The 922,746-nt window shown below is 60.1% G+C and carries 795 protein-coding genes, 15 tRNA genes, 1 other RNA gene, 10 pseudogenes and 1 riboswitch (2 of these 822 cut by a window edge); of the genes and pseudogenes, 457 read left to right on the forward strand and 364 right to left on the reverse strand.

Going from position 1 to position 922,746, the window contains the following annotated elements; genetic code table 11:
* The 3 genes in view from FEE99_RS12025 to speB are tightly spaced (at most 51 nt apart) and all read right to left on the reverse strand, a layout consistent with a single transcriptional unit that may run on beyond the window.
* Positions 1–620 carry the 5' end (the start) of a purine-cytosine permease family protein gene (locus FEE99_RS12025; protein WP_041478966.1) on the reverse strand. Its footprint begins 883 nt before the window's first position, so 620 of the gene's 1,503 nt are visible here — the first part of the coding sequence; it begins with the start codon at positions 618–620; the stop codon falls past the left edge of the window.
* 51 nt (positions 621–671) lie between these two features.
* A complete protein-coding gene (locus FEE99_RS12030; protein WP_041478967.1) occupies positions 672–1,094 on the reverse strand; it encodes a YybH family protein in 423 nt (140 codons plus the stop codon).
* Positions 1,095–1,104: 10 nt separating this feature from the next.
* On the reverse strand, positions 1,105–2,055 hold the full coding sequence (speB, locus tag FEE99_RS12035) for an agmatinase (RefSeq protein WP_041478968.1): 951 nt from the start codon (positions 2,053–2,055) through the stop codon (positions 1,105–1,107).
* A gap of 342 nt (positions 2,056–2,397) precedes the next feature.
* Here speB and FEE99_RS12040 point away from each other — a divergent pair, with 342 nt between their 5' ends.
* Together FEE99_RS12040 and FEE99_RS12045 are read left to right on the forward strand one after the other, a co-directional pair.
* Positions 2,398–3,291, forward strand: coding sequence for a LysR family transcriptional regulator (locus FEE99_RS12040; protein ID WP_007956593.1), 894 nt, complete (start codon positions 2,398–2,400; stop codon positions 3,289–3,291).
* Between the two features lie 7 nt (positions 3,292–3,298).
* Positions 3,299–3,895 carry a tRNA-uridine aminocarboxypropyltransferase gene (locus FEE99_RS12045; RefSeq protein WP_041478969.1) on the forward strand — a complete coding sequence of 199 codons (597 nt, stop codon included), beginning with the start codon at positions 3,299–3,301 and terminating at the stop codon, positions 3,893–3,895.
* A gap of 118 nt (positions 3,896–4,013) precedes the next feature.
* On the opposite strand, the gene FEE99_RS12050 is transcribed toward FEE99_RS12045, so the two are convergent.
* The 3 genes from FEE99_RS12050 to FEE99_RS12060 all read right to left on the reverse strand — a co-directional run bounded on the left by FEE99_RS12050 (position 4,014) and on the right by FEE99_RS12060 (position 9,065).
* Positions 4,014–5,375: an HlyD family type I secretion periplasmic adaptor subunit gene (locus FEE99_RS12050; RefSeq protein WP_041478970.1), complete on the reverse strand. Its 1,362-nt coding sequence runs from the start codon at positions 5,373–5,375 to the stop codon at positions 4,014–4,016.
* 10 nt (positions 5,376–5,385) lie between these two features.
* Entirely contained in the window at positions 5,386–7,545 is a 2,160-nt protein-coding gene (locus FEE99_RS12055) for a type I secretion system permease/ATPase (protein ID WP_041478971.1), read from the reverse strand.
* Positions 7,546–7,706: 161 nt separating this feature from the next.
* Positions 7,707–9,065, reverse strand: a complete 1,359-nt coding sequence (locus FEE99_RS12060; protein ID WP_016771146.1) for a TolC family outer membrane protein — start codon at positions 9,063–9,065, stop codon at positions 7,707–7,709.
* Between the two features lie 532 nt (positions 9,066–9,597).
* On the opposite strand from FEE99_RS12060, the gene FEE99_RS12065 reads away from it, so the two are divergent.
* A complete protein-coding gene (locus tag FEE99_RS12065; protein WP_041478972.1) occupies positions 9,598–16,710 on the forward strand; it encodes a retention module-containing protein in 7,113 nt (2,370 codons plus the stop codon).
* A gap of 138 nt (positions 16,711–16,848) precedes the next feature.
* Here FEE99_RS12065 and FEE99_RS12070 read toward each other — a convergent pair whose 3' ends face one another.
* The 3 genes from FEE99_RS12070 to FEE99_RS12080 form a co-directional block, all read right to left on the reverse strand.
* Positions 16,849–19,803, reverse strand: a complete 2,955-nt coding sequence (locus tag FEE99_RS12070) for an Ig-like domain-containing protein (protein WP_052392182.1) — start codon at positions 19,801–19,803, stop codon at positions 16,849–16,851.
* A 203-nt stretch (positions 19,804–20,006) separates the two neighbouring features.
* Entirely contained in the window at positions 20,007–20,402 is a 396-nt protein-coding gene (locus tag FEE99_RS12075) for a YbaN family protein (RefSeq protein ID WP_041478973.1), read from the reverse strand.
* Between the two features lie 10 nt (positions 20,403–20,412).
* Positions 20,413–21,000 (reverse strand): UPF0149 family protein, encoded by a 588-nt coding sequence (locus FEE99_RS12080; protein WP_041478974.1) that lies wholly within the window; start codon positions 20,998–21,000, stop codon positions 20,413–20,415.
* Positions 21,001–21,406: 406 nt separating this feature from the next.
* Here FEE99_RS12080 and recQ point away from each other — a divergent pair, with 406 nt between their 5' ends.
* The 3 genes from recQ to FEE99_RS12095 all read left to right on the forward strand — a co-directional run bounded on the left by recQ (position 21,407) and on the right by FEE99_RS12095 (position 26,033).
* Positions 21,407–23,536 carry a DNA helicase RecQ gene (gene recQ / locus FEE99_RS12085; protein WP_041478975.1) on the forward strand — a complete coding sequence of 710 codons (2,130 nt, stop codon included), beginning with the start codon at positions 21,407–21,409 and terminating at the stop codon, positions 23,534–23,536.
* 132 nt (positions 23,537–23,668) lie between these two features.
* On the forward strand, positions 23,669–24,103 hold the full coding sequence (locus FEE99_RS12090) for a MarR family transcriptional regulator (protein ID WP_016771142.1): 435 nt from the start codon (positions 23,669–23,671) through the stop codon (positions 24,101–24,103).
* A 127-nt stretch (positions 24,104–24,230) separates the two neighbouring features.
* Positions 24,231–26,033, forward strand: coding sequence for a FimV/HubP family polar landmark protein (locus FEE99_RS12095; protein WP_064361258.1), 1,803 nt, complete (start codon positions 24,231–24,233; stop codon positions 26,031–26,033).
* A 105-nt stretch (positions 26,034–26,138) separates the two neighbouring features.
* Here the strand turns inward: FEE99_RS12095 and FEE99_RS12100 are convergent, their stop codons facing one another.
* The gene (locus FEE99_RS12100) at positions 26,139–28,328 is read right to left on the reverse strand and encodes a patatin-like phospholipase family protein (protein ID WP_041478976.1); all 2,190 of its coding nucleotides are present in this window, start codon (positions 28,326–28,328) and stop codon (positions 26,139–26,141) included.
* 71 nt (positions 28,329–28,399) lie between these two features.
* Between FEE99_RS12100 and FEE99_RS12105 the strand changes: the two genes are divergently transcribed.
* Positions 28,400–28,687, forward strand: coding sequence for a SelT/SelW/SelH family protein (locus FEE99_RS12105; RefSeq protein WP_016771139.1), 288 nt, complete (start codon positions 28,400–28,402; stop codon positions 28,685–28,687).
* On the opposite strand, the gene FEE99_RS12110 is transcribed toward FEE99_RS12105, so the two are convergent.
* A complete protein-coding gene (locus FEE99_RS12110) occupies positions 28,681–29,574 on the reverse strand; it encodes a DMT family transporter (protein WP_041478977.1) in 894 nt (297 codons plus the stop codon). The genes FEE99_RS12105 and FEE99_RS12110 overlap by 7 nt on opposite strands.
* 72 nt (positions 29,575–29,646) lie before the next feature.
* A complete protein-coding gene (locus tag FEE99_RS12115; protein WP_024012062.1) occupies positions 29,647–30,411 on the reverse strand; it encodes an AraC family transcriptional regulator in 765 nt (254 codons plus the stop codon).
* Between the two features lie 135 nt (positions 30,412–30,546).
* Here FEE99_RS12115 and FEE99_RS12120 point away from each other — a divergent pair, with 135 nt between their 5' ends.
* On the forward strand, positions 30,547–31,362 hold the full coding sequence (locus tag FEE99_RS12120) for a UDP-2,3-diacylglucosamine diphosphatase (RefSeq protein WP_016771137.1): 816 nt from the start codon (positions 30,547–30,549) through the stop codon (positions 31,360–31,362).
* Positions 31,363–31,472: 110 nt separating this feature from the next.
* Here the strand turns inward: FEE99_RS12120 and FEE99_RS12125 are convergent, their stop codons facing one another.
* Both FEE99_RS12125 and FEE99_RS12130 read right to left on the reverse strand, forming a co-directional pair.
* Positions 31,473–32,063, reverse strand: coding sequence for an HD domain-containing protein (locus tag FEE99_RS12125; protein WP_041478978.1), 591 nt, complete (start codon positions 32,061–32,063; stop codon positions 31,473–31,475).
* A gap of 14 nt (positions 32,064–32,077) precedes the next feature.
* A complete protein-coding gene (locus FEE99_RS12130) occupies positions 32,078–32,389 on the reverse strand; it encodes a DUF962 domain-containing protein (protein ID WP_041478979.1) in 312 nt (103 codons plus the stop codon).
* Between the two features lie 165 nt (positions 32,390–32,554).
* Between FEE99_RS12130 and FEE99_RS12135 the strand changes: the two genes are divergently transcribed.
* On the forward strand, positions 32,555–33,616 hold the full coding sequence (locus tag FEE99_RS12135) for an AraC family transcriptional regulator (RefSeq protein ID WP_208601940.1): 1,062 nt from the start codon (positions 32,555–32,557) through the stop codon (positions 33,614–33,616).
* Here the strand turns inward: FEE99_RS12135 and FEE99_RS12140 are convergent.
* Complete coding sequence (locus FEE99_RS12140) at positions 33,573–35,027, reverse strand: TrkH family potassium uptake protein (RefSeq protein ID WP_024012066.1); 1,455 nt, start codon at positions 35,025–35,027, stop codon at positions 33,573–33,575. The two genes, FEE99_RS12135 and FEE99_RS12140, sit on opposite strands and share 44 nt — an antisense overlap.
* A 121-nt stretch (positions 35,028–35,148) precedes the next feature.
* On the opposite strand from FEE99_RS12140, the gene FEE99_RS12145 reads away from it, so the two are divergent.
* Positions 35,149–35,715, forward strand: a complete 567-nt coding sequence (locus FEE99_RS12145; RefSeq protein WP_041478981.1) for a nitroreductase family protein — start codon at positions 35,149–35,151, stop codon at positions 35,713–35,715.
* Between the two features lie 112 nt (positions 35,716–35,827).
* Here the strand turns inward: FEE99_RS12145 and FEE99_RS12150 are convergent, their stop codons facing one another.
* The 6 genes from FEE99_RS12150 to FEE99_RS12175 all read right to left on the reverse strand — a co-directional run bounded on the left by FEE99_RS12150 (position 35,828) and on the right by FEE99_RS12175 (position 40,156).
* Positions 35,828–37,168: a sensor histidine kinase gene (locus FEE99_RS12150; RefSeq protein WP_041478982.1), complete on the reverse strand. Its 1,341-nt coding sequence runs from the start codon at positions 37,166–37,168 to the stop codon at positions 35,828–35,830.
* 174 nt (positions 37,169–37,342) lie between these two features.
* Entirely contained in the window at positions 37,343–37,795 is a 453-nt protein-coding gene (locus FEE99_RS12155; RefSeq protein ID WP_041478983.1) for a Spy/CpxP family protein refolding chaperone, read from the reverse strand.
* A 259-nt stretch (positions 37,796–38,054) separates the two neighbouring features.
* Entirely contained in the window at positions 38,055–38,732 is a 678-nt protein-coding gene (locus FEE99_RS12160) for a response regulator transcription factor (RefSeq protein ID WP_016771129.1), read from the reverse strand.
* A 7-nt stretch (positions 38,733–38,739) separates the two neighbouring features.
* Entirely contained in the window at positions 38,740–39,150 is a 411-nt protein-coding gene (locus FEE99_RS12165; protein ID WP_016771128.1) for a translation initiation factor 2, read from the reverse strand.
* Positions 39,151–39,258: 108 nt separating this feature from the next.
* Positions 39,259–39,558, reverse strand: a complete 300-nt coding sequence (locus tag FEE99_RS12170) for a YciI family protein (RefSeq protein WP_041478984.1) — start codon at positions 39,556–39,558, stop codon at positions 39,259–39,261.
* Between the two features lies 1 nt (position 39,559).
* Positions 39,560–40,156 carry a septation protein A gene (locus FEE99_RS12175; RefSeq protein ID WP_024012071.1) on the reverse strand — a complete coding sequence of 199 codons (597 nt, stop codon included), beginning with the start codon at positions 40,154–40,156 and terminating at the stop codon, positions 39,560–39,562.
* Between the two features lie 87 nt (positions 40,157–40,243).
* Here FEE99_RS12175 and FEE99_RS12180 point away from each other — a divergent pair, with 87 nt between their 5' ends.
* The 6 genes from FEE99_RS12180 (at position 40,244) to rluB (ending at position 45,247) form a co-directional block, all read left to right on the forward strand.
* Entirely contained in the window at positions 40,244–41,107 is an 864-nt protein-coding gene (locus FEE99_RS12180; RefSeq protein WP_016771125.1) for a PHP domain-containing protein, read from the forward strand.
* 13 nt (positions 41,108–41,120) lie between these two features.
* Positions 41,121–41,750, forward strand: a complete 630-nt coding sequence (locus FEE99_RS12185) for an L-threonylcarbamoyladenylate synthase (protein ID WP_041478985.1) — start codon at positions 41,121–41,123, stop codon at positions 41,748–41,750.
* A gap of 123 nt (positions 41,751–41,873) precedes the next feature.
* Positions 41,874–42,572, forward strand: coding sequence for a segregation and condensation protein A (locus FEE99_RS12190; RefSeq protein ID WP_172828192.1), 699 nt, complete (start codon positions 41,874–41,876; stop codon positions 42,570–42,572).
* An 11-nt stretch (positions 42,573–42,583) separates the two neighbouring features.
* Positions 42,584–43,549 carry an SMC-Scp complex subunit ScpB gene (gene scpB / locus FEE99_RS12195; protein WP_041478986.1) on the forward strand — a complete coding sequence of 322 codons (966 nt, stop codon included), beginning with the start codon at positions 42,584–42,586 and terminating at the stop codon, positions 43,547–43,549.
* A 143-nt stretch (positions 43,550–43,692) separates the two neighbouring features.
* Positions 43,693–43,884 (forward strand): DUF1289 domain-containing protein, encoded by a 192-nt coding sequence (locus FEE99_RS12200; RefSeq protein WP_016771121.1) that lies wholly within the window; start codon positions 43,693–43,695, stop codon positions 43,882–43,884.
* A gap of 142 nt (positions 43,885–44,026) precedes the next feature.
* The gene (gene rluB / locus FEE99_RS12205; RefSeq protein ID WP_041478987.1) at positions 44,027–45,247 is read left to right on the forward strand and encodes a 23S rRNA pseudouridine(2605) synthase RluB; all 1,221 of its coding nucleotides are present in this window, start codon (positions 44,027–44,029) and stop codon (positions 45,245–45,247) included.
* A gap of 269 nt (positions 45,248–45,516) precedes the next feature.
* On the opposite strand, the gene FEE99_RS12210 is transcribed toward rluB, so the two are convergent.
* Entirely contained in the window at positions 45,517–46,482 is a 966-nt protein-coding gene (locus FEE99_RS12210) for a hypothetical protein (protein WP_024012077.1), read from the reverse strand.
* A gap of 71 nt (positions 46,483–46,553) precedes the next feature.
* Positions 46,554–46,691, reverse strand: coding sequence for a hypothetical protein (locus FEE99_RS12215; RefSeq protein WP_003222780.1), 138 nt, complete (start codon positions 46,689–46,691; stop codon positions 46,554–46,556).
* Positions 46,692–47,583: 892 nt separating this feature from the next.
* Between FEE99_RS12215 and FEE99_RS12220 the strand changes: the two genes are divergently transcribed.
* Together FEE99_RS12220 and arfB are read left to right on the forward strand one after the other, a co-directional pair.
* On the forward strand, positions 47,584–48,996 hold the full coding sequence (locus FEE99_RS12220; protein ID WP_041478988.1) for an amino acid permease: 1,413 nt from the start codon (positions 47,584–47,586) through the stop codon (positions 48,994–48,996).
* A 224-nt stretch (positions 48,997–49,220) separates the two neighbouring features.
* On the forward strand, positions 49,221–49,634 hold the full coding sequence (gene arfB, locus FEE99_RS12225) for an alternative ribosome rescue aminoacyl-tRNA hydrolase ArfB (RefSeq protein ID WP_016771119.1): 414 nt from the start codon (positions 49,221–49,223) through the stop codon (positions 49,632–49,634).
* Here the strand turns inward: arfB and FEE99_RS12230 are convergent.
* The 6 genes from FEE99_RS12230 to phhA all read right to left on the reverse strand — a co-directional run bounded on the left by FEE99_RS12230 (position 49,631) and on the right by phhA (position 54,088).
* Positions 49,631–50,818 (reverse strand): MFS transporter, encoded by a 1,188-nt coding sequence (locus tag FEE99_RS12230; RefSeq protein ID WP_041479047.1) that lies wholly within the window; start codon positions 50,816–50,818, stop codon positions 49,631–49,633. The genes arfB and FEE99_RS12230 overlap by 4 nt on opposite strands.
* A gap of 112 nt (positions 50,819–50,930) precedes the next feature.
* Positions 50,931–51,113, reverse strand: coding sequence for a hypothetical protein (locus tag FEE99_RS12235; protein ID WP_039761215.1), 183 nt, complete (start codon positions 51,111–51,113; stop codon positions 50,931–50,933).
* 70 nt (positions 51,114–51,183) lie between these two features.
* Complete coding sequence (locus FEE99_RS12240) at positions 51,184–51,315, reverse strand: hypothetical protein (RefSeq protein WP_256675357.1); 132 nt, start codon at positions 51,313–51,315, stop codon at positions 51,184–51,186.
* A gap of 316 nt (positions 51,316–51,631) precedes the next feature.
* Entirely contained in the window at positions 51,632–52,825 is a 1,194-nt protein-coding gene (locus FEE99_RS12245; protein WP_041478989.1) for an amino acid aminotransferase, read from the reverse strand.
* Positions 52,825–53,181, reverse strand: a complete 357-nt coding sequence (locus FEE99_RS12250) for a 4a-hydroxytetrahydrobiopterin dehydratase (protein WP_016771115.1) — start codon at positions 53,179–53,181, stop codon at positions 52,825–52,827. The genes FEE99_RS12245 and FEE99_RS12250 overlap by 1 nt, the downstream gene beginning before the upstream one ends.
* 115 nt (positions 53,182–53,296) lie before the next feature.
* Complete coding sequence (gene phhA / locus FEE99_RS12255; protein ID WP_041478990.1) at positions 53,297–54,088, reverse strand: phenylalanine 4-monooxygenase; 792 nt, start codon at positions 54,086–54,088, stop codon at positions 53,297–53,299.
* A gap of 393 nt (positions 54,089–54,481) precedes the next feature.
* On the opposite strand from phhA, the gene FEE99_RS12260 reads away from it, so the two are divergent.
* The 51 genes and pseudogenes from FEE99_RS12260 to flhB all read left to right on the forward strand — a co-directional run bounded on the left by FEE99_RS12260 (position 54,482) and on the right by flhB (position 110,709).
* Entirely contained in the window at positions 54,482–56,044 is a 1,563-nt protein-coding gene (locus FEE99_RS12260; protein WP_041478991.1) for a sigma-54-dependent phenylalanine hydroxylase transcriptional regulator PhhR, read from the forward strand.
* 272 nt (positions 56,045–56,316) lie between these two features.
* On the forward strand, positions 56,317–57,057 hold the full coding sequence (locus FEE99_RS12265; protein WP_016771112.1) for a flagellar basal body rod protein FlgF: 741 nt from the start codon (positions 56,317–56,319) through the stop codon (positions 57,055–57,057).
* Between the two features lie 45 nt (positions 57,058–57,102).
* Positions 57,103–57,888, forward strand: coding sequence for a flagellar basal-body rod protein FlgG (flgG, locus tag FEE99_RS12270; protein WP_016771111.1), 786 nt, complete (start codon positions 57,103–57,105; stop codon positions 57,886–57,888).
* A 51-nt stretch (positions 57,889–57,939) separates the two neighbouring features.
* Entirely contained in the window at positions 57,940–58,635 is a 696-nt protein-coding gene (gene flgH / locus FEE99_RS12275; RefSeq protein WP_016771110.1) for a flagellar basal body L-ring protein FlgH, read from the forward strand.
* A 27-nt stretch (positions 58,636–58,662) separates the two neighbouring features.
* Positions 58,663–59,751, forward strand: coding sequence for a flagellar basal body P-ring protein FlgI (locus tag FEE99_RS12280; protein ID WP_024012083.1), 1,089 nt, complete (start codon positions 58,663–58,665; stop codon positions 59,749–59,751).
* An 11-nt stretch (positions 59,752–59,762) separates the two neighbouring features.
* Positions 59,763–61,079, forward strand: coding sequence for a flagellar assembly peptidoglycan hydrolase FlgJ (gene flgJ, locus FEE99_RS12285; RefSeq protein WP_041478992.1), 1,317 nt, complete (start codon positions 59,763–59,765; stop codon positions 61,077–61,079).
* A gap of 25 nt (positions 61,080–61,104) precedes the next feature.
* On the forward strand, positions 61,105–63,150 hold the full coding sequence (gene flgK / locus FEE99_RS12290) for a flagellar hook-associated protein FlgK (RefSeq protein ID WP_041478993.1): 2,046 nt from the start codon (positions 61,105–61,107) through the stop codon (positions 63,148–63,150).
* Between the two features lie 13 nt (positions 63,151–63,163).
* Positions 63,164–64,732: a flagellar hook-associated protein 3 gene (locus tag FEE99_RS12295; protein ID WP_041478994.1), complete on the forward strand. Its 1,569-nt coding sequence runs from the start codon at positions 63,164–63,166 to the stop codon at positions 64,730–64,732.
* A 109-nt stretch (positions 64,733–64,841) separates the two neighbouring features.
* Positions 64,842–68,435: a glycosyltransferase gene (locus FEE99_RS12300; protein WP_041478995.1), complete on the forward strand. Its 3,594-nt coding sequence runs from the start codon at positions 64,842–64,844 to the stop codon at positions 68,433–68,435.
* Positions 68,436–69,436: 1,001 nt separating this feature from the next.
* On the forward strand, positions 69,437–70,210 hold the full coding sequence (gene rfbF / locus FEE99_RS12305; protein WP_041478997.1) for a glucose-1-phosphate cytidylyltransferase: 774 nt from the start codon (positions 69,437–69,439) through the stop codon (positions 70,208–70,210).
* A pseudogene (rfbG, locus tag FEE99_RS12310) lies at positions 70,192–71,273 on the forward strand (CDP-glucose 4,6-dehydratase). The gene rfbF and the pseudogene rfbG overlap by 19 nt, the downstream one beginning before the upstream one ends.
* Positions 71,270–71,830: a dTDP-4-dehydrorhamnose 3,5-epimerase family protein gene (locus tag FEE99_RS12315; protein WP_041478999.1), complete on the forward strand. Its 561-nt coding sequence runs from the start codon at positions 71,270–71,272 to the stop codon at positions 71,828–71,830. Before rfbG ends, FEE99_RS12315 begins: the two are co-directional and overlap by 4 nt.
* The gene (locus FEE99_RS12320; protein WP_041479000.1) at positions 71,827–73,053 is read left to right on the forward strand and encodes a class I SAM-dependent methyltransferase; all 1,227 of its coding nucleotides are present in this window, start codon (positions 71,827–71,829) and stop codon (positions 73,051–73,053) included. Before FEE99_RS12315 ends, FEE99_RS12320 begins: the two co-directional genes overlap by 4 nt.
* Positions 73,050–73,901, forward strand: coding sequence for an NAD-dependent epimerase/dehydratase family protein (locus FEE99_RS12325; protein WP_041479001.1), 852 nt, complete (start codon positions 73,050–73,052; stop codon positions 73,899–73,901). The genes FEE99_RS12320 and FEE99_RS12325 overlap by 4 nt, the downstream gene beginning before the upstream one ends.
* Complete coding sequence (locus tag FEE99_RS12330) at positions 73,898–74,968, forward strand: class I SAM-dependent methyltransferase (RefSeq protein ID WP_041479002.1); 1,071 nt, start codon at positions 73,898–73,900, stop codon at positions 74,966–74,968. Before FEE99_RS12325 ends, FEE99_RS12330 begins: the two co-directional genes overlap by 4 nt.
* 17 nt (positions 74,969–74,985) lie before the next feature.
* Entirely contained in the window at positions 74,986–75,723 is a 738-nt protein-coding gene (locus FEE99_RS12335) for a cephalosporin hydroxylase family protein (protein ID WP_041479049.1), read from the forward strand.
* Positions 75,724–75,778: 55 nt separating this feature from the next.
* Positions 75,779–78,691 carry a glycosyltransferase family 2 protein gene (locus FEE99_RS12340; RefSeq protein WP_041479003.1) on the forward strand — a complete coding sequence of 971 codons (2,913 nt, stop codon included), beginning with the start codon at positions 75,779–75,781 and terminating at the stop codon, positions 78,689–78,691.
* Between the two features lie 28 nt (positions 78,692–78,719).
* Positions 78,720–79,721 carry a UDP-N-acetylglucosamine 4,6-dehydratase (inverting) gene (gene pseB / locus FEE99_RS12345; RefSeq protein ID WP_041479004.1) on the forward strand — a complete coding sequence of 334 codons (1,002 nt, stop codon included), beginning with the start codon at positions 78,720–78,722 and terminating at the stop codon, positions 79,719–79,721.
* Positions 79,718–80,881, forward strand: coding sequence for a UDP-4-amino-4,6-dideoxy-N-acetyl-beta-L-altrosamine transaminase (gene pseC / locus FEE99_RS12350; RefSeq protein WP_041479005.1), 1,164 nt, complete (start codon positions 79,718–79,720; stop codon positions 80,879–80,881). Before pseB ends, pseC begins: the two co-directional genes overlap by 4 nt.
* Before the next feature lie 6 nt (positions 80,882–80,887).
* Positions 80,888–81,583 (forward strand): pseudaminic acid cytidylyltransferase, encoded by a 696-nt coding sequence (gene pseF / locus FEE99_RS12355; RefSeq protein ID WP_041479006.1) that lies wholly within the window; start codon positions 80,888–80,890, stop codon positions 81,581–81,583.
* Complete coding sequence (pseG, locus tag FEE99_RS12360; protein WP_041479007.1) at positions 81,580–83,085, forward strand: UDP-2,4-diacetamido-2,4,6-trideoxy-beta-L-altropyranose hydrolase; 1,506 nt, start codon at positions 81,580–81,582, stop codon at positions 83,083–83,085. The genes pseF and pseG overlap by 4 nt, the downstream gene beginning before the upstream one ends.
* A complete protein-coding gene (pseI, locus tag FEE99_RS12365) occupies positions 83,078–84,130 on the forward strand; it encodes a pseudaminic acid synthase (protein ID WP_064361077.1) in 1,053 nt (350 codons plus the stop codon). Before pseG ends, pseI begins: the two co-directional genes overlap by 8 nt.
* A gap of 227 nt (positions 84,131–84,357) precedes the next feature.
* On the forward strand, positions 84,358–85,284 hold the full coding sequence (locus FEE99_RS12370) for a ketoacyl-ACP synthase III (RefSeq protein ID WP_016771093.1): 927 nt from the start codon (positions 84,358–84,360) through the stop codon (positions 85,282–85,284).
* Between the two features lie 87 nt (positions 85,285–85,371).
* On the forward strand, positions 85,372–86,661 hold the full coding sequence (locus FEE99_RS12375; protein WP_041479009.1) for a motility associated factor glycosyltransferase family protein: 1,290 nt from the start codon (positions 85,372–85,374) through the stop codon (positions 86,659–86,661).
* Positions 86,658–86,924: a hypothetical protein gene (locus tag FEE99_RS12380; protein WP_041479010.1), complete on the forward strand. Its 267-nt coding sequence runs from the start codon at positions 86,658–86,660 to the stop codon at positions 86,922–86,924. The genes FEE99_RS12375 and FEE99_RS12380 overlap by 4 nt, the downstream gene beginning before the upstream one ends.
* Before the next feature lie 242 nt (positions 86,925–87,166).
* Positions 87,167–88,027 (forward strand): flagellin domain-containing protein, encoded by an 861-nt coding sequence (locus FEE99_RS12385; RefSeq protein ID WP_016771090.1) that lies wholly within the window; start codon positions 87,167–87,169, stop codon positions 88,025–88,027.
* Positions 88,028–88,099: 72 nt separating this feature from the next.
* Positions 88,100–88,456, forward strand: coding sequence for a flagellar protein FlaG (locus tag FEE99_RS12390; RefSeq protein WP_041479011.1), 357 nt, complete (start codon positions 88,100–88,102; stop codon positions 88,454–88,456).
* An 82-nt stretch (positions 88,457–88,538) separates the two neighbouring features.
* Positions 88,539–89,987, forward strand: a complete 1,449-nt coding sequence (fliD, locus tag FEE99_RS12395) for a flagellar filament capping protein FliD (RefSeq protein WP_041479012.1) — start codon at positions 88,539–88,541, stop codon at positions 89,985–89,987.
* Between the two features lie 129 nt (positions 89,988–90,116).
* A complete protein-coding gene (fliS, locus tag FEE99_RS12400) occupies positions 90,117–90,515 on the forward strand; it encodes a flagellar export chaperone FliS (RefSeq protein ID WP_041479013.1) in 399 nt (132 codons plus the stop codon).
* Between the two features lie 11 nt (positions 90,516–90,526).
* Positions 90,527–90,823: a hypothetical protein gene (locus FEE99_RS12405; protein WP_016771085.1), complete on the forward strand. Its 297-nt coding sequence runs from the start codon at positions 90,527–90,529 to the stop codon at positions 90,821–90,823.
* Between the two features lie 172 nt (positions 90,824–90,995).
* Positions 90,996–92,471, forward strand: coding sequence for a sigma-54 dependent transcriptional regulator (locus tag FEE99_RS12410; protein ID WP_041479014.1), 1,476 nt, complete (start codon positions 90,996–90,998; stop codon positions 92,469–92,471).
* A 110-nt stretch (positions 92,472–92,581) separates the two neighbouring features.
* Positions 92,582–93,793: a sensor histidine kinase gene (locus tag FEE99_RS12415; protein WP_041479015.1), complete on the forward strand. Its 1,212-nt coding sequence runs from the start codon at positions 92,582–92,584 to the stop codon at positions 93,791–93,793.
* 5 nt (positions 93,794–93,798) lie between these two features.
* On the forward strand, positions 93,799–95,181 hold the full coding sequence (locus tag FEE99_RS12420) for a sigma-54-dependent transcriptional regulator (protein ID WP_041479016.1): 1,383 nt from the start codon (positions 93,799–93,801) through the stop codon (positions 95,179–95,181).
* Between the two features lie 128 nt (positions 95,182–95,309).
* Complete coding sequence (fliE, locus tag FEE99_RS12425; RefSeq protein WP_016771081.1) at positions 95,310–95,639, forward strand: flagellar hook-basal body complex protein FliE; 330 nt, start codon at positions 95,310–95,312, stop codon at positions 95,637–95,639.
* 14 nt (positions 95,640–95,653) lie between these two features.
* Positions 95,654–97,441 (forward strand): flagellar basal-body MS-ring/collar protein FliF, encoded by a 1,788-nt coding sequence (fliF, locus tag FEE99_RS12430; protein WP_041479017.1) that lies wholly within the window; start codon positions 95,654–95,656, stop codon positions 97,439–97,441.
* Entirely contained in the window at positions 97,434–98,453 is a 1,020-nt protein-coding gene (gene fliG / locus FEE99_RS12435; RefSeq protein WP_016771079.1) for a flagellar motor switch protein FliG, read from the forward strand. Before fliF ends, fliG begins: the two co-directional genes overlap by 8 nt.
* 4 nt (positions 98,454–98,457) lie before the next feature.
* Positions 98,458–99,264, forward strand: a complete 807-nt coding sequence (fliH, locus tag FEE99_RS12440; protein ID WP_041479018.1) for a flagellar assembly protein FliH — start codon at positions 98,458–98,460, stop codon at positions 99,262–99,264.
* Positions 99,254–100,612 (forward strand): flagellar protein export ATPase FliI, encoded by a 1,359-nt coding sequence (fliI, locus tag FEE99_RS12445; RefSeq protein ID WP_016771077.1) that lies wholly within the window; start codon positions 99,254–99,256, stop codon positions 100,610–100,612. Before fliH ends, fliI begins: the two co-directional genes overlap by 11 nt.
* 6 nt (positions 100,613–100,618) lie before the next feature.
* Positions 100,619–101,068: a flagellar export protein FliJ gene (gene fliJ, locus FEE99_RS12450; protein ID WP_016771076.1), complete on the forward strand. Its 450-nt coding sequence runs from the start codon at positions 100,619–100,621 to the stop codon at positions 101,066–101,068.
* A 163-nt stretch (positions 101,069–101,231) separates the two neighbouring features.
* A complete protein-coding gene (locus tag FEE99_RS12455; protein ID WP_016771075.1) occupies positions 101,232–101,537 on the forward strand; it encodes an STAS domain-containing protein in 306 nt (101 codons plus the stop codon).
* Between the two features lie 5 nt (positions 101,538–101,542).
* Positions 101,543–103,246, forward strand: a complete 1,704-nt coding sequence (locus FEE99_RS12460) for an ATP-binding SpoIIE family protein phosphatase (protein WP_041479019.1) — start codon at positions 101,543–101,545, stop codon at positions 103,244–103,246.
* A gap of 30 nt (positions 103,247–103,276) precedes the next feature.
* Positions 103,277–103,624 carry an Hpt domain-containing protein gene (locus FEE99_RS12465; RefSeq protein WP_041479021.1) on the forward strand — a complete coding sequence of 116 codons (348 nt, stop codon included), beginning with the start codon at positions 103,277–103,279 and terminating at the stop codon, positions 103,622–103,624.
* A gap of 105 nt (positions 103,625–103,729) precedes the next feature.
* Positions 103,730–105,097, forward strand: a complete 1,368-nt coding sequence (locus FEE99_RS12470; protein ID WP_041479023.1) for a flagellar hook-length control protein FliK — start codon at positions 103,730–103,732, stop codon at positions 105,095–105,097.
* A gap of 207 nt (positions 105,098–105,304) precedes the next feature.
* The gene (gene fliL / locus FEE99_RS12475) at positions 105,305–105,808 is read left to right on the forward strand and encodes a flagellar basal body-associated protein FliL (protein WP_016771071.1); all 504 of its coding nucleotides are present in this window, start codon (positions 105,305–105,307) and stop codon (positions 105,806–105,808) included.
* A gap of 9 nt (positions 105,809–105,817) precedes the next feature.
* On the forward strand, positions 105,818–106,786 hold the full coding sequence (gene fliM / locus FEE99_RS12480; RefSeq protein WP_003222890.1) for a flagellar motor switch protein FliM: 969 nt from the start codon (positions 105,818–105,820) through the stop codon (positions 106,784–106,786).
* 55 nt (positions 106,787–106,841) lie between these two features.
* Positions 106,842–107,300, forward strand: coding sequence for a flagellar motor switch protein FliN (gene fliN, locus FEE99_RS12485; RefSeq protein WP_143979048.1), 459 nt, complete (start codon positions 106,842–106,844; stop codon positions 107,298–107,300).
* Positions 107,301–107,753 (forward strand): flagellar biosynthetic protein FliO, encoded by a 453-nt coding sequence (gene fliO, locus FEE99_RS12490; protein WP_041479025.1) that lies wholly within the window; start codon positions 107,301–107,303, stop codon positions 107,751–107,753.
* Positions 107,753–108,511, forward strand: coding sequence for a flagellar type III secretion system pore protein FliP (gene fliP, locus FEE99_RS12495; RefSeq protein ID WP_016771068.1), 759 nt, complete (start codon positions 107,753–107,755; stop codon positions 108,509–108,511). Before fliO ends, fliP begins: the two co-directional genes overlap by 1 nt.
* A complete protein-coding gene (gene fliQ, locus FEE99_RS12500) occupies positions 108,508–108,777 on the forward strand; it encodes a flagellar biosynthesis protein FliQ (RefSeq protein ID WP_016771067.1) in 270 nt (89 codons plus the stop codon). Before fliP ends, fliQ begins: the two co-directional genes overlap by 4 nt.
* Before the next feature lie 3 nt (positions 108,778–108,780).
* Positions 108,781–109,566: a flagellar biosynthetic protein FliR gene (gene fliR / locus FEE99_RS12505; protein WP_016771066.1), complete on the forward strand. Its 786-nt coding sequence runs from the start codon at positions 108,781–108,783 to the stop codon at positions 109,564–109,566.
* Between the two features lie 3 nt (positions 109,567–109,569).
* Complete coding sequence (gene flhB / locus FEE99_RS12510) at positions 109,570–110,709, forward strand: flagellar biosynthesis protein FlhB (RefSeq protein ID WP_016771065.1); 1,140 nt, start codon at positions 109,570–109,572, stop codon at positions 110,707–110,709.
* 80 nt (positions 110,710–110,789) lie between these two features.
* On the opposite strand, the gene FEE99_RS12515 is transcribed toward flhB, so the two are convergent.
* On the reverse strand, positions 110,790–112,583 hold the full coding sequence (locus tag FEE99_RS12515) for a hypothetical protein (RefSeq protein ID WP_052392183.1): 1,794 nt from the start codon (positions 112,581–112,583) through the stop codon (positions 110,790–110,792).
* Between the two features lie 401 nt (positions 112,584–112,984).
* On the opposite strand from FEE99_RS12515, the gene FEE99_RS12520 reads away from it, so the two are divergent.
* On the forward strand, positions 112,985–113,221 hold the full coding sequence (locus FEE99_RS12520; protein ID WP_041479029.1) for a hypothetical protein: 237 nt from the start codon (positions 112,985–112,987) through the stop codon (positions 113,219–113,221).
* A gap of 294 nt (positions 113,222–113,515) precedes the next feature.
* On the opposite strand, the gene FEE99_RS12525 is transcribed toward FEE99_RS12520, so the two are convergent.
* The 3 genes and pseudogenes from FEE99_RS12525 to FEE99_RS12535 all read right to left on the reverse strand — a co-directional run.
* Positions 113,516–115,330 carry a hypothetical protein gene (locus tag FEE99_RS12525; protein ID WP_064361078.1) on the reverse strand — a complete coding sequence of 605 codons (1,815 nt, stop codon included), beginning with the start codon at positions 115,328–115,330 and terminating at the stop codon, positions 113,516–113,518.
* Positions 115,331–115,897: 567 nt separating this feature from the next.
* Positions 115,898–118,099, reverse strand: a complete 2,202-nt coding sequence (locus tag FEE99_RS12530) for a hypothetical protein (RefSeq protein WP_156497533.1) — start codon at positions 118,097–118,099, stop codon at positions 115,898–115,900.
* A gap of 275 nt (positions 118,100–118,374) precedes the next feature.
* Positions 118,375–118,605 (reverse strand): annotated as a pseudogene (locus tag FEE99_RS12535) (DUF6124 family protein); the annotation flags it as partial.
* 470 nt (positions 118,606–119,075) lie between these two features.
* Between FEE99_RS12535 and flhA the strand changes: the two are divergent.
* From flhA to FEE99_RS12605, 14 genes are all read left to right on the forward strand, one after another.
* Positions 119,076–121,205 (forward strand): flagellar biosynthesis protein FlhA, encoded by a 2,130-nt coding sequence (flhA, locus tag FEE99_RS12540; RefSeq protein ID WP_016771062.1) that lies wholly within the window; start codon positions 119,076–119,078, stop codon positions 121,203–121,205.
* A gap of 11 nt (positions 121,206–121,216) precedes the next feature.
* Entirely contained in the window at positions 121,217–122,557 is a 1,341-nt protein-coding gene (gene flhF / locus FEE99_RS12545) for a flagellar biosynthesis protein FlhF (protein ID WP_041479630.1), read from the forward strand.
* Between the two features lie 116 nt (positions 122,558–122,673).
* A complete protein-coding gene (fleN, locus tag FEE99_RS12550; protein WP_016771060.1) occupies positions 122,674–123,504 on the forward strand; it encodes a flagellar synthesis regulator FleN in 831 nt (276 codons plus the stop codon).
* Positions 123,501–124,241 carry an RNA polymerase sigma factor FliA gene (gene fliA, locus FEE99_RS12555; protein ID WP_016771059.1) on the forward strand — a complete coding sequence of 247 codons (741 nt, stop codon included), beginning with the start codon at positions 123,501–123,503 and terminating at the stop codon, positions 124,239–124,241. The genes fleN and fliA overlap by 4 nt, the downstream gene beginning before the upstream one ends.
* A 167-nt stretch (positions 124,242–124,408) precedes the next feature.
* On the forward strand, positions 124,409–124,780 hold the full coding sequence (locus tag FEE99_RS12560; RefSeq protein WP_024012118.1) for a chemotaxis response regulator CheY: 372 nt from the start codon (positions 124,409–124,411) through the stop codon (positions 124,778–124,780).
* A gap of 18 nt (positions 124,781–124,798) precedes the next feature.
* Positions 124,799–125,587 (forward strand): protein phosphatase CheZ, encoded by a 789-nt coding sequence (locus FEE99_RS12565; RefSeq protein ID WP_016771058.1) that lies wholly within the window; start codon positions 124,799–124,801, stop codon positions 125,585–125,587.
* Positions 125,588–125,640: 53 nt separating this feature from the next.
* Positions 125,641–127,926, forward strand: a complete 2,286-nt coding sequence (locus FEE99_RS12570) for a chemotaxis protein CheA (RefSeq protein ID WP_041479629.1) — start codon at positions 125,641–125,643, stop codon at positions 127,924–127,926.
* A 49-nt stretch (positions 127,927–127,975) separates the two neighbouring features.
* Positions 127,976–129,115 carry a protein-glutamate methylesterase/protein-glutamine glutaminase gene (locus tag FEE99_RS12575; protein ID WP_041479628.1) on the forward strand — a complete coding sequence of 380 codons (1,140 nt, stop codon included), beginning with the start codon at positions 127,976–127,978 and terminating at the stop codon, positions 129,113–129,115.
* A complete protein-coding gene (locus FEE99_RS12580; RefSeq protein ID WP_016771055.1) occupies positions 129,115–129,855 on the forward strand; it encodes a flagellar motor protein in 741 nt (246 codons plus the stop codon). Before FEE99_RS12575 ends, FEE99_RS12580 begins: the two co-directional genes overlap by 1 nt.
* A 12-nt stretch (positions 129,856–129,867) precedes the next feature.
* Complete coding sequence (motD, locus tag FEE99_RS12585) at positions 129,868–130,758, forward strand: flagellar motor protein MotD (protein WP_041479627.1); 891 nt, start codon at positions 129,868–129,870, stop codon at positions 130,756–130,758.
* A 43-nt stretch (positions 130,759–130,801) separates the two neighbouring features.
* Positions 130,802–131,590 (forward strand): ParA family protein, encoded by a 789-nt coding sequence (locus tag FEE99_RS12590; RefSeq protein ID WP_024012121.1) that lies wholly within the window; start codon positions 130,802–130,804, stop codon positions 131,588–131,590.
* Positions 131,591–131,708: 118 nt separating this feature from the next.
* Positions 131,709–132,662, forward strand: coding sequence for a CheW domain-containing protein (locus FEE99_RS12595; RefSeq protein ID WP_041479626.1), 954 nt, complete (start codon positions 131,709–131,711; stop codon positions 132,660–132,662).
* A gap of 90 nt (positions 132,663–132,752) precedes the next feature.
* Positions 132,753–133,238: a chemotaxis protein CheW gene (locus tag FEE99_RS12600; RefSeq protein WP_016771050.1), complete on the forward strand. Its 486-nt coding sequence runs from the start codon at positions 132,753–132,755 to the stop codon at positions 133,236–133,238.
* A 1-nt stretch (position 133,239) separates the two neighbouring features.
* Complete coding sequence (locus FEE99_RS12605; RefSeq protein WP_016771049.1) at positions 133,240–133,635, forward strand: DUF2802 domain-containing protein; 396 nt, start codon at positions 133,240–133,242, stop codon at positions 133,633–133,635.
* 142 nt (positions 133,636–133,777) lie between these two features.
* On the opposite strand, the gene FEE99_RS12610 is transcribed toward FEE99_RS12605, so the two are convergent.
* The 3 genes from FEE99_RS12610 to fliK form a co-directional block, all read right to left on the reverse strand.
* On the reverse strand, positions 133,778–135,172 hold the full coding sequence (locus FEE99_RS12610) for an RCC1 domain-containing protein (protein WP_052392193.1): 1,395 nt from the start codon (positions 135,170–135,172) through the stop codon (positions 133,778–133,780).
* A gap of 152 nt (positions 135,173–135,324) precedes the next feature.
* Positions 135,325–135,654 (reverse strand): EscU/YscU/HrcU family type III secretion system export apparatus switch protein, encoded by a 330-nt coding sequence (locus FEE99_RS12615; protein WP_041479625.1) that lies wholly within the window; start codon positions 135,652–135,654, stop codon positions 135,325–135,327.
* On the reverse strand, positions 135,651–137,225 hold the full coding sequence (gene fliK, locus FEE99_RS12620) for a flagellar hook-length control protein FliK (protein WP_041479624.1): 1,575 nt from the start codon (positions 137,223–137,225) through the stop codon (positions 135,651–135,653). The genes FEE99_RS12615 and fliK overlap by 4 nt, the downstream gene beginning before the upstream one ends.
* A gap of 197 nt (positions 137,226–137,422) precedes the next feature.
* Here fliK and ccmA point away from each other — a divergent pair, with 197 nt between their 5' ends.
* The 10 genes from ccmA (at position 137,423) to FEE99_RS12670 (ending at position 144,819) form a co-directional block, all read left to right on the forward strand.
* Positions 137,423–138,058, forward strand: coding sequence for a cytochrome c biogenesis heme-transporting ATPase CcmA (gene ccmA, locus FEE99_RS12625; RefSeq protein ID WP_041479623.1), 636 nt, complete (start codon positions 137,423–137,425; stop codon positions 138,056–138,058).
* Positions 138,055–138,723 carry a heme exporter protein CcmB gene (gene ccmB, locus FEE99_RS12630; protein WP_039763615.1) on the forward strand — a complete coding sequence of 223 codons (669 nt, stop codon included), beginning with the start codon at positions 138,055–138,057 and terminating at the stop codon, positions 138,721–138,723. Before ccmA ends, ccmB begins: the two co-directional genes overlap by 4 nt.
* Before the next feature lie 97 nt (positions 138,724–138,820).
* Positions 138,821–139,576: a heme ABC transporter permease gene (ccmC, locus tag FEE99_RS12635; protein ID WP_041479632.1), complete on the forward strand. Its 756-nt coding sequence runs from the start codon at positions 138,821–138,823 to the stop codon at positions 139,574–139,576.
* Positions 139,573–139,749 (forward strand): heme exporter protein CcmD, encoded by a 177-nt coding sequence (ccmD, locus tag FEE99_RS12640; protein ID WP_016771045.1) that lies wholly within the window; start codon positions 139,573–139,575, stop codon positions 139,747–139,749. The genes ccmC and ccmD overlap by 4 nt, the downstream gene beginning before the upstream one ends.
* Positions 139,746–140,201: a cytochrome c maturation protein CcmE gene (gene ccmE / locus FEE99_RS12645; protein WP_016771044.1), complete on the forward strand. Its 456-nt coding sequence runs from the start codon at positions 139,746–139,748 to the stop codon at positions 140,199–140,201. Before ccmD ends, ccmE begins: the two co-directional genes overlap by 4 nt.
* A 3-nt stretch (positions 140,202–140,204) precedes the next feature.
* A complete protein-coding gene (locus tag FEE99_RS12650; RefSeq protein WP_041479622.1) occupies positions 140,205–142,193 on the forward strand; it encodes a heme lyase CcmF/NrfE family subunit in 1,989 nt (662 codons plus the stop codon).
* Positions 142,190–142,726, forward strand: coding sequence for a DsbE family thiol:disulfide interchange protein (locus FEE99_RS12655; protein WP_016771042.1), 537 nt, complete (start codon positions 142,190–142,192; stop codon positions 142,724–142,726). Before FEE99_RS12650 ends, FEE99_RS12655 begins: the two co-directional genes overlap by 4 nt.
* Positions 142,723–143,193, forward strand: coding sequence for a cytochrome c-type biogenesis protein (locus FEE99_RS12660; RefSeq protein ID WP_041479621.1), 471 nt, complete (start codon positions 142,723–142,725; stop codon positions 143,191–143,193). The genes FEE99_RS12655 and FEE99_RS12660 overlap by 4 nt, the downstream gene beginning before the upstream one ends.
* Positions 143,190–144,389 carry a c-type cytochrome biogenesis protein CcmI gene (gene ccmI, locus FEE99_RS12665; protein WP_041479620.1) on the forward strand — a complete coding sequence of 400 codons (1,200 nt, stop codon included), beginning with the start codon at positions 143,190–143,192 and terminating at the stop codon, positions 144,387–144,389. The genes FEE99_RS12660 and ccmI overlap by 4 nt, the downstream gene beginning before the upstream one ends.
* A 25-nt stretch (positions 144,390–144,414) precedes the next feature.
* Positions 144,415–144,819 carry a hypothetical protein gene (locus FEE99_RS12670; RefSeq protein WP_041479619.1) on the forward strand — a complete coding sequence of 135 codons (405 nt, stop codon included), beginning with the start codon at positions 144,415–144,417 and terminating at the stop codon, positions 144,817–144,819.
* Between the two features lie 44 nt (positions 144,820–144,863).
* Here FEE99_RS12670 and FEE99_RS12675 read toward each other — a convergent pair whose 3' ends face one another.
* Both FEE99_RS12675 and FEE99_RS12680 read right to left on the reverse strand, forming a co-directional pair.
* Entirely contained in the window at positions 144,864–145,439 is a 576-nt protein-coding gene (locus tag FEE99_RS12675) for a PIN domain-containing protein (RefSeq protein WP_041479618.1), read from the reverse strand.
* Positions 145,436–145,903: a helix-turn-helix domain-containing protein gene (locus tag FEE99_RS12680; protein ID WP_041479617.1), complete on the reverse strand. Its 468-nt coding sequence runs from the start codon at positions 145,901–145,903 to the stop codon at positions 145,436–145,438. The genes FEE99_RS12675 and FEE99_RS12680 overlap by 4 nt, the downstream gene beginning before the upstream one ends.
* Positions 145,904–146,087: 184 nt before the next feature.
* On the opposite strand from FEE99_RS12680, the gene FEE99_RS12685 reads away from it, so the two are divergent.
* A complete protein-coding gene (locus FEE99_RS12685) occupies positions 146,088–146,300 on the forward strand; it encodes a type II toxin-antitoxin system HicA family toxin (RefSeq protein ID WP_041479616.1) in 213 nt (70 codons plus the stop codon).
* Positions 146,300–146,704 (forward strand): type II toxin-antitoxin system HicB family antitoxin, encoded by a 405-nt coding sequence (locus FEE99_RS12690; protein WP_016771035.1) that lies wholly within the window; start codon positions 146,300–146,302, stop codon positions 146,702–146,704. The genes FEE99_RS12685 and FEE99_RS12690 overlap by 1 nt, the downstream gene beginning before the upstream one ends.
* A 113-nt stretch (positions 146,705–146,817) precedes the next feature.
* On the opposite strand, the gene FEE99_RS12695 is transcribed toward FEE99_RS12690, so the two are convergent.
* From FEE99_RS12695 to gcl, 9 genes are all read right to left on the reverse strand, one after another.
* Positions 146,818–148,017 carry an MFS transporter gene (locus FEE99_RS12695; protein ID WP_041479615.1) on the reverse strand — a complete coding sequence of 400 codons (1,200 nt, stop codon included), beginning with the start codon at positions 148,015–148,017 and terminating at the stop codon, positions 146,818–146,820.
* A 166-nt stretch (positions 148,018–148,183) separates the two neighbouring features.
* Positions 148,184–149,182: a sulfate ABC transporter substrate-binding protein gene (locus FEE99_RS12700; protein ID WP_041479614.1), complete on the reverse strand. Its 999-nt coding sequence runs from the start codon at positions 149,180–149,182 to the stop codon at positions 148,184–148,186.
* A 190-nt stretch (positions 149,183–149,372) separates the two neighbouring features.
* On the reverse strand, positions 149,373–150,197 hold the full coding sequence (locus FEE99_RS12705) for an ion transporter (RefSeq protein WP_041479613.1): 825 nt from the start codon (positions 150,195–150,197) through the stop codon (positions 149,373–149,375).
* Between the two features lie 21 nt (positions 150,198–150,218).
* Positions 150,219–151,133 carry an urea transporter gene (locus FEE99_RS12710; RefSeq protein ID WP_041479612.1) on the reverse strand — a complete coding sequence of 305 codons (915 nt, stop codon included), beginning with the start codon at positions 151,131–151,133 and terminating at the stop codon, positions 150,219–150,221.
* A 226-nt stretch (positions 151,134–151,359) separates the two neighbouring features.
* Positions 151,360–152,775: a pyruvate kinase gene (gene pyk / locus FEE99_RS12715; protein WP_041479611.1), complete on the reverse strand. Its 1,416-nt coding sequence runs from the start codon at positions 152,773–152,775 to the stop codon at positions 151,360–151,362.
* Positions 152,772–154,046, reverse strand: a complete 1,275-nt coding sequence (locus tag FEE99_RS12720) for a glycerate kinase type-2 family protein (protein WP_041479610.1) — start codon at positions 154,044–154,046, stop codon at positions 152,772–152,774. The genes pyk and FEE99_RS12720 overlap by 4 nt, the downstream gene beginning before the upstream one ends.
* Before the next feature lie 154 nt (positions 154,047–154,200).
* Positions 154,201–155,094 carry a 2-hydroxy-3-oxopropionate reductase gene (locus tag FEE99_RS12725; protein ID WP_041479609.1) on the reverse strand — a complete coding sequence of 298 codons (894 nt, stop codon included), beginning with the start codon at positions 155,092–155,094 and terminating at the stop codon, positions 154,201–154,203.
* Between the two features lie 128 nt (positions 155,095–155,222).
* Positions 155,223–156,005 (reverse strand): hydroxypyruvate isomerase, encoded by a 783-nt coding sequence (gene hyi / locus FEE99_RS12730; protein WP_041479608.1) that lies wholly within the window; start codon positions 156,003–156,005, stop codon positions 155,223–155,225.
* 210 nt (positions 156,006–156,215) lie between these two features.
* A complete protein-coding gene (gene gcl / locus FEE99_RS12735) occupies positions 156,216–157,991 on the reverse strand; it encodes a glyoxylate carboligase (protein ID WP_041479607.1) in 1,776 nt (591 codons plus the stop codon).
* Positions 157,992–158,259: 268 nt separating this feature from the next.
* On the opposite strand from gcl, the gene FEE99_RS12740 reads away from it, so the two are divergent.
* Both FEE99_RS12740 and FEE99_RS12745 read left to right on the forward strand, forming a co-directional pair.
* The gene (locus FEE99_RS12740; RefSeq protein ID WP_041479606.1) at positions 158,260–158,700 is read left to right on the forward strand and encodes a GlcG/HbpS family heme-binding protein; all 441 of its coding nucleotides are present in this window, start codon (positions 158,260–158,262) and stop codon (positions 158,698–158,700) included.
* 212 nt (positions 158,701–158,912) lie between these two features.
* Positions 158,913–159,371, forward strand: a complete 459-nt coding sequence (locus tag FEE99_RS12745; protein ID WP_041479605.1) for an REP-associated tyrosine transposase — start codon at positions 158,913–158,915, stop codon at positions 159,369–159,371.
* A 128-nt stretch (positions 159,372–159,499) separates the two neighbouring features.
* On the opposite strand, the gene FEE99_RS12750 is transcribed toward FEE99_RS12745, so the two are convergent.
* Complete coding sequence (locus FEE99_RS12750) at positions 159,500–160,108, reverse strand: TetR/AcrR family transcriptional regulator (RefSeq protein ID WP_041479604.1); 609 nt, start codon at positions 160,106–160,108, stop codon at positions 159,500–159,502.
* 135 nt (positions 160,109–160,243) lie between these two features.
* On the opposite strand from FEE99_RS12750, the gene FEE99_RS12755 reads away from it, so the two are divergent.
* Positions 160,244–161,158: a DUF808 domain-containing protein gene (locus FEE99_RS12755; RefSeq protein WP_041479603.1), complete on the forward strand. Its 915-nt coding sequence runs from the start codon at positions 160,244–160,246 to the stop codon at positions 161,156–161,158.
* Between the two features lie 127 nt (positions 161,159–161,285).
* On the opposite strand, the gene FEE99_RS12760 is transcribed toward FEE99_RS12755, so the two are convergent.
* Positions 161,286–162,074 carry an MlaA family lipoprotein gene (locus FEE99_RS12760; RefSeq protein ID WP_041479602.1) on the reverse strand — a complete coding sequence of 263 codons (789 nt, stop codon included), beginning with the start codon at positions 162,072–162,074 and terminating at the stop codon, positions 161,286–161,288.
* On the reverse strand, positions 162,067–163,365 hold the full coding sequence (locus FEE99_RS12765) for a serine protein kinase PrkA (RefSeq protein WP_024012145.1): 1,299 nt from the start codon (positions 163,363–163,365) through the stop codon (positions 162,067–162,069). The genes FEE99_RS12760 and FEE99_RS12765 overlap by 8 nt, the downstream gene beginning before the upstream one ends.
* Before the next feature lie 224 nt (positions 163,366–163,589).
* On the opposite strand from FEE99_RS12765, the gene FEE99_RS12770 reads away from it, so the two are divergent.
* Positions 163,590–163,958, forward strand: coding sequence for a hypothetical protein (locus tag FEE99_RS12770; RefSeq protein WP_041479601.1), 369 nt, complete (start codon positions 163,590–163,592; stop codon positions 163,956–163,958).
* Between the two features lie 94 nt (positions 163,959–164,052).
* On the opposite strand, the gene FEE99_RS12775 is transcribed toward FEE99_RS12770, so the two are convergent.
* On the reverse strand, positions 164,053–165,648 hold the full coding sequence (locus FEE99_RS12775) for a glycoside hydrolase family 17 protein (RefSeq protein WP_041479600.1): 1,596 nt from the start codon (positions 165,646–165,648) through the stop codon (positions 164,053–164,055).
* Positions 165,649–165,945: 297 nt separating this feature from the next.
* On the opposite strand from FEE99_RS12775, the gene FEE99_RS12780 reads away from it, so the two are divergent.
* The 3 genes from FEE99_RS12780 (at position 165,946) to FEE99_RS12790 (ending at position 169,004) form a co-directional block, all read left to right on the forward strand.
* A complete protein-coding gene (locus FEE99_RS12780; protein ID WP_041479599.1) occupies positions 165,946–166,797 on the forward strand; it encodes a glycine betaine ABC transporter substrate-binding protein in 852 nt (283 codons plus the stop codon).
* A gap of 240 nt (positions 166,798–167,037) precedes the next feature.
* Positions 167,038–167,349 carry a DUF485 domain-containing protein gene (locus FEE99_RS12785; protein ID WP_016771016.1) on the forward strand — a complete coding sequence of 104 codons (312 nt, stop codon included), beginning with the start codon at positions 167,038–167,040 and terminating at the stop codon, positions 167,347–167,349.
* Positions 167,346–169,004: a cation acetate symporter gene (locus FEE99_RS12790; RefSeq protein ID WP_016771015.1), complete on the forward strand. Its 1,659-nt coding sequence runs from the start codon at positions 167,346–167,348 to the stop codon at positions 169,002–169,004. Before FEE99_RS12785 ends, FEE99_RS12790 begins: the two co-directional genes overlap by 4 nt.
* 1,005 nt (positions 169,005–170,009) lie before the next feature.
* On the opposite strand, the gene gltA is transcribed toward FEE99_RS12790, so the two are convergent.
* A complete protein-coding gene (gltA, locus tag FEE99_RS12795; protein WP_003222994.1) occupies positions 170,010–171,299 on the reverse strand; it encodes a citrate synthase in 1,290 nt (429 codons plus the stop codon).
* Between the two features lie 363 nt (positions 171,300–171,662).
* Between gltA and sdhC the strand changes: the two genes are divergently transcribed.
* The 12 genes from sdhC (at position 171,663) to FEE99_RS12855 (ending at position 186,103) form a co-directional block, all read left to right on the forward strand.
* Positions 171,663–172,037 carry a succinate dehydrogenase, cytochrome b556 subunit gene (sdhC, locus tag FEE99_RS12800; protein WP_016773673.1) on the forward strand — a complete coding sequence of 125 codons (375 nt, stop codon included), beginning with the start codon at positions 171,663–171,665 and terminating at the stop codon, positions 172,035–172,037.
* The gene (gene sdhD / locus FEE99_RS12805) at positions 172,031–172,399 is read left to right on the forward strand and encodes a succinate dehydrogenase, hydrophobic membrane anchor protein (protein ID WP_008049683.1); all 369 of its coding nucleotides are present in this window, start codon (positions 172,031–172,033) and stop codon (positions 172,397–172,399) included. The genes sdhC and sdhD overlap by 7 nt, the downstream gene beginning before the upstream one ends.
* Positions 172,400–172,402: 3 nt before the next feature.
* Entirely contained in the window at positions 172,403–174,175 is a 1,773-nt protein-coding gene (gene sdhA, locus FEE99_RS12810; protein WP_024012149.1) for a succinate dehydrogenase flavoprotein subunit, read from the forward strand.
* An 11-nt stretch (positions 174,176–174,186) separates the two neighbouring features.
* The gene (locus tag FEE99_RS12815; protein ID WP_016773675.1) at positions 174,187–174,891 is read left to right on the forward strand and encodes a succinate dehydrogenase iron-sulfur subunit; all 705 of its coding nucleotides are present in this window, start codon (positions 174,187–174,189) and stop codon (positions 174,889–174,891) included.
* 251 nt (positions 174,892–175,142) lie between these two features.
* Complete coding sequence (locus tag FEE99_RS12820) at positions 175,143–177,974, forward strand: 2-oxoglutarate dehydrogenase E1 component (protein WP_041479560.1); 2,832 nt, start codon at positions 175,143–175,145, stop codon at positions 177,972–177,974.
* Between the two features lie 44 nt (positions 177,975–178,018).
* Positions 178,019–179,245 carry a 2-oxoglutarate dehydrogenase complex dihydrolipoyllysine-residue succinyltransferase gene (odhB, locus tag FEE99_RS12825; RefSeq protein WP_041479559.1) on the forward strand — a complete coding sequence of 409 codons (1,227 nt, stop codon included), beginning with the start codon at positions 178,019–178,021 and terminating at the stop codon, positions 179,243–179,245.
* Between the two features lie 108 nt (positions 179,246–179,353).
* On the forward strand, positions 179,354–180,790 hold the full coding sequence (lpdA, locus tag FEE99_RS12830) for a dihydrolipoyl dehydrogenase (protein ID WP_016773678.1): 1,437 nt from the start codon (positions 179,354–179,356) through the stop codon (positions 180,788–180,790).
* Positions 180,791–180,972: 182 nt separating this feature from the next.
* Positions 180,973–182,139 (forward strand): ADP-forming succinate--CoA ligase subunit beta, encoded by a 1,167-nt coding sequence (gene sucC / locus FEE99_RS12835; protein ID WP_016773679.1) that lies wholly within the window; start codon positions 180,973–180,975, stop codon positions 182,137–182,139.
* Complete coding sequence (gene sucD, locus FEE99_RS12840; RefSeq protein WP_016773680.1) at positions 182,139–183,023, forward strand: succinate--CoA ligase subunit alpha; 885 nt, start codon at positions 182,139–182,141, stop codon at positions 183,021–183,023. The genes sucC and sucD overlap by 1 nt, the downstream gene beginning before the upstream one ends.
* 361 nt (positions 183,024–183,384) lie before the next feature.
* Complete coding sequence (brnQ, locus tag FEE99_RS12845; protein ID WP_041479558.1) at positions 183,385–184,698, forward strand: branched-chain amino acid transport system II carrier protein; 1,314 nt, start codon at positions 183,385–183,387, stop codon at positions 184,696–184,698.
* A 266-nt stretch (positions 184,699–184,964) separates the two neighbouring features.
* Entirely contained in the window at positions 184,965–185,702 is a 738-nt protein-coding gene (locus FEE99_RS12850; RefSeq protein ID WP_016773682.1) for a DUF599 domain-containing protein, read from the forward strand.
* Positions 185,702–186,103, forward strand: a complete 402-nt coding sequence (locus tag FEE99_RS12855) for an MAPEG family protein (RefSeq protein ID WP_041479557.1) — start codon at positions 185,702–185,704, stop codon at positions 186,101–186,103. Before FEE99_RS12850 ends, FEE99_RS12855 begins: the two co-directional genes overlap by 1 nt.
* A gap of 62 nt (positions 186,104–186,165) precedes the next feature.
* On the opposite strand, the gene FEE99_RS12860 is transcribed toward FEE99_RS12855, so the two are convergent.
* Positions 186,166–186,402 carry a hypothetical protein gene (locus FEE99_RS12860; protein WP_007959016.1) on the reverse strand — a complete coding sequence of 79 codons (237 nt, stop codon included), beginning with the start codon at positions 186,400–186,402 and terminating at the stop codon, positions 186,166–186,168.
* A 158-nt stretch (positions 186,403–186,560) separates the two neighbouring features.
* On the opposite strand from FEE99_RS12860, the gene FEE99_RS12865 reads away from it, so the two are divergent.
* The 4 genes from FEE99_RS12865 (at position 186,561) to FEE99_RS12880 (ending at position 190,270) form a co-directional block, all read left to right on the forward strand.
* Positions 186,561–187,037, forward strand: a complete 477-nt coding sequence (locus tag FEE99_RS12865; RefSeq protein ID WP_024012154.1) for a PaaI family thioesterase — start codon at positions 186,561–186,563, stop codon at positions 187,035–187,037.
* On the forward strand, positions 187,034–187,486 hold the full coding sequence (locus FEE99_RS12870) for a PaaI family thioesterase (RefSeq protein WP_041479556.1): 453 nt from the start codon (positions 187,034–187,036) through the stop codon (positions 187,484–187,486). The genes FEE99_RS12865 and FEE99_RS12870 overlap by 4 nt, the downstream gene beginning before the upstream one ends.
* Before the next feature lie 81 nt (positions 187,487–187,567).
* Positions 187,568–189,472 (forward strand): molecular chaperone HtpG, encoded by a 1,905-nt coding sequence (htpG, locus tag FEE99_RS12875; protein ID WP_041479561.1) that lies wholly within the window; start codon positions 187,568–187,570, stop codon positions 189,470–189,472.
* Between the two features lie 69 nt (positions 189,473–189,541).
* Positions 189,542–190,270, forward strand: a complete 729-nt coding sequence (locus tag FEE99_RS12880) for a dienelactone hydrolase family protein (protein ID WP_041479555.1) — start codon at positions 189,542–189,544, stop codon at positions 190,268–190,270.
* An 86-nt stretch (positions 190,271–190,356) separates the two neighbouring features.
* On the opposite strand, the gene FEE99_RS12885 is transcribed toward FEE99_RS12880, so the two are convergent.
* Together FEE99_RS12885 and FEE99_RS12890 are read right to left on the reverse strand one after the other, a co-directional pair.
* Positions 190,357–191,229 (reverse strand): pirin family protein, encoded by an 873-nt coding sequence (locus tag FEE99_RS12885; protein WP_041479554.1) that lies wholly within the window; start codon positions 191,227–191,229, stop codon positions 190,357–190,359.
* Between the two features lie 61 nt (positions 191,230–191,290).
* On the reverse strand, positions 191,291–191,707 hold the full coding sequence (locus FEE99_RS12890) for an OsmC family protein (protein ID WP_039763671.1): 417 nt from the start codon (positions 191,705–191,707) through the stop codon (positions 191,291–191,293).
* Between the two features lie 129 nt (positions 191,708–191,836).
* Between FEE99_RS12890 and FEE99_RS12895 the strand changes: the two genes are divergently transcribed.
* Together FEE99_RS12895 and FEE99_RS12900 are read left to right on the forward strand one after the other, a co-directional pair.
* Positions 191,837–192,883 (forward strand): amidohydrolase family protein, encoded by a 1,047-nt coding sequence (locus FEE99_RS12895; protein ID WP_041479553.1) that lies wholly within the window; start codon positions 191,837–191,839, stop codon positions 192,881–192,883.
* Between the two features lie 138 nt (positions 192,884–193,021).
* Positions 193,022–194,647: a methyl-accepting chemotaxis protein gene (locus FEE99_RS12900; protein ID WP_041479552.1), complete on the forward strand. Its 1,626-nt coding sequence runs from the start codon at positions 193,022–193,024 to the stop codon at positions 194,645–194,647.
* Between the two features lie 187 nt (positions 194,648–194,834).
* Here FEE99_RS12900 and FEE99_RS12905 read toward each other — a convergent pair whose 3' ends face one another.
* From FEE99_RS12905 to purM, 3 genes are read right to left on the reverse strand one after another with little or no spacing between them, the layout of a single operon-like run.
* Positions 194,835–195,548 (reverse strand): DUF3108 domain-containing protein, encoded by a 714-nt coding sequence (locus FEE99_RS12905; RefSeq protein WP_041479551.1) that lies wholly within the window; start codon positions 195,546–195,548, stop codon positions 194,835–194,837.
* A gap of 8 nt (positions 195,549–195,556) precedes the next feature.
* A complete protein-coding gene (gene purN, locus FEE99_RS12910) occupies positions 195,557–196,207 on the reverse strand; it encodes a phosphoribosylglycinamide formyltransferase (RefSeq protein ID WP_041479550.1) in 651 nt (216 codons plus the stop codon).
* Positions 196,207–197,265 carry a phosphoribosylformylglycinamidine cyclo-ligase gene (gene purM / locus FEE99_RS12915; RefSeq protein ID WP_016773695.1) on the reverse strand — a complete coding sequence of 353 codons (1,059 nt, stop codon included), beginning with the start codon at positions 197,263–197,265 and terminating at the stop codon, positions 196,207–196,209. Before purM ends, purN begins: the two co-directional genes overlap by 1 nt.
* 373 nt (positions 197,266–197,638) lie before the next feature.
* Here purM and FEE99_RS12920 point away from each other — a divergent pair, with 373 nt between their 5' ends.
* From FEE99_RS12920 to FEE99_RS12940, 5 genes are all read left to right on the forward strand, one after another.
* A complete protein-coding gene (locus FEE99_RS12920; RefSeq protein WP_041479549.1) occupies positions 197,639–198,697 on the forward strand; it encodes a DUF2066 domain-containing protein in 1,059 nt (352 codons plus the stop codon).
* Between the two features lie 34 nt (positions 198,698–198,731).
* A complete protein-coding gene (locus tag FEE99_RS12925) occupies positions 198,732–199,805 on the forward strand; it encodes an AI-2E family transporter (RefSeq protein WP_041479548.1) in 1,074 nt (357 codons plus the stop codon).
* Positions 199,806–200,011: 206 nt separating this feature from the next.
* Entirely contained in the window at positions 200,012–200,716 is a 705-nt protein-coding gene (hda, locus tag FEE99_RS12930; RefSeq protein ID WP_007919828.1) for a DnaA regulatory inactivator Hda, read from the forward strand.
* A gap of 191 nt (positions 200,717–200,907) precedes the next feature.
* Entirely contained in the window at positions 200,908–201,525 is a 618-nt protein-coding gene (locus FEE99_RS12935) for a C40 family peptidase (protein ID WP_016773699.1), read from the forward strand.
* 215 nt (positions 201,526–201,740) lie between these two features.
* Positions 201,741–202,277: a C40 family peptidase gene (locus tag FEE99_RS12940; protein ID WP_041479547.1), complete on the forward strand. Its 537-nt coding sequence runs from the start codon at positions 201,741–201,743 to the stop codon at positions 202,275–202,277.
* A gap of 134 nt (positions 202,278–202,411) precedes the next feature.
* Here FEE99_RS12940 and FEE99_RS12945 read toward each other — a convergent pair whose 3' ends face one another.
* The gene (locus tag FEE99_RS12945) at positions 202,412–203,725 is read right to left on the reverse strand and encodes a PQQ-dependent sugar dehydrogenase (RefSeq protein WP_041479546.1); all 1,314 of its coding nucleotides are present in this window, start codon (positions 203,723–203,725) and stop codon (positions 202,412–202,414) included.
* Between the two features lie 66 nt (positions 203,726–203,791).
* Complete coding sequence (locus tag FEE99_RS12950) at positions 203,792–204,376, reverse strand: hypothetical protein (protein WP_041479545.1); 585 nt, start codon at positions 204,374–204,376, stop codon at positions 203,792–203,794.
* Positions 204,377–204,538: 162 nt separating this feature from the next.
* A riboswitch (cobalamin riboswitch) is annotated at positions 204,539–204,768 on the forward strand.
* Between the two features lie 83 nt (positions 204,769–204,851).
* On the opposite strand from FEE99_RS12950, the gene cobO reads away from it, so the two are divergent.
* The 14 genes from cobO to FEE99_RS13020 all read left to right on the forward strand — a co-directional run bounded on the left by cobO (position 204,852) and on the right by FEE99_RS13020 (position 216,392).
* Positions 204,852–205,463, forward strand: a complete 612-nt coding sequence (gene cobO, locus FEE99_RS12955; RefSeq protein WP_016773703.1) for a cob(I)yrinic acid a,c-diamide adenosyltransferase — start codon at positions 204,852–204,854, stop codon at positions 205,461–205,463.
* Positions 205,460–206,842 (forward strand): cobyrinate a,c-diamide synthase, encoded by a 1,383-nt coding sequence (locus FEE99_RS12960; RefSeq protein WP_041479544.1) that lies wholly within the window; start codon positions 205,460–205,462, stop codon positions 206,840–206,842. Before cobO ends, FEE99_RS12960 begins: the two co-directional genes overlap by 4 nt.
* Positions 206,839–207,489 (forward strand): 5,6-dimethylbenzimidazole synthase, encoded by a 651-nt coding sequence (gene bluB / locus FEE99_RS12965; protein ID WP_024012169.1) that lies wholly within the window; start codon positions 206,839–206,841, stop codon positions 207,487–207,489. Before FEE99_RS12960 ends, bluB begins: the two co-directional genes overlap by 4 nt.
* Positions 207,486–208,394 (forward strand): adenosylcobinamide-phosphate synthase CbiB, encoded by a 909-nt coding sequence (cbiB, locus tag FEE99_RS12970; RefSeq protein WP_041479543.1) that lies wholly within the window; start codon positions 207,486–207,488, stop codon positions 208,392–208,394. Before bluB ends, cbiB begins: the two co-directional genes overlap by 4 nt.
* Positions 208,387–209,379: a threonine-phosphate decarboxylase CobD gene (gene cobD / locus FEE99_RS12975; RefSeq protein ID WP_041479542.1), complete on the forward strand. Its 993-nt coding sequence runs from the start codon at positions 208,387–208,389 to the stop codon at positions 209,377–209,379. The genes cbiB and cobD overlap by 8 nt, the downstream gene beginning before the upstream one ends.
* The gene (locus FEE99_RS12980) at positions 209,376–210,827 is read left to right on the forward strand and encodes a cobyric acid synthase (RefSeq protein ID WP_041479541.1); all 1,452 of its coding nucleotides are present in this window, start codon (positions 209,376–209,378) and stop codon (positions 210,825–210,827) included. The genes cobD and FEE99_RS12980 overlap by 4 nt, the downstream gene beginning before the upstream one ends.
* A 120-nt stretch (positions 210,828–210,947) precedes the next feature.
* Positions 210,948–211,469, forward strand: coding sequence for a bifunctional adenosylcobinamide kinase/adenosylcobinamide-phosphate guanylyltransferase (gene cobU / locus FEE99_RS12985; RefSeq protein WP_041479540.1), 522 nt, complete (start codon positions 210,948–210,950; stop codon positions 211,467–211,469).
* Positions 211,466–212,521 carry a nicotinate-nucleotide--dimethylbenzimidazole phosphoribosyltransferase gene (gene cobT / locus FEE99_RS12990; RefSeq protein ID WP_041479539.1) on the forward strand — a complete coding sequence of 352 codons (1,056 nt, stop codon included), beginning with the start codon at positions 211,466–211,468 and terminating at the stop codon, positions 212,519–212,521. The genes cobU and cobT overlap by 4 nt, the downstream gene beginning before the upstream one ends.
* Positions 212,518–213,093, forward strand: coding sequence for an alpha-ribazole phosphatase family protein (gene cobC, locus FEE99_RS12995; RefSeq protein ID WP_041479538.1), 576 nt, complete (start codon positions 212,518–212,520; stop codon positions 213,091–213,093). The genes cobT and cobC overlap by 4 nt, the downstream gene beginning before the upstream one ends.
* A 1-nt stretch (position 213,094) precedes the next feature.
* Positions 213,095–213,817, forward strand: a complete 723-nt coding sequence (locus FEE99_RS13000) for an adenosylcobinamide-GDP ribazoletransferase (RefSeq protein WP_041479537.1) — start codon at positions 213,095–213,097, stop codon at positions 213,815–213,817.
* A gap of 175 nt (positions 213,818–213,992) precedes the next feature.
* Entirely contained in the window at positions 213,993–214,397 is a 405-nt protein-coding gene (locus FEE99_RS13005; RefSeq protein WP_016773714.1) for a MarR family winged helix-turn-helix transcriptional regulator, read from the forward strand.
* Between the two features lie 52 nt (positions 214,398–214,449).
* Entirely contained in the window at positions 214,450–215,658 is a 1,209-nt protein-coding gene (locus tag FEE99_RS13010) for an MFS transporter (RefSeq protein WP_041479536.1), read from the forward strand.
* A complete protein-coding gene (locus FEE99_RS13015; RefSeq protein WP_256584315.1) occupies positions 215,655–215,777 on the forward strand; it encodes a hypothetical protein in 123 nt (40 codons plus the stop codon). The genes FEE99_RS13010 and FEE99_RS13015 overlap by 4 nt, the downstream gene beginning before the upstream one ends.
* Before the next feature lie 54 nt (positions 215,778–215,831).
* Positions 215,832–216,392: a glutathione peroxidase gene (locus tag FEE99_RS13020; protein WP_041479535.1), complete on the forward strand. Its 561-nt coding sequence runs from the start codon at positions 215,832–215,834 to the stop codon at positions 216,390–216,392.
* A 204-nt stretch (positions 216,393–216,596) separates the two neighbouring features.
* Here the strand turns inward: FEE99_RS13020 and FEE99_RS13025 are convergent, their stop codons facing one another.
* The 3 genes from FEE99_RS13025 to FEE99_RS13035 form a co-directional block, all read right to left on the reverse strand.
* The gene (locus FEE99_RS13025; protein ID WP_041479534.1) at positions 216,597–217,868 is read right to left on the reverse strand and encodes an OmpP1/FadL family transporter; all 1,272 of its coding nucleotides are present in this window, start codon (positions 217,866–217,868) and stop codon (positions 216,597–216,599) included.
* 146 nt (positions 217,869–218,014) lie between these two features.
* Positions 218,015–218,497, reverse strand: coding sequence for a hypothetical protein (locus FEE99_RS13030; RefSeq protein ID WP_041479533.1), 483 nt, complete (start codon positions 218,495–218,497; stop codon positions 218,015–218,017).
* A 271-nt stretch (positions 218,498–218,768) separates the two neighbouring features.
* Entirely contained in the window at positions 218,769–218,993 is a 225-nt protein-coding gene (locus tag FEE99_RS13035) for a hypothetical protein (protein ID WP_016773719.1), read from the reverse strand.
* A gap of 909 nt (positions 218,994–219,902) precedes the next feature.
* On the opposite strand from FEE99_RS13035, the gene FEE99_RS13040 reads away from it, so the two are divergent.
* Positions 219,903–220,226, forward strand: coding sequence for a hypothetical protein (locus tag FEE99_RS13040; protein ID WP_024012181.1), 324 nt, complete (start codon positions 219,903–219,905; stop codon positions 220,224–220,226).
* A 175-nt stretch (positions 220,227–220,401) separates the two neighbouring features.
* Positions 220,402–221,766, forward strand: a complete 1,365-nt coding sequence (gene rmuC / locus FEE99_RS13045) for a DNA recombination protein RmuC (protein WP_163012219.1) — start codon at positions 220,402–220,404, stop codon at positions 221,764–221,766.
* A 570-nt stretch (positions 221,767–222,336) separates the two neighbouring features.
* On the opposite strand, the gene FEE99_RS13050 is transcribed toward rmuC, so the two are convergent.
* Both FEE99_RS13050 and FEE99_RS13055 read right to left on the reverse strand, forming a co-directional pair.
* Positions 222,337–225,807 carry a hybrid sensor histidine kinase/response regulator gene (locus tag FEE99_RS13050; RefSeq protein WP_041479531.1) on the reverse strand — a complete coding sequence of 1,157 codons (3,471 nt, stop codon included), beginning with the start codon at positions 225,805–225,807 and terminating at the stop codon, positions 222,337–222,339.
* Between the two features lie 257 nt (positions 225,808–226,064).
* Complete coding sequence (locus tag FEE99_RS13055; protein WP_041479530.1) at positions 226,065–226,607, reverse strand: TetR/AcrR family transcriptional regulator; 543 nt, start codon at positions 226,605–226,607, stop codon at positions 226,065–226,067.
* 103 nt (positions 226,608–226,710) lie between these two features.
* On the opposite strand from FEE99_RS13055, the gene FEE99_RS13060 reads away from it, so the two are divergent.
* The 3 genes from FEE99_RS13060 (at position 226,711) to FEE99_RS13070 (ending at position 231,133) form a co-directional block, all read left to right on the forward strand.
* The gene (locus tag FEE99_RS13060) at positions 226,711–227,898 is read left to right on the forward strand and encodes an MFS transporter (RefSeq protein WP_371924053.1); all 1,188 of its coding nucleotides are present in this window, start codon (positions 226,711–226,713) and stop codon (positions 227,896–227,898) included.
* A gap of 115 nt (positions 227,899–228,013) precedes the next feature.
* A complete protein-coding gene (locus FEE99_RS13065; protein WP_041479528.1) occupies positions 228,014–229,165 on the forward strand; it encodes a TDT family transporter in 1,152 nt (383 codons plus the stop codon).
* 96 nt (positions 229,166–229,261) lie between these two features.
* Positions 229,262–231,133 (forward strand): MFS transporter, encoded by a 1,872-nt coding sequence (locus tag FEE99_RS13070; RefSeq protein ID WP_041479527.1) that lies wholly within the window; start codon positions 229,262–229,264, stop codon positions 231,131–231,133.
* Positions 231,134–231,247: 114 nt separating this feature from the next.
* On the opposite strand, the gene sugE is transcribed toward FEE99_RS13070, so the two are convergent.
* The 3 genes from sugE to rdgC form a co-directional block, all read right to left on the reverse strand.
* On the reverse strand, positions 231,248–231,562 hold the full coding sequence (gene sugE, locus FEE99_RS13075) for a quaternary ammonium compound efflux SMR transporter SugE (protein ID WP_041479526.1): 315 nt from the start codon (positions 231,560–231,562) through the stop codon (positions 231,248–231,250).
* Between the two features lie 119 nt (positions 231,563–231,681).
* Positions 231,682–232,647 (reverse strand): bile acid:sodium symporter family protein, encoded by a 966-nt coding sequence (locus tag FEE99_RS13080; protein WP_041479525.1) that lies wholly within the window; start codon positions 232,645–232,647, stop codon positions 231,682–231,684.
* Positions 232,648–232,798: 151 nt separating this feature from the next.
* On the reverse strand, positions 232,799–233,719 hold the full coding sequence (rdgC, locus tag FEE99_RS13085) for a recombination-associated protein RdgC (protein WP_024012190.1): 921 nt from the start codon (positions 233,717–233,719) through the stop codon (positions 232,799–232,801).
* Positions 233,720–233,878: 159 nt separating this feature from the next.
* Here rdgC and FEE99_RS13090 point away from each other — a divergent pair.
* From FEE99_RS13090 to FEE99_RS13105, 4 genes are all read left to right on the forward strand, one after another.
* A tRNA-Val gene (locus FEE99_RS13090) sits at positions 233,879–233,954 on the forward strand.
* 19 nt (positions 233,955–233,973) lie between these two features.
* Positions 233,974–234,050, forward strand: a tRNA-Asp gene (locus tag FEE99_RS13095).
* A 190-nt stretch (positions 234,051–234,240) separates the two neighbouring features.
* Positions 234,241–234,316, forward strand: a tRNA-Val gene (locus FEE99_RS13100).
* A 19-nt stretch (positions 234,317–234,335) separates the two neighbouring features.
* A tRNA-Asp gene (locus tag FEE99_RS13105) sits at positions 234,336–234,412 on the forward strand.
* Between the two features lie 89 nt (positions 234,413–234,501).
* Here FEE99_RS13105 and FEE99_RS13110 read toward each other — a convergent pair.
* Both FEE99_RS13110 and FEE99_RS13115 read right to left on the reverse strand, forming a co-directional pair.
* Positions 234,502–235,671: a catalase family protein gene (locus FEE99_RS13110; protein ID WP_041479524.1), complete on the reverse strand. Its 1,170-nt coding sequence runs from the start codon at positions 235,669–235,671 to the stop codon at positions 234,502–234,504.
* The gene (locus FEE99_RS13115) at positions 235,668–237,479 is read right to left on the reverse strand and encodes a di-heme-cytochrome C peroxidase (protein WP_041479523.1); all 1,812 of its coding nucleotides are present in this window, start codon (positions 237,477–237,479) and stop codon (positions 235,668–235,670) included. The genes FEE99_RS13110 and FEE99_RS13115 overlap by 4 nt, the downstream gene beginning before the upstream one ends.
* 269 nt (positions 237,480–237,748) lie before the next feature.
* Here FEE99_RS13115 and FEE99_RS13120 point away from each other — a divergent pair, with 269 nt between their 5' ends.
* The 7 genes from FEE99_RS13120 (at position 237,749) to FEE99_RS13150 (ending at position 245,884) form a co-directional block, all read left to right on the forward strand.
* A complete protein-coding gene (locus FEE99_RS13120; protein ID WP_016773732.1) occupies positions 237,749–238,465 on the forward strand; it encodes an FKBP-type peptidyl-prolyl cis-trans isomerase in 717 nt (238 codons plus the stop codon).
* 293 nt (positions 238,466–238,758) lie between these two features.
* On the forward strand, positions 238,759–239,214 hold the full coding sequence (locus FEE99_RS13125) for a YkvA family protein (RefSeq protein WP_016773733.1): 456 nt from the start codon (positions 238,759–238,761) through the stop codon (positions 239,212–239,214).
* A gap of 112 nt (positions 239,215–239,326) precedes the next feature.
* The gene (locus FEE99_RS13130; RefSeq protein WP_016773735.1) at positions 239,327–239,668 is read left to right on the forward strand and encodes a helix-turn-helix domain-containing protein; all 342 of its coding nucleotides are present in this window, start codon (positions 239,327–239,329) and stop codon (positions 239,666–239,668) included.
* Positions 239,665–240,036, forward strand: coding sequence for a hypothetical protein (locus FEE99_RS13135; RefSeq protein WP_003223109.1), 372 nt, complete (start codon positions 239,665–239,667; stop codon positions 240,034–240,036). The genes FEE99_RS13130 and FEE99_RS13135 overlap by 4 nt, the downstream gene beginning before the upstream one ends.
* Positions 240,037–240,444 carry a sel1 repeat family protein gene (locus FEE99_RS13140; protein ID WP_041479522.1) on the forward strand — a complete coding sequence of 136 codons (408 nt, stop codon included), beginning with the start codon at positions 240,037–240,039 and terminating at the stop codon, positions 240,442–240,444.
* A gap of 239 nt (positions 240,445–240,683) precedes the next feature.
* Entirely contained in the window at positions 240,684–245,468 is a 4,785-nt protein-coding gene (locus FEE99_RS13145; RefSeq protein WP_064361080.1) for an RHS repeat-associated core domain-containing protein, read from the forward strand.
* Positions 245,465–245,884 (forward strand): hypothetical protein, encoded by a 420-nt coding sequence (locus FEE99_RS13150; RefSeq protein WP_052392188.1) that lies wholly within the window; start codon positions 245,465–245,467, stop codon positions 245,882–245,884. The genes FEE99_RS13145 and FEE99_RS13150 overlap by 4 nt, the downstream gene beginning before the upstream one ends.
* Before the next feature lie 31 nt (positions 245,885–245,915).
* Here FEE99_RS13150 and FEE99_RS13155 read toward each other — a convergent pair whose 3' ends face one another.
* Positions 245,916–247,688: a bifunctional diguanylate cyclase/phosphodiesterase gene (locus FEE99_RS13155; RefSeq protein ID WP_041479293.1), complete on the reverse strand. Its 1,773-nt coding sequence runs from the start codon at positions 247,686–247,688 to the stop codon at positions 245,916–245,918.
* Between the two features lie 117 nt (positions 247,689–247,805).
* A complete protein-coding gene (locus tag FEE99_RS13160) occupies positions 247,806–249,890 on the reverse strand; it encodes a carboxy terminal-processing peptidase (RefSeq protein WP_162245411.1) in 2,085 nt (694 codons plus the stop codon).
* A gap of 138 nt (positions 249,891–250,028) precedes the next feature.
* Between FEE99_RS13160 and FEE99_RS13165 the strand changes: the two genes are divergently transcribed.
* Positions 250,029–250,991: a zinc-binding dehydrogenase gene (locus FEE99_RS13165; RefSeq protein ID WP_041479296.1), complete on the forward strand. Its 963-nt coding sequence runs from the start codon at positions 250,029–250,031 to the stop codon at positions 250,989–250,991.
* Positions 250,992–251,087: 96 nt separating this feature from the next.
* Here the strand turns inward: FEE99_RS13165 and FEE99_RS13170 are convergent, their stop codons facing one another.
* The 6 genes from FEE99_RS13170 to FEE99_RS13195 all read right to left on the reverse strand — a co-directional run bounded on the left by FEE99_RS13170 (position 251,088) and on the right by FEE99_RS13195 (position 256,475).
* Positions 251,088–251,741, reverse strand: coding sequence for an HAD family hydrolase (locus FEE99_RS13170; protein WP_041479298.1), 654 nt, complete (start codon positions 251,739–251,741; stop codon positions 251,088–251,090).
* A 111-nt stretch (positions 251,742–251,852) separates the two neighbouring features.
* Complete coding sequence (locus FEE99_RS13175; RefSeq protein ID WP_016773741.1) at positions 251,853–252,842, reverse strand: ABC transporter ATP-binding protein; 990 nt, start codon at positions 252,840–252,842, stop codon at positions 251,853–251,855.
* Positions 252,839–253,639, reverse strand: a complete 801-nt coding sequence (locus FEE99_RS13180) for an ABC transporter permease (RefSeq protein ID WP_064361081.1) — start codon at positions 253,637–253,639, stop codon at positions 252,839–252,841. The genes FEE99_RS13175 and FEE99_RS13180 overlap by 4 nt, the downstream gene beginning before the upstream one ends.
* Positions 253,626–254,462 carry an ABC transporter permease gene (locus FEE99_RS13185; protein WP_162245414.1) on the reverse strand — a complete coding sequence of 279 codons (837 nt, stop codon included), beginning with the start codon at positions 254,460–254,462 and terminating at the stop codon, positions 253,626–253,628. The genes FEE99_RS13180 and FEE99_RS13185 overlap by 14 nt, the downstream gene beginning before the upstream one ends.
* Before the next feature lie 5 nt (positions 254,463–254,467).
* On the reverse strand, positions 254,468–255,274 hold the full coding sequence (locus tag FEE99_RS13190; RefSeq protein ID WP_041479302.1) for an alkaline phosphatase family protein: 807 nt from the start codon (positions 255,272–255,274) through the stop codon (positions 254,468–254,470).
* Between the two features lie 133 nt (positions 255,275–255,407).
* The gene (locus FEE99_RS13195; RefSeq protein WP_041479304.1) at positions 255,408–256,475 is read right to left on the reverse strand and encodes an ABC transporter substrate-binding protein; all 1,068 of its coding nucleotides are present in this window, start codon (positions 256,473–256,475) and stop codon (positions 255,408–255,410) included.
* A 349-nt stretch (positions 256,476–256,824) separates the two neighbouring features.
* On the opposite strand from FEE99_RS13195, the gene phnR reads away from it, so the two are divergent.
* A complete protein-coding gene (gene phnR, locus FEE99_RS13200) occupies positions 256,825–257,538 on the forward strand; it encodes a phosphonate utilization transcriptional regulator PhnR (protein WP_016773745.1) in 714 nt (237 codons plus the stop codon).
* A gap of 529 nt (positions 257,539–258,067) precedes the next feature.
* Here phnR and FEE99_RS13205 read toward each other — a convergent pair.
* Positions 258,068–259,402: an amidohydrolase gene (locus FEE99_RS13205; protein WP_041479306.1), complete on the reverse strand. Its 1,335-nt coding sequence runs from the start codon at positions 259,400–259,402 to the stop codon at positions 258,068–258,070.
* 304 nt (positions 259,403–259,706) lie between these two features.
* Here FEE99_RS13205 and FEE99_RS13210 point away from each other — a divergent pair, with 304 nt between their 5' ends.
* On the forward strand, positions 259,707–261,614 hold the full coding sequence (locus tag FEE99_RS13210; RefSeq protein ID WP_052392189.1) for an S-type pyocin domain-containing protein: 1,908 nt from the start codon (positions 259,707–259,709) through the stop codon (positions 261,612–261,614).
* Positions 261,589–261,864: a bacteriocin immunity protein gene (locus FEE99_RS13215; RefSeq protein WP_290127533.1), complete on the forward strand. Its 276-nt coding sequence runs from the start codon at positions 261,589–261,591 to the stop codon at positions 261,862–261,864. Before FEE99_RS13210 ends, FEE99_RS13215 begins: the two co-directional genes overlap by 26 nt.
* Before the next feature lie 47 nt (positions 261,865–261,911).
* On the opposite strand, the gene FEE99_RS13220 is transcribed toward FEE99_RS13215, so the two are convergent.
* The 9 genes from FEE99_RS13220 to minC form a co-directional block, all read right to left on the reverse strand.
* Positions 261,912–264,068, reverse strand: a complete 2,157-nt coding sequence (locus FEE99_RS13220) for a mechanosensitive ion channel family protein (protein WP_041479310.1) — start codon at positions 264,066–264,068, stop codon at positions 261,912–261,914.
* A 74-nt stretch (positions 264,069–264,142) separates the two neighbouring features.
* A complete protein-coding gene (locus FEE99_RS13225; protein WP_016773747.1) occupies positions 264,143–264,319 on the reverse strand; it encodes a hypothetical protein in 177 nt (58 codons plus the stop codon).
* A 192-nt stretch (positions 264,320–264,511) separates the two neighbouring features.
* A complete protein-coding gene (locus FEE99_RS13230) occupies positions 264,512–265,801 on the reverse strand; it encodes a M18 family aminopeptidase (RefSeq protein ID WP_041479312.1) in 1,290 nt (429 codons plus the stop codon).
* Between the two features lie 78 nt (positions 265,802–265,879).
* A complete protein-coding gene (locus tag FEE99_RS13235) occupies positions 265,880–266,953 on the reverse strand; it encodes a hypothetical protein (protein ID WP_447121768.1) in 1,074 nt (357 codons plus the stop codon).
* 113 nt (positions 266,954–267,066) lie between these two features.
* Positions 267,067–267,909 (reverse strand): hypothetical protein, encoded by an 843-nt coding sequence (locus FEE99_RS13240; protein ID WP_041479315.1) that lies wholly within the window; start codon positions 267,907–267,909, stop codon positions 267,067–267,069.
* A gap of 152 nt (positions 267,910–268,061) precedes the next feature.
* Positions 268,062–268,697, reverse strand: coding sequence for an RluA family pseudouridine synthase (locus FEE99_RS13245; protein WP_143979098.1), 636 nt, complete (start codon positions 268,695–268,697; stop codon positions 268,062–268,064).
* Between the two features lie 169 nt (positions 268,698–268,866).
* Positions 268,867–269,121: a cell division topological specificity factor MinE gene (gene minE / locus FEE99_RS13250; protein WP_003223146.1), complete on the reverse strand. Its 255-nt coding sequence runs from the start codon at positions 269,119–269,121 to the stop codon at positions 268,867–268,869.
* Complete coding sequence (minD, locus tag FEE99_RS13255; protein ID WP_007913953.1) at positions 269,121–269,933, reverse strand: septum site-determining protein MinD; 813 nt, start codon at positions 269,931–269,933, stop codon at positions 269,121–269,123. The genes minE and minD overlap by 1 nt, the downstream gene beginning before the upstream one ends.
* Positions 269,934–270,102: 169 nt before the next feature.
* Entirely contained in the window at positions 270,103–270,840 is a 738-nt protein-coding gene (gene minC / locus FEE99_RS13260) for a septum site-determining protein MinC (protein WP_041479318.1), read from the reverse strand.
* A 117-nt stretch (positions 270,841–270,957) separates the two neighbouring features.
* On the opposite strand from minC, the gene FEE99_RS13265 reads away from it, so the two are divergent.
* Both FEE99_RS13265 and FEE99_RS13270 read left to right on the forward strand, forming a co-directional pair.
* The gene (locus tag FEE99_RS13265) at positions 270,958–271,890 is read left to right on the forward strand and encodes a lipid A biosynthesis lauroyl acyltransferase (RefSeq protein WP_041479319.1); all 933 of its coding nucleotides are present in this window, start codon (positions 270,958–270,960) and stop codon (positions 271,888–271,890) included.
* 35 nt (positions 271,891–271,925) lie between these two features.
* Positions 271,926–273,098 (forward strand): patatin-like phospholipase family protein, encoded by a 1,173-nt coding sequence (locus tag FEE99_RS13270; RefSeq protein WP_041479321.1) that lies wholly within the window; start codon positions 271,926–271,928, stop codon positions 273,096–273,098.
* 91 nt (positions 273,099–273,189) lie between these two features.
* On the opposite strand, the gene FEE99_RS13275 is transcribed toward FEE99_RS13270, so the two are convergent.
* From FEE99_RS13275 to puuE, 8 genes are all read right to left on the reverse strand, one after another.
* Positions 273,190–273,975: an outer membrane protein OmpK gene (locus FEE99_RS13275; protein WP_041479323.1), complete on the reverse strand. Its 786-nt coding sequence runs from the start codon at positions 273,973–273,975 to the stop codon at positions 273,190–273,192.
* 371 nt (positions 273,976–274,346) lie between these two features.
* A complete protein-coding gene (locus FEE99_RS13280) occupies positions 274,347–275,132 on the reverse strand; it encodes an outer membrane protein OmpK (RefSeq protein ID WP_041479324.1) in 786 nt (261 codons plus the stop codon).
* Positions 275,133–275,294: 162 nt separating this feature from the next.
* The gene (locus FEE99_RS13285) at positions 275,295–276,647 is read right to left on the reverse strand and encodes a nucleobase:cation symporter-2 family protein (RefSeq protein WP_041479326.1); all 1,353 of its coding nucleotides are present in this window, start codon (positions 276,645–276,647) and stop codon (positions 275,295–275,297) included.
* Between the two features lie 161 nt (positions 276,648–276,808).
* The gene (locus FEE99_RS13290) at positions 276,809–278,122 is read right to left on the reverse strand and encodes a urate hydroxylase PuuD (RefSeq protein WP_016773757.1); all 1,314 of its coding nucleotides are present in this window, start codon (positions 278,120–278,122) and stop codon (positions 276,809–276,811) included.
* Positions 278,123–278,173: 51 nt separating this feature from the next.
* Complete coding sequence (locus tag FEE99_RS13295; protein ID WP_016773758.1) at positions 278,174–278,677, reverse strand: ureidoglycolate lyase; 504 nt, start codon at positions 278,675–278,677, stop codon at positions 278,174–278,176.
* Between the two features lie 141 nt (positions 278,678–278,818).
* The gene (gene alc, locus FEE99_RS13300; protein WP_016773759.1) at positions 278,819–279,814 is read right to left on the reverse strand and encodes an allantoicase; all 996 of its coding nucleotides are present in this window, start codon (positions 279,812–279,814) and stop codon (positions 278,819–278,821) included.
* An 87-nt stretch (positions 279,815–279,901) separates the two neighbouring features.
* Entirely contained in the window at positions 279,902–280,417 is a 516-nt protein-coding gene (uraD, locus tag FEE99_RS13305; protein ID WP_016773760.1) for a 2-oxo-4-hydroxy-4-carboxy-5-ureidoimidazoline decarboxylase, read from the reverse strand.
* Positions 280,414–281,340, reverse strand: a complete 927-nt coding sequence (gene puuE / locus FEE99_RS13310) for an allantoinase PuuE (RefSeq protein WP_041479328.1) — start codon at positions 281,338–281,340, stop codon at positions 280,414–280,416. The genes uraD and puuE overlap by 4 nt, the downstream gene beginning before the upstream one ends.
* Before the next feature lie 419 nt (positions 281,341–281,759).
* On the opposite strand from puuE, the gene uraH reads away from it, so the two are divergent.
* Positions 281,760–282,113, forward strand: a complete 354-nt coding sequence (gene uraH, locus FEE99_RS13315) for a hydroxyisourate hydrolase (protein ID WP_041479332.1) — start codon at positions 281,760–281,762, stop codon at positions 282,111–282,113.
* A gap of 127 nt (positions 282,114–282,240) precedes the next feature.
* Here the strand turns inward: uraH and FEE99_RS13320 are convergent, their stop codons facing one another.
* The 5 genes from FEE99_RS13320 to FEE99_RS13340 form a co-directional block, all read right to left on the reverse strand.
* Positions 282,241–284,079 (reverse strand): hypothetical protein, encoded by a 1,839-nt coding sequence (locus FEE99_RS13320; protein ID WP_143979096.1) that lies wholly within the window; start codon positions 284,077–284,079, stop codon positions 282,241–282,243.
* A 96-nt stretch (positions 284,080–284,175) separates the two neighbouring features.
* Entirely contained in the window at positions 284,176–287,697 is a 3,522-nt protein-coding gene (locus tag FEE99_RS13325) for a calcium-binding protein (RefSeq protein WP_143979095.1), read from the reverse strand.
* Between the two features lie 193 nt (positions 287,698–287,890).
* Positions 287,891–288,520: a LysE family translocator gene (locus FEE99_RS13330; protein WP_041479336.1), complete on the reverse strand. Its 630-nt coding sequence runs from the start codon at positions 288,518–288,520 to the stop codon at positions 287,891–287,893.
* A gap of 85 nt (positions 288,521–288,605) precedes the next feature.
* On the reverse strand, positions 288,606–289,955 hold the full coding sequence (locus FEE99_RS13335) for an NCS2 family permease (RefSeq protein WP_024012217.1): 1,350 nt from the start codon (positions 289,953–289,955) through the stop codon (positions 288,606–288,608).
* Between the two features lie 289 nt (positions 289,956–290,244).
* Positions 290,245–290,691 (reverse strand): MarR family winged helix-turn-helix transcriptional regulator, encoded by a 447-nt coding sequence (locus tag FEE99_RS13340; RefSeq protein WP_041479388.1) that lies wholly within the window; start codon positions 290,689–290,691, stop codon positions 290,245–290,247.
* A gap of 81 nt (positions 290,692–290,772) precedes the next feature.
* Here FEE99_RS13340 and FEE99_RS13345 point away from each other — a divergent pair, with 81 nt between their 5' ends.
* Positions 290,773–291,939 carry an aminotransferase-like domain-containing protein gene (locus FEE99_RS13345; RefSeq protein WP_041479338.1) on the forward strand — a complete coding sequence of 389 codons (1,167 nt, stop codon included), beginning with the start codon at positions 290,773–290,775 and terminating at the stop codon, positions 291,937–291,939.
* A 167-nt stretch (positions 291,940–292,106) separates the two neighbouring features.
* Here FEE99_RS13345 and FEE99_RS13350 read toward each other — a convergent pair whose 3' ends face one another.
* The 5 genes from FEE99_RS13350 to FEE99_RS13370 all read right to left on the reverse strand — a co-directional run bounded on the left by FEE99_RS13350 (position 292,107) and on the right by FEE99_RS13370 (position 294,879).
* On the reverse strand, positions 292,107–292,478 hold the full coding sequence (locus FEE99_RS13350; RefSeq protein WP_041479340.1) for a glutathione S-transferase N-terminal domain-containing protein: 372 nt from the start codon (positions 292,476–292,478) through the stop codon (positions 292,107–292,109).
* A gap of 103 nt (positions 292,479–292,581) precedes the next feature.
* Positions 292,582–293,127, reverse strand: a complete 546-nt coding sequence (folE, locus tag FEE99_RS13355; protein WP_011062625.1) for a GTP cyclohydrolase I FolE — start codon at positions 293,125–293,127, stop codon at positions 292,582–292,584.
* Positions 293,128–293,204: 77 nt separating this feature from the next.
* Positions 293,205–293,762, reverse strand: coding sequence for a Smr/MutS family protein (locus tag FEE99_RS13360; protein WP_041479342.1), 558 nt, complete (start codon positions 293,760–293,762; stop codon positions 293,205–293,207).
* A 74-nt stretch (positions 293,763–293,836) separates the two neighbouring features.
* Positions 293,837–294,157: a hypothetical protein gene (locus tag FEE99_RS13365; protein ID WP_041479344.1), complete on the reverse strand. Its 321-nt coding sequence runs from the start codon at positions 294,155–294,157 to the stop codon at positions 293,837–293,839.
* Between the two features lie 131 nt (positions 294,158–294,288).
* Positions 294,289–294,879: a cysteine hydrolase family protein gene (locus FEE99_RS13370; protein WP_016773772.1), complete on the reverse strand. Its 591-nt coding sequence runs from the start codon at positions 294,877–294,879 to the stop codon at positions 294,289–294,291.
* Positions 294,880–295,118: 239 nt separating this feature from the next.
* Between FEE99_RS13370 and prmB the strand changes: the two genes are divergently transcribed.
* Positions 295,119–296,027 (forward strand): 50S ribosomal protein L3 N(5)-glutamine methyltransferase, encoded by a 909-nt coding sequence (gene prmB / locus FEE99_RS13375; protein WP_016773773.1) that lies wholly within the window; start codon positions 295,119–295,121, stop codon positions 296,025–296,027.
* Positions 296,028–296,085: 58 nt separating this feature from the next.
* Here the strand turns inward: prmB and FEE99_RS13380 are convergent, their stop codons facing one another.
* A complete protein-coding gene (locus tag FEE99_RS13380) occupies positions 296,086–296,877 on the reverse strand; it encodes a hypothetical protein (RefSeq protein WP_041479346.1) in 792 nt (263 codons plus the stop codon).
* A 99-nt stretch (positions 296,878–296,976) separates the two neighbouring features.
* Positions 296,977–297,930, reverse strand: coding sequence for an alpha/beta hydrolase (locus FEE99_RS13385; RefSeq protein WP_041479390.1), 954 nt, complete (start codon positions 297,928–297,930; stop codon positions 296,977–296,979).
* Positions 297,931–298,060: 130 nt separating this feature from the next.
* Here FEE99_RS13385 and aroC point away from each other — a divergent pair, with 130 nt between their 5' ends.
* The 5 genes from aroC (at position 298,061) to mtnC (ending at position 302,281) form a co-directional block, all read left to right on the forward strand.
* Positions 298,061–299,152, forward strand: coding sequence for a chorismate synthase (gene aroC / locus FEE99_RS13390; RefSeq protein ID WP_024012223.1), 1,092 nt, complete (start codon positions 298,061–298,063; stop codon positions 299,150–299,152).
* A 34-nt stretch (positions 299,153–299,186) separates the two neighbouring features.
* The gene (locus FEE99_RS13395; protein ID WP_024012224.1) at positions 299,187–300,332 is read left to right on the forward strand and encodes an MFS transporter; all 1,146 of its coding nucleotides are present in this window, start codon (positions 299,187–299,189) and stop codon (positions 300,330–300,332) included.
* On the forward strand, positions 300,329–300,955 hold the full coding sequence (locus FEE99_RS13400; protein WP_041479349.1) for a methylthioribulose 1-phosphate dehydratase: 627 nt from the start codon (positions 300,329–300,331) through the stop codon (positions 300,953–300,955). Before FEE99_RS13395 ends, FEE99_RS13400 begins: the two co-directional genes overlap by 4 nt.
* Before the next feature lie 92 nt (positions 300,956–301,047).
* Entirely contained in the window at positions 301,048–301,593 is a 546-nt protein-coding gene (locus tag FEE99_RS13405; protein ID WP_038861971.1) for a 1,2-dihydroxy-3-keto-5-methylthiopentene dioxygenase, read from the forward strand.
* A 4-nt stretch (positions 301,594–301,597) separates the two neighbouring features.
* Positions 301,598–302,281: an acireductone synthase gene (mtnC, locus tag FEE99_RS13410; protein ID WP_041479351.1), complete on the forward strand. Its 684-nt coding sequence runs from the start codon at positions 301,598–301,600 to the stop codon at positions 302,279–302,281.
* Positions 302,282–302,455: 174 nt separating this feature from the next.
* On the opposite strand, the gene FEE99_RS13415 is transcribed toward mtnC, so the two are convergent.
* Entirely contained in the window at positions 302,456–302,734 is a 279-nt protein-coding gene (locus tag FEE99_RS13415) for a DUF3509 domain-containing protein (RefSeq protein ID WP_041479353.1), read from the reverse strand.
* Between the two features lie 385 nt (positions 302,735–303,119).
* Between FEE99_RS13415 and FEE99_RS13420 the strand changes: the two genes are divergently transcribed.
* From FEE99_RS13420 to FEE99_RS13465, 10 genes are all read left to right on the forward strand, one after another.
* Positions 303,120–304,958: a long-chain-acyl-CoA synthetase gene (locus tag FEE99_RS13420; RefSeq protein ID WP_041479354.1), complete on the forward strand. Its 1,839-nt coding sequence runs from the start codon at positions 303,120–303,122 to the stop codon at positions 304,956–304,958.
* Positions 304,959–305,053: 95 nt separating this feature from the next.
* Positions 305,054–305,572 (forward strand): ankyrin repeat domain-containing protein, encoded by a 519-nt coding sequence (locus FEE99_RS13425; RefSeq protein ID WP_039763836.1) that lies wholly within the window; start codon positions 305,054–305,056, stop codon positions 305,570–305,572.
* Positions 305,573–305,730: 158 nt separating this feature from the next.
* Entirely contained in the window at positions 305,731–306,261 is a 531-nt protein-coding gene (locus FEE99_RS13430; RefSeq protein ID WP_041479356.1) for a hypothetical protein, read from the forward strand.
* A 77-nt stretch (positions 306,262–306,338) separates the two neighbouring features.
* The gene (locus FEE99_RS13435) at positions 306,339–306,530 is read left to right on the forward strand and encodes a PLDc N-terminal domain-containing protein (protein ID WP_016773784.1); all 192 of its coding nucleotides are present in this window, start codon (positions 306,339–306,341) and stop codon (positions 306,528–306,530) included.
* A gap of 224 nt (positions 306,531–306,754) precedes the next feature.
* Positions 306,755–307,630 carry a polyamine aminopropyltransferase gene (speE, locus tag FEE99_RS13440; RefSeq protein WP_016773785.1) on the forward strand — a complete coding sequence of 292 codons (876 nt, stop codon included), beginning with the start codon at positions 306,755–306,757 and terminating at the stop codon, positions 307,628–307,630.
* Positions 307,631–307,918: 288 nt separating this feature from the next.
* Positions 307,919–308,152 (forward strand): hypothetical protein, encoded by a 234-nt coding sequence (locus FEE99_RS13445; RefSeq protein WP_041479357.1) that lies wholly within the window; start codon positions 307,919–307,921, stop codon positions 308,150–308,152.
* A gap of 209 nt (positions 308,153–308,361) precedes the next feature.
* Positions 308,362–308,709, forward strand: coding sequence for a ribonuclease E inhibitor RraB (locus tag FEE99_RS13450; protein WP_003223226.1), 348 nt, complete (start codon positions 308,362–308,364; stop codon positions 308,707–308,709).
* A gap of 477 nt (positions 308,710–309,186) precedes the next feature.
* Positions 309,187–310,596, forward strand: coding sequence for a circularly permuted type 2 ATP-grasp protein (locus FEE99_RS13455; RefSeq protein WP_041479359.1), 1,410 nt, complete (start codon positions 309,187–309,189; stop codon positions 310,594–310,596).
* A 12-nt stretch (positions 310,597–310,608) separates the two neighbouring features.
* Complete coding sequence (locus tag FEE99_RS13460; protein WP_016773788.1) at positions 310,609–311,559, forward strand: alpha-E domain-containing protein; 951 nt, start codon at positions 310,609–310,611, stop codon at positions 311,557–311,559.
* On the forward strand, positions 311,556–312,359 hold the full coding sequence (locus FEE99_RS13465) for a transglutaminase family protein (RefSeq protein ID WP_041479362.1): 804 nt from the start codon (positions 311,556–311,558) through the stop codon (positions 312,357–312,359). Before FEE99_RS13460 ends, FEE99_RS13465 begins: the two co-directional genes overlap by 4 nt.
* A 60-nt stretch (positions 312,360–312,419) precedes the next feature.
* Here the strand turns inward: FEE99_RS13465 and FEE99_RS13470 are convergent, their stop codons facing one another.
* Positions 312,420–313,241 carry a c-type cytochrome gene (locus FEE99_RS13470; protein ID WP_041479363.1) on the reverse strand — a complete coding sequence of 274 codons (822 nt, stop codon included), beginning with the start codon at positions 313,239–313,241 and terminating at the stop codon, positions 312,420–312,422.
* A gap of 577 nt (positions 313,242–313,818) precedes the next feature.
* Here FEE99_RS13470 and FEE99_RS13475 point away from each other — a divergent pair.
* The 3 genes from FEE99_RS13475 (at position 313,819) to FEE99_RS13485 (ending at position 318,014) form a co-directional block, all read left to right on the forward strand.
* Entirely contained in the window at positions 313,819–315,024 is a 1,206-nt protein-coding gene (locus tag FEE99_RS13475; RefSeq protein WP_041479365.1) for an acetyl-CoA C-acetyltransferase, read from the forward strand.
* 24 nt (positions 315,025–315,048) lie between these two features.
* Complete coding sequence (locus FEE99_RS13480) at positions 315,049–317,193, forward strand: 3-hydroxyacyl-CoA dehydrogenase NAD-binding domain-containing protein (RefSeq protein WP_041479366.1); 2,145 nt, start codon at positions 315,049–315,051, stop codon at positions 317,191–317,193.
* Between the two features lie 92 nt (positions 317,194–317,285).
* Positions 317,286–318,014, forward strand: a complete 729-nt coding sequence (locus FEE99_RS13485; protein ID WP_041479368.1) for an amidotransferase — start codon at positions 317,286–317,288, stop codon at positions 318,012–318,014.
* A 69-nt stretch (positions 318,015–318,083) separates the two neighbouring features.
* Here FEE99_RS13485 and FEE99_RS13490 read toward each other — a convergent pair whose 3' ends face one another.
* The 3 genes from FEE99_RS13490 to FEE99_RS13500 form a co-directional block, all read right to left on the reverse strand.
* Complete coding sequence (locus FEE99_RS13490) at positions 318,084–319,055, reverse strand: magnesium and cobalt transport protein CorA (RefSeq protein ID WP_041479369.1); 972 nt, start codon at positions 319,053–319,055, stop codon at positions 318,084–318,086.
* 132 nt (positions 319,056–319,187) lie between these two features.
* Entirely contained in the window at positions 319,188–319,910 is a 723-nt protein-coding gene (locus tag FEE99_RS13495; protein ID WP_024012238.1) for a 1-acylglycerol-3-phosphate O-acyltransferase, read from the reverse strand.
* Between the two features lie 219 nt (positions 319,911–320,129).
* The gene (locus FEE99_RS13500; RefSeq protein WP_041479370.1) at positions 320,130–320,819 is read right to left on the reverse strand and encodes a crotonase/enoyl-CoA hydratase family protein; all 690 of its coding nucleotides are present in this window, start codon (positions 320,817–320,819) and stop codon (positions 320,130–320,132) included.
* Between the two features lie 296 nt (positions 320,820–321,115).
* Between FEE99_RS13500 and FEE99_RS13505 the strand changes: the two genes are divergently transcribed.
* The 6 genes and pseudogenes from FEE99_RS13505 to FEE99_RS13530 all read left to right on the forward strand — a co-directional run bounded on the left by FEE99_RS13505 (position 321,116) and on the right by FEE99_RS13530 (position 324,886).
* Positions 321,116–321,205, forward strand: a tRNA-Ser gene (locus tag FEE99_RS13505).
* Positions 321,206–321,312: 107 nt separating this feature from the next.
* On the forward strand, positions 321,313–322,398 hold the full coding sequence (locus tag FEE99_RS13510) for a hypothetical protein (RefSeq protein WP_143979094.1): 1,086 nt from the start codon (positions 321,313–321,315) through the stop codon (positions 322,396–322,398).
* A 146-nt stretch (positions 322,399–322,544) separates the two neighbouring features.
* A pseudogene (locus FEE99_RS13515) lies at positions 322,545–322,661 on the forward strand (toxin-antitoxin system HicB family antitoxin); the annotation flags it as partial.
* 137 nt (positions 322,662–322,798) lie between these two features.
* Entirely contained in the window at positions 322,799–323,230 is a 432-nt protein-coding gene (locus tag FEE99_RS13520; RefSeq protein ID WP_041479371.1) for a LexA family protein, read from the forward strand.
* On the forward strand, positions 323,217–324,497 hold the full coding sequence (locus tag FEE99_RS13525; protein WP_041479373.1) for a Y-family DNA polymerase: 1,281 nt from the start codon (positions 323,217–323,219) through the stop codon (positions 324,495–324,497). Before FEE99_RS13520 ends, FEE99_RS13525 begins: the two co-directional genes overlap by 14 nt.
* 68 nt (positions 324,498–324,565) lie before the next feature.
* On the forward strand, positions 324,566–324,886 hold the full coding sequence (locus FEE99_RS13530; protein ID WP_016773801.1) for a YbjQ family protein: 321 nt from the start codon (positions 324,566–324,568) through the stop codon (positions 324,884–324,886).
* A gap of 55 nt (positions 324,887–324,941) precedes the next feature.
* On the opposite strand, the gene FEE99_RS13535 is transcribed toward FEE99_RS13530, so the two are convergent.
* A complete protein-coding gene (locus tag FEE99_RS13535; RefSeq protein WP_041479374.1) occupies positions 324,942–325,220 on the reverse strand; it encodes a hypothetical protein in 279 nt (92 codons plus the stop codon).
* A gap of 221 nt (positions 325,221–325,441) precedes the next feature.
* Here FEE99_RS13535 and FEE99_RS13540 point away from each other — a divergent pair, with 221 nt between their 5' ends.
* From FEE99_RS13540 to FEE99_RS13555, 4 genes are all read left to right on the forward strand, one after another.
* Positions 325,442–325,630 (forward strand): hypothetical protein, encoded by a 189-nt coding sequence (locus FEE99_RS13540; protein ID WP_024012286.1) that lies wholly within the window; start codon positions 325,442–325,444, stop codon positions 325,628–325,630.
* 312 nt (positions 325,631–325,942) lie between these two features.
* Positions 325,943–326,314: a hypothetical protein gene (locus tag FEE99_RS13545; protein ID WP_016773803.1), complete on the forward strand. Its 372-nt coding sequence runs from the start codon at positions 325,943–325,945 to the stop codon at positions 326,312–326,314.
* A 135-nt stretch (positions 326,315–326,449) separates the two neighbouring features.
* The gene (locus tag FEE99_RS13550) at positions 326,450–326,869 is read left to right on the forward strand and encodes a YMGG-like glycine zipper-containing protein (protein ID WP_064361082.1); all 420 of its coding nucleotides are present in this window, start codon (positions 326,450–326,452) and stop codon (positions 326,867–326,869) included.
* A gap of 118 nt (positions 326,870–326,987) precedes the next feature.
* A complete protein-coding gene (locus tag FEE99_RS13555; RefSeq protein WP_016773805.1) occupies positions 326,988–327,155 on the forward strand; it encodes a hypothetical protein in 168 nt (55 codons plus the stop codon).
* 68 nt (positions 327,156–327,223) lie between these two features.
* Here FEE99_RS13555 and FEE99_RS13560 read toward each other — a convergent pair whose 3' ends face one another.
* The 6 genes from FEE99_RS13560 to FEE99_RS13585 form a co-directional block, all read right to left on the reverse strand.
* Entirely contained in the window at positions 327,224–327,598 is a 375-nt protein-coding gene (locus tag FEE99_RS13560) for a hypothetical protein (protein ID WP_041479377.1), read from the reverse strand.
* A 266-nt stretch (positions 327,599–327,864) separates the two neighbouring features.
* The gene (locus tag FEE99_RS13565; protein WP_371924066.1) at positions 327,865–328,023 is read right to left on the reverse strand and encodes a DUF6896 domain-containing protein; all 159 of its coding nucleotides are present in this window, start codon (positions 328,021–328,023) and stop codon (positions 327,865–327,867) included.
* A gap of 299 nt (positions 328,024–328,322) precedes the next feature.
* Complete coding sequence (locus FEE99_RS13570; RefSeq protein ID WP_041479379.1) at positions 328,323–328,736, reverse strand: DUF6896 domain-containing protein; 414 nt, start codon at positions 328,734–328,736, stop codon at positions 328,323–328,325.
* 269 nt (positions 328,737–329,005) lie between these two features.
* Positions 329,006–329,284 (reverse strand): Imm50 family immunity protein, encoded by a 279-nt coding sequence (locus tag FEE99_RS13575; protein ID WP_081932526.1) that lies wholly within the window; start codon positions 329,282–329,284, stop codon positions 329,006–329,008.
* A 138-nt stretch (positions 329,285–329,422) separates the two neighbouring features.
* Complete coding sequence (locus tag FEE99_RS13580; protein WP_081932527.1) at positions 329,423–329,809, reverse strand: hypothetical protein; 387 nt, start codon at positions 329,807–329,809, stop codon at positions 329,423–329,425.
* Positions 329,806–334,662: an RHS repeat-associated core domain-containing protein gene (locus tag FEE99_RS13585; protein ID WP_064361083.1), complete on the reverse strand. Its 4,857-nt coding sequence runs from the start codon at positions 334,660–334,662 to the stop codon at positions 329,806–329,808. Before FEE99_RS13585 ends, FEE99_RS13580 begins: the two co-directional genes overlap by 4 nt.
* 239 nt (positions 334,663–334,901) lie before the next feature.
* Between FEE99_RS13585 and FEE99_RS13590 the strand changes: the two genes are divergently transcribed.
* A complete protein-coding gene (locus FEE99_RS13590) occupies positions 334,902–335,597 on the forward strand; it encodes an HAD-IA family hydrolase (RefSeq protein WP_041479161.1) in 696 nt (231 codons plus the stop codon).
* Between the two features lie 62 nt (positions 335,598–335,659).
* On the opposite strand, the gene FEE99_RS13595 is transcribed toward FEE99_RS13590, so the two are convergent.
* Positions 335,660–336,406 carry a 3-oxoacyl-ACP reductase family protein gene (locus FEE99_RS13595; RefSeq protein ID WP_041479159.1) on the reverse strand — a complete coding sequence of 249 codons (747 nt, stop codon included), beginning with the start codon at positions 336,404–336,406 and terminating at the stop codon, positions 335,660–335,662.
* A 125-nt stretch (positions 336,407–336,531) separates the two neighbouring features.
* Here FEE99_RS13595 and FEE99_RS13600 point away from each other — a divergent pair, with 125 nt between their 5' ends.
* The gene (locus FEE99_RS13600) at positions 336,532–337,455 is read left to right on the forward strand and encodes a LysR family transcriptional regulator (protein ID WP_041479168.1); all 924 of its coding nucleotides are present in this window, start codon (positions 336,532–336,534) and stop codon (positions 337,453–337,455) included.
* A gap of 120 nt (positions 337,456–337,575) precedes the next feature.
* On the opposite strand, the gene FEE99_RS13605 is transcribed toward FEE99_RS13600, so the two are convergent.
* The 3 genes from FEE99_RS13605 to FEE99_RS13615 form a co-directional block, all read right to left on the reverse strand.
* A complete protein-coding gene (locus FEE99_RS13605) occupies positions 337,576–338,304 on the reverse strand; it encodes an aspartate/glutamate racemase family protein (protein ID WP_041479158.1) in 729 nt (242 codons plus the stop codon).
* A 53-nt stretch (positions 338,305–338,357) separates the two neighbouring features.
* Positions 338,358–339,896, reverse strand: coding sequence for an NCS1 family nucleobase:cation symporter-1 (locus FEE99_RS13610; protein ID WP_041479157.1), 1,539 nt, complete (start codon positions 339,894–339,896; stop codon positions 338,358–338,360).
* A gap of 574 nt (positions 339,897–340,470) precedes the next feature.
* Positions 340,471–341,211 carry a phosphoadenylyl-sulfate reductase gene (locus FEE99_RS13615; protein WP_041479156.1) on the reverse strand — a complete coding sequence of 247 codons (741 nt, stop codon included), beginning with the start codon at positions 341,209–341,211 and terminating at the stop codon, positions 340,471–340,473.
* Between the two features lie 165 nt (positions 341,212–341,376).
* On the opposite strand from FEE99_RS13615, the gene thrH reads away from it, so the two are divergent.
* Entirely contained in the window at positions 341,377–341,994 is a 618-nt protein-coding gene (thrH, locus tag FEE99_RS13620) for a bifunctional phosphoserine phosphatase/homoserine phosphotransferase ThrH (protein WP_041479155.1), read from the forward strand.
* 172 nt (positions 341,995–342,166) lie between these two features.
* Here the strand turns inward: thrH and pabB are convergent, their stop codons facing one another.
* From pabB to rloA, 4 genes are all read right to left on the reverse strand, one after another.
* Positions 342,167–343,510, reverse strand: coding sequence for an aminodeoxychorismate synthase component I (gene pabB, locus FEE99_RS13625; protein ID WP_041479154.1), 1,344 nt, complete (start codon positions 343,508–343,510; stop codon positions 342,167–342,169).
* A 233-nt stretch (positions 343,511–343,743) separates the two neighbouring features.
* Complete coding sequence (locus tag FEE99_RS13630) at positions 343,744–344,730, reverse strand: alpha-L-glutamate ligase-like protein (RefSeq protein ID WP_041479152.1); 987 nt, start codon at positions 344,728–344,730, stop codon at positions 343,744–343,746.
* Positions 344,730–346,265 carry an osmotic stress tolerance membrane protein RloB gene (gene rloB / locus FEE99_RS13635; RefSeq protein WP_024012295.1) on the reverse strand — a complete coding sequence of 512 codons (1,536 nt, stop codon included), beginning with the start codon at positions 346,263–346,265 and terminating at the stop codon, positions 344,730–344,732. Before rloB ends, FEE99_RS13630 begins: the two co-directional genes overlap by 1 nt.
* A gap of 5 nt (positions 346,266–346,270) precedes the next feature.
* Complete coding sequence (gene rloA, locus FEE99_RS13640; RefSeq protein WP_041479149.1) at positions 346,271–346,807, reverse strand: retropepsin-like aspartic peptidase RloA; 537 nt, start codon at positions 346,805–346,807, stop codon at positions 346,271–346,273.
* A 403-nt stretch (positions 346,808–347,210) separates the two neighbouring features.
* Between rloA and FEE99_RS13645 the strand changes: the two genes are divergently transcribed.
* The 6 genes from FEE99_RS13645 to prpD all read left to right on the forward strand — a co-directional run bounded on the left by FEE99_RS13645 (position 347,211) and on the right by prpD (position 355,795).
* Positions 347,211–347,933 (forward strand): GntR family transcriptional regulator, encoded by a 723-nt coding sequence (locus tag FEE99_RS13645; RefSeq protein WP_177180867.1) that lies wholly within the window; start codon positions 347,211–347,213, stop codon positions 347,931–347,933.
* Complete coding sequence (prpB, locus tag FEE99_RS13650; RefSeq protein ID WP_041479146.1) at positions 347,930–348,820, forward strand: methylisocitrate lyase; 891 nt, start codon at positions 347,930–347,932, stop codon at positions 348,818–348,820. The genes FEE99_RS13645 and prpB overlap by 4 nt, the downstream gene beginning before the upstream one ends.
* Before the next feature lie 146 nt (positions 348,821–348,966).
* A complete protein-coding gene (gene prpC / locus FEE99_RS13655) occupies positions 348,967–350,094 on the forward strand; it encodes a bifunctional 2-methylcitrate synthase/citrate synthase (protein ID WP_041479144.1) in 1,128 nt (375 codons plus the stop codon).
* 191 nt (positions 350,095–350,285) lie between these two features.
* Entirely contained in the window at positions 350,286–352,880 is a 2,595-nt protein-coding gene (acnD, locus tag FEE99_RS13660; RefSeq protein ID WP_016773823.1) for a Fe/S-dependent 2-methylisocitrate dehydratase AcnD, read from the forward strand.
* 53 nt (positions 352,881–352,933) lie between these two features.
* Positions 352,934–354,124 (forward strand): 2-methylaconitate cis-trans isomerase PrpF, encoded by a 1,191-nt coding sequence (prpF, locus tag FEE99_RS13665; RefSeq protein ID WP_041479143.1) that lies wholly within the window; start codon positions 352,934–352,936, stop codon positions 354,122–354,124.
* Between the two features lie 186 nt (positions 354,125–354,310).
* Entirely contained in the window at positions 354,311–355,795 is a 1,485-nt protein-coding gene (gene prpD, locus FEE99_RS13670) for a 2-methylcitrate dehydratase (RefSeq protein WP_064361084.1), read from the forward strand.
* Between the two features lie 133 nt (positions 355,796–355,928).
* Here prpD and ppsR read toward each other — a convergent pair whose 3' ends face one another.
* On the reverse strand, positions 355,929–356,747 hold the full coding sequence (ppsR, locus tag FEE99_RS13675; RefSeq protein WP_016773826.1) for a posphoenolpyruvate synthetase regulatory kinase/phosphorylase PpsR: 819 nt from the start codon (positions 356,745–356,747) through the stop codon (positions 355,929–355,931).
* A gap of 174 nt (positions 356,748–356,921) precedes the next feature.
* On the opposite strand from ppsR, the gene ppsA reads away from it, so the two are divergent.
* From ppsA to FEE99_RS13715, 8 genes are all read left to right on the forward strand, one after another.
* The gene (gene ppsA / locus FEE99_RS13680) at positions 356,922–359,297 is read left to right on the forward strand and encodes a phosphoenolpyruvate synthase (RefSeq protein WP_041479139.1); all 2,376 of its coding nucleotides are present in this window, start codon (positions 356,922–356,924) and stop codon (positions 359,295–359,297) included.
* A 185-nt stretch (positions 359,298–359,482) separates the two neighbouring features.
* Positions 359,483–360,472 (forward strand): alpha/beta fold hydrolase, encoded by a 990-nt coding sequence (locus tag FEE99_RS13685; protein WP_041479138.1) that lies wholly within the window; start codon positions 359,483–359,485, stop codon positions 360,470–360,472.
* A 210-nt stretch (positions 360,473–360,682) separates the two neighbouring features.
* Positions 360,683–361,174, forward strand: a complete 492-nt coding sequence (gene rraA / locus FEE99_RS13690; protein ID WP_041479137.1) for a ribonuclease E activity regulator RraA — start codon at positions 360,683–360,685, stop codon at positions 361,172–361,174.
* A gap of 21 nt (positions 361,175–361,195) precedes the next feature.
* A complete protein-coding gene (locus FEE99_RS13695; RefSeq protein ID WP_041479135.1) occupies positions 361,196–362,191 on the forward strand; it encodes a zinc transporter ZntB in 996 nt (331 codons plus the stop codon).
* 63 nt (positions 362,192–362,254) lie between these two features.
* Positions 362,255–362,503: a hypothetical protein gene (locus FEE99_RS13700; RefSeq protein WP_003223293.1), complete on the forward strand. Its 249-nt coding sequence runs from the start codon at positions 362,255–362,257 to the stop codon at positions 362,501–362,503.
* Between the two features lie 2 nt (positions 362,504–362,505).
* On the forward strand, positions 362,506–363,330 hold the full coding sequence (locus tag FEE99_RS13705; protein ID WP_016773831.1) for a mechanosensitive ion channel family protein: 825 nt from the start codon (positions 362,506–362,508) through the stop codon (positions 363,328–363,330).
* Positions 363,331–363,420: 90 nt separating this feature from the next.
* Positions 363,421–364,011, forward strand: a complete 591-nt coding sequence (sigX, locus tag FEE99_RS13710) for an RNA polymerase sigma factor SigX (protein ID WP_016773832.1) — start codon at positions 363,421–363,423, stop codon at positions 364,009–364,011.
* A 107-nt stretch (positions 364,012–364,118) separates the two neighbouring features.
* On the forward strand, positions 364,119–365,153 hold the full coding sequence (locus tag FEE99_RS13715) for an OmpA family protein (RefSeq protein ID WP_039762998.1): 1,035 nt from the start codon (positions 364,119–364,121) through the stop codon (positions 365,151–365,153).
* A gap of 88 nt (positions 365,154–365,241) precedes the next feature.
* On the opposite strand, the gene cobA is transcribed toward FEE99_RS13715, so the two are convergent.
* The 8 genes from cobA to FEE99_RS13755 form a co-directional block, all read right to left on the reverse strand.
* Positions 365,242–365,994, reverse strand: a complete 753-nt coding sequence (cobA, locus tag FEE99_RS13720; protein WP_041479133.1) for a uroporphyrinogen-III C-methyltransferase — start codon at positions 365,992–365,994, stop codon at positions 365,242–365,244.
* Positions 365,995–366,007: 13 nt separating this feature from the next.
* Positions 366,008–368,719 (reverse strand): nitrate reductase, encoded by a 2,712-nt coding sequence (locus FEE99_RS13725; protein WP_041479132.1) that lies wholly within the window; start codon positions 368,717–368,719, stop codon positions 366,008–366,010.
* The gene (gene nirD / locus FEE99_RS13730) at positions 368,719–369,036 is read right to left on the reverse strand and encodes a nitrite reductase small subunit NirD (RefSeq protein WP_041479130.1); all 318 of its coding nucleotides are present in this window, start codon (positions 369,034–369,036) and stop codon (positions 368,719–368,721) included. The genes FEE99_RS13725 and nirD overlap by 1 nt, the downstream gene beginning before the upstream one ends.
* Positions 369,033–371,486 carry a nitrite reductase large subunit NirB gene (gene nirB / locus FEE99_RS13735; protein WP_041479128.1) on the reverse strand — a complete coding sequence of 818 codons (2,454 nt, stop codon included), beginning with the start codon at positions 371,484–371,486 and terminating at the stop codon, positions 369,033–369,035. The genes nirD and nirB overlap by 4 nt, the downstream gene beginning before the upstream one ends.
* Positions 371,487–371,861: 375 nt before the next feature.
* Positions 371,862–373,535 carry a bifunctional protein-serine/threonine kinase/phosphatase gene (locus tag FEE99_RS13740; RefSeq protein WP_041479127.1) on the reverse strand — a complete coding sequence of 558 codons (1,674 nt, stop codon included), beginning with the start codon at positions 373,533–373,535 and terminating at the stop codon, positions 371,862–371,864.
* A gap of 7 nt (positions 373,536–373,542) precedes the next feature.
* Positions 373,543–374,754, reverse strand: a complete 1,212-nt coding sequence (locus FEE99_RS13745) for a nitrate/nitrite transporter (protein WP_041479125.1) — start codon at positions 374,752–374,754, stop codon at positions 373,543–373,545.
* Between the two features lie 329 nt (positions 374,755–375,083).
* Entirely contained in the window at positions 375,084–375,659 is a 576-nt protein-coding gene (locus FEE99_RS13750) for an ANTAR domain-containing response regulator (RefSeq protein ID WP_007916390.1), read from the reverse strand.
* Positions 375,660–375,674: 15 nt separating this feature from the next.
* Positions 375,675–376,886, reverse strand: a complete 1,212-nt coding sequence (locus tag FEE99_RS13755; RefSeq protein ID WP_041479124.1) for a CmpA/NrtA family ABC transporter substrate-binding protein — start codon at positions 376,884–376,886, stop codon at positions 375,675–375,677.
* Between the two features lie 218 nt (positions 376,887–377,104).
* Between FEE99_RS13755 and FEE99_RS13760 the strand changes: the two genes are divergently transcribed.
* Positions 377,105–378,127 (forward strand): quinone-dependent dihydroorotate dehydrogenase, encoded by a 1,023-nt coding sequence (locus FEE99_RS13760; protein WP_041479121.1) that lies wholly within the window; start codon positions 377,105–377,107, stop codon positions 378,125–378,127.
* 149 nt (positions 378,128–378,276) lie between these two features.
* Here FEE99_RS13760 and rmf read toward each other — a convergent pair whose 3' ends face one another.
* Complete coding sequence (gene rmf, locus FEE99_RS13765; RefSeq protein ID WP_003223300.1) at positions 378,277–378,492, reverse strand: ribosome modulation factor; 216 nt, start codon at positions 378,490–378,492, stop codon at positions 378,277–378,279.
* Between the two features lie 530 nt (positions 378,493–379,022).
* Between rmf and rlmKL the strand changes: the two genes are divergently transcribed.
* Together rlmKL and FEE99_RS13775 are read left to right on the forward strand one after the other, a co-directional pair.
* Positions 379,023–381,293, forward strand: a complete 2,271-nt coding sequence (gene rlmKL, locus FEE99_RS13770) for a bifunctional 23S rRNA (guanine(2069)-N(7))-methyltransferase RlmK/23S rRNA (guanine(2445)-N(2))-methyltransferase RlmL (protein ID WP_024012311.1) — start codon at positions 379,023–379,025, stop codon at positions 381,291–381,293.
* Between the two features lie 144 nt (positions 381,294–381,437).
* A complete protein-coding gene (locus FEE99_RS13775; protein ID WP_041479119.1) occupies positions 381,438–383,822 on the forward strand; it encodes a sensor domain-containing diguanylate cyclase in 2,385 nt (794 codons plus the stop codon).
* Between the two features lie 159 nt (positions 383,823–383,981).
* On the opposite strand, the gene dacB is transcribed toward FEE99_RS13775, so the two are convergent.
* A complete protein-coding gene (gene dacB, locus FEE99_RS13780; protein ID WP_041479117.1) occupies positions 383,982–385,442 on the reverse strand; it encodes a D-alanyl-D-alanine carboxypeptidase/D-alanyl-D-alanine endopeptidase in 1,461 nt (486 codons plus the stop codon).
* Positions 385,443–385,676: 234 nt separating this feature from the next.
* Here dacB and FEE99_RS13785 point away from each other — a divergent pair, with 234 nt between their 5' ends.
* On the forward strand, positions 385,677–386,021 hold the full coding sequence (locus tag FEE99_RS13785; protein WP_016773843.1) for a YggL family protein: 345 nt from the start codon (positions 385,677–385,679) through the stop codon (positions 386,019–386,021).
* 143 nt (positions 386,022–386,164) lie between these two features.
* Here the strand turns inward: FEE99_RS13785 and FEE99_RS13790 are convergent, their stop codons facing one another.
* Positions 386,165–387,355: a benzoate/H(+) symporter BenE family transporter gene (locus FEE99_RS13790; protein ID WP_041479116.1), complete on the reverse strand. Its 1,191-nt coding sequence runs from the start codon at positions 387,353–387,355 to the stop codon at positions 386,165–386,167.
* A gap of 354 nt (positions 387,356–387,709) precedes the next feature.
* On the opposite strand from FEE99_RS13790, the gene FEE99_RS13795 reads away from it, so the two are divergent.
* Entirely contained in the window at positions 387,710–388,474 is a 765-nt protein-coding gene (locus FEE99_RS13795; protein ID WP_007918375.1) for a GntR family transcriptional regulator, read from the forward strand.
* Positions 388,475–388,677: 203 nt separating this feature from the next.
* Here the strand turns inward: FEE99_RS13795 and guaD are convergent, their stop codons facing one another.
* The 4 genes from guaD to xdhA form a co-directional block, all read right to left on the reverse strand.
* The gene (gene guaD / locus FEE99_RS13800; RefSeq protein WP_041479114.1) at positions 388,678–389,982 is read right to left on the reverse strand and encodes a guanine deaminase; all 1,305 of its coding nucleotides are present in this window, start codon (positions 389,980–389,982) and stop codon (positions 388,678–388,680) included.
* Between the two features lie 13 nt (positions 389,983–389,995).
* Positions 389,996–390,853: a xanthine dehydrogenase accessory protein XdhC gene (xdhC, locus tag FEE99_RS13805; protein ID WP_041479112.1), complete on the reverse strand. Its 858-nt coding sequence runs from the start codon at positions 390,851–390,853 to the stop codon at positions 389,996–389,998.
* Between the two features lie 118 nt (positions 390,854–390,971).
* A complete protein-coding gene (gene xdhB, locus FEE99_RS13810; protein WP_041479111.1) occupies positions 390,972–393,371 on the reverse strand; it encodes a xanthine dehydrogenase molybdopterin binding subunit in 2,400 nt (799 codons plus the stop codon).
* Complete coding sequence (xdhA, locus tag FEE99_RS13815; protein WP_041479109.1) at positions 393,364–394,818, reverse strand: xanthine dehydrogenase small subunit; 1,455 nt, start codon at positions 394,816–394,818, stop codon at positions 393,364–393,366. The genes xdhB and xdhA overlap by 8 nt, the downstream gene beginning before the upstream one ends.
* 268 nt (positions 394,819–395,086) lie before the next feature.
* On the opposite strand from xdhA, the gene FEE99_RS13820 reads away from it, so the two are divergent.
* The 8 genes from FEE99_RS13820 (at position 395,087) to FEE99_RS13855 (ending at position 407,236) form a co-directional block, all read left to right on the forward strand.
* Positions 395,087–395,746, forward strand: coding sequence for a GntR family transcriptional regulator (locus FEE99_RS13820; protein ID WP_039763015.1), 660 nt, complete (start codon positions 395,087–395,089; stop codon positions 395,744–395,746).
* 2 nt (positions 395,747–395,748) lie between these two features.
* Positions 395,749–399,237 (forward strand): chromosome segregation protein SMC, encoded by a 3,489-nt coding sequence (gene smc / locus FEE99_RS13825; protein WP_041479108.1) that lies wholly within the window; start codon positions 395,749–395,751, stop codon positions 399,235–399,237.
* A 225-nt stretch (positions 399,238–399,462) separates the two neighbouring features.
* Positions 399,463–400,326 (forward strand): cell division protein ZipA, encoded by an 864-nt coding sequence (gene zipA / locus FEE99_RS13830; RefSeq protein ID WP_041479106.1) that lies wholly within the window; start codon positions 399,463–399,465, stop codon positions 400,324–400,326.
* Between the two features lie 162 nt (positions 400,327–400,488).
* Entirely contained in the window at positions 400,489–402,846 is a 2,358-nt protein-coding gene (gene ligA, locus FEE99_RS13835; RefSeq protein WP_064361085.1) for an NAD-dependent DNA ligase LigA, read from the forward strand.
* Between the two features lie 274 nt (positions 402,847–403,120).
* The gene (locus tag FEE99_RS13840; RefSeq protein ID WP_041479103.1) at positions 403,121–404,284 is read left to right on the forward strand and encodes a zinc-binding metallopeptidase family protein; all 1,164 of its coding nucleotides are present in this window, start codon (positions 403,121–403,123) and stop codon (positions 404,282–404,284) included.
* A 146-nt stretch (positions 404,285–404,430) separates the two neighbouring features.
* Positions 404,431–404,527: signal recognition particle sRNA small type (gene ffs / locus FEE99_RS13845), an RNA gene on the forward strand.
* A 205-nt stretch (positions 404,528–404,732) separates the two neighbouring features.
* Positions 404,733–405,233 (forward strand): hypothetical protein, encoded by a 501-nt coding sequence (locus tag FEE99_RS13850; protein WP_052392186.1) that lies wholly within the window; start codon positions 404,733–404,735, stop codon positions 405,231–405,233.
* 35 nt (positions 405,234–405,268) lie between these two features.
* The gene (locus tag FEE99_RS13855) at positions 405,269–407,236 is read left to right on the forward strand and encodes a hypothetical protein (protein ID WP_041479101.1); all 1,968 of its coding nucleotides are present in this window, start codon (positions 405,269–405,271) and stop codon (positions 407,234–407,236) included.
* A 20-nt stretch (positions 407,237–407,256) separates the two neighbouring features.
* Here FEE99_RS13855 and FEE99_RS13860 read toward each other — a convergent pair whose 3' ends face one another.
* Positions 407,257–408,006: a substrate-binding periplasmic protein gene (locus tag FEE99_RS13860; protein WP_041479100.1), complete on the reverse strand. Its 750-nt coding sequence runs from the start codon at positions 408,004–408,006 to the stop codon at positions 407,257–407,259.
* 145 nt (positions 408,007–408,151) lie between these two features.
* Here FEE99_RS13860 and dnaX point away from each other — a divergent pair, with 145 nt between their 5' ends.
* The 5 genes from dnaX (at position 408,152) to FEE99_RS13885 (ending at position 413,915) form a co-directional block, all read left to right on the forward strand.
* Positions 408,152–410,248: a DNA polymerase III subunit gamma/tau gene (gene dnaX, locus FEE99_RS13865; RefSeq protein WP_041479098.1), complete on the forward strand. Its 2,097-nt coding sequence runs from the start codon at positions 408,152–408,154 to the stop codon at positions 410,246–410,248.
* A gap of 66 nt (positions 410,249–410,314) precedes the next feature.
* Positions 410,315–410,653, forward strand: coding sequence for a YbaB/EbfC family nucleoid-associated protein (locus FEE99_RS13870; protein WP_003223337.1), 339 nt, complete (start codon positions 410,315–410,317; stop codon positions 410,651–410,653).
* 259 nt (positions 410,654–410,912) lie between these two features.
* The gene (locus tag FEE99_RS13875; protein ID WP_041479097.1) at positions 410,913–411,947 is read left to right on the forward strand and encodes an NADP-dependent oxidoreductase; all 1,035 of its coding nucleotides are present in this window, start codon (positions 410,913–410,915) and stop codon (positions 411,945–411,947) included.
* Positions 411,948–412,013: 66 nt separating this feature from the next.
* Positions 412,014–412,616 (forward strand): recombination mediator RecR, encoded by a 603-nt coding sequence (gene recR, locus FEE99_RS13880; protein ID WP_016773861.1) that lies wholly within the window; start codon positions 412,014–412,016, stop codon positions 412,614–412,616.
* Between the two features lie 150 nt (positions 412,617–412,766).
* Complete coding sequence (locus tag FEE99_RS13885) at positions 412,767–413,915, forward strand: acyl-CoA dehydrogenase family protein (RefSeq protein WP_041479096.1); 1,149 nt, start codon at positions 412,767–412,769, stop codon at positions 413,913–413,915.
* A gap of 110 nt (positions 413,916–414,025) precedes the next feature.
* Here FEE99_RS13885 and FEE99_RS13890 read toward each other — a convergent pair whose 3' ends face one another.
* Positions 414,026–414,574, reverse strand: coding sequence for an adenine phosphoribosyltransferase (locus tag FEE99_RS13890; RefSeq protein ID WP_024012326.1), 549 nt, complete (start codon positions 414,572–414,574; stop codon positions 414,026–414,028).
* A 75-nt stretch (positions 414,575–414,649) separates the two neighbouring features.
* On the reverse strand, positions 414,650–415,384 hold the full coding sequence (fnr, locus tag FEE99_RS13895) for a fumarate/nitrate reduction transcriptional regulator Fnr (RefSeq protein WP_016773865.1): 735 nt from the start codon (positions 415,382–415,384) through the stop codon (positions 414,650–414,652).
* 154 nt (positions 415,385–415,538) lie between these two features.
* On the opposite strand from fnr, the gene FEE99_RS13900 reads away from it, so the two are divergent.
* Positions 415,539–416,021 (forward strand): hypothetical protein, encoded by a 483-nt coding sequence (locus tag FEE99_RS13900; protein WP_041479094.1) that lies wholly within the window; start codon positions 415,539–415,541, stop codon positions 416,019–416,021.
* Here FEE99_RS13900 and hemN read toward each other — a convergent pair.
* From hemN to ccoG, 6 genes are all read right to left on the reverse strand, one after another.
* Positions 416,018–417,400 carry an oxygen-independent coproporphyrinogen III oxidase gene (hemN, locus tag FEE99_RS13905; protein ID WP_041479093.1) on the reverse strand — a complete coding sequence of 461 codons (1,383 nt, stop codon included), beginning with the start codon at positions 417,398–417,400 and terminating at the stop codon, positions 416,018–416,020. The two genes, FEE99_RS13900 and hemN, sit on opposite strands and share 4 nt — an antisense overlap.
* Positions 417,401–417,569: 169 nt before the next feature.
* Positions 417,570–418,253: a sulfite exporter TauE/SafE family protein gene (locus FEE99_RS13910; protein ID WP_041479091.1), complete on the reverse strand. Its 684-nt coding sequence runs from the start codon at positions 418,251–418,253 to the stop codon at positions 417,570–417,572.
* Complete coding sequence (ccoS, locus tag FEE99_RS13915) at positions 418,246–418,458, reverse strand: cbb3-type cytochrome oxidase assembly protein CcoS (protein WP_041479090.1); 213 nt, start codon at positions 418,456–418,458, stop codon at positions 418,246–418,248. The genes FEE99_RS13910 and ccoS overlap by 8 nt, the downstream gene beginning before the upstream one ends.
* A gap of 23 nt (positions 418,459–418,481) precedes the next feature.
* Positions 418,482–420,932: a heavy metal translocating P-type ATPase gene (locus FEE99_RS13920; RefSeq protein ID WP_041479089.1), complete on the reverse strand. Its 2,451-nt coding sequence runs from the start codon at positions 420,930–420,932 to the stop codon at positions 418,482–418,484.
* A 135-nt stretch (positions 420,933–421,067) separates the two neighbouring features.
* A complete protein-coding gene (locus FEE99_RS13925; protein WP_041479088.1) occupies positions 421,068–421,607 on the reverse strand; it encodes a FixH family protein in 540 nt (179 codons plus the stop codon).
* 13 nt (positions 421,608–421,620) lie between these two features.
* Positions 421,621–423,036, reverse strand: a complete 1,416-nt coding sequence (gene ccoG, locus FEE99_RS13930; RefSeq protein WP_041479087.1) for a cytochrome c oxidase accessory protein CcoG — start codon at positions 423,034–423,036, stop codon at positions 421,621–421,623.
* Between the two features lie 482 nt (positions 423,037–423,518).
* Between ccoG and FEE99_RS13935 the strand changes: the two genes are divergently transcribed.
* Positions 423,519–424,523 carry a metallophosphoesterase family protein gene (locus FEE99_RS13935; protein WP_041479086.1) on the forward strand — a complete coding sequence of 335 codons (1,005 nt, stop codon included), beginning with the start codon at positions 423,519–423,521 and terminating at the stop codon, positions 424,521–424,523.
* 38 nt (positions 424,524–424,561) lie between these two features.
* On the opposite strand, the gene FEE99_RS13940 is transcribed toward FEE99_RS13935, so the two are convergent.
* From FEE99_RS13940 to ccoN (FEE99_RS13985), 10 genes are all read right to left on the reverse strand, one after another.
* Positions 424,562–424,981, reverse strand: a complete 420-nt coding sequence (locus FEE99_RS13940) for a type II toxin-antitoxin system VapC family toxin (protein ID WP_041479085.1) — start codon at positions 424,979–424,981, stop codon at positions 424,562–424,564.
* A complete protein-coding gene (locus FEE99_RS13945) occupies positions 424,981–425,235 on the reverse strand; it encodes a type II toxin-antitoxin system Phd/YefM family antitoxin (RefSeq protein WP_041479165.1) in 255 nt (84 codons plus the stop codon). The genes FEE99_RS13940 and FEE99_RS13945 overlap by 1 nt, the downstream gene beginning before the upstream one ends.
* 524 nt (positions 425,236–425,759) lie before the next feature.
* Positions 425,760–426,743, reverse strand: a complete 984-nt coding sequence (gene ccoP / locus FEE99_RS13950; protein ID WP_041479083.1) for a cytochrome-c oxidase, cbb3-type subunit III — start codon at positions 426,741–426,743, stop codon at positions 425,760–425,762.
* Positions 426,740–426,925 (reverse strand): CcoQ/FixQ family Cbb3-type cytochrome c oxidase assembly chaperone, encoded by a 186-nt coding sequence (locus FEE99_RS13955; RefSeq protein WP_016775513.1) that lies wholly within the window; start codon positions 426,923–426,925, stop codon positions 426,740–426,742. The genes ccoP (FEE99_RS13950) and FEE99_RS13955 overlap by 4 nt, the downstream gene beginning before the upstream one ends.
* Before the next feature lie 5 nt (positions 426,926–426,930).
* Positions 426,931–427,539 carry a cytochrome-c oxidase, cbb3-type subunit II gene (gene ccoO / locus FEE99_RS13960; protein ID WP_007917161.1) on the reverse strand — a complete coding sequence of 203 codons (609 nt, stop codon included), beginning with the start codon at positions 427,537–427,539 and terminating at the stop codon, positions 426,931–426,933.
* Entirely contained in the window at positions 427,539–428,981 is a 1,443-nt protein-coding gene (ccoN, locus tag FEE99_RS13965; protein ID WP_024012334.1) for a cytochrome-c oxidase, cbb3-type subunit I, read from the reverse strand. Before ccoN (FEE99_RS13965) ends, ccoO (FEE99_RS13960) begins: the two co-directional genes overlap by 1 nt.
* Positions 428,982–429,480: 499 nt before the next feature.
* Positions 429,481–430,437 carry a cytochrome-c oxidase, cbb3-type subunit III gene (ccoP, locus tag FEE99_RS13970; RefSeq protein ID WP_041479082.1) on the reverse strand — a complete coding sequence of 319 codons (957 nt, stop codon included), beginning with the start codon at positions 430,435–430,437 and terminating at the stop codon, positions 429,481–429,483.
* Positions 430,434–430,631: a cbb3-type cytochrome oxidase subunit 3 gene (locus FEE99_RS13975; protein WP_041479081.1), complete on the reverse strand. Its 198-nt coding sequence runs from the start codon at positions 430,629–430,631 to the stop codon at positions 430,434–430,436. The genes ccoP (FEE99_RS13970) and FEE99_RS13975 overlap by 4 nt, the downstream gene beginning before the upstream one ends.
* A 3-nt stretch (positions 430,632–430,634) precedes the next feature.
* Positions 430,635–431,243, reverse strand: coding sequence for a cytochrome-c oxidase, cbb3-type subunit II (ccoO, locus tag FEE99_RS13980; RefSeq protein WP_003223389.1), 609 nt, complete (start codon positions 431,241–431,243; stop codon positions 430,635–430,637).
* Between the two features lie 10 nt (positions 431,244–431,253).
* Positions 431,254–432,678: a cytochrome-c oxidase, cbb3-type subunit I gene (gene ccoN, locus FEE99_RS13985; RefSeq protein ID WP_024012337.1), complete on the reverse strand. Its 1,425-nt coding sequence runs from the start codon at positions 432,676–432,678 to the stop codon at positions 431,254–431,256.
* 90 nt (positions 432,679–432,768) lie between these two features.
* On the opposite strand from ccoN (FEE99_RS13985), the gene FEE99_RS13990 reads away from it, so the two are divergent.
* Both FEE99_RS13990 and FEE99_RS13995 read left to right on the forward strand, forming a co-directional pair.
* Positions 432,769–433,449, forward strand: a complete 681-nt coding sequence (locus tag FEE99_RS13990) for an alpha/beta family hydrolase (RefSeq protein ID WP_041479079.1) — start codon at positions 432,769–432,771, stop codon at positions 433,447–433,449.
* Positions 433,450–434,613: 1,164 nt separating this feature from the next.
* Complete coding sequence (locus FEE99_RS13995) at positions 434,614–434,967, forward strand: DUF6124 family protein (protein WP_041479078.1); 354 nt, start codon at positions 434,614–434,616, stop codon at positions 434,965–434,967.
* 172 nt (positions 434,968–435,139) lie between these two features.
* Here the strand turns inward: FEE99_RS13995 and FEE99_RS14000 are convergent, their stop codons facing one another.
* The 4 genes from FEE99_RS14000 to inhA all read right to left on the reverse strand — a co-directional run bounded on the left by FEE99_RS14000 (position 435,140) and on the right by inhA (position 439,296).
* A complete protein-coding gene (locus tag FEE99_RS14000) occupies positions 435,140–435,610 on the reverse strand; it encodes a hypothetical protein (protein ID WP_052392185.1) in 471 nt (156 codons plus the stop codon).
* Positions 435,611–435,940: 330 nt separating this feature from the next.
* Positions 435,941–437,506 carry a methyl-accepting chemotaxis protein gene (locus FEE99_RS14005; protein ID WP_041479077.1) on the reverse strand — a complete coding sequence of 522 codons (1,566 nt, stop codon included), beginning with the start codon at positions 437,504–437,506 and terminating at the stop codon, positions 435,941–435,943.
* 102 nt (positions 437,507–437,608) lie between these two features.
* Positions 437,609–438,400 (reverse strand): CPBP family intramembrane glutamic endopeptidase, encoded by a 792-nt coding sequence (locus FEE99_RS14010; protein ID WP_041479076.1) that lies wholly within the window; start codon positions 438,398–438,400, stop codon positions 437,609–437,611.
* A 209-nt stretch (positions 438,401–438,609) separates the two neighbouring features.
* Positions 438,610–439,296 carry an isonitrile hydratase gene (gene inhA, locus FEE99_RS14015; RefSeq protein WP_041479074.1) on the reverse strand — a complete coding sequence of 229 codons (687 nt, stop codon included), beginning with the start codon at positions 439,294–439,296 and terminating at the stop codon, positions 438,610–438,612.
* Between the two features lie 89 nt (positions 439,297–439,385).
* Here inhA and FEE99_RS14020 point away from each other — a divergent pair, with 89 nt between their 5' ends.
* Positions 439,386–440,408 (forward strand): GlxA family transcriptional regulator, encoded by a 1,023-nt coding sequence (locus tag FEE99_RS14020; protein WP_052392184.1) that lies wholly within the window; start codon positions 439,386–439,388, stop codon positions 440,406–440,408.
* Positions 440,409–440,410: 2 nt separating this feature from the next.
* Here FEE99_RS14020 and FEE99_RS14025 read toward each other — a convergent pair whose 3' ends face one another.
* The 4 genes from FEE99_RS14025 to FEE99_RS14040 form a co-directional block, all read right to left on the reverse strand.
* Positions 440,411–441,043: a BRCT domain-containing protein gene (locus FEE99_RS14025; RefSeq protein WP_041479073.1), complete on the reverse strand. Its 633-nt coding sequence runs from the start codon at positions 441,041–441,043 to the stop codon at positions 440,411–440,413.
* Between the two features lie 12 nt (positions 441,044–441,055).
* Positions 441,056–441,445, reverse strand: a complete 390-nt coding sequence (locus tag FEE99_RS14030) for a hypothetical protein (RefSeq protein ID WP_041479072.1) — start codon at positions 441,443–441,445, stop codon at positions 441,056–441,058.
* A 389-nt stretch (positions 441,446–441,834) separates the two neighbouring features.
* A complete protein-coding gene (locus tag FEE99_RS14035) occupies positions 441,835–443,661 on the reverse strand; it encodes a glycoside hydrolase family 15 protein (protein ID WP_041479071.1) in 1,827 nt (608 codons plus the stop codon).
* Positions 443,654–444,454, reverse strand: a complete 801-nt coding sequence (locus FEE99_RS14040; protein WP_041479069.1) for a glucose 1-dehydrogenase — start codon at positions 444,452–444,454, stop codon at positions 443,654–443,656. Before FEE99_RS14040 ends, FEE99_RS14035 begins: the two co-directional genes overlap by 8 nt.
* 234 nt (positions 444,455–444,688) lie before the next feature.
* Here FEE99_RS14040 and FEE99_RS14045 point away from each other — a divergent pair, with 234 nt between their 5' ends.
* Complete coding sequence (locus FEE99_RS14045; protein ID WP_039763051.1) at positions 444,689–445,861, forward strand: MFS transporter; 1,173 nt, start codon at positions 444,689–444,691, stop codon at positions 445,859–445,861.
* A gap of 171 nt (positions 445,862–446,032) precedes the next feature.
* Here the strand turns inward: FEE99_RS14045 and FEE99_RS14050 are convergent, their stop codons facing one another.
* A complete protein-coding gene (locus FEE99_RS14050) occupies positions 446,033–447,166 on the reverse strand; it encodes a cupin-like domain-containing protein (RefSeq protein WP_041479067.1) in 1,134 nt (377 codons plus the stop codon).
* Positions 447,167–447,302: 136 nt separating this feature from the next.
* Here FEE99_RS14050 and FEE99_RS14055 point away from each other — a divergent pair, with 136 nt between their 5' ends.
* The 6 genes from FEE99_RS14055 (at position 447,303) to FEE99_RS14080 (ending at position 473,831) form a co-directional block, all read left to right on the forward strand.
* Positions 447,303–448,043, forward strand: coding sequence for a thioesterase II family protein (locus FEE99_RS14055; protein WP_041479065.1), 741 nt, complete (start codon positions 447,303–447,305; stop codon positions 448,041–448,043).
* Positions 448,044–448,078: 35 nt separating this feature from the next.
* On the forward strand, positions 448,079–449,062 hold the full coding sequence (locus FEE99_RS14060; protein ID WP_041479063.1) for a TauD/TfdA family dioxygenase: 984 nt from the start codon (positions 448,079–448,081) through the stop codon (positions 449,060–449,062).
* A 187-nt stretch (positions 449,063–449,249) separates the two neighbouring features.
* Positions 449,250–452,651, forward strand: coding sequence for a non-ribosomal peptide synthetase (locus tag FEE99_RS14065; protein WP_041479062.1), 3,402 nt, complete (start codon positions 449,250–449,252; stop codon positions 452,649–452,651).
* On the forward strand, positions 452,648–460,471 hold the full coding sequence (locus tag FEE99_RS14070) for a non-ribosomal peptide synthetase (RefSeq protein WP_041479060.1): 7,824 nt from the start codon (positions 452,648–452,650) through the stop codon (positions 460,469–460,471). Before FEE99_RS14065 ends, FEE99_RS14070 begins: the two co-directional genes overlap by 4 nt.
* A 13-nt stretch (positions 460,472–460,484) precedes the next feature.
* The gene (locus FEE99_RS14075) at positions 460,485–472,799 is read left to right on the forward strand and encodes a non-ribosomal peptide synthase/polyketide synthase (RefSeq protein WP_041479058.1); all 12,315 of its coding nucleotides are present in this window, start codon (positions 460,485–460,487) and stop codon (positions 472,797–472,799) included.
* Between the two features lie 69 nt (positions 472,800–472,868).
* Positions 472,869–473,831 carry an alpha/beta hydrolase gene (locus tag FEE99_RS14080; protein ID WP_041479057.1) on the forward strand — a complete coding sequence of 321 codons (963 nt, stop codon included), beginning with the start codon at positions 472,869–472,871 and terminating at the stop codon, positions 473,829–473,831.
* 889 nt (positions 473,832–474,720) lie between these two features.
* On the opposite strand, the gene FEE99_RS14085 is transcribed toward FEE99_RS14080, so the two are convergent.
* The 5 genes from FEE99_RS14085 to pvdM all read right to left on the reverse strand — a co-directional run bounded on the left by FEE99_RS14085 (position 474,721) and on the right by pvdM (position 482,650).
* Complete coding sequence (locus tag FEE99_RS14085) at positions 474,721–477,204, reverse strand: TonB-dependent siderophore receptor (RefSeq protein WP_177327015.1); 2,484 nt, start codon at positions 477,202–477,204, stop codon at positions 474,721–474,723.
* Positions 477,205–477,319: 115 nt separating this feature from the next.
* Positions 477,320–478,969 carry a cyclic peptide export ABC transporter gene (locus FEE99_RS14090; protein WP_041478503.1) on the reverse strand — a complete coding sequence of 550 codons (1,650 nt, stop codon included), beginning with the start codon at positions 478,967–478,969 and terminating at the stop codon, positions 477,320–477,322.
* 109 nt (positions 478,970–479,078) lie between these two features.
* Complete coding sequence (gene pvdO / locus FEE99_RS14095) at positions 479,079–479,966, reverse strand: dihydropyoverdine dehydrogenase (protein ID WP_041478504.1); 888 nt, start codon at positions 479,964–479,966, stop codon at positions 479,079–479,081.
* Positions 479,967–480,002: 36 nt separating this feature from the next.
* Positions 480,003–481,289, reverse strand: a complete 1,287-nt coding sequence (gene pvdN, locus FEE99_RS14100; protein ID WP_041478505.1) for a pyoverdine-tailoring periplasmic protein PvdN — start codon at positions 481,287–481,289, stop codon at positions 480,003–480,005.
* On the reverse strand, positions 481,286–482,650 hold the full coding sequence (gene pvdM, locus FEE99_RS14105) for a pyoverdine-tailoring dipeptidase-like protein PvdM (protein WP_041478506.1): 1,365 nt from the start codon (positions 482,648–482,650) through the stop codon (positions 481,286–481,288). Before pvdM ends, pvdN begins: the two co-directional genes overlap by 4 nt.
* Before the next feature lie 207 nt (positions 482,651–482,857).
* Between pvdM and pvdP the strand changes: the two genes are divergently transcribed.
* Positions 482,858–484,483: a pyoverdine maturation tyrosinase PvdP gene (gene pvdP, locus FEE99_RS14110; RefSeq protein ID WP_041478507.1), complete on the forward strand. Its 1,626-nt coding sequence runs from the start codon at positions 482,858–482,860 to the stop codon at positions 484,481–484,483.
* Between the two features lie 708 nt (positions 484,484–485,191).
* Here the strand turns inward: pvdP and FEE99_RS14115 are convergent.
* From FEE99_RS14115 to FEE99_RS14125, 3 genes are read right to left on the reverse strand one after another with little or no spacing between them, the layout of a single operon-like run.
* On the reverse strand, positions 485,192–486,586 hold the full coding sequence (locus tag FEE99_RS14115) for an efflux transporter outer membrane subunit (protein ID WP_041478508.1): 1,395 nt from the start codon (positions 486,584–486,586) through the stop codon (positions 485,192–485,194).
* A 7-nt stretch (positions 486,587–486,593) separates the two neighbouring features.
* Positions 486,594–488,564 (reverse strand): MacB family efflux pump subunit, encoded by a 1,971-nt coding sequence (locus FEE99_RS14120; protein ID WP_041478509.1) that lies wholly within the window; start codon positions 488,562–488,564, stop codon positions 486,594–486,596.
* Entirely contained in the window at positions 488,565–489,728 is a 1,164-nt protein-coding gene (locus FEE99_RS14125; protein ID WP_041478510.1) for an efflux RND transporter periplasmic adaptor subunit, read from the reverse strand. It abuts the gene before it with no gap.
* A 279-nt stretch (positions 489,729–490,007) separates the two neighbouring features.
* Here FEE99_RS14125 and FEE99_RS14130 point away from each other — a divergent pair, with 279 nt between their 5' ends.
* From FEE99_RS14130 to FEE99_RS14175, 10 genes and pseudogenes are all read left to right on the forward strand, one after another.
* Positions 490,008–490,490, forward strand: coding sequence for a sigma-70 family RNA polymerase sigma factor (locus FEE99_RS14130; protein ID WP_041478511.1), 483 nt, complete (start codon positions 490,008–490,010; stop codon positions 490,488–490,490).
* A 133-nt stretch (positions 490,491–490,623) separates the two neighbouring features.
* A complete protein-coding gene (locus tag FEE99_RS14135; protein WP_041478512.1) occupies positions 490,624–491,961 on the forward strand; it encodes a lysine N(6)-hydroxylase/L-ornithine N(5)-oxygenase family protein in 1,338 nt (445 codons plus the stop codon).
* A gap of 675 nt (positions 491,962–492,636) precedes the next feature.
* A complete protein-coding gene (mgtA, locus tag FEE99_RS14140) occupies positions 492,637–495,336 on the forward strand; it encodes a magnesium-translocating P-type ATPase (RefSeq protein ID WP_041478513.1) in 2,700 nt (899 codons plus the stop codon).
* Between the two features lie 230 nt (positions 495,337–495,566).
* The gene (locus FEE99_RS14145) at positions 495,567–496,001 is read left to right on the forward strand and encodes a hypothetical protein (protein WP_041478514.1); all 435 of its coding nucleotides are present in this window, start codon (positions 495,567–495,569) and stop codon (positions 495,999–496,001) included.
* Positions 496,002–496,126: 125 nt separating this feature from the next.
* A complete protein-coding gene (locus FEE99_RS14150) occupies positions 496,127–496,759 on the forward strand; it encodes a response regulator transcription factor (RefSeq protein WP_041478515.1) in 633 nt (210 codons plus the stop codon).
* A 10-nt stretch (positions 496,760–496,769) separates the two neighbouring features.
* On the forward strand, positions 496,770–499,976 hold the full coding sequence (locus FEE99_RS14155; protein ID WP_064361087.1) for a transporter substrate-binding domain-containing protein: 3,207 nt from the start codon (positions 496,770–496,772) through the stop codon (positions 499,974–499,976).
* A gap of 158 nt (positions 499,977–500,134) precedes the next feature.
* Positions 500,135–501,001 (forward strand): pirin family protein, encoded by an 867-nt coding sequence (locus FEE99_RS14160; protein WP_041478517.1) that lies wholly within the window; start codon positions 500,135–500,137, stop codon positions 500,999–501,001.
* Between the two features lie 329 nt (positions 501,002–501,330).
* Complete coding sequence (locus FEE99_RS14165; RefSeq protein ID WP_041478518.1) at positions 501,331–502,773, forward strand: mechanosensitive ion channel family protein; 1,443 nt, start codon at positions 501,331–501,333, stop codon at positions 502,771–502,773.
* An 83-nt stretch (positions 502,774–502,856) separates the two neighbouring features.
* Entirely contained in the window at positions 502,857–503,651 is a 795-nt protein-coding gene (gene xth / locus FEE99_RS14170; RefSeq protein WP_041478519.1) for an exodeoxyribonuclease III, read from the forward strand.
* A gap of 101 nt (positions 503,652–503,752) precedes the next feature.
* Positions 503,753–504,585: pseudogene (locus FEE99_RS14175) on the forward strand (arylamine N-acetyltransferase family protein).
* Here FEE99_RS14175 and FEE99_RS14180 read toward each other — a convergent pair.
* Positions 504,582–504,917 carry a BrnA antitoxin family protein gene (locus FEE99_RS14180; RefSeq protein WP_041478521.1) on the reverse strand — a complete coding sequence of 112 codons (336 nt, stop codon included), beginning with the start codon at positions 504,915–504,917 and terminating at the stop codon, positions 504,582–504,584. The pseudogene FEE99_RS14175 and the gene FEE99_RS14180 overlap by 4 nt on opposite strands.
* Before the next feature lie 3 nt (positions 504,918–504,920).
* Positions 504,921–505,205, reverse strand: a complete 285-nt coding sequence (locus tag FEE99_RS14185) for a BrnT family toxin (protein WP_041478522.1) — start codon at positions 505,203–505,205, stop codon at positions 504,921–504,923.
* 252 nt (positions 505,206–505,457) lie between these two features.
* On the opposite strand from FEE99_RS14185, the gene FEE99_RS14190 reads away from it, so the two are divergent.
* Entirely contained in the window at positions 505,458–506,981 is a 1,524-nt protein-coding gene (locus FEE99_RS14190; protein ID WP_024012376.1) for a nucleobase:cation symporter-2 family protein, read from the forward strand.
* Positions 506,982–507,093: 112 nt separating this feature from the next.
* Here the strand turns inward: FEE99_RS14190 and FEE99_RS14195 are convergent.
* Positions 507,094–507,169, reverse strand: a tRNA-Asn gene (locus tag FEE99_RS14195).
* A gap of 219 nt (positions 507,170–507,388) precedes the next feature.
* Between FEE99_RS14195 and FEE99_RS14200 the strand changes: the two genes are divergently transcribed.
* A complete protein-coding gene (locus tag FEE99_RS14200; RefSeq protein ID WP_024012377.1) occupies positions 507,389–507,619 on the forward strand; it encodes a hypothetical protein in 231 nt (76 codons plus the stop codon).
* Here the strand turns inward: FEE99_RS14200 and FEE99_RS14205 are convergent.
* The gene (locus FEE99_RS14205) at positions 507,616–507,816 is read right to left on the reverse strand and encodes a hypothetical protein (RefSeq protein WP_041478524.1); all 201 of its coding nucleotides are present in this window, start codon (positions 507,814–507,816) and stop codon (positions 507,616–507,618) included. The genes FEE99_RS14200 and FEE99_RS14205 overlap by 4 nt on opposite strands.
* 230 nt (positions 507,817–508,046) lie before the next feature.
* Complete coding sequence (locus FEE99_RS14210; RefSeq protein ID WP_016773918.1) at positions 508,047–509,243, reverse strand: amino acid aminotransferase; 1,197 nt, start codon at positions 509,241–509,243, stop codon at positions 508,047–508,049.
* 337 nt (positions 509,244–509,580) lie between these two features.
* On the opposite strand from FEE99_RS14210, the gene uvrB reads away from it, so the two are divergent.
* From uvrB to FEE99_RS14275, 13 genes are all read left to right on the forward strand, one after another.
* Positions 509,581–511,596 (forward strand): excinuclease ABC subunit UvrB, encoded by a 2,016-nt coding sequence (gene uvrB / locus FEE99_RS14215; protein ID WP_016773919.1) that lies wholly within the window; start codon positions 509,581–509,583, stop codon positions 511,594–511,596.
* 277 nt (positions 511,597–511,873) lie between these two features.
* A complete protein-coding gene (gene gltX, locus FEE99_RS14220; RefSeq protein ID WP_016773920.1) occupies positions 511,874–513,355 on the forward strand; it encodes a glutamate--tRNA ligase in 1,482 nt (493 codons plus the stop codon).
* Between the two features lie 188 nt (positions 513,356–513,543).
* Positions 513,544–513,619 (forward strand) — tRNA-Ala (locus FEE99_RS14225).
* 79 nt (positions 513,620–513,698) lie between these two features.
* A tRNA-Glu gene (locus tag FEE99_RS14230) sits at positions 513,699–513,774 on the forward strand.
* Positions 513,775–513,827: 53 nt separating this feature from the next.
* Positions 513,828–513,903 (forward strand) — tRNA-Ala (locus tag FEE99_RS14235).
* A gap of 80 nt (positions 513,904–513,983) precedes the next feature.
* A tRNA-Glu gene (locus FEE99_RS14240) sits at positions 513,984–514,059 on the forward strand.
* 181 nt (positions 514,060–514,240) lie between these two features.
* Positions 514,241–514,780 (forward strand): TetR/AcrR family transcriptional regulator, encoded by a 540-nt coding sequence (locus tag FEE99_RS14245; RefSeq protein WP_041478525.1) that lies wholly within the window; start codon positions 514,241–514,243, stop codon positions 514,778–514,780.
* A gap of 30 nt (positions 514,781–514,810) precedes the next feature.
* Complete coding sequence (locus FEE99_RS14250; protein ID WP_041478526.1) at positions 514,811–515,644, forward strand: alpha/beta fold hydrolase; 834 nt, start codon at positions 514,811–514,813, stop codon at positions 515,642–515,644.
* A gap of 46 nt (positions 515,645–515,690) precedes the next feature.
* Complete coding sequence (locus tag FEE99_RS14255; protein ID WP_016773923.1) at positions 515,691–516,134, forward strand: acyl-CoA thioesterase; 444 nt, start codon at positions 515,691–515,693, stop codon at positions 516,132–516,134.
* Between the two features lie 175 nt (positions 516,135–516,309).
* Positions 516,310–517,269 (forward strand): tRNA dihydrouridine synthase, encoded by a 960-nt coding sequence (locus tag FEE99_RS14260; RefSeq protein WP_016773924.1) that lies wholly within the window; start codon positions 516,310–516,312, stop codon positions 517,267–517,269.
* A gap of 119 nt (positions 517,270–517,388) precedes the next feature.
* Positions 517,389–517,835: an Hsp20 family protein gene (locus FEE99_RS14265; RefSeq protein ID WP_016773925.1), complete on the forward strand. Its 447-nt coding sequence runs from the start codon at positions 517,389–517,391 to the stop codon at positions 517,833–517,835.
* Positions 517,836–518,027: 192 nt separating this feature from the next.
* Entirely contained in the window at positions 518,028–518,723 is a 696-nt protein-coding gene (locus tag FEE99_RS14270) for a DUF1266 domain-containing protein (RefSeq protein WP_041478527.1), read from the forward strand.
* A complete protein-coding gene (locus FEE99_RS14275) occupies positions 518,720–521,392 on the forward strand; it encodes a DUF805 domain-containing protein (RefSeq protein ID WP_041478528.1) in 2,673 nt (890 codons plus the stop codon). The genes FEE99_RS14270 and FEE99_RS14275 overlap by 4 nt, the downstream gene beginning before the upstream one ends.
* Here the strand turns inward: FEE99_RS14275 and FEE99_RS14280 are convergent.
* From FEE99_RS14280 to FEE99_RS14290, 3 genes and pseudogenes are all read right to left on the reverse strand, one after another.
* Complete coding sequence (locus FEE99_RS14280; protein WP_041478529.1) at positions 521,389–523,080, reverse strand: molecular chaperone HscC; 1,692 nt, start codon at positions 523,078–523,080, stop codon at positions 521,389–521,391. The genes FEE99_RS14275 and FEE99_RS14280 overlap by 4 nt on opposite strands.
* Positions 523,081–523,174: 94 nt before the next feature.
* Positions 523,175–526,453 carry a PAS domain S-box protein gene (locus tag FEE99_RS14285; protein ID WP_143978938.1) on the reverse strand — a complete coding sequence of 1,093 codons (3,279 nt, stop codon included), beginning with the start codon at positions 526,451–526,453 and terminating at the stop codon, positions 523,175–523,177.
* Between the two features lie 63 nt (positions 526,454–526,516).
* A pseudogene (locus FEE99_RS14290) lies at positions 526,517–527,406 on the reverse strand (LysR family transcriptional regulator).
* Between the two features lie 139 nt (positions 527,407–527,545).
* Between FEE99_RS14290 and leuC the strand changes: the two are divergent.
* The 23 genes from leuC (at position 527,546) to FEE99_RS14405 (ending at position 552,644) form a co-directional block, all read left to right on the forward strand.
* A complete protein-coding gene (gene leuC, locus FEE99_RS14295) occupies positions 527,546–528,976 on the forward strand; it encodes a 3-isopropylmalate dehydratase large subunit (protein ID WP_041478531.1) in 1,431 nt (476 codons plus the stop codon).
* A gap of 2 nt (positions 528,977–528,978) precedes the next feature.
* Positions 528,979–529,623 carry a 3-isopropylmalate dehydratase small subunit gene (gene leuD, locus FEE99_RS14300; RefSeq protein ID WP_024012386.1) on the forward strand — a complete coding sequence of 215 codons (645 nt, stop codon included), beginning with the start codon at positions 528,979–528,981 and terminating at the stop codon, positions 529,621–529,623.
* Between the two features lie 94 nt (positions 529,624–529,717).
* The gene (locus FEE99_RS14305) at positions 529,718–530,485 is read left to right on the forward strand and encodes a class I SAM-dependent methyltransferase (RefSeq protein ID WP_041478532.1); all 768 of its coding nucleotides are present in this window, start codon (positions 529,718–529,720) and stop codon (positions 530,483–530,485) included.
* A 55-nt stretch (positions 530,486–530,540) separates the two neighbouring features.
* On the forward strand, positions 530,541–531,623 hold the full coding sequence (leuB, locus tag FEE99_RS14310; RefSeq protein ID WP_016773933.1) for a 3-isopropylmalate dehydrogenase: 1,083 nt from the start codon (positions 530,541–530,543) through the stop codon (positions 531,621–531,623).
* Between the two features lie 66 nt (positions 531,624–531,689).
* Entirely contained in the window at positions 531,690–532,802 is a 1,113-nt protein-coding gene (gene asd, locus FEE99_RS14315; RefSeq protein ID WP_016773934.1) for an aspartate-semialdehyde dehydrogenase, read from the forward strand.
* Between the two features lie 245 nt (positions 532,803–533,047).
* Positions 533,048–534,058, forward strand: coding sequence for an aspartate-semialdehyde dehydrogenase (locus tag FEE99_RS14320; RefSeq protein ID WP_041478533.1), 1,011 nt, complete (start codon positions 533,048–533,050; stop codon positions 534,056–534,058).
* Positions 534,059–534,267: 209 nt separating this feature from the next.
* Positions 534,268–536,925, forward strand: a complete 2,658-nt coding sequence (locus FEE99_RS14325; RefSeq protein ID WP_041478534.1) for a FimV/HubP family polar landmark protein — start codon at positions 534,268–534,270, stop codon at positions 536,923–536,925.
* A 266-nt stretch (positions 536,926–537,191) separates the two neighbouring features.
* Positions 537,192–538,016, forward strand: coding sequence for a tRNA pseudouridine(38-40) synthase TruA (gene truA, locus FEE99_RS14330; RefSeq protein ID WP_016773937.1), 825 nt, complete (start codon positions 537,192–537,194; stop codon positions 538,014–538,016).
* Between the two features lie 64 nt (positions 538,017–538,080).
* Positions 538,081–538,713, forward strand: coding sequence for a phosphoribosylanthranilate isomerase (locus FEE99_RS14335; RefSeq protein WP_041478535.1), 633 nt, complete (start codon positions 538,081–538,083; stop codon positions 538,711–538,713).
* Positions 538,714–538,911: 198 nt separating this feature from the next.
* Entirely contained in the window at positions 538,912–539,832 is a 921-nt protein-coding gene (accD, locus tag FEE99_RS14340) for an acetyl-CoA carboxylase, carboxyltransferase subunit beta (protein WP_041478536.1), read from the forward strand.
* Complete coding sequence (gene folC / locus FEE99_RS14345) at positions 539,829–541,136, forward strand: bifunctional tetrahydrofolate synthase/dihydrofolate synthase (protein ID WP_041478537.1); 1,308 nt, start codon at positions 539,829–539,831, stop codon at positions 541,134–541,136. The genes accD and folC overlap by 4 nt, the downstream gene beginning before the upstream one ends.
* Positions 541,120–541,779 (forward strand): SPOR domain-containing protein, encoded by a 660-nt coding sequence (locus FEE99_RS14350; RefSeq protein WP_041478538.1) that lies wholly within the window; start codon positions 541,120–541,122, stop codon positions 541,777–541,779. The genes folC and FEE99_RS14350 overlap by 17 nt, the downstream gene beginning before the upstream one ends.
* Positions 541,780–541,877: 98 nt before the next feature.
* A complete protein-coding gene (locus FEE99_RS14355) occupies positions 541,878–542,438 on the forward strand; it encodes a CvpA family protein (RefSeq protein ID WP_016773942.1) in 561 nt (186 codons plus the stop codon).
* A 41-nt stretch (positions 542,439–542,479) separates the two neighbouring features.
* Positions 542,480–543,985 carry an amidophosphoribosyltransferase gene (purF, locus tag FEE99_RS14360; RefSeq protein WP_016773943.1) on the forward strand — a complete coding sequence of 502 codons (1,506 nt, stop codon included), beginning with the start codon at positions 542,480–542,482 and terminating at the stop codon, positions 543,983–543,985.
* 71 nt (positions 543,986–544,056) lie between these two features.
* A complete protein-coding gene (locus FEE99_RS14365; protein ID WP_064361090.1) occupies positions 544,057–545,268 on the forward strand; it encodes an O-succinylhomoserine sulfhydrylase in 1,212 nt (403 codons plus the stop codon).
* A complete protein-coding gene (locus FEE99_RS14370; protein ID WP_041478540.1) occupies positions 545,265–546,041 on the forward strand; it encodes an SDR family oxidoreductase in 777 nt (258 codons plus the stop codon). The genes FEE99_RS14365 and FEE99_RS14370 overlap by 4 nt, the downstream gene beginning before the upstream one ends.
* Positions 546,042–546,217: 176 nt before the next feature.
* Positions 546,218–546,293 (forward strand) — tRNA-Val (locus tag FEE99_RS14375).
* Positions 546,294–546,348: 55 nt separating this feature from the next.
* Positions 546,349–546,425: transfer RNA gene (locus FEE99_RS14380), tRNA-Asp, on the forward strand.
* A gap of 92 nt (positions 546,426–546,517) precedes the next feature.
* Positions 546,518–546,594: transfer RNA gene (locus FEE99_RS14385), tRNA-Asp, on the forward strand.
* 475 nt (positions 546,595–547,069) lie between these two features.
* Entirely contained in the window at positions 547,070–549,901 is a 2,832-nt protein-coding gene (locus FEE99_RS14390; protein ID WP_041478541.1) for a xanthine dehydrogenase family protein molybdopterin-binding subunit, read from the forward strand.
* Positions 549,894–550,433 carry a (2Fe-2S)-binding protein gene (locus tag FEE99_RS14395; protein WP_016773947.1) on the forward strand — a complete coding sequence of 180 codons (540 nt, stop codon included), beginning with the start codon at positions 549,894–549,896 and terminating at the stop codon, positions 550,431–550,433. The genes FEE99_RS14390 and FEE99_RS14395 overlap by 8 nt, the downstream gene beginning before the upstream one ends.
* A 2-nt stretch (positions 550,434–550,435) precedes the next feature.
* The gene (locus FEE99_RS14400) at positions 550,436–551,671 is read left to right on the forward strand and encodes a c-type cytochrome (protein ID WP_041478542.1); all 1,236 of its coding nucleotides are present in this window, start codon (positions 550,436–550,438) and stop codon (positions 551,669–551,671) included.
* Position 551,672: 1 nt separating this feature from the next.
* Positions 551,673–552,644 (forward strand): XdhC family protein, encoded by a 972-nt coding sequence (locus FEE99_RS14405; protein ID WP_041478543.1) that lies wholly within the window; start codon positions 551,673–551,675, stop codon positions 552,642–552,644.
* A gap of 129 nt (positions 552,645–552,773) precedes the next feature.
* On the opposite strand, the gene FEE99_RS14410 is transcribed toward FEE99_RS14405, so the two are convergent.
* On the reverse strand, positions 552,774–554,057 hold the full coding sequence (locus FEE99_RS14410; protein WP_041478544.1) for an NAD(P)/FAD-dependent oxidoreductase: 1,284 nt from the start codon (positions 554,055–554,057) through the stop codon (positions 552,774–552,776).
* Positions 554,058–554,240: 183 nt separating this feature from the next.
* On the opposite strand from FEE99_RS14410, the gene FEE99_RS14415 reads away from it, so the two are divergent.
* Both FEE99_RS14415 and FEE99_RS14420 read left to right on the forward strand, forming a co-directional pair.
* A tRNA-Val gene (locus FEE99_RS14415) sits at positions 554,241–554,317 on the forward strand.
* A 463-nt stretch (positions 554,318–554,780) separates the two neighbouring features.
* Positions 554,781–555,236 (forward strand): DUF2214 family protein, encoded by a 456-nt coding sequence (locus FEE99_RS14420; protein ID WP_041478545.1) that lies wholly within the window; start codon positions 554,781–554,783, stop codon positions 555,234–555,236.
* A gap of 219 nt (positions 555,237–555,455) precedes the next feature.
* On the opposite strand, the gene csrA is transcribed toward FEE99_RS14420, so the two are convergent.
* Positions 555,456–555,650, reverse strand: coding sequence for a carbon storage regulator CsrA (csrA, locus tag FEE99_RS14425; RefSeq protein ID WP_003179932.1), 195 nt, complete (start codon positions 555,648–555,650; stop codon positions 555,456–555,458).
* Positions 555,651–555,900: 250 nt separating this feature from the next.
* Between csrA and FEE99_RS14430 the strand changes: the two genes are divergently transcribed.
* The gene (locus FEE99_RS14430) at positions 555,901–556,266 is read left to right on the forward strand and encodes an SPOR domain-containing protein (protein ID WP_041478546.1); all 366 of its coding nucleotides are present in this window, start codon (positions 555,901–555,903) and stop codon (positions 556,264–556,266) included.
* Between the two features lie 84 nt (positions 556,267–556,350).
* Here FEE99_RS14430 and FEE99_RS14435 read toward each other — a convergent pair whose 3' ends face one another.
* The 3 genes from FEE99_RS14435 to FEE99_RS14445 form a co-directional block, all read right to left on the reverse strand.
* Complete coding sequence (locus FEE99_RS14435) at positions 556,351–557,040, reverse strand: endonuclease (RefSeq protein WP_041478547.1); 690 nt, start codon at positions 557,038–557,040, stop codon at positions 556,351–556,353.
* A 4-nt stretch (positions 557,041–557,044) separates the two neighbouring features.
* Positions 557,045–557,314, reverse strand: a complete 270-nt coding sequence (locus FEE99_RS14440; RefSeq protein ID WP_016774035.1) for a DUF1654 domain-containing protein — start codon at positions 557,312–557,314, stop codon at positions 557,045–557,047.
* Between the two features lie 197 nt (positions 557,315–557,511).
* The gene (locus FEE99_RS14445) at positions 557,512–558,600 is read right to left on the reverse strand and encodes an asparaginase (RefSeq protein WP_041478548.1); all 1,089 of its coding nucleotides are present in this window, start codon (positions 558,598–558,600) and stop codon (positions 557,512–557,514) included.
* A gap of 336 nt (positions 558,601–558,936) precedes the next feature.
* Between FEE99_RS14445 and FEE99_RS14450 the strand changes: the two genes are divergently transcribed.
* The 8 genes from FEE99_RS14450 (at position 558,937) to FEE99_RS14485 (ending at position 566,550) form a co-directional block, all read left to right on the forward strand.
* A complete protein-coding gene (locus tag FEE99_RS14450) occupies positions 558,937–559,386 on the forward strand; it encodes a hypothetical protein (RefSeq protein ID WP_041478549.1) in 450 nt (149 codons plus the stop codon).
* Between the two features lie 198 nt (positions 559,387–559,584).
* Positions 559,585–560,541: a sugar ABC transporter substrate-binding protein gene (locus FEE99_RS14455; protein WP_024012403.1), complete on the forward strand. Its 957-nt coding sequence runs from the start codon at positions 559,585–559,587 to the stop codon at positions 560,539–560,541.
* Positions 560,542–560,596: 55 nt separating this feature from the next.
* Positions 560,597–562,150, forward strand: coding sequence for a sugar ABC transporter ATP-binding protein (locus FEE99_RS14460; protein ID WP_041478550.1), 1,554 nt, complete (start codon positions 560,597–560,599; stop codon positions 562,148–562,150).
* A complete protein-coding gene (locus FEE99_RS14465; RefSeq protein WP_016774040.1) occupies positions 562,147–563,124 on the forward strand; it encodes an ABC transporter permease in 978 nt (325 codons plus the stop codon). Before FEE99_RS14460 ends, FEE99_RS14465 begins: the two co-directional genes overlap by 4 nt.
* Before the next feature lie 3 nt (positions 563,125–563,127).
* Positions 563,128–564,147 (forward strand): LacI family DNA-binding transcriptional regulator, encoded by a 1,020-nt coding sequence (locus tag FEE99_RS14470; protein ID WP_041478551.1) that lies wholly within the window; start codon positions 563,128–563,130, stop codon positions 564,145–564,147.
* Positions 564,148–564,171: 24 nt separating this feature from the next.
* Positions 564,172–565,089 carry a ribokinase gene (rbsK, locus tag FEE99_RS14475; RefSeq protein ID WP_041478552.1) on the forward strand — a complete coding sequence of 306 codons (918 nt, stop codon included), beginning with the start codon at positions 564,172–564,174 and terminating at the stop codon, positions 565,087–565,089.
* A complete protein-coding gene (rbsD, locus tag FEE99_RS14480) occupies positions 565,086–565,490 on the forward strand; it encodes a D-ribose pyranase (RefSeq protein ID WP_041478553.1) in 405 nt (134 codons plus the stop codon). The genes rbsK and rbsD overlap by 4 nt, the downstream gene beginning before the upstream one ends.
* 31 nt (positions 565,491–565,521) lie before the next feature.
* Positions 565,522–566,550, forward strand: coding sequence for a nucleoside hydrolase (locus FEE99_RS14485; RefSeq protein ID WP_041478554.1), 1,029 nt, complete (start codon positions 565,522–565,524; stop codon positions 566,548–566,550).
* 33 nt (positions 566,551–566,583) lie between these two features.
* Here the strand turns inward: FEE99_RS14485 and FEE99_RS14490 are convergent, their stop codons facing one another.
* On the reverse strand, positions 566,584–566,784 hold the full coding sequence (locus FEE99_RS14490) for a hypothetical protein (protein WP_016774045.1): 201 nt from the start codon (positions 566,782–566,784) through the stop codon (positions 566,584–566,586).
* Between the two features lie 129 nt (positions 566,785–566,913).
* Here FEE99_RS14490 and FEE99_RS14495 point away from each other — a divergent pair, with 129 nt between their 5' ends.
* Positions 566,914–567,216: a hypothetical protein gene (locus tag FEE99_RS14495; protein ID WP_041478555.1), complete on the forward strand. Its 303-nt coding sequence runs from the start codon at positions 566,914–566,916 to the stop codon at positions 567,214–567,216.
* Between the two features lie 166 nt (positions 567,217–567,382).
* Entirely contained in the window at positions 567,383–567,700 is a 318-nt protein-coding gene (locus FEE99_RS14500) for an I78 family peptidase inhibitor (RefSeq protein ID WP_016774047.1), read from the forward strand.
* 64 nt (positions 567,701–567,764) lie between these two features.
* Here FEE99_RS14500 and FEE99_RS14505 read toward each other — a convergent pair whose 3' ends face one another.
* Positions 567,765–567,977, reverse strand: coding sequence for a cold-shock protein (locus tag FEE99_RS14505; RefSeq protein ID WP_003179963.1), 213 nt, complete (start codon positions 567,975–567,977; stop codon positions 567,765–567,767).
* Positions 567,978–568,267: 290 nt separating this feature from the next.
* Positions 568,268–568,570 (reverse strand): hypothetical protein, encoded by a 303-nt coding sequence (locus FEE99_RS14510; RefSeq protein ID WP_041478556.1) that lies wholly within the window; start codon positions 568,568–568,570, stop codon positions 568,268–568,270.
* A gap of 370 nt (positions 568,571–568,940) precedes the next feature.
* Here FEE99_RS14510 and thrS point away from each other — a divergent pair, with 370 nt between their 5' ends.
* The 14 genes from thrS to FEE99_RS14580 all read left to right on the forward strand — a co-directional run bounded on the left by thrS (position 568,941) and on the right by FEE99_RS14580 (position 588,053).
* A complete protein-coding gene (thrS, locus tag FEE99_RS14515; protein ID WP_024012407.1) occupies positions 568,941–570,863 on the forward strand; it encodes a threonine--tRNA ligase in 1,923 nt (640 codons plus the stop codon).
* Positions 570,863–571,414, forward strand: a complete 552-nt coding sequence (gene infC, locus FEE99_RS14520) for a translation initiation factor IF-3 (protein WP_169432615.1) — start codon at positions 570,863–570,865, stop codon at positions 571,412–571,414. The genes thrS and infC overlap by 1 nt, the downstream gene beginning before the upstream one ends.
* Positions 571,415–571,474: 60 nt before the next feature.
* Positions 571,475–571,669 carry a 50S ribosomal protein L35 gene (gene rpmI / locus FEE99_RS14525; protein ID WP_002553160.1) on the forward strand — a complete coding sequence of 65 codons (195 nt, stop codon included), beginning with the start codon at positions 571,475–571,477 and terminating at the stop codon, positions 571,667–571,669.
* A gap of 27 nt (positions 571,670–571,696) precedes the next feature.
* On the forward strand, positions 571,697–572,053 hold the full coding sequence (gene rplT, locus FEE99_RS14530; protein ID WP_002553161.1) for a 50S ribosomal protein L20: 357 nt from the start codon (positions 571,697–571,699) through the stop codon (positions 572,051–572,053).
* 109 nt (positions 572,054–572,162) lie between these two features.
* Positions 572,163–573,179, forward strand: coding sequence for a phenylalanine--tRNA ligase subunit alpha (pheS, locus tag FEE99_RS14535; RefSeq protein WP_003226365.1), 1,017 nt, complete (start codon positions 572,163–572,165; stop codon positions 573,177–573,179).
* A gap of 26 nt (positions 573,180–573,205) precedes the next feature.
* Positions 573,206–575,584 carry a phenylalanine--tRNA ligase subunit beta gene (pheT, locus tag FEE99_RS14540; RefSeq protein WP_041478557.1) on the forward strand — a complete coding sequence of 793 codons (2,379 nt, stop codon included), beginning with the start codon at positions 573,206–573,208 and terminating at the stop codon, positions 575,582–575,584.
* 3 nt (positions 575,585–575,587) lie between these two features.
* Positions 575,588–575,890, forward strand: coding sequence for an integration host factor subunit alpha (gene ihfA / locus FEE99_RS14545; RefSeq protein ID WP_002553164.1), 303 nt, complete (start codon positions 575,588–575,590; stop codon positions 575,888–575,890).
* Positions 575,871–576,227: a MerR family transcriptional regulator gene (locus FEE99_RS14550; protein ID WP_003179985.1), complete on the forward strand. Its 357-nt coding sequence runs from the start codon at positions 575,871–575,873 to the stop codon at positions 576,225–576,227. Before ihfA ends, FEE99_RS14550 begins: the two co-directional genes overlap by 20 nt.
* An 89-nt stretch (positions 576,228–576,316) precedes the next feature.
* Positions 576,317–576,393 (forward strand) — tRNA-Pro (locus tag FEE99_RS14555).
* 319 nt (positions 576,394–576,712) lie between these two features.
* Positions 576,713–583,342 carry a DUF3320 domain-containing protein gene (locus tag FEE99_RS14560; protein WP_041478558.1) on the forward strand — a complete coding sequence of 2,210 codons (6,630 nt, stop codon included), beginning with the start codon at positions 576,713–576,715 and terminating at the stop codon, positions 583,340–583,342.
* Between the two features lie 163 nt (positions 583,343–583,505).
* Entirely contained in the window at positions 583,506–584,510 is a 1,005-nt protein-coding gene (locus tag FEE99_RS14565) for a hypothetical protein (RefSeq protein ID WP_041478559.1), read from the forward strand.
* A gap of 29 nt (positions 584,511–584,539) precedes the next feature.
* Positions 584,540–584,929 carry a hypothetical protein gene (locus tag FEE99_RS14570; protein ID WP_041478560.1) on the forward strand — a complete coding sequence of 130 codons (390 nt, stop codon included), beginning with the start codon at positions 584,540–584,542 and terminating at the stop codon, positions 584,927–584,929.
* Positions 584,930–585,195: 266 nt separating this feature from the next.
* Positions 585,196–586,392 (forward strand): hypothetical protein, encoded by a 1,197-nt coding sequence (locus FEE99_RS14575; protein WP_237143818.1) that lies wholly within the window; start codon positions 585,196–585,198, stop codon positions 586,390–586,392.
* 221 nt (positions 586,393–586,613) lie between these two features.
* Entirely contained in the window at positions 586,614–588,053 is a 1,440-nt protein-coding gene (locus tag FEE99_RS14580) for an HNH endonuclease (RefSeq protein ID WP_041478561.1), read from the forward strand.
* A gap of 185 nt (positions 588,054–588,238) precedes the next feature.
* On the opposite strand, the pseudogene FEE99_RS14585 reads toward FEE99_RS14580, so the two are convergent.
* A pseudogene (locus FEE99_RS14585) lies at positions 588,239–589,562 on the reverse strand (tyrosine-type recombinase/integrase); the annotation flags it as partial.
* A gap of 410 nt (positions 589,563–589,972) precedes the next feature.
* Between FEE99_RS14585 and FEE99_RS14590 the strand changes: the two are divergent.
* Positions 589,973–590,188, forward strand: a complete 216-nt coding sequence (locus FEE99_RS14590) for a hypothetical protein (protein ID WP_081932478.1) — start codon at positions 589,973–589,975, stop codon at positions 590,186–590,188.
* A 425-nt stretch (positions 590,189–590,613) separates the two neighbouring features.
* On the opposite strand, the gene rtcR is transcribed toward FEE99_RS14590, so the two are convergent.
* Positions 590,614–592,218, reverse strand: a complete 1,605-nt coding sequence (gene rtcR / locus FEE99_RS14595; protein WP_041478562.1) for an RNA repair transcriptional activator RtcR — start codon at positions 592,216–592,218, stop codon at positions 590,614–590,616.
* Positions 592,219–592,413: 195 nt separating this feature from the next.
* Here rtcR and FEE99_RS14600 point away from each other — a divergent pair, with 195 nt between their 5' ends.
* From FEE99_RS14600 to FEE99_RS14610, 3 genes are all read left to right on the forward strand, one after another.
* Complete coding sequence (locus FEE99_RS14600; protein ID WP_041478563.1) at positions 592,414–593,640, forward strand: RtcB family protein; 1,227 nt, start codon at positions 592,414–592,416, stop codon at positions 593,638–593,640.
* A 161-nt stretch (positions 593,641–593,801) separates the two neighbouring features.
* Positions 593,802–594,827, forward strand: coding sequence for an RNA 3'-terminal phosphate cyclase (rtcA, locus tag FEE99_RS14605; protein WP_041478564.1), 1,026 nt, complete (start codon positions 593,802–593,804; stop codon positions 594,825–594,827).
* Positions 594,828–595,000: 173 nt separating this feature from the next.
* Positions 595,001–595,288, forward strand: coding sequence for a hypothetical protein (locus FEE99_RS14610; protein WP_041478565.1), 288 nt, complete (start codon positions 595,001–595,003; stop codon positions 595,286–595,288).
* 82 nt (positions 595,289–595,370) lie between these two features.
* Here FEE99_RS14610 and FEE99_RS14615 read toward each other — a convergent pair whose 3' ends face one another.
* Positions 595,371–595,586 (reverse strand): hypothetical protein, encoded by a 216-nt coding sequence (locus FEE99_RS14615; protein ID WP_041478566.1) that lies wholly within the window; start codon positions 595,584–595,586, stop codon positions 595,371–595,373.
* Positions 595,587–595,713: 127 nt separating this feature from the next.
* The gene (locus FEE99_RS14620; protein WP_041478567.1) at positions 595,714–595,989 is read right to left on the reverse strand and encodes a hypothetical protein; all 276 of its coding nucleotides are present in this window, start codon (positions 595,987–595,989) and stop codon (positions 595,714–595,716) included.
* Between the two features lie 196 nt (positions 595,990–596,185).
* Between FEE99_RS14620 and FEE99_RS14625 the strand changes: the two genes are divergently transcribed.
* Positions 596,186–596,515, forward strand: a complete 330-nt coding sequence (locus FEE99_RS14625; protein WP_041478568.1) for a hypothetical protein — start codon at positions 596,186–596,188, stop codon at positions 596,513–596,515.
* A gap of 30 nt (positions 596,516–596,545) precedes the next feature.
* On the opposite strand, the gene FEE99_RS14630 is transcribed toward FEE99_RS14625, so the two are convergent.
* From FEE99_RS14630 to FEE99_RS14640, 3 genes are all read right to left on the reverse strand, one after another.
* Positions 596,546–597,490 (reverse strand): alpha/beta hydrolase, encoded by a 945-nt coding sequence (locus FEE99_RS14630; protein WP_041478569.1) that lies wholly within the window; start codon positions 597,488–597,490, stop codon positions 596,546–596,548.
* 114 nt (positions 597,491–597,604) lie between these two features.
* Positions 597,605–598,603 carry an NAD(P)H-quinone oxidoreductase gene (locus FEE99_RS14635; RefSeq protein ID WP_041478570.1) on the reverse strand — a complete coding sequence of 333 codons (999 nt, stop codon included), beginning with the start codon at positions 598,601–598,603 and terminating at the stop codon, positions 597,605–597,607.
* 61 nt (positions 598,604–598,664) lie between these two features.
* Entirely contained in the window at positions 598,665–599,864 is a 1,200-nt protein-coding gene (locus FEE99_RS14640) for a YbfB/YjiJ family MFS transporter (protein WP_041478571.1), read from the reverse strand.
* Positions 599,865–599,975: 111 nt separating this feature from the next.
* Between FEE99_RS14640 and FEE99_RS14645 the strand changes: the two genes are divergently transcribed.
* Positions 599,976–600,851, forward strand: a complete 876-nt coding sequence (locus FEE99_RS14645; RefSeq protein ID WP_041478572.1) for a LysR family transcriptional regulator — start codon at positions 599,976–599,978, stop codon at positions 600,849–600,851.
* A 180-nt stretch (positions 600,852–601,031) separates the two neighbouring features.
* Positions 601,032–601,517 (forward strand): hypothetical protein, encoded by a 486-nt coding sequence (locus tag FEE99_RS14650; protein WP_237143819.1) that lies wholly within the window; start codon positions 601,032–601,034, stop codon positions 601,515–601,517.
* A 41-nt stretch (positions 601,518–601,558) separates the two neighbouring features.
* On the opposite strand, the gene FEE99_RS14655 is transcribed toward FEE99_RS14650, so the two are convergent.
* Entirely contained in the window at positions 601,559–602,281 is a 723-nt protein-coding gene (locus FEE99_RS14655; protein WP_041478573.1) for a pirin family protein, read from the reverse strand.
* A 220-nt stretch (positions 602,282–602,501) separates the two neighbouring features.
* Between FEE99_RS14655 and FEE99_RS14660 the strand changes: the two genes are divergently transcribed.
* Both FEE99_RS14660 and FEE99_RS14665 read left to right on the forward strand, forming a co-directional pair.
* Positions 602,502–603,452: a GlxA family transcriptional regulator gene (locus FEE99_RS14660; RefSeq protein WP_041478574.1), complete on the forward strand. Its 951-nt coding sequence runs from the start codon at positions 602,502–602,504 to the stop codon at positions 603,450–603,452.
* 90 nt (positions 603,453–603,542) lie between these two features.
* Positions 603,543–605,015 (forward strand): ATP-binding protein, encoded by a 1,473-nt coding sequence (locus tag FEE99_RS14665; protein ID WP_041478575.1) that lies wholly within the window; start codon positions 603,543–603,545, stop codon positions 605,013–605,015.
* On the opposite strand, the gene FEE99_RS14670 is transcribed toward FEE99_RS14665, so the two are convergent.
* Both FEE99_RS14670 and FEE99_RS14675 read right to left on the reverse strand, forming a co-directional pair.
* Positions 604,980–607,829, reverse strand: a complete 2,850-nt coding sequence (locus FEE99_RS14670; RefSeq protein ID WP_143978936.1) for an ATP-binding protein — start codon at positions 607,827–607,829, stop codon at positions 604,980–604,982. The genes FEE99_RS14665 and FEE99_RS14670 overlap by 36 nt on opposite strands.
* Positions 607,830–607,963: 134 nt before the next feature.
* A complete protein-coding gene (locus FEE99_RS14675; RefSeq protein ID WP_041478577.1) occupies positions 607,964–608,395 on the reverse strand; it encodes a helix-turn-helix domain-containing protein in 432 nt (143 codons plus the stop codon).
* 236 nt (positions 608,396–608,631) lie between these two features.
* On the opposite strand from FEE99_RS14675, the gene FEE99_RS14680 reads away from it, so the two are divergent.
* From FEE99_RS14680 to ycaC (FEE99_RS14705), 6 genes are all read left to right on the forward strand, one after another.
* Positions 608,632–609,615: an MBL fold metallo-hydrolase gene (locus tag FEE99_RS14680; RefSeq protein WP_041478578.1), complete on the forward strand. Its 984-nt coding sequence runs from the start codon at positions 608,632–608,634 to the stop codon at positions 609,613–609,615.
* Positions 609,616–609,669: 54 nt separating this feature from the next.
* Positions 609,670–610,593, forward strand: coding sequence for a LysR family transcriptional regulator (locus tag FEE99_RS14685; protein ID WP_039762138.1), 924 nt, complete (start codon positions 609,670–609,672; stop codon positions 610,591–610,593).
* 638 nt (positions 610,594–611,231) lie between these two features.
* A complete protein-coding gene (locus FEE99_RS14690; RefSeq protein WP_024012430.1) occupies positions 611,232–611,645 on the forward strand; it encodes a DoxX family protein in 414 nt (137 codons plus the stop codon).
* Complete coding sequence (locus FEE99_RS14695) at positions 611,638–612,264, forward strand: antibiotic biosynthesis monooxygenase (protein WP_041478579.1); 627 nt, start codon at positions 611,638–611,640, stop codon at positions 612,262–612,264. The genes FEE99_RS14690 and FEE99_RS14695 overlap by 8 nt, the downstream gene beginning before the upstream one ends.
* A gap of 40 nt (positions 612,265–612,304) precedes the next feature.
* Positions 612,305–614,143: an amidohydrolase gene (locus FEE99_RS14700; protein ID WP_041478580.1), complete on the forward strand. Its 1,839-nt coding sequence runs from the start codon at positions 612,305–612,307 to the stop codon at positions 614,141–614,143.
* 68 nt (positions 614,144–614,211) lie between these two features.
* Positions 614,212–614,835: an isochorismate family cysteine hydrolase YcaC gene (ycaC, locus tag FEE99_RS14705; RefSeq protein WP_016774080.1), complete on the forward strand. Its 624-nt coding sequence runs from the start codon at positions 614,212–614,214 to the stop codon at positions 614,833–614,835.
* An 87-nt stretch (positions 614,836–614,922) separates the two neighbouring features.
* Here ycaC (FEE99_RS14705) and FEE99_RS14710 read toward each other — a convergent pair whose 3' ends face one another.
* A complete protein-coding gene (locus FEE99_RS14710) occupies positions 614,923–616,350 on the reverse strand; it encodes a mechanosensitive ion channel family protein (RefSeq protein WP_041478581.1) in 1,428 nt (475 codons plus the stop codon).
* A gap of 108 nt (positions 616,351–616,458) precedes the next feature.
* On the reverse strand, positions 616,459–617,478 hold the full coding sequence (locus FEE99_RS14715; RefSeq protein ID WP_041478582.1) for an alpha/beta hydrolase: 1,020 nt from the start codon (positions 617,476–617,478) through the stop codon (positions 616,459–616,461).
* Positions 617,479–617,713: 235 nt separating this feature from the next.
* On the opposite strand from FEE99_RS14715, the gene FEE99_RS14720 reads away from it, so the two are divergent.
* The 4 genes from FEE99_RS14720 (at position 617,714) to FEE99_RS14735 (ending at position 620,229) form a co-directional block, all read left to right on the forward strand.
* The gene (locus tag FEE99_RS14720) at positions 617,714–618,613 is read left to right on the forward strand and encodes a LysR family transcriptional regulator (RefSeq protein ID WP_041478583.1); all 900 of its coding nucleotides are present in this window, start codon (positions 617,714–617,716) and stop codon (positions 618,611–618,613) included.
* A gap of 168 nt (positions 618,614–618,781) precedes the next feature.
* On the forward strand, positions 618,782–619,054 hold the full coding sequence (locus FEE99_RS14725) for a CopG family ribbon-helix-helix protein (protein ID WP_041478584.1): 273 nt from the start codon (positions 618,782–618,784) through the stop codon (positions 619,052–619,054).
* 1 nt (position 619,055) lies between these two features.
* Positions 619,056–619,331, forward strand: coding sequence for a type II toxin-antitoxin system RelE/ParE family toxin (locus FEE99_RS14730; RefSeq protein ID WP_041478585.1), 276 nt, complete (start codon positions 619,056–619,058; stop codon positions 619,329–619,331).
* A 100-nt stretch (positions 619,332–619,431) separates the two neighbouring features.
* Positions 619,432–620,229, forward strand: coding sequence for a class I SAM-dependent methyltransferase (locus tag FEE99_RS14735; RefSeq protein ID WP_041478586.1), 798 nt, complete (start codon positions 619,432–619,434; stop codon positions 620,227–620,229).
* Positions 620,230–620,355: 126 nt separating this feature from the next.
* On the opposite strand, the gene FEE99_RS14740 is transcribed toward FEE99_RS14735, so the two are convergent.
* From FEE99_RS14740 to FEE99_RS14820, 17 genes are all read right to left on the reverse strand, one after another.
* A complete protein-coding gene (locus FEE99_RS14740; protein ID WP_041478587.1) occupies positions 620,356–621,048 on the reverse strand; it encodes a GNAT family N-acetyltransferase in 693 nt (230 codons plus the stop codon).
* Positions 621,049–621,105: 57 nt separating this feature from the next.
* Complete coding sequence (locus FEE99_RS14745) at positions 621,106–621,897, reverse strand: carbohydrate deacetylase (RefSeq protein WP_041478588.1); 792 nt, start codon at positions 621,895–621,897, stop codon at positions 621,106–621,108.
* Positions 621,869–623,056 (reverse strand): GNAT family N-acetyltransferase, encoded by a 1,188-nt coding sequence (locus FEE99_RS14750; protein ID WP_041478589.1) that lies wholly within the window; start codon positions 623,054–623,056, stop codon positions 621,869–621,871. The genes FEE99_RS14745 and FEE99_RS14750 overlap by 29 nt, the downstream gene beginning before the upstream one ends.
* Before the next feature lie 4 nt (positions 623,057–623,060).
* Positions 623,061–623,750, reverse strand: coding sequence for a hypothetical protein (locus FEE99_RS14755; protein ID WP_041478590.1), 690 nt, complete (start codon positions 623,748–623,750; stop codon positions 623,061–623,063).
* Positions 623,751–623,818: 68 nt separating this feature from the next.
* Positions 623,819–625,738 (reverse strand): hypothetical protein, encoded by a 1,920-nt coding sequence (locus FEE99_RS14760; protein WP_041478591.1) that lies wholly within the window; start codon positions 625,736–625,738, stop codon positions 623,819–623,821.
* Entirely contained in the window at positions 625,735–627,039 is a 1,305-nt protein-coding gene (locus FEE99_RS14765) for an oligosaccharide flippase family protein (protein ID WP_041478592.1), read from the reverse strand. The genes FEE99_RS14760 and FEE99_RS14765 overlap by 4 nt, the downstream gene beginning before the upstream one ends.
* Positions 627,036–628,037, reverse strand: coding sequence for a polysaccharide deacetylase family protein (locus FEE99_RS14770; RefSeq protein ID WP_041478593.1), 1,002 nt, complete (start codon positions 628,035–628,037; stop codon positions 627,036–627,038). The genes FEE99_RS14765 and FEE99_RS14770 overlap by 4 nt, the downstream gene beginning before the upstream one ends.
* Positions 628,038–628,050: 13 nt before the next feature.
* On the reverse strand, positions 628,051–629,187 hold the full coding sequence (locus FEE99_RS14775; RefSeq protein WP_041478594.1) for a glycosyltransferase family 2 protein: 1,137 nt from the start codon (positions 629,185–629,187) through the stop codon (positions 628,051–628,053).
* Positions 629,180–630,148, reverse strand: coding sequence for a glycosyltransferase (locus FEE99_RS14780; protein ID WP_041478595.1), 969 nt, complete (start codon positions 630,146–630,148; stop codon positions 629,180–629,182). The genes FEE99_RS14775 and FEE99_RS14780 overlap by 8 nt, the downstream gene beginning before the upstream one ends.
* The gene (locus tag FEE99_RS14785; protein ID WP_041478596.1) at positions 630,145–631,515 is read right to left on the reverse strand and encodes an O-antigen ligase family protein; all 1,371 of its coding nucleotides are present in this window, start codon (positions 631,513–631,515) and stop codon (positions 630,145–630,147) included. The genes FEE99_RS14780 and FEE99_RS14785 overlap by 4 nt, the downstream gene beginning before the upstream one ends.
* Positions 631,512–632,603: a glycosyltransferase family 4 protein gene (locus tag FEE99_RS14790; protein ID WP_041478597.1), complete on the reverse strand. Its 1,092-nt coding sequence runs from the start codon at positions 632,601–632,603 to the stop codon at positions 631,512–631,514. The genes FEE99_RS14785 and FEE99_RS14790 overlap by 4 nt, the downstream gene beginning before the upstream one ends.
* Positions 632,600–634,192 carry a GumC family protein gene (locus tag FEE99_RS14795; protein ID WP_041478598.1) on the reverse strand — a complete coding sequence of 531 codons (1,593 nt, stop codon included), beginning with the start codon at positions 634,190–634,192 and terminating at the stop codon, positions 632,600–632,602. The genes FEE99_RS14790 and FEE99_RS14795 overlap by 4 nt, the downstream gene beginning before the upstream one ends.
* Before the next feature lie 16 nt (positions 634,193–634,208).
* Entirely contained in the window at positions 634,209–635,231 is a 1,023-nt protein-coding gene (locus FEE99_RS14800; RefSeq protein ID WP_041478599.1) for a polysaccharide biosynthesis/export family protein, read from the reverse strand.
* A 21-nt stretch (positions 635,232–635,252) separates the two neighbouring features.
* Positions 635,253–635,900 carry a CpsD/CapB family tyrosine-protein kinase gene (locus FEE99_RS14805; RefSeq protein ID WP_024012451.1) on the reverse strand — a complete coding sequence of 216 codons (648 nt, stop codon included), beginning with the start codon at positions 635,898–635,900 and terminating at the stop codon, positions 635,253–635,255.
* Positions 635,900–636,646 (reverse strand): sugar transferase, encoded by a 747-nt coding sequence (locus tag FEE99_RS14810; RefSeq protein WP_041478600.1) that lies wholly within the window; start codon positions 636,644–636,646, stop codon positions 635,900–635,902. Before FEE99_RS14810 ends, FEE99_RS14805 begins: the two co-directional genes overlap by 1 nt.
* 14 nt (positions 636,647–636,660) lie before the next feature.
* A complete protein-coding gene (locus FEE99_RS14815; protein WP_041478601.1) occupies positions 636,661–637,695 on the reverse strand; it encodes an NAD-dependent epimerase in 1,035 nt (344 codons plus the stop codon).
* Entirely contained in the window at positions 637,692–639,044 is a 1,353-nt protein-coding gene (locus FEE99_RS14820; RefSeq protein WP_041478602.1) for a UDP-glucose dehydrogenase family protein, read from the reverse strand. Before FEE99_RS14820 ends, FEE99_RS14815 begins: the two co-directional genes overlap by 4 nt.
* A 388-nt stretch (positions 639,045–639,432) precedes the next feature.
* On the opposite strand from FEE99_RS14820, the gene FEE99_RS14825 reads away from it, so the two are divergent.
* Positions 639,433–641,130 carry a sulfatase-like hydrolase/transferase gene (locus tag FEE99_RS14825; protein WP_041478603.1) on the forward strand — a complete coding sequence of 566 codons (1,698 nt, stop codon included), beginning with the start codon at positions 639,433–639,435 and terminating at the stop codon, positions 641,128–641,130.
* Between the two features lie 140 nt (positions 641,131–641,270).
* Here FEE99_RS14825 and FEE99_RS14830 read toward each other — a convergent pair whose 3' ends face one another.
* Both FEE99_RS14830 and FEE99_RS14835 read right to left on the reverse strand, forming a co-directional pair.
* On the reverse strand, positions 641,271–642,290 hold the full coding sequence (locus tag FEE99_RS14830) for an AraC family transcriptional regulator (protein WP_041478604.1): 1,020 nt from the start codon (positions 642,288–642,290) through the stop codon (positions 641,271–641,273).
* On the reverse strand, positions 642,287–643,231 hold the full coding sequence (locus FEE99_RS14835; RefSeq protein WP_041478605.1) for a LysR family transcriptional regulator: 945 nt from the start codon (positions 643,229–643,231) through the stop codon (positions 642,287–642,289). Before FEE99_RS14835 ends, FEE99_RS14830 begins: the two co-directional genes overlap by 4 nt.
* Before the next feature lie 96 nt (positions 643,232–643,327).
* Between FEE99_RS14835 and FEE99_RS14840 the strand changes: the two genes are divergently transcribed.
* Positions 643,328–644,176: a helix-turn-helix domain-containing protein gene (locus tag FEE99_RS14840; protein ID WP_041478653.1), complete on the forward strand. Its 849-nt coding sequence runs from the start codon at positions 643,328–643,330 to the stop codon at positions 644,174–644,176.
* Positions 644,177–644,188: 12 nt separating this feature from the next.
* Here FEE99_RS14840 and FEE99_RS14845 read toward each other — a convergent pair whose 3' ends face one another.
* Positions 644,189–646,162 (reverse strand): alkyl/aryl-sulfatase, encoded by a 1,974-nt coding sequence (locus tag FEE99_RS14845; protein WP_041478606.1) that lies wholly within the window; start codon positions 646,160–646,162, stop codon positions 644,189–644,191.
* Between the two features lie 139 nt (positions 646,163–646,301).
* On the opposite strand from FEE99_RS14845, the gene FEE99_RS14850 reads away from it, so the two are divergent.
* The 6 genes from FEE99_RS14850 (at position 646,302) to FEE99_RS14875 (ending at position 651,811) form a co-directional block, all read left to right on the forward strand.
* Complete coding sequence (locus FEE99_RS14850) at positions 646,302–646,955, forward strand: ABC transporter ATP-binding protein (protein WP_016774109.1); 654 nt, start codon at positions 646,302–646,304, stop codon at positions 646,953–646,955.
* Positions 646,955–649,423: an ABC transporter permease gene (locus FEE99_RS14855; protein ID WP_371924017.1), complete on the forward strand. Its 2,469-nt coding sequence runs from the start codon at positions 646,955–646,957 to the stop codon at positions 649,421–649,423. The genes FEE99_RS14850 and FEE99_RS14855 overlap by 1 nt, the downstream gene beginning before the upstream one ends.
* Positions 649,413–650,480: a lipocalin-like domain-containing protein gene (locus FEE99_RS14860; protein WP_041478608.1), complete on the forward strand. Its 1,068-nt coding sequence runs from the start codon at positions 649,413–649,415 to the stop codon at positions 650,478–650,480. The genes FEE99_RS14855 and FEE99_RS14860 overlap by 11 nt, the downstream gene beginning before the upstream one ends.
* Positions 650,481–650,685: 205 nt before the next feature.
* On the forward strand, positions 650,686–650,928 hold the full coding sequence (locus FEE99_RS14865) for a hypothetical protein (RefSeq protein ID WP_041478609.1): 243 nt from the start codon (positions 650,686–650,688) through the stop codon (positions 650,926–650,928).
* Between the two features lie 11 nt (positions 650,929–650,939).
* Positions 650,940–651,140 carry a hypothetical protein gene (locus FEE99_RS14870; protein ID WP_041478610.1) on the forward strand — a complete coding sequence of 67 codons (201 nt, stop codon included), beginning with the start codon at positions 650,940–650,942 and terminating at the stop codon, positions 651,138–651,140.
* 86 nt (positions 651,141–651,226) lie between these two features.
* Positions 651,227–651,811 carry a hypothetical protein gene (locus FEE99_RS14875; protein WP_041478611.1) on the forward strand — a complete coding sequence of 195 codons (585 nt, stop codon included), beginning with the start codon at positions 651,227–651,229 and terminating at the stop codon, positions 651,809–651,811.
* 323 nt (positions 651,812–652,134) lie between these two features.
* Here FEE99_RS14875 and FEE99_RS14880 read toward each other — a convergent pair whose 3' ends face one another.
* The 7 genes from FEE99_RS14880 to FEE99_RS14910 form a co-directional block, all read right to left on the reverse strand.
* Positions 652,135–652,962 (reverse strand): glycosyltransferase family 2 protein, encoded by an 828-nt coding sequence (locus FEE99_RS14880; RefSeq protein ID WP_041478612.1) that lies wholly within the window; start codon positions 652,960–652,962, stop codon positions 652,135–652,137.
* Positions 652,963–653,269: 307 nt separating this feature from the next.
* Positions 653,270–654,658 carry a 2-oxoadipate dioxygenase/decarboxylase HglS gene (gene hglS / locus FEE99_RS14885; RefSeq protein ID WP_041478613.1) on the reverse strand — a complete coding sequence of 463 codons (1,389 nt, stop codon included), beginning with the start codon at positions 654,656–654,658 and terminating at the stop codon, positions 653,270–653,272.
* An 88-nt stretch (positions 654,659–654,746) separates the two neighbouring features.
* A complete protein-coding gene (glcF, locus tag FEE99_RS14890) occupies positions 654,747–655,967 on the reverse strand; it encodes a glycolate oxidase subunit GlcF (protein WP_041478614.1) in 1,221 nt (406 codons plus the stop codon).
* A 2-nt stretch (positions 655,968–655,969) separates the two neighbouring features.
* The gene (glcE, locus tag FEE99_RS14895) at positions 655,970–657,019 is read right to left on the reverse strand and encodes a glycolate oxidase subunit GlcE (protein WP_041478615.1); all 1,050 of its coding nucleotides are present in this window, start codon (positions 657,017–657,019) and stop codon (positions 655,970–655,972) included.
* A complete protein-coding gene (gene glcD / locus FEE99_RS14900) occupies positions 657,019–658,518 on the reverse strand; it encodes a glycolate oxidase subunit GlcD (RefSeq protein WP_041478616.1) in 1,500 nt (499 codons plus the stop codon). Before glcD ends, glcE begins: the two co-directional genes overlap by 1 nt.
* 163 nt (positions 658,519–658,681) lie before the next feature.
* Positions 658,682–659,608: an alpha/beta fold hydrolase gene (locus tag FEE99_RS14905; protein WP_041478617.1), complete on the reverse strand. Its 927-nt coding sequence runs from the start codon at positions 659,606–659,608 to the stop codon at positions 658,682–658,684.
* Between the two features lie 21 nt (positions 659,609–659,629).
* A complete protein-coding gene (locus tag FEE99_RS14910; RefSeq protein WP_041478618.1) occupies positions 659,630–661,084 on the reverse strand; it encodes a flavin-containing monooxygenase in 1,455 nt (484 codons plus the stop codon).
* Positions 661,085–661,272: 188 nt separating this feature from the next.
* On the opposite strand from FEE99_RS14910, the gene FEE99_RS14915 reads away from it, so the two are divergent.
* Both FEE99_RS14915 and FEE99_RS14920 read left to right on the forward strand, forming a co-directional pair.
* Positions 661,273–662,346: a diguanylate cyclase gene (locus FEE99_RS14915; protein WP_041478654.1), complete on the forward strand. Its 1,074-nt coding sequence runs from the start codon at positions 661,273–661,275 to the stop codon at positions 662,344–662,346.
* Positions 662,347–662,583: 237 nt separating this feature from the next.
* A complete protein-coding gene (locus tag FEE99_RS14920) occupies positions 662,584–663,819 on the forward strand; it encodes a M20/M25/M40 family metallo-hydrolase (RefSeq protein WP_041478619.1) in 1,236 nt (411 codons plus the stop codon).
* A gap of 128 nt (positions 663,820–663,947) precedes the next feature.
* On the opposite strand, the gene FEE99_RS14925 is transcribed toward FEE99_RS14920, so the two are convergent.
* The 8 genes from FEE99_RS14925 to FEE99_RS14960 form a co-directional block, all read right to left on the reverse strand.
* Positions 663,948–664,817: an isocitrate lyase/PEP mutase family protein gene (locus FEE99_RS14925; RefSeq protein WP_041478620.1), complete on the reverse strand. Its 870-nt coding sequence runs from the start codon at positions 664,815–664,817 to the stop codon at positions 663,948–663,950.
* Between the two features lie 154 nt (positions 664,818–664,971).
* The gene (astA, locus tag FEE99_RS14930; protein WP_041478621.1) at positions 664,972–666,006 is read right to left on the reverse strand and encodes an arginine N-succinyltransferase; all 1,035 of its coding nucleotides are present in this window, start codon (positions 666,004–666,006) and stop codon (positions 664,972–664,974) included.
* Positions 666,007–666,055: 49 nt separating this feature from the next.
* The gene (locus FEE99_RS14935) at positions 666,056–667,072 is read right to left on the reverse strand and encodes an arginine N-succinyltransferase (protein ID WP_041478622.1); all 1,017 of its coding nucleotides are present in this window, start codon (positions 667,070–667,072) and stop codon (positions 666,056–666,058) included.
* A 118-nt stretch (positions 667,073–667,190) separates the two neighbouring features.
* Complete coding sequence (locus FEE99_RS14940) at positions 667,191–668,540, reverse strand: APC family permease (RefSeq protein ID WP_041478623.1); 1,350 nt, start codon at positions 668,538–668,540, stop codon at positions 667,191–667,193.
* 54 nt (positions 668,541–668,594) lie between these two features.
* Complete coding sequence (locus FEE99_RS14945; RefSeq protein WP_041478624.1) at positions 668,595–669,347, reverse strand: N-formylglutamate amidohydrolase; 753 nt, start codon at positions 669,345–669,347, stop codon at positions 668,595–668,597.
* Positions 669,331–670,662 (reverse strand): glutamine synthetase, encoded by a 1,332-nt coding sequence (locus tag FEE99_RS14950; protein ID WP_041478625.1) that lies wholly within the window; start codon positions 670,660–670,662, stop codon positions 669,331–669,333. Before FEE99_RS14950 ends, FEE99_RS14945 begins: the two co-directional genes overlap by 17 nt.
* Positions 670,659–671,303, reverse strand: a complete 645-nt coding sequence (locus FEE99_RS14955) for an isochorismatase family cysteine hydrolase (RefSeq protein ID WP_041478626.1) — start codon at positions 671,301–671,303, stop codon at positions 670,659–670,661. The genes FEE99_RS14950 and FEE99_RS14955 overlap by 4 nt, the downstream gene beginning before the upstream one ends.
* A 2-nt stretch (positions 671,304–671,305) precedes the next feature.
* A complete protein-coding gene (locus FEE99_RS14960) occupies positions 671,306–672,160 on the reverse strand; it encodes a MurR/RpiR family transcriptional regulator (protein WP_041478627.1) in 855 nt (284 codons plus the stop codon).
* A gap of 258 nt (positions 672,161–672,418) precedes the next feature.
* On the opposite strand from FEE99_RS14960, the gene FEE99_RS14965 reads away from it, so the two are divergent.
* Together FEE99_RS14965 and cobF are read left to right on the forward strand one after the other, a co-directional pair.
* The gene (locus tag FEE99_RS14965) at positions 672,419–673,048 is read left to right on the forward strand and encodes a histidine phosphatase family protein (protein WP_221264914.1); all 630 of its coding nucleotides are present in this window, start codon (positions 672,419–672,421) and stop codon (positions 673,046–673,048) included.
* A complete protein-coding gene (gene cobF / locus FEE99_RS14970) occupies positions 673,048–673,803 on the forward strand; it encodes a precorrin-6A synthase (deacetylating) (protein ID WP_041478628.1) in 756 nt (251 codons plus the stop codon). Before FEE99_RS14965 ends, cobF begins: the two co-directional genes overlap by 1 nt.
* A 219-nt stretch (positions 673,804–674,022) precedes the next feature.
* Here the strand turns inward: cobF and FEE99_RS14975 are convergent, their stop codons facing one another.
* The 3 genes from FEE99_RS14975 to FEE99_RS14985 are packed head-to-tail and all read right to left on the reverse strand — an operon-like array spanning position 674,023 to position 676,604.
* Entirely contained in the window at positions 674,023–675,204 is a 1,182-nt protein-coding gene (locus FEE99_RS14975; protein ID WP_041478629.1) for an acetyl-CoA C-acetyltransferase, read from the reverse strand.
* A gap of 11 nt (positions 675,205–675,215) precedes the next feature.
* Positions 675,216–675,881 (reverse strand): CoA transferase subunit B, encoded by a 666-nt coding sequence (locus FEE99_RS14980; RefSeq protein WP_041478630.1) that lies wholly within the window; start codon positions 675,879–675,881, stop codon positions 675,216–675,218.
* A 24-nt stretch (positions 675,882–675,905) separates the two neighbouring features.
* Positions 675,906–676,604, reverse strand: coding sequence for a CoA transferase subunit A (locus tag FEE99_RS14985; protein ID WP_016774135.1), 699 nt, complete (start codon positions 676,602–676,604; stop codon positions 675,906–675,908).
* Positions 676,605–676,900: 296 nt separating this feature from the next.
* Between FEE99_RS14985 and FEE99_RS14990 the strand changes: the two genes are divergently transcribed.
* On the forward strand, positions 676,901–677,836 hold the full coding sequence (locus tag FEE99_RS14990) for a LysR family transcriptional regulator (RefSeq protein WP_041478631.1): 936 nt from the start codon (positions 676,901–676,903) through the stop codon (positions 677,834–677,836).
* 44 nt (positions 677,837–677,880) lie between these two features.
* On the opposite strand, the gene FEE99_RS14995 is transcribed toward FEE99_RS14990, so the two are convergent.
* Both FEE99_RS14995 and FEE99_RS15000 read right to left on the reverse strand, forming a co-directional pair.
* A complete protein-coding gene (locus tag FEE99_RS14995; protein WP_041478632.1) occupies positions 677,881–678,498 on the reverse strand; it encodes a DNA-3-methyladenine glycosylase family protein in 618 nt (205 codons plus the stop codon).
* Positions 678,499–678,556: 58 nt separating this feature from the next.
* On the reverse strand, positions 678,557–679,639 hold the full coding sequence (locus FEE99_RS15000; protein ID WP_041478633.1) for a bifunctional transcriptional activator/DNA repair enzyme AdaA: 1,083 nt from the start codon (positions 679,637–679,639) through the stop codon (positions 678,557–678,559).
* A gap of 109 nt (positions 679,640–679,748) precedes the next feature.
* Between FEE99_RS15000 and FEE99_RS15005 the strand changes: the two genes are divergently transcribed.
* Positions 679,749–680,180, forward strand: a complete 432-nt coding sequence (locus tag FEE99_RS15005; protein WP_041478634.1) for a VOC family protein — start codon at positions 679,749–679,751, stop codon at positions 680,178–680,180.
* Here FEE99_RS15005 and FEE99_RS15010 read toward each other — a convergent pair.
* Entirely contained in the window at positions 680,162–681,280 is a 1,119-nt protein-coding gene (locus FEE99_RS15010; RefSeq protein ID WP_041478635.1) for a carboxylate-amine ligase, read from the reverse strand. The two genes, FEE99_RS15005 and FEE99_RS15010, sit on opposite strands and share 19 nt — an antisense overlap.
* 161 nt (positions 681,281–681,441) lie before the next feature.
* On the opposite strand from FEE99_RS15010, the gene FEE99_RS15015 reads away from it, so the two are divergent.
* From FEE99_RS15015 to FEE99_RS15030, 4 genes are all read left to right on the forward strand, one after another.
* Positions 681,442–681,717, forward strand: coding sequence for a hypothetical protein (locus FEE99_RS15015; RefSeq protein WP_041478636.1), 276 nt, complete (start codon positions 681,442–681,444; stop codon positions 681,715–681,717).
* Positions 681,718–681,911: 194 nt separating this feature from the next.
* On the forward strand, positions 681,912–682,517 hold the full coding sequence (locus FEE99_RS15020) for a biliverdin-producing heme oxygenase (protein ID WP_041478637.1): 606 nt from the start codon (positions 681,912–681,914) through the stop codon (positions 682,515–682,517).
* The gene (locus tag FEE99_RS15025; RefSeq protein WP_041478638.1) at positions 682,514–684,751 is read left to right on the forward strand and encodes an ATP-binding protein; all 2,238 of its coding nucleotides are present in this window, start codon (positions 682,514–682,516) and stop codon (positions 684,749–684,751) included. The genes FEE99_RS15020 and FEE99_RS15025 overlap by 4 nt, the downstream gene beginning before the upstream one ends.
* Before the next feature lie 302 nt (positions 684,752–685,053).
* Entirely contained in the window at positions 685,054–685,641 is a 588-nt protein-coding gene (locus FEE99_RS15030; RefSeq protein WP_041478639.1) for a LysE family translocator, read from the forward strand.
* Positions 685,642–685,784: 143 nt separating this feature from the next.
* Here the strand turns inward: FEE99_RS15030 and FEE99_RS15035 are convergent, their stop codons facing one another.
* Entirely contained in the window at positions 685,785–686,618 is an 834-nt protein-coding gene (locus FEE99_RS15035) for an AraC family transcriptional regulator (RefSeq protein ID WP_041478640.1), read from the reverse strand.
* 163 nt (positions 686,619–686,781) lie between these two features.
* On the opposite strand from FEE99_RS15035, the pseudogene FEE99_RS15040 reads away from it, so the two are divergent.
* Positions 686,782–686,982 (forward strand): annotated as a pseudogene (locus FEE99_RS15040) (GFA family protein); the annotation flags it as partial.
* A gap of 810 nt (positions 686,983–687,792) precedes the next feature.
* On the opposite strand, the gene FEE99_RS15045 reads toward FEE99_RS15040, so the two are convergent.
* Positions 687,793–688,623 (reverse strand): alpha/beta fold hydrolase, encoded by an 831-nt coding sequence (locus tag FEE99_RS15045; RefSeq protein WP_041478641.1) that lies wholly within the window; start codon positions 688,621–688,623, stop codon positions 687,793–687,795.
* Positions 688,624–688,871: 248 nt separating this feature from the next.
* Here FEE99_RS15045 and FEE99_RS15050 point away from each other — a divergent pair, with 248 nt between their 5' ends.
* Genes FEE99_RS15050 through FEE99_RS15065 form a run of 4 tightly spaced genes read left to right on the forward strand, consistent with a single transcriptional unit; the run spans position 688,872 to position 693,109 of the window.
* The gene (locus FEE99_RS15050) at positions 688,872–689,327 is read left to right on the forward strand and encodes a (2Fe-2S)-binding protein (RefSeq protein WP_041478642.1); all 456 of its coding nucleotides are present in this window, start codon (positions 688,872–688,874) and stop codon (positions 689,325–689,327) included.
* A gap of 22 nt (positions 689,328–689,349) precedes the next feature.
* Positions 689,350–691,512 carry a xanthine dehydrogenase family protein molybdopterin-binding subunit gene (locus FEE99_RS15055; RefSeq protein ID WP_041478643.1) on the forward strand — a complete coding sequence of 721 codons (2,163 nt, stop codon included), beginning with the start codon at positions 689,350–689,352 and terminating at the stop codon, positions 691,510–691,512.
* A 1-nt stretch (position 691,513) separates the two neighbouring features.
* A complete protein-coding gene (locus tag FEE99_RS15060) occupies positions 691,514–692,092 on the forward strand; it encodes a hypothetical protein (protein WP_041478644.1) in 579 nt (192 codons plus the stop codon).
* Positions 692,093–692,146: 54 nt separating this feature from the next.
* Positions 692,147–693,109: a sensor domain-containing diguanylate cyclase gene (locus tag FEE99_RS15065; protein ID WP_041478645.1), complete on the forward strand. Its 963-nt coding sequence runs from the start codon at positions 692,147–692,149 to the stop codon at positions 693,107–693,109.
* A 239-nt stretch (positions 693,110–693,348) separates the two neighbouring features.
* On the opposite strand, the gene FEE99_RS15070 is transcribed toward FEE99_RS15065, so the two are convergent.
* The 7 genes from FEE99_RS15070 to FEE99_RS15100 form a co-directional block, all read right to left on the reverse strand.
* Positions 693,349–696,471 carry a hypothetical protein gene (locus FEE99_RS15070; RefSeq protein WP_041478646.1) on the reverse strand — a complete coding sequence of 1,041 codons (3,123 nt, stop codon included), beginning with the start codon at positions 696,469–696,471 and terminating at the stop codon, positions 693,349–693,351.
* Positions 696,472–696,621: 150 nt separating this feature from the next.
* On the reverse strand, positions 696,622–697,416 hold the full coding sequence (gene fabI, locus FEE99_RS15075) for an enoyl-ACP reductase FabI (RefSeq protein WP_003202751.1): 795 nt from the start codon (positions 697,414–697,416) through the stop codon (positions 696,622–696,624).
* A 19-nt stretch (positions 697,417–697,435) separates the two neighbouring features.
* Positions 697,436–699,046: an ABC transporter ATP-binding protein gene (locus FEE99_RS15080; RefSeq protein WP_041478647.1), complete on the reverse strand. Its 1,611-nt coding sequence runs from the start codon at positions 699,044–699,046 to the stop codon at positions 697,436–697,438.
* Between the two features lies 1 nt (position 699,047).
* Complete coding sequence (locus FEE99_RS15085; protein WP_041478648.1) at positions 699,048–700,067, reverse strand: ABC transporter permease; 1,020 nt, start codon at positions 700,065–700,067, stop codon at positions 699,048–699,050.
* 1 nt (position 700,068) lies between these two features.
* Positions 700,069–701,142, reverse strand: a complete 1,074-nt coding sequence (locus FEE99_RS15090) for a microcin C ABC transporter permease YejB (protein WP_016774154.1) — start codon at positions 701,140–701,142, stop codon at positions 700,069–700,071.
* Positions 701,143–701,146: 4 nt separating this feature from the next.
* Positions 701,147–702,988 (reverse strand): extracellular solute-binding protein, encoded by a 1,842-nt coding sequence (locus FEE99_RS15095; protein ID WP_041478649.1) that lies wholly within the window; start codon positions 702,986–702,988, stop codon positions 701,147–701,149.
* On the reverse strand, positions 702,985–704,817 hold the full coding sequence (locus FEE99_RS15100) for an extracellular solute-binding protein (protein WP_041478650.1): 1,833 nt from the start codon (positions 704,815–704,817) through the stop codon (positions 702,985–702,987). Before FEE99_RS15100 ends, FEE99_RS15095 begins: the two co-directional genes overlap by 4 nt.
* A 341-nt stretch (positions 704,818–705,158) precedes the next feature.
* On the opposite strand from FEE99_RS15100, the pseudogene FEE99_RS15105 reads away from it, so the two are divergent.
* Positions 705,159–706,305 (forward strand): annotated as a pseudogene (locus FEE99_RS15105) (IS481 family transposase).
* A gap of 129 nt (positions 706,306–706,434) precedes the next feature.
* Here FEE99_RS15105 and FEE99_RS15110 read toward each other — a convergent pair.
* On the reverse strand, positions 706,435–707,898 hold the full coding sequence (locus FEE99_RS15110; protein WP_041480626.1) for a transglycosylase SLT domain-containing protein: 1,464 nt from the start codon (positions 707,896–707,898) through the stop codon (positions 706,435–706,437).
* A gap of 99 nt (positions 707,899–707,997) precedes the next feature.
* A complete protein-coding gene (gene gloB / locus FEE99_RS15115) occupies positions 707,998–708,765 on the reverse strand; it encodes a hydroxyacylglutathione hydrolase (protein ID WP_041480643.1) in 768 nt (255 codons plus the stop codon).
* Between the two features lie 66 nt (positions 708,766–708,831).
* Here gloB and FEE99_RS15120 point away from each other — a divergent pair, with 66 nt between their 5' ends.
* From FEE99_RS15120 to FEE99_RS15135, 4 genes are all read left to right on the forward strand, one after another.
* The gene (locus FEE99_RS15120; RefSeq protein WP_041480625.1) at positions 708,832–709,590 is read left to right on the forward strand and encodes a class I SAM-dependent methyltransferase; all 759 of its coding nucleotides are present in this window, start codon (positions 708,832–708,834) and stop codon (positions 709,588–709,590) included.
* 90 nt (positions 709,591–709,680) lie between these two features.
* Positions 709,681–710,151, forward strand: coding sequence for a ribonuclease HI (gene rnhA, locus FEE99_RS15125; RefSeq protein WP_007910572.1), 471 nt, complete (start codon positions 709,681–709,683; stop codon positions 710,149–710,151).
* 213 nt (positions 710,152–710,364) lie between these two features.
* The gene (gene dnaQ, locus FEE99_RS15130; RefSeq protein ID WP_041480624.1) at positions 710,365–711,123 is read left to right on the forward strand and encodes a DNA polymerase III subunit epsilon; all 759 of its coding nucleotides are present in this window, start codon (positions 710,365–710,367) and stop codon (positions 711,121–711,123) included.
* A 332-nt stretch (positions 711,124–711,455) separates the two neighbouring features.
* Positions 711,456–712,070, forward strand: a complete 615-nt coding sequence (locus FEE99_RS15135; protein ID WP_016774208.1) for a GNAT family N-acetyltransferase — start codon at positions 711,456–711,458, stop codon at positions 712,068–712,070.
* Here FEE99_RS15135 and FEE99_RS15140 read toward each other — a convergent pair.
* Entirely contained in the window at positions 712,036–712,929 is an 894-nt protein-coding gene (locus tag FEE99_RS15140; RefSeq protein WP_041480623.1) for a LysR substrate-binding domain-containing protein, read from the reverse strand. The two genes, FEE99_RS15135 and FEE99_RS15140, sit on opposite strands and share 35 nt — an antisense overlap.
* An 85-nt stretch (positions 712,930–713,014) precedes the next feature.
* Positions 713,015–713,245 carry a hypothetical protein gene (locus FEE99_RS15145; protein WP_041480622.1) on the reverse strand — a complete coding sequence of 77 codons (231 nt, stop codon included), beginning with the start codon at positions 713,243–713,245 and terminating at the stop codon, positions 713,015–713,017.
* Positions 713,246–713,428: 183 nt separating this feature from the next.
* Here FEE99_RS15145 and FEE99_RS15150 point away from each other — a divergent pair, with 183 nt between their 5' ends.
* Entirely contained in the window at positions 713,429–713,986 is a 558-nt protein-coding gene (locus tag FEE99_RS15150; RefSeq protein ID WP_024012496.1) for an NADPH-dependent FMN reductase, read from the forward strand.
* Positions 713,987–714,135: 149 nt separating this feature from the next.
* Positions 714,136–715,419, forward strand: coding sequence for an arsenic transporter (locus FEE99_RS15155; RefSeq protein ID WP_041480621.1), 1,284 nt, complete (start codon positions 714,136–714,138; stop codon positions 715,417–715,419).
* A 111-nt stretch (positions 715,420–715,530) separates the two neighbouring features.
* Here the strand turns inward: FEE99_RS15155 and FEE99_RS15160 are convergent, their stop codons facing one another.
* A complete protein-coding gene (locus FEE99_RS15160; RefSeq protein ID WP_041480620.1) occupies positions 715,531–716,481 on the reverse strand; it encodes a DUF1853 family protein in 951 nt (316 codons plus the stop codon).
* A gap of 114 nt (positions 716,482–716,595) precedes the next feature.
* On the opposite strand from FEE99_RS15160, the gene FEE99_RS15165 reads away from it, so the two are divergent.
* The 6 genes from FEE99_RS15165 to pepN are packed head-to-tail and all read left to right on the forward strand — an operon-like array spanning position 716,596 to position 723,113.
* A complete protein-coding gene (locus FEE99_RS15165) occupies positions 716,596–717,486 on the forward strand; it encodes an NAD(+) kinase (RefSeq protein ID WP_041480619.1) in 891 nt (296 codons plus the stop codon).
* Positions 717,486–718,457, forward strand: a complete 972-nt coding sequence (locus FEE99_RS15170) for a metallophosphoesterase (protein WP_041480618.1) — start codon at positions 717,486–717,488, stop codon at positions 718,455–718,457. Before FEE99_RS15165 ends, FEE99_RS15170 begins: the two co-directional genes overlap by 1 nt.
* The gene (locus FEE99_RS15175) at positions 718,454–719,323 is read left to right on the forward strand and encodes a rhomboid family intramembrane serine protease (protein WP_041480617.1); all 870 of its coding nucleotides are present in this window, start codon (positions 718,454–718,456) and stop codon (positions 719,321–719,323) included. The genes FEE99_RS15170 and FEE99_RS15175 overlap by 4 nt, the downstream gene beginning before the upstream one ends.
* Positions 719,324–719,357: 34 nt before the next feature.
* Positions 719,358–719,618 (forward strand): YeaC family protein, encoded by a 261-nt coding sequence (locus FEE99_RS15180; RefSeq protein WP_016774215.1) that lies wholly within the window; start codon positions 719,358–719,360, stop codon positions 719,616–719,618.
* Entirely contained in the window at positions 719,615–720,445 is an 831-nt protein-coding gene (locus FEE99_RS15185) for a DUF2797 domain-containing protein (RefSeq protein WP_041480616.1), read from the forward strand. Before FEE99_RS15180 ends, FEE99_RS15185 begins: the two co-directional genes overlap by 4 nt.
* A gap of 10 nt (positions 720,446–720,455) precedes the next feature.
* A complete protein-coding gene (gene pepN / locus FEE99_RS15190) occupies positions 720,456–723,113 on the forward strand; it encodes an aminopeptidase N (protein ID WP_041480615.1) in 2,658 nt (885 codons plus the stop codon).
* Positions 723,114–723,299: 186 nt separating this feature from the next.
* Here the strand turns inward: pepN and katG are convergent, their stop codons facing one another.
* On the reverse strand, positions 723,300–725,576 hold the full coding sequence (gene katG / locus FEE99_RS15195) for a catalase/peroxidase HPI (protein WP_041480614.1): 2,277 nt from the start codon (positions 725,574–725,576) through the stop codon (positions 723,300–723,302).
* 260 nt (positions 725,577–725,836) lie between these two features.
* Between katG and FEE99_RS15200 the strand changes: the two genes are divergently transcribed.
* Positions 725,837–726,265: a hypothetical protein gene (locus FEE99_RS15200; protein ID WP_041480613.1), complete on the forward strand. Its 429-nt coding sequence runs from the start codon at positions 725,837–725,839 to the stop codon at positions 726,263–726,265.
* A 9-nt stretch (positions 726,266–726,274) separates the two neighbouring features.
* On the opposite strand, the gene FEE99_RS15205 is transcribed toward FEE99_RS15200, so the two are convergent.
* Positions 726,275–728,485, reverse strand: a complete 2,211-nt coding sequence (locus FEE99_RS15205) for an LTA synthase family protein (RefSeq protein ID WP_041480642.1) — start codon at positions 728,483–728,485, stop codon at positions 726,275–726,277.
* A gap of 328 nt (positions 728,486–728,813) precedes the next feature.
* Here FEE99_RS15205 and FEE99_RS15210 point away from each other — a divergent pair, with 328 nt between their 5' ends.
* On the forward strand, positions 728,814–729,830 hold the full coding sequence (locus FEE99_RS15210; RefSeq protein ID WP_041480612.1) for an ABC transporter substrate-binding protein: 1,017 nt from the start codon (positions 728,814–728,816) through the stop codon (positions 729,828–729,830).
* 218 nt (positions 729,831–730,048) lie between these two features.
* Here the strand turns inward: FEE99_RS15210 and FEE99_RS15215 are convergent, their stop codons facing one another.
* Positions 730,049–730,528 carry a copper chaperone PCu(A)C gene (locus tag FEE99_RS15215; protein WP_041480611.1) on the reverse strand — a complete coding sequence of 160 codons (480 nt, stop codon included), beginning with the start codon at positions 730,526–730,528 and terminating at the stop codon, positions 730,049–730,051.
* Positions 730,528–731,133 carry an SCO family protein gene (locus tag FEE99_RS15220; RefSeq protein ID WP_016774221.1) on the reverse strand — a complete coding sequence of 202 codons (606 nt, stop codon included), beginning with the start codon at positions 731,131–731,133 and terminating at the stop codon, positions 730,528–730,530. The genes FEE99_RS15215 and FEE99_RS15220 overlap by 1 nt, the downstream gene beginning before the upstream one ends.
* Before the next feature lie 273 nt (positions 731,134–731,406).
* On the opposite strand from FEE99_RS15220, the gene FEE99_RS15225 reads away from it, so the two are divergent.
* The 3 genes from FEE99_RS15225 (at position 731,407) to FEE99_RS15235 (ending at position 733,447) form a co-directional block, all read left to right on the forward strand.
* The gene (locus tag FEE99_RS15225; protein ID WP_041480610.1) at positions 731,407–732,333 is read left to right on the forward strand and encodes a Gfo/Idh/MocA family protein; all 927 of its coding nucleotides are present in this window, start codon (positions 731,407–731,409) and stop codon (positions 732,331–732,333) included.
* 129 nt (positions 732,334–732,462) lie between these two features.
* Positions 732,463–733,092 (forward strand): isochorismate family cysteine hydrolase YcaC, encoded by a 630-nt coding sequence (gene ycaC, locus FEE99_RS15230; protein WP_016774235.1) that lies wholly within the window; start codon positions 732,463–732,465, stop codon positions 733,090–733,092.
* A gap of 154 nt (positions 733,093–733,246) precedes the next feature.
* On the forward strand, positions 733,247–733,447 hold the full coding sequence (locus tag FEE99_RS15235) for a hypothetical protein (protein WP_041480609.1): 201 nt from the start codon (positions 733,247–733,249) through the stop codon (positions 733,445–733,447).
* Between the two features lie 507 nt (positions 733,448–733,954).
* Here the strand turns inward: FEE99_RS15235 and FEE99_RS15240 are convergent.
* Positions 733,955–734,692 carry an SDR family oxidoreductase gene (locus FEE99_RS15240; protein ID WP_041480608.1) on the reverse strand — a complete coding sequence of 246 codons (738 nt, stop codon included), beginning with the start codon at positions 734,690–734,692 and terminating at the stop codon, positions 733,955–733,957.
* A gap of 127 nt (positions 734,693–734,819) precedes the next feature.
* The gene (locus FEE99_RS15245) at positions 734,820–735,701 is read right to left on the reverse strand and encodes a helix-turn-helix domain-containing protein (protein WP_081932641.1); all 882 of its coding nucleotides are present in this window, start codon (positions 735,699–735,701) and stop codon (positions 734,820–734,822) included.
* A gap of 258 nt (positions 735,702–735,959) precedes the next feature.
* Here FEE99_RS15245 and FEE99_RS15250 point away from each other — a divergent pair, with 258 nt between their 5' ends.
* Both FEE99_RS15250 and FEE99_RS15255 read left to right on the forward strand, forming a co-directional pair.
* Positions 735,960–736,724, forward strand: coding sequence for an SDR family NAD(P)-dependent oxidoreductase (locus FEE99_RS15250; protein WP_041480606.1), 765 nt, complete (start codon positions 735,960–735,962; stop codon positions 736,722–736,724).
* Between the two features lie 173 nt (positions 736,725–736,897).
* The gene (locus tag FEE99_RS15255) at positions 736,898–737,815 is read left to right on the forward strand and encodes an AraC family transcriptional regulator (RefSeq protein ID WP_016774232.1); all 918 of its coding nucleotides are present in this window, start codon (positions 736,898–736,900) and stop codon (positions 737,813–737,815) included.
* Here the strand turns inward: FEE99_RS15255 and FEE99_RS15260 are convergent, their stop codons facing one another.
* Positions 737,816–738,745, reverse strand: a complete 930-nt coding sequence (locus tag FEE99_RS15260) for a LysR family transcriptional regulator (RefSeq protein WP_041480605.1) — start codon at positions 738,743–738,745, stop codon at positions 737,816–737,818.
* A 94-nt stretch (positions 738,746–738,839) separates the two neighbouring features.
* Complete coding sequence (locus tag FEE99_RS15265; RefSeq protein WP_041480604.1) at positions 738,840–739,550, reverse strand: SDR family NAD(P)-dependent oxidoreductase; 711 nt, start codon at positions 739,548–739,550, stop codon at positions 738,840–738,842.
* A 265-nt stretch (positions 739,551–739,815) separates the two neighbouring features.
* Here FEE99_RS15265 and ycaC (FEE99_RS15270) point away from each other — a divergent pair, with 265 nt between their 5' ends.
* Positions 739,816–740,445 carry an isochorismate family cysteine hydrolase YcaC gene (gene ycaC, locus FEE99_RS15270; protein ID WP_016774235.1) on the forward strand — a complete coding sequence of 210 codons (630 nt, stop codon included), beginning with the start codon at positions 739,816–739,818 and terminating at the stop codon, positions 740,443–740,445.
* A 193-nt stretch (positions 740,446–740,638) separates the two neighbouring features.
* Here ycaC (FEE99_RS15270) and FEE99_RS15275 read toward each other — a convergent pair whose 3' ends face one another.
* The 3 genes from FEE99_RS15275 to FEE99_RS15285 form a co-directional block, all read right to left on the reverse strand.
* Positions 740,639–741,337, reverse strand: a complete 699-nt coding sequence (locus FEE99_RS15275; protein WP_041480603.1) for a tRNA (adenine(22)-N(1))-methyltransferase — start codon at positions 741,335–741,337, stop codon at positions 740,639–740,641.
* A gap of 129 nt (positions 741,338–741,466) precedes the next feature.
* Positions 741,467–742,516 carry an NAD(P)-dependent alcohol dehydrogenase gene (locus FEE99_RS15280; RefSeq protein ID WP_041480602.1) on the reverse strand — a complete coding sequence of 350 codons (1,050 nt, stop codon included), beginning with the start codon at positions 742,514–742,516 and terminating at the stop codon, positions 741,467–741,469.
* Between the two features lie 142 nt (positions 742,517–742,658).
* On the reverse strand, positions 742,659–742,886 hold the full coding sequence (locus FEE99_RS15285) for a hypothetical protein (RefSeq protein ID WP_041480601.1): 228 nt from the start codon (positions 742,884–742,886) through the stop codon (positions 742,659–742,661).
* Positions 742,887–743,050: 164 nt separating this feature from the next.
* Between FEE99_RS15285 and FEE99_RS15290 the strand changes: the two genes are divergently transcribed.
* A complete protein-coding gene (locus tag FEE99_RS15290) occupies positions 743,051–743,260 on the forward strand; it encodes a hypervirulence associated TUDOR domain-containing protein (RefSeq protein ID WP_041480600.1) in 210 nt (69 codons plus the stop codon).
* Here the strand turns inward: FEE99_RS15290 and FEE99_RS15295 are convergent.
* From FEE99_RS15295 to FEE99_RS15315, 5 genes are all read right to left on the reverse strand, one after another.
* The gene (locus FEE99_RS15295; protein WP_041480599.1) at positions 743,257–744,510 is read right to left on the reverse strand and encodes an NAD(P)/FAD-dependent oxidoreductase; all 1,254 of its coding nucleotides are present in this window, start codon (positions 744,508–744,510) and stop codon (positions 743,257–743,259) included. The genes FEE99_RS15290 and FEE99_RS15295 overlap by 4 nt on opposite strands.
* Positions 744,500–746,092 carry an aldehyde dehydrogenase (NADP(+)) gene (locus FEE99_RS15300; protein ID WP_041480598.1) on the reverse strand — a complete coding sequence of 531 codons (1,593 nt, stop codon included), beginning with the start codon at positions 746,090–746,092 and terminating at the stop codon, positions 744,500–744,502. The genes FEE99_RS15295 and FEE99_RS15300 overlap by 11 nt, the downstream gene beginning before the upstream one ends.
* Positions 746,093–746,155: 63 nt before the next feature.
* Positions 746,156–747,103: a dihydrodipicolinate synthase family protein gene (locus FEE99_RS15305; protein ID WP_041480597.1), complete on the reverse strand. Its 948-nt coding sequence runs from the start codon at positions 747,101–747,103 to the stop codon at positions 746,156–746,158.
* A gap of 54 nt (positions 747,104–747,157) precedes the next feature.
* Entirely contained in the window at positions 747,158–748,084 is a 927-nt protein-coding gene (locus FEE99_RS15310) for a 4-hydroxyproline epimerase (RefSeq protein ID WP_041480596.1), read from the reverse strand.
* Positions 748,085–748,106: 22 nt separating this feature from the next.
* On the reverse strand, positions 748,107–749,732 hold the full coding sequence (locus FEE99_RS15315; protein WP_041480595.1) for an APC family permease: 1,626 nt from the start codon (positions 749,730–749,732) through the stop codon (positions 748,107–748,109).
* A 220-nt stretch (positions 749,733–749,952) separates the two neighbouring features.
* Between FEE99_RS15315 and FEE99_RS15320 the strand changes: the two genes are divergently transcribed.
* Entirely contained in the window at positions 749,953–750,723 is a 771-nt protein-coding gene (locus tag FEE99_RS15320; RefSeq protein WP_041480594.1) for an AraC family transcriptional regulator, read from the forward strand.
* Here the strand turns inward: FEE99_RS15320 and FEE99_RS15325 are convergent.
* Positions 750,720–751,313, reverse strand: a complete 594-nt coding sequence (locus tag FEE99_RS15325) for a LysE family translocator (protein WP_041480593.1) — start codon at positions 751,311–751,313, stop codon at positions 750,720–750,722. The genes FEE99_RS15320 and FEE99_RS15325 overlap by 4 nt on opposite strands.
* Before the next feature lie 54 nt (positions 751,314–751,367).
* Complete coding sequence (locus FEE99_RS15330; RefSeq protein ID WP_041480592.1) at positions 751,368–752,204, reverse strand: AraC family transcriptional regulator; 837 nt, start codon at positions 752,202–752,204, stop codon at positions 751,368–751,370.
* Between the two features lie 1,032 nt (positions 752,205–753,236).
* Here FEE99_RS15330 and FEE99_RS15335 point away from each other — a divergent pair.
* Positions 753,237–753,533, forward strand: a complete 297-nt coding sequence (locus FEE99_RS15335) for a hypothetical protein (protein WP_041480591.1) — start codon at positions 753,237–753,239, stop codon at positions 753,531–753,533.
* Between the two features lie 79 nt (positions 753,534–753,612).
* Here the strand turns inward: FEE99_RS15335 and FEE99_RS15340 are convergent, their stop codons facing one another.
* From FEE99_RS15340 to FEE99_RS15350, 3 genes are read right to left on the reverse strand one after another with little or no spacing between them, the layout of a single operon-like run.
* A complete protein-coding gene (locus FEE99_RS15340) occupies positions 753,613–754,851 on the reverse strand; it encodes a nucleoside permease (RefSeq protein ID WP_041480590.1) in 1,239 nt (412 codons plus the stop codon).
* A 42-nt stretch (positions 754,852–754,893) separates the two neighbouring features.
* On the reverse strand, positions 754,894–755,976 hold the full coding sequence (locus tag FEE99_RS15345; protein WP_041480589.1) for a sugar phosphate isomerase/epimerase family protein: 1,083 nt from the start codon (positions 755,974–755,976) through the stop codon (positions 754,894–754,896).
* Positions 755,966–757,129 carry a Gfo/Idh/MocA family protein gene (locus tag FEE99_RS15350; RefSeq protein WP_371924019.1) on the reverse strand — a complete coding sequence of 388 codons (1,164 nt, stop codon included), beginning with the start codon at positions 757,127–757,129 and terminating at the stop codon, positions 755,966–755,968. Before FEE99_RS15350 ends, FEE99_RS15345 begins: the two co-directional genes overlap by 11 nt.
* Positions 757,130–757,335: 206 nt before the next feature.
* On the opposite strand from FEE99_RS15350, the gene FEE99_RS15355 reads away from it, so the two are divergent.
* A complete protein-coding gene (locus FEE99_RS15355) occupies positions 757,336–758,349 on the forward strand; it encodes a LacI family DNA-binding transcriptional regulator (protein ID WP_041480641.1) in 1,014 nt (337 codons plus the stop codon).
* 5 nt (positions 758,350–758,354) lie between these two features.
* On the opposite strand, the gene FEE99_RS15360 is transcribed toward FEE99_RS15355, so the two are convergent.
* Positions 758,355–760,736 (reverse strand): DUF3772 domain-containing protein, encoded by a 2,382-nt coding sequence (locus tag FEE99_RS15360; RefSeq protein ID WP_041480587.1) that lies wholly within the window; start codon positions 760,734–760,736, stop codon positions 758,355–758,357.
* A 166-nt stretch (positions 760,737–760,902) separates the two neighbouring features.
* Between FEE99_RS15360 and FEE99_RS15365 the strand changes: the two genes are divergently transcribed.
* The 5 genes from FEE99_RS15365 (at position 760,903) to FEE99_RS15385 (ending at position 762,961) form a co-directional block, all read left to right on the forward strand.
* Complete coding sequence (locus tag FEE99_RS15365) at positions 760,903–761,412, forward strand: CinA family protein (RefSeq protein WP_041480586.1); 510 nt, start codon at positions 760,903–760,905, stop codon at positions 761,410–761,412.
* Positions 761,409–761,927, forward strand: coding sequence for a hypothetical protein (locus FEE99_RS15370; RefSeq protein ID WP_041480585.1), 519 nt, complete (start codon positions 761,409–761,411; stop codon positions 761,925–761,927). The genes FEE99_RS15365 and FEE99_RS15370 overlap by 4 nt, the downstream gene beginning before the upstream one ends.
* Positions 761,928–761,934: 7 nt before the next feature.
* Positions 761,935–762,390: a DUF421 domain-containing protein gene (locus FEE99_RS15375; RefSeq protein ID WP_016774256.1), complete on the forward strand. Its 456-nt coding sequence runs from the start codon at positions 761,935–761,937 to the stop codon at positions 762,388–762,390.
* 86 nt (positions 762,391–762,476) lie between these two features.
* A complete protein-coding gene (locus FEE99_RS15380; protein WP_024012535.1) occupies positions 762,477–762,704 on the forward strand; it encodes a PLD nuclease N-terminal domain-containing protein in 228 nt (75 codons plus the stop codon).
* A gap of 110 nt (positions 762,705–762,814) precedes the next feature.
* Positions 762,815–762,961 carry a hypothetical protein gene (locus tag FEE99_RS15385; RefSeq protein ID WP_016774259.1) on the forward strand — a complete coding sequence of 49 codons (147 nt, stop codon included), beginning with the start codon at positions 762,815–762,817 and terminating at the stop codon, positions 762,959–762,961.
* Between the two features lie 112 nt (positions 762,962–763,073).
* Here the strand turns inward: FEE99_RS15385 and FEE99_RS15390 are convergent, their stop codons facing one another.
* A complete protein-coding gene (locus FEE99_RS15390) occupies positions 763,074–764,246 on the reverse strand; it encodes an MFS transporter (protein WP_237143820.1) in 1,173 nt (390 codons plus the stop codon).
* Positions 764,247–764,407: 161 nt separating this feature from the next.
* Here FEE99_RS15390 and FEE99_RS15395 point away from each other — a divergent pair, with 161 nt between their 5' ends.
* Together FEE99_RS15395 and FEE99_RS15400 are read left to right on the forward strand one after the other, a co-directional pair.
* Positions 764,408–764,860 carry a winged helix-turn-helix transcriptional regulator gene (locus tag FEE99_RS15395; protein ID WP_041480584.1) on the forward strand — a complete coding sequence of 151 codons (453 nt, stop codon included), beginning with the start codon at positions 764,408–764,410 and terminating at the stop codon, positions 764,858–764,860.
* Positions 764,861–765,031: 171 nt separating this feature from the next.
* A complete protein-coding gene (locus tag FEE99_RS15400) occupies positions 765,032–765,457 on the forward strand; it encodes a VOC family protein (RefSeq protein WP_041480583.1) in 426 nt (141 codons plus the stop codon).
* On the opposite strand, the gene FEE99_RS15405 is transcribed toward FEE99_RS15400, so the two are convergent.
* Positions 765,458–766,372, reverse strand: a complete 915-nt coding sequence (locus FEE99_RS15405) for a LysR family transcriptional regulator (protein ID WP_041480639.1) — start codon at positions 766,370–766,372, stop codon at positions 765,458–765,460.
* Between the two features lie 202 nt (positions 766,373–766,574).
* Between FEE99_RS15405 and FEE99_RS15410 the strand changes: the two genes are divergently transcribed.
* Together FEE99_RS15410 and FEE99_RS15415 are read left to right on the forward strand one after the other, a co-directional pair.
* Positions 766,575–767,915 (forward strand): nucleobase:cation symporter-2 family protein, encoded by a 1,341-nt coding sequence (locus FEE99_RS15410; RefSeq protein ID WP_041480582.1) that lies wholly within the window; start codon positions 766,575–766,577, stop codon positions 767,913–767,915.
* Between the two features lie 33 nt (positions 767,916–767,948).
* Positions 767,949–768,458, forward strand: a complete 510-nt coding sequence (locus tag FEE99_RS15415) for a nucleoside deaminase (RefSeq protein ID WP_041480581.1) — start codon at positions 767,949–767,951, stop codon at positions 768,456–768,458.
* Between the two features lie 169 nt (positions 768,459–768,627).
* Here the strand turns inward: FEE99_RS15415 and FEE99_RS15420 are convergent, their stop codons facing one another.
* From FEE99_RS15420 to FEE99_RS15430, 3 genes are all read right to left on the reverse strand, one after another.
* Complete coding sequence (locus FEE99_RS15420) at positions 768,628–768,876, reverse strand: DUF6555 family protein (RefSeq protein ID WP_041480580.1); 249 nt, start codon at positions 768,874–768,876, stop codon at positions 768,628–768,630.
* A gap of 84 nt (positions 768,877–768,960) precedes the next feature.
* Positions 768,961–769,167 carry a hypothetical protein gene (locus tag FEE99_RS15425; RefSeq protein WP_371924020.1) on the reverse strand — a complete coding sequence of 69 codons (207 nt, stop codon included), beginning with the start codon at positions 769,165–769,167 and terminating at the stop codon, positions 768,961–768,963.
* A 176-nt stretch (positions 769,168–769,343) separates the two neighbouring features.
* The gene (locus tag FEE99_RS15430) at positions 769,344–770,108 is read right to left on the reverse strand and encodes an SDR family oxidoreductase (protein WP_041480578.1); all 765 of its coding nucleotides are present in this window, start codon (positions 770,106–770,108) and stop codon (positions 769,344–769,346) included.
* Positions 770,109–770,224: 116 nt separating this feature from the next.
* Here FEE99_RS15430 and FEE99_RS15435 point away from each other — a divergent pair, with 116 nt between their 5' ends.
* From FEE99_RS15435 to FEE99_RS15460, 6 genes are all read left to right on the forward strand, one after another.
* Complete coding sequence (locus FEE99_RS15435; RefSeq protein ID WP_041480577.1) at positions 770,225–771,169, forward strand: GlxA family transcriptional regulator; 945 nt, start codon at positions 770,225–770,227, stop codon at positions 771,167–771,169.
* 96 nt (positions 771,170–771,265) lie between these two features.
* Positions 771,266–771,826 (forward strand): nucleotidyltransferase family protein, encoded by a 561-nt coding sequence (locus FEE99_RS15440; RefSeq protein ID WP_041480576.1) that lies wholly within the window; start codon positions 771,266–771,268, stop codon positions 771,824–771,826.
* A gap of 41 nt (positions 771,827–771,867) precedes the next feature.
* Positions 771,868–772,347 carry an NUDIX hydrolase gene (locus FEE99_RS15445; RefSeq protein ID WP_081932635.1) on the forward strand — a complete coding sequence of 160 codons (480 nt, stop codon included), beginning with the start codon at positions 771,868–771,870 and terminating at the stop codon, positions 772,345–772,347.
* Between the two features lie 452 nt (positions 772,348–772,799).
* Positions 772,800–773,159: a DUF6124 family protein gene (locus tag FEE99_RS15450; RefSeq protein WP_041480573.1), complete on the forward strand. Its 360-nt coding sequence runs from the start codon at positions 772,800–772,802 to the stop codon at positions 773,157–773,159.
* Between the two features lie 138 nt (positions 773,160–773,297).
* Positions 773,298–774,839: a T6SS phospholipase effector Tle1-like catalytic domain-containing protein gene (locus FEE99_RS15455; RefSeq protein ID WP_041480572.1), complete on the forward strand. Its 1,542-nt coding sequence runs from the start codon at positions 773,298–773,300 to the stop codon at positions 774,837–774,839.
* A complete protein-coding gene (locus FEE99_RS15460; protein WP_041480571.1) occupies positions 774,839–775,495 on the forward strand; it encodes a DUF2931 family protein in 657 nt (218 codons plus the stop codon). The genes FEE99_RS15455 and FEE99_RS15460 overlap by 1 nt, the downstream gene beginning before the upstream one ends.
* A gap of 433 nt (positions 775,496–775,928) precedes the next feature.
* Here FEE99_RS15460 and FEE99_RS15465 read toward each other — a convergent pair whose 3' ends face one another.
* Together FEE99_RS15465 and FEE99_RS15470 are read right to left on the reverse strand one after the other, a co-directional pair.
* A complete protein-coding gene (locus FEE99_RS15465; protein ID WP_041480569.1) occupies positions 775,929–776,888 on the reverse strand; it encodes an EamA family transporter in 960 nt (319 codons plus the stop codon).
* Between the two features lie 168 nt (positions 776,889–777,056).
* On the reverse strand, positions 777,057–777,983 hold the full coding sequence (locus FEE99_RS15470) for a LysR family transcriptional regulator (protein WP_041480568.1): 927 nt from the start codon (positions 777,981–777,983) through the stop codon (positions 777,057–777,059).
* Positions 777,984–778,095: 112 nt separating this feature from the next.
* Here FEE99_RS15470 and FEE99_RS15475 point away from each other — a divergent pair, with 112 nt between their 5' ends.
* The 9 genes from FEE99_RS15475 (at position 778,096) to FEE99_RS15515 (ending at position 784,376) form a co-directional block, all read left to right on the forward strand.
* Complete coding sequence (locus FEE99_RS15475) at positions 778,096–778,848, forward strand: 3-oxoacyl-ACP reductase family protein (RefSeq protein WP_041480567.1); 753 nt, start codon at positions 778,096–778,098, stop codon at positions 778,846–778,848.
* 7 nt (positions 778,849–778,855) lie between these two features.
* Positions 778,856–779,452, forward strand: coding sequence for an NADPH-dependent F420 reductase (locus FEE99_RS15480; protein ID WP_208601942.1), 597 nt, complete (start codon positions 778,856–778,858; stop codon positions 779,450–779,452).
* 49 nt (positions 779,453–779,501) lie between these two features.
* A complete protein-coding gene (locus FEE99_RS15485; protein WP_052392219.1) occupies positions 779,502–779,900 on the forward strand; it encodes a nuclear transport factor 2 family protein in 399 nt (132 codons plus the stop codon).
* Between the two features lie 107 nt (positions 779,901–780,007).
* A complete protein-coding gene (locus FEE99_RS15490; RefSeq protein WP_024012559.1) occupies positions 780,008–780,310 on the forward strand; it encodes an ArsR/SmtB family transcription factor in 303 nt (100 codons plus the stop codon).
* A 63-nt stretch (positions 780,311–780,373) separates the two neighbouring features.
* Complete coding sequence (locus tag FEE99_RS15495; protein WP_041480565.1) at positions 780,374–781,348, forward strand: zinc-dependent alcohol dehydrogenase family protein; 975 nt, start codon at positions 780,374–780,376, stop codon at positions 781,346–781,348.
* A 28-nt stretch (positions 781,349–781,376) separates the two neighbouring features.
* Positions 781,377–781,718 carry an antibiotic biosynthesis monooxygenase family protein gene (locus tag FEE99_RS15500; RefSeq protein ID WP_041480564.1) on the forward strand — a complete coding sequence of 114 codons (342 nt, stop codon included), beginning with the start codon at positions 781,377–781,379 and terminating at the stop codon, positions 781,716–781,718.
* Between the two features lie 164 nt (positions 781,719–781,882).
* Positions 781,883–782,584, forward strand: a complete 702-nt coding sequence (locus FEE99_RS15505) for a DUF695 domain-containing protein (RefSeq protein WP_064361153.1) — start codon at positions 781,883–781,885, stop codon at positions 782,582–782,584.
* Positions 782,585–782,626: 42 nt separating this feature from the next.
* A complete protein-coding gene (locus FEE99_RS15510; protein WP_041480563.1) occupies positions 782,627–783,061 on the forward strand; it encodes a bleomycin resistance protein in 435 nt (144 codons plus the stop codon).
* 169 nt (positions 783,062–783,230) lie between these two features.
* Entirely contained in the window at positions 783,231–784,376 is a 1,146-nt protein-coding gene (locus tag FEE99_RS15515; protein ID WP_041480562.1) for a sensor histidine kinase, read from the forward strand.
* A 39-nt stretch (positions 784,377–784,415) separates the two neighbouring features.
* On the opposite strand, the gene FEE99_RS15520 is transcribed toward FEE99_RS15515, so the two are convergent.
* Positions 784,416–786,272 (reverse strand): ABC transporter ATP-binding protein, encoded by a 1,857-nt coding sequence (locus FEE99_RS15520; RefSeq protein ID WP_041480561.1) that lies wholly within the window; start codon positions 786,270–786,272, stop codon positions 784,416–784,418.
* A gap of 305 nt (positions 786,273–786,577) precedes the next feature.
* Between FEE99_RS15520 and FEE99_RS15525 the strand changes: the two genes are divergently transcribed.
* From FEE99_RS15525 to FEE99_RS15545, 5 genes are all read left to right on the forward strand, one after another.
* Positions 786,578–787,228, forward strand: a complete 651-nt coding sequence (locus tag FEE99_RS15525) for a hypothetical protein (RefSeq protein WP_041480560.1) — start codon at positions 786,578–786,580, stop codon at positions 787,226–787,228.
* Positions 787,228–787,656: a phage holin family protein gene (locus tag FEE99_RS15530; RefSeq protein WP_052392217.1), complete on the forward strand. Its 429-nt coding sequence runs from the start codon at positions 787,228–787,230 to the stop codon at positions 787,654–787,656. The genes FEE99_RS15525 and FEE99_RS15530 overlap by 1 nt, the downstream gene beginning before the upstream one ends.
* Entirely contained in the window at positions 787,653–788,465 is an 813-nt protein-coding gene (locus FEE99_RS15535) for a DUF3618 domain-containing protein (RefSeq protein WP_041480559.1), read from the forward strand. Before FEE99_RS15530 ends, FEE99_RS15535 begins: the two co-directional genes overlap by 4 nt.
* Before the next feature lie 243 nt (positions 788,466–788,708).
* Positions 788,709–788,966 (forward strand): transposase, encoded by a 258-nt coding sequence (locus FEE99_RS15540; protein ID WP_052392216.1) that lies wholly within the window; start codon positions 788,709–788,711, stop codon positions 788,964–788,966.
* Entirely contained in the window at positions 788,963–789,799 is an 837-nt protein-coding gene (locus FEE99_RS15545; protein WP_041475818.1) for an IS3 family transposase, read from the forward strand. Before FEE99_RS15540 ends, FEE99_RS15545 begins: the two co-directional genes overlap by 4 nt.
* Before the next feature lie 812 nt (positions 789,800–790,611).
* Here FEE99_RS15545 and FEE99_RS15550 read toward each other — a convergent pair.
* A complete protein-coding gene (locus FEE99_RS15550) occupies positions 790,612–791,505 on the reverse strand; it encodes a LysR family transcriptional regulator (RefSeq protein ID WP_041480558.1) in 894 nt (297 codons plus the stop codon).
* Between the two features lie 131 nt (positions 791,506–791,636).
* Between FEE99_RS15550 and FEE99_RS15555 the strand changes: the two genes are divergently transcribed.
* Positions 791,637–792,848, forward strand: a complete 1,212-nt coding sequence (locus tag FEE99_RS15555; RefSeq protein ID WP_052392215.1) for an MFS transporter — start codon at positions 791,637–791,639, stop codon at positions 792,846–792,848.
* A 1-nt stretch (position 792,849) separates the two neighbouring features.
* Here the strand turns inward: FEE99_RS15555 and FEE99_RS15560 are convergent, their stop codons facing one another.
* A complete protein-coding gene (locus FEE99_RS15560; protein ID WP_081932631.1) occupies positions 792,850–793,008 on the reverse strand; it encodes a DUF2986 domain-containing protein in 159 nt (52 codons plus the stop codon).
* Between the two features lie 127 nt (positions 793,009–793,135).
* Here FEE99_RS15560 and FEE99_RS15565 point away from each other — a divergent pair, with 127 nt between their 5' ends.
* From FEE99_RS15565 to FEE99_RS15575, 3 genes are all read left to right on the forward strand, one after another.
* On the forward strand, positions 793,136–793,627 hold the full coding sequence (locus tag FEE99_RS15565) for an anti-virulence regulator CigR family protein (protein WP_041480556.1): 492 nt from the start codon (positions 793,136–793,138) through the stop codon (positions 793,625–793,627).
* A gap of 153 nt (positions 793,628–793,780) precedes the next feature.
* The gene (locus FEE99_RS15570; protein ID WP_041480555.1) at positions 793,781–794,755 is read left to right on the forward strand and encodes a quinone oxidoreductase family protein; all 975 of its coding nucleotides are present in this window, start codon (positions 793,781–793,783) and stop codon (positions 794,753–794,755) included.
* On the forward strand, positions 794,752–795,678 hold the full coding sequence (locus tag FEE99_RS15575) for a LysR family transcriptional regulator (protein ID WP_041480554.1): 927 nt from the start codon (positions 794,752–794,754) through the stop codon (positions 795,676–795,678). Before FEE99_RS15570 ends, FEE99_RS15575 begins: the two co-directional genes overlap by 4 nt.
* A 239-nt stretch (positions 795,679–795,917) precedes the next feature.
* Here FEE99_RS15575 and FEE99_RS15580 read toward each other — a convergent pair whose 3' ends face one another.
* Together FEE99_RS15580 and FEE99_RS15585 are read right to left on the reverse strand one after the other, a co-directional pair.
* Positions 795,918–796,394 (reverse strand): hemerythrin domain-containing protein, encoded by a 477-nt coding sequence (locus FEE99_RS15580; RefSeq protein WP_016774305.1) that lies wholly within the window; start codon positions 796,392–796,394, stop codon positions 795,918–795,920.
* 254 nt (positions 796,395–796,648) lie between these two features.
* On the reverse strand, positions 796,649–796,864 hold the full coding sequence (locus tag FEE99_RS15585; RefSeq protein WP_041480553.1) for a PLD nuclease N-terminal domain-containing protein: 216 nt from the start codon (positions 796,862–796,864) through the stop codon (positions 796,649–796,651).
* A gap of 171 nt (positions 796,865–797,035) precedes the next feature.
* Here FEE99_RS15585 and FEE99_RS15590 point away from each other — a divergent pair, with 171 nt between their 5' ends.
* Complete coding sequence (locus tag FEE99_RS15590) at positions 797,036–798,163, forward strand: saccharopine dehydrogenase family protein (RefSeq protein ID WP_041480552.1); 1,128 nt, start codon at positions 797,036–797,038, stop codon at positions 798,161–798,163.
* Position 798,164: 1 nt separating this feature from the next.
* The gene (locus FEE99_RS15595) at positions 798,165–798,662 is read left to right on the forward strand and encodes a DUF2269 family protein (protein WP_041480551.1); all 498 of its coding nucleotides are present in this window, start codon (positions 798,165–798,167) and stop codon (positions 798,660–798,662) included.
* Here the strand turns inward: FEE99_RS15595 and FEE99_RS15600 are convergent.
* Complete coding sequence (locus FEE99_RS15600; RefSeq protein ID WP_041480550.1) at positions 798,645–799,097, reverse strand: thiol-disulfide oxidoreductase DCC family protein; 453 nt, start codon at positions 799,095–799,097, stop codon at positions 798,645–798,647. The two genes, FEE99_RS15595 and FEE99_RS15600, sit on opposite strands and share 18 nt — an antisense overlap.
* Before the next feature lie 51 nt (positions 799,098–799,148).
* Positions 799,149–800,069: an AraC family transcriptional regulator gene (locus tag FEE99_RS15605; protein WP_237143821.1), complete on the reverse strand. Its 921-nt coding sequence runs from the start codon at positions 800,067–800,069 to the stop codon at positions 799,149–799,151.
* 88 nt (positions 800,070–800,157) lie between these two features.
* Between FEE99_RS15605 and FEE99_RS15610 the strand changes: the two genes are divergently transcribed.
* Complete coding sequence (locus tag FEE99_RS15610; RefSeq protein WP_041480548.1) at positions 800,158–801,126, forward strand: oxidoreductase; 969 nt, start codon at positions 800,158–800,160, stop codon at positions 801,124–801,126.
* Positions 801,127–801,180: 54 nt separating this feature from the next.
* Here FEE99_RS15610 and FEE99_RS15615 read toward each other — a convergent pair whose 3' ends face one another.
* On the reverse strand, positions 801,181–802,056 hold the full coding sequence (locus tag FEE99_RS15615) for a LysR family transcriptional regulator (protein WP_041480547.1): 876 nt from the start codon (positions 802,054–802,056) through the stop codon (positions 801,181–801,183).
* A gap of 98 nt (positions 802,057–802,154) precedes the next feature.
* On the opposite strand from FEE99_RS15615, the gene FEE99_RS15620 reads away from it, so the two are divergent.
* Both FEE99_RS15620 and dctA read left to right on the forward strand, forming a co-directional pair.
* Complete coding sequence (locus tag FEE99_RS15620; RefSeq protein WP_041480546.1) at positions 802,155–803,324, forward strand: mandelate racemase/muconate lactonizing enzyme family protein; 1,170 nt, start codon at positions 802,155–802,157, stop codon at positions 803,322–803,324.
* Between the two features lie 102 nt (positions 803,325–803,426).
* On the forward strand, positions 803,427–804,734 hold the full coding sequence (dctA, locus tag FEE99_RS15625; protein WP_041480545.1) for a C4-dicarboxylate transporter DctA: 1,308 nt from the start codon (positions 803,427–803,429) through the stop codon (positions 804,732–804,734).
* A gap of 47 nt (positions 804,735–804,781) precedes the next feature.
* Here dctA and FEE99_RS15630 read toward each other — a convergent pair whose 3' ends face one another.
* The 11 genes and pseudogenes from FEE99_RS15630 to xylA form a co-directional block, all read right to left on the reverse strand.
* Positions 804,782–805,192, reverse strand: a complete 411-nt coding sequence (locus tag FEE99_RS15630) for a DUF1850 domain-containing protein (RefSeq protein ID WP_041480544.1) — start codon at positions 805,190–805,192, stop codon at positions 804,782–804,784.
* Positions 805,189–807,215, reverse strand: a pseudogene (locus FEE99_RS15635) (TRAP transporter permease). Before FEE99_RS15635 ends, FEE99_RS15630 begins: the two are co-directional and overlap by 4 nt.
* Positions 807,216–807,286: 71 nt before the next feature.
* Complete coding sequence (locus FEE99_RS15640; RefSeq protein WP_041480542.1) at positions 807,287–808,237, reverse strand: TAXI family TRAP transporter solute-binding subunit; 951 nt, start codon at positions 808,235–808,237, stop codon at positions 807,287–807,289.
* 83 nt (positions 808,238–808,320) lie between these two features.
* On the reverse strand, positions 808,321–809,604 hold the full coding sequence (gene dctM / locus FEE99_RS15645; protein WP_041480541.1) for a C4-dicarboxylate TRAP transporter large permease protein DctM: 1,284 nt from the start codon (positions 809,602–809,604) through the stop codon (positions 808,321–808,323).
* Positions 809,601–810,233: a TRAP transporter small permease gene (locus FEE99_RS15650; RefSeq protein WP_024012587.1), complete on the reverse strand. Its 633-nt coding sequence runs from the start codon at positions 810,231–810,233 to the stop codon at positions 809,601–809,603. The genes dctM and FEE99_RS15650 overlap by 4 nt, the downstream gene beginning before the upstream one ends.
* 62 nt (positions 810,234–810,295) lie before the next feature.
* Positions 810,296–811,291 (reverse strand): C4-dicarboxylate TRAP substrate-binding protein DctP, encoded by a 996-nt coding sequence (gene dctP / locus FEE99_RS15655; protein WP_041480540.1) that lies wholly within the window; start codon positions 811,289–811,291, stop codon positions 810,296–810,298.
* A 167-nt stretch (positions 811,292–811,458) separates the two neighbouring features.
* Positions 811,459–812,385, reverse strand: coding sequence for a DMT family transporter (locus FEE99_RS15660; RefSeq protein WP_041480539.1), 927 nt, complete (start codon positions 812,383–812,385; stop codon positions 811,459–811,461).
* Positions 812,386–812,592: 207 nt separating this feature from the next.
* Complete coding sequence (locus FEE99_RS15665) at positions 812,593–813,729, reverse strand: sugar ABC transporter permease (RefSeq protein ID WP_016774325.1); 1,137 nt, start codon at positions 813,727–813,729, stop codon at positions 812,593–812,595.
* Positions 813,730–815,286, reverse strand: coding sequence for a D-xylose ABC transporter ATP-binding protein (gene xylG, locus FEE99_RS15670; protein ID WP_039758957.1), 1,557 nt, complete (start codon positions 815,284–815,286; stop codon positions 813,730–813,732). It lies immediately after the preceding gene.
* Positions 815,287–815,443: 157 nt separating this feature from the next.
* Entirely contained in the window at positions 815,444–816,445 is a 1,002-nt protein-coding gene (gene xylF / locus FEE99_RS15675; RefSeq protein ID WP_016774327.1) for a D-xylose ABC transporter substrate-binding protein, read from the reverse strand.
* Between the two features lie 148 nt (positions 816,446–816,593).
* Positions 816,594–817,910, reverse strand: a complete 1,317-nt coding sequence (gene xylA, locus FEE99_RS15680) for a xylose isomerase (RefSeq protein ID WP_041480538.1) — start codon at positions 817,908–817,910, stop codon at positions 816,594–816,596.
* Positions 817,911–818,199: 289 nt separating this feature from the next.
* On the opposite strand from xylA, the gene FEE99_RS15685 reads away from it, so the two are divergent.
* Positions 818,200–819,375 (forward strand): XylR family transcriptional regulator, encoded by a 1,176-nt coding sequence (locus FEE99_RS15685; protein ID WP_016774329.1) that lies wholly within the window; start codon positions 818,200–818,202, stop codon positions 819,373–819,375.
* Positions 819,376–819,387: 12 nt separating this feature from the next.
* On the opposite strand, the gene FEE99_RS15690 is transcribed toward FEE99_RS15685, so the two are convergent.
* Positions 819,388–820,554 (reverse strand): MFS transporter, encoded by a 1,167-nt coding sequence (locus tag FEE99_RS15690; protein ID WP_041480537.1) that lies wholly within the window; start codon positions 820,552–820,554, stop codon positions 819,388–819,390.
* A 95-nt stretch (positions 820,555–820,649) separates the two neighbouring features.
* Here FEE99_RS15690 and FEE99_RS15695 point away from each other — a divergent pair, with 95 nt between their 5' ends.
* Positions 820,650–821,543 carry a LysR family transcriptional regulator gene (locus FEE99_RS15695; protein WP_041480536.1) on the forward strand — a complete coding sequence of 298 codons (894 nt, stop codon included), beginning with the start codon at positions 820,650–820,652 and terminating at the stop codon, positions 821,541–821,543.
* Positions 821,544–821,591: 48 nt separating this feature from the next.
* On the opposite strand, the gene FEE99_RS15700 is transcribed toward FEE99_RS15695, so the two are convergent.
* Positions 821,592–822,368, reverse strand: a complete 777-nt coding sequence (locus tag FEE99_RS15700) for an SDR family oxidoreductase (RefSeq protein ID WP_041480535.1) — start codon at positions 822,366–822,368, stop codon at positions 821,592–821,594.
* Between the two features lie 208 nt (positions 822,369–822,576).
* Here FEE99_RS15700 and FEE99_RS15705 point away from each other — a divergent pair, with 208 nt between their 5' ends.
* Positions 822,577–823,485, forward strand: coding sequence for a LysR family transcriptional regulator (locus FEE99_RS15705; RefSeq protein ID WP_041480534.1), 909 nt, complete (start codon positions 822,577–822,579; stop codon positions 823,483–823,485).
* 13 nt (positions 823,486–823,498) lie between these two features.
* Here FEE99_RS15705 and FEE99_RS15710 read toward each other — a convergent pair whose 3' ends face one another.
* Positions 823,499–824,938, reverse strand: coding sequence for an HD domain-containing phosphohydrolase (locus FEE99_RS15710; RefSeq protein WP_041480635.1), 1,440 nt, complete (start codon positions 824,936–824,938; stop codon positions 823,499–823,501).
* 88 nt (positions 824,939–825,026) lie between these two features.
* Here FEE99_RS15710 and FEE99_RS15715 point away from each other — a divergent pair, with 88 nt between their 5' ends.
* Positions 825,027–825,800: an alpha/beta fold hydrolase gene (locus tag FEE99_RS15715; RefSeq protein ID WP_041480533.1), complete on the forward strand. Its 774-nt coding sequence runs from the start codon at positions 825,027–825,029 to the stop codon at positions 825,798–825,800.
* Between the two features lie 26 nt (positions 825,801–825,826).
* Positions 825,827–827,398, forward strand: coding sequence for a GMC family oxidoreductase (locus FEE99_RS15720; protein WP_041480532.1), 1,572 nt, complete (start codon positions 825,827–825,829; stop codon positions 827,396–827,398).
* A 75-nt stretch (positions 827,399–827,473) separates the two neighbouring features.
* Here the strand turns inward: FEE99_RS15720 and FEE99_RS15725 are convergent, their stop codons facing one another.
* From FEE99_RS15725 to FEE99_RS15760, 8 genes are all read right to left on the reverse strand, one after another.
* On the reverse strand, positions 827,474–827,887 hold the full coding sequence (locus FEE99_RS15725) for a PaaI family thioesterase (RefSeq protein WP_041480531.1): 414 nt from the start codon (positions 827,885–827,887) through the stop codon (positions 827,474–827,476).
* Positions 827,888–828,006: 119 nt separating this feature from the next.
* Positions 828,007–828,948 (reverse strand): AraC family transcriptional regulator, encoded by a 942-nt coding sequence (locus tag FEE99_RS15730; protein ID WP_041480530.1) that lies wholly within the window; start codon positions 828,946–828,948, stop codon positions 828,007–828,009.
* Between the two features lie 18 nt (positions 828,949–828,966).
* Positions 828,967–829,791, reverse strand: coding sequence for an oxidoreductase (locus FEE99_RS15735; RefSeq protein ID WP_041480529.1), 825 nt, complete (start codon positions 829,789–829,791; stop codon positions 828,967–828,969).
* Positions 829,792–829,980: 189 nt separating this feature from the next.
* Positions 829,981–830,232: a hypothetical protein gene (locus FEE99_RS15740; RefSeq protein ID WP_041480528.1), complete on the reverse strand. Its 252-nt coding sequence runs from the start codon at positions 830,230–830,232 to the stop codon at positions 829,981–829,983.
* Positions 830,233–830,443: 211 nt separating this feature from the next.
* Positions 830,444–831,517, reverse strand: a complete 1,074-nt coding sequence (locus tag FEE99_RS15745; RefSeq protein WP_041480527.1) for an ArsO family NAD(P)H-dependent flavin-containing monooxygenase — start codon at positions 831,515–831,517, stop codon at positions 830,444–830,446.
* A 68-nt stretch (positions 831,518–831,585) separates the two neighbouring features.
* Positions 831,586–832,299, reverse strand: coding sequence for an arsenical resistance protein ArsH (gene arsH / locus FEE99_RS15750; RefSeq protein WP_041480526.1), 714 nt, complete (start codon positions 832,297–832,299; stop codon positions 831,586–831,588).
* 47 nt (positions 832,300–832,346) lie between these two features.
* Positions 832,347–832,817 (reverse strand): arsenate reductase ArsC, encoded by a 471-nt coding sequence (locus FEE99_RS15755; protein ID WP_041480525.1) that lies wholly within the window; start codon positions 832,815–832,817, stop codon positions 832,347–832,349.
* Positions 832,818–832,881: 64 nt separating this feature from the next.
* Positions 832,882–833,238 (reverse strand): metalloregulator ArsR/SmtB family transcription factor, encoded by a 357-nt coding sequence (locus tag FEE99_RS15760; RefSeq protein ID WP_041480524.1) that lies wholly within the window; start codon positions 833,236–833,238, stop codon positions 832,882–832,884.
* A 262-nt stretch (positions 833,239–833,500) separates the two neighbouring features.
* On the opposite strand from FEE99_RS15760, the gene FEE99_RS15765 reads away from it, so the two are divergent.
* Together FEE99_RS15765 and FEE99_RS15770 are read left to right on the forward strand one after the other, a co-directional pair.
* A complete protein-coding gene (locus FEE99_RS15765) occupies positions 833,501–833,887 on the forward strand; it encodes a MerR family transcriptional regulator (protein WP_016774345.1) in 387 nt (128 codons plus the stop codon).
* A gap of 70 nt (positions 833,888–833,957) precedes the next feature.
* Positions 833,958–834,350: a carboxymuconolactone decarboxylase family protein gene (locus tag FEE99_RS15770; protein WP_371857522.1), complete on the forward strand. Its 393-nt coding sequence runs from the start codon at positions 833,958–833,960 to the stop codon at positions 834,348–834,350.
* Positions 834,351–834,387: 37 nt separating this feature from the next.
* Here the strand turns inward: FEE99_RS15770 and FEE99_RS15775 are convergent, their stop codons facing one another.
* Complete coding sequence (locus FEE99_RS15775; protein WP_041480523.1) at positions 834,388–835,302, reverse strand: LysR family transcriptional regulator; 915 nt, start codon at positions 835,300–835,302, stop codon at positions 834,388–834,390.
* A 157-nt stretch (positions 835,303–835,459) separates the two neighbouring features.
* Between FEE99_RS15775 and FEE99_RS15780 the strand changes: the two genes are divergently transcribed.
* Positions 835,460–836,470, forward strand: a complete 1,011-nt coding sequence (locus FEE99_RS15780) for a zinc-dependent alcohol dehydrogenase family protein (protein ID WP_041480522.1) — start codon at positions 835,460–835,462, stop codon at positions 836,468–836,470.
* A 66-nt stretch (positions 836,471–836,536) separates the two neighbouring features.
* Here the strand turns inward: FEE99_RS15780 and FEE99_RS15785 are convergent, their stop codons facing one another.
* From FEE99_RS15785 to FEE99_RS15795, 3 genes are read right to left on the reverse strand one after another with little or no spacing between them, the layout of a single operon-like run.
* The gene (locus FEE99_RS15785; RefSeq protein WP_041480521.1) at positions 836,537–837,538 is read right to left on the reverse strand and encodes an NAD(P)H-quinone oxidoreductase; all 1,002 of its coding nucleotides are present in this window, start codon (positions 837,536–837,538) and stop codon (positions 836,537–836,539) included.
* Position 837,539: 1 nt separating this feature from the next.
* Positions 837,540–837,872 carry a carboxymuconolactone decarboxylase family protein gene (locus FEE99_RS15790; protein WP_041480517.1) on the reverse strand — a complete coding sequence of 111 codons (333 nt, stop codon included), beginning with the start codon at positions 837,870–837,872 and terminating at the stop codon, positions 837,540–837,542.
* A 10-nt stretch (positions 837,873–837,882) separates the two neighbouring features.
* Positions 837,883–839,319, reverse strand: coding sequence for an NAD-dependent succinate-semialdehyde dehydrogenase (locus FEE99_RS15795; RefSeq protein WP_041480515.1), 1,437 nt, complete (start codon positions 839,317–839,319; stop codon positions 837,883–837,885).
* A gap of 211 nt (positions 839,320–839,530) precedes the next feature.
* Here FEE99_RS15795 and FEE99_RS15800 point away from each other — a divergent pair, with 211 nt between their 5' ends.
* Complete coding sequence (locus FEE99_RS15800; RefSeq protein ID WP_041480513.1) at positions 839,531–840,457, forward strand: LysR family transcriptional regulator; 927 nt, start codon at positions 839,531–839,533, stop codon at positions 840,455–840,457.
* Between the two features lie 70 nt (positions 840,458–840,527).
* Here the strand turns inward: FEE99_RS15800 and FEE99_RS15805 are convergent, their stop codons facing one another.
* The 3 genes from FEE99_RS15805 to tspO all read right to left on the reverse strand — a co-directional run bounded on the left by FEE99_RS15805 (position 840,528) and on the right by tspO (position 842,425).
* Entirely contained in the window at positions 840,528–840,779 is a 252-nt protein-coding gene (locus FEE99_RS15805; protein ID WP_016774351.1) for a DUF2790 domain-containing protein, read from the reverse strand.
* Positions 840,780–841,001: 222 nt separating this feature from the next.
* On the reverse strand, positions 841,002–841,985 hold the full coding sequence (locus FEE99_RS15810) for an alpha/beta hydrolase (RefSeq protein ID WP_041480511.1): 984 nt from the start codon (positions 841,983–841,985) through the stop codon (positions 841,002–841,004).
* Positions 841,982–842,425 carry a tryptophan-rich sensory protein TspO gene (gene tspO, locus FEE99_RS15815; RefSeq protein WP_041480509.1) on the reverse strand — a complete coding sequence of 148 codons (444 nt, stop codon included), beginning with the start codon at positions 842,423–842,425 and terminating at the stop codon, positions 841,982–841,984. Before tspO ends, FEE99_RS15810 begins: the two co-directional genes overlap by 4 nt.
* 163 nt (positions 842,426–842,588) lie before the next feature.
* On the opposite strand from tspO, the gene FEE99_RS15820 reads away from it, so the two are divergent.
* Positions 842,589–842,825 carry a hypothetical protein gene (locus tag FEE99_RS15820; protein ID WP_016774354.1) on the forward strand — a complete coding sequence of 79 codons (237 nt, stop codon included), beginning with the start codon at positions 842,589–842,591 and terminating at the stop codon, positions 842,823–842,825.
* A 42-nt stretch (positions 842,826–842,867) separates the two neighbouring features.
* Here the strand turns inward: FEE99_RS15820 and FEE99_RS15825 are convergent, their stop codons facing one another.
* Complete coding sequence (locus FEE99_RS15825) at positions 842,868–843,779, reverse strand: magnesium transporter CorA family protein (RefSeq protein ID WP_041480505.1); 912 nt, start codon at positions 843,777–843,779, stop codon at positions 842,868–842,870.
* A gap of 3 nt (positions 843,780–843,782) precedes the next feature.
* On the reverse strand, positions 843,783–845,363 hold the full coding sequence (locus FEE99_RS15830) for a RimK family protein (protein ID WP_041480503.1): 1,581 nt from the start codon (positions 845,361–845,363) through the stop codon (positions 843,783–843,785).
* A gap of 94 nt (positions 845,364–845,457) precedes the next feature.
* Between FEE99_RS15830 and FEE99_RS15835 the strand changes: the two genes are divergently transcribed.
* Positions 845,458–846,552, forward strand: coding sequence for a GNAT family N-acetyltransferase/peptidase C39 family protein (locus FEE99_RS15835; protein WP_041480501.1), 1,095 nt, complete (start codon positions 845,458–845,460; stop codon positions 846,550–846,552).
* 10 nt (positions 846,553–846,562) lie between these two features.
* Here the strand turns inward: FEE99_RS15835 and FEE99_RS15840 are convergent, their stop codons facing one another.
* Positions 846,563–848,134, reverse strand: a complete 1,572-nt coding sequence (locus FEE99_RS15840) for a sensor domain-containing diguanylate cyclase (protein ID WP_041480499.1) — start codon at positions 848,132–848,134, stop codon at positions 846,563–846,565.
* A 160-nt stretch (positions 848,135–848,294) separates the two neighbouring features.
* Between FEE99_RS15840 and FEE99_RS15845 the strand changes: the two genes are divergently transcribed.
* The gene (locus FEE99_RS15845; RefSeq protein WP_041480498.1) at positions 848,295–848,726 is read left to right on the forward strand and encodes a DNA methylase; all 432 of its coding nucleotides are present in this window, start codon (positions 848,295–848,297) and stop codon (positions 848,724–848,726) included.
* A gap of 73 nt (positions 848,727–848,799) precedes the next feature.
* Here FEE99_RS15845 and FEE99_RS15850 read toward each other — a convergent pair whose 3' ends face one another.
* The 3 genes from FEE99_RS15850 to FEE99_RS15860 all read right to left on the reverse strand — a co-directional run bounded on the left by FEE99_RS15850 (position 848,800) and on the right by FEE99_RS15860 (position 851,764).
* The gene (locus FEE99_RS15850) at positions 848,800–849,012 is read right to left on the reverse strand and encodes a hypothetical protein (protein WP_041480496.1); all 213 of its coding nucleotides are present in this window, start codon (positions 849,010–849,012) and stop codon (positions 848,800–848,802) included.
* A gap of 51 nt (positions 849,013–849,063) precedes the next feature.
* Positions 849,064–849,945, reverse strand: a complete 882-nt coding sequence (locus tag FEE99_RS15855; protein ID WP_041480494.1) for a manganese catalase family protein — start codon at positions 849,943–849,945, stop codon at positions 849,064–849,066.
* Positions 849,946–850,225: 280 nt separating this feature from the next.
* Positions 850,226–851,764, reverse strand: coding sequence for a class I SAM-dependent methyltransferase (locus FEE99_RS15860; RefSeq protein WP_041480492.1), 1,539 nt, complete (start codon positions 851,762–851,764; stop codon positions 850,226–850,228).
* A gap of 338 nt (positions 851,765–852,102) precedes the next feature.
* Between FEE99_RS15860 and FEE99_RS15865 the strand changes: the two genes are divergently transcribed.
* Positions 852,103–854,022, forward strand: a complete 1,920-nt coding sequence (locus FEE99_RS15865; RefSeq protein ID WP_041480490.1) for a tyrosine-protein phosphatase — start codon at positions 852,103–852,105, stop codon at positions 854,020–854,022.
* A 36-nt stretch (positions 854,023–854,058) separates the two neighbouring features.
* Here the strand turns inward: FEE99_RS15865 and FEE99_RS15870 are convergent, their stop codons facing one another.
* Entirely contained in the window at positions 854,059–855,186 is a 1,128-nt protein-coding gene (locus tag FEE99_RS15870) for a mechanosensitive ion channel family protein (RefSeq protein WP_041480489.1), read from the reverse strand.
* Between the two features lie 168 nt (positions 855,187–855,354).
* On the reverse strand, positions 855,355–856,338 hold the full coding sequence (locus tag FEE99_RS15875) for a helix-turn-helix transcriptional regulator (RefSeq protein ID WP_041480488.1): 984 nt from the start codon (positions 856,336–856,338) through the stop codon (positions 855,355–855,357).
* Positions 856,339–856,695: 357 nt separating this feature from the next.
* Here FEE99_RS15875 and FEE99_RS15880 point away from each other — a divergent pair, with 357 nt between their 5' ends.
* Positions 856,696–857,094, forward strand: a complete 399-nt coding sequence (locus tag FEE99_RS15880; RefSeq protein WP_041480487.1) for a hypothetical protein — start codon at positions 856,696–856,698, stop codon at positions 857,092–857,094.
* 108 nt (positions 857,095–857,202) lie between these two features.
* Here the strand turns inward: FEE99_RS15880 and FEE99_RS15885 are convergent, their stop codons facing one another.
* The gene (locus tag FEE99_RS15885; protein WP_041480486.1) at positions 857,203–857,817 is read right to left on the reverse strand and encodes a transferase; all 615 of its coding nucleotides are present in this window, start codon (positions 857,815–857,817) and stop codon (positions 857,203–857,205) included.
* 104 nt (positions 857,818–857,921) lie between these two features.
* Here FEE99_RS15885 and FEE99_RS15890 point away from each other — a divergent pair, with 104 nt between their 5' ends.
* The gene (locus FEE99_RS15890) at positions 857,922–858,221 is read left to right on the forward strand and encodes a hypothetical protein (protein WP_041480484.1); all 300 of its coding nucleotides are present in this window, start codon (positions 857,922–857,924) and stop codon (positions 858,219–858,221) included.
* Positions 858,222–858,264: 43 nt separating this feature from the next.
* On the opposite strand, the gene FEE99_RS15895 is transcribed toward FEE99_RS15890, so the two are convergent.
* The 3 genes from FEE99_RS15895 to FEE99_RS15905 form a co-directional block, all read right to left on the reverse strand.
* Positions 858,265–859,167 (reverse strand): bestrophin family protein, encoded by a 903-nt coding sequence (locus tag FEE99_RS15895; RefSeq protein ID WP_041480483.1) that lies wholly within the window; start codon positions 859,165–859,167, stop codon positions 858,265–858,267.
* Between the two features lie 165 nt (positions 859,168–859,332).
* Positions 859,333–860,643 carry an NTP/NDP exchange transporter gene (locus FEE99_RS15900; protein WP_041480482.1) on the reverse strand — a complete coding sequence of 437 codons (1,311 nt, stop codon included), beginning with the start codon at positions 860,641–860,643 and terminating at the stop codon, positions 859,333–859,335.
* Between the two features lie 58 nt (positions 860,644–860,701).
* A complete protein-coding gene (locus FEE99_RS15905; protein WP_041480481.1) occupies positions 860,702–861,748 on the reverse strand; it encodes an SDR family oxidoreductase in 1,047 nt (348 codons plus the stop codon).
* Positions 861,749–861,893: 145 nt separating this feature from the next.
* Here FEE99_RS15905 and FEE99_RS15910 point away from each other — a divergent pair, with 145 nt between their 5' ends.
* The 3 genes from FEE99_RS15910 (at position 861,894) to FEE99_RS15920 (ending at position 867,877) form a co-directional block, all read left to right on the forward strand.
* Positions 861,894–862,826, forward strand: a complete 933-nt coding sequence (locus FEE99_RS15910) for a LysR family transcriptional regulator (protein WP_041480633.1) — start codon at positions 861,894–861,896, stop codon at positions 862,824–862,826.
* 273 nt (positions 862,827–863,099) lie between these two features.
* On the forward strand, positions 863,100–865,349 hold the full coding sequence (locus tag FEE99_RS15915) for a DEAD/DEAH box helicase family protein (protein ID WP_041480479.1): 2,250 nt from the start codon (positions 863,100–863,102) through the stop codon (positions 865,347–865,349).
* A gap of 5 nt (positions 865,350–865,354) precedes the next feature.
* Positions 865,355–867,877, forward strand: a complete 2,523-nt coding sequence (locus tag FEE99_RS15920) for a sigma factor-like helix-turn-helix DNA-binding protein (RefSeq protein ID WP_041480477.1) — start codon at positions 865,355–865,357, stop codon at positions 867,875–867,877.
* Positions 867,878–868,127: 250 nt separating this feature from the next.
* On the opposite strand, the gene FEE99_RS15925 is transcribed toward FEE99_RS15920, so the two are convergent.
* Together FEE99_RS15925 and FEE99_RS15930 are read right to left on the reverse strand one after the other, a co-directional pair.
* Complete coding sequence (locus FEE99_RS15925) at positions 868,128–869,195, reverse strand: hypothetical protein (protein WP_143978996.1); 1,068 nt, start codon at positions 869,193–869,195, stop codon at positions 868,128–868,130.
* A gap of 924 nt (positions 869,196–870,119) precedes the next feature.
* Positions 870,120–870,632 carry a nuclear transport factor 2 family protein gene (locus tag FEE99_RS15930; RefSeq protein ID WP_041480473.1) on the reverse strand — a complete coding sequence of 171 codons (513 nt, stop codon included), beginning with the start codon at positions 870,630–870,632 and terminating at the stop codon, positions 870,120–870,122.
* Positions 870,633–870,824: 192 nt separating this feature from the next.
* On the opposite strand from FEE99_RS15930, the gene FEE99_RS15935 reads away from it, so the two are divergent.
* On the forward strand, positions 870,825–871,805 hold the full coding sequence (locus tag FEE99_RS15935; RefSeq protein WP_305965248.1) for an AraC family transcriptional regulator: 981 nt from the start codon (positions 870,825–870,827) through the stop codon (positions 871,803–871,805).
* A gap of 82 nt (positions 871,806–871,887) precedes the next feature.
* Here FEE99_RS15935 and FEE99_RS15940 read toward each other — a convergent pair whose 3' ends face one another.
* Positions 871,888–872,574 carry a hypothetical protein gene (locus tag FEE99_RS15940; protein WP_041480470.1) on the reverse strand — a complete coding sequence of 229 codons (687 nt, stop codon included), beginning with the start codon at positions 872,572–872,574 and terminating at the stop codon, positions 871,888–871,890.
* Between the two features lie 70 nt (positions 872,575–872,644).
* The gene (locus FEE99_RS15945; protein ID WP_041480468.1) at positions 872,645–873,007 is read right to left on the reverse strand and encodes a DUF6124 family protein; all 363 of its coding nucleotides are present in this window, start codon (positions 873,005–873,007) and stop codon (positions 872,645–872,647) included.
* Positions 873,008–873,553: 546 nt separating this feature from the next.
* On the opposite strand from FEE99_RS15945, the gene FEE99_RS15950 reads away from it, so the two are divergent.
* The 3 genes and pseudogenes from FEE99_RS15950 (at position 873,554) to FEE99_RS15960 (ending at position 875,749) form a co-directional block, all read left to right on the forward strand.
* Entirely contained in the window at positions 873,554–874,876 is a 1,323-nt protein-coding gene (locus FEE99_RS15950; RefSeq protein ID WP_041480467.1) for an APC family permease, read from the forward strand.
* A pseudogene (locus tag FEE99_RS15955) lies at positions 874,863–875,074 on the forward strand (hypothetical protein); the annotation flags it as partial. The gene FEE99_RS15950 and the pseudogene FEE99_RS15955, both read left to right, overlap by 14 nt.
* A 102-nt stretch (positions 875,075–875,176) precedes the next feature.
* Positions 875,177–875,749, forward strand: coding sequence for a hypothetical protein (locus FEE99_RS15960; protein ID WP_041480462.1), 573 nt, complete (start codon positions 875,177–875,179; stop codon positions 875,747–875,749).
* A 39-nt stretch (positions 875,750–875,788) separates the two neighbouring features.
* Here the strand turns inward: FEE99_RS15960 and FEE99_RS15965 are convergent, their stop codons facing one another.
* The 3 genes from FEE99_RS15965 to FEE99_RS15975 all read right to left on the reverse strand — a co-directional run bounded on the left by FEE99_RS15965 (position 875,789) and on the right by FEE99_RS15975 (position 878,481).
* Positions 875,789–876,346, reverse strand: coding sequence for a GNAT family N-acetyltransferase (locus FEE99_RS15965; RefSeq protein ID WP_041480460.1), 558 nt, complete (start codon positions 876,344–876,346; stop codon positions 875,789–875,791).
* Positions 876,347–876,432: 86 nt separating this feature from the next.
* Positions 876,433–877,437 (reverse strand): saccharopine dehydrogenase, encoded by a 1,005-nt coding sequence (locus tag FEE99_RS15970; RefSeq protein ID WP_041480459.1) that lies wholly within the window; start codon positions 877,435–877,437, stop codon positions 876,433–876,435.
* A gap of 102 nt (positions 877,438–877,539) precedes the next feature.
* A complete protein-coding gene (locus tag FEE99_RS15975; protein ID WP_041480458.1) occupies positions 877,540–878,481 on the reverse strand; it encodes a LysR family transcriptional regulator in 942 nt (313 codons plus the stop codon).
* A gap of 120 nt (positions 878,482–878,601) precedes the next feature.
* Here FEE99_RS15975 and FEE99_RS15980 point away from each other — a divergent pair, with 120 nt between their 5' ends.
* Together FEE99_RS15980 and FEE99_RS15985 are read left to right on the forward strand one after the other, a co-directional pair.
* A complete protein-coding gene (locus FEE99_RS15980) occupies positions 878,602–879,354 on the forward strand; it encodes an SDR family NAD(P)-dependent oxidoreductase (RefSeq protein WP_041480457.1) in 753 nt (250 codons plus the stop codon).
* A gap of 220 nt (positions 879,355–879,574) precedes the next feature.
* Positions 879,575–880,171 carry a trypsin-like peptidase domain-containing protein gene (locus FEE99_RS15985; RefSeq protein WP_052392214.1) on the forward strand — a complete coding sequence of 199 codons (597 nt, stop codon included), beginning with the start codon at positions 879,575–879,577 and terminating at the stop codon, positions 880,169–880,171.
* Here the strand turns inward: FEE99_RS15985 and FEE99_RS15990 are convergent, their stop codons facing one another.
* From FEE99_RS15990 to FEE99_RS16030, 9 genes are all read right to left on the reverse strand, one after another.
* Complete coding sequence (locus FEE99_RS15990; protein WP_371924021.1) at positions 880,172–881,359, reverse strand: HlyD family type I secretion periplasmic adaptor subunit; 1,188 nt, start codon at positions 881,357–881,359, stop codon at positions 880,172–880,174. It abuts the gene before it with no gap.
* A 5-nt stretch (positions 881,360–881,364) separates the two neighbouring features.
* Positions 881,365–883,527 (reverse strand): type I secretion system permease/ATPase, encoded by a 2,163-nt coding sequence (locus tag FEE99_RS15995; RefSeq protein WP_041480456.1) that lies wholly within the window; start codon positions 883,525–883,527, stop codon positions 881,365–881,367.
* Positions 883,524–884,960, reverse strand: a complete 1,437-nt coding sequence (locus tag FEE99_RS16000) for a TolC family outer membrane protein (protein ID WP_143978997.1) — start codon at positions 884,958–884,960, stop codon at positions 883,524–883,526. The genes FEE99_RS15995 and FEE99_RS16000 overlap by 4 nt, the downstream gene beginning before the upstream one ends.
* Before the next feature lie 43 nt (positions 884,961–885,003).
* Entirely contained in the window at positions 885,004–896,724 is an 11,721-nt protein-coding gene (locus FEE99_RS16005) for a BapA/Bap/LapF family large adhesin (protein WP_041480455.1), read from the reverse strand.
* Positions 896,725–897,130: 406 nt separating this feature from the next.
* Positions 897,131–898,090: an alpha/beta hydrolase gene (locus tag FEE99_RS16010; RefSeq protein WP_041480454.1), complete on the reverse strand. Its 960-nt coding sequence runs from the start codon at positions 898,088–898,090 to the stop codon at positions 897,131–897,133.
* Between the two features lie 65 nt (positions 898,091–898,155).
* Positions 898,156–899,184: a transketolase family protein gene (locus FEE99_RS16015; protein WP_041480453.1), complete on the reverse strand. Its 1,029-nt coding sequence runs from the start codon at positions 899,182–899,184 to the stop codon at positions 898,156–898,158.
* Positions 899,181–900,029 (reverse strand): transketolase, encoded by an 849-nt coding sequence (locus FEE99_RS16020; RefSeq protein ID WP_041480452.1) that lies wholly within the window; start codon positions 900,027–900,029, stop codon positions 899,181–899,183. Before FEE99_RS16020 ends, FEE99_RS16015 begins: the two co-directional genes overlap by 4 nt.
* 17 nt (positions 900,030–900,046) lie before the next feature.
* Positions 900,047–901,345, reverse strand: coding sequence for an MFS transporter (locus FEE99_RS16025; RefSeq protein ID WP_041480451.1), 1,299 nt, complete (start codon positions 901,343–901,345; stop codon positions 900,047–900,049).
* A gap of 100 nt (positions 901,346–901,445) precedes the next feature.
* Positions 901,446–902,195, reverse strand: coding sequence for an SDR family NAD(P)-dependent oxidoreductase (locus FEE99_RS16030; RefSeq protein WP_041480450.1), 750 nt, complete (start codon positions 902,193–902,195; stop codon positions 901,446–901,448).
* Positions 902,196–902,389: 194 nt separating this feature from the next.
* Here FEE99_RS16030 and FEE99_RS16035 point away from each other — a divergent pair, with 194 nt between their 5' ends.
* Together FEE99_RS16035 and FEE99_RS16040 are read left to right on the forward strand one after the other, a co-directional pair.
* Entirely contained in the window at positions 902,390–903,307 is a 918-nt protein-coding gene (locus tag FEE99_RS16035; protein WP_024012668.1) for a LysR substrate-binding domain-containing protein, read from the forward strand.
* Positions 903,308–903,530: 223 nt separating this feature from the next.
* Positions 903,531–903,773 (forward strand): hypothetical protein, encoded by a 243-nt coding sequence (locus tag FEE99_RS16040; RefSeq protein WP_041480449.1) that lies wholly within the window; start codon positions 903,531–903,533, stop codon positions 903,771–903,773.
* A gap of 201 nt (positions 903,774–903,974) precedes the next feature.
* On the opposite strand, the gene FEE99_RS16045 is transcribed toward FEE99_RS16040, so the two are convergent.
* Complete coding sequence (locus FEE99_RS16045) at positions 903,975–904,883, reverse strand: LysR family transcriptional regulator (protein WP_041480448.1); 909 nt, start codon at positions 904,881–904,883, stop codon at positions 903,975–903,977.
* 135 nt (positions 904,884–905,018) lie between these two features.
* Here FEE99_RS16045 and FEE99_RS16050 point away from each other — a divergent pair, with 135 nt between their 5' ends.
* From FEE99_RS16050 to FEE99_RS16060, 3 genes are read left to right on the forward strand one after another with little or no spacing between them, the layout of a single operon-like run.
* Positions 905,019–906,047, forward strand: coding sequence for an alpha/beta hydrolase (locus FEE99_RS16050; protein ID WP_041480447.1), 1,029 nt, complete (start codon positions 905,019–905,021; stop codon positions 906,045–906,047).
* 24 nt (positions 906,048–906,071) lie between these two features.
* Positions 906,072–906,506, forward strand: a complete 435-nt coding sequence (locus FEE99_RS16055) for a cyclophilin-like fold protein (RefSeq protein ID WP_041480446.1) — start codon at positions 906,072–906,074, stop codon at positions 906,504–906,506.
* 12 nt (positions 906,507–906,518) lie between these two features.
* Positions 906,519–907,280, forward strand: coding sequence for a carboxymuconolactone decarboxylase family protein (locus FEE99_RS16060; RefSeq protein ID WP_081932627.1), 762 nt, complete (start codon positions 906,519–906,521; stop codon positions 907,278–907,280).
* A gap of 23 nt (positions 907,281–907,303) precedes the next feature.
* Here FEE99_RS16060 and FEE99_RS16065 read toward each other — a convergent pair whose 3' ends face one another.
* Positions 907,304–907,798, reverse strand: a complete 495-nt coding sequence (locus tag FEE99_RS16065) for an NYN domain-containing protein (protein WP_237143769.1) — start codon at positions 907,796–907,798, stop codon at positions 907,304–907,306.
* Between the two features lie 624 nt (positions 907,799–908,422).
* Entirely contained in the window at positions 908,423–909,415 is a 993-nt protein-coding gene (locus FEE99_RS16070) for an AraC family transcriptional regulator (RefSeq protein WP_052392222.1), read from the reverse strand.
* A gap of 62 nt (positions 909,416–909,477) precedes the next feature.
* On the opposite strand from FEE99_RS16070, the gene FEE99_RS16075 reads away from it, so the two are divergent.
* Positions 909,478–910,701 (forward strand): MFS transporter, encoded by a 1,224-nt coding sequence (locus tag FEE99_RS16075; protein ID WP_041480444.1) that lies wholly within the window; start codon positions 909,478–909,480, stop codon positions 910,699–910,701.
* Positions 910,702–910,754: 53 nt separating this feature from the next.
* Here FEE99_RS16075 and msrA read toward each other — a convergent pair whose 3' ends face one another.
* The 3 genes from msrA to FEE99_RS16090 all read right to left on the reverse strand — a co-directional run bounded on the left by msrA (position 910,755) and on the right by FEE99_RS16090 (position 914,557).
* A complete protein-coding gene (gene msrA / locus FEE99_RS16080) occupies positions 910,755–911,261 on the reverse strand; it encodes a peptide-methionine (S)-S-oxide reductase MsrA (RefSeq protein ID WP_016774420.1) in 507 nt (168 codons plus the stop codon).
* Positions 911,262–911,406: 145 nt separating this feature from the next.
* On the reverse strand, positions 911,407–912,192 hold the full coding sequence (sseB, locus tag FEE99_RS16085; protein ID WP_041480443.1) for an enhanced serine sensitivity protein SseB: 786 nt from the start codon (positions 912,190–912,192) through the stop codon (positions 911,407–911,409).
* A 238-nt stretch (positions 912,193–912,430) separates the two neighbouring features.
* The gene (locus tag FEE99_RS16090) at positions 912,431–914,557 is read right to left on the reverse strand and encodes a TonB-dependent receptor family protein (RefSeq protein ID WP_041480442.1); all 2,127 of its coding nucleotides are present in this window, start codon (positions 914,555–914,557) and stop codon (positions 912,431–912,433) included.
* A gap of 190 nt (positions 914,558–914,747) precedes the next feature.
* Here FEE99_RS16090 and ppk2 point away from each other — a divergent pair, with 190 nt between their 5' ends.
* The 5 genes from ppk2 to cydB all read left to right on the forward strand — a co-directional run bounded on the left by ppk2 (position 914,748) and on the right by cydB (position 919,290).
* Positions 914,748–915,563: a polyphosphate kinase 2 gene (gene ppk2 / locus FEE99_RS16095; protein ID WP_041480441.1), complete on the forward strand. Its 816-nt coding sequence runs from the start codon at positions 914,748–914,750 to the stop codon at positions 915,561–915,563.
* Positions 915,564–916,270: 707 nt separating this feature from the next.
* On the forward strand, positions 916,271–916,486 hold the full coding sequence (locus FEE99_RS16100) for a hypothetical protein (RefSeq protein ID WP_041480440.1): 216 nt from the start codon (positions 916,271–916,273) through the stop codon (positions 916,484–916,486).
* A gap of 23 nt (positions 916,487–916,509) precedes the next feature.
* Entirely contained in the window at positions 916,510–916,899 is a 390-nt protein-coding gene (locus tag FEE99_RS16105; protein ID WP_041480439.1) for a VOC family protein, read from the forward strand.
* A 3-nt stretch (positions 916,900–916,902) separates the two neighbouring features.
* The gene (locus FEE99_RS16110) at positions 916,903–918,276 is read left to right on the forward strand and encodes a cytochrome ubiquinol oxidase subunit I (protein WP_041480438.1); all 1,374 of its coding nucleotides are present in this window, start codon (positions 916,903–916,905) and stop codon (positions 918,274–918,276) included.
* Positions 918,277–918,288: 12 nt separating this feature from the next.
* A complete protein-coding gene (gene cydB / locus FEE99_RS16115; protein WP_041480437.1) occupies positions 918,289–919,290 on the forward strand; it encodes a cytochrome d ubiquinol oxidase subunit II in 1,002 nt (333 codons plus the stop codon).
* Positions 919,291–919,293: 3 nt separating this feature from the next.
* Here cydB and FEE99_RS16120 read toward each other — a convergent pair whose 3' ends face one another.
* On the reverse strand, positions 919,294–921,903 hold the full coding sequence (locus tag FEE99_RS16120) for a bifunctional diguanylate cyclase/phosphodiesterase (protein ID WP_041480436.1): 2,610 nt from the start codon (positions 921,901–921,903) through the stop codon (positions 919,294–919,296).
* 220 nt (positions 921,904–922,123) lie between these two features.
* Here FEE99_RS16120 and FEE99_RS16125 point away from each other — a divergent pair, with 220 nt between their 5' ends.
* Positions 922,124–922,746 carry the 5' portion of an OsmC domain/YcaO domain-containing protein gene (locus tag FEE99_RS16125; RefSeq protein ID WP_041480435.1) on the forward strand. The gene runs 1,582 nt beyond the window's last position, so only the first 623 of its 2,205 coding nucleotides appear in the window; the start codon lies at positions 922,124–922,126; its stop codon lies beyond the right edge, outside the window.

Genomic DNA, 922,746 nt, shown 5'->3' on the forward strand with positions numbered 1-922,746 from the left:
CCCAGTGCCACGCTGCCGGCGTACTGGCTGTCGAAAGCAGGGGCGAAGGCGAAGATGCCGAGCAGGAACAACAGGCTCGCGGCCCACACGGCGATGCGGTTGACCCACAGCATGATGCGGAAACCGTAGATGCACACGGTCAGCACCAGCAGCGCGAACAGACCGTAGGCCAGGCCCAGGGTCAGGTCGGTTTCCGGCAAATCGACGAGGCGTTTGGCGCCGCCGACCAGCGCATCACCCGAGCTCCACACTGACAGCGAGAAGAACGCGATCGCCGTCAGCAACGACAGGAACGACCCGACAATCCGCCCGTGCACGCCGAAGTGCGCACCGGAAGACACGGCGTTGTTGGTACCGTTGAGCGGGCCGAACAGGCCCATCGGCGCGAGGATCAGCGCACCGACCACCACACCCAGGACAATCGCCCAGACACCGGCCTGAAACGACAGGCCGAAGAGCACCGGGAAGCTGCCGAGCACAGCGGTGGCAAACGTATTGGCGCCGCCGAAGATCAACCGAAACAGGTCGCTGGGTCGGGCGTCGCGCTCATGATCCGGGATCTGTTCGACCCCGTTTGTTTCGATGCTGCTAAGGCTTTTTTCGTTGTTGTTGTTATTCATGATCTGCTCCGATCATCAGGCGCGCTCATCGTGCGTGAGCGTCACCATTGGCTAAGGGGGTGGCAGCCCTTCCGGCATTGCGGACAAATGTTCGTGACAGGCCAGCCATAGGCCTTGTTGTTCTAGGCTCGACGCTTGTTTTCTGAAAACAATCGTCTCGCGCTCCTGGCTGAAATGTTGCTCCCCTTGCATGCGCAGCTCGGTGGCCACGTCATGGATGAAAACCGCCACGTCACCCTGCAGGCTGACAAAGGCGTTGCTCGAGGTGCACGACAGCACCTCGAAACCCTCCTCGGCACGCCAGCGGTCCCACAACGCCTGATAGGCATCGCGCGACAGCAATGGCTGGTCGAGGGTGTAGAAGACGAAGCAGGCATCGGTGCTGAATGCGCCGAAGTAAGCTTCGCGATCGTTACGCGCAAACGCGGCGACCAACTCGGCGGCCGCGTGCAAAACCTGATCACGTGCGTGCATGACCCGACCCTCAGCGATGAACCACGCCAGGCAGTACGCAGAGCATTTCGTACAGCAGGTTGGCGGCCAGCAGCGAGGTGTTGCCGGTGGTGTCGTAAGCGGGCGAGACTTCTACCAGATCGCAGCCGATCAGGTCGAGGCCCTGACAGCCACGGACGATTTCAATCGCTTGAATGGTGGTCAGGCCGCCGATTTCCGGGGTGCCGGTGCCGGGCGCCCAGGCCGGGTCGATGCCGTCGATGTCGAAGCTCAGATACACCGGACCGCCACCGACTTTCTCGCGCACTTCCGCCATCAGCGGCGCCAGCGACTTGTGCCAGCACTCTTCGGCTTGAACGACGCGGAAGCCCTGATCGCGGCTCCAGTTGAAGTCGTCGGCGGTGTAACCCTGGGCACGCAAACCGATCTGCACCACGCGATCGCAATCGAGCAGACCTTCTTCGACGGCACGACGGAACGTGGTGCCATGGGCGATCTTCTCGCCGAACATGTGATCGTTGACGTCAGCGTGGGCATCGATGTGCACCAGGCCAACCTTGCCGTGCTTCTTATGAATCGCACGCAGGATCGGCAGGGTGATGGTGTGGTCGCCACCCAGGGTCATCGGGATGACGTTGTGCTCGAGGATGTTGTCGTAGGCTTCTTCGATGATGCGCACGGCGTCGAGCAGGTTGAAGGTGTTGATCGCCACGTCACCGATGTCGGCCACCGACAGCGAGTCGAACGGCGCGGCGCCGGTGGCCATGTTGTACGGGCGGATCATCACCGATTCGGTGCGGATATCGCGCGGCCCGAAGCGGGTGCCGGGGCGCAGCGAAGTGCCGATGTCCAGCGGCACGCCAACGAAGGCAGCGTCAAGGCCGGCAGCGGTCGTTAGATGGGGAAGTCGGAGCATGGTGGCGATGCCGCCGAAGCGCGGCATTTCGTTGCCGCCCAGTGGTTGGTGAAGAATCTTGTCCACGGGTAGGGCCTCATCGTCTTTGTTTTATTTATGCCGGCGCGCCGTTGAGCACAGGTTCGGACGCCGCTGTGGGGCCGATCATGCGAAATGTAGTGACGGGGAAGAATCGCTACGGGCAAAAACTTAGTTCAGATTTTTCTAAACTAATGCCAGCCAGCGACTTAGACTTCGCACCACTGGAATCTCTGAAGATCTCACTCTGTGGGAGCGAGCCTGCTCGCGAAGAGGGCATGACAGTCAACTTCGATGGCGACTGACCCGACGCCTTCGCGAGCAGGCTCGCTCCCACAATGATCTCCATCGAACTGTGTATTCGCGCGTTACCTCGTGACCGGAGCAGAAATGGCCAACGCCTTACCCGACCTGAAACTCCTGCGCATCTTCGTCAGCGTCGTGCGTCATCAGGGTTTTGCCAATGCGCAGCAGGAACTCAACCTGTCGACCTCGGCGATCAGCACCTACATGAGCCAGCTCGAAGCCGCGCTTGGTCTGGTGCTGTGCCATCGCGGGCGCGGTGGCTTCAGCCTGACCAGCAAGGGCGAGCTGTTCCATCAGGAAACCCTGCGCCTGCTCGCCGAGCTTGAAGGCTTCGAGCAATACGCCGCCGCGCTGAAGGGCGAACTGCGCGGCACTCTCAACCTTGGCGTGATCGATTCCACCGTCAGCGACAAGGCCCTGCCGTTTGCCGAAGCCATTGGTGCCTACAGTCAGGAACACCCGGCGGTGCATCTGCACCTGTCGGTGATGAGCCCTTACGAATTGCAGCTCGGCGTGCAGGACAATCGCCTCGATCTGGCCATCGGTGCGTTTTCCACGCGCATGAGCGGTCTGGTCTACATGCCGCTGTACCGCGAGCAGCACTGGCTGTATTGCAGCAGTCGTCACCCGTTGTTCAACGAGCGGCGCATCCCCGAGCAGGTCATCACTCAGCAACGAATGGTCGGGCGCGGTTACTGGAGTCAGGCGGAACTGGCCCGGCACGGTTTCAAACACAGCGCCGCGACCGTGGAAAGTATGGAAGCGCAGCTGATTCTAGTGCTCTCCGGCGCCTACATCGGTTATCTGCCGGAGCACTACGCGCAGGCCTGGGCCGACAAGGGCGATCTGCGTGTATTACTGCCGGCGACCTTCGGTTATCAGGCGCCGTTTTCGATGATCATGCGCAGGGGCCGCAGCCGCGAGCCGCTGATCCAGACCTTCCGCGATTTGCTCAAAGCGCAGCTCAATCAGGCTTGAGAAAAAAATGTCCCGACCACAATGCCCGCGCTGCCTGCGCCCCCAGACCCATTGCCTGTGCCCATTGATTCCGCACCTCGATAGCCGCACCCGAGTATTGCTGCTGCAGCATCCGAGCGAGGTCAGTCACGCCCTGAATACCGCGCGGCTGGCGGCGCTGGGACTGAGCAATGCCGAGCTGATTGTCGGCGAGGTATTCGAAGATTTGCCGAAACTGTTGAACCAGCCGGGTTATCAGGCGCGCTTGCTGTTCCCGGCTGACGATGCGCAGTCGTTGCAGGTTTACGCGCCAAATGATCAGCCAATGTTGCTGGTCGTCCCGGACGGCACCTGGCGCAAAGCGCGCAAGATGCTGCACCTCAACCCGCTGCTGGCAGCACTGCCACGGGTGACCCTGACCGAGGGCGGCGTGTCGCGCTATCGCTTGCGCAAGGCACCGGGGCCGGGGGCGTTATCGACTATCGAGGCGATCGTCCAGGCGCTGGAAACCCTCGAAGCACCGACGACGTTTGCGCCGTTACTGAAACCGTTTGAAGCGCTGATCGAAGGGCAGATTGCGGCGATGGGGGAGGAGGTTTTTCAGCGTAACCATGGCGACAGATGATCATTGTCTGTGCGGGCCTCTTCGCGAGCAGGCTCGCTCCCACAGGGGAACGCATTCCAATTGTGGGAGCGAGCCTGCTCGCGAAAGCGCCAGATCAATCACCGCAATTCAAAGATCACTAGCGCTCGCGCATCGCCTCGGTCCGCGCTTTCAGCACCGGTTTGAGCAAGTAATCCAAGACGCTTTTCTCGCCGGTAATGATGTCCACCGTCGCCACCATCCCCGGGATGATCAGCAGCGGTTTGACATCGCCGCCCAGGTGATTCCTGTCGGTGCGCACCTGAATCAGATAGAAGCTGTTGCCCTTGTCATCGGTGATCGTATCGGCGCCGATCAGCTCGAGTTTGGCGCTCAGCCCGCCGTAAATCGTGTAGTCGTAGGCGCTGAACTTGACCATGGCTTTCTGGCCCGGATGCAGGAACGCGACGTCTTGCGGGCGGACCTTGGCTTCGATCAGCAGGTTGTCTTCCAGCGGCACGATTTCGACCATGTCGCTGCCCGGCTGGACCACGCCGCCGATGGTGTTGACCTTCATCTGCTTGATCACCCCGCGTACCGGTGATGTCACCGTGGTACGGCTGACGCGATCGTCGATGGCGATGCTCGAGGCGGTGATTTTCGACAGGTCGGTGCGTTTCTCATTCAGCTCTTTGGCAGCCTCGGAACGGAAGGTCTGCTCGGATTCGTCGATCTTGCTGCGGATCTCGGCGATGGCCGATTCGGCCCGGGGAATCGCCAGCGTGGTGGCGTTCAGCGAACCACGGATCTCCACAGCGCTGCGCCTGAGCCGGAGGATTTCCACTGGTGACACGGCGCCGGTTTTCACCAGCGGTTCGGACATGTTCATCTCTTGTTGCAGCAGCGCCAGGCTCGAGCTGAACTGGCCTTGCTTGGAACGAAACTCGGCCAGTTCCTGGGTTTTCTGCCGCAATTGTTCACTGAGGGTGCGCTGTTCGCTGGCCAAGCGGCGTTGGCGTTGCTCGTACAGTGAGCGTTCATCCTCGGCAACTTGCGGCGCTTTGGCGATGACTTCAGCGGAGAGTTTGAAGGGGCGTCCCTCGGCCTCGGCTGACAGCCGTTCAACCTGCGCGGTCAGCGCGTAACGGTCGGCCTCGCTCTCGCCCTTGTTCGAGCGAAAGCGCGTGTCATCCAGACGCAGCAGGGTGTCGCCCTTGCTGACGATTTGACCTTCGCGAACGAATATCTCGGTGACAATGCCGCCCTCCAGATTCTGGATCACCTGGACCTTGCTCGACGGGATCGCCTTGCCTTCGCCCATGGTCACTTCTTCGAGCACGGCGAATTTGGCCCAGACCAGGGCGGCGATCAGCAGCGCTGCCGCCAGCCACACGGTGATCCGCGATTTGCGCGGCGAATCCTGCAACGCCGCGCCGGCGGTTTCCGGCATGAACTCGGCTTCGGCGCTTTTGCCGAAGCTGTCGAAGTAGCCGCGCTTGTTGCTATCGGAAGAAGCAGGCATGGCGTAACTCCTAGACCGCCGCCGAGCCGACACGGCCCTTGCGCAGCGCTTCGATGACTGCTTCTTTCGGACCGTCAGCGACGACCCGGCCGTTGTCCAGCACCAGCAACCGGTCCACCAGGCTCAGCATTGAGGTGCGGTGGGTGACCAGCAGCAGGGTTTTGCCTTGCACCCAGCCATGCAGTTTCTGCCGCAGCGCATCTTCGCTGCTGTTGTCCATGGCGCTGGTGGGTTCGTCGAGCAGCATGATCGGTGGATCGAGCAGTAACGCGCGCGCCAGCAACACCGCCTGGCGTTGGCCGCCGGATAACAGTTGCCCGCGTTCGCCCACCGGTCGGTCGAAGCCTTGCGGGTGTTGCCGGGCCAGTTCGGTGACGCCAGTCAGTTCGGCGACTTCGAGCATGCGTGAATCGCTGATGTAGCGCGCGCCCAGGGTCAGGTTGTCGCGCAGGCTGCCAGCCAGCAGCGGCAGGTCGTGGGCGACATAACCTATCTGCTGGCGCAGGTCAGCCACGTCCAGTTGGCGCAGGTCGAGGCCGTCGAGCAGCAGTTGGCCTTGCTCCGCTTCATAAAAGCCCATGACCAGCCGCGCCAACGTGCTTTTGCCCGAACCGCTGCGGCCGATGATGCCGACCCGCTCACCGGCTTTCAGGCTGAAGCTGACCTCGCTCAGCGCCGGCGCATTCTGGCCGTTGTAGTGAAACGTCACGCCGCTGACGTCGAGGGCGCCTTGCAGCTGCGTGCGTTCCAGTGGCCGTTGTTTGCCGTCGCGCTCTTGCGGCAGGGCCATCAGCGCATCGGTGCTTTTCATCGTCAGTTGCGCTTGCTGGTAACGGGTGATCAGCCCGGCGATCTGGCCGAGCGGAGCAAGCACGCGGCTGCCGAGCATATAGGTGGCGACCAGCGCGCCGACACTGAGGTTGCCGGCAATGATGCTGTAGACCCCGGCAACAATCGTCGCCATCCCGGAAAACTGCTGGATGAACAGCGTGCCGTTAGTGGCCAGCGCCGACAGGTTGCGCGCATGGCTGTCGAGGCGGGTGAGGGCGCCGTGGGTGCTTTCCCATTTGTGCTGACGCTCGCTTTCGGCGCCGCAGGCCTTGAGGGTTTCCAGGCCGCCGAGGGTTTCGATCAGCACCGCCTGACGCTCGGCGCCGAGGCTCAGGCTTTTCTGCACGGTGTCACGCAGGCGCACCTGAATCACCATGGCGAAAATGATCGTGATCGGAAACGCCAACAGTGGAATCACCACCAGCCAGCCGCCGAGCAGGCCGATCACCACCAGCATCAACACCACAAAGGGCAAGTCGATCAGGCTGGTCAGGGTCACGGCAGTGAGAAATTCACGCAGGCCCTGGAAGTCGTGAATGCTCTGGGCAAAGCCGCCAATGGTCGCCGGCCGCGCCTTCATCGACATGCCGGTGATGCGCTCGAACAACGTTGCCGAGAGGATCACATCGGTTTTCTTCCCGGCGGTGTCGAGCAGATGCGCACGGACCACGCGCAGCACCAGTTCAAAACCGGTGCCGATCAACAGGCCGATCGACAGCACCCACAGCGTCGAGGTCGCCTGATTGGGCACCACGCGATCGTAGGTCTGCATGACGAACAGCGGCACCATCAGGCCCAGCAGGTTGATCAGGAAACTGGCGAGAATCGCATCGCTGTACAGCCATTTCGACAGTTTGAGAGTGTCGCGAAACCACGCATTTACCCGTGGCACCAGCGGCGCGCGCAGGTCTTCGAGTTCGTGGCGCGGACGGGCGAACAAGGCCTGGCCGCTGTAGTGTTCGCCAAGCTCTTCGCGGCTCACCCATTGCTCGCCGCCGTCGGCTTCGCTGGGCAGCAGCAGGGCTTTGCCATCCTCGCCAAACCGCCGCAGCACAGCGGTGCGGCCGTCGTTGAGCAGCAGCAGAATCGGCAGGTTCAGCGGTGAAATGTCTTTCAGGTCACGGCGCAACAAGCGCGCCTGCAATCCGGCCCGTGCTGCTGCACGGGGCAGCAGATCGAGGCTCAGGCGTTGTTTGTTCAGGGGCAGCCCGGCACTCAGGCTGGCACGACTGACCGTGGCGCCATGCAGTTTGCAGAGGATCAGCAGACCGTCGAGTAACGGATCGTCGAAGCTCAGGCGCGGATCGACCCCGGTGGCGCCGGGTTCCATGCTGGTCATAGTGATTGCCTCTGTTGAACGGGCTCGGTTATCGGATCGTTCCCACGCTCTGCGTGGGAATGCAGCCCGTGACGCTCCGCGTCACTGGACGCGGAGCGTCCCTTGAGGCATTCCCACGCAGAGCGTGGGAACGATCAGGGCAAAGTCAGTTCCTGCACCGTTTATTTCAGTTCGGGCAGGCGCGCCTGGTTTTTTACTTCGGTCGTGGCAATCGCATCAGCCGGCAGCACCACGCGTTGCTTGCTCAGCAACTGGCCCATGTTCGCCAGCACGCGATACATCGAGTATTCCTCGGTGTAGCGGATTTCGGTGTAGCGACGGTTGGCGTTGTACAGCTCGTTTTCGCTGTCGAGCAGGTCGAGCAGGGTGCGTTGGCCGAGCCCGAACTGGTCCTGATAAGCGGCGCGCACGCGTTTGGTGGTTTCGGCGTATTCGCGGGCGGTCGGCGTCTGCTTCTTGGCGTTCTCCATGGCGTTCCAGGCCAGGCGAATGTTCTCGTTGAGCTGACGCAGGGCGTTGTTGCGGATGTCCATCGCCTGGTTGATGTCGTGGGCATTCGCGGCCAGACGTGCCTTGTCGCTGCCGCCACGGAACAGGTTGTAGTTCATCACCACACCGACACGCCATTCGTTGTCGTGGCCTTCGTCGCCCTGCACGTTGTTGTTCGCGCCCACTGCCGCTTCCGCGTCGAAGCGCGGGTAGAACGGCGACTTGGCCACTTCGTACTGGCTCTCGGCGGACTGCACGTCAGCCTGGGCCGATTTCAGGTACGGGTTGTTGTCGACCATGCTTTGCTGCGCTTCACGCAGGTCCGGTGGCATCTCACCGCGAGTCGAGGCCGGGGTTTCCAGTTCATCGGGCATGCGTCCGACCACGCTGTAGAAATTCGATTCGGCGTCGGCCAGATCGACTTCGGCGGTGTCGAGGTTGTTCTGCGCCAGTGCACGACGGGCAACCGATTGATCCGAGTCTGCAGTGCTGCCGATGCCGCGCTCGGTGCGCAGGCCGATCTGATCGTTGACGCGCAAGTGCGCCTGCAAATTGTTCTTGGCCAGCGTCACCAGTTCCCGACGCTTGAGCACTTCGAGGTAGACCTCGATGGTGCGCAGGGCCAGATCCTGCGCGGTGCCTTGCGCGTAGTAGGCGCGCGAGTTGGACACGCCCTTGGTGCGCTCGACCTCGTTGGCGGTGTTGAAACCGTCAAAAATCATCTGCCGCAAGCGCAGCTCCGACTGGGTGTAATTGAGGATTTCGGTGTTGTGGTTACCGAAAGCGCGGGTATTGGTGTTGTCGCTGTAACCGCGACCGTAGGCAGCGTTCAGATCGACCGACGGATAAAACCCGCCCTTGGCCACTTTCACCTGTTCATCCGCTGACAGGCGGGCGTCCACGCGCGAAGCCAGTTCCGGGTGAGTGGCGATGGTGCTTTGAATCGCCTCGGTGAGGTTCATCGCCTGGGCTTGGGAAGTGCAAGCCATGGCCAGCAAAACCGCGCTGCAGAGGGGGGTTAAAACGCGCATGGGTGCATCTCCCTGGATCTCAATGTTGTGTTACCGTCGCCAAATATTTGACGTAAATTTTGGGTATAAGCGTTTCACTCTTGTAACAACAGAGCTAAGAACATCCTAGAGCGTAGCTAAGAAAAAATTTTCATAAGGTTTATTCCAAAAAAAACTTATGCGGTTTTTCAAAAGCAGCACATTGTTCAGCTCGAAAGCCTTTGTTTTATGCGCTTTAGGGAGCTCGAAAAGGCTTGAGGAAAGTTCCATTCACTTTGCGAGACACTGCGAAGTACTGCTGAAGGGGAGGGACGCGTAACGGCGAATGAGCGACAGATTTTTGTCACTCGGGTGATTCACCACCGTTACGTAGCGCTAGTGGGTCGGCGGATTGAACAGGGTTGGCAAGTGCTTGATAGCGCTGACAATTCACCTCAAACCGGGCCTGCGAAACGAACTGTCGAGGGTGCGAGCGTCGCCCCCGGCAACCCGATTGAGCCATGGGCTGCTTCGCGAACCTGTGCCGACGGTGGTCGGCAGCGGAGGATTTCACATGGCAACGCTCATCGGTACGGTCACAAAAGTCATTGGTCAGGTGTTCGCTCAAGCGAGCGACGGCATCAAGCGTCCGTTGTTCGAAGGCGATCGTTTGTACGCTGGCGATCAACTGATCACCGGCGCGGAAGGCGCGGTGGCAGTGAAACTGCAAAACGGCGAGGAATTGACCCTCGGTCGGGGCAGCAGCATCACCATGACCGGGCAATTGCTGGCCGACCAGGCTGTGCCGGTGAACGTCGACGAAGCGCAGACCCCGAGCCAGGCGCAACTGACCGATGTCGAGCAGATCCAGAAAGCCATTGCCGCCGGTGAAGACCCAAGCAAAACTGCCGAAGCCACTGCGGCCGGCCCCAACGCACCCACCGGCAATACCGGTGAACTGGGCGGCGGGCACAGCTTCGTTCTGCTGACCGAAGTCGGTGGCCGGGTCGATCCGATCATCGGTTTCCCCACCGCCGGCTTCAACGGCATTCCCGAATTTCCCGAGTATCGTCGCGACGCGGACATCGACAATGGCGACGACACGCCAGCGCCGGTCGTGGTGCCATCGCCTCCGGTGAACAATCCGGTCATCCTCAACGGCCTCAATGGGGCGGATGGTGAACTCAACCTCAATGAAGCCAATCTGCCTGACGGTACAGCGGCCAATCCAGGCGCGCTGACGCAAAGTGGCAGCTTCACGGTCTCGGCAGCGGATGGTTTGAACAGCCTGAGCATCGGCGGCATCAACTTGATTGTTGGCGGCGTGCCGATCGGCTTTCCCCAGTCGATCACCACGCAACTGGGCAACACCCTGACCATCACCGGTTACAACGCGGCCACTGGCACGGTCAGCTACAGCTACACCCTCAACGGCAACGAAACCCACGCGGCCGGCGATGGCGTGAACAATCTCAGCGAACAGTTCACCGTAATCGCCACCGACAGCAATGGCGACAGCGCCACTGGCACGCTGGACGTGAATATCACCGACGACGTGCCCAAAGCGTTTGACGACGCCAACGGTATTGCCTCGGAAACCTTGCTGACCCTGACCGGCAACGTCCTGACCAACGACGTGCAAGGTGCCGACCGCGTACCCACCGGTCCAGTCACGCCCGGTATATTCACCGGTACCTACGGCACCTTGGTTCTGAACGCCGACGGCACTTACACCTACACCCTGAACACCAGCGATGCCGATTTCAAAGCCTTGACCGGCGGCGGTAACGGCACAGAGACCTTCGCATACACCATCACTGACGCCGACGGCGATAACAGCACTGCCAACCTCGTTCTGCAGATTCACAACAACGACGACCCAGTCACCATCGATGGCCTGAACGTCGCCGGCGGCGAGCTGACGGTTTACGAGAAGAACCTTGGCGACGGCAGCGCCCCGGATGCTGGTGCGCTGACGCAAAACGGCACGTTCACCATCACTGCACTGGACGGCGTCACCACGCTGACCGTCGGCGGCATCGCCGTGGTGACCAACGGCGTCGCCGCAGGCTTCCCGCAATCGATCACCACGCCATTGGGCAGCACGCTGACCATCACCGGTTTCAACGCTGCAACCGGCGTGGTCAGTTACAGCTATTCCCTGGCCGACAATGAAGCGCATCCGAACGCCAACGGCGCGAATAATTTGCCTGAGCAGTTCGCGGTTACGGTAGTCGATGACAACGGCACGACAGCCAACGGCACGCTGGATGTGAACATCGTCGACGACCTGCCGAAAGCCAACGATGACAGCAATGGTACCGCCTCGGAAAGCCAACTGACCCTGACCGGCAACGTCCTGACCAACGACGTGCAAGGTGCCGACCGCGTACCCACCGGTCCAGTCACGCCCGGTATATTCACCGGTACCTACGGCACCTTGGTTCTGAACGCCGACGGCACTTACACCTACACCCTGAACACCAGCGATGCCGATTTCAAAGCCTTGACCGGCGGCGGTAACGGCACAGAGACCTTCGCATACACCATCACTGACGCCGACGGCGATAGCAGCAGCGCCAATCTGGTTCTGCAGATCCACAACAACGACGACCCGGTGCTGCTCAACGGCCTCGACGTCAACGGTGGCGAACTCACCGTCTACGAAAAAAACCTCAGCGACGGCACCAGCCCCAACACCCCAGCGCTGACCCAGAACGGCACTTTCACCGTCAGTGCTCTCGATGGTCTGCAGACCCTCACGGTTGGCGGCATCGCGGTGATCACCAACGGCGTGGCCGCAGGTTTCCCGCAATCGGTGATCACACCCTTGGGCAGCACCTTGACCATCACCGGTTATGACCCGGCGACCGGCGTAGTCAGTTACAGCTACAGCCTGGCCGACAACGAAGCGCATCCAACCGCCAACGGCGCCAATAGCCTCACCGAGAACTTCGACGTGGTGGCGACTGACACCGATGGCAGCACCGCCAGCGGCCAGATCAACGTCAATATCGTCGATGATTTGCCGACCGCGCATGCGGACGCGGCTTCGGTGGCGGAGGGCGGCACCGTCAGCGGCAATGTGCTGGATAACGATGTCGGCGGCGCGGATGGCCCGGCGATTACCGGCGCAGTCGTCGGCGTGCGCGCCGGTGCCGACACCTCGACTTCGGCCATCGGCGGACTCAATTCGCAGATCAACGGCACCTACGGCTACCTCACGCTTGATGCCAACGGTAACGCCGTTTATCACAGCAATCCCAACGCGGTGAACGGTCCGGGTGCGGTGGATGTGTTCACTTACACCGTGCGCGATTCCGATGGTGATGAAAGCACCACGACGATCACCATCGACGTCTATAACAGCTGCCTGAAAGCGGTCAGCGACACTGACGTCACCGTCTACGAAAAAGCCCTCGACCTGAACAAGGATGGCCAGGATCTGGCGGCGGGCAGTGTGGTCGGCAGCGATCCGAACAGCACTGGCGAAACCGCTTCCGGCACCCTGGTCGGCTCGGTCACCGGTGCGGTCGGCGCGATCAGCTATGCACTGGTCGGCAGCGCCACCGGTAATTACGGGCAGATCGTCCTCAATGCCAATGGCACTTACACCTACACCCTGACTTCGCCAGCGACCACCACGCCGCACGCCGACGATGGCGCCAACAGCCTGAGCGAAACATTCACCTATCAGGCCACCGATTCGCTGGGCAATGTCGTCACCAGCACGATCGTTGTGAGCATCGTCGATGACGTGCCGAAGGCGCTGAATGACAGCAATGCCGACAACGCGACCGAAGCCCAGTTGACCCTGACCGGCAACGTCCTCGACAACGACGTGCAGGGCGCCGACCGCGTCGCCAGCGGCCCGGTGACCGCCGGTACTTTCACCGGCACTTACGGCACCCTAGTGCTCAACGCCAATGGCACTTACACCTACACGCTGGACGCCAACGACGCCGACTTCAAAAACCTCCAGGGCGGCGGCAACGGCACGGAAACCTTCGCCTACACCATCACCGATGCCGACGGCGACACCAGCACCGCCAACCTGGTGCTGAACATCCACAACAATGACGATCCGGTGTGCCTCGACGGCCTCAACGTGAAGGGCGGCGAAATCACTGTTTACGAGAAAAACCTCAGCGACGGCAGCAACCCCGACACCTCGGCGCTGACCCAGAGCGGCAGCTTCACCGTGACCGCCCTCGATGGCCTGCAAACCCTCACGGTCGGCGGCATTGCGGTGATCAGCAATGGCGTCGCCGCCGGTTTGCCGCAATCGGTGGTCTCGCCACTGGGCAGCACCTTCACCATCACCGGTTACGATCCGGCCACCGGCGTGGTCAGTTACAGCTACACCCTGGTCGACAACGAAGCTCATCCGAACGCCAACGGCGCCAACAGCCTCAGCGAGAGCTTCGATGTGGTCGCCACTGATACCGATGGCAGTTCGGCTAGCGGTCAGATCAACGTCAATATCGTCGACGATTTGCCGACTGCCAACGCCGATACCGGCTCGGTGGCGGAGGGCGGCACGGTCAATGTCAGTGTGCTCGGCAATGACAGCAGCGGCGCCGATGGTGCCGCCACGGTGGTCGGCGTGCGCGCCGGCAGCAACACCGCGACATCAGCCAGCGGCGGGCTCAACAGCAACATCAACGGTAACTACGGCTACCTGACCCTCGACGCGGCGGGCAATGCGGTTTACCACAGCAACCCGAACTCGGTGAGCCCGCCGGGCGCGACCGACACGTTCACCTACACCATCCGTGACAGCGATGGCGATGAAAGCACCACGACGCTGAGCATCAACGTCGCCGACAGCAAACTGGTCGCCTCGGTGGATCAGGATGTCACGGTCTATGAAAAAGCCCTCGACCTGAACAAGGATGGCCAGGATCTCGCCCCCGGCACAGTCACCGGCAGCGAACCGGGCAATACCGGTGAAACCGCCAGCGGCACGCTGGTCGGTTCGGTCAGTGGCGGCAGCGGCGCGATCACGTACACCTTGGTCGGCAACGCCACCGGTAGCTACGGGCAACTGCTGCTCAACGCTGACGGCACCTACACCTACACGCTGACCTCGGCGCCGAAAACCGCGCCGAACGCCAACGACGGGCCGAACACCCTCAGCGAAACGTTCACCTACAAAGCCACCGATGCACTGGGCAACAGCACCACCAGCACCCTCGTGGTCAACATCGTCGACGACATACCGAAAGCCGTTGCCTCGGATCGCTCGGTAACCGCAGTGGAGATTGATTCCAACATCCTCATCGTCCTCGACATCTCCGGCAGCATGGCTGATGCCTCTGGCGTGCCGGGCCTGTCGCGGCTGGCACTGGCCAAGCAGGCCATTGGTGCCTTGCTCGACAAGTACGATGATCTGGGCGATGTGAAAGTGCAGTTGGTGACGTTCAGCAGCAATGCCGCCGACCGCACCACCGTGTGGGTGGATGTCGCCACCGCCAAGACACTCCTCGCCGGTCTCAACGCTGGCGGCGGCACCAACTACGATGCTGCCGTAGCAGTGATGCAGACCGCGTTCAACACCTCGGGCAAACTCACCGGGGCGCAGAACGTGGGCTACTTCTTCTCTGACGGCAAGCCCAACGAGGGCGACATCGGCACGGCCGACGAAGCCGCGCTGAAAAACTTCCTCGACGCCAACAACATCAAGAACTATGCAATCGGTCTGGGCAGTGGCGTGAGCAACGCCAACCTCGATCCGCTGGCCTACGACGGCATCAACCACACCAATACCAATGCGGTGGTGGTCACCGATCTCAATCAGCTCAACTCGGTATTGTCCGGCACTGTGCAGGGCGCGCCGGTCACCGGTTCGCTGCTGGGCGAGGGCGGTTCGTTCGGCGCCGATGGCGGTTTCATCAAGTCGATCGTGGTCGACGGCACCACCTACACCTACGATCCGAAAGCCCTCAGTGGCCAGGGTTCGTTGACCGCGAGCGGCGGCGCCAATCACGGCACCTTCAATACCGCCAACAACACCGTCAGCATTGCCACCAACAACAGCGGCACGCTGGTGGTCAATCTTGATACCGGCGAATACAGCTACACCTCGCAGAAAACCACCGCCGTGGTGATCACCGAAAACATCGGTTTCACCGTCAGCGACAACGACGGCGATCTGGCCAGCTCCACCCTGACGGTAAAAGTGATTCCCAACGCGCCACCGGTAGCGATGGACGACCACGTCATCACCAACGTGCTGTCAGGCAACATCGTGGTGCCGGGCGAGCTGTTGCTGGCCAATGACACCGATCCGAACGGCGACACCCTCAACGCCACACCCACCAGTTTCAATACCGGTTGGGTGTCGAAAGCGGCGGACTTCACCGGTACCGGCCTGATCGGTTTCACTGGGCAGACCAATAACGCAGCCAACCAGAACCTGGCCAATGTGCGCAGCGCCTTCAGCGCCAATGCCGCGACCATGACCGCCGTGCTGGTAGTCAGCGGTTATCTGGGCATGGTGAGCAACAGCAATGCCAATGACGAAGATCGCATCACCGTCCACCTGCGCCAGGGCGAAACCCTCAATCTGGATCACAATCTGGGGGCCGGTAAGATCAGCATGGAGTATTCGCTCAATGGCGGTGCCTGGATGGCGCTGGCGGACGGCCAGACCCTCAGCGCCTCGGCGGACGGCGTCTACCAGATCCACATCACCAACATTGGTAATGGTGGCGGCAACCCGAATGCGGCGGAGAACTACCAACTGACCATGACCCTCAACTACGCCGCGGCCCATGACATCACGCCGGACTACCACGGCACCTACACCGCCAACGACAACCACGGCGGCAGCGACACGGCCAACGTCAGCATCAGCTATCAGGACGGCCACACCCTGACCGGCACTGCTGGCGACGATGTGTTGGTGGCGGGCAGCGGCAACAACGTGATCAATGCCGGCGACGGCAACGACGTACTCACGGCAGGCTCCGGCAATAACGAAATGCACGGCGACGCTGGCAACGACTTGCTCTACAGCGGCGCGGGCAACGATCTGCTCGACGGCGGCACTGGCAGCGACACCGCCAGCTACGCCCACGCCACAGCCGCCGTCACCGTCAATCTCGGCCTGCTCGGTGCGCAGAACACCCTCGGCGCCGGTACCGATACGCTGACCGGCATCGAAAACCTGCTCGGCTCGAACTTCAACGACAGCCTCACCGGCGACGGCAACAACAACGTGATCAACGGTGGCCTCGGCAACGACTTCCTCAATGGCGGCGCTGGCGATGACCTGCTGATCGGTGGCATGGGCAACAATACGCTGACGGGCGGGGCAGGGGCCGACACCTTCCAGTGGCTCAAGGGCAACAGCGGCCATGACCTGATTACCGATTTCACCCCCGGTACCGACAGGCTCGATCTGTCGCAACTGCTGCAAGGCGAAAACGCCAGTACCGCGTCGCTGGACGACTATCTGCACTTCACCGTCAGCGGCAGCGGCGCCTCGGTGATGACCAGCATCGACGTCAGCGCCATGGCCGGCGCCGCGCCGAGCCAGACCATCGACCTGGCCGGCGTCAACCTCGCCAGCCACTACGGCGTGACCCCGGGCGCGGGCGGCATGATTGCCAGCGGTCACGACACGGCGACGATCATCAGCGGCATGCTCAATGATCATTCGTTGAAGGTGGATACGGTTTGAGCTGAGGTCTGAAATGACAAAACCCGCCGCCCCGGTTGATTCGGGACGGCGGGTTTTGTCTTTCTGCAGAGATACCTCTGTAGGAGTTGCTGACGGCTGCGATCTTTTGACTTGGATCGTCCCAGGCTGCATTCCCCCTCAATTCACCGGTCTGAGGCACCATGCCCAATATCCGGCGTTGAAGTCGTTACGGCAGAGATGCCCGCCAGCCCTCCAGACGTAATATCCTGCTTGTCCCCGACATGCCGAGGTGTCGCACATCCAGGTTATCCAGCCAGAAGATAGCGGCCAGTAATAGTCATTGTTATATACCGCTTGCATGGCACCGAAGAAATTATTCAAAGGGACCGAACCATAAATACTGTTCATCCAGTTTACTGCCTGGTAATGCGTCATCGGATATCCAGACACATTCAGCTGATACAAATTCCGAACGTCAACATTGTATGAAAATGAGCTGAATCGGTCCTGTACGGTAATGTACGTATTGCCGTTACGTGTGCCCGTGACTTTTCCGTTGCCGTCAACACTGGCCACGTTCGGATTACTGCTTCTATAGCTGATTGGGGGCACTCCTGTGGACGGGGTGGCGGCGCGGATTTGAGTATTGCCGGGAAAGTCCCCGCTGTGAGTCCATGCATAGACTCTCGCTCCATGCAGGGCCATAGCGCTGTTGTTGACTTGCAGCGCTCGGCGCAGCGTGAACGAGCGTAAAGGAGAAAGGAGGCGATCGCCGTATAGCGCTCGAACTTGCACGACTGTCAGTACATCGACAACGAGCCCCTTCAATAGCGTTGAAAATTTCCCGTCCTTGTCTGTGGTCAATGTCTCTATCGACTTGCCATTCACCAGAACTTCAACCTGCTGTTCTACGCTCGCAGTTCCCTCGACCGTGACATTCGGATCAACCGTCAGGTCGCTATGCGGAATCTCCCTGTTCTGCGAGTCCTTAATCAGTGTGATGACCGGCTGCAGCTCAACCAGAGATTCGATCTGATAGGTCTGGTGGGGAAATTCCACTGGATTGCCGCGCAACCCCAGGCGCACGGAAAATATCAATGTCGCCGTACTGCCGCTTTTGAGATTTCTCAACACTTCCAGCGTCGGCGTTGACAGTTCCCGTATCAGCCCGGCGCTGGTGACGCTCGCCTCCGCGTTCATGATGACGTGGCGAACAGGGTTGTCTTTGCTGTCGATGCCGATCAGCACCAGCGTCATGCTCTGGCCCGGCCGTTGTCCGTGCCAGAGGTTGACCGCCAATTTGTCTGCGCTGGTCAGTTTTTTTACGTCCAGTATTGCGTTATCAATGCCAATGATTCGCGGTCTCGGAAACCTGGGATCCTGATCAGCGATCAGTTTGAAAGAAACCTCAGTTTCCGGAGAAGATCCGATTTTCTTGCCGTCTTGATTCAGGTTGAATTTGAATCGCACGGTTTCACCGTGAAGCGCCACAATGAGGCGCCTGTCGAACGGAAAGCGGGCTTGTTTGGCCGAATCCAGATCTACCAGCGGGAAGCGATCAAATCCCAAGGGCAGTGGTGTGCACACCAGGCGAACCTTCTCGGTCTTGGCATCGAGATATTCCACCAGCATGCTCGGCAGCGCTGCCAAGGGATCAAGCGGATTAGTGAAAGGCGATACCAGTGAGGGCGGCGTGAGGACAAGCTCCTTGGGATCGCCGATCTTCAACTGCGCGATATCGGAAAAGACTTCACTTTCGCCGGGATTGGTGATGGTGGCCTGCACGGCCAGTCTCGCGCTGGCGTAGGGCTTGATGTACTCGTTCTCGGCCTCGAAAACAATGGGCTTCGAAGGATCGGTTACAAGCTGTCCCCAAGTAAACCGCACCAACTTGCCGTTGATGTCTGTGGTCTGCCAATGCAGCTTGACCTCTGCCCCTTGTTTCAAGGGCCAGAAACTGGCGACATTTATAAAGGCTTTGGCAGTGTCGACCGCCAGCTCACCTTCCACCAGTGGGGTGACCTCCGGTGCTCCCAGTGGCAAGGATTTACCCGCAACGGTGACGTCAGCAGGCTTGGAGAGTTTGGGCTGACCTGCTCTGGTCTGGATATAAGTTGCCCGTAAACTTCCACCTATCACATTTTGAATGCGGAAATTTTCCACGGGAAAGTTCAGTGTCTTGCTGTCTACGGTCACCGTTAAAGAATAGGTATGAGTGACTGGCACGTTGTTTCGGGTGAATCCTTCCAGTGTCAGGGCGATCACATCGTTGGTCGCAAAACTGCCCGTCAGGAGAATGTTCGTCGGGCCGCCTGCAAGCCAGTCATGGTGTATTACGTCGTCGCCATCGGACTGCTCGAAAATCGGCGCGGTCAGCAGAGTTATTCCGGGCTTGAACGGCAGAATGAGCGGTTCCGAAAAACCGCTGGAGTTCTCGACAACGTCATAAACGCTCCAGCGCACCACCAGATTGCTGGTTTGTTGCAATTTGTCGAGCAGGTCAGGCGTCAGATTGAAAACGATGTCGGCCGAGTCGTCGGTCACGACGAAGTCCAGCCGCAGCGAACCAAATGTCAGCACGACCGTATCGCCGATCTGCTGATTGAAGTAATGCTTGACCGTGACTTCCATGCCCTCTTTGATGACGTTCTGATCGACGATACTTTCCGATGCGATCGGCAGCTTGAGGCCCTGATTGGAAGGCTTGCCGCCGTCAATGTCCGCTTCGCCCGGAGCGGGATGTTTGAACCTGAGTTGTGAGTGTGGCGATTCCCCCGGGTTGCCGCTCAGTCTCGTGACTTTCATCCAGCAATCCAGCCTGACGTCGGTAAACGGCAGGAATTTCTCCTCGAGGGTTTCGGCTGTAATGTAAAAAAGTACGGTTTTAGGGGTCTTTCCATCGGCCTCAAAATCGTCCTCTGTAAGGGCGAAATCAATCACGGACGAAGGGTTGGTGACATCGGGTCTATCGAGGAAGACTTCGATACGGTCACCGAGGGCTTGAGACAGATACTCCGGGAGACTAAAGCCCAATCCGTTAATGTTCTGAGCAATCATGGCGATGTTGATACCGTAGCTCTTGTCAGTTTGCAGCTTGTGCAGGAGTGGTTGCGGCGGATAGAGGGCCAGCACACCGATACCGGAACGCGGCGCAGGAGGGAATATCAGGTATTGTGAGCTGGTCGTGAATTTTCGCCTTCCACACGGGGCGCTTACCTGGGCTGTCAGCGCCGATACGGAAGAATTAAGCATGCGACGTTAAAGCGCGCACCTGTCAACTCTGACAGGTGCGGACGGATATCGGATGAACGGTTGTGCCGCCGACGGTGGGGCAATCAGCTTTTTTTCAAGGTCTTCTGCCGCACAATATAAACCGTCACCAACACCGCACTGGTCAGCATGAACCCACGCGCCCAAACCAACGGCACCAGATAACACGAGAACAGAATGCTTACCCACATCAGGCCGATCGCGTAGACCTTGCCTTTTAGCGGGATGCCGTTGCCTTCGAGGTAGCCGCGAATCCATGGCCCCAGCCGTGGGTGTTCGACCAGCCAGCGATAGAAGCGCGGAGAGCTGCGCGCGAAGCAGGCCGCGGCGAGCAGGAGGAAGGGGGTGGTGGGCAGGACCGGCAGGAAGATACCGATCACCCCCAATGCGACGCTGAGCCAGCCGATGGCCAGCAGGACGTAGCGCAACATCAGGGGGCGGTTGCCTATGGGGTTGTCCATAGGCCGGGTCTTAGTGATGACGAGGCTTGAGGATCGCCGGTTTTTCGTCGGGGGCCTGGCACAGCAGATACAGCGCGGTCAGGGCTTCCGGGATCTGAACGATCATGTCGTCCATCAGGTTGGCGTCCTTGGCGATGTCTTCGAACTCAGGCTGCTCGTCGAACAGGCCGGAACCGACCATGATCGGCAGGAGCATTTCGCTGACTTCTTCTTCGGCGGTTTCGAACCAGGCCGCTTCGCGCAGGAACACGCCTTCCATGAAACCGATGCACCAGCCGCGCAGTTCGGAATCGTCCGGCTCTTCGCCCAGATCCAGTTCGCACGGCAATTCGAATTCTTCATCCGAGGCCAGTTGGCGAGCGATGTGCGCTTTGAGGCCGATCAGTGTGGCTTCGATTTCGGCACGCTGGGCTTCGTTGGCGTAATGCGGCTCTTCGGCGAACAGCGCGTCGATCCACTCGCGCTCCGGAACGTCTTCGGAGCAGATAGACAGCGCGGTCAGGTAACCGTGGGCGGCGACGTAATCCAGCGCCTCGTCGTGCAGCTCGTCGGCATCGAGGAAGACTTGCAGGCGGGTCAGTTGCTCAGCGAAGGACATTACGGGGCTACCTTGGGGAATAAACAATGCGGGAATTCTAGGCTTTCTTGCGCGCTCTAGCCAGCCGCTTGGCAGATTTGCCCGAATTACCGGCCTCACTGGAAAGATGAATAACCCTGTGGGAGCGAGCCTGCTCGCGAAGGCGGTGTATCAGGCACTTTTGCATCGACTGACAGGTCGCTTTCGCGAGCAGGCTCGCTCCCACAGGGTTTTGTGTGTGGCAGGTTTATCAGGTGTCTTCTCAGCGGCACCCTGTGCGGCGAAGGCCTCGGGTATACTGCCGCGTTTTGCGATCCCTGCTGGCGCTGCGCTGGTCATGCAATGTGTTCTTACGTTTTGTTTAAGCAGCCGAAGCTGCTCTGAACCAGCCTGAGCAGGGATGTATCGGTAGATTTTTGGAGTTTTTATGCTCGAACAGGCTCAACGCGTCCTCAAGGACATCTTCGGCTACGACAGTTTCCGTGGCCGTCAGGGTGCGATCATTGAGCGCGTGGCCAGCGGCGGTGATGCGCTGGTGCTGATGCCTACCGGTGGCGGCAAGTCGTTGTGCTTCCAGGTGCCGGCACTGTTGCGCGAGGGCCTGGCGGTGGTCGTTTCGCCGTTGATCGCGCTGATGGACGATCAGGTCGCCACCCTTGAAGAACTGGGCGTCGCCGCCGCTGCGCTGAACTCCACGCTGAGTGCCGAGCAGCAGCGTGATCTCGCCCTGCGGATCAAGCGCGGCGAAGTGAAAATGCTCTATCTCGCGCCCGAGCGTCTGGTGCAGCCTCGCATGCTGGCGTTCCTGCAAAGCCTGGAAATCGCCCTGTTCGCCATCGACGAAGCGCATTGCGTTTCGCAATGGGGCCACGACTTCCGCCGCGAATACCTGCAACTGGGCCAGTTGGCAGAACTGTTCCCCCACGTTCCGCGCATTGCCCTCACCGCGACCGCCGACAAGCGCACCCGCGAAGAAATTGTCGATCGCCTGCACCTGCAGAACGCCGAGCGCTTTCTGTCGAGTTTCGACCGCCCGAACATCTTCTATCGCATCGTGCCCAAGGAGCAGCCGCGCAAACAGTTGCTGGCGTTCCTCGCCGAACGGCGCAGCGATGCCGGCATCGTTTACTGCCTGTCGCGCAAGAAGGTCGAAGAAGTTGCGGCGTTCCTCAGCGAGCAGGGCTTCCCGGCGCTCCCGTATCACGCCGGTCTGCCCAACGATCTGCGCGCTTATCACCAGAAGCGCTTCCTCAACGAGGAAGGCCTGATCATGGTCGCGACCGTGGCGTTCGGCATGGGCATCGACAAGCCCAACGTACGCTTTGTCGCGCACCTCGATCTGCCGAAATCCCTTGAGGCGTATTACCAGGAAACCGGACGCGGCGGCCGTGACGGGCTGCCAGCGGATGCGTGGATGGCCTACGGTCTGCAAGACGTGGTGATGCTCAAGCAGATGCTGCAGAACTCCGAAGGCGACGAGCGGCACAAGCGTCTGGAGCAGCACAAGCTCGACGTCATGCTGTCGCTGTGCGAAGAAACCCGCTGCCGCCGGCAGGCGTTGCTGGCCTATTTCGATGAAGACATGCCAGAACCGTGCGGGCACTGCGACAACTGTGTCGACGGCGTGCAGACCTGGGACGCCACCGAACCTGCTCGTCAGGCCTTGTCGGCGATTTTCCGCACCGGCCAGCGCTATGGCGTCGGTCATCTGGTCGACGTGTTGCTGGGCAAGGACAACGAAAAGGTGCGCAGCTTCGGCCATCAGCATTTGTCGGTGTTCGGTGTTGGCAAGGCATTAAGCGAGAGCGAGTGGCGCTCGCTGTTCCGCCAGTTGGTGGCGCGTGGGTTGGCCGATGTCGATCACGAGGGCTATGGCGGTCTGCGTCTTAATGACAGTTGCCGGCCGCTGCTCAAAGGCGAAGTGAAGCTGGAACTGCGCCGCGACCTGAAACCGCAAGTCACCGCGAAAGCGGGCAGCAAGAGCCAGGCCAGCCAACTGGTGCGCGGCGAGGAACGCGAACAGTGGGAAGCCTTGCGCGCACTGCGGCGCAAATTGGCCGAAGAACACGGCGTGCCGCCGTACGTCATCTTCCCCGACTCGACGTTGTTGGAAATGCTCCGCAGCCAGCCGACCTCGCTGGCGGAAATGGCCCGGGTCAGCGGCGTCGGCGCACGCAAGCTGGAGCGCTATGGCGAAGCCTTCCTCGAAGTGCTCGGCGGCGAGGCGGAGGCGCCGAAGGTGGTCGCCGATGTCCGTCACGAGCTGATCACCCTGGCCCGCGCCGGCATGACCCCGCTGCAGATCGCCGGGCAGTTGCAGTGCTCGGAGAAGAACGTCTACGCCATGCTCGCCGAAGCCATCGGCAAGCAGCAGTTGTCGCTGGAGCAGGCGCTGGATTTGCCAGAAGAGCTGATGGGTGAAGTGCAGGACGCGTTTCTCGATGGCGAGGGCGAGTTGCCGTCCGTCGCCGAAGTCGCCGAGTTGTTCGCCGGACGTGTTCCTGAGGGCGTGCTTTATTGTGTGCGGGCGGCGTTGCAGTCTGAATTCGAGATGTGAAACGACGTATGCGCCAAGCCCTGTGCAGTTGTAACGATTCAGTACAGAGCCACTCTTGCCTATAACTGCCGCCCATGCTTAGCTGACTAATAATTAGATTTTCCGTATTTTCAGTCTAACCGTGAGTGTTTTATGCCGTTAACCGATCAACATCGCTTTGGTATGCAACTGGCCCAGATGTCCCGTGGCTGGCGTGCCGAACTGGATCGTCGCCTCGCCGGGCTGGGCCTGTCGCAGGCGCGCTGGCTGGTGCTGCTGCATCTGGCGCGTTTTGAAGAGGCACCGACCCAACGCGAACTGGCGCAGAGTGTCGGCGTCGAAGGCCCGACCCTGGCGCGCTTGCTCGACAGTCTGGAGAACCAGGGACTGGTGCAACGCCAGTCCGTGATGGAAGACCGCCGGGCGAAAAAAATCGTGCTCTGCGCACCTGCCTTGCCCCTGATCGAACAAATCGAAACCATTGCCACGCAACTGCGCCACGAACTGTTTGAAGGTGTCGACGAGGCAGATCTGAAGGTGTGCATGCGCGTGCACGGGCACATTCTGGCCAACCTGGAAAAATCTTGAGGCACATCCCGGCAGTGATTTTTTGAGAGATCGCGCTGAGCGGACTATAAGAACTACTGGGCAATATCGTGTTCGTACCGGATGTGCGAACGCATAGAAACCGGTTTTGCTTATTTAAGGGATGCTCATGCTCGCAAGTCGGCACGTGCTGCGCGGGGGCGCCAAATGGCTGCTGCTCGCTGGCGTTTTCAGCTATTCGACCTGGTCGATGGCGTTGGGGTTGGGCGAAATCACTGTTCACTCAGCCCTCAATCAGCCGTTCAAGGCCGACATCGCGCTGGTTGATGTCGGTACGTTGACGCAAAACGATCTCTCGGCCAGCCTGGCTTCGGCGGATGAATTCGGCCGGGCCGGCGTCGAGCGGGTGTTCTTTCTCAACGATCTCAAGTTCACTCCGATCCTGCGCGGCAGCCGCCAGATGATCCGGGTGACGTCCGGCAAACCGGTCAACGAACCTTTCCTGAATTTCCTCGTGCAGCTGGATCAACCCAACGGCCGTCTGCTGCGCGAGTACACGGTGTTGATCGACCCACCGGGTTCGCCGGGCATCGTGCCCGCTACTGACGAGCCGGATCCGCGCCCGCAATCCTCCGAATTTCCAGCTGTCGAACCGGCTACCGCGCCGCCCCAGGCGGCCCAAGGCAAGCGCCCTGCGGCGCCTGTGCCGCCAACGCCGGCGCAGCCTGCCAACGATGCGCAGGCCGAGCAACTGGCCGCCAGCGTGCTGCTCACCCAGCAACTGCAAAAGACTCTCGACGAACAGAACCTGAGGCTGCAAGAGCAGCAAGTGCAGATAGCCGACGGCAGGAAGCAGATCGAAGAGTTGCAAACCCGTCTGGCCGAAGTGCAGAAAGCACCGCCACCGCCCGTGGTCGCTCCGGTTCCGGCCGCTGTTTCAGCCCCGGTCGAGGCGGCAGACGATGGCGTGAACTGGCCGCTGCTCGGCGGACTTCTATTGCTGCTGGGCGTGCTGGCTGCGTTGCTCATACGTCGCCGTCAGCAACGTTCGACAGCAGACGGCACGCCGCTGCCGCTATTGCCCGTGAGCGCCGAAGAAGAAGTCGACGAGCCCGAGCTTCAACAATCTGTCGGTGCGCACGCGGCCACCGATCATCGCGACGAACCCGGTGCTGGCGACGTGCTGGAGGCTGTGGGCATCTATCTGGCCTACGGCCGACTCAGCGAAGCGGCCGGGCTGCTGCGCGATGCCTTGCACAAGGAACCTGAACGCACCGATCTCGGTTTGCAGTTGCTGGAGGTTCTTGGGCGCCAGGGTGACAGCGCCGCTTACGAACAGCAGGAAAACCGCCTGCGTGCGCTTGGCGTCGATGAGCGCGAACTGATTGAAACCCGCGCTCGCCATCCCAAACTGGCAGGCGCCGCACCGGCGGCATTTGCAGCAACGCCAATCGCGCCTGAGCTGCCCGTGGCCACGGCAGCGACCGCAGCTGCGCCGCTCGCATCGACGCTCAGCCCTGCGGAGGATGATTTCGAATTGAATCTGGGCGAACTGTCGATGGATTCAAATTGGGATTTGAACGACAGCCGCACCGATGCCGCCGCACCGCCGATCGATGATCCGGAGCTGGGCACCAGCCTGTCGGTGTTACCTGTCGATTTCGAACTGCCACAGGCTGCATCTGCCGAAGAAGCCGAACTCGAATGGATCCCCGAACCCGACGCCCAACCCCTCGACGATGACTTTCTCAATGAGTTCGGCGATCCCGAGCCGTCGCTGGTGCTGGAACCTTTGGATCTGCAACCACCCGAGTCCACCGACATCGAGTCCGCCGGCAAGCTCGAACAGGCACAAACCTGCATCGACGATGGCGACATCGACAGCGCGATCGCGCTGCTCAATGAATTGCTCAGGGAAGGGGATGAGCCGTTGAAGCAAACCGCAAGGACGTTGTTGGCGGGGATTCGCTGAGCGCCAACGGATTTTTGGGTTCACCCGAGACCGCCTTCGCGAGCAGGCTCGCTCCCACAGGATAGAGCGCATTCCATTGTGGGAGCGAGCCTGCTCGCGAAGGCGTCAGAACGTCTGCCCCAGATTCAGATAAACCGCCTGCTCATCCGCATCATTCAACCCATACGTGAAGTTCAACGGCCCCAGCGGCGTGTCGAAGCCGATAAACACACTCGCGGCATTGATGTAGCCGCTGTCGAATTCATTGTCGTTGTTCCACGCCCGACCGCGTTCCAGCGAGGCGCCGGCGTACAGCGGGAAGTCCAGCGGCAGATAAGAGCGCGGCGTCAGGCGGCGGTAGTACACGGCGCGCATCAGGCTGACGTTCTGCCCGGACAGCGCGTCCTCACGGAACCCCGATAACTGCCGCGCGCCGCCGAGCAGGAAGCTTGAGGTGACCACATTGGCATCGTCCAGCGTCCGGCCGTACCGTCCGCCGAGAATCAGCGTATCCGGCCCGTGGCTCATGGCCTTGTCGAAATTCAATTCCCACTGGCGATAGCGATTGTCTGAACCCAGGCCCGGTTCGAACTGGGCAAACGTCAGGCTGACGTCCTTGCCCTCGTGCGGAAAGTAGACGTTGTCCAGCGAGTCGTAGGAATACTTCACGGTATAGAAGCCTTCGTTGAAGCTTTCACTCGGCAGATCCTGATCGCCGATGCGTACGTCAGCCTTGCCCCAGGCCTGGCCGACGCCGAGTCGCACTTCACCGTTGTTGCCGATCTGCCGGCCGAGGTTGAGGCCGAAGCCGTAACGCTCGACCCGATACTGCGCGATCGGATCGTTATCCAGCACCGAGTCAACGTTCTGTGCCTCGAACGACCCGTAGGGCGCGACGAAGTAGCGAGAGCCGACGTCCAGCGGCTGATAGAACTCGCTGTACAGCTCCTGTTTGTCGCCGATCTGCGCCCGGGTCAGCCATTCCGCACCGAGGCGGTTGATGCCGTTTACGCGGTAACTGGCGCCGAGGTTGAAAGCACTGTCGCCGCGCATGTCGTCCGACAGATTCAGGCCGACCCGCAAGTAATCGGTGCCGCTGCGCTTGCCGCTGGCACTGATGACCAAGGTGTGATCCTGGCCTTTGTGCACCACGCGGTAACGCACTTGATCGAAGTAATCGAGGCCGTACAGCGTGCCCATGTCCGAATGCAGGCGGCCCAGGTCCAGCGGCGCGCCGATCGGTTGGCGGATGTAATAGCGAATCACGTCATCGTCGACCTTCGAGTCATTTTCGACGCGGATCGCGGTGATGATCGGCGTGCGCTGGCCCGGCTGACGGGCGGCGTTCAATTCCGCGTCCTGGGTTTCAGTCGGCTTCAGCTGCGCCAGCCGCGCATCGAGGATCCGCGTGGCGCGGTAACCAGCATCGATCATCTCCTGAGCCTTGCCGAAATCGGTCACGCCGAATGCGGCCAGCGCAGGCTGGATCAACACGTCATTGGCATGCAGAGTCGCCAGTTGTTCTTCGGAGTTGCGCCGGGTCATCAAGGTGATCGACTGATTGAGCACATCGACCACCGTGGTCAGTTGCTTGCGATTGCGCAGCGGCGTGCCGATGTCGACGACGATGGCGATGTCGACGCCCATTTCCCGCGCGACATCCAGCGGGATGTTGTCGGTCATGCCACCGTCCACCAGCAGGCGCCCATCGAGCTCAACCGGGGCGAACACCGCCGGGATCGACATGCTCGCGCGGATCACTTGCGGCAGGTGGCCTTTGCGAAACACCACTTTTTCGCCATTGGCGATGTCGGTGGTTACGGCGCGAAACGGGATCGGCAGTTTGTCGAAGTCGCGGGTGTCGCTGGTGTGCGCCAACAGGCTTTCCAGCAGCAGCGCGAGGTTCTGGCCCTGAATCACCCCCAATGGCAGGCCGAGACTGCCGTCGTCGCGGAAGCTGAGTTTCTGCTTCACCAGAAAATCGCGGTCGTCCTGCTTGCGTCGAAATGGCACGTCCTCACGCGGCGGCGCGTCGGACAGCGCCGCTTGCCAGTCGATGCTCAGGGCGAGTTTTTCCAGTTCGTCGATCTTGTAGCCCGAGGCGTACAGGCCGCCGACTACCGCGCCCATGCTGGTGCCAGCAATGGCGTCGATCCTGATGCCTTGTTCTTCCAGCGCCTTGAGCACGCCGATGTGCGCCAGCCCGCGCGCAGCACCGCCGGACAGCACCAGGCCGACTTTCGGTCGTGGCGCTTCACTGGCGTGAACCAGCAGGGGAAGGAAACCAAGCAGCAGGCAAAACAGCAAACGGCGCATTGTGAGTCTCGGGGCAAGCGGTAAAGCCGGCTATTATAGCGGCGCCCTCTGTCTCAGGAGTTTCAGCGATCATGACCGTCGCCAAAGCCGAAGTTGTCATCACTTATTGCACCCAATGCCAGTGGCTGCTGCGCGCGGCGTGGCTGGCTCAGGAACTGCTCAGCACCTTCGCTGACGACCTGGGCAAAGTGTCGTTGGTGCCGGGCACCGGTGGGGTGTTTCACATCACTTGTGCGGGTGTGCAGATCTGGGAGCGTAAGGCCGACGGTGGTTTTCCCGAGGCCAAGGTATTGAAGCAGCGAGTGCGCGATCAGATCGATCCTGACCGCGACCTCGGCCACAACGACCGCACTCAGTGAGAGGCGGCCTCGGCGGCGACGGTTGTCTTGTCGCTGCCGCCTGACATCCGCGCCGACACCACAATCGCGACGATGATCAACGCGCCACCGATGAGCATCCGCAGGGTCGGGGTTTCACTGAACAGCAGCCAGGCGAGGGTGATGCCGTAGACCGGCTCCATGGCGAACACCACTGCCGCCGTGCGTGCCTTGATCACCGCCAGACTGGCGACGAACAGGCTGTGCGCCACGCCCGTGCAGAACACTCCGAGCAGCGCGATCCACAACCAGTCCAGCGCTCGGACCTGACTCAACTGCGGCGCCGCGACCGGCAACAGACACAACGCCACGACGACGTTCTGGCACAACGCTGCCTGCACCGCCGGGATGCGCCCGGAACTGGCGCGGTTGGTCAGCGACAGCAGGGAAAACAGCAGGCCGGACAACACTGCCCATAGCAAGCCGACGGTCGCGCCACTGCCCAGATCGAATGCGGGCGTCACCAGCACCAGACCGATGCTGACCAATACCACCAGGACGATTTCATTGGCACGGATGCGTTCGCGGAAGATCAGTCCTTCGAGAATCACCGTGAACGCCGGGAAACTGGCAAAACCCAACGTGGCGATGGCTACCCCTGCGATCTTCACCGATACGAAAAAACTCACCCAGTGCCCGGCCAGCAACACGCCGCTGAGGGCGAGGCGCCGCCAGTCCACGGCCTGAAGTTTCTGCCAACCATGCTGGCTGAAGAAACGGGCGAAAAATGCCAGGGCGAGCACGGCGAAAGCCGCACGTCCAAATACGATCACAGCAGGGGATGCGGCAGCGAGTTTGCCGAACACACCAGTCAGGCCAAACATCAAAGCGCCGATATGCAGGGCGCCGAGGGCGGTACGCGGAGTCATTGCATTCCTTTTTTCAGGTTCAACTTCATGGGGCCATTGAACCGCGTCTCGGCCTGCAAGTCTGTCGGCAGGCTATCGTCTTTTGTCGCAGGAATCGCGCCGAAGATGTCCGGGCGAGGAGCCGAACTCTCGCAGGACTGCGGCCGAGAACGCACTCTGCGAGCTGTAACCGACGCGACTGGCTACTTCACCAATCGGCAATGCAGTGTCGCGCAGCAGTTGCACCGCGAGATGCAGGCGTCGACTGCGGATGTAATCCATCGGCGTCTGTCCGCATTCGGCCATGAACCGAGCGTGCAGGCGCGCACTGGACAACCCGGCCACGCGCGCCAGGTCGGCCACTTGCAGCGGATAGCCGGCGTATTGCTCGATGTGCGCATCCAGCGCGGCGTAGGGCAAGCGACGCGCGCGGAGTTCGGCAGGTTGCGCGTGATTGAGACTGGCCAGCAGCAACACTGCGCCTTGCTGCGCGATCAACGGATCGCTGACCGGACTGTTCGCCAGCCAGCTGACCAATTGACTCTGCCCCGAGTCCAGCGACAGCCGCCCCGGATGATCGAGCAAGCGCCGACTGGCCTCGGCATGCGCGCCCAGCGAGTCCTGCACCCATTGCCCTTCAGGGATGTCGAGCACCAGGCAGCTGCTGCCTTGGGGACTGTCGCAGGCATGATGAGCGCCGGACGGAACCACCACAACACTCTGCTGACGCACTTGGCTGCCACAGCCCTCGACCTCGAAATCCAGCGCACCGGACAGCCCGAACACCAATTGCGCGTGCTCGTGGCTATGCACAATCAAATCGTGGGTGTACTGACGCAGGGTGAGGATCGGTCGCATGGCAGGTTGTCTCCGAAGTGGCCGTCAGTCTACACCGCCGTACGCCGGATGCGCTGTCACACGACTGACTCACGCCTGTCACGGTCGATTAACCCGGCGCGCGCAAGCTGGCGAAAACATCGCAGAGGGTTGCCCATGACCAGCGCCGAGCTCGCCCGACCCAGTCGCAAACAACGGGTGCGAACCCTGTGGATCTCCGATGTGCACCTGGGCACCCGGGATTGCCAGGCTGAGCACTTGTCGCAATTTCTCAAGGGCTACCACGCCGACAAGGTCTATCTGGTCGGCGACATCATCGATGGCTGGAAACTGCGCAGCGGCATGTACTGGCCGCAAGCGCACACCAACGTCATCCGCCGCCTGCTGACCATGAGCAAGCGCGGCACTGAGGTGATTTACGTCACCGGCAACCACGACGAATTCCTGCGGCGCTATTCGAAACTGATTCTGGGCAATATCCAGTTGGTCGACGAAGCGGTGCACGTTACGGCGGACGGTCGGCATTTGCTGGTGATTCACGGCGATCAGTTTGATGTGATCACCCGCTATCACCGCTGGCTGGCGTTTCTCGGCGACTCGGCCTACGAATTCACCCTGACCCTCAACCGCTGGCTCAATCACTGGCGTGCCCGTTATGGCTACGGTTACTGGTCGCTGTCGGCGTATCTGAAACACAAGGTCAAGACCGCCGTCAGTTTCATCAGCGACTTTGAAGAAGCCATCGCCCACGAATGTGTGAAGCGCGAACTGCATGGCGTGGTTTGCGGGCATATCCACCATGCCGAGATTCGCAAGGTCGGCGGGGTGGACTATCTCAACTGCGGCGATTGGGTCGAGTCGTGCACGGCGCTGATCGAGCATTGGGACGGCACGATCGAGTTGTATCGGCTGGCGGATGCGCAGGCGCGGGAGGCGGAGTTGAAAGCTGCCAAAGTTGCCGAGATCGCCTGAACGAAAGATCACCCTGTGGGAGCGAGCCTGCTCGCGAAGGCGTAGTGTCAGACAAAGCTTATGTGCCTGATACAGCGCTTTCGCGAGCAGGCTCGCTCCCACATGTGGTCTCAGGCCGGGCTGTGTTCTTGCATCGCGGCTTTGTAGATCGAGTTCTTCGGCTGCGCAAACAGCCGTTCCATCATCGGCTCGAAGAAACTCAGCGGCAGCGTGTCATACGCCGGGTCAAACGCCGCCGCGTCGTATTTGGCGCAGAATTCGGCCGTGGCGTGGAACTGCGGATGGTCCTTGAACTGCTCGCGCAAGTGCCGATCCATGCCCAGGTGATGAAAGAAGTAATAGCCCTGAAAGATGCCATGCTTCTCCACCATCCACAGGTTCTCCGCACTCACGAACGGCTTGAGAATCGCTGCGGCGATGTCCGGATGGTTGTAGGAACCGAGGGTGTCGCCAATATCGTGCAACAGTGCGCAGACCACGTATTCCTCGTCACGCCCGTCGCGAAAGGCGCGGGTCGCGGTTTGCAACGAGTGGGTCAGGCGATCCACCGGGAAACCACCGAAGTCGCCCTCAAGCAGCTTCAAATGCGCGAGAATCCGCGATGGCAGCTGTCTGGCATAGGCACTGAAATCAGCGGCGATAATCGCCCAGTCTTCCTCGGTGCCGTCCTTCATATGGGTGAAGCGAGCATGGGCACTCATCGGCAGACCCTCATTCAGAACGCCACGCGACCGAGAATCATGTCGCGGTACATGACGAAATCGCCGAGCAGGCTGTACAGCGGATGCTGGAACGTCGCCGGGCGGTTTTTCTCGAAAAAGAAATGGCCGATCCAGGCAAAGCTGTAACCGGCCACAGGCAATGCCAGCAACAACAACCAGGCGCTCTTGGCGATGCTCAGGGCGAGAATGAAGATGACCAGAGAAGTGCCGATGAAATGCAGACGACGGCAGGTGCTGTTGCTGTGTTCGGCGAGGTAATACGGGTAGAACTCGGCGAAGCTGTTGAACTGCTTGATGTTTTCCACGACCGCGCTCTCTGTGGTGATTGTTCTGGTGACAAGTTGTTCGGCGGGGAGCTTATTTGAGTCTAGAGTGATCATTGGCGTGGGCCAGTGACAATCGGCGCCACTTTAGTATCCTTCGCAAATAGGGCGGTTATCTGCAGCCCGTCATGTAAAAGAATAACAACCATGAGCGAACGAACGACTTCTGCAAGCTGGGCGATGGGGATTGTCAAAGCACTGGAGATGGACGGCCTGGATTGCCGGGTACTGTTCAGGCAGCTGGGGCTGGATTTCAGCGCCCTTGAAGATCCGGATGCACGCTTCCCGCAAGACTCCATGACCCGGCTCTGGCAGCGCGCGGTCGAGGTTTCCGGCAACCCGGCGATCGGCCTGAACATGGGCAAAGTGGTGCGCCCGGCCTCGTTTCATGTCGCCGGCTATGCGCTGATGTCGAGCAATACCCTGGCTGAAGGCTTCCAGCGTCTGGTGCGCTATCAACGCATCATTGCCGAAAGCGCTGACCTGAGCTTTCGCCTGCTCGACGAAGGTTACGCGCTGATTCTCACCGTGCACGGCGATCATCTGCCGCCGACCCGGCAGAGTGCCGAAGCGTCACTGGCCTGCGCGTTGGCGCTGTGCGGCTGGCTGACGGGGCGTCCGCTGCACCCGGTCAAAGTGTTGGTCCAGGGCGATCAGCCGACAAATCTGCAACCTTATAAAGAAGCCTTTCACGCACCGCTGGTGTTCAACGCGCCATACGACGCGTTGATCTTCGAACGGGCCGATATGGAGGCGCCGCTGCCGACCGCCAATGAAGCCATGGCGCTGTTGCATGATCGCTTTGCCGGGGAATATCTGGCGCGGTTCTCCGAGAGCCGCGTGACGCACCGGGCACGCCAGGTGCTGTGCCGTTTGTTGCCCCAGGGCGAACCCAAGCGCGACACCGTGGCGCAGACGCTGCACCTGTCGCAACGCACCTTGCAGCGGCGCTTGCAGGAGGAGGGCACCAGTTTCCAGCAATTGCTCGACGACACCCGCCGTGAACTGGCCGAACAATATCTGGCGCAACCGAGCATGACCTTGCTGGAAATCGCCTACCTGCTGGGCTTTGCCGACCCGAGCAACTTCTTCCGCGCGTTTCGCCGCTGGTTCGACACCACACCCGGCGAATACCGCTTGCGCCTGACGCAGGTGCCGGACGCAGTCAGTGACGCCAGAACGCCGGAATACACAGCACAAACACCGTAATGATCTCCAGTCGGCCGAGCAGCATGCCGAACGACAGAATCCACTTCGCCGCATCCGGCAGCGTCGCGAAGTTGCCGGCCGGGCCGATGGTTTCGCCCAAGCCCGGGCCGACGCCGGACACGGTGCTGGCGGCGCCGGTCAGCGCGGTCATCCAGTCGACCCCGAGCAGCGACAGCAGCAGCGCGATCACGCAGATGGTGATGGCGAAGAAGAACGAGAAAGTCAGGATCGAACGGACGATCTCTTCGTCGAGGCGGTGACCGTTGTACTTCTGCTTGATCACCGCGCGCGGGTGGATCAGCTGATTGAGGTTGGCCTTGAGCAGGATGTAGGCGACCTGAAAACGGAAAATCTTGATCCCGCCCGCCGTCGAACCTGAGCAGCCGCCGACAAAGCCCAGATAGAAAAACAGCATCAGCGAGAAGTTGCCCCACAGGCTGTAATCACCGAGGGCAAAACCGGTGGTGGTGACTACCGAGGTCACGTTCAGCGCCACATGCCGCAGCGCTTCCAGCCAATGCAGCTTGGTGGTCCACCAATACCAGGTGCCGAGCACCAGCCAGGTCACCAGCAACATCGCCAGCAAACCCTGCACCTGTTGATCGCGGATCAACGCCCGGCGGTTGCCGCGTAGCGTCGCCACGTACAGGGTGAACGGCAGGCTGCCGAGGATCATGATGACAATCGCCACCCAATGAACTGCCGGTTGCGTCCACTTCGCCAGCGACTGGTCGGAAGTCGAGAAACCACCGGTGGAAATCGCCGACATCGCGTGGTTGATCGCATCGAACGGGCTCATCCCGGCCCACCAGAACGCCAGACTGCCGAGAATGGTGATGCCGACGTAGGCCGCAACGATCAGCCGCGCCACCATGTGCGAGCGCGGCATGACCTTTTCCGAGCGGTCCGAGGATTCGGTCTGGAACAGGCGCATGCCACCGATGCGCAGCAGCGGCAGAATCGCCACCGCCATGCCGATAAAGCCGATGCCGCCGATCCAGTGCAGCAGCGACCGCCACATCAGAATCCCCGGTGACATGTTGTCCAGGCCGTTGAGCACGGTGGAACCGGTGGCGGTGATGCCGGACATGCTTTCGAAAAACGAGTCGGTGTAACTGATGTGCTGGGTCAGTAGAAACGGCAGCGCAGCGAAAATGCACACCACCAGCCAGCTGCTGACCGTCAGCAGATACATGTCGCGCGGGCGCAGGTGAATGTGTTCGGGTCTGCCGGGTATCACCAGGGCGAGGCCGGCGACAAAGGTGATCATGCTCGCCCAGAGGAACGACGGCAGATCGCTGGTGCGCTCGAAAATCACCAGCGTGGCCATCGGCACGACCATGGCCACAGCCAGCGTGATCAGGAAGATGCCGATGATAAAACCAATGATCCGTAAGGTCGGCAACGCCATGAAATCCGCTCGGGCTGATTGAACAAGGGCGCCATTCTACCTGCGGGGCAAGGCATGTAAACCGGCAGGCGCTGCGCAGTTGCAGCTAGAATAGCTGCACATTTTTCAAAGGAGGTGGCCGATGCAGGCTCTCGACGCGTTGCTCAACCGTGTTTCCGTTCCCCGCCTGGTCGAACCGGCCCCTACTGCCGAGCAGCGCGAAGCCCTGTTCGGCGCGGCCTTGCGTGCCCCGGATCACGGGCACTTGCAGCCGTACCGCTTTTTGACCGTCGAAGGCGCAGCGCGTGAGCAAATGGGCGAGTTGCTGGCCGAGGCGGCCCGCCAGCAGGGCGGTGAAGTCACCGACGCGATGATCGACAAGGCGCGCAACGGCCCACTGCGCGCGCCGCTGGTGGTTGTGGTGATCGCGAAGCTGCAGGAACACGTGAAATACCCGAAGGCCGAGCAACTGCTCACGGCCGGCTGTGCGGCCCACGGGATTTTGCTCGCGGCGTATGCGCAGGGGATTGGCGCGGTGTGGCGCACCGGGGATCTGGCGTACTCGAAGCATGTGGCCGAAGGTTTGGGACTGGCGGAAGGCGAGGAAGTGATCGCGTTTCTCTATCTCGGCACGCCGCAGAAAGAGCCGCGGGTGGCGGAGAAGGTTGATCTGGCTGAGTTCGTCAGCGCCTGGCCCGGTAAAGCCTGACCCGATTTCAAACTGTGGGAGCGAGCCTGCTCGCGAAGACGGAGTGTCAGTGGTCATATTGGTTGACTGACACACCGCTTTCGCGAGCAGGCTCGCTCCCACATTTTTTGCTTCAGGGCTGGACCACGACTCCCGGCACCAACGGCAATTCCAGACTCGCCACAAAGCCGCCCTGCGGATGATTGGCCAGCGTCAGCGTGCCGCCATGCCGTTCCGCCGCGCGCTTGGCAATCGCCAGTCCCAGGCCATGCCCGGCAGCGGTCTGCCCCGGTGCCCGGTAGAACGGCTCGCCCAACTGATTCAGATGTTCGGTCTGCACCCCCGGCCCGTGGTCGCGCACGCTGATGACAATCCGCTCTCCCTGCCGCGCAGCCTGCAATTCGATCGGCTGATCGCTCGGGTTGAAGCGCTGGGCGTTGCGCAGCAGATTATCCACGGCGCGCTCGATCATCGTCGGCCAGCCTTTGAGATTCAGTTGTGGCTCAGCTTGCAGGCGCACGGTCTGCTCGGGGGAGCTGAGCTGCGCATCCTTTTGCAGCGTGGCGAGCAACGCATTCAGGTCCACTTCTTCAGCGCTGGCGTTGTCGGCATCGACTCGCGCCAGCACCAGAATTTCACTGATCAAGGCCTCCAGCCGGTCGCATTCGCGGGTCAGGCGTGGCCACAGTTTCTCGCGCTCTTGCGGGTTGGCACGCTCGGCCAAAGCCAACGCGATGCGCAGGCGCGCCAGTGGTGAGCGCAGTTCGTGGGAGACATCGCGCAGCAACTGGCGCTGACTGCCGATGAGGCTTTGCAGGCGCGCGCCCATCCGGTTGAAATCGGTGGCCAGCACGCCGAATTCGTCACGGCGGTTGGCCAGCTTCGCCAAGCTGTTCTGCTGATATGTGGTCTGCCCCAGATCATGCACCGCGCCGCGCAAGCGACTGAGCGGGCGGGTGATGGAGAAAGTCACGAGCAAACTGAACAGGGTCAGCACCACCAGCGCAATACCCAGCGCACTCAGCGGCCAGAGCAGGCTTTCGCGGTGCCAGGCGTCGAGTTCCGGGTGCGGGATGCGGTAGATGAACAGGTAGGTGTCACCGGTTTTTTCGCTGGTGATTTCGTCGGTCAGGCGCCGCCACGGCAGACGGCGATCGTCGTTGTTCTGCCGCGCTTCGAACGCGGCGGCGCGACGCGGGAAGGTGCCACGCACCACCGGATCGCCGGTTTCGTTGAGCACTTGAACGTCGATGTGATACTGGCGTTTGCGTTGTTCGAGGATATCCTGCGCGGCTTCTTCGCCTTGGGTTTCGTAAGTCTGCGTCCATTCCGCCGCCAGCGTGTTGAGGCCGGGATGGCGGCTGAGAATCCATGCGTCCTGATTGAGCATGTGCCCGAGCAGGATCGACAGCCCGGCTACCAGAGCGATGGCCAGCCAGAAGCTCGCAAGAATCCGCCAGAACAGTGAACGCACAGAAACTCCTCGAAAATTACAACGTTCAAATGTGGGAGCGAGCCTGCTCGCGAAGGCAGTGTCAGTCAATCCATCGCTGGCTGATACACCGCCTTCGCGAGCAGGCTCGCTCCCACATTCGATTTGAATGGAACAGGCCCGACGAGGTAAGTCGTCGGGCCCGGGGTCAAGCCATTATTGCGCCTTTTGTGCCTGCTGCGCTTTCCAGGCCTTGAACTCGGCCCACTCGGCGCGGCGTTCGGCGCGTTTCTTCTGGATTTCGTCGAACTGCTTCTGTTGCTCGGGTTTGAGCAGTGCGCGGACATCGGACTCGGCTTTCTTGTGGTTGGCCGCGATCTCGTCCTTCATGGCTTTCTGGTCGGCCGGCGAGAGTTTTTCCAGGTACTTGTCGACCACCTGCTTACGCTCGTGCATCTGCTCGCCCATGATCTTGCGAATCTGCTCGCGCTGTTCGCCGGTCAGGTCGAGCTGGCTGTACGGACCTTTGCCGTGCATGCCGCCGTGCATCTGACCGCCGTGGCGCGGGCCATCCAGCGGACCACCCAGCGGACCGCCATCCTGCGGCATGGCCATGGCCACGGTTGGCAGAGCGGCAGCGAACATCAGAGCGATAAGAGTCTTGCGCATGGTGTATCTCCTTGTCTCGTTCCCGGTACGTTCCGGATGAGTGCAGATTACGCAGATCAAGGTCAGCGGCGGTCAGCGCAGCGTAAAGCTTCGGTAAAGACGTTTCGTGCCCGGCCTTACACATATCCAGTGCAGGAGGTGCTGAAGGCTGCGATCTGATCGTTCCCACGCTCTGCGTGGGAATGCAGCCGAGGACGCTCTGCGTCCTGCAGCCTGAAGATCGCCGCCTTGGGCAGCTCGTACACGGAACAAGATGGTTTTATAGGCTGTAGTAGTAACCACGGCTACGCAGCGCGACGATGCGCGGGCGGCCGTCGGGGTGGGGGCCGATTTTTTTGCGCAGGTTGCTGACGTGCATGTCGAGGCTGCGGTCGTACAGGGTCAGCTTGCGGCCGAGGGCCAGTTGCGCCAGTTCCTGTTTGTCCAGCGGCTCGCCCGGCTGTTTGAGCAGGGCTTCGAGCAGGCGGCTTTCGGAGACGGTCAGGGTCAGTTCTTTTTCGTCGATGCTGACCACGCCGCGCACCGGGCTGAAACTCAGGTCGCCCAGCTCAAGTTGCGTCGATACGGCGGCCGGATGACTGCGCCGCAACACGGCACGCAGGCGCGCGGTCAGTTCGCGGGGGTCGCAGGGTTTGGCCAGATAATCGTCGGCGCCCAGTTCGAGGCCGAGGATGCGGTCCAGCGGTTCGCCCCGCGCTGACAGCATCAGCACCGGCAAGTCCGCGTGGTCGTTGCGCAGTTGTTTGAGCAGTTCCAGACCGCTGCCGTCGGGCAGCATCACGTCCAGCACCACCGCCGCCGGGGCGGTTTCGGCCAACGCCTTGCGGGCGCTCTGGCCGTCGTGGCAGGCGCGCACCTGGAAGCCTTCCTGGCTCAACCAGCTACTCAGGAGTTCGCACAACTCCTGGTCATCATCAATCAATAACAGCTCGCTCATGACTCACTCAATTTAGCCATTGCCGACGTTTTCGGCTTGCACCGCTGGCAAAGATACCGCAGAGCAGCGCCAATAGCGCTACTCCGGCGCCAGTGACGAACCACTGCTGTTGATCGGTCAGCAAACGCGGCAGCGGGCTGGCCTGGGCTTCCTTGAGTTGCAGCTTCAGACGCTGGTTCTCCTGGCGCAGCCGGGCGAGCTGGGCGCTTTCGCGGGTGTTGTCGGCATTTTGCAGTTGTTTGTTCAGTTCTTCGCGCTGCTGCTCACTGGCCTTGAGCCGCTGTTGCAGCTCGGTGATCTGGCTGCCGGCGCTCAATGACAATGGCGTGGAGCTGCCGCTTTCGGTGGTTTCCTCACCATGGGCGGGGGCCATGATCGACAACGTGAGCAACATCAGACACAACGGACCCTTGCGCATCGCGACACCTGTTTCCAAATGGATATTGGGCAGGTTGTCGGCAGGCAAACGAGAATAATGAGCGATTGAGAGCGCGATGAACCGAGAAGGTTCATCGCGTGGCAGGACTTAAGGCAGGACTTGCTTGAACGGTTTGACGATTACATTGGCGTAGACGCCGGCGGCAATGTACGGATCGGCATCGGCCCAGGCCTGTGCGGCGCTGAGGGACTCGAACTCGGCGACGATCAGGCTGCCGGTGAAACCCGCTGCGCCCGGATCATTGCTGTCGACCGCCGGGTGCGGGCCCGCCAGCACGATGCGGCCTTCGCCCTTGAGCGCTTGCAGGCGTTCCAGATGCGCCGGGCGCGCGGACAGGCGAGCTTCGAGCGAGTTGGCAACGTCGGTGGCAATGATGGCGTAGAGCATGTCAGTCCTCGGTTTTTGGCGTTGTGGTATCGGTGTCATGCAGATGGCGCGACAGGTAAACGCCCTGTGCGACCAGGAACAGCACGGTCATGCCCAGGCTGCCGAACACCTTGAAGTCGACCCAGATGCTCTGGAACGTGAAAGCAACGAACAGGTTGGCGGCGCCGCAGAACAGGAAGAACGCGATCCAGGCGATGTTCAGGCGGGTCCAGACCGGGTCCGGCAGGGTCAGCGCGTGACCCATGATGCGTTTGATCAGCAAGCGATCGCCGATGAAGTGGCTACCGATGAACGCCGCAGCGAACAGCCAGTTGACCACCGGCGCTTTCCATTTCAGGAAGGTTTCGCTGTGGAAGGCCAGCGTCAGGCTGCCGAATACCAGACAGGCGATCAGCGTCAGCCACTGGCTCTTTTCCAGCTTGCGCTGCTTGATGAACAGCGCGCCGTACACCACCAGGGAACTGATGATCAGCATCGCCGTGGCGCTGTAGATACCGCCTACGGTCACTTGCTGGCCGGCAATGTCGACGACCCGTGGATCAAGTTTGTAAACGATGAAGAACAGCAGAAGCGGGATGAAATCGATGAATTGTTTCACAGTGAGAGCCAGAAGCTGGATGTGGCGGCATAATAACAAACATATGGGCGCGCGATAGCGCCAGCTGATTTGAGGTTACAACTCCCCGTGAATGTTGATTTGCACTGCCACAGCACGGCCTCCGATGGCGCCCTGGCGCCTGCGGTTCTGGTTGCGCGAGCGTTCGAAAACGGCGTGCGAGTCCTGGCGTTGACCGACCACGACACCCTCGAAGGCCTTGCCGAAGCGCGTACGGCGGCGACCGAGTTGGGCATGCAACTGGTCAACGGCGTCGAATTGTCCTGCACTTGGGGCGGGGCGACCATTCATGTGCTGGGCTACGGTTTCGACGTCAACGCTGCGCCGTTGGTTGAAGCAATCGCGAAATTGCACGATGGCCGCTGGCTGCGGTCGGAAGAAATAAGCCGCAAGCTCGCTCTGAAGGGCATGCCCGGTGCCCTCGACGGCGCCCGGCAGATCCAGCAGGAGCTGGGCGACAGCGGCAACGCGCCGGCCCGGCCGCATTTCGCCGACTGGATGGTGCGTGAAGGTTATGTAAAGGATCGCGCCGAGGCGTTTCGCAAATGGCTCGGCGCCGGCAAGCTCGGCGACGTCAAGCTGCACTGGCCGACCCTGGAAGACACCGTCGCCACCCTGCGCGCCGCCGGTGCCTGGGTCAGCCTGGCGCATCCCTGGCACTACGATTTCACCCGTAGCAAGCGCCGAAAGCTGATTGCCGACTATATTCAAGCAGGCGGGCATGCTATCGAGGTGGTCAATGGCCATCAGCCCGCAGAACAGGTGGGCAGCCTGGCGATCCTTGCCCGTGAGTTCGGTCTGCTGGTCAGCGCCGGCAGTGACTTCCATGGCCCTGGCGGCTGGTCCGAGATCGGCCAGTACCGGCCGGTTCCCGAGGACCTTCCACCCCTGTGGTGTCGGTTCAAACATGACACAGATATTGCCGCCGTCTGAACAGGTAGAGAATGTGAGTCAATTTTTCCAGATACATCCGGAAAACCCGCAAGCGCGCCTGATCAAACAGGCGGTCGAGATCATCCGCAAGGGCGGGGTGGTGATTTATCCCACGGACTCGTCCTACGCCATCGGTTGCCAGATCGGCGACAAGACCGCCATCGAGCGTGTGCGACGTCTGCGTCAGCTCGATGAAAAGCACAACTTCGCGCTGATCTGCAGCGACCTGTCGCAACTGGGCAATTACGCCAAGATCGACACCGGCACCTTCCGCATTCTCAAGGCGCACCTGCCGGGGCCTTACACCTTTATTCTCAACGCCACCCGCGAAGTGCCGCGCCTGTTGCTGCATCCGAAAAAACGCACCATCGGCCTGCGCGTGCCAAGCCATCCGATCGCGCTGGCGCTGCTGGCCGAACTCGGCGAGCCGCTGATGAGCGTGACGCTGATCATGCCCGGCGATGAAGACCCACTTACCGATCCCTACGAAATGCGCCAGTTGCTCGAGCACCAGGTCGATCTGATCATCGACGGCGGCTTTGGCGGCATCAAGGCCTCGACGGTGATTGACCTGACCGGCGACGACCCGGAAGTGGTCCGCGTCGGTTGCGGCGATCCGACGCCGTTCATGGTCGAGGCCTGAATGTCCGCAGTGGAAACCGTGGTCGATCCTCAGGCCGGCGCCCAGCAGGAACTGCCGTTCGCGATGGTCTATGGTCAGGCGGTCATGGAAATGCCGCTGGACCTGTACATCCCGCCGGATGCGCTGGAAGTCTTTCTTGAAGCCTTCGAAGGCCCGCTCGACCTGCTGCTGTATCTGATCCGCAAACAGAACATCAACATCCTCGACATCCCGGTGGCGGAAATCACCCGCCAGTACATGGGCTACGTCGAGTTGATGCAATCGGTGCGTCTGGAGCTGGCCGCCGAATACCTGGTGATGGCGGCGATGCTCGCCGAGATCAAATCGCGCATGCTTCTGCCGCGCGCCGAAACCGTCGAAGATGAAGAAGACGACCCGCGCGCTGAACTGATCCGCCGCTTGCAGGAATACGAGCGCTTCAAGGCCGCTGCCGAAGGTATCGATGGGTTGAGCCGGGTCGGCCGCGATGTGATCGTGCCCAAGCTCGACGCCCCGGAAGCGCGGGCGCGCAAGCTGTTGCCCGACGTCGCGCTGGAAGAGATTCTGATGTGCATGGCCGAAGTGCTGCGCCGTGGCGACATGTTCGAAAGCCACCAGGTCAGCCGTGAAGCGCTGTCCACCCGCGAACGCATGAGCGATGTGCTGGAACGGCTCAAGGGCGGCGGCTTCGTGCCGTTTGTCGAGCTGTTCACCGCCGAAGAAGGCCGCCTGGGTGTGGTGGTGACCTTCATGGCGATCCTTGAACTGGTCAAGGAATCCTTGGTCGAGCTGGTGCAGAATGAGCCGTTCGCCGCGATCCACGTGCGAGCCCGAGCCGAATAACGAGTCCCTGTATGAACCTGACTGAACCCCGCGAGCTGGCGTCCCTGCTTGAAGCCTTTCTGTTGGCCTCGGGAAAGCCGCAATCCCTCGAGCGCCTGTATGAACTGTTTGAAGAAGGCGAGCGGCCGGAGCCGGCGGTCTTCAAGAAAGCCCTGACCCTGCTCGGCAAGTCCTGCGAGGGTCGCGCCTTTGAGCTCAAGGAAGTCTCGTCGGGCTATCGCTTGCAGATCCGCGAGAAGTTTTCACCGTGGGTCGGCCGTCTCTGGGAAGAGCGCCCGCAGCGCTATTCCCGTGCGTTGCTGGAGACCATCGCGCTGATCGCCTATCGCCAGCCGATCACCCGTGGCGAAATCGAAGACGTGCGTGGCGTGGCGGTCAACAGCAACATCGTCAAAACCTTGCTTGAGCGTGAGTGGATTCGCGTCGTCGGCTATCGCGACGTGCCGGGCAAACCGGCGATGTTCGCCACGACCAAAGCGTTTCTCGACCACTTCAACCTGAAAAACCTTGAAGACCTGCCGCCGCTGGCTGAACTGCGCGAGATGGAAGCCGAACCGGTGCTCGACTTCGACGACGCGCCGGTGCCGCAGAGCCTGCAGGAACTGGCCGACGCCAGCGCCGAACCGGAGGAGGAGAAGGAAGAAACCAGTTTCCATTCCCTGCTGCTGGAGCTGGACAGCATGGAAGAGGGCATCAAAACCGATTTCGACGATTTGCTGCGCGATGCGGTGGATGGCGAAGCGCCGGTGGCTGAGCCTGAGATCATCGAGCCGGTTGTTGAAGCTGAAGTTGAACTTGAAGCGGCGCCTGACGCCGAACCGGAAGAAGACATTCTCGGTGTCGCCGAGGCCCGCGAGAAACTCCTGGCCGCCGTTGCCGCCCTCGAACAGCCGGAGCCGGAACTCAGCGAAGAAGAAGCCGAAGCCCGCGCACTGGCCGAGGCGATCGAAGCCGAACGGCGCGAGTTCGAAGACTGACGCCTATCGAGAAACCAGTGAAGACGCTGTGGGAGCGAGCCTGCTCGCGAAGGCGGTGTGTCAGATACATTAATGCTGAATGACAACGGGCCTTCGCGAGCAGGCTCGCTCCCACAGGGTGAAATGTCGTTCTGGAGATTGCGATGAGCTCAACCAAAGACCCCTGTATCAGCCTCTGCAAATTTTCCGACGACATCTGCCTGGGCTGTGGCCGCAGCAAGCGCGAGATCAAGGCCTGGAAGAAGCTCGACAAGGACGACAAGCGCACCGTGCTGGCCGAAGCCGCGCTGCGCCTGATCAAACTGGGTGGTGCCGGTCGGCGGAAAAAGAAATAACCGGCAATCGATCAGCTAGTCTCTGATGCGCGACGACGCACATCCGCGTATGATTCGCGACCCTTCGCCGATCCCTTCGGCCTGGACCCAGTTTTCAATACTTCAGGCGCCGCCTGAACAGACCACACCGGGAGGTGCCCAGATGAGTGACATCAATCAGAAAGACGACCAGGAAATCGGCCCAGCAGGCGAAAAGCTGCAGAAAGTCCTCGCCCGTATCGGCGTCGGCTCGCGCCGTGACGTGGAATCCTGGATCAGCCAGGGCCGGATCAAGGTCAATGGCAAAGACGCCACCCTCGGCCTGCGCGTCGACATGCACGACGCCATTACCATCGATGGCAAGGTGATCAAACGCGAAGAGGCCGCCGAATCGGTGCGCCGCGTGATCATGTACAACAAGCCTGACGGCGAGATCTGCACCCGTGACGACCCGGAAGGCCGTCCGACCGTGTTCGACAAGCTGCCGCGTCCGAAAGAAGGCCGCTGGATCAACATCGGCCGTCTCGACATCAACACCACCGGTCTGCTGATGTTCACCACTGACGGTGAGCTGGCCAACCGTCTGATGCACCCGTCCTACGAGATGGACCGCGAGTACGCCGTGCGTGTACGCGGTGAAGTCGACGACGAGATGATCGAACGCCTGAAGGCCGGCGTGGTGCTGGAAGACGGTCCGGCGCGTTTCACCGACATTCAACAGGCGCCGGGCGGTGAGGGTTTCAACCACTGGTACCACTGCGTGGTCATGGAAGGGCGCAACCGTGAAGTGCGTCGTCTGTGGGAATCCCAAGGTCTGGTGGTCAGCCGTCTGAAGCGCGTGCGTTTCGGTCCGGTGTTCCTCAACTCCGACCTGCCGATGGGTCGCTGGCGCGAAATGAGCCAGTACGAAGTCGACGTGCTCAGCGCCGAAGTCGGCCTGACGCCGGTGGCAATGCCGCAGCTGAACGCCAAGAGCAAGGACAAACTCGAACGCATGCAGCGCAAATCGTCGCGGCCGATGGCCAAGACCGAGCGTGTACGCACCCTGCGTCCAGCCGCCGGCGCACCGACCGCGCCGCGCCCGAGCCGTGAGCCGCAGATCGAAGGCGAGCGTCCAGGTCGCAAGCCGGTTGCCCGTGACGGCGAGCGCGCACCGCGTCCGGCCAATGGCCGTACTGAGCGTGGCGAACGCGGCGCTCCTGCCGGTCGCGGTACGCCGGTAGCGGATCGTCCAGCCGACACCACCAACAAGCGCCCGGCCAAACCGGCGCCGAAGCGTCCGGGGATCAAACTGGTCGACGGCGACAAGCCCTCGGGCAAGCGTCGCGGCGCACCGGCTGGTTCCGGTCAGCGCCCGGGTTTTGGACGCAAGAAGCCTGAGTGAGGCAGCTGTGAGTTTCTAGCTGCAAGCTGCAAGTTGAAGCAAAAACGCCAACCTCAGGGTTGGCGTTTTTTTTGTCTGGACGAAAGTCTGTGCTGACACCGATCGTTCCCACGCTCTGCGTTGGGATGCCTCAACGGACGCTCCGCGTTCGGCTTTGGAAGGGACGCGGAGCGTCCGGGCTGCATTCCCACGCGGAGCGTGGGAACGATCATCTGCGGCTTACATAAATCCCCTGTGGGAGCGAGCCTGCTCGCGAAGGCGTCAGTCGCCTAAAACACAAAGCGCCCGTCAAACACCGGCTTGTCATCCAGCGCCAATACCCCGCCAGAAAAGATCAGATCCAGGTGATGGCTGCCCTTGGCACCACCGCCCAATCCGAGATGCAGCCCACAATGCCGCTCCTCAAACCCGGCATTGCGCGCATACAGATCCTTCACGCCTTCGTTTGTGCCAATCCCCAACTCCTCAATCCGCCGGTTCGACGGGTTGGCATCCAGGTACTTGTTGAAATCATGTTCCAGCCCCGGCACGTCGGTGGCGATGCGGCTGATGGTCGAGTTCTCGATCCACAGCTCCAGCGGTGATTCCAGCACGCCGTACTTGCGCGCGAAGGGGATGGTGCTGAGGAAGGTGCCCTTGAACTTCACATGGCCATTGATGGCTTCGCTATGGGTGGCGATTTCGCCGGGGGCGAGGTCGAAGTTGCCGACGCCGTTGATGTCGGTCCACTTCTTGATGCTGCTCATCGGCGTTTCGAACCATGAGCCGTGGTCATCCTTGAAACTCAGCGTGGTCGCTTGGGACATGCGCTGGATCAGGTGACTGTTGAGCCCGGCGATACGTTGCGGGGTGATGCTGAAGGTGTCGTAGAAATAGTCGCCGTAATCCTTGAACAGCAGCGACTTCTTCCAGTTTTCCGCCATCACCGCTTGCAGTGCGCGGACGAACTCCGGGCCGTCTGGGCGCGGGTTGGGCAGGGTGGAAGAGTCGTAGAAGAAAATGTACAGATCGCTGTCGGCAATTGCCTCGGACAGCGCTGCGGTACTTTCCAGGTCCAGACGCCGGGCGCTGAACTGAAAGCGCGGATGTTCGCCGGCCTGTTCGGCAATGGCGCCGGTCAGGGCTTCGTAATCTGCGGTGTGGCCAAGCATGACCTTCGCCGAGTCGAGGCCGGCGAGGGCAGGGTGATGTTCGAGGTAGTAAAGGAAATGCGAGATGGCGCGGGGCTTGTCCATGAATCCTCCCTGACTGACCGGGGAATGAAGCGGCAGGCACGACCGGCCGGACCGTGCCTGCCCGGGATGTCTTACAGAGGCCACATCGCCGTGCCGAACGGAACCACCGCATCGGCTTGCATCATTTCCACAGCGGCCTCATGGGTTGGCGCTTCAAACCATTCGTCCAGTTGCAGTTCGGTATCCAAGTCTTTTTCCAGTGCTTGCATGGTCGATCTCCTAGAGAATTTCACGGTTTATGACTGACCGGTCGAGGTGGCCGGTGAGACGTGAAAAACCTAGTTGAGGCTTTTTCGTAATGCAAAATTTTATCCATTTAATTTTTAAATAGACTTTTTGTTCTGTTTTTCAGGATCGATTTTCTTATTTGAAAACAAAAAACTAGGCAGGCGAAATTGATAGCAAGCTAGCTACCGTCAATATGCAGACATCCTTCGGAAAATTCTGATTCGGAAAATATTCGTTACGCGCTGTAAACAAAACGTGACGAATAGACCCCGCCGGAGCGGTGATTTCCCGCCTCCGCATCGGTTGTAAGGAAAAGCTTCCGTAAGCCGGGGGAACAGCTGCCGCGCAAGGCTCTGGCGCGCTTGTTTCCAGTGTTCAGGCAGGGTGTGATGCGCCCCATGCCTGTCGTGCAGGCGAATAACAAGAAGGAGGCGCAATGAACGCCGCGACTGATTTCCACTTCTCCCCGTGGGACGGTTTTTTCCTCGTCCCCGTCGATGGCCTGCAAAGGCCTGACTCATATTTTGCAGCCGCTCGGCACTGTCGAGGCGGACACGCGCAATCCCGGCAACCGACACGCTGATCAGGCGGGTCTGGCAGCAGGGGGTTAGCGGTGTACAATGCGCCGCGTTTTAACTGTGACCCTCTGCGTAATCGCAAAAATCTCGAGGCTATCCGCCTTGTTCACTCCGCCGCGCCACAAGCGTGCCGGGTTCGATTTCGTCACAGATAAAAACAAACAGGTGACGCATGACCGTTGTAAATGAGCTGAACTCCTGGTGCCTGCGCTGGGGTTTGATCGGGGCTGCCTGAAATCGCAACCTTGCAGCAACGTCTACTGAACATCATCAAACCTTGCGTGAGACCTTTTTCATGAGTGGACAACCCTCGCAAACAGGCGAGCTTAAACGCGGCCTGAAAAATCGCCATATTCAACTGATCGCCCTCGGTGGCGCGATCGGTACCGGATTGTTCCTCGGTTCTGCCGGGGTGCTGAAATCCGCCGGCCCGTCGATGATCCTCGGCTACGCCATCTGCGGCTTCATCGCCTTCATGATCATGCGCCAGCTCGGCGAAATGATCGTCGAAGAGCCGGTGGCCGGTTCCTTCAGCCACTTCGCGCACAAATACTGGGGCGGTTTCGCCGGTTTCCTCTCGGGCTGGAACTGCTGGATTCTTTATATTCTGGTGGGCATGTCCGAGCTGACAGCGGTCGGCAAGTACATCCATTACTGGGCGCCGGACATCCCGACCTGGGTCTCCGCGGCAGCATTCTTCGTGCTGATCAACGCGATCAACCTGGCCAACGTCAAAGTCTTCGGTGAAGCCGAATTCTGGTTTGCGATCATCAAGGTTGTGGCGATTGTCGGCATGATCGCGCTGGGCAGCTACCTGTTGGTCAGCGGCCATGGCGGCCCGCAAGCCTCGGTGAGCAACCTGTGGTCCCACGGCGGTTTCTTCCCCAATGGGGTGAGCGGTCTGGTGATGGCCATGGCGATCATCATGTTCTCCTTCGGCGGTCTGGAAATGCTCGGTTTCACCGCCGCTGAAGCCGACAAGCCAAAAACCGTGATCCCGAAAGCGATCAACCAGGTGATCTACCGCATCCTGATTTTCTACATTGGCGCGCTGGTGATCCTGCTGTCGCTGACCCCGTGGGATAGCCTGCTGGAAACCCTCAATGCGTCGGGCGATTCCTACAGCGGCAGCCCGTTCGTACAAGTGTTCTCGATGCTCGGCAGCAACACCGCCGCGCACATCCTCAACTTCGTTGTGCTGACCGCCGCACTGTCGGTGTACAACAGCGGCACCTACTGCAACAGCCGTATGCTGCTGGGCATGGCCGAGCAGGGTGATGCGCCGAAAGGTCTGGCGAAGATCGATAAACGCGGCGTGCCGGTGCGTTCGATTCTGGCTTCGGCGGCAGTGACGCTGGTTGCCGTGTTGCTCAACTACCTGATCCCGCAGCATGCGCTGGAACTGCTGATGTCGCTGGTGGTTGCGACGCTGGTGATCAACTGGGCGATGATCAGCTACTCGCACTTCAAATTCCGCCAGCACATGAACCAGACCAGACAGACGCCACTGTTCAAGGCGCTGTGGTACCCGTACGGCAACTTCGTCTGCCTGGCGTTCGTGGTGTTCATCCTCGGCGTGATGCTGCTGATCCCGGGGATTCAGATATCGGTATACGCGATTCCGGTGTGGGTGGTGTTCATGTGGGTCTGCTACCTGATCAAGAACAAGCGCAGTGTGCAGCCGGTGGTGGCTGCGACCGCGAAATAACCTCGCAGGCAGAAACGACAAACCCGGCCAGAGTGCCGGGTTTGTTGTTTTGCAATGGAAAAATCTGGCATCACACCGAACCCTGTGGGAGCGAGCCTGCTCGCGAAAGCGGTCCATCAGAAACATCTGCATCGACTGACACACCGCCTTCGCGAGCAGGCTCGCTCCCACAGAGGTTGAGTGAATCGGGTTATCCTGCACGCTCTGATTACGGACGCTTTTCCATGCTGGTGATTTCCAACAACGTGCATCTGCCGGATGCCGAGATCGAATTGACCGCCATCCGCGCGCAAGGCGCCGGTGGGCAGAATGTCAACAAGGTCTCCAGCGCCATGCACTTGCGCTTCGACATTCCCAACTCGTCATTGCCGGAGTTCTACAAGGAACGCCTGCTGGCGCTGCGTGACAGCCGCATCACCAGCGACGGCGTGCTGATCATCAAGGCGCAGCAATACCGCACCCAGGAAGCCAACCGCGCCGATGCGCTGGAGCGGCTGGTCGAGCTGATTCTCAGCGCCACCAAAGTGGAAAAGAAACGCCGCCCGACCAAGCCGACCCTCGGCTCGAAGAAGCGTCGGCTGGAGTCGAAAACCAAGCGCGGCAGTATCAAGGCCGGGCGCGGCAAGGTGGACTTCTAAACCTCGCGATACTTCGCCGTGTGCTTGTACAGATAGACACTCAAGCCAAGGCCGCTCAACGCTGCAAATGCGGCGAACAGGAAGATCGAAGCAAAACCGAATCCTGCTGCGATCGCCCCGGCCAGCGGCCCGGTGATCCCCAGCGACAAATCAATGAACAGTGAATAGGCACCGACCGCCGCGCCACGGCTCGAGGCCGGCACCAGATTCACCGCCTCCACGCCCAGCGCCGGGAACACCAGCGAGAAGCCGAAACCGCTCAGCGCCGCGCCCGCCAGTGCCCAATGCGCATCCGGCGCGATCCACAGCAACAACAAACCCAACGTTTCCACCGACAGGCAGGCAATCGCCACGCGGAATCCGCCGAGGCGGTTGATCAGGTTGCCGAACAGCAGCCGCGCGCCGATGAAGCTGGCGCCGAACAGGCTCAGGCACAGCACCGCGTTGTCCCAGTGCTGGGTCGCGTAGTACAGGGTGATGAAAGTGGCGATGGTGCCGAAGCCGATCGAACCCAGCGCGAGCCCGCAGCCGTGGGGGAAGACTTTGCCCAGCACATGCATGAACGGCAGGCGTTCACCGGCGACGATCGGCGCGGCGGTCTTCGGCCATGCCAGCGCCAGACCGAGCAGGGCGAGGAGGATGATGCTCACGCCCATGCTCCACAGCCCCAACCTGCTTACCAGCCACACACCGAACGGCGCGCCGATCGCCAGGGCGCCGTAACTGGCGATGCCGTTCCAGGAAATCACTTTCGCCGTATTCGCCGCGCCGACCCGGCCGATGCCCCAGCCAATCGAACCGGAACCGACCAGGCTTTCCGCGCTGCCCAGCACCAGACGGCCAATTAAGAGGCTGATCAGACTGAGCAGCGGCAGGTTCGGCGTCCACGCGGAAATCAGCATGAACACACCGCTCAAGCCGCAACCAGCGAGGCCAATCATCACTGCGCGTTTACTGCCCTGGTTGTCGATGATCTTGCCGGCATATGGACGGCTGAGCAGGGTGGCGAGGTATTGCACGCTGATCACCAGCCCGGCGATCACGGCGCCGAAACCAAGGTCACTGTGGACATAGCCCGGCAACACGGCGAGCGGGATGCCGATGTTCAGGTAACCGATAAAGGTGAAGAGGACGATGGAGACTACTTGCAGCGTAACCGCCAGCGGACGCTGGGGCTCGGATATAGACGACATGGGTAACGATCCACGGGAGCAGCAGATTAGATAGGCTGCTCATGATACCGGCGTGAACCGTTCAGGGGCGGGGAAAAGTGAAACTATTTGCCGGGCGGCGCTTTCAGGATTTCGCCGGGGCGACCAGTTGCGTGGTGACGAGGGCGGCGAGGGCGTTTTCTTCGCTGCCGAAACGTTCGAGCAGGGCAGCTTGCTTCTCGGGCGAGAGGCGATTCCAGATCTCGATCATTTTCTCGGTGGCGCCGATCAGCACGGCAGCTTGGCTTTCGGAGAATTCGTCGGTCATGGCGGGCTCGGGTTTCAGGCAGTGTGGAAAGCGCATGTTAGCGCTTTCCACACGGTCTGTACGGAGGGTCTTACTCTTCGCTGTCGGCTTTGCGGCTGTCAGCGGCTTCTTGCGGCTCGGGCTTTTCAGCGCCGGTGTGTTGCGGGGTCGTCTGCTCAGGTACGTGCAGGCTTGGGAAGGGGAGATTGGGAATCTCGTGCATGGGTGCGCTCCTCGCTAAGTCTGTTGATAGATCAGGTGCTCCGCGCTTTACAAAGCCTGCGCAGGATACAGCAGGAAAAATGACAATCAGACTTTTAATTCAAATTAATGCGACAGATGGCCGCAGGAAGGAAGCCAGAAGGTCACCGCAGATACAAATGTAGGAGCTGCCGAAGGCTGCGATCTTTTGATCTTCGATCGTTCCCACGCTCCGCGTGGGAATGCAGCCGGGGACGCTCTGCGTCCCAAAGCGGACGCAGAGCGTCCAAAGAGGCATTCCCACGCAGAGCGTGGGAACGATCAGTCGGGCGGGGGGATTATTTGCAGGCGTCGGCGATGGCGTCGGCGAGCGATGCGAGGCGGGTGGCGTCGATGCCGGCGACGTTCGCGCGGCCGGAGCTGACCATGTACACGCTGTGCCGCTCGCGCAGGGTTTTCACCTGTTCCGGCGACAGGCCGGTGTAGGAGAACATCCCGCGTTGCACACCGATGTGCGCGAAGCGCTCGCGCAAACCGTGGGGTTCCAGCGCTTCGACCAGACCGCTGCGCAGCTGGGCGATCCGCAGACGCATCGCTTCCACTTCATCGGCCCAGCGCGCTTTCAGCTCTGGATCGGCGAGGATGGTCGCGACCACCGCCGCGCCGTGATCCGGCGGCGTCGACCACAGGTTGCGGGCGATATTGGCCAGTTGGCTGCGGATGTCGATGAGCTTGTCGGCGCTGGTCGCGCAGACGATCAGCGCACCGGTACGGTCGCGATACAGGCCGAAGTTCTTCGAGCAGGAACTGGTGATCAGCAGCTCCGGCACTTGCGCCGCGAACAATCGGGTCGACCAGGCGTCCTGCTCCAGGCCATCGCCAAAACCCTGATAAGCGAAGTCGATCAGCGGCAGCAGATCGCGGCTGCGCACCACTTCAAGCACGCGCTGCCAGTCGTCATGGCTCAGGTCGAAACCGGTCGGGTTGTGGCAGCACGCATGCAGCAGCACCACGTCGCCCTTCGGCACTTCCTTGAGCACGGCGAGCATCGCTTCGACGTCGAGGCGATTGTCACTGCCCACATAGGGGTAGTGGCTGACCTTGACCTTGGCGGCGGCGAAAATGGTTTCGTGGATCGGCCAGGTCGGGTTGCTCAACCACACGCCTTTGCCCGGCAGGCATTGGGCGATGAAGTCGGCAGCCAGACGCAGGGCGCCGGTGCCGCCCGGGGTCTGGGTGGCGCCGGCGCGTTGTTCGGTGATCAGTTGTGAGTCGGCACCAAGCACCAGCTCATTGATGCCCTTGCCGAACAACGGGTTGCCGTGGCCACCGATGTAGGTTTTGGTGCCCTGGCTTTCGACCAGTCGCGCTTCGGCGATTTTCACCGCTTCGGGAATCGGCGTCAGGCCCTGGGCATCCTTGTAGACGCCAACGCCAAGGTCGAACTTGCGCGGATTGGCATCCTGCGCATAGGCCTCCATCAAACCGAGAATCGGGTCGCCGGGGACCCGGCCGATGGCGTCGAAGTGCATTACTTGCGTCCTTCTGCGGTCTTGGCCACTTCGTCAGTGCGCGCAGCCATGATGAAGTCGTTGCGGTGCAGGCCTTTGATCGAATGGCTCCACCAGGTCACGGTGACTTTGCCCCACTCGGTCAGCAGGCCCGGGTGGTGACCTTCGGCCTCGGAGATCTCGCCGACGGCGTTGGTGAACGCCAGCGCGTGTTTGAAGTTCTTGAACAGGAAAACTTTTTCCAGCTGCATGATGCCGTCGCGTACTTCGATGTTCCAGTCAGGGATCTGCTTGATCAGGATCGGCAGTTCCTCGTCGCTGACTTGTGGCGCATCGGCGCGGCAGGCTTCGCAGTGGGCTTGGTTCAAAGTCGACATGGTGTATTCCTGAAAACGAGTGTGTTTTTTATTAAAGCGCGTGTGCCGCCAATGCCGTCACGCTAAAGCAAAGTGGCGGCGACGGACAGACGCAATTGTCAGCAAAAGTCGCGGTTCAGGCGGCTTTGGGTTTCGGCGGAAATTTCGGCGCGTGCAAGCCCAGCTGCATGCCCTGACGGACCATGGCCATGATGTCTTCATGGGCCACATCGAACAGGCGCTTGAGATTGGGCAGGACGAAGTACAGCGGTTGCAGGATGTCGATGCGATACGGCGTGCGCATGGCTTCCAGCGGATCGAAGAGCTGATGCTCGGGCTCGTCCGACAGGCAGTAAACGGTTTCTTTCGGCGAAGACAGAATCCCGCCGCCGTAGATGCGCTTGCCGTGCGGGGTGTCGACCAGGCCGAATTCGATGGTCATCCAGTACAACCGGGCCAGATACACGCGCTCTTCCTTGGTCGCCTGCAGGCCGAGCTTGCCGTAGGTGTGGGTGAATTCAGCGAAGTAGGGGTTGGTCAGTAGCGGGCAGTGGCCGAAGATCTCGTGAAAGATGTCGGGCTCTTGCAGATAGTCGAGTTCTTCGCGGGTACGTATGAAGGTGGCGACGGGGAATTGCTTGCTGGCAAGCAACTCGAAAAACGTCTGGAAGGGAATCAGCGCCGGCACCCGGGCAACCTGCCAGCCGGTGGTCTCGCCGAGGACTTTGTTGATCTCGGCCAGTTGCGGGATGCGGTCGTGGGGCAGACCGAGTTTTTCGATACCGTCCAGATATTCCTGGCACGCGCGACCTTCAATCACCTTCAACTGGCGAGTGATCAGCGTGTTCCACACCGCATGTTCTTCGGCGGGGTAGTCGATAAAACCTTGCGCATCGGGCTCGCGAGCCACGTATTGCGTCTGCTTCATGCTGCTCTCCTGCTAGGAAATTCGTTTTTGTTATGTCCAGCGATGGCTAAAGGAATACCCGAGAGTGACAGGGCGTGCAGCATGTTGACCGGTGTGTGCGTAGGAAAATTCTGCGTATTTCGTAAAGTTATCGTTACGCTTTGTCGGGTAATGCGCATTTACGGTGATTGGCGGGTTTGAAAAGGGTCGGGGCTGTCACATAATCTTGACAACTATCTGCGTGCCTCGACAGAAACATCTGCCCCGGGCGCGCCACAGAACCCTGTGGGGGCGAGCCTGCTCGCGAAAGCGGTCTGTCTGACACATCGATACTGGATGTGCTGGCGCCTTCGCGAGCAGGCTCGCTCCCACAAGGACATGTGTTTATCTTTCAAACCTGTCGGGCCTTTTTCTATGCGCATCAAAGTCCACTGCCAGAATCGCATCGGCATCCTGCGTGACATCCTCAATCTGCTGGTGGCGTACGGGATCAACGTCGCTCGCGGCGAGGTGGGTGGTGAGCATGGCAATGCGATCTACCTGCACTGCCCGAACCTGATCAACATCCAGTTCCAGGCGTTGCGCCCCAAGTTCGAGGCAATCGGCGGGGTGTTCGGGGTCAAGCGCGTCGGGCTGATGCCCAGCGAGCGCCGGCACATGGAACTGAATGCGTTGCTCGGCGCGCTGGAATTTCCGGTGCTGTCGATCGACATGGGCGGTTCGATCGTTGCGGCCAACCGCGCGGCGGCGCAGTTGCTCGGGGTGCGCGTCGATGAGGTGCCGGGGATTCCGCTGTCGCGCTACGCCGAGGATTTCGATTTGCCGGAATTGGTGCGCGCCAACAAATCGCGGATCAACGGCATGCGGGTCAAGGTCAAGGGCGACATCTTTCTCGCCGACATCGCGCCGCTGCAATCGGAACACGACGACAGCGAGGCCATGGCCGGCGCCGTACTGACCCTGCACCGCGCCGATCGGGTCGGCGAGCGAATCTACAATGTGCGCAAGCAGGAACTGCGCGGGTTCGACAGCATCTTTCAAAGCTCGAAAGTCATGGCGGCGGTGGTCCGCGAAGCGCGGCGCATGGCGCCGCTGGATGCGCCGCTATTAATAGAAGGCGAAACCGGCACTGGCAAGGAATTGCTGGCGCGCGCCTGCCACCTCGCCAGCCCGCGCGGACAGTCACCGTTGATGGCGCTCAACTGCGCCGGACTGCCGGAGTCGATGGCCGAGACCGAGTTGTTCGGCTACGGCCCCGGCGCCTTCGAAGGTGCGCGGGCCGAAGGCAAGCTTGGCCTGCTCGAATTGACCGCTGGCGGCACGCTGTTTCTCGATGGCGTCGGCGAGATGAGCCCGCGTTTGCAGGTCAAATTGCTGCGCTTTCTTCAGGACGGTTGCTTCCGTCGCGTCGGCAGTGATGAAGAGGTGTATCTGGACGTGCGGGTGATCTGCGCGACGCAGGTGGACTTGTCCGAATTGTGCGCGCGCGGCGAGTTTCGCCAGGATCTCTATCACCGCTTGAACGTGCTGTCGCTGCACATCCCGCCGCTGCGCGAGTGCCTCGACGGTCTGACGCCGCTGGTTGAACACTTTCTCGACCAGGCCAGTCGGCAGATCGGTTGTCCGCTGCCGAAACTGGCCCCGGCGGCGATGGATCGCCTCAGCCATTACCACTGGCCGGGCAATGTGCGGCAGCTGGAGAACGTGCTGTTCCAGGCGGTTTCCCTGTGCGACGGCGGCACGGTCAAGGCCGAACATATTCGCCTGCCGGATTACGGCGTGCGTCAGCCGCTTGGCGATTTTTCCCTCGGCGGCAGTCTGGACGAGATCGTCGGGCGTTTCGAAAAAGCGGTGCTGGAACGGCTTTATTCCGAGCATCCAAGCAGTCGGCAGTTGGGCAAGCGACTCGGTGTTTCGCACACCACCATTGCCAACAAGCTGCGTGAGTATGAGGTGGGTAAAGACAGCGGAGCTTAAGATCAAAGGATCGCAGCCTTCGGCAGCTCCTACATTTGGAACGCGATTTCCTGTAGGAGCTGCGGAACGCTGCGATCTTTTGATCTCTTGCCGCGAAGCGGCATGACACCGCCGGTTTTTCGTCTTCGACCCATTTCCGATTCCCCCTCTGATCCCCTCAAGTCCCCTGTTTACCGGGCCTTCGCCCGCCAATAAAAAGTTGGTCTGCAAATTGCTTATGGCTGAGCAGTACAGCGGTGGGCGGCAAACGTCCGGCATGCAGAGGAAACACTGTGGACAAGTACCTTTATGTGGCAATGACCGGCGCCAGCCAGAACGCACTGGCGCAACGGGCGCATGCCAACAACCTGGCGAACATTTCCACCAACGGCTTTCAGCGCGACCTTGAGCAGGCGCGTTCGATGCCGGTATTCGGTGACAGCTTTCCGGCGCGCGCGTTTGCCATGAGCGAACGTCCTGCCACCGACTTCACGCCGGGCTCGCTGGTGCAGACCGGTCGTGAACTCGACGTCGCGGTATCCGGCAACGGTTTCATCGCCGTGCAAAACCCCAGCGGTGGTGAAAGCTACGTGCGTACCGGCAGCCTCAACATCGACGCCCTCGGCGTACTGCGCGCCGGCAACGGCATGCCGGTGATCGGTAACGGCGGCCCGATCGCCGTGCCGCCCGAGCAGCAGGTGGAAGTCGGCGAAGACGGCACTATCAGTATTCGCGCAATGGGCGAAGGTCCGCGCGTCATGGCCGAAGTCGACCGGATCAAGCTGGTCAACCCGGACATCAAGAACATGAACAAAGGCCTCGACGGTTCGATTTACACCAAGGACGGCCAGCCGGCGCAAGCCGACGCCAACGTCAAACTGGTCTCGGGTTTCCTTGAGTCGAGCAACGTCAATGCCGTGGAAGAAATGACTTCGGTGCTGGCCCTGGCCAAGCAGTTCGAGTTGCACGTCAAGATGATGAACACCGCCAAAGACGACGACCAGGCCATGGCTCGGGTCTTGCAGATCAGCTAATTATCAGAACGTCGCGCCGTAAAACAGGCGCACGAGGAGAATCGAATGCTTCCGGCTCTATGGGTTGCCAAAACCGGTCTGTCCGCCCAGGACACCAACCTGACCACCATTTCCAACAACCTGGCGAACGTTTCGACCACGGGTTTCAAACGTGACCGTGCCGAGTTCCAGGACTTGCTCTATCAGATCAAGCGTCAGCCAGGCGCCCAGTCGACCCAGGACAGCGAACTGCCGTCGGGTCTGCAAGTGGGTACCGGTGTGCGCATTGTCGGCACCCAGAAAAACTTCACCGCCGGCAGCCTGCAAACCACCGAGCAGCCGCTGGACATGGCCATCGACGGTCGCGGTTTCTTCCAGATCCTGCAGCCGGACGGCACCACGTCCTACACCCGTGACGGTACTTTCCACCTCGACTCCAATGGCCAGATCGTCAACGCCAGCGGTTTCGCCCTGGAACCGGCGATCATCATTCCGAACGATGCGCAGACCTTCACTGTCGGCCGTGACGGCACCGTGTCGATCACCATCGCCGGCAACCCGGCCTCGCAAGTGATCGGCAACCTGCAGACCGCCGACTTCATCAACCCGGCCGGTCTGCAAGCCGTGGGCAACAACCTGTTCCTGGAAACCGCTGCTTCCGGCGCGCCGCAGATCGGCACCCCGGGCCTGAACGGTTTCGGTACCACGCTGCAGAACACCCTGGAAACCTCGAACGTCAGCACCGTTGAAGAGATGGTCAACATGATCACCACTCAACGCGCCTACGAGATGAACTCCAAGGTGATCTCCACCGCCGACCAGATGCTCTCGTTCGTAACGCAGAATCTGTAATCCAGTCTTTGGGGCGGCCTGAGGTCGCCAGCAACACCGTGAGGTAGGGTCATGAAGCGCTTTGTATCTGTTCTGGCATTGAGTGGGGTCGTCTCGCTCGCGGGCTGCGTCGCCCCGACGCCCAAGCCCAATGACCCTTACTACGCCCCGGTGTTGCCGCGCACACCGTTGCCGGCGGCTGCCAATAACGGCTCGATCTATCAGGCCGGCTTCGAGCAGAACCTGTACAGCGACCGCAAGGCGTTCCGGGTTGGTGACATCATCACCATCACCCTGAACGAGCGCACCCAGGCGAGCAAGAACGCCAACTCGCAGATGGACAAGAACAGCGATAACTCGATCGGTCTGACCTCGTTGTTCGGCTCCAGCCTGACCACCAACAACCCGATTGGTGGCGGTGACCTGAGCCTGAACGCTGGCTACAGCGCCGACCGTTCGACCAAGGGCGACGCCAAGTCCGGGCAGAGCAACAGCCTGACCGGTTCGATCACCGTGACCGTGGCCGACGTGCTGCCCAACGGCATCATCGCCGTGCGTGGCGAGAAGTGGCTGACGCTCAACACTGGTGACGAACTGGTGCGCATCGCCGGTATGGTCCGCGCCGATGACATCGCGACCGACAACACCGTGTCGTCGACCCGTGTCGCCGATGCGCGCATCACCTACTCGGGTACCGGCGCGTTTGCCGATACGAGTCAGCCAGGCTGGTTCGACCGTTTCTTCCTCAGCCCGCTGTTCCCTTTCTAGGTGGCTACGTTGAATCTGAAAAGCCTTATGGTGGCCGCATTGTTGATGTCTGCGGCGTTCACCGCACACGCCGAGCGGCTGAAAGACATCGCCAGCATTTCCGGCGTGCGCTCCAACCAGTTGATCGGTTACGGCCTGGTGGTCGGGCTTAACGGCACCGGTGACCAGACGACGCAGACCCCGTTCACCCTGCAGACCTTCAACAACATGCTCTCGCAGTTCGGCATCAAGGTGCCGCCGGGATCGGGCAACGTGCAGTTGAAGAACGTCGCGGCGGTATCGGTGAGCGCCGATCTGCCAGCGTTTGCCAAGCCAGGTCAGCAGGTCGACATCACCGTGTCCTCGATCGGTAACTCCAAGAGCCTGCGCGGCGGCACCTTGCTGTTGACGCCGCTCAAGGGTATCGACGGCAACGTCTATGCGATCGCTCAGGGCAATCTCGTGGTCGGCGGTTTCGACGCTGAAGGTCGCGATGGTTCGAAGATTACCGTCAACGTTCCGTCGGCCGGTCGCATCCCTGGCGGTGCCTCGGTGGAGCGTGCGGTGCCGAGCGGTTTCAACCAGGGCAACAGCCTGACGCTGAACCTCAACCGCTCCGACTTCACCACCGCCAAGCGCATCGTCGACAAGGTCAACGACATGCTCGGCCCTGGCGTCGCCCAAGCCATCGACGGCGGATCGGTGCGGGTCACTGCGCCACTGGATCCGAGCCAGCGCGTCGACTACCTGTCGATCCTCGAAAACCTTGAAATCGATCCGGGTCAGGCGGTGGCAAAAGTCATCATCAACTCGCGCACCGGCACTATCGTCATCGGCCAGAACGTGAAAGTGTCGCCAGCCGCCGTGACCCACGGCAGCCTGACCGTGACCATCACCGAAGACCCGATCGTCAGCCAGCCTGGCCCGCTGTCCAACGGCCAGACCGCCGTCGTGCCGCGCTCGCGAGTAAATGCCGAACAGGAAGCCAAACCGATGTTCAAGTTCGGCCCGGGCACCACCCTCGACGAGATCGTCCGTGCGGTAAACCAGGTCGGCGCAGCACCGGGTGACCTGATGGCAATTCTCGAAGCTCTGAAGCAGGCTGGCGCATTGCAAGCCGACCTGATCGTGATCTGAGGCCGGCCACCATGGATATGCGCAAAAGCGGTCTGGTCAGCAGCAGCGATTCGGGTTCCTACTCCGACCTCAATCGTCTGAACCAGCTCAAGGTCGGCGACAAGAACAGCGACGAAAACATGCGCAAGGTTGCGCAGGAATTCGAGTCGCTGTTCCTCGGCGAAATGCTCAAGTCGATGCGCTCGGCCACCGAAGCGCTTGGTCAGGACAACCCGCTGAACACGCCGGCGGCCAAGCAGTATCAGGAAATGTACGACCAGCAACTGGCGGTTTCCATGTCCCGCGAGGGCGGGGGTATCGGCCTGGCCGACGTGCTGATCCGCCAGATGTCGAAGAACAAACCGATGGCGCCGGGCGAGGCTGCCGCCGCGTCCGCCGCCAAGCAGCAGGAAGCGCTGGCCAAGGCCGCCGCCGTACCGACGCCGATTGCCGCCGGCACCGTCGCCACCGGTCCGCTGTCCCGCGTCAACGGCGAGCGTCCGTTGTGGGCATCGCGCTCGGTGCATGCTCCGAACAACACCGATATTTCCCATCGCAACGACATGGCGCTGATCAACCAGCGGCGTCTGGCGCTGCCGCCGAAACTGGCCGACCGGTTGCTCGCCGGTCTGGTGCCGTCGGCGCCGAGCGTGGCCACTGCCAGCACTGCGGCGGCAGCGACCAACGCCTTGCCGCAACGGGCTGCGACCACCGCCGTCACAGGCTCCGGCGCGTTGTACAACGGTGACTGGCTGGCCCGTGCCGAAGAGCAGAAAGCTGCCGGCGGGCAGATGCAGGTTTACGGCCGCGCCATGGCGCAGATTCCGCTGGCACCGGCGAAGAAGGCCTTCACTTCCGCCGACGAATTCGTCAATACCATGCTGCCGATGGCCAAGGAAGCCGCCGATCGCATTGGCGTCGATCCGCGTTATCTGGTGGCGCAAGCGGCACTGGAAACCGGTTGGGGCAAATCGGTCATGCGCGCCCAGGATGGCAGCAGCAGCCACAACCTGTTCGGCATCAAGGCGAGCAGCAACTGGAAGGGCGATTCGGCCCGCGCGATCACCAGCGAGTTCCGCAATGGCGCGATGGTCAAGGAGACGGCCGAGTTCCGTTCCTATGCCTCGTACAAGGACAGCTTCCACGATCTGGTGACGTTGCTGCAGAGCAACAATCGCTATCAAGAAGTGCTGAAGTCGGCCGATAACCCAGAACAGTTTGTACGCGAGTTGCAGAAGGCCGGTTACGCCACCGACCCGAACTACGCGACGAAGATTTCGCAAATTGCCAAGCAGATGAACAGTTTTGAAAACTACGCTGCGGCGGGTGTCTCCACCACGCCTTTATAAGGCACCAGGTAATAAGGTCTGAACCATGAGTTTGCTCAATATCGGGATGTCGGGACTGTCGGCCAGCCAGTCCTCTCTGGCTACGACAGGCAACAACATTGCCAACGTCGACACCGCCGGTTATTCACGTCAGCAAACCGTGCAGGGCACCAAGTCCTCGCAGCAGTACGGCAGCGTTTTCATCGGCACGGGCACGACCCTGGCCGACGTGCGCCGGGTGTACAACTCGTACCTGGAATCGCAGCTGCACACCGCGACGTCGCTGGACAGCGAATCGGCCGCGTTTCTCAAGCAGGCGACGCCGCTGGACGCGATGCTGTCGGACACCAACACTGGCCTGACCGGTGTACTGCAGAAATTCTTCACCTCGATGCAGGGCGTATCGACGTCGGCCACCGATGACACTTCGCGTCAGTCGGTGCTGACCGGTGCACAGGCGCTGACCAGCCGTTTCAATACCCTGGCCAAGCAGCTCAACGATCAGAACACCACGATCAACGGCAGCCTCGGCGACATGACTGCCCAAGTGAACAAGCTCGCCACGGCGATCGCCAATCTCAATCAGAAGATCGGCGAAATCTCCACCAGCGGCGGGGCGCCGAACGACCTGCTCGACAGCCGTAACGAAGCCGTGCGTCAACTCTCCGAGCTGACCGGTGCGCAAGTCGTCGAGCGCGGCACCAGCTTCGACATTTATGTCGGCAGCGGCCAGCCGCTGGTCATCGGCAACACCACCAACAGCCTGAGCATGGTCGCGAGCAAGACCGACCCGTCGCGTATGTCGATCCAGATGGATCGCGGTTCGAGCACCATCGACATCACTTCGGTGATCAGCGGCGGCGAAATCGGCGGTCTGCTGACCTATCGCAAGGAAGTCCTCGACCCGTCGCTCAACGAGCTCGGTCGCGTGGCCCTGGTGATTGCCGATCAGATCAACAGCCAGCAAGCCCAGGGCATCGACAAGAACGGTGACTTCGGCGCGGCGATTTTCAACAACATCAACAGTGCCGCCCTGATCAGTCAGCGCAGCATTGCGAAGGATGGCAACAGCGCCGGTTCGGGCAACCTCGATGTGACCATCAAGGACACCGGCAAGCTGACCACCAGCGATTATCAGGTGACCTTCACCAGCGCTACCGATTACACCGTCAAACGTTCCGACGGCACCGATCTGGGCGCATTCAGCACAACGACCAATCCGCCGCCAGTGATCGACGGTTTCACCCTGGCCTTGAATGGCGGCGCGCTGAGCGCGGGTGACTCGTTCAAAATCACGCCGACCCGCAACGCGGCGGCGAGCATTCAGACCGTGCTCAGTGATCCGAAGAAAATCGCTGCGGCAGGTCCGCTGACCGGCGTCGCCAGCGCCAACGGTCTGGGCACGTACACCCAGCCGACGCTCAGCAATAAGATCGACATCTACAACCCGACCGCCCAGGCTGACATGCAGGCGGCGCTGAAGAATTCGACACCGGTCAAACTGGTATTCGGTGCAGCCAGCGGTGGCAGCCAGTCGTACAACCTGGTCGACGCCAAGGGCGCGACCATCGGCACCGGCACCATCGTGCCCGGCCAGTCGAACACGCTGAACTTGAAGGTCGGCATCGTCGATGCCAGCGGCAACCCGGTGATGGACACTACCGTCACGCCGAACGTGCAGAAGACTTTCACCGTGCAGACCACCGTGGGCGGCACGCCGAAAACCGGCGAGACCTTCACCATGAACCTGACCGGTGCGGCGTCTTCGGACAACCGCAACGCCCAGGCACTGGTCGCGTTGCAAACCAAACAGACCGTGGACACCGGTTCGGCGAGCAAGGGCATCAGCCTGACCGACGCCTACAACACCCTGGTGACCAACGTCGGTACCAAGACCGCCCAAGGCAAGTCCGACAGCGCCGCAACCACGGCGATTCTGGAGAACGCCAAGGGTGCCCGCGATTCGTTGTCCGGGGTCAACCTGGACGAAGAAACCGGCAACCTGGTCAAGTACCAGCAGTACTACACAGCGTCTTCGCAGATCATCAAAGCTGCGCAGGAAACTTTCGCCACGCTGATCAACAGCCTTTAAGGAGTCGTAATTCATGCGCATTTCCACCGCCCAGTATTACGGAACGCAAGCTTCGGATTATCAGCGTAACTTCAACAAGGCTGTCGCTACCGCGAGCGAGGCGAGCAGCCTGCAGCGCATCAACACCGCCGCCGATGATCCGATCGGTGCCGGGCGCTTGCTGCAGCTGGGTCAGCAGGCGGCGATGCTCGATCAGTACAAGACCAACGTCAACACCACCAAAAGTGCCTTGACCGTGCAGGAGTCCACTCTGGATTCGATCACCACGGCGTTGGCGCGAGCCAAAGAGCTGGCCTTGGCCGCGAACAACGGCACCATCACCGACAAGGATCGCCAGGCGTACGCCTCGGAACTGGGTGAGATCCAGCAGCAAGTGCTGGGCCTGATGAACGCCAAGGATGCCAACGGCAACTACCTGTTCTCCGGTTCGAAAACCGATACCGCGCCGTATTCGAAGAATTCTGACGGCACATTCAGCTACAACGGCGACCAGACCACCATCGATCTGGGCATCGGCGACGGCATGACCGTGGGTACCAACACCACCGGTTGGGACGCGTTCCAGCAGACCATCAACACCGGCCGCACCAACACCAAAATGACTGCGCCAGCCGTCGATGACGGCCGTGTCGTGCTGTCCAACGGCACCGTCGGCACCGCCGCCACTTACGACGCCAAGTTCACCGCCGGGCAGCCGTATACCATCGATTTCGTCAGCAGCACCCAGCTGAAAATCACCGATGCCTTGGGTAACGATGTGACTGCCGAGGCCAGCCAGAATGGCCTGATCAGCAACAGCACCGGCGCCAACCAGACTGTCAGCTTCCGTGGTGTCGACCTCAAGCTGAACGTCAACCTGAAGGCTGGCGATACCAATCCGGACGCCGTTATCGCAGGGCACAGTTTTCAGCTGTCGGCCTCGCCGGACTCGTTCACCACCACGCGTAATCCGGGTAACCCGTCGACCAGCGTGATCACCGGTTCGACCATCACCGATCAGACAGCCTACACCGCAGCGTTCCCGCAGGGCGGCGCGGTGCTCAAGTTCACCAGCGCCACCGATTTCGATCTGTATGCCGCGCCGGTGACGGCCGACAGCAAGCCGGTTTCCTCGGGCACGGTTGCCGGCGGTAACGCCACCGCTGCCGGTGTGACTTTCGCCCTGGGCAGCGCGCCGGCCGCTGGTGATCAGTTCTCGATCCAGCCGAACAATCATCAGACCCAGAACGTGCTCGACACTCTGGGCCAGATGATCACCGCGCTGAATACGCCAGTCGACGGTGACCCGGTTGCCAAGCAGAAATTGCAGGGCGCGATGGAGGCAGGCCTCGGCAACATCGATGCCGCTTCCAACCAGATCGGCACGGCGGTGACCACCATTGGTGCGCGCGGCCAGGCGCTGGACATGCAGACCATCACCAACGACAGCCTGACCACGGCGAACAGCACGACCCAGGGTTCGATTCGTGATTCCGATCCGGCTGAAGTCATGACCCGTCTGACCCTGCAACAGACCATGCTGCAAGCCGCGCAACTGGCGTTCAGCAAGATCAGTCAGTTGGGTCTGTTCAACAAGATCTGATGGTTGGCGGGCGCGTGCGCGCCCGCCAACGTTGTCCCTCTGTTAATGATTTTTTGCGGTATCAAGGGCTCGTTTTTGCGAGCGGGCTCGTACCGCCTGTGAGCCCGCCGTGAATTCACTTCCTCTCGTCAGCATTGCCATCCCTGCGTTCAATCCGCGCTTTTTCGAGCGGGCATTGAACAGCGCCGTCAGCCAGACATACGCGCCTCTTGAGATCATTGTCTGCGACGACAGTCGTGGTCATGAGATCGAAGGGATTGTCAGTGCTGTGGCCGAGCGCTCGGGTGTTGCCGTGCGCTATGTGCGCAACCCGCGCACATTGGGCATGGTCGGCAATCTCAAGGCGTGCCTTGATCAGGCGCAGGGTGAATTCGTCAAGTTCATGTGTGACGACGACCATCTCTATGCCGCCTGCATCGAGCAGCAGGCGCACGAGATGTTGCGTGAGGAAGTCAGCCTGGTGCTGGCTCAGCGGCTGTTCTGGGACGCCGACGACATCATTCTGCCGGCGCGCCTTGAAAACACTTCGTTGTCACCGGCCAGCGGTCTGTTCAAGGGTGACGACCTGCTGGGCATCTTCGAAAAATTTCCGGTCAATGTGCTGGGCGGTTTCTCCAGCGCCTTGTTTCGTCGTTCGGACCTCGTCGACTTGTTGCCGGCGCTGACTCAGGACGGCCACTGCTTTGTCGCCACCCTGGATTTCGCCTTGTACGTATGCTTGCTGCGGCGCGGCAATCTGGCGATGTCGAACACCGTGCTCAGTGCCGAGCGGCTGTATCCGGAGCGCTTGAGTGCTCAGCAGCCGATGAAAGACGCGGTCGAGGTTGAGCGCGAGTGGATTCTGCAAATGCTCAAGGCGCGCAGCGGCGAGTCGGCGCCAGCGCCGGGTTGGGTGCGCTATGTCCCGCTGACCAAGGCTGACGTAATGCCGCGCGTCTGGGAAGAGCTGCCCCTGAGCCGTACGCTGGGTACCAAGCAGAGTCGCCAGGAGTGGTGCGTCGGCATCGATAGCTGGAGCTTCGCCGAACTCTACGCGCACTGGCTGCAGTGCCGCAGTCTCACTGAAGGGCAGCGCAAGTTACTGCCGGAAACTCTGGCCGCCTGGCCACAACAGCCGCGAATAGTGCCGATCGTCATTGATGCCCAGGGCAGTCGCGATGGAGTCGAGCGCACGCTTGAGGCGCTTGCTCGGCAGGACTATGCCCCTGAACTGATTCTGGTGCTGTCCGCTTCCTGTAACGAGGCGACGCTGGATGGCCGCGTGTTCCACATGCCACTGGAAGGTGACGGGCTGGGTCAGATCAACGCGTTGTTGCCCCAACTGGAGGGCGCCGACTGGTTTTACCTGTTGCAGGCCGGTGACCGGTTGATGGTGCCGGCCTTGCTGGTCATGGCTGACCGGATTGCGCACTCGCCGTCGCTCGGTTGCGTGTACAGCGATGAAGGCGGTCTGCGCGATGGTGAGTCCGTGGAACCCGCCTTCAAACCCGATTTCAACCTTGATCTGATGCGCAGCTACCCGTATGTCGGGCGCGCCTTGGCGTTCAAGCGCGAACGCTTTCTGGCGCTGGGTGGTTTTGACACGACGTTCACCGAACTGGCTCCTCACGACATGCTGTGGCGCATGGTCGAAAGCGACGGCACCCAGGTGATCGGGCATGTCGCCGAAGTTCTGCTGGAGTCGCCATTCGATCTGTCGCGGTGGTTGGCCGAGCCAGGCGTCATCGAACAGAATCCTCGTGTGCTCGAAGCGCATCTGCAACGCATTGGCGTTGCCCATGAAATCCGCCGTGGCAGTTGCCACTTGCTCAATCGTGTCGACTATCGGCACGCGCGCCGTCCGCTTGTGTCGATCATCATCGTGACCCGGGATCAGACCGCTGCCTTGCAGCGGTGTGTCGAGACCGTGCTGGAAAAAACCGCCTACGCCGAATACGAACTGCTGCTGGTCGACAACGGCAGCGAAACCGCTGAGGCCAGAGCATGGCTGGACGGCATCGCGCAATTGGGTGGTGACCGAATCCGCGTGCTGACGTACCCGCAGCCGGACAACATGGCTGCCCTGCACAATTTTGCCGTGACCAAGGCTCGTGGCGAATATGTGCTGCTGCTCAATACCTTTGCGGTGATTACCCACGCCGACTGGCTGGACGAGCTGCTCAATCATGCGCAGCGCCCGGAAGTCGGCGTGGTCGGCGCCAAGTTGTTCAACCCGGATGGTTATGTGCTGCATGCCGGCATGATTCTGGGGATGCAGGGCGCGGTCGGGTTGCCATTTTATGGACAGTCGCTGCAGTCGGACGGTTATATGTTCCGGCTGCAGGCCGCCCACGATCTGAGTGCAGTCGGCGGTGATTGCCTGATGGTGCGCAAGGCGGTTTTCGAGGCGGTGGCAGGGCTTGATGAAGAGGATTTGAAGCAGGCGCTGAACGTGGTGGATCTGTGCCTGCGCATCGGCCAGGAAGGCTACCTGGTAGTGTGGACGCCTTATGCCTTGCTGGCTCAGGGCGTGCGCCCGACTGTCGAGTCGACAGCTGAGCAAGGCGAGCAACATTTGCACGAGCAGGAGATCTTCTACAAGCGCTGGCTGCCGCGCATTGCCCGCGATCCGGCCTTCAATGTCAACCTGTCCTTGCAGGGCGTCGGCGCGACGAGTTTCAGCCTTGAGCCGGGCCTGCGTACGGGGTGGACTGCTTTTTCCAGGCCGCAATTGCCCAACGTACTCGCTGTGCCGATCAATGCCTCAGCCATTGGCCATTACCGCATGAGTCAGCCGCTGATAGAGCTGGAAGCGGCGAACCGGGCCGAAGGGTGTATTCGTTACGGCTTGCCGTCGATCATTGAAATCGAGCGTCAGTCGCCGGATGTCATCGTCCTGCAAGGGCGCTATTCCCAGGGCGCGATCGATGAAATCCCGCCGCTGAAAAAATTCTGCCATGCCCGGCGCATCTTCGAGCTGGATGACTATGTGATTGATGTTCCGCATCGCAATGCGCATATCCGCAACATGCCCAGCAAGCAGGAAATGGAGCGGATGGTGCGCCAGGCGATCAGCCTGTGCGACCGCGTGGTGGTGTCGACTCAACCACTGGCCAATGCGCTGTCGGACATGCACCACGACATTCGCGTAGTCCCCAACATGCTCGCGCAAAACCTCTGGACCGGTTTGCGGGGTCAGCGCCGCACCTCGAAAAAACCTCGCGTGGGTTGGGGCGGAGGCACCAGCCACCATGGCGATCTGGCGGTGATTGCTGATGTCGTGCGTGAGCTGGCCAACGAAGTCGACTGGGTATTCTTTGGCATGTGCCCGGATGACCTGCGTCCGTACATGCACGAGTTCCACGGTGTGATTCCTCTGGACGTCTATCCGGCCAAGCTGGCCAGTCTGAACCTCGACCTGGCTCTGGCACCGCTGGAGTTTCACATTTTCAATGACTGCAAGAGCAATCTGCGTTTGCTGGAATACGGCGCCTGCGGTTACCCGGTCATCTGCACTGACACCGAAGCCTATCAGGGCTATCTGCCGTGCACGCGGGTGAAGACCAACAGCACTGATGAGTGGCTGCAGGCGATTCGCATGCATCTGGCCGACCCTGACGCCAGTTATCGCATGGGTGACGAGCTGCACGAGGTGGTCATGCGCGATTATGTGTTGCGTGGTGACAATCTGCGGTATTGGGAGAATGGCTGGCTGGCGGATTGATCGTTTATATAGGCGGCTTTTTGGGGTTGCCTTTTCTTTGGGGCCTTGGCGGCCTTTGGGCCGACCAGGCTGTTGGGGGTTTTGGGTGTAGATCCGTTTCTGCGGGTGTTGCTGATTACGGTTCCGCCCTTACGGCGGGTCACCTTTTTCAAACGCCAAAAAGGTAACCCAAAAGGCTTGCTCCTGCGTTCGGCCCTCGCAGGCTCGGGTTCCTTCGCTGCGGGACTGATCCGGGCGCAGCGGCTCCGGTTTGCTTCGCTGCACCTCCTTCCGCTGTGTTCGACTTCGTCGAACGGTCGCTGCGCTCCCACGCCCGGATCAATCCCTCCGCTCAGCCTTCCGACGTCGCCGGTGGATCAAGATCAAGAGCACTCGAGCTTGCGCTCATTGTTGAGTGGGGCGGCTTTGCCGCGGGCAGCTGCGCTGCTTTGCTTTGCTTTGCTTTGCTTTGCTTTGCTTTGCTTTGCTTTACTTTTGCTCTTGCTTTTGTGGGAGCGAGCCTGCTCGCGAAGGCGGCCTGCCGAGCAACCCATTTCTCCCAAATGCCCACGATCCAACTGTAGGAGCTGCCGAAGGCTGCGATCTTTTGCTCTTGCTCTTGCTCTTGCTCTTGCTCTTGCTGTTCTGTGGGAGCGAGCCTGCTCGCGAAGGCGGCCTGACCGCCGACCCATTTCTTGCTGGACGCACGCGATCCAACTGTTGGAATTGGCGAAGGCTCGGGCCGCGATAGGAAGATCTTTTGCTTTGGCTTTTGATCTCTTGCCCCTCTACGCACTCAGCCCGTCCGTCATTCTGTTGCCACTTCCACCGAAGCCTCTATCAGCTATCTCCCAAAACCCGGCTACGAGCTGGCGCGTTTCCTGCAAGTGCCCCGCAAATCGCCATAAAACGAGCGCTCGCGGTCTTTCCTCCTGCGCCCGTAGCGGCAGAAGGTTTGGCCAGAAGGCCTGCGACGCTCAAAAAAGCAGTGCGCAGCCCGGTGACGTACGAGAGGGGAGACGATGAAGGCAGTAATTTTGGCGGGTGGCCTCGGCACGCGCATCAGTGAAGAGTCGCACCTCAAGCCCAAGCCGATGATCGAGATTGGCGGCAAGCCAATTCTCTGGCACATCATGAAGCAGTATTCCGCCCACGGGATCCACGACTTCGTCATTTGCCTGGGCTACAAGGGCTACGCGATCAAGGACTTCTTCGCCAACTACTTCCTGCATACATCCGACGTCACTTTCGACATGCGCAACAACCGCATGGACGTCCATCAGAACTACAGCGAGCCGTGGAGTGTGACCCTCATCGACACCGGCGAGGAAACCATGACCGGTGGCCGCCTGTTGCGTGCCGCGCGTTATCTCAAGGATGAAGAGGCGTTCTGCTTCACCTATGGCGATGGCGTTTCCGACATCAATATTGCTGAGCTGGTCGACTATCACAAGGCTCACGGCCGCTTGGCGACCGTCACTGCGGTGCAGCCGCCAGGTCGTTACGGCGCGCTTGAACGCCAAGGTGACCAGGTGCTGGGTTTCACTGAAAAACCCCGTGGTGACGGTGGCTGGATCAATGGCGGTTTCTTCGTGCTTTCGCCAAAAGTGCTGCCCTACATCAGCGATGACAGCACCACCTGGGAAGCCGAGCCGTTGGCCCGTCTGGCTCAGGACGAACAACTGAAAGCCTTCGAGCACGAAGGTTTCTGGCATCCGATGGACACCCTGCGCGACAAGAATCATCTCGAAGCGCTGTGGCAGAGCGGGGAGGCCCCATGGAAGCAATGGGCCTGAGTGCGGAGTTCTGGCGTGGCAAACGCGTCCTGGTCACCGGACACACTGGATTCAAAGGCAGTTGGCTGACCCTTTGGCTGCAAAGCCTCGGCGCGCAGGTCAGCGGTTTTTCGCTGGATCCGTCGACTGAGCCAAGCCTGTTCGAACTGGCGCGCGTACACGAAGGCATCAACGACCAGCGCGGCGATTTGCGTGACCTCGGCGCCTTACTGGAAATCATCGCCGAGACCGAACCTGAAATCGTCCTGCATCTGGCGGCGCAGCCCTGGTGCGCGAGGGCTATCGCGATCCGCTCGGCACCTATTCAAGCAATGTCATGGGTACGCTGAACCTGCTCGAAGCGATTCGTCAGATCGGCGGCGTGCGGGCCTGCGTGCTGGTCACTACCGACAAGGTCTACGCCAACAAGGAATGGCTGTGGCCGTACCGCGAAGACGAAGCCCTTGGTGGACACGATCCTTACAGCAGCAGCAAGGCCTGCTGCGAGTTGCTCGCGCAGTCGTATGCCGCGTCGTTCTTCCCGGCGGACAAACATGCCGAACATGGTTTGGCCCTGGCGACCGCACGCGCCGGCAATGTGCTGGGCGGTGGTGACTTTGCCCCGGAGCGACTGATTCCCGACGTGCTCAAAGCCTGGAGTGCCGACGAGCCGGTGACCCTGCGTTACCCGCAAGCCGTGCGCCCGTGGCAGCACGCGCTGGAGCCGCTGGCCGGTTATCTGCAATTGGCTGCTGCGCTCTACGAATACGGCCCGGAATATGCTGGCGCGTGGAACTTCGGCCCGGGTGAGGTAGACATGTGCAGCGTCGGCGAAGTCGTCGAATTGCTCGCCAGCCGCTGGCCGCAGGCACCTGGTTTGCGTATCGAAAAAAGCGAACTGCATGAAGCCGGCCTGCTGCGCCTGGACAGCAGCCGTGCGCGGCAATTGCTGGGTTGGCAAGCGCGCTGGACCTTGCAGCAATGCCTGGCCCAGACCCTCGACTGGCATCTGGCGTGGCAGAACGGCGATGACATGCGCGCTGTAACTCTGGGCCAATTGAATCTGTACCGAGGCGCGCTGTGAGCGAGTTTTCCCTGCAAGCGTTGCCATTGGCCGGTCTGTTCAGCGTTCAGCACAAACGTTTCGAAGATCAGCGCGGGCACTTCGCCCGGTTGTTCTGCGAGGGCAGCCTGATTGCGTTCGGCAATGAATTTCATATCCGCCAGATCAACCACTCCTGCACTCGCGAGAAGGGCAGTGTGCGTGGCCTGCATTATCAGAATGCCAACGCCCCGGAAGCCAAACTGATCACGTGCCTGCGCGGTGAGGTCTGGGATGTGGCGGTGGATCTGCGCCCGAACTCGGAGACGTTTTTGCACTGGCACGCCGAGCACTTGAAGGCGGGCGATGGCCGCAGCCTGTTGATTCCGGCCGGTTTCGCTCATGGCTTTCAGACGCTTACCGCAGACGCCGAATTGCTCTATCTGCACAGCGCCGATTACGCGCCGGAGCACGAGGGCGGCTTGTCGGTGAACGATCCTCGGCTGGCGATTGCCTGGCCGTTGCCTGTCAATAATTTGTCAGCGCGCGATTCCAGCCATCCTGCGCTCGATCAACACTTTGCTGGAGTGCGTCTATGAATTGCCGTGGGTGCGCCGCACCGCTGAATCTGCCGCTGATCGACCTCGGCACTTCGCCGCCGTCCAACGCCTACGTGCACGCCGATCGCCTGGAACAGGCCGAGCAATGGGTCCCGCTCAAAGTCGCGGTGTGCCAGCAATGCTGGCTGGTGCAGACTGAGGACTACACCAGTGCCGACAGCCTGTTCGATGCCGAGTACGCCTACTTCAGTTCGTTCTCCAGCACTTGGCTCAATCACGCCGAGCGCTATGTCGCCGAGATGAGTGAGCGCTTCGGGCTAAACGCCGACAGTCGTGTGGTCGAAGTCGCCGCCAACGATGGTTACCTGCTGCAATACGTCGCCGCGCGCGGGATCCCGTGCCTGGGCGTCGAGCCGACTCGCAGCACCGCACAGGCTGCACGGGACAAAGGCCTGGAAATTCGCGAGCTGTTCTTCGGCTGCGACACCGCCACGCAATTGCGCAACGAAGGCTGGAGCGCCGACCTGATGGCGGCCAACAACGTGCTCGCCCATGTGCCGGACATCAACGATTTCCTCGCCGGCTTCGCGACGTTGCTCAAGCCGACCGGCGTCGCCACTTTCGAGTTTCCGCAACTGCTGACGCTGATGGCTGGCGCGCAGTTCGACACGCTGTACCACGAACATTATTCCTACCTGTCGCTGACCTCCGTGCAGACTCTGTGCGAGCGCAATGGCCTGGAAGTGTTCGACGTCAGCCAGTTGAGCACTCACGGCGGCTCGCTGCGCGTATTCGTGCAGCGCAAGGACGGCCAGCGCCGCGCTGTTCTCCCGGCAGTTCAGCAACAATTGCAGGCCGAACTCGCTGCCGGGGTAAAAACCCCTGAGTACTACGCGACCCTCGCGCCTGCTGCCGAACGCATCAAACATGACCTGCTGCGCTTCCTGTTGCAGGCCAAAGCCGACGGCAAACGTGTGGTCGGTTACGGCGCGGCGGCCAAGGGCAATACCTTGCTCAACTACGCCGGAGTCAAAGCGGATCTGCTGTCCTGGGTGGCCGATGCCAACCCGCACAAACAGGGCAAGTTCTTGCCGGGCAGTCGCATCCCGATTGTTGCGCCAGCGCAGATCGACATTGAGCAACCGGACTACGTGCTGGTGCTGCCCTGGAACCTGCTGCACGAAGTCAGTCAGCAACTGGCGCAGGTGCGTCAGTGGGACGGGCGCTTCGTCATTGCCGTGCCTGAGTTGAAAGTGCTGTGAAAGTTCTGGTCACTGGCGCCACGGGCTTTGTCGGTCGGCATCTGATTGCTGCATTGCTTGAGCGCGGCTGCGAAGTCCGCGCGGTGGCGCGCAACGCAGAAAAGGCGCATGGCATGCCATGGATCAACCACGTCGAATTCGTCGCGGCAGACATTCACGCTGCCGACCTGAATGTCGTCGCGCTGACCGAAGGCATCGACGCGCTGGCGCATCTGGCCTGGCCGGGGTTGCCGAACTATCGGGCGCTGTTTCATTTCGAGCACAACCTGATGGCCGATTACCGCTTTATCAAAAGCGCGATAGAGGCGGGCGTGTCGCAGGTGCTGGTGACCGGCACCTGCTTCGAATACGGCATGCAGAGCGGTCCGCTCAGCGAGTCGACCGAGCCACGGCCGAGCAATCCCTACGGTCTGGCCAAACATACGCTGCACCTGTTTCTGCAGAATTTGCAGCAGGAGCGGCCGTTCACTTTGCAGTGGGCGCGGTTGTTCTATCTGCATGGTCAAGGGCAGAACCCCAACAGCCTGTTGGCCGCGCTGGACCGGGCAATCGATAGCGGCGAGGCGTCGTTCAACATGTCGGCCGGTGAGCAGTTGCGCGATTTCCTCGCGATTGAAACCGCCGCGAGTCATCTCGCCGCGATCCTCCATCAGCGCGAGTTCGACGGCGTGATCAACTGCGCCAGCGGCCATCCGGTGTCGGTGCGTGCGCTGGTCGAACAGCGCTTGCGTGAGGGTGGCGCAACCCTGGCTTTGAACCTCGGCCATTACCCGTATCCGACCCACGAACCGCTGGCGTTCTGGGCCGTCACCGAGCGCTTGCAACAGTTATTGGGAGAGTCGCCATGAGGCACGAGTTGTACCGGGCCACCGGGCTGCCGGTATTGCAGAACCGCACTTTCGCCGATGCCGAATCGGCGCGTGCCTCGGCCAGCGCCGACATGCTGCTGGTTCAGGACGAGCGCAGCGGTCTGGTCTTCAACGCCGCGTTCGATGCCGACAAGCTCAGTTATGACGCCGACTATCAGAACGAGCAGGCGCACTCCGGTCAGTTCCAGAAGCATTTAAGTGACGTCGAAGGCATCATCGGCAAGCACTTCAAGGGCCAGGAGCTGATCGAGGTCGGCTGCGGCAAGGGCTACTTTCTCGAGCTGCTCAAAAGCCTTGGCTATTCGATTACCGGCATCGACCCGGCTTATGAAGGCGAAAACCCCGAGGTGATCAAGGCGCCGTTTACGCGCGGCCTCGGCCTGGCGGCAGATGCCATCGTGTTGCGACATGTGCTGGAGCACATCGAAGACCCGGTGAGCTTTCTGGCCGTGATCGCCGAGGCCAATCAGGGCGGGCAGATCTATATCGAAGTGCCGTGCCTGGACTGGATCCTCGAGCACAAGGCCTGGTTCGACCTGTTCTACGAACACGTCAATTATTTCCGCCTCGATGACCTGCGCCGGATGTTCGGCACGGTGCACGAGGCCGGGCATCTGTTCGGCGGTCAATATCTGTACATCGTCGCTGATCTGTCGACGTTGCGCCTGATACCCGAACAACCGGTGCCGCGCCTGACTCTGCCGGAAGATTTCAGCGCCAGTCTCGACCGTGCCGTGCAGATCATCCGCTCGGCGCCTGCGCAGGGTTCAGCGATCTGGGGCGCTTCGTCCAAAGGCGTGATCTATTCGCTGTACCTGCAACGCGCCGGCGTTGCGGTCGATCGCGTAGTCGATATCAACCCGGCCAAGCAGGGGCGTTATCTGCCGCTGAGCGGCGCGCGCGTGTCCTCGCCGCAAGAGGCCATGGATGCGCTGCCGGAAGGCGCGCACCTGTTTGTGATGAATTCCAATTACCTCGAAGAGATCAAGCGGATGACCGGTGGACGCTACGTCTATCACGCCGTCGACAGCGCTTCGTTTCAGTGACCCTTGAGATGACCAACATGACTGACAACAGCATCAACCAAGCCTTCGAAGCCGAGTGCCGCGAGCAGATCGCCCAGCAAGGTGACGACCCCAAACTGACCGGCCTGGCCCGGGATTTCTTCAACGAATCGGCCAAGCACAAATACAGCTACCACTTCTCGTGGATGGGCCGCCCGATCATCCAGCTGCCGCAAGACATGATGGCCATGCAGGAGATCATCTGGCAGGTCAAGCCGGACCTGGTTATCGAGTGCGGCATTGCCCACGGCGGTTCGATCATCTACTACGCCTCGCTGCTCGAGCTGCAAGGCCACGGCGAAGTGCTCGGCATCGACCTCGACATTCGTCCGCACAACCGTGAAGCCATCGAAAGCCATTCGATGGCCAAGCGCATCAAGATGATCGAAGGTTCGAGCATCGACCCGGCCATTGCCGCTCAGGTGCAGGCCGCCGCCAAAGGCAAGAAAGTCATTCTGGTCCTCGACTCCAATCACACTCACGATCACGTGCTCGAAGAACTGCGCCTCTACGCGCCGCTGGTATCGGTCGACAGCTATTGCGTGGTCATGGACACCGTGGTTGAAGACATGCCGGCCGATTTCTTCCCGGATCGTCCATGGGGCCCGGGCGACAACCCGAAAACCGCCGTGTGGAAGTACCTGGAAGAGAACCAGGACTTCGAAATCGACCAGCAATTGCAGAACAAACTGCTGATCACCGTGGCGCCGGACGGCTACCTGCGTCGCGTTCGTTAATTCGCAACATTTACCCAGAGTTGTTTCGGCGAGTCGCCGGTTGTGGAGAGAAGTTATGCAAGGCAAGTACCGTTCTGAACTGACGCTACCGCTTGATGAGCTGTTGACGGTGGTGCTGATTACCCACAACCGACCGGCGTTCCTGCGTCGGGCTGTGAAGTATTACAGCGACTTGCCCTGCAAGATCATGGTGCTTGACTCCTCGCCGGAACGTCCGGAAGGCGATTTTTCCGCCGTTGATTACCATCATGTGCCGCAATTCGCGTACTGGGGGATGCAGGCCAAACTGGCCTATGGTGTCGAGCAACTGACCACGCCGTACATGGTGCTGGCGGCCGATGACGACTTCATCCTGCATGATTCATTGGCCGAATCCGTGGGTTTCCTGCAGGCCAATCCGGATTACGGCATGTGCCACGGCTACTGCCTGATGTACCTGACGCTGGCCGGTGGCGTCAGCTACTACCGCCGCGACAAAAAGGTCCAGGAAGACTACTGCTCCGAACAGGCTCAGGAGCGGGTCATCGATTACATGAGCCAGTACATCCCGCCGTTCTATGCGGTGACCCGTACTGATCTGATGAAGACCTGGCACTCGGCATTGCCACCCGGCACCAGCTTCCAGTGGCAGGAAATCGGCCATGTCTATTTCCTGCTGGCCAGTGCCAAAGCACGGATTCTGCCGATCCCTTATGTGGTTCGGGAAATCAACTACGGTGCCTCCGAGCACAGCACCGAGGTGTATCACTCGCTGACCTACGTCGATGCCAAATCGGTCGCCGAGCGTGAAGCCTTTGCCGAGTTCCTTGCCGCGCTGCCAACCCAGATCAAAGGGCTGAACGCCGAGCAGGGCAAAGCGCTTGCCCTGCAAAGCTTCGAGGCAATGGTCGACAGCCTGCAATCGAATCGAGCGCTGACCGCGGAACTGATCATCCAGTCCACCTGGAATCAGGAGCTCAAGTACCCGGATCGTCGTTTCGGGCCTTTGCAGTACGTGGAAATGCCGTTCTACAACGAGGCATTTTTCGACCGCCTGGCGCAGTTCGAATTCATGCTGCACGCCATGCCGGCGGGGCGCATCCAACTTGAAGGCCTGGAGGGCGTCTGGACCCGTCAGGCGCACTTGCTGCAAGCACGCAACAACGACACGCCGGAAAGCGTTCTCGACCGTTTGTGGCAGGCTCACGATCTCAATGCGTTCAATCGCACCGTGGTCAAGCGGCTGGCGGCTCAACTGACTTCGATGGGCCAAGCCGAAGAGGCGCAAGCGATGCAGGCCTGGATCGAGCGTCTCGAAGCGTTGACCGTCGATGACCATCATGCGGTCATGGACAAGATGCAGTCCGGCCGCCTGCTCAACTGGCTGGCCGCACGTGCGCCCGGCGCTCACCTTGAGGCAATCGGCCAACAGCTGGCGGTGAATGGCGGCGGGCCGCAGTTCGGCATTTTTCTGCTGGATCTGGACGACGACATCGACAAGCTTCAGGTGTCTCTCGACAGCTTGCTGGAAGGGCAGTGCAAGGCCTTCCGCATTGTCGTGTTCACCACCGGCGAAGCGCCCGCCGCGACCACGGCACAGAACACCCTGCATTTTGTCCGAGTGACCGCGGGCAATCTGATCGACAAGCTCAATCAAAGCGCTCGTCAATCGCCGTGTGACTGGCTGCTGTTGGCTGAAGCCGGTGATGAGTTCACTGCCAGCGGATTGTTGCGCGCCAGCCTGGAGTTGATGAACGCCGGCGATTGCCGCGCGGTATCCACCGACGAAATCCAGCGCCAGGAAAACGGTGCACTGACCGACGTGTTCCGGCCGGGCTTCAACCTTGATCTGCTGCTGAGCCTGCCAACGCTGATGGCGCGGCACTGGCTGGTACGGCGCGATGCGCTGGTCGAAATCGGCGGCTATCGCGCTGATTTCAGTCAGGCACTGGAGCTCGATGTGCTGCTGCGTCTTATCGAAGAACACGGCCTCAACAGTCTGGCTCACCTCGACGAGCCGCTATTGATCAGCCAGGCACCAGAGCTGGTCGAGAATGCTGACGAGCGCCTGGCGCTGCTGCGCCATTTGGGCAATCGCGGTTACAAGGGCAAAGTGACGTCAGCGGTCCCGGGGGTTTACCAGATCGACTACCACCACAGTGATCGTCCGCTGGTGTCGATCATTATTCCGGCGGGCAGCGATCTGGCGGTGCTGCAACGTTGCCTTGAAGGTGTGTTGCTGCGTACCCGTTACCATCACTATGAAGTGCTGATCGCCGCCACTGCGGATCAGACGGCTGAGATCAATGACTGGCTCGGGACTTACAAGCACTCCAGAGTGCAGGTGCTGCGTACTGATCGGACGTTGAGCGCAGCAGGATTATTCAACGCGGGCAGTCGTCAGGCGCGTGGCGAGTACCTGGTGCTGCTCGCCGCCGATGCGGAAGTGGTCAATCCGAACTGGCTCGACTCTTTGCTCAACCATGCTCTGCGTCCAGAGGTCGGCGTGGTCGGGCCAAAACTGATCGACCGTGATCGCAAGATCAGTCAGGCGGGATTGATCCTGGGCATGAATGGCGGGGTCGATTCGCCCTTCGTCGGTGAAGATCACGATGCCGACGGTTACCTGCACCGCTTGGCGGTGGAACAGAACTACTCGGCGGTATCGAGCGTGTGCCTGATGGTCCGCAAAGAGCTGTACGAGGCGCTCGGCGGTCTGGACGAAAGCACATTTGCCGAAGGCTTCAGCGATGTCGATCTGTGCCTGAGCGCCGGGCAGGCCGGTTATCTGACGGTATGGACTCCGGCGGTGCAAGTCATCCATCAGGGCGGTATGCCTGACGCCCCGCAAGCGCTGCTGGCCCTGCGCGAAAAATGGCCGGCGGCATTCGTTCAGGATCAGGCCTACAACGCGAACCTGAGCCTGAAGGGCAAAGGCTTCGTGCTCGATGACAATGCTTCACTGGACTGGGCACAGTTGCTCGCTTAAGCCTGGCGACAGGGACGGAATTGAAAAAATGTTCAACGGTAAATCGATCTTCATCTCCGGCGGCACCGGCTCGTTCGGGCGCAACTTCATCCGTCGCCTGCTCGAGCAGTACCAGCCCAAGCGCGTGGTGGTGTTCTCCCGCGACGAGTTGAAGCAGTACGAAATGCAGCAGACCTTCAATGCGCCGTGCATGCGTTATTTCATCGGTGACGTGCGTGACGCCGACCGCTTGCGTCAGGCGATGCGCGGCATCGATTATGTGGTGCATGCCGCCGCGCTAAAGCAGGTGCCGGCGGCGGAATACAATCCGACCGAATGCATCCGTACCAACGTCAACGGCGCGGAAAACATCATCGCTGCGGCGATCGATAACGGCGTAAAGAAAGTCGTCGCGCTGTCCACCGACAAGGCGGCCAGCCCGATCAATCTGTACGGCGCGACCAAGTTGCTTTCGGACAAATTGTTCGTCGCCGCCAACAACATTGCCGGCGAGCAGCAGACCCGATTCGCCGTAGTGCGCTACGGCAATGTCGCCGGTTCGCGCGGCTCGGTAGTGCCGTTCTTCAGCAAGCTGATCGCTGACGGCGCGCAAGAATTGCCGATCACCGACGAGCGCATGACGCGGTTCTGGATCACCCTCGACCACGGCGTGCAGTTCGTGCTCGACAGCTTTGCGCGGATGCACGGCGGCGAAGTGTTCGTGCCGAAGATTCCGTCGATCCGCATCGTCGATCTGGCGCGCGGCATGGCTGAACATCTGCCGCACAAGAACGTCGGCATCCGTCCCGGCGAAAAGCTGCATGAACTGATGGTGCCGCTGGACGATGCGCGCATGACCCTTGAGTTTGAAGACCATTACACGATTCAGCCGTCGATTCGTTTTACCAGCGTCGACGTCGATTTCGCCGTCGATAAACTCGGTGAACGTGGCCGTGCGGTGGGCGAGGATTTCGAGTATCGCTCGGACACCAACCCGCATTTCCTTTCAGTGGGGCAGATCGCCGATCTGCACGCGAAGCTGTCGGTATGATTCCTTACGGTCGGCAGAGCCTTGATCAGGCGGACATCGATGCGGTGGTCGAGGTGCTGCAATCGGACTGGCTGACCCAGGGGCCGACCATCGAGCGCTTCGAGCAGGCCATGGCCGCGCGCTGTCAGGCGGATTTCGCCGTGGCGGTGTGCAATGCCACGGCGGCGCTGCACATTGCTTGTCTGGCCGCTGACCTGGGGCCGGGCGATCGCTTGTGGACTTCGCCAAACACCTTTCTTGCCTCGGCCAATTGCGGGCGTTATTGCGGTGCTGACGTTGATTTCGTCGACATCGATCCGCTGACCTGGAACCTCGATGCCTTCGCCCTTGAAGCGAAGCTGGAACAGGCCGAACGCGACGGCACGCTGCCGAAAGTCCTGGTCGCCGTCGCGTTCTCCGGGCAGAGCTGCGATATGCGCAAGATTGCCGACCTGGCGGTGCGCTACAACTTCACCGTGATCGAAGACGCCTCGCACGCCGTGGGCGCCAGCTACGCCGGGCGTCCAGTCGGTTGTGGCGACTTCGCGGCGATGACGGTGTTCAGTTTTCATCCGGTGAAGATCATCACCAGCGCCGAGGGCGGCATGGTCCTGACCAATCGCCCGGCGCTGGCCGAACGTCTGCGACGCCTGCGCAGCCACGGCATGACCCGCGATCCCGAGCACATGACCGAGCCGAGCCACGGGGCGTGGTATTACCAGCAAGTCGAGCTGGGCTTCAATTACCGGATCACCGATCTGCAAGCGGCGCTGGGACTCTCGCAACTACGCAAACTTGATGAGTTTGTCGCACGTCGCCGGGAACTGGCCGCGCGTTACGATCAGTTGCTCGCTTACCTGCCGCTAACCTTGCCGAGCGCGCAGCCGGAAGCCGATTCGGCGTGGCACCTGTATGTGGTGCGCGTGCAGACCGAGCGCTGCAACCTCAGTCATCGCCAAGTGTTCGAAGGTTTGCGCAACGCTGGCATCGGCGTCAATCTGCACTACATTCCCGTGCACTTGCAGCCTTACTATCGCGAGCTGGGCTTTGCCGAGGGCGATTTCCCCGAGGCCGAGCGCTATTACGCCGAAGCGATCAGTTTGCCGCTGTTCCCTTTGCTCAGTGAGGCACAACAAGATCAGGTGGTCGAGCAACTGCGTCGGCTGCTGCTTGAGGAGTAAGGCACCGTGAGCTGCGTCGCGATCATCCCCGCCCGTGGTGGCAGCAAGCGCATTCCGCGCAAGAATCTCAAACCGTTCGACGGCGTACCGATGATCGTCCGCTCGATTCGCACGGCGCTGGAGTCAGTGCTGTTCGAGAGCGTTGTGGTCAGCACCGACGATGACGAAATCGCCGACGTCGCACGAGCACATGGCGCTGAAGTGCCGTTCATGCGACCGGCCGATCTGGCCGATGATTTCACCGGTACCGCTGCGGTGATCCTGCATGCCTTGCAGCAATTGCCGACGTTCGATTACGCCTGCTGCGTGTACGCGACCGCGCCGTTGTTGCAGGCGCGTTATCTGCGTCAGGGTCTGGATTTGCTCAAGCAGCATCCGCACAAGTCGTTTGCCTTTTCGGTGTGCGGTTTCGGTTTCCCGGTGCAGCGCGCACTGACCCTCGACGAGGAGGGCGCTTTGATGTCCATGTACCCCGAATTTCGTACCACCCGTTCGCAGGATCTGCCCGAAGCGTTTCAGGATGCCGGGCAATTTTACTGGGGGCGCAGCGAAGCGTGGTTGCGTGGCGAGACGCTGTTCTCGCCAGCGAGCCTGCCGGTGATCCTGCCGCGTCATTTGGTCCAGGACATCGACACGCCCGAAGACTGGCAACGCGCCGAATATCTGTACGCCGCACTCAGAGCCGGCGGAGAACTGCAATGAGAGTGCTGATCCGCGCCGACGCTTCGCCGACCATTGGCAGCGGCCACATTGCCCGCTGCCTGACCCTGGCGCGGGTGCTGCGCGGGCAGGGCAGTCATGTCGCATTCGCCTGTCGGCGTTTGCCGGGGCATCGACTGGATGCCCTGAATGCCGAGGGCTTCGAGACCTTTGCACTGCCCGAGCGCTATCGTGATGAAGACCCGCTGCAGGCCATCGAATCGATGTTGCCGTGGCAGTTCGATATTGATGCACTGGGCCAGCTGCTGGACGCACAGGCGCCGTTCGACTGGATCATCGTCGACCATTACGGCCTCGATCATCACTGGCAAACCGCTGCCCGGCGCTGGGCGCATCGAATCGCCGCCGTGGATGATCTGGCCACGCGGCGTTACAGCGTCGATCTGCTGCTCAATCAGAACCTCTCGGGCTTGAGTGAAAACTACGCGGCGCTGCTGCCGCCAGGCTGTCGCACCTTGCTCGGCCCGCGCTACGCCATGCTGCGCGAAGAATTCAACTGCGATGCCATCGAGATCAAACCGAAGGCCCGGCGCGTGCTGGTGAATTTCGGCGGTTTCGACGCGGCGAGGCAGACTCATCATGCGATGCTGGCGCTGGCTGATTTCACTCAGTTGCAGGTGGACTTCGTCGCTGGCGCCGACAACCCGGCGTGGACGCAGATGCAAGCGTTGGCCGAGACGCGGCCGAACTGGCGCCTGCACAGTTTCGTCAGCGATTTCCATCAGCGCATGACTGAAGCGGATCTGTTTATCGGCGCTGGCGGTGGCACCAGTTGGGAGCGCGCGGCGCTGGGTTTGCCGACCATCTGCATCGCCGTGGCGAACAATCAGCAGGCCAACGGCGAAGTCATGGCCGCTGCCGGTGCGCATGTGTTCATGGGCGCCCGCGAGCAGGTCAGCGTCGAGCAGTTGCGTGATGCGGTCGGCTTCGTCGTGAACAATCATTTTCTACGCCGCAGCCTCGCCGAGCGCTCGCGGCAACTGGTCGACGGGCGCGGTGCCGAGCGTGTGGCGGCGGCGCTGGCCGGTGCGGTGCTGAAACTGCGCCCGGCGACCCAGGACGATGCGCAGTTGCTGTTCGATGGACGCAATGCCGAAGCAGTGCGGCGCTGGTCGCTGGAAACCGGCGTTATCGATTGGGTGCAGCATCTGCACTGGCTGACGGCGAGTCTGCGCAATCCGCAGCGACTGCTGCTGATTGCCGAGGCGGACGACGGCCCGGTCGGGGTGCTGCGTTACGACTTGCGCGGGTTTGAAGCCGAAGTCTCGATTTATCTGCTGGAGGGGCGCTTCGGCCTCGGTTGGGGCAGGGCAGTGCTCAGCCGTGGCGAAGCGTTTGTCGCTGCGCACTGGCCGCAATTGACGCGCATTACTGCGCGAGTCATGCCCGCCAATCAGTCCTCATTGAAAGTCTTCCGCGACGCCGGGTTCATCCAGGAAACCTGTGCGTTCAGCCGTGTTTTGAAGGATCACCCGCATGTCTAGTTTCAAGATTGGCCACCACACCATCGGTGCCGATGCGCCGCCGTTCATCATTGCCGAGATGAGTGGCAACCATAACCAGTCTCTCGACGTCGCTTTGCAAATCGTCGAGGCGGCAGCCAAGGCCGGGGCGCATGCCTTGAAGCTGCAAACCTACACCGCCGAAACCATGACCCTGGATTTGGCTGAAGGCGAATTCTTCATCAAGGATCCGGGCAGTCTGTGGGCCGGCACGTCGCTCTACGATCTCTACGAAAAAGCCCATACACCGTGGGAGTGGCACGCGCCGATTTTTGCTCGGGCCAAGGAGTTGGGGATGCTCGCGTTCTCGACACCGTTCGATGACAGCGCGGTGGATTTTCTCGAAGGCCTTGAAGTGCCTGCGTACAAGATTGCCAGTTTTGAAAACACCGATCTGCCGTTGATCCGTCGAGTGGCAGCGACCGGCAAACCGCTGATCATCTCCACCGGCATGGCCAGCATCGCCGAACTGGATGAAACCGTGCGTGCCGCGCGCGAGGCCGGCTGCAAGGATCTGGTGTTGCTCAAGTGCACCAGCACCTATCCGGCCACGCCACTCAACAGCAATGTGCGCACGATCCCGCATCTGCGTGAGTTGTTTGGATGCGAGGTCGGACTGTCGGACCACTCGATGGGCGTTGGCGTGTCGGTGGCGGCGGTGGCGCTGGGAGCGACGGTGGTGGAGAAACACTTCACCCTGGATCGTTCGGCCGGTGGTGTCGACGCAAGTTTTTCCCTTGAGCCTGCGGAGCTGGCCAGTCTGGTCGTTGAAACAGAGCGCGCCTGGCAAGCCATGGGCCAGGTGCATTACGGCGTGACCGAGGCCGAGCGCAAGTCGCTGGTCTATCGCCGCTCGCTGTATGTCACCGCTGACATGGCCGCCGGTGAAGCCTTTTCCGGCGACAATCTGCGTGCCATTCGTCCCGGCCTCGGCCTGCCGCCCAAGCACACCGATGCCGTCCTCGGACGCCGCGCGCGCACCGCGATCAAGCGCGGTACGCCGCTGGACTGGTCGCTGGTCGAATAGGCCAATCTGCCATCGATTCGGCAAAATAGCGTGACCTGCGAGTCATAACGCGCATCTTCACTGTATTGTATTGACCGGGGAGATGGCGCCTGGCCCGTTTTGCGGTTCCAGTGATAGCCCTTTGCGCTTCCCGTGGCTGCCCATTGTGGCGGCCGTTTTCTGTTTGTCGGCGCCCCTCGAATGCTTGCGAGCGGTGGTTTTGGGCTGTTTTTTATTGGGAAGCCGTAATGATTGGCATAAAAAGCATTGCGAGCTACGTTCCTGTAGCCGGCGTGGACAATTACGCACAAGGTGCAAAATTCGAGAAGGATGAAGAATTCATCCTGGGCAAGATCGGTTCGGCGTTCCTGCCGCGCAAAGACGCTGAGCAGGAAACTTCTGACCTGTGCGTGGAAGCGGCCAATGCGCTGTTTGCCAGCAATCCTGAACTGAAGCGTGAATCGATCGACGCGTTGATTGTCGTCACCCAGAACGGTGATGAAGAAGGCCTGCCGCACACAGCAGCAATCGTCCAGGACAAGCTCGGCCTGCCGACCAATGTCGCAGCGTTCGATATCTCGTTGGGCTGCTCCGGTTATGTATACGGCATCTACGCGATCAAGGGCTTCATGGAAGCCGCCGGCCTGAAGAATGGCCTGCTGATCACCGCTGACCCGTACTCGAAAATCGTTGACCCGGAAGACCGCAACACCACCATGCTGTTTGGCGATGCCGCCACCGCCACCTGGATGGGCGAAAACCCGACCTGGGCGCTGGGCAAGGCCAAGTTCGGCACCGACGGTTCCGGCGCACCGCATTTGAAAGTCAGCAACGGCGTGTTCTTCATGAATGGTCGTCAGGTGTTCAACTTCGCTCTGCTGAAAGTCCCGGCGCACCTGCACGAGTTGCTCGACGATTCCAATCTCAAGGCCGATGACATCGACGCATTCTGCATTCACCAGGGCAGCGCGGCGATTGTCGACGCCGTGGCGCGACGCTTCGAAGGCGAACCGGAGAAGTTCATCAAGGACATGGTCGAGACCGGCAACACCGTGTCGTCGAGCATTCCGCTGCTGCTGGAAAAACATGTGCTCGATTCCGACTGGCAGCGTGTCGCGCTAAGCGGCTTTGGCGTCGGCCTGTCGTGGGGCTCGGCGATCATCTATCGTCCGTAAGCTGCAGCAAAAACCACTGATACAAAAATAGCGTTCAAGGTTAACCTTGAACGCTATTTTTTTGCCCGAGAAGGAGCGCGAGGCGCCATGAGCGAGTTTTTCCAAGCCAATGCCGAGGTGTTGCAACGGCGCTGGCCGGCGCTGTTCGAGCGATTGATGGCTGAAGACAGCGCGTCCGTGCAGGCCGAACTCGTGCAAGGACTGGGCTCGACGCTGAGCGTCGATGGCATTCAGCTCACCAGTCGCCATGATCGTCTGCATGAGGCGCAAATCCAGGCGGCGAGCCTGCCGGAAAAACCGCATCTTCACGTTTATGGCACTGGCCTGGGCGACTTGCCCGGCGTGCTGCTCGAGCGCGCAGGCCTGGAAAAACTGTACTTACACATCCTCAACGGCGCACTGTTCGCGCTGGTACTGCAACTGCTCGATCAGCGCCAGTGGCTGGAGGATCCTCGGGTCGAACTGTTTTACGCCGGTGATCACCCTGACTTCTTCACGCCATTCTTTGCCTTGCCCGCCGAGATGCTGCTGGCCGATGACTTCAATGCAAAGGTCCGCGATCGTCTGATCAATGAAGTGCACCTGACGTTCAACAATCGCGATTTCGATCCGCAGTCACCGGAAATCCAGCAGCGCTTGCAGGAATGTCTGCCGGTGTTGCTTGGCGATGACGATGTCGCGCAGCTGTTCGGCAGTTGCGCTGGACGTGAAATCTACGTAATCGCCACCGGACCGACGCTGGAGCAGCATTTCGATCGTCTGGCGGCGATTCGTCAGCTTGCTGAGCGGCCGTTGTTCATCTGTGTTGATACGGCCTATCGACCGTTGCGCGAACATGGCATCGTGCCTGATCTGGTGGTGAGCATCGATCAGCGCATCGGCTTTCGGCATCTGCCCTTTGAGACGTCTGACGGCATTACGCTGGTGTACCTGCCGATGAGCGACCCGCAGGTATTGAAGGCATGGAAGGGCAAGCGCTATGGCGGCTATTCGGCCAGCCCGATCTATGCCGAGCTGAAAGAACAGTATCCACGCGGTGAGCTGCACGTCGGCGGTAGCGTGATTCATCCGGCGGTGGATCTCGCGGTAAAAATGGGCGCGAGTCGAATCACTCTGTTTGGCGCCGACTTCGCCTTCCCGATGAACAAGACCCACGCCGGTTGGGACGACGGCGATTTAGGCCCGCCGCTGGCCCAGGCACGGCACTGGGTGCGCGATGGTCATGGTCAGCGCGTCAGCACTCAGCTGAATTTTCGCGGCTATCTATGTGTGCTTGAGCGTTATATCGCCGCGCATCCGCAGGTCGAGTTTCTCAACAGCAGCCGCGCCGGTGCATCGATTGCCGGGACCGCTTTCAATCCGGAGTTCGTGCAATGAGTGCGCTGAGTCAGTGTCAGGATCAGTGCCGCCAGTGTGCCACTTTGTTTCGCCTTGGGCGCGATGTTGAAGCGGCGCTGACGATGGTCGATGTGTTCGAACAGGCCCAGCAATCTCTCTCGTCTGCCTCAGTGGATATCCAGCAAGCGTGGGCACAGGTGCTCACGCAAATGCTCGACTGTCAGGAGCGCCAGGACTGGTTGGGCCTGGCTGACTATATGGAATACGAACTGGTCGAATTGCTGGAAAGTGCCAGGCGCTGAACCGCTGCGCCGCGCTGGCCCGCGGCTTTGCGTTACAGGCGGTTTTATGACGTCATTTTTTCGCGCTGGATGTGCTGCTAAGTCTTTGTTTTCTCGGGGGTGGCGTGGTGATGGCAAAATTTTTTCAAAAAGCCCTCAAGCAACCTGCAAACCCGACGATAACTATTACGAAGGTTCTCTAGGCCATACCCGGCGGTTGCCAGGGCCGGAAGCCGCAGTACCCAACCAACGAGGAATTCGTCATGGCTTTAACAGTAAACACCAACACCACATCGTTGAACGTTCAGAAAAACCTGAACCGCGCTTCCGACGCTCTGTCCACCTCGATGCAGCGCCTGTCTTCCGGCCTGAAAATCAACAGCGCCAAAGACGACGCCGCTGGCCTGCAGATCTCCAACCGTATGTCCTCGCAGATCCGCGGTAACACCCAGGCCATCCAGAACGCCAACGACGGTATCTCCGTTGCCCAGACCGCTGAAGGCGCTCTGCAAGCTTCGACCGATATCCTGCAGCGTATGCGTGAACTGGCTGTTAAAGCTCGTAACGGTACCAACGGCACCGCTGACCAGACCGCTACCAACGCTGAATTCGCTCAGATGTCTGACGAAATCACCCGTATCTCGGCTGCTACCAACCTGAACGGCAAAAACCTGCTGGACGGTTCGGCTGGTACTGTGACCCTGCAAGTTGGCGCAAACACCGGTTCGGCTAACCACATCGACCTGGTACTGAGCTCCAAGTTCGACGCCGTCAGCCTGTCGGTAGGTAGCGGTACTGTAGTTCTGACCGGTACTTCGGGTACTGGTGCTGGTTCTGCTTCGCAGAACATCGACAACGCGATCACTGCAATCGACGCCGCTATCGCTGCAATCGGTGCAACCCGTGCCAGCCTGGGTGCTTCGCAAAACCGTCTGACCAGCACCATCTCCAACCTGCAGAACATCACTGAAAACACCACCGCTGCTCAGGGTCGTGTACAGGACACCGACTTCGCCGCAGAAACTGCTAACCTGACCAAGCAGCAGACTCTGCAGCAAGCTTCGACCTCCGTACTGGCTCAAGCCAACCAACTGCCTTCCGCTGTACTGAAGCTGCTTCAGTAATCCGGAACAAGTTTAAGCGGGGGAGTGCGCTTGTCGTGCTCTCTCGCTTTTTTACGTTAAGAGGTGATGGGCATGGACATGAGCGTAAAGCTTAACGTGTCTTATCCGGCTCCCAAGCCAGTGACACCGGTTGCTGACAAACCGTCAGAGCTGCCTAAAGTCCAAAAGACTGAAGCACCGGTCGCTGCCAAGGATCAGGATTCGGACGGCGCCAAGTTGAAGCTGGCGGTGCAAGAGATCGAAAAGTTCGTCCAGTCGATCAAGCGTAATCTGGAGTTCTCGATTGACGAGCATTCCGGCAAGGTCATCGTCAAGGTGATCGCGAGCGAGACGGGTGAAGTCGTTCGACAGATTCCTTCCGCCGAAGCCCTCAAACTGGCCGACAGCCTCGCCAATGCAAGTCATGTATTGTTCGACGCCAAGGTCTGATAAATGGCATGAATAGTGTTTGTTCGTTCTCAGGACGCGTGTAACGGTCAAAAGAATGGCAGCAATCTGAAGGGAGATGCACATGGCAAGTCCAATTTTACCGGGTTCCGGACTGGGTTCCGGCCTGGACATCGGCGCGATCGTGACCGCGCTGGTCAACGCCGACAAGTCTGCCAAGCAGACGCAGATCGATACCGCGACCAAAAGCAACAGCCTGAAGATTTCCGGCGTTGGTTCGCTGAAAAGTGCATTGGCGGCCTATCAGAAAGCGATGGGTGATCTGAACAAGGCAACAAGCCCGGCGTTTGCCGGTTTTACTGCAACCTCGGATGCGCCAACTGTCGTCGGTGCCACTTCGGATAAAACCGCCGTGCCGGGTACTTACAGCGTAGTCGTGAAAAACCTGGCCACCGGCTCGAAAGTTGCCAGTGCCGCCTTTGCCGGCGGGGCCGCCAGTGCCATTCCGAGTGGTACTCTGAAAATCAGTCAGAATGGCATTGATTACAATGTCGCGATTCCGGCCAATGCCACCTTGCAGTCCACGCGCGATGCGATCAACACCGCGCAGTCCAGCAATGGCATTTCCGCGAACATCGTGACTGACAGTACCGGCGCCTCGCGTCTGGTACTGAGCTCCAACAAGACGGGCGCCGGCATGGACCTGCAGGTCAGCGGTATCGCCGGTCTCGAGATCGATGGCACCCAGAAGATGGGTGACAGTCCTGCGGCAGGGGCATCCGGTGCGGTCGGTGATGTGGCCAAGGACGCTAGCCTGACCATCGACGGACTGGCCGTTACCAGCAAGACCAACACCGTTACCGGTGCGATCAGCGGCATGACGCTGAATCTGGTCACTGCGAGTCCCGTCGTGGGCGGCGTGCCAACGCCGGCTACTGTATCGGTTGCGACCAATACCGCCGGCATCCAGACATCGCTGCAATCGTTCATCGATTCCTATAACACCCTGAAGAAAACCATCGACACCTTGTCCAAGGCAACGCCGGATGCCGATGGCAATCTGACCGTTTCGGCGGCGTTCACTGGTGACGCTCTGCCGCGTTCGTTGATGGCGGACGTGCGCGCTCAGTTGACAGATCCAGGGGCGGGCGGAGCAGGCCAATTGTCCGTGCTTTCACAGATGGGTGTGTTGACTGACAGTAAAACCGGTTTGCTGACGCTCGATACTGCAGTGTTCAACAAGCGTATGGAAATCCCGGGCATGGCTGGCCAGGTTCAGCAGCTCTTCAGCGGCACCGATGCCAAGAATGGTCTGTTGGCGCGTATGACTGCGGCGGTTGATCCGTACGTCAAGACCGGTGGGCTGCTGGATCAGCGCAGCTCCAACCTGGCGAGTCTGACGAGCGGCTTGCAGAAGCAGCAGGCGGCGCTGGATCTGCGGGTTGCCAACCTGACGTCGACATTGACCGCCAAGTACAACGCCATGGACTTGCTGGTAGGGCAGATGAAGGCAACGGCGAGCAACATCACGTCGTTCTTCAGCTCGCTGAACGCTCAGCAGTCAGCGAAGTAACAGTCAGTAACGACAAAAACCCGGCTACGCTTTATCGGCGTGCGCCGGGTTTTTGTCTTTTGATCTAAAGTTTTCGGGCCGGTTGGCGATACACTGGTTATACGAGTCAACGTGGCAATGAGGTAGAACATGAACCCGATGTTAGCCCTTCGGCAGTACCAGAAAGTCGGCGCCCATGCGCAGACGTCCGAAGCGAGCCCGCACCGCCTGGTGCAAATGTTGATGGAAGGTGGCCTGGCCCGGATTGCGCAGGCCAAGGGCGCCATTGAGCGCAAGGATATTCCCGGCAAGTGCACGGCGATCAGCAAGGCCATCGGCATTGTCAGTGGCCTGCGTGAAGGTCTCGACCTTGAAAACAATGCAGAGGCACTGGCCGATCTGGATGGCCTGTACATCTACATGATGAAGCGCCTCGCCGAGGCGAACATCAGCAGCGATCCCCGTGTACTCGACGAAGTCGCCGGCCTGCTGACCACGGTCAAAGAAGGTTGGGACGCCATCGCGCCCGTGCCGGCTCCGCAGTTCTGAAGGAGATCACCATGAGTCTTGTATTGCAGCGAATTGCCGATACCCGTGAAGCGTTGGTCGGAGCATTGGCCGAACGAAACTGGGAAGCCATCGGCGAGCTGGATCTGGCTTGCCGTTCCTGCATGGAAGACGTCATGGCGGAAGCTTCGCTGGATGAAGTTGCGTTACGCGATAACCTTGAAGAGCTGCTATTCGTCTACAAAGAGCTTCTCGAGGTGGCAATGGGCGAGCGGCAGGCGATAGCCAACGAGATGTCGCAGATCACCCAAGCGCAAAAGGCTGCAAAGGTTTACCATCTGTTTGGTTGATTAACCGTCAGTTGAACCAGAGATGTGCGCCATAAATTTGACTGTGCACGGTTTTTTGACTTAACTAGTGGCTATTATCAGGTTTAGGGCGTCTACAGGCACAAGGTGTCCTGCAAGCGTCTCGCTTGCCCCATTTTTCGGGCATTGAGTTGACTAGGGAAGTTGCTATTGCATGTGGCGTGAAACCAAAATTCTGCTGATCGATGACGATAGCGTCCGCCGCCGCGACCTGGCGGTGATTCTAAATTTTCTTGGCGAAGAAAATTTACCCTGCGGCAGCCATGACTGGCAGCAGGCAGTCGGCTCTTTGTCGTCTAGTCGTGAAGTCATTTGCGTACTGATCGGGACCGTTAATGCTCCTGGCGCGCTTTTGGGCTTGCTAAAGACACTCGCAACCTGGGATGAGTTCCTTCCGGTTTTGTTAATGGGCGATAATTCTTCCGTTGACCTGCCTGAAGACCAGCGTCGCCGCGTGCTGTCGACCCTGGAAATGCCGCCCAGCTACAGCAAATTGCTCGATTCGCTGCATCGCGCCCAGGTCTATCGCGAAATGTACGACCAAGCCCGCGAGCGCGGCCGTCATCGCGAACCCAATCTTTTCCGCAGTCTTGTCGGCACCAGCCGTGCGATTCAGCACGTCCGGCAGATGATGCAGCAAGTGGCCGACACCGACGCCAGCGTGCTGATCCTCGGCGAGTCCGGCACCGGCAAGGAAGTGGTCGCGCGCAACCTGCACTACCACTCCAAACGCCGCGACGCGCCGTTCGTTCCGGTCAATTGCGGGGCGATCCCTGCAGAGCTGCTCGAAAGCGAACTGTTCGGCCACGAGAAGGGCGCTTTCACTGGCGCGATCACCAGCCGTGCCGGGCGCTTTGAGCTGGCCAACGGCGGCACGCTGTTCCTCGACGAAATCGGCGACATGCCGCTGCCGATGCAGGTCAAGCTGCTGCGCGTATTGCAAGAGCGCACCTTCGAACGCGTGGGCAGCAACAAGACCCAGAGCGTCGACGTGCGCATCATTGCCGCAACGCACAAGAATCTCGAAAGCATGATCGAGATCGGCTCGTTCCGCGAAGATCTCTACTATCGCCTGAACGTGTTCCCGATCGAGATGGCGCCGCTGCGTGAGCGCGTCGAAGACATCCCGCTGCTGATGAACGAACTGATCTCGCGCATGGAGCACGAGAAGCGCGGTTCGATCCGTTTCAACTCGGCGGCGATCATGTCGCTGTGCCGTCACGGCTGGCCGGGCAACGTCCGCGAACTCGCCAACCTGGTCGAGCGCATGGCGATCATGCACCCGTACGGGGTGATTGGCGTGGTCGAGTTGCCGAAGAAATTCCGCTACGTCGACGACGAAGACGAGCAGATGGTCGACAGCCTGCGCAGCGATCTGGAAGAACGCGTGGCCATCAACGGCCATACGCCGGACTTCAGCGCCAATGCACTGCTGCCGCCGGAAGGTCTCGACCTCAAAGACTACCTCGGGGGCCTGGAGCAGGGCCTGATTCAGCAAGCGCTGGACGACGCCAATGGCATTGTTGCCCGCGCCGCTGAGCGGCTGCGCATCCGTCGCACCACCCTGGTCGAGAAGATGCGCAAGTACGGCATGAGCCGTGCTGGAGGAGATGAACAGGCGGATGATTGACGCCTGTTTTTCAAGCGCTTCAATTATAAGCGGTTTTTTTTAGGCACGGGTATTGCTATAGCCCTCGCAACGTTCCGTTTCACTGACGGTCAGCCAAGCGAGAGAGCCCAATGCCCCAAGCCGCCCAGATCTCTTCTGCCTCCAATATCGTGGGGCAACCCTCGTCCGTAGAGCAGGCAAGTCGTCAGGGACTTGAGCAGGCCTTCCAGCTGTTCAACCAGATGTCGAGCCAGCTGACCGACTCCTACAGCCTGCTCGAAGCGCGGGTCACCGAGCTCAAGGGTGAGCTGGCCGTGGTCAGCGCCCAGCGCATGCAGGAACTGGCGGAAAAAGAACGCTTGGCCAATCGCCTGCAAAACCTCCTCGACCTGTTGCCCGGCGGTGTGATCGTCATTGACGGCCACGGTCTTGTGCGCGAAGCCAACCCGGCCGCCATCGATCTGCTCGGCTCGCCACTCGAAGGCGAACTCTGGCGCCATGTGATTGCACGCTGCTTCGCCCCGCGTGAAGACGACGGTCATGAAATCTCCTTGAAAAACGGTCGACGCCTGTCGATTTCCACCCGCTCGCTGGATGCCGAGCCGGGGCAGTTGGTGCTGCTCAACGACTTGACAGAAACCCGGCGCTTGCAGGATCAACTGGCACGGCACGAGCGTTTGTCCTCGCTGGGTCGGATGGTCGCGTCCTTGGCTCATCAGATTCGCACGCCGCTGTCCGCCGCTTTGCTCTACGCCAGTCATTTGACTGAACAGCAACTGCCAGTGGAAACCCAGCAACGCTTTGCCGGCCGCCTGAAAGAGCGTCTGCACGAACTCGAACATCAAGTGCGCGACATGCTGGTGTTCGCTCGCGGTGAATTGCCGCTGACCGACCGCATTACGCCCAATGCCTTGATGCAATCGCTGCAGGCAGCGGCGTTGACCCATGTGCAGGATCTGCCGATCCGCTGGCAGTGCGACAGCCATGCCGGTGAGCTGCTGTGCAACCGCGACACGCTGGTCGGCGCGCTGCTGAATCTGATTGAAAACGCCATTCAGGCCAGCGCTGGCGAAGCGCGCCTGAAAGTGCATTGCTACACCAGAGGCAACACCCTGCGTCTGTGTGTCAGCGACAGCGGCAGCGGCATTGAGCCGACAGTTTTGGCGCGCCTCGGCGAGCCTTTTTTTACTACCAAAGCCACCGGCACCGGCCTCGGCCTGACCGTGGTCAAAGCGGTGGCCCGTGCGCATCAGGGAGAATTGACCCTGCGTTCGCGAGCCGGGCGCGGCACTTGCGCGCAGGTCAGTCTGCCGCTGTTTTCCGCTGCACAAGGAGTTGAATAAACGTCATGGGCATCAAGGTGTTGCTGGTCGAGGATGACCGTTCGTTGCGCGAGGCGCTGGCCGATACGCTGCTGCTCGCCGGCCACGACTATCAAGCCGTCGGTAGCGCCGAAGAAGCGCTGACGGCCGTCGCGCAGCAAGCTTTCAGCCTGGTGGTCAGCGACGTCAACATGCCGGGCATGGACGGCCACCAATTGCTCGCGTTGCTGCGCGCACGCCAGCCGCAATTGCCGGTGCTATTGATGACCGCCCACGGCGCCGTCGAGCGTGCGGTCGATGCGATGCGCCAAGGCGCGGCGGATTATCTGGTCAAGCCGTTTGAGCCCAAGGCATTGCTCGATCTGGTGGCGCGGCATGCGCTGGGCTGCATTGATGCTGGCGAAGCGGAAGGCCCCGTCGCCGTTGAACCGGCCAGTGCGCAGTTGCTTGAGTTGGCCGCACGGGTTGCGCGCAGTGATTCGACTGTCCTCATCTCCGGCGAGTCCGGCACCGGTAAAGAAGTGCTGGCGCGCTACATTCACCAGCAATCGCGGCGGGCGAGCCAGCCATTTATCGCAATCAACTGCGCGGCGATTCCCGACAACATGCTCGAAGCAACACTGTTCGGCCATGAGAAGGGCTCGTTCACCGGCGCTATAGCCTCGCAGGCCGGCAAGTTCGAGCAGGCGGACGGCGGCACCATTCTGCTCGATGAAATTTCCGAAATGCCCCTGGGCCTGCAAGCCAAGTTGCTGCGCGTCCTGCAAGAGCGGGAAGTGGAGCGAGTGGGCGCGCGCAAGCCAATCAGTCTGGACATTCGCGTGGTCGCCACGACCAACCGTGATCTGGCCGGCGAAGTGGCGGCGGGGCGTTTTCGCGAAGACCTTTTTTACCGCTTGTCGGTTTTTCCCCTGGCCTGGCGTCCACTTCGCGAGCGCACTGCCGATATCCTGCCGCTGGCGGAAAAATTGTTGGCCAAACACGTCAATAAAATGAAGCACGCAGCAGCCAAGCTGTCCCCCGAAGCTCAAGCTTGCCTGACCGCGTACCCGTGGCCGGGCAACGTGCGGGAGCTGGACAACGCCATTCAGCGCGCGTTGATTCTGCAGCAGGGCGGTTTGATTCAGCCGCAGGATTTCTGCCTGAACGGTGCGGTGACATTTGCGCCATTGCCGGTCGCGGCATCGGTAAACCGCGAGGTGGAAATCGAGGCGGATTCCTCCGGCGCCCTGGGCGATGACCTGCGCCGCCGGGAGTTTCAAATGATCATCGATACCCTGCGCGCCGAGCGTGGCCGCCGCAAGGAAGCCGCCGAAAAACTCGGCATCAGCCCGCGCACCTTGCGCTACAAGCTGGCGCAAATGCGCGATGCCGGGATGGACGTCGAAGGTTATCTGTTCGCCACCTGACGAATGCGGCAAAACATTCCAGATGCATTTCTCGCGAGGGTGCCCATGAGCTGGCACCCTTGTTGCTAATACCTGTGTACCCGCCGAGTGAGTGTCAAAAAATTGCGGGCCGCCCAAGAGAGTAGACCATGAGCCAAGGTATTGAATTTAATCGGTTGATGATGGACATGCAGGCCATGAAAGTGGATGCCATGTCTGCGCGTAAATCGACTGCCGCTGTCCCTGAAATCGCGGGCAGCAGCTTTTCCGACATGCTCGGTCAGGCGATCAATAAAGTCAGCGATACCCAGCAGGCGTCGACTCAACTGGCCAATGCTTTCGAGATCGGCAAGAGCGGTGTCGACCTGACCGACGTGATGATCGCGTCGCAGAAAGCCAGCGTGTCGTTCCAGGCTCTGACCCAGGTGCGCAACAAGCTGGTCCAGGCTTACCAAGACATCATGCAGATGCCGGTTTAAGGGCGAAATAAGTCATGGCAGAAGCAGTCGCTGATAACGTTCCGGCCAAGGCCACCCCGATCGACGGCAAACCGCCGCTGTTCGGCCTGTCCTTTCTGGAAAACCTTTCCCAGATGACCGTGCTGCGTCAGGTCGGCCTGTTGGTCGGTCTGGCGGCGAGCGTGGCGATTGGCTTTGCCGTGGTGCTGTGGTCGCAGCAGCCGGATTACCGTCCACTGTACGGCAGCCTTGCCGGCATGGACGCCAAGCAGGTCATGGAAACCCTGGCCGCCGCTGACATTCCCTACAACGTAGAACCCAATTCCGGCGCCTTGCTGGTCAAGGCCGACGACCTGTCCCGTGCGCGGATGAAACTCGCTGCCGCTGGTGTCACTCCCAGCGACGGCAACATCGGTTTCGAAATCCTCGACAAGGAACAGGGTCTGGGCACCAGCCAGTTCATGGAAGCGACCCGTTATCGTCGCGGCCTCGAAGGCGAACTGGCGCGGACCATCTCCAGTTTGAACAACGTAAAGGGTGCTCGCGTGCACCTGGCCATTCCGAAGAGCTCGGTGTTCGTCCGTGACGAGCGCAAGCCGAGCGCTTCGGTACTGGTCGAGCTGTACAGCGGGCGTTCGCTGGAGCCGGGTCAGGTGGTGGCGATCATCAACCTGGTGGCGACTTCCGTGCCCGAGTTGAGCAAATCGCAGATCACCGTCGTCGATCAGAAGGGCAACCTGCTCTCCGATCAGGCGGAGAACTCGGAAATGACCATGGCCGGCAAGCAGTTCGATTACAGCCGCCGCATGGAAAGCATGCTCACCCAGCGCGTGCACAACATTCTGCAACCGGTACTGGGCAACGATCGCTACAAGGCTGAAGTCTCCGCCGACGTCGATTTCAGTGCCGTCGAATCGACCGCCGAGCAGTTCAACCCGGACCAACCGGCGTTGCGCAGCGAGCAGTCGGTCAATGAACAACGCACCGCCAGCAATGGTCCGCAAGGTGTGCCGGGTGCCCTGAGCAACCAGCCGCCGTCGCCTGCCTCGGCGCCGCAGACCACCGGTGGCACCGCCGCACCGGCCGGAATGATTCAGCCAGGTCAGCCACTGGTTGATGCCAACGGCCAGCAGATCATGGACCCGGCCACCGGCCAGCCGATGCTCGCGCCGTACCCGGCCGACAAGCGTCAACAATCGACCAAGAACTTCGAACTCGACCGTTCGATCAGCCACACCAAGCAGCAGCAGGGCCGTCTCAATCGCCTGTCGGTGTCGGTGGTGGTCGACGATCAGGTCAAGATCAACCCGGCCAACGGCGAAACCAGCCGTGCGCCGTGGAGCGCCGACGAATTGGCGCGCTTCACCCGTCTGGTGCAGGACGCGGTCGGTTTCGACGCCAGCCGTGGCGACAGCGTCAGCGTGATCAACATGCCGTTCTCCGCCGAGCGCGGCGAAGTGATTGCCGATATTCCGTTCTACTCCCAGCCATGGTTCTGGGACATCGTCAAACAAGTGCTGGGTGTGCTGTTCATCCTCGTACTGGTGTTTGGTGTGCTGCGTCCGGTGCTCAACAACATCACCGGCGGTGGCAAAGGCAAGGAGCTGGCCGGTCTGGGCAGCGACGTGGAACTCGGTGGCATGGGCGGCCTGGACGGCGAACTGGCCAACGACCGCGTGAGCCTCGGTGGTCCGCAGAGCATTCTGTTGCCGAGCCCGAGCGAGGGTTATGACGCACAACTGAATGCAATCAAGAGTCTGGTAGCTGAAGACCCGGGTCGCGTGGCTCAGGTCGTGAAAGAGTGGATTAACGCAGATGAGTGATAACCGAGCCGCCACCGTCAAACTGACCAAGGTCGACAAAGCCGCGATTCTGCTGCTGTCCCTGGGTTCGACCGATGCTGCGCAAGTGTTGCGCCATATGGGACCCAAAGAGGTTCAGCGCGTCGGCGTGGCCATGGCGCAGATGGGCAACGTCCATCGCGAACAGGTCGAGCAGGTGATGAGCGAGTTCGTCGACATCGTCGGCGATCAGACCAGCCTCGGCGTCGGTTCCGACGACTACGTACGCAAGATGCTCACCCAGGCCCTGGGCGAAGACAAGGCCAACGGCCTGATCGACCGCATCCTGCTCGGTGGCAACACCAGTGGCCTCGACAGCCTGAAATGGATGGAGCCGCGCGCAGTCGCTGACGTCATCCGTTACGAACACCCGCAGATTCAGGCGATCGTGGTCGCGTACCTCGACCCGGATCAGGCCGGTGAAGTGCTCGGCAACTTCGACCACAAAGTGCGTCTGGACATCATCCTGCGCGTCTCGTCGTTGAACACCGTGCAACCGGCCGCCTTGAAAGAACTCAACCAGATTCTCGAGAAACAGTTCTCCGGCAACTCGAACGCCTCGCGCACCACCCTGGGTGGCATCAAGCGTGCGGCCGACATCATGAACTTCCTCGACAGCTCGATCGAAGGCCAGCTCATGGACTCGATCCGCGAAGTCGACGAAGACCTGTCTGGTCAGATCGAAGACCTCATGTTCGTGTTCAACAACCTTGCCGACGTCGACGACCGTGGCATTCAGGCGCTGTTGCGCGAAGTCTCTTCCGATGTGCTGGTGCTGGCCCTCAAAGGCTCGGACGAGGGCGTCAAGGAAAAGATCTTCAAGAACATGTCCAAGCGTGCCGCCGAACTGTTGCGCGACGACCTCGAGGCGAAAGGCCCGGTGCGCGTCAGCGATGTCGAAACCGCGCAGAAGGAAATCCTCACCATTGCCCGTCGCATGGCCGAAGCCGGCGAGATCGTGCTGGGTGGCAAGGGCGGCGAGGAAATGATCTAAGCCCATGGATAAGCCTGACGAGTCTGTGACAGATCTGATCCGCGCCCGCGATGTTCGTGGTTTCGAATCCTGGGCGCTGCCCAGCTTCGACCCGCCGAAACCGGAACCCGAGCCGGAGCCGGAGCCCGAACCGCCCGAAATGGAAGAAGTGCCGCTGGAAGAAGTCCAGCCACTGACCCTGGAAGAACTCGAAAGCATCCGTCAGGAGGCTTACAACGAGGGCTTCGCCATTGGTGAAAAGGAAGGTTTTCACAGCACCACGCTGAAGGTGCGTCAGGAGGCTGAAACAGCGCTGGCGGCGAAAATCGCCAGCCTTGAGCTGCTGATGGCCAACCTGTTCGAACCGATCGCCGAGCAAGACACCCAGATTGAAAAGTCGCTGGTCGACCTCGTGCAGCACATCACCAAACAAGTGATCAAGCGCGAACTGGCCATCGACTCGACACAGATCGAACACGTCATGCGCGATGCCCTCAAGCTGTTGCCGCTGGGCGTGGAAAACGTGCGCCTGTACGTTAATCCGCAGGATTTCGCCCAGGTCAAAGCCCTGCGCGAACGCCACGAAGAAACCTGGCGCATCGTTGAAGACGAGTCGCTGTTGCCGGGCGGCTGCCGGGTTGAAACCGAGCACAGCCGCATCGACGCCAGCGTCGAATCGCGGGTGACCCAGGTCATGGCCAAACTGTTCGACCAATTGCATGAGCAGGCTCTGCATCCGGCAGCGCCTGACTTGAGTCTGGACATTCCCGAAGACACCCCAGCGGCTGTCGACTCTGACGAGCCGCGCGCGGACGCCAGCGATGCGCCTTGAACGCACCAGCTTCGCCAAGCGCCTGAGCACCTACGCCGAGGCCACCGAGATTGCCGGCGCGCCGATCCTTGAAGGTCGGCTGCTGCGCATGGTTGGCCTGACCCTCGAAGCCGAAGGCCTGCGCGCCGCCATGGGCACCCGCTGCATGGTGATCAATGACGACAGCTACCATCCGTCTCAGGTGGAAGCGGAAGTCATGGGTTTTTCCGGCAGCAAAGTCTTTCTGATGCCGGTCGGCAGCGTCGCCGGCATTGCCCCGGGCGCGCGCGTGGTGCCGCTGGCCGATACCGGCCGTTTGCCGATGGGCATGAGCATGCTCGGCCGTGTCCTCGACGGCGCCGGTCGCGCGCTGGACGGCAAGGGTGGGATGAAGGCCGAAGACTGGGTGCCGATGGACGGCCCGACCATCAACCCGCTCAACCGTGATCCGATCAGCGTACCGCTGGATGTCGGCATCCGTTGCATCAACGGTTTGCTGACGGTCGGCCGTGGCCAGCGTCTGGGTCTGTTCGCCGGTACCGGGGTCGGTAAATCGGTGCTGTTGGGCATGATGACCCGCTTCACCGAGGCCGACATCATCGTCGTCGGCCTGATCGGTGAGCGTGGCCGCGAAGTTAAGGAATTCATCGAGCACATCCTCGGTGAAGAGGGCCTCAAACGCTCGGTAGTGGTTGCCTCGCCAGCGGACGATGCACCGCTGATGCGTATGCGTGCCGCGATGTATTGCACGCGCATCGCCGAGTATTTCCGCGACAAGGGCAAGAACGTTCTGCTGCTGATGGACTCGCTGACCCGTTTCGCCCAGGCCCAGCGCGAAATCGCGCTGGCCATCGGCGAACCGCCAGCAACCAAGGGCTATCCGCCCTCGGTGTTCGCCAAACTGCCGAAACTGGTGGAGCGCGCCGGTAACGCGGAGAAGGGCGGCGGTTCGATCACGGCGTTCTACACCGTACTGTCCGAAGGCGATGACCAGCAGGACCCGATTGCCGACTCGGCGCGTGGCGTGCTCGACGGCCACATCGTCCTGTCGCGGCGCCTGGCCGAGGAAGGCCACTATCCGGCGATCGACATCGAAGCCTCGATCAGCCGGGTAATGCCAGCAGTGGTTTCGCCGGATCACATGCAGCGCGCGCAGTATTTCAAGCAGCTTTGGTCGCGCTATCAGCAGAGCCGTGATCTGATCAGCGTCGGTGCCTATGTGGCCGGTGGCGATCGCGAGACCGATCTGGCGATTTCCCTGCAACCGCAGTTGGTCAGGTATCAGCGCCAGGGCCTCAACGACAAAATCAATCTGGGTGAAAGCCAGGCCTATCTGGAAACCCTGTTCGCCCCTGCGGCGGGCGGGTAACCGGCCATGGCCGTCAGTCGCGCCGCGCGCCTGGCACCGGTGGTGGACATGGCCGAGAAGGCCGAGAAAGCCGCCGTGCAGCGCCTCGCCTACTTTCAGGGCCAGGTCAAAGTTGCCGAAAGCAAACTGGCCGACCTCAATGCCTTTCGTCTGGATTACTCGCAGCAGTGGATCGTGCGCGGCAGCACCGGCGTGACCGGGCAATGGCTGCTGGGTTTTCAGGGGTTTCTGGCGCAACTCGACACCGCCGTCGACCAGCAGCGGCAGAGCCTGGTCTGGCACCAGAACAAGCTCGACAAGGCGCGGGAGGAATGGCAACAGGCATTCGCCCGCGTCGAGGGCCTGCGCAAACTGGTGCAGCGCTATCGTGATGAAGCGCAACGCCTGGAAGACAAACGCGAGCAGAAGCTGCTCGATGAACTGTCGCAGCGTCTGCCACGGCGTGATGCCTTTTAAAGATCAAAAGATCGCAGCCTTCGGCAGCTCCTACAGGGGAATGCGTTTCAAATGTAGGCGCTGCCGAAGGCTGGGATCTTTTGATCTGCTTTTCCAGCCTTGCCCCAACCCTATCCAGGTGCTAAACCTTGTACAGGTTCGTCAATGACAAGGAAGCCAGTCAATGTCAGTCGTTACAGAAGTCTCTCCAGACCAGAAAAAGCTCACGATCGCCGTCAAAGGCCGGTTCGATTTCGGTCGCCATCAGGAGTTTCGCGAGTCGTATGAGCGGCTCCCACACAAACCCGAATCCATCGTGGTCGATCTCAAAGAGGCTACTTACCTCGACAGCTCCGCGCTGGGCATGCTGCTTCTGCTGCGTGATCACGCCGGTGGCGACGAGTCGGATATCCGCGTCGTCAACAGCAGCTCCGATGTGAAGAAAATCCTCGCGATTTCCAACTTCGACAAACTCTTCGACATCAGTTGACGCCCATGCAGGCGCAAGAGCCGCTGACTATTCTTATCGCCGAAGACAGTGCCGCCGACCGGCTGCTGCTGTCGACCATTGTCCGCCGTCAAGGTCATCAGGTGCTGACGGCGGCCAATGGTGCCGAGGCGGTCGAAACGTTCAAAGAACAGCAGCCTGATCTGGTATTGATGGACGCGCTGATGCCGGTGATGGACGGCTTCGAAGCGGCGCGGCAGATCAAGGCGCTGGCGGGTGAAGCGTTGGTGCCGATCATCTTCCTCACCTCGCTGACCGAGAGTGAAGCGCTGGCCCGTTGTCTGGAGGCTGGCGGTGACGATTTTCTGGCGAAGCCGTACAACCAGGTGATCCTTGCCGCCAAAATCAAGGCGATGGATCGCTTGCGTCGCCTTCAGGCCACGGTCCTGCAGCAGCGCGATCTGATCGCGAAACATCATGACTATCTACTGAACGAACAACGCGTGGCCAAAGCGGTGTTCGACAAGGTCGCGCATTCCGGGTGCCTGAGTGCGCCGAACATCCGTTACCTGCAATCGCCGTATGCGCTGTTCAACGGTGACTTGTTGCTGGCGGCGTACACGCCGGCTGGTGACATGCACGTCATGCTCGGCGATTTCACCGGGCATGGCTTGCCGGCAGCGGTGGGGGCGATGCCGCTGGCCGAAGTGTTTTATGGGATGACCGCCAAGGGCTATGGCCTGGCCGAAACCCTGCGCGAGATGAACGCCAAGCTCAAGCGCATCCTGCCGGTGGACATGTTCTGCTGCGCTACCTTGCTCAGTCTGAGTTTCCAGAGCCGTTCGGTGGAGGTGTGGAACGGCGGCATGCCCGACGGTTACTTGCATCGCATGGCCAGTGGCGAGCGCGTGCCCTTGCCGGCGCGGCATTTGCCCCTGGGGATTCTCAGCGCGCAAGCCTTCGATGACCGTACGGATGTGTATCCGATGGCCGTCGATGATCGAGTGTTTCTGTTATCGGACGGGGTTATCGATACCTGCGATGCCAATGACCAGTTGTTCGGCGTCGAACGCTTGCAGCAGGTGTTTGCGGCGAACCGTGAGCCGGATCGGTTATTCGAGGATATCGAGCAAGCGTTGCGCGATTTTCGTGGGCAGGCCCGTGATGATGTGAGCATGGTCGAAGTCAGTCTGCTCGAGTCGGCGCAGGCCCACGGCGCAGCGCCGGTGTATTCCGACAGCGGCCAGTCGTGCCCGCTGGACTGGTCGGCCAGTTTCGAGTTTCGCGGCGCCACGCTCAGGCGCTTCAATCCATTGCCGTTCCTCTTGCAGTTGCTGCTTGAGGTGCACGGCCTGCGCGCGCAAAGCGGGGCGCTGTACAGCGTGCTCGCCGAGTTGTATTCCAATGGGCTGGAGCATGGTGTGCTCGGGCTGGACTCGAGCCTCAAACGCGATGCGGCAGGTTTCGCCCGCTACTATGAAATGCGCGCGGCGCGGCTGGAGGCGCTGCAAGACGGTTTCGTGCGAGTGCATTTGCAGGTCCAGCCGCAAGGCGAGGGTGGGCGGCTGGTCATCCGCGTCGAGGATAGCGGCAAGGGGTTTGATGTGGCGCGGGTCATGGAAAGGCCCGTGGATAACGTCCGCTTGTCGGGACGCGGCATCGGTCTGGTCCGGCAACTGGGGCGCAACGCCAGTTGGTCGGACCAAGGTCGTAGTGCCAGCGTGGAGTTTTTCTGGGAGATTGAGGCATAATCCGCCCATTCTTGATCAAGGAGTGAGCAAGTGACAGACCCACATGTAAATCGCGAAGTCCTCGATACTTTGCGCGAGGTGATGGAGGACGGCTATACGGAATTGCTGGAGACTTTTCTGGCAGATTCGCAAAGCCGCCTGCACGAGTTGCAGGACAGCACCAGCGCCAAAGCGCTTTCCGATGTAGCGCATAGCTTCAAGGGCAGCGCCAGCAACATGGGCGCGGTTCGACTGGCCGAGTTGTGCCAGGACCTGGAGTCGAACGCGAAGGACAAAAGCCCGGAAGCGCTCGCTCAGCTAGTCGCCGATATCCATTCTGAATTCGCCGAAGTACGTCCGGTGTACGAAAGCGAAAAGCACCACGCCCACATCCACTGAAGCTGCCGTCCGGCGCTTTTCGCAAGTGTCTGGCCAAACTGGCCCGGCACTTGCAGTCAACTTGCTCAACTGTACCTACGATCCCAGTGCAGCGGAGACCGTGTCATGCCTGCGACCCCCAACATTCTTCTTCAGACCGCCGCTCAGGCCAAGGCGCAAGCCGCCGCTGCCAAATCGTCGGCAATGGCCGCAGACGCCGGGGACAAGGCCTCCAGCTTCGCCAAAGTGTTCGCCGATCAGGCGCCGGTCAAGCCCGCCGTGAGCGCTGACAATGCAGTCAAACCGGCACGCGACAAGGTCGCTGACAGCAGCGGCAAAAAGGATATCGGCAAAGATCAATCTGCCGCGCCCCAGCCAGCAGTTGCCGATAGCGGCAAAGCGTTGCCTGCCGACAAAGCGGCGGCGAGCGACGACCCGACTGCCACTGACGACGCCAGCAAAGAAACTGTAAATCCCCCTGTGGCCGATGCCGCGCCAGTAGACCCGGCCCTTGATCCGGCCTTGGCGCAAGTCGTTCAGCCGTTGGTGGCAGCGCCTGTGGTGCAAGCACCAACAGTCACCACGCCAGCCCAGCCGGAAACCGAAACGCCTGCACTGGCGGTCGTGTCGGGCATGGTCAAAGATCCGGCGGCCACCGACAGCGATTTCGATCCATCGGCCGACCCGCTCGACTCGATGCCGGCCGTGCGCATGGCGATGGAGCAGGGCGGGCATATTTCCGCCGCCAGCCAGGCGCAACCGAAAGCCACGCCTGCTCAAGCTCAGGCTGACGGTGAATTGACCGCCGCGCAGAACTTTGCCGCCGGCATGGCCAGCATGCTCGACGTGCAGGCCGACAAGGACAGCACCAGTCAGGGCGGCGAACAAGCTTTCAGCGGGCTGATCGACGATGGTCTGAAGGATCTGAAATCGGCTACCAGCGACACCCGCGTCGATGACTTCGCCAACCGTCTGGCGGCACTGACCCAGGCCGCTACGCCGAAAACCGCCAATGCGCTGCCGGTGAATCAGCCGATCGCCATGCACCAGAGCGGCTGGACCGAAGAAGTGGTCAACCGCGTCATGTACCTGTCCAGCGTCAACCTCAAAGCTGCCGACATTCAGTTGCAGCCGGCGGAGCTTGGGCGTCTGGATATCCGCGTGAACATGGTTCCCGATCAGCAGACCCAGGTCACCTTCATGAGCGCGCACCCGAGCGTGCGTGAAGCGCTCGACAGCCAGATGCACCGCCTGCGCGACATGTTCAACCAGCAGGGCATGGGCCAGGTGGATGTCAATGTCGCCGACCAGAACCGTGGCTGGCAGGGTCAGCAAGGTCAGGAACAGGCGCAGCAGGGCCAGAGTGGCCGGACCAGCGCTGCGGGTGGCCGCTTGGATTCGGCGGATGAGGAATTGGCACCAGCTACTGTCGCTGAAGTGGCGGCGCAGACTACCAGCGTGATTGGCACCAGCGCGGTCGACTACTACGCCTGACGGTTGCGGTGACCCAAAAAGATCGCAGCCTTCGGCAACTCCTACAGGGTGTACACCGGCCACTGTAGGAGCTGCCGAAGGCTGCGATCTTTTGCTTTTGTGTTTGTGGCAATTTCCTCAATCAGGTACTCCGACACTTCTGGCATAACACTTGCTCTTGCCTTGCCGTGCGACTGTGAAACCCCCGATTAGTGACGGATTATTGGCATGGCGAAGAGCGAAGCTGCAGCAGTAAAAGACCCCGCAACCAAAGGCAAACTCAAGCTGATCATCGTGATCGTGCTGGCGTTGCTGGTGGCCATTGGTGCATCCGTCGGGGCGACCTGGTTCTTCATGCACGGCGCGCAAAGCAAGCCTGCCGAGGCCGCTGAAGCAGCGCCGGTCGGCAAGCAGGCGGCGATTTTCGAGCCGATGGCGCCGGCCTTCGTTGCCAATTACAACCAGAACGGCCGTCAGCGCTACATGCAGGTGAGCATCACCATGCTGGCGCGTAATCAGGCCGATCTGGACGCGCTCAAAGTGCACATGCCGGTTATCCGCAACAACCTGGTAATGCTCTTCTCCGGTCAGGATTTCGCCACACTGGCGACCCCGGTCGGCCAGGAGATGTTGCGCCAGAAGGCCACCGCCAGCGTTCAGGAAGTGGCGCAGAAAGAACTGGGCAAAGTGGTCATCGAACAGTTGCTTTTCACTAATTTCGTACTGCAGTAGGAACACGACATGGCCGTGCAGGATCTGCTGTCCCAGGATGAAATCGATGCGCTGCTGCATGGCGTCGATGATGGTCTGGTACAGACCGATAATGCTGCCGAACCCGGCAGTGTCAAAAGCTACGACCTGACCAGTCAGGATCGCATCGTCCGTGGACGCATGCCGACGCTGGAAATGATCAACGAGCGCTTTGCCCGCTACACCCGCATCAGCATGTTCAACATGCTGCGCCGCTCGGCGGACGTGGCTGTCGGTGGCGTGCAGGTGATGAAGTTCGGCGAATACGTGCACTCGCTGTACGTGCCGACCAGCCTCAACCTGGTCAAGATCAAACCGCTGCGCGGCACCGCGCTGTTCATCCTCGACGCCAAACTGGTGTTCAAGCTGGTGGACAACTTCTTCGGTGGTGACGGCCGTCACGCCAAGATCGAAGGGCGTGAGTTCACCCCGACCGAGTTGCGCGTAGTGCGCATGGTGCTCGAGCAGGCTTTCGTCGATCTGAAAGAAGCCTGGCAGGCGATCATGGAAGTCAATTTCGAGTACATCAACTCGGAAGTAAACCCGGCCATGGCCAACATCGTCGGCCCGAGCGAAGCGATTGTAGTCTCCACCTTCCACATTGAACTCGATGGCGGTGGCGGCGATCTGCACGTGACCATGCCGTACTCGATGATCGAGCCAGTGCGCGAGATGCTCGACGCCGGTTTCCAGTCCGACCTCGACGATCAGGACGAGCGCTGGGTCAACGCGCTGCGCCAGGACGTACTCGATGTCGACGTGCCGATCGGCGCCACCGTGGCCCGCCGCCAGTTGAAGCTGCGCGACATCCTGCACATGCAACCGGGGGATGTGATCCCGGTCGAGATGCCGGAAGACATGATCATGCGCGCCAACGGCGTGCCGGCCTTCAAGGTCAAGATGGGCTCGCACAAAGGCAACCTCGCGTTGCAGGTGATCGAGCCGATCGAGCGTCGCTGAGGCGGCGCTTTTCACCCCCGTATTTAACCGAATTGTTGCCCGCCGAGGACACATGATGAACGACGATATGAACGCGCAGGACGACCAGGCACTGGCCGATGAATGGGCTGCGGCCCTGGAAGAAACCGGTGACGCCGGCCAGGCTGACATCGATGCACTGCTGGCCGCCGACGCCGGCACTTCCAGCTCCAACCGTCTGCCGATGGAAGAGTTCGGCAGCGTGCCGAAGAACAATGATCCGGTGACCCTCAACGGTCCGAACCTGGACGTGATCCTCGACATCCCGGTGTCGATCTCGATGGAAGTCGGCAGTACCGACATCAACATCCGCAACCTGCTGCAACTCAACCAGGGTTCGGTGATCGAGCTTGATCGTCTGGCCGGTGAGCCGCTCGACGTGCTGGTCAACGGCACCTTGATCGCCCACGGCGAAGTAGTGGTGGTCAACGAGAAATTCGGCATCCGCCTGACTGACGTGATCAGCCCAAGCGAACGCATCAAGAAGCTGCGCTGAGTGAAAAGGTTTCTCTGGGTGCTGCTGGCATGGCCGTTGAGCGTGCTGGCTGCCGAGCCGAGCGCAACCAATGCCGCGCCTGCCGCCACTGCGCCAATGGTCAACAGCGGCGTGGCCGGTCAGTTGACGCAACTGGTGTTCGGTTTGCTGCTGGTGCTGGGTTTGATCTTCTTCCTCGCCTGGCTGTTGCGCCGCGTGCAGCAGGCGGGGCCAGCGGGCAAGGGCCAGGTAATCGAGCTGATCGGCTCACGCGCGCTTGGTCCGCGTGACCGCTTGATGCTGGTGCAGGTCGGCAACGAGCAGATTCTGCTCGGCCTCAGCCCCGGCACCATCACCGCGCTGCACGTGCTCAAAGAGCCGGTCGAAGTCCCCACCGCCAGTGAAAAAGCGACGCCGGAATTTGCTCAGCATCTGCTGAAGATTCTTGGCAAGGACCAAAAGGATACGAAGTAATGGGTGCGCTCCGCATCGTCTTGACGCTGGTCCTGTTGCTGGCCGCGCCGCTGGCGTTCGCCGCCGATCCGTTGTCTATCCCGGCGATCACGCTGGGCACCAATGCCGACGGCGCGCAGGAATATTCGGTCAGTCTGCAGATCCTGCTGATCATGACCGCGCTGAGCTTTATTCCAGCGGCGGTCATCCTGATGACCAGCTTCACGCGGATCATCATCGTCTTCTCGATCCTGCGTCAGGCCCTCGGCCTGCAACAGACGCCGTCGAACCAGATCCTCACCGGCATGGCGCTGTTCCTGACGCTGTTCATCATGGCGCCGGTGTTCGACCGGGTGAACAACGACGCGCTGCAACCGTATCTGGCTGAAACCCTCACCGCCCAGCAAGCGGTGGAAAAGGCCCAGGTGCCGATCAAGGACTTCATGCTCGCGCAGACTCGCACCAGCGATCTGGAGCTGTTCATGCGCTTGTCCAAGCGCACCGACATTGCCAGCCCGGATCAGGCGCCGCTGACCATTCTGGTGCCGGCGTTCGTGACTTCCGAGCTTAAAACCGCCTTCCAGATCGGCTTCATGATCTTCATTCCGTTCCTGATCATCGACCTCGTCGTGGCGAGCGTGCTGATGGCCATGGGTATGATGATGCTCTCGCCGCTGATCATCTCGCTGCCGTTCAAGATCATGCTGTTCGTGCTGGTCGATGGCTGGGCGCTGATCATCGGTACTCTGGCCAGCAGTTTTGGAGGTGTTTCGCCATGACGCCGGAAGTCGCGGTCGATATCTTTCGTGAAGCCCTGTGGCTGACCACCATGATGGTTGCCATCCTGGTGGTGCCGAGCCTTCTGGTCGGCCTGCTGGTGTCGATGTTCCAGGCTGCCACGCAGATCAACGAACAGACCCTGAGCTTCCTGCCGCGTCTTCTGGTGATGCTGGTGACCCTGATCATCGGCGGTCCGTGGATCGTGCAGACGTTCATGGAATACATCATCCAGCTGTACAAAAACATTCCGATGGTCATCGGCTAAGCCATGCAATCGTTGCTTCAGCTGACCGACACCCAGATCAGCACCTGGGTGGCGTCGTTCATGTTGCCGCTGTTTCGCGTGGCGTCGATGCTGATGGTCATGCCGGTGTTCGGCACCACCCTGATTCCGCGTCGCGTGCGCCTGTATTTCGCCGTGGCGATCACCGTGGTCATCACCCCGGCGCTGCCGCCGATGCCCGCCGTCAGCCCGCTGGATCTCAGCGGCCTGTTGCTGATCGGCGAGCAGATTCTGGTTGGCGCCGTGCTCGGCTTTTCCCTGCAACTGTTCTTTCAGGCGTTTGCCGTGGCTGGACAGATCGTCGCGATCCAGATGGGTATGGGCTTCGCCTCGATGATCGACCCTACCAACGGCGTTTCGGTGGCGGTGATCGGGCAGTTCTTCACCATGCTGGTGACGTTGCTGTTCCTGTCGATGAACGGCCATCTGGTGGTGTTCGAAGTCCTCACTGAAAGTTTCACCACGCTGCCGGTCGGCGGCGGTTTGATGGTTGCGCATTACTGGGAACTGGCCGGCAAACTCGGCTGGGTCCTCGGCGCCGCATTGCTGCTGGTGTTGCCGGCCGTCACCGCACTGTTGGTGGTCAACATCGCCTTCGGCGTGATGACCCGCGCCGCGCCGCAACTGAACATCTTCTCGATCGGTTTTCCGCTGACCCTGGTGCTCGGCCTGTTCATCGTCTGGGTCGGTCTTGCGGACATTCTCAACCAGTATCAACCGCTGGCCAGCGAGGCCTTGCAGTTGCTACGCGAACTGGCACGGGCGCGCTGAGTCATGGCAGAGAGCGAAAGCGGTCAGGACAAAACGGAAGACCCCACGGAGAAACGCAAAAAGGACTCCCGTGAGAAGGGTGAAATCGCCCGTTCCAAAGAGCTCAACACCCTGGCCGTGATGATGGCCGGCGCCTCTGCGCTGCTGATTTTCGGCGGCATGCTTGCGCAAGAAATGATGGACGTGATGCGCCTGAACTTCACCCTGTCCCGCGAAGTGGTCATGGATCAGGGCGCCATGGGCCGTTTTCTGTTGGAGTCAGGGTTGATCGCCTTGCTGGCGATTCAGCCGGTGATGATAACCCTGTTGCTCGCCGCCATCATCGGGCCAATCTCCCTTGGTGGCTGGCTGTTCGCGGCAAGTTCGCTGGCACCCAAATTCAGCCGGATGAACCCGGCCGCCGGCCTCAAACGGATGTTCTCGTTCAAGGCTGTGGTTGAACTGCTCAAGGCATTGGCGAAGTTTCTGATCACCTTGGGCGTGGCGCTGTTGGTGTTGTCCGCCGACGTCGACGACTTGCTGCGCATCGCCCACGAACCACTGGATATGGCGATCATTCACAGCGTCTTGCTGGTGGGCTGGAGCACGCTGTGGCTGGCCTGCGGTCTGATCATCATCGCCGCCGTCGACGTGCCGGTGCAGATCTGGGAGAGCATGAAGAAGCTCAAGATGACCAAGCAGGAAGTGCGCGACGAACACAAGGACCAGGAAGGCCGCCCCGAGGTCAAGCAACGCATTCGCCAGACCCAGCGCGAAATGTCCCAGCGACGGATGATGGCGGCGATTCCCGAAGCCGACGTGGTCATCACCAACCCGACCCACTACGCGGTCGCGCTCAAGTACGACTCGGAGAAGGGCGGCGCACCGGTGCTGCTGGCCAAGGGCAGCGACTTCATCGCCCTGAAAATCCGCGAAATCGCAGTGGCCAACAACGTCATGCTGCTCGAGTCGCCTGCGCTGGCGCGCTCGATCTATTACTCAACTGAGCTTGAGCAGGAAATTCCTGGGGGACTGTATCTGGCGGTGGCGCAGGTATTAGCCTACGTCTACCAGATCCGCCAACACCAGGCAGGCAAGGGCAAGCGGCCGGACCCGCTCAAGGATGATCTGCCGATTCCACCGGACTTGCGTCGGGATTCCTGACCGAACTGTACGAAACAAAAAAAAGCCGTCCCGATTGTATGGGGCGGCGGATTTTTTGCCTGAAGATGCATTGTCTCTGTTTATATCCGCCGTACATGGATGTAGTCGATGTGGAAGTCATTTCCACCGTTTGCTCCGCCGTATCCTCCACGATCTTCATGATTGGATATATAAATCGTGTATGGCCCGCTTACCGGTACTCTGAAAGAAGCGGTTTGCTCGTAATAGGCGCCATTGCGGGGAACAACAAACAGTCCCAAAATCGCCAGGCCGCTGGAGGTACTGACGCTGATCCTCGGTGGTTGGTTATCGGGCTGCGGGCTGACATTGGCTATTCGATAGCTAAAGCTGTAGGTTCTTGCTGCATCGAATTGAAACGTCTGGCTCAGTAAAATCCCTGAGTTGCCCGCGACGTCATAAGTGTAGTTTTCATAATAACCGTTGAGAATTCTGGCTGTTCTTGAGGCTGATCCAAGCGCCCAGTTTCCGGCATTGCCATTGAAATCGGTAATCGAATCTCTCCAGGTATCAACAGCTACAGTCACAGTCCATGTGGCTGATTCAGCTTCCTGCCCATATAAAGCCTTGGCTTTGAAGACATGTGGACCCTGGCCCAGCCCGGATAAAAGCCCCTGCCAGACGCCGGTCGTCTCATCGGCGGTGGGTTGGCCTTTGGGCGTAATACCATCCAGTATTTCAACTTTTTGGCCAGCTGCTGCTGTACCGCTCAACGTTACGGAAGTCTCGAAAGTAGACCCATTGTTGGCAATTGCAGTCCCGCTTGGGAAGCCTCTAGCGGAGGTCAGTGTGGGCGCAGGGGCTGTTACCGCTGTCAGATTGCGGACGTTTGAATAAACCGGGGTAGGGTGGTAAAGCGATTTAGCATACAAGCGGTGACCGCCGACTGTGATGGTGATGGTGTGCTGCCAAACTCCATCGATTGAACTAGCGGTTACTTTGCCTTTCGACACTGCGCTCGGACCGCTACCATCGAAAATCTCGACTTCCCTGCCTTTGCTGGCGGTGCCCTTGAGGATTAACTTGGTGCTGATAGTGCTGGCACCTTCAGGCACTTCGTTATTGTTCGAATCCAATACGTTGGTGAGGGTAGGGGGCGGCAGATTTTCCTCCTTAAGACGAATGTTCAGCGTCTCATTCGGCGATTCGCCAAAGTTCCCCAATTGGTCCGTCACCTCGAAATTGGCATTGATCTCGCCGTCAATAAAATTTTCAAAGTCATCGGTATATAGCGTTACGCTCACTGGTGCCGAGGGATCTGTGACCTCCATCATGAATGTTGCATTGCCTAGCTGTAATTGCACTTGATCGAAGGGTTCTTTAGTGGTGTAGCTCATTTCGAACGTTACGCCCCTCTTGGCCAGCTCAGCGGTAACACCATAAGCGATTACCTCCGATGGAATAATCAGCTTGAAGTTGGCGTGGGGGTGCAGATGGTAGAGCACGTGCAAGATATCCGATGACTCCTCATTGCCGCTTAACCGTTTAACTACGTAATGCAGTTTGTTAATGCCGTTTATGAACTTGGCTTTCGGAGCGTACAGCGCGACTCGCTTATTTTCCTCGCCGGGCTCGATAACGGCGCTGCATACGGGGGTTTTCCCAGCATTAATAAATAATTCGACTGATTCATATTCAGCTAGCGTCGCCACGCCTCGGTTTAGCAATAAAGTCCACGGATCGACCACGCACCGCACATTTTCCGGTGTCCCGGAGAATAGACGTCTCGGAATGCCGCCATGAGCAAGGCCTGAGGGTTTCACCGGGGTCACCCAGCCAGGTATGAATACCGGGACCAGTTTTAAAACTTCAATCAACTCGTCGGATTGGATGTCGATAGTTGATTCATTGTCCATGACGCGCTCCTGGCCCTTGAGAGGCAGGCAAATGGGTGAAGCGCTATCACATACTCGTCTGTGAATTTTGGCCACTGTCATATCTGACAGGTAAATGCATGTTTCAGACAAACGGTTGGAGCTTCGTCGCCGGATGAGACACGAAGCGTCTCGGACTGCTGGCGCAAGGGCAGCGAATTCATCGCCTTGAAAGTCCGCGAAATCGCTTTGGCCAAGCATGTCATGCTGCTTGAGATGCCGGATTTGCGTCGGGATTCTTGATGCTGCTGGGCAGCCATTGGTCTGAGACCTCCCTTTACTGTCAACTCTGACAGGTGCGCTCCTCGTGATTTTGCAGTTTGATGCAAGGTGCAGCCGCGTACCGGGCGCTGGCGTGTGTGCGAGTGCAAGGGAGCAAGTCAATGAAAGGTATTTTCAGCAGCTACGATGAAAAAACCGGAAGGGGCACCATTAAACCAAAGCAATCGGGACGATCCCTTTCCTTTGCCGAAGCCACGGGTTTTTTTCTGACTGCCAAAGAGTACCGATTCAGCGTTCCATTGGCTGAGGCCTTGCAGGCGAAGATCAAAGTGGGCGGCGAAGTCGAGTTCGAATTGCCCAGAACCAAAAATGGGAAAGTGAAAATCCTTCGGTATTGACCGGCAGTTTGCCCTCATCGCCAAACACCTGAAAAGAAAACCGCCGTCCCGATTGATGCGCAGCGGCGGTTTTTTTTGGCGATTATTGCCTGTCAGTCAGCCTTCGCGAGCAAACTTGATTCCACTTGTAATGCGATCAACCGTCGAAAGTGAGCCTGCTTGCTAAGGGGGCATCCCGGTCAGGAAAACAACCAAGTTCAAGCCCCGCTGTTCTAGATCACTGGTTAAATAAATCCGTTCCCTTTACTCCTGTCCCCTTTTCTCTCAATTCTGATTAGGCGAAGCGTCGACTCACTACCGCAAACACAAGACAGTGTGTCCAGGGCTAGATTGATAAGAATGCTCCCTCCACCCTTGCCCTTCGTTGTACAACCCCCAATACCAACTAACGTCTGAGCGAATTCCATAGGCAGCGGGCTGAGTCACAAAAAATTTAGTCCGGAACAAAACCAGGTCTGACGTTTTTACAGCACGGCCATTCGCATTGACCCACTGATCAATCTTTGAATCAGCTATAAGTGATGGTGAGACAATGCATTGTTCGACGTTGCTTACAGAAACAGAAATTGAGGCATGTTGTCCTGAGCTATCTCTTACATTGATGGTGGTGCTGCCATTACCTTCACTCCAGATTAACCCGACGTCATTGACGTTTGCGATTTTTGGATTATCCGATTGATAAGTAATTTGACCCACTCCTCCTGACGCTTGACGATTTGCTGAGGCTCCAGACGGATGAACACCCGTAAGGCGCCATCTATCGATGTACTGACCACTGGTATTCACGATTGACACTGTCCTGCCTGACAACTCTAAAGGTGAATCATCTATGATGAGTTTTGCACGTACCTTGAGGCCTACATTTAGACTAGGGAACAGAGTAGCGTCGTTTCTGTCCCCGTTGGTGCTGAATCCAACACTAATGTCCACGCGAAGAGATCCATCAACAAGGCGGTCTAGTTCCGAACGCAAAAGCGTTCTGCTCAATTTACCTGGCATTTCAATTTCAATTCCATTAGCCAACGAAATTTCGTAGTCCGATCCATCATCTTTTTTTCCTACGCAAAGCAGCCAGAACTTTTGTCCCTTTGCCATGGCTGTCCAGGTATCGACTGTCACAGTCGCATCGCCATCAAAAGTCGATAAATCAAGTACTTTTCCTCCGTCCGGCCCAATTGCTTGGAGAATTACGGGTGTCGGCAAACGCGGGTCTCCATCAGCAATTGTCATGACATCAAACCTGACTGTTGGTGATTCTCCAGCTGGAACTCCGGTACGAATCAAATCCCACCGCAACTCAATCGCCTTGCCATGCCAAGCCGCCAGAAACGCAGCGCTCAATGAAATCTCTGCAATCCCACCAACAAAATCCACCACCGGAAACGGCGGCGCACCTGCCGGCGCGTTCACCTGGACGAATTGAGCCTTATCGTCTTTCTCTGCTGCGAAACCTGTTATCTGAAGCTTCACTCCATCCGGATTAGCCAAAACGTCAATCGGCACTGTGGGCGGGTTCAAGGTCGGGGGTGGCAGGTCAAGTTGCAGGCCAATGACGGTATACACCTGATCCGGAAACCGCGTGGCGCTGGCGAAGTCATTGCTCTTGTCCTCCGATACCCAGAATTCCAGTTTCAACAGCGATCCTTCTTTCAATTCTTTCAGAAAAGCTATGAGCAGCGGTTTATCCCAGAACCCCTGACTGACCCAGGTCGCATTCACCTTGTGGGTGTCACCATTCCAGAATTGCAGGACGTGCGCCGAGCCGTCGGGTTTCTGGCCAGTGACCTTCAGCCACACCTGCTGACCGACCTGGATTCCCGTCCAGTTGCGTGCTCGTAGCGTAGCGTCCTGGCCCCTCAGTGCGGCCACGTCGAGCATGCCGTCCACGGCCTCAGCGATTATCGGCGAGTTGTACACCTTCTGATTGGCGGTGATAGTGATCGGGGTCGTCGCCGACTCATTGTTGTTGGTCAATTGATCGCGCACCCTGGCGAAGACCGAATGGGTGCCGTCGCCTATCAACTGCAATTCTGCAGCCGTCAGGGTGTGGTTGATCGGGCTTGTGGGGTTGGCAAATGTGATGCTCCAAGTGCCTATGGTGAGCGTCACCGTGTCGTGAGGCCGTGGGTAACCGACGGTGATCGTGATGACCGCCGTCTGCCCCGGTACGACGCTGGGTGGATGGCTGACGGTGACGGTAGGCGCCGGGTTGTTGTAGAGCAGCCGGGATAGATGGTTTTGCTGATGCCGGTGTTGACTCCGTTGACAAAAATAGTCACGACGTCATAAGCCGCCATGACCCAATTCCGCAAGCCGGTTAAGGGGTCGATGACAAGTTCTACCCCAGATGGAGTGAATGCCGAGAGAGGAAGGCCACCATCAGCAGTACCTGGAGGCAGCACCGGTGTTATCCATTGCGGGGGGTACACGGGATACAAGGCCAGGGCTGCGTTGGCTTCGGTTGAATAGACTTGAACGCTCATTCTGTTCTCCTCGAACACTGGTGATGAACGATGGCAGGCAAGGTTCATCACAACGCAGAACGAGGCGTCCGTCACCTGTCAGATCTGACAGGTGGGGACGGTTTTCCGACCAATGGTATCGCTTTGTGTGTGTTTTTTTTGCGAACTCCGGAGCTTGGATTAACCTTTTTTATTGATTCAGGTGCGGGGCGGTTTATCGTACACATCTAAAATTGTCGATGGCGATCGCGTCATTATTTGTGATTATTTCCACTCGAGCAACATCAGTGCCTCTGAATTCGATAAGTTGCGCGGGACCTTTTACTGTGGGGCTCAGAAGTTGATATCCTAGGAAAGATCCTTTTGAATCATAATAATTTGCCCTGTTTGTTACGTTTCCCCAGGCTTGATAAAAGCTGATGTATGTGAATGCATGTTTAAAGTTAAAGTGTATTTGGCAGGTTCCCAATGATGTAAAAACTACTTGCCTCTCAATGTTTTGTAATGGGGGGTCACCGCTGCCACTTGCCGGCGATATTGATATGGGGTGCGACGAAGATATATTGGTTATAGTGACATACTGCGTTTCGAGTGACTCCCCGGTGTACAGTGCTCGAGACGGCTCATTATCAAAGTTTATGATTATCTCGTTTGGAATTATAATGAGAGTGAGGATTAACGTCGGAAGTATTATGGTCGGAGCGCCGTTGCTTGAGGCAAATTCTACCCATGCTTTAATTTGAATCTCTTCGTTGTCCTTAAGTTTATTGAGCTCGCTTCTTGATAGGCTCTCTATAAAACCGTGTTCGATATTTTCCGCAGTGATTTGATGGTTGGTCAGAAGCTCGATTGTATGGGGGGTGCCTGAGTTGTCGATTCCAATGCACTGTAGATTAATAATCTGATCCGTCGAAATGCCAGTCCAGTGATCTAATGTCACTTCCGCATCGCCCGTGAAGCTGTTTAAGTTTAACGTTTTATTATCCTGTGCCTGGGTCACGTTCGGCGTTGGCAAGCGGGGATCTGCATCAGCGATAATCCTGACATCAAAGCCGGCTATTGCTGATGCTCCGGCCGGCTGTCCAGCGCGAATCAAATCCCACCGAAACTCAATCGCCTTGCCATGCCAAGCCGCCAGAAGCGCAGCGCTCAATAAAATCTCTGCAATTCCACCAACAAAATCCACCACCGGAAACGGCGGCGCACCTGCCGGCGCGTTCACCTGGACGAATTGAGCCTTATCGTCTTTCTCTGCTGCGAAACCTGTTATCTGAAGCTTCACTCCATCCGGATTAGCCAAAACGTCAATCGGCACTGTGGGCGGGTTCAAGGTCGGGGGTGGCAGGTCAAGTTGCAGGCCAATGACGGTATACACCTGATAAGGAAACTGCGTGGCGCTGGCGAAGTCATTGCTCTTGTCCTCCGATACCCAGAATTCCAGTTTCAACAGCGATCCTTCTTTCAATTCTTTCAGAAAAGCTATGAGCAGCGGTTTATCCCAGAACCCCTGACTGACCCAGGTCGCATTCACCTTGTGGGTGTCACCATTCCAGAATTGCAGGACGTGCGCCGAGCCGTCGGGTTTCTGGCCAGTGACCTTCAGCCACACCTGCTGACCGACCTGGATTCCCGTCCAGTTGCGTGCTCGTAGCGTGGCGTCCTGGCCCCTCAGTGCGGCCACGTCGAGCATGCCGTCCACGGCCTCAGCGATTATCGGCGAGTTGTACACCTTCTGATTGGCGGTGATAGTGATCGGGGTCGTCGCCGACTCATTGTTGTTGGTCAATTGATCGCGCACCCTGGCGAAGACCGAATGGGTGCCGTCGCCTATCAACTGCAATTCTGCAGCCGTCAGGGTGTGGTTGATCGGGCTTGTGGGGTTGGCAAATGTGATGCTCCAGGTGCCTATGGTGAGCGTCACCGTGTCGTGAGGCCGTGGGTAACCGACGGTGATCGTGATGACCGCCGTCTGCCCCGGTACGACGCTGGGTGGATGGCTGACGGTGACGGTAGGCGCCGGGTTGTTGTAGAGCAGCTTGAGTGTGGGTGAGTCAGCGTCATTACCGCTGGCTCGGGTCACTCTGTAGCGGACATCGTTGACACCGTTTGTGAACCAACTCGCCGGCACGCGCAAAAGAATGCGTTCCTGCTCCTCACCGGGATAGATGGTTTTGCTGATGCCGGTGTTGACTCCGTTGACAAAAATAGTCACGACGTCATAAGCCGCCATGACCCAATTCCGTAAGCCGGTTATGGGGTCGATGACAAGTTCTACCCCAGATGGAGTGAATGCCGAGAGAGGAAGGCCGCCATCAGCAGTACCTGGAGGCAGCACCGGTGTTATCCATTGCGGGGGGTACACGGGATACAAGGCCAGGGCTGCGTTGGCTTCGGTTGAATGGACTTGAACGCTCATTCTGTTCTCCAGGAACAATGGCAGGCAAGGTTCATCACAACGCAGAAAGAGGCGTCCGTCACCTGTCAGATCTGACAGGTGGGGACGGTTTTCCGACTAATGGTATCGCTGAAGGGGTGGGCGCTCCTGCGCCGCCGAGAGGCCTAGCTCGCGCAAGCTGCACTCGACAGGATCTTCAGCCGCTGCAAGATTTGCATCCAAGAAGATCAAAATGTGGGAGCGAGCTTGCTCGCGAAAGGCCGGCACTCTCACCCGAATCACTCAGCCGAACCGCATCATCCTGGCAACTCCAGATTATCCAGCACCCGATTCACTGCCAATTCCCCGAGCATGATCAGCTGCGCAATCCCCATCAGCGTCCGGCGTTGCGATGGCTTGACCAGCCCGGCGAATTCCTGGGCGATGGTTTTGGCCGAGGCGAGGGTTTCGCAGGCGTTGGCCAGCAGGTCTTCGTTTTTTGTGTCGGCGGTGACGGCGTACATGGCGCGGGGGGTGAAGGGTGGCGGCTGTACGCGGGTTAGCGAACCGGTCAAAGGCACCCGGCAGACCCGAAGGTCTCCCGCATACAGCCACCATGACGAAATCGCGAAAATACAGATTCGCAACGAAGCCTGGAACGCTGATGCACCTTTGACTTGAGTTCGAGTCGCTAAACCCGATCGCTGATTCGTCAGCGACCGGACCACGATAGAACTCGACCCCAAGGCGCACAAGCCGGCGGATTCTGGCTTGGCTGTAGGCAATGGCGCAAGGATTTGTAGCCTTGAGACCGTGTCGGCAGGTGTCTTTTAAACTCGTCGTTTAAAAACAAAGATCGCAGCCTTCGGCAGCTCCTACAGGAGACGTAAATCCATGTAGGAGCTGCCGAAGGCTGCGATCTTTTTTGCTTGGGCAAAAGTTGGAAAGCTTCTTGCAGTAGCCGCCCTGCGCCCGTTCGGGGCGTCAAAAGTTTGCTTTAAAGGAACGGGGAAAACCGGTGGATCGCACTCAGTTATTCAATACAGCACGCACCAACGTTGCCGACCTCAGTCGAGGCAATCTGGGCGTGCCGTTGTTGCTGCTGGTCATGCTGGCGATGATGATGTTGCCGGTGCCGCCGTTCCTGCTCGACGTCTTCTTTACCTTCAACATTGCCCTGTCCATCGTCGTCCTGCTGGTCTGCGTGTATGCGCTGCGGCCGCTGGATTTCGCCGTGTTCCCGACGATTCTGCTGGTGGCGACGCTGCTGCGACTGGCCTTGAACGTGGCCTCGACGCGGGTGGTGATGCTCCACGGTCAGGACGGCCACGCCGCTGCCGGTAAGGTGATTCAGGCCTTCGGTGAGGTGGTGATCGGCGGTAACTACGTGGTCGGTATCGTGGTCTTCGCTATCCTCATGATCATCAACTTCGTCGTGGTGACCAAGGGTGCCGGGCGGATTTCCGAGGTGAGCGCGCGTTTCACCCTCGATGCGATGCCCGGCAAACAAATGGCGATCGACGCCGACCTCAACGCCGGTTTGATTGACCAGAACCAAGCCAAATCGCGCCGTCAGGAAGTCGCCCAGGAGGCGGAGTTCTACGGTTCGATGGACGGTGCCAGCAAGTTCGTCCGTGGTGACGCCATCGCCGGCCTGCTGATTCTGTTCATCAACCTCATTGGCGGCATGGCCGTGGGTATCTTCCAGCACGGCATGAGCTTCGGCGATGCGGGCAAGGTTTACGCCTTGCTGACCATCGGTGACGGTTTAGTGGCGCAATTGCCATCACTGTTGTTATCTACAGCGGCGGCGATCATGGTGACCCGCGCTTCCGGCTCGGAAGACATGGGCAAGCAGATCAACCGCCAGATGTTCGCCTCGCCGAAAGCACTGGCGGTGGCCGCTGGTTTGATGGCGGTGATGGGGCTGGTGCCGGGCATGCCGCACTTCTCCTTCCTGAGCATGGCCGCGCTGGCCGCAGGCGGCGCTTACCTGTTCTGGAAGAAGCAGAACGTCGCCAAGGTCGTGGCGCTGGAAGAGGTCAAGCGTCAGCAGGAACTGCTGCCGTCGCCGGCCCGCGCCATGGAAACCAAAGAACTGGGCTGGGACGACGTGACGCCGATCGACATGATCGGCCTGGAAGTCGGCTATCGCCTGATTCCGCTGGTAGACCGCAATCAGGGTGGGCAATTGCTCGCGCGGATCAAGGGTGTGCGCAAGAAGCTCTCGCAGGATCTGGGCTTCCTTATGCCGACCGTGCACATCCGCGACAACCTGGATCTGGCGCCGAGCGCGTATCGCCTGACCCTGATGGGGGTGATTCTGGCCGAGGCCGAGATCTACCCGGACCGCGAACTGGCGATCAACCCCGGCCAGGTGTATGGCTCGCTCAACGGTATCAACGCCAAAGATCCGGCTTTCGGCCTGGAGGCGGTGTGGATCGAAATCAGCCAGCGCGCCCAGGCGCAATCGCTCGGCTACACCGTGGTCGACGCCAGCACCGTGGTCGCCACCCACTTGAACCAGATTCTGTACAAGCACTCCAGTGAGCTGATCGGCCACGAGGAAGTGCAGCAACTCATGCAATTGCTGGCCAAGAGCTCACCGAAACTGGCGGAAGAGCTGGTGCCGGGCGTGGTTTCGCTGTCGCAGTTGCTCAAGGTTCTGCAAGCGCTGCTCGCCGAGCACGTGCCGGTGCGCGACATCCGCAGCATCGCCGAGGCGATCGCGAACAACGCTGCGAAGAGTCAAGATACCGCCGCGCTGGTCGCCGCTGTGCGGGTCGGCGTATCCCGTGCAATCGTCCAAAGCATTGTAGGCACTGAGTCCGAGCTGCCTGTAATCACATTGGAACCAAGGTTGGAACAGATATTGCTCAATAGTCTGCAGAAGGCAGGACAAGGCTCGGAAGAGGGCGTTCTGCTGGAGCCGAGCATGGCCGAGAAGCTGCAGCGTTCGTTGATCGAAGCGGCCCAGCGTCAGGAAATGCAAGGCCAACCGGTGATCCTGCTGGTAGCAGGCCCGATTCGCGCGATGCTCTCGCGTTTCGGCCGCCTCGCAGTGCCAGGGCTGCATGTACTGGCCTACCAGGAAGTACCGGACAACAAGCAAGTGACCATCGTTGCGACAGTAGGGCCCAACGGCTGAGGTAGTGGTTTATGCAAGTTAAGCGTTTTTTCGCCGCCGATATGCGTCAGGCCATGAAGCTGGTTCGCGATGAGCTGGGCGCTGATGCCGCCATCATCGGCAACCGCCGCATTGCCGGCGGCGTCGAGTTGACGGCGGCTCTGGATTACAAGTTGTCGGCGCTGGCGCCACGGGTTCCGAACATGGAGCTCGAAGACGAGCTGCGCAAGACCCAGTCGCGCATCGTCACCGCCCAGGCCGAGCTGAGCCTGCGTGGCGAAGCCGACGGCAACACCAATCAGCAGTTGTTCGCCGGGCTGCCGTTGACCGCAGGCCTGCCGCTGACTGCTGCCGAGCCGCTGAGCGAGCCGACCTACGCTGCCCCGGCGCGTCCGGCCGCAGCGCCTGCGCAGGCCTCGGCGGGTGTCGATCCGCGTGCACTGGATTCGATGCGTTTTGAATTGAACAGCCTGCGCGAGCTGATGGAAGTGCAGCTCGGCACCCTGGCCTGGAATCAGCTGCAAGGCAGCCGTCCGGCCCAGGCCAATCTGTATCGCCGTCTGCAGCGCATCGGCCTGTCCGGCCCGCTGTCGCGCGATCTGTTGGCGATGATCACCGATATCGAAGAGCCGCGTCAGGCCTGGCGCATGCTGCTCGCGCACCTGGCGCGGATGATTGCCGTACCGGAAGTCGAGCCGCTGGAAGAGGGCGGTGTGATTGCCATGGTCGGCCCCGCCGGCATGGGCAAGACCACCACGCTGGCCAAGCTCGCCGCGCGTTACGTGCTCAAGTACGGCGCGCAGAACGTTGCACTGGTAAGCATGGACAGCTTCCGCATCGGCGCGCAGGAACAATTGAAAACCCTCGGGCGCATCCTCAACGTGCCGGTAACGCACGTCGATCCGGGTCAGTCGCTGGTGCAGGCATTGGATCCACTGCTACGCAAACGCGTGGTTTTGATCGATACTGCCGGCCTGCAAGCCAGTGATCCGGCGTTGCGCATGCAGCTTGAGAGCCTGGCCGGGCGTGGCATTCGCTCAAAAAATTATCTGGTCCTGGCAACCACCAGCCAGAAACAGGTTCTAACCGCCGCTTATCACAGTTACAAGCGTTGCGGGCTGGCCGGCTGCATCCTGACTAAACTGGATGAAACGGCCAGTCTCGGCGAAGTGTTGAGCCTGGCGATCAGTCATGAATTGCCGGTCGCGTACCTGACCGATGGCCCACGGATTCCGGATGATCTGCATCTGCCGCGTCGTCATCAATTGGTCAGCCGCGCCGTCAGCGTGCAAATGCAGGAAGAACCCAGCGAAGAAGCCATGGCTGACATGTTCGCTGATATCTATCACAGCCCGACCAAGCAGGTTGGCTGAGGTAATCATGAACAGTTTTTGTACCTACATCGATGGTCTGCCACGCATTGTTCCGATCAGGAACGCGCAGCCAGTAATGTGGCCTCCGTCTATGCAAGACAAGGTAAAGAAATAACATGGGCAGCATGCATCCCGTACAGGTGATCGCGGTGACCGGCGGCAAAGGTGGCGTCGGCAAGACTAACGTGTCAGTGAACTTGTCGCTGGCGCTGGCAGAGCTTGGCCGTCGGGTCATGCTGCTGGACGCCGACCTGGGCCTGGCGAACGTCGACGTTCTGCTGGGGCTGACACCCAAGCGCACACTGGCCGACGTTATCGAAGGCCGTTGCGAACTGCGCGACGTGCTGTTGCAAGGCCCGGGCGGGATTCGCATCGTGCCGGCGGCCTCCGGCACGCAGAGCATGGTGCACTTGAGCCCGGCGCAACACGCCGGCCTGATCCAGGCGTTCAGCGACATCGGCGACAATCTCGACGTGCTGGTGATCGACACCGCTGCGGGTATTGGTGACTCGGTAGTCAGTTTCGTACGCGCCGCCCAGGAAGTGTTGCTGGTGGTCTGCGACGAGCCGACTTCGATCACCGATGCTTACGCGCTGATCAAGTTGCTCAACCGCGATTACGGCATGAACCGCTTCCGCGTGCTGGCCAATATGGCGCAGAGCCCGCAGGAAGGGCGCAACCTGTTCGCCAAGTTGACCAAGGTCACGGATCGCTTCCTCGACGTCGCCCTACAATACGTCGGCGCCGTGCCATACGACGAAAGCGTGCGCAAGGCAGTGCAGAAGCAGCGCGCCGTCTACGAAGCCTTTCCCCGTTCCAAGTGCGCACTGGCCTTCAAGGCCATCGCCCAGAAGGTCGATACCTGGCCGCTGCCCGCCAACCCGCGCGGGCATCTGGAATTTTTCGTCGAGCGTCTCGTGCAGCAAACCGCAGGGCCTGTGATATGACCGCCAGTGGCATGAATCTTTACAAAAAGTCGGCGCGTGACGCGCAATACGAATTGATCGAGCGCTACGCGCCACTGGTCAAGCGCATTGCCTATCACTTGCTGGCGCGCCTGCCGGCCAGTGTGCAGGTCGAAGACCTGATCCAGGCCGGGATGATCGGTTTGCTGGAAGTCTCGACCAAATACGACGCCAGCAAAGGCGCCAGTTTCGAAACGTACGCGGGCATTCGAATCCGCGGCGCGATGCTCGATGAAGTGCGCAAAGGGGACTGGGCGCCACGCTCGGTTCACCGTAATACCAGGATGGTCAGCGACGCGATTCGCTCGATTGAAGCTAAAACCGGCCGTGACGCTAAAGATCACGAGGTTGCGGCCGAACTCCAATTGAGTCTCGACGATTACTACGGGATTCTGAATGACACCTTGGGCAGTCGCCTGTTCAGTTTCGACGACCTCTTGCAGGACGGCGAACACGAAGGGCTGCACGAGGATGGCGCCAGTGCTCATATGGAGCCGTCACGCGATCTGGAAGATGAACGCTTCCAGGCGGCGCTGGCGGACGCGATTGCCAATTTGCCGGAGCGTGAGCGACTGGTGTTGGCGCTGTACTACGACGAAGAGCTGAACCTCAAGGAAATCGGTGAAGTCCTTGGCGTCAGTGAATCGCGGGTCAGCCAGTTACACAGCCAGTGCGCGGCCCGTCTGCGGGGGCGTTTGGGGGAGTGGCGAGCGCGCTGAAGGCAGTGTGGGGACACTGCGAAACGAGGCTGGTGCGGTGATGAACGGCGCCGGTCTCGATCCGTTGTGCTCCAGACAAACTTTAAGTGCTGCGCCGATTGATTGAAGTGGCGCGTCCAGGTGCTGGGCGCGTTTAAGACTGCTTGGAGGTCGAATTGAACAAAGACATGAAAATCCTCATCGTTGATGACTTCTCAACGATGCGGCGGATCATCAAGAACCTGCTGCGCGATCTTGGGTTCACCAACACCGTCGAGGCCGACGATGGCACCACTGCCATTCCGGTGCTCAACAGCGGCAGCATCGACTTTCTGGTAACGGACTGGAACATGCCGGGCATGACCGGTATCGACCTGCTGCGTCACGTGCGCGCCGATGAAAAACTCAAGCACCTCCCGGTGTTGATGGTGACTGCTGAAGCCAAGCGCGAGCAGATCATCGAGGCCGCTCAGGCCGGTGTGAACGGTTACGTAGTCAAACCTTTCACGGCTCAAGCGTTGAAAGACAAAATCGAGAAGATTTTCGAACGCATCGGCTGATGAATGCGCGGGGGAGCTATGGAGCATAACGAATCATCACAGGGCGATTTCGAATCGACCCTGAAAAAACACGCGGTCGAACTGGTCGAGAGCCTTGAAAAAGGCAAGTTCGGCGACGCGGTGCAACTGATCCATGAGCTCAATCAGACCCGTGACCGCGGCCTGTATCAGGAAGTGGGCAAGCTCACACGTGAACTGCACAGTGCGATCGTCAATTTCCAGATCGATCCGCACATGCCGCAGGCCGAGGAAGTGTCGCAAATCACCGACGCCACCGAACGCCTGGGCTATGTGGTCAAGCTGACGGAAGCCGCGGCCAACCGCACCATGGATCTGGTGGAAAGCGCCACCCCGGTGGTCAATAGTCTGGCTGATGAAGCGCAGACGTTGAGCGCCGATTGGGGCCGCTTCATGCGTCGCGAGGTCGGGGCTGAAGAGTTCCGTGAACTGGCGCGCCGGGTCGACGGTTTTCTGTCACGCAGCAGCACGGACAACCGTGCGGTGTCGAGCAACCTCAACGACATCCTGCTGGCTCAGGATTACCAGGACCTCACAGGTCAAGTGATCAAGCGTGTGACCCAACTGGTCACCGAAGTCGAAAGCAATCTGCTCAAACTCGTGCTCATGGCCAGTCAGGTCGACCGCTTTGCGGGCATCGAACATGACCGCGCCGCAATGCTTGCTGAAAAAGATCCACAAAAACATCTCTCGCAGGGTGAAGGTCCGCAGATTCATGCCGATAAACGAGAAGACGTTGTGTCCGGTCAGGACGATGTGGACGATTTGTTATCCAGCCTTGGATTCTAGAGTTTCGGAATTCGGGTTTTTTGGGTTTTTAGACCTGTAGGAGCACCCCATTAATGAGCTTCGGCGCCGATGAAGAGATCCTTCAGGATTTCCTGGTTGAGGCCGGCGAGATTCTTGAGCAACTGTCCGAACAACTGGTCGAGCTGGAAAGCCGTCCGGATGATGCAGATCTGCTCAATGCAATTTTTCGCGGTTTCCACACTGTAAAAGGGGGCGCCGGCTTCCTTCAGCTCAATGAGCTGGTGGAGTGCTGTCACATCGCCGAAAACGTGTTCGACATCCTGCGCAAGGGTGAGCGTCGCGTTGATGCAGAACTGATGGACGTTGTGCTCGAAGCACTGGACGCGGTGAACAGCATGTTCAGCGAAGTCCGTGAGCGTGCACCGATCACCGCTGCCACGCCGGAACTGTTGGCCGCGCTGGCGCGTCTGGCCGAACCGCAATCGGCGGATGAAGCCCCGGCTTCGCCGGTTGCCGAGATGATCGAAGAACTGGTCGTTGAAAGCGACTCCTCGGACGACATCACCGATAACGAATTCGAACAACTGCTGGACTCGCTGAACGCCGTCAAGGCCCAGGCCGAGGCTCCGGCCGCTGCTGTGGCGCCCGCGCCGGTTGCCGACACGGCGGCCAGCGATGAAATCACCGACGCCGAGTTTGAATCGCTGCTTGATCAACTGCACGGCAAAGGCCAGTTTGCTGTCGATGCGGTCGCTCTGGCGGCACCAGCAGCGCCGGCTGCTCCGGCCGCGCCTGCTGCGGGTGACAGCTCGGACATTACCGACGACGAATTCGAAGCCTTGCTCGATCAGTTGCACGGCAAGGGCAACTTCGCCGTTGACGCGCTGGAATCGGCCATCGCTTCGGCCCCGTCAGCACCTGCTGCACCGGCAGCCGCTGCGGCCGGCAGTGACCTGATCAGCGATCACGAATTCGAATCGCTGCTCGACGAATTGCACGGCAAAGGCAAGTTTGACGCCAGCGCTGCGACTGCCGGCTCTGCGTCGAGCGTCGCCACGCCAACGGCGAAAGCTCCGGCTGCCGCTGCTGCGCCGAAGCCTGCCGCCAAGCCTGAACCGAAAGCCGAGGCGCCGAAACCGGCCGCCGCTGCTGCACCGGCTCCGGCCCGTGCGCCAGCCGCTGCACCGGCAGAAAAACCGGCCAGCGAAGCGGAAACCACCGTGCGCGTCGACACCGCGCGGCTCGACGAGATCATGAACATGGTCGGTGAGCTGGTGCTGGTGCGTAACCGTCTGGTGCGTCTGGGCCTAAACAGCGGCGACGAAGCCATGTCCAAGGCTGTGTCGAACCTCGACGTGGTCACCGCTGACCTGCAGACCGCCGTGATGAAAACGCGGATGCAGCCGATCAAGAAGGTCTTCGGGCGCTTCCCGCGTCTGGTTCGCGACCTCGCACGTCAGCTCAAGAAAGAAATCAACCTGGAACTGGTGGGTGAAGAAACCGACCTCGACAAAAACCTTGTCGAGGCTCTGGCCGACCCGCTGGTCCACTTGGTGCGCAACGCTGTCGACCACGGCATCGAGTCGCCGGAAGAACGCGAAGCATCGGGCAAGGCCCGTGGCGGTCGCGTGGTGCTGGCGGCCGAGCAGGAAGGCGACCATATCCTGCTGTCGATCTCCGACGACGGCAAAGGCATGGACCCGAACGTCCTGCGTTCGATCGCGGTAAAACGCGGTGTGATGGACAAGGACGCCGCCGATCGCCTGAGCGATACCGAGTGCTACAACCTGATTTTCGCCCCGGGTTTCTCGACCAAGACCGAGATCTCCGACGTGTCCGGCCGTGGTGTCGGCATGGACGTGGTGAAGACCAAGATTTCCCAGCTCAACGGTTCGATCAACATCTACTCGACCAAGGGCCAGGGTTCGAAGATCGTCATCAAGGTGCCGCTGACCCTGGCGATCATGCCGACGCTGATGGTCATGCTGGGCAATCAGGCGTTTGCGTTCCCGCTGGTCAACGTCAACGAAATCTTCCACCTCGACCTGTCGACCACCAACGTCGTCGACGGTCAGGAAGTGGTGATCGTGCGCGACAAGGCGCTGCCATTGTTCTACCTCAAGCGCTGGCTGGTCAGCTCCGCCGCTCACGAAGAGCAGCGCGAAGGCCATGTGGTGATTCTTTCGGTGGGCACTCAGCGCATCGGCTTCGTCGTCGATCAACTGGTCGGCCAGGAAGAAGTGGTCATCAAGCCATTGGGCAAAATGCTCCAGGGAACTCCGGGCATGTCCGGCGCCACCATCACCGGTGACGGCCGCATTGCGCTGATTCTCGATGTTCCAAGCATGCTCAAGCGTTACGCCACAAAGCGTATTTGAATCCGGGGTGGCGGCGCGATGACGCGCCGCTGCACCTAATGGAGTGTTTATGGCAGTCAAAGTCCTGGTGGTGGACGATTCGGGTTTTTTCCGCCGCCGCGTCTCGGAAATTCTTTCGGCGGATCCGAGCATCCAGGTGGTCGGTACGGCCACCAACGGTAAAGAGGCGATCGATCAGGCCATGGCCCTCAAGCCTGACGTGATCACCATGGACTACGAGATGCCGATGATGGACGGCATCACGGCAGTGCGGCACATCATGCAGCGCTGCCCGACCCCGGTGTTGATGTTCTCCTCTCTGACGCATGAAGGCGCGCGGGTAACCCTCGATGCGCTGGACGCCGGCGCGGTGGATTTCCTGCCGAAGAATTTCGAAGACATCTCGCGCAACCCCGAGAAGGTCAAGCAACTGCTTTGCGAGAAAGTCCACAGCATCTCGCGCAGCAATCGTCGTTTCAGTGCCTACAGCGCGCCGGCTCCCGCCGCTGCGCCAGCGCCGACGCCTGCTCCGGCAGCGTCGAGCTACGGCAGCCACACGAGCCACAGCAGCCCTGTCCCGGCACGTCCTGCACCTGCGCCTGCCCGTGCATCCGCTGCAAGTGCTTCGTCGCCGGCACCGAAACGCAAAGCCTACAAACTGGTTGCCATCGGCACCTCGACGGGTGGCCCGGTCGCGCTGCAACGCGTACTGACGCAGTTGCCGGCGAACTTCCCGGCGCCGATCGTGCTGATCCAGCACATGCCGGCGGCGTTCACCAAGGCGTTTGCCGAGCGTCTCGACAAGCTCTGCCGCATCAGCGTCAAGGAAGCCGAGGATGGCGACATCCTGCGTCCGGGCCTGGCGCTGCTGGCACCGGGTGGCAAGCAGATGATGATCGACGGCCGTGGCGCGGTGAAGATTTTGCCGGGTGACGAACGTCTGAATTACAAGCCGTGCGTGGACATTACCTTCGGTTCTGCAGCCAAGTCTTACGGCGACAAAGTTCTGGCAGTGGTGCTGACCGGCATGGGCGCCGACGGCCGCGAAGGCGCGCGTCTGCTCAAGCAGGGCGGCAGTTCGGTGTGGGCGCAGGACGAAGCTAGCTGCGTGATCTACGGCATGCCGATGGCCATCGTCAAAGCCGATCTGGCTGATGCCGTGTATGGTCTGGACGACATCGGCAAGCACATCGTCGAGGCGTGTATCTGATGGATGTTCTCAGCCTAATCGGCCTCATCATGGCGTTCGTCGCCATCATCGGCGGCAACTACCTTGAAGGCGGTCACCTCGGCGCGCTGGCCAACGGCCCGGCAGCGCTGATCGTGCTGGGCGGCACGGTCGGTGCTGCGCTGCTGCAATCGCCGATGAGTGCGTTCAAGCGCGCCATGCAGATTCTCGGCTGGATCTTCTTTCCGCCGCGTGTCGACCTGGCCGGCGGCATCGACCGCGTGGTCAATTGGAGCCTGACGGCGCGCAAGGAAGGCTTGCTCGGCCTCGAAGGCGTGGCCGACGCCGAGCCTGACAGCTATTCGCGCAAGGGCCTGCAATTGCTGGTCGACGGCGCCGAGCCGGAAGCCATTCGCAGCATTCTCGAAGTGGATTTCTACACCCAGGAATCCCGCGACATCGAAGCGGCCAAGGTCTTTGAGAGCATGGGTGGCTACGCGCCGACCATCGGCATCATCGGTGCGGTGATGGGCCTGATTCACGTGATGGGCAACCTCGCTGATCCGTCGCAACTGGGTAACGGCATTGCCGTGGCGTTCGTCGCGACCATCTATGGCGTGGCCAGTGCCAACCTGATCCTCTTGCCGGTCGCGGCCAAGCTCAAGTCCATCGCGTTGCGGCAGTCGCGTTATCGCGAAATGTTGCTGGAAGGAATTCTGTCGATCGCCGAAGGTGAAAACCCTCGTTCCATTGAGTTGAAGCTGCAAGGCTTCATGGACTAAGGGAATAACCTCATGGCTCGTCGTCGCCACCAGGAAGAACACGTCAATCACGAGCGCTGGCTCGTGTCCTACGCGGATTTCATCACTTTGCTGTTCGCGTTTTTCGTGGTGATGTACTCGATCTCGTCGATCAACGAAGGCAAATACAAAGTCATTTCCGAAGCGCTGATCGGCGTGTTTACCGATTCCGACCGCTCGCTCAAACCGATCCCGATCGGCGACGAACGACCGAAAACCGTGACCCCGGCCAAGCCGCTGGTCAAGGATGCCGAACAGGTCGACGCCGGTATTTCCGGGTCCAGCGATCCACTGAAAAGCATTGCCGATGACATCAGCGCCGCCTTCGGTGACTTGATCAGCTCCAACCAGATGACCGTGCGCGGCAACGAGTTGTGGGTCGAGATCGAGCTCAATTCCAGCCTGTTGTTTGGCAGCGGCGATGCCATGCCGAGCGACATCGCGTTCAACATCATCGACAAGGTCGCGGCGATCCTCAAACCGTTCGATAACCCGATCCACGTCGAAGGCTTCACCGACGATCAACCGATCCGCACCGCGCAGTACCCGACCAACTGGGAACTGTCCTCGGCGCGCTCGGCGAGCATCGTGCGGATGCTCGCCATGCAGGGCGTAAACCCTGGGCGACTGGCGTCGGTGGGCTACGGCGAATTCCAGCCGGTGGCCAACAACGCCACGGTCGAAGGCCGGGCGAAGAACCGTCGCGTGGTGCTGGTGGTGTCGCGCAATCTTGATGTGCGCCGCAGCCTGACGGGCACCGGAACCGCCAATGCGCAACCGGACGCGGCGTTGAAGCGCGCTGGCACACAAACTGCACCGACCCCGGTCAAGACGCCGGGACGCGAGAGTGCCGTCAATTCTCCGTCGCCCGCATTAACACGCTGAAGCATGTCTCGGCCAGCCGATCTGGCCGGGAGGAACGAACTGAATGAGAGTCTGGGCAGTCGCCAATCAAAAGGGTGGTGTCGGTAAAACCACATCCTCCATCGCTTTAGCCGGATTGCTGGCCGAGGCGGGCAAGCGCGTGGTTGTGGTCGATCTCGACCCGCACGGCTCGATGACCAGCTATTTCGGCTACGACCCCGACAGCCTGGAGCACAGTAACTACGACCTGTTTCTGCACAAGGGCAGCGTGCCGCAAGGCCTGCCGGGGCAGTTGCTGTTGTCGACCAGCGACGAACGCATTTCCCTGCTGCCATCGAGCACCGCACTGGCCACCCTTGAGCGACAGTCGCCGGGGCAGAGTGGCTTGGGCCTGGTGATCGCCAAGAGTCTGGCGCAATTGTGGCAGGACTTCGATTACGCGATCATCGACAGCCCGCCGTTGCTCGGTGTGCTGATGGTCAACGCCCTCGCGGCGAGCCAGCAACTGGTGATCCCGGTACAGACCGAGCACCTGGCCGTGAAAGGTCTGGAGCGCATGGTCAACACCCTGGCGATGATCAATCGTTCGCGCAAACAGCCGTTGCCGTTCAGCATCGTGCCGACCCTGTTCGACCGCCGCACGCAGGCGTCGATGGGCACCTTGCGCGTGCTGCGTGACAAATTTCCCGACGACATCTGGCACGGCTACATCCCGGTCGATACTCGTCTGCGCGACGCCAGCCGGGCGGGCGTCACGCCTTCGCAATTCGACGGCAAGAGCCGTGGCGTGCTGGCCTACCGCGCGCTGCTCAAGCACCTGCTCGCGCAGCAACTTGTTCCGCAGGTGGCCTGAGCATGATCTTTATTCGTCTAGGAGCTGCCGCAGGCTGCGATCTTTTGATCTTGCCTGTGAGTGTTCCTGAAAAGATCAAAAGATCGCAGCCTGCGGCAGCTCCTACCGGGAGTCGCGCATGAACCGGCCGGTGAAGCTGACTTCTCGTCCGCAACAGGCCTTGCAGTCCTATCTGGAAGACCTGTTGCTCGACCTGCCCGAGGACTTGCCTGCGCCGGTCGAAGCGCCGCCGCCAGTCGTCGAACAGGCGCAGCCTGAAGTGGTGGAAAGCACCGAGGCCATGGACGAGTTCCAGGCCGCGGTGCTGGAAGAACAGGCCCGCGACGCGCAGAAATCCGTCGCTCCAATTGCCGCGCCCGCTGCTGCCCCCGTGGCCAAAGCGCCAGTCGCGCTGATCGACGAACCGCGCGCGCCGCTGTCGACCTTGGCGCCGCTGCTGCAAACGCAATTATTGACCGTGCCGGAACCCGAGCCGGAGCCAGAACCCGCGCCGCAGATTGCGGAGCCGAAGGTGCTGGTCCCGCCGCTGGTCGAAGTGCACCTGCCACCGAACAACCCGCCGCCACCGGTCGAACCCGATGGCCGTCCGGCCTGGGCTGCCGAAGCCTTCGAATGCTTGCTGTTCGATGTTGCCGGGCTGACCCTGGCGGTGCCACTGGTGTGCCTCGGTTCGATCTACTCGCTGGCCGGTCACGAGCTGACGCCGCTGTTCGGTCAGCCGGAATGGTTCCTCGGGATTCTGCCGAGCCAGGCTGGCAACCTGAAAGTTCTGGACACCGCGCGCTGGGTCATGCCGGATCGTTACCGCGATGACTTCCGGCAGGGCCTGCAATACGTGATTTCGGTACAAGGTTACGAGTGGGGGCTGGCAGTGCATCAGGTCAGCCGCTCGTTGCGCCTGGACCCGAATGAAATCAAATGGAGAAGTCACCGGGGTCAGCGGCCATGGCTCGCCGGCACCGTGATCGAGCACATGTGTGCATTGCTTGACGTATCCGCGCTGGCCGAGTTGATCGCCAGCGGCGGGGCAAAGCACTTGAGTGGCAACAAGCCGCTACATAAACCGACATAGCAGCCGACATAACAATCAGGCGATGGCATTTTCCAATGCCACCACACAGAACACACACCGCCCGGGGCGGTTTTTTCGAGGGGTCAGGGTATGAGTAGTCAGGCGTCGAATGCAAAAGGTTCTGAAGATCCGATCCTGCAATGGGTGACCTTCAAACTGGATAACGAAACCTACGGCATCAACGTGATGCGCGTGCAGGAAGTGCTGCGCTACACCGAGATCGCGCCGGTGCCGGGTGCACCGAGCTACGTGCTGGGCATCATCAACCTGCGCGGTAACGTGGTCACCGTGATCGACACCCGTCAGCGCTTCGGCCTGCACAGCGGCGAGATCAGCGACAACACCCGTATCGTCATCATCGAAGCCGACAAGCAAGTCGTTGGCATCATGGTCGACAGCGTCGCCGAAGTGGTTTACCTGCGTCAGTCGGAAATCGAAACCGCGCCGAATGTCGGTAACGAAGAATCGGCCAAGTTCATTCAGGGCGTGTGCAACAAGAACAATGAGCTGCTGATTCTGGTCGAGCTGGACAAGATGATGAGCGAAGAAGAATGGTCGGAACTGGAGAGCATCTGATTTGATTCTCGAGGTTGCGGTAATTGTTCTGTTCCTGTTCTGGGCCGGCACGCTGGCGATGTTCGTCTCGTACATCAAGGCGCAGCGAGTGATCGCTGCACAGCAGGCCCAGGGTGATGCGCTGCGTGATCAGCGCATCAAGGAACTGGCCAAACGCGTCGACGATTACCAGAACGGCAACGTGCGCATGGGCGAGGCCCTGCACGAGTTGCGCGCGGTGGTAAGCCCGTTGCCGGACAAGATCGTTGCACTGGAACAACGCGACCCGTCGAGCCTGTCATTCGCCCAAGCGGCGAAACTGGTGGGCATGGGCGCCAGCGTCGATGAACTGACTCAGTCGTGCGGCTTGACCCAGGCTGAGGCGGAGTTGATGCGCAAGTTGCACAAGGGCAGCTAGGGGCTTCAAGCTTCAAGCGGCAAGCAAGATCAAAAGATCGCATCGGAGGCAGCGCCTGCATAAATCTCGTGTAAGCGCTGTCGAAGGCTGCGATCTTTTTTCTCGATTGCATCTCAGGCATAGCGATTCGCAGTTGTCCGGATCAGCTCGCCGGAGTTTTTGTGTAACTGATCAGTTGATACAGGGCTTTCTGCTCACCGTTACCGCCGAAGTCGGCGTTGCCCCAAGCCACTACCCGACGATCTGCCCTGAGTGCCACGAAGGTATCGCCTCCTCCGTACACAGCACGAACGTCAGTGAGCAAATGGGCAACTGCGCTGGTATCGCCGCCGCCGTTCTCTCTTCCCCACGCAACTGCCACGCCGTTGCTGCGCAATGCTACGACCGCGTCTTGGTTGGCATTAATGGCGACAATGTCTCTCAACTGGCGAATGTCTGGCGGAATGTTAACGATATCGCTGGGGAGGGTAGCCCAAGCGTGCACTGAGCCATCCCCGCACAGCACGACAAATCCGGATCCGGAGCCTATGACGTGGACGATGTCGTTGCGACTGGCAATCTCTTCTGGCATGGGCGGCATATGTCCCCATACGACCAGTGCGCCATTGCTTCTGCGTGCTGCAAAGGCTGAGCTGTTACTGGCCAGGTCGACGATATCTCTCAGCGCTGCGATGTCCGACGGCACTTGGCCTCCAAGCGATTCATGCCCCCATGCGCGCACTTGGCCATTGTCGCTCAGTACTGCGAAAGCATGAGTCGAGCAAGCCAGTCTGGTTATGTCGGTGAGCAACGCGATATCGTCCGGCAACTGCGCTGAATGGTCATGATAGCCCCAACAGACGACGTTGCCAGTGCTGCGCAGCGCGGCGAAACCATACTGGCCACCCGACGCTTGCATGATATCGGTCAAATCGGCGATTTCGGGCGGAAGTGCGCCTCCCATCTCGGGCATGCCCCATGCGACAAGCTTGCGCGATTCAAGAAGGGCTACGAAAACATAAGTGCTTCCCGACACCGCGACAACCGTATTCAGCTGTGCGATATCTTCGGGGACGGTCCCGCTGGGCTGAAGTCCCCAAGCGAGGACATTGCCTTGCGCGCGCCGAATCGCAAAGGCTCTCATCCCCGCCGACAACTCTACGACGTCGTGCGCTTCTCTTACCGGTTCCGGCAAAGTGCCGCCGCCATCGACGTGACCCCATGCATGGACTGCCCGGCTGTCCAAAACAGCGCACAGGGCGAATGATGTACCGATAATGTTTGACGGGTTCAGGGTTATCCGTTTCTTGCCCGACCAGACGATCAGTTCCTCATAAGGCCGGACATCGAAAAATTCGCTAGCAGTGGCGGACTGCTTGTCTCCAACATACTGCCACGTGACGTTCAACGGTTTGAGCGTTGAGGCGTCCAGCGCTACAAGTCGCCAGCTGCGCGTGTAGAAGTTGCCAAGACCACCCCGATTGCCGCGTGCGCCCATGACCAGCAGTCCGCCTTCAGCGTTTATGTTCAGGGGCAATTCATCTTTCTCGTTTGGCATGGAATCAATCCCTCGAGATTGTGGACCTGCGGGCAACCTGGTCAGGTCTGGTCCGTAATCAAGCGCTGCGGGATCGGGCATGCGCTACTGTCAGACCTGACAGTAGCGACAAACGGTATATGGCAGGGCGCACAAGAGACTGCGACTGCGGCTCAGTAGTCATCCCCGCGTGCGGTGATGTCCTTCTCGACCATCGGCGCGTTCGGGTCTTGTCCTTCGGGGAATTTGCCCTTCAGGTTCCAGGCAAACGCGATGATCTCGGCGATGGTGCGATAGAGCTCTTCGGGAATGCTGTCGCCCAGTTCCATCCGCGCCAGCAGGCGCACCAGTTCGGCGTTCTCGTAGATCGGCACTTCGTAATCGCGAGCGATACGCAGGATTTCTTCGGCCAGTTCTTCGTCGCCCTTGGCGGTGAGGGTCGGGGCGTGGTTGCCGTCATATTTGAGGGCGATGGCCTGGCGTGGGGCGGTGGAATCGTTCATGCGGTTTCGTCGACCCAGCGGTGTTCGAGGCGGGTTTGGTTGCCTTGCGGCGGGGTGCCATGGTGGCAGTCGAGGTCGCCGACGTTGAGCCCGGAATCGAGCAAGCGCTGGCGCAGGGCGAACAGGTTGTTCTCGATCAGGTCCGCGGTGTACGGCCGCTCGGCCCACAGCTGACTGGACAGGCTGCCAGCGATCAATTGCGCCTGAATCTGCATTGGCCCGAGCGGTTCCAGATCGAAGGCCAGATCGACGCGCCACAATTGCTGTTTGGCTTCGCGTTCATCGCGGCGTTCATGCGGCTGCGGTTCGCGCTCCGGCGCTTCTTCACGCTGGAATTTGACCTGCAACGGCACGATGTCTTGCAAATTGCGCATGGGGATTTCCAGTTGCCAGGTGCTGAGCAGGCGGCCATCGTCGGTGACGCCGGTCTGTTCCAGGCTCGACAACTGATGGCTTTGCAGACGCGACACCGCTGCGGCGGCGAGGCGCAGCAGTTGTTCGAGATCACCTTCGCCTTCCAGTTTCGCCAGCAGTCGTTCGGGCAACGGGAAGCTGCTCGGCACCGGTTTGGCGCTGACCTGGCCGAGGGTGCCGAGGGCGTTCCGGACGAAACTCGGCAGCGCCTGCGCCAGGGTATTGGCGGCGATGATCGCATTGAAATTGGTGTTGCTCGGCAGGCCCGGGGTCAGTTGCGCGATCAGCTTGAGCAGGTCGGCTTTCATGTCCGGGGCGAGAGTCGGGTTTTGTCCGCTGAGCAATTTCGCTTCGAGGAACGCGCCGCTGTTGGCCAATGCCAGCGCCACGCCTTTGGCGGTGCTCATTTGCGGCAGGTCCGGCAGGCTGGCAAGCAGCTTGTCGACCACCGCGCGCAGATCGGCCGAAGTCTGATCGCTGGATGGCGGCAGGTTCTGCAACATCTTCAGCAAGCCATCGAGCGAGCCCTGACGACTTTGCTGACCGAGCAATTGCTGACTCACCGCCAGTTGTTCCTGGCGGCTGCTCAGCGGCACGAATTTGAGGGTTTGCGCATCCTGCACCTGCGCCGACAACAAGGTGCCGATGCGCAGCGGTTGCGGGCTGTCGACGGTCAAGGTGCTGCCGCTCAATGCGGTGTTGAGCAGGGTGACCATCGAGCGAAATACCGCCGCTTGCCCCGGCGTCTGCGGCAGGGCCTGCGAGGTCACGACTTTGCCTTGCAGCAAGGTGCCGGCGGGCAATTGCGCGGTATCGATGCGGGTCAGGGTGGCGACGCTGCTGGCGATCGCTTGTTGTACGGTGATTGCCAGATTACCGGCCGATGGCTGAGTGATCGCCAGGTTGGTGCCCTGTGGCAACGGCAGGTTGCTGCTGGCCTGCACGGTGGTCTGACGGCCGCTGTCGAGGGTCACTTTCAAGAGCAATTCAAAGGTCTGATCGGCCTGCTTGAGCGACAACACCTCAGCCTTGGCGCTTTGTCCCGCGCCGATCAAGCCTTCGACCGGTGTCAGCAGTTTGAGCAGTTCACCCATCTGCGGGCGAGCGCTCGCCGGCACGGTGGGCGGCAGCGGGAGGATGTTCATTTCGCCTGTCATACGCGGACACAACCTGAGGAAATTGCGCTCTTGAGAGTAAGGCACGGCATGTATAATGCCGCGCGTCGTGCGCTTCGTTCAAAAAACCTGGCAATTGTTTGATCCAGCTCGCCAGATCGAGCGATCAAAGCATCTATGCTGCATCTCTTTAACGGCCGCTCCAGAGCCGACTTGAACCGTATAAGGCCCGTGATCCCTTGACCAGTCCTGTCCTGCAAACCGTTGCCCTGGCGTGTGAACGCGACCTCAGGCTGCTTTTCGAAAACCTCGAATTGCGCCTGGCCAGTGGTGACATGGTGCAGATCAGCGGCCCCAACGGCAGCGGCAAGACCAGTCTTTTACGTCTGCTCGCCGGTTTGATGCAACCCACCGACGGCCAGGTGCTGCTCAACGGTCAGCCGCTGGCCGAGCAACGCAGCGAACTGGCGCGAAACCTGTTGTGGATCGGCCACGCTGCCGGGATCAAGGATCTGCTCACTCCCGAAGAAAACCTGTCGTGGCTGTGCGCCCTGCATCATCCCGCCGAACGCGAGGCGATCTGGCAGGCGCTGGCAGCAGTAGGATTGCGCGGTTTCGAAGACGTTCCCTGCCACAGTCTTTCCGCCGGCCAACAGCGCCGTGTGGCGCTGGCGCGGTTGTATCTGGACAGCCCGCCGTTGTGGATTCTCGACGAACCGTTCACCGCGCTGGACAAGCAGGGCGTTGCGCAACTGGAAGAGCATCTGGCCGGCCACTGCGAACGCGGCGGCCTGGTGGTGCTGACCACCCACCACACCCTGAGCCGCATGCCGGCCGGTTATCGCGACATCGATCTGGGGAAATGGGCGGTATGAGTGTCTTCGGCCTGCTGCTTGCCCGCGAATCGCGACTGCTGTTCCGCCGCCCGGCGGAGCTGGCCAATCCGCTGATTTTCTTTGCCATCGTCATTGCCCTTTTCCCGCTGGCCGTCGGCCCGGAAACTCAAGTCTTGCAAAACCTGTCCCCGGGGTTAGTCTGGGTGGCGGCGTTGTTGTCGGTCCTGCTGTCGCTGGACGGATTGTTCCGCAGTGATTTCGAAGACGGCTCGCTCGAACAGTGGGTCCTTTCGTCGCACCCGCTGCCGCTTCTGGTCCTGGCCAAGGTGCTGGCACACTGGCTGTTTTCCGGTCTGGCACTGGTGCTGCTGTCGCCGTTGCTGGCGCTGATGCTCGGTTTGCCGGCTGCGTGCCTGCCGGTGCTGCTGCTGTCGTTGCTGTTGGGCACGCCGGTGTTGAGCCTGCTCGGTGCAGTCGGCGCGGCGCTGACGGTCGGCCTGAAGCGCGGCGGGCTGTTGCTGGCGCTGCTGATTCTGCCGTTGTACATCCCGGTGTTGATCCTTGGCAGTGGCGCGTTGCAAGCGGCGTTGCAGGGCATGCCGGCGACCGGATACCTGTTGTGGATGGCCAGCCTCACAGCGCTGGCGATCACCCTGACACCCTTTGCAATAGCCGCTGGCCTGAAGATCAGCGTCGGCGAATAATAATGAGGCCTGGTCAAAAATTGACCACTTCTTCCAGAAGAAAGGCATGACCCTCTGCCAGCTCGCGATGATGAGCGGCAACCGTGATGGAAACAGTATGAACTGGACCTGGTTTCACAAGCTCGGCTCGCCCAAGTGGTTCTACGGCATCAGCGGCAAGTTCCTGCCGTGGTTGAGCATTGCAGCGTTGCTGCTGATCGGCGTTGGCGTGATCTGGGGCCTGGCGTTCGCGCCGCCGGATTACCAGCAAGGCAACAGCTTTCGCATCATCTATATTCACGTGCCAGCGGCGATGCTCGCCCAGTCGATCTACGTGATGCTCGCTGTCTGCGGCGTGGTCGGGCTGGTGTGGAAGATGAAACTGGCCGACGTCGCCCTGCAATGCGCCGCACCAATCGGTGCGTGGATGACCGCCGTGGCGCTGGTCACCGGGGCCATCTGGGGCAAGCCGACCTGGGGCTCGTGGTGGGTGTGGGATGCGCGCCTGACCTCGATGCTGATTCTGCTGTTTCTGTATTTCGGTGTGATCGCGCTGGGCAATGCCATCAGCAACCGCGACAGCGCCGCCAAGGCCTGCGCGGTGCTGGCAATTGTTGGTGTGATCAACATTCCGATCATCAAATACTCGGTGGAGTGGTGGAACACCCTGCACCAGGGCGCGACGTTCACCCTCACGGAAAAACCGGCGATGCCCGCGGAAATGTGGCTGCCGCTGCTGCTGACAGTGCTGGGTTTCTACTGCTTCTTCGGCGCTGTGCTGTTGCTGCGCATGCGGCTGGAAGTGCTCAAGCGCGAGGCCCGCGCCAGTTGGGTGAAGGCCGAAGTGCAGCAGAGTCTGGAGGCAGTGCGATGAGTTTTGCTTCATTCGGCGATTTTCTCGCCATGGGCCATCACGGCCTGTATGTCTGGTCGGCCTACGGCATCTGCCTGGCGGTGCTGGCCCTCAACGTAGTGGCGCCGATTGCGGCGCGCAAGCGTTATCTGCAACAAGAGGCGCGTCGTCTGCGCCGGGAGAACGGCAAGTGAATGCGCTGCGCAAAAAACGTCTGATCATCATTCTGGCGATTCTGGTCGGAGTGGGCGCTGCTGTCGGCCTGGCCCTGAGCGCGTTGCAGGAAAACATCAATCTGTTTTACACACCGACGCAGATCGCCAACGGCGAAGCGCCGCAGGACACGCGCATCCGCGCCGGCGGCATGGTCGAGGCCGGTTCGCTGCAACGCTCCAAGGATTCGCTGGACGTCAAATTCGTCGTCACCGATTTCAACAAATCCGTGACCATCGCCTATCGCGGCATCCTCCCGGATCTGTTCCGCGAAGGGCAGGGCATCGTCGCTCTCGGCAAGCTCAACGCCGATGGCGTGGTGGTCGCCGATGAAGTGCTGGCCAAGCACGACGAGAAGTACATGCCGCCGGAAGTGACCAAAGCGCTGAAGGACAGCGGTCAATCCGCACCGACGCCTGTGAAGGAGGGTTGATCGATGGCTGCTGCACTGTTTATTCCCGAGCTGGGCCATTTGGCGATGATCCTCGCGCTGTGTTTTGCACTGGTCCAAGCGCTGGTGCCGATGCTCGGTGCGTGGCGCGGCGACCGCTTGTGGATGAGCCTGGCGCAACCGGCTGCGTGGGGCCAGTTTGCCTTTCTGCTGTTTGCCTTTGGCTGCCTGACCTATGCGTTCATGACCGACGATTTCTCGGTCGGCTACGTGGCGATGAACTCCAACAGCGCGCTGCCGTGGTACTACAAATTCAGCGCGGTGTGGGGCGCCCACGAAGGTTCGCTGCTGCTGTGGGCGTTGATCCTCGGCGGCTGGACCTTCGCCGTGTCGGTGTTCTCCCGGCAGTTGCCGCAAGTCATGCTCGCCCGCGTCCTGGCGGTGATGGGCATGATCAGCACCGGTTTCCTGCTGTTCCTGATTCTTACCTCGAACCCGTTTTCGCGGATCCTGCCGCAGATTCCCGCCGACGGTCGCGACCTCAACCCGTTGCTGCAGGACATCGGCCTGATTGTGCATCCGCCGATGCTGTACATGGGTTACGTCGGTTTCTCTGTGGCGTTCGCATTTGCCATCGCCGCGCTGCTCGGCGGGCGTCTCGATGCGGCATGGGCGCGCTGGTCGCGGCCATGGACCATCGTCGCCTGGGCCTTCCTCGGCATCGGCATCACCCTCGGTTCGTGGTGGGCGTATTACGAACTCGGCTGGGGCGGCTGGTGGTTCTGGGACCCGGTGGAAAACGCCTCGTTCATGCCGTGGCTGGTCGGCACCGCGTTGATTCACTCGCTGGCGGTCACCGAGAAACGCGGCGTGTTCAAGAGCTGGACGGTATTGCTGGCGATTGCCGCTTTTTCGTTGAGCCTGCTCGGCACCTTCCTCGTCCGCTCGGGCGTGCTGACCTCAGTGCACGCGTTTGCCTCGGACCCCGAGCGCGGTGTGTTCATCCTGATTTTCCTGCTGTTCGTGGTGGGCGGTTCGCTGACGCTGTTTGCGCTGCGTGCGCCGGTGGTGAAAAGTCAGGTCGGGTTCAATCTGTGGTCACGCGAGACTTTGCTATTGGGCAACAACCTGGTGTTGGTAGTCGCTGCATCGATGATCCTGCTTGGCACGTTGTATCCGCTGATTCTTGATGCCATCAGCGGCGCCAAACTGTCGGTCGGCCCGCCATACTTCAATGCGTTGTTCATTCCGTTGATGGCGTTGCTGATGCTGGTCATGGCGATCGGCGTGATCGTGCGCTGGAAGGACACGCCAGTGAAATGGCTGGCGAGCATGCTCACTCCGGTGCTGCTCGGCAGCGTCGCATTGGCCGTGGTGGCCGGCGTGGCTTATGGCGATTTCAACTGGGCAGTGATCGCGACGTTCCTGCTGGCGGCGTGGGTGTTGCTTGCCGGTGTGCGCGATTTGTTCGACAAGACGCGGCACAAAGGTCTGATCAAAGGTTTGCCGACGCTGACCCGCAGTTATTGGGGCATGCAGATCGCCCACCTCGGCATCGCCGTGTGCGCGCTGGGCGTGGTGTTGTCGAGCCAGAACAGTGCCGAGCGCGACCTGCGTCTGGCGCCGGGCGAGTCGATGGACCTGGCGGGCTATCAGTTCGTCTTCGAAGGCGCGAAGCATTTCGAAGGGCCGAATTTCACCTCGGACAAAGGCACCATCCGCGTCATTCGCGATGGCAAGGAAATCAGCGTGCTGCACCCGGAAAAACGTCTGTACACCGTGCAGAACTCGGTGATGACCGAAGCCGGGATCGATGCCGGTTTCACTCGCGATCTCTACGTCGCCCTCGGCGAGCCGCTGGATAACGGCGCCTGGGCCGTGCGCGTACACGTCAAACCGTTCGTGCGCTGGATCTGGTTCGGCGGCTTGCTCACCGGATTGGGTGGTTTGCTGGCGGCGCTGGATCGGCGTTATCGGGTCAAGGTGAAAAGCAAAGTGCGCGAAGCGCTGGGCATGACGGGAGCGGCGGCATGAGGCGTTGGTTGATGTTGTTGCCGTTGGCGATTTTTCTGCTGGTGGCGGTGTTTCTCTATCGCGGCTTGTACCTGGATCCGGCGGAGCTGCCGTCGGCGATGATCAACAAGCCATTCCCGGAGTTTTCCCTGCCGAGTGTGCAGGGTGACAAGACGCTGACCAAGGCCGACATCCTCGGCAAACCGGCGCTGGTCAATGTCTGGGGCACCTGGTGCATCTCCTGCCGCGTCGAACACCCGGTGCTGAACAAACTCGCCGAGCGCGGCGTGGTGATCTACGGCATCAACTACAAGGACACCAACGCTGATGCCTTGAAGTGGCTGGCCGAGTTCCACAATCCGTATGCGCTGGATATCCGTGATGACGAAGGCTCGCTGGGCCTCAACCTCGGTGTCTACGGCGCGCCGGAAACCTTCTTCATCGACGCCAAAGGCATCATCCGCGACAAGTTCGTCGGGGTGATCGACGAGCAGGTCTGGCGCGAAAAACTCGCGGCCAAGTATCAGGCGCTGGTCGATGAGGCCAAGCCATGAAACGTTTTCTCGCAGCAGTGGTGTTGGGCTTGAGCCTGGCCGGTGTCGCCCACGCGGCCATCGACACCTACGAATTTGCCAAAGAGGGCGACCGCGAGCGTTTCCGCGAACTGACCAAGGAACTGCGCTGCCCCAAATGCCAGAACCAGGACATTGCCGACTCCAACGCGCCGATCGCCGCCGACCTGCGCAAAGAGATTTTCCGCATGCTCGGCGAGGGCAAGGACAATCAGCAGATCATCGACTTCATGGTCGATCGCTACGGTGATTTCGTCCGCTACAAACCGGCGCTCAATGCCAAGACCGCGCTGTTATGGTTCGGCCCGGCCGCTCTGCTGCTCGGCGGTTTTGTGGTGATCGTGCTGATCGTGCGCAGGCGTCGCGGGCAACGCGCCGAAACGCCGTCATCGCTGTCTGCCGAAGAACGTCAGCGCCTCGACCAACTGTTGGATAAAAACCAAGAATGATTGATTTCTGGCTTGCCGCAGGGCTGTTGCTTCTGGTCGCCCTGAGTTTTTTGCTGATCCCGGTACTGCGCGAACGCCGCGCTCAGCGGGAAGAAGATCGCACCGCGTTGAACGTCGCGCTGTACCAGGAACGGGTTGCCGAGCTGCAAGCGCAGCAGGCCGAAGGCGTGCTCGACGCCGCGCAACTGGACAGCGGCCGCGCAGAAGCCGCGCGTGAATTGCTCGCTGACACCGAAGGCGTCACCGCACCGCGTGTCTCGCGCCTGGGCAAGCCGTTGCCGCTGCTGGCCGCCGTGTTGGTACCGGTGCTGGGTCTCGGTCTGTACCTGCATTTCGGCGCCGCCGACAAGGTCGAACTGACCCGCGAATTCGCTCAGGCACCGCAGTCGATGGAAGAGATGACCCAGCGTCTGGAACGTGCGGTCGCCGCACAACCGGATTCCGCCGAAGGTCTGTATTTCCTCGGCCGTACCTACATGGCTCAAGACCGTCCGGCAGACGCGGCGAAGATGTTCGAACGCGCCGCCAACCTCGCCGGTCGCCAGCCGGAACTGCTCGGCCAGTGGGCGCAGGCGCAGTATTTTGCTGACGGTAAAAAGTGGTCGGAGCAGATTCAGAAATTGACCGACGAAGCGCTGAAGGCCGATCCGAAGGAAGTTACCAGCCTCGGCCTGCTCGGCATCGCCGCGTTCGAAGGCGAGCGTTATCAGGAGGCCATCGACTACTGGAATCGCCTGCTCGCGCAACTGCCGCCGGATGACAACTCTCGCGTTGCGCTGCAAGGCGGCATCGAGCGTGCCGCCGAACGCCTGAAAGCCAGCGGTGGCAAGGTTGCCGAGGCACCGGCGCCGAAAGCGGCATTGCTGACAGTCAGCGTTGATCTGGCCAGCGAACTCAAAGGCAAGGTGCAACCGGGCGACAGCGTGTTCATCTTTGCCCGCGCCACTTCTGGCCCACCGGCGCCGCTGGCGGCCAAACGCCTGACCGTCGCCGACCTGCCGGTAACCGTCGAACTGGGCGATGCCGATGCAATGATGCCGCAGTTGAAACTGTCCAACTTCCCTGAAGTCCAACTGGTTGCGCGCATCTCACGAGCCGGTCAACCGACTGCCGGTGAGTGGATCGGTCGCAGCGGCCCAGTGGCCAGCAGCACCACCGCGCCACAAAAACTGACTATCGACAGCCCGGACAAGTAACCGGACCCAACAGGAAAGCACCGCCATGCACACCATCGCCCGCATCACAGTCCTCACACTGGCCCTGGGCTTGAGTGCATGTGCGGTACAACGCCCGGAACCGACCACCAGCCTGCCGCCAATCTCGCCCTCGCAACCGAGCCCGACCCCGTCGACCTCGCCGAGCCCCGGCAAGAGCATCCCGGCCAAACCCGCCAAGCCCGTGCCCCGCACCTCGGCCAGCTTCGCCCCGCCACCGGGCGGCAACAGCCACTGGGACCAGAAGCTCGGCGTCTACGTGCTCGACGACCAGACCAACACCTTCTACCGCCAGCGCACCTACTACCGCTGGAACAACGGCTGGAGCCGCTCGGTCAGCCCCAACGGCCCGTGGGAAGACACCAACATCCACGGCGTCCCGCCGGGGTTGGGCAAGAAATTCGGGCAGTAAGAGAAACGGCGATCCTGGGATCGCCGTTTTTTTGCGTCTGATTCTCAGAGAATCGCACGATAGTGACCTAACGCCTTGACCGATTCGACCAAGCCTTGCCGCTGGAGAAAGCCGAGATATTTGTCCACCTCCACAGTGGGCGTTTTCAATTGCCGTCGCTGGCTTTGAGCCGCAGCGACGACGGCAGCCGAATCAAGATGAAAAAGGTTTTCCACAAACTCATCCGGGTGCTGAGCTTCGATGCCATATGGCGCGAGGTGGCAGGAGGGGAAATCTTTCAGGTTGAACGTCACTATTACATCGGCACCGCATCGGATAGCGGCCGCCAGAACATGGCGGTCGTTCTCATCAGGCAGCGTCAGGCCTGACACCAAGTCTTCATAGCCATCAATACACGCGTCTGGAATGGCCAGGTCCATCAATTGCGATGTGCGATCGAGTTGTTCGAGGGTCAGGTCGGACCTGTTCTTCAATAAGTTACGCTTCCATTCGTGGTGTACTTCCTGAGTCCAGCGAGCCCGATACAGCCCTGACAACGCGAGCCACATCAGGAAATCTCTTAAAGGGGCCGGATATAAAACGCATGCATCGTATACAGCAGTGAAAGAGGAATGCCTCACTCGTATCCTGTCCTTAGCGCCTGTGCCTGCTCCGCGAGAAGCGTCATTGCCTGCTCGCTGGCGGTGTCTCGCCGGGTTTTATATTCCATCAGATCAGCAAAACGCACACGTCGGTGCTTGCCTGTTTTGTGGTAGGAAACCTCACCGCTCTCCAGCAGTTTGATCATGTGCGGACGTGAGACGTTGAGCAGATCGGCAGCTTCCTGCGTGGTCAGCTCCGCGTGGATCGGTACCACCTTCACAGCGTTGCCCTGCGCCAGCGCCGCGAGGATATCGCTCAGCAAGCGCAACGCCGATGTTGGCAGCTCGACGCTGTGGGCTTCGTTCTGTTCATCAAAAATCTGGATTCGCTGAGTTTCAAAAGCGGTTGTGAGGAAGGCGCTCAGGGCGCGCTGGCCTGCAATCGCGGCTTTGACCTCTCGTTCGACAGGCAGATTGATGGCAGATGGAGTAGCGGTGGTCATAAGACTGTTCCAGCATTCTATGGAAGGATGTGTCGACGTTATTCGAATTAAACGAAATTCGCAATAAACGAAACTGGTGCAGGAATACTTTGTAAAACTACCAACCATCACCCCGTCCCATTCTGTGCTTGAGTAAAGATAACTCTAGAGTTACTTTTAATGGGCCAGGCCAAGGAGGCGGTTGGTGCAGAGCAGGCTATTGATGAAGGAGCTGGAGGAGGCGGGCTGGACGCTGGATCGGGTTGCGGGCAGTCATTACATCTTCACTCATCGTTACAACCCGAACACGATTGCCGTCCCGCATCCGAAAAAGGATTTACCGCTGGGGACAGTCAAAAGCATTCGGCGGCGCGCGGGGTTATTCAGCCCGCCAACCCGTCATGAAGGAGATCCGTAATGCAATATCCCATCTGCATCGAGTGGGGTGACGAGAACACTGCCATCGGTATTCAGATCCCCGATATTCCCGGCGCAGTCACGGCCGGTGACAGCTTTGAGGAGGCCTACAACGCGGCCGTGGAAGTGGCTCACCTCATGCTGCAGGAGATCGCGGCGGCCGGTCAGGCGATTCCGATGCCGACCTCGGCAGCGGCGCATCGCAATCATCCGGATTTTGCCGAGATGGGCTGGGGCATGCTGGAGCTGGATATCTCGCCGTACCTTGGCAAGACCGAAAAGGTCAACGTTACGCTGCCCGGCTATGTGATTCAGCGTATTGATCGCTATGTACGCGAGCACAACGTCAAAAGCCGCTCCTCGTTTCTGGCGGATGCGGCGATGGAGAAACTGGTTCGGTATTGAGGGTCTGCGCAATTGTGGGAGCGAGCCTGCTCGCGAAGGCGTCAGGTCAGGCACTGATCTATGGCTGACACACCGGCCTTCGCGAGCAGGCTCGCTCCCACTATGACATCGCGTCAGGACGCGACTTTTCGCTGCGCCAGCGCATCGTTTTGCGATGCACTCAAAAACCGCACCAACGCCAACAACGGAAACACGCTGCCGACAATCACGATCCACAACCAGCCGCCATGCTCGTACACCGCGCTGGCCACCGACGAGCCGAACGCGCCGCCGATGAAGATGCTGGTCATGTACAGCGCGTTCAAACGGCCACGACTTTTCGCGTCCAGCGAGTACACCGCGCGTTGGCCGAGGACCATGTTCATCTGCACGCAGAAGTCCAGCACCACGCCGGTCACGGCCAGGCCGATGACGCTGTAGGCCGGGTGAATGAAGGCGGGCAGGAAGCTCAGGCTGGCGAAGAGCATGGCCAGCAGCGAGGCGATGCGTGTGTGACCGGCATCAGCGAGGCGGCCGCTGATTGGCGCGGCGATGGCACCGATCGCGCCCACCAGAGCGAAGATCGCGATTTCGCTTTGCGACAGGCCATGGTTGCGTGCCAGCTCCAGCGGCACGGCGGTCCAGAACAGGCTGAACGTGGCAAACATGCAGCCCTGGTAAAACGCCCGCTGACGCAGCACCGGTTGCTGGCGCAGCAGTGTCCATAGCGAACCGATCAACTGGCCATAAGTAGCGCTGTGATCCGGCTGGCGCTTGGGCACGGTCAGCGCCAGCACCACGCTGATTGCCGCCATCAACGCTGCGGCGATCATGAACATGGCGCGCCAGCCGAGGTGATCGGCGACCACACTCGATACCGGTCGCGCCAACAGAATACCCAGCAGCAAACCGCCCATGATCCCGCCCACCACGCGACCACGGGACTCTTCCGGCGCCAGATGCGCGGCCAGCGGAATCAGGATCTGCACCGACACCGAGCTGAACCCGACCAGCAGTGAGATCAGCAGAAATACGTTCGGCTGTTCAGTGAACGCGGCGCCAAGCAGACTGGCGATCGCCACGACCGTGGTGATGATCATCAGCCGACGGTTCTCCAGCAGATCCCCCAGCGGCACCAGAAAGAACAGGCCCAACGCGTAACCGATCTGCGTCAGCGAGACGATGAAACTGGCCATGGTGTCGGAGAGGCCGATGTCCGGCGCGATCAGGCCGATGATCGGCTGTGCGTAGTAGATGTTGGCAACGATGGCGCCGCAGCAGAACGCGAACAGCAGGACCATGCCTCGGGTCATTGCGTGAGGAGTGGTGGTCATAGGGGATCTCGGGTCAGGCACAGGAAAGGGCTGAGGCTAATGGACAACGTGGACTGGCAGAAGACGTTTTCGGATGATAACTGTTATTACGCAGTGTAATGAGCGGTATTGCCGCGCAACAAAAAGGCGACCCGGTGGGTCGCCTTTTGATTTTTCAGACCAAGCCTTACTGCCCGCTGTAAATCTGATCGAACACGCCACCATCATTGAAGTGGGTTTTCTGCACCGTGCGCCAGTCACCAAAGGTCTTCTCCACCGAAAGGAAGTCGACTTTCGGGAAACGGTCGGTGTACTTCGCCAGCACCGCCGGGTCACGCGGACGCAGATAGTTGGCCGCCGCAATTTCCTGACCTTCCGGCGACCACAGGTACTTCAGATACTCATCAGCCGCAGCGCGCGAGCCTTTCTTGTCGACCACTTTATCGACCACCGAAACCGGTGGCTCGGCTTCTGCGGAGACGCTTGGGTAGATCACTTCGAACTGATCGCGACCGAACTCGCGAGCGATCATTTCCGCTTCGTTTTCGAAGGTCACCAGCACGTCGCCGATCTGGTTGGTCATGAACGTGGTGGTGGCGGCGCGGCCACCGGTATCGAGCACCGGCGCCTGCTTGAACAGCTTGCCGACGAAATCCTTGGCCTTGTTCTCGTCGCCACCGTTTTTCAGCACATAGCCCCAGGCCGACAGGTAGGTGTAGCGGCCGTTACCGGAAGTTTTCGGGTTCGGCACGATGACCTGAACGCCGTCCTTGAGCAGGTCCGGCCAGTCTTTCAAGGCTTTCGGGTTGCCCTTGCGGACGATGAACACCGTGGCCGAGGTAAACGGTGCGCTGTTGTTCGGCAGGCGCGTGACCCAATTGTCCGGGACCAGTTTGCCGTTGTCGGCGAGGGCATTGATGTCGGTGGCCATGTTCATGGTGATGACGTCAGCCGGCAGGCCGTCGATCACCGAACGCGCCTGCTTGCTCGAGCCGCCGAAGGACATCTGCACGGTGATGTTCTCCTTGTGCTCGGCTTGCCAGTGCTTCTGGAACGCAGTGTTGTAGTCCTTGTAGAAATCGCGCATCACGTCGTAGGAAACGTTAAGCAGCGTCGGTGCTGCCTCGGCGATGTTGGCCAAGGCCAGGCCGGCGGCGAGAAGTGAGGCGCCAAAGAGTTTTTTCACTGCGCATTCCTTATTGATTGCGTATGTGTAGGAGCTGCCGAAGGCTCGGGCCGCGTTCGGACGATCATTTGATCTTAAAAACAAAGTCAAAAGATCGCAGCCTTCGGCAGCTCCTACAGGGGGTGATGTTTAATTGCCACTGACTATAACGGCGCAGACATAGTCGCTTAAAGATTAAAAAGCTCTGTGCTTATTCCACTTTCTTGAACAGCTGACTGCCGCAGCGCGAACAGAACGCTGCGCTCTGTTCATGGCTCTTTTTCTGACAGCCCGGGCAGTCATGTTGCAGCTGTTCGCCGCGCATGGCATTGGCCAGTTCTGCGGTAAAAATCCCCGTGGGCACAGCGATGATCGAATAACCGGTGATCATCACCAGCGAGGAGATCACCTGACCCAGCGGCGTCTTCGGCACGATGTCGCCGAAGCCCACAGTGGTCAACGTCACGATGGCCCAATAGATGCCCTTGGGAATGCTGGTGAAGCCATGTTCCGGGCCTTCGATCACGTACATCAGCGTGCCGAACACCGTCACCAGCGTGCACACGCTGACCAGAAACACGACGATTTTCTGCTTGCTGCCACGCAGTGCCGACATCAGATAGTTGGCTTGCTTGAGATACGGGCTGAGCTTGAGCACGCGGAAAATCCGCAGCATCCGAATGATGCGGATGATCAGCAGATACTGCGCATCGCTGTAGTACAGCGCGAGGATGCCCGGCACGATCGCCAGCAGATCCACCAGGCCATAAAAGCTGAAGGCATAGCGCAGCGGCTTGGGCGAGCAGTACAGACGCAGGATGTATTCGCCGAGGAAGATCGCCGTGAAGCCCCACTCGATATAGGCCAGAACGTCGGCGTAATTACGGTGAATGCTGTCGATACTGTCGAGCATCACGATCACCAGACTGGCGAGGATGATCAACAGCAGAATGCCGTCGAAGCGACGCCCGGCCGGGGTGTCGCTCTGGAAAATCATGACGTAAAGCCGTTCGCGCCAATTGTTGCTGCTGTCCATGGATAACGCCTGAATCGAAGATCAGCGCAGCCTAGGGTGATTCTCCTCGTGAGCGCAAGACTCATGCGCGAGCGACGCTTTGCCAAGCATTTGAATGCCGGCACGAATCAACCAGCAGGCGAGGATGAACGGCGCGGTCAGCGTGGCCAGCCCGAGGGCGGCAAACAGCGGCGTCACCAGCAAGGCCAGGACAATGGCGAGCAGCGGCAGCCACGGATTTTGTCGCTGAGCGCTGAAGGCAAGGGCGGCGAGTACGGCGTTGTAGCCACCGAGGCCGAGCAGTGCGGCGGACGTTTCGTGGTGCAGCAGACTCGAGCCGAGGCCGATCGCCGACGCCAGCAGCGCCCAGCAGAAAGCGCGGCGATCGGCGAGCAGCAAACCGCTGGCGATCAACGCCCCGGCCAATGGATGGTCGAGAAACATCACCTGGCCGAATCCGCGCAGTTCAGCGGCCAGCAGATTTGTCGTGCTCAGGTCGACCGATGCCGCTGGCGCGGACGGCTCGGCGAACATCAGCAGCACCCAGCTGAGTGCCACGAACGGCGAGGTATACGCCGGTATGGCGCGACTGCGGTACACGTGTTTGAGCCATTGCTGAGTGAGCATCGCGCTCAAGCCGCCCGCTGCAAGAATCAACGGCGGCAGCAGTGGCGACCAAGGGAAATACAAGCTCAGCAGCAGGCCAAGCAGCACGCCGTTGTAGCTGAACAGTCCGGCCTGGCGATCGGCCTTGGCGTAGTTGCGCCGCTGCGCGGTGAGCAGACCGGCAACGCCACCGAGCAGCGCCCCGGCGAACAGCACCGGCGCCGTCAGCAGAATCGCCAACAGACACAGCAGCCCGCACAGCGGATGGCGCTGGAAGAAAATCTGACTGAAACCGTTGAGCAAAGCCTCGGCCCAGTCGGGGCAGTGGGTGTTGAAGTGATTGGCAGGCATGTTGAGAAAATCTGGGCAGTTGGAACATCAAAAGGTCTTGCAAGTCACTGTGGCGAGGGGATTTAGCGAAACGTCGCACCGCCCCGTTCGGCTGCGCAGCAGTCGTCGCTTTTAAGGGTGTGACGGTTTCCACAGAGAAACCGCATTCTCCGATGGGGGGCCGCTTCGCAGCCCAACGGGGATAAATCCCCTCGCCACAAGTTTATGCACCCACTTTTATGGGGGGTTAAATCAACGTCTCGATGCGCAGCGAATTGGTCGATCCCGGCTGCCCGAACGGCACGCCGGCGGTGATCAGCAGCGTGTCGCCACGCTCGGCCATGCCTTGCGCCTGAGCAATCTCCAGTGCGGTCGAGCAGACTTCGTCGACCTGACGCAGGCGATCGTTGACTACCGAATGAATGCCCCACGCCACGCTCAAGCGCCGCGCCGTTTGCAGGTTCGGCGTCAGATTGAGGATCGGCGCTTTCGGCCGTTCCCGGGATGCGCGCAACGTCGAGGCGCCGGACTCGCTGTAATTGACCAGCACCGCCACCGGCAGCACGTTGCTGATCCGGCGGATCGCGCAACTGATTGCATCGGAAACCGTCGCCTCGGCTTTCGGTCGACTGACGTCGAGCTGGGTCTGATAATCCGGGCCGTTCTCCACCTGACGGATGATCTTGCTCATCATCTGCACGGCTTCCAGCGGGTATTCGCCGGACGCGGTTTCCGCCGAGAGCATCACCGCATCGGCGCCTTCGGCGACGGCGTTGGCGACGTCGGTGACTTCGGCGCGGGTCGGGGCAGGGGAGAAGCGCATCGACTCGAGCATCTGTGTCGCCACCACCACCGGTTTGCCCAGCGCGCGGCAGGTGGTGATGATGTTTTTCTGAATCTGCGGCACGCTTTCCGCCGGCACTTCCACACCAAGATCGCCGCGCGCGACCATGATCGCGTCGCTCAACTCAGCAATCTCACGTAGTTGCTCGACCGCCGAAGGCTTCTCGATTTTCGCCATCAGAAACGCCTTGTCGCCGATCAATGCGCGGGCTTCGATGATGTCCTGCGGACGCTGTACGAACGACAGCGCGACCCAGTCCACACCCAATTCCAGGCCGAAGCTCAGATCGCGGCGATCCTTGGCGGTCAGCGGGCTCAGGTCCAGCACCGCTTGCGGCACGTTCACACCTTTGCGATCAGACAGTTCGCCGCCGTTGAGCACGCTGGTGTCGATTGCATCGTTGTACTTGGTGACCACGCGCAGACGCAGCTTGCCGTCGTCGAGCAGCAGATCCATGCCCGCTTCCAGCGCGGCAATGATTTCCGGATGCGGCAGGTTGACCCGGCGCTCATCGCCCGGTGTCGCATCGAGATCCAAGCGGAACGCCTGACCGCGATGCAACTGCACCTTGCCGTCAGCGAACTTGCCCACACGCAGTTTCGGCCCTTGCAGGTCCATCAGAATGCCCAGCGGATAGTTGAGCTGGCGCTCGACTTCGCGGATCCATTGATAGCGCTTGGCGTGGTCGGCGTGATCGCCATGGCTGAAATTCAGGCGGAAGATGTTGACCCCGGCCTCGACCAGCTCGCGGATGTCGTCGATGCCGTCGACGGCAGGGCCGAGGGTGGCGAGGATTTTGACCTTTTTATCAGGCGTCATGATTTGCAGTTCTCAAGGATCAGAATGGCGCGGAAGTCGTTGACATTGGTGCGGGTCGGCTCGGTGACGATCAGCGCATCGAGCGCCTGGAAGTAGCCGTAGCCGTTGTTGTTATCCAGCTCGTCGCTGGCGCTCAGACCGAGGGCGGCTGCGCGGGCGTAGCTGTCCGGGGTCATGATCGCGCCGGCATTGTCTTCCGAACCGTCGATGCCATCGGTGTCGCCGGCCAGCGCGTAGACGCCGGGCTGGCCCTTGAGGCTGTCGGTCAGGCTGAGGAGGAATTCGGCATTGCGTCCGCCACGGCCATTGCCGCGCACGGTCACCGTGGTTTCACCGCCGGAGAGAATCACGCAGGGCGCCGCCAGTGGCTGGCCGTGGTGGATGATCTGTCGGGCGATGCCGGCGTGAACTTTCGCCACTTCACGGGATTCGCCTTCGAGGTCGCCGAGAATCAAGGTGCTGAAACCGGCCTGACGGCATTTCACCGCCGCCGCGTCCAGCGACTGCTGCGGGCGGGCGATCAACTGGAAATGACTGCGCGCCAGACTCGGATCGCCGGGTTTGACGGTTTCCGATTCCGGACTTTGCAGCCAGGTACGCACGGAGGCGGGAATGTCGATGCCGTAGCGTTTGATGATCGCCAGCGCCTCGGCCGAAGTGCTCGGGTCGGCCACGGTCGGGCCGGAGGCAATGACGGTGGCGAGGTCGCCCGGCACATCGGAAATCGCGTAGGTGTAAACCGTCGCCGGCCAGCAGGCCTTGCCGAGGCGGCCGCCCTTGATCGCCGAGAGGTGCTTGCGCACGCAGTTCATCTCGCCGATGGTCGCGCCGGATTTGAGCAGGGCTTTGTTGATCGACTGCTTGTCAGCGAGGGTGATGCCTTCGGCCGGCAGGGCGAGCAGGGCAGAGCCGCCGCCGGAGAGCAGGAAGATCACGCGGTCGTCTTCAGTCAGGTTGCTGACCAGCTCCAGCACGCGTTTGGCCACGACCAGCCCGGCCGCATCCGGCACCGGGTGCGCGGCTTCGACCACTTCGATTTTTTCGCATGGAGCGCCGTGGCCGTAGCGGGTCACCACCAGGCCGGTGACTTCACCCTCCCAGCAGCGCTCGACCACTTGCGCCATGGCGGCAGCGGCTTTGCCGGCACCGATGACAATAACCCGACCCGTGCGATCGGCAGGCAAATGGGCTTCGAGGACTTGGTTCGGATGGGCCGCGTCGATGGCTGTGGCAAACAGCTCGCGCAGCAGTTGTTGCGGATCGACCGACATGGCGGGCTCCCGGAATTCTTGTTATTCGAAAGGGCGACTCAGGTCCCTTGTGGGAGCGAGCCTGCTCGCGAACGCGGTATGTCAGCCAACATGGATGTTGAATGTGAAGCCGCTTTCGCGAGCAGGCTCGCTCCCACAGGGTTTTGTGCAGGCTTTATTTATTGTCGCGAATCGAGAAATTGGCCATGTGCTCCAGGCCCTTGATCAGCGCCGAGTGGTCCCAGTTGCTGCCGCCGATGGCCGCGCAGGTGCTGAATACCTGCTGGGCATTGGCGGTGTTCGGCAGGTTGATGTTCAGCTCCTTGGCGCCTTGCAGGGCCAGGTTCAGGTCCTTCTGGTGCAGGCTGATGCGGAAGCCCGGGTCGAAGGTGCCTTTGATCATGCGCTCGCCGTGCACTTCGAGAATCTTCGAAGAAGCGAAACCGCCCATCAGCGCTTCACGCACCTTGGCTGGATCGGCACCGTTTTTCGAGGCGAACAGCAGGGCTTCGGCAACGGCCTGGATGTTCAGCGCAACGATGATCTGGTTCGCCACTTTGGCGGTCTGGCCGTCGCCATTGCCGCCGACCAGGGTGATGTTCTTGCCCATGGCCTGGAACAGCGGCAGGGCGCGTTCGAAGGCATCGGCGTCGCCACCGACCATGATGCTCAGGGTTGCGGCCTTGGCGCCGACTTCACCGCCGGAAACCGGAGCGTCTAGGTACTGCGCGCCTTTCTCGTTGATTTTGGCGGCGAAGGCTTTGGTCGCGGTCGGCGAAATCGAGCTCATGTCGATGACCACTTTGCCTTTGCCGATACCGGCGGCAACACCGTCGGCGCGGAACAGCACGTCGTCGACTTGCGGGGTGTCCGGAACCATGACGATGATGAATTCGGCTTCCTGCGCCACTTCGCGCGGGTTGGCCAGGGCGACAGCGCCAGCGGCGAGCAGATCGGCCGGGGCCGCGTCGTGGTGTTGCGACAGGAACAGGCTGTGACCGGCTTTCTGCAGGTTCGCCGCCATTGGGTGGCCCATGATGCCGGTGCCGATGAATCCGATTTTAGCCATGAGAAAATCCTCTTGTTTTTATAAACAGCCGTAGGAGCTGCCGCAGGCTGCGATCTTTTGACTTTGCTTTTGAAGGCCAAGATCAAAAGATCGCAGCCTTCGGCAGCTCCTACAGGGTCATGTGTTCGTCAGATTGCGTTGTGTGATTTCAACCAACCCAGGCCCGCTTCGGTGGTGGTCAGCGGTTTGTACTCGCAACCCACCCAACCCTGATAACCGATGCGATCAAGGTGTTCGAACAGGAAGCGGTAGTTGATCTCACCGGTGCCCGGCTCGTTGCGCCCCGGGTTGTCCGCGAGCTGCACATGGTTGATCTCGCCCAGATGCGATTGCAGGGTGCGGGCCAGATCGCCTTCCATGATTTGCATGTGATAGATGTCGTATTGCAGGAACAGATTGGCGCTGCCGACCTGCTCGCGAATCGACAGGGCCTGCGCCGTGTTGTTCAGGTAGAAACCGGGAATGTCGCGGGTGTTGATCGCTTCCATCACCAGTTTGATGCCCACCGCTTGCAGCTTGTCGGCGGCGTATTTGAGGTTGGCGACAAAGGTCTTTTCCACCGTGGCATCGTCAACGCCTTGCGGGCGGATACCGGCCAGGCAGTTGATCTGGGTGTTGCCCAGCACTTGTGCGTAGGCGATCGCCAGATCGACCCCGGCGCGGAACTCTTCGACCCGATCCGGCAGGCAGGCGATGCCACGCTCGCCCTTGGCCCAGTCACCGGCCGGCAGGTTGAACAGCACTTGGGTCAGCCCGTTGGCCTCGAGTTTTGCCTTGATTTCAGCCGAGCTGAAGTCGTACGGGAACAGGTATTCCACGCCACTGAAACCGGCCTTGGCGGCGGCGTCGAAACGGGCAAGGAAATCCTGTTCGGTGAACAGCATGGACAGGTTGGCTGCGAAACGCGGCATGGTGGTCTCCCGTAAATCTTGTGAGGATCCCCTGGGGGAGCGAGCTGTGGCGAGGGGATTTATCCCCGTTCGGCTGCGAAGCAGTCGTAAACCATTGTATGCGGTGTACCTGATACGCCGCGGTTTCAGGTTTTGAGGCCGCTTCGCGCCCTAACGGGGATAAATCCCCTCACCACACAGGCTCGCTCCCGCAGGGAGAGCGGTCAGCAGTTAGTCAAGCAACGAAATCGCCGTTGGCGCATCGTTGCCGACCAGTGCCAGGTCTTCGAACTCGTTGACCGCGTTGATCTCGGTACCCATGGAGATGTTGGTCACACGCTCCAGAATGATCTCGACGATCACCGGCACCTTGAACTCTTCGATCATCTGTTCGGCCTTGCGCAGGGCAGGGGCGATTTCCGACGGTTCGAACACACGCAGTGCCTTGCAGCCGAGGCCTTCGGCGACTGCGATGTGGTCAACCCCGTAACCGTTGAGTTCCGGCGCATTCAGGTTATCGAAGGACAGCTGCACGCAGTAGTCCATTTCGAACCCGCGCTGGGCCTGACGGATCAGGCCCAGGTACGAGTTGTTCACCACGACGTGGATGTACGGCAGTTTGAACTGAGCGCCGACCGCCAGTTCTTCGATCATGAACTGGAAATCATAGTCCCCCGACAGGGCCACGACTTTCCGGCTCGGATCGGCCTTCACCACGCCCAGCGCCGCCGGAATGGTCCAGCCCAACGGGCCGGCCTGACCACAGTTGATCCAGTGACGCGGTTTGTAGACGTGCAGGAACTGCGCGCCGGCAATCTGCGACAGACCAATGGTGCTGACGTAGCAGGTGTCCTTGCCGAACACCTGGTTCATTTCTTCATAAACGCGCTGCGGCTTGACCGGCACGTTGTCGAAGTGGGTCTTGCGATGCAGGCTGGCCTTGCGCTGCTGGCAATCCTGCAGCCAGGCGCTGCGGTTCTTCAGCTTGCCGGCGGCTTGCCATTCACGGGCGACTTCGATGAACACGGTCAGCGCGGCAGCGGCGTCGGAAACGATGCCCAGATCCGGGGTGAACACGCGTCCGATCTGCGTGCCCTCGATGTCGACGTGAATGAACTTGCGGCCTTCGGTGTACACGTCAACCGAACCGGTGTGACGGTTGGCCCAACGGTTACCAATGCCCAGCACCACGTCGGATTTGAGCATGGTGGCGTTGCCGTAACGGTGCGACGTCTGCAGACCGACCATGCCGACCATCAGCGGGTGATCGTCAGGGATGGTGCCCCAGCCCATCAGGGTTGGAATAACCGGGATGCCGGTCAGCTCGGCGAACTCGACCAGCAGATCGCTGGCGTCGGCATTGATGATGCCACCACCGGCGACCAGCAATGGACGCTCAGCCTGATCCAGCAAAGCCAAAGCTTTTTCAACCTGAACGCGGGTTGCGGTCGGTTTGGCCAATGGCAGCGGTTGGTAAGCGTCGATGTCGAATTCGATTTCGGCCATCTGCACGTCGAACGGCAGGTCGATCAGTACAGGGCCTGGACGGCCGGAGCGCATTTCATAGAAAGCTTTCTGGAACGCGTAAGGCACCTGGCCCGGTTCGAGAACGGTGGTTGCCCACTTGGTGACTGGCTTGACGATGCTGGTGATGTCGACAGCCTGGAAATCTTCCTTGTGCATACGGGCGCGGGGTGCCTGACCGGTAATGCAGAGGATTGGAATCGAGTCAGCCGAGGCGCTGTAGAGCCCGGTGACCATATCGGTGCCGGCCGGGCCGGACGTGCCGATGCACACGCCGATATTGCCGGCCTTGGTGCGGGTGTAGCCCTCGGCCATGTGCGAGGCGCCTTCAACGTGGCGAGCAAGGACGTGATCGATGCCACCGACTTTCTGCAAGGCGGAGTACAGCGGGTTGATGGCAGCGCCCGGGATGCCAAAAGCGGTATCAACCCCTTCACGGCGCATCACCAGAACGGCGGCTTCGATTGCTCTCATTTTGCTCATGGTTTTGTGCCTCTTTACGTTTTGTAATTGTATACAAGTGGCTTTGCGCAGAGTGTATTCACGGCGGACGGCGCAGGTCAATCCATTTTCTCAAGCGCCTGTTTCATTCGTCGGAAGCCCGCTGTGCTGTGGCTTTTCGTCGCATGTGGCGCTTTTCGAGAATTATTGTATACAAAAAAATAACTCATTGTGTTCTATTTGTGGCATCGGACTGCGGCACAAACGCGCAGTCCCACGACTTTCCCTATAACAAAATGAGGACGGCACCATGAGCGCTTTAACCTTGAAAGTCGCAGTCAACCTGGTCAGCGAAGCCATCAACGCAGGACGCGGCATCAACGCCGCACCGCTGACCATTGCGGTACTCGATAACGGCGGCCACCTGATCGCCCTGCAACGCGAAGACGGCGCCAGCCTGCTGCGCCCCGACATCGCCATCGGCAAAGCCTGGGGCGCCATCGCCCTGGGTAAAGGCTCCCGCCTGCTCGCCCAGGACGCCCAACAGCGCCCGGCGTTTTTTTCTTCGTTGAACAGCATGGGGCAGGGCAGCGTAGTGCCGGCACCGGGTGGGGTGTTGATTCGAAATCAGGCGGGTGAAGTGCTGGGCGCGATCGGGATCAGTGGGGATTTGTCGGATGTGGATGAGCAGGTGGCGATCAGAGCGGTGGAAGCGCTGGATTTGAGGGCGGATGGCGGGGTGGTTGGTTGAATGTCAGTGTCTGAATAACCGCTTTCGCCAGCAGGCTCGCTCCCCCATTGGATCAGGGTTGGACACAAAATGTCTGAACACCTGAAGCCCACTGTGGGAGCGAGCCTGCTCGCGAATACGATCTGCGCTACACATCTTGCTAAAAGTCTGACGCTCTCTTCGCCATCTCCACGGCTAGCCTTCTCATGATCAACATATGAGAAGGCAACGGAATGCCGGGTTTATCTGCTTCACATCGCTTGCGCATCGGACGCTATTCAGAACACAACCGCATTTACCTTCTGACCGCCAATACCGCCGGGAGAGAACCTGTATTCAGCGATTTCTTCCTCGGCAGATTGCTTGTAAACCAATTTCGGGCAGCTGAGGAAACGGGATTGGCCAATTCTCTGGCTTGGGTCGTAATGCCAGATCATTTTCACTGGCTGATTGAATTGAAGAGTGGCTCGCTCGGCGAATTGATGCAGCGAACTAAATCCCTCAGCACCAAAGCGGTAAAGCTTTCGACCGGTAGAAAGTCCAGCCTTTGGCAACCTGGCTTCCATGACCGGGCACTGCGTAAAGAGGAGAATCTGGTGAAGATGGCTCGGTATGTCATTGCCAACCCATTGCGGGCAGGGCTGGTCAAAAGCCTTGGCGACTATCCGTTGTGGGATTCGATCTGGTTATGAGTTGAGATCTGCGGTGCGGCCATTCGCGAGCAGGCTCGCTCCCACAGTGGATTTGGATTGGACACAAAATGTCTGGACACCACAACCCCTGTGGGAGCGAGCCTGCTCGCGAAGCGGTTCCCCCGATCTCACCGATCCGGCTCACACCCCTTCAACACCAACCGGATAATCGTCTGCGCCGCCGCTTCATAATCGGCTTCATCAAGCTTGTCTTTCCCGGTCACCGCGGAAATCTGCCAGTCGAAGTCGGCGTAGGTCTGGGTCGCGGCCCAGATGCTGAACATCAGGTGGTTGGGGTCGATCGGGGCGATCTGGCCGCGGTCGATCCAGCTCTGGATGCAGGCGATGTTGTGTTTGGCCTGGGCGTTGAGCTGCTCGACCAGGTCGGCGCTCAGGTGTGGGGCGCCGTGCATGATTTCGCTGGCGAACACCTTGGAGGCGTAGGGCAGGTCGCGGGAGATGCGGATCTTCGAACGGATGTAGCCGCTCAGCACCTCGCTCGGCACGCCGTCCGGGTTGAACGGGGTCGAGGCCTGCAGAATCGGCTCGATGATGCTTTCCAGCACCTCGCGATAGAGGTTTTCCTTGGATTTGAAGTAGTAATAGACGTTGGGCTTGGGCAATCCCGCCTTGGCGGCGATGTCGCTGGTTTTGGTCGCCGCGAAGCCCTTGTCGGCAAACTCTTCGCTGGCGGCGCGCAGGATCAGTTCTTTGTTACGCTCGCGGATTGTGCTCATAAACCCGGTGGTTCCTTGCCTGTTCTGGCGGTGGCGCATGGTAGCACCGGCCTTGAGCGGCGCTCAACAATGCAGCCTGTGGCCGGCGGTCGCGTTATGCTTGGCAACATTCATACACAGAAGGAAACAGGATTCATGGCAGGAAGCAGTTTGCTGGTGCTGATCGATGACATCGCCACCGTTCTGGATGACGTTGCGTTGATGACCAAGATGGCCGCGAAGAAGACCGCCGGGGTGCTCGGTGATGATCTGGCGCTCAATGCCCAGCAGGTTTCGGGCGTGCGCGCCGAGCGGGAAATTCCCGTGGTCTGGGCGGTGGCCAAGGGCTCGTTCGTCAACAAACTGATCCTCGTGCCGTCGGCGCTGGCAATCAGCGCCTTTGTGCCTTGGCTGGTGACGCCGCTGTTGATGGTCGGCGGCGCGTACCTGTGTTTCGAGGGTTTTGAAAAACTCGCGCACAAGTTTCTGCACAGCAAAGAGGAAGACGAGGCAGAACACGCACAGTTGACCGAAGCAGTGGCCGATCCGGCGACCGATCTGGTGGCGTTCGAGAAGGACAAGATCAAAGGCGCGATCCGCACTGACTTCATTCTCTCGGCAGAAATCATTGCGATCACCCTCGGCACCGTGGCAGATGCCTCGCTGACGCAGCAAGTGGTGGTCATGTCCGGCATCGCCATTGTCATGACCGTGGGCGTTTACGGTTTGGTGGCGGGCATCGTCAAGCTCGACGATCTGGGGCTGTGGCTGACACAGAAGCCCGGGCAGATGGCGAAAAAGATCGGCGGCGGCATTCTCAGCGCCGCGCCGTACATGATGAAAACCCTGTCGGTGGTCGGCACGGCGGCGATGTTCCTGGTCGGCGGCGGCATCCTCACCCATGGCGTGCCGGTGCTGCATCACTGGATTGAAGGCGTCGGCGCAGCGGCAGGGAGCGCCGGGTTCGCCGTGCCGATGCTGCTTAATGGTGTTGCGGGGATTATTGCTGGCGCAGCGGTGTTGGCGGTGGTTTCGGTCGTAGGCAAGCTCTGGAAAGCGCTGAAGGGTTAATCAGCAACACATAACAAATGTGGGAGCGAGCCTGCTCGCGAATGCGGTAGTCCAGTCAATATTGATAAAGACTGATACTCCGCGTTCGCGAGCAGGCTCGCTCCCACAGTGTTTTGCGGCAGCCGATTTACTCGGCGATCTGCAACTTGCGCGCTTCGGTGTACACGTACCGCACTTTCTCGTACTCGAACGGCGAGTTCATCTGGCCGTAGCGGAAGCTGGTCTGGTAGCGCTTGTCGATCGCACGCAAAGCCCAGACTTCCGGATGATTCGAGCTGACTTCCGCGACATTGAGGAAGTTGATCGCAGTGTCGGCGGTGTAATCCACGGCCAGACCTGCGGTGTCGCGGATGTTCGACGGACCGAAGATCGGCAGTACGAAGTAGGCGCCGCCCGGTACGCCGTAGAAGCCCAGAGTCTGCCCGAAGTCCTCGTTCTGGCGCGGCAGGCCCATGGCGGTCGCCGGGTCCCACAGGCCGGCGATGCCGATCGTGGTGTTGAGCAGCAGGCGCGCAGTGGTTTCCATCGAGCGCTGGCCCTTGAACTGCAGCAGGCTGTTGACCAGGTTCGGCACGTCGCCAATGTTGTTGAAGAAGTTGCTCACCCCGGTACGCACGAAGCTTGGGGTGATGTAGCGATAGCCATCGACCACTGGCAAGAACACCCACTGGTCGAAGCGGTAGTTGAAGTGATAGACCCGGCGGTTCCACGATTCCAGCGGGTCATAGACGTTCAGCGCATTGAGCGTGGAGCGTTCGAATTCGCGCTGATCCAGGCCCGGGTTGAACTTGAGTTTGGTCAGCGGCTGCTTGAAGCCGTCGCTGTCGACCACCACCGGTGCATCGGCTTTACTGTTGTCGGCCTGGGCCACGCCTGCACAGAGGAACGCTGCAATCAGCAGGAGATATTTAGCCACGGAAGAACTCCAGCATGGCGTCGCTGTTGACGCGATAGTTAAGGTTGCCGCAGTGGCCGCCCAGTGGATAAACGGTCAGGCGATCACCGAAGGTTTTCCGCAGGAAGCCCAGGTCGCCAGGGCCGAGGATGACGTCGTCGGCGTTGTGCATGACGGCGATTTTCGGGCTGTCGTGCAGGTAATCCTTGAGCGCATACAGGCTGACCTGGTCGATCAGTTGCAGCAGGCTGCCGCCGTCGGTGCGCGCGCGCCACATCGGAATGACCTGTTCGGTGATGTAGCAGTCGAAATCGCATTGCAGCGCACGCTTGAGGAACGGCGTGAGGCTGGTGCCTTCGGTGATCGGGAATTTCGGCGGGGTAATCAGACCGCGACGGTTGACCAGGTCCGAGGTGTAGGCAATGTCGGCTGCCGAAAAGCGGAAAGACGTGCCGATGAGCATGGCCATCTGTTCGTTGGTCAAATGTTGCTTGGATTGTTGAAAGTCATACAGCAGCGCATCGTTGAGATCGATGTAGCCTTTCTGCTGGAAGTAGCGGGTCAGCTTGGTCAGTACCAGTTCGTAGAACGTGGTGCTGTTGTTGATGCCCTTGACCTCGGTTTGTACCAGCTTGTCGAGGTTGGTCACCGAGGTGTATAGGTTGACCGGCGGGTTCAGCAGCAGGACTTTCTTGAAGTTGAAGCTACGGCGCGTTTCGTCCAGATGTGCGACGAACGCGGCATCGAGGGCGCCGAGGCTGTAGCCGGTCAGGTAGTACTCGGTGACCGGCAGTTTCGGGTTCTGCGCCCGCACGGCCTGCATCACCCGGTACATGTCTTCGGCATCTTCCTTGGTCACGCCCGGCGTGGCGAAACGCGAGGCGGCGCTGATGAAGTCGAAGCTGGTCGGCGACGACAGTTGCACGACGTGGTAACCGGCCTTGTAGTAAAGCTTTTTCAGGTATTCGTTGAGCGTGCTGTCAAAGCGCGCGCCGGTGCCGGCAATCAGGAAGATAAGCGGCGCCGGTTTGTCTTGCGTGGCGATGCGGTAAGTGAGTTTCTTCACTGCCCAGAAATTGTCCGGCAGTTGGAATTCACGCTCCGGGCGCAGGGTGAGGCTGCGGTCCGTTTGATTGATGTCGTCGTCCAGCGGCAACTCCGGACGCAGATCCGGCGGTGTCGTGGCGATCGTCGCCTCGAACGGGTTGGTCAGCGGGTAGCCATAGCTGGCGGCGTCGATATCCACCGCCAGCGCGGACGCACTCAAGATAAGGCCGCTGAACAGCGCGGCGAAGCGCAAGGAACGGAGCATGACTAGATCCCTTAGAGGAAGGTGCCGATTGAAGTTCGCAGGCTATGACCACCGGCCGTGCGCCAAAGTGCCATGCTGCGGCACCAAACAGGCGGAATTCGGGGTAATAGTAGCTGGACGATACACGTTGCAAGGGCTCGCTGAACAGTTAACAGTTGTTAGTGCTTGCGAATGCCGGTCGGCAGATTAAGCTGGCCGCCGATTTCCGCAGATTGGAGTGCTCCATGTCCCGCCGCTTGCCCGTTATTGTGCTGCTCGTTTTGTTGCCGCTGTGGCTGGCCGGCAGTTATGCCGCGCGCTATGGCTTCATGGAAGACGGGCAGTGGGTTGGCATCTGTGTCGACGAGGCCGGCCGTTGGGAATGCGTGGTGCGGTCGAACCTGGGGCTGATGATTCATTTCAAGGTGCTGGGCTGGGCGGCGGTGGGCGCGGCGGTATTGGCGTTTGTATTGCCGGGACGGACAGGGTGGTGGCTGGCGGTGCTGGCGCTGGTGTTCGGCCTGCCTGCGCTGGCGTTGTACAACACCACATTAGCGGTATTTGCGGTGGTGATTGCCGGGTTGCGCCTGGTCAGATCCTCACGCAGCGCGTGACAGAAGAGATCGCAGCCTTCGGCAGCTCCTACAGTTGCATGCCGTACACCTGTAGGAGCTGCCGAAGGCTGCGATCTTTTGATCTTGCTCTTGCTCAGCCTCTGCGAACCCGCAGACAGCGCCACAACGCCACCACCATCAATCCACTGACCAGCGCCCAGCCCCACGCCTGCTGATTCAGCATCCCTTCCTGATACAACTGCGGTGCAATCCCCGCGCCGACGATAAAGGTCAGCAGAGCAACCTCCCGACGCGGCACGCTTACCGGGCGGCACAGGTAGACCAGCGCCGGGAGGACGAACGCCATGCTGGCGAAACTGCGATAGCGCGGGTCGAAGACCATTTCCAGCATCATCACCGCCGCGGCAAAACCGGCCACCGCGACCAGCCAGCCGGCGCGACGCTCGAGCAAATCGAATGCTCGCGCGCGCCAACCGCTGCGTGCGCTCAACGTCAGCGCGGCATGCGCGAGCACCAACAGATTCAACCCGGTCAGCAAGCCGACCCACAGCCATTCACCGGCAAACCGTGTGGTCAATCGAGCCAGATCGCCCCAAGCGCCAATCGAGCAAGCAGCGACAGCGCCCAGCAGCGGTAGCAGCAACGCCGAACGAGTGGTGCGCACGCGTCCACCAAGGATCAGCGTGCCGAGGAAAATCAAAGCACCGACTGCCAGCCATTCTTTCCAGTACGGCACGTTGCTCACCGGTCCGGCGAGCACGCCTTTGTCCTGCCGATCCGCATCGAACAGCCCCCAGTAGCCGCCGACCGCGCCTTCACTGCCGCGCTTCCACGGTTGATCAAAGGCTTCGATCAGGTTGTAACGCCAGCCTTCCTGCTCGGCCATCGCCACGAATCCACGAATGAATTTCGCCTCGTTGACCCGGCTCGGCACGGCGGTTTCGCGCTGGCGGCCTTCGCTGGGCCAACCGGTTTCGCCGATCATCACGTCCTTGGGCGCGAACTTGTTGCCGAACACCTGACGCACATCCGCCACATGCCGCAGCGCCACGTCGATATTCGACGGATCGTCTTCCCAGTACGGCAGCAAGTGGATGGTCAGAAAATCCACAGCCGGGGCGACTTCCGGGTGCTTGAGCCAGAATTCCCAAACATCGGCGTAAGTCACCGGTTGCTTGACCTGGCTTTTTACCTTGTTGATCAGCCGGGCCAGTTGCGCGCCAGTGACCTCTTTGCGCAGCAGCGCTTCGTTGCCGACGATTACGGCGGTGACCACGTCGGGGTTTGCATTGGCCGATTTGATCAGCAGGTCGACTTCCTGCTCGGTATCGACGGGGTTGCTATTGACCCAGGCGCCGATCATCAACTTCAGACCGTGCTTGCGCGCCAGATCGGGCAGGGCGTCGAGGCCGGTCATGGAGTAGGTGCGGATGCATTCAAAGCGCGTCGCCAGCAGCGCGAGGTCGGCGTCCATGCGCTCGGGACGCAATTTGAACGGTATGTCGAACGGCGATTGGTCTTTGTCGAACGGTGTGTAGGAGGCGCATTGTAACTTGTGCGTCGGCGTCGCGGCGTCCGGCAGGATCACCGGTTGGCCGAGGCCATACCAGAAACCGCCAAGGGCCAGGAGCCCGAGCAGGCAGGTGAACAGATAAGGCAGAAAAGGAAATCGGTACGTTGCGGACATGGTCAGGCCGAGTGGCTGCAAAGCGACGCATGTTACCTGCATTTATAGAAGGGCTGGTGGCTTGCTGGCGTTGTACATGCAAAGTTCGGGCGGATTGTCTGGCGTCAATTAATCTCGCTTGATTAATGGCTTTCTGATGTCGTTTCTCGCTGCCTTGAGGTCGCTGACAGAGCAGGTCGCCGGCCGCTTGAGGTTGATGATCAAACCATCAGTACCCTTTTTGAAAAATCGGCTGATGTTCGGTGTGTGAGGTCCGGCGTGATGGGGGCGCTGTGCACCATAACAATACGTTGACGATGCCCGGCATCCGTCGGGCGCAGCATTTCGGGGAAGTAAACGATGAAGATGCGACGACTTTTAGGCGCAGGTGCCGCTTTGGCGCTTGCGATGAGTTCCACTTTCGCCAACGCTGAAAAACAGACCCTGAACATCGGTTACGTTGACGGCTGGTCCGACAGCGTCGCGACCACCCACGTGGCGGCCGAAGTGATCAAACAGAAGCTCGGTTATGACGTGAAGCTGCAAGCCGTCGCCACCGGGATCATGTGGCAGGGCGTGGCCACCGGCAAACTCGATGCGATGCTCTCGGCCTGGCTACCCGTGACCCACGGTGACTATTGGACGAAAAACAAGGATCAGGTCGTCGATTACGGCCCGAACTTCAAGGACGCGAAGATCGGCCTGATCGTGCCGGAGTACGTCAAAGCCAAATCGATCGAAGACCTGAAAACCGACGATACCTTCAAAAACCGCATTGTCGGCATCGACGCCGGTTCAGGCGTAATGCTCAAGACCGATCAGGCGATCAAGGATTACGGCCTGGACAAATACAGCCTCAAGGCCAGTTCCGGCGCCGGCATGATTGCCGAGCTGACCCGCGCCGAGAAGAAGAACGAATCCATCGCCGTCACCGGTTGGGTGCCGCACTGGATGTTCGCCAAGTGGAAACTGCGCTTCCTCGACGACCCGAAAGGCGTGTATGGCCAGGCTGAAACCGTGAACAGCATCGGCAGCAAAGGCCTGGACGCCAAGGCGCCGGAAGTGGCCAAATTCCTGAAAAACTTCCAGTGGGCGTCGAAAGACGAAATCGGCGAGGTCATGCTGGCGATTCAGGACGGTGCCAAGCCTGATGCAGCGGCCAAGGACTGGGTGGCCAAACACCCGGATCGTGTAGCTGACTGGACCAAATGATTTAAATCCCGCCACACCCCTGTGGGAGCGAGCCTGCTCGCGAATGCAATCTGTCAGTTGATGCAATATCGACTGATACGACGCCTTCGCGAGCAGGCTCGCTCCCACAGTTTTTTTCTGTGTACCGGAAAATGGCAAAAACATCATGGCCATCTACTACTAAGGTCGTCTGGAACCTCTCCCGCAGCCGCATACATTAGCTACGTTCCAACAATAATTTGTGCTGCGAGGATAAAAACAATGAACGACAGCATTTACCTCTCGATTCAGAACAGTCCCCGATTCAAGGAGCTGGTTCAGAAACGGGAACGATTCGCCTGGATTCTCTCGGCAATCATGCTTGGGCTCTACTCCGCATTCATCCTGCTGATCGCATACGGGCCGCACGTGCTCGGGGCGAAACTCAGTCCTGAATCCTCGATCACCTGGGGCATCCCGATCGGTGTCGGCCTGATCATTTCAGCCTTCGTCCTGACCGGCATCTACGTGCGCCGCGCCAATGGCGAGTTCGACGACCTGAACAATGCGATTCTCAAGGAGGCTCAGCAATGATCCGGCGTCTACTGGCTTTATTGAGTGTTGCGGCTTTCGCGCCGAGTGTCTGGGCGGCTGACGCATTGACGGGGGAGGTGGCCAAACAGCCGCTGAACATCCCGGCGATCCTGATGTTCGTGGCCTTCGTCGGCGCGACTTTATACATCACCTACTGGGCTTCAAAGAAAAACAACTCGGCCGCCGACTACTATGCGGCGGGCGGCAAGATCACCGGTTTCCAGAACGGCCTGGCGATTGCCGGCGACTACATGTCGGCGGCGTCTTTCCTGGGGATTTCCGCGCTGGTGTTCACCTCCGGTTATGACGGCCTGATCTACTCGATCGGCTTCCTGGTGGGCTGGCCGATCATCCTGTTCCTGATCGCCGAACGCCTGCGCAACCTGGGTAAATACACCTTTGCCGACGTGGCGTCGTACCGCCTCGGGCAAACCCAGATCCGCACCCTGTCCGCCTGCGGCTCGCTGGTGGTGGTGGCGTTCTACCTGATCGCGCAAATGGTCGGTGCCGGCAAGCTGATCCAGCTGCTGTTCGGCCTCGATTACCACGTAGCGGTGATTCTGGTCGGCGTGCTGATGTGCATGTACGTGCTGTTCGGCGGCATGCTTGCGACCACTTGGGTGCAGATCATCAAGGCAGTGTTGCTGCTGTCCGGTGCCTCGTTCATGGCGCTGATGGTGATGAAGCATGTGGGCTTCGACTTCAACACACTGTTCTCCGAAGCGATCAAGGTTCACGCCAAGGGCGAAGCGATCATGAGCCCCGGCGGTCTGGTGAAGGATCCGATCTCGGCATTCTCGCTGGGTCTGGCGCTGATGTTCGGCACCGCTGGCCTGCCGCATATTCTGATGCGCTTCTTCACCGTGAGTGACGCAAAAGAAGCGCGCAAGAGCGTGCTGTACGCTACCGGTTTCATTGGCTACTTCTACATCCTGACCTTCATCATCGGCTTCGGCGCGATCCTGCTGGTCAGCACCAACCCGGCCTTCAAAGATGCAGCGGGCGCATTGCTCGGCGGCAACAACATGGCGGCGGTGCACCTGGCCAACGCGGTGGGCGGCAGTATCTTCCTTGGTTTCATCTCGGCAGTGGCGTTCGCAACCATTCTGGCTGTGGTAGCCGGTCTGACGCTGGCGGGTGCTTCGGCGGTTTCTCACGACCTGTACGCCAGTGTGATCAAGAAGGGCAAGGCCAACGAGAAAGATGAGATTCGCGTGTCGAAGATCACCACCATCGCCCTGGCGGTGCTGGCGATTGGTCTGGGCATTCTGTTCGAGAGCCAGAACATTGCGTTCATGGTCGGCCTGGCGTTCTCCATCGCGGCGAGCTGCAACTTCCCTGTGCTGCTGCTTTCGATGTACTGGAAGAAGCTGACCACTCGTGGCGCGATGATTGGTGGCTGGCTGGGTCTGGTCAGTGCTGTTGGTCTGATGATCCTCGGCCCGACCATCTGGGTGCAGATTCTGCATCACGAGAAGGCGATCTTCCCTTACGAATATCCGGCGCTGTTCTCGATGATGATTGCGTTCATCGGGATCTGGTTCTTCTCGATTACCGACAAGTCGGCGGCTGCGGATAACGAGCGGGCGCTGTTCTTCCCGCAGTTTGTGCGTTCGCAGACCGGGTTGGGGGCGAGTGGGGCGGTTTCGCACTAAGAGATCAGCTGCAAGCTGCAAGCTGCAAGCTTCAAGAAAACGCCCTGATTGAGAGATTGGGGCGTTTTTTTTTGTGGGCGGTTATCGGTTGGTTTTGGGTGTATATCCGTTTTTTGCAGTGCTGCGGCTGGCGGTTTCGCCCTTACGGCGACTTACTTTTTTACAAGCGCCAAAAAAAGTAAGCAAAAAACGCTAGCTCCTGCGTTCGGCCCTCGCAGGCTCGGGTTCCTTCGCTGCGGGATCGATCCGGGCGCAGCGGCTCCGGTTTGCTTCGCTGCACCTACACTCGCTGTGTTCGACTTCGTCGAACGGTCGCTGCGCTCCCACCCCCGGATCAATCCCTCCACTCAGCCTTCCGACGTCGCCGGTGGATCAAAAGCAAGATCAAAAGCACTCGAGCTAACGCTCATTGTTGAGTGGGGCGGCTTCGCCGCGGGCAGCTGCGCTGCTTTGCCTTTTTGTGGGAGCGAGCCTGCTCGCGAAGGCGGCCTGACAGCCGACCTGTTCTTGAGTGGTACGCGACCCAACTGTAGGAGCTGCCGAAGGCTGCGATCTTTTGATCTGGCTTTTGCTCTTGCTTCGGCTCTGGCTCTTGATCTGGCTTTTGCTTTTGCTGTGGCTTTTGATCCGGCTTTTGATCTTTTGCCCCTTCGGCAGGCTTCGTTACGGGATCGATCCGGGTGTGGGAGCGCAGCGACCGTACGACGCAGTCGTACACAGCGAGTGTAGGTGCAGCGAAGCCAACCGGAGCCGCTGCGCCCGGATCGGTCCCGTAACGAAGGAACCCCGAGCTTTAGCGAGCGGGCCGTACGCCGGGGCAAAGCCTTTTGGGTTACCTTTTCGGCGTTTGGAAAAGGTGACTCGCTGTAAGAGCGAAACCATAAGAAGCCGTTACCGCAGCAACGGATATGCTCAGAATTCTGGAGGGCAAACCAAACAAAAACGGCCTCTATATAAGAGGCCGTTCCTGACACACCACTAAACCATCACAAAAAAGAAAAACCCTTATTTGCGATCTTCCAGCTTGGTAATGTCACGCGACTCGTAACCGGTGTACAGCTGGCGCGGACGGCCAATCTTGTACGGGCTCGAAAGCATTTCTTTCCAGTGCGAAATCCAGCCCACAGTACGCGCCAGGGCGAAAATCACCGTGAACATGCTGGTCGGAATGCCGATCGCCTTGAGGATGATCCCCGAGTAGAAGTCGACGTTCGGGTACAGCGAGCGCTCGATGAAGTACGGGTCGGTCAACGCGATCTCTTCCAGGCGCATGGCCAGTTCGAGTTGCGGATCGTTGTTGATGCCCAGTTCCTTCAGCACTTCGTCGCAGGTCTGCTTCATGACAGTCGCGCGAGGGTCGCGGTTCTTGTAGACGCGGTGACCGAAGCCCATCAACTTGAACGGATCGTTCTTGTCCTTGGCCTTGGCGATGAACTTGTCGATGTTCGACACATCGCCAATCTCGTCGAGCATGGTCAGCACGGCTTCGTTCGCACCGCCGTGGGCAGGACCCCACAGTGCGGCGATACCGGCGGCGATGCAGGCGAACGGGTTGGCACCCGAAGAGCCGGCCAGACGCACGGTGGAGGTCGAAGCGTTCTGCTCGTGGTCGGCGTGGAGGATGAAGATCCGGTCCATGGCCTTGGCGAGTACCGGGCTGATCGGTTTGATCTCGCACGGGGTGTTGAACATCATGTGCAGGAAGTTTTCCGCGTAAGTCAGATCGTTGCGCGGGTACATCATGGGTTGGCCCATGGAGTACTTGTAAACCATCGCTGCCAGGGTCGGCATCTTCGCAACCAGACGGATCGCGGAAATTTCGCGATGCTGCGGGTTATTGATGTCCAGGGAGTCGTGGTAGAAGGCCGAGAGGGCGCCGACTACACCGCACATGACGGCCATCGGGTGGGCGTCGCGACGGAAACCGTTGAAGAAGGTTTTCAGCTGCTCGTGAACCATGGTGTGGTTCTTCACGGTGCTGACGAACTGGGCCTTCTGTTCTGCGGTCGGCAATTCGCCGTTGAGCAGCAGGTAGCAGGTTTCCAGGTAGTCCGACTTTTCAGCCAGCTGTTCGATCGGGTAGCCGCGGTGCAACAAAATGCCGTTGTCGCCGTCGATATAGGTAATTTTCGATTCGCACGAAGCGGTCGACATGAAACCCGGGTCGAAAGTGAAGCGGCCCGTGGCCGTCAGGCCCCGAACATCGATTACATCGGGACCAACGGTGCCGGTTAAAATGGGCAGCTCGACGGGGGCTGCGCCCTCGATGATCAACTGCGCTTTTTTGTCAGCCATGTGGCCTCCTATTTATGCTTGAACCATCAGACAGACCCCCCACGCAGGGCCCGCACCACTATAGTGAGATAAATTCGAATGTCAATTTGCCTAAAGTCTTGCTCCAGAAGGCTTTAAGCCGACTTTTTCCTCGAAATTGCCTGCCATTTACGCCTTTTATGCAACTTGTGCAATCCGCTATTGGGGGTAGGTGAACGCGTTGTCATTAGTAGCCTAACTGTCTATACTCGGCCACCGACCGCCAAGGGCTTTTGGGCTTGCTTTCATTGGGGGTCGCATCCCTGGGTGGTGGTTACCTGACCAGTGCACTCCCCAACAACTTTGCCCTGATTGTTAGGGGCTCTTCAGTGTGAAAAAAAAGCCGTGAAAAGCCAACGACCTGTAAACCTAGACCTAAGGACCATCAAACTCCCAGTCACTGCTTACACGTCCATTCTTCACCGTATCTCCGGTGTCATCCTCTTCGTGTGCCTTGCCATCATGCTTTACGCATTGGACAAGTCGCTGAGCTCCGAGGAAGGCTTCGGTCAGGTGAAAGCGTGTCTGACCAGTCCGCTAGCCAAGCTAGTGATTTGGGGCATCCTGTCCGCTCTGCTGTATCACCTGGTAGCCGGTGTGCGCCACTTGATCATGGACATGGGCATCGGTGAGACGCTGGAAGGCGGCAAACTGGGCTCGAAAATCGTTATCGCCGTTTCCGTGGTGGTAATCGTTCTGGCAGGAGTCTGGATATGGTAACTAACGTCACTAACCTGTCGCGTTCGGGCCTCTATGACTGGATGGCACAGCGTGTGTCTGCGGTCGTTCTCGCGGCTTACTTCATCTTTCTGATCGGATACATCGTCGCCAACCCTGGCCTCGAGTATGCCCAGTGGCATGAACTGTTCGCTCACAACGGAATGCGTATTTTCAGCCTGCTGGCCCTTGTTGCTCTGGGCGCTCACGCCTGGGTCGGCATGTGGACCATCGCGACTGACTACCTGACGCCAATGGCGTTCGGCAAGTCCGCAACGGCGATACGTTTCCTTTTCCAGGCAGTATGCGGCGTTGCGATGTTCGCTTACTTCGTCTGGGGTGTGCAGATTCTCTGGGGTATCTGATTCATGGCTAACATTCCAACGATTTCTTTCGACGCCATCATTATTGGTGGTGGCGGTGCCGGCATGCGCGCTGCGCTGCAGCTGGCACAGGGCGGCCACAAGACTGCGGTGATCACCAAGGTTTTCCCGACCCGTTCGCACACTGTGTCCGCACAGGGCGGCATCACGTGCGCCATCGCTTCCGCCGACCCGAACGATGACTGGCGCTGGCACATGTACGATACCGTCAAGGGTTCCGACTACATCGGTGACCAGGACGCTATCGAATACATGTGTCAGGAAGGCCCGGCCGCTGTTTTCGAGCTGGACCACATGGGTCTGCCGTTCTCGCGTACCGAGCAAGGCCGCATCTACCAGCGTCCATTCGGTGGCCAGTCCAAGGATTACGGCAAGGGCGGTCAGGCTGCACGTACCTGCGCTGCATCCGACCGTACCGGTCACGCGCTGCTGCACACCCTTTATCAGGGCAACCTGAAAGCCGGCACTACGTTCCTCAACGAGTACTACGCTGTTGATCTGGTGAAAAACCAGGAAGGCGAATTCGTTGGTGTGATCGCGATCTGCATCGAAACCGGCGAAACCTCCTACATTCGTGCCAAGGCCACGGTTCTGGCCACTGGCGGTGCAGGCCGTATCTACGCGTCCACCACCAACGCCCTGATCAACACCGGTGACGGCGTCGGCATGGCTCTGCGTGCTGGCGTGCCGGTACAGGACATCGAAATGTGGCAGTTCCACCCGACCGGCATCGCCGGCGCCGGTGTACTGGTTACCGAAGGTTGCCGTGGTGAAGGTGGTTACCTGATCAACAAGCACGGCGAGCGTTTCATGGAGCGTTATGCTCCGAACGCGAAAGACCTTGCAGGTCGTGACGTGGTTGCCCGTTCGATGGTTAAGGAAATCATCGCCGGCAACGGTTGCGGTCCGAATGGCGACCACGTAATGCTCAAGCTCGACCACCTGGGCGAGGAAGTGCTGCACAGCCGTCTGCCAGGCATCTGCGAACTGTCGAAGACTTTCGCCCACGTTGACCCGGTAGTGGCTCCGGTTCCGGTTGTGCCGACCTGCCACTACATGATGGGCGGCGTTGCCACCAACATTCATGGCCAGGCGATCACCCAGAACGCCGAAGGTCAGGACCAGATCATTCCTGGCCTGTTTGCGGTAGGCGAAGTGGCTTGCGTATCGGTACACGGTGCGAACCGTCTGGGCGGCAACTCGCTGCTCGACCTGGTGGTCTTCGGTCGCGCTGCCGGCCTGCACCTGGAAAAGGCGTTGACCGATGGCATCGAATACGACGACGCTACCGAGTCCGACATCGAAGCTGCACTGTCGCGTCTGAACGCGCTGAACAACCGTACCGACGGTGAAGACGTTGCCACCCTGCGTCGCGAGCTGCAAAGCTGCATGCAGAACTACTTCGGTGTATTCCGTACCGGCGAATACATGCAGAAGGGCATCGCTCAGCTGGCCGATCTGCGCAAGCGTATCGCCAACGTGAAGATCAACGACAAGTCGCAAGCGTTCAACACTGCACGTATCGAAGCGCTGGAACTGCAGAACCTGCTGGAAGTGGCTGAAGCTACCGCCATCGCGGCCGAAGTACGTAAAGAGTCCCGCGGCGCTCACGCCCGTGAAGACTTCGAAGACCGTGATGACGAAAACTGGCTGTGCCACACCCTGTACTTCCCGGGTGACAAGCGCGTCACCAAGCGTGCCGTGAACTTCTCGCCGAAGACTGTTCCGACTTTCGAACCTAAAGTCCGGACTTATTAAGGGTGACCGCCATGTTGCAAGTCAGTGTTTATCGCTACAACCCTGATCAGGACGCCGCGCCGTTCATGCAGGATTTCCAGGTCGATACCGGTGGTAAAGACCTGATGGTGCTGGACGTGCTGGCCCTGATCAAAGAGCAGGACGAAGGTTTCTCCTATCGTCGCTCCTGCCGTGAAGGCGTCTGCGGCTCCGACGGCATGAACATCAACGGCAAGAACGGTCTGGCCTGCATCACGCCGCTGTCTGCCGTTGTAAAAGGCAACAAGCTGATCGTTCGTCCGCTGCCAGGTTTGCCGGTTATCCGTGACCTGGTCGTCGATATGAGCATCTTCTACAAGCAATACGAGAAGGTGAAGCCTTACCTGCAGAACGACACGCCGGCTCCGGCCATCGAGCGTCTGCAGTCGCCAGAAGAGCGCGAAAAGCTCGACGGTCTGTACGAGTGCATCCTGTGCGCCTGCTGCTCGACCTCTTGCCCGTCCTTCTGGTGGAACCCGGACAAGTTCCTGGGTCCTGCTGCGCTGCTGCAAGCCTACCGCTTCCTGGCAGACAGCCGAGACACCAAGACCAGCGAGCGTCTGGCTTCACTTGACGACCCGTTCAGCGTTTTCCGCTGCCGGGGCATCATGAACTGCGTCAACGTATGTCCGAAAGGCCTGAACCCGACTAAGGCCATCGGTCACATCCGTAACATGCTGCTTTCGAGCGGCGTGTGATTCAGCTGCTGTAACCGTTGCACCGTAGAGGCTGTGGCGCGGGCTTCAACCCGCGTCATGGCTATAACCAGAGCAGTAGCCATAAGCTGCAGCTCTTCTTTTGAAGAAATGAGACAAGCAGGGGCATCCGGGCTGGTACCCGGACTATCAGTGTGATCCTAGGTGGCTTGTTTTAGTCGCTGCATTCGGACTTCTGCAAGTTTGCTCGGTGTCGACACCGATGGTGTTCCCCTAACCGAGGGTGACCAAGCATGCAAGAAAGCGTGATGCAGCGCATGTGGAACAGCGCCTACCTTTCAGGTGGAAACGCTGCCTATGTGGAAGAGCTTTATGAGCTCTACCTGCACGACCCTAACGCTGTGCCAGAAGAGTGGCGCACCTACTTTCAGAAGTTGCCAGCCGACGGCAACTCTGCCACTGATGTTTCGCACTCGACGATTCGCGATCATTTCGTGCTGCTGGCAAAGAACCAGCGCCGCGCCCAACCGGTTTCCGCCGGCAGCGTGAGCAGTGAGCACGAGAAGAAGCAAGTTGAAGTGCTGCGATTGATCCAGGCCTACCGTATGCGTGGCCACCAGGCAGCCCAGCTTGACCCGCTGGGGCTGTGGCAGCGTCCTGCACCTGCAGACCTGTCGATCAATCATTACGGCTTGACCAATGCCGATCTTGATACGACCTTCCGTGCCGGCGACCTGTTCATCGGCAAAGAGGAAGCGAGCCTACGCGAAATTCACGAAGCGTTGCAGCAGACATATTGCCGCACCATCGGCGCTGAATTCACGCACATCACCGATTCCGAGCAGCGCCAGTGGTTCCAGCAGCGTCTGGAAAGCGTGCGTGGTCGTCCGACGTACTCCGCCGACATCAAGAGCCACCTGCTTGAGCGCGTGACTGCCGGTGAAGGCCTGGAAAAATACCTCGGCACCAAATACCCGGGCACCAAGCGTTTCGGTCTGGAAGGCGGCGAAAGCCTGATTCCGATGCTCGACGAACTGATCCAGCGTTCCGGCTCGTACGGCACCAAGGAAGTCGTCATCGGCATGGCCCACCGTGGCCGTCTGAACGTTCTGGTCAATACCTTCGGCAAGAACCCGCGCGAGCTGTTCGACGAGTTCGAAGGCAAGAAGAAGGTCGAGCTCGGTTCCGGTGACGTGAAATACCACCAGGGCTTCTCGTCCAACGTGATGACAACCGGCGGTGAAGTTCACCTGGCCATGGCGTTCAACCCGTCCCACCTGGAAATCGTTTCCCCGGTGGTCGAAGGTTCGGTGCGCGCCCGTCAGGACCGTCGCAACGACCTGACCGGTGAGAAAGTTCTGCCGATCTCCATCCACGGTGACGCGGCATTCGCCGGTCAGGGCGTGGTCATGGAAACCTTCCAGATGTCGCAGACCCGCGGTTTCAAGACCGGCGGTACCGTGCACATCGTGATCAACAACCAGGTCGGTTTCACCATCAGCAACCCGCTGGACTCGCGCTCCACCGAGTACGCCACCGACGTTGCCAAGATGATCCAGGCGCCGATCCTCCATGTGAATGGCGATGATCCGGAAGCCGTGCTGTTCGTGACCCAGCTGGCCATCGACTACCGCATGCAGTTCAAGCGTGACGTGGTGATCGATCTGGTCTGCTACCGTCGTCGCGGCCACAACGAGGCCGACGAACCAAGCGGCACCCAGCCACTGATGTATCAGCAGATCACCAAGCAGCGCACCACCCGTGAGCTGTACGCTGATCGCCTGACTCAGGCCGGTGTGCTTGACGCTGAACGCGTTCAGGCCAAGGTCGACGAATACCGCAACGCGCTGGACAACGGTCTGCACGTAGTGAAATCGCTGGTCAAAGAGCCGAACAAAGAGCTGTTCGTCGACTGGCGTCCGTACCTGGGCCACGCCTGGACTGCGCGTCACGACACGCGTTTCGATCTCAAGACCCTGCAAGAGCTGTCCGCCAAGCTGCTGGAAATTCCGGAAGGCTTCGTCGTTCAGCGCCAGGTCGCGAAGATCTACGAAGACCGTCAGAAGATGCAAGCCGGCGGCCTGCCGATCAACTGGGGTTACGCCGAAACCATGGCGTACGCGACCCTGGCGTTCGAAGGTCACCCGATTCGCATGACTGGTCAGGACATCGGCCGCGGTACGTTCTCGCACCGTCACGCTGTGTTGCACAACCAGAAAGACGCGGGTACCTACATTCCGCTGCAGAACCTGTACGACGGTCAGCCACGTTTCGACCTGTACGACTCGTTCCTCTCGGAAGAAGCGGTATTGGCATTCGAATACGGTTACTCGACCACCACGCCAAACGCGCTGGTGATCTGGGAAGCCCAGTTCGGCGACTTCGCCAACGGTGCTCAGGTCGTGATCGACCAGTTCATCACCAGCGGCGAGCACAAGTGGGGCCGTCTCTGCGGTCTGACCATGCTGCTGCCACACGGTTACGAAGGCCAAGGCCCTGAGCACAGCTCGGCTCGTCTTGAGCGTTACCTGCAGCTGTGCGCCGAGCACAACATTCAGGTGTGCATGCCGACCACGCCAGCGCAGATCTACCACTTGCTGCGTCGTCAGGTGATTCGTCCGCTGCGCAAGCCGCTGGTCGTGCTGACGCCGAAGTCGCTGCTGCGCCACAAGCTGGCCATCTCGACGCTGGAAGATCTGGCCGAAGGTTCGTTCCAGACCGTGATCCCGGAAATCGATGCACTGGACCCGAAAAAGGTCGAGCGCGTGGTTCTGTGCAGCGGCAAGGTCTACTACGACCTGCTGGAAAAACGCCGTGCCGAAGGCCGCGAAGATATCGCCATCGTGCGTATCGAGCAGCTGTATCCGTTCCCTGAGGACGACTTGAAAGAAGTCCTGGCTCCATACACCAACGTCAAACACGCCGTTTGGTGTCAGGAAGAGCCGATGAACCAGGGTGCCTGGTACTGCAGCCAGCATCACTTGCGTCGCAGCATCGCCAACCTCGACAAGACTCTCGTACTTGAGTACGCGGGCCGTGAGGCTTCGGCTGCGCCAGCTTGTGGTTACGCATCGATGCACGCCGAGCAGCAGGAAAAACTGCTGCAAGATGCTTTCACTGTTTAACGCCTTCGCGCTGACTGAAACCGAATTTTAAGGACCCACAGATAATGGCTATCGAAATCAAAGCCCCGTCATTCCCGGAATCGGTTGCCGATGGCACCGTTGCCACCTGGCACAAGAAACCAGGTGAGGCCGTCAAGCGTGACGACCTGATCGTCGACATCGAAACCGACAAAGTCGTGCTCGAAGTGTTGGCTGAAGCAGACGGCGTGCTGGGCGCAATCGTTGCCGAAGAGGGCGCTACCGTTCTGTCGAACCAGGTCCTGGGCTCGATCGAAGAGGGCGGCGCTGCTGCTGCCGCTCCTGCCGCCGCTGCTGCTCCGGCCGCTACTGCCGCTGCCGCACCAGCTGCTGCCGATGGCGAAGATGACCCGATCGCAGCTCCTGCCGCGCGCAAGCTGGCTGAAGAAAACGGCATCAACATCGCTTCCGTTGCCGGCACCGGCAAGGGCGGTCGTGTGACCAAGGAAGACGTGGTAGCAGCAGTTGCTGCCAAGAAAGCCGCACCGGCTGCCGCACCTGTCAAGGCTGCTGCTCCTTCGGCTGCTGCGCCTGTGTTCGCTGCCGGCGACCGCATCGAGAAGCGCGTACCGATGACTCGCGTTCGTGCCACCGTGGCCAAGCGTCTGGTTGAAGCCCAGTCGAACATGGCGATGCTGACCACGTTCAACGAAGTCGACATGACCGAAGTCATGGCGCTGCGTTCGAAGTACAAGGACCTGTTCGAGAAGTCCCACAACGGCGTACGCCTGGGCTTCATGTCGTTCTTCGTGAAAGCGGCCACCGAAGCGCTGAAACGCTTCCCGGCTGTCAACGCGTCGATCGACGGCGGCGACATCGTTTATCACGGCTACGCAGACATCGGCGTTGCCGTTTCCAGCGACCGTGGCCTGGTGGTACCGGTTCTGCGTAACGCCGAGCTGATGAGCCTGGCTGAAATCGAAGGCGGCATCGCAACATTTGGCAAGAAAGCCCGTGACGGCAAACTGTCGATGGACGAGATGACCGGTGGTACCTTCACCATCACCAACGGTGGTACCTTCGGTTCGATGATGTCGACGCCGATCGTCAACCCGCCGCAGGCAGCGATTCTGGGCATGCACAACATCATCCAGCGTCCGATGGCCATCAACGGTCAGGTCGTGATCCGTCCGATGATGTACCTGGCTCTGTCCTACGATCACCGCCTGATCGATGGCAAAGAAGCTGTGACCTTCCTGGTGACCATCAAGAACCTGCTGGAAGATCCGGCTCGTCTGTTGCTGGATATCTAAAAAGCAGCTGCAAGCTTTCAGCTACAAGCCTCAAGCTCAAGGCGAGCGGGTGGGCTTGCAGCTTGAAGCTTGCGGCTTGTAGCTTTATTGCTAAAGAGGATTTTTTGAATGTCGCAGAAATTTGACGTAGTAGTGATCGGTGCCGGCCCTGGTGGCTATGTAGCGGCCATCAAGGCTGCTCAGTTGGGCCTGACCACTGCCTGCATCGAGAAGTACACCGACGCAGAGGGCAAGCAAGCCCTGGGCGGTACCTGCCTGAACGTGGGTTGCATTCCTTCCAAGGCGCTGCTCGACAGCTCGTGGAAATACAAGGAAGCCAAAGAGAGCTTCAACGTTCACGGTATCTCGACCGGCGAAGTCAAAATGGACGTCGCTGCGATGGTTGGCCGCAAGGCTGGCATCGTCAAGAACCTGACCGGCGGCGTTGCCACCCTGTTCAAGGCCAACGGCGTTACTTCGATCCAGGGCCACGGCAAGCTGCTGGCCGGCAAGAAAGTCGAAGTCACCAAGCCGGATGGTTCGGTTGAAGTCATCGAAGCGGAAAACGTCATTCTCGCGCCAGGTTCGCGTCCGATCGACATTCCACCGGCTCCGGTTGACCAGAAAGTCATCGTCGATTCGACTGGCGCTCTGGAGTTCCAGTCCGTACCTAAACGTCTGGGCGTGATCGGCGCTGGCGTGATCGGTCTGGAACTGGGTTCGGTATGGTCGCGTCTGGGGGCAGAAGTGACTGTTCTCGAAGCACTGGACACTTTCCTGATGGCAGCGGACACCGCTGTTTCCAAGGAAGCGCTGAAAACCCTGACCAAACAGGGTCTGGACATCAAGCTGGGCGCTCGCGTTACCGGTTCGAAAGTCAACGGCGAAGAAGTCGTCGTCAACTACACCGATGCCAACGGCGAGCAGACCATCACTTTCGACAAGCTGATCGTAGCCGTTGGTCGCCGTCCGGTGACCACTGATCTGCTGTCTGCCGACTGCGGCGTGGAAATCGACGAGCGCGGTTTCATCGCGGTCGATGACCATTGCGTCACAGCTGTACCGGGCGTCTTCGCCATCGGTGACGTGGTTCGCGGCATGATGCTGGCCCACAAGGCTTCGGAAGAAGGCATCATGGTTGTCGAGCGCATCAAGGGCCACAAGGCTCAGATGAACTATGATTTGATCCCTTCGGTTATTTATACTCACCCGGAAATCGCGTGGGTTGGCAAAACCGAGCAGGCGCTGAAGGCCGAAGGCGTTGAAGTCAACGTCGGCACCTTCCCGTTCGCCGCTTCCGGCCGTGCCATGGCTGCCAACGATACCGGTGGTTTCGTCAAGGTCATCGCCGATGCCAAGACCGACCGCGTATTGGGCGTGCACGTGATTGGCCCGAGCGCTGCAGAACTGGTTCAGCAGGGCGCGATCGGTATGGAATTCGGCACCAGCGCTGAAGACCTGGGCATGATGGTTTTCTCCCATCCGACCCTGTCCGAAGCCTTGCACGAAGCTGCTCTGGCAGTGAATGGCGGCGCCATTCACATTGCCAACCGCAAGAAGCGTTAAGACATAATAAGAAACCACGGCGGCAACGGCCCGTCGTGAGCCTTGCGAGCAAGACTCACCGCGGAATGTCCGCCGGACGCAGTCTTGCGTAGCCCAGCTACGCAAGCAGCAGTCACAGGTGGCGCGGCACTCAAACGAGCGCAGCGCCGAATGCGCAGTACCTAACGAAGACGGTAAAAAGCATGAATCTTCACGAGTATCAGGGTAAGCAGCTGTTCGCTGAATACGGCCTGCCAGTTTCCACTGGTTACGCAGTAGACACCCCGGAAGCAGCAGCAGAAGCTTGCGACAAAATCGGCGGCAACGAGTGGGTCGTCAAAGCCCAGGTTCACGCCGGTGGTCGCGGTAAAGCGGGCGGCGTAAAGCTGGTTCGCAGCAAAGAAGACGCCAAAGCCTTCGCACAGCAGTGGCTGGGCAAGCGTCTGGTGACTTACCAGACTGACGCCAATGGCCAGCCAGTCACCAAGATCCTGGTTGAATCGTGCACTGATATCGCTAAAGAGCTGTACCTGGGCGCTGTCGTTGACCGTTCGAGCCGTCGCATCGTGTTCATGGCTTCCACCGAAGGTGGCGTGGACATCGAGAAAATCGCTCACGACACTCCAGAAAAAATTCTCAAGGCCACTATCGATCCACTGGTTGGCGCTCAGCCATCCCAGGGTCGCGAGCTGGCATTCCAGCTGGGTCTGGAAGGCAAGCAGGTCACTCAGTTCGCCAAGATCTTCGTAGGTCTGGCCAAGCTGTTCAAAGATCACGACCTGGCTCTGCTGGAAGTAAACCCGCTGGTGATCAAGGCCGACGGCGATCTGCACTGCCTCGACGCGAAGATCAACATCGACGCCAACGCCATGTACCGTCAGCCTAAGCTGAAGGCTTTCCACGATCCGTCGCAGGACGATCCGCGCGAAGCGCACGCTGCCAAGTTCGAACTGAACTACGTAGCGCTGGAAGGCAACATCGGCTGCATGGTCAACGGTGCCGGTCTGGCCATGGGCACCATGGACATCGTCAACCTGCATGGCGGCAAGCCAGCCAACTTCCTCGACGTAGGTGGTGGCGCTACCAAGGAACGCGTTACTGAAGCGTTCAAGATCATCCTGTCCGACCAGAACGTCGCGGCAGTACTGGTCAACATCTTCGGCGGCATCGTTCGCTGCGACATGATTGCCGAAGGCATCATCGGCGCCGTGAAAGAAGTCGGCGTGAAAATCCCGGTTGTTGTTCGCCTTGAAGGCAACAACGCTGAGCTGGGCGCTAAAGTACTGGCAGAAAGCGGTTTGAACATCATCGCTGCTACCAGCCTGACCGACGCTGCTCAACAAGTTGTCAAAGCTGCGGAGGGCAAATAATGAGCGTCCTGATCAATAAAGACACCAAAGTTATCTGCCAGGGTATTACCGGTTCGCAAGGTAGTTTCCACACCCAGCAAGCCATCGAATACGGCACCAAGATGGTTGGCGGCGTAACTCCGGGCAAAGGCGGCACCGAGCACCTGGGTCTGCCAGTGTTCAACACCGTCAAAGATGCAGTAGCAGCCACTGGCGCTACCGCCAGCGTGATCTACGTTCCGGCTCCGTTCTGCAAGGACTCGATCCTGGAAGCGGCATTCGGCGGCATCAAGCTGATCGTCTGCATCACCGAAGGCATTCCTACCCTGGACATGCTGGACGCCAAAGTTAAGTGCGACGAGCTGGGCGTAGTCCTGATCGGCCCTAACTGCCCAGGCGTGATCACCCCAGGCGAATGCAAGATCGGCATCATGCCAGGTCACATTCACTTGCCAGGCAAGGTCGGTATCGTTTCGCGTTCCGGCACCCTGACCTACGAAGCTGTGAAGCAGACCACTGACGCCGGTTTCGGTCAGTCGACTTGCGTCGGCATCGGTGGTGACCCGATCCCGGGTTCGAACTTCATCGACATCCTGAAGCTGTTCCAGGAAGACCCGAAGACCGAGGCGATCGTGATGATCGGCGAGATCGGCGGTTCGGCTGAAGAAGAAGCGGCTGCCTACATCAAGGCTAACGTGACCAAGCCGGTTGTTTCCTACATCGCTGGTGTGACTGCTCCTCCGGGCAAGCGCATGGGCCATGCTGGCGCAATCATCTCTGGCGGCAAAGGCACTGCAGACGAGAAATTCGCTGCGCTGCAAGACGCAGGCGTTAAAACCGTGCGTTCGCTGGCAGACATCGGCAAGGCCCTGGCCGAGCTGACTGGCTGGGAAGTGAAGAAGTAAGCTTCGGCTGACTTTTTAGCTCCAGCAACAAAGGCCACCTTCGGGTGGCCTTTGTCGTTTAAGGGCAGCTTCAAGCTTCAAGCGGCTAGCTGCAAGATAAAAGCTTGCAGCTTGAAACTTGTAGCTTGCAGCTACTTTTCATACATAAACGCGACACTGAAACGTCGCGTATCGGATAGTTCGCCCTCTAACAGTGCGTTTGTCAGCCAAATTCGTTAGGCTGGCCGCCATTTTTGCGTCCGCCGCCCACAAGGCAGCTACGCGCTTTAAGGGTCAGTCCCATACGGATCGACAGCATTTCCCTAATCCAACAGGGCAATCCCCCTCTAAATTCCGATTTCAGTAGTGTGGTATTACCTTAATGAAAGTTTTGAAAGGTCAGGACATCCTGGCACTTGGTTTTATGACGTTTGCCCTGTTTGTCGGGGCCGGTAACATCATTTTCCCGCCGATCGTCGGCTTGCAGGCCGGGCCTCATGTCTGGATGGCTGCGCTGGGCTTCCTGATTACCGCCGTTGGTTTACCGGTGGTCACCGTAGTGGCGCTGGCCAAGGTCGGCGGTGCGATGGATGCGTTGAGCAGCCCTATCGGCAAGATCGCTGGCGGTATCCTCGCGGCGGCATGCTACCTGGCCGTGGGTCCGCTGTTCGCCACCCCGCGTACCGCGACCGTATCCTTCGAGGTAGGTCTGGCGCCATTGACCGGCGAAAGCCCGCTGGCGTTGTTCCTCTACAGCTCGGTGTACTTCCTGCTGGTGTTCTTCATTTCGCTCTATCCTGGGCGGTTGCTGGATACCGTTGGCCGCTTCCTCGCACCGCTGAAAATCATTGCGCTGGCAGTACTGGGCATCGCCGCGTTCGCCTTGCCGGCGGGTGACATCGGTCACGGCACACCGGAATACGTCGCCGCGCCATTTTCGCAAGGGTTCATCAATGGTTATCTGACCATGGATACCCTTGGGGCACTGGTGTTCGGCATCGTTATCGTCAACGCGATCCGCTCGCGTGGCGTCGAGTCGCCGGCGCTCATCACCCGTTATGCGATCATCGCCGGGCTGATTGCCGGCGTGGGGCTGGCACTGGTCTACGTCAGCCTGTTCCGCCTTGGTTCCGGCAGCCATGAAGTCGCTGTCGGCGCCACCAACGGCGCGGCGGTGTTGCATGCCTACGTGCAACATACCTTCGGTTCGCTGGGCAGCGGTTTCCTTGCGGTACTGATCTCGCTGGCGTGTCTGGTCACGGCGGTTGGTCTGACCTGTGCCTGTGCTGAATACTTCAGCCGTGTGCTGCCACTGTCCTACAAGACTCTGGTGATTATCCTCGCAGCGTTTTCCCTGCTGGTCTCCAACCTTGGTCTGACCAAGCTCATTGCTTTCTCGATTCCGGTACTCACTGCGATCTACCCGCCGTGCATCGTTCTGGTCGCGCTGAGCTTCTGTAAGGATTTCTGGCATGAGCACGGGCGCATTCTTGGCCCGGTGATGCTGGTGTCGTTCCTGTTCGGCACCATCGACGCCTTGAAAGGCGCTGGTCTGGCCGACTGGATGCCAACTCAGCTGACCCATCTGCCACTGAGCGAGCAAGGGCTGGCATGGCTGGTGCCATGCGTGATGACCCTGGTGGTCGCCGTGGTCTGCGATCGCCTGCTGGGCAAGCGCAGCGAAGTCACTGCCTGACGTGATGTGACCCGCCACAAGCGGGTCAGGCACGGTTAAACAGAAATGCCCCGTATCAATCGATACGGGGCATTTTTTATGCGCGTGAGGCAGTGTCTTTTTCCCTGAACTAACGTCGAAGGGTTGCCGAAATCGTTACGTGGGAGCGAGCCTGCTCGCGAATGCGTTGTGTCAGCCGCCATGAATATTGCGTGGTACGCCGCTTTCGCGAGCAGGCTCGCTCCCACAGGTCATTCATACCGTGATCACATTTCACAAGGAATTGCATGTCGTTCATCCAAGCCAATCTGATCCACTTGCTCGCCGCCGTCTGGTTTGTCGTCTGCTGGGGCGGTTACACCCGTTATGCCACCTGGAAGGCCCGTGATACGGCGTGTCTGGCCAGTGTGTTGCACCTTTACCGCGAAGACTGGATGCGCCGCATGCTGCTGCGTGACAACCGCATCGCCGATGCCAGCGTGATCGGCAATCTGGAGCGCAACGCCTCGTTCTTCGCGTCCAGCACGCTGATCATCCTCGCCGGTATCCTCACCGTGCTCGGTGCGTCCGACCGAGCCGTATCGTTGTTGGCGGATATTCCGATGGTGCAGCAGGCGTCGCAGGGCATGTCGGAGATCAAGTTGCTGTGTCTGGCACTGGTGTTCGTCTATGCGTTCTTTACTTTCAGCTGGTGCATGCGGCAGTACAATTTCGCGGCGATTCTGGTCGGGTCGGCGCCGATGATCGGTGAGCGCCAAGTGACCGAGCAGGAACGCAAGGCCTTCGCTTCACGGGCGGCGCGGGTGATTTCGATGGCGGCCAACCAGTTCAACTTCGGCCTGCGTTCTTATTACTTCGGCATGAGCATGCTGGCGTGGTTCGTCAGCCCGTGGCTGTTCATGATCATGAGCGCGGGAGTCGTGGTGGTTTTGTATCGCCGCGAGTTTCATTCCGACGTTCTCGATGTCATGGTCTATACCCCTACAGAGGCGCCCGTCCCTGAGGCGAACAAAGAGGCTGTTTGATGAGTATTCCGTTCTGGTGTGTGTTTATCAGTGCTTTATTGATCTATGTGGCGCGTATGCCGGTGGCCAAGGCCATGAAAGAGCAGGGCGGGTATGACAATCACTTGCCGCGGCAGCAGCAGGCGCAGTTGACCGGCTTCGGTGCGAGGGCGCTGGCGGCCCATCAGAACAGCATCGAAGCCTTCATCCTCTTCGCCGTCGGCGTGCTGATGGCGCATACCACGCAAACCGCGGGTTGGCTGATCGATGCGCTGGCGATCATCTTCGTGATCTCGCGGATTTTCTATCTGTGGTTCTATATGGCCGATCTGGCGAAGTTGCGCAGCCTGATGTGGCTAGTTGGCTTCATCTGTTCGTTGTTGCTGATGATTAGTCCGACTTTTAGAACAATGTTGCTCTAACCGGTAAATCGCAGGCAAAAGAAAACCCGCACTTGGCGGGTTTTCCTTTCACACCACAAAGCTTATTGCTTTTTGGCGGCTTCTTCTTGAGCAGCGGCGTTCGATTCAGCCTGAGCTTTGGCAGCTTCGGCGTTTTCTTTTGCTGCGTCGTTCACTTTATCCTGAGCTTTGTTCATGTCTTGCTGAGCTTGCTCAGCATGTTGGTTTGCATCTTGAGCTTTGTCCTCGGATTTTTTATCGCAGGCAGCGAGACCGAGGGAAGCGGTCAACATCAAGGCAATAGCTAAAGTCTTACGCATGGGGTGTATCTCCTTATGGAAAATAACTACTGGCCTTAAGAACTCGGCGCTGCGGGTTAAGTTCCTCAATTGTTTCAGATATATAAGTTTGTTTTATCACGGAACTTTTGCCGCTTTTCTCACTACTGGCACAAGGCCCAAACGCGAGTAATTATCACATGGCCGAAAACCCCGTTTTTGAGCGCGCGACGCGCTTTTTATCGGCATTGCGCCACTGTCAGGTCTTGGGTCTGCAAGTGCACAGTGCTTCCAGCGAAGGGCTGACGGTGATCCTGCCGTACAGCGAAAAAATCGTCGGCAATCCCGAAACCGGAGTCATCCACGGCGGTGCGATCACTTCATTGATGGACACTGCATGCGGCATGTCGACCCTGTGCGTGCTGCCAGAGTTCGAAGTCTGTCCGACCCTCGATCTGCGCATCGACTACATGCACGCCGCTGAACCGAACAAAGCGGTGTACGGCTTTGCCCAGTGCTATCGCGTCACCACCGACGTGATCTTTGCCCGTGGTTTTGCTTACCAGGACGATCCCGAGCAACCGATTGCCCACGTCGTCGGCACATTCATGCGCATGGGCATCGGCCTGAAGGGCAGCAAGGGTTTCGCGGGCGCGATCAAGGGAGCGAGCCAATGAGCAACGATCTCAGGGAGCAGCTGCAACAGGCCCACGCGCAGGGCGATTACACGCCGCTGCTGGCATTGATTCCCTATGCCGGGCTGATTGGTATCGAGTGCTCGCGAGTCGGCGATGAGTTGCTGTTCAAGCTGCCGGCGAACAAGGACAACATTGGTAACCCTTTATTGCCGGCGATCCATGGCGGGGTGATTGCCGGCTTCATGGAGCTGGCCGCGGCCCTGCATCTGCTGATTTTTACCGGCACGCCGGGCGTGCCGAAGATCATCGATTTTTCCCTCGATTACCTGCGCGCCGGGCAGTTTCGCGACACTTGGGCCAGGTGTCAGGTCTGTCGCCAGGGCCGTCGCGTGGCCAACGTTGCGGTCACTGCGTGGCAGAGTACCGAGGGCGAACCGATCGCCACCGCCCGCGCGCACTTCAAAATTGATGAGCCCTTGAAATCCTGAGCAGCGCCCCCAACTCAGATGACAACCCGCCGCAGACCATTCGGGTCGCGGCCAATGCCATCTGATTGGAGTTTGATGACCATGAGTGTGGAAACTCAAAAGGAAACCCTGGGCTTCCAGACCGAGGTAAAGCAGCTGCTGCACCTCATGATCCATTCGCTGTATTCGAATAAGGAAATTTTCCTTCGCGAATTGATCTCGAACGCCTCTGACGCTGTCGACAAGCTGCGCTTCGAAGCCCTGGCCAAGCCTGAGTTGCTCGAAGGTGGCGCTGACCTGAAAATCCGTGTGAGCTTCGACAAGGACGCCAAGACCGTCACTCTCGAAGACAACGGTATCGGCATGAACCGTGACGATGTGATCACCCACCTGGGTACCATCGCCAAATCCGGCACCGCCGATTTCATGAAAAACCTGTCCGGCGATCAGAAGAAAGATTCGCACCTCATCGGCCAGTTCGGTGTCGGCTTCTATTCGGCCTTCATCGTCGCCGACAAGGTTGATGTATACAGCCGTCGCGCCGGCACTGCCGTCAGCGAAGGCGTGCACTGGTCGTCGAAAGGCGAGGGCGAGTTCGAAGTCGCCACGATCGACAAGCCAGAGCGCGGCACCCGCATCGTCCTGCACCTGAAATCCGGCGAAGACGAATTCGCGGATGGCTGGCGTCTGCGCAACATCATCAAGAAGTACTCCGACCACATCGCTTTGCCGATCGAACTGCCGAAGGAAGTCACTCCGGCCGAAGGCGAAGAGGCTCCGGCCGTTGAATGGGAAACCGTCAACCGCGCCAGCGCCCTGTGGACCCGTCCGCGCACTGAAGTCAAAGACGAGGAATACCAGGAGTTCTACAAACACATCGCTCACGACTTCGAGAATCCGCTGTCGTGGAGCCACAACAAGGTTGAAGGCAAGCTCGAATACAGCTCGCTGCTGTACGTGCCGGCCCGCGCGCCGTTCGACCTGTACCAGCGTGAAGCGCCGAAGGGCCTGAAGCTGTACGTGCAGCGTGTGTTTGTAATGGATCAGGCCGAGTCGTTCCTGCCGCTGTACCTGCGCTTCATCAAAGGCGTGGTCGATTCCAACGACCTGTCGCTGAACGTGTCGCGTGAAATCCTGCAGAAAGACCCGATCATCGATTCGATGAAAACCGCGCTGACCAAGCGTGTGCTCGACATGCTGGAAAAACTGGCGAAGAACGAACCTGAGCAATACAAGGGCTTTTGGAAAAACTTCGGTCAGGTCATGAAAGAAGGCCCGGCAGAAGATTTTGCCAACAAAGAGAAAATTGCCGGTCTGCTGCGTTTTGCATCGACCCAGGGCGACGACGGCGAGCAGGTTGTCGGTCTGGCCGACTACCTGGCCCGCGCCAAGGAAGGTCAGGACAAGATCTACTACCTCACCGGCGAAACCTACGCGCAGGTCAAGAACAGCCCGCACCTGGAAGTCTTCCGCAAGAAAGGCATCGAAGTGCTGCTGCTGACCGATCGCATCGACGAGTGGCTGATGAGCTACCTCAGCGAATTCGACGGCAAGACTTTTGTCGACGTGGCGCGCGGTGACCTCGATCTGGGCAACCTGGACTCGGAAGAGGACAAGAAAGCCGCAGAAGAAGTCGCCAAGTCCAAAGAAGGCCTGGTCGAGCGTCTGAAAACTGCGCTGGGTGATTCCGTGGCTGAAGTCCGCGTATCCCACCGTCTGACCGATTCGCCGGCCATTCTGGCCATCGGCGAACAGGACCTGGGTCTGCAAATGCGCCAGATCCTCGAGGCCAGCGGGCAGAAAGTCCCGGATTCGAAGCCGATCTTCGAGTTCAACCCGAGCCACCCGCTGATCGAGAAACTCGATGGCGAGCAGAGCGAAGAGCGTTTTGGCGATCTGTCGCACATCCTCTTCGATCAGGCCGCCCTGGCGGCGGGCGACAGCTTGAAGGATCCGGCCGCTTATGTGCGCCGTCTGAACAAGCTGCTGGTTGAACTGTCGGTTTGATCACGTTGTAGGAAAAACCCGCTTCGGCGGGTTTTTTCGTTCTGGTGTTTACTCAATCAGGAGTCAGAAATGAGCCAAGTCACTGTACGTTCCGTGATCTATCAGATTGACGGCCAGGCCTATGAAGGTCGCCTGGCGTTCGACGCCGAGCACAAGGCTGCGCGCCCGGGTTTGCTGATGGCGCCTAACTGGATGGGCGTCAGCGCCGGTGCTGAAGACATCGCCAAAGCGGTGGCGGCCAAGGGCTACGTGGTGTTGATTGCGGATGTCTATGGCCAGAGCGTACGTCCGCAGAACGCTGATGAGGCGCTGGCAGCGATGATGCCGCTCAAGGACGACCGCGCGCTGTTGCGCAAACGTCTGCAAGTGGCCTTTGAACAATTGCAAAGCCAGGGCGAAGCCGCTGTGGATACGTCAAAACTGGCGGTGTTCGGTTTCTGCTTCGGTGGTTGCTGTGCGCTGGACCTGGCCCGCACCGGCGCGCCGGTAAAAGCGGCGGTGTCGTTCCACGGCACGCTGGATTCGCCGAACCCGGCGGATGCGCAGAACATCAAGGGCTCGGTGCTGGTGCTGCACGGCGCGTCCGATCCATTGGTGCCGAAAGAGCAACTGCCGGCATTCGAAGATGAGATGAACGCGGCGAAAGTCGACTGGCAACTGCTCAGCTACGGCGGTGCGGTGCACTCGTTTACCGATCCGCACGCCAATGTGCCGGGCAAGATGATGTACGACGAAAAGACCGCCAAGCGCGCGTTCAAGTCGATGCATGATCTGCTGGATGAAGTGTTCAAGGGCTGATTGCCCTCAGATCAAAAGATCGCAGCCTTCGGCAGCTCCTGCATGAATCCGGTGTAGGAGCTGCCGAAGGCTGCGATCTTTTGCTTTTAACGGCTTGCCGGTAGTTCGATCCGCTCGACTTCCCCCGGCACCGTCGGCCAATCCTTGGCTGCCCACTTGCGCCGTGCCTCATCAATCGCCGCCGGATCACTGGCAACAAAATTCCAGTTGATCCGTCTCGGCCCGTCCAGCGCCGCGCCGCCGAACACCACGGCGTGTACATCGGTTTCGGCAAACAGGCTCATCTCTTCGCCAACCGGCAACACCACCAGCGCATGCGGCTCGATCGCCTCGCCATTCAACTGCGCATCCCCGCTCAACACATACACCGCGCGTTCTTCATGCTCGGCCGGAATCAGCAATGTGGTCGCGGTCTGCATCTTCACTTCGGCATACAGCGTAGGAGAAAGCACCGGGACCGGCGATTCCAGGCAAAAGCCTGACCCGGCAATCATGCGAATCTGCACGCCGAGGTTATCGCTGACCGGCAACGTCGCTGCCGGATGATGACTGTAATGCCCCGGGCCTTCTTCGTGTGCCTTGGGCGAGGCCAGCCAGACTTGCAGGCCGTGCAGGGTGAAGGTCTCGGCAAGCAGTGGCGCAGGCGTACGCTCGACGTGGGCGATGGCGCTGCCAGCGGTCATCCAGCTGACATCGCCGGCGCCGACCACTTGATCGGAGCCCAGACTGTCCTTGTGCTGCAATTGCCCTTCGAACAAGTAGGTAAGCGTCGACAGACCGATATGCGGATGCTGTCGGATATCCATGCCTTTACCCGTCGGATAAATCGTCTCGAGCATGTGGTCGAAAAACACGAAAGGTCCGACATTGCGGCATTTGGCTGACGGCAGCGGGCGCAGAATCGGCTGGCCTTCGACGTCTTCGGCGCGCGGGCGGATGATCAGGAGTGGCGTGTCCATGGTGCATTCCAGGCTGAGCGGGTGATGCCAGAAGCATAACCCGCCGCTGGCATTGAGAGGATTATTGGCTGTCAAAGCCTTGTGGTGCGTGGGTTTCGATACTGACTTCGCTGGTGGTCATCAATTTGTGAATCGGGCAGCGATCGGCCACACGCAGCAGTTCCTCGCGCTGAGCGTCGGTCAGTACACCTTTGAGGGTGAGGGTGACATGCAGGGCGTATTTGCCTTTCTGCTCTTGGCTGTTGTCGCGCTTCACTTCGACTCCCACGCCGGTCAGCGGGATGTCTTTTTTCTTCGCGTACATCTTCAGGGTCAGCGCTTTACAGGCGCCAAGGGCTGCGTCGAAGTAGTCGTGTGGCTCTGGCGCGGTGCCTTCACCCCCAGCGGTTTTCGGTACATCGGCAAACAATTCGTGGTCGTCGATCTGGACGGTGTGACGAAAACCTTCGGCAGAGACGGTATTGACGGTAACAGTCATGGAAACCTCACAGGCGGCAGGAAAAATCGTTCGATCAAAACAGACCTTGCAGTTATAGAGCATTCGCGGCAGTGGGCGTTCCGCTTTTCGGCAGGGATGAACCCTTGTCGTTCGGGCGCGGTCTAGGCTATGCCCATCTGCCGGAGATTACTTGTGTCCTTGTCTCGTCTGAGTCTTGCCTGTCTGCTGCTGTTCGCTGGCAGCGCCAGTGCCCGCGAATACACCTACAGCGATGCGCACCTGCATTACGTGGATTTTTTCCAGGAAAGCGCCGGCATGCAGAAATTGCTCACGGCCATGAAGGACAATTCCATCGAGCACGTGATGATTTCCGGCATTCCCGTGGCGAAGAAATGGCACGAAGACGAACCCAAGCGCCCGCGTTATTACGCCGGTGATGACGCCGATGCCTATTGGTACAGCGCCACCGATGTGATCATTGCCGACGCGGTGGAAAAACTTGCGCCGGAGCAGCGCCAGTACTTTCATCCGTTCCTGTCCGGCTTCAATCCCAATGACAAGAATTCCGCCGCGCACATTCAGCGCATGCTCGACCTGTATCCGGGACTTTGGCAGGGCATTGGCGAGGTGTTCACCCGGCACGATGATCTGACGGCGCTGACCTCCGGCGACACGCCTCGAGCGAACAACGAGGCAATGACCAAGATCTATCACCTCGCTGCGGAAAACGATCTGCCGGTGATGCTGCATTCCAACATCACTTCCAAGCGTGAGAAAAATCCGCTGTACCTGAAGGAAGTCGAAGAGCCGCTGCGCAATCATCCGCACACGCGATTCATCTGGGCGCATGCCGGCACCAGCGCCGAGATCCATCGGCATCAGACCCAGTTGCCGTTTCTCCTGCCAACCCTGACGCGCATGCTTGAGGCGTATCCGAATCTGTTTATCGACCTGTCGTGGAGCATGCTCACGCCGTACTTGCTGGACGATCAGGGCAAGCCGCGCGCCGAATGGTTGGCGCTGGTGGAGAAGTATCCCGAGCGCTTCATGCTCGGCTCCGACGTAGTAGGACGGTTCAACAAGCTCGGTAAGGAAATGCACAGCTACAAGCCGTTTCTCGATGCGCTGCCGGAAGGGGTAGCGCGCAAAGTCGCGCGGGATAACTTCCTGGCGATATTGCCGCGCAACACTGGTAAACCCGCCGGTCCGCGCTGAAACGGCAAAGCCATGAGTTCGGACTAGCCGCTCGTCTGCCTATCGCTTTTTCGTCTTACGCAATTTCACAGCAATGCCGATACCTTCTAAAGCAACCCGCTGCAGGCTGATGCAGCGCTTTTGGAAGGAGCCAGAGTGATGAATATCCGTAGTCTCAATATTGCCCCGCGCGCCGGTCTCGGTTTTGGCCTGCTGGCCCTGATGGTGTTTGCCCTCGGGGCGTTCGCCTTGCTGCAAATGTCGAACATGCGTGCGCAGTCCGATGAAGTCGACAACAACTGGCTGCCAAGCGTGATGGCGGTCGGTGAAATGAGTCAGGACATGCTGCGCCTGCGTGCCTTGACCATGCGCCTGTTGCTCAACCGTGACCCCAAGGCACTGGAGCAGAATGTCGCCAAGCTCGACGAGCTGCGCAGTGGCTTGAGCGAAGCGCAGCAGCGTTATGACGGTCTGATCGTGCTGCCTGAAGAGCGCGTATTGTTCGAGCGCTTCAAGGGCACCGAGCACAAATACCTTGAGCTTCAGGCACAAGTCCTACAGCTGTCGGCGCAGAATCGGGTCGCTGAGGCTTCGACGATTCTCAATGATCAGATGAGCCCGCTGGCCGATGAAATCGCCGCTACTCTGCGTGAGCTGGTCGAGTTGAATAAACAGAATGCCGGTCTGGCCACTGAGGCCGCGCGGCTGGTGTTCAAGCAATCGCGGCTATGGGTCGCAGTAATGATCGCCATGGCTGCGCTGATTACTGTCGGCCTGGCGTTGCTGCTGACGCGCAGCATTGTCGTGCCATTGTCGCAATCACTCAGCGTGGCTGAAGTGGTGGCCGGTGGGGATTTGACCGGTGACATTCACATCACTGGCAAAGACGAGCCGGCGCGTCTGCTGCAAGCGTTGAAAAGCATGCAGCACAATCTGCGCGACACGATCCGGCGCATCTCCGAGTCGTCAACGCAGTTGGCCTCGGCAGCCGAAGAACTCAGCAGTGTCACCGAAGACGCCACTCGCGGCCTGCATCAGCAGAGCCAGGAAATCGAACAGGCCGCCACTGCGGTCAACCAGATGACAGCAGCGGTGGAAGAGGTGGCGAACAACGCCGTGGCCACGTCCGAAGCTTCCCGCGAGTCCGACCGCATCGCCCGGCAAGGGCGCGAGCAAGTGCAGCAGACGGTGACGTCGATCGAGTTTCTCGCTGGCGACGTCACCAATAATGCGGCGCAGGTCGAGGCGCTGGCGCAAAAGGTACATGGCATCAGCAAAGTGCTGGATGTGATTCGCTCCATCGCCGAACAGACCAATCTGCTCGCCCTCAACGCCGCGATCGAAGCGGCGCGCGCCGGCGATGCCGGGCGTGGCTTTGCAGTAGTGGCAGATGAAGTGCGGGCGCTGGCTCATCGCACCCAGCAGTCGACCCAGGAAATCGAGCAGATGATCGGCGGGATCCAGCAGGGCACCGATTCGGCGGTCAGTTCGATGCAGCAAAGCAATTCTCGGGCGCGCTCGACTCTGGAATTGGCCAAGAGCGCAGGCTCGGCCCTGGAGGAAATCGCCTCGGCGTTTACCTTGATCAACGAGCGCAATCTGGTCATCGCCAGCGCCTCGGAACAGCAGGCGGCGGTGGCGCGCGAAGTGGATCGCAATCTGATGAATATTCGTGATCTGGCGATGCAGACATCGGCGGGGGCCAATCAGACCAGTGCGGCGAGTCAGGAGTTGTCGAAGTTGGCGGTGGATCTGAACGGGATGGTGGCGCGGTTTTCTGTCTGAATCAGCAGGCGACGAAATCCCCGTAGGAGCTGCGGCACGCTGCGATCTTTTGATGTTGACTCAAGATCAAGGTCAAAAGATCGCAGCCTCGTTTCACTCGTCAGCTCCTACAGGAAATGATGTGTTTGCGAAAACTCTGGACATTAAAAAGCCCCGCATTCGCGGGGCTCTCTGTTCTTGCGACGGATCAGCTGCCTTTGACAGTCTTACCGTTGACCGTACCGTCCTGGAGCATGATGTTGTACTCCTTGCCGTCAGTCTCGACCTGTTGCAGGCGCACCAGCAGGTAATCCCAATCCTTGGCGAACCACAGCACGGTGATGCGTTTGCTTTGCGTCGGGTCGCGCACGCGCTCGACCTTGATCGCGTCGATCTGGCCGGCCTTGGTGTCGACCTTTTCCGAACCCAGCACGCGGAAGTCGTAGGTATCGACTTCGCCATCATCAACCACCTGATAGCTCATGCTTTTCTTGCCGGCGGCAACGTCGTGCTGCAGCGCCAGTTGATAGGTCGACTTGTCGACCATGCCGCGGTTCAGCGGGATCTTCACCGCGTCGCCACGGTCGGTGCCGGTCACCAGTTTATTGGTCCAGTCGAAGTCCAGATCAGCTTTTTTCGCTTTGCCCAGACCACCACGTTCAAAGTGGTAGGACTGCGGCAGCAAGGTGTCCTTGTCCAGCTTCAGGGTGCTTTCTTCAGTCAGGCTGGCGATCATCATCGAGGCCTTGAAGCTGAGCTTCCAGACGCCGTCGGCTTCCTTGGTCAGGCTGCGTTCGGCGGTGCCGCTCATGGGCAGCTGCTTCCAGTCGGCGGTGTAGCTGGCGGAGAACGGTTGAAGGTCCGCTGCCTGCGCGAAGGGCAGGGCGAGCAGAGCGCAAGCGAAGAGCAGGGCGCGACGCATAATATCTCCTAGTGTCGAATCAAGTGGCCGCTGGCGGCGAGTGGCTGACCGTCGAGTAAAGCACCCTGGTCACCGAGTGTCAGCCTGCCTTCGGCAAACCAGCGTACTGCCATCGGATAGATCAGGTGTTCCTGGGCGTGGACTCGTTGCGCCAGACTTTGCGGCGTGTCGTGCAACTCTACCGGTAATACTGCTTGTACGACCAGTGGTCCGCCATCGAGTTCCTCGGTGACGAAGTGCACGGAGCAGCCATGTTCCGTATCGCCGGCCTCCAGCGCGCGCTGATGAGTGTGTAACCCTTTGTATTTGGGCAGCAGCGACGGGTGGATGTTGAGCAGGCGACCCTGGTAGTGACGCACGAAATCAGCGCTGAGAATGCGCATGAAGCCGGCCAGCACCACGAGTTCGGGGTTGAATTGGTCGATCAGTTCGATCAGCGCGGCATCGAAGGCCTCGCGGCCCTCGAATGCCTTGTGATCCAGCGAGCGTGTGGCGATACCCGCGTCGCGGGCGCGTTGCAGGCCGTAGGCGTCGGCGCGGTTGGAAATCACCGCAGCGATGCGGACCGGGCTGTCGCCGGTCCGCGTGCTGTCGATCAGAGCCTGCAAGTTACTGCCGGTGCCGGACAACAGCACCACGACATCACAGGACTTTGGCATCAGTGAGCCTTGAGGTTCTTCAGCTCGACCTGCGCAGCGCCTTCGGCGGCCACGGCGATCTGACCGATGACCCAAGGCTGCTCGCCGGCGTCACGCAGGGTGTTCAGGGCCACTTCGACGTGCTCCTGAGCCACGCAGATGACCATGCCGACGCCGCAGTTGAGCACGCGGTGCATCTCGGTTTCATCAACGTTGCCTTTCTCCTGCAGCCAGTCGAATACGGCCGGGCGAGTCCAGCTGGCCACGTCAACCACTGCTTGCGCGCCTTTTGGCAGTACGCGCGGAATGTTGTCGAGCAGGCCGCCACCGGTGATGTGGGCCATGGCCTTGACCGCGCCAGTGTCCTTGATCAGCTTGAGCAGTGGCTTGACGTAGATGCGGGTCGGGGCCATCAGCAGGTCGGTCAGCGGTTTGCCGTCGAGCTGGGTGTTTTCGATGTCGGCGCCGGAGACTTCGATGATCTTGCGGATCAGCGAGTAGCCGTTGGAGTGCGGGCCGGACGATGGCAGGGCGATCAGGGCGTCACCGGTGGCGACTTTCGAGCCGTCGATGATTTCCGCTTTTTCCACGACGCCGACGCAGAAGCCGGCCAGGTCGTAGTCTTCGCCTTCGTACATGCCTGGCATTTCAGCGGTTTCGCCGCCAACCAGCGAGCAACCCGACAGTTCGCAGCCAGCGCCGATGCCGGTGACAACCTGGGCAGCGGTGTCGACATTCAGTTTGCCGGTGGCGTAGTAGTCGAGGAAGAACAGCGGCTCGGCGCCGCACACCACCAGATCGTTGACGCACATGGCGACCAGGTCGATGCCGATGCTGTCGTGCTTGTTCAGGTTCAGCGCCAGACGCAGCTTGGTGCCGACGCCGTCGGTGCCGGAGACCAGCACCGGCTGCTTGTAGCCGGCCGGGATTTCGCAGAGGGCGCCGAAACCGCCCAGGCCGCCCATGACTTCCGGGCGCGCAGTGCGCTTGGCGACGCTCTTGATGCGTTCGACCAATGCTTCACCGGCGTCGATGTCTACACCGGCGTCCTTGTAGCTCAGGGAGGGTTGCTTGCTCATGATCCAGGCCTTTAGGGGAGGGGATTCAGGGGGTAACGACCGAGTTCAGCGGGAACATCGAACTCGATGGGCGATCGCCTCACGCGAGTTTCGAGGGGCCCGGCTGTTGCCGGTCTGCGAAGGCGCGCGATTTTATCAGGCTTGAGGGGCAGCGGCCATCCTCGCACCGACGGGCAGGGCCATATCGGCGGAAATTTTTTGCAATCGCAGGGTATGACTGCCTGTATAAGGTGTGGCGATTAACCGTCTATCGTTAGGACTGTGCAAAAACTTACCGCCACCGTGTGAATGTTTTGCAAGAGGTGGGGGTCACAGCCTTGCTCAACCGGTTCACGCGGCGTGTTCCAGCCGCTCCTGTCGACGGGAATTTTCCATGCGTTTTTGTAAATTGTTATTTGTAGGCTGCCTGACGCTGGTCAGCCTGGCGAGCCATGCCGAAAACCTCAAAGGTCTGTATCAGGTGCGTCAGCCGGTCAACGGCCAGGCGCCGGAAGAGCGCGATCGCGCCACGCAGGCGGCGCTCGATACCTTGGTGCTGCGCCTGACCGGCGACCCGAAAGCCGCGCAGAGCCCGGGGCTGGCGCCGATCCGCAAGGATCCGCAGCAGATCATCAGCCAGTTCGGTTTCGATGCCGGGCCACCGGAAGTGCTGAAAGTCGATTTCGATCCGGCAACCACCGAGCAGGCCTTGCGCCGGGCCGGGTTGCCGGTGTGGGGCGCCAGTCGACCGTCGATCCTCGGCTGGTGGCTGAACGATTCAACTGAAGGTGCGAGCCTGGTCGGTGACGGTCAGGCCGCAGCCTCAGCGTTGCGCACGGCCGCACAACATCGCGGTTTGCCACTGCGCTTGCCGCTGGCTGATCTCAGCGAGCAATTGGTTGCCACCGCACCCGCGCTGGAAAGCGCTGATCCGGCGCCCCTGCGCAGTGCTTCGGAACGCTACAGCGCCGACGCCTTGCTGACGGTGCACGCGCGCGAAGAGGGCGGGCAGTGGCAGGCGAAGTGGCGTTTGTGGCTCGGTGACCAGAAAGAGGCCGGCAGTGTGCAGGGCGCTGATCAGGCAGCTGTTGCCGATGCGGTGATGCTGGCGGTGGCCGAGCGTCTGGCGCCGCGATTTGTCGCCAAGCCCGGCGCATCGGGTCAGCAGACGCTGGAAGTGCAGGGCATGAATCTGGAGCATTATGCGGCGCTGCTGCGGTTACTCGAACCGTTCGGCGTGCGTCTGCAAAGCGTGCAGGGCGATCGGATCGTCTATCGGGTCAATGGCAGCACCGATCAGTTACGCGCGCAACTGTCGCTGGCGAAGTTGCAGGAGCTGCCGGCCGAAGCGCCGGCCCCGGTGGCGCCTGCCCAGCCAGCGGCGGATGGTACGCCTGCGGTTGCAGCGCCAGCCCCGGCAGCGGCGGCACCGTCGTTGCGGTTTCGCTGGTAAGTCTTTCCTTATATAGAAGCATCAGGAGTGGTAAATGGCCGATACGCGGCGTTGGTTCTGGCTCGGTGGGGTAGTCCTGCTTTGCGCGTTTGTATGGTTGCTGCATCCGATCCTCACGCCGTTTCTGGTCGCGTTGTTGCTGGCTTATCTGTTCGATCCGCTGGTGGATCGTCTGGAACGGCTCGGGCTGTCGCGAACTTGGGGCGTGATTGCCGTGTTTGCCTTGTTCACCTTGATCGTCACGGCGTTGATGCTGGTGCTGGTACCGATGCTCGCCAAGCAGTTGCTGCGTCTGTACGAGCTGGCGCCGCAGATGCTCGACTGGTTGCAGCACACCGCTGTGCCGTGGGCGCAAGCGAAACTGGGGCTGTCGGACGGCTTCTGGAAGTTCGATAAAGTCAAAGCCGCGATCAGCGAGCACATGGGCCAGACCACCGACATCGTCGGCGTGGTGCTGAGTCAGGCGACGGCGTCGAGCCTGGCGCTGATCGGCTGGTTGGCGAATCTGGTGCTGATTCCGGTGGTGAGCTTCTATCTGTTGCGCGACTGGGACGTGATGATGGGCAAGATCCGCAGCCTGTTGCCCCGTGATCGCGAAGAGCGCGTGGTTTCGCTGGCGGGTGAGTGCCACGAAGTGCTCGGCGCGTTTGTGCGCGGGCAGTTGCTGGTGATGGTTGCGTTGGGGGTGATTTACGCGGCTGGCCTGATGATCGTCGGTCTGGAGCTGGGGCTGTTGATCGGCTTGATTGCCGGGCTCGCGGCGATTGTGCCGTACATGGGTTTTGTCATCGGCATCGGCGCGGCATTGATCGCCGGGTTGTTCCAGTTCGGTGGCGATCTGTACCCGATGGTCGGGATCGTCGCAGTGTTCATGGTCGGTCAGGCGCTGGAAGGCATGGTGCTGACGCCGCTGCTGGTCGGGGATCGGATCGGCCTGCACCCGGTGGCGGTGATCTTCGCGATTCTCGCGGGTGGCGAGCTGTTCGGTTTTACCGGCGTGCTGCTGGCGTTGCCAGTGGCGGCGGTGATCATGGTGCTGGTGCGTCATGTCCACGACTTGTATAAGGATTCCGGGATCTACAGCGGCGTTGACGAACCTGAGCTGTGATGGCGCGGGCCGCCCGGCGCTTGGCCGGGCTGGCCGGTTTCGTGCGAGCGAGGGCGCCAGAGAATCTGTCATCAAACCGCTGCGTCAACGCAAACCTTTGATTTTGCTTGGGGTCTGTCGCATTGTGCGCTCAGCCTCACGGGTATAAACTTCGCCAACTTTACACAGAGGCCACTAACGGTTCCTTTGAGAACTGTTCAGTCAGCATGAAACCGATTCAGCTGCCCCTAGGTGTGCGTCTGCGTGACGACGCCACCTTCATCAACTACTACCCAGGCGCCAATGCCGCTGCACTCGGCTATGTCGAGCGTCTCTGCGAAGCCGACGCCGGGTGGACGGAGAGCCTGATCTACCTGTGGGGCAAACACGGCGTCGGGCGCACGCATCTGTTGCAGGCCGCGTGCCTGCGCTTCGAGCAGATGGGCGAACCGGCGGTATATCTGCCGCTGGCCGAGTTGATGGATCGCGGCGTGGAAATCCTCGACAACCTTGAGCAGTACGAACTGGTCTGCCTGGATGACTTGCAGGTGATTGCCGGCAAGGCCGACTGGGAAGAGGCGATGTTTCATCTGTTCAATCGTCTGCGTGACAGCGGCCGGCGCCTGCTGATCGCCGCGTCCACTTCGCCGCGCGAATTGCCAGTGAAGCTGGCCGACCTGAAATCGCGCCTGACCCTGGCGCTGATCTTCCAGATGCGCCCACTCTCCGATGAAGACAAATTGCGTGCGCTGCAATTGCGCGCATCCCGTCGCGGTCTGCACCTGACCGATGAAGTCGGGCACTTCATTCTCACTCGCGGCACGCGCAGCATGAGCGCGCTGTTCGATCTCCTCGAGCAGCTTGATCAGGCGTCCCTGCAAGCGCAACGCAAGCTGACCATTCCCTTCCTCAAGGAAACTCTGGGCTGGTAGTAGTGGGCTTTTGCCAGCTTTCAGGCGCCAGAAAACCCGCGCCCCTGCGCCGACTCACCGGCCAGACGAGTTACGCGCTTAGATGTAAACGCGAAACCGGGAAGTCACATAAAGTTCGATTGAATTTGCAAATGAGGACGATAGCGGGCATAGTCTCGGCTTCTTTACAACTACCAGCCACGGTCGTGCCCATGCTAAAGCGCTTCGCACCCCTCGTGCCTCTCGCACTCGTTACCCTGTTATTCGGTTGTGCTGCTCATTCTCCGGTTCAAGAGCCGCCGCAACAGGTCAAGAATTCTGCTACCGCCCAGTCTTCCGTTATTTACCAGGAAGAGCTGGACACCGAAAAAGAACTCAACCAGTTCAACGGCAGCAAGCCTTATCAGCTTCCTGTACTGGCTGACAGCATCCTCGAACGCGGCATGTCCCTGATCGGTACCCGTTACCGTTTCGGCGGTACTTCTGAAGCCGGTTTCGATTGCAGCGGTTTCATCGGTTACCTGTTCCGCGAAGAGGCGGGCATGAACCTGCCGCGCTCCACTCGCGAAATGATCAACGTTGATGCGCCACTGGTTTCGCGCAGCAACCTTGAGCCGGGTGATCTGCTGTTCTTCGCCACCAATGGTCGTCGCGGTCGTGTCAGTCACGCCGGGATCTACCTGGGTGACAACCAGTTCATTCACTCCAGCAGTCGTCGCAGCGGCGGTGTTCGCATCGACAGCCTGGGTGACAGCTACTGGAGCAAGACTTTCATCGAAGCCAAGCGTGCACTCGCCATGGCGCCGACCGTTGTCACCGCTCGCAAGTAACCTGCATGTCGCTGCGTTCGCGGCGACAAAACGGCACGGCAATGGAGTAGACGTAAACTTTACAAGGTGAAGTTAAAGTCTTACTTGAAGTTTGCCGCGTAGCCGCTAGAATCCTGAATCTATATTGATGGCAAACCGCCTGCGTGATGACGCAGGCGGTTTTGTTTCTGTCCATTCGGCAGAGAAAGCCGCAGCCAGATCAGGATGTTCTGCTTATGACGATGTCGGCCCGCCTCACCTTGATTCTTTGCGCCGCGCTGCTCAGCGCCTGCGCCAGCCGCACACCGCCGCCAGCCCCCGTGGTTCGCGCGCCGATCGTGTTCGCTCCCTCCCAGGCTTTTTCCCCCGTTGCTGAAGACGTACTGTTCCGTGCCCTCGGCCTGGTCGGTACGCCGTATCGCTGGGGCGGCAACACGCCAGATTCCGGTTTCGATTGCAGTGGTCTGATCGGTTTCGTCTACCGCGACGCGGCGGGAATTTCGCTGCCACGCTCGACCCGCGAGATGATCGTCATGCAGGCGCCGAATGTCGGCAAGGAAGGCTTGCAGACCGGCGACCTGATTTTCTTCGCCACCAATGGCGGCTCGCAGGTCAGTCACGCGGGGATTTACGTCGGTGAGGGGCGCTTCGTGCACGCACCGGCCACGGGTGGCACGGTCAAGCTCGATAGCCTGTCGAAGGCCTATTGGCAGAAGGCGTATCTGAGCGCCAAGCGGGTGTTGCAGCCGGGGCAGCTGGCGCATAACCCCTAGTAAAAAATCGCAGACATTCTAATGTGGGAGCGAGCCTGCTCGCGAAAGCGGTGTATCAGCCAATTCAATGGAGGCTGACACTACGCATTCGCGAGCAGGCTCGCTCCCACAGTTGTTTCAGGTCACATTCAACATCACTTCGTGGCCGAAACGCGCCAAATTTTGTTCCCGACATCATCCGCCACCAGCAAGCCACCTTGCTGATCGATCACCACGCCCACCGGGCGGCCCAGCGCGTTCTCGTCCTTGTCGAGGAAGCCGGTCAGCACATCCACCGGCTGCCCGGTCGGTTTGCCACCACTGAACGGCACGAAAATCACCTTGTAGCCACTGTGCGGTTTGCGGTTCCACGAGCCGTGTTGGCCAATGAATGCGCCTTCCTTGAATTGCGCCGGCAACCGGTTGCCCTCGGCGAAGGTCAGGCCCAGCGAAGCGGTGTGCGGACCGACCGCGTAATCCGGAGCGATGGCCTTGGCCACCAGATCAGGATTCTGCGGTTTGACCCGCACATCGACGTGTTGCCCGTAGTAGCTGAACGGCCAGCCATAGAAGCCGCCGTCCTTGACCGAGGTGATGTAGTCCGGCACCAGATCGCTGCCGATTTCGTCACGCTCGTTGACCGCTGTCCACAAGGCGCCGCTGGTGGGTTCCCAGGCAAGGCCGTTAGGGTTGCGGATGCCCGAGGCGAAGATCCGGTGATTGCCGGTCGCACGATCCACTTCCCAGATCGCCGCGCGGCCTTCTTCCTGATCCAGACCGTTTTCGCCGACGTTACTGTTCGAGCCGACGGTGACGTAGAGCTTGTTGCCGTCCTTGCTGGCGATGACGTTTTTGGTCCAGTGGTGATTCAGCGTGCCGCCGGGCAAGTCGACGACTTTGATCGGTTGGGTCTTGATCTCGGTGGCGCCCGGCTCGTAGTTGAAGCGCAGCAGGCGGTCGGTGTCGGCTACGTACAAATCGTTGCCAACCAGCGTCATGCCAAATGGCGAGTTGAGGTTCTGCAGGAACACCGTGCGGGTTTCCGCGACGCCATCGTGGTCGGCGTCACGCAGCAGGGTGATGCGGTTCGGGCTGGGCACGCCGGCGCCGGCCTTGCCCATGACTTTCTTCATCACCCAGCCACGAATGCCTTTGCTGTCATCGGGCTTGGGCGGCGCATTGGTCTCCGCCACCAGCACATCGCCGTTGGGCAGCACGTAGAGCCAGCGCGGGTGATCGAGGCCTTCGGCAAACGCGGCGACCTGGGTGCCGGCCGCTGCGGTGGGTTTAGCGCCGTCCGGCCAGCCCACCGCCGGGGCGATGTTGACTGTCGGGATCAGCGTCTTGTTCGGTTCGGGCAGTTTCGGCGACGGGCCGGTGCCGTCGGAGACTTGCAGGCTGGAGGTTTCACCGCAGGCGGCGAGCCCGCCAGCGACGGCGATGATAAGAGCGAGTTGGGCCTTGCGCATTGCTGATCTTCCCTATGAATGCATTCCTAAACATAGAGGAGGGCGCAGGCCCGATGGTTCAACTGCTCAACCGCGGGCTTCCTTGAACAGCACGGCGATGCCCGGATGATAGTTGCCCGCGTCGCTGTGCAATTTGCGATAGGCGTAGGGGAAATACCAGGCCACGGCGCAGGTGTGTTCCTTTTGCAGGTCGTCGACCATGTCCTGCAGTTCTTCAGGGCTGGCGCTGTGCTGGGCTTTTTGCGGAGCAACAAAGAGGCAGCCGAGCTTGAGATCGCTGGCGTAACTGATGCGCTTGGCATCAGCGGTGACGTCGAGCAGTGCCTGGGTCAGGTTGAGGTTGTTGACTCGTGGCCAGCGTTGCGTGGCCTGAATGAACGCGCGGTCTTCGGCGCCGGCAATCAGCAGATCTGCGCGAGCATTGCGTTCGCCTTCTTCGTTCTGTTTGCGCGTGGCCGTGTCGTTCAGCGTGACCATTTCAGCCATCCACGCCGCTGCCGCGAGCAGGCCGAGATTGGCTTTCTCGTCGTGCCAATATGGCGTGTCGTTGTCGCCGCGTACGGTGTTGTAGCGATCGATACAGTCAAACCAGCGTTCCAGCACCGGGCGCAGAAATTCCAGGCGCGGGTTGCTGATGATCATGCCTTGCATCGTCGTCATCCTTATTGTTGTAGTGGGCTTTTCGGGAAAAGCATGGCTCTTTGATATCACTTGTCGCAGTCTGGCACAAGATTGCCGCTGCACAATGGATCAACGGCAGTTATTCGCGCGCAAAGCGCCTCTTCAATTGACGCTCCACCCCCAACCCTCTAACCTTCGCCGCTTGTTTCAGGTGCTCTGTGGCCCCGCGTCGACAGAGTGAAACAGGGAAGCCGGTGAGGGTGGTCTTCGAGCGAAGCCACGACGATCCCGGCGCTGCCCCCGCAACGGTAAATGAGTGAAAACTGCGCCTTGAGCCACTGCCTCGAAAGAAGCGGGAAGGCGCGCAGTCAGGCGAAACGCCGCTCATGAGCCCGGAGACCGGCCTGATCCATCTCAGCGGCATCACGGTGGGCGATGCCAGGCTTTTTGCCGTCTATTCTTGTGCCTGCCCGCCGTTATCCAGCCTCAACGGAGAGCTCCCCCCATGACTGATTCCCCCGAGCGTGACGAACGCCATCTGGCGCGCATGCAGCGCAAGAAAGCCGTGATCGACGAACGCATTGCCAACTCGCCCGACGAATGTGGCCTGGTGCTGGTGCTGACCGGCAACGGCAAAGGCAAGAGCAGCTCGGCGTTCGGCATGCTCGCCCGCGCGATGGGCCACGGCATGCAGTGCGGCGTGGTGCAGTTCATCAAGGGCCGCAACAGCACTGGCGAGGAATTGTTTTTCCGCCGCTTCCCCGAGCAAGTGCGTTTCCACGTCATGGGCGAAGGCTTCACCTGGGAAACCCAGGATCGCCAGCGTGACATCGCCGCTGCGACCGCCGCTTGGGAAGTCTCGCGTGAATTGTTGCGCGACCCTTCGATCGGTCTGGTGGTGCTCGATGAATTGAACATCGCCCTCAAGCACGGCTACCTCGATCTCGATCAGGTGCTCAGCGATTTGCAAGCGCGCCCGCCGATGCAGCACGTGGTGGTCACCGGTCGCGGCGCCAAGCCGGAAATGATCGAGATGGGCGACACGGTTACCGAGATGGGCATGCTCAAGCACGCCTTCCAGGCCGGGATCAAAGCGCAGAAAGGCGTCGAACTTTGAAGCCACCACGTCACTGCCCCGCGGTGTTGATCGCCGCGCCGGCCTCCGGTCAGGGCAAGACCACCGTCACCGCCGCACTCGCCCGTTTGCATCGCAATCAGGGGCGCAAGGTGCGCGTGTTCAAATGCGGCCCGGACTTTCTCGACCCGATGATCCTCGAGCGCGCCAGCGGTGCGCCGGTGTATCAACTGGACATGTGGATGGTCGGCGAGCAGGAAAGTCGCCGGCTGTTGTGGGAAGCCGCCGCCGAGGCTGACCTGATTCTGATCGAGGGCGTGATGGGCCTTTTCGACGGCACGCCATCCAGCGCTGATCTGGCGCGCCACTTCGGTGTGCCGGTGCTCGGCGTGATCGACGGCACCGCCATGGCGCAGACCTTTGGCGCCTTGGCGCTGGGCCTGGCGAAGTATCAGCCGGACTTGCCGTTCGCTGGCGTGCTGGCCAACCGCGTCGGCACCTTGCGCCATGCGCAATTACTCGAAGGCAGCCTCACCGAAGGTCTGCGCTGGTACGGTGCGCTGTCCCGCGAAACCGGTATCGAATTGCCGAGCCGCCACCTCGGCCTGGTTCAGGCCAGCGAATTGAATGATCTGGATCTGCGCCTCGACGCGGCCGCCGATGCGCTGGCCAGCAGTTGCGAGGTCGCGCTGCCACCGGCCGTAGAATTCGCCGCGCCTGACCTCATCGCCGCAGAGCCTCTATTAAAAGGTGTGCGCATCGCCGTTGCCCGCGATGAAGCCTTTGCCTTCACCTATGGCGCCAGTCTCGATCTGCTGCGGGCGATGGGCGCTGAATTGCGCTTCTTCTCGCCGATCCGCGACACGCAATTGCCCGAGGCGGACAGCCTGTATCTGCCGGGCGGCTATCCAGAGTTGCATCACGTCGCGCTGGCGCAAAACGCTTCAATGCTGGCGGCGATCCGCGCGCACCATGCGGCGGGCAAGCCGTTGCTCGCTGAATGTGGCGGCATGCTTTATCTGCTTGATTCTCTGACTGACGTGGAAGGCACCCGTGCTGAGCTGGTCGGTTTGCTCAAGGGCGATGCGGTGATGCAGAAGCGTCTCGCGGCGCTGGCGTTGCAGGCGGTTGAATTGCCGGAAGGGGAGTTGCGTGGGCATACCTATCATCATTCGCTGACCACCACCGAGCTGACGCCGATTGCCCGGGGGGTGAGTCCTAATGGCGGGCGTGGGGCCGAGGCGGTTTATCGCGAGGGGCGGATGACGGCTTCTTATGTGCATTTTTATTTCCCGTCGAATCCGACTGCGATTGCGGCATTGTTTGCGCCAGATAGTGAGGCCGCCTTCGCGAGCAGGCTCGCTCCCACAATGGATGACCTGAACCCTGTGGGAGCGAGCCTGCTCGCGAAAGGGCCATGACCGACAACACATTCTCCGAAGCCGAACGCGCGGCGGTCTACAAGGCCATCGCCGAACGCCGCGACATGCGCCACTTCACCGGCGGCAGCGTCGAGCCGCAACTGCTGCGTCGTCTGCTCGAAGCCGCTCATCAAGCGCCGAGCGTCGGTCTGATGCAGCCCTGGCGCTTCATTCGTATCAGCGATCGTGCTCTGCGCGGGCAGATCCGCGATCTGGTGGAAGAAGAGCGCATCCGCACCGCCGAAGCCCTTGGCGAGCGCAGCGATGAGTTCATGCAACTCAAGGTCGAAGGCATCAACGACTGCGCCGAAGTGCTGGTCGCAGCGCTGATGGACGATCGCGAAAAACACATCTTCGGTCGGCGCACGTTGCCGGAAATGGACATGGCCTCGTTGTCCTGCGCGATCCAGAATCTGTGGCTGGCCTCCCGCGCTGAAGGCCTGGGCATGGGCTGGGTCTCGCTGTTCGAACCGCAGGCACTGGCGGATTTGCTCAAGTTGCCGGCCGGTGCCAAGCCGCTGGCGGTGTTGTGTCTCGGCCCGGTCAAGGAATTCTATCCGGCGCCGATGCTGGTACTTGAAGGCTGGGCGCAGGCGCGGCCGCTCAACGAGTTGCTGTACGAAAATTATTGGGGAGTGAGTCAATGAGTGTGGCGTTGCTGAGTGTCGCCGCAGTAGCGCTGGATGCGCTGCTTGGTGAACCGAAACGCTGGCATCCGCTGGTGGCGTTCGGCAATTTTGCCGGGCGCATCGAGCAACGCTTCAACGCCGGCGGCCGTGGCTGGCGCAGCCATGGTGTGACCGCGTGGGTGCTCGCGGTGCTGCCGCTGACTCTGCTCGCCACCGCATTTTCCTGGGCGCCCTATGTGGGCTGGATTGTCGAGATTCTCGCGCTGTATTGCGCCCTCGGCATGCGCAGCCTCGGCGAACATGTCGCGCCGGTCGCGGCTGCGTTGCGCGCCGATGATCTGGACGAGGCGCGCAAGCGTGTCGGTTATCTGGTCAGCCGCCAGACCGATGAACTCGACAGCACTGCCGTGGCCCGTGCCGCCACTGAATCGGTGCTGGAGAACGGCAGCGATGCGGTGTTCGCTGCGCTGTTCTGGTTTGTCGTCGCCGGCGCCCCGGGCGTGGTTCTGTATCGCTTGAGCAATACCCTCGATGCGATGTGGGGTTATCGCAACGAACGCTTCGAACGTTTCGGCTGGGCGGCGGCGAAAATCGACGACGTGTTGAACTACATTCCTGCGCGTCTGGTGGCGTTGACCTACGCGCTACTGGGCAAGACCCGCCTCGCGCTGAAGTGCTGGCGCACCCAAGCGCCGCAGTGGGACAGCCCTAACGCCGGCCCGGTGATGGCGGCCGGTGCCGGTGCGCTCGGCGTCGAGTTGGGTGGACCGGCGATCTATCACGGCGAACTGCATGAGCGCCCACAACTGGGCGAAGGTGCGCCGGCGGATGCCGATTCCATTGACCGTGGCTGGCAATTGGTCCAGCGCGGCGTATGGTTATGGCTGCTGATGCTTTGCCTGGGGGCGGAATTTTATGCTTGAGCACGGTGGCCGGTTGCGCAAGGCTGCACTCGATTACGGGATTGCCGAAGCCGACTGGCTCGACCTGTCCAGCGGCCTCGCGCCGTGGCCGTTCCCGATCCCGGAGATCCCGCTGCGCGCCTGGGCGCGCTTGCCGGAAACCGACGACGGTCTGGAACAGGCCGCCTGCGATTACTACGGCGCCGCGCAGGTGCTGCCGGTGGCCGGCTCGCAAATGGCTATCCAGTTGCTGCCGCGTCTGCGCCGGGCCGGCAAGGTCGGCGTGTTGTCGCCGTGCTATGCCGAGCATGCCGAAGCCTGGCGGCGCAGCGGTTACATCGTCCGTGAAGTGCTCGAGCAGGAAGTCGAGTTCTTTCTCGACAGTCTCGATGTGCTGGTGGTGGTCAATCCGAACAATCCGACCGGCCTCAGCCTGACCCCGGCACGCCTGCTCGACTGGCATGCGCGGCTGGCGCAACGCGGCGGCTGGCTGGTGGTCGACGAAGCGTTCATGGACAACACGCCGCAGCTGAGCCTGGCGCCCTATGCGCATCAGGTCGGGCTGGTGGTGTTGCGTTCGTTCGGCAAGTTTTTCGGTCTGGCCGGGGTGCGCCTCGGTTTCGTTCTGGCCGAGCGCAAGTTGCTCAAACTGCTCGCCGAACAGGTCGGGCCGTGGGCGGTGAGCGGGCCGACGCGGGTACTCGGTACGGCGTGCCTGCAAGACACCGAGGGTCACACCCGTCAGCGGATTCGTAGCGATGAAGCGAGCGAACGGCTGGTGGCCCTGCTGACCCGTTGCGGTTTTGCACCGCAGGGTGGCTGCGCGCTGTTTCAGTGGCTGATCACCGAGCACGCCGAAGCGCTGCACGAATTCCTCGCCCGGCGCGGCATCCTCCTGCGCCTGTTCAGCCACAACAGCAGTGTGCGTTTCGGCCTGCCAGCGGATGCCGCGCAAGCGCTGCGTCTCGAACAGGCTTTGCAAGCATTCGCCAAGGACCACCCATGACCACTCTGATGGTGCAAGGCACCACGTCTGATGCCGGCAAAAGCACTTTGGTGACGGCGTTGTGCCGCTGGGCCACCCGCCAGGGCGTGGCGGTGGTGCCGTTCAAGCCGCAGAACATGGCGCTCAACAGCGCAGTCACCGCTGACGGCGGCGAGATCGGCCGCGCGCAGGCAGTGCAGGCGCAAGCGGCCGGTCTTGAACCGCATACCGATATGAATCCGGTATTGCTCAAGCCCAACAGCGACACCGGCGCGCAAGTGATCATTCACGGCCGTGCGGTGACGACGATGAACGCCGTTGCCTATCACGATTACAAGGCCATCGCGATGCAAGCGGTGCTCGCTTCCCATGCGCGGCTCAGCGCGGCGTATCCGTTGGTGATGGTCGAAGGCGCCGGTTCGCCGGCGGAGATCAATCTGCGCGCTGGCGATATTGCCAACATGGGCTTTGCCGAGGCGGTGGATTGCCCGGTTTTGCTGATCGCCGACATCAATCGCGGCGGCGTGTTTGCGCATTTGGTCGGCACGCTGGAATTGCTCTCGCCGAGCGAACAGGCGAGGGTCAAAGGCTTCATCATCAACCGCTTTCGCGGCGATATCGCCTTGTTGCAACCGGGTCTCGACTGGCTGGAGCAGCGCACCGGCAAACCGGTGGTCGGCGTGTTGCCCTACGTGATGGACCTGCACCTTGAAGCCGAGGACGGCATCGACCAACGCCAGACCGACAAGGCCGAACAGGTCTTGAAAGTAGTGGTGCCGGTGCTGCCGCGCATCAGCAATCACACCGATTTCGACCCGCTGCGTCTGCATCCGCAGGTGGATCTGCAATTTGTCGGCCCGGGGCAGGCGATTCCCGCCGCCGACCTGATCATCCTGCCGGGCTCGAAAAGCGTGCGCAGTGATTTGACTTATCTACGCGCCAACGGCTGGGACGCTGCGATCAATCGGCATCTGCGCTACGGCGGCAAGGTGCTGGGGATTTGCGGCGGTCTGCAGATGCTCGGTGAGCAAGTACACGATCCGCTTGGGCTGGAAGGCGCTGCCGGCTCCAGCGCCGGTCTGGGGCTGCTGGCGTTCGAAACGCAACTCGAAGCCGAGAAGCAATTGCGCAACGTGCGCGGGCGGCTGGCGTTGGAAAGCGCCGCAGTCAGCGGTTACGAAATTCATGCTGGCGTAACCAGCGGACCGGCACTGGAAAACCCGGCGGTACATTTGGACGACGGTCGTTGCGATGGTGCGCAAAGTGCCGATGGTCAGGTGTTCGGCACCTATCTGCATGGCTTGTTCGAATCCCCCGAGGCGAGCGCGGCGTTGCTGCGCTGGGCCGGGTTGAGTGATGTGCAGGAAGTCGATTACCACGGCTTGCGCGAACGCGACATCGAGCGGCTGGCGGATCTGGTGGAGAAGCATCTGGATACCGGGCTGTTGCGGCAGCTCTGCGGGATTTGAGTTGTCTGGACTGGCCTCTTCGCGAGCAGGCTCGCTCCCACAGGGAACTGCGATCAACGGTGGGAGCGAGCCTGCTCGCGAAGGGGCCGGCTGCCTTACCACACTTTTTTGGATGAACCCATGCTCCAACTGATCCTCGGCGGCGCCCGCTCCGGCAAGAGTCGTCTGGCGGAAAAACTCGCCAGCGACAGCCATCTGGCGGTCACCTACATCGCCACCAGCCAACCGCTCGACGGCGAAATGAACCAGCGCGTCGCCCATCACCGCGCGCGCCGCCCGGTCGAATGGGCGTTGATCGAAGAGCCACTGGAACTGGCCCGCGTGCTGCGCGAATCCGCCGGCGCCGAGCGCTGCCTGCTGGTCGATTGCCTGACCCTGTGGCTGACCAATCTGCTCATGCTCGACGACGCCGAACGTCTCGCCGCCGAGCGTGAAGCCTTGCTCGACTGCCTGGCGTCGTTGCCGGGTGAAATCATCTTTGTCAGCAACGAGACCGGAATGGGTGTCGTGCCGCTGGGCGAATTGACTCGCCGCTATGTCGATGAAGCCGGTTGGCTGCATCAAGCTCTGGCCGAGCGTTGTCAGCGAGTTGTCCTGACCGTCGCCGGCCTGCCCCTGACTTTGAAAGGACCTGCGTTATGAGCCCGACCTGGTGGCTGAACCCGTGCAAAACCGTGAACTCGGACATCATCGCGCAAGCGACCGAGCGCCAGCAGCAACTGACCAAACCGGCCGGTTCGTTGGGGCGCCTTGAATCGGTGGCCGTGCAACTGGCCGGTCTGCAAGGTCAGCTCAAGCCAACGCTGGATCAAGTCTGGATCGCGATTTTCGCTGGCGACCATGGCGTGGTAGCCGAAGGCGTATCGGCTTATCCGCAGGAAGTCACCGGGCAGATGCTGCTCAACTTTGTCAGCGGCGGCGCGGCGATCAGCGTGCTGGCACGTCAGCTCGGCGCGCAACTGGAAGTGGTCGATCTGGGCACGGTGAATCCGACGCTGAATTTGCCCGGCGTGCGCCATCTGAACATCGGCGCGGGAACGGCGAATTTCGTCCAGGGCGCAGCGATGACTCAGGCGCAGGGCGAATTGGCTTTGCAGGCCGGTCGCGACAGCGTCTTGCGCGCGAAAGCCGCCGGCACGCAGTTGTTCATCGGCGGCGAGATGGGCATCGGCAATACCACGGCGGCCAGTGCGCTGGCCTGTGCCTTGCTCGATTGCCCGGTGGCGCACCTGACCGGCCCCGGTACCGGGCTGAATGCCGCTGGCGTCAGCCACAAGGCGCACGTCATCGAACGCGCGCTGGCGCTGCATGCCGCACAGCGTGGCGATGCCTTGCATACGTTGTTCAATCTCGGCGGGTTCGAGGTTGCCGCGTTGGTCGGCGCTTTTCTGGCCTGCGCGCAGGAAGGCATTGCGGTGCTGGTCGACGGCTTTATCTGCACGGTCGCCGCGCTGGTCGCGGTGCGCTTGAATCCGGCCTGTCGCCAGTGGCTGTTGTTCGGCCATCGCGGTGCCGAGCCGGGCCATCGTCATGTGCTGGAAACCTTGAGCGCCGAGCCGCTGCTCGAGCTCGGCCTGCGTCTGGGCGAGGGCAGTGGCGCAGCGTTGGCGGTGCCGTTGTTGCGTCTGGCCTGTGACCTGCACGGGCAAATGGCGACGTTCGCCGAAGCGGCCGTGGCGGATCGCCCGGCATGAGCCTGCGCCTGGATCTGCTGCGTCACGGCGAAACGGAACTCGGCGGCGGCTTGCGCGGCAGTCTCGACGATGCGCTGACCGCAAACGGCTGGACGCAGATGCGTGCAGCGGTGGTCGACGGCGGGCCGTGGGATCGAATTGTCAGTTCGCCATTGCAGCGTTGCGCGCGCTTCGCCGCCGAACTCGGTGAGCAATTGAACCTGTCCGTGCATCTGGACAAGGATCTGCAAGAGCTGCATTTCGGCGCGTGGGAAGGGCAGAGCGCGGCGGCGTTGATGGAAACGGACGCCGAAGCGCTGGGGCTGTTCTGGGCTGATCCCTATGGCTTCACGCCACCGCAGGGGGAGCCGGTCAGCGCGTTTTCCGCGCGGGTGTTGGCGGCGGTCGCGCGGTTGCAGGCGGCTTACGCCGGCGAACGGATTCTGCTGGTCAGCCACGGCGGCGTGATGCGCTTGTTGCTCGCGCAGGCACGTGGTCTGCCGCGCGAACAGTTGCTCAATGTCGAAGTCGGCCACGGCGCGCTGTTTGCGCTGACTATCGAGGCTGACGGCGCGCTCAAGGAAGGTCACTGAGATGTTACCGCTGTGGATCGCCTTGCAGTTTCTCAGCAGCCTGCCGATTCGCCTGCCGGGCATGCCTGAGCCGCAACAGCTTGGCCGTTCGCTGCTGTTTTATCCGCTGGTGGGATTGCTGTTCGGGTTGATCCTCTATGCGTTGAATCTGTTGTTGGCCAGCGCGCCGATGTTGCTCCATGCGGCGCTGTTGCTGACCGTGTGGGTATTGCTCAGCGGCGCGCTGCATCTCGATGGCCTGGCCGACAGTGCTGATGCCTGGCTCGGCGGTTTTGGTGATCGTGAACGTACGCTGACGATCATGAAAGATCCGCGCAGCGGGCCGATCGCGGTGGTCACGCTGGTGCTGGTGTTGTTGCTGAAATTCGCCGCGCTGCTGGCGCTGATCGAGCAAGGGCATACCCTGACGCTGATCATCGTCCCGGTGCTCGGGCGAGCGGCGCTGTTGGGGTTGTTTCTGACTACGCCGTATGTGCGTGCGGGTGGCTTGGGTCAGGCGCTGGCCGATCATCTGCCGCGTAAAGCGGGGTGGTGGGTGCTGGGGTTGAGTGCGCTGGGCTGCGTGTTGATCGCGGGTATCGGCGCGGTGCTGATTTCGCTGGTTGGGTTTGTCTGGCTGCGGCGATTGATGATGCGGCGGTTGGGCGGGGCTACCGGGGATACGGCAGGGGCGTTGCTGGAATTGCTGGAGATGGGGGTGTTGGTGGGGCTCGCTTTGGTCTGAAGGATTTGCGTAGATGATGCCGGCTCCTTCGCGAGCAGGCTCGCTCCCACCTTCGAAATGCAATCCCCTGTGGGAGCGAGCCTGCTCGCGAAGACGGCCTCTCCGGCAAAAATGATGTTCAGAGTAAACTCATCTGTAACTTGATTTAACACACTCGCGGGTATATACACGCATCATGCTTCCTTCTCAGTGTTTATGCACCAACCTGCGTCGCGCCGCGCGTGGCGTCAGCAGGCATTACGACGGCGCTCTCGATGGCTTCGGGATCAACGTTGCCCAGTATTCTCTGCTGTGCAATCTGCAGCGGCTGGAGCAACCGAGCATTTCCGAACTGGCTGAGGCCATGGGCCTGGATCGCAGCACCCTCGGGCGCAATTTGCGTGTGCTGGAGGGCGAAGGTCTGGTGGCGCTGGCCGAAGGCGAGGACATGCGCAACCGCATCGTGCGCCTCACTGAAACCGGCGTGCAGCGGCTGGCAGCGGCACTGCCGGCGTGGGAAGCGGCGCAACAGCGACTGATCGACCGTCTCGGTGCCGAGAAGCGCGAAACCTTGCTCAAACTGCTCGACGAACTGGCCTGACGCCGGTTTTTTCGCGCTCAAGCGGGTATATACCCGTGACTGGAGAATAACAATGACATCGATGTGGCGTACGTGCGGTTGGGTGTTGCTGGGGAGTGCGCTGATCCTGGCGTTGTCATTGGGCGTGCGCCACGGGTTCGGTCTGTTCCTGTCGCCTATGAGCGCGCAGTTCGGCTGGGGTCGCGAAGTGTTTGCCTTCGCCATCGCCCTGCAAAACCTGATCTGGGGCCTGGCGCAGCCGTTCACCGGCGCGCTGGCTGACCGCTTCGGCGCGGCGAAAGTGGTGCTGGTCGGTGGGATCCTCTACGCGGCGGGCCTGGTGTGCATGGGCCTGTCTGATTCGGCAGTGACTCTGTCACTCAGTGCCGGTCTGCTGATCGGTATCGGTCTTTCGGGCACTTCGTTTTCGGTCATTCTTGGTGTTGTGGGTCGTGCTGTGCCGCCAGAGAAACGCAGCATGGGCATGGGTATTGCCAGTGCTGCCGGTTCGTTCGGCCAGTTCGCCATGTTGCCGGGCACCCTCGGCTTGATCGGCTGGCTCGGCTGGTCGGCCGCGCTGTTGGTGCTGGGCCTGCTGGTGGCGATGATTGTGCCGCTGGTGAGCATGCTCAAGGATAAACCCCTGCCGGTGCTTGGCCATGAACAGACTCTTTCCGAAGCGCTGCGTGAGGCCTGTTCGCACTCCGGTTTCTGGCTGCTGGCGTTCGGCTTTTTTGTCTGCGGTTTTCAGGTGGTGTTCATTGGCGTGCACTTGCCAGCGTATCTGGTGGATCAGCATCTGCCCGCCAGTGTCGGCACCACGGTGCTGGCATTGATTGGGCTGTTCAACATTTTCGGCACTTACACCGCTGGTTGGCTCGGTGGCCGCATGTCCAAACCGCGACTGTTGACGGCGTTGTATCTACTGCGCGCAGTGGTGATCGTGCTGTTCCTGTGGTTGCCGGCGACCACCACCACAGCGTATCTGTTCGGCATGGCCATGGGCTTCCTGTGGCTGTCGACGGTGCCGTTGACCAACGGTACGGTGGCGACCTTGTTCGGCGTGCGCAATTTGTCCATGCTCGGTGGCATTGTCTTTCTGTTCCATCAGCTCGGTTCGTTCCTTGGTGGCTGGCTGGGCGGGGTGGTGTACGACCGAACCGGGAGTTATGACTTGATCTGGCAAGTGGCGGTTCTCTTGAGCCTGCTCGCGGCGGCGCTGAACTGGCCGGTGCGCGAGCGTCCGGTGGCGCGCCTGCAAGCTGCGGCGAGCGCAGCATGAGCCGGATCTGCGCGCGATTCGCGCTGACCGCACTGGCTGCAGCGCTGTTGGCGCTGGTGTGGTGGGGCTGGCAACGCGGCGGTCTGGCGCTGATGCAGTTGGGCATGAGCATTTGCTAGATGGCAGCGTGGCGAGTAACGTCGAAGCCTGATGACTGCCCAAGGAAATTCGACATGTTGATGCGCTGGTGTGCTGTTCCCGCGTTGCTGATGGCGTTGACTGGCCTGGCCCAGGCCGCCGACTGTCCTGAGCTGCTGCAAGGCTCGTTGCCAAAGCTGCGCGCCAAGGAATCCATCGATCTGTGCAAGCAGTACGCCGACAAGCCGCTGGTGGTGGTCAATACCGCCAGCTTCTGCGGTTTCGCCCCGCAGTTCGAAGGCCTCGAGGCGCTGAACAAGCGCTATAAGGATCAGGGGCTGGAAATGCTCGGCGTGCCGTCGAATGACTTCAAGCAGGAGTCCAAGGACAGCGCGGAAACTGCCAAGGTCTGCTACGCCAATTATGGCGTGACCTTCAACATGACCGAGCCGCAGAAGGTTCGCGGCGATGACGCCACGCATCTGTTCCAGGTGCTGGCCGCGCAGAGCAATGCGCCGAAGTGGAATTTCTACAAGTACGTGGTCGACCGGCAGGGCAAGGTCGTGGCGAGTTTTTCCAGTTTGACCAAACCGGATGACCCCGAGTTTATTGCCGCGATCGAAAAGGCCATTGCCTCCAAACCGCTGAAGCCCTGAAGCCTTTTGATGGTCCTGTAGGAGCTGACGAGTGCAACGAGGCTGCGATCTTTTGATCCTGGAATTTCAAGAACAAAAGATCGCAGCCTCGTTGCACTCGTCAGCTCCTACCGGTTTGTTCGATGCCCAGGCATGAAAAAGCCCCGCCTCTGTAAAGAGAGCGGGGCTTTTTCGTGGGCGAGGGTTTAGCCTCGCCACAGTGCATCAGAAGCGGTATGTCGCGCCGACACCGAAGCCGTTTGCCGAGTTTTCATACTTGGCATCGTAAGTCTGGCCACGCGCGTTTTCGTTGCGGATGTTGACCGACTCTTCTTTCAGGTACGAGTACGCGACGTCGATGGTCAGGTCGTCGGTCGGGCTCCAGCCGGCACCGATACTGAAGATGGTGCGGTCGCCAGTCGGGATACGCGGCGAGCGGTCTTCGTTATTGGTTGGCGACTGGTCGAAGGTCAGACCGGTACGCAGGACCCATTCCTTGTTCAACTGGTACGAGGTACCCACGGCATAGGCCCAGGAGTCATGCCAGTTCTGGTCTTCGTTGATCGAACCGAACTGACCGGCCAGCAGAGGCTGCACGCCGGAGTTCTTTACGGTGATCTTTTCCAGTTGGCTCCAGCGGGTCCAGGTGGTGCCGGCGTAGACGTTCCAGCGATCGTTGATCGCCTGGGTGACCGACAGGTCCACGGATTCCGGCGTGGTGATCTTCAGCGAAGCGTCGTATTTCTGATTGGCGCCCAGACCCGTCAGGCCCAGCACGTTGTAGTTGACCTTGGTGTTGCCTTCGAGCTTGTAATCGACCTTGGAGTGATAGGTCAGGCCCACACGGGTAGTGTCGGTGGCCTGGACCAGCAAGCCGACGTTGTAACCCAGCGCGGTGTCGTCACCCTTGATCTTGACCTTGCCATCCGGGAAAGCCTGAGAGATCGATAGGTTGGATTCCAGCGAGCCATCGATGCGGTTGATGGTCGGGCCGAAACCGATCGACACCTTGTCGTTGAAGGCGTAGCTGACGGTTGGCTGGAAGGTGATGACTTGTACTTCCGACTTGCTGCCGAAATAACGACCGGCGAAGCCGCTTTCATAATCCGTGATCAGGCCGAACGGCACGTACACACCGAGGCCGAATGCCCAGTGATCATCGATCGGTTTTACATAGAAGCCCATCGGTACGGCAGTGAGGGGCACCATGTCGCCTTTGTTGCTGCCGCCGTTCGGGCTGGAGCTGGTATCGCTGATATCGGTATGCGCGTCGACCAGGGCGACGCCGCCGGTGACTTGTTCGCGCTTGATGCGCGCCATGCCGGCCGGGTTGCCATAAACAGTGCTTGCGTCGTCGGCAGAAGAAGATCGCCCGGCAAAACCAGTCCCCATCCCACTGATGCTTTGTTCGTTGAGGGCAAAACCTGCCGCGAAGATTTGTGTGGAGGCAAGGGTAACGGCGAGGCTAAGGGTGGTTTTGAGCATGACTTTTTTCATTATTAGAACTCCTGATGATCACCGGGGCGAAAATTACCAACATTTTCGTCCCAGCGCTATAGCCTGTATGCCTTGAGTTAGAGCGGTTTTGTAGGACAATCCGACCAAAATGGCGACTTGTTGCGAGAACTTGTGAAACCGCCCGGTCAGCAAGCGACCTGATTCAGCGGTGAAACACAGGTTTGCCAAGCGCAGGTGAAGTCGCGCAAACGGCCTTGCGGTTGAAAGGTCTGGCGCCAGATACGTGCCATGCCGAGCAGGTCGGTCGGAGCGGGGAGGGTGGGGTTTTGTTCTTCTACCAGCAGCCAGGCGATGGCCGTGGCGTAACGCAGGTTGACGGTCAGTTCCAGATGCGGACCGCTGAGGAATGCATGCTGACTGGCGAGGCCGCGCACCAGGCTGGCGCGCTCCGGATCGAGCGCCAGATAATCGTCCCAGAGCGCCTGATGGCGATGCTCGGCAATCCGGTAGAGGCCGTGGCCACGGCGGTCGTGCAGGGCAGAGCCGAGGGCGGATTGGCTGGCAGCGATACCCAGCAGCAGGGATTCGGCGGTTGCGCAGTGGCGTCCCAGATAGATTAACGTGGGACGAATCACATAGCGGCACAGTTCGCTGGCAGCGATACCCATAACACCCTCGGTTCTTGTTGTTGAGGGCGAGTCCTGAAGAGGCCTTGGCAGCAGTGGATCGACTCAGGCTCGCCGCAAGCGGGTCAAGCCGCTTGAGTTGAAGTGTAGTGTCATATTCAGCGTGTAAAGGCCTGTTTTTAAAATATTTCCGCCATCGCATCCCGGGCGTTAGATCGGAACATGCTTAGAAGCGTTGCGCTAAAAGTGAAATATCAGGCAATAAAAAGCCCCGCTTTTCAGCAGGGCTTTGCTTTTGCAGCCTGTCCGGCTTTCAGGCAACCAGTGCCTGACGGGTACGCTCGATCACGGCCTGCAGCGGTTCGGCGCTGGAGTATTGATCGGGGTACAGACGCTCGCTGTGACGAGCGATACCGTGTTCATTGACCACGGTGAAGCTGAAGCAGCCTTTGCGAGCGGCCATGATCAGGCAGTTCATTGGAGCAAAAGCGTTGGTTAGGGTGCGAATGGCATCCTGAGTCTGGATTTGAGTAGACATAGTTATTAGGTGTTCCTACAAATGACACGGATAAGAACCGTGCAACGTTAAAACGTTCCAGTAACGTTGATCACCATTGATCGAACGAAGAACCCGACTGGAACAAAGCAGCCAGTTTGAAGCGCTGATAAGTGAGCGCGCTTGGGCTGGCAGGTAGGTACTTAGGAGGACAGGCATCACAGCGAGGGCAAAGGTTCTGGGCCCGGGGTGAAGATCCTGATCAATTTGCAGGTTGGTTCGGTCAGAGTAAGTGTTCTTCGCAACGCCCTTTGCTTTCGTTCAAAGGCAGCGTCGTCGCAAGAGTTACCTGGAAACCATCGAGGGGTCGTTCCCGCTTTTTTCGGCAGTGTCTTCCTGTTGGAAGTTGACCGTGGGAGATGTTCGACCGGAATTGACTTTCAGCTTGGTACTAACGCCGCGGATAGTAACGGATTCGTTCGGGCGAAGCAAACCACATGACGAAAAAAGCTTCGCACGGAAGGTTCGTGTCACACCGCCCGTCGGCGTGCATGCTTTTCGCAGAGCCTTTCGGGCGTTCGCAGCTGCGCAAAATGACCCGAAAAAGCGCACGTATATAACCGGCGCACAGGTACTTGTGCACATTAGTTGCGCAGAGCGTAACGCGACTGTCACATCGATCCTGACTCCAGTCGCTGCCTGTATCAAAAGTTTAAGTCAATGAAAAATATCGTCTTTTTTTGTTGGTGAAAAAATCGTCAGTTTGACTGCGAGCCCCATTCTATAAGGCTTTGCGAGGATCACAGAGCGGTTGTCCACTGACTTATCCACAGCTTCTGTGGATTGTCCCTAGCGCTTGCTCTAGCACGGGCGTGCCGGGTTTTTTTCGACTTTACCTGTAAGAAAAAGAGAGTAAAGTGGCGCGCCTTCCGATCTGTCCCGCAGTGCTTTATGAAGTTTCGCTCAGTATCAGACTCTGTTACCTCCAATCCGACCTCTGTTACCGCTCCCAAGCGTTTTTCCGTGCGTGTGGCTGAATGGCTGCTCGATGCGCCGCGCCTGAGCGACAGCCCCAGCGCCAAACACCTCGCGGGCCGCCTGCTCAAGCAACCGGCCCGCGAAGGCGTGGTCGCCGCACAAAGCCGTCTCGGCCAATTGATCTGCCGTGAGTGCGGCAATGCCCGTGACCGGCGTATCGGCCAGGAGCTGCTGCGTCAGGCCGCCCGCGCCGGTGACCGTCGCGCGCAACAGGAACTCGGTCTGATCGAAGACTGAGCTGTCCAAGCCCAGACACCTTGGTTAACCTTCAGGCTTTATCCGATTGGCAGGAGTCGCTATGGCTATGGACTTGACCAGCATATTGCTTGGTCTTGCGGCAGCAGGGGTGCCGCTGCTGGCGCTGGCCTGGCAACTGCAACGCCGGGCCAGCAATGCCCAGGCCGATCTGGCCTTGCTCGAGGAGCGCCTGGCCATGGCGCAACTGGCCCAGGACGGCCTCACCGCGCAGCTTGAAGCGAGCCGCGATGAAATCGCCGATCTCGGCCAGGCCAATGCCGCCAAACAGGCAGACCTCGCCGCCCTGCGCCGTGAAGTCGAATTGCTGCAGATCGAGCGCGATGACGCCCGCGACGCCTCCCACGCCTGGAACCTCGAACGCGCCAACAAGGACGCTGAGTTGCGCCGCCTCGACGCCCACGCTGCCTCGCTGAGTGCCGAACTGCGAGAGCAACAGGAAAGCCATCAACAACGTCTCAACGACCTGCAAGGCTCACGCGATGAACTGCGCGCGCAATTCGCCGAGCTGGCCGGCAAGATCTTCGATGAGCGTGAGCAGCGCTTTGCCGAAACCAGCCAGCAGCGGCTCGGGCAGTTGCTTGATCCGTTGAAAGAGCGCATTCAGTCCTTTGAAAAACGCGTGGAAGAAAGCTATCAGGCCGAAGCCCGCGAGCGCTTCTCGCTGGCCAAGGAGCTGGAGCGTTTGCAGGCGTTGAACCTGCGCCTGAGCGACGAAGCGACCAATCTGACCCGCGCGCTCAAGGGCCAGAAAACCCAAGGCAATTGGGGCGAACTGATCCTCGAGCGCGTTCTTGAGCATGCAGGTCTGGAGAAGGGCCGCGAGTACCAGACCCAGGTCAATCTCAAAGGCCCGGACGGGGAACGCTTCCAGCCCGATGTGATCATTTATCTGCCCGGCGACAAGCAAGTCGTGGTCGACTCGAAAGTCAGCCTCACGGCCTATCAACAATATGTTGCGGCCGATGACGACACCCTCGGACAGATCGCGATCAAGCAGCATGTATTGTCGCTGCGCAATCATGTCAAAGGTTTGGCCGGCAAGGATTACAAGCGTCTGGAAGGCCTGCACAGCCTCGATTTCGTTTTGTTGTTCGTACCGATCGAAGCGGCATTTTCCGCTGCGTTGCAGGCTGAGCCTTCGCTGTTTCAGGACGCTTTCGACCGCAATATCGTGATCGTCAGCCCGACTACGCTGTTGGCCACGCTGCGGGTGATCGACAGTCTGTGGAAGCAGGAACGGCAGAGCCAGAACGCCCGGGAAATCGCCGAGCGCGCGGGTTGGCTGTACGACAAGTTCGTGTTGTTTATTCAGGATCTGGACGAAGTGGGCAATCGTCTGCAGCAACTGGACAAGGCTTACAGCTCAGCGCGTAACAAGCTGACAGAGGGGCGCGGTAATCTGGTCAGCCGCAGTGAGCAGTTGAAGTTGCTCGGTGCGCGGGCGAGCAAGAGCTTGCCGGCGGATTTGCTGGAGCGGGCGATGACGGATGTTGATGGGTTGGTTGAGTTGCCTGAGTAAGAGGTCTTTTTTTGGGGCTGATTTTGGGGGCATATCCGTTGCTGCGGTGATGGCGGCTGGCGGTTTCGCCCTTACGGCGAGTCACCTTTTTCAAACGCCAAAAAGGTAACCCAAAAGGCTTGCTCCTGCGTTCGGCCCTCGCAGGCTCGGGTTCCTTCGCTCCGGGATCGATCCGGGCGCAGCGGCTCCGGTTTGCTTCGCTGCACCTCCTTCCGCTGTGTCTGGCTGCGCCAGACGGTCGCTGCGCTCCCACGCCCGGATCAATCCCTCCACTCAGCCTTCCGACGTCGCCGGTGGATCAAGATCAAAAGCACTCGAGCTTGCGCTCATTGTTGAGTGGGGCGGCTGCGCCGCGGGCAGCTGCGCTGCCTTGCTTTTGCTTTTGTGGGAGCGAGCCTGCTCGCGAAGGCAATCTGCCGACCAACCATTTCACTCAGATATCGACGGTCCAACTGTAGGAGCTGCCGAAGGCTGCGATCTTTTGCTCTTGCTCTTGCTCTTGCTCTTGCTCTTGCTCTTGCTTTTCTGTGGGAGCGAGCCTGCTCGCGAAGGCGTCTGCAAGGTCACCTTCTACAACGGCAAATACCGACTCAACAGTGCCCGCAACGCTGCCGGCTTCACCGGTTTGGCCAGGTAATCCAGGCCCGCAGCATGCACTTGCGCTACGGTCTCCGGGCGTCCATCCGCGCTGATTACCACGCCGGGTACCGGCTCGCCCAGGCGCGTGCGCAACCACGCCATCAGCTCTGTGCCGGTATCGCCGTGGTCGAGGTGATAGTCGACCAGCGCCAGTTGCGGCCGCACACCTTCATTCAATATCGCTGCGCATTCTTCGCGATTGCGCGCCGTCCATACCTGGCAGCCCCAGCGGCTCAACAGGCTGTTCATGCCGATCAGGATGCTGTCTTCGTTATCGATGCACAGCACCTGCGCGCCGCTGAGCATTTTGCTGTTCGGTTCGACCGAGGCGCTCGCCGCAGGCGTTTGCGTGCGCGCCAGCGGTACCGTGACGCTGAACACACTGCCGCGCCCCGACCAGGAGCGAACGCGCAAGGTATGCCCGAGCACGCGGCACAAGCCGTCGGCGATCGCCAGACCCAGGCCCAGACCTTTTTCGGCGCGGGTCTGGTGGCTGTCGAGGCGTTTGAATTCTTCGAAAATCACTTGTTGTTTGTCTTCCGGAATCCCCGGGCCGCGATCCCAGACTTCCAAACATAACTCACCACCGCGCCGACGCACGCCCAGCAGCACCGGGCCTTTGGCGTAGCGGAACGCGTTGGTGAGGAAGTTCTGCAGAATCCGCCGCAGCAGTTTGATGTCGCTGTCGATGCGCAATTGACTGCCACGCACCCGGAACGTGAGTTTTTGCTCTTGGGCCAGTGCCTTGAATTCCGCGCCGAGGGTGTCGAACAGTTCGTTGACGGCGAAGGCTTTGCGATCCGGGTTGATCTTGCCGTTTTCCAGGCGGGAGATGTCCAGTAGATCGCTGATCAGGTCTTCCGCCGAACGCAACGAGCTGTCGAGGTGTTGCACCAACTGCTGCGCCTCTGCGCTCAAGCCTTCGTTCTGGTGAGAGAGGGCGGCGGAGAACAGCCGTGCGGCGTTCAGCGGTTGCATCAAGTCGTGGCTGACGGCGGCGAGGAAACGGGTTTTCGACTGGTTGGCCGCCTCGGCATTGCCCTTGGCTTCAGTGAGCGCGACGTTGAGTTGCGACAGTTCCTGGGTGCGCTCGCTGACCCGTTGTTCCAGCCCTTCGTTCGCCTCGGTCAGCGCCTGTTCGGCTTCGCGGAACGCGGTAATGTCGGTGAAGCTCATGACAAATCCGCCGCCGGGCATCGGGTTGCCGATCAGCTCGATCACCCGGCCATTGGGGAACAGCCGTTCGGAAGTGTGCGCGCGGCCTTGACGCATCCAGTGCAAGCGTCGCGCGACGTGCACTTCCGCTTCGCCGGGGCCGCACAAACCGCGTTCGGCGTTGTAGCGAATGATGTCGGCAATCGGCCGGCCGACGCTGATCAGGCCGTCGGGGTAGTTGAACAGCTCCAGATAACGGCGGTTCCACGCCACCAGTTTCAGCGACTGGTCGACCACGCTGATGCCCTGGGTGATGTTCTCGATCGCGCCTTGCAGCAGGGCGCGGTTGAACTGCAGCACCTCCGAGGCTTCGTCAGCGATTCGGACTACGTCCTCCAGCTGCATTTCCCGACCTTCGATGGCGGCTTTTACTACAGCGCGCGTCGAAGAAGCGCCGAGGACACCGGCGAGCAAGCGTTCGGTGTGGGCAATCCATTCGCTGTCGGCGTTCTGGTTGGGGTTGAAACCCTTGCCCTGACGGTAGGCGAAGCGAATGAAGCTCTGCCGCGCGCGTTCTTCGCCGACGAAACGCGCCGCCAGTTGCAGCAGATCGTCGATCTGCACCGCCAGCATTGAACGAGCATTAGGCCGCGCGCTGATTTCCTGACCGATGAAACGCCCGGCCTGCCAGTGCTCGGAAACCCGCGTGCGCGACAGCACCGAGACCCAGGCGAACAGGGTGAAGTTACCCGCCAGCGACAGCACCACGCCTTGAGTCAGCGGCGTAATCGGCAGGTTCAGCGGATTGCTGTGCAGCCACGCCAAGCCGGGGAAACTCGCCAGCGACCAGCCGAGACTGTGCGCGGCAATCGGCAGCACCAGCGTGTAAAACCACAGAAACGTGCCGGTGGCGAGGCCGGCGAACACGCCCCGGCGGTTGGCCTGTTTCCAGTACAGCGCGCCGAGCATGGCCGGCGCCAGTTGCGTCACCGCGGCGAAGGCGATCTGGCCGATGGTCGCCAGGCTCGCGGTCGAGCCGAGCAAGCGATAACTGACGTAGGCCAGCAGGAGAATCACCACGATGCTCACGCGGCGCACCGAGAGCATCCACTGGCGGAACACTTCGAACGGGCGCTCGGCGTTGTTGCGGCGCAACAGCCACGGCAACAGCATGTCGTTGGAGACCATGGTCGACAGTGCGACGCTGGCGACAATCACCATGCCGGTCGCTGCCGATGCACCACCGATAAACGCCAGCATCGCCAGCGCCGGATGGGCCTGGGCCAGCGGCAGGCTGATCACGAACGAGTCGGGCAGCACATCGCTGGGCAGCATCATCTGACCGGCAAGGGCGATCGGGACTACAAACAATGCGGCCAAAGCCAGATAAGCCGGGAACACCCATTTCGCCAGGCGCAGATCCTGCGGGTCGATGTTCTCCACCACGGTGACGTGAAATTGCCGGGGCAGGCAGATGATCGCCATCATCGCCACGCCGGTCTGCACCACCATCGACGGCCAATTAATCGTTTCCTTCCAGTACGCCTCAAGGCGCGGGGCGAGCATCGCCTGATTGAACAGGTCGTCGAAACCGTCATACAGCCCGTACGTGACGAAGGCGCCGACGGCGAGAAAGGCGAACAGCTTGACCAGCGACTCGAACGCGATCGCCAGCACCATGCCACGGTGGTGTTCGGTGGCGTCGAGGTTGCGCGTACCGAAAACGATGGTGAACAACGCCAGCACCAGCGACACGATCAGCGCCGTGTCCTGGGCGCGGGTGCCCATGGCATCGGCGCCGGCGCCGATCAACAGGTTCACGCCGAGGACAATGCCTTTGAGTTGCAGGGCAATATAGGGCAACACGCCGACCAGACAGATCAGCGCCACCACCACCGCCAGCGATTGCGACTTACCGTAGCGCGCGGCGATGAAGTCGGCGATGGAGGTGATGTTCTCCTGTTTGCTGATCATCACCATTTTCTGCAGGACCCACGGCGCGCCGACCAGCAGCAGGATCGGCCCGAGGTAAATCGGCAGGAATGACCACAGTTGTTCCGCCGCCTGACCGACCGCGCCGAAAAACGTCCAGCTGGTGCAGTAGACCGCCAGCGACAGGCTGTACACCCAGGCGCGCACCCGCGGCGGCAACGGCGTGCTGCGACGGTCGCCGTAGAAGGCGATGGCGAACATGATGGCCATGTAGGCCAGGGCAACGACGGCAATCAGCCCGGTGGACAACGACATGCAGCACTCCCGACAAAAGACTCCCCGGCACTCCTGCCCGGGCGGACAGTCTCGCACGCGCGCGACGGTTAGTCAGTGTCGACCAAGGTCGTGGCGTGGCGGGGTGTCGCAGGCATGGATCGTTGCGTTTGTGCGTTGATCCTGCCCGACGCGCAATCCTGTAGGAGCTGCGGCACGCGGCGATCTTTTGATCTTGATGTGAAGATCAAAGGATCGCAGCCTCGTTGCACTCGTCAGCTCCTACATCAAAGCTTGCGTCAGTCCAGATGCAGCGCAATATCGATCAACCGATGCAACTCATCCACCTCCAGCGCCGTGGCCGAAAACAGAATCCGGAACACCACCGGCGCCACCACCAGATTGATCAAGCGGTCGACACTCGGTGTGTTTTCATCCGGATAGCGATCGACAATGGTCTGCAACTGCGCACCGATGATCGCCACGCAATAGCCGGGCGTAGCGCTGGCCTGCACGTCGCGCATCATGTTGCGCCCGACCTCCGAGCTCATCTCGTCGAGATATTGCTCGGCCCAGGCGCGGATATCGCCGCGCAGGCTGCCAGTGTTCGCCGGCTCGCTGTCCGGGCGCATGCGGGCGAGGGCGACGTCCGCCAGCAACGCCGCCAGATCACCCCAGCGGCGGTAGATCGTCGACGGCGTAACCCCCGCGCGGGCGGCAATCTGCGGGACGGTCACGGTGGAACGTTCCTGCTCTTGCAGCAGCGCATTGACCGCCGAATGAATCGACTCCTGCACCCGGGCACTGCGGCCACCGGGGCGTAAACCTTCTTTAATAGCCATGCGGCAGACCTTAACACAAAGAATTTGCTTTAAGCGCTGGGCGGTAGCACACTGCGCAAAAGCAAAAAATTAGCTTTTGTGGAGTGTGCCCATGACCAGCCTCTTGAATAATTTCGCTTCCCACCGGTCCAGCTTGTGGTTTCTGGCGATTACCTTACTCAGTTTTCTCGCCGCTTCCACCGCGCCGACGCCGTTGTATCACTTGTATCAGGATCAGCTGCATTTCTCGGCAGCGATGTTGACGCTGATCTTCGCCGTTTACGCTTTCAGTCTGTTGGCGGCGTTGCTGACGGTTGGTTCGCTTTCCGACCATCTCGGACGCAAACCGGTGATCTTCAGTGCCGTGCTGCTCAATGCGCTGGCGATGCTGCTGTTCATTTATGCCGACAGCGTGTCGTGGTTGATCAGCGCACGGGTGCTGCAAGGTTTCGCCACCGGCATGGCCACTGCCGTATTGAGTGCAACGCTGCTCGACACCGACCGTCAGCAGGGGCCGCTGATCAACAGTGTCGCGCCGTTACTCGGGATGGCTTTGGGCGGTTTGGGCTGTGGCTTGCTGGCAGAATTCGCACCGGCGCCGTTGCAGCTGACCTATTGGTTGCTGTTGGCGTTGTTCGTGTTGCAGGGCGTTTATGTCTGGCGCCTGCCGGAGAGTGTCTCGCGGCAAGGTGGGGCGCTGGCATCGTTGCGACCGACCCTGCACGTGCCGGTGCAAGCGCGTTCAACGTTATGGCGAGTGCTGCCACTGAACACCGCAACCTGGGCGCTCGGAGGTTTTTATGCCTCGCTGGCACCGTCGTTGGTGCGCACGGCCACTGGCTCTACCTCCAATCTGATCGGCGGCGCTACGGTCGCGGCGCTCACCGTGACCGGTGCGTTGATGATTTTCCTGATGCGCAATCGTCCAGCCGCTCAGGCGCTGCGGCTGGGCGCGAGCTTGCTGCCGATCGGGCTAGTGCTGATTCTGCTCGGTGTGCATGGCGCCAGTCTGTCGCTGTTTTTCTTTGGCACCCTGGTCGCCGGTTGCGGCTTCGGTTCGGGTTTCCTCGGTGCGGTACGCAGTCTGGTGTCGCTGGCCTCGCCACACGAGCGAGCCGGGTTGATGTCGGCGTATTACGTGCTCAGTTATCTGGCGTTCTGTCTGCCGGCGCTGCTGGCCGGGCATCTCGCTCGCAGTTTCGGGTTGCTGGCGACCACTGATGGTTACGGCGTTGTATTGATCGTGCTGGCCGTGGCTGCGCTGCTGCTCAGTCTGCGTCCACAGACAGGCAGAGTTTGCAGCGCTCCTTAAGCGCGTGTAGATACTTATCTGCAAAACAGATAACAGTTAGAGATATTACCCGTTATATCGATATTCGATTCGGATCTACCATGAACTCAACCTCACCAGAGGACAGGAGTTCATGATGATTTGCCCTAACAGTGTCACCCCCGGCTACAAACCTTTCAGCCAGCTTCAGCATCCGCGCGAAGTGATCCGCCAGTTCACGCCGAACTGGTTCGCCGCGACCATGGGCACCGGTGTGTTGGCATTAGCGCTGGCCCAGTTGCCGCTGGCCATTCCCGGATTGCGCGCTGTGGCCGAAGGGCTGTGGTTGTTCAACATTCTGTTATTTACGCTGTTTACCGTTGCCTACGCCGCGCGCTGGATTTTGTTCTTTGACGAGGCGCAGCGGATTTTCGGTCATTCGACTGTATCGATGTTCTTCGGCACCATTCCCATGGGCCTGGCGACGATCATCAACGGCTTTCTGTTGTTCGGGCTGCCGCGCTGGGGCGACGGTGTCATTCAGCTCGTTGAAGTGTTGTGGTGGATCGATGTAGCGATGTCGCTGGGCTGCGGTGTGTTGATTCCGTACATGATGTTTACCCGTCAGGAACACAGCATCGATCAGATGACTGCGGTCTGGTTGCTGCCGGTGGTGGCGGCGGAAGTAGCCGCGGCCAGCGGCGGCTTGCTCGCCCCGCATCTGACCGACGCCCATGGGCAACTCTTCGTACTGACCACCAGCTATGTGCTCTGGGCTTTCTCCCTGCCGGTGGCGTTCAGCATTCTGACCATCCTGTTGTTGCGCATGGCCTTGCACAAACTGCCCCACGAAAACATGGCCGCGTCGAGCTGGCTCGCCCTCGGTCCGATCGGCACCGGTGCCCTGGGCATGTTGCTGTTGGGCGGTGAGGCGCCAGCGATTTTTGCCGCGAATGGTCTGCCCGGCGTTGGTGAAATCGCCTCAGGATTAGGGCTGGTGGCAGGGATCACCCTGTGGGGTTTTGGTCTGTGGTGGATGTTGATGGCGCTGCTGATCACCGTGCGTTATCTGCGTGACGGCATTCCGTTCAACCTCGGCTGGTGGGGCTTCACCTTCCCATTGGGCGTGTATTCGCTGGCGACGCTGAAACTGGCAAGTATCCTCAACCTGACATTTTTCAGTGTGTTCGGTACGGCGCTGGTGATTTTGTTGGCGGCAATGTGGCTGATCGTCGGCAAGCGCACCGTGCAGGGCGCGTGGCGTGGCGAGCTGTTTGTCTCGCCGTGTATCGCAGGTTTGAAGAAATAATCCGAAAAGTTTAGGTAAGGTGTGGCCTGGATCGTGGTGCGGGATTCCAATAACAAGCACCCAGGCCTCACTACCTAACATCAGGAAACACGGAAGATGAGTCACCCCTCACAGTTCAACCTGTTGCGCACCCGACGCTTTTTGCCCTTCTTTATTACCCAGTCGCTCGGCGCGTTTAACGACAACGTGTTCAAGCAGTCGTTGATCCTCGCCATCCTCTATCGGTTGACCATCGAGGGCGATCGCTCGATCTGGGTCAACCTCTGCGCGCTGCTGTTTATCCTGCCGTTTTTCCTGTTCTCGGCGCTGGCCGGGCAGTTCGGGGAAAAATTCGCCAAGGACGCGTTGATCCGTCTGATCAAACTCGCGGAAATAGCCATCATGGCCGTAGGATCGATCGGTTTTCTCTTCGATCATCTGTCGCTGATGCTGGTGGCGCTGTTCGCCATGGGCACGCACTCGGCGCTGTTCGGCCCGGTGAAGTATTCGATCCTGCCGCAGGCCTTGCGCGATGACGAACTGGTCGGCGGCAACGGTCTGGTGGAAATGGGCACGTTTCTGGCGATTCTCGCCGGGACCATCGGCGCCGGGATCATGATGTCGACCGAGCACTACGCGCCGGTAGTCTCCGCAGCGATCGTCGGCATTGCCGTGCTGGGTTACCTGGCCAGCCGCAGCATTCCGCGTGCGGCGGCATCGTCGCCGGAAATGCGCCTGAACTGGAACATCTTCAGCCAGTCCTGGGCGACGCTGAAACTCGGCTTGGGCCAGACGCCAGCGGTGTCACGCTCGATTGTCGGCAACTCGTGGTTCTGGTTCGTCGGGGCGATCTACCTGACGCAGATCCCGGCCTACGCCAAGGAATGGATGCACGGTGACGAAACCGTGGTCACGCTGATCCTGACCGTGTTCTCGGTGGGCATCGCGCTGGGTTCGATGCTCTGCGAAAAGCTCTCCGGGCGCAAAGTCGAGATCGGTCTGGTGCCGTTTGGCTCGTTTGGCCTGACCGTATTCGGCCTGTTGCTGTGGTGGCATTCCGGTGGGATCCCGGACAGCGTCAGCGGCCATAGCTGGATTGCGGTGCTGGGCTTCGTGCACACCTGGGCGGTGTTGATCGACATCCTTGGCCTCGGCATTTTCGGTGGCTTCTATATTGTCCCGCTGTACGCGCTGATCCAGTCGCGCACGGCTGAAAACGAACGCGCGCGGGTGATTGCCGCCAACAATATTCTCAACGCGTTGTTTATGGTGGTGTCGGCGATTGTTTCGATCGTCTTGTTGAGCGTCGCCAAGCTGTCGATCCCGCAACTGTTCCTGGTGGTGTCGCTGCTGAACATCGGCGTCAACGCCTACATCTTCAAGATCGTTCCGGAATTCAGCATGCGCTTCATGATCTGGCTGCTCAGCCATTCCATGTACCGCGTCGAGCACCGCAACCTTGAAGCGATCCCGGACGAGGGCGCGGCGCTGTTGGTGTGCAACCACGTGTCGTTCGTCGACGCCTTGCTGATCGGCGGCGCCGTGCGTAGGCCGATTCGCTTTGTCATGTACTACAAGATCTACAACTTGCCGGTGCTGAACTTTATTTTCCGCACGGCGGGCGCGATTCCTATCGCCGGACGCCAGGAAGATATCCAGATCTACGAAAAAGCCTTCACACGCATCGCTCAGTATCTGAAGGACGGTGAGCTGGTGTGCATTTTCCCGGAAGGCAAATTGACCGCCGATGGCGAGATCAACGAGTTTCGCGGCGGCGTGACGCGCATTCTGGAGGAGACGCCGGTGCCGGTGATTCCGCTGGCGTTGCAAGGATTGTGGGGGAGTTTCTTCAGTCGCGATCCGAACAAGGGCTTGTTCCATCGCTTGTGGTCGCGGGTGACGCTGGTGGCGGGGCCGGCGATTACCGAAGGGACCGAGCCGGCGAAGTTGCAGGTGTTGGTGGGGGAATTGCGCGGATCTGTCAGATAGTCGGTGTATCAAAAGGCCCCTTCGCGAGCAGGCTCGCTCCCACAGTGGACCCTGTTCCAATGACGGAGCGCGGTTGAATGTGGGAGCGAGCCTGCTCGCGAAGACGGTAGTTGCTTAAGCGCTGACTTTAAGGCCTATCAAACCGGTGACGATCAACGCCACACTGGCCAGCCGAATCAATGCCATCGACTCGCCGAACAAAATGATCCCGGCGATCACCGTGCCCACCGCACCTACGCCGGTCCAGATCGCATACGCCGTACCCAATGGCAATTCCTTCATCGCCAAGCCCAATAGACCCAGACTGATGGCCATGGCGGCAACGGTCAGGGCGGTGGGAAGCGGGCGGGTGAAGCCGTCGGTGTATTTCAGCCCGACGGCCCAGCCGACTTCGAACAGGCCGGCGCAAAACAGAATGATCCAGGACATGCAGGACCTCCATCGATTGACGGGGTCGTCCCCAGATGAATGACTCGAGCGAGCCGCAGGGTCGTCCCCGCGTTGCGCAATATACTGACGAGCATTAACCCGGGGATCAAGTTTTCAGCTCAGTCGGCAGCCCGTTGCGCGAGGTTGTCGCGGTCTTCCTTCTCGCTCATGCGCCGGAAGTACGTCGACAGCAGCGCCCCGGAAATATTGTGCCAGACGCTGAACAGCGCGCTCGGCACCGCCGCCAGTGGCGAGAAGTGCGCACTGGCCAATGCCGCGCCCAGTCCCGAATTCTGCATGCCGACCTCCAGTGCCAGCGACTTGCGCTGAGCCAGCGGCAAGCCGAACAGGCGCCCGGTGAAGTAGCCGAGCAGATAGCCGAAGCTGTTGTGCAGCATCACCACCGCCATGATCAACAGGCCGGACTCGGCGATTTTCGCCTGACTCGCCGCGACCACGGCGGTGACGATAATCACGATGCTGACCACCGACACCAGCGGCAACACATCCACCGCATGCCGCACCTTGTCGCCGAGCAGCCGCTGCGCGACCACGCCGAGAACGATCGGCAACAGCACCACTTGCAGGATCGACCAGAACAGCTCCATGAACGATACCGGCAACCACGCCGAGGCCAGCAGCCAGATCAGCGCCGGGGTCAACAGTGGGGCGAGGAGGGTAGTGACCGCGGCAATCGCCACTGAAAGCGCCAGATCACCGCGTGCCAGCCAGGTCATCACGTTCGAAGAGGTGCCGCTCGGGCAGCAGCCGACCAGAATCACCCCGACGGCGATTTCCGGAGGCAGGTGAAACACCTGGCAGAGCAACCACGCCACACCGGGCATGATCACGAAATGCGCAACCACGCCCAGCGCCACCCGCCACGGATGGCGAGCGACGGCAGCGAAGTCGTCGAGTTTGAGGGTCAGGCCCATGCCGAACATCACCAGACCCAGCAGCGGTACGATCGCGCTTTTCAGGCCGATGAACCACGCCGGTTGCAGAAAGGCCACGACGGCAAAAATCAGAACCCAGTAAGCGAAGGTATTGCCGACAAAGCGGCTGAGTGCAGCCAGTGCGCGCATGGCTTGATCCTTGTTATGTGAAAGCGTTAGGAAGCTAAGCATACGTCGCCAACAAAAAGATCGCAGCCTTCGGCAGCTCCTACAGGAAAACCCGTCTCATGTAGGAGCTGCCGAAGGCTGCAATCTTTTAATCTTTCACACGAATGACGGGTCAGATCCCCTGCGGCATCTCTTCCCCACCCAACGCTTCAACCAGTGCCGGCAGGAAGTCGCCGAAGGTCAGCATCATCAGGGTGAAGCTGGCATCCAGTTGGCCCAAGGCTTCGTCGCCACCGTCCTGTTCCGCCTGATCCTGCAACAGATCCTCGAATTTCAGGCGTTTGACGGTCATCTTGTCGTCGAGCATGAACGACAGTTTGTCCTGCCAGGCCAGCGACAGCTGAGTGACGACTTTGCCGGTGCTCAGGTGCAGCTGGATTTCTTCGCTGGTCAGGTCCTGACGCTTGCAACGGACGATGCCGCCGTCTTCGTGGGTGTCGCGCAGTTCGCACTCGTCCAGCACATAGAAATCGTCGGCGGCTTTCTGCGTGGTGACCCACTCGGTCATCACCGCAGTCGGTGCCATTTTCACGGTCAGCGGACGCACGGGCAGGGTGCCGATCACTTCGCGCAGGGTCGACAGCAGGTCTTCGGCGCGTTTCGGGCTGGCCGAGTTGACCAGGATCAGGCCCTGTTTCGGCGCGATCGCGGCGAAGGTCGACGAACGACGGATGAACGCGCGCGGCAGAAACGCCTGGATAATTTCATCCTTGATCTGGTCGCGTTCCTTCTTATAGACCTTGCGCATCTGCTCGGCTTCGATCTCTTCGACCTTTTCCTTGACCGCGTCACGCACGACGCTGCCCGGCAGAATACGTTCTTCCTTGCGCGCAGAGATCAGCAGGAAATCGCCGCTGACGTGTACCAGCGGCGCATCTTCGCCCTTGCCGAATGGTGCGACGAAACCGTAAGTGGTCAGCTCCTGGCTTGCACACGGCCGCGCCAGTTTGGTCGCCAGTGCAGTTTCCAGCGCCTCGGCGTCGACAGGCAGGTCTTGGGTCAGGCGATAGATCAGCAGGTTCTTGAACCACATGGGGCGAGTCACTCCTTTATACAAAGGGGGGCATTATTGTCTTCGCCGGGGCATAGGCCAACCCTTCTCTAAGCCTTTGGAAGGCCTCGGAAAATTATTTAAAAAAGTGCTTGCCAGAGGTTGGGGTGCTCCGTAGAATGCGCGCCACACCGAAGCGAAGGGTGATTAGCTCAGCTGGGAGAGCGTCTGCCTTACAAGCAGAATGTCGGCGGTTCGATCCCGTCATCACCCACCATTCGTTTCAAGTGTTTAGCGCAGCGGTAGTTCAGTCGGTTAGAATACCGGCCTGTCACGCCGGGGGTCGCGGGTTCGAGTCCCGTCCGCTGCGCCATATTCGGTAACCTGGACCACTGAACGCCAGGTCACCACGGAAAAACCCGCTGATGCGGGTTTTTTTCTGTCTCAAGGTTGTACCCGCGGGATGTATCGTTTCACCGGTTTTCAGATTTTTTTGAAAAATATTCAATTAAATCAACACTTTACGAAAACTTGTGGCATAATGCGCCCCGTAACGAAGCGAAGGGTGATTAGCTCAGCTGGGAGAGCGTCTGCCTTACAAGCAGAATGTCGGCGGTTCGATCCCGTCATCACCCACCATTCGTTTCAAGCGTTTCGCGCAGCGGTAGTTCAGTCGGTTAGAATACCGGCCTGTCACGCCGGGGGTCGCGGGTTCGAGTCCCGTCCGCTGCGCCATATTCGGTATCTGGAACTGAACGCCAGACACCACAAAAAGCCCGCCTTGTGCGGGCTTTTTGCTGTCTGCGATTTATGAAATCGCCGCGCTACTGCGCCGCATTGCGGGCATGCCGATAATCGCTCACCGCCTCGTACACTGCCTTGCGCAAGCGATTGATCCCGCCAATCGGCCGATGCGCCTCGATGCCGAACCACGGGTTGAACGACAGATTGTCGCATTGCAGATTCAGCGCCGGCGTATCGAAGTCCTGCGCAGGCAGAGTGATCCGCGCCACGGTTTCAAACGGTGCATCTTGCTCACGCCACTCAATGCTGGTGTCCTCGATCGGCATGTACTTGTTCGCGTCCTGGCGCTGGATCTGCAGGGCAAAACACGCCGGTACCCGATCCGTGGATAACTGTTGATTCAGTGCACTGCGCAGAAAATTCGGCAAGTCGTGATTCTGTTTGGGCAAGGTATACGCCGGGCAACTGTCCGGATCCGGCACGACGCGGAATTTCGCATTGGCCTCACCGAACTTGTAGGGCGATACCGAGAAATATGTAGTCTCGGTCGGACTGTCCGGCGGCGCTGACAGCGTGGCCAAGGCGATAAACAGATGGCGGACCTGCCAGGTGCGCGGATCCCACGTCGGAAAAAACGCCATTACCTTCTTGCCGTCAGCCTGCGCCGCCACATTCTGACGATACTCGGCGACATCGCTGACAAAGAAATTCGGATGGCTGAACATCACGAAATCCTGTTCATGCTGGTCCTGGCGGTTGCCGAGCAGTTGCGTGCCAGGAACCTCAAGCAACTTGATCGCCATTCCGCGCGCGTCGCGAATGCTGTCGAATTGCGGATAGGCATTGCCGTTGGACAACCGGATCAGCGCCTGCCAGGTCTTGCCCGGCTCGCTGAACACACCCCGTCGCAGCGATTGCGCCAGTTCCGGTAACACCTGCACTTGCGCCTTCACGCAGCCATGCGCCTTGGCGTGGGCATCGCGCAGATAACGTGTGGGTTCGCGGTGCTGGTCGACGATGCGCACTGCGGTTTGAATGATGTCCTGGGTCATCGCCGCTTCGCCCGCTGGAATCTGTTCCTGCGCCGACACCGGCCCACGATGCTGCCAAGCGAACCACGCGGCGGCGATGGCCCAGCCGAGCAGGGCGATGACCAGCAGGATCAGCAGCGTCTTGCCAAGCAAACGCCCCAACCAGAGCCAGAAGCGAGCCAGTGGCGGCAGTTCTTTTTTGAATGTCGGCATGATCATGGCAACTGCGCCTCCAGTGGTCCGCCCAGTACTTTCAGATATTCGAGCAGCGCCCAGCGCTCCTCGGGTTGCAGGAGGCGGCCGATCACCCCGTTGCCGCGAGCGCCGGCGCGGAATTCGTGGCCGCTGTTATGGTTGCCGCTGATGCGCGTGTCGAACAGAAAACCGTTGGTGAAAGGTTCGGTGCGATAGCCGAGGTGGCGCGGGTCGTATTCGAGCGTGCCTTTATAGAAGGTGGTGGCGCGCTCATCCTGCGGTGACAGCAACTGATAAAGGCTCGGCACCGAGCCGTTGTGCAGAAACGGCGCAGTCGCCCACACGCCAGCCAGCGGCCGGGCCTTGTAAGCGACTTTCTCGCGCACGCCGATCGGCAGGCCGAAACCATCCATGCGCGGTTTTTCTCCCGGCGTGATCTGCGCGTCGCGATAGGCACGGTTTTCCACGAATGCGGTGACGTAAGCCAAGCCCTTGGCCACCGACAATTGGCTCAGATCAAGCGGCTCCTTGGGTTCGGGGTGCAGTTTGACGTCCATCTTTTTCAGCTCATTGACATCCCATTGCAGTGCGCTCAAGTCGAAACGGTGACTGGCAACGTTGTTGGCCGCATTCGGATCGGTACCGATCACGTCTACCGGCAGCATGTGCAAGTGCTGCACCCAGCGTTCGCCTTCCTGCGATTGGCGCGGGACATGGCAGCCGGCGCAGTTTTCCGCGAACAGCGCGCGGCCTCTGGCGGCCAGCGGCTTGTCGATCGCTCCGAACAGATCTTCCGGCCAGGTCGGCGGCTTCAACTGCTGCAAGGTTTCTTCGATAGCGTGCAGATCGCGCACGCGCACGCTGGAGGGATAGCGCTCAGCGCCTTGCAGCGGCTGACCGTTGGCGTCGAAGAAATTCAGCGTGGCACCGACGCCGAGCGCCTCGCCGATATTGCGCGCCATTGGCTGTTGAGCCGAGCCGTTCCACTGCACCCAGTCGAACGTCCACATGTCCCACAGCTGCGGGTAATCCACCGGGGCATCGGCCACACGGTAGTTGGCAGGGGAAATCGCATCGCCAAACGTCGCGTTGGCAATCCGGCCGAACGCATCGGTGCGCCCCGGGCCTTCCTCGGTGGGGTACAGGCCGCGATGGGTGTCGTTCCAGGCCACTTTGACGAAGGTGTTCAGCGAGGTCTTGAACTCGCTGCGCAATTGTTCGCGGCGCGCTTCGTAATCATCTCCGAGCACCTGGCGGGCGAAGCGCTCGAACTTCCACGGGTTGTAGTAAGTCGAGGCGAGACTGGCGACCAGGGCCTGTCCGAAACTGCCACCGCGCAACGTAGGAACGCTGGAAGACAGCACGTGCTGTGCGCTGCCGCCATCGATACGTACGGCCTGGCCTTTGACGCGCAACTCGCCGGTGTGGCAAGCGGCGCAGGTGATGTCCAGATAATGCTCCGAGGCGTTGCCGGGATTCTGGTGCCGGGCAAAACCGACGGGAAGGTTGCCGGGGTTGTTCGCGCTCGCTTTCTGCTGCGGGTCGACCAGGAAGCCGAAACGGGCGAGATATTCAGGGGAGGCGAAGCGCTGCTCGGAGAAGGGCAATTCGAGTGCCTGGAACCACTCGTAACGCAGGCCTTTGACTTGCGTACCTTGGGGCGTGAAGTAGTAGGTCTGCCGTTGCTCTTCGCTCCATTGATCCAGGTAACGTACCTGTTGCGGCGGGGTGTAGAAGGGCAATTTCGGGTTGGCGACGTAATAGACAATCACCGCAACGGCGATTATCGCCAGCACGATCACCAGAGTGAGAACGCGGAATAGAAGGCGCAAGTTAAACATCCTTGTCGAATTGTTGCGCTGTTATGCCTGAGCCATGACTGCTGGGCAAGTGGCCATCACGCCAGACGCTGAGGCAAGCTCCGATGACGCTTGTCGTCCGTGGATGACAGAAGCTTCATCCAGCCGTTGCCCAAATGCGTTTTAATCCCTGAACTTATCGGAAGATTCCTGCTCTCATGCCGGTAGCCATTGGTCGTGGCGGCCTGATAAGCTCGCGGCTTTACTCGATTGCCCATTCGGCGCATGAACAAGGAAATAGCATGAAACAGCATCGGTTGGCGGCGGCGGTAGCCCTGGTTAGCCTGGTACTTGCGGGTTGTGACTCGCAGACCAGCGTAGAGCTGAAAACCCCGGCGCAAAAAGCTTCCTACGGCATCGGCCTGAACATGGGCAAAAGCCTTGCCCAGGAAGGCATGGATGATCTGGACTCCAAAGCGGTAGCCCAGGGCATCGAAGATGCCGTTGGCAAGAAAGAACAGAAGCTGAAAGATGAAGAACTGGTCGAAGCCTTCGCCTCGCTGCAAAAGCGTGCTGAAGAGCGTATGGCCAAGATGAGTGAAGAGTCGGCAGCCGCCGGCAAGAAATTCCTCGAAGAAAACGGCAAGAAAGCCGGTGTGACCACCACCGCTTCCGGCCTGCAGTACGAAGTAGTGAAGAAAGCCGATGGCCCACAGCCTAAGCCGACCGACGTCGTCACTGTTCACTACACCGGCAAGCTGACCAACGGCACCGTGTTCGACAGCTCCGTAGAGCGCGGTAGCCCGATCGATCTGCCAGTCAGTGGCGTGATCCCGGGTTGGGTTGAAGGTCTGCAACTGATGCACGTTGGCGAGAAGTACAAACTGTACATCCCTAGCGATCTGGCTTACGGCGCTCAGTCGCCAAGCCCGGCAATCCCGGCCAACTCGGTTCTGGTTTTCGACCTGGAACTGCTGGCCATCAAGGATCCAGCCAAAGAAGACGCCGCTGCCAAGTAACACGCAACGGCATCGCCAACAACGCCTCGCTTATGCGGGGCGTTGTTGCATCTGCAGGTCAGGAAAGTTAAACAGAGCGAACTGACGCCGTTCAACACAGTCATAGCTTTGAGGCTGCCCGCGCTAGACGCCCTGAGCTGCCAAGTCAATGAAATATTGGGCTTTTTTATGTGAGTAAAAAACGCCCGATCTGAGCGCAGCCCTTATGAAACGGGGCTCTCAGCGCTGAAATGCAGCTCTGTTCACAAGGTTATCCACAATTTGTGTGGATAACATTTCAACGGGAAGAATAGATGAAAGCTCCGTGGAATTTCGCTCGATTCCTGCCGTTAGCCGGTCGCCTGCTGGCCCGTGGACGCCTGCCGACCCTATTGTTTGCCGTGGCCAGCAAAGGCGCCGCGCAAGGCAATCGCTTGGGCAAACTCAAGGATGATCTGCGCTTGCTGCAGTCGTTATGCCTGGCCTACTGGCGTGGCGAGTATCGCGCGATCAGTGCCAAGTCGCTGATTTCGGTGGTGGCGGGCCTGATGTATTTCCTCAGCCCGGTCGATGCCATTCCGGATTTCATTCCCATGTTCGGCATGCTCGATGACATCGCTGTCCTCGCCTGGCTGATGAAAACCCTCGATGACGAGCTCAACGCCTTCCGCCTGTGGCGCAAGCGCCAGCAACCCGAGAAGCTGGCGGTGGTTGAGCGCCTTCCTGATACCCCTGAACAATTGCAGCTGCAAGGCCCGAAAAAGCCCTGACTGACGAAGACTGCCTACAGATAGATACCACTCGCGACCTTGGCCGCTGTTAGGATTACACTTCTAGGGAAAAGTGCCGACTCGCTAAGTGGTGTTGTCCTACGGGGTAGTCATGGATATTCAGATAATTGCACGCGATGGCGAACCCGAATACGCGGTTCTGCCGTGGGCTCAATATCAGGCTTTACTGAAAGCAGCAGGGATCAACGCAACGCCGGCGCCGCAGCCAGCAGCGCCGCTCGCCACCTCGCCGGAGCCGATTCTTCCGGGTCTGGATCAATTACGCAGTTTGCGCGAAGGGAAGGGCATCGCCATCGAGGCGCTGGCCCGCACGGTAGGCATCAGCCCGTCTTACTTGGCCATGATCGAAAGTGGTGAGCGTCAGCCCGACGCCGCGATTCGCCGCAGCCTGGCCTGGGAACTGACGGTGCCAGGTTGGAGGGATGAATCGTGAGCGTACGCATCAGCCGTCAACATTGGGACGGATTGCTGGGGGAGCTGGACCAGGCGCGTCGTCAGCGCCATCTTCTGACTTATCGAGCCTTGCTTGAGCGTTTGCAGCTACCGACTCCGGCGATGCAGACGTTGACGGCTGCACTGGAGCATCTGGCGGCACTGGATGCGAAAGCCGAGCAGCCGTTGCGCAGTTCGCTGGTCATCAGTCAGGGCGCCAGTCGTTTGCCGCGTACCGGTTTTTTTGAATGTGTCGAGCGTCTGGGGCGCTTTTCCGGGCCTTCGGATGGCGTTGCAGCGGCGTCCTGGCATGCGTCGGAAGTGGTGCGGGTCTTCGAATACGAATACCCGGAATCGGCGGAGGCCTGAGTGTTTCTGCGGCTCAAGGCGCGGGCCGGTTACTGGCTGGCCCGCCGGCTGTTTCATTGGTCGTGGTTCGTTCGCCAGCCTCGTGGCTGGCGCTGGCTTGAAGGCCAGTTCGCGCGCATGGCCAACCTCGGCGATGTCGGTGCGCAGAGCTTTTATGGGCACATTCTGACTTTTCGCGGCGTCGGGTTGGGCGCGCGTGAAGAAGGCGTGCGTTTACTGCGTCTGGCGGCGTTGGCTGGTGATGGTAAAGCGGCGTATCAAGTCGGCGTGATCAGCCTCGCCGGTACCCCGAGCAAAGCACCGGATCCCGCTGAAGCCGCTCGTTGGTGGAGCATGGCTGCCAAAGCCGGCCACCCGTTGGCCGAGCTTAAGCTGCAACAGCTGATGGCTGGTGATTCAACGCAGTAATTCCATGTATGTCTTCTAAGTAAACGCGGCGTGAGGTTTTCCTCACGCCGCGTTTACGTTTTTGCCTGCACGTTTTTCGCTGGATGTTGGATTGCAGATTAGTCCTACATCCTTTGCCTACTCGCCTGACTTCTTTCCTTTCTGATCCCACGCACAGTTCCCGCGACTAATTTCTTGCGCGAGGGACCGCTCATGCTTCAGCCCGTTTTTCAGCCCACCTTGTCTGCCTGCGTGTGTTGATGGAAGCCATCGCGCGCATCGAGCAGGAACTCGACAGCTTTCCGCAAACGCTCAGCCTCTACCGCAAACAGCTTGATCACTGGCTCAGTCGCAGGGCGGACCAGATCAGCGAGGCAGCAGACTTGCCATCGCTGGTGGGTATGGAGCGGATCATCCGCTTCGGCGATAGCAGTACGGCGGTCAGCAGCAGCGACGACGAATTTTCCTCCAGCGTTGTCCAGTGCCCGCAGGGCGGGCTCATGCAGATCGAGAGCAAGTTCGAATCGGTCTACGACATCCCGCTGGGCAATATTTCCGTCGATGTGGTCGACGTGGATAGCGGCAAGACCGCGCCGGTCGCCCTTGATCAGCAGGGCAAGGGCGAATTCAGAGGTGAAGAGGGCAAGTTCTACCGCGTTCTTGTGCACAGCGCTGTCACCTCCAATCAAGTCGCGAAGCTGTTCGAATCCTATGACGGCTTGACCGGCGAACTGGAACGCTGGCTGCGTAGCGAGTGGCAAGGTTTCAAGCCGCAGTGGTCACACTCGGTGGCGACCGCAGCCAGCAACGGCATGCTCGCCGGCAGTTGGGCGGCCATCGAGGGGGTATGGGACAGCCTCGGCCTGTTGTCGGAAATTCTCCAGGACCCCGGCAAGTTTGCCGAGCGTTTGGGCAGTGGCGCGGCTGAGCTGATCGAGCTGGCACAGACCGCGCCAAATCTCATGGAAGAGCTGCAGTTGCTGGTCAGTGACGAAGCGGCGATGTGCTTGCTGCTGCGGTCGGCAAGCCTGTGGCTGGACATGCTGCCGCCCAGCGAGATTGCCGGCAAATCTGCTGAAGTGGCGTCGATGATGATCGTGCAACTGATCATCGATGTGCTGATCAGCGTGGTGCTGACGTTTGTCGGAGCGGGGGCGGGGATCGCTTATCTGACGCTGCGTCTGGCTGACCGCGCAACGCAGCTGTTCAACGTCGCCAAGCGTCTGGTCAAGGCGCTGTTCAGCATCGTCAGCGCCTTCATTGAATACGTCGACCGCTACAAAGCCGTTGCCGCGCGCGGTATCGCCGCCGGGGTGAAAAAGGGCCGGATGCAATTGCGCTGGGATGCCAAGCGCAACGCCATGTTGAAGAAAGACGAACAGCACGACGACGTCCCCGATCAAGCGAAAAACCCCAACGGCGACGCCGCCGACTGCGTGCCCAAAACCTGTACCAATGGCTGCCCGGTGTCGATGGTCACCGGCGAAGAACTGCTGACCCTGACCGATGCGGTGCTCGATGGCGTGCTGCCCTTCGAGTTCACCCGTTTGTACCGCAGCAGCGCGGTCGAGATCGACATCGGCCTGGGTTTCGGCTGGAGCCACACGCTGGCCCATCGCCTGGCCTTCGACGGCGATGGCGTGATCTGGATCGACCACGAAAACCGCCGCACCCGTTTTCCCTTGCCCAACGTCGCGCGCCGGGCGATTCACAACAGCCTGTCGCGGGCGGCGATCTTTCTCGGCGATGAGCCGGAAGAACTGATTCTGGCGTTGGCCGGCGACAGTGCGCGCTTCTACCACTTTCGCGCCGGCCGGCTGACGGCAATCAGCGATGTCTACGGCAATCGTCTGACCCTGCAACGCGATCGCTCCGACCGCATTCAGCGTCTGGACAACGGCGCCGGCCGCTCATTGCTGTTGCGTTATGACCGCGCGCAACTGGTGGCGATCGATTATCAGGTGTTCGTCCAGGGCGAGTGGACCACCGAGCAAAACCTCGCCACCTACAGCTTCGATGCCCGGCAACGCCTGCTGACCGCGACCAACGCGGTCGGCGACAGCGAACGCTACGACTACGACGACCATCACGTCATCCTCCAGCGCCAGCTGACCGGCGGCGCGAGCTTCTTCTGGGAGTGGCAGCGCGAGGGCAAAGCGGCGCGCTGCGTGAGGCACTGGGCGTCGTTCTCGCAGATGAACACCCGTTACGTCTGGAACGATGACGACGCCAGCGTGACCGTGCATTACGTCGACGGCACCGAAGAAGTCTACGTCCACGACGAGCGCGCACGGCTGGTGCGCCAGGTCGCGGCCGATGGCGGCGAGCAGCTCAAGGCTTATGACCAGCAGGGCCGCTTGATCGCCGAGCAGGATGCATTGGGCGCGGTTACCGAATACCGCTACGACGAGGTCGGACGGCTGATCGCGCTGATTCCGCCGGACGATGCACCAACGTCCTACGGGTATCGCAACGGTTTTCTCTACAAGCGTTGCCGTGGTGATGCGGTGTGGATCTACCGGCGCAACGCTGAAGGCGCCGTTACCGAAGCGGTCGATCCCGACGGCCAGGTCACCCATTACTACTACAACCTGCGCGGGCAATTGCTGTCGCTGCGTTATCCGGACAGCAGCCGCCACCGCTGGGTGTGGAACGAGCTCGGCCAGCTCATCGAAGAAACCCTGCCCGATGGCGGCGTGCGGCGCTTTTCCTACGATGCGCTGGGACGGCGGATTACCACCCAGGACGAATTTGGTGTTGTCAGTCGTCAGCAGTGGGACGCGGCCGGCCGACTGATCCTGACGACTTCTCCTACGGGCAGCACGCGCGCCTACAGCTACGGCGCCTACGGCCAGATCACCGCTGAGCGCGATGAACTCGGGCGCATCACCCGCTACGAATATGACGACGACCTGCACCTGGTCTCGCGGCGGATCAATCCTGACGGCACCCGCGTGCAGTATCGCTATGACCATGCGCGGCTGTTGCTGACCGAGATCGAAAACGAGTCAGGGGAAAAATATTGCCTGGATTACACGCCGACCGGATTGATCCGACAGGAAACCGGGTTTGATGGGCGGCGCACAGCTTATGCCTACGACCTCAACGGGCACCTGCTGGAGAAGACCGAGTTTGGTGATTTCGGCCCCAGTCTGGTCACCCACTATGAGCGCGACAAGGCCGGGCGTTTGCTGGTCAAAACCCTGCCCGATGGCGCCAAGATCCGCTACGACTACGACCGCCTCGGCCGATTAATCGGCGTCGATGACGGGCAAAACCATCCGCTGGCCTTCGAGTACGACCGTCAGGATCGGCTGATCACCGAGCATCAGGGCTGGGGCACCTTGCGCTACGCCTATGACGCCTGCGGCCAGCTCAAACGCCTGCGCCTGCCGGACAACAGCAAGCTCGATTATCACTACGCTAAGGGCGGTGCGCTGAGCGCCATCGACCTTAACGGCACGCCGCTCACGCGCCACGTCTACCAGTCCGGTCGCGAACAGCAACGCCAGCAAGGTTTGCTGTTCAGCGAATACTCCTACGACGATCAGGGCCGCTTGCTCGCCCATGCTGTAGGCCATCGCCACGCCTCGCTGTACCGCCGCGATTATGCCTACAGCGCCAATGGCAATCTTGAGCACATTGCTGACAGCCGCCACGGCCAGCGCACCTACGGCTACGACGCCCTCGACCGGTTGATCCGCGTACGTCACTCGCGCGACGAACTGCCCGAATCCTTCGCCCACGACCCGGCGGGCAACCTGCTGATGCAGGACCGCCCCGGTCCCGCGCAGATCAAAGGCAATCGTCTGCTGATGCAGGGCGACCGTCATTACGACTACGACGCCTTCGGCAACCTGATCCGCGAACGCCGAGGCCACGGCCAGACCCTGGTCACTGAATACCGCTACGACTGCCAGCACCGCCTGATCGGCCTGACCCGCCCCGACGGCCAGACCGCCACGTATCACTACGACGCCTTCGGCCGCCGTATCCGCAAAACCGTCGATGGCGCCGTCACTGAATTCTTCTGGCAAGGCGAACACCTCGTCGCCGAAAGCAGCGCCACGCAATACCGCAGCTTCCTCTACGAACCCGGCACCTTCCGCCCGTTGGCGATGCTCGATGGCAAAGGCCCGAAAAAAGCCTGCCCGTTCTACTACCAACTCGACCACCTCGGCACCCCGCAGGAACTCACCGACTACAGCGGCGAAATCGTCTGGTCCGCGCAATACGACGCCTACGGCAAAGTCGCCGCCGTCACCCTCGCTGGCGAAGACTACCTCGACCAACCGCTGCGCTTTCAGGGGCAGTATTTCGATGCGGAGAGCGGGCTGCATTACAACCGGCATCGGTATTACGACCCTAGGTTAGGGCGGTATCTGACACCGGATCCGGTGAAGCTCGCGGGTGGGTTGAATCAGTACCAGTACGTGCCGAATCCGACGGGGTGGGTGGATCCGTTGGGGTTGAGTTGCATTTGTCCACCGTCAGCGCCACGACGTCCGATGCGATACGAGGCTGGTCGCGTGGTCGTCGAAGAGGGCGCGCCCCCGCTGCCAAAGATGACGGCGCAGGAGCGACGGGCGAGGATTGATGAAGTGGCTGAGGAGAATGCAAAGCGGCGTGTGAGTGAGTATGAAGAACTTTATGACATGCACACCGTGAAAAAACATAGTTCGGAAATTACTGGCCCGGCTCTCAAGCAGCGAGCGATAAATGGCGCGGATCCTCATACTGGCGAGGTTCCTAAAAATGCCAAAGGTAATCCAAGCTCTCAGTTTCATAGTTGGCGTATGCATCTGGGGGCCTTGAATAAAGCGATGACGAAGGATGAAAACGGATTGATTAAGCATACAGGGAAGGATCAAAAGAAAAATCCTATAGTTCGATTGGAACTGCCTGGAGCTGGGCGCGGCTACAGGCCTAATAAAAAAGATGCACAAAATCCTCGGCTGAATGAGGATATGAATTGGTTTGAGGTTAAGTTCGACAAAGACAATACACAGAAGCCTTTTACGGGCTTCCCGTCGGAGGGCAAATGATGCTTAAAGACCCATTTTTAAATGAGCCTTTTGAACCTGATTTGATGTGGTTCGTTGGTGTATTTGATGTTTATGATAGAGAGGAAACCAAGGGTGTGGAGCTCGAGATATATGATCCGAATGATCGAGCTGATAGAAGCGTGCTAATAACGAAATATTGCTTAAATCAGCCCTATCTCTCCTTTAGGCATAAACTGGTTCTCATTGAAAATCTGGAAGCAGTGCTTAAGGATTCAAGCTTCGATTTTCAAGCTGTATTCGAAATTGATGAATGCGAGGCAAACAGTTGGCCGCGTGAGGAATGGTACTCATTAGAAAATCCCCGTTGCTTTTTTCAAGATGTCTTTCGACTGGCGCAGGAAATTTGGAAAGAGGATCTATTGATGGCAACTAATGAGGATAGATCAACTTGGTAAACTAAAAGCCAAGTTGACGTTGGTCCGTAAGCTATGACGGAAGTAGCTCGGCAGCGACGAAACTATCAATCACGTACACACTAAACCCCACAACCCCCTTCGCATGATGCTTAGCCTGCGAAGCCATCTCCGCAAGCTGGCTGGCATCAAGCGCTGCACAAGCCTCAGGCCGCAGATGCACCACCCCGATCGATAACGACAACAACGCAAACTCCTGCCGCACACCCTGGCGATTCGGCGCAATAAAACATCCCGCCTCAAGGTGTTCAGGCCGATAGAAGCGGCGGCATTGGCTTTGGAAATCGTCGAGCAGTTGGTTGAGGCGTTTGCGCCAGTCTTCGGGGCCGAGGACGAGGAGGAAGTCGTCGCCGCCGATGTGACCGACAAAGTCGCGGGTGGGGTCGATGCGTTCGTTGAGGCATTGGGCGAGGCAGAGCAGGACTTCGTCGCCGCGACCGTAGCCGTAGATGTCGTTGAAGGGTTTGAAGCTGTCAATGTCGACGTAGCAGATGATCGATTCGCGGGCCTGTTGCAGCAGGCGGGTGAGGCATTGCTGGATCGGTACGTTGCCCGGCAGCAGGGTGAGGGGATTGGCGTAGCGTGCTTGCTGGATTTTCAGTTCGGTGATCAGTTTCAGCACGTCGATCACCCGGCCGAGGCCGAGGTAACTGCCGTTGAGGGTGATGATGAAGTCTTCTTCGATGCGCTGGCGGGCGCGGCTGGTGATCAGGCGGCTGACTTGCTGCAGCGACTGGCTGATTTCCACGGCAAGAAAATCATCGTTCATCAGGCGGCTGATCGGTTTGCGCGCGAACAGATCGGTGGCAAACGGTTTGAGCAGTGCGTCCGACAGCGAGTGGCGATGGACGATGCCGCAGGGCTGGCCTTGTTCGTCGAGCACCGCGAGCGAATTGAGGTTGGCCTGGCGGCGGAAGGCTTCCAGTACCGTCGCGGTGGGCGTATCGCGTTGCACGGCGGGCTGGTCGTTGAGCAGGGCGCTGAGGTCGCTGCCTTCGTCATTCAGCGCGACGGCGCTGCTATCGTGTTTGGGCATCATCGCGCGAGCGTCGCGGGATGGATGTTCCTGAGGGCGGCCGAGCAGGTAGCCCTGCACCAGGTCGACGCCCATTTCAGTCAGCACCGCGAGTTCTTCCGGTAGCTCGATGCCTTCAGCAATGACCTGCGCGCGGGACGCTTTGGCGATTTGCAGAATCGAACCGACAAACTCTCTTTTCAAGGCGTCCTGATGAATGCCATCAATGAAGTGTCGGTCGATCTTCACGTAGTCCGGACGCAATTCCGACCACAGGCGCAGGCTCGAATACCCTGCGCCCAAGTCGTCCAGCGCAATGGAAAAACCCATCGCCCGGTAGTGATGCAGGGCGGTTTGCAGCAACTGGAAGTCATCGATCGGGGTCTGCTCGGTGAGCTCGATGACCACTTGACTCGGTGCAATGCCCAAGTCCTGCAGCAGTTGCAACGTACGCCCGGGTTGGTGCGCGGCTTCGAGCAAGGATTCTGGAGACACGTTAAGGAACAGCTTGCCCGGCAGTTGCTGCTCATTGAACCGTCGGCAGGCGCTTTGTCGGCAGGCGATTTCCAGTTCACTCAATCGACCAGCCTGTCGCGCCACGGCGAACAGGGCAATCGGCGAGTGAAGAGGGCTGTTGGACGGGCCACGGGTCAGGGCTTCGTAACCGAGAATGCGGCGTTCGGAAAGACAGATGATCGGCTGGAACAGACTGTGTAAACCGCTTTGAGTCAGGATCGAGCTCAAGGCGCTCAGCTGTTCGGTCGTGGTCATGGCAGTCTCTGGCAAAAAAAAAGGACCGGGAGCGCCTGCTCCCGGTCCTTTATTGCACGACAGAATGATGACTGTTTGATGACGATCCGGGGATCGTCAGCACTAAATTGCCATCACTTACTTCTTGGCCACCTGATTGCTCAGTTTCAGGTAATCCAGCAGCACGCGCCCGGTTTCGCTCAGGTAGGCATCGTCTTCTGGTTTGACCTTGTCCGGCTCGGCAGCGGCCAGTGCGTCTTCGTCTTCTTTCTTCAGCTCTTTGAGCGGTTCTTCGCCTTTGGCCTTGCGACGGATGTTCTCCATCGCCAGTTGCTTGGCGTCGATGTCGGCGTGCTGGGCACGACGATCGGCTTCGTTGAGGCTGACGGTTTTTTCTTCCATCAGTTTCTGCGCCAGGGCCAGCTTGTCGCGGATGAACACGAACTCGGCATCCTTGTTGGTGCGTGAGTCATGTTCGGACTTCAACTGGGCGAGGAACGGCTTGAACGGATCGGCCGCCGGTTTGATCGCCGCGCGGATGGTGTCCCACGGCATGGCTTCCGGCAGGGCGCTTTCGCCAATTTCCTTGGTGTCGATCAGCGACGGGTAGTCGATGTCCGGCAGCACGCCCTGATGCTGGGTGCTCTGCCCGGAGACGCGGTAGAACTTGGCCAGGGTCAGTTTCAGTTCGCCATGGTTCAGCGGTTGAATAGTCTGCACGGTGCCTTTGCCGAAGGTCTGACCACCGATGATCAGCGCGCGGTGGTAGTCCTGCATGGCACCGGCGAAAATCTCCGACGCCGAGGCGGACAGGCGGTTGACCAACAGCGCCATCGGGCCTTTGTAGAACGCGCCCGGGTTTTCATCTTCGAGCACGTCGACACGGCCGTCGGCGTTACGCACGAGTACGGTCGGACCTTTGTCGATGAACAGGCTGGTCAGCTCGGTGGCTTCCTGCAGGGAGCCGCCGCCGTTGTTGCGCAGGTCGATGACCACGCCGTCGACTTTGTCCTTCTGCAGCTCGGTGAGCAGCTTCTTGACGTCGCGAGTGGTGCTCTTGTAGTCCGGATCGCCGGCACGGAATGCCTTGAAGTCGAGGTAGAAGGCCGGGATCTCGATCACGCCAAGTTTGTAGTCCTTGCCGTCCTGTTTCAGGCTGAGGATCGACTTCTTCACGGCCTGGTCTTCGAGCTTCACTGCTTCACGAGTGATCGGCACGATCTTGGTGGTCTGGTCATTCGGCGCATTGCTCGCTGGAATCACTTCCAGGCGCACCACGGTGCCTTTAGGACCGCGAATCAATTTGACCACTTCGTCCAGACGCCAGCCGACCACGTCGACCATTTCCTTGTTGCCCTGGGCAACGCCGATGATCTTGTCGGCCGGAGCGACCTGCTTGGTCTTGTCCGCCGGGCCTGCCGGCACCAGACGCACGACTTTCACTTGATCGTTGTCGCTCTGCAACACGGCACCGATGCCCTCGAGGGACAGGCTCATGTTGATGTCGAAGTTTTCCGCGTTATCCGGCGACAGATAGTTGGTATGCGGGTCGTAGGACATGGCGAAGGTGTTGATGTACGCCTGGAAGATGTCCTCGGCGCGGGTCTGGTCGAGACGCGCCAGCTGATTCTTGTAGCGCTTGGTCAGGGTTTCCTGGATCTGCTTCGGCTCTTTGCCGGCGATCTTCTGGCGCAGCACTTCGTCCTTGACTCGTTTGCGCCACAGGTCGTCGAGTTCCGCGGTGGACTTGAGCCAAGGCGCGTCCTTGCGATCGATCAGCAAGGTCTCCTTGGTGTTGAAGTCCATCTTGTCGACGCCTTTGTTCAGCTCGGCAAGGGCGAAGTCCAGACGCGCTTTGACGCGGTCCAGATAGCGCTTGTAGATGGTGAACCCGGCGTTGAGGTCGCCGCTTTTGAGGAAGTCGTCGAACTGGGTCTTCCACTTGTCGAATTCGGCGATATCGCTGGCCATGAAATAGCTGCGCGACGGGTCGAGCAGCTTGATGTAGCTGTCGTAGATGATCACCGAGCGCGCATCGTCGAGCGGCGGCTTGCTGTAGTGGTGACGCTTGAGCAACTCGACGACGTTCAGGCTGGCGATGACTTCATCGCGATCAGGCTGCAACTTGTCCCAGCTGTTGGCTGCGAATGTGGTGCCCGACACCGGCAACAGACCGATACCGATGAAAAGAGCGAGGGCGGTGCTGGGGAGCAGATGCTTCATGCTGATTCGACGCGGGGACAATTGATAACGCATATTAGGCCGTCTTTGAAGTCGCCGGTTCTTTGAGAGCCGGTCGCATAATGCAAAAAGCCCGGCGCTACAGCTTCGGGCTCAGTCCAGACTCACTATGGAGGCAGTGTGAAGGCATTGCAAGGCGTTGAAGGTCAAGTGGCATGGGTTGAAGAGCCTAGTCCGACGTGCGATGTAGGACAAGTCCGCATCCGGGTGGCGGCAGCCGGCCTCAATCGCGCCGATTTATTACAGAAAGCAGGGCTTTATCCGCCACCACCCGGGGCCAGCCAAGTGCTTGGTCTTGAGTGCTCCGGGGTGATCAGCGAGGTCGGCGCGGGCTCGTCCTGGCAAGTCGGTGACCGGGTTTGCGCCTTATTGGCCGGGGGCGGCATGGCTGAAGAGGTGGTCGTCGACGGACGGCATGTGCTGCCGGTGCCCGAAGGTGTTTCGCTGATCGAGGCGGCGGCATTGCCCGAGGTGTACGCCACCGTCTGGCTGAATGTGTTTCAACTTGCAGCGCTGAAACCCGGTGAGAAAATTCTCCTGCACGCTGGCGCAAGTGGAATCGGTTCAGCCGCCATTCAGCTGTGCAAAGCCTTCGGTAACCCTTGTTGGGTCAGCGTCGGTTCCGCCGAACGCCTGGCTTACTGCGAAGCATTGGGTGCGCAGGGCGGCGTGGTCCGCACCGATGAAATTGAAAGCCTGCGCGACTTCGGGCCGTTCGATGTGATTCTCGACCCGGTGGGCGGCAATTATGCGGCGCTGAACCTCAAGCTGATGGCGCTGGACGGGCGTTGGGTGCTGATCGGTTTGATGGGCGGGCGCGAGGCGAAGCTGGATCTGGCGCAGGTGTTGGCCAAGCGTGTGCAGCTGCTCGGTTCAACGTTGCGCAGTCGTGGCGATCAGTTCAAGGCGGATCTGCTCAGTGACTTGGGCCAGCATGTCTGGCCGCTGTTTGCCGAGGGCCGCTTGCGTCCGCAATTGGCCAGAGCCTTTGCGGTGAAGGATGCCGAAGCAGCGTTTGCCGAACTGGCGAGCAATACGGTGGCGGGCAAGTTGGTGTTGGTGATCAATGAGGGTTTGAGCTGACAGCAAAGCAAGGTCAAAAGATCGCAGCCTTCGGCAGCTCCTACAGAGTCACGCATTACAAAAGTAGGAGCTGCCGAAGGCTGCGATCTTTTGCTTTTATTTCCAGAGGTGGATCGGCCAGCCGGATTTTTCTGCGTGCTCTAGCAGCACAGGATCCGGATTGACCACATGCGGGAAGTCCACCTTAAGCAACAACGGCAGATCGTTGCGCGAATCGGAATAGAAGCTCGCGCCCTCGAGGTTTTCTTCTTCGGCGTCCAGCCATTCCAGCAGGCGAGTGATCTTGCCTTCGCGGTAAGTCAGGGTGCCGACGGTTTTACCGCTGTATACGCCGTGGGCGACTTCCAGTTCGATGGCGAGAAGCTCATCAATGCCCAATCGTTCGGCGATCGGCCTGACCAGATGGCTACCCGACGCCGAAATCACCAGAATCCGGTCGCCGGCCTTGCGGTGGGCGGCGATGGTTTTGGTCGCGTCGCTGAAGATGATCGGTTCAATGAAATCCTCCACCCACGGGCCAACCAAGTGCTCGATTTCCGCAGGGGTGCGGCCAATCAGCGGTTCGAGACTGAAGGCCATATAGTCTTCCATCGCCAGATGTCCGCGGCCGTAGGCATCCATCAGTTCTTTGTCGCGCTGCATGAACGACTCGCCATCGACCCAGCCGAGGCGGGCCATCTGCTCACTCCATAGCGAGGAACAGTCGCCGTGGATCAACGTTTCGTCCAGATCAAAAATTGCCAAAGCCATCGGTTCTCTCCGAGAACAGCTTCAAGCCATAAGCTTCAAGCTGTAAGAATTGGAATCAAGTACGCCGCAGTCTACAACTTGAAGCTTGTAGCTCGCAGCTTGCAGCTGCTTTTAAGCAACTTCGCACAACGCCGTCGGATCGATGGAAAGTGCCAGGCGTTGTCCGTCGGGATGCAGATCGGCGGCGGAGCGGTTGAGTACGTCGACCACCAGTTCCACGCCGCGTGCTTCGACGCGATAGCGAATGACGTTGCCGAGCAGGCTGTGGCTGCGGATCTGCGCGTCGAGTTCGCCGTCAAGGCTCAGTTCGATGGCCTCCGGGCGGATGGCGATGCGGTGGTTGATCGGCCGTTGCAACAGCTTTGAGGCGGCATCGGCGTCGAGCAGGTTGTAGTTGCCGATGAAGCCGGCGGCGAATACATCGACCGGCGCGGTGTAGAGGGTTTCGGCGTCGCCGCTCTGGACGATCTTGCCCTGATTCATCAGGAAAATCCGGTCCGACATGGTCAGCGCTTCTTCCTGATCGTGGGTGACGAAGATCGTGGTCAGGCCGAGCTCGCGCTGGATCTGACGGATCTGTTCGCGCAAGTGCTTGCGAATCCGAGCATCGAGCGCCGACAGCGGCTCATCGAGCAGCAACAAGCGCGGGCGGGTCACCAGCGAACGGGCGAGGGCGACGCGTTGGCACTGACCACCGGACAGTTGATGCGGATAGCGGCTGGCGAAGTCGTGCAGTTCAACCAGTTTCAACACTTCTGCCACGCGCTTGTGGCTGTCATCGGCGTTGACCTTTTGCATGCGCAGGCCGAAGGCGACGTTCTGTTCGACGGTCATGTTGGGGAACAGCGCGTAGCTTTGAAAGACCATGCCGATACCGCGTTTCTGCGGACTCAACGGCACGATGTCGACGCCATCGAGCAAAATCTTGCCGCCATCCACCGGGGTCAGCCCGGCGATGCAACGCAGCAAAGTCGACTTGCCGCACCCGGACGGGCCGAGCAGGGTGACGAACTCGCCTTTGTTGATTTCGCAATCGATGTCGCTGAACACCGTGGTGCCGGCGTAACTTTTCTGCAGGTGTTGGACGCTGACGTAGCTCATTCGCTTTTGTCCTTGTTCAAGATGTTGGCGATCCAGGTCAGGACCAGCACGAAAAAGAAATACGAAATGACCAGCGCACTGGTGAAGTGGCCGCTGCTGTTGCGCATGTTGTTCAGGTATACCTGCAAGGTTTCGTAGCGCGTGCCGACGAGGATGTTGGCGAACACGAACTCACCGAAGAGGAACGAGAAAGACAGTAGCAGCGCCACCATCATGCCTTTGCGCAAGTTCGGCAGCACCACCAGAAACGCCGCTTGAAAAGTGCTTGCGCCGAGCAGTTGCGCGGCGTCCATCAGGTCGCGCAGGTTGATCGCTTGCAGGTTATTGGTGATCGCGCGGTACATGAACGGCAGCGCCACGGTGAAGTAGCAGCCGATCAGAATCCACGGTGTGCCGACCATCGCCATCGGCCCGGAACCGTAGAGCTGCAACAGCCCCACCGAGGACACCACCGGCGGCACCGCGAAGGGCAGCAGGATCAATATGTTCATCAGTGCATCGAGTTTCGGGAAGTAGTAATGCACGACGAACAGCAGCGGCAGGATCAGCACCACCGACAGCACCAGCGCGCCGATACAGACAATCAGCGACTGGCCGAATGCATGTAGAAAGCGCGGATCGCTCCACAGTTGGATGTACCACTTGAAGGTGAAGCCGCTGGGCAGAATCGTTGCCGACCAACTGCTGGCGATCGAATAGACCAACGTGCCCAGCAGCGGCAACAGCAGAATGGCGAACAGCAGATAAACCACGACGCGGTGGTAGAGGCCGGCCGGGCCGGATTCAGCGCGAGACATGGTAGCTCCTCTTCAACAGCAATTGATGCACGACGGTGACAATGGTCATCAGCGCCACGAGCACCACGGCCAGGGCGCTGGCCAGGTTCGGGTCAAGGGAAATGTCCCCGGAGACCATCGCCGCAATACGGATCGGCAGAACGTTGAAATTGCCGGTGGTCAGCGCATAAACCGTGGCGTAGGCGCCGAGGGCGTTGGCCAACAGGATCACGAACGTGCCGAGCAACGCCGGGGTCAATACCGGCAGGCCGATGTGCCGCCAGAACTGCCAGCCGTTGGCGCCGAGCAGTGCGGCGGACTCGCGCCAGTCTTCACGCAGAGCGTCGAACGCCGGATAGAGCAGGAGCACGCCGAGGGGGATCTGGAAGTAGGTGTAGAGGATGATCAGGCCGGTTTTCGAATACAGGTTGAAGTCCTGAATGATCCCCGACTGCTTGAGCATGATGGTGATGCTGCCGTTGAAACCGAGCAGGATGATGAACGCGAACGCCAGCGGCACGCCGGCAAAATTGCTGGTCATGTTGGCGAAGGCATTCACGAAGTTGCGCAGCTTCGAATCCACTCGACGCAAAGAGTACGCACCGAGCACGGCGATGATGATGCCGAATACGCTCGACCAGAAACTGATCTCCAGGCTGTACTGGATTGCCTGCCGATAGAACTTCGAACCGAAGATCTTGCTGAAATTGGCCAGGCCCCAGCCGGACTCTTCCGATTGCAGGCTGTTGATCATCACCCAGACCAGCGGGGCGATTTCGAAAACGATAAAGAACAGCGCGAAAGGCACCAGACACAGCGCCGCGAGCCATTTGCCGCGAGTCATGGCATTCACTTGAGCAGCTCCCGGCACACAGGTTTGTCGTGGGGTACGCCGAGCAGTTCGCAAATTGTGCCGCAGATCTCGGTCTGCGTCGGCGTGGCGTCAGGGTTGAGGCTGAACGCCTCGCCGAGGACGAACAGCGGCACCTGACGTTCTTCCGCCAGCAGGCCGTTGTGCGAACGATCGTTGTTCATGCCGTGGTCGGCGGTCACCAGCACCTGGTAACCAGCGTCGAGCCAGCTCTGCAGATAGTCGGCGAGGATGACGTCAGCCGAGCGCGCGCTGTTGCGGTATTGCGAGCTGTCGAGGCCGTGCTTGTGCCCGGCGTCGTCGATATTCATCGGGTGGATCAGGAGGAAATCCGGTGCATGACGCAGGCGCAGGTTCTCCGCGTCGGCGAACAGGTGCGAATCCGGATAATGGTCGTTCCAGTAGAAATGCCCGTGCTGGATCGGCAATGTCGGATCGTCGGTGTGGCGGTCGCGCGCAGCCACGAACGGTGAGCGGTTATACAACTCGCTGACCCAGTGATACGCCGCAGCGGCGGTTTTCAATCCGGCATCACGGGCGTAGTGATAGATGCTGCGCTGGTTGGACAAGCGCGAGACATTGTTGTGGACGATGCCGCTGTCGATCGGCGGCACGCCGGTGAGGATACATTCGTAAAGCGGTCGGGACAGGGCGGGCAGTTCGCACTCCAGTTGATAGAGCGCGGCGCGTCCTGCGCCAACATAAGCCTGCAGATGCCCCATGGCGTGACACGCAACCTCGTAGTTGAGGCCGTCGAGCACGACAAGGATGACGTTGTGCTTCATAGGGGCAAGAACTCCGAAAACAAATCTGGAACCAATCTGTGTAGGAGCTGCCGGAGGCTGCGATCTTTCGATGTTGCTTTTAAAGGGCAAGATCAAAAGATCGCAGCCTTCGGCAGCTCCTACAGATGAAGGATTACTTCATCTCTACGATGACTTCCTCGTTCCACTGCTGCGGCAGGGCTTTGGAGGTCTTCTCCCACGCGTCGGCATCCTTGACCGGCGTGACGTTCTTGTACTGCTCGTTCGGCAGCAGTTTGGCTTTCACGTCTTCCGGCAATTGCAGGTGTTCGGCGCGGATCGGCCGGGCGTTGCCGCGGGCGAGGTTGGTCTGGCCGGCGTCGCTGAAGATGTATTCGCGCGTCAGCTTGGCGGCATTGGGGTTTTTCGCGTACTTGTTGATGATCGTGGTGTAGCCGGAAATCACCGAGCCGTCGGATGGAATCAGCACTACGTAATCATCCGGGTTGGCCATCTTGGCTTTGTAGCTCAGGCCATTGAAGTCCCAGACCACGCCGACTTCAATCTCGCCTTTCTCCATGGTGGCGATGGTCGGATTGGCCATCGACAGACGGCCCTGTTTGGCGAGGTCGGCGAACAGCAGCAAGGCAGGCTTGATGTTCTTCTCGTCACCGCCGTTGGCCAGTGCTGCGGCGAGAACACCGTTGGCGGCCTGGGCAGCGGTGCTCACGTCACCGATGGAAACCTTGTATTTGCCGGTTTTCAGGTCAGCCCATTTGGTCGGCACGTCGGAGCCGTTCAGCAGCTTCTTGTTGACGATGAAGGCGATGGTGCCGGTGTAGGCCAGTGCCCAGTTGCCGTCCTTGTCCTTGGCCCAGTCCGGAATCTGATCCCAGGTGCTTGGCTTGTACGGTTGCACCACGCCTTGCTTGACCGCGATCGGGCCGAAGGCAGCACCGACGTCGCCGATGTCGGCGGTGGCGTTGTCTTTTTCAGCGGCGAACTTGGCGATTTCCTGAGCCGAACTCATGTCGGTGTCGATGTGTTTCAAGCCGTAATTCGCAGCCAGATCATCCCAGGTGCCTTTCCAGTTGGCCCAGTTGTCGGGCATGCCGACGCTATTGACGGCGCCTTCCGCTTTCGCAGCGGCTTCGAGGGTTTTCAGATCGGTGTCGGCCGCCATGGCGGCGCTGCACATTGCAATGGTCGAGCCTAACAGTGTTGCCAGGAAAAGCTGTTTCATTCCGAAGCTCCTTGGTCGTGTTCAACGCTGCGATTGCGGTTGGGTTGGTCTAGGTCAGCAATACCTGAGCCAATTTAGGCGGGCTGGATGACATTTTGATGTCGATGGCCTTGTGGCTGATCTTTTCTCCGCCCGGGATTGGCCGTTGCCAAACAAGCGTAGACCATGACGCAGGCCCGATACGCAAGGGACTTGGCCGATGTATTGCAAGCCGTGAAAACGACCGTTGGGTAGTTTTGTCATCTGTCGGTCATCTGCACTGCCTAGGCTTGCAACACACGAAAGCGCTCTGAGCAGCGCCCGGATTTGCCCTGAAACAGTGCTGGTCTAGTCCAGATAGGTAACGTTGATGCGCGATGAGGCAACGAAAGCGGTGACAGCGATTGGCCAGGTGCTGCAGGAGCAGATCGATCATGGTTTGCTGGCGGCCGGGAGCAAGTTGCCCGCTGAACGCAAGCTCAGCGAGTTGTTCGGGACGACGCGGATCACTGTGCGTGAAGCGCTGTTGCAATTGGAGGCGCAAGGGCAGATTTATCGTGAGGAGCGGCGCGGCTGGTTCGTGTCGCCGCCGCGTCTGGCGTACAACCTGATGCAGCGCAGTCATTTTCACGCGATGGTCAGTGCGCAGGGGCGTGAGCCGTCGACCGAGGTGATTTCGGCGCGGTTGCAGCCGGCTTCGGCGGCGGTGTGTGCGTGGTTGCAGCTGCCGGCGTTGTCGAGCGTGATCCAGATTTGCCGCTCGCGGCGCATTGATGGGCGACTGGTGTTGTATGTCGAGCACTACCTGAATCCGCAGTTTTTTCCGGGGATTCTTGAGTTTGATCTGAATCAGTCGATCACTGAGTTGTATGCGCGGCATTTCGATTTGCACTATGGGCGGGTGCGGTTTGAGATTGTGCCTACGTCTTTATCTGTCGATGCGGCGGCGGCTTTGCGGGTGTCGGTGGGGAGTCCGGGATTGAGGATTGCTCGGGTCAATTATGATCAGCATGGGCGGCTGATTGATTGTGATCTGGAGTTTTGGCGGCATGATGCGATTCACGTAGGGGTTGATGTGGTTTGATCTTTTTTGACCTTGGCGGCCTTTGGGCCGACCAGGTTTTGGGGGTTTGGGTGAATATCCGTTGCTGCGGTAACGGCTTCTTATGGTTCCGCCCTTACGGCGGGTCACTTTTTCAAACGCCAAAAAGTAACCAAAAGGCTGCGCCCTGACGTTCGGCCCGCTCGCTGGGGCTCGGGGTTCCTTCGCTGCGGGATCGATCCTGGCGCAGCGGCTCCGGTTTGCTTCGCTGCACCTACACTCGCTGTGTACGACTGCGTCGTACGGTCGCTGCGCTCCCACGCCCGGATCAATCCCTCCACTCAGCCTGCCGACGGGCTCCGAGATCAAGATCAAAAGCGGTGCTCGAGCTAACGCTCATCGTGTGTAGGAGCTGCCGAAGGCTGCGATCTTTTGTTTTTGCTTTCGCTTTTCTGTGGGAAGCGAGCCTGCTCGCGAAGGCGGCCTGTCAGCCGACCAATCTCTGTCGGATGTACTTGATCCCTGTGGGAGCGAGCCTGCTCGCGAAAGCGCCCCCACAGTCAACCCCTCTCTACTTGCCCACCGCCGCATTCCCATACAGATAATCCGTCGCCAACGACGCCAATGTTCTCACCCCAACCACCAGCGCCGACTCATCCACAAAGAACCCCGGATTGTGATTCGGCGCGGCTTTGCTCATGTCCTGGTCCCTCGGGGTCACTCCAAGAAACACAAACAATCCCGGCGCTTCCTTGGCGAAGAACGAGAAATCTTCCGCCCCACCCACCAGCGGTCCCTGCACCACGTCATCCTTGGCCGCCCACTTCAACGTCGGCAGCATTTTCTCGGTCAGTGCCGGGTTGTTAATGGTCGGGTCGTATTTTTCGATGATGGTGACGTCGGCTTTCGCGCCGCCGCTTTCGGCGATTTTCTCGATGGTCTGGCGTACGTCGCTGTGCAGTTTCTGGCGGATGCCGTAGTCGTAGGAGCGGATGGTGCCGGTCATGTCGAGTGATTCGGGGATGATGTTGTAGCGGGTGCCGCCGTTGATGGTGCCGATGCTGACCACCGACGGGTAAGAGGAAATGTCGGTGCGGCGGCTCACCACGGTTTGCAGGCCGACGATGGTTTGCGCGCCGACGGTGATCGGATCGATGCCGTCCCAGGGGCGGCCGGCGTGGGTTTGTTTGCCGTGGATCTTGATGCGCAGGTCGTCGGAGCTGGCCAGGGTCGGGCCGGGGCGGTAGGCGATCTGGCCGGCGGGGACGCCGGCCCAGACGTGCAGCCCGAACACTGCGTCTGGTTTCGGCGATTTCATTACGCCTTCCTCGACCATCATCTTCGCGCCCCAGGTGTTTTTGCCGTCGGGAATGAAGTCGCTCGGGCCTTCTTCGGCGGGCTGGAAGTAGAACACCACGGTGCCGGGCAGGGTGTCGCGCATGCCCGTCAGAATTTTCGCTGCGCTGAGCAGGATTGCGGTGTGGGCGTCGTGGCCGCAGGCGTGCATGACGTCGACTTCCTTGTCGAGATACGTGCCTTTGGCTTTCGAAGCGAACGGCAAGTCGGAGACTTCCTTGACCGGCAGCGCGTCCATGTCGGCGCGCAGGGCGACGGTCGGGCCGGGCAGGGCGCCTTTGAGAATGGCGACAACGCCGGTGCGGGCGACGCCGGTTTTCACTTCCAGGCCCATGGCTTGCAGCTGTTTGGCGACCAGTTCAGCGGTGCGTTTTTCAGTGTTGCCAAGTTCTGGATGAGCGTGAAGGTCGCGGCGGGTTTCCAGCAGCTCCGGCTCGAGCTTCTGCGCCTGCTCGGCGATGCGCGTGCGGGCGCTGTCCATCGTCGCGGCACTGGCGTGGCTGGCGACCAGGGTGAGCAAAAGGGTCTGGGCAATGCGCGTCAGTTGCATGGGCTTCTCCTTGATTATTGTTGTTGGCTTCCTTGCCTGTGACAAAGGCTTTGCACGCAAGTGCGATCGGGTCCGGAAAGCGCTATGCGCTCCGACAGATTTACGTTTGAGCATAATTTATCAGCGAAAACTCCTACCGCTTTATCAGTTCCGTCCGGCGTGACAGATAAAACGCGGGCGATAACCATGTACCGCACCGCACAACATCTATTTCCATAAATTTCTCCAGGTGCCGGTCACGTTATTGGCTGTTTGAGGGTAACGGGTCAGTGCGACAAAACTATTGTCCATGGAGGACTTATAAATGCAGCGTAATGGAATAACGCTTCCGCCGATTGTTGTGCGTCCGGATAAACAAGATGAATATTTACATTATTTAGGTGCAGGGGACGGCTCGGGACCAGGCATTAACTTTGCGCCGTTGGGTGAAATACTCGATATGGAAAGTATCTATAAAGATACTTCCAGGAATATTGCTCAGGTCATTGAAAATGAACTGGCAGAAGCGCGGGCAGCAGGTGATCAAAGTGTCTTGCCGCCTTTGGATGCGCTGGCGCGGGAGATGCAATTCAGGGATTCCCTGATCGCCAGGAAGTTTGGTGCGCTTTTGGTGGCCAAGGACGTGGCCATCGAACGTTTCGGCCACGCCCAGGTTGAAACCTTTTTCAACGGAGGCCGCTTACCGCAAGTCAATCGGCGAAGCGCCAGCGTCAGCGTACGGCAGGCTTATAGCGCTCTGTTCAACGCCAAGTTACTGGTTGAAGGCATTGGCGTGTTGAACAGCCAGTCGGCCACGGTCAAGGGCATGATTGCCGTGGTGCAAGCGCAGGAAGCCGAGCGGATCGCTCAGGAGCAGGCGCGGTTGGCGGCGGAATACGCCAGGCAGGTTGCACAGGAACAGGCCCGCGTCGCTCAGGAGCAGGCGCGGCGGCAGGCGGAGGAGCTGGCGCGGCAGGCCGCGGCCGATGAAATCAGGCGGCTCGAAGAGGAACAGGCCCGTTTGGCGGCTGAGGCACTAGAGCGCAAGCGTGCCGAGGAACAGGCAGCGCTTGAGGCTGAAGCCGAAGCACGCAGGGTTGCTGAGGAAAAGCGCCGGCAGGACACCTCCGGTGGGCACAGTAGCCTGTTGCGCTTTCAGGGCAATACCAGCCACGCCCAACTGGTATTTGCGACGTCCGCGGGTGCGGTCGCGATTGCCGACAACCTGATGGCGGGTTTTGCCGCTTCGATTCGCGCGGCGGTGGCCGGTTTATCGGAGGTGGCTGCCGGCGCGGCGTCCGGTCTGATGGTAGGGGTAAGTGCGTTTGTCTACTCCCCGGTGTTGGGCAATGGGGAATTGCCTGAACGCTTTCTGCTCAGCCTCCCACTGGCAGATCTGCTGCCCGGTCAACTGCCTGATCTGGACAGGCTGGCAAGCGAAAGAGCACGACTGAATCTGCCGGTACGTTTGAGCGCCCGGCCACTGACGGGATCTCTCGCCGAGTTGCTTGTCGTTCCGGTAGCGGGGACAAAACGGCCTTCCGGCGTTCGCGTGGTTGCAGCTGGTTTCAACGCAGGGAACAACACTTACAGCGCGACGCTCACTGACATCCCGCCGACAACCGCGGTCTGGACACCCACAGTAACGCCGGCAGACAGTTCAACGCTATTCCCCATCGAGAATCCGTCCCCACCGCGATATATCGGCGGCAACCTCGTGCCGATTGAAGGACGGATCGACGCTCACCCAGGGCGGGGCAGCATTCGTTTCGACGACTTCATTCTGGTCTTCCCGTCGGAATCGGGCCTGCCACCGCAGTACGTCATGTTCCGGGATCGACGCAATGATCCAGGGGTGGCGAGTGGTCATGGAGCGCCGGTTGCGGGTGGATGGCTAGGGGCTGCTGCGCAGGGTGATGGGGCGCCAATCCCATCGCACATTGCTGATCAGTTACGGGGTCGTCAGTTCAACAGTTTCAGAGCATTCAGAGAAACATTCTGGAAAGCTGTTTTCAATGACGAAAAACTGGCTGGCTTATTTAATGAAACAAGTTTGAACGAAATGAAAAAGGGCAAAGCCCCAATAGTTAGAATGAACGACTCAGCAGGAGCAAGAGTGAAATACGAACTGCATCATAAGGTCGGCTTGGCCGAGGGAGGGGATTTATATAATGCTGACAACATAAATATCGTTACCCCGAAAGCGCATGTTGAAATTCATAAAGGGCTTTGATATGAGGTCGATACAGGATATGAGAGAGGAAGATTTTCTTGAGTTTGTCAGGAAAATATATGATTCCGGGTTTACAACAGAGAAGCAACAAATTGCTGCCATTCTTGAGTTCTCTCGGCTAGTTGAACATCCATCTGGTTACGATTTGATTTACTACCCGGAGGAAGGTAAGGATGGGCCTGAAAATGTTGTCTTGGAGGTAAAAAACTGGCGTTCCGCTAATGGTAAACCCGGTTTCAAAGATAAATAAAAGCTACCCCCTATTGGTATTACCTGCCAATAGGGGGCCATCTCTGTTCAGCTTTCCTTTTTGATTTCCACCCCAGGCGTAATCACCTGCACACTCATCCTTGGCGTCGCCAGATCCAGCCCCGCCTCATCCAGTTGCCTTTTCAGCGACAAATTGAACGCCCGGGAAACTTCCCACTGCTTGATCGGCGCAGTCTTGAACCGTGCGCGCAAAATCGCGCTGCCGGACTCGAAACTTTCCACACCCTGAATCTCCAGCGGCGACCAAATATTGCGGCGCTGCAGCGGGTCGCTGCGCATCTTCTGGCCGACGTCGCGCATCAGTTTGATCGCGTCGTCGATTTCCATGTTGTATGGCACGGCGACGCGGAAGATGGCGTAGCCGAATTCCCGCGAGTAGTTCTTGATGCTTTTGATTTCGCTGAACGGGATGGTGTGGACGATGCCGTCGATGTCGCGCAGGCGTACGGTACGGATGGTCAGACCTTCGACGGTGCCGAGGTGGCCGCCAACGTCGACGTAGTCGTCGATGGCCAGCGAGTCTTCGATGATGATGAACAGGCCGGTGATCAGGTCAGCGACGAGCGACTGCGCGCCGAAGCCGATGGCCAGACCGATCACGCCGGCACCGGCCAGCAGCGGTGTGACGTTCATGCCCATGTTCGCCAACGCGACGATCAGCGCGATGATGAAAATCGCCACGAACAGCACGTTGCGGATCAGCGGCATCATCGTCTGCGCCCGTGCATTCGCCAGGCCTTTGCGCGAGCGGGTGAGGGCGTGGTGCACGGCGGTGTCGGCGAGGATCCAGATCAGCCAGGAGAAAATCAGCGTGCCGATCAGGCTGAACAGTTTGACGCTGATGTCATGGCCATCGCCTTCGGCGAACGCGATCAGCGAATGGCCCCAGACGCGCAGGCCCAGTTCGATGAAGATCAGCCACACCAGCAAATGCGTCAGGGTGTAGAAGAAGTTTTTCAGTCGCTCCGAATACAGCGCATGGCGTTTCGGCCCGCGCTGCGGTTTCAGCGAATGGCGGCGCACGAGGCCGTTGATCACCATGCACAACACCAGCAGCACCGTGCAGATCAGCGACTGGCGCAGCGCGGTGCTGGTGTCGCCGGCGGAGACAAACGTGGCGAACAGCGAGATGCCGACCAACACCAGTGCCGGCACGTACCAGAAAGTGCCGAGGATTTCGATGGTATCGCTGAGGGCGCGGCGGGTCAGGCGGCGTGACAGCGGTTGGTTGCGGATCAGGTGCGCGATCGGTCGGCGGAATCGCAGGATGAACAGGCCGGTCGACAGCGCCGCAAGTACATTGGCAGTGGTCGCGGCGGTGTGCGCCAGATGTACGCCCAGGCTCTCGACCAAGCGCGGATCACTCAGCGCTTCACCGAACGCGGCGAAGCTGCCGATCAGCCACAGCGGCCGAAACGCTTGATGACGCAGGATGTACAGCGCGCGATGGCGATGCGGGCCGTCGAGCAGGGAGAAGGCGATCACGCAGATCGCCGAGAAACAGGTGCCGACGACCAAGGCATAGGCCAGCACCATCGCCAGGCTTTTGCCCAGCGAAGACGGCAGCACGTAGCTCATGTACACCGTCATCACCAATGCGATCAGCCACGGCCCGAGCTTGCGCAGGGCAAAGCGCAGCATGTCGAGGGCCTTGGGGTGTTGCGGCAGTTCTTCGGTGAGGCCGAAGCGCAGACGCACGCGGTGGCTGAGCCAGATCAGCGCGGCGGCGAGCAGGCTCCAGACCATCAGGATCACTGCGAAACCGAAGATGATCGGCAGCCATTCATTGGCCGGCAACAGCTTGCTGGTCAGTTCGTCCTTGGCCAGATCGAATTCGTTGGACCAGCGGGTGAGCGGGCTGTCGGCGCCGGAAAACTGTTTTTCGAAGCTGGCGAGGGTGCCGCCGATCAGGCCCAGCACGCCTTCTTCGGGGGTGGCTTGAGCTTTCTTCGTAGCGTCGCGCAGCTTCTTCAGATCGCTGAGCAACTGCGCGCGTTGCTTGTCGTTTTCCAGCGACTTGATCACTTCGTCCAGCGACTGGCCAAGGGGTTCTACGGCTTCAGGCTGCGGCTTGGAAGTGTTGAGCAGGCCGGGCAGACCGACCGCTTGGGCGGGCGCCAGCGGCAGCAGCGTCATCAGGCAGACAAGCAGCAGACCGGGCAAAGCAAAAAGACGAGCGAACACCAGAAGACAACCTCGCGATAGGCGGATGCGCTGGAGTGTACGAGGCCCTTTGGCTCAATGCGAGCCGGGCGCGGTCATTCGTTGAGTTTGGCGAGGATCTTGTAGACCACCGTGGCGAGGATCATCAGCATGCCGATCCACATGGCGAACACCCCGGCGTTCTTGTCGCGGAAGTTGAAGCCGATGGCCAGCAGGATCATTCCGCTGAGGATGGGAATGAGCATGGCGTGGAAGGAGGACATCGAGATCATGAAGACTGCCTTGTCTGTGGGGGATGTTTGCAGTCTAGGCGGGTTTTCGAGGCGGGGTGTGATGTGGCTCAGGAATGCATCAGGCCGGGAGGATTCTGCTGTCTGCACAGGCGATTTCGCGAGCAGGCTCGCTCCCACAGGTGAATGGCATTCCATTGTGGGAGCGAGCCTGCTCGCGAAGCTTGTCAGCCGTTACGGCAATTCACGGCTGGCATAGAACGCACTGAGCACTTTCACCAGATGCGCCAGGTCATGGCTGCCGCACAGCTCGCGAATCGAATGCATGGCGAAGGTCGGCAGGCCGATGTCGACGGTGCGCACGCCCAGATGGCTGGCGGTGATCGGGCCGATGGTCGAGCCGCAGCCCATGTCGCTGCGCACCACGAAGCTTTGCACCGGGACTTCTTCGGCCATGCACAGGTGGCGGAAGAAACCGGCGGTTTCGCTGTTGGTGGCGTAGCGCTGGTTGCTGTTGACCTTGATCACCGGGCCGGCGTTGAGTTTCGGGCCGTGGTTGGCGTCGTGCTTGTCCGCGTAGTTGGGATGCACGCCGTGGGCGTTGTCGGCGGAGACCAGCAGGGATTTCTGAATAGTGCGCACGAACTCGTCGCCTTCTGGCAGCAGGCGGCGCAGAGTCTGTTCGAGCATCGGGCCGTCGGCACCGCACGCCGAGCACGAGCCGACTTCTTCGTGGTCGTTACAGACCAGCACGCAGGTCTCGTCGGTTTCGGCGGTGAGCAACGCTTGCAGGCCGGCGTAGCACGACAGCAGGTTGTCCAGACGCGCACCGGCAATGAAATCGCCGTTCAGGCCGATCACCGCAGCGCTTTGCGTGTCGTAAAAACTCAGCTCGTAATCCAGGACCACGTCGGCGTTCAAACCGTGTTCGCGGGCCAGTTGGTCGGTGAGCACGGCGCGGAAATCGACGCGCTCGTCACCGGCGAACTGGGCGAGGATCGGCGGCAGTTCGGTCTGCGCGTTGATCGCCCAGCCCTGGTTGGCTTCACGGTTGAGGTGAATGGCCAGGTTGGGAATGATCGCGATCGGCGCCTTGAAGTCGATCAACTGGCTCTCGACCCTGCCGTCACGGCGGAAGGTCACGCGGCCGGCCAGCGACAGATCGCGGTCGAACCATGGCGCCAGCAGCGCGCCGCCGTAGACTTCGACGCCCAGTTGCCAGAAGCCCTGACGTTGCAGTTCCGGTTGCGGCTTGACCCGCAGACACGGGCTGTCGGTGTGAGCGCCGACCAGACGGATACCGTCGTGCAGTGGCGAGTTGCGGCCCATTTTGATCGCGACGATCGAGGAGTCGTTACGGGTGACGTAATAGCGGCCGTTGGCCTCGGTGGACCATGGCTCGCGCTCGTCGAGGCGCACATAACCGGCGGCCTCCAGACGCTGAACGAGGCTGGCGGTGGCGTGGAACGGGGTAGGGGAGGCCTTGAGAAAGTCGATCAGGCCCTGGTTCAACTCTGCGCGCATAAGAAACTCCAGACAGCAATGGGCGGCAGTTTAACGCATCACTCAGCGCCATTGGGCAAGTGGTTTGCGCAAGCACGCTCAGGAGTGCTGATCGATGCGCTTGCGCAGGTAGGCAATGATGGCTTGTTGATCATCCTTTCTGGCGGGTTTCGGCAGGTGCTTCGGCCAGCCCTTGCCGCTGCCGAAGAAGGCCTTTTGCGTGACGCTGTCCCAGCGCAGGATTTCCCGCGACGCCGATTCCCACCATTCGTGACGGCAGATCTCGTAATACGGGTGGGCAGGTGCAGCACTGCCGAACAACAACGCCCGGCCGACTTTCTTCATGCCGCCGCGCTTTTTGCGCAGCTTCCACTTGATGCGCAGGCGCTCCCAGGTTGAGGGAACGGGTTTGCTGCGCGGAACCTCGTTGCACAGCTCTGGCAGTTCGGGGTGGAAGGCCTCGCCGTAACGGGCGAAAAAATGTTTCTGCATGGCGTGGAAGAAGTTCTTGTCGGCGAAGTAGTGATAGATGAATTTCTTCGCTTCCTGGATCGGCTGGTCGCGCATGGCAAACGACAGTGCAATCTGTTCGATCGTATGGATGTCGAACGGGTCCTGCGTCCACTCATCGATCAGCCGGATCGATTTCTCCAGCAGCGCTGCATCGCCATCGGTGACGCCGCACAAGCCGCTGTTGTAGAGCTTGAAGCTGTTCGTCGACGAGATGCCGTGGACTTGCAGGCAGCGCGCGAGTTTTTCGTAGTCCGCACGGTTACAGACGTAACTCCAGTCATATTCGAAGCGGTCCATCACGTAACGGCCGGGCGTGATCATGCTGAACAGCCGGTGCGGCGAACCGAGAAACAGCGTGTCGGTGTCGACAAACAGGGTTTTTTCGGCAAGCGTCAGGCCCAGTGCAATGGCGCACGCTTTGCGGCGGTGGTGGTAGCCGTTCTCGCCCTGCCACTGGATCAGGGTCTGCTCGCTCAAAGGGACGGTATCGACCGGCCAGCCGGCATAGTCCTGCGGACGATCGGTCAGCACTCGGATGAACAACGATTCATCTGGCTGCAGTTGTGCAAGGGCGGTGAGGATGCTGAATTTCGCCTCGCGCCGATAAACGTCTTTGTCGCCATAGATCAGGTAGAGCAGCTGGTGCGGTACTTTTTCCAGGGGGGAAGGCTTCGCGCATAAGCGGCTCCATACGGCGGGGGGCGCGAGTTTACCGTATTGCTCCGCTGATTTGCAGGCCGGACACTTGCTTCAAAGTGTTGCCAGGGAGGGCGTCAACCGGTGATCAATCTGCCAGAGAGGAAGACTTCACGGCGTTGCTTGCGACCGACGTATTCATGTTTGCTCAACTGATAGACAGCCTCGAACCTGTCTCTCGATAAGCCAGGCAGTGCACTGAGGTATTGACCTACCAGGCGATCGTAGGCGGCTTCGGTGATGAATTTGTAGATATCCCGACGATAGAAGAAGCCGAGTTGAAAACCGAGGGTTTCACTTGCGTGCGCGGTCGGGCCTGCGAAGCAGTTTTCAAAGTCGATGGCTTTGAGTGGCCTGTGCGTTTGCTCGGGCACCATGATGTTGCCCACCCAGAAATCCATGTGGGTGATGTTCTTGCTGGCGAGCGAGCTGAGCAGTTGAAAAGCGTCGAGGATAAAGGCTTCGATGTTTTCGGGATTGCGTCTGATGCACTCGGCCCCATCAATATGGCCTTCGAGCAGGTGAGTCAGCAGGAAGAACTCCTCGGTCAGGCCGAGTCTGCTGCGGGTATAGCCATAGCCCTTCAGTGGAGGCATCTCCACGCCCCGGCGCTGAGCTTCGAGGGAATTCATCAGTTCTTCGAGCGGCCAGTCGAAGCGCCCGTTGCGTTGCGGTTTGTTCAGGCTCACCCGCACCTTTGCCTTGAACGTGTCCAATGGCTGGACCTTGGCAAAAAGTGGTGTTTCACAGGACGACAACGGTGCGCTGGCCCGGGTCAGTTTGTGCGCGCGGCGTTTTTTAATGAGCTGCTCCAGGGCCTGGCGTGCCTGGATGCTGGGTGCTTCGCTCAAGTGCAGGGTCGTGTTACCGAATGCGTAGACGATCGGGTATTCGGATTGAAGTGTTTTGCTGCAGAACACGGGAAAGGCCTCCTGCCTGATATCGAAGTGCCATGATTTTATATTTGATTACAATTTTATGACAGTTCTTTACGTCAATCTATTGCCGGTGGAATTCTGGCAGCACAAAAAAAGCCCTTCATTGCGAAGGGCTTTTAAAGTATTCACGCAGTTCAGAACGGAGCCGGGCACTCGAAGCGCAGGCGCTCGCCGGTCTGCGGATGAGTGAAGCTGAGCATGCTCGCGTGCAGGCACAGACGCGGCCAGGCCGCCAGCGCTTGCTCGTGGGCGTAGAGTCCGTCACCGAGCAACGGATGGCCGATCGACAACATGTGCACGCGCAGTTGATGCGAGCGGCCGGTAATCGGTGTCAGTTCGACACGGCACCAGTCGCCGCAACGTTCCAGCACCTTCCAGAAGGTCAGCGCATGCTTGCCGAATTCGTGATCGACCACGTGTCGCGGCTTGGTCGGCGGATCGTAGCGCAGGGGCAGATCGATGCTGCCGCTGTCCAGTTCCGGCTGACCCCAGGCCAAAGCGGTGTAGGCCTTTTCGGTTTCGCGATCGTGAAACTGCCGCGACAGTTCGCGATGAGTGTCGGCGTCACGGGCCAGCAGGATGATCCCGGAGGTTTCCCAGTCCAGGCGATGAACGATGCGCGCTTCCGGGTAGCCGTTTTCCTGCAGGCGGGTAATCAGGCAGTCCTTGTTGTCGTCAGCGCGACCGGGCACCGAGAGCAGCAGGGTCGGTTTGTCGACCACCAGTACGGCGGCGTCCTCATGAATGATGCAGATGTTGGACAGCGGCATTAAAACAGCCTCGTAACAAATGCCAACGGCGGCTCGGGACTGCCGATAACTCTGTAGGAGCTGCCGAAGGCTGCGATCTTTTGACTTTGAAGATCAAAAGATCGCAGCCTTCGGCAGCTCCTACACGAGCATCAACAGCCCGAGCCGCCGTAGCGACTGCCAAATCGACTCAGCGATCGGGCAGGGTGATGTTGAGTTCCAGAATCGAGCAACTGCCCTGGCTTTCCAGTGCAACATGTACGTCGTCGTTGCCGATGTTGACGTACTTGCGGATCACGTCGACCAGTTCCTTCTGCAAGGCTGGCAGGTAATCCGGCGTGCTGCGCTGGCCGCGCTCATGCGCCACGATGATCTGTAGACGCTCTTTCGCTACCGAGGCGGTACTTGGCTTTTTGTTGGCACGAAAGAAGTCAAAAAGGTTCATTACCTACCTCCAAACAGGCGCTCGAAGAATCCCTTCTTCTCGACATCGAGGAATCGGTGGGCTTTTTCTTTGCCCAGCAGGCGGTCGACGGTATCGCTGTAAGCCTGACCGGCATCGCTCTGGTCGTCGAGAATCACTGGCACGCCCTGGTTGGAAGCCTTGAGTACCGCCTGGGATTCCGGGATGACGCCGAGCAGGGTCACCGAGAGGATCTCCTTGACGTCTTCAACGCCAAGCATCTCGCCCTTCTCGACACGCTCCGGGTGGTAGCGGGTGATCAGCAGGTGTTCCTTGATCGGGTCTTCGCCACGTTCGGCGCGGCGCGATTTGCTCGCCAGCAGGCCGAGCATGCGGTCCGAGTCACGTACCGAGGAGACTTCCGGGTTGGTCACGACGATCGCTTCATCGGCGAAATACATGGCCAGGTGCGCACCTTTCTCGATGCCCGCCGGGGAATCGCAGACGACGAACTCGAATTGTTCCTTGAGCTCCATCAGGACTTTTTCCACGCCTTCGACGGTCAGCGCGTCTTTGTCGCGGGTCTGGCTGGCCGCCAGTACGTAGAGGTTTTCCAGGCGCTTGTCTTTGATCAGTGCCTGTTGCAGGTTGGCTTCGCCGTTTACCACGTTGACGAAGTCATACACCACGCGGCGCTCGCAACCCATGATCAGGTCGAGGTTACGCAAGCCCACGTCGAAGTCGACGATCACTGTTTTGTGGCCGCGCAGAGCGAGACCGGTACCGATAGCGGCGCTGGTGGTGGTCTTACCCACACCACCCTTGCCGGATGTAACCACGAGAATCTTGGCCAAGGTGTTTCACCCCTAAGGAAGAAGGACTGTTCAGCCCCTGAAAAACATCTCTTGAAAACTACTGCAGTCGGACAGCCTTGGCTGGAATTTGGCTTTGAGCCTTTTTCCTACTTCGTTTGAGCCGTTTTCGCTACGTTTTAGAGATGCTTGGAAAATGCGGCAGTATCCGTTAAAGCCGAATGATGTTCAACACGTCGCCTGACAGGCTGACCTGGACGCCCGAGCCCCACATCGGATCGCGACGCAAATCCTCGGAGACCTTGTAATGACCGGCGATGGAGATCAGTTCAGCGCTCAATTGCTGACAGAAAATCCGTGCCTTGGTGTCACCTTTGACGCCGGCCAGCGCACGGCCGCGCATCGGGCCGTATACATGGATGTTGCCATCGGCGAGAAGTTCCGCCCCCGGACTGACCGAAGAGACCACGACCAGATCGCCACCCTGGGCATATATCTGCTGGCCACCACGTACTGGCGTGGTGATTACGCGGGTCGGTTTGACGGTCGGCTCAGGCGGCTTTTCCGGCTTCTTTTTGACTTCGGCTTCCGGCGTCTCCAGCGGACGCTCGCGGGCGCCGGAGGGCGGTAGCACGGGGATGTCGATGGCGATGGCGGCGGCGATGTCTTCGATGCGGCTGGCGCGAATGGCCAGGGTACGCAGACCGTGCTGACGGCAGACGCGCATCAGCCCCGGCAGGTCAACCGCGCCCTGGTTCGGCGGCAGTTTGTCCAGCGCCAGAACCAGCGGTGCATTGCTGAAAAAATTCGGCGCCTGGGCGACTTTGGCGGCCAATTGCCGATCGAGGCTTTCGAGGTCGTTACGGGCCAGTTCCAGCACAGTGATGGCCAGCATGCTGCCCTTGAGCTGGAATACGGGATCTTGGTCTAACGGGTCGGTTTGGCTCATGTCGGCATACAACGGCTTGTCACTAAAAGTGCCGAGACTTATAACGAGAACGCCCGCGAGCCGCAAGCCGGGTCGAACGATGTAGAATGCGCGGCCACTGTATTTACGGAAGCTTTAATGGATCGCCCGCGTTTTCGAAAAGCATATCTTGCTCCGCGCTTCTGGCCGCTCTGGTGCGGCCTGGGGCTTTTGTGGCTGATCGTGCAGTTGCCGTATCCGGCGTTGCTGACCATCGGTCGAGTTTTGGGCGCGTTGATGTATCGCGTCGCCAGCGACCGGCGAACCATCGCCCGGCGCAATCTGGAATTGTGCTTTCCGGAAAAATCCGCCGCTGAGCGCAAACGCCTGCTCAAGGAAAACTTCGCCTCCACCGGCATCGCCTTCTTCGAGATGGCGATGAGCTGGTGGTGGTCGCGCGAGCGTCTGGCGAAACTGGCCCACGTCGAAGGCCTTGAACATCTGCAGAAGGCCCAGCGCGAAGGCAAAGGCGTGATTCTCATGGCCGCGCATTTCACCACCCTGGAAATCGGCGCGGCGCTGCTCGGCCAGCAGCACACCATCGACGGAATGTACCGCGAACACAAAAACCCCTTGTTCGACTTCGTCCAGCGCCGTGGCCGCGAGCGGCACAATCTCGATTCGCTGGCGGTGGAGCGCGATGACGTGCGCGGCATGCTCAAACTGCTGCGCTCGGGACGGGCGATCTGGTATGCGCCGGATCAGGATTACGGCGCCAAGCAGAGCATCTTCGTGCCGCTGTTCGGCATTCAGGCCGCCACCGTCACTGCGACGACCAAGTTTGCACGGCTGGGCAAAGCGCTGGTGGTGCCGTTCACTCAGGAACGTCTGGCCGACGGCAGTGGTTATCGTCTGGTGATTCATCCGCCGCTGGAAGATTTCCCCGGCGAGAGCGAGGAGGCCGATTGCATCCGCATCAATCAGTGGGTCGAGAGTGCTTTGCGTGCCTGCCCCGAGCAGTATCTGTGGGCGCATCGGCGCTTCAAGAGTCGCCCACCGGGCGAGCCGAAGCTTTATCCCAAGCGTCGTTGATTCACCCGTACTGACAAGCACTGTGGAGTGTTGCGATGAGTCCTGCTGAACCGGTCACAGGTTTGATTCTTTCCGGCGGCGGGGCTCGGGCGGCTTATCAGGTCGGGGTGCTGGCGGCGATTGCCGAGTTGCTGCCGGTCGGTGCGGACAATCCGTTTCCGGTGATCGTCGGCACCTCGGCCGGGGCGATCAATGCGGTCAGCCTGGCCAGCGGTGCCATGGATTTTCGCGCTGCCATCGAACGCCTGACCCAGTTCTGGCAGGGCTTTCGCAGCCACCGCGTGTTGCGCAGCGACTGGCCCGGGGTCATCCATCAGGCCAGCCGTTTTGTCAGCCACAGCCTGCTCGGCCTCGGTCGGCAGATGCCGGTGGCGTTGCTCAACAGTTCGCCGCTGCGCGAGCTGCTCGAGGAAAAACTGCACCTGCCCGGCATCGCCGAATCCATCGCGCGCAAGCAATTGCACGCGGTAGCGGTGACCGCTTTTGGCTACGAATCGGGGCAAGCGGTGACGTTCTATCAGGGCGGCGGCACCATCGACGCCTGGCTGCGGCATCGACGCATTGGCGTGCCGACGCAGTTGTCGGTCGATCACCTGTTGGCCAGTTCGGCGATTCCACTGCTGTTCGCGCCGGTGAAAATCGGTGAGGAATATTTCGGTGACGGCGCAGTGCGCCAGTCGGCGCCGATCAGCCCGGCGCTGCATCTGGGTGCCAGTCGCGTGCTGGTGGTGGGCGTCAGCGGCAACCCGCGCGGCGTCGATCCGCAGCAGCCGCTGGAGCGCGCCTACAGCGGCCAGCAACCGACGCTGGCGCAGATTGGCGGGCACATGCTCAACAGCACGTTCATCGACAGTCTGGAGAGCGATATCGAGTTGCTGCAGCGTCTGAATCAGTTCAGTCATTTGCTCCCGGCCGGCACACCCACTCGCGCGCTGGGTGTGGCGCCCGTGGAAGTGCTGGTGATTGCGCCGAGTCAGCCGATCGACGAAATCGCCGCGCGGCATCGCCAGGAGTTACCGGCGGCGTTGCGCCTGTTTCTGCGCGGGCCGGGGGCAACGAAGACGAGCGGGGCGGGGGTGCTCAGTTACCTGCTGTTCGAGGCCGGGTATTGCAGCGAGTTGATCGAGTTGGGACGGCGGGATGCGTTGGCCAAGCGCGAGGAGCTGTGCCGGTTTTTGCGGATATCTGAAGCGGTGGCTCCTGCCTGAAATCTGCGGTGAGGCCTTCGCGAGCAGGCTCGCTCCCACATTGGAACTCGGTCTGAATGTGGGAGCGAGCCTGCTCGCGAAGCTTTCAGGGTCAGAAGTGGAACTTGACCAGGAAGCTTGTGGTGCTCTGATCGGTCTTGAAGTACTGGCTGTCCTTGATCCCGTACTTGTCCGACCAGTAGTCGTACTCGACACCGACATACAACTGCTTCTCGCCGAAATTCAGCGCCTTGCCCAGGTCGTATTTGACCTGCGGGTTGAAGTGCAGATTGGCGTGGTAGTCGCCCTTGGAATTGGAGTCGTTGTCGACCACCCAGTCCATGAAGCCGTCGATGAGGATGTTCGATTTGCCCACCGGAATGGTGTAGGACCACACCGGGGTGATCTGCCAGACATTGTCACCGGCGCGTGCGCCCTGGGTGTGACGCTGATAGAAGTTCAGCTGGAAGTAGTCGAAGCCAGGAACCGCCAGGTCGAAGCCCGGACCGATCAGGTACGACTCGGTATCGCCTTCACCGAACTCGTAGGTCATGGCCAGCAACACGTCAGTCACCGGACCAAAGGCCAATTTCTGATCGAAGATCTTGCCGAACGACAGGCGCGGGCTGAGCTCGCCGTAGTAGGTGTTGGAGCCGACGCCGCCATCATCCTTGCCGTTGTAGAAGATCTTGTCGATGAACAGGAAGTTGTCCCCATACTTCCACGCATCGGCGTGCTCGAAGGTCACGGTCTGCTGAATGCGCGGGTTGACCTGGAAGTCCTTGCCATACAGGTAGGTCAGGCTGTTGTTCTGCCACTGCAGCAGGCCTTCGGCCATCGCCTGGCCGCCGGCGAACATCGATCCGGCCAGCATCAGGCTGGTGCACATACGTTTCATTCGGTTGCTCCCAAAGTAGGTGTTCCACGTTATTTTTTTAAGATCGGCGCTCTGATGTGGCGCCTTTTTTCGTACCGCAAATTTCATCCGATCGGTCAGCTTTGAATGCTGGTAGCAAAAGCTGCGCCAAGGCTTTTGAAAAACCAAAAAACGCCCGTTCGGCTGCTGAAAAACAGTCGACGAGCGTGTTTTCGGGATGCCTCAGGACTGACCGCAGCCGGGATAAGTTGGCTTTTCGGTCAGAAATTGAATTCAGGCTTTTTTTTAGAGCGAATTCGGAAGGCCGCGGAGAATACTGACTCCTCGGCCAACGCTCAAGTGCCCTGCAACAGAGCACCGACGGCAAGCATGGCGCACGGTTGCGGGCCATCTCAGAAGTGCACCTTTAGCAGCAGGCTGGCGGTGTTCTGGTTGGTATCGAACGCGTGGCTGTTTTCAATGCCGTATTTGTTCTTCCAGTAGCTGTACTCGGTGCCGACGTATACCTGTTTCTGGCTCCAGCCCATGGCTTTGCCGAGGTCGTATTTGATCTGCGGATTGATGTGCAGGTTGGCGTGGTAGGTGCCGCGCGAGTTTTCGTCGTTGTCGACGACCCAGTCGAGGTAGCCGTCGATCAGCACATCGGAATTGCCCAGCGCAAAGCTGTAGGACCATGCGGGGGTGATCTGCCAGACACCATCGCCGGGCCGCGGGCCTTCGGTCTGGCGGCGGAAAATGTTCAGGGTGACGTAGTTGAAGCCGGGCACTTTCAGGTCGAAGCCGGGGCCGATCAGATAGGCCTCCGTTTCGCCTTCGCCGTACTCGTAGGTCATCGCCAACAGCACATCCTTGATCGGGCCGAACTCGATCTTGCGGTCGAGGATCTTGCCGAAGGACAGACGCGGGGTGAACTCGCCGTAGAAAGTATGCGGCCCTTTGTTCGGGTCTTCCTTGCCGTTGTAGAAGATCTTGTCGACGAACAGAAAATTGTCGCCGTACTTCCACTTGTCGGCGTGCTCGAAGGTGACCGTCTGCTGATACGAGGGGTTGATCGCGAAATTCTTGCCGTACAGATAGCTGAGGCTGTTGCTCTGCCACAGCAGCAGATCGCCGGCCATGGCCTGACTCGCGGCCAGCAGGCCGCCACTCAACAGAACGTTGCTTTGCGTGCGGATCATCTGTTGCTCCCTGTTGTTTTTATTGTTTGAGGCACAAGCAGTTGCGTAGTCCCTGTGGGAGCGAGCCTGCTCGCGAAGCGGTTGTGTCGGTCGCCATCAATGTTGAATGACACAGCGCTTTCGCGAGCAGGCTCGCTCCCACAGGTGGTGTGGTGGTTTCAATCAGTGCGCATGGCAATCATTGATCGCCGCACGCTCCTTGCCGCCGAGGATGTTGAACAGCAGGTTCAGGGTCAGCGCGCTGAGGGTGGCCATGGCGATGCCGCTGTGGGTGATCGGGCTCATCCACATGGGCAAGTGGGCGAAGAATTCCGGACGTACCACCGGGATCAGGCCCATGCCGATGCTTACCGCGACCAGCAACTGATTGCGGCGGTCACCGATGTCGGCCTCTTGCAGGATCTTGATGCCAGTGGCCGCGACCATGCCGAACATCGCAATCGCCGCGCCGCCCAACACCGCCGGTGGAATCGATGCCACCAGAAACGCCGCTTTCGGCAACAGGCTGAGGACGATCAGCAGGCCGCCGGCAACGATGGTCACCGAACGGCAGCGCACGCCGGTCATCTGCACCAGGCCGATGTTCTGCGCGAACGAGGAGTGGGTGAAGGTGTTGAAGAAACCGGCGAAAAACGACGCGCCGGCATCGCACAACAAGCCACGACGGAGCATGCGCGGGCAGACTTCCTGGCCGGTGATCTTGCCCAGCGCGAGAAACATCCCGGTGGACTCGACGAAGATGATCACCACCACCAGACACATCGACAGAATCGGTGCCAGCTCGAACTTGGGCATGCCGAAATGCATCGGGGTGACGAACTGAACCCACGGTGCGCTGGCCATGCCGCTGAGGTCGACCATGCCGATCACGCCGCACAGTACGTAGCCCAGGCACATGCCGATCAGCACCGAAATATTGACCCAGAATCCGCGCATGAAGCGGTGAACCAACAGAATGGTCGCCAGCACCAGCGCAGCGATGGCCAGATAAATCGGCGAACCGAATTGCGCGGCGTCGACACCGCCACCGGCCCAGTTCACGGCCACGGGGAACAGCGATAAACCGATCGAGGTGATGACCGTGCCGGTCACCAGTGGCGGGAAGAAACGCACGACCTTGGACATGAACGGCGCGATCAGCATGCCGAAGAAACCGGCAGCTATCGTCGCACCGAAGATCCCTTGCAGACCGATGCCGGGCATGCCGGCCATGGCCACCATGCTGCCGACCGCAGCGAAACTGGCGCCCATCATCACCGGCATGCGAATGCCCATCGGGCCGATGCCGAGCGACTGCACGATAGTGGCGATGCCGGCGACGAGCAGGTCGGCGTTGATCAGGAAGGCGATTTCTTCACGACTCAGGCCAGCGGCCTGTCCAATGATCAGCGGCACCGCGATGGCACCGCCGTACATCAGCAGAACATGTTGCAGACCGACCAGGATCAGTTGCAAAAGGGGCAAACGCTGAATGGCGGGTGCGTCGGGGATGCGCGCTTTGGACAGCTCGGACATGCAACACCTCGGATCTTTTTTATTCTTGTGATTAACAGCTGCCGGGTTGCTTGCAGCTGTTTCTTTGCATCAGGAGGACCGCGTTTCGGCGGCTATTCGCGAGCAGGCTCGCTCCCACAGGATCTCTGTAGGCGTGAGCCTGCTCGCGATGCTTTTAACGATTAATTGGTTTGCGCTCCCTGGGCAATCCAGGCACCGATCAGGTCACGTTCCTGCTGGGTCATCTGAGTGATGTTGCCCAGTGGCATGATCTGCGTGGTGATGGCTTGCGCCTGAATGCGCGCGGCGTTCTGGCGGATCTGCTCGGGAGTGTCGAACATCACACCGGCCGGGGCTGCGCTGAACAACGGGCTGGTCGGCTTGGACGAATGGCACACCGTGCAACGCTCTTGAATCACGTTGTGCACCTTGTCGAAACCGGGGCCGGCATTCGAGGCTTGCGCGGGTGCCGCCGCAGGAGCTGCGGGTGCCGCAGGTTGCGCCGCTTCGGCCGGCTTCGCGCCACCGCCCAGTGCCGTTTCCGGCAGCGGTTGGTACTCGATTTTCGCTGGCGCCTTGGCCACTTCAGGTGCAGTCGACATCGGCGTCGGACCAGTGACGTAGGCCAGGCAGATCATGCCCACCGCTGCCACCGGCAGGGTCCAGGCAAACTTGTGGCTGTCGTGACGGGTGTTGAAGTAGTGACGCACCAATACCGCCAACACCGCGATCCCGGCGAGGATCAACCAGTTGTACTGGCTGCCGTAAGTGCTCGGGAAGTGGTTGCTGATCATGATGAACAGCACTGGCAGGGTGAAGTAGTTGTTGTGACGCGAACGCAGCAGACCCTTGGCCGGCAGGGCCGGATCCGGCGTGCGGTTCTCGGCGATCGCCGCGACCAGTGCCCGTTGCGCCGGCATGATGATGCGGAACACGTTGCCGACCATGATGGTGCCGATGATCGCGCCGACGTGCAGGTACGCACCCCGACCGCTGAACACTTTGCTGAAGCCATAGGCGGCGGCAATGATCAGCACGAACAGGATGAAGCCGAGCAGGGCGGGTTTCTTGCCCAGGGCCGAATCGCAGAGGAAGTCGTAGACAAACCAGCCGACGATCAGCGAGCCGATACCGATGGCCACGCCTTCAGGACCGCTGAGGCCACTGCCGGGTGCCACGAGGTAGAGCACCGGATTGGAGTAGAACACCACGCACAGCAGCGCGATCCCCGACATCCAGGTGAAGTAGGCTTCCCACTTGAACCAGTGCAGGTTGTCCGGCATGGACGGTGGGGCCAGTTTGTATTTTTCCAGGTGGTAGATGCCGCCGCCGTGGATCGCCCACAGATCACCGGCCAGACCGGTTTTCGGGTTGACGCGGTTGAGGTTGTTCTCCAGCCAGACGAAGTAGAACGACGCGCCGATCCAGGCCACGCCAGTGATCATGTGAACCCAGCGCACGCTCAGGTTCAGCCATTCCAACAGATGTGCTTCCACAGTCTTTACCTCTCGCCTGTCACTCTTGTTGTCGAGTGATCAGACCTTCTCTTATTGGTGGGGGGCGAGGATCAACCGCTCATCCTCTTTGAAAAAATGCTCATCGCAGTTATTGCCTGTGCCACTGCGATCAACCACCAGGAAGTCATCCCGCTTTTCGATCGTCAGCACCGGGTGGTGCCAGACGCCGCGATGGTAATTGATGCCCTGCCTGCCGTTGGTGACGAAGGCGCGGACCAAGCCTGATACAGGTTCATCGCCAACTGGCGCGACCACGATCAGAAAGGGGTTGCCGAGCAGCGGAATGAAAGCCTGGCTGCCCAGCGGATGGCGTTCCAGCATGCAAACGGTCAGCGGCATGTCCTGCGCATCGGCGCGGAAAATGCTGATGATTGCGTTGTCCTCAGGCGTCGCGGTTTCGACCGTCGCCAGTTTGTGGAAGCGCATGGTCGAACCGTTGTTGATCATGAAGTGATCGCTGCCGTCGGTTTCGATCACGTCACCGAAAGGGGCGAAGGCTTCTTTGGTCAGCGGTTCAATCGTCAATGTGCGCATGCTGTTCTTCTTTTCGTTGAGTGATCGTTCCCACGCTCTGCGTGGGAATGCAGCCCGTGACGCTCCGCGTCACATCCAAAGCGGACGCAGAGCGTCCAGTGATGCATTCCCACGCAGAGCGTGGGAACGATCATTGCAGTGTTATTTAGCGACCTTGCCCAATACACGCAGGCGACTCACGCCACCATCCGGGAACACGTTCAGGCGGATGTGGGTGATCGGGCCGAGTGCCTTGATCTGCTCGACGAAGGTGTGTTCGGCGTGCATTTCCAGCTTCTGGCTTGGCAGCAGTTCGCGCCAGAACAGCGACTGGGTTTCGATCTGGCTGTCGGTGCCGCCCTTGACGAAGGCGCCCTGGATCGAGCAGGTGTCCGGGTAGTTGCCTTTGAAGTGCAGGGTGTCGACGACGATCTTCTCGATCTCGCCCGGATGACCCAGGGCGACGATCACCCAGTCATTGCCCGGCGTGCGACGACGCGCGGTTTCCCAGCCGTCGCCCATGTTGATGCCACGGCCCGGGTTGAGGATGTTGCTCATGCGGCCGAAGTGTTCGTCGGAGCAGGCGAGGGCGCGGCCACCGTTGAGGGCTGCTGCCAAGTCCACTTGCTCGTTGTCGCCCACAGCGGACCAGTCGCGGAACGGAATGCCGTACACGCGCAGACGGGCAACACCGCCGTCCGGGTAGATGTTGAAGCGCAGGTGGCTGAACGCTTTGTCGTTGCTGATTTCATGGTAGTGGTGGCTGTTGCCCTGCAGCTCGACGGCCGACAGCACTTCGGTCCACTGGGTGTTTTCATCCGGCTCGCCCGAGGCCAGGAAGCACGCTTCCAGCGAGGCCGATGGCGGGTAGTTGCCGGTGAAGAATGAAGTGTCGATGTCCACGCCTTTGATCGAGCCCGGTACGCCCAGACGGATCACCGCGCTGTCGAAACCTTCGAAGCGCTTGCGGCGAGACTCCCAGCCGTCCATCCACTTGCCGTTGTCGTCGAACACGCCCTCCTTCCATACGGCCGGGGTCGGTTGGAACAGACGATTGGCGTCTGCGAACCAGTCATCGGTGACCGAGATGATTTTGGTGCCCAGACGGGCGTCGGCCAGGTTGACGTATTTTTCGAAAGGTACGGCGTAAGCTTTCATTCTTCTTGTCTGCCTTTGATAAGTTGGCTGGGGATGCTCGCAGGGCCCTGGGCGTTTGCGCGTTCATTCACGCTCGGGCCAGGCTTGCTAAAGAGTCAGTAAACGGAACAGGGCAATCTTGTTGATCTCCGCCAGCGCGCATTTGAACTCGGCTTCCACCGAATTGTTGATGCGCGTTTCGAACGCCGCGAGGATCTGATGCCGGTTGCTGCCTTTTACCGCCATGATGAAGGGAAACTTGAACTTGGCTTTGTAGGCGTCGTTCAGCTCGGTGAAGCGCTGGAACTCTTCGGCCGTGCATTGGTGAATACCGGCGCCAGCCTGTTCATTGGTGCTGGCTTCGGTCAGTTGGCCCTGGACGGCAGCTTTGCCGGCCAGGTCCGGGTGAGCGTTGATCAGGGCCAGTTGGCTGGCATGATCGGCGCTCAACAGGATATCGCTCATGCGCTGGTGCAGGGTTTCGATCTCGTCGATCGAAGCGTCCGCACCGAGGTCGTAGGCCTTTTCGGCCACCCATGGCGAATGTTCGTAGATGTCGGCGAAGGCTTTGACGAAAGCGTCGCGGCTCAGGGTCGACGGTTGCAGGGTTTGAAAGCGGCTCATTTTGCAGTCCCTTGGTACGGGTGGGTTGCGTGCCAGTGACGCGCGATGTCGACGCGACGGCTGAACCACACCTGTTCATGACTTTTGGCGTATTCGATAAAGCGTTTGAGCGAAGCGAGGCGACCAGGACGGCCGATCAGGCGGCAGTGCAGACCGATCGAGAGCATTTTCGGCGCCTCGGCACCTTCGGCGTAAAGCACGTCGAAGGCGTCTTTGAGGTATTCGAAGAAATCGTCACCCTTGTTGAAACCCTGCACTTGCGTGAAGCGCATGTCGTTGGTGTCGAGGGTGTAGGGGATCACCAGATGCGGTTTGCCGGTCGGGTTGTTCGGTTCCCAGTAGGGCAGGTCATCGTCGTAGGTATCGCAGTCGTAGAGGAAACCGCCTTCTTCCACGACCAGGCGACGGGTATTCGGCCCGGTACGGCCGGTGTACCAGCCCAGCGGACGCTCGCCAGTCAGTTCGGTGAGGATGCGGATCGCTTCGAGCATGTGCTCGCGTTCCTGCGCTTCGTCCATGTACTGGTAGTCGATCCAGCGGTAGCCGTGGCTGCAGATTTCGTGGCCGGCCTCGACCATCGCACGGATCACGTCCGGGTGACGCTGGGCGGCCATGGCCACGGCGAAGATGGTCAGTGGAATATCGAATTCCTTGAACAGCTTCAAAATGCGCCAGACGCCGGCACGGCTGCCATACTCGTAAAGCGATTCCATGCTCATGTTGCGCGCGCCTTGCAGCGGCTGAGCGGCGACCATTTCAGACAAGAAGGCTTCGGATTCCTTGTCGCCGTGCAGAACATTGCGCTCGCCACCTTCTTCGTAATTGAGCACGAAGGACAGGGCGATCCGGGCATTACCCGGCCAGTGTGGGTGAGGAGGGTTACTGCCGTAACCGATCAGGTCGCGTGGGTAGTCAGCGCTCACTGCAGTCTTCCTTCTTGTACGTTGACAGATTGGTGTGGCGGCCTGGCAGGCTGGCGTCACAGCGATGGGCTGATTGTATACAACTTTATTTACATTTTGTAAGCCTGAATTTTCGCATTTTTCACCGGCTGTCATCTTTTGCTGTTAATGGTTCCGGCCTGCAAGAAACCTGCCTGACCAGTCAGCTAATGAATAGAAGGTTCAATGATCAGGCGCTTTGCCTGCGAATTGGCGATTAAGGCCCGGATGGCGGGGGGAAGCGAAAAATGTCGTTTTTATTGTGTACAATTTTTTTGAAAAGTGTCTTAATCAGTCGCTCGCCGCAGCGTTTCGTGCTCCGAAACGGTGCGGTCTCCTTTTCAACTGACTTCGGGAGGCGCGAGGTCTGACCGCTTGTTGCGGCCAGGCGCGCAGAATCAATGGGACGTTTGACAACACACGTTTTGGACGCTGCACACGGTTGCCCGGGCAGCTCGATCAAGGTCGAGCTGTACCGCGTTGAAGGGTCGCACCTGGAATTGGTCGCCAGTGCGACAACCAACAGCGATGGCCGGGTCGATGCGCCGTTGCTGCAAGGCGATGATTACCGCACCGGGGTTTATCAGGTGCAGTTCCATGCCGGCGATTACTACCGCGCCCGGGGCGTGCAACTGCCCGAGCCGGCCTTCCTGGACGTGGTGGTGCTGCGTTTCGGCATCTCCGCCGAGCAGGAGCACTATCACGTGCCCCTGCTGATTTCGCCTTACAGCTATTCCACGTATCGGGGCAGCTGACCCCCAAGCAGCTGCCCCCACCGGGAAGCGACTGCGCATATAGCTTCTTTGGTCTTTCGCCCGCTCACACTGCGGGCTTTTTTTATGCCTGTTTACAGCTCAACTGCCGGTGCAGGCGGGTAGCGGCTCAGCGCTCGCGGATAATGAATACCGAATCTGGCGTGGACGCGACCTTCAATACGCCCCCGATCAGCCATACCACTTTGTTCTGCGCGGCTGCATCGGTCAGTGCCTTGAAGGCGTCCTGACCGATTCTGGCGGGCAAGCCCGGTTCCGCCAGTTCGTTGCCAGGCACATGAGTCAGGCCGGCCTGACTGATCGCTCCCAGTTTCAAAAAGAAGATCTGATCGTGACCGGCTCGTTTGAAGACCAGCGTCGGCATTCTGTGCTCATAAGTCAGTGGAAACAGCTCGTAACCACAGCCGACCAGCAACGCGCCGAGCAATCGCCGCAGATTCAGATCCGAGGGATAGGTCTTGTAATGATTCCAGGCAGAGGGGAAATGCTGCGGATCGAAGCTCAGGCGTTGCAATTCGCTGTCGGTCTGGGAAGGCATCGGAATAAGCCGTTTGCTTCCCAGGTCGATGTCCGGCGCAACGGCCAGCATGTTCAGCGGGTCGGCAAAATCGGGAGCAGTGGAAAACGGCAGTTGTTTCCACTGATGCAGAACGGCCTGGACATTGATCAATCCGGTGCCGGTAATCGTCTCGGAGTGATCGGCGAGTTCGAACAACCTGCGGGCGACGGTCCTTGCTGTTGCTTCAGAGAAATCGGGGAACGCGCGAGCGACGGACGTTGATATCGGCTCTTCAAAAAAGCGTTTGCCCGGATGGACCTCACCCGGATCACTGCCGATGCGAAAAGTCGCTACCGGCTGTCGCTCGGGCATGTTTATCAGCATGCTTTCGAAAGTATTGAAATCTGTCGGGACAAACTCGGGATGACATACGAAATACACTTTGGGTGTCGTGTTCGAGCCGACAGGGACGATTGGATAATGCAGCCAGCCAAGCTGTACCGATTCGATGTGCACAGGTTTGTTCAGGTGCCCCCAGGGCAGCCAGAAATACGGGGTCAGCTCCTCAGGCGGAGTCGTGGCTTTCGACGCGGTAAGTGTTTCTGTGGCCTCGGCAAGTCGTGGACGCTTGCTCGGGCCGGGTAATGCGTTGTCGGACTGGCTGGCTTCGGGCTTGGTACCTGATGGCTTCGCCCCGGGTGTTTTTCGCCGCCAGAAAACGGTGCCGGGGATTTGCTCGAAGAAAACATCGGGTGCATTGGTCGTTGAGGCAAACGCTTGTTGATATTCACCGTCCTGGTTTTTGCGCACCATGACGGTGCCGTCTACCGTGGTTACGAAGGTCTGCCTGAGTCTGTTGTAACGAAGGCCTTCTGTCGCCATTTCCGGCTTGGTCAACGTCATGGCGTCGGCCGGCGAGATGTATGAGGGCAAGTGTGGCGTGGAGGACGCAGGCCGGTTGGAGGGCCTCGCGGGCCGCTGGATTTGCCAGATCGCCTGACCCTCGGTTCGCGTCAGAGGAAGGCCGGGCACGCCGGGCGCGAAGGTCAGTGGCACATGGAAGTTGCCTTGCCCGTCCTGCTCGACGACAAACTGGCCTTCATTGGCGATTTGAGCGTAGGTGCGCTGATCCGGTCCAGTGAACAAGCCATCGTTCTGCGTCACCGGCACTAATTCGTGGAAACGCTCTTGCGGCCAGGCGATTGCGTTACGAGTGGCGCTGAAATCATGCGCTGCATCTGGCAAGGCATGAAGGCTGACCGTGGGCATTGTGTTGGCAGCAGCAGACGTGCTCGCCGCTTGGCTGATAGCCGGCGAATCGATGCCCAGGAGCAGGGCGTCAGGCATGTCCAGGCCCACATTTTTGACGAGGGGCGGTGATACGGGATGTGTGGCATCGGGCGAATCGGGCGATTTTATGGTCGGGATTTTTTTGGGTGATTTGGCCATGGGAAATACTCGGAAAAAGAGCGCGCAGACGCGTGCGGGTGCCGCGTAGACAGTACGCTGATAAAAAAGGGGTGTTTGGCGACGGGTTACCGCGAATTACGCGGGAGGCACTTTCATCAGCGAAACAGGGCGGAAAATGTTGGTCTGGTGACTGCAGCGATTCACTACTCTCAAAGCAGACTTTTCGATGCGGGATTTGTCGGCACGCAATACCCAGCCATGGGCGGCCAGGTTGTAGCCCACGCGCGCGGTTTCGTCGTTGACGCAGATAACGTTCCAGACTTTGACTTCGTCGTTGGCCAATGCGGCAAGATATGGCGGGAGCGCTTTTGAGGCGTCGGGCTCTTCGAAAAAACGTGCATCAAGCCCATCCAGATAAATGCGATCAAAGACCAGATCGACCGTGTGCACAACTCCACCGGTTGTAATAACGCGGATTTGATCTATCAGATCTTCGCTTCCATAGACCGGCAGATAAAAAGTGGTTGTGCCGATGGAGAGCCGGTTTTCTTCCAGCCTTATTTCGACCTTGCCGAGCTGCGTTGCATCAAGTTCCCAAGTGGATGAATAGGGCAAGCGAACTTTGGCATCGGCAAGTGCGCCGGGAGTCGAGAGTTTGATGGTCATGTCCGGGAGTACGTGGATGAGATAACTCGAACCTTCTCCTTCGTAGTTGTCCATGTCGGTTTGCACGGCCAGTCGAATCGGCGTTGCGCAAACTCTTGTACGGCCCATCGGTTCAGCTGCTTTTTCAGCCAGATTGTGAAAGTAGCGCTGAGAGCGAACCTCGAGCGGCAGTTTCATCTGGGTCACCCAATCCCGCGATACAGTGAAATCCGTAAAGGCAGGTGCGATTTCGGTTTGCGCTGTAAGCTCGGCATCTGCAACAACGCCATCCTTGAAGATCAATACGTAACGGCTGAACGGACGAACAGCCATGGTGCGCAGGATCTTCGTAATATTGTCGTGATCTTCTTCGTTACGCGCAGCGGAGTAATAATTGAGCTTGATGCTTTTCGCGCCGAAGTGATAGACGAGATGGCAACCAACAGTCAGGTGATATGACTTGGGTTTGTCCGAGAAAAAATGCGCCTCCGCTTTTGTCAGCTCATCGCTGCGGAAATCCAGATATATCCGGGTAATGACATCTGAACGTAAAACTGCGTAAAAAGTGGTTGTCTTGCCGGTTCTCGGGACGTAATAGGCAGCGGGTTTGCGGTGGCGGATCCAGCATTCCGCTGCATAAATAATGATCGGGTTTACCGGTTTTCCACGTTTGAGGAAAATTTCGGTTATTTCTACGGTGTGGCCGTTCGGGATTGTGTCTGGCAGATCAAGTCTGAAATGGAAATCATCGCTGGTTACGAAAACCAGGTTTTTGTTGCTCAGCTTTCTAGTGTGTTCGGTGTTCGTATAAACGTCATGAATGGTCAACACGTTTTTGAGGTGGTCAGACGTTTCGAAACCTGAGCGGATGACCAGGTCGTTACCCTCGATATCCCAGGATTCAATCAAATCCTTGCGCCAGTTCATGACGATGTAGCTGGTCTGTTCACCATCATCGACAATGGAAAAACGGCCCGCCACATGCGCTATGTAATATTGATCGGTGCCGGCGCCTCCCGACGCTTTTGCTTTTTCGTGGGAGAGAAATATCTGGTCGTCCCCAGCGCCAGCTTCAATGCTGTCGCTGCCCCGGGATTTGATGATGTTGTTTTGCGCGGAGCCCGTTACCACGCTTGCCGCGCGATGGACTGTCTCAACGTTTTCGATGCTGTCCAGCAAACTGTGCAGGATAAATATCCGGTTATTGTCGGCATCGACATCGCTCGTGATGATCTGCAATGTTCCAGCCAGCAGATCTACGTCATAGCCAGTTCTGTTGGTATTACGGGAGGAGTAGCTGCCGCCGAGTACCAGTGTGTCATTTCCTGCGCCGCCGCTCAGCGTCGAATGATCTGCGACATGGCGACCCCTTTCAAGGAAGTCCGCTGCGTTCTCAAACAGGAACTGGTCATTTTCTTCGCCGCCCGAAAGTTGTTTTTTTCCTGACTTGTAATGGAAGGTGTTGGGTTTTTTTTCTACCCCTCTGATCGAGTCGTTGCCCTCGCTGATGAACCAGAGAACGTTCTTGCCCTCTGCGGCGACCCCCAACTCCGCGCCGGGTGTATCTTTTGTTACCCCCGCCCGTGCATCAATGATGTCATCAGTGCCTACCACTTCAGGGACATTGACCGATTCCCACGCATCCTGTTTGGTCCACCAGTTTCGTTTCCAGACCCGAGTTGGTTTCAGACGCACATCGAACTTGCCGTTGACGATGGCTTCGGTGGTCTCTTTCAAGGGGCCATCGAGCAGCGTTCTGGCGGACTTTTTCAGTTGCAGAGAGTGCTGCAACAGCGTCTTTGCCTTGATATAGCGGTTTTGAACGCTTTGATCGACCTCCATCATGCAGAACGAAAACCAACCGCTACGCCACCGTTCATCGACAGTCAATTCAATGTAGTCATCTATATCGTCAACGATACGTACTGCGCCGTAGACCTGTGAGCCAATGGCGAGGATCGCGCCGGCTGCAAGCCCGACAGGGCCGGCAAACGAGAACCCGGCCATCGCGGCGGACCCGAGGATGACTGTCATGGCTGCACTGGTAATGCTCAGGCCAGCGCTGACGTAATGATCCATCGCTTCTTTGCCGGTGGCATTCTGAGCGGCGTTCATCGACCTCACGGCGGTAAAGATGTCGAAGGGCAGCGTCAGCATGCCGCCGACCAACCCTCCCGATCGACCCAATCTGAGTGCAAAGCGGGTTTTGGCGAAGTCCCGATAAGCACTTTGCCCGGCTGTGAGCATCTGCGTGGCTATCTTGCTCACCGCGACATCGGCCGCGATGGAGCCCAGCTCCGATACAATGCCTGCGCTGTTTATCGCTATTTCAGCAGTGTTTTCGGCTTTGATCGCATCGACAACGCCGCGAATTCCCATGAAGATGCCGAAGCCCTGGATGCCCACGCTGGAGCCCAGCGTCGCGTAACTTTTGGTCAATGCGGCCCAGCGGGGATGATGTTTGGGGACGTGCACGTGTTGCAGATCAAGCGACTGTGCGGCACTCAGAAGTTTGACAAGTTTGTCGCGGTAATTGCCGGATACAGTATCTGCAGCATTCTCCCTCAAGAGCCGGGGAGCGGTGAGCGGGCGCTGGCTGGCCATTTCAAACAGGAGCGTGGGCAACAAGTAGCTATCGCTGCCCGTTGAAGTTTTCAGGTAGTGTTCAACTTTATTGGCGTCGAACTGCAGGCTATTGATAAAAGAGCGTTTGGGGCGGCGAAAGAAACTGTTCTCGCCATTCAACGGCTGACCATCAATGGTCGCGCCTAATCCGTCGAGTGCGGTACGGGTAATCGAAATGTCGCCAATTTCCAAGGGGCCGAACACTTCGTCCACCATTTGCAACTGACTCGATTTTTCGTTAGTTCGGCTCTGATCAATGGTTGAGGGCTTGTATTCGTTGGCTTCATAGCCCACATCCATGATTATTACGGTATCGGAAACAGGTTGCAGGTCCGCATGTATTGAAGGGTCGGTTTGTGCTGTTGCTTCGCTTATCAGTGTGGCCATTAGAACTTCCTTGTTCCGGCAATTGTCGTTAAGGCGAAGAATATTACGTTGGCTTTTCCAGAGCTGTATATCGGGGGGTTGTTGCTATCTATTGCATATCAAAGATTGAATGTTGTTCGAGTTGAATTGATTCAAAACAACACATCATCCCGCCCGAGATCCGTTCCGGCAGGATGATCAATAGTGGCGCTTTTCAGTGGCTGCCAAGCAACGACGCGGCGCCAGCACCACCAAATAGTCCGGCACTGACCCGATTGAACCAACTCTGGCCCTTGCCGCTGCGCAGATAACGTGCGGCGCCATGGGCGCCCAGGCCATAGGCTAGCTTGCAGCACAGATCGAGCACTACCCAGGTCGCGATCATGATCAGCAATTGCGGCAGAAAAGGTTGCTCAGCGCGGAGGAACTGCGGCAGAAACGCGGCGAAAAACAGGATGTCCTTCGGATTGCTCGCACCCAGTACAAAAGCGCGTCCGAACAATGTGCGAAAACGTGGCACCGGTGCAGCCTCAGGTACTTCGGCGCCCGTCGATGGCTGCCGCGACTGCTGCCAGCTCTGCCAGGCGAGGTAGAACAGGTACAGCGCGCCGACGATTTTCAATGCGCTGAACAACTGCTCCGAAGCCATTAGCAATGCGCCGAGGCCAAGTGCCGACGCGCTGAGCAGGCAGATCGAGGCGATCACGCCACCCAGGAACGCGGGGTACGACCGGCGCAAACCGTAATTCAGACTGTTGCTGATCATCAGCAATGACAGCGGTCCCGGGATCAGGATCACCACCAGCGCAGCGCCACTGAACAGCAGCCAGGTTTCCAGACTCATCGTATTGCTCCTTTGTTGTTATCGAGATGTGCAAAAGCCCCACCGGTGAGGGTGAGGCTGGTTTGAAGCCTGAACCGCGCAGCGTTTACAGGAAGATGAACTTGGCGATGAAGATCGCGCAGAGCACCCACAGGCTGACGGAAATTTCCTTGTACTTGCCGGTGCCGGCCTTCAACGCGACGTAAGTGATGAAGCCCAGGGCGATACCGTCGGCGACCGAAAAGGTCAGCGGCATCATGATCGCCGTGACGATCGCCGGAATGGCGTCGGTTGCTTCGTCCCATTCGATGTGGGCCATACCGCCCATCATCAACATCGCCACGTAGATCAGTGCACCTGCTGTGGCATAAGCGGGAATCATGCCAGCCAGCGGTGCGAAAAACATGGCCGCTATAAATAGCACACCCACGGTGACGGCGGTAAGACCAGTCCGACCACCAGCGGCTACGCCGGCGGCACTTTCCACGTAACTTGTCACGGGTGGAACTCCCACCACGGCGCCAAATACGCTGGATGCGCTGTCAGCCTTCATGGCTCGGGAAAGATTCTCGATGCGACCGTCAGCGGCGACAAGGTTGGCGCGCTGGGCCACGCCCATCAGCGTACCGGCGGTGTCGAACATGTGCACGAAGAGGAAGGCGAGCACCACGCTGATCATGCTGACGTTGAACACGCCGGCGACGTTCATTGCCATCCAGGTCGGCGCCAGGCTCGGCGGCGCGGACATGATGCCCTCGTAGTGCACCAGACCCAGGCCCCAGCCGGCGAGGGTGACGGTGATGATGCTGATCAGGATCGCACCGAACACGCGGTGGTAACTGAGGATCGCGATCATCAGGAAGCAGATCGCGGCGAGCAGCGGGCCAGGTTCACGCAGCGAACCCAGCTTGATCAGCGTCGCCGGGCTGTCGACGACGATACCGGCCGTCTTCAGACCGATCAGGCCCAGAAACAGACCGACACCGGCGCCCATCGCGAACCGCAGGCTGACCGGGATACTGTTGAGCAGCCACTCGCGGATCCGCGAAAAGGTCAGGAACATGAACAGCACGCCCGAGACAAACACCGCGCCGAGGGCGGTTTCCCAGTTGTAGCCCATGGTGCCGACCACGGTGTAGGTGAAGAAGGCGTTGAGGCCCATGCCCGGTGCAAGCCCTACCGGCCAATTGGCATAGAGCCCCATCAACAGGCAACCGAGCGCGGCGGCGATGCAGGTGGCGACGAAGGCCGCACCGTGGTCGATGCCGGCATCGGCCATGATGTTCGGGTTGACGAAAATGATGTAAGCCATGGTGATGAAGGTTGTCAGACCGGCAATCAGCTCGGTCTTCACCGTGGTGCCATGCAAGCTGAGTTTGAACAGACGCTCCAGCAGGCCATTGCGTAATGGCGGCGTGAGCTCGAGCGGCGGTGCTTCGGATTTGCGGCTTTCCACAGCGAGTACTCCTCAAGAGTTTTATTGTTATTTCCAGGGCCGGACCCATGAGGGGTGGCAGCGGCCCTTTGAGGCATACGCGAATTTGTTGACCGTATAGTCAGGAACTCGCACGCAGTGGATTATGCTTTTGTGTACAAATAAAGCAAATATTGTTTTGGTTTTTGTCGCCGATTTTTTTGCCGATAGGGATATATGGCTATCAGGATGGCTTCGCGAGCAGGCTCGCTCACACAGGAGAATGCGTTCCAATGTGGGAGCGAGCCTGCTCGCGAAGAGGGCGGTCCTGTCAATCCAGATGCGGCTGATTCCCCCCAAGCGCCAGATTCACCGCCAACCACCCATTCACCGCCGCTTCCCCAGCCTCGGCAAATACCCTCTCGAGCAATTTCACCTGCTCACGGCGCAGCGCTTGCTCGAACTTCGCACCTTCGGCCGTCAACTCAAGCAGGCGCTTACGCTTGTCCGTCTGCGAAGCGACACTGTCGACCAGGTGCATCTCCTGCAACTGGCGCAGTGGCATGTTCAGCGCCTGTTTGCTCACGCCGAGTAAAGCGAGCAACTCTTTCACGCTGAGGTTCGGATAGCGCGCGATGAAAAACACGATGCGCTGATGCACCCGCGAGAGGCCGCGGCGCTCGAGCATTTCATCCGCCTTGGCAGTGAACGCCTGATAGCCGAAGAAAAACGCTTCCATGGCCTGTTGCTGAGTGGAGGGGTTCTTAAGGTCAAGCATGTTGACGTACTCGCTCAAGCTGTCGTAATTTCAGTCAACAAGTTTGACTCATTTCCTGCATGCCTTGCTACGGTGACCTCCATGGCTTTTTCCGAACGTGTCTCGCGCCTTAAAGGTTCTTTGATCCGAGAAATCCTCGCGGCGGCCCAGCGTCCGGAGGTCATGTCGTTCGCTGGCGGCTTGCCCGCTGAGGCGATGTTGCCAAAAGTGGAATGGGCCGAGATGCCGTTATCGCTGGGTCAGTACGGCATGAGCGAAGGCGAGCCGGCCTTGCGCGAAGCTTTGGCGGCAGAGGCGAGGGCGCTGGGCCTCGAGTGCGATGCGAGTCAGATGCTGGTGGTCAGTGGTTCCCAGCAAACTCTGGATCTGGCGGCAAAACTGTATATCGACAAGGGCACGGAAATTTTGCTGGAGGCGCCGACTTATCTGGCCGCGCTGCAAATCTTCCAGCTTTTCGGCGCCGATTGCCTGACCGTGCCGCAAGAAGCCGACGGCCCCAACCTCGCGCAATTGCGTAATCGTTTAGAACAGCATCGCCCGGCGTTTATCTACCTGATCCCGACGTTCCAGAATCCATCCGCCGTGCGCTACAGCGAGGCCAAGCGCGCAGCGGTTGCGGCATTGCTCGATGAATTTGGCGTCACCCTGATCGAAGACGAGCCATACCGCGAACTGACTTTCGATGGTGGCAGCGCAAAACCGATTGCGGCGCGCCTGAAAAAAGCCAGCTGGATCTACACCGGCACCGTCTCGAAAACCTTGCTCCCGGGTTTGCGTGTCGGTTACTTGATCGCCAGTCCGGATCTGTTCCCGCACCTGCTCAAGCTCAAGCAATCGGCGGATCTGCACACCAATCGCATCGGTCAGTGGCAGGCGCTGCAATGGATCGGCTCAGAGAAGTATCACCAGCATTTAAGTGAGTTGCGGGATTTCTACCGGCAGCGGCGAGATGCGTTTCAGTTGGCGCTGGAAGAGCATTTTGCCGATCTGGCTGAGTGGAACATGCCCCAGGGCGGGCTGTTCTTCTGGCTGACGCTGAAGCAACCGCTGGATACGCGCACTTTGCTCAACGAGGCGTTGGCCAATGATGTGGCATTCATGCCCGGTGAACCGTTCTTTCCCGAGCCGGACAAGCATCATGGGCATTTGCGCCTGAATTTCAGCCACATCGATCCGGCGCGGCTGGATGAAGGGTTGAAGCGGTTGGCGGCGGTGGTGCGGCGGGCGCAGATGGAGAGGGCGGCCTGATAAGCAATAAACCGGCTGGAGGGCCGATTTATCATTGTCTGAGTTTTGTGATGATTTGACGGGCCTCATCGCTGGCAAGCCAGCTCCCACAATTCTTGTCTACAACCTGAGATCAATGTGGGAGCTGGCTTGCCAGCGATGGCGCCATCAGCCACAGCACACCAATGTCAGACTGCCGCAAACCGCTTATCCAGATAATCAATAATCACCTTGGATTCATACATCCAGGTTGTCTGCCCGTTCTCTTCAATTCGCAGGCAAGGCACTTTGATTCGGCCACCCTGTTCCAGCAGGGTCTGGCGATCCTGCTCGTTGTTCTTCGCGTCTTTCAGCGCCACCGGCACATTCAGGCGATGCAGGGCGCGGCGGGTTTTCACGCAGAACGGGCAGGCGTGAAATTGATACAGGGTCAGATCTTTCGCGGCAGCGTCGACTTGTGCCTGAGCGGCAGCGGGGCGTTTGGTCTTGCCCGGGCGGGTGATGAAATCGATGAAGATAACCAGTTGGCCGAGGCCGACACGAAGCGCTTTGACGAACACGTTGAAAGCCTCACGGTGCAAATGAAGAAAGGCGCGCAGCTTACCCGATTTTTCACGGGCGAAAAAAAACCGGCGATCAACGCCGGTTCTTTTCTGTTGCGAATTACTTGATGAGGCTGAGGAATTCGCTACGGGTTGCCGCGTTTTCACGGAATTCACCGAGCATCACCGAAGTGATCATCGACGAATTCTGCTTTTCGACGCCGCGCATCATCATGCACATGTGCTTGGCTTCGATCACCACGGCCACGCCCAGTGCGCCGGTGACTTGCTGCACCGCATCGGCGATCTGGCGGCTGAGGTTTTCCTGAATCTGCAGACGACGGGCGTACATATCGACGATCCGCGCAACCTTCGACAGGCCCAGCACTTTGCCGCTCGGGATATAGGCGACATGCGCCTTGCCGATGAACGGCAGCAAGTGGTGTTCGCACAACGAATACAGCTCGATGTCCTTGACCAGCACCATTTCGCTGTTGTCGGAGCTGAACAGGGCACCATTGGTGACCTCTTCGAGCGTCTGTGCATAACCGCGGCAGAGGTACTGCATGGCTTTGGCGGCACGCTTTGGCGTGTCGAGCAGGCCCTCGCGGGACACGTCCTCGCCCAATTGGCCGAGAATCGCGGTGTAATTCTGTTCCAGGGACATGAAACTACCTGTGGGGATTTTCGCAAAGGGCAAGGGTACGGTGGCGGACACAACCCTGCAAGTTCGGTGTGATGGCTTTATTCGTCGCGGCCTTCCATCATCGTCCGTTTCAGCATCACATAAACCGCGCCGGCGCCGCCGTGACGGGCCTGGCAGGAGCAGAAGCCGAGGACTTGGGCGTGCTGGCGCAGCCAGGTGTTGACATGGCTTTTGATCATTGGCCGCTTGCCATCGAGGCGCACGGCCTTGCCGTGAGTCACGCGCACGCAGCGGATTTCGAACTTGGTCGCTTCGGCGAGAAAGGCCCAAAGCGTTTCCCGGGCCTTTTCCACGCTCATGCCGTGCAGGTCGAGGCTGCCTTCGAACGGGATCTGCCCGACCTTGAGCTTGCGCATCTGGCTTTCCTGCACGCCGTCGCGGGACCACATCAGTTCGTCTTCCGGGCCGACGTCGATCACGAACTGGTCGGACAAGCCATCAATGATAGTGGTGTCGCTGCGCACGGTGGCGGACTGACGCAGCTTGGCAATCTGCGCGCGGTCAGCCTTGGGTTTGCCGGTGTCGGCGCGGTCGTGCTTGATCGGCTTGACGCCCCGGATCGCACTTTTGAACAGAGAAAAATCGTCGTCTTGCATGTCAGCCTCCGCGAAGGGCGGCCAGTTTACCCAAGTCGACAGAAAACGGCCCGGCAAAAAGCCAGGCCGTTGGGTCAGTCGTGTTTTTTCATCAGATGCGGGGCCATGTTCAGTTCCCGCGATTGCCGTGCGCGACGGCGGCAGCGGCGCCACAGGGCAACGCCGAAATACAGAAACAGCAAGCCGACGGCGAGCATGATTGCCGAGCCCAGCGGTGACGCGTTCAGGTCACCCAGCGCCGGCGGACGGCCGAGCAGGCTGGCTGCCCCGGCCATCGCCAGCAGCACGCCGAACGTCGCCAGAATGGCCGAGATCGCCGCGCCAAATCGAAAACGCCAGTTGCTTTGGCCTTTGGGCCGCAAACGGCGTGCGTCAAACCCATCGGATAACTTCATTCCGACCTTCCTCAATGGTATCGGCCCTTCGACCGGGAGTTGACCGGGTTGTTCCTGAGGCTATGGCATTTGCGGCAAATCAGCGGATATAGCGGATGAGCGGCGCCAATGCACCGCTCACAAGGGCAGGATCAGATCAGGTCCTGAGTCTTGGCCAGCGTGGCGAAGTTGTCAGCCATGATTGCCATTTCCGCTTCCTGCACGCGTTCGGCGCTGAGCACGCCGCCCTTGAACGGCAGATCGCGAGTCGCGCAGGCGTCTTCGACCAAGGTGCAGCGGAAACCGAGGTTTTTCGCCGCGCGCACGGTGGTGCTGACGCTGGAGTGACTCATGAAACCGCAAACGATCAGGTCCAGCGAGCCGAGGTTCTGCAGGCGCTCGAGCAGTTCGGTGCCATGGAACGCGCTCGGCAGCAGTTTGCCGATAATGGTTTCATCACCCTGTGGTTCCAGACCAGGGATGAACTCGCCACGTTCGCCCTGCGGGTCGAACAGGCCACCCACGGTGCCGAGATGACGCACGTGCACGATCGGCCGACCGGCGGCACGGGCTGCGGCAACCACTTGTTTGATGTTCGCGACGGCCGCGTCCATGCCGCTCAGGGCCAGCGGGCCACTGAGGTATTCCTTCTGGGCATCGATGATGACCACGGTGGCATGGCTCAGTGTGGCCGCTGCGTAACCGCGGCCGCTGAGTTGAAACATCGTTTTTGGAACGGACATTCTGGGGCTCCTCGGGGTGGGGCTTTTGCGACATTGTCCTCTGGCTGAGCGGTTCTGTGAATCGCTACCATCGTAGGCGCCGTCGTTCTTGGCCTGCAGCCTTGTCAAGTTACACGTTCCGTTCAATGCCTGATGCAAAAAAAAGAAAACTCCTACCGGAACCGCGTGGTTTTTCCTGCGTCGTCGTCGCGCGTTTTGGCTGCTAGAATCGCCAGTCGTTTTTTCTGGAGTTCTACGCCGTGATCACTTCCCGACTTCGTACCCTGCGCGACCACATCCGTTGGGCCGTCAGCCGCTTCCATGGGGAGGATCTGTTTTTCGGTCATGGCACCGACAACGCCTGGGACGAGGCGCGTCAGCTGGTGCTGGGCGCTTTGCACCTGCCTTGGGAAATCGCCGACAGCTATCTTGATTGCGCGCTGGAAGATGACGAACTGGTCAATCTGCAGCGCTTGCTCAAGCGCCGCATCGAAGATCGCGTTCCCACCGCCTATCTGCTCGGCGAGGCGTGGTTCTGCGGCATGTCGTTCATCGTCGACCCGCGCGTGTTGATCCCGCGTTCGCCGATTGGTGAACTGATCGAAAACCGCTTTGCGCCATGGATCGGCAACGAACCGGCGCGAATTCTCGACCTGTGCACTGGCTCCGGCTGCATCGGCATTGCTTGCGCTTACGAATTCCAGAATGCCGAAGTGGTGCTCGCGGATCTGTCGTTCGAAGCGCTGGAAGTGGCCAATCAGAACATCGAGCGCCATGGCGTCGATGAGCGCGTCTACACGGTGCAGGGTGATGGCTTCGATGGCTTGCCGGGTCAGCGTTTCGACCTGATCGTGTCGAACCCGCCCTACGTCGATGCGGAAGATTTCGCCGACATGCCGGACGAATATCAGCACGAGCCGGAACTCGGTCTGGCCTGCGGTGATGATGGTCTGAATCTGGTCCGGCGCATGCTCGCCGAAGCGGCGGATCACCTGACCGAGAAAGGTTTGTTGATTGTCGAGGTGGGCAACAGCCAGGTGCACGTCGAGGCGTTGTACCCGGAAGTCGATTTCGCCTGGCTGGAGTTCCAGCGTGGTGGGCATGGCGTGTTCATGCTGACAGCCGAGCAGTGCCGCGCGCATCAGGCACTTTTCGCCTCCCGCGTCTAAGGTTGTGACAGATCGTTCCCACGCAGAGCATGGGAACGATCAGTACGCGCTCAAGCCCTCAGCGGTGCGTAGCAATCCAGATCAACAACCCCGCCTGAAACACCGCAAACGCCACCAGACACGTAATGGTGAAACGCAGCCCGGCATCTTCGCGCTTGAACTTGCTGACTTTTTCTTCCTGCTTCTTCAGCTTCACTTCCTGCTCCGCGAGATTCTGTTCGGCCTGCTGCAGCATCTGCGCGGCTTCAAGAATTTCGACGATCTGCAGCTTTTCGCTGTTCCAGTCACCGAGCAGATCACCGACCTGCACCGCCTTGATGCTGCCTTTCAAATGCTGGGCATCGGCGTAAGCCACATCGAAACCGTGCACGCGCAGGAAATGGTCGCGACGCAAGCGAGTGTCTTCGTTGAGCGCGTCCTTGTTGTTCAGGTCCATGCCGTCGAAGGTGTAGCCGGGCCAGCGTTTTTTCGCCCAATTGATGCCTTGCGCAGCCATGAAGCGGCCGATACCGCGATTCAGCGGTTCGATCTGCAAGCCGCTGTCGGGACCGAAGCTCACGCGTTTGCTCGCGTGATCGACCCACACATCCAGATGATTCTGCTCTTTGCGCACGCGCTGGTTGGGCAGCTTGATCGCCATGCGCATCAGGCTGCGTTCTTTGCTGTTGCGCTCGGCGTAACCGAATTCGACAAAGCGCAACGGCCGGCCGCCGGTATTGCGGTCGGTCTGCAGCGGCGCCAGGCGGAGCATCTTGTGGTGCTCGGCCTGAACGTCCGCCCACGGCAGTTCGACCGCTGGCGGTGCGTCTTTTTCAGCGCTGGTGTCGGGTGAAGTCTGGGTTTCAGTCATAACGGCGAGATCCTGTCCAAGCCCTGCTTGCCGCCAGACGTTGCGCTGGCGACAAAGGCTTATCGGCCGTTTTCTGTGAGGCTGGAGGGTAAAACGCAGTTAACTTGCGCGAATTCCGTCAATAAATTCGATGACGGCGGCGCCCAGTTCGGCGGCCAGGGGCAAATTCGGGTCCTTATAGGAGGCCAATTGCCGCTTCATATCGTTGTGGACGATGCGCAGCACGTGATTCATACCGTCGATCACCGTCAGTTGCGCGTCCGGTTTCGCCGCCTTCAGCAGCTTCGCGTCCTCGGTGCCGACCTGAATGTCGTTGCTGCCCTGGACAATCAGTGCCGGCATTTTCAGCTGGGCAAAGGCTTGCGCCGGGTCCTGACGGAACAGCGAAATCAGGTACGGCTGCACGCTCGGGCGAAAGATCACCTGCAACGGCTGCGGCACATTGTCATCGGTATGGCCGGCCTTGAGGCTGTCGAGCAGTTCGTTGCTGCGCAGCATCAGTGGCGGCGGCAGGCTGCGCGCCAACTGTTCGCGGATTACCTGATCGACCGGGCGCGCGCTGCCGGACAGCGAGATCACCGCCGCTGCGTCCAGCTTCGGCGCGGCGAGGCTGGCAATCAGCGCGCCTTCGCTGTGGCCGAGCAGAATCAGTTTGCCGAAACGCGGATCGGCCTTGAGCTTCTGCCCCCACGCCACGGCGTCCGCCGCATAACCTTCTACAGACAAATCACGTTCATCGGGAGCGGCCGCCAGGCTTGCCGCAACGCCACGCTTGTCGTAGCGCACGCTGGCGATGTTGTGTTTGGCCAGCACCCAGGCCAAGCGCTTGAGGCTGTCGTTACGCCCGCCGTCGGGGTTGTTTCCATCGCGATCTGTAGGACCTGAGCCAGAAATCATCAGAACAATCGGCACCGGGCTGTCGGACTTGGGCAGCAACAGCGAACCGAAAAGTTCGCCGCTGCCGGTGTCCAGAGTGACCGGGCGCTGTAGGACTGTCGCTTGGGCAAAGCCGGTAAAGAGGGTAAGACTCAAGATCAGAACTCGCAGCATCATCACGCCATCATTGGTCAAGGTGCCGGTTGGACTCGCCAGCACCACTAAGGTTCGAGGATGAACTACTCGGTTAGCCTGCGTATACTGGCGCGCATCAAGAATTCGGGTTTGATTTCACGGAGCGTCCTGCATGTCCGGCAATACCTACGGCAAGTTGTTCACTGTCACCACCGCTGGCGAAAGCCATGGTCCGGCGTTGGTCGCCATTGTCGACGGCTGCCCGCCGGGCCTGGAGATTTCCCTGGAAGATCTGCAGCGCGACCTCGATCGCCGCAAGCCTGGCACCAGCCGCCACACCACCCAGCGCCAGGAAGCCGATGAAGTCGAAATCCTCTCCGGCGTGTTCGAGGGTCGCACCACCGGTTGCTCGATCGGCCTGCTGATTCGCAACACCGACCAGAAGTCCAAGGACTACTCGGCGATCAAGGACCTGTTCCGCCCGGCTCACGCCGACTACACCTATCACCACAAATACGGCGAACGCGATTATCGCGGCGGTGGCCGCAGTTCGGCGCGGGAAACCGCCATGCGCGTGGCGGCCGGTGCGATCGCCAAGAAGTATCTGGCCAGTCAGGGCATCGTGATTCGCGGTTACATGAGCCAGCTCGGCCCGATCGAAATTCCGTTCAAGACCTGGGATTCGGTCGAAGAAAACGCCTTTTTCAGTCCTGACCCGGACAAGGTCCCGGAGCTGGAAGCGTACATGGACCAGTTGCGCCGCGATCAGGACTCGGTCGGAGCGAAGATCACCGTGGTCGCCGAAGGCGTGATGCCGGGTCTTGGCGAGCCGATTTTTGATCGCCTCGACGCCGAACTCGCCCACGCGCTGATGAGCATCAACGCGGTCAAGGGCGTCGAGATCGGCGCCGGTTTCGCCTGCGTCGCCCAGCGCGGCACCGAACACCGCGATGAACTGACGCCGGAGGGTTTTCTCAGCAACAACGCCGGCGGCATCCTCGGTGGCATCTCGTCCGGTCAGCCAATCGTTGCGCATCTGGCATTGAAACCGACCTCGAGCATCACCACCCCGGGCCGCTCGATCGACGTGAATGGCAACCCGGTCGATGTGATCACCAAGGGGCGTCACGACCCATGCGTCGGCATCCGCGCGACGCCGATCGCCGAAGCGATGATGGCCATCGTGCTGATGGATCATCTGCTGCGCCACCGTGGGCAGAACGCCGATGTGCGCGTGAGCACGCCGGTGCTGGGCCAGCTCTGATGGCTGCGCTCAAAGCCGTCGCGGCATAACCGGCGTGGCGGCGCTTCCTTACTGGCGGCTGTCCAGTTTCTATCTGTTCTATTTCGCCTTGCTCGGATCGACAGCGCCGTTTCTGGCGCTGTACTTCGATCACCTCGGCTTCAGCGCCGCACGCATCGGCGAGCTGGTGGCGATTCCGATGCTGATGCGCTGTGTAGCGCCGAACATCTGGGGCTGGCTCGGCGATTACACGGGCAGGCGTTTGGCCATCGTGCGCTTTGGTGCGGTCTGTACGTTGCTGACCTTTTCGCTGATTTTCGTCAGCCAGACCTACGCCTGGCTGGCGATGGTCATGGCCCTGCATGCGTTCTTCTGGCATGCGGTGCTGCCGCAGTTCGAAGTCATCACCCTCGCGCATCTGCAGGGGCAGACCTCGCGTTACAGCCAGATTCGCCTGTGGGGCTCCATCGGCTTCATCATCACTGTGGTGGTGCTGGGACGGCTGTTCGAATGGCTGAGTCTGGACATCTACCCGGCGGCACTGGTGCTGATCATGGCCGGTATCGTTCTCAGCAGCCTGTGGGTGCCGAATGCGCAGCCCGCGCAAGGCAATCGGCCGACGGGTGAGGGCTTCCTCAAGCAATTGCGTCATCCCGGCGTGCTGGCGTTTTATGCTTGCGTCGCGCTGATGCAGGTCAGCCACGGGCCGTATTACACCTTTCTGACTCTGCACCTTGAACGCCTCGGTTACAGCCGTGGCGTCATCGGCATGCTCTGGGCCGTGGGTGTGGTTGCGGAAGTGCTGATGTTCATGGCCATGAGCCGCATTCTGGCGCGCTTTTCCCTGCGCCGGGTGCTGCTGGCGAGCTTCCTGCTGGCGGCGTTGCGTTGGGTGCTGCTCGGTTCGTTTGCGGAGTTTCTCTGGGTGTTGTTGTTTGCCCAGGTGTTGCATGCAGCGACATTCGGCAGCTTTCATGCGGCTGCCATCGCTTTCGTGCAACGTAGTTTCGGCGCCCGCCAGCAAGGCCAGGGCCAGGCGCTGTATGCGGCACTGGCCGGCACCGGCGGGGCGCTCGGCGCGCTGTATTCCGGCTACAGCTGGAATGCCCTCGGCGCAACATTGACCTTTAGTATTGCCAGTCTCGCAGCGCTTGCCGCTGCCGTTATCATTGCCACATGTATGCAAGAGGACAGGCCATGAGCCTTAGCCGTGAACAGCTCGCCCAGCAGATCGTTGACGCCGGGCGTTTTCTATATGGCCGTGGCTGGTCGCCAGCCACCAGCAGCAACTATTCGACACGCCTGTCGCCGAGCGAAGCGCTGTTGACCGTATCGGGCAAGCACAAGGGCCAGTTGGGTGTGGATGACGTGCTCGCTACCGATCTGTCCGGCAATAGCCTGGAGCCGGGTAAGAAACCCTCCGCCGAAACCTTGTTGCACACCCAGCTCTACCGCTGGCGCGCGGAAATCGGCGCGGTGTTGCACACCCACTCGGTGAACGCCACGGTGCTGTCGCGGCTGACCCCGGAAGATTTCATCGAGTTCGAAGACTACGAACTGCAAAAAGCCTTCAGCGGTATTTCCACCCATGAATCACGGGTGCGTGTGCCGATTTTCGACAACGATCAGGACATTGCGCGCCTCGCTGCCAAGGTGCAGCCTTGGCTCGACGCCCATCCTGATTGCGTCGGTTATCTGATCCGCGGCCATGGTCTCTATACCTGGGGCACGCAGATGAGCGACGCGCTGCGGCAGATCGAGGCTTTTGAATTCCTGTTTGAATGCGAGTTGAAAACCCGCAGCGTCATGAACCGCCAAGGCTGAGTTCATCTGAAACAGCCTGTTTGCCTGATGCCATGCGGCGCCCGACCGGTCTTCAAGAGCCGGACGGCGCCGCCGCTACCGAGGAATTGCCCATGAGCAGCCTGTCCGTTTATCACGTTTCCAGCCCTGAGATTCCCAATAAGGTGCTGACCCATTTCGAAGATATCGCCTCGACGCTGGCCGAGCAGGGCGTGCGTTTCGACCGCTGGCAGGCCGCCGCGAAGATTCAGCCCGGCGCCAGTCAGGAAGAGGTCATCAGCGCTTATAAAGAGCAGATCGACAAACTGATGACCGAGCGCGGTTACATTACGGTCGATGTGATCAGCCTCAACAGTGATCATCCGCAAAAAGCCGAGCTGCGCGCCAAGTTCCTCGAAGAGCACCGCCATGGCGAAGACGAAGTGCGATTTTTCGTCGCCGGTCGTGGCTTGTTTACCCTGCATATCGACGATTACGTCTACGCCGTGCTCTGTGAAAAGAACGACCTGATCTCGGTTCCGGCCGGCACCAAGCACTGGTTCGACATGGGCGAGCATCCGCATTTCGTGGCGATTCGTCTGTTCAACAACCCTGAAGGCTGGGTTGCCAATTTCACCGGCGAAGACATCGCCGGTCGTTTCCCGCGTCTGGAGGACTGAAACCGTGTCGATCAAAGCCATCCTCACCGACATTGAAGGCACCACCAGCGCGGTGAGTTTCGTCTTCGACGTGCTGTTTCCCTACGCCGCCGAACATTTGCCCGACTTTGTGCGCCAGAACGCTTCGCGTGCTGATGTCGCCGAACAGCTCGACGCCGTGCGCCGCGACAGCAACGAGGCGCAGGCCGATGTCGAGCGGGTTGTTGAAATCCTCTTGAGCTGGATCGCTGAAGACCGCAAAGCGACGCCGCTCAAGGCGTTGCAGGGCATGGTCTGGGCGCAGGGCTATCAGGCCGGGCAGTTGAAGGGGCATGTCTATCCGGATGCCGTTGAAGCGCTGCAACGTTGGCATGCGGCCGGTTATCAACTGTTTGTTTACTCGTCCGGCTCGATCCAGGCGCAGAAGCTGATCTTCGGTTGCTCGGAGGCGGGAGATCTGACACCGCTGTTCAGCGGCTATTTCGACACCACATCGGGGCCGAAGCGTGAGGCGCAGTCCTACCGCAACATTCAGCAGGCGGTGGGTGTTGAAGCAGATGAAATCCTGTTCTTGTCGGACATCGTCGAAGAGCTCGAAGCTGCCCAGTCAGCCGGCATGAAAACCTGTGGCCTGGCGCGTGAAAGCGGGGAATTGGCAGGACACGTGACGGTGGACAGCTTTACCGGGATCGAACCGGAAGCGTTCTGACCATTGCACGCATGCCTGTAGGAGCTGTCGAGTGAAACGAGGCTGCGATCTTTCGATTTACGCATGAAATCAAGATCAAAAGATCGCAGCGTACCGCAGCTCCTACAAAAATCATGCGCACAAAAAACAGGCCGTGAAGCGCATGCTCCACGGCCTGTTTTTGTTTAAAGCCAATTACAGCGAGTGATAGGTCGGCAGAGCAAAACGCTGCTGGCTCTGCAGCATCGCAATTTGCGGCAGCTCGCTGGCTTGTTCGGCCAGGTCACGGCGGATCGCGCTGATCGCCCACGACAGTTGGTCACCGGCATGCAGTTGCTGATACGAGAGTGCGCGTTTGAAGACTTTGCCTTCGCTGCTACGCAGAGTGAGCAGGATGCCACCGTCAGGACGTGGGGCAGTGCTGACTTCGTAGTTGGAGAACAGCGATGTAAATTTTTCTTGAATCAGGCTCATGTCATCAGCTCCGTATGTACTTGAATGGCAAGCATGCGGAGGTAGTTGCAGCGTTTATGCCAGTATTGATGCGAATAAAATCCCTTTAAAATCAACAAGTTGAAGGCATTGCATTTTGCAGGCGTCGTGCAATCTGCATGAATGGCCATCGTGCATCCTGCATTTTGCGTGATTTTTCTCCGTACAACGGAACCAAACGTCCGTACCAGAATCCGCTCTTCCCCGTATGCGCAACGGGATACAAATCATTGCAAAAACCGCGTGTACAGCCCCGCGAGCACTGACGTACTTTCCTTCTCGACCCACGATGTAAACGCGTCGGTCGCAGTCATTACCCGATAACAAGAACAGCGGTCTGCACGTCAAGATCGAACGGGGAGCTTTCATGCGTCACGCACCAAGCGACACGATTACCTGGGGCATGATGCTCCGCAAACTGCCGATGATTGCCAAAGCCATTCCACGGGTGGTCAAGGGCATGAAGGTGGCCAATGTCACGGATCCGACCCAAACGTGTGGCCTGGGCTGGACGTTCGAGCAGGCGACGCTGCGCAATCCCGATGGTGTGGCGTTGTTGCAGGGCGATGTTGCGTTGACCTACACGCAGGTCAACCAGTGGGCCAATCGCATTGCGCACTACCTGAGCGAGCAGGGCATCGGCAAAGGCGATGTGGTCGCGGTGTTCATCGAGAACCGTGCGGAACTACTGGTGACAATCCTGGCGCTGGCCAAGCTCGGCGCGGTGAGTGCGCTGCTCAATACCTCGTTGATGCGCGACACGCTTGTTCACAGCATCAATCTGGTTGCGCCGGTGGCTATTGTGGTTGGCGAAGAACTGACCGCTGCCTATGCCGGCGTGCGTGATCAGGTAGCGATCGCAGCGCCCCGCACCTGGTTTGTCGCAGATCAGGACACATACAGCCACCCGGGCATCGCGCCCGAGGGTTACGTCAATCTGATCAGCGCCAGTGCCGACGCCGGCAGCGATAACCCGCCGAGCAGCGCGCAAGTATTCTTCGATGATCCATGTTTCTACATCTATACCTCCGGTACCACCGGCCTGCCCAAGGCCGGGGTGTTCAAGCATGGACGCTGGATGCGCAGTTCGGCGAGCTTCGGCATGATCGCCCTCGATATGCGCCCGGATGACGTCGTCTACTGCACCTTGCCGCTGTATCACGCCACGGGCCTTTGCGTGTGCTGGGGATCGGCGATCAACGGCGCCTCGGGTTTCGCCATCCGCCGCAAGTTCAGCGCCAGCCAGTTCTGGGGTGACGTGCGCCGCTATCGCGCAACCACCATCGGCTATGTCGGTGAGCTTTGTCGCTACCTGGTGGAGCAACCGGTCAGCGCCGATGACAGCCGCCACGACGTGCGCAAGATGATCGGCAATGGTTTGCGTCCTGGTGCCTGGGCCGAGTTCAAGACGCGTTTTGCCGTCGAGCACATCTGCGAGTTGTATGCCGCGAGCGACGGCAACATCGGTTTCACCAACATCCTCAATTTCGACAACACCGTCGGGTTTTCCCTGATGGCGTGGGAGTTGGTTGCCTACGATCACGACAGTGGCGAACCGTTGCGCGGCGAAGATGGTTTCATGCGCAAGGTCGGCAAGGGCGAGCAAGGCCTGCTGCTGGCGCGGATCGACGAAAAAGCGCCGCTGGACGGTTACACCGATCCGCAGAAAACCGCCCGCGTCGTCCTCCACGATGTGTTCAACAAGGGCGATCGCTTTTTCAACACCGGCGACCTGCTGCGCAACATCGGTTTCGGCCACGCGCAATTTGTTGATCGCCTCGGCGATACCTATCGCTGGAAGGGTGAAAACGTGTCGACCACCGAAGTCGAGAACCTGTTGCTGCAACATCCATTGATTGCTGAAGCCGTGGCCTACGGTGTCGAAATCCCCAACACCAACGGGCGCGCCGGAATGGCCGCCATCACTCCTGCGGAATCCTTGGCCACGCTGGATTTCGCTGAACTGCTGAGTTTCGTCCGGCAACGTATGCCGGCTTATGCCGTGCCGTTGTTCCTGCGGGTCAAGGTAAAAATGGAAACCACCGGCACCTTCAAATACCAGAAGACTCGCCTGAAAACGGAAGGCTTTGACCCCGGGCTCACAGGCGATGACCCGATCTTCGCCTGGTTGCCCGGCAGCGAAACTTACGTGTATGTCAGTGAGCAAATCCTCGCTGAAATTCAACAGGGCAAACATCGATATTGAGTGTGGCTATCGGGACGCTCGGAAAATACCGAGTGACAGGCACCGTCGCGCTCGGGAAACTGTCGGCTTTCCGATAGACCGAAATGGAGTGCCACATGTCTGACCAAAGCCGCCAGATGACCCCTGAAGAAGCTGCCGAATTCACCGAGCAGGTTTTCAACAAGGCGCGCGACGGTGATGCCGAGATGCTTGATCGCCTGGTCACCGCCGGGCTGCCGGTGAACCTGAAAAACAGCAAGGGCGACACCCTGTTGATGCTCGCCAGCTACTACGGCCATGTTGATGCGGTGAAGGTTCTGCTTAAACACAAAGCCGATCCGGAAATGCGCAATGGCAACGGCCAGAGCCCGATTGCCGGCGCTGCGTTCAAAGGCGATCTGGCGGTGGTCAAGGCGCTGGTCGAGGCGGGCGCCGAGATTGAAGGTTCTTCCTTCGACGGCCGCACGGCGCTGATGATGGCGGCGATGTTCAACCGCGTTGAAATCGTCGATTACCTGATCGGCCAGGGCGCTGACCCGAAAGCCAAGGACGCCAATGGCGTGACCGCGCTGGATGCGGCGCGGACCATGGGCGCAGTCGATACCACTGCGCAGCTGGAAAAGTTGCTGGCCTGATAAACGTCAAAAGATCGCAGCCTGCGGCAGCTCCTACACTTGATGCGTTCGCCAAGTGAACGCAGGACCTGTAGGAGCTGCCGAAGGCTGCGATCTTTTGCTTTTCTGCGCTATTCTTCGCGCCCGCAAAATCTACCTCCATCACAGGATCCGCCCTCATGAAAGCCGCACTCGTCGAACTCATCAGCAAAATCAGCTCCGGCTGCATGGGCGAGGACGAGATCCTGAAAGTGGCCGACGAAGCCGCGCAGGCCTACGCCGATGCCAATGCTTTTCTGGCCGCCAATCCGGACATCAACTACGACGACACATTCCCGATACCGTTGGGTGAATGGGTGGTGGTCGGCAGTCTGCCGGAAACTGTGCTGTTCCAGGCCGATACCTATGTCGATCTGTTCGCACAAATCGTTGCTTCGTTTGGCCGCGGTGTGGATTTCAACCTCAAGCCCAAGCAACTGGCCAAGACCGAAGCACTGACCGCACTCAACCGCATCCAGGTGCAGATGAGCAGCCTGAACAAGGAAAACGGAGGTTACACGTTGATGAACTTCAGCCAGTTGCTCGACGACGAACTGCAGGTGGTGCTGGTCTACGGCAACGACGTGCCACGGGTGCTGGAACTGTGCGCCGAAGTCGGCATCGCCGCTGCGCCATCGCTCGAAGCGCTGAAGATTGCCGTTCACGTCTGAGCGAGATCGCAATAAAAGGGAACCCTGCGCGCGACCGTCTATCCTAAAAGTGCATGCCACTATTCTGGAGCGACACCATGGGTTCCACGTTCAACGGTCTGATCGGCCTGATCATCCTTGCCCTCGACATCTGGGCCATCATCAATGTGCTCAAAAGCGGCGCCTCCACCGGGATGAAAATCGTCTGGGTGTTGCTGATTATCCTCCTGCCGGTGCTGGGCCTGATCATCTGGGCGATTGCCGGGCCACGGGGTAACGTCCGGATCTGACAACACAGCGATCTCCCTTGTAGGAGCTGCCGAAGGCTGCGATCTTTTGATCTTGAACTTGAAAACCAGGATCAAAAGATCGCAGCCTTCGGCAGCTCCTACAAGGATTGTGTTTACGCCATCAAGTGAGGTTCGACCTGTCATCTTCGGCAACGTAGAATGCGCGACTTTCCCGGGCAATCGTCCCCACGATGGCGCCCGCGCATTTATCGGAGCACTTGACCATGACCGTCACCAAGACCAGCGAGTACCTGGAAACCCTCTACGAAGGCTACGGCCAGCGTTTTCGCATGGAAAAACTGCTGCACGAAGTGCGCACCGAACACCAGCATCTGGTGATCTTCCAGAACCCGCGCATGGGCCGGGTGATGGCGCTGGACGGCGTGATCCAGACCACCGAAGCCGACGAATTCATCTACCACGAAATGCTCACCCACGTGCCGATCCTTGCCCACGGCACCGCCAAGCGCGTGCTGATCATTGGCGGCGGTGACGGCGGCATGTTGCGCGAAGTGACCAAACACGCCGGCGTCGAGCACATCACCATGGTCGAAATCGACGGCACTGTGGTCGACATGTGCAAGGAATTCCTGCCGAACCATTCTGCCGGTGCCTACGACGATCCGCGCCTGAACCTGGTGATCGATGACGGCATGCGTTTCGTCGCCACCACCACTGAAAAATTCGACGTGATCATCTCCGACTCCACCGACCCGATCGGCCCGGGCGAAGTGCTGTTCTCGGAGAACTTCTACCAGGCGTGCCACCGCTGCCTGAACGAAGGCGGCATCCTGGTGACTCAGAACGGCACGCCGTTCATGCAAATCGACGAAGTCAAAACCACCGCCGGTCGCCTGCGCAGCCTGTTCCCGGACTGGCACTTCTACCAGGCCGCCGTGCCGACCTACATCGGCGGCTCGATGACCTTCGCCTGGGGCTCGACCAACCCGGCCTACCGCAAGCTCAGCCGTGAAACCCTGCAACAGCGCTTCATCGGCAGCGGCATCGTCACCCGTTACTACAATCCGGAAATCCACATCGGCGCGTTCGCCTTGCCGCAATACGTGCTGCAAGCGGTCAACAAGCCAAGCAACGACTGATCACGCTGAAGTCGCTCTGCAAGGGAGCTTTTGTGGCGAGGGGATCTATCCCCGTTGGGATGCGCAGCATCCGTGAACCGGCCTGCGCGGTGTCTCCGTTAAACCGCAATGGACGGCATTACGACTGCTGCGCAGCCGAACGGGGATAAATCCCCTCGCCACAGAGTCCGCCCTATCGATCGGATGGTTATTTTCACCGTTGTCGGCTGTAATCCTTTTGAACCAACTATCGCGGAAAAAAGTCGAGATAGAGGTAAGCCCATTTACGGGTTGATCGAGGAGGCACTGATGCAAAAGTGGAAAGTCACTTTCGTGGATGATCACGGCGAAATTGTTGATGAAGTCTTCGAACGTGAGGAATGCCCGTCCGATGATGAAGCCGCGCGGCTGATCAAGGAGCGGCTTCTTCCGGTCGCCGCCCAGCTGGATCTCAACGATCTGGAAGGGCGCACGGCCGATGCCGGGGTGAAAAACCTCAAGACCCAGAACGGCATCGAAATCCGCAGCATCACCCCTGTCTGAACACTTCCTGTCATCTCGTAAACCAGGCCTTGGCAGCGGCGCTCTCTTGGGGCTACTCTGCAAGCGAGATCAGCGAATGGATCGCTAAGGTCTGGTCTTGTCAGCTACATGCTTGTTTCCCGCGTGCAACCACGTTGCCGTAGTACTTAGGCCAAAAGGCCCGGGGCGGGAATACGGAAAGTCTATCCATCAATCGAGGGGGACGATTCATGAGCACAGCCTATCAAGAAGACATCAGCAGCAACGTTCTGCGCCGCATGAAAGAAGGCGGCTTCGATTTTTCCCGGTTCCATCCCATCGAGTTCTACGCGATTTTCCCGGACGAGGAGCGGGCGCGCAGGGCAGCAGGCAAATTTCGCGGTGAATCCATCAATGCCCAGGTCAGTGCGCGCGACGACGGCGCCTGGTCGCTGGAATTGAGCAAAGTGATGTACGCAACCTATGACGACATCGGCGATTTCGAGCAAGGCTTTTCTGCCGTGGTCGAACCGCTGGGCGGCATTATCGAGGGTTGGGGCGTGAAGCAGGAGGTGCGCAATCGTTACCGATTGAATTGATATTGCGCATTGTTTGTCGGGCAACGGCTGACCTTCGGGTCGGCCGTTGTCGTTTCTGGCTTCTGCACATCGCACTGGCAAAACCCTGAAACAAGAATCCAGGGCAAAAAAAAGCCACCGGAGAGGGTGGCTAAAAGGGAAGGCGGGTATGCAATAAAGTCCTGTCGGGACGGGGCTGCCAAGGCAGTTCAGATCAGTTGAGCTGTCTACTTCGCGGCGGCTTGCCGGGGAAGTTTTACAGCGAATGCGCGGATTATCCGCAGTCGCGGCCGGGCAGTGAAATCAACTCTGACTATGCTGGTGATAGGCGATGCAGTGCGTCGCAATGAAGCGGGGGCAATCGGGCCGGGGCATTTGCCGCACAGGAATGGTGCGCAGCCTTCGGCGTGGATCTACAACCGATTGAAATCAAAGCGTTTATGCCGATGGCACGGGCCTTGCGAAGGCCTGTATGTCCGGAGTGACAAGGAGTACGGCATGATCCGCACCTATTTTGACGAGATGTACGATGCCGGCGGCCTGGTCCGCCCGCATTACCGGGAATTTGCCCGCTGGCTGGCCGAGACGCCCGACGAGTTGCTCGCGCAGCGCCGTCGCGAGGCCGATCTGTTGTTTCACCGGGCCGGGATCACCTTCACGCTCTATGGCGACGAGCAGGGCACCGAGCGCCTGATTCCGTTCGACACCATTCCCCGCAGCATTCCCGCCAGTGAATGGCGGATTGTCGAGCGCGGCTGCATCCAGCGGGTCAAGGCGTTGAACATGTTTCTCGCCGACCTCTACCACGAGCAGCGCATCATCAAGGCCGGGATCATTCCCGCCGAACAGGTGCTGGCCAACGAGCAATACCAGTTGGCAATGCAGGGCCTGGATCTGCACCGCGACATCTACTCGCATATCTCCGGCGTCGATCTGGTACGCGACGGCGATGGCACTTATTACGTTCTCGAAGACAACCTGCGCACACCCAGCGGCGTCAGCTACATGCTCGAGGACCGCAAGATGATGATGCGCCTGTTCCCTGAACTGTTCGCCGCCCAGCGCATCGCCCCGATCGATCACTACCCCAATCTGCTGCTTGACACCCTGAAAAGCTCAAGTCCGATCGACAACCCGAGCGTGGTGGTGTTGACGCCAGGACGCTTCAATAGCGCGTTCTTCGAACATGCGTTTCTGGCGCGGGAGATGGGCGTTGAACTGGTGGAAGGCGCGGATCTGTTCGTGCGTGACGACAAGGTGTTCATGCGCACCACCGATGGCCCGAAAGCGGTCGACGTGATCTATCGCCGCCTCGACGACGCATTCCTTGATCCGCTGGCGTTCAACCCGGACTCGATGCTCGGTGTGCCGGGGCTGCTGTCGTCCTATCGCTCCGGCAACGTGGTGCTGGCCAACGCCATCGGCACCGGTGTGGCCGACGATAAATCGGTGTACCCGTTTGTCACCGACATGATCCGTTTCTACCTCGACGAAGAACCGATTCTGAAAAACGTGCCGACCTGGCAATGCCGCAACCCGTCCGAGCTGTCCCATGTGCTGGCCAATCTTGCGGATTTGGTCGTCAAGGAAACCCAGGGCTCCGGCGGTTACGGGATGCTGGTCGGACCGGCCGCGACGACGGCGGAAATCGATGCCTTTCGCGAGCGCATCAAAGCCAAACCCCACGCCTACATCGCGCAGCCGACGCTGTCGCTGTCGACCTGTCCGACCTTTGTCGAAAACGGCATTGCACCGCGCCATATCGATTTGCGTCCGTTTGTGTTGTCCGGCCGCGAAACCCGTGTGGTGCCTGGCGGTTTGACCCGTGTCGCGTTGCGTGAAGGCTCCCTGGTGGTGAACTCCTCCCAGGGCGGCGGGACCAAGGACACCTGGGTAGTCGAGGATTGAAGGAAGCTTGCCATGTTAAGTAGAACTGCCTCGGATCTGTACTGGATGTCGCGTTACCTGGAGCGTGCGGAGAATCTCGCGCGCATGCTCGACATCAGTTATTCGCTGTCGCTGATGCCGCAGGACGGGCGCGGCGACGGTCTGCACGAACTCGCCATGCCGTTGCTGATCACCGGCACCTTGGACGATTACCTTGAACGCCACGGCGACCTGCACGCAGAGCGCCTGCTGCATTTCTTCGCACTGGATGCGGCCAACCCGGCCAGTATCTACAGCTGCCTTGGTGCAGCGCGGGCCAGTGCCCATGCCGTGCGCGGGCGAATCACTGCCGACATGTGGGAAAACATCAATGCGACCTGGCTGGAAATTCGTGGCATCGCCGAGCAGGGCCTGAGTCGTTATGGCATGAGCCGTTTCTGCGAATGGATCAAGGAGCGTTCGCACCTGTTTCGTGGCGCCTCATACGGCACGATCATGCGCAACGACGCGTTTCGCTTCATTCGTCTGGGCACGTTTATCGAGCGCGCGGACAACACGCTGCGCCTGCTCGATGCCCGTTACGAAATGGCCGGCGATCAGGCCGAAGCGGTCAGCGATGGCACGGCGCACGCTTATTACCAGTGGAGTGCGCTGCTGCGGGCGTTGTCGTCGTTCGAGGCCTACACCGAAATCTACCGCGACGCGCCCGGCGCCCGGCATGTCGCCGAATTGCTGCTGTTGCGCGCCGATGTGCCGCGTTCGCTGCGTGCCTGTACCGAAGAGATTGACCAGATCCTCGCGCAACTGCCCGGCGCCAACGGCCGTCCGGCACAACGCCTGGCGGCGGAAATGGATGCGCGCCTGCGTTACACCGGCATCAACGAAATTCTCGAAGAAGGCCTGCACGCCTGGCTGACCGAATTCATCCCGCTGGTGCGCCAGTTGGGCAACGCCATTCACAGTTCCTATCTGGAGGCTGCATGAGACTTTCCATAAGCCACGAGACCACCTATCACTACGAAGATCAGGTGCGCGCGAGCATCCAGTACCTGCGCCTGACACCCCACGACAGCGAGCGTCAGCATGTCCTCAGTTGGCAACTCGACCTGCCGCGTCCGGTGCGTGCGCAGCTCGATCCGTTCGGCAACATCCTGCATGTGCTGACCATGGACGAGCCCCACGAAGCGATCATCATTGGCGCCCGGGGGCAGGTCGATATCGACGAATTGCGCGAGGCCGAACATGAGAGCCAGTCGGCGCTGCCGTTCCTGCGCTTCACGCGCCTGACCGAAGCCGACGAAGCCTTGCGCGACTTTGCCGCGAAGAACTGCAAGCAGCGGCGAGACCGCACCGCGCTGATCGACTTGATGCACGGTCTGAATCAGCACATGACCTACACGCCGGGCTCCACCGAAGTCGACACCAGCGCCGCCGAAGCTTTCGCCGGTCGGGCCGGGGTCTGTCAGGATCATGCCCACGCCTTTCTAGCCTGCGCGCGCAGCCTCGGGGTGCCGTCGCGTTACGTGTCGGGTTATCTGTACAGCGAAGATTGCGAGCATCTGGCCAGTCATGCCTGGGCGGAAGCGTGGCTGGATGACGCGTGGTACAGCTTCGACGTGACCAACCAACTGGCGCGCCCGGAGCGACACCTGAAGCTGGCGGTGGGCCTGGATTATCTCGATGCCTGCCCGGTCCGTGGCATGCGCCGGGGCGGTGGCTGCGAGCAGATGCATGCGAAGGTGTTCGTCTCGCCGACGCCGGTGATTTCCGTGCAGCAAGAATAGATTCGGGATACCGCTATCGCTGGCAAGCCAGCGAAGAGGCCAGTAATAACACCCTAAGGCTTACGGCTTGGCTTTGCGCCCGGCCATATGCTTGAGATAGCCCACCAGCATTTCAAGATCTGTATCCGGCAATACCTCAGCAGAAAACCCCGGCATCTTCGCCTGCGGCCACTGACGCAAACTCTGCGGATCGCGGATGTAGCGCTTCAAGAAATCCGCCCCGAAATACTCGGTCGGGCTATACGGAATATTCAGATCCGGACCGAACTGCGCGTCTCCGGCACCATTCAACCGGTGACAGGCCAGGCAATTTTTCTGAAACAGGGCAAAACCCTGGTTCACCGGATCATCGGCCTTCAAGGCAGGATCGGGCAGCAGGGCAGGAAAGCGTTGGGCCACCGGGGCCATCAGCTTGATACTGGCGACTTCGAACGGCCACTGCTCGGGGCTGATATTGCCCGCCTGCGGATCGGTCCAGACCAGATAGAACGGCCCGGCGCTGTGCTTGCCGGCTGACAGCGGTGGCCACGGCTGCGCCGGATCCTCGATCGCCAGCCATGCCCGCGCGCCGTCCTTGTTCAGCAAGGGCGCAGCGGCCAGCTCTGCGGCAAAGCCGTCCAGCGCCACCGCTTGCAAGTGATCCTCCGGCTTGACCCCCTTCAGCAATGCGGCCAGAGGCACAGCCTGATAAGTCATGTCCTTCTTGTAGGAAACATCATTGTTGATCGTGAGAGTTTGCAGCTGAGGATGTTTGAGCAGCTCTTCGGTCTTCCAGGTGCGGCTGTTTGCGCCCAACTGCAGATCCAGTTGTGCGGCAGCCAAGGGCAAGCTCAGTAGCAAGGCACCGAGCGCAATGAGGGTTTTCAAATGATCGCCGTCCATGTCGTGGTAGTGCGCAAAGGTTGGCACAACCGCGCTGGCCCGGGTAGCGGGCCAGTCACATTTTCAATGGCGACATACAGCACGCGACGTTTGAATCAGCCGATGACCTTGGTCAGATTCGGCAAGATCAACAACAGCGTCGTGGCGAAAAGAATGAGTCCTGCTTGACGTACTTTCGGTTGTTTGAACATGGCTTGACCGCCTTTATTGTTATTTCCTGATGCGTGCCTGACTGCATTTCCCTGACGGCACGCGTTGCACTTCCTGTTGAAGCACGCCCGTCTCGGCAAAACCCGACGACGATGGCGTACATGTTCACCTTAGAGCCCACGTCAGCCTTCGCTTAGATCCATTTCATATGGTGATCTTGAATAAAGCTTTTAAAAAAGCATGAGGCGTATTGCCAGCTTCTTTGCCGCCCGCTGGCTAGACAACTCGACGACCTGAACCGGTTCACCTCATGCCGCATGACCGTCCGTCTGAGCGTGTGCGTCAAGCGCTTTGAGCAATGTGGTCATTGCTTGCCAGGCTGCGCAGGGCGAAAGTGAAGCGACAATGAATCAGGTTCGAGGACGTCATGACTGAAGCTTTGATTTTCGATGCGTTACGCACTCCGCGTGGCAAAGGCAAGGCCGATGGCGCGCTGCACAGCGTGAAGCCGGTCAACCTGGTGGCGGGTTTGCTGAGCGCTTTGCAGGCGCGCACCGCGCTGGATACCAGTCAGGTCGATGACGTCGTCCTCGGCTGCGTCACGCCGATCGGCGATCAAGGTTCGGACATCGCCAAGACGGCGGTGCAAGTGGCCGACTGGGACGTCAGCGTCGCCGGTGTGCAGATCAACCGTTTCTGCGCTTCGGGTCTGGAAGCGGTGAATCTTGGCGCGATGAAAGTGCGCTCGGGTTTCGAGGATCTGGTGGTGGTTGGCGGCGTCGAGTCGATGTCGCGGGTGCCAATGGGCAGCGATGGCGGCGCCTGGGCACTGGACCCGCAGACCAACCTGCACAGCCATTTCACTCCGCAAGGCGTCGGCGCCGATCTGATCGCCACCCTCGAAGGCTTCAGCCGGCAGGATGTCGATGCCTACGCACTGCACTCCCAGCAAAAAGCCGCACGAGCGCGGGCCGACGGCTCGTTCAACAAGTCGCTGGTGCCGGTGCAGGATCAGAACGGCATCATCCTGCTTGACCACGATGAGTTCATCCGCGCCGAGTCTACCCTCGAGGGCCTGGGCAAGCTCAAGCCGAGTTTCGAAATGATCGGGCAAATGGGCTTCGACGCCACGGCGTTGCGGGTCTACAGCCATGTCGAGCGGATCAACCACGTGCACACGCCGGGCAACAGTTCCGGAATTGTCGACGGTGCGGCGCTGATGCTCATCGGCTCCGAAGCCAAGGGCCGCGCGCTGGGGCTGCAGCCACGCGCGCGTATCGTCGCCACGGCCGTCACTAGCACAGATCCGACCATCATGCTCACCGGCCCAGCGCCGGCGACCCGCAAAGCCTTGGCCAAGGCCGGACTGCGCGTGGAGGACATCGACCTGTTCGAGGTCAACGAAGCGTTTGCTTCGGTGGTGTTGAAATTCATCAAGGACATGGCCGTCGACCCGGGCAAGGTCAACGTCAACGGCGGCTCGATCGCCATGGGCCACCCGCTGGGCGCCACCGGTTGCGCGATCCTCGGCACCCTGCTTGATGAACTGGAAGCGCGCAACTTGCGCTACGGCCTGGCGACGCTGTGTGTCGGCGGCGGCATGGGCATTGCCACCATCATCGAACGCCTCTGAGCCCCGACTTCAAGGAACCCTGTTATGAGCGAAGCCATTCGTTACGAAAAAGGCCAGGACGGTATCGTCGTGCTGACCATGGACATGCCGGGCCAGAGCGCCAACACCATGAACGCCGTGTATCGCGAGGCCATGGCCGCTTGCGTTGCTCGTTTGTCAGCGGAGAAGGACAGCATCGCCGGAGTGATCATCACCTCCGCGAAGAAAACCTTTTTTGCCGGCGGCGACCTCAATGAATTGATCAAGGTCGGCAAACCCGAAGCCAAAGCTTTCTACGACATGGTGCTGACCCTCAAGGCGCAATTGCGCAGCCTGGAAACCCTCGGCAAACCGGTGGTCGCGGCGATCAACGGCGCTGCGTTGGGCGGCGGCTGGGAGATCTGTCTGTCCTGCCACCATCGCATCGCTGTGGATGATGCCTCGGTGCAACTCGGTTTGCCGGAGGTGACGCTGGGCCTGTTGCCGGGCGGCGGCGGGGTGGTGCGCATGGTGCGCATGCTCGGTATCGAAAAAGCCCTGCCGTACTTGCTTGAAGGCAAGAAGGTGCGCCCGCAACAGGCGTTGCAGGCCGGGCTGATTGATGACCTGGCAGCGGATCGCGATGAGCTGTTGGCCAAGGCGCGCGCCTGGATTTTCGACAATCCGGCGCCAGTGCAGCGCTGGGACGTCAAGGGTTATCAGATTCCTGGCGGCACGCCATCGAACCCGAAAGTGGCGCAGATGCTGGCGATTGCGCCGTCGATCCTGCGCGCGAAAACCCACGGCACCCTGCCGGCGCCGGAGAAGATTCTATGCGCGGCGGTGGAGGGCGCTCAGGTCGATTTCGATACGGCGCACCTGATCGAAACCCGCTACTTCACCGAGCTGACGACCGGGCAGATTTCGAAAAACCTGATCGGTACGTTCTGGTTCCAGTTGAACGAGATCAACGCCGGCGGTTCCAGACCGCAAGGTTTTGCGCCCTATAAAACCCGCAAAGTCGGTGTGCTCGGCGCCGGAATGATGGGCGCAGGCATCGCGTTCGTCAGCGCCTCGGCCGGTATCGACGTCGTCCTCAAGGACATCAACCTTGCCGCTGCCGAGAAGGGCAAAGCGCATTCCGCAGCGCTGCTGGACAAGAAAGTTGCCCGTGGCCAAATGACTGCCGAACAGCGCGAAGCGGTGCTGGCGCGAATCGTTGCGAGCGAAAGCGATGGCGATCTGGCCGGTTGCGATCTGATCATCGAAGCGGTGTTCGAGGATCGCCAGCTCAAAGCCAAGGTATCGGCCGCCGCGCAACAGGTGGTGGGTGGCGACGCTGTCATCGCCTCCAACACATCGACCCTGCCGATCACCGGCCTGGCGACGGCGGTGCCCGATCAAAGCAAATTCATCGGCCTGCATTTCTTCAGTCCGGTGGAAAAAATGCCGCTGGTGGAAATCATCAAGGGCGCGCAGACCAGCGACGAAACTCTCGCTCGCGGTTTCGACTTCGTTCTGCAAATCAAGAAAACTCCGATCGTGGTCAATGACAGTCGCGGCTTCTTTACCTCGCGGGTTTTCGGCACATTCACCAACGAGGGCATCGCCATGCTCGGCGAGGGTGTCAGTGCGCCGATGATCGAGACCGAAGCGCGCAAGGCCGGGATGCCGGTCGGGCCGCTGGCCATCTCCGACGAAGTTTCCCTCAGCCTGATGAGCCATATCCGTCAGCAGACGGCCAAGGGCTTGCAGGCAGAAGGCAAACTGCTGATTGAGCACCCGGCCTTCGCCGTGATCGATTTGATGCTCAATGAATTCAAGCGACCGGGCAAAGCTGCCGGAGGCGGTTTTTATGAGTATCCAGCGGGCTCGCAGAAGCATTTGTGGCCGGAGCTGAAAACGCGCTTCGAGAAGGCCGACGGACAGATCTCTGCGAAGGATGTGCGTGATCGGCTGTTGTTTGTGCAGGCCATCGAAACCGTGCGTTGCGTGGAGGAGGGCGTGCTCACCTCGACGGCGGATGCCAACGTCGGTTCGATCTTCGGCATCGGTTTCGCCGCGTGGACCGGCGGTGCGCTGCAGTTCATCAACCAGTATGGCCTGGAGGACTTCATCGCCCGCGCGCAGTATCTGGCCGAGCAATACGGCGAGCGCTTTACCCCGCCAGCGCTGCTGCTGGACAAAGCGGCGAAAGGTGAAATGTTCTAGGGCCAGCGAGCATTTCGGGGCTTGCCTTGGCCACGTGTTTCAAGGCAGGCTCTGGGGTGTTCATTATTCCCATCACGTGTCAGGTATTTTTTATGTCGCTGCGCATCTGCATTCTCGAAACCGACATCCTGCGGCCCGAATTGATTGACCAATATCAGGGCTATGGGCAGATGTTCCAGCGCCTGTTCTCGCAGCAACCGATCGCCGCTGAGTTCACTGTCTATAACGTGGTGAAGGGTGAGTATCCCAGCGACGACGAGATTTTCGATGCGTACCTGGTCACCGGCAGCAAAGCCGATTCGTTCGGTACGGATCCGTGGATCCAGACCCTCAAGACGTACCTTTTGAATCGCTACGAACGCGGCGACAAACTGCTCGGCGTGTGCTTCGGCCACCAATTGCTGGCGTTGCTGCTTGGCGGCAAGAGCGAGCGGGCCTCCCAGGGTTGGGGCGTCGGTACTCACAATTACAAGCTGGCAGCCAAGGCACCTTGGATGAGCCCGGTGCGCGAAGAGCTGACACTGCTGATCAGTCATCAGGATCAGGTAACCGAGCTTCCGGAAAACGCCACGGTCATCGCCTCCAGCGATTTCTGCCCGTTCGCGGCGTATCACATCAACGATCAAGTGCTGTGCTTCCAGGGTCACCCGGAATTCATTCACGATTACTCCCGCGCGCTCCTTGATCTGCGCCAGGAAGCGCTGGGCTCGCAGATTTACAGCAAAGGCATGGCCAGCCTTGAGCAGGAACATCATGGCGCTACAGTTGCGGAGTGGATGATGCGCTTCGTGGCGCACAAGCCAGAAACAGCTCAACGCTAAAGGGGCCTGCTCCCACAATCCCTGTGGGAGCGAGCCTGCTCGCGAATCTCCGGGGCAACGCGGTCCCGGCTACAGCCACCCGGACCGCTTGAAACTCGCCCACAAACTCACACACCCCACCGCAATAAACCCCAGCACTGCAAAATAACCGTAGTGCCAGGTCAACTCGGGCATGTTCTGGAAATTCATCCCGTAGATCCCTGCTACCGCAGTCGGGAACGCCAGAATCGCCGCCCACGCTGCAAACTTGCGCTGCACCACGCTCTGCCGTGATGCCTCAAGCAGCACGCCAATCTCGATGGTCTGGCTGGCAATGTCCGCCAGCGTGGTCAGGTCTTCCATCTGCCGCGTTACGTGAATCTGCACATCGCGAAAGTACGGGCGCATGTTCTTGTCGATGAACGGGAAACTGAGCTTTTGCAGCTCTTCGCCGATCTCCACCATCGGTGCCGCGTACCGACGCAAGCGCACCACATCTCGGCGCAGACCGTGCAGCTTTTGAATGTCACGCTCGTTGAGGGCGCTACACAAGACGTTGCGCTCCAGCTCATCGATCTCGGCGTGGATCGCTTCGCCCACCGGCTGATAGTTCTCGATGACGAAATCGAGCAGCGCGTACAGGACGAAATCCTCTCCGTGCTCGAGCAACAGCGGACGCGCTTCACAGCGTTGACGCACATAGGCGTACGACGCGGAATGGCCGTTGCGTGCGGTAATGATGTAACCCCTGCCGGCGAAGATATGCGTTTCGATGAATTGCAAAACGCCGTTTTCGCGAACCGGTGAGTAGGTGACGATAAACAGAGCGTCACCAAAGGTTTCCAGTTTTGGTCGGCTGTGTTTTTCCAGCGCGTCTTCGATGGCCAGTTCATGCAGGTTGAACTGTCGTTGCAGGTTGGATAATTCCTGTGCGTCCGGTTCTTCCAGACCGATCCAGACGAAGTGGCCGGGTTTGGCGGCCCAGGCAGCACCTTCGTCCAGCGAAATATTGGAGACTTTCTTACCCTCGCTGTACACCGCAGCAGCAACAACTCGACCCATGGTGGTGATTCACTTCTTCTTGGCAGATGGCAGGGAAACTAGGCTTCAGCTTAGCCGTGTCGCTGCTTGAGAGTCAGTGAAACTTCTACAGTTCACCCGGCAAAAGAAAACCCGCACGGGGCGGGTTTGGTTTCACGCGGCTTGCAGTTGCCGATCCATCGATTCGATGCACTCGCGCATCTGCTCGCGGCATCGCTCGATCAGCATGGGCATGTCGTCCATGGTCAATCCGACTGTGGGAATCGCCGGCAAGGAACGTATGAGAACGTTGCCGCTGCGCCAGCGATTCAGGCGCATGTGCTTTATATAGCTGCTCACGCACACCGGAACGATCGGTACGCCGGCAGCAATCGCCATCTGGAACGCGCCTTTCTTGAACGGCAACAGATCTTCACCGAGGTTGCGGGTGCCTTCCGGAAACACCCAGATCGAGGTGTCTTCGTTCTGCAAGGTGTGGGTCGTCGTCAGCATCGACTGCCGCGCCTTGTGCGCATTGCCACGGTCGATCAACACATTGCCGGCCAGCCAGAACAACTGGCCGAACAACGGCACCCACTTCAGGCTTTTCTTGCCGATACACACGGTGCGGCGGGGGACGACATTGCCGAACACGAACAGATCGTAGTTGGACTGATGGTTGGCAATGATTACGCAACTGTCGGGCTTGTTCATCAAGCCGTTGACCTCGGACCTGACCCGCAAACGCAAGATACACATCGCCGGCAAAGCGTAGAGGCGGGCGCAGAGTCGGCTGTTGTCCGGGTTGAACGGGCGGCACAATCCAAGGATCACGCCCAGCACGCCGGCCAGAATAAAGTGCAGGCCCATCAACAACATACGAAACACAAACAGCATTTTTGCAGGCCCACCGGGACAAAAGGTGGCGCAGTGTACGGATGTGCACTGTTTTCGGCAATTGCCGCTATAGAGTCCGGAGATGGCCGATGTTTAAGCGCATGTTTCAGCATTGCCTGTCAGGCGCGTCCTAGAGCTTTCAGCGAATCTTCAACGCTGAACGTAAGAAAAAGCCCGACCAAGGTCGGGCTATTCTCTTACCGGCAGATTTTGGACGAGTCAGCCCAGATGTTGCTGATCCTGCAGGATCGCGTCGTCGAGGGTTTCCAGCAGTTGCTTGCGCACTTTGAGCTTGGTGTTCTTGTGCGCCAGCATGTTGATCTTCTTCAACTGACGCGCGGCAGCCAGCGCGGCGCCCTGCAATTCTTCGGCAGTGACGACTTTGTCGAGGAAGCCCGCATCAACGGCACTTTGCGGATCGAACATCTCGCCATTGATTACCGAGCGATGGAAAGCCGAACGCCGCAAGCGGTCGCGTGCCAGCTCAATACCGGCGTGGTGCATGGTCATGCCGATTTGCACTTCGTTGAGACCGATGCTGAACGGGCCGTCGACACCGATGCGGTAATCGGCGGACAACAGCAGGAAAGCACCCTTGGCCACGGCGTGCCCCGGGCAAGCAACGATCACCGGGAACGGGTGAGAGAGCAGGCGGCGCGCCAGGGTCGAACCGGCCGTCACCAGCGCAACTGCTTCTTTGGGGCCTGCGGTCATCACCTTGAGGTCATAACCACCCGAAAGAATCCCCGGCTGCCCGGTAATGATCACCACGGCGCGATCCGCCATCGCCTGATCCAGCGCCGCATTAAACGCCGCAATCACATCCGGAGAAATCGCGTTGACCTTGCCATTGTTCAGGGTCAGGGTCGCGATACCGTCTTCGAGGTGGTAGGCAATCAACTCGCTCATGACGCTATTCCTTATTAGAAAGATGGGCAGACGTTACCCACCGCCGCAAGCCAGGTAAAGCGCCGTGACTGACCTGCCAGTCACCGTTTTGCGCTTCGGCCAGCGCGCCACGCGTGTTGCCCCCTATAAAGGAAGCGCGTCGATAACCTGAGATTGGCGGGTTTGCCATCGCTCCTCTCGGATGAAAGCATCGCGCTCTCTTAAGCGCATGAAAATTCTGAAAAAAAGTTTGCCATCGGAAAAGCTTTCGACTACATTAGCGCGCCTCGACAGACAGAACATGTCTGCAGAGATACGGTGAAGTGTCCGAGTGGCTTAAGGAGCACGCCTGGAAAGTGTGTATACAGGAAACTGTATCGAGAGTTCGAATCTCTCCTTCACCGCCACATTCTGTAAACACAAACCCCTGATTTTCTTAGAGAAAGTCGGGGGTTTGTGGTTTTTGGTGTCGATTTATCCAATCATCTGACGCGCCTTACTGCAGGATGCAAGCATGAATAATGAGAAAAAGCCTGATACGCAGAAGGCGGAATCAGAAAAATCTGTATACATCGGTTTTGTATGGCTATGTACAGGGGTCGCGGCCCTATGGGCATGTTGCACATTGGTGATCTATCTGTTGCTTCCTGATTGGCAAGCACGTGGAACAGTAGGAGATTCTTTTGGTGCAGTTAATGCGCTGTTTTCAGGGCTCGCATTCGCTGGGGTAATTTATGCGTTGAATTTGCAGCGCAGGGAGCTTACTTATCAGCGCGAAGAGATGCTAGCGACCCGGGCGGTATCTGAGGCTCAATTAGCCGAAATGAAAATATCCAGGGAGCTACTTGCGCAGCCGCTTCCAATACCTAAAATCACTGCCTTAAAAATCGAGCGCCCGCGATTTTATTATTCGCCTCCTGAAGATGAGCATAGTGTTCAGTCTCGGTATTTTGTCCATGCGGATCTGAGTAATCCTACGCAATACCCAGCGGTGGGTTTAAGTCTAAGCTGTTCGGTTCAAGTTGGGGTGCCGCGGAAGGCTTTAGGATGGTCGGATAGTTACATGTCGATACTTGCGCCGGGTGCTGCTCTGAATGATCCGTCTGAAATGCAAGATTTTTTGTTTAATGGAGATACTACCGGGCGACTATTTGACTCTTTGCGGCAGAATGATCCAAGGCAGCTTCCAGCGATACTTGTAGTTATTCATTTTAAAAACGTCGTGGGGGCTCACTTCCGTTTGGTTCAAGCTTTTCGTGTGCTTGCTAGCCATTCTCATATAGAAACTCTTCGAGCATGGCATACGGCTGTCGTAGGTTCTGATACTCGATTCAAACAGCAGCTCATTACTTTAAAAGAGCTAAAGCGCAAAAATAGGGATAAAGAGTGGGATGTCCTCTTTGAATCTGTCAAAAGTGAATTTTCTGAGTCTGTACCAAAAGAAGAATTTCTGTTGGTGGGGGCCGAAATAATTCCGGCGTCTTTTTCTCTAGTGCAGATTTCGGAAGATGACTATGATGTCGCGCTGAAAAATTCAGCCTATCCTCGTAGGATGAATGATATGTATGATTGTCCTGCGGAGTTAGATGGTCGTCACTAGTGAGTAGGATATCGATGTTTTTTATGCTAGCGGTAGTCCAGTGTTAGGTTCGAGCCTTCAGTGGTTTGATTTGAAGTGGCTCGCATCAAATATGCATGGTACTTTCAAGTGAACCGTAGAAGGTCCCCGAAGGCACAGACGAGCATCTGAGCCTGCGTTTGGCACCAGCGCTGCATGCAACTGTCGCTGTAAAGGCGCAGCTTGCTCACAAGAGCATCAATCAATGGGTTGCAGACGTGCTCGATCGTGAAGTCCACGCGTAGCCGCGAAATCCAATTTTCGGCAGAAGTTGTACAAAACCCTGTCACCCGTCGAAATCTCCTACACGCCTCATTGACCCCCCGAACCGTCCCGAGTTTACTGTATGCGCATACAGTAAATTCACTATCAGGTTCGTATCATGAGCGTCACCATCCTCGGCCCTTTGTCAGGCGCGGGCGAACAGCTTGCGCTGTATTCGTTTCGGATTCCCGCCGGTTTTCCTTCGCCGGCGGCTGATCACATTGAAAAGCACATCTCTCTGGACGAGGTTTTTGATATTCGTGCACCGCACGTTTATCTGGCGAAGATCGAAGGCGAGAGCATGCAGGACGCCGGGATATTTTGCGGTGATCTGGTGATTGTTGATCGCAGCCTGAATGCCGAGCACGGCGATATCGTCATCGCCGGTCTCAACTCCGAACCTGTCTGTAAGCGCCTGCACATGCGCGATAACACGATCATTCTTCTTTCGGCCAACAGCAAATACCCGCCTCGCTACGTGATGGAAGGGGATGAGCTGGTGATCTGGGGTGTGGTGACTTACAGCGTGCGCGACCATGGCAAATCGTGAGCAGGTCTTCGCGCTGATCGATTGCAACAGCTTCTATGCCAGCTGTGAGCGAGTGTTCCGGCCCGATCTGGCGAAGACGCCGATTGTCGTGCTGAGCAATAACGATGGCTGCGTGATCGCGCGCAGCTACGATGCCAAACCTTTTGTGAAAATGGGCGCGCCGTACTTTCAGATTCGTGATGATCTGCGCCGCCACGGTATTCAGGTGTTCAGCAGTAATTACGCGTTGTACGGCGACATGAGCGAACGGGTGATGACGATCATCGAATCCATGGTGCCGGCGGTCGAGGTTTACAGCATTGATGAGGCGTTCGCCGATCTCAGCGGTATTCCTGGGGACCTGACAGGTTTTGGCCGAACCATTCGCTCTGCTGTTTATAAGCGCACCGGCATCCCGGTCGGCATCGGCATCGCCCCCACGAAAACGCTGGCCAAGCTCGCCAACCACACCGCGAAACGCCTGCAAGCGCATACCGGCGGCGTGGTCGACATCTGCGATCCGTCCAAACGCGACTGGGTGCTGCGCAATACCGATGTCGGTGACGTGTGGGGCGTCGGTCGGCGGATGAAAGCTCATCTGGAAAGCATGCAGATCAGAAGTGCGATGGACCTGGCGAAGGCCGATCCGTGGACACTTCGGCGCAAGTTCAGCGTGGTGATCGAGAAGACCGCGCGCGAACTGGGTGGCACATCCTGTCTGGAACTGTCGGAAACAGAACCGCCGAAGCAGGAAATTTGCAGCAGCCGCATGTTTGGCAACCGTTTGACTACCATCGAGCCGATCAAGGAAGCCGTTGCTACTTATGTGCATCGAGCGGCGGAAAAGCTGCGTGCGCAGAGTTCGCTGTGCAAAAAGATCCGCGTGAGTATCCGCACCGGCATGTTCAATCCGGAAGAGGCGAAGTACGCCAATGGCGCGCTGATCGAGTTGCCTTATCCGACCAGTGATGTGCGATTGCTGAGCAAGGTGGCGAGCGAGGCGGTTGATCGATTGTTCCGGCCGGGCTTCAAGTACAGCAAGGCTGAAGTGTTATTGATGGATCTTCGGCAGCCCGGAGAGTTTACCGAAGACTTGTTTGCCCAGTCGCAACCGCAGACGGCGGAGAAGGTGATGGGGGTGCTCGACCAGATCAATCAGCGCTGGGGGCATGGAACGTTGCGAGCGGGGAGTGTGCCGGCGGATCCGGCCTGGGGCATGCGGCGGGAGATGATGAGTTCGAGTTTTACGACGAAGCTGGATCAATTGTGGGTGGTTAAATCCAATTGAGGCACGGGCCAGATCTGGTGCCGCGTTACAATCGCTGCCTTCACTTATGCAGTAAAAGGACGACTTTCATGATCATTTCCACCACTCATTCCGTCGAGGGGCGGCAGATCACGGCCTATCTGGACATCGTCAGCGCCGAGTCTGTGCAGGGCGTCAACGTGATCCGCGATATGTTTGCGGGCATGCGCGACTTTTTTGGCGGGCGGTCGCAGACGTTGGAGCGGGCTCTTAAAGAAGCACGCATTCAGGCCACCGACGAACTGAAGGATCGAGCGCGGGCATTGCAGGCTGATGCTGTGGTTGGCGTGGATTTTGAGATCAGCATGCCGGCAGGCAAGGGCGGCATGGTCGTGGTGTTTGTCACCGGAACGGCGGTGAAGCTGCGCTGATCATTGTGTTCAAGGCAAAGCCCACTCGCACAACGAATGGGCTTTTTCGCGTCAATCAGCCTTGAGGTTTGAGCAACACAGCACCTTTTGCGTCATAGGTCAGCGGTGTATCGATGGCGGCGAGAGCCGGTGTCCCGTCAGTCTGCGCCGATGGCGCTGGCTCGCTGGGATGGTAGATGACGCCCGGCTGCAGAAGCGGTTTGTCCGGGTATTTGATGGTGATTTCACCCGAGGCGATCTTTTCCTTGAATTTCTCCGCACCGGCCTTGCCGGCAGCGATCTGCTCGTCCGTGAGTTTTACGACTGGCATGTTCGGGAATCCATTGATCTGCATGATCTCTCCTTGAGATTCATTTGTAGGAATAAGGGCAGCGGCCGTTCGATGGAAATCTTTAGCGAATGATCGCTCGCGACACTTTTTTCCATTCGTCGGTGATCAGCCTTTCTGGACGGCAAGTCCAGTAGTGACCGGCTAGTCTCAAAAGCGCTGAGGGACGATATTTTTCAGGCAAAACTGTTTTGCCGGTGTCGGCCCGGTTGCGTAGGGGAGAGTCTATGTCAGGTCCATTTATCGAAGATGATGGCGCTGAGTTTTCATTCAACAACTGTGTGCGCTGCGGTCAGTCGGAGTATCAGTCGGGGTTTGGCGAGGATCCGGTCAGCATCGGCAAAATCAAATCCACGGCCCCAAAAGGGCCGAAAGCGAAATTCCTGCCCAAGGTCACGGCAAGGACCAGAAAGTGATTTCATCCTGCACCCCGTCATTGAACGGGGTTTTTTATGTGCGCAGGAATAGGGGTTTGAAATCCCTGACGGGCATTGACATTAATGTCGGTTTTTTTTCACAAACTTTTCACGTTGGCCAACGTAGTGTGAAGCCATCCGTTAGAAAGCAAGTCTCCAGCCCGTCTCCCCAGCGGGCTTTTTTTTGCCCGGCATAAAACCTTTTCCACGATTGCGGTCCAATCGACGCTGCCGCCCGCGTCTGGACTTTCCTGGGCCGAGCGCATTAAATCCCGCTCCTTTTCGTCATCCCGTTTATTTGAGGTTTTCGTCATGCGTTTAACACTGCCTGCTCTGGTTCTTGGCCTTCTGGTTGCTCAAGGTGCGATGGCTGCCGGTGATGGCACCGCTGCGCTGGGCGGTGGCCTGGGTGGCGCGCTGGGTAACGTGGTCGGTCAGAAAATGGGCGGCAGTACCGGTGCCGCCATTGGCGCTGGCGTTGCGGGCGCAGCGGGCAGCGCAGTCGCAGCACGCAAGGGCAGCCGCACCAAAGCGGCGATCGGCGGCGGTGTCGGTGCGGCCGGTGGTTCGGTGATCGGCAACAGCCTGGGCGGCCGCAACGGCGCCACCATCGGCGCGGGTCTGGGCGGCGCGGCCGGCGGCGCAGTCGGCAGCAACCTGGGCAAAGGTCACAAGCGCCACTGAGACTGACTGCCTGTCAGAAAAAGCCCGGCTCGATGTCGGGCTTTTTCATGGCTGAACGTTTCGTCCGAAATCATCTCCAATCTGCATACGCCCCGCTTGGGCGGACTGTCCCGATTCGGGAACTGCGAGGTTCATATGCGATTGTCATTATCTGCACTGTTTTTTGGCTTGGTCGTGGCGCAGGGCGCGATGGCGGCCGGAGATGGCACCGCTGCCGTAGGCGGTGGTCTCGGCGGTGCGCTGGGTAATGTGGTTGGCGGACAACTTGGCGGCAGCACGGGCGCAGCGGTCGGCGCAGGTGTTGGCGGCGCGGCGGGCAGTGCCGTCGGCGCGAACAAACGCAACCGCACCGAAGCCGCGATCGGCGGCGGTCTTGGCGCCGCAGGCGGCTCGGTCGTCGGCAACAGCCTTGGCGGCTCCACCGGCTCCGCCATTGGCGCAGGCCTGGGCGGTGCAGCAGGCGGCGCGGTAGGTAACAATCTTGGCGACGACGACGGCGGATTTCATTCCGGCGGCCACAAGCACAAGAACAAGCACAAAAATAAACATCGCTGATTGATCAACGGAAACCCGGTCTGGTGCCGGGTTTTTTGTGTCTGGCTGTCAGGCAGAGGAACGATTGGCGGCAGGGCTTTTCGAAAGAGATACATCCCACACGCTCAAGAGGTGCGCCATGACTCCCGAAACCGAAGGCAAAGAAGAGAAGGGCCCGAGTGGTTTGCCGTTTATCAATGATCCGGGGAATGAAGATCCCGGGTCGCTGATGGATGATGCGACGGTGCCGTTGAATGATGCGGATGAGGCGGATATGGAGTATGAGGAGGATGGGGATGAGCAGTGAGGTGGGGTTGAGGTTTTGAATGATGGTTTAAGGGCCTGACTCCGCAGGCCCTACAGAAAATCTGTTCCTCAGAACGAGACGTCGATTCTTTGTGCTCTGATTTTTACAAACTGACCATTGAGGTGCGGAAAATCGAAGTGGATATCTTGATCCGCAAATTCGACGAACGACTTGAGCGTATCGCCTTCTAAGCGCCCGTAGATATCGCATGAGAAACCATTGTCAAGCATCTCGACACGTGTTTCGCTGCCATCACATTTTGAAATGTCTATCTCGTCCGGCAGCACCATTTCGAACTCGGCTGAGTAGGTCTCACCTACTTCGATTACTGACGGGCAGCGGCCTGCGAAACATCTCACAGTCACACCGTTGATGCTGAGTAGGACCATTTCTTCGATGATTGGGTCGATCTCTACCATATGCGCGGGATATTTCTTAGTCATCTGCGAGCCATGCTCTCGTTTTCTTTCAGAGGATTGAGGTGATCAGTGAAGTTTTTTATGAGTTGGACTTTGCCATAATGGCCTGAGTCAGCAGGCGCTTAAGTCTCGTTTTCAGAGGTTTTCCGGCGGGTCGATTAATTCAAAGAGGTCATCGGAGGGCGATATTTTTTGATTCTGCCTGAGTCTATATAAGACTTGAACTCGCTCTCAAGAAAATTTATGTCAGTGTATTTTTTGTACTCTTCAGGTCTGTCGGTGGCGCACATTTAAAGGCGCCACTCATCAAAACCATCGATCCTGTTATTCGAACCGTAATCGAAATCCACTGATTCAGTGGGAAAATGAATAGCACAGCCTATGCCGTGTAGTTCATATTCAATACCATCGATGACTTCTCCGCAACTTTCTATTTTGCCGCTCCCCAAAGTCTTAGGATGTTTCGAGTACCAAATTTTTCTTGTAATAGCGTTGTTCCTTCTTCAACTTTGCTGAGGAAGTCTTTGATCAAGTCTTCGAGATGTATCATATTGTTACTCATGTTTTTCTATTGTCATCCAGTCGATCGATATCGAGTCTTTTTAGGCTGACATGTTTCATTCACTCTTGTCTCAAAAATGGTTTCCCAATATTTCTAATGATTTTTACGTTGTGAATTTTGGTGTTTGTCTCACAAGCAGGTGCGGAAGTCAGGTTGATTTTATGTGTTTTGGTCTATTCGTTTTTTTCAGTTGGACCATATATACAAGTTGCTAATTAAGGAAATTTTCTTGATTTTTTTTAGATCTATGTATTCGGCGAATTCTTTTTCGATTATTTTTTTGTCGCAGTATTTTCTATATTTAGATGGTCTTTCACAAGCAAAGAAGTATAAGCGGCAAATATCAAACCCATTGATTTCACCATTAGGCCCATAGTCAAAATCTACAGTTCCTGTCGATAGATTAATGCGGCAGCCAATGCCGTGCAGTTCATATTTAACGCCTCGAGTGACTCTCCCGCGACGCTTTATCGCCTTGGTATGCCAAAGTCTTCGAATGTCCCGAGTGCCAAATTTTTTTTCAAATATAAGCGTGCTTGTCTCTACCATAGAAATAAAGTCATGTATCAGGGTATCCAAAGTTTGATCTTGGTCACTCATTTTTTTCTCCGGTTTTGCGAAATATTTAGTCCAATGATTTGGCTGGCTGGCTGGATTGCATTTTTATTGTTTAAAAATTGCTGAGTGCTCTTTGGGGTGGTAGTGATTTTCAGCCTTGGTGATATTGCTTTTGGTCTTGCAGGCGCTGCGCGAGGAGTGTTTGATGCGTGATGTTTAGAAAAGTGACTCTGTTAAGTAGATGCTAGGTTCTCTTAATCTCAATGATGATGTAATGAATTTTATCTCGAAATTCTCTGATGCAACGCAAACTAAGTGCCTGCTCTCAATAGTTTGAATGGATAATTGAAATTTTTCCCGAAGCTTGTAACTTCACTGCACGTTATCCCTATGCGGCAAGCATTGTATTCTATGGATTCCCACTTCTTCGGAGGCGTGTCTGGAATTTCTCTGATGTCAAATACCAGAGTCAGTGTTGAAAGATTATTGTCTATGTTTAGAGTGAAGAGCTTAATCTCTCCGATAGGTATATTTCGGCTGAAGACCATATTGAAGAATTTTCTGCCATTTATCTCATTCCAGTATTTCATGTGTTTCTTTTACTCTGTCGATCTATTTCTAGAAAGCGTCTTCATGTAGTGTTGGTTAATGCTCGGCCTGCGTTTTTCTAAATATTCACATGGGCGCCATTTGTCCAGTCTGTCGTCGCGAGATATGTCTTTCTTCCCCTAAGTCCCTATCCACTGTAAGAAAAATTCCCTCTGTAATTCTGGCGAGTTTGTTAGGTTTTCATTTTCGTAGTCAAATATCGACACTACGTCTTTTAGTGATGGTTCTGCTCCATTTGTCAATTCATAAGCTTTTAATCCAAGAGACATTTGTGATGATAAGCTCGAGGGGTGAACATTTAGCTTTGAGCCTTTGCAAAAGAAAGTTACTAGAGGGTTGTCCTTTCGGACCAAACCGAAACAATGATAAAAATTTTTGCCGGCGTATGTTTTTGGCGATAAACCGTCCAGGTTTAGAGTTATGCTTATTTTCTCGCTGTCGCAAATCAGAACTACATCTTTGATTGCATATTCTTTTTCTACGATAATTTTGAATTCCGAAATCATTTGTCAATTTTCCTATATGGATTCGGGATGGAGTAACCAAAGTCACGCCCATCATCAATAATTATCGTGGCGCCTAGAATATCTTCGTTTTTGATGATTTTTGGGACGGCGAATTCCTGTTCTCGGGAAAATTTGTATCGGTTTCCTAATTCTTGCTTCAAATCATAGCCATTGACTCTCTTCAAAGTATAAAGAAACCCGGTTTTTGTAAAAAAGCTGGTAGCAAACTCTTTTCCCACGTCTCGAGAGGGGGAGGTGCTGATAAAGCCGCTTGGAGGAAAATCGCTATCAATGGAGTGGAGGAATAAGTCCTCACTGTCTCCCTTGCTTTTGAATCCGTTCACAAAAACATCGGACGGGTCTCTTGAATCTCCTCGGTACAGATATTCCTGCTTTTTCTTAGGCGCTGGTGCATCAGGCTCCCCCTCATCAACCTTAACCCCATCACTCGCCCCCGGCACCTCACACCCAGGCTTCTTCGGCGGCGGACAATTGGACGTCAACCCCAACGGATCAACCCACCCCGTCGGATCCGGCACGTACTGGTACTGATTCAACCCACCCGCGAGCTTCACCGGGTCCGGGGTCAGATACCGCCCAAGCCTCGGGTCGTAATACCGATGGCGGTTGTAATGCAGGCCACTTTCAACATCGAAGTACTGCCCCTGAAAACGCAGCGGTTGGTCGAGGTAGTCTTCGCCAGCGAGGGTGACGGCGGCGACTTTGCCGTAGGCGTCGTATTGCGCGGACCAGACGATTTCGCCGCTGTAGTCGGTGAGTTCCTGCGGGGTGCCGAGGTGGTCGAGTTGGTAGTAGAACGGGCAGGCTTTTTTCGGGCCTTTGCCATCGAGCATCGCCAACGGGCGGAAGGTGCCGGGTTCGTAGAGGAAGCTGCGGTATTGCGTGGCGCTGCTTTCGGCGACGAGGTGTTCGCCTTGCCAGAAGAATTCAGTGACGGCGCCATCGACGGTTTTGCGGATACGGCGGCCGAAGGCGTCGTAGTGATACGTGGCGGTCTGGCCGTCGGGGCGGGTCAGGCCGATCAGGCGGTGCTGGCAGTCGTAGCGGTATTCAGTGACCAGGGTCTGGCCGTGGCCTCGGCGTTCGCGGATCAGGTTGCCGAAGGCGTCGTAGTCGTAATGACGGTCGCCCTGCATCAGCAGACGATTGCCTTTGATCTGCGCGGGACCGGGGCGGTCCTGCATCAGCAGGTTGCCCGCCGGGTCGTGGGCGAAGGATTCGGGCAGTTCGTCGCGCGAGTGACGTACGCGGATCAACCGGTCGAGGGCGTCGTAGCCGTAGGTGCGCTGGCCGTGGCGGCTGTCAGCAATGTGCTCAAGATTGCCATTGGCGCTGTAGGCATAATCGCGGCGGTACAGCGAGGCGTGGCGATGGCCTACAGCATGGGCGAGCAAGCGGCCCTGATCGTCGTAGGAGTATTCGCTGAACAGCAAACCTTGCTGGCGTTGCTGTTCGCGACCGGACTGGTAGACGTGGCGCGTGAGCGGCGTGCCGTTAAGGTCGATGGCGCTCAGCGCACCGCCCTTAGCGTAGTGATAATCGAGCTTGCTGTTGTCCGGCAGGCGCAGGCGTTTGAGCTGGCCGCAGGCGTCATAGGCGTAGCGCAAGGTGCCCCAGCCCTGATGCTCGGTGATCAGCCGATCCTGACGGTCGTACTCGAAGGCCAGCGGATGGTTTTGCCCGTCATCGACGCCGATTAATCGGCCGAGGCGGTCGTAGTCGTAGCGGATCTTGGCGCCATCGGGCAGGGTTTTGACCAGCAAACGCCCGGCCTTGTCGCGCTCATAGTGGGTGACCAGACTGGGGCCGAAATCACCAAACTCGGTCTTCTCCAGCAGGTGCCCGTTGAGGTCGTAGGCATAAGCTGTGCGCCGCCCATCAAACCCGGTTTCCTGTCGGATCAATCCGGTCGGCGTGTAATCCAGGCAATATTTTTCCCCTGACTCGTTTTCGATCTCGGTCAGCAACAGCCGCGCATGGTCATAGCGATACTGCACGCGGGTGCCGTCAGGATTGATCCGCCGCGAGACCAGGTGCAGGTCGTCGTCATATTCGTAGCGGGTGATGCGCCCGAGTTCATCGCGCTCAGCGGTGATCTGGCCGTAGGCGCCGTAGCTGTAGGCGCGCGTGCTGCCCGTAGGAGAAGTCGTCAGGATCAGTCGGCCGGCCGCGTCCCACTGCTGACGACTGACAACACCAAATTCGTCCTGGGTGGTAATCCGCCGTCCCAGCGCATCGTAGGAAAAGCGCCGCACGCCGCCATCGGGCAGGGTTTCTTCGATGAGCTGGCCGAGCTCGTTCCACACCCAGCGGTGGCGGCTGCTGTCCGGATAACGCAGCGACAGCAATTGCCCGCGCAGGTTGTAGTAGTAATGGGTGACCTGGCCGTCGGGATCGACCGCTTCGGTAACGGCGCCTTCAGCGTTGCGCCGGTAGATCCACACCGCATCACCACGGCAACGCTTGTAGAGAAAACCGTTGCGATACCCGTAGGACGTTGGTGCATCGTCCGGCGGAATCAGCGCGATCAGCCGTCCGACCTCGTCGTAGCGGTATTCGGTAACCGCGCCCAATGCATCCTGCTCGGCGATCAAGCGGCCCTGCTGGTCATAAGCCTTGAGCTGCTCGCCGCCATCGGCCGCAACCTGGCGCACCAGCCGCGCACGTTCGTCGTGGACGTAGACTTCTTCGGTGCCATCGACGTAATGCACGGTCACGCTGGCGTCGTCATCGTTCCAGACGTAACGGGTGTTCATCTGCGAGAACGAAGCCCAGTGCCTCACGCAGCGCGCCGCTTTGCCCTCGCGCTGCCACTCCCAGAAAAAGCTCGCGCCGCCGGTCAACTGGCGCTGGAGGATGACGTGATGGTCGTCGTAGTCGTAGCGTTCGCTGTCGCCGGCCGCGTTGGTCGCGACCAGCAGCCGTTGCCGGGCATCGAAGCTGTAGGTGGCGAGATTTTGCTCGGTGATCCACTCGCCCTGGACAAAGATTTGGTAATCGATCGCCACCAACTGTGCGCGGTCATAACGCAACAGCAGCGCACGGCCGGCGCCATTGTCCAGGCGCTGAATGCGGTCGGAGCGATCCCGTTGCAGGGTCAGGCGATTGCCGTAGACATCGCTGATTGCGGTCAGCCGGCCGGCGCGAAAGTGGTAGAAGCGCGCGTTTTCCCCGGCCAGAGCCAGAATCAGTTCTTCCGGCTCATCGCCGAGAAAGATCGCCGCCCGCGACAGGCTGTTGTGAATCGCCGGACGCGCGACATTGGGCAAGGGAAAACGGGTGCGGCGGTTTTCGTGATCGATCCAGATCACGCCATCGCCGTCGAAGGCCAGGCGATGGGCCAGCGTGTGGCTCCAGCCGAAACCCAGGCCGATGTCGATCTCGACCGCGCTGCTGCGGTACAAGCGGGTGAACTCGAAGGGCAGCACGCCATCAAGCACTGCGTCGGTCAGGGTCAGCAGTTCTTCGCCGGTGACCATCGACACCGGGCAGCCATTGGTACAGGTTTTGGGCACGCAATCGGCGGCGTCGCCGTTGGGGTTCTTTGCTTGGTCGGGCGCGTCGTCGTGGGGCTCGTGGCGCTCAAGGCGCGCCATGCCCTGGGATTTTTCCCGCGCGAGCGGCGCCGGATTCGGCACGCGGAGCACCACCGCGTCGGCCTGACGAATGTTCAGCGGAATCGATGGCGTCGGCTTCAGCTCCACTTCGCGCGCATGAAACATCAGCGGCTTCAGCGTGCTCGCGTGCTGCTTGAGTTCCGGTGTCGAAGTCAGCTCAGCCAGACGCAAGGCTGAGGCGGCCAGCCACTCTCGCGCCCGTGGCGACTTGACTTTCGCCAGGACCTTGCTGCTCAAACGCAGCGATACGCCGGCACCGCCCGCCACGCGCATCAACAGGAAACTGATGAGCAACTCGGTGCGAACTTCGGCCACCACCTCGGCGAGGTATTGCGGCGGCAGCATCTTCAGCCAACTGGTGAACGCGGCCAGATGAATGAACAACAACGGCTCGTCGCTGAGCATCAACAAGGCGTTGGCAATTGCCTCGCTGGAAGCCGCCAGCAGCGCCTCAAGTTCGACTTCGCTCAGGTATTCGAGGAGCTTTGCGCTGTGCTCCTGCAGATCGGCAAGTAGGGCGAACAGTTGTTGAATGTCATCCCAGACGCCATTCAGGGCTTTTTCCAGACCGCGCCAATCGGCCCGTTGCAACTGTCCGTAACGATCAAGAAAGCCGGCGCTGGAAAACTCCGTCCATTGCGGTTGGAAGCCTGTCCATTCGCTGCGCAGCCAGCCTTCAAGACCGGCAATGACCCCTTCATATGAGGCATACAGGGTGCGGACATGGTCGGTAGAAACATCGGGAAAGAAGGTGACGCGGTAGCGCTGGCTCCGCGCGCAATCGGTCACCTCGAGGATCCCGCTCGGGCCGATGGTGTAGCGCAGTGGTTCGCCGAAGGTCAGCGCACCGTCGACGTCGCTCAGCAGTGGCTCGAGGGTCACCGGGGTGTCGCCGATCGGCACGAAGCGCGCGGTTTCGAACAAATGCACCAGGGTCAGCGGCCCGCTGGCCGGACACATGACCACCGATGAGCTGACAGGTGCGCGCGAGGTGATCGGCGCGCTCAGTTGTACGTCATTGCCAACCTTGAACACCTGCTCGATGTCCAGCGCCGTCCCGGTCCAGAACTGCTCGGCCCAGGCGTCGTAGTTGTTCAGGCACAGGCGGAACTCGTCGATCAGCGCTTCAAAATCTGGCTGCTTCGGATTCAGGGCGGCCACCACCAGCAGTCCGATGCTGTTGTTCAGGGCCAGGAGCTGATCGGGTTGAAACATTCGCAGTCGCTCGCGCATATGAAGAAACGGGAGCACGGACTTTGCGGGGGATCAAAAAGGAAAGAAGTCGGGGAAGTAGGCAGTGTCTGTAGGAGTTTTCGCTAAATGCGAAAGGGCGGCGATGGCATTGCCCGTTGCTCAATGTCCATCGGCCTCGCTATGCTGCTGAACCCATTAATCAGATCCGCGTTGCGGCACGTTGCCTGTCGCCCGGGATGTCTTTGTTAACGGATCCGATGATGAATGCACCGCTGAAGACGTTCGGCCCGATCAAGGCCGTGATTTTCGATATGGACGGTTTGCTGCTCGACACCGAGGGCATTTACACCGAGGTCACCTCGCTGATTGCCGGGCGCTACGGGAAAACCTTCGACTGGAGCGTCAAACAAAACATCATTGGTCGCGGTGCCAATGATCTGGCCAATTACGTGGTGCAGGCGCTGGAACTACCGATCAGCCCGGAAGAATTCCTGCAGATTCGCGAGCCGCTGATGCGCGAGCGTTTCCCCAAAGCGCAAGCGATGCCGGGGGCCGAAGCGCTGGTGCGTCACCTCAAGGCGCACAACATCCCGATCGCAGTCGGCACCAGTTCGTCGCGCCAGTCGTTCGGGCAGAAAACCACCTTGCACCGTGAGTGGTTTGCGCTGTTCGATTTCATCGTCACGGCGGACGATCCGGAAGTCGGCGCGGCCAAACCGGCGCCGGATATCTTCCTCACCGCTGCCAGGCGTCTGGGCATCGCGCCCGGGGATTGTCTGGTATTCGAGGATTCGCCGTTCGGCGTCACCGCCGCGAAAGCGGCAGGCATGACCGCAATCGCCATCCCCGACGCAGCGATGGCTGATGAGAAATATGCTCACGCTGACGGCATTATCCGCTCGCTGAAAGACTTCAGGCCCAGCGCCTTTGGCTTACCGATGCTGGAGCTGGCTTGACCGTTCACACGAAAACGCCGCCCTTGCTATAAAGAAGGGCGGCGTTTTTTCTTGCCGGTCTGTCAGGCGCCGAAACCACCGTCGATGGTCAGGCTGGCACCGGTGATGTAGCCGGCTTCAGGCCCGGCCAGGTAGGCGACGAAGCTGGCGATTTCATCGGCGGTGCCGTAACGACCGACGGCCATCAGCGGGATCAGGCTGTCGGCGAATTCGCCATGGGCCGGGTTCATGTCGGTGTCGACCGGGCCAGGTTGCACGTTGTTGATGGTGATGCCGCGAGGTCCGAGATCGCGGGCAAGGCCTTTGGTCAGGCCGACCAGTGCCGATTTGCTCATCGCGTACACGCCGCCACCGCCGAAGGGCATGCGGTCGGCGTTGGTGCTGCCGATGTTGATGATCCGCGAGCCTCCGCCCATGTGTTTCGCTGCTTCCTGCGAAGCAATGAACACGCTGCGCACGTTGATGGCCAGGGTCTGATCGAAGTCTTCGAGTTTGAAGTCTTCCAGCGGCGCGATGGCCAGTACGCCGGCGTTGTTGACCAGAATGTCCAGGCGTCCAAACGCTTCGACGGTGGCGCTGACTGCGTGGCGAATCGCGCTGGCATCGGCGCTGTCTGCCTTGATCGCCAAGGCTTTGCCGCCGTTGCCAGTGATGCTGTTCTGCAGTTCTTCAGCTTTGGCGGCGGAGCTGACGTAGGTGAAAGCGACAGCGGCGCCTTCAGCGGCCAGACGTTTGACGATGGCCGCGCCGATGCCGCGCGAACCGCCTTGAATCAGAGCGACCTTGCCGCTGAGGTGTTGAGTGGTCATGTTCGATCTCCAAGTGTTCAAGGCGGAATGCCTTGGTGTTGGTGCCGAGTATCGGCCTGGCATCGACAACCGTGTAGACCCTGATTGCTATAGTCTGTGTAAACCAGAAGTTTATAGTGGCGATCATGGAAACGTTCAGCAGTATCGAATGCTTTGTGCGCAGCGCCGAAGTCGGCAGCTTTGCAGAAGCCGCGCGACGCTTGAGCCTGACCCCGGCGGCGGTGGGCAAGAGCGTGGCGAAACTGGAGGCGCGGCTTGGCGTGCGGCTGTTCCAGCGTAGTACCCGCAGCCTGACGTTGACCGAAGCGGGGCAGCTGTTTTTGAATGAAGTCGGCGCCAGCCTGACCACCATCCAGAATGCCGTAGCCAATCTGGCCAGTGCCGGCGGGCAACCGGCCGGCACGCTGAAAGTCAGCATGGGCACGGTGTTCGGTCGTCTGTATATCGTGCCGCTGCTCGGTGAGTTCTTGCGGCGCTATCCGGCGATCAACCCGGACTGGCATTTCGATAACCGTCAGGTCGACCTGATCGGGCAGGGCTTCGACGCGGCGATTGGCGGCGGCTTTGAACTGCCACAAGGCGTGGTTGCGCGCAGGCTGACACCGGCGCATCGGGTGTTGGTGGCATCGGAGGACTATCTGCAAAAACATGCGCCGATCAGCCATCCCGATGACCTCAAGCAACACGACGGCATTCTGATTCGCTCACCGCAGACCGGGCGCGTGCGCTCCTGGCAACTGACTCACCGCGATCAGCAACACAGTCCGCTGACATTGCGGGCGCGGATGACCATGAGTGATTCCGAGGCTGCCTGTGCAACGGCGATGCAAGGTTTGGGCATTGCGCTGGTGAGCATGCCGTTTGCGGTCGCGTATCTTCACGCAGGGACGTTGCAGCGAGTGCTGCCTGACTGGTTTGTCGATGACGGCAACATTTCGATCTATTACGCCGAGCACAAATTGTTGCCGGGCAAGACCCGGGCGTTTGTGGATTTTGTGATTGAGCAGTTTGTTGAGCAGGGGTTGGCGCGGCGGTTTAGTGCTATTTGAGTAGGGCTTGGGACCGAGTCGTTTTCATTCGCGAGCAGGCTCGCTCCCACAGGGAGACGCGGTGCAAATGTGGGAGCGAGCCTGCTCGCGAAAAGGGCAACTCGGTTTCGGACGGGTAACTCAGCGAGCAAAGCGCTCCGCCCAACCAACAATGTTCTTCGGCCGTGGCGTCGCATAAGTGCGCACCTTGGACGTCGACAACTTCAAACGCACCAGCGACTCGGCAATCGTTACCGCCGCTGTCACGCCATCCACCACCGGCACGCCGGTGCGCCGGCGGATCTGCTCGTCCAGCCCGGCCATGCCGCCGCAGCCCAGGCAAATCACCTCGGCCTTGTCCTGGGTCACCGCCAGTTCGGCCTGCTGCACGATCGCTTCCAGCGCGCGCTGCGGTTCGTGTTCAAGCTCCAAAACCGCCAGACCACTGGCGCGCACCGAGGCACAGCGATCCCACAGGCCGGACAATTTCAGCCGATCCTCGATCAGCGGCACGGTGCGATCCAGCGTGGTCACCACCGAGTAGGCATGGCCGAGAAACATCGCGGTGCTGGCCGCCGCGTCAGTGATATCTACCACTGGCACGTTGAGCAGTTCCTGCAAACCTTCGCGGCCATGTTCGCCGTAGCCGGCCTGGATCACCGCATCGAAGGGTTGATCGTAAGACATCACTCGATCCATCACGGCGATGGCGGCCAGGTAACTTTCGAAATTGCCTTCAATCGATTCGGCGCCGAAGTACGGCGTCAGGCCGACGATTTCGGTACCGGGCGAAGCGACGGCCTGCGCCGAGCGGGCGATGGCGTCGGTGATGGATTCGGTGGTGTTGACGTTGACCACGAGAATACGCATGGAAAATCCTTATTGCGGGCAGTGGTGCGGCCCGAAACCGGGCCGCGAAGGGATCAGTGGCTGACGTTATCCACAGCGATGCACTCGCCGCTGACGTCGGCGTAATGCGTGTGGCGTTTGGCGACGATCAGGTAAAGCATGCCGGCGATACCGGCACCGATCAGCCAGGAGAACGGTGAGACGCTGTGGAAACCGGGCACCAGCGCCAGGATGATGGCGATCAGCGCTGCAGGAATAAACGCCGCCACCGCGCGGAAATTGATGCCGCGGCTGTAGTAATAAGCGCCGTTGGGGTCTTCGCTGTAGAGCTGCGGCACGTTGATCCGGCCTTTGCGGATCAGCCAGTAGTCGACCATGATCACCCCGTACAACGGGCCGAGCAGGGCGCCGAGGCCCGACAGGAAATACACGATCACCAGCGGGCTGTTGTAGAGGTTCCACGGCAGGATCAGCACGGCGATGGTCGCGCTGATCAACCCGGCGCGGCGGAAGGTCAGGTACTTCGGCGCCAGGTTGCTGAGGACGAACGCCGGGGCGACGAAGTTGGCCATGATGTTCACCGCAACGGTGACAATCAGAAAAGCCAGGCAGCCGAGCACCAGAAAGAACGTGTTGGGGATTGAAGCGATGATCTCGGTCGGGCTTTCGATGATTCGCCCGTTGATCTGGAACTGCGCGCCACACAGCAGTACGGTTATCGCAGCGAACACCAGAATGTTCACCGGCAAACCCCAGAAATTTCCTACCTTGATGGTTTTGCGGCACGGCGAAGAACGGGCGAAGTCGCAGAAATTGAGGATCAGCGTGCCGTAGATCGCCAGCCACAACGCGCCGCCGGCAAAGATATTGCGCCACATCTCGCCACCGGTCAGCGGCTCGCGGATCGACCAGGCAATGGTCGCGTTGGCCTGGAAGTACATCCACCCGGCGAGGGCAGCAACGGTCAGCAGAATCACCGGCCCGGCAAATGCCTCGTAACGGCGCACCATCTCCATGCCGTAGGCGAGGATCGCCAGTTGCACCAGCCAGATTGCTACAAAGCACACCCAGCCCAGACTCGACAGACCGAGAATCGAGTTGTGATCGTATTCGGCAAAGCCCGGATGCACGGCGGTCAGCAGGACGCGGAATACCACCGAGGCGAGGTACGTCTGAATACCGAACCAGGCGATGGCGATAACCGCCCTGATCAATGCAGGAATTTGCGCACCGTGGATGCCGAAACTGATCCGGCTGATCACCGGGAACGGCACCCCGGTTTTCTGTCCCATGTACCCGGACAGGTTCATGAAGAAGTACACCAGCGCCGCGCCGATCCCCAGCGACAACAGAATCTGCCAGCCGCCCAGACCCAGTGCATACAAGCCGATGGCGAACGAGTAGTTGGCGATGTTGTGCACGTCATTCGTCCACAGGGCGAAGATGCTGTACCGGCCCCAGCGTCGCCCTTCGGCTTTGGTCGGCGCCAGATCGCTGTTGTGCAGACGCGGGCTCAGTTGCAGCGGCTCGCTCAGTCCGTCATCGGGCAACGGTTGATCGAGCGTGGAGGAGGGCAGATTCAGCGCGATGTTATTCGAAAGACTTGTACGCATTCCGGCAGGCTCCTGACGTTCACTCCCGCGATGACTGTGCATGAGCGCTCAGGCTCGACAAATCTTCGTCGCGACGGTGAAGGCATCACTAGTTACGGGGCATCTGCAGCCTGTACGGGATAGGGCGCTTCAGGCTTGCGGATCGAAAGTGTGCATGTTTTGCGGTTTTGTATACAAAACATGTATGCGACAAAGCCAGATTTGTGCCAGTTGCCAATCTATAAGCGCCAGGGCTCATTTCGAATAGTTATCAATGCGGCATAAGTGACTGAAAAACCGGCGATATAAATTGATCGATTGGACAGGTATTTTTTTTGGAGGAGGGATTTTGCAGAGGGCGCACGCAGAGCGGATTCTGTTGGGGGATGTAACTTTTCAGGGCGTAAAAACAGAAAGTGCACACATAAATGGCACCGATGGTGACAACCTTGTGTACACCTTTTGCGTGCCTGGCACATATCAATGTGGGAGCGAGCCTGCTCGCGAATGCGGTGTATCAGGCAACTGAAACGTTGACTGGAACTGCGCTTTCGCGAGCAGGCTCGCTCCCACAGGTCTTTCTATAAATGGGGGATCAAACCTTGCTCTTGCTGATGATATTCCCCGCATGCAGTCCGCATTCTTTCTGCGTGGCTTCTTCCCACCACCAGCGGCCTTCGCGCTCGTGCTGGTTCGGCAGCACCGGGCGGGTGCAGGGTTCGCAGCCGATGCTGATGAAACCGCGCTCGTGCAGGCTGTTGTAGGGCAGTTCGAGCATGCGGATGTAACCCCAGATCTCCTCGCTGGTCATCTGCGCCAACGGGTTGAACTTGTACAGGGTGCGTTCCGGTGTCGAGAACGCCGTGTCGATTTCCAGCACCGCCACAGCGCTGCGGGTGCCCGGGCTCTGATCGCGGCGCTGGCCGGTGGCCCAGGCTTTGACGTCGGACAGCTTACGGCGCAGCGGCTCGATCTTGCGGATACCGCAGCATTCGCCGTGGCCGTCCTTGTAGAAACTGAACAGGCCTTTTTCCTTCACGAACGGTTCGAGTTTCGTGTAGTCCGGCGAGACGATTTCAATATCGATCTTGTAGTGCTCGCGCACCTGCTCGATGAAACGGTAGGTCTCCGGATGCAGGCGGCCGGTGTCGAGGCTGAACACTTTGACGTTCTTGTTCAGCTTCCAAGCCATGTCCACCAGCACCACGTCCTCGGCGCCGCTGAAAGATATCCACAAGTCATCGCCGAACTCGGCGAAGGCGAGCTTGAGGATGTCCTGGGCGGATTTGTTGGCATAGGTCGTGGCGAGTTCCACGACGTCGAACGTTGGGCTCATCAGGTCGGCTTCCTACAGGTCAGTGGCGCTCGGGCGCTCTATAGGGGGCCGATGGTAACAAAAAGCTGCCGCGGCCGGGGCGTCCTCTGCGTTGCGCGCCTCGGGTGCAGACGCTAGAGTTCGGCCTCGCTTGACTCAAATAATCACTATAAACGGGAGTGTCTTGTGGAAATTGCTTGCCTGGATCTTGAAGGGGTACTGGTACCGGAAATCTGGATCGCCTTCGCCGAAAAAACCGGAATCGACTCCCTCAAGGCCACCACCCGGGACATTCCCGATTACGACGTATTGATGAAGCAGCGTTTGCGCATCCTCGATGAGCACGGCCTCAAGCTCTCGGATATTCAGGAAGTCATCGCTACGCTGAAACCGCTAGACGGCGCGGTGGAGTTCGTCAACTGGCTGCGCGAGCGTTTCCAGGTGGTGGTTCTCTCGGACACCTTTTATGAGTTTTCACAGCCACTGATGCGTCAACTGGGCTTCCCGACCTTGCTTTGCCATCGGTTGATCACTGACGAAAGCGGGCGGGTGACCAGCTATCAGTTGCGTCAGAAAGATCCCAAGCGTCAGTCGGTGCTGGCGTTCAAGAGCCTGTACTACCGGGTGATCGCGGCGGGGGATTCATACAACGACACGACCATGCTCGGCGAGGCGGACGCGGGGATTCTGTTTCATGCGCCGGACAACGTGATTCGCGAGTTTCCGCAGTTTCCGGCGGTGCATACGTTTGAAGAGCTGAAGCAGGAATTTCTCAAGGCCTCTAATAGAGAGTTGAGTTTGTAGTCGTCTGGAAGGACGTCTTCGCGAGCAGGCTCGCTCCCACAAGAAAATGCATTGATGATCGTTCCCACGCTCTGCGTGGGAATGCCTCAACGGACGCTCCGCGTTCGGCTTTGGATGGGACGCGGAGCGTCCCTGGCTGCATTCCCACGCGGAGCGTGGGAACGATCATTCCTCAGAGGTTTTGCAGGGTTTCCAAGAGAATTCTGACTTTGGTCATCGACTCCTGATACTCCGCCTGCCAGTCCGAATCGGCGACGATCCCGCCGCCGCCCCAGCAGCACACCTGGCCATCTTTGACCAACAGACTGCGAATAGCGATGGAGCTGTCCATCTCGCCGCGCACGTCCAGGTACAGCAACGATCCGCAATACAAACCGCGCCGGGTCGGCTCCAGCTCGTCGATGATCTGCATCGCCCGAATCTTCGGTGCGCCGGTGATCGAGCCGCCGGGGAAGCTGCCGGCGATCAGGTCGAGCGCGTCACGATCCGCCGCCAGTTCACCGGTCACGCTGCTCACCAGATGATGCACATTCGGATAGCTTTCCAGACTGAACAACTCCGGCACCCGTACTGAGCCGATGCGGCAGGTGCGCCCGAGGTCGTTGCGCAGCAGGTCGACGATCATCAGGTTTTCCGCGCGATCCTTGGGGCTGGCCAACAGTTCGGCGGCATTGGCGGCGTCTTCGGCTGGAGTCACGCCGCGAGGGCGGGTGCCCTTGATCGGACGGGTTTCGACCTGACGCTGGCTGACTCTGACGAAACGTTCCGGTGACAGACTCAGCACCGCGCCGCCGTCGGGCAGGCTCTGGAACCCGGAGAACGGCGTCGGGCAGGCCTGACGCAATGCGCAGTAAGCCAGCCACGGATCGCCCTGGCACTCAGCACGAAAACGTTGCGCAAAGTTGACCTGATAGCAGTCGCCGGCCTGGATATAGTCCTGAATGCGTTCGAACGCCTGACGGTAATCGTCGGCCGAAATATCAGCGGCCATCGGGGCGCTCAGTTTGAAGGGCACCAGCGCGTCAACTTGAGGCTGGGTGAACAGCGCGACCAATCGCTGCCGTTCACTGTCGACAAGCGAAGGATGAAAGACCAGTTGGCTGGTTTGCGCGTGGTGGTCGCTGATCAGCGACCAGTCGTACAGGCCAAAACGCGCATCGGGCAGTTGCAGGTCATCCAGCGCCTGACTCGGCAAATTTTCCAGATGCCGGCCGAAGTCGTAGCTCAAATAACCGATCAGTCCGCCGGCGAATGGTAATTCATACCCGGCAGGCAACTGAGCTTCGCCCAAGCGGCTGAGGTTGTCGCGCAGGCGCTGGAGGAAATGCGCACCGCTTTCCTCCGGCAACACCGCCAGTTGTTCCAGCGGCCAGGCGCTGAGCAAGTCATAACGGCCGCGTTCGGCGCTCGGCCGGCCGCTGTCGAGCAGCACGGCGCCGGGGGCATTGCGAATGGCCGCGAAGTAGTCGGCGGGATTGGCGCGGTAGGGCAGTGGGTGTACGGAGCAGGTCAGCATGGGCGGGGCAGATCGGCCGTTGAAGCGGGGTGGGGATTGTAGTCCTCTGCGGGAATTGCTCCTAGAGGGGATGTCGGCGATTGGCAGATGGGCGGCAGAGTTGAAGCTCGGGTTCTTTGATCGTTCCCACGCTCCGCGTGGTAACGCCGCCATGGACGCTCTGCGTCCACTGTGACGCGGAGCGTCACGGGCTGCATTCCCACGCAGAGCGTGGGAACGATCAATGTGGAGGATCAGCCCTCGACCGCAGGAATATGCCCAAACATTTCCTGGGTAAACGCCACCCGCTCTTCAACCGACTCCGTCACGCCTCGCGCCTTCAACTCGTCCAGCCGCGCTTCAACCGCGTGGGTACGCAAGGTCAGCCCGCAATCGTTGGCGATCTGGATGTTCAGCCCCGGCCGCGCATTCAGCTCGAGGATCAGCGGGCCTTTTTCCTGATCGAGCACCATGTCCACGCCGATATAACCCAGCCCACACAGCTCATAGCAGCCGGCGGCGAGTTTCATGAAACCGTCCCAGTAGGGCAGTTGCACGCCATCCACCGCGTTGGTGGTGTCGGGGTGTTTGGTGATGATGTTGTTCAGCCAGGTGCCGCGCAGCGTAAGGCCGGTGGCCAGATCGACGCCGACGCCAATGGCGCCCTGGTGCAGGTTGGCCTTGCCGCCGGACTGGCGGGTCGGCAGACGCAACATCGCCATCACCGGGTAACCCATCAGCACGATGATGCGGATGTCCGGCACGCCTTCGTAGCTGATGCTTTTGAAGATCTGGTCCGGGGTCACACGGTATTCGATCAGCGCGCGGTCGCGGTGGCCGCCCAGCGAGTACAGGCCGGTGAGGATGCTGGAGATGTGATGCTCAAGCTCCTCGTGGGCGAGGATCTTGCCCGACACCGTGCGATAACGGCCTTCGAAGCGGTCGGCGATGACGATGATGCCGTCGCCACCCGCGCCCTGCGCCGGTTTGATCACGAAGTCGCTGCGCCCGCCGATGATCTCGTCGAGCTTGTCGATTTCCTTCTCGGTGGAGATCACCCCGTACAGCTCCGGCACGTGGATACCGGCGGCGATGGCGCGTTCCTTGGTGAGGATCTTGTCATCGACGATCGGGTACAGGCTGCGCTTGTTGTACTTGAGCACGTAGTCCGCGTTTCGGCGGTTGATGCCCATGATGCCGCGCGCCTCGAGGGCCTTCCAGGTCTTCCAGAAACCGAACATCAGGCGTCAGCCTTCTTCAGGAAGGCCTTGAAACGTACCAGTTCGGTCAGGCGGTAGCCGCGATAGCGACCCATCGCCAGCATGAAACCGACCAGAATCAGCAGGATCGCCGGGAAGGTAAATACGAAGTACACCAGCTCCGGCACGGTCATGATCAGGTGCGCCAGGGAGGCGGCGAACAGTGTGCCGATGGCGACTTTCAGCGCATGGTTGGCGCCGCGTTCTTCCCAGGTGATCGACAGACGTTCGATGGTCATGGTCAGAATCACCATCGGGAACAGCGCCACCGACAAGCCACGCTCAAGCCCCAGCTTGTGGCTGAACAGACTGATCGCCGCAATCAACACCACCACGAACGTCAGCACCACCGACAGGCGCGGCAGCATTTGCAACTTCAGATGTTCGAGATACGAGCGCAATGACAGGCCCAGCGCCGTGATCACTGTGAACAGCAGGATGCCGAAGCCCAGCTGCGTTTCGCGGAAGGCGAGGGCGATCAGCACCGGGGTGAATGTGCCGAGGGTCTGCAGGCCGACCAGGTTGCGCAGGATCAGGATCACCAGCACACCGATCGGGATCATCACCATGATCATGAAGGTCTGCTGGGTCTGCAGCGGCAAGCCGTACAGCGAGTAATCGAGGAAGTTGGCGTCAGTGTTTTCGTCGGTCAGCTTGGCCAGACGAATCGCGTTCATCTCGCTGTTGTTCAGGCTGAAGGTCACGTTGGCTTTCTTGCCGCCGTCGACGGTGATCAGGTTTTCGTCACCGGTCCACCACAGCAGGCGGTCGGTTGGCAGGCCTTGCTCACCGGTTTCCGGGTTGAAGTACAGCCAGTCGTTGCCGTTGAAGCTGCGCAGCCAAAGTTCGGGTGTCTGTGGCTGATCGGCGACGAGGCGGATGGTGTGGACTTTTTCTACCGGAACGTGGGCAATCGACAGCAGCAGTTCGACGATCTTGGCTTTGTGCGAGGTCGACGGATCGCCGGCCAGCAGCAACTTGACGTTGTCGTCATTCACGTTGTTGACGCGCTTGATCGCCTCGCCAATAAAGGTTTCGACGTCGGCCGAATGTTGGCGGATCGGCGCGAGCAGAGCTTCGGCGGCGATTTTTTCCGGGCCTTCGATGACCATGCTGTCACGGAAGGTCGGGCCTTTGACCTTGGATTTTTCCGCGGTGTAGCGCTTGGTCAGCACCAGACGGTAATACAGCGTCTGGTTGCCCTTGGCGCGACGGGCCGACCAGGTCACCTTGCGGTTGCCGTCGATGCGGTTCACCGCTACGCCGTAGTTATTGGAGATGAAGCTTTCGTTGAGACTGACGTAGTCGCGGCTCAACGGCGGCACGAACATCTGGATCTTCACCGGATCCTTGGTGCTGGCGACGAACTCGACCTTGGCGTCGATGTTCCACAGGTCGTCGGTGGCGTCTTCGGTCACCGGGATGCCGAGCACGAAAATCTGATAGGCCGTAACCGAAACGCCCAGCAGCACCAGCACGGCGATCAGGATTTTCAGGTGGAAGGTTAGAGAACGCATGGAAATTACTCGGCGGTGTGAGCGGCGATGGTGCAGGCAGGTTTGCCTGCAGCGTATTTAAGACTGGGGTCGACCAGCGCGTCGAAGCGTTTCAGCGCCTCGGAGCCGATCAAAAGCGGGTATTGGAACGCACTTCGGTCGGTCAGGTTCACTTCGATGCTGCGCAATGCCGAACCCATGCAGATATCCAGCTCGATAACCGGACGGGCGGTGTACTGCTTGCCTTCTTCCGGATCGTAATCGCCGGCGCGGCGCTTGATCTTGCTGACTCGCGCCAGTGGCCGTTCGATGGGGTGCGAATGCGCGGTGTCGATGGCCAGGTAGAAGCGTACCCAGGATTCACCGTTGCGTTTGAAGCGTTTGATGTCGCGGGCACTCAGCGAGGCGGTTTTCGCCCCGGTATCGAGTTTGGCCGCAACTTCGAGATTGATGCCGTCAAGCGAAGCGTATTCGTTGAGGCCGTACACGGTTTTTTCCCCCGCGGCGGCGAGGCCGGGCAGGCAAAACAGAGCAAAAAAGGTGGGGAAAGGCTTGAGTCTCATAAATCCTGGTGCGCAGCGTTCCGTTATCGGTTCAGGTGCCCGCACAACCGTGCGCAAGCCCCCGCGTGTGCCTGGCAGCTTTTTATGGCAAGCCGTACAAAGACCCGCAAATGCGGGCGGCATTCTAGCACGGTGGTTTTATGGCGCCAGCGCTTGCGCCGACCCAAAACCTGCAAGGGGTGCCACCCTTGTGGGAGCGAGCCTGCTCGCGAATGCGCTGTGTCATTCGATGCAGAAGCGGACTGACCTGCCGCCTTCGCGAGCAGGCTCGCTCCCACAGTAATAGATGATCGATTGGCAGCGGTTATTAGACGATTGTCGACAATACCTATTTATCCTTTGACTCATCGGGCCGGATTGGCTAGTTTTTGCCGCATTGGATTTAAAGGTGTCGACAATCATGCTGGATCAACTCGATCCCCCGGTCATCAGTGGCGACGATTCCGAGACGCTGTCGGAAAACGTCTTCCGGCGTATCCAGGCCGCAATCGTCAAAGGCGAAATCGCCCCGGGCAGCAAGATCTCCGAGCCGGAGCTGGCGCGCACCTATGGCATCAGCCGAGGTCCGCTGCGTGAGGCGATCCATCGTCTGGAAGGCCAGCGCCTGCTGGTGCGCGTGCCGCACGTCGGTGCGCGGGTGGTCTCGCTCAGTCATGCCGAATTGATCGAGCTCTACGAAATCCGTGAATCCCTCGAAGGCATGGCCTGCCGCCTCGCCGCCGAGCGCATGAGCGTCGAGGAAATCGACGAACTGCGCCGGGTCCTGGAAACCCACGAGCGCGATGCGGCGTTTCAGGCCGGCGTCGGTTATTACCAGCAGGAAGGCGATTTCGACTTTCATTACCGGATCATCCAGGGCAGCGGCAATCGCACGCTGACGCAGATGCTCTGCGGCGAGCTGTATCAACTGGTGCGCATGTACCGCATCCAGTTTTCCACCACGCCGAATCGCCCGCATCAGGCCTTCGCCGAACACCACCGCATTCTCGATGCCATCGCCGACCGTGACGGCGAACTCGCGGAATTGTTGATGCGCCGCCACATCGGCGCCTCGAAACGCAACATCGCCCGTCACTACGAGGACGGCGCCCACAACAAGACAGCCACTGAACGAGGTGATGCATGACTTCCAACCTGAACACGCCGGGCCAGCGCTTCCGCGATGCGGTCGCCAGCGAGCATCCTTTGCAAGTGGTCGGCGCGATCAACGCCAACCACGCGCTGCTGGCCAAACGCGCCGGTTTCAAGGCGATCTACCTGTCCGGTGGCGGTGTAGCCGCAGGTTCTCTGGGCGTGCCGGACCTGGGCATCACCGGGCTGGACGACGTGCTCACCGACGTGCGCCGCATCACTGATGTCTGCGACCTGCCGCTGCTGGTGGATGTCGACACCGGTTTCGGCTCGTCGGCGTTCAACGTCGCGCGTACGGTCAAGTCGATGATCAAGTTCGGCGCGGCGGCGATTCACATCGAGGACCAGGTTGGCGCCAAGCGCTGCGGCCATCGCCCGAATAAAGAAATTGTCAGCCAGCAGGAAATGGTCGATCGCATCAAAGCCGCCGTCGATGCGCGCACCGACGACAGCTTCGTGATCATGGCGCGCACCGATGCGCTGGCGGTGGAAGGTCTGGAGTCGGCACTCGATCGTGCGGCGGCGTGCATCGAGGCCGGCGCTGACATGATTTTCCCTGAGGCGATTACCGAGCTGGACATGTACAAGCTGTTCGCCAACCGCGTGAAAGCGCCGATCCTGGCCAACATCACCGAGTTCGGCGCAACGCCGCTGTACACCACCGAACAACTGGCCGGCGCCGACGTTTCTCTGGTGCTGTATCCGCTGTCGGCATTCCGTGCGATGAACAAAGCGGCGGAAAACGTCTACACGGCGATCCGCCGCGATGGCACGCAACAGAATGTCATCGACACCATGCAGACTCGCATGGAGCTCTACGATCGTATCGATTACCACACGTTCGAGCAGAAGCTCGATGCGTTGTTTGCTGCGAAAAAATGATTGAAAGATCAAAAGATCGCAGCCTCGTTTCACTCGACAGCTCCTACAGGAACGCGGTCGATGTAGGAGCTGCCGAAGGCTGCGATCTTTTGCGAACAACACCGTAATTGCAGATTCCCTAACAAATTCAAAAATTGGAGATAGCAATGGCCGAAGCAAAAGTACTCAGTGGCGCCGGGCTCCGTGGCCAGGTTGCCGGGCAAACCGCACTGTCCACCGTGGGCCAGGCCGGTGCCGGGCTGACCTATCGCGGCTACGACGTGCGTGAACTGGCCGCCGACGCGCAATTTGAAGAAGTCGCCTACCTGCTGCTGTACGGCGAACTGCCGACAACAGCGCAACTGGCCGACTATCAAAGCAAACTGAGCAAACTGCGCGACCTGCCGCAGGCGCTCAAGGAAGTGCTTGAGCGAATTCCGGCTGACGCGCATCCGATGGACGTCATGCGTACCGGTTGCTCATTCCTCGGCAACATCGAACCGGAGAAGGACTTCGCCGAACAGCGCGACAAGACCGACCGTCTGCTCGCTGCTTTCCCGGCGATCATGTGCTACTGGTATCGCTTCAGCCACGACGGCAAGCGCATCGACTGCGTCAGCGACGAACCGACCATCGGTGGCCACTTCCTGCACTTGCTGCACGGCAAGAAACCGAGCGAATTGCACGTCAAAGTCATGAACGTGTCGCTGATCCTCTACGCCGAACACGAATTCAATGCCTCGACCTTCACCGCACGGGTTTGCGCCTCGACCCTTTCCGATCTGTATTCCTGCGTAACAGCGGCCATCGGTTCGCTGCGCGGTCCATTGCACGGCGGCGCCAACGAAGCGGCGATGGAAATGATCGAGCGCTTCTCGTCGCCGGAAGAGGCGATCAAAGGCACCCTCGGCATGCTCGAGCGCAAGGACAAGATCATGGGCTTCGGCCACGCGATCTATAAGGACAGCGACCCGCGCAACGAGGTGATCAAGGGCTGGGCGAAAAAACTCGCGGACGAGGTCGGTGACAAGGTGCTGTTCCCGGTATCGGAAGCCATCGACAAGACCATGTGGGAGCAGAAGAAATTGTTCCCGAATGCCGACTTCTACCATGCCTCGGCGTACCACTTCATGGGCATCCCGACCAAGCTGTTCACGCCGATCTTCGTCTGCTCGCGCCTGACCGGCTGGGCCGCGCACGTGTTCGAACAACGCGCCAACAACCGCATCATCCGCCCGAGCGCCGAGTACACCGGCGTCGAACAGCGCAAGTTCGTGCCAATCGAACGTCGCTGAATGGTGGGCTGACCCGAGTACACCGCAGACCCCTGTAGGAGCTGCCGAAGGCTGCGATCTTTTGATCTTGCTTCTGGAAAATCAAAGTCAAAAGATCGCAGCCTTCGGCAGCTCCTACAGGGGGCGGTGTGACCCTTGAGGTCGGTGTATCGCCCATCACTTGAAATCACCGTGACCCGAGTCCTGACCCGATGAACACAGAATTCCGCAAGAACCTGCCCGGCACGCCGCTGGATTACTTCGACACCCGCGCGGCGGTCGAGGCGATTGCGCCTGGCAGCTACGACACCCTGCCGTACACCTCCCGCGTGCTGGCGGAAAACCTTGTGCGTCGCTGCGACCCGGCCACGCTTACCGATTCGCTCAAGCAACTGATCGAACGCAAGCGCGACCTCGATTTTCCGTGGTTCCCGGCGCGGGTGGTCTGCCATGACATCCTCGGCCAGACCGCGCTGGTCGACCTCGCTGGCCTGCGCGATGCCATCGCTTTGCAGGGCGGTGACCCGGCGCAGGTCAACCCGGTGGTGCCGACGCAACTGATCGTCGACCACTCGCTGGCCGTCGAGGCGGGCGGTTTCGATGCCCAGGCCTTCGAGAAGAACCGCGCCATCGAAGATCGCCGCAACGAAGACCGTTTCCACTTCATCAACTGGACCAAAAAGGCCTTCAAGAACGTCGATGTGATCCCGCCGGGCAACGGCATCATGCACCAGATCAACCTGGAGAAAATGTCGCCGGTGATTCAGGTGCGCGAAGGCGTGGCGTTCCCCGACACTTGCGTCGGCACCGACAGCCACACGCCGCACGTCGATGCGCTGGGTGTGATTGCCATCGGCGTCGGCGGCCTCGAAGCCGAGAGCGTGATGCTCGGTCGCGCGTCGTGGATGCGCCTGCCGGAAAGCGTTGGCGTCGAACTGACCGGCAAGTTGCAACCGGGCATCACCGCCACCGACATGGTCCTGGCCCTGACCGAATACCTGCGCAAGCAGAAAGTCGTCGGTGCCTGGCTGGAGTTCTTCGGCGAAGGCGCGGCGGCGCTGACCCTCGGCGACCGCGCCACCATTTCCAACATGGCCCCGGAATACGGCGCCACGGCAGCGATGTTCTACATCGATCAGCAGACCATCGATTACCTGAAACTGACGGGTCGTGAAGACCAGCAAGTGCAACTGGTCGAGCAATACGCCAAGTTGACCGGTCTGTGGGCTGACAGCCTGAAAGGCGCGCAATACGAGCGCGGCCTGACTTTTGATCTGTCCTCGGTGGTGCGCAACATGGCCGGCCCGAGCAACCCGCACGCCCGCGTTGCGGTATCGGATCTGGCGGCCAAAGGCATCTCCGGCCAGTGGGATGACGTGCCGGGGCAAATGCCCGACGGCGCCGTGATCATCGCCGCCATCACCAGTTGCACCAACACCAGCAACCCACGCAACGTCATCGCCGCCGGCCTGTTGGCGCGCAATGCCAACAAGCTCGGCCTGACCCGCAAGCCGTGGGTCAAATCCTCGCTGGCGCCCGGTTCGAAAACCGTGGCGCTGTACCTCGATGAAGCGGGGCTGACCACTGAGCTGGAACAGCTCGGTTTCGGCGTTGTGGCATTTGCCTGCACCACTTGCAACGGCATGTCCGGCGCCCTCGATCCGCTGATCCAGCAAGAGATCATCGACCGCGATCTGTACGCGACCGCGGTGCTTTCCGGCAACCGCAACTTCGACGGCCGCATTCACCCGTACGCCAAACAGGCATTCCTCGCCTCGCCGCCGCTGGTGGTTGCCTACGCGATCGCCGGGACCATCCGTTTCGATATCGAGAAGGATGTGCTGGGCGTGGTCGATGGCCGGGAAATCCGCCTCAAGGACATCTGGCCGAGCGACGAAGAAATCGATGCGGTGGTGAAGTCGTCGGTCAAGCCCGAGCAGTTCCGGCAGGTCTACATTCCTATGTTCGCCGTGCATGAAGACACCGGGCCGAAAGTCGCGCCGTTGTACGACTGGCGCGAAATGAGCACCTACATTCGCCGTCCGCCGTACTGGGAAGGCGCACTGGCCGGCGCCCGTCCGTTGAAGGGCATGCGCCCGCTGGCGGTGCTGCCGGACAACATCACCACTGATCACCTGTCGCCATCGAACGCGATCATGCTCGACAGCGCCGCCGGCGAATACCTGGCGAAAATGGGCCTGCCGGAAGAGGACTTCAACTCCTACGCCACCCACCGTGGCGACCACCTGACCGCACAGCGCGCGACGTTCGCCAATCCGAAGCTGTTCAACGAAATGGTCGTGGAAAACGGCAAGGTCAAGCAGGGTTCGCTGGCGCGTGTCGAGCCGGAAGGCCAGGTCATGCGCATGTGGGAAGCCATCGAAACCTACATGCAGCGCAAGCAGCCGCTGATCATCATTGCCGGTGCCGACTACGGTCAGGGTTCGTCCCGCGACTGGGCGGCTAAAGGCGTGCGCCTGGCCGGTGTCGAGGCGATTGCCGCTGAAGGTTTCGAGCGCATTCACCGCACCAACCTGGTGGGCATGGGCGTGTTGCCGCTGGAATTCAAACCTGGCACCAACCGCCACACTCTGGCCATCGATGGCAGCGAAACCTACGACGTGATCGGCGAGCGCAAGCCGCGTGCGGATCTTACGCTGGTGATCAATCGCAAGAATGGCGAGCGTGTCGAAGTGCCGGTGACCTGCCGTCTCGATACCGCTGAAGAAGTGTCGATCTACGAGGCCGGCGGCGTGTTGCAGCGCTTCGCGCAGGACTTCCTCGAAGGCTCGGCGGTCGCCGTTTAAATCAACTTGTGGGCATGGGATTTTCAAGTCCCATGCCTTCGGTAAGGAGCACCATGGCTCACGCACCACAAATAAAAATCCCTGCGACTTACATGCGCGGCGGCACCAGCAAAGGCGTGTTCTTCAGCCTCAAGGATCTGCCCGAAGCAGCGCAGGTCCCAGGACCGGCGCGCGACGCTTTGTTGCTGCGAGTGATCGGCAGCCCCGATCCCTACGACAAGCAAATCGACGGCATGGGCGGCGCGACGTCGAGCACCAGCAAAACCGTGATCCTGTCGAAAAGCACCCGCGCCGATCACGACGTCGATTACCTGTTCGGCCAAGTGTCGATCGACAAGCCGTTCGTCGACTGGAGCGGCAACTGCGGCAACCTCTCGGCGGCGGTCGGTTCGTTCGCCATCAGCAACGGTCTGGTCGACGCCAGCCGCATTCCGCACAACGGTGTGGCGGTGGTGCGCGTGTGGCAGGCCAACATCGGCAAGACCATCATTGCCCACGTCCCGATCACCAACGGCGAAGTGCAGGAAACCGGTGATTTCGAACTCGACGGCGTGACCTTTCCGGCGGCCGAAGTGCAGATTGAATTCATGGATCCGGCGGCGGAAGAAGAGGGCGGCGGTGGCTCGATGTTCCCCACCGGCAATCTGGTCGATGAGCTTGAGGTCCCGGGTGTCGGCACGTTCAAGGCGACCATGATCAATGCCGGGATCCCGACGATATTCGTCAACGCCGAAGACATCGGCTACACCGGCACCGAACTGCAAGGCGCGATCAACGGCGATCCGCAAGCGCTGCTGATGTTCGAGACCATTCGCGCCTACGGTGCGTTGCGCATGGGGCTGATCGCCAATCTGGAAGAAGCCGCCAAGCGGCAGCACACGCCGAAAGTTGCGTTCGTCGCCAAGCCAGCGGATTACGTGGCGTCGAGCGGTAAAGCGATTGCCGCCAGTGACGTCGATCTGTTGGTGCGCGCGTTGTCGATGGGCAAACTGCACCACGCGATGATGGGCACGGCAGCGGTGGCGATCGGCACGGCGGCGGCGATTTCCGGCACGTTGGTGAATCTCGCTGCGGGTGGCATTGAACGCAACGCAGTGCGTTTCGGCCATCCGTCGGGGACATTGCGCGTGGGCGCCGAGGCGACGCTGGAGAATGGCGAGTGGGTGGTGAAGAAAGCCATCATGAGCCGCAGTGCGCGGGTGCTCATGGAAGGTTACGTCCGCGTGCCCGGAGATTCCTTTTAAGCGACAGCAATATCCTTGTGGGAGCGAGCCTGCTCGCGAAAGCGATGCATCAGACATGCAAAGGTTGACTGACACTCAGCCTTCGCGAGCAGGCTCGCTCCCACAGTGGATTGCATTTCAATCATAAGAAATCGTTAGCCCTGAACCGAGGTCCCATCAACGAACCACTTTACGAGTGAATCGAACATGAGCGCCAACGTCGACCTGAACAACCGTCCCGATTACGACGCAGTCCTGCAGGACATCGCCGACTACGTCCTCACCTTCAAGCCCGAATCCGCCGAAGCGCTGAACACCGCGCGCAACTGCCTGATCGACACGCTGGGCTGCGGTCTGCTGGCCCTGCGTTTCCCCGAATGCACGAAACACCTCGGCCCGATAGTCGAGGGCACGGTGGTGCCGTTCGGCGCACGAGTGCCGGGCACCAGCTATCGCCTCGATCCGGTCAAGGCCGCCTGGGATATCGGCTGCATCGTCCGCTGGCTCGATTACAACGACACTTGGCTTGCCGCTGAGTGGGGGCATCCATCGGACAACCTCGGCGCCATCCTCGCCGTTGCTGATCACCTGTCGCAGAAACGCGTCGCCCACGGTGAGGCGCCGCTGACGGTTCGTGATGTGCTGGAAGCGATGATCATGGCCCACGAGATTCAAGGCGTGATCGCTCTGGAAAACTCCTTCAACCGGGTTGGACTCGACCACGTCATTCTGGTGAAAGTCGCCTCGACCGCCGTCAGCGCCAGACTGATGGGTGCCAATCGCGAGCAGATGCTGTCGGCGCTGTCCCATGCCTTCGCCGACGGTCAGGCGCTGCGCACCTATCGCCACGCACCCAATGCCGGCTCGCGCAAATCCTGGGCGGCGGGGGATGCGGCGAGTCGCGGCGTGCGTCTGGCCGACATCGCCATGCGCGGTGAGATGGGCATTCCCGGCATGTTGAGCGCGAAGCAGTGGGGCTTCTATGACGTTTCGTTCAGCCACACCAACAACGATCTGGCGCTGAAACCCGCGGACAAACGCACTTTCAGCTTTTCCCGGCCGTTCGGCAGCTACGTGATGGAAAACGTGCTGTTCAAGATCAGTTTTCCCGCCGAATTCCATGCGCAGACGGCGTGCGAGGCGGCGGTGACCTTGCATCCGCAGGTGCGCAATCGCCTGCATGAGATCGACCGCATCGTCATCACCACCCATGAATCGGCGATCCGCATCATTTCCAAGGTCGGCCCGCTGGCCAATGCCGCCGACCGCGACCACTGCCTGCAATACATGACCGCCGTGCCGCTGGCATTCGGCAATCTGGTGGCGGAGCACTACGAAGACGACTTCCACAAGGCGCATCCGATCATCGATGTGCTGCGCGAAAAAATGCTCATCGTCGAAGAACCGCGTTTCACTCGCGAATACCTTGAGCCCGACAAACGCTCGATTGCCAACGCCGTGCAGGTGTTTTTCAAGGACGGCAGCCGCACCGACAACGTCGTGGTGGAGTACCCGATCGGCCATCGCCGCCGCCGCGCCGAGGGCATTCCGTTGCTGGAGGACAAGTTCAAGGCCAATCTGGCCACGCGGTTTGCCGGGCAGCGTTGCGCGGAGATTTTTGCGCTGTGCGAGGATCAGGCGCGGCTTGAAGCCACGCCGGTGAATCGATTCATCGATCTGTTTGTGCTCTGACAGACCGCGTTATCGTTCTTCGCGGGCAAGCCCGCTCCCACAGGGAATTGTGATGAACACAGAAATTGTGAACGCCTTCAGAACCTGTGGGAGCGGGCTTGCCCGCGATAGCGTCAGATCAGGCACCGCAAACCTACTTGAACCGCCGCTCAACGCCTTTTTCCACGAGAATCTTCGCCGAAATCTCTTCCACCGAGAAATGCGTGGAATTGATATGCGGAATGTTCTCGCGGCGGAACAGGTTCTCCACTTCGCGCACTTCGAATTCGCACTGGGCGTAGCTTGAATAACGGCTGTTGGGCTTGCGCTCGTTGCGAATCGCAGTGAGGCGGTCCGGGTCGATGGTCAGGCCGAACAGCTTGTGCTGATGGGCGCGCAGGGCCGTCGGCAGGGTCAGGCGCTCCATGTCGTCTTCGGTCAGCGGATAGTTGGCCGCGCGGATACCGAACTGCATGGCCATGTACAGACACGTCGGCGTTTTGCCGCATCGCGACACGCCCACTAGTATCAGATCGGCTTTGTCGTAATAGTGGGTGCGCGCGCCGTCATCGTTGTCGAGAGCGAAGTTCACCGCCTCGATGCGCTCCATGTAATTGGAGTTGTGCCCGATGGAATGGGACTTGCCGACGGTGTAGGAAGAGTGCTCGGTGAGCTCCTGTTCGAGCGGCGCGAGGAAAGTCGAGAAAATGTCGATCATGAAACCATTGGACGTTGCGAGAATCTCACGAATGTCCTGATTGACGATGGTGTCGAAGATGATCGGCCGAAAGCCGTCGGTTTCAGCGGCTTTGTTGATTTGTTGTACCATGGCCCGCGCTTTTTCCACGCTGTCGATGTAGGGCCGCGTGAATTTGCTGAAGGTAATGTTTTCGAACTGCGCCAACAGGCTTTGACCCAGGGTTTCGGCGGTAATGCCGGTGCCATCGGAGATGAAGAAAGCAGATCGTTTCATTTGCACCTTGGGCCTTAAGCTAGTAACGAATCTTGGATATGATAGGCGCGATTTGCCGGCCGCCATTGGCCCGCATTCTCACTTATTTTCCAGGTCCAGGCCATACAACCGGCCAAGGCTCCCCCGGGCCGCCGGTTTCTGAGCTTTTCCAACACAGTTAGTGGAGAGATCACCTTGGTAGAGTACGTAGTTTCCCTCGATAAGCTCGGCAAACACGATGTTGAGCATGTGGGGGGCAAGAACGCATCCCTGGGCGAGATGATCAGTAACCTGGCAGGCGCCGGTGTTTCGGTCCCCGGCGGCTTCGCCACGACGGCTCAGGCCTATCGTGACTTCCTCGAACTGAGCGGCCTGAACGAGCAGATCCACAAGGCCCTCGACGCGCTTGACGTCGACGACGTCAATGCCCTGGCCAAGACCGGCGCGCAGATCCGCCAATGGATCATGGACGCCGAATTCCCCGAAAAACTGAATGCCGAGATCCGCACCGCGTTCGCCGCGCTGTCGGCGGGCAACCCTGATGTGGCCGTTGCCGTGCGTTCTTCCGCCACCGCCGAAGACCTGCCGGACGCCTCGTTCGCCGGTCAGCAGGAAACCTTCCTGAACATCCGTGGTGTGGAAAACGTAATCCGCGCCGCCAAAGAGGTGTTCGCTTCGCTGTTCAACGACCGTGCGATTTCCTACCGCGTGCACCAGGGCTTCGACCACAAGCTGGTCGCCCTGTCGGCTGGCGTGCAGCGCATGGTGCGTTCGGAAACCGGCACCGCCGGCGTGATGTTCACCCTCGATACCGAATCGGGTTTCCGTGACGTGGTGTTCATCACCGGCGCTTACGGCCTGGGCGAAACCGTCGTACAAGGCGCGGTCAACCCGGATGAGTTCTACGTACACAAAGGCACGCTGGAGGCCGGTCGTCCGGCGATCCTGCGTCGCAATCTGGGCAGCAAAGCCATCAAGATGATCTACGGCGACGAGGCCAAGGCCGGTCGTTCGGTCAAGACCGTCGATGTCGACAAGGCCGAACGCGCGCGTTTCTGCCTGACCGACGCCGAAGTCAGCGAGCTGGCCAAGCAGGCGATGATCATCGAGAAGCACTACGGCTGCCCGATGGACATCGAGTGGGCCAAGGACGGTGACGACGGCAAGCTGTACATCGTCCAGGCGCGTCCGGAAACCGTGAAAAGCCGCACCCAGGCCAACGTCATGGAACGTTACCTGCTGAAAGAGACCGGCACCGTGCTGGTGGAAGGCCGGGCGATCGGCCAGCGCATCGGCGCCGGCAAAGTACGCATCATCAAAGACGTCTCGGAAATGGACAAGGTCCAGCCGGGCGACGTTCTGGTATCCGACATGACCGACCCGGACTGGGAACCAGTGATGAAGCGCGCCAGCGCCATCGTCACCAACCGTGGCGGGCGTACCTGCCACGCGGCGATCATCGCCCGTGAGCTGGGCATTCCGGCGGTGGTCGGTTGCGGCAACGCCACCCAGTTGCTGAAGGATGGCCAGGGCGTGACCGTATCCTGCGCCGAAGGCGACACCGGCTACATTTTCGAAGGCGAACTGGGCTTCGACATCAAGAAGAACTCCGTCGACGCCATGCCGGAGCTGCCGTTCAAGATCATGATGAACGTCGGCAACCCGGACCGTGCCTTCGACTTCGCCCAATTGCCGAACGCCGGCGTTGGTTTGGCGCGTCTGGAATTCATCATCAACCGCATGATCGGCGTGCACCCGAAAGCGCTGTTGAACTACGACGGTCTGCCGCAGGAAATCAAGGACAGCGTCGACAAGCGAATTGCCGGTTACAGCGACCCCGTCGACTTCTACGTCGACAAACTGGTGGAAGGCATCAGTACCCTGGCTGCAGCGTTCACGCCGAAAAAAGTCATCGTGCGTCTGTCGGACTTCAAGTCCAACGAATACGCCAACCTGATCGGCGGCAAGCTCTACGAGCCGGAAGAAGAAAACCCGATGCTGGGCTTCCGTGGCGCTTCGCGTTACATCAGCGAATCTTTCCGCGACTGCTTCGAGCTCGAATGTCGCGCGCTGAAACGCGTGCGCAACGAGATGGGCCTGACCAACGTGGAAATCATGGTGCCGTTCGTCCGTACTTTGGGCGAAGCCAGCCAGGTGGTCGATCTGCTCGCCGAGAACGGCTTGAAGCGCGGCGAGAACGGTCTGCGCGTAATCATGATGTGCGAACTGCCATCCAACGCGATTCTGGCTGAGGAATTCCTCGAATTCTTCGATGGCTTCTCGATCGGCTCCAACGACCTGACCCAACTGACGCTGGGTCTGGACCGTGACTCGGGGATCATCGCGCACCTGTTCGACGAACGTAATCCAGCGGTCAAGAAGCTGTTGGCCAACGCCATTCAGGCCTGCAACAAGGCTGGCAAGTACATCGGCATCTGCGGTCAGGGTCCTTCGGACCACCCGGATCTGGCCAAGTGGCTGATGGAACAGGGCATCGAGAGCGTGTCGCTGAACCCGGACACCGTGCTGGAAACCTGGTTCTTCCTCGCCGAAGGTCAGGCGCAGGCTTGATCAACATGTGAACGGGCCGCGCCCCCTGTAGGAGCGAGCCTGCTCGCGAAGACGGAGCAACATTCACCATGGATGTTGATTGATACACCGCTTTCGCGAGCAGGCCCGCTCCCACATGGGCCGGGCCTTGAGATTGAAGTAGGGCGGGCTCCAGCGGATGCCGCCCTTTTTTGTGCAAGAGCATTATGCAAAGCAGCAGCAACCTGTTTCCTGTCGCGCTGATCAGCGCCGAGCGGCGCGGCGATCTGAGCGAAGACGTCTATCGATTGAAACCCGGCAACAGCCCGGACTGGTCCGTGGAGATCGCCGTCACCCGCCTGGGCATGGCCGATGACACGGCGCCACGCGGCGTGCCGGTGATTCTGTTACACGGCAGCTTTTCCAATCGGCGCTTCTGGTTTTCCCCCAAAGGCCTCGGGCTCGGCGCGTATCTGACGCGGCTGGGCTTCGACGTGTGGATTCCGGAAATGCGCGGTCACGGCCTGTCCCAGCGCAACGAAGACTACCGGCGCAACCGCGTGGCCGATTACGCCCGCTACGATCTGCCGGCGATTGCCGCGTTCGTGCGTGAGCAGAGCGGACAGATTCCGCACTGGATCGGCCATTCGCTGGGCGGCATCACCCTGGCGGCGGCGCTCGGTGGCGAGTATCTCGGCGAACCGGCCGTGGCCTCGGCGGCGTTTTTCGGTACTCAGGTCAGCCGCACCTACTGGCCGTTGAAAATCCCACCGGTGGAGTGGGGCGGGCGCTTTATTCTCAAGCGTTTCGCGCAGTTGTCCGGCTCACGCCTCAAACGCGGCCCGGAAGACGAACCGATCGGCCTGGCCATCGAAAGCATGCGCTGGTACGGCTTGTTCGGTCGCTTCGGCGACAAGGACAAGGACTGGTGGGCCGGACTTGCCGAGGTTCAGGTACCGGTACTTGCGGTGACGGCAGCGGGCGATCATCAGGATCCGGCGTGGGCCTGCCGCAAGCTGTTCGAGCAGATCGGCGCCGAGCACAAGCAGTTCATCAACCTGGGCCGCGAGCAGGGCTTCTCGGATAATTTCGGTCATGTCGAAATGTTGGTGAGCAAAGCAGCGCAGGCTGAAGTGTGGCCGCTGGTGGCGCGCTGGTTGAAGGATCAGCAGACACCGTTGCTTGCGCAGCCAGCGAATCTGGCCGCCGCAGTGTGAGGGTCGTTCCGTTCAGCCTGGCTTGCGGCTAAGATATGACGCATTGTGCGGTTCTGGTCATATTTCGTGACTGTTTAGCTATTACGTTTCAGGGTTTGTTCAGGTTGCGTCAGCGACCATGGCATGGACTAAGGTAAACAGCGACCGCCGGAACTCGTCTTATCAGAATGCGGCATCCTTGATCGTCTTCCTTGTTACAGGAGTTTTTCGATGGAACATTACCTTACGCCTGACCTGTGCGACGCCTATCCGGAGCTGGTGCAGGTGCTGGAACCGATGTTCAGCAATTTCGGCGGCCGGGATTCCTTCGGCGGCGAAATCGTGACCATCAAGTGCTTCGAAGACAATTCGCTGGTCAAGGAGCAGGCCGAACTCAACGGCAAAGGCAAAGTGCTGGTGGTCGATGGCGGCGGTTCGCTGCGCCGCGCCCTGCTGGGCGACATGATCGCCGCCAAGGCCGCGCAGAACGGCTGGGAAGGGCTGGTGATCTACGGTTGCATCCGTGACGTCGACGTCATTGCCCAGACCGATCTCGGCGTGCAGGCGCTGGCCAGCCACCCGATGAAAACCGACAAGCGCGGCATTGGCGACCTCAACGTCCCGGTGACTTTCGCCGGCGTGACGTTTCACCCGGGCCAGTACATTTATGCGGACAACAACGGCGTGATCGTTTCGCCGACTTCGCTGAAAATGCCTGAATAAGGTTTTCGACAAGGGATGCGGATGTTCGAGGAAGAAAACGCGCAATGGGGGCTGGTACATGCCCTGGTACTGGACGGCAAGGGCGGTGCGCGTTCGATAGCCAGGACTGAGCTCGACGATTTGCTGCTGCAGGCCCATGAAAGCCTGTGGCTGCACTGGGATCGCAGCCATCCGCAGACCCAAACCTGGCTGCGCAAATCCAGCGGGCTCAACGAATTCACCTGCGATCTGCTGCTGGAAGAGAACACCCGCCCGCGTTTGTTGCCATTGCCCGACTCCGAGCTGCTGCTGTTTCTGCGCGGGGTCAATCTCAATCCGGGCGCCGAGCCGGAAGACATGGTCTCGGTGCGGATTTTTGCCTCCGCTCAGCGCGTGATTTCCCTGCGTTTGCGCCCGTTGCGGGCTACGGATGAGTTGCTGGCGCTGCTGATTGAGGGCAAAGGGCCGAAAACTTCTTCGGAATTGATGCTGTATCTGGCGCAGTTCCTCACCAATAAAGTGCAGGATCTGGTCACGTGCCTGTCGGAAGTGGTCGATGAAGAGGAAGAAAAACTCGACGCCGACGAACGGTATACGCCCGAGCACGGGGCGATTTTGCACATCCGCCGCAGAGCGGCCGGGCTGAAGCGTTTTCTTGCGCCACAGCGGGATATTTTCGGACAGCTGACGCGGATAAAATTGCCGTGGTTCGTCGAAGACGATGCCGACTACTGGAACGAATTGAACAACAGCCTGACCCGCTATCTGGAAGAGCTCGAATTGACCCGAGAGCGCGTGGGGCTTGTGCTGGAAGCCGAAGACCGGCGTTTGAGCGTGCACATGAATCGGACCATGTACCGCTTCGGCATCATTACCTGCATCTTCTTGCCGATGAGTTTCATCACCGGTCTGCTGGGCATCAATGTCGGCGGTATTCCGTTTGCCGAAAGCCCGTATGGTTTCCTGATTGCCTGCCTGACGGTACTCGCCCTGGCGTTCGGCCAGTGGTGGTTGTTCCGTCGATTGCGCTGGGTGTGAACATGGCGCATGTGACCCGAGTAAATCTGCCCGCGTCTTTCACAGACATCACGAGAGGTGCGTATGCACGATCCGTTTGAACAGTCTTTGCGCGACATGCTCAACGCTTCGCCGTCCAGCCGCGACGACGATGCCTGCCTGGGCCGCGTACTCAAAACCGCCAACCGCCAGGTCGGCGCCGGCGATCTGTTCAGCCTGCTGGGCCGCTGGCTGCCCGCGCTGATGATCGCCCTGAACAATGGCTCGGCGCATGTCTCGCCGGTTTCCCGTCTTCGTAAAACCACTGCTCGCACTGCTGATAAGGCTGATTGAATATGGAACTTGATCTCTGGACTCAGAGCCTCGTCACTGCAATGACTGCGTTGTGGACCAAAGTCGCTAATTTCATTCCGAACCTGTTCGGCGCACTGGTTGTGCTGCTGTTGGGTTTCGTCGTGGCCAAACTGCTCGACACCTTGCTCTCCAAACTGCTGGCCAAACTGGGCCTTGATCGCCTGATGGGCGGCACCGGGCTGACCAAGCTGATGTCGCGGGCCGGGCTGCAGGTGCCGATCTCGACGCTGATCGGTAAAATCGTCTACTGGTTCGTTCTGCTGATTTTTCTGGTTTCCGCGGCAGAATCCCTTGGCCTTGAGCGAGTTTCAGCTACGCTGGACATGCTGGCGTTGTATCTGCCGAAAGTATTCGGCGCCGCGCTGGTATTGCTGGTCGGTGTCCTGCTGGCGCAACTGGCCAACGGGCTGGTGCGCGGCGCAGCAGAAGGCGTAGGCCTGGACTACGCTTCCGGGTTGGGACGGATCGCGCAGGGGCTGGTGATCATCATCAGCATCTCGGTTGCGATCAGCCAGCTCGAGGTCAAGACCGACCTGCTGAACCATGTAATTGTCATCGTTTTGATTACCGTTGGTCTGGCAGTTGCGCTGGCCATGGGTTTGGGAAGCCGGGAAATCGCCGGTCAGATTCTTGCGGGAATCTATGTGCGTGAGCTGTATGAGGTTGGGCAACAAGTGCGTGTTGGCGAGGTCGAAGGCCAGATCGAAGAGATCGGCACGGTTAAAACCACATTGCTGACCGATGAGGGTGAGCTAGTCTCTCTCTCCAATCGGATCCTGCTGGAACAGCATGTGAGTAGCCGCTAAACCGGCAAACCCTGCTAATGTATGCCGCCGCAAAATGCCAGCCGAGGCTGGTTGTGGCGGACATTGACCTGACTGTCGGCACGACTTGTTTTGAATAAAGCCCAACCGCTATCCACGCGCTACGACCCCCGCGAGCTCTCTGATGAGGAGTTGGTCGCGCGCTCGCATACCGAGCTGTTTCACGTAACGCGCGCCTACGAAGAGTTGATGCGGCGTTACCAGCGAACATTATTTAACGTCTGCGCGAGATATCTTGGGAACGATCGCGACGCAGACGATGTCTGTCAGGAAGTGATGCTGAAGGTGCTGTACGGCCTGAAGAACTTCGAGGGGAAATCGAAGTTCAAAACCTGGCTTTACAGCATCACTTACAACGAATGCATCACGCAGTATCGGAAGGAACGGCGTAAGCGTCGCTTGATGGACGCTCTCAGTCTGGACCCTCTTGAAGAAGCGTCTGAAGAAAAGGCGCCGAAGCCGGAGGAGAAGGGTGGGCTTGATCGCTGGCTGGTGTATGTGAATCCGATTGACCGCGAAATTCTGGTGCTACGATTTGTCGCAGAGCTGGAGTTTCAGGAGATCGCAGACATCATGCACATGGGTTTGAGTGCGACAAAAATGCGTTACAAACGCGCTCTAGATAAATTGCGTGAGAAATTTGCAGGCATTGCTGAAACTTAGTTCAGCGCAAATATCTCTTACGTGTAGGCAAGTTCTGATAGACTTGCCGCCGAGTTGTCCCCCGGTTTGCGGGACTGCTTCACAATCACCAGATGGGGATTTAACGGATGAAACTGAAAAACACCTTGGGCTTGGCCATTGGTTCTCTGATTGCCGCCACTTCGTTCGGCGCTCTGGCACAAGGCCAAGGCGCAGTTGAAATCGAAGGCTTCGCTAAGAAAGAACAATTCGACAGCGCTCGTAACTTCAAGAACAACGGCAACCTGTTCGGCGGTTCGATCGGTTACTTCCTGACCGACGACGTTGAACTGCGTCTGGGCTACGACGAAGTGCACAACGTACGTGCCGACGATGGCAAGAACGTCAAAGGCGCTAACACCGCTCTGGACGCTCTGTACCACTTCAACAACCCAGGCGACATGATTCGTCCATACGTTTCGGCCGGTTTCTCTGACCAGAGCATCGACCAGAACGGTTCGAACGGTCGTAACCGTTCCACCTTCGCCAACGTTGGCGGCGGTGCCAAGCTGTACTTCACCGAGAACTTCTACGCCCGTGCCGGCGTTGAAGCTCAGTACAACATCGACCAGGGCGACACCGAGTGGGCTCCTAGCGTCGGTATCGGTGTGAACTTCGGTGGCGGCTCCAAGCCAGCTGCTGCTCCAGTTCCAGCACCTGCTGAAGTCTGCTCCGACAGCGACAACGATGGCGTTTGCGACAACGTTGACAAGTGCCCGGACACCCCAGCCAACGTAACCGTTGACGCTGATGGCTGCCCAGCAGTTGCTGAAGTTGTTCGTGTTGAGCTGGACGTGAAATTCGACTTCGACAAGTCGGTAGTCAAGCCTAACAGCTACGGCGACATCAAAAACCTGGCTGACTTCATGAAGCAGTACCCATCCACCACCACTACTGTTGAAGGTCACACTGACTCCGTCGGTCCTGACGCTTACAACCAGAAACTGTCCGAGCGTCGTGCAAACGCCGTTAAGCAAGTTCTGACCAACCAGTACGGTGTTGAATCGTCCCGCGTTCAGTCTGTTGGCTACGGCGAATCCCGCCCAGTTGCTGACAACAAAACTGAAGCTGGCCGCGCTGTAAACCGTCGCGTAGAAGCGCAGGTTGAAGCTCAAGCTAAGTAATTAGCTGCCGCTGATGGAAAAGCCCGGCTCAGGCCGGGCTTTTCTTTGTCTGCGATTTGGTTTCGCCGCTTAAAAGCGCGTGCGCGCGTTACGCCGTGCAGGAGCTGCCGAAGGCTGCGATCTTTTGCTCTTCCACGACACCGGCCACCGCACCAATCACCAGAATCGCCGGGCTCTTCAATTCAAACGCCGAGGCATCCTCAGCCATCGCACTCAGGTCACTGCGACATTCACGCTGATGCGCCAACGAGGCGTTTTCGATCATCGCCACTGGCGTATGCGCCGCCATCCCTCCGGCGAGCAGCTGATCACGAATCTCGCCCAGTTTGGCCACGCCCATGTAAATCACCAGCGTCGTCCCGCCTTGCGCCAACGCCTGCCAGTTCAACTGGCTGTCATCCTGCGTGTGCGCAGTCACCAGCGTTACCCCGCGCGCGACGCCACGCAACGTCAGCGGAATATCGCACTGCGTCGCCCCGGCCAGCCCGGCGGTAATGCCATTGACCAGTTCCACTTCAACCCCGCGCTCGCGCAACCACTGCGCTTCTTCGCCACCGCGGCCGAAAATGCACGGATCGCCGCCCTTCAGGCGCACCACGCATTTGCCCTGGCGCGCATAACGCAGCATCAGCCGATGAATGAATGCCTGTGGCGTCGAACGGCAGCCGCCGCGTTTGCCGACGGGGATAACCCGCGCAGTCGGGCAGTGTTCCAGCACGGCGTCGTTGACCAGATCATCGATCATCACCACATCGGCCTCGCGCAATGCACGCACCGCTTTGAGCGTCAGCAACTCCGGATCGCCAGGGCCTGCGCCCACCAGCCAGACTTTCGCATTCATGGTGTTGTCCTCGTTAAATGACCGCGACCGGCCGCGCTTCGGCAGCCAGCAGACGCTTGATTTCCGGCACGCAGGAACCGCATTGCGTGCCGCATCGGAGATTGTTTTTCAGGCCTTGCAGATCCAGGCCCTGGCGAATGCCGGCGCAGACTGCGTTGAGGCTGACGTTTTCGCAATTGCACAAGGTCTTGTCGGTGGCGATCGCTCCGACAGTGCCCGGCGGCGCGCTCATCGGCGCGAGCAGCCAGCGCCGCAGTTGTTGGTCGGCGCGGCCCTCCAGCCACAGGCTCTGCAACCAGTGTTGCGCAAGGGTTTCGCCGGCGAGGCGAATCGCAGTGATACGGCCGTTTTCGATACGCACCCGCTTGCCGATGGCTCGGCGAGGGTCGTCGTAGGCCAGAACCGGGCCATCCAGCAGCGAGAGGCATTGGTCGATCTCGCCCAGCAGCTGTGGATCGGGCGCCTCAGCGTGTGCAGCACGTATCAGCAACGCTGGCCGCTCACGCCCGACAAGGCTGAGGCTGACGTAGGAAAACGCCTCACACAGCGGCCGTAGCGTCTCGAAATGCCGTTGAACATCACCCTCGATCAAGGCGAACAGTTGCCACGGCACGTTGACTGCCTCCAGACGCACGCCGCTGTGCTTGAGCTCCGGTTGTTTGGACAGTGGATCAAACGCCGGCAAGGTCAGCGTGTTGACGCCGCCCTTGAGATAGCGATCGCCCCAGTGCATCGGCAGAAACGCCTGGCCCGGACGCACGCTGTCGTCGCTGCCGACCGCAACAATCACCGCGCCACGGCGGCTTTTCAGATTAACCAGATCACCGGGCTGCAAGCGGTGCCGACGCATTTCGTCAGGGTGCAGGCTCAGCACGGCTTCGCTGACGTGGCCGAACAATTGCGCGGCGGTGCCGGTGCGGCTCATGCCGTGCCACTGGTCACGCAGGCGACCGGTGATCAAAGTCAGCGGGAAGCGCGCGTCGCGTTGTTCCTTGGCGGCGCGGTACGGATCGGCAATGAACTGCGCGCGGCCGCTAGCCGTAGGAAAGACGCCGTCTTCGTAGAGTCGTGGCGTGCCTTGGCGGGCGCCGGCAGGGAAGGGCCATTGCTGCGGACCGATTTCGTCGATCAGGGCGTGACTGATTCCGCACAGATCCAGGTCTCGCCCACGGGTCAGCGCTTTGAATTCATCAAACAACTGCGAAGGTTGATCGAAAGCGAACAGGCTCGGCTGCCTGGGGCGCAGACGTTTCTCCAGACGCTGTGCGAAATCCACCGTGATTGCCCAGTCCGGCCGCGCTTCGCCCGGTGCGACAACCGCTTTGCGCACGTGGGAAATGCGCCGTTCGGAGTTGGTCACCGAACCTTCTTTCTCGCCCCAACTGGCGGCGGGCAACAACAAGTCGGCAAACGCAGCGGTTTCGGTGGTGCGAAAGGCTTCCTGCAACACCACAAAAGGGCAGGCCTCAAGCGCTGCGCGGACTGCGCTCTGATCAGGCATCGATTGCGCCGGGTTGGTACAGGCGATCCACAGTGCTTTGATTTTGCCGCTGCGCAGGTTTTCGAACAGTTCGATGGCGCTCAGGCCCGACGCCTCGGGCAAGCTCTCGACGCCCCAGTACGCCGCCACCTCGGCGCGATGTTCCGCATTGCCGGCATCGCGATGGCCCGGTAGCAGATTGGACAGACTGCCGGTTTCCCGCCCGCCCATCGCATTTGGCTGACCCGTCAGGGAGAAAGGTCCTGCACCGGGCCGGCCGATTTGCCCGGTGGCCAGGTGCAGATTGATCAGCGCACTGTTTTTTGCGCTGCCGGCGGTGGACTGATTCAGGCCCATGCACCACAGCGACAGGAAGCTCGGCGCAGTGCCGACCCATTCTGCGCATTGCTGCAGCTGCTCAATGCTGATGCCGCACAGCTGCGAAACCATTTGCGGGGTGTAATCGCGCAACAGGGTTTTGAGTTCGGCGAGGCCTTCGGTGTGCGCCTTGATGAAATCGCGATCAATCCAGTCTTCCCACAACAGCAGATGCAAAATGCCATGGAACAAAGCGACATCGGTGCCCGGAAGAATCGCCAGGTGCAGGTCAGCCAAATCGCAGGTATCGGTGCGACGCGGGTCGATCACGATGACTTTCATCTGCGGGCGACGGGATTTGGCTTCCTCCAGCCGACGGAAAAGTACCGGATGGGCGTAGGCCATGTTACTGCCGACGATCATCACGCAGTCGCTCAGCTCCAGGTCTTCGTAACTGCACGGCGGTGCGTCGGCGCCGAGGCTGCGTTTGTAGCCGACCACCGCCGAGGACATGCACAGCCGCGAATTGCTGTCGATGTTGTTGGTGCCGACCAGCGCCCGCGCCACTTTGTTGAAGGCGTAGTAGTCCTCGGTGAGCAACTGTCCGGAGATGTAGAACGCCACGCTGTCCGGGCCGTGTTCGGCGATGGTTTCGGCAAACACGTTGGTCGCGTGGTCGAGGGCGGTATCCCAGTCAGTACGGCTGCGCGCCAGGCCTTTGCCCAGGCGCAGTTCCGGGTACAAGGCGCGGGCGGCGAGGTCGCCGGTCAGGTGCAGCGTCGAGCCTTTGCTGCACAGTTTGCCGAAGTTGGCCGGGTGCGCCGGATCGCCGCTGACGCCGAGGATGCGCTCGCCGTCATGCTCGATCAGTACGCCGCAGCCGACCCCGCAGTAACAGCAGGTCGAGGCGGTCGTCTGGCGGTTCATCAGATGGCGTCCCGCAGGGCCAGTTGCACCCGGCCATTCTCGACTCGCGCCGGATGATGGTGCGCACAGCCGATGTCCGGCGCCTGGGCTTCGCCGGTTGCAAGGTCGATCTGCCAGTTGTGCAGCGGGCAGGCCACGCGCTTGCCGTAGATCAGGCCTTGCGACAATGGCCCACCCTTGTGCGGGCAGCGATCATCGAGGGCGAAAACCTCGTCGTCGCTTGTACGAAAAATCGCGATGTCTCCTTTCGGCCCGGCAATGATCCGCGAACCGAGGGCGTTGATCTCTTCCAGCGCACAGATGTCGAGCCAGTTCATGCCGGCACCTCCAGGTTTTTCACGGGGATCACGTCGAATTCTTTCTTCAGTTGCGGCTGCGCCAGGCGCTCTTTCCATGGGTCCTGTTCGAACGACAGGGAGAATTGCAGGCGCTCATTGAGGGCCTTGCGCCGCTCGGCGTCTTCGAGCACGTTTTTCTTGATGTGCTCCATGCCGACCCGTTGCAGGTAATGCACGGTGCGTTCGAGGTAGAAGGCTTCTTCGCGGTAGAGCTGCAGGAACGCGCCGTTGTATTCGCGGACTTCTTCGGCAGTCTTGAGCTTGACGAAGAACTCGGCGACTTCGGTCTTGATCCCGCCGTTGCCACCGATGTACATCTCCCAGCCGGAGTCGACGCCGATAATTCCTACGTCCTTGATGCCCGCTTCCGAGCAGTTGCGTGGGCAACCGGACACTGCCAGCTTCACCTTGTGCGGCGACCACATATTGAACAGGTCGTGTTCGAGCTCGATGCCCAGTTGCGTCGAGTTCTGCGTGCCGAAGCGGCAGAACTCGCTGCCAACGCAGGTTTTCACCGTGCGGATGGATTTGCCGTAGGCGTGGCCGGACGGCATGTCGAGGTCTTTCCAGACGCCGGGCAGATCCTGTTTCTTGATCCCCAGCAAGTCGATGCGCTGACCGCCGGTGACCTTGACCATCGGCACGTTGTACTTGTCGGCCACATCGGCGATCCGCCGCAGTTCCGATGGATTGGTCACGCCGCCCCACATGCGCGGCACCACCGAATAGGTGCCGTCCTTCTGGATGTTGGCGTGGGCGCGTTCGTTGATCAGGCGCGATTGCGGATCGTCCTTGGCTTCGCCCGGCCAGGTGGAAATCAGGTAGTAGTTGAGCGCTGGGCGACAGGTCGCGCAGCCATTGGGTGTGCGCCAGTTCAGGTAACTCATGGTCTCGGCGATGGTCAGCAGGTGTTCCTGGCGGATCGCCTGACGAATCTGCCCGTGGTTGAGGTCGCTGCAACCGCAGATGGCTTTTTCGCTTTTCGGTTTGACGTCCGCCGCGCCACCGACGGTGTTAATCAGGATCTGCTCGACCAGCCCGGCGCAGGAGCCGCAGGAGCTGGCAGCCTTGGTGTGTTTCTTCACTTCATCGACGCTGAACAGGCCGTGTTCCTGAATCGCCTTGACGATGGTGCCCTTGCACACACCATTGCAGCCGCAGACTTCGGCGCTGTCGGCCATGAGCATGGCTTTGTCCTGGCCCTGATGTCCTACGTCGCCTAAGGCGTTTTCGCCGAACATGAGGTGATCGCGGATTTCGCCGATGGCGTGATTCTCACGAATCTGCCGGAAATACCAACCGCCATCTGCCGTATCGCCGTACAGACAGGCGCCAACCAGCACGTCATCCTTGATCACCAGTTTTTTGTACACACCGCCGATCGGGTCGGAGAGGGTGATGGTTTCGGTGCCTTCGCCGCCCATGAAGTCGCCGGCGGAGAACAGGTCGATGCCGGTGACTTTCAATTTGGTCGAGGTCACTGAACCCTGATAGCGAGCGAAACCCAGTTGCGCGAGGTGATTGGCGCAGACCTTGGCCTGTTCGAACAGCGGTGCAACCAGACCGTAGGCAATGCCGCGATGGCTGGCGCATTCGCCGATTGCGTAGATGCGCGGGTCGTAGGTTTGCAGGGTGTCATTGACCAGAATCCCGCGATTGCAGGGGATGCCGGCCTTTTCCGCCAGCTCAGTGTTGGGGCGAATGCCGGCGGCCATCACCACCAGGTCGGCAGGGATGATGTCGCCGTTCTTGAACTGCACCGAGCCGACCCGGCCATTGCCGGCGTCGTGCAGGGCTTGGGTCTGTTCGCACAGGCGGAAATGCAGGCCACGGGATTCCAGCGCCGATTGCAGAAGCTGGCCGCTGGTCTTGTCCAGTTGCCGCTCCAGCAGCCATTCGCCGAGGTGCACCACGGTCACGTGCATGCCGCGCAGCATCAGGCCGTTGGCCGCTTCGAGGCCGAGCAGACCGCCGCCGATGACCACGGCGTGCTTGTGAGTCCTGGCGGTGTCGATCATGGCCTGGGTGTCGGCGATGTCGCGATAGCCGATCACACCCTGCAAGGTGTTGCCGGGGATTGGCAGGATGAACGGAGTCGAGCCGGTGGCGATCAGCAGACGGTCGTACTCGGCTTCGGTGCCGTCCTCGGCGATCACTCGGCGTTTGACCCGGTCGATCTCCACCACTTTGCGGTTGAGTAGCAACTTGATGTTGTTTTCCAGATACCAGTCGAGGTCGTTGAGGACGATCTCTTCGAAGGTCTGCTCACCGGCCAGCACCGGCGACAACAGGATGCGGTTGTAGTTGGTGTGCGGTTCGGCGCCGAAGACGGTGATGTCGTAGAGCTCGTCGCTCAGCTTGAGCAGTTCTTCCAGGGTACGGACCCCGGCCATGCCATTGCCGATCATCACCAGTTTGAGTTTTTTCATCAGGTTCTCCGGGAGCTGCGGCTGGCCTCTGGTGGGCCGTCGGGCCTTGCTCGACAAATTTCGCGCAAACAAAAAAAGGCGTCCCGCTAGTTGCCTAGCGAGGACGCCTTTGTCCTGGTCCCGTTCTCTCGGGAAGCGCAGCCTTCGTCGTTGAAGGTTGGGCTTTATGTATGGTGAAAAGGGTAATGCAGTGGTTGTGCCAACTTGTTATGGCGCCGCAATTGCTGGTTTTTTTGCCCGATTGGAGCTGGCTCGATGCACTTTCTCGAGGCGTGTTGCGCTTTTTTGGAGCGCAGGATCAAAAGATCGCAGCCTTCGGCAGCTCCTACAGGTGTACGCAACCAACTGTAGGAGCTGCCGAAGGCTGCGATCTTTTCAGGGCTGATGAAACAACAAAACCAGCAGCACCACATTACCCATCAATGCCAGAAGCGCCATCGTCCGCCAGACCTTCAACGGCTCCCGCTCCAACAAAGGCCGGGGCCGCACACTCAAACTTTGCCGCTCACCCTGTTCCAGCACCAGCAGCCACTCTTCAGCGGTTTCGAAGCGTTGCTGCGGATCGGCGGCGACGCCGCGTTCCAGACTTTGCGCCAGCCAGTCCGGCAGGTCCGGGCGATAGCGACTGGCACTCACCGGCACGCCAAATCGGGGCCGTTGGAACGCTTCGATTTCGCCGTAGGGAAAATGCCCGGTGAGGAGGAAATACAGGGTGACGCCCACCGAATACAAATCCTGCTGCGCACTTGGCGACTCGCCGCGAAACGCTTCCGGGGCGATGAAACTAGGCGTTCCCGGCAGGGTCGACGGCGCGTCTTCCGACAGCCCAGGGCAATAAGCCAAGCCGAAATCCAGCAGGCGCAGCTCGCCGTCATCCCCCAGCAACAGATTTTCCGGTTTGATGTCGCGATGCAGAATCTGCCGTCGATGCAACAGCCCGACCGCGCGCAACAGCCGCTCGGCGATGTCCTGCCACTGCGCCAAAGGCAACGGGCCGCTGTGTTGAAACACGTCGGCCAGCGTCGTCCCGGCGTATTCGCGCATCACGTAGTACAAATGCTGACGCTGAGTGCAGGCATGGATTTGCGGAAAATGCCGGCCGGCCACGCGCTTGAGGAACCATTCTTCCGACAGCAGCGCCTGCCCGGCTTGCGGATCGTCGGCCAGGCGCGCCGGTAAGGTCTTCAACAGCCAAGGCTGGCCCTGACTATCGAGCACGCGATACAGCAATGATTGCTGGCTCTGGCCGATGATGCCTTGCACCTGCCAGCCTTCAAACGCTTGCCCGGGTTTCAGCGCCGGCGGCAGTGGCCATTGCTGCAATTGCACCAGCGCATCGCCAATGCTCGCTTCGCCCAGCGCATCGACGCGCACCAGCAGGGCACTGGCGTTGTCCTGACTGCCGGCCAGATGCGCGGCGTTGACCAAGGTTTGCGCCGCGCTGTGCAGATCCGCTTGATCACGCAGAATCGCCGCGATCGCGGTATCGCCCAAGGTCGACCAGACGCCGTCGCTGAGCAGCACGAAGCTTTCGCCCTCACGCAGTTCGCCGTCGAGGAAATCCAGGACCAGATGCTGATCGAGCCCGAGCGCACGCTTGAGCACGTGTTGCATGCCCGGTTGCTCCCAGACGTGATCCTCGCTGATGCGCTGCAAGCGCTCGGCGTGCCAGCGATAGACCCGGCAATCGCCGACGTGGGCGAGGGTGAAGCGCCGACCGCGCATCACCAGCGCGCTGACCGTGGTCAGCAGCGGTTGCCCGCCGCCGTTGGCCTGCAGCCAGCGATTTTGCGCGAGCAGCAGGCGATCCAGCGCCTGGGCCACGCTCCAGGTTTCCGGCGTGGCAAAGTAGTCCAGCGCCAGGGCCTGCAAGGTCGAACGCGCGGCGAGGCCGCCATCGGCGCACTGGCTGACGCCGTCGGCGATGGCGAACAGATAACCTTTGCTCACCGCCAGTGCCGGCGCCGGTGTCACCGAGCGCAGGGCGTCCTGATTCTCCGCGCGCGGGCCGGTGGCGCTGGCTTCGGCGAAACTCAGTTGCAGGGCCATTCGAGCCTCAGACCCGCGCCGCTGTCACCGCCGCCGAACCCCAGGTGGTTCTCCAGCGACGCTTGACGCCGTGCAGGCCAAACCATGCCAGCACGCCGAGGCTGGCGAACAACCACAGCGCCAATTGATAACTGCCGGTGCTCTGCTTGATCGCGCCCATACCGGCGGCGAGGGCGAAACCGCCAATTCCGCCGGCCATGCCGATCAGCCCGGTCATCACGCCGATCTCCAGACGAAAACGCTGCGGCACCAATTGGAAAACCGCACCGTTGCCGGCGCCCAAGCCGAGCATGGTGCAGACGAAAAGCGCCAGCGCCGCGTAGGAACTTGGCAGATTGAAGCCCACCGCTGCGATGCAGATGGCAGCGACGGTGTACATCGCCAGCAAGGTACGAATGCCGCCGAAGCGATCGGCCAGCGCGCCACCCAATGGCCGCATCAGGCTACCGCCGAACACGCAGGCAGCGGTGTAGTAGCCGGCGGTCACCGGGCTCAGACCGTATTGATCGTTGAAGTAACCGGGCAGGGCGCTGGCCAGGCCGATGAAGCCGCCGAAGGTGACGCTGTAGAAAAACATGAACCACCAGCTGTCGCGATCACCGAGGGCCTTGAAGTAATCGGCCATGGCTTTCGGTTTTGGCCGCTGGGGAGCGTTTTTTGCCAACCAGGCGAACAGCACCAAAGTCAGGACCAGCGGGATCAGGGCAAACCCGAAGACATTGCTCCAGCCGAACGCGGCGGCAATCACTGGCGCCAGCAGCGCGGCGAATACGGTGCCGGAGTTGCCCGCACCGGCGATGCCCATGGCTTTGCCTTGATGTTCTGGTGGATACCACTGCGAGGCCAGCGGCAGGGCCACGGCAAATGACGCGCCGGCCATGCCGAGGAACAGGCCGAGGATCAGCGCCTGTTCATAACTGTGGATGCCCAGTTTCCAGGCGCCGAACAGCGCGCAGATGACGATGACCTGGCCGATCAGCCCGGCGGTCTTGGGCGACAAGCGATCAGCGAGCATGCCCATGGCGAAGCGCAACACCGCGCCGGCCAGAATCGGCGTGGCGACGACAAGTCCGCGTTGCTGGGTGGTCAGGTGCAGGTCGGCGGCAATCTGCACCGCCAGCGGGCCGAGCAGGTACCAGACCATGAAGCTCAGGTCGAAATACAGGAAGGCCGCGAACAGGGTCGGGGTATGGCCGGATTTCCAGAAGCTTGAATTCATCGCGCACCTCGGCTGAAAAGAGTCTCGAAAGGAGTCATGCACAGCAGGTGGAGCGCCTCACGGCCGCACCACCGGCCCCGTTCTGTGGGGCCAAAACGCAAAAACGCCGCTACCTGATTCGCCGAGGGGCGAACGGGGTGAGCGACGTCTTTGTCGTAGGTGGGGCAACCGCCGTTGGTTACCTGTGCGGTTTACTTAGCGAGATTTGTGCCAAGAGTTCGTGACCTAGGTGCGGCCATTCGCGAGCAGGCTCGCTCCCACATTGGAATGTATGCCACCTGTGGGAGCGAGCCTGCTCGCGAAGAGGCCCGCACTGACAACACAAAATTTCAGCCCAGCAACTCGCTCATGGCAATGATCTGCTCCGCCACCTGAATCAGCTTCTGCTGGCGGCTCATCGCCTGGCGGCGCATCAGCGTGTAGGCCTCTTCCTCGTTGCAGTCCTTCATCTTCATCAGCAAACCCTTGGCCAGTTCGATGCGCTTGCGCTCGGCCAGTTGCTGGTCACGGGCCTGCAATTGCGCGCGCAAAGCCTGGTCACTCTCGAAGCGCGCCATCGCCACGTCGAGAATCGGCTGCAACCGTTGTGCGTGAATGCCTTCGACGATGTAGGCACTGACCCCGGACTTGATCGCCTGACGCATCACCCCCGGGTCATGTTCGTCGGTAAACATCACGATCGGCCGGGGCTGGTCGCGGCTGACCAGCACCACTTGCTCCATGACATCGCGGCTCGGTGACTCGGTATCGATCAGGATCACGTCCGGGCGCACCGTTTCGACGCGCGCCGGCAGGTCGATGGTCAGGCCGGACTCGTCGATTACCTCGAAGCCGGCCTCGGTCAGCGCCGCTTTCAGGCGTCCGACTTTTTTCGCGGTGTCGTTGATCAGCAGAATGCGCAACATGTTCGCGGTCTCCTGTCAGCGCTGGGCGAGAAGGGGGGCGGTGTTGCTCAGGGCGTGCAGTTTGAAACTGCGCGCATAGCCCGCCGGGTCGCTGCCGTCCCAGACCTTGCCGTCGAGCAACTGGCTGCTGCGCAGGTCTGCGTACGAAGTCGCAACGCCGACCGCGCTGGCGGCCTCGCGATACAGATCCAGACGCTGAACCTGACGGGCGACGGCCAGATAATCCGGATCCTCGCGCAACAGACCCCAGCGACGAAACTGGGTCATGAACCACATGCCGTCGGAGAGGTACGGCAGATTGACCTCGCCATCGCCATGAAAACGCAGCGCATGCGGATCCTGCCAGCGATTGCCGAGGCCGTCGGCGTAATCCCCCATGAAACGCGGCTCGATGCAGGCGGCGGGGGTGTCGAGGTATTCGGCGGCGCTGAGCAATTGCGCGGTGCTGCGGCGGTTCTCCGGGCTTTCTTCTATGAAGCGGCTGGCCTCAAGAATGGCCATGACCAGCGCCCGCGCGGTGTTGGGGTATTGCTCGACAAATTCCCGGGTGCAGCCGAGGACTTTTTCCGGATGGTCGGGCCAGATGCTCTGGCTGGTCGCCAGGGTGAAACCGAGATTCTGCTGCACGGCGCTGGCCGCCCACGGTTCGCCGACGCAAAAGCCGTCGATGCGCCCGGCTTGCAGGTGCGCGACCATTTGCGGCGGCGGCACTACCACGCTGTCGACGTCCTGCAACGGATGAATGCCCTGGCTCGCCAGCCAGTAATAAAGCCACATCGCATGGGTGCCGGTGGGGAAGGTCTGGGCGAAGGTCAGTTTTGCGCGGCTTTGGTGCACGTGCCGATCGAGCGCTTCAGGACTGTTCACGCCAGCCTGTTGCAAACCATGGGACAGGTTCAGGCTCTGGCCATTCTGGTTCAGGCCCATCAGCACCGCCATGTCGGTCGGGGCGACGCCGCCGATGCCCAGGTGCACCGCATAAATCAGCCCGTACAGACTGTGCGCGGCATCCAGTTCGCCGCTGACCAGTTTGTCGCGCAGGTTGGCCCATGAGGCCTGACGTTTGAGGTTCAGGGTCAGGCCGTAGGGCTGGGCGAAGCCCTGAGTGGCGGCGACCACCACCGAGGCGCAGTCGCTCAGCGCCATGAAGCCGAGATTGATCGCGCTCTTTTCCGGCGCATCGCTGCCATTGACCCAGGCCAGAGGCCCCAAGGACGTTTCGTTCATACGCTACCTCAAAAAAAACGTCGTCCCGGATTCTGCGCAGGCAAAACCCGGGGACGACGCCATTGTCCTGGCCTGCGCGCCGTCATTGGTCGGCAGACTGATGAGCGGGGTGGTGCAAGGCATATGCCAGTCGCCTGATTCGCGCAGGCGCCTCGCGCCGGGGGACGATGCCCGGCTATAATCGCCGCCTCTTTTCGCCGCCCGAGTCATTGCCGCCCATGTACACCCTGGCCCGTCAGCTGTTGTTCAAACTTTCCCCGGAAACCTCCCACGATCTGTCGCTGGATCTGATCGGCGCGGGTGGACGTTTGGGCCTCAACGGCTTGCTGTGCAAGGCTCCGGCGAAAATGCCGGTGACCGTCATGGGCCTGGAGTTCCCGAACCCGGTAGGGCTGGCGGCAGGTCTGGACAAGAACGGCGCGGCCATCGACGGCTTTGCGCAACTGGGTTTCGGCTTTGTCGAAATCGGCACCGTGACCCCGCGTCCGCAGCCGGGTAACCCGAAACCACGGATCTTCCGCCTGCCGGAAGCCGAGGCGATCATCAACCGCATGGGCTTCAACAACCTTGGCGTGGATAACCTGCTGGCGCGGGTCGCTGCGGCGAAATACAAAGGCGTGCTGGGCATCAACATCGGCAAGAACTTCGATACCCCGGTCGAGCGCGCGGTGGATGATTACCTGATCTGCCTGGACAAGGTCTACGCCCACGCCAGCTACGTCACCGTCAACGTCAGCTCGCCGAATACCCCGGGCCTGCGCAGCCTGCAGTTCGGTGACTCGCTCAAGCAATTGCTCGCGGACCTGGCCACGCGCCGCGCCGAACTGGCCCTGCGTCACGGCAAGCATGTGCCTCTGGCGATCAAGATCGCGCCGGACATGACCGACGAAGAAACTGCGCAGGTTGCCCAAGCCTTGATCGAAACCGGCATGGATGCGGTGATCGCCACCAATACGACTTTGAGCCGTGTCGGCGTCGAAGGCATGGAGCATGGTGACGAGGCGGGCGGTCTGTCGGGTGCGCCGGTGCGTGAAAAGAGCACCCATACCGTGAAGGTGCTGGCGGGCGAATTGGCCGGGCGTTTGCCGATCATTGCTGCGGGCGGGATTACCGAAGGCAAGCACGCGGCGGAGAAAATCACCGCCGGTGCAAGCCTGGTGCAGATCTATTCGGGCTTCATCTACAAAGGCCCGGCGCTGATTCGTGAATCGGTAGACGCCATCGCCGCGTTGCGAAAATAACACCGGGTTATGTGCTCGGCACAAAAAAATCCAGGCATAAAAAAGGGCTCCTCGAAGGAGCCCCTGGGCCGTAGCCCGCCGTCCGGGAGGGACGTGCGTGGTTAATTCAGTGCAGATTCAGATTGTCGTGTCGGAATAAATGCCCTGTGTCAGCCGACGGCGTGAAGTTCGTTGAGTCTGTGGATTCCCGCAGTGCCGGTCATACCGTCCCAGTTGTCGCCGCGTCCTTCTCGCCAGCCGTTGATCCAGGCTTGACGTACCGACGGTAGAGTAAATGGGCAAAGCTCACGGGATTTGCCACCAACGCCATATTGATATCCGCGCAAAAATGCTCTTTCCAACGGATCACGCTTAAGTCTTCTCATAGGGTGTTTCCCTCACTTGTTGACTGTAGTGTCGCGTTGACCTCAATTGAGGTCTGGCAGAAAAAACCTGCCATCGTGCGGCTCGCTGCCGGCGTGGCGAGCCAAGGTGTTGACGCCGTTGCGACGTCAACCTGTGTTCAGTTCTAACCAATGAGTCACACCGAGGGAATGATCGTTTTGTCATAAGCACGTAACGTAAAGGATGCTATGGCGATAAGTAACCGCGTATTTATTCAACGTTCATTGCGCAAACCCCGGTATGATCGGCGCCCCGCTGGCTCAGGGGGTTAATCCTTTAGTGAGAATGACCCACGTTTGCGCTTGGGTAATATTCGACGAAGGGTCGCTTTCAGTCTTTTTGTTGCACCAACTTTTTTATCTGTCCCGGCATCTAAGCTCTTTTAACCCGAGCAGCGGGGATGGAACGGCACACCTTCGTGCCACGCGGGCGCTCTTTCAGAAAAGCGCCTGATTGAAAACCGGGTCGGCAATGCGTTGCCGGCCCACTAGCCAAAGGCTCTGGAATTACCATGTCCGATCGTTTCGAACTCTTCCTCACTTGCCCCAAAGGCCTTGAAGGCCTGCTCATCGAGGAAGCCGTCGGGCTTGGCCTTGAAGAAGCGCGCGAGCACACCTCCGCCGTGCGTGGCATGGCGACCATGGAAACCGCCTATCGCCTGTGCCTCTGGTCGCGTCTGGCCAACCGGGTGTTGCTGGTGCTCAAGCGTTTCCCGATGAAGGACGCCGAAGACCTCTATCACGGCGTGCTCGACATCGACTGGCAGGATCACATGCTCAGCGACGGCACCCTCGCCGTCGAATTCAGCGGCCACGGCTCGGGCATCGACAACACCCACTTCGGCGCGCTGAAAGTCAAAGATGCCATCGTCGACAAACTGCGCACGCCACAGGGTGATCGTCCATCCATCGACAAGCTCAACCCGGACCTGCGCATTCACCTGCGTCTGGATCGCGGCGAAGCGATTCTCTCCCTCGACCTCTCCGGCCACAGCCTGCACCAGCGCGGCTATCGCTTGCAGCAGGGCGCGGCGCCGCTGAAGGAAAACCTCGCGGCGGCAATCCTCATTCGTTCCGGTTGGCCGCGTATTGCTGCCGAGGGCGGCGCGCTGGCTGACCCGATGTGCGGTGTCGGTACGTTTCTCGTCGAAGCGGGGATGATTGCCGCCGACATGGCGCCGAACCTGCGTCGCGAGCAGTGGGGCTTTACCGCGTGGCTCGGTCATGTGCCGGCACTGTGGAAAAAACTCCACGAAGAAGCCGTCGAGCGTGCCGCCGCCGGTCTGGCCAAACCGCCGCTGTGGATTCGCGGTTACGAAGCCGATCCACGACTGATTCAGCCAGGCCGCAATAACGTTGAGCGCGCCGGCCTCAGCGAGTGGATCAAGATTTACCAGGGCGAAGTGGCGACCTTCGAGCCTCGCCCGGATCAGAACCAGAAAGGTCTGGTCATCTGCAACCCGCCGTACGGCGAGCGTCTCGGTGACGAAGCCAGCCTGCTGTATCTCTATCAGAACCTCGGCGAGCGTCTGCGTCAGGCCTGCCTGAACTGGGAAGCGGCGGTGTTCACCGGCGCCCCGGATCTGGGCAAGCGCATGGGTATCCGCAGCCATAAACAATATTCGTTCTGGAACGGCGCGCTGCCGTGCAAGCTGCTGCTGATCAAGGTTCTGCCCGATCAGTTCGTCACTGGCGAACGCCGCACTCCGGAACAGCGCCAGGCCGAGCGCGAGCAAGCGGCTTACGACCAGACCCCGGACGAGCCGCAAGAGCGCAAGTTCAACAAGAACGGCAACCCGATCAAGCCGACGCCAGCCCCGGCGCCAGTGATCGAACAGCCGCGCCTGAGTGAAGGCGGGCAGATGTTTGCCAATCGCTTGCAGAAAAATCTCAAGGCGATGGGCAAGTGGGTCAAGCGCGAAGGCATCGATTGCTACCGCGTCTATGATGCCGACATGCCTGAATACGCGATGGCCATCGACCTGTACCACGACTGGGTGCACGTTCAGGAATACGCCGCGCCGAAATCCATCGACCCGGAAAAAGCCTCGGCGCGCATGTTCGACGCTTTGGCGGCAATCCCGCAGGCGTTGAACGTCGACAAGAACCGCGTGGTGGTCAAGCGCCGCGAGCGGCAGAGCGGCACCAAGCAGTACGAGCGTCAGGCTGCGCAGGGCAAGTTCGTCGAAGTCAATGAAGGTGGCGTGAAGCTGCTGGTCAACCTCACCGATTACCTCGATACCGGGTTGTTCCTCGACCACCGGCCGATGCGCATGCGTATCCAGAAAGAGGCGGCCGGCAAGCGCTTCCTCAATCTGTTCTGCTACACCGCGACCGCCAGCGTGCACGCGGCCAAGGGCGGCGCGCGCAGCACCACCAGCGTCGACCTGTCGAAAACCTATCTGGACTGGGCGCGACGCAACCTGTCGCTGAACGGCTTCTCGGACAAGAACCGTCTGGAGCAGGGCGATGTGATGGCGTGGCTGGAAAGCAGCCGCGACGAATACGACCTGATCTTCATCGACCCGCCGACGTTCTCCAACTCCAAGCGCATGGAAGGCATCTTCGACGTACAGCGCGACCAGGTGCAGTTGATCGATCTGGCGATGGCGCGGCTGGCACCGGGTGGCGTGCTGTATTTCTCCAACAACTTCCGCAAGTTCCAGTTGGAGGAAAACCTCGCCGAGCGTTATGCGGTCGAGGAAATCAGTGCGCAGACCATTGATCCGGATTTCGCCCGCAATACCAAGATCCACCGCGCCTGGAAAATCACGGCTCGTTGACGCTTTCACTGGTTGGATCCACAGAGCCTTGATTTTTAACGGCTCGGTGGATCCAGCGGTGCTGGCTAAATTAGTGGCTAATAGCTATAACTCACACACCGCCAATGGGGTTTTCCCGCAAATCTGGCGGAGTGAGTCGTGCTTATGCCGTTACACCCCGTGCGCCCGAAAATCCTCGGTTTCATCAGTGAAGACGTCTCAGCCTGGCTGGTCGCTTTGCTGGTGTTGCTTGCCGGCGGGATTCTCACCGGGCTGCTCGCATGGGGCACCTTCAACCAGTTTCAGCAACAATCGCGTCAGCGCTTTCAACTGCTGGCCAACGAACGCTACAGCCGCATCGCCGAACGTTTTCAGGATCAGGAGCAACGTCTCGATGGTCTGCGCCGGTTCTTCGCCAACTCCGAATCTGTGTCCCGCGCCGAATTCGACGGCTACTCCCGTCCTTTATTGCTGCGCACCCAGGCCTATACCTTCGCGCCGAGAGTCCCCGGTGCTGAGCGAGCCGCGTTCGAACAGCAGGTGCGTGATGAGGGCCTGAGCAATTTCACCATTCGCGAACTGGACGCCAATGGCGAGCTGCAACTGGCGGCAGCGCGCGACGCATATGTGCCGGTGCTGTACACCCAGACCCAAAGCCGATTGGCGCCACCACTGGGTTATGACTTGCTCGCCCAACCCTTGCGCCGCGAAACCCTGCAACGCGCCGACCAGCTCGGCAGCATGGCGGTGTCGCAACCGATGCACCTGGTCGGGATTGAGCCGTCCTACGCGCGTGGGGTGTTGCTACTGGCGCCGGTCAGTCGCGCTGGAGAGTCGCAGCCGTTCGGCTATGTGATGGCGGTGATCAGCATGCGCCAGTTGCTCGCCGACGGTTTGCCCGATGCCCTGCACGATTACCTGTCGGTGCGCATTCTCGACCTGTCGACCCAGGATCAGCACGAGGCGCTGTTCGAATCGAGCAACGAGGCGGTGCCCGGCGATCTGGCGGCGACGCGCTTGCTGCGCATGGCCGACCACGACTATCAGGTCGATATCCTTCCGAGCGAGGCGTTCATGCAGGCCAACCATTCGTCGGTGGGCAGCGTGATCATTCTTGGCGGCTTGCTCAGCGCATTGCTCAGCGCCTTGCTTTACGTGCTGGTCAGCCAGCGCCAGCGCGCGGTGCGGCTGGTCGAGGTGCGCACCCAGGAATTGCACGAGCGCGAGCAGGAACTGCGCGGCACCCACGGTCAGTTGCGCGGCGTGCTGAATGCCGCCACCCAGGTCGCGATCATCGCCACCGACCTGCGCGGCGTGATCAACACCTTCAACCCCGGCGCCGAGCAAATGCTCGGCTACAGCAGCGCCGAAGTGGTCGGGCGCATGACCCTGGAGAACCTGCATTTACCCCGGGAGCTGGCGGCGCGTTCGGCGGAGCTGAGCGCGCGCTACGGCAAAAGCATTCCGACCTGCCACGCGATGCTGGTCGAGGGCGGCGAAGTCGGCGGTCATGAAGCACGCGAATGGACCCTGGTACGCAGCGATGGCAGTCATCTGCCGGTGAACATGCTCGCCACCCCGGTGCTTGACGAGCAAGGCCTGTGGGTCGGTCATCTGGCGATCTGCATCGACATCACCGAGCGCAAACGCGTGCACGAAGTGCTGGCAGCACGCGACACGTTGCTGAAGAAGCTCAGCGCCCATGTTCCCGGTGGCATCTACCAATTCAAGATGGAATTCGACGGACGCTTCAGCGTGATCTACGCCAGCGATGGCATCCGCGAAATCTACGAGTTGGAGCCGGATGTGCTGCTGCTCGACTCCGAGGCGATTTTCAGCCGCATTCACCCGCAGGACGCGATTCGCGTGCGCAGCTCGATCCGCGAATCGGCGGAAAACCTCAGCCCGTGGCGCGAGGAATACCGCGTGCAACTGCCTGAACGCGGCCTGCGCTGGGTGCGCGGCGAGGCGACACCGGAAGAGCTGCCGGGCGGCGGGGTGCTGTGGCACGGTTATATCTCGGATATTTCTGACCTCAAGCGCGTGGAAGAAGAATTGCGCGCGTTGTCGATCACCGATTCGCTGACCGGCATTCACAATCGCCGCTATTTCCAGGAACGCCTGACCACCGAAATGGCCCGGGTTGAGCGTGGCGGCGGTGAGTTGTCGGTGATCATGCTCGACATCGACCACTTCAAACGCATCAACGATCAGTTCGGCCACGCCGTCGGCGACCGCGTGCTGCAAGCAGTTTGCGAACGGATCGGCCATCGCCTGCGCCGCACCGACGTGTTCTGCCGTTTGGGCGGTGAAGAGTTCATGGTGCTGTGCCCGGACATCGACGGCGAACACGCCTACATGCTGGCGAGGGAATTGTGGGAAGGTTTGCGCGGCGCGCCGGTGGACGTGGTCGGCGTAGTCACCGCCAGTTTCGGCATCGCCAGTTGGCGCCCGGGGGAGGGCGCGGATGCGCTGTTGCTGCGCGCTGACTCAGGGGTTTATGCAGCGAAGCAGAATGGCCGGGATCGGGTTGAGCGGGAGATGAGCTGATTCGAACCTGACACCTGACCCTGTGGGGCAGAGGGGACCTGGCGCTGATTTTCTGTGGGAGCGAGCCTGCTCGCGAAAGCGGTGTGACAGTCACTGAACAAGCTGACTGAACCGACGTCTTCGCGAGCAGGCTCGCTCCCACAATTGCATCTGCTGCGCTTACAGCACCGAAGCGGTCTGCGGCAGTTTCGGCTGTTTGTACAGATCCAGCAGCACCTGATCGAGCACCGACGAGGCGCCGAACGGGGCCTTGTCGTTGAGGATCGCCACCACCGCCCAGGTATTGCCATTCACATCGCGACTGAAACCGGCGATCGCGCGCACGGTGTTCAGGGTGCCGGTCTTGACGTGGGCTTCGCCGCGCATCGCCGTGGTTTTCAGGCGTTTGCGCATGGTGCCGTCGGTGCCGGCAATCGGCAGCGAGCTGATGTATTCGGCGGCGTACGGGCTGTGCCAGGCGGCTTGCAGCATGTTGGCCATCTCACGTGCACTGACCCGCTCGGCACGGGACAGACCGGAGCCGTTCTCCATGACCAGATGCGGCGCGGTGATGCCTTTCTTCGCCAGCCACTGACGCACCACGCGCTGCGCAGCCCGCGCGTCATCACCGTCGGCATCGTTGCGGAAACGCTGGCCAAGGCTGAGGAACAGCTGCTGGGCCATGGTGTTGTTACTGTATTTGTTGATGTCGCGGATGATCTCGGCCAGATCCGGCGAGTACGCGCGGGCAAGCAGTTTGGCGCTGCTCGGCGTCGGCGCCAGACGATCCTTGCCCTGAATGCTGCCACCCAGTTCCTTCCAGATCGCCCGCACAGCGCCGGCGGTGTAGGTCGCGTGGTCGAGCAGCGACAGGTAAGTCTGCGAGCTGCAGCCTTCGCCCAACTGGCCGCCGACGGTTACGGTCACGCTGCCATCGGCCTGCGGCACCGGGTTATAGCGCACGCCGCCGGTGCATTGCTTGGACGGCAGGGCTTTGACGGTGTTTTCGATGCGGATGTTCGCGATCGGCGGCTCAACCGAAATCAACACGCGGCCACCGTCATTACGTGCGACGAAGCGCAGGGCCTTGAGGTTGACCAGCAGCGAGTCGGGCTTGACCAGGAACGGCTTGTTGTCGTCGTTGCCGTCATCGTTGAATTCCGGCAATTGCGGCTGCACGAAGAAGTTGCGGTCGAGAATCAGGTCGCCGGTAATCTGGGTCACGCCGTTGGCGCGCAGGTCGCGCATCAACAGCCAGAGTTTCTCCATGTTCAGCTTCGGGTCACCGCCGCCCTTGAGGTAAAGGTTGCCGTTGAGAATGCCGCCGCTCAGGGTGCCATCGGTGTAGAACTCGGTTTTCCACTGATGGTTGGGGCCGAGCATTTCCAGCGCCGCGTAAGTGGTGACCAGTTTCATCGTCGAGGCCGGATTGACCGAGACGTCGGCGTTGAACACCGTCGGCGTGCCCGGACCGTCGAGCGGCACCATCACCAGCGACAGCGCAGTGGGCTGCAGCTTGCTGGCTTTGAGGGCTTTTTCGACGTTCGGGGTGAGGGAAGTGTTGATGGTGGCAGCGGAGACAGGCAGGGCCAGAGGCAGAAGAAGGCCGGCGAGAAACAGTGGACGCAACGATTTGATCATATGCAATAAAACCCTGCAAAAGAGGGGAAAAAAGACGAGGACATGGATGAAAAGGCCCTCAGTGGTCATGAAAGTGTCGGCATTATGCCCCAAGCTGTAACAGCTTGTGCCGTGTCGCGACCGGCCAATCGCTTATTTTTTTGCAGGCGGTCGGCCGCAGCGACCAGAGAGTCGGGCAATCGCCGGCTTAAACTGGTAAAGTGCCGGCCGTTATTACTTAAGAGGATTGTTCCAATGGCGACTAACCGTTCCCAGCGTCTGCGCAAAAAACTGTGCGTAGATGAATTTCAAGAGCTGGGTTTCGAACTGAACCTGGACTTCAAAGAAGACTTGTCCGAAGAAGCCATTGACGCTTTCCTCGAAGCATTCATCAAAGAAGCCATGGAAGCCAACGGTCTGGGTTATGTTGGCGGCGACGACTTCGGTCTGGTGTGCCTGCAGAAGCGTGGCTCGGTCAACGAAGAGCAGCGCGCTGCCGTTGAAGCCTGGCTGAAAAACCGCTCCGAGCTGACCAAGTACGAAGTCAGCCCGCTGCTGGACGTGTGGTATCCGGAAAAGCCGATCAACGCGGCCAAGTGATACTGAAAAAAACGGCGACCTGAGGGTCGCCGTTTTTTTTCGTGGATCAAAAGATCGCAGCCTCGTTGCACTCGTCAGCTCCTACCTGTGTTCGCGATCCCCTGTAGGAGCTGTCGAGTGCAGCGAGGCTGCGATCTTTGCTTCTAGGCTTTACGCCAATTCAAAATCACCAGCGTCAAAACCCCCGCCACGATCCCCCAGAACGCCGAACCAATGGAAAATAGCGTCAGCCCGGACGCCGTGACCATAAAGGTGATCAACGCCGCTTCCCGTTCCTTCACCTCGTTCATGGCAATGCTCAAGCCATTGATGATCGAGCCGAACAGCGCCAGCGCGGCAATCGACAGCACCAGTTCTTTCGGCAACGCCGCAAACAATGCCGCCAACGTCGCGCCGAACACCCCGGCAATCCCGTAGAACACCCCGCACCAGACCGCTGCGGTGTAGCGCTTGTTGCGATCTTCATGGGCATGCGGGCCGGTGCAGATCGCCGCGCTGATCGCCGCGAGGTTAATACCGTGGGAGCCGAACGGCGCCAGCAACAGCGAGGCGATGCCGGTGGTGGTGATCAGTGGCGAGGCCGGAACGTTATAGCCATCGGCGCGCAGCACGGCGATGCCGGGCATGTTCTGCGAGGTCATCGCCACCACGAACAGGGGAATGCCGATGCTGATGGTAGCGGCCAGGGAGAAGTGCGGCGTGGTCCACACCGGGGTGGCCACTTCCAGGTGAAAGCCGCTGAAATCCAGCAGCCCCATGAAGCCCGACAGCGCGGTGCCGATCAGCAGCGCCGCGAGCACGGCATAGCGTGGCGACAGGCGTTTGACCAGCAGATAAGTGAAGAACATCCCCAGCACCAGCCCGGTACGGTGTTGCGCGGCAACGAAGATTTCGCTGCCGATCTTGAACAGAATCCCTGCCAGCAGAGCTGCCGCCAAAGAGGCCGGGATCTTTTTCACCAGCCGTTCGAAGCTGCCGGTCAGGCCGCAGATCGTCACCAGTACCGCACACGTGATGTAGGCGCCGATCGCCTCGCCGTAACTGACGCCGCCCAGGCTGGTGATCAGCAACGCTGCGCCGGGGGTCGACCAGGCGATGGTGATCGGCGTGCGATAGCGCAGCGACAGGCCAATCGAACACACCGCCATGCCGATCGAAATCGCCCAGATCCACGAGGAAATCTGCCCGCTGCTCAGGCCGGCCGCTTGCCCGGCCTGGAACATCAGCACCAGCGAACTGGTGTAACCGGTCATCATCGCGATGAAACCGGCGACGATGGCGGAAGGCGAAGTGTCGGCCAGAGGGCGCAGGCGGGCGTGGGTGGCGTCGGTCATGACGGCGGTGTTCCTTATAGCAATGGAGATGTCCGCCACAACACGAATCCCTGTAGGAGCTGCCGAAGGCCGCGATCTTTTGACTTTGATTCTAAGAAGCAAGATCAAAAGATCGCAGCCTTCGGCAGCTCCTACATAAGGGATTGTGCGTAGAAGGCGGATTCTGCGATCAAGCCTAAACTCAAACCTGACAAACCGTTGCAATACAGCCGCAGGCGCAAACAGCCGTACAGTCGTGTTGCCACCATTCATTGTGTACAATCGCGCTGTTTTTTACGCGATACTTGCCAGCGACCTACTGTGCCGTATTACAGTCACGGTCTATTCGCCGCAGTTTTCCCGACTCGAGTGCCCATGAACGAACAGTTGCAACCCCTCAAGAAACAACCGCGAGCAGGCAAAGCCGGCCGCAGCGGAACCCAGGACGATATTGTCTACGCGCATATCTTCGAGGCCATCCTCGAACAGCGCCTGGCGCCCGGCACCAAGTTGAGCGAAGAAGCGCTGGGGGAAATCTTCGGGGTCAGCCGCACCATCATTCGCCGCGCGCTGTCGCGTCTGGCCCATGAAGGCGTGGTGCTGTTGCGGCCGAATCGTGGCGCCGTCGTCGCCAGCCCGAGCGTTGAAGAGGCGCGTCAAGTGTTCCTCGCCCGCCGTCTGGTCGAGCGTGCGATCACTGAATTGGCCGTTCAGCACGCCACGGCCGAGCAGATCGCCGAACTGCGGCAGATGGTCAACGATGAGCGCGACAGTTTCTCGCGCGGCGATCGCGGTGCCGGTATTCGTCTGTCGGGCGAATTCCACCTGAAACTGGCGGAAGCGGCGATGAACGCACCGTTGATCAGCTTCCAGCGCAGCCTGGTTTCGCAGACCTCGCTGATCATCGCCCAGTATGAAAGCGGCAACCGCTCGCACTGCTCGTACGACGAACACACGCAGTTGATCGACGCCATTGAAAAGCGCGACGGCGAACTGGCGGTGAATCTGATGATGCATCACATGGATCACATCGACAGCAAGCTCAACCTCGACGAGGAAGGCGCGTCGGATGATCTGCATGCGGTGTTCTCGCATTTGTTGCAGACCAAGAAGCCGGGGCGTCCAGCGGCCAAGCTCTGATCTGAAACCGAGTTGCCCCAATCGCTGGCAAGCCAGCTCCCACAGGTTTCTCGGTGTATCGCAGATTTGGTGAACCCCACAAAACCCTGTGGGAGCTGGCTTGCCAGCGATAGCCCCCTGACCGCAACAAAAATCCCCCGGGGTACACACCTCCGGGGATGATCGTTCCCACGCAGAGCGTGGGAACGATCAGTGCGAAGAGGTTAGCGCTGATGCACCAGCGCCCCCGCCGCATACGTCTGCGCCACCGTGCGGTCATCCCCCAGTGTCATCAGTACAAACAACGTCTCGGCAATGTTATTCGACTGCTTCAAGCGATAACTCAGCAGCGGCGTGGCGTTGTAATCCAGTACCAGGAAGTCGGCATCGGAGCCCGGTTGCAGATTGCCGATCCTGTCTTCCAGACGCAGCGCCCGCGCCCCACCCAGGGTTGCCAGGTACAGCGACTTGAACGGGCTCAACCGCGCGCCCTGCAGTTGCATGACCTTGTAGGCTTCGTTGAGGGTTTGCAGCAGGGAGAAACTGGTACCGCCGCCGACGTCGGTACCGAGGCCGACATTGAGCTTGTGCTTCTCGGCCATCGGCAAATTGAACAGGCCGCTGCCGAGGAACAGGTTCGAGGTCGGGCAGAACGAGATCGCCGAGCCGGTTTCCGCCAGTCGCGCGCATTCTTCGTCACACAGGTGCACGCCGTGGGCGAATACCGAGCGCTCGCCGAGCAACTGGTAATGATCGTAGACGTCGAGGTAACCCTTGCGCTCCGGGAACAGCTCTTTGACCCACTCGATTTCCTTGAGGTTTTCGCTGATGTGGGTCTGCATGTACAGATCCGGGTATTCCGTCAGCAATTGCCCGGCGAGGGTCAGTTGTTCCGGGGTGCTGGTGGGGGCGAAGCGCGGCGTGACCGCATAGTGCAAGCGGCCCTTGCCGTGCCAGCGCTCGATCAGCGCCTTGCTGTCGACGTAGCTGGATTCGGCGGTATCGACCAGATAGTCCGGGGCATTGCGGTCCATCATCACCTTGCCGGCGATCATGCGCAGGTCGAGCTTTTCAGCGGCTTCGAAAAACGAATTGACTGACTGCGGATGCACGCTGCCGAACACCAGCGCCGTGGTGGTGCCGTTGCGCAGCAGTTCCTTGATAAAGATGTCCGCCACTTCGTCGGCGTGGGCCTTGTCGCCAAACTCGCTTTCGCAGGGAAAGGTGTAGGTGTTCAGCCAGTCGAGCAGTTGCTCGCCATAGGAGCCGACCATGCCGGTCTGCGGCAGGTGAATGTGCGTGTCGATAAAGCCCGGGGTGATCAGCGCATCCTGATAATGGTTGATCTCGATATCCGCCGGCAGGGTCGGCAGCAGTTCGCTGGCGTGGCCGAGGGCGCTGATCTTGCCGTCGTCGATCACCAGCAGGCCATCCTCGAAATATTCATAGGAGGCTTCGATGCCGACTTCGGCAGGGTCGGCGATGCTGTGCAGGATGGCGGCGCGGTAGGCTTTGCGAGTCAGAGGCATGAGGGTTCTCTAATCAGTTTGAGGCTTTGAGTTTGGCGGCCTGACTGCGGCGCGAGGCGGGCAGCAGTCGGGCAATCGGTTCGGCGCGGGCGCTGTGCTGGCCGAAATTGGCGTTGTAAGTGGCGATGATTTCGCCGGCGATGGAGATGGCGATTTCCACAGGCAGTTTGCCTTTGACTTCGCCGATGCCCATCGGGCAGCGCATGCGCTGCACCACGCTCGGGTCGAAACCACGATCACGCAGACGGTGTTCGAATTTGGCGCGTTTGGTTTTCGAGCCGACCAGGCCGAACCAAGTGAAATCGTTACGCTTGAGAATCGCCGCGGTCAGCTCCAGATCGAGCTGATGGTTGTGGGTCATGACGATGCAGTAGCTGCCGGCAGGCAGATCATCGACTTCGTCCACCGGCTCTTCGCTGACGATTTTACGCACGCCGTGGGGAATGTGTTCGGGGAACTCCGCCTCGCGCGAATCGATCCAGCGCACCCGGCAGGGCAGGCTGGCCAGCAGCGGCACGAGGGCGCGACCGACATGGCCGGCACCGAACACGGCAATCTGCGCCTGCACCTGGCCCATCGGTTCGAACAGCAACACCGTAGCGCCACCGCAGCACTGGCCGAGACTGGCGCCGAGGCTGAAGCGCTCCAGATGGGTGTCCTGCTTACCGCTGGCGAGCATCTCGCGGGCGATCTGCATGGCTTTGAATTCCAGATGCCCGCCACCAATAGTGTCGAACAGGCGGTCGGCACTGACGACCATTTTCGAGCCGGCGTTGCGTGGCGTCGAACCGAGTTCTTCGATGATCGTCACCAGCACACAGGGCTCGCCCTGATTCTGCAGGTCGGCGAGGGCGTCGATCCAGTTGTACATGTTCACCTCGACATCTTCGTTGTCTGTGCCGGCCTCTTCGCGAGCAGGCTCGCTCCCACATTGGCAATGCATTCCAAATGTGGGAGCGAGCCTGCTCGCGAATGGCCGCGCCTCGGTCCTAGAGCGGAGCCAGCTCGGTTTCAGCTTCGACGGCTTTCACCGCTTTGAGCTGACGCATCTGCTCGCAACCCCACAACACCCGCTCCGGCGTGGCTGGCGCGTCGATTTTCGGCTGATGCTGATAATCACCGAGGCTCGCCACCGCATCCTTGATCGCACACCACGCGGCGATGCCGAGCATGAACGGCGGTTCACCGACAGCTTTGGAATGGAACACCGTGTCTTCCGGGTTCTTGCGGTTTTCCACCAGCTTCACTCGCAGATCCAGCGGCATGTCCGCCACCGCCGGGATCTTGTAGCTGGCCGGGCCGTTGGTCATCAGCTTGCCTTTGTTGTTCCAGACCAGCTCTTCCATGGTCAGCCAGCCCATACCTTGCACGAAACCACCCTCGACCTGACCGATGTCGATCGACGGGTTCAGCGAGGCGCCGACGTCATGCAGGATGTCGGTGCGCAGCATCTTGTACTCGCCGGTCAGGGTGTCGACGATCACTTCGCAGCAGGCTGCGCCAAAGGCGAAGTAATAGAACGGACGGCCCCGCGCCTGACTGCGGTCGTAGTAGATTTTCGGGGTCTTGTAGAAGCCAGTGCTCGACAGCGAAACCTGATTGAAATACGCCTGCTGGATCAGCGCTTCGAACGTCAGGATCTGCTCGCGCACCCGCACGTGGCCGTTGCGGAATTCGACGTCTTCTTCGCTGACCTTGTAGTGCCGCGCGGCGAATTCGACCAGGCGTTGCTTGATGGTCTGTGCTGCGTTCTGCGCGGCTTTGCCGTTCAGGTCAGCACCGCTGGAAGCAGCGGTCGGCGAGGTGTTCGGCACTTTGTCGGTGTTGGTCGCGGTGATCTGCACACGATCGATTTCGACCTGAAAAACTTCCGCCACGACCTGAGCGACTTTGGTGTTCAGGCCCTGGCCCATTTCCGTACCGCCGTGGTTCAGGTGGATGCTGCCGTCGGTGTAGATGTGGATCAGCGCACCGGCCTGGTTCAAGAAGCTCGCGGTGAAGGAAATGCCGAATTTCACCGGGGTCAGCGCCAGGCCTTTTTTCAGGATCGGGCTGTTGGCGTTGTAGCGACGGATCGCTTCGCGGCGCTCGGCGTACTGGCTGCTTTCTTCCAGTTCGGCGGTCATCTCTTCGAGCATGTTGTGCTCGACGGTCTGGTAGTAGTGGGTGACGTTGCGCTCGGTCTTGCCGTAGTAGTTGGCCTTGCGCACCGCCAGCGGATCGAGCTTCAAGTGCCGGGCAATCGCGTCCATCACTTCCTCGATGGCGACCATGCCTTGCGGGCCACCGAAGCCACGATAAGCGGTGTTCGAGGCGGTGTTGGTCTTGCAGCGGTGACCGTTGATGGTCGCATCGCCGAGATAGTAGGAGTTGTCCGAGTGGAACATCGCGCGGTCAACGATCGAGGCGGACAAGTCCGGCGAGCAGCCGCAGTTGCCGGCCAGCTCCATGTTGATCCCGTGCAGACGGCCGCTGCTGTCGAAGCCGACGTCGTATTCAACGTAGAACGGGTGGCGCTTGCCGGTCATCAGCATGTCTTCGACACGCGGCAGGCGCATCTTGGTCGGTTGGCCGGTGAGGTGCGCGACCACTGCGCACAGGCACGCCGGACTCGCGGCCTGGGTTTCCTTGCCGCCGAAACCACCGCCCATGCGGCGCATGTCGACAACGATCTTGTTCATCGACACGTCGAGCACTTCGGCGACCAGTTTCTGCACTTCGGTCGGGTTCTGCGTCGAGCAGTAGACGATCATGCCGCCGTCTTCAGTAGGCATCACCGAGGAGATCTGCGTCTCCAGATAGAAGTGCTCCTGGCCGCCGATGTGCAGCGTGCCCTGAATGCGGTGTTCAGCCGTGGCCAGCGCCGAAGCCGAGTCGCCGCGCTGATGGGTGTGGCTGTCGAGCACGAAATGGCGCTTGCGCAGGGCATCGACGACGTCGAGCACCGGTTCCAGATCTTCGTATTCGATGATCGCCGCCATCGCTGCCTTGCGCGCGGTTTCCAGATCTTTCGCCGCGACTGCCAGCACTGGCTGGCCGACGAACTGCACGTCATCGATGGCCAGCAGCGGGTCACCCGGCATCAGCGGGCCGATGTCCTTCAGGCCCGGCACGTCTTCGTGGGTGATGACAATGCGCACGCCTTCGAAGGCGTAGCACGGCGACGTGTCGATGCTGAGGATTTTCGCGTGGGCACGGTCCGACAGGCGCGCATACAGGTGCAATTGGTTGGGAAATTCCAGCCGATCATCGATGTACTGCGCTTCACCGGACACATGCTTGGCGGCGCTGTCGTGCTTGACGCTGCGACCGACACCGGTGGTCAGATCCTTGGCGAACAATTCGGCCAATTCAGCCTGGGTCTTCTCTACGGCGTGATGATTAGACATAAGCGGTCACCCGAGTCTCGATGTGCGGTGTTTGCAGTTCGATGAAGTATTTGCGCAGCAGGTTCTGCGCGCTGAGCAGGCGATATTCCTTGCTGGCGCGGAAGTCCGAGAGCGGTGTGAAATCTTCGGCCAGCGCGGCGCAGGCGCGCTCGATCACCGCGTTGTTGAACGGCGCGCCTTGCAGCACGGCTTCGCAGTGCGCAGCGCGTTTCGGAATCGCCGCCATGCCGCCGAAGGCCACCCGGGCGTCGCTGATCACGCCATTTTCCACGCGCAGATTGAACGCGGCACAGACGGCGGAGATGTCGTCGTCCAGTCGCTTCGACACTTTATAGGCGCGGAACAACTGCTCGGCGCTGGCGCGCGGGACGATGATTTTTTCGATGAACTCGCTTTCCTGCCGCGCCGTGACGCGATAGTCGATGAAGTAATCTTCCAGGTTCAAGGTGCGGCGGGTTTCGCCTTTGCACAGCACGATCTGCGCGCCGAGGGCGATCAGCAGCGGTGGCGAGTCACCGATCGGCGAGGCGTTGCCGATGTTGCCGCCGAGGGTTCCTTGATTGCGGATCTGCAGCGAAGCGAAGCGATGCAGCAATTCGCCGAAGTCCGGGTACTCGGCATTCAACGCCTCGTAGCAGTCGGAGAGAGCGGTGGCGGCGCCGATTTCGATGCGGTCATCGAAGGTTTCGATGCGCTTCATTTCGGCGACGTTGCCGACGTAGATCATTACCGGCAGAGTGCGGTGGAACTGGGTGACTTCCAGTGCCAGATCGGTGCCGCCGGCGAGCAGCCGCGCTTGCGGATAAGCGTCGTAGAGGTCGGCCAGGTCAGCGACGGTCAGCGGCACCAGGCAGCGTTTGTCACCGCTGTTGAGTTCACCGATATCGGTCGGCGCGATGGCCTTGAGGCGGGCAATGGTTTCGGCTTCGCGGGCGTCGAACTGATCCGCTGGTTTGCCGCAGCAGGATTGTTCGGCAGCGGCGAGAATCGGCCGGTAGCCGGTGCAGCGGCAGAGGTTGCCGGCCAGCGCTTCGTGGGCCTTGGCCTGATCCGGCGCATCGCTGTTCTTTTGCAGGGCGAACAACGACATCACAAAACCGGGGGTGCAGAAACCGCACTGCGAACCGTGGCACTCGACCATGGCTTTCTGCACGCTGTGCAGTTCGCCCTTGTGCTTGAGGTCTTCAACGCTGATCAGTTGTTTGCCGTGCAAGGACGAGACGAAAGTCAGGCACGAGTTGAGGCTGCGATAGCGAATATGTTCACGCCCCGTGTCATCGGTCTGCAACTCGCCAACCACCACGGTGCAGGCGCCGCAGTCACCGCTGGCGCAACCTTCTTTGGTGCCGGGCTTGCCCACGTGTTCGCGCAGGTAATTGAGCACAGTCAGATTCGGGTCCAGGGCGTGCTCGCTACGGAGTTCCTGGTTAAGTAAAAACTGGATCACGGAAGGCCTCGCAGACTCATTATTGTTGTTAACCGACGTGAACCGAATTTAGCAGGTCTGACTTTTCGGTCAATGGTTTTCTGACTTAAAGGTCAGGAAAATCCGTTTCGTCGATCAACAGCGTGTCTATTCAGTATTGACCTTCATCGGTCACCGCGCTTTTTTGCGGGATTCGTGCCAAAAACCGCTGAGTGGGCACTCCGCCATGACCGCGCATTTGCGCTACACTGCGCCGCTTGTGCAGATCGATAGAGTTTGAAGGACAACCATGACGTTCAAGGCGCCGGACAGCCTCGCCGAGCAAATCGCTCACCACCTCGCCGAACGCATCATTCGTGGCGAAATGAAGCCAGGAGAGCGCATCCAGGAACAGAAGGTCACGCTGGCGCTCAACGTCAGCCGCGGTTCGGTCCGCGAAGCCTTGCTGATCCTCGAGCGCCGTCACCTGATCGCGATCCTGCCGCGTCGTGGCGCCCACGTTACCGAGCTGACGCCGCACAAGGTGCAGAGCCTGTGCACGCTGATGAGCGAGTTGTACATCCTGCTCGGCAATTCCGTGGCCAATGGCTGGCAAGTGCAGTCGGACATGGCGCCGTTCGTGCAGATCCAGCAGCGCCTGACCGCCAATTACGAACGCGGCGACATCCGCAGCTTCGTCGATGACAGCTTCGCGGTGATGCGCGCCGCCTATCCGTTTGCCAACAATCCGTACCTGCAAGAAACCGTCGAGAACCTCCAGCCGGCGATGAGCCGCGCGTATTTCCTCGCCCTCGAACAGCGCAAGGCGGAAATGAGCGAATTCCTCGAACTGTTCGAACGCTTGCTCGCCGCCGTACTCGCCCGTGATTTGCCGCAGATCCGCATCGTGCTCACGGCGTATGCCCAGCGCAGCTGCGATCTGGTGGTGTCTGCGCTGACGGTTGCCTGAGCGTGCGGCTGAAGTGCATCAAACTGGCGGGGTTCAAATCCTTCGTCGACCCGACCACGGTGAACTTCCCCAGTAACATGGCGGCGGTCGTCGGGCCGAACGGTTGCGGCAAGTCGAACATCATCGACGCCGTGCGCTGGGTGATGGGCGAAAGTTCGGCGAAGAACCTCCGTGGCGAGTCGATGACCGATGTCATCTTCAACGGCTCGACCAGCCGCAAACCGGTGAGCCAGGCCAGTATCGAGCTGGTGTTCGACAACTCCGACGGCACGCTGCTCGGCGAATACGCCGCCTACGCGGAAATTTCCATCCGCCGCAAAGTCACCCGCGACAGCCAGACCACGTATTACCTCAACGGCACCAAATGCCGTCGGCGCGACATCACCGATATTTTCCTCGGCACCGGCCTCGGTCCGCGCAGCTACTCGATCATCGAACAGGGGATGATCTCCAAGCTGATCGAATCCAAGCCCGAAGACCTGCGTAACTTCATCGAAGAAGCCGCCGGCATCTCGAAATATAAAGAGCGCCGCCGCGAGACCGAGAACCGCATCCGCCGCACCCACGAAAACCTCGCCCGCCTCACCGACCTGCGCGAAGAACTGGAGCGCCAGCTCGAACGTCTGCACCGTCAGGCCGAGGCGGCGAAAAAGTATCAGGAACTCAAGGCCGAAGAGCGTCAGCTCAAGGCGCAACTGTCGGCGCTGCGCTGGCAGGACCTCAACGAGCAGGTCGGCCAGCGCGAGTCGATCATCGGCAACCAGGAAGTCAGCTTCGAAGCGCTGGTCGCTGAACAGCGTAACGCTGACGCCGCCATCGAACGCCTGCGTGACGGTCACCACGACCTGTCCGAACGCTTCAATCTGGTGCAGGGCCGCTTCTATTCGGTCGGCGGCGACATCGCCCGGGTCGAGCAGAGCATCCAGCACGGCCAGCAGCGTTTGCGTCAGTTGCAGGACGATCTGAAAGAAGCCGAGCGCGCGCGTCTGGAAACCGAATCGCACCTGGGCCACGACCGCACGTTGCTGCTGACCCTCGGCGAAGAACTGGACATGCTCACCCCCGAGCAGGAAGTCACCAGCGCCGCCGCCGAGGAAGCCGCTGCGGCCCTAGAAGAAGCCGAAACCACCATGCACGGCTGGCAGGAGCAGTGGGACGCTTTCAACCTGACCGCTGCCGAACCGCGCCGTCAGGCTGAAGTCCAGCAATCGCGGATCCAGCAGTTGGAAAACAGCATGGAGCGTCTGGCTGACCGACAGAAGCGCCTCGCTGAAGATCGCGCGTTGCTGTCCGCCGACCCGGAAGACGCGGCGATCATGGCGCTCAACGAGCAGCTCGCCGAGTCCGAAGCGACCCTGGAAGATTTACAGACCAGCGAAGAAGCGCAGGTCGAAAAGCTCGAACAACTGCGTCAGGAGTTGCAGCAGGCGTTGACCGCGCAGCAGCAGGCGCAGGGCGATCTACAGCGGCTCAACGGTCGTTTGGCGTCGCTGGAAGCCTTGCAACAGGCCGCGCTCGACCCGGGCACCGGCACCGCCGAATGGTTGAAAGAACACAATCTCGCCGAGCGTCCGCGTCTGGCCGAAGGCCTGAAGGTCGAGGCCGGTTGGGAGCTGGCGGTGGAAACCGTGCTCGGCGCCGATCTGCAAGCGGTGCTGGTCGACGATTTCAGCGGTTTTGATCTGTCCGGTTTCACCCAAGGCGATTTGCGCCTGCTCAGCCCGGCCAGTGATGGCGTGCGGGTGGCTGGCAGCCTGCTGGACAAGGTCGAGGCGCAGATCGATCTGTCGCCGTGGCTCGGCCAGGTCAAACCGGTCGACAGCCTTGAACAGGCGCTGGCGTTGCGCGGTCAGTTGAGCGCCGGGCAAAGCCTGATCAGCCGCGACGGCTATTGGGTCGGACGACACTTTTTACGCGTACGTCGCGCCAGCGAAGCGGAAAGCGGCATGCTCGCCCGTGGCCAGGAAATCGAAGACTTGCAGCTTGAACGCGAAGAGCGCGAAGCCACCGTCGAGGCCATGGAAACCCGTCTGCAAACCTTGCGCGCGCAACAGCGCCAGCAGGAAAACGGCCGCGAACATCTGCGCCGCTTGCTGCAGGACGAAGCGCGCCAGCAAGGCGAACTGAAAGCGCAGTTGTCCGCCGGTAAGGCCAAAGCCGAACAGCTGACATTGCGCCGCACCCGTCTCGATGAAGAGCTGGTCGAACTCGCCGAACAGCGCGAGCTTGAGCACGAGCAGGTCGGCGAAGCGCGCATGAATTTGCAGGAAGCGCTGGACGCCATGGCGCTGGATACCGAGCAGCGCGAGTTGCTGCTGGCCCAGCGCGACAGCCTGCGCGAACGCCTCGATCGCGTGCGTCAGGAAGCGCGGCAGCACAAGGATCACGCCCATCAATTGGCCGTGCGTCTCGGCTCGCTGCGTGCCCAGCACGATTCCACCCGGCAGGCGCTGGAGCGTCTGGAAATGCAGGCCGAGCGTCTGACTGAAAAGCGCGAACAGTTGAGTCTGAATCTGGAGGAGGGCGAGGCACCGCTGGAAGAGCTGCGTCTGAAACTCGAAGAACTGCTCGACAAGCGCATGACCGTCGATGAAGAACTCAAGACTGCGCAGATCGCCCTGGAAGACGCCGATCGTGAATTGCGCGACGCGGAAAAACGCCGCACCCAGGCCGAGCAGCAATCGCAGTTGATTCGCGGCCAGCTCGAACAACAGCGCATGGAATGGCAGGCGCTGACCGTACGGCGCAAGGCTTTGCAGGATCAATTGCTCGAAGATGGCTACGATCTCAACGGCGTGCTCGCCACATTGACGGCGCAAGCCAGTGAACGCGAGGCCGAAGAAGAACTCGAACGCATCAACGCGCGGATTCAGCGCCTGGGTGCGATCAACCTCGCGGCCATCGATGAATACACGCAACAATCGGAGCGTAAACGTTATCTGGATGCGCAGGACGCCGATCTGGTCGAGGCGCTGGAGACCCTGGAAAACGTCATCCGCAAGATCGACAAGGAAACCCGCAACCGTTTCAAAGATACCTTTGATCAGATCAACGGCGGTTTGCAGGCACTTTTCCCGAAAGTTTTCGGTGGCGGGCGCGCGTATTTGGAACTGACGGGCGAAGATCTACTCGATACAGGGGTGACGATCATGGCGCAGCCGCCCGGGAAGAAGAACAGCACCATCCATTTGCTCTCTGGCGGCGAGAAAGCCTTGACTGCACTGGCCCTGGTTTTTGCCATCTTCAAGTTGAACCCGGCGCCGTTCTGCATGCTCGATGAGGTTGACGCGCCACTGGATGACGCTAACGTTGGACGCTACGCACGCCTGGTCAAAGAGATGTCGCAGACCGTGCAGTTCATCTACATCACCCACAACAAGATCGCCATGGAAATGGCCGAACAGTTGATGGGCGTGACGATGCATGAGCCGGGCTGCTCGCGACTGGTGGCGGTGGATGTCGAGGAGGCGATGGCGATGGTGGACGCCTAGCGGCGCGGCTGCGAGTTACAAGCTCCAAGCTGCAAGTGGACGGCTTGTGGCTTGGAGCTTAAAGCTTGTAGCTGCGAAGCCTTTGATCGTGCTAGTTTAATGTCAATTTTTCGTATACGTGGGCAAAACGCCTGTCAGAACATAGAGTTGGCGCCACGTTTTAAAGCGGTTTACGCAGTGTAAACCCCTTATTTTTCAGCATTTTTTATAGAGGCACGGGATTACATGGAAATCGGTCTGCGCGAGTGGCTGATCGTCATCGGCATCATTGTGATAGCCGGTATTCTTTTCGATGGCTGGCGCCGTATGCGTGGCGGCAAGGGAAAGCTGAAATTCCGTCTCGACCGGAGCCTGTCCAATCTGCCGGACGAGGACACCAGCGCCGAGCTGTTGGGCCCGGCCCGCGTCTTGGACACGCACAAAGAGCCGCAACTGGACGAGCACGATCTGCCGTCGGTGAGCATGCCCAACCGCGAAGCCCGCGAGCCGCGTGAATCCGGTTCGAAACGTGGCAAGCGCGGCAGCAACGGCCCGGCGCAGGGCGACCTCAACCTCGACCTCGATCTGGACGGCGGTCCGAGCTTCAGCAGCCGTGACGACGATTTCGCCGAAGACAGCAAGCCTGCACCTGCCGTGGCGGAAAAAGATCAGCCGCAAGCCGAAGAAGTCCTGGTGATCAGCGTGATCTGCCGCGACCCGGCCGGCTTCAAAGGCCCGGCGCTGTTGCAGAACATTCTCGAAAGCGGCCTGCGTTTCGGCGAGATGGACATTTTCCACCGCCACGAAAGCATGGCCGGCAACGGTGAAGTGCTGTTCTCCATGGCCAACGCGGTCAAGCCGGGTATCTTCGATCTGGACGACATCGACCACTTCAGCACTCCGGCGGTGAGCTTCTTCCTCGGTCTGCCAGGCCCGCGTCATCCAAAGCAGGCCTTCGACGTGATGGTTGCGGCAGCCCGCAAGCTGTCCCAGGAATTGAACGGCGAATTGAAAGACGATCAGCGCAGCGTACTGACCGCGCAGACGATTGAGCATTACCGTCAGCGCATCGTCGAATTCGAACGCCGCGCATTGACCCAGAAGCGCTAAGGCCAGATCAAAAGATCGCAGCCTTCGGCAGCTCCTACAGAGGATCGCGATACTGTAGGAGCTGACGAGTGCAACGAGGCTGCGATCTTCTGGCCACACCGCCGATAATGGAATAAAACTGGAGCAGCCTCGGCTGCTCTTTTGCTTTATGAGAGAACACCCATGACCGCCGCCAAAACCCGCATTCTAGAGCTGCGCGCTGAGCTGGATCAGCACAACTATCGCTATCACGTTCTCGACGAGCCGAGCATTCCCGATGCCGAATACGACCGCTTGTTTCACGAGCTCAAGGCACTGGAAGCGGCCAACCCGGAACTGATCACCAGCGATTCGCCGACCCAGCGCGTCGGTAGCATGGCGTTGACTGCGTTCACTCAGGTGCGTCACGAAATCCCGATGCTCAGCCTCGGCAACGCCTTCGAAGAATCCGACATGCGCGAGTTCGATCGCCGCGTCAACGAAGGCCTCGACGTGCCGGCCGGCGATCTGTTTGGTGGCGGCGCGGCGGTGGAATACAGCTGCGAGCCGAAGCTTGATGGCCTGGCGGTCAGCCTGCTGTATCAGGATGGTCTGCTGGTGCGCGGCGCCACCCGTGGCGATGGCACCACCGGCGAAGACATCAGCGTCAACGTGCGCACCGTGCGCAATATTCCGCTGAAGCTGCATGGCGAAGGCTGGCCGGCGACGCTGGAAGTGCGCGGTGAAGTGTTCATGTCCAAGGCCGGTTTCGAGCGCCTCAATGCTTCGCAACTGGAAATCGGCGGCAAGACCTTCGCCAACCCGCGCAACGCGGCAGCAGGCAGCCTGCGCCAGCTCGACTCGAAGATCACCGCCAATCGGCCGCTGGAATTCTGCTGCTATGGCATCGGCCAGGTGTCTCACGATATCGCCGACACCCACATCGGTAACCTCAAGCAGTTGCAGAAGTGGGGCATGCCGATCAGTCACGAACTGAAGCTGGCCAAGGGCATCGACGAGTGCCTGGAGTATTACCGCGACATCGGCGAGCGCCGTAACTCGCTGGCCTATGAAATCGATGGCGTGGTGTTCAAGGTCAACAGCATTGCCGACCAGCGGGAACTGGGCTTCCGCGCCCGCGAGCCGCGCTGGGCGATCGCGCACAAATTCCCGGCGATGGAAGAACTCACCGAGCTGCTCGACGTGGAATTCCAGGTCGGCCGCACTGGTGCGGTAACTCCCGTGGCGCGCCTGAAACCGGTGAAAGTCGCCGGCGTCACCGTGGCCAACGCCACATTGCACAACATGGACGAAGTCGCGCGTCTGGGCCTGATGATCGGCGACACGGTGATCATTCGCCGCGCCGGCGATGTGATTCCGCAAGTGGTGCAAGTGATCACCGAGCGTCGCCCCGATGACGCGCGCCCGGTGGCCATTCCTGAAAGTTGCCCGGTGTGCGGCTCCCACGTTGAACGCACGCAACTGGTCAAGCGCAGCAAGGGCAAGGAAACCTTCAGCGAAGGCGCGGTGTATCGCTGCGTCGGCCGACTGGCCTGCGGTGCGCAACTGAAACAGGCGATCATTCACTTCGTCTCGCGCCGGGCCATGGACATCGAAGGCTTGGGCGACAAGAGCGTCGAGCAACTGGTCGACGAAGGTCTGGTCAGTTCGCCGGCCGATCTGTATGCGCTGAAGTTCGACGACATCGTCGATCTGGAAGGCTTCGCCGAGGTATCGAGCAACAAGCTTCTCAAAGCCATCGAAGACAGCAAGCAACCGAGCCTGGCACGTTTCATCTACGCCCTCGGCATTCCCGATGTCGGTGAAGAAACGGCGAAAGTGCTGGCGCGTTCGCTGGGTTCGCTGGAGCGCGTGCAACAGGCCTTGCCCCATGTGCTGACCTACCTGCCGGATGTCGGCCTGGAAGTGGCGCACGAGATTCACAGTTTCTTTGAGGATGCGCACAACCAGCAGGTCATCAGCGAATTGCTCGGCCATGGTTTGCAGATTCAGGATCAAGGCGAGTTGGGCGCCGAATTCGCCGCCAGTACCACGCTGGGTGGCTTGCTCGACAAACTGCACATTCCTTTCGTCGGCCCCGGTGGTGCGCAGAAACTCGCCGACCGCTTTGGCTCGCTGGAAGCAGTGATGAACGCTGACTGGCTGGACATGCGTCAGGCATTGCCGGAGAAGCAGGCCAACTCGGTGCGCGAGTTCTTCGCCTCGCCTGAGCATCGGCAACTGGCCGAGCAAGCCGAGCAGCAGTTGCGCGATTTCGGCATGCATTGGCAGAGCGAGAAGAAAGTCGTCGAAGGTCTGCCGCTGTCCGGGGAAACCTGGGTGCTGACCGGCAAGGTCGAACTGATGAGCCGGGATGTGGCCAAGGATCATCTGGAAAGCCTGGGTGCCAAGGTCGCCGGTTCGGTGTCGGCGAAAACCCATTGCGTGGTCGCAGGCCCGGGTGCCGGCTCGAAACTGACCAAGGCCAACGAGCTTGGTGTGAAGGTCATGGACGAGGAAGCGTTTATCGCCTTCCTCAAAACCCACGGCGTCGCCGTCTGACCGGATGAACCCCTGTGGTGAGGGGATTTATCCCTGTCCGGATGAACCCCTGTGGTGAGGGGATTTATCCCCGCTGGGTTGCGCAGCGACCCCAAAACCCTGCGGCCGATCATTTTATCTGTATCGCGTGTACGGTGTTTTGCGACTGCTGCGCAGTCGAGCGGGGATAAATCCCCTCACCACAACGGCGGTGTCACTCAGGAGCGGGCTATATTCGGGAACGATGTTGTCTTCCGGATGATCTAGTCTTGGCCAGTCCCAGGGAGAGATCGCCATGCACCGCTTTTTCGAGCAGCTCAGTTCCCGCATCATCGCGCCGTTCGTGGCCGGATCCTCGCGCAACAGCAAAGTCTGGCCGTGCCGTTGCGGCCAGTCGCTGTTCTTTCGCAACAGTCAGTGCCTGGCCTGTAACGCCTTGCTTGGCTATCAACCTGAACAAAGTCGCCTGACCTCGCTGCAGCCGGGGCCGGAAGAGGGCACCTGGACGCTCGACGCCGATCCCGACGCCGGACTGTTCCGCCGCTGCGCCAACCTCGACATGCCCGCCGCGTGCAACTGGCTGCTGCCGGCCAACGATCACGACACCTTGTGCATCGCTTGCAGCCTCAACCGCACCATTCCCGACCTGTCCGTCGCGGAAAATCCCGAACGCTGGCGCAAGGTCGAAATCGCCAAGCGTCGACTGGTCGCGCAACTGATCACCCTCGGCTTGCCGGTCATCCCGAAAACCACGGATGAAGAAATCGGGCTGGCGTTTGACTTCATCGGTGTCGACCTCGAAGGCAACGCGCCGATGACCGGCCATGCCAACGGCCTGATCACCCTCGACATCAAAGAGGCCGACGACGCTCACCGTGAGCAGGTCAGGGCGGCGATGCACGAACCTTACCGCACGCTGCTCGGGCATTTTCGCCATGAGGTCGGCCACTACTATTGGGATCGCCTCATCGCCAACGGCCCTTGGCTGGAGGCGTTCCGCAATCTGTTCGGCGACGAGCGCGCCAGTTACGCCGAGGCGCTGGACCGGCATTACCAGCAAGGCGCGCCGCTGGACTGGCCGCAGCACTACGTCAGTGCCTACGCGACCATGCATCCGTGGGAAGACTGGGCGGAAACCTGGGCGCATTACCTGCACATGATGGATGCGGTCGACACGGCGCTGGGCTTTGGCATGAGCGCGCGGGAAATGGACTTCGACTATCAGCCGTTTCCGACCAGCACCCTGTACGACCCGGAGCACCCCGGCGGTGGCGCTTTCCTGTCATTCGTCAATGCGTGGATCGAGCTGGCGGGCATGCTCAACGAACTGTCGCGCAGCATGGGCCAGCCGGATTTCTATCCGTTCGTACTGCCGGCAGCGGCGATCGCCAAGCTGCACTTCATTCATCTTGTGATCCAGGATGCGGGCGGTCGCGCAGACGAAGTCCTGGCCCTGTAGAAGCTGGCGCAGGCTGCGATCTTTTGGCGTCACCGCATGTCCTTGAACCTGTTGGTATTTTTTATCTGCAACCAACGGTTGTAACTTCATCTCAGACAGGTACAATGGCGCGGCTCGCCGACAGGCAAGCGTCGTTATGGTGACCCCATCGGTCCCCCCGCAACGATTACCCGTGAACCTGGTCAGATCCGGAAGGAAGCAGCCACAGCGGGAACATTGTGTGCCGGGGTGTGGCTGGTGGGGGCACCACCTTAACGAACCAGCCAAGGCTTCAGACAGAACTGCATGGGTTTCGCCCACTGCGGTTTTTTTATGCCTGCGATTTGGCTAGTGGCGTTGCTCCGACATCAGAAACGCGCGGATCAGCAGCGCAGCGTCCCGGTGCCCGTGCGGCCGTGGACGGCGAACAGTGGCATACTCCCTCGCCTGGCATTGAGAGGTAAGGCAAGTGGGTGAAATCGACGATCTGACTCGTGAAAAACTGCGCGAATGGCAGATGCGGCGTCTGGAAGTCAAAACGCAGATGCAGGATCAGCCCGAGCGCACGCTGGAACTGTCGCGAGTGCTCGACCTGATGGATGAAGAACACGCTGCGATTCTGGCGGCATCTGCTGTTTTCAACGCGGCAGAAGAGCCTGAACAGTCGGTCCCGGTGGAGGCACAATCGGCGATCGTCGAGCACGCATCAGACTCGCTGACCGCAAAGTACGACCTGCAGCTGCAAGCCACCGCGCAAAACCCTGAACACCTGCGCAAACTGCTCGAAATGGCGCTCTACGAAGTGCAGGCGCAGATCGATGCGGCGGCGGTGGCCAGCGGCACTGAACGACGCGGCATGTCCGGCACGCTCGGCAGTTACTCCTTCGAGCTGCGCATCAGCCCCGAGGCCGGCAGTGAAGGAAACTTGCCGCAGTCCCATGAAATGCACGACGAGAATGACCAGGACTGATCTGGTGAGTGTCAAAGCCCAGGCGGCGAGGTTGTATGCACCCGGAACATTTTGATTTGGCCACCCCGGTATTTCTGCCCATCACCCATGATGCGTGTACGGCGCTGTTGCAGCCCAACGGTGACGCGGCACTCGCCAACCTGAGCGACCCGGAACTGGCGGCGGTGCTGGTCATCCAGAACCTTGCCCAGGCCACGGAAAAGGACCTGAGTGCCAGCGCAGCGGAGAAAATTCTCGCCAGACTCATTGACTGGTCTGTCACCTCCCGGCGCTCCGGATCGGCGGGACTGCTTGCAGAGGCGCGGCGTCTATTCGATTCGCGCAAATTGTATTTCGGCCTCAATGCGCTCAAAGGCCTGAACCTGCGCTTTCTCATGGCCGATGAAGTCACAGCGCAGGAATACCTGTTGCCCGGCGGGCAGTGGGATGTGGACTACAAAATTCGCCATCAGCAACAGAACAATCCGTTCAGCCAGCAAATGGTCACGCCACGCGAGCGCGAGCACTGGTTAAGCGCGGCGCAGGACAAGCTGCTGCGAACCTTCCGAGCCAACCTCGACGAAGACCTGCACGTGCAGGGTTATGCGGGCATCGGCAAGAGCTACATGCTCAGCGCGCTGATCGAATGCCTGCGCTCGAAACGCACCCTGGTACTGGCGCGCACCCCGGCGAAACTGGCGACGTTGCGCAAGCACATCGTGCAAGTGCACGACACGGAAATTGGCCAGACCTTCTACGATTTTGCCCAGGCCCAGTTGCATGGCCCCCGATCGCACATGGCCAGGACGCCAGCGCGGATCCCGAGCAGGCAGGCGCTGGCGCAGGAACTGAATATGTTCGGCTTTCGCCACCACGATGGGCAGGGCACTCTGGAGGTTTGTCTGCGCGTGCTGGAGCTGTATTGCGCCTCAAGAGATCACACGCTATCCGCCAGGCACCTGCCGCATTTTCAGCAGCCCTTGAGCGGCGCAGACTCACAGGCGCTGCTGGAATATTCCAGTCGCCTGTGGGTGTATCTCGAGGCCAATCCGGCCTGGGCCAGCCAGACTGGCTTTCCGACGTTGCTCATGATCAAGCGCGCCAGTCTGGCCGGTTGCCGCGTCCCGCCGCGCTATACCCATGTGATCATCGACGAAAGCCAGGACGTGCCGGCGTCGCTGCTGCAAATCATCGAGCGCGGGCAGCAGGTGCTGATCACCCTCGGCGATGAATATCAGCAGGCCACGGGCGAGGCGCCCAAGCGCAAGCGTGAAGTTCGTCAGAGCGATATCTGCTATTCGGTGCGTTCGGGGCGCAATGTCGAGCGCCTGGTCAATCCGCTGATCTCGCGCCACACGCACAAGAGCAAAGTGCCGTTCGAAGGCGCTCGTCACGCCGACGTCGATATCGAGTACTACCCGCAAGCCTTCGTGCCGCCCGAAGGTTGCGTGGTGCTGACCGCTTCACCGTGGGACACGATGATGTGGGCCATCCACCTGCACGATTGCAATTGCGCCTTCAGTTTCCCCGACCGGGAAGCGCAGGACGACATCAAGCATTTCATGACCACCGCCATCGAACTGTTCCGCCGCGATTTCTACAACGCCGGGTCCAGCGAGAAAGGACCGCACCCGTATTTCAGCGACATGGCTGATTGGCAGCAGGTGCGCGCCGCCAACCAGTTCGATGAGGCTTTCTTGTGGATCGAGGCGCAGTTGCAAAACGGCTTCATGATTGCCGACCTGACTCGCCTGAGCCAAAAGATCATCGAGCCAGGCAAAGCCTGCCTGTTGATGATGGCCGAGCGGGCTGGCGGCATGGAGTTCAAGCGCGTGCTGTTGACCCGGACGTTGCTCAGTAACGAGAAATTCAAGGATGCCTACGAGTTCGATCAGCGCATCTGTGCCGTGTACATCGCCGTGTCCCGTGCCCGGCAGCAGCTTTATCTGCCTTACGACGTGGTGGAGTGGATCGATTATCACCACAGCCGCGAGCCAAAATTCCGCGAGTCGCACGGTTATTGACCCGGCCAACCCTGTGGGAGCTAGGGTGTGGTTGAAGAGGCGCCGGTGTACAACCGGATAATGTCGTCAATCTCGCCGGACATTTTCATGCGCAGCAGCGTGCGCAAGATCAGCTGCACCGGCACGTTCGGGTCGTTCCTCACATAGCAGCCGATATTCTGTTCCTGCAGCACCGCGACCCCCTGCAACTGCTGCTCCGGCAGCAGGCGTTGATTGATCCAGTCCAGTGTCCACTGATTGCTCACCGCATAGCGGTATCGCCCGGCCAGCAGCTTTTCCAGTACCTGTTCCTGATTGCGCGCGTCTTCGCGTTGCAACTGGTCAGCGTCGAACAGCGGTTGCAGGGTAGGGTAGCTGTAACCGAGGACGGTGCCGATGGCCTGGCGCGGCAGCCGGGCGGGATCGATCTGCGCCGGTTGTTCCTTGCGGCTGATCAGCAGGTCGCGCTGGAACCACAACGGCACGCTCCAGATGTAATCGCCGGACTGATTCGGCAGCCACGACTGCGCGGCATAGCAGCGCACATCGATGTCGCCGTGTTCCATGGCGCTCTGTACCCGCGCGCGCGGCAGGACGACGAACTGTGCCGGCGCGCCAACCTGGGTCGCCAGGCTGAGCAGGACGTCGTGCAGGATGCCTTGCGTCGGTCTGCCGCCTTGCAGTTGCACCATCGGCATCGCCCAACTGTCCGGCACGGCGAAACGCAACGGCGCCTGCGCTGCCATCGCGTTGAGGCTGATTCCCAGCAATGCCGCCACGGCCCACCGCATAAACGCTCCGGTAATTCCTCGTCCCGAGCCGATAAAAGCCTCTGCTGGTGCAGCTTAGCCATATTAGACGAGGACACCGGATGCAATTTTGCCCTTGCTCCGCTAGCATTAGCCGCTTCTGCTTCCTTCGCTGCGACGGTTTTCGATGAGTTATCAGGTTCTTGCACGTAAATGGCGTCCGCGCTCGTTCCGCGAAATGGTCGGCCAGACCCATGTGCTCAAGGCTCTGATCAATGCCTTGGACAGCCAACGGCTGCACCACGCTTACCTGTTCACCGGGACGCGCGGGGTCGGCAAGACCACCATCGCGCGGATCATTGCCAAGTGCCTGAACTGCGAGACAGGTATCACTTCCAGCCCCTGCGGCGAGTGTTCGGTGTGCCGCGAGATCGATGAAGGCCGTTTTGTCGACCTGATCGAGATCGACGCTGCCAGCCGCACCAAGGTCGAAGACACCCGCGAACTGCTCGATAACGTGCAGTACGCGCCAAGCCGTGGGCGCTTCAAGGTCTACCTGATCGACGAAGTGCACATGCTTTCCAGCCATTCCTTCAATGCGCTGTTGAAAACCCTCGAAGAGCCGCCGCCCTACGTCAAGTTCATCCTGGCGACCACCGATCCGCAGAAACTTCCGGCAACGATTCTTTCGCGCTGCCTGCAGTTTTCCCTGAAGAACATGACGCCCGAGCGTGTGGTCGAGCATTTGACCCACGTCCTGACCGCAGAAAACGTACCTTTCGAAGACGACGCACTGTGGCTGCTCGGCCGCGCTGCTGACGGCTCGATGCGCGACGCCATGAGCCTGACCGATCAGGCCATCGCGTTCGGTGAAGGCAAGGTCCTCGCGACCGACGTGCGCGCGATGCTCGGCACGCTGGATCACGGTCAGGTCTATGACGTGCTGCATGCGCTGATCGAAGGCGATGCCAAGGCGCTGCTCGAAGCCGTGCGGCATCTGGCCGAGCAAGGCCCGGACTGGAACGGCGTGCTCTCGGAAATTCTCAACGTGCTGCACCGCGTGGCCATCGCTCAGGCGCTGCCGGAAGGCGTCGACAATGGCCACGGCGACCGTGATCGCGTATTGGCCCTGGCCCAGGCGTTGCCGGCCGAAGACGTGCAGTTCTATTACCAGATGGGCCTGATCGGTCGTCGCGATTTGCCGCTGGCGCCGGACCCGCGCGGCGGTTTCGAGATGGTCTTGCTGCGGATGCTCGCGTTCCGCCCGGCGGATACGGCGGACGCGCCGAGGCAACCGCTAAAGCCAGTGGGGATCAGCCAGGCCACAGTTGATTCCGCAAACTCAGTGGCTGCCGCGCCCAAGCCTGCGCCGGTGGTCGCTGCGGCTGCGGCTGCGGCTGCTGCGCCAGCACCCGCGCCCGCACCAGTAGCAGCGCCGGCTGCCGAGCCAGAACCGGTTGTGCCGGTTGTCGAAGCGCACCCGGAGCCTGAGCCAGTCGCCGTCGAAACCGTGGTCGATCTGCCATGGAACGACCCGGTGGAAGCCGAGGCCGAGCCGGCGCCAGTTCAGCAACCCGCCGTCGAACCGGTGCTGGAAACCGCCGGCGAGCAGCCTGAATTGCCGCCGATGCCGCTGCCGACCCCGGACAGCGTGGTCCCGGATGCGCCGGAGTGGGCCGCTGCGCCGATTCCCGAGCCTTCCGTCGCCGAGGTCGATGCCGCTACGCCGGGCATGGACATGGACGACGAACCGCCGCTGGATGAAGACTACATCGAGCCGGACATGGATTCGGCCTACAGCTACCTCGACGAACTGGCCAGCGAACACGCCGCCGATCCCGAGCCTGAGCCCGAGCCGGAACCTGCCGCCGCGCCGGCCACCGGCCTGGCCCTGCAATGGCTGGAGCTGTTCCCGAAGCTGCCGATTTCCGGCATGACCGGCAGCATCGCCGCCAACTGCACGTTGATTGCGGTCGACGGCGATCATTGGTTGATGCACCTCGATCCGGCCCACAGCGCGCTGTTCAACGCCACGCAACAGCGTCGTCTCAACGACGCGTTGAACCAGTTCCACGGGCGCACGCTGACGCTGACCATCGAGCTGATCAAGCCCGAGCAGGAAACCCCGGCCCAGGCCGCCTCCCGCCGCCGCGCCAATCGCCAGCGCGAGGCCGAGGAATCGATCCACGGTGATCCGTTCATCCAGCAGATGGTTCAGCAGTTCGGCGCGGTGGTGCGAAGCGATACTATTGAACCTGTCGACGCCTTGGTCACCCAAGGCTAATAACTGAAGGTGCTCGGCCAAGATGGCCGGGCGCTGTTTTATCCAAGTACGTTTGAGGTGATTCCCATGATGAAAGGTGGCATGGCCGGCCTGATGAAGCAGGCGCAGCAGATGCAGGAAAAAATGGCCAAGATGCAGGAAGAACTGGCCAACGCCGAAGTCACCGGCAAGGCCGGCGGCGACATGGTCACCGTGGTGATGACCGGTCGTCACGACGTTAAAAGCGTGAGCATCGACCCAAGCCTGGTCGAAGGCCTGAGCGAAGACGACAAGGAAATGCTCGAAGCCGTGGTCGCCGCCGCCGTCAACGACGCCGTGCGCAAGATCGAAGCCAACAGCCAGGAAAAAATGGGCAGCATGACCGCCGGCATGAACCTGCCGGCGGGTATGAAACTGCCGTTCTGATTCGCCATTGCGCGGCAGATGAGCTACACAAAATGCCAGGCATAGCGCTTGGCATTTTTGTTTCTGCCTGATGGGCATGTGCCGCAGACTGACGCTTTCGCGAGCAGGCTCGCTCCCACAGGGATTGCATTTCCAAGTGTGGGAGCGAGCCTGCTCGCGAAGGGCGCGCCTCGGTCCATCTGAAGAAACATCGAACACACCACCGCTACCAAGGTCTGCTCCCTATACACCGAATTCCCCATTCACAGGAGACGCTGACATGTCCGACCCTCTCACCCTCAATCAACGCTTCGTCCTCGCCTCGCGCCCGAGCGGCGCGCCGACCCCGGAGAACTTCCGTCTGGAGCGCGAGGCATTGCCCGATCTGCAGGACGGTCAAGTCCTGCTGAAAACCCTGTACCTCTCTCTCGACCCGTACATGCGCGGGCGCATGAGCGACGCACCGTCCTACGCTGCGCCAGTGCAAATCGGCGAAGTCATGACCGGTGGTGCGGTCAGCCGGGTCGAGCAGTCCAATCATCCGAAATTCCACGTAGGTGATCTGGTGGTTGGCGCCACCGGTTGGCAGAGCCACAGCATCAGCGACGGCCGCAACATCATGCCGATCCCGGCCGGCCTGCCGAGCCCGTCGATGGCCCTCGGCGTACTGGGCATGCCGGGCATGACCGCGTACATGGGCCTGATGGACATCGGCCAGCCGAAAGAGGGCGAAACCCTGGTAGTGGCTGCGGCGTCCGGTGCCGTCGGCTCGGTGGTCGGGCAAGTGGCGAAGATCAAAGGCCTGCGCGCGGTCGGCGTGGCTGGTGGTGCCGAGAAGTGCAAATACGTGGTCGAGGAGCTGGGTTTTGATGCCTGCATCGACCACAAGGCCGATGACTTCGCCGAACAACTGGCCAAGGCCTGTCCCAACGGCATCGACATTTACTACGAGAACGTCGGCGGCCATGTCTTCGACGCGGTCTTGCCGTTGCTCAACCCCAAGGCGCGCATCCCGTTGTGCGGCCTGATCGCCGGCTACAACGCCGCCGAGGCGCCGACCGGCCCGGATCGTTTGCCGATGCTGCAACGCACTTTGCTCACCAAGCGTGTACGGATTCAGGGCTTCATCGTCTTCGACGATTACGGTGATCGTCAGCCGGAATTCATCAGCCACATGGTGCCGTGGGTACGCGACGGCAAGGTGAAGTTCCGCGAGGACGTGGTCGAAGGCCTGGAGCAGGCGCCCGAGGCGTTCATCGGTCTGCTGGAAGGGCGCAACTTCGGCAAACTGGTGGTCCGGGTCGCCCAGGACTGAGGATTTGACGCTGGCCAGAGGCGCGGGTATAAACCGCGTCTCGTTGTTTAGTCGGACTGTTTACCCATGAGCTTCAGCCCTTTGATTCGCCAACTGATCGACGCTCTGCGCACCTTGCCAGGCGTGGGTCAGAAAACCGCTCAGCGCATGGCGTTGCAGTTGCTCGAACGTGATCGCAGCGGTGGTACCCGTCTGGCCCAGGCCTTGAGCCAGGCCATGGAAGGCGTCGGCCATTGTCGCCAGTGCCGCACGCTGACCGAGGACGATCTGTGCCCGCAATGCGCCGACCCACGCCGCGATGACACGCTGCTCTGCGTGGTCGAAGGGCCGATGGACGTTTATGCGGTGGAGCAGACCGGCTTCCGTGGCCGCTATTTCGTGCTCAAGGGGCATTTGTCGCCGCTGGATGGCCTGGGGCCGGAAGCGATCGGTATTCCGCAATTGATGGCGCGGATTGAAGAGGCGGGGACCTTTACCGAAGTCATCCTCGCCACCAACCCGACAGTGGAAGGCGAGGCGACGGCGCACTACATCGCGCAGTTGCTCAACAACAAAGGCCTGGTCGCCTCGCGGATTGCCCACGGCGTACCGTTGGGCGGTGAGCTGGAGCTGGTCGACGGCGGCACGCTGGCGCATTCGTTTGCCGGGCGTAAACCGATTTCCCTCTAAAAATCAAAAGATCGCAGCCTTCGGCAGCTCCTACAGGGAACGCATTCCAATGTAGGAGCTGCCGAAGGCTGCGATCTTTTGATCTTCTGCATCTTGAATACCAAGCAAGCGCTCGGTTAACGTCGGCGAACCCTTCCGTGGAGCTCGCCCATGCCTGCCTTTCAGGAATACTTCGACCCCAGCCACCAATTGGTCCGCGACAGCGTCAGACGTTTTGTCGAACGCGAGATCCTGCCGGACATCGATCAGTGGGAAGAAGCCGAAAGCTTTCCCCGTGAGCTGTACCTCAAGGCCGGTGCGGCGGGCATTCTCGGTATCGGCTATCCCGAGGCGCTCGGCGGCAGCCATGAAGGCGATCTGTTCGCCAAGGTTGCTGCCAGTGAAGAGTTGATGCGCTGTGGCTCAGGCGGGCTGGTGGCGGGGCTGGGGTCGCTGGATATCGGTTTGCCGCCGATCGTCAAATGGGCGCGGCCTGAAGTGCGAGAGCGGGTCGTCCCCCAAGTGCTCAGCGGTGAGAAAATCAGCGCCCTGGCGGTGACCGAGCCCGGCGGCGGCTCCGACGTCGCCAACCTGCAAACCCGCGCCGTGCGTGACGGCGACTTCTACCGGGTCAGCGGCAGCAAGACCTTTGTCACCAGCGGCGTTCGCGCGGACTTCTACACGGTCGCGGTGCGTACCGGTGCGCCGGGGTTTGGCGGCATCAGTTTGTTGCTGATCGAGAAGGGCGCGCCGGGGTTCAGTGTCGGTAGGCAGTTGAAGAAAATGGGCTGGTGGGCGTCGGACACGGCTGAATTGTTCTTCGACGATTGCCGCGTGCCGGCAGGCAACCTGATCGGCGCGGAGAACATGGGCTTCGCCTGCATTATGGGCAATTTTCAGAGCGAACGCCTGGCGCTGGCGCTGATGGCCAACATGACGGCGCAATTGGCGCTGGAGGAGAGCCTGAAGTGGGCGCGCGAGCGTGAGGCATTTGGCAAACCCATCGGCAAGTTTCAGGTGATCAAACATCGCCTCGCCGAAATGGCCACAGCGCTGGAAGTGTCGCGGGAGTTCACTTACCGGCAAGCGGCAAAAATGGCGGCGGGGCAGAGCGTGATCAAGGAGATTTCCATGGCGAAGAACTTCGCCACCGACACCTCGGACCGGATCACCACCGAAGCCGTGCAGATTCTCGGCGGGCTCGGTTACATGCGTGAAAGCCTGGTGGAGCGGCTGTATCGGGATAACCGCATTCTGTCGATTGGCGGCGGAACGCGGGAAGTGATGAACGAAATCATCAGCAAGCAGATGGGGCTCTAAGTCCTGCGGTGTAGCTGCCGGCCCCTTCGCGAGCAGGCTCGCTCCCACAGTTGAAATGCATTCCCCTGTGGGAGCGAGCCTGCTCGCGAAAGCGGCCTGTCAGACGCTGTTTATTTATCGGTCAACGCAAACTGCGTCAGGCAAAACGTCGGAATGCCCATGTCCTGCAAGCGCTGCGAGCCTTGCAGCTCCGGCAGATCAATGATCGCCGCCGCTTCATGCACCCGCGCGCCCATGCGGCGAATCAGGTTGGCTGCTGCGATCAGCGTGCCGCCGGTAGCGATCAGGTCATCGAACATCACCACCGAATCGCCTTCACACAGGCTGTCGGCGTGCACTTCCAGAAACGCTTCGCCGTACTCGGTGGCGTAACCTTCGGCCAGTACGTCCGCCGGCAGTTTGCCTTGCTTGCGGAACAGCACCAGCGGCTTGTTCAACTGATAGGCCAGTACCGAACCGATCAGAAAACCACGGGCATCCATGGCGCCGATGTGGGTGAAGTCGGCTTCGACGTAGCGATGGGCGAAGCTGTCCATCACCAGGCGAAGGGCCGTCGGCGACTGGAACAGCGGGGTGATGTCGCGAAAGATCACGCCCGGTTTCGGGAAGTCGATCACGGGGCGGATCAGGGATTTGATGTCGAAGGAGTCGAAGACCATCGGGGTGTCCTGGCAGGGCTGCAAACGGCGCAGTATACCCGCGGCTGAAACGATTCGCTCAACCGCGGGTCGTGATCAGCCTTCGATCGAACCGCCGGCCAACGCGCACAGCTGGATCGGGTCGAGGATATGGATCTCCTTGCCCTCGGCGGCAATCAGCTCGTTCTGCTGGAAACGGGTGAACACCCGCGACACGGTTTCCACCGCCAGGCCCAGGTAGTTACCGATTTCATTGCGCGACATGCTCAGGCGGAACTGGTTGGCCGAGAAGCCGCGAGCGCGGAAGCGTGCCGACAGGTTGACCAGGAAAGTAGCGATGCGCTCGTCAGCGGTTTTCTTCGACAGCAGCAGCATCATTTGCTGGTCGTCACGAATCTCGCGACTCATCACCCGCATCAACTGGCGGCGCAGTTGCGGCAATTGCAGGGCCAGTTCGTCGAGGCGCTCGAAGGGGATTTCGCAGACCGAAGTGGTTTCCAGCGCCTGGGCCGAGACCGGGTGTTTTTCGGTGTCCATGCCCGACAGGCCGACCAGTTCGCTCGGCAGGTGGAAGCCGGTCAGCTGTTCTTCGCCGGCATCGCTCAGGCTGAAAGTCTTCAGGGCACCAGAGCGGACTGCATAAACGGAATCAAAGGTGTCGCCCTGGCGGAACAGGAATTCGCCCTTCTTCAGCGGGCGGCCGCGTTTAACGATTTCGTCGAGCGCATCCATGTCTTCCAGATTCAGAGAAAGTGGCAGGCAGAGCGGGGCCAGGCTGCAATCCTTGCAATGGGCCTGGTTGTGAGCGCGCAGTTTGACTGGCTCGGACATTTCTTCAATCCTTGTGGGAAAACACACATAAGCCGTAAGGGTAACCCACGGGAGGACATTCAGGCCAGCACGTGGCGGCGTTGTCCTACAGACATAAAGCCGCAGCACCGGCGGCCGATAACCCGCTATCAGCACTCAACCAAGGAAGGCCCCGATGAACGCCATTGGTACGCTAAGCCCCGGCAGCAGCGGCATTGCTGCTTCGCCGGAGGTAACCGCTCCCGACGCTGCAATCGATCGCGATGAAGACTTGTCGCACACGGCAACCCCGACCTTGGTCGAGGGCGTCAAAGTGTCGCTGTCCGGCGCGGCCATCGCCAAATCCGCCGCTGTCGGTGGCGAAAACAGTGACATCGACAACAGTGGCTTACCGGAGAACATCCAACAGTTGCTGAAGATGATTCGCAAGATTCAAAAAGAAATCATCGAGAAAAAAGCGCGCATGGCGGCGGTCATGTCAGACAGAACCCTCTCCACCGAGGAAAAGATCAACAAGCTCGCCGCACTGCGGGGCGCCATTGCCGCCCTCAACAGTGGCCTGATCACCGCCAACCTCGCCCTGTCGAAAGTCATGAACCAGTCGGCGCTCAATCCTGACCAGAACCTCAAAGTCGGCTCGTTGCTGACCAAGCCTTAAATCACCCGCGAGAAACGCTGGCGGTTCTGCTGCTCCAGGTACGCATCGAAAACCATGCACACCGAGCGCACCAGCAATCGGCCCGCTGGCAACACCTCGATGCGCTCGCACTCGAGTCTGATCAGGCCATCCTCGGCCATACCTTGCAACTGCGGCCAGAGCGCGCCGAAGTAGCCTTGAAAATCGATGTTGAACTGCTGCTCGATCTCGGCGAACTCGAGTTTGAAATTGCAGATCAACTGCTGAATCACTGCGCGGCGCAAGCGGTCGTCGGCGTTGCACACCAGACCGCGACTGGTCGCCAGCTGCGCGCTGGCCAGGCTGTTCTGATAGGCAGTGAGGTCGCTGCTGTTCTGGCAGTACAGATCGCCGATCTGGCTGATCGCCGACACGCCCAGGCCAATCAGGTCGCAATGGCCGTGGGTGGTGTAACCCTGGAAGTTGCGTTGCAGGGTGTGCTCTTCCTGGGCAATCGCCAGTTCGTCATCGGGCAGGGCGAAGTGGTCCATGCCGATGTAGCGGTAGCCGGCAGCGGTCAGTTGCTCGATGGTGCGCTGGAGCATTTCCAGCTTGTGCGCCGGGCTCGGCAGTTCGCTGCTGTTGATTCGCCGCTGGGGCATGAAGCGTTCTGGCAGGTGCGCGTAGTTGAATACCGAGAGGCGATCCGGTTGCAGGCTGATCACTTCCTCGACGGTGCGGGCGAAATTGTCGGGTGTCTGCTTGGGCAGGCCATAAATCAGATCGATGTTGATCGAGCGGAATTGCAGGGTTCGCGCCGCATCGATCACCGCGCGGGTTTCTTCCAGGCTTTGCAGGCGATTGACCGCGCGCTGCACCGCCGGGTCAAGATCCTGCAGGCCAATGCTGACCCGGTTGAAACCCAGTTCCCGCAGCAGGCCCATGGTCGACCAGTCAGCCTCGCGCGGGTCGATTTCAATGCCGTAATCGCCCGAGTCATCGTTGAGCAAATTGAAATGCTTGCGCAGGTGCGCCATCAGCTGGCGCAATTCGTCGTGGCTGAGAAAGGTCGGCGTGCCGCCACCGAAATGCAGCTGCTCGACGGTTTGCGCCGGGTCGAGGTGGCAGGCAATCAACTGGATTTCCTGCTCGAGCCGTTGCAGATACGGCTGCGCGCGACCGCGATCCTTGGTGATGACCTTGTTGCAGGCGCAGTAGTAGCAAATGTTCGCGCAGAACGGCACATGCACGTACAGCGACAACGGCCGCTGGGCCTTACGGCTGTCGCGCAGGGCGTGGAACAGGTCGAAAGTGCCGACCTGACCGTGAAATTGCACGGCGGTCGGATATGAGGTGTAGCGTGGCCCCGCCAGATCGTAGCGGCGGATCAGATCAGAGTCCCAACGAATGGCGTCGAGCATGCGGGCATTCTCCCGGATAGGCTGGCAGTGTGGCGAGTCTATCGGGGGGCGGCGATGGGGCTGTTGATTTGCATCAACAGCACAAGGTCAAAAGATCGCAGCCTTCGGCAGCTCCTACCTTGGAATGCGACCTCCTGTAGGAGCTGGCGAAGGCTGCGATCTTTTGTTTTTAATGGCCCATGAGCCAATGCTGATGCGGGCCGGGAAGGGTCCATAAGCCAAACAGAATCACCAACAAACCGCCGGCCATGCGCACGCTGCGTTTGCGCAAGATCGCGGTCACCCGTTCAGCCGCCAGCCCGGTGGCGAGCAGCACCGGCCAGGTGCCGAGGCCGAAAGCGAGCATCAGCAACGCACTGTCCAGCGCATTGCCCTGACTCGCGCTCCACAGCAAGGTGCTGTAAACCAGTCCGCACGGCAGCCACCCCCACAGCGCACCGAGCAGCAAGGCACGCGGCAGGCTGGAAACCGGCAGCAAGCGATTCGCCACTGGTTGAATAAAACGCCACAAGCCACGCCCGAGCGCTTCGATACGGGTGAGCCCGCTCCACCAGCCGGCCAGGTACAAACCCATGGCGATCAGCAGCAAACCGGCCAGCACGCGCATGAACAGCGCCGCCGGGCTGTTGGCGACGGCCCAGCCGGCCAGACCGATGAGCAGTCCCGCCGTGGCATAACTGAGAATCCGCCCGAGGTTGTACGCCAGTAACAGGCGAAAGCGCCGGCTGCGCTGCTCCTTGGGGATCGCCAGGGTCAGCGCGCCCATCAGGCCGCCGCACATGCCCAGACAGTGGCCGCCACCGAGCAGGCCGAGGATCAGCGCCGAGACCAGCAGGGGCGCCAGTTCAAGCATGGGGTGGCGCCTTGTCGTCCGGTTTGCCGGCGTTGGCTTCGTCCACCCCAGCGGTGTGGTTGGGGTCCTGATCGTCAAAAAGGATGCTGTGTGCCGGGCCGTCGAGGTCGTCGTACTGACCGCTGTCCACCGCCCAGAAGAAGATGTACACGGCGATGGCGACGATGAGCAAGGCAGCGGGAATCATCACATAGAGAGCTGGCATCGGTAACTCCAGGCCCGCGCGGCTCAGGCCGGCAGCGGGCGGGTTTGTGTCGGGCTGCCGGCGGCCGGCGCGCTCGGCAGGCGAGTCAGGCGCAGGGCGTTGAGCACCACGGTCAGGGAACTGATCGACATGCCGACCGCCGCCCACACCGGAGTGATCCAGCCGAGGGCGGCGAACGGCAACATGAGGCCATTGTACAGCGCCGCCCACAGCAGGTTTTCGATGATTACCCGGCGCGTGCGTCGCGCCAGCGTGAAGGCTTGCACCAGAGCGTCAAGGCGATTGGACAGCAACACTGCATCGGCGCTGGTTTTCGCCAGATCGGTGGCCGAGCCCATGGCCACGCTGATATCGGCCGCAGCCAGCACCGGCACGTCATTGACGCCGTCGCCGAGCATCAGCACCTTGCGCCCTTCCTTGTGCAGTTGTTGCAGCACTTGCAGTTTGTCATCGGGGCGCAAGCCGCCACGGGCCTCGTCGATGCCCAGTTCGGCGGCGACACTGGCGACCATCGGCGAACTGTCGCCGGACAACAGCAAGGTGCGCCAGCCCCGGGCTTTGCAGGCCGCGAGCAGGGCGGGGGCGTCGTCACGCAGGCGATCGTCGAGGACGAACCATGCCAGCGGCCCCTGAGTGTCGGCGAGCAGCAACCATTGTCCGGCTTCATCAGGCATTGACGGCAGCGCCGCGCCGCTCAGGGCACAGGCGAACGGCGCCTGACCGATGCGCAAGCGTTGCTCACCGACCACGCCTTCCAGGCCCAGCCCCGGTGTGCTGTGTACGTCCTCGGCGGCCAGCGGCGCACGCCCGAAAGCGCGGGCGATCGGGTGTTCCGAGCGGTTTTCCAGCGCAGCGGCGAGGCTCAGGCATTGCTCGCTGTCGAGCGCGCCGAGCGGGCGAATCGAGCGCAGCACCAAGCGGCCTTCGGTGAGCGTGCCGGTCTTGTCGAAAATCACCGTGTCGATCTGGTTCAAGCCCTCCAGCACATGGCCGCGTGTCAGCAGCAGGCCGAGTTTGTGCAGGGTGCCGGTGGCGGCGGTGAGGGCGGTCGGCGTCGCCAGCGACAGCGCGCACGGGCAGGTCGCCACCAGCATGGCGAGGACGATCCAGAACGCCCGCGCTGAGTCCAGCTGCCACCACAGCACGCCGATCACTGCCGCCGCAATCAGCGACAGCAGCAGGAACCATTGCGCGGCGCGGTCGGCGATTTCGGCCAGACGCGGTTTCTCCGCCTGAGCGCGGTCGAGCAGGCGCACGATCGCGGAGAGACGCGTGTCCTGTCCCAGCGCCTGCACTTCGACGGTCAATGCGCCTTCGACGTTAAGTGTCCCCGCTGTTACCGCATCGCCCAGCGTGCGTGGCTGCGGCAGGTATTCGCCAGTCAGCAGCGATTCGTCGATGCTCGACTGACCGTCGATGATCTTGCCGTCAGCCGGCAGAATCGAGCCCGGCTGCACCAGAATCCGCTCGCCCACACGCAACTCGCTGAGCAGGATGCGTTCGCTCTGGCCATCGCTATCCAGGCGCAGGCACGAGGCGGGCAACAGGTTGACCAGCTGTGCGGTGGCAGCAGCGGTGCGTTCGCGGGCGCGGCGTTCCAGATAACGCCCGGCGAGCAAAAACAGCGCGAACATGCCGACCGCATCGAAGTACAGCTCGCCGACCCCGGTGATCGATGTCCAGATCCCGGCGATATAAGCGCTGCCGATCGCCAGTGAAACAGAAACGTCCATGGTCAGGTGGCGCGTACGCAAATCGCGCATCGCGCCTTTGAAGAACGGCGCGCAGCTGTAGAACACGATGGGTGTGGTCAGAAACAGCGCGACCCAGCGCAGGATCGTGTGCAGCTCGGGACTGAGGTCGATGTTGAATTCCGGCCAGGTAGCCATGGTCGCCATCATCGCCTGAAACCACAGCAACCCGGCGACGCCGAGCTGGCGCAGGGCCAGGCGATTCTCACTGGCCAGCTGTTCGCTGGCGCGGTCGGCCTGGTACGGGTGGGCGGCGTAACCGATGTGGCGCAGCTCGGCGAGGATCTGGCTCAGCGGCAATTGTGCGTCGGCCCAACGCACGTGCAAGCGATGGTTGGACAGGTTCAATCGCGCTTCGGCGACGGCGGGCAGGGTGCGCAGGTGTTTCTCGATGAGCCAGCCGCAGGCGGCGCAACTGATGCCTTCCATCAACAGCGTGGTTTCAGCCAGATCGCCTTCGTGGCGCACGAAGGGCTGCTGCACGTCGGCGCGGTCGTACAGCGCCAGTTCATCAGTCAGTTGCACCGGCAGCGCTTCGGGATTGGCCGACGCTTCGCTGCGATGCTGGTAATAACTTTCCAGCCCCCCGGCGACAATGGCTTCGGCCACCGCCTGACAGCCCGGGCAGCAGAACTCGCGGGCCTGCCCGAGGACGACGGCGGTGAAGCGGCTGCCGGACGGGACGGGCAGGGCGCAGTGGTAGCAGGGAATTGGGGTAGTCATGGTGCGCGTTCCGATGATCGTTCCCACGCTCCGCGTGGGAATGCCTCCCCGGACGCTCCGCGTCCGCTTCGGCCGGGACGCGGAGCGTCCCTGGCTGCGTTCCCACGCAAGGCATGGGAACGATCAGATTAAGGCTTAGTTTTTCAGGTCTTCGGCACCCTGCAATGGCTCATCACCCAGCAGCAGCTCCTTGTCATGGCTGACCAGCTCTTCTTCAAACATGCGCCACACGTGCTCATCCTGGCTGCCAAGCAACTCGACAAACCGTCGCCCTTCGACCTTGTCGCTTAGCTGGCCGATGTAGCGCCCGCTCTCGCTGCCACTGCGGGTCAGCACGATCTTGCGATCCTTCTCCGGCTGGGTTGGCGAGATCAGGTTCAGTTCCAGAGTTTGCGGCTGGCTGTCACCGTTCAAGCGCAAGTCGACTTCCCCGGTCACATCATCCAGATGCACCGCTGCACGCAGCTTCAGGGTTTGCGCCAGCAACTCGCGATCCAGTGAACGGTTGATGCCTTTGCCTGCTTCGTAATAGTTGTCGTTGACCAGATTGTCCGGGTTGTTCACCGCGATGGTCACCATCGACAGGGTCAAGGCCACCGAGCAGGCCAGAATCGCGATGATGATCCACGGCCAGAGGTGCTTGTACCAGGGACTTGCGGCGTTTGCAGCGGGCATGTTCAAAATTCTCTCAACGGATTTGTGGGCCGATGAATCGGCTCTTGGCTTCAACGTGGACGCTGTTGTCATCGGCGTCCTTGAGGATGAATTTCACCTCGTTGGTGCTCGATGGCAGTTGTTCCGGTGCGCTGGACAACTCGACCGGCATGCTGACGATATCCCCGGCGGCAACCTTGATCTCGCGCTTGCCTTGCAGGCGCAGGTCCGGCAGACCCTCGGCTTGCAGCAGGTAAGTGTGGTCGCGCTGATCCTTGTTCATGATCTTCAGGCTGTAGACGTTTTCGATCCGGCCTTCAGCGTTTTCGCGGTACAGCACGCGGTCTTTGCTGACGTCGAAGCCGACCAGTGAACGCATGAAGAACGCGGCGACCAACAGGCTGATCATCGCCAGCAGCACCACGGCGTAGCCGATCAGGCGCGGTCGCAGTTTATGGGTTTTCTGCCCGGAGAGGTTGTGTTCGGTGGTGTAACTGATCAGGCCGCGCGGGTAATCCATCTTGTCCATGATGCTGTCGCAAGCGTCGATGCACGCCGCGCAGCCGATGCATTCGATCTGCAGGCCATCGCGGATGTCGATGCCGGTCGGGCAGACCTGCACGCACATCGTGCAATCGATGCAATCGCCCAGCCCCAGCGCCTTGTAGTCGATGCCTTTCTTGCGCGGCCCACGGCTTTCGCCACGGCGCGGGTCGTAGGAAACGATCAGCGTGTCCTTGTCGAACATCACGCTCTGGAAGCGCGCATACGGGCACATGTAGATGCACACCTGCTCACGTAACCAACCGGCGTTGCCGTACGTGGCAAGGGTGAAAAAACCGACCCAGAAATACGACCAGCCATCGGCCTGCCCGGTGAAAAACTCGATGACCAGTTCGCGGATCGGCGAGAAGTAGCCGACAAAGGTCATGCCGGTGACGAAACCGATCAGCAGCCACAGCGAGTGCTTGGCCAGCTTGCGCAGGAATTTGTTGGCGCTCATCGGCGCCTTGTCGAGCTTGATGCGCTGGTTGCGGTCGCCTTCGGTGACCTTTTCACACCACATGAAAATCCACGTCCACACGCTCTGCGGGCAGGTATAACCGCACCAGACGCGCCCGGCATAGACAGTGATGAAGAACAGGCCGAACGCGGCAATGATCAACAGGCCCGAGAGCAGGATGAAATCCTGTGGCCAGAAAGTCGCGCCGAAGATGAAGAACTTGCGCTCCGGCAGGTTCCACCACACCGCCTGATGACCGCCCCAGTTCAGCCACACCGTGCCGAAATACAGCAGAAACAACGCCGCACCGCCAAGCATCCGCAGATTGCGGAACAAGCCGGTGAAGGCCCGGGTGTAGATTTTTTCTCGCGAGGCATAAAGATCGACGCTGTTGTTCGCGTTCTTGCTCGGTGGCGTGACGTCGTGTACCGGAATCTGATTGCTCATCATTGCATCCCACGGCAGTGGAAAAATGCCTCGGTCGATACGTGCCAACCGAGGTCAAAAAGGCTGTTGCAGTAGCGCGATGATACGCCTGCCGCTCTGGCTCAAGGGTGCGACCTTTGGTCGCGTTGGGTAAAAAATGCGGATGGTGTAGCGATTGCGCAAAAGCCTGACGCAGGTCAATTGACTTGTTGAGTATGGACGCTTTTGCCGAAGTGGCTAGTTCATCCTTTCAATTGTTTGTTCACCCACTGCCGTTGATTTCGCAAGTTGAATAACACCCGTGATTGTTTTCGTCCAGGCGACAAGTCAGGCCGGACGCTACGGGTTTCTATTGATTCGTATGTTGTAAGTTGTTGGGTCTGAAATATATTCACTCGATTGTTGTTGGTGAAGGCTTTGAAGTTTTCGCTGTATTCGAATAAGTTCTGTTCGCGCGAAACTTCTTTTGCGTATCGAAAATTAATTGAAATGGAATTTCAAGCATGGCTTTGAATAAATTCATGAGCATCTTTATGGGTGCTTGTCTGGTAGCTTCGGCTATTACCGCTCAGGCTACAACTGGCATGCCGAAACATATGGTCTTTACTTCGGATACTCAATATCCATGGACAGACAAAACCGATATCCGCGAGCCCGAATCGGATTCAGAATTCACGGCGCGCTCGAAATGGCTGATTGAAACCCAACTTGCGAGCATTGCCGAATTCAGAAATCAACACGGCTCTCAAGCGCAGGTTCCTTTGATGATCAATGGCGATATAACCGCTTTTGGTCATGGCTGGCAGCGCTCGTTCATGAAGGATTCGCTGAACAGGCACTTCAAGGGTGAATATCTTTACGGCTTGGGTAATCACGACTATGAAAACAATGTTGATGATTGCTTTACCAATAACTGTGCTGCAGGAAGTATTGTCGAGTTCAAAGAGCATCATGAAGGTAAAGTCGATAACTTTGATCTGAAAATCACTGACGGTTTTCTGAGCAGGACGTATTCCGGTAGCCTCGCCTATTCGAAAAATATCGGCGAAGTGCATATGGTTCAGCTCAATAATGAGCCGACCTATACCGCCCGGATTGCTCATCCGTTGAACCCGACAACGTTCGAAATCAACGACGCACTGGACTGGCTCGAGACCGATCTGCGACTGGCGCGAGCGTCGGGCTACGCCATCATTATCAATATGCATAAACCCTTGCGGCACCAGGGCAGCCCCGAGCAGAAGAAGCGTTTCCATGACATGGTCAACAAGTACCAGGTGACGGCCATGTTCGCCGGCCACCTGCATACCGAGGGAGGAAGTTCCTACTGGGAAGGCAGCGTCCCCATGTATCTCAGCGGAAGCACCTCTCAGCAAACCTACCTGACTGCGAATTTCACCGAGGATCGCAAGCATTTGCAGATCTATCTGGTGAAGAACAACCAGTGGCGTGAACGGACGCTGATCGATACCACAGTTGTGCATTCAATCTTCGCCCAACGCCCATGAAAAAAGCCCCGCCGGTGATAGGGCGGGGTGTTCAGCAGTCAGTTATTCGCAGCGATCCATGGGTTGATCAGATTGACGCCGCTGAGTTGAAAGTCCGCAATGTTGCGAGTTACCAGCGTAAGCCCGTGCACAAGCGCGGTGGCGGCGATCAAGGCGTCGCATTCACTGCTGCGGTCGGGAACATGCAATCGTGCGCACCGGGTGGCGACGCTGGTATCGACAGGCAGGATTCTTCCAGAGAACGCCGGTTTGACGTGATGTTCCAGCCAGTTGCGCAGCAGCTGGCCTTGTGGAGGGTCACGACGTTCGATACGCAGGACGCCCGTTTCCAGTTCCAGCACAGTGATTGCAGATAGATACAGGCTGGCTGGGGAAACGCTGTTTGCCCATTTCACCACATGCCTGTCGGCTTGGTTTTTCCGCAACTCGGAAACTACATTGGTATCCAGTAGAAACATCAGGAAAGGTCCACGCTGCGAGGATTGATGACAGCGCGCTCGGGTTCGAATTCGATTTCAAGCGCATTCGGCATCGCCAGCAGCTCAACGATGCTGGTCTCGCAACCGGTCAGTTTCTGGTACTCCTCAATGCTGAGCAATACGTGGGCAGGCCTGCCTCGGTCAGTAATGATTACTGGACCTTGACGCGTGGCTTTTTTGGCTGCACTGGTGTCCTGATTGAACTCGCGGCTGGAAATGGTGGTGATGGCCATCATGTTTGGCCTCCAGAAATTCTGATGTAGGAACGTTACTATTTTGAGGTTTTCACCGCAATTGGAAAGGCAGGTCGGGGACGATCGGTTTGTCAATTTCATAAGGGCACCGGCGAAGGCGCCTCCCGCCAAGGCGTGAGGCGCTGGATACAGGGCGTAAATTCGGTGTTTTTGCTGCCCTTGTCAGAGCAATCTACCGCCGCCGAGGCCGTCGAGTCCGCCACCGTTACCGGGGCTGTTCATGGTTTGCTGCGATACCTCGAGTAACGGTTTCACAGATGTTCGTTCGAACCCTGCCCTATGGGTAGAGCCGGGTTGAGGCTGATTTTGCAGTGTGCTTTGGTGATCTTTCGACATTGGGGCTTCATCCTTGAAGTGGACCCGATAGGCTTATCGGGCGAAAAAACCTACCGTGCATCGCAGCTGAGGTCCATTAAGCAAGCGTTTCGAATCATGAATGCGAGCATGAAAAAAGGCCCCGCCAATTCCGATTGGCGGGGCCTTTTTTGCTTCAAGCGTTGGCCTTACTCAGCCTTCGACTCCGGTGCTTTTTCACCGTGAGACAGGCTGTAAACATACGCCGCCAGCAGGTGCACCTTGTCATTGCCCTGCAGTTGTTCCTGCGCAGGCATCTGGCCCTGACGACCGTAGCGGATGGTCTGCTGCAGTTGCGCGAAGCTCGAGCCGTAGATGAATGCGCCCGGATGGGTCAGGTCGGGCGCACCCATGGCCGGCGTGCCTTTACCGGCAGGGCCGTGGCAAGCCACGCAGTTGGCGGCGAAGAGTTTCTGGCCGTTGGCCGGGTCGGCCTTGGTGCCTTCCGGCAGTTTGCGCCCGTCGAGGTTGGTCACCACGAAGGCCGCTACGTCAGCCACGCCTTGCTCACCGATCACTTCCGCCCACGCCGGCATCACCGCGTGGCGGCCGCCCATGATGGTGGTCTTGATGGTTTCCGGCTCACCGCCCCAGCGCCAGTCGGCGTCGGTCAGGTTGGGGAAGCCATAGGCGCCCTTGGCGTCGGAGCCGTGGCACACCGAGCAGTTGGACGCGAACAGACGGCCGCCCATCTTCAGTGCTTGCGGATCCTTGGCGACTTCTTCGATCGGCATCGCCGCGAACTTGGCGAAAATCGGACCGAAGCGAGCGTCCGAACGGGCCATTTCCTTTTCCCACTCGTGGACGCCGGTCCAGCCGGTCTGGCCGTTAGCGAACGCGGTCTGTTTCTCGGTATCCAGATAGTTGTAGCCCGGCAGCAGACCTTTCCAGTTGCCCAGACCCGGATACAGCACCAGATAACCCAGGGCAAAAATGATGGTGCCGACGAACAGCATGAACCACCATTTCGGCAGCGGGTTGTCGTACTCCTCGATCCCGTCGAAGGAGTGGCCGACAGTCTCGTCCGTCTGTTCGCTGCGCTGGCCCTTGCGGGTCGACAGCAGCAGCCAGGTCAGGGCGAAGATCGTACCGAGACTGAGGACTGTGACGTACAGACTCCAGAATGTAGTCATTCTTTGTTACTCCTAGAAGCTTGCTCGACGTGCTTGATGGCTTCGGGATCATCGGCAAAAGGCAGCATGGTCGCATCGTCGAATTCCGACTTGCGCTTGGGGCTGAACACCCACAAGGCCAGACCGATGAAGGCCACCATCACGACAACGGTGCCCAGGCCTCGAATCATCCCGATATCCATCAGATTCACCGTTTGCTTTTGATGATGGTGCCCAGGCCTTGCAGATAGGCCACCAGCGCGTCCATTTCGGTTTTGCCCTTCACGGCATCCTGTGCACCGGCGATGTCTTCGTCGGTGTACGGCACGCCGAGGGTGCGCAAGACTTCCATTTTTTTCGCGGTTTCCTTGCCGTCGAGCTTGTTTTCCACGAGGAACGGGTAAGCCGGCATTTTCGACTCGGGGACCACGTTGCGCGGGTTGTACAAGTGCGCACGTTGCCAGTCATCGGAGTAACGACCGCCCACGCGGGCCAGGTCCGGACCGGTACGTTTGGAACCCCACAGGAACGGGTGATCCCAGACGCTTTCACCGGCAACCGAATAGTGGCCGTAGCGTTCGGTTTCAGCGCGGAACGGGCGGATCATCTGCGAGTGGCAGCCGACACAACCGTTGGCGATGTAGACGTCGCGGCCTTCCAGTTCCAGCGCCGAACGTGGCTTCATGCCCTCGACCGGCTTGTTGGTGACGTCCTGGAAGAACAGCGGAACAATTTGGGTCAGGCCACCAACGCTGACGGCGATGACCATGAAGAAGGCCAGCAGGCCAATATTCTTCTCGACAGCTTCATGCTTCATCAGTGAGCTCCAACGACGGCAATCTTGGCGGCGGCTTCGGCTTCAACCGGATCCGACGCACGTACGGTGCGGTACACGTTGTAAGCCATCAGCAGCATGCCGCTGGCGAAGAAAGCACCGCCCAGCGCGCGGACGATGAAGCCCGGGTGGCTGGCCTGCAGCGCTTCGACGAACGAGTAGGTGAGGGTGCCGTCATCGTTGATTGCACGCCACATCAGGCCCTGGGTGATGCCGTTGACCCACATCGACGCGATGTAGAGCACGGTACCGATGGTCGCAAGCCAGAAGTGCGCATTGATCAGCCCGGTGCTGTGCATCTGCGCGCGGCCGAACAGTTTCGGGATCATGTGGTAGATCGCGCCGATCGAGATCATTGCTACCCAACCGAGGGCGCCGGCGTGGACGTGGCCGATGGTCCAGTCGGTGTAGTGCGAGAGCGAGTTGACGGTCTTGATCGCCATCATCGGCCCTTCGAAGGTCGACATGCCGTAGAACGCCAGCGATACCACGAGGAAGCGCAGGATCGGGTCGGTGCGCAATTTATGCCAGGCGCCCGACAGGGTCATCATGCCGTTGATCATGCCGCCCCAGCTTGGCGCCAGGAGGATGATCGACATCGCCATGCCCAGCGATTGCGCCCAGTCCGGCAGGGCGGTGTAGTGCAGGTGGTGCGGGCCGGCCCAGATGTACAGGGTGATCAGCGCCCAGAAGTGCACGATCGACAGACGATAGGAGTAGATCGGGCGTTCGGCCTGTTTCGGCACGAAGTAGTACATCATCCCGAGGAAACCGGTGGTCAGGAAGAAGCCCACCGCGTTGTGGCCGTACCACCACTGGATCATCGCGTCAGTGGCGCCGGAGTAGGCCGAATACGACTTGAACAGGCTGACCGGCAGCGACATGTGGTTGACGATGTGCAGCATCGCGGTGACCACGATGAACGCCCCGTAGAACCAGTTGCCGACATAGATGTGCTTGGTTTTGCGCTTGGTGATGGTGCCGAAGAACACCAGACCGTAAGTGACCCAGACAATTGCCAGCAGAATCGCGATCGGCCATTCCAGTTCGGCGTATTCCTTGGTGGTGGTGTAACCCAGCGGCAAGGTAATGATTGCGCCGACGATGACCGCTTGCCAGCCCCAGAAGGTGAAGGCCGCGAGGCTGTCGGAAATCAGTCGCGTCTGGCAGGTTCGCTGCACGACATAGTAGGAAGTGGCAAACAGTGCACAACCGCCGAAGGCGAAAATCACCAGGTTTGTGTGCAACGGGCGCAAGCGTCCAAAGCTCGTCCACGGCAGACCGAAGTTCAGTTCCGGCCAGACCAGTTGCGAGGCGATGAAGACACCGAGCCCCATGCCAAGGATCCCCCAGACCACCGTCATGATGGCGAACTGGCGGACTACCTTATAGTTATAAGCAGTCGGACTGATTGCTGTGCTCATTCTAAGGTTCCACGGTTTGGGTATTTTTATAGGGATAAAATCGGCCGCAAGTATGTATAAAGCAGGGGGTCATTGCAACGCGCCATGACCTGGGTCAATGCTTTCCAACGCTGATTCTGCGGCCTTTCCATGCGCCGCGTAGGGTCAAAAATGGCCTCTGACAAAATGTCGCAGTGCGCGTAAAAAGCTCGCAATCCGGATCGCCGTCAACGGTGCCCGTTCACAGGTCGTGATCGGGAAATTGCGGGCAATCGGCGCAACAGCCGTTATCTACCTGCGTTTGCGGCGAATCCATCAACCGGTTCACGGCGCGCATCGTTCGGGATTGATCTGGAAACCGACTTCAGCCGGTCCGCTTCGATGAAGCGTAGACCCGAATCCGGGGTTCCGAAAGGAGAGGGCGTGAGGGGTGCGACAAAAAGAAGCAGCTACGAGCTGCAAGCTGCAAGCGACAAGTGGGTACAAGTCGCCTGCAGATTTGTATACATGGATGTTGTTTTTACTTGGAGCTTTCAGCTTGAAGCTTGCCGCTCAATTGCTCATCATTTTTCGAAAGGCTGTACACATAAGCGGCGAGCAATTGCACTTTATCGTTGCCCAGCAATTCGTTCTGCGCTGGCATATGCCCCTGACGACCATGGCGAATGGTCTGCTCCAGTTGGGTCAGGCTGGTGCCATAAATGAAGCCGGCCGGGTGGGTAAGATTCGGTGCGCCCATGGCAGGGGTGCCTTGGCCAGTTGCGCCGTGGCAAGCCACGCACGTGGTGCTGAACGCCTGCTGCCCGGCTTGCAGGTCTGCCTTGCTGTCGGCAGGTAGCGGCAGGCCGGCGAGTTCGTGGCGCACGTAGGCGGCAACGTTTTTCACCCCGGCCTCACCGAGCACTTCGCCCCAGGCCGGCATAGCCGCCATGCGGCCGCCCATGATGGTGGTCTTGATCGTCTCGGCATCGCCGCCCCAGCGCCAGTCGCTGTCGGCAAGGTTAGGGAAGCCGAACGCGCCCTTGGCATCCGAGCCGTGGCACACCGAGCAATTGGACGCGAACAGACGACCGCCCATTTTCAGCGCCTGCGGATCCTTGGCCACTTCTTCCAGCGGCATCGCCGCGAATTTGGCGAAGATCGGCCCGAACCGGGCGTCCGCCTTGTTCATTTCCTTTTCCCATTCGTGCACGCCTGTCCAGCCATCCTCATAGCCGGGCAGGATGCCTTTCCAGTTGCCCAGGCCCGGATAGAGAATCAGATAACCCACCGAGAACACCAGCGTGCCGGCGAACAGCATGAACCACCACTGCGGCAGTGGATTGTCGTATTCCTCGATGCCGTCGAAGCTGTGGCCCATGGTCTGGTCGACGCTGCCCTTGGTCTCGCCCCGGCGCGTGCCGATCAGCAACCAGGTCAGGCCGATCAGGCTGCCAATGGTCAGTACGCAGATCCACGTACTCCAGAAGGTGGTCATGGCCGGGTACTCCTTGTTTCAGGGGCTGAAATTGTTTCGGGTAGTGGTTCGTCGGCGAACGGCAGCAGGCGTGCTTCGGCGAATTCCGGGGTGCGCTTGCGGTTGAACACCCACAAGGTCAGGCCGACGAACGCTACAAACACGACAACCGTGCCCAAACCGCGGATCAGGCCAGTGCTCATCTCAATGACCATGGCTCACCTCTTGCTCTTGATTGCAGTGCCGAGCACTTGCAGGTAGGAAACGAGGGCGTCCATTTCGGTCTTGCCCTTGAGGCTGGCGACTGCGCCGCTGATGTCGTCGTCGGTGTAAGGCACGCCGAGGGTGCGCATGGTCTTGAGCTTGGTTTCGGTGTGGCTGCTGTCGACCGCTTGCGTGACCAGCCACGGGTAGGCCGGCATCTTCGACTCCGGCACGACGTTGCGGGGGTTGTACAAGTGCGCGCGGTGCCAGTCATCCGAGTAACGCGCGCCAACGCGGGCGAGGTCCGGACCGGTACGTTTCGAACCCCACAGGAACGGGTGATCCCAAACGCTTTCGCCCGCAACCGAGTAGTGCCCGTAGCGTTCGGTTTCGGCGCGGAACGGACGGATCATCTGCGAGTGGCAACCGACGCAGCCTTCGCGGATGTAGATATCGCGACCTTCCAGTTGCAGCGCGGTATAGGGCTTCATGCCTTCCACCGGTTTGTTGGTGACGTCCTGGAAGAACAGTGGGACGATCTGGGTCAGGCCGCCGATGCTCACGGCGAACACCATCAGCAGCATCAGCAGGCCGACGTTCTTTTCAATCGTTTCGTGTTTCATGGCGGACTCCTCAGGCCATCTGCGCGGCAGCGACGACGTCGGCAGGCTGCGAGGCCCGCACGGTGCGCCAGGTGTTGTAAGCCATCAGCAACATGCCGCTTAAGAAAATCGCCCCGCCGATCAGTCGCACGACAAAGCCCGGATGGCTGGCCACCAGGGTTTCGACGAAGGAATACGTCAGCGTGCCGTCCTCGTTGACTGCGCGCCACATCAGGCCCTGGGCGATGCCGTTGACCCACATCGAGGCGATGTAGAGCACGGTGCCGATGGTCGCGAGCCAGAAGTGCGCGTTGATCAAACCGACGCTGTGCATCTGCGCTTTGCCGAAGATTTTCGGGATCATGTGGTACAGCGCGCCGATCGAGATCATCGCCACCCAGCCGAGTGCGCCGGCGTGAACGTGGCCGATGGTCCAGTCGGTGTAGTGGGAGAGGGCGTTGACAGTCTTGATGGCCATCATCGGACCTTCGAAGGTCGACATGCCGTAGAACGCCAGCGAGACCACGAGGAAACGCAGAATCGGGTCGCTGCGCAACTTATGCCAGGCGCCCGAGAGGGTCATCATGCCGTTGATCATGCCGCCCCAGCTCGGTGCCAGCAGGATCAGCGACATCACCATGCCCAGTGACTGTGCCCAGTCCGGCAGCGCGGTGTAGTGCAAGTGGTGCGGGCCGGCCCAGATGTACAGGGTGATCAAGGCCCAGAAGTGCACGATCGACAGGCGATACGAGTACACCGGACGCTCGGCCTGTTTCGGCACGAAGTAATACATCATCCCGAGGAAACCGGCGGTGAGGAAAAAGCCCACAGCGTTGTGGCCGTACCACCACTGCACCATCGCGTCGGTTGCACCGGCGTACACCGAGTAGGACTTGGTGAAACTCACCGGCAACTCAAGGTTGTTGACGATGTGGAGGATCGCCACGGTGATGATGAACGCGCCGAAGAACCAGTTGCCCACATAGATGTGTTTGGTTTTGCGCTGCATGATCGTGCCGAAGAACACGATCGCGTAGGCGACCCAGACGATGGTGATCAGGATGTCGATCGGCCATTCCAGCTCGGCGTATTCCTTGGAGCTGGTGTAACCCAGCGGCAGGCTGATCGCCGCCAGCAGGATCACCAGTTGCCAGCCCCAGAAGCAGAACGCGGCGATTTGCGGCGCGAACAATTGCGTCTGGCAGGTGCGTTGCACCGAATAGAAAGAGCTGGCGAACAGCGCGCAGCCACCGAAGGCGAAGATCACCGCGTTGGTGTGCAGCGGGCGCAGACGGCCGAAACTGGTCCAGGGCAAATTGAAGTTGAGTTCCGGCCAGACCAATTGCGCCGCGAGAAAAACCCCGAGGCCCATGCCGACGATGCCCCACACCACCGTCATAATGGCGAATTGGCGGACCACCTTGTAGTTGTAGGCGGTACTGATAGAAGTGTTCATGGTTCCCCATCCACGGTTCAGCCGAAGTGAGCGCGCAAACGGCGCGAATCCTTCGCCTGGAGTTATAGGCAGACTAAAAGCGAGGCAAGCATGGACAAACAGCACAAGGCCAGTATTGACGGGGATCAATGGGCGCAGTGTGTGCTCGATCATGGATGGTTGTGGGATGCCGCTGTTGGTGAGGCTTCGGCAACGCTGATTCTGGCGCACGGGTCGGGGGCGCCGATGGATAGCGAGTGGATGATCGACATGGCTGGGCGCCTTGCCGGGCTTGGGGTCAACGTGTTGCGCTTTGAGTTTCCCTATATGGCGCAGCGGCGGGTGGATGGGGTTAAGCGGCCGCCGAATCCTGCGCCGAAACTGTTGGATTGCTGGCGGGAGGTGTTTGCGCTTGTGCGGCGTCATGTCGCTGGGCCGTTGGCGATTGGCGGCAAGTCCATGGGTGGGCGGATGGCGAGTCTGGTGGCGGATGAGTTGGGGGTGGATGCGTTGGTATGTCTGGGGTATCCGTTTTATGCGGCTGGGAAACCGGAGAAACCGCGGGTTGAGCATTTGGCTTCGTTGCGCACGCGGGCGTTGATTGTGCAGGGGGAGCGGGACGCTCTGGGGAATCGCGAGGCGGTTGAGGGGTATTCGTTAGCGCCGGGGATTGAGGTGTTTTGGTTGGTGGCGGGGGATCATGATTTGAAGCCGTTGAAGGTTTCTGGGTTTACGCATGAACAGCATTTGGCCAGCGCCGCGCAGAAAGTATCCGAGTTTCTCAAGGGTTAACCGAGATTCTGTTTTCCATGGAGATCGGCTCCCTTTCCCCCTCGCCCCCTTGGGGTGAGGGGGTAGCTGTTGATCTTGCTTTTGGGGGCATATCCGTTGCTTCGGGAGCTGCGGCTGGCGGTTTCGCCTGACGGCGACTTACTTTTTACAAGCGCCAAAAAAAGTAAGCAAAAAACGCTAGCTCCTGCGTTCGGCCCTCGCAGGCTCGGGTCCCTTCGCTCCGGGACTGATCCGGGCGCAGCGGCTACGGTTTGCTTCGCTGCACCTCCTTCCGCTGTGTCTGGCTGCGCCAGACGGTCGCTGCGCTCCCACGCCCGGATCAATCCCTCCACTCAGCCTTCCGACGTCGCCGGTGGATCAAGATCAAAAGCACTCGAGCTAACGCTCATTGTTGAGTGGTGCGGCTTCGCCGCGGGCAGCTGCGCTGCCTTGCTTTTCTGTGGGAGCGAGCCTGCTCGCGAAGGCGGCCTTAAAGCCGACCTGATTCTTGCGGTTGTACCCAGTCCAACTGTAGGAGTGAGCCTGCTCGCGAAGGCGGCCTGACAGCCGACCTGATTCTTGCGGTTGTACCCAGTCCAACTGTAGGAGTGAGCCAGCTCGCGATGGCGGTCTCCCAGTCGACCAATCTCTACCGTTTGGACCAAATCCCTGTGGGAGCTGGCTTGCCAGCGATGGCAGCCTCCAAGCCGACCAATCCCCCACTGATGTACCCGATCCAAATGTGGGAGCGAGCCTGCTCGCGAAAGCTCGCTTCCAGAAGACATCAAACCACCTGCCTGTCAGAGGCAATCCCTGCACTTAAACATCACCAAATAGCCGCGTTTAAACTACACGACCCGTTACGCCATCCCGGCTACAACTTCTTGCGCCATTGCCTACGCCTACGCCAGAATCCGCCGGCTTACGAGTCTAGGCGGCGGGCTATATCGTTTGTCTGTCACTGAAAAACAGTGATGGGGTTTGGTAGCCCGCGTCGGAACCGTTGTATAGCGTCACCGTATGCAGTCCCGTTTCGGGGCTCGACTTTTATGGTGGGCATGCGTGGGGCTCCTTTGTGAGCGCCGGGTTTCCTGTTTCGACCGGTCTACCAACCTGCGTATGACCACCACCTTTCGTTTGGTAGCGAGGGTGTTGGCTCCCAATATTCGAAACCGGAGTACGCCCATGTTCAAAGTCACCCCAAACCCGCCACCCCCCCACGACCGCGCCCTCGATCCGCAAAAAATCCAGGAAGCCACCGACCGCGCCCTCGATTACTACCTCAAACCCGAAGATCTGGCCGCTCCACCAAGCTCTCCAAAATATCGCCCGATCTATGTCGTGGACCCCACGCTGGATGACGAAACCCTGTTGGTCGAGGCCTGCGAGTCGCTTTCATACGCGCATGCCATGGCCGGTAACATCGCCAACTCGATAGGCGGCCCGGAACGCAAACCACTGCTGGCGCTGCAACAGGTGATCATGCTCAACGAACTGTTGGTCAATCGACTGCTGGATAAGCTGAAGTTGCCTCAATAATTTCGCTGGCTGTTATGGCCTCTTCGCGAGCAGGCTCGCTCCCACAGGGGATTGGTGTCTGGCACCTAATCTGTGATCAGCGCAGATCCAGTGTGGGAGTGAGCCTGCTCGCGAAGCGCCATACGGCTGAAAGGGCGGGGATGCAATCTGATCGAAACGTTGTCGCGAAAAATCACAAATCATCCCTAAGCAAGTTGAAAGTACCTATAGGCTGCGTTCGGTATCCATGGCTTTTGAACTTTGCTTCAAATGTACCTTTAGCAATCCCCTTGGTGGGATGGATGTCGATAGTGACCGTGGCTTCATCAGCATCAACATAAGTAAATCCATAAAACCCAGAGGGTCCAGGTGACGAGTGGCCGTGCTGGAATGTCAGCCCGTCTTCTAACGTATAAGTTTTATGGAACGGGGCGTCACTGGTATAGGGGATCGAGAAAGAGTAGAGAAAGATGTTCTTCTCCTCCAGCGTTCCTGTAGATCCTGAGATTGACCAGCTCTTTTCGCCCGTCGGAATAAAATGACGTAGCTCAAAAGAAATTATAGTGGCCGTTGTTTCAGGGTTGGTGCCGAATTGCCAAGTGAAAACATTAGACTGTTTTGCAATGGCACCTGGTTTTGGGATGAGGATGCTATGTTTGCTCATTTTTTAGCTCCTTGGTCATATCGTGATAACAATGAAAACCATCTGTTCAACAATTTATAGATATGCCCCTGAAACTTGAATGTCTACTGTAAGACCTGACAGTAGACATACGCTGTATTCTGTGGATTTTCGCCAGGATTTCCGAATGTGCAGCGCAAAACTTCTGATGAAGTTCAATATTAGATGTCTCGGTTTGGCAGGCGGCGCAATGCATGACTGAACTACTCAAGCACAGTCTCAACCTACTCAAATCCTATTGAGTAGTTCATTGACACAACAAAAAACCCGGAAGGCTCACGCCATCCGGGTTTTTTCATTCCAGCCTTCCAATCAGCGGTTAAACCGCGCCACCAACGAATACTGCGTGTTGGCCGTCTTCGTCAGTTCTTCACTGAGCAACGCCGAGTTGTGCGCTTGTTCCGAGGTCTGATCGGCCAGTTCCGAGATATTGCTGATGTTGCGGCTGATCTCTTCAGCCACGGCACTTTGCTCTTCGGTCGCGGCGGCGATCTGGGTGGTCATGTCGGTGATGTTGGCCACCGCTTCGCTGATGCCGACCAGTGCCTGATCCGCTTCCAGGACCCGCGCCACGCCTTCTTCAGCCTGGCGATGCCCGGCTTCCATGGTTTGCACGGCGCTGGAGGCAGTCTGCTGCAACTTGGCGATCAGGGCGTGAATCTGCCCGGTGGATTCGCTGGTGCGTTGCGCCAGTTGGCGGACTTCGTCAGCCACTACCGCAAAACCACGGCCCATTTCACCGGCACGCGCTGCTTCAATCGCAGCGTTGAGGGCGAGCAGGTTGGTCTGGTCGGCGATGCCTTTGATCACGTCGACCACGCCGCCGATTTCGTCGCTGTCCTTGGCCAGTTGCGTCACGGTCAGGCCGGTTTCGCCGACGACTACCGACAGGCGCTGAATCGCTTCGCGGGTTTCCCCGGCAATGTCGCGGCCACGCCCGGTCAGGCGGTTGGCTTCCTGGGTGGCGTCAGCGGTGCGCTGTACGTGGCTGGCGACTTCCTGGGTGGTGGCGGCCATCTGGTTGACGGCGGTGGCGACCTGTTCGGTTTCCACGCGCTGGCGTTCCAGGCCGGTTGAGCTGTTGTGTGCCAGGGCGTCGGACTGCTTGGCCTGTTCGGTCAAGTGCTCGGCCGTGTCCTGCAGGCGGGTCAGGCAGGTTTTCAGGCGCGCTTCCTGGCTGAGGATCGACATTTCCAGACGCGCCTGGGCGCCACGGCTGTCGGTGTACATCTGCGCGATCAGCGGGTCGGAGGTGGTCTGTTCGGCCAGGCGCAGCAGGCGCTTGAGCCCGCGTTGCTGCCATTGCAGGCCCATCAGGCCCAGCGGCACCGACAAACCGGCGGCGAGGGCGAAGCCCCACTGCGAGTTCAGCGTCGCGCCGATCATGAAGCTCAGCTGGCTGACCAGAATGAACGGCAGCCAGTCCTGCAGGAGCGGCAGCCATTTGTCCGTCGATGGAATCGCCGACTTGCCCTGGTTGATGCGTTGGTAGAGCGCTTCGGCGCGGCGGATCTGTTCGGCGGTGGGCTTGACGCGCACGGACTCGTAACCGATCACCTGGCTGCCATCGAACACCGGTGTGACATAGGCGTTAACCCAATAGTGGTCACCGGATTTGCAGCGATTCTTGACGATGCCCATCCATGGCAAGCCTTGTTTCAGTGTGCCCCACATGTGCGAGAACACCGCCGATGGCACGTCAGGGTGGCGGACCAGATTGTGCGGCGCACGGATCAGTTCCTCCCGCGAAAACCCGCTGATCTCGACAAAATCGTCGTTACAGTAGGTGATCATGCCCTTGGCATCGGTGGTGGAAATCAACCGTTGCTGAGCTGGAAAGGTCCGCTCGCGTTGTGTAATGGGCTGGTTGTTACGCATGGTTTTTCAATCCGCAAGGCTTTGAATGGTTGTCGGCGCCGACAGGTTTTTATTGAAGTTTTTTTTCAGATTTAAGTACGCCGTCGCAGAACCGCGCTTGCATCAACTGGCCAGCATCGGATAGGTGAACAGGCCGAAGTGCAGCAGGTTCAGGCCGAAATGGGTGGCGATCGCCGCGCCCAGTCCGCCGAAACGGTAGGCCAGACCATAGCCGACCCCGGCCAGTCCCGCCAGCAACACCCAGGTCCAGCCAGCGCCGGCATGCACCAGACCAAACAACAACGAGGCCAACAGCAGCGCGAGGTTGTCGCCGTAGGGCAGGTGCTTGAGGCGACGGCTCAGCCCGCCCTGTATATAGCCGCGAAACAGGGCTTCCTCGACCAGCGTCACCAGCAGCAGATTGTTCAGCACCCACAGCCAGGCCTGATCCGGCCATTTCGGTGCCCAGGCGATCACGCCGAGTAAAAGCGCGCCGCCGAGGGCGAGAAACGCGCACAGCGTCAGGGCGAGGGCGGTGGCATAGACCGTCAGGCGCAACGATCGCCGCGCGACGATCCACGGACAAACCAGCAGCAACCAGAAGCCCACCAGCGGTTTGTCGAGATTGAGGTACATCGCGAACGGCACGGCGTTGTCAGTGAAACGTTGCGGATTGATCACCCGGGCGTTGGCGAAGCCCGGCAGCCAGTGCAGCGCCAGTGCCACGGCCAAAACGATGAACAGGCCATGGCCGAGCCAACGCGCGACTGGCACTTGTTGCTGGCGCACGGCGAACGCGGCGAACAGCAAAAGCCCCACGGAGATCAATGCCAGCCAACCGAGCTGGCCGTAGCTCAGGGCCAGTCCGTAACCGAGGCCGAGCAGCGCGAGATAGAGCCAGGGCAGCGCCTTCATCGAAAGTCCTTGTGCGAGATTTCTGGAAGGGGCTTTCTACACGGGCGAGGGAGGTGGGACAAGTGAAGGTGTGGCAGTCATGCCAGACACAAATCAAATGTGGGAGCGAGCCTGCTCGCGAAAGCGGTCTTCCAGATGACGTCACTGGCGACTGACACTCCGCTTTCGCGAGCAGGCTCGCTCCCACAGGTTTTGCATTCGGCTGGATATCAGCGCAGGCCCAGTTTGGCCGCTGCGCGTTCGGTAATCTCGGTGCGCAGCTTCAACGAAGGCGCCGCGCGCAACCGCGCTTCATTGACAACTGCACTCGGCGCCACGTCCGGGCTGCCGGCGTTGAACGGCGGTGCCGGGGCATATTCCAGTTGCAACTGCACCAGTTGCGCCGTGTCGGCATCGACCAGTTCCGCCGCCAGCACCAAGGCAAAATCGATCCCGGCAGTGATTCCGCCACCGGTGAACAGATTGCCGTCGCGTACCACCCGATCTTTCACCGCAATCGCGCCCAGCGTCGGCAGCAACTCGTGATAGGCCCAGTGCGTAGTCGCGCGCTTGCCCTGCAGCAGGCCAGCCGCGCCAAGCACCAGCGAGCCGGTGCACACCGAGGTTACGTAACGTGCCTGGGCGGCCTGGCGTTTGATGAAGTCCAGCGTCTGCTGATCTTCCATCAACGGCCCGACGCCGCCACCGCCGGGCACGCAGATAACGTCCAGATCCGGGCAATCCTCGAAAGTTGTAGTCGGTTTCAGCAGCAGCCCGGTGCTGGATGTCACTGGCATCAGATCCTTCCAGATCAGGTGGACCTGCACGCCGGGCAACGAGGCGAGGACGTCGTAGGGGCCGGTGAGGTCGAGTTGCTGGACCTGCGGGAATAACAGAAAACCGATCTGCAGCGTCATCGTTCTTGCTCCGTTGAAAGAAGTGGACGACTTCACTGTAGGCGGGTAGGTTCTGGCGCATACGCCAATCACCCCACGAATTACGCCAAATGCCCAAAGCCATTCACGTCCTCGCGTTTGCCAACATGCAGATTCTCGATGTCACCGGGCCGCTGCAGGTGTTCGCCTCGGCCAACGATCTCGCCCGCCAGCGCGGTTTGCCCACACCCTATGCGCCGAGCGTGATCGCCAGCGGCGGTGGGGCGGTGATGTCATCGGCGGGGTTGGCGGTGCTGGCCGAACCGTTGCCGCAGACGCCCAGCGATACCTTGATCATTGCCGGTGGCTGGGGCATTTATCCCGCCGCCGAAGACTCGCAACTGGTTGATTGGGTGCGAGAGCACGGCACTCATTGCCGGCGTGTGGCTTCGGTATGCACCGGGGCCTTTCTGCTCGCCGCCAGCGGTTGGCTCGATGGCCGCCGCGTGGTCACCCACTGGACGCGCTGCGAGCAACTGGCCGCGCAACATCCCAATCTGCACGTGGAAGCCAATCCGATTTTCATCAACGACGGCCCGGTATGGACTTCCGCCGGGGTCACGGCCGGTATCGATCTGGCGTTGGCCATGGTCGAAGAAGACCTCGGCCGCGATATCGCCCTCGACGTCGCCCGGCACTTGGTCGTCTTCCTGAAACGCCCGGGCGGGCAGTCGCAATTCAGCGTGACGCTCTCGCTGCAACAACAGGGCAACCGCTTCGATGAACTGCACGCCTGGATCGCCGAAAACCTGACCTGCGACCTCGGCATCCCGACCCTCGCCGAACAGGCCGGCATGAGCGAACGCAGCTTTATCCGCCACTACCGCGCCGACACCGGCCAGACCCCGGCGCGGGCGATCGAATTGATCCGCGTCGAAACCGCCCGCCGACTGCTCAGCGATACCGGTTTGCCGGTGAAACGCATCGCCGCCAATTGCGGCTTTGGCAGTGAAGAGACGCTGCGGCGCAGTTTTCTGCGAGCGATTGGCGTGACGCCGCAGGCTTATCGGGAGCGGTTTTCGGTCAGCGTTGCAGCAGATCCAATGCCTTCAGGCGTTTTGGGTCCTATTGATGAAGATCGACCAATGACCTAAGGCTAGCCAAACAACACTTTTTGCCAATGGTCTTCACTGATGATTGCTATCGGTACGCCGCTGTTCCGAAGTTCGACGGCTTTTTTGATCTTGGTGCCGTAGGTACTGTGAAGCCATTGCTCATTACCGATGCTGCCTACCACCAGATAATGAATTTTTTTGCTGACGGCGCCACCGATCAGTCCTCCTCGCTCAGTCACGCGCAATTCGCATTCCTTGCGCGGCCCGTAAGCCATGACGCCGGTAAAAAGAAAGACGCGATCCATCCAGCTCAAGGTTGGGAAAGGATTATCGAAGGGTAGGGCATTTGGCGCTGTAAAGGTTTGGATTGACCCTACGGGCAGCCCGGCAAACTGATGAAGCATTCCCAAAAGCTCCACTGATTCATCCGAATCCAGCACGCCATCGCTGAGCATCTCGGCAAGGCGCTTGTAAAGGATGTTAACCACCGGATCGCTTAGATGAACCAGATGAGTTTCAATCCATGTCTTGAGAAACTCTGCTTCTTGCTGGTTGATCTTGCCGTCGGCGGCAAGTCCCGCTGCGACACCAACCAAGGCATCCGCAGAGCGACGATCAATACGCGCTTCGTGAAAGAAACCGCTGCTTTGAAACTCCTGATGCAAATCGACCATCTCTGCTTCTCCTTAAGCCTCAACTTCCGCCACCTGATTGAAATACTTCGTCCGATCCGGCGTAAACGTCACCTTCATCTTCGTCCGCGAACACATCAGCGAACGTTCCTGCGCAAGATCAATATCCAGATCCTCACCGCGCAGACCCTGCCACTGCGCCAGATATTTCAGTGAGCCGTACTTCTCGTTTTTTTTCAGGCTGCGACTGACGCCACCCTTCCAGCCAAGCACCGGCAGTTCATCGGCCAAGCAGCGCTGGGCCAGTTCGGGAAAGCGTTCGGCGCGCTGGCGGCCGATTTCCCAGCATTTGATCAAGCCCTTGTCGGCGGCTTCCCAGAGCTGGGTGCGGCTCAGCCCGGTGCGAAGAGGTGAGTCGATGGTGCGCTGGACGTGATGAGGCATTCCGCTTCCTTGAATTCGGGTGTGGTTGGACAGCTCCGCTGTGCCCGTAAAAGATCAAAAGCCCCTCACCCTAGCCCTCTCCCAGAGGGAGAGGGAACTGACTGAGGTATTGGCTGTTTATCTCGACCATTGCGTTGGATGGTAGGTGTGGATGTAACGGCTGGCAACAAGGTATTTCGGCGTGTAAGTGTACGTAGCGGGAAGCGTTTCAACGTAACGTGTGTGGCTTTTGTAGGCGCAGTTTTTACACAGACTGTCGCCAGACATAACCGCCGTGCAGGTTTCACGTTGGGTATGGGCCTGTTGCCGTTGGCTGGCGGGCAGGCCCGTTGTGGAAAAATCCCGTCCAGTCAGGGATCGGTCTGACATGCGCTGACGAAAAAACAGCCCTACGGCTGCCAGGAACTCTTCTCGCCACTCAACTTGCGATCAAGAAAACTCGCCGCACTGATCAGCGCCAGATGCGTCAGCGCTTGCGGCGTGTTGCCCAGATGCCGGCCATGGCTGTCGAACTCTTCGGCGTACAGCCCAAGCGGATTGGCATATCGCAACAATTGCTCGAACTCCAGGTGGGCTTTTTCCACCTGGCCGGCGCGGGCCAGGCATTCGACGTACCAGAACGAACACGCGGCGAACGCGCCTTCAGTGCCACTGAGGCCATCGATGTTGGCGTCCTCGTTGCGATAGCGATAGACCATGCCGTCACGCACCAGGGTTTTTTCGATTGCTTCCAGAGTCGACAGCCAGCGCGGATCCTTGGCGCTGACGAAGCGCACCAGCGGCATCAGCAGCATCGAGCCATCCAGTGCGGTACCGCCCTTGTACTGAACGAAATGCCCGCGTTCTTCGTCCCAGAAGTTTTCCCAGATGTCGGTGTAGATCGCTTGCCGGGTGTCATCCCAACGGGCGAACGGCGCCGGCAGCGAACGTTTGGAAGCCAGACGGATCGCCCGGTCCAGCGCCACCCAGCACATCAGCCGCGAGTGCAGGAAATGATGAGTCTCGCCGCGCATCTCCCAGATGCCGACATCTTCGCTCTGCCAGTTTTCGCAGACCTGATCGACCACTTCGCCGACATGCCGCCAGCCTTCGTGGGAGATCGCATCACCGTACTTGTTGACCAGATACACCGCGTCCATCAGCTCGCCGAAGATGTCCAGTTGGACCTGATCGTAGGCACCATTGCCGATGCGCACCGGTTGCGCGCCGCCGTGGCCGGCCAGATGCGTCAGCTCGGTTTCCGGCAATTCCTGCTGGCCATCGATGGCATAGAGGATGTTGAGTTTCATCGGTTTGCCACAGCAATCGCTGACCCGTCCGCGCAGCCATTGCATGTAGTGGTTGGCTTCATCGACAAAGCCCAGGCGCATGAACGCGTAAACGGTGAACGAGGCATCTCGGATCCACGTGTAGCGGTAATCCCAATTGCGCTCGCCGCCGGGAGTTTCCGGCAGGCCGAAGGTGGCGGCGGCGAGAATCGCACCGTGGCGACGCGAGGTCAGCAGTTTCAGGGCGAGGGCGGAGCGATTGACGATTTCCCGCCAGCGCCCGCGATAGTTGGATTGGCCGATCCAGCCGCGCCAGTATTTGAGGGTGCGCTCCATGCACAACTCGCCGGCGCCTTCGGCAAAACGCGGATCGTCGCTGCCGCCGAGCATGAACGCGGCGGTTTCATTGTGCTTGAGGGTGAACTGCGCGACGGCCGCTTGCGCATCGATTTGCAGTGCTTGATCTGAAGCCAGGCGTATCGACGGCTGGCCAGCGGCGTGGAACGTCACGTCCTTTGCGTCCATCTCTGCCCGGGTGTCGGCGCGACCATAGTCGTGGCGCACCGCGCAACGCAGATTGAACGTCGCCGAGCCGCTGACCACGCGCACCCGGCGCATCAGCAGCGGCAGGGCGTCGACATCGTCCCCGATGGGCAACAGATCGGTGATTTCCACCACTGCGTGTTCGCTCAGCCAACGGGTCTGCAAGACATTGGTGTCGGGCAGATAAATCTGTTCCCGGCGCGCATCCGGCAAGTCTGGCGCGAGCTGGAAAATCCCTGCTTGCGGGGTGTCGAGCAGCGAGCAGAAGATCGTCTGGCTGTCGAACTCCGGCCAGCAGAAAAAATCCACGCTGCCCTTGTCATTGACCAGTGCGGCGCTGCGCATGTCGCCGATGATGCCGTGGGCACCGATGGGACTTTGTTGTTCCATTTCAGGCTCAGCCATTGCCGCGAAACTCCGGATAGAGGCTCATCCCGCCATCGATGAACAGGGTGGTGCCGACGATGTAGTCGGACAGGTCGCAAGCGAGGAAAACCACTGCGTTGGCAACATCCTCGACATCGCCAATGCGTCCATAGGGAATCAGCTCAAGAAGTTTGTCGCCGGCCGCGCCTTCAGTGGCTTCTGTGTTGATGGCCGTGCTGATCGCACCGGGGGCGATGCTGTTGATACGGATGCGCTGGTGACTGACTTCCTGGGCGAGGCTCTGCATCAATTGATCGACGCCGCCCTTGGACGCCGCGTAATTGACATGCCCGGCCCATGGAATGCGCTGGTGCACCGAACTCATGTGAATGATCTTGCCCGCCGCGCGCGACACGCCCTCGCGCACGCCCTGACGCTGAAAAATCCGCAACGCCGCCCGCGCGCAGAGGAACTGCCCGGTGAGGTTGACGCCGATCACCGTGTTCCAGTCGTCGAGCGTCATGTCCACGGCAGCGGCGTCTTTTTGCAGACCGGAGTTGGCCACCAGAATGTCCAGCGAGCCGAAGGCTTCGACGGTCTCGGCGAACAGCCGCTCGACCTCGTCCTCTTTCGAAACATCGGCGCCGATAGCGAGGGCTTTGCCGCCTTCGGCGTTGATTTGTGCAGCCAGTTCTTCGGCGGGTTCAGCGCTGCTGTTGTAGTTGATCACGACCGCAGCACCGGCCGCAGCGAGTGCTTTGGCGGCGGCATGGCCGATGCCGGAGCTGGCGCCGGTGACAAGCGCCACCTGATGAGCGAGGGAAATCTGCATGACGATTCGCGCCTTGGTTCCAGAGACTTAAGTAGCTGACTGATGGCAGAGGCTGAGAGTTCATTTGCTGGATGCGGTGATTGCGCCGGCCCCTTCGCGAGCAGGCTCGCTCCCACCGGGGGACGGCATTTAGAATCTGCGAGCGAAGGGGCCTTCACAGACCGCTAACAATTGCGCGCTTCCACGGCATTCAAGGCTATGGCAACTTGGCCGCCCCTGATGAGGCTGCAATCGATGGCAAATCCCTACCGCGAATTGTTCACCGCCCCCGGCGCCCGTGCGTTTGTGCTGGCCGGGATGCTGGCGCGCATGCCGATTTCCATGACCGGCATCGGCCTGATCACCATGCTCGCGCAGTTGAACGGCGGTTATGCGCTGGCCGGTGCGGTGGCGGCGACGTTTGCCTTGGCCACGGCGTTTTGCGCGCCGCAGGTATCGCGGTTGGTGGACCGTTATGGTCAGGGGCGGGTGCTGCCGATCGCCGCGCTGACCGGTGGCGGCGGATTATTGATGTTGCTGCTGTGCACGCGTTTGCAGGCGCCGGACTGGACTTTGTTCGTGTTCGCCGCGCTGGCCGGGTGCATGCCGAGCATGTCGGCGATGGTGCGGGCGCGCTGGACTGAAATCTACCGTGGCCAGCCGCAATTGCAGACGGCGTACGCGCTGGAGTCGGTGCTCGACGAAGTGTGTTTTATTGTCGGGCCGCCGCTGTCGGTGGGCCTGTCGGTCGCGGTGTTTCCCGAGGCCGGGCCTTTGGCGGCGCTGTTGGCCTTGGCCATCGGCGTGACGGCGTTTGTCGCCCAGCGCAGCACCGAACCACCGGTGCACGCGCAGGAGTCGCAGCATCAGGGCTCGATCATTCGCTCGACTGACGTGCAATGGCTGCTGGCGTTGATGCTGGCGATGGGCGTGATCGTCGGGGTCATCGATGTGGTCAGCGTCGCCTTCGCTCAACATCAGGGCCAGCCGGCAGCGGCGAGTATTGTTTTGTCGGTATACGCGATCGGCTCATGCCTGGCCGGCATCGCCTTCGGTGCGATGCGTTCGAAACTGCCGCTGCCGCGCCTGTTTCTCTACGGCGGCGTGGCGACGGCGGTGACCACGCTGCCGCTGCTTTTGGCGAGCAACATCCTCGGCTTGTCGATCGCGGTATTTATCGCCGGACTGTTCTTTTCGCCGACGTTGATTGTGGCGATGGCGTTGATCGAACGCATCGTGCCGCCGGCCAAACTGACCGAAGGCCTGACCTGGCTGGTGACCGGACTGAGCATCGGCGTGGCGATCGGCGCCGCCGGTTCCGGCGCGCTGGTGGACGCGTTTGGTGCGCGCAGCGGATTCTGGCTGGCGATAGCGGCGGGGGCGGTGGTACTGGTTTCAGCGTTTCAAAGTTTCCGTCACTTGAAATAACAGTCCTGTTGTAGGAGCTGACGAGTGCAACGAGGCTGCGATCTTTTGACTTTGACTTTGACTTTGACTTTGGATTTTGAAGATCAAGATCAAGATCAAGATCAAGATCAAGATCAAAAGATCGCAGCCTCGTTGCACTCGTCAGCTCCTACGCTCCTACAGGAAATGGGGTTACCAGCCTCGGCCGGAGTTGACCCAGAAGTTGACTGAGAGCGAAGTCGACACCGACTCCACCTGATGGAACCAGCCCTCGGGCAGGAACAGCAGATCCCCAGCCTCCAGCGTCACCTGCAAAAACGTCACCTCCCGCGCTGCCGGGAAGCGTTCATAGTCCGGCGCGTCCGGGTTGAAATCGCAGCCATCCAGGCCACCCTTGGGCGCGGTCGACCAGGTGCCCAGCGCTTCGCGATGATGTGGTGCGGCAAGGGTGAATTTCTTCTGCCCCCAAACCTGGGCGAAGAGGTTGTCGGTGTCATCGCGGTGCAACGGCGTCAGCGTGCCCTTGGGGCCGATCCAGATACGTGGCGGAATGAACAGCGACGTGTCGAAGTAGGGCGGGTACTGGATCTGCTGCAACAATTGCGCGGGCAGGATGTTGTTGCCCATGTACGCCGGTGGCTCGCCGTCCGCGCCTTTGACCGCCGGGCTGTCCAGCGAGGCGATGAACTCGGCCATTGAGGTCGAGCGGAAATCACGCTCGGTGGAAAACGTCTTCTTCACATAATCGCCATGGCGGGTGATGCCCTGCAGTTCGGCGAAATGCACCAGCGACTCCTCGCGGCTCAGGCTGAACAGTGGCCAGTCGTGCAGGGCATTGCTGATCACCAACGGAATGCCGTTGGGCAGATACCGGGTTTCGAATTCGTGCCGGCTCAACTCGGCGCGTGTGCGACGTTCGACGCTGGTCTGCCGAGGCAGCGCGGCAGTGAGCTTTTCGCTGAAGCGCGGTGGCGTCGGGTAGCGCTTGTTCATGTCGACCTTTTCCACCGTGCCGCCTCCCTGGCGGGCGTGGTCGATGATCTGCGGCAGCATTGTCGCCAGGCCCATGTTGCCACCGATCTTCAGCCGCCCGCTGGCGAACAGTTCCTCGACGTTGACCACGCCGGCCATGATCCCGAGAAATTCCTTTTGCGCCACTTCAATGGTCACGTCCGGGCTTGGATGGCGCCCGATTTCCGTGCGCTGGCTGGTCTTGATGTCGTACCAGTACGCCTGTTGCGCGCTGAAGATGAACTGGAAAACGCCCTCGATGCCGACCGCGCCGGCGTTGGCGAACAACTTGCCCAGAATGCTCTGCAGGTCCACGGTGATTCCCTCGCGATTGTTGTTTTTTTCCTGAACAGGCAACGAGCGGCTGGCGGGGGAATTTAGCGACCGGGCGACTAATTTGTCCGGCCAGTGATCCGTCTTTCTTGCAGACACATTTTTCAAGGAAAGCGCGGTGACCAAGCTGACATTGCTGTGCCTGCCCTATTCGGGCGCCAGCGCCATGGTTTACAGCCGCTGGCGGCGTCAACTGCCGACGTGGCTGCAATTGCAACCGGTGGAACTGCCGGGACGTGGCGCGCGGTTCGATGAACCGCTGCAAACCGACATGCGCGCACTGGCGCGGCAACTGGCGCGCGAGCACAAGCCGGGGCTGCAAGGCCCGTATGCGTTGTTCGGGCATAGCCTCGGTGCGTTGCTCGCCTGCGAAATGGCCCATGCCTTTCGCGAATTGGGTGTGCCGGAGCCGCTGGCGCTGTTCGCCTCCGGCACCGCCGCACCGTCCATGCGCAGCGATTACGACCGCGGCTTTGCCGAACCGCGCAGCGATGAGGAACTCATCGAACAGTTGCGCACCTTTCAGGGCACCAGCGAAGAAGTCCTCGCCAATCGGGAATTGATGAGCCTGACCCTGCCGGTGCTGCGCGCCGATTTCATGATGTGCGGGCGCTTCACGCCTGCCGAGCGGCCCTTGCTCAATTGCCCGGTGCACGTGCTCGGTGGCAAGGAAGACCGCGCCACCACCGAACAACTGATCGGCTGGAGCAAGGAGACCCTGGGCAGCTTCTCGGTGGACATGATGACCGGCGGGCACTTCTTCATTCATGAGCACGAAGCACGGGTCATTCGCACGATCAAGACGCATCTGGAAGTGCATCACCGGCGCTATGCGCAGGCCGCGCAACCGGCGTTCTGAGACGCGACCCATCTATCATTTTCAGGAGGCCAGTCATGGCTGTTGCTCTGGGGTTTTCCGTGCGGCCGTTGCTGCCGCAGCGCGGACGTTTGCCGCTGCTGGTCGAGGCGGGCGATGCCGACACCGATCTGTTGGCGGTATTCGATGAATTGAAGGCGTTGGTCGACGAGCATCTGCTGCGCGACGGTGGCGTGCTGTTTCGCGGCTTCCGCCTCGACGGCGCCGAGCAGTTCCGCCAGTTTGCCGCGAGTTTCGGCCATCCATTGCTCAACTACGAGTTCGGCTCGACGCCGCGTACCAACGTCACCCAAGGCGTGTACACCTCCACCGAATACCCGGCGCACCAGAGCATTCCGTTGCACAACGAACAGGCCTATTCCCGCGACTGGCCGATGAAGATCTGGTTCTACAGCATGATCGCCGCCAGGTCCGGCGGCGAGACGCCGATTGCCGACAGCCGCGAAGTCTACCGGCGCATCCCGGTGGCGATCCGCGAGCGTTTCGTCAGCAAAGGCCTGATGTACGTGCGCAACTTCGGCAATGGCCTCGATGTGGCCTGGGAAGACGTGTTCAACACCGAAGACCGTGAAGTCGTCGAGGCCTACTGCAAGGCTCACGGCATTGTCTGCGAGTGGAAGGACGACGGCGAGTTGCGCACGCGCCAGATCTGTCAGGCGGTGGCGGTGCACCCGGTAACGGGCGATCACGTCTGGTTCAATCAGGCGCACCTGTTTCACATCTCCAACCTGCCAGCGGACGTGCGCGAAAGCCTGCTCGACATCGTTGACGAAGAAGACCTGCCGCGTAACGTCTATTACGGCGACGGCTCGCCCATCGAAGACGAAGTGCTGGCGCAGATTCGCGCGGTGCTCGACGACTGTGCGATCAGTTTCCCCTGGCAGGAGGGCGATGTGCTGATGCTCGACAACATGCTCTCGGCTCACGCGCGCTCACCGTTCGAAGGGCCGCGCAAAGTCATCGTGGCCATGGCCGAAGGGCATTCGCAGGACGTGCGCTGACCTGTTCGCAACCCTTCAACTCAAATGCCGAATCCGGGCCTGTACCGGCTTCGGCATTTGTCTGTCTGGCCTTTGAACCGTCGGGCCGTGATTGCCGCTGGCGCGCTAAATCATCGCGCCGGCCATTCGTTCTTGTTGATACGACCGGGTCTCCAGGTCACGCCGCCGATCAGCAAGGACTCCACGCATGAATGCCGCAGACGCACAGAAACTAGCCCGCCGCTTTATCGAATTGCCCCAGGACAAACGCCGTCTGTTCCTCGCCGGCATGGCCCGCGAAGGCATCGATTTTGCGCAGCTGCCCATGACCGCCTGCGACGGCATCGCCGAGCGTGACGGCCTGTCTTACGCGCAGCAGCGCATGTGGTTTCTCTGGCAGCTGGAGCCGACCAGCGCCGCCTACAACCTGCCGATGGCGGTGCGTCTGGATGGTGAATTGCAAGTCGAGGCACTGGAGCAGGCCTTCAGCCGTCTGGCGGCGCGGCACGAATGTTTGCGCACCACCTTCGGCCAGGACGGCGAGCGTGCTTTCCAGCGCGTGGCCGAACCAAAGCCACTAAAACTGCCCGTCACTGACCTGAGCACGGTGCCCGAAGCCCAGCGCTGGCCGCTGGCGCAGCAGCACATGATGGCCGAGGCGGCCCAGGCCTTCGACCTGCAGAACGGCCCGCTGCTGAGTCTGCGTCTGTTGCGCCTGGCCGAGCAGGAACATGTGTTGCTGCTGACCCTGCATCACATCATCGCCGACGGCTGGTCGATGAATATTCTGATCGACGAATTCATGCGCACTTACGACGCGCTGGTGGCCGGGCGTGAACCGACGCTGGCGCCCTTGACCGTGCATTACCGCGACTATGCGCTGTGGCAGCGCAGCTGGTTGGAGGCTGGCGAGCGCGAGCGGCAACTGGACTACTGGCGCACGCAACTGGGTGACGAACATCCGGTGCTGGAATTGCCCACCGATCGCGCCTATCCGGCGCAGTCCAGCCATCAGGGCGCACGCCTGGAAACGGTGATCGACGCAGCCCTGCGCGAAGAGCTGAAAAACCTTGCCCAGCGTCAGGGCGTAACCTTGTTCGTGGTGTTGCTGGCAGCGTTCAAGACCCTGTTGCATCGCTACAGCGGCCAGACCGATATTCGTGTCGGCGGGCTGATCGCCAACCGCACCCGCAGTGAAACCGAAGGGCTGATCGGTTTCTTCGTCAACACGCAGATCCTGCGCAGCGCGGTTACTGCACAAACGCCATTCGCCGAGCTGCTGCAGAACCTGCGCCAGGCCGCCCTCGGCGCCCAGGCCCATCAGGATCTGCCCTTTGACGCCCTGATCGAAGCCCTGCAACCGGCGCGCAGCCAAAGCCACAATCCGCTGTTTCAAGTGATGTTCAACCACCAGCCGCTGGTTACCGATTTGCATCAGGCGCAACTCGCTTCCGGCTTGCGCGTGGGCTATCTGAGCGAGGAACAACTGGCCGGCAGCGGCCGGCAACATGCGGCCACCAGCGACCTGATGCTCGACACCCGTGAGGAGGGCGAGCAATTGTTTGCCGCCTTCACGTACGCCACGGATATTTTCGACGCCGCGACCATCGCCGCGCTGGCCGGGCATTGGCGCAACATTCTCCAGTCGGTGTGCCGTGACCCGCAGCAGTTGATCGGCGATGTGGCGATGCTTGCCGAAGACGAACGCCACGCCTTGATCCAGGCCACCGCGCCAGCGCCTCGTTTCATTAGCGTGCAAAGCCTGTTCGAAACGCAGGTCGCGCGCACTGGGCAAGCGCCGGCGGTGCGGTTGGCCACTGCGCCTGCGCCGGCATTCAGCTACGACGAACTCAACACTCGCAGCAATCGTCTGGCCCACCAGTTGCGCGCACAGGGTGTCGGCCCGGACGTACTAGTCGGTGTTGCGCTGGGCCGCTCGCTGGAACTGGCGGTGGCGCTGCTGGCGGTGCTCAAGGCCGGTGGTGCCTATGTGCCGCTGGATCCGCAGACGCCGGCCGAACGCTTGCGCCATGTGCTCGCTGACAGTGGTTTGCAACTGTTGCTCGGCGACCAGCAAAGCCTCGCCAGCCTGCCGCCGCTCGACGGCATCGAATGCCTGTGTCTGGAGCAATTGCCCGCCAGCGAACAGAGCGACAATCTGCCGGTCACTGTCGAAGCCGACAACCTCGCTTATGTGATCTACACCTCGGGTTCCACCGGGCGGCCGAAAGGCGTGGCGGTCAGTCATGGCGCGCTGAGCGAGTTCATTGCCCGCGCCATCGACTACAGCGATTTGCGTGAAGGCGACCGTGTTCTGCAATTCGCCACCAGCAGTTTCGACGGTTTCGTCGAGCAGTTTTTCCCGCCGCTGTGCCATGGCGCCAGCGTGGTCATGCGCGATGCACCGCTGTGGGACAGCGCGACGCTGCATCAGGTGATCATCGATCAGGGCATTACCCTGGCTGATCTGCCAGCGGCCTACTGGTATTGGCTGGTGCAGGAATATGCGGCGAAACCGCCGGCAAGTTTCGGCGCGCTGCGGCAGATTCACGTCGGCGGTGAAGCCATGGCGGTGGACGGTTTGCGATTGTGGCAACAGGCCGGGCTCGGCCATGTGCGCCTGCTCAACACCTACGGCCCGACCGAGGCCACGGTGGTCTCGACGATTCATGACTGCACCGCGCTGACCGCGCAGGACGTGTCGTGGCGCGGCATGCCGATCGGCCAGGGCCTGGCGGCGCGGCGCCTGTACGTGCTCGACGATGATCTGAACCTGCTGCCGCAAGGCGCGGAGGGCGAGTTGTACATCGGTGGACCGGGTCTGGCGCGCGGTTATCACCGCCAACCGAGCCTCAGCGCCGAGCGTTTCATTGCCGACCCGTTTGCCGACGGCCAGCGCCTGTATCGCACTGGCGACCGTGCGCGGCTGCGCGGCGATGGCGCGCTGGAGTATGTCGGCCGGGTCGATCATCAAGTGAAGATTCGTGGCTTTCGCATCGAACTGGGCGAGATCGAATCGCGCCTGCAGCAATGTTCGGGCGTTCGCGAAGCAGTGGTGTTGGCGGTGCCGTTCGCGGGCGGTGCGCAACTGGTCGCCTACGTTGTGACAGAACCTGCGGTGCTCGCCAGCGCGGCGACGCAAGCGGCATTCCGTCAGCAGACCCGCGCCGCGCTGCAAGCCAGCCTGCCGGATTACATGGTGCCGGGGCATCTGCTGTTGCTGGCGAACCTGCCGCTGACACCGAGTGGCAAGCTCGACCGCAAGGCCTTGCCAGCGCCGGATCCGGCGCAGTTGCAGGGCGATTACCGCGCCCCGCAATCGCCGGCCGAGCAGTGTCTGGCGCAGGTCTGGGCCGAGGTGCTGCACGTGCCGCGTGTGGGCCTGGATGATCACTTTTTTGAACTGGGTGGTCATTCGTTGTTGGCCGCGCAGGTGATTGCCCGGGTCAAGGAGCAGATGGGCGTGGTGCTGCCACTGCGCAGCCTGTTCGAAAAACCGCTGCTGGCGGATCTGGCCGAGGTGCTCGGGCAACTGGCCGAGGTGAGCGGCGACGACGACTGGTCCGACATGGATCAGTTCATGAATGCTTTGCAAGGAGAAGAAGTATGAGCGGCACGATGGCGGAACGTATTGCAAAAAGGTTCGTCGGCCTGCCGCTGGAACAGCGTCGGCTGTTTCTCGCCAAATTGCGCGAAGAGGGCAAGGATTTCAGCCTGTTGCCGCTGCCGGTCAGCCGCCACGACTGTGCGCAGGTTCCCCTGTCGTTCGCCCAGCAGCGCCTGCTGTTTCTCTGGCAGCTCGAACCGCACAGCGCCGCGTACAACATGGCCGCTGGCTTGCGCCTCAAAGGTTCGCTGAATGAGTCAGCCCTGAGCCGCTCGTTCGATCATCTGCTGGCGCGCCATGAAGTATTGCGCACGGTGTTTCACACCGACGGCGATCAAGCGCATCAGCTGATTCTCGAGCAACAAAGTATTGCGCTGGAACGCTTCGATCTGACCGGCACCGCCGCGCAAGAGCGCGAAGAACTGCTCGCGCAACACGTACAAGACGTCACCGCGCAACCGTTTGATCTGCGCCACGGCCCGTTATTGCGCGCCAGCCTGTTTGCTTTGGCCGACGATGAGTTCGTGCTGGTGGTGAGCATGCATCACATCGTCTCCGATGGCTGGTCGATGGACGTCATGGTCAAGGAATTCGTGCAGTGCTATCAGGCGTTCAGCTTGCAGCGCGAGCCGCAATTGCCAGCACTGCCGTTGCAATACGCCGACTATGCGATCTGGCAGCGGCGCTGGCTGGAGGCCGGCGAGGGCGAGCGCCAGCTCGACTACTGGCGTCAGCAACTGGGCGACGAGCATCCGCTACTGGAAGTGGCAGCGGACTTTGCCCGACCCCTGACGCAAAGCTTTGCAGGACAGACCCTGAGTTTCGATTTCGGTGCTGACCTTTCGCAGCAGCTCAATGCCTTCGCGCGCAGCCAGGGCATCAGCCTGTTCATGCTGGTGCTCGCCGGATTCTCGCTGTTCCTTTCGCGTCTGGCCGGCGAGCGCGACATTCGTGTCGGCGTGCCGAATGCCAACCGTGGCCGCGCCGAAGTCGAGGGGCTGATCGGTTTTTTCGTCAACACCCAGGTGCTGCGTTGCCAGGTCGATGAGCGCGGCAGTTTCGCCGATTTGCTCGCGCAGGTGCGTGAAGCGGCGTTCGGCGCGCAGGCGCATCAGGAATTGCCGTTCGAGCAACTGGTCGACGAATTGGTCGCCGAACGCACCCTGGGCCACAACCCGCTGTTCCAGGCCAAATTCAACCAGAACGTCGGCATGCAGAAACAGCGCTCGATGGCCTTGCCCGGCCTGACCGTCAGCGAATACCCGCTGGCCAAGGACGGCACGCATTTCGATCTGGCCCTGGACATCACCGACGACGGCGCACTGATCCACGGTCAGATGACCTACGCCAGCGATCTCTATCGGGCGGAAACGGTCGCCGGTTTTGTGCCGATGTTGCTGGACCTGTTCAGCCAATTGCTCAACTCGCCGCAGGCGCCACTGCACATCGTAGCCACGCGGCGGCCTGCTGCGCTTGCCATTCACCGCGAACCGGCGTTGACGGTGTTGCAACACTGGGCGCGTGAAGTGGCGCGGCAGCCGCAGGCGCTGGCCGCTCGGGATCTCAAGCAAACGGTGACTTTCCAGGCGCTGGATGAACAAGCCAACCGTCTCGCCCATTATTTGCGTGCGCAGGGCGTCAACGTTGGCGAACCGGTGGCGGTGCTGCTGGAACGTTCGCTGGACTGGCTGACTTGCCTGTTGGCGATTCTCAAGGCTGGCGCGGTGTACATGCCGCTCGACGTCAAGGCGCCAAGCGCGCGCCTGCAACAGATGCTCGGCGCTGCCCAGGCGCGGGCGCTGATCGGTGCTGAAGGCGACTCACGGCTCGGCGAACTGGCGGCTGAGGGCTGTCAGGGTCTGGAGTTTGCACCGGGGCAGTGGCACTCGCTGCCGACGTCCGCGCCTGAGCTGACGCTGTATGCGCAGTCGTCGGCCTACGTGATTCACACCTCCGGTTCCACCGGGCAACCCAAGGGCGTGCTGGTCAGCCACGGCGCGCTGGGCAGTTATGTGCGCGGTGTACTCGAGCGTCTGGCGCCGGCGCCCGAGGCCAGCATGGCGCTGGTCTCGACCATCGCCGCCGACCTTGGCTTCACCGTGCTGTTCGGTGCGTTGTGCTCGGGCCGACTGCTGCATGTGTTGCCGGAAGAACTCGGCTTCGACCCGGATCGCTTTGCCGAATACATGGCCTGCCATCGCGTTGGCGTGCTGAAGATCGTCCCCGGGCATCTCGCCGCGCTGTTGCAGGCGGCCAAGCCTGCCGATGTGCTGCCGGAACACGCACTGATCGTCGGCGGCGAAGCCTGTTCGCCGGCACTGGTCGAGCGCGTGCAGCAACTGAAGCCGGGCTGTCGTCTGATCAACCACTACGGGCCGAGCGAAACCACCGTGGGCGTGCTGACCCATGAGGTCGAAGTGCTTGCCGCGCAAGCACGCAGTGTTCCGGTCGGCACGGCGTTGGCCGGTGCCCATGTCTATGTGCTCGACGATGTGCTCAACCCGGTGGCCGATCAGGTTGCCGGTGAGTTGTACATCGGCGGCGACAGCGTTGCCCTTGGCTACCTGAATCAGCCAGCGCTGACCGCAGAACGCTTCCTGCCCGACCCGTTCGGTGCAGCGGGCGCACGGGTCTACCGCAGTGGCGACCGGGTCCGGCGCAATCGCGACCAGGCGCTGGAGTTCATCGGTCGTGCCGACGATCAGGTCAAAGTGCGCGGCTACCGTGTGGAGCCTGCGGAAGTCGCGCGGGTGTTGCTCAGTCTCGACGGCATCAGCGAAGCCGCCGTGCTCGCGCTGCCACTGGATGACGATCCGGCGCGCCTGCAACTGCTGGCGTGGTGCGTGCCGGCAGTGGGCGCGAAGGTGCAGGCGCAGGAGCTGCGCGAGCAATTGCAGGCGCGGCTGCCGGATTACCTGGTGCCGGCGCAGTTGCTGTTGCTGGAAAAGCTGCCGCTGACTGCCAACGGCAAACTCGACAAGCGTGCCTTGCCAGTGCCCGGCGTGGTCAGCCAGCAGTTCGTCGCGCCGGTCGGTGAGATCGAGGAAAAACTGGCCGCGATCTGGGCCGAGGTGCTCAAGCTCGAAAGGGTCGGCAGCAGCGATAACTTCTTCGAACTGGGTGGCGACTCGATCCTCAGCTTGCAGATCATCGCCCGGGCCAAGCGCCAGGGCATCAAGCTCAGCCCCAAGCAGTTGTTCGAAAAACAGACCATCGGCCAATTGGCTGCCGTGGCCAGACTGATCGAAGCCAAACCGGCTGCCGTCGCCGCACCTGTGGCACGTGGGCCGTTGCCGGTGCTGCCGATTCAGGTGCGTTTTTTCGAGACCCCGATCGCCCAGCGCCAGCATTGGAACCAGTCGGTGATGCTGCAACCGACCTTGGCGCTGGACGCCGTGCATTTGCGCAAGGCGCTGGCGACGTTGGTCGAACAGCACGAAGCGCTGGCCTTGAGCTTTGTGCAGTCGGGCGATCACTGGCAGGCACTGCCGCAGCCGCAGGGTGATGCCGAATTGCTCTGGGTACGCGAGCTGGACAGCCTCGATGCCTTGCCGGCCGTGGCCGACGCGGCGCAGCGCAGCCTCGATCTGCACCGCGGGCATTTGCTGCGCGCGGTGCTGGTCAACCTGCCGAATGCCGAGCAGCGCTTGTTGCTGGTGATTCATCACCTGGTGGTCGATGGCGTGTCGTGGCGCATTCTGCTCGAAGACTTGCAGCAGGCTTACCACGCATTGGCGGCGGGGACGGCGCCGGTGTTGCCAGGCCAGAGCAGTTCGCTGCACAACTGGGCCGAGCAGTTGCATCGTTATGCACAGAGCGAAACGTTGGCGGCCGAAAGCGCTTATTGGCACCAGACCCTGGCTGCCGACGACGCGGCCCTGCCACGGGATTTCGCCGAGGACAGCCAGACCCGCGCCCAGGCCGCCCGCGCCAGTACGCGCCTGAGCCAGACACTGACCGACAAGCTATTGAAAGTCGCCCCGGCGGCCTACCGCACGCAAATCAACGACCTGTTGCTGACCGCATTGGCGCGGGTGTTGTGTGACTGGAGCGAGCAGCCTTCGGTGTTGATCCAGCTCGAAGGCCACGGTCGTGAAGACCTGTTCGACGACATCGACCTGAGCCGCACGGTCGGCTGGTTCAGCAGCCTGTTCCCGGTGCGCCTGACCCCGCAGGCCAATCCCGCTGCGTCGCTGTGCGCGATCAAGGAGCAACTGCGCGCCGTGCCGGGCAAAGGCATCGGTTATGGCGTGCTGCGTTACCTCACGCGTGCTGCCGAGTTGCAGACGTTGGCGCAACCACGGGTAACCTTCAATTATCTCGGCCAGTTCGATGGCGCGTTCAGCGCTGAGCAGGGTGCGTTGTTCCTGCCAAGCGCTGACAGCACCGGCGCCAATCAGGATGGACAAGCGCCGCTGGGCAATTGGCTGAGCGTCGACGGTCAGGTTCTCGGCGGAGAGCTGGAACTGACCTGGACCTTCGGCACCGGCATGTACCGCGCCGAGACCATCGAGGCGCTGGCCGAGGCTTATCGCCGCGAACTGCAACGCCTGATCGAACATTGCTGCGACAGCGCGGCCGGTGGCGTGACACCCTCGGACTTCAACCTCGCCAATCTCACGCAAGCGCAGCTGTCGGCGCTGCCGATGGCGCCGCGTGACATCGTCGATCTGTACCCGCTGTCGCCGATGCAGCAAGGCATTCTGTTCCACAGCCGCAACGAGCCGGATAGCCCGGCCTACACCAATCAGCTGCGCGTCGATGTCGAGCAGCTCGACGCCGAGCGCTTCCGCCAGGCCTGGCAGCAGACCCTTGAAGCCCACGATATTCTGCGTACGGCGTTCGTCTGGCCGCAGGATGCCGCCGCGCCGGTGCAGGTGGTACGCAGCCGTGTGCAGATGCCGTGGCAAGTGCAGGACTGGCGCGGTCGCGCCGGCCTTGATTCAGCACTTGATCATCTCGCCACTGAAGACCTGCACAACGGTTTCGATCTGCTCGACGCACCGCTGTTGCGCGTGACGTTGGTGCGCACCGATGAGCACACTCATCACCTGATCTACACCTGCCATCACATCCTCATGGACGGCTGGAGCACTTCGCAGTTGTTCGGCGAAGTGCTGCAACGCTACGCCGGCATCACGCCGAGCGCAGGGCAGGGGCGTTATCGCGATTACATCGAATGGCTCGGCCAGCGCGATCAGCAGGCCAGTCGGCAGTTCTGGAGCACGGCGCTGGCGGATCTCGAAGAGCCGACGCGACTGGCCAGTGCCATGCCGGTCAGGCACGCGGCCAGCGGCTATGCCGATCACCAGCATGTGTTCAGCGAACCGCTGACCGCAGAACTGAACCGCTTCGCCCGCGAGCAGAAAGTCACCCTCAACACGCTGGTGCAAGCGGCGTGGCTGCTGCTGTTGCAGCGCTACACCGGCCAGGATCACGTGGCGTTCGGCGCGACTGTCGCCGGGCGGCCGACGGATTTGCCGGGTGTCGAGCAGCAGATCGGTCTGTTCATCAACACCTTGCCGGTGGCGGCGGCGCCATCGCCGGAGATCGGCGTCAGCCAATGGCTGCAACAGGTGCAAGACCTCAACCTGGCCTTGCGCGAGCACGAACACACGCCGCTGTATGACATTCAGCGCTGGGCCGGTATGGGCGCCGGGGCGTTGTTCGACAGCATTCTGGTGTTCGAAAACTACCCGATGGCCGAGGCCTTGGCTCAGGGTCCGCAGACCGGCCTGAAATTCTCGGCGATCCTCCGTCAGGAGCAGACCAATTATCCGCTGACCCTGGTGGCGATCACCGGCCGTGAGCTGAGTCTGGGCGTGAGTTACGATCAGGCCAGTTTCGACGCTCAAGCGATCAATGCGTTGAGTGCGCAGTTGCAAGGCCTGCTCGAGCAGTTCCTCGCCGACGCCGCGCAGCCGCTGGGGGCGCTGCAACTGCTCGCCGAGCCACAACGGCAACAAGCGATCGAGTGGGGCAAGGCGCCGGTTACCACGCCGGATCAACGCACGGTGCTGGCGCACATTGCCGCGCAAGTGCAACGTCAGCCGCAGGCGAACGCGGTGCTGTTCGCTGAGCAATCCATCGCTTACCAAAACCTCGACACCCGGGCCAATCGTCTGGCGCACAAGCTGCAAGGCATGGGCGTCGGGCCGGAAGTGCGCGTCGGCGTGTGCATGCGCCGCACGCCGGACATGCTGGTCGGCTTGCTGGCGATCCTCAAGGCCGGTGGCGCTTATGTGCCGCTGGACCCGGATTACCCGCAGGAGCGCTTGCTGCACATGCTCGACGACAGCCGCGCGGCGGTGCTGCTCACTGAGCCAGCGGCCTTGGCGATGCTGCCCGAAACCTTGAGTGCGCAGGTGCTGCTGGTGGACGCGAGCGTCGCCAGCGAATACCCGGATGCTGCGCCACTGGTTAATCTCGCGGCAGACAATCTGGCGTACGTGATCTACACCTCCGGCTCCACCGGCAAGCCGAAAGGCGTAGCCATCAGCCACGGCAATCTGTCGGCGCTGATTCAGTGGTCAGCGGGTGTCTATCGCGAAGAACAATTGCGCGGTGTGCTGGCCTCGACCTCGATCTGCTTCGATCTGTCGGTGTGGGAAATCTTCGTCACGCTGGCCTGCGGTGGCTGCCTGGTGCTGGCCGACAACGCTCTGGCGCTGGCGGATTTGCCGGCGCGCGAGCAGGTCACCCTGATCAACACTGTGCCGTCGGCGATTGCCGCGTTGCAACGGGCCGGGCAGATCCCGACTTCGGTCGGCACCATCAATCTGGCCGGCGAGCCGCTCAAGCAGAGTCTGGTCGACAGCCTCTACGCCAGCACTCAGGTGCAGCAGGCCTACGACCTCTACGGGCCGTCGGAGGACACCACTTATTCAACCTTCACCCTGCGCACGCCGCAGGGCCGGGCGAACATTGGCCGGCCACTGGACAACACCGTGGCCTACCTGCTCGACAGTCAGTTGCAGGTGCTGCCCGAGGGCGTGGCGGCCGAGCTGTACCTGGCGGGTGCCGGGGTGACGCGCGGCTATCTGCGTCGTGCCGCGCTGACCGCCGAACGCTTTGTGCCGAATCCTTACGCGAGCAATGGCGAGCGCCTGTACCGCACCGGCGATCTGGTGTGCCAGGGCGACGATGGCAACATCGAGTACATCGGTCGCGCCGACCATCAGGTGAAGATTCGCGGCTTCCGCATCGAGCTCAGCGAGATCGAGGCGCGTCTGCTGGAACTCGACGATATCGGCGAAGCGGTGGTACTGGCGCAGGACGGCGCCGCTGGCAAACACCTGCATGCCTACATCGTCGCCGCATCGGCCAGCGATCAGTCGACGCTGACCGAGCGGGTGCGCAGTGCGCTGGTCAGCCGCTTGCCGGCGCACATGGTGCCGGGGCACCTGCACCTGATCGAAGCGGTCCCGCTGACGCCCAACGGCAAGCTCGATCGCAAGGCGCTTATGGCGTTGGGCGAGAGCCCGACGCAGGAGCAATACCAGGCACCGCAAAGCAACTTGCAGTGGGAGGTCGCGACGATCTGGCAGCAAGTGCTGGAAATCGAGCGGGTCGGGCTGGCGGACAACTTCTTCCAGCTCGGCGGCCATTCGTTGCTGGCGACATTGGTGGTGACCCGGGTGCAGGAGCGCCTCGGCGACAAGGTGCCGCTCAAGGCGCTGTTCGAAACCGACACCCTCAAGGATTTCTGCGCGCGGATCGAAGCGCTGCGCGTCGAAATGTCGCCCGTTCAGGATGAATTGGCTAAATCACTGGAGGCCCTCAAACGTCTATCCCTCGATGATCTGGAAAAACTGATTTCTTGAGAGGGAAAAACGCGTGCAAGAGTTAATCGAGTCGGTAGGACAACTTTCGGCTAAGCAAAGAAAGGCTCTGGCGGTTCTGCTCAAGCAGAAAGGCGTCAACCTCTTTGACATTGCCCCGGTTTTCAAGCGCACGGCTGAAGAGCCGTTGCTGCTGTCCTACGCTCAGCAGCGCCAGTGGTTCCTCTGGCAGTGGGCACCGCACAGCGCGGCCTACAACATTCCGACGGCCCTGCGCTTGCAGGGGCCGCTGGATGTGCCGGCACTGGAACGCAGCATCGCGGCGCTGATCGAACGCCACGAAACCTTGCGCACGGTGTTCTCTCAAGACAGCGCGCAACCCTTGCAAGTGGTCCTGCCCGCAGGACCTTTTACCCTCGATATTCACAACCTGAGCGCTGAACTGGCGAATGACCCGGAGCACTCGATCGAGGCTTTCGTCCAGACCCAGAGCCAGAAGACTTTCGACCTGCAGCACGGCCCGTTGCTGCGTGCCGCGCTGCTACAGGTCAACCCCGCTGAGCATGTGCTGGTGCTGACCCTGCATCACATCGTTTCCGATGGCTGGTCGCTGCAAGTGATGATCGAGGAACTGGTGCAGCTCTACGCCGGTTTCAACCTCGGTCACGACGCCGGTCTGCCGGCGCTGCCGATTCAATACGCCGATTACGCGTTGTGGCAGCGCCAGTGGATGGAGGCCGGTGAGCAGGAGCGGCAGCTGGCCTACTGGCAGGCAAAACTCGGCGGCGAACAACCGGTGCTGGAGTTGCCGCTGGATCGCCCGCGCGCGGTGGAGCAGAGCTTCGCCGGCGCCAGCCACAACCTGATTCTCGATCCGGCGCTGAGCCATGCCCTCAAGGCCTTTGCCCGGCAGGAAAACGTCACCCTGTTCGTATTGCTGCTGGCTTCGTTTCAGGCCTTGCTGCATCGCTACAGCGGGCAAAGCGACATCCGTGTCGGCGTGCCGGTGGCCAACCGTGGCCGGGTAGAAATCGAGCGCCTGATCGGCTTCTTCGTCAACACCCAGGTGCTCAAGGCGGACATCGACGCAGAGCTGCCGTTTGTCGAACTGCTGCGTCAGGTCAAACAGACCGCCCAGGAGGCGCAGGCGCATCAGGACTTGCCCTTCGAGCAACTGGTCGAAGCGCTGGAGCCGGGCCGCAGCCTCAGCCACAGTCCGCTGTTCCAGGTGATGTTCAACCACCAGGCCGAGCGCCGTGCGAGCGTTGCGACGCGCCTTAACGGCCTGAACATCGAACCGCTGGAATGGCAGAGCCAGACCGCGCAATTCGACCTGACCCTCAACACTACCGAACAGGCGCACGGCATCGAAGCGGCGCTCAAGTACGCCACTGACCTGTTCGACGCAGCGACCATCGAGCGCCTGGCGCAACACTGGACCGCGCTGTTGCAGGCGATCGTCGCCGAGCCGACCCGGTGCATCGGCCAATTGCCGATGCTCGACGCCGGCCAGCAGCAACAGCTGTTGGCGCAATGGAATCCGTCGCTGATTGAACAACCGCTGACCCAGTGCATCCAGCAAGCCATCGAGGCCCAGGCCGAGCGGCATGCCGATGCGGTGGCGGTGAGCTTTGCCGGGCAACGCCTGACTTACGCTGAACTCAATCACCGCGCCAACCTGTGGGCGCATACGCTGATCGAGCAGGGCGTCGGCCCGGACGTGTGCGTCGGCGTTGCGGTCGAGCGTTCGCTGGACATGATCGTCGCCATTCTCGCGGTGCTGAAAGCGGGCGGCGCCTATGTGCCGCTGGACCCGAGCTACCCGGATGACCGCTTGAGCTACATGATCGACGACAGCGGCATTCACTTGCTGTTGACCCAAGGCCATTTGCTCGGGCAATTGCCGCTGCCGCCGGGGCTGGTCTGCCTCGATCTGAATCAGGCGCCGGAACACGGCATCTCGAGTAACCCGCCATGCCTGACCACGCCGGACAATCTGGCCTACGTCATCTACACCTCCGGTTCCACCGGCAAACCCAAGGGCGCGTTGCTGCCGCACGGCAACGTCATGCGCCTGTTCAGCGCCACCGCGCACTGGTTCGATTTCGGCGCGCAGGACAGCTGGACGCTGTTCCATTCCTACGCGTTCGACTTTTCGGTATGGGAGATTTTCGGCGCGCTGTTGTACGGCGGCAAACTGGTGGTCGTGCCCCACGACGTCAGCCGTTCGCCGGAGGATTTCTACACGCTGCTGTGCGATGAAAACGTCACGGTGTTGAACCAGACACCGTCGGCGTTCAAGCCGTTGATGCAGGTCGCCTGCGAGTCGAGCCGCAGCAATGCCCTGCGTTACGTGGTGTTCGGCGGCGAGGCGCTGGAAGTACAGAATCTGCGCCCGTGGTTCGAACGTTTTGGCGACCGCGCGCCGACGCTGATCAACATGTACGGCATCACCGAAACCACCGTGCACGTGACCTACCGGCCATTGTCGCTGGCGGATCTGCACAGCAATCACAGCAGCCCGATCGGCGCGCCGATTGTCGACCTGTCGTGGTACTTGCTCGACAGCTCGCTGAACCTGGTGCCGCAAGGCTGCATCGGTGAGTTGTACATCGCCGGTGCCGGTCTTGCCCGTGGTTATCTGAATCAGGCCGGCATGAGCGCCACCCGCTTCGTGCCCGATCCGTTCAACCACAAGGCCGGCCAGCGTCTGTACCGTACCGGCGACCTCGCACGGCTGCGCGGCGACGGGGTGATCGAGTACATCGGTCGTATCGACCACCAAGTGAAGATCCGTGGTTTCCGCATCGAGCTCGGTGAAATCGAAGCGCAACTGCTCAAGCATCCACAGGTGCGCGAAGCGGTGGTGCTGGCGGTGGACGGCCTCAGCGGTCAGCAACTGGCAACCTGGGTCGTGCCCGTCGAGGCAGTGAACGCGGACGAGCAGGGCGCCCTGCGCGATTCGATCAAGGCGCACCTGCGCGAAACACTGCCCGATTACATGGTTCCGGTCAGTTGGGCGTTCCTTGACCGGCTGCCGCTGACCGCCAACGGCAAGCTCGATCGCAAGCAGCTGCCGCAGCCGGACGTTGCGCAGGTGCAAGAGGCCTACGCCGCGCCGCGCAGTGAACTGGAACAGCGTCTGGCGGAGATCTGGCAGGACGTGCTCAAGGTCGAACGGGTCGGGCTTCACGATAATTTCTTCGAGCTGGGCGGCGATTCGATCATTTCGATTCAAGTGGTCAGCCGCGCTCGGCAGGCTGGCATTCGCTTTACGCCCAAGGACATTTTTCAGCATCAGACCGTGCAGCGTCTGGCCACCGTCGCGCAGCAGAGCGACGCCGTGCAGACGGAGCAGGGCGAAGTGTTTGGCGATGCGCCACTGACGCCGATCCAGCAGTATTTCTTCCACAGCGACATCCCGGCGCGGCATCACTGGAACCAGTCGATCCTGCTGACCCCGGCGAAAACCCTGCAAGCCGCAGCGTTGCAACAGGCCTTGGCGCAGGTGCAAAAACAGCATGACGCCTTGCGTCTGCGTTATCGCCAAACCGAGCAGGGCTGGCAGCAAAGCCACGGCGCGGCGGATCAGCCACAAGACTTGTTGCGCAGCTTTACGCTGGACGACGGCGCGGCATTGCCAGCGCTGTGCCTTGACCTGCAACGCAGCCTCGACCTGCACAACGGCCCGCTGATCCGCGCGGCGCTGGTCGATATGCCGGACGCCAGTCAGCGTCTGCTGCTGGTGATTCATCACCTGGTGGTCGATGGCGTGTCGTGGCGAATCCTGCTCGAAGACCTGCAAAGCGCCTATCAGCAGATCAGCAGCGGACAGAGCGTGCATCTGCCGGCGAAGACCAGCGCGTTCAAGGACTGGGGATTGCGCCTGCAAGAACATGCGCGCAGCGCGGCGCTGGGCAGCGAACTGAGTTACTGGCGCGAACAGTTGCGCGACGTTCCGCTCGGTTTGCCGCTGGATAATCCGCAGGGCCAGTTGAACAACCGCTTCGAACGCAGCGTCGACACGCGGCTGGACGCCGAACGCACTCGCCAGCTGCTGCAACAGGCCCCGGCGGCCTACCGCACTCAGGTCAACGACCTGCTGCTGACCGCACTGGCGCGGGTGCTCTGCGAGTGGACCGCCAGCGACAGTGCGTTGGTCCAGCTCGAAGGCCATGGCCGCGAAGACCTCTTCGATGACATCGACCTGAGCCGCACCGTGGGTTGGTTCACCAGCATGTTCCCGGTGCGCCTGACGCCAAACGCCAGTCTGCAAACCTCGATCAAAGGCATCAAGGAGCAACTGCGCGCGATTCCCAACAAGGGCATCGGCTATGGCTTGCTGCGTTATCTCGGCACCGCCGAAGCACAAGCGGCGCTGCGTGAACTGGCGCAACCGCAAGTGACGTTCAACTACCTCGGCCAGTTCGATAACAACTTCGACGAAGACGCCTTGTGGCGACCGGCCACCGAAGACAAGGGCGCCGGTCAGGACGCAAACGCGCCGATGGCCAATTGGCTGACCATCGATGGTCGGGTTTATCAGGGCCAGTTGAGCCTGACCTGGACCTACAGCCGCGACGTTTTCGAAGAGGCGACCATTGTCGGTTTGGCCCGCGCCTACGAAGTGGCGCTGAGCGAATTGATCGACCACTGCCTCAGTCATTCCGGGGGGCTGACTCCGTCCGACGTGCCGCTGGCCGGTTTGTCCCAGGCGCATCTGGACAGCCTGCCGATCGCCGCCCAGCGCATCGAGGACATCTATCCGCTGGCGCCGATGCAGAAGGGCATTCTGTTCCACAGCCTGTACGACGCGGACGCCAGCGCCTACGTCTATCAGATGCTGCTGGACATCGACGGCCTCGACGTCGCGCGGTTCCAGCAAGCCTGGCAACGTGTGGTCGATCGCCATGAAGTGCTGCGCGCCGGTTTCATCTGGGGCCGCGATGGCCTCGATGCGCCGTTGCAAGTGATCAATCGTCAGCTGACCCTGGAAATGCCGGAAATCGATGTGCGTGATGCCGCCGACCTGCCGGCGGTGCTTGAAGCACGGGCGCAGGCCGACCGCGAGCGTGGCTTCGATCTGCAGAATCCGCCGTTGTTGCGCCTGTGCCTGCTGCGCACTGCTGACGATCGCCATCGGCTGATTTTCACCTGTCACCACATTCTCATGGATGGCTGGAGCAACTCGCGGATGTTCGGCGAAGTGCTGAAGGATTACGCCGGCCAGCCGGTGCCGAGCCCACAGGGCCGCTATCGGGATTTTCTGGTCTGGCTGCAAGTCCAGGACAAGGCTGCCGCGCAGAACTTCTGGCGCGGGCAACTGGCCGAACTCGACGAGCCGACCCGACTGGCCTCGGCCTGCCACGGACGCACCGTGCCGGGGCCGGGCAAACAGATGCATCGTCTGCATTTCGATGAAGCGTTGACCCAGCGTCTGAACAGCTTCTCCCGTCAGCAACAGGTGACCCTCAACAGTCTGGTGCAGGCCGCGTGGCTGCTGGTGTTGCAGCGCTACACCGGCCAGGCCACCGTGGCGTTTGGCGCCACGGTATCCGGGCGGCCGGTGGATTTGCCGGGCATCGAAGAACAGCTGGGGCTGTTCATCAACACTCTGCCGGTGATCGCCAGCCCGCAGGCCACCCTCAGCGTCGGTGACTGGGTGCGCAGCGTGCAGGACAAGAACCTGCTGTTGCGCGACTACGAACAGACGCCGTTGCAGGACATTCAACGTCTGGCCGCATTGAGTGGCGAAGCGCTGTTCGACACTTTGCTGGTGTTCGAGAACTATCCGGTGTCCGAAGCGCTGGAGGCCAATCCGGGCGGGCTGCGTTTTTCTGGTCTGGAGCATCGCGAGCAGACCAACTACGGCCTGACCCTGATCGCTGGTGCCAGCGAAGTGCTCAACCTCGATTTCAATTACCTCACCGAGCACTTTGCCGAACGCAGCGTGTTTGCTCTGGCGGCGCATTTGCGTGAAGTGCTCGAGCAATTTATCGCAGCGCCGCAGCGGGCACTTGGCGAGATCGGTCTGCTGCCGCAGGCCGAACGGCAGACGCTGGCGCAGTGGAACGACAATCACGCCGCTTATCCGGCCGAGCGGCTGATCTCGCAGAGCTTTGAAGCAAGGGTCGCAGCACATCCGCAGGCACTGGCGTTGAGTCATGCCGGCGTGGCCCTCAGCTATGGCGAACTGAACCTGCGGGCGAATCAGCTGGCCCGGCATTTGGTGACGCTGGGTGTCACCGCCGAAGTGCGCGTCGGCGTGGCGCTGCCGCGTTCGGCGGAACTGGTGATCGCGCTGATGGCGGTGCTCAAGGCCGGCGGCACCTACGTGCCGCTGGACCCGGACTACCCGGCCGACCGCGTGGCCTACATGCTCGACGACAGCCAGGCGAAAGTTCTGCTGACCCAGCAAGCGTTGCTGGCGCAACTGCCGTCCACCGAAGCACACGTGGTGCTGGTCGAGGCCGGCGGTAAGGCGTTCGCCGCGCAAGCGCCGGACAACCTGCCGGCGCGCGCCGACTCGGCCAATCTGGCCTACGTGATCTACACCTCCGGTTCCACCGGCAAACCGAAAGGCGTGGCCATCGCCCATCGCAACGTACAGGCGCTGATTCACTGGTCCGCCGAGGTCTACAGCGAGGACGATCTGCAAGGCGTACTGGCCTCGACGTCGGTGTGCTTCGACTTGTCGGTGTGGGAGATTTTCGTCACCCTTGCGCGCGGCGGATCCATGGTCATCGCACGCAATGCTCTGGAGCTGGCGGACTTGCCCGAGCGTGATCAGGTGCGCCTGATCAACACCGTGCCATCGGCGATTGCCGCGCTACAACGCATCGGCCAGATCCCGCCGGGCGTGCGCATCATCAATCTGGCCGGCGAGCCGCTCAAGCAGGCGCTGGTCGACACGCTGTACCGCGAGACTTCGGTTGCCCACGTTTACGATCTGTACGGGCCTTCCGAAGACACCACGTATTCGACCTGGACCCGTCGCGAACTCGGCGGCCAGGCCAATATCGGCCGGCCACTGCGCAACACCACTGCGTACCTGCTCGACGGGCAATTGCAGGCAGCACCGCTCGGCATCGCTGCGGAGCTGTATCTGGCCGGTGACGGCATCACCCGTGGCTATCTGTTGCGCCCGGGCCTGACCGCCGAACGTTTCGTGCCAAACCCGTTGGCGAGCAACGGCGAGCGCATGTACCGCACCGGCGACCTGACACGTTTTCTGGATGACGGCCGAATCGAATACGTCGGCCGCATCGACCATCAGGTCAAGGTGCGCGGCTTCCGTATCGAACTGGGGGAAATCGAAGCGCGTCTGCTGGCCCAGGCCAGCGTGCGCGAAGGCGTGGTGCTGGCGGTGGACGGCATTGGCGGCCAGCAACTGGTGGCTTATGTGGTGCCGGCCGAAGCCGATCAAAGCCTGGCGCAACTGGACGCGCTGAGCACTGCGCTGCAAACCGCGCTCAAGGCGCATCTGCCGGACTATATGGTGCCGGCGCAGTGGCTGTTCCTTGAACAGTTGCCGCTGACACCCAACGGCAAACTTGATCGCAAGGCTCTGCCGGCACCGGACGCCAGTCAGGCGCAACGCGATTACGTCGCGCCTTCGACGCCGCTGGAGCAGCAGTTGGCCGAGGTCTGGCAGGACATTCTGAAGATCGAGCAGGTCGGCGTGACCGACAATTTCTTCGCCCTCGGCGGCGATTCGATCATCTCGATTCAACTGGTCAGCCGCGCGCGGCAGCAGGGCATTTGCTTCACGCCCAAGGACCTGTTCCAGCAGCAGACGGTGCAGAAACTGGCCGCAGTGGTTTCGCTTGAAGACGCGCAATCAGCCAGCGCCGCCGACTATCCGTTGGCGCAACTGGATCAGGCGCAACTCGATGCCTTGCCGGTGCCGGCGGAACTGATCGAAGACGTCTATCCGCTGTCGCCGATGCAGGAAGGCATGCTTTTCCATACGCTGTCGGATAACGGCAGCAGCCTTTACGTGCAACAGGTCAGCCTGCCGATCAGGGGCCTCGACGTGGAGCGGTTCCGCCAGGCCTGGGAATTCATCATTGTCCGTCAGGCGATCCTGCGCACCAGTTTCCATTGGCAGGACGGCCTGGCCAAACCGCTGCAGGTGGTGCATCGCCATGCGCCGCTGCAGATGCAGGTGCTCGATTGGCGTGAGCAGGACTGCAGCGAGGCGGCGATTGCCGAATTCGCCAGCGCCGATCGCGCGCTGGGCTTCGACTTGGCCGAAGCGCAATTGCAGCGGGTGACCTTGCTGCAGCTGGGCGACGAGCAGTACCAGATGATCTGGACCAGCCACCACATTCTGATGGATGGCTGGAGCAGTTCGCGGTTGTTCGGCGAGGTCTTGCAGTACTACGCCACGGGCCAGGTGACTGGCGAAAACGGCCGCTATCGCGACTTCATTGCCTGGTTGCAGGCGCAGGATCAGGATGCCCAGGAGCTGTTCTGGAAGGCGCGTCTGGCGGTGGTCAACGAACCGACTGCGCTGAGTCAGGCGATGCACCCGCGCCACAGTGCCGACGTTACCGGTCACGATGCGCTCTATTCGAATTGGGACAAGGCGCAAACCGCACGCCTGCTGGAGTTCTGCCGCGACCTGCGCATCACCCCCAACACGCTGATTCAGGGCGCGTGGCTGCTGCTGTTGCAACGCTACACCGGCCAGCAGACGGTGACCTTCGGCGCCACCGTATCGGGGCGTCCGGAAAGTCTGCCGAAAGTCGGCAACATGCTCGGCCTGTTCATCAACACTTTGCCGATCATTCAGACGCCGCAGGCCGATCAGCGCCTGGCCGACTGGCTGGGCGAAGTGCAGGCCTACAACCTCGACATTCGCGATTATTCCCAGGCACCGCTAGCCGATGTGCAGCGCTGGTCGAACCTCGGTGGTCAGGCGCTGTTCGACAGCATCGTGGTGTTCGAAAACTTCCCGATCGACGAGCGCTTGCAGGAAGAAACCGACACAGAGCTGACCTTCGGCAAATCCATCGGCCACGGCGTGACCAACGTGCCGATGGACCTTGCGGTGATGCTCGGCGATGAATTGTCGATCGAGTACCTGTACCTGCGCAGCCACTTCAGCGCCGAGGCGGTGCAAGGCATTCGCCTGACCCTGGAAAATACCCTCGCGGCGATGATGGCCGCGCCGTATGAGCGACTGGGCAATTTGCAGCGTCTGTCCGCCGAACAATGGCAAGCGGCGCAGGCCTGGAGCGCCGAACCGGCGCACCGCCATGAACCGCGCCTGTTGCCGGAGCTGATCAGTCGTCATGCGCAACAGCAACCCGACGCGATCGCCGTGCAATGCGCCGGCGAGAGACTGAGCTACGCAGAGCTGGAGCGGCAGGCCAATCGACTCGCGCAGTGCCTGATCGCCCACGGCGCCGGGCCGGAAGTGGTGATCGGCGTGGCGTTGCCGCGCTCGCTGGAAATGCTGGTGAGTTTCCTCGCCGTGCTCAAGAGCGGTGCGGCGTACGTGCCGCTGGACATCGATTATCCGCCCGAGCGCTTGGCGTACATGATCGAAGATTCGCGCATGACCCTGCTGCTGACGCAAACCAGCCTGCGGGCGACGTTACCGGCGCCGCATGGCGTGTTGCGTCTGGAAATCGATCAACTCGATCGCAGTCTTTACAGCGATGCCGCACCGGTCTGCGATGTTCACGAGCAGAGCCTGGCGTATCTGGTTTACACCTCCGGCTCCACCGGACGGCCGAAAGGCGTGGCTGTCACCCAGGGACCGCTGAGCATGCACTGCCAGGCGATCGCCGAGTTGTACGAAATGGACGCGAGCAGTTGCGAGCTGCACTTCATGTCGTTCGCTTTCGACGGTGCCCATGAACGCTGGCTGAGTACCTTGTACAGCGGCGGTCGTCTGGTGATCCGTGACGGATGCCTGTGGACGCCGGAGCAGACCTATCAGGCCCTGCACGATTACGGCGTGACCATCGCCTGCTTCCCACCGGCCTATCTCAAACAACTCGCCGAGTACGCCGCCGCCAGTGGCATCGCACCACCGCCAGTGCGCATCTACTGCTTCGGTGGCGATGCGGTGCCGGAGCAGACCTTCGAACAGGTGAAAGCGGCGTTGCGTCCGCAATACTTCACCAACGGGTATGGTCCGACCGAAACCGTGGTCACGCCGATGCTCTGGAAAGTCGCCATCAGCCAGCAGTGCGAAGCGGCATACGCGCCGATCGGTCGCGCGGTCGGTGCGCGTTCGTTGTACGTGCTCGACGACGATCTGAATCCGCTGCCGCCGGGCTTTGCCGGTGAGTTGTACATCGGCGGTTACGGCGTCGCTCGTGGTTACTACGGACGCCCCGATCTGACCGGCGAGCGCTTCGTGCCCAACCCGTTTGCGCCCGGCGAACGCCTGTACCGCAGCGGCGATCTGGTGCGCCGTCGCGCGGACGGCGTGGTCGATTACGTCGGGCGCATCGACCATCAGGTCAAGGTGCGTGGCTTCCGCATCGAGCTGGGCGAAGTCGAGGCCAGCCTGCGTCAGTTGCCGGCGGTAAGCGATGCGCTGGTGATTGCCCGCGACAATGCCTCCGGCAAGCAACTGATCGGTTATGTAGTCACCGCCACGGGTGATGATATCGGCGATGAACTCAAGGCCGGGCTGCGCGCTTCGCTGCCGGAATACATGGTGCCGGCGCAGATCGTCTGCCTCAGCGCGTTCCCGGTCACGCCCAACGGCAAGCTCGATCGCAAGGCCTTGCCGGAGCCGGAGTTCAAAAGCGACGAATATGTTGCCCCGCGCACCGAGCAGGAAACCTTGCTGGCCGAGATCTGGGCGCAGGTGCTGCAGGTCGAGCAGGTGGGTATCAGCGATAACTTCTTTGAACTGGGCGGCGATTCGATCCTCAGCCTGCAAGTGATCTCGCGGGTGAGAAACCACCCGACCCTGCAGATGGAGCTGAAGCTGCGTGATCTGATGCGCTATCAAACCATCGCCGGCATCGTCGAGCAGCAGGTGGCGAAGGAGGGCGCCGGGCAAGCGCTGCCGGACCTGACACAGGTTGCCGCAGAGGGCGCGTTCAATTTGCTGCCGATCCAGCAATGGTTCTTCGCCGAAGGCATGGCCGAGGCGCATCACTACAACCAGTCGTTGCTGCTCAGCGCACGTCAGCCGCTGGATCTCGATGCCCTGGAACAGGCCCTGGGCTTGATCGAACAGCATCACGATTCGTTGCGTTTGCGTTTTTCCAACGACGGCGGGCGCTGGTTGCAGCGCTATAGCAGCAGCGCGTCCGACGAGGCTGTGCTGTGGCGCCGTGAAGCGCAAAGCAGCGAAGAGGTCGAAGCCTTGGCCAACCTCGCGCAGCGCAGCCTCAAACTCAATGACGGGCCGGTCTGGCGGGTCATGCATGTGGCATTGCCGGATGGCCAGGCGCGCTTGCTGGTGGTGATTCATCACCTGGTGGTCGACACCGTGTCGTGGCGGATTCTGCTCGACGATCTGAAAGTCGCTTATGAGGCGTGCGTGCAGGGGCTGGCGCCGCAACTGCCGATTCGCACCAGCAGTTATCGTTCGTTTGCCGAGGCATTGCAGGCGCAGGCGCCGGTGATTGCCGAGCAGGAATTGAGCTATTGGCTGGAGCAACTGGATCAGCCCGGCGTTGATCTGCCGTGCGACAACCCGCGCGGCAAGAACCTCGTGCGGCAACAGGCGCAGGCGCGGCTCAAGCTGTCCCGCGAGCACACCGAACAACTGCTCAAACAGGCCCCGGCGGTGTACGGCACGCAGATCAACGACTTGCTGTTGTCAGCGCTCAGCCGCGCCCTGTGCCGCTGGAGCGAGCAACCGTCGGCGTTGATTCTGCTCGAAGGGCACGGGCGCGAAGACCTCTTCGAATCGATCGATCTGAGCCGCAGCCTCGGCTGGTTCACCAGCATGTTCCCGGTGCGTTTACGCCCGGACAGCGACGACATCGGCCAATCGATCATCGATGTGCAGGCGCAACTGGCGGGCGTACCGCAGAAGGGCATCGGCTATGGCGTGCTGCGTCATCTGGCCGGGCCGGACATTTCGGCGCAACTGGCCGCACTGCCGCAGGCACGGGTGACGTTCAACTACCTCGGGCAGTTCGACCAGAGCTTCGATGAACAGGCGTTGCTGGTGCCGGCACTGGAAGAGACCGGCGACAACTACAGTCTCAAGGCGAATCTGGGCAACTGGCTGGAAATCGTCGGCCAGGTCTATGACGGGCAACTGGCCTTGCGCTGCATCTACAGCAGCCAGCGTTACCGCGCCGGCACCATGGATGCGCTGATGAGCGATTACCAGCGTGAGCTTGAAGCGTTGATCGAGCATTGCATGGCGCGGGCGGGTTGATCGCCCGGTCTTTTGCGCGGGCGCTGCCCAGGCGCGCCCGTCTTATTGCGGATACAAGGATTTTTAACGATGTCGTTACACCCTGATCTGGAAGCTTTCCTCGACCTCGCTCAAGACAGCCAGGACGCCGGCCTGCCGGCCATGCACCAACTGACCCCGAGCGAGGCCCGCGCCACCTTCGAGCAGACCACCGCGCAACTGCGCTGGCCGGCGCCGCAGGATCTTGAAGTCACCGAGATCGAAACACAGGCCCGTGACGGTGCGGCGCTGGCGTTGCGTTTGTATCGGCCCAACGGTATTGAATCGCCGCTGCCGGTGCTGGTGTATTTCCACGGTGGCGGGTTTGTGGTCGGCAGTCTGGATTCCCACGACGGCGTCTGCCGCGAGTTTTGCCAGCGCACGCCGTGTGCGGTGCTTTCGGTCGGTTATCGACTGGCGCCGGAGCATCGCTTTCCGACAGCACTGGAGGATGGTGAGGACGCTTTGGCCTGGCTGGCCGAAGAGGCTGCGAGCCTCGGCCTGGATGGTTCGCGCGTTGCGTTTGGTGGCGACAGCGCGGGTGCCACATTGGCGACGGTGCTGGCGATTCAGGCTGTGCGGCAGCCGCACACGGTGGCTATCGCGCCGAAGGCGCAGTTGTTGTGTTATCCGGTGACGGATGCTTCGCGAGTGCATGATTCGCGGCTGTTGTTTGGCGAGGGGTACCTGCTCGAGAACGACACGCTGGAGTGGTTTTATCAGCACTATGCGCGTGGGCCGGAGGATTATCTGGATTGGCGTTTTTCGCCGTTGCTGGCGGAGGATCTGCGCGGGGTTGCGCCGGCTATTGTGCTGCTTGCCGGGTTTGATCCGTTGCTGGATGAGGGGCAGGCTTATGTCGACAGGCTGCGCGGGCAGGGGGTCGAGGTCGAGGTCGAGGTTTGTGGCGGGTTGACTCATGATTTGTTGCGGTTGGGGGCGGTGGTGCCTGGGGTTCTGGAGGTTTATTCGAGGGTTGGTGGGGCGCTTGCGCGGGCTTTTTGGATGGGGTGAATATCCGTTTTTTTTGGTGTTGCTGCTGGCGGTTTCGCCCTTACGGCGACTTACTTTTTTACAAGCGCCAAAAAAAGTAAGCAAAAAACGCTAGCTCCTGCGTTCGGCCCTCGCAGGCTCGGGTTCCTTCGCTGCGGGATCGATCCGGGCGCAGCGGCTCCGGTTTGCTTCGCTGCACCTACACTCGCTGTGTTCGACTTCGTCGAACGGTCGCTGCGCTCCCACCCCCGGATCAATCCCTCCACTCAGCCTTCCGACGTCGCCGGTGGATCAAAAGCAAGATCAAAAGCACTCGAGCTAACGCTCATTGTTGAGTGGGGCGGCTGCGCCGCGGGCAGCTGCGCTGCTTGGCTTTTTGCTTTTGCTTTTGTGGGAGCGAGCCTGCTCGCGAAGGCGGCCTGACAGCCGACCTGTTCTTGAGTGGTGCGCGATCCAACTGTAGGAGCTGCCGAAGGCTGCGATCTTTTGATCTGGCTTTTGCTCTTGCTTCGGCTCTGGCTCTTGATCTGGCTTTTGCTTTTGCTGTGGCTTTTGATCCGGCTTTTGATCTCTTGCCCCTTCGGCAGGCTTCGTTACGGGATCGATCCGGGGGTGGGAGCGCAGCGACCGTACGACGCAGTCGTACACAGCGAGTGTAGGTGCAGCGAAGCCAACCGGAGCCGCTGCGCCCGGATCGGTCCCGTAACGAAGGTACCCCGAGCCCCAGCGAGCGGGCCGTACGCCGGGGCAAAGCCTTTTGGGTTACCTTTTCGGCGTTTGGAAAAGGTGACTCGCTGTAAGAGCGAAACCGTCAGCGGCAGCACCCGCAGCAACGGATATGCCCCCCAATCCCCAATCCCAAAAACCAAAAAGCCCCGCCAAAGCGGGGCTTCCACACAACTAAGAGCAATCAGAAATCAGCCTTCACCGACATCACAAAATTGCGCGGATCCCCGTAGAAGTTACCGAACCCCTCGGTACCAATGGTCGCGTAATAACGCTTGTCGAACAGGTTATTGCCGTTCAACGCCACCGACCAGGTGTCATCGATCCGATAACCAATGCGACCGTTCCAGACCGCATAACCCGCGCCGTCGACATTGTCCCCGCCCAGAGGCGAAACCCGGTAGGTGCCCGTCTGCGCATTGACACCCGCACCAATCGTCACACGATCCAGCGGTCCGCTCAGGGCGTAATCACCCCAGACGCGCAACAGGTGACGCGGCACGTAAGAGTTGTAGACCGCGCCATCCTGAGTGGCATCGGCATCTTCCAGCACCTTGGTCTGGGTGTAGGTATAACCGGCCAACAGTTGCAGGCGGTCGATCACTTCACCGCTGACTTCAGCTTCAAAGCCCTGGGCGCGGACCTTGCCCGAGTTGATCTGGCACGAACTGTCTTCGCACCGCAGGTCATCCTGGGCCGCATCTTTCTGGATGGTGCGGAACAGGTTGAACGTGGTGTTCAGACGACCGTCGTACCACTCACCCTTGATCCCCAGCTCGTAGCTCTGGCCAATCAGCGGCTTGAGCGTGCTGCCGTCGATGGTTTTGTACGAGCCTTGCGGGGTGAAGATGTCGGTGTAGCTGGCGTAGGCGGTCAGGTTGTCGTTGAGGTCGTAGAGCAGGCCGGCGAACGGCGTGACCTGGCCGGTTTCGGTGGACTGGGTGTTGACCTCGGTGCCTTCGCCACGGAAGTACTGCACCGAGTCAGTGTCGGATTTGTACCAGCTGACCCGACTGCCGAGTACCAGGGTCATCGGGTCGGCGAGTTTCAGGCGGGCGATCGAGTAGGCGCCGTATTGCTTGATGTGCATGTCCACCGGGCCGCCACGGGAGGCGTTGGCCAGGTAGTAGCTTTCATCCGGCTGCGGGATGTTGTGGTTCGGGTTGAACACGTTCTGGCGCTGTGGCAATGCCGCCACCGCGTAGAAGTCGTCCTTGTGCGAACGGCTGGCGTTGGCGCCGACGATCAGTTCGTGCTGCTGGCCGAAGGCGTCGAATTTGCCGTCGACGTAAGCATCGAAGCCGTAGTCGCGCTGATCGTAATCATAGGTACTGCCGAGCATCAGCGTATTGGTGGCTGTGGCGCCCAATGGCACTGTGCCGCTCGGGAAGGAGTATTCCATGTCCTGAGTGTTGCGCGAGTAGACACCGGCGACTTTCAGCGACCAGTCATCGTTGAACTGGTGTTTGACGTCGGCGAAGTAGGTGGCGCGTTTGCTGCGCTGGTTGTTCCACGAGGTGTTCAGGCAGGTGGAGCGTTTCAGGTGCAGGTCGGAGCCGTCGGCGTAGCGCGGCAGGCCGCCCCAGCACGGGGTGGCGTCGACGTCTTCATAGGCCATGCCCAGACCGAGGGTGGTGTCGGGGCTGAGGTCGAAGTCCAGGGCGCCGTAGTAGATCTGGTCGCGGCGTTCAGCCACGTCGTAGAAGTACTTACGGGTCTGCTGGGTCACCACGGCGCGGCCACGGACAGTGCCGGCGTCGTTCAGCGGGCCGCCGGTGTCGACCTGGCCGCGGTAGTTGTCCCAGGTCCCGGCCGATAGCGAGAGCTGCGTGTGCGGGGTGTCCTGGCCGCGCTTGCGCACGAAGTTGACGCCGCCGGCGGTGCCGCCCGCGCCCTTCATCATGCCGGCCGCGCCGCGGAGGATTTCCACGCGGTCATAGATGGCCATGTCGCTGTTGAAGCTGTCCGCCTGCACGTAGCTGCTGCCGATGTCCAGCGGCACGCCGTCGTACTGGTACTGGCCGGTCATGCGGAAACCGCGTGAGTAGAAATATTTGCCGCCCATGGGCGAGTCGTAGACGGTGATGCCCGGGGTCTTCTCCATCACCTGTTCGATGGTGTTGAGGTTCTGGTCGTCGAGCATCTTGCGGGTCATCACCGTGACCGACTGCGGCGTTTCCTTCAGCGAGTGCACGCCTTTGCCGATGGTCACGCCGCCGGTGGTGTACGAGTTGCTGCCTTCGGTGGTGGCGCCGAGGCGGTTGGCGTTGACGTTGGTCGGCGCCAGTTCCATCGCGCTGCCGCTGGTGGCCGGGCCGAGCACGGTGACGGTGTTGCCGTCACGCTGATAGCGAATGCCGGTGCCGCTGAGCATCGCCTTCAGCGATTCGTCGTCCTGGTAGCGGCCGTTGAGGGCGCTGGAGCGCAGGCCTTGCAGGCTTTCCGGGCTGTAGATGATTTGCAGGCTGGTCTGCTGACCGAGGGTCTGCAGGGCCTGGGCCAGCGGTTGGGCCGGGATGTTCAGGGTCCATTCCTGGGCCTGGACATACGGCGCTGCCGCGAGGGTCAGTGCCAGACCCAGGCCGCTACCAGCCAGACGTGTGCGGGTCGCGCCGTGCATCAGCAGGGCTCGAGTCAGAGGGCGAAGCATGAAACGGGATGCGGACATGAGGTTAAGACCTTGGCAGGTATAGTTGTTAATGGTTCTTATTCATCTCATTAAGACGAGGAAGCCGCGGCAAACCGGAAAAGTTTTTTCTCCGGCCCGGTCGCGGCTGCTTCGATCAGGCGGGTTGCAGTTCGCTTCTGACCTTGCCGGCCTCCATGCGTACCAGTTGATCGGCGACGTCGAAGTAACGGTCGTCGTGGGAAATCACGATGATGGTCTTGCCCAGACGCTTGAGGTCGGGCAGCAGCTCGGTATAGAAGATCCGCCGGAATGTCGGGTCCTGATCCGCCGCCCATTCATCGAACACCAGCACCGGGCGCTCTTCGAGCCAGGCGTTGACCAGTGCCAGGCGTTTGCGCTGGCCGGTGGACAGGTCGGTGGTGCTGAACGCGCCGTCGCGCACGCTGACCTTGTGCGCAATCTCCAGACGTTCGAGGTAGCGGGTGGCATCCTGCGGCACTTCACGATCGCCCTGAATCAGATCATCGAACAGGTAGTAGTCGGCGAAGATCGTGGTGAAGTTCTGCCGGTAATCATCGCGGTTGACGGCGGTGATCGGCTTGTCGTTAACGCGGATTTCGCCCTCGGTCGGCGCGTACAGGCCCAGGAGCAATTTGATCAGCGTGGTCTTGCCGCAGCCGTTCTCACCGACGATAAACACAATGTCGCCCTGTTCGATGCGCAGGTTCACCGGGCCGAGGCGGAACGGCTCGCTGCCTTCCACCGCCGGGAAGGCGTAGCGCACGTTGCGCAGTTCCAGGCTGTTGACGGCGGCCGGCTTGCTGCCCTGATCCTGCAACAACAGGTGCGGTTCCGGCGATGAGAACTGTTCGCTGAGTTCGGCAATGCGGCGGAAGGCAATCTGCGCGCGGCTGATGATCGGCAGGGTGCTGATCAGGTGTTCCAGCGGCCCCTTCATGTACAGCAGCACCAGAACGAAACCGCTCATCACCGCTTTGTCGGCACTCGGCCACAGCGATTGCAGGGCCAGGGCCATGCCGATGACCACGAAGAACAGCATCGAGCCAAACGACTTGGCGATGACGAAGGTGTTGATCGATCTGATCTGGGTGTCGCAGATTTTCTCGGCGGTTTTTTGAATGCCGGCGACGAACATGCGCTGGCGACGCGGGCGGTGAATGCGCAGTTCCTTGGCGCCTTCGGCAATTGCGTTGTAGTGCTTCTGCAGTTCGTCTTCGGAATCGCGCGCGGCGTAGAAACCGCGCATGCCCTTGGCCCGCGCAAACGCCTGGATGGTGGTGCCGATGGCGATGGCCACCAGCATCATCAGGAACATCGGCCACGACAGCATGGCCAGATAGCCGAGACAACCAAGGGTCACGGTCATGGAGATCGCCAGGGGCGCAAAGGCGAAGGCGAAGTCGCTGATGGTGTCGACGTCGTGGGTCAGCACCGGAATCAGGCGATGGCTGCGATAGCGTTCGATCTGGTCGATCGGCGCCGACAGGACTTTCTCCCCCAGCTCTTTGCGCAGTTTGGCGATGATGTGCTGGCCGACGTAGTTGGTGCCGATGTCCGACAGGATCGTGGTCAGCAGGGCCAGGGCACAGAGGCCGGCAAAGATCATCACCACGGTGCGGGTCAGGCCGTCATCGGAATGCAGGGCGTTGTTGATGGTCGCCAGCAGCACGGTGACGCTCAGGCCGCCGAGCATGCCGAGCACGATGGACGCCGAGACGATCAGGCGGAAGGGCTTGAGCAGGGCGAACAATTCGTTGATCGCCCCACGCGTAGGCTTGGTCATGGAGGATTCCTGCTTCGATGCGGAGGGAGTGCCGGTACTTAAGGAAAACGAATGGTCGCGGAGTTTCTTTAACCGAGCGCAGGCGTGGCTGCGCTCGTCGACGGCGGGATCAGAGGTCGCGTACTACGCGAAAGCCCAGCCAGTCGCCCTTGCTGGTCGGCCAGCTGCTGTTGCGGTTGCCCGAGCGCGAGAAGATCGGCGCCTCGCCCCAGTCGTTGCCGCGCATGACCTGGCGTTCGCAGTTTTCCTGGGTCCATGGGCGACCGTCGGCGGGCACGCCGGAGTAGTCCGGGTGATAGCAATCGGCGGTCCATTCGTAGACGTTGCCGTGGGCGTCGAACACGCCAAACGCATTGGCCGGGAAGGTGCCGGCCGGCGAGGTGAAGTTGTAGCCGTCGGCTGCGCCATAGGTGTTGGCGTGTTTGGAGATCTGGTAATCCTTGCCCTCATCGAACGGGAACGGGAAAGGCCCGGTGCTGCCGCCCCGGGCGGCGTATTCGCGGATCGATTCGCTTTGCAGGCGATAGGCGTGCCCGGTCTTTTTCGACAGCCAGTCGATGTAGCCCTGGGCTTCGGCGACGTTCATGCATACGGCCGGGTCGCGTGGCGTCTGTTTGAATTCCGGCTTGCCGGCGGTGCAACGACGGCCCGGACGATCATCGAAGTCGTAGGGCTTGTTGCCGGTTTCGCGCACATAGGCGTCCCATTCGCCCACCAGCACCTGCGAGCGGCTGATAGCGAATGGTTTGCTGAACGTCACCGTGTGCAGCGGGCCTTCGTCGGGCTGCCGGCCGACTTCATCGTCCGGTGTGCCCATGGTGTAGCTGCCGGTCGGCAGCACGACCATTTCCGGGCAGTCCTTGCAATCCTTGAACACTTTACCCGCGGCGGGGGCGGTCGCCGCCTGCGCGCTGCCGGGCATCAATGCGCCGCAGAGGGCGCTGAGCGCCAGTGCGGGCAGGGCTTTGGAGAGGAGTGACGCGTGAGGCTTTTTCATGGGTCGTCTCTTTGAAAGGAAAACGGCAGTCGAGGGTCAGGCACGCAGCTTGGTGCCGAGGATGTCCATGAAGCGATCCACTTCGGCTTCGCTGTTGAGCAAGCCCGGCGCGGTGCGAATCACCGGCCCGACGTCGCGGCTGACCGCGTCGCAGATCACCCGGTTCTGCATCAGCCAGGCCGCCACTTCATCGCTGTCCTGGCCCTTGATCCGGAAGAAGGTGAAACCGGCGGAGAACTGCGAGGCGAGCGGGGTGACCAATTCGATGTTGCGGTGCTCCTGCAAGCGTTGCTTGAGGTAACTGTTGAGCTGATGAATGCGCGTCTGCACCTCGGCTTTGCCCAGGTGCAGGTGCAACTTGAAGGCTTCGTCCAGCGCCCAGCGATGCTCGAAGGCGTGGTAGCCGCCCGGGGTCATGATGGTCGAGAAGGCCGTGGCCTCGGAGAAGGTCGGCACGCTGGGGCTGACGTATTTCAGTTCTTCGGTGCGGCTGCAGACGATGCCGGTGCCGCGCGGGCCGAACATCCACTTGTGCGTGCCGGCGATGAAAAAGTCGCAGTTCATCTGCGGGAAACTCAAGTCGTCGACACCGAAACCGTGCACACCATCGACCACGTAAATCAGCCGATCCTTGTCGTCGCGCTGGCGGTTGTGCTCGTCGACCAGCCGCGAGATGTCGCTGATCGGCAGCTTCACGCCGCTGCCCGAATGCACCCAGGTCATGCCCAGCACACGGGTTTCGGGGCGGATGTTGCGATTGATCGTGTCGAGCACCTGATCCAGAGAAATGCTCTGCGGGGTTTCGAACAGCTTGAGTTTGCGCACGCGCGTGCCGTCACGACGGCTGCGGAAATCGAGAATGTTGCGCGTCGAATAATGTTCGTGAACCGTGGTGAGAATTTCCTGATCCGCGCGCACCTGCACGCTGCCGTAGATCATCGCGAGGCCTTCGGTAGTGCTGCCGGTCAGGGCGATTTGCGCCGGTTTGGCTTGCAGATACTGGCCTGCCCAGTGGCGCACGTTTTCTTCGCGCTTCTCGGTGACGCCCAGATCCCAATCCATCGCCAGACCCGGATTCAGATCCAGCGCCGCGCGATGGCGTTCGATGGCTTCGCGCACCGGTTTGGGGTGCGATGTGACGAGGAAATTGGCGAAGTGAATCGCTTGGGAATCCTGATCGAACATTTGACGCAACTGCGCCCATTTGTCTCGCGACGCAGTCGGCACGGCAGCGATGGCCGCCGGAGCACTCAGGCTGGCGCCCAGGGGCAGGGCGGCGGCGAGCAGGCCGGCCTGCTTGAGAAAAGTGCGACGATCGGTCATGGCCGGGCCACCTCCTGGCGTGACGCCAGCGCCGGTTTCGCGGCTTTTTGCACCTGATCCCAGACGCGCATGAAGTTGCCGCCCCAGAGCTTGGCGATGTCCGCTTCGGAGTAGCCGCGCTGCAGCAGTTCGGCGGTGACGTTGCGAATCTCGCCGACGTTTTCCCAGCCCTTGATGCCGCCGCCGTCGTTGAAGTCCGAGGCGATGCCGACGTGGTCGATACCGATCTTGCGCACTGTGTAATCGATGGCGTCGCCGAAGTCCTTTAGGGTGGCTTTCGGTTCTTCTTCGAGGATCGCGTAGAGGCCGCTGGCGTATTGGCCGAGCTTCTGTTCCGACCAGGCGGTGATGATCGGATCGCCCGGCATCAGTGCCATGGCCAGATTGGGCAGTGGCGGCAGATCGAAGCGCGCACGCAACGCATTGAGTTTGTCCTGCGTGCCCTGGGTCAGCGGTTTCAGGTACTGCGAGAAGGCGACGACTTGCACCACGCCGCCACTGTTCTTGATCAGTTGCAGTTCTTTGTCGCTGAGGTTGCGCGGGATATCCACCGCCGCCCGTGGCGCCGAGTGCGAGGCCACCAGCGGTGTACGGCTCAGTTCGGCGACTTGCTCGAGGGCCTTGGTCGACATCTGCGAAACGTCGATGATCACGCCCAGATCGTTCAAGCGCTGCACCGCTTGTTTGCCGATGTCCGACAGACCATCGAGGGCGTCGGGCGAATCATTGAAAAACGGCAGCGGCCGCGACGAGTCGGCCCAGCTGTTGTTGCCGATGTAACTGAAACCGAACATGCGCATGCCGCGCCCGGCCCACAGGTCGAGCTTTCTCAGATCATTGCCCAGCGGGTAGGCGTTGAGCATGCTGATGAAAATCGCAAACTTGCCTTCGCCGTGCAGGCGGCGGAAGTCATCCGGCGTGTAGGCGATGCCGGCCTGATTGGGGAAGTCGCGGACGATCCCGGAAATGATCTTGTAGCGCACTTCCTGCTGGTTGCGCGCCTCTTCGACAAAGCCCTCGGTGGGACGGTGCGGGGCGTTCGGGCCGTTCCACATTTCCGGCCAGCCGAACACCGTCAGCGCCGCGCCGGACAGGCGTCCGCGATTGGCCTTGATGAGGTCGAACTGGCCCGAGCCATCCTTGTCGGCTTCGTGGTCGTGGCTGCCGAAACTCAGCGGTACGGTGATGTGGCTGTCGAACGACAGCAGGCGATCCTGCAACTCCGTCGCCTGTTTCATCACCTTCACCGGATAGCCGGGGTTGTTCCAGTAATCCCAGGCCAGAAATCCTGCGCCGGCACTGATCGCCAGGGCCAGCGGCAGGCCGATGAATAGAGCCTTTTTCCAACGCGGTTTTGTCATTGCCATCTCATTCAGGTTCGCCGTCGAGGTACAGGCGCAGGGGCCTTTGCTATCTGGGAAGAACGAGTGGCCGCAGGGCTAATTTAGGCGCGCGTTACAAATGCCCGGCAGCGGCGCAGGGATGTTTTGCCGGCGGCGTAAATTTCCCCGCCGAGCAAACGTTCTAGCTTGGATAAAGCCTGCTTCATGGCTGACACAGGTAGGGCAATGACGATCTCTCGACGCTGGTTCATGGCGGGCATGGCACTCACGGGCGCCGCGCTGCCTGCCGCTTTTTATGCACATCGTGAATTGACCCGCGAGGAGTTTCCGATCACCCCGGGCGAGGCCACGGTCGATCTGGCGGACACCGCCGGGCAACAGCTGGCGGACAATTTGCGTGGGGTCTGGGACATTCGCTTTACCGGTGCGGCGGCCGGGCTTGATGGTTTGCCGGCGCAAGGCCTGGAGCTGTTTCTCGACATCGCTCATCGTGGGCGCGGCCTGCGCGGTTATCTCGACACCGGAGCGAATCTGCGTGCCGAAGGGCCTGTGCGTTATCAAGTGATTGGCGATCTGGCACCGGGCAACGGCGCCGAGATGTATTGGCGCCTGCTGCGCACCGATGCGCCACTTGCACCGCCGGTGTATGAATTCAAAGTCAGACTGGATGAGGTCTGGGCGGCGTTCGGCAATGCCGGCAGCGCCACGTTCACCGGGCAAGTGCTGCGTCTGGACCGGCCGTTGGCCTTGCCCGAGCTGGACAACCAGTTCATCGCCATCAAACGACGTTTTCCCGAGGCCCGTGAACGCACCGGGCTTAATCCGCAACTGTTGGCCTGGCTGGTGGCGCCCGAGCATCGGTTGTTCCATCAGCTCTGGCACGCCACCCGCGACAAGTGGCACAAGCTCTCGGAGAAAAAGCGCGAAGCGCTGCGCGGCATCGGCTGGCAGCCCGGGCCGCGTGACAAGGAGCGCGACGCCCGTGGGCCAAGCAAGGATCGCAATGGCTCGGGCGTGGATTTTTTCTTTATGCATCGGCACATGCTAGGCATCGCCCGCTCGATGCAGGATTTGCCTTCCTGGCCGGCGTTTCCGCAGCCGCAGCCTGAGCTGGAGCGGGACCGACAGGGCTTCGCCCGCTATTTCGACAATCATGACGGCAATTCGCTGCCGCCGACCTGGCTGGCCGAGGGCGATGACGAGTACACCAAGTGGGTCAGCGACATCAAAGCGGCGGAGACTTTTCAGAGCAATTTTCTGGTCTGGGAATCGCAGTATCGTGATCCGCGTTATTTGTCGAAATTGACCCTTGGCCAGTTCGGCTCCGAGGTCGAACTGGGCCTGCACGACTGGCTGCACATGCGCTGGGCTTCGGTGGCGCGTGACCCATCCAACGACATTCCAGTGCCGATGGCGCGCGATCAGGCGGACTTCGCTGCGCGCTGGTATGCGCCGGAAAACGACTTTCTCGGTGATCCGTTTTCCTCCCATGTGAATCCGGTTTTCTGGCGTTTCCATGGCTGGATTGATGATCGCCTGGAAGACTGGTTCCGCGCCCATGAACGTTTTCACCCGGGCGAAGTGAGTCGTTTGGAAGTCAACGGCGTGCCGTGGTTTGCACCGGGACGCTGGGTGGAAGTCGCCGACCCCTGGCTCGGCCCCGACACCCACGGCTGCAGTACCGTGCCCGGCCTGCAAGTCGGACGCTCAGTGGAGATGGACCCGGAGACCATGAAGCTGGCGCTGCGTATCACTTTTGGCGACGAAGACAACATGACCGAGCTGTTCCGCAAAGTGCCACAGCGCCCTTGGTATGCGCGACACCTGAAGGTCAAGGGCCGACAGCTCTAGATTGGTTCAACACATACTCAGGATAGGTCGCAATCCCCTTGTGGGAGTGAGCCTGCTCGCGATGGCGTCGTGTTAGTCACCCGTTATGCCGGATGACCCACCGTGATCGCGAGCAGGCTCACTCCTACAGGGGGTATTTATTGTGGCGTAGATTTTGGCCTGACCGAAAGCCTCCTGTGGGAGCTTGCTCGCGGAGGCTTTTTTTGGGGCGGTGGGGGCATTTTGAGTGAGTACATATCCATCGCTGCGGTAACGACTACCTAAGGTTTCGCCCTTACGGCGACTCACTTTTTTTACAAACGCCTAAAAAAAGTAAGCAAAAAAACGCTTGCTCCTGCGTTCGGCCCTCGCAGGCTCGGGTTCCTTCGCTGCGGGATCGATCCGGGCGCAGCGTTTCCGGTTTGCTTCGCTGCACCTCCTTCCGCTGTGTCTGGCTGCGCCAGACGGTCGCTGCGCTCCCACACCCGGATCAATCCCTCCGCTCAGCCTTCCGACGTCGCCGGTAGATCAAGATCAAAAGCACTCGAGCTAACGCTCATTGTTGAGTGGGGCGGCTTCGCCGCGGGCAGCTGCGCTGCTTTGCTTTTCTGTGGGAGCGAGCCTGCTCGCGATAGCTATCTCAAAGATACGAATGAACAGCAGATTTACCCTGATCCCTGTGGGAGCGAGCTTGCTCGCGATGGCGTCAGTCCAGTCGACGCATCTCCGTCAGATCACCTCCCAACCACCCCCCAGCGCTTTGTACAAGGCAATGCTCGCCTGCAATCGCGACAAGCGCAGCTGCACGTTGAGGTCTTGCGCCGCATATAGCGTGCGCTGGGTTTGCAGGACGGTGAGCAGGTCTTCGGCGCCGGCCTGGTAGCGGCTCTGGGCGATGTCGAAGGCGGTTTGTGCCTGGTTCAGTTCTTCGCTTTGCCATTGCCGTTGTTCGTCGAGGCCACGAATGCTGCTGAGGGCTTTTTCGACGTCGGCGAAGCCGTTGATGATTGCCCCGCGATAGGTTTCCAGCAGTTCATCCTGTCGGGCCTTGGCCTTGTCGCGTTCGGCGCTGAGGCGGCCGTTGTTGAAGATCGGCGCGGTCAGCCCCGAGGACAGGTTGTAGAACGTCGTGCGCAGAAGGTCGGCGGCAAGGTCGGCGCCGCTGCCGAGGCTGGCGGTCAGGGTGATTTTCGGCAGCATCGCGGCGCGGGCGACGGTGACATCAGCCTGCGCCGCCGCCAGTCTGGCCTCGGCGCTGGCAATGTCCGGACGCCGACTGAGCAAGTCGCTCGGCACGCCACTGGCGATGTCCGGCCAGTGCAATTGGGCGAAGGATTGCTCGGGCAACGGTAACGCTTGCACCGGTTGGCCGAGCAGGGCGGCGAGGCTGATCAGTGCTTCGCGGGCCTGTTGTTGCACCAGCGGTAGGCGACGCTGTTGTTCCGCCACCAGGCTTTTCTGCTGGGCCAGTTCCAGCGCGGTGGCGCTGCCGGCGTCGAAACGGGTCTGCACCAGATGCAGCACGTTCTGTGCATTGGCCAGATTGAGTTCGGCGATGCGCGCCTGCTCACGCAGGGCCAGGGCCTGGGTGTAACTGTTGGCGACGCCGCTGAGCAAGGTCAGCTCGACGGTGGCGCGGTCGAACTCGCTGGCCTGCACACCGAACAAGGCACTGTCGCGCGCGGCACGCTTGCCGCCCCAGAAATCGATTTCGTAACTGGCGCTGAGCTCGGCGTCGTAATAATCCAGCGAGCGATTCTCGGGACTGACATCCAATTGGCTGTAGCCCTTGCCGTGGATCAGTTTCTGCCGATTGGCATTCAGCCCGGCCTTGAGTTCGGGCAGCAGCGGGGCGCCGGCGATGGTTGCGCTGGCCTCGGCCTGTCTGACCCGTGCCACGGCGGCGGCGAGGTCGTAGCTGCCCAGCCGCGCCTGTTCCACTAGCCGCTCCAGCTCGGGGCTGCCGAATTGCGTCCACCATTGCCGATTGCTCTGCAGCGCGCCGTGGCTGTCGGCGGACTGCCACGCGCTCGGTGGTTGCACGCCGCTGTCGAGGCGCGGCGCCGGGCTGCTGCAGGCTGCCAGCAACAGGCTGGCGGCGAGGAACGTCAGTCGCACTTTCATAGGTCGATCATTCACTGGTAAGGGCCGTGACAGGGTCAAGCCGGGCAGCTTTGCGGGCCGGCATAAAGCCGAAAATGACGCCGGTGACCAGCGCACAGGCAAACGCGCCGATCACTGCCAGCGCTTGAAAGGCGATCGCCACGCCGCTGAGCAACAACACGCCGCCGACCAGCAGCGCCAGGCCGATCCCGGCGATTCCACCGACCACCGAGAGCATCAGCGCTTCGGTGAGAAACTGACGGAGGATGTCGCGCTGACGGGCGCCGGTGGCCATGCGAATACCGATCTCGCGGGTACGTTCGCGTACGGTCATGAGCATGATGTTCATCACGCCGATACCGCCGACCAGCAGGGAAATCGCCGCAATCGCCCCCAGCATCAGCGACAGCGTGCCTTGTGTGCGCGCTTCGGCCTGAATCATCGCGGCATTGTTGGTCAGCTCGAAATCCTTCTTGCCGTGGTGCCGACGCAACATCGCCTGTTCGATGGCCTGTTCGGCGTCCTTGACCTTGCGCGCGTCCTTCGCGGCAATCACCACGTATTGCGGATTGCGGCTGCCGAACAGGCGCGTGCTCGCCGCCGAATACGGCACGGCGATGCGGTTGTCGCTATCCGAATCGCCAGAGCTGGCGCCTTTTTCCGCAAGCACGCCGAGGATCTGGAACGGCACGTTTTCGATGAGGATGTATTGGCCGATGGGGTCGGCGACATCCTTGAGCAACTTGTCGCGGACCTTGGTGCCGATCACCGCGACAGCGGCGGCGCTGTCCTCGTCGGCCTGGCTGAAGTAGCTGCCCTGGATCACCGGCCAGTTGAAAATCTGCGGAAAGTTGGTGTCATTGCCGCCGACGTAGCTGCTGTGGTCGGCGTTGCCAAAGCGCACCCCGGCGGTCGAGCCGTTGACCGGCATGATCCGTTCCACCTGGGGCAGGGCGGACAGTTCGGCGACATCGTCGAGGGTGATGATGCCCTCCGGCGTACGCGGGTTCGGCGCCGAGCCGCTGAGGTAAATGATGTTGGAGCCGAACGCACCCATCTGCGCCATGACCTGACGCTTGCTGCCTTCGCCGACGGCGAGCATGACCACTACCGAGGCCACACCAATGACGATGCCCAGCAGGGTCAGCGCGGTGCGAAAGCGGTTGATCCACATCACTCGCCACGCCGCTTGTACAGCGTCCACCAGTTCACCTTTCCAGGCGCCGGTCTGGTTGCTGCCGCTGCTCAGGCGCTGGCGCAGGTCGACCGCTTGCAACGCCCCGGGATTGGCCACAGGCGGCGCGCACGCGTGCTCGGCGCTGTCGCTGATGATCAGGCCGTCGCGGATTTCGATGATGCGTTTGGCCCGTTGCGCCACTTCGCGGTCGTGGGTGATAAGGATCACCACATGGCCCTGATCGGCGAGTTCGTCGAGCAGGGTCATCACTTCGGCGCCGCTGTGGCTGTCGAGGGCGCCGGTCGGCTCGTCGGCGAGGATGATGTGGCCGCCGTTCATCAGCGCACGGGCAATCGACACCCGCTGTTGCTGACCGCCGGAAAGCTGATGCGGACGATTGCCGGTGCGAGTGCCGAGACCGAGACGTTCCAGCAGCGCGTGAGCTCGGGCATGCCGCTCGGCGGCCGGGGTGCCGGCATAGATCGCTGGCATCTCGACGTTTTCCTGCGCCGAGCCGGACGGGATCAGGTGATAGCCCTGAAAGACAAAACCGAAGGCTTCGCGGCGCAGCCAGGCCAGTTCATCACTGTCCAGCTGCGCGACATTTTCCCCGGCGAACAGATACTCGCCGCTGGTGGGACGGTCGAGGCAACCGAGGATGTTCATCAGCGTTGATTTGCCTGAACCGGAGGCGCCGACAATCGCAACGAATTCGCCGGCATGGATCGACAGATCGATCCCGCGCAGCACTTCCACCAGCGGGCTGTCATCACCGCCGTAGGCTTTGCGGATCTGCCGCAGGTCGATCAGGGGCGTGTGCATTCAGCCTCCATGACCAGCGGCCGGCGCGCTGAGAACATGCTCGCCCTCGGCCAGACCTTCCAGCACCTGGGTGCGCAGGCGATCGCTGATGCCGGTGCGCACTTCGCGCGCCTGAACATCACCATTGGCAGCGACGATCTGCGCCCGCTGCCACTGCGGACGCGAGCCCGGTTGCAGGGCAGCAGTCGGCACGGTCAGGGTGTCTTGCGCCTGGTCGGCGACGAAGAACACCTGGGCGGTCATGTCGGTCATCAGGCTGTGATCGGCGTTGTCGACGTCGAGCAGCACGGTGTAGAGCACCACGCGTTCGCTGCCGCTGCGACCACTGGTGGGACTGCCGCCCTGATTCTGTTCGAGCGGACGCGGCGGCACCGGCAGGATTTGCCGCACGGTGCTGCTCCAGCGCCGGCTGCCGCCGCTGAGGGTGGTGAAGTAGGCGGTCATGCCGGGTTTGACGTGGCCGATGTCGGCCTCTGAAACCTCGGCCCACACCGTCATCGGCGACAGCCGGGCGATGCGCAGGATCAGCGGGGTCTGTTGCTGCGCGTTGAGGGTCTGGCCTTCGCGCGCACCGACGGCGACCACGGTGCCGCTCATCGGCGCGTAGATGCGCGTGTAACCGAGCTCCGCTTCGTCGCTGCGCAGGCTGGCCTGGGCCTGGCGGATCTGCGCCTGGAACATGTCGATGCGCGCCTGGGTCGCACGGACCTCGGCGCGGGCGGTCTGCACGTCCTCCTCGCGGGTGGCGCCACCGGCGGCGAGTTTCTGTTGGCGCTGGTATTTCTGCTGCGCCAGATCGTGCTGGGCGCGTTGCTCCTGCAACTGCGCCTTGAGGTTTTCGATGGAAAAGCGCCCGGCATCGAGCTTGGCTTTCTGTGTCGACGGGTCGATTTCCACCAGCAACTGGCCTTCCTTGACCGTATCGCCAGCCTCGACGTGAATCTTCTGAATCTGCCCCGAAGCCTGTGCACCGACATCCACGTAGCGGCGCGGCTGCAAGGTGCCGAGCGCCGTCACGCTGTTTTCGATATCGCCGCGGCTGACCTGCACAGTGGCAACGGCGTCGCGACCGGGTGGCAAAACCTGCCAGGCAGCGACGGCGATCACGGGAATCAGACAGAGGGCGGCAAACAGCGCGCGACGGGCGGGGCGGGGACGATTCATGCAGGGTTCCGGCCAGTGGTTGCGGCCCGTCGCAAGGCACGACAGACACAGGGGCTGTCCTGTAAACGAGGCATGGGCGACGGAATTTAGCCGCAGACACATCGAGTTACCGTAGCCGGGCGACGACTATTTGTCCGGGATATGGAATCAACTCTTTAAATCTATATGAGAATTACTATAAATTACGCACCTCAAGTTGCCACTATCTTGCTACTGCGTGATCCGCAGGTCTGATCAGTGCGCTCAAGGACAGAAACGGCATCGATGCGGTCGGGAGTCATGTTGGAAAACTACTATCGTGAGCTGGTGTGTTTCCTCAACGCCAGACTGGGCAACCGTCAGGTCGCCGAGGATGTGGTGCATGACGCCTACGTACGCGTGCTGGAGCGCTCCAGCGAGGTGCCGATCGAACAACCCCGGGCCTTCCTTTATCGCACCGCATTGAACCTGGTCATCGACGATCACCGTCGCAACGCGCTGCGTCAGGTCGAATCGCTGGACGTGCTCGACAACGAAGAGCGCTATTTCACCCCGTCCCCCCACGGCACCCTCGATCACGGCCAGCGTCTGGAAATGCTCCAGCGCGCACTGGCCGAATTGCCGCCGCTGTGCCGCGACAGTTTTCTGCTGCGCAAGATCGAAGGCCTGTCCCATCCGGAAATCGCCCAGACCCTCGGTATCTCCCGGGCGCTGGTGGAAAAACACATCGTCAACGCCATGAAACATTGCCGCTTGCGCATCCAGCAATGGGATGGCCAGTGATCCGCGCCGGTTAAATTTCCTCTCATCGTCCTCGTTCCTACTCAACAGACGACCTGCTGACCTGATTCAGGCCGGTCAGGCCACCCAGGCTTTATTTCCCCGCGTTGAGGGGTTCATCCAGAGGACACTGGAAATGACACAGGCAATTGCATCGCCCATCGTTCACGACCTGATCGGCGTCGGTTTCGGCCCTTCGAACCTGGCACTGGCCATCGCTCTGCAAGAGCGCGGCCGGATCCAGGGCGAACTGGATGTGCTGTTCCTCGACAAGCAGGCCACTTACAGCTGGCACGGCAACACCTTGTCGACGCAGAGCGAGTTGCAGATTTCCTTCCTCAAGGATCTGGTGACCCTGCGCAATCCGACCAGCCCGTACTCGTTCGTCAATTACCTCAAGCACCATGGGCGTCTGGTCGACTTCATCAACCTCGGCACTTTTTATCCATGCCGCATGGAGTACAACGACTACCTGCGCTGGGTGGCCGGGCAGTTCACCGAGCAGAGCCGTTATGGTGAAGAAGTGCAGTTTATCGAACCGGTGTTGCACAACCAGCAGGTTGAAGCGCTGCGGGTAATTTCTCGGGGCAGCGACGGCCAGCAATTCGTGCGTACCACACGTTCGGTGGTGGTCAGCGCTGGCGGCACACCGCGCATTCCAGAGGCGTTCAAGGCGCTGAAGGGCGATCATCGGGTATTCCACCATTCGCAATACCTGTCGCAAATGGCCAGACAGCCGTGCGTGAACAATCAACCGATGAGTATCGCCATCATCGGAGGCGGACAGAGCGCGGCGGAAGCCTTTATCGATCTGAACGATTCATTCCCGTCGGTGCAGGTCGACATGATCCTGCGCGGCTCGGCCTTGAAGCCTGCGGACGACAGCCCGTTCGTCAACGAAGTGTTCTCGCCGGAATTCACTGATCTGGTGTTCCAGCAGAACAGCGTCGAGCGCGAGCGTCTGGTCAACGAGTACCACAACACCAACTATTCGGTGGTCGACATCGACCTGATCGAACGCATCTACGGCATCTTCTACCGGCAGAAGGTTTCCGGGATTGCCCGCCATGCGTTCCGCACCCTGACCACCGTCGAGAGCGCCACTGCCACGGCAAACGGCATCGAACTGGCCGTGCGCAACAACGCCACCGGCGAAGTCACGGTGCGAATCTATGACGCCGTGGTGCTGGCCACCGGTTACGAGCGCCAGATGCACCGCAAATTGCTCGCGCCGCTGGAGGAATACCTCGGCGAATTCGAAGTCGATCGCAACTACAAACTGATCACCGACGAGCGCTGCAAGGCCGGCATATATATGCAGGGCTTCTGCCAGGCCAGCCATGGCCTGAGCGATACGCTGCTGTCGGTGCTGCCGATTCGCGCCGACGAAATCGCTGGCTCGTTGTACGAGCATGGCAAACAGCGCGGGCACAGCCGTTCCGTGGCGGAGCTGTTGTTGGCGACTGCCAGCTGAATCTGCATTGCCTGACATATCGCCTTCGCGAGCAGGCTCGCTCCCACAATGGTTCTGTGAACGCAGGCCAGAATGTGGGAGCGAGCCTGCTCGCGAAGGGGCCATGGATGGCCCCACATATGATCGTTCCCACGCTCTGCGTGGGAATGCAGCCCGGGACGCTCCGCGTCCCTTTCAGAAGCCGAACGCGGAGCGTCCGATGAGGCGTTCCTACGCTGAGCGTAGGAACGATCGCGGGGAAATTCTGAACCCTTGCTGAACACCCCCCACATTCCCCGAAAACACCTCTTCCAGCCGTTTCGCTGCGGGCGTAAGCTGCGCGCGTTTTCATCAATTGCGGAGACCCACAGTGGGTACTTGTTCGAGTGACAGTTGTCGGCCGGTCTCGATCACCGGCAGATTCTCGGCAAGATAACGCGCAGTCTTTCCCTGCCGTTGTCTCGCCGTAACAGCGAGCAGCGGCATCCCGTGCACGACCCGTTCCGGATCGTGTCTCGACGTCCTTCTCAACGACGCTGAACCAAGCGTGATGGCGACCTCAGTCGTCATCGCCGCCTATCGACACGCCTGTCATTCCCGACGGGCGCGCCACGCCTTGCCGTGCCGGTTGTCCCGGTGCCAGGGCGCGGCGGTACCTGCTCGACGGTTTCCCGGCTGACCACAGGGGACACAGCCATGAAACTCACGCTCAAGGAATTTTTCGCAGGCTTTCTGCGCAGCCGTCACATCGCCCGGCACTTCCGTCGTCTGGCGCTGCTGGATTCGATCAACGACACCAGGGTCAACCGTGAAGTGCCGCCGACGCTGGCCAGTACGCTGGTGGCTGCCGCCCATGCCGACAGCGCCGCGTTGCTGTCGTCGTTGGGCACGCACGGCGAGGGGCTCACCGAGGTCGAGGCCGATGCACTGCGCGCGCAACATGGCCTCAACGAGGTCGAGCACGAGCAACCGCTGCCGTGGTGGACTCATCTGTGGCACTGCTACAAAAATCCGTTCAACCTGCTGCTGACCTTGCTTGCGGTGATCTCCTGGCTGACCGAAGACCTCAAGGCGGCCGTGGTGATTTTCTCCATGGTGGTGCTGTCGACGCTGCTGCGCTTCTGGCAAGAGAGCAAATCCAATCAGGCCGCCGATGCGCTCAAAGCCATGGTCAGCAACACCGCCACGGTGCTGCGCCGCGATGGCCCACGCCGGGAGCTGCCGATCAGGCAACTGGTGCCCGGCGATCTGATCGTGCTCTCGGCCGGCGACATGATTCCCGCCGATTGCCGCGTGCTCAGCGCCAAGGACCTGTTCGTCAGCCAGGCAGCGATGACCGGTGAATCGATGCCGGTGGAGAAATTCACCCGGCAGACCGATCGCGACACGCGTAACCCGCTGGAGCTGGACAATATTCTGTTCATGGGCACCAACGTTGTCTCCGGCAGCGCGATTGCGCTGATTCTCACCACCGGCAACAGCACCTACTTCGGTGCGCTGGCGCAACGGGTCGGCGCGACGGACCGGGCGGTGACCTCGTTTCAGCAGGGGGTCAACAAGGTCAGCTGGCTGCTGATCCGCTTCATGTTCGTCATGGCGCCGCTGGTGCTGTTCATCAACGGTTTCACCAAGGGCGACTGGAGCGAAGCGCTGCTCTTCGCGCTGTCGATTGCCGTCGGCCTGACTCCGGAAATGCTGCCGATGATAGTCACCTCGACCCTGGCCAAAGGCGCCGTGTTCCTGTCGCGCAAAAAAGTCATCGTCAAACGCCTCGACGCGATCCAGAACTTCGGCGCCATGGACGTGCTGTGTACCGACAAGACCGGCACCCTGACTCAGGACAAGATCTTTCTGGCGCGTAATGTCGATGTCTGGGGTGAGGATTCTGACGCTGTGCTGGAACTGGCCTACCTCAACAGCTACTACCAGACCGGCCTGAAAAACCTGCTGGATGTGGCGGTGCTGGAACACGTGGAAATCCATCGCGAATTGAAAGTCGGCAGTGCGTTTCGCAAGGTCGATGAAATCCCGTTTGATTTCAATCGCCGGCGCATGTCGGTGGTCGTGGAGGGCCGCGCTCAGCCCCACCAATTGATCTGCAAAGGCGCGGTGGAAGAAGTGCTGGCGGTGTGCAGCCGGGTGCGTCACGGCGAAGTTGATGAGGCATTGAGCGATGAATTGCTGGCACGGATTCGCCAGGTCACCGGCGCTTTCAACGCCGAAGGTCTGCGCGTGGTGGCGGTCGCGGCTCGCTCAATGCCAGCAGGCCGCGAGATTTACAGCCTGGCCGATGAGCAGGAACTGACGCTGATCGGTTACGTGGCGTTCCTCGATCCGCCGAAGGAAAGCACCGCGCCAGCGCTCAAGGCCTTGGCCGAGCACGGCGTGGCGGTGAAGGTGTTGACCGGTGACAACGAGCTGGTCACAGCAAAGATCTGCCGCGAGGTCGGCCTCGGCCAACAGGGTTTGCTGCTGGGCAATGACATTGAGCGCATGAGCGATGCTGAGCTTGCGGTGGCGGTCGAGACGACCAACGTCTTCGCCAGACTCACGCCGTCGCACAAGGAGCGCATCGTCCGTGTGCTCAAGGGCAACGGCCATGTGGTCGGGTTCATGGGCGATGGCATCAACGACGCGCCGGCGCTGCGCAGCGCCGACATCGGCATTTCCGTGGACAGCGCGGTGGACATCGCCAAGGAGGCGGCGGACATCATCCTGTTGGAAAAAAGCCTCATGGTGCTGGAGGAGGGCGTGCTCGAGGGGCGGCGCACCTTCGCCAACATGCTCAAGTACATCAAGATGACTGCCAGCTCCAACTTCGGCAATGTGTTCTCGGTGCTGGTCGCCAGCGCGTTCATCCCGTTCCTGCCGATGCTGCCGATGCACCTGCTGGTGCAAAACCTGCTGTACGACATTTCGCAGATTGCCATTCCGTTCGATAACGTCGACGAAGCGATGCTGAAACAGCCGCAGCGCTGGCAGCCGGCTGACGTCGGGCGTTTCATGCTGTTCTTCGGCCCGATCAGTTCGATCTTCGACATCACGACATTCGCCTTGATGTGGTACGTGTTCGACGCCAATACCCCGGATCACCAGACACTGTTCCAGTCCGGCTGGTTCGTGGTCGGGTTGCTGACCCAGACGCTGATCGTGCACATGATCCGCACGCCGAAGATCCCGTTTCTGCAAAGCCGCGCCGCCATGCCGCTGCTGGTCATGACCGCGATCATCATGGCAGTCGGCATCTTCCTGCCCATGGGACCGCTGGCGCATTACTTCAAGTTGCAGGCATTGCCGTCGCTGTATTTCGTGTTTCTGCCGGTGATTCTGCTCGCGTACATGGCTTTGACCCAAGCGGTGAAAGGCTTCTACATCCGTCGATTCGGCTGGCAATAGCAGCCATGGAATGCTTTCCCCTGTGGGAGCGAGCCTGCTCGCGAAGGCGCCGTGTCAGTCAATACATCTCTGACTGGTATAGCCCCTTCGCGAGCAGGCTCGCTCCCACAGGGAATATTGATGCGTCAGGGCCGCCGGATGAATGAGCGGATTTTTAGGAAAAGTCCTACAGAGCTATCCCCGGCGCTTGCGTAGTCTTGCCCTCCCCAAACCTCACCGGGAGAATGACCATGAGCAACAAAGCGTTGCGCATCCTGATCGCCGACCCGCAGCATTTTCATCGCATGAAAATCGAGCGCCTGTTCAACTCGCTCGGCTACTACCGCGTCGCCCCGGTGCAGAATCTCGGCGAATTGTTGACCCTGGTCGACTACGGCTGCGAGCCGTTCGATGTATTGGTGATCAATGCCGAGCTGGCGGCAGGCTCCCTCGATCTGTCGGGCTTTCTGCTCGATCACCCACAGGTTCGCCACGCTCTGATCTACAACGAACCGTCGGCGCCCTTGCTGGCGGTTGCGGGGTTTGCTCAGGAAAACGCGCAGATCAGCCCGACGCCATTGCCCAATTCACAGCTCATCGGGCAGGTGATGGCGAGAGTCGAAGCTTGCGACGAACGCCAGGCACCGCCCGACTCTCACGCGTCGTTGCGCCATGCCAATGCATAAAAAACCACTCTGCACAACTGTCAGACCTGACAGGTGATTCTCTTGCTCATCCATGTAACAGTGCCGGCGCGGCCACCGACTCCGGGACAGACTGTTGCGGTGTCTTCGATTTTGCAGGAGTACCAATGAAGTCAGCGCTGATCGTCGATGATCACCCAGTCGTGCGCGCGGCCATTCGCATTGTCCTGCAGGCTCAAGGCTTCACGCAGATTCATGAAGCGTCCAATGGCAATGAAGTCGTGCCGTTGATTTGCGCGCATGATCCACAACTGGTCGTGCTCGATCTCGGCTTGGGGTCCATGGACGGGCTGGAAGTGCTGACGCGAATCCAGATCAAAGCGCCGACGGCACGCTGCCGGATCCTGGTGTTCAGCATGCATGAGCCCACGCATTACCAGGAGCGCTGTTTGCGCGCGGGCGCGCGGGGTTACGTGACCAAGAGCAATCATCTGACGCTGCTGCACGACGCTATCAAGGCGCTGATGTCCGGCCACACCTATTTCTCCGCGTTGCCCAATACCAGCGGTCTGTACAACGCGGTGCAACGCACTGAACAGGAGCTGATCGCGCAGCTGTCCGATCGAGAGTTATGCATTTTCGTGAACCTGGCGTTGGGCAAACCAAACAAAGCCATCGCCCAGGAGATGCACCTGAGTCACAAGACTGTCAGCACCTACAAGACCCGCATGATGGCGAAACTTGGCCTGGGTTCGCTGGTGCTTCTGCGTGAGTTCGCCAAGCGCAATCACTTGATCTGAGTACCTCGACATGACGCAGGGACTGCGGGTTTTAGGGATTTGGCTGGGGCTTGCCGCCTCGGTCTGGGCGAATGATCAGCCGCAGACACTGGAGGTGCTGGCGCGCCTCGAACCGGGGGGTATCCAGGTCCGCCTCGATGATCGGGAGCGCCAGTGGCTGCGTGAGCATCCAGTCTTGCGCATGGGCATCTCCGGCCCGGATTACCCGCCCTTCGAAATCACCCGCCAACAGCATGAGCTGGAAGGGCTGACCGCCGATTACGCCGATCTGCTGGCGCAACTGCTCGGCATCAGGATCGAAGTGCGGCGTTTCGCCGATCGGCCGGCACTGATGGCCGCACTCAAGCGCGGCGATGTCGAACTCTTGGGCACCTCGAACAGTTTCGAAGCGGCGGATCCGGCCTTCATTCTGTCGCGGCCTTATGCTGAAGATCAGCCGATGCTGGTCACGCGCCACGACGAGAAGCTGCCCGCCGACCTGACGGCCAAACGCATCGCCATGGTCGAGGATTACCTGCCACTGGCCCATGTTCAGGCGTTCTACCCCGGCGCCCACGTGCAGCTTTATGCTTCGGCCATGGATGCACTCGGCGCGGTCGCCTTCGGTGCCGACGACGTGTACCTGGGCGACTTCATCAGCGCCAATTATCTGATCAACACCAACTATCGCAACGACCTGCAATTGGCCGGGCCGTCGGGGCTTGACGCCAATCCGTTCGCCTTTGCGTTGTTGCGCAGCGATGTGGTGCTCAAACGCATCGTCGACAAGGCCTTGCTGGCCGTGCCCATGGAGCGTCGGCATCTGATCGAACAGCGCTGGAGCGTCGGCCTCGCCGAGATGGCCGAACAGTCGCGGGTACAGCTCAGCGCCGCTGAACAGCAGTGGCTTGATCAGCACCCGGTGGTGCGGGTGGGCGCGGTCGAAGACTTCGCGCCGTTGGCGTTTTTCGATGCCGAGGGACGCTTCAACGGCCTGGCAGCGCAGTTGTTGAGCCTCATCGCTCAGCGCAGCGGGCTGAATTTCGAGATCGTGCGTGGCACCTCGTTGAACGATCAGTTCGAGCAGCTCCAGGCGGGTGAACTTGATGTCCTGCCGGTGGTGACGCCGAGCACCGAGCGGGAAGCGCAGCTGCAATTCACCCGCGCCTATCTGAACAATCCGTTCGTGCTGGTCAGTGCGGCGAACGGGCCACATCCATTGCCGCTCGACGACCTGGCGAGCAAACGCCTGGCCATCTATCGCGGCCACCCGTTGCGCGAATACCTGCTGCAACGCGTGCCCGGACTACGTCTGGTCGAAGTGAAAAGCCCCGCCGAAGGCATGGCGCTGATTGCCCGAGGACAGGTCGACGTAACGGTGAGCTCGTTGCTGGTGGCGCGTTTTCTGATTGCCCGGCAGTACCGCGATCGCCTGCGAATTACCGGCACCGTTGGCGATCAGCCGGCGCGCATCGCATTGGCCACGGCGCCGCAATCGGCATTGCTGCACTCGATCCTGAACAAGGCGTTACTGAGCATTGCGCCGCAGCAAATGGATGAACTGGTGGAGCGCTGGAGCCACGATGTAGTGGTCGAGAACAGCTACTGGCTGCGCCACCGTCAGGAGATTCTGCTGGGTTTCGCCAGCGCAGCTGCCTTGCTTCTGTTGGCACTGCTGTGGATTGGCTGGCAGCGCCGGCAGATCCACCAGCGTCAGCAATGGTTGCTGCAACTGCAACAGGCCAAGGACGCGGCGGACGAAGCCAGTCGGGCCAAGAGCACTTTTCTGGCGACCATGAGCCACGAGATCCGCACGCCGATGAACGCCCTGATCGGCATGCTCGAACTGGCCCTCAAGCGCGCAGAGGAGGGCGTGACCGATCGACTCGCCATTCAGGTGGCGTCGAATGCCGGCCAGCAATTATTGGCGTTGATTGGCGACATTCTCGATATCGCTCGTATCGAATCGGGGCATTTGTCCCTCGCGCCCGAGCGGGCCAACCTGCGGGAGACGGTGTCGTCGGTATGTCGGGTGTTCGAAGGGCTGGCGCGGCAGAAGCGCTTGTTGTGGCGCATCGAGCTTGATCCGCGCGCCGACGTGGATGTGCTGGTCGATCCGACGCGCTTCAAACAAGTGCTGTCCAACCTGTTGAGCAATGCGATCAAATTTACCGAGGCAGGCGAGGTCAGCCTGCGACTGCAGATCGTTGCGATATCGGACGAGCAAGTGAATGTGCAGGTGCTTATCGAAGACAGCGGCATCGGTATAAGTGCTGAAGATCAAAAGCGCCTGTTCAGCCCGTTCGTTCAAGCGAGCAATAGCCTCCAAGCGGCGCGCAGCGGTTCCGGCCTGGGGCTGGTGATCAGCCGTAACCTCTGCGAAATGATGGGCGGCACGCTGGGTCTCGATAGTGATCTCGGGCAAGGCACGCGAGTAAAAATCAATATCCAGTTGCCGCTGCTGACGTCGGTGACGACCACACTGGCAACGCCCGAGGCGGCGGCCGCGACGTGTGTATTAAGCGTGTTGGTGGTCGACGATCACCCGGTCAATCGTTTGCTGATGTGCTGGCAACTTAGTGAACTCGGGCATCGCACGGTAGACGTTGGCGATGGTGAACAGGGGCTGGACCGCTGGCGAACCCAGGCCTTCGATGTGGTGATCACCGACTGCAACATGCCGCGACGCAATGGCTATGAGCTGGCACAGGCGATTCGCAACGAAGAAGCCGCCAGCGGCCGCAGGCCCTGTCTGATCCTCGGTTTTACGGCCAATGCGCAGATCGAAGAGCGCCTGCGTTGTCTGGATGCCGGCATGGACGGCTGCCTGTTCAAACCGATTCGCTTGCACGATCTGGCTGAAGCCATGAACGGCGCCCGCCGTTGCGAGCTTCACGAAGATGAACCGCCTGGCGCCGAGTCGGTCGAGATTGACCTGAGTGCCCTGGAGCAGATGGCCGGGACCGATCACTCGTTGATCGAGCATTTGCGCAACGAAGTCGGCAACAGCCTGCGTGATGATCTCCAGGCTCTGGATCAGATCCACGTCGGCGACCGCAACGGCCTGCGTGAGCTGGCCCATCGCATCAGGGGCGGCGCGCAAATGGTCGGCGCTGCGCGGGTTGTTGTTGCGTGTGTTGAGCTGGAAACGGCTTGCCGAGGCAGTGAAAACGCAGTTATCAACCGTGCCATCGACAGGTTGCGCGAAGCCATGCACGGCCTCGCACGGTGCCTCTGAACCAATGCAGTCTGCTGTGGGAGCGAGCCTGCTCGCGAAATGCGCGCTGCTGACCCAATTGTTCTGCACATGGAACACTCAAGCCGGTTTTCACCGTCTAGTCGAATATTCGATATGCCTTTAGGCTTAATCCAATGCATTTACACATTGGAGACCCCATGAAAAACATCATCGGCATTTACACCAGCCCGCGCGGCCATTGGGTCGGCGATGGTTTCCCGGTGCGCACACTTTTCTCTTACGACAACCTGGGCAAGCACATCAGCCCGTTTTTGCTGCTCGATCACGCCGGTCCCGCCGAATTCACCCCGACCACTGAACAGCGTGGCGTCGGCCAGCACCCGCACCGTGGTTTTGAAACCGTGACCATCGTTTACGACGGCGAAGTGCAACACCGCGACTCCACCGGCAGCGGCGGCACCATCGGCCCGGGCGACGTGCAGTGGATGACCGCAGCGTCCGGCATCCTCCATGAAGAGTTTCATTCGGAGAATTTCGCCAGAACCGGCGGCAAGCTGGAAATGGTCCAGCTGTGGGTCAACCTGCCGGCCAAGGACAAAATGGCCGCGCCGGGTTACCAGACCATTCTCGACCGCGACATTCCCAGCATCGCGCTCAAGGACAACGCCGGCAGCCTGCGACTGATCGCCGGTGAATTCGACGGGCACACCGGACCTTCGCGCACCTTTACGCCGATCGACGTCTGGGATCTGCGCCTCAATGCCGGCAAGGTGCTGACGCTTGATCTGCACGAAGGACGCAATACCGCACTGGTGGTGCTGAAAGGTTCGGTGCAGGTCAACGGTGCGGAATCGGTTGGGGTAGGGCAGTTGGCGCTGTTCGAACGCGACGGTAATCGACTCACTCTCCAGGCTAGCGAAGACGCGGTGGTATTGCTGCTCAGCGGCGAGCCGATCGACGAACCGATCGTCGGCCATGGCCCGTTTGTGATGAACACCGAGCAGGAAATTCATCAGGCCTTCGCCGACTTTCAGTCCGGGCGTTTTGGCCGGATGCACGCCTGACCCCGAGCTTTACTGGCAACTGAAACTCCCTGTGGGAGCGAGCCTGCTCGCGAATGCTCTGATTCAGTCGAAGAGGTAGTGACTGACAGGACGCCTTCGCGAGCAGGCTCGCTCCCACAGGTTTTTCAGCGTCTGATCGTTCCCACGCTCTGAGTGGGAATGCAGCCGGGGACATTCCGCGTCCCACAGCCTCAAGATCGCAGCCTTCGGCAGCTCCTACAGGGTTTCGCAGTGTTTTCAAGCGGCGGTTCATCCGCCGAAATCAATTGCTCCTACACTGTGCCAATCTGTGCGATCTTCTCGCGATTGGCCTTTGTCGGAGTTGTTTGATGCTGTCTCTGCTGACCGAACACCCTTTGTTTAGCGCGTTGATCCTGATCCTGCTCGATCTTGGCCTGTGGCGGCTGATCAGCTCTCGCGGCAGCGAATGGAAGCTGTTGGTGCGGGTGCTGATTTTCGCCCTGTTCAGCATTGTGCTGTTCAACGAAGGCCTCAACCCGATGGAGCCGGCGCCGTGGGCCGACAACGTGCCGCTGCATCTGGCGGCGACCGGGTTGCAGATCGGCTGGTGGCTGTTTGGTGCGCGAACCCTGACGGTGCTGATCGGCGCGGTGATGATGCAGCGGGTCGGCCACACCGGCCGGCTGTTGCAGGACTTGCTCGGCGCGGTGATTTTCCTCATCGCGATCATTGCGGCGCTGGCGTACGTGCTCGATCTGCCGGTCAAAGGCGTGCTGGCGACGTCCGGCGCGTTGGCGATCATCGTCGGTCTGGCCTTGCAGAGCACGTTGAGCGACGTGTTCTCCGGCATCGTCCTCAACACCACCAAGCCCTATCAACTCGATGACTGGATCTCCATCGACGGCACCGAGGGCCGCGTCACCGACATCGACTGGCGCGCCACTCGTCTGCAAACCAGCCAGGGCAGCATGGCCGTGATTCCCAACTCGCTGGCGGCGAAAGCCAAAATCATCAACTTCAGCCGACCGAGCAATATGTTCGGTGTTTCCGTCAGCGTGCCTGTCAGCCCCCATGCCCGGCCCAGTTCGGTAATCGAGGCGCTGGAGCGGGCAATGCAGGGTTGTCGGCAATTGCTCGACACACCGGCGCCGAGCGTATCGTTGAAGAGTTCTGCCAGCGGCGGCGCGGAATACGAAATCAGTGGATTTGTCGCCTCGATGGGCGAGAAGCGCGTGGTGCGCAATCAGTTGTTCGACCTCGCTTACCGACATTTGCAGGCCTCCGGCGTCAACCTGCTGTCGAGCAACGAGACCAGCGCCGCACCGCAGTTGTCGCGGCCAAGGGCGTTGTTGGAAAGCTCACCGATCTTCTCGACTCTGCGCGAGGAAGAAAAAGACACCTTCAGCCAGAACATGACCCTGCAAACCTTCCGCGCCGGCGAAACGATTCTGGCGGGCGGGGAGGTCAGCGATCATTTGTTCATCATTGAATCCGGCGTGGTTTCGGTGACGCTCAAGCGCCATGGTGCACCCCTGGAATCCGGGCGCATGGGGCCGGGCGAGGTGATCGGCGAGGCCGGGATTCTCTCCGACACCGCGCTGCCGGCGGATTTTTCCGCGAAGACTTTCTGCGCCCTGTATCGCATCGAGAAGTCCTACCTGAAACCGTGCCTGGATGCGCGCCATGACATCCATGATGCGATGCAGGCGTTGCTCGATTTCCGCCTGCACAAGGCGCAGTCGCTGACCGAGGAAGCGCCCGTGGTCGCGCCGAAAAGAGGCTTCCTGCAATGGCTGCGTAATCGCGTCTGAGCTGTCGCATTGTCATTCGATGCAACCTGCGCGGCGTTCTCAGGGTCACAATTTGCAATCCCACCGGGCAGGAGTTGCAGACGATGAAAAACCTGCGAATCGCCACCTTCAACGTCAATGGCATGCGCGCGCGGCTGCCGAATCTGCTGGAGTGGCTCAAGCGCGAGCAGCCGGACATCGTCTGCCTGCAAGAGCTCAAATCGGTCGACAGCGCATTTCCCGCCGCCGAACTGGAGGCCGTCGGTTACGGCGCGATCTGGCAGGGCCAGGCGTCATGGAATGGCGTGGCGATTCTGGCGCGTGATGCGCAGCCGTTGGAGAGTCGACGCGGTTTGCCCGGCGATCCCGATGACACGCACAGCCGCTATATCGAAGCGGCGGTGCACGGTGTGCTGGTCGGTTGCCTGTATCTGCCCAACGGCAACCCGCAGCCGGGGCCGAAATTCGATTACAAACTGGCCTGGTTCGAGCGTCTGATCAATTACGCCAAAGACCTGCAAAGCAGCGATCACCCGGTGGTGCTCGCCGGTGACTTCAATGTCGTGCCCACCGACATGGACATCTACAACACGCGATCCTGGCTCAAGGATGCTTTGTTGCAACCCGAAAGCCGCGAGTGCTATCAGCGCCTGCTGGGCCAGGGCTGGACCGATTCCCTGCGCCACGTGTATCCCGAAGAACGCATCTATACCTTCTGGGATTATTTCCGTAACCATTGGCAAACCAACTCCGGCCTGCGCATCGACCACCTGCTGCTCAACCCGGCATTGAGCCCGTATCTGCACGATGCCGGCGTCGACGCCTGGGTGCGCAACGAACCGCACGCCAGCGACCATGCACCGACATGGATTCGCATCGCTTCGCGGAAAAAGCGCTGAGCGGGCGATTGGCGAAATCAATTGTCGGAAGCCGTGCTTGATCCCGTATACAGGGCAATATCCACGCAGTGTTCTGCGGCCCCACGCATAAGGATCGAGCAATGAGTGCGCCACGGCTGAGCAATACCAATCTGTATCTGCAACGTCTGGGTTTCGATGCGCCGCCGCCACCGACACTGGATACGTTGCGTCAGTTGCAACTGCGCCATACCGCCGAATTTGTTTTCGAGAATCTGGCTACGGTCATGGGTGAACCGGTGTCGATCGACCTGGACTCCATCGAAAGCAAGGTGCTGCAGCAGGGGCGGGGCGGCTACTGCTATGAGCTCAATCATTTGTTTTATGCGCTGCTGCTTGAATTGGGCTTCGACGCGCGGGCGATCAGCGGGCGCGTCGTGATGAATCAACCGGAAGGCAGCTGGACGGCGCGCACCCATCGTCTGAGTCTGGTGACCATCGACGCAGTGCGTTACATCACCGACGTCGGCTTTGGCGGCATGGTGCCCACCGCGCCGCTTTTGCTCGACAGTGAACATGAGCAACTAACCCCGCACGAACCCTACCGCATAGACAAGCAGAACGATGGCTACCTGCTGCGCGCCCAGGTCGCAGGCGAGTGGCGGCCGATGTACCTGTTTGATCTGCAGCGCCAGGAAGACATCGATTACACCGTCGGCAACTGGTACGTCTCGACGCATCCCGAGTCACCTTTGCCCAGCGCCTGATGCTGGCGCGCACCGGCGCTGGTTGGCGCAAAACCCTGAACAACGGCAGTTTTGCCATTCATCACATGGGCGCGGACAGTGAGCGGCGCGAGGTGGCGGATGTCGACGAGCTGATGAAATTGCTGCGGCGTGAGTTTGATCTTCAAGTGCCTGATTCACCGCGTGTGCGGCAAGCGCTGGCTCGGGTCATCGCGCCAGCCTCCATCTAAGGCTTTACATCAGGCTCCAATACGCGACGGATTTCGCCGATTGCCGCTGACAGCTTTCTCTCGAGACTCTTGAGATCGGTGGCGGTGATGCCTTTCTTGAATTGCCCCGTCAGACCTGAATCGTCAGCGCTTTCCTGCTGGCGTGCGCCATCAAGCAAAGCATGGCGCAGGGTGTTGTTGATCACGGTCTGATAGCCAAAGCCCTCGGTTTCTGCGGCGGTACGCGCCGCTTCGATCACCGCGTCATCAAGCATGATGGTGATGCGGGTCTTGCCCTTGTTCGGCACTACTGCGCCGCGTTTACCTGCGGAAAAGTCATATTCGTCTTTCATCGTTCAAGCCTCCTGAAAATACGCGCGCCGTTCGCTGGGTGTGGCGAGACGTGCGGAAATGATTCGAACAACATTGGCTTCGCGATAGCTGTAAGCAACGGCAAGCACACGACCTTTGGCATCGAGGCCGAGGGTGATCCAGCGTTGTTCGTCATGGTCGTTGTCCTCAAGTGTCAGTGCGCGTTCGTCGTGGAAAACCGGTTCGGCTTCGGCGAGGCTGATGCCTTTGTGCTTGAGTTTGTTGGCTGCGTTTTTGCTTTTGTCGTACTGAATCTTGAATGACTTCATTATGCATACTTTATATGTATAAAAAAGAGCGCGACTGCACCGTCGGTCGCCGTGAACACTTCAGCCTAGTGGGCACTGGCGCGAGCGCAGCGGGGATGTGTTGCCGAATTTGTTGGGGCAAGAAGCGCAGGCTAGAAGGTTGGATGGCTACCTAACCATTATGTGACTGATAAGTTGTATACAACTCTATGGACATTTGTCCTGAGTATTGAATACAGTGTGCGCATAACAAAAACCAGGGAACCCCCCACCATGAAAACGCCCCATGTTTCACACCAACGGCCCGAGGACGAAAACCTCGGGGTCGGCGCGAATATGGCTTACGGCCTGCAACATGTTCTGACCATGTACGGCGGTATCGTTGCGGTGCCACTGATCATTGGCCAGGCGGCCGGTCTGTCGCCGGCGGACATTGGTCTGTTGATTGCTGCTTCATTGTTTGCGGGGGGGCTGGCGACGTTGCTGCAAACCCTGGGTCTGCCGTTTTTTGGCTGTCAGCTGCCGCTGGTCCAGGGCGTATCGTTCTCTGGCGTGGCGACCATGGTCGCGATCGTCAGCAGTGGCGGGGAGGGCGGTTTCCAATCGGTGCTGGGCGCGGTGATTGCCGCCTCGTTGATCGGCTTGCTGATCACGCCAGTGTTTTCACGCATCACCAAGTTCTTTCCGCCGCTGGTCACCGGCATTGTGATCACCACCATCGGCCTGACGCTGATGCCAGTGGCCGCACGCTGGGCAATGGGTGGCAACAGTCACGCGCCGGACTTCGGCAGCATGCAGAACATCGGTCTGGCGGCGGTCACGCTGGTGCTGGTGTTGCTGCTGAGCAAGGTTGGCAGCGCGACCATTTCTCGGCTGTCGATTCTGCTGGCCATGGTCATCGGCACGGTGCTGGCGGTGTTCCTTGGCATGGCGGACTTCTCCAGTGTCACCACCGGCCCCATGTTCGGCTTCCCGACACCGTTCCACTTCGGCATGCCGACCTTCCATTTCGCCGCGATCCTGTCGATGTGCATTGTGGTCATGGTGACGCTGGTGGAAACCTCGGCGGACATCCTCGCCGTGGGCGAAATCATTGACACCAAGGTGGATTCCAAACGCTTGGGTAACGGCCTGCGTGCCGACATGCTGTCGAGCATGTTCGCGCCGATCTTCGGATCGTTCACGCAAAGTGCGTTCGCGCAGAACGTCGGCCTGGTGGCGGTGACCGGTATCAAGAGCCGATTCGTGGTCGCCACCGGCGGTCTGTTTCTCGTCGTCCTCGGGCTGCTGCCGTTCATGGGGCGGGTGATTGCCGCCGTGCCGACTTCGGTCCTTGGCGGCGCAGGGATCGTGCTGTTCGGCACCGTGGCGGCGAGTGGCATTCGCACCTTGTCGAAGGTGGACTACCGCAACAACGTCAACCTGATCATCGTTGCCACTTCGATCGGTTTCGGCATGATCCCGATCGCCGCGCCGAACTTCTACGATCACTTCCCGAGCTGGTTCGCGACGATTTTCCATTCGGGCATCAGTTCATCGGCAATCATGGCAATCCTGCTCAACCTGGCGTTCAACCACTTCACGACCGGCAACTCGGATCAGCAGTCAGTGTTCGCCGCAGCCGAAGAGCGCACCCTGCGTTATCGCGATCTGGCCGCGCTGCGTGAAGGCGATTACTTCAGCGACGGCAAGCTGCATGATTGCGATGGCAAGGAAGTGCCGGTGATCGAGCCGGATGACCATGATCATGGCCACGGCGCGCCAAAGGTGCAGGTGAAAAGCAGCGAACATGTCTGACTGCTGCGTCTGAACAGGAAAGGCCGATCTGCCCAAACAGATCGGCCTTTTGGTATTTTTCGTGCGCCCACAAAAAAGCCCCTGAACCTTGCGATTCAGGGGCTTTGCTATTTGGCTCCACAACCTGGACTCGAACCAGGGACCCAGTGATTAACAGTCACTTGCTCTACCAACTGAGCTATTGCGGAATTGGTGCGTATGTTACTGATTCAAAAAGAGAAGTCAAGCATCGCCTGGCAACTTTTGCGATTCAGCGGGACGGACGGCATTTTGTCAGCGATTGGCGGTTACCAGAAAGGCCTCAGAGGTCTACCATGGCAGCCCGGAAGTGGTCACACGCGCTACCGGCCATTCGCCGCAAAGGTACGCGCCATGACTCAAATCACCCGTAACATCGAGGTGCTCGCATGAGCACTGCACAGATCAGCCTGCCCAAAGGGATCGGCCCGCACGCCGAAAAACTCTTCGATGCAATCACCGGGGCAAGTACTGCCGAAGAATTGAACCGCGCCGGCGGCAAGGCCGAAGGTTTCGTCCTCGGTCTCGAAAGCAGCAAGGCCATCAAAAGCCAGGTCGCCGAATCGCTGTATGTGATTTACGACGATGCCGCCACCCAGCGCTCGGCTGAACTGGCTTAACTGCCGAAGGTAATCGTGCCGAGCATCAGCTTGGCATAGACCGCTGTCGCCGCCAGTTGCACCAGCCACAGGGCCAGGCCACCGAGGAATACCCCGGTGGCGACTTGCAGCACCAGGCTCTTTTCACGCTTGGCCGGAGCGCGCGGGATGAAATCATCCAGGTCGTCACGGTCGGCGCGCAGGTTGTCGTTTTTCATGTGGGTTCTCTTCAAAAATCTCGGGTGTACACAAAACCGGTAGGAGCTGCGGAACGCTGCGATCTTTTGATCCTGATCTTAAAAAACAAGATCAAAAGATCGCAGCCTCGTTGCACTCGTCAGCTCCTGCACTTTGAATTGTGTGCAGTCTAGAGGTTGCACGGCGGTTCCAGGGACAAATAAAAACGGGAAGCCGTTCAAGGCTTCCCGTTTTTCATCACTCGCCGAAATCAGATGACCTGAACGATCGCGTCCGTCACAGCCTTGATGTTGCTCTGGTTCAGCGCGGCCACGCAGATGCGGCCGGTGTCCAGGGCGTAGATGCCGAACTCGTTGCGCAGGCGATGCACTTGTTCAGTGGTCAGGCCGGAGTAGGAGAACATGCCGCGCTGACGACCGACGAAGCTGAAATCGCGGCCCGGGGCTTTTTCCGCCAGCAGGGCAACCATCTGCTCGCGCATGCCGCGAATGCGCAGGCGCATCTCGGCCAGCTCGGCTTCCCACTGTGCGCGCAGTTCCGGGCTGTTCAGAACGGCAGCAACAATGCTGGCGCCGTGGGTCGGCGGGTTGGAGTAGTTGGTGCGGATCACGCGCTTGACCTGCGACAGCACGCGCGCGCTTTCTTCTTTCGATTCGCTGATGATCGACAGTGCGCCAACGCGTTCGCCGTACAGCGAGAACGATTTGGAGAACGAGCTCGAGACGAAGAAGGTCAGACCGGATTCAGCGAACAGGCGCACAGCGGCGGCGTCTTCATCGATGCCGTCGCCGAAGCCTTGGTAAGCCATATCGAGGAACGGCACGTGACCTTTGGCCTTGACCACTTCCAGTACCTTGTTCCAGTCCGCCGGGGTCAGGTCGACGCCGGTCGGGTTGTGGCAGCAAGCGTGCAGGACAACGATCGAGCCGTTCGGCAGGGCGTTGAGGTCGTCAAGCATGCCGGCACGGTTCACGTCATGGGTGGCAGCGTCGTAGTAACGGTAGTTCTGCACCGGGAAACCAGCGGTCTCGAACAGCGCGCGGTGGTTTTCCCAGCTTGGATCGCTGATCGCCACGACGGCGTTCGGCAGCAATTGCTTGAGGAAGTCGGCACCGATTTTCAGTGCGCCGGTCCCGCCGACGGCCTGAGTGGTGATGACGCGACCGGCGCTGATCAGCGGCGAGTCGTTGCCGAACAGCAGTTTTTGCACGGCCTGGTCGTAGGCAGCGATGCCATCGATCGGCAGGTAACCGCGCGAAGCGTGTTGCGCGACGCGAATCGTCTCGGCTTCGATCACCGCGCGCAGCAGTGGAATTCGCCCCTCTTCGTTGCAGTACACGCCTACGCCCAGGTTGACCTTGGTGGTCCGGGTATCGGCGTTGAATGCTTCGTTGAGGCCCAGGATTGGATCGCGGGGTGCCATTTCGACAGCGGAGAACAGGCTCATTATTACGGCGGCTCTGAATGGAGAATGGAGGGACGTGTAGCGCTCCAGCCGAATGCACTAGAGCGGTGCACAAACGGGGAGCTAGTATAGAGGCCATCACCGCGCAATGGCGACAGGCGAATCGGCTTTTGGGGTAAGTTTTTCCGATTATTTCTGGACCGTTAGTCGATTGACTTTGTCAGACTCTTTACCGGATGTAGGACGTTTGCCTTGAAAGGTCAGGCAATCGCCACCACATTCAGCACAATCCAGGTTTTTTCTTGCGCGACATCGGTCGTTTGCGGTCGTCCTCGTGGTGCTCCGTCTGACGCGGAGCGCCGCGAATCCAGAGGTGTGTATGTCGGAATTCCAGCTAGTCACCCGCTTCGAGCCTGCCGGCGATCAGCCGGAAGCCATTCGCCAGTTGGTTGAGGGCATTGACGCCGGGCTGGCGCACCAGACATTGCTCGGTGTGACCGGCTCGGGCAAGACCTTCAGCATCGCCAACGTCATCTCCCAGGTACAGCGTCCGACGCTGGTGCTGGCGCCGAACAAGACCCTGGCCGCGCAGTTGTACGGTGAGTTCAAGGCGTTCTTCCCGAACAACGCCGTTGAATACTTCGTTTCCTATTACGACTACTACCAGCCCGAAGCCTATGTGCCGTCGTCCGACACCTTCATCGAGAAGGACGCGTCGATCAACGACCACATCGAGCAGATGCGACTGTCCGCGACCAAAGCGTTGCTGGAGCGCAAAGATGCGATCATCGTCACCACGGTGTCGTGCATATATGGTCTGGGCAGCCCGGAAACCTATCTGAAAATGGTCTTGCACGTGGATCGCGGTGACAAGCTCGATCAGCGCGCGCTTCTGCGGCGCCTGGCTGACCTGCAATACACCCGCAACGACATGGATTTTGCCCGGGCGACGTTCCGCGTGCGCGGTGATGTGATCGATATCTTCCCGGCGGAATCCGATCTGGAAGCGATCCGCATTGAGCTTTTCGACGACGAGGTCGAGAGCATTTCCGCGTTTGATCCGCTGACCGGCGAAGTCATCCGCAAGATGCCGCGCTTCACTTTCTATCCGAAGAGCCACTACGTGACGCCTCGGGAAACCCTGCTCGACGCCATCGAAGGCATCAAGGTCGAATTGCAGGAGCGCCTCGAATACTTGCGCAGTAACAACAAACTGGTGGAGGCCCAGCGCTTGGAGCAGCGCACCCGTTTCGACCTGGAGATGATCCTCGAACTGGGTTACTGCAACGGCATCGAAAACTACTCGCGCTACCTTTCCGGGCGTCCATCCGGCGCGGCGCCACCCACGCTTTACGACTATCTGCCTGCCGACGCCTTGCTGGTGATCGACGAATCCCACGTCAGCGTGCCGCAGGTCGGCGCGATGTATAAGGGCGACCGCTCGCGCAAGGAAACCCTCGTTGAGTACGGCTTCCGCCTGCCTTCGGCGCTGGACAACCGGCCAATGCGTTTCGACGAGTGGGAAGGGGTCAGCCCGCAGACCATTTTCGTTTCGGCGACCCCCGGCAACTATGAAGCCGAGCACGCCGGGCGCGTGGTCGAACAAGTGGTGCGGCCGACCGGCCTGGTCGACCCGCAGGTTGAAGTGCGGCCGGCACTGACTCAGGTCGATGACTTGCTCTCGGAAATCACCAAGCGCGTGGCGATCGAAGAGCGTGTGCTGGTCACCACGCTGACCAAGCGCATGGCCGAAGACCTGACCGATTACCTCGCCGACCACGGCGTGCGCGTGCGTTATCTGCACTCGGACATCGATACCGTCGAGCGCGTCGAGATCATCCGCGATTTGCGCCTCGGCGTGTTCGATGTGCTGGTCGGGATCAACCTGCTGCGTGAAGGCCTCGACATGCCGGAAGTGTCGCTGGTGGCGATTCTCGATGCTGACAAGGAAGGCTTCCTGCGTTCCGAGCGCTCGCTGATCCAGACCATCGGTCGCGCGGCGCGTAACCTCAATGGCCGGGCGATTCTCTACGCCGATCGCATGACCGGTTCGATGGAGCGGGCGATTGGCGAGACCGAGCGCCGTCGCGAGAAGCAGATCGCTTTCAACCTGGAAAACGGCATCACCCCGAAAGGTGTGATCAAGGACGTCGCCGACATCATGGAAGGCGCCACCGTGCCCGGTTCGCGCAGCAAGAAGCGCAAAGGCATGGCCAAGGCCGCCGAAGAGAACGCCAAGTACGAAGCGGAACTGCGCTCGCCAAGCGAAATCACCAAACGCATCCGCGCGCTGGAAGAGAAGATGTACCAATTGGCGCGGGATCTGGAGTTTGAAGCGGCGGCGCAGATGCGTGACGAGATTGCCAAGCTGCGCGAACGATTGCTTACGGTATAAGGGATCGTTCCCACGCTCTGCGTGGGAATGCCGCCCGGGACGCTCTGCGTCCCATCGCTCGCGTGACGCAGAGCGTCACAGGATGCTTTCCCACGCAGAGCGTGGGAACGATCATTGTGTATCCCTGTGGGAGCGAGCCTGCTCGCGAATGGCCTTCACACCATCCGAAGGGCTTAGCGCATCCGGCTTAAATACCCTGCCCGCTGGAGCGGGGCGGGTGTCGCCTGTTACCATTCGCCGCTTGATTGTTCTGCTCTTCATTTTTTCGAGACAAGCCATGACCACCGTCCGCACTCGCATCGCGCCATCGCCTACCGGGGACCCCCACGTAGGTACCGCTTACATCGCATTGTTCAACTACTGCTTTGCCAAGCAGCACGGCGGTGAGTTCATCCTGCGCATCGAAGACACCGATCAGTTGCGTTCGACCCGCGAGTCCGAACAGCAGATCTTCGACGCCCTGCGCTGGCTCGGCATCGACTGGAGCGAAGGCCCGGATGTCGGCGGCCCGCACGGCCCTTATCGGCAGAGCGAGCGCGGCGATATCTACCAGAAGTACTGCCAGCAACTGGTCGACATGGGGCATGCGTTCCCGTGCTTCTGCACTGCTGAAGAACTCGATCAGATGCGCGCCGAGCAAATGGCTCGTGGCGAAACTCCGCGCTACGACGGCCGCGCGCTGCTGCTGTCGAAGGAAGAAGTCGCGGCGCGCCTGGCCGCTGGCGAACCGCACGTGATCCGCATGAAGGTGCCGAGCGAAGGCGTCTGCGTGGTGCCGGACATGCTGCGTGGCGACGTCGAGATCCCGTGGGATCGCATGGACATGCAAGTGCTGATGAAGACCGACGGCCTGCCGACTTACTTCCTCGCCAACGTCGTCGACGATCACCTGATGGGCATCACCCACGTGCTGCGTGGCGAAGAATGGCTGCCATCGGCACCGAAACTGATTTTGCTGTACGAATACTTCGGCTGGGAACAACCGGAGCTGTGCTACATGCCGCTGCTGCGTAACCCGGACAAGAGCAAGCTGTCCAAGCGCAAGAACCCGACCTCGGTGACGTTCTACGAGCGCATGGGCTTCATGCCGGAAGCGATGCTCAACTACCTCGGGCGCATGGGCTGGTCGATGCCGGACGAGCGCGAGAAGTTCTCGCTGCAGGAAATGGTCGACAACTTCGACCTCAAGCGCGTTTCCCTCGGTGGGCCGATCTTCGATATCGAGAAGCTGTCGTGGCTCAACGGCCAGTGGCTGCGCGATCTGCCGGTGGAAGAGTTTGCCGCCCGCGTGCAGAAGTGGGCGTTCAACTCTGAATACATGATGAAAATCGCGCCGCACGTTCAGGGCCGTGTTGAAACGTTCAGCCAGGTCGCGCCGCTGGCGGGGTTCTTCTTTGCCGGCGGCGTGAATCCGGATGCCAAGCTCTTCGAGTCGAAAAAGCTCTCCGGCGATCAGGTTCGCCAGTTGATGCAGTTGATCCTGTGGAAACTGGAAAGCCTGCGGCAGTGGGAGAAGGACAGCATCACCGCGACGATTCAGGCGGTAGTCGAATCCCTTGAGCTGAAACTGCGCGATGCGATGCCGTTGATGTTTGCTGCGATCACCGGGCAGGCGAGTTCGGTGTCGGTGCTCGATGCGATGGAAATCCTCGGCCCGGATCTCACCCGTTTCCGTCTGCGCCAGGCGATTGACCTGCTGGGCGGCGTGTCGAAGAAAGAAAACAAGGAATGGGAAAAGCTCTTGGGCGCCATCGCCTGATTGCTTTTGCTTCTTTGCAGGACTGCCGAAGGCTGCGATCTTTTGATCCTGCCTTCGGCGTTTCTCCCGAATTTACGGGGGAGGGCGGTAAGTGATTGTTATCCCGGCAAAAAATTTTGAAATTTTTCAAAAATAAGTTTGACAGGCTTTCGATACGCCCTTAAGATTCGCCCCGTCCTCAGCGATGAGGGGCTATAGCTCAGCTGGGAGAGCGCTTGCATGGCATGCAAGAGGTCGACGGTTCGATCCCGTCTAGCTCCACCAATTTACACTTCGAGGTCTGGCCACACCGGCCTTGAAGCGATCAACACTCAGCGTTGATCAGTTGTATAGAAGGGTTTGCGTCCCCTTCGTCTAGTGGCCTAGGACACCGCCCTTTCACGGCGGTAACAGGGGTTCGAGTCCCCTAGGGGACGCCAGTTTTACAGAAGTGATGTTGCAAGAGATCACTCCGCCGCGAGGCGAAAAATCCGGGGCTATAGCTCAGCTGGGAGAGCGCCTGCATGGCATGCAGGAGGTCAGCGGTTCGATCCCGCTTAGCTCCACCAATTTTACAGTTCAAGGTCTGGCCACACCGGCCTTGAATCGATCAGCTCTCAGCACTGATCAGTTGTATAGAAGGGTTTGTGTCCCCTTCGTCTAGTGGCCTAGGACACCGCCCTTTCACGGCGGTAACAGGGGTTCGAGTCCCCTAGGGGACGCCACGATTACCCGCTCTGCGGGATTTATAAGGGTCATTCAATTATTGAATGGCCCTTTTGTTTGTCCGGCGTTTGGCCAACTCTCCTTTTTCCTTACACTGTGCTTCAGACCAGCGGTCATATTCATGACTTGCGGAATATTATTATGCGAATAATATTCTAGTCGTAATATTCGGAGGCAACGATGAACGATAAAAAAGCTCAAACCCGCGAACGCATCCTCAAGGCTGCCAGCGCCGCATTGATTCAGCGCGGCCCGGCAGACCCGAGCGTGGGCGAAGTGATGGGCGCCGCCGGCCTGACGGTTGGCGGCTTCTATGCGCACTTCGAAAGCAAGGACGCGATGATGCTCGAAGCGTTCAAACAGCTGCTGGGCCGCCGTCGCGACCTGATTGCCGACATGGACGCCGATCTGACCGGCGAAGAGCGTCGCGCTTTGGTGGCTGCGTTCTACCTGTCACGCAAACACCGGGATTCCAGCGAGGCCGCATGTCCGATCCCGGCCTCGATTGGGGAGCTGGGGCGTTTGCCGGAGTCGTTCCGCATTGCGCTGAACGAGCATTTGGAATTGATGGTCGCGCAACTGGCGGCCAGCCCTGAAGACACCGACAAGGCTTTGGCCGATGTCGCGTTGATGGTCGGTGGTCTGGCCTTGGCCAGAGCGTTGGGTCCGGGAGATTTATCCGATCGATTGCTGCGCGCTGCCAAGTCGGCGGTGCGTTGACCTGAAGGCAACAAGCCTGAGGAGAGTGCGATGAACGCGTTGAAGTGGGTTCGTGGCGTTAACGGTACCTTGGGCTGGTTTGCACCGAGACTGGTGGCAAGCAAAATGCGTCTGGCGTTCATGACGCCCCGCGCGCTACCGCTGCGCGATTGGGAGCTGCCGCTGTTGGCCAGCTCCGAACGCATCACATTGCGCTTCGGCCTGTCGGCGCTGCGCTGGGGCCAAGGTCCTGCAGTGTTGCTGATGCATGGCTGGGAAGGGCGGCCAACGCAATTCGCTTCGCTGATAAACGCTTTGGTTGATGCCGGCTATACGGTCGTCGCGCTCGACGGTCCGGCCCACGGTCGCTCCCCTGGGCGAGAAGCCAATGTAGTGCTGTTCGCCCGCGCCATGCTCGAAGCCGCTGCCGAATTGCCGCCGCTGCAAGCGGTTATCGGCCATTCCATGGGCGGCGCCAGCGCGATGCTCGCCGTGCAATTGGGGCTGCGCACCGAAACCCTGGTCAGCATCGCCGCACCGTCGCGGATTCTCGGCGTGCTGCGCGGTTTCGCGCGAATGGTCGGCATGCCGCCGCGCGCGCGTTCTGCGTTTATTCGTCAAGTCGAGCAGGACGTCGGCATGCGCGCCGCGACGCTGGACGTGGCCCACTATCAACTGGATATGCCCGGCCTGATCGTCCATGCCGAGGACGACAATTTTGTCTCGGTCAAAGAATCGCAATTGATTCACGAAGCCTGGTTCGACAGCCGCCTGCTGCGCCTCGAAACCGGCGGCCATCAACGCGTGCTGGCCGACCCTCGAGTGATTGATGGCGTGTTATCACTGCTCGCCGGTCGCAGTCTTCAGGCGCGCCAATCGGCCTGAGCTCCGTTACACTGCCCCGGTTGAATACTTTGACCGGGAGTGGAGCATGGGCTGGGATCGGGCAACGCCGTTTACCATTGATCTGCAAGTAGGCGCCGAAGACATCGACGGGCTCGGGCACGCCAATAACGCGGTGTACGTGACCTGGCTCGAGCGCTGCGCCTGGCGCCATTCGCAGCGCCTCGGCCTGGACCTGGTCGAATACCGGCGTCTGGACCGAGCAATGGCCGTTGTCCGCCATGAAATCGATTATCTGGCCGCAGCCTATGAAGGCGATGAACTGCAACTGGCGACCTGGATCGTCGATTGGGATCAGCGCCTGAAAATGACCCGGCATTTCCAGCTCAAACGCCCCAGCGACAACGCCACCCTGTTGCGCGCACAAACCACGTTTGTGTGCATCGAACTGTCGACCGGCAAGCCCAAGCGCATGCCGGCGGAATTTATCGAAGGCTATGGCCCGGCGATCCAGATTGCAGAAGCCATGTGAATCTCACCCTGTGGGAGCGAGCCTGCTCGCGAAAGCATCGCGTGAGTTACGCATGCGTCAACTGACAGACCGCCTTCGCGAGCAGGCTCGCTCCCACAGAGATATGTGTAGTTCTGCTGTTTTCCGCGATATCCAGTAAACTGCCGCACGTTTTTTCTTCAAGTAGTGTTTCCCCATGCAAATTGCTCTGGCGCCCATGGAGGGGTTGGTCGACGACATCCTGCGCGACGTGCTGACCCGCGTTGGCGGCATCGATTGGTGCGTGACCGAATTCATTCGGGTCAACGACCAGTTGCTCACGCCGGCCTATTTCCACAAGTTCGGCCCCGAGCTGCTCAACGGCGCTCGCACCGCGTCCGGCGTGCCGCTGCGCGTGCAATTGCTCGGTTCCGATCCGGTGTGCCTGGCGGAAAACGCCGCGTTGGCCTGCGAGCTTGGCTCGGAAGTGATCGACCTCAACTTCGGCTGCCCGGCCAAGACCGTCAACAAATCCCGTGGCGGCGCCGTGCTGCTCAAGGAGCCGGAGCTGCTCAACCAGATCGTCGAGCATGTCCGTCGCGCCGTACCGGCGCACATCCCGGTCACCGCGAAAATGCGCCTGGGTTTCGACAGTCCTGACGGCTCGCTGGTCTGCGCCACGGCGCTGGCCGAAGGCGGGGCAGAGCACATCGTCGTACACGCGCGGACGAAAATGGACGGCTACAAACCGCCGGCGCATTGGGAGTGGATCCCGCGTGTGCAGGATGTGGTCAAGGTCCCGGTCTTCGCCAACGGGGACATCTGGAGCGTCGAAGACTGGCGCCGTTGCCGCGAAATCAGTGGTGTCGAAGACATCATGCTCGGTCGGGGGCTGGTCTCCCGCCCGGATCTTGCCCGGCAGATCGCCGCCGCTCGCGCTGGCGAAGAGGTCGTCGAGATGACCTGGGCCGAGCTGATGCCGCTGATTCAGGACTTTTGGCTGCAGGCCAAGGCGCAGATGACCGCGCGTCAATCGCCTGGTCGCCTCAAGCAATGGCTGGCCATGCTGACGCGCAACTACCCGGAAGCCGCCGAGCTTTTCACCGTTCTGCGCCGTGAAACCGAGCCGGATCAAGTCTCGCGCTTGCTCGGATTGCCGCTCGTCGAAGCCGCATAAAAAATCTCAAAATATTCTCTTGAAATCAAAACAGCGGTCCCTATCTAAGGGTTACGCGATGCCGAATTCGGGTCGCGGAGACACAAAACCTTGCTGATTGTTTTCAGGAGATTTGAATCATGAGTACTGCATTTTCTCTCGCGCCACTGTTCCGTTCCTCGGTAGGTTTCGACCGTTTCAACGACCTGTTCGAAACCGCCCTGCGTAACGAGCCTGGCAGCAGCTATCCACCCTACAACGTCGAAAAACACGGTGATGATCAATACCGTATCGTCGTCGCGGCCGCCGGTTTCCAGGAAGAAGATCTGGACCTGCAGGTCGAGAAGGGTGTGCTGACCATCAGTGGCGGCAAGCGTGACACTGACGAAAGCGTCACGTTCTTGCATCAAGGCATCGCCCAGCGAGCCTTCAAGCTGTCGTTCCGTCTGGCCGATCACATCGAGATCAAGGACGCTGCGCTGCGCAACGGCCTGCTGAGCATCGACCTGCTCCGTGTGATCCCGGAAGAAGCGAAAGCCAAGCGCATCCCGATCAATGGAGCGCAGCAGCCGGCGCTGCAGCATTGATTCATGTGCTGACACACAATCGCCCGAACCGGCGATAAGCCGCTGAACGAAAGGCCCCGATACGTCGGGGCCTTTTTTCGTGCGCGAGAAAGCCGACGCAACGTTTGCTGCTGGCTTTGTGGCTCTTTACAATCCGCGCCATCAAGGCCAGCCCCCCTCCCTTAATTCCCGCTGGCCCCGGAGCCTTTGTTCATGGACGAAATGGAACAGCGCTGGCTATACGCGCTTTCTGCGCCTTTGGTCGCCCTCAATCCCGACGCCGATTACACCGCACCCACCTATTGCTTTGACCTCAAACATGTCGATGTCGAAGGTGGTTGGGGCATCACTACGCGCGAACAGCTGTTGGACATGCTGCGTACTGCCGATGACGGCCACGCTACGCAGTTGAACGAAGCCTATCGGCAGTGGCAGAGGTGTCTGCCGTCCGAATGGCAGGCCTTGCTCGCAACACTCGACACTCGCCAGCGAGCTTTCTACGAATTCGCCAGTCGCACATTTGGCGAGTGCGGTTCAGGTGGCATCCGTGCCTGGGACCTTGGTCGCATGGGTTTTCTGCTGCGTTCTGCAGTGCTGCACGGCTGGATTGATCTCACCGAAAGCCTTTGGCTGCATGGTCGCATGGCGGCACGCGCGCGCTACCACTACGACAGTTGGACGAGCTACCTTAACGGCTTTGTCTTCGGCAAAGCCTTCTGGCATTGCCTGGGCAACAAGGATGAAGAGCTGGAGCACGAATATGACCGGCAAGGCGATTACATAGGCACCACCGTGGTCATCAGAAAGCTTGATCGTGATGCGCGCGCGCTGTTCGCACAATTGCCTTGGGACATGCCCTTGTATCCACCCGAGCGGCCTGATTCGCTAGGGGAGTTCGACTGGTCATGAGCTGCTGGATTCGCTTGGGTATCGAGCCCACCAAAGACAACGACGTCATTCGCGGCGCCTATCGCGCACGCTTGCCGCAGCACCATCCGGAAACCGATCCGGAAGGTTTTCAGGCGCTGCGTGAGGCTTATGAGCTGGCATTACGCTTTGCCCGCGAGGAAGCCGTGGAGCCGGATCAACCGGTTGCCGATGAGATCAGTCCTGCCGATCAGACGATGGCCGACTTTGAAGCATTGCTGCTTGATCCAGCGCGTCGCTTCCAACCGGTGGCCTGGCAGGCATTCAACCTTGAGCTGGACCGCCTGCCGCTGGAGGTGCTGGACGAAGTTTGCTGGCCATTGCTGCGCGAGTTGCTCGACGCCGGCCCGATTTCCCATGTCTGCGCCCGTTTGTTGGCCCAGCGCCTGGGCTGGGCGAGCCGCATGCTGGATCTGGATTTCGACAACGCACGGCATGTCGACGAGTTTTTGCAGCGGATCAGCGCGGCGGATCCGTTCGACACCTCGTTGATGAGCCATTGGCCCGCTGTCGCGCAGTTGGAAACTCTCTGGTATGTGCGAACCCTGAATCACCTGCACCGAGAGGCGTCGCTCGACGACTACCGTCATTTCGCCGGCCTGCACACTTGCATCCCCCTGCCTGCTGATGACGGGTTATTGCAACGCCTGGCCATACAGTTCAGTCAGGCTGATATCGCCAACAAAGACTTTCTCGACATTATCAGCGAGCAGCATCGGCTTGCGCCTGAAGATGTCGACTGGCTGTATCTGTTGGCCTGTCAGCGCAGTGCGCTGGGAATGGAAGAGTTGGCACTGCAGGCATGGGTGCGGCTCTGGCGCGAACATCAGCATCCGAAAGCGGCGACGTGGTTACTGGCGTTGTGCGCGCGACATCAGCCTCAGCGCCTGCCGCTGCTGATTCAGGCCTTTGATCGTCTGGAAAACTTCCGCGACTGGTCCGAGGATCTAGGTGATGTCACTCAAGAGTACGGCAGTCCATCACAGCGCCCGGAAACACTCGGGCGTTGGTTCAGGGCCAAGCAGCTCGAGTTGCAGGACATTGCCGGTGCATTTGTCGAATGGCGTGTCAGTGGTGACGAGTTGCCGTTGTTGGCGGCGCTGATCATTGACAGTGATGACCGTCCGTTGCAAACGCTCTACCAGCATGCCTGGGCTTTGCACCGTGGTGATGTGCCATTGCTGCGACGCATCATGCAGGCATCCGAGCCGGGGGATGTGCTCGATCAACTGGTGCTGGAAGGCTTGCAGTATCAGGCCGGGCAGCAGATCTGCTGGTTGACCCGAGCGCCGATTCCTCAGGCCCTGGAAGCGTTTCTGGCCAGCGACTCGGCATCGACACTGCCGTCGGCGCTGGAAAAGGGCGAACCGCTTGAGCTCAGTCTGCTGTGGATGCGCCGTTTGCGTGCTTACGACGCCCGATCGCTGGCGCGGCTTGCCGAAGCGTTCAGTCTCGACAAGCGTGACGAACGGCTTGCGGGGCTCAAGTTGCAAGCGCAACTGGCCGCGCAAGGCATGCTGCTTCCGGCCGTTGATAGCTACTCTGATGTCTGGGAATGGCATCGTCAGGCGATTTACCTGCTGGCCACCCTCGACGATCCGACGCGTTGGCTGGGCGCGCAATCGGGACACTGCGTCGACGCCATGAGCATTGCGCGTGAACACCCCTTGGCCCGTTTGCAGCCGCTGCTCTGTCGCCTGAGTCGCGAGCAGGGCAGCGCCAGTGGCCTGCTCGGCTGGCTGCAAGCGGCGGATCCGGTGCACTCGCTGCTCGCGCGCAAGTTGTTCAGTGTGCATGAGGCGCTCGATAGCACTCGGCTGTTGGGTAATGACCGTTTGTTCGAGTGCATGCGCAGCGACATCGCCAGCTTCAACGAAGATTTGCTCGGGCGCATGCTCTTGGGTGGAGTCCTTTACCACGATCCGTTGCTCACTGCGCAACAGCGTAAATACCTGCTGGAAAGTATCACCGAGGTGGTCAATCCACAGGACTGGTTCGACGGCTTCCGTCACAGTCTGATCAAGGGTGAGCCTGTTCACCCGCCCCGTGAGGCTCTCGCGGAGGAGGGGGTCAGCGACGCCTTTTACCTGGCGCTGGATGTGCTGAAGGATCTGGTGCGTTTTGGCAATCTGGGCTTGCCAAGGCAGAAGGTTCTGTTACGCATGCAGCGGGCCAAGGATGACTCGGAAAATGGACTCGGTTTGCGCTTCGCATTCAGTGCATTGCTGTCGTGGTCTGAGCGTTTGCTGTTAGCCAAGGCAACGACCCGTCCAACCCCCGCCGCTGCGTTTTGGAGCCTGGGTACCCGGCTGGGGCGCGGGGCGTTTATCTGGCAGGTCATTGGCGCGTTGCTGGTGACGCCCGTGGCGGCGTTGCTCAGCGGTACGCCCGTATCCGGCATCGTCGTGTTGCTACTGGGCCTGGCGTTTCTGCTCGGTGCGGTCCTGCGCCGTTTGCATGACATGGGGCGGGGCATTCCGATGTTGCTGATTTTGGTAATGCTGTCGCCGGTATTGCCGTTTCTGCCGCTGATACTGTTCGGTTTTCCCGGAGAGAAGCTGCCCAATCGTTATGGCGTGCCACCGGACAGTGGCGGTGAAGATACCTTGTCCGGTGGTTTGCAGGCGACCTTACGGCGACTTATCGGCTAGAGGCGTAACTCATCCAGAACCTTGTTGAGTTGTGAGCGGTGGCTGGCGATTTCTTCCGATCGCTGGTCGCCCAGCACCGTGGTGAAACTGTCCAGCCAGTCGGCAATCCGCTGGCGTTCTTCGCCCAGACTTTGCGTCCACGCCCGTTCCAGTCGAGCCAGCAGGGTTCGATTGGGCAGAGTGTCGCGGGGGTGAATTTTCAGCGTACTCAAGCGTTCATGACTGGTTTGCCGCGATTGCGCATCGAGTCCGGTCGGGCTGCGGTCAATGCTGTGGCTGTGGCGTTCGCCCGTCCTTGGCAGGGTGACGTCAACTTCGAGCAAACCGTTGATGTCATAACTGAACCGCACATCCAGCGCCTGGATATCATCGCTGGGCGTCAGCGTGACATCGAAAGCATCGATAAAAATGTTGTCGCGTACCCACGGACGTTCGCCCTGATAGACCGCAATACGGATGACTTCCTGTCGTGGAGATGTCGTGTGGTAACGCTCCACCCTTGAGGTCGGGATGATGGTGTTACGTTCGATGATCGGCGAGAACGCGCCACTGACGCCTTCGCCACGATTGGTCGAAATCCCCAGCGTATACGGACAGACATCGGTCAGAATCAATTCCTCGACCGCACCGTCCCGCGCCTTGCATGCCGCCTGCGTCGCTGCGCCCAGCGCCACGATAGTGTCTGGATCAAGATGCCGATAAGGCAGGCGTCCAAACAACGTGGCGACCATTTGCTGTACCGCCGGCATGCGCGTTGCGCCACCGACCAGCACCAGGCTGTCGAGGTCGCGCGGTTTCAGTCGGGCATCGCGCAGAGCCTGTTCGATTGGCGCGCGCAAGCGGGCCAGCAACGGCTCCCATATTTTCACTGCAGCGGCTTCATCCAGTTCCCATTCGAATGTCTGCTCGGCATACCGCCAGCTCAAGTGCTGCGCGCCTTCGCCGAGTTTGCATTTCAGCTGTTCGAGCGCATCACCGAGGCTGGCCATGGCTTGTGCATCGATCGTTGAGGGTGTGAGCTGCCAGTGTTTCAGGCAGGCCTGCAACAGGGCGGCGGTGAAGTCTTCGCCGCCAAGAAAGTTGTCGCCAGTGGAGGCATGCACTTCAATCAGCGGCAATGCGTATTCGAGCACGGTGACGTCGAATGTGCCGCCGCCGAGATCGAAAATCAGCGTGCGTTCGAACTTCTGTTCGTGCAGGCCGTACGCCATGGCGGCAGCGGTCGGTTCGTTGATCAGGCGCGTCACGGACAGCCCGGCCAGTTCGGCGGCGAACAAGGTACGCTTGCGCTGCTCGTCACTGAAATATGCCGGTACGGAAATGACCGCTTCTGTGACCGCTTGGCCGAGAAAGGCCTCCGCGTCCTGCTTGAGTGAGCCAAGTACCAGCGCCGACAACTCTTCCGGGCTGAACTGGCGAGAGCCGAGCTGGATTTGCCTGTCGCTGCCCATGAAACGCTTGAACGCGGCGGCAGTGCGTTCCGGGTGCGTGGTCAGGCGGGCGCGGGCGGCTTTGCCGACCAGAATCGTGTCGTCTTCATCAAGGCTGACCACCGACGGTGTCAGCACATCGCCGAGGGCGTTGCGGATCAGTTCGGCGCGGCCTTCACGCCAGACGGCGATCAGGCTGTTGGTGGTGCCAAGGTCGATGCCCAGCAGGGCCGGGCGGGGAAGGGATGCATCCTGCATGGTTGATCTCGAAGCGGCGCAAAAAACGCGACCCTACAGGCTGACGCAAACCGTGGCAATTGTTGCTCTGTTGCCAGTCTGTGCGGCGGCCGGTTCAGGGCAGCAGTTTTTTCAGATCCTCCAACCCCACCGGCCGGCTGTGCAGATAGCCCTGATACAAATGGCATTCCAGGCCCTGCAAAAACGCCAGTTGGGCTGGCGTCTCCACGCCCTCGGCAATCACTTCCAATTCCAAGCTGCGGGCCATAGCGACAATTGCGCGAATGATCTCCGCGACATTGGAGTCAGTGGTTGCATCGCGGATGAACGACTGGTCGATCTTCAGGGTGTCTACCGGTAGCCGCTTCAAATACGTCAGCGACGAATAACCGGTGCCGAAGTCGTCCATGGCGAAGCTCACGCCGAGCTTTTTCAGGCGGCGCATTTTGCTGATGGTGTCTTCCAGATTCTGGATGACGATGCCTTCGGTGATTTCCAGTTTCAGTAGCGAGCAGGGCAGGCCGTGGCTGGTCATGCTGTGTTCGATGCGTTCGACGAAATCGTTCTGGCGGAACTGTCTCGGGCTGATGTTCACGCACAGGCTGAAGTTCAGCGGGTCAACGAGTTTCAACGCGATCAATTGTTTGAAGGCGTTACAGGCTTCATCGAGGATCCAGGTGCCGACTTCGAGAATCAGGCCGCTATCTTCCAGCACCTTGATGAACTCGGTGGGCGATTGCGCGCCGAGTTCGGGATGGTTCCAGCGCACCAGGGCTTCGGCGCCGATGATGCGGTTGTCGCGGGCATCGACCTGTGGCTGAAAGTGCACGTTGAACTCGCCGCGCGACAGCGCCAGGCGTAGGTCGGTCTCCATGCGCAGGCGTTCGCTGGCCGCTTTCTGCATGGTGTTGTGATACATCTGCGTGGTATTGCGCCCGGAATCCTTGGCCCGGTACAGGGCGATGTCGGCGCGTTTGAGCAGGTCGGTCGGGGTCGAGCCGTGATCGGGAATCAGCGCCACGCCAATGCTCGGCGTCACTTGCAGGCGCTGGCCATCGAGGAACATCGGCTCCGAAAGCAATTCGCGAATGGTGTCGGCCAGCGCGCGTACTTGTTCGCTGACTTCACTGCGCGAACCTTCGAGGCCGCTGAGCAACACCACAAATTCATCGCCACCGAGGCGCGCCACCGTGTCTTCCATGCGCACGCTGGCTTCGAGCCGCGCGGTGATGATTTTCAGCACGGTGTCGCCGACCGGGTGACCGAGGGAATCGTTGATGTGCTTGAAGTGGTCGAGGTCGAGAAACAGCAAGGCGCCGCGCAGATTGTGGCGCTTGAGCAGGGCGATCTGCTGACTCAGGCGATCCATCAGCAGGGCGCGGTTGGGCAGGTTGGTCAGCGGGTCGTGATAGGCCAGGTGACGAATCTGCGCTTCGGCGTTCTTCAACAGGCTGACGTCGCGCGCGGTCAGCAGCAGGCAGGCGGTTTCATTGAGGGTGATCGGCTCGACCGAGACTTCCACCGTGAGCAACTCGCCGCGCTTGTTGCGCCCGAGCATTTCCTGATGATGCACGCGGCCCTTGATCTGCAACTCGGCGAGTAAGGTCGAGCGTTGTTTCTCTTCGGCCCAGATCCCCACCTGATAGACGGTTTTGCCCACCACTTCGTCGGCGCCGTAGCCGGTGAGGCGACAGAAGCCGTCGTTGACCTCCAGATAACGCCCGGTGTCGCGCTCGGTGATGGTGATCGCGTCTGGACTTGAGTGAAACGCCTTGGCGAACTTTTCTTCGCTAGCCTTCAGCGCTGCTTCCGAGCGTTGTTGCTGAGTAATGTCGCGCAGGGTGGTGACGATGCACGGCTGATCGCCGACGCTGATCTGCCGGCTGGAAATCACGCAGGTCAGCGACTGGCCGTCCTTGTGCTGGACGAGAATGGCCACGTTGCTCAGGCCTTGTTCGCGGATCACTCGTTCGATGCGTTGCAGGCTCTTTGCCGAGGCGTCCCACAGGCCGATTTCCTCGGCGGTGTGGCCAATCACATCGGCGGCGCTCCAGCCAAAGGTCTGGCTGAAGCTCGAATTGATTTCGATGAATTCCCCGGTTTCCTGGCGCGTGACGCAGATCGGATCGGGGCTGACCTGAAACAGCGTGGCGAATTTCTCTTCCGAGGCTACCAGCCGCTGCTCGCGCTCGACCTGATCGGTGATGTCCAGCAACGTGCCGGCCATGCGCAGCGGCGCGCCGTTGTCGTCGCGATAGAGACGCGCGCGGCTTTCCAGATAGCGCGAGCTGCCGTCGGGCAATTGCACGCGATAGGTCAGTTGATAATTGCCGGCGGGGCCTTCGCGCAGGCTGCGGTAGGCGTCGCGCATGCTGTCGCGCTCCTCGCCCGGCACGCCTTCGAAAAACTCCTCGAATGATTCATGGAATGGAATAGGCTCCAGCCCGTGCAATTGCGCAGCGCGCGCCGATCCGTAGAGCATGCCGCTGGGGATGTGCCAGTCCCAGGTGCCGAGTTGCGCCGAGTCCAGCGCCAGGTCGAGGCGTTCCTGGCTGTCCTTCAAGGCCAGTTCGGCGGCTTTGCGTTCGGTGGTGTCGAGGAACGTGCTGAGCAGATAGGGCTGGCCTTCGAGCTCGACCTTCTGCGCGCTGAGGATGCCGTCGTGCACTTGGCCGTTGCTGGCGCGAAACTGCACTTCCATGCTGATCAGCTCGCCCTTGGCTTTGGTTTTTTTCACCAGTTCGGCGCGTTGCTCGGGATGCACCCACAGGCCCAGTTCCAGGGTGGTGCGGCCGATTGCGCTTTGCACCGGCCAGCCGAACAGGCTTTCGAAATACTGGTTGGCCTCGCTGATCAGACCGTCATCCTGACGGGTCAGCAGAACCATGTTCGGGCACAGGTGGAAAAGTGTCGCGAAACGTTTCTCCGAGCTGCTCAGGGCCTGCTCGCGCTGGCGTTGGTGGGTGATTTCGCGAATCACCCCGATCATTCGGGGCCGGCCGTTCTTGTCTGGCAGCAGGCTGCCGCTGATCTCCAGCCAGTGCAGGCTGCCGTCGGGCCAGCGAATACGGTGATGCATCGCCTGCTCCAGCGGGGCGCCGGCGATCACCGCGTGGAAAGCACGCACGGTTTTCGCACGGTCTTCCGGCGGCAACAGGTCGAGGTATTCCAAATCGGCGGGTAATGGCTGCCGTGGATCGAAACCGAACAATGCCTGAGTGCCCCGCGACCAGCTGATCTGCCCGCGCTCGATGTCCCAATACCAGGCGCCGAGCCGCGCGCCGTTGAGCGCGGCGAGCAATTGCGGCGCGCTTTCCCAGCTCTGCTCGGAATGGCGCGGATCAACATCCTGGATTCGCGGCATCGGCGGAATTCGGTCAACAGATTTCGGCATTGTCAGCGGGCCTTGAGCTGAGTGGCGTGAGGCACAGGAGCGGCTCTATAGGAGTAGCACAAGTCAGGCCGGGATCCCTGGCCGATCGATTTGTGCATCCAGCAGGGCCATGAAGGCGCGTGCTGCATTCGATAGCGTCCGTTCGGTGTGCAATATATAGCCTAGCTGGCGAGTGAGCTGTATGCCCGGCAATGCGATGCTTGCCACTTGTTCGTCGAGCATGGTGCGCGGTAACACGCTCCAGGCCAGGCCGATGGAGACCATCATCTTGATGGTTTCCAGATAGTTGGTGCTCATGGCGATGTTCGGCGTCAGGCCCTGGGCTTCGAACAAACGCTGGACGATGTGGTGGGTAAAGGTGTTGCCGCCGGGGAAAACCGCCGGATGGCCGGCGATGTCCGCCAGACTGACGGCGCCGTTGTTGATCAGTGAGTGTTCCGGGGCGACGACGAAATCCAGCGGGTCGTCCCACACCGGCGTGGCTTTGACCAAGGTATGCGGCTCTGGCGCGAGGGTGATGACCGCCAGTTCTGCGCGGCCGTGGAGAATTTCCTCGTAGGCCACTTCCGAATCAAGGAACTGAATATCCAGCGCAACCTGTGGGTAGCGGCGGGTGAACTCCTCAATAGAGGCGGCAAGCGGTGCAGGCCGATGTGGTGACTGGTGGCCAGGGTCAGGCGGCCGCTGACCTCGCCGGTCAGGTTGGTCAGGGCGCGGCGGGTATCGTCGAGCACATTGAGAATCTGATAAGCCCGTGGCAGCAGGGCGCGACCGGCCTCGGTCAGACCGACTTCGCGACCCAGTCGATCAAACAGGCGTACCTTCAATTGCTGCTCAAGCCCGGCGATGCGCTTGCTGATCGCCGGTTGTGTCAGATGAAGGCGTTCGCCGGCGCCGGAGAAGCTGCCGGTCTCGGCGATGGCAATAAAAGCATTCAGGTTAGCCAGATCCATGTCGCATTCCAGTTGGTTATCCAAAGCATAAAAAATATGAATTTGAGTTATTTAATCTAACCCCATAGGATCGGCCTCACAAGCCAAAGGGTTATTGATAAGCCCAGGGCATAGAAACAAGCTGATGAGGAACCGTCTGATGGCCGGCAAAACGCTCTACGACAAGCTCTGGGATTCGCATTTGGTCAAGCAGCGCGACGATGGCTCGGCGCTGATCTACATCGATCGTCACATCATCCACGAAGTGACTTCGCCGCAAGCTTTCGAAGGCTTGCGTCTGGCCGGACGCAAGCCTTGGCGCATCGATGCCAACATTGCGACCCCGGACCACAACGTACCGACCACTCCGGAGCGCAAGGGCGGCATCGAAGCCATTGCCGACCAGGTTTCGCGTTTGCAGGTGCAGACCCTCGACGACAACTGCGATGAATACGGCATCGTCGAATTCAAGATGAACGACGTCCGTCAGGGCATCGTTCACGTGATCAGCCCGGAGCAGGGCGCGACCCTGCCGGGCATGACCGTGGTTTGCGGCGACTCGCACACCTCGACCCATGGCGCATTCGGCGCGTTGGCCCACGGCATCGGCACATCCGAGGTCGAGCACGTGCTCGCCACGCAGTGCCTGGTGGCCAAGAAAATGAAAAACATGCTGGTCCGCGTCGAAGGCCAATTGCCGTTCGGCGTGACCGCCAAGGACATCGTCCTTGCGGTGATCGGCAAGATCGGCACCGCCGGCGGTAACGGCCATGCCATCGAGTTTGCCGGCAGCGCGATCCGCGATCTGTCCGTCGAAGGCCGCATGACCATCTGCAACATGTCTATCGAAGCCGGCGCCCGCGTGGGCCTGGTGGCGGCAGATCAGAAGACCATCGACTACGTCAAAGGTCGTCCATTCGCGCCGAAGGGCGAGCAGTGGGACATGGCCGTCGAAGCCTGGAAAGACCTGGTCTCCGACGCCGATGCCAAATTCGACACCGTGGTCGAGTTGGACGCCGCGCAGATCAAGCCGCAAGTCAGCTGGGGCACTTCGCCAGAAATGGTCTTGGCCGTGGATCAGAATGTGCCGGACCCGGCCAAGGAAATGGATCTGGTCAAGCGCGACTCGATCGTTCGCGCCTTGAAATACATGGGTCTGACCGCCAATCAGGCGATCACCGACATTCAGCTTGATCGCGTATTCATCGGTTCCTGCACCAACTCGCGCATCGAAGACTTGCGCGCCGCTGCGGTCATCGCCAAGGGCCGCAAGGTCGCCTCGACCATCAAGCAGGCAATCGTCGTGCCGGGCTCGGGTCTGGTCAAGGCGCAGGCTGAAGCCGAGGGGCTGGACAAGATTTTCCTCGAGGCCGGTTTCGAATGGCGCGAGCCGGGTTGCTCGATGTGCCTGGCGATGAACCCGGACCGTTTGGAGTCCGGCGAGCATTGCGCCTCGACTTCCAACCGTAACTTCGAAGGCCGTCAGGGCGCCGGTGGCCGTACCCACCTGGTCAGCCCGGCCATGGCGGCAGCAGCAGCGGTGAACGGCCGTTTCATCGACGTTCGTGAATTGATCCAAGGAGCACAGTAAAGATGAAGGCATTTACTCAGCACACTGGTCTTGTCGCGCCTCTGGATCGTGCCAACGTCGACACCGATCAGATCATCCCCAAGCAGTTCTTGAAGTCGATCAAGCGCACCGGTTTCGGTCCGAACCTGTTCGACGAGTGGCGTTATCTGGATGTCGGCCAGCCGTATCAGGACAACTCCAAGCGCCCGCTGAACAAGGATTTCGTCCTCAACGCCGAGCGTTATCAGGGTGCCAGCGTATTGCTCGCCCGCGAGAACTTCGGCTGCGGCTCGAGCCGTGAACACGCGCCGTGGGCGCTGGAAGAGTACGGTTTCCGCAGCATCATCGCGCCGAGTTACGCCGACATCTTCTTCAACAACAGTTTCAAGAACGGCCTGCTGCCGATCATTCTCAGCGATGCAGAAGTTGATGAACTGTTTAAGCAGGTTGAAGCCGAGCCGGGTTATCAATTGCAGATCGACTTGCAGGCGCAGACCGTGACCCGCCCGGATGGCAAGGTGTACAGCTTCGAGATCGATGCGTTCCGCAAGCACTGCCTGCTCAATGGTCTGGACGATATCGGCCTGACCTTGCAGGACGGCGATGCTATTGCGACGTTCGAGGCCAAGCATCGGGTTAGTCAGCCGTGGTTGTTTCGCGACGCTTGATTCGGGATTGATGTAGTCAGGGCGGGCCTCTTCGCGAGCAGGCTCGCTCCCACAGGGAATGTATTTCAAATAACACTGCTTACAGGATGTGACCATGACCAGCACCGCCCAACACACTCAGGTCGTACAAAAGCAATTCGGTGAACAGGCCGCCGCCTACCTGAGCAGCGCCGTGCACGCTCAAGGCACCGAATTCGCATTGCTACAGGCTGAGCTGGCCGGGCAGGGCGAGGCTCGTTTGCTGGACTTGGGTTGCGGCGCAGGCCATGTCAGTTTCCACGTCGCTCCATTGGTCAAGGAAGTGGTGGCTTACGACCTGTCGCAGCAAATGCTTGATGTGGTTGCCGGCGCTGCCGTCGATCGCGGCTTGAGCAATATCATTACCGTCAACGGTGCTGCCGAGCGCTTGCCGTTCGCCGATGGCGAGTTCGATTTTGTGTTCAGCCGCTATTCGGCGCATCACTGGAGCGACCTCGGTCTGGCCTTGCGCGAGGTGCGCCGGGTGCTGAAGCCGGGCGGCGTGGCAGCGTTCGTTGATGTGTTGTCACCGGGCAGTGCGTTGTTCGACACTTACCTGCAAAGCGTTGAAGTGCTGCGCGACACCAGCCATGTCCGCGACTACTGCGCCGCCGAGTGGCTGCGCCAGGTCAGCGAGGCCGGTCTGCATGTGCGCAGCACCACCCGGCAGCGCCTGCGTCTGGAGTACAGCAGTTGGGTCGAGCGCATGCGCACACCTGACGTGATGCGCGCGGCGATCCGCCAGTTGCAGCAGTCGATGGGCAACGAAGTGCGTGAGTATTTTGAGATAGATGCCGACGGCTCGTTCAGTACCGATGTGATCGTACTGATGGCCGAGCGATAGGAATTTTTCCCGGCGCGCCGTTCACTGGCGCACCGCTTGAAGACACGAGGAAAGCATGAGCAAGCAGATTCTGATTCTCCCGGGTGACGGTATTGGTCCGGAAATCATGGCCGAAGCGGTCAAGGTGCTGGAATTGGCCAATGACAAGTACAGCCTGGGCTTCGAGCTGAGCCACGACGTGATCGGCGGCGCGGCCATCGACAAGCATGGCGTGCCGCTGGCCGACGAAACCCTTGATCGCGCCCGCGCTGCCGACGCCGTGCTGCTGGGCGCGGTCGGTGGCCCGAAATGGGACACCATCGAGCGTGACATCCGCCCTGAGCGCGGTCTGCTGAAAATCCGCGCGCAACTGGGCCTGTTTGGCAACCTGCGCCCGGCGATCCTCTATCCGCAACTGGCCGATGCGTCGAGCCTGAAACCGGAAATCGTTGCCGGTCTGGACATCCTCATTGTCCGTGAGCTGACCGGCGGCATTTACTTCGGCGCGCCGCGTGGCACCCGTACGCTGGACAACGGCGAGCGTCAGTCCTACGACACGCTGCCGTACAGCGAAAGCGAAATCCGCCGCATCGCCCGTGTCGGTTTCGACATGGCCATGGTTCGTGGCAAGAAGCTCTGCTCGGTGGACAAGGCCAACGTCCTGGCATCCAGCCAGTTGTGGCGTGAAGTGGTCGAGCAAGTGGCCAAGGATTACCCGGAGGTCGAGCTGAGCCACATGTACGTCGACAACGCCGCCATGCAGTTGGTGCGCGCACCCAAGCAGTTCGACGTGATCGTCACCGACAACATGTTCGGCGACATCCTCTCCGACGAAGCGTCGATGCTCACCGGCTCGATCGGCATGCTGCCGTCGGCCTCGCTGGATTCCAACAACAAGGGCATGTACGAGCCGTGCCACGGTTCGGCCCCGGACATTGCCGGTAAAGGCATTGCCAACCCGCTGGCGACGATCCTGTCGGTATCGATGATGCTGCGTTACAGCTTCAATCTGCACGACGCTGCCGATGCCATCGAAAAAGCCGTCAGTGTCGTGCTCGATCAGGGCTTGCGCACCGGCGACATCCACTCGGCCGGTTGTACCAAAGTCGGTACGCAGGAAATGGGCGACGCAGTAGTCGCCGCGCTGCGGAATCTGTAATCTCTCGGGCCCGCTGCGAAATTCAATACAAAGCAGCGGCCCACTTTTCAAGAAGGTGTAGTTGCGATGAAACGTGTAGGTCTGATCGGTTGGCGCGGGATGGTCGGTTCCGTGCTCATGCAGCGGATGCTGGAAGAGCAGGATTTCGATCTTATCGAGCCGGTGTTTTTCACCACGTCCAATGTCGGTGGCCAAGGCCCGTCCGTGGGCAAGGACATTGCTCCGCTCAAGGACGCTTACAGCATTGACGAGCTGAAGACCCTCGACGTGATCCTGACCTGCCAGGGCGGCGACTACACCAGCGAAGTATTCCCGAAGCTGCGTGAAGCCGGCTGGCAGGGTTACTGGATCGACGCGGCGTCGAGCCTGCGCATGAACGATGACGCGGTGATCATTCTCGACCCGGTCAACCGCAAGGTCATCGACCAGCAGCTGGACGCGGGCACCAAGAACTACATCGGCGGCAACTGCACCGTCAGCCTGATGCTGATGGGCCTGGGCGGTCTGTTCGAGGCCGGTCTGGTCGAGTGGATGAGCGCCATGACCTATCAGGCGGCCTCCGGTGCCGGCGCGCAGAACATGCGTGAACTGATCAAGCAGATGGGCGCGACCCACGCCGCTGTCGCCGATCAACTGGCCGACCCGGCCAGCGCGATCCTCGACATCGACCGTCGCGTGGCCGAAGCCATGCGCAGCGACGCGTACCCGACCGAAAACTTCGGTGTACCGCTGGCCGGCAGCCTGATCCCGTGGATCGACAAGGAACTGCCGAACGGCCAGAGCCGCGAAGAGTGGAAGGCCCAGGCCGAGACCAACAAGATCCTCGGTCGCTTCAAGAGCCCGATCCCGGTCGACGGCATCTGCGTGCGCATCGGCGCCATGCGCTGCCACAGCCAGGCGCTGACCATCAAGCTGAACAAAGACGTACCGATCGCCGATATCGAAGGGCTGATCAGCCAGCACAACCCTTGGGTCAAGCTGGTACCGAACAACCGCGAGATCAGCATGCAGGAGCTGAGCCCGACCAAGGTCACCGGCACCCTGAATGTTCCGGTCGGTCGTCTGCGCAAGCTGAACATGGGTTCGCAATTCGTCGGCGCCTTCACCGTCGGCGACCAACTGCTGTGGGGCGCGGCCGAACCGCTGCGTCGCATGCTGCGGATCCTGCTCGAGCGTTGATCGCTTGAAGCAATGAAGAAGCCCGTGCCTTGAAAGAGGTGCGGGTTTTTTTATGCCAAGGATTTCTCCGGTGTCTGTACTGCCTTTTTCGCGAGCAGGCTCGCTCCCACATTGAAATGCGGTCCCTGTGGGAGCGAGCCTGCTCGCGAAAGGGCCGGTCCAGCCGCCGCAAATCCTGCAGAAATTGCCTGTGCGCCACCCACCCGGTAAAGTGCCGCTCCCCCCGTTTTGCCAGAGGTAGCTCCATGACCCAGACTTTCGATATCGCCGTTATCGGCGCCACCGGTACTGTCGGCGAAACCCTCGTACAGATTCTCGAAGAACGCGACTTCCCGGTCGGCAACCTGCACCTGCTGGCCAGCAGTGAATCGGCCGGCAGCTCGGTGCTTTTCCGCAACAAAAACGTCCGCGTGCGCGAGGTCGACGAGTTCGATTTCAGCAAGGTCAGGCTGGTGTTCTTCGCCGCCGGCGCTGCGGTGTCGCTGAGCTACGCCGCTCGCGCCCATGCTGCCGGTTGCTCGTTGATCGACTTGTCCGGCGCCTTGTCCACCGATCAGGCGCCACAGGTGGTGCCGGAGGCCAATGCCGATATTCTCGCCAGTCTGAAAAGCCCATTCCAGGTCAGCAGCCCAAGCCCGTCTGCTACGACGCTTGCGGTGGTGCTGGCGCCGCTGCTCGATCTGCTCGATCTGCAATACGTCAACGTCACCGCCAATCTGGCCGTTTCGGCGCAAGGCCGCGAGGCGGTCACCGAGCTCGCGCGGCAGACCGCCGAGCTGCTCAACATGCGTCCGCTGGAACCGACGTTCTTCGACCGGCAGATGGCCTTCAACCTGCTGGCACAAGTCGGTACGCCTGATGCTCAGGGCCACACGCTGCTGGAAAAACGATTGGTTCGAGAGCTGCGCCAGGTCCTGGCGAAACCTTTATTGAAGATTTCTGCCACTTGCGTTCAAGCCCCGGTGTTTTTTGGCGATAGCTTTAGCGTGACCTTGCAGTCAGGCAGCGCTGTTGACTTGGAAAAGGTCAACGCCGCGCTTGAGGCTGCACCGGGCATCGAGCTGGTCGAGGCCGGCGATTATCCGACCGCGGTCGGCGATGCGGTGGGGCAGGACGTGGTCTACGTAGGCCGCGTGCGGACGGGCGTCGACGACCCGGCGGAACTAAATCTTTGGCTGACGTCAGATAACGTACGCAAAGGCGCGGCTCTCAACGCCGTGCAACTGGCTGAGTTGTTGATAAAAGACCTGCTGTAAAAGATACTTGGCAACAATTTGTCGACTGATTCTAGGTGAGCGCTATGCTTGCCCGAAGCGCGTCGATGACGAGTCACCCTCCGGGACTTTCCGGGGCAGCACCGAAATGATCGCGCGCGGCGACCCTCGTCGTCGCGCGCAATGCCTTACGGCAGCGGTATTCAAAAGCTTCTCGCTGGCCGAGGAACGTTCAAACAAAGGATGAGGCTATGGTTCAAGTTCGCAAACTGGTGTTAGCAATAGCGGCCGCCTCGGCGCTGTCCTCCGGTATGGCGCATGCCCTCGGGCTCGGGGAGCTGACCCTGAAGTCGACCCTGAACCAGCCGTTGGTGGCTGAAATCGAGCTGCTCGACGTCAAGGATCTCACCGCTGCCGAAGTGGTGCCGAGCCTGGCTTCCCCTGAAGATTTCGCCAAGGCCGGCGTCGACCGTCAGGCTTTTCTCAATGACCTGACGTTCACCCCGGTGCTCAACGCCAACGGCAAAAGCGTGTTGCGCGTGACCTCGAGCCAACCGCTGTCGGAACCGATGGTGAAGTTCCTTGTGCAGGTGATGTGGCCCAATGGCCGCTTGTTGCGTGATTACAGCGTGCTGCTCGATCCGTCGAAGTTCTCGCCGCAGACCGCAGACGCCGCCGCGCAGCCGGCGCCGTCGCAGACCATCACTGCGCCCACCACTGGCGCCACCCATCGCAATCAATACACCACCACGCCGCGCGATACCCTGTGGGAAATCGCCGCGAAGGCGCGCAACGGCGGCTCGGTGCAGCAGACCATGCTGGCGATTCAAGCGCTCAATCCGAATGCCTTTATCGACGGCAACATCAACCGTCTGAAAACCGGCCAGGTGCTGCGTCTGCCTGACCCGGTACAAAGCACAGCACTGCCGCAGTCGGCTGCCATCGCTGAAGTGGCGGCGCAGAACGAAGCCTGGCGTCAGGGCCGTCGTTATGTGGGCAAGCCTGGCACCGGTCAGCAGCAGCTGGATGCGACCAATCGTGGCCGTGGCAATACCGGTGCAGCGGCCAACACCCAGGACAATCTGAGCCTCGTCTCAGCGGAAAGCGCCAAGCCCGGCGCTAAAGGCCCGGCGGGCGACGCCAAGGCGCTGAGCAACAAACTGGCAATCACTCAGGAAAACCTCGACACGACCCGTCGTGACAACGAGGAACTGAAAAGCCGCATGGCTGATCTGCAGAGCCAGCTGGACAAGCTGCAAAAGCTGATCGAGCTGAAGAACAATCAACTGGCGAAGATGCAAGCCGACGGCGCCGGCGCTGCGCCTGGCGCCACTGCTGCTGTGCCGCCGGTGCCGGCGATCACTGCGGAACTGGCCGCAACACCGCCAGCCACTCCGGCCGACGCCGCAGCGGCTTCACCGACTCCAGAGTCGGCCATCGCGCCGCCAGCGGAAACCCCGGTTGAGCCAGTCGTCGAGCCGGTGGTCGAAACCACGTCTGCTGCCGCCGATGACGACAAAGCCTTCAATGAACTGCTGACCAATCCGATTCTGCTCGGCCTGCTCGGCGGCGGTGCGGTGGTTCTGCTGCTTCTGCTGTTGCTGCTGGCACGTCGTCGCAAAGCCCAGCAGGAAGCCGAAAAGCACCTGCGCATGGCTCGCGCTCTGGCTGAAGAGCAAGAGTTCTCCGCTGAGCAGGATCTGCCGGAAAGCAGCTTCTCCGGCCTGGAAACCCCGGCAGCCAGCGTCAAGCTCAACACGCCAGCTCCGGCACCTGCGCCAGCCCCTGCACCGGTCGTCACTCCGGTGGTGATGGCTGCGCCGATTGCCGCACCACTGGTGGCCCCGGCCGGCGAGCGCTCTGATGATGTGCTCGATAAAGCGCAATCGCACATCAATGCCGGCCGCCTTAATCAGGCCGCCGCGCTGCTGGAAGAGGGCGTCAGCCTTGAGCCGGAACGCAGCGATCTGCGCCTGAAGCTGATGGAAGTCTACGGTCAGCAGGGCGACCGCGATGCGTTCGTTGCGCAAGAGCGTCAACTGGTGGCCAATGGCGATAACTTCGCCAAGGTCGAAGCGCTGAAAAGCCGCTTCCCGGCCATGGCTGTGGTCGCTGCCGGTGGGCTGGCAGCTGCCGCCGTCGCTGCCGAACTGGACGCGCAGTACGTCAAGGAACTGCTGCAAGACGAGCCGCAAGCGCCAGAGGCTGCCGCTGACGACCTCGACACCGCGTTCGATTTGAGCCTGGACGACCTCGACAACATCACCCCGGTCGATCCTGCGCCAGGGGTCGAGCCAGAGGCGCCTGTCGAGCTCGACGCGTTTCCGGCCGAAGACGATCTGAGCTTCGCTTCGGTGCTGCAAGAGCAGACCGAGATGAAAGACAATCTCGACGATCTTTCCGACTTCGATCTGGACATGGATCTGGGCGCCGAACCATCGCCGGCCACGTTGGCTGAAGATGACTTCCTGCTGGATCTGGACGACGGCGTGAAGGACTTGCCACCGGTCGAGACGCCGGTAGTTGCTGACGTGCCGCAGGACGATCTGGAACTCCCAGCCGATTTTGACCTGTCGCTTGCCGACGAAATGGACACCAACCCAGCCGCCGAGCCGGACGCCTTCGCGGCCGAGCTCGACGACGTCAATGCCGAACTGGATCGCCTGTCGCAAAGCATGGCTGAACCGAGCTTCACCGAAGCGGACGCAGCGTTGGGTGATGACCTGGGTGAAGATGATTTCGACTTCCTCGCCGGCACCGACGAAGCAGCGACCAAACTCGATCTGGCCCAGGCTTACATCGACATGGGCGACGCTGACGGTGCGCGTGACATCCTCAACGAAGTGTTGACCGAGGGTGACGAGAAGCAGCGGGGCGAGGCCAAGGACATGCTTTCCAACCTGGCGTAGGTTCAGCGGTAAACAATAAGCGGCAGCCCGGTGGGGCTGCCGTTTTTGTTTGTGCCGGATTCGGCGGTGTTTGATCGATTGCTTTCGCGAGCAGGCTCGCTCCCACAGGGGGGCGCATTGCAAATGTGGGAGCGAGCCTGCTCGCGAAGGGGGCGGTACTGCCGATAGAGAACTCTGGCATCCCCGGCCCACCGCCTTATAATGCCCGCCTTTGCAAATCAGCAGGCTGTCCCACCTTGGCAAACATAGATAACCCGGTCGCCGAAATGGCGCCCGACGGCTTTTACCGCGTCGCGCTGGGCGTTGAGTACAAAGGCTCGCGCTACAGCGGCTGGCAACGGCAGCTGACCGGAGTGGCGACGGTGCAGGAAGAGCTTGAAAAAGCCCTGTCGAAAGTCGCCAATTCGCCGGTTTCCCTGCAATGCGCCGGGCGTACCGATGCCGGCGTGCATGCCTGCGGCCAAGTGGTGCACTTTGACACCCAGGTTGATCGCTCGCTGAAAGCCTGGGTCATGGGCGCCAACATCAATCTGCCCCACGACATCAGCGTCAGTTGGGCCAGGGTCATGCCGGCGCATTTTCATGCGCGCTTCAAAGCCATTGCCCGGCGTTATCGCTATGTGATCTACAACGATCAGATCCGCCCGGCGCACCTCAATGAAGAAATCACCTGGAATCACCGTCCGCTCGACGCCGAGCGTATGGCCGAGGCCGCGCAGTACCTGATTGGTACCCACGATTTCAGCGCGTTCCGGGCCGGTCAGTGCCAGGCAAAGTCGCCGATCAAGAAGATGCATCACCTGCGCGTGACCCGTCACGGCAAGATGATCGTGCTCGACATTCGGGCCAATGCCTTCCTGCATCACATGGTGCGCAATATCGCTGGTGTGCTGATGACCATCGGTGCCGGTGAGCGTCCGGTGGAGTGGATGAAGGAAGTGCTGGAAAGTCGCGAGCGTCGCTCCGGCGGGGTCACGGCGCATCCCTACGGGTTGTATCTGGTGCAGGTCGAGTACCACGACGAATTTCCGTTGCCCGAGCGCTTTATCGGGCCACATTTCCTTACGGGTTTCTCCGAACTTGACGGCTGACGCCCTCGAACGCTTTTGTTACCATCCGGGACGTTTTCGGATTTTGCCTTGAGGTTTTCCTGACATGTCAGCCGTTCGCAGCAAGATCTGCGGCATTACCCGCATCGAAGATGCGCTGGCCGCCGTCGAAGCCGGTGCCGACGCGATCGGCCTGGTGTTTTACGCCAAGAGTCCGCGAGCGGTGAACGTGCAGCAGGCGCGGGCGATCATCAAGGCGCTGCCGCCGTTCGTTACCACCGTGGGGCTGTTCGTCAATGCCAGCCGTTGCGAGCTCGGAGAAATCCTCGATGCGGTGCCGCTGGATCTGCTGCAATTCCATGGCGACGAAAATGCGGAGGAGTGTGAAGGCTGGCATCGTCCGTACATCAAAGCGCTGCGGGTCAAGGCGGGTGATGACATTGCTGCTGCCTGCGATGCCTTTCCCGGCGCCAGTGGCGTGCTGCTCGACACCTATGTCGAAGGGGTGCCTGGCGGAACCGGCGAGGCGTTTGACTGGTCACTGATTCCGCAACACTTGAGCAAACCGCTGATTCTGGCCGGCGGCCTGACGCCGGAGAACGTTGCCGACGCGGTAGCACGGGTCAAGCCCTACGCGGTGGATGTCAGCGGCGGGGTAGAAGCGAGCAAAGGCATCAAGGATCACCACAAGATTCGCGCATTCATCAACGCGGTGCGCGGCAATACATCGTCGATGTGACGGCTGGCAGTCTGCCGCCGTCCATCAATGCACTTGCACAAAGCAGGCGCGGCTGAGGGTTGCTGAATCGTCGCAGGTCATGTTCCGCGCTGACCGCCACTGTTCGGCAACCATCGCCACACACATGAATTTAGCTCAAGGGCATACGCGGGGCTGCGAACCAGAGCGTTCGGGCCGCCGGTACTGGAGAAAGAAAGCATGAGCAACTGGTTAGTAGACAAACTGATCCCTTCGATCATGCGCTCGGAGGTCAAGAAGAGCTCGGTGCCTGAAGGTCTGTGGCACAAATGCCCATCCTGCGAGGCGGTGTTGTACCGTCCGGAGCTGGAAAAGACCCTGGACGTTTGCCCCAAGTGCAACCACCACATGCGCATCGGCGCACGTGCGCGCATCGACATCTTCCTCGATCCGGAAGGCCGCAACGAACTGGGCGCTGACCTGGAGCCGGTTGACCGTCTGAAATTCCGCGACGGCAAGAAGTACAAGGATCGCCTGGTTGCCGCGCAAAAGCAGACCGGCGAAAAAGACGCGCTGATCTCGGTCAGCGGTACCTTGCTGGGCATGCCGGTAGTGGTTTCGGCATTCGAATTCAACTTCATGGGCGGTTCCATGGGCGCCATCGTCGGTGAGCGCTTCGTGCGCGCTGCCAACTACGCACTGGAAAACCGCTGCCCGATGATCTGCTTCGCCGCCTCCGGTGGTGCACGCATGCAGGAAGCGCTGATCTCGCTGATGCAGATGGCCAAGACTTCGGCCGTGCTTGCGCGTCTGCGTGAAGAAGGCGTTCCGTTCATCTCCGTACTGACCGACCCGGTCTACGGCGGCGTTTCCGCCAGTCTGGCGATGCTTGGCGACGTCATCGTCGGCGAACCGAAAGCCCTGATCGGCTTCGCCGGCCCGCGTGTGATCGAGCAGACCGTCCGCGAGAAACTGCCGGAAGGCTTCCAGCGCAGCGAATTCCTGCTGGAGCACGGCGCGATCGACATGATCATCCACCGTCAGGAACTGCGTCCGCGTCTGGGTAACCTGCTGGCACAGATGACCGGCAAGCCGACGCCGAAGTTCGTCGCCGCGCCGATCGAACCGATCGTGGTGCCGCCGGTGCCTGCCAACGTATGACCCAGCGCACCCTTGGTGAATGGCTCGCCTACCTTGAGCAGTTGCATCCGTCGGCCATCGACATGGGCCTGGAGCGTTCGCAACAGGTAGCGTCCCGCATGGGGCTGGGCCAGCCGGCGCCTCGGGTGATCACGGTCACCGGCACCAACGGCAAGGGCTCGACCTGCGCGTTCGTGGCTTCATTGCTGCGTGCGCAGGGCCTGAGCGTTGGTGTCTACAATTCTCCGCACCTGCTGCGTTACAACGAGCGGGTGCAGCTCGACGGCGTCGAAGCCACTGACGCGCAGCTCTGCGAAGCCTTTGCTGCGGTCGAGGCGGGCCGCGGCGAGACTTCCCTGACTTACTTCGAAATGGGCACTCTGGCAGCGTTCTGGCTGTTCCAGCAGGCGGCGCTTGACGCTGTGGTGCTTGAAGTCGGGTTGGGCGGGCGTCTGGATACCGTCAATGTAGTCGATGCCGATATTGCGCTGGTCACCAGCATTGGCGTCGATCACGCCGATTATCTGGGCGATACCCGCGAATCCGTGGCCTTCGAGAAGGCCGGAATTTTCCGCCAGGGCAAGCCTGCTCTGTGTGGCGACCTGAATCCTCCGCAACCACTGCTCGACAAGGCGCACGAACTGGCTTGCCCATTCTTTCTGCGTGGACGCGATTTCGATCTCGGCATCACTGACCAACACTGGCAATGGCGCGGCACCGATGCCCTGGGCCAAGTGGTCGAGTTGCGCGACTTGCCGCTGCTCGATCTGCCGATGGAAAACGCCGCGCTGGCGCTGCAAGCCTATCTGCTGACAGGTTTGCCGTGGAATGCCGAACAGATTGTCGCGGCGTTGCAGGCGACGCGCGTGGTTGGGCGCCTCGATCGTCGGTCATTCGAATGGAATGGCAAGCGCCTGAACCTGTTGCTTGATGTTGGTCACAATCCGCATGCCGCTGAATATCTCGCTCGGCGTCTGGCTGCGCGGCCCCCGGCGGGCGAGCGCCTGGCGGTATTCGGCCTGCTGGCGGACAAGGATCTGGATGGTGTTGTTGGCGAATTGAATGCTAGTGTCGCGCATTGGGCTGTCGCGCCGCTGGATTCGCCGCGCGCGCGTCCGGTGGCTGAGCTTGAGGCCGCGCTGCAGAACCTTGGTGCTTCGGTTACGTCCTATGCCAGCGTGGCGGCCGCTCTGGAAGGGCAGTGCGCGATTGCGACCAGCGACGACGAGATTCTCTTGTTCGGATCATTTTATTGTGTCGCCGAGGCCCTTGAATGGCTGGCCCGGCGCTCCACGGAGGAAGCGGCAAATGGCTTTGCTGGATAAAGCGTACAAGCAGCGCATGGTTGGCGCGCTGGTGCTGGTGGCGCTGGCGGTGATCTTCCTGCCGATGCTGTTTTCCCGTCAGGACGAGCAGCGTCAGGTGACCGTCGAGGCCCCGGCTGCGCCTCAGCCTTCGGCCATGCCGCAGGTGCAAATTGACCCGGTGGCTGTGCCCGAGCCGCAAGCCTTGCCGCAAGAGCCTGTGCCGACTGACGAAGAAGTCGCTGAAGAAGCGGTGCCTGCGGCCCCGGCTGCACCGGCTGCGCCAGCACCGACCATCCCTGCGCAGATAGCCCGTCCGGCAACGCCGCCACCGGTGGCCAAGCCGATTCCGGCGCCGGCTCAGCCGATCACATCCGCAACCAGCAAGCCTGACACCACGCAGAGCCGCGTCGATGCCAACGGTCTGTCGGTGAGCTGGTCGGTGCAACTGGCCAGTCTGTCGAGCCGCGCCAGCGCCGAGAGCCTGCAGAAGAACCTGCGCAGCCAGGGTTATAACGCCTACATTCGTTCTGCCGATGGCAAGAATCGGGTGTTCGTCGGTCCGCTGATCGAGCGTGCCGAAGCCGATCGTCTGCGTGATCTGCTGAGTCGTCAGCAGAACCTCAAGGGCTTCGTTGTCCGTTTTCAGCCTGAACGTGGCTGAAATCTATCACCTCGATTGAAAAGCACTGACAATCGCAGCTTACCGACAGCCATGCGCTCTGCTAAAATGCGCCGCCTTATCCGTCTGTAGGCTGCACTGTGCCATTTACCTGGGTTGACTGGGCGATCGTTGCAATCATCGCCATCTCCGCTTTGATCAGTCTGAGCCGCGGCTTCGTAAAGGAAGCTTTATCGCTGCTGACCTGGATCATCGCAGGAGCGGTTGCCTGGATGTTTGGTGGCTCACTGTCCGAGTACCTCGCCGGATACATCGAAACCCCATCGGCTCGCGTGATCGCGGGCTGTGCCATCATGTTTGTCGCCACACTGATCGTGGGCGCAATGATCAATTATCTTATCGGCGAGTTGGTTCGCGTCACCGGGTTGTCCGGGACCGATCGATTCCTCGGCATGGCCTTCGGCGCAGCGCGTGGCGTGTTGCTGGTGGTCGTGGCGGTCGGGCTGTTGAGCCTGGGGCCGGTACAGCAGGACGGGTGGTGGAAAGAATCACAGCTCGTGCCCAAGTTTCTATTGGTCGCCGACTGGTCCAAAAACCTGATACTGGGGTGGAGCAGTCAGTGGCTTGCCAGCGGAATCAGCGTACCCGCTGAGATTCCGTTCAAGGAGCAGCTCTTGCCGACGGCGAAAACGCCTCAGTGAGTGCTGTTCAGTTCAGATCCATTAAGTAGGGGTTGCGTCGCATGTGTGGCATCGTCGGTATCGTCGGTAAGTCGAACGTCAATCAGGCGCTGTATGACGCGCTAACCGTGCTCCAGCACCGCGGCCAGGACGCTGCCGGTATCGTGACCAGCCATGATGGCCGGTTGTTCCTGCGCAAGGATAATGGCCTGGTGCGTGACGTGTTCCAGCAGCGTCACATGCAGCGTCTGGTCGGCCACATGGGTATCGGCCACGTCCGTTACCCGACTGCCGGCAGCTCGACGTCGGCCGAAGCCCAGCCGTTCTACGTCAACTCGCCGTACGGCATCACACTGGCGCACAACGGTAACCTGACCAACGTTGAACAGTTGGCCAAAGAGATCTACGAATCCGATCTGCGTCACGTCAACACCAGTTCCGATTCGGAAGTGCTGCTCAACGTGTTCGCCCACGAGCTGGCCCAGCGCGGCAAGCTGCAGCCGACCGAAGAAGACGTGTTCGCCGCCGTGACCGACGTGCACAACCGTTGCGTTGGTGGCTACGCCGTTGTGGCGATGGTCACCGGTTACGGCATCGTCGGTTTCCGCGATCCGCACGGCATCCGCCCGATCGTGTTTGGCCAGCGTCACACCGACGAAGGCGTCGAGTACATGATCGCCTCGGAAAGCGTTTCGCTGGACGTGCTCGGTTTTACCCTGATTCGCGACCTGGCCCCGGGTGAAGCGGTCTACATCACTGAAGACGGCAAGCTGCACACCCGTCAGTGCGCAACCAACCCGTCGCTGACCCCGTGCATTTTCGAACACGTCTACCTGGCGCGTCCGGACTCGATCATCGACGGCGTGTCGGTGTACAAAGCACGTCTGCGCATGGGCGAGAAGCTTGCCGAGAAGATCCTGCGCGAGCGTCCTGAGCACGACATCGACGTGGTCATCCCGATTCCCGACACCAGCCGTACCGCTGCGCTGGAACTGGCCAATCACCTGGGCGTGAAATTCCGCGAAGGCTTCGTCAAGAACCGTTACATCGGTCGCACCTTCATCATGCCGGGCCAGGCTGCGCGCAAGAAGTCGGTACGCCAGAAGCTCAACGCCATCGAGCTGGAATTCCGTGGCAAGAACGTCATGCTGGTCGATGACTCGATCGTGCGCGGCACCACCTGCAAGCAGATCATTCAGATGGCCCGCGAAGCCGGCGCGAAAAACGTCTACTTCTGCTCGGCGGCACCTGCGGTGCGCTTCCCGAACGTGTACGGTATCGACATGCCGAGCGCCCACGAACTGATCGCGCACAACCGTTCGACTCAGGACGTGGCCGACCTGATCGGTGCAGACTGGCTGATCTATCAGGATCTGCCTGACTTGATCGAAGCGGTCGGCGGCGGCAAGATCAAGATCGAGCACTTCGATTGCGCAGTGTTCGACGGCAAGTACGTGACCGGTGACGTCGACGAGGCTTACCTGAACAAGATCGAACAGGCGCGCAACGATGCCTCGAAGGTCAAGACCCAGGCAGTCAGTGCGATCATCGATCTGTACAACAACTGAGTTTCCACCGGCCCTGAGGGGCCGGTTTTGTATCTGATATTTATTGTTCGAGAACAGCAAGGAGAGACAGCATGAGTCAGGAATGGGATGCCGGTCGGCTGGACAGCGACCTCGAAGGCGTAGCGTTCGATACCCTGGCCGTCCGTGCCGGTCAGCACCGCACGCCGGAAGGCGAACACGGTGACCCGATGTTCTTCACCTCCAGTTACGTGTTCCGCACCGCTGCCGATGCAGCGGCGCGCTTTGCCGGCGAAGTGCCTGGCAACGTCTATTCGCGCTACACCAACCCGACCGTGCGGGCGTTTGAAGAACGCATTGCCGCGCTGGAGGGCGCCGAGCAAGCCGTCGCCGCGGCAACCGGCATGGCCGCGATCATGGCGGTGGTGATGAGCCTGTGCAGTGCTGGCGATCATGTGCTGGTGTCGCGCAGCGTGTTCGGCTCGACCATCAGCCTCTTCGAGAAATACTTTAAACGCTTCGGCGTCGAAGTCGATTACGTCCCGCTGGCCGATCTGTCGGCCTGGGGCGCTGCGATCAAGTCCAACACCAAACTGCTTTTTGTCGAGTCGCCGTCCAACCCGTTGGCCGAGCTGGTGGATATCGCCGCCCTGGCTGAAATCGCGCATGCCAAGGGCGCGCAGCTGGTGGTCGACAACTGCTTCTGCACCCCGGCGTTGCAGCAGCCGCTGAAGCTCGGCGCGGACATTGTCGTGCACTCGGCGACCAAGTTCATCGACGGTCAGGGCCGCTGCATGGGCGGCGTTGTCGCCGGTCGCGGTGAACAGATGAAAGAAGTGGTAGGTTTCCTGCGGACCGCCGGGCCGACCCTCAGCCCGTTCAACGCGTGGATCTTTCTCAAAGGCCTCGAGACCCTCAACCTGCGCATGAAAGCGCATTGCGCCAACGCTCAGGCGCTGGCCGAATGGCTGGAGCAGCAGGACGGCATCGAGAAAGTTCATTACGCCGGCCTCAAGAGCCATCCGCAGCACGAGTTGGCCCAGCGCCAGCAGAAGGGTTTTGGTGCGGTGGTCAGCTTCGAGGTCAAGGGCGGCAAAGAAGGCGCCTGGCGCTTTATCGATGCTACTCGGTTGATTTCGATCACCGCCAACCTCGGCGACAGCAAAACCACGATCACCCATCCTAGCACCACCTCCCACGGCCGTCTGGCGCCGCAGGAGCGTGAAGCGGCGGGGATTCGCGACAGCCTTATCCGCGTGGCGGTTGGTCTGGAAGATGTCGCTGACCTGCAGGCTGACCTGGCGCGCGGTCTGGCGGCATTGTGATCGAGTTGTCCACACCGGCGGCCAATACCCATGGCCGCGTGGCGCTGGTCACTGGCGCTGCACGCGGTATCGGCCTCGGAATTGCCGCCTGGCTGATCAGCGAAGGCTGGCAAGTGGTGCTGACCGATCTTGATCGGGTGCGTGGTTCGAAAGTGGCGAAGGTGCTCGGCGAAAACGCCTGGTTCATCGCCATGGACGTCGCCGAGGAAAATCAGGTCGCACTGGGCGTGGCCGAGGTGTTGGGGCAGTTTGGTCGCCTTGATGCGCTGGTCTGCAACGCGGCGGTGGCCGATCCGCACAACATCACTCTGGAAAGCCTCGATCTGGCGTACTGGAATCGGGTGCTGGCGGTGAATCTGAGCGGGCCGATGTTGCTGGCCAAGCACTGTGTGCCTTATCTGCGTGCGCACAACGGTTCGATCGTCAATCTGGCCTCGACCCGTGCGCGACAGTCGGAGGCGGACTCCGAGGCGTATGCGGCGAGCAAGGGTGGGCTGTTGGCGCTGACCCATGCGCTGGCAATCAGCCTTGGACCGGAAATCCGCGTGAACGCAGTCAGTCCTGGCTGGATCGATGCGCGTGATCCCTCGGTGCGTCGCGCCGAACCGTTGGCCGATGCCGATCACGCCCAGCATCCGGCGGGCAGGGTGGGGACGGTCGAAGACGTGGCGGCGATGGTGGCGTGGTTGCTGTCGCGCAATGCGGGATTTGTCACCGGGCAGGAATTCGTCGTCGATGGCGGCATGACCAAGAAAATGATTTACGAGCAGTGAAAGGCAGCTGCAAGCTGCAAGCTGCAAGTTAAAACAAGACGCTGGTGTGCCTGCTTTAGGTGATCCTGCTTTTTCTTGCAGCTTGCAGCTAAAACCCGTTTTTTAAAAAAACTCCAATCCTGCTATTGACTTAGCTTCGCCACCTGCGTAAATTTCGCGGCCTCGGAGATGCAAACGGGTGATTAGCTCAGCTGGGAGAGCGTCTGCCTTACAAGCAGAATGTCGGCGGTTCGATCCCGTCATCACCCACCACTCCCGAGAAGCTTGCGCAAGCAAGAGAGTAGGCTGAAAGTGCCTGCACCGACGCGCAGCGGTAGTTCAGTCGGTTAGAATACCGGCCTGTCACGCCGGGGGTCGCGGGTTCGAGTCCCGTCCGCTGCGCCATATTTACGAGTCAGATTCATCTGGTTCGCGATTGCAAGGCACCGAAGCCGGCAATCAAAACGAGTTACTTGAGCGCAAGCTCAAAGCGATACGCAGCGGTAGTTCAGTCGGTTAGAATACCGGCCTGTCACGCCGGGGGTCGCGGGTTCGAGTCCCGTCCGCTGCGCCATATCTGTTTCAAGGACCACTGAACGCCTTGAAGCGCCGAAATAGGCCTTTGGCCGAATCGGATCGATAGCAAAGACCCTGGTCGAAAGACCGGGGTTTTTTGTGTCTGAAATTTAGCTATTCCTCTCTCGAACTCCTACGCAAATCGTCCTGTAGGAGCTGCGGCACGCTGCGATCTTTTGATCTTGATTTTAAAAAGCAAGATCAAAAGATCGCGGCCTCGTTTCACTCGACAGCTCCTACAAGAATCTCTGCAAGCCTTCTGCGGTGCTACGTCGCATTGATTTTTTGATTATTTAGTCAGGTTTTTGTAACTGGTTGTTTGCTGTGGGCGCAGAAACCTTTAAAGTTAACCTTTCGGTCAGCTTTGCACTGTCAACACAGCTCTTTGCTTCGCCAGAAAGAGCTTCTGCACGACTCGAGATCCCCAGTAGATAACCACAAGGGCGGACCTATAACCGCCCAGAGGATGATCCATGTCCAACCGTGAAATATCCCGGCGCTCGTTCCTCCAGGGCGGGCTGGTGGCGGGTGTGAGCGTTACGCTTACGCCGCTCAGCAGTCAGGCGCTGGCTGCCTTGATGGAAAACAGCGTCACCGTGCCGTCCGAGAAATGGCTCGGCAATAACGGCAAGGCCCGTCAACGCAACGATGCCTTGTCCAAGGTCTGCGGCAGCAAGGTGTTTGCCCGCGACATCCGCGCCAAGGACATGCCTGGCTGGCCTGAGCAACAGGGCCACGCCATGCTGCTGAAAACCATCAAGGCCGACCGTATCTACGCAGGTTACGACCTGTCGTGGCTCGGCGCTGATCTGCAGCCAGACCGCATCGTTACCGCTGCCGATCTGGACAAGGACGGTATCGTCTTCCCCGAAGAGCACGCGCCTGATCCATTGCTGCCGGAAGGTAAAGTGCCGATGTTCATCGGTCACCCGGTGGCGATCCTGATCTGGAACGATTTCGAGCGTTTCCGTCAGGCCAAGAATCAACTCAAATTCAATGACAAAGCGATTCGTTACGGCGCCAAAGTGCCGTTCTACGAAGGTGATCCCTACGGCAGCTTCCGCTATGTGCGCGTCGGTGGCGCGACCTCGGCGGACGAAGACGAGTTCGCCAGCCTCAAGGATTCGATCCTGTTCCCGATGCTGAAGAACCGCCGTCCAGTGTGGAACGCATCGCCGAACCTGCATGGCAACCTCACCGAGCGCGGTCTGTTCTACGCCGACCGCATGAAGCAGGAGATCGACACGCCGCCAGACAACTGGCTGGTGTTCGATGAGCGCTACAAGACGCCGTCGATCGAACCGGCCGCCCTCGAGCCGGACAACGGCAACGGCTGGTACGACCCGAAAACCAAAACCCTGCATTTCGTCGTGGCGACGCAGTGCCCGCTCGAAGTCGCGACCGAGACTGCGAAGATGATCGGGCCGTCGCGTTTCGGCCTGGCCAATCTGAACATGCACCCGGGCTATACCGTCGGCTATGGCTCCAAAGACCACAACATTTTCGTCTACTACGCAGCCCTGGCCGCGCTGTACGGCGCCGGTGTGCCGGTGCGTCTGGCCAACGACCGCTATGAGCAATTCCAGAGCGGTATCAAGCGTCACCCGTTCGACATCCGCTACCAGTTGGCCGTGGACAAGAACGACTACACCTTCAAGATTTTCCGTGCAGAAATGAGCGTCGACGGCGGCGGTCGGGTCAACTACAGCCCATCGGTGGCGGCGGTTGGCGCCACCGCAGCGCAGTCGATCTACTACATGCCGCAGAACGACCTGCAAGTCACCGCGTATCACTCGCGCGCGGTCGAGGCGGGTTCGATGCGCGGTTACGGCACCCTGCAAAGCATGGCGGCGACCGAAATGATGGTCGACGAGATCGCCAATCGTCTGGGTGTCGACGCCATCGATTTGCGCCGCAGGAATGCCCTGCGTTCCGGTATGAAAAATACCCAGGGCGCAATCCCGGCCGGTGCATTGCGCCTGCACGAAATTCTCGACAAGGCCTCGGTGCACGAAGTCTGGAAAAACCGCGACACGATCAAGCAACAACGTGAAGCGGCAGACCCGGATAACTGGTACGGCGTCGGTTTCGCCATCTGCCAGAAAGACTTCGGTACCGGCTCCGAAGCGCCGATGGCCAGCATCGAATTCACCGCTGACGGGCGCATCACCCTGCGCCACATCGGTATCGAAATTGGCACCGGCATGTCCACTTCGCAAGCCTTGGTCGTCGCCGATTTCCTCGGCAGCCCGGCGCATGATGTGAAGACCGGCGAAACCGAGTGGCAGGAAATGCAGCTGATCACCAGCGGCAACCCGTACATCATGAGTCAGGCCGAACAGGACAATCTGCTGCGCAACCCGCGCTGGGTCGGCAAGCTGGCGTCGGCGTCTTCGGCGACCAACTCCGCCTATTACTTCAGCCATGCAACCCGTGAAGCGGCGCGTGTGCTGTTCAACCACGGGTTGTGGCCGGCGGCACTGGAGATCTGGCGTCAGGGTCCGTACGGCGGCCAGGCCAACCCTTACGTGGTGCGTCGCGAAGATGCGCATTGGGTCGACGGCAAGCTGACCGCCAACGGCATGCAGCCGCTGAGTTTCGAAGAACTGGCCAGACGCGCCCACGAACGCGGTCTGGTGACGGGCGCCACGGTGCACGGTTTCAACCGTTGGAGTTGGGCCGAGGCCGAGTACAGCATCGACGGCGTGCGCGAGCGCTTGCCGCTCGACGGTCTGGCGGTGAAATACGGCGATGGCGCGCCACAAGCGAAGAAAGCACAGATGAACAGTGCCGGCTTCCACCTGCTCGATCGGCAGAACGTCAACTACCCGGTAGTCCAGTTGAACAACGCTGCCGTGACCTATTACAGCCCGGTCGCCACGTTGGTCGAGCTGAAGGTCAACAAAGGCTCGGCGGAAGTCGAAGTGCTCAACCACCATTCGTGGATCGAGTGCGGTCGCGTGCTGGTTGAAGAGTTGGTCAAGGGCCAGCTCGAAGGTGGTATCGCCATGGGTATTGGTCATGCGCTGATGGAAGAGATGCCGCTGTACGAAGGCGGGCCGGGGGAGGGTGACTGGAACTTCAACCGTTACCGTCTGCCGATGGCCCGTCACGTAGCGGTGTGGAAGCAGACTGCGGAGATCCTGCCGCCGCTGTCGCCGAGCGATCCGTCCAAGGGCATCGCCGAAGTGGTGATGATCCCGATTGTCGGTGCCATCGGTAACGCCGTGGCGCATGCCATCGGTAAACGTGTTCGTGACTTGCCTATCACCGCTGCGCGCATCAAGGAGGCCCTCAATGGCTAACCGTCCGCTTCAACTGACCCTCAATGGTCAATCCGTCGGCCCGGTGGACATCCCTGATGACCTGCCGATGATCGACTATCTGCACGAATACAAAAACCTCACCGGCTCGCGGCTGGGCTGCGGTCAGGGGATCTGCCACGCCTGCGTGGTGATCGTCGATAACCCCGACGGTACCAGCGAAGAAGTGCGCACCTGCATCACCGGCGCGCACTACTTCGAGGGCAAGAAAGTCCGCACCATCGAAGGCCACGCCACTCGCGACGAGCAGGGCCAGGTCACTGAGCTCAATCCGATCCAGCAGCGCTTTGTCGACGAGTTCGCCTTCCAGTGCAGCTACTGCGCGCCAGGCTTCGTCAACGCCGCGACGGTGTTGGTCGAGAAGCTGCAGCGCCAGCCGATTGTCAAAAGTCAGCTGGAACAGGTGATCGAGGACAGCCTCGGCCATCACGTCTGCCGCTGCACCGGGTACGTGCGTTATTACAACGCCACGCGCAACGTGCTGACCGATCTTGGTCTGGTCAAGGAGGGTTGAGCATGAAGCGTTTACTGACCCGCCTGACTTTTGCGGTCGGACTGACTGCGCCGCTTTTGGCGGTCCACGCCGATGATCAGGTCAAGCGCGGCGAATACCTCGCTCGCGCCGCTGACTGCATGGCTTGTCACACCGCGCCGGGTGGCGCGCCCTATGCCGGCGGCCTGCCGATCGTCTCGCCATTCGGCACGATCTACGGCACCAACATCACCCCGAGCAAAGAGCACGGCATCGGTCTGTACAACGATGACGAGTTCTTCGCTGCGCTGACCGAAGGCAAGCGGCGCGACGGTGCGAATCTGTATCCGGCGATGCCGTACACCTCGTATCACCTGATGCCGCGCGCCGATTCCGATGCGATTCACGCGTATCTGAAAACCATCGAGCCGATCGAACGCGCCGCGCCGGTGACCAGCCTGAGCTTTCCGTTCAATGTGCGTCTGGGCCTGACCGGCTGGAACATGCTCTACGGCAAAGACGTCAAGCTGGAGCCCGCCGAAGGCAAAAGTGCGGCGTGGAAGCGTGGCCAGTATATGGTCGACGTCCTCGGCCATTGCGGTGAATGCCATACGCCACGCGGCCTGCCCGGCGCGATGCAGATGGACAAGCGCATGACCGGCGGCATCCTCAATGGTTATCTGGCGCCGAGCCTGCTGGCTACCGACCTGGCCGCGCGCGGCTGGAATCAGCAGGATCTAAGCACGTTTCTCAAGCATGGCATGAGCGCGCAAGGAACGATGTTCAACGAAATGTTCCCGGTGTTTCACAACAGCACTCAAGGTCTGAGCGATGCTGATCTGGCGGCAATGGCGACGTTCCTGCTTGGCGAGCAACCGCCACCTGCCAAAGAGCTCGTCGAAGTACCGCTGGACAAGCTCAGCGCGAGTGCTCAGCGCGGCCGTCAGGAATATCTGAACGTCTGCGCCGGTTGTCACGCGGCTGGCGGTGAAGGCAAACCGCACATCGCAGTGGCCATGCGCGGCAACACCACGTTGCGTCTGGAAGATCCGCGCAACCTGTTGCGAGTGATCGATGACGGCATCGGCGAACAGAAGTTCTCCGGGTTCGAGCACATGCAGCCGATGCCGGGTTTTGCTGAAAAGCTCAGTCCTGAGCAATTGACTGATCTGCTCAACTACCTGCGTCAGGGTTGGGGCGGCCAGAGCGCTGAGCTGGCAGTAAGTGAAGTGCAGAAGCTGCAAGCCGACGCGCCGAGCGTCGAGCGCAAGGCCCACTGATATGCAGCATCTCGATCTGCAAGTGGTGCGTCGGGCGCTGGAATGGTCGGTGGCCGGGCAGCGAATCTGGCTGTGCACGGTGCTGACCACTTACGGCTCGGCACCGCGCGCGCCGGGTTCGCTGCTCGCGGTGAACGAAAGCGGGCAGTGGATCGGTTCGCTGTCGGGCGGTTGCGTTGAGGAGGATTTTCTTGAGCGCGTTGCCGAAGGTGCGTTTCTCGAAGCAGTCAGCGTCGTGCGTTACGGCGAAGGCGATGATCCGCGCTCGCGGGTCAGTCTGCCTTGCGGTGGCATTCTCGATGTGTTGGTGGAAAAACTTGACGCCGACTGCGCGGTGCAGGCGCATCTGCGTGAACTGGAATCAGCGCTGCTGGGTCAACGTCGTCTGCTTCGCGAAGTCGATCTGGCCAGCGGTGCGCGCACTCTTTTCGCTGACCGCGAGCAGGGTGCGCGGATCGAGCGTGAGATTGATCGGGTGCGCATTCGTATCGGTGCAGCACAGCGCTTGTTGCTCGCCGGCTACTCCAGTGTGGCGCAGGCCTGTGCCGAGTTCGCGGTAGGACTTGGCTTCGAAGTGATTCTCTGCGATCCGCGCGACGAGGTGCTGGAAGGTGTGGTGCTCAATGGCGTGGAAATTCGTCGACAGTTGCCTTCGGTGTTTATTGCCGACGGTGGTTGTCATCGCGATACGGCGGTAGTGGCGTTGACCCACGATCCGCGTATCGATGATCTGGCGATGATGGAGGCGGTGCGCACCAAGGCGTTTTACATCGGTGTGATGGGATCGCTGCAGACGTCGCAAAAACGCTTTGATCGCTTACGTCGCATTGGTGGTTTGAGCGAGGCGGAGCTGGCGCGGATTCATGCGCCGATCGGCCTCAACCTCGGCAGCAAGACCCCGGCGGAAATTGCGCTGGCGGTGCTGGCGGATATCCTGCGGATTCGCAGCGGGATCGCTCGGGATCAGCTCTGATCCTAAGCCTTGCTGAATCTACTGTGGCGAGGGGATTTATCTCCGTTGGCCTGCGCAGCAGTCCCCTCCTGCTCAAGAGGGGGCGCTTCGCACCCCCAGCGGGGATAAATCCCCTCGCCACAATGGTGTTTATAGACCGTACTTATCGCGCAGCCCGTAATACCAGGCGCCCAGCGCGGCAAACGGTGTGCGCAGCAATTGCCCGCCGGGGAAGGGGTAGTGGGGCAGGTCGGCAAAGGCATCGAAGCGCTCGGCCTGACCGCGCAACGCTTCGGCGAGGACTTTGCCAGCCAGGTGCGTGTAGGTGACGCCGTGGCCGCTGCAGCCCTGCGAGTAATAGATGTTGTCGCCCAGGCGCCCGACCTGCGGTAAGCGCGAAAGGGTCAGCAGGAAGTTGCCGGTCCAGGCGTAGTCGATCTTCACGTCCTTGAGTTGCGGGAAAGCCTTGAGCATCTTCGGGCGGATGATCGCTTCGATGTTCGCCGGATCGCGAGCGCCATAGACTACACCGCCGCCGAAGATCAGGCGTTTGTCGGCGGTCAGGCGATAGTAGTCGAGTAGATAGTTGCAATCCTCCACGCAGTAATCCTGCGGCAGCAATGCTTTCGCCAGCTCATCACCCAAGGGCTCGGTGGTGATCACCTGAGTGCCGCACGGCATCGATTTGGCCGCCAGTTCGGGCACCAGATTACCAAGATAGGCGTTGCCGGCGACGATGATGAACCTGGCCCTGACCTTGCCTTGCGGTGTATGCACAACCGGATTGGCCCCGCGCTCGATGCGCACGGCAGGTGATTGCTCATAGATGGTGCCGCCGAGAGACTCGACTGCCGCTGCTTCACCGAGCGCCAGATTCAGCGGATGGATGTGGCCGCCGCTCATATCGAGCATGCCACCGACGTATTGATCGCAACCCACCACTTCACGGATGCGCCGTTGGTCCATCAATTCCAGCTGGGTGTGGCCAAAGCGTTCCCACAGGCGCTTTTGCGATTCCAGGTGGCCCATTTGTTTGGCGGAAAGGGCGGCGAATACACCGCCATCTTTCAGGTCGCACTGGATGTTGTATCTGGCCACGCGCTCGCGAATGATCCGGCCGCCTTCAAAGGCCATTTCGCCGAGCAGTTGCGCCTGCTTGGGGCCGACCGTGCGTTCAATGACGTCTATGTCGCGGCTATAGCTGTTGACGATCTGCCCGCCGTTTCGGCCTGAAGCGCCAAAACCGACTTTCGCCGCTTCCAGCACGGTTACGCGAAAACCGTTCTCCAACAGGAACAGGGCGGACGACAGCCCGGTATACCCGGCGCCGATCACACAGACGTCCGTCTCCACATCATCCTGCAGCACAGGGCGTGGTGGTACGGCATTGGCCGACGCAGCGTAATAAGACTCTGGATATTGGGTGTTCGCCATCCTGCTGCCTCTGTTTAATATATTTTACGAGTACGTCGATCCTACCCGAGTTGAAAAACCTCCGCCAGCCACCGGAATATCTTCGCTGCTGAGCCAAAATTAAATATTTTGCATATTCATAGGGTTAGGTGAAAAAAAGGTGTTGACACCCCTCCGGAATTCCGTAGAATGCCGCCTCACAGCAGGCACGTAGCTCAGTTGGTTAGAGCACCACCTTGACATGGTGGGGGTCGTTGGTTCGAGTCCAATCGCGCCTACCAAACAAAATCCGCTCTGCTGGGCGGTCTAGAAGGGCTCACCGAAAGGTGAGCCCTTTTTTGTTGTCTGCGATTTGCGCAACGCTTGTTCCCGGTCATTTCCGCTTCGCTTTGATCAGCTCTCCATTCATTACTATTTGGGCAAAGTGATCAAGCGCCATTTTGGTGCGTTTTCTACCATTTTGTTGTTGAAAACACCTGAATATCCAAAGGCTTACAGCTATTTTTCTCCAACCGGTTATCGAAAAAGCCTTGTTGCATGTTGGGAATTTAAGTAACATCCGTTCCGCGTTCACCACCACGGTTTATGCATTTTTAAATCCCAAGCTTCCATCAGCTGCTTGGGATTTTTTTTGCCTGCGTTTTGGCGTTTGGCATCTGTCTCGCCGTCAGCTCCAAGCGAGGCCCCGCTTTTTCGTCTACTACTGACTGGCCGATTTTCAACTCTTTGTAAGGGAGTGCGTCGATGCTGAGTCAGTGGATCCTTGCGGCTGTTCATCTATTCGCGTTTGCCTTGGCTTTCTGGGCGGTGCTGACGCGCGGCACAGCGTTCAGCCAGCTCTCGGCGGGCACGGGAGAGCTCAAGCGCGTGCTGCTCGCGGATAACCTCTGGGGGCTTTCAGCTTTGACGCTGCTTATTACCGGAGCGATGCGCGCATTTGGTGGTTACGAGAAAGGCTCTGACTATTACCTGCATCAGCCGCTGTTTCATCTGAAGATGACGTTGTTAGTGCTGATCCTGCTGGTAGAGCTTGCACCCATGATCACGCTGATCAAATGGCGCATCGCATCATCGCGCGGGGTGCCGCTTGATAGCGGACGTGCGAAGTTGTACGCGCGAATCAGTCATGTTGAAGCGCTGCTGCTGATCCTGATGATGGTCGCGGCGACAGGCATGGCGCGTGGGGTGATATTCGCTTAGAAGGCGAAATTCTCCGCGCTCTATCGGAAACGTCCGACAGCCAGCTCCGGGAGTGAAAGGTAATATCGGCGTAAGAAAGGACGAAGGGGCAAGTGAAAGGAGTCAGCATGCTTCAGGCGCCGTGCCCAGCGGGGTGAAATGCGGATGGCTAAACGGCGCGTGAATCTTTAGCCAGTCTTGCGCGACGGCAATAGGACTGGCTACGTAATGCAAAGTGGCTCAGGGTGTTTGCGGCTTGTCCGGAGCGGTCAGGCCGGCCTGGATGCGTTGGTAAATTTCTTCACGGTGCACTGCCACGTTTTTCGGAGCGTTGATGCCGATGCGAACCTGTTGGCCGCTGACTCCGAGGATGGTGATCGTGATGTCATCACCAATGTTTATGCTTTCACCGACTTTGCGGGTGAGTATCAGCATGGTCTTCTCCTTGATTGCTTTGTAGGGCACCTGATTCAGACAGTGCAGAGGTCGGTGGTATCTATAGATTAGTGCGAAGTCTCACGGTTTGGGTGCCTCTTTCTGACGCGCAGATGCGGCATTAATTCCCAGGGCGTAACTATACAGAGGCTGCAATCATCATTCTCGTTGTTTTGTGCCCATTTTGCGGGGCTCGCGAAGTATTTATGAATGATAAGATCGCCGCTTTGTGAATTCCGAGGAAAGCGTTGTGCGCAAATTGGTTTGGCTGGTAGCGGCACTGGCATTGGCAGGCTGCGGTGAAGGCAAGAGTGTAGATGCGCCAAAGCCTGAGACAAAGGTCGCGGCAGCGCCGGCGGCGGCTGCGCCTCAGTGGGATCTGGAAGTGCGTGGCGAGACTCCTCAGGCCGTCAGTGATCTGAGCGGCTGGTTGATCGAGCATGCTTTCGTTCCGACGGTCGTCAAGGACGGCAACGGTAAAACGCGAATTCTGATAGGTCCGTTCAACTCCCAGGCTGATGCCGAAGCGCGCAAGGTGCAGGTGGATGCGGCATTGGTAAAAGCCAAGAAACAAAATATCGAGTCGGTGGTGATTGAGCATCCCCTCACGCCATAAGCGAAGCGCCTTCAAAACAGATTGAACGCAGACATGAAAAAGGCTTCGAGCATAACGCTCGAGGCCTTTTTATTTGTGCTGCGATCAGCCGCAGGCTTTCAGATTTACCGAGCCGACAAACTCGTTGCCGCGCCCCATCACGCACGCCACGCTCTGGTTGCGCTGACGTTCCCAGTCCTGCACTGGATAGGTCTTGTCCCACGCTTCGTACAACTGCCGATCTTGCTTCGACAGCCGCAGTCCGTATTGTTTGCTCATGTAAAAATACGTGCGGGCGATCATGCCGCGGATCGAAGGGCGGGGCATGACCTTCTTGGCCTTGAAGTCGACCTGGGTCAGGCAGGATCCATACTGACCGGACTGCACCGGCAACCAGCCGTAGCTGAAGTTGCTGCGATCACCGTTGACCTCACCGATGCTCGGTACCAGGTTGTGCAGGTCAGCTTCGGCCTTTTGATAAACCGGATCGTAACGCGTGCAATTCTTGCGTCCGCCTTGCTGCCAGCACTGCCGCTGATGCCCGATCTGCCACGCCGGCACGATGTGCTCCCACTCGATCCTCGATGCACGCTTGGCGTTCTTGCGCGGCACATAGCCGCAAGCCTTGAGATCGACGCGGTTGCCGGTGTACTTGCAGCCGCAGTAGAACTCCGTGGACTGCGGCGCATAAAGTTTCCATGCGGCTTTCTTGGCTTCGGAAAATGTACGTGGGGCGCCAGCCTGGGCGCCCACGGCGAAAAACAACAACAGCAAAGCAACACAGCGGACACTCATTGAATCAATCTTCCTTCGGCACAACCCAAAAAATCTGCACGCCACCGTCGTCGCGATAAGCGAGGGTAACGTTGTCGTTCTCGTCGATTTCCTCGAGCAAGCGCTCCCAGTCGTCCATCGGCTCATCCGGCAGACGGAAAATCAGTGCGGCTTTGGCTTTTTGTGCGGTGGGGGAATTGATGATTTTCTGAACGCGCATACCCATGCGTTCGTAAGCGTCAGGAGCAGCAGGAGAGGTGGCCACGAGGTTATCCTTATTAAGCTGTACGTGCATACAGTATTTAACTGTAAGCGATTTCGCAACTGCTTAAAATTCAAGAAAATCCTCTGACAGCGGGTTTCCGATTTTGGTGTAGGACTTGTCGAGATTTTTGTGGGAAAAGTATTTGAAGGGTGTAAGCGGGGCACCACCTGCCAAGCTGGCAGGTGATGCGCAATTGCCCGATCGAGAAGTGATCAGGCGATGTTCAATCAGTATTCCCAGAACATCCGTTGCAGCTCTTTGCTGTCGTTGGTCTTGGTCAGTGCAACCATCGCCAGGATGCGGGCTTTCTGCGGGTTCAGGTCGTGAGCGACAACCCAGTCGTATTTGTCGTCGGGCTGTTCGGCGTTACGCAGGACAAAGCCGCCGGCGTTGACGTGGGACGAGCGAATGATCTGCACGCCATCCTTGCGCAGGGCTTGCAGGGATGGAACCACGCGGGAAGATACCGAACCGTTGCCAGTGCCAGCGTGGATGATGGCTTTGGCGCCGGCTTGAGCCAGTGCCTTGTAGGCGGTATCGCTGACGTTGCCGTAGGAATAGGCAATTTCTACGTCAGGCAGGCTCTTGATGTTTTTGATGTCGAATTCCGAATCCATGGTGTGACGCTTGGCCGGCAGGCGGAACCAGTAGGATTTGCCTTCGACCACCATGCCCAGCGGACCCCAGGCGCTTTTGAATGCTTCGGTCTTGATGTTGATCATTTTGCTGACGTCGCGACCGGACTGGATCTCGTCGTTCATGGTTACCAGCACACCTTTGCCGCGTGCTTCTTTGCTGCTCGCTACGGCGACGGCGTTGTACAGGTTGAGCATGCCGTCTGCCGACATGGCAGTGCCCGGACGCATCGAGCCAACGACGATGATCGGCTTGTCGGTTTTCTCGACCAGGTTCAGGAAGTACGCGGTTTCTTCCAGAGTGTCGGTGCCGTGGGTGATAACGATGCCGTCCACGTCCTTGCTGTCAGCCAGTTCGGAAACGCGACGACCCAATTGCAGCAGGTTGTCGTTGGTGATGCTTTCCGAAGCGATCTGCATGACTTGTTCGCCACGCACGTTAGCCAGTTTGCTCAACTCGGGAATGCCGGCAATCAGTTGTTCGATGCCGACTTTTGCTGCCTGATAAGTGGCGCTGTTGGCCGCACTGGCGCCGGCGCCAGCGATGGTGCCGCCTGTGGCGAGGACGACGACGTTGGCCAGTTTCGTCTGGGTTTCGGCTTCTTTTGCCTGAAGGGCAGTAGGCAGGAGCAGGAGTAGGGCCAATGCGCCCGGAATCAAGGTATTGAAAGCAGATTTCATTATTTTTCTCTCTAGTCGTGAGACGGTGCTGATGCAAGTTCATCTAGATGCGCCCCAAGCCGATCTGAATGCTCGAGGTGCAAGGACGGGAGCAGGATTCATACCATGCGTAATGTGCTGGCGGAAAATGTTTAACCCAATGATTTAAATCAACATTTGTCGAGGGCTAGAGCATCGTTGAGGATCCATCCATCCGGGATTCCGAACGACAGGCGGATTCGTGTTCGGCTCGCCGATAGGCAATCTCTGAAAAGCCAGGCGGGTGACAAATCCTCGCTAAAGAAATGTGCTCTCAGGCCGATGCGTCCTCAAGGAAACCAAATCTTAGGAGTTCACATGTCACTGACGGTCGGTTTTGCCAATCCCGCTGCGGTCACCATTGGCGGTAAAACTGCAGCGACGATCAACAGCCTGAACGATGCGACCAATGAGACCTCGGCGCAGGCGCTGGGTACCGAAAAGACTGAGAAGAATCAGGTCAGAACCGGTGGCGGGCCTGTGCAGGAAAACAGTGAAACCGAGGCTGACAGCAATCTCAGCATCACCGTCAAGACGTTGCTCAAGCGGATGAAGGAACTGCAGAAGCAACTTCAGGAACAGCAACAGCAACTGGCTGCGGCTCAGGCCGCAAGCTATCCGACTCCCGAAGCGAAATCCCAGGCAGTGATGTCGATTCAGGGCCAGATCGCGCAAACCAGCGCCGCACTGGCAGAAGTGGCGGGTGCGTTGGTCAAGGAGATGTCGAAAAGCGCCACCAGCGGTGGCCTGGTCAACACGACTGCCTGAAGCGTCAAATTGCCAATTCAGCGATTCGGCCTACAACAAAAGACGATTTCTGATTGTTGACAAATGTCAGCGGGATTCTCATAGTTCGGTCTACGCAAACGTTTGCGCGACTTGGAAGGGCATCTGCTCCCGGAGTCATGACGTAGCTTACGTCAGCGCAAACGTTGCTCACAATAATCATAAGATCGGAGTGAACCCATGAAGCTGCCATTCGCCGCACGTCTTCTTGCTGTCGCTATGCTGGCTGCCACAGCCGCCGCACTACCTGTCTCCTCGGCGTTCGCCGAATCTGCAGAAAAGCCCAAAGTCGCGCTGGTCATGAAATCCTTGGCCAACGAATTCTTCCTGACCATGGAAGACGGCGCCAAGGCCTACCAGAAAGAACACTCCGCCGATTTCGATCTGATCTCCAACGGTATCAAGGACGAAACCGACACTGCCGGCCAGACTCGCATCGTCGAACAGATGATCCTGGCCAAGGTGAATGCACTGGTGATCGCGCCTTCTGACTCCAAGGCCATGGTGCCGGTGATCAAGAAGGCCGTAGACGCCGGTATCACGGTGATCAACATCGACAACCAGCTCGATCCCGCCGTGGTCAAAAGCAAGAACATCAACGTGCCGTTCGTAGGTCCGGACAACCGCAAGGGTGCACGTCTGGTTGGCGAATACCTGGCCAAGCAGCTGAAGGCGGGCGACGAGGTCGGCATCATCGAAGGCGTGTCCACCACCACCAACGCACAGGCGCGCACGGCCGGTTTCAAGGACGCGATGGAAGCCGCGCAGATCAAAGTGGTCTCGCTGCAGTCCGGTGACTGGGAAATCGACAAGGGCAACAAGGTTGCGGCTTCGATCCTCAGTGAATACCCGGATGTCAAAGCACTGCTGGCCGGTAACGACAGCATGGCGGTCGGTGCCGTTTCCGCAGTCCGTGCCGCTGGTAAGGCAGGGCAGGTGAAAGTCGTCGGTTACGACAATATCAACGCGATCAAGCCAATGCTCAAGGACGGCCGCGTGCTGGCGACGGCTGACCAGTTTGCAGCCAAGCAGGCCGTGTTCGGCATCGAAACTGCGCTGAAGATCATCAAAGGCGAGAAAGTCGACAGCGGTGCCAACGGCGTGATCGAAACACCGGTCGAGCTGGTCACCCAGTAAGTCATCTGGCGACACAACGGCGCTCGTCCGTCCGGGCGAGCGCATGGAGATTTCTATGTCAGTTTCCGCCCCGAACGCTGTCCTCTCGGTCAGCGGTATCGGCAAGACCTATGCGCAACCGGTGCTCACCGGCATCGATCTGACGCTGATGCGCGGTGAAGTACTGGCGCTGACCGGCGAAAATGGTGCCGGCAAAAGTACCCTGTCGAAGATCATTGGTGGTCTGGTCACACCCACTACCGGCCAGATGCAATTCCACGGCAAGGATTATCGTCCTGGCAGCCGTACCCAGGCCGAAGAGCTTGGCGTGCGCATGGTCATGCAAGAACTCAATCTGTTGCCGACGCTGTCGGTGGCGGAAAACCTCTTTCTGGATAATCTGCCGAGCAGCGCGGGCTGGATCAGCCGCAAGCAGTTGCGCAAGGCGGCGATCGAAGCCATGGCGCAAGTCGGCCTCGATGCGATCGATCCGGACACGCTGGTCGGCGAACTCGGTATCGGCCATCAGCAGATGGTTGAAATCGCGCGCAACCTGATCGGCGACTGCCATGTGCTGATCCTTGATGAGCCGACCGCGATGCTCACGGCGCGCGAAGTCGAAATGCTCTTCGAGCAGATCAGCCGATTGCAGGCCCGCGGCGTTTCCATCATCTATATCTCTCACCGTCTCGAAGAACTGGCGCGGGTGGCGCAGCGTATTGCCGTGCTGCGTGACGGCAATCTGGTCTGCGTCGAGCCGATGGCCAACTACAACAGCGAGCAACTGGTCACCTTGATGGTCGGTCGCGAACTGGGCGAACACATCGACATGGGGCCGCGCAAGATCGGCGCTCCGGCGTTGACGGTAAAAGGCCTGACCCGCTCTGACAAAGTCCGCGACGTCTCTTTTGAGGTGCGTGCCGGGGAGATCTTCGGCATTTCCGGATTGATCGGAGCTGGGCGCACGGAATTGCTGCGGCTGATATTCGGTGCCGATGCTGCCGACAGCGGCACCATCGCGCTCGGCTCCCCGGCCAAGGTCGTGAGTGTTCGCTCGCCAGTCGATGCCGTACGCAATGGCATCGCGTTGATCACCGAGGATCGCAAGGGCGAAGGGCTGCTGCTCAGTCAGTCGATCAGTGCCAACATTGCCTTGGGCAACATGCCGGAAATCTCCAGTGGCGGTTTCGTCAACAACGGCGACGAAATCTCCCTGGCGCAACGTCAGATCGAAGCCATGCGCATCCGCAGCTCGAGCCCGACGCAGTTGGTTTCGGAGCTGTCCGGCGGCAATCAGCAGAAGGTCGTGATCGGCCGCTGGCTGGAGCGCGACTGTTCGGTGCTGCTGTTCGACGAGCCGACTCGCGGGATTGATGTCGGCGCCAAGTTCGACATTTACGGTTTGCTCGGTGAGTTGACCCGCCAGGGCAAGGCGTTGGTCGTGGTGTCCAGTGACTTGCGCGAGTTGATGCTGATCTGCGACCGGATCGGCGTGCTTTCGGCGGGGCGTCTGATCGACACCTTCGAGCGCGACAGCTGGACCCAGGATGATTTGCTTGCCGCCGCATTCGCCGGCTACCAGAAACGTGATGCGTTGCTCAATGAGGCAGCGCCTAGGGATCTCCCATGAAAACTGCATCTTCTGCCAGTAAACGTAGTGGCAATTTCTTTGGCCTGGGTACTTATCTGGGCCTGGCCGGTGCCTTGCTGGCGATGATTGCGCTGTTCTCGGTTCTGAGCAGCCATTTCCTTTCGTACAACACTTTCAGCACCCTGGCCAACCAGATTCCCGACCTGATGGTGCTGGCGGTGGGCATGACCTTTGTGCTGATCATCGGCGGCATCGATTTGTCCGTCGGCTCGGTGCTGGCGTTAGCCGCATCGACGGTCAGCGTGGCGATTCTCGGCTGGGGCTGGAGCGTTTTGCCCGCGGCGCTGCTCGGCATGGCGGTGGCGGCTCTGGCCGGGACCATCACTGGCTCGATCACCGTGGCCTGGCGGATTCCGTCGTTCATCGTCTCCCTCGGCGTGCTGGAAATGGCCCGCGGCGTGGCGTATCAGATGACCGGGTCGCGGACTGCGTACATCGGCGATGCGTTCGCCTGGCTGTCGAATCCGATCGCGTTCGGTATTTCACCCTCGTTCATCATCGCTTTGCTGGTGATCTTCATCGCGCAGGCAGTTTTGACCCGCACTGTTTTCGGCCGCTACCTGATCGGCATCGGCACCAACGAAGAAGCCGTGCGGCTGGCCGGGATCAATCCCAAGCCCTACAAGATTCTGGTGTTCAGCCTTATGGGCCTGCTGGCGGGCATTGCCGCTCTGTTTCAGATTTCGCGTCTGGAGGCGGCTGACCCGAACGCAGGTTCGGGTCTGGAACTGCAAGTGATCGCGGCGGTGGTTATCGGTGGTACCAGCCTGATGGGTGGACGCGGTTCGGTAATCAGTACTTTCTTTGGCGTGCTGATCATTTCCGTGCTCGCGGCCGGTCTCGCGCAGATTGGTGCGACGGAGCCGACCAAGCGCATCATCACCGGCGCGGTAATCGTTATCGCTGTGGTGCTCGACACCTATCGCAGTCAACGCGCCAGTCGCCGGGGCTGAACCATGGCAACGATCAAGGATGTAGCGGCGCTCGCGGGCATTTCCTACACGACCGTGTCGCACGTGGTGAACAACACCCGCCCGGTGAGTCAAGAAGTGCGGCGCAAAGTCGAGGCGGCGATCAAGAGCCTCGACTACGTGCCCAGTGCCGTGGCGCGCTCGCTGAAAGCCAAAACCACGGCGACCATCGGCCTGCTGGTGCCTAACAGCCTCAACCCGTACTTCGCTGAATTGGCGCGCGGAATCGAGGATTACTGCGAGCGCAACGGTTACTGCGTGATCCTCTGTAACTCCGACGACAATCCGGACAAGCAGCGCAGTTATCTGCGCGTGTTGCTGGAAAAACGTATCGACGGTTTGATCGTCGCCTCCGCCGGCGGTGACACTGGTCTGGCGCAAGGGCTGGCAGGCGTGAAGACGCCGATGGTTATCGTTGACCGGGGCCTGGAAGGTGTGAATGCCGATCTGGTGCGCATCGACCACGAATACGGCGCTTATCTGGCAACCCGTCACCTGCTCGAGTTGGGGCATCGCGACATCGCCACCATTGGCGGTCCGGCCAGTACCAGCGTGGCGCAAATGCGTCAGGCCGGTTATTGCCGAGCGCTGCGAGAAGCGGGAATCGAGGTGCGCGAGGAGCGTATGCTCGAAAGCGACTTCACCAGCACCGGCGGTTACAACGCCGCCGCCCGGCTGCTCGAGAGCAATCCGCCGAGCGCGATTTTTGCCGGCAACGACATGATTGGCATCGGTGTGCTGCGTGCGGCGGCTGAACGTAATGTCCGGGTGCCGGCCGAGCTGTCGGTGATCGGCTTCGATGACATTCAGATGAGCCGTTATGTCTATCCGGCGCTGACCACGGTCGGCCAGTCGATCCTGCAACTGGGCGAGATGGCCGCCGAAGTGCTGTTGCGCAGAATTGCTGCGCCGGATTCGGGCACCGATCAACGCATCGTGACCCCGAGCATTGTCCTGCGCGAATCGACCGCGCCGCTGTCCGGCGTGTTCACCGAATATCGCTGAAACCGAATTGATGAGTAGTGATGTATGCCAGCAAATGTAGTGGTAATAGGCAGCCTGAACATGGACCTGGTCACCCGGGCGCCACGGCTGCCGCGCGGCGGTGAAACGCTGATTGGTCATTCCTTTGCCACTGTGTCGGGCGGCAAGGGCGCCAATCAGGCGGTTGCTGCTGCGCGCTTGGGCGCTAAGGTGGCGATGATCGGTTGCGTCGGAAATGACGACTACGGTGTGCGATTGCGCGATGCCTTGCTCGCCGAGCACATCGACTGCGAGGCTGTCAGTGTCGTAGAGGATTCCAGTGGCGTAGCGCTGATTGTGGTGGATGACAACAGCCAGAACGCCATCGTGATTGTCGCCGGTGCCAACGGCGCGATGACGCCGGCAGTGATCGACCGTTTTGATGCGGTTTTACAGGCCGCCGATGTAGTGATCTGTCAGCTCGAGATTCCCGATGCGACGGTCGGACATGCGCTCAAGCGTGCGCGTGAGCTGGGCAAAACCGTCATCCTCAACCCGGCGCCGGCCAGCCGTCCTTTGCCGGCTGACTGGTTTGCCGCCATCGACTATCTGATTCCCAACGAAAGCGAAGCCGCCGCATTGAGCGGACTCGCTGTCGACTCGCTGCAGTCGGCAGAAACGGCTGCCACTCAGTTGATTGCCATGGGCGCGGGCAAAGTCATCGTCACGTTAGGCGCGCAAGGCTCATTGTTCGCCAACGGCAACGGCTTCGAACATTTCCCCGCGCCGGCCGTGAAGGCGGTCGATACCACGGCGGCGGGCGACACTTTCGTCGGCGGTTTTGCCGCAGCGCTGGCCGATGGCAAGTCTGAGGCCGAGGCGATTCGCTACGGTCAGATCGCCGCTGCACTGTCGGTTACCCGCGCCGGTGCGCAACCGTCGATTCCAACCATGTCCGAAGTACAGGCGTTCAAACCCGCATGAAAAAGACTCCTCTGCTTAACGTCGCGCTGTCGCGATTGATCGCTTCTCTTGGCCACGGTGACATGGTCGTGATTGGCGATGCCGGTTTGCCCGTGCCACCGGGTGTCGAGTTGATTGATCTGGCACTGACCCATGGCATCCCTGATTTCGTCAGCACGCTGAAAGTTGTACTCAGCGAGATGCAGGTAGAGAGCCATGTGCTGGCCAAAGAGATCTTCGACAAACAACCCACGGCACTTGCCGATCTGGACGCGTTGAACGAAGAGGGCGCGCTGGGCCGTAGGGATCTGCTCACCCACGAGCAGTTCAAGGTGCTTAGCCGACAAGCCAGGGCGATCATTCGTACAGGAGAATGTCAGCCGTACTGCAACATCGTTCTGGTCGCCGGGGTTACATTCTGATTTCCGATATCACCTGCACAAGGAATGCGCTATGCAACGCTATGCTGCAAAACTTCATCAACTGGTCCGGAGCCTGCTGCTTTTGTCTGTGATAACTGCGACCGGCGTTCAGGCCGCTGAAAAAATCGATTTGATCATCGACACCGATCCAGGCGCTGACGACGTTGTCGCTTTGCTCTTCGCGCTGGCGTCGCCGGATGAACTGAATATTCGCGCGTTAACGACTGTCGCCGGCAACGTGCGCCTGGACAAGACTTCGCGCAACGCGCGGCTGGCTCGCGAATGGGCAGGGCGCGAAGACGTGCCGGTTTACGCTGGCGCACCGAAGCCACTGATGCGCACGCCGATCTACGCCGAGAACATTCATGGCAAGGAAGGCTTGTCAGGCGTCACTGTTCACGAACCTAAGAAAGGCCTGGCGAAAGGCAATGCCGTCAATTACCTGATCGACACTCTCAAATCCGCCAAACCGCACAGCATCACCATTGCCATGCTCGGTCCGCAGACCAACCTGGCTCTGGCATTGATCCAGGAGCCGGAAATCGTTCAGGGCATCAAGGAAGTGGTGATCATGGGCGGGGCGCATTTCAACGGTGGCAACATCACCCCTGTGGCTGAATTCAACTTGTTCGCCGATCCGCAGGCTGCCGAGGTGGTGCTCAAGAGCGGGGTGAAGCTCACCTATCTGCCGCTGGACGTGACCCACAAGGTCCTGACCAGCGATGCACGCCTGAAGCAGATCGCCGCGCTGAACAACAATGCGAGCAAGATCGTCGGCGACATTCTCAACGAGTACATCAAGGGCGACATGGAGCACTACGGCATTCCCGGCGGTCCGGTGCATGACGCGACGGTTGTGGCGTATCTGCTCAAGCCTGAGCTGTTCACCGGTCGGGCGGTCAACGTCGTAGTGGATAGCCGAGAAGGACCGACATTCGGCCAGACCATTGTCGACTGGTACGACGGCCTGAAAGCACCGAAGAATGCATTCTGGGTCGAAAATGGCGACGCCCAGGGATTCTTTGATCTGCTGACCGAGCGCCTGAAACGCCTGAAATAAGTCGTCAACCCGCAGGCGGTTGCCTGCGGGTTTTCACTGCGGCTGTTCGGCCTGACCGATCGGATAGCGTTCGAATACCTGATTGATAAAATGCTGCGCCGCTTCTATCCCCAACTCCTTGACCAGTAAATCAATGCCGATCAGCGCCAATTCTTCCGTCGTGCCGGGGCTGTAAGAGCTGTGTCCTTCGGCCCATTTGGCGTTGATGGCGGCGTCGATGCTTACACTGGTCATGGGAGGCTCGAAAGGTAAGGATGTCTGTTTCCGAGTTAACCATTTTGTGCGGCATTTGGCACTGCGACTTAGGCATGAGCGGAGCCCTATGCGACACTTGGTCTTTTCCGGCTTGCAAAGGACCCCGCTGTGCAGATTGATCTGAATACCCCTGACGGCCTCACACTCGAAGCAGTGCGCCAATTGCTTGCCTCGGGCAGTGACGACGTGCACAACCAATTGCGCGTGACCAAAGATGGCATTGCCTATCTGTCTACGGTGACCGGTGGGCAGGATATCGAGGGTCTGTTGTTTCGCCTGGAAACCTGGGCGAAGGGGTCGGGCTATGTGGGTAACGTCGCAGCCAGCGATGAAGTCTGGGTGATGCAGATTTTCAACGCACTCAAAGACAACTGGCCGAATCCGCCCTACGACTACATCGACGCTTATTGAGGTCGTTAATATTCAGTCACGAATGTTTGATGAGCCGGACAGGGCGGCTCAGGCACACTCGGCATTTTTCCGCTCGTGGGGCAGGGCATGGCTTGAGCCTTGAAACCAAACGCCGCATTGGCGGTCGCACGATCTCTGCTTAAACATTTGAAAACAAGGAGGCTTCATGCCTTTGAAGTTCGCGACACTGGGTGCACTTATGGCCGCTGCTCTGTTGGCTGGTTGCAGCACAACTTCCAGCGAGTCGGCAAAGGAGCCCGTGGCGGCTGAATCAGGAAATAGCCGCTGCGAAGCATCGGCGGCGCAATTTGCCATCGGCAAGAAGGCATCCCCTGAGTTGCTGGATCAGGCGCGTGCCAAGGCTGGGGCGCAAAATGCGCGCTTCCTCAAGCCGAACGACATGATCACCCTGGAATACCGCTCCGATCGCCTGAACCTGAACACCGACAACAACTTGGTGGTTACCCGCGTCAATTGCGGCTGAACACTTTGTTCAAGACATAAAAAACCCCGTCACTTGGACGGGGTTTTTTTAGTGCGCCGAGAAATTACTCTGGGCGAACCTGTGCAGCTTGCATACCCTTTTGGCCTTTCTCAGCCACGAAAGAGACGGTCTGGCCTTCTTTCAGGCTTTTGAAACCGTCGGATTCGATAGCTTTGAAGTGTACGAACAGGTCGTCACCGCCACCTTGAGGAGTGATGAAGCCGAAGCCTTTTTCATCGTTGAACCATTTAACGGTGCCGGTTTGGCGATTAGACATGGTGTATCTCCAAGAAACATATATTTTCAGTAGTGCTGTGCTGCTCAGGCCAACTGGGCACACCCGGGTATCATAGTCGAAATGTTCGCTTTGGTAGCCCCCCGGACGTGCTGTTTGCCAATCAGTCGTGTTTTCTTTACCACCTGGTTGCGCTGAAAGCCCCGGTTTGAAAGGCTTTCAGCGAAACGTAAAGACGATAAAAAAACCTGTAAAACCTGCATAAATCGTCTGAAAAGCCTCATTTCCAGCACTTTTTTCCGCCTTTCAGCCGATGTTAATGCCCGGTTTTCTTATTTTTTCGGGGCGGTATTTGCCTTGCATTTGGCGATCTGGCCAAGGGCTTTCTGTTGCAATTCAGGAGTCGCCTTGTTGTCCATCAGCGCCTGAATGTCACTGGCCGGATAGGACTTGATGGCGTCAGCTCCGCAAGCGCAGTGGGATTTCGCCGCGGCAGCACCGATTTGCTGGGTTGCAGCCTGAGTGCACTGGGCCATGTACTTCTCGCGCTCGCCTTTTGGCCAGTCGGCATGGGCGCTCAGTGGTAGCAGCAGAACGACGGGGGCGACGAGGGCGAATAAGCTTTTCAGACGCATGCGAGGATGCTCCTTGTGGGTCAATGTCTTGTTATCTGAGGGCGCAAAGGCCGATCAAGTTCAGCACTCTGGCATAAAAACGGACATTTGGCCTTCTGCCAAATCAGGGCGTAAGCGACCGCTCATCTGTGCTAGCATGCCGGGCTCAAGCGTTCTCAGGCTTCGGATGACCTTCAGTCCCGAAGCGGTCGGCGTGCGAATTTTTCCGATTTGAATCCCAGTCACTCTGGTTCGGTTTTCCGGTTGGCCGCAAGGCTCCTGCCGCTGTAAGGCAGGCGTTCGTCATTGAATGGCCTGGATCGGATCTTGTACTGGCTCATCCCAACCCACGTGACCTTTGGTAGGGGTCACCACTAGGAGAGGAGGCGCCATGCCAACTATTACTCTTCCCGACGGCAGTCAACGTTCATTCGATCACCCGGTTTCCGTAGCCGAGGTCGCCGCGTCCATTGGTGCAGGCCTGGCCAAAGCCACGCTCGCGGGCAAGGTCAATGGCCAACTGGTCGACGCCAGCGACATCATCAGCAGCGACGCGACCCTGCAAATCATTACGCCAAAGGATGAAGAGGGGCTGGAGATCATTCGCCACTCTTGCGCGCACCTGGTTGGCCACGCGGTCAAACAGCTGTACCCGACCGCGAAGATGGTCATCGGCCCGGTCATCGACGAAGGCTTTTATTACGACATTGCCTACGAGCGTCCTTTCACGCCGGAAGACATGGCGGCTATCGAACAGCGCATGCAGCAACTGATCGAGAAAGATTACGACGTCATCAAGAAAGTCACTCCGCGCGCTGAAGTGATCGAAGTGTTCAAGGCTCGTGGCGAAGACTACAAGCTGCGTTTGGTTGAAGACATGCCGAACGAGCAGGCCATGGGTCTGTACTATCACGAAGAATACGTCGACATGTGCCGTGGTCCGCACGTGCCGAACACGCGTTTCCTGAAATCCTTCAAGCTGACCAAGCTGTCGGGCGCCTACTGGCGTGGCGACGCCAAGAACGAGCAATTGCAGCGCGTCTACGGCACCGCTTGGGCTGACAAGAAACAGCTGGCGGCGTACATCCAGCGCATCGAAGAAGCCGAGAAGCGCGATCACCGCAAGATCGGCAAGCGTCTGGGCCTGTTTCATACCCAGGAAGAATCCCCGGGCATGGTGTTCTGGCACCCGAACGGCTGGACTCTGTACCAGGTGCTTGAGCAGTACATGCGCAAGATCCAGCGCGACAACGGCTACCTTGAGATCAAGACTCCTCAAGTCGTCGACCGCAGCCTGTGGGAGAAATCCGGGCACTGGGCCAACTACGCCGACAACATGTTCACCACTCAGTCGGAGAACCGCGACTACGCCATCAAGCCGATGAACTGCCCATGCCACGTGCAGGTGTTCAATCAGGGCCTGAAAAGCTACCGCGAGTTGCCGATGCGTCTGGCCGAGTTCGGTGCTTGCCACCGTAACGAGCCGTCGGGTGCGTTGCATGGCATCATGCGCGTGCGAGCCTTCACTCAGGACGACGCGCACATCTTCTGCACCGAAGAGCAGATGCAGGCCGAGTCCGCTGCGTTCATCAAGCTGACCATGGACGTCTATCGCGATTTCGGCTTTACCGAAGTCGAGATGAAGCTGTCCACTCGTCCGGAAAAACGCGTCGGCTCCGATGAGCTGTGGGATCGCGCTGAAGCAGCATTGGCTGCAGCCCTTGATTCTGCTGGCCTGCCGTACGATCTGCAGCCGGGCGAGGGTGCTTTCTACGGACCGAAGATCGAGTTCTCGCTGAAAGATTGTCTCGGTCGAGTCTGGCAGTGTGGTACCTTGCAGCTCGATTTTAACCTGCCTGTCCGTTTGGGCGCTGAATACGTCTCTGAAGACAACAGCCGCAAACACCCGGTGATGTTGCACCGCGCGATCCTCGGTTCGTTCGAGCGTTTCGTCGGGATTCTGATCGAGCACTACGAAGGTGCTTTCCCTGCGTGGCTCGCGCCGACCCAGGCGGTGATCATGAATATCACTGATAAACAGGCAGATTTTGTTGCAGAGGTTGAAAAAACTCTCAACGAAAGCGGATTTCGTGCCAAGTCCGACTTGAGAAATGAAAAGATCGGCTTTAAAATCCGCGAGCATACTTTGCTCAAGGTTCCCTATCTTTTGGTTATCGGAGATAAGGAAGTCGAGATGCAGACTGTCGCTGTGCGTACTCGTGAAGGTGCTGACCTGGGCTCGATGCCCGTCGCCCAGTTCGCTGAGTTTCTCGCGCAAGCGGTTTCCCGGCGTGGTCGCCCAGATTCGGAGTAATTATTATTAAGCGTGAAATGAGACAAGATAAACGAGCTGCACCGAAAGCCCCGATCAACGAGAATATCTCGGCACGCGAGGTTCGGTTAATTGGCGCTGATGGCGAGCAGATTGGCATCGTCTCGATTGATGAAGCGCTTCGTATCGCTGAAGAAGCAAAGCTTGATCTGGTGGAAATTTCCGCAGATGCAGTCCCGCCTGTTTGCCGGGTGATGGACTACGGCAAATCGATCTTCGAGAAGAAGAAGCAGATTGCCGCGGCGAAGAAAAACCAGAAGCAGATTCAGGTTAAAGAAATCAAGTTTCGTCCAGGGACGGAGGAAGGGGATTACCAGGTAAAACTGCGCAACCTGGTACGTTTCCTGAGTGACGGGGACAGGGCCAAGGTATCCTTGCGATTCCGCGGCCGTGAGATGGCCCACCAGGAGCTGGGGATGGAACTCCTCAAGCGGGTTGAACAAGACCTGCTCGAGTACGGTTCGGTCGAACAGCATCCTAAGATGGAAGGACGCCAGCTGATCATGGTCATCGCCCCGAAAAAGAAGAAGTAATCAACAGGGCACGGCAGGCCTTCTGATTATGTTTATCAACTGAATGCGGAGTATCCGAACATGCCAAAAATGAAAACCAAAAGTGGTGCTGCCAAGCGGTTTCTGAAAACTGCTAACGGCATCAAGCACAAGCACGCTTTCAAGAGCCACATCCTGACTAAAATGTCGACCAAGCGTAAGCGTCAACTGCGCGGTAGCAGCTTGCTGCATCCGTCTGACGTGGCAAAAGTCGAGCGCATGCTGCGCCTTCGTTAATTTAGTCAAGAATAGAGGAAGTAACTCATGGCTCGTGTAAAGCGTGGCGTCATTGCCCGTAAGCGTCACAAAAAAATTCTGAAACTTGCTAAAGGCTACTACGGCGCACGCTCCCGCGTATTCCGTGTTGCCAAGCAAGCGGTAATCAAGGCAGGCCAATACGCCTACCGTGACCGTCGTCAGAAAAAACGTCAGTTCCGCGCTCTGTGGATCGCTCGTATCAACGCTGGTGCTCGTGTTAACGGTCTGTCCTACAGCCGTTTCATCGCTGGCCTGAAAAAAGCGTCCATCGAGATCGACCGTAAGGTTCTGGCTGATCTGGCAGTGAACGAAAAAGCGGCGTTTGCTGCGATTGTCGAGAAAGCTAAAGCCACCTTGGCTTAAGTACCCCCGACAGTCACCCGGCCTCACCTCTGTGGGGCCAGGTGTTAAACGTCATAAATAGGGGAAGAGCCTTCAAGCTCTTCCCCTATTTTGTATCTGGAGTCTGTACATGGAAAACCTGGATGCGCTGGTCTCTCAAGCACTAGAGGCTGTGCAAAGCGCTGAAGATATCAATGCCCTGGAGCAAATCCGGGTTCAATACCTTGGCAAGAAGGGCGAATTGACTCAGGTGATGAAGACCCTGGGGAATCTGCCGGCCGAAGAGCGTCCGCAAGTCGGTGCGCTGATCAACGTTGCCAAGGAACGTGTTACAGGCGTTCTCAATGCGCGCATGGCATTGTTTGAAGAAGCCGAGCTGGCTGCCAAACTGTCTGCCGAATCCATCGACGTGACATTGCCGGGCCGTGGCCAGACCTCTGGCGGTCTGCATCCGGTCACCCGGACTCTGGAGCGCGTCGAGCAGTTCTTCACCCGCATTGGCTACGGCATCGCCGAAGGCCCTGAGGTCGAAGACGACTACCACAACTTTGAAGCGCTCAACATCCCAGGCCATCACCCGGCCCGGTCGATGCATGACACCTTCTATTTCAATGCCAACATGTTGCTGCGCACCCATACCTCGCCGGTACAGGTCCGCACCATGGAATCCAAGCAGCCGCCGATCCGCATCGTCTGCCCGGGCCGCGTCTATCGCAGCGACTCCGATATCACCCATTCGCCGATGTTCCACCAGGTCGAAGGCCTGCTGGTCGATCGCGATATCAATTTTGCCGATCTCAAAGGCACCATCGAAGAATTCCTGCGGGTGTTCTTCGAGAAAGAACTGGCCGTGCGTTTTCGCCCTTCGTACTTCCCGTTCACCGAGCCATCCGCTGAAGTCGATATGGAATGCGTGATGTGCAGCGGCAAAGGCTGCCGCGTCTGCAAGCAGACCGGCTGGCTGGAAGTGATGGGCTGCGGCATGGTTCACCCGAACGTGCTGCGCATGTCCGGCATCGATCCGGAAGAGTTCTCCGGATTTGCCTTCGGCATGGGTGTCGAGCGTCTGGCCATGCTCCGTTACGGCGTGAACGACTTGCGTCTGTTCTTCGACAACGACTTGCGGTTCCTTGCGCAATTTCGCTAGTCGTAACGAATTCTTAGGAGAGCAGGATGAAATTCAGTGAACAATGGCTGCGTGGCTGGGTCAGCCCGCAGGTAGATCGCGACGAGCTGGTTGCCCGTCTGTCGATGGCCGGTCTTGAGGTCGATAGCGTTACTCCGGCCGCCGGCGTATTTAGTGGTGTGGTGGTGGGTGAGGTGCTGAGCACCGAGCAGCATCCGGACGCCGACAAGTTGCGCGTATGCCAGGTCAGCAATGGCGCGGAAACCTTCCAGGTCGTGTGCGGAGCGCCAAACGTGCGCCCGGGCCTGAAGATTCCGTTCGCCATGATTGGCGCAGAGCTGCCGGGCGACTTCAAGATCAAGAAGGCCAAGCTGCGTGGCGTCGAGTCCAACGGCATGCTGTGCTCGCAGGCAGAGCTGCAGGTCGGTGAGGGCAACGACGGTCTGATGGAGCTGCCGGCCGATGCGCCGGTGGGCGAAGATTTCCGTGTGTATCTGGATCTGGAAGACGCCAGCATCGAGGTCGACCTGACCCCGAACCGTGGCGACTGCCTGTCCCTGGCCGGTCTGGCCCGTGAAGTCGGCGCGCTGTACGCCGTGCCGGTAACCCGTCCTGTGGTGGCTGCGGTTGCAGCGGTACACGACGAAGTCCGCTCGGTCGAGGTGCTGGCCCCAGCTGCCTGCCCACGTTATCTGGGTCGGGTCATCCGTAACGTCGACCTGTCCAAGCCAACCCCTCTCTGGATGGTTGAGCGTCTGCGTCGCGCCGACGTGCGCAGCATCGACGCTGCCGTCGACATCACCAACTACGTGATGCTCGAGCTCGGCCAACCGCTGCACGCTTTCGATCTCGCCGAAATCAATGGCGGCATTCGTGTGCGCATGGCTGAAGAGGGCGAGAAGCTGGTTCTGCTTGATGGTCAGGAAGTCAGCCTGCGTAGCGATACGCTGGTCATCGCTGACCACACTCGTGCACTGGCGATCGCCGGCGTCATGGGTGGCGAGCACAGCGGTGTTTCCGCGACCACCCGTGATGTGTTCCTCGAATCTGCGTTCTTTGATCAGATTGCGGTTGCCGGCAAGGCACGTTCTTACGGCTTGCATACCGACGCTTCGCATCGCTACGAGCGTGGCGTTGACTGGCAGCTGGCACGTGAAGCCATGGAGCGCGCCACTGGCCTGTTGCTGGAAATCACTGGCGGCGAAGCTGGTCCGATCATCGAGACCGTCAGCGAACAACATCTGCCATCGATTGCACCGATCACTCTGCGCGCTCAGCGCATCACTCAGATGCTCGGCATGGAGATGGATTCGGCACAGGTCGAGCGCCTGCTCAGTGCCTTGGGCCTGAGCATTGCCGCTGACGGCGAAGGTCAATGGCGAGTTGAAGTGCCAAGCCACCGCTTCGATATCAGCCTGGAAGTCGACCTGATCGAAGAGCTGGCGCGTCTTTACGGTTACAACCGTTTGCCGGTTCGCTACCCGCAAGCGCGTCTGGCGCCGCAAGCCAAGGCCGAAGCGCGTAGTGATCTGCCTGAGCTGCGTCGTCTGCTGGTTGCTCGTGGTTATCAGGAAGCGATCACTTACAGCTTCATCGATCCGCGTCAGTTCGAACTGTTCAGTCCTGGTGTCGAGCCGCTGTTGCTGGCCAATCCGATCTCCAACGATATGGCCGCCATGCGCTCGTCGCTGTGGCCAGGTCTGGTCAAGGCGTTGCAGCACAACCTCAACCGTCAGCAGGATCGCGTGCGTCTGTTCGAGAGCGGCCTGCGCTTCGTTGGTCAGCTTGAAGGCTTGAAGCAAGAGCCGATGCTGTCCGGGGTTGTTTGCGGGAGTCGCTTGCCGGAAGGCTGGGCGCAGGGTCGGGATACTGTCGACTTCTTCGACGTGAAGGCTGACGTGGAAGCGGTGCTGGGTTTCGCCGGTGCCCTGGATTCGTTCACCTTTGCTCCGGGCAAGCACCCGGCGCTGCATCCGGGTCAGACCGCGCGCATCGAGCGTGAAGGTCGCGAAGTAGGCTTCATTGGTGCGATCCACCCAGAATTGTCGAAAGCCTTGGGGCTGGATCGTCCGGTGTTCGTCTTCGAGCTGGTTCTGGCGGAAGTGGCGCTCGGTAAAATGCCGAAATTCCACGAGTTGTCGCGCTTTCCTGAAGTGCGTCGTGACCTTGCACTGATCGCGCACAAAGACGTCGCGGCCTCGGCTGTGCTGGACGTAATCCGTGAAAATGCAGGCGAATGGCTCACAGAGCTCAGGCTGTTTGACGTGTATCAGGGTAAAGGTATTGATCCTGATAGAAAAAGCCTTGCAGTCGGCTTGACCTGGCAGCATCCATCGCGCACTCTTAATGACGATGAGGTGAATTCGACGACGCAAAATATCCTCACCTCGCTCGAACAAAGGTTGAACGCCACGTTAAGGAAGTGACGTATGGGGGCTTTGACGAAAGCTGAGATGGCGGAACGTCTGTATGAAGAGCTGGGCCTGAACAAGCGGGAAGCCAAGGAATTGGTCGAACTGTTTTTCGAGGAAATCAGGCACGCTCTTGAAGACAACGAGCAGGTCAAATTGTCCGGTTTCGGCAATTTCGACCTTCGGGACAAACGCCAGCGGCCTGGCCGCAACCCGAAAACGGGGGAAGAAATCCCGATCACGGCTCGCCGTGTGGTCACCTTTCGTCCAGGGCAGAAGTTGAAGGCCCGAGTTGAGGCTTATGCTGGAACCAAGTCATAACGACGAACTACCCGTCATCCCGGGCAAACGCTACTTCACCATTGGTGAAGTCAGCGAGCTGTGTGCCGTAAAGCCACACGTGCTGCGCTACTGGGAGCAGGAGTTTCCTCAGCTCAACCCCGTCAAACGCCGCGGGAACCGCCGGTATTATCAGCGCCAGGACGTGCTGATGATCCGGCAGATCCGCGCACTCCTTTACGATCAGGGTTTCACCATCGGCGGCGCACGTCTGCGTCTGTCCGGCGACGAAGCCAAAGATGACACCACACAGTACAAACAGATGATTCGGCAGATGATTGCCGAATTGGAAGATGTCCTGGTGGTACTCAAGAAATAAAAAGCTGCGTTTGAATACTTCCAGTTTTCAAAAGCTTGCGATATATTCTTGAGCGTTCTTCGAGGTGAAGAACGGGATGCAACATCAGTCGGGGCGTAGCGCAGTCCGGTAGCGCACTAGCATGGGGTGCTAGGGGTCGAGTGTTCGAATCACTCCGTCCCGACCATATTATTCAAGGGGTTGCGAGATTTTATCTCGCGACCCCTTTCTATTTTTCCGCGTTTTTACCCCCACAAAACGGCTGGCTCTGAGTGGATTTTTCGGATGTATTACCAATAATAGGATTTTGTCCTAGGGGCGTTTGACAGGCGGATTGCTTCGGTCTATCTAGCGGCCATTCGATGATGGGATGAGAAATCAGTATCGACCAAAGGCACATTACGGCTTTCACTAGAAGAGCTATCATCCCGCCATCAGCTCAAGAGGGGCCCTCTGGCCGGCCAATTCCGGCACTCCCTTGGGCATAACGACAAGGATGGTTGCGCATGGACGACATCGTTCAGCCCCTCACGCCCCAAGAAGAAGTCCAGCCTAAAGAAGTAAAAATCCTTGCCACTTTGGTGGCGAAGCTGAACCTTGCAGATTTCCAGAACGCCATCCCTGTGATACGCGAGCTCCGCCTCTCGAACGAGACGAGTGATCGTTTCGTCAATGCGACTCTTACCCTTAGCTCGGCGCCCGAGGTATTTAAGTCCAAGATCTGGCGGATTGACGAGATCGCTGCAGATAGCTTCCGGGTCATACCTGGGCTTGATCTTGTCCTGGATGGCCCGTTGTTGAGTCGCCTGACAGAGTCAGAGATGTCGACCTTTACGTTTGTCCTCGAAGCCGATGACAAGGAAGCGGAGAGCGGTCGCAAGGAAGTTGCTCTGTTTGAACAGGTGGTAGACCTTCTGCCTAGAAACCAGTGGGGCGGCTTGCGCCATATACCAGATATGACGGCGGCTTTTGTTCAGCCAAATGATGCGGCGGTTGAAAGGTTGCTCAAACAGGCAGCCGAGTTGCTTCGTCTTAGCGATAAGCCGTCCGCACTTGACGGATATGAGGGTGGCCCCAAAAGAGCTTGGCAGTTGGCGTCGGCAGTGTGGGGCGCGGTGGCGCGCATGAAGCTCGACTATGCGTTGCCGCCGGCCAGCTTTGAACAATCAGGACAGAAGATTCGTAGCCCCAGTCAGATTGCTGACTCCGGGTTGGCTACTTGTCTCGACCTGACTCTGCTTTTCTGCGCAGCATTGGAGCAGATTGGTCTTAACCCCGTGATCGTATTCACCCATGGTCATGCTTTTGCTGGTTTGTGGCTTAAGCCAGAAGAGTTTACGACTACCGTGGTGGATGATGTCACTGCAGTACGTAAGCGGGTGAAGCTTCAGGAGCTCGTGCTGTTTGAGACCACTCTTATTACCCACGCCTCGATACCGCCATTCTCTTATGCGGTAGAGATGGGCACGAAACAGGTAGCCGAAGACGCTGAAAGTGTTTTCGAGATGCTGCTAGATATCCGTCGCGCCCGTTTGCAACGTATCAAACCGCTCGCCAGCTCAGAGGCTCAGATTGCACGTGTCGCCGTTGCTGAGTCTGATGAAGCCCCATCGCTTCTTGTGGAGGAAGGGATTGGCATCGCCGATGACAATATTAAGGTGCAGGTTGAGGATCTGTCTAAGCTCGACCCAGCAGATCGCCTCGGCCGGTGGCAGCGAAAGCTTCTGGATCTGTCGCTTCGAAATAACTTGCTCAATTTCAAAATGGGTAAGCGAGCGCTGAAGCTTGAATCTCCTGATCCCGGTGCTCTCGAGGACATTCTTGCAAGTGGACAGTCTCTGAAGCTGCTTACCAGGCCTGACCTGATGGATGGCGCAGATCCGCGTGAGCGCACACTCTATGAACAGCGTGAGCGAGAAGATGTTCGCCGTCGTCATGCTGAAGATGCTCTCAAGCGTAGGGAAGTATTCGTTGCGCTGACGTCCGCCGAAATGGATGTCCGGTTAACTGAGTTATATCGAAGCGCTCGTACTGCTTTGCAGGAGGGTGGCTCCAACACGCTTTTCCTGGCCATCGGTTTCCTTAGTTGGACGCGTGAGGATAGAGCTGGGCATAATTACAAAGCGCCACTGGTCTTGGTTCCTGTCACTTTGGAGCGTAAGAGCGCACGCTCCGGATTCACCATGGTGCTGCACGATGATGAGCCTCGTTTTAACCCGACTCTGATCGAGATGCTGCGTCAAGACTTTGAGCTGGGCTTAGGTTCGCTGGAGCAGGAGCTGCCTCGGGACGACTCCGGTCTGGATATCGTAGGCATTTGGAACAAAGTTGGTCATGCGATTAAGGACATCGCTGGCTGGGAGCTGAACGAGGACGTTGTGCTCTCGATGTTCTCATTTGCCAAGTATCTCATGTGGAAGGATCTTGCCGAGAATGCAGAGCACCTTCGACAGAGTCCAGTAGTCCAGCATCTTCTGGATACGCCACGCGATTCGTTCATCTCCGATACCCCGTTTCCGGAGGCTGAGTCTCTGGACCGTGATTACGGCCCGACTGATGTGTTCTGCCCACTGCCATCTGATTCATCTCAGCTTGCGGCTGTGATGGCAGCAGCCAAGGGTAAAGACTTCGTTCTCATCGGCCCACCTGGCACGGGTAAAAGCCAAACGATTTCCAACATGATCGCCCAGTCGATCGCTCAAGGGCGCCGGGTGCTGTTCGTGTCTGAGAAAATTGCTGCCCTGGATGTCGTGTACCGGCGCTTGCGTGAAATCGGTCTGGGTGAGTTCTGCCTTGAACTTCACTCCAGCAAAGCTCGGAAAACGGATGTCCTTGCTCAGTTACAGTCGGCTTGGGAAGCGAAAGGGCAGGTAGATGCTGCCGCATGGGAGGTGGAAGCGCAGCGGCTCGCGTCCCTGCGTGACAGCCTCAATATTTATGTCGAGCGTCTGCATCGCCGGCACCGCAACGGCTACACCATCTACGATGCCATCGGGACGGTGACATCGGGTGTTGATGAGGCAGTAGCTCCACTTGGTTGGCCATCTCCGGAAACGCATGATCAGAAGGCCATGCTTGAGCTTCGAGAGCTGGGCGACCGCCTTGAAGTGAACGCACAGGCTGTGGGTTACAGTCAGCTGGCAGGCAACGCTTTGTCCGGGGTAGGCCAAGCAGAGTGGTCGCCTCATTGGCAGCAACAATTCGTGCAGGCGGCTCGTGACGTGCTTCCCGCTGTGCTTGAAGTCCAGAGAGCTGCCGATCGCTTTGTTGAGCTGTCTGGGCTTCCTGTTACGGAGTACACCCCAACAGCGCTTGAGGGGCTATCGATCCTTTCTCGAGCACTTCCTGCTGCCGCTGGGCATGATTGGCGTTTCGCACTGCGCCCCGATGCTCGCTCGATTTCTAAACGTCTGAGTGACGGCTGCACTTGGGTCGACGAACACCGGGACATTAACTCCAGACTCTCATCCCTCTGGTCCTCTCGTATTATTGCTGAAGCTAAACAAGGCATTGATTTGCTGCAGCAACGCCGCGCTACGTTCGTTGATCTAGGCTCGGCCTGGCCAGAAAATGTCACTGACGTTCTCGGGCAAGCTGTCACATTGCTGTGTCAGATAGACGACCTCAAGCACCAGCTAACGGCGTCCTACGTTGATGCGATTGAAGTACTTGATACGGAACTCTTGCTGCGCGAGTGGAAAGACGCGGAGGAGTCTTTCTGGCCTAAGTCTTGGTTCGGAAAACGCCGCATCGCTGGGCTATTGGCTCCGACGCAGACGTCAACAGGTGAAGTCGACAATGGCAAGGATCTCGCTACTTGGGTAGAGATTCGGTCGGTGCGTCGAGCAATCGATGAGCTGGAGCCAGGTCATGAGTGTGTTGCTGTTTGGCAAGGTGCCAAATCCGAAGCAACGCATCTCGCGACAGCGATCAAGCTGCAAGAGGCTATGCGGCTTCAGAAAAGTAATTCTGCGTGGATCGATGACGGCTTGCAGTTGGTTGAGCAGGGCCAGCTAGGTGATGGCCTGAAGGAGGAACTCCGCCGGCTGCGTGCGCTGACTCGTCTCGATGCTGGGTTAGATGAGCTGGTTGATCTCAGCTCAGCAACTAGCTCTCTCTGGAGCGGTTTGACCACGGATATTGACGTGCTGACTGCAGCTCTGCGCTTCCAGGCTGAACGACGTGGCATAGAAGAACGCGGTCGGCTTGTCGACGACCATCCTCATGTAGAGGAGGGGCGTTGTGGCTCGTCGTTAAAAGCTGATTTTGAGTTGCTCAAGAACAGAGCAGCAGTTGAGCGAGAGTTGGTGGATCTGGCCGATCTGCGAGAAATCGTTCCTGTCTGGAATGACTTGAAAACGAAAGTTGACGTTGTGCGTAGTGCGGCAGCGTTTCAGGGGGAGATGGCTACCGCGGTGGCGAAGCTGGCACTCAATCCTGAGCAGGTCGCGGCCTACAAAACACCGCTTCAAACTCTGTTGGGGGATGGTAACGCACTACTTGAACCGGAGGCTGCTATAGCCAATGCCGGTGTTGCTCTTCGAGAAAAGCTTGAGTTGCTACAGGCGCGAGCGGCGCACCTGACGGCTGTCGGTCATTTCACCGAAATGGGCGTCATCGAAACTGCTCACCTGGCGCTAAGTGATATCAAGACAAACTGCGAAACTGTCGTCTCGTCTGAATCGCGCCTTAAGGCATGGTGCGCTTGGCGGAAGGTTCGCGATGAAGCCTACGCTGTCGGCCTGGCGCCGATTGTTCAAGCGATGGAAGCAGGAGCTATCAGCTCTGGAAAAGTCCGGCGTGTATTGGAAGTAAATTATGCCCGCTGGTGGCTGAATACGACGGTCGACAACGAAGAGGTGATCCGGACGTTCGTCAGCGTGGAGCATGAGCAACGCATTCGCGATTTCCGCGCTTTAGACGACAAGTTCACCGAGTTGACCAAAGACTGGCTCCGAGCTCGGCTGTGTTCCGACCTACCAAGCCAAGACAGTGTAAGTCGCTCTTCAGAGTGGGGAGTCCTGCGACATGAGATGGGCAAGAAGACCAAGCACATTCCATTGCGGGAGCTGATGAGTCGTGCGCCAGAAGCGCTAACCAAGCTGACTCCATGCTTGCTCATGAGTCCTCTATCCATTGCTCAGTATCTGCCTCCTGCCTCAACGCCATTCGATCTCGTTATCTTCGATGAGGCATCTCAAATACCTGTCTGGGATGCCATCGGCGCCATGGCCCGAGGGAAGCAAGTGGTGATGGTGGGCGACCCCAAACAGCTCCCTCCAACTTCGTTCTTTAACCGCGCTGAGTCGACCGCTGAAGATGAGGATGTAGAGGCTGATCTCGAGAGTATTCTGGACGAGTGCATCAGTGCCAATCTGCCAATGCGTAATCTTAACTGGCACTACCGTAGCCGCCACGAAAGTCTGATCGCTTTCTCGAACCAGCGATACTACCAGTCGAAGCTGGTGACCTTCCCATCACCGTTTACGGCCGACAAAGCAGTACGGTTATGCCCAGTCCCGGGTGTATATGACAAGGGCGGGTCGCGAACAAACTTAATTGAAGCAAGATATTTAGTTGCTGATTTGGTTGCTCGCCTACAGTCTCCGGCCTTCCGCGAAAGCGGACGGACCGTGGGGGTCGTAACCTTTAACGGCGAGCAACAGAAGCTCATCATGGACATGCTGGATGAGGCTTGCCGGAAAGACCCATCACTCGATTCGTATTTCGCTGAGTCCGAGCTGGAGCCTGTGTTCGTCAAGAACCTTGAGAGCGTTCAAGGCGATGAGCGAGACATCATCTATTTCTCGACCACCTACGGAAAAGACGCTGCCGGTGTGCTGTCCATGAACTTCGGTCCGATGAACCGCCCTGGTGGTGAGCGTCGACTGAACGTGGCAATAACCCGTGCTCGCCAGGAGCTAGTGGTGTTTTCGACCTTGCGCCCAGAGCATATTGATCTAGCTCGTACGCAAGCGATCGGGGTTCGAGATCTTAAGCACTTCTTGGAGTTTGCAGAGCGTGGCCCACGGGCTCTCGCAGAGGCTGACTTTGGTAGCGTGGGTAGTTTCGACAGCCCATTCGAAGAGGCGGTTGCAGCGGCCTTGGCTAAAAAGGGATGGCAGATATTTACCCAGATTGGCGTTTCCTCCTTTCGAATAGACCTTGGGGTTGTTCACCCTGATGCACCTGGACGGTACCTTGCCGGGATTGAATGCGACGGTGCTACCTATCACCGCAGTGCGACCGCTCGTGATCGTGACAAGCTCCGTGAATTTGTACTGCGTGGACTTGGCTGGGAGATCGTTAGGATATGGTCGACGGACTGGTGGGTTGATGCAATTGGAACTGCCGAAAAGGTACATCAACGGCTGAACGAGATTCTAGCGGATTCCCGAGCCAAGCAGGCTGTCATCGATGCAACTCAAGAGGCAGAGCGACTGAAAATCGACGCAGCTATGGCTGAGGTCATTGAGGTAGCAAGTCAGGTTACTGTGGTCGCCACAGTGGATAGTGTGGCCGAATCCAATGACCCCTCAGGTGCGTTGCCTGATTTGAAGTACGCCAAGGCTGCATCTATCACACCAGATGAGGATGTCCTGGCTTTTGCTCGTCCCCTTGAATATTTGATTTATAAAGAAGCCGACCCTCGTCAGGCGGTAGGGTTGGTCGATCCAGATCAGTTCTTTGAGGCGAGTTACACGGAAACGTTGGAGCAGATGATTGCTCATGTCGTAGCGGAAGAGGGACCGGTTCTAGACACGGCGCTCGCAAGGCGCATTGCCCGTGCTCATGGCTGGGTACGAACCGGCTCACGGATACGTGATCGCGTTGACCAAATTGCCCGGGCACGATTCCGTTCACATGAAGAGGAGCAGACAGGAGTCTTCTTCTGGCCTACTCATATCGAGTCGGATACCAGTGTCGTCTTCCGTAAGCCCGGCGACGAAGATTCCACGAGAGGGCTATCTGAAATCTGCCTGCCAGAACTGCGTGCTTTGGTTGATGAGATGGTGCAACGGGGGCACGAAGGGGAGTCCTTGATATACGCGGTCGCGAAGGAAGCTGGTGTAAGCAAGCTTGCTCATGCAGGACGTCAGCGAATTGAGAAGGCCATACGCCAAACGGCGGAGTAGCGAGAAGAAAGGGGGGCCGTGAAGGTACCCCTTATTTGTGAATAAATGGCCCTGCCCTCCTTCTGGGTTCCCTGGTATTTTCAGTTTCCAGGTGTTCAGATGATTCAGGCAGAACCAGGAGCTATGTTAATGTGCTATCACATTAACGGTATGGAGAGTCGTGATGGGTTGGAAAGGGACTGTACGTTCGCTGCAAGCGTCTGCGCGGCGATCAGAGCGCAACGCTCATCGCCGGCAGCGTGAACTTGAAAAACGACAGAAAGAGTACGCAAAGATGGAAGCGCTGGAACAAGCAGCGTATGAAGTTGAGGTGTACGAAAATCACATAGATGTCCTCCTTTCGATGCACAAGGAGTGTGCAGAGCCTGTGAAATGGAAGCGGCTTCTCTCCAATCCTGAACCTAGACAGCCACTCAAGAGCAATACTCTTGAGCAAGAAGCTACGCATGCTGCTGCTACATATCACCCCAATTTCTGGGCTCGGCTCTTCAAGCTAGAGGCTCGTCAGCGAGTAGCCCTTGTAGGCAAGATTGGCACCGCGCAGGCGGAAGACGAGAGGCAATATCAGGCTCAGCTTGTTGAATGGAAAACTGCCCATACCGAGTGGGCAGGGGAGAGGGACATTGCGATCCGTATCCTTGATGGTGACCGTCAGGCCAAGCTAGATGCCATCGAAGCTTTCGAATCGTTTGCAGAAATATCACACCTCGGCTCAGCTATTCAGATGATTGTTCATGAAGGTGGTGTCCTAGAAGCCAAAGTCGCTATCCATGGCTCCGATGTGATTCCGACCGAAATCAAATCTCTACTCAAAAGCGGCAAGCTGTCGACCAAAGCTATGCCTGCTGGGCGGTTCAACGAACTTCATCAGGACTACGTGTGCAGTTGCGCCCTGCGAGTAGGTCGAGAGTTGTTGGCAATCCTGCCGGATGACCTGGTCATCGTCACCGCTCTGGACAATGTGCTCAACAGCTCGACAGGTCATATGGAGGAGCAGCCGATTCTGAGTGTTGCGTTCTCTAGGCCAACTGTTGACGGGCTTAACCTCGAAACCATCGATCCGTCTGATGCGATGAAGAATTTTGTCCATAACATGAGCTTCAAAAAGGGCGCTGGATTCTCGGCCGTTGCCACCCTTGATGCTCAGCGCTTCGCCGTAGTCGTATAACTGAATCATCTGAGAATCCAGAGAATGCCATGGCAAACATGAAAAAAATTGGCTTGTACACAGGCATATTGGGGGCTTTGGCATCAGTGGTGGCGCTCGTCCTGCCGACCCCGGCGGTTTCGCACAGCTCCAGCGGCAACAACAGTCCGGTCATTTCTGGCAATGGCAATAACGTCAACTATCAATCCGGCTTTCCCGATCTTGAAACGATAAGAGCCCAGCGTCCCAATATTAGTGATCAACAATACGCTGCAATTAAGCCCGGCATGACATATGAACAGGTGCTGGACATCGTCAAGATTCCCGGTAAGGAGGCCGTCAGTGGCGGCAATGTGCAGATCTATACGTGGGGGACGGAGGTGTACGTATATATGGTGGTGACCTTGGTGGACGGCAAGGTTCAATCCAAATCTCATTGATGTGATGTCCGCAGATCCGGTCTCTATTGTCGGCGGTGCTTCTTCAGGCTGGGGATTAGGAAGGTGTTTTTGGTAAGGGCTTTGCAAGAGCTTGACCTTGCTTGGTAGCACGGTCAATACAGTCGATACGTTGATAAGTGTCGACTACGTTAGTCCTCTGAGAGAAGCGATTACAGGATCTTCCATCACGGTGAGTAGAATTTGACGCATGCAGTTTAGTTACAAAACTATTGATTCCTGCAAGGAACGCACAGCATTGGAGCAGCATGGACAGAACTCTCCCTATCACCATTGACGAATCTACGTGGCCGGGCCCTGGGGTGCCTCCTCTTTTTCCTAAGTCTTTCAAAAAGGGGCGTAGTCATTACGATTTAAATATACCGTCAATGCTCCTGATGATCGGCTATCTGACGACGCCAGCGGCGACGACGGGAGTCACGCTGAGTGAGTTCTGGGCATGGGTTAGATATCTAGCAGCAATCACCCCTGGTGATACGGAGATGAAGCTAACGCATAGCTTTGCGGAGCTTGACGCTCACCAGAAGACTATCTTGAGCGATGACTTCGGCATGGGAGTATCTATGCTATGGCTCACAGATAAACTAGATCTAGATCTGATCGTCGACGGCCGTTATTTCATGCAGCAGTACGCGGCGTCATTGCTTGTAACTCAACGCCGAGTTGCGAAACGAGGGCCCAACAAGACTCCCGATTTCGTAGCCAGGGATACAAGAGGTCGATGGCATGTCATCGAATGTAAGGGGACCCAGTCGGGAGTTGACTACAGCGAGCGGCAGCTCTCAGGAGGGATAGCTCAGAAGCAATCTCTGCTTTTTCCCAAAGGACACGTCGGACAGCGTCTTGTATGCGGGCTCACTATTGGCATCGAAGGAGCAGAAGGAAGCCGTCTGAAAGTGATTGACCCCGTCCCAGATGAGCCAGTCGAGATTTTGTCACAGGATCTACCAAACGCAACTGACGCGGCTACAAGGGGTGTCATGTCCAAGCTATTACGAATGGCAGGGTTCGAGATCTCAGCAGAGGCTGTCGCTTCGCCGTCTGGGAAGGTGCTAGCTTGGGGAGGAAAAGAGACACGAGCAGCAGAAGATAAGCGTCACCAGTTGATAAAAGAGCGTGATGCGATAGCGCGAGCCGAGTTGAGTGATGCTGATAGTCACAAGAGGCTGTTTGATGAAAGGTTCATTGGTCGTGAAACGCGTATTGAGCTCCCTCGGGCAATTCGAGTGGGGGGCGACTTTGTATCCCACGTCATCGTGCGACAAGGCATCAACCGCGATGCTGTGAGTGAGCTTGCCGAGCAGCCAACAATCGTTGAGCTCATTAAGAATTCTGAATTCGATTGGCCAGAATTGATTGGCCGGAACAGAACTACATCAGACGGTTTCTCAGCCTCGCTGGACATCGGCAAGCTATTCCGTGCCGAGCTTATTCTGCGCCGCTAGAGGAGGCGGATCGAAACCAGATACTGAAATGCCCCCTGGTTTCTTAGGTGCTTCTCAATAATTGCTTTTGGCCGTTTTTGCCCGTCACAGCATTGTACTCAAAGGGTAGCCTGTCGCGAAGAGCCGCAGTCGACCCAAAGCGGTCGGTGCGACAGAGACGACAAAGCAAGCTTCCAACAACGATTGTCTGTCAATCAAATACCCGGAAAATTTTAAACTTCATGAATGCAGAGCCAGAACCTACGGAGATCGACTGTGAACTCGATCCAAATGATAAGTGCTACGTGTGCCGAAATGTCTATGACGAGAAGGAGACTCGGAGACACGAGGAGCACATCATTCAAAACGCAATTGGAGGAAAGTTAACCTCTAATCGCATTTTATGCGAAGAATGCGGGGGGAAGCTTGGCGATCTCATTGACACCCCGTTTTCTAGTGAATTGGTGCTGTTCAATATATTACATGGAACTAATCGAGACAGGGAATCCAGCAAAAGCGGTGCCAAGGTCGAAGTACTGACTAAAGTCAAGCCTGAATTCTCGGAGTCCACGACTTACCGATTATGCGAGGATTATCGCGTTCTACCAAATCGCCCAATATTTTTCCGTGACGAAATAGAGAAAACCATAACGGTTGTTGCCTCCACTCCCAAACAAGCGACAGACTTTTCCAAGAGTAATTCAATACAGCAGCTAGCTAAGGCGGGATACACCATACGGCAAGAAGACGATGTGGGGAATTATGCAGAAAAATTCATATTTAAATTTGATTCTAATTCGTTAGCTATTATTCGTGGTGTATCAAAAATCGCATTAGAGTTCGCTCTTCATTCTGGCGTCGAAATTCGTTATCTCGAAGAGTTCATCGTTTCTTTTCTAGACGCTTCAGATACTGAAAAAATTCAACAGTTAGTGGCGCAATACTATCCAGTAACAGATGAAGAGAAAATATACGAGATCAATAAATATAAACACGAGGATTGGCATCCAAATCATCAGATTACATTGTTCTCAAATGGAAGCGATCTTTACTGCTATGTTGAGCTTTTTGGGGCTATTCAGAAATACATTCACCTCTCATGTAAGTATGGTGGTAAAAAAATTCTGGCGCGCTTCACGCAACGTGTTAAAAGCTGGGATTTTAATCCCGCCGACTGGACTGGTGGTCCGAAAGAACTTCATATGTTTGCGGGCCAATTTGGAGTTCAGTTCTATGGTCGGAGTTTGATGGACGTCGAGAGGGACGTCATTCATCAAGCTCGTATCAGATCCTATGCCTTAGATCCTGAAATCCAGATCAATAAGGTAGAGGTCATCATGCAAGCGCTCATCCATTACATAGTTTCGAACATTAAGGGGGTCCCAGTTGTAGACGAGCTACTTGAAAAAAGCGTGAGTGCGGACCAAACATTCGGACTTTCGATGCTCAGTAAACTAAAAGATAATCCTATAGCCGCTTTGACAATGATCCGAAAGAGCTACTGGCATTTTAGAGCCAAGGCAAATATGGATTGCTGTCCGACCCTAGCTAAGAAAATTGCCCCGGATGTCTTGGATCAGTATGCCAGGTTCAAGCTTTACGAAAGTCTTTGCAGTGTTGCGAAAGAGCAAGAGTTTACTATCTACGAACCGCATACCGGCATAGATGGTTACGTAAAATAGCGTGTAGTCACCGGACTAGGCGAGTTGTCACTGTTGTGCAGGCGCTCGCCAAAAGCTACTTGTGGCCGATTCTGTTGAAAAAGTCGGCTGGCCCAAACTATACGCATATTGACTCATGAAAACGGTGCTTTTACGCGCTGTTACCTAAAATTCGAGCCCGGAAGCCTCTGCCGAAAATAAAAACGCCTCTTCTCTTCGGCATAGTCGTGATGTGGTTGATGGCGCATCACCCGCGAGCCTGCCAGCACATGGCTTTCGCAGCGGTCGATGACGTCTAGACTGACCTCCAAAGCTCGTATCATGGTCAAGCGAGTGTGGCGCAGTGGCGTCCTGTCGCCGTTGTGGCCGTCGGCACAGACCTCAGTGTCGTCGTGACGCCATCGTGAGAGGGCTTTGCGGTTTTTGAACCGGGTCTGGCGATCGCTGGCCTGTTTACTCACCACCGTTGTGTCCACATGCCCTTCACCTTGTTTGTTCGGAAAACACCACCTGGATGCTCCCGTCAGAGTCTTGAGTTCCTGAAAGAAATGCAGGGCGAAGGGGGGGGAGAGGAAAACACGGTGATCCTGTTTCTTACTCCGAGTGTCTTTGACGTTTTCGTTGGAGGAGAATAAGGTCTACCGGTCAAGATCGAAATTTTTCCATTCGGCCGGCAGCAACTCGCCAATATGGCATGGCGTGCCTAGGCTGATCCAGAGAGCGAGTTGAGTTTCTTTCTTCAGTGGTCGAATGCCGTCGTATTTTTGGCCCGCGGGGAGGGCGTTGTAATCGGCGGTCATTTGCTGGAAGCGGTTGTGCAGTTCCAACAGCTCAGCCGGGGAAAGGATGCGGCTTCTTTCCGCTTCGTAGTCGGCAGGGATCAAGGGGGAGATGTCGACCAGTTCAGTCGGATCACCTTCAACCAGTAATGCTCGCCGGTTGGCGCTTTCTCGCCCAACTGAACATTTGGGTGATGTCGGCGAAGAAGCTGATGGCTTGCCGGTGAGCACTACGGTTGAACACAGCCCGGATCAGGGTCCGAACATCGTGTTCGGACACATTATTCACCGCTGTCCTACCGAGTGCTGGCAACAGGTCCTTGTTGAAGCGTCGTTGCAATTCCGCATTGCCATCTTTTCGTGCGACGCGATCCAACAGCCAGGCCTTAGCCAGATCTTGGACGGTCAGCGTTTGCACCTTCGACGTGTTTACTTGTTCGGCCTCGACGTTGGCCGCGGTATAGGCCTGTGCCTTGGCGCTTTTCTTGTGTTCGTTGGGATTAATCTGCTGATCTATGAGCGCACGGGCCTGGTTGCGCGCCTTGCGAATGTCCGTCAGGGATTTGCGCGGCCCAGATCCACAGGAGTACTCTTTGTTCTGGTCGCCCCAGCGATACCGATAGAAAAAGCTGACCGACACACCGTCCTTACGCATTGAGATTCGACCGACCAGATTGCCATCCTCCCGCAGGATTCGACCGGCATCGTTGGCGGTCAGCGACTCGAGTTCTTTTATGGTGATTTTGGCCATAAAATCGGTTCCCCCTACTTTTCCCCCCACAAAAACGTCGGCTCTTGATGGACGTTACTGGACCTTTGTGGAGCAGAACTCCGCTGAAACTCAAGTAAATACTAGCTTTGAATATTCCAGAGTGAAATTTTGAAAGCTTTCAAGAAGTATGAAAAAGCAGATGGGGTGCTAGGGGTCGAGTGTTCGAATCACTCCGTCCCGACCATATTTTTCAATGATCTAGGCCAATGTTCACAGCATTGGCCTTTTTCATGTGTGTGAGATTTGCGGGGCTACTCGATCACGCCTGCGACTCGCACCAAGTGTTTGGATTAGTAAGAAAGTCCGCTCGTCGAGCAAATAGCACTCTCTGTGCGCCGATCTTCTCTTACTTATTAAGCGCAGCCCTGCGCCACTGACGGGAGAGAATGATGATCGACGACAACAACGGCCCTGAAGCTCCATATCCGGGACCAGACGAACAAACCCCTGATTCTGGCGAGGGTCATGATTCCGGCCTGGAGCAGGCTGATTCTGAGCCGAGGCAGGGTACCGACGAACGACCAGAGGACTGGAATCCGCCACCCGGCAATCCTGGTTCAGATCAAGATGCCCAGACGGGCCGAAATAACGGCGGCGCAAAATAGGCGCATCGAATTATTTCGTGTACGAGACCCGGCCATCGCGCCGGGTTTTTTATTGCCACCGAATCCGCTATCAACGTAGCCGAGATGTATATGGAGACCGTTATCCGGGTTTGAGGGGCGAAGCCGAGCGGCGCCGGCGGCTGGACGCTTCGATCCAGGCGCCGGCAACAAGCATGTTCACTCTACGATGCAGATCCAGCGATGGTTGTATCGGTACGGCGCGCGAGTGAAATGAACATCTGAAACCATCTTCATGCCGCGCTCTTGGAGCGCTTCGGTCAGTTGTACGAGTGTCTCTGCCTGGATAGTCATTGCTGTCACCTCGTCAGATTTACTGCGTTCATAATTCTTGACCGAGAGATCAGGCGGCTAATTCATTTTTTCTACAGTCATCATTGAAGTAGTGCGATCAAGAGCGCTGTGCTTCACTTCGTGTCCACTAACTTGCCCCATTCAAGTCCGAACCGCGCCAGGTACTTCCTCAAGCGATCGGCATCATTAGGCTGCGCCTTGGCCTGCCGGGAAATGCCGAACAGCTGTCGACCAGCATCCGACAGGCTGTCCGCCTGCCGGCATACCTCAATAACCGCCTTCAGCTGTAAGCGATCGAACAAGTCCATGCTCTCGCTATCTCCCGGCAACTCGGTTGATACAGCAGTGGGTTGCGCCAACCCCCACGCATATCGCAATCGATCGATCTCATCGTCTACCTGCGCTTCATCGATGCGTCCGCTGTCGGCCAAAGTCGCCATCCGTGTAATCGACGCAGACAGTTCGCGAAAGTTGCCCAGCCACGCTGCTTCACGTGAACTGGCGAAGGCCAGGTAGCGTCGGCGTGCTTCGAGATTGAAGCGCGCGCGTTGCCCATGTTCGCGCGCGTGGCGTTCCAGTTCGAAATCGATGTTTGGCTCGATGTCCTCGCGGCGGCCGGCGAGGCCGGGCAGGTCGAATGTCCAGAGGTTGATCCTTGCGTACAGGTCCTCGCGAAAAAGGCCTTCGGCGACCCGGCTGCGCAGGTCGCGGTGGGTGCCGGCGATTATCAGAAAGTCACTCTCGACTTCCTTGTCCGAGCCCAGCGGGAAGAAGCGTTTCTCTTCGATTGCCTTTAACAGCATCGCTTGTTCGTCCGCGCCGAGCTCGCCGATTTTATCCAGAAACAGCATGCCGCCGTTTGCGGCGCGCAGCAGGCCATCGCGAGCGTTTTGCGCTCCGGTGAAGGCGCCTTTGACGTGACCGAACAAGGCCGACATCGCGCCGTCGCCACGCAAGGTTGCACAGTTGACTTCGACAAAGCGTCCCTGCATTTGATGACGGTTACGTTTGAGTTCGTAGATGCGCCGCGCCAGGAAGGATTTGCCGGCGCCGGTCGGGCCGATCAGCAGCATGGGGGCTTTGGAGCGCAGCGCAACGCGCTCGATCTGTTCAATGGAGCGGTTGAAGGCCGGGTTGCGCGTGGCGATGCCGGACTTGAGAAATTCCAGGCCTTCGAGACGTTTGCTGGCGAAGCGTGAGGCAATGCGATCATAGCGCGACAGATCGAGATCGATCAGCGCGTGAGTGCCGCAGGCGGGCTCGTTCTCGTTCTTGCGCTTGGCGGGGGAGGTCTGAATCAGCCGGGCTGGCAGATAGCGCGCCTCGGTCAGCAGGAACCAGCAGATCTGCGCGACGTGGGTGCCGGTGGTGATGTGGACGAGGTAATCCTCGTGCTCGGTGTCAAAATTGTACGCAGTGGTGAAGTCGTGCAGGGCGCCGTACACCTCCTCGAAATCCCAAGGGTTGCGCAGCGACATTGGATGCAGGCGCACTTCGGTGCTCGGAGAAATCTGCTGGATGTCCGCTCGGACACGCTCGGCGAGGCTGACGTCGCGCGCGTCGAGGCCATGAATCAATTCAAGTCGGTGGATAGGGAGGTCTGTTTGTTGGCACAGGCCTACGCTTGGTCGCCAATAATTCCATCGGCTGGCACCTTTGCCGACACGATCCAGGGTGGCTCCGATAAATCCGATGGCGACCGTGCGTTTGTTGGGCATGCTTATCTCATAAGATAAATGACGATATGCAATGATAATTTTGCTGGTCGGATTTGTCTTTCATAGATTATCGAGCCTCGTCCAATCAGAGATAAAAGTTATTAAAATCAAAAACATAGCAGAAACAACCATGGCCGCATCCAAAGCTGGCACAGCGGCTGCAATGCTGATGGAAACGAACATGGACACCAAGATATGAAAGACCAAACCTACCAGCTTCTCGAAGTCGCCAACGGCAAGCCCATCAAACTCTGGACCGAAGGTGTCCCGGTTGAAAACGAAGCCCGCGCACAGTTGATGAACACGGCAAAAATGCCGTTCATCTTCAAGCATCTGGCGGTCATGCCCGATGTGCACTTGGGCAAGGGCTCGACAATTGGCAGCGTGATTCCAACGGTCGGCGCGATCATTCCGGCGGCGGTGGGCGTCGACATCGGTTGTGGAATGATCGCTGCGCGTACATCGCTGATGGCTTCGGATCTGCCGGACAACCTCCACGGACTGCGTAGCGCCATCGAGCAAGCGGTGCCACATGGCCGCAGTTCGAATCGTTCGCGGCGAGACAAAGGCGCCTGGGACGAGATTCCTCAGCAAGCCGATCAGGCCTGGGCGGGGTTGCAGCCACGCTTCAAATTGATCACTGACAAATATCCGAAACTGGCCAACACCAACAACCGGGGGCATCTGGGGACGCTCGGCAGTGGCAACCATTTCATCGAAGTGTGCCTGGATGAAGCCAACCGGGTGTGGTTCATGTTGCACAGCGGTTCGCGTGGCGTCGGCAACGCTATCGGCAACCTGTTCATCCAGATGGCCCAAGCCGATATGCGTCAGCACATTGCCAACCTGCCGGACCGTGACCTGGCCTATTTCGAAGAAGGCAGCCAGCACTTTGATGATTACGTGGAAGCAGTGGGGTGGGCGCAGGACTTCGCCAGACAGAACCGCGAACTGATGATGCGCGCGGTGGTTCAGGCCACGCGGCAGATCATCCGCAAGCCGTTCGAAGTGGCGCTGGAGGCGGTCAACTGCCACCACAATTACGTGCAGAAGGAACGGCATTTCGGTGAAGACGTGCTGATTACCCGCAAAGGCGCGGTGTCAGCGAAGAAGGGCGAACTGGGGATTATTCCGGGCTCGATGGGCGCCAAGAGTTTCATTGTGCGCGGTCTGGGCAACGAAGAGTCGTTCAGTTCCTGCAGCCACGGCGCCGGGCGCACCATGAGCCGCACCAAGGCCAAGAATACCTTCACCGTCGCCGATCAGATTCGCGCCACGGCCCACGTGGAATGCCGCAAGGACGAAGCGGTGATTGACGAAATTCCGATGGCCTACAAGGACATCGACAAAGTCATGCACGCCCAGCGTGAGCTGGTGGAAGTGCTGCACACCCTGCGTCAGGTGGTGTGCGTCAAAGGCTAAGGAACTACAGCGCTGGCGTGAATTCTGCGTCCGGCGCTGCCCCGGTTCATCGCGGCTGAGCTGAAGCGCGAATTATCAATATTGATCGTAACTCAGGAAGACCCACGACGGTTTAACGGTACCTCAGAGACACCGTCGGGCTATACGCGTAAGGATTTGCAATGAAAGAGATAATCGAACTGGACGGCGCCATCGGTGGCGGCCAGGTGTTGCGCAGTGCGTTGAGCCTGTCGATGGTGACAGGTCGGGCGTTTCGTATTAAACAGATTCGCGCCAGACGCAGTCGTCCGGGATTGCTGCGTCAGCATCTGACAGCCGTGGTGGCGGCGGCCGAGGTTTGTGGTGCAGAGATATCTGGTGCGCATCTGGGGTCGCAAGCCCTGAGCTTCGAACCGGGCGAAATTCGCGGCGGCGACTTTCAGTTCGCTATCGGCACGGCCGGCAGCTGCACGCTGGTGCTGCAGACGTTGCTGCCTGCCTTGTTGCGGGCATCGAAGGCCAGTCGGGTGACGATCTCCGGTGGCACGCATAATCCGCTGGCACCGCCGACGGATTTCCTGTCGCGCAGTTGGTTGCCGCTGCTGCGGCGCATGGGCGGCGATGTCGAGTTGGAGTTGCTGCGTCATGGTTTCGTACCGGCTGGCGGTGGCGAAATTGCGGTGAAGGTGCAGCCCTCGCGCCTCACGCGCCTGGACCTGTGTGAGCGCGGCGAGGCAGTCTCACGACGCGCATTGGCGCTGACCGCAGGTCTCGCACCCACTGTCGCTCAGCGAGAGCTGAGTCAGGTGGCCAAGCGTTTGAACTGGCCAGTGGAGGCGCTGCAACCTGTGGCGCTTGACCCGGCACGCGGTCCGGGCAATGTGTTATTGCTGGAGTATGTTTTCGAGCATGTCACTGAGGTGTTCAGCGCATTTGGCCAAGTGTCGTTACGCGCCGAGAAGGTGGCCGATGCCGCAATCAATCAGGCCGTCGACTGGTTGTGCAGTAATGCTGCTGTCGCTGAGCATCTGGCCGATCAGTTGCTGTTGCCGATGGCGCTGGCCGGTGGCGGATCGTTCACCACGCCGCGCATGACTGATCATCTGCGCAGCAACATCGAAGTCATTCACCTGTTTTTGCCGGTCCGTATCGATTGCCGAGAGGAGGGCGGCGATCGCTTGCGGGTAGACGTTTTCCAAACCGATTAACAGCGGCCGGCAACCGGAAAGCAGTTGCACAACCTCATGCAGGTGAGGCTAGCCTTCAGCCATTAGCACATCCGACCTAATTGCCCCCGTTCTGGCTCGACCTTAAAGTCATTTCGCTTGGCAGGTTATTGCCAGTATTTCTCCGGTATGAAAATCAAAAAGGTCGATCTGCAATGAACTCATCAAGGACTATCCCGGTTCTCGCTTTATTCGCAACAATGGCGCTCGCAGTTACTGGATGCCAGACCGTCAAACCGGGAGAGAGTGATCTCAAGAATCGCGCACAGACCACCATCGGCAAACCCGTAATCAAGGTTTCAAATATCCGCAGCGACTTCAATACAACCTTCTACACCGCGCAAACCGAAAGTGGCGAATATACGTGCGAACTGCCGAGCGGCCCGATGGTTGCTCTGGGTTCCATGGGCATGGGGCTGGGCGCTCAGTGCACCAAGCAATGACTAATCAATCCTTTCGAAGCTGAAATAAAAAGGCCAATGTCGATGACATTGGCCTTTTTATTTAACGAATACTCGGCGCAGATCAGCTGGTTTTCGAGTTCAGCTTGCGCAGTTCTTCGTAGGTCGCCGATTGCACGAACCAGAAGCCGGAGACGATGCACCAGCCCAGGGTGCCGCCTACGAACATGCCGAGACCCGAAAGAAAGCTCTGGCTCATCATGAAGAGGGAAACGATCAGAATGACCGCCAGTGCGATGTAGAGAACGATGTTGTTGACGCCGATGACGAAATCTTTCATTTGCATTCCTTGGATGTATTTTCCTCTGGCCACCTTCTATGGTGGCCAGTGCGCGCATCATATTGATATCACCCTGTATTGCGCTAGTTCGGCGTCGGTATTTCGTTATGAATTGCAAAGTCCTTGGTTACTGAGCGGGTTTTTTCTCAAGATCTTCAGAGTCGCTCGACGTCGCCGCATCCTTCTCCGTCTCGTGCGGCTCTGAGCCCGCATTGGCGCCTGAAGACTCTTCACCTTTCTTGTTGGCCTTCTCATCATGGTCACTAGAGCTTTGTGCATGATTGACACCGGGCAGGGCGGTGGCGGGGGTGGCAGCGCCCGCTGTCGTTTCGGCTGCCCAAGCGTGGAGCGGGCCAATCAAGCACAGACTGAAAAACGACATTGCGAAGATTTTCTTGTTCATCACGTGGGCCTTCTACGCGGTGGGAGGTACTGCTTTGGATAAGCCTGTCTGCCAAAGGTGCGCAGTACTGGACGAGCGGCGAAGCCTGATTGTATTCAGCCGGATCAAAAATCTCGCGACAGCAGGCAAATTGCTGGCCCCCATAGGTATTTCGCACCGGCAAAATCGCCTTTTTTCAAAAGGTTAGGTTGGCTATATGCGCACGATTGTCATCACCGTTGTGACGCTTTCCCTGGCTTTGATCGCCTCGGGAGTGCAGGCAAAGGAGTTGAGCAAGGGCCATCGCTTTGCCTGCACCTGGGGCTCGGATATTGCTGCCGGTGCGCAGCGATCAAAACTGTCCGGGGTTTCGCTGTATGGCGCGCGCAAGCAATTGCAGGTTCGCCGATTCCAGCAACCCTGGATGCGCATGACAGCGATGGGGATTACCGAGCAGACCTACAACAGCAGTTCGAAGCTCAAACCGGCAGCGGTCAAGCAGACCTATTACGAACAATGCGTACGCCATGAGTTAGCTCGGCGCTGATGCCGGTTTCTCAGGACTGATTTACACAGCTCAGGAATCGCGAGAGCCCTTGGCGACTGCCGGCCCGGCAACCCGCGGCGCCGCTTTGGTCTGCATCAGTGCATCCAGAGCCTTGCGATAGCCCTGGCCGCCAAGCGCCATGCTGTTGTTGTGCGTCGCGCCGGGCACCAGCAGCAGGCGTTTGGGCTGCTCTGCGGCGTTGAATAGCTGCTCGCTGAAGCGCGGCGGCACGAAGGCATCAGCCAGGCCATGCACCACCAGCAGTGGCATGTGAATGTCGGCGATCTTGTCGATGGAATCGAATTTCTGCGACAGGAGCCAACGCACAGGAAGCGAGGTGTTGGCCACGGCGGCAGCTACGTCGGCGAGAGAAGTGAAGGTAGATTCGATGACCAGACCGCGAACCGGCAGAGGTGTGTTGTTGCGCGCCGCGTTCTGTCCGAGCTCGGCCGCCAGATCAATCGCCACCGCACCGCCGAGAGAGTGGCCGTAGATCAGGCGCTTGTTCGGGTCCGGTTGCAGCAGCTGGAAGCGCTCCCAGGCCACGCGGGCATCTTCATAAACGCTGCTTTCGGATGGTAGATCACCCTTGCTTTGGCCGAACCCGCGATAATCGATGGCCAGCACCGAATAGCCCGCCGCGCGTAGTTGCTCTATGCGGAACAACTGTCCGGTGAGGTTCCAGCGCACGCCATGCAAATAAAGGATTGCCGGGGCATTGGCACGTTCCGCCGGCCACCACCAGGCATGGATGTTCTGCCCGGCCTTGAAACTCTTCGGTTGCAGATCGAGTTCCTGAACGCTGCCGGGCAGACCGCGATACCAGCCGGCGGTGCCCGGCTCGATGCGAAACAACAGTTTGCGCTCGGTGTGTTCCAGCACCGCACAACTCGTCGGCACGCCAATGATCAGCGCGGCCATCATGGCGAATGCCAAGCGGCGGCGTCGCAGGCGGGTCAGGAAGGACAGGAACATTAATCGTTTCACCACAGCGCAGACAAAGAACGCTTTTTACCAGATGCCTCGGTCTGCGCGTGACTGTTTTTCGACCACCGTGCACGCCCAACGATTACAAGATGCTGCAATCGATCACGCCACTTGCAGCACAATCTTGCCGATATGATCGCCGCCCTCCATGCGGGCATGGGCCTGAGCCGCGTCAGCCAGCGGGTAAACCTTGTCGATGATCGGCAGGCAGCGCCCGGCGCTGAGGGCAGGCCAAACGTGTTCTTGCAGTTGATCGGCGATGGCGGCTTTCTCCTCAGCGGTACGCGCGCGCAGCAGCGAGCCGGTGACCACTGCGCGTTTGCCGAGGATCGCCAGCAGATCGATGTCGTTGGCGCGGGCGCCGCCGAGAAAGCCGAGCATCACCAGTCGGCCATCCATTGCCAGTGCGCTGATGTTGCCGTTCAGATACGAGCCACCCATGATGTCGAGAATCACGTTCACGCCTTGATCTGCGGTTTTCTGGGCAATGACCTTGGCGAAATCTTCCTCACGATAGTTGATCGGTTGCCCGCCAAGCTGACGGATCGCGTCGCATTTTTCAGCACTGCCTGCGGTAGCAAACGCATCGATGCCAAATTCACGACAGAGCATCAGCGCTGTGGTACCGATACCGCTGGTGCCACCGTGAATCAGCACGCGCTGGCCGGCCTTGGCACCGCCGAGGCCGAACAGGTTGGCCCAGACGGTGAAAAAGGTTTCTGGAATCGCGGCGGCCTGGACCCAATCGACTCCATCCGGCACAGGCAAAGTCTGACCGGCTGGTACCGCGCAATACTCGGCGTAACCGCCGCCATTGGTCAGAGCACAGACCCGATCGCCGACCGCGAAACGCGTTACTCCGGCGCCAACCGCGACGACTTCGCCAGCCACTTCCAGACCGGGGATCGGGTCCATGCCGGGTTTCATCGGGTACCTGCCGGCGCGCTGCAAGGCATCCGGGCGATTGATGCCGGCAGCGTGAACGCGGATAAGCACTTGGCCTTCGCCAACGGTTGGCAGAGGCACACGCTTGGCTTGCAATACTTCAGGGCCGCCGGGTTCGGTGATTTCAATACGGGTCATTTCGTTGGGCAGTGACATTGTCGATTCCTGTGAAAAAGGTCGTGTAGATGGGAGCGCTGGCAGCGCGCAATGATTCCCTTCAGTTCGCCGCGCAACGGGTTTCAGTTGTAGAGGGCAGCCAGCGCATGGCTTGCTCCAGCAGTAGAGCGACGACGATCGCGCCAGCGGCGATTACAAAAAGCAGTGTGTGCTGACCACCTGAAGCGTTGAACAGCGCCGAGTAGGCAAACCCCGCCAGCGCCTGAAAGGTGGCGAACGACACGGTGGCGCGGCTCCAGGCGATCTGCTGACGGTGATGCGACGGCACCAGCTCATGCACGCGGGCCAAGGCCAGCGGAACGATGCCCGGCGGGAACGAGCCGAGAATCACCGCCAGTAAAGCCAGCGCCAGAAATGAATGGGAGACGGCGAGCAAACCGAGGGCGATGGCTTGCACTACCAACACCAGTCGAATACCAGTGCGGGCGCCAAGCTGGTCGGCCAGGAAGCCGTAAGTCACCGGCCCGACAATCGCTCCGAGGCCATACATCACCCAGACCATTGCGCCGATATGCGCCCCGGCGCCCAGTCCGCGAGCCACGTAATCCACCAGAAACACCATGGCAGGCACCAGCCCGGCGGCCATGAACGCGTATTGAGCGAACAACAGGTAAACGCCCGACGGTGTCGGCTCATCAGCCGACGTTGCGTGCGCAGCCACAGGGTGCGCGGTATCCGCAGGCCAGCCGAACCAGCTCAACGCGGTCAGCAACAACGCCAGCGCGCCCAGCCCCAGCCATGTTGCCTGCAAGCCAAGAGTCAGCAGTGGCGGCACGATGGTGCCGGAGCCTGCAATCCCCAGGCCGATGCCAAGGAAGATTGCGCCACTGGCCAAGCCTCTGCGCGGCGCCGGAACGTGCGGCAGCACGGTTGCCGCCACCAGCACCATGATCGCGCCACCGGCTATGCCGGACAGCAAACGCCAGCCGAAGAACCAGCTCACCGAGAGCGGATAAGCACAGGCAAAAAACGCTCCCGTGACCGCGAGCATCATCAGGCGCAAGGCGTTGCGGTTACCCAGTCGATGGGCCATGGGCCGACCGAGCAGGGCGCCGATCAAGTAGCCGACCAGATTGGCCGCGCCGAGATAGACGACATCATTGGCGGAAAACCACTGCGCCTGAATCAGCGAAGGGATCAGCGGCGTGTAGGCGAAACGCGCCAGGCCAATGCTGACCAGGCTGGCGCAAAGCCCGGCGAAGATCGGCAGCCAGATGCCGGAGGAATTTGCAGTACGCATGATAGCGATCTCACAAGAGGTGTATGGCACTCAGCTTATCGGCTATCTTGGCTGCGCATATGCAGCGATTAAGCGGCAGAGTGATGCAAAAATGCTTCGATGAGGATCAGCATGAATTGGGATGATGCGCGGGTTTTTCTGGCGGTCTGTCGCGAGTCGACCTTGCGCGGTGCTGCACGGGTTCTGGGCGTGGACCAGGCCACTGTCGGGCGGCGCATCACCGCGCTGGAAAAGTCTTTGAGCGCGACGCTGTTCCTGCGTACCTCCGATGGCTACGCGCTGACCAGTGTTGGTGAAGCGGCGCGTAAAAGTGTGGAAAAAATGGAGCATTCGGCACTGGAACTGGAGCGGCACATCCACGGGCTGGACGATCGTCTGACCGGTAACGTACGGGTCAGCACCACCGACTCGATGGCCATCGACTTCATCATCCCGGCGATGGCGCGCCTGCATGATCAGCATCCGGATGTACAGATCCAGCTGGATGCATCGACGCAGATTCTCAGTCTGGCCAAGCGCGAAGCCGATATCGCGGTGCGCAATACTCGGCCGGATAACCCGGATCTCATCGCTCGGCGAATCGCCCGTTGGCCTGTAGGACTTTTCGCAGCACAGGCCTATGTCGAGCGCCATGGAGAACCCCAGCCCGGCAACGCTTTCGAGGGTCATGATCTGGTGGTGTATCAGCCGTACTTACAGAGCAAAAAAGACCTAACGCTGGTCTCTGAACCGTTGACCCGCGGACGCATCGTCGCCACGCTCAGCTCCAGCCTTTTGGTGCGTCGAGCCCTTGCCGCAGGCCTCGGGATAGGCGAGATACCGGTATACATGGGCGAACGCGATGGCCTCGTCAGACTTTGGCCGGAGCGGACCCGGCCGCTGCCGTATGAAGTGTGGCTGGTCACCCACGCCGACCTGCGTCACACCGCGCGGGTAAGGGCGGTCATCGAGCAGATCGTTGAGGCTTTTGTGCTGGAAAACGAATAACTGGTTCAGGGTTTTGCCGAGGCTACAACTGCTGACGAAACAGCCTACGTCCGAGACAGAATGGGCCGGCTTGTTGTAGTCCGTGATGAGTTCTATTGTCACTGCAGCTCGATGCAGACCTCAGTGACGCATCGAAACGAAGAGCCAGGGAAGGCCGCGTAGCCATAGAAAGGTGCCGAATTGAAAATCAGGGAAGTGAGTCAATATGCGGTCACGGACAGATCGAATGCAGGGTGGGACAGGCAAACCATGAGCAGCATAAGTCGCGAAGAATTCGATGCCAGGATAGAAACCATCGAGACGAGGATGGATGGCCGCGTGGCAGAAATGCGCGCCGACATTCGCGGGTTCCTGGCTGCTCAGGCAGAGCGGGACAAGGCACTACAGGAACGGGACAAGCGTTATGACGTGATGTGGATGGGCGTGCAGAAAATTGCCGACGAATCGCGGGAAGCGATCAGACAGGCATCGACGGTAAAGGCCAATTACTGGGCTGCCACCACTGTGCATTTCCTCGGCGTGGCCTCCTTGCTGGTTGGCGCACATTTCGCCAATCAGGCGGCGGTGTTGACCACGATACAAACCACGCTGGCAGCGATTCAGATTGGCAAAGAGGTATCGTCACCCAAACCTGTCGTACAACCCTCAGCAGTGCCGCCGCAATAAAAAACGGCCTTCAGTGGAAGGCCGTTCTGCATCGCGCCAGATCATGGCATTTCCGGCAACTCCTGAGGCCGCAAGTCGAACACCAGCACTTCGGCATCGACCCCGTTGCTCAAGGTGAGCAGCTGTTCTTCACGAACCCGCACGCCGTCGCCTTCCTGTAAGGGTTGGCCATTGAGTTCGACGCTGCCACGCGCAACGTGCACGTAAGCGTAACGATTGGCCGGCAATTTCAGCGTGGCACTTTCCTCGCCGTCAAATAACCCGGCGTAGACCCGTGCATCCTGACGGACTTTCAGGGAGCCATTGCTACCGTCCGGCGAGATGATCAGTTGCAGGCGACCACGTTTTTTCTGCGCGCTGAAGTGTTCCTGTTGATAGCGCGGCTTGGCGCCGCTGACATCCGGCACGATCCAGATTTGCAGAAAGTGCACGGGCTTGGTGGCCGAGTGGTTGAACTCACTGTGCGCCACGCCGCTGCCGGCACTCATCAATTGCACGTCCCCGGGACGGATCACCGAGCCGGTACCGAGGGTGTCCTTGTGTTCCAGCGCGCCTTCGAGCACATAGGAAAAGATCTCCATTTCGCGGTGCGGGTGCTGGCCAAAGCCTTTGCCGGCGGCGACCCGGTCATCGTTGATCACCAGCAGATCGGAGAAACCCTGTTCACGCGGGTTGCGGTAGCTGGCGAAAGAAAAGGTGTGAAACGACTTCAACCAGCCGTGATTGGCGAGGCCGCGATCGGAGGCTTTGCGAAGAGTCAGCATGATGAAATCTCCTGGCGGGACGTGAATTCGTCCGAGTGAGGAGAAGGTTACTGGTTACCCGGTGAGGCAATAAGTAGATGGAAATTGAAAGACTGTCCGGCTCAGGTTGACAGTTTTGCGTTATGGTTCACCCATTCGATCACGCTCCTGAACACTCGGTCCGCCATAATGCCTTGGCTGAAGCGTGCGTATTGACCCTTGAATATGTGTGAAACCTCCCATGAAAACCGTGGCAATGGTGCTGTTCCCTGACTTTCTGATGCTCGACATGGCGGGGCCGCTGGAGGTGTTTTCAGTCGCCAACCGTTATCTGAAACCTGATCTGCACTATCAATTGACGACTCTCGGCACAGAGCGCGGCTTGCTGAGGGCGTCCAACGGCGTGCAGGTTCAGGCTGACTTGCACATCGACGAAGCGGCCGAGCGCTATGACCTGCTATTGGTGCCAGGCGGACCCGGCGCCTATAACCAGAGATTTCCCGAGCTGTTTGGCTGGTTGAAAAAAGCCGTGCCGCGCGCGGAGCGTTACGGTTCGATTTGCACTGGCGCATTCATCCTCGGCCATGCCTGCCTCCTTGATGGTTATCGCGTCACCACGCACTGGAACTACACCGAGCGCCTGATCAAGGCTTTCCCGAAAACCACGGTGACCACCGATCAGATCTACGTCGAGGATCGTAATCTCATCACCTCCGGTGGCGTTACGGCCGGCATCGACCTGGCGCTGGCGGTGGTGGCCAGAGATCACGGCAAGAAAATCGCCCAGGACGTTGCCAAGGTCTTGTTGGTGGTCATGAAGCGCCAGGGCGGGCAAGCGCAGTTCAGCCCGTTGATGGCGGCAGTCTCACCGCAAGAAACGCCCATCACCCGCGCGCAGAATTACGTCCTTGAACATCTGGATGAAGCGTTCACCGTCGAGCGCATGGCCGGATTGGCGAACATGAGCGCACGGCACTTTGCTCGCCTGTTCGCCCGTGACGTCAATATGACGCCGATGGAGTTTTTGCAGAATGCCCGCATTGACTGCGCGCGAAACCTGTTGGAAACCAGCGATCTGCCACTGAAAACCATCGCTTATAAAAGTGGCTTTGGCAGCGTTCGGCACATGCGCTCGTTGTTCGCCGAAAAGCTCGGTCTTACGCCGTTACAATACCGCGAACAGTTCAGCTAGAGCGGTTCTGTCCGTCTGACGCAGCGGGATGTCCGTGCTGCGTCGGCTCTGGCGGTTGTATCGTCACGCGAGAGTGCCAAGATGTTTGGCATGAATAATCACAACGACACAAGCCACGGTTCAGTGCTGCGTTTCGGCCCCTACGCCTTTCATGTGCGCCAACGTCTGGTCCTTGAAGGAGAGCAGCCGTTGCGCATGGGCGGGCGCGCCATGGACATCCTTCAGGCGCTGCTCGAACACGCGGGTGAGGTGGTCAGCAAAGAGCAGTTGATTGCTCGGGTATGGCCGACCTCGGTCGTCGAAGAGATCAACCTGCGGGTGCACATTGCGGCGTTGCGCCGCGCACTGGGTGACGGCGTAAACGGGCAGCGTTTCATCATTCACGTGGCGCACTGCGGCTACAGTTTTGTCGCCCCGGTGGAGCAGGGCACCAGTGATGCGCTGACCATGCCCGCTGCCGCGCTCATGCCCCTGCACAATCTTCCGGCACGACTGACGCCAGTCAGTGGGCGCGACGCCTTGATCGGTGGTCTGGTTCGACAAATGCCGGTATGCCGCTTGATGACGATTACCGGTGCACCGGGCGTTGGCAAAACCACTGTGGCACTGCGCGTGGCGGAATTGCTCCTGCAATACTTTCGCGATGGCGCCTGGTGGGTCGACCTTGCCAGCCTCGAAGATGACATTCCATTGCTCGAGCGCCTGTTGCACACCCTGAAGACAGACTTTTTCACACTGACCGGCCGGCACGCCTTGTTGATCCTGGATAACTGCGACCACCAGCGCGACAGCTGTGCGGCACTGGTGGAAACGCTGTTGCATGCTGCGCCTCGCCTGTCGATTCTGGTCACCGGCCGCGAAGCCTTGCAAGTCGCGCAGGAGACCGTTCATTACGTGCCTCTGTTGGCGATTCCCAAGCGCTCGACATTGAACACCGTCGAAGAAGCCATGGGCTATCCGGCGGTGCAGTTGTTCGTCAATCGCGCGCGGGCACGGCAGCATGGTTTCTGTTTGCGTGAGCAGGATTTGCCAGGTGTGCACGAGATCTGCCGTCAACTGGACGGTCTGCCGCTGGCGATCGAGCTCGCCGCTGCGCAGATCGACGCGCTGGGCTTGATCGGCTTGCAGGCACAGGTTGAAAACGGCCTGCAGTTGCTTGGCCAAGGCCGGCGCACCGCGGAACCGCGCCATCAGTCGATGGCCGCTGCAATCGATTGGAGCTTCCAGTACCTGACGGAAATGGAACAGCGTGTGCTGCTGCGTCTGTCGGTATTCAGCGCGGGCTTTACCCTGGAGGCCGCATTGAGTGTGATCAGCAGCGCGGATCTGGCGGGTTCCAGACTGTCCGCGATAATCGAAGGGTTGGCGCGCAAATCGTTGCTTGTTCGAGAACCCAACCGTGCGACGGCCCGCTATTGGATGCTCAACACCGTGCGCCGCTATGCTCGTGATCAGTTCGAGCGCAGTGACGACAAGTACGAACTCAAACAGCGCCATGCGCGCTATCTCAGCAGAACGCGCAACGCTTCAGGCCGGGCACTGCTCGTGGAGGCTGTCGAGTAGCAGGCGGACCTTGCGCAAGTCCGGTGTGGCGTAGCCTTCGGTGAAGCGCTGGTAAATGGGGCTGAGCAAATCCCATGCTTCGCGATGGCGGGACTGGCGCTGCCATAATCGGGCGAGGTCCGTGGCGCTGCGCAGTTCCCAAGCGAGGGCGCCCTGGCTTCTGGCGATGGCCAGAGCTTGTTGCAGGGTTTGTTCGGCTTCTCGGGTTTCAGCGGTGTCTGAGCGGGCCGATTCGCGAGCAGGCTCGCTCCCACAGGATGAACCCTTCAACAATGCCGCCGCCCGCGCCCGCAATATCTCCGCTGCACTCCATCCCGCATCGCCATTGCGCGCGCGCCCCACCAGTGCCTCATCGACAAAACGCTCATCCAGCGTAACCATCACTTCCCGAATCAGACCGCTGCTCTGTGCTGGTACGGGCACGGCATTATCCGGATCGATCACCTGCGCATACTGCCGGCCCCAGTTATTGAACAGCAGCACCGAGTGCTTCTGCGATTGTTCCAGCAGCAACTGCAGCAGCGCGCGGGCGTTTACATGGTCGCCGTTGTAATGAGCGATCAGACAACTGGCCAGCGCCAGGGTGTAACAGATCGATGTGCCGTGATTGATCTGCACGGCGATGTCCAGCGCCTGCCGTGCGGCGCGCCAGGCTTGCTCGGGCAGACCCTGCAACCACAGCACTCGGGCCAGTACTGTCAGCGAAGCGACGCTCTGGTCGTATTGCACGCCAAAACCATGGGTGAAACGATTGAGATGGCCGCTGTGGGCCATGCGTTGCAGCACCTGCTCGGCATGTACGCGTGCCTGCGGCTGGTCGCCGGCATAATGCAGGGCCAGCACCCGCAAGCGATGTGTGCTCAGTGACAGCAGCGGTTCGCCGTGCAGGCCGATGCGGTCGAATTGCTCACTCTGGGCCAAAGCCATGCGGCAATGCCCGCAACTCAGATTGACCGCCATATGCCCCGACACTGCGCGCAGTTGCCCGGCCAGATCGCCGTGTTCCTCGGCCAATTGGCAGGCGTCGACGAAGGCCTGAATAGTTTGTGGCGTGCCGCCCCAGGTGTGATAGCTGGCGCTACCGAGCGCCAGTTTCAAGGCGATTTGCAGGCGAGGGCAGGGCGGTAGCAGCGAGTCTGCTGGCGAAGCCTCCAGCAGACTCAGTGCCCGGCGCACATAGCGGCTGTAATCGCGCAGCAACGACAGCTCCTGCCACAAAGGCGCCGACGCGGCTGCCAGTTGCACCCCCAGCTCATCCGGTCCCGGGCCGTTGAGGCTCCAGTCCAGCGCCGCGCGCAAATCCTCCAGACCCCGGGCATAGCGCTCCATCCACAATACAGTCGGAGTATTGTCCCAATCCGCCTGCGCCTGCTGCATCAGTGTCAGGCAGCGCTCGGCGTGGCGTTGGCGGGTTGCGCTGAGCTCGTCGGCCTGCTCGAGTTTTTCCAGTGCGTAGTGGCGGGTAGTGTCGAGCAAGCGATAGAAAACATCTTCATCGCCCACTTCGACGCTCAGCAGGGATTTGGCCACCAATTGCGTGACGGCGGTGAACACCGCGCCGGGATCAATCTGTTGGCCGATGATCACCGCTGCTGCCGACGCGAGGGTGAAGCTGCCGCGGAAAATCCCCAGTCGCCGCAGACAGGTTTGCTCGCAGACGTTGAGCAGGTTGAAACTCCAGTCCATCGTCGCGCGCAGGGTCAGGTGGCGTTCGGCGCTGCTGTGGTGTCCGGCCGACAATGGCGGCAAACCCTCGCGCAAGTGCTTGAGCAATCCGTCCATGCCCAATTCGCTGACCTGCGCGGCGGCCAGTTCCAGTGCCAGCGGAATGCCGTCCAGGCGCTGGCAGATTTCGATCGCTTGCGGCAGCTCGGCGTGGCTCAGTCGGAAGTTTTCCCTGGCTGCGGTGGCGCGCTCGACAAACAACTGCATCGCAGCAAAGCCCAGTGCTTGGGCCGGCTCCATCGGGGTCGACATGGACGGGCATTCGAGCGATTCCAGACGCTGCACGAACTCACCCTCAGCGCGCAGGCTCTCGCGGCTGGTCGCCAGGATATGCACCTTTGGTGCCCCCCGCAGAATCTGCTCGCTGAGCGCGGCGACCGCATCAATCAAGTGCTCGCAGTTGTCGATCACCAACAACATTTGCTGTTCTCGCAGGCCGTCGACCAGACCAGCCTGCGCATCGCCTTCAGCTGCGGACAGATCAAGCAGCGTCGCCAGATGCGAGCCGATCAGCGCGGGATCGGCGATGGGCGCCAGATCCACCAGGCGGATGCCGTCGTGATACTGGTCGAGCAATTGTTCGGCGACGCGCAGGGCGACGGTGGTCTTGCCAATGCCGCCGGGGCCGACCAGAGTGATGCAGCGTCGGCGCGGCAGTTGCGTAATCAAGTGATCGATCAGGGGTTGGCGACCAATCATCCGCGTACGACGCAGCGGCAGGTTGTGCCGGGGCGCGGCGACCGCAGGCGTTGCTTCGATGCTGTCGAGCACGAACGGTGCGACAAAGCTGTAGCCGCGCTGCGCCACGGTGACGATGTAGCGCTGGCCGTTCTGCCCGTCGCCAAGCGCTTTGCGCAGCGCCGCCATGTGCACGCGCAGGTTGATGTCTTCGACGACGCTGTCTGGCCAGACCCCGGCCATCAATTGCTGTTTGCTCACCACTTCACCGGCATGGGCCAGCAAAATCAGGAGGATGTCCATCGCCCGCCGTCCCAGGCGCAAAGGCTGTTGGCCTTCAAGTAGCAATCGTTGCCCGGGATGAATCCGATAGGGGCCAAACGCAATGGCCTGATTCGGGGAAAAACTCAACAGCGCGCTCCTGCGGTGATGCGGCGGACAGGGCGAATCAGTGCCTGGCGCAAGCGCAGGCCGTCTGATCCGGGGTGTCCGGGCATAATCCTCAGGTTTGAGCATCAGTGCAACGGGTGGCGTAACGGCAGCAGTCAAAACACCGCAGGCTGCGCTGCGGTGTTTTTCGGTTTATCCATGACTCGACAGCGCCAGGCGAAGGGATTGATGCCCTCGCTGCGGGTGAACATGTGGCAGAAGTGCGCCTGATCGCAGAAGCCGCATTCGAGGCTGATTTGCGTCAGGCTCAAGTCGGTGTGCTGGATCAGCAACTTGGCCCGGGCCAGGCGCTGGGCGCGGATCCAGTCCTGTGGCGACAGGCCGGTGCTGCACTTGAATGCGCGGGAGAAATGACTGCGTGACAGTGCACATGCCCGGGCCAGTTCAGCCACTTCGAGGCTTTCGCCCAAGCGATCCAGGATCAACTGTTTGATCTGGCGTTCGCGCTGCGGACTGAGTCCGCCAGTCGTGTTTTTACGCGGTTCGCTGGCAGGGGCGAGGGCGACGGATTGCTGTAGATAAGCCATGGCCAAGGTCCGTGTCGGTGGGGAAGGCACGGTCGGCGCATTCCCTCAGGTCAAAAAAGCAACGCTGCGCAGAGGGCTTCATTGTTGGGCGATGCCTTGAGACTGACGAGTTAATCGTTGTTAATTTCCTCGCTCAGGCTGGAACTCAGCACATCCTTGCAAGTCAGCGCCCGGCGCTTTGCGCGACGATGTCGACAAAGCACGGCCGCCGTTGGCCAGGTTCAAAGGGGAATGCAATGAAAAGCTTGGTGAAAGCGGCAACGACGCTGGCGGTCGTGCTGGCAATGTCCGGCGCCATGGCGCAGGCACCGCAGGTTGGCACTCAGGCGCCGGGTTATTTCCGGCTGGCTGTCGGCGATTACGAAGTCACCGCGTTGTTCGACGGTTACAACGATTTGTCGCCGAAGTTGTTGCAGGGCATGAGCCAGAGTCAGATTCGCGCGCTGCTTGCGCGCCGTTCGATTGAAACCCCTGGCGTGCAGACGGCGTTCAATGCCTTTCTGGTCAACACTGGCAAACAACTGATTTTGGTCGACACGGGCGCAGGACAGTGCATCGGCGCCACCGCAGGCCAACTCTCGGCCAACATGCAGGCCGCCGGTTACAAGCCTGAACAGGTCGACACGATTCTGCTGACGCACCTGCACCTCGATCACGTCTGCGGTCTGGTCGACGCCGAAAAGAAACCGGTGTTCGCCAACGCCACCGTGTTTGCAGCCAAAGCCGAGGCCGACTACTGGCTCGATCCGGCAGCGCTGGCCAAGGCCCCGGCGGGCGCAAAAGAGTTTTTCAAGATAGCCCGGGACTCTACGGCGCCCTATGTTGCCGCCGGTCGCTTCAAGACGTTTGCCGCCGGGCAGTCGCCATTGCCGGGACTGGTCGAAGCAACCCTCGAAGCAGGGCATACGCCGGGCAGCACCACCTACCGCTTCACCTCGCAGCAGCAGAGCATCGTGTTCATGGGCGATCTGGTGCATAACCTGGCGGTGCAGTTTTTGCACCCGGAAGTGTCGATCGGTTTCGACGTCAACAGTCAGCAAGCGATCAGCAGTCGTCAGGCAGTGTTCAGTGCTGCAGCAGCAAGCAAGACCTGGGTGACGGCAGCGCATCTGCCGTTCCCGGGCATCGGCCACATCACCGCCGAGGGCAAACATTTCCAATGGGTGCCGGTGGAGTACGGTCCGTACAAACGCGCGGCGAAAGTGCCATTGATCGAGTAAAGTGCCCAACGCCTGTGGCAAAAAGCGTCTGACACCGATAAGGAAACCACACCCATGAACCGTAACGATCTGCGCCGCGTCGACATGAACCTGCTGGTGATTTTCGAAGCGCTGATGTTCGAAAAGAATCTGACCCGTGTGGCGGAAAAACTGTTCATGGGCCAGCCGGCGGTCAGTGCTGCACTGGGGCGCTTGCGTGATCTGTTCGACGATCCGTTGCTGCTGCGCAACGGTCGCGGCATGGAGCCGACAGCGCGGGCGCTGGCGATCCTCAAGGAGCTGCAACCGGCAATGGACGTGATTTCCGGCGCAGTCAGCCGCGCCAAGGAGTTCGAACCGGCCAGCAGTTGCGACGTATTTCGCATCGGTCTGTCGGACGACGCCGAGTTCGGTCTGTTTCCACCGCTGTTGCGCCAGCTTCAGCAGGAGGCGCCGGGGATCGTCGTGGTGGTGCGCCGCGCCAACTATCTGTTGATGCCGGCGTTGTTGGCTTCGGGGGAAATCTCCGTGGGTGTCAGCTACACCACGGATCTGCCGGCCAACGCCAAGCGCAAGAAGCTGCGTGATATTCCCTGCAAAGTGCTGCGCGGCGACGACCGTCCGGGGCCGTTGACCCTGGACGAATATTGCGAACGTCCGCATGCAATGGTGTCGTTCTCCGGTGACCTGAGCGGCAATATCGATCTGGATCTGGCCAAGATCGGCCGTTGCCGCCGAGTCGTTCTCGGCGTACCGCAGTTCAGCGGTTTGCGCGCCTTGCTCGCCGGTACCGAGATGATCGCGACGGTGCCGGACTACGCCGCCTGTGCCTTGGTTGAAGGCTGCGCCCTGCGTGCCGAAGATCCGCCATTCCCGATCGATGCCGCGCAATTGTCCATGGCCTGGAGCGGGGTGCACGACAACGACCCGGCAGAGAAATGGCTGCGCTCGCGCATTAGCCAGTTCATGGCGGCGCCGCTGGATATTCCGGCGCTTTAACCGCCCTCGATTACACACGCAGTTCTCCTGTGGCAGCGAGCTTGCTCGCGAAAGCGGTGTGTCAGTTAGTGTGGATGTGACTGACCTGACGCCTTCGCGAGCAGGCTCACTCCCACATTGTTTTTGTGGCGGTCTGCAAATTGAATGCACGCCGCCAATCCCTGCGGGAGCGAGCTTGCTCGCGATAGCGGTGTGTCAATCAATGAATATATGACTGACCTGAAGCCTTCGCGAGCAGGCTCGCTCCCACGTTGTTTTTGTGGCGGTCTGCAAATTGAATGCACGCCGCCAATCACTGCGGGAGCGAGCTTGCTCGCGATAGCGGTGGGTCAGTTAGTGTAGATGCGTCTGACCTGACGCCTTCGCGAGCAGGCTCGCTCCCACATTGTTTTTGTGGCGGTCTGCAAATTGAATGCACGCCGCCAATCCCTGTGGGAGCGAGCCTGCTCGCGATAGCGGTGGGTCAGTTAGTGTGGATGCGTCTGACCTGACGCAATCGCGAGCAGGCTCACTCCCACATTGTTTTGTGGCGGGCGGCAGAACATCAAAGACTTGAAAAGCAACTAAGCACACCCATCCAATTTCTCCCGCGCCGGCCTTGGCATGATTCCCGTCAATGAGATTCAAAGGGTCGGGTCATGATTGCTACGAGGGATGAACAGGCGCGCGACATCGGGTTGCTGTTTCTGCGGGTCAGCGGCGGGTTGTTTCTGTTGTGGGTGCACGGCTTGCCGAAGTTGCTGGACTTCACCGCGCAGCTGCAACTGATCGAAGACCCGTTCCACCTCGGCGCCCACCTGACCCTGATCCTGGCGATTTTCGCCGAAGTCCTCTGCCCGTTGCTGATCGTCGCCGGTGTGCTGGCGCGATTGGCTTGTTTGCCTATTCTCTTTGTACTGCTCGTGGCGTTGCTGGTCGTGCATCCGCAATGGAGTGTGGCTGAAGGGCAGTTTGGCTGGTTGCTGTTGATTCTTTTCACCACCGTATTGATTGCCGGGCCGGGACGGCTGGCGATTCCTGTTCGTTTGCCCGGAGTGCTGCGTTATGCCTGAAGTCCTCAATTCACAAGCACCGGGGGCCGATGAGACCGTCACGTTGATCATCAAACACTCGGTCAAGGCCGGTTTCGAGTCGGCCTATGAAGCATGGCTGCGCAATATCGTGCGCGTCGCCGGGCAGCGCGAAGGGCACCTGGGTGTCGACGTGGTGCGCGGCAAGCGCGGGCGTCTGGATTTCTACACTTGCGTATTGCGCTTTAGCTCCACCGAAGCGATGCAGGGCTGGCTGGAATCCTCCGAGCGTCAGGCGCTGGTGGCTGAAGCCGCACCGATGCTGGCTGACGGCGATCAGACCGAAGTCGCCCCAGTCAACGAGTTCTGGTTCACACCGCTGGCCGAAGCCGGCTCGCCACCGCCGCGCTGGAAGCAGGCCGTAGTCACGCTGTTGGTGATTCTGCCGCACACCCTGCTGGTGCCGCTGATCTGGGGCCCGCTGCTGGCGCTGCATCCGCTTCTGTCCAACTACGTGGTCGCCACGTTCCTGATCACCCTGACCATCGTCCTCTCGGTGGTCTACGTGGTGATGCCGCCGGTCACCCGTTTGTTTACCCCGTGGCTGGAAGCCAGTCAGGCCCACGAACACCTCGATTCCCAAGAAACCTCGCCGCGTTGAGCGGGGTTTGCTTCTTTTCACTTTCGCTTGAGGAACTGCGATGAGCGCCGATCTGATTTTATTCAATGGCCAATTTCATACCGTAGACCGGGAAAAACCCCTGGCCAGTGCGGTGGCGATCAAGGATGGCCGCTTCGTCGCCGTCGGTAACGATGCCGAGGCCATGGCCCTCAAGGGCAACGTCACGCAAGTGGTCGACATGAAGGGCCGCTGCGTCATCCCTGGCCTCAACGACTCGCACTTGCACCTGATTCGCGGCGGTCTGAACTACAACCTCGAACTGCGCTGGGAAGGCGTGCCATCGCTCGCCGACGCGCTGCGCATGCTCAAGGATCAGGCCGATCGCACGCCCACCCCGCAGTGGGTGCGTGTGGTCGGTGGCTGGAACGAGTTCCAGTTCGCCGAAAAACGTATGCCGACCCTGGAAGAAATCAACCAGGCCGCGCCGGACACCCCGGTGTTCATCCTGCACCTCTACGACCGTGCGCTGCTCAACCGCGCTGCCCTGCGCGTGGCCGGCTACACCCGCGACACGCCAAACCCGCCGGGTGGCGAAATCGTCCGCGACAGCAACGGCAACCCGACCGGCATGCTGGTCGCGCGGCCGAACGCGATGATCCTCTACTCGACACTGGCCAAGGGACCGAAGCTGCCGCTGGAATATCAGGTCAACTCGACCCGTCAGTTCATGCGCGAGCTCAATCGCCTGGGCCTGACCAGTGCAATCGACGCCGGGGGTGGTTTCCAGAATTACCCGGACGATTACCAAGTGATCGAGCAACTGGCCAAAGACGACCAGTTGACCGTACGCATCGCTTACAACCTGTTCACCCAGAAGCCGAAAGAAGAGCTGACCGATTTCCAGAACTGGACCGGCAGCGTCAAGTTGCATCAGGGCGACGACTACCTGCGCCACAACGGTGCCGGCGAAATGCTGGTGTTCTCCGCCGCCGACTTCGAGGATTTCCTCGAGCCGCGTCCGGACCTGCCGCAGACCATGGAACAGGAACTCGAGCCGGTGGTACGCCACCTCGTTGAGCAGCGCTGGCCGTTCCGTCTGCACGCCACGTACAACGAATCGATCAGCCGTATGCTCGATGTGTTCGAGAAGGTCAATCGCGACATTCCGTTCAACGGTCTGCCGTGGTTCTTCGACCACGCTGAAACCATCACCCCGCAGAACATCGAGCGTGTGAAAGCGCTGGGCGGCGGTATCGCGATTCAGGATCGCATGGCGTTCCAGGGCGAATACTTTGTCGATCGCTATGGCAAACAAGCCGCCGAAGCCACACCACCGATCAAGCGCATGCTCGCTGAAGGCGTGCCGGTTGGCGCTGGCACCGACGCCACCCGCGTGTCCAGCTATAACCCGTGGACTTCGCTGTACTGGATGGTCAGCGGCCGTACCGTTGGCGGTCTGGCGCTGTACGAAGAAGGTTTGCCACGCAGCACTGCACTGGAGCTGTTCACCCATGGCAGCGCCTGGTTCTCCTCGGAGCAGGGCAAGAAGGGCCAGATCCGCGTCGGCCAACTGGCAGACCTCGCGGCACTGAGCGCGGACTTCTTCAGCGTTGAGGAAGAAGCGATCAAGTGGATCGAGTCGGTGATGACCGTGGTCGGCGGCAAGATTGTCTACGCCGCCGGCGACTTCGAAGACCTCGGCCCGCGTTCGATTCCGGTGCTGCCGGACTGGTCGCCAGTGGTCAAGGTCCCAGGCCACTGGCGCCCGAACTCGCCGTTGCAGGCGCAGGTGCACCAGTGCAGCGGGCCGTGCGCCGTGCACACCCACAGCCATGAAAAAGCGCGGATGTCGAATGCGCCGGTCAGCGATTTCGCCGGTTTCTGGGGCGCGTTCGGCTGTTCCTGCTTCGCGTTCTGAGTTTGAAAAAAGCGCCGGTCATCAGGGCCGGCGCTTCCCGCAACAACCATCCATCCAGGAGTTTTGCCATGAGCGTTCCTTACAAGCGTCTGAACAAAGATGATGCCGTCGTCCTGCTGGTCGATCACCAGACCGGTCTGATCTCGCTGGTGCAGGATTTCTCGCCGAACGAGTTCAAGAACAACGTGCTGGCGCTGGGCGACATCGCCAAGTTCTTCAAGCTGCCGACCATTCTGACCACCAGCTTCGACGCAGGTCCCAACGGCCCGATCGTGCCTGAGCTGCTCGAGCAATTCCCTGACGCGCCGTTCATTCAGCGTCCAGGCCAGATCAACGCCTGGGACAACGAAGACTTCGTCAAAGCGATCAAGGCCACCGGCCGCAAGCAACTGATCATCGCCGGTGTAGTGACCGACGTTTGCGTAGCTTTCCCGACCCTGTCGGCGATTGCTGAAGGCTTTGAAGTGTTTGTTGTTACCGACTCGTCGGGTACCTTCAACACCACCGTGCAACAAGCGGCATGGGCGCGGATGTCGGCCGCCGGTGCACACCTGATGAACTGGTTCGCTGTGGCCTGCGAGCTGCAAGGCGACTGGCGCAACGACATGGAAGGCCTGGCGCATCTGCTGTCCGAGCGTCTGCCTAACTATCGCAACCTGATCAACAGCTATACCAAGTTCACTGCCAAGTAAGAAAATCAAAAGATCGCAGCCTTCGGCAGCTCCTACATGGGAATGCATTTTCCCGTAGGAGCCGCTGAAGGCTGCGATCTTTTGCTGTTAGCGCTTCTGCAACCACCCCAAAAAACCACCTTTTTTCACCGCCACCGGTTTGGCCATCAACGCGAGGCGACTGTTCTGCTGACGCACCGCCTGCAACTTGTTCAAGGCCCGGCCGACTTCGCTGCGCTTGTCCATGCACTCACGGGTCAACTGTTTGTCGAGACGATAGATGATGCTCGACGTCAGCGCCGTGAACGTCGCCTGCGACGGTGTATCGGCAAGAATGCTCTGCTCACCCATGACTTCGCTCGGCCCCATGCGCCCGGCCTCGGTCTGGCCATTGCCGTCCGGCACCGTCGCGCTGACCACGCCCGTGGCGATCACGAACAGACTGTCCGGCACCTCGTCCAGATCCAGCACCACCTGACCGGCCGTGTACTGCTGCGCGACCATCGATTCAGCGAGGCGATCGCGCTCTTCACTGCTCAGCGAACGGAAAATCTTCACCTCATCCAGCAACGCACGAGCGCGGCTCGACGGTTCGATCACGCCGTCGGGATGGCGCGAAATACCCGCCGCTTCGAGATGACGGTGGGCGAGGTCGAACAGTTGATTGCGCACTTCGCTCTTCTTGCCCAGCTCAGCGATGAAACCGCTGGCAACGTATTCCGACATGGTTTCGCCGGCCTCTTTGAGCACGGCTTTCGGCGCCGGGCTGAGCAACAGCGAACTGCTGCCCTGCAAGGTGCGGTCAAGGGCATCCAATACCCGACGCGGACGAATGTGGTTCGGCACTTTGATACTGATCGAGACACCGTGCATGTTGCTCGGCCGGCTGAGATTGACGATTTTCGCCTTGGCCGCCACCGAGTTCGGTACTACGGCCATGGTGCCGGCGCTGGTCAGCAGGTGCGTGGCGCGCCAGTCGATATCGAAGACCTTGCCTTCGACGCCGTCGATCATCACCAGATCGTCCACCTGATACGGCTTGGTGGTGTTGAGGACGATGCCGGAAAACACATCGGCGAGGGTGCTTTGCAGCGCCAGACCGACCACGATGGCGACCACCCCGGAGGTGGCGAGCAGACCTTTGACCGGCAGTTCCAGCACGTAACCGGCCGCCGCGACAATCGCGACCAGAAACACCAGCGCACCGATGACGTCCTGCAGCAAGCGCCCGCTGTGACCGATGCGGCGCATCAGCGCCAGGCCGATCACTTCGGTCAGCACCCGTGCTGCGTACAACCACCAGAGAATCCCCAGTGCCGTCGCCCCAAGTTGTGCCACGCGATCATCAGCGAAAAGCGGCGCCTGCAACGGGCTGACACCGGCGTTGATCACCAGCGCGCTGAATGCCAGAAACAGTGCCAGACGCACACCGACTCGCGGCGCGCGATGGCTGAAGGGCGAGAAATGCCAGAGCGCGGCGTCGAGCAGCAACAGGACGGCGCTCCAGGACAGCAGGTGGGCGTAGAAAACAGTCATGACCGGTACTCCGCGACGCTAGTGAGAAAAAAGATCGCAGCCTGCGGCAGCTCCTACAGGAAATGGTATTCCAGGGTAGGAGCTGCCGCAGGCTGCGATCTTTCGCTTTTATGGATTCAGATGAGTCTTCAGTTCAGCCGCAGCCTGACGCACCGCCGCTTTGACTTCCGGAATCTGGCTCAGCGGATTGAGCAGGCCAAAGTCATGAATCATCCCGTTGTAACGCACCGAGGTCACCGGCACGCCGGCCGCATCCAGGTGCCGCGCATAGCCTTCGCCTTCGTCACGCAGCACGTCGAACTCGGCGGTCTGCACCAGCGCAGCGGGCAGGCCCTTGAGCTGTTCGGCGCTGGCGTTGAGCGGCGAGGCATGGATCTGCGCACGCTCGGCCGGGTTGGTGGTGTAGTTGTCCCAGAACCACTGCATCATGCCCTTGGTGAGGAAATGGCCCTCGGCAAATTGCTGGTACGAACCGTCGTCGAACTGCGCATTGGTCACCGGCCACATCAACAGTTGGAAGCGCAGGGCAGGGGCTTTCTGCTCCTTGGCCATCAACGCCACGACCGCCGCCATGTTGCCGCCGACGCTGTTGCCGGCCACCGCCAGCCGTTTGCCATCGACACCGATGTCCTTGCCGTGCTCGGCCACCCATTTCGTCGCGGCGTACGCCTGGTTGATCGCGGTCGGGTACTGCGCTTCCGGCGACGGCGTGTAATCGACATACACCGCAACGGCGCCAGAGCCGACCACCAGATCACGAATCAGGCGCTGATGCGTCGGGAAATCACCCAAGACCCAGCCGCCACCGTGGAAGAACATGAACACCGGCAACTCGCCTTTGACCTTGGCCGGGCGCACCACTTTCAGGTTGATGGTCTGGCCGTCGGCCTTGATCGCCTTGTCGCTGACTTCCACGCCGGACAGATCAACCTTTACCGAAGCTTGGGCACCAGTCAGCACTGCACGGGCGTCCTTCGGGCTCAGTTGCTCCAGCGGACGACCTCCGCCAGCGGCGAGGGCATCAAGGAACGCTTGGGTGTTGTGTTCGACGCCGGGGCTGCCTGCGGCAAATGCGCTGCTGACGGACAGGGCGAGGAGGGACGCGGCGAGGGTTTTCTTGATGCTCATGTTCAATTCCATTTTTGAATGTGTGATGTAGGAGCTGCCGAAGGCTGCGATCTGATCGTTCCCACGCTCTGCGTGGGAATGCAGCCGGGGACGCTCCGCGTCCCAACGATCAGATGGCTGCCTTCGGCAGCTCTTTGTGTTCAGGGTTGTTTTCAAACCGTGAGCACAGATTAATGGGCTGCTGAAAAGCGAAAAAGCGGCTATAAAGCGTTTAACTGTCCACCAGAGAGTGACAATGAACCCGTTCGAAGACATGCGTATTTTTTGCCAGGTCATGGACTCCGGCAGCTTCACCGCCGCGGCCGATCAATTGGGGCTGTCCAAGCAGTTCGTCAGCCGCCGTTTGATGCAACTGGAAGAGCGCCTCGGTGTGCGCTTGTTGAATCGCTCGACCCGCCGCCTCGACGTCACTCCGCTGGGGCAGAGCTATTACGAATCGGCGTTGCGCTTGTTGGGTGAGGTGGAACAGGTCGAGCAGGGCATCGCCGGCGAAACCGCCGAGCCGCGCGGCACGATTCGCCTGAGCGCGCCGTTGTCGTTTGCCGTGGCGCATCTGGGTTGTCTGCTACCGCTATTCCTGCAGCGTTATCGCGAAGTCACAGTCGAAGTGGATCTGAGCGATCGCCCGGTCGACCTGCTCGGCGAAGGTTACGACCTGGCCCTGCGCATCGGCGTGCTGGAGGACTCGACATTGATCGCCCGACGTATCGCCAGCATCGAACGGGTCTACTGCGCCAGCCCGGCCTACCTCGCCGAACGCGGCACACCACTCAAACCCGAAGACCTGCACAGCCACGATTGTCTGCCTTACGGCCACGGGCGCTCGGTGCAATGGCGCTTCAACGAAGCGCCGGGCAAACCGCTGCTGATCAACGTCGCCGGCCGCATGCGCGTCAACAACGGCGAACTGCTGCGGGACGCAGCGGTGCAGGGGATGGGCATTACCTATCTGCCGACCTTCATCGTTGGTGCGGCGCTGAAGGATGGGCGCCTCGTGCCCGTGCTGGATGATTTACGCCCGGAGCCACTGACCCTGTCAGCGGTTTATCCGCAGCATCGCCAGGCTTCGCGGCCGGTACAGGCGCTGGTGGAGTTTTTGCGTGAGCGGCTTAACCAGAGTCATGTGAATCTTTGATGTTATTTACCGTCGAGTATCGCGTTCTGTCGGGCCAAATAGCGGTGCATGGGCAGTTATGATTAACTTTGATTCAATTTGTATCAAAGCTGAGCGAACACAATGGGGCAGGACTACTCTGATCGACGGTGAACCCCCGCTGCCCGCAATCTCAAGGAGTCAACTGACATGGCCGCGCCAATGAAAACCCGATCCGTGACTGCCCATGTACCCGTGCAATTGGCCGAAAAGGTCGATCTGATGGCTGAGCGTCTGGAACGCTCGCGTAACTGGATTGTGAAACAGGCCCTGAGCGCCTGGATTGATCAAGAGGAAGAGCGCAGCCGTTTGACGCGCGAAGCCTTGGCTGATGTGGACGCCGGGCGCGTTATCGATCATCAATCAGTGCAGGCATGGGCGGACAGCTTGAGTTCCGATACGCCTCTCAAGGCTCCACTTTGATATGGAGTTGAAGTGGACCAGCAAAGGGCTTTCCGACCTGACCAGGCTTTACGAGTTTTTGGCAGCAGTTAATCAACCTGCCGCTGCGCGCACTGTGCAACAGCTGACCGCCGCTCCGATAATGCTGCTAGCCAATCCGCGCTTGGGTGAACGTCTGGAAGAATTTGAACCGCGAGATGTTCGAAGGATTCTGGTCGGGCACTACGAAATGCGCTACGAAATTGTCGATTCGACTATCTACCTGCTGCGCCTTTGGCACACTCGCGAAGAGCGATAATTCATCGCCAGACTCGCGCTTACAACATCGCAACAACCCCAATTCCGGGTCTGTTCTAGACTCACGCCGCTCAATCACGAGCCTCACCCGGAGTAGCGCCATGGAAGTGCCCAACCCCAAAACCGCCATCGAAAGCAATCGACAGGCGTGGAACGATTCCGCTCGCCATCATCAGGATTCACCGGACTGGCAGGCATTGCTCAGCGATGTTGCGCAGGGGGAGTTTTGCTGCCTTGACGACACCTTGCGTGGCTTGCTGGACGTCGACGGCAAAGACGTGATTCAACTGGGCTGCAATAACGGTCGGGAGAGCCTGTCGCTGTTTGCGCTGGGTGCGCGCAGTGCGGTCGGCGTCGATCAATCGGCAGCGTTTCTTGAGCAGGCCCGCGAGCTCAACAGCCGCTCGCCGCATACTGCCGAATTCGTCGAGAGCGACATCCACCATCTGCCCGCATCGCTGCATAACCGCTTTGACGTTGCCCTGATTACCATTGGCGTACTCAACTGGATGCCTGACATCGGCGAATTCTTCCGCCATGTCGCGCAGGTGCTGAAGCCGGGCGGCAAGCTGGTGATCTACGAAACCCATCCGTTTCTGGAAATGGTTGATCCGCAGGCTGAAGATCCCTACCGCCTCGCCAGCTCGTACTTCCGTGCCGAGCCGTTTGTGCAGCAAGAGCCGATCGTTTACGTAGGTAAAGTCGAGCAGCCGGCGGCAAAGTCGTACTGGTTCGTGCATACGCTGGGCGCGATCTTCAGCGGCGCCATTGGAGCGGGGCTGAGCATTGTGGATTTTAAGGAATATGCGCATTCGAACCGGGAAGAGGTGTATGACTGCTACCTGAACCAGCAGGCGCAGCTGCCGATGTGCTTTAGCCTGGTGGCAAGCAAGGCCTGAGAACCTTTTTTGCGACGGCTGGCCTCTTCGCGAGCAGGCTCGCTCCCACAGGGAAACGCATTCCAATGTGGGAGCGAGCCTGCTCGCGATGGCGGCCTTGCGACCGCCACATTTCACAAGGCCGGATCAAGCCTGCGCCGCGGCACTTACCACCGGCCGGCCCGGTTTGCGCAGCGGATCCAGGCGTGAGCCTTCATAGCGGGTTTCGCGGAAGAATTTCCAGCGGCCGAACAGGCAGTAAACGTGGGTCACCCGGCCCTGTTCCTGATAACCCATGCGGATATGCAGTTTAAGCGCCGGGATGTTGTGGGTTTCGCAAACGTCGACCACCTTGGTGCAACCCTGCGCCGCCATCGCTTGCCACAGTGCAACCTGCACGTCCACCGACAGGCTGCTGCCGAAGTAGGCGCGGATCATTTCGCCGCCGAATTCGAAGAACTCGCCGGGTTTGACCGGGAAGGTGCAGCCGTAATAGTGGCGGTCGTGGTAGTCGCGAATGCTGCCCCAGATAAAGCCCACGGCGTGGCCATCGGCGTCGAGGTACATGTGCCCGGTGTGGCCCTCGGCAGCCAGTTCGGCCATGGTGCCGACTCGGTCGCCGAAGTGTTTGCTGAACGCCACGGCGTTCTCCGGGGTGATGTCGACTTTGCGCAGGCCTTCATACGGGCGCAGTTTGTGTGGCGGTACCGGGCTGACCAGGTCGCGCTCCATCCACAGCAGTTCCCAGTGGAAGAACACGTAGCGTTTCCACAACGTGCCGACGGTGCGGCCCAGGCCTTTCTGTCTGATGCGATCTTGCACTTTGGTGATGATGCTCATGATGCCCCTCCAGGGTCTTGGCCCGGATGTTGTGGTGAGTGTCGTTACAGCGGTGATTCATTCGAGCGCCGTAGCGCCCTGCGTTTCTTCTCGATTGAGGTCGGCATACGAGACTCGCGCGACGCCTCTCAAACCCTGTTCGATTACCTCGCTCAAAGACTCGCCGGAGTCGAGATAGGCATCACCGAAATCGACGCCGAGGCGGGTCGGGTGGGCGACGATTTCCAGCACGCCGTCGCTGGGGACGCTGGCATTGCGCAGGTCCACCGGGGTGCAGACGTAATCGGCGGTGACCCGCGCCAGACTCTGCAAACGGCCATTGAGCAAACCCTTGAATAGGCGCTTGGGCAGCGTGAGGTTGTGCCCGAGGTTGCGCGCCAGCCGAATCGGTACGCCTTGCTCGGCGGCAAACTTCGCGACGACTTCGCCGATCGGCCAGATGTTGTGTACGTGCTGGTGCGAGTCGATATGGCTCGGGCGCATGCCGTGATCGACGCAGCGTTGCCACTGCGCCTGTAACTCGGCGCGCACCGCGTCACGGTCTGCGCGACTCAGCCACAGGCTGTGGCGGGGCAGGTTGAGGTCGAACACGCCGTTGCCATCGCAAAAGGTCCGCCGCCCCAGGATCGCCTGGCTCAGCGGGCGCCCGTAGGTCAGGTTGAAGTGCAGACCGATCCGACCTTGCAGCGTCGGATGGCGGGCCATGGTGCAGGCGGCTTCAAACGCCGGCATGTTGGCCATGGCCGTGGCCGAGCTGATCAGGCCGGCCTGGAAGGCAGCGAAGATCACTGCGTTTTCGTTGGCGCTGAGACCGAAGTCATCAGCGTTGACTATGACTTGGCGAGGCATGGCCGCCCTCCGGAGTGATTGCGACAGGTTGCACCAGTGCTGCAGATTTTTTGTTGGCGCGCCTGGTGCGCCACTGCTGCACGGCGGGCTTGCAGCGATACCAGATGCGCAGCGCCAGACCCAATGCCAGCCCACTTGGGCGCCACGAATAGAAACTCCAGCGCCAGTGTTCCAATTGCCCGGTCATGCGTTCGTGCAGTTGATGGCTGGAGTTTTCCAGGCTGACCCGCGAGGCATCGATCCAGCGCCAGTGCTCGTCCAGGCCCCAGCGAATCCATTCCTCCAGCAACACCCGGCCACTGCCCAGATCGGCGTACTGCGGCAGGAAGGCGAGGTTGTAATCGTAGAGCCGGCCCTGTTCGAGCAGGCCGAGGCGATAGCTGATGCAGCGGCCGTTCAGCTCGAGCATCACCACGCGTACCAGGCCTTGGCCGGCGAGGGCGGTGAAGGCGCGTTCGATCCATTGGCGACTGCGCGGTGTGGCGAAAATCCCGACGCCTTCATCGCCTTTCCAGCTCACCGCCTCGACTTCGCTGATGGTCTGCAACAAGGCAGCCATGCTCAGCGCATCCGGGGTAATCCGGCGGATCTGCGCACCGCACGCGGCAATCCGTTTGCGTGCCCGGCGCAGTTTGTAGCGCGGGTCGCCGGAGACTTCCTGATGGTCGGCTTCGCTGATCAGATGCACTGGCACCCGGCAGCTCAGGCGTCGCTCGGCCGTGGAACTGCGCGCCATCCATGCGGTGACGGCACTTTCTTCACCCGCAGGCTCCGACAATTCATTGAGTTGCAGCAGCGCATGGGGCAGGCGCTGGCGAATCAACAGCAGCGCCTCGTGCATGTCCGCGCCGCCGAGCAACGACAGCAGGGCCAGACGATCAGCCAGCGGATAACCCAAGTGATGCAAGACCCGAAACGGCACGCCGGCGAAGCGCTCGCGGCTGGCTACCAGCGGCAGGCACAGGCGTAGTTCTGCGGCTTCCCAACCGAGCAGAATGTGCAGGCGCTGATCCTCACCCAGAGCCTGTTCCGCCGCACATAACCAGCCGAGATTGTTGAACGGCGTATGGTCGGTCACGCCCAGGCGCAGCGTTTCATACGCGGTTGCCGGGAAGTCGGCGGCGCACAGGGACGTGCGCCATTCGAATCGCATCACCATAGGTTCAGGCCGCCGTTGCGTTGACAGGTGGACGGGAAGTTTTACCCAGCGCCGCCAGGCGCGAACCGCTGTAGCGGGTTTCGCGATAGAAGCGCCAGCGGCCGAACAGCGTGTAGATATTCATGATCCGCCGTTGTTCGGTATAGCTCATGCGCAGATGCAGCTTGAGCGCCGGTATGTTGTGCGACTCGCAGACATCGACCACTTTGCTGCAGCCCTGGGCGGCCATGGCTTCCCACAGGCGCAATTGCAGGTCCACCGACAGCTCTGTCCCCCAGTAGGCCCGGGCCAGTTCGCCGCCGAACTCGAAGAACTCGCCGGGCTTCACCGGGAATCGGCAGCCGTAGTAGTGCCGATCGAAATAACTGCGCGGCGTGCCCCAGATAAACGCCACGGCATCGCCTTGCTCGTCGACATGCATGTGCCCGGTGTGGCCTTCTTTGGCCAGCTCGGCCATCGTGCCGACACGGTCGCCAAAGTAACGCGCGAAAGCGCTGGCGTTGTCCGCGGTGATCCTGACCACGCGCAGCGGCGGATAGGGTTTGAGCTTGTGCGGCGGCACCGGGCTGACCAGGTCGCGCTCCATCCACAGCAGTTGCTGATGGGAAAAAATGTACAGTTTGCGGATCTTGCCCAAGGTCGCTCGCAGGCCTTTACGACGAATATGTCCGCTGAGTTTTTGCAAAACATCCATGGTCTCTTCTCCTGATGAAGGTGCCATGCGCGGCATCAAGCCCACGCGGCAGAGCATCGAAGGGCGGCTCATGAAGCGCTCCAGCTCAGGGCAAACAGGGTTTGTCCCGGCAGTTCGAAACGCACGCGCCCGTTGTCGCAGGCAAACGGTGCGTCGCGGCTGCGATTGTCGGCGCCGAAGTAACGCAGGGCGCCATGGTTGAGCGGGCATCGGGCGCCGCTCAGATCGACGCGTTGCAGGCGCGTACCTTTGTTCACTCCGAGCAACGTGCGCTGCTCGTCGCCGGCCATCGCCAGCACATCCACCTCAAAGGCATCGTTGTCCAGTTGCAGCACCTGGTGCAGCCAGTGGCGGGCGATGAATTGCTGGGCCAGGCCGACCGGTTTCAGCTCGAAGCGATCGTCGCCCAACACGCGCAACATGCCTTTGGGGTAATGCGGTTCGTCAGCGGCCTGAAACCAGTTGAGCATGCTCAGCAAACCGTCCTGCGAGGCGTTGATCACCACCGACGCCCACCACAGCGAGGTGTAGTGGGTTTCCTGATCGTAGGGGCTAAGGCTGGAGCCGCTGGACAGGTTGGTCTGATCGAGCAGCAAGGCCTTGCGCGGCTGACCATTGGCGTCGCGGCCGACCAGTTCGGCGGCACGGCGCACGCTGTCGCGGTAGACGCGGGTGGCGAGCAGATCGCGAATCATCCATTCATGCCAGGCCAGTGCCTCGACCTGATCGTCTGACTCGCTGAGCAGGCGCCGTGCCCAATCGATTCCGCGCTTGTCCGCCGCGTTATCGGCGAACGGGCCGTTGACCAGTCGCGAACTGGCCGGCATGGCGATGCGCACACCGGCGCGGGCGTTGGCCGGGTCGCTGCGCACCTGACGGGCCATGCTGGTGAAAATCGCCTGATATTGCTCGTAGCTGGAGTAGTTGAGATTGGGCTCGTCGGCAAAACCGATGTAGTGCATGCCGTTGCCGCCCAGTGCGCGGGTGGTGGCCAGCCAGGCGTCGAGGCCGCTGTTGCTCTGCACGTCGGCGCGCAGATCGGCCTGGCGCTGACTGCCCGCCAGCAGGGTGATGTCGTTGCGAATGCCGAAGCGCTGCTGATAGACCCGGCGAAACGCGTCTTCGAATTGCGGGTTCTGCGCCGTGACGTCGACGAAACTGTAATAGCTCGCTGCCGTCGGTTTCAGCGCATCGAGCAGCGCGTGGCTGGCTGCGGGCGGCATCACGTAGGGCAGGGCAATACCGAGATCCGGCGTGCGCCCGAGGACTTTGTCGTGCAGCACCAGCCGGACATCTCCGACCTCTTCGCGCAGCGGTTGCAGTTGCTGCGGATTCTGCGCAAACAGATTAGCCGTGCCATCAAGCCAGAACGCCGCTTTGCCGCTGCCCTGCAGTTGCAGGCGCCAGACCTGCTCGCGGGGGCTGACTGGCAACGCGACCTGATCGAACTGCCAATAGGCGCGATATGGCTTTAGTGCCAGAGTCAGCGCCTGGTGGTCGCCGATCCGCTGCGCCTGTAGCGCGGTGACGCCGCCGTGAAATTTGCCGGCGAGCACTGCATGCTCACCGGCCGCGACTTTGAAATACAGCACGTCGCCATTTTTGCTTTCGGCACTGAAGTGCACTTTGGCCGGGGCAAACAGGGCAACGGTGCGTTCATCGTGTTCGATGCGGTAGTGGCGGAAGCTGTAGCCGGGAATTTCCAGTCGATAACTCGCCGCGCCGGGCAGCAGCGGCCAGGTCTGACTGCCACGGGTTTCGCTGGCCTTGATCACGCGTTCGCCGAGCAATTTACCGCGACCGTCGAGCAGGTACAGTTGCTCTTCGTTGGCATCCGCTTGCCACGCCGGGGTCCAGCGCACGGTCACGCTGTCAGGCTGATCGGTTTGCAGAAACAGACTGCCGTCACGAATCTCGCCCCAGCGCATCGACGCCGCCAAAGCGTCCAGCGACAGGCCGAGACCGAACAGCAGGTACCAGCCTTTCATGCGGGCTTCCTCTGCAGCATCGACCACATCGGCAGCACGTCGCGGGGCAGGATGATCAGGGTTTGCCAGAACGGCACGCCGCTCAACCGGCAATACAGCACGAGCATGGCCACGGTCACCGCCAGATAGGCGATCGATGAGGCGGCGGCGGCGCCGACGATGCCGTAGGCCGGAATCAGCACCAGGTTCAGCGCCAGATTGAGCAGCGCGCCGAGGCCCATCAACAACGACACCGTGCCGGGGCGATTCTTGCCCAGCAAGTCCAGGCGCAGAATGCTCGCGTAGCACAGACCCAACAGCCCCGGCAGCAACGCCAGCAGCGCCGGGTACGCCGGTTGGTAGGCAGCGCCAAACAGGGTGACGATCAACCACTCGCCGATCACGGCCATGCTCAAACAGGCGCCGAGCATCACCGTCGCGGTCAGGCGCAGCGCCAGCGGAGTGACCTTGTCCATGCCTTCATCCTGTTGCAGCAGGCGTTTCATCAGGGGCGTAGTCACCGCTTCGGGGACGATCAACAGCAATTCGGCAGCAGCGCTGGCCATGGCGTAATGGCCCAGCGCGGTGCTGCCGAGCAGGGCGCCGATGAACAGGTAATCGGAGCGCAAAATCACTTGCTGGAACAGCAGATCGGGATGGCTGCGCGCGCTGTAGCGCAGCAGCTCCTTCTGGCTGGCGCGATCCCATTGCAGCTGCAATGGCTGCGCCCGCTTCAGCCAGACCCAACCGGCGAGCACCACCAGACTGATACCGGCCAGCCAACTGATCAGCGCTGCCTCCAACGCCGCGCTCTGCCACATCCAGAACAGTGCGACGAACAGCAACAGCGGCGCCAGCGATTCGATCATGCGCAAGACGTTGAACGCGACCACGCCACCCGAGGCGTTGTGCAGGGTCAGCAGGCCGCTTTTCAACACGGTCAACGGCACCGCCAGCAGCAACAGCCAGGCGAGCAGGCCCAGTTGCGTGGTCACGTCCAGTTGCGTGCCGAATTCGCGCACCAGCGCCACCACCAGCAAAGTCAGCAAACCGGCCAGCAAACAACCGAACACCAGCACCTGGCTGAGCAGCAAACCCATCGGCCGCTGCTTGGCCGCCTGATAACCGACCGCCGAATTCAAACCGCCGCTGGTGGCCGCGCTGATCAGGTCAGGCAGGGTGCTGAGCAGGGCGAACAGGCCGCGTTCGCTGGGGCCGAGAATCCGCGCGAGCAGGACGTTGCGCAGCAAACGCAAGGCGATCATCGCCAGCTTGGTGCCCATGCTCAACGCGAGGTGCTTGAGGTAGTTGCCTCGGCTCATGGCCGCGCTCCCCGGTAGATCCGCCACGACAGCAATTGCGGATGGCGCGCGGTGCGCTGGCTGACGCCGAAACGCGGCAGGTTCAGCGGATCGCCGTCGCCGCGATAGATCCCGGTGCCGGTGCCCAGCGCAAACGGGTAATCGTGATCGGCGACCTGCTGGCGAACGCGATCATCGTTGTCGCCGTTGGGGTAGCAATAGACCGGTAGAGGTCGGTTGCAGCCGTTGTTCAATGCGTCGCGGCTGCGGCGGATTTCTTCGCTCAGGCGCGCATCATCGAGACCGGTGAGGATTGCGTGGCTGGCGCCGTGCGGGCCGAACCGCACCAGACCGGAGGCTTCCATTGCCCGCACCTGATGCCAGTCCAGTGCCTGTGGCAGCGAGTCCTTCGGGCATTCGTCGGTGAGTTCTTCCAGCTCCTGCGGAGCCAGGCTTTTCAGCCCTTGGAGGTAATGCAGCAGCGCCAGGCTGCGGCGCTCGACATCGATGTCATCAAGCAGCACCGGCAGCGGATGTTTGCGCGCATGCAGGCATTCGATCAGGTGCATGCGTGCTTTATCGCCATGGCTGCCCCATAGGGTTTCGCCAAGGCTTTCCCACCAGAAGCGCTGGCGGCTGCCGATGAAATCGGTGGAGAGGAAAATGCTCGCCGGCACCTGGTGTTTCTGCAGCAACGGGAAGGCGTTGACGGCGTTGTCACGCCAGCCATCGTCAAAGGTCAGCGCCACCCTTGGGCGTTCACTGCGCAGGGCGTTGGGCTGGAGAATTTCCATCAGCGGCACGCAGTCGAAATGCTTGCGCAGCCACACCAGCAAATGCTCGAACGCTTTCGGTCCGACGCACAGTTCATTGCGGTGCGGCAGGTCGGCGGCGCGGTCATTGGACAGCACGCGGTGCAGCATCAGAATCACCCCCGCGCCCTGCAACTGCTGACGGCCCACCGGCGAGTTGAGATAGAGCCAGCCACTGGTGCTTTTTATCAGTTGTTTGATCGCCATGGCTTCGGTCCTCTTAACGGTTCTGTTCCGGATTCCACTGGGCATACCGCTGACCGCGCAGGAACTGCCACAGGCCGAGACTCATCCCGGCGAGGGTGACCAGCAGAAACGCGGCGAGGCGGAACGGTTTCGGCAAGCGGTGTTGCGCATCCAGCAGCCCGGCAATTGCCACGCTGTAGCCGAACAGTTGCGCGATCAGGCTCAGGCGATAGAAAGCGTGCTCGTCCCACAGCCAGCAATTGCTCAGCAGCAATGGCAGCAGGAGTACCGGCGCCAGGCGGCGGATCAATTTGTGGCTGATCAACGCCAGGGAATACAGGCCATGCTTGAGCGGGTTGAGCAGTTCGCGGCGCTGGGCCAGGCTTTGCAGGCCGCCGACGGTGACGCGCTGACGGCGGCGAAACTGTTTGTCCGCCTCGTCGACGCCATGGTCGATCACTTGCGCTTCGGGCACGTAGACGATGCGCTTGCCGGCTACCGGCGCGCAGGTGCTGATAAAGAAGTCGTCGTTGACTTCGGCCGGTACGTTCTGGAACAACTCGCGGCGCAGGGCGAGCAGGGCGCCGTCGGCCGAGACCATGCAGCCGGTGCGGTTTTCGACCCGGCGCAACCAGCCTTCGTAATGCCGGTACAGGCTGTCGCCGATGCTCAGGCCGCCACCAGTAACCGGGATCACCATGTGCCCGGCGCAAGCGCCGACCTGTGGATCGCTCAGCGGCGCGAGCAAGTGACCGAGGGTGTCGCGTGACCATTGGTTGTCGGCATCGGTGAACACCAGAATGTCGCCGCTGCTCAGGGCCGCGCCGGCATTCAGCGTGGCGGCTTTGCCCTGACGCGGCAGGTCAAGCACGGTGATGCGCGGATCAATCACTTTGTGCGCGCAGGCCACGGTGTCATCGGTAGAGCCGTCGCTGGCGAGAATGATCTGCAGCGTTGCCGGTTGATAATCCTGGGCCAGCAGCGTGCGCAACTTGTGCTCGATATGCCGCGCCTCGTTGTGCGCGGCGATGACGATGCTGACGTTCAGCGGCGGCGCCGGCGTGTGTCGCCACGCTGGAAACAGCGGCGCGAGGATCGTCAGCAACAGCGGGTAGCCGACGTAGGCGTAGACCGGCAGCAACAGGCACATCCAGAAAATGAACTCAGCCACGGGCAGGCCTCCTTGCGTTCCATTGACACAGACTCAAAATGAACGCCGCGCCGGCCAGGTGCAGGCGCAGCCAGTGCAGGCCCCACAGTTGCAGGGTCAGGAGCGGATCACGGTGCTTGAGACTCTGGCGAACGCTCAGTACCAGCCCCGGCATCAGGGTCAGCGTCACCATTAGCGCTGCGTGGTGCGGAAAACCGTCGAGCAGTGCGGAAATCGCCAGGAAATCGAGGATCCACACCAACAACGACAATATTGGAAAGCGCAGCAGGCGCAGGCTCATGCCATGGGTGCGCAGCAGTTGCAGATGGCTGCCCTGACGCCACATTTCCTTGCCCATCCATTCGCGCCAGTTCATCTCGTAACCCCAGTGCAGCGCGACCTTGTCATTGACCGACAGCAGACGCGCGCCCTGTTCGTGCAGGCGCAGTGTGAATTCCTTGTCTTCGCCAGTGCGCAGGGCCTCGTTGAAACCGCCGACCTTGTCGAACCATTCGCGACGCATCAGCAGGTTGGAACTGGGCAGCCAGTCAACGCTATGACTGACCCGGTGCGACGGCTGCGAAGTGCGCCGCTGCCAGGCCGTGGCGAACCATGGCGCCTCGGCCGGCGTATGCAGATCCAGGCCGAACACATCGGCTTGGCCACTGGCTTGGATGTCGAACAAGGGCTGCAACCAGGTTTCAGGCATTTCCACGTCGGCGTCGATGAAAGCCAGCCATTCCCCGCTGGCGATCGCCGTGCCGCGATTACGCAGCGCGCCGATCAACAGCCCCGGCAAGCTCAGCACGGTTGCGCCGAACTGCCGGGCAATCTGCGGACCCTGATCGGTCGAGCCGTTGTCGACCACGATCAGCTCGCACTCGACATTGGCCGCGTGTGCGGCTTTCTGCGCGGCGAGCAGGGTACGGCCAATGTGCCGCGCCTCGTTGTACATCGGGATGACGATGCTGATCCGCTTCATGCCTGCGTCTCCGGGGTCAGTGGCGCCTGCTCGGCCTTGATGCGCAGGACGCTGGTCAGCGCCAGCATGATCCACACGTATTTCTGGTTCGGCGCGCTGAGGAACATCAGGAACAGGGTCAGCGACAGAAAGCTCACCCCCATGTGGGTCATCATGTCCGCCCGATGTCCATCACCGCGCAGCATCCACGCCGCCCGCGCGCGAATCAGGTTGTACAGACCGAGCCCGAGCATGCCGACGAAGAACAGCCCGGCGGGCACGCCCAGTTCGCTGAAGATTTCCAGATAGGTGTTGTGAGCGCGGCGGTACAGATCGCCGATCTTGCGGTTGGCGGAAAACGCCTTGGCGTAACCGGTGGTCGCGTAATGCAACGGGAAGGTCCCGGGGCCGGAGCCGAGCACCGGGTGCTCGCGGATCATCTGGCTGCCGACGACGATGTAGGAAGCACGGCGGCCGAGGGATTCGTCCTGCGCCTTGGAGCCGGCGCTGAGGATGCTCAATGACTGGATCCGCGCCATGTAACCGGCCGGCATGGCGTAGATCGCCAGCGGAATCACGATGGCCGCACCGAGCATGACGAAACCCAGATGCCGTGGGCGGATGTGGGTCAGTTGCGCGCGGTAGTGCCAAATGCCGATGAGCAGGCTCAACGCCAATACCACCAGGCCGGAACGCGATTCTGTCTTGGTCATGCCACCGAGCAACAGCAGGCAGCAGGCGCCCCAGAACAAGCGGTGCAGCAGGTTCGGGCTGCGGATCACCAGCAGCAGGGCCAGAGGAATGGCGAAAGCGATGAGCATGGCAAAGGCGTTGGGGTCTTCGAGCAGGCCGGCGGCGCGGCCCTGATCCTGAAATTTCGCCGAGAACATCGCCATGGCGCAGGTCGCGGTGACGGCGAGGGTCACCAGCCGGGCGAACAGGTCAAGGTTCAGTTCGCGGCCGATCAACAAGGTAATGACAAACAGCACCAGACCAACGCTGAGTTCGCGCAGATGCCCCAGCGACATGCCCATGTCATCGGTATTGAGCAGGCTGAGAAAATACAGAACCATGAAGCCGATCAGGCAGTGCCACAGGTTGCTGCGCAGGCGTTGCGACGGAATCTGGTGCAGCGCCAGTTGCAGCATCACGATCACCGCCAGCGAGGCGCCGAGCAACTTGCTTCCCGACACTGAACTGTCTTTGAAGAACCCTTCGAACGGCACCAGCGCAGCAATGCCGAGCAGGCCCCAGGTCGGCTTGCGGTACAGGACGGTGAAACCGACCAGGCCAATCACCGCCCCCGGCGCCAGATACGGCCAGGGACTGGCCAGCAGACCGAGGCTGACCAGGGCGAACAGACTGACGATCGAGAGCGGGAAAATCATGCGCGTGTCTCCCGTGCCGTGTGGATGTACAGCTGCGACCAGCGTTCGGCCAAAGCCTTGAGGTCGTAGCGTTCCTGTTGGGTGCGTCTGGCGTTGTCGCGCAACTGCGCGGCCAGCTTCGGTTCGGCCAGCAAGGTGTCGAGCTGGCGGGCGAGGGCGGCGGTATCCGTCGGCGCCGCGAGCAGGCCGTTGTGACGATCCTGCAAGACATCCGGAATACCGCCGACCGCGAACGCCACCACTGGCACCCCGGCCTGCATCGCTTCGAGCAGAATCATTGGCGTGCCCTCGGTGCGCGAGCTGATCACCAGCGCATCGAGTTGTTGCCACCAGCCTTGCATCGCCGTCTGGTAGCCCGGTAGGCGAATCCGCTGCTGCAACCCGGCAGCATCGATGCGCGCCTGCAAGGGCTCGCGTTCCGGTCCGTCACCGAGCATCACCGCGTCCAGTTGCGGATGCTGGTGACACAATGCGATCAGCGCATCGAGGAACAGGTCCGGGCCTTTCTCGCTGCTCAACCGCCCGACGTAACCGGCCAGCCAGCGTTGCCGCTCTGCCAGCGACGGCATCGCTGGCGCCGCTGGCAAACCATTGGGAATCACCTGCAACTTCTCCGTCCGGACGTTGGCCTGACGGTGCAGCACGGCGATACTTTCCGCCACGCAGACCACCCGTTTCACCGACGCCGTGCGGCACAGTTGCAGGCTTAGCCAGGTGTAGAACTTCTGCTTGCGACTGCGCGGCGTGAACCCGTGCTGGGTGATCACCAGCGGCAGGCGCAACAGCGTGGCGCCGACCCAGCCGAACAACAGCCCTTTGAAGTTGTGAGTGTTGAGCAACGGTTTGTCGCCACGGCGCTGACGCAAGTGCCGCAACAGCTCGCCCGGCCCTGAACAAGCGCGAGCGTCCACCCCAGCCTCGCGAAAGCGCGAGATCAGCTCAGGCGGTGCGTCGAGGAACAGCACCTGATGCTGCCCCGGCGTGGCCAGGCAATGATCCAGCAACATCCGCTCGGCCCCGTAGAAGCCGCCGCTGCTGAGCAAATGAATGATCGGCAGGGCGACGATTGGGGTGGACACCGCGTTCAATTGCGCACCCAGTGAACCAGGCTCGGCATGGTCCAGTTCTTGTGCGGATTGCCCGGCTGCGACGTTTCTTCGTTGAGCACCAACAGCACCGGCAGGCCCAGCTCATGGCTGATTTGCGCCGGATGCTTGAAGCGGTGATCGAAGAACTCACGCACGTAGACGAACGCGATTGCCAGCAGCAGACCGGTGAACAGCCCGAACGGGATGATCAGCAGCGGTTTCGGGAACGCTGCCTCGGTCGGTTCGAACGGCGGGCTGAGTACCCGGGCGTTGGACAGGTCATCGTTGAGCGAGCGCGTGGTGCTGCTTTCGGCAAAACGCTGGGCATAGGTCGAGAACGCTGCGTGCAGCGCATCGATCTCGGTGTCCATCTGGCGCAGTTTGCTCTGGGTCTGCTGCAGGTCGCGGATGCGGTTCTTGAACTCGGCGATGCGCGCGGTTTTCTGCTCGATCACCTGCTTGACCACGGCCAGATCGGCGGTGCGTTCCTGGATGCGGTTGCTCACCACTTTGAGAAACTGCTGACGGGTGCGGGCGATCTGCTCGCGGGTCAACAGCATCGGTTCGCTGCCGGGCTGGAAAACCGCCAGATCGTTCATGTAGCGGCTGACCTGGCTGGTCAGTTGCTCGCCCATCTGTTTGATTTCCCGGTCCTCGAACGCCACGTTGTCAACGGTGGTGGTGAAGGTGTAGGGGAAGGTGTAGTCGTTGAGCTTGCTACTGCTGGCGGCGGCGAGCGCGGTTTTCAGATATTCCAGCCAGCGCTGGCTTTGCAGCAGGCGGTCCTGATACAGGTTCAGCGCCTGTTCTTCAGTGTTGATGGCGTTGAGGCGGAAGGTGATTTCCTCCTTCGGATCCGCTGCGCCGACATTTTCCAGCAGTGCTTGACGATTACCTTCCAGGCCATCGAGACGCACTTGATACTGGTGCTTTTTGGTCTCGTAGAACGACTGCGGCAAGTCGATCGATTGCAGGGCCTGACGGCTGACCAGATAGTTCTGCAGCAGGGCGCTGACAAACGTCGTGCCTTGCTGCGGATCCGGGAAGCTGTAGGTGATCGAGATCACGTTGGAACCGGGCAGGGTTTCGATTTTCAGGCTGTCGACGGCTTGCTGGGTCAGGGCGTCGAGGGTGGTGTCACGCACCGGATCGGTTTCCATGCCGAGCCCGTTGCGCAGTGGGTTGATCACGTACTCGCGCAGCGGTGTCGAGACGTAGCGCTTGAACGGTTCGCCAAGCAACTTGGCGAACACCCCGGGTGGCGGGCTGTATTCACCGTTGTCGCGCAGTTCGCTGATGGTCTGACGGATCAGCGCTGGCGAGCGGAGGATGTTGCTCTCGGTTTCCATGTCCGCCAGTGACGGTGGAATGAAGGTGGCGTTGTCCACCGTGAGCGACGTGGTGGCGTCGCCCTGAGAGAGTTTTTTCGACTGCACGATGACCTGCGCGGTGATATCGAAGCTCTGTTTGAGCAGCAACGGCAGGAGCAGGGCGATGACTGCAAAGGTCAGGAAGACGCGCTTCACCAGTTGCTTGTTGGCGAAGAAAATCCTGAAGAACTCATGCAGGTAGTTTTCCTTGGGGTTCATGTCGGTCACCTGTGAGTTAGTTGTCACTGTCTTTGTTGTCGACGCGGTAGCCGAAGCTGAAACCGACGCCCTGGAACAGCACCACATCAGCCAGTTGGCGGGCGAGTTCGCCGGCGCTGGCCAGTTTGGTTTTTGGCACGTAGAGCATGTCGTCCGGTTGCAGGTAGGCGATTTGCGGGGCGTCGCCGGACAGCGCTTTTTCGACGTCGTAGCGCACGGCTTTCACCTGATTGCCGTTGCGCCGCATGATCACCACCGAATCCAGCCGCGCCTTGACGTTGGTACCGCGCGCCAGGGTCAGCGCCTCGAGCACCGACACCGGCCGGCGGATCGGATACGAGCCCGGTTGTGCGACTTCACCCAGCACGTAGATCTCGTTGCCGGCGGTTGACTTGAGCAACACGTCCACGGTCATGCGGCCCGGCAGTTGCGCGTACTTTTTGTTGAGGAAGGTTTCCAGTTGATTGACGGTCATGCCTTGCAGCGGTACGGCGCCGATTTCCGGAAAACTCGCGTAGCCGTCAGTGCCGACGGTGATCTCGCGGCTCATGCCGGTGGCCGGGTGATTGAGGGCGCTTTTCAGGTTCTGCTCGTTGCTCAGCGGGCTGATGATCTGCACGGTGAGCTGGTTGCGGTTGGGCTGGAACAGCTGTTTGCGCTGATACACGCGCTGGATTTCCTGGCGCGCTTCTTCGCTGGTCAGCCCGGCGATTTTCACCGAGGTGTTGGCGCCCGGCAGTTCGATGGTGCCGTCGGGCAGCACCAGTTGATTGCCGTTGAGCTGGCTGGCGGCGGTGAAATTCAGGCCGATCTGGTCGCCCGATTGCACGCGGTAAGCGTCCGAGCCGCTGGTGCTGATATGGAAGATCACGTCCAGCACATCCTGCGGGCGCAGGGTCTGCTCGATCTTCGGCATATCGGTCGCCTGGGCGTTGGCCGGGGAGGCGGTGAGAATATTCACCGGCATGTTCTGGGTGTCGGAAGTGCTGGAGCAGCCCGCAAGCGGCAGCAACAGCAGGACAAGCATTCTGGCGTTCATGGCGTCATCCTTTGCGTTCGCTTACAGGTTTTTGTAAAGCCATTTGGGCATGTAGTACTTGCGCCGGTTGAACACGCTGCCGACCACTTTCGCCCCGGCCTGAGTCAGGCGTTGCACAGCGGCCTGGGCGACTTCCCAGCGGGTGTCTTCGGCGCGCACGACAAACACCACACCGTCGACCTGAGTACTGATGACCAGGGTGTCGGCGGCGGAATACACCGCGTCGCCGTCGATCACCACAAAGCGGTACTGGCTGCCCAACTGGTCGAGCAACGGGCTCAGGCGCTCGGCGGTCAGGTGTTCCAGCGTGCGGATCGGCCGGCCGTTGGGCAGCACATGGAAGGGCAGGCTCGAGACCTGCACCACGCAGTCCTGCAACAGCGGCGGGTTGCCCGGGTTGAACAGCAGGTCGCGCAGGCCGCGCTCCTTGCCGAGGTTCATCTGCTGGGTGAGGTTGTTCGCCGACTGGCTGGCGTCGACCAGCAGCACCTGGCCGCTGCTCATCTGCGCCAGCTGACTGGCCAGTGCCAGAGCGCTGGTGGTGGTGCCGGCGCCGGGGTTGGCGGCGGTCAGGAACAGAATGCGCAGATCGAGATCCAGCACGGTCGAAGTCAGATTCGATTCGCTGGGGCTGGCGATGCTCAGGCTTTTATTGGTTGAACCGTCCATTAGCTTGCTCCGTGGCCGCTGAATACTTTGAAGGGGGTTTTCAACAGAATCTTCAGATCAAGCAGAAGGCTCTGCTCGGCGATGTAGCTGAGGTCCAACTCAACGCGCTGGTCGAAGTCGATGTTGCTGCGTCCGGAGATCTGCCACAGACCGGTCATGCCGGGGTAGATCGCCAGACGCGCGAGGTGATTGTCCTTGTAGCGGTAAGCGTTGAACGAGGTCGGGCGAGGGCCGACCAGGCGCATGTCGCCGGTCACTACGTTGATCAGATTGGGCAGTTCGTCGAGGCTGGTGCGCCGCAGAAAACTGCCGATGCCGGTGACGCGCGGATCCTTGTCGATCTTGAAGTCGATGGCGTCGGCCCCGTGTTTGTTCAGGTGGCGCAGCGACTCTTTGAGGTCTTCGGCGTTGCTGACCATGGTGCGGAACTTGAACATGCCGAACTTGCGCCCGCGATAACCGGTGCGTTTCTGCACGAACAGCACCGGCCCCGGGCTGGTGAGCTTGATGGCCAGGGCCAGGCCCAGCAGCACTGGCGAGATCAGCACGAGAATCGTCAGCGCGCCGAGGCAGGCGACCACCCGGTTGGTCCGCGACAGCTGCCATGGGCGGCCACCATCGCGGCCGCTGAGCCAGCCGCGACCCTGACGGTGGATCGCCGCGTCGAGGCGCATGCGATGTTCCGGGTCGACGCGCTTGTCAGGGCGCATCTGTGCAATCGACACACTTCTTTCATGTCCAGTCATGGCGTCCTCCGCATTCAATCAGCCGCAAGCGGCGCACGGGCAGTGGGGTAGTAGTCGCGGAACCAGGCGATGAAGCGGCCCAGTCCTTCATCCAGTTCTATCCGGGGCTGGAATCCGGTGGCCTGGGCCAGATCGCTGGCCTCGGCGCAGGTGTTGAGCACGTCGCCCGGTTGCAGCGGCAGCAGCTCGACAATGGCTTGCCGATCGAGATGTTTTTCCATCAGCGCGAGGTAGGTTTTCAGTGCAACCGGCTGCTGCCCGCCAATGTTGAACAGACGCCACGGCGCCATGCTGCTGGCCGGGTCGGGCTGCTCGCGATCCCACTGCGGATTGGCTTGCGGTGGCTGATCGATGAGGCGTGCGATGCTTTCGATGATGTCGTCGATGTAGGTGAAATCGCGCTGGTGCTCGCCGTAATTGAACAGCTTCAGCGGCTCGCCCTCGCTGATCGCCCGGGCGAACTGGATCGGCGACATGTCCGGCCGACCCCAAGGCCCGTACACGGTGAAAAAGCGCAGGCCGGTGCAGGGAATGCCGAACAGATGGCTGTAGCTGTGCGCCATCAGCTCGTTGGCTTTTTTGGTCGCGGCGTACAGCGACAGCGGATGGTTGACGCCATCCTTGACCGAGTAAGGCGTGTGTTGATTGGCGCCGTACACCGAACTCGACGAGGCGTAGATCAGGTGTTCGACCGGGTGGTGGCGGCAGCTTTCGAGAATGTTCAGGAAACCGTTTAGGTTGCTGTCCAGATACGCCCGTGGATTGTCCAGCGAATAACGCACCCCGGCCTGCGCAGCCAGATGGATCACCACTTGTGGCTGCTCGCGGGCAAACAGCGCATCGATCGCTGAAGCGTGGGCCAGATCCACCGTGGCCAGCGGAAAATCGCCGACCTGCTCGCGCACCCACTGCACGCGGTCGTGCTTGAGCTGCGGGTCGTAGTAGTGGTTGAAATTGTCCAGGCCGACCACCGAATGCCCGTCGCGCAGCAAGCGCAGGACGCAATGGGCACCAATGAAACCGGCGGCACCGGTCACCAGAATCTTCATGGCCGCAGCCCTTCAGGGGCGATGTGGCGCAGGCCGATGCCGCTGTAATGCAGGCCGGCGGCGGCAACCTGTTCTGGGTTGTACAGGTTGCGCCCGTCAATGATCACTTTCGAACGCAGCTTCTCGGCGAGCAGTTCGAAATCGACCACGCGGAAGTTTTTCCACTCGGTGCAGATCACCAGCGCGTCGGCGTCTTCGAGAGTGTCGTCGCGGGTCGCGCACAGGTGCAGGTCGTTGCGATAACCGTAGATGCGCCGGCACTCGGACATGGCTTCCGGATCATAAGCCTGCACGCTGGCGCCTTCGGCCCACAACGCGTCCATCAGGTAACGGCTGGGGGCTTCGCGCATGTCGTCGGTGTTCGGTTTGAACGCCAGGCCCCAGACGGCGATGGATTTGCCGGCCAGGCCTTGCGGAAACTGCGCGCGCAATTTGCTGAACAGGATGTGCCGTTGGCTGTCATTGACGTCGGTGACGCTGCGCAGCAGTTTCAACGGCATGCCGTTGTGTTCGGCGGTGTGCAGCAGGGCACGCAGATCCTTGGGAAAGCACGAGCCACCGAAGCCGCAGCCCGGATAAATGAAGTGGTAGCCGATGCGCGGGTCGGAGCCGATGCCTTTGCGCACCGCTTCGATGTCGGCGCCGAGCAGTTCGGTGAGATTGGCCAGTTCGTTCATGAAACTGATGCGGGTGGCGAGCATCGCGTTGGCCGCGTACTTGGTCAGCTCGGCGCTGCGGTTGTCCATGAACATCAGTTTTTCGTGATTGCGGCAGAACGGCGCGTACAGCTCGCTCATCTGCTCGCGGGCAGCGTCGTCGCGGGTGCCGATGATGATCCGGTCCGGGCGCATGCAGTCGGCGAGGGCACTGCCTTCCTTGAGAAATTCCGGGTTGGAAACCACGCGCACCTGCAGCTCGGTTTTGCCGCGCAACAGCAATTCGCTGGTGGCCGTGGCCAGAACCTGGTCGGCAGTCCCGACCGGCACCGTGGATTTGATGATCAGCGTACGATTGGCCTCCATCAGACCGGCGATCTGGCGGGCGACGTTGAGCACATGGCTGAGGTCGGCTGAGCCGTCTTCGTCCGCCGGGGTGCCGACGGCGATGAAAATCAGCTCGGCGTGAGTCACCGCATCACTGGCCTGAGTGCTGAACAACAAGCGCCCGGCCTTGATGTTTTCTTCAAGTGTTGCGGACAGGCCTGGTTCACTGATGGGCGGCACCGCTTGTTGCAGTTGTTTGATCTTGTTCGGATCAATATCAATGCATAAAACCCGATGGCCGACATCGGCAAGTGCAGCGGCTTGTATAAGTCCGACATAGCCAGTGCCAAATACGCTCACGTCCATCTGCGCACCTCAATAAAACCAGAAAAGTTAATTACGGATGAGATTGTTAAAGGGGTATAGCGCAGGGTTTGGAAAGCGTGTCAGCAAAATGACATGTTGCACGGGTATAACACTTGAGGCGTTTTTGGCGATTGGCCATCAAGTCATTGCTGCCATTGAATTTGTTGTTTTCTTGCAGATTTGTTCAGATTTTATTTAACCGACAGACGGTCTAAGTCCCCGAAATTAAAGGATTTCACCGCTACAGGTGTGTCAGATTTGAGTCACCGTTTTTTTGACGCTTTCCCCGCCTATCAGTCATTTCTTGCGCTTTGATGGCCGGGTGCTAGTGTCAGGTTCTGACCGACAAAGCTTTGACAACCTCCCATTTCGGACGGCCGGTATCGCCATGTTCAAATACGCCAAGGAACTGCTTTTAGTTGCCTACTTATTGCTCTTTTCCGGCTATTATCTGGACCGGTTAAATGCTATCGGGTGGGGTTTAAATGCACTTGTTTTTGGCGCGATGTTTTTGGCGCTTACTTTCGCGTTATATCTAACTGCCTATATACGTCAGGCTCTCGTTCGACATGCATTCGCATTAACGATGTTTGCCGCAGCGGTTTTTTTCGATGTCTATACCCGGGTCACGGCGGATTACCTGAGGTACAGCGATTTTGTCTCGCTGGTGTACTCCGGCGGCTTCATTCAGGAAGCGGCCTATCAGTATCGCGATGCGATCCTGCGCGCGCTGCTCAGTGGCTTGCTGCTGTTATTCGGCATCGGACTCAAGCCGCGTCATGCGCTGTTCATACCCAACACGTTGCGAGTAGCGGCTCCGGTCATCGGCGTGTTCATGCTCAGCGCTTTGCTGTTTTTACGTGCGGGTGAGGGCGCACGTGGTCTGCCGATCATGTACACGCCGCTGGCCTACCTCAACCTGTTTGCCTACGAAGCGTTGCATGACACCGTCGGCCCGCGTGAATCGGTGACGCTTGCGCGCGCCACGCCTGCCGTCGGCCACGATATCGTGCTGATCATCGACGAAAGCATTTCCGGCAATTACCTCGACATCAACGCGCCGTTCGGCGTGCACAGCAACCTCAAGCAAGCGCCGGCCGGGGTCGATGTCTTCAACTTCGGTTATGCCGCGTCCATTGCCAACTGCAGCGCCGACACCAACGTCACCTTGCGCTACGGCGGCACCCGCGCCGATTACAGGCGCATCAACAGCACGTTGCCGTCGATCTGGCAGTACGCGAAAAAGGCCGGGCTCGGTACGGTCTACATCGACGCCCAGCGCACCGCCGGCAACCTGCAGAACCTGATGACCGCCGCTGAGAAAAACGACATCGACAGTTTCGTGCAATTCGACCAGACCAGCGTGCGCGACCGCGACATGGCGGCAGCGGCGAAGCTGATTGAACTGCTCAACGACGATCGGCCCGAGCTGATCGTGATCAACAAGGTCGGCGCGCATTTTCCGGTGCATGACAAGTACCCGGACGCGTTCATGGCCTACCGGCCAACGCTGCCCCGCGGGCAGTTCACCGAAGTCGCCGACACTGGCGAACGCCCCGGTTTCAATGGCCAGCCGGATGACTGGGTGCTGTATCGCAACGCCTACAAGAACACGCTGTTGTGGAACGTCGGCGAGTTCTTCGCCCGGGTTTTCGCCCAGGCCAATCTGGACAATGCGCTGCTGATCTACACCTCCGATCATGGCCAGGATCTGCATGAGCGCGGCAATCCGGGCTTGAATACCCATTGCGGCGGCGACCCGGTGGAAGAGGAGGGGCTGGTGCCGCTGGTGGTGATTCAGGGTAGTGGCCTCAGGACGCCGAACTGGGCGGCGAATCTGCCGGCAAACAAGGACCGCTCCAGCCACTACAACATCTTCCCGACGCTGCTGCAGGTGATGGGATATGACCTTGCGGGGATTGAAGCGGTATATGGCAAACCGCTGAGCGTGCCGACGGCGGATGAGTTCACTTTCAACTACCGCTTCAATGCGCGCTTGGGGGCCAAGCCTGAGTGGAAGCATATCGATCTGGGCAGCATTGTTACGCCTGAGCGGGCGCCGGCGAGTGTGGCTGCGGGGCAATGAGTTTTGGATTGCTCGGGCGGGCCTCTTCGCTGGCAAGCCAGCTCCCACAGGGTTCGAGGTTGTTCACAAATCCTGTGTCAGCACTGGCCTCTGTGGGAGCTGGCTTGCCAGCGATGGGGCCAGCACTGACACCAGCCAATTCAAAGCTTCAGCCACCGCGCCCGATACTCCCCAGGCGCGCAGCCCAGCCAGCGCGCGAAAGCCCGGTTGAATCCCTGCACATCGCTGTAACCCAAGCGATCCGCCACTTCGACCAGTTCCAGCGCCCCGGACTGCAACAGGTCCTCGGCCCGATAGCGCCGATGCTCATCGAGCAGTTCGCTGAAAGTCCAGCCCAACGCCTTCAAACGCCTTGCCGCCGTGCGCTCAAGCACATGCTGTGTAGCACAGAACTGCTGCCAATCCGCTGAAGCCAGATCTTCGATCAGATAATCGCTGAGCTGTCCGAGCAAGGTCGATTCACTGAGACGTCGGGTCTGTTCCAGCAGATCGACAAGCGTTGTTTCCAATGCCGGATTGCCCGGTGTCAACGGCATCACGAACAGCTGAGGATCCAGATAAATCGCCGCGCATGATTGCTCAGCGCTCACCGGCGCGCGCAATGCCGATTGATGCTGCTCGCGGCTTGCCGATGCCAATGCCACACCCAGCACCGGATCACGATTCACGCCGCTGGCGAGCAATTTGCGTCGTACCAGGCTGCACAGGCTGACAAGGATGTAATCGGTCAGCGCCGCCGGAGCACCAAGACTGCCGGCGTCGACCAGACGCAGCGTTACGCCGTCATCTTCACGCAGGATTTGCACACGGAAATGTCCGTTGAAAAACGCAAAGTACTCAGCGAAAAACGCACAGGCACGTTCCAGCGACACCGCGACATCGAACAGATAGGTCAGCCCGTTGGTGGCCGTCGAAACGAAACGTTCACCCGCCGCCAGACCGATCAGTGGATCCCCGCTCTGTTCCACGGCAAACGCCCAGAAGCGCCGCGACATCAGCAGCGGCATGCGCGTGAACGGCGTGCGCAGATCGAACAGGCTGCGGCGCAGCTGCGCTTCGATTGCGCCTTGGGTAACGCCGCGCGCGAGCAATTCTTCAATGGCCGGCAGCAGGGTCGGCGCGTAAAAAGCGTTGACGGATTGCGGATCGATTTTGCTCATGTTGTGCGCGCGTCTCCCGTCGCTCCGTTAGCCGCCAGCAAACGCTGATCGACGCTGAGGATCGCCTCGATCATCGCCCGCGCTGCTGGCGTCAGGGTAAAACCGGCGCGGCTGACGATGCCATAACCCAGTTGCAGCGCCGGCTCGTCATGGGGGACGTCGACAAAGTCGAGCAGCTCGATCAGGCCTCGATCAAGTTGTTCACGCAAGGCCTCAAGCGTGGCGAGCCCCACCGCGTCTGAACGCAGCACTACGCGCTGGATCGCGTCAAATTGTGCGCACTCGACGCTCGGGGTGAAGTCCTGCTCACCGAGGATATCGGCGAGTACCTTGCGGATCATCGGTGGAATGCGCGTGCCGACGATCGGGTAATCGAGCAGGGCGCGCAAGCGCAGGTCTCGTTGCGCGAGGAGCGGATGGCCGGCGCGACAGAAAAACCGTCCCGGCCGCGTGCGCAGCAGGTGCACCTGATACTGCGGATCGCTGACGAAGTGCCGCGCATCGGCGACGAAAAACTCGATCTGCTGCTCGCGCAACCACAGCGTCAATTGCTGCCAGTCGCCCTGATGAAACCGCGTGCGAATCGCCGGATGCGCATCAATGAAGTCGGCCAGCGCTTCCGGCACCAGCACTTGCGCCGGATACGGGCCGCAACCGAATTGCAGTTCGCCGCCGGTGAGGCCGTTGTATTGAGTCAATTCGTTGTGCAATGCCTGACTGCCAGCGAGCAGGCGCCGCGCATGTTGCAGCACCAGTTGGCCTTGCCCGGTCAGGCGAAACTCACGGCTGCTGCGCTCGACCAGTTCGCAGCCGAGATCCCGTTCCAGAGTCTGGATGCTGCGGCTGAATGCCGGTTGGCTGAGGTTGATCGCCTCGGCGGCGCGCCCGAAGTTGCGGTAATCAGCGAGGGCGACCAAGTGGCGAAGCTGGCGAAGATCCATCATGCGTCTCCTGCATTTTGCGAATACTTTTAATGCATTGGATCGATAGCACGTCCGCTGGCATAAGTACACGCCTGTTCTTCGATGGCCGCCTTCATGTCTCAGCCTCTGTTCGCCTCCAGCGCGTTCACCCGCACGATTCTCGCGCATGCTCGCCAGTCCGGGCTGTGCCCGCAACGCTTGATGACGCGCGTCGGGATCTGCCCGTCTGTGCTCGCCGGACAGCATCAATTGATCGCCGCACAAGCGGTTGAACGGTTGTGGCGTGAGTGTGAATGGTCAGGGGTAGCGCCGACGTTTGGCTGCGAACTGTCCGACGGGATGGCGACCGATTGCCTGCAAGGACTGAATATTCTGCTCGACTCGGCCGCGACCCTGCGGGCCAGTCTGAAGTGCTTCATTGACTGCTTGCCAAGGGTGATCAATTACGTTGCGGTGGAGTTGGTCGAGGCAGGCGACGTGGCTCGTTTGCGCCTGCGTTCGCTGCAGGGGCAGCTCCATCATTTCGCTCTGGATGCGGCGGCGATAACGCTGGTGCGCAACATTGCCCGTCGACTCGGCGGGGCGCCTGGAGATTTGTTTGTGAGTGTCAGCCTGCGCCCCGCGCAAATGGCCGGTGGCTGGCTGCGTGGAGTGGGTATCGCGGTGGAGCAGGGCGAGCATCTGTGCCTGACCTTGCCGCGCTCCAGGCTCGATCAGGCCTTGCTGGGCGCCAACCCGTTTCTGCACCAGAGCATGCTGCGCCACTGGCACGCTGCAACTTGCGCGCCTGCGCGTGAGGACAATCTGACGATGGCGCGGCACTGGCTGACGGCGGGCGATCAACCGATCGAGCGGATCGCTGAGCGGCTGGGTTATCGCCAGCCGAGCAACTTTATCCGCGCGTTTCGCAAACAGTTCGGGATTACGCCGAAGCAGTTCAGATTGAATCCCGGTCAGGCATGAGGGGCGTCTGGCCTAAGGCGTGACGATATTGAACTGCGGCCCGAACGTATCCAGGCTGCCCATCAATAATCCGAATTTCTGACCATTGCCGTGCAACTTCACCAGCCCTTTTTGCATCGCCGTCGGGAAGTCCAATTGCTTCAGGCTGATCTTCTCCAGCGTATCGCGGCTCAGGCTGACGCTCGCGTCCGCCGCCGGATTCAAGCCGGCGCGGTGAGTCAGCACGCCGTTGCGCAGGGTCAGGGTGAAATCCCTTTGCACATCGTCGAACGTCCAGTTCAGCGTCAGGTCATGGGCCACGGCTTTGTCGCTGTCCAGGCGTACCGCGAGGTAATCGAAGAACATTTCCGGACTCATCGCCCGGACCATGTCCACCGATACGGTATTGGCAGACTGCGGTGGTACGCCGTTGCGCAGTTCCATCGCACCGGTCAGGTACATGTTGCGCCAGGTGGCGTTCTCGCTTTGATAACCCAACTGTTCCAGCGTCTCGGCTTGAGCGTTGCGGGCATCTGCGTTGTCCGGATCGGCGAACAGCAACTGGTTGCCCAACTGCGCGGCCCATCGATAGTCAGCGCTGGCCATCGCACTGCGCATTTTCTCCAGCACCGACGCGGCACCGCCCATGGCCTCGACCGAGCGTTTAGCCGCATCGACCGGGGGCAGCGGGTTGAGGTTGGCCGGGTTGCCGTCGTAGAAACCCATGTAGCGCTGATACACCGCGCGCGTATTGAAACTCAGCGAGCCGTAATAACCACGGGTGTACCACTTCTGATCGAGCGAGCCGGGGAGCTTCTTGATTGCTTCGGCAATTTCCAGCGGCGTCAGGCCCTGGTTGAGCAAGTGCACGGTGCGGTCGTTGATGAAGGCGTACATGTCACGCTGATCGGCGAGCAAAGTACGAATGCGCTCACCACCCCAGGTCGGCCAGTTGTGTTGGGCGAACAGCACGTCGGCCTTGTCGCCGTAGCGGGCCAGGCTGTCATCGAGGTATTGCGACCAGGCTTTGGCGTCACGCACCTGCGCACCGCGCGGGGTGAGGATGTTGTGCATCATCTGCGTGGCGTTTTCGGCCATGCACAAGGCTTTCAGCTGCGGTAGATAAAGGTTCATTTCCGCTGGCGCTTCGGTGCCCGGGGTCAGCTGGAATTCGACTTGCAGGCCAGCGATGGTGTGAGTTTCCAACGGCTCGGCAATCAGATCGGTAGGCGCGATCAGTGTGACCGTGCCACCGCTGGGCGCGCTCTTGCCGAGGCCAGCGTCGACCTGGCCGTTTTCACTGCGCGGCAACAGGCTGCCGAACTGGTACTGCGCGCGGCGACTCATGGCGTTGCCGGCCATGACGTTTTCGCTCATCACGTGTTCCATGAAACCGACCGGCGCGTAGACCTTGACCTTGCCGGACTTGACATCGGCCTCGTCGATCACCCCGCGCACGCCGCCGAAATGATCGACATGGGTGTGGCTGTAGATCACCGCGACGACCGGTTTGCGTGGGCGATTGGCGTAGTACAGATCCAGCGCCGTCCTGGCGGTTTCGGCCATGGTCAGCGGATCGATGATGATCAGCCCGTCGTCACCTTCGATGATGGTCATGTTGGCGAGGTCGAGACCGCGTACCTGATACAGCTTGGGGCTGACCTCGAACAGACCGGCGTGGGCATTGAGCTGTGCCAGCCGCCACAGGCTCGGATTGACCGATTCCGGCGCCTTGTCTTTGGCGAGGAAATCATAGGCATTGACGTTCCAGATGACTTTGCCGGCGGCATCCTTGATCTGGCCCTTGAACGGTGCGATCAGGCCTTTGCTGACGGATTCGAAATCGGTGCGGTCGCTGAAAGGCAGGGTTTGCAGTACGGCAGCGTTGCTTGCGGCGGTTTGCACGCTCGGCGCCACCGGACCGTCAGCAGCGAGCAACGGCTGGCTCAGGCAAGTGGTGATCAGGCAGGTCAGCAGGCCACGCGGGCTCAGGATGAAACGGGGCATGGGTGTCTCCGGTTTTATTATCGTTATGGCCGAACAGCCAGCAGCTTAAGGCGCGGCGCTGGGTGGACGATGATCATCAGCGGACAAAAACCATTCAGGGCCGCTATCCTAGGCCCAGGTTCACTGATCGGGTTTGCCCATGCTTGAGGTTCGCGACGTTTTCAAAAGCTATGCCACGCCACAGGGATTGTTGCCGGTGCTGCAAGGCGTCGACCTGACGCTGGAGGCCGGTGGCAGCCTGGCGCTGATGGGCGAATCGGGCAGTGGCAAAAGCACGCTGCTGCATCTGGTGGCGGGGCTGGACAAGGTCGACAGCGGCAGCATCCGCAGCGGTGAACATCGTCTGGAAGCCATGAGCGAAGCGCAACTGGCCAACTGGCGACGTACGGAAATCGGTCTGGTGTTTCAGCAGTTCAACCTGATCGGCAGTCTGCGCGTGGAAGACAATCTGGCCTTTCAGGCGCGCCTGGCCGGGCGCCATGAGCCGCGCTGGCAAGCGCATCTGGTGCAGCGTCTGGGTCTGGGCGATCTGCTCTCGCGGTATCCCGAGCAACTCTCCGGCGGTCAGCAGCAACGAGTCGCTTTGGGCCGGGCATTGGCTTCGCAGCCGAAATTGCTGTTGGCCGATGAACCCACCGGCAGCCTCGATGAAGCGACCAGCGATGAAGTGCTGCGGCTGTTGCTCGAATTGCTCGATGACACGCCGACGACCCTGCTGATGGTCACCCACAGTCAGCGCGTTGCGGCGCGTCTGGCTCAGCGTGTGGTGTTGTCGAACGGGCGGGTCGCCTGATGATCTGGCGGCAAACCCTGCGCGCGCTGCTCAGCCACTGGCGGCGCCATCCCGTGCAGTTTTTCAGCGTGCTGACCGGGTTGTGGCTGGCCACCAGTCTGCTCACTGGCGTCGAGGCGCTGAACAGTCAGGCACGTGACAGCTACGCGCGGGCCAGCCAGATGATCGGCGGCGAACCGCAAGCCAGCCTCAGCACGCCGAATGGGGCGCTGTTTCCACAGCGCTGGTTTATCGAATTGCGCCGTCAGGGCTGGCCGGTGTCGCCGGTGTTGCAGGGCCGGCTGACGCTCAAGGGCCACGAAGACCAGCGGATTCAGGTGATGGGCATCGAGCCGGTGTCGCTGCCGACGGATTCGGCAGTGGCCGGGCAGGCGATGCCGATCGAGCGCATCGTCGAATTTTTCAGCCCGCCGGGCAGCACCTGGATTTCCCCGGACACGATGCAAATGCTCGGCTTGCGCGAAGGTGATACACCGCAAACCGTAAACGGCCAAACCCTGCCGCCACTGCTCGCGCAGAAGGACATGGCGCCCGGCCTCTTACTGGTCGACATCGGCGTAGCGCAAAGACTGCTCGACCAACCCGAGCAACTGTCGCGATTGCTGCTGCCCAAGGACTTTCATCAAGAATTACCAGCGAGTTTCACCGATCGCTTGCAGCTCAAAAGCAGCGGCGAAGAAAACAATCTCGCGCGGCTGACCGAGAGCTTTCACCTCAATCTCGATGCCCTTGGATTTCTGTCGTTTCTGGTCGGCCTGTTCATCGTCCACGCTGCCATCGGCCTCGCTCTGGAACAGCGCCGAGGCTTGCTGCGCACGTTGCGTGCCTGTGGCGTCAGTGCACGAATGCTGATCGCGTGTCTGGTGGTTGAACTGGGTGTGCTGGCGTTGATCGGTGGGTTGTTCGGTGTGATCAGCGGCTATTGGCTGGCCAGCGTGCTGCTGCCGGACGTCGCCGCCAGCCTGCGCGGTTTATATGGCGCGGAAGTGGCGGGGCAGTTGCGTTTGAGTCCCTGGTGGTGGTTCAGCGGCATCGGTCTGAGTCTGCTCGGCGCGTTGCTGGCCGGGGCCAACAGTCTGCTGCGGGCGGCGCGCCTGCCGTTGCTGGCGGTGGCCGATCCGCAGGCGTGGCATCAACAGTATTCGCGCTGGTTGCGCCGACAGGGTTGGCTGGCGACAGCGCTGCTGACAATTGCGCTGGCAGCGCTGATCTGGGGCGACAGCCTGAGCAGCGGTTTCGTGCTCATGGCCGGGCTGTTGCTCGGTGCCGCGCTGGCCTTGCCGGTGTTGCTCAGCGCGTTGTTGAACCCGTTGCTCGGGCGCAGTCGTTCGGTGCTCGGCCAGTGGTTTCTCGCCGACTGCCGCCAGCAATTGCCAGCCCTGAGTCTGGCGCTGATGGCGCTGCTGTTGGCGCTCGCCGCCAACATCGGCGCCGGCAGCATGACCGCCGGTTTTCGCCAGACCTTCAACGACTGGCTCGAACAACGCCTGAGCGCCGAGTTGTACGTCAACCCGGCCAACCCGGCGCAGGCCCGCGAGATGCACAGTTGGCTCAAGCAGCAGCCCGACGTGACCGCTGTGCTGCCCAACTGGCAGGTTTCGGTGACGCTGCAAGGCTGGCCGGCCGATGTCTACGGCATCATCGACCACTCCTACTATCGCCAGCATTGGCCGTTGCTCGACAGCAGTGGCAGCGATCCGTGGGGCAAACTGGCCACGGACGATGCGGTGATGCTCAGCGAACAACTGGCGCGACGCCTGAAAGTGAAGCCGGGCGAGCATTTGAACGTTCCCACGCCGAACGGCACATGGTCGCCGCGCATCGTCGGCATCTACGCCGACTACGGCAATCCGAAGGGGCACGTGCTGATCAGCAGTGAGCACCTGCTGCGCGGATGGCCGCAACTCACGCCGAACCGCTTCAATCTGCGTATCGACCCAGCGCAGATTCCGGCGCTGCTCAACGCCTTGCAGGCGCGTTTTGCGCTGGATGACAACCGCATCGTCGATCAGGCGCGGCTCAAGGGCTGGTCGGTGCAAGTCTTTGAACGCACATTTGCTGCGACAGCAGCTTTGAACAGCCTGACCCTGGCCGTGGCGGGTGTGGCGCTGTTCATCAGTCTGCTCACTCAGAGCCAGAGTCGCCTCAGTCAGCTCGCACCGCTGTGGGCGCTGGGCGTTACACGCAAACAATTGATGCTGCTCAACCTCGGTCAGACCTGGCTGCTTGCCGTATTGACGTTGCTGTTGGCGCTGCCGTTGGGCATCGCTTTGGCGTGGTGCCTCGATGCGGTGATCAACGTGCAGGCGTTCGGCTGGCGCTTGCCGTTGCGGGTGTTCCCGTTGCAGTTGCTGCAACTGACGGGCCTGGCCTTGCTGGCGACTCTGTTGGCTTCGGCATGGCCGCTGTATTCGCTGTACCGCACGCAACCGGCGGACTTGCTGAGGACGTTTGCCCATGAGGACTAAATGGCTCGTGCTGATGATTGCGCTGCTGCTCGCTGGCTGCGATCAGCCTGCACCCGAGGAGAAGGGTTTTGCCGGCATGGGCGATCAGGCGCAATCGTTTACCCCTGTGGTGCCCGGTCGGGTGTTCAGCTTCCCGGCCGATCACGGCGCACATGATGGTTTTCGCATCGAGTGGTGGTACGTCACCGCCAACCTCAAGGATCAGCAGGGCAATGATTTCGGCGTGCAATGGACGCTGTTTCGCAGCGCCCTGAAGCCCGTCGCCGAGCAAGCCGGGTGGGGCAATCAAACGATCTGGCTGGGCCATGCGGCAGTCACTTCGCGCGCGGTGCATCATGCCGCCGAGCGCTACGCCCGGGGCGGAGTGGGCCAGGCCGGCGTGCGCCTGGCGCCGTTCGAGGCGTGGATCGATGACTGGATGTTTGCCAGTCAGACGCAGGATCCGTTGCGCGACATGCAACTCAGCGCTCGTGACAAGAATTTCGCTTATCAACTGCGCCTTACCTCCAGCCGACCGCTGGTGCTGCAAGGCGACCAGGGTTTCAGCCAGAAATCCGAAGAAGGCCAGGCGTCGTATTACTACAGCCAGCCATTTTTCCAGGCCAGCGGCACGCTGCAGATCGACGGCCAGACCTACACCGTCAGCGGCCCGGCGTGGCTCGATCGCGAGTGGAGCAGTCAGCCACTCACCGCCAATCAAACTGGCTGGGACTGGTTCTCGCTGCATCTGGACAGCGGCGAACACGTGATGCTTTATCGCATGCGGCAGAAGGACGGCGCGCCTTATCTGACCGGCACCTGGATCGCCGCTGACGGGCAGATTCAGACATTGCGCAGCGAGCAGATCAGCCTTGTGCCGCAGGATACGGCCAAGGTTGCTGATCGGCCGATGCCGGTGAAATGGTCGATCCGCATTCCTGACAAGAAACTCGATATCAGCGTTGACGCGATCAACCGCAATGCGTGGATGGATTTGCGTATTCCGTACTGGGAAGGGCCGGTGAAGATCAATGGCAGCCATCCTGGCCAGGGTTATCTGGAAATGACCGGGTATTAACGGCGGCACCGCTTTCTTCCCTGTGGGAGCGAGCCTGCTCGCGATGGCTATCTCAAAGACACCGATGATTAACAGCCTAACCCCAATCCCTGTGGGAGCTGGCTTGCCAGCGATGGCGTCAGCAAGGTCGCCACTAATCAAACCGCTCGGAACTCTCCCTTCGCCAATAGGCTCTACCCAGAAACCGCCATTTTCGGACTCACCCATGAGCGACGACGTGCAACTCCCTGACCTCAACACCTGGCAACGCCTGTTCGACGATCAGACGCTTTGGCAGCAATCGCCCGACGCTCACTATTTCGATCTGCAGCGCATCGCCGATGACCTGCTCGGCCAAGGCGCGATCGATCTTGAGCAATGGCAGTTGCTACGCGCCAAAGCCGACGATCTGCACAAGCAGTCACCCGAGGTCAACGTCGCCCGCGAACTCGAAGATCCCGAAGCCTGAGGACTCCTGCCATGAATACCACCAACAACCAGAACGACAACCCCGACGAACCACGCCCGGCCGGTGAAACCGAGCGCGACAATGATGCCCTGCGCCCGACCGATCCCAAGCAGCGGCAGGACAGCGGCAAGGGCACGCCGAGTGGCGAATCCACCGCCCAAGAGACCGCCAAGCCACATACCCGCGGGCCACAAACCCAAGTCAAGCCCTGAACAGCGTCTATGCTCACTGGCACGCCTGCTGCTGAAGTCGTTTCGGTGGCGGATGTCGCCATTTCATCACAGGGAAAGTAATGCATATGAAGCTCGACGCTCTGGCCAAGGCCATCACCCTCGCAACGCTGCTTTCTGCTGCCAGTTTCGGCGCTTTAGCTGCCGATATTCCGTTATCTGCCGTCGTTGAGGCCGATTCCGTTACCACCAAAGTGCTCGCCGTCGACCCGGCCAATCACCAGGTCGTGCTGGAAGGCCCCGAGGGACGTCAGGTCCACGTTCAGCTCAGCGACAAAGCGAAAAATCTCGCCAATCTCAAAGTAGGGGACTTGGTGAAGATCGAAGTGCAGCGGTCTGTCGCCGCTTATCTCGATACAGACGTGGATAAAGGTCTGCCAGGCACCACCGAACGTACCGGCGAACTGCGCAAGGCCCCGGGCAGCGATAACCCGGGCGGCGAGGCCTATCGTCAGGTTCAGGTGCAGCTGAAAATCAGCAAAATCGATTTGAAGACCAATCAGGTCACCCTCCAAGATCCGTCCGGACAATCGAAGACGCTCGATGTGAAGAAGCCGGAGATTCAGGCCAAGTTGAAAGATCTGAAAGTAGGGCAGAGCGTTATTGTCACTTACACCGATATCCTGAAAGTGACCAGTCAACACGATAGTTGAGTATTAACTCTACAAGTTTATTGCTCTTGTACAACTTTATGTATGAGAGCAATCATATAAAGGTTTTTGTAAGACAATTCCCGGGATAAATCGGCAAAACACGGTTTTTAACTTTTCAGTGCAAAAATTTCATGTTTGCCCATGACGACAGGTCCACTTGTTTGAATTAAAATCCTCGGCGTTCGCCCAGTGTCAGGGCTCTTTACCGGTGCAAGGATTGCCAGGCCGTAACACTGGGCGAACTCCACTACTGGCGAAAGTTGTATACAGAATCTGCAAACAAAAAGGGCGACTTTGCAGTCGCCCTTTTTTATTGTTTTCGATCAAGTCGAAGCCTGCATACCGGTTTTGCCATGCTGCCCCTGAAAGCGCTTGAGTGTCTGCTGGTACATTTTTGTACGGCGATGATCCTTGCCATACGTGCCTGCCGCCGCGACGGTGCCGGCCTGGATGTGATCAAGGTAGCGGAAGATCTTCCGCGGCGAGAGAAATCTGACGCCATAGCCCAACCCGACCATTCGATCCTGAAGCGTGTAACCAGGCACCTCTTCATCCATGCAGAAGTGCAGTCCGAGCGACTTCATCAAACGCGCATTCCACAGCGTACAGAAACTTTTCAGATGCGTTTCTTTATACGGGCGTGGTGGTTTCGAATGCAGCCCTAAATTAACTTTGAGCCGACGAACATGATGTTTGCAGAATCGCGAAGTTAACCGCCAGGTATCTCGCAGCCACCCACGATCAAGTTGCTCAACACAACCCACCGCCGCCATGTCCGCACTTTTCGTGCATTCGCGCATCATCATCGCGAACACTTCCATGTCGTAGACAAAGGTGTCGGTGTGCAGCAGAAACAAATAATCGGTCTCAACTTTCGCCAAGGCCAGATCCAGCGCCTTGCCATGGGCAATATGCCCCATTTCCTTGCCCGGCGACGGCCGCTCGATCAGATTGATCCAGTCCAGCGAACGCAAATAATCGAGGCTGGCATCCGCCGAATCGTTATCCACCACCCACACTGGAATGCCCTGCGCCTGGACATGCTCGCGCAACAGCTCCAGACACATGCGGGTAATGTCCGGGGTTTTGTAATTGACCAGAACCAGACTGAAGTCGGGATGCGGCTGGGTAGGCAGATCGAAGGCTTTCATGTCGGAGGGACTCATCACGGCTCAAGACGACAGGTTGATGAGCCGGGATGCTAGCGGGGGAAGCTTAGGTGAAGCTTAATTTGCCGATCTGATTGGTTTGTGAAAACAAGCGGGATAATTCAGATCCGACATTGTTTTCCAATAGATGCAGCGACCATTTGGTTTTGTCGCTTGTCCTGAACGGCGGTCCATCCGCAAAACCTGTGGGAGCGAGCCTGCTCGCGAAGGCGTCTTTCCACTCACATCATCGGCGACTGTTACACCGCTATCGCGAGCAGGCTCACTCCTACAATAGAACGGCGCAAATTCAGGACAGTTTGATCCGCAGCACTTCGGCACATTCCTCAATCGACCGCCGTTGCGTCTCGGCGTACAACCCCAACTCATCAATGGTCGGACGCCCCAGCGCCTGTTCGAAAGCCTGTCGATTGGAGTGTTCGGCGTAATGCGCCTGTGCGGCATCCCCCAGGTTCGACTGAAAAATCCCCGCCGCGCTCACCGGCAGGAAATCTTCGTACACCAGCGGCTCCGCTTTCACATAGCCTTCGCGCAATAAATCCTCCAGTGACGATTCGCCAAGTCCGTGCGCCGCGATGCCCTTTTCCGTAGCGAAATAACGAAAGTACGCCAGCCCCTGTTCGCGCATGCCCTCGATGCTGTCAGGAAATTCCGCAAAGTGCTGAGTCATCAGCGCGTCGTAGCGTGCGGCATTGGCTTCATTGGGGAAGTCGCCCAGTTCATCGCGAGCGGCATTCAACAAGCGGTCATACAGCGCGCGACCCTTGGGTGTCAGAGCTGCGCCGCGTTGTTCGATTTCGCCGAAGCGCGCGCTGTGGCTGCCACGGGTTTCGGGCTGATCGGTGAAGGCGATCGGCTCGTCCAGCGCCTTGAAACTGGTCTGGCGCAGCAGGATCGGGCAGTTGCGGCGTGGTGGACCTTCGATCACCGCTTTGGGTGTGATGCCATGGGCAGGCATCTGCTCCTGAACGGTGTCGATGTCCAGCGTGCGTGGGGTCAAGTGGTTGATGTGCGGGCCTTTGAACGCAACGACATCGGCGATCAAGCGGTGCTGAGCGCTGAGTTTTTGGTATTGCGCAGCAGTGACGGTGGCGCTGTGGTGCCAGCGAAAAGTCTCCAGTGCCTGTCGGACGAATTCCACGGCCTCCGCTTCATTCAGTCCGCCCGCCGTTTCCGCCTGTTCAATCAGGCGCAACGCCTCTTCAGTAAAAATCGAACGACGGGTCAGCACCGACTCGGCAAACTCACGCAGTTCACGATCTTCAATCAGCTCCAGGCGCAGCAACGAGGTGAACACGCGAAACGGGCTGACCTGCAGCGCTTCTTCATGCACCGCACGAAACGCCGTTGAATGCACCGGCACACCGGCCGGGGTCAGGTCGTAATAACCCACTGGTTGCATGCCCATCACCGCGAACAAGCGGGCGAGGGTGGCCAGCTCGCTTGCGGTGCCGACGCGGATGGCGCCGTGGCGTTCCATGTCCAGCCGCTCGATTTCGCCGGTGCGCTTGAGCTGTCCGGCAATATCAGGCTGACGTGCCAGCACTTCGCGGTTGGTTTTTTCCACCAGTTCCATCAGCGCACCGTACAGCGGCACCTCTTCGCGGTACATGTCGGACATCGCTCGGGAGAAGCGTTGGCGGATCAGGTCGGGGCTGACGAACGGCTGCACGGTCATGAAAAAAATTCCTGCCACGGTGACGAAATGGATGCCCGAAAAGATCGCAGCCTTCGCCCACGCGGGCAAACGAAGAATCCTACGAACTTCATTCTGCCAACGACTGATCCACCAGCTCAATCCAGTGTCTGACCGGCGTGCGCCCGGCGCTCGCCAGATGGCTCTGACAGCCCACATTGGAAGTGACGATCAACTCGGGCCGGCCGCTTTCCAGAGCGTTGAGTCGATGGTCACGCAGTTGCCGCGCCAGCACCGGTTGGGTCAGCGAGTAGGTGCCCGCCGAGCCGCAGCACAAATGGCCGTCCGGCACTGGTGTGAGGTTGAAGCCGAGTCGGGTCAGCACGGCTTCCACGGCGCCGCCGAGTTTCAGTGCGTGCTGCAAAGTGCACGGGCAATGCACGGCGATGCGTCGTTCGCTGGCGGCGCACACTTGCTCCAGCGGTTCCTCGGCGATGATTTGCACCAGATCCCGAGTCATTTCGCTGATCCGCCGTGCTTTCGAGGCGTAGATCGGGTCGTCCGCAAGCAAATGCCCATAATCCTTGATGAACGCGCCACAACCGCTGGCCGTTTGCACGATGGCTTCGGCGCCATTCTGCAAGTGCGGCCACCAGGCGTCGATGTTCTGTCGAGCGCGGTCAAGACCTTTGGCCTGGGCGTCGAGATGATAGTCGAGAGCTCCGCAGCAACCGGCCTCGTTCACCGGTGTGACGCTGATGCCCAGGCGATCGAGCACCCGCGCGGTCGCGTCATTGGTGTTCGGCGACAGGCCTGGTTGCACGCAGCCTTCGAGCAACAACACCCGGCGCGCATGACGAGGAGCGGGGCGCGACCCCATAACACCCAAGTGTTGCGGCAGTTTGCTTTCCAGCAGGCGCGGCAGCAGCGGTCGAAAGGTCGCGCCCATGCGCAGCAAGCCTTTGAACAAACCGGGATTGGGCGCCAACGCACGCAAGCCTTCGCGCAGCAAGCGCTGAGCGGCCGGGCGCGGCACCGCGCTGTCGACTACCGCGCGGCCAATGTCGAGCAGGTTGTGATAATCGACGCCGGACGGGCAGGTGGTTTCGCAGTTGCGGCACGACAGGCAGCGATCCAGATGCAGCTGCGTCTGCTCGGTGGCCGGTGCGCCTTCCAGCACTTGCTTGATCAGGTAAATGCGCCCGCGCGGGCCATCGAGTTCATCGCCGAGCAATTGATAGGTCGGGCACGTCGCGTTGCAGAAGCCGCAATGCACGCAGGTGCGCAGGATCTTTTCCGCTTCGCCAGCCCGGGGCAATTTTCGCGATTGCTCGCTGAGGGTGGTTTGCATGGCTAGACCTCCGCGTACATGCGTCCGGGGTTGAACAGCCCTTGCGGGTCGAGTTGCGCCTTGAGTTGCCGGTGGTAGCGCAGCAAGGTTGGCGCCAAGGGTTGAAACGGCGAGTCGGTGGCACCGTGGGTAAAGCACGTTGCATGGCCGCCCAAGGAATGGGCGAGTGCGTGAATCTCAGAGCTTTCGGATTTCACCCAGCGTTGCGCGCCGGCCCAGTCGATCAGTTGCTCGCCGGGCAACTCGAGCGGGCCGAGATTGTTCGGCAATGACAGGCGCCACAGCGGCAAGCCTTCGTCGAAAAAACTCAGGCGCTGTTCGTTGAGGTCGCGCCAGAAAACCGAGTCCAACGGCTCACCGCCGAGCCGTTGATGCGCCGCCGTTACCGAACCTTCGCCGCCTTCCAGACGCAGATACAGGCTCCGGCCATCGTGGCACGCAGCACTGATCGGCAGCGGTTGCTGGCCCCATTCGGCAAGTTTGCTCAAGGCCCGAGCGCAGTCGATATCGAGGCGAATGCTCAGGCACTGGCGCGGTTTCGGCAGGACTTTCAGCGACACTTCGGTGAGCACGCCGAGGCAACCGAAACTGCCGGCCATCAGTCGCGACAGGTCATAACCGGCGACGTTTTTCATCACTTCGCCGCCGAAGCGCAGATGTTGACCGAGGCCGGTGATTACCCGCGTGCCGAGAACGAAGTCGCGTACCGAGCCGGACCACGGCCGGCGTGGCCCGGACAGTCCCGTGGCGACCATACCGCCGACCGTGGCGCTGTCGGCGAAGGACGGCGGTTCACAGGGCAACATTTGCCCGGCGTCATCCAGCGCCGCAAGCAGCTCGGACAACGGCGTGCCGGCACGTGCGGTGACCACCAACTCGGTCGGATCGTATTGAACGATGCCGCGATGAGCACGGGTGTCGAGCACTTCGCCGGCCACCTCGCGACCGAGAAACGCCTTGCTGTTGCCGCCCTGAATCTTCAGCGGCGTGGCATTGGCCCGCGCGGCGTTGACCTGATCGAGCAGGGCGTTGGCGGCGTCGAAATCAGCCATCAGAATCGCTCCAGCTCGGGGAAGGGCAGTTGCCCGGCGTGAATGTGCATCGCGCCGAATTCGGCGCAGCGGTGCAGGGTCGGAATGTTCTTGCCGGGATTGAGCAGGCCCTGCGGATCGAACGCGGCTTTCACTGCATGAAACAGCAGTAACTCGTCGCTGTTGAACTGCGCGCACATCTGATTGATTTTTTCGCGGCCGACGCCGTGCTCGCCGGTGATGCTGCCGCCGACTTTCACGCACAGTTCGAGGATCTTGCCGCCCAATGCCTCGGCGCGATGCAGCTCCCCCGGCTGGTTGGCGTCGAACAGAATCAGCGGATGCATGTTGCCGTCGCCGGCATGGAACACATTGGCGACGCGCAAGCCATATTCTTCGCCGAGGCTGGCGATACCTTGCAGCACAGCGGGCAATTCGCGGCGCGGGATGGTGCCGTCCATGCAGTAATAATCCGGCGACAACCGGCCGATCGCCGGAAACGCATTTTTGCGCCCGGCCCAGAAACGCACGCGCTCGGCTTCGTCCTGGGCCTGGCGCACCTCGGTGGCGCCGGCCGCTGTCATGACTTCCCGTACGCGCTGGCAATCGTCGTGCACGTCGGCTTCGACACCGTCGAGTTCGCACAGCAGAATCGCCTCGGCGTCGACCGGGTAACCGGCGTGGATAAAATCTTCGGCGGCGCGAATGGCCAGGTTGTCCATCATTTCCAGGCCTCCGGGAATGATCCCGGCAGCGATGATTTCGGCAACCGCTCGGCCGGCCTTCTCGACTGAATCGAAACTGCCGAGCAGGACCTTGGCGACTTGCGGTTTGGGCAGCAGTTTCACCGTGACTTCGGTGATGATCCCCAGCAGGCCTTCGGAGCCGGTGAACAAGGCGAGCAGGTCAAAACCGGCTGAATCGAGCGCCTCGGAGCCTAGCGTCAGACGTTCGCCCTCGATGGTCAGTACTTCGATTTTCAACACGTTGTGCACGGTCAGGCCGTACTTGAGGCAATGCACGCCGCCAGCGTTTTCCGCGACGTTGCCGCCGATTGAACAGGCGATCTGCGATGACGGATCCGGTGCGTAATACAAGCCGAACGGGGCCGCCGCCTGGGAGATAGCAAGATTGCGCACCCCCGGCTGAACCCGCGCGATGCGTGCAGCGGGGTCGATGTGCAGGATGTTGTTGAACCGCGCCATCACCAGCAGCAGGCCCTGTTCCAGTGGCAGGGCGCCGCCGGACAGTCCAGTGCCGGCACCCCGCGCGACCACGGGCACGTTGTTCTGATGGCAGAGTTTCAGCAAGGTTTGCACCTGTTCGAGTCGACGGGGCAGGGCCACCAGCATCGGCGTGGTGCGGTAGGCGGAGAGGCCGTCGCATTCGTAGGGTTTGAGTTCATCTTCGCGCCAGAGGATGTCCAGGTCCGGCAGGGCTTGTTGCAGGGCCTTGAGCAATTCGCCCTTGTTCACCTCGGGCAACGGACCGTCGAGGCGTTCGTCGTAAAGGATGTTCATGGGAACGCCAACCTTCTGTCTCCGCTGATCGTTCCCACGCTCTGCGTGGGAATGTAGCCCGTGACGCTCTGCGTCACTGGACGCAGAGCGTCCCCTGAGGCATTCCCACGCAGAGCATGGGAACGATCAGTTGCGCAACCTGGGGCATTGCGAGTATCCATCTTCATCGCTGTCGTTCCAGAAACTCCCCGTACAGCCGCGCGGTATTTCCCGGCTGTTCGACCATCGGCATGTGCCCGACGTGATCCCACACATCCACTTCGAGATTGGCGATGCCTTTGCTCCACACCGGCACGCTGCTGACGTCGATCAGGCGATCCTTGCGCCCCCACAGCAACAGCGCCGGGCATTTGATCTCGGCCAGTTTCGGCTCCATCGGCGGGCTGGCGCGGAAGTCGCGGAAGATTTCTTCGAGCTCGTCACGTTGTTGCTCATAGCGCTGGGCGACGGCGTCCAGCACCAGTTTCGGTACCCACGGCGGCGACTCCATGGTCATCGCGTAGAAGCGCTGGAATTCTTCGCGGGAGTTGATCAGGAACGGGTTGTGCCCGCGCGCCAGATGGCGCTCCATGTCGCTCGGCTCCGGTGCGGTGACGCCGGCCGGGTCGATCAATGCCAGCGAGGCGATTCGCTCGGGATAGGTCGCCGCCAGCCACGCGGCGATGTAGCCGCCCATGGAGTTGCCAATGACATGGACTTTCTCCACGCCGCAGACGTCGAGCAGTTGAATCATGCGTTTGGCCTGAACCGCAATGTCGTAACCGCCGCCAGCCTTGAAGCCAGTCTCACCGTGGCCGGCCAGATCCGGGATGATCACCCGATACTGACGGACGAAATGCCGGGCGCAGCGCAGCCAGAGGTTTTTGTCGGCGCTGAAGCCGTGCAGCATCAGGATCGCGCTGGACGCCTCGTACGGCCCGCCTTGCCAGGTTGACACGGTCATCTCGGCGATCGGCACTTCGATCTTGTGCAATTTGTACAACTTGGCCTCGCTGGCCATGGCCAGGTTGTACAACCAATGGCCGACCGCTGGGTAACTCAACCAGCTCCAGGCCACGAAAACCGCGAGTGCGACAAACAGCAAAAGCATCGACGTCTTCCTTATACGTGTTCAGGACAAAATATGGTCGGCCGGTTTCAGCGCCCGGGTCAGCAGGTGATAGCTGAAACTGAAGCCGGGAAACATCGCGATCACATGGCCGCTCTTGCTCTGGTACCAACTGTGGCAGCCACCGGACTTCCACACCGTGCGCTGCATTTCCCGGTGGATCATTGCAGTGTAGGTACGTTCTGCGTCACGGCGCACTTCGATGCTGCGCAGGCCTTTGGCCCGTACGGTGCGGATGCAGTCGAGGATGTAGTTCATCTGCGATTCGATGATGAACAGCGCCGAGGTGTGGCCAATGCCGGTGTTCGGCCCGGTGACGATAAACAGGTTGGGGAAATCCGGCAGGCTGGTGCCGAGGTAGGCGCGCGGGTATTCGGCCCAGACATCTCTGAGTTGCACCGCGTTTTTGCCGCTGACCGGGTAGGAAATCACCCCGTCGGTGGCGTCGTAACCGGTGGACCAGACGATCAGATCAACATCGAGATGCTCACCGTCCACGGTGTTGATCCCGCTTTCGTCGATCGAAGCGATGCCGTGCTCGCGACTGTGCAACGTGACGTTGGCGCGGCTCAGCGCCGGGTAGTACGTGCTGGACACCAAAACGCGTTTGCAGCCGATGGTGAAGTCCGGAGTGAGTTTTTGCCGCAGCAGCGGGTCCGGAACCTGGCGCTTGAGAAAACGCAGCGCATGTTGTTGGACCAGATGAATCGCCGGTCTCGAGTATTTGAAGGCGATCACCCGGGTTTCGAATTGCCAGTAGATCAGCCAGCGCAGCAGCTTGTACGCCGGCTTCAGACCGAGCAGCCAGCGTTGGAAACGGCCGAATTTGCGATCGGCACGCGGCAGCACCCAATGCGGCGTGCGCTGGAATACATGCAGGTGTTCGACTTGTGGCGCAATCGCCGGGATCACCTGCGCGGCGCTGGCACCACTGCCGACGATCGCCACGCGTTTACCGCGATAGTCGTAGCTGTGATCCCAATTGTTTGTGTGAAAAGTCTTGCCTTGAAAGCGATCCATCCCGGCAAAGTTGGGGATGACCGGCTGACTCAGCGGCCCGGAAGCATTGATCAGGAATTGGGTTCGGAAAGTACCTCTGGCGCGGGTGTGCACCAACCAACGCTTTTCCGCTTCGTCCCATTCGACCCGCTCGACATCGGCCCCCAGTTCCACGCGCTCGCGTAAACCGAACTGCTCGATCAGCTGTTCGGTGTAGCGACGCAGTTCCGCCTGTTCGGCGAACATCTGCGACCAGCGGTAGGGCGCGAATGACAGCGAATACAGCGGCGACGGCACGTCCACCGCTGCGCCGGGGTAGGTGTTCTGGCACCAGGTGCCGCCGAAAAAATCGCGTCGTTCAAGAATGCGAAAGTCGTCGATTCCGGCCTTGAGCAGGTTGACCGCCGCGCACTGGCCGCCGAAACCGCTGCCGATGATCAACACAGCGTAGGTATGCATGTGCCCCCTTTTTATAGTTGTTTTTCCATTTCCCCTCTTTCATTTATAGCCAACTCTGGGCCGCGCGTGCGGCGCTGATAGCGCTCTATTCAGGCCGCTGGCCGGTGATGGCTATTTAGCGGCGCCCTGATAGACTCCGGACACATCCTTGTCGGGATGTAACCATGCATCGCGCGGTCGAGGCCCTTATGGGAAATACGCGAGGAAAGGGACTTTCACTGGCCAGGAGGCTGTACAGGTCGCGGGTGTTCGGGCTGCTGCTCGGGCTGATGTGTGTCAGCGTGGCGATGCACGCGCTCGATCCGCCGCTGTGGGTGTGGGGCCTGATGCTGTTCAACGGCCTGGTCTGGCCGCATCTGGCCTTTCAATGGGCGCGAAGCTCGAGCGTGCCGTTTCGCGCCGAACACCGCAATTTGCTGATCGATGCATTCATGGGCGGCTTCTGGGTCGCCGCCATGCAGTTCAATCCCTTGCCCAGCGCTACCACGATTTCGATGATGGCGATGAACAACGTCGCCATCGGTGGCGGGCGTTTTTTGCTGGCGGGCACGGCGGCACAGCTATTCGGTATGGGCGTAGGGCTGGTGGTGTTTGCGCCGGCGTTCATCCCGCCAACAACGCCGCTGCAGCTGTACGCCTGTTTGCCGTTGCTGTTGCTGTATCCGCTGGCGCTGGGCTGGATCTGCTTTCGCCAGGCCTCGACCCTCGGTCGGCACAAGCGCGAGCTGCTGGCGTTGAGTCGCACCGACAGCCTCACCGGCCTGCTCAATCACGGCGCGTGGAAGGATCAACTGAACCTCGCGTTCCAGCGCTGCAAACGCCAGCAGCAGGGCGCGGCGATTGCGCTGATCGACATCGACCACTTCAAAGCGATCAATGACACCTATGGGCATGTCGCTGGCGATATCGTCCTGCGCCAGTTGAGCAAACTGCTCAAACAGAATCTGCGCGCCACGGATGTGGCGGGGCGCTATGGCGGGGACGAGTTCTGCGTGATTCTGCCGGAGCTGCCACTGTTCAACGCGGCTCAGGCCATGGAAGCCTTGCGCGAGCGTTTTGCGGTGATGGGCTACGAGCAGAACCCCGCGTTGAAGGTCAGTCTGAGCATTGGCCTGGCCGCGTACGACCCGAGCCATGCCGACGCCACGCGTTGGCTGGATGAGGCCGATCAGGCGTTGTACGAAGCCAAGGCCAGTGGGCGCAATCGGGTGATCTGCAACAGCGACAACAAACCGAGGCAGGCGCTGCTGGATTCGGTTTGAAGAGTGATCGGAGATCCCATGTAGGAGCTGCCGAAGGCTGCGATCTTTTGGGACGCTCTGCGTCCCGGACTGCGTTCCTTTGCTGCGCGTGGGAACGATCAAAATCAAAAGATCGCAGCCTTCGGCAGCTCCTACAGTTTGTTCGGTGTCAGTCGGGCAAGTGTCGCATCCGCTATAGAGCCTTGCGCCGATGTCGGTTACGGTTGAATCCCTCCGACACGAAACAAGGACTGCTTCATGACGTTCTCATTTTCCCGCTCTCTGCTGGCCGCCAGCCTCGGTCTGTCCCTCGCATTCTCGGCCGCAAACGCCGCCGAACCGCACAAACAAGTGCTCGCCGATGCCGAGCAGTATCAGCCCGAAGCCCTGAAATTGTTGGAGCGACTGGTCAATATCGACTCCGGCTCAGGTTATGAGCCGGGCCTGAAACAGGTCAGCGACATTGCCATCGATGAACTGAAAAAACTCGGCGCCACCATCGAACTGGTGCCCAACACCCCGGAAAAATCCAACCACGTGCTGGCCACGCTCAAAGGCACCGGGAAAGCGAAGATTCTCCTGATGGCGCACATGGACACTGTGTTCAAGGAAGGCTCCGCCGCCGAGCGGCCTTTCCACATCAAGGACGGCCGCGCCTACGGGCCGGGTGTAATGGACGACAAGGGCGGCATCGTCGCCGGCATCTACGCATTGAAAGTGCTGAAGAACCTCGACTTCAAGGATTACGCGCAGATCACCTTCCTGCTGGATGCCAGCGAAGAAACCGGCTCGGACGTCGCCACCGACCTGATCAAGAAAACCGCCAAACAGCACGACGTCACCCTCAACCTCGAACCGGGGCGCCCGGCCGATGGCCTGGTGGTGTGGCGCAAGGGCAGTGCGACGGCGCTGGTCGAAGTCAAAGGCAAGGCCGCCCACGCCGGCGTCGCGCCAGAATTGGGACGGAACGCGGCGATGGAAGCGGCGCACCAGATTCTGCAACTGGGCAAGCTCGGCGATGAAGCGAAGAAGACCACCATCAACTTTACCGTGCTCAAGGCCGGTGATCGCACCAACGTGATTCCTGATCAGGCCACGGCCAAAGCGGATGTGCGCGCGGCAGTGCCGGAGGAATTTGATCGCATCGAGAAGGATCTGGCGCGGGTCTCGCAGGACAAGTTGATTGCCGATACCGAAGTGAAAACGTCCTTGCAGCGCGGACTGCCTCCGATGCCGCAGACGGCGGAGTCGGATCGCTTGATGGCCATGGCCCAAGGGATCTACGGCGAGATCGGCCGCAAGTTGACCGAGGAGGGCAGTGGTGGCGCGGCGGATGCCAGCCTGTCCGCAGGCGTAGGGACGCCGACGCTGGATGGCTTCGGGATTGTCGGCGGCAATATTCATACGCCGGAGGAATACGCCGAAGTGGCGAGCGTGGCGCCGCGGATTTACTTGTTGTCGCGGATGATTATGGAGTTGGCCAAGCCGCGGTGAAGCAGTGATCATTCCCGGTTCAGCCCCGCAGCCGCAGACGCTTTCGCGAGCAGGCTCGCTCCCACAGGGGACCGCATTTCAACTGTGGGAGCGAGCCTGCTCGCGAAGGGGCCGGTGCAGCGTGTGCATCACTCCTTGACGCTCATGTATTCCTTGGCCCAGAAAATGTATTCCTCGGGTTGGGTATAGGTGTGGGTCAACTCGGTCGCGCTCAGATCGGAGGCCTGGGTGAAGATCTGCCGCTGTTCGCGCAGGCTGTCATAGGTGGCCTTGATCGCGGCGAAGTAGGCGCCATGGCCGTCGATGGTCACGCGCACGCCCAGTTCGGCCAGGCGCTTGTCGTCGCGCAGGGCCGGGTTGCCGTAGGTGACCAGCATCAGCGGCACGGTCAGATGTTCGGCGATCTGTTCCAGCTGATCGAAGTCCTGCACGCCGACCATGCAGATACCGTCAGCGCCCGCCGCCTGATATTGGCGGGTGCGGCTGATGATTTCCTGATTCGGCAGAATGCCGGCGTTGGTGCGGGCGATGATGGCCATCTCGGTGTCGACCCGGGCTTCCAGCGCCGCGCGGATCTTGCCGACGCCTTCGGCCACGGTGATCAGGTCGGTGGATTTGCGCCCGAATTGCGCGGGCAGCAGGGTGTCTTCGATGGTCAGTGCAGCGACGCCCGCGCGTTCCAGTTCGACGATGGTGCGCATCACGTTAAGAGCGTTGCCATAGCCGTGGTCGGCGTCGGCGATCACTGGCAATTGGGCGACGCGGCCAATGCGCGTGGCCTGTTCGGCGAATTCGCTGAGGGTGATCAGGGCGAAGTCCGGCGCGCCAAGCACCTGCAGGGAGGCCACGGAACCGCCGAGGATACCCACTTCAAAACCCAGGTCAGCGGCGATGCGGGCGGACATCGGGTCGAACACCGAAGCCGTGTGATAGCAGGTGTCGGAGGCCAGCAGCTGACGGAAGTTACGGCGCAAATCTTGATGGGAAAGCCTGGTCATACGAGTTCCACCAATACATAAGGAATGGAAAGGCTTGAGCAAAGGTGTCAACGCCGAAGAATGAAAAGGCTATCACGCGAATGGGTCAAGAATCATGACGAATTTGCGCGGCAGGACTGGCGGCTGAAAGGTTTAATCTCTCGCGCTGGGAATATCAGGCCGCCACGGCGTGTTGCTGTTGATGGGGCAGAAGCACTGCGCGCACTGAATTGCCCGGCTGAAGTTGCAGGCGTTTGGCAGTGAGACGATCGACAACCAGGCTGTTGCCCACCAGGCGACCGGGCGCCACGGTGATACGGCAGTTTTCCAGCCGGCGGTTGTGAATCAGCCATAGCGGCGCCTGCTCGTCCGGGGTGCCGAGGCTCAGGGTCAGTTCGAGACTGTCGCGCACCGTGCGGATGCTGCGGATCGGCGCTTCGATGACCGGGCCACCGTCGAAAATGTCGATATAGCCTTTGTGCGTGAAACCCTCGGCCTGAAGAATCTTCAACGCGGGCTGGGTGTTCGGGTGAGTCTGGCCGATCGCGGCCTGCGCCTGTTCGGTGAGCAGGCAGGTGTACAGCGGCTGGCGCGGCATCAGTTCGGCGATAAAGGCTTTGTTGCCCAGACCGGACAAGTGATCGGCGTGGGTGAAATCCATCTGGAAAAAGTGCCGGCCGAGGCTGTCCCAGAACGGTGAGCAACCGTTTTCATCGGCACTGCCGCGCAGTTCGGCGATCATCTTCTCGCCAAACAGATGCGGAAATTCGGCGACGAACAGCAGACGACCCAGCGACAACAGGCGGCCATTGCTGCCGTTGCGCTGGTCATGGCGCAGGAACAGCGAGCACAGCTCCGATTGGCCGGTCAGTTCGTTGTTGAGGAACAACGTTGGGATCTGCCGCTGAATGCCCAGATCCGGCGCCGAACTGACGGTCACCCCGAGCCGGTAGTTGTACCAGGGCTCGCGCAGGCCAACGGCGCCGGCCATCGCGCTGACACCGACCACGCGCTGCTCATCATCCTCGAGGACAAACAGGTAATCGGCATCGGCGCGCTCCACCTGTTCGGCGAACGCCCGTTGCGCCCAGCGCACCCGGTGCGCAAGTCGGTCCTCGTTGGCCGGAAGGGTGGTGAAACCTGGTCCAGCCTGTTCGACGAGGGTCATCAAGGCAGGCAGGTCGCTGACTTTTACCGGACGGACAATCATGCTCCAACTCCTTTGGCGTACCGATTCAGGCGCGGATGGCTAACGCGGCTCACAGAGCGACCAGCCGTATCGAGCTGCCTTCGCTGACTTTCAGCGCCGCGCAGATGGCGGGTGTCAGGGGCAGCGGTTGATCAGGGTGATAATCGAGTTCGGTGACAATCGCGCGGTAGTCATGCAGGGCGTCATTGCTCAGCAGATAACGGCCACGGGCGTCGGTCGATACTTGTTGGCGGACAATGGCGGTCTGGCTGTCAGCGATCGAGCGAATGTTTGCGGTACGCGCATACAGGGTCGGGCCGGCGTCGAACAGGTCGATGTAGCTGTTGGTTTCGAAGCCTTCCCGCGCGAGGATGTCGAACGCTTCCTGGCCGTCCGGGTGCACGCGGCCGATGCAATCCTGCGCCGCTTGCGGCAGCATCGGCACGTAGATCGGGTATTGCGGCATCAGTTCGGCGAGAAACGTGCGGCTCTGCAACCCGCAGAGGCGCTCGGCTTCCGCGTACGGCAGGTCGAAGAAATGCTTGCCCAGCGCATCCCAGAACGGCGAGTGACCCTGCTCGTCGCTGTAGCCGACGATCTCGGTGATCACCGCCTCGGAGAACCGCTGTGCATGCGCAGCAATGAACAGCAGGCGCGCTCGCGACAACAGTTCGGAAAACGGCGTACGCACCAGAGCGGCGTCAATGTGGAAACCGCGCAGCAAGGTATGCCCGCTGAGGTCATGGCACAGCGACAACGCCGGCACGCCATGCTCGATGTTCAACTCTCGCGATGCACTGGTGAAATGGCGATTGCGCAGGCTGTAGAACGGCTCCTTGAAACCGGCGGTGGCAAGGATTTCCGAGCAGCCGACCAATTGCTGGCGTTCGAGATCTTCCAGTACAAAGAAATAGTTTTCCGGCCCCTGGGCTGTGGCAGCGCTGTCGAAAGACGCGCACGACGCGGCGATTTTTTCGCGCAGGTGTTCGCTGTCATCCGGCAGCGAAGTCACGCCGATCAGGCTCTCGCGGGCCAGGCGCTGTAGCTGGGGCAGATCATTCTGCTCGACTGGGCGTAAGACCAGCATGGATGTACTCCTGTATCAAAAGGTTCGGCCGATTCGCCGAACCTGACTATCACTGTCGGTGTCCACGCGTTGAATCGGCGGTCGCCTGATTTGTTGTCAGACGCCGCTCTTTTTCTTGTCAGCCTTTGCTCGGATCGGGCAGCGCTGTGCTGGCGCCGAGCTTGTTGAGAAAGAACAGGTACACAAGGCCCAGGGCAATCCAGATCAGGCCGAGTTTCTGCGCATCGACGCCCATGTTGTACATGATGGCGGCGACGATGATGAAGCCGATCACCGGGCAGAGCAGATGGCGCACAAACTGTCCCGACTTCTGCCGACGCCAGTAGTGGTTGATCACCGTCAGGTGCAGGAGCATGAAACCGCTGAGGGCGCCGAAGTTGATCAGCGAGGTGAGGATGTCGACCGCGTCGATGAACAGGTAGCAGATCAGCAGCGACAACACCGCCACCAGATAAATGCTCAGGTACGGCGTGTTGTGTTTCGGGTGGACCTTGGCCAGCAACTTCGGCAGCTTGCCGTCGCGGGCCATGCCGAACAGCAGGCGCGAGACGGCGGCCTGCGAGGTGATTGCCACGGCCACGCCCCAGGCCAGCGCCGTGGCGACGGCTGTCAGGGTCGCCAGCCAGCTGCCAGCGGCGATTTCGGCAATTTCATAAAACGCGGTGTCGGCGGATTTGAAGCCCATGCCCGCCGCCAGATCGGTGGCAATCCACGTCTGTACCACGAAAATCGTGCCCATCACCGCCAGGGTGATCAGCGCTGCCTTGCCGACGCTGCGGCCCGGATCTTCCTTGATTTCTTCGGCGAGGGTGGAGATCGCGTCGAAGCCGAGGAACGACAGCACGGCGATCGACACGGCTTGCATCAGCAGGGCGAAGTTGAAGGTTTGCGGGTGATACAGCGGCGCCAGCGTCAGCTCACCGTTACCGCCACCGTTGTGCAGGGCGTTCCAGGCGTAGAACAGGAAGATGCCCAGCACGACCAGTTGTGCCAGCAGGAACAGCATGTTCATCCGCGCGGTGAAGGTGATGCCGCGCAGGTTGACGAACGTCGCGCTGACCAGAAACGCCAGGATGAAGCCGACCTTGGGAATGTCCGGGTACAAATGGTTGAGCGCCATCGCCGAATACAGGTACAGCAGCGGCGGAATCAGCAGGTAATCGAGCAGCATCAGCCAGCCAGCGATGAAGCCGACGTGTTGATTAAGGCCGCGTTGCGCGTAGGAATATACGGAGCCGGCAACCGGAAAGGCCTTGGCCATGCTGCCGTAACTCAGCGCGGTGAACAGCATCGCCACCATGCCGATGATGTACGCCAGCGGCACCATCCCCGGTGCTTCGGCGTTGACGTAGCCATACACACCGAACGGGGCGATGGGGATCATGAAGATCATCCCGTACACCACCAGATCGGTCAGCGTCAGGCTACGTTTCAACTCTTGCTTGTAGCCGAATTCTTCAATTTCCATGAAGCGCAACTCCTTGTCAGCCATCGGTCGGTTTATGTTTTATCGGTCCGTCATTTACAGCAAAGGTGCGAGGTAGCCGGCCCAGCGCGACACTGCTTCGGGGCTGCGCAGCAGATCGTTGCGCACCTCGATCAGCACCGCCTCAAGCCCCCGGGCATCGCCGTGCACCGGCACGGTCATGTCGCCCAAGGGATCAATTCTGTACGGTTGGTTGCCCGCCACTTTCAACGGTTGCGCTTGCAGGCCGTCGAGCAAACGCAGGGCATAGTCTTTGGCCTGGCCGAACAACACGCCGACTTCCAGCGGTCGCGGCTGGCCGTAATACACCGGGGTGAAACTGTGAATGCCGACCACACGCACCGGCAGACCTTTGGCAATGCGCTCGTCGATCAACATCTGCAAGCGCGCATGAAACGGTTTGAACAGCGTTTGCCGGCGGTACTCGCGGGTTGCTTCGTCGAGCTCGCGGTTGCCGGGTATCGGGTAGATCTCGCTCTGCAGCGGGATGCTGTCCGGCGCATGGCGCGGTCGGTTGAGGTCGATCAGCAGCCGTGAATAGTTGGCGCTGAGCAGGGTAGCGCCAAGCTGTTCCGACAACTGTTCGGCCAGTTGCAGCGCGCCGATGTCCCAGGCGATATGTTCGCGTGCGGCCGCCTCGTCCAGGCCCAGATTGTTCAGGGCCTCGGGGATGTATCGACTGGCGTGTTCGCACACGAGGATCAACGGATTCGTCGAGTCCTCGCGGCTCAGGGTGTAGACCGGGCGGGTATACAACCCAAGCTCGGCGGATTCAGTACAGGCGTGCATAGTGCTCACACAGGTCAGCGGGCGAGAGCTGTTCCGTCAGCGCCAGTTCCTCGGTTTTCAGGGCGTAATACGTGTCGAGTAACGGCTTGGGCAGCCATTCATTGAAGGCTGCACTGTCACGCAGGCAATCCAGCGCCTGGGCCAGCGAGGCGGGCAGGGCGACGATGCCCCGGGCCTTGCGTTGCTCGTCGTTGAGTGAATCGGGAATTTCATCGGTGATCGCGTTCAGCGCCAGACGTTGTTCGATGCCCAGCCGCCCGGCAATCAGCAGTGCGGCCATGGCCAGATGCGGCGAGGCGGTGGCGTCCATGGCGCGAAATTCCAGGTTGAACTGCTGCGCAGCGGATTTACCCCCCAAGGTCACGGTCGGGCAGATGCGCAGCGCCGCTTCACGATTCTGCTGCCCCAGACACGCATAGGACGCGCTCCAGTGGTGCGGCTGCAACCGCTGGTAGGACAGCGGCGTCGGCGCGGTGAACGCGCACAGCGCCGGTAGAAAATGCAGGACTCCGGCAGCCCAATGCTGGCCGATGCTCGACAGGCCGTTGCTGGTGCCGGCGTCGTACAACATCGGCTGGCCGGCCAGGTCGAGCAGGCTGACGTGCAGGTGCACACCGTTGCACACCGCCTCGGCGGCAGTCTTCGGCGCAAAACTCAGGTCGAGGCCCATTTGCCGGGCGATTTCCCGGGTGATTTCGCGCACGTTGACCGCACGATCCGCCGCCGCTACGCCAAGAGTCGGGCGGCAGGTGATTTCGTATTGGTGCTTGCCGTATTCCGGCAGAAACATTTCCGGCTCGACGCCGCCGGCGCGCAGGGCACTGAGCAGCCAGCCGCCGAATTCGGCGCCCTGGCGCTGCGCTTCGAGAGAGAACGCCGCGTGTTCGGCAATGCCTGCGTGCAGGTTGAATTCATGTTCGAAGGCGGCGTTGACCTGCAACCCCAACTCATCGTGATAGCGCTCGATTTCATCGCGCAGCAATGTGCGTGGGCAGGCGCCCCAGGCCTGGCCGTCGGTCTCGCGAATATCGGCGTGGATGAAATCCAGCACCGGTGCATTGGCGTCCGGGCCGCTGCCGACAGTGACGCGGCTGCTCAGATCCGGAATCAGCCGCAGGTCGCCGTACGCGCCCCACGGACTGCTCGAGGCGATGATGTCCTGCGGCGTCAACGCGCTGTTGGCGGGGACCCAGCCGCAACCCGCCGCCTGGTAATGCTCCAGCTCATCGCTAGGAAACGAGCGGCCCCGGGTGATGCCGATCAGGTCGGTGGTGACCAGTGTGGTCATCGGCAACGGGGTCAGGCGCGGGCTCATGGCTGCATCTCCCGCAGACGACCGAGCACGGTGTCGGTGTCGGTGATCCAGCAGTAACCCTTGATCGCGTTGAGGCAGGCGTGATGGCGTTCAGCTGTGTAAGTGGCGCAGGCATCCTCCACCAGCGTGACCAGATAGCCACGGTCGGCGGCATCGCGCACAGCCATGTCCACACATTGGTCGGTTACGATGCCAGCGATGATCAGATGCCGGGTCTGCAGATTGCGCAGCACGTAATCGATGTTGGTTGAATTGAACACCCCGGAGGAGGTCTTCGGCAGCACGATTTCGTTCTCGGCCGGGGTCAGCTCAGCGATGACCTGAGCCTGCACGCTGCCCTTGGGCAGGTGCATGTCCGACAGTTTGTGATCCAGCGAGCGGTCGCGACCGTCGGCGGTCAGGCTTTCGATAATCGTGTGCAGCACGTTCTGCTGCGCCTGACGAAAGGCGCCAAGCAGCCGTTGCTGATTGGGCACCACCTGGCTGCGCGTGCGCTGGAGAAAATACTCGGCATCCGCGCCGCTCAGGTGCGGGTCGAATTGCGGTTCGAGCCAGGCGCGCTGCATGTCCACCAGCAACAAAGCGGTGTGGTCGGTCGCAAACGGCAGGTCCCGTGGCGAGTGGTGGGGAAGGCTGAACATCCTTATTTGTCCTCCAGCAGGTGAGTCGCAAAATCGTTGCGCAGGGCATCGATGCCTTCCAGGCGATCGGCCGGGTCCGGCACGCGCAAGGTCAGGCAGGCAATCAACGCCTCGACCTGCGCCAGCGCCGGTACCATAGTGTCGAACGGCGACGCCGATTCCACCGGCGCGCTGATGATCAGGTCGGCCAATTCGCGCAGCGGCGAGGCGTAGACATCGGTGAACAGCACCACTCGCGCGTTGTTGTTCTTCGCCGCCTGCGCAACGCGCAAAGCCTGGGTCTGGTAGCGCCGGTAGTCGAACACCAGCACCACGTCCTGACGTTGCAGATCGTATAAACGGTCGGGCAGCAGGGCGTTGTCTTCCAGGGCGAAGCAGCCGGGACGCAGCAGACGCAAGTGATTGAGCAGGTAATTGGCCAGCAGAATGCTGAAGCGGCCACCGAAACAGTAGACCTGATGGCGGCTGTCGAGCAGCCATTCCAAGAGGATGCGTACGTCTTCAGGCTGGGTCAGGGCTTGGGTGTCGACCAGCAAACGCTGGCTGTCGGCCAGATAATGCGCCCAGGCATCGTCCTTGTTCTGCTGCGAACGCGGCTGCAACAAGGTGCGCGGTGAACGCAGGCGATGGTCCATGTCGCTGAGCAGGGCTTCCTGGAATTCGGCATAACCGCCGAAACCGAGCTTTTTCACCAGACGCACGATGGTCGGATCGCTGACACCGGCATGTTCGGCCAGTCGCGCCATAGGCCCGAGACCGTTGCGTGGATACTGATCAAGCAGGGCGCGAACGACTTTGCGCTCCGACGGCGTCAGGTCCAGGCCGGGATCGGTGATCAGGTCTCTGAGAGGGGGCATCCGGGCTCCTGCTGGATGGGGTGTCGAATTTGTTTCACATTCCGTTAAAAGAGTATTTATGTAATGGGTGCTACATGTCTAGCGAATTTTTGTACAGGTTTTTCGAGCACCAAAAGTGTGCAAGGTGCCCGTGTAATAAGGGCTACGTCGAAATAACGCGCTGTTGTAGTCCTTTGCCGATTGCTGTGTCAGACATTGCCTATCCCAAGCTCAGCGACTGGCCGGTGACAACCCTGAACGCCGAGGTTTTACGGCACAATGCGACGCGTATCGGCTGTGTGCCATTGTTTGTTTTATCTTTCGACCGAGAACCTGCTTGTGCCAAGTAGCCGTTTGACACTGATTTGCCATGCGCGAACCATCGCACAGAAACTGGCGCGTTTTCCTACGGACGAGCCTGTTGAAAATCTGGCTGTTCCGTCCGACGCGTTCAGGGCGCGATTGGCGGTAACACGGCGGCTGGTGTGTGCCCCGGAGTTGAGAACTCAGCAAACGGCAGCATGGTTTGGCGTCGATGCGCAGATTGATCAAGCTCTGCGCGATTGCGATTGGGGACGCTGGCACGGGCAATCGATCAAGGATCTGCAAGCCAATGAAAACCAGGCTTTGCAAGCCTGGCTGGCCGATCCTGAAGCCGCACCCCACGGCGGCGAATCGGTCAGGCAACTGACGCAGCGGGTCTCAATGTGGCTGGACTCCATTGCCGAAACCCCAGTACATGTAGTGGCAGTCACGCATCCTTTCGTCATTCGCGCGGCGCTAATGCAGGTGCTGCAGGGCGCGGCGTTCCACGCAATCGACGTCGAGCCCCTGGCGATGATCGCCTTGCGCTTCAATGGCATCTGGCGGCTACGCTTGCCGGGCATGGCCCTTGACGAGGAATACTGATGAAACAGTTGCTGGTCATCGGCATTGGCGCGGGCAACCCGGACTACATCACCATGCAGGCGGTGAAAGCGCTGAATCGGGTCGATGTGTTCTTTCTGCTGGATAAAGGCCAGAGCAAGCAGACGCTGATCGACCTGCGCCGGGAGATCTGCGAGCGCTACATCACTGACCACGCTTATCGCTTTGTCGAAGCCAGCAGCCCGGAGCGGGAGCGCGGCGATGTCGACTACACAGCGAGCGTCGATGCACTGAACCTCGCCAAGCAGCAGACCTTCGAACGGCTGATCAATGAAGAATTGTCCGACGGCCAGTGCGGCGGATTCCTGATCTGGGGCGATCCGGCGTTGTACGACAGCACACTGCGGATTCTTCAGGCGATTCAGGCATCAGGCCGCTGTCAGTTTGAATACGAAGTGATACCGGGGATCACCAGCGTTCAGGCCCTGGCTGCGCAGCACAAAATACCTTTGAACACGATTGGTCGCTCAGTAGAAATCACCACAGGCCGGCGATTGGCGGCGGGGCAGGTGAGTGAAGCGGACAGTCTGGTAGTAATGCTCGATGCCGAGGATTCGTACCAGCGGGTGGCGGATCGGCAGACCGACATTTTCTGGGGCGCTTACCTGGGCACGCCGGACGAGATTCTGCTCAGCGGCAAGCTGGCGGATGTGGCCGATGAGATCGAAAGGGTGCGCAAGGCGGCACGAGCGGAGCATGGGTGGATTATGGATACCTATCTGTTGCGCAAGCCTTGAGTGGTTGGCGCCTGAACAAGCGCTTTCGCGAGCAGGCTCGCTCCCACAGGGAAATGCGTTGCAGAATGTGGGAGCGAGCCTGCTCGCGAAGGGGCCAGAACATTCACCACCGATTGTAGACAGGCAAAAAGAAACCCGGTGCAACGCAAATCGCACCGGGTTTTTTGTTGCCAGCCAACAGCGGATGTCGTGGATCCGCCGTCAACCTTGAACTCCGTATCAGCCGCGTTCCAGCGCCAAAGCCACGCCCTGACCGCCGCCGATGCACAAGGTCGCCAGACCTTTTTTCGCATCGCGCTTGAGCATCTCGTGCAGCAATGTCACCAGCACGCGGCAACCTGATGCGCCGATCGGGTGGCCGAGGGCGATGGCGCCGCCGTTGACGTTGACCTTGTCCAGATCCCATTGCAGGTCTTTGGCCACGGCCAGCGATTGCGCAGCGAACGCTTCGTTGGCTTCGATCAGGTCGAGCTGATCGATGCTCCAGCCGGCCTTGTCCAGGCAGCGGCGGGTCGCCGATACCGGGCCGATGCCCATGATCGCCGGGTCGACGCCAGCGTTGGCGTACGCAGCAATTTTCGCCAGAACCGGCAGGCCCAGCGATTTGGCTTTCTCGGCACTCATCAGAATCACGGCGGCGGCACCGTCGTTCAGCGACGAGGCGTTGCCAGCGGTGACGCTGCCGTCCTTTTTGAACGCCGGACGCAGTTTCGCCAGAGATTGTGCGGTGGTATCGCCGCGTGGCTGCTCGTCGACCTGGAACGCGAGCGGATCGCCTTTGCGCTGCGGGATCAGGATCGGCGTGATTTCATCAACGAAGCGCCCGGCCTCGATTGCAGCGGCAGCTTTCTGCTGGGAAGCGGCAGCGAAGGCGTCCTGCTGTTCGCGGCTGATCTGGTATTTGTCGACCAGATTCTCGGCAGTGATGCCCATGTGGTAATCGTTGAACGCATCCCACAGGCCATCGCTGATCATGGTGTCGACGATTTGCGCGTGGCCCATGCGCAGGCCGGTGCGCGCACCCGGCATGATGTAGTTGGACAGGCTCATGTTCTCCTGACCGCCGGCGATGATCACCTCGGCGTCGCCGCAACGGATCGCTTGCGCGCCCAGGTGCAGAGCCTTGAGGCCCGAACCGCATACCTTGTTCAGGGTCATGGCCGGTACGGCGTGGGGCAGGCCAGCCTTGATCGCGGCCTGACGTGCCGGGTTCTGCCCGGCGCCAGCGGTGAGCACCTGGCCCATGATCACTTCATCGACCTGCGCCCCGTCCAGGCCGGTCTGCTCGAGCAACTGGCGGATCACCGCCGCGCCCAGGTCTACAGCGGATACATTGGCCAGGGAGCCCTGAAAACTGCCGATCGCGGTACGCGTGGCGGCAACAATGACGACGTCTTGCATTTTCGAATTCCTCACTGGGCAGCGAACTGCATTTCCGGTACGTGATCCGGGACGATCAGTTTACCAGCGGTTTTGGCGACGATTTCCTCAACACTGACGCCAGGTGCGCGTTCCTTGAGGACAAAAGCGCCATTTTCGATTTCCAGATAGGCGAGGTCGGTCAGTACGCGCTTGATGCAGCAGGCACCGGTCAGCGGCAGGCTGCACTTGGCCAGCAGCTTGGACTCACCGTCCTTGGACGCGTGGGTCATGATGACAATGATGTTGTCGGCGCCGGCCACCAGATCCATCGCGCCGCCCATGCCCTTGACCAGTTTGCCGGGGATCATCCACGAAGCGATGTTGCCTTCGACGTCGACCTCGAACGCGCCGAGCACGGTCAGGTCGACATGGCCGCCGCGGATCATCGCGAAGGATTCGGCGGAATTGAAGATCGACGCGCCGATCCGTGCAGTCACCGTTTGTTTGCCGGCGTTGATCATGTCGGCATCGATGGTTTCTTCGGTCGGGAACGGACCCATGCCGAGCAGGCCGTTTTCCGATTGCAGCATGACTTCCATGCCTTCGGGGATGTAGTTGGCGACCAGGGTCGGAATGCCGATGCCGAGGTTCACGTAGTAGCCGTCCTGCATTTCGCGGGCGACGCGCTGAGCCATTTGTTCGCGGGTAAGTGCCATGTTGTTGTTCTCCGAAGGCCTGAATTATTTGCGGATGGTGCGCTGTTCGATGCGTTTTTCGAACGTGCCGCAAATGACCCGGTCGACGTAGATGCCCGGGGTGTGGATCTGCGTCGGGTCGAGTTCGCCGGGCTCGACGATTTCTTCGACTTCGACCACGGTGATCTTGCCGGCGGTCGCGGCCAACGGGTTGAAATTCTGCGCGGTGTGACGGTAAACGACGTTACCGAAATGGTCGGCCTTCCAGCCTTTGACGATGGCGAAGTCGCCGGTGATGGACTCTTCCATCAGGTACTTGCGGCCCTTGAACTCGCGCACTTCCTTGCCTTCGGCAACCGGGGTGCCAACGCCAGTGGCGGTGAAGAACGCCGGAATGCCGGCGCCGCCTGCGCGCATCTTCTCGGCGAGGGTGCCTTGCGGGGTGAGGATGACTTCGATCTCGCCCTTGAGCAGTTGCTCTTCAAACAGTTTGTTCTCGCCGACGTAAGAGGCGATGACTTTGCTGATCTGGCGGTCGGTGAGCAGCACGCCAAGGCCGAAACCATCAACGCCGCAGTTGTTGGAAACGACGGTGAGGTCACGGGTGCCCTTGCGCTTGATCTCGGCGATCAGGTTTTCCGGAATGCCGCACAGGCCAAAGCCGCCGGCGATGACGGTCATGCCGTCTTCCAGCCCGGCCATCGCTTCCTCGTAGGAATACACACGCTTGTCGAAACCTGCCATAGGCACCTCTTTTATTATTTGCGGGCGGCTGGCTAGCCGAATGACTGGAGTGTCTCTCTGCTGGATATATTTGTTAAGTTGATTTTTAAGGTGGATTGATTGATAAATCTCACCAATACGCGTTCGGCGATGATCGTTCCCACGCTCCGCGCGGGAATGCCTCCAGGGACGCTCCGCGTCCAGTGACGCGGAGCGTCACGGGCTGCATTCCCACGCAGGAGCGTGGGAACGATCAGGGCCATCGCATCACGGCTTGCAGCTTGACGCTTGCAGCTTGCAACTGGAGCAAAGCGACCATGACCATCAAACAGATTCGGGCCTTTCTCGCCGTGGCCCACAGCCTCAGTTTTGCTGTGGCCTGCGAGCGTCTGCACCTGTCGCAGTCAGCGCTCAGCCTGACCATCAAGGCGCTGGAAGAGGGCCTGGGAGGGCGTCTGTTCAGCCGTAACACGCGTAACGTGGCGTTGACCCCGGAAGGCGAGTCCCTGCTGCCGCTGGCGCGCCGCTTGATCGCCGACTGGGACAATGCCGAAGACGAAATGCGCCAGCGTTTCAGCCTGCAGCGCGGACGCGTGACGCTGGCGGCGATGCCGTCGTTTGCCGGCAATCTGCTGCCGCCGATCCTCAAGAGCTTTCGCGCGCGTTATCCGAACGTCAACGTGACGGTCAACGACGTGATCAACGAGCAAGTACTGGAAATGGTCCGCGATCGTCAGGTTGAACTCGGTGTGGCGTTCGCGCCGATGCAGAGCACGTCGATGACGTTCACGCCTTTATATGTCGATCGTTTTGTCGCCGTGGTGCCGGCCGATTCAGCGCTGGCCGGTCGCGCCGACATCGATTGGCAGACCTTGCTGGAGCAACCGTTCATCACCCTGCAGCGGCCATCGACGGTGCGGGTGATGCTGGAAGAGCATTTGCAGGCGCGCGGAATGAAGTTGCCGGTGGAGTTCGAGAGCCATCAATTGGCGACGGTAGGGCGAATGGTTGCCAGCGGGCTTGGGGTCAGCGCGGTGCCGGCATTGTGCGCGGGGCAAATGCGTGAGCTGGGCGCGCATTGCCTGACCTTGAATGATTCTGTGGAGCGGGCGATTGGCGTGTTGACCGAGCCGGGCAATGAACTGTCGGCGGCGGCGCAGGCGTTGTTCGAGATTCTCAAGGCTGAAGATTTGCAGCGCCAGTTCGATTTTCCCCTCACCCCGGGAGCGCGGAAACAGAGCGCCGAACGCTGATTCAGTGTGGGAGCGAGCCTGCTCGCGAAGAACGATAACGCGGTCTAAACCTTGGCCACGCGCCACAGATACCAGGCCGCAACCGTCCGATAAGGTTTCCACGCCTGGCCAATCTCGGTCATCTGTTTGCGCGTTGGCTGCACCTCCAGTCCCTTCAAGCGCCGATATCCCTCACGCACGCCAAAATCATCCGCCGGCAGGATGTCCATACGTTCGAGGCTGTAGATCAACAGCATCTCCACGGTCCAGCGGCCGACCCCGCGCAGGCTGGTCAGGCGTTCGATCAGGGTTTCATCGTCCATCGCCCGTGCAGTCGGGTAATCGGGCACCACGCCGTCCAGCGACGCCTGGGCGATCCCTTGAATCGTCGCAATCTTGCTCGCCGAAAAACCACAAGCACGCAGTCGCTCGACCTCGGTAGCCAGAATCTGCTGCGGACGCGGAAACGCCTGGCCGGGGAACAACTCCACCAAACGCCCAAGGATCGCATCGCCGGCCTTGGCGTGCAGTTGCTGATAGGCAATCGCCCGTACCAGCGATTCATACGGGGCGCGCGCCGGATGTGGCTGATGCAGACATGGCCCGACGGCGCTGACATGGCGCTGCCAGTCAGTGTCTATCGCGGCCAGAAAAGCGCTGGCCATCTCATACATGTCAGCCATGTTGCGGTGATTCGAACGTACTCATCGAAATCCCTGTTTGCCTGTTGGATCGCAAGGCTCAAAAAGCCAATTGTTGAGTCATTTGCAGCGCAGCGTTTTCCAGCCTGAGCAGGAATGCCTTGCGCGGTTGTCCGCCACCATAACCGGTCAGCGAGCCGTCTGCGCCGATCACTCGGTGGCACGGCACCACAATCGACAGGCGATTGTGCCCGTTGGCCAGGCCGACGGCACGGCTGGCGCCGGGTTTGCCCAAGCCCGCCGCGATGGCGCCGTACGTGCTCGTGCGGCCATAGGGGATTTGCAGCAGCGCCGCCCACACCTCGCGTGCAAAAGCGCTGCCGGGCAGGTGCAGCGGCACGCTGAACTGAGTGAGTTTGCCGGCAAAGTAATCCGCCAGTTGCACCTCGATCTGCTGCAAGTGGGCGTTATGCCCCGGTGCAATCGCGTAGCCGTAACGATTCTGCAGCGCTTCGACTTCGCGGGTCAGCGCCGGTCGATCGAGAAACTCCAACAACACCAGCCCACGCTGCTCAGCCATGGCGATCATCGGCCCCAGCGGCGTGGTCAGGCGGGTGAACAGCAACGGTTCACTATTGGCCGCGCGGCCCGGGGTGATGTGGAAGGACTTCTGAAACGCATCGCGGAAACCACTGAGCGACTCGTAGCCGGAGTCGAACGCCGCGTGATCGATCGAGGTGCCTTGCCTGATCCCGCCCAGGGCCATGCCGAGGCGACGTGTGCGCAGCCAGGCGTGGAAGGTCATGCCAAAGTGCTGCTTGAACCAGCGTCGCAGTTTCAGCGGTTCGATGCCCTCGGCGAGCAATTGCGCATCGCTCCAGCGCCGTTCGGGATCGGCGTCCACCGCATTGAGCAGGCGCTGCACCCAGTCCGGGGCAATGGCTGCCGCGTCCAGCGGTTTGCAGCGCAGGCAGGCGCGATAACCGGCGCATAGGCATTCGTCGGCGTGGGCGAAGAATTCGACGTTCTCCGGTTTCGGCTTGCGCGCCGTGCAACTGGGGCGGCAAAAGATCCCGGTGGTTTTCACGGCGGTAAAGAACACGCCTTCATAGGCAGTGTCGCGCTCGAGCATGGCGCGAACCATTTCGGCGTGGGGCGGCAGGACAGCGGCTGGTATGTTCATGGCCAGAGAGTAAATCCGCTTTGTCGATGGCTCCACCGAAAAATCGACAGTGAATTTTTTCTCTTGTGCAGCACAATGAGCGGGTCGCCGCTTTCGAGGAAGCCAACTCATGCATCCGTTTTCCATTCAGCGCATCGATCACATCGTTCTGCGCGTCGCCGACCTGCAACGCAGCATCGATTTCTACGCCGGGGTGTTCGGCGCCGAAGTGGTCAGGCATAACCAGCCGCTGGGGCTGGTGCACCTGCGGGCCGGTACGTCAATGATCGATCTCGTCGATTTGGCCGGCGAACTCGGGCGCAAGGGCGGCGGCGCCGCTGATGCGCACAAGCGCAACGTCGATCACTTCTGTCTGCGCATAGAACCGTTCGACGAAGCCGCGCTCATCGCCCATCTGCAATCGTTCGGGCTGACCGTTGCACAAGCCGCCAGGCGTTTTGGCGCCGAGGGTTACGGCTTGTCGCTTTACTGTTTCGACCCGGACGGCAATCAGGTCGAACTCAAAGGCCCGTCCGAGAGCGATCAGCCAGCGGTTTCCTGAAGCAGCAGCTCGGCCACTTGCCCGAGGGCCGAGCGGCCGTTTTGCGCTTGTTCAGACGCCAGATTGAACAGCGCCAGTTGCCGATCGGCGCTGGTGCCGCTGTCGATGATCGCCCGGGCACGTTCGAACAACTGCGCCGCGCCCAATACCTGTGCCGTTTCGGCAAAACGCTGCTCGGCCAGTTCCAGCCATTGCGCGAGCGAACAGTCGCCGTCGATGCCTTCGACCAAAAAGCGCGCATGAATCCCCTGATGTTTGGCCCGCCAGCGATTTTCCTCCAGCATCGAACGCGCGGTCTGGTCATAGAGCAATCCGGGCCGCCGCTGTGCACTGGCATGAGCCACCAATACCCGGAAAAACGCCGCGAGGGTCAGCGCATCGTCGACCCGAGGGCAAGCGTCAGTCATACGCAGCTCCAGGGTCGGAAAACGCGCGGCCGGGCGCACGCCCCACCAACACTCGCCGGGCTGGCTGATCGCGCCGATACGCATGAGAAACGCCAAGTGTTCGTCGTAATGGCGCTGATCGGCAAACAGCGGCGGGATGCCCATGCGTGGCCACTCGTCACACGCGGTCTGCCGATAGCTCATGAAACCGCTGGCGGCGCCATCCCAGATCGGCGACGAACAACTCAGCGCCAACAGCAGCGGCGTCCACGGCAAAACTTCGTTCATCACGGCGATGCGATCCAGCGGCTCGATCACCTCGACGTGCACATGCAGCCCCGACAACACGCTGCGGCGGGCAACATGGCCGTAGCGCTCGAACAGATGATGGAAATGTTCCTCGTCGGTCGGAACCTGCTCGCGCCAGTCGGCCAGCGGATGACTGCCGGCGCTGAGCACGCCCAGAGCAAATGGCTCCAGGGCCGCGCGCAAGGCCTGACGGCTGCCACGCAGAAAATCACTGGCGTGCTCGAAATCGCTGAATACCGGCGAAGCCACTTCGATCTGGCCCTGAAACATCTCTGTGGCAAACCAAACACCCAGCGCCGCCCGGCAAACCTCGATGGCCTGTGGGGGCGGACTGCCGACCATGCGCAGGCTCTGCAGGTCAGTGAGAAAGTACTCTTCCTCAATGCCGAATTGCGGGTGGCTCATGACGGTGCTCGAGCAAGTGGTTCTCTTGAGAACCGTGCGCTGTTGCGGTGGTTCACGCCAGGCGACCAGTGCCCCGCGAATGCACCGTTGGTCTTGTCCATTGCACTTGAGCGGCCAAGGCGTTTCCAAACAAGTCCGATCAACGTGTTCTGGAGGCAGACATGAGCAACCCATCCAGCAACGACAAAGCGCTTAACCAAACCGTCAATCCCAACGACGACGGCTTCGCCATCGGCACGGCCGGGCGTGATGAAGACCCTAACGCCACCACCGACTGGGATGTCAGCCGTGACAACGAAGATGTCATGACGAGGGACGATACTCGCGGTCTGCCCGGTTATCCCGGGGCCGAAAAAAATAATTCTTCGAAACCTGTTGCCGACAGCAGCGTACCGGCCAACGGCGATCCATCGGTGCAGAACGACGGCGCTGATTGAGGTGGTCAGCAGTGGCAGGATAATGGCGTCGGTCGAACTTTTCTGATCCGGCGCCACTCTGAACCTGTCATAGGGTCGCAGTTCGACAGAAAAAACGCTTCGGCAGGCAGAAAAAGCCGCGTGGCGTGATAAATTCCCCCCACGTCGAGCCCACCCAGAATGGCCCCTGCCGGGTCCCACCAAGAGCGATCTACATGCAAGCAAAGGCCCGTGAGGTTTATGTGCCACCGGTGCTGCAAGATCTGCGGGCCGGCACAGCCGAACTGCACATCGCACTGGAAAAACGCCTTCCTTTTTTTACCGATACCCTCGATACCCCCGCATTCGAGCGCTTGATGGCGGCCTATTACGGTTTTTATCAGCCGCTGGAACGGGCGTTGCTCGCCAGTGGCGCTGTCCCGGATGATTTCGATCTGACGCCTCGTTTGAAGGCCGAGACCTTGCACGCCGACCTGCGCGCGCTGGGCGCGACGACCAATGATTTGCCGCTGTGCGAGGACTTGCCGGTGATCGACTCCAGCGCCGCCAGTCTCGGTGTTTTGTACGTGCTCGAAGGCGCGACTCTCGGCGGGCAGATCCTGCGTCGGGAGATCGCCGCGCGGCTGAATCTGGACGCCGACAATGGCGCTGCCTTCCTCGATGTCTACGGCGCGGCCACCGGGCGGCGCTGGCGCGAGTTCATCGAATACCTGAGCAACCGGCCCATGGCGGCCAGCGAACGCGCGGCCGTGGTCAGCGCAGCACAAACCACATTCAGCTGTTTCGAGCAGTGGCTCGAGCGCCAGGAGGTACTGGCATGAACCCGCAAGACCCACAAGCCTTTGAAGAACTGCTGGCCAACTGTGCCGACGAGCCGATCCGTTTTCCTGGCGCGATCCAGCCCCATGGTTTGCTGCTGACCCTGACCGAGCCTGCGCTGCAGATCATTCAGGTCAGCGCCAACGTCGAAACCCTGCTGGCCCGCGCGCCCGAATCGCTGATCGGCCAGCCGCTGCACAGCCTGATCGGCGCCGAACACACCGCGCACGTGCTCGAAGCCTTGCAGCAGACAGCGTTTTCCGAGGCGGCGCCGCTGCGATTCGAGCTCAACGGCACTGAATTCGAAGGTTTGCTGCACCGCCATCAGGGCGTGCTGATTCTCGAGCTGGAAATCCATGTGAAGAATTTCCAGCCGCGCAACGTCGCCGGGGTCAACACTCACTTGGGCCGCATGCTCCAGCGCCTGCAAGCGGCGACCACGCTGCAGGCCCTGTACGACATCAGCGTCAAGGAAATCCAGGCGATGACCGGTTACGACCGGGTGCTGATCTATCGCTTCGAGGAAGAGGGCCACGGTCAGGTCATCGCCGAAGCGTCCGATCCGTCGATGGAAGTGTTCAACGGCCTGTTCTTCCCGGCTTCGGACATTCCCGAGCAGGCGCGCGAGCTGTACCGCACCAATTGGCTGCGGATCATCCCCAACGCCGATTATCAGCCAGTGCCACTGGTGCCGAAGCTGCGCCCGGACACGCAAACGCCGCTGGACCTCAGTTTCGCCACGCTGCGCAGCGTCTCGCCGATTCACTGTCAGTACATGAAGAACATGGGCGTGCTGTCGTCGATGAGCATTTCCCTGCTCAAGGGCGACAAGCTCTGGGGCCTGATCAGCTGCGGCAATCGCCAGCCGCTGCACGTGCCGCATGAATTGCGCATGGCTTGCCAGACCATCGGCCAGGTCCTGTCGTTGCAGATCAGTGCCATGGAAACCCTTGAACTGACCCGCCAGCGTGAAGAGAAGGTCGAAGCGCTGGCGCGGCTCAATCAGGCGATGGTCGATTCGCCGCAAAATGTTTTCGACGGCCTCGCCCAGCAGCCAGCGACGCTGATGGCGCTGGTCAATGCCGGCGGCATCGCGATCATCGAAGACAAGCAGTTGCACCGTTACGGCAACTGCCCGGCGCCGGAAGAAATTCGCGCGCTGCACAAGTGGTTGCAGGCGCGCGGCGAGCCGGTGTTCGCCAGCCATCACCTGTCCAGCGTTTACCCGCCGGCGGCGCAGTATCAGTCTGTGGCCAGCGGTGTGCTCGCCATGAGCCTGCCCAAACCGGTGGACAACGGCGTGCTGTGGTTCCGTCCGGAAGTGAAGGAAAACATCAACTGGAGCGGTGACCCGCGCAAGCCGCTGGACCTGGAAACCTCCGACGCCGGGATGCGCCTGCGTCCGCGTACTTCGTTCGAGATCTGGAAGGTCGAGATGGCCGGGATCTCCACCAAGTGGAGCCACGGTGACCGGTTCGCCGCCAATGACCTGCGCCGTTCGGCGCTGGAGAACGATCTGGCCCGTCAGGTACGTCGCGAGCAGGCGGCTGTGCAGGCGCGCGATGATCTGGTGGCGGTGGTTTCCCACGACCTGCGCAACCCGATGACGGTGATTTCGATGCTCTGCGGCATGATGCAGAAAGCCTTCAGTTCGGAAGGCGCGCACACTTCGCGGCGTATCTCCACTGCAATCGACACCATGCAGCAGGCCACGGCGCGGATGAACACGTTGCTGGAAGACCTGCTCGATACCTCGAAAATCGATGCCGGGCGTTACTCGATCACCCCGCAGGCGCTGGAGGTCGGGCACATCTTTGAAGAGGCCCAAGCGTTGCTGTCGCCGCTGGCCCATGACAAGGACATCAGCATTTCCTTCCAGGCCGATCCTGACCTGCGCATCCACGCCGACCCCGAGCGGCTGTTTCAAGTGCTGTCGAACCTGGTGGGCAACGCCATCAAGTTCACCCCGCGCATGGGCACCGTCGGCGTACACGCCAAATCGGTGGGCGACGAGATCGTGTTCATCGTGCGTGACAGTGGTGAAGGCATTCCCAAGGAGCACTTGCCGCATGTGTTTGATCGCTACTGGACGATAAAGGAAGGCAACCCGACCGGCACTGGCCTGGGTTTGTACATCACCCAAGGCATCGTCGAAGCCCATGGCGGCCAGATCGTCGCCGAGAGCGAGCCGGGGCAGGGCAGCGAATTCCGCTTCACCGTGCCGCGCCTGGCCTGATTGCCGCTGTAGGGGGAGTTTGCTCGCGATGGCGTCAGTCCTGACAAGTCTGTTGTGACTGACCGAACGCTTTCGCGAGCAGGCTCGCTCCCACAGGTCTTGTGGGGTGTGCGAGATTTGAGTCTCACGCAAAACCTTGTGGGAGCGAGCCTGCTCGCGAAGACGTCAGTCCAGCCAACACCGGGCTGACTGACCCACCGCTCCCTCAGAAGATTCGCAGCCTCAGGGTCATTTTCTTCAATACCGCAAATCCCCCGCTCGCTACCGTAGCCACCTCGTTCCTCGATTGAAGCAGGTGTGCAATGAGTCTGATTCTTTCCATGGCGGCATTTGCCCTCGCCGCATCCATCACTCCCGGGCCGGTCAATATCGTCGCCTTGAGCTCCGGCGCGCAGTACGGTTTTCGTGCCAGTCAACGCCACGTGGCCGGGGCGACGCTGGGGTTTGTGCTGTTGCTGGTGCTGATGGGCCTGGGCCTGCATGAAGTCCTGCAATTGTGGCCATTCCTGACCCGCGTGGTGCAATGGGCCGGGGTGGCGTTTCTGTTGTTCATGGCCTGGAAACTGGCCAGCGATGACGGCCAACTGAACACCAGCGAGTCCGGCCGTGCGCCGTCGATGCTCTATGGCGCGGTGATGCAATGGCTCAACCCCAAGGCCTGGCTGGCATGCGTCGCCGGCATGGGCGCGTTTGTCGCCGACGGCGAGGCGCGGCTGGTCTGGCAGTTTGCGGCGGTGTATCTGGTGATCTGCTATCTGTCGGTGGGCTGCTGGGCGTATGCCGGGACGTTCTTGCGCGGTTATCTGAGCAATGCCGCCGGGATGCGCTGGTTCAATCGGTTGATGGCGTTGTTGCTGGCGGTGAGCGCGGGTTATCTGCTGATCACCTGATTGACAGGCCCACCACAACCCCCTGTGGGAGCGAGCCTGCTCGCGAATGCGGTGGATCAGTCAGTGAAGTGTTGAATGACACACCGCTTTCGCGAGCAGGCTCGCTCCCACAAGGGGGGCAGTGTTCAACTTCGAGTATGAAGTCAGCCGCGATACTGCCCCGGCGTTGCCGCCAGATGTTGTTTGAACGCTCGCTGAAAATGCGCCTGATCGGCAAACCCGGCCTGGAGCGCGACATCGGCAATCAACTGGCCGCTGCGCAAGCGCTCGCGGGCGAACTGGATGCGCTGGTTGACCACGAACGCATGGGGCGTCATCCCGTAGCGCTGCTTGAACGCGCGAATCAGGTATGACGGCGACAGCTGCGCCGCCGCGCAAATTGCCTCGAGGCTGAGCACTTCGGTGCAATGTCCACGGATGAAATCAGCGGCGCGTTCCAGCTTGAAATTCGGCTCATCGACGGGCTCATCTGCCGGATTGAGGCGGACCTGCAAATCACTGAAAAACTCTACCGCCGCGCTGTGTTTCGCCAGCGCCTCCATTTGGTCGTCGAGCAAAACCTCATACAACCCCATCAATTTGCCGAACAGCTCGGCATCAGCCAGATGCGTGTCGGAAAATCGCCGAAATTCCAGCTCCCCGGCAAACCCCAACTGATGTTGCAAATCCGCCAGCCACGGCGTTTCGACATACAGCATCACATACGACCAAGGCTGATCATCAATCGGATTGCAGGCGTGTACATCGCCGGGATTCATCAGCACCACGGTGCCTGCTGCCACTTCATACTGCGCCTGCTCATGCACATAGGTACTGCGCCCGGCGGTGATTGCGCCGATGGAAAAGTGCGCATGGGAATGCCGCGCATAACAGACTTCACGCCCATCCGCGATCGCCCGCGCTTCGATGAAGGGCAGGGCGTCGTCGCGCCAGAAGCGCGGGGCTTTCTCGGGGTTTTTCGCAGCGGCGTGTTTCATCGTGATTGTCCCGGCAGGTCAGCGCCTGAGTGTATTAGCTCTGGCCGTCGAATGCCCGTTGCAGCGCAGTGACATCGAGCTTTTTCATCTGAAACGCGCCTGCATTGCAGCGCCGGCTGTTATAGGCTCTGGGGGGGCGTGACACCACGGGCGCGATGGAGATTTCTGCCCGCGCTGTGGTTCGTCGGTGTTCAACCGCAGTGTTGATGAGGTCGAGGTGAGCCTCGGCGCGCTGGATGCGCCGGATCAGTTGAAGCCGACCTATGAGAGCTGGATTGTGCGGCGTGAATCGTGGCTGCCGGATTTTCCGCTGGCCAGGCATTACCGTGGTGATCGTGAAGGCGAAGGGCGGGCAGAGGGATAGGGGATTGATTCAGCCTTCAGCACGCTTGCGATTTCTGTGGGGGCGAGTCTGCTCGCGAAGGCTTTTTGTCAGGCGGTGGTTTTTTTTGAGTGGGTACATATCCATTGCTGCGGTAACGGCTGCTTAGGGTTCCGCCCTTACGGCGGGTCACCTTTTTCAAACGCCAAAAAGGTAACCCAAAAGGCTTGCTCCTACGTTCGGCCCTCGCAGGCTCGGGTTCCTTCGCTGCGGGATCGATCCGGGCGCAGCGGCTCCGGTTTGCTTCGCTGCACCTCCTTCCGCTGTGTCTGGCTGCGCCAGACGGTCGCTGCGCTCCCACGCCCGGATCAATCCCTCCGCTCAGCCTTCCGACGTCGCCGGTGGATCAAGATCAAAAGCAGGCGAGCTGACACTCGGCCTAAGGCGAACGCGGAGACTGTAGGAGCTGCCGAAGGCTGCGATCTTTTGCTCTTGCTCTTGCTCTTGTAGGAGTGAGCCTGCTCGCGATAGCTATCTCAAAGATACGAATGAACAGCGGACCTGCCCTGATCCCTGTGGGAGCTGGCTTGCCAGCGATGGCGGCCTTCCAGCCGACCAGTCTCTGACGGGTACACCCAATTTCAACTGTGGGAGCTGGCTTGCCAGCGATGGCGGCCTTGTAGCCGACCAGTCTCTGACGGGTATACCCAATCCCAACTGTGGGAGCGAGCCTGCTCGCGAAGGCGTTGGGTCAGTCAATACGCAAGTGGCTGAACGAACGCTTTCGCGAGCAGGCTCGCTCCCACAATTTGTTTTGTGGTGTCCGCTGCTATGGGCACACCCTCAGTTCTGTTAACCGCGAATAAACGCCAACAAATCCGCATTGATGGTTTCCGCTTGCGTCGTCGGCATGCCATGCGGAAATCCCGGGTACGACTTCAGTGTGCCGTTGGGCAGCAGTTTCGCCGATAACGGTGCGGAGTTGGCGTAAGGCACGATCTGGTCATCCTCGCCGTGCATGACCAGCACCGGCACGGTGACTTTTTTCAGGTCTTCGGTGAAGTCGGTCTGCGAGAAGGCGACGATGCCGTCGTAATGCGCCTTGGCCCCGCCGATCATGCCTTGGCGCCACCAGTTGGCGATGATCCCTTCCGCCGGCTCGGCGCCCGGGCGGTTGTAGCCGTAGAAAGGTCCGCTCGGCACATCGCGATAAAACTGCGCACGATTTGCCGCCAACTGCTCTTGAAAGCCATCGAACACCGATTTCGGCAAGCCGCCCGGGTTGCTTTCGGTCTGCACCATCAACGGTGGTACGGCGCTTATCAATACCGCTTTGCTGACCTTGTCCTGACCATGCCGGGCGATGTAATGGATCACTTCGCCGCCGCCGGTGGAATGGCCGACGTGGACAACGTCGCGCGTACCCAGATGATTGACCACTGCCAGCACATCGTCGGCGTAGTGATCCATGTCGTGGCCGTCCCAGACCTGGCTTGAGCGGCCATGCCCGCGTCGATCATGAGCAATCACCCGAAAGCCCTGTGCCAGGAAAAACAGCATTTGCGCATCCCAGTCATCCGAGCTGAGCGGCCAGCCGTGGTGGAAGTGGATCACCGGCGCGTCGCGCGGCCCCCAGTCCTTGTAGAAGATGTCGACGCCGTCTCGAGTGGTGACAAAGCCCATATTCGTTACTCCTGACCTGTGATGGACAACCGCGAGGTTCGCGGGCCGGTTGCGCAGAGATACGACGACTCAGTGCGAGCCGTTATCAACTGTAGGAGCAAAGCCGGGGTCTGCATGACCGCTGGTCACAACGTGTGGCTTGCTGCGCAATTTAGGCTTTGCTGAAAGGGATAAGCGCGGGCGTCCGTAGGTTTTTGCGACCACAGCGACGCCCCTTTGCACCACCGTGAGCCTGAGGAAATCCGCTGATGCTGACCCTGAATATCAATGGCAAGGACCAAGAGCTCGATGTCCCCGCCGACATGCCGCTGCTCTGGGTTCTGCGCGATATCGCGCACCTGACCGGGACCAAGTTCGGTTGCGGCATGGCCCAGTGCGGCGCCTGCACCGTGCACGTCGACGGCGCGCCATTACGCTCCTGCATTACCCCGGCGACTGCCGTCGCCCATGGGCAGAAAATCCTCACCATCGAGGGCTTGTCCACCGATGGCTCGCACCCGGTGCAGCAGGCCTGGGCCGAGCTGGACGTGGTGCAGTGCGGTTATTGCCAGTCCGGGCAGATCATGTCCGCCGCCGCATTGCTGGCGAAAATTCCCAAGCCCACCGACAGCGATATCGATCAGGCGCTCTCCGGCAATATCTGCCGCTGCGGCACCTATCCGCGCATTCGCGCTGCGGTCAAACGCGCCGCCGAAATCGGCTGAGTCATTCTCTGGGAGATGAACGATGAACAGTCCCGTATCGCGTCGCGGGTTTCTCAAGGGCAGCGCACTGTTAAGCGGCGGCCTGATGGTGGCGTTTGTGGTGCCCGGGGCCAACCGCTTTGCCCGGGCGGCAGAAAATGAAAACAAGACCTTCGCACCCAACGCGTTTTTGCGCATCGCGGCGGACAACAACGTCACTGTCCTGCTCGGTCATTCGGAAATGGGCCAGGGCATCTGGACCGGCCTGACCATGCTGATTGCCGAGGAACTGGACGCCGACTGGTCGAAAATCCGCGTCGAGCACTCGCCAGCCTCGGCGGCGGATTACGGCTTGCCGGCATTTGGCGGCATGCAGATCACCGGAGGTTCGACATCGACCTGGATGGAATTTGACCGCTATCGACTCGCCGGGGCGACGGCGCGGCAGATGCTGGTGGAAGCGGCTGCGAAACGCTTCGACGTCGCCCCGTCGACGATTCGCACGGAGTCCGGCGTGGTCATCGCCGGGGACCAACGCGCGACCTACGGCGAACTGGCCGATGCCGCCGGGCAACTGCCGGTGCCTGACCCGAAAACCATCACTTTCAAGGAAGCCAAGGACTGGAAAGTCATCGGCAAACCGACCAAGCGCCTCGATACCCCGGAGAAGATCACCGGCCGCGCCAGATTCGGCATGGACGTTCAGTTCGAAGGCCTGATGACCGCGATGGTCGCCCGCGCGCCGGTGTTTGGCGCCACGGTGAAATCCTTCGAAGGCGCCGCAGCGCTGGCCATTCCCGGCGTACACAAGGTGGTGCAGGTGCCCAGCGGCGTGGCGGTGGTGGCCGAGCATTTCTGGGCGGCGAAGCTGGGCCGTGATGCGCTGAAGGTCGATTGGGACCTGGGGCCGTTGGCCGACATGAGCAGTGAAAAGCTGCTCGAGAGTTTCCGCAAACTGGCGGCGACGCCGGGCACCTCGGCCACGCAGGCTGGAGATGCCAAGGCCAATTTCGGCAAAGCCGCGAAAAAAATCGAGGTCGAATACAGCGTGCCGTATCTGGCCCACGCGCCGATGGAACCGCTCAATTGCACGGTGAAAATCAGCGCCGGAAAATGCGAGATCTGGACCGGCACGCAATTTCAGACGCTGGACCAAATGGTCGCCAGCAAGATCACCGGGCTCAAGCCCGAACAGGTCGAAATTCACACGGAATTTCTCGGCGGTGGCTTCGGTCGCCGCGCCAATCCGACTTCGGACTTCGTCGCCGAAGCGGTGCAAGTGGCGAAAGCGGCGGACCTGCCGGTGAAAACCGTGTGGGCGCGCGAGGACGACATTCGCGGCGGCTACTACCGCTCGATGTACCTGCACAAGGCGCAGGTCGGGCTGGGCGCTGATGGTTTGCCGGTGAGCTGGCAGCATGTGCTGGTCGGCCAGTCGATCATGGCCGGGACGATGCTCGAGGCAGCGATGGTCAAGAACGGCATCGATGCCACCTCGGTCGAGGGCGTGGCCGACAGTCCGTACATCAAGGATCTGCCTCATCATCAGGTCGACCTGCATTCGCCGCAGACCGGCATCAATGTGTTGTGGCTGCGTTCGGTGGGCCACACCCACACGGGTTTTGTCATGGAATCGCTGATCGATGAACTGGCGACGGCGGCGGGCAAGGATCCGGTGGAGTACCGACGAACGCTGCTCAAGGCGCACCCGCGCCATCTCGGCGTGCTCAATCTGGCGGTGGAGAAGGCCAACTGGGGCGCGCCGTTGCCGGACGGGCATGCTCTGGGCGTGGCGGTGCACGAGTCGTTCGGCAGCTACGTGGCGCAAGTGGCGGAGGTGTCGCAGGACAATCTGGCGATCCGCGTGCATCGGGTGGTCTGCGCGGTGGACTGCGGCATTGCGGTGAATCCGCAGAGCATCGCCGCGCAGATGGAATCGTGCATCACCTTCGGTCTCGGCATGGCGTTGCACAGCAAGCTCATCGTCAAGGACGGCGGCGTCGTGCAGTCCAACTATCACGATTATCAGGTGCTGCGGCTCAACGAAATGCCGGTGGTGGAAGTGCACATCGTCCCCAGCAGTGAAAAACCCGGCGGCATCGGCGAGCCCGGCGTGCCACCGACCGCGCCGGCGGTGGCCAACGCAGTGTTCGCCTTGACCGGGCAGCGCCTGCGCGAACTGCCACTGCAATTGTCGGGGGTGTGAGATGAAACGACATCTTGTGTTGGGCACCGTCGTGTTGCTGGGCCTCGGTGGCTATGCCTCGGACCTGTTTGCCGAGGATCAGCAGGCCTTGAAAGCCTTCGACACGGTGCAGAAAGTCTTTCAGAGCCCGCGCTGCCAGAACTGCCACATCCCCGGCGATTCGCCGTTGCAGTTCGACGCCGGCATCCCTCACGCGATGAATGTAGTGCGCGGCATGGATGGCAAGGGCGCCGCTGGTTTGCCCTGCGCCACCTGTCATGCTGAAAGCAATCCGCCGGCCAGTTATGGCCCCCATGCGCCGCCGGGTGCGCCGCACTGGAGCCTGCCGCCAGCGGCACACAAAATGGCCTGGATCGGCCTGCCCCCGGACAAGCTCTGCGCGCTGATCAAGGACCGCGCGAGCAATGGTGATCGTGATTTCGCCGCGCTGTTAAAACACGTCAGCGAAGACAAACTGGTGCTCTGGGGCTGGAATCCCGGGGCAGGGCGCGCACCGGTGCCAGTGCCGCACGATATCTTCGTCGCGCAATTCAAACTCTGGGCCGATGCCGGCGGGCCGTGTCCGGTGGCGCAAATGTGATGCCCCGACGATTAAGCGCTACGCTGAACGCATGACTGTCTACGGAGTGTGCGCATGCTGGTGCCCGGAAAACCTGCCAACGAAGCTTCCCGAATTGACGCGCTGCATGGCCTGAATCTCAATTCGGAGCCGGAGGAACGTTTCGATCGCCTGACACGCCTGGCCAAGCGCCTGTTCAACGTGCCGATCGCCCTGGTCACGCTGGTCGACAAGGATCGCCAGTGGTTCAAGTCCTGTGTGGGTCTGGATGTCAGCGAGACGTCCCGCGATGTCTCGTTCTGCGGTCATGCGATTTTGCAGAACGAGTTGATGCTGGTGCCCGATGCGCTGGAAGATTTGCGCTTTCATGACAACCCGTTGGTCACCGGCGCGCCGAATATTCGCTTTTACGCCGGTTATCCGCTGACCGTGCCGGACGGTAACAAAATGGGCACCTTGTGCCTGATCGATACCAAACCCCGCAACCTCGACGACGAAGAGCGTGCCTTGTTGCGCGACCTCGCGGAGATGGCCGAGCAAGAGCTGACGGCGGTGCAGATGGCAAGCATGGATGAACTGACGCTGCTGTCCAATCGCCGTGGTTTCAAGCAACTGGCCCAGCATGCGCTGGATGCCTGCGCACGTTTGAACCGACCGGCGACGCTGTTGTTTTTCGATCTCAACGACTTCAAGCAGATCAACGATCTGTACGGGCATGCCGAAGGCGACAGTGCGCTGAAGACCTTCGCCGATGTGTTGCGCATTGCCTTTCGCGAGAGCGATGTGGTGGGGCGCTTGGGTGGTGATGAGTTCGTCGCGTTGCTGACCGGCTCCAGCCACGTTGAAACCACGCGGATCATGGCGCGGCTCAAGGAGATCCTCGAAGAGCGCAACGCCACGCTGCACCGCGGTTACGCGATTCGCTTCAGCGTCGGCCAGATCGAATACGACCCCAAACGCCACGAAACCGTTGATCGCCTGCTCGCCGATGCGGATGGCGCAATGTATGCGCACAAGCAAGCTCTGAAAGGCTGTTAGTAACGGCCCCATCGCTGGCGAGCCAGCTCCCACAGACTCCCTTGAATCCCGTGGGAGCGGGCTTGCCCGCGATGGCGGTGGGTCAGGCAATTTGATGCTGGCTGATGGAATGTCTTCGCGAGCAGGCTCGCTCCCACAGGTCTCGATGGCGCGGAGGATTTTTCAGTTCAGCACCATCTCTGTGGGAGCGAGCCTGCTCGCGAAGGCGTCAGTCGATCTATCGCCGGATTCGCCAGTGCTCAGCGCTTGGGCGGGCTCAGCTTCTGGTAAAACGCCAGCCATTTCTCGTGACTCGCAGCGGCATCCTCGAGTTCGGGCACGCGCAATGCGTCTTGCAAGGCTTGCGCTTTGAAAGCATCGAACAGATGCCTGACGGCAGTGCTGGCGATGGCGTTGACTGTGTTGGAGGCGAAGGTATCGGGCACGGCGGCGCGCTCCTGTTGCGCCAGGGGGGCACCCTGATTATCGAGGCGAGTAATGAACGCGTTACAAGTGGCATTCAAGCGAGGCTGGGAGCCGTGCCTATAGGCTTCGGCGTCGACGGGCAGCGATTTCGCCGCATCATTTGCCCCCGATGGTTTGAGTAATGCAAGGTCGATATCGCGACGCAGCACCACTTCATTCCTGCCAGTGAAAATCTCGAAGACTCTGGCTGGACTCCCACTCAGCAGCGCCAAGATGCCGAATGGCGCAGTGCTGGCGTCAGCCAGCTTGTCCGTGGCTGCCGATACTGGCCGCAGGGCGAGCAGTTCCAGCTCGTGGTCTTCGATGTCGATTCGCTGCGCGAACGGCAAGCGACAGAACGCTTCCTTGAGAAATGCGATATGTGCGTCCTTCATTTGCCTCAGGCGTGCGCTCAGTGCCGCATGGAAGTAGGTCGCCACATTGTGCAGTCTGGGCAACGAGGCAAGCATGGGGGCCAGTTGCAACTGTGCATTGCTCGATTGCCATCCCGCCAGCTTCCCTGTCAGCTTGCCGGCGACATGCAATTCGCTCAACGAGTAATGCGCTGCAGAGGTCTGCGGGTTGGCGTCTGCAACAAACAGCGCCTTCTCCGTGAGGTAGGGGGAATCGCTGAACACCTTGCGCAGATCGGCCAGGGCAACCGTGACGGGAGTGGGCGGTGCCGAGAGGAACGCCCGCCGATAAAGATCGTTCAACAGGCGATTGTGGTTGCGGAACAGGACATCGGCCTGCTTCAGCGTCGTGGCGTCATAAACAGTCACCGGAAATTCGGCGTTGCGCTGGATCAGCCCTCTGGCAACCGCCCAGTCAACGACCAGTGAGGCACAGGAATCCTCGCGCAGGAATTTGTAGAAGTGCGTGGGGGCCGGGCCTTTGGTCAGTTGGCTCAGTTGCTCATAGCTCATCAGGCGTGCCACACCCGGCATTTGGCTTTCGATATACAGCACGACCTGCTTCAGCCTGACCCAACGCGAACAGCTCATGTAACAGAGTGATGGCGGAATATGCCGGGTCAGAAACTCCGGCGCTATACCGGACAACAACAGATGGGTCGCCAGCGTTTTGTTTTTGACCGATGCAAGAGCGGGCTGCCGATCAATGAAGCGGCGTACCTCGTCATAGCTGTCGCCCCAGAAATCACGCCCCTCCAGACGTTGCACGACAATACGGTTCAAATCCTCACCCGCGTTTGGCTCCAGGCTGAGAATCAATGCAGCGAGCAACAGGCGATCGCGGTTGGTGGCCAGCAGGCGTTTCTCCTGCGCCGGAGCACCCAGATTCTTCACCAGCAGATTGCCCAGCGTTTGCGCGCGCGGTGTGATCAGAATACGGCTGATCAGGTAGTCGGCTTTTGCCTGGAGCGTTTTGAGCGGCAGATCGGTATCGACACCCTCACTGAGGTAGTCGATCAACGGCGGCGAGTCTACGGGTAAAAACGCCTGTGTGGTGTCGATGATGCTCTGACGCTGTTGCGCCGTGAACCGTTCGGTTTGTGTCCACGGCTGGCCCAGCAGATACCAGTGATTCATATGCCCGGGGCGGGTGTGCAGATTGATCCTGAACCATTTCACCAGCGCGAGGGCTTGCTCGACAGTGTTCGGCAAAAGCAGATTGTAGAAGCGCAGCATTTGCCCAAGGGTGACTTTACCGCTTGAGCGCAGGGCGCCGCCGGCTTTGCTTGCCTTGGCCTTGAGCTGGTCGCGAAAGAGTTTCAGATCAGCCTGTTTTTCCACCTGCGCCGTCAGGGTGACCCAGCCTTTTACGCTGGCAGTACCGACATGACCGGATTCGGTGACGAGCAATTGACTGTCGGCGGGCAGTCCGTGCTGCTGCAGGATGGCTTGAAAATCCTCATCGGCGCTGAGTGTCTGCAATTGACGCTGGCCATACTTCATCCGTCCCGCCAGCGCGGAATCCGGATGGGGCTCGCTGATTTCCTCGTAATCGATCTTGGCCTTGGGCGCTTTGTTCCAGCTCAGCGCTTCAAGGCGTCGCACGATGTGCCGGTTATCTTCCAGAGCGCCAAATTCTTCACGATAGCTGCGGATGGGGTCGTTGCTTTGCACGTAATCGCTGACGTAGGGCAGCGCCGGCCAGCTTTGCTGGCGCAGGCGTTGCGCAAGTGCCTTGGCTTCGCGGGCATCTTGCGGCAACGCAAACTCATAGCGGCCCAGAAGCTCGCCCAGTTTGAGGCGCGGCCCTCTGGAGGGTGCAGAAACAGAGGCCGAAGTGAGGGTTACCGGCGTGTCGAGAAAGCCTCGCTGCTCGAAAGGGTCGCTCGCCAGCAACACTTCATCGATTCGATCGGCGATCGCCCGAAAGTCTTCCAGTTGCGCGTTGCGTTCCTTCACTAGCGCCGACGTGCTCTGGCCGTTTTCATCGATGGCCGCCAGCCCGGTTTTCTTCAGCTCGGCGAGGATGACTCGGGCCTGAATCTGGTTTTGCGGTTCCGGGTAACCGTAGAACGCCAGCACCACTTGCCGTGGAAACCGATACAGCGGATTGGCGGATTTACCGCCGATGTAGGGCAGGCCCAGCCCCGCAGGATCGATACGCTGGGAAATCGACAGCAGCATCGGCGCCATCTGCCACCAGCCTGAATCATCTTCCAGCGTGAACGTGCGAACGCCGTTGGAGCCGTTCGAGGGTGATTGCGCTTGCAGGGTATCGCCCTTGATCTGCAGGGTATCCAGATCGATGTTAAAGCCACTGGCCCAATCGAGAAATTCAGGGCGTTCGAGGGCGCTCCAGTAAAGCTCCATCCATTCGCGCAGCCGGCATGCACGGGGAACCTCCAGCGTGCGCGCCGGTGTGGCGGCGCTGACCACCGGTACGGCGGTCAATTCTGCGATGAGATTGTGAATCAGCGTCTGTTCATGTACCGGTGTGTCGTCCATCTGCGCCTCCCTGGCGGCTGATAAGCATCGAGCGCCGAGTATCAAAGGCAGGGCAGGGTGGTTGGCGGTACATATGTAGTTGGGCGAGCTTTTCTGCAGGCATAAAAAAACCCGCCGGATCCGGCGGGTTTTTTAACGGCTACAGGAAGATCACTCTTCGATGTTGCCCATCGCGGTGGTGTTGAAGCCGCCGTCGACGTACATGATTTCACCGCTGATGCCCGACGCCAGGTCGGAGCACAGGAAGGCGCCGGCGTTGCCGACCTCTTCGATGGTGACGTTGCGGCGCAGCGGAGTCTGCGCTTCGTTGGCAGCCAGCATCTTGCGGAAGTTCTTGATGCCGGAAGCAGCCAGGGTGCGGATCGGGCCAGCCGATACGCAGTTGACGCGGGTGCCGTCCGGACCGAGGGAACCGGCCAGGTAACGGACGCCGGCTTCCAGCGAAGCCTTGGCCATGCCCATCACGTTGTAGTTCGGCATGGTGCGCTCGGCGCCCAGGTACGACAGGGTCAGCAGGCTGCCGTTGCGGCCTTTCATCATTTCGCGACCGGCCTTGGCCAGGGCCACGAAGCTGTAGGCGCTGATGTCGTGAGCGATGCGGAAGCCTTCACGGGTGGTGGCTTCGGTGAAGTCGCCGTCCAGTTGGTCGCCCGGGGCGAAGCCGACGGAGTGGACGATGCAGTCCAGACCGTCCCACTTCTTGCTCAGCTCTTCGAAGACCTTGGCGATTTCTTCATCGCTGGCCACGTCGCACGGGAAGCACAGCTCAGGGCTCGAACCCCAGCCTTGTGCGAACTCTTCGACGCGACCCTTGAGTTTGTCGTTCTGATAAGTGAAGGCAAGCTCAGCGCCCTCGCGATGCATGGCGGCAGCGATGCCGGATGCGATGGACAGCTTGCTGGCGACACCGACGATCAGTACGCGCTTACCGGCGAGAAAACCCATGTGTTGCTCCTCTTTCAGGTTATTGCGCAGTGGCTGGTGCCAGAAAAGCGGCTTCCAGCAACTGCTGTGTATACGGATGTTGGGGGGCGGCAAAAATACTTTGCGCGTCTCCCTGTTCGACCACTTGGCCATGCTTGACCACCATCAGCTGGTGGCTCAGCGCTTTGACGACAGCCAGGTCATGGCTGATGAACAAATACGTCAGGTTGTACTTGGCTTGCAGTGAACGCAACAGCTCCACCACTTGCCGCTGCACCGTGCGGTCGAGCGCCGAAGTCGGCTCGTCCAGCAGGATCAGCGCCGGTTTCAGCACCAAGGCCCGGGCAATGGCGATTCGCTGCCGTTGCCCACCGGAAAATTCGTGGGGGTAGCGGTGCCGGGTTTCCGGATCCAGACCTACCTCCTTCAATGCCGCAATGATCGCCGCTTCCTGTTCGGCTGCGGTGCCCATTCTGTGTATCCGCAGGCCTTCGCCAACGATGTCGTTGACGCACATGCGCGGGCTCAGGCTGCCGAACGGGTCCTGAAACACCACCTGCATCTCCCGCCGCAGCGGCCGAATCTCGTTCTGCGTCAGGCAGTCTAGCTGCTTGCCTTCAAAGCGGATCGCGCCTTTGCTGCCGATCAGCCGCAAAATCGCCAGACCGAGGGTGGATTTGCCGGAACCGCTTTCGCCGACGATCCCCAGAGTCTGCCCCTGAGGCAGGCTGAAATTGATGCCGTCCACTGCCTTGACGTAATCCACCGTGCGTTTGAGCAGGCCTTTCTTGATCGGGAACCAGACTTTGAGGTCCTCGACTTCGAGCAGCGGCGCGCCGATTTCATTGCTCGCCGGGCCGCCGCTGGGCTCCGCGCCGAGCAATTCCCGAGTGTACGGATGCTGCGGCGAACGGAACAGCTCTGCGCACGATGCCTGTTCGACGATGCAACCGCGCTGCATGACACATACGCGATGCGCAATTCTTCGCACCAGGTTCAAATCGTGACTGATCAGTAGCAGCGACATGCCCAATCGAGCCTGAAGATCCTTGAGCAAATCGAGGATTTTCAGCTGAACGGTCACGTCCAGCGCCGTGGTCGGTTCGTCGGCGATCAGCAATTCCGGCTCGTTGGCCAGGGCCATGGCGATCATCACCCGCTGCCGCTGGCCGCCGGACAATTCATGGGGCAGCGCCTTGAGCCGCTTGTGCGGCTCGGGAATGCCGACCATTTCCAGCAGCTCCAGCGTGCGTTTGGTCGCCACTTTGCCACTCAGGCCCTTGTGGATGCCGAGCACTTCGTTGATCTGCTTCTCGATCGAATGCAGCGGATTGAGCGAGGTCATCGGCTCCTGAAAGATCATGGCGATGCGGTTGCCACGAATATGGCGGATGGTCTTCTCGCTCAAATCCAGCAGGTTCTGCCCGGCGTAATTGATGCTGCCGGCCGGATGCCGCGCCATGGGGTAGGGCAGCAGGCGCAGGATCGAATGCGCCGTTACCGATTTGCCCGAGCCCGATTCGCCGACCAGTGCCAGGGTCTCGCCGCGCTTGATGTCAAAGCTCACGCCTTCGACCACGCGGTGCACGCGCTCGCCGAAACCGAATTCGACGGCGAGGTCGCGCACTTCGATCAGATTGTCCTGATTCATTTCACTTCCTCGGGTCGAAGGCATCGCGAGCGGACTCGCCGATAAACACCAGCAGACTCAACATCAGCGCCAGCACGGCAAACGCGCTCATGCCCAGCCATGGCGCCTGCAGGTTGGATTTGCCTTGGGCAACCAGTTCGCCCAGCGACGGACTGCCGGCCGGCAAGCCGAAGCCGAGGAAGTCCAGCGCGGTCAGGGTGCCGATGGCGCCGGTGAGAATGAACGGCATGAAGGTCATGGTCGAGACCATGGCGTTGGGCAGGATGTGGCGGAACATGATCGCGCCGTTCTGCATGCCCAGCGCGCGGGCGGCGCGCACATATTCCAGATTGCGCCCGCGCAGGAACTCGGCGCGCACCACATCGACCAGGCTCATCCACGAGAACAGCAGCATGATGCCCAGCAACCACCAGAAATTCGGCTGGACGAAACTGGCAAGGATGATCAGCAGATACAGCACCGGCAGCCCCGACCAGATCTCGAGAAAACGCTGCCCGGTGAGATCGACCCAGCCGCCATAAAAGCCCTGTAGCGCCCCGGCAATCACGCCGATGATCGAACTCAGCACGGTCAGCGTCAGCGCAAACAACACGGAAATGCGGAAACCGTAGATCACCCGCGCCAACACGTCGCGGCCCTGATCGTCGGTGCCCAGCAGGTTGTCCGCCGAGGGTGGCGCTGGGGCCGGGACTTTCAGGTCGTAGTTGATGCTTTGGTAGCTGTAGGGGATCGGCGCCCACAGAATCCACGCGTCCTTGGCCTTGAGCAGTTCGCGAATGTACGGACTCTTGTAGTTGGCTTCCAGCGGGAATTCGCCGCCGAACGCGGTTTCCGGATAGCGCTTGATCGCCGGGAAATACCAGTTGTTGTCGTAATGCACGACCAGCGGTTTGTCGTTGGCGATCAGTTCGGCGCCCAGACTGAGGCCGAACAGAATCAGGAACAGCCACAGCGACCACCAGCCACGCTTGTTGGCCTTGAACAGTTCGAAGCGCCGGCGGTTGAGAGGGGACAGGTTCATCTCAATGCTCCCGGCTGGCGAAGTCGATACGCGGATCGACAAAGGTGTAGGTCAGATCGCCGATCAGTTTCACCACCAGCCCGAGCAGGGTGAAGATGAACAGGGTGCCGAACACCACCGGGTAATCGCGATTGATCGCCGCTTCGAAACTCATCAGGCCGAGGCCGTCGAGGGAGAAAATCACTTCCACCAGCAACGAACCGGTGAAGAAGATACCGATGAATGCCGACGGAAAACCGGCAATCACCAGCAGCATGGCGTTGCGGAACACGTGGCCGTAAAGGACGCGATGGCGGGTCAGGCCCTTGGCTTTGGCGGTGACCACGTACTGTTTGTTGATCTCGTCGAGAAAGCTGTTCTTGGTCAACAGGGTCATGGTCGCGAAGTTGCCGATCACCAGTGCGGTGACCGGCAATGCCAGGTGCCAGAAGTAATCGAGGATCTTGCCGCCCAGGCTCAGCTCATCGAAGTTGTTCGAAGTCAGCCCGCGCAGGGGGAACCAGTCCAGATAACTGCCGCCGGCAAATACCACGATCAGCAGGATCGCAAACAGAAACGCCGGGATCGCATAGCCGACGATGATCGCCGAACTGGTCCAGACGTCGAAGTGGCTGCCGTGCCGCGTGGCCTTGGCGATGCCCAGCGGGATCGACACCAGATACATGATCAGTGTGCTCCACAGCCCCAGCGAGATCGACACCGGCATCTTTTCCTTGATCAGGTCGATGACCTTGGCGTCGCGGAAGAAACTGTCGCCGAAATCCAGCTGCGCGTAATTCTTGACCATGATCCACAGACGTTCCGGGGCCGATTTGTCGAACCCGTACATGTGCTCGATTTCCTTGATCAGCGCCGGATCCAGCCCCTGCGCGCCACGGTAGGACGAGCCGGCTACCGCCACTTCGGCACCGCCGCCGGCAATCCGGCTGGTGGCGCCTTCGAAGCCTTCGAGCTTGGCGATCATCTGCTCGACCGGCCCGCCGGGCGCGGCCTGGATGATCACGAAGTTGATCAGCAGAATGCCGAACAGGGTCGGGATGATCAGCAGCAGTCGCCGAAAGATATACGCCAGCATCTGATTACTCCGTGCCCGCAGGGTCGGCTTGCAGTTGGGTTTCGACTTCTACGGCAGGCTTGGCGTCAGGCTTGACCCACCAGGTGTTGATGCCGATGTCGTACTTGGGCGAGGTTTTCGGGTGGCCTATATGATTCCAGTAAGCCACGCGCCAGCTCTTGATGTGCCAGTTCGGCACCACGTAGTAGCCCCATTGCAGCACCCGGTCCAAGGCGCGAGCGTGGGCAACCAGACTTTTGCGCGAGTCGGCGTTGATCAGGCTTTCCACCAGTTGGTCAACGGTCGGGTCTTTGAGGCCCATGCTGTTGCGGCTACTCGGTTTGTCGGCGGCGGCGCTCATCCAGTACTCGCGTTGCTCGTTGCCCGGCGAATTGGACTGGGGAAAACTGCCGACCATCATGTCGAAGTCCCGCGAGCGCACGCGGTTGATGTACTGCGAGACGTCGACGCGGCGGATGACCAGATCGATACCGAGGTCGCTGAGGTTGCGCTTGAACGGCAGCAGCACCCGTTCGAACTCGGTCTGGGCGAGGAGGAATTCGATTACCACCGGTTTGCCAGTGGCGTCGACCATTTTGTCATCGACGATTTTCCAGCCGGCCTCTTGCAGCAGTTGATAGGCCTCACGCTGCTGGGTGCGGATCATGCCGCTGGCGTCGGTCTTGGGATTTTCGAAGGCTTCGCTGAACACCTGGGCCGGCAGTTTGCTGCGAAACGGTTCGAGGATCGTCCGTTGCTCGGCGTCGGGCAGGCCGGTGGCGGCCATTTCCGAGTTCTCGAAGTAACTGCGGGTGCGCACGTAGGCGCCGTTGAACAATTGCTTGTTGGTCCATTCGAAGTCGAACAGCAGCCCCAGCGCCTGACGCACGCGCACATCCTGGAACACCGGGCGGCGCAGGTTGAAGACGAAGCCCTGCATGCCGGTCGGGTTGCTGTTGGGGATCAGTTCCTTGATCAAACGGCCCTCGGTGACCGCCGGAACGTTATAGGCGCTGGCCCAGTTCTTCGCGGTCATCTCCAGCCAGTAATCGAACTGCCCGGCCTTCAGTGCTTCGAGGGCGACGGTGTTGTCGCGGTAATAGTCGGTGGTCATCGTGTCGAAGTTGTAGAAGCCACGGTTGACCGGCAAGTCCTTGCCCCAGTAATCCTTGACCCGCTCGTAACGTACCGAACGGCCGGCCTTCACTTGGGTGACCTTGTACGGGCCGCTGCCCAGCGGGATTTCCAGATTGCCCTTGTTGAAGTCGCGACTGGCCCACCAGTGTTTCGGCAGGACCGGCAACTGGCCGAGGATCAGCGGCAGCTCGCGGTTGTTGCTGTGCTTGAACTTGAACAGCACTTTCAACGGGTCTTCGGCGATGGCTTCGGCGACGTCGTTGTAGTAGCCGCGAAACATCGGCGAGCCTTCCTTGGTCAACGTCTCGAAGCTGAACACTACATCTTCGGCGCGCACCGGGTGGCCGTCGTGAAAGCGTGCTTCCGGGCGCAGGTAGAAACGCACCCAACTGTTGTCGTCGGCTTTTTCGATCTTGCTGGCAATCAGGCCGTACTCGGTGAACGGCTCGTCGAGGCTGTGTTTGGTCAGGGTGTCGTAGATCTGGCCGATGTCATCGGCCGGTACGCCTTTGTTGATGAACGGGTTGAGGCTGTCGAAGCCACCGAACCCGGCCTGACGGAATACGCCGCCCTTGGGCGCATCAGGGTTCACGTAGTCGAAATGCTTGAAATCGGCCGGGTATTTCGGCGGCTCGTTGTACAGGGTCACGGCGTGTTGCGGGGCGGCCCAGGCCAGCCCGGCGAACAGCAAGCCGCTGGCCTGCACGAGCAGGGTGCGAACAGCGTTCATCGATCTTTCTCCGAAGACTTCAGCCACCATGCGCTCAGGCCCAGGGTGTAGGGCGGCGTGGTGACAAAGGCCAACCGGTTGCGGTAGGCCAGACGGTGATAATTGAGGTACCAGTTGGGAATGCTGTAGTGCTGCCAGAGCAGCACGCGATCGAGCGCCTTGCCGGCGGCGACCTGCTCGTCGCGGGTGCGCGCGGCGAGCAATTGTTCGAGCAGGTGATCGACCACCGGGTTGGCGATGCCCGCGTAATTCTTGCTGCCCTTGACGTTCACCTGACTGGAGTGGAAGTACTGCCACTGCTCAAGGCCCGGACTCAGGGTCTGGCCGAGGGTCATCGAGATCATGTCGAAATCGAATTGATCGAGGCGCTGTTTGTATTGCGCACGATCAACGGTGCGCAGGCGCGCGTCGATGCCGATGCTGTTGAGGTTTTCGATGTACGGCTGATAGAGCCGCTCCAGGCTCGGGTTGACCAGCAGCAGTTCGAAACGCAGCGGTTGGCCGTCTTTGTCTTGCAGGCGCTGGCCGTGGAGCTTCCAACCGGCCTCGGCGAGCAGGGCGAGGGCTTTGCGCATAGTCTCGCGCGGAATGCCACGGCCGTCGGTTTTCGGCAGGGTGAACGGCTCGGTAAACAGCCTGGCCGGCAGTTGCTCCTTGTAGGGTTTGAGCATCAGCCATTCATGGCCGACCGGCAGGCCGGACGCAGTGAATTCGCTGTTGGGGTAGTAGCTGCTGGTGCGTTTATAGGCATCGCTGAACAGCGCACGGTTGGTCCACTCGAAATCGAACATCAGGCCCAACGCTTCGCGCGTCCTGACATCGGCGAAGGTCGCGCGGCGGCTGTTCATGAACAGGCCCTGAGTCTGGGTCGGGATCTGATGCGGGATCTGCGCCTTGATCACCTCGCCACGACGTACAGCAGGGAAGTTGTAGCCGTTGACCCAGTTCTTCGCCTGATGCTCGATGTAGATGTCGAACTCACCGGCCTTGAACGCTTCGAAGGCGACATCGCTGTCGCGGTAGAACTCGACTTCCATGCGATCGAAATTGTACTTGCCGCGATTGACCGGCAGGTCCTTGCCCCAGTAATCCTTGACCCGCTCGAAAATCAGCTGCCGCCCCGGCGTGACCGACGTGATGCGGTACGGCCCGCTACCCAGCGGCGGTTCGAAGGTGGTGGCTTTGAAGTCGCGGTCTTTCCAGTAATGCTGCGGCAGCACCGGCAACTCGCCAAGGCGCAGGATCAGCAGCGGATTGCCCGAGCGCTTGAACACGAAACGAATGCGTTGTTTGTTGAGGATGTCGACCCGTAGCACTTCCTGCAGGGCCGTGCGATACAGCGGATGACCGTCCTTGAGCAGCAGGCGATAGGAGAACGCCACGTCGTAGGCGGTGATCGGCGCGCCGTCGTGAAAGCGTGCTTCGGGGCGCAAATTGAAGACGACCCAGCTGCGATCTTCGCTGTACTCCACCGATTGTGCGATCAAACCGTAGCTCGACGCCGGCTCGTCTCCGGACGGCGAATACTGTCCGGTACCGACCATCAGCGGCTCGTTGAGCTCGTTGATGCCGTACTGGAGAAAATTGGCGGTGGTAACCGGGCTGGTGCCCTTGAAGGTGTACGGATTGACCGTATCGAAGGTGCCGAACGCCATCACCCGCAACGTACCGCCTTTGGGCGCTTGCGGGTTGACCCAATCAAAATGGGTAAATCTGGCCGGGTACTTGAGCGTGCCGAACTGCGCATAACCATGACTTTCGGTAATCGTCGCGCTTGCGGGTGAGCTCAAGGCCAGGCTGATCAGGAGCAGGGAGAGGGCACGCTTCAAGTCAGATCCGATCCAGCGGCTTGGGCTTTGTGGGCCGTACAGTAACAGCTTGTCTGGACAGGAAAAAGATGCGGGTTAATGGCGGGTTAATCGTTTGCGCGAAGAGCCCCTCACCCTAACCCTCTCCCGGAGGGAGAGGGGACTGATCGTGGTGTCTGGGCGAATTGCACCGACGTGCGATACCGAGTCGAAGTCAGTTTCTGAAAAGCCCCCGATCGGCTCCCTTTCCCCCTCTCCCCCTGGGGGAGAGGGCTGGGGTGGGTAAAGACCGGATACATCCTTTACGTTTGAGACCGGGGACATGGTTTACAGGTATCAATGATGGTCAGGAGGTGCTGACCATGCCCTGGAAACAAGAGTCCCCAATGGATCAACGAGTGAAGTTAATCAGCGATTGGCTCGGCGGCAGCTACACCAAAAGCCAGCTAAGCCGGCGGTATGACGTCAGCCGTCCCACCATCGACAAGTGGTTGGAACGATACGCAGCGTTGGGCGTTGATGGCTTGAAAGAGCAGTCGCGCAAGCCGCTGAACTGCCCTCATCAAACTTCCGATGAAATCATCGCCAAGTTGCTGGCCAAGAAAAATGAACATCCCGATCGGGGGCCCAAGCAGATCATTGATCGCCTGCGCGTTTCTGATCCGCATATCCAGTGGCCGGCGGCGAGTACTGCCGGAGAATGGTTGAAGAAAGCTGGTTTGGTCATGGCGCGACGACCTTATCCCCCACGTCCCCGTGCTCCGACGCATTTGCGTCCGGTCGACGCGCCCAACCAGACTTGGTGTGCTGATTACAAAGGGCAGTTCAAAATGCAGGACGGTAATTGGTGCTATCCGCTGACCATTACCGATCAGATGAGCCGCTTTTTTATTCGTCTGTCGCGCTTTGCCCAGTACGCACGGGGCGCCGACGCGGGAAGGCTTTGAGTGGGCTTTTCGAGAATATGGGCTGCCGGATGTGATCCGCACTGACAATGGCGCTCCTTTCGCGTCGACAGGTCTGGCGCGACTTTCGAAGTTATCGGTTTGGTTCATCAGGCTTGGAATCCATGTCGAAACGATTACGCCTGGCCGTCCCGACCAAAATGGTCGACATGAACGGATGCATCGAACGCTAAAGGCAGCAGTGCCACCGGCAGAAAACCTGGTGCGCCAACAGCTGGCTTTTCAGGATTTTGTCCAGGACTTCAACCACCACCGACCGCACACCGCGCTGGGCATGAAACCGCCGGCTTCTGTCTATAGCCCATCGGTACGTGCATATCCCGGTTACTTGCCTGCGCTTGAATACGGCTCTGATGTTGAAGTACGCAAGGTTCGGTCAAATGGCGAAATCAAATGGAAAGGACAGCTGATTTTTCTTGGAGAGGCTTTGATTGGAGAGGACATCGCGCTGAAGGAAGTGGCTGACGACGCTTGGGAGCTGTACCTTTGCAGCCACTGTTTAGGCAGGCTTGAACGCGGTGCTAAACGCGTAGCAAGCCTGTAAAGGTGTAAACGATGTCCCCGGTCTAATTTGTAAAGGATGTACCGGTCTCTACAGTGAGGGGGATGGATCTAAAGCACACCACAAAAACTTCATCCAAAAAAAGCCCCTGAAATATCAGGGGCTCTTCAATCAGTGCGGCTGATAAACCGTAAGCATCTGCCCAGGCTTGAGTGCCTTGCCCGCACCCGGGTTCCAACGCTTGAGATGTTGCATCTCGACGTTGAACCGCTTGGCCACCACATACAGGGTGTCGCCGCGCTTGACCTTGTACTGGGTCTGCTGCTTGCTCTCGTCCTTGCCTTTGGTCTTGGTATTCGCCGCGACCACGGTGTTGACCCGGCCGGACTTGCGCGCCGGGGCACGCTTGGTGTTGTCCTGCATGACCAGGGTCTGGCCGACCTTGAGATTCTTGCCGGTCAGCTTGTTCCAGCGCTGCAGATCCTTGACTTCGACCTTGTTGGCCTTGGCGATGGAGCCGAGGTTGTCGCCACGCTTGACCCGATAAGCACGTTTGAGCTGCGCCACTTCCGACGGATCGGCGCCTTCGAACACCGGTTTCAGCGAGCGCGGGCTGATCAGTTCGTCCGGGCGCATGGTCTGCAGACTGGCGGTCAGCAGTTGCGCCTTGGACGTCGGCACCAGCAAGTGCTGCGGACCGTCGATGGTGGTGCGCTGTTTGAACGCGGGGTTGAGCTGGAACAGTTCGTCTTCATCGATGTTCGCCACCGCAGCGACCTTGGACAGGTCCATGCGCTGGTTGATTTCGACGACCTGGAAGTACGGTTCGTTGGCGATCGGGTTGAGGTTGACGCCGTAGGCTTCAGGCGCCAGTACCACTTGTGACAGTGCCAGCAACTTCGGCACATAGGCCTGGGTTTCCGCCGGCAGTGGCAGGTTCCAGTAGTCGGTGGGCAGGCCGAGCTTTTCGTTGCGCTCGATCGCCCGGCTTACGGTGCCTTCACCAGCGTTGTAGGCTGCCAGCGCCAGCAGCCAGTCGCCGTTGAACATGTCGTGCAGGCGGGTCAGGTAATCCATCGCGGCCGTGGTCGAGGCGGTAATGTCGCGACGACCATCATAAAAACGCGTCTGGCGCAGGTTGAAATAACGCCCGGTGGACGGAATGAACTGCCACAGGCCCACCGCATCGGCGCGGGAATAGGCCATCGGGTTGTACGCGCTCTCGATCACCGGCAGCAGGGCCAGTTCCAGCGGCATGTTGCGCTCTTCGAGGCGTTCGACAATGTAATGAATGTAGAGGCTGCCGCGTTCACCGGCATTCTCGAGGAAGGAGGGGTTACTGGCGAACCACAGGCGTTGTTGCTCGATGCGCGGATTGACGCCAAGGCCTTCCTGCAACTGGAAGCCCTGACGCATGCGTTCCCAGATGTCCTGGGGCGCCACGGGAGTGGGCTTCTCGGTCAGCCAGATCGGCTTCTGCTTGGCTCGCGCAGCAATGTTCGGCGTATGCGTCGCTTCAGTCTGCGGAGCGTGGCTGGAGCAACCCGCCAGCGTGGCGGACACAGCCACCGCGATGGCTTGCGCCAGGCGGGTCAAAGCATCTGAATTGACGGACTTACGTATGGATGACGACATTGGCTGGAAGTAAGTTCCGGGCAAAAATGTCGGGCGATTCTAGAAAGCGCACCCCCTGCGGTCAACCATTGAGAATTTTTGTCCCGGCCGGCGCGCTTGTCAGAACTTGTCTTTCCATGCCCGCAGAGCCGCAAATACCTCGCTCGGCGCCCGGTTTTGAGCGCCTTCCCGTTCGTCCACTTTTTGTGTAACCAATGTTTCAGAAGTGCGTAAAAACGGATTGGTAAGCTTTTCCAGAGCCAGAGTCGACGGCAACGTCATCACGCCGTTCTGCCGTTGCTGCGTGACCTTTTCCAGACGGGCGGCGACTTCCGGGTTGCCCGGCTCGACGGCGGCGGCAAATTTCAGATTGCTCAAGGTGTATTCATGGGTGCAGTAGACCAGCGTATCTTCCGGCAGGGCCGCAAGACGGCTGAGCGAGCGGTACATCTGCTCGGGTGTGCCTTCGAACAACCGGCCGCAACCGGCGGCGAACAGGGTGTCGCCGCAGAACAGCAGGCCATGGTGGTAATAGGCGATGTGCCCCAGGGTGTGACCGGGCACCGCATAGACGTCGAAGTCCCAGCCGAGCACGCTGACGCTGTCGTTGTCCTTGAGCGCTACGTCGCGCGCCGGGATGCTTTCGCTGGCCGGGCCGTAGACCTTGGCGCCGGTCGCGGCTTTCAGGCGCTCGACGCCGCCGACATGGTCATGGTGATGGTGAGTGATCAGAATATCGCTGAGCACCCAGCCCGGATGCGCGTCAAGCCACGCCTGCACCGGGGCGGCGTCGCCCGGATCAACCACCGCGCAGCGCTGGGTCTGATGATCCTGTAACAACCAGATGTAGTTGTCGGTGAACGCGGGCAGGGCACTGATCTGTATCATCGTCGGAATTCGCCAAGCAGAAAACATTGGCGCATCTTAGTAGTTCCTGGCGCGTTGGAGAATGACATGACCGATAAAGCGTTCGCTCAGGCCGATCCCGACTGGCTGGCATTGATCAGCGCCGCCCGCGAATGGCTGTCGGGGCCGCTCGGGCAATTTCTGCTGGATGAAGAGCGGCGCATGCTCGATGACGAGCTCGGCCGCTTCTTCGGCGGTTATCTGGTGCATTACGGGCCGTCCGCCGAAACCCCGCCGGCCGCGCCGCAAGTGCAGCGCAACGTGCGTCTCGGCGCACCGTTGCCCGGAGTCGAGATCGTTTGCGAAGAGCAGGCCTGGCCGTTGAGCGAGCACGCCGCCGACGTGGTGGTGATGCAGCATGGCCTGGATTTCTGCCTGTCGCCCCACGGTTTGCTGCGTGAAGCAGCGAGCAGTGTGCGCCCCGGCGGGCATCTGCTGATCATCGGCATCAACCCCTGGAGCACTTGGGGGCTGCGGCATTTCTTCGCCAATGATGCCCTGCGCAAGGCGCGCTGCATCTCGCCGTCGCGGGTCGCCGACTGGCTCAATCTGCTGGGCTTCGCGCTGGAGAAACGCCGCTTCGGATGCTATCGTCCGCCGCTCGCGTCACCCAAGTGGCAGAACCGTCTGGCCGGCTGGGAACGCAAGGCCGGTGACTGGCAATTGTCTGGCGGCGGCTTCTATCTGCTGGTGGCGCGCAAGATCGTGGTGGGGCTCAGGCCGTTGCGCCAGGAACGCCGCGAGCCGATGGGCAAGCTGATTCCGCTGCCGATGGCCAAGGTCAACCGCCGCCGCATCGAACCGTAAATCTTCTTTTATTTGTGGCCGGGCTTGTCCCGGCCGCGGTCATTGTCGATCCGCGATTGGCAGGACAGGCATTTTTCTGGAAAGACTGGCATGAGCGAAAGCGTGGAAAGCGTCGACACCGTAGAACTGTTCACCGACGGTGCCTGCAAGGGCAACCCCGGTCCCGGCGGCTGGGGCGCGCTGCTGGTGTGCAAGGGCGTCGAAAAGGAACTGTGGGGCGGCGAGGCCAACACCACCAACAATCGCATGGAGCTGCTCGGCGCGATTCGTGGCCTGGAAGCGCTCAAGCGCCCCTGCGAAGTGCTGCTGGTCACCGACTCGCAATACGTGATGAAAGGCATCAACGAGTGGATGGCCAACTGGAAGAAGCGCGGCTGGAAAACGGCTGCGAAAGAGCCGGTGAAGAATGCCGATCTGTGGAAAGAGCTGGACGAGCAGGTCAACCGCCACAAAGTCACCTGGAAATGGGTGCGCGGGCACATTGGCCATCACGGTAACGAGCGGGCTGACCAACTGGCCAACCGTGGCGTTGACGAAGTGCGTGGTTACAAGCAGAGCTGATTTCGCTTCTAACCGTGGCGTGGCCGTTCGCGAGCAGGCTCGCTGCCACATTGGAATGCACTCCCCTGTAGGAGCTGCCGAAGGCTGCGATCTTTTGATCTTGTTGTGGGAAAAATCAAAAGATCGCAGCCTTCGGCAGCTCCTACAGGGTTCGAGTCCAGCGTGTTAACATCCGCGCCTTTGCATGATTGACCCGTTGAGAGCTGAGCACTGATGGCCACCAGATCCGTTGTACTCGATACCGAAACCACCGGCATGCCGGTGACCGATGGTCACCGGATCATTGAAATCGGTTGCGTCGAACTGATCGGTCGGCGCCTGACGGGCCGGCATTTCCACGTTTATCTGCAACCGGATCGCGAGAGCGACGAAGGCGCGATCGGTGTGCATGGCATTACCAACGAATTCCTCGTCGGCAAGCCGCGCTTTGCCGAAGTTGCCGATGAGTTCTTCGAGTTCATCCAGGGCGCGCAACTGATCATCCACAACGCGGCGTTCGACGTTGGCTTCATCAACAACGAATTTGCCTTGATGGGCCAGCACGATCGCGCCGATATCACCCAGCATTGCACCATCCTCGATACCCTGATGATGGCCCGGGAACGTCACCCGGGGCAGCGCAACAGCCTCGACGCGTTGTGCAAACGTTACGGCGTCGACAACTCCGGCCGTGAACTGCACGGCGCCTTGCTCGACTCGGAGATTCTCGCCGACGTCTACCTGACCATGACCGGCGGCCAGACCAGCCTGTCGCTGGCTGGCAACGCGTCTGACGGCAATGGCACGGGCGAGGGCGCCGACAACTCGGCTACCGAAATCCGCCGCCTGCCGGTCGATCGCCAGCCAGCACGCATCATCCGGGCGACCGAAGAAGAACTGGCGGCGCATCTGGTGCGGCTGGAAATCATCGCCAAATCGGCGGGAGCGCCGGCGTTGTGGACGCAGATTGCCGAGGCTGATGCGCAGGTCTGAAACCTGAAGATCAAAGATCAAAGATCAAAGATCAAAGATCAAAGATCAAAGATCAAAAGATCGCAGCCTTCGGCAGCTCCTACAGGGATTGCATCCCATAGTAGGGACCAGGAAGGCAGCGATTTTTTGCATTTGGCGACATGGAGCCAAGTTGCCACTCTCGCCACATTCGTCGCAACCCTCTACCCTGAGTGCACTGGTCAGGTGCAAATCTGCCGCCTCAGGACACTGAGTCTCATGTACAAAGAGTTGAAATTTGCGCTGGCAATCATCCATCGCGACGGTAAGGTCGACACCGTCGGCTGCGTCAAGGAATGAGGACTTTTCCCAGTATGCAACCGGTCATGAATCCGAAATACCCAGGGTTGTCGGTGCGTGTAGCCGACGAAGGTTTTGCGCCGTATATCTGGGGCAGCGACTTCAGTTTCGAGGTCGCTGCCTACGGCGCTGCCGTGATCGGCAAGCCGGTCGAGCAGTGGCCGGTGACGCCAATCGTGCCGTACCGCAAGTGCTACGGCATCGATCCCGAAGAATTCAGCGCCTTTCACAACGCGCCCGACAGTGCGATTTTCATGGCGTACCTGGACGACGAGCCGGTCGGTCACCTGGTGATCAGCACCAACTGGAACGGCTTTGCCCACATCGATGAACTGGCGGTGCACGCCCCGGCCCGCCGCCACGGTGTGGCCAAGGCGTTGCTCGATGTCGCGCAGTTCTGGAGTCGCAAGAAGAAGCTGCCGGGCATCATGCTCGAAACCCAGAACAACAATCTCGGCGCCTGTCGTCTGTATGAGCGTTGCGGTTATGTGATCGGCGGCATCGACCAGTTACGCTATCGCGGCATCGATCCGCATACCGCTGAAGTCGCGTTGTTCTGGTATCGCCTGTTCGATAATCCGCTGGAAAAACCACTCAGCTCGACAACATCGCCTCGGCTTGTTCCGTGACGATCGCCAGCAAGGTCTGAATCGCCGCCGACGGCGCGGCATGTTTGAAGGTCAGGGCGTAGAGGCTGATCGGCACCGCCGGTGACAATGGGCAGACGTCCAGGCCACCGGCGCGGGCGCCCAGAGCGGTGAACGGATCGACGATGGCCAGACCTTCGCCGGCCTCGACCATGCTGCGCATCATCTGATGGGTCTGCACGCGGGTCTGAATGCTCGGTGCCGGGCGCAAGGCCTGAAGTTTGTTTTCCAGCGCCGGGCTCAGTGGATCCTGACCTTCGAGACCGACCATGGCCTGACCGGCCAGATCCACTAGGGAAATGTATTTCTGTTTCGGCTGCAGCCAGCCGTGCGGAGCGAGCAATTGCAGCTTGCCCTGGGCCAGCGGCTGGCAGTGGATATCGGGGTGTTCGGGATCGTGCAGGCTCAGGCCCAGATCGCTTTCGCGCAATAACAGGCTGCGGACGATGTCGCGAGTCGGCGCGCTGAGCAGGCTGCAAGGTGCGTCCGGCAAGCGCCGACGCAGAGTCGCAAGGCTTTGTGGCAGTAATTGTTGAGCCAGCGGCGGGGTGCCGATGATGCGCAGGGGTGGGGCGAGGTATTGCTTGAGGCTGCTGGCCAGACGCTGCACCGGCTCAAGCGCCTCATAAACGTGTGCGATTTCCACTTGCAGGGCGCGCGCTTCGGGGGTCGATTGCAGGCGACCGCGAACGCTGGCGAACAGCATGAACCCCAACTGACTCTCGGCTTCGCGCAAACGCTCTTCGACCTCGGTCACCGGCAGTTGCAGCCATTCGGCGGCGGTGCCCAGGTGACCGGTCTGCAAGAGCGCCTGAATCACTTCGATGTGGCGTAAACGCATGCGTGAAGTCCATGTTCAGCAGGTGGGGTCAGACGCTGAATCCTACCCCAAGTCCGCTCGCATGACTTCTGCTCATAATGCAGGGTTATGAAGCAACGGTTGGCTCGGGTTCGCGGATCAGGGTAATGCCTGATTGAACCAGGAGAAACTCGCTGTCACTGACCTTGTTGACCCGATCGCCAATGGCGAGTTTGTAAATGGGCTCCGAGCCAGTGGATCCGTCTGCAGACGGGTTCGATTCCTGGAATTCATGCACGGAATAAACGCGGCCTTCCGCATCTCTTGCATGAAACTGACCGACGAGTACTGCTGCCATCTGCTTAGAACCTCTGGAGATAAAACGCTTGATTTGCGGCTTTGTAGACCGTCAGCAAGCTCGGTAAGTTTTCCTACATGAAAAAAATATTCCTCGCGCAGGAAAAACCAATGACCACTGGTGAAAATGTCACTGGATCATCTATAACTAGCGACTCTTCCCACGGACCATCGAGAGTCATCCATGAGCAATGTCTACAACGTCGCTGTAGTGGTCGGCAGCCTGCGCAAAGCATCGATCAATCGCAAAGTCGCACTGGCCCTCGCCGAACTGGCACCGGCCAATCTCAAGCTCGAGATTGTCGAAATCGGTGAACTGCCGCTGTACAACGAAGACATCGACGGCGCTTCTCCGCCGGCAGCCTACAGCACTTTCCGTCAGAAAGTGGCGTCATCCGACGCGGTGCTGTTTGTCACCCCCGAGTACAACCGCTCGATCCCGGCACCGTTGAAGAACGCCATCGACGTTGGTTCGCGCCCTTATGGCCAGAGCGCGTGGAGTGGCAAACCCGGCGCGGTGATCAGCGTATCGCCAGGCGCCATCGGCGGCTTCGGCGCCAACCAGCACCTGCGCCAGACCTTCGTTTTCCTCGATATCCATTGCCTGCAACAGCCGGAAGCCTACCTGGGCGGCGCCGGTAACGCGTTCGACGAAGCGGGCAAACTGAGCGACTCGGTGAAGCCGTTCCTGCAAAAATTCATCGATGCTTACGGCCAGTTCGTAGAGCAACACAAGAAATAAACTTACCGAAACTCACTGTGGGAGCGAGCCTGCTCGCGAAGGCGGACTGTCAGATAACAATTTCACGTCTGACACACCGCTTTCGCGAGCAGGCTCGCTCCCACATTTGTTCGATTTCCACCCGTTTCGCTATTTGAAGGCTTCTGCGAATGCTCGCTGCGTCACTGATTTTCCTGCTGACCATCACCCTCGTCATCTGGCAACCCAAAGGTCTCGGCGTCGGCTGGAGTGCAACGTTGGGCGCCGTGCTGGCGTTGATTTTTGGCGTCGTTCACCTCACGGATATCCCGCTGGTCTGGCAGATTATCTGGAATGCGACCGGCACCTTCGTCGCGCTGATCATCATCAGCCTGTTGCTCGACGAGGCTGGCTTCTTTAATTGGGCAGCGCTGCACGTGGCGCGTTGGGGGCGGGGCAGTGGGCGCAAATTGTTTGCCTTCATGGTGCTGCTCGGCGCGCTGGTCTCGGCGCTGTTCGCCAATGACGGCGCGGCGCTGATTCTCACGCCGATCGTGATTTCAATGCTGCTGGCGCTGCGCTTTTCGCCAGCGGCGACTCTGGCCTTCGTCATGGGCGCCGGGTTTATCGCCGATACGGCGAGCCTGCCGCTGGTGGTGTCGAACCTGGTCAACATCGTTTCCGCGGACTTCTTCCATATCGGCTTCAACCGCTATGCCGCAGTGATGGTGCCGGTGAACTTCGTCAGCGTGGCGGCGACGTTGGGCATGTTGCTGTGGTTTTTCCGTCGCGACATCCCGACGGCTTACGACCCGGAACAACTGGAAAACCCGCACACCGCGATTCACGACAAAGCGACGTTCTATGCCGGTTGGGCAGTGCTGGTGATCCTGTTGATCGGCTGCTTCGCCCTGGAACCGCTGGGCATTCCGATCAGCGCGATTTCGGCGGTGTGCGCCGCGCTGCTACTGGGCATCGCTGCGCGCGGCCACAAAATCTCCACGCGCAAAGTGATGAAAGAGGCGCCGTGGCAGATCGTGATTTTCTCGCTGGGCATGTACCTGGTGGTGTACGGCCTGCGCAATGCCGGACTCACCAGTTACCTCGCCGGGTGGCTGGACGTATTCGCCGGTCACGGCGTGTGGGGCGCGGCCATGGGCACCGGGGTGCTGACGGCGCTACTGTCGTCGATCATGAACAATCTACCAACGGTACTGATCGGCTTGCTGTCGATCGACGCCAGTCAGGCCAGCGGCGTGATCAAAGAAGCGATGATCTACGCCAACGTGATCGGTAGCGACCTGGGGCCGAAGATCACTCCGATCGGCAGCCTGGCGACCTTGCTGTGGCTGCACGTGCTGGAGCGCAAAGGCATCCATATCGGCTGGGGCTATTACTTCCGTGTCGGGATTGTGCTGACGGTGCCGGTGTTGCTGGTGACGTTGGCGGCATTGGCGGTGCGGCTTTCGCTGTAGACCGGGGTGGGCCCCTTCGCTGGCAAGCCAGCTCCCACAGGATTTGTATTCACCGCGAAACCTGTGGGAGCTGGCTTGCCAGCGAAGGGGCCAGTTCAGGTACTACAAATCTCAGGTTTGGCCGGGGACATTCGGCCAAAGATCCGCCACCAGAAACAACCGCTCCGCCTCTTCCCATTCGCCCTGGGCATTCTCGGTCAGGCGTACCATCAACTGCGCCGGGGCCAGTACTGGCAGGTCTGCCAGCCACAAACGCAAGTGCTCATCTGTCCAGACCTGATCCGCCGGGTAATGCGCCGGCGCCAGCCACGCATGGCGGGGCAGGGGTTGCCAGCGGCCCGGCGGGCGTTGCGCGACAAACGCCGGCCAGTCCCTCTGATGCAGCCAACTGCCACGCAGATGTTGCGGATGCGCGCCGTTCGGTGAGTCGGCCTGCCCCGGCCACGGATACAGCAGATAACCGCCCAGCCACAGCTGCGCGCTGAACGTTTCGATATCCAGTGCCGCGAGCACCTCGCGGCTTTCCGGGCGCGCCGAGATCGGCAATTGATGCTCGGCCAGATGTGCCAGTTTGCGATCCAGCCGGTCATGACAACCCGGCCCCAGCCACTGCGCGGGATCGCGGCCATCGCCATCCTGCGGGCCAAGGTAGAGCTTGATCGCCAGTTCCAGATGATGCACGCCGTCGCGGTCACGCAGCAGCATGTCGAGTTCGCCGAGGGTGTGCCCAGCGCGGCGGATTGGCAGGTTGGCGGCGATCAGTTCGATGCCCGGCGCATGCGAGACGGCGAACTGCCAAAGACGCTCGTAATACAGACCCAGACGCCGGGTGCGCGCCTGCGACAGCCATTGCAGCAGGCCGTAACTGTCGCGGTCGAGCTGGTGCAGCCAATGTTCGAGGCGCTGCGGGTCGTGCACCCAGTCGCTGCCGGCAAGCGGATGGCGCTGGGGCCACGGCGTGGCGGCGAGCATCGGCGGGGCGAGGATCACCCACGCCAGGTCCCGCACTTCGGGATGGCGTAATCGATGGGGCAACTGCAACAAATCGGGAAACAGGATCATCTTGCGAGCATAGCCTTAAACCTGAGCGCACCCTTGAGGCTGAAAGGATTTTGTCTATCTGGCGCTTTCGCCCATAATCGGGTTTTCGCGTTTTCGATTGTCCGCAGAGGTCCCATGGAGCAATTTCGTAATATCGGCATCATCGGTCGCCTGGGCAGTTCCCAGGTGCTGGATACCGTCCGCCGACTGAAACGCTTTCTGCTCGACCGTCACCTGCATGTGATCCTCGAAGACACCATCGCTGAAGTCCTGCCCGGCCATGGCCTGCAAACCTCGTCGCGCAAGATGCTCGGCGAAGTTTGTGACATGGTCATCGTCGTCGGCGGTGACGGCAGCCTGCTCGGCGCCGCGCGGGCGCTGGCCAGACACAATATTCCGGTGCTGGGCATCAACCGTGGCAGCCTCGGCTTCCTCACCGATATTCGCCCCGACGAGCTGGAAATCAAGGTCGCCGAAGTGCTCGACGGCCACTATCTGGTAGAAAACCGTTTCCTGCTGCAAGCCGAAGTGCGTCGCCATGGCGAGGCCATCGGCCAGGGCGATGCGCTCAACGACGTGGTGCTGCACCCGGGCAAATCGACGCGGATGATCGAATTCGAGCTGTATATCGACGGCCAGTTCGTCTGCAGCCAGAAGGCCGACGGCCTGATCGTCGCGACGCCCACCGGCTCCACCGCCTATGCGTTGTCCGCCGGCGGGCCGATCATGCATCCCAAGCTCGACGCTATTGTGATTGTGCCGATGTACCCCCATACCTTGTCGGGACGGCCGATCGTGGTCGATGGCAACAGTGAGCTGAAAATCGTCGTGTCCAAAGATATGCAGATCTACCCGCAGGTGTCCTGCGACGGGCAGAACCACTTCACCTGCGCACCGGGCGACACCATTACCGTGAGCAAGAAAGCGCAGAAGCTGCGCCTGATTCATCCGCTCGATCACAATTACTACGAGGTGTGCCGCACCAAGCTTGGCTGGGGCAGCAAGCTGGGGGGCGGAGGCGACTGATGCTCGATCCCGCGCGCAGTTACGACCTGATCGGTGACGTGCACGGATGCGCCATGACCCTCGAACACTTGCTGGACCGTCTCGGTTATCACAAGCAGGGCGGGGTCTGGCGGCATCCGTCACGCATGGCGGTGTTCGTCGGCGACATCATCGACCGTGGCCCGCGTATTCGCGAGGCATTGCACATCGTCCACGACATGGTCGAGGCGGGGCAGGCGCTGTGCATCATGGGCAACCACGAATTCAATGCGCTCGGCTGGGTCACCCCGGCGCCACCGGGCAGCGGCAAGCAGTTCGTGCGCGAACATACCAAACGCCACGCACGGCTGTTGCAGGAAACCCTGAGCCAATTCGAGGACCATCCCGGTGACTGGCATGACTTCCAGCAGTGGTTCTACGAGCTGCCGCTGTTCGTCGATGCCGGGCGGTTTCGCGTCGTCCATGCATGCTGGGATGCCGGGCTGATCGAGCCGCTGCGGGCGCTGTTCCCCAATGGCTGCGTCGATGAGCATTTCCTCCAGGCCTCGGCGGTGCCCGGCAGCTTCGCTTGCACCGTGTTCGACCGCTTGCTGCGCGGCACCGACATGCGCCTGCCGGGTGGCCTGACCATGACCAGCGGCGACGGTCTGGTGCGTTCGTTCTTCCGCACCAAGTTCTGGGAGGACGACCCGAAAACCTACGGCGACATCGTGTTCCAGCCCGATGCACTGCCCGAACCTGTCGCGCAGACGCCGCTGACGTCCACTGAAAAGAATTCCTTGCTGCGCTACGGCGTCGACGAGCCGTTGCTGTTCGTCGGCCACTACTGGCGCAGCGGCCAACCGGCGCCGATCCGCCCGAACCTCGCGTGCCTGGATTACAGTGCCGTGCTCTACGGCAAACTGGTGGCCTATCGTCTGGACCAGGAAACGCGCCTGGATCCGCAAAAATTTGTCTGGGTCGATGTCGAGCGGCCGGAGGTGCTGCAATGAATGCGGTAGCGGTATTGCGCCTGCCGTTGGCGGTGGATCTGAGCGGTTTTGTCAAACTGCTGCAACGCATGCAAGTGCCCCATCGCGTCAGCGAAGAGGCGGGCGAACAGGTGCTGTGGGCGCCAGAGGAAATCAGCGAGGACGTGCGTTCCTTGTACGAGCGCTTCCCGGCCGGCGACCCGGATCAACAACTGGACATTCCCGTAGGCCAGACCTTCAAACGACCGAGTTTTGCCGAACAGCTGAAACACGCCAAAGCCACCGGGTTCATTCTGCTGTTGAGCCTGATCGTCGGCGGTCTGACCTTCCTCGGCGAAAACCTGGAAACGCTGCGCTGGCTGACCTTCCTCGATTTTCGCGTGATCGGTGAGTACATCCACTTCACGCCGCTGGCCGACAGTCTGGCGGCGGGGCAGTGGTGGCGGCTGGTCACGCCGATGCTGATCCACTTCGGCATCCTCCATCTGGCCATGAACGGTATGTGGTACTGGGAGCTGGGGCGGCGCATCGAGTCGCGCCAGGGCAGCATCAACCTGATCGGCCTGACGCTGCTGTTCAGTCTGGTGTCCAACTACGGGCAGTTCGTCTGGAGCGGCCCGAGCCTGTTTGGTGGGCTGTCCGGCGTGCTTTACGGGTTGCTCGGGCATTGCTGGATCTTCCAGTTGCTGGCGCCGAACCCGGCCTATCGTTTGCCGCGCGGCGTGCTGGTGATGATGCTGGTGTGGCTGGTGGTGTGCATGTCCGGGCTGATCTCGCTGATCGGTTTCGGCCAGATCGCCAACGCCGCGCACCTGAGCGGGTTACTCATCGGATGCTTTACCGGTTTGTTGGGCGGTTTGTATAACCGCCGTAAACTGGCCGCCTAACATTTTTGTTTCAGCAAAGAGCACGGAGACCCTGATGTCCTCTTTCAACGACATGATCAACAACATCACCCCGGACATCTACGAAAGCCTGAAACTGGCCGTGGAAATCGGCAAATGGTCCGACGGCAACAAACTCACTGCCGAACAGCGCGAGCTGTCGTTGCAGGCGATGATTGCCTGGGAAATCCAGAACCTGCCGGAAGACCAGCGCACTGGCTACATGGGCCCGCAAGAATGTGCGTCGAAGTCGATCGAAGTGCCGAACATCCTGTTCAAGTCGGATGCCATCCATTGATCGAGATTGGCCGCGGTGCAATCAGTAAAATGTCGACGCGTCTGGACGGGTCGAACGTGCAGTACGCGTTTCGTCTGGATGACGTCGAGGTGCCGGTCAATCCGTTGATCGGCAGCGCGCTACGTCTGGAATTTTTGGGGGCGATCCACTGCACCCATTGCGGGCGCAAGACCAAAACCAGTTTCAGTCAGGGTTATTGCTACCCGTGCATGACCAAACTGGCGCAGTGCGACCTGTGCATCATGAGTCCGGAGCGCTGCCACTTCGACGCCGGCACCTGCCGCGATCCGGAGTGGGGCGAGAAATTCTGCATGACCGACCATGTGGTTTACCTGGCCAATTCGTCAGGCATCAAGGTTGGCATCACCCGTGCTACGCAGTTGCCGACCCGCTGGCTCGACCAGGGCGCGAGTCAGGCGCTGCCGATCATGCGTGTATCGACACGCCAGCAATCGGGGTTTGTCGAAGACCTCTTCCGCAGCCAGGTGGCGGACAAGACCAACTGGCGCGCGCTGCTCAAAGGTGATGCGGCGGCGGTGGATCTGCCCCAGGTGCGCGATCAGTTGTTCGAAAGCTGCGCCGAAGGCCTGCAAGGGTTGCAGGAGCGATTCGGCCTACAGGCGATTCAGACGATTGCCGATGTCGAACCGCTGGAAATCCGCTATCCCGTCGAGCAATACCCGGCGAAAATCGTCAGCTTCAACCTGGACAAGAACCCGATTGCCGAAGGCACGCTGCTGGGGATCAAGGGCCAGTACCTGATCTTCGACACCGGCGTGATCAACATTCGTAAATACACGGCTTACCAGCTCGCCGTGCATCAATAAGGATTCCAGCATGCGCACCGAACAACCGAAGATGATTTACCTCAAGGACTATCAGGCGCCCGAGTACCTGATCGACGAAACGCACCTGACCTTCGAGTTGTTCGAGGACCACAGCCTGGTTCACGCGCAACTGGTGATGCGCCGTAATCCTGAACGTGGCGCCGGCCTGCCGCCGCTGGTGCTCGACGGCCAGCAACTTGAGCTGCTGTCGGTGACGCTGGCGGATCAGGAGCTGAGCGCCGCTGACTATCAAGTCTCGGACAGCCACCTGACCCTGCAACCGACCAGTGAAACCTTCACCCTCGACACCAGCGTCCGCATCCATCCGGAAACCAATACCGCGCTGGAAGGCCTGTACAAGTCCGGCACGATGTTCTGCACCCAGTGCGAGGCCGAAGGCTTCCGCAAGATCACCTATTACCTCGACCGCCCGGACGTGATGAGCAAGTTCACCACCACCGTCGTGGCCGAACAGCACAGCTACCCGGTGTTGCTCTCCAACGGTAACCCGATCGCTTCCGGCCCCGGCGAAGACGGCCGGCACTGGGCGACCTGGGAAGATCCGTTCAAGAAACCGGCGTACCTGTTTGCGCTGGTCGCCGGTGATCTGTGGTGCGTCGAAGACACTTTCACAACCATGAGCCAGCGCAACGTCGCGCTGCGCATTTACGTCGAGCCGGAAAACATCGACAAGTGCCAGCACGCGATGAACAGCCTGAAGAAATCCATGCGCTGGGACGAAGAGGTCTACGGTCGCGAGTACGATCTGGACATCTTCATGATCGTCGCGGTCAACGATTTCAACATGGGCGCGATGGAGAACAAGGGCCTCAACATTTTCAACTCCAGCGCCGTGCTGGCCCGCGCCGAAACCGCGACCGACGCCGCGCACCAGCGGGTCGAGGCGATCGTCGCCCACGAATACTTCCACAACTGGTCGGGCAACCGCGTGACCTGCCGTGACTGGTTCCAGTTGTCGCTCAAGGAAGGCTTCACGGTGTTCCGCGATGCCGGTTTCTCCTCGGACATGAACTCGGCGACGGTCAAGCGCATTCAGGACGTGGCGTACCTGCGTACTCACCAGTTCGCCGAAGATGCCGGGCCGATGGCCCACGCCGTGCGTCCGGACAGCTTCATCGAGATTTCCAACTTCTACACCCTGACCGTGTACGAAAAGGGTTCGGAAGTGGTCGGCATGATCCACACCCTGCTGGGCGCCGAGGGCTTCCGTAAGGGCAGCGATCTGTATTTCGAACGCCACGACGGTCAGGCCGTGACCTGCGACGACTTCGTCAAGGCCATGGAAGATGCCAATGGCGTTGATCTCAGCCAGTTCAAGCGCTGGTACAGCCAGGCCGGCACACCGCGTCTGGCCGTCAGCGAGTCCTACGACGCTGCGGCGAAAACCTACAGCCTGACCTTCCGCCAGAGCTGCCCGCCGACCCCGGACAAGGTGGAAAAACTGCCGTTCGTGATTCCGGTCGAGCTCGGGCTGCTTGATAGCCAGGGCAACGAAATCGCCCTGCGTCTGGCTGGGGAAGCTTCGGCACAAGGCACCACTCGGGTGATCTCGGTGACCGACGCCGAGCAGACCTTCACTTTCGTCGACATCAACGAACAGCCGCTGCCGTCGCTGCTGCGTGGCTTCTCGGCGCCAGTGAAACTGAGCTTCCCGTACAACCGCGATCAACTGATGTTCCTGATGCAGCACGACAGCGACGGTTTCAATCGCTGGGATGCCGGTCAGCAACTGTCGGTGCAAGTGCTTCAAGAGTTGATCGGCCAACATCAGAAAGGCGAGAGCCTGAAGCTCGATCCGCGTCTGGTGTCGGCGCTGCGCACGGTGCTGTCCGACGAGTCGCTGGATCAGGCGATGGTTGCCGAAATGCTCTCGCTGCCGGGTGAGGCCTATCTCACCGAGATCAGCGAAGTGGCCGACGTCGAGGCGATTCATGTCGCGCGCGAATTCGCCCGCAAGCAACTCTCCGAAGGTTTGTTCGAAGCGCTGTGGCTGCGTTATCAGGCCAACCGCGACCTCTCGAAGAAGACTCCATACGTGGCCGAGGCCGAGCACTTCGCCCGTCGCGCATTGCAGAATATCGCCCTGTCGTACCTGATGCTCAGCGGCAAGCCGGAAGTGTTGGCGGCGGCGCTGGAGCAATTCGAGGCTGCCGACAACATGACCGAGCGCCTGACCGCGCTGGCGGTGCTGGTCAACTCGCCGTTCGAAGAGCAGAAGGCCCTGGCTTTGGCCAGCTTCGCCGAGCACTTCAAGGACAATCCGCTGGTCATGGACCAGTGGTTCAGCGTGCAGGCTGGTAGCACCTTGCCGGGCGGTTTGGCGCGGGTGAAGGCGTTGATGCAGCACCCGGCGTTCAACATCAAGAACCCGAACAAGGTGCGGGCACTGATCGGCGCGTTCGCCGGGCAGAACCTGATCAACTTCCACGCGGCGGACGGTTCCGGTTATCGCTTCCTTGCCGATCTGGTGATCGAACTGAACGGTTTCAACCCACAGATCGCCTCACGTCAATTGGCACCGCTGACCCGCTGGCGCAAATACGACAGCGCGCGTCAGGCGTTGATGAAGGCTGAATTGGAGCGGATTCTGGCGTCCGGGGCGCTGTCCAGTGATGTGTATGAAGTGGTGAGCAAAAGCCTGGCGTAACGCTGATAAATGTTGGGGCGTTTAATTGATCGTTCCCATGCTCTGCGTGGGAATGCCTCTCTCGACGCTCTGCATCGACTTTGGGACGCAGAGCGTCCCTTGCTGCATTCCCACGCAGAGCATGGGAACGATCAAGACACAAAAATGCCGCTCAACGAGCGGCATTTTCATTGGCACAACAAACAGCTATTTGCGCAGGTCAAACCGATCCAGATTCATCACCTTCGTCCAGGCCTTGACGAAATCGTTGACGAATTGCGCCTTCGCGTCGGAACTGGCGTACACCTCGGCCAAGGCGCGCAATTGCGCATTCGAGCCGAACACCAGATCCACTCGAGTCGCCGTCCACTTTGGCGCCCCGGTCTTGCGGTCACGGCCTTCAAACTCATCGGCATCCCGTGACGTTGGGGTCCACTCAACTCCCATGTCCAGCAGGTGGGTGAAGAAGTCGTTGCTCAGCGTTTCGGTTTTATCGGTGAACACGCCATGCCGGGTCTGGCCAACATTGGTGTTCAATACCCGCAAACCACCCAGCAGCACGGTCATTTCCGGTGCGGTGAGAGTCAGCAACTGGGCCTTGTCGATCAGCAGCGTTTCCGCCGCAACCGTGTATTTGCCTTTGCTGTAATTACGGAAGCCATCGGCGATCGGTTCGAGGAAGCCGAACGATTCGACATCGGTCTGCTCCTGCGAAGCATCGACGCGGCCAGGTGAAAACGGCACCGACACTGAATGCCCGGCGTTCTGCGCGGCTTTTTCCACTCCGGCATTACCGGCCAGGACGATCAGGTCCGCCAGCGAGATTTTCTTGCCACCGGCGGCGCCGTTGTTGAACTCGCTCTGAATGCTTTCCAGCGTGCTCAGCACTTTGTCCAGTTGTTCGGGCTGGTTGGCCTGCCAGAACTTCTGCGGGGCCAGACGCAAGCGTCCGCCGTTGGCGCCACCGCGCTTGTCCGAACCGCGGAAGGTCGATGCTGCAGCCCACGCGGTCGAAACCAGTTGCGACACTGACAACCCTGAAGCCAGTACCTTGTTTTTCAGCGCCGTGGCGTCGCTGTCATCGATAAGCGGGTGCGTCACATCGGGCAGCGGGTCTTGCCAGAGCAGCTCCTCTTGCGGCATTTCCGGGCCGAGGTAGCGAGAGAGCGGACCCATGTCACGATGGATCAGCTTGTACCAGGCGCGGGCAAATGCGTCGGCGAGCTGATCGGGATTGGCCAGGAAACGCCGGGAAATCTGCTCGTATGCAGGATCGAAGCGCAACGCCAGGTCGGAGGTGAGCATGGTCGGCGAGAGCTTCTTGTTCGGATCGTGAGCGTGGGGAACGGTGCCTGCACCCGCGCCGTTTTTCGGTTGCCACTGATTGGCGCCCGCCGGGCTTTTGGTCAGCTCCCACTCGAAGCCGAACAGGTTTTCCAGATAGTTGTTGCTCCACTGCGTTGGCGTGGTGGTCCAGGTCACTTCCAGACCACTGGTGATGGTGTCGGCGCCTTTACCGGTGCCGAAGGCGTTTTTCCAGCCCAGACCCTGTTGCTCAAGGCCAGCCGCTTCCGGTTCGGGACCGACATTGTCAGCCGGGCCGGCGCCATGGGTCTTGCCGAACGCGTGGCCGCCGGCGATCAGCGCCACGGTTTCTTCGTCGTTCATGGCCATGCGGCCGAAGGTTTCGCGAATGTCCTTGGCCGAGGCCACCGGATCCGGGTTGCCTTCCGGGCCTTCAGGGTTGACGTAGATCAGGCCCATCTGCACGGCGGCGAGGGGATTTTCCAGATTGCGTTCGCCCTGATCGGTGCGGCTTTCTTCACGGCCATGCAAATCGGGCTCAGCCACCAGCGTGCCGTCACCGGGCTCTTGCACTGGGCCATTGCTCTTGCCGTAACGGTTGTCGCCGCCCAGCCACTCGGTTTCCGAGCCCCAGTACACATCTTCATCCGGTTCCCAGACATCGGTGCGGCCCCCGGAAAAACCGAAGGTCTTGAAGCCCATGGACTCCAGCGCGACGTTGCCGGTGAGCACGATCAGGTCGGCCCAGGAAATATTGCGCCCGTATTTCTGCTTGATCGGCCACAGCAGGCGGCGGGCCTTGTCGAGGCTGACGTTGTCCGGCCAGCTGTTGAGAGGGGCGAAGCGTTGCTGACCGGAGCCGGCGCCGCCACGGCCATCGGCGGTGCGATAGGTCCCGGCGCTGTGCCAGGCCATGCGCACGAACAGCGGGCCGTAGTGGCCAAAGTCGGCCGGCCACCAGTCCTGGGAGTCAGTCATCAGCGCTCTGATGTCTTGTTTCAGCGCCTGAAAATCGAGGCTTTTGAAGGCTTTGGCGTAGTCGAAGTCCTGGCCCAGCGGATCGGACTTGGGGGAATGCTGGCTGAGGATTTTCAGATTGAGTTGATTCGGCCACCAGTCACGGTTCGTCGTACCGCCGCCGGCGGCGTGGTTGAACGGGCATTTCGATTCGTTTGCCATGTTCGGATCCCTATCAGGTCTGCGGCCGGCTCGTGCCGACTTCGGACTGGTAAGGCTAGACCCGAGTTGGCAAGTCGGCTAATAGCCGCAGTCTTGGCAGGCGATAGGCAGGCTCTCTTGCTAGCGCGATATCGTGATGAAAAAGCAGCGTTATTTCGAAGCGATCTTAAAAACTGTCAGCTTTGACAGTGGTTGATACCACGCAATCCCAATACGTTGGAGTCAACGCAACGTCACCTTTACCTCAAGGGAATATCGACATGTATCAGGACAAAACAAGTGACCTTATGAACAAACGAAATGCTACCGGTAGCTTCGTCGCGTTTCTCGATGACGATAAATTTCTGGAGAGCAAGTTATGTGTTTATGCAGAGACCGAGACGGAATTTATCATCATCGGAACTGAAGATTTTATAAACACGGTCGATTTGTCTGTGCCGAATGCGTTGGAGGGCGATGGTCCTCACACAGTGATTTTTCCAACCATGGGACGGTATTGGAAGGTTGTGATCAATCATTTTGACCAACCTATTATTGAGGGTGAACTCATCGTCACCTTTTCCAATTTTCGCAAAACCGTAACAGGCACTTTTGCTCTGGATCTGGGACAAGCCGGGAAAGTGACAGGCAATTTCGATCTTACACTCGTTACCCCGAAGCAAAGTGACAGGCGAGCGCAGCCGTTATAAATAAAGACGTCAACTCGATTGCGCGGTGTCGTCCTCGGGCACGTCATCAAGAATGTCATCCTGCCCAGGCAGTTCAGTGATCACGCTGAAGTCCGATACTTCAACCGCGCCATTGCCGTAGCCCAGCAAATGAAACGAGAAGGCTTTGCGCGGCTGCGGGTTTTCAAAGCTGAAATCCATCTCCAGCGGCTGATCCGCCGTGGCGACCATTTCTGCTGGCAGGCCCAGTTGCACGTCCTGTTCAAACTCCTTGGCCTTGAGCTGAATGTACGCCGCCTGCTGCGGATCGACCGAGCGCACGGTCAGGCGCACGCGGGTGTGCGAGCCTTTGGGCATTTCCAGGTATTGCGCGCCGATCAGGTTGTCGGCCCAGTCATCCTTTATCTGCGCTTGCAGAGGGATGATGTTGTTGCTGCCGAACTGGTAGCGATGATTGAGCGGTGTGCGCAGCAAGGACAGGTCCAGCGCATCGGCGCGCGCGGCGATCTGCCGGGCCGGGTGGCCGCTGTAGGTGCCTTTGTATGTGGCACTTTCGGCGATGAAACCGGTGCTTTGGTAATAGCGGCAGCGGCGCGGCAGGTCGCATTCGGAGAAGATGCCCTGACCGTTGTGGTAACGCAGTTTGCCGTTGGTGAACGACATGATCTCGCGCCCGGAATCGTAGTCGCGAAACAGCGACCGCCCGCTCAGCGCAGTCGGCACCGGCAGGTCGAAATAGTCGAGGATCGAGGTGCTCAGATCGACGTGGCCGTAGACCCCGGCATTCAGACGCGGCAGTTGCGCCTGCTCCGGTGCCAGCGTCAGGTTGAAACCCCACGAGGAGGCCAGCCGCACGCCGTCGATGCCATGGGATTCATCCGAGGTGATCACCACCAGTGTGTCCTTGAGAACGCCCTGGCGCTCCAGCCCTGAAAGAAACTGATCCAGCGCATCGTCGAGATAACCGACGGCAGCCTGCTTGGGCGTCTCATAACGCTGCAGATAATCCTCCGGTGCGGAGTAGGGCTGATGGGTGCCGACCGTCAGCAGAGTCAACATCCACGGCTGCTTTTGCTTTTTCAACTGGCCGACGTAATCCAGCGCACCTTCGAAAAATGCCCTGTCATCCTTGCCCCACGGGAACTCCAGATAGTTGCTGTTGCTGAACCATTCCAGGCCGTGGGTCGCATCGAAACCGATGTGCGGCATGATCTTGTCTTTGGCCATGAAGCGCAGGCCTGCGCCCTGCAAATAATGAGTGCTGAAGCCGTGTTCGCGCAGCTGCGCGGGCAGGCAGGCCTGATTGCGCTCGTTGAGGGTGAGCATTTCCACGCCTTTGGGCGTGCCGTTGTTGAGCTTGTCGTAGTCACCGCACAGCATGGCGTACAGACCGCGAATGGTCTGATGGGTGTGCAGCACGTAATCCGGAGTGTTCATGCCGCGCTCGGCCCAGCGGCTGAGGTTGGGCATCAGGTCTTCCTGGTAATGACTGCCGATCGCTTCGCGGTTGGCGCGGATGTAGGCGCCGGGAATGCCTTCCAGGGCAATGATCAGCACATTGCGCGCCTGACCCGGCGCGGCCAGCAGCTTCTGGCCATTGAGGTCGACGTCGGTGAGCCCGGCCATCGCCGGTGTCGGTTCTTCGACGTCGCCGTCCAGCCACTCCTCGGCCTGGATCTGCAAGTCGGCCACTTCGCTGGCGAGCAATTGATGCGGCAGGTTGTACAGGCGCCAGGCGTCGCCGTCATTCGGCCACAGGTTTAGCGCGCCCCAGTGCGCGGCGAACAAAACGATCGGCGCGGCCCAGGCAGCGCGCGGCAATGCCGGCCGAGCCAGGCCGCGCCCTATAAATTGGGCCAGCAGCCAGAAAACCAACGCAACCAGCAAAGCAATGGCCAGGGCAGGGTGCGCAAGTCCGCCGCCAGTGGAGTTCTCGACGAACTGCGGGTCGATCAGGTAGTGAACATCCGAAGGCGTCGGCAGACGACCCACGGCGCTGACCAATTCTGCCGTGGCGACCGCCAGCAGCGCCCAGAACACCAGCACCGGCAAGGCCAGCCACCCTGCGCGACGATGCAGTGCTACTACCAGCAGACTGCCGACGGCCAGATCTGACATGAAGCCCAGCGGTGTCAACCAGCCCAGCGCCGCACGCAGGCACACCGGCACGATCAATACCAGAACGATGAGAGAAAGAAGGCGGGCATTCGACCGCCGCAGCCAGTTGAAAAGAGCGCTCACAAAAAAGGCCTGCATGTCATCAAAGGGTCAAAAAAGTGTGGGTGATGATACCAAGGACAGGCGGGCTGATCGGCTTTTTAAACCTGCGGCTGGCGATCCTTTAAATGTCGTGGACCCAGATCGGGCACGGGTTCTGGTCGTATTGCGGCTTTACAGTCAGCGCAGTTTTTTGTTTCAGACTGTTGTAAGTCCGTCCGCCTCTCGCGATATCCACGTAACAGACAGCAAACCGCTCAGTGCTATCGATATGCGATAAAGATATTTAATTTCAATTTTTTATAGCTATAAAGTCAGGCCTTTCAGCCCATCCCCATGCTGCGAGGTTGTCATGGCCACACCGTTCAAACGTTCTGCGCTGACTCTGTTGGCCGCTACTCTGGCAGCGGGTGCGCTGTTCAGCAGTGGCGCCCAGGCCGAGGGCAAAATCAGCATCGCCCAGCAATTCGGCATCGGTTACCTGATTCTCGACGTCGTGCGAGATCAAAAGTTGATCGAGAAACACGGTAAGGCTCAAGGCCTGGAGATCAAGGTCGACTGGAACAGCATTTCCGGCGCCACCGCCATGAATGAGGCGCTGCTCACCGGAGCGCTGGACGTCGTCTCGGCCGGCGTGCCGCCAATGCTCACTGTGTGGGACCGCACCAAGGGCAAACAGAACGTCAAAGCCATTGCCGCGCTGGGCTCGATGCCCAATTACCTGCTGACCAACAACCCGAACATCAAAACCCTCAAGGACTTCAGCGACAAGGACCGTATCGCCGTGCCGGCCGCAGGCGTGGGTTTTCAGTCGCGCACCCTGCAAATTGAAACCGCGAAAGAATTCGGTGATGACCAGTTCAAGAAATTCGATAACATTTCAGTCAGCCTGCCGCACCCGGACGCCACCGCTGCGCTGATCGCCGGCGGCTCGGAAATCAATTCGCATTTCTCCAGCCCACCGTTTCAGTACCAGGCTCTGCAAAACCCCAACGTGCACAAGGTGCTGAGTTCCTACGACATCCTCGGCGGCCCGGCGACGTTCAACGTGCTCTACACCACGGAAAAATTCCACGACGAAAACCCGAAAACCTACAAGGCGTTCTACGACGCACTGGCCGAAGCCGAGCAGATCATCAAAGCCGACAAGCCCGCCGCTGCCCAAGCCTACATCCGCGTCGAACAATCGAAATTGCCGCTGGCTCTGGTCGAGCAAATCGTCAAAGACCCGGAAATCGACTTCACCGTCGTACCGCAACGCACGTTTATATATGCCGAGAAATTGCAGGAACTGGGTGTGTTGAAAAACAAGGCGGCGAGCTGGAAGGATTACTTCTTTGAAGAGGCGCATGGTGGCGCGGGGAGTTGAGGGAATGGGCATCACCCAGAATTAATGTGGGAGCGAGCCTGCTCGCGAAAGCGGAGTTTCAGCCACAGATGAGTTGACTGACCTGACGCCTTCGCGAGCAAGCTCGCTCCCACAGGTTTAGCGGCTTAAACCCTCTTCCGGGCAAAAAAACGGGGCGGCCCGATCATCGATCAGGCCGCCCCGTTTTTCTGTCAGGCGAACAGTCTTTCCGTCAGCGATCAATGCATCTTGCTGTGATCGTGGCCGCCCATGTTGGTCAGCGCGCGAACCGGTGCTTTGACTTCGATGGTTTCTTTCTCGCCCTTGGCGTTTTCCACGGTCAGGGTCAGCGGCACGCTGTCGCCTTCCTTCAACTGACCGCTCAGGCCCATCAGCATGACGTGGTAGCCGTTCGGGTCGAAGCTCACGGCTTTGCCGGCAGGCAGCTCAACGGACTTCACCGGGCCCATGGTCATCACATCGTTCTTCATGCTCATTTCATGAATCTGAACGTCCTTGGCCATTGGCGAGGCAACGCTGAGCAGCTTGCTGTCGGTGTCGGCAGTGACGGTCATGAACGCGCCGCTGGCGGACTGGGTCGGCACGGTGGCACGGACCCAGGCGTCGTCGACTTTGGTCTGCGCCGACACCTGGAAGGCCAGGCCGAGCAGGGACAGTGCACATACGGTGCGTTTGAGGTGATTCAGAACGGGATGCATCAGCAGACCTCCATAACAGTAAGCAAATCTTCCGTGCACTCTTGGGCTGTCAGCGAAGTGGACAGGCCCAGGCGCAACTCACCACGCGAGTCGTAGACGTAGCTCGTGGACGTATGGGAGATGGTATAGGTGTCGCCGGCCGGGACTTTCTCGTAGAACACGTCGAATTCCTTGGCGGTGGCCTTGGTTTCCTCAAGTGTGCCGTACAGCGCGACGAAGCTCGGGTCGAAGGCTTTGACGTAGGCGTCGAGGATCTGCGGCGTGTCGCGTTCGGGATCGAGGGTGATGAACACCACTTGCAGGCGGTCGCCGTCGCGGCCCATGAGTTTCTTGATCTGCGCGGCGCGGGCCAGGGTGGTGGGGCAAACGGCCGGGCATTGGGTGAAGCCGAAAAAGATCATCGGCATCATCCCGCGAAAGCTCGACAGCGACATGGTTTCGCCTTCGGGGTTCTTCAGCTTGAAGGTGCGTCCGAGGATCTTGTCGCTCAGATCCTTGCCGTACTTGTACGACAGTTGGCCACGGGTGTCGCAACCGGCGAGCAGGCCGAGCCCGAGCACGCCCATTCCCGCAAGTACCTTGCGGCGAGTCAACAAAGCCGTCATCTAATACCGCCTTTTGCAGCCCGCAAGTCGGCAGGACTGGCGGGGGGTTAACCGTAAAAGCGCCGCATGATAGCAAACTGAGGCTGATCGCCGGCTGCCGATCGCCGCGCGGTGCCGGATCGGACGACAAAAGGTGTAAGAAGAAATGACGAATAAGCCATGCGTTCGCCGCGACCAAACTCGATTTAAATAGTATGACGATTGGAGGCGGGCGCAGAAACACGTACTCTTGCCGCTGCGCTGCAAAGACCAAAACAACAACAGGAGTCTGTAATGCAACCGATTCGTCTCGGCCTGGTGGGCTACGGCAAGATCGCCCAGGATCAACACGTTCCCGCCATCCTCGCCAACCCGGCGTTCCAGTTGGTGGCGGTCGCCACCCAAGGCAAACCTTGCGCCGGGGTGGAAAACTTTCAGTCCCTGGGCGAGCTGCTCGAGAACGGCCCGAGCGTCGATGCCATTGCTTTCTGCACGCCGCCACAAGGGCGCTTCGCGCTGGTGCAACAGGCATTGGCGGCCGGCAAGCACGTGCTGGTGGAAAAACCGCCCTGTGCGACATTGGGCGAGGCCATGGCCCTGGTCGATCAAGTCGCCGAACAAGGCGTCAGCGCTTTGTTCGCCTGGCACTCGCGCTACGCACCGGGCATCGCCGCCGCCCGCGACTGGCTGGCCAGCTGCACCCTGCAAAGCGTGCAGATCGACTGGAAGGAAGACGTGCGCAAGTGGCATCCGGGTCAGGCATGGATCTGGCAGCCGGGCGGCCTCGGTGTGTTCGATCCGGGCATCAACGCTTTGTCGATCATCACCCACCTGCTGGCGCTGCCGCTGTTTGTCGAAGCCGCCGAACTGCGCGTGCCGAGCAACTCCCAGTCGCCGATTGCCGCCTCGATCAAAATGTCCGATGCGCGTCGGCTCGACGTGCGCGCCGAGTTCGACTTCGACCATGGCCACGACGAACTGTGGAGCATCGAAATTCGCTGCGTCGAAGGCGTCCTGCGTCTGGACAATGGCGGCGCGGTGCTAAGCATCGACGGCGTGAAGCAAAGCGTGTCGGAGGAGGGTGAGTACGCAGCGGTCTATCGCCACTTCCAGCAATTGATCAGCGACAAGGCCAGCGACCTCGATCTGCAACCGTTGCGCTTGGTAGCGGACAGTTTCTTTGTCGGCAGCCGGACTTCGGTTGAGCCGTTTTACGATTGAAGTGGATTGTCCGGTTTGAGTGGACGGTGAAACACTTTTCAGCCGATTTATCCCTTTGCTGTGCGTCAGTAATCTGTACCCAACTTGAACGCAACAACAAAACTTCAAACTTGAAAAGGGACGCACACCATGACCACTCCAACCTACAACCGCCTGAACAAAGACGACGCTATCGTGCTGCTGGTAGATCACCAGACCGGTCTGATCTCGCTGGTGCAGGACTTCTCGCCGAACGAGTTCAAGAACAACGTGCTGGCGCTGGCGGATCTGGCCAAGTTCTTCGACCTGCCAACCATCCTCACCACCAGCTTCGAACAAGGCCCGAACGGCCCGCTGGTACCGGAGCTGAAAGAGATGTTCCCGGACGCGCCGTACATCGCTCGCCCAGGTCAGATCAACGCTTGGGACAACGAAGATTTCGTCAAGGCAATCAAAGCCACCGGGCGCAAGCAGATCATCATCGCCGGTGTCGTGACGGATGTGTGTGTAGCGTTCCCGACCCTGTCGGCGCTGGCGGAAGGTTTTGATGTGTTCGTAGTGACTGATGCGTCCGGCACCTTCAACACGACCGTGCAGCAAGCCGCGTGGAGCCGCATGACTCAGGCTGGCGCGCAGATGATGAACTGGTTCTCTGTAGCCTGCGAACTGCACCGGGACTGGCGCAACGATATTGAAGGCCTGGGCAATCTGCTGTCGCAGCGTATTCCCAACTACCGCAACCTGATGAACAGCTACTCGGCGCTGACGCAGCAGAAGTAGGCCTCCTACACAACGCAAAAGCCTGCTTTAAACAGCAGGTTTTTTGCGTTCAGGGCCGGCCGGCGAGTCACCGTTCGTCCATTGCCGGGCACTTGTCACGCGCCGGCATTTCACACGTTCAGGTATCTATCGCTGAATCACATCGGAGACCGACATGGACATTGATGAAAACGCACCGGGCAACCAGTCGCAACAAGCCGTGACGCGCACCACCGACAACGAGACCGGGCACGATCCCAAGCGGGAAAATCCCGAGGTGCCTTTGCCGCCGGACGATGAGGCACCGGTCGAGGAAGATATATCAGATGTGGATGCGGCCAACTCGGTGTCAACCGAACATCCGCCGTCACGCTGATCGAGCGATTTAATCGATGCCTCCCACTCTGGAATTAGAGTGAGAGGTTCTCCCGCGCACCCTGATGCAGTTCAGTCAGCGACATCGTGAAAACCAGTTTCAACCGCCCAGGATTGGAATATCCGTGCGCTAAATCCCGGTGGGAGCGAGCCTGCTCGCGAATGCGGCGGCACATTCAACATCTTTGCCGACTGACCCAGCGCATTCGCGAGCAGGCTCGCTCCCACAATGTTCCGTGTTGACCATTGATTTGATTGCGCCACAAAACCCTGTGGGAGCGGGCTTGCCCGCGAAGGCGGCGGCACATCCAGCATCTTTGCCGACTGACCCCGCGCTTTCGCGAGCAGGCTCGCTCCCACAATCTTCCGTGTTGACCATTGATTTGGTTGCGCCACAAAACCCTGTGGGAGCGAGCCTGCTCGCGAAGACGGCGGTACATTCAACATCTTTGCCGACTGACCCAGCGCTTTCGCGAGCAGGCTCGCTCCCACAGATTCACTCCTGGCCTCAGTAAGGGCTCGCGGTCGGGCGCACGATCAGTTCGCTGACGTCGACATCCGCCGGTTGTTCGACGGCGTAGGCAATTGCGCGGGCGATGGCTTCGGCGGGGATGGCGATCTTGCGGAATGACTTCATCTCTTCGCGGCCGCCTTCATCGGAAATGCTCTCGGCCAGTTCCGATTCGGTCACGCCCGGTGCGATGACGGTGACGCGGATATCGCCACCGACTTCCTGGCGCAAGCCTTCGGAAATGGCCCGCACTGCGTATTTGGTTGCGCAGTACACCGCTGCGGTGGGGCTGACCGCGTAGGCGCCGATCGAGGCGATGTTGATGATCTGCCCGGCGCGCTGGCGCTGCATCAACGGCAGACTGGCGGCGATGCCGTGGAGCACGCCACGGATGTTGACGTCGATCATGCGGTTCCACTCATCGACCTTCAGCGCGTCCAGCCGTGACAACGGCATGACCCCGGCGTTGTTGACCAGCACATCGACGCGGCCGTAATGCTCGACGGCGAAATCAACGAAGCGCTGCACATCCTGCTGATCGGTGACGTCCAGTGCGCGGAACTGCGCGTGGCCGCCGGCGCTATTGATCCCTTCGGCAATCACTGCCAGACGCTCGGTGCGCCGAGCCCCCAACACCACTTTGGCGCCACGTTCGGCGAGCAGGCGTGCGGTGGCTTCGCCGATGCCGCTGCTGGCGCCGGTAATCACGATCACTTTTTCTTGAATGTTCAGCATGATGTCGTCCTCTTCTGTGTGCCCGTGAGTGGGCCTGGAAGAAGATTAAGTGCGGCGGCTCATGGGCTATTAATCGATTCCTCCTCGGGATTTGCCCAATTCTGCTGCATCGCTTTTCGACAGGTTTTCAGGCCCCGCGTGGCGCGTCCCGGTAGGCACTCGGAGTGACCCCGACTTCACGGCGGAACACCTGGGAAAAGTGGCTGGGGCTGGAGTAGCCCACCTCCAGGCCAATGTCGATAACGCTGCGTGCGGTCTCCAGCAACAGATGACGCGCGCGGCTGATGCGCAGGCGTATGAAGTATTGCGAGGGCGATAAACCGGTGGCGCGTTTGAAGGTGCGGCTGAAGTGGTAGTCGCTCAGCTCAGCGACTGCGGCCAGATCACCGAGGCTGAAATCTTCCGCCAGATTCGCATTCATGGCTTCGATCACCCGGCGCAGTTTGTAGGCGGGCAGGGCGTTGTCGCGGCGCGGGTTGCTGTCGGGGTCGAGGTAATGACGCAGCAGATGGATCGCCAACGCCTGAGCCAGGCTGTGCACCAGCAGTGCACTGGGTTGGCGCTGTCCGGTCAGTTCGATGCGCAGTTGCTCAAGAATGAAGCTGACCTGCTCGTCACGCGCACCCGACACATCGACAAACGTCACTGCACCGGCCTGTTCGCCGAAGGCTTCGCGCGCCGCTTGTTCGATCAGGCCCAGACCGAGGTAGAGGTGCATGACTTCGAAGACCTCGCAACCTTCGGTCTGCCAGCGCATTTCGTAGGGTTCGCGGGTGTTGGTCAGGAAAAAATCGCCCGCCGTGACCTGGCTCGCCTGCCACTCTCCGCCCAACGAACGTTCTTCGACCCGGGCAGTGCCGGCCAGTACCAGCACCAGCAGCGGTTCGGCCACGCACGGCACGCGGATCGGCTCAAGCAGGGTTTGATGGCGGAACAGCTGCACCACCGCATCCTTGATCTGCGGCCGCGGCGTGGTCGTTTCCGCAACACCGGGCAGATGCTCCGGCATGGCTTCGGCGGCGATGCGCGCGGGCTGGCTGATTGTCGGTGTAGCGGGGCTGGCAGAGGGCACAGGACGCTCCATCAAAAGCTTCGGCTGCGAATGATTTTGAAGGTTAGGGCGGGCGAACGAGAAACTCCAGCGCAAAACCCCGACAGTCCCGGCAATCACCCGAAAGCCCGGCGGCGGACAGTGCGCGACAGTGAAGCCGTGTTCACGACCGCGCCATCAGGCGCAACACCGATTCGCTATCGAGGAGTTAAAACCATGACTGATTTCAACCACACCCTGCCCCAAGAAGTCGCCGGTAAAGTTGCACTGGTCACTGGCGCGGCCAGTGGCATCGGCAAGGCGATTGCGCTGATGCTGCACGCTCGCGGCGCCAAGGTGATTGCCGAAGACCTCAACCCGGCTGTCGAAGCACTGGCTCGTCCCGATCTGGTGCCGCTGGTGGCGGACATCACCGAGGACGGCGCCGCCGAACGCGCAGTAGGCCTTGCCGTCGAGCAGTTCGGGCGCCTGGATATTCTGGTCAACAACGCCGGGATCATCATCAACAAAGCCGTGATCGACATGAGCCGCGACGACTGGGAAAGGATCCAGGCAGTCAATGCCACGGCAGCCTTCCTGCACTGTCGCGAAGCGGTGAAAGCGATGATCCCGAACAAGTCCGGTGCCATCGTCAATATCGCCTCCTATGCCTCGTACTTTGCCTTCCCGACCATCGCCGCCTACACCGCTTCCAAAGGTGCGCTGGCACAACTGACCCGCACGCTGGCCCTGGAAGTCATCGAGCACGGCATTCGCGTCAACGCGATCGGCGTCGGCGATGTGGTGACCAATATCCTTAATGATGTGGTCGAGGACGGCCCTGGCTTCCTCGCACAGCACGGCGAAGCAGCGCCAATCGGTCGGGCGGCGCAGCCGGAAGAGATCGCCGAGATCGTGACCTTTCTGGCCTCCGACCGTGCCAGTTTCATGGTCGGCTCGGTAGTCATGGCCGATGGCGGCATGACGGTAACGGCAGGCTGATAGCGGTGCGGCAAACCATGGGCACGTAAGATGATGTGCCCATGGTTTACCCCGATCTGACCGACGCAGAATCAGGCAAATCTGCAGCATCTTTGATCTAGTCGCCGCTGGGTAAAACTGGCTAATCTTCCTCCGCAGTTGACCCACCTTCGTCTGCTTTCGAGGCCCTTTGCATGGATAACCACGACGCTTCCATCCTCCACGACACGGCGGTGTATCGCGCCGAGCTGGTGCGCTTGCTGACTCAGCGCTTTGATGCGCCGGGCACCTACGAGACCGCGATTGCGCCACTGCACGTGATCCGTCTCGATGGGCCGTCCGAGCTGATCCATGTCGTGCACCGCCCGGCGCTGTGCCTGATCGTGCAGGGGCGCAAGGAAGTCGGGCTGGGCGACGAACGTTTCCTCTACGACCCGTTGAATTACCTGGTGGTGTCAGTGACGTTGCCGGTGTCGGGACGGGTGATCGAAGCCTCGCCCGAGGCGCCGTATTTTTGCGTACGCCTGGACTTCGATCCCGCGCAACTGACGCAACTGATTGCCGAGTCGCCGCTGACCGGCATGCCGCAAGACGCCGGGCGCGGCATGTTTCTCGACAAGATCGACGTGACATTGCTCGACACCATGCTGCGTCTGGTGCGCCTGCTGGATAATCCGCGCGACATCGGCATGCTCGCGCCGATGGCGTTGCGCGAGCTGTATTACCGTCTGCTGCGCGGCCAGCACGGGCATCTGCTGTATGAAATCGCCGTCAACGATTCGCAGACCCATCGGGTCACGCGGGCCATCGACTGGCTGAACAAGAATTTCACTGAACCGCTGCGCATCGACGCGCTGGCGCAGGTGGCCAATCTGAGCAATTCGGCGCTGCATCACCGCTTCAAAGCCGTCACCGCCATGAGCCCGCTGCAATATCAAAAACAGCTGCGCCTGCAAGAGGCGCGGCGGCTGATCATCAATGAAGGGCTGGACGTCTCGAGCGCCTGCTACCGCGTCGGCTACGAAAGCGCCTCGCAGTTCAGTCGCGAGTACAACCGCCAGTTCGGCTGCCCGCCGTCCAAGGAGCTCAGCCGCCTGCGTCAGACCGGCTGATTACCTCGGGAGTCCCGCCCATTCCTCACGAAACCCCAGCAGAAAATCCACAAACGCCCGCACCCGCTGCGGCACGTAGCGGCCGTGCGGGTAGAGCAGGGTGTAGGGGCGCGAACGTCCGGCGTACGGCTGCAGCACTTCAATCAGGCGGCCATCGGCGAGTTCCTGCTCGACGATGAACCGGTAAGTCTGAAACAGCCCGGCGCCGTGCTTGGCCAGCGTCACACCGCCGAGCACATCGTCGGAGCAGGAATAGCCACCGTCGGAAATCACTTCCAGGTCTCGGCCGTTTTCCTGAAACAGCCAGGAAATCCGCCGCCCGCTGCTGGGCAATTCGAACTGGATGCACTCATGCGCAATGAGATCGTCGAGGGTCTGCGGCGTGCCGGCTCTATGCAGATATTCGGGGGCGGCGACCACCACCAGGGCGGCGTCTTCCAGCAGGCGCGCGATCAGGGTCGAGTCCGGTTGCGCGCGTACGCGTATCGCCAGGTCGTAGCCTTCTTCAACGAAGTCGATATTGCGATTGCCCAAGTGCACGTCGACCGTGACCTCGGGGTACAACGCACGAAATTTCGGCAGCAGCGGCAGGATGCGGTGATGCCCGTAGGTGGTTGGCAGGCTGATGCGCAGTCGACCCGACGGCGAAGTCTGTGCGCCCATGACTTCCTGCTGCGCTTCGACCAGTTGCGTCAACGCCTGGCTGCACTGTTCGAAGAAGCTGCGGCCGGCGTCGGTGAGGCGGATGCTGCGCGTAGTGCGGGCGAACAGTCGCGAACCCAGGCGTTGCTCCAGACGCAGAATCGACCGGCTCACCGCAGCGGGCGTGACCCCGGCCAGTTGCGCAGCGGCGGTGAAGCTGCCGGCTTCGGCGGCCAGGCAGAACAGTTCGATACTGCCTAACTGCAAATCTTCAAAATGGCGTTTCATTGTGGCTCGCACCGAGGATCGACGGACGTTCATCCTCTGTGTACCACAACCAACGACGCCGCCGGTATCCACCGGCGGCGTTGCAGGGTTTCGATCAATGGCCGGCGCTCTGGCCACCGTCGACATGCAGGATCTCGCCAGTGACGAAATTCGCCCCGTCGAGGTAGAGGATCGCTTGCACGATGTCGTCGATTTCCCCCATGTGGCCGACCGGGTGCAGGCTGCCCAGCGCCTGATGGGTTTCCTCGGCGTGCATCGGCGTTTTGATGATGCCCGGCGATACCGCGTTGACCCGAATGCCACGCTTGGCGTACTCGATCGCCAGGGATTTGGTCGCGGCGTTGATGCCACCTTTGGTCAGCGACGCCAATACCGAAGGCACGCCGTCGATTGCATGATCGACCAGGCTGGTGGTCACGCTGACGACGTGGCCGTTGCCGTGTTTTTCCATCTCGGCGATGGCCAGTTGCGAGATGTAGAAGAAGCCGCTCATGTTGGTCGCCACGACCTGGGCATAGTCCGCCTGGCTGTAAGCGGTGAACGGCTTGGCCAGAAAGATCCCGGCATTGTTGACCAGCGTATCGACGCGACCGAAGCGGGCGACGGCGGCGCGAATCACGCGCTCGGCGGTTTGCGGATCGGCAATGTCGCCGGCAACGGTCAGGACATCCGGGTCACTCGACTCTTTGATCGAGCGCGAGGTTGCGACCACTTGATGGCCAAGGGCGCGAAAGCCTTCGACCAGACCTGCACCAATGCCTTGCGAGGCGCCGGTGATGACAACTACTTTTTTCGATGTGCTCATGATGATTTCCTCTGTCGCTGGCCCGTCAGGATGGCGGGTGGCTGTTGGAGGAGACTTTAGGAAGTTGCGTGGAGTTGATAAATGGGGGCTGAGGAACATCATTTGTACTGTGGTGTATCTAATCAGAGCGGGCCTCGAATGATTGTCCGGTTTGAGTGGACGGTGAAACGCTTTTCAGCTGATTTATCCCTTTGCTGTGCGTCAGTAATCTGTACCCAACTTGAACGCAACAACAAAACTCCAAACTTGAAAAGGGACGCACACCATGACCACTCCAACTTACAACCGCCTGAACAAAGACGACGCTATCGTGCTGCTGGTTGACCACCAGACCGGTCTGATCTCGCTGGTGCAGGACTTCTCGCCGAACGAGTTCAAGAACAACGTGCTGGCGCTGGCGGATCTGGCCAAGTTCTTCGACCTGCCAACCATCCTCACCACCAGCTTCGAACAAGGCCCGAACGGCCCGCTGGTACCGGAGTTGAAGGAAATGTTCCCGGACGCGCCGTACATCGCTCGTCCAGGTCAGATCAACGCTTGGGACAACGAAGATTTCGTCAAGGCGATCAAGGCCACCGGGCGCAAGCAGATCATCATTGCCGGTGTGGTAACGGATGTGTGTGTAGCGTTCCCGACCCTGTCGGCGCTGGCGGAAGGTTTTGATGTGTTTGTGGTGACTGACGCGTCCGGCACCTTCAACACCACCGTGCAGCAAGCCGCGTGGAGCCGCATGACTCAGGCTGGCGCGCAGATGATGAACTGGTTCTCGGTGGCCTGTGAGCTGCACCGCGACTGGCGCAACGACATCGAAGGCTTGGGCAATCTGCTGTCGCAGCGCATCCCCAACTACCGCAACCTGATGAACAGCTACTCGGCGCTGACGCAGCAGAAGTAAGTTCACCACCCACGAAAAAGCCTGCTTTTAACAGCAGGCTTTTTGTTTTTCCGACGGCTGCGGCCAACTTGGTTGCTGTGTAGCTTGACCCACCGCTTTCGCGAGCAGGCTCGCTCCCACAGTTGACCGTGTTCCCTCAGGAGAAATGCAATTTCCTGTGGGAGCGAGCCTGCTCGCGAAGACGGCGGCACAGTCACCCGAGCAATTCACTGATCCACTGCATCTCTTGCTTCAGCGCAAGAATTTTGTCCTCCGGCAACGTCTGTTGCGCTCTCGTAAACTGCCCCAACGTCTTCTGCCGCTGCTTCAGCCTTCGTTGCCATTTGTGCAGAAATGCCGGGCAGTGCGCCTGCAGATGCAGCGGTCCGAAAAACAGTTCCCTGGCGTTGTAAGTCAGCGGTTCAATGGCTGGCTCGGCAACGATGATTTCATAGTCGAAACGGTTTTCGTGCAGCACTTCTTCGCAAACGATCCGGTAACTGTTATCCATCAACCACTGGCGCAGCGCTTGCTCGCCGCCGTTGGGCTGCAGGATCAAGCGTTCGTGGCCGCTGAGATGGGCTTTACCACTGTCGAAAATATCGCGAATGGTTTCGCCGCCCATGCCGCACAGGGTGATGGCGCTGATGGCGTCGTCAGGTTTGATTGCCGCCAGACCATCGGCCAGGCGCACGCTGATCTGGCCGTGCAGGTCGCTGTCATTGACGGTGCGTTGCGCCGCGTGAAATGGCGTCAACGCGACCTCGCCAGCCACCGCCGCTGTGATAAGTCCGCGGCGCAGCAAGGCCACCGGCAGGTAAGCATGATCGGAGCCGATATCGGCCAGTCTCGCGCCAAGCGGCACATGGGCGGCGACGCGCTCAAGACGCATGGACAATGTCTGTTGGTTCAACGCAAACCCCTGTTCACCCTGCGGTGGAAAAAAGGGGTGCGACTCTGGCGAGCAACGCTGGCGCTGTCAATTACGCGATGGAATTACTCGAGCCATCGGCAGCACGGCGCTGCCGATGGGCGCTTGCGCTTAGCCGGCGAGCGTTGCGTTGTCGATGACGAAGCGGTATTTCACATCGCCCTTGAGCATGCGCTCGTAGGACTCGTTGATCTGATCGGCGCGGATCAACTCGATGTCGGAAACGATGCCGTGCTCAGCGCAGAAATCCAGCATCTCCTGGGTCTCGGGAATGCCGCCGATCATTGAACCGGCAATGGTGCGACGCTTGGTGATCAGGTTGAACACGTTTGGCGACGGATGCGGCGAGGCGGGCGCGCCGACCAGGGTCAACGCGCCGTCGCGCTTGAGCAGGACGAGGAAGGCGTCGAGATCGTGCGGCGCTGCGACGGTATTGAGGATGAAGTCGAAGCTCTTGGTGTGTGCCGCCATTTCCTCGGCATTGCGCGACACCACCACTTCGTCCGCGCCCAGCGCCTTGGCCGCTTCACGCTTGGATTCGGAGGTGGTGAATGCGACGACATGGGCGCCCATGGCGTGGGCCAGTTTGATGCCCATGTGGCCCAGGCCACCGATGCCGACCACGCCGACTTTCTTGCCGGGGCCAGCGTGCCACTGGCGCAGCGGCGAGTAGGTGGTAATGCCGGCGCAGAGCAGCGGCGCGACGGCGGCCAGTTGCGCCTCGGGATGACGGATGCGCAACACATAGCGCTCGTGCACGACGATGTTTTGGGAGTAACCGCCGAGGGTCCAGCCCGGTGCGTCCGGGGTCGGGAAGTTATAGGTGCCGATCATGCCGTCGCAGTAATTTTCCAGGCCGGATTCGCAGTCATCGCAGTGCTGGCAGCTGTCGACGATGCAGCCGACACCGACCAGATCGCCGACCTTGTAGTTTTTGACGTGTCCGCCAACCGCCGAGACGCGGCCGACGATTTCATGGCCGGGCACGCAAGGGAATTGCGTGCCAGCCCATTCGGCGCGCACCTGATGCAGGTCGGAATGGCAGACGCCGCAGAAGGCGATATCGATCTGTACGTCGTGCGCCGCCGGGGCGCGGCGGTTGATCTGCATGGGCTCAAGAGGTTTGTCGCCAGCGTGGGCGCCGTAGGCTTGTACGAGCATGTGAGCATCCTCCATGGGGTTGTCGGACGCCTATTGTTGCGCCTGGGTCGGAGCGCGAAGTAGTGCATTTCTGTGAAATGCTTGCCTGATTCTGCTGTTGATTGCGCAACCGAAAGGCAGCCGCATGGCTGCCGTTTCAGGCTCAACGCGGATTGGGCTGGCCGTCCATCTCGGCGTTATCGGTTTCCTGACGTACGCGCTCCGGATCCAGCCCGGTACTGTCATCGTCCAGCGGGATTTCGCCTTCGTTGTCGGGCAGTTCGTCGATGCCGCGTTCCTTCATCGGATCGACTTCGGTACGCCCCGGACTCAGCGGGTCGGGCGTGGTTGGGAGCGGATCGTCACCTTGCTTGCCTTGATCGTTATTCATTTCACACCTCGTCATGGCCGTTTTCTACGGCTTGTGCAGATTGGAGGTGCGGGTGATTTTCGCCGTTCGATTTTTTTGCCTGCCTTCGGTCGCCTCACAAAAAAGCGGAATTTCTCCGACGCGCGCGGCTCCATAAACCAACAACCAGAGGCGAGGACGCAATGATGAGCAGCTCATTCAAAGTCGGCGATGCGGTGCGCTGGAATTCCGAGGCCGGCGAGATCGACGGCAAAGTGGTCAAGGTGCACACCCGCGACACCGAGTTCATGGGCCGCCACCGGCCAGCCTCGAAAGACGCGCCGCAATACGAGGTCAAGAGCGACAAGACCGGCCACTTGGCCATGCATCACGGCGACGCGCTGAAGCACGCTTAGAAACGTGCCAGTCGGTAGGCATCGACATTTGGCAACGCGAGAGCGGCGCCTGAGACCATCTGCCCGATCAATTCCGCCGTCACCGCCGCTTGCGTCAGGCCCAGATGCTGATGACCGAAGGCAAGCAAGACCTTGCCGGCGCAAACCTGATCAATCACTGGCAGCGAATCCGGCAGCGACGGGCGAAAGCCCATCCACGGTGTGGCGCCATCAGCGTTCAGGTCCTTGCGAAACAGGCCTTGGCTCAGGCGCTGCAACTGCCAGGCGCGCGCCATGTTCGCCGGCCGCTCCAGTCCGGCGAATTCGACCGTGCCGGCCAGGCGCAGCCCATCGCGCATCGGCGTCATGATGAATTTGCGTTCCAGCGAGGTGACGGGGAAGGGCAGGCGATCATGTTCGTGCGGCAGCATCAGGTGATAGCCACGTTCGGTGTCCAACGGTACCTGCTTGCCGGTCAGAGCGGCGGTGAGTTTCGCCGAATGCGCACCGCACGCCAGTAACACGCGGCTGGCCGTCACACCGCCGTTGCCCGTTATCATTAAGACGCCGTTTTCCTGCACGTAGCCGCCCTGAACCTGCTGTTTGAGAAAACTCACGCCGCTGCTGCGAGCCGCCTCGACCAGCGCACACACCACGCGGTACGGGTCGAGGAAATGCCCGGTGCGCGGGAAAAACAGTCCGCCCTGAATTTTCTCGCTGAGCTGCGGCACCGTTTCGCGGATCGCCCCGGCCTGCCAGTAATCCACCGGCACTTGCTGCTGATGCAGTCGTGCCTGCAAGGCTTCGATGGCCTGACGGGATTCAGGTTTTTCGAAGATTAGTAACGAGCCGTCAACCTTGAGCAGATCCGTGCGCTGGATATCGCTGAGCAAGCGCTGCCACGCGTCGAGACTGCTTTCATTAAGCGCGCGCAAGCCGGCGACGGTTTTTTGAAAAGGCTCGGGCCGCAGATTCAGCAGCAATCGGGTGAACCACGGCAGGGCGCGCGGCAGGTACTTCCAGTCCAGACGCAGCGGCCCCATCGGGTCCATCAGCATGGCCGGCAAACGCTTGAGGATCGAAACATCAGCAATCGGAAAGACTTGCTCGGTGGCCAGATGCCCGGCATTGCCGAATGAAGCGCCGTGCCCCGGTTCCTGCTGATCGATGACCACCACGCGCAAACCCTGGCGGGCCAGGCGCAGTGCGCAAGCCACGCCAATGATCCCGGCGCCGACCACCGCGATGTCGTGCGAAGGGTTATTCGCCATGGTGTGTCGCTTCCCGTTGGCCATCGAGCAAGCGCCGAAGGTTTAGCGGATTGGTCTGTTGCAGCGCCGTCGGCAGCAGGCTGTCGGGGAAATCCTGATAGCACACCGGCCGCAGGAAACGCAGGATCGCCGCAGTGCCCACCGAGGTGCTGCGCGCATCCGAGGTTGCCGGGTAAGGCCCGCCATGCACCATTGCATCGCAGACTTCCACGCCGGTCGGCCAGCCATTGACCAGCAAGCGCCCGGCCTTGCGCTCGAGGGTTGGCAGCAACGCGCGCGCCAGTGCAAGGTCGGCGTCGTCCATGTGCAGGGTCGCGGTCAGTTGACCTTCCAGATGTTCGCAGACCTGACGAATTTCCTCGTCACTGCTGCATTGCACCACTAGCGATGTCGCGCCGAACACCTCAGCCTGCAAACGCTGATCGGCGAGGAAATCCGCCGCGTCGGTGCTGAAGAGATACGCCTGGCACTGATTTGGGCCGCTGCCGACTTGGCCAACCGCTACCGCGCGTGCACGGGGATTGCCTTGCAGAGCGGTCACGCCTGCTTGATAGGCGCCGAAGATGCCGGGCGTGAGCATGGTTTGCGCCGCGCTGCGCGGGATCAGTTCCGCTACCGCGCCGAGAAACCCGTCGAGCGCCGGGCCTTTGCAGGCAATCAACAATCCCGGGTTGGTGCAGAACTGCCCGGCGCCCAATGTCAGCGACGCGACAAACCCTTCGGCCAGCGCCTGCGCGCGATTTTCCAGCGCGGCGGGAAACAGCAAAACCGGGTTGATCGAGCTCATTTCCGCATACACCGGGATCGGCTCCGGCCGCGCTTGCGCAGCTTTCATCAAGGCCAGACCGCCAGTGCGCGAGCCGGTGAAACCAGCGGCTTTGATGCGCCAATCACTGACCAATGCGATGCCGACTTCGTACCCCGAATCGAACAACAAGGAAAACACGCCTTCGGGCAGAGCGCAGGCCCTGACCGCTTGCGCCACTGCGCGGCCGACCAGTTCGCTGGTGCCTGGATGCGCGCTGTGCGCCTTGACGATCACCGGGCAACCAGCCGCCAATGCCGCAGCGGTGTCGCCACCGGCCACGGAAAATGCCAGGGGAAAGTTGCTCGCACCAAACACCGCGACCGGCCCCAAGGCGATCTGTCGTTGCCGCAGGTCGGCGCGCGGCAGCGGTTGGCGTTGTGGTTGCGCACTGTCGACGCGCACGTCCAGCCATTCACCCGCGCGCACCGTGCGGGCGAACAGGCGCAATTGCTGGCACGTGCGCCCGCGTTCACCCTCGAGGCGGGCGCGCGGCAAACCGGTTTCGGCGTGGGCGCGTTCGATCAGTTCATCGCCAAGGTTTTCGATGTGCTCGGCAATGCTTTCGAGAAATGCCGCACGGCTGCTCAGGCTGGTTTCGCGATATTCGTCTTGTGCTGCCCAGGCCAGGGCGCAGGCCTGTTCCACTTGTTCGGCTGATGCCCCGGCGTACTGCGGCTCAAGTGCCTGGTTGGTCGCGGGATCAATCGCGCGAAAGGCTGGACGATTACCCGTCACGGCTTGTTGGCCGATCAGCATGTTGCCCGTCAGAGTCATGGTGTCTTCCTGTGAAATGAGCGAGGCCTGCCGCGAATCGTGATGACTCGCAGCAGGTGGTGATCAGGCGAAGTTCTGTTCGGCAGACCAGTTCTCGTACCAGTGACGGAACAGCGAATACTGCTTCTCGGCATAGCGCCGTTGCGAGTCGCTCAGGACGTCTGTTTCGTTGAAGTGCAGGGTGTATTCCTTGTCGCCGTTGAGCACCATCAAGTGCTTGTAATACAGCACCAGATCACAGCCTTCGTCGAACGATGACAGCACTGCCAATGCCGATTCCAGCTCCCGCGCCTGACGTCGGGCCTTGGCATCGCCTTGCGCGGCCTGCTTGCTCAGCGCGACCAGTTGCAGCACTTCGCGAGGAAGGGCGTTGCCGATGCCGGTGATGGCGCCGGTGGCGTTGCAGTTGACGAAGCCGTGCACCACTTGCGTGTCGACACCGACCATCAGCGTCACGTCGTCATCCTTGGAGGTGATGTTCTCGGCCGCGTAGCGCAGGTCTGCGCCCCCACCAAATTCCTTGAAGCCGATCAGGTTCGGGTATTCGCGACGCAGTTCGAAAAACAGATCGGCGCGGGTGGCGAAGCCGTAGTAAGGGCTGTTGTAAATCACCGCCGGCAAGTTCGGTGCGGCTTGCAGGATGGCGGCGAAGTGGGCCTTTTGCGCCGTCGCCGAAGCACCACGGGACAGCACGCGCGGAATGACCATCAAGCCTTGCGCGCCGACTTTCGCCGCATGCGCTGCGTGGGAAACCGCTTCACGGGTATTCACCGCACCAGTGCCGACGATGGTCGGCACCACGGCGGCGACCAGGCGCGCCACACCTTCCTGACGCTCGGCTTCAGTCAGCAGCGGCCAGTCGCCCATCGAGCCGCAATAGACCACGGCGCTCATGCCGATATCAATCAGCTCGCGCCCCTTGCTCACCAGCGCATCGAAGTCCGGTTTGCGCTGGGCGGTGCACGGGGTCATCAGGGCAGGCATGCAACCAGTGAAGATGTTGTCGCTCATGATTCAACTCCTTGGCATTTCGTTTTATTCGAGGGAAAAAGTCGGCGTGGCGGCTCAGATGCCCCACGCGAACGGGTCGGTTTCGTCGATCAGCAAGATGCTGTCGGCGGTCATGTAGGCGCGGCCGGTGATGAACGGGCGAACGCGTTCACCTTCCCATTCGAAGCGGCCTTCGAACTGGCTGCCGGTGATGCTCGCCTGGATCCACGGTGCGCCCGGTTGCAGCTTGTCGTCGGCTGCCAGGCAGGCAAGTTTGGCGCTGGTGCCGGTGCCGCACGGTGAGCGGTCATAGGCTTTGCCGGGGCACATGACGAAGTTGCGGCTGTCGGCCTGATCGTCATCGGCGAACAATTCGATGTGGTCGATGACTGCACTGTCTTCGCCGAAGATGCCCTCATCTTCCAGCGCCTTGAGCATCGACCAGGTGTACGCCGTCAGGTGTTCGACGTTGTCCATGGTCAGGGTCTGGCCATGCTCGGAAACCAGAAAAAACCAGTTGCCGCCGTAGGCGATATCACCGACTACGCGACCAAAACCGGGCACGTCCACTGGTACCTGTTTGCGATAACGGTAAGCGGGCACGTTGCCCAGAGTGACCGAGCCATCGTCGTGCAGCGTCGCGCTGACTTGCCCCACCGGTGTGTCGATCTTGTGCACGCCCGGCTGGATTTTCCCCAGATGCTGCAACGAATTGATCAGGCCAATGGTGCCGTGGCCGCACATGCCCAGGTAGCCGGCGTTGTTGAAGAAGATCACCCCGCAAGTGGCGTCCGCCGATACCGGTGGGCAATAGAGCGCGCCGACCAGCACATCGTTGCCGCGTGGCTCGAGCAGACAGGCGCGCCGCCACTGGTCATGCTGGTTGCGCAAGGCATCGCGTTTCTCGGCCATGCTGTTGCCGGACAACTCGGGGAAGCCGCTCATCACCAGCCGTGTCGGTTCGCCGCCGGTGTGGGAATCAATGACGTGTACTCGTTTCATGGAGAGATCCCGTTGGATGATTTCAGTAGGCGCCGGCAGGGCGGGCGTTGACGGTGGGCGAGGGCGCGGGGCTGTCGCTTTCTTCGTCCTCGTCGTCCAGGCGCAGCAGGTGTGCAGGTACGCCGGTTGCTGCACCCCAGTAGTAAATGCCGGTGGCGCAAGCGGCGACGACGATCGTGTCGAACGGATGGGCGAGGATGCCCAGGCCACCGAAGGTGCCGAGTTTCGACAGCACGATGGTCACCGCGTAGAAGGCGATCAGCCACGCCGATGAACGTACCTGACGCGCCAGACTCAGATGGGCGGTGGGCACAAAGCGACCGCAGAACAGGTAGATGACAAACATCAGGATTTGCAGGCCGAGCAGCCACGACACGGTGTTCCAGCCCGACCAGTAAACGATCAGCGCGGCGATGATGAACGACACCGGCCCGAGCAGGCCCATGCTCTTGACCCGGAACGGGCGCGGCATGTCCGGCGCATTGCGCCGCAACGCCGCAACCGACACCGGCGCCACCGCATAGCTCAACACCAGCGCGGCGGAGACCACGTTGATCAGCGCTTCCCACGACGGGAATGGCAGGGTCCAGAACACCGACAGGGCGAAAGTCAGCCACAGCGCCGGACGCGGGATGCCGGACTTTTCATCGATGTGGGTGAAGACCTTGAAAAAGGTGCCGGTCTGCGCCCAGCCGTAGATCACTCGCGGCGTGGCGTTCATGTAGATGTTGCCGCAGCCGCTCGGCGAGATCACCGCATCGGCGACCACCAGATACGCCAGCCAGCCCACACCGAGCGCCAGGGCGATGTCGCGATAGGGCAGGGCGAATTCCTTGCTGATGCCAGCCCAGCCGTGGGCGAGCATTTCCGTCGGAATGCTGCCGAGAAAGGCCATTTGCAGCAGCACGTAGATCAGGGTCGACAGCAGTACCGAGAGAATCAGCGCGATGGGAATGGTGCGCTGTGGATTTTTCACTTCGCTGGCCACGGAAATAATCGGCGTCAGGCCCAGATAGGCAAAGATGATTCCGCCGGCGGAGACCGCCATCTCGACGCCCGACAAGCCGAACGGGGCGAATCCCTGAACCTGGAAGTTCTCCGGTTTGAAGAAGGTGAACAGCACGCCGATCACCAGCAGCGGCACGATGAATTTGAACACGCTAACGAGATTGTTGGCCTTGGCGAAGGTCTTCACGCTGCGGTAGTTGAGCAGGAAAAATACGCAGAGCAGGCCGAACTGCACCAGCCAGCCGAGGATCGTCGGATCGCCACTGCCAGCCTTGGTCAATCCGGGAAACCATGCCGCCGCGTATTGGCGCGAGGCGACCACTTCGATCGCCACCAGACTGGAAAACGCAATCAGCGTAATGAAACCCATCAGGTAGCCGAGCAGCGGACCGTGGGAATAAACCGGGTAGCGCACCACGCCGCCGGCACGGGGTAATGCGGCGCCCAGTTCGCAGTAGACGATACCCAGCAGCAACACGGCGAAACCGCCCAGTAACCAGGAGAAAATCCCCGCCGGCCCGGCAATCGCCGAGACATGGCTGGCGGCGAACAACCAGCCGGAGCCGAAGATCGCGCCGAGTCCGATAAAGGTGAGGTCGATCAATGAAAGCTGTTTTTTGAACTTGCCTTGGCCTGACATGGCATCGCCTTCTTGTGAGTTATTGGATAGGCAGTTGTGTCACGGGGACGAGCAGACTTTGCACGGGGCGACGGCGGCGGCGATTGATGTTTTATGCCGGGATCGATGACGAATTCAGCACAATGGCGCCGATGAATGCGCGGCCTCGACAGGGCCGCGACGTTGCTGCAATCTGCTCGCGGACGGCGTTTCTGGCGCTTCATCGCAAAGGAGATTTTTCATGCAGCCTGGGTTTTCGATCCTGTGCCAAGGCACTGACGGCCTGCGTCCGCAGACCCTCGAAGCGATGGTTGCAGGTGTAGCGCAGCTGTTGCCAATACTCGATGTGATCCCCAATGCGGCGATCTTCATCAAGGATCTGCAAGCGCGTTATGTGCTGGCCAACCGTACGCTGGTGCAGCGTTGTGGCTTGAAGGACCTGCGCCCGTTGCTCGGCAAAACCAGTGCGCAGGTGTTCCCGGCGCAGTTGGGGCCGGGCTATACCGAGCAGGATCGCAAGGTGCTGGAGGAAGGTTTCGTGTTGGAGGATCAGCTCGAACTGCATCTGTATGGCAGTCGCGAACCGGGCTGGTGCCTGACCCACAAGAGGCCGATCTACAACCGTGACGGGACGATCATCGGTCTGGTGGGGATCTCGGTGGATCTGCAGTCAGCCAGCGAAACCCATCCGGCTTTCGAGCGCCTGGCGGCTGTCGATGAATACATTCGCGGCAACTTCAACCGGCGGGTGACGCTGGGTGAACTGACGCGGATCGCCGGGATTTCCGTGGCGCAACTGGAGCGCTATTGCAAACGCGTTTTCCACCTGACACCACGGCAGATGATTCAGAAAGTCCGCCTGGAACATGCGCATCGATTGCTGCACAGCGACTTGCCGATCACCGAGGTGGCGCTGCAATGCGGCTACACCGATCACAGCGCTTTCACCCGTCAGTTCAAAGCCTCGACCGGGTTTACACCACGCGAATACCGGCAAGCCACCGGGCATTAGACCAACACGGCCAGCCAGGCCGAGAGCAGCAGAAGAAGGGCCAGTGCCGCGTTCATGCGCTTGAACGCCTGCGGTGAGCTGAGCAACCGCGCGCTGCCAACGCCGAGAAGTGCCCAAAGCGTCATGCACGGCAACGACACCAGCAGAAACGCCAGCGACAACACCAACAGGCGCAACGTCTTGTCGCCGCCGCCGACGAATACGCTGACCACCGCCACAGCCATCATCCACACCTTCGGGTTGACCAATTGCAGCAGCGCCGCGCCGAATACGCTCAAGCTTTGTTCCTGCGATTTCGGGACCAGGGATGGCGGCGGGCTGCGAAAGATCTGCCACGCCAGCCAGCTCAACCAGAGCACGCCAGCCCAGGCCATGGCTTGCTGCACCCGCGGAAAGCGCAACAGGGTTTCGCCAGCACCGAGACCGACCACCAGCACGATCAACGCGGCCGCCGCACACGCGCCAAAAATGATCGGCAACGTGGCAATCAATCCGCGCCGCGAACTGTGGCTCAGCACCAGAATATTGGTCGGTCCCGGGGTGATCGAGGCAACGAAAGCAAACAGTAGAAAGGGCAGTAAAGAAGCCATGGTGCAAATTCCTGAAAGTCGAAACAGGACACCATGATCGTCAGCGGGCACGCCTCAGTCTGGAAGATTTGAGCAGCGCTTGCGGTAGTCCGCCGGGGTCAGTTGATAGGCGCGGCGGAACCAGCGACCGAGGTGACTCTGATCGGCAAAACCGAGCACGCTGGCGACCTGCGCTGGCGTCTCGCCGCGTGCGAGCAATTGCCGCGCCTTGGCCAGGCGCAACTGGATCAGGTAAGCGTGGGGTGCCAGACCGAAAGCGGCCTTGAACGCGCGGGTCAAGCGGAAACGATCGACACCACAGGCTTGCGCAAGGTCGTCGAGGCCGATGTCTTCATAGGTGTGGGCATGCAGATAGTCCCGCGCAACCTGGGCAACCAGTGGCAGGCGCGGATCGAAGTGCTGACGCTTGCGCCAGTCGAGGTGGCGGGTGAGGGGCGCCAGCAGGCCATCCAGCGCAGTCTGCCGGACGATGCGCAGATCGCCGTCATGCAAAGCATGGAAGGCTTGCACGATCGCCGTCGACAGGCGCGGATCGTGGCTCAGGGTGTCGGCAAATCCTGGCTGACTGTCGGCGGGCGCCTCTTCGAACAGCGCGTGCAGTTCGCGCTCCAGCCAGTGCGGATCGAGGTACAGCATCGAGTAGGTGAAGCCATCCTCGGTCGGCGCATGGCCATCGTGGATTTCACCCGGCTCGAGCAGGAACACATGCCCCGGGGTACTGCGATGACGCACCCGGCGACAATTGAACTGCTGCACGCCCTGCTCGGTAACGCCCACGAGAAAACTGTCATGCCAGTGCGGATCGTAGGCATGCCCACGGAAATGCGCACGAATCGACTCGATCCCGGTATCGACATCCTGGGACAGGGAGATCCAGTTGCGTTTGTCCATGGGAGGATTCCATAGGGCGGTTGAGCCGGGGCGTTTCTAAAATACCGCGTGGGTGAGGAGAGTGTTTAGAAGATTTGTGCAGGGGCGCAGGGGGATCGAGTCAGGCAATGTGTCCTGGATGGGGTGGGACCACAAAACGCAGACGAAAAAAAACCGCCTTCGCGGGGCGGTTTTTCAATCCTCGGTTTGGAGCCGAGGCCATGTGCTTCACTAGCCACACCAACATGTCCGCGCATGGTATTGAGTTTCTCCCGTCAGTGCAACGTAGGTTTAGCGTGATGTGGGAGGTTTTTTCGGAGCGGCCAGCGCATGCAACTGAATTCCTATCTGTCAATAAACATTGACAGAAATACGATTTTACAAAGGTTCAGGCGTAGCCGCAGGATAACCTTGGTTACTCGGGTTTTCTCTTCTGATTTCTGCGTTAAGATGCCTGCGCTCATCTTGTTGGTAGAGCAGTGAGGTTTGGCTGGGGGGCGCAAAAGGTTTCACGCCCTCTGACGCGGATTCGCACCCGCGCCGGAATGTTGTCTCGGAGGGATTTCAACCGGCCGCCTCACTAGCCACACCAGCATGTAGGCTGAAGGCACGCATGGTCCGGTAAGTTTGCTGGAGGTTTGGCCGCCAGCCCTGGAGGCCAAAACGTATGAAGCTTTTGCTGCGTACGCTGAGCCTTGTATGGAGATTGTTGAAAGCTTTGCGCTTTTACGAGTTCCTGCGAGATCACTTTGACGACTTGAAATAAGGGTCATCTGAGTGGGAAAGACCCGTTTCGGTTTCGATCGATTCGGGTCTTTTTTTGCTTGCGTAAAGCTGTCAGAAATACGATTTGTCAGTTTTGTGCTTTAGACTTTGTAGGGCGTTTCGTTTGGACGCGTAAGCACCAGCTTAACGGTTAGGTAAGCAGCTGCTTTTACTCAACTCATCATTGATTGCGTCAATAACAACCATTAAGTCAATGAAGTTCTCATATCCATAGCGCGGCGTAAGATCGGCTCCATACCCAACCACTGCACCTCGGAGCACACCATCATGAAACGCCAGACTATCCTCGGTATCGTTTTCTCGGTTTTTGCACTGAACGCCTTCGCCGCCACCGAAACCGACCCACTTTTCAGCGACGCGGTGGCCGCTACTCAAACTGATCGTCTGTTCAGCGACGCAGTAGCCGCCACCGAAACCGACCCGCTATTCAGCGACGCAGTAGCCGCCACCGAAACCGATCCACTGTTCAGCGATGCAGTAGCCTCTGACGGTTCCGATCATCTGCAAGGCAATCGGGTCGCCGAAGGTGGCGCTGACCGTCTGCTCGAACGTCGCACCGCTTGAGCGCAACCATGAGCATCGATAGCGAATGCCGCCTCAACCACAGGCGGCATTCGTTCTGTTCATGCATCAGAACTCTGCTCTAAACCGCACTCGGCAACACAGCCTTGTCCCGATCGCGGCCCTTGAACGTCGCCCAGAAACACAGCAGCACCGCCACGGAAAAACCGGCTGGAAATAGCCAGATACTTCTCCAGTCATGGCCCGCACTCGAAGTGAAGTGATCAGTAATCCGTCCCGCAATCCAGAAGCCAATCAACATGCCCAACCCGTACGTGGCCAAGGTGATCAGACCTTGCGCCGAACTGCGGAAGCGTTCCGGTGCTTTTGCATCGGTGTAGATCTGCCCGGACACGAAGAAGAAGTCATAGCACACGCCGTGCAGGGCAATGCCGATCAGCAGCATGAATGCCTGATCGTCGTTATTGCCGAAGGCAAATAGCACGTAACGCAACGCCCAGGCAGCCATGCCGACCAGCAGGGCGATCTTGATGCCGAAACGATGGATGAACAGCGGCAGCAACAGCATGAACAACACTTCCGAGACCTGACCAATGGCCATCTTCGCTGTCGGGTTGGTCATGCCGATCTCCGCGAGAAACGGGTTGGCGTTCTGGTAATAGAAGGCCAGCGGAATGCAGATCAGGATCGAGGCGAGAAAGAACACCAGATAGCTGCGATCCTTGAGCAAACCCCACGCATCGACGCCGAGCATCTGCTTCAGGCTTGATGAGCTCGCTGCGCTTTTCAGCGGCGCAGTGTTCGGCAGACTGAAGCTGTAAAGCCCCAACAACAGCGACGCGACGGCGGACATCAGGAACGTATTGCGCAAGCCTCCCGCCGCGATGCTTTGTTGCGAGTCCCAGGCAAACACGAAGCTGATCACCACACCGGCGACAATCCAGCCCACTGTGCCCCATACGCGAATGCGCGAGAATTCCAGCGCCGGGTCTTTGATCTGGCGGAACGCCACGGCGTTCACCAGTGCCAATGTCGGCATGTAGACCATCATGTAGGCGAGCACATAGGGATAAAATGCGCTGAAGTCTGCGGCGCGATAGAGCTGATAGAGCAGCACCGCGCCCAGCAGATGCAGCACCGCCAGAATGCGTTCGGCATTGAAAAACCGGTCGGCAATCAAGCCAATGACAAACGGCGCCAGAATCGCACCCCATGATTGCGTGGCGAAGGCCATGCCGACCTGGCCGCCGCTGGCAGCGAGCGTGGTGGCCAGAAAAGTGCCGAGGGTGACGAACCAGCCGCCCCAGATAAAGAACTGCAAAAACATCATCACGCTGAGTCGCGCATTCATTACGTTCATTTCAGATCACCGTATTGTTTTTATGTCGGTAACGCGGATGAATCAGTCGTCAGTCAGGCCGAGCAAGCGCCGGTTGGAAGCGGCATCGGCGCTGACCCCGGCGAAATCGTCGAAGGCCTTGGCGGTCCTGCGGATCATGTGTCGCTCGATGAACGCCGCGCCTTCCGCCGCACCCTGCGCGGCGTCTTTCAGGCAGCACTCCCACTCCAGCACGGCCCAGCCGTTGAAGTCGTATTGGCACAGTTTGCTGAAGATCGATTTGAAATCGATCTGGCCGTCGCCCAGCGAGCGGAAGCGCCCGGGACGCTCGACCCAACCCTGATAACCGCCGTAGACGCCGGAGCGCGCATCGGGGCGAAACTCGGCATCCTTGACGTGAAGCATGCGGATGCGTTGGTGGTAACGGTCGATGAAGCCGAGGTAATCCATTTGCTGCAGCAGCAGGTGGCTCGGGTCATAGAGAATTGCGGCGCGGGGGTGATGATTCACCGCCTCAAGAAACTGCTCGAACGACGCGCCGTCATGCAAGTCTTCGCCGGGATGGATTTCGTAGCACAGATCAACGCCAGCCTCTTCGAAGCAGTCGAGAATCGGCAGCCAGCGCTTGCCCAGTTCGGCGAAACCTTGCTCGACCAAACCGGTCGGACGTTGCGGCCATGGATAGACGTAGGGCCAGAGCAGGGCGCCGGAGAAGGTCGCATGGGCCTTGAGTCCGAGACGCTGGCTGGCACGGGCCGCCAGTTTCAACTGCTCGATGGCCCACTCGGTGCGCTCCTGCGGCTTGCCGCGCAGCGCTGGCGGGGCGAAGTCGTCGAACAGACTGTCGAACGCCGGATGCACAGCGACCAATTGCCCTTGCAGGTGCGTCGACAACTCGCTGATCACTACACCCGCGCGGGCGCAGACGCCGATAAGTTCGTCGCAGTAATCCTGACTTTCAGCGGCGCGCTGCAAATCGATGAACCGCGTGCCGAGGGTCGGTACCTGAATGGCTTTGTAGCCTTGCGAGGCTGCCCATTCGGCGATGTTGGCGAGGGAGTCGAAAGGTGCTTGGTCGGCGATGAATTGCGCGAGGAAAATCCCCGGGCCTTTCAGGCCAGTCGAATTTTGCTGATCACTGTTCATTGTGCTGGGCTCCTGTCAGTTGGCCGGGGATTTCGCTCCACTTTTCATTGCCAAGGTGATTGGCGATGGCGGTTTCAATGAAGGCCATGCCGCGCAGGCCGGTCTCGATGCCCGGTACGCCCGGGGCCTGATGGCCTTCGACGCCTTGAACGATCGCCTCGGCAAGATCGCCGTACAGGTTGGCCATCGCTTCCAGATAACCCTCGGGATGCCCGGCGGGCAGGCGCATGCGCTGACTGGCAGCGTCACACAACCACCGCTGACCGACTCCGGATCGCAGAATACGCATCGGTTCATTCAACGGTCGATGAATCAGACTGGCCGGCTCTTCCTGACGCCATTCCAGCCCACCCTTGTCACCGTAGACGCGGATCTTCAGCGGGTTTTCTTCACCGGCGCAGACCTGACTGGCGAGCAATACGCCACTGGCGCCGTCGCGCATTTTGAACAGCATCGCCACATCGTCATCCAGTTGCCGACCCTCGACATGCGAGCCGAGCATCGCGCTGATGAACTGGATCGACTGGCCGGCCACGAACTCGGCGAGGGAAAACGCATGGGTGCCGATGTCGCCAATGCAGCCGCCGATCCCGGATTGCGCCGGATCGTCGCGCCAGCCGGCCTGCTTGTTGCCTTGCCCGGCGACATCGGTGCTGAGCCAGCCTTGCGGGTACTCGACGATGACTTTGCGCACGTGCCCGAGCACGCCGCTGGCGACCATTTCGCGGGCCTGCCAGACCATCGCGTAACCGAGGTAGGTGTGCGCCAGCCCGTAAATTCGCTGGCTGTTGATCACCACCGAATGCAGCGCCTGCACCTCGGCGAGGTTCAGCGCCGCGGGTTTCTCGCTGAACACGTGAAAACCGGCGCTCAATGCTTCACGGGCAATCGGTGCGTGCAGATGATTGGGGGTGACGATGACCAGCAGTTGCATGCGTTGCTCGGCGGGCAGGGCGGCCTCGCGGGTAAGCAGGGTTTGCCAATCGTCGTAACAACGTTCGGCGGACAATCCCAGGGTCGCAGCGGTGCGCTGATTATTCTCTGAGTCGCGGCTGAACGCGCCGCAGACCAGTTCGAAGCGTCCATCGAGGCCGGCGGCTTGCCGGTGGGCGCGGGCGATGAATGAACCTTCACCGCCTCCGACAAAACCCATTCTTGTTTTTTTTGCGGCAGCGTACATGGCGGTCGTCTCGGTAGCTGGATGCAATGCTGATGAGTGATGTAACCGGTTACATCGTGGGCGAAATCTAGGCGTGAAATAGCCGGGTGTCAAATGGCAGCGGATGATCGACAGCGTTTCGATCGCTCGTTGCCTGCGGTAAGCTCCGCGCCTGATCGGCATGAAAAAACGAGGTGGTTTTGTCCAATATCCGCGAAGTGGCTCGGCTGGCCGGGGTTTCCGTGGCGACGGTTTCAAGGACTTTGAAATCGCCCGAGCGTGTGCTCGCGCCAACCCGTGAGCGCGTCATGGCGGCCGTGGAGCAGGCCGGCTATCGGCCGAACCTGATGGCCGTGCAGTTTCGCTCGCGGCGCACCGGCAATCTGGTGATTCTGGTGCCGACTATCGCCAATACCTTCTTTGCCCGGGTCATCAGCGGCGCGCAGCAAGCGGCGCAGGCGGCTGGCTATCGCTTGCTGCTCTGCGACACTCAGGGCCGGGTAGAACTGGAGCGGCAATTCGCCGAGCTGGTGTACGCCTATCAGGCCGACGGCGTAATCCAGTTGCGCGCTTACGATCCGTTCGAAAATGCCCCGCCCGACGCCGATGTGCCGCCGATCGTGAACGCCTGCGAAGTGCTCAAGGCCGGGCGTTATCCAACCATCAGCCTGGACAACGTCGCCGCCGCCAAAGCCATGACCGACCACCTGATCGCCTTGGGACACCGACGCATCGGCCTGATCAAGGGTTCGAAAAACAGCCCGCTGACTTTGGATCGACTGGCAGGTTACGAAGCGGCATTGCGCGAAGCCGGGATTGCCTTCGATGAAGCACTGATCTGCCATGGCAATTTCAGCCTCGAGGCAGGTTATGCAGGCGCGCAAAAGATGCTCGCATTGGCCGAGCGACCGAGTGCGCTGTTCTGTGAAAACGATGAAATGGCCATTGGTGCACTCAAGCGCATCCGGCAGGCTGGGCTGCGTGTGCCCGAGGATATTTCAGTGGTGGGTTTCGATGACATTCCCATGGCTGCGTTCTGCGATCCGCCGCTGACCACCATCTCGCAACCGGCTGAGGCCTTCGGGGCCAAGGCGGTCGAGATGTTGATTGCCCTGATCGAAAAGCGGCCGCTGGCAGAAAGGCATGTCGTCCTGCCGTTCGAGCTGACGCCACGCAGCAGCACGGCCCGCATCGACAACTCGGGCAAGCGCTAACCGGATCACGCCGCTGGCGGCTTCGCCAGCGCGATCCCCGCCGCGCCCAACCGCTTCAACACTTCAAACAACAAATCGCTCTTGGTCAGCCCGACAATCCTCGGGCTGCCCACATAGCCGGTGACCGTGAGGGTTATGCCGTCCGGCGACAACTTGCTGAAACGCACGAATGGCGCCGGTTTATCGAGGATGGTTTCGTTCTCGTGATACGCATCCAGCAGCAGTTGTTTGACCTGCTCAGGATCGATATCCAACGGAAACACCAGCTCCAGCGATGCCACGCCCTGAGCGCTGCCGCCGAGGGTAACGTTGCGCAGGTTCTGCGAGATCAGTTGCGAGTTGGGCACGATCACGATCGAGCGGTCGCTGAGCTGGATTTCCGTGGCACGCACGTTGATCCGGCGGATGTCGCCCTCGACGCCGCTGATGCTGATCAGGTCGCCGACCTTGACCGGGCGCTCGGTGAGCAGAATCAGGCCGGAGACGAAGTTCTTGACGATCTCCTGCAAGCCAAAGCCGATACCCACGGATAGCGCACTGACGATCCACGCCAGATTGGTCCACTGCACGCCCAGCGACGACAGCGTCAGCAGAATCACGAAGGCGTAGCCGATATTGGAGAACAGCGTGCTCAGCGACGCGCACATGCCCGGGTCCATGTCGGTCTTGGGCAGGAATTCGTTGTCGAGCCAGCGGCTCAATGTACGGATTAGCCAGATGCCGATCAGCAGCGCCAGCAGCGCATTGAGCAGGTGCCCGGGGACGATATTCAGCTTGCGCAAACCGGCGCCGCCAAGAATCGACATGATGTTGGTGACCAGTTGGCCGAGCGTGGTGCCGATGCCGCCGACAAACAACGAAATCAGCGCCATCAGCATCAGGCCGGCGCGGCTGACGCCGGACAACAGGATTGAGGTCTGCTCAAGGCGCCGATCGCTGACCCCGAGCAATTGCTTGAGCGCCTGGCCGCTCGCGTGTTTCGGTGAAAACAGGTGTTCACATGCGTCCTTGACCAACTGAATGAGCAAATAGAAGCCCGACAGCACGACGTGGCTCCACACCAGTTCATAACTGATGAACCGCGCCAGCGAAACATAGCCGGCAAGCAGGGCAATGGCCGTGACAAACATCGAGACGCTGGCGACGCTGTAGATCAGCCCGGCGAACACGCTGTTCGTCGCCGAAGCGTCGTTGGCGGCGACCAAGGCCTTGCGCACTTTGCCCACGCGCACCAGCATCGTGCCGATGATCGCCAGCACCACCATGGAAATCACGCCGCGCCCGGCCATCACGATGTGGCTGCTCATGCCTGTGGCATTGGCGACTTGCACCAGCGTCACCAACACCAGCAACGCGCAGGCGAGGATTCGCGGATAAGGCTTGAGGGCCAGCGCCACTGGATCAGCAATTGCCGGCAGGCGCCACGACGGGTGCTCGGTGGACAGCAATGCACGGCTGAGCCCGGTGATCAGCACGCAGGCATAGACGACTTTTTCGAACTCTTCGGAAAAGGTTTCCAGCACCGGCGGCAGGGCATCGTGGCGGGTGCAGGCGTAGAACAGGAGTTTCAGGGCGATGGCGGTGGTGATGAAGGTCGCTATGGCTGAGGCGAAGGCCAAGGCACTGCGGCGCAGTCGGCCCTCCGCCACGCGATGAATGCAGAACCAGGTCAGCCCGCGCTCAGCCAGACGCCGGCCAAAGGTCCAGACGAGCAACGCCAGCAGCACCAGCACGCAGGTGTAAAAACGCTCGCCCGGCGCCCATACCGAGGCCCAGACGTCGCCCACCTGCTCGACGAACAGTCGCAGCCGCTCGCGGTCGTCCTCGCTTGGATTGATCAGTGGCGCCCAGAACTGCGGACTCAACACACTGCGTGTGCTCAGGGTCAGTTCGCTTTCCAGCAGCGTGCGGCGAATGCCGGCGATTTGCGTGATCAGGTCGGCGGCATTCTGTTTCAGTGCGGCGAGGCTTTTCAGGGTGCCGTCGACCTTGCTTTTCTGTTCCGCCAGCGCGGCCCGCTGCGCGACGATATCGGCTTGCTCGGCAGCCACCTCAGCGTCTGGAGCGGTGCCGAGCACGCCCAGTTGCACCGCCAGTTGCGCCTGTTGCGGCAACAGCGCTGCCGACAATCGATCGACATCGAGAATGAACGCCTGCACTCGATCCTGCGGGCCTTCGAGCTGGTTGTAATTGTTTGCCGCCGAAATCTGCTGCTTGAGCCCGTCGAGGCGTTGTTGCAGGGCTTGCAGATCGCTCTGCGAAATCACCGGCAGCGGCGCTGCGCCGGGGTTTGTCGGCGCGGCAGGCTCCGCTGCCCACGGCGCAGCGCTGCCCGGCATCAGCAGCAGGAACAGAATCAAAAACAACGACTTGAATGAACAACGCATGGGGGTTGGCGGGCTCAAGTGGATCACACAGTCTATGAGGGTAGGTGATCGCGCCGAATGGGGCGGAAAACTTTCTCGGCAAGAGGCGCTCGTACGCTCATCCAGTCCAGCGGAATGATCAGCGCAGCGGGCGGTCAACCGGCAATAACAGCTGCGAGAGCCCGTCATGTCCATCGCCAAGGAAACGATTGAATATCTGCGGCGACATTCGCTGATCATCACCACCGCCGAATCCTGCACGGCCGGGGAAATCGTCATGTTGCTGTCGGAAGTGCCCGGCAGCGGCGAGCTGATCGAATGCGGCTACGTGGTCTATTCGCCGCAAGCCAAGCAGCGCTTGCTCCACGTCAGCCCGGCGACCATGGAAACCTTCAATCTGACCAGCGTGGAAGTTGCCAGTGAAATGGCCATCGGTGCGTTGCGCGACAGCACGGCCAACGTCGCCGTCGCCACCACCGGCATTCTCGGCCCCGACGATATGGATGGCATCAAGGCCGGTACGGTGTGTTTTGCCTGGGCGTTTCAGTTCGATGACCAACATTTTCTGTTCAGCACCCGGCAATGGTTTCCCGGATCGCGCAGTGAAGTGCAGACCCTGGCCTGTGAGTTCGCCTTGCAGCAGTTGCCGGCCTATCACCGTCGCGCCTTGCGCGGCGAAGGAGGGTGGCGCCGATGAAGCCTGACGCTGAGCATCTCGATCTGCAAAGCCGACGATTCCCGGTGCAGGAGGACATGCCCTATCAGTTGAAGGTCTGGCGCTTCGAGCGCATCGGTTGGTATCTACTGGTGCTGTGCATGCTGCTGGGTCTGTTGGGGCTGTTTTCCCGGGGCGTGCTCAGTTCGCACGACGCCCGCAGCGACGACGGCAAAGTCCAGGTTGAATACGAGATGTTCCACCGCAACGGCTCGACCAACCCGCTGAAACTCAGCGTGCACGCGACTCCTGAAGCTACCGTCGAATTGGACATCGGCGGCGAGATGCTCAATGACTTCAGCATCGAAACCATGCAGCCGGCGCCGGTGCGTATGCGCAGCTCAGCGCAGGGCATGCGTTTGTGGTTGCAGGCGGATGCGCAGGGCCAGGCAACGCTTTATCTGACCCTGCGCGGCGACGGACTGGGGCTGTTTCGCAGTCATATCCGCGCGCCGGGCTCGAGCGAAGTGATGCTCACTCAATTCATTTATCCATAGGTGACCCATGGACTCGGTGTTGCGCGCACTCGCGATGTATCTGGCACTGATGGTGCTGTTCAAAATTGCCGGTCGGCGTTCGTTGGCCGAGCTGACGACGTTTGATTTCGTCTTGCTGATGATCATCGGTGAAGCCACCCAGCAAGCGCTGCTTGGTGATGATTTTTCCCTGACCAATGCGTTTCTGGTGATCATCACCCTGATCGCCATCGACGTTGGGTTCTCTTTGCTCAAGCAGCGTTCCAGCTGGATCTCGCGGCTGATCGATGGTGAACCAACGATCATTGTCGAGAACGGCAAGCTGTTGCAGCGGCGTCTGCGCCATGCGCGGCTGGTCGAGGCGGATGTCATGGAGGCGGCGCGCTCCAGTCAGGGCATTGAAACCATCGACCAGATCAAGTTCGCGATCATCGAGCGCAACGGCAAGATTTCCGTAATCCGCCAGGATCCGGAAGGCGGCTGAGGCTTTGGCGCCGCGCACGCGCAATTTTTTTGAACGCTGAAAAAGCCCCGCAGCCCAATGCTTACAAGTCATCGGAGGATTGCGAAATGAACGAGGCAGCGAGTTACTTCTCCATCGCCGTGGCGGTGATCATTCTGCTGGTCGACCTGTGGGCGATTGTCAGCGTGTTTCGCAGCAACAAGAGCGTCGGCGTCAAAGCCGCCTGGGCGATCGGCTTGATCGTGTTCCCGGTTCTCGGCCTGATCGTGTGGGGCATCGCTGGCCCGCGCGGCGTCAAGGAAGGGCCTTCGTCGCCCGAGCACAGTAAGGGCTGAGAGCCCGATGCAGTCCTGCAATGAATTTGCGCGCATTCCGGAAATGTAGGTGAACGATGTTAGGTCAAGCTTGAACCGGGTAGCGATACCACTGCTGAAAGGAGATTGTCATGAAGAAAATCTGCGTATGTCTGGGGTTCTGCTCAATGTTTCTGTTGAGCGGCTGCTTCGATTCCAACGATGCACCCAACAAGGACGGCGACAAAAGCAAACCGTCGGTGCAGATGCAGACCGAGAAGCCCGAGGAGGGCAAGTAACTGCTGGCGAATAATCCCTGTGGGAGCGAGTCTGCTCGCGAAGGCGTCAGGTCAGACAATTCGCTGCTGACTGATGCTTAGTCTTCGCGAGCAGGCTCGCTCCCACATTGGTTCAGTCGTGTGAATAAACGTACTCCAGCCACACCCAATACATCAGCGCCACAGCACTGATCCCGCCTCCAAGAAAACACACCGCCACCCAGCCAGAGTGCGCATAGGTATACGTCGCCGCGATGGCGCCCAGACCACTGCCCACCGAGTAAAAACACATATACGCACCGACCAGTCGGCTCTGCGCATCGGGCCGTGCGGCGAAGATCAGGCTTTGGTTGGTGACGTGCACCGCTTGCACGGCGAAGTCGAGGAGGATCACGCCGACGGCCATGGCCAGCAGCGAACTGTCGACAAATGCGCTGGGCAGCCAGGACAGCGTCAACAGCGCCAGGGCGATGCCGGTGGTGCGATTGCCCAAGCCGCGATCGGCCAGGCGCCCAGCCCGTGCGGCGGCGAGCGCGCCCGCCACTCCTGCCAGACCAAACAGGCCGATCTGCGTGTGGGACAACGACAGGGGCGGGGCGCTGAGCGGCAGCACCATCGACGTCCACAACACACTGAACGCGGCGAAGATCAGCAGGGCGAAGATGCCTCTGATGCGCAATACCCGTTCAGTCAAAAAAAGTTGGAACATCGAACGCAGCAATTGCCGATAGCTGCCCTGTGCGGGCGGTTTTGCCGAGGCGGGCAGGGTGCGCCATAACAGCAGAGCCATGCCGATCATCATGACTGCCGAGACAAAATACACGCCGCGCCAGCCGGCCAGATCAGCCACTACGCCGGAAACGAAACGCGCCAGCAAAATGCCCAGCACCACGCCACTGGTGACGGTGCCTACGGCGGCGCCGCGCTGTTCCGGACGAGCAAGGCTGGCGGTGCAGGCGACCACCACTTGCACCACCACCGCCAGCAATCCCACCAGCATCATGGCGCCGAGCAGCATGCCCCAGCTCTCGGACAGGCCCACGGCACACAGCGCCGTTGCAGACAACAGCAGTTGGCTGACTATGAGTTTCTTGCGATCGAGCAGATCACCCAGCGGCACAATGAACAGCAGCCCGACCGCATACCCGGCTTGCGTGGCCGTGACCACAACGCCGATTGCACCGGGTGAAACCCCGAGGCTGGCGGCCATCGATTCCAGCAATGGCTGTGCGAAGTAAACATTGGCCACCGCCATGGCGCAGGTGATTGCAAAGATTAAGGTCTGCAAACGACTCAACCCAATCATTTTGCTCTCAGGTGTGACTTGCGCATTGACCAGGGTTCGCGTCGGGCAGGGCATCCTTGCTTCCTCGTAGTGTGGTTTTGAATTGAAACCGATGCGTTGATCTTTGTTCATTCGGGTTGTTAAATGCAACCACATTCAATAATCGATCCATCAGGAATCACATGGCCCGACAACAAACATTGGCGCAGAGCGAATGCCCGGTGGCCCGAACACTCGAAGCCATTGGCGATCGCTGGGCCTTGATGATCATTCGCGATGCGTTCGATGACGTGCGCCGTTTCAGTGAATTCCAGAAACGTCTGGGCCTGGCCAAGAACATCCTCACGGTCAAACTGAAAATGCTCGTCGAGCTCGGCGTGTTGCAGATTCAGCCCGCGTCCGATGGCAGCGCCTACAAGGAATACGTGCTCACCGACATGGGCCGCGCGGTGTTCCCCATCGTCGTCAGCCTGCGGCAGTGGGGCGAGCGTTTTCTGTTTGTCGAGGGGGAGGAGCACTCGATCCTGCTCGACAACGAACGGGCCGAGCCCGTCGAGACTATCGTCGTGCGCTCCAGGGCGGGCGCGGTGCTGGCCCCGGCGGACTGTCACCGAAAAGTGGTGACGCGCCGGTAAGGAAGCCGAGCAGATAGTCGTGGCGCGTATTCACAGCCGCGCTATCTCCATGGCATGAAAAGTCGAGTCGGCATTCGCAGGGTTTTTGATCTAGGCTGTTTTCGATCCTCGATCAGCAGCGGTGCGCCGTTGCCAGATTGGTTTTAATCAACGCGGTTGCCGGAGTGCCTGATGAGTCTTTCGCCTTTCCACCTCGCCATCCCGGTTTACGACCTTGCCGCTTGCCGCCGTTTTTACGGTGAAGTGTTCGGCCTGGACGAGGGCCGGTCCAGCGCGCAATGGGTCGACTTCAACTTCTACGGCCACCAGTTGGTCATCCACGAACAGCCGAAAACGGCTGCCCAGCAAAGCGTTAATAGCAACCCGGTCGACGGCCACGACGTACCGGTCCCGCACTTCGGCATCATTTTAGAGTGGCAGCAATGGGAGGCACTGGCCGAGCGACTGAAGTCATTCGGCACGCAATTCGTGATCGAGCCCTACATTCGATTCAAGGGGCAGATCGGCGAACAGGCGACCATGTTTCTGCTCGACCCCTGCGGCAATGCGCTGGAATTCAAGGCGTTCAAGGACATGGGCCAGGTGTTCGCCAAGTAATCACAGCGTGGTGATCTGGCCGTTGCGATCGCGCTCATAAACCTTGTTGGCCTGCAGCTTTTCCTTCAGCCAGCGCTCGGCCGTACCCAAGGGACGTTGGCGTGCCCATAACAGGTCGACGCCGATTTGCCAGTCGGTATGCGGGTACGCCGACAGCTGCATCTCGACCAGTTCGCCATTGCCCAGTTCACGCTGGATCAGCTGGCGCGGCAAGGTCGCCCAGCCGAGGCCGGCGCGAACCATTTCCAGCAGGGCCAGATAGCTTTCCGCTTGCCACAGTTGCGTCGAACGCAGGTATTCACTGCTCGGCAGTTTGCTGGCGTGCGCACTGAACGCCAGGCGCCGATGCACGTGCAAATCGTCGAACGTGACGTTGTCCAGTTTCGCCAGCGGGTGATCGGGATGGCAGACGTGCAGCATGATCAGCTTGCCCAGTTGCTGGAACGCCAGTTCCCGGGGATAGCCCGGCTGCGAAAACGCCACGCCGAGCACCGCCTCGCCACTGCTGACCAGTTCGCTGACATCGCCGTAGACCGGGTGACGAATGATCAGATCGACAAACGGGAAGGCCTGCTCGAACGCACGCAGCACCGGCATGATCGGGCCGTACGGTGTTTCAATCGCCAGGGTCAGGCTCGGTTCGACGCTATCGGAAAGGCAATCAGCGTGGGCCTCGAAGGTCATGCAACGCTCCAGTACCGCCTCTGCCTGGATCAGCAATTTATGCCCGCTGGCGGTGAGGGCAGGGCTGCGATTGCTGCGGTCGAACAGCTCTACGCCAAGGTCTGCTTCCAGATTGGCGATCGCTGCGCTGATGGTCGACTGCGTCTTGCCCAACTTGCGCCCGGCGGCGGAGAACGAGCCGCTTTTCACCACTTGGGCAAACATCAGCAACTGATCGAGTGAGAAGCGCACGCGGTGTACTCCGAGGTTGAGCGAGACGGCGATTGTGCCGCGTCTTTGCCATCGAAAAAAGCGATGGTTGCCAATTTGTTTCATCGTTAAAAACATTCAAGGATGACCCCGCGTCTTCGAACGCCGGGGCCGATTCTGTTTGTGCGTCTGTCCCTGAGCGCCCGCGATTACACCCAACGCTGCCCCTTCAGGAGCTTGTGCCATGACTACACAACGCGTTCACCCGGTCGATGAGGTGTTGCCCCTGCGGCAGCTTTTCACCTTCGGTCTGCAGCATGTTCTGGTGATGTATGCGGGAGCGGTGGCGGTGCCGCTGATTCTCGGCAGTGCGATGGGACTGACGTCGGCTCAGGTGGTTTTACTGATCAACGCCAACCTGCTGACGTCCGGTGTGGCGACGTTGATTCAGACCCTCGGCTTCTGGAAGTTCGGCGCGCGTTTACCATTGATTCAGGGCTGCTCTTTCATTGCGCTGGCGCCGATGATCATGATCGGCAAGGAGTTCGGCCTCAGCCAGATCTTCGGGGCGGTGATCGCCGCCGGCTTCCTGACCATCGCACTGGCGCCGGTGTTCAGCCGCTTGCTGCGATTCTTTCCGCCCGTGGTGATTGGCAGCCTGATCACCATCATCGGTATTTCACTGATGCCGGCGGCGGCAATCTGGCTGGGTGGCGGCAATCCCGATTCGCCTGACTTCGGTCGCCCGGCCAATCTGCTGCTGGGTCTGGCCACGGTCAGTGTGACGCTGGTGATTTATGCGAAGTTCAGCGGTTTCATCGGCAACCTCAGCGTGCTCATTGGCTTGTTTGTCGGCAGCCTGATCGCTGCCGCATTCGGCATGACGCACTTCAGTCGGGTCAGCGAGGCGGCGTGGCTCGAGTTGAGCGCGCCAATGGCGTTCGGTGCGCCGGAATTTTCTCTGGTACCGATTCTGATCATGACCCTGGCGATGCTGGTGATCATGGCCGAGACCACTGGCAACTGCCTGGCCATCGGCAAACTGGTCGGCAAACCGACTACGCAGCAGACCCTCGGCAACGCCTTCCGCGCCGACGGCTTGTCGACCATGCTCGGTGGTCTGTTCAACAGTTTTCCCTACAACGCCTTCACGCAAAACACCGGCCTGATTGCGCTTTCGAGCATCAAGAGCCGCTTCGTCGTTGCGGCCGCTGGCGCGATCATGGTGTTGATGGGCTTGTTTCCCAAGCTCGGCGCGCTGATTGCGGCGGTGCCGACGCCGGTGCTGGGCGGCTGCGCGATCGTCATGTTCGGCATGACCACGGTGGCGGGCATTCAGGAACTGTCACGGGTGCAGTTCGAAGGCACACGCAACGCCATCATTGTCGCGGTGTCGGTCAGCGTCGGCGTCCTGCCGATGTCGTTTCCGGCCCTGTTCGAACATGTCGGCCCGACGCTGAAACTGGTGCTCGACAGCGGCATTTTCCTCGGTGCGATCACCGCCATTCTGCTCAACCTCTTGCTCAACAAACAAAAACCATCGACCGACGCCGTCGGCGCTTCCACGGCCGAGCTGGCCGACTGACTTTTGTCTTTTCTCACTGCCCAGGAGTTACCCATGAATCAATTCACTCAGCTTGTTCCGGCCGGCGTCAGCGATCTGGACCTGGCATTGCTGCGCCAGACCATCGCCCTGTCGCAGGCGTCGAAACAACGTGGCCGGCACCCGTTTGCGGCGCTGGTGGCGGATCGCGACGGCAAGGTGATTGCCGAAGCGGGCAACAATTCGATGCCGCCGGAAGGTGATCCCACCCAGCATGCCGAACTGGTCGCGGTCGCTGCGGCGGCGAAGCGGTTGTCACCCACGGAGCTGGAGGCGTGCACGCTGTACACCAGCGCCGAACCTTGCTGCATGTGCGCGGGCGCGGTGTATTGGACCGGTGTCGGGCGAGTGGTGTATGCGTTGTCGGAGCATGCTTTGCTCGGGCTGACTGGCGATCATCCCGAGAACCCGACATTCTCGTTGCCGTGTCGCGAGGTGTTTGCCAGAGGGCAGCGCACGGTCAGTGTCTTTGGGCCGATGCTGGAGGAAGAGGCGGCTGAGCCGCATAAAGGGTTCTGGTCTTAGTTGTTATTGATCGTTCCCACGCGGAGCGTGAGGAACGATCAGTTTCGCGCGGTCAGGTACTGGTCATTTCACCGGGACGATAACCGCACATTCCCCAGCGGAATGCCCTCCATGGTCTGTTGTGGGGCGCCTGGCTGACGTGCAAGCTCAGCCAGGCGACCCGATTTGCCTAAGCCTCCGTCCAGTCCAGCGCTGCCGTCTCGCGCCATTTCACCTCCGTAATCCCATAGCGCTCGGCCTGGGGTTTGGAAACCACTTTCAACGGTGGTTTACCCGGTTTCGGAATCGGCGCAATACCGGCGTCACAGCTCGCCCAATGCCAAGCGTCGGCGTTGCGCATACTCTTGGCGCGGATGACGAATGATTTTGGCTGGTCGTGATGTTTGTATTCGATGACGAAAATATCGGTGCTACGCATGAGTTCCTCCTTACGCTCATACGTAAATGATTTTGTCCGACAAGAAAAATTCAAAGGATTTTCTGGCCAGATGATCAGCGTCACTCAGCGCTCTGGAACGCGGTTCTTCATGAAGCCGCGCAGGTTCATCAGGAACAGGCAAAGCTGCAGAACGATCAGCGCGTAAGCCCCGGCATGGACGCCCCAGATCACCCACAGCAAATTGCTCAGACTGAAACAAACGAAGCCGCTCATGCGCCGTTGCGGTCGTTGCGAACCAATCAGCCACGCGGCCAGAACGGTGACCAGCATCGCCGGCCATTGCACCCAATCCAGATATGCCAACACCCTGTCCTCTGCATGGATTTGCCTGATGCAGAAAGGGTACACAGCAACCGATTTCGGGTCACCGCTGAGCCTTGGATCTTGTCCCAAAAAAAACCACTTGGATCAGAAACCCAAGTGGTCGGAAGTATTCGGCGCTGTCATCAAGCCACCGGAATAGGATTTTCCAGCAGCGACAGGTTGAACTGCTCGATCAACCCGTGCTCGTTCGCGCCCTGGTTGGCTCGCAGCGGCAGCACTCGGTCGACCAGCACTTCGGTGGTGGCGGTTTCCAGCTTGATCAGGGTTTCCTCGATAAACTCGCCCAGCGGCATGGCGCGCTCGTCGCCGCTCTTGTGAATCAGGTCGGTATCAACCCAAGGTGGCGCGATTTCCAGGACCTTGACGCTGGTGTCGCGCAGCATGAAGCGTTGCGACAGCGAGTAGGAGTGGATCGCCGCTTTGGTCGCCGAATACAGCGCCGTGGTCGCCAGCGGCAGGTAGGCCAGCACCGAGCTGTTGTTGATGATGTAGGCCTCGGGTTGGCGCTTGAGGTGTTCGACGAACGCCGCGCTGACGCGCACCGGGCCGAGCAGGTTGGTCTGCAACAGACCGACGGCCTGTTCATCGTCGTAGTCGCCGGAACCCGCGTTGTCGAAGGGCATGATCCCGGCGTTGTTGATGATTACGTTCAACGACGGATGGCGGCGGATGACTTCGGCGGCGACGTCCTTGATCTGCTGCGCATCGTTGATGTCCAGCTGCACGGTGTCGATGCCCGGATTCGCTTGGGCAATCTCTGCCAGCAGGGTCTGGCGACGACCAGCGATGATGACCTTGTTGCCGCGCTGATGCAGGGCCTCGGCCAGTGCGCGGCCGATGCCGGAAGTGCCGCCGGTGATGAAGATCGTGTTGGCTTCAAGTTTCATGAGCTGCGTCCCGCGAGTGGATTGATTGGAATGCAAGCCATGATGGAGAAAACCTGCTCCGACCTGAATGACGTATGTGGTAGTGTTTCAGGACATTCAACAAACGGAGCGCGACCATGCATCGAGTCGGCTATCTGCTCACGGAAGGTTTTCAGGTGATGGCGCTGGCGACCCAGTCGGTGTTCGAGTTCGCCAACATCGTCACGGGCAAAGCCGTGTACAAGGTGCAGAACTTTTCCCAGGCCGGCGGCATCGTCAGCTCCTCGCTGGGCTTGCACGTCGATACGTTGCCGCTGACGCAAGCGGGGCTGGCCGACAGTTGGCTGGTGGCGGGAACGCTGACACCGCTGACGCCGCCCGATGCTGACGTGCTGCACAGCGTGCGCGGGCTCGCCGACGGCGCACGCCGCGTGGCCGGCATCTGCACCGGCTCGTTCGTACTGGCGCAGGCGGGCGTGCTGGACAACCGCCGCGTGACCACGCACTGGGCGTTCGCCCCGGCGCTGCGCAGGATGCATCCCTCGGTGAATGTCGAGGACGACCGGATCTTTATTATCGACGGCCCGGTGTGGACATCGGCGGGCATGACCGCTGGTGTCGACATGGCGTTGGGCATGGTCGAAAAAGATCTGGGCAGCGAAATTGCGCGCTCGGTGGCACATCGGCTGGTGATGCATCAGCGCCGCTCGGGCGGGCAGTCGCAGCATTCGGAATTGCTGTCGCTGTCACCCAAATCCGATCGCATTCAGAGTGCGCTGGATTACGCGCGCAAGCACCTCAATCGCCCGCTGAGTGTCGAAGAACTGGCCGAAGTGGTGCACCTGAGTCCGCGGCAATTCACCCGCGTGTTCACCGCCGAAACCGGCCAGTCTCCGGCCAAGGCGATAGAGAGCCTGCGCCTGGAAGCGGCGCGTTTGCTGATCGAGCAGAGCAATCACAGTCTGGATATTGTTGCCAGAGAAACCGGGTTTCGTGACCGTCGGCATATGCGCGAGGTGTTCATGCGCGGCTTTGGCGTGCCGCCGCAGGCGGTGCGGCGCGATTCGCGGCGGATGGTGTGAGGCTCGTCTGGTTACGTGACGTTATGTTGAACACCAGCGACCTTTGCCCGAAACCTTTGGCAGGCTCGTGCAGCAAAAGAATATGGACTGAAAAAAATGAATCTGGAAGCGCAACTGCGGTATCTGATTGCTGAGGATCCCGTCCGGATGCACATCCTGCGCATAGTCAGAGATCTCAACTTACCGGACTGCTGGGTTGCCGCAGGTTTTGTGCGCAGCCTGGTTTGGGATCATCTGCATCAGCGCCAACCTTCGCCGTTGCCCGAGGATATTGATGTCATATGGTTCGACAGAACACGTCCCGGTGATCAAACGGATTTGGCCTTGGAGGTCGAGCTTGCAGCACTGTGCAGTGGCTTGAACTGGTCGGTGAAAAACCAGGCACGCATGCACCAGCGAAACGCCGATGCGCCTTATGGAGCGGCTGCGGATGCAATGACGTTCTGGCCGGAAACTGCTACGGCAGTAGGTGTCAGGCTTGATCGGCATGGTGCGATAGAGGTTTCGGCGCCGTTGGGGCTGGAGGATTTGTTTGCGCTGAAAGTGCGGCCAACCGCCCGATTTGAAAGTGATAAATACGTGGTGTTTCTGGAGCGCCTGCAGTCGAAGAGATGGCTCGAGATCTGGCCGAAGTTGACGCTCGTAACGCAGGGTTGATGCCGCCCCGATTGATCGTTTAAACCGATAAGGAAATCTTTATGCATCCTGACAAGGCCTGTCCTGTGGTGCTTTGTTTCGCACAGCGCCCGCGAATCTTGTTGTTTCGACATCCAAAGACTGGGGTGCAGTTAGTAAAAGGAACCATTGAGCGCGGAGAAACACCCGCCGAGGCCGCTTTGCGAGAACTGGCGGAAGAGTCCGGTATCCACAATGCGATAATCAGTGAAGATTTGGGCTGCTGGAAGTCTTGCCACCACGGACAAGTCTGGTCGTTCCAACGTTGCGAGGTGCGTGAGCCGCTGCCAGAGCGATGGTCTCACCAGACACCGGATGATCATGGGCATGTCTTCGCGTTTTTCTGGGCTTCGCTCGATCACCTGCCGTATGACGATTGCCATCCTGTCTTTCGTCGAGCGCTGGGGTTTTTGATTGAGGCTTTGAAGTACCAGGGACAACTAGCGCCACACGACCGAGGAGCAAAATGGAGATTGACCGGCTGCTTAAGAAGCGACAATTGAATGTGCAGGAACAGAATGCTGTGACTGCCCATCGCCTGATCCCCTTGTAGGAGTGAACCTGCTCGCGATGACGTCCGCCCATTCACCGCCACATAAACAGAAAACCCTCAGCCCGTTTAAACAGTAACTCCAGCCTTAAGCAAACGGCTACAACGCCTTGCGCCATTCCCTACGACTACGCCAGAATCCGCCGGCTTGTGCGTCTGCCGTTCCCTCCGTAACTTGATTCCTGTCACTGCTCATCAGTGATCGGGTCTGCAAGCCCGTCGGAAATCAGTCGCATAGCCCTGCCAAAGGACACTCGTTCGTGTCCGCTCAATGGCGGCTTTGTGCGGGAGACCTTCAGGTCTGCCGGGTTCCTGATTTCCCGGTCTTGCAGACCCGCACACAGCTGCCACCCATCATCTGCAAGTGATGTTGGCAGCTCCAGACGAATAATCAGGAGTTTCACCATGTTCAAAGTCACACCCAATCCCCCAACCAGCGACCCCGCATCACCCTACGAATCCGGTGCATCGAAAAAACTCCACGAAGCCGCCGAACGCGCCCTCGATCACTACCTCGGCCCGGCAGACATCCTGGCCAGCACCAACACCCCGGAACAGATGTTCCTCGCCAACCCGAAATACGACACCGAATCCCTGCTGGCCAACGCCAGCGAATCCCTCGGCTCGGCCACCACCATGCTCTACGACTTCGCCGCGCTGCTCGACAACCCGCGCCGCAAAACCCTTCTAGGCATCGCCCAGGTCGTCATGCTCGGCGAAATCGCGGTCAATCAGGCTTTGGACAAAGTCGAAATAGCCAAATAACCCGCAATGCGACGAGCGCAAAACCTCGTCGCAACACCCGGGCGCACCACGGCTGGCACACGGCCACGGCTTGCACCACCCGGGCTCGACTGTCACCCTTCGGGCCGTTCTTCAAGGATCAGAACAAGGAATCAAGGATTGAGTGGTTACGTTCCAAACCCGCCGAAAAACTACCGCTACGAACAAGCCAAACCCGTCGACCTGCACGCCCAGCACTGGGCCGAATATGAGAAGCACGGGAAAGAGCCCGCGCGCGAGCCTGTGAAGATAGGCATTGCGTTGAGGATCGGCGTTTTCTTTGATGGCACAGGCAACAATGCGAACAACTCTGCTGCGGGGTTGTTGTGTGGTGCTCAGCATCCGATTGCGCCGGAGGATATACCAGCTAGCTGCATGCCTTATATGAGTGACCCGGATAGTAGTTATGGTGCCGGGCCTACGAATATCAAGAAATTGTTTTCTCTGTATAAAAAGACCCAGAAAGCCGAAGGCGATGGCTTTCTTAAGTACGTCTCAAGCCCAATATATGTCGAAGGTATAGGCACTGAAAGCAATCAGATGGATAGCGCTGTAGGTGCTGGAACGGGGCGAGGTGGGACTGGTGTTACGAGTCGCGTACAAGCGTCCTTCACGCAGATAAAACAAGCTATCGAAGAGGCACTGCAAGAGAACCCCGACAGTGAAATTGCGTCCCTGACTTTCGATACATTTGGCTTCAGTCGTGGGGCTGCTGCTGCACGGCACTTCGCAAATGAAGTGGTGAGGGGTAAGCAAGGAGCTTTAGGAGATCTCCTAAACCGGAACGCCGCAGATTTCAGTCGCACCTTTGATAATAAATACGGAAACGGCATCAAAATGGGTTTCATCGGGCTCTTTGACACGGTGCCCTCAATTGCCGGCTTCACCAATCTTGGCCGGGTGAAAAGTCCTATAGCTCCCGGTGTGAGGCTTTACCTGGACCGTCAATACTTCACGGATGTCGTACATCTCGTAGCGCGTGATGAGTGTCGCGCTAATTTTGCGCTCAGCCGAGTGAAGCCCGCGCACCCTGAGTACACTCTTCCCGGGGTTCATTCGGATATTGGCGGCAGCTATCTTGATGAAGTAGAGGAACGCGTGCTTGTCAGTCCGATGCAAACTCTCGATGTACCTCGGTACGTAGACGTTTCAACGACGTCGATTTATCACGACGCCGCGCGCGTAAAAAGCGAGTGGCTTGCTAAAGGATGGCCTGCGCATCTGCTGGATATTGTCACCCCGGCTTCCTTGGAAATTCCGCAGGAGCATCAAGACAGGCTTTCACCGGGGCAGAAGCGCGTATATGCCGCTCTACAATTGAAACGTCCGGTGAGTGGAAAACTTTCGAGAGTTTATTTAAAAGTCATGTATCAGCTGGCAAAAGAAAAGGGTGTTCAATTCATTGATATACCGGAAGATGACGAATACTCCGTGCCGGCAGAGCTGCAACCTCTTTGTGACCGATTTCTCACCGGAAACTACAGAACAACTGCAGAAGAAGAGGCTTTGCTCAAGCTGAAGTACATTCATACCTCTGCAAACTGGAATCATCCCCTTGGAAGAAGAGACGGGAGCGGTATTGATGCTGTTTACATCAACGCCCCGACGGAAGACGCGATCCGTGTACAACATCCTCACGTAGCTGATTGGAAGCTCTGGTAATGAAGTCTGTAATCGCTCTGCTTGTCGCCTTATTGTTAATGGGCTGCCAGAAAGGAGGTTTCGAAAGTGGAGAAAATGACCCCAAGTCTCCTTGGTGGCAAATAGGATTCGTTGAGCCGAATTACATGAAGATCTGGGTTGAGGACAGCTCGGTGCTGGATATCAATAACAGAATGTTTTTCAGAGTCGGTGGAAAATCCGCTCCCGGAGGCGAACCAGAAGATGGGACGGAGTCTGCCCGTGGTTGGGGAACAGTCGGTGGTTCTGGAGTTTTGGTTACCGGTGCTGACCTTCCTCGAATGATTTTTGTCCGTTGGCAGTCGATATCGGAGCAGAAAACCTATAAAGGCTTCATAGAGATTCCAGAGGAAGCGAGGCAACTGATGGTGCAGTCCACACATCAGCGGTGCCCGAAGACTCCCGAAAGAACCGCACGTTACTCCGCAACGCTGCTTGTGGGGCTCGCCCCGGGGGGAGTGCTTCAAGCGTGGGTCAGGGACTCCTGCCACCGCCCGATAAAAGTCTCCCATGCTCAAGGCGAACTCGAACCTCTCGGCCCGGAGCAGGGCAAGCATGGCGGGCGCTATGCCTATCCCGTGAGTGAAAAGGCCAAGCGTTACATTGATAAGTTCGGCATCCCGTACGGTAGTTGGTAAATGACGTGGATGGAGCGCCGTCCACTTTTCAAGTGCTAGACCGTTTCACTTCTTTTGAGTTGAATTAGGGGCGGCGTCTTGAGAATAGGAAAGGCCGACCGTTTCGATGATGTCGACTACGACGCAGGCTATGAGTATCGAGGTTTCAATTACCTGATTCTGGATGGTGTCGATGAGTTTCTCGTCAGAATTTACGATGACCAACCCGGTAGCGCGACGGTTGTACGCCCTGCCATGACCACAAGCACCAGACTCAGAACGCTGGCGGAATTCTTACGAACGGAGCTGGAGGTAACTGCGATTTATCTCTACAAGGGTGAAATAGGAAGCTATGTCCAGGTAGACCTCGAGAGCCTGCAATTCTGCTGATCCGGTATCGAGCCGGGGGCGATAAGCAGGACTCGCCAACCAAGAGTCCCGCCACCACACCCCCTCAAACCTCAGCCTTCACCCCAACCTTCACCGCCGCTTTGCGATACGTCAGCAACACAATCCCGCTCACCACAATCACGCCACCGATGATCTGTCCTCTGCTGAGCATCTGATCCAGCACAATCCAGCCCATCAACAACGTCGCCAATGGCTCAATGTTCATCACCGGAGCGTTGCGCGGCATGTCCAGCCTGGGTACGGAAATGAACAACACAATGAAGCCGGTCCCATAGAGCACGACAAGCGTGGCAAGGGCCAGCCAGCCGGTTGAGGTGGCGGGGAGGTTGAGTCCGCCGGGGAGGGCGCCGGTCAGGCCGGCCAGGTTGACGCTGCTGAAGACAATGAAGATGGTCAGCAGGCTGCGCACCGAGCCGCGCACTTGCGACAGTTTGTGGTCGGTGATCCACAGCGCGCAGGCGAATACGCTGGCGGCGCAGAAGGCGAGTGCGACGCCCAGTAGCCATTCCGGGCCGACGCTGGCGCTGTCTGACAGACGTCCGGGGACGTCCAGTACGAACACCAATCCCATGAGAATCAAGCCCATCAACATCGCGGTGCGCGCGCTTGGTCGTGGGCCGCCCAGCGCCCAGGTCAGCAAGGCGAGCAGGATCGGAAACACGTTGGCCACCAGCAGCGCCAAAGCGACCGGGACCCGCGCGACAGCGGAGTACAGACATAGGCTCTGCGCGGTGATCAACAGCCCCAACAGTAATTGCCAACGCCAAGCGCCCGCCGGCAGACGCAGACTTTGCCGCTGCCACAGGACGAGAATGGCCAGCACCAGCAAGGTCCCGCCCGAGCGCATCAGAATCGCCAGCAACACGCCCGCGCCATCGTCAAAAGCGACCCGTGCCGCGACGTGGTTGCCGGCGAACGCACAACCCATGCACAACAGAATGATCACGGCGAGATAACGGGGGAAGGGCGGCGGTACGGTTGGCGCAAACTCAGGACGGGACATGGCAGATCTCAAAAATGATAGCCACTCGGGGTGGCTCAGGTTTTTATTATGTTGTCGTACAACTGCCCGATTTGTACCGTAATCAAGCAGGCGCGGCAAGCTCGAAAGGCTTGAAAAGCCGCTTAGGCGTGATGCTGTTTGAGTGTCAGAGATCGTATAACTTGCTTGCTAGGCACGAGCATCAAGTCGAGTTGCCCACCCATCCTCACGAGCCTGACCGACCAGAAAATCCACAAAAGCCCGGGTTTTTGCTGGCAATAGTTTCTGGCTGGAAAAATACAAGTAGATCTGCCCTGCATCGACATACCAATCGGGCAAAACCCTTTCCAGCGTACCGTCCTGCAGATAAGGCAAAACATCCGGAACTGCCAACAGCGCAACCCCCAACCCCAGTCGGGCGCACTGACACAGCGCTTGCGGATCGTTGACCAACAGGCGCGGCGCCAACTCCAGTGGTGCTCGTTGCCCGTCGGGGCCTTGCAGCATCCAGCTGCGCACCTTGCCGGTCTGTACCGAGCGCATGGCCAGGTGATTCAGCGTCGACAGCTCTTCAATGCGCTGGACGCGCGGGCGCCCCGACAGATACTCCCGCGAGGCCACCAGAATCAGATGCGCCGGGGCGATGGCTCTGGCGACCACACCTTGCGCCAGCTCGATGCCGCCACCGATGGCCGCATCAAATCCATCCGCGATGAGATCGACCTGGCGATTGTCGACATGCCATTCGGGGATCACGGCGGGATATCGATTGAGAAATTCCGGCATCAGCGGCAGTAGAAAATCCCTGGCAAAACCCGGTGCCGCACTTAGACGCAGGGTGCCGGAAGGCTCTCCGGCATTGCCGGCCACATCGGCGATCGCCGCCTGAACACTTTCCAATCCCGAACCGACGTTGGCCAGAAAACGTTCTCCCGCTTCGGTCAGCGTGAGTTTGCGCGTGCTGCGCTGAAACAAGCGTACGCCGAGGTTGGCCTCCAGTTGCGCGACATTGCGACTGACCGCCGCGGGAGTCAGGCCCAGCCGGCGCCCCGCCGCAGAGAAGCTTCCCGCCTCGGCGCTGCGCACGAATGAGAGCAAATTGCCTAACGTTTCCATCTGCGCACCTTCAACTAATGATTGAAAGTGATTCTAGGTGGCTTCCACTACTGGTGGAAGATCAAAAAGCGTCTCATAGCCTCATCAACTTCAACCACCCAGAGGCTCGACCATGAACACATCCACGCTTCCACTGACCGGCAAAATCGCCATCGTTACCGGTGGCTCACGCAGCATCGGCGCAGCCATCGCCAAACGGCTCGCGGCAGATGGAGCCACCGTCGCTATCACCTACAACGCATCGCCAGATCGCGCCGCAGCGGTCGTGCAGGAAATCGTTGCGGCGGGCGGCCAGGCTGTGGCGCTGGCGGCCGATGCGGGCAATCCCGAGGCTGTACGTGCAGCGATTGCCGAGGTTGCACAGCGTTTTGGCAAGATCGACATTCTGGTGAACAACGCTGGTATCAGCCTGCTCGGTGCCCCCGAGGACATCGCCTTTGAGGACTTTCAACGCATCCTTGCGGTGAACGTGACCGGCGTCTTCGTCGCCACTCAGCAAGCGCTCAAACACATGGGGCAGGGCGGCCGCATCATTCACATCGGCAGCTCGATGGTGCAATACGCTGCGTTCGCTACCGCCTCCGTCTACACCCTGAGCAAAGGTGCGCTGACCGGTTTCAGTCGTGGACTGGTGCGCGATCTGGGGCCGCGCGGCATCACTGTGAACACAGTCCATCCTGGCCCGACCGACAGCGACATGAACCCGGCCGACGGGCCTATTGCGGACTTCCTACGCCCGAACATCGCCATGGGGCGGTACGGCGAGGGCAAGGATGTTGCCAGCGCGGTGGCGTACCTGGCCAGTGCAGAGGCAGGGTTTGTCACCGGCGCAGAATTAATCGTCGACGGCGGCTTCACAGCGTAAGGAGAGCATCATGAATATCAGCATCATTGGTACCGGCTCCATCGGCACCGCCATCGCTCGGTTGCTCATCAACGCAGGCCTGCCGGTCAGCCTGGCCAACAGCCGCGGGCCGCAGAGCCTTGTCGATTTGGTCGGCGAATTGGGCCCACTGGCACAAGCGGTGACGGCTCAGCAAGCCAGCCAGGCGGACATCGTTTTTCTGGCGGTGAACTGGTCGAAAATCCCCGATGCCGTGCGTGATCTCGGGCCTTGGAATGGGCGCATCGTGATCGACGCCAACAACCCCATTGAAGCGCCGCTGTTCAAGCCTTTCGATCTGGGCGGCCAGCCGTCTTCGCAGGTGGTGGCGCAGATGCTGCCCGGTGCGCATGTGGTCAAGACGTTTAACCACTTGCTCGCAGCGTTGCTGAGCGATCCCACCGCCGAGGGCGGCAAGCGTGTGCTGTTTTATTCCGGCGAGGATGCGGCCAGCAAAGCTCGAGTTGCGAAGCTGATTGATCAGTTGGGGTTTTTTGGCATCGACTTGGGCGGTGTGCAGCAGGGAATGCTTGCGCAGTTTCCGGGCGGACCGCTGCCAGCCTTGAATCTGGTCAAACATGGTTAATCGCTGAGCCCGGGAGACCGGGCTTCACACGCAAATCGAGGAATCAAAAATGGCTGGCTCAGATTCGCGAAATATCAATGAGGTGGAAAACTACGACGCCTTGCTACGGGCCAATCTGCAGCGGGTGTTCAACCAACGCGATGCACAAAGGCGCTTGGCGGCGGTGCAGGAGCTTTTTGCAGACGCACCGACGATGTATGAACCGACTGGCATCGTCACCGGGCCAGCGGCGATTTCGGCAGTGGCCGGTGCGTTGCTGGATCAGTTCGGGCCGGACTTCGCTTTTGTTCCGGAGGGAACGGCAGTTGGGCATCACGGCTTGGGTTATCTGCGCTGGCACGCAGGCCCGGGCGATGGGCCGGTCATCGTCAGCGGCGTCGATGTGGCAGAAATCAGCGAAGGGAAAATCGTGCGACTGTGGGTGTTGCTGGATGCGCCCCAAGGCTGAGCCGCACGGCAGGGTGGCAAATCGGATCCCGTTGCCGCCTGTCGCCGACTGCCGATCAGATTAATATCGCGCATTGACATATCGAATAATCTCGATATCCTCGGCGCATGGAACTGATCGAAATCTTCAAAGCCCTCTCGAACCCGACGCGCCTCAAGATCCTTGAAGGCCTGAAGGATCCCGTCAAGAACTTCCCCCCGCAGGATGAGGGTGACGTTCTCGTCGAGGGTGTCTGCGTCAGCAGCATCCAGGAAGGTATCGGCCTGTCGCAGTCGACGGTGTCGAGTTATCTGGCCACTTTGCAGCGGGTGGGGCTGGTGGAAGTGCGGCGCATCGGTCAATGGACCTACTACAAACGCAATGAGGCAGCAATCAGCGCGCTTGCAGAGATCATAGGGAAAGAGCTGTAAATTTTTTTACCGCAGGATATCGAGAATTCTCGATATCCCTCTTTATCGATACGAGGTTTTGCCATGAAAGCGATGATTCTGAAATCCTTCGGCGGTCCTGATTCGTTCGAACTCAGCGACGTGCCCAAACCGGTTCCGCAAGCGGGCCAAGTGCTGGTTCGAGTGCACGCCACTTCCATCAATCCGCTGGATTATCAGGTTCGGCGCGGTGACTATCCCGATCTGGTGCCGCTACCGGCCATTACCGGTCACGACGTGTCGGGCGTGGTTGAAGCCATCGGGCCAGGCGTCAGCGCTTTCGCGCCGGGCGACGAGGTCTGGTACACCCCGCAGATATTCGACGGGCAGGGCAGTTATGCCGAGTACCACGTCGCAGCCGAAAGCATCATCGCCAGAAAGCCTGCGTCACTGAGCCACCTCGAGGCGGCCAGTCTCAGTCTGGTCGGCGGTACGGTTTGGGAAGCGCTCACCGTGCGCGCTGTGCTCCGCGTTGGCGAAAGCATTCTGATCCACGGCGGCGCGGGCGGGGTCGGCCATGTGGCGATTCAGGTGGCCAAAGCCATGGGCGCCAGAGTCTTTACGACCGTGCGCGAGGCCAACGCCGATTTCGTCCGCAGCCTGGGCGCTGACGTGGTGATCGATTACACCCAAGAGGACTACGTCGAAGCGATCATGCGCGAAACCGCCGGGCATGGCGTTGATGTGGTGTTCGATACCATCGGCGGCGATACCCTGTCTCGCAGTGCTGACGCGCTCGCCCAGCTTGGCCGCGTGGTCTCGATCGTCGACATCGCGCAGCCACAAAACCTCGTCCAGGCCTGGGGCAAGAACGCCAGCTACCACTTCGTTTTCACCCGGCAGAATCGCGGCAAGCTCGATGAATTGAGCGCGTTGGTCGAGCGCGGCCAGTTGCGGCCCCACGTTGGCGCGGTCTATTCCCTCGCCGACATCCCGCTCGCCCACGCTCGACTGGAGAGCGCCAACAACGGTCTGCTGGGAAAAATCGCCATCGCCGTCGAGCCTTCGCTCATCGTCTGAATCTGCTCACTGATTTTGGAGAAACATCATGGTTTACGAGATCGCTGTGCTGCCCGTTCACCCGCATCAGACTGAAGCCTTTCGACGGGCATTTGCCGAAGTCGAACCGTTGCTCACCCGCGCCAAGGGATACGGCGGCCACTTGCTGGCGCAAGGTATTGAAATCCCCGAGCAGTTCAATCTGATCGTGCGCTGGCAGTCACTTGAGGACCACTCGCCGGGGTTTGAGCAGAGTGAAGACCACCAGCGGTTCATGCTGGGGTTGGAGGATTATTTTTCGGCGGAACCGATGGTGTACCACATTGAGGGTGGTGCTTTTCCGGGTGGCGACTTTGGCGTATCGGACAGCGGAGCCAGCGTAGGCATCTGAGGGAGTATGTGGCTGTTCGTCACAAGCGGCTGTGGCAGGTCGAGCCCCGCTTGTGATGAATTGCCACTTTAATTCCGCTTTGGCCTGTTCGTGGGGCAGGGGTGGCAGGCAAAATGCGCCGTTTTCCATATGTCTCGTACTGCAACTCATCCAAGGAAGGCCACTTGAAAGTCATTCCCCACGCTTCCCTGCGCCCTGAAATCTGGCCAGCCGTTGCTTTATTGGTGCTGGCAAGCCTTCTCACGTCCGGCTGCACGCGCTCCCATTCTCCAAAACCGGTGGAGCGCGATCCGTGTCTGGATTCCGGTCCAGCGCATACAACGGCCTACAACAAATGCGTGAGCGAGCGGGAAGAGCGCCAAGCTGAAGCGCTCAGAATACTGCTCAGTGATGATCCTGCTGACAATCCGCAACGGCAAGTGGCCGTGACAAGCGACAGCGATTTCCAACCGTCTGATTTTCCTGACGAGCCAATGCCAGCGAGTTTTCGCATGCCTTCCGACCTGAATCTCAAGGATACCCGGGCATTTCCTTACAAGGCTCGCATCAGCTGGAAATACGTGTCGGATCGCTTCCTGCCGAGTTCAAAGGAATCCGCGCGGATGATGCAGGTGGACCGCCTGATTAAGGCGGCCGTAACGGCGGATGGGTTCGCAAAGTGGGGGTGCACGGTCACCGGCGGAAAGCGTCAGGTGTGGGTTTTCTACACCCTGGACGACGCGGCCTTTGTCAGCCGTGTGCAGGCAGCTCTGGCGCAGACCGGGCCTTATCCGATCGAGTTCAGCAGCCGTAAACAGACGGATGTGAGTGCTGAGGTGCAGAATGCCGAGCAACCTCGACTCACGCCCAAACGATGCCTGGAGTGAAACAACCCTCGCTGCATAAGCTTCTGAAACGGATTTATCGCCATGCTTGAACGAAACAAACTGGTTCCTGAACTGATGGTCACCGAGCTGTCGAAGAGCTTGGCGTTCTGGGTGAACTGTCTGGGCTTCAAAGTCGCCTATCAACGCCTTGAAGACGGTTTCGCCTACCTCGATCTGAACGGCGCGCAAGTGATGCTGGAGCAGTTCGATCCGCAGGCCGGCCAGTGGCTCACCGCGCCTCTGAGCAAGCCTTTTGGGCGCGGCATCAACCTGCAAATAGATGTAGTCGCGGTCGCACCTGTCCTCGAACGACTCGAACAAGCTGGTTTTCCACTCTTTCGAAACTGCCAGGACACCTGGTATCGCGCAGAAAGTGTTGAAACAGGGCAGCGGGAATTCATTGTGCAGGATCCGGACGGTTATCTCGTCAGGCTGGTTGAGCGATTAGGTGAGCGGCCGGTCTGGGCCGCGGAGTAGGTGAGGTCCGCGACACTTCAGCCCTGGATTTTCCTTCCGCGTTAGCCCAGCGCTTTGATGGTAGGCTGCATAACGTCAGCCGTACCTTCTGTACTCCTGAGTTTGCTTTTTTAGCTGTCTGCGCCGGTTCGCCTCATAGCGTTGATGGATTGCCTTTAGGACCACAGCCATGCGCCTGCCAGATTTCATTCTCGAAAACCTAGAGCCGATACTGCAGGCCTGGGAAGATTTCGCCCGCACCATCGAGACACCAGGTGCGGAACTCGATAACGCTGCGCTGCGCGATCACGCCGAGCAGATGTTGCACGCCATCGTCATCGATCTGCGGAGCAAGCAGACCATCAGCGAGCAAATTGCCAAGGCCCAGGGGCATGCGCCGCGCGACGATGAAGAAACGGCTGCGGAAACCCACGCCGTGACGCGGCTGATGGCCGGTTTCACCATCGATCAGATGGTTTCCGAATACCGCGCGCTGCGCACCAGTGTGCTGAGCCAGTGGCTGCGTCAGGTCAAGGATGGCAAATCGGTGAATGTCGACGACATGACGCGCTTTCACGAAGCCATCGATCAGGCGCTCGCCGAGTCGATTGCCAGCTACTCGCGCGCCGTCGAGGCGTCGCGCAACGTGTTTCTGGGGATTCTCGGCCATGACTTGCGCACGCCACTGGGGGCGATTCTGCTTGGTGCGGATATGTTGCGTCGTACCGAAGCCACCGACCCGCGCACCAGCAAAGTGGCCCGGCAGATCTACGCCAGCGTGCAGCGCGCCAGCCAGATCGTTGGCGACCTGCTGGATCTGACGCGCTGCCAGATGGGGCCGGGTATTCCGGTGAAAAAATCCCTGATCGATCTCAGCCCTGTGTGCGAACGGGTGATCGAGGAAATCCGCGCCTTTCATCCGCAGGCCAACGTGCGTTTCGATGCAAAGGAAGCGGTGATGGGAGCGTTCGATGGCGCGAGGATGGAACAGGTCTTTTCCAACATCATCAGCAATGCGGTGACCCACGGCGACAATAAGTTTCCGGTCTCGGTCGAGTTGCAGGTCCGCGAGGATTGCGCGGTGTTCACCGTACATAACGGCGGTGAACCGATCCCGGGGGATGTATTGCCGTTCATCTTCAACCCGATGGGGCGGTTCTCGCAGCGCTCCGTGGTTGATCACGGGCCGGTTGCCGGGCTCGGTCTGGGCCTGTTTATCGCTTCGGAAATCGTCGCCTCGCATGCTGGCTCGATCGAGGTCAGCTCTGACCTGGAAGGCGGAACCGTTTTTCGCGTAAAGCTTCCGGTTAATGCAGAAAGCCCCGTCACCATCTAGGCCAATCGATGGAGGGCCGGCCCCGGCCCTCCAGCCTGATCACTCCTCCATCACCTCAACCAAACCGCGATCCTCACCGAGGAAGCCGCCGCTCTGGTGCTGCCACAGCCGCGCATAAGTGCCGTTCTTCTCGAGCAATTGCGCGTGGGTGCCTTGCTCGATGATGCGGCCTTCGTCCATGACGATCAGCCGGTCCATCGCCGCAATGGTCGACAAGCGGTGGGCGATGGCGATCACGGTTTTGCCCTGCATCATTTCATCGAGGCTTTCCTGGATCGCCACTTCGACTTCCGAGTCCAGTGCGCTGGTGGCTTCGTCGAGCAGCAGGATCGGTGCGTTTTTCAGCATCACTCGGGCGATGGCAATGCGTTGTCGCTGGCCGCCGGAGAGCTTGATGCCGCGTTCCCCGACCAGCGTGTCGTAACCGCTGTGGCCCTGTTTGTCGCTCAACTGGCTGATGAAACCATCGGCCTGGGCGTTTACTGCCGCGCGATGGATGTCTTCGTCGGTGGCGTCCGGGCGTCCGTAGGCGATGTTGTCGCGGATCGAACGGTGCAACAGCGACGTGTCCTGGGTGACCATGCCTATCACGCTGCGCAGGCTGTCCTGGGTGACCTCGGCGATGTTCTGCCCATCAATGCGGATCTCGCCGCGATCAACGTCATAGAAGCGCAGCAGCAGGTTGATCAGTGTCGATTTACCTGCACCGGAGCGGCCAACCAGGCCGATTTTTTCGCCGGGGCGAATGTGCAGGGTCAAGCCGTCGAGGACTTGGCGTTCGCCGTTGTAGTTGAAGCTGACATTGTCGAAGACCACTTCGCCGCCGGCAGGCTCCAGCACCTTGGCATCCGGTGCGTCCTGGACTTTCGGGCCGCTGGTCAGCGTGGCCATGCCGTCCTGCACGGTGCCGATGTTTTCGAACAGCGAAGTCATCTGCCACATGATCCAGTGCGACATGCCGTTGATGCGCAACGCCATGGCGGTGATCGCCGCGACGGCGCCGGTGCCGACTTCGCCTTGATGCCACAGCCACAGCGCGTAACCGCCGGCACCGATAATCAACGCGACCACCAGCGCCTGATTGACGATCTCGAACTGGCTGACCAGACGCATCTGGCGGAACCCGGTGAGCTTGAAATCTTCCATCGCCGCACGGGCAAAATGCGCTTCACGCTTGGAGTGCGAGAACAGTTTGACCGTGGTGATGTTGGTGTAGGCATCGGCAATCCGCCCGGTCATCGACGAGCGCGCATCGGCCTGTTCCTGGCCGACCTTGCCCAGACGCGGCACGAAATACACCATCGCCAGCCCGAACAAAACGATCCACGCCAGGAACGGCAGCATCAGTTTCAGCGCAAAGCCACCGGCCAGCGCAATGATCGCGATGAAGTACACGCCGATGCCGGGGAGGATTTCGATCAGGGTGAACAGCACCTCGCGCACTGACAGCGCGGTTTGCATGACCTTGGTCGTGACCCGGCCGGAGAACTCGTCGGAGAAAAACGACAAGCTTTGCCGCAGCATCAACCGGTGAAAGTCCCAGCGCAGGCGCAGCGGCAGATTGATCGCGAGGATCTGGTGCTGGACCATGGTGCGCAGCGCCACCAGCCCGATGCTGACCACCAGCACAATGCCGATGCCCCACAACACGCGGCTTTGCTCATCACCAGCAGCGCCGCCGGATTGCCAGGTCGAGAGCAGATCCACCACTTGCCCAAGGAAAGAAAACAGCCACGCCTCGTAGATCGACACGCTGGCGCTGAGCAGGGCGAAGGCCAGAATGTAACCGCGCGCGCCCCGGGTGCAGGCCCACAAGAAACGCATCAGGCCGACTGGCGGTGGCGGCGCCTCGTCGGGCGGGAAGGGGTCGAGCCTTTCTTCAAACAGGCGAAGCATTGCGGTCTCCGAAGTGATCAGGGTGTGGGGATTCTGCCATCTATCGGCGGCGTTGAGGGTTTCACTGCCATCATCTGGATGAACCCCCGTGCCTTGTCTTGACCGCAGACCGGCGCAGAAGCTCAACACAATCCTGCCAAGCGCAACCTTTCGTCGCTGATCCAGACCTGATGCTGCACGCTCATCAACCTGTTTGAACTCTCGCGCAAGCTGCTCCGTCATCTCCTATGTGGGGGCTCGAGGCAATGTTGCCGTGTAGCTCCGTTTTTGCGTTTTCAGTGAGAAGGCGAGGGGCGAGGGGCGACATGAATACTTCAGACAGCAGGTCAGGGTATGAATCAGGTGATCCCAACGGCAAGCCTGAGCAAAGTTTTGATCATTTGAAGGACAACGTCAGCGAAGCACTGGGCGGTGCGCGGCAGCAGGCCGATGCGCAATTCGGCCAGTATCGCGACACGGCGGCCGAGCAGATCGAAGCCTTGGCGCAAGGGGCGAAAAGCTTTGTCTCGGAACTCCAGGACAAGGACACGCTGGGTATGTCCGACTACCTGACCGACATGGCGGATTCCATGACCGGGCTGGCAGGCAATCTGCGCGGCAAGAGTGCCGAGCAGTTGCTGCATGATGCGGCGGATCTGGCGCGCAGCAATCCGGGATTGTTCATCGCCGGCAGCATTGCCATCGGTTTCGGCCTGTCGCGGTTTCTCAAAGCCGGCACGGCCGCAGCAGCGACGGTCAGTGCCGAACACGATCCGGCGGCGGGCTCCACCTCGACGCCACCGCCAGCCGATTACGGCGCGCAGCGACCCTATGAATCGTCGATGCCGTCGTCGACCCACGCCAATCCGGGACTGGCCACCGGCATCTCCCCGACCTCGCCCAGTGACAGCGATCACCCCTCTGATTTTGCCGCGGCTTCCGTACCGCACGCACCCGACGCCAAAGGAGAACTGTGATGAACAGAGATGAATCTGATCTGAGCGGGGCAAGGCCCCTCGGCCAAACGGATGACGCTTCGGTGGTCGGCCTGTTGCGGCAACTGTCGCGCGAGGTACCGGCCTTGTTCACCAAGGAACTGGCACTGGCAAAAGCCGAACTGCACAACAGCCTCAGCACTCTGAAGGCGGGCATCGCTGCGGTGGCCGGCGGCGCGATCGTGTTCCTCGCCGGCTTCATCATTCTGCTGATGTCGGCTGTGTACGGCCTGAGCATGTTCATGGCGCCATGGTTGGCCGCGCTGATAGTCGGCGTGGTGGTGATGATCATCGGCTTCGCCATGCTGCAATCCGGGAAGAAGCAATTCGAGCCGTCTCACTTCAAACCTGATCGCACCCTCGACGCCTTGAACAAGGATCAGGAAGCGCTGCGGAGGAAAGTCTCATGAAAAGCGAACTGGATATCGAAGCGGAAAAAAGCCCGGAGCAGATCGAGCGCGAAATCGATGCGCAGCGCGCCAGCATCGGCAACATCGTCGATCAACTGGAGAGCAAGTTCACCCCCGGGCAGATGATCGATCAGGCCTGGGGAATGATGCAGAGCAACGGCTCGACATTCTTCACCAATCTCGGCACCAGCGTGCGCAATAATCCGGTGCCAGCGGTGCTGACTTCCGTGGGCCTGCTCTGGCTGATGATCAGCCAGAATCGCCCACCGGTGCCGCAACCGACCTATCGCAGCGGGCCGGATCAGGACAAGGCTGGCGAGTGGGCCGACGGTCTGGCCGACGGCATCGACAGTGCGCGCGCGCATTTGCACTCGACCTCGGATTCGCTGAAGGAGGGTTACCAGTCACTCAAAGGCAAGGCCAGCCACCTCGGTGAAAACGTCGGTGCGGCGAAGGAAAACCTGAGCCATGCGATGCATGACGCCACTGATCGACTGTCGCGTAATTCGCAAGTGCTTGGCCAGCAGTTCAGTCACCTGCTCAAGGAGCAACCGCTGATGGTGGCTGCCGCTGGGGTCGCTTTGGGTGCCTTGCTCGGCGCGGCGTTGCCAACCACGTCCACTGAACAGCGCTACATGGGCCGCACCAGCGCTGGCATGGTCGACAAAGCCAAGCAAAAAGCTCAGGAAGGTTATGAAGCCGTGCGTGACACGGTGACCCGAACCACTGAACAAACCGAAGTCGAGACCAAACCGGATCCGGCGCGGCCGTCTTCTTCGGATCTGTCGCAGGGTCTGGGCACTTCCTGACGGGGAGAAACGAGGGAGGCCTGCAAGGGGCCTCCCTTCGTCGTTGTGCGGCGGTAATTCGGTGTGCCGCTGTGGTGAGCCAGCCTGTGAAAACGTAGCCTTGACCCGGATCATTGTGGGAGCGAGCCTGAACTGGCCTAATGATTTTGGACACTTCAATCAGGCGCTATGATGGCGTCCAAATCTGAGGTGTTCGGATATGCGTAACTCTTATTCAACTGAATCAAACTCAAGGCTGTCGGCATGGTATTGGACGAGGGGATATCGGTTCCCGAAGTCTGTGCCAGTCTAGACATCGGCCCTACCGCGTTGCGTCGCTGGGTCGCCCAGGTTCGCAAAGAGCGCCTGGGTACAACGCCGGTGGGGGCCAAAGCGATTACCGCTGACCACCGAGAGATTCAAGAACTCAAAGCCTTGCTCAGGCAAAAAGACCGGGATATTGAAATCCTAAAAAAAGCCAGTGCTCTGCTGCTATTGGACGCCAAAGATCATTCTCATTGATCAATGAGCTGGCAGAGCTATACGGCGTTAACGACTGTTGCCGTGTGTTTGATGTTTGCCGCAGCAGCTTTTATGCCTGGCGTCAGCGCCAAGGCAAGGTGAGTCCTGAGCGGGAGAAACTCAAAGCCATGCTGGTTGAGCATCATAAGGAATCGAGAGCATCGGCCGGGGCACGCACCCTTTCCCGGGAACTACAGGCCAAAGGACATCGAGTCGGGCGGTACATGGCTCGTAGTTTGATGCGTGAAGCCGGAGTGACTAGCCGTCAGCGCCGGCGCCATAAATACAAATCATCAGGCGTAGAGGCTTTGGTCGCACCGCACGTGCTCAAGCGCCAGTTCGATGTCACATCAATCAATGAGGTATGGTGCGCCGATGTCACGTATATCAAGGTCGGCACCCGGTGGATGTATTTCGCTGCGGTTTTGGATCTCTTCGCCCGCCGACTGGTGGGTTGGGCGTTTTCAATGATCTCGGATGCGGAACTGACCTGTGAGGCCTTACGAATGGCCGTTGAGTTGCGAGGCAGACCTAAAGACGTGCTGTTTCACTCCGATCAAGGCTGCCAGTACACCAGCCATAAATTCAGGAATGAGCTGCTAGCGCACGGGCTGAGGCAGAGCATGAGTCGCAAGGGAGAGTGTTGGGACAACGCACCGATGGAGCGTTTCTTTGGAAGTCTGAAATCGGAGTGGGTACCTGAAGCGGGGTACCGCTCCGAGTACGAAGCCCGGGTTGATTTGCAGCGCTACCTAATGCGCTACAACAACACCAGACTCCATAGCTACAACAACTACCGGTCACCGGTCGCCATGGAGAAAATGGCGGCCTGAAAACCCTAACTGGTGTCCAATATTACTTGACCAGTTCAGCCTGCTCGCGAAAGCGGTGTGTCATCCAACGCGGATGTCTCTGATCTGGCGACTTCGCGAGCAGGCTCGCTCCCACGGGGATTTGGGTGCGACAAAGACTGCTGATCTGCCCCGGATCATTGTGGGAGCGAGCCTGCTCGCGAAAGCGCTGGGTCAGGCGATGATGAAGTTGAATGTGCCGACGCCTTCGCGGGCAAGCCCGCTCCCACAGGGATTGGGGTGCGCTGAAGATGGTGGCCTTGCCCCGGATCATTGTGGGAGCGAGCTTGCTCGCGAAAGCGCTGGGTCAGGCGATGATGAGGTTAAATGTGCCGACGCCTTCGCGGGCAAGCCCGCTCCCACAGGGATTGGGGTGCGCTGAAGATGGTGGCCTTGCCCCGGATCATTGTGGGAGCGAGCTTGCTCGCGAAAGCGGTGTGTCATTCAATGTGGATGTATCTGATCTGGCGCCTTCGCGAGCAGGCTCGCTCCCACAGGGATTTTGGTTGCGCTGAAGATTTTGGTCTTGCCCCGGACCATTGTGGGAGCGAGCCTGCTCGCGAAAGCGGTGTGTCATCCAACGCGGATCTATCTGATCTGGCGACTTCGCGAGCAGTCTCGCTCCCACAGGGATTTTGGTTGCGCTGAAGATTTTGGCCTTGCCCCGGACCATTGTGGGAGCGAGCCTGCTCGCGAAAGCGGTGTGTCATTCAATGTGGATGTATCTGATCTGGCGCCTTCGCGAGCGGGCTCGCTCCCACAGGGATTTCAGCTGGATTGAAGAGTTGCGTTTGTCAGCGGTTGTATTTCAGTGCTTCGACAAACGCTGCAAACGCTGCGGAGCCCTGACGCCGATTTGGATAATACAAGTGATAGCCCTGAAACGTCGGGCACCACTCTTCCAGGACTTCCACCAGTCGTCCGTCCGCCAGATACGGCGCGACCAATTGCTCGGGCACGTACGCGACGCCGATGCCATCCACGGCGGCATTGAGCACGTGCATGATGCTGTTGAACACCAGTTGCCCGTCGACCTTCACGCTGAAATCCTGACCCTTGTGCGCAAACTCCCAGGCGTATATCGCGCCGGCCGGTTGGTGGCGGATGTTGATGCAGGTGTGCTCCGTCAACTGATGTGGCGTGGCGGGTTTCGGGTGGCGAGCGAAGTAATCCGGCGAGGCCACCACGGCCAGGCGCCAGTCTGGGCCGATGCGCACGGCGATCATGTCTTTGCTGATCGATTCACCGAGACGGATACCAGCGTCGAAGCGCTCCTTGACCACATTGGTGAAACCATAATCGACGTAAAACTCCAAGGTGATATCCGGATAGTCCTGCAAAAACTTTGTAAGCATCGGCCGAATGCACAACTCAATCTGATCGTCCGTGCAGGAAATCCGGATGGTGCCGCTGGGCTTGTCGCGCAGTTCACCAAGGGCTTCGAGCTCGGCGCTGATCTGCTCGAACAGCGGCGCAATCGAACGCATCAAGCGCTCGCCAGCCTCGGTCGGCGAGACGTTGCGCGTCGTGCGAGCCAGCAAGCGGATACCCAGACGCTGCTCCAGCGCGCGGACCGTATGACTCAACGCAGAGGGCGTGACGCCGAGGCGAGCAGCGGCTTTGGTGAAGCTTTGATCCTGGGCCACCGCCAGAAAGGCCTGCAGGTCATTGACTTTGGCGTTGCTCATTGCTGAATTTTTCTCAAAAGCACATGAAGATTACCGCTACTAATCAAGTTAAGCCCGATCCGTCAAGCTTTGCAGCCTGAGTAACGGGGCAGAAGTGCCTCGATGATTTCTTCTTCAAGACAGGTTTTCGCATGACGGCTCAAGTAATCAACACCCCGACAGCCCAGCCCATGGAAGCGTCCACTGCCGGCGAGCAACCGGCGTACTGGAGCGGCGTGTTCGCCATGACCCTGTGTGTCTTCGCGCTGATCGCCTCCGAGTTCATGCCGGTCAGTCTGCTCACGCCCATGGCCACGGACTTGCACATCAGCGAAGGCCTGGCCGGCTACGGCATCGCCATCTCCGGCGCGTTCGCGGTGCTGACCAGCCTGACGATCACCAGGCTCGCCGGCGCGATGGATCGCAAGCGCCTGCTGCTGCTGTTGACGGCGCTGATGTGCGCGTCCGGGCTGGTGGTGGGCCTGGCGCCGAACTACACGGTGTACATGATCGGTCGCGCATTGATCGGCGTGGTAATCGGCGGCTTCTGGTCGATGTCGGCAGCGTTGGCCATGCGTCTGGTGCCATCCGCCAGCGTGCCCAAGGCATTGGCAATTTTTAACGGCGGCAATGCACTGGCGACCGTCGTGGCTGCGCCGTTGGGCAGTTATCTCGGCAGCGTGATTGGCTGGCGCGGGGCGTTTTTCTGCCTGATACCGGTGGCGTTGATTGCGCTGCTCTGGCAATGGATCAGCTTGCCCGCGCTGCCGGCCGCGCCACGCAAAGCCAGCGCAGCCAACGGCTTTGCGTTGTTCAAAAGCCGCCGGGTGGCATTCGGCATGCTCGGCGCCGGCCTGTTCTTCATGGGCCAGTTTGTGCTGTTCACTTATCTGCGACCGTTTCTGGAAACCGTGACCCGGGTCGATGTTTCGGTGCTGTCGATGATTCTGCTGGTCATTGGTGTAGCCGGGTTCATCGGCACCGTGGTCATCGGTTCGGTGTTGAAGAAGGGGCTGTATCGCGTGGTGATCGCCATCCCGCTGTTGATGGCGATGATCGCAGTGGCGCTCGTCGGGCTGGGCAGTTCAGTGGTGGCGGCGTTCGTGTTGCTGAGCCTGTGGGGATTGATCGCCACGGCGGCGCCGGTGGGCTGGTGGTCGTGGCTGGCGCGCACGCTGCCCGACGATGCCGAAGCGGGCGGTGGGCTAATGGTGGCGGTGGTGCAGTTGTCTATCGCTTCGGGGTCGACCGTCGGTGGTCTGCTGTTCGACGGCAGTGGCTATCGGCTGACCTTCTTCGCCAGCGCGGCATTGCTGGTGCTGGCGGCGCTGATGACGTGGCTGACGTCGCGGCAGAAAGCCTGACTCAGCTCTCGGTATTTTCCACTGAAGCCTGCGCGGCTTCGGCTTCCAGCTTCAGGCGATCAGCCTTGCAGATGTATTTGGGCTTTTTCGGCGCCAGTTTGGCGTTGGCCTTTTTGGCTTTTTCCTTGAACAACTGCTGCAGCTTCTTTTGACGATTCATGTTTTTTCGATCGCGGGTGGAGAGGGTGGGAATCCTGACGCAAGGCCGAGTGGTCAGCAAGAAGAAATCCACTAAGCTGAGCACATTCCCCCCAACTCAAGAGCCCCCCAAACCGAAGGAATCGCACATGAGAAAAGCTCGCAGATTGATTGTCGCGTTGTCTTGCCTCGCGCTTGTAGTCGGCAGCACGACGGCACTGGCCGACCCCGGCAATGGCAAGGGCCAGGGCGGCCAGGGCAACGGCAAGGGCAAACCGCAGAACATGCAGGATCATGGTAAACCGGGTGGGGGCGGTCAGGGCAATGTCAACAAAGGCCAGCAACACTCTGGCAATGGCGGCGGTGCTCCGAGCATTGATCGCGGCAATATTCTCGGCATCGTCGACGGCTATCGCGGCGAATACTGGAATCCGGGGCCAGCGCTGCCGCCTGGCGTTCAGAAGAATCTGGCGCGGGGCAAACCGCTGCCACCAGGCATCGCCAAGAAGCTGGACGGGCGTCTGCTCGGCCATTTGCCTCATTACGACGGCTACGAATGGCAACAGGTTGGCACCGACCTGATCCTCGTCGCGCTGGCTACCGGGCTGATCTACGAGGTGCTCAACGGCGCGTTCGATTGATTCTGCAAAGAGGAGTGGCAGCACCTGCCGCTCCTTTTTTATTCATGCATAGCTGCATCAGATGCAGCAATGAACTGCATTCAGGTTGGGTTGTTCGTTGAATGCTGAGCTTTCAGACTGAGCTCAACGGCTAACGAATGAATGGAGATGACCATGGCCAACGCAATTCGCTTCACCGCAACCGGCGCACCGGACGTCCTGCAACTGCACACTGTCAGCGAGCAAACGCCTGGGCCTGGCGAGGTCTGGCTGGAGCAAGCGGCGGTGGGCGTCAATTACCTCGATGTCAGCCAGCGCAAAGGTGCAGTGCCCGTGGCGTTGCCGTCGGGGCTGGGTCTGGAAGGCGCGGGTCGGGTGGCGGCGGTCGGTGCCGGTGTGAGCAATGTCCGCGTCGGTGATCGAGTTGCTTATGCCACTGGCCCCTTGGGCGGTTACGCCTCGGCGCGACTGTTTCCGGCAGAGCGCCTGGTGAAGATTCCCGAAGCGTTGTCGTTCGAAGATGCGGCGGCGGTGCTGTTCAAAGGCATCACCGCGCAGTATCTGCTGAAGACGACTTATCCGGTCGGGCCGGGCACGACAATGCTGGTTTACGGCGTCGCGGGAGGTCTGGGGGAAATCATGGTGCCATGGGCCAAACACCTTGGCGCAACGGTGATCGGTGTGGTGTCGAAGCAGGCCAGTGTCGACAAGGCACGCGCGTCCGGTTGTGACGAAGTGTTGGTGTTCGATGCCGAAACCCTCGCCGCCGATGTGTTGCGTATCACCGAGGGGCGCAAGGTCGACGTGGTGTATGACCCGATTGGTCGGGTGTCTTTTCAGGCCTCGCTGGACAGCTTGCGCCCACGCGGATTGATGGTCTCGTTCGGCGCGCAGACCGGCGCGCCGGCAGCGGTGGAAATGGCCACGCTGAACGCCAAGGGCTCGCTGTTCCTGACCCGTCCATCGCTGGCCGCGCACACTGCCACGACAGCCGAATATCAGGAGCGCGCACAAGATGTACTGGCTGCGGTGGCCGCCGGTATCATCACGCCGCAAATTCGCGCGCGTTATTCATTGGCTGACGCGGCACAAGCGCACGCCGATCTTGAATCGGGCCGATCATCAGGGGCGATCATTCTAAAACCATGAATCTGGATGTTCTGAGCAACCCGCACAGCGATGAAATCGCTGCTTTCCTGGCCGTCGCCGCGCAAGGCTCGTTTGTCGCGGCGGGGCGTTTGTTGCAGCGTCATCCGACCATCGTTTCCAAGCGCCTCGCGGCGATGGAGAAGCGACTGGGCGTGCGATTGGTGGAGCGCTCGACGCGACACGTGCGCATCACCGAGGCCGGCCTTCAACTTGAACAACGCTTGCGCGCGGCCGTCGAGTTGATGAACGAAGCGCAGCAACAAGCGTTGCAGGGCGCCAGCGAAGTGCGCGGCACCTTGCGCCTGGCTTTACCGGCGGCGATGGGGCGCTTGTGGCTGGGACCGCTGCTGCCGGAATTTCTCAAGGCTCATCCGCATGTTTCGGTAATCGCCGATTACAGCGAAGGCCTGGTCGACATCATCGAGCAGGGCTTCGACGCGGCTATCCGCATCGGCGAGCTTGAGGACAATCGGCTGACCGCAAAAAAGCTCAGTGACCATCGGCGGATTCTCTGCGCATCGCCGGCCTACATCGAGGCCCATGGCATGCCGCAAACCCCGCAGGACCTGCTTCAGCACAATTGCCTGCGCTTCAGCGGGCTGGCGTCGTTCCCGCTGTGGCGCCTGCATCGCGGTAACGAGGTGCAGACCATCACGCCCCACGGCAACCTGACTGCCAGCGACAGCGAATCCCTGCTCGCCGCCGCCCGCGCCGACGCCGGCATACTCGGTGCTGGCGACTGGCTGATGAGCCGCGATCTGGCGGCAGGTCGGTTGATTCGTGTGTTGCCCGACTGGCATCTGGATTCGGCGGGCGGCGTTTATCTGGTCAGGCCGTCATCGCGGTTTCCAGCGGCGGCGGTGGTGGCGTTCAAGGAGTGGATTGAATCCAAATTCGATCCGGCGCCACCTTGGGCGGTTTGATCACAACCTGCATCAAGACCGACACTGACCCTGTGGGAGCGAGCCTGCTCGCGAAAGCGCAGTGTCAGTCATAGATGATGTGGCTGACCTGACGCCTTCGCGAGCAGGCTCGCTCCCACAGGTTTCGTGGCTTGTTCAGGAATTGCCGAACATACGTATATCCAATGTGGGAGCGAGGGCCAGTTTGGGCGCACAAAAAAAGCCCGGCATTGCCGCCGGGCTTCGGTGTCTTCAACACTTCAAGCGGCGATTTTGTTGGCCGCCATTTCCTTTTTGTGGCTCGCCTTCATGGCTTCCATTTGCGCGCCCAGCTCCTCGAGCTTCGCCTTACCCAGAAGCTTCTGCGCTTTCGGGAACATTTCCTCTTCTTCCTCCTCGATGTGGTGCTCCAGCAGTTCCTTGACCACTTTGACCCGACCGGCGAATTCCGGGCTGCCCGGGTCGGTTTCTTTCAGATCAGGCAGTACCAGCGAATCCACGGTGCGGTGCTCTTCCTTGGCTTCGTAGTACATGATGTCTTCTTCCTTGCTGCCGGCTTCCTTGAACGCAGGGTAGAGAATCTCTTCTTCGAGGCGGGTGTGGATGGTGATTTCCATTTCCAGTTTGCCCAGTAACTCGACGCGTTTTTTCAGCGCACGGTCGGTGGACTCACTCAGTTGGCTGAGGATGGCTTTGACTTTTTCATGGTCGGCTTTGAGAAGGTCGATGGCATTCATTTTTTGAGGCCTCTGCTTTTCACGGATTGAACACAGCGTTCTTTTTCGCGCTGCTGTGTATTCAGGAAGAGGCTATCGCAGGACTCATGCCAACTCGCCGATCAAGCGCAACCCTTCTAAATCAAGGGCTGGCATCGAAGCAGGCACAATGCTTTCGTGCAGCCTGCAAGAAATCCGCGTGGCGGGCATTGCATATAACAAGCCCGGCAAAAGCCGGGCTGTGGTGATACTTGAGACGGGCCTGCGCCCGTGGGTCACCGGTTAGCCTGGGAAGGCGAAATGCGACCGACATGCTTGGGTCCCGCCAGTGCCCAGGCGATCAGGCCGAACAGCGGCACGAACACGATCAGCACGATCCACACGCCTTTACTACTGGATTTCCCTTCGCTTTTACGCACCCGATTGATGGCCCAAAGCTCGATCAGCACAAGAATGACCGCCAATACGATCCACACGGTTTCGATTTGCATAGGCTTAGCTCCTGATGGTCTGTGCGTTAGGCGACGATAGGGGCGTTGGGTTCATTCTTTTTGCCTGGGACAAGCGGACGCGGTGATACCCGGTTGCAAAATAAATGTCTGGTCGCCGCTGCGGCCTATATCCTCTGCGCCACACGTTTAGGCTGGAACAGGGACAGGGCAATGGCATTCAGGGTGATGGTCGTCGGTGGTTACGGCAATTTCGGCAGTATCGTTTGTCGGCATCTGGCGCTCATGCCAGAGATTGAACTGCTGTTGTCGGGCCGCGATGCGCGCAAGTTGCAGGGCAAGGTCGCTGAGCTGCAAGCGCAATCAGGCCGTCCGTGCGAAGGGTGGTGCGGCGATGCAATGGGCGCAGGTTTTCAAGCGGCGTTGCGAGAGTTGAATGTTCAGTTGGTGGTGCACACCGGCGGGCCGTTTCAGGGGCAATCCTACGCAGTTGCTGAAAGCTGCATCGATGCCGGTGTGAATTATTGCGATCTGGCTGACTGCCGCACTTTCGTCAACGGCATTGACGTGCTCGACGCCCGCGCCAGGGAGGCTGGTGTGGCCGTGCTCAGCGGTTGCAGTTCGGTGCCGACCTTGTCCTCGGCAATCATCGATCAGCAGCGCCAGCGCTTTGCGCGAATCGATTCGATCGAGCATGGCATTTCCTCCTCGGCGAAGATGCCGGGGCTGTCCACGGTCGAAGGCGTGCTCGCTTATGCGGGCAAACCGATCAGGCAGTTGAAAAACGGCCAGGTTCACGAAGTATTGGGTTGGCTCGATCTGACCCTGCGCAGCATGCCGCAAATGGGCACCCGGGTGCTGGCCAATGTCGATGTACCGGACATGGATATATTTGCCCGCCGCTATGGTGCGCACACACTGCGCTTCAAGGCTGGCGCTGGCCTGAAGCTCGGCGGCGTTGCCAACGCCTTGCTGGCGCAGGCCTTGCGCTTCGGGCTGGTGCGCGATCATGTGCGCTGGGCGGCGCGCCTGCATCGCCTAGGTACGTGGTTCGAACGTTTCGGTGATGGCAAAAGCGCGATGTACATCGATGTTCAAGGCATCGGGGTTGACGACCAGCCGCTGAGCATGACCGCGCAACTCACCGCGCTGAATGACAAAGGCCCGGAAATCCCCAGCTGCGCCGCCGTCGCCCTCGCGAGCAAAATGGCTCGGGGTTATGTACCGCAGGCCGGCGCGCGGCCGTGTGTTGGCGAAATCAGCGTCGATGAATATCTGGCGGCGATCAACGATCCGGCCAACTTGAGCCTGTCGGTTCAATTCTCCGAGGGGCAGCGTTGAGATGCTCTATCTCTGCCTGAAGTACCTGCATGTAATCGCGGCGATTTTCCTCTTCGGTTTCGGCATGGGTTCCTACCTCTACCTGATCGCCGCCAGCCGCAGCGGCAACCCGCAAGTGATCGCCCATGTCGCAAGGATGGTGGTGCGTTTCGATACGTGGATCACCACGCCGGCAGGGATTGTGCAGGTCATCACCGGCTATCTGCTGATGCGGCTTTCCGGGCTTACGATGAGCAGTGAGTGGCTGCTGACGTCGTTGATCATTTTCTTCTGCGTAGGCGCACTGTGGCTGCCTGTACTGGTATTGCAAAAGCGTCTGCAGAAGATGGCGCTGAGCGCGGGCGAGGGCGGCCTGCCTCTGGATGATCGCTTTGCAAGCACTTACCGCTGGTGGTTCTGGATGGGCATCGCCGGGTTCGCCGGGATGTTTGTCATCGTGCTGATGATGGTGACGAAGATGACACCGGTGCAACTGGTCGGGTCAGCCGTGGGCTTTTAGAAAGCGGCTTTCATGATCCGCTGTTGGCAGCAGGCAAGTGTCGTACTTGCCGAACAGCCGATAGCGGTTCAGCGCGATTCGATCGTAAGCCCAGTCGCGCAGACGACGCGGGAAGATGCGCAGCAGTTTCAACGGCTGCCAGCGCATCGGCAGTTGCCCGACCACTTCAAGGAATGCATCTGATCGCTCCCAATAATTGCGGTCGCGGATCACCGCCATGGTGTCGAACTCATCCAGGGGCAAGCCGGCCCACGCCAGCAAGGCCTGGCCTTCGGGCGATTGCACGGTCGCCAGACGCACATGGCGCTGATGGTCATGGCGAATCATAAAGCGCGCCCAGCCGTTGCACAGTTTGCACACGCCGTCGAACAGCACCACGGTTTCGCCGGGCTTGAGCAATGGCGCGGGGGTGGGGCGGGTTTTCATGGCAGGCATCGGCGGATGTCCCTGGCGGCGATTGTCGCGATCATAACCTTGATCATTGGGCTACAGGAGTGGATCGCGGCGGTATTGGCCCGGCGATATGCCGTGCACGCGGCGGAAGGCAGCGCCAAACGCCGCGTCGGACAGATAGCCCAGTGAAGCAGCAATGGTCGCCACAGTGTCCCGGCCATTGCGCAAGCGAAACGCGGCCACGCGCATCCGCCAGCGCGTGGCATATTCGACCGGCGCTACACCCATGCAAGTTTTGAATAACGCGGCGAAACCTGATCGCGACATGCAAGCAATCTCGGCCATTTGCGTCAGGCGCCAAGGTTTTTCCGGGGCACCGTGAACGGCGCGCAAGACGCCGGCAATCGCCGGTTCCCGTAGCCCGCCCAGCCAGGACAATTGTTCGGCATCCGCGCTGTTGATGTGATGGCGCAGCGCATGGATGAAGATCAGTCGCAGCAGGTCGTTGCACATCGCCTGCGAGCCGGCCTGGTGGGATGGCCACTCGCGCTCCAGTTCATCCAGCAGCCAACCGAACGACGAGGCACCTGTGGCCTCGGCGCGAATGATCAGCGAGGCCGGAAGCACATCCAGCAGCTCGGTTGCCCCGGGGCCTGATAGCGACACGCTACCGCCCAGCAGCTCGACTTCCTCGCCGACGCCAAAGGTCGCCGAGGCGCCGTCATGGGCAAAAACATCCGCGGCATTCAGCGCCTCGACGTCGGCGCCGCTGGCCAGAATGAACGGCGTGCGCGACACCACAAAACAGTCGCCGGCCCGCAGCAACTGCGCCGGCAAGCCCTGCATGCGCAACCAGCATTCGCCTCGTCGCACCACGTTGAATTTCAGTTCGATGGGTTGAAATCGCAGCGCCCAGACGCCTCCCGCTTGCAAGCGAACCGAGCAGGCTGCTTGCAACTCGGAGAGTGCCAATACGGCAGAAAGCGGATCGCCAGCAGGATTTTGGATGATCACGACAGAAACCTGGATTTATCAGACTGGTTCGTCCGTAGAGCTTAGCCAAGAATGAAGACCTTCGATAGCTCACTCAGGATTAACGCTCATGGCTACGCTCCAACAACCTGTGCAATCACCGTTCAATGCCGCGAGCACAGCGGCTGAAGTCATGGCCGGCATCGATCTGCGCGGGCAACTCGCTGTGGTCACCGGCGGCTATTCCGGCCTGGGTCTGCTGACGGTGAAAAGCCTCGCGGCGGCGGGCGCGCAAGTCGTCGTGCCGGCGAGAGATACGGCGCGGGCAGAGGTGGCATTGGCCGGTGTTGAAGGTGTCCGCGTGACGCCCATGGACCTGATGCAGGCTGAATCGGTGGCGGCGTTCAGCCAAAGCGTGGTCAGCGCGGGTCAGCCAGTGTCATTACTGATCAACTGCGCCGGAGTCATGGCCGCGCCGTTGCTGCGCGATGCCGATGGCCATGAAGGCCAGTTCGCGACCAATCACTTGGGCCACTATCGCCTGACCTGCGGCCTCTGGCCGGCGCTGGTCAAGGCTGGGCAGGCGCGGGTGTTGTCAGTGTCCTCGCGCGGGCATCAGATTGCCGGGATCGACTTTGACGACATTGATTTCCTGCAACGGCCGTATGACAAATGGGTCGCGTATGGTCAGTCGAAAACAGCCAATGCCTTGTTTGCCATGGCGCTCGATCGTCGCGGGCGCAGTCATGGCGTTCGTGCGTTCTCATTGCATCCCGGGCAGATTCTGACGGATCTGGCACGGCACTTGAGCACGGCGGAACTCGCCGCATTCGACGCCCTGGATGAACACGGCCGACCACGGCTGGATGCCCACAACGGGCTGAAAACGCTGGAGCAGGGCGCCGCGACGGGGTTGTGGTGCGCGACCAGTGCATTGCTTGCGGATTTGGGCGGCGTGTATTGCGAAGACTGCAATGTTGCGCCGGTCAATGAACCGGAAGGAGGCCGCAAGGGTGTTGCGAAATGGGCGGCGGATGCTGAGCTGGCTGAGCGACTTTGGGCGGTTTCGGAGCTATGGACGGGGCTGACCGTGGCATGACTGGAAATAAAAAGCTCAACAGTCGAAAGCCCCTCACACTAGCCTGAGTCAACATCACCCACCCAGCTTCGCCCAGAATTCCTCGGCCGACGGACTGATCGGTGCCGTCGGACGAGTCAGATGGATTTCCAATGGAATGTCCCAGCTTTCATCCAGCGCCCTGACCAGGCGCCCGTCGGCCATTTCCTGTTCGGTCAGGCTTTTCGGCAGCCAGGCGACGCCTTTGCTTTCCAGCGCCATCGACATCAGCACTGCCGCCAGATGGCTGCTGAACAGCGGTTTCAAATGCAGATAATCGGCCTTGCCGTGCAGTCTGTGGGCGACGATTCGGCCCAGGCCGGATTCGTGGGTGTAGGCCAGATAGGGCAGGGTTTCAGGCGACGTGCCGAACTGGGCTGAAGCACTCGCCAGCGGCACAAGTACGTCCTCGCCGACCTTCTTGCCAATGAACTGATCAGGCGCCAGTAATGGCGGAACGTCGGGGTGGCGATGGCACAACAGAAATTGCACCTGACCATGAATCAGCATCTGTTCGCACACGGCCATGCTGTCGGAATGCAGGCGAACCGCATCGATCGGCGCGCCACTTTCGGCGCTGCGCAACCAGCGTGGGAAGAAGGTGAATGACAGCGAGTGAGTGGCAGCAAACTGCAAGGTTTTCGCTGCCATGCCAGCCACTTCCTGGGCCTCGGAGCGCATGCGATACAGGCGTCTGGCCGCTTCCTGAGCGCTGGGCAAAATCTGCCTGCCGGCCTCGGTCAGCGTCGCGCCCTGCGGAGTGCGCACGAATAATTCCACGCCCATCCAGTTCTCCAGTGAGCGCACCCGACGGCTGAATGCCGGCTGCGTCACATGGCGCGCTTCAGCGGCCCGGACGAAGCTGCCGTATTCGGCCAGCGCTGAAAAATCCTCAAGCCAAACCAGTTCCAAGGGCAATGCCTCCTGTGCATAGGGCGCGGCATTAATAGCATTGGGCGGGTGTCGTCGCAACGCATAACGTTGGCCCACCACAACAAGAGGAACCCGTCATGCGTATCGTCGATATCCGTGAAAAAACCGTCTCCATCGCTTCCCCGATCGCCAATGCCTACATCGACTTTTCGAAGATGACCTGCTCGGTCGTCGCGGTCATTACCGACGTGATCCGCGACGGCAAACCGGTCATCGGTTACGGCTTCAACTCCAACGGTCGCTACGGCCAGGGCGCGTTGATGCGCGACCGTTTTCTGGCGCGGATCACCGAGGCCGACCCGCAAACCCTGATCGATCACGAGAACAATAACCTCGATCCGTTCGCCATCTGGAAAACCCTGATGACCAACGAAAAACCGGGCGGGCATGGCGAGCGTTCGGTAGCGGTCGGCACCATCGATATGGCGGTGTGGGATGCGGTAGCGAAGATCGAAGGCAAGCCGCTGTATCGCCTGCTTGCCGATCGTTATCGCAACGGCGTCGCCGATGACAAAGTCTGGGTGTACGCGGCGGGTGGCTATTACTACCCGGGCAAGGACCAGACCAAGCTCAAGGCCGAAATGCAGAGCTATCTGGATCGTGGCTATGACGTGGTCAAGATGAAGATTGGCGCGGTGCCGCTGGACGAAGATATCCGCCGTATTGAGGCGGTGCTCGAAGTGGTGGGCGACGGCCAGCGCCTGGCGGTCGACGCCAACGGCCGCTTCGATCTGCAGACCGGTATCGCGTACGCCGAAGCGATCAAGAAGTACAACCTGTTCTGGTACGAAGAAGTCGGCGACCCGCTGGATTATGCGCTCCAGGCCGAGCTGGCCAATCACTACGAACTGCCGATGGCCACTGGGGAAAACCTGTTCTCTCACCAGGATGCCCGCAACCTGTTGCGCCACGGCGGCATGCGCCCTGACCGCGATTACCTGCAATTCGACTGCGCGCTGTCCTACGGTCTCGTCGAGTACATGCGCACCCTGAAAGTGATGGAAGAGCTGGGTTGGTCTTCGCGCCGCGTGGTGCCGCATGGTGGTCACCAGATGTCGTTGAACATCGCCGCCGGTCTGCACTTGGGCGGCAACGAATCGTACCCGGACGTGTTCCAGCCATTCGGCGGGTTTGCCGATGGTATCCGCGTGGAAAACGGCTACGTCGGGCTGCCGGATATTCCGGGCGTCGGCTTCGAAGCCAAGTCTGCGCTGTATGCCGTCATGCGCGAATTGGGCGAGAGCTGATTCGGCTTCACCTGCGGCCTCGTTTGCCGAGGCCGCACCCTCAGGCGTCATCCTCGACGCCAAAGCCACATGCCCACCACAACAATAAAATGAGGTGCTTCCGTGGAAACTTCAAAATCACGCTGGTACAGCCAGCTCTATGTGCAAGTGCTGATCGGCATCGTCATCGGCGCGGCCATCGGTTACTTCGTGCCGGACATCGGCGCCAAGCTGCAGCCGTTTGCCGACGGTTTCATCAAGCTGATCAAGATGCTTCTGGCGCCGATCATTTTCGGCACGGTGGTGGTCGGTATCGCCAAGATGGGCAGCATCAAGGAGGTCGGCCGCATCGGTGTGAAAGCGCTGATCTACTTCGAGATTCTTTCCACCATCGCTCTGGTGGTCGGCCTGATCGTAGTCAACGTGGTCAAGCCCGGCGCCGGCATGAACATCAACGCCGGCACCCTCGATGGCAGCGCTGTCAACAAATACAGCCAGGCGGCGAGCGAGCAGGGCGGTCTGGTCGAATTCTTCCTCAATATCATTCCGCACACATTCCTCGGCGCTTTCTCCAATGGCGTCATGCTGCAAGTGATTCTGTTGTCGGTGCTGATGGGCGTCGCCTTGGTGCAAATGGGCGAAACCAGCAAACCGCTGATCAACACCATCGATCTGTTCCTGCAAGGCCTGTTCAAAATCGTGGCGATGGTCATGCGTCTGGCGCCGTTGGGAGCGGGGGCTGGCATGGCGTTCACTATCGGCAAATACGGCATCGGCACTCTGCTTTCGCTGGGGCAGTTGCTGGTCGCGCTGTACATCACCACGCTGATTTTCATCGTCGTTGTATTGGGCGCGGTGGCGCGATGGTCGGGCATGCCGCTGATGCAGTTTCTGCGTTATTTCAAGGATGAAATCCTGATCACCCTGGGCACCTGTTCGACCGAAGCGGTGCTGCCGCGAATGATGGTCAAACTGGAAAAGCTCGGCTGCAAGAAATCCGTGGTCGGCATGGTCCTGCCGACGGGCTACACCTTCAACGCGGACGGCACCTGCATCTACCTGACCATGGCAGCAATCTTCATCGCCCAGGCGACCAACACGCCGCTGACCTTCATGGATCAGATGATTCTGCTCGGCGTATTTCTACTCACGTCCAAGGGCTCGGCCGGGGTGGCGGGAGCAGGGTTCGTGACCCTGGCGGCCACGCTCACCACCATTCACTCCATACCTCTGGTGGGCCTGGTGTTGCTGTTGGGCATCGACCGCTTCCTCAACGAGGCGCGAGCGGTGACCAACCTGATCGGCAACGGCATCGGCACCATCGCCATTGCCAAATGGGACAAGTCGTTCGATGTCGAAGCGTGCGAGCGGGAAATCGCTGCCATGAAGCACGATAAGGCTGCACGCAAGGCGCTGCTGGCGCACAAGTAATCCGCGCAACGTGGCGATGTTGGCGACAGCTCGCCACGGCTTCCTGGCTAACCATCATGCGATGGCGATAGCGAAGTCATTTCGCAACTCCACAACTGCAAAAACGGCTGGCTGATATTGGCCGGCCCAACCCATCGGCTGACCAATTCGCACTTGCCATCCATGCATAACTCGTAATCGCCGGCCTCCGGGGTTCGGCCTAATTGCAGTGGTTGCAGCGGCGGCAAGTGGCGTCGGAAATGCCAACTGCCGTTTTCCAGCCGGGCATCGTCCGGTATCTCCATGCCAGCGCCGTTGCCGCGAACCCTGGCCTGCTCAAGAACCAGGCCTTGGGCCGTGACGCGGTAGTCTTCCTCCCAACGGATTTTTTCGATGCTGTGGTTCCATGCCAGAGTGAAGTTCGCTACCGGCAACTGTGCCCATATGCTGCCGGCCAGACCCAGGCACAAACCGATCATGCATTGGCCGCTGCGGCGCGCCGCGAGCGCCAGACGTGTTGCACGATCACCAGAATCCCGAGTGCGAAGCCGATCTCATCGGTCACCGGCAGTGCAACGATCAGCAGAGCGCCCGCACCGAGACTCAGCAAACGTTCCCAAAGCAGCATTTTCTGTTGCAGAAAACCGGTAGACGCCATGCCCCACAGACCAACCGCCAGAAGAGTCTTGATCAGCATGTAGGCAGTCGCCCACAAGTTGTCGCCTTGCAGCATCAGTGCCGGGTTGTAGACCGCCATGAACGGGATGACGAAACCCGCCAGCGCAATGCGCACCGCCCACAGGCTGATCTTGAAGCCGCTTTCCTTGGCAATCGGGGCGGCGGCAAAACAGGCGAGGGCGACCGGCGGGGTCAGGTCGGCGAGGATGCCGAAGTAGAACACGAACATGTGCGACACGATCAGTGGCACGCCCAGCTCCAGCAGGGCGGGTGCGGCGATTGAGCTGGTGATTATGTAGTTGGGAATGGTCGGGATGCCCATCCCCAGCACCAGGCAGGTGATCATTGTCAGGATCAGTGACAGCAGCAGGTTGTCGCGGCCGATGGCGAGAATGTAGCCAGCGAACGTCGAAGCGACGCCGGTGAGCGAAACGATGCCGATAATGACGCCGACCAGTGCGCAGGCGATGCCCACGGGTACCGCGTGGCGGGCGCCTTCGACCAGCGCGTGCAGGCAGATCAGCAGCGTGTCGCGACCGCCCTTGATGAAAGCGCAGACCAGCACCAGGACGGCAATGACCGCAAAAATCACCGCGATGCCAAGCTGGAAAAAACCTGTGCAGAGCACGCCCAGGGCAATCCAGAACGCGCAGCGCAGGCCAAAGCTGTGCACCCGGAAAATGATCGCCGAGCCGAGAATCACGATGGCAGTCAATGCCAGGCCGACCATGCCCGAGAACAGCGGTGTGCGCCCGGAAAACAGCAGGTACACCAGAACCAGCAGAGGAATCAGCAAATACCAGCGGGCTTTCACCGCGCCCCAAGCGCTGGGGCATTGGTCTTTGGGCAAGCCCTTGAGGTTGGAGCGCTTGGCTTCCAGATGGACCATCCAGAATACTGAACCGAAATACAGCAGGGCCGGTATCAGCGCTGCCTTGGCGATCTCGACGAAGGGCACGTTGATGGTTTCAGCCATGATGAAGGCGACCGCGCCCATCACTGGAGGCATGATCTGGCTGCCCATGCTGGAGGTGGCTTCCACGCCGCCGGCGAACGCGGCGCGATAGCCAAAGCGCTTCATCAGCGGAATGGTGAATTGCCCGGTCGTGACGACGTTGGCGATCCCGGAGCCGGTGATCGTCCCCATCAATGCCGACGAGGCCACGGCCACTTTCGCCGGGCCTCCCAGCTTGTGACCGAACAAGCCCATGGCGAAGTCGGTAAACAGCTTGATCATGCCGGCCTGCTCGAGGAATGCGCCGAACAGGATGAACAGGAAAATGTAGGTCGCCGATACGTAGGTCGGCGTGCCGTACAGCCCTTCGGTGCCGAACGACAGTTGATTGATGATCTGGTCGAAACCGTAGCCGCGATGGGCCAGTTCGCCGGGCAGGTATTGCCCGAACAGGCCGTACGCCAGGAACAGCCCGCAAATCACCGGCAGCGCAATGCCCATGACCCGTCGCGCGGCTTCGAAGACCAGAGCAATCAACACAATGCCGATAACCAGATCGGCCGAGGTGAGGTCACCGGAACGCAGGATCAGATCGGCCTCGAACACCCATTGATACAGCGCGGTAGCGATAGCGGCCAGGCTCAGCAGCCAGGCCAGCGGTTGCCACGGACGGTCTGTGCCGCGTGCGGGATAACTTAGAAACACCACCCACAGCAGGAAGCCGACGTGGACCGCACGCAGCACCTGGCTGGAGAGGGGGAAAAGGCTGCGGTGATGATCTGGAAAATCGAAAACAGCAACGCTACGTAAAACAGGGTTTTCGGCCAGTCCCGTGGGTTCGCGGAGATACCGTGATGCTCGTCACTCATTGGCTGCCTTCCTCATGACCACGCAAAGGAATCGACGCTGCAGTGGCCGTCACGCCACTGCGCACAAACGCTTATAAAGCGCCTTTTTCCTTGTAGTAGCGCTCGGCGCCGGGGTGCAGCGCGATCGGCAGGTTTTGCGCAGCTGCTTCCAACTTGATGTCCTTGGCCGCCGAATGGGAGTTACCCAAGCGCCCCAGGTTGTCGAACAGCAGGCGGGTCATGTCATAGACGACGTCATCCGACAGGTCGGCGCGGGTCACCAGAATATTGGTGATTGCCACGGTGGGCACGGCTTCGGCCTGTCCGTCGTAGGTGTTGGCCGGGATCATTGCGCTCTGGTAGGCCGGATTGCCGATTTTTGCCACCACTTCGCTCGGGATAGCCACGTAGTTCAGCGGCATCACCGACGACAGGTCACGAATGGCTGCCATGCCCAATCCAGACGACTGCAAGGTGGCATCCAGTTGCCGGTTCTTGATCAATTCCACCGATTCGGCAAACGGCAGATATTGCACCTTGCCCATGTCTTCGTAGGTCAGGCCGGCCGCTTTGAATATCGCCCGCGCATTCAATTCGGTGCCGGATTTTGGGGCGCCGACCGAGATGGTCTTGCCCTTGAGATCGGCGAGGGTTTTGATCCCCGACTCTTTGCTGGCGACGATTTGAATGTAATTGGGATAGGCACCGCCCAAGGCGCGCAATTTGGTCAGCGGTGCTTTGAAACCCGCGTCCTCCACGCCGTTTTTGGCGTCGGCCACTGAGTCGCCCAAAGCCAGGGCCAACTCGCCGCGACCGGCCTGTAGCAGATTGAGGTTTTCCACCGACGCTTTGGTGGCCTGCACCGATGTCTTCGAACCGGCAATACCGTCGCTGTAGATTTGCGACAGACCGACCCCGATCGGGTAGTAAACCCCACTGGTTCCGCCGGTGAGGATATTGATGAACACGGGCGCGGCCTGCGCAGCACTGCTAAGGGTCAGCGTGGCGGCGGCCAGCAGGGCAAAGCGTGTTTTGACTCGCATGGGGGCACTTCTCCGTCTTGTTATGGTTTTAAGCAGAGTGATTGCACTCTAGCCGGTCCCGGCTGAACGTGATCGTCACGACGTCAGTTCATCCCCAGCCAGTTCGGCAGCACCAGTGAGATCCACGGTACGTAAGTAATCAGGATCAGGAACAACAGCAGAATCGACAACCACGGCATGGCGGCTTTGACTGTGGCGGGCAAGGACATGCCGGTCACCGCCGAAGTCACGAACAGGTTCAGGCCCACCGGCGGCGTGATCAGGCCGATCTCAAGGTTGACCACCATGATGATGCCGAGGTGAATCGGATCGATGCCCAGTTTCATCGCGATGGGAAAGAGGATGGGCGCCAGGATCAGGATGATCGCTGACGGTTCCATGAACGCGCCGGCAATCAACAGCACAATATTGACCACCAGCAGGAACGTCACCGGCGTCAGGCCGGCGTCGATCACCCAGGCAGTGATTTGTTGAGGTAACTGTTCGGTGGTCAGCACGTGGGCGAACAGCATGGCGTTGGCAATGATGAACATCAGCATGATGCTCAGCTTGGCCGAGTCGAGGAGAACCTTGGGTGTCTCGCGAAAGGTCAGATCCTTGTAGACGAACAACGCGATGAAGGCCGAATAGACGGCTGCCACTGCGGCAGCTTCGGTCGGGGTGAACATGCCCGAATAGATGCCGCCGAGGATGATCACCATCAGCAACAGGCCCCATATTGCCTGGCGTGCCGTACTCAGAAACTCGCGAAGCGTCGCACGCGGCAAGGCGGGGAGATTTTTCTTCACCGCAACGATGTAGATCGCCACCATCAATGCGGTGCCCAGCAGCAGGCCAGGCACCACGCCGGCCATGAACAGCTTGCCCACGGAGGTTTCTGTAGCGGCGGCGTAAACCACCATCACAATCGACGGCGGGATCAGGATGCCCAGCGTACCGGCGTTGCAGATGATCCCTGCGCCGAACGCCTGCGGGTAGCCGGAACGGACCATTCCGGCAATCGCAATCGAGCCCACCGCAGCGACCGTGGCGGGACTTGAACCGGAGAGGGCGGCAAACAGCATGCAGGCCAGCACCGCCGCGATGGCCAGGCCGCCGCGAATATGCCCGACACAGGCGTTGGCGAAGTCGATCAGCCGGCGGGCGACGCCGCCGGTGGTCATGAAGGCCCCGGCCAGCAGGAAAAACGGAATGGCCAGCAGCGTGTAGTGTTCCGAGGTCTCGAACAGTTTGATCGCCAGCGAACGCACCGAGTCGGGACTGAAGAAAATGATCGTCAAGGAGCCGGCCAGCCCCAGTGAGATGGCGATCGGCACGCCGATGAACATCAAGGCGAACAGGGCCACGAACAGGAAGGCGATGGTCATGGCTTGTCATCCTCGTGTTCGGCAAGTTTCAGCGCGTCGGCCGCTTCATCGGCCAGCCCGAGGCCGGTCTGACGGTTGAGCAGGATGCGCAGGAGAATTTCAGCGAAGCGGATGAACACCAGCGCGAAGCCCAGCGGCACGATCAACCCGATATGCCACTGCATGACGCCGAAATGGCCGAGATCCTCGGCACCGATACCGGCGTTCATCAAGGTTTCAATCCATTCGAAACTGGCGACGGCGAGCAGCCCCGCGTAGGCCAGACAGCACAGGCAGGCGAGGATGCCGATGTAACGCTGCACCGATCTGCGCGCCAGTTTGACCAGTGCGTCGACACCGATATGCCCGGCGGTGCGCACGCCATACGCCAGGCCGAAAAAAATCAGCCAGCCAAACAGCGCTTTGGTCAGGGCAGTGCTCCAGGTCATGGCCTGCGCCATGCCCATGATCTGGTCGCCAACGGCGAACAGCGGAACACTGGCCGCCGGCCAATGATCGGCGAGCCAGTAAAACAGACTGTAGAAATTGTTGAGGATCACGTAGACAAACGTGACGAGGGTCATGGCCGCCAGAAGGAAGACGATGAAGCCTTCCTCGAAGTGTTCCCAGATTCGCCGAAGCGCTTTCATGGATGGCATCTCACGTCGAGTGAAGACGGGCAGGCGCCGACGCAGCGGCGCCTGCCTCGCGATTATTGCGCCTGGTTTGCGGCTTCGGCAGCAGAGATCAGCTCAGCGCCGATTTCGCCTTCGAACTTCTTCCACACCGGTTTCATCGCATCGCGCCATTGCGCACGTTCTTCTGGCGTAAGCGTGATGATTTCCGTGGTTTTGGCGGCAAGGATGCGCTGCTTGTCACCCTCGTTCAGTTGCTGGGCTTCCTTGTTCACGTGAGTGGTGACTTCCACGACAATCTTGTCCAGTTCGCTGCGCACGTCGGGTGGCAGGCCGTTCCAGAATTTGGTGTTGGTGATCAGCATGTAGTCCAGTACACCGTGGTTGGATTCGGTGATGTACTTCTGCACTTCATGCATCTTCTGGCTGTAGATGTTCGAGTAAGGATTCTCTGCGCCGTTGACCACACCGGTCTGCAGGCCTTGGTATACCTCGGCAAAACTCATCTTGCGCGGATTGGCGCGCACCGCCTTGAACTGCTCCTCCAGCACCGCCGAGGCCTGCACCCGGAACTTCAGGCCGCGCGCATCAGCCGGTACACGCAGTGGCTTGTTGGCCGACAGTTGTTTCATGCCGTTGTGCCAATAAGCCAGGCCGGTGATGTTTTTGCTTTCCATGGATTTGAGCAGGCCCTGACCTTGCGGGCTCAGTTGAAAGCGGTCGACAGCGTTGATGTCATTGAAGAGGAAGGGAAGGTCGAACAGCTGCACTGACTTGGTGTACTGCTGGAACTTGGCCAGCGACGGCGCAATCATCTGCACATCGCCGAGCAACAGGGCTTCCATTTCCTTGCCGTCACCAAAGAGCGAGGAGTTGGGATACACCTCGACCTTGACTTTGCCCGGCAAGCGTTCCTCGACCAGTTTCTTGAACAGCAACGCACCTTGCCCCTTGGGCGTCTGGTCAGCGACCACATGCGAGAACTTGATGATCACCGGGTCTGCCGCCATGGCCGGGTTCATGCTGCTTACCGCCAAAGCGCAGGCAAGTGCGCTGAACAGAGATCTGAGCATCTGGGTGATTCCTCTTGTTTTTATTGTGATGACCGCTCGACGCGCTGAACGCGTTCAAGTGCCGAGACATGTTCAAGTCTAGGCAGAAATATCTGATTTGCCGGGGAATTGACCAGAAAGGGCAAAACACTGTCAGAAGGCCGGACTGCCAACTTTCTCAGGTGAAGTTACTGGCCATCTTTCTGGGCGCGGATTACCAGCAAGCCGGCAATCAAAATCAACGCCATTCCTGCCCATGTAAAGATATCCGGGACCTCGTGGAACAGCACGTAACCCCAAAGACAGGCAAAAACCAGGTAGGCGTAATCAAACGTGCCGATCAGTGCCGCGGGCGCGATTTGATAAGCCTTGGCGGTAGCGGTGTTGATGAAGATCAGAGCGCAGGCGTAACAGAAGATGAACAGCGTCACTTGCCAATCAAGCGTTTGCCATGGGGAGAGTAGAAAACCGCCACTTGTGGCAGCCGCGTCACTGACCATCAGCGACGCGATACCGCCGATGCTGGCGGCGACGAGAAAAGCAGTATTCAATCCCAGAGCCAATACCAGTGGATGTTCACTGCGACAATGTCGGCGCGTCACTACCATCGCAAGCGCGTAGAACACAGCAGCGATGACGGGCAGCAGCGTTGCGAGAACGAAGATGTCCGAGCCTGGACGTAACACCGTTGCGACACCCGCAAAGCCTGTTCCTATCGCCACCCAGCCACGCGGTGATAAAGGCTCACCTCCATAAAGGGTGGAAAAAAGCGCAATGAACAGGGGCGTCGTGTAGATCGCCACGGCAGCGACTGATAATGGAATCAGCGGTAATGCCGCGTAATACGCTACCCACATCAACAAAAGCAGGATGCTCCGGACGGTCACCCAGTACACCGAAGCAACCCCCTGGCGGCCCGATCTGATGCGCCTGCCGAGCCAGACTCCAAGGGCGGGAACCGACAGACAAGACACCAAGAGAAACAGCTGCCAGAGCGGTAGGCGTGTGCTGAAGTATTTGACCGCTGCATCGGCCAGGGAGAGCAGAAAGACAGCCGCGCTGATCAGCACTATGCCCTTGGAAACGCTGTCGCTGCTCGCATTGTGCTTGCTCACGCACCGTGCTCCTGTTCCGTCAGTGAATTGCGATCCTGTGACAAGTAATGCTTGATGCCCGCCGCTGTCAATTCGCGAACCAGGGGAACCCCATCGTTCAGTGGTTGGATCAACAGCGACAACGCCTCGCCGGACTGCTGCCTGCAAAGCTCTCGAACAGCGACTTCCCGAACAAAACCGTTGGAATCCTCCAGATTGGCCCCGCGATCAACGCCGCGCCGTACGCGTACTCACATCCACCCAGACCGCCAACACCAGAATGCTGCCCTTGACGATCATCTGCCAGTAACTGTCGACGTCGAGCATCGACATGCCGTTATCCAGGCTGGTGATCACCAGTGCGCCGAGGAGGGCGCCGTAGACGGTGCCGGAGCCGCCGCGCATGGAGGTGCCGCCGATGAAGCAGGCGGCGATGGCGTCGAGTTCGCCCATGCTGCCGGCGGAGGGTGAGCCGGCGGCGAGGCGTGCGGTGTTGACCACGCCGGCGAGGGCGCACATCACGCCCATGATGCCGAAAATCCACAGCTTGACCGCTTGCACATTGATCCCCGACAGGCGCGTGGCTTCCATGTTGCTGCCGACCGAATAGACCCGGCGGCCGAACACGGTCTGGCTGGTGACGTAACTGAACACGCCGAGCAGAATCAGCAACAACAGCACCGGCACCGGAATGCCGTCATAGCTGTTGAGGGTCTGGACGAAGCCGGCCAGCACCGCGCCGATCACCAGCACGCGCACAACATCACGCACCAGTGAATGCGCCGCCAGACCATGCAGGGCGCGATTGCGTCGTTGTTTCCAGGTCAGGAACACGGTCAGCACAAACAGCAGCACACCGAGGCCAGTGCCGATCGCGTGGGGCAGATAACCCTGGCCGACATAGACCAGCTCCGGCGATACCGGGGCGATGGTGGTGCCGCCGGTGATCCCCAGCAAAATCCCGCGAAACGCCAACATGCCACCGAGGCCGACGATAAATGACGGTATGCGCAAGTACGCCGCCATGTAGCCGTTGGCGAGGCCGATCATCAGGCCGCACAGGGCGACCAGACTGAGATTCGCCAGCAGCGGAATGTGATAGACCACGTCGAGTATCGCCGCGAGGCCGCCGAGCAGGCCGAGCAATGAGCCCACCGACAAATCGATCTCGCCACTGATGATCACCAGCACCATGCCGCAGGCGAGGATTCCGGTGATCGACATCTGCCGCAGCAGGTTGGAAAGGTTGCGCGGGGTGAGGAAACCGCCCTCGGTCTGCCAGCTGAAGAACAGCCAGATCAGCACCACGGCAAATACCAGCGCGAGCATCTTGTAGCGGGTGAACAGTTGTTTGACCTGATTCATTTACGCGGTTTTCCGATCATTATTGTTATGGCTGCCCGGCTGACTGAGGGCGGCGGCGAGTACCTGTTCCTGGGTCAGCTCATGGTTGACGAAGTCACCACGCAACTGGCCTTCGCCGATCACCAGCACGCGGTCGGAGACGCCGAGCACTTCGGCCAGTTCCGATGAAACCATGATGATCGACACGCCTTCGGCGGCCAGCGCGCCCATCAACTTGTAGATCTCGTACTTGGCGCCGACATCCACGCCTCGGGTCGGCTCGTCGAGAATCAGCACGCGCGGTTTCGCCAGGAGCATCTTGGCGAGCACGGCTTTCTGCTGATTGCCGCCAGACAGGCTGGTGATCGGCAGGGACGGACTTGCGGTTTTCAGATGCAGACGGGAGATTTCCCGGTCGATGCAGCCCAGTTCGGCTTCGGCATCGATGCGGGTCATTTTCGAATAGCTCTCGAGCACGGCAAGGGTGATGTTCTGACCGACACCGAGATCGGGAATGATGCCCTGGCGCTTGCGATCTTCGGGCACCAGGCACAGGCCGGCGCGGATCGCTTTCAGCGGCGTGCGCGTGTCGATCGGCTGACCGTCCAGCCAGACTTCGCCTTCGTGGCGGCCGGGGTAAGCGCCGAACAGTGCGGTGACCAGTTCGGTGCGGCCGGCTCCGACCAGCCCGGCAATGCCGAGAATCTCGCCGCGCTTGAGGCTGAAGGAGATGTCGTCGACCCGTTTGCGCTTGGGGTTGTCGACGTCGTAGCAAGTAATGTGGCGCGCTTCGAAAATCACCTCGCCAATCTCGTGCGGCTCGCTGGGATAAAGGTTGCTCATTTCGCGCCCGACCATCTGCGTGATGATCTGTGGAATGTCCATGTCGGCCATGGCGGTGGTGGCGATGTGTTTGCCGTCGCGGATCACCGAAATGGTGTCGCACACGGCGGCGACTTCATCGAGCTTGTGCGAGATGTAGACGCAGGCGACGCCCTTGGCTTTGAGGTCGCGGATGATGTCGAGCAGCACTTCGATTTCCGAGCGGCTCAGGGCCGAGGAGGGCTCGTCGAGGATCAGCAGACGCGCCTGTTTGTTCAGGGCCTTGGCGATTTCCACCAGTTGCTGATAGCCGCCGCCGTACTGCGAAACCGGCAGCGACACGTTCATGTCCGGCACTTTCAATTCACGCATCAAGGCTTCGGCACGGTGGATCATCGCCGGGTAGTTCATGCGCCCGCCGGGCAGCGTCAGCTCATGGCCCATGAAGATGTTTTCCGCCACCGACAGGTCGGGAACCAACGTCAGTTCCTGATGGATGATGACGATGCCGGCGGCTTCGGTTTCGCTGATCGATTGCGCTCTGAGCGGTTGTCCGTCCCAGAGGATTTCGCCGTCCCAGGTGCCATGGGGATAGACCGCAGAAAGGATCTTCATCAGCGTCGACTTGCCGGCGCCATTCTCGCCGCACAGGCCCACGCATTCACCGGGCCGGACCTTGATGTCGATGCCGTTGAGCGCTTTGACACCGCCAAAGGTTTTGACGATGCCGTTCATTTGCAGCAGATAGTCGGACATGGAAAAGGCTCGCATACCAGGGACTCAAACACCACTGAACCTGTGTGGGAGCGAGCCTGCTCGCGAAGGGGCCTTTTCAGCAAGAGCTGTACTGACTGACACTCCGCTTTCGCGAGCAGGCTCGCTCCCCCAGGTCTGATCAAGATTTACGACCGGATCACTGCCCGGCAATCTGCGCCTTGGTGTAGAAGCCATCCTGTTCGAGCAAGTCGATGTTGTCCTTGGTCAACGGCGTTGGCGTGAGCAGGATGGTGTCGACTTTCTTGCTGCCGTTGTCGTACTGCGAGGTGTAGGCCGGTTTTTCGTTGCGTGCCAGTTGCACCGAGAGCTTGGCCGCTTCGGAGGCGATGAGTTTCAGCGGTTTGTACACGGTCATGGTTTGCGTGCCGGCGATTACGCGTTTGACGGCTGCGAGGTCGGCGTCCTGACCGGAAATCGGCACCTTGCCGGCCAGCTGCTGCGCGGCCAGTGCCTGGATGGCGCCGCCGGCGGTGGCGTCGTTGGAGGCGACGATGCCGTCGATTTTGTTGTTGTTACGGGTCAGGGCATTTTCGACAATGCTCAGCGCTTCGGTCGGGTTCCATTCCTTGACCCACTGCTGGCCGACGATCTTGATATCGCCCTTGTCGATGGCGGGTTGCAGCACCTTCATCTGGCCTTCACGGAGGATCTTGGCGTTGTTGTCGGTGGGCGCGCCACCCAGCAAGAAGTAATTGCCCTTGGGCGCCGCTTTCAGCACGCCGCCGGCCTGCATCTCACCGACCTTTTCGTTATCGAAGGAGATATAGGCGTCGACATCGGCGTTGAGAATCAGCCGGTCGTAAGACACCACTTTGATTCCGGCTTTCTTCGCTTCGGCCACCGCATTGGTCAGCACTGTCGCGTTGAATGGCACGATGACGATCACATCGACGCCGCGAGAGATAAGGTTTTCGATCTGCGAAATCTGCTTCTGCTCGTTGGCGTCCGCCGATTGCACGAAGACTTTGGCGTCCATTTTTTCCGCCGCCGCGACGAAGTAATCGCGGTCGCGCGACCAGCGTTCCAGACGCAGGTCATCAATGGAAAACCCGATTTTCGGGTGGGTAGCGTCAGCCATTACCGGCAGGGCCAACAACGCCAGGGCACTGGCCAACAGCGTACGTTTCAAGTTCTTCATGGTGGTGCGTCCTTTTATTTTTGTTGGAAAGACACGGCCTGACGATGAATCGGGCTGGGTAGAACTGTAGAGAATCTGCCGACGCAGCAGGTACAGAATTGTCGTGCAATTGTCACAGCGTCGTTGCGTCGGCAGCCTCCCTTGGCCATCAGCGATACAGGTAACGGTTGACGATGTTTTCGAGCATTTCCTGGCGGCCGCTGACGGCTTGCGGGTTCAGTTCGTTGGTGAACGCGTGCTCGGCCAGCGACTCGAGATTGAAGTCGCCCGCCATCACCGCTTGCCCGAACGGCTGACGCCAGCCGGCGTAGCGTTGGTCCTTGAGGGTTTGCAATTGATCGTTCTCAACCATCGCAGCGGCGCGTTCCAGCGACAAGGCCAGAACGTCCATGGCGCCGACGTGGCCGTGGAACAGGTCGATCTCGTCGAGGCTTTGCCGGCGCACCTTGGAGTCGAAATTGAAGCCGCCATTCTTGAAACCGCCGGCCTTGAGGATTTCATAGGTCGCCAGGGTCATTTCTTCGACGCTGTTGGGGAACTGGTCGGTGTCCCAGCCGTTCTGCGGATCGCCACGGTTGGCATCGATGCTGCCGAAAATCCCCAGCGAGGCAGCCGTGGCGATTTCGTGATGGAAACTGTGACCGGCCAGGGTCGCGTGGTTGGCCTCGATGTTGACCTTGATTTCTTTCTCCAGGCCGTACTGCTGGAGAAAGCCGAATACCGTAGCGCTGTCGTAATCGTATTGGTGCTTGGTCGGCTCCTGCGGCTTGGGCTCGATCAGCAGGTCGCCGGTGAAGCCGATCTTGTGCTTGTGCTCGACCACCATGCGCATGAAGCGCCCGAGTTGTTCGCGCTCACGTTTCAGGTCGGTGTTGAGCAGGGTTTCGTAGCCTTCACGGCCACCCCACAACACGTAGTTGGAACCCTTGAGGCGATGGGTGGCGTTCATTGCGCTGAACACTTGCGCGGCGGCGCAGGCGAACACTTCCGGATCGGGATTACTCGCGGCACCGGCGGCAAAACGTGGGTTGCTGAAGCAGTTGGCGGTGCCCCAGAGCAGCTTGATGCCGCTTTGTTCCTGATGTTGTTCGAGGCGATCGACCATTTGTGCGAAGTGTTCGCGGTACTCCTTCAGCGAATTGCCTTCGGGGGCGACGTCCGTGTCGTGAAAGCAGTAGTAATCGATGCCCAGTTTGCTGAAGAACTCGAAGGCGGCTTGAGCCTTGCCGATGGCCAGTTCCATCGGTTCGCCACTGCGTTGCCAGGGGCGCTTGAAGGTGCCGGCACCGAACACATCGGAGCCCGGCCAGACAAAGGTGTGCCAGTAGCAGGCGGCCATGCGCAGGTGTTCGCGCATGGGTTTGCCGAGGATCAGTTTGTCGGCATCGTAGTGACGAAAAGCGAGGGGCGAATCACTGTTCGGGCCTTCGTAGCGAACCGGCTCGATATTGGGGAAATACTGCATGGACCTTGTCCTTGTTGTTCTTGGCGGTGTCTCGATACTAGCAACGCCCCCGTGCCCGCTGATTATGAAAAGCCTCAACCGTGAGTGCGATTTTGCGTATTGAGCTTCAGCGGCTTCGCGCCTAGTCTGTGTCCATCGTCGCCGCGAAAAGGCGGCCCGGAACAGTACAAAAACAATTTGAGGCCGCTTTCGCGAGCAGGCTCGCTCCCACATTTGATTCGTGTCGTCCACAAAACCGTGTGGGAGCGAGCCTGCTCGCGAACGGCTTTACGCAAAATCCGGATACTGAATGAAAAGCCTACCGCCCGTGCACCGCATCGCCCTGTTGTTCAACGGCAGCAAGATCTACGACCGTGGAATCATCAGCGGCATTGGCAACTACCTGAGCAGCACCCGCGCTTCCTGGGACCTGTTTCTGGAAGAGGACTTTCTTTGCCGCTTGAAGGGCATCGAGCGTTGGCAGGGTGACGGCATCATTGCCGACTTCGACGATCCGCTGATCGGCGAGGCGCTGGCCGACATTCATTTGCCGGTGGTGGCGGTCGGCGGTTCTTACGAGGATGCTCGCGCTTATCCGAAAGCGATCCCCTACGTTGCCACTGATAACAACGCACTGATCACTCTGGCTTATTCGCATCTGGTCGAGGCGGGGTTGCAGCGCTTCGCCTGTTTTAGTCTGCCGGAGGCGCAGGCCAATCGCTGGGCGCAGGAGCGGGAGAAAGCCTTTCGCAAACTGATGCAACGAGACGGCCTGCATGCCGAGATCTATCGCGGCATGGGCACCAGCGCGCCGCTGTGGGACAGTGCCGTCGAGCAACTGATCGCCTGGCTGCACAGCCTGCCCAAACCGATCGGCATCATCGCCGTCAGCGACGCGCGCGCCCGGCAGTTGCTGCAAGCCTGCCTGACCGCCGGCATTGCCGTGCCCGAGCAGGTCGCGCTGATCGGCATCGACAACGACCCGCTGACCCGCAGCCTGACTCGCGTACCGCTGAGTTCGGTGATTCAGGGCACCGAAACCATGGGCCGCACCGCTGCGCAATTGCTGCACCAGATGCTCCACGGCATGCCGTCCACCGGCACGCAAATCCTGATTCCGCCGGACGCGGTCAACGTGCAGGTGTCGAGCTTGCATCAACCTCTGGGCAATCCCTATGTCATGCAAGCGCTGCTGTTCATCCGCCAATATGCCTGCCAGGGCATCAAGACCGCGCAAGTGGCGGCGTATGTCGGCGTGTCGCGCTCATCGCTGGAAGCGCATTTCCGCGCTGAGCGTGGTTGCAGCGTGCATGACGAGATTCTGCGTTTCAAACTGGCGGCGGCTACCAGCGGTTTGAAGAACACCGATGCGGCGATTGCCGACATTGCCCAGGCGTGCGGCTTCAAGTCTGCGCAGTATCTGCACACGGTGTTCCGTCGCGAGTTCGGCTGCACGCCCCGCGAATATCAGCAGGGCGGGGCGTAGCGCTGCGAAGACTTACGCCAGCGCAGCGGCACTGGCTCTGGAGCGCCAGGCGAACGTCAGCACCATCAGCAACCCCAGACCGGCCATCGCCGCGCCTGCCAGGGAAATCGCCGGATAACCCAGCCCGGCATTGATCACCGCGCCACCCAGCGCCGCGCCGATCGCGTTGCCGAAATTGAAGGCACCGATGTTCACCGCCGAAGCCAGATTCGGCGCGTCCTTGGCCGCTTCCATTACGCGCATTTGCAGCGGCGGCACCAGAGCGAAGCTGGCGATACCCCAGATCAGAATGGCCACGGCGGCCGGCAGCGGCCAGCGCATCAGCACAGTGAACGCCAGTAACACTACAATCAATGCGCTCAGCGACACGATCAGGGTGCGGTCGATCGAACGGTCGGCAGCCTTGCCACCCCACATGTTGCCCAGTGTCAAACCGATTCCGAATAACACCAGCATGGCGGTGATGAACGCGGCGGAGGCATGGGTCTCGCTGCTGAGAATCGGCGCGATGTAAGTGAATACGGTGAACATCGCACTTGAGCCGACCACGGTCAGGGCCAGCGCCGCCAACACCGGACCTCTGCCCAATACCCGTATTTCCGCCAGCGCACCCGCGCCTTGCTCTGCTTTCAGATTGGGCAGGGCGAACCACAAAGCGATCATGGTCAGCACACCGAGGCCGGTAATGCCCCAGAACGCCGTGCGCCAGCCGAACAGCTCACCGAACCAGGCTGCCAGCGGCACACCGCCGATAGTCGCCAACGTCAGGCCCATGAACATTGCCGCCACGGCGCCGGCACGTTTTTCCGGCGCGACCACGCTAGCGGCGACCACAGAGCCCACTCCGAAGAATGCGCCGTGATTGAGCGAGGTGATCACTCGGGCGACCATCAGGCTGGAGTAATCGGTGGCCAGCGCCGACATCAGGTTACCCAGGGTGAAAATCGCCATCAGCCCGATCAGCAGATAGCGCCGGGGGATCTTGCCGGTGGTCAGGGTCATCAGCGGCGCGCCGAGCAGCACGCCCAAGGCGTAGGCACTGACCAGCAACCCCGCAGCGGGAATGGAAACGCCGAGATCGGCAGCGATGCCGGGCAACATGCCCATCGGCGCGAACTCGGTGACGCCGATGCCAAAGGCGCCGACAGCGAGTGCAACAAGTGGTGGATTGATACGCATGGAAAGTCTCCTCATCTATGCCGCCAATGCTACGATCCATGGTTTTCCGGCGGTAGATGGCGATTTTGGCAATCACCTTTGCGTAAGAGGCACGAATGGACTTCAACGGCAGATCAGGGGAAATGAGCGTGTTCGTCACCGTGGCGCAGGAGGGCAGCCTCTCAGCAGCTGCGCGTGCGTTGGGGCTGACGCCTTCGGCGGTCAGTCGGATCATCGCCCGCGCCGAACAGCGACTCGGCACTCGTCTGTTGCTGCGCACCACCCGCGCGCTGACGTTTACCGCCGAGGGCGAGGCCTTCCTGCGCGGTGCCCGGCGGATTCTCGCCGACATGGATGAAGTGGAAGGGGCCATTACCGATCAGGGCGTACCCAAGGGCCGCTTGCGTGTCAGTGCCGCCCTTGGCCATGGACGGCTGACCATTGTGCCGCTGGTCGCAGCCTTCACCGCCCGTTACCCGAACATCGTCGTCGACCTCAGCCTTGGCGACGAAGTCGTTGACATCCTCGCCGGCCAGGCGGACGTCGCCATACGCTTCGGCCATCTGCCCGACAGCCCACTCACCGCGCGCCGGCTCGGCCACACCGGCCAGGTCGTGGTGGCATCGCCCGACTATCTGGAACGTCATGGCACGCCTCAGCAACCCGAAGACCTGCTCAAGCACAACTGCCTGCGCTTCAACTTCCGCCGCGCCGAAGCCAACTGGCCGTTTATCCGCGACGGCAAGGAGTTCTCGCTGAAAGTCAGCGGCAACATCGAATGCAGCAGCGGCGAAGCACTGGCCCAGTTCGCCAGACTCGGCGCCGGAATTGCGCGGATTGGCGAGTTCACTGTCAGGGAAGACTTGCAGCGCGGCGCGCTGATCCCGCTGCTGCAAGTGTTTAACCCGGGCGATGAGGAACCGATTCATGCGGTGTTCGTCGGCGGCGCGGCGATGCCGGTGCGGGTGCGCTTGTTTGTGGATTTTTTGCTGGAGCAGCATCGGATGTAGACGTGCTGTGCGGATTCTGCGGGTCGTCCATGACCCGCAGACTGGCGGCTAAATGGTCGGGATGGTGCCGCCGTCGATCACAAATTCACTCCCGGTGATCGATGCCGCTCGCGGCGATGCCAGGAACCCGATCAGCTCAGCCACTTCAACTGGCGTCGACGGGCGGCCGAGCGGGATACCGCCCAGGGCCTGCATGATGATGTCCTTGCCACCTTGATAGTCAGTGCCTGCCTCCTGCGCGAGTCGCTCGGCGAATGCCACCGACGCTTCGGTTTCAACCCAGCCCGGCGATACCCGCACCACGCGAACCCCCTTGGGTGACACTTCTTTCGACAGGCTTTTGCTGTAGGTCGACAGCGCAGCCTTGGCCGCCGCGTACGCTGTGGTGGATTCCGGCAGTGGCAGCCGACTCTGGATGGACGTGACATGGATCACCACGCCATTACGACGCTCGAGCATGTCCGGCAGCAGGGCGCGATCAAGGCGCACCGCCGGCAGCAGATTCAGATTGAGCTCGCGTTGCCACTGTTCCTCGTCCAGCGCTGCAAAACCACCACCGGGGGCCGACGAGCCACCCAGAACATGGATCACTATGTCGACGCCGCCCAGTTGCTGTTCGACCGCAGCGATGAGTGCGTCACAACCTTCCCGGGTCGAAAGATCAGCCGCGACCAGCAGTGCGCCTGGCATTTCGACGTCCACTTGCCGAGCCGAGGTGATGACTTTCGCGCCCTCGGCTACGAACCAATCCACAACGGCTCTGCCGATTCCTTTGGTACCGCCGGTGACGAGCACCCGTTTGCCAGTCAATCCTGAATTCAGCATGGCGAGATCTCCAGCGCGAGGAATTGATGGATTGCGTCGGAGATTTTTTTCTCGTCGGTGACCGTGAGATACGTTTGCACGACGTTGGAAAGTTGAAGGTTCATTGCCTGACTCCTGATTGATGGTCTGGAGTCATCTTGCTGCGCTGCAGATAGTTTGTTCAACTGGGACAAATCGTAATTACCCATCCCGGAAAACAGGACAATCCATGGCCCAGGATCGCTTAGCCCTTAATGAACTGGATGCCGTTATAGCGGTGGCACGCAGGGGGTCGTTCCGCCAGGCTGCCATTGATCTCGACGTTTCGACCACCGCGCTGAGCAACACCATTGCGCAACTGGAAGCGCGCCTCGAATCGCGCCTGTTCAACCGCACCACCCGCAGCGTCGCCATCACCGAAGCGGGCAGGGTGTTTCTCGAGCAAGTGGGGCCAGCCTTGCACGACTTGCGCGCGGCACTGGATGCAGTGCGATCGCAGAATGCCGGACCCTCGGGAACGCTGCGCATCAATGCCTTCGCCAGCGCTGCGCGTTCGGCGCTGCTGCCACTGGTGATCGAGTTTTTGCAGCAGCATCCGAAAGTCCACATTGACCTTGTGACCGAAGGGCGCCTGGTGGATATCGTGGCTGACGGCTTCGATTTCGGCGTGCGCTCGGCAGGCCTTGTGCCCAACGATGTGATTGTGGTGCCAGTCGGCCCGCCGCAACGGTACGCGGTGGTCGGTTCGCCGGGGTATTTTGCACAACACGACAAACCGCGCACGCCGTCCGATCTGCCCGGGCATCGATGCATCCGCGTACGACTGCCGAACGGGGCGATTTTCCCTTGGTATTTCGAGCGCGACGGCGAAGTCATTCGTCTGGATGTGAACGGTCCGCTGACCCTGGATGAATCGAGCGTGGTCAAGGTCGCGGTGCAGGCGGGCATGGGGCTGGGCTTTTTCATGGAGCAGGACGTTCGTGACGAAATCCGCAGCGGCGAGTTCGTGCAGGTACTCAAGGACTGGACCCCGCCCCGAGACAGGTTGTGCCTGTACTACCCGAACCGCCGCAATCCCTCTGCGGCCGCCAGGGCATTCATCGAACTGGCTCGCGCCAGGCAGGCTGATCAGGCTTGACCTGGCGCAGGGCTCAGGCGATCAAGCCCAGTGTCAGCCCCTTCAGAGTGGCGGCTGCCCGGGTCGAGCATTGCAGTTTGCGAAAGATGCTTTCCATGTGCGTGCGCACCGTGCTCGGACTGATAGCCAACAGTTGCGCGACTTGTTTGTTGCTGGCGCCACGGCTGATTTCCAGGAGAATGCGGCACTCACGCGCTGTCAGCAGCGTAGGCTTGGGTTGCCGCATGCGACGTTCGCCACTGGCGGCAGCAATGACGGCTTCGCAGACATCGTGATCGAAAAGGCCACGACCAGCATCCTCTTTGAGAAGCTTGGCGGCAGCCACTTCGTCGTGGGCTGTTCGCCATGGCCGGGCTTGCCTCAACGCTACCCAGGCGACCGAGGTGGCGAACAGCCGATGTTCGGCATTCAGTGCATCACCCGCCACGCCGCGAAAATAGCCGCTGCCATCGAGCCGTTCATACGCGTGGGTGGCTATTTCGGCGGGCGCGGCCAGTTCAGGAACCGGTCGGAGCGCCTGTTGCGTCCAGTAAGGCACCAGCCGCACTCGCTCTGCCGCACCGTAGGGCAGCGACCCTGGGCTATTCCATAGGTGATTGGAAACGGCTGCGCGGCCGAGACCGTAAATCAGCGCGGACTTGCCAATGTTTGCCAAAGTCGGCTCACTCAGCCCCCACAGGCGTGCCGCTTCCACGGCAACATGCGCGACCTGACGCGAATGCCCGGCCAGCCATGGCAGCTTCAAGTCAATGACGTCTCCGACCAAAGTCAGCGAGACACGACGCTGCTCAGGCGCGGGTTCAACTTTTGTGCAAAGCGTTTCCAGATCCGCCAGCCAGGCCTTGGCATTAGCCACCAGCAACGACACCAGCGACGCTGGATAGCGCCGATCCGACTGCTCGTTGATCCAGCGCAACGCCGCGTCCAGACCGTGAGCGCGAGTGAGAATATCCAGATCACCGGCCATGACCACCTGATAGGCCACCTCCGGGATATGTTCATGCGCCACGCCGAGCGGTCGGCCAGTGCCGTCGTAGGTTTCGAACACCCGACACAGGCCCGCTTCGACGGCCGTTCCGAGCTGGAGGGTTTTGGCGATTGCACCGGACACTTCACAGTGCACCACGGCCAGCGGGGTTGCCTGATGCACCGCGTTCATCTGCTCATTGCCCAGGGTCAGATCGAGCATCGCGCGGCGACCATCGACGTCGTCACCCAGCAGGTCGGCAAAGCCTTCGGCGTTGGCCGTGCACCCAGACCAGCGCAGCAAGGCAATCTGCTCTGCAACCTGCAGATGCTCACCGGCGCCGTGGCATGCCTGCGCGAGCATCCGCGCCAAAGCGGCAACGCGCCGGGAGTGACCGAGCGGTTGCCCCATGCTGAGGTCACCGACCTGGGCGATGGTTGCCAGTGCGCCGTCCAGTGAGATGTCCAATTGCAAGCCACTATCCATGAAAAATGCCCCGGGGTCGGATAATTGACCGATGCCCACATCGCAGGCCGGCCAGCACACTCTGAACTCCCGAACAGGAGCTCATCCAATGAAAACAATCAAATCGAAATTCGCCACCGTCGCCTTTGCCCTGGCCAGTACCTTCATGGCCGGCGCCAGCCACGCGCAGGATACAACGCCTTCGGTGGTGATCGTACACGGCGCCTTCGCCGACGGTTCCGACTGGGCCAAAGTGGTGCCACTGCTGCAAGCCAAAGGCGTGGCCGTTACCGTTGTGCAAAACCCGCTCACCTCGCTGGCTGACGACGTTGCCGCCACGCGCCGCGCGCTGAACAACCAGCAGGGCAAGGTGGTGCTGGTCGGTCACTCCTGGGGCGGCACGGTGATCACCGAAGCCGGTAACGACCAGAAAGTCAGCGCGCTGGTGTATGTCGCCGCCTTCGCGCCAGACGCCGGGCAAACCAGCGGCGAGCAGGGTAAAGGCGCGCCGACGCCGCCGGGCATCAGTCAGATCAAGGCCGACGGTAACGGCTTCCTCTATCTGACCGCTGAAGGCATGGCCAAGGATTTCGCTCAGGATCTGCCGGCCGCGCAGACCGCCGTCATGACCGCCACACAGGGGCCGATCAAGGCCTCGGCTTTCGAAGATAAAACCACCGCTTCGGCCTGGAAAACGAAGCCGTCCTGGTACCTGCTCGCTACCGAAGACCGGATGATTCATCCCGACGTCCAGCGGTCTGCCGCCAAGCGCATCGGTGCGACCCTCGCCGAGGTGAAGTCCAGCCATGTCCCGCAGCAGTCGCAGCCGGCGCAAGTCGCGGCGGTGATTCTCAAGGCCGTGCACGGCGTTGCTGAGCAGTGATCGCGGCATCGAAGGTGAGCGGGCGTATGAATCCTCGGAGCGATCACGACTATGACTTCATTGTCTGTGGTGCCGGCACGTCGGGCTGCGTGGTCGCTGCGCGGCTTGCCGATGAGTCAGGCGCACGGGTTCTGCTGATTGAAGCCGGCGAAGGTTACTCAGGCCCCGAGGTGACCGAACCGGCGCAATGGCCGCTGAACCTCGGCTCCGCGCGCGACTGGGCATTCGAGGGGCAATCCGATCCACGCCTCAACGGTCGACGGCTCCCGCTGAGCATGGGCAAGGGGCTCGGTGGAGGTTCGAGCATCAACGTGATGGTCTGGTCGCGCGGCCATCGCGCCGATTGGGAGCATTTTGCTGCCGAGTCTGGCGACCCGGCCTGGGGCTACGCATCGGTTCTCGATTACTACCGCAGGATCGAAAACTGGCAAGGCAGCCCGGACGCCACTCGGCGTGGTTCAGGTGGGCCGGTACATGTCGAACAGCCGGCCACGCCTCAACCCCTTGCGTGGGCAACGCTGGAGGCGGCCAGCGATCTGGGCATCCCCCGATTCGACAGTCCCAATGGCGAGATGATGGAAGGCGCAGGAGGGATCGCTGTCACCGACCTGCGCATCAAACAGGGCAAGCGCGAATCGGTTTACGACGCCTACATCCAGCCACGCTTGCAATGTCCGAATCTGACGGTGCTGACCGGAGCCTTAGTGACCCGCGTGTTGCTGGTCGGCACCCGGGCCGTCGGTGTCGAAGTGTTGATCGCCGGCGAGCGGCGCTGCTTTCATGCCGCAGCTGAAGTCATCCTGTCCATGGGCGCGGTGCAATCACCGAAAGTACTCATGCAGTCGGGCATCGGCCCGGCGGATGAACTGCGAAAACACGGCATCGCACCGGTCGTTCATCTACCCGGTGTGGGCGAGAATTTGCAGGATCATCTGGCCTTCGCTTGCACGTGGGAGTATCGACAACCCCAGGCCGTCGCTGGCAGCGGATGCGAAACCACCTTGTACTGGAAAAGCGACAGCCGCCTGGAAGCCCCGGACCTGTTGCAGTGCCAGTTGGCATTCGCGGTACCGTCTCCGCCTGAGGTCGCCATCGAGCCGCCGGAGCATGGCTGGACCATGTTCGCCGGGCTGGCCAGACCTGCCAGTCGCGGACGCTTGCGGTTGTCGGGTGCTGGGCCGCTGGATGCACCGGTCATTGAGCCGAACTCCCTGAGCGAGCCCGAGGACATGGCCGCAGCCCATGCGTCGATCGAACTGTGCCGCGCACTCGGCAACAGCCAGGCCTTCAATGCGCTGATCAAGCGCGAAGTCGTGCCCGGTCCCAGAGAGCGTCGCGCTATGGAACAGTTCATCCGCAATTCGGCCGTGACCTACTGGCACCTGTCGTGCACGGCAAAAATGGGCCGCGATGCGCTGTCGGTGGTTGACCACCAATTACGCGTGTACGGGATCGACGGGCTGCGCGTTGCAGATGCCTCGATCATGCCGCGCATTACCGTTGGCAACACGATGGCGCCGTGTGTCGTTATTGGTGAGCGGGCGGCGGATATGCTTCTGGCTGCGTATGGGGTGACGATGGCGAACACCATGCCTTGAAGGTAATGGCCGTGCGGGCGGGGCGGCAAATCCCAGCCTGCCGTCCAGGTGGGACGATGAGTCGAGTCAGTCGATTCAATTCATCGGCACGGCGAACACGGCACTGGCGCGCGCCACCGTTCGCTCACCGACGTGCAGACTGACGCCAGCAAACGCCAGTTGACGGCCCTTTCTGGAGTGCTCAAGACGCACTTCGAGCCACTCGTTGATTTGCACCGCGCCGAGATAATCCAGGGTCATGCTCGCGGTGATCAACGGCTGCGGCGGATCGCTGGAAAAGGCCATGGCGTAACCCATGCCGACATCGGCCAACGTCGCCAATACACCGCCATGCAAAGTGCCACGGCCATTGGCGTGGCGGGAGTCGGTCAGTAAACCCAATTCCAAGTGCAGCCCCTGACCCCTGGCGTAGATCGGGCCGAGCAGATCCAGCAAAGGACTGCTGCGGGTCAATGGAGTGAAACCTTCGGGAATGGCCGTGGTGTTCATGATCCCATCCTGATGCAGGCGACTGACCTGTGCGATTGAGCGGGGAGTCGCAGGAGGGGGCAAGCACTATGCGCATGGGGAATTTGCTGCGATAAGTGCGTGGAGCGTGGCACTGAAAATCAGTGCGACGACACAAACGGCGAAGCACTCGTCGGTGCCGGCAGCGCATAGGCCGTTTTCATCCACGCCACTTCCGCTAGCGGTGTGCGGCCGAAGAGGCGTTTGAAGTCGCGGCTGAATTGCGAGGCGCTTTCGTAACCGACCAGAAACGCAGATTTTGCCGCGGTCAGGTCGTTACGCAGCATCAGCAATCGCGCCTGGTGCAATCGCGTCGATTTCAGGTACTGCATCGGCGAGGAATCGGTAACCTTGCGAAAGTGCAGATGAAAATTCGGCACGCTCATCTGCGCTTCTTCGGCCAGGGCTTCTACGTCTAGATGTTGGTTATAGCAACTGTGGATCTTGTGGATGGCGCGGGTCACTTTGCCGAACTGGCCTTGTTGGGCGATGGCGGCGCGCAGGGTGCCACCTTGTTCGCCGGTGAGGATACGGTAGTAGAGCTCGCGCAGCATCGCCGGGCCGAGGATTTGCGCGTCGGCATCGTTGCTCATCACTTCAAGAAAGCGCAGGGTCGATTGGCGTAGCGGTTCGTCGAGAGGCGAGGCGTACATGCCCATCGGCTGCGCTGTAGGGAAATCCCACCGCTCATCCACTTGCTGAATCAGCTCGCCAGCCAGGGCGAAATCCAGGCGCACGTACACCGCCAGCATCGGCTCCGCTTCGCTGGCGTCGGTTTCCATGGTGAAGGGTACCGGCACCGACACCACCAGATAATGCTGGGCGTCGTAGACGTAGATTTCATCGCCTAGATAGCCGCGTTTGCGCCCCTGACAGAGGATCACGATGCCCGGTTCATACAACACCGGCGTGCGGGTCAGCGGTCGGTTGGAACGCAGGAAACGTACATCGTCCAGCGGGCTCAGGTTGTAACCTTCCAGCGGAGCGAGCCGGCTCATTAGCTGGACCATGCGCGCGGTGATTGGGTCTTTCGGTTTCGGCATTGAGGTTCTCCGCGATGCTCAGCCATCCGTCGAGCGGCTAAGCGCTGCCCATTGCTCAATACTCTCCGCCGTCTGCTGCAACTTGTCACGCACCAACGCCAGCGCATCACTGCCCAACAGCAGGTGCGCCGGCGGATCTGGACTGTCGATGATGGTCAGCATGGCCCGTGCAGCTTTCTGCGGATCGCCCAACTGATGGCCACTTTTCTCCTCCCGGGCCTTGCGCACCGGATCGAAGCTTGCGTCGTAGTCACTGATGCTACGCGGCGTGCGCTGCATCGAGCGGCCTGCCCAGTCGGTGCGAAATGACCCCGGCGCCACAGCGGTGACAAAAATATTGAAGGGCGCAAGCTCCTTGCTCAAGGTGTCGGAGATCCCCTCAAGCGCAAACTTGCTGCCGCAGTAATAGGCGATCCCGGGCATGGTGATATGGCCGCCCATTGAAGTGATATTGAGGATATGCCCCGCGCGGCGCTGGCGGAAATACGGGACAAACGCCTTGGTCACCGCCACTGCGCCAAACACGTTGACGTCGAACTGGCGGCGCATTTCCTCCAGCGATGACTCTTCGAAAATCCCTTCATGGCCATAACCGGCGTTATTGACCAGCACGTCCACCGGGCCGTGACGATCCTCAACAGCCGGCACTACTGCATCGATGGCATCGAAATCGGTAACGTCCAGCACCACCCCATGAGCGCGCTCGGGCGACAGCGCTTCGAAGGCTGCCAGCGCCGATTCGCTGCGCACTGTGCCGATGATCTTATGGCCCTGGGCAAGTGCTTCCTTGGCCAGCGCTTGGCCAAAGCCGCTGCTGACACCGGTGATGAAAAGGGTCTTCATGGATCTGTACTCCTGCAGGCAATTGGAGAGGCCATGCTAGGGCGGATAACGCTGGCGGACGATGCCGAATCGGATCGAAGTATTGCCTGTTCCTATCAATAGGGTTTTCGATCAGGTCTTGCCTCAAAAAACGGAAAAGTCCTGCAGGTTTCAAACCTGCAGGACTTTTCTTGTCTCAGCATCACGCGCTTAAGCTGCGCGACGATCCGGTGTGCGGTCCGATCCATCAGCGGCCAGGGCCTCACCCAATGCGGTGCGGTCTGAGCCGTCGGCAGCGATGGCCTGGCCCTGCGGCGTACGTTCCGAGCCATCGGCAGCAACAGTCTGCTGTGGTTCGTTGACCTGGGTGAAGAAACGATCTTCCTGATTGCTCGGTACGGCGAATGCGCTGGCGCTGAGGGCGAAAGTGGCGACGGCGATCAGTTGGCTTACAGTTTTCATGGCGGTGACTCCGGTCAAGTTGAGATTGAGGTCCGGGTCGTTCAGATCCGTATCTGGTTAACCCGTTGCAGTGGTGTGTTCTGCATGGGTTCAGATTAGTGGGCAGGGCAGTGTCGGCGTTAGGCGGATACTGTTGGCGATTTGCCTGATTCTGCTCGCTGAAGATGATTTACAGGCTAGCGACCTTATGGCTTCACGGCGCCGCGAGCAATCAGGTTCCGCCAGTGAGATAGCTTTGCACTTGCCTGACTACATCCCGGGCGGTGCGGGTTACGCCGATCAATGTGGCAGAAGCGAGCCCCGTCCAGTCGCCGTAACCCACCAGCCACAGTTCGGGCATCGCAACGCTTCGGCTTTCGTCCACAATCACTTTGCCATCCCGGCCTACAATGCCCAGGTTGTTCAGGTGGTCGAGCGCTGGAGAAAAGCCCGTGCACCAGATGACAACGTCCGCCTTTGTCTCGATGCCCGATGACCACACAACCCCTGTCGAAGTGAAACGTGTGAAGGGCCGTACTGCGTTCAGTACACCGCGTTCGCGAGCTTCCTTCACCGGTGGCACCATGACGATGTCGCCCAGCCCTCCAACGGGCTGTTGAGGCTCGACGCCATCCTGCTGCGCCTTCAGTCGAGCAGTAGCGCGTTCGAACAGGACGCGTCCATCCACCTCATCAGGTAGGAACGTTGGGGCCTGTTGCGTGACCCAGGTTGCCTGAGCCACTTTGGAGACCTCAGCGTAAATCTGGGCGCCGGAGTTGCCGCCACCGACGACAAGAACGGTTTTACCCGCAAACCCGTTCGGCCCGACGTAATGAGCGGAATGAAGCTGCCTGCCTGCAAACAACGCCTGGCCGGGATAGTCCGGTACGAACGCGCGGCTCCAGGTGCCTGTTGCACTGATAACCGCTTTGGCGTCCCAGTAATTGTCCTTTGAGAAAACGCGCAACCCGCCTTCGATCTTCTCGACACCGGTCACCCGCGTGGAGCGGATGATGGGGAAGTCATACCGGCGCTCGTACTGAGTCAGGTATTCGACAACATCGTCCCGCCCGGGCGTCCCCTCGGATATGGCCGGCATCGGCCAGCCTGCAATCGAGCTCCATGCCGACGGCGAGAAGAGCCGCAGCGAATCCCAGCCATGCCGCCAGGCGCCTCCCGGTCCCGGCTCGGCATCGAGCAGCACGTAAGACAAGCCTGTGCGCTTCAAAAAATAAGCGACAGTCAGCGCGGATTGGCCACCACCAATGACCACAACATCAAGTGTCGAATTCTGACTCACCAGCATCCTCCCGGCGCAAAGGCCTCAACGAGTGAAAGATCGGGGTCGGGCCATACCGTTGCCCCGCACAGGCATCAAATGGAACGCTGGTTGACTCGTCTGGACAGCTCTTCGGCGGATTCCTTGCGCTCGGAATAACGGTCGACCAAGTAATCCTGACGATCGCGCAAGAGCAGCGTGAACTTCATCAATTCTTCCATCACGTCCACCAAGCGGTCGTAGTACGAAGAAGGCTTCATGCGACCCGCTTCATCGAACTCGGTGAACGCCTTGGCCACGGAAGACTGGTTCGGGATGGTGAACATCCGCATCCACCGGCCAAGTACCCGCAACTGATTGACCACGTTGAAGGACTGCGACCCGCCGCAGACCTGCATCACAGCAAGGGTTTTGCCTTGCGTAGGTCGTACAGCGCCCAGCGCCAGCGGAACCCAGTCGATCTGCGCTTTGAACACGGCACTCATGGAGCCGTGACGCTCAGGAGAGCACCACACCTGACCCTCGGACCATTGCATCAGCTCGCGCAGTTCCACGACTTTGGGATGCGTGTCGGGTGCGTCATCAGGCAGCGGCAGACCCGCAGGGTCAAAAATCCTGGTTTCGGCGCCAAACTCATTCAGCAGGCGTGCCGCTTCTTGCGTGACCAGACGACTGAACGAGCGCTCTCGCGTCGATCCGTATAGCAGTAAAATGCGAGGTTTGTGGGGCGAAGGATTACGCGGAGACAGCTGCTCCAGCGTAGGAATGTCGATCAGGTCGGCGTGTACGTTTGGCAATGTGTCTTGCATATGAACTCCTGCGGCGGCACCTGGAGGGGGGGCGCCTCGGTTGATCTTCAAAGCGAACCGATGCGGTTCAGTTCAGCTTGCAGTTGGTCAGGGCTCATGGCCTTGAGCGGCAGTGCGAGAAAAGCACTCACGCGTTCCTGGATTTTGGCCAGTGTGCTTTCAAACGCTGCGGTGATCTCGGCTTCCGACCCGCTAGCCTCAGACGGGTCGGCCAGACCCCAATGCGCCTTCAGGGCTGGGCCGAAAAAGATCGGGCATGCTTCTCCCGCAGCCCGATCACAGACGGTGATCACGATGTCCGGAGGCGAGCCCTCAAAAGCATCCGAAGCCTTGCTGCTCAAGCCCACTGTGGAAATACCCGCCGCCTCCAGCGTTTGCAGTGCCCGTTGATTCACCCGGCCACTGGGAAAGCTGCCTGAGCTGACAGCGTCTACGCCCTCGGGCGCCAAATGGTTGAAAAGCGCCTCGGACAGAATGCTGCGGCAGCTGTTGTGGGTGCACATGAACAAGATTTTCATCAGACGATTCCTTGATTCAGAAACTGAGGCGCAGTGCCAGGGTGGTTGATCCGGTGAGCGCGAATCAGCTGCACATGGCCTGATTGATCGGTCGGTCGCTCATGCAGCACAGGCGCTTGGCCTCGGTTTCCAGCCATGGCTGATTGGCGTCTGCCACTGCCCTCAAAACTGCGGTTACCCACGCGGGCACATCAGGATTCAGCCGGTAGTACACCCATTGACCCTGGCGACGGTCCAGCAGCAAACCGGCGGAGCGCAGCAGCGCCAAATGACGAGAAATCTTCGGCTGACTGAGGTCGAGTGCTTCCGTCAGCTCGCATACACACAACTCGCCTTCGCGCACGACAAGCAGGGAAATTTTGGCCCGGGTGTCATCGGCCAGACACTTGAACAAAGTGGTGGGGGTCATGGGTTCTGTCATACATCCTCCAGAAGCTTGTGTCTTGACCAAAACGATGAGCTTGACGCTCAGGGTGAAAGGGCGAGGGAATGATTGCTGATCAGTGAATATGAATGGCCGAATATACGTATTCTCATATATCTGGTAAAGCGAATATAACAGCGGTTGAACCGTCGAGACTGATAGCAACGGACCGCGCGGATAGTGCCCGCGATTTGTCTGATTCCAACTGATTGAAAATAGCCATTGACTTAGAGCACGCTCAAACCTTTACGGTGATGACATGAATCCAGAACTGACAATTTCAAAGTTGGCCAAACGCCTTGATTTGAGCGCTCACACGATCCGCTATTACGAGCGCATCGGGCTGTTCGACCCGGTTGGGCGCGGTGGCAATGGCCACCGGGTGTACGCCGAGAAGGATGTGCTGTGGGCCGAGTTTCTGCTCCGGTTGAAGGCGACCGGAATGCCGATCCAGCAAATGCTGCGGTATGCCGAACTGCGCCGATCAGGCGACTCGACCCTGGCAGAACGCCGCGAGCTTCTTGAGCAGCATCGCCGGGACGTGCAAGCGCAGATCAGCCAGTTGAGCCAGTCCCTGGAGGTTCTGGATAACAAGATTCAGATCTATCACCAACTCGAGCAAAAGGAGCATCACCATGATCCGTAAACTTCCCGGTTTCAACCGCTTGCTGTCCGCCACATTGATTGGCGCAAGCGTGACCAGTGTGGCAGCGCCGGTGGAGATGACTGATCGTCGAGAGCGCGGAGAAGCCGCTCTGACGCAGATTACTGGCGGACCTGGTCAGGCAGTGGTTGATTCATTGAAGGATACTGCTCCAGAGCTTGCGGACTGGATTCTGAGTTTTGCCTACGGCGATGTCTTCGCCCGCCCCGGGCTCGATCACTGCACTCGTGAGCTGGCAACCGTTGCGGCACTGACCGCACTGGGCAATGCCCAGCCACAACTGAAAGTGCATATCGGCGGCGCCCTGAACGTCGGGTGCACACCGGAGGCGGTGGTCGATGTGATCTTGCAAATGACCGTATACGCAGGATTTCCCAGCGCCTTGAACGGTATAACGGCTGCGCGTGAAGTCTTTGCTGCTCGCGGGATCAGCGTCAAATCCTAGTTGCGCACGCTGCAGAAACTGCGGGATAAAGCCAGATTCAACCTTCCACCCACCCCCCATACAACTGCACAAACCGCACCTGCAGCCATTCGATAAACACCTGCACCTGCGCCGGCAAATGCGTGCGGCTCGGGTACAGCAGCGATACCGGCCGAGGCAGCGGGCGCAGCGGTTGCAGAATTTCCACCAGCGCACCACTGGCCAAATGCTCGGCGACCGCGATGCCCGGCGCCTGGATAATGCCGAAGCCCGACACGCCACACTGCACGTAAGCGTTCGACTCGGTGACGGTAATACCTTTGCGGCTGACGTAGCTTTTCTGTTTGCCCTCAGCTGAAAACTGCCAGGGCAAGGTGCGGTTGTTCTGGCCCGAGAGAAAGTTCACGCCTTGATGGTTCGCCAGGTCTCCAAGCGTTTCCGGTGTGCCGTGCTCGCGCAGGTATTCGGGCGCGGCGCAGGTGACCATGGTCGCCAAGGCGATAGGGCGGGCGATCAGGGTTGAGTCGGGCAGCTCGCCGATGCGCAGCGCGCAGTCGATGCCTTCGCCGACCAGATCAACTGCACGATCGGTGACGCCCAGCACCATATCGATGCCGGGGTAGGTGTCGGTGAATTCGCGCAGGCTTTTGATGAATTCCAGCTGCGCGAACGCCGTGGGAATGTCGATGCGCAGGCGGCCGGACAGCGTGGCTCCGGTGCGATCGAACATTGTGGTGGCGGCGGTGATCTCGGCCAGAATTTCCTGGACCCGCTGATAGAAAAGTTCACCCTCGGCGGTGAGTGCGACTTTCCTCGTAGTGCGCTGGAAGAGGCGCACGCCCAGCGATGTTTCCAGTTCCTGAATATAGCGAGTGACCTGCGGCCGGCCGATGTCCAGCGACTCAGCGGCTTTGGTGAAACTGCCCAGCTCCGCCAGTCGGGCGAACAGGCGCATCGATTGCAGTAATTCCATGACTTTTCCGGTGAGCTTCAGTATCTGGATTTGTTGCCTGAGAATAGAACAATCATGTCTGTTTCCAAGCATTTATTGCGCTGATGTAAAAGCCAATCATGGCCCCAAGGCAAGCCCGCTGAGGGTTTGCGGCCAATAATGCATTTGGAGACACATCATGAAAGCGTGGTTACTGAAAGATTTCGGGCTCGACAATCTGCAACTGGGCGAGACGCAAACCCCGCAGCCCAAGGCTGGCGAGCTGCTGGTCAAGGTCGGCGCGGTCTCGCTGAATTTTCGTGACAAGGCCATCGTTGACGGTATCTACGAGCCGCACCTGGTGCCGAAACCGCTGATTCCGGTGAGCGATGCCGCCGGTACCGTAGTTGCAATCGGCGCCGGTGTTACTCGTTTCAAGGTTGGCGACCGCGTCAATTCACATCTGTACTCGCGCTGGTTGGATGGCGAGCCGGGGCCGAACGAGCCGGATTATTGCTTCGGTTCGCCGCTGCCCGGTGGCCTCGCCGAGTACATGATCATTCACGAGGACAGCGCCGTCGGCGCGCCGGCCAACATGAGCGATGAAGAGGCGGCGACACTGCCGATCGCCGCACTGACTGCGTGGTATGCGCTGGTGGATTTCGGCGCTATTCAACCGGGCCAGACTGTGTTGGTGCAGGGCACCGGCGGCGTATCGATTTTCGCCGTGCAGATCGCCACCGCGCTGGGCGCCAAAGTCATCGCTACCTCAAGCAGCGATGAAAACCTGCACGCGGTAAAACGTCTGGGCGCGGTCGCCGGTATCAACTACCGCAGCACGCCGAACTGGGCGGACGAGGTGCTGAAACTCACCGAGGGCAAGGGTGTGGACCTGCTGCTCGATGTGGCGGGAGGCAATGGCATCAATCAGTCGGTAGCAGCGACCAAGGCCTCGGGGCGGATAGCGCAGATTGGCTTTCTGACAGGGCAGACCGTCGAGCTGAACCTGATGCCGCTGATCTTCCGCCAGACCACCATTCGCGGCATTGCGGTGGCACCGCGTTCATCGTTCGACCGGATGAACGTGTTCCTCGCCGAGCACGACATTCGCCCGGTGATCGACCATGTCTATCCATTCGAGCAGGCGCGCGAGGCCTATGAGCATCTGGCGAAAGGGGCGTTTGGCAAGGTTGTGATCAAGGTGAGCTGATCAGCGAAAACGTCAGACAAACCAAGGCCAGTCAGCTCAACGGACTGGCCTTTTTTTATGTCTGTCTTAGCGCAAATCCTCCGGCTGCATCGTCAGAATAATCTTCCCGACATTCTGCGAAGACTCCATCCTCCGATGGGCATCGGCTGCGCGGGATAGCGGGAAGGTGCTGTCCACCACCGGTTCCAGGCTCGCGGCGCCGGCGAAGCGCTCCAGCCAATGTTCGCGAAAGCGCTGGATCATCGCGTGCTTCTCCGGCTGGGTGCGCGACTTCATCACCGTGCCGATGATTTGCAGGTGCCGGTAGAGGATGTGCTCCAGCTCCACGTCGACCTTGCCGCCGCCACCAAGAATGCCGACCTGCACCAAGCGGCCACCGTGGGCCAGCGAGGCGATGTTGCGCGCGAAGTCGGGCGCGCCAATGAAGTCGATTATCACGTCGACGCCGCGCCCTTGGGTTTTGTCGGCGATGACTGCGGCGAAATCCTCGTTTTTGTAGTCGATGGCCACGTCGGCGCCCAGGTGTTCAACACGTGACAGCTTGCCGCCCTCGGTGGTCGCGTACACCGTGGCGTCTGTGGCGTAGGCCAGTTGCACGGCAGCGGAGCCGACGCCGCCGGCGGCGGCATGAATCAGCACTGAGTCGCCTGACTTCAGTCGGGCCAGGTGCAGCATCGCTTCGTGGGCGGTGACAAACACTTCGGGAATCGCCGCGGCGTGCACATAGTCGAGCTGCGCCGGAATCGGCATGGCCATGCGGTAGTCGATGCGCGCCAGTTCGGCGTAGGCGCCGCCACCGACCACGCCCATTACCCGGTCGCCGACGGCGAATCCACTCACCTCGCTGCCGGTCTCGATCACTTCCCCGGCAATCTCCAGACCGATGATCAGCGAGTCGCCGAAGTTCGCATGGCCGTAGCCGCCGGTTCGGTGGGTCAGGTCGGCACGGTTCACGCCGGCCGCATAGACACGCACCAGCAGGTCGGTCGCGCGCACTTCAGGGTTGGGCGCTTCACCGAGTTGCAGCACTTCTGCCGAACCGAATGCTTTCAGGTTGATGGCTTTCATCTCAGCGTTGCTCCGTGTCGGCAAGCGTGGCATTGGCGATGGCCGAGGCGGTGATGGCGCCTGGGAAACCGACGTAAAAGGCCAGGTGCGTGATCGCCGCCGCCAACTCTTCATGGCTCACGCCATTGCCGACGGCACGGCGCAGATGCGCGGGTAATTCTTCGCAGTGGCCGCCGGCAATCAGCGCAGCGACAGTGATCAGACTGCGCTCGCGGAATGACAAGGCGGGGTCGCTCCAGATTTGCGGGTACAGCGTTGAGTCCACGAATTGCGCCAGTTTCGGGGTGAAGGCGCGGGCGGCTTCGCGTGGGCTGCTGAAATCGATAGTCGACATGGAAATCCCCTTAAACCTGGCTGATGAATTTGTTAGTGAGGTAGTGCTCGATGCCTTCGATGCCGCCTTCGGAACCGTGGCCGCTTTCCTTCATGCCGCCGAAGGGCAGCTCGGTGGCGACGATGCGGTACTGGTTGATGCCGATCATTCCGGCTTCCAGGCCATCGGCGACGTCGATCGCGGTGCGCGCATTGGAAGTGAACGCGTAGGCCGAAAGGCCGTAGGGCAGGCGGTTGGCTTCTTGCAGGCCATCGCTCAACTCATCGAAAGGCATCAGTATCGCGATGGGGCCAAAGGGTTCTTCGTGCATGATTCGCGCACTCATCGGCACATCGGCCAATACGGTGGGCTGAAAGAAGAAGCCTGCGCCCGGCAACGCTTCGCCACCGGCCAGCACCCGTGCGCCTTTCTCGACGGCGTCGGCGATCAGTTGCTCCATCTTCGCGAGTTGCCGTGGGTTCGCCAGTGGGCCGACCTGGGTTTGCGGATCCATGCCGTCGCCGATTTTCAACGCCTGGGTGGCCGCGACGAAGTGCTCGACAAACTCGGCGTAGGCCTCACGCTGGATAAGAAAACGAGTCGATGAAATGCACACCTGGCCGGTGCCGCGAAAGCGATTGGCGACGCCTTCCACAGCAGCCTTTTCGATGTCGGCGTCGGCAAACACCAGTACCGGGCCGTGGCCGCCCAGTTCCAGAGTGATCGGCTTGACGCCTTCGGCAGCGCGGGCCGACAACAGCCGACCGATCGGCACCGAACCGGTGAAGGTCACTTTGCGAACGATCGGTGAGGCAATCAAATGGCTGGACACTTGATCCGGCACACCGAACACCACTTGCAGCACGCCTTTGGGCAAGCCGGCATCGTCCAGCGCCCGGGCCAGGGCCAGCGCGGTGGAAGGGCTTTCCTCGCCGGGCTTGAGCACCACGCTGCAACCGGCGGCCAGCGCTGCCGAGAGCTTGCGCGCCGGGGTGATGGCCGGGAAATTCCACGGTGTAAACGCTGCCACAGGGCCGATCGCCTGACGTTTGACCAGTTGCAGTACACCCGGACGATTGGCCGGTACGACACGGCCGTCGATGCGTCGTGCGCTTTCGGCGAACCACTCGAAATATTCCGCCGCACGGGTCACTTCATCGAGGCTTTCGCGCAGTGGCTTGCCTTCTTCCAGCGTCATTTGCGCAGCGATGTGCGGGGCGCGTTCGAGGATCAGGTCGGCGGCGCGCTTGAGGATTTTTGCGCGCTGGTCCGGCACGGTCTGGCGCCATTGGTCGAAGCTCAGTCGGGCCACTTCGAGGGCGTGATCCAGGTCTTGGGCGGTGGCGAGTGGCACCTGGCCGATTTCCTCGCCGGTTGCCGGGTTGACCACGGCGGCGGTCGCGCGGTCCTGGGCGGTGAGCCATTGACCACCGATGAAGAGATAGAGCGGATCGTAAGCAGTGTTCATGGATGTCGCCTTCATGGTTGAGGATTCATTCGGCGCCTTGTACGCAGTGGTTCAGGCGTCCCGTGGAATCCAGTCTATGGAAGGCGTGCCGTTTGATTTAGCCGGCCACGAGGGAATCATTGTTGTCCCAGAAGGTAATATCGAGCGCAGGAGCGAGCGTGTAGCATCCGACGTTATCCGCAGTGAGTGGCAGGTCAACAGGACGATCAGGATGGACAAACTTTCAAACATGTCGGTGTACATCAAGGTAGTCGAGATGGGCAGTTTCACTGCCGTGGCCAACCATCTCGACTCCACCGTCGGTAACGTATCGCGTGCGGTCTCGGCGTTGGAAAACGTGCTCGACACCCGCCTGTTGCAACGCTCGACCCGGCGTCTCTCGGTGACCGATGCGGGCCGGCGGTTTTATGAGCGCTGTGTGAAGATTCTCGCTGACCTGGAAAGCGCCGAAGCCGAGGCGAGCAATGCCGCCTTGCAACCACGAGGGACGTTACGGGTGCACTGCGTGCCCGGACTGGCCCGGCAACTGGTGACCGGCGCGGTGTTGGAATATCGCCAGGCGTTTCCCGAAGTGACCGTCGATTTGATGCTCTCCCAACGCATGCCCAATCTGCTTGAGGATCAGTTGGACGTGTCCATTCTGATCGCGCGAACGCTGCCTGATTCGGCGTATGTCAGCCAGAAGATCGGCGTCAGTCACTGTGTACTGGTGGCCTCCCCGCAATACCTGGCGCGGCATGGCGCACCCGAAACGCCGGAGCAGCTTTGCGATCATCAATGCCTGCTGCTCGGTACCGTGGATTACGTGCGCGATGAATGGCAGCTCAAAAGCAAGGCGGGCGATGCGACGTTCATCCCGAGCGGGCCGAGTTTCAGCGTGAACGATATGGACGCAATGGCCGTTGCCATTCGCGAAGGGGCGGGGATTGGTCTGTTGGCAGGCTTCACGGCGATCGACGATTTGCGTACCGGCAGGCTGGTGCGGGTGCTACCCGATTACCACACCTACGAGCGTAATGTTTACGCGGTCTACACGTCTCGCCAGTTTGTCGATGCGAAGATCACGCGATTCATCGATACCTTGAAAACCCGGGTCGGCGCACAGTTGGCGAGCACTGCTCAGGCGCTCATCGATTGAAGCGGTTAAAGCATTTGCGTCTCAGCGAGCCAAATCTGAGACGCAATGGGTGTGCGAGGTATTGGCCTGATCAACCGTTGCTGCAGCCGCTGCCCATGACCTCGTATTGCAGGATGTGCTGTTTGCCTTGGGAATCCTGATAAGTCATGTGCACCGGCACTACGGCGCAGACATCCGGCACTGGATCTTCCGAGATGATTTTGGCGACGTCGAGGTGACTGGCGTAGGTGTATTGCTCGACGGGTGGCGTGGTAGTCGATTCCTGAGCCATGACCACCGAGCTGAAGCCGAAGAGTGCGAGGACGAGCATTGAGACTTTCATGGAGGATGTTCCTTTGCTGAAGTTGAGTGTGCTGCTGGAACAAACTCTATGCGGCGGCTGGCGGGGGAAACAGGCGCGGATCGGGTAAAGACTGTTTACGGTTTGAGCCACAATCGGCATGGGGTGAACGATCGCGCAGGGTTCAGCGCAAACAAAAAAAGGCGCCGGTGAGGACGCCTTTTGTTTGTCTCGGTTTTTTACGGCTCGCCATGCAATCGGCAGCTACGAAAACGCCGGGCTGATTTCGGCGGATTTCGCTGAGTAGCTTGCCACTCGTGCCGAAATCCACTGCCTGCTGTAAGCCAGCACATGGTCAGCAGTGGCGGTCGGGAAGTGAATGAAGCCATGCGGACACTCTGGCAGCACGTACATCTCCACCGGCGCCGCTTGCTGCCAGCGCTCAGCGATGAGCCGCGTGTCATCCAGCAGCGGATCGAGGTCGCCGGCAAACAGCAGTGCTGGCGGCAGTCCGCTGAAATCACCATACAGCGGCGACAGCGGTGGCTGGCGTCGTTGTTCGTCGCTGATATCCGGCGTGAGCAGGCGCAACGCTTCGACCATGCCGGGGCCGTCGAGCACCAAGGTATCGGCTGGCGCGGTGCGCACGCTGGGTGTGCCGGTCAGGTCGTAGACGCCGTAATACAGCAGCGCGCCGCAGATCCGTCGCAGCAGTTCTGGCGAAGATTTGAGGGCGAGCAGGGTGGCCGCCGCCAGATGTCCGCCGGCCGATTCACCGACGACGACTACGGGCAGCCCGGCAAATTCAGCACCATTCAAGATGCCGCGAGTGGCCCGAAGACAGTCCTCCAGCAAACCCTCGATTGGCGTCGACACGGCCAGCCGATAATCCACCGACACCACTGCCACGTCGCAGGTGTTGACGATGGCGATGTTGAAGTTGTCGTTCATCTGCGCATTGCCGATCACCCAACCGCCACCATGGAAATCCAGCACCACGCCTCTGGTTTTGCCCTTGGGGCGGATGATGCGCACGGGCACCGTGTCGATGATCTTCCGTTCGGCGCTCAGCCCATGCTGGCGCAGCTTGCCGTCGCCGCCGAGCTGACCCGTTCGCAGCAACGCCTGAATCAGCCGTGGAGTGAGGCGATTGCGGATCTTGAAGCGCGGCAGCCAGGCGAGTTTTTTGTTGAAGGCGCGAACCTGCGCCAGTTCGCGCTCGCCTTGTGGCCACGGAAAATCGCTCACAGGCGATTCTTCATCAGGATCGAGCAGTTCAGCGCCGCCGCAACGCACAGCCACGCCAGGTACGGGAACAGAATCAGCCCGGTGACCACGTCCAGTTGCAGTGCGAGCACGACCATCACCGCGACTACCACCCACAGCACCGCCAGAATCACCAGCGCCGCCAGCACCTGATGCGCGCCGAAGAACACCGGCGTCCACAGCGTGTTCAGGGCGATTTGCGCGGCCCACAAGGCCAGCACCGTTTGGCTGCCGGGGATCAGGCTCAGGCGATAACCGGCCCAGGCCAGCAGCAGGTAGATGATCGTCCACGCTACGGGAAAGGCCCAGTTGGGCGGGGTGAAAGAGGGTTTGGTCAGCGATTCGTACCAGGGGCCGGGTTTGAACATCACGCCAGTGGTTGCCGCCGCCGCGCAGGCCAAGAGGAAGATGAAAAAGGTCATTGCCAGTCCTTAGCTGTGATCAGCTGTTATGGAGAGTTAAGAAGAGGACGCTTCGCTGCGCAAAAAGTTTGTTCGCAAATGCAATTTGGCAGTCAGGTTGAACTAAAAGCTGACCGCTGCGTCAGGATAAACACTGCCTTTTCCCACCGACGCGGACGACAACATGTACACCTATCACATCGAATACCGTTTCAACGGCGAGCCTCGTACTTATCTGCTCGAACTCAAGGAAGCGCAACTGGCCGAGCACGACGCGGCGATGCATCTGCTCGAACTGCATCTGGGCGATGCCGAAAACAGCCTGGTCATGCCCACGGCGGATTCGACGCCAGAGCAGATTCTCGAGCAGGCTGAGCGGGTAGGGATTACACATATCCGGGTGGTCAGCCGGACCAATTGACCTTCGAATGCGGCGCAGGCGTCAGCAGAATGTGCTCTGAATTCAGGCCATGCGCCGCAATACCAGCACCATCCCCGCGCCCACGAGGCCCATGCAAGCGATCAGCACGGGAAAGGACATCCACCATGGGACGCCGGACGTCATCATGCTGAACTCCGACATGCCACCGATGCCGGCGATCAGGTTCAAGGGAAGGAATACGACGTTGATCAGTGTCAGCTTGCGCAGGGCCCGGTTCATGCTGTTGTTGGCAAGATTGCCGTGGGATTCGATGAGGTTGGCGAACACCTTGGCGTGAATTCTGGCCTGCTGGAAGCTTTGTTCGTTTTCCACGATCAGATCATTCAGCGCAGCCAGTTGACCGTCGCTGAAGCCCTGACGCTGACCGTGGTTGCGCAGCAGCGTCAGCACCGCACCGTTACTTTGAATCGCATTGACGTAGTACACGAGGCTTTCGCTCAGGTTGTACATCTGCGCCAATTGCTGATTGTCCATCGCCCGCGTGAATTGCTGTTGAATCTCCCGGGCGATCTGTTTGACCACGCGCAAATGCCCGAGATAGTGGTGAACGCTTTCTGCGAGTAACGCCATCAGCACGTCCAGCGGCCCGGTCATTTGCGCATCGTGCTCAAGACCCGAAAGCAGCGAGTTGCTCGCGCAAATGACCACCAGGCGTTTTTCGCTCAGCACCACTCCGAAGGACGAAACGTTGAATGCGCGCCCGTCGAAGCTTTCCGGGCGCTTCCAGATCAAGAACAGGTGATCTGGCTTGACCTCGATGCGGGCGACTTCATCAGGGTCCAGCGACGACTCTATCGCTTGCGCGCCGATGCCCAGGCGTCTGTGCAAATCCAGTTGCTCGGCTGCGTCCGGGGCGACACACAGCCAGACACTCGCCTGGTCTTCGGATGTCCCGTGCAGGGCGCCGCAATCAATGCAATAGCCTTCAATCATTGCTCACCACGCTTGGCCACGGTGTTTGAGCTCGAGCCTTTGCGTGAACGCTTGCAGCACGCGCCGATACAGTTCGTCGCCCAGCACCGCGTCTTCGATGCCAGCATCGAGGTTGGGGTTGTCGTTCACTTCGATCACCAGCACCCGATCACCCGCCTGCTTGAGGTCGACGCCGTAGAGGCCGTCGCCGATCAGCCGCGCCGTCTGTACGGCGAGCTGCACGACTGCGGGCGGGGCTTGCTCGACCGGCACCGCCTCGCACATTCCGTTGATCTCGCCGGGCAGCGCCTTGTGGTTGTAAATCTGCCAATGCCCCTTGGACATGAAGTATCGGCAGGCATACAGCGCCTCGCCATTGAGCACGCCGACGCGCCAGTCGTATTCGGTGTAGCAATACTCTTGCGCCAGCAGCAACACCGAGTGTTCGAATAACTCCTGCGCGGCCGTGGCCAGCGCTTGTGCATCGGCGACCTTGATCACACCCCGTGAAAAACAGCCATCGGGGATTTTCAATACCAAGGGAAAACCGAGGCGACGCCCTGCGTTTTCGAGTTCCTGCGGACGATCCTTGTAGAGTATTTCCGTTGCCGGCATGCCCAGCCCGCGACGCTTCAGCAAATCGGCCAGATAAACCTTGTTGGTGCAGCGCAGGATCGACGACGGATCGTCAATCACCACAAGGCCTTCGCTTTCGGCCTTCTTGGCAAACCGATAGGTGTGATCATCAACCCGCGTTGTTTCGCGGATGAACAGCGCGTCGAATTCGGCGAGACACGCGTAGTCCTTTTTCTCGATCAGCTCGACATCGATACCCAGCTGTTCGCCCGCAGCGATGAAACGCTGCAATGCCTCGGGGTTGGACGGCGGCAGGGCTTCGTCAGGATCATGCAGGATGGCCAGGTCGTAGCGGGCCACACGTTTGGAGGCGGGCTGACGCCATGTCCTGCGATTGAACGCATCCAGTGCATCAGCGAAAACATGCTGCTGTTCATCGCGAAGTTTGTGCAGTGCACCGGCCTTGATGCCTGCGATCTGCCAGGTCTCACCACGGCGGAATTCCACCAGCAGGATAGGGCAGGGAAACGCCTCGAACAGCTGGCGGCCGATCTCTTGCAGCGGCTCGATCGAGGCCTTGCCGAAGTACAACGACAGCGTGAAGGCCTCGGTTTCGCCGTACGGGTGGTTCGCCAGTGCCCGCTCCAGCGTGCGTTGCAGATCATTCAGCCCCACCCCGTAAAGCGCTTTGCGCGCCAGCTCGCTGACGGTGCGTACCGAGGGGAAAACCTTGTGTCCGCGCGCTTCGGCCAGCAATGAGCAGTAATAGCCCTGACCGAGGTATTTGTAATTGCGGCAGAGGTTTATGACCTGGGTGCGATGAGGAAAATCATCGCTGTGTTCAAGGTAATCCTGAGCCAGCATCAGGCTCTCGCTGGGCAGGTAATCAGCCCAGTCATCCTTGCGTTCGACCAGTATGAGCAATCGACTTCCCGAGGGCTTGATACTGGGAGGTTCCTCGCTGAGGGAGATTGTCGAATGCTCGGTTTTGTCTAATACTTCGTTCACGTTGGCTTGCACCGCTGACATGAGTAATGAATCCCTGTTGAAGAAGACGCCGCTTCAATAAATCACGGGCCTTTCGGTCTGTCCCGGTTCGTTACTCAAACTTTACGGTGCGGTCATGTCTTTTGATTTTCGCTTTGCATCCACTGACGATATCGACGATCTGGTCGAATTGGAGCGGGTGTGTTTCACCCTCGACCGGTTGAACCAGCGCAACTTCAGCTGGATGCTCAGTCGAGCGAATGCTGCGCTGATTGTCGTCACCTCGGGCGCAACACTTTGCGGTTACGCGCTGGTGCTTTTTCACCGTGGCACCTCACTTGGACGCCTGTATTCGATTGCGGTCAGCCCCGCCTGGCGCGGACATGAGCTTGGCCAGCGTCTGTTGGAAGAGGCCCAGGCCTGCGCGTTGGCGCGCAACTGCGCATGGCTGCGCCTGGAGGTGCGCGCTGACAATACCGCTGCCATTCGCCTCTACGAAGCCAACGGCTATCAGCGCTTTGCCAGCGTCGAGGACTACTACGAAGACCACTGCGAGGCGTTGCGCTACGAGAAACGCATCCTGCGCGAAACACCAGCGCCCGCGCGCCAAGTGCCGTATTACCAGCAGACCACCGAGTTCACTTGCGGCGCCGCGTGCCTGCTGATGGCGATGTCTGCCATCGATCCGACCCGTGCCATGACCCGAGCGGAGGAAATCCAGCTATGGCGCGAGGCGACCACCATTTTCATGACGGCGGGGCACGGTGGCTGCAGTCCTCAGGGCCTCGCACTGGCGGCCTGGCGGCGCGGCTTCGATGTGCGCCTTGAGGTCAGTCACCCGGGCTCGCTTTTTCTTCACGGCGTACGCAGCACGGAGAAGAAGTCGATCATGAAACTGGTCGAGGACGGGTTTGCCCAGGAACTGGCTGCCACGCAAGTCGAGCAGGTTCTGGGTGATTATCTGCAGATCGGCGCTGCGTTGGCGGCCGGATACAAACCGCTGGTGCTGATCAGCAGCTACCGATTCACCCGCTTGAAAGCGCCGCATTGGGTCATCATCACCGGGTGTGACGAGGACTTCGTCTACTTGCATGATCCTGATGTCGACCACAGCAAACTCAAGCGCGGCCTGGACTGCCAGCACTTGCCGGTCAGTCACCAGGAGTTTCTGCGCATGACGGTGTTTGGCGTCCAGCGGGTTCGCGCAGCCGTGATGCTGCGCTCCCGTTGAGGAGGGGTGGCTAGGCGCCGAGCACTTCCTCGCCGATACAGCAGCGATCCCTGCCTTTCTGCTTCGCGGCATAAAGCATTTTGTCAGCCGACTCGATAAGAGTGGCGGGGCTCACTTCATGTTCGGCTGGCTTGCCAACTGCAATACCTGCACTGGCGGTGACGTGACCCAGCGGATGGGCTCTGTGCTCCATCCGCAAGGATCGAATGGCCTCGAGAATTTCCTCAGCCACAAGCGCCGCCCCACGAATATCGGTATTGGGCAGCAACACGGAAAACTCCTCGCCGCCATAGCGCACGGCGAGATCACCCGGCCGTTTTACTGCTTGCGCAATGGCCTGTCCGACAGCGCTCAGGCAATCATCACCTGCCGCGTGCCCATAGCTGTCGTTGTAGAGTTTGAAGTGATCGACATCGATCATGATCAGTGAGATCGACGAACCCTGGCGCCTGGCCAGACGAATTTCGTCAATCAAGGCAGTGTCCAGTCGCCGACGGTTGGCCAGCCCGGTCAGGCTGTCGGTCAACGCCATGTCCTTCATGGCCTGGTGTGCCCGGCGCAGATCCTTTTCCATCACCACTCTCTGGCGCAATTGTCTCAAGACGATCAGTCCGAAGACCGTGAACGCGGTAATCACCGACATCAACACGAAACCGGTTTTGATCAGGTCCCAGCGCCACGGCGCAATGATCGATTCGCGGGAAAGTCCGGTTTCAACCACCAGTGGATAGGTGCTTAAAGCTCGGTAACCATACAGACGCTGGGTGCCGTCGACGACCGCTCGGACTTCGGCGATCCCTTGACTGGAAAAGGGCAGGTAGTTCTTGAACACCTCACTGTCGGCGAGGCTCTGACCGATTACCGAAGCGATGAAAGGACGACGCACGAGAATGGTGCCGTTGCGCAGCGCCAGCACCAAGGCACCCTTGTCGTCGATTTTGAAATCGCCGTAATAGTCGACGAAGTAACTGACTTTGATGGTGCCAAGCAGCACGCCGGCGAAGGAGCCGTCCGGGTTATTCAAGCGGCGGGAAATCGGAATGATCAGGTCGTCTGTGGATTTGCTTTTGACGACATCACCGATACGCACGTTTCGATCGGTGTTGGCGCGGTGATACTGGAAGTAGTCGCGATCGGCATTGTTCGCAGGGTCCGGAATCATTTCCTTGTCGGTGACGATCCATTTGCCGTCCGGGCCGTAGATAAACAGTCCATGCAACTGCGGCATCAACTTGGCTTGCTGGACCAGCAGGTTGTGGATGCGCGCTACGTCGATGTTCTGCAAGCCATCACCTTCGACGCGCTCGCCCAGGGCGGCGGTCAACACATCGACCTGGCGGATGGCGTCTTCGGCATGTTGCGCGGTTGCCCGCGCGAGGTTGGTGACCGAATCACGCGCCGACGAGAAGGCTGCATGATAGTCACGCCAGGTTCGCCATCCCTCCACGCCGAGAAACGCCAGAATGACCGTCAGCATGAAGATGACTGTCAGGCGGAAAGCGGCTATCTCGCTGGCAGCTTTGATGGGAGCGGTTTCTGCGGCGTCATGCCCCTTGGTTTTGGGCATCTTACGACCGAGCATTTGAGGGTCCTTATGCTTGTCATCTCTCATCTCTTGAAAGATGACCATCCTTTTCCACCTGGAATTCAATTTACTGCCTTGGCCAGGCGGTCGCGATTGGATCGTTCAAAGCCGTGCCGGGTCAACATCTGTAATTGAAGCGCGCCTTGAGGTGAGACTTGTGAGCGATATCATCACGGCCGATGACTTGAACATCGACCTGCGCAATGCCAACGAAACCGGCCTGTTCAAATGGCTGCTGGCCAGTTTTCTGATGGGCAAAAGGATTCAGGGCGCCATTGCCGCCAAGGCGTATCAAGTCATAGTAGAGCAGCATCACCAAGACACCCCGCAAAAGCTCGCGCAGTGTACGCACCGTCAACTGGTGTCGATGCTGGGGCAGGCGCGTTACGTGCGCTACGACGAAAGCACGGCGTCGCGACTACTCGCGCTGGCCAACAAGCTCAATGCCGAGTACGCCGGTAAGGTCAGTAACATCGTGGCCGCGAGCGCGGACCGTAAGGCGCTGGAGAAGCGCCTGTCCGAGTTCGAGGGGATAGGGCCGAAGACCGTCGAGATCTTCATGAGGGAAGCGGCGGCGGTACTTTTCTGAACGCCCGGTTCTGCAGTGAAGACGGTGGCAACACTCGGCTCACAGAGCAGCAAGTCTTCCCGCCAGTTCGCGGTCAATGGATGGCTGCCACCTCCGATTGCTGGACTGTGGCTTGATCGGCGAAATTATTCGGCAGCAGGGTGCCCAAGCCGAATACATTCACCGCCATGCTGACTTTCAATCCTCGACAGGCCTGTTTGCAGTCGAGCTCGAAACCCGCAGATGCCTGTTCCATCAAACGTTGAAAATGTTCAGAGGTCAGTGCCAGGACTTTGCTGCTTTTCATGTGGTTTTCCTTGAGCAAGTGGCGACCCCGGTCCGGGGCCGCCGGACGGGTTCAGACATCTTTGCCTTGTACATAACCGGAGCCCAGGTCAGCACCGGTCACCGGCTCGCTGAGTGGGTCAGAGGCTGTACGGGTCTTCATCGCTTCCAGCACCTGTTCGTCTTCAGCCGGAAGGCTGACGGTCGCCAGACCGTCGCCGCCGTCGACCGCAGGCTCCGGGTTTTCCACGTACTCCCACGCACCGCCCTCGTTCCAGGGGCCGCGCACATTAGGCTCGCCAGACATGTTGAAGTACTTGTTGGTGAACTCCGGCATCCCCGGCAGCTTGCCCTGCGGAAAGTTCGGCTGGATTGAATGCAGGGCTTTTTCGAAGGACTGTTGATGGGCGATTTCCCGCGTCATCAAAAAGCCAAGCGCCTCTTTCACGCCCGGATCATCGGTAATGTTGATCAAGCGTTCGTAGAGGATTTTCGCCCGCGCTTCGGCTGCGATGTTCGAACGGAAGTCGGCAGTAGGCTCGGTGATCGAATCCACATACGCCGCTGTCCACGGTACTCCAGCGGAATTGACCAGAGGCGCGCCTGCGCCGTAAAGCAGGCTGGTGATGTGCGAGTCATTACCGGCGCCATTCAGCGCGCGGTACAGCTCGCCTTCCTCTTGAACGCCCTCGGCGAGTTGACCCTTGGCACCTCTGTTGAGCATTACGATGATCGAGCCGACTACCTCCAGATGGCTCAATTCTTCGGTGGCAATGTCCAGCAGAAGGTCTTTGCGCCCCGGATCTTCCTCGGCCAAGGCTTGGGTGAAATAGCGCGCTGCTGCGGCCAGTTCGCCATTGGCGCCCCCGAATTGTTCCAACAGCAGATTGGCCAGACCCGGATTGGGCTCGGCCACGCGAACGGTGTACTGAAGTCGCTTGTTATGTATGAACATTCAAATTTTCCTCAGACCAGGCTATCGCGCTTTTGCCCTGGTGGGCGTTAGCGCATGCATAGTTGTGAGGAGTGGGTGGAGCGGAAATTTCGTTTATTGCAGGCCGGCTGGACGGACGGCAGAGGGCGGAAAGTTCCGGAAACAGGACGGTTGGCTTGACCCTGTTCCACGACCAATGTGGGAGCGAGCCTGCTCGCGAATGCGGTACGTCAGTTACCGATTTGGCGGCTGATCCAGCGCTTTCGCGAGCAGGCTCGCTCCCACAATGATTCGTTGGCAATCAAGCTATCTTCAACGCCCTCAGCACCACCAGCGTCTGCTCGGCGAATACCTGCGCCTGTGCGGTCAGCGCGGCGATATTGGCTTCGGCAGTGAGCAGCGGCTGGCCGTTGTCTACCAGCACTTCACCTTGTTCGCTGATCACACTCCACGCCAGTTGCGCCCATTCGGCTGGCTGCTGTTTGCCTTGCTTGATCGAGATCAGGAACAGCTGCTGGAAGCGGCTGACCGTCACGCCACCGCCAGTGACCGGGCTGGCCAGGGTCTGGATGTTGGCGCCGTACAGCGAGCGTTTGCACAGTTGCAGATTGAGCGCGGCGCAGCGACCGCTGACCTGCGACTCGGCGGCCTCGCTCTGGCACGGAGCGACAGCGCCCATACCGATCAGCACGGCCAGGGCTTGTTCGAGGTCGTCGTAAGCCAGCGCAGCCTCGGACAGCAATTGGCGCATCGATTTGGCCGCATAGTTCTGTGCCGCCAGTGCATCGAGCACCGGGCCGTAAATCTCCGGTTGTAGCGTCGCTTCGCCGGCGGGACCACTGACCGAGCCCGCCACGGTTTCCCAGGGTTGCAGCAGCACGAAACGGCTGTGCAGCATCCTCGCGCGGCGTTCGGCAGCGGACAGGCGCGTCGCGCCACGCACGTACAGGTCGCGGCGGAAGTGCTGGTTGACGAAGTAGTCCCGCGCTTGCTCGCGCATGATCGGATGTTCGATGGTTTCCAGAAAGTCCATGCCTTCAGCGCTCAGGTTGAGCGGGGCGACCGAGTCCAGCGGCACTGCCGTGGTGGCGTAGTCGAGTTTGGCCGGGGCCAGCGCGTCGACCATGTCGGCGAAGTACATGCAATTCCAGTCACGGTTGAAATACTCGTGGGCGACGTAGTGACGATCCTGACCCTTGATGCTCTGCAGCCGCGCGCCGAGACTCGGCGCCGCCGCGGCGTATTTCGGGTTGGCGGCGAGCAGTGCTTCGGAAAATTGCAGTGCGGCGTCGATGCGCTGGTCGGAGCGCGACGAGGGATTGGCGAAACGATCGTGCAGGCTGAACAGATTGCGCAGCGGCGCCGACGGCGACCAGCCGGGGAAGCAGTTGTAGCTGACGTAAAGCATGCCGCCCGGTTTCAGGTGACGGCGGGCGAATTCGACGATCAATTTCTGATTGTCGCGGCTGACCCAGGTCCAGATGCCATGCAGGCTGATGCTGTCGAACTGCGGCAGATCATTACGCGCCAGCAGCTGTTCGAAGCTGTCGTCATACAGGCGGGCGCCGTTGTTGGCGGCAGTCGCGAGTTCGATGGCATGGGCCGCCATACCCGGGTGAAAGTCCGTACCGACAAACGAACCCGGGTTGGCGGTGGCGTGGATGTTGATCGACACGCCCTGACCGAAGCCCAGTTCGCAGTGCACGCCGTCGTTGCTTTCCAGCGTGGCAAAACCGCGCAACAACAGGCAGTAACGCAGGAATACCGGATTGATCTCCCGGCTATAGCTGTAGGTGTAGCCTTCGTCGGTGAAATAACCTTCGTTCCAGGCGTTGCTCATGAGGGCGGTCTCTTGTTCTTGAAAGTGATGGCAGTCTTATAAGGGGTTGTCGCTGCGCGCGACAAATTGAAAAAACGGATACTTCCCCAAACCCTGTGGGAGCGAGCCTGCTCGCGAAAGCTTTTTTTCAGTTTGAATATAATCGGCTGACACGCCGCTTTCATGAGCAGGCTCGCTGCCACAGGGATCTTCAACACATCCAAGCAGGATTGATGGACCGATCACGCACCCCACGGCCCATTCGCGCAGGCATTTTGTAGCCAGCCGAAACTGTCATATTCCCTCCCGCTCGTCTGCCCATAGTGACCAGCCCAACGCTGATTTCATGAGGCTGCACTGTGTTCCAACGTCTTCTGTGTTCGCTGTCCGTTCTGAGCCTGTCCATCGCCGCTGCCCACGCGGCCGAGCCTGTCAGCCTCGACACGCCGCGCTTGAGCGGCATCGACAACTTTCGCGACATCGCCGGCATCACCACCGCGTACTCCACCGCCCACGACGGCGTTATGCGCAGCGGCGTGTTCTACCGTTCCAACGCACTGACGCCGTCGACGGCGGATCTGGCGACACTCAATGGGCTTGGCATCAAAGCCATTTACGACTTGCGCACGCCCAGCGAAATTGCCGCCACGCCCGACACGATGATCACGGGCGCGGCCTATCGCAATATCGACATCATCGGCAGCACCACCTCTGGTGCGGACATCACCAATATCTCCTTCCACAGCGCCGCCGAGGCCGTGGCGATGATGGAGGAAACCAACCGCGCCTTCGTCAGCGATGCCGGCATGCGCGGGCAGTTCGGCCAGTTGTTCAATGAGCTGGCAAGTGTCGACGCCGCGCAGTTGTTTCACTGCACCGCCGGCAAGGACCGCACTGGCTGGACCGCCGCGGTGTTGCAGAGCATCGCTGGCATTGATGAGGCGACGATCATGGCCAACTACCTGGCGACCAACGACTACACCGCCGCCCGAGTTGCCGCGACCTTGAAAGCCTTGCCGCCGAGCATGGCCGCTGTCTACGAGCCGCTGCTCGGGGTGCAGGCCAGTTATTTGCAGGCGGGTCTCGACCAGGTCGCCGCCGAGTACGGCAGCATGGACAACTACCTCAAGCAGGGCCTCGGTCTGTCCCAGGAAACCATTTACGTGCTGCGCGGCAAACTGGTCGAGTACAACAGCTTGCCGGGGCAGACCGGGCTGATCGGCAATGCCGCCGCTGGTGCTCAACTGCTGCAGCAGTTGCAGAATAGCGAGCTGTCCGGCACCTACAGCGCCTACAACTACTACCTGCAATCGGCGATCGACGCCGGCAGCCTGGGCGGTGTCGAATCTCAAGTCGGCGGTCAGGTTCACGCTGATGCGGCCAGTTATCTCTTGCGGCAGAACGCGATGATCGAACAAGCCGCCGCACCGTTCGCCAGCGGCAGCGATCTGAAGATCGGCCAATACCGCCTCTGGAGTACCGCGCTTGCCGGCTACCTCGGCACGGACGGCTCGGCCCATACCGAGAGCAGCAACGAACACAGCCAGGGCCTGATGCTCGGCATCACCCAGCGCTTCAGCGAACAACTCAGCGCACGCGGCGGCTTTGGCTACAGCAAGGGCAGCGTGGGCGGCGCGGGTGGCGAGGCCAATACAGACTTCACCTTCCTCAACCTCGGTGCGCGTTACGGCCTCACCAGCCTTGAGCGCGGCATGTTTGTCGATGCCAACGCCAGCGCCGGATACGTCGACTACGACAGCAAGCGCGAGCTTGGCGGTGGTCTCGGCACTGCCAAGGGCGACACTCACGGCAATCTCACTGGCGCGACCGTGGCGTTGGGTTATCGCCTGCCGCTGAGCAGCGTGATTGTCGAACCGAGCCTGGGCTTTCGCGTCAGTCATCTCGACTTGCAAGGTTTCAAAGAGAAGGGCAGTGAACTGGCGCTCGACGTCGACGGCATCAAGCAAACCCGCCGCAGCGCGGTGGCCAATCTGGACGTGTCATTCGCCCCGGTGACGATGGGTGCGTGGCAGTTGGTCCCGGGCGTTCGCGTGGGCTATGAACGTGCGCTCGGCGATCAGCAAGTCGACAGCGAAGGCCACCTGCTGGGGCTGGATATCGAGCAGCGCGCGGCGTTCGACAATCGCGACCAGTTCAGCGGCGGCGTTAATCTGATGGCCAACCTCGGCGCCCTGAGTGTGGGCGCTGAGGTCGGGGCCAACGGTGGCGGTGACAGCCATGGTTTCAATGGCGGACTCAAGGCCAGTTACGCGTTTTGAACACAGCGAGCCCGGCAAATTGCCGGGCTCTTGCGCTCAAGCATGCTGCGCACGCGAAGGTTGCTGTGTGCGTGCCGGTGGCGCGGTGGGTTCGGGCAGGGAGGCGACATGCACGGTGCGCGCCGGGAAGGCGAACGTCGCGTCCAGCTCGGCCACCGCTTCCATGATTGCCAGATTGATGCGTTGCTGCACGTCCATGTAGACGTTGTAGCTGGCGTCCAGAACGATGTACACCGTTTCGAATTCCAGCGCGCTTTCACCAAAACTGCGGAAATGGCAGCGGTCGAAGCGCGCCTGTTTTTCGTTCTTGATGATGCTTTCAACGCGTTGAGTGATCTGGCGGATCTGTTCGCTGGTGCACTCGTAAGTCAGACGAAACTCGAACACCACTCGACGCTCCTGCAAGCGTTTGTAGTTCTGAATGGTGCTGCCGATCATGTCGGCGTTGGCCATGACAATCTGCTCACCGCCGAGACTGCGGATGCGCGTGGTCTTCAGGCCGACGTGCTCGACCGTACCGGCCAGCGTGCCGACGACGATGAAATCGCCCACCTCAAACGGCTTGTCGACGGCAATCGACAGCGAGGCGAACACGTCGCCGAGAATGTTCTGCACCGCCAGCGCCACCGCGATACCGCCGACACCCAGGCTGGCGACGAATGCAGTGATGTTGACGCCCAGGTTCGACAGCATCGCCAGCAGAATCACCGCCCACAGCAATACCTTGACGCCCCACAGGCTCAGGGTCGCCAGGGCGCTCGCTTGAAAGGAGCCGGTCGCGTTATGCCGCGAAAAATAGCGATGCAGCCCCAGCGCCAGTGCGCGGTTGGTCCACAGGCCGACCTGCAACGCCGCCACCACGAACCACAAACTGCTGACCCGCCCGAGCCAGCGCTCCGGCAAATCCAGCAAACCGATACCGACCAAGATCGATGCCAACAACAGCAACGTGGTGCTGGTCGCCGCCAGCACTTCGCTGGCCATGTAGGTCAGATGCCCATTGCCGGCAGTGGCCCGCGCCTGCACCTTGCGGAAAACGAAGCGGATCGCCGTGGTGGTCAGCAGATAACTGAGCGTTGCGGCGAGCAACGCCAAGACCCAGTTCGCCAGTGAAATTCCCAGAAGTGTGTGCGTCGTGAAAAAGCCGATGAAATCCTCAGTCATTGAAACCCCCTTGCGAAGCCTGCGACGACGCTGGCGCAGAAGCGCAGCGCCGGCCGCAGCCAGGTAAACGCCGCCTGAATCGGCTATGCCGTCAAGCGACCTGTCTGGGGTTAGTCGTCCTGAGATTCCTGCTGTTCAATCAAATGCAGGTTTCGCCGGACCGAATGGTCAACGCCTGGCCTTCAGCTCCGCTGGGCTTACGCCGTAAGCGCTTTGAAAATACTGACAAAAGCGCCCGACATTACTGAAGCCAAAGCTCAACGCCACCTCCGTCACAGAGCCTGCATGCCCGCGCACCAACGCCTCATAGGCGCGCTGCAAACGCACCTGCCGCTGATACGCGACGATCGACATCCCGACAAAACGCCGAAAACCTTCCTGCAAGGCGCGCTGGCTGACATGGCTCAACCGCGCCAGGTCCACGCCACTGACCAACTGCTGCGGATGCGCCTGAATAAACTCCATCGCCACCTTCACATGTCGCGGCGCCACACACGGTGCCGGCCGCCGTAATGCCTCGGTGAAATTGTGCGGCCACGCCTCCAGCACCGCATCGATCAACATCTCGCGTAAGCGCGACGGCATCAGCGTGCCACTGTTGATCAAGGCATCGAACTCAGTGCCCGTGGCCAGATCAATCAACGCCTTGAGGCCCTGAAATGCCGGGGCATTCAGATCCACGCTTGGCTCAAACACGATCTTCTGCACGATCGGTTTCTCCAACAGCGCCGACAACCGCTCGGTGAGCTGCAGACGATTGATCGAAATGCCGTGATGCGCGTGATCGTCAACAAAACGCATCGAACTGATATCCGCCTTGTCGATCGCCAGACCGACATGCGCCATGCCGATGGACTCGGTGGCGTGGTTGAAGACGATCTTGCCGGCGGTGGGAATGACGAAAGTGATTTCGTTCTGCGGATCGGGGAGGGTGACGCTGAAATCGCCGTGGTAATGCATACGCCGAAAACTCACCCCGTCGTGCCGCCCGTAGACCCCGCCGATGATGATGTTGGAGGGCGGCGGCGGAGTATCGGCGTAGCGGTTGCCGAAGAGCCTGGAGAACAGGGCGCCGAAGTCGGAAGAGCTGAGGTTGTCGGAGCGCAGGATGATTTTTTGCCGGGTTGGGGATGCAGTTGCGATGGGCGGCATTTTGGAATGCGGGCTCTTGGGGCGACGGGAGGGATGGGAAGATTAGTGAATTGGCGTGACTGTCTGGTGACAAGGCTTTGGAGTATCGTTTGCTTTCGACTTCAGCGGTCACTTCTGATGAATCGCCAATTCGGCGCCAGCACTACATGGTTAAGTTGAATGGTGTGAGTTTGCAAAATTGAATGGCGGCGACGCTACCGAACTAAATCGAATTGTGTCCGATTGCTTTACAGTTTGGGGATGGATAGGTGGGAGTGCTATTGGCTTTATAGTAATCGAATATATTGTCGATCCGTTCCGTGTCTAATATAAGTCCGGTACTTCTATAGCGCTTCAATAAGCGAAAAGGTGATAGTTATGAAAAAGCTCCTTTTTTGTGCGGTTGCCATTCTATTTATGATTGGCTGCGCTTCGTCCGGTAATCAAGCTGCGCTCGACGCCCATGCGGACGCGCCGGCGACCGCAAAGCAGCTAACGGGCAGCGAAATAAAAACTACGGTCATAGGCCGAAAATATTCCAGCGTAACGTCCACTGGTTATCCTTTCTCTCAAGTATTAAGCGCTGACGGAACTGCACAGATTCAGATCTCCAGCGAGTCCATGCAGTCAGGAAGTTGGGTGATTACGGGGGATGTGATCTGCGTTGCCTATCAAAAATACGGCAAGGAATGCAGCAGGGTTTTAACAGGCGGGGGCGCGATTTGGTTTGTTGACAGTACGACGAATAAAACCAACAACAAATTTACCGTTAATTAAACAAGAGACTATATGGGCGTCCAAGGCCTGATTGCTGCGTGTTGCTAAAAGAAGACTTTGCTGCTTCGACTCGCTGTGTCGTGCACGCCTGTGCATTTTGGCTGATTGCTATTGATCGTAAGCAAACTGATCAATCAACCCCAAGCGAGGAACACGCGTATCGGGCCGCAACAAAGCGCCAGGAGCAATCACAGCGTTTGCGCCAATCTTGCAGCCGTCACCCACCAGCGCTCCAAACTTGCTGACGCCTGTTTCGATCACCTGATTTTCGTGGCGGATCTTGATATCGGCTCCGTCCAGTTCGTTACGGTAGTTGGCGATGATCGCACCGGCTTCAATATTTACCGCTTCGCCAATCAATGAGTCGCCGACGAAGTTGAAGTGGGCAAGCTTGCTGCCATCGAGCATGAAGGTACTTTTCAGCTCACAGCTGGGGCCAACGATGCAGTTTTTGCCGAGGTATACACCTCCCCGTAGATAAACCCCCGCCGCGACGAAGCAGCCTTCGCCGATGATGATTGCGCCTTTGAGAACGGCGCCTTGCTCAACGATGGCGGTTTCATGAATCGCACAATTGTTGTGGCGCCGGTATCCCGGGCCGAGCGTTTCAAGCAATTCCAGAATCCGGCTCTCGCAATCCTGAACCACCGCCCAAGGGGCAGAGGAGTCCACGCCCAGTAATGGCCATTGAGCGATGTAATCTTCGATTTTTGGCGATTTCATAAGAATCTTCCGAATAAGTGAGGCGTGGGTGGACTGTCGACGACTTGAACGACTCGCTACGCCTGCCAGTCGTACCTGTACAAGCATTTTCAAGGTACGGCGCAATGGATAAGACAATCACCGTGGATCAACTGGCAACCACTGATCTTGAATCAATCAACGAGATATGGCTCGGCGGGACTCATACCCAGTTATGCCTGTGGCGTGGAGAGCAAGTCTTCACCCACGAAATGCTCAGCGAGGGCACCCATGACCAAAATGTTCGCCGCCTGTGCTTGCAGTTGGTTGACCCTGACGATCGAGACGCAGTGGCCCGGGTTGAGGCGATAGCGCGCGAACGACTGGAAGAAATGGGCAAGCAGGGCGAGTTTTATCCGGCCGAGGAGGCGGACACTCGTCAATAGCCGCTCTGCAGCTGATGTAAAGCGCTGCTGCTAAAGCAGCGCCTCAAGCGTGCTCTTCAACCCTGCGCACATCCCCCAACGAATCACGCTGCATCGATTGCAAGTTCTTTTCGATGGTTTCGCACAGCGCTTCCATCTGAATCTGGTGTTCGCTGTGGCGAAACGGGCTTTGCAGATCGGTGCCGATGCGCTCGATGGCCAGCAGCATGAACCCGACCACGGTCGACGCCAGCGGCGTGAACCAGCCGAGGGATTCCACCAGTCCTATCGGGACGATCAGGCAGAACAGCGAAATGAACAGCCGTGGGAAATACACATAAGGGTAGGGCAGCGGGGTATTGGCGATTCGCTCCATCCCGCCCTGACTGTTGGACAGATCCACCAGGGTCGACTCAAGCCGCGCCAGGCGAATACTGTCCAGATGCCCGGCCTTGTATTCGCGAGCGAGCAAAGTCGCCGAGCCGGTGAGGATATCGTTGGCAAAGTTATTGGTTGTGCCGCTGCGGGCGAATTCTTCGGCGGGAATAAACGCCCGTACCTCTTCGGGACACGGCTGACCTTGCAGGTGCGCGGCAAGACAATTCACATAAGCAACATGGCGGCGCAACAGCGTGGATTTGACCGGGTTCACCTCGCCACCAGCGTCGTCCAGCAGCGTCAGCACCTGCCGGGCGAAGCTGCGGGAATTGTTGATCATCGACCCCCACAGCGTCCGTGCTTCCCACCAGCGGTTGTAAGCGCTGCTGTTGCGAAAACTGATCAACACGATCAACGCCGAACCGAGCAAGGTCAGCGGCATCAACGGCAGGTTCAGTTTGGCGTTGAGGAACAGCATGAAGTCGACGGTGACGGCGATGTCCCAGAGCAGCAACCAGAACAAAGACCAGCCCACGTAACCCAGGGTCTTGATGATCAGACGGTATTTTTTGACGATGGCAGCTTTCAAACGGAAACCTCGTGGCGAGCTGTTTGCTTAAACGCTTAAGCTCGGACGATGGATGGCACCGGCAGTTCCCTGGTGGAGCGGTCAGCCGTCAGTCAGTCTGTAAAGTCTGGCCCTGTGCATGGCGAATGCTTTCGAGAAAAATCCTCGTCTCTCGATTCGACCGCGCTACGCTGGGTTTTGCCGCGCTCCCGCCACACTGGCTCGGCGGTCCGCCCGTTCGCCGAGTCGCCATCCCAGCAGACCCCACAGCAGTGCACACAACGCGCCGACCAATGCCGCCATGCCTGCACCTTGGCTGAGGGCGTCCAGCGCGCTTTTCGCCCAGGCACTGATGGCATCGCCGGCGCGGTAGACCACTGTGTCGATGAAGTTCTTCGCCTTGTACTTGCTTTCGGCATCGAGCGGGGCAAACAGCATCTCTCGGCCTGGGCGCACGAAGGCGTACTCACCGATGCGGCGCACGATCATCAGCGCGGCGATCAGGCCAAAGCTGGGCGCGAAGATCAGCCCGATAAACCCCGCGCACATCACCAGCGGCACCATGGCCAACAGCACGCCGACGCCGAGCTTTTGGGCGAGGCGCCCAGTGATAAACAGCTGACAGAGCAGGGCGCCCGCCTGCACGACAAAGTCGATGATGCCGAACACGCGCACCTGCGCCTCGCGGTCCGGGAAGTGTTCGGCGACGACACGTGCCTGCTCGAAGTAAAGGAAGGTGGAGACTGTCGCCAGCAGCACCACAAAGCCGCAGATGCCGAGCAGATAGGGTGATTTCAAAACGGCCGTCATACCGCTGAACGGATTGCCCGGCAACGGACTGCGGGGGCTTTCGCTCGGCGCGGCATCGGGGCGTCCTGCGCCACCCCGTTCACGCCAGCGCATCAACTGGCGCTTGAACCACATCGCAGCGGCCAGCAGAACAGCGGCCAGCAGCATCAGGCCGGACTCGCCCAGCGGACCGATCAGCAAGGCGCTCAGCGCAGGGCCGCTCAGGCCGCCGACGCTGGCGCCCGCCGCGATGAACGCGAACAGGCGTTTGGCCTGGGCACTGTCGAATACATCGGCCATCAGGCTCCAGGCGACCGATACGACAAACAGGTTGTAGACCGATATCCACACGTAAAACACGCGCGCCAGCCACGGGCTTTCCTCGCCCAGGAACAAGGCGGCGAACAACAGCAGATTGGTGCAGAAGAATCCGTACACCCAGTCCACGAAATGCAGGCGCGGCACGCGTGCGCTGAGCCAGGCGAACAGCGGCACGGCCGCCAGCATGACCAGGAAGGTCGCGGTGAACAGCCACTGCAAGTTCTCGACGCCGGCAGTGATGCCCATCGATTCGCGGATCGGACGGAGCATGAAATAGCCGGCGAACAGGCAAACGAACAGCAGAAAGCCATTGAGCGCAGGGCGCAGCTCGTGAGCCTCGGCATTGATGATGGCGCCGGCGCGGTGGGCGAGAAGAGACGTATCCATGTTGCGCTCCTGTAGGAGTGTCGAGGCAATGGCACGGGGCCTGCCCGTGCCAGCGGGCTCAGCGGTAGGTGACGCCGGTCAGTCGCTCGGAGAGTTGCCACAGTGTGGCCGAATTCGAGCGATCGGCAGCGGCCGGCGGCATCTTGGCGAAGCCCAGCGGCCCGCGCTTCTCGTTATCACCGGTAGGCCCGTAGTAGGCACCGCCGACAGCCTCCAGCGCCGTCGCCGCATATAAGGTGGGCAGCGCGCCCTGCGCTGCGGAATGATACAGGTCCCGCTCTACAGCCCATTGTTTGCCGAATTGACTGTCCAGGCCAGGCCCCCGGGCGATCAGTTCGGTCACGGCAACGCCGGGGTGAGCGGCGATGCTGCGTATTCCCCAACCGGCGGCATCGCTGCGCTGCTGAAGCTCGATACTCCACTTCAGAACCGCCAGTTTCGATTGGCTGTAGCTGGCGAAAGGGTCGTAAGCGCGCTCAGCCTGCAGGTCATCGAAGTTCAGGCTTGCGCGCCCGGCGGCGATGCTCGACAGGCTGACCACCCGACCATCGTCGCTTTTGCGTAGCAGCGGCATCAGCAGGCCGGTCAAGGCGAAATGCCCCAGGTAATTGGTCGCCAATTGCATCTCGTAGCCATCAGCGGAAACGCCTCGAACAGGCGGCGACATGATCGCGGCATTGTTGATCAGCACGTCGAGCCTCGGCAGGCGCCCTTGCAGACGGTTGGCGAGGTCGCGCACCGATTGCAGATTGGCAAGGTCCAGCGTTTCGAATTGCACGCGCGCCTCGGGCACGGCTTGCTTGATCTTCGTGATCGCTTCGCGGCCGCGCTCGGCGTTGCGTGCGGCGATGATCACCTCGGCACCGGCTCGGGTCAGGGCCAGCGCGTCTTCATAGCCCATGCCGCTGGTGCCCCCGGTCACCAGCACGATGCGGCCTTTCTGGCTGGGCATGTCGTGGGTTGACCAGTCCGGCTTCGGCTCCGTTCGGGAAGTCGCCTGCGCAGCCAGTGTGCCGGCCATCGCGGAAATGGCGAACAGCATTCGGGCGGCCTTGAGAAGGCGTTGGGTCGCGGTATTGCTCGGCGTAGCGGGTGAATGGCTCATCGGGGGATTCTCATTCGCGTGACAGGTTCCCGGTTGGCGGGGCGAGTGAGCAGTATCGGTGTACGAATGCCCGAGGATAAGTCGGGCATTGGTGGATGGCCCGTACGGTATGGCGTACAGTCAGGCGCCTGCGGAGGAAGCATTCATGCGTAAACCAAACCTTACCGATGTGTCGATATTTGCTGCGGTGGTCGAGGCGGGGGGATTTCGTGCTGCCGCGCAAAAGCGCGGGCTGTCCGCCTCGTCGTTGAGCGACTGCATGCGCCGGCTGGAAAGCGATCTGGGCGTGCGCCTGCTCAATCGAACCACGCGCAGCGTCACGCCGACGGCAGCCGGCGAGCGATTGCTCGAGCGCCTGCGTCCGGCCTTGCAGGAAATCGACGCCGCTTTCAACGATCTGGACGACGATGCTCAGCGCCCGGTCGGCACGCTCAAACTCAATGTGCCGGTGCCGGTGGCACGCTTTCTGTTGCCCGACCTGCTGGCGCGTTTTCTGCGCCTTTATCCAGGGATCAGTGTCGAAGTCGTCATGGACAACACCTTTGTCGACGTCAACGCTGGCGGGTATGACGCCGGCGTGCGCTATGAAGAGAGCCTGGCCAAGGACATGATCGCCGTGCCTATCGGCCCGCGTCGCCAGCGCTTTGTTGCAGCTGCCGCCCCGGGCTATCTGGCTGAACGAGGGACACCCAATCACCCCGAAGAACTGCCGGGCCATGACCTGCTTGGCCATCGCTTCGAGAGTGGCAAAGTCGGCGTATTCGAGTTCCATCGAGACGGCCGTATCGTGCGTATCCCGCCTCAGGGGCAACTGCTGACGTCGTCGCACGATCTGAAAGTTCGCTCGGCCATCAACGGACTGGGCATCGTCTATACCTTCGAGGATTTTCTACGCGAGCCACTCTCCGATGGTCGACTGGTGCCGATTCTCGAGGACTGGTGGCAGGCCTTCGACGGCCCGTTTCTTTACTACCACGGCCGCCGTCACATGCCTTCGCCGCTGAGGGCGTTTGTGGGTTTTTTGCGGGGGGAAGGGCGGATTGCGGAGAGTTTAGGTGTTTTCGGCGCTGTTTCGTGAGGTCAATGTATGGTCTGCCAGCAGGGCGTCGATGGCGACGGGTAGCAATCGGCCAAAAGCGGCCCCTGGCGCCAAGCAAAACTCACACAGTATAGGACGAAGATGTCTTCCGGAGCGGGGACAGTCCACGCAGTGTCGGTTACTGTCCAAACACGTAGTTAATGGCAGTGGAGAAATAAATCTGTTCCCTTTGCGTGAGTGGCTTAATAATCAGCTCGAACCGCCTAGGGCAATGCACGCATTACGTAATGATATGGATAGCTAGGGGAAGCGATGCAAATTCCAGATTTCAGGCTTGTGGATGACCTGAGCCATGAAGATTTTGAACACTTTGTGAAGGACCTGCTGCTTGCATCGGGCTGGCAGGATGCAGTGGTCACAGAGACTGGCAGCGAATATCGCTATGGTGATGGTGGGGTTGACATCTTTGCCTACCGTGAAGGACGTAAGTTTGCAGTAGAGGTCAAACAACGCAAGCGGGACAGCACGGTGGACGTCAGCGCCCTAAACCAATTGGTCACCGGGGCTCGGCTCGCAGACGTGAAGCAGATGATCTTAGTCACCAACTCATACTTCACCTCAGAAGTCAAAATACGCGCCTTACGCCTAGGCGTTGAACTGATTGATCGGGACGCATTGAAGAACTTGTTTGTGGTTCGCGGCTCTGAGATCGGCCGAAGGATCAAGCCACGTGAATATCAGGTTGAGGTCATTCAACAGGCGTTGGAGCAATTCGACGCAGGCAAACGAAAACTGCTGATTGAGATGGCAACCGGACTGGGTAAAACCTACACCGTTGCGTTGTTGATAAAACAGTTACTCGAGCGCGCAGGAGAGGGGCAGCGTGTCCTATTTATCGCTCACCAGATTGAGATCCTTTTGCAGTCGGTGACTGCCTTCAAGAACGTGCTGGGTTTGGGGAGCTACAGCTTTTCTGCTTGCTTCGCTGGATCTCGACCGGAGAATACTGACTTAGTCTTTGCCAGCTTTGACACGCTGTATGGTCAACTCGCCGAACTGTCGTCCGGTAGCTTCGATTATGTAATCGTTGACGAAGCGCACCACACCCCCGCCAGGACATATTCGAGCGTTGTGGAGCACTTCCAACCTCGTCTACTTATTGGTCTTACCGCTACGCCTTGGCGCACCGATAACAAAAGCGTTAGCGGCTTCTTCGGCGGCGCGGACAGCCATATAGGCCGTTATGACCTGGTTTGGGGACTGCAGCACAAGAAACTGGCGTTTCCCAAGTACTTGGTTTTGCTCGACGACATTGACCAAGATCGTATTGACCAACTGGAAAGTGGCCTGTCGATTTCAGATCTGGATAAACGCCTGTTCCTGCATAAGAAGGATCAAGAAGTCGTCCGCCTGATCGAGGCTACGGTCGAGCAGAAGAAGTTAAGTAACGTAAAGGGAATCGTTTTCTGTCGAAACATCCGACATCTGCGACACCTACTCGGCTTCTTCCACCCTGGCACCGCTACTAGTGTGCATTCACGGATGCAGGATGGTGAGCGGCGGGAAAACATTCGGCAGTTTCGCGAAGGCGATCTCAAGTACATCTTGGTGTGCGACCTATTCAATGAGGGGATCGATATCCCTGAAACCAATCTGCTCGTGTTCATGCGCTATACGGGTTCGAAAACCGTATGGCTGCAACAGCTGGGTCGTGGCTTACGCAAAACGAACAACAAAGATTGTGTTCATGTGCTCGACTTTGTGGGATCTCTGGATCGCATCAAGGATGTTCAACAATTGGTCAAGGCTGTTATGCGCAGCAAACCAAGAAAAAAGCTGACTGAGGGCGATCTGGATGAGGTTCACGATGATCAACACGATCTGCACGATGACACTATCGAAGTAACTTACAGCCAGTCGGCTGCTCGTGTGCTGGAACTTATCGAGCGCCTGAGGTATCGACTTAATAGCCGTGAGGAAATGATCGATCAGCTGAGGCGCCATCAGAACGTCACCGGTACCGTACCATCAATTGAAGCGCTGGAAAGTAGTCTGGAAGACGTCTCTGTGGACCAGGTAGCCACGCACTTTGACTCCTATCAAGGTTATCTTCATGCCGCGTTCGGCTGGGACATTGATACCGCAGCCATCAGCAGCGAAGTCTCTCATTCCTACAGGATCTATAAGGACAAGCACGGGGTCGCACCTAGCCCCAAGGCGTTGTCGTTGGAGTTCCAATACAAGACGCTGCCGTGGTTCACTACAGCAGAAATAGCGCGTTTGATCGCCGGGTTAACACCGACACAGTTGCGGGACACCATTTCTTATGGCCGGCTAGGGGCTGCTGAATCGGAGGTAATTACAGCGCAGGCCGAACCGGTCGTACAGGCTGCCCCATCACCTTTGATAACTGAGGATCAAGCTAAGCTCGAACTCCTCGCAAAGTATCGCGGTGTAGTCAGCAGCCGCGCGGATCTGTTGACACTGCCAAAAGAGCAGCTCGACCAGATAACCGCCGTATTCCGTTCCACATCCGTGTTTTTGGTGCGGTTGAGAGGCTAGTAGAAATGCACGATGTAACCGAAATTGGGACAGCTGCTCGTTCGCTGAAAGCGCAGATGATCGCAGCAGGTCTGCTCTTCGCTAGCGATACATCGGGGCGCCTGGACATCCTGATCGCCAAACTGGATGTAAAAGACTTTCTTAACTTGCGCGCGCTTCCAGCTTTCTGGGAGCTGCTGGCTCTTTGGCAGATACCGGCTGATATCGAGCACACGACTATGTCGCTGAAGGAGGCAGAGTGTTTACGACCACATATAAACGGCAATACTTTGCCCCCTATGCCCCCTATGCCCCCTCTTGACTCTCACACGAACATGGAGTCAGAGCTTTCGGGAACTGACGTTCCTCCTCTTCTCCCACATCCTAAGACCCTGATCGGTGAGGTTCAACTCGGTGGCCGGTTCGATAAATTGATTGCCCGACTGTGCCGTAGTGCAAGCAGCAGCGCCGGAATTACGGTCAATTTCGAGCGGCTTGAGGATATTTTGAACCTGCCAATTGATAGTCTGTTCAAGCTCGATGGCGTCGGTAAGTCCTACAGGGAAGACTGGCAAGAACTTAAAGTTCTGTATTTAAAGGCAACCGACTTTCTGCCTGTCCCACCAGATTTGTCAGACGTCGTTGAACCAATTGAGCTCGTTCGAGATGACATGCGACTTAATCTGACGCAGTTAGACGCTGCCGAGCTGAAAGTCGTCTCCAAACTTGAGCGCTTAATCGGGCGCGCTGACATCCGGACAATTTTGAGCTTCGACTCATTAGAGGAGGAGGCGGCAAGTAGAATAGGTGGTCGCACAAGAAGCCAACTAATCCAGGTGCAGGCACGTCTGGCTGCCGAGCTCCGCCTCATTGCGGCTGGCACTCTGGACTACTTTGCGACCCCATCCTCGTTGATTACCGCCACAACACAATCGTTCGCATCGGCGGCGGCATTAGGTGCATTTTTACTTGAGCGTGTGGATATTTTTCTGGCGACCCTCGATGAGAAAAGCCAGCTGATCTTCCAGCACCGATGGGGATTCGTGGATGAGCGCCTGACACTTTCAGAAATTGGCAAAAAATTTGACGTTTCACGAGAGCGCATCCGGCAACTGGAAAGCAAGATTAATGAGCGGCTCAATAACTATCTTGCACTAAATTCTGCTGAGATTTGGCACTCCGCCACAAGTATGTCGCATGAAACGCTGCGCCTGGAGATGGCAGATCTGTCAGAATGTTTTGCGGAACAGGACCATTTCCATGAATTTTTGTCATTCGTTAGTTATGGCCGTATCGCCTTTGAGGAGTCTTTGGCGCACCCGCCACTGACAATACTTGATAGCTACTTTGCCCAGCATGGCACGGCTATTGACCAGTCAGTAATTCTTCAATACCTGCAGCAGGAGCTAGGCGGCGATCAAAAGGATGTATCCAATGCGCTACAATTCCTTCATGCTCAAAGTCAAGTGACACTAGAAAGCGGGCTAGTGAGACCGGTAAATTTAGGAAAGCGCGAGGCTGCGGCGGCGGTTCTTGCTGAGCATCCGAATGGCCTGCCGTGGCTGGATATTGCACGACACGCAAATAGGCGCGGCATCTCCAGCAGGCCGTTTTCGGAACAGACCGGTGGCTATGCACTGCAGGACTCCACCTTGATGTATGTTGCCGGCAAAGGTGTGTACCGGCACACCCGTTTCGTAGACTTTTCCACCTTCGACGAGCCCGCCATTTTCCAATCCCTGCATTACTACTTCGCTATGGCTGAACGCGAGGTGGCGCACTTAAGTGAGGCGTTGGAGGAATTACCGGAGCTGCGTAAGCATAATTACTACATACTTCGATATTTAGTGAAAATGCACGGAGAAGGTCACGGAATTTACTTTAACGGCAAGTCACAAACCGACTCCATTAGTCTGAATCCGGAATTCGACTTGTTCTCGCAGAAAAGCGTTATTCTGCAGTATATGCAACAAAGACAAGATCCTTTGACCACTAACGAAGTGGCGCAATTACTGAAAAGCCGAAATTTGCGACATGCGACGCTTTATCTAAAGCAATTAATGGACACTAATCAAGTCGTTCAAATGGATCGTATGCTTTACACTACCTCAGAGAATGCTTACAAAAATATTGATCTGGACACTATGCAACATTCGATAGAGCTGGTTTTACGACGCCACGACAAGCCCGTAGATCCCTCCATAATTCAACATGAATTGAATACGCTGCAGGGCGAAGCCTACTCAAAATACTTCTATAGTTCGCTGGCGCGTTATTTTGCTCAACTTGGGCATTGGGAGCGCCGCCACAGCTTGTTCGCTCTGCAGCCAATTTCCTTTGGCAGCTTAACTGATGCAATCGATAAAATATGTAAAATAGAAGATAGCGTTGAAAAAAACTCCGCATCTCTTAGCCTGCATATCGCGATCAGTAAGGAAGCCGCCAGAGTATCCATCTATAACTGGAAAGCAGCGAAGGCACGACAGGCCGCTGGTGTAGCCGTATCTAAATTGGAAATTGAATTAGAAGATGAGCTGGAAATCGATTGAATAAGTAGCCCTACCTCTCTAGAGACCTTCAGCCCCCCAAAGAGGGTCACTTTGTTCGCTTTTGCCTGTGGCAGTGAGTGATGACGGGCCGCTTTTGGCCGACTCCTGCCAGTCGTGGGGCAGAGAGCGGCCGAAGGGGATCAGCCGGCAATGTCTACAAAACTGCGAGGGATTCACCAGATCGCGACTGAAGTCGCCAACGGGATTCGGGAGCTCGCGGTATTCCAAGTAAAAACTGGTACGTATAATTTTATTTAACACCATCATCCGCAATTTTACCTATAAAATCAGGAATAAGCCGTTCACTGAATCCGGCTACTACAGAAAGCAAGAACATTTTATTGGCACTTTGACTCAATAGCTCCAGCAATAGTCCAGATTTACTAGCCACCAACGCAATAACACCAAACGCACACCCTAAACTGATACGCACACCTCCTTGTAATAAAATCAGCTCAATCGACTCGTACAATTCTACTTTTAATCCCTTCGCTCTTTGCAAGACCGATATCATCGCACCTAGAGCCCCGCCAAAAATGCCAATCAAAAGTGCTTGAAAATTGATTCCACTAACACCAAAAAAATATAACCTAGCCCCTGCAGCAAGAAACAAAACACAAATACTTATCAAGAAAACGACAACTACAAGCTTAAATCTGGCTGCATCAACAACACATTTATCAATATATTTCTTTACAGGCTCAAAAACATCCTCTTCACAATCGATCCCTTTGCTCAAACCCACCACTAAGCAAGAAGCTAACTTGCCGTAGAATTTTTTTAGTTTCGACTTCGGTACAACAACTAACCCAAGTGATTTTATATTGTAAAACTGAGATAATACGCCCGCATTAACTTCGGATGTTCTCTTTATCCAATGCTCAATACCAAGCTCGCTAATCCATACGATGTAGTTATCGCGACACTCCACGACATTTTTAACAGAGGGACTTTCCCTTATAAAGTTCTCAAGATTCTCAATGGCTTTTTTTGTAACACCTTCATCAGCACAGAAAATCGCAGTTAAAATTGAACTTTTATAAGACTGAAGCGCTTCGTGATGCACTCCTTTTAACTTTCTTTTTGCTTGTATCAATAATTGGTCTAGATGTCCAATATCGGCACTTTGCTGTGTTGTAGTGTCAATAGCGCCATAAGAAACGCCAGAATGTTTTTCGTATATCAGATGTTTAGAAGTTCGCGAAAAAATTCGCAAAACCTTATCATCCGCGATGAAGTCTCCAACATCAACTACTCGAAAATCCGTCAAAGTCGATATTTGATGCCGTTTTCCCTCGACACCTTTGTCTTCACTCACAACCATCCTCCAAAATTATCAATCTAAAATTCTTTATCAAGTTCTTTGTGGGGATAATCTATATTACCCAGACCCGCTTCTTCGCCTGTTCAGGATCGAAGTTTTTCATCCAGCAGTTACCATTTCAAACAGAAACTGATCAGCGCTATTCCCGGCTTCCAGAAGTGGCGCTGAAAGCTGAACTAGAAGTGCATTGCTGTGAGCTGAGAGGAACTCACTGGCAATATTGTCAAGGTCACCGCTGGCAGCTTGAACATGCAAGTCAATGAGGGATCGACGAGTCGACAGCAAGATGATCGGCCCCCTACCATCGCGAGAGTGGATATCCAGTACCCACGTACCTTTCTCCTATCCTGATATTGGGTAAATCCAGCTGCGATTTTGCTCTCGATGATTAGGTAAAAATTAGAGCACCGTCCAATCAGATCTGGGCGTTTACCTTCCGCCCCGTGGTCGCCCGGGCCGATGACGTGCTGAGTCTCCCACACAATTGAATTGGGCTTACCCGATTCTCCAAGTTGGGCAGGTGCCAGTTTGAAGAGGTTAGTTAGAACCTCTGTGACTCTACCAGCAAGCGTCACTTGACGTAGCCACTCGGCAAAGAGCTCGGTGAGAAAGTCCTCAAGGGGTGTCCGAAACTCGTTCTGTCGAAGCGCGAACAATTGGTCGAAAAAACTCATACCTTTCCTTGGACGTTGGGGCGAGCGCAGATTCTGGCACAGTCAGAAGCTTATGAGCTGGCTAAATGCCGTTATGGTGTCTGGAAATCCGCTCATGTTGATCGTCCCCAAAAAACGGCTTCTGAAAGGAGTTAAACGGAGCGTCGGCTTCTGGCCGAAATCCGACATTCGACGACATGCCCACCTACGTAATATCTCGCAGCGTCTCGCGAGCAGATCCTCCAGTCGATCCTGGCGGGCTTATCTATTCAAGATCTCCCGCTTTAAGCGGAATTCGCCTGATAACGTCTTCATAAGGAACCAGATCGAGAAAGGCAATGACTTCAACTGCCTGCAGATTTCGCATGCGCATGATCCATACGTAGCTGTTGCGATATGGCGCGCCGTCGGCTGCGGTGGCGGTGCCGTCCCAGTGCACAACGACGTCATCGCCTTCAGCCCAGATATCCGTCACCGTCGGGCGCACGGGCGAGGCGAGCCGTTTTGCGAAGGGTTGGACTGCGCGTTTCAGGAAGTCATCTCGGCCGCGATAAGTACCCGCCGAAGGGCTAGTCCCCTTGATTGTCCAGATCACATCGGGAGCCAGCACATCTGTGAAGAACGTCCGGCCGCCTTGAGCCCACTGGTTGAACGCTTGCGCAATGAATTGGCGGTTGCGTTCCGTAGTCGGTTCGCTGGCCACGGCGGGCGCCGGCCCTGCAATGATTGTGGTGAGGACCAGTGCTAGCGCTGTAGAGAGGCGTTGAACAAACGTCATTTCCTGTGCTCCTTAATCTGTCCGATGAGTCCCGTCGAGTTGGATGGGCCGTTGTTGTTATCTGTAAGCCGCTAGTTGCGTTCCCACACGCCGTTGTTCTATATGGGGCATTGGCAAAGAATCGGGCGCGGGTGTGGACGGCAGTATCTCTGGGCCTCATCTGAAGTGTGACTTATGAGCGGAGGAGGGCTGTTGCAGGATCGTCCTGATTTCTTGCTTGATCATCCGATACCAGTTGTTCAACCGCCGCATGCCCTCGTTATGGAGTTGCGTTTGAGTTCCCTTTCCAAGCTTGTCGATATCGTTGGTCGTCACGCCCGGAATGACGGCATCCACAGCACCGCGATTCCGGGTGTCAGCCTGATTCGTTCGGCTACGCCTACGATGCCTATGCCGGTGGTGTACGAGCCGACACTCTGCCTTGTCGCTCAGGGACGTAAACAAGCGATGCTGGGTACTACCGGCTATGTTTACGATCCTGCCAAGTATCTGGTTGCATCGGTAGACCTTCCGGTGATGGGCTCGGTCATCGAGGCGAGTGAGGCTGTTCCCTATCTGTGCCTGGCGCTGGATCTCGATACCGCTGTGTTGAGTGAACTTGCGCTGCGCCATCCTCTGACTGAAGAGAGCGACAAAGTGCCTTGCGCAGGTATCGTGCTCCACGATACGACTCCAGAACTGCTGGATGCCGCGGTTCGGCTGGCCGGGCTGCTCGACAGGCCTCGGGATATCGAAGCGCTCGCTCCGCTGGTGATTCGCGAAATTCTCTATCGCCTTCTAACCGAAAACGGCAACAGCATCATCAGGCAGATGGCGCAGGCAGGCAGCCGCTTGAACCAGATCGCCAAGGCCATTGCCTGGCTGCGCAGCCATTACAACGAAGCGTGCCGGATAGATGACCTCGTCGGTATCGCCGGGATGAGCCGTTCCTCGTTTCATGCGCATTTCAAGGCGATCACCTCAATGAGCCCGCTGGAATTTCGTAACCAGTTGCGGCTACAGGAAGCACGCCGACTGATGGTCACCGAAGCAGTAGATGCCGCAGAGGCGGGATATACAGTCGGTTATGAAAGTCCCTCGCAGTTCAGTCGAGACTACGCCCGCCTGTTCGGTATGCCGCCGGCGAAGGACGCCTGGCGGCTACGCAGGGCGGTCGAGGTGTCGAGCGGATGATTGGGCCACGGTTGCCCTGCGGACTAAGGCGCCGAGCGTCCAGGGATAAGGGTCCATACGAAGGGGCATAAAGTACAAACCTTCACCGCTTGTATTTGAAACTCTGCACCTCACCAGTGATGCTTTTTAGCCCTGTCTTGGGTAGTTCGAATGTCTGAAATTCAATGCCTGCTGCGTCAACCTTGACTCGTTTCAGTAGATAAAGCATGTCGTCAGATTCTGAAACCTTGCACCCGCTGAACTGGTCGAGATTTTTGTAGGTAAACTGCCGCACCTCGCACGTTGTTGCCAGTTCCAGCGCTGCTGCCCGTCCCGCATTTGACGGCACTCGGACCAACAGATACCAGGCGATCATCAACAAAAACGCGAGCAGGAAAATAGAACCCACGATGATAAACATGCCGCGGTTTTCCGCGGCTCGTTCACGCACATCGGCGACCCATTTTGCCGGTGGGGCAGGTTGGGGCGCGTCCAGTTTTCTTTTTTCGAAAAGCAGTATAAGCAGGGAAACAATCCCGACCAGAGCCATGGCGAAGAAGAGAGCAGAGAGAAAAGATCCGAACCCGGAAGCACCATAGGAAAGGTATTGCTGGGCGCTGATGTTTAATCGTTCGATGGGCACATCGAGCGTTAGATAAAACTTCTCAAGGTGAGCGAAACCGCTCAGGGTAAAAGCGCCCAGCATGCTGGCTATAAAAAGAGCTGCGTCGATGCGGAGATATTTTTTCAGTCCGCGCTGGTCTGCCGATGGGTTGTTCTGGTCGCTCATCTCTTGTCCTTCAGATCTGAAGATTGGAAACCCTGTGAGAGCTTGGTAAGTCGTCACAGGGCGTTTTCGGTTACTCCACCGGCACGACGTTATCCAACGCCTGATTGACCGCCAGCTCGCCGAGCATGACGACCTGCGCGATACCTTGCAGTGTCTTGCGCGCAGATCCTTCAACCATCCCAATCACGTCACTCAACATCACCGAGGCCGAGCCCAGCGATTCGCTGGCGTTGACCAGCAGTTCTTCAGTGGCGGTTTTCGGGTTGGCGAGGAACATGCTGCTGGTCTGGTAGGGCGTGGTTTTGAGGGTGTCGGTGGGTTTGAGGTAGTGGTCGAGGGCGCGGTCGGCGGCTTCGTGGAGTTTTTTTGAGTCGAGGGATTCGTAGGGGGAGGTTGCGTCCGACGCTGGCGGGTTAGGCGTTACTTTGAACATGGTGAAGCTCCATATGTGACCAAGGGAGCCATCACTCTCGCTACCAAACGAAGGGTGGTGGCCATACGAAGGTTGGTAGACCGGCCCACATGGAAAAACCGGCGCGCTCGAAAACGCCCTGCGCATGGCCACCATAAAACCGATGCGAAAGCATCTGCATACGATGACGTTATGCGCCATGTGGAAAGCGGGCTACCAAACCCGATCACTGTTTTCAGTGACCGGTCAACGATAGAACCACGGTCCGAGGCGCACAAGCCGGCGGATTCTGGCGTAGTCGTAGGCAATGGCGCAAGGCGTTGTAGCTTGCTGGAATAGTCTGGATGTCGGTTTTAAACGAGGTGTTTAGGGAATTGGTTTTGGCTGAGGTTTTGTGTTGATCGGGCTGGGGTCTTTGCGAGCAGGCTCGCTCCCACAAGTGTCGAGTGGGCAATGTTTATAGCGGCGTGCCGAGCGGCCCCATCACACATTTTGAACTTTGCTTTACCCACCATTTCCATTGTTTGAGGTGACAACCCTCCAGCTCCTCCACACCAGAATCAAGGAATGACCGTGACGGCTCCCACTCATAAACCTGCTCTGTGCCGGGCTATCACTTTCCCGATGCTGTTTCTGTTTATTCTCGGCGATGTACTCGGCGCGGGTGTTTACGCACTCGCCGGAACGATCGCGGGGGAGGTGGGCGGCGCGATTTGGGTGCCGCTGCTGATCGCGTTGTTCTTCGCCATGTTGACGGCAGGTTCCTACGCGGAGTTGGTGACCAAATATCCCCACGCCGGCGCGGCTTCGGTGTTCGCGGAAAAGGCCTTCAAGTCGCCGCTCATTTCCTTCCTGGTCGGTTTCTGCATGCTGGCGGCTGCGGTCACCAGCGCTGCGGGTTTGTCGCTGGCGTTTGCCGGTGATTACTTGAACGCCTTCGTCGACGTATCGCCGCAGATTGCAGCCCTGGTGTTTCTTCTGGCTATCGGCCTGCTCAACGCGCGGGGGATCAAGGAGTCGCTTGGGGCGAATCTGGTGATGACCGTGATTGAACTGTCCGGGCTGATTTTGGTGATCGTCGCCGCTGTCTGGTATTTCCGCACAGGCGATGCGGACCTGGGACGGACCCTCACGTTCAAGCCGGGCGTCAGTCCCATGCTGGCGGTGTTGGGGGCGGCATTGTTGGCGTTCTATTCCTTCGTTGGGTTCGAAACTTCGGCCAATCTGGCCGAGGAAATCAAAGATGTGCGCAAGGTCTACCCGCGTGCCTTGTTCGCCGCTTTGCTCACCGCTGGCGTGGTTTACATGGCGGTGGGCGTGGCCGCTTCTTCGGTGTTGCCTACCGAGAAGTTGGTGGCCACGTCGGCGCCTTTGCTCGAAGTTGTCCGCGCATCGACCCTCGCAATACCACCAGCGCTGTTCTCTTTTATTGCGCTGATTGCTGTGGCCAACGGTGCGCTGTTAACCATGATCATGGCCAGTCGATTGACTTATGGCATGGCGAATCTGGGGCTGTTGCCGGGTGTTTTGGGTGCGGTGCTGCCTGAACGAAAAACTCCGTGGGCTGCCATTGTCGCAACCACCGTGGTCGCTATTGCCCTGACACTCACAGGCACGCTGGCAACGCTGGCAGAGACGGTGGTGTTGCTGTTGCTGTTCGTTTTTCTGAGTACCAATGTGGCGGTGCTGGTACTTCGGCGGGACAGGGTAGAGGAAGACCACTTTCGCGTGCCGACCTTCGTCCCGGTGCTTGCGATCGTGTCATGTCTGGTTCTGCTCAGTCAGCAGGGGTGGGAAACGTGGTTGCGGGCGGGGGCGCTGATCATTGTCGGGATGTTGCTGCATGGCTGTTCTCGCATCAGATTTTCCGCGATCAGTAAGGCTGGTTAGGTTGTCAGGCTCGATCGGTGTGGTGCCGACGCTGCTGATCCATCACAACGAGCAGGAAGGGCTGGTGCCATTCCATGCCGTGGTCGAGTCGACAGTGCAACGGGCGCGGCCAGTGTTATTGACCGCGCTCGCAGCGATTCTGACGTTCATTGCGCTCACCCACTCGATGTTCTGGGCACGCTGACCTACACGCTGATAGATGCTCTGAGATAATGAGGGTGATAGCATAGCGATATCACTTTTCGCCGGAGACGGCCGCTGTTGACGAAGCGGCCGTAGGTATCTCAACAAGGAAGAACAATGCGTTCGTCGTTTTTCAATTCACAACTCAAGCTATCCGCTGTTCTGCTGGCAGCCATTTTCACCACCGCCTGCTCCAACTATCACTACAAGGATTACCAGGGCGAATGGGCGCCGGAATCGATGACGCCTTATGATCTTTCCAATAACGCTCCCGACGCCGCGCTTGTGTACTTCGCGACCACTCAATTTCGCGCTATCGGTGTGCCTTTTCACCGACTGCTGCTGGCCACGCAAGTGGATGGCCAACCGTTGCCGGGCGCCGGTCGTGCGTCAATTCTCGATGTTTCCGGCAAGCAGGCGCTACGCCTTAAGCCCGGGAAGCACTCATTGGGCTGGTGCTGGGTATCGATGAACGGGCTGGGTACGGGCGGTGCCAAATGCGGCTTCAGTGCGCGCGATGTCGAGTTCCGCGCCGGTCAGCGTTACGTAGTGGATTTCTCAACCAGCAACTCCATCAGCGGACCTCCAGGACGTGAGATATCAACCATCACCATCGAATCCGAGATTCGCAATCTGGATTCCCCGCAAGTCATCTATCCGATGCCACAGGCGCAACAGGTGAAGGAATGACTGAAAAACCCGCGAGCAGGGTCTGTCGCGGCGTCAAACTCAGCAGTCCTGAGTCTGCGCAGCAAGCCATTCGCTGCGCGTGATCTCCCACACTTCCACCGGCATTGGCCCCGACACAAACTGGCCGTCCCGTGTTTCAACCATCCGCATGCCTTCATCTTCGGATATCTTGCGCGAGGCGTGGTTGGCGGCGGCCTTGGGCACCTGCATCAATGGGCGCATCAAGGTGTCGAACCAGTAGGCATTGATCACCTTGCAGGCCTCGCGCATGTAGCCGTTGCCCTGAAACTGAGGGGCGAGCCAGAAGCCTCGATGGTTACCCGGTTGATCAAACAGGCTGATACTGCCGACGCAGCTCTCGGGCTGAACGCGGGTGCGGATCATCCAGTGCCATTCCTTCGCGGCGGCCATCGCGGGCAGCGCGACATCGCGGACGTAAACAAGCGCGCCGTCGTCCGGATACGGCCACGGAACGCGGCTGTCGAGATAGCGCACGACCTCCCATTGCGGAAACGATTGCTGCACCGCCGCTGCATCACTCAGTTGCAGCGGCGTGAGGATCAAGCGGCGGGTGTAAAGCGTGGGGATGCAATCCATGGCGATCAATCCTTGCGAGCAGTGGCGGGCAGCATCGGTACTTTCTCAAACGAGCAGTTGAAGTGTCGAGCGACCTGTGCGCGGTCTCACTCAACTAGTCCAACCAGCTCCCCACCGTCCTCTTTCAACCGCTGCAAAAACACCTGCGCCTCCAGCAATTGATACGGAAAATACAGCCCCGGCCTTACCGGCATTTGCCCATCCAGCCCAACCAGCCGCTCCAGCAACATGGCCACACTGAGCCCGGTCAACGCCGCTGCACCTGCGTGGTGAACCACGGCGTGGCGGGTGCGCAACGGCTGGCCATCGTGATCCGTGCCTTCAAGTTCGATGAGTATTTCCGTCGACATCGGCTGGCCCTGACGCCGGGTCGAGCTGACGCCGCTGGCGAGGTTGAACTCGACGTTCGGGGCGTCGGTGGCGGCGGCGAGGCCGGTCACGTCGATCGAGGAAAAGCCGGCGCCCTGCAGGGTCGTGCCGTCGACGGCGCGGAAGCTGGCCTTGGCGTCGTCGCCTTCACGCCAGATGAACTCGCCGCCTCTGCGGGTCAGCGCGGCGGGCAGCATTTTGTTCAGGTGCTCGAAATCGACGGCAACGGTCGGGCCGCCGCCGTCCTGTTCGTCGACCAGTGCGTGGATGCGGATGTCGTGCACGCGGGCGAAGGCTTTGGCGATGTGCAGCGTTGCCACGGTGGTGGCACCGACCATCCATTCATAGCCGAGGACAATGGGCGCCGCGTCGGGCGAGTGGATGAAACTGGCGATTTGCGGGGCGATTTCGAACACGCCGGAAGAGATGCTCAGGTGCGGCACTTTGCGCTTTTGCGCAAAGCGCAGTCCGGCGAGGGCGTGGTCCATGTAGAACAAGGCGATGGCGCTGATCGGGCGATCACCCAGTCCCAGATCTTCTGCGCCAGCATCGATGACCACACCTTGGGCATTGCCGATTTGCTCGGCGGTTTGCTCAGCCTTGGCGAGGTCGCGTCCGCCGATCAGCAACGGAACGTCGGGATGCGCCGCGCGCAATGCGCGAGCCGTCTGGTGGCCGATGGCGCCGGAGCCGCCCATGAACAGAATGGGATGAAGTGGCATGAATCCTCCTCATTTTTCCTGGATTGAAACGTGCTTTGGCTAAACACCCTAACACGCACTTTCCGGATTGCCCGTGCGGTCCTCAGGCGCACCGACGAACGTTCATTTGAGCAAGTACGAAGCGTGGGCCGGATCATAGCGCCACACCGGCTCTGACAGATGCTCGGCAAAGAAGTCGGACAGCGCGCGGATTTTCGCTGGCCGACTGCGTGCAGATGGCGTCACGAAATACAGGCCGCCGCGAGTCATGTGCCACTCCGGCAGCAACACTTCCAGCCGCCCATCGGCCAGGTATTCGCTGGCGATGAATTCCGGTAGTTCGGCGATCGCCAGCCCTTCGAGCAACACCGGCAGCAGCGCATCGGAATTGGTCACGCGCAACGGGCCTTTCGGCACGACATCTTCCTCGACGCCGCTCTCGTGGGTGAAGCGCCAGACTTGTGTGCGCGCACGGTAGGCGTAACTCAGGCACGAACGCGTCGCCAGATCACGCGGGTGCGCGGGGCGTCCATGAGTTTCCAGGTAGCCGGGAGACGCCACCAGCAACTGGCTCACGGCGCACAGTCGACGTGCGACCAGCGATGAATCGGGCAGGGCGGCGATACGCAACGCGGCGTCGAAACCCTCGGCGATCAGGTCGACCGAGGCGTCGTGCAAATGCAGGTCGACAAACAGCTCGGGGAATCGGCGCAGCAGTTCGGGCAACAACGGCGCGATCCAGCGCAAACCGAAAGACATGGGCACGGCGAGGCGCACTTGTCCGCGCGGCTGCACCGAGAGGTCCTGGGCTTCACTCTCGACTTCCTCGGCCTGCCGGTAAATGTCCCCGGCTTTGGCCGCCATGCTCGAACCGAACTCAGTCAGTGCCAATTGCCGCGAGGTGCGGTTGAACAGGCGACCGCCGAGGCGCTCTTCGAGCCGCGCTATCGCGCGCGACACCGTCGGTACCGAAACACCCATGACCCGTGCGGCAGAAGCGAACGAACCTTCCTCCGCGACTTTGGCGAACATCGCCAGACCTTCAAAATCAGGCAGTTTGCTCATTTCAATTCTGCAACGATGTGTTTCAGACAATTCTATTTTGAAAGGTCTGCAGCGTCGATAAGCTTTCCCCAATGCGCAACCCAACGCTGACTGGCTGTACTCACGTTCTGGAGAAGACTTATGACTGGCAAACTTCAAGGCAAAATCGCACTGGTTACCGGCGGCACCACTGGCATTGGCCTGGCCACGGCCAAGCGCTTCGCCGAAGAAGGCGCTTACGTTTACATTACCGGCCGTCGTCAGGCCGAGCTCGATGCCGCCGTTGCCCTGGTCGGCAACGCCAAGGGCGTTCAGGTTGACTCGACGAACCTCGAACAGCTCGATGCGCTGTACCAGCAAATCGGTGCCGAGAAAGGCTACCTCGATGTGCTTGTCGCCAACGCCGGCGGTGGCTCGATGCTTCCATTGGGTGAGATCACTGAGGCGCACTACGACGATACCTTTGATCGCAACGTCAAAGGCGTGCTGTTCACCGTGCAGAAAGCCCTGCCGCTGCTGGCCAAAGGCGCTTCGGTGATTCTCACAGGTTCCACAGCGGGCAGTTCCGGCACGCCGGCGTTCAGTGTGTATTCCGCGTCGAAGGCGGCTGTCAGGGCATTTGTGCGCAGCTGGATTCTCGACTTGAAGGGTCGTAACGTGCGCATCAACACACTCAGTCCCGGCGCAACCAAAACCCCGGGGCTGGTGGGGCTGGCCGGTCCGGACGCTGAACAGCAACAGGGTTTGCTCGATTACATGGCGTCGCAGATACCGATGGGGCGTGTCGGCGAGCCGGGAGAAATCGCCGCTGCCGCTGTGTTCCTCGCCTCGGACGACTCGAGCTTTGTGAACGGTATCGAGCTGTTTGTCGACGGTGGTCAGGCGCAAATCTGACTCTGAGAGGGGACGATGTGGCCATCGTCCCAACCTCGCTACTTGGATCCAATCATTGACTGAGTATATCGCTCGCCGACAAGCGGTAGGCTGAGCCTATTGCTAAAAGTGATGGCGCAATGACATATTGCAGCACCTTTCCTCACTTCAAGATGTACCGAAAATGCGCCCCCTCAAGTCACTTGTTGCAGCGTCGTTGCTGCTCAGCGGGTGCAATGGAATGCCAGTCGCTTATGTTCAGGATCCTGTTTTAGACCAAGCCTTTGTCGTTCACTCCGGCGCGCCTTTGCCTTACCTGCTGATGGGTTCGGCTGTGCAATGGAACGACGACTTCGCCGTGACGGTGAAGCACATTCCTTACTTGTCGGGCACGGTTTTCCAAGGGCAGGCAGACGTGCAGTTCTTCCGCCACAAGGCCAATAGCGTGCCGGCGTGGCGCGGCTACAAGCCGGGCGAAGAGCTGACTTCGGTGGGCTTCAATTCGCTGTACATGTCGGTCAAGGGCACCGGCCAGGCGTTGCCGGCCATGGTTCGCCTCGACGTCAAAGAGGGCAATGTGCTTTACGGCACCCACAATGGCGCACTGGCCAAAGGCATGTCTGGCGGGCCGGTGTTTTCCGCCGATGGCAAAGTGGTTGGCATCAACGTGGCGTTCCTCACCCGTGACGACGTCAGCCGGCTCAAGCGCAAGGACTTGCTCGATCAACCGCGCGTGAGCATCTTTTTGCCGTACGCGGAGATCAATCGCGAGTGGTCGCGCTATCAGGCCAGCGTCACCCCCACAGCGCCACCAGCGACCAAACTGGCCAGCCGCTGATCAGCGTTCGCGCAACGCTTCGCGGGCGCGGTTGAGTGGTTTGATCAGATAGTCCAGCACGGTTTTCTCGCCGGTACGAATGTCCACCGTGGCGATCATCCCGGGGACGATGGCGAAGCGTTTGCCGGCCTTGTTGCGCAGTTCATCCGACGCAGTGCGGATGAACACGCGATAGTAGAAGATTTCCGGCTTGGCTTCGTCCTGGATGGTGTCCGGCGAGATCGTCACCACTTCGCCGTCGAGGCTGCCGTAGATCGAATAGTCATAGGCGGTGATTTTCACTTTCGCCGCCTGGCCCGGGTGAATGAAGGCGATGTCGCGCGGCGAGATACGCGTCTCGATCAGCAGTTGTTCGTCGAGCGGCACGATCTGCATGACCTGGCCGTTGGGCGCAATGACGCCGCCAATAGTGCTGACGTCGATGTCCTTGACGATGCCGCGCACCGGCGAGCGCAGGGTCAGGCGCGACAGTGAATCGGTACGACCACGAATCACCGCTTCGAGCATTTGCGCTTCGGCATTGGCCTTGGCCAGGTCCTCGCGGGCGCGGACCATGTAATCGGAGCGGGCTTCGGTGGCTTTCAATTCCAGCTCCGAGCGCTGACGGGTCAGGCGCAGCACTTCGACCCGACTCGAGGCGCCGATCTTCGCCAGATTTTCAGTAATCGCCAGTTCGCTGCGCACCAGTTTCAGCGAGCTCTGAATGCCGTCGAGGGTTTCCGCCAGACCTTTGCGCCGGGTCTGGTAGAGCTCGGTTTCGGCGCGGATCAGATCAGGAAACTCTTGCAGCGAGGCGTCAAACGTCAGCGGCTTTTCGCTGACCTCGGCCTGCAAGCGGTTGACGCTGGCCAGCGCCGCGCGGTACTTGGCCGCGCTTTCGCCGACGTTGGACTGGTTCTTCACCGGGTCCAGTTGCGCGAGGATCTGCCCGCGCTCGACCAATGCGCCTTCGCTGACATTGAGCTGCTCGAGAATGCCGCCCTCCATCGACTGAATGACTTGCTCGCGCGAGCTCGGCACCACTTTGCCGGTGCCGGTCGAGACTTCGACGATCTCGAACCAAGCCGCCCAGGCAATGAAGCAGGCGAGCATCAGTGCGCAACCCCAGATCACCTTTGCGCCACCGGCAAGTGCGCGCTCATCGCGGCCATCGAGGTAGGACATCGGGTCCGGCACATCGGTCATCATCGGCTTCATACCGCCACTCCTTTGCCCGGTGTGCGCAGCCGCGCGAGTGCCGCGTCGCGATGGTCGTCAATGACGATGCGGCCGTTGTCGAGGACGATGATCCGCTCGACCAGTTGCAACACACTGACCCGGTGCGTGGCAACCACCAGCGTTCGGCCCTGGGTCCAGGTCGCGAGTTTTTCCAGCAGCAGCCGCTCGGTGACGTCATCCAGCGCGGCCGTCGGTTCGTCGAGCAACAGCACTTGTGGCTGACGGATCAACAAGCGTGACAGCAACAGACTTTGACGCTGACCGCCCGACAGGCCCAAGCCACCTTCAAGTACCAGATGATCCATGCCTTTGGGCAACTGACGAACGAAATCCAGGGCACCGGTAACGGTCAGCGCGGCGATGATTTCCTGATCGCTGGCCTGACCGGCACCGAGGGTGATGTTGTCGCGCAAGGTGCCGTGAAACAGTCGCGCCTGTTGCGACAGCAGGCCGACATCGCGGCGCAGATCGGCCGGATCCAGATGCGCAAGGGCAATGCCGTCCAGGGTGGTCTCACCGCTGCTCAGATCCATCGCGCCGCCCAGTGCTTGCAGCAACGTCGACTTGCCAGCACCGTTGCGGCCGAGCAGGGCGATGCGCTCGCCGGGGCGAATGCTCAGGTCGATGTTGTTGAGCGCCGGGGTCGCTTCCTCGCTGTAGCGAAAACTGGCCTGACGCAGGCGGTAGTCGCCGCGAATCGCCGGCAAGTGCACGCGCTGGCTGCCTTCGGGATGATCCACCGGCATCTGCATGATCCGGTTCAAGCCTTCGAGCGCGACCTTGGCCTGCTGCCATCGCGTGAGTACGTGGGTCAGTTGCGCCATCGGCCCCATCATCCGCGACGACAGAATCGACGCGGCGACCAGACTGCCGGTGGTCAGGTCGCCGGCAATCACCATCGGCGCGCCGAACACAATGACCACCGCGAACACTCCGCCTTGTACGTTCTGCGTCCACGCCACCAGGCTGTTGGTCAAGGTGCGCAGGCGCAGGCTGCTGTCCGCCGAGGCGGCGTTGTACTGATTCCACTGTTGCTGGAAACGCTGCTCGGCCTGCAGCGCCTTGATGTCGTCGAGGCCCTGAATACTTTCCACCAGCATGGCGTTGCGCAGCGCCGCTTCACGCATCGACGCATTGGCGAGTCGCGCCAGACGCGGTTGCGCAATGATCCCGGGGAGCAACATGAACACCAGCGCCACCAGTGGAATCAACACAAGTGGCCCGCCGATCAAATAGAACACCAGCAGGAACAGCAGAAAAAACGGCATGTCCGCCAGCGCCGTGGCAGTGCTGGAGGTGATCAGGTCGCGGATCTGCTCCAGCTCGCGCAACTGCGAAATGAACGAGCCGGTGGATTTCGGCCGCGCGGAATTGCGCAGGCGCAGGGCGTGGCCAAAGACCAGGTCGGAGACGCGCAAGTCGGCGCGTTTGCCCAGCACATCGGTGATGCGCAGACGCAGAATGCGCATGACGAAATCGAACAGCAGCGCCAGCGTCACCCCGCCGAACAACACGTACAGGGTCGGCAGCGACTCGGCCGGAATCACCCGGTCGTACACCTGCATGGAAAACAGTACCCCGGCCATGCCCAGCAGGTTGGCGACCAGTGAGGCGATCATCACTTGGCTGTAGGGCCGCAGATCGGTGAGGACGATGCGCCGGAACCAGTGCTCGTCGTACGGCTTGATGTAATCGTTGGTGCGCACGTCCGCCACCGGTTGGGTCGGGCGCAGAATCACCGTGCGCAGGGCCTGCTCGGCGAGCGCGGTGGCGTCCATGCGACTCTGCAAACCCTGGTCGCCACTGAAGCAGATGCCCAGCTCGCCGGTCTCGCCGATGCTTTCGAGCACGCCGACCTGACCATCGCGCAGTTGCACCACCAGCGGCGTGCGCCAGCGGCTCAGGCTCTTGTTGTCGAAAACCGCGAACTTCACGCTTAAACCGGCCTGCCGCGCCATGTGCCGAACCACTTCTTCGACGCGGCCTTCGCTGTGCACCGAGGCCAGACGCACGCTTTCCGGCGAGACGTCGAGTCGGTAGTGGCGGGCGACCTTGAGCACCGCTTCCAGCCACGGTGAATAATCCTCGCGAGCCTCGGCAGCGGCGGGTTCGGGAACAGTGATGCTGACATCGGTCATGGCAGGATCTCGACATTCTGGATGGCGCTGTGGTCGATGCCGAAGACCCGGCGAATCGCACCGCTGTTGTAGAAGCAGTCGATCTGCAGACGTTGCAGATCAGCCTGGGTGTTGACCAGATCGAAGCGCGACTGATGGATTTCCTGCTCGGCGTTGAGCAGGTCGAGCAGCGGCCGCGTGCCCAGTTCCAGGTACTGGCGGCCATACAACATGCGCGCTTCGGTGATGCTGGTCTGGCGAAATTCCAGCGAGCGCAGCCGCCGGTTCAGACCCGAGGTTTGCGCCTGGGCTTCGGCCAGACCCTGGCGCGCTTGCAGACGGGCGAAGTCTTCGGCCGAATCCGCTGCGGTCAGCGCATGCCCGGCGGCGCGGCTGCGCGCACTGATCGCACCGCCCTGGTAGATCGGCACTTCGAGATTGAGAAAGATCCCGACCTGAGTGCGATCGGCGCGCGAGTTCTGATCGTCGTAATGGTCGTCCAGATATTGGTTGACCGACGGTTGCAGCGACAGGGTCGGGTAGGCCTCGGCTTTGGCCTGGGCCAGCTCGGCCTGGGCCTGGGTGCGTTGCGCAGCCGCCTGGAGAACGGCGGGCAGGGTGTCGGAAATCTGCGAGGCGTCACAGGCCTGAGTCAATGTCGGCGCGGCGGCGTCGCTGACTGCTGGCGGCGTGCGTCGTCCGAGCAGACTGGTCAGGGTCGCTTGCCAGCGTGCGTATTGCGCCTTGAATTCCTGCAACGTCGCCGTCGCGCCTTCTGCGCGGGATTGCGCCTGGACCATATCGGAGCGGGTGCTGGCGCCCATGTCGCTGCGTTGCTTGGCCAGGTCGACGATGCCGCCGATGCCCTGAATCTGCTCGCGCGCAACCTCGAGCAGACGCTGATAACGCTGCACTTCGATGTAGGCCCTGGCGGTGTCGCGGGCGATGTCGTCGATCGCCAGCAGGATCCCGGCCTGACTGCGCGCCACCCGGGCGCGGGCGGCGTCGACTGAACTGGAAACCTTGCCGAAGTCGTACAGCATCTGCTTGAGGGAAATGTTCACCGACTGGCTGCCGGCATCGCTGCCGTAACCGCTGGTGTAACCACCCTTGATGCCGCCGGTAACCTGCGGGTAATAGCCGGACTCGGCGACGTTGACCCCTTCGCCTTGCTGGAACAGGGTGCCGATGGCCTCGCCGATGCGTGGGTGCCAGTCCACGGCCAGCCTGACCGCTTGTTCCAGCCCCAAAGTATCCGCGTTGGCGGCCGTTTTTGAAGCAGGGGCAGGGCGCTGACGATTGTCATTGCCTGCCGGTTGTTGCAGTTGCGACGGGCTGATGCTGCGCAAGCTGCTGTCGAGGTTGTCGTCGGCGCGAACGCCGACGGTGAAAGCGGGGTAGAGGCCGATGGTCAACAGGACCACCGGCCATTTCTGGCGAAAAACTGACTCCACAGACTTCCCTTACTGTTGAGAGACCAACGTTCGATGTCTTGTTTCAAACCACTTGAATGCCGTTCTGCACCCACAAGTGGTGGCTCGGATCCTCCTGTGCCGTGTATTGAACATAGTCGATGCCGTCGGCCTGTTGCGTGCCATCGGCGACCCAGCCATCGGTCATGTGCACGCTGTCCTTTTCGTCACCCTTGATCAGCAAAGTGTTGTTGTCCGAAGAGGTAATCGCCAGCAGATCGCCGAGATTCAATGTCAGCGCAACCGCACTGGAATGGTTGAGGTCGAGGATTTCGACGTTGTGGATCTTGCTCTGCAGATCGCCGAGGTTGATCGACACGTCGCCACCGGCCCAGAGCAGGGTGTCGGTGCCGCTGCCGCCATCCACCGAGGTGAACTGCTGGTCGGCGATGATCAACGTGTCGTCGCCACCGCCACCTTGCAGGGTAACGGCGCCGCCGTGGGAGCCGTCGAGTGTGTCGTTGCCCTCGGTGCCTTGGATCAGCTCAATGCCAGTGGCTTGGGCCAGACCGAGGTCATCGCTGGCCAGCGCCGAGAACGCGGTACTGGCGAAAGCGCCGGCGTTGTTCAGGTCGATGGTCAGTGTGGCGGTATCAACCGTGCCGTTCGGGTGGGTGAGCTGATAGGTAAAAGTGTCTTCCTGGCCGATCACCGCATCGGTCAGCCCGGCCTTGAGCGTGTAGGTGTAGTTGCCGTTGGCTTGGACCACCAGGGTGCCGTAGTTACCGACCAGCGAGACGCCGTTGTACCCCGGCGCGACGTAACTGCCAGCGACCAGCACGCTGAGCAAGGTATAGACCGAGCCCAGTACATCGGCACCGCCGCCCGCGGTGTCGGTGAGCAGGTTGCCCGATACCGGTGTGTAGCTGCCGACCACGAACTGATTGTTGTAGGTCGCGACGTTGATCAGGCTGGTGTTGACGCTGGTCAGCAGGCCGAGGCCGCCCACTGCCACCCGCACCTGATAACTGCCGGCGGTCTGGTCGTCGAACTTGATCCCGTAGTTGCCGCCGCCGAGATTGACCAGCGCGTTGCCGCCGTAACTCTTGACCAGCACGTACTGGTTGGTGGCGGTGTTGAGCTTGTACAGGCCCACCGTCATCGAACCGAGCAGCGCCAACAGGTTGCTCGAATTGACCACCACGGTCAGGTCACTGACGGTATCGGCTGCGACCACCGTGTTGTAGTTACCGCTGCCGCCGCCCAGCAGCACATTGAACGTGCCAAGGGCAGAGTTGGTGGTGACTTCGCGGTTGATCAGGGTGACGTCGGTTGAGGCGATGTCCGCTGTGGCATCAACCACCAGTGCCGGGCTGCCGAGATTGGCGTCATTCCACACTTCGCTGGCTTGCGGGCTGTCGATGCGCACATACAGATTGGCGGTGTCGCTCAAACCGTTCGGGTGCACCAGTTGATAGTTGAACACGTCGACTTTGCCGACGCTGCCGACACTGCCGTTCGGTTTGTAGCTGTAGTTGCCGTTGGCGTCGATGGTCAGCGTGCCGTACAACCCTTGCACCGTGGTGCCGGCCCCAGCGCTGACCCAGGCGCCGTTCTTGAAGATCTGCAACTGCGCGCCGTTGTCCGGGCCGGTCTGATCGGCCGTGCCATCAACGCCAACGTTGGTGATGACGTTGCCGGTCACCGCTGGCCCGGCAATGCCGTTGAACTGGGTCAGGCTGCTGACATCCAGTTGCAGCTGGGTATTGACCGTGGTCAGCACGCCGATGCCGGTGCTTGAAACCGTCAGTCGATAATCGCCTGACAGCAGGTTACCGATGTCGACCCGCACGCCTTGGCCGGCGAGCGCGATCAGGTCGAGCAGGCCGCCGCTGCCGTTGACATCCAGAGTCACCCAGTTGCCGCTGGCATCCTTGACTTGCAGGGTGTAGACCACGCCATCGATCAGCGAAATCAGGCTGCTGGTGGTCAGCGTCAGGGTCGGATCAAGACGCGTGCCGCCGGCGACGGTGAAAGTGAAGGTTTTCGAGAATCCGGCCAGCAGCGTGGTGAACGAGTCGTTGAAGGTCTGCGAGGCGGTGACCGGGGCCAGCGTGACGGTGCCGACGGCGAGGTTATCGCTGGCGATCACTGGCGCGTTGACGTCGACGTCCGGCGCAATGACGTTGGCGGCCACCGAAACGTTGCCGCGTGCGTCGCTGAGGTTGACGGTGAGGTTTTCACCGTTGATCTGCGCACTGCTCAGGGTGACGGTAAACACGCCGAGGTTGTTGACCGTAGCGGTGCCCAGGACGGTGCCGCTGGCCGACTTGATGGTCACGGTTGCGCCGGCTTCGCCGGTACCGGTGACGGTCAGGCCGTCGGCGCCGACCAGCAGCGCGGTGGCCGCCGCTGGAGGCGTCAGGTCTGGCGCCGTCGCGTTCGCCGCAGCCGATACGTTGCCGCTCGGATCGGCCTGGGTGACGCTGAGCACCTGGCTGTTGATCTGCGCTGAGGCTAGTGCCACGGAGAAACTGCCGTTAGCGGCGACGGTCGCGGTGCCGAGCACCGCACCACCGACGCCGAGCACGCTGATGGTCGAACCCGGCACGCCGACGCCAGTGAGCACGGTGCCGCTGCCATTGACGCTGACGCCAGTCGGCGCGCCAGGGGCGGTAATGTCCGGCGCCGTCAGGCTGGCATTGGGCGACAGATTGCCGGCCGGGTCGACCAGACGCACGGTCAACAGCTGCCCGTCGAGTTGCGCGGTGTTCAGGTTGAAGCTGAACGTACCGCCACTGCCCACGGTGGTGGTGCCGATCAGCGCGCCGCCGGGGCCGTAGACGTTGACCGTCGCACCGGCTTCGCCCGTACCGCTCAGGGTCAGACCGTTGGCAGCGAGCGTCAGACCGCTGGCCGCGATCGGCGCCTGTACGTCAGGGGCCGTCAGGTTGAAAACCGGCGACAGATTGCCCGTCGGGTCGGCCTGTTGGACGTTGAGCTGTTGGCCATTCAGTTGCGCGCTGGACAGTTGCACAGTGAAGGTGCCGCCAGCATTGACCACAGCGGTGCCGAGGACGGTACCGGCTGCGTTGGTCACGCTGACGGTCGCGCCGGCCTCACCCGTGCCGCTGACCGCCAGGCCGGTGCCGTTCAAGCTGACATTGCTCAGCGGCGCTGGCGCGGTGGTATCGGCGACGCTGAGGTTGGTAACCGGCGAAACGTTGCCCGCCGCATCACTCTGCGTGACGCTCAGCTGCTGGCCGTTGAGTTGCGCGGAGGACAAGGTCACCGAGAACGAGCCATTGCCCGCCACCGTCGCCGTGCCCAGCACCGCGCCACCCGCACCGCGAACAGTGACGGTGGCGCCGGCTTCACCGAGCCCGCCGAGCACCAGACCGGCACCGCTGAGGACCAGCGCTGTCGGAGCGGCCGGGGGAGTGATATCGGGCGCGGCTACGTTAAGCCCCGACGAAGTGTTGAGTGCCGCATCGGTCTGAGTCGCATTGAGCACCTGACCGTTGACCTGCGGCGTATTGAGCTGTGCGCTGAAAGTGCCATTGGCGCCAACCGTCGCATTGCCCAGCACGACGCCGCCAGCGCCGGTGATGGTCACCGACGCGCCGACTTCGCCGCGACCGGTAACCAAAGTGCCGTTGGCGTTGACCGCCAGATCGCTGAGTGGCGCCGGCGCCGAGGTGTCACCTGCGGTGATTTCAGTCGGCAGCGAGGCGCCACCCAACGCAGTGTTGGCGGTGACTTCGAGGCTTTGGCCGTTGGTTTGCGCGGGCGTCAGCACCACGCTGAACGTGCCATCCCCGCCGGTGACGCCGGTGCCGATCAGACTGTTGTCAGGCCCATAAACATTGATGGTGGTGCCGAGCGCCGCCGTGCCGGTCAGCGTCAGACCATCGGCCGTGAGCGCCAGATTGGCTGGAGCATCCGGGGCCGGAACGGCCGGAACGATCAGGCTGGCATCTGCCGAAATGTTAGTCGCTACGTCGATCTGATTCACCGTCAGCACCTGGCCGGCAGTGATGCCCGGCGCCAGATCGATCAGGAACGTACCGTTGGCGGCCACTGTGCCGGTGCCGACGATATTGCCCAGCGCATCGGTCACTTCGACACTCGCGCCCGCTTCGCCACGACCGGCGAGTTGGCTCAGATCGCCGCTGATGGTCAGACCGGTGACGGCATCTGGAGCGGTAGTATCAGCCGCCGGGTAGAGCAGCACTGGCGATGCGTTTTGCGCTTCGTCCGTCGCGATCACTGACAACAACTGACCATTGGCCTGAGCCGGATTCAGCGTAACGGTGTAGGTGCCGTCGCCCAATGTCACCGCCGTGCCGAGCACGGTGCCGGTGGCGGACAGCACAGTCACGGTGCTGCCGGCTTCGGCGGTCCCGGCGAGCAAGGTGCCGGCGCCGGTCAGCGATGTCACCGTTGGTGCGATCGGTGCAGTGCTGTCCGGCGCGTCGACCAGTACGGGCTCGGACTGGTTGTTTTGCGCGTCGGCTTGCACTACCGAGAGCGCGCGGCCATCGAGTTGCGCCGAAGACAAGGTGACGCTGAAGCTGCCATCTGCGGCCACCGTCGCCGTGCCGAGCACCACCGCGCCGTCTCGCACGGTGACGGTCGCTCCGGGCTCGCCAGTACCGGTGACGGTCAAGCCGTCCTGGCTGACATTGAGGTCGGCCACCTCCAGGGGATCGGTGATATCGCCCGCTTGCACGGGCGCTGTCGGCGATGTGTTGGATGCCAGATCGGTCTGATTGACGCTCAACAGCTCGCCGTTCACTTGCGGCGGATTGAGGGTCACGCTGAACGAGCCATTGCCGGCCACGGTTGCCGAGCCCAACACAGTGCCAGTCGCGCTGAGTACACGCACCGTGGCGCCGGCTTCACCGGTACCGGTCAGTGTCAGGCCATCAGGCGTAAGAACGAGGTCGGTGGGCGCAGCGGGCAGGGTGATGTCCGGCGCAGTGACGGGCACGATCGGCGAAGGGTTGCCCGCCGCATCACGCTGGATCACCGACAAGGCTTCACCATTGAGCAGCGGCTGGTTGAGCGTCACGCTGAAACTGCCGTCGGCCTGCACCGTGCCAGTGCTGACGATAGTGCCCAGCGCATTGGTGACGACCACCTGCGAGCCAGCCGCACCGGAGCCGGTAATCAGGCTGCCGCTGGCGTCGATATCGACATCGGTCAGCGCGGCAGGAGGCGTGCTGTCCGGCGCGGTCAGGGTGCCGGCAGGCGAGGCATTGCCGGCCGCATCCGCCAATACCACAAACAGCGCTTGGCCATTGGTCTGCACTGGGGTCACGGTGATCTGGAAACGACCATCGCTGCCCACGGTGCCGGTGCCCAGTTCGGTGCCATCGGCCGACGTCACACGGACAGTGGCGCCGACTTCGCCGGTACCGGTGAGCAGGCCGCCATCGGCATTCAGTTGCAGATCGGCCGGCGTCGCTGGCGGGGTCAGATCCGGGGCGGTGACCGTGACCGGGGCGCTGACGTTGCCGGGTGGATCGGCCTGCTGCACGCTGAGAATCTGTTCGTTGATCTGCGGCGGATTGAGGGTGACGCTGAACGTGCCGTCGCCGAGTACCACGCTGGTGCCGAGCAAAGTGCCGTTGGCATCGCGCACGGTCACGGTCGCGCCGGGTTCGCCAGTACCGATGACCAGCGCGCCGGACGAGTTGATATCGACGTTGTCCAGTGGATCAGGTGGGGTGAAGTCCGGCGTGGTCAGGTTCACTGCCGGCGAGTCGTTGCCCGCTGCGTCGGCCTGGACCACGGTGATCACTTCGGCATTGGTCAACGCCGGGTTCAGTGGCAGCGTGAAGGTACCGGTCGCGCTGACCACGGCGGTGCCAAGCACGTTGCCGTCACTGTCGATGACCCGGACCTGCGCGCCCGGTTCGCCGCGCCCGGTCAGGCTTGCGCCGTCGCCGCCGATGCTCAGTTGCGAAACGGCCGCTGGCGGTGTGCTGTCGACCGAAGTGAACGGCGTGGCTGCCGAGGTGTTGCCCGCTGCATCCGTCAGCGACACAGTCAGCGCCTGGCCGTTGGCTTGCGGTGTGGTCAGGGTGATCGCAAAGGTGCCGTCGATGCTCACGGTGCCGGTCCCGACCAGCGCTCCGGCGGCGTTGTACACGTTGACCGTGGTGCCGGCCTCACCGGTGCCCGACAGCAAGGTGCCGTCAGCGCTCGCCACCAGCGCCGCCGGCGGATTGGGCGCGATTAGATCCGGGGCGATCAGGTTGACGCTGTTGGATTCGTTGCCGGCGGCGTCGGCCTGACTCAGGCTCAAAGTCTGGCCAGAGGTCTGTGCCGGGCTGAGGGTGACGCTGAACGTGCCATTGGCCGCCACCACGGCGCTGCCGAGAACCACTCCGCCGGTGCCGAGCACGGTCACCGTGGCGCCGGCTTCACCGCGCCCGGTCAGGGCCGTGCCGTTCGGTGCCAGGCTCAGTTCGCTGAGCGGCGTTGGCGCGGCGATATCGGCAGCGGTGTAGTCGGTCGGGGATGAATTGATACCGGTGCTCGACGTCGCCACGGCAGACAGCTGTTCGCCGTTGAGTTGCGCGGCATTCAACGTGACGCTGAAAGTGCCGTCGGCCGCCACCAGCGCGCTGCCGAGCAACACGCCCGAGGCATTGCGAATGCTCACGGTGCTGCCGGCGGTGGCCGAGCCGGTGAGGGTCAGCCCATCAGCGCTGAGGGCCAGATTGGTCGGTGCACTCTCCGCCAGATTGCCCGGCGCAGTCACCGGCGCTGCCGGTCCGGTGTTGCCGGCAGCATCGATCTGCACCACGGAAAGATTCGATCCAGCCACCGCTGCCGGGGACAACGTGACGCTGAAATTGCCATTGCTGGCAACGGTCGCAGTACCCAGCAAAACACCGCCGGCATCGCGAACTTCCACGCTGGCGCCGACCTCGCCGATGCCGGTCAGGGTGGCACCATCGGCGCTCACCGCCAGACCGCTCGCCACCAACGGCGCCGTGCTATCGACCGCATTGACGATTGCCGGGGCCGACGGATTGCCTGCCGCATCGGTGGCCGTCACGTTCAGTGCCTGGCCATTGGTTTGCGGGCTGTTGAGGGTAATCTGGAAAGTGCCGTTTGCGGCCGCCGTGGTGGTGCCGAGAAGATTGCCCTGACTGTCGCGCACGGTCACCGTGCTGCCGGCCTCGGCGTTGCCCGACAGTTGCACGCCGGCAGCATTGAGCGTCAATGCGCTCGGAATCGCCGGCGCGGTCAAATCCGCGGCGATGACTTCAACCGCCGTCGAAACGTTGCCCGGCGGATCTTCCTGAGTGACGGTCAGCACTTCGGCATTCAGTTGTGCTGCGTTGAGGGTGACAGTGAACGCGCCGCCGCTGCCGACCTGTGCGGTGCCGAGCAAGGTGCCGTCGGCGCTGCGCACAGACACGGTGGCGCCGGGCTCGCCGTGGCCGGTGACGGTGACACCGTCAGCATTCACCGCAACCTGGGTCAGTGCCGCCGGCGGGCTGATGTCGGGGGCGTTGACACTGGTCGATGGCGAGACGTTGCCGGCAGGGTCGGTCTGGCTGATCGCGAGCGCTTCACCATTGGTTGGCGCTGGCGCCAGGGTCACGCTGAACGAGCCGTCCGCGCCAACTACGGCGCTGCCTAGCACGGTGCCGTTGGCGGTGGTGACATTGACGGTTGCGCCAGCTTCACCCGTGCCGCTGAGGGTGCTGCCATCGGCGCTGATCAGCGGATTCTGCACGGCGGCCGGCGGGGTGCCGTCGACGGTGACCACGCCAGTGGAAATCGAGGCGTTGCCGTTGGCGTCGGTCAGGGTGACCTGCAGGGTTTCGCCGGTGTTCTGCGCATTGGGCAAGGTGACCTGGAAATTGCCGCTCTGATCGACCACGCCGGTGGCCAGAACATTGCCGGCGGCATCGCGGACGGTGACGGTGCTGCCGGCTTCGCCCTGGCCTTTGACCACGGTGCCGACGTCATTGATGCTGACGCCAGTCGCTGCGGCTGGCGGTTGCAGATCGGTGGCGATGATGCCGGCGGGTTGCGACAGGTTGCCGGCGGCATCGCTCTGGATCGCGGTAAGCGCCTGGCCATTAAGTTGTGCCGGCGTCAGCGTCAGGCTGAACGTGCCGTTGCTGGCGACCAGTGCAGTGCCGATCACGGTGCCGCTAGCGTCGGTGACAGTGACCGTCGCCCCGGCCTCTCCGCGCCCAGTGAGTGTCGTGCCGTTGGCATTCAGCGCCAGATTGGTCACCGCGTCTGGCGCCGTGCCATCGATCGCCGTCACCGTGCCCGGAATCGACACGTCACCGTCGGGACTGGTGGCCGTCACTTGGAGAACTTGCGCGTTGATCTGTTTGTTGCTGAGCAACAGGGTGAACCGGCCGAAGCTGTTGATCAGCCCGGAGCCGAGCACAGCGCCGCTGCTGCTGGTCACCGTCACGGTGCAACCGGGCGTACCGGCGCCGGTCAGGGTGAAACCATCGGCACTCAAGGCCAGATCGGTCGGGGTCGCGACCTGGCTACCGTCCAGTCCTGCCAGCAGCACAACGGGCGAATCATTGCCGCCGCCATCCGTGCTGATGACTTCCAGATTGCCGCCAGGCTCGGCCGGTGGACTGAGGGTCACGACGAAGCGGCCGTCCTCACCCGCCGTTGCGGTACCCAGCACGAGACCGCCGCCAGCAATGCTGACGGTGACCGTCGTGCCCGGTTCAGCAAGTCCCGACACTTGCGTGCCGGCGGGGTTGAGCGCGAGATCGCTGACTGGCGCCGGTGGCGTGCTGTCAGGCGCGGTGACATTGCCGGGAAGCGAACTGTTGGTGCCGTCCGAGACCACGACTTGCAAGGCTTCGCCATTGGTTTGTGCAGTATCGAGGTTGACCGTGAAGGCGCCCGTGCCGTCAGCGGTTGCGGTGCCGATGACGTTACCGTCGGCATCCAGCACCTGCACCGTGTTATTGGGCTGAGTGGTGCCGGTGACCGTGGCACCCGCCGGATCGATGAGCAGACCGCTCGGTGCAGGTGGGGCGGTGATGTCCGGTGCGGTGACCGGTGTGGCGGGTGAGGGCAGGGCGCTCGTATCGGTCTGGATCACACTCAACACCTGACCGTCGAGCTGAGCCGGGCTCAGGTTGACGCTGAAATTGCCATCGCTGGCGACCACCGTAGTGCCAAGCACCGTGCCGTCCGCCGCGCTGACAGTTACGGTGCTGCCGGCTTGCCCGGTGCCGGTCAATGTCACGCCATTGTTGGCCAGAACGACGTTGTCTGGTGCCAGAGGCGCGGTGGTGTCCGCTGCCGTCAGCGGCGTGCTGGGCGAAACGTTCACGCCATCCGATTGGCTCACTTGCAGTTGTTGGCCATCGATCTGCGGGCTGTTCAGCGGCACTGTGAAGGTGCCGGTGCCGTCGACGATCGCGGTGCCCAAGGTATTGCCGGCCGAATCCTTGACCGACACCGTGGCACCGGGTTCGCCTGTGCCGCTCAGTTCAGTGCCGCCTGCATTCAGCGACAGATTGGAAGGGGCAGTGGGGGCTTGGATATCCGGCGCTTCAACTGGAACTGCCGGGGAGCCCGTGGGCGAGCCATCGGTCTGCACAACGCTGAGATTCTGGCCATTGGTTTGTGGTGAAGACAGGGTGACTTCGAACCGGCCGTTGCTGCCGACCAAAGCTGTTCCCAGCACGGTCCCGTTGGTGTCAGTGACAGTAACGGTGGCGCCGATCTGACCCGCGCCTGAGACTACGGCGCCATTGGCGGAAATGCTCACATCGGTCACGGCTACCGGTGTGGTCAGATCGGGTGCGGTGACGTTGACCGGCGCCGAAGGATTGCCTTCCGCGTCGGTCTGGATCACTTGCAGTTGTTGCGCATCGGTCTGTGGTGTGGAAAGTGGAACGGTAAAATTGCCATCGGCATCCACCGTGCCCGTGCCGATGATGTTGCCGGCCGGATCGCGCACAGTGACCGACGCACCCAACTCACCCTTACCGGTGAGCGTCTGCCCCTGAGCATCGAGCGCAAGATCGGAGACGGCCGTCGGCCCTTGGGTGTCAGGCGCCACGTAGTTCAGTGGTGCGGAAGTGTTGCCAGCGGCGTCATTGGCGCTGATCTGCAGTGTTTCGCCGTTGTTCTGCGGACTGCTTAGTTGCAGGCTGAACGTGCCGTCCGCGGCCACCACGGCCGTGCCGAGCACATTGCCGTTGGCGTCGCGCACCGTCACGGTCGAACCGACCTGGCCGCGTCCACTCAACTGCGTGCCATCGATGCTCACCGCGATGTCGCTCGGTTGAGTCAGGCCATCCAGATCAATGGCGATAACGGTCGCTGCTGGCGAAGGGTTGCCGGCGGCGTCGGTGACCAGCACGCTCAGCGCCTCACCATCGATTTGCGCGGCGTTGAGTTGCACGGTAAACGAGCCATCGGCTGCCACCTGCGCTGTGCCGAGCAGCGTACCTTGGGCATTGGTGACGCTGACCGTGCTGCCGGGTTCGCCACGGCCGGTCACCGAGAGGCCATCGCTGCTCACCGCCAGATCCGTCGCAGTGCCGGGGCCGGTGATGTCTGGTGCATTGAAGGTGATGGCCGGCGATTGCGCACCGGCGCTGTTGACTGCCACGACACTGAAGGTTTCACCGTTGGCCTGCGCACGAACCAGCGTCAGCAGGAAAGTGCCGTCAGCAGCCACCGCCGCACGCCCGAGCAATTCGCCGTTGGCGGCACGGACTTCAATCGTGGTGCCGGCCCGGGCGGTGCCGGTCAGTTGGCTGCCGTCGCTGCTCAAATCGAGATTGCCTGGCGTCGTCGGTTCGACGATCTCCGGCGCGCTGACCGTTGCGCCGGTCGAGGTGTTGCCTGCGGCATCGGTGGCATTCACTGTCAGCGGCTGACCGCCGGTTTGCGCGGGGCTGAGGGCGACGCTGAAAGTGCCATCCGCCGCCACCACAGCGCTACCGAGCAGAGTGCCATCGGCGGCGCGCACCTGGATGGTCGAGCCGGCTTCACCGGTGCCGCCGAGTTGCGTGCCATCAGGGCTCACGCTGAGATTGCCTGGTGCGGTCGGCGCGGAGGTATCCGGCGCAGTGACCGTACCCGGCGTCGAAACGTTGCCCGCGGGGTCGGTGAGCGTGACGTCGAGCGGCTGGCCATTGTTCTGTGGCGTACCCAGGTCGACCTGGAAACTGCCATCGGCGCCAACGGTTCCGGAACCCAAAAGGTTGCCGGCTGCATCGCGTACCTGAACGACACTGCCAGCTTCGCCAAAACCACTCAGCACCCGGCCATCGGCCGACAAGGTTAATCCGGTCGCGGGCGCAGGAGGCGTCGCGTCTCCACCGCCACCACCTCCGCCGCCGCCGCCACTTCCGCCCGCAGCGGCCGCCGCACCACCCGCGCCCAACAGGCCCAGCCCGGCAATCGCCCAGGCCGGCGTCGCGCCATCCACCACACCGACGCCAGCGATCAGCTCATCCAGCGAATTGATTTCGTCAAAGGTAAAGCCGTTGAACGGCTCGGCGCTGTAGCGCGCCTGCCACAGCGTCGCGTCGTCACCCTGAAAGACAATGTCATTGGGCACGCCGTCAGGGCTGGTGACAAAGAAATTGGAGATTTTGATTTGCTCGCCAGACTTCAGATTGACGATCAAATCCTGACCGCTGCGACTGGTCGACGCCAATTGATCGGGCCGGACCGGCATTTGTACAACTGAAGGCTGACTGAGCTGAACATTGCCCCAGTTCTGGGCAGTGAGCTGAGAATTGGCTTTGTCGGCAATGACGATGTTGTCCATTACTACTCCCTGTAAATGGGTGGGGCGGACGTCCACGGATGGTTTTAAAACCATAGATAGGGAGTGTCAGATGGGGCTGCCTGATTTTTGACGAGCGTATGGATGGGCCATTTGCCCACCTTTATCTCTTTGAAAACCTGCTTTATTCAGGTCGTTACCGTTTGTCGGGACGTTGGATCCAAGCGTTTTTTGGGTGCAACAAAATGTGTCGTTTTCGACATTGTCCAAAGGGACGCTGGAAAAGGTCCGGGCGGAATCGAGGAGAGCGATGGCTAAGCGATATTGAATTTCTCAAAGCGCAGGCCAACCTGCGCAGCTGCCGGTCTGCGAAGGTATTAATCAATAAGCGTGGGAGGGGGGAAGGCTTTGTATAAGAAATCCAGTCGTACCGTTTCAGCTGTTCTTTCTATCCCTCAGCAGTTAATGCGCTAGCTATCGATCGCCGAAGTGATCGGACGATATCCAGCGCAGACTGATCGCTAACACTGCCGGGGCACTGATCAAACATATGTGGCGCCCCAGGGTAGACATGCAGTTCGACGGCAGCCCCGGCGCGCGACAGACGCATGGCAAATGCAACGTCCTCTTCCAGAAACAGATCCAGCGCCCCGACGGCCAGAAACGTCGGTGGCAAGTCACGCAGATCGTCTTGCAGGGCCGGCGAAAACCAGCCGATTGGCAGATCATCCAGCGCTTGGTCAGCGCGCAGGCAATCCCAACAGAACTGGTTGGCTTGCGCCGGCCAGCCAATCACTCCGGTCGTGCTGTTCTGCTGAGGCGAGGCTGCGCTGCCCGAACGGTAATCGAGCATCGGATAAACCAGCACCTGGCTGGCGATGGAATACTCGCCGCGATCCCGCGCCACAATGGCCAGCGCTGCTGCCAGCCCGGCGCCGGCACTGTGACCCATGACGATCACGTTGTCGGCGTCAATGTTGAGCGTTTGCCGGTTGGCGAAAACCCAGCCGAGGGCGGTGTAGCAATCCTCCAGAGGAATAGGAAAGGGGTGCTCTGGCGCGAGACGGTAATCGACAGCGACGATGATCGCCTTAAGTGCTTCGGCGAGGTCAGCCAGATAGTCATCGGCCATTTCGGGGCAACCGAGGACGAAACCTCCACCGTGGATGTACAGGATCACCGCAACATTACCGCTCGGTGCTGCGCCTGCGGGCCGGTAAAGACACAGGCGCAAATCCTCACCGTCGTGGGCCTTGGTCCATAGGCTTTCACAGCGCGCTTGTTCTGGGGATTTGAATGTCGCGTGAACACGCTCCCTGATCGCGGGCAGCGTTTCCAAAGTCCAGGCTTGTGCGCCGGGGGTTAAAAAGCTTTGGAAGTCGGGATCCAGCAGTTCATGTGCTTTCACGTTCTGCCTCCTGTTTTCGAATGAACGAGCGCCTCGGACGGATGGAGGCGCCGCCCACGGTGGAATTACAGCCAGGCTTTGATCTGCGCGCACACAGCCGGCGTCGAGATGCCGTAGCGATCATGCAGCGTCGGCAGGGCACCGGCGTCGAGGAAGGCGTCGGGCAACGCGATCTGCCTGAAGGTGGGCGTCACGCCATTGCGCAACAACAACCCGGCAACCGCCTCACCCAAACCGCCGATGATCGAGCTGTTCTCGGCTGTGACCACCAGACGCCCGGATTTACGCGCTTCGGTGAGAATGGTTTGCTCATCCAGCGGCTTGATAGTCGGCACATGCAGCACGGCCACATCAATGCCGTCTGCCTGCAATTGCTTGGCCGCTTCCAGTGAGCGCATGGTCATCAGCCCGGTGGAGATGATCAGTACGTCGTTGCCCGTGCGCAGGGTCTTGGCCTTGCCGATCTCGAATTGATAGCCGTACTCGTCCAGCACCAACGGCACATTGCCGCGCAGCAAACGCATGTAGACCGGGCCTTGGTGAGCGGCGATGGCCGGCACGGCCTGTTCGATTTCCAGCGCATCGCACGGGTCGACAATCATCAGATTGGGCATGGCGCGAAAAATAGCCAGATCATCGGTGGCCTGGTGGCTTGGCCCGTAACCCGTGGTGAGACCGGGCAAACCGCAGACGATTTTGACGTTAAGGTTTTCCTCGGCGATGGCCATGCAGATGAAATCGTAAGCACGGCGCGAAGCGAACACCGCGTAGGTGGTGGCGAAGGGTACGAAACCCTCACGCGCCATGCCCGCCGCAGCGCTCATCAGCAACTGTTCGGCCATGCCCATTTGATAGAAACGCTCCGGATGCGCCTTGGCGAAAATGTGCAGGTCGGTGTACTTGGACAGGTCAGCCGAGAGACCGACGATGTCCGCGCGCTGGTCTGCCAGCGCTGCGAGCGCATGGCCGAACGGTGCCGAACGGGTCGCCTGGCCCTCGGAAGCAATCGAGGCAATCATCGCCGAGGTGGTCAGGCGCTTTTTCACCGGCGCGCCAGTAGCAGTCGAAGGCGCAGTATTGGCGGCGTTGCTCATTGGTCTTTTCCTTCTTCAAGGTTGCTCAGTGCCAGGTCCCATTCGTGCTCTTCGACGCGAATGAAGTGGGTCTTTTCCCGGTTCTCCAGAAACGGCACGCCCTTGCCCATTTTCGTGTCGCAGATGATCACGCGGGGTTGAGTACCTGGATGATTGCGGGCGTCATCGAATGCAGCGACCAGGGCGTCGAGGTCATTGCCGTCGACGCGCTGGGTAAACCAGCCGAAGGCTTGCCAGCGATCGACAATGGGTTCGAACGAAAGAATCTCGCTGGAGTAACCGTCGGCCTGCTGGTTGTTGACGTCGACGATGGCGATCAGGTTGTCGAGCTTCCAGTGCGAAGCCGACATCACCGCTTCCCAGGTCGAGCCTTCATTGAGTTCGCCATCGGACAGCAGGTTGTAGACGAACGAGGTCGAGCCTTTGCGCTTGAGGCCCAGGCAGGCACCGACCGCGATGCCCAGGCCCTGACCCAGCGAACCGCCGGTGATTTCCATCCCCGGGGTGTAGGCGGCCATGCCCGACATCGGCAGGCGGCTGTCATCCGAACCGTAGGTTTCCAGCTCGTCGAGCGGAATGATCTCGGCTTCGATCAGCGCTGCGTACAGCGCGATGGCGTAGTGGCCGATGGAGAGATAGAAGCGATCGCGCTGCTCCCATTCGGGATCTGCGGGGCGATGATTCATCGCATGAAAGTAAGACACCGCCAGCAGGTCAGCCGCGCCGAGGGCCTGGCCCACATAGCCCTGGCCCTGAACCTGGCCCATGCGCAGTGCATGGCGGCGAATGTTGTGCGCGCGCTGGGTCAGGCTCAGCGATGCAGCGTGTGCAAGATTAGTCGTCATGATGAAACTCCGTTGACTCAACGATTGACCAAAGCGGCGGGAATACGCAGGACCAGGCTGGCGCCGAGGAACAGCACGCCGGTGATGAGGTACATGCCGATGGCGCTGGAACCGGTCAGGGTGGTGATCCAGCCGATCAGATAGGGCGAGCAAAACCCGGCGAGGTTGGCGAAGCTGTTGACCGCCGCGATGCCGGCGGCCGCAGACACGCCGCCGAGCAGCGTGGTGGGCAGCATCCAGAACAACGAGGTGGCGGACAGAATGCCGGAGGCGGCCAGGCACAGGCTGAGGATCGACAAGGTCGGGTTGCCGCCCATCATTGCTGCCAGGCTCAAGCCGATCGCACCGGCGATCATCGGCACGATCAGGTGCCAGCGGCGCTCGCGATGTTTGTCGCCACTGCGGCCGACCAGGAGCATGGCGGCGATGGCGCACAGGTAAGGCAGGCTGGTCAGGAACCCGATGTGCAGCGGGTCGGAAACCCCTGCGTTACGCACCAGTGTCGGCAGCCAAAAGGTGATCGCGTATTGGCCCATCACCACACAGAAGTAGATCGCCGCCAGCAGCCACAAGCGCCGGTCGCGGATGAACTCGCCGACCGAGGCATGGGTGACCTTTTGCTGGTCGTCTTCGGCCAGCTCGCGAGTGATCAAGGCTTTTTCCTCGTCATTGAGCCAGGTCGCCTGATGCACGCCGTCTTTCAGATAACTCAGTACCAGCAGGCCGACGAGCACGGTGGGCACCGCCTCGAGAACGAACATCCACTGCCAGCCGGCCCAGCCGTGCACACCGGCAAAGTGGTTCATGATCCAGCCCGAAAGCGGGCCACCGACCATGCCTGACAGCGGAATGGCGATAAACCACAACACGGTCATGCGCGCCCGCCGATAGGACGGAAACCAGTAGGTGAGGTAGAGCAGTAGGCCCGGCGCCAGACCGGCTTCGGCAATCCCGAGGAGAAAGCGCAGGGCATAGAACTGCCAGGCGGTTTCGACGAAGGCGAACAGCGCCGAGACGATGCCCCAGGTGATCATGATCCGCGCAATCCACACTCGCGCGCCGACCTTGTGCAGGATGATGTTGCTGGGCACTTCGCAAAGGAAATAGCCGATGAAAAACACCCCGGCGCCCAGTCCGTAGACTGTTTCGCTGAGGGCCAGATCGTTCATCATTTGCAGTTTGGCGAAACCGACGTTGACCCGGTCCAGATAGGCGCACAGGTAGCACAGCATCAGGAACGGCATCAGCCGCCAGGCCGTTTTGCGGTAGGCAGAAGAGCGCACGGTGGAAACCGCTTCGAGCGACAGGGTAGTCATGATGGTCTGATCTCTTGTTTTTATTGACCGCCAGGCCATCAGGCCCGGCTGCGTCATCGATCCAGAACCGCACGGGCCACGCAGGCCCGCCCAGAGTTACTCAGTGAATCAGCATGCCGCCGTTCACATCGAGGGTGATGCCGGTCAGATAAGCGGACAGGTCGCTGGCCAGAAACAGCGCGGCGTTGGCGACGTCCTGCGCTTGACCCAGGCGCCCCAGCGGAATGCCGTCGATGATGGCGTGGCGGCGTTCATCCTGCATCAGGCCGCCGGTGATGTCGGTGTGAATCAGGCCCGGGGCGATGGAGTTGACGCGGATGTTGTCCGGCCCCAATTCCCGCGCCATGGCCTTGCCCAGCCCCAGCACACCGGCCTTGGCCGCGCTGTAATGCGGGCCGCCGAAGATGCCGCCGCCGCGCTGGGCAGACACCGACGACATGCAGACGATGCTGCCGGAAGACTGTTGGCGCATCAGCGGAATCACCGCCTGGGACATGAGCAAAGTGCCGCGCAGGCTGACGTCCAGCACCTTGTCGTAGTCCGAAGGGCGAATATCCAGAGTCTTCAGTGGCTGGGTGATACCGGCGTTGTTGACGAGGATATCGATGCGCCCGAAGTGCTCGATGATGGCGGCGACGGCTTGCTGAACCTGCGCTTCGTCGGCCACGTTGGCCGCCAGGCCCAGATGACCTTCGCCCAGTGCTGCGGCGGCGTCACGTGCTGCGGATGCATCCAGATCGAGGATGACCACGCGAGCGCCGTGTTGCGCAAACGTTGTGGCGGTAGCGCGGCCAATGCCACGGGCAGATGCGGCACCGGTAATGATTGCGACTTTGCCTTGAAGAAGCATGGAGGATTCCCTCGAATTGTTTTTATTGGGTCGGTGTGTAAGTAACCGATGACTCAGCTTGTCCTCCGGGGCGAGCGTGAGCAATAACGCGGAAGTCACTCAATGCTGAAAAAAATTCAGCACTCGTCAGACCGTTTTGCAAATGCTTGAATGAAAACGGTCCGTACATCACAAGAAATCACCACGGAGTCACCATGCGCTCAGACACTGAGGCATCGATCATCCTGCCACCGCTGAAAGCAATTCAGGCCTTCGAACAAACCGCGCGCTTCGGCAACGTCGCCAGAGCGGCGGAAGTGCTGGACCTGACACCCTCGGCAGTCAGCCATCAACTGGCGAAACTGGAAGGGATGATCGGCCGGCAATTATTCGTCCGTGCTGCCCGGGGCGTCTCGCTGACGCCGGTCGGCGAGCAATACCTCAAGGAAGTCTCCGGGATTCTGCACAGTCTCGCCGTTGCCACCGAGCGTGCGGCCAGCGATGTCAGCCTCGATTGCCTGCGCTTGCACTCATCGCCAAGCTTCGGCCTGCTCTGGCTGATGCCGCGCCTGGAAGCGTTTCGCGCCAGTCATCCGGACATACAGATCAATCTGTCGTGCTCCTATGAATCGCTGCACTTCAGTCGCGACAAGATCGACGTCGATATCCGCCATGGTCTGCCGAACTGGCCAAGCTATGAGGTGCGCACGGTCAGGAATGAGACGTTCGCGGTGCTGACCTCACCGAAACTGCTCGCGCAACGCCCGGTGCGCGGTGCTGCGGATCTGCTTGAGTGTGATCTGATTCTGTCGGAAGCCACCCTGCTCAAATGGCCGCAATGGTTTGCCCAACATGGCTTGGCGCGTCCGGAACGGCCTTATGCATTGAGCTTCGATCGCTCGTACATGTCGCTGGAAGCGGCGAGTCATGGCTTGGGTTTCGCGCTGGAAAGCACATTGCTGGCGCAGAAGTATCTGGCGGCGGGCACGCTGGTTGAAGTCGCGCCTGAATCACTGAGTGCTGCGGTGGCTGCGCACCATTTGGTATTCCCCAAAGCGCATTCCAGCTTTCCACGGGTCAGGCGTTTTCTGGCGTGGATGGAGAGCGAGTTGGGCCACGAGTTCGCGTATTGAGTCGGGATCAATTCTTTCAAACTCTCTGAACCGCTCAAGGTCAATCCATTATCGGTCTTGATCATTCACGCAAGAACGCACTTTACCGCGCGCTGCCGATCCGCGAAAAACCAAAGGCTGAGCAGGCTGTTGTTTTCTGTGTTCATCGTTTCTTTAGAAGGGGCTGATTTATGGTCATCACATGTCTGGGATGGGGATCACTGATCTGTAAGCCGGGGAAGCGATGAGCACTCGCAGCCAGGCGCAGATTGCCGCGATCTTTGATCAGCTGTTGGCACTGCGAGAAAGCGTGGACATTCTTCAGCACGTGGAGAGCAGTAGCGTCGAGTCGCTGCGTGGCCATCAGACCGTGGACGCTCCCGAGTCGCTGGATCTGGTGTTTCAAAAGCTTCACGAAGACATCGCCAGTATGGAGGAAACCTTGGCGACGATTGCCGAGGCTACCGGGGATGTGTCGAAGTTGTGAGGCGCGCGCGGGGTGGCATGCAGAGATGATGTGGCTGGTCTGACGCCTTCGCGAGCAGGCTCGCTCCCACAATGGATTTGTGAATCGACTGATTTCCGGGATCTGACGCAAAACCCTGTGGGAGCGAGCCTGCTCGCGAGAGCGCTGGGTCAGGCACTTACTCTGTTGGATGTGCCGACGCTATCGCGAGCAGGCTCGCTCCTACAACGGGGCTGGGTCTCTGACCACGCGTAACGCATCCACCACCAGTGAAAACGCCGGCGACGGTTGGCGACGGCTGGGGTAGTAGAGGTGGAAGCCACCGAACGGTTCGCACCAGTCTTCCAGCACTCTGACCAAACGCCCTTCAGCCAGATGCGCACCGAACTCGTCTTCAGGCAGGTAGGCAATCCCTAACCCGTTCACAGCCGCGTCGGCGATGTGCACGGTGGAGTTGAACACCAGTTGCCCGTCGACTCGCACTTTCAACTTTTTGCCCTGACGCTCGAATTCCCACGCATCGACACCGTCGTAGGTCGGAAAGCGGATGTCGATGCAACGGTGCGCCGCCAGATCGCGCGGATGTTGCGGGGCGGGGTGCTGGGCGAAGTAGCTGGGCGAAGCGACCACGGCCATGCGCAGTGGCGGGCCGATCGGTACGGCGATCATGTCCTGGGCGACGGTATCGCTGAAACGCACGCCGGCATCGAAGCGGTCGGCAACGATGTCACGGAAACCGTAGTTGATATCGAACTCGAGCTTGATGTCCGGATATTGCAGCAATAGTGGCGTCAGCTTGGGCAGCAGGGTGGTCTTGATGATGTTGTCGCCGCAGGTGATGCGCACCGTGCCAGCGGGCTTGTCGCGCAGCTCGGTGAGAGCGTCCAGCTCGGCTTCGATCTCATCGAAACGATGACCCACGGTGTGCAGCAAGCGTTCGCCGGCCGCGGTCAGTGACACGCTGCGCGTAGTGCGGGTCAGCAGGCGAATTTTCAGACGCGCTTCCAGCGCCGAGACTACCTGGCTCACCGCCGATTGCGTCACGCCCAGTTGCACCGCCGCGCGGGTGAAGCTGCCGCTGCGGGCAACCGTGACGAAGGCAAGCAGGTCGTTGAAATTGGGTTTGGCCATGGGCGCGCGCTCGGGTTTATTGATTAGCAGAGTTTATAACCGCATTAAGCACTCATTAGCTAATCAAAGCCTCGAGCGTGCGCAACAATACCTCCATCCCGGCCTCGCCTGGCTTCTCGATCAAGGACGCCCCCCATGAAACGACTGTTCATACTGCTCGGGTTTCTCCTGAGTTCATTCACTGCATTCGGAGCTGACATGTCCCACGGTGCCGACAATTTCTTCAAAAGCGACAAGGTGACCGCGCAGAAGGTCAGCTTCAAAAATCAATATCAACTCACCGTGGTCGGCAACCTGTTTGTCCCTAAAGGACTCGACCCGGCAGCGCGTAGCGCGGCGATTATCGTTGGCCATCCGATGGGCGCGGTAAAGGAGCAGAGCGCCAATCTGTACGCACAGAAACTGGCGGAGCAGGGCTTTGTCACCCTGTCGCTGGATCTGTCGTTCTGGGGCGAAAGCGAGGGCGCGCCGCGCAATGCCGTGCTGCCGGACATGTATGCCGAAGACTTCAGCGCAGCCGTCGATTACCTCGGCACACGGCCATTTATCGACCGCGAGCGCATCGGCGTGTTGGGCATTTGCGGTAGCGGCAGCTTCGTGATCAGCGCGGCGAAAATCGACCCGCGCATGAAAGCCATCGCCACTGTCAGCATGTACGACATGGGCGCCGCCAACCGTGACGGCCTAAAGCATTCGCAAAGCCTTGCGCAGCGCAAGCAGATTATTGCGCAAGCGGCCGAGCAGCGTTACGCCGAGTTCACCGGCGGCAAGGTCGAATACACCGGCGGCACGGTGCTGGAGCTGAAGGCCGACACCCATCCGATCCAGCGTGAATTCTTCGATTTCTACCGCACCCCGCGCGGCGAATTCACCCCGGCCAACTCGACGCCGCAACAGACTACGCGTCCGACGCTGAGCAGCAACACCAAGTTCATGAACTTCTATCCATTCGTCGATATCGAGAGCATCTCGCCGCGCCCGATGTTGTTTATTGCCGGTGCCGACGCGCACTCCCGTGAGTTCAGCGAAGAGGCGTTCCGGTTGGCGGGGCAGCCGAAAGAGCTGGTGATTGTGCCGAATGCCGGCCACGTCGATCTGTACGACCGGGTCGAGTTGATTCCTTTTGCCAAGCTGACGCAGTTCTTCAAGAGCAACCTGAAGTAACTTTCAACGCGACGGAGCCAAGCGATGCGGATTTTTGCCAACGGCTGGAAGGGATTCGTACTGATGGCATGGCTGCCCTTTGCTCTGTCTGCTGCTAACCCGGAGGAGATCACGATGTGGATGACCGTCGGAGAACACCGTTTTGCCATTGCTCTTGAGGACAACCCGAGCACTCGGCAATTGCTCACGCGATTGCCGCTGAGCCTGAACATGAGCGACCTGCACAGCAACGAAAAATACGCCACCGTGCAGCCGCCCTTGCCCACGCAGCCCTATCGGCCGGGCACGATCCACAACGGCGATTTCCTTTTGTATGGCGACGATACGCTGGTGGTCTTCTACCAAACCTTCGATTCGTCTTACCGCTATTCGCGTCTTGGTCGCATCGACCGGCCGCAGGACTTGGCCGAGGCCTTGGGGCGCGGCGATGTGCGGTTGACGTTCACGCTGGATGAGTGAGGAGATTCATTGATGAACCAGAGATCGTTAAAGCAAGGGCGTCTTCTGCGCATCGTGGCCCTCGGCTGCGCGGTCCTTGCCAGCGCAGCCTGCGTTAATCCTCTCTGCGCCAATCCTTCCCGATCACAGGAGAAACCGATCATGCAAGAACAGCCTCTGACGCTTAAGCAACTGGCGATCGCCCCGATTGCCGCCAACGCTGCAATCGGCGACATGCCGCGTTTGCACGACGCACTCAATCGCGGCCTCGATGCCGGGTTGAGCATCAGCGAAACCAAGGAAGTTCTGGTGCAGCTGTACGCCTACGCCGGGTTCCCACGCAGCCTCAACGCCTTGTCCTTGCTGATGAAGGTTGTGCAGGAACGCGCCGCGCGGGGCATTGAAGACGCGCCCGGACGAGAGCCCGGCCCGGTTCCGTCGGGGTATGCACTTACCGAACTCGGCACCGACAATCAGACCCGTCTGGTCGGCGCGCCAGTGTCCGGCCCGCTCTTCGAATTCGCCCCGGCGATCGATCAGTTCCTGAAAGTGCACTTGTTCGGCGACATCTTCGCCCGCGACAACCTGGCATGGACGGATCGGGAACTGGCGACGGTTGGCGCACTGGCGGCAATGGCTGGGGTGGAATCGCAGCTGGAGTCGCATTTGAAGATCAGTCTGAATGTGGGATTGACGGTTGAGCAGTTGCGGCAAGTGGCGCAGGAGTTGGAGGCGCGTGGGGATTTGCAGGCTGCTGAGCGGGTGGGCGCGGGGCTGGGGAAATTGAATGGCTGAAGTCGACAGGGATACCGGCACCATTATTTCTCACCAATGACTGAACCTGCTTGCTGCATCTCCAAGATCGCCGCTTTATTTTCACGAAGCGGTGGCTTGGGGCATGTTGAGCGCAAACCGTCTATGTGCTCCATCAAGCTATCGGGAATGCTCTGCCACATCGGATCGAGGATGAAGTCCACACCTTCTCGCCTTGCCATTTTTGCGGCTGGAACGAAGTCTGCGTCGCCTGCTATCAATACTATCTGGTCGACCTGCTGTTTAAATGACAGCGACGCGACATCAATGCCGATCCGCATATCGACACCTTTTTGGCGGGTTTCGATACTGACATCATTTTCCATAAGGTCAGTCATCTGGATTTTGCCTTTCAACAGCTCAGCGATTTTGACGGGCTTGATGGTCCATCTGACATCCTTCGACAAATGTCCAAGTCGTAATGCCAACTTACGTTTACTTCGCAGCCTGGAATGCAGCTCTTTGCGAAATGCCGCCTCCCTGGATTTCGAAAAATCCACAGCTTTTTTGCTTATGGGGTTGTGCTGTTTAGTGTCCAGTGGGGGGCAGTCATAGAAGAAGATTCGGTAGAGCTCTTTCCTGGCTCGTTGTCGTAGCTCTCGAATGGGACCCGTTGGACGGGTCAAGGTTTTATTAAGGAGGTGGGCGGTTGCCCATCAATGGACCAGGTCGGCCGCGCGTTCAGCGTTGAAGGCGTTTTGAGGTTCGATTCGTCGAAAGCGTTTGATGAAAAAGGCGCCATCGACCAACACCGCAGTGGGCATGTTTTTTTACCTACAAAAACGCCCAAGGGTTTGGCACGTTCTGGATGATTAGAACAGCGTACTGCCTTGGGCGGGATGGGAGCGAGATTAGGAGGGAGTGACGGATACGTCAACAACCCCTTTTTCGTCTGACCTGTTTGTATAAAGTTGAATGTGCCCAGCGCTTTCAAATTTCAGGTGGCGACGGGGAAACGATAAATTGCGGAGGGTAAGCAGGCAAGACAGGGACTTCCGTAAGATTTGTAGGCAAAAGCGCTGTATCTCGTAGGCTCGGTTATCCGTGAGCGGGTGAGCGCGGGGCTGGGCAGAATCCGGGGGAGGCACAGAATGAGAGCGGCTCTGTTACGGCGATTCTCGTCTTCAGCGCTGGCGCCGACTCGCTCCCGGTGAGCTTCCCGTTATCCGCTTGAACGCACGACTGAACGCCGCTTGGGAGGTGTAGCCCAGGCGCTGCGCCACTTCTTCGATCGGCAGTCTTTCCAGGGTCAGCCACTGACTGGCCAGGCGCATGCGCAGTTCGGTGGCGTAGCGTAGCGGCGGGGTGCCCAGGGTGGTCTGGAAGCGTTCGGCGAAGACCGAGCGCGAGGTGTTGCACAGCGTTGCCAGCTCGGCGACGCTCCAGTCGCGTCCCGGTTGTTGGTGCAGGGCCAGCAAAGCCTGCGCCAGACGAGGGTCGCGCAGGGCGGCGACGAGACCGGAGGCATTGCCGCAAGCGCATTCGACCCAGCCACGAACAATCATTGCCGCCACTACGTCGGCAAGGCGAGCGAGAATGCCGGCGAAGCCGATGCGCGCTGCGCTGACTTCGCGTTCCATGGTCGCAAGAATTGGCATAAGCCCCGGATAACGCTGGCCGCCGGCGTCGATCAGCATCAGTCCCGGCATCAGCCGACCGAGGCCCTGCAGGCTGCCGAGCTCGAACTCCATACAGCCACTGAAGAGCAGGGCGCTATCGGGCGAAACGGCGCTGTGACCGACCTGCACCGCGCAGACCGTATCGCCGAGTGGCGCGGCGACGGCGCTGTCAATGTCCTGCACTTCGGCGTTTGGGTGTGACAGCAACTGGTGCGCGGCACCATGGGCAATGAATACCGCATTGCCCGCCGCCAACTCGTAAAGGCTGCCGTCCTCCAGTCGCAACACCGTCGATCCAGCGGCAACGAAGTGGAAATACGCATGGCCCGATTTGTCGCTGAAACCCAGACCATACGGCGGACCGGCGTGGATCCGCCGATACTGCACGCCACGCAGACGCATGCTGCGCAGCAATTCTGTGATCAGGTCTGATGACAGTGAAAAGGGATCAGTGCTGCTCATGTTCGGGGTTTCGATCAAAAGTTCAAGACTGCGCATCATAGATCATCCGGTTTGCCGCCAATAGACTGCGCTCTCGAAATGTCCGAGGGAGTCTTGAAATGAATGAACGTGTAGGTGATGGGCGAACTGAAGAGGAGCCGATGGCTCCTGCGTGGATGGCGGTTTTCTCACTGGCGATGGGTGTGTTCGGTTTACTCACTGCGGAATATCTGCCGGCCAGCCTGCTGACACCAATGGCGCTGGATCTCGGCGTCAGCGAAGCGCTGGCCGGGCAAGCAGTGACGGTGACCGCAGTGGTGGCCCTCTTTGCCGGATTGCTCGTACCTGGATTGACGCGCAGTCTTGATCGGCGGCTGGTATTGCTCGGTTTCTCGGTACTGATGATCGCGTCGAATCTGCTGGTGGCGCTGTCGTCGAGCCTGGCAGTGTTGCTGATCATGCGCATCCTTTTGGGCATAGCTCTGGGCGGATTCTGGAGCATGGCGGCGGCCGTGGCGATGCGCCTGGTGCCGGCGGCGCTGCTGCCACGGGCGCTGTCGATTATCTTCAGCGGGATCGCCGTCGGGACCGTGGTCGCGGTGCCATTGGGCAGCTATCTCGGCGGCCAGTTTGGCTGGCGCAGTGCGTTTTTCGCAGCTGCGGCGGTTGGCGTGGTGACGCTGGTCTTTCAAATGTTCACGTTACCGAGTCTGGCGCCGCATCGACCGTCACGCCTGCGTACGGTGCTTGAGGTTTTGCTGCGACCGGGCATTGCCATTGGCATGTTCGGCTGTGTATTGGTGCACACCGGCCACTTCGCGTTGTTCACCTATATCAGGCCATTTCTGGAAAGCACCACCGGAGTCGGCGCGCAGACGCTGGCGCTGATGCTGCTCGGTTTCGGCGTGGCGAACTTTGCCGGCACGCTGTTCGCTGGCTGGCTGTTGCAGCGCAATCCACGCGCAACACTGGTGCTGATGCCGGTGTTGGTCGGCGTTGCTGCTCTGGCGTTGGTCGGGTTACCGGCGTCGCTCACCGGGCAGGCGTTGCTCTTGGCGCTTTGGGGGATGGCCTTCGGTGGCGTGCCGGTGGCATGGTCGAACTGGGTGGCGCGATCGATACCCGATCAGGCCGAAAGCGCAGGCGGCATGGTCGTCGCATCGGTGCAGTCGGCGATTGCCGCAGGCGCCGCCGCCGGCGGTTCGGTGTTCAGTTTCAGCGGCATCAATGGCGTGTTTGTAGCAGCTGGAATTCTGATGTTGCTGGCCGCGCTGCTGATTGCCCTGAAGGTCAATGTCGATGTGCCGGAGCCGGGTTCGGCGGCTTTGCCAGTGCATTTGTGATTTGATCAGGGCGGGGCGGTGGCGAAGCACTGAAGCCCCGCCGATCCCTCTCTTCAACCGCGCTTGGGCAGTTTCCAGTTCGGTCGGATGAAGTGGCAGGTGTAGCCGTTCGGAATCCGCTCCAGATAATCCTGATGCTCGGGTTCCGCTTCCCAGAATGGCCCGGCCGGTTCTATTTCCGTAACCACTCGGCCCGGCCACAATTTCGATGCGTCGACGTCGGCGGCGGTGTCTTCAGCGACGGCGCGCTGCTCGTCGTTGAGGTAGTAGATCGCCGACCGGTAGCTTGGGCCAAGATCGTTGCCCTGACGGTTGGGCGTGCTCGGGTCGTGGATCTGGAAGAAGAACTCGAGGATCTGCCGGTAGCTGATCACGGCCGGATCAAACTCGATTTCGATGGCTTCGGCGTGGTTGCCGTGGTTGCGATAGGTCGCATTCGGCACATCGCCGCCGGTATAGCCGACGCGGGTTTTCAGCACACCCGGATAGCGGCGCAACAGATCCTGCATGCCCCAGAAGCAGCCGCCGGCGAGAATGGCAGTTTCGGTTTGAGTGGTCATGGTGTGTGCTTCCTCTCGAGACGATGGGGGATATCAACTGTTATGAGGGCGGGTTGAGAGAATCCAAGGTCACGCTCATCAGAATCGACCACTGGCTCGCTGATCAAGCGACATGCAGGCGACTGCGATCTTCGTCAGATCGTATTCAACCAAAGCCAAAGAACGAACGCAGCTTGCTTGGCGACTTGCGCTCGTAGAACGGTTTGGTCTCCTTGAGGAAGTAATCACTCAGCCCGGCTTGTCCCGTCAGCACGCGGCAAAAATCAACCGGCCCGCCATCAGGGGCTGTGTCCCCAGCGACATTGCCGGCTTCGCGCATGACCTGTTCGATATCACCATCCGCTTCGATGCCAACGATCAGGTGCGGCTTTTCATCAACCGAGGTGTCGTGCATCAGCGCCAGGAACGCGCGTTTCACATTGGCGTGTTTGGCCAGCAGTTGCGAGAGCGAATGGACCATCGTCGATGGGTAGTCCGAAGGCTGTCCAAGCAACACGTTGGTTTCTTTTTCAACGGTGCGCTGCGTGGCGGGCCGGCCGATTTCGCCTGAGAGCAGCCGTTGCACTTCATCCGGAAGGAATTCCTTGCCGTACGGCGACTTCGGATTCAGAAAGAGCAGCGCGCCCAGCGTGATTTCGAACAATGATCGTGCCGGTATCTCCACATAGCTCTGTTCGCTGTCGATGGATTGTTGCAGCGTTGGCAGCGAGGAGAAGAACGGAATGACAGGCGTGCCATCGGGCTTCTGCCAATGGGCGATGCTGATGTTGCTGCCGGCTTCGAGATTGACATGACCTTGCGCCGCACCGGCGGTGCCGAGGATGTAGACGGTCGAGTCCAGAAGGGTGCGATAAAACTCAGGGCGATGCGCGGGTTCGTCCGCGGCCAGTCGGAGCGATGTTTCCAGAGGGTTTTCTTGGGAAGTATCCATGAGGTCAGTCCGTTATTTTCAATGGAGAGCGATGATTATCTGGTCGGTCCGAGGAGACGTGCTGTCACGATGATACTCGTCCAGAGATTCGAATCCTGCGTCGTTCTAACCAACACCACAAAGCCAACTGTGGGAGCGAGCCTGCTCGCGAAGGCGTCGTGTCAGTTGAAATAACTCACGGCTGATACATTGCTTTCGCGAGCAGGCTCGCTCCCACATTTGAATTTCGCGTTGGGTCTTATAGCAAACTCCACGAAACCCCAACATAAACCCCCGTCCCTTCACCCGGCGTCGACCGCGCGGCGTCCACTCCCTTGTCGTCATACCCCGGCGTGACCGTTGCCGCATAACGCTTGCCGGTCAGGTTGCGCATGTCCACCCAGCCTTGCCAGTCGCCCTTCGGGGCGTTGTAGCCCAGGGTGGCGCCGAACAGGGCGTACGGATCGGCGTAGTAGCTGTTGGCGTAGTCCACGGCAACTTTGGACACCAGTTGCGTGTTCACGGCGGCGAAGAAGCCCTGCGGCCAGTCGTAACGCAGTTCGCCCTGGTAATAATGCATCGGCAGGCCCGGCAAGCGGTTGTCGCCGAAGCGCTCATCGTCGCGGTAGTGGAAGTCGCTGAAGGTGTAAGCCTGACGAAAGCTCAACTGGCGCCCGTCGGCGGCGGTCCAGAGTTTGCTGTTCAGGCTGGCCTCGATGCCCTGGTGCACGGTCGGGCTGGCGTTTAGTTCGTAGGGCGTGACGGCGTTGGCGTCCGGCAGTACCGAGAGCAGTTCGTGACGAACTTGCGCGTAGTACCAGGCCAGGCTCCATTCGCCCAAATGGCTGTCGCCACGGCCGCCGAGTTCCAGAGTGGTCGCGGTCTGGTTTTGCAGTTCGATCGGGTCGCGCTGGGTGCCGGTGGCGGCGCCGTTGCCGGCAGGGAAGCGCACGTTGGAGCTGTAGATCAGCGACCACGGGTGCGGTGCTTCGACGGAGCGGCTGAGGTTGCCGAACACTTGCACGTCCGGGGTGATCTGGTAGCGCAGGCCGATGCGCGGTGCATAGTCCCAGTCGCTGAGACTGGTCTTGCCGCCGCCCTGCGGATAGGTCACGGCGCTTTCGCGGCGGGTGTAGATCGCGGCGAGGCCGGTGGTCAGCCAGAGGTCGTCGGCAATTTCCAGGTCATTGCCGAAATGCAGGACGGTGTCCGAACCCTGATAAGTGAAGTTGCGCATCCGCGTGCCCGGGGCATAGCTGGCGGTGTTGCCACTCGGGATGCGCACGAACTCGCTGGCGCCATCGTTGGGCAGATGCTTGGTCACGCGCAGGCCGACATTGCTGCGGCTTTCCATACCGAACAGGGTGTCGCGGCGTTTGTAGTCGAAGGTGCCGCTGACGTCGGTATAAGCCACCTTCAGCCGGTTCGGGCCTTCGCGCAGATCCATCGGGTAGTCGTGGTAGGCGAGGCCGGTCTGGATGCTCGAATCGTCGTCGAGGTAGAACGTGGTCTTGTTGCCGATGAACGTACTGCCGGGTTGCTTGCGGCTGTCATCGCGGGCCACATACGCCGGATTGGCTGCCCGTGGGCTGTGTTCGATGGAATGCTTGGTCACGCGACCGGCGAGGTCGTTGTCGGTTTCGCGATAGCGGAAGTAGAAGCGGGTTTCCAGATTCGGGTTGAAGCGATAGCCGAAGTTGGCGACCAGGCCTTTGCTCTCGCTGGCGGTGTGGTCCTGATAGCCGTCGGCGTTGGCATCGGTCAGGGACACGTAGTAATCGAAATCTCCCAGCACTTGCCCGGAGCTGACCTGGCGCTGCTGATAGCCATGGCTGCCGGTGGCGTAGCGCACTTGCAGCTTCGGCGCGGTGTAACCGGTGTGGCTGACGTAATCGATAGCGCCGCCCAGCGCCAGCGCGCCGCGATCGAAGCCGTTGGCGCCGCGCAGCACTTCGACATGGTCGACCCACAACGGCTCGAGCAATTCATAAGGTGTGCCGCCGGGGCCGGTCAGCGGCAAGCCATCCAGCATCGTGTAGAGCCCCGAGGCGTGGGCGCCGGGTGCGCGGTTGATGCCTGAACCACGGATGGAAATCTTCACGCCTTCGTTGCCCGCCGACTGTGCATACACCCCCGGCTGATAGGCCAGCACATCCTGATTGCTGGCAACGCGGCCCTGAATCGGCTGGCGCATGTCGACCACGTTGGTGCTGCCGGGAACCTGCTCAAGGCGTTCCCGCGCTTCTTCGACCGCTGCATCGCTGCCACTGCGCTCATCTGCCGAAATCAGCACTTGCCCCAGCTCCAGACCTTGGGTCTCGGCCAGCGCCGGGCAGGCCAGGGCCAGACCGAGCAGGGCAGTGGGCAATGATTTGGACGACGGCATCGAAAAAACTCCAGCAAACAGGGGATCGGGCAATGAACAGTGCGACGTCGGAACAATCTCAGGAAACACATGGCGACAGGGCTTTTTTGCCCGGCAATGGCAAACAACCGGGCGTGAACTAACCTCACGGATCAGGCCCTTCGGGTCAATAAACAAATTCAGCGGGCTGTTGAAGCGCGAGGACAGGTTCATGGCGAAAGACAAGAAGAAACCTGCAAAGGCAATCGAACGTCCGCGCTTGAAAAACAAGGACTATCTCGAACAGCTGCGCAAGCTCCACGTTGAGCTGGTCAAGCTGCAGGAGTGGGTCATCGCCAAAGGTGTCAAGGTTTGTATTGTTTTCGAAGGGCGCGACGGTGCGGGCAAGGGCGGGGTGATCAAGGCGATCACGGAGCGCGTCAGCCCACGGGTGTTCCGCGTGATGGCATTACCGGCGCCAACCGATCGAGAAAAAAGTCAGATGCATGTACAGCGCTATCTGCCGCATCTGCCGGCGGGCGGCGAGGTGGTGATTTTCGACCGCAGTTGGTACAACCGCGCCGGTGTCGAACGGGTCATGGGTTTTTGTACGGAGGAGCAGGCCGACAAGTTTCTCAAGTCGATCCCGTGGGTGGAAAACGCCATCGTCGATTCGGGGGTGATCCTGCTCAAGTACTGGCTTGAGGTCAGTCCGGAGGAACAGACCCGCCGGCTCGAAGCGCGAATCAATGACGGGCGCAAGATCTGGAAACTGACACCCATGGATCTGAAGTCCTACAGCCGCTGGTATGACTACTCACGGGCGCGGGACGAGATGTTCAAGCACACCGACACCGATTGGGCGCCGTGGAGGGTTGCCGACTCGAATGACAAACGTCGTGCGCGGCTGAACATCATCACTGATCTGCTCAGTCGCATCCCCTATGAAGAGGTGAAGCGCGACAAGGTCGAGTTGCCGAAACGGCAGAAGCCGGGCAAGTACCGGGAGCCGGACTATCCGTATAAGCGGGTGGCGGAGCGGTTTTGACATTTGCGGGGTTTTTGGGGGCTTGGCGGCCTTTGGGCCGACCAGGCTCTTGGGGTTTTGGGTGTATATCCGTTTTTTCGGGTGTTGCGGCTGGCGGTTCCGCTCTTACAGCGGGTCACTTTTGCAGACGCCCAAAAGTAACCAAAACGCTTTGCTCCTGCGTTCGGCCCTCGCAGGCTCGGGTTCCTTCGCTCCGGGACTGATCCGGGCGCAGCGGCTCCGGTTTGCTTCGCTGCACCTCCTTCCGCTGTGTTCGACTTCGTCGAACGGTCGCTGCGCTCCCACGCCCGGATCAATCCCTCCACTCAGCCTTCCGACGTCGCCGGTGGATCAAGATCAAAAGCAGTACTCGAGCTTGCGCTCATTGTTGAGTGGGGCGGCTTTGCCGCGGGCAGCTGCGCTGCTTTGCGTTTGCTTTGTAGGCGAGCCTGCTCGCGAAGGCGGCCTGACAGCCGACCTGTTCTTGAGGTGGTACGCGATCCAACTGTAGGAGCTGCCGAAGGCTGCGATCTTTTGATTTTGCTTTTCTGTGGGAGTGAGCCTGCTCGCGATGACGGAGGCACATTCAAATTTTTTGAAAGATATATCGCTATCGCGAGCAGGCTCATTCCGACAAGGTTTTGCGCATCAACCGTCCATCCGTCGTCTGCCCTGAACCTCTCTCGCGCTGATTTTTCTACCGGGTAAGTCCCTCAGGAGATACCGGTATGTTCGATCAGCAAAAGAAGGCATCACTGGCGGCATGGCGCAAGATGGCAGAGCAGGCCGAGGGCGATCTGGATCCGGAACAGCAATATGACGAGCTGCTCAAGGCTGCGGATCAGATGGAGGAGCAAGGCCTGATCACCAGTGCCGAATGGCGCCAGTTGGTGCGTGACGCCGGCAATGTTTTCACCTTGAACCAAGAACAGCCGCAGCGCTGACAGCTGTCATCGGGGGACGTCCCATGCTCAGTTATCTGTTTATCGGCGCCAACGACGTCGAGCGTTCGGCAGCTTTCTACAAGGCGATTCTGACGCCGCTGGGCTACCGGCATGATCGCGAAGAACACTACTGTTTTTACCTGCCCGATTGCATCGACAAGTCCAACGGCCCCGGCAGCGTGCACATCTCGCAACCGTTCAATGGTGAGCCGGCGACACCAGGCAACGGCATGATGCCGGCGTTTCGCGCCGACTCGCGGCACAAGGTCGATCAGGTGCACAAGGCCGGGCTCGACCATGGCGGCAGCGACGAAGGCGCGCCTGGCACTCGCGAGGCCTATACGCCGGACTTTTACGTGGCCTATCTGCGCGACCCCGAAGGCAACAAGCTGGCTGTGTTCTACAGCGGCTGATGGATGGAGCCCGTTGATTCGGCCCTGATGGCGGCCCGCGCTCAGTTCGCAATCACGATCAGCTTTCACATCGTGCTGGCGGCGTTCAGCATCGGTCTGGCGAATTTCCTCTTGGTGCTGGAGGCGTTGTGGTTGAGGTCCGGGCGCCAGGTTTATCTGGATGTTTATCGTTACTGGCTCAAAGTGTTTGCCCTGAATGTCGCAGTGGGCACGGCGTCGGGATTGATTCTGGAGTATCAGTTCGGCCTGAACTGGTCGCGGCTGTCGGTGCAGGCCGGTGATGTCCTCGGTCCGCTGATGTTCTATGAAGTGATGGCGGCGTTTTTCATCGAAGCGGGATTTCTCGGCATCATGCTGTTCGGCCTGAAGAAAGTCGGCCCGCGTCTGCACTTTTTTGCCACCTGCGCTGTGGCGGTGGGCTCGCTGATCAGCGCGTTCTGGATTCTTTCCGCCAATTCGTGGATGCAGACCCCGGCCGGCTATTCGATTGGCGCTGAAGGGCGTTTCCTCGCCGAGGACTGGTGGGCAATCATCTTCAACCCTTCGTTTCCCTATCGCCTGGCGCACATGCTGCTTGCCGTGCTCATCGGCAGCGCGACGCTGATTGCCGGGATCAGTGCCTGGCAATTGCGCAAGGCCTCGGCAAACCCGCGCGCGCGCCTGCAATTTTCCATGGCGCTGTGGGTGATTGCGCTGCTGATGCCGGTGCAGATCGTTGTCGGGGACCTGCATGGCCGGCACAGTTTGCAAGCCCAGCCGCAGAAAGTGGCGGCCATCGAAGGCTCATGGACGCGCCCGGACCAAGGGGCTGGGGAGCCACTGCGGCTGTTCGCATGGCCGGATATGCAAGAGCGCCGCAACCACTGGGAGGTGGCGATTCCGCGCATTGGTTCCCTCTACCTGCAGCATGACCTGACCAGCACCATCGCCGCGCTTGATGAGTTCCCGGCTGAGGACATCCCGCCCGTCGCGCCGGTGTTTTTCGCATTTCGGCTGATGGTCGGGCTGGGACTGTTGATGCTTGGGCAGGGTGTGGTCAGCCTGATCCTGCGCCGACGTAATCGCCTGTATACGGCGCGGCGGTGGTTGGGCGCGTGCGTGCTGCTGGCACCGGCGGGGTTTCTGGCCATGCTCAGCGGCTGGGTCGTCACCGAAGTGGGGCGACAGCCGTTCACGGTTTACGGATTGATGCGCACGGCGGACAGTCTGTCGTCGGTGTCCAAGGCTCAAGTCGTCGGGTCGACGTGGCTGATTCTGCTGTTTTATCTGCTGATCTTCGGCATCGGTCTGTGGGTGTTGCTGCGTCTGTTGCGCGAGCCGCCGCAGCAGGATCAACCCGGGCCGCAGCCCACCCTTGCCGACGAAACCGGGCACTGAGGAGTGGCAGACATGGACACGGACTGGCTGACTCTGTTGTGCGCCGCCGCACTGGCGTTCTCGGTCATGAACTACGTGGTGCTTGACGGCACCGATCTGGGCGTCGGCATGCTCATGGGGCTCACGGCTTGCAGCAAGCAGCGCAGGGTGATGGCGGTGTCAATTCTGCCGGTGTGGGACGCCAACGAAACCTGGCTGGTGCTCGGCGGCGGTGGGCTGCTGGCGCTGTTTCCGCTGGCGTACGCGATCTTGCTGCCGGCCCTGTATGTGCCGTTTATCGTGATGTTCCTGGCCTTGATTGCGCGGGCCATGGCGCTGGAGTTTCGCGACTACGCACCGAATGAAACACGCAAGCGCATCGTCGACGGCGTGCTGGCCCTGGCTTCGCTGCTGACCGGGTTGGTCCAGGGCATGGTGCTCGGCACTCTCGTGCAAGGCGTTGCGCATCAGGGCGGTCAGTACATTGGCGATGGCCGCGACTGGCTGAATCCGTTCCCGGTATTTTGCGGTTTAGTGCTGGTACTCGGTTACGTCTGGCTGGGGACGTGCTGGCTGTACTGGCGGACCCTTGATGAACTGCAGCAGCACTCGGCCCGCCAGGCCCGCGTCTTGGCGCTGGTCGTCGTGGCGTTATTGCTGGTGCTGATCGCATGGACGGCGACGTTGCAGCCGCAATATGCCCGGCGGCTTGCCGATATTCGGCTGTGGCTGGCGGCAGGGCTGATCCTCAGCACTCTAGGATGGGGGTTCAGCAAAGGTTTTCACGGGCGCTTTGACTGCGTGCCGTTGTTCGCCGCATTGGGCGTTTTCGTGCTGGCTTTCGCGGTGATGCTGGTCGCGCTATTTCCATTCATCATTCCGCCGGATCTGACTTTGAGCGAAGCAGCCTCAAGCCCGAACAGCCAGATCTTCATGCTGGTCGGATTCGCCGTACTCATACCGATAACCCTGACCTACAACACCTTCGGTTTCCGCGTGTTCAGCGGCAAGGTGCGCGTTGCCAGCGATGGCTGACATTCACGTCACCCGACCTTTTTTGCTCACCAGCGACAGTCGCGAAGCCCGTAGCAGATCAGCAAAAGCCGCCTTGTCGATCGGCCGGCTCATGAAATAGCCCTGCACCTCGTTGCATTGATCCTTGCCGAGAATCGCCAGTTGCTCCTCGGTCTCGACGCCTTCGGCGGTCACAGTCAGCCCCATGGCTTTGCCCAGACCGATGATCGCCTGCACCACGGCACGGTCGTTGGCGCCGCTGCTGATCGAGGCGATAAAGCGTTTGTCGATCTTGATCCCGTCGAATGGATAGGCGCGTAGGTAACCGAGCGACGAATAACCGGTGCCGAAGTCGTCCATGTTCAGACGCACGCCGAGCTCCTTGAGCTGATTCATGGTGGTCAGCGCGCCGTCGGTGTCGTTGAGCATCACGTTTTCGGTGATCTCCAGCTCCAGACGGCTGGCCGGGAAACGCGTATCCACCAGCACTTCACGAACATCCTCGACGACATCGCTGAGAGCGAACTGCGCAGGCGAGAGGTTGACCGACAGCAGAATGTCATGGGGCCATTCCAGCGCGGTTTCGCAGGCTTCGCGCAGCACCCAGCGGCCCAGCGGGACGATCAGGTCGGTCTGTTCGGCCAGCGGAATGAACACGTCCGGCCCGAGCAGGCCCTGGGTCGGATGCTGCCAGCGCACCAGCGCCTCCACCGAAACGATGTGCTTGCCATCAACCTTGTAGCGCGGCTGATAGTGCAGGACGAATTCGTTGTGCTTGAGCGCATGGCGCAGGTCATCTTCCATTTGCCGGCGCGTCTGGATCTGGTCGCTCATGTGCGCTTCGAAGAAGCACCAGGTGTTCTTGCCGTCGGATTTGGCCTGATACAGCGCGATGTCGGCGTAGCGGATCAGATCGCTGGCGGCAAAACCGTGTCGACGACTCAGGGCGATGCCGATGCTGGCGCCAATGTGCAGCGGATGTTGTTCGTAATTGATCGGTTGATGCAGGCTGCCGATCAGCCGTGTGCAGAATTTGTCGATCTCGTTATGGCTGTCCATTCCGTTGAGCACCACGACGAATTCATCACCACCGAGGCGGGCGACGATGTCGTGCTCGCGGGTGCATTCGCGCAGGCGCGTGGCGACTTCCTGGAGAACCGCGTCACCGGCAGGATGGCCGAGGGAATCATTGATCGGTTTGAAGTTGTCCAGATCGATCATCAGCAGCGACAGCGGTGGCGAGTGTTCTTTCAATATCAGCACTTCATCCAGATAACGCGCCAGTTTGTTGCGGTTGGGCAGGCCGGTCAGGGCGTCATGCATCGACAGGTGCTGGATCTGCGCATGGGCGGCGACTTCGTCGGTGATATCGCTGGCAGTACCGCGATAGCCGACGACGCTGTTCTTGTCGAAAATCGGCCGCGCCGAGAGCCGGCAGTGGCGCGGCTGCCCGGAGTGATCGCGATAAGTGCAGCGCAAGTCGCCGGCGCTGTTTTCTTCGCTGAGTTTGCGCAGCCACAGCTCCAGTGGTGTGGTGTCGCAAGTCAGTAATTCGCCGATGTCCTGGCCCAGCCATAGAGCTTGCGGGTAACCGGTGACTTCGCTGAAGCGCGCCGACAGATAGGTCAGCGACAACTGATCATCAACTTCCCAGATCCAGTCCGACGCCGCTTCGGCCACGGCGCGAAAGCGTTCTTCACTGGCTTCGAGGGCATGATTGGCTTTCTCGAGTGCCTGATTCGAGGCCTGCATGGCATGAATGCTGTTGTCGACGTATTGCGATGAGCGCAATGCATGGCGGAAAAAATAGGCGGTGAGCAGCATCAGCACCAGAAACGTCGCGCCGAGCGGGGGTACCAGCGTCCACAACAATTGCTGACCGGGCCGTTGCAGGTCGGCGACCAGGCTGTAGCCGGTGCTGTCGAGCGGCACGCTTGGATGGCCTTTCTCAATGGTTTCATCCGGGATCAGGGTCAGGTTCGTCAGGCCATAACCGCTGCCGATCTTGCGCAGTTTGGTCGGGGTCAGCTTGTCGACGAACACCAGCACCGAGGTGTTTCTCAGTTCATCCAGCGGGCGCTCGTCGTTGGGAATGATCGCGGCAGCGGTGATCAGCGCCGGCCAGCCTTCGAACAATGAATAACTGCTGATCGGCTTGGTCAGATCAGGCTGACTCAGCACCTGCTCGACCAGCGCCGAGGCGGGCGCTTGCAGTACGCTGGATACGTCGGTTTCAACCATCTGCCCGCGAATCACCGCGTACTTGGTGCGATTGCGATCAAGGACGAACACGCCGTCGTAGCCGTCGCTGGTGAACAGCGTCTTGCCCATGTTCTGTTCGGTGTAGGCCCAATTGACGTCGATCGACCCGCTCAAGGCCTCATAGGCGCGGGTCCAGTAGGCATAACTGGTGATGTAGTTTTTCGACGCGGTGATGCGGTTTTCCACGGCGCGCACGGAATAGAACTGGTTCTGTTCCAGATCTTTCGCATCCAGGGTATTGGCGATGCCAAGCAAGGTGCTGATCGCGGCGATGACACCCGCAACAAACAGTGCGCCAACGGCGATGGCCAGGCGCCGGGTCACGGCGCGTTGCGGGGTGGGGATTGGCTGCGCAGGGAGAATAACGGCCATGTGCTCGTCCTTGATCCGGTGTCTTCTGAATCTAGAACAATGGCGAGCGCACAATGTTCAGATTGTTGTTATTGGTATCGCCTGGATTTTTTCAAAGTGTAGCGAATCTGCCGGAATTTCCAGCAGCGCCGGCCAGCGGCGAATCCCGAAAGGGCGAGACTTCCCGCACAAAAACCGGATAATGGCCGCCATTCGTTTAGCCGTATTCTGGTAATCCCGCATGGAAATCAAGGTCAACTTTCTCGACAACCTTCGACTTGAAGCCAAGTTCGACGACTTCACGGTGATCGCCGATCAGCCAATTCGCTACAAGGGTGATGGTTCGGCACCGGGGCCGTTCGACTACTTCCTGGCGTCGTCGGCCTTGTGCGCGGCTTACTTCGTCAAGCTGTACTGCGACACGCGCAATATTCCGACAGAGAACATTCGCCTGTCGCAGAACAACATCGTCGACCCGGAAAACCGCTACAACCAGATTTTCAAGATTCAGGTCGAATTGCCCGCCGATATTTCGGACAAGGATCGCCAGGGCATCCTGCGTTCCATCGACCGTTGCACCGTGAAGAAAGTGGTGCAGACCGGCCCCGAGTTCATCATCGAAGAAGTCGACAACCTCGACGCCGATGCCCAGGCCTTGTTGATGCCTCAGTCCGATTCCCAGGCAGGCACCTACATCGCCGGCAAGGACCTGCCGCTGGAACAGACCATTGCCAACATGTCGAAGATCCTCGCCGACCTCGGCATGAAGATCGAAATCGCCTCGTGGCGCAACATCGTGCCCAACGTCTGGTCGCTGCACATTCGCGACGCGCATTCGCCGATGTGCTTCACCAACGGCAAGGG

The sequence above is a fragment of the Pseudomonas sp. ef1 genome, assembly GCF_007293365.2.
Classification (GTDB): Bacteria; Pseudomonadota; Gammaproteobacteria; order Pseudomonadales; family Pseudomonadaceae; genus Aquipseudomonas; species Aquipseudomonas siliginis.

Coding starts and splice junctions, on each gene's coding strand:
- FEE99_RS12030 (WP_041478967.1), bottom strand. CDS start 1,094: ATGCACGCACGTGATCAGGTTTTGCACGCGGCCGCCGAGTTGGTCGCC.
- FEE99_RS12040 (WP_007956593.1), top strand. CDS start 2,398: ATGGCCAACGCCTTACCCGACCTGAAACTCCTGCGCATCTTCGTCAGC.
- FEE99_RS12045 (WP_041478969.1), top strand. CDS start 3,299: ATGTCCCGACCACAATGCCCGCGCTGCCTGCGCCCCCAGACCCATTGC.
- FEE99_RS12050 (WP_041478970.1), bottom strand. CDS start 5,375: ATGCCTGCTTCTTCCGATAGCAACAAGCGCGGCTACTTCGACAGCTTC.
- FEE99_RS12055 (WP_041478971.1), bottom strand. CDS start 7,545: ATGACCAGCATGGAACCCGGCGCCACCGGGGTCGATCCGCGCCTGAGC.
- FEE99_RS12060 (WP_016771146.1), bottom strand. CDS start 9,065: ATGCGCGTTTTAACCCCCCTCTGCAGCGCGGTTTTGCTGGCCATGGCT.
- FEE99_RS12065 (WP_041478972.1), top strand. CDS start 9,598: ATGGCAACGCTCATCGGTACGGTCACAAAAGTCATTGGTCAGGTGTTC.
- FEE99_RS12075 (WP_041478973.1), bottom strand. CDS start 20,402: ATGGACAACCCCATAGGCAACCGCCCCCTGATGTTGCGCTACGTCCTG.
- FEE99_RS12080 (WP_041478974.1), bottom strand. CDS start 21,000: ATGTCCTTCGCTGAGCAACTGACCCGCCTGCAAGTCTTCCTCGATGCC.
- recQ (WP_041478975.1), top strand. CDS start 21,407: ATGCTCGAACAGGCTCAACGCGTCCTCAAGGACATCTTCGGCTACGAC.
- FEE99_RS12090 (WP_016771142.1), top strand. CDS start 23,669: ATGCCGTTAACCGATCAACATCGCTTTGGTATGCAACTGGCCCAGATG.
- FEE99_RS12095 (WP_064361258.1), top strand. CDS start 24,231: ATGCTCGCAAGTCGGCACGTGCTGCGCGGGGGCGCCAAATGGCTGCTG.
- FEE99_RS12100 (WP_041478976.1), bottom strand. CDS start 28,328: ATGCGCCGTTTGCTGTTTTGCCTGCTGCTTGGTTTCCTTCCCCTGCTG.
- FEE99_RS12105 (WP_016771139.1), top strand. CDS start 28,400: ATGACCGTCGCCAAAGCCGAAGTTGTCATCACTTATTGCACCCAATGC.
- FEE99_RS12110 (WP_041478977.1), bottom strand. CDS start 29,574: ATGACTCCGCGTACCGCCCTCGGCGCCCTGCATATCGGCGCTTTGATG.
- FEE99_RS12115 (WP_024012062.1), bottom strand. CDS start 30,411: ATGCGACCGATCCTCACCCTGCGTCAGTACACCCACGATTTGATTGTG.
- FEE99_RS12120 (WP_016771137.1), top strand. CDS start 30,547: ATGACCAGCGCCGAGCTCGCCCGACCCAGTCGCAAACAACGGGTGCGA.
- FEE99_RS12125 (WP_041478978.1), bottom strand. CDS start 32,063: ATGAGTGCCCATGCTCGCTTCACCCATATGAAGGACGGCACCGAGGAA.
- FEE99_RS12135 (WP_208601940.1), top strand. CDS start 32,555: ATGAGCGAACGAACGACTTCTGCAAGCTGGGCGATGGGGATTGTCAAA.
- FEE99_RS12140 (WP_024012066.1), bottom strand. CDS start 35,027: ATGGCGTTGCCGACCTTACGGATCATTGGTTTTATCATCGGCATCTTC.
- FEE99_RS12145 (WP_041478981.1), top strand. CDS start 35,149: ATGCAGGCTCTCGACGCGTTGCTCAACCGTGTTTCCGTTCCCCGCCTG.
- FEE99_RS12155 (WP_041478983.1), bottom strand. CDS start 37,795: ATGCGCAAGACTCTTATCGCTCTGATGTTCGCTGCCGCTCTGCCAACC.
- FEE99_RS12160 (WP_016771129.1), bottom strand. CDS start 38,732: ATGAGCGAGCTGTTATTGATTGATGATGACCAGGAGTTGTGCGAACTC.
- FEE99_RS12165 (WP_016771128.1), bottom strand. CDS start 39,150: ATGCGCAAGGGTCCGTTGTGTCTGATGTTGCTCACGTTGTCGATCATG.
- FEE99_RS12170 (WP_041478984.1), bottom strand. CDS start 39,558: ATGCTCTACGCCATCATTGCCACCGACGTTGCCAACTCGCTCGAAGCT.
- scpB (WP_041478986.1), top strand. CDS start 42,584: ATGAACCTGACTGAACCCCGCGAGCTGGCGTCCCTGCTTGAAGCCTTT.
- FEE99_RS12200 (WP_016771121.1), top strand. CDS start 43,693: ATGAGCTCAACCAAAGACCCCTGTATCAGCCTCTGCAAATTTTCCGAC.
- rluB (WP_041478987.1), top strand. CDS start 44,027: ATGAGTGACATCAATCAGAAAGACGACCAGGAAATCGGCCCAGCAGGC.
- FEE99_RS12210 (WP_024012077.1), bottom strand. CDS start 46,482: ATGGACAAGCCCCGCGCCATCTCGCATTTCCTTTACTACCTCGAACAT.
- FEE99_RS12215 (WP_003222780.1), bottom strand. CDS start 46,691: ATGCAAGCACTGGAAAAAGACTTGGATACCGAACTGCAACTGGACGAA.
- FEE99_RS12220 (WP_041478988.1), top strand. CDS start 47,584: ATGAGTGGACAACCCTCGCAAACAGGCGAGCTTAAACGCGGCCTGAAA.
- arfB (WP_016771119.1), top strand. CDS start 49,221: ATGCTGGTGATTTCCAACAACGTGCATCTGCCGGATGCCGAGATCGAA.
- FEE99_RS12235 (WP_039761215.1), bottom strand. CDS start 51,113: ATGACCGACGAATTCTCCGAAAGCCAAGCTGCCGTGCTGATCGGCGCC.
- FEE99_RS12240 (WP_256675357.1), bottom strand. CDS start 51,315: ATGCACGAGATTCCCAATCTCCCCTTCCCAAGCCTGCACGTACCTGAG.
- FEE99_RS12245 (WP_041478989.1), bottom strand. CDS start 52,825: ATGCACTTCGACGCCATCGGCCGGGTCCCCGGCGACCCGATTCTCGGT.
- FEE99_RS12250 (WP_016771115.1), bottom strand. CDS start 53,181: ATGTCGACTTTGAACCAAGCCCACTGCGAAGCCTGCCGCGCCGATGCG.
- phhA (WP_041478990.1), bottom strand. CDS start 54,088: ATGAAGCAGACGCAATACGTGGCTCGCGAGCCCGATGCGCAAGGTTTT.
- FEE99_RS12260 (WP_041478991.1), top strand. CDS start 54,482: ATGCGCATCAAAGTCCACTGCCAGAATCGCATCGGCATCCTGCGTGAC.
- flgG (WP_016771111.1), top strand. CDS start 57,103: ATGCTTCCGGCTCTATGGGTTGCCAAAACCGGTCTGTCCGCCCAGGAC.
- flgH (WP_016771110.1), top strand. CDS start 57,940: ATGAAGCGCTTTGTATCTGTTCTGGCATTGAGTGGGGTCGTCTCGCTC.
- FEE99_RS12280 (WP_024012083.1), top strand. CDS start 58,663: ATGGTGGCCGCATTGTTGATGTCTGCGGCGTTCACCGCACACGCCGAG.
- flgJ (WP_041478992.1), top strand. CDS start 59,763: ATGGATATGCGCAAAAGCGGTCTGGTCAGCAGCAGCGATTCGGGTTCC.
- flgK (WP_041478993.1), top strand. CDS start 61,105: ATGAGTTTGCTCAATATCGGGATGTCGGGACTGTCGGCCAGCCAGTCC.
- FEE99_RS12295 (WP_041478994.1), top strand. CDS start 63,164: ATGCGCATTTCCACCGCCCAGTATTACGGAACGCAAGCTTCGGATTAT.
- rfbF (WP_041478997.1), top strand. CDS start 69,437: ATGAAGGCAGTAATTTTGGCGGGTGGCCTCGGCACGCGCATCAGTGAA.
- FEE99_RS12320 (WP_041479000.1), top strand. CDS start 71,827: ATGAATTGCCGTGGGTGCGCCGCACCGCTGAATCTGCCGCTGATCGAC.
- FEE99_RS12330 (WP_041479002.1), top strand. CDS start 73,898: ATGAGGCACGAGTTGTACCGGGCCACCGGGCTGCCGGTATTGCAGAAC.
- FEE99_RS12335 (WP_041479049.1), top strand. CDS start 74,986: ATGACTGACAACAGCATCAACCAAGCCTTCGAAGCCGAGTGCCGCGAG.
- FEE99_RS12340 (WP_041479003.1), top strand. CDS start 75,779: ATGCAAGGCAAGTACCGTTCTGAACTGACGCTACCGCTTGATGAGCTG.
- pseB (WP_041479004.1), top strand. CDS start 78,720: ATGTTCAACGGTAAATCGATCTTCATCTCCGGCGGCACCGGCTCGTTC.
- pseC (WP_041479005.1), top strand. CDS start 79,718: ATGATTCCTTACGGTCGGCAGAGCCTTGATCAGGCGGACATCGATGCG.
- pseG (WP_041479007.1), top strand. CDS start 81,580: ATGAGAGTGCTGATCCGCGCCGACGCTTCGCCGACCATTGGCAGCGGC.
- pseI (WP_064361077.1), top strand. CDS start 83,078: ATGTCTAGTTTCAAGATTGGCCACCACACCATCGGTGCCGATGCGCCG.
- FEE99_RS12370 (WP_016771093.1), top strand. CDS start 84,358: ATGATTGGCATAAAAAGCATTGCGAGCTACGTTCCTGTAGCCGGCGTG.
- FEE99_RS12375 (WP_041479009.1), top strand. CDS start 85,372: ATGAGCGAGTTTTTCCAAGCCAATGCCGAGGTGTTGCAACGGCGCTGG.
- FEE99_RS12380 (WP_041479010.1), top strand. CDS start 86,658: ATGAGTGCGCTGAGTCAGTGTCAGGATCAGTGCCGCCAGTGTGCCACT.
- FEE99_RS12385 (WP_016771090.1), top strand. CDS start 87,167: ATGGCTTTAACAGTAAACACCAACACCACATCGTTGAACGTTCAGAAA.
- FEE99_RS12390 (WP_041479011.1), top strand. CDS start 88,100: ATGGACATGAGCGTAAAGCTTAACGTGTCTTATCCGGCTCCCAAGCCA.
- fliD (WP_041479012.1), top strand. CDS start 88,539: ATGGCAAGTCCAATTTTACCGGGTTCCGGACTGGGTTCCGGCCTGGAC.
- fliS (WP_041479013.1), top strand. CDS start 90,117: ATGAACCCGATGTTAGCCCTTCGGCAGTACCAGAAAGTCGGCGCCCAT.
- FEE99_RS12405 (WP_016771085.1), top strand. CDS start 90,527: ATGAGTCTTGTATTGCAGCGAATTGCCGATACCCGTGAAGCGTTGGTC.
- FEE99_RS12410 (WP_041479014.1), top strand. CDS start 90,996: ATGTGGCGTGAAACCAAAATTCTGCTGATCGATGACGATAGCGTCCGC.
- FEE99_RS12415 (WP_041479015.1), top strand. CDS start 92,582: ATGCCCCAAGCCGCCCAGATCTCTTCTGCCTCCAATATCGTGGGGCAA.
- FEE99_RS12420 (WP_041479016.1), top strand. CDS start 93,799: ATGGGCATCAAGGTGTTGCTGGTCGAGGATGACCGTTCGTTGCGCGAG.
- fliE (WP_016771081.1), top strand. CDS start 95,310: ATGAGCCAAGGTATTGAATTTAATCGGTTGATGATGGACATGCAGGCC.
- fliF (WP_041479017.1), top strand. CDS start 95,654: ATGGCAGAAGCAGTCGCTGATAACGTTCCGGCCAAGGCCACCCCGATC.
- fliG (WP_016771079.1), top strand. CDS start 97,434: ATGAGTGATAACCGAGCCGCCACCGTCAAACTGACCAAGGTCGACAAA.
- fliH (WP_041479018.1), top strand. CDS start 98,458: ATGGATAAGCCTGACGAGTCTGTGACAGATCTGATCCGCGCCCGCGAT.
- fliI (WP_016771077.1), top strand. CDS start 99,254: ATGCGCCTTGAACGCACCAGCTTCGCCAAGCGCCTGAGCACCTACGCC.
- fliJ (WP_016771076.1), top strand. CDS start 100,619: ATGGCCGTCAGTCGCGCCGCGCGCCTGGCACCGGTGGTGGACATGGCC.
- FEE99_RS12455 (WP_016771075.1), top strand. CDS start 101,232: ATGTCAGTCGTTACAGAAGTCTCTCCAGACCAGAAAAAGCTCACGATC.
- FEE99_RS12460 (WP_041479019.1), top strand. CDS start 101,543: ATGCAGGCGCAAGAGCCGCTGACTATTCTTATCGCCGAAGACAGTGCC.
- FEE99_RS12470 (WP_041479023.1), top strand. CDS start 103,730: ATGCCTGCGACCCCCAACATTCTTCTTCAGACCGCCGCTCAGGCCAAG.
- fliL (WP_016771071.1), top strand. CDS start 105,305: ATGGCGAAGAGCGAAGCTGCAGCAGTAAAAGACCCCGCAACCAAAGGC.
- fliM (WP_003222890.1), top strand. CDS start 105,818: ATGGCCGTGCAGGATCTGCTGTCCCAGGATGAAATCGATGCGCTGCTG.
- fliN (WP_143979048.1), top strand. CDS start 106,842: ATGAACGACGATATGAACGCGCAGGACGACCAGGCACTGGCCGATGAA.
- fliP (WP_016771068.1), top strand. CDS start 107,753: ATGGGTGCGCTCCGCATCGTCTTGACGCTGGTCCTGTTGCTGGCCGCG.
- fliQ (WP_016771067.1), top strand. CDS start 108,508: ATGACGCCGGAAGTCGCGGTCGATATCTTTCGTGAAGCCCTGTGGCTG.
- fliR (WP_016771066.1), top strand. CDS start 108,781: ATGCAATCGTTGCTTCAGCTGACCGACACCCAGATCAGCACCTGGGTG.
- flhB (WP_016771065.1), top strand. CDS start 109,570: ATGGCAGAGAGCGAAAGCGGTCAGGACAAAACGGAAGACCCCACGGAG.
- FEE99_RS12515 (WP_052392183.1), bottom strand. CDS start 112,583: ATGGACAATGAATCAACTATCGACATCCAATCCGACGAGTTGATTGAA.
- FEE99_RS12520 (WP_041479029.1), top strand. CDS start 112,985: ATGAAAGGTATTTTCAGCAGCTACGATGAAAAAACCGGAAGGGGCACC.
- FEE99_RS12530 (WP_156497533.1), bottom strand. CDS start 118,099: ATGAGCGTTCAAGTCCATTCAACCGAAGCCAACGCAGCCCTGGCCTTG.
- flhF (WP_041479630.1), top strand. CDS start 121,217: ATGCAAGTTAAGCGTTTTTTCGCCGCCGATATGCGTCAGGCCATGAAG.
- fleN (WP_016771060.1), top strand. CDS start 122,674: ATGGGCAGCATGCATCCCGTACAGGTGATCGCGGTGACCGGCGGCAAA.
- fliA (WP_016771059.1), top strand. CDS start 123,501: ATGACCGCCAGTGGCATGAATCTTTACAAAAAGTCGGCGCGTGACGCG.
- FEE99_RS12560 (WP_024012118.1), top strand. CDS start 124,409: ATGAAAATCCTCATCGTTGATGACTTCTCAACGATGCGGCGGATCATC.
- FEE99_RS12565 (WP_016771058.1), top strand. CDS start 124,799: ATGGAGCATAACGAATCATCACAGGGCGATTTCGAATCGACCCTGAAA.
- FEE99_RS12570 (WP_041479629.1), top strand. CDS start 125,641: ATGAGCTTCGGCGCCGATGAAGAGATCCTTCAGGATTTCCTGGTTGAG.
- FEE99_RS12575 (WP_041479628.1), top strand. CDS start 127,976: ATGGCAGTCAAAGTCCTGGTGGTGGACGATTCGGGTTTTTTCCGCCGC.
- FEE99_RS12580 (WP_016771055.1), top strand. CDS start 129,115: ATGGATGTTCTCAGCCTAATCGGCCTCATCATGGCGTTCGTCGCCATC.
- motD (WP_041479627.1), top strand. CDS start 129,868: ATGGCTCGTCGTCGCCACCAGGAAGAACACGTCAATCACGAGCGCTGG.
- FEE99_RS12590 (WP_024012121.1), top strand. CDS start 130,802: ATGAGAGTCTGGGCAGTCGCCAATCAAAAGGGTGGTGTCGGTAAAACC.
- FEE99_RS12595 (WP_041479626.1), top strand. CDS start 131,709: ATGAACCGGCCGGTGAAGCTGACTTCTCGTCCGCAACAGGCCTTGCAG.
- FEE99_RS12600 (WP_016771050.1), top strand. CDS start 132,753: ATGAGTAGTCAGGCGTCGAATGCAAAAGGTTCTGAAGATCCGATCCTG.
- FEE99_RS12610 (WP_052392193.1), bottom strand. CDS start 135,172: ATGCCAAACGAGAAAGATGAATTGCCCCTGAACATAAACGCTGAAGGC.
- FEE99_RS12615 (WP_041479625.1), bottom strand. CDS start 135,654: ATGAACGATTCCACCGCCCCACGCCAGGCCATCGCCCTCAAATATGAC.
- fliK (WP_041479624.1), bottom strand. CDS start 137,225: ATGACAGGCGAAATGAACATCCTCCCGCTGCCGCCCACCGTGCCGGCG.
- ccmB (WP_039763615.1), top strand. CDS start 138,055: ATGAGTGTCTTCGGCCTGCTGCTTGCCCGCGAATCGCGACTGCTGTTC.
- ccmC (WP_041479632.1), top strand. CDS start 138,821: ATGAACTGGACCTGGTTTCACAAGCTCGGCTCGCCCAAGTGGTTCTAC.
- ccmD (WP_016771045.1), top strand. CDS start 139,573: ATGAGTTTTGCTTCATTCGGCGATTTTCTCGCCATGGGCCATCACGGC.
- FEE99_RS12650 (WP_041479622.1), top strand. CDS start 140,205: ATGGCTGCTGCACTGTTTATTCCCGAGCTGGGCCATTTGGCGATGATC.
- FEE99_RS12655 (WP_016771042.1), top strand. CDS start 142,190: ATGAGGCGTTGGTTGATGTTGTTGCCGTTGGCGATTTTTCTGCTGGTG.
- FEE99_RS12660 (WP_041479621.1), top strand. CDS start 142,723: ATGAAACGTTTTCTCGCAGCAGTGGTGTTGGGCTTGAGCCTGGCCGGT.
- ccmI (WP_041479620.1), top strand. CDS start 143,190: ATGATTGATTTCTGGCTTGCCGCAGGGCTGTTGCTTCTGGTCGCCCTG.
- FEE99_RS12670 (WP_041479619.1), top strand. CDS start 144,415: ATGCACACCATCGCCCGCATCACAGTCCTCACACTGGCCCTGGGCTTG.
- FEE99_RS12680 (WP_041479617.1), bottom strand. CDS start 145,903: ATGACCACCGCTACTCCATCTGCCATCAATCTGCCTGTCGAACGAGAG.
- FEE99_RS12690 (WP_016771035.1), top strand. CDS start 146,300: ATGCAATATCCCATCTGCATCGAGTGGGGTGACGAGAACACTGCCATC.
- FEE99_RS12695 (WP_041479615.1), bottom strand. CDS start 148,017: ATGACCACCACTCCTCACGCAATGACCCGAGGCATGGTCCTGCTGTTC.
- FEE99_RS12705 (WP_041479613.1), bottom strand. CDS start 150,197: ATGGACAGCAGCAACAATTGGCGCGAACGGCTTTACGTCATGATTTTC.
- FEE99_RS12710 (WP_041479612.1), bottom strand. CDS start 151,133: ATGCCTGCCAATCACTTCAACACCCACTGCCCCGACTGGGCCGAGGCT.
- pyk (WP_041479611.1), bottom strand. CDS start 152,775: ATGACGCCTGATAAAAAGGTCAAAATCCTCGCCACCCTCGGCCCTGCC.
- FEE99_RS12720 (WP_041479610.1), bottom strand. CDS start 154,046: ATGTCGGTCGATCCGCAACAACTGCTGCGCGAGCTGTTTGCCACAGCC.
- FEE99_RS12725 (WP_041479609.1), bottom strand. CDS start 155,094: ATGGCTAAAATCGGATTCATCGGCACCGGCATCATGGGCCACCCAATG.
- hyi (WP_041479608.1), bottom strand. CDS start 156,005: ATGCCGCGTTTCGCAGCCAACCTGTCCATGCTGTTCACCGAACAGGAT.
- gcl (WP_041479607.1), bottom strand. CDS start 157,991: ATGAGCAAAATGAGAGCAATCGAAGCCGCCGTTCTGGTGATGCGCCGT.
- FEE99_RS12740 (WP_041479606.1), top strand. CDS start 158,260: ATGAGCGCTTTAACCTTGAAAGTCGCAGTCAACCTGGTCAGCGAAGCC.
- FEE99_RS12745 (WP_041479605.1), top strand. CDS start 158,913: ATGCCGGGTTTATCTGCTTCACATCGCTTGCGCATCGGACGCTATTCA.
- FEE99_RS12750 (WP_041479604.1), bottom strand. CDS start 160,108: ATGAGCACAATCCGCGAGCGTAACAAAGAACTGATCCTGCGCGCCGCC.
- FEE99_RS12755 (WP_041479603.1), top strand. CDS start 160,244: ATGGCAGGAAGCAGTTTGCTGGTGCTGATCGATGACATCGCCACCGTT.
- FEE99_RS12765 (WP_024012145.1), bottom strand. CDS start 163,365: ATGCTCCGTTCCTTGCGCTTCGCCGCGCTGTTCAGCGGCCTTATCTTG.
- FEE99_RS12770 (WP_041479601.1), top strand. CDS start 163,590: ATGTCCCGCCGCTTGCCCGTTATTGTGCTGCTCGTTTTGTTGCCGCTG.
- FEE99_RS12775 (WP_041479600.1), bottom strand. CDS start 165,648: ATGCAGGTAACATGCGTCGCTTTGCAGCCACTCGGCCTGACCATGTCC.
- FEE99_RS12780 (WP_041479599.1), top strand. CDS start 165,946: ATGAAGATGCGACGACTTTTAGGCGCAGGTGCCGCTTTGGCGCTTGCG.
- FEE99_RS12785 (WP_016771016.1), top strand. CDS start 167,038: ATGAACGACAGCATTTACCTCTCGATTCAGAACAGTCCCCGATTCAAG.
- FEE99_RS12790 (WP_016771015.1), top strand. CDS start 167,346: ATGATCCGGCGTCTACTGGCTTTATTGAGTGTTGCGGCTTTCGCGCCG.
- gltA (WP_003222994.1), bottom strand. CDS start 171,299: ATGGCTGACAAAAAAGCGCAGTTGATCATCGAGGGCGCAGCCCCCGTC.
- sdhD (WP_008049683.1), top strand. CDS start 172,031: ATGGTAACTAACGTCACTAACCTGTCGCGTTCGGGCCTCTATGACTGG.
- sdhA (WP_024012149.1), top strand. CDS start 172,403: ATGGCTAACATTCCAACGATTTCTTTCGACGCCATCATTATTGGTGGT.
- FEE99_RS12815 (WP_016773675.1), top strand. CDS start 174,187: ATGTTGCAAGTCAGTGTTTATCGCTACAACCCTGATCAGGACGCCGCG.
- FEE99_RS12820 (WP_041479560.1), top strand. CDS start 175,143: ATGCAAGAAAGCGTGATGCAGCGCATGTGGAACAGCGCCTACCTTTCA.
- odhB (WP_041479559.1), top strand. CDS start 178,019: ATGGCTATCGAAATCAAAGCCCCGTCATTCCCGGAATCGGTTGCCGAT.
- lpdA (WP_016773678.1), top strand. CDS start 179,354: ATGTCGCAGAAATTTGACGTAGTAGTGATCGGTGCCGGCCCTGGTGGC.
- sucC (WP_016773679.1), top strand. CDS start 180,973: ATGAATCTTCACGAGTATCAGGGTAAGCAGCTGTTCGCTGAATACGGC.
- sucD (WP_016773680.1), top strand. CDS start 182,139: ATGAGCGTCCTGATCAATAAAGACACCAAAGTTATCTGCCAGGGTATT.
- brnQ (WP_041479558.1), top strand. CDS start 183,385: ATGAAAGTTTTGAAAGGTCAGGACATCCTGGCACTTGGTTTTATGACG.
- FEE99_RS12850 (WP_016773682.1), top strand. CDS start 184,965: ATGTCGTTCATCCAAGCCAATCTGATCCACTTGCTCGCCGCCGTCTGG.
- FEE99_RS12855 (WP_041479557.1), top strand. CDS start 185,702: ATGAGTATTCCGTTCTGGTGTGTGTTTATCAGTGCTTTATTGATCTAT.
- FEE99_RS12860 (WP_007959016.1), bottom strand. CDS start 186,402: ATGCGTAAGACTTTAGCTATTGCCTTGATGTTGACCGCTTCCCTCGGT.
- FEE99_RS12865 (WP_024012154.1), top strand. CDS start 186,561: ATGGCCGAAAACCCCGTTTTTGAGCGCGCGACGCGCTTTTTATCGGCA.
- FEE99_RS12870 (WP_041479556.1), top strand. CDS start 187,034: ATGAGCAACGATCTCAGGGAGCAGCTGCAACAGGCCCACGCGCAGGGC.
- htpG (WP_041479561.1), top strand. CDS start 187,568: ATGAGTGTGGAAACTCAAAAGGAAACCCTGGGCTTCCAGACCGAGGTA.
- FEE99_RS12880 (WP_041479555.1), top strand. CDS start 189,542: ATGAGCCAAGTCACTGTACGTTCCGTGATCTATCAGATTGACGGCCAG.
- FEE99_RS12885 (WP_041479554.1), bottom strand. CDS start 191,229: ATGGACACGCCACTCCTGATCATCCGCCCGCGCGCCGAAGACGTCGAA.
- FEE99_RS12890 (WP_039763671.1), bottom strand. CDS start 191,707: ATGACTGTTACCGTCAATACCGTCTCTGCCGAAGGTTTTCGTCACACC.
- FEE99_RS12895 (WP_041479553.1), top strand. CDS start 191,837: ATGCCCATCTGCCGGAGATTACTTGTGTCCTTGTCTCGTCTGAGTCTT.
- FEE99_RS12900 (WP_041479552.1), top strand. CDS start 193,022: ATGAATATCCGTAGTCTCAATATTGCCCCGCGCGCCGGTCTCGGTTTT.
- FEE99_RS12905 (WP_041479551.1), bottom strand. CDS start 195,548: ATGCGTCGCGCCCTGCTCTTCGCTTGCGCTCTGCTCGCCCTGCCCTTC.
- purN (WP_041479550.1), bottom strand. CDS start 196,207: ATGCCAAAGTCCTGTGATGTCGTGGTGCTGTTGTCCGGCACCGGCAGT.
- purM (WP_016773695.1), bottom strand. CDS start 197,265: ATGAGCAAGCAACCCTCCCTGAGCTACAAGGACGCCGGTGTAGACATC.
- FEE99_RS12920 (WP_041479549.1), top strand. CDS start 197,639: ATGCGTTTTTGTAAATTGTTATTTGTAGGCTGCCTGACGCTGGTCAGC.
- FEE99_RS12925 (WP_041479548.1), top strand. CDS start 198,732: ATGGCCGATACGCGGCGTTGGTTCTGGCTCGGTGGGGTAGTCCTGCTT.
- hda (WP_007919828.1), top strand. CDS start 200,012: ATGAAACCGATTCAGCTGCCCCTAGGTGTGCGTCTGCGTGACGACGCC.
- FEE99_RS12935 (WP_016773699.1), top strand. CDS start 200,908: ATGCTAAAGCGCTTCGCACCCCTCGTGCCTCTCGCACTCGTTACCCTG.
- FEE99_RS12940 (WP_041479547.1), top strand. CDS start 201,741: ATGACGATGTCGGCCCGCCTCACCTTGATTCTTTGCGCCGCGCTGCTC.
- FEE99_RS12945 (WP_041479546.1), bottom strand. CDS start 203,725: ATGCGCAAGGCCCAACTCGCTCTTATCATCGCCGTCGCTGGCGGGCTC.
- FEE99_RS12950 (WP_041479545.1), bottom strand. CDS start 204,376: ATGCAAGGCATGATCATCAGCAACCCGCGCCTGGAATTTCTGCGCCCG.
- cobO (WP_016773703.1), top strand. CDS start 204,852: ATGACTGATTCCCCCGAGCGTGACGAACGCCATCTGGCGCGCATGCAG.
- bluB (WP_024012169.1), top strand. CDS start 206,839: ATGACCGACAACACATTCTCCGAAGCCGAACGCGCGGCGGTCTACAAG.
- cbiB (WP_041479543.1), top strand. CDS start 207,486: ATGAGTGTGGCGTTGCTGAGTGTCGCCGCAGTAGCGCTGGATGCGCTG.
- cobD (WP_041479542.1), top strand. CDS start 208,387: ATGCTTGAGCACGGTGGCCGGTTGCGCAAGGCTGCACTCGATTACGGG.
- FEE99_RS12980 (WP_041479541.1), top strand. CDS start 209,376: ATGACCACTCTGATGGTGCAAGGCACCACGTCTGATGCCGGCAAAAGC.
- cobU (WP_041479540.1), top strand. CDS start 210,948: ATGCTCCAACTGATCCTCGGCGGCGCCCGCTCCGGCAAGAGTCGTCTG.
- cobT (WP_041479539.1), top strand. CDS start 211,466: ATGAGCCCGACCTGGTGGCTGAACCCGTGCAAAACCGTGAACTCGGAC.
- cobC (WP_041479538.1), top strand. CDS start 212,518: ATGAGCCTGCGCCTGGATCTGCTGCGTCACGGCGAAACGGAACTCGGC.
- FEE99_RS13000 (WP_041479537.1), top strand. CDS start 213,095: ATGTTACCGCTGTGGATCGCCTTGCAGTTTCTCAGCAGCCTGCCGATT.
- FEE99_RS13005 (WP_016773714.1), top strand. CDS start 213,993: ATGCTTCCTTCTCAGTGTTTATGCACCAACCTGCGTCGCGCCGCGCGT.
- FEE99_RS13010 (WP_041479536.1), top strand. CDS start 214,450: ATGACATCGATGTGGCGTACGTGCGGTTGGGTGTTGCTGGGGAGTGCG.
- FEE99_RS13015 (WP_256584315.1), top strand. CDS start 215,655: ATGAGCCGGATCTGCGCGCGATTCGCGCTGACCGCACTGGCTGCAGCG.
- FEE99_RS13020 (WP_041479535.1), top strand. CDS start 215,832: ATGTTGATGCGCTGGTGTGCTGTTCCCGCGTTGCTGATGGCGTTGACT.
- FEE99_RS13025 (WP_041479534.1), bottom strand. CDS start 217,868: ATGAAAAAAGTCATGCTCAAAACCACCCTTAGCCTCGCCGTTACCCTT.
- FEE99_RS13030 (WP_041479533.1), bottom strand. CDS start 218,497: ATGGGTATCGCTGCCAGCGAACTGTGCCGCTATGTGATTCGTCCCACG.
- FEE99_RS13035 (WP_016773719.1), bottom strand. CDS start 218,993: ATGTCTACTCAAATCCAGACTCAGGATGCCATTCGCACCCTAACCAAC.
- FEE99_RS13040 (WP_024012181.1), top strand. CDS start 219,903: ATGAAGTTTCGCTCAGTATCAGACTCTGTTACCTCCAATCCGACCTCT.
- FEE99_RS13050 (WP_041479531.1), bottom strand. CDS start 225,807: ATGTCGTTGTCCACCGGGCTGATTGCCGTCGTTGCCCTGGCCTACATG.
- FEE99_RS13055 (WP_041479530.1), bottom strand. CDS start 226,607: ATGGCTATTAAAGAAGGTTTACGCCCCGGTGGCCGCAGTGCCCGGGTG.
- FEE99_RS13065 (WP_041479528.1), top strand. CDS start 228,014: ATGATTTGCCCTAACAGTGTCACCCCCGGCTACAAACCTTTCAGCCAG.
- FEE99_RS13070 (WP_041479527.1), top strand. CDS start 229,262: ATGAGTCACCCCTCACAGTTCAACCTGTTGCGCACCCGACGCTTTTTG.
- sugE (WP_041479526.1), bottom strand. CDS start 231,562: ATGTCCTGGATCATTCTGTTTTGCGCCGGCCTGTTCGAAGTCGGCTGG.
- FEE99_RS13080 (WP_041479525.1), bottom strand. CDS start 232,647: ATGCGCGCACTGGCTGCACTCAGCCGCTTTGTCGGCAATACCTTCGCT.
- rdgC (WP_024012190.1), bottom strand. CDS start 233,719: ATGTGGTTCAAGAACCTGCTGATCTATCGCCTGACCCAAGACCTGCCT.
- FEE99_RS13110 (WP_041479524.1), bottom strand. CDS start 235,671: ATGATCATGCCGACATTCAAAAAAGAACTGCCGCCACTGGCTCGCTTC.
- FEE99_RS13120 (WP_016773732.1), top strand. CDS start 237,749: ATGAAACAGCATCGGTTGGCGGCGGCGGTAGCCCTGGTTAGCCTGGTA.
- FEE99_RS13125 (WP_016773733.1), top strand. CDS start 238,759: ATGAAAGCTCCGTGGAATTTCGCTCGATTCCTGCCGTTAGCCGGTCGC.
- FEE99_RS13130 (WP_016773735.1), top strand. CDS start 239,327: ATGGATATTCAGATAATTGCACGCGATGGCGAACCCGAATACGCGGTT.
- FEE99_RS13145 (WP_064361080.1), top strand. CDS start 240,684: ATGGAAGCCATCGCGCGCATCGAGCAGGAACTCGACAGCTTTCCGCAA.
- FEE99_RS13150 (WP_052392188.1), top strand. CDS start 245,465: ATGATGCTTAAAGACCCATTTTTAAATGAGCCTTTTGAACCTGATTTG.
- FEE99_RS13155 (WP_041479293.1), bottom strand. CDS start 247,688: ATGACCACGACCGAACAGCTGAGCGCCTTGAGCTCGATCCTGACTCAA.
- FEE99_RS13160 (WP_162245411.1), bottom strand. CDS start 249,890: ATGAAGCATCTGCTCCCCAGCACCGCCCTCGCTCTTTTCATCGGTATC.
- FEE99_RS13170 (WP_041479298.1), bottom strand. CDS start 251,741: ATGGCTTTGGCAATTTTTGATCTGGACGAAACGTTGATCCACGGCGAC.
- FEE99_RS13175 (WP_016773741.1), bottom strand. CDS start 252,842: ATGAGCTACGTCAGCGTCCAACACCTGCAGAAAAGTTACGCCGGCACC.
- FEE99_RS13180 (WP_064361081.1), bottom strand. CDS start 253,639: ATGTCTCGCGCTGAATCCGGCCCGGCCGGCCTCTACCACCGCGTCGTG.
- FEE99_RS13185 (WP_162245414.1), bottom strand. CDS start 254,462: ATGACTCGCGGCAAATGGCTCGCGGCGCTGTGTCTGGTGCCTTTCGCG.
- FEE99_RS13190 (WP_041479302.1), bottom strand. CDS start 255,274: ATGAAGCACAACGTCATCCTTGTCGTGCTCGACGGCCTCAACTACGAG.
- FEE99_RS13195 (WP_041479304.1), bottom strand. CDS start 256,475: ATGAAACAGCTTTTCCTGGCAACACTGTTAGGCTCGACCATTGCAATG.
- phnR (WP_016773745.1), top strand. CDS start 256,825: ATGCGCGATGAGGCAACGAAAGCGGTGACAGCGATTGGCCAGGTGCTG.
- FEE99_RS13205 (WP_041479306.1), bottom strand. CDS start 259,402: ATGCAACTGACGCGCATTGCCCAGACCCTTTTGCTCACCCTGGTCGCC.
- FEE99_RS13210 (WP_052392189.1), top strand. CDS start 259,707: ATGCAGCGTAATGGAATAACGCTTCCGCCGATTGTTGTGCGTCCGGAT.
- FEE99_RS13215 (WP_290127533.1), top strand. CDS start 261,589: ATGTTGAAATTCATAAAGGGCTTTGATATGAGGTCGATACAGGATATG.
- FEE99_RS13225 (WP_016773747.1), bottom strand. CDS start 264,319: ATGATCTCGATGTCCTCCTTCCACGCCATGCTCATTCCCATCCTCAGC.
- FEE99_RS13230 (WP_041479312.1), bottom strand. CDS start 265,801: ATGCGCGCAGAGTTGAACCAGGGCCTGATCGACTTTCTCAAGGCCTCC.
- FEE99_RS13245 (WP_143979098.1), bottom strand. CDS start 268,697: ATGCCGCTGTCCAACATCTGCATCATTCATGAGGACGCCGCCGTACTG.
- minE (WP_003223146.1), bottom strand. CDS start 269,121: ATGAACCTTTTTGACTTCTTTCGTGCCAACAAAAAGCCAAGTACCGCC.
- minC (WP_041479318.1), bottom strand. CDS start 270,840: ATGAGCCAAACCGACCCGTTAGACCAAGATCCCGTATTCCAGCTCAAG.
- FEE99_RS13265 (WP_041479319.1), top strand. CDS start 270,958: ATGGATCGCCCGCGTTTTCGAAAAGCATATCTTGCTCCGCGCTTCTGG.
- FEE99_RS13270 (WP_041479321.1), top strand. CDS start 271,926: ATGAGTCCTGCTGAACCGGTCACAGGTTTGATTCTTTCCGGCGGCGGG.
- FEE99_RS13275 (WP_041479323.1), bottom strand. CDS start 273,975: ATGAAACGTATGTGCACCAGCCTGATGCTGGCCGGATCGATGTTCGCC.
- FEE99_RS13280 (WP_041479324.1), bottom strand. CDS start 275,132: ATGATCCGCACGCAAAGCAACGTTCTGTTGAGTGGCGGCCTGCTGGCC.
- FEE99_RS13285 (WP_041479326.1), bottom strand. CDS start 276,647: ATGTCCGAGCTGTCCAAAGCGCGCATCCCCGACGCACCCGCCATTCAG.
- FEE99_RS13295 (WP_016773758.1), bottom strand. CDS start 278,677: ATGCGCACATTGACGATTGAACCGCTGACCAAAGAAGCCTTCGCCCCT.
- alc (WP_016773759.1), bottom strand. CDS start 279,814: ATGAAAGCTTACGCCGTACCTTTCGAAAAATACGTCAACCTGGCCGAC.
- uraD (WP_016773760.1), bottom strand. CDS start 280,417: ATGAGCCGCTTTCAAACCCTGCAACCGTCGACCCTGAGCCGCGACGCT.
- uraH (WP_041479332.1), top strand. CDS start 281,760: ATGGGACGTTTGACAACACACGTTTTGGACGCTGCACACGGTTGCCCG.
- FEE99_RS13320 (WP_143979096.1), bottom strand. CDS start 284,079: ATGGCCAAATCACCCAAAAAAATCCCGACCATAAAATCGCCCGATTCG.
- FEE99_RS13325 (WP_143979095.1), bottom strand. CDS start 287,697: ATGGCCACACTGATAAGCGAAGCAACAGCACAAACCGACCCTTCAATA.
- FEE99_RS13330 (WP_041479336.1), bottom strand. CDS start 288,520: ATGAGTCTGGAAACCTGGCTGCTGTTCAGTGGCGCTGCGCTGGTGGTG.
- FEE99_RS13340 (WP_041479388.1), bottom strand. CDS start 290,691: ATGCTTGACCTTAAGAACCCCTCCACTCAGCAACAGGCCATGGAAGCG.
- FEE99_RS13345 (WP_041479338.1), top strand. CDS start 290,773: ATGGCTTTTTCCGAACGTGTCTCGCGCCTTAAAGGTTCTTTGATCCGA.
- folE (WP_011062625.1), bottom strand. CDS start 293,127: ATGTCCCTGGAACAGAATTACACCGCGATTCTCGGCCAATTGGGCGAG.
- FEE99_RS13360 (WP_041479342.1), bottom strand. CDS start 293,762: ATGCAAGACGACGATTTTTCTCTGTTCAAAAGTGCGATCCGGGGCGTC.
- FEE99_RS13365 (WP_041479344.1), bottom strand. CDS start 294,157: ATGAAGTTATCCGATGGGTTTGACGCACGCCGTTTGCGGCCCAAAGGC.
- FEE99_RS13370 (WP_016773772.1), bottom strand. CDS start 294,879: ATGTCCGTTCCAAAAACGATGTTTCAACTCAGCGGCCGCGGTTACGCA.
- FEE99_RS13380 (WP_041479346.1), bottom strand. CDS start 296,877: ATGACTGAAACCCAGACTTCACCCGACACCAGCGCTGAAAAAGACGCA.
- FEE99_RS13385 (WP_041479390.1), bottom strand. CDS start 297,930: ATGATGCTGCGAGTTCTGATCTTGAGTCTTACCCTCTTTACCGGCTTT.
- aroC (WP_024012223.1), top strand. CDS start 298,061: ATGTCCGGCAATACCTACGGCAAGTTGTTCACTGTCACCACCGCTGGC.
- FEE99_RS13400 (WP_041479349.1), top strand. CDS start 300,329: ATGAGCCTTAGCCGTGAACAGCTCGCCCAGCAGATCGTTGACGCCGGG.
- FEE99_RS13405 (WP_038861971.1), top strand. CDS start 301,048: ATGAGCAGCCTGTCCGTTTATCACGTTTCCAGCCCTGAGATTCCCAAT.
- FEE99_RS13415 (WP_041479353.1), bottom strand. CDS start 302,734: ATGAGCCTGATTCAAGAAAAATTTACATCGCTGTTCTCCAACTACGAA.
- FEE99_RS13420 (WP_041479354.1), top strand. CDS start 303,120: ATGCGTCACGCACCAAGCGACACGATTACCTGGGGCATGATGCTCCGC.
- FEE99_RS13425 (WP_039763836.1), top strand. CDS start 305,054: ATGTCTGACCAAAGCCGCCAGATGACCCCTGAAGAAGCTGCCGAATTC.
- FEE99_RS13430 (WP_041479356.1), top strand. CDS start 305,731: ATGAAAGCCGCACTCGTCGAACTCATCAGCAAAATCAGCTCCGGCTGC.
- FEE99_RS13435 (WP_016773784.1), top strand. CDS start 306,339: ATGGGTTCCACGTTCAACGGTCTGATCGGCCTGATCATCCTTGCCCTC.
- speE (WP_016773785.1), top strand. CDS start 306,755: ATGACCGTCACCAAGACCAGCGAGTACCTGGAAACCCTCTACGAAGGC.
- FEE99_RS13445 (WP_041479357.1), top strand. CDS start 307,919: ATGCAAAAGTGGAAAGTCACTTTCGTGGATGATCACGGCGAAATTGTT.
- FEE99_RS13450 (WP_003223226.1), top strand. CDS start 308,362: ATGAGCACAGCCTATCAAGAAGACATCAGCAGCAACGTTCTGCGCCGC.
- FEE99_RS13455 (WP_041479359.1), top strand. CDS start 309,187: ATGATCCGCACCTATTTTGACGAGATGTACGATGCCGGCGGCCTGGTC.
- FEE99_RS13460 (WP_016773788.1), top strand. CDS start 310,609: ATGTTAAGTAGAACTGCCTCGGATCTGTACTGGATGTCGCGTTACCTG.
- FEE99_RS13465 (WP_041479362.1), top strand. CDS start 311,556: ATGAGACTTTCCATAAGCCACGAGACCACCTATCACTACGAAGATCAG.
- FEE99_RS13470 (WP_041479363.1), bottom strand. CDS start 313,241: ATGGACGGCGATCATTTGAAAACCCTCATTGCGCTCGGTGCCTTGCTA.
- FEE99_RS13475 (WP_041479365.1), top strand. CDS start 313,819: ATGACTGAAGCTTTGATTTTCGATGCGTTACGCACTCCGCGTGGCAAA.
- FEE99_RS13480 (WP_041479366.1), top strand. CDS start 315,049: ATGAGCGAAGCCATTCGTTACGAAAAAGGCCAGGACGGTATCGTCGTG.
- FEE99_RS13485 (WP_041479368.1), top strand. CDS start 317,286: ATGTCGCTGCGCATCTGCATTCTCGAAACCGACATCCTGCGGCCCGAA.
- FEE99_RS13490 (WP_041479369.1), bottom strand. CDS start 319,055: ATGGGTCGAGTTGTTGCTGCTGCGGTGTACAGCGAGGGTAAGAAAGTC.
- FEE99_RS13495 (WP_024012238.1), bottom strand. CDS start 319,910: ATGCTGTTTGTGTTTCGTATGTTGTTGATGGGCCTGCACTTTATTCTG.
- FEE99_RS13500 (WP_041479370.1), bottom strand. CDS start 320,819: ATGAGCGAGTTGATTGCCTACCACCTCGAAGACGGTATCGCGACCCTG.
- FEE99_RS13510 (WP_143979094.1), top strand. CDS start 321,313: ATGAATAATGAGAAAAAGCCTGATACGCAGAAGGCGGAATCAGAAAAA.
- FEE99_RS13520 (WP_041479371.1), top strand. CDS start 322,799: ATGAGCGTCACCATCCTCGGCCCTTTGTCAGGCGCGGGCGAACAGCTT.
- FEE99_RS13525 (WP_041479373.1), top strand. CDS start 323,217: ATGGCAAATCGTGAGCAGGTCTTCGCGCTGATCGATTGCAACAGCTTC.
- FEE99_RS13530 (WP_016773801.1), top strand. CDS start 324,566: ATGATCATTTCCACCACTCATTCCGTCGAGGGGCGGCAGATCACGGCC.
- FEE99_RS13535 (WP_041479374.1), bottom strand. CDS start 325,220: ATGCAGATCAATGGATTCCCGAACATGCCAGTCGTAAAACTCACGGAC.
- FEE99_RS13540 (WP_024012286.1), top strand. CDS start 325,442: ATGTCAGGTCCATTTATCGAAGATGATGGCGCTGAGTTTTCATTCAAC.
- FEE99_RS13545 (WP_016773803.1), top strand. CDS start 325,943: ATGCGTTTAACACTGCCTGCTCTGGTTCTTGGCCTTCTGGTTGCTCAA.
- FEE99_RS13550 (WP_064361082.1), top strand. CDS start 326,450: ATGCGATTGTCATTATCTGCACTGTTTTTTGGCTTGGTCGTGGCGCAG.
- FEE99_RS13555 (WP_016773805.1), top strand. CDS start 326,988: ATGACTCCCGAAACCGAAGGCAAAGAAGAGAAGGGCCCGAGTGGTTTG.
- FEE99_RS13560 (WP_041479377.1), bottom strand. CDS start 327,598: ATGACTAAGAAATATCCCGCGCATATGGTAGAGATCGACCCAATCATC.
- FEE99_RS13570 (WP_041479379.1), bottom strand. CDS start 328,736: ATGAGTGACCAAGATCAAACTTTGGATACCCTGATACATGACTTTATT.
- FEE99_RS13575 (WP_081932526.1), bottom strand. CDS start 329,284: ATGAAATACTGGAATGAGATAAATGGCAGAAAATTCTTCAATATGGTC.
- FEE99_RS13580 (WP_081932527.1), bottom strand. CDS start 329,809: ATGATTTCGGAATTCAAAATTATCGTAGAAAAAGAATATGCAATCAAA.
- FEE99_RS13585 (WP_064361083.1), bottom strand. CDS start 334,662: ATGTTTCAACCCGATCAGCTCCTGGCCCTGAACAACAGCATCGGACTG.
- FEE99_RS13590 (WP_041479161.1), top strand. CDS start 334,902: ATGAATGCACCGCTGAAGACGTTCGGCCCGATCAAGGCCGTGATTTTC.
- FEE99_RS13595 (WP_041479159.1), bottom strand. CDS start 336,406: ATGACCACTCAACACCTCAGCGGCAAGGTCGCTCTGATTCAAGGCGGT.
- FEE99_RS13600 (WP_041479168.1), top strand. CDS start 336,532: ATGGAAACGTTCAGCAGTATCGAATGCTTTGTGCGCAGCGCCGAAGTC.
- FEE99_RS13605 (WP_041479158.1), bottom strand. CDS start 338,304: ATGCGTATTCTCGTGGTCAACGTCAACACCACCGAATCCATCACCGAC.
- FEE99_RS13610 (WP_041479157.1), bottom strand. CDS start 339,896: ATGCGTACAAGTCTTTCGAATAACATCGCGCTGAATCTGCCCTCCTCC.
- FEE99_RS13615 (WP_041479156.1), bottom strand. CDS start 341,211: ATGAGCCCAACGTTCGACGTCGTGGAACTCGCCACGACCTATGCCAAC.
- pabB (WP_041479154.1), bottom strand. CDS start 343,510: ATGCTGACCTGCTCCGTACACCCACTGCCCTACCGCGCCAATCCCGCC.
- FEE99_RS13630 (WP_041479152.1), bottom strand. CDS start 344,730: ATGTTCGGTTTCTGGAAGACCTGGAAGGCCCTCGAGGCGCGCGGCATC.
- rloB (WP_024012295.1), bottom strand. CDS start 346,265: ATGCGTTCTCTAACCTTCCACCTGAAAATCCTGATCGCCGTGCTGGTG.
- rloA (WP_041479149.1), bottom strand. CDS start 346,807: ATGAGACTCAAGCCTTTCCCCACCTTTTTTGCTCTGTTTTGCCTGCCC.
- prpB (WP_041479146.1), top strand. CDS start 347,930: ATGACTTCCAACCTGAACACGCCGGGCCAGCGCTTCCGCGATGCGGTC.
- prpC (WP_041479144.1), top strand. CDS start 348,967: ATGGCCGAAGCAAAAGTACTCAGTGGCGCCGGGCTCCGTGGCCAGGTT.
- acnD (WP_016773823.1), top strand. CDS start 350,286: ATGAACACAGAATTCCGCAAGAACCTGCCCGGCACGCCGCTGGATTAC.
- prpF (WP_041479143.1), top strand. CDS start 352,934: ATGGCTCACGCACCACAAATAAAAATCCCTGCGACTTACATGCGCGGC.
- prpD (WP_064361084.1), top strand. CDS start 354,311: ATGAGCGCCAACGTCGACCTGAACAACCGTCCCGATTACGACGCAGTC.
- ppsR (WP_016773826.1), bottom strand. CDS start 356,747: ATGAAACGATCTGCTTTCTTCATCTCCGATGGCACCGGCATTACCGCC.
- FEE99_RS13685 (WP_041479138.1), top strand. CDS start 359,483: ATGCAAAGCAGCAGCAACCTGTTTCCTGTCGCGCTGATCAGCGCCGAG.
- rraA (WP_041479137.1), top strand. CDS start 360,683: ATGGAACATTACCTTACGCCTGACCTGTGCGACGCCTATCCGGAGCTG.
- FEE99_RS13695 (WP_041479135.1), top strand. CDS start 361,196: ATGTTCGAGGAAGAAAACGCGCAATGGGGGCTGGTACATGCCCTGGTA.
- FEE99_RS13700 (WP_003223293.1), top strand. CDS start 362,255: ATGCACGATCCGTTTGAACAGTCTTTGCGCGACATGCTCAACGCTTCG.
- FEE99_RS13705 (WP_016773831.1), top strand. CDS start 362,506: ATGGAACTTGATCTCTGGACTCAGAGCCTCGTCACTGCAATGACTGCG.
- FEE99_RS13715 (WP_039762998.1), top strand. CDS start 364,119: ATGAAACTGAAAAACACCTTGGGCTTGGCCATTGGTTCTCTGATTGCC.
- cobA (WP_041479133.1), bottom strand. CDS start 365,994: ATGAATGCGAAAGTCTGGCTGGTGGGCGCAGGCCCTGGCGATCCGGAG.
- FEE99_RS13725 (WP_041479132.1), bottom strand. CDS start 368,719: ATGAACCGCCAGACGACCGCCTCGACCTGCTGTTACTGCGGGGTCGGC.
- nirD (WP_041479130.1), bottom strand. CDS start 369,036: ATGAACTGGCTCGACATCTGTGCGCTGGAAGAGATCAACGCCCTCGGT.
- nirB (WP_041479128.1), bottom strand. CDS start 371,486: ATGAAAAAACTCAAACTGGTGATGATCGGCAATGGCATGGCCGGGGTC.
- FEE99_RS13740 (WP_041479127.1), bottom strand. CDS start 373,535: ATGGCCCTGCAACTGAGTTTCGCCGAAGCCAGCGCCACCGGCCCGCGC.
- FEE99_RS13745 (WP_041479125.1), bottom strand. CDS start 374,754: ATGAATTCAAGCTTCTGGAAATCCGGCCATACCCCGACCCTGTTCGCG.
- FEE99_RS13750 (WP_007916390.1), bottom strand. CDS start 375,659: ATGTTGCGCATTCTGCTGATCAACGACACCGCGAAAAAAGTCGGACGC.
- FEE99_RS13755 (WP_041479124.1), bottom strand. CDS start 376,886: ATGAACGAAACGTCCTTGGGGCCTCTGGCCTGGGTCAATGGCAGCGAT.
- FEE99_RS13760 (WP_041479121.1), top strand. CDS start 377,105: ATGTACACCCTGGCCCGTCAGCTGTTGTTCAAACTTTCCCCGGAAACC.
- rmf (WP_003223300.1), bottom strand. CDS start 378,492: ATGAGAAGACTTAAGCGTGATCCGTTGGAAAGAGCATTTTTGCGCGGA.
- rlmKL (WP_024012311.1), top strand. CDS start 379,023: ATGTCCGATCGTTTCGAACTCTTCCTCACTTGCCCCAAAGGCCTTGAA.
- FEE99_RS13775 (WP_041479119.1), top strand. CDS start 381,438: ATGCCGTTACACCCCGTGCGCCCGAAAATCCTCGGTTTCATCAGTGAA.
- dacB (WP_041479117.1), bottom strand. CDS start 385,442: ATGATCAAATCGTTGCGTCCACTGTTTCTCGCCGGCCTTCTTCTGCCT.
- FEE99_RS13785 (WP_016773843.1), top strand. CDS start 385,677: ATGGCGACTAACCGTTCCCAGCGTCTGCGCAAAAAACTGTGCGTAGAT.
- FEE99_RS13790 (WP_041479116.1), bottom strand. CDS start 387,355: ATGACCGACGCCACCCACGCCCGCCTGCGCCCTCTGGCCGACACTTCG.
- FEE99_RS13795 (WP_007918375.1), top strand. CDS start 387,710: ATGAACGAACAGTTGCAACCCCTCAAGAAACAACCGCGAGCAGGCAAA.
- guaD (WP_041479114.1), bottom strand. CDS start 389,982: ATGCCTCTGACTCGCAAAGCCTACCGCGCCGCCATCCTGCACAGCATC.
- xdhC (WP_041479112.1), bottom strand. CDS start 390,853: ATGTACAACTGGATCGACGCCCTCGCCGACCTGCAGAATCAGGGCGAG.
- xdhB (WP_041479111.1), bottom strand. CDS start 393,371: ATGTCTAATCATCACGCCGTAGAGAAGACCCAGGCTGAATTGGCCGAA.
- FEE99_RS13820 (WP_039763015.1), top strand. CDS start 395,087: ATGACGTTCAAGGCGCCGGACAGCCTCGCCGAGCAAATCGCTCACCAC.
- zipA (WP_041479106.1), top strand. CDS start 399,463: ATGGAAATCGGTCTGCGCGAGTGGCTGATCGTCATCGGCATCATTGTG.
- ligA (WP_064361085.1), top strand. CDS start 400,489: ATGACCGCCGCCAAAACCCGCATTCTAGAGCTGCGCGCTGAGCTGGAT.
- FEE99_RS13840 (WP_041479103.1), top strand. CDS start 403,121: ATGCACCGCTTTTTCGAGCAGCTCAGTTCCCGCATCATCGCGCCGTTC.
- FEE99_RS13855 (WP_041479101.1), top strand. CDS start 405,269: ATGCACCCGGAACATTTTGATTTGGCCACCCCGGTATTTCTGCCCATC.
- FEE99_RS13860 (WP_041479100.1), bottom strand. CDS start 408,006: ATGCGGTGGGCCGTGGCGGCATTGCTGGGAATCAGCCTCAACGCGATG.
- dnaX (WP_041479098.1), top strand. CDS start 408,152: ATGAGTTATCAGGTTCTTGCACGTAAATGGCGTCCGCGCTCGTTCCGC.
- FEE99_RS13870 (WP_003223337.1), top strand. CDS start 410,315: ATGATGAAAGGTGGCATGGCCGGCCTGATGAAGCAGGCGCAGCAGATG.
- FEE99_RS13875 (WP_041479097.1), top strand. CDS start 410,913: ATGTCCGACCCTCTCACCCTCAATCAACGCTTCGTCCTCGCCTCGCGC.
- recR (WP_016773861.1), top strand. CDS start 412,014: ATGAGCTTCAGCCCTTTGATTCGCCAACTGATCGACGCTCTGCGCACC.
- FEE99_RS13885 (WP_041479096.1), top strand. CDS start 412,767: ATGCCTGCCTTTCAGGAATACTTCGACCCCAGCCACCAATTGGTCCGC.
- FEE99_RS13890 (WP_024012326.1), bottom strand. CDS start 414,574: ATGGTCTTCGACTCCTTCGACATCAAATCCCTGATCCGCCCCGTGATC.
- fnr (WP_016773865.1), bottom strand. CDS start 415,384: ATGTCCGAGCCAGTCAAACTGCGCGCTCACAACCAGGCCCATTGCAAG.
- FEE99_RS13900 (WP_041479094.1), top strand. CDS start 415,539: ATGAACGCCATTGGTACGCTAAGCCCCGGCAGCAGCGGCATTGCTGCT.
- hemN (WP_041479093.1), bottom strand. CDS start 417,400: ATGCTCGACGCCATTCGTTGGGACTCTGATCTGATCCGCCGCTACGAT.
- FEE99_RS13910 (WP_041479091.1), bottom strand. CDS start 418,253: ATGCTTGAACTGGCGCCCCTGCTGGTCTCGGCGCTGATCCTCGGCCTG.
- ccoS (WP_041479090.1), bottom strand. CDS start 418,458: ATGCCAGCTCTCTATGTGATGATTCCCGCTGCCTTGCTCATCGTCGCC.
- FEE99_RS13920 (WP_041479089.1), bottom strand. CDS start 420,932: ATGACTACCCCAATTCCCTGCTACCACTGCGCCCTGCCCGTCCCGTCC.
- FEE99_RS13925 (WP_041479088.1), bottom strand. CDS start 421,607: ATGCCCGCTGCAAACGCCGCAAGTCCCTGGTACAAGCACCTCTGGCCG.
- ccoG (WP_041479087.1), bottom strand. CDS start 423,036: ATGAGCAATCAGATTCCGGTACACGACGTCACGCCACCGAGCAAGAAC.
- FEE99_RS13935 (WP_041479086.1), top strand. CDS start 423,519: ATGGCTTTGAATAAATTCATGAGCATCTTTATGGGTGCTTGTCTGGTA.
- FEE99_RS13940 (WP_041479085.1), bottom strand. CDS start 424,981: ATGTTTCTACTGGATACCAATGTAGTTTCCGAGTTGCGGAAAAACCAA.
- FEE99_RS13945 (WP_041479165.1), bottom strand. CDS start 425,235: ATGGCCATCACCACCATTTCCAGCCGCGAGTTCAATCAGGACACCAGT.
- ccoP (WP_041479083.1), bottom strand. CDS start 426,743: ATGACTACATTCTGGAGTCTGTACGTCACAGTCCTCAGTCTCGGTACG.
- FEE99_RS13955 (WP_016775513.1), bottom strand. CDS start 426,925: ATGGATATCGGGATGATTCGAGGCCTGGGCACCGTTGTCGTGATGGTG.
- ccoO (WP_007917161.1), bottom strand. CDS start 427,539: ATGAAGCATGAAGCTGTCGAGAAGAATATTGGCCTGCTGGCCTTCTTC.
- ccoN (WP_024012334.1), bottom strand. CDS start 428,981: ATGAGCACAGCAATCAGTCCGACTGCTTATAACTATAAGGTAGTCCGC.
- ccoP (WP_041479082.1), bottom strand. CDS start 430,437: ATGACCACCTTCTGGAGTACGTGGATCTGCGTACTGACCATTGGCAGC.
- FEE99_RS13975 (WP_041479081.1), bottom strand. CDS start 430,631: ATGGTCATTGAGATGAGCACTGGCCTGATCCGCGGTTTGGGCACGGTT.
- ccoO (WP_003223389.1), bottom strand. CDS start 431,243: ATGAAACACGAAACGATTGAAAAGAACGTCGGCCTGCTGATGCTGCTG.
- ccoN (WP_024012337.1), bottom strand. CDS start 432,678: ATGAACACTTCTATCAGTACCGCCTACAACTACAAGGTGGTCCGCCAA.
- FEE99_RS13990 (WP_041479079.1), top strand. CDS start 432,769: ATGGACAAACAGCACAAGGCCAGTATTGACGGGGATCAATGGGCGCAG.
- FEE99_RS13995 (WP_041479078.1), top strand. CDS start 434,614: ATGTTCAAAGTCACCCCAAACCCGCCACCCCCCCACGACCGCGCCCTC.
- FEE99_RS14000 (WP_052392185.1), bottom strand. CDS start 435,610: ATGAGCAAACATAGCATCCTCATCCCAAAACCAGGTGCCATTGCAAAA.
- FEE99_RS14005 (WP_041479077.1), bottom strand. CDS start 437,506: ATGCGTAACAACCAGCCCATTACACAACGCGAGCGGACCTTTCCAGCT.
- FEE99_RS14010 (WP_041479076.1), bottom strand. CDS start 438,400: ATGAAGGCGCTGCCCTGGCTCTATCTCGCGCTGCTCGGCCTCGGTTAC.
- inhA (WP_041479074.1), bottom strand. CDS start 439,296: ATGACGCTGCAGATCGGTTTTCTGTTATTCCCGCAGGTCCAGCAACTC.
- FEE99_RS14020 (WP_052392184.1), top strand. CDS start 439,386: ATGCCCAAAGCCATTCACGTCCTCGCGTTTGCCAACATGCAGATTCTC.
- FEE99_RS14025 (WP_041479073.1), bottom strand. CDS start 441,043: ATGGTCGATTTGCATCAGGAGTTTCAAAGCAGCGGTTTCTTTCACGAA.
- FEE99_RS14030 (WP_041479072.1), bottom strand. CDS start 441,445: ATGCCTCATCACGTCCAGCGCACCATCGACTCACCTCTTCGCACCGGG.
- FEE99_RS14035 (WP_041479071.1), bottom strand. CDS start 443,661: ATGGCTGAGCCTGAAATGGAACAACAAAGTCCCATCGGTGCCCACGGC.
- FEE99_RS14040 (WP_041479069.1), bottom strand. CDS start 444,454: ATGCAGATTTCCCTCGCTCATCAGGTGGCGCTTGTCACCGGCGCCAGC.
- FEE99_RS14045 (WP_039763051.1), top strand. CDS start 444,689: ATGGCAAATCCCTACCGCGAATTGTTCACCGCCCCCGGCGCCCGTGCG.
- FEE99_RS14060 (WP_041479063.1), top strand. CDS start 448,079: ATGGCTGTTGCTCTGGGGTTTTCCGTGCGGCCGTTGCTGCCGCAGCGC.
- FEE99_RS14065 (WP_041479062.1), top strand. CDS start 449,250: ATGAATGCCGCAGACGCACAGAAACTAGCCCGCCGCTTTATCGAATTG.
- FEE99_RS14070 (WP_041479060.1), top strand. CDS start 452,648: ATGAGCGGCACGATGGCGGAACGTATTGCAAAAAGGTTCGTCGGCCTG.
- FEE99_RS14080 (WP_041479057.1), top strand. CDS start 472,869: ATGTCGTTACACCCTGATCTGGAAGCTTTCCTCGACCTCGCTCAAGAC.
- FEE99_RS14085 (WP_177327015.1), bottom strand. CDS start 477,204: ATGTCCGCATCCCGTTTCATGCTTCGCCCTCTGACTCGAGCCCTGCTG.
- FEE99_RS14090 (WP_041478503.1), bottom strand. CDS start 478,969: ATGACCAAGCCTACGCGTGGGGCGATCAACGAATTGTTCGCCCTGCTC.
- pvdO (WP_041478504.1), bottom strand. CDS start 479,966: ATGAAAAAGCCTCACGCGTCACTCCTCTCCAAAGCCCTGCCCGCACTG.
- pvdN (WP_041478505.1), bottom strand. CDS start 481,289: ATGACCGATCGTCGCACTTTTCTCAAGCAGGCCGGCCTGCTCGCCGCC.
- pvdM (WP_041478506.1), bottom strand. CDS start 482,650: ATGACAAAACCGCGTTGGAAAAAGGCTCTATTCATCGGCCTGCCGCTG.
- pvdP (WP_041478507.1), top strand. CDS start 482,858: ATGACGATCTCTCGACGCTGGTTCATGGCGGGCATGGCACTCACGGGC.
- FEE99_RS14115 (WP_041478508.1), bottom strand. CDS start 486,586: ATGAAAGTGCGACTGACGTTCCTCGCCGCCAGCCTGTTGCTGGCAGCC.
- FEE99_RS14120 (WP_041478509.1), bottom strand. CDS start 488,564: ATGCACACGCCCCTGATCGACCTGCGGCAGATCCGCAAAGCCTACGGC.
- FEE99_RS14125 (WP_041478510.1), bottom strand. CDS start 489,728: ATGAATCGTCCCCGCCCCGCCCGTCGCGCGCTGTTTGCCGCCCTCTGT.
- FEE99_RS14130 (WP_041478511.1), top strand. CDS start 490,008: ATGTTGGAAAACTACTATCGTGAGCTGGTGTGTTTCCTCAACGCCAGA.
- FEE99_RS14135 (WP_041478512.1), top strand. CDS start 490,624: ATGACACAGGCAATTGCATCGCCCATCGTTCACGACCTGATCGGCGTC.
- mgtA (WP_041478513.1), top strand. CDS start 492,637: ATGAAACTCACGCTCAAGGAATTTTTCGCAGGCTTTCTGCGCAGCCGT.
- FEE99_RS14145 (WP_041478514.1), top strand. CDS start 495,567: ATGAGCAACAAAGCGTTGCGCATCCTGATCGCCGACCCGCAGCATTTT.
- FEE99_RS14150 (WP_041478515.1), top strand. CDS start 496,127: ATGAAGTCAGCGCTGATCGTCGATGATCACCCAGTCGTGCGCGCGGCC.
- FEE99_RS14155 (WP_064361087.1), top strand. CDS start 496,770: ATGACGCAGGGACTGCGGGTTTTAGGGATTTGGCTGGGGCTTGCCGCC.
- FEE99_RS14160 (WP_041478517.1), top strand. CDS start 500,135: ATGAAAAACATCATCGGCATTTACACCAGCCCGCGCGGCCATTGGGTC.
- FEE99_RS14165 (WP_041478518.1), top strand. CDS start 501,331: ATGCTGTCTCTGCTGACCGAACACCCTTTGTTTAGCGCGTTGATCCTG.
- xth (WP_041478519.1), top strand. CDS start 502,857: ATGAAAAACCTGCGAATCGCCACCTTCAACGTCAATGGCATGCGCGCG.
- FEE99_RS14180 (WP_041478521.1), bottom strand. CDS start 504,917: ATGAAAGACGAATATGACTTTTCCGCAGGTAAACGCGGCGCAGTAGTG.
- FEE99_RS14185 (WP_041478522.1), bottom strand. CDS start 505,205: ATGAAGTCATTCAAGATTCAGTACGACAAAAGCAAAAACGCAGCCAAC.
- FEE99_RS14190 (WP_024012376.1), top strand. CDS start 505,458: ATGAAAACGCCCCATGTTTCACACCAACGGCCCGAGGACGAAAACCTC.
- FEE99_RS14200 (WP_024012377.1), top strand. CDS start 507,389: ATGAGCACTGCACAGATCAGCCTGCCCAAAGGGATCGGCCCGCACGCC.
- FEE99_RS14205 (WP_041478524.1), bottom strand. CDS start 507,816: ATGAAAAACGACAACCTGCGCGCCGACCGTGACGACCTGGATGATTTC.
- FEE99_RS14210 (WP_016773918.1), bottom strand. CDS start 509,243: ATGAGCCTGTTCTCCGCTGTCGAAATGGCACCCCGCGATCCAATCCTG.
- uvrB (WP_016773919.1), top strand. CDS start 509,581: ATGTCGGAATTCCAGCTAGTCACCCGCTTCGAGCCTGCCGGCGATCAG.
- gltX (WP_016773920.1), top strand. CDS start 511,874: ATGACCACCGTCCGCACTCGCATCGCGCCATCGCCTACCGGGGACCCC.
- FEE99_RS14245 (WP_041478525.1), top strand. CDS start 514,241: ATGAACGATAAAAAAGCTCAAACCCGCGAACGCATCCTCAAGGCTGCC.
- FEE99_RS14250 (WP_041478526.1), top strand. CDS start 514,811: ATGAACGCGTTGAAGTGGGTTCGTGGCGTTAACGGTACCTTGGGCTGG.
- FEE99_RS14255 (WP_016773923.1), top strand. CDS start 515,691: ATGGGCTGGGATCGGGCAACGCCGTTTACCATTGATCTGCAAGTAGGC.
- FEE99_RS14260 (WP_016773924.1), top strand. CDS start 516,310: ATGCAAATTGCTCTGGCGCCCATGGAGGGGTTGGTCGACGACATCCTG.
- FEE99_RS14265 (WP_016773925.1), top strand. CDS start 517,389: ATGAGTACTGCATTTTCTCTCGCGCCACTGTTCCGTTCCTCGGTAGGT.
- FEE99_RS14270 (WP_041478527.1), top strand. CDS start 518,028: ATGGACGAAATGGAACAGCGCTGGCTATACGCGCTTTCTGCGCCTTTG.
- FEE99_RS14275 (WP_041478528.1), top strand. CDS start 518,720: ATGAGCTGCTGGATTCGCTTGGGTATCGAGCCCACCAAAGACAACGAC.
- FEE99_RS14280 (WP_041478529.1), bottom strand. CDS start 523,080: ATGCAGGATGCATCCCTTCCCCGCCCGGCCCTGCTGGGCATCGACCTT.
- FEE99_RS14285 (WP_143978938.1), bottom strand. CDS start 526,453: ATGCCGAAATCTGTTGACCGAATTCCGCCGATGCCGCGAATCCAGGAT.
- leuC (WP_041478531.1), top strand. CDS start 527,546: ATGGCCGGCAAAACGCTCTACGACAAGCTCTGGGATTCGCATTTGGTC.
- leuD (WP_024012386.1), top strand. CDS start 528,979: ATGAAGGCATTTACTCAGCACACTGGTCTTGTCGCGCCTCTGGATCGT.
- FEE99_RS14305 (WP_041478532.1), top strand. CDS start 529,718: ATGACCAGCACCGCCCAACACACTCAGGTCGTACAAAAGCAATTCGGT.
- leuB (WP_016773933.1), top strand. CDS start 530,541: ATGAGCAAGCAGATTCTGATTCTCCCGGGTGACGGTATTGGTCCGGAA.
- asd (WP_016773934.1), top strand. CDS start 531,690: ATGAAACGTGTAGGTCTGATCGGTTGGCGCGGGATGGTCGGTTCCGTG.
- FEE99_RS14320 (WP_041478533.1), top strand. CDS start 533,048: ATGACCCAGACTTTCGATATCGCCGTTATCGGCGCCACCGGTACTGTC.
- FEE99_RS14325 (WP_041478534.1), top strand. CDS start 534,268: ATGGTTCAAGTTCGCAAACTGGTGTTAGCAATAGCGGCCGCCTCGGCG.
- truA (WP_016773937.1), top strand. CDS start 537,192: ATGGCGCCCGACGGCTTTTACCGCGTCGCGCTGGGCGTTGAGTACAAA.
- FEE99_RS14335 (WP_041478535.1), top strand. CDS start 538,081: ATGTCAGCCGTTCGCAGCAAGATCTGCGGCATTACCCGCATCGAAGAT.
- accD (WP_041478536.1), top strand. CDS start 538,912: ATGAGCAACTGGTTAGTAGACAAACTGATCCCTTCGATCATGCGCTCG.
- folC (WP_041478537.1), top strand. CDS start 539,829: ATGACCCAGCGCACCCTTGGTGAATGGCTCGCCTACCTTGAGCAGTTG.
- FEE99_RS14350 (WP_041478538.1), top strand. CDS start 541,120: ATGGCTTTGCTGGATAAAGCGTACAAGCAGCGCATGGTTGGCGCGCTG.
- purF (WP_016773943.1), top strand. CDS start 542,480: ATGTGTGGCATCGTCGGTATCGTCGGTAAGTCGAACGTCAATCAGGCG.
- FEE99_RS14365 (WP_064361090.1), top strand. CDS start 544,057: ATGAGTCAGGAATGGGATGCCGGTCGGCTGGACAGCGACCTCGAAGGC.
- FEE99_RS14390 (WP_041478541.1), top strand. CDS start 547,070: ATGTCCAACCGTGAAATATCCCGGCGCTCGTTCCTCCAGGGCGGGCTG.
- FEE99_RS14395 (WP_016773947.1), top strand. CDS start 549,894: ATGGCTAACCGTCCGCTTCAACTGACCCTCAATGGTCAATCCGTCGGC.
- FEE99_RS14400 (WP_041478542.1), top strand. CDS start 550,436: ATGAAGCGTTTACTGACCCGCCTGACTTTTGCGGTCGGACTGACTGCG.
- FEE99_RS14405 (WP_041478543.1), top strand. CDS start 551,673: ATGCAGCATCTCGATCTGCAAGTGGTGCGTCGGGCGCTGGAATGGTCG.
- FEE99_RS14410 (WP_041478544.1), bottom strand. CDS start 554,057: ATGGCGAACACCCAATATCCAGAGTCTTATTACGCTGCGTCGGCCAAT.
- FEE99_RS14420 (WP_041478545.1), top strand. CDS start 554,781: ATGCTGAGTCAGTGGATCCTTGCGGCTGTTCATCTATTCGCGTTTGCC.
- csrA (WP_003179932.1), bottom strand. CDS start 555,650: ATGCTGATACTCACCCGCAAAGTCGGTGAAAGCATAAACATTGGTGAT.
- FEE99_RS14435 (WP_041478547.1), bottom strand. CDS start 557,040: ATGAGTGTCCGCTGTGTTGCTTTGCTGTTGTTGTTTTTCGCCGTGGGC.
- FEE99_RS14440 (WP_016774035.1), bottom strand. CDS start 557,314: ATGCACGTACAGCTTAATAAGGATAACCTCGTGGCCACCTCTCCTGCT.
- FEE99_RS14445 (WP_041478548.1), bottom strand. CDS start 558,600: ATGAAATCTGCTTTCAATACCTTGATTCCGGGCGCATTGGCCCTACTC.
- FEE99_RS14450 (WP_041478549.1), top strand. CDS start 558,937: ATGTCACTGACGGTCGGTTTTGCCAATCCCGCTGCGGTCACCATTGGC.
- FEE99_RS14455 (WP_024012403.1), top strand. CDS start 559,585: ATGAAGCTGCCATTCGCCGCACGTCTTCTTGCTGTCGCTATGCTGGCT.
- FEE99_RS14460 (WP_041478550.1), top strand. CDS start 560,597: ATGTCAGTTTCCGCCCCGAACGCTGTCCTCTCGGTCAGCGGTATCGGC.
- FEE99_RS14465 (WP_016774040.1), top strand. CDS start 562,147: ATGAAAACTGCATCTTCTGCCAGTAAACGTAGTGGCAATTTCTTTGGC.
- FEE99_RS14470 (WP_041478551.1), top strand. CDS start 563,128: ATGGCAACGATCAAGGATGTAGCGGCGCTCGCGGGCATTTCCTACACG.
- rbsK (WP_041478552.1), top strand. CDS start 564,172: ATGCCAGCAAATGTAGTGGTAATAGGCAGCCTGAACATGGACCTGGTC.
- rbsD (WP_041478553.1), top strand. CDS start 565,086: ATGAAAAAGACTCCTCTGCTTAACGTCGCGCTGTCGCGATTGATCGCT.
- FEE99_RS14485 (WP_041478554.1), top strand. CDS start 565,522: ATGCAACGCTATGCTGCAAAACTTCATCAACTGGTCCGGAGCCTGCTG.
- FEE99_RS14490 (WP_016774045.1), bottom strand. CDS start 566,784: ATGACCAGTGTAAGCATCGACGCCGCCATCAACGCCAAATGGGCCGAA.
- FEE99_RS14500 (WP_016774047.1), top strand. CDS start 567,383: ATGCCTTTGAAGTTCGCGACACTGGGTGCACTTATGGCCGCTGCTCTG.
- FEE99_RS14505 (WP_003179963.1), bottom strand. CDS start 567,977: ATGTCTAATCGCCAAACCGGCACCGTTAAATGGTTCAACGATGAAAAA.
- FEE99_RS14510 (WP_041478556.1), bottom strand. CDS start 568,570: ATGCGTCTGAAAAGCTTATTCGCCCTCGTCGCCCCCGTCGTTCTGCTG.
- thrS (WP_024012407.1), top strand. CDS start 568,941: ATGCCAACTATTACTCTTCCCGACGGCAGTCAACGTTCATTCGATCAC.
- rpmI (WP_002553160.1), top strand. CDS start 571,475: ATGCCAAAAATGAAAACCAAAAGTGGTGCTGCCAAGCGGTTTCTGAAA.
- rplT (WP_002553161.1), top strand. CDS start 571,697: ATGGCTCGTGTAAAGCGTGGCGTCATTGCCCGTAAGCGTCACAAAAAA.
- pheS (WP_003226365.1), top strand. CDS start 572,163: ATGGAAAACCTGGATGCGCTGGTCTCTCAAGCACTAGAGGCTGTGCAA.
- pheT (WP_041478557.1), top strand. CDS start 573,206: ATGAAATTCAGTGAACAATGGCTGCGTGGCTGGGTCAGCCCGCAGGTA.
- ihfA (WP_002553164.1), top strand. CDS start 575,588: ATGGGGGCTTTGACGAAAGCTGAGATGGCGGAACGTCTGTATGAAGAG.
- FEE99_RS14550 (WP_003179985.1), top strand. CDS start 575,871: ATGCTGGAACCAAGTCATAACGACGAACTACCCGTCATCCCGGGCAAA.
- FEE99_RS14560 (WP_041478558.1), top strand. CDS start 576,713: ATGGACGACATCGTTCAGCCCCTCACGCCCCAAGAAGAAGTCCAGCCT.
- FEE99_RS14565 (WP_041478559.1), top strand. CDS start 583,506: ATGGGTTGGAAAGGGACTGTACGTTCGCTGCAAGCGTCTGCGCGGCGA.
- FEE99_RS14570 (WP_041478560.1), top strand. CDS start 584,540: ATGGCAAACATGAAAAAAATTGGCTTGTACACAGGCATATTGGGGGCT.
- FEE99_RS14575 (WP_237143818.1), top strand. CDS start 585,196: ATGGACAGAACTCTCCCTATCACCATTGACGAATCTACGTGGCCGGGC.
- FEE99_RS14580 (WP_041478561.1), top strand. CDS start 586,614: ATGAATGCAGAGCCAGAACCTACGGAGATCGACTGTGAACTCGATCCA.
- FEE99_RS14590 (WP_081932478.1), top strand. CDS start 589,973: ATGATCGACGACAACAACGGCCCTGAAGCTCCATATCCGGGACCAGAC.
- rtcR (WP_041478562.1), bottom strand. CDS start 592,218: ATGCCCAACAAACGCACGGTCGCCATCGGATTTATCGGAGCCACCCTG.
- FEE99_RS14600 (WP_041478563.1), top strand. CDS start 592,414: ATGAAAGACCAAACCTACCAGCTTCTCGAAGTCGCCAACGGCAAGCCC.
- rtcA (WP_041478564.1), top strand. CDS start 593,802: ATGAAAGAGATAATCGAACTGGACGGCGCCATCGGTGGCGGCCAGGTG.
- FEE99_RS14610 (WP_041478565.1), top strand. CDS start 595,001: ATGAACTCATCAAGGACTATCCCGGTTCTCGCTTTATTCGCAACAATG.
- FEE99_RS14615 (WP_041478566.1), bottom strand. CDS start 595,586: ATGAAAGATTTCGTCATCGGCGTCAACAACATCGTTCTCTACATCGCA.
- FEE99_RS14620 (WP_041478567.1), bottom strand. CDS start 595,989: ATGAACAAGAAAATCTTCGCAATGTCGTTTTTCAGTCTGTGCTTGATT.
- FEE99_RS14625 (WP_041478568.1), top strand. CDS start 596,186: ATGCGCACGATTGTCATCACCGTTGTGACGCTTTCCCTGGCTTTGATC.
- FEE99_RS14630 (WP_041478569.1), bottom strand. CDS start 597,490: ATGTTCCTGTCCTTCCTGACCCGCCTGCGACGCCGCCGCTTGGCATTC.
- FEE99_RS14635 (WP_041478570.1), bottom strand. CDS start 598,603: ATGTCACTGCCCAACGAAATGACCCGTATTGAAATCACCGAACCCGGC.
- FEE99_RS14640 (WP_041478571.1), bottom strand. CDS start 599,864: ATGCGTACTGCAAATTCCTCCGGCATCTGGCTGCCGATCTTCGCCGGG.
- FEE99_RS14645 (WP_041478572.1), top strand. CDS start 599,976: ATGAATTGGGATGATGCGCGGGTTTTTCTGGCGGTCTGTCGCGAGTCG.
- FEE99_RS14655 (WP_041478573.1), bottom strand. CDS start 602,281: ATGCTGACTCTTCGCAAAGCCTCCGATCGCGGCCTCGCCAATCACGGC.
- FEE99_RS14660 (WP_041478574.1), top strand. CDS start 602,502: ATGAAAACCGTGGCAATGGTGCTGTTCCCTGACTTTCTGATGCTCGAC.
- FEE99_RS14665 (WP_041478575.1), top strand. CDS start 603,543: ATGAATAATCACAACGACACAAGCCACGGTTCAGTGCTGCGTTTCGGC.
- FEE99_RS14675 (WP_041478577.1), bottom strand. CDS start 608,395: ATGGCTTATCTACAGCAATCCGTCGCCCTCGCCCCTGCCAGCGAACCG.
- FEE99_RS14680 (WP_041478578.1), top strand. CDS start 608,632: ATGAAAAGCTTGGTGAAAGCGGCAACGACGCTGGCGGTCGTGCTGGCA.
- FEE99_RS14685 (WP_039762138.1), top strand. CDS start 609,670: ATGAACCGTAACGATCTGCGCCGCGTCGACATGAACCTGCTGGTGATT.
- FEE99_RS14690 (WP_024012430.1), top strand. CDS start 611,232: ATGATTGCTACGAGGGATGAACAGGCGCGCGACATCGGGTTGCTGTTT.
- FEE99_RS14695 (WP_041478579.1), top strand. CDS start 611,638: ATGCCTGAAGTCCTCAATTCACAAGCACCGGGGGCCGATGAGACCGTC.
- FEE99_RS14700 (WP_041478580.1), top strand. CDS start 612,305: ATGAGCGCCGATCTGATTTTATTCAATGGCCAATTTCATACCGTAGAC.
- ycaC (WP_016774080.1), top strand. CDS start 614,212: ATGAGCGTTCCTTACAAGCGTCTGAACAAAGATGATGCCGTCGTCCTG.
- FEE99_RS14710 (WP_041478581.1), bottom strand. CDS start 616,350: ATGACTGTTTTCTACGCCCACCTGCTGTCCTGGAGCGCCGTCCTGTTG.
- FEE99_RS14715 (WP_041478582.1), bottom strand. CDS start 617,478: ATGAGCATCAAGAAAACCCTCGCCGCGTCCCTCCTCGCCCTGTCCGTC.
- FEE99_RS14720 (WP_041478583.1), top strand. CDS start 617,714: ATGAACCCGTTCGAAGACATGCGTATTTTTTGCCAGGTCATGGACTCC.
- FEE99_RS14725 (WP_041478584.1), top strand. CDS start 618,782: ATGGCCGCGCCAATGAAAACCCGATCCGTGACTGCCCATGTACCCGTG.
- FEE99_RS14730 (WP_041478585.1), top strand. CDS start 619,056: ATGGAGTTGAAGTGGACCAGCAAAGGGCTTTCCGACCTGACCAGGCTT.
- FEE99_RS14735 (WP_041478586.1), top strand. CDS start 619,432: ATGGAAGTGCCCAACCCCAAAACCGCCATCGAAAGCAATCGACAGGCG.
- FEE99_RS14740 (WP_041478587.1), bottom strand. CDS start 621,048: ATGAGCATCATCACCAAAGTGCAAGATCGCATCAGACAGAAAGGCCTG.
- FEE99_RS14745 (WP_041478588.1), bottom strand. CDS start 621,897: ATGCCTCGCCAAGTCATAGTCAACGCTGATGACTTCGGTCTCAGCGCC.
- FEE99_RS14750 (WP_041478589.1), bottom strand. CDS start 623,056: ATGGTGATGCGATTCGAATGGCGCACGTCCCTGTGCGCCGCCGACTTC.
- FEE99_RS14755 (WP_041478590.1), bottom strand. CDS start 623,750: ATGGATGTTTTGCAAAAACTCAGCGGACATATTCGTCGTAAAGGCCTG.
- FEE99_RS14760 (WP_041478591.1), bottom strand. CDS start 625,738: ATGAAAGGCTGGTACCTGCTGTTCGGTCTCGGCCTGTCGCTGGACGCT.
- FEE99_RS14765 (WP_041478592.1), bottom strand. CDS start 627,039: ATGAGCCGAGGCAACTACCTCAAGCACCTCGCGTTGAGCATGGGCACC.
- FEE99_RS14770 (WP_041478593.1), bottom strand. CDS start 628,037: ATGGCGATCAAACAACTGATAAAAAGCACCAGTGGCTGGCTCTATCTC.
- FEE99_RS14780 (WP_041478595.1), bottom strand. CDS start 630,148: ATGAAGCGGATCAGCATCGTCATCCCGATGTACAACGAGGCGCGGCAC.
- FEE99_RS14785 (WP_041478596.1), bottom strand. CDS start 631,515: ATGATTTTCCCGCTCTCGATCGTCAGTCTGTTCGCCCTGGTCAGCCTC.
- FEE99_RS14795 (WP_041478598.1), bottom strand. CDS start 634,192: ATGAACCCCAAGGAAAACTACCTGCATGAGTTCTTCAGGATTTTCTTC.
- FEE99_RS14800 (WP_041478599.1), bottom strand. CDS start 635,231: ATGAACGCCAGAATGCTTGTCCTGCTGTTGCTGCCGCTTGCGGGCTGC.
- FEE99_RS14805 (WP_024012451.1), bottom strand. CDS start 635,900: ATGGACGGTTCAACCAATAAAAGCCTGAGCATCGCCAGCCCCAGCGAA.
- FEE99_RS14810 (WP_041478600.1), bottom strand. CDS start 636,646: ATGACTGGACATGAAAGAAGTGTGTCGATTGCACAGATGCGCCCTGAC.
- FEE99_RS14815 (WP_041478601.1), bottom strand. CDS start 637,695: ATGAAGATTCTGGTGACCGGTGCCGCCGGTTTCATTGGTGCCCATTGC.
- FEE99_RS14820 (WP_041478602.1), bottom strand. CDS start 639,044: ATGGACGTGAGCGTATTTGGCACTGGCTATGTCGGACTTATACAAGCC.
- FEE99_RS14825 (WP_041478603.1), top strand. CDS start 639,433: ATGTTCAAATACGCCAAGGAACTGCTTTTAGTTGCCTACTTATTGCTC.
- FEE99_RS14830 (WP_041478604.1), bottom strand. CDS start 642,290: ATGAGCAAAATCGATCCGCAATCCGTCAACGCTTTTTACGCGCCGACC.
- FEE99_RS14835 (WP_041478605.1), bottom strand. CDS start 643,231: ATGGATCTTCGCCAGCTTCGCCACTTGGTCGCCCTCGCTGATTACCGC.
- FEE99_RS14840 (WP_041478653.1), top strand. CDS start 643,328: ATGTCTCAGCCTCTGTTCGCCTCCAGCGCGTTCACCCGCACGATTCTC.
- FEE99_RS14845 (WP_041478606.1), bottom strand. CDS start 646,162: ATGCCCCGTTTCATCCTGAGCCCGCGTGGCCTGCTGACCTGCCTGATC.
- FEE99_RS14850 (WP_016774109.1), top strand. CDS start 646,302: ATGCTTGAGGTTCGCGACGTTTTCAAAAGCTATGCCACGCCACAGGGA.
- FEE99_RS14855 (WP_371924017.1), top strand. CDS start 646,955: ATGATCTGGCGGCAAACCCTGCGCGCGCTGCTCAGCCACTGGCGGCGC.
- FEE99_RS14860 (WP_041478608.1), top strand. CDS start 649,413: ATGAGGACTAAATGGCTCGTGCTGATGATTGCGCTGCTGCTCGCTGGC.
- FEE99_RS14865 (WP_041478609.1), top strand. CDS start 650,686: ATGAGCGACGACGTGCAACTCCCTGACCTCAACACCTGGCAACGCCTG.
- FEE99_RS14870 (WP_041478610.1), top strand. CDS start 650,940: ATGAATACCACCAACAACCAGAACGACAACCCCGACGAACCACGCCCG.
- FEE99_RS14875 (WP_041478611.1), top strand. CDS start 651,227: ATGAAGCTCGACGCTCTGGCCAAGGCCATCACCCTCGCAACGCTGCTT.
- FEE99_RS14880 (WP_041478612.1), bottom strand. CDS start 652,962: ATGAAAGCCTTCGATCTGCCTACCCAGCCGCATCCCGACTTCAGTCTG.
- hglS (WP_041478613.1), bottom strand. CDS start 654,658: ATGACCGTGCAGCCGTTCGTCAGCCCCGACCTGATCCGCCAACGCTTC.
- glcF (WP_041478614.1), bottom strand. CDS start 655,967: ATGCAAACCACCCTCAGCGAGCAATCGCGAAAATTGCCCCGGGCTGGC.
- glcE (WP_041478615.1), bottom strand. CDS start 657,019: ATGGCTGATTTCGACGCCGCCAACGCCCTGCTCGATCAGGTCAACGCC.
- glcD (WP_041478616.1), bottom strand. CDS start 658,518: ATGAACATCCTTTACGACGAACGCCTCGACGGTCCGTTGCCCGAGGTG.
- FEE99_RS14905 (WP_041478617.1), bottom strand. CDS start 659,608: ATGCTTTTGCTGTTTGTCGCACTCGCGGTTTTCGTGGCCTGGAGCTGG.
- FEE99_RS14910 (WP_041478618.1), bottom strand. CDS start 661,084: ATGCATACCTACGCTGTGTTGATCATCGGCAGCGGTTTCGGCGGCCAG.
- FEE99_RS14915 (WP_041478654.1), top strand. CDS start 661,273: ATGGGAAATACGCGAGGAAAGGGACTTTCACTGGCCAGGAGGCTGTAC.
- FEE99_RS14920 (WP_041478619.1), top strand. CDS start 662,584: ATGACGTTCTCATTTTCCCGCTCTCTGCTGGCCGCCAGCCTCGGTCTG.
- FEE99_RS14925 (WP_041478620.1), bottom strand. CDS start 664,817: ATGACCAGGCTTTCCCATCAAGATTTGCGCCGTAACTTCCGTCAGCTG.
- astA (WP_041478621.1), bottom strand. CDS start 666,006: ATGATTGTCCGTCCGGTAAAAGTCAGCGACCTGCCTGCCTTGATGACC.
- FEE99_RS14935 (WP_041478622.1), bottom strand. CDS start 667,072: ATGCTGGTCTTACGCCCAGTCGAGCAGAATGATCTGCCCCAGCTACAG.
- FEE99_RS14940 (WP_041478623.1), bottom strand. CDS start 668,540: ATGGAAATTGAAGAATTCGGCTACAAGCAAGAGTTGAAACGTAGCCTG.
- FEE99_RS14945 (WP_041478624.1), bottom strand. CDS start 669,347: ATGCACGCCTGTACTGAATCCGCCGAGCTTGGGTTGTATACCCGCCCG.
- FEE99_RS14950 (WP_041478625.1), bottom strand. CDS start 670,662: ATGAGCCCGCGCCTGACCCCGTTGCCGATGACCACACTGGTCACCACC.
- FEE99_RS14955 (WP_041478626.1), bottom strand. CDS start 671,303: ATGTTCAGCCTTCCCCACCACTCGCCACGGGACCTGCCGTTTGCGACC.
- FEE99_RS14960 (WP_041478627.1), bottom strand. CDS start 672,160: ATGCCCCCTCTCAGAGACCTGATCACCGATCCCGGCCTGGACCTGACG.
- FEE99_RS14965 (WP_221264914.1), top strand. CDS start 672,419: ATGCGACGCGTATCGGCTGTGTGCCATTGTTTGTTTTATCTTTCGACC.
- cobF (WP_041478628.1), top strand. CDS start 673,048: ATGAAACAGTTGCTGGTCATCGGCATTGGCGCGGGCAACCCGGACTAC.
- FEE99_RS14975 (WP_041478629.1), bottom strand. CDS start 675,204: ATGCAAGACGTCGTCATTGTTGCCGCCACGCGTACCGCGATCGGCAGT.
- FEE99_RS14980 (WP_041478630.1), bottom strand. CDS start 675,881: ATGGCACTTACCCGCGAACAAATGGCTCAGCGCGTCGCCCGCGAAATG.
- FEE99_RS14985 (WP_016774135.1), bottom strand. CDS start 676,604: ATGGCAGGTTTCGACAAGCGTGTGTATTCCTACGAGGAAGCGATGGCC.
- FEE99_RS14990 (WP_041478631.1), top strand. CDS start 676,901: ATGACCATCAAACAGATTCGGGCCTTTCTCGCCGTGGCCCACAGCCTC.
- FEE99_RS14995 (WP_041478632.1), bottom strand. CDS start 678,498: ATGGCTGACATGTATGAGATGGCCAGCGCTTTTCTGGCCGCGATAGAC.
- FEE99_RS15000 (WP_041478633.1), bottom strand. CDS start 679,639: ATGAACATACCAGCCGCTGTCCTGCCGCCCCACGCCGAAATGGTTCGC.
- FEE99_RS15005 (WP_041478634.1), top strand. CDS start 679,749: ATGCATCCGTTTTCCATTCAGCGCATCGATCACATCGTTCTGCGCGTC.
- FEE99_RS15010 (WP_041478635.1), bottom strand. CDS start 681,280: ATGAGCCACCCGCAATTCGGCATTGAGGAAGAGTACTTTCTCACTGAC.
- FEE99_RS15015 (WP_041478636.1), top strand. CDS start 681,442: ATGAGCAACCCATCCAGCAACGACAAAGCGCTTAACCAAACCGTCAAT.
- FEE99_RS15020 (WP_041478637.1), top strand. CDS start 681,912: ATGCAAGCAAAGGCCCGTGAGGTTTATGTGCCACCGGTGCTGCAAGAT.
- FEE99_RS15025 (WP_041478638.1), top strand. CDS start 682,514: ATGAACCCGCAAGACCCACAAGCCTTTGAAGAACTGCTGGCCAACTGT.
- FEE99_RS15030 (WP_041478639.1), top strand. CDS start 685,054: ATGAGTCTGATTCTTTCCATGGCGGCATTTGCCCTCGCCGCATCCATC.
- FEE99_RS15035 (WP_041478640.1), bottom strand. CDS start 686,618: ATGAAACACGCCGCTGCGAAAAACCCCGAGAAAGCCCCGCGCTTCTGG.
- FEE99_RS15045 (WP_041478641.1), bottom strand. CDS start 688,623: ATGGGCTTTGTCACCACTCGAGACGGCGTCGACATCTTCTACAAGGAC.
- FEE99_RS15050 (WP_041478642.1), top strand. CDS start 688,872: ATGCTGACCCTGAATATCAATGGCAAGGACCAAGAGCTCGATGTCCCC.
- FEE99_RS15055 (WP_041478643.1), top strand. CDS start 689,350: ATGAACAGTCCCGTATCGCGTCGCGGGTTTCTCAAGGGCAGCGCACTG.
- FEE99_RS15060 (WP_041478644.1), top strand. CDS start 691,514: ATGAAACGACATCTTGTGTTGGGCACCGTCGTGTTGCTGGGCCTCGGT.
- FEE99_RS15065 (WP_041478645.1), top strand. CDS start 692,147: ATGCTGGTGCCCGGAAAACCTGCCAACGAAGCTTCCCGAATTGACGCG.
- FEE99_RS15070 (WP_041478646.1), bottom strand. CDS start 696,471: ATGGACGACACACCGGTACATGAACAGACGCTGATTCACAATCTCATC.
- fabI (WP_003202751.1), bottom strand. CDS start 697,416: ATGGGTTTTCTCGCCGGTAAGCGCGTACTGATCGTCGGTGTCGCCAGC.
- FEE99_RS15080 (WP_041478647.1), bottom strand. CDS start 699,046: ATGAATCAGGACAATCTGATCGAAGTGCGCGACCTCGCCGTCGAATTC.
- FEE99_RS15085 (WP_041478648.1), bottom strand. CDS start 700,067: ATGAACCTGTCCCCTCTCAACCGCCGGCGCTTCGAACTGTTCAAGGCC.
- FEE99_RS15090 (WP_016774154.1), bottom strand. CDS start 701,142: ATGCTGGCGTATATCTTTCGGCGACTGCTGCTGATCATCCCGACCCTG.
- FEE99_RS15095 (WP_041478649.1), bottom strand. CDS start 702,988: ATGAACGCTGTTCGCACCCTGCTCGTGCAGGCCAGCGGCTTGCTGTTC.
- FEE99_RS15110 (WP_041480626.1), bottom strand. CDS start 707,898: ATGTCGTCATCCATACGTAAGTCCGTCAATTCAGATGCTTTGACCCGC.
- gloB (WP_041480643.1), bottom strand. CDS start 708,765: ATGATACAGATCAGTGCCCTGCCCGCGTTCACCGACAACTACATCTGG.
- FEE99_RS15120 (WP_041480625.1), top strand. CDS start 708,832: ATGACCGATAAAGCGTTCGCTCAGGCCGATCCCGACTGGCTGGCATTG.
- rnhA (WP_007910572.1), top strand. CDS start 709,681: ATGAGCGAAAGCGTGGAAAGCGTCGACACCGTAGAACTGTTCACCGAC.
- dnaQ (WP_041480624.1), top strand. CDS start 710,365: ATGGCCACCAGATCCGTTGTACTCGATACCGAAACCACCGGCATGCCG.
- FEE99_RS15135 (WP_016774208.1), top strand. CDS start 711,456: ATGCAACCGGTCATGAATCCGAAATACCCAGGGTTGTCGGTGCGTGTA.
- FEE99_RS15140 (WP_041480623.1), bottom strand. CDS start 712,929: ATGCGTTTACGCCACATCGAAGTGATTCAGGCGCTCTTGCAGACCGGT.
- FEE99_RS15145 (WP_041480622.1), bottom strand. CDS start 713,245: ATGGCAGCAGTACTCGTCGGTCAGTTTCATGCAAGAGATGCGGAAGGC.
- FEE99_RS15150 (WP_024012496.1), top strand. CDS start 713,429: ATGAGCAATGTCTACAACGTCGCTGTAGTGGTCGGCAGCCTGCGCAAA.
- FEE99_RS15155 (WP_041480621.1), top strand. CDS start 714,136: ATGCTCGCTGCGTCACTGATTTTCCTGCTGACCATCACCCTCGTCATC.
- FEE99_RS15160 (WP_041480620.1), bottom strand. CDS start 716,481: ATGATCCTGTTTCCCGATTTGTTGCAGTTGCCCCATCGATTACGCCAT.
- FEE99_RS15165 (WP_041480619.1), top strand. CDS start 716,596: ATGGAGCAATTTCGTAATATCGGCATCATCGGTCGCCTGGGCAGTTCC.
- FEE99_RS15170 (WP_041480618.1), top strand. CDS start 717,486: ATGCTCGATCCCGCGCGCAGTTACGACCTGATCGGTGACGTGCACGGA.
- FEE99_RS15175 (WP_041480617.1), top strand. CDS start 718,454: ATGAATGCGGTAGCGGTATTGCGCCTGCCGTTGGCGGTGGATCTGAGC.
- FEE99_RS15180 (WP_016774215.1), top strand. CDS start 719,358: ATGTCCTCTTTCAACGACATGATCAACAACATCACCCCGGACATCTAC.
- pepN (WP_041480615.1), top strand. CDS start 720,456: ATGCGCACCGAACAACCGAAGATGATTTACCTCAAGGACTATCAGGCG.
- katG (WP_041480614.1), bottom strand. CDS start 725,576: ATGGCAAACGAATCGAAATGCCCGTTCAACCACGCCGCCGGCGGCGGT.
- FEE99_RS15200 (WP_041480613.1), top strand. CDS start 725,837: ATGTATCAGGACAAAACAAGTGACCTTATGAACAAACGAAATGCTACC.
- FEE99_RS15210 (WP_041480612.1), top strand. CDS start 728,814: ATGGCCACACCGTTCAAACGTTCTGCGCTGACTCTGTTGGCCGCTACT.
- FEE99_RS15215 (WP_041480611.1), bottom strand. CDS start 730,528: ATGCATCCCGTTCTGAATCACCTCAAACGCACCGTATGTGCACTGTCC.
- FEE99_RS15220 (WP_016774221.1), bottom strand. CDS start 731,133: ATGACGGCTTTGTTGACTCGCCGCAAGGTACTTGCGGGAATGGGCGTG.
- FEE99_RS15225 (WP_041480610.1), top strand. CDS start 731,407: ATGCAACCGATTCGTCTCGGCCTGGTGGGCTACGGCAAGATCGCCCAG.
- ycaC (WP_016774235.1), top strand. CDS start 732,463: ATGACCACTCCAACCTACAACCGCCTGAACAAAGACGACGCTATCGTG.
- FEE99_RS15235 (WP_041480609.1), top strand. CDS start 733,247: ATGGACATTGATGAAAACGCACCGGGCAACCAGTCGCAACAAGCCGTG.
- FEE99_RS15240 (WP_041480608.1), bottom strand. CDS start 734,692: ATGCTGAACATTCAAGAAAAAGTGATCGTGATTACCGGCGCCAGCAGC.
- FEE99_RS15245 (WP_081932641.1), bottom strand. CDS start 735,701: ATGCCGGAGCATCTGCCCGGTGTTGCGGAAACGACCACGCCGCGGCCG.
- FEE99_RS15250 (WP_041480606.1), top strand. CDS start 735,960: ATGACTGATTTCAACCACACCCTGCCCCAAGAAGTCGCCGGTAAAGTT.
- FEE99_RS15255 (WP_016774232.1), top strand. CDS start 736,898: ATGGATAACCACGACGCTTCCATCCTCCACGACACGGCGGTGTATCGC.
- FEE99_RS15260 (WP_041480605.1), bottom strand. CDS start 738,745: ATGAAACGCCATTTTGAAGATTTGCAGTTAGGCAGTATCGAACTGTTC.
- FEE99_RS15265 (WP_041480604.1), bottom strand. CDS start 739,550: ATGAGCACATCGAAAAAAGTAGTTGTCATCACCGGCGCCTCGCAAGGC.
- ycaC (WP_016774235.1), top strand. CDS start 739,816: ATGACCACTCCAACTTACAACCGCCTGAACAAAGACGACGCTATCGTG.
- FEE99_RS15280 (WP_041480602.1), bottom strand. CDS start 742,516: ATGCTCGTACAAGCCTACGGCGCCCACGCTGGCGACAAACCTCTTGAG.
- FEE99_RS15285 (WP_041480601.1), bottom strand. CDS start 742,886: ATGAATAACGATCAAGGCAAGCAAGGTGACGATCCGCTCCCAACCACG.
- FEE99_RS15290 (WP_041480600.1), top strand. CDS start 743,051: ATGAGCAGCTCATTCAAAGTCGGCGATGCGGTGCGCTGGAATTCCGAG.
- FEE99_RS15295 (WP_041480599.1), bottom strand. CDS start 744,510: ATGGCGAATAACCCTTCGCACGACATCGCGGTGGTCGGCGCCGGGATC.
- FEE99_RS15300 (WP_041480598.1), bottom strand. CDS start 746,092: ATGACTCTGACGGGCAACATGCTGATCGGCCAACAAGCCGTGACGGGT.
- FEE99_RS15305 (WP_041480597.1), bottom strand. CDS start 747,103: ATGAGCGACAACATCTTCACTGGTTGCATGCCTGCCCTGATGACCCCG.
- FEE99_RS15310 (WP_041480596.1), bottom strand. CDS start 748,084: ATGAAACGAGTACACGTCATTGATTCCCACACCGGCGGCGAACCGACA.
- FEE99_RS15315 (WP_041480595.1), bottom strand. CDS start 749,732: ATGTCAGGCCAAGGCAAGTTCAAAAAACAGCTTTCATTGATCGACCTC.
- FEE99_RS15320 (WP_041480594.1), top strand. CDS start 749,953: ATGCAGCCTGGGTTTTCGATCCTGTGCCAAGGCACTGACGGCCTGCGT.
- FEE99_RS15325 (WP_041480593.1), bottom strand. CDS start 751,313: ATGGCTTCTTTACTGCCCTTTCTACTGTTTGCTTTCGTTGCCTCGATC.
- FEE99_RS15330 (WP_041480592.1), bottom strand. CDS start 752,204: ATGGACAAACGCAACTGGATCTCCCTGTCCCAGGATGTCGATACCGGG.
- FEE99_RS15335 (WP_041480591.1), top strand. CDS start 753,237: ATGAAACGCCAGACTATCCTCGGTATCGTTTTCTCGGTTTTTGCACTG.
- FEE99_RS15340 (WP_041480590.1), bottom strand. CDS start 754,851: ATGAACGTAATGAATGCGCGACTCAGCGTGATGATGTTTTTGCAGTTC.
- FEE99_RS15345 (WP_041480589.1), bottom strand. CDS start 755,976: ATGAACAGTGATCAGCAAAATTCGACTGGCCTGAAAGGCCCGGGGATT.
- FEE99_RS15350 (WP_371924019.1), bottom strand. CDS start 757,129: ATGGGTTTTGTCGGAGGCGGTGAAGGTTCATTCATCGCCCGCGCCCAC.
- FEE99_RS15360 (WP_041480587.1), bottom strand. CDS start 760,736: ATGCGTTGTTCATTCAAGTCGTTGTTTTTGATTCTGTTCCTGCTGCTG.
- FEE99_RS15365 (WP_041480586.1), top strand. CDS start 760,903: ATGTCCATCGCCAAGGAAACGATTGAATATCTGCGGCGACATTCGCTG.
- FEE99_RS15370 (WP_041480585.1), top strand. CDS start 761,409: ATGAAGCCTGACGCTGAGCATCTCGATCTGCAAAGCCGACGATTCCCG.
- FEE99_RS15375 (WP_016774256.1), top strand. CDS start 761,935: ATGGACTCGGTGTTGCGCGCACTCGCGATGTATCTGGCACTGATGGTG.
- FEE99_RS15380 (WP_024012535.1), top strand. CDS start 762,477: ATGAACGAGGCAGCGAGTTACTTCTCCATCGCCGTGGCGGTGATCATT.
- FEE99_RS15385 (WP_016774259.1), top strand. CDS start 762,815: ATGAAGAAAATCTGCGTATGTCTGGGGTTCTGCTCAATGTTTCTGTTG.
- FEE99_RS15390 (WP_237143820.1), bottom strand. CDS start 764,246: ATGATTGGGTTGAGTCGTTTGCAGACCTTAATCTTTGCAATCACCTGC.
- FEE99_RS15395 (WP_041480584.1), top strand. CDS start 764,408: ATGGCCCGACAACAAACATTGGCGCAGAGCGAATGCCCGGTGGCCCGA.
- FEE99_RS15400 (WP_041480583.1), top strand. CDS start 765,032: ATGAGTCTTTCGCCTTTCCACCTCGCCATCCCGGTTTACGACCTTGCC.
- FEE99_RS15410 (WP_041480582.1), top strand. CDS start 766,575: ATGACTACACAACGCGTTCACCCGGTCGATGAGGTGTTGCCCCTGCGG.
- FEE99_RS15415 (WP_041480581.1), top strand. CDS start 767,949: ATGAATCAATTCACTCAGCTTGTTCCGGCCGGCGTCAGCGATCTGGAC.
- FEE99_RS15420 (WP_041480580.1), bottom strand. CDS start 768,876: ATGCGTAGCACCGATATTTTCGTCATCGAATACAAACATCACGACCAG.
- FEE99_RS15425 (WP_371924020.1), bottom strand. CDS start 769,167: ATGCTGGTCACCGTTCTGGCCGCGTGGCTGATTGGTTCGCAACGACCG.
- FEE99_RS15430 (WP_041480578.1), bottom strand. CDS start 770,108: ATGAAACTTGAAGCCAACACGATCTTCATCACCGGCGGCACTTCCGGC.
- FEE99_RS15435 (WP_041480577.1), top strand. CDS start 770,225: ATGCATCGAGTCGGCTATCTGCTCACGGAAGGTTTTCAGGTGATGGCG.
- FEE99_RS15440 (WP_041480576.1), top strand. CDS start 771,266: ATGAATCTGGAAGCGCAACTGCGGTATCTGATTGCTGAGGATCCCGTC.
- FEE99_RS15445 (WP_081932635.1), top strand. CDS start 771,868: ATGCATCCTGACAAGGCCTGTCCTGTGGTGCTTTGTTTCGCACAGCGC.
- FEE99_RS15450 (WP_041480573.1), top strand. CDS start 772,800: ATGTTCAAAGTCACACCCAATCCCCCAACCAGCGACCCCGCATCACCC.
- FEE99_RS15460 (WP_041480571.1), top strand. CDS start 774,839: ATGAAGTCTGTAATCGCTCTGCTTGTCGCCTTATTGTTAATGGGCTGC.
- FEE99_RS15465 (WP_041480569.1), bottom strand. CDS start 776,888: ATGTCCCGTCCTGAGTTTGCGCCAACCGTACCGCCGCCCTTCCCCCGT.
- FEE99_RS15470 (WP_041480568.1), bottom strand. CDS start 777,983: ATGGAAACGTTAGGCAATTTGCTCTCATTCGTGCGCAGCGCCGAGGCG.
- FEE99_RS15475 (WP_041480567.1), top strand. CDS start 778,096: ATGAACACATCCACGCTTCCACTGACCGGCAAAATCGCCATCGTTACC.
- FEE99_RS15485 (WP_052392219.1), top strand. CDS start 779,502: ATGGCTGGCTCAGATTCGCGAAATATCAATGAGGTGGAAAACTACGAC.
- FEE99_RS15490 (WP_024012559.1), top strand. CDS start 780,008: ATGGAACTGATCGAAATCTTCAAAGCCCTCTCGAACCCGACGCGCCTC.
- FEE99_RS15495 (WP_041480565.1), top strand. CDS start 780,374: ATGAAAGCGATGATTCTGAAATCCTTCGGCGGTCCTGATTCGTTCGAA.
- FEE99_RS15500 (WP_041480564.1), top strand. CDS start 781,377: ATGGTTTACGAGATCGCTGTGCTGCCCGTTCACCCGCATCAGACTGAA.
- FEE99_RS15510 (WP_041480563.1), top strand. CDS start 782,627: ATGCTTGAACGAAACAAACTGGTTCCTGAACTGATGGTCACCGAGCTG.
- FEE99_RS15515 (WP_041480562.1), top strand. CDS start 783,231: ATGCGCCTGCCAGATTTCATTCTCGAAAACCTAGAGCCGATACTGCAG.
- FEE99_RS15520 (WP_041480561.1), bottom strand. CDS start 786,272: ATGCTTCGCCTGTTTGAAGAAAGGCTCGACCCCTTCCCGCCCGACGAG.
- FEE99_RS15525 (WP_041480560.1), top strand. CDS start 786,578: ATGAATACTTCAGACAGCAGGTCAGGGTATGAATCAGGTGATCCCAAC.
- FEE99_RS15530 (WP_052392217.1), top strand. CDS start 787,228: ATGAACAGAGATGAATCTGATCTGAGCGGGGCAAGGCCCCTCGGCCAA.
- FEE99_RS15535 (WP_041480559.1), top strand. CDS start 787,653: ATGAAAAGCGAACTGGATATCGAAGCGGAAAAAAGCCCGGAGCAGATC.
- FEE99_RS15540 (WP_052392216.1), top strand. CDS start 788,709: ATGGTATTGGACGAGGGGATATCGGTTCCCGAAGTCTGTGCCAGTCTA.
- FEE99_RS15550 (WP_041480558.1), bottom strand. CDS start 791,505: ATGAGCAACGCCAAAGTCAATGACCTGCAGGCCTTTCTGGCGGTGGCC.
- FEE99_RS15555 (WP_052392215.1), top strand. CDS start 791,637: ATGACGGCTCAAGTAATCAACACCCCGACAGCCCAGCCCATGGAAGCG.
- FEE99_RS15560 (WP_081932631.1), bottom strand. CDS start 793,008: ATGAATCGTCAAAAGAAGCTGCAGCAGTTGTTCAAGGAAAAAGCCAAA.
- FEE99_RS15565 (WP_041480556.1), top strand. CDS start 793,136: ATGAGAAAAGCTCGCAGATTGATTGTCGCGTTGTCTTGCCTCGCGCTT.
- FEE99_RS15570 (WP_041480555.1), top strand. CDS start 793,781: ATGGCCAACGCAATTCGCTTCACCGCAACCGGCGCACCGGACGTCCTG.
- FEE99_RS15575 (WP_041480554.1), top strand. CDS start 794,752: ATGAATCTGGATGTTCTGAGCAACCCGCACAGCGATGAAATCGCTGCT.
- FEE99_RS15580 (WP_016774305.1), bottom strand. CDS start 796,394: ATGAATGCCATCGACCTTCTCAAAGCCGACCATGAAAAAGTCAAAGCC.
- FEE99_RS15585 (WP_041480553.1), bottom strand. CDS start 796,864: ATGCAAATCGAAACCGTGTGGATCGTATTGGCGGTCATTCTTGTGCTG.
- FEE99_RS15590 (WP_041480552.1), top strand. CDS start 797,036: ATGGCATTCAGGGTGATGGTCGTCGGTGGTTACGGCAATTTCGGCAGT.
- FEE99_RS15595 (WP_041480551.1), top strand. CDS start 798,165: ATGCTCTATCTCTGCCTGAAGTACCTGCATGTAATCGCGGCGATTTTC.
- FEE99_RS15600 (WP_041480550.1), bottom strand. CDS start 799,097: ATGCCTGCCATGAAAACCCGCCCCACCCCCGCGCCATTGCTCAAGCCC.
- FEE99_RS15610 (WP_041480548.1), top strand. CDS start 800,158: ATGGCTACGCTCCAACAACCTGTGCAATCACCGTTCAATGCCGCGAGC.
- FEE99_RS15620 (WP_041480546.1), top strand. CDS start 802,155: ATGCGTATCGTCGATATCCGTGAAAAAACCGTCTCCATCGCTTCCCCG.
- FEE99_RS15630 (WP_041480544.1), bottom strand. CDS start 805,192: ATGATCGGTTTGTGCCTGGGTCTGGCCGGCAGCATATGGGCACAGTTG.
- FEE99_RS15640 (WP_041480542.1), bottom strand. CDS start 808,237: ATGCGAGTCAAAACACGCTTTGCCCTGCTGGCCGCCGCCACGCTGACC.
- dctM (WP_041480541.1), bottom strand. CDS start 809,604: ATGACCATCGCCTTCCTGTTCGTGGCCCTGTTCGCCTTGATGTTCATC.
- FEE99_RS15650 (WP_024012587.1), bottom strand. CDS start 810,233: ATGAAAGCGCTTCGGCGAATCTGGGAACACTTCGAGGAAGGCTTCATC.
- dctP (WP_041480540.1), bottom strand. CDS start 811,291: ATGCTCAGATCTCTGTTCAGCGCACTTGCCTGCGCTTTGGCGGTAAGC.
- FEE99_RS15665 (WP_016774325.1), bottom strand. CDS start 813,729: ATGAATCAGGTCAAACAACTGTTCACCCGCTACAAGATGCTCGCGCTG.
- xylG (WP_039758957.1), bottom strand. CDS start 815,286: ATGTCCGACTATCTGCTGCAAATGAACGGCATCGTCAAAACCTTTGGC.
- xylF (WP_016774327.1), bottom strand. CDS start 816,445: ATGAAGAACTTGAAACGTACGCTGTTGGCCAGTGCCCTGGCGTTGTTG.
- xylA (WP_041480538.1), bottom strand. CDS start 817,910: ATGCAGTATTTCCCCAATATCGAGCCGGTTCGCTACGAAGGCCCGAAC.
- FEE99_RS15685 (WP_016774329.1), top strand. CDS start 818,200: ATGAAAAGCCTACCGCCCGTGCACCGCATCGCCCTGTTGTTCAACGGC.
- FEE99_RS15690 (WP_041480537.1), bottom strand. CDS start 820,554: ATGCGTATCAATCCACCACTTGTTGCACTCGCTGTCGGCGCCTTTGGC.
- FEE99_RS15695 (WP_041480536.1), top strand. CDS start 820,650: ATGGACTTCAACGGCAGATCAGGGGAAATGAGCGTGTTCGTCACCGTG.
- FEE99_RS15700 (WP_041480535.1), bottom strand. CDS start 822,368: ATGCTGAATTCAGGATTGACTGGCAAACGGGTGCTCGTCACCGGCGGT.
- FEE99_RS15705 (WP_041480534.1), top strand. CDS start 822,577: ATGGCCCAGGATCGCTTAGCCCTTAATGAACTGGATGCCGTTATAGCG.
- FEE99_RS15710 (WP_041480635.1), bottom strand. CDS start 824,938: ATGGATAGTGGCTTGCAATTGGACATCTCACTGGACGGCGCACTGGCA.
- FEE99_RS15715 (WP_041480533.1), top strand. CDS start 825,027: ATGAAAACAATCAAATCGAAATTCGCCACCGTCGCCTTTGCCCTGGCC.
- FEE99_RS15720 (WP_041480532.1), top strand. CDS start 825,827: ATGAATCCTCGGAGCGATCACGACTATGACTTCATTGTCTGTGGTGCC.
- FEE99_RS15725 (WP_041480531.1), bottom strand. CDS start 827,887: ATGAACACCACGGCCATTCCCGAAGGTTTCACTCCATTGACCCGCAGC.
- FEE99_RS15730 (WP_041480530.1), bottom strand. CDS start 828,948: ATGCCGAAACCGAAAGACCCAATCACCGCGCGCATGGTCCAGCTAATG.
- FEE99_RS15735 (WP_041480529.1), bottom strand. CDS start 829,791: ATGAAGACCCTTTTCATCACCGGTGTCAGCAGCGGCTTTGGCCAAGCG.
- FEE99_RS15740 (WP_041480528.1), bottom strand. CDS start 830,232: ATGAAAACTGTAAGCCAACTGATCGCCGTCGCCACTTTCGCCCTCAGC.
- FEE99_RS15745 (WP_041480527.1), bottom strand. CDS start 831,517: ATGCTGGTGAGTCAGAATTCGACACTTGATGTTGTGGTCATTGGTGGT.
- arsH (WP_041480526.1), bottom strand. CDS start 832,299: ATGCAAGACACATTGCCAAACGTACACGCCGACCTGATCGACATTCCT.
- FEE99_RS15755 (WP_041480525.1), bottom strand. CDS start 832,817: ATGAAAATCTTGTTCATGTGCACCCACAACAGCTGCCGCAGCATTCTG.
- FEE99_RS15760 (WP_041480524.1), bottom strand. CDS start 833,238: ATGACAGAACCCATGACCCCCACCACTTTGTTCAAGTGTCTGGCCGAT.
- FEE99_RS15765 (WP_016774345.1), top strand. CDS start 833,501: ATGAATCCAGAACTGACAATTTCAAAGTTGGCCAAACGCCTTGATTTG.
- FEE99_RS15775 (WP_041480523.1), bottom strand. CDS start 835,302: ATGGAATTACTGCAATCGATGCGCCTGTTCGCCCGACTGGCGGAGCTG.
- FEE99_RS15780 (WP_041480522.1), top strand. CDS start 835,460: ATGAAAGCGTGGTTACTGAAAGATTTCGGGCTCGACAATCTGCAACTG.
- FEE99_RS15785 (WP_041480521.1), bottom strand. CDS start 837,538: ATGAAAGCCATCAACCTGAAAGCATTCGGTTCGGCAGAAGTGCTGCAA.
- FEE99_RS15790 (WP_041480517.1), bottom strand. CDS start 837,872: ATGTCGACTATCGATTTCAGCAGCCCACGCGAAGCCGCCCGCGCCTTC.
- FEE99_RS15795 (WP_041480515.1), bottom strand. CDS start 839,319: ATGAACACTGCTTACGATCCGCTCTATCTCTTCATCGGTGGTCAATGG.
- FEE99_RS15800 (WP_041480513.1), top strand. CDS start 839,531: ATGGACAAACTTTCAAACATGTCGGTGTACATCAAGGTAGTCGAGATG.
- FEE99_RS15805 (WP_016774351.1), bottom strand. CDS start 840,779: ATGAAAGTCTCAATGCTCGTCCTCGCACTCTTCGGCTTCAGCTCGGTG.
- tspO (WP_041480509.1), bottom strand. CDS start 842,425: ATGACCTTTTTCATCTTCCTCTTGGCCTGCGCGGCGGCGGCAACCACT.
- FEE99_RS15820 (WP_016774354.1), top strand. CDS start 842,589: ATGTACACCTATCACATCGAATACCGTTTCAACGGCGAGCCTCGTACT.
- FEE99_RS15825 (WP_041480505.1), bottom strand. CDS start 843,779: ATGATTGAAGGCTATTGCATTGATTGCGGCGCCCTGCACGGGACATCC.
- FEE99_RS15830 (WP_041480503.1), bottom strand. CDS start 845,363: ATGTCAGCGGTGCAAGCCAACGTGAACGAAGTATTAGACAAAACCGAG.
- FEE99_RS15835 (WP_041480501.1), top strand. CDS start 845,458: ATGTCTTTTGATTTTCGCTTTGCATCCACTGACGATATCGACGATCTG.
- FEE99_RS15840 (WP_041480499.1), bottom strand. CDS start 848,134: ATGCTCGGTCGTAAGATGCCCAAAACCAAGGGGCATGACGCCGCAGAA.
- FEE99_RS15850 (WP_041480496.1), bottom strand. CDS start 849,012: ATGAAAAGCAGCAAAGTCCTGGCACTGACCTCTGAACATTTTCAACGT.
- FEE99_RS15855 (WP_041480494.1), bottom strand. CDS start 849,945: ATGTTCATACATAACAAGCGACTTCAGTACACCGTTCGCGTGGCCGAG.
- FEE99_RS15860 (WP_041480492.1), bottom strand. CDS start 851,764: ATGAGCAACGCCTGGAACGAAGGTTATTTCACCGACGAAGGCTACACC.
- FEE99_RS15870 (WP_041480489.1), bottom strand. CDS start 855,186: ATGACTGAGGATTTCATCGGCTTTTTCACGACGCACACACTTCTGGGA.
- FEE99_RS15875 (WP_041480488.1), bottom strand. CDS start 856,338: ATGCCGCCCATCGCAACTGCATCCCCAACCCGGCAAAAAATCATCCTG.
- FEE99_RS15880 (WP_041480487.1), top strand. CDS start 856,696: ATGAAAAAGCTCCTTTTTTGTGCGGTTGCCATTCTATTTATGATTGGC.
- FEE99_RS15885 (WP_041480486.1), bottom strand. CDS start 857,817: ATGAAATCGCCAAAAATCGAAGATTACATCGCTCAATGGCCATTACTG.
- FEE99_RS15890 (WP_041480484.1), top strand. CDS start 857,922: ATGGATAAGACAATCACCGTGGATCAACTGGCAACCACTGATCTTGAA.
- FEE99_RS15900 (WP_041480482.1), bottom strand. CDS start 860,643: ATGGATACGTCTCTTCTCGCCCACCGCGCCGGCGCCATCATCAATGCC.
- FEE99_RS15905 (WP_041480481.1), bottom strand. CDS start 861,748: ATGAGCCATTCACCCGCTACGCCGAGCAATACCGCGACCCAACGCCTT.
- FEE99_RS15910 (WP_041480633.1), top strand. CDS start 861,894: ATGCGTAAACCAAACCTTACCGATGTGTCGATATTTGCTGCGGTGGTC.
- FEE99_RS15915 (WP_041480479.1), top strand. CDS start 863,100: ATGCAAATTCCAGATTTCAGGCTTGTGGATGACCTGAGCCATGAAGAT.
- FEE99_RS15920 (WP_041480477.1), top strand. CDS start 865,355: ATGCACGATGTAACCGAAATTGGGACAGCTGCTCGTTCGCTGAAAGCG.
- FEE99_RS15930 (WP_041480473.1), bottom strand. CDS start 870,632: ATGACGTTTGTTCAACGCCTCTCTACAGCGCTAGCACTGGTCCTCACC.
- FEE99_RS15940 (WP_041480470.1), bottom strand. CDS start 872,574: ATGAGCGACCAGAACAACCCATCGGCAGACCAGCGCGGACTGAAAAAA.
- FEE99_RS15945 (WP_041480468.1), bottom strand. CDS start 873,007: ATGTTCAAAGTAACGCCTAACCCGCCAGCGTCGGACGCAACCTCCCCC.
- FEE99_RS15950 (WP_041480467.1), top strand. CDS start 873,554: ATGACCGTGACGGCTCCCACTCATAAACCTGCTCTGTGCCGGGCTATC.
- FEE99_RS15960 (WP_041480462.1), top strand. CDS start 875,177: ATGCGTTCGTCGTTTTTCAATTCACAACTCAAGCTATCCGCTGTTCTG.
- FEE99_RS15965 (WP_041480460.1), bottom strand. CDS start 876,346: ATGGATTGCATCCCCACGCTTTACACCCGCCGCTTGATCCTCACGCCG.
- FEE99_RS15970 (WP_041480459.1), bottom strand. CDS start 877,437: ATGCCACTTCATCCCATTCTGTTCATGGGCGGCTCCGGCGCCATCGGC.
- FEE99_RS15975 (WP_041480458.1), bottom strand. CDS start 878,481: ATGAGCAAACTGCCTGATTTTGAAGGTCTGGCGATGTTCGCCAAAGTC.
- FEE99_RS15980 (WP_041480457.1), top strand. CDS start 878,602: ATGACTGGCAAACTTCAAGGCAAAATCGCACTGGTTACCGGCGGCACC.
- FEE99_RS15985 (WP_052392214.1), top strand. CDS start 879,575: ATGCCAGTCGCTTATGTTCAGGATCCTGTTTTAGACCAAGCCTTTGTC.
- FEE99_RS15990 (WP_371924021.1), bottom strand. CDS start 881,359: ATGATGACCGATGTGCCGGACCCGATGTCCTACCTCGATGGCCGCGAT.
- FEE99_RS15995 (WP_041480456.1), bottom strand. CDS start 883,527: ATGACCGATGTCAGCATCACTGTTCCCGAACCCGCCGCTGCCGAGGCT.
- FEE99_RS16005 (WP_041480455.1), bottom strand. CDS start 896,724: ATGGACAACATCGTCATTGCCGACAAAGCCAATTCTCAGCTCACTGCC.
- FEE99_RS16015 (WP_041480453.1), bottom strand. CDS start 899,184: ATGAGCAACGCCGCCAATACTGCGCCTTCGACTGCTACTGGCGCGCCG.
- FEE99_RS16020 (WP_041480452.1), bottom strand. CDS start 900,029: ATGACGACTAATCTTGCACACGCTGCATCGCTGAGCCTGACCCAGCGC.
- FEE99_RS16025 (WP_041480451.1), bottom strand. CDS start 901,345: ATGACTACCCTGTCGCTCGAAGCGGTTTCCACCGTGCGCTCTTCTGCC.
- FEE99_RS16030 (WP_041480450.1), bottom strand. CDS start 902,195: ATGCTTCTTCAAGGCAAAGTCGCAATCATTACCGGTGCCGCATCTGCC.
- FEE99_RS16035 (WP_024012668.1), top strand. CDS start 902,390: ATGCGCTCAGACACTGAGGCATCGATCATCCTGCCACCGCTGAAAGCA.
- FEE99_RS16040 (WP_041480449.1), top strand. CDS start 903,531: ATGAGCACTCGCAGCCAGGCGCAGATTGCCGCGATCTTTGATCAGCTG.
- FEE99_RS16045 (WP_041480448.1), bottom strand. CDS start 904,883: ATGGCCAAACCCAATTTCAACGACCTGCTTGCCTTCGTCACGGTTGCC.
- FEE99_RS16050 (WP_041480447.1), top strand. CDS start 905,019: ATGAAACGACTGTTCATACTGCTCGGGTTTCTCCTGAGTTCATTCACT.
- FEE99_RS16055 (WP_041480446.1), top strand. CDS start 906,072: ATGCGGATTTTTGCCAACGGCTGGAAGGGATTCGTACTGATGGCATGG.
- FEE99_RS16060 (WP_081932627.1), top strand. CDS start 906,519: ATGAACCAGAGATCGTTAAAGCAAGGGCGTCTTCTGCGCATCGTGGCC.
- FEE99_RS16070 (WP_052392222.1), bottom strand. CDS start 909,415: ATGCGCAGTCTTGAACTTTTGATCGAAACCCCGAACATGAGCAGCACT.
- FEE99_RS16075 (WP_041480444.1), top strand. CDS start 909,478: ATGAATGAACGTGTAGGTGATGGGCGAACTGAAGAGGAGCCGATGGCT.
- msrA (WP_016774420.1), bottom strand. CDS start 911,261: ATGACCACTCAAACCGAAACTGCCATTCTCGCCGGCGGCTGCTTCTGG.
- sseB (WP_041480443.1), bottom strand. CDS start 912,192: ATGGATACTTCCCAAGAAAACCCTCTGGAAACATCGCTCCGACTGGCC.
- FEE99_RS16090 (WP_041480442.1), bottom strand. CDS start 914,557: ATGCCGTCGTCCAAATCATTGCCCACTGCCCTGCTCGGTCTGGCCCTG.
- ppk2 (WP_041480441.1), top strand. CDS start 914,748: ATGGCGAAAGACAAGAAGAAACCTGCAAAGGCAATCGAACGTCCGCGC.
- FEE99_RS16100 (WP_041480440.1), top strand. CDS start 916,271: ATGTTCGATCAGCAAAAGAAGGCATCACTGGCGGCATGGCGCAAGATG.
- FEE99_RS16105 (WP_041480439.1), top strand. CDS start 916,510: ATGCTCAGTTATCTGTTTATCGGCGCCAACGACGTCGAGCGTTCGGCA.
- FEE99_RS16110 (WP_041480438.1), top strand. CDS start 916,903: ATGGAGCCCGTTGATTCGGCCCTGATGGCGGCCCGCGCTCAGTTCGCA.
- cydB (WP_041480437.1), top strand. CDS start 918,289: ATGGACACGGACTGGCTGACTCTGTTGTGCGCCGCCGCACTGGCGTTC.
- FEE99_RS16120 (WP_041480436.1), bottom strand. CDS start 921,903: ATGGCCGTTATTCTCCCTGCGCAGCCAATCCCCACCCCGCAACGCGCC.